This window comes from Mesorhizobium sp. P2_C5_2 (genome assembly GCF_056404535.1).
Genome location: NZ_JBFUDV010000003.1, coordinates 1 through 749,228, shown reverse-complemented (window position 1 = coordinate 749,228; position 749,228 = coordinate 1). Strand labels below are relative to the sequence as shown.

Below are 749,228 nucleotides of genomic sequence, written 5' to 3'. Positions count from 1 at the left end.
GTGCTGGTCGGTGACCCCGAACTTTGCAAGATGGCCAGCGACCGCCTGCTAGGCGTGCACGGCATCTACATCCAGCCGATCAACTACCCGACCGTGCCGCGCGGCACCGAGCGGCTGCGCATCACGCCGACGCCGTTCCATACCGATGCGTTGATTGCGGGACTGCAGGACGCGCTGGTCGAGACCTGGGATGCGCTCGGCATTCCCTACGGCTCCGCCGGACGGCCTTCCGTGGCCAAGAGCGACCGAATCGTTCCACTGCTGGTGCCGAAGTCGGGCGGCTGAGCGCCATCACGGACGACGTCCAATACCCGGCGAGACAATTGCTGAGATTTGATCCGGCTCAATGCTCGCAGGCGCCAGATGCGCCAGAACAGAGCAGATCATCGAGGACGACCGTCATGAGCCATATTTCTCACACTTCCTTTGCTGACTTCACGCACGCCTCAAAACAGGCTCAACTGTGGGTGAGAGAGCTCGCTGCGGACCTTAGCTGGAGCGAACCGAGCGCGTGTCGACTCCTCAGGTCCGTTCTGCACACAATCCGCGACTGGTTGCCGGAGTCGGAAATGGCCGATCTTTCAGCCCAACTTCCTGTCCTGATTCGCGGCATGTACTTCGAAGGCTGGAACCCGCCTGGACCTGGTGGTGAACACAAAAAACGCGATTTCGTTCTCAGTGTCAGACGTTGTTTCGGCTATGACGATGACGTCGACTTCGATGTTGCGATCAAGGCGGTGTTCAGGCTTCTCGACCGCCACATTTCGCATGGCGAGATCGTGCAGGTCAGAAATTCGATACGGAAGTCGCTGCGCAACCTGTGGCCGGCGGATTGATGGATGTTCCACGACCGAAAAGACGCTGGGGTTCAGCTTGGCTTGGAACTGGGCAGGCTTCATCTGCATCAGCTCATCGTGTTGGGACTGCCTCGGGGTGGCGTGCCTGTCGCAGCAGAGGTGGCCAGGGCTCTCAACGCTCCTCTTGACCTGATGATCGTTCGCAAGGTGGGCGCTCCGGGCAATCCCGAGTTGGCTGTTGCGGCGATCGTCGATGGCGATCCTGGCGAGGTCGTGTTGAACCGTGAGATTGTCGAGACCTATGGCCTCGACGAAGCCTCCTTGCGTGTCTTGATTGCCAAAGAGCGCCCCGAGCTCGAACGCCAGCGCGCCGCCTATCGAGGCAAGACCAGACCGATCCCGGTAGCGGGCAAAACCGTGATCATCGTCGATGATGGGGCCGCGACCGGTACGACCATGAAAATGGCGATCCGTGCTCTCAAGCGCCGATCACCAAGAGAAATCATCGTGGCAGTTCCTGTCTCACCGCAAGAGACAGTCGCTGAACTGGCAAGGGAAGCTGATCGTGTGGTTTGCCTTACTCAGCCGGGACATTTCCGCGCCCTGAGCTATCACTATTTGCGGTTTCCTCAGCTTACCGACAGCGAGGTCGTCGCTGCGGTGGGCGAGGCGATGCTGTTGCGATTGGGGCGGCAGATCCGAAATTCACAACACGCGGTCGGCCCTGGGCTGAATGCCGCCACGAGATCAATGCCACGGACTAACCGAGAGGAATAGGAGATCATGTCATGCTGATCCGCGAGCTTTCTGCCCTGGAATGCACGAGAATCCTGTCGGCCAATCGCGTCGGCCGCCTGGCATGCGCAAAGGAGGGGCAGCCCTATGTCGTGCCCTTCTACTACGCCCATTCGGATGCCCATCTCTACGGGTTTTCAATGCCGGGCAAAAAGATCGAATGGATGCGGGCCAATCCGCTGGTGTGCGTCCAGGTCGACGAACATGGACAAGGGCGAGGATGGAAAAGCGTCGTTGCCGACGGCCGCTACGAGGAACTGCCTGACCGGATCGGCCACAAGCTGCAGCGGGATCATGCCTGGTCGGTGTTGAGCAAGCATGCCGACTGGTGGGAACCTGGCGCTCTCAAGCCCGTCGTGCCTCCCACCGCCGACAGCGCGCCGCACGTCTTCTTTCGGATCCTGGTTGAACAGGTGTCCGGCCGGGAAGCAAGCGAGTAGTCGCCCCATCAGGTTTGCGCGAAATGCAAAGGGCCGGCGCAATCTGCACCGGCCCTTTCTTCCTGTTGAATTGTTATCGCGCCATCAAGACCGGCAGCGACGAGCCCTCAAGCATTGACTTAGTGACCCCACCGAAAATCCGCTCGCGCAACCGCGAATGACCATAGGCGCCCATGACCAGGAGCTCGGCCCCGACGTCGCCGGCATGCTGGCGAAGCACGTCGGCAACCGAATGATTCGAACTCGGTAGCCGCTCGACCGTAACCTTCACGCCGTGCCGGGCAAGATAGGCGGCGGCATCTGCACCTGGCTCCTCGCCATGATGGAACTCGTCCTCGATCGGGTCGACCATAACGAGGTGCACCTGTTCCGCGCCCTTCAGCATATCGAGCGACTCGCGGACGGCGCGCGATGACTCAAGGCGCGCGTCCCAAGCGATCAGGGTGCGTTTCGGCTTCAGCGTCGGGCGCGAGCCTTCGGGAACGAGCAGAATGGGCTTTCCCGATGAGAACAGCGTGCCCTCGATCACTTTATCCTTCAGCGCATGGCTTGCCAGCAGATCCGGTCCCAGAATGGTCAGATCGGCGTAGCGGGCACGCCTGCCGATGACATCGTCAGCCCATCCTGTGTCGGGATAGTCGTCGCTTAGATCAGCCGATACCGGGGTCTGCGAGAGAAAGGCGCCGACTGCCGATATTCGTTTCTCGAGCCTTTTCAGCTCGGCCTGACGCTCCTCGAGCCAGGCTGGTGAGACGACGGCAGCATACTCACCACCCGAGGGCGGTGCGGCAAGCTCAAGGACGAGCACCGAAAGGTGGGCATCGATCTGTTCGCACAGAGAGGCGGCGAGCTTGAGATCGCCTTCCCCCTGGTTCGGTCCGGTAACCGTAAGCAATGTCTTGAAGGACACGGCGGCAACTCCTCATTTCGCGTGAAGGTTCAATCGTTGCTGAGGCATAGCCGACAGGAGCCGGTGCGTTCATTGCGCTGGATCAAAAGTCTTGGCTGTGGCGGCTATTTGATCCGCATCAACGTGCTGGCCAGCCAAAGCTGTAGGTTTCAGCCAATCAATCGGGGAAACGGCAGATGAGATTCCTGATCGCGGCGGCTCTCGCTGGGATGACCTTCCATACGGCCAGTGCGCAGGACCTCGGCGACGGCAAGTCCGAATACATGAACTCGTGCGCCGTCTGCCATGGCCCGGACGGCAAGGGTGATGGACCTTTGGGCGACGAACTGATTAAGCGCCCGAGCGACCTGACGCTCATCTCCAGGCGCAATGGTGGTGAATTCCCTTACTGGCGCGTCTATGCCGTGATCGACGGCCGCGCCATGGTGCCGGCGCATGGCGAGCGCGACATGCCGGTATGGGGCAGCCAGTTCCTGCCTGCCGACGTGAAGCGATACGGCCCGAACGCCGGCGAAATCGTCACCGAGGAACGGATCCATGAGTTGGCAGGTTATGTCCAGACATTGCAGCAATGAGCGCAGATCGCGCAAACGAATTTCGCAAGCCAAATTCGGGAGGCCGGCCATGATCGTTGAGGACCAGCAAGCCGCCAGCGCGTTCCTGCTTGATCCTGCCTCCTATGGCGCGAACGAACCTGTCGAGGCTATTGAGACCCACATATCGCGTATCTTTCTGGTTGGCCAACGCGCCTACAAGATGAAGCGGGCGGTTAAGTTGCCCTATGTCGATTTCTCGACGCCGTCCCTCAGGCTGGCCGCCTGCGAAAAAGAGGTGGAGCTCAATTCGAAGACCGCACCCGGCCTTTACCTGGGAGTACGGCAGATCACTCGGGAAGCTGGCGGCAAACTCGCTTTCGATGGTAGCGGTCAAGTGGTTGACGCGGCGATCGAAATGATCCGGTTCGACCAATCCAGACTCCTCGACCGCATGGCCACCGCAGGAGATCTGACGCCTGCGCTGATGACTTCGGTCGCGCGCATGATCGTCAGCTACCATCGAACCGCGCCCACGATCCACGATGGCAGCGGCTCCTCCAATCTGGCGGGCGTGCTGGACATCAACGAGGCCGGCTTTGCCACCAGCCATGTTTTCTCAAAACCGGAGCTCGCGACATTTGCCGCGGCTTTCCGGTCTGGCCTCGGCCAGCACTCCGGATTGCTCGACCGCCGCGAGGCCGCGGGCAAGATCCGCCGGTGCCATGGCGACCTGCATTTGCGCAACATCTGCCTTTTTGACGGCGAGCCCCGCCTCTTCGATTGCATAGAATTCAACGACCAGATCGCCAGCATCGATGTCCTGTACGACCTTGCCTTCCTGCTGATGGACCTCTGGCATCGCGGTTTTTCACAGCTCGCCAATCTCGTGATGAACCGCTATCTTGACGAAGCCGACGACGAGGATGGCTTCATCCTGCTGCCCTTTTTCATGGCGGTGCGGGCAGCTGTACGCGCTCATGTCACCGCCACACAGGTCGAGGAAGGCAGTGCCGATTCCGACAGATTGATTGCCGAGGCCAGATCCTATTTTGACCTTGCCAGGACATTTCTTCAAGAAAAGCCGCCGCGACTCGTTGCCATTGGCGGCCTGAGTGGCTCTGGAAAGACGACCGTTGCCGAGGCGCTGGCCGCCCATATCGGCGCGCCGCCCGGCGCCCGCATCGTGGAAAGCGATCGCATCCGCAAGGCCATGCATGGTGTGCCGCCGGAGACCAGGCTGCCAGACAAAGCCTATCGGTCCGAAGTTTCCGACCGCGTGTACCGCGAAATGGCATGGCGCGCCGGCCTGATCCTTTCGCAGGGCGGTTCGGTCGTCGCGGATGCCGTCTTCGACAGACCGGCCGACCGCGAACGGATCGAGAAATCGGCGCGCAGCCGGGCTATCGGATTCCACGGATTTTGGTTGGAAGCGGATTCGCTCGTGCTTTGGCAGCGGGTCAGCGAACGCAGGGGTGGCCCTTCAGACGCCACCATCGATATCCTCTCGCGGCAATTGCAGCGAAATACCACCCAGTCTGACTGGCAAAAAATCAACGCCGATCGAAAGCTCTCCGACATTGTCGTGGAATTGAGAGCGTATGCCGAGAGCGATGCGTCCGAAACCCTGCGCGCAGCCTCCTGATTGGTGCAGCAGGACGATCGGCCTCAACCGAGTTCGAGAATTGCCTCCACAAGACCGGGTTCACTATGATGACGCCTTATCGAGAAGCCGAATTCGCGGCACATGGCCAGCATCCTGGTGTTCTCGGCGAGCATTATCCCTTCGATGCGTCCGATCCCGTCGGCCTTTGCGTAATCGACGAGCTGCCTGAGCAATTCCCAGCCAAGACCATGACCCTGTAGATCGGTGCGCACCAGCAAGGCGTATTCGGCGACGGCGTGGTCCGGATCGCAAGAGAGGCGGCTGATACCGGCCAGCGCACCGGAACTCGTCTCCAGCGCGACGAAAGCCATATTGCGGTCGTAGTCGAGCTGGGTGAGCCGCTTCAACATCTGGTCGGAGAAGCTTTTGCGTGGCGACAGAAAACGCAGGCGCAGGTCATCAGGCGAAATCCTGGCAAGGAATTCGGGATAGAGCGCGATGTCGGCCGGCTTGATCGGCCGGATGTTATAGTGCGTGTCGCCTGCCGAAAACGCCTTTTCCCATCCCGACGGATAAGGTCTGATGGCAAGTGCCGGGTTAGGCCCCGCCTCTTCCACCCGTTCCGGCTCGATCTCTATGCGAGCGTCGAGCGCAATCACGCCCTCGGCGTCGGCCAGTAGCGGATTGATGTCCAACGAGACGAGGCACGGAAAGTCGATGATCATCTGCGACAGGCCGCTGAGTGCTGCAATGATCGATTGCCGGTCCGCCGGCTTGCGATCGCGGAACCCGGCGAGCAGACGGCCGATTCGCGTTTGGTCGATCAAGTCCCCGGCAAGAACGTCGTCGAGCGGCGGCAGCGCGATCGCCGTGTCGTCCATCACTTCGACCGCCACGCCGCCTGCTCCAAACAGGATGGCTGGCCCAAAGATCGGATCCTGGCTCATGCCGAGGATGAGTTCCTGCGCCTGTTTTCTCACAACCATGGGCTGAACGGCATAGCCTTCAATATCGGCTTGCGGCGCGTGGCTGCGCACACGCGCCTCTATGGCGCGCGCGGCATTGTCGGCAGCAACAGCGTCAGCGATGCCAAGCACCACCCCGCCAATGTCCGACTTGTGCGAGATCGCCTTGGACAGGAGTTTGACGACGACCTGCCCAGACGTCTTCAGGAGCCGGCTGGCTGCCACTTGCGCTTCGGCCGGAGATCTGACGACGATCGTCTCGGGCACCGGGATGCCGTAGGCTAAGATTGCAGCCTTGGCTTCGGGCTCCGTCAGCATGCGCCGCCCTTCCTTGGCGACGAGCCTGAATATGGCAAGCACTGCTTCTCGGCCGCTTTTGGCCTCCTCATTGCGGCTGGACGGTACGCGCATCAATGCCCGTTGGGCACGCGACCATTCGCTGAGGTAAGAAACCGCCGTTGCGGCATCCGCCGGCGTCTCGAAGCTGGCAAGACCGGCATCCTGAAGAACACGTCGCCCTTCGCGCGCCGTGTGTTCGCCGAGCCAGCAGGTCAGTACAGGTTTGCCGTCAATCTTGCCGTCCTTTGCGAGCGCCGCCACCGCGCTTGCCGCAGCAAGCGGCGAGCCGAGACCGGTCGGGCAGTTCATGACCAGGACGACGTCGGTCCCGGCATCAGCCACGACGGCGTTGATCGCGGCCTTATAGCGTTCCGGTGGGGCGTCGCCGATAATGTCGACCGGATTGGCGTGGGACCACGTGCTCGGCAGGACGGCATCCAGGGAGGCGATCGTTTCCAGTGAGAGTTCGGCCAGTTGCCCGTTGCCTTCGATGAGTTGATCGACGGCAAGCACGCCGGCGCCGCCGCCATTGGTGACAATACCGACGCGGGCTCGTTCTAGCGGAACGAAACGAGCGGTCGTTTCAACCGCATCGAACAGCTCGGTTAACCCTTTGACGCGCAGGATACCCGCTCGGAACAGTGCCGCATCGACGACACGATCGGCCCCCGATAGCGCACCGGTATGGGTCGCAGCCGCTTTGGCCGATTGTTCGTGCCGACCTGATTTTATGGCGATCACCGGCTTGATCCTCGCCGCCGCACGGGCAGCCGAGATGAATTTGCGCGGATTGGGAATGGTTTCGAGATACATCACGATGGCGCGTGTGTGCGCATCACCCGCCAGCATGTCGAGACAATCTCCGACGTCGACATCCGCCATGTCACCCAGGGAAACGATCTGCGAGAAGCCGACATTATTGTCAGCCGCCCAGTCGATCAGCGACGTGGCAATGGCGCCGGATTGCGACAGCAACGCTATGTTGCCGGGACTGGCGGCCATATGCGCAAATCCGGCATTGAGCTTCAATGGCGGGATCATCAGCCCGACCGTGTTCGGCCCGATGATACGGAACAATGCGGGCTTGGCAGCGTCCAGCATCGCCTGACGCAGTCCGTTCTCACGCGTAAGCCCAGCAGTGATAACAACCGCCGCCCGCGTGCCCTTCTCGGCAAGATCGCGCACGATGCCGGGAACTGTCTCAGGCGGCGTGACGATCACACCAAGATCCGGGACACCCGGAAGATCGGCCGCCTTGGGATAGCATTGCCGACCGGCCACTTGCGAATATTTCGGGTTGACCGGCCAGATCTCGCCTTCGAAGCCGCCGTCGACGATGTTGTCGAAGACGACACGGCCGACGGAGCCATCACGGACCGATGCGCCGATCACGGCGACAGACCTCGGAACAAACGCGAATTCGAGATTTCGGATCGTCACCCCTCACGTCTCCTGTTCGTCGCGATCATCGCCGGTCGATCTTGCGCGTTCGTTGCGGTGGATCAAAGCGTTCTCCGGCAATCGCGATTAGGTCTTTCCGCGATATCGCTCGCAAAGCCGTGACGTGCTGGTGCGATCAACGTTTGGAGAGTTGGATGAACCATTATTTCAGCACGACCATCGACATGCCGTTCACCGCGGCGATCGGCCATGTAACCGACAAGCTCGCCAGCAAGGGCTTTGGCGTCCTGACCTCAATCGACGTGCAAGCGGTGATGAAGGCCAAGCTCGGTGCTGATTTCAGGCCTTACGTCATCCTGGGTGCCTGCAATCCGCACTTCGCATGGCGCGCGCTACAGGCAGACGACAAGGTCGGAACCATGCTGCCGTGTAACGTCATCGTCACCGAGATCAGGCCCGGAAAAGTGGAAGTCGCCGCGGTGGATCCGGGAGTTTCAATGGGCACCATCGACAACCGCGAGCTTGCGCAGGCCGCCAGTGATGTACGGCGCCTGCTCGATGAGGTGGTCCGCGAGCTTTAGGGGCCACAGGGACGATCGAGGCTGAGGGGACATCGAATGAACGAGCCTGTCCTGCGACGCGCATTATTGGTCATTGCTCTGATGGGTCTCGCCGTTGGCATTGGTGCCTGGCAAACGGACCTCAGCACAGTTGAAGCCGACACGATCTGGGCGGCTGCAACCTTGCCTGTGGTTGCGGCTCTCGCCATCTCCATATTGCGTGATTTCTGGATTGGCCGCTTCGGCGTTGATGCAATTGCGCTGGTCTCGATGTCCGCCGCGCTTCTGCTCGGCCAATCCCTGGCGGCAGTCGTGGTCGCGATCATGTATGCCGGCGGTACGGTGCTTGAGGATTTCGCTCGCGGCCGCGCTGAACGCAACCTGAAGACATTGACCGACCGGTCACCGCGTGTCGCCCATCGGACGTCAGCGCGGGGGACAGAGACCATCTCCGTCGAATACGTAGCCGTCGGCGATGAGCTGTTGGTGCGTGCCGGCGAACTGCTTCCCGTCGACGGCATCCTGCTTGATGCTTCGGCCTCTCTCGACGAATCCGCGGTGAGCGGAGAACCCCTGCCTGAACGTCGCACAGCGGGCGACATGCTGCGCAGCGGCACCATCAATGCGGGCGAGCCCTTCAGCATGCGGGCTTCCGCCTTGGCGGAGCAGAGCACTTATGCCGCGATCGTACGCATGGTCGCTGCAGCCCAGACCGCGAAATCCCCGTTCATCCGCATGGCCGACCGCTTTGCCCTGTTCCTTCTGCCAGCCACTCTGCTGGTTTCCGGCGCCGCCTGGTATGTTTCCGGCGATCCGATCCGGGCGCTTGCGGTGCTGGTCGTCGCGACGCCCTGCCCGCTCATCCTCGCTGCCCCTGTTGCTTTCATCGGCGGCGTCTCGCGTGCCGCACGGGCCGGCATCCTGATGAAAGGCTCGACGGCGCTGGAGGCTCTTGCACAAGTCCGAACCGCGATCTTTGACAAGACGGGGACCTTGACCATCGGCGGCGCCGAGCTCATCGAAATCGAAACAGCACCCGGCCATGACGCGAACCATTTGCTGCGGCTCTTCGCATCCCTGGAACAGGCCTCGCATCATGTGCTCGCCGACTCGATCATCCGGGCAGCACGCGGCAGGCAGCTGGTGCTTTCGCATCCTCGTGATGTCCGCGAGCATCGCGGTGCGGGCCTGAAGGGCCGGGTCGAGAATATGTCGGTCGCAGCGGGATCGCGGGCTCTCGTGCTCGCCGACAGATCGCTGCCCAGCTGGGCGAAAAGTGGTGAAGAAAGATTCCGGGACGAGCCGGTACTCAGGGTTTTTGTAGCACTCGGCGGACAGCTTGCTGGTGTTTTCACGTTCGGGGACGCCCTGCGTATTGATGCGCACGATACACTCAGCAGTCTGCGCTCGGCCGGCATTGCGCGCATGATTATGCTGACAGGCGATGACGGCGTGGCAGCGAAACGCATTTCCGCCTTGCTCGACCTCGACGCCATCGTCGCCGATGCGAGCCCTGCCGAAAAAGTCGCAACGGTCGAAGCCGAGAAAGCCTCGGCACCGACAATGATGGTCGGTGATGGCATCAACGATGCCCCAGCGCTTGCGGCTGCGACGGTCGGTGTCGCCATGGGCGCACGCGGTGCTACCGCCTCCTCCGAAGCGGCGGATGTCATCGTGCTGACCGACAGGCTGCAGCCGGTCGCCGAAGCAGTTCGGATTGCACGGCGAACGCGAGCGATCGCACTGCAAAGCATTGTCGCCGGGCTGGCGCTGTCGGGAATGGCAATGATCGCGGCGGCCATGGGGCAGATCACCCCGGTTGCCGGCGCACTGCTTCAGGAAGGAATTGACGTGGCGGTGATCCTGAACGCGTTGCGCACCCTTGGCGATGGACATCTGTGGCGCGCATAGTGATCGAGAGCAATAATGGTGAATGACCGTGGCACAGCAGAGTCTTGTGGTTTGCAGCAAATGTGGTGGGGTCAACCGCCTTCCGCCGTTCCGCGACTCCGTGCAGGCAAAATGCGGAAAGTGCGGGACCAGGTTGTTTTCGGGACACCCGGAAGACGTCGACGCTGCGCGTTTCGATCATCAGATCGCGCGCAGCAGCCTCCCGGTCGTCGTCGACATCTGGGCACCCTGGTGCGGCCCCTGCAAGATGATGGCGCCGGCCTATGAAGCTGCAGCAAATGAACTGGAGCCGCATGTTCGCTTGATCAAGCTCAATTCCGACACTGAGCAGGCCGTGGCGGCCAGGCTCGGCATTCGCGGCATCCCGACCATGATCCTCTTTCATGGCGGGCGCGAAATTTCGCGCACATCCGGCGCAATGACGGCGGGCCAGATCGTCAGGTGGGTTCGTGACCGCCTGCCGACTGTCGCCGCCTAAGGTCCGGCGCCAGTGGATCCGCTGATCGCCCGCCTCGGACTGGCCCTGGCAATAGGTCTGCTGGTCGGCTTGGAGCGTGGCTGGCAGGAGCGGGATGCGCCCGATCGCAGCCGCACGGCTGGCATTCGGACATTCGGCATATCCGGCCTCCTTGGCGGCGTGCTCGCCGCACTCGCCAACGCGCTCGGCGCGATGTCCGTGCTGGTTGGCGGATTCATCGCCTTTGCGGGAGTCTTCGCCTGGTACAAGGCACGCGAGGCTGCCCATGACGAGGATTTCAGCGTCACGAGCGTGATCGCAGGCCTTTGCGTTTTCGCCCTTGGCGCGCTTTCCGTCGCCGGCAACTATCAAGCCGCCGCTGCCGGCGGGGCGGCGCTCGCGGCTGTCCTTGCCAGTCGCGAGATCCTGCACGGCCTCCTGAAGCGACTGACATGGGTCGAGCTCCGTTCGGCGCTGATCCTGGCGGTGATGACGGCAATCGTCTTGCCCCTCCTTCCAAACCGGACAATGGACCCGTGGGGCGGTTTTAATCCATGGGAGGTCTGGTTCCTGACGGTGCTGATGGCCTCGATTTCCTTCACCGGCTATGTGGCTGTTCGCATCCTTGGAAATACCCGAGGTCTGCTGGTCAGTTCGCTCGCCGGTGCGCTCGTCTCTTCCACCGCCGTGACTTTGGCGCTTGCCCGCAACGCCACCACCTCTGCGGACAACCGGCTGGCGCTCGCCGGGGCGGCATCCTTGGCTGCAATGGTTTCGGTGCTGCGCGTCAACACCGTGGTTCTGATCATCGAGCCAAGCGTGTTAACCTCGGTCGCCATTCCTTCGATTGCCGCGGCGCTCGCTTTCGGCGTTTGCGGCGCGTTGCTGCTGACCCGCGACAGTGGGAACGGCGAAGGAAGCTCAATTGCGCGCAATCCCTTCGACCTGGGCCCGTTGCTGCTCTTCGCCTTGCTGTTTGCGGTTGTTGCGACTGCGAGTGCCGGCCTGGCCGCTCAATTCGGCGGGCGCGGTCTGCTGGCGAGTTCGGCGCTGGCTGGCGCATTCGATGTCTCAGTGCTTGGCGCGCTGCGCCTGGTCAAGCATTCCGTGTCCGTCGAGACCGTGGGCCAGGCCGTGCTGACGGCGCTGGCAGCAAACGCGATCGGTCGCCTGTCGCTCGCAGTATTTGCCGGTCCGGTCAGGTTCTGGTTGCCACTCGCATTCGCAACTCTGATCGCCGCAGCCATGGGCATCTGCGCCCTACTGTTGCTCGGTCCTGGATAGAAGTGTTGTTCTCGAGCCTTCTTTGATACGGATCAAGGGCCAGGTCCCGCCACCGCTCTATGAAACTCCGTAAAAGGAGTTCGCCATGACCAGTTTGAAGGACCTCACCCCGAAATTCCGCAATGTCCGGCTGCTGCTCGCGCGTGAAAAAGGCCACCCGGAAGGCGACCGTGAAGAAGGCTATGACGTGCTGGCTCCATTGACCGGCGAAGGCCGGATCGATGCCGACGAATGGAAGTCGCACAGGGCCTCTTGCCGTGTTCGTCGCTTTCGCACCGGCGAGGAGGATCTGATCGGCCGGCTGAGACGTAAGCCCGGCGGACAATGGTATTTCGACTATGCCGACGGTGATCGCGACGACGAGATCGGCTTCCATCTCGGCGACGAACGGTTTGTGACCGGTGAGTACGTGTCGATCGCGCGCAACGGCGCCATGCACACCTACCAGGTGGCAAGGGTCGAGCGGCCCTGATGCTGGCTAGGCAGCGACGCAACCAAATCCATCCCACCCACGTTCGGGCGCTGCATTTGGGCCTTACCGACTTTTCTGAATTCAAAGCAGCGAGGTCGTCGTCGCGTCGGCTGTGTGACAACCAAGTCAGTGACGCGAATCCATTTTCTGGCATCGCCTCTCAGCGTAATCCTGTGCCCGAGTGCCTGTTGGGCAGCTTCGAACGGTGTCCTTGCAATGGAGTCGCGTGTCGAAACTACGGATTCCTCGTCCATTTCCTCAATGTGACAATTCTTCATGGAACTGCGTCAGCTATGGCGGTCTCAGCAAAGGGAGAATGGCCGATGCAGGGGGTGCTTGGGTGAAGCCATAGCGGCGCCGGCCATGCGGGATTGGCTTCTCTTTGGGATCGTCCCCCGCGTCGACAAACCTATAACTGAATTAGCAACAACTCAGTAAGACTGAAGTCCCTTCCTCAGCGTTTTTGACGCGCATCAAGGCGCAAGATCAGAACTCCGGCGATGCTGCGATAAATCTCATCGGAGACAGGAAAAATGATCTTCAACACCATCATGGTTCAACTCGATGTCGACTCTCCAGCAGCGCCGCGAGCGACCTATGCGCTGGAGTTGGCGCGACGCTTCAAAGCCTCGCTGATCGGTTTCGCCGCAGCCGATTCATACGTGTCTGTTCCCGGCGACGATGGCGGCATGGCGGCGGCGGAAATCATGCGGCAACGCCGGATCGAGATCGAGGATCGCCTGAAGATCCTGAAGGAAGAATTCCTGGGTGTCGTCGGAGACGATGCCTCCTGGCGCGAAGAGATCGGCGATCCGACACGTCTGCTGGCGATGCATGCGCGCGCCGCCGACCTCGTCGTGACCGGGGTTCCCGCAAAGGGAGTTCCCAGCGACCGCCATCGGGTGGTCGATGTCGGAACTTTGGTGCTGTCGGCCGGACGGCCCGTTTTGATTGCGAATGACAACCTTGCACCGCTTAATCCCGACAATGTTCTGGTGGCCTGGAAGGATACCCGCGAGGCGAGGCGCGCGGTCACCGATGCAATGCCCTTTTTGACAGGCGCGAAGCATGTCCTTGTGGCGACAATCGAGGAATACGACCAAAGAAACGCACGCGAAAGTATCAGTGACGTACTCCGGTTCCTGATGAGACATGGGGTCAAGGCAAGATCGGAGGTTCTGGACGTCGGCAAGGAGGACGCCTGCGAAGCCGTCTGTGAGCTCGCGCGGGCGATGGGCGCCGAACTTGTGGTCGCGGGAGGCTATGGCCACAGCCGCATCCGCGAATGGGCGTTTGGCGGCATGACCCGTTCCTTGCTGCGGCATGGGGCGATTAATCGGCTGCTCTCGAACTGACCCAGCGACGCTGGAGAACAGGTAGGGAAAAGCAGTGTCGAGGCGAAAGCGAATGGGAGTCCAGGGATGGCAAAGAGAACGGACAAGGTCGAGGTTGGCATGGATCTGGCCGCAAGGTGCCGCGTCACCGAAACTTGGCAAGACGATCTGGGGGATCGGTGGGCCACAGTTCTGATCGAGGGTCACGACATCCCGGTCACACTCAAGGTAGTTCACTTTTATCCGTTCGATGACGGCAACTGACGGCGCCAGGATCGTTCCGGCATTGGCTGGGCAATACCTTCCGGAGGGCCACTACCATCAAGCGCCGAACCGCCGCCGAGCCGACACCATGCCGACGATCATGCGCGCCGCTGAGCCTGAGGGGCATCACGCTGTTGCAGCGCCGAAGGTCAACTTGTCAGTGAAGGCCAAGCTTCTCGATATAGGCGAATATGGCATCGATCTGGTCGGGCCTGGCGAAGGACTCCGGCCTGTCTGGATGGCCAGTGGAAATTCCCATGGCCAGCGCCTGCTGCAGATCCTCGATGGAATATCGGCTGAAACCAGAACCCGACGCGTGGCGCATCCGCACTGGTGCGATTATCGGCCACGCCGACAGCAGGAAATCCTTCAGCGGTGCAAAGTTCTGCAGAGACAGTTCGAGGGCTTGGCCGCCGGGGCGGTGGCGACGAATTGGCGAGGCGCGCTGGACAATCCGACCCACGCGTCGCGTGGGCTCGCCTCGCCTGTCAGCCGCCGCTCGGTGTTTGCGTGTTTTCGGATGCCAAGCTGCCGCCGCGTTTTCGTGCCATAAGGTGCGCTAGGTAGTTCTCCTTAGGGACATAACCGAATTTCGCCATCAGCGGATTCGCGCGATTGCTGTGTCACGGATCAACCGGGGAACACAGCCATGTACGCTCAACAGATCGCCAAGATTGAACTGCCAATGCAGCCGAGCCCTTTCGCTCTCCTCGATGGGGTCATGGGACAGCCTGTCAGTTTCTTCCCGGCCGGTACCGAGATCTATGCCCAGGGCGAAAAGGCCGGGCCACTTTACCAGGTCGAGTTCGGCGCCGTGCGTGTGTACCGGCTGCTGGCCGACGGCCGCCGGCAGATCAGCGCCTTTCATATGGCCGGAGAGACTTTCGGCTTCGAGGCCGACGCCACGCATCATTTCTTCGCCGAGGCAATCAACGCGACCGGTATTCGTGTTGTCCGGATCGCCGCGGCCGCGGACATGTCCCGCCAATTGCTGCCGCTGGCGCTCAAGGGGTTGATCAGAGCCCAGGAACATCTGCTGGTCCTCGGTCGCCAGAATGCCATCGAACGGGTCGCAGCGTTCCTTGTCGACATGACGGAACGTCAGGGCGGCTTGCGCCAGGTCGACTTGCCGATGTCGCGAATGGATATCGGCGACTATCTCGGCCTCACCATCGAGACCGTGTCACGGGTCTTCACCCGGTTGAAGGACAAAGGCGTCATTCGCCTGCTCGGACTGCGCAGCATCGAAATCCTCAAGCAGGACGTGCTTTTGGATATGGGTGAATAACCCGCCCTCGCCGCTGTAACGACGCCAGTCAACACGTCAAGGATACGACGACGATGAACAAGACGCTCACCACCCACAGCGGATTCTGTTTCGACGTGCGCGGAGCGCGCGCCGAAGATGAGCCGACATTGGCTGAGTTCTTCACCCATGTGACGCCTGAAGATCTTCGCTTCCGCTTTCTCGGCGCCGTGCGCGAAGTCTCGCATGATCGGCTGGTGGCGATGACCCGCTCCGACGATGCGCACATCCACAATTTCCTCGCATTCGCACCAGGCGGAATGCTGATCGCGGTGGCGACACTGGCCAGCGATCCGGCCGACCGGCGTGGCGAGGTCGCTGTCTGCATTCGCGATGACCGCAAGCATCTGGGGGTCAGTTGGGAATTGCTCGCCCACATTGCGCGCTACGCGGATGAGCACGGTCTCGACACGATTGAGTCGATCGAAAACCGGGAAAACCACGCAGCAATCGAGCTCGAGCGCGAGATGGGCTTCACCGTCACCACGGACCCGGATGACGCAACACTCGTGCTGGTGCAGCGCAAGCGGGGCGCTAAGTTGCCGAAGTAGGTGGGCACGTGGTTCCAGCGGCAGACAGACCGCTCAGAATACGAGCAGCTCGCGGGCTACGGCCTGTTCCTCGTCGGCCGGAATGACGAGAATGCCGACGCGGGAATTTCGCGCGCTGACACTTTCTGCACCTTGCTGGTTCAAATCCTCGTCGAGTTCGACGCCAAGCCATGCGGCTGCCGCGCAGATCTTGTGCCGGATCAGTGCCGCATGTTCGCCAATACCAGCGGTGAACACCAGTGTGTCGAGCCCGCCAAGCGCGGCGGCAAGCGACCCGATCTCACGTCCGACGCGATAAACGAAGAGCTCGACGGCTTGAACGGCCGAAGGCTCTTTCGCGCCAAGCAGGAGCTGCATGTCTCCAGAAATGCCGGACACGCCCAGCAGGCCGGAACGCTCGTAGAGAAGGCTGGCCAGGTCTTCGCTCGACAGCCCCTTCTCCTGCAGCAAGTGCAGGATCACGCCCGGGTCAAGCGCACCGCAGCGGGTGCTCATGACCAGGCCGTCAAGCGTCGAAAATCCCATCGTCGTGGCGACACTGCGTCCAGCGTCCATCGCGCAGAGGCCGGCGCCGCTGCCGAGATGGGCCACGATCGCCCGGCCGCCGGCGGCCGTACCATAGCGCTCGCGCAGCTTCGCAGCGATATGGCTGTAGGACAGGCCGTGAAAGCCATAGGAAACGATGCCGGCATCGGTCATTGCGCGCGGCAGCCCGTAGATCTTGGCAAGTCCTGGCCGGGTCGCATGAAACGCGGTGTCGAAGCATCCGACCTGACGCGCTCGCGGCAGAAGTTCTGCGGCCAGGGCGACGATCTCGAGATTGATCCTTTGATGGATGGGCGCCAGCGGTTCTAGCAGGTGCAGAGCCTCGAGCGCGTCAGCGTCGAGCAGAGTCGCTTCGGTGAAGTCGCGGCCGCCATGGACGATCCTGTGCCCGACCCTGTTGATGCGGGCAAGAAGGTTGCGATCGGCGAGCAGCGAAGCGACCGTCGCGAATGCCTTGGAGACATCGATCGGTGCGTCACCCAGGCTGCTGTCGATCACGGGGGATCCGGCCGCGGCCGCAACGTGCAGGCGCGGATGCTGTCCAAGCGACGAGATATTGCCGCGCAGCAGCACGGCAAGTCCTGCGCTTGCGTCGAAGACCGCGAATTTCAGGCTCGATGACCCGCCGTTCAGGACAAGAACCGCACCGCTCATGAAGCCGTCCGGGTTCTTGCCGCAGTTGTGCGCCGAAAGCCGCTCATTGGCTTATCCGGCAAGTTTGGCGCTGCATCCGGGCCCTGCTCCCATTTCCAGCCAAGGATCTCCGGCATATCCTGCCCATGAGCCCGAATATACGCTCGATGCTCAAGTACCTTGCCTTCCATGTCCTGCATCAGCCCGATATTGGCGCCCTTGCCCTTTGGCAACCGTTCAAGGACACTCTGGACGAGATGGTATCGATCGAGACCATTCAGCACCGTCATGTCGAATGGCGTTGTCGTCGTGCCTTCCTCATTGTAGCCGCGCACGTGGATGTTGTCGTGATTGGTGCGCCGGTAGGTCAGGCGATGGATGGTCCAGGGATAGCCGTGATAGGCGAAGATCACCGGCTTGTGCGTGGTGAACAGGGCATCGAATTCGCGATCCGACAACCCATGTGGATGATGCTCCTTGGGCTGCAGGGTCATCAGGTCGACGACATTCACCACCCTGATCCTGATTTCGGGAACGGCATGCCTGAGGATCTGCACGGCCGCCAGCGTTTCGAGTGTCGGGACGTCGCCCGCGCAAGCCATCACGACGTCAGGCTCCTCACCATTGTCGGTTGAAGCCCAGTCCCATATGCCGATGCCTGTCCTGCAATGAACAATGGCCTTGTCCATGGAAAGCCACTGCCAGGATGGCGGCTTTCCGGCGACGATGACGTTGATGCGGTTCCATGTCTGCAGCACATGATCGGTGACGCACAGCAAGGTGTTGGCATCCGGCGGAAGATAGACGCGCACGATATCGGCTTTCTTGTTGAGAGCGACATCGATGAAGCCGGGATCCTGATGGCTGAAGCCATTGTGCTCCTGGTGCCAGACATGGCTCGATAGCAGATAGTTCAGTGACGCCACCGGCCGGCGCCACGGAATGTCGCGGCAGGCATCCAGCCACTTCGCATGTTGATTGAACATGGAATCGACGATGTGAATGAACGCCTCATAGCAGGAAAACAGGCCGTGACGCCCGGTCAGCAGGTAGCCTTCGAGCCAGCCCTGGCACGTGTGTTCCGAGAGGATTTCCAGGACCCTGCCGTCGCGGCTAAGATGAACGTCTTCGGGCAGGATCGTTTCCATCCAGGCGCGCTCGGTGACCTCGAACACGTCCTGAAGCCGGTTCGAGGCTGTCTCATCCGGACCGACGATGCGGAAGTTCTTCGCCGCCTCGTTCAACTCCATGACGGCGCTCAGGAACTTGCCCATCACCCGCGTCGACTCGGCCTTCACCGCACCCGGCCGTTCGATCGCAACCGCATGGTCATGCACCGCGGGCAGATCGAGGGACTTGCGCAGCAGGCCGCCATTGGCATGCGGGTTGGCACCCATGCGCCGTGTCCCCTTAGGCGCGGAAACGAGGATCGCTTCGACAGGGGCGCCGGTTGCGTCGAACAGTTCATCGGGTCGGTAGCTTCTCAGCCAGTCCTCGAGCAGCTTGAGATGCGCCGGGTTTTCCGCAAGGCCCGACAAGGGAACTTGATGCGAGCGCCAGAAGCCCTCGGTCTTTAGTCCATCGACCTCCTTCGGTCCGGTCCAGCCCTTGGGGCTGCGCAGCACGATCATCGGCCATCGTGGTCGCGACGTCGGTGTTGCGGAACCGGTCCGCGCGGCGTGCTGGATCTCCCGAATGCGATCGAGCGCATCGTCGAGCACGCTCGCCATCCGCTCATGCATCAGCGCCGGCTCGTGCCCCTCGACAAACAGCGGTTCATAGCCATAGCCGACGAACAGCGCGCGCAATTCGTCTTTGGGGATACGGGCCAGAATGGTCGGATTTGCGATCTTGTAGCCGTTCAGATGCAGGATCGGCAGCACCGCTCCATCGCGTTCAGGGTTCAGGAACTTGTTGGAATGCCATGCCGTGGCCATCGGCCCGGTCTCGGCCTCTCCGTCGCCGACGACGCAGGCGACGACGAGATCGGGATTGTCGAAGGCGGCGCCATAGGCATGAGAAAGCGCGTAGCCCAGTTCGCCGCCCTCGTGGATTGAGCCCGGTACATCGGGCGCCGCGTGGCTCGGAATGCCGCCCGGAAACGAGAACTGCCGGAAGAGTTTGCGCATCCCCTGCTCATCCATCGATATGTCGGGATTGAGCTCACTGTAAATGCCCTCAAGATAGGTGTTCGCCACCATAGCCGGTCCGCCGTGGCCAGGCCCGCAGACATAGATCACATTCGTATCCCTGAGCCTGATCACGCGATTGAGGTGGGCATAGATGAAACTCAGTCCCGGCGACGTCCCCCAATGGCCGAGCAGGCGTGGCTTGACATGCTCCAGCCGCAACGGTTCGCGCAGCAGCGGGTTGTCGAGAAGGTAGATCTGGCCGATCGTGAGATAGTTGGCGGCACGCCAATAGGCATCGATGTCGTGCGCCTCGCGCTTGGACAGGACGCCACCGGAAGCTGGGTCTGTTGTGTGCTCGGTCATGTCTGGCTCCGTTGTTGGCGACAGTCTTGCGATCTCGACTTGCGCCTGTGTCCGTCGACCTGCAGCGAATGGACACAAACGCATCGGCGCAAGTTCCGTTCATCGCTTCGCAGGCATTAGGCATCATTGCCCTCGAGCGCGCGGCGTATGCGCCTGATGACCGACGCACGTCCACGCTCATCGGCTGCGGCGCCGACCGACTCGTTGATGTCCAGGAGAAGTCTTGAAAGGTCGTTGTGCCAGTCGAGGCGGGCGACGCTTTCCGGTCTCAGACGGCGCGGCTCGTTGAGTTCGACCGGCAGACTGCCACTGAGCGTCAGTTGGAAGGCATCATCCAGTCGCGGCATGATGATCCTGTCGTCAGGGATAATCGAGCGTAGCCTTTCGCTGAACCCACGCATCCCTTCTTCCTCGCCATGGGTCAGGAACACCACCTGCCTTACCGGACGTCTCGCCTCGACCCAGGCAACCAGTTCGGCAGCGTCGGCATGGCCGGAATAGAGGTCGAACAGTCTGATATGCGCCTTGACTTCGACCTCTTCGCCCTGGATGCGCACACGCCGCGCGCCGTCGAGCAGGATTCTGCCGAGCGAGCCCTGGGCCTGGTACCCGGCGATCATCACCGTGGCATTCCGGCGCCAGAGATTGGCCTTGAGGTGATGGCGGATCCGGCCCGCGTCGCACATGCCGCTGGCGGCGATCACCACGAAGAAGCCGGTCAGACGATTGATCGCCTTGCTCTGTTCCACCGTCTCGGTGAAGCGCAGGTCTTTTGAGCCGAGAGCCTGGCGCAGCACCTCGCCGCGTTCGATGTCGTCGGTGTGCCGTTCGAAAATCGCGCTGGCGCGTGTCGCCAGCGGTGAGTCGACAAAGACCGGCGCGCTGGGCACGGCACCGGACTGCATGAGCAAATGCAGGTCGACCAGCAGTTCCTGCGTCCGCTCCACGGCGAAGGACGGAATGATGAGGGGGCCACCGGCCTCGGCGGCGCCACGCACGATGTCGCCGAGCTGGGATCGCCGTTGTTCTGGCGAGACGTCCGGCCGGTCGCGGTCGCCATAGGTCGATTCGCAGATGAGGTAGTCGACACCGGCCGGACCTTCCGCGTCGGTCTGCAGCAACTTGTGTCCAGGCCCGATATCGCCTGAAAACAAGATGCGCATGGGTCTCTTCTGATGATCCAGATCGATCTCGAGTTCGACCGAGGCGGAGCCGAGCAGGTGACCGGCGTTCCAGAAGCGGGTTCGAAGGCCTTCAGCGACGCTTGTCCATTCGCCGTATCCCAGAGCCCGGAACAAGGTCATGCAGGCAGCCGCATCTGAAAGAGCGTAGATCGGCTCGACAAGCGGCCGCCCGCGCTGCGCGTTGCGGCGGTTCAGCTGTTCGACTTCCATTTCCTGGATATGCGCCGCGTCGGGCAGCATCACCGAGCAGAGATCGATGGTGGCGCGGGTTGTATGGATGGGGCCGGAAAAGCCCTGCTTGACCAGCTTCGCCAAGAGCCCGCTATGGTCGATGTGCGCATGCGTCAGGATGACGGCGTCAATCGCCTCCGGCGGGAACGGAAACTGGCCATAATTCAGTTCCCGTTCCGACTTCGATCCCTGGAACAGGCCGCAATCAACGAGAATCCGCCAGCGGGAGGTTTCGATCTCATAGCATGAGCCGGTGACGCCGTGGGCCGCGCCATGAAAGCGCAAGATGGGATCCTTATTACGATCGCCTTGCATGTCCCCATCACCTAGTGCGAAAGCAGGACAGGCAAGCGCAGATCCGCAAGCACCCCGTCGGTTGCGCCGCCGAGCACGAAATCCCTGATACGCGAATGGCCATATCCGCCCATGACCAGGAGCTTGCCGCCGATCTTGAGGGCATGGTCCTGCAGTGCAGTTGCGACCGAACGATCCCCAGCCTGGATCGAGATGGCCTCGGCCACCAGACCACGCGTCCTCAAGCCCAAGGCAAGGCGCTCGCCGATGCCCTGTCCCGGAAGCGGCTTTTCGTCGGTCACGGTCACCACGGTGATCGTCGAGGAGCCTCGGAGAAATGCCTGCGCGTCGGCAACAGCCCGTGCCGCCACCCGGCTGCCATCCCAGGCGATAACGACGTGTTCAAAGGGTCCCACGTCAGTGGAATCGGGAAGAAGAAGCGTCGGTCGACCCGAGCCGAACAGTATCGCCTCGGCCAGCATCCGTGCCGTCTGGTTGGCGGGAGCCCAGCCGACCAGGCAGATGTCGAAATAGCGGGAGTGCTCTGCGGCAAGATTGCTCATCAGCGCTGGTGGGGCAGTCAACTCCTGCGTGGTCAGGCTTGCACCGCCACGCGCGGCTTCCTGGGTAATTGCCTCAAGCAGGGCTTTGCCATGCTTGCGGCTGGTCGCCTCAGCTTCGGCTATCTTGTAGGGGAGATCGAGCAGGTAGGTCGAGAGCGCGTTCGAAACGTCGGGAATATCGACATTGATGACAACGGCATGAAGCGCCGCTCCGATCTGCTTGACGAGGGCGACGGAGTTTGCGGCGATTTTCGCGGAGTTCGCCTCTGGATAGGTCGCCAGGTACACCGCTGCCATATGCTTCATCGGATTTCGCTTCCTATTGGAGCAGACCAGATGGCCATCCTTCGCGGCATATGTAATCACGGCGGGTGAGTTCGGCTTTGATCCACCGCAAATGCGTTGGCATGGATGACGAGCACACCGATGCCTGGCAGTTCGCGGTGCGTGCTGAGGCCGCTCCTTGTCGATCTATTGGCGAACCGCTTCGTAACCTATTGACGAACAACGATTATGTTAGTCGCGGAGGGTTAGCGTTTTCTACAGAAAATCAATACGTTAGCGGATGGTTCGCCAAGCCGTTTCCTTCGTATTCTCTCGTATGGTCGGGCGAACCTAAGGACGATGAACGCGACTAATTACAGGCTTCCAGATATCGCCGATGTAGCCGCAGGTCGTCAGGAACTCCCTGGTAGTGAATGACCGAAATTGGCCGCACGCGGACTGTCCGGCTTTGCCCAGCCTTCAAGCGGGCCAGAGGCTTCGCCGAGTGGCTGAACAGATCGCTTAGTTCATCATGACTCTGGGTTATGGTTGCCTTGGCGCCGCCGCCATTCGCACCTATGGTGCGGGCCACTTTGCTGAGAACGACCCATTGAGTTAATCTTCGAATATGCACCATCGCTGATACACTATTTCGCTGAGGGGGCGAATATTTATGGAGATGCAGCAGGTCCGCTATTTTCTGGCCCTGTCCAACACGCTTAATTTCACCAGAGCAGCGGAAGAGTGCAATGTCACTCAGCCGGCCTTGACGCGCGCAATCAAGACCCTCGAAGACGAGTTGGGCGGGGAGCTGCTTCGGCGCGAGCGCCAGCATTCCCATCTGACCGAGCTTGGCCGGCGCATGCTGCCCCTGCTACAACAGTGTTACGATGCTGCCACCTCCGCAAAATCTCTTGCAAAGGCCGTGCAAAGCAGTGACGTCGCTCCACTCAACGTCACCATTTCCAACAGCGTCAACATTGCGCTGCTGGTCTCACCCTTCACCGAGCTTTTCCGGGCCTACCCAGGCGTGCATCTCAAGATCAGTCGCGGTTCGCCGACTGCTGTCATCGAAGCCCTCAAGAACGGTGAGGTCGAACTAGCGGTTGCCGGCCCGCTCGGACAGGCCTGGGATCGGCTCGACACATGGCCACTTTTCCAGGAAGGGATCGAGCTCGTCGTGAACTCCGATCACCCTCTTGCCCGCCGAAACGAAGCGGACGTCGCGCTGAGCCAGTTGGCCGCAGAACCCGTGCTCAGTCGGATCGACTGGGAAACGAGCGAAGATCTGACGCGCGGTCTCTCGGCCAAAGGAATTACGCCCCGCACCGCACATGAGGTTGAAACCGACCAGGATCTGCTGGCGCTGCTGGAAGCCAATGCGGGAGTTGGCTTTGTCTCAACGACTGCACCCCGCTCGCCCAACGTCCGCAGACTCAAACTGCGCGATCTGGATGTTTCGCGGATTGTCGCGGTATACGCTGTCGCTGGCCGACATCGCTCGCAGGTGGCCATGACGCTCCTCAACCTCCTGCGATCGACCGACTGGTCAACATTTGGTGTCAGCGAGCCCGCCTGAGCGCCGCGATCAAGTCGTCAATGTCCATCCGCCGACGGTAGTCGGGATCGACGAACCGATCTGTGATGATGCCATTAGTTCCGACAACGAAGGTCGCAGGGATCGGCAGGAACCAGCTGTTGTTGCCCTGATAGTTCGGCAGATCGAGGCCAAGGCCCATCAGCCGTTCCATTTCGGCTCCCACCCAGATCGCCAGGTTGAGGGACAAAGCGTAGCCATTGTCCATATCAGTCAGGAAAGGAAATTGCGCACCAACCGATGCCTTCATCGCCTTTGCGAATTTGCGCCGCTCCGGCATGATCACCACGACCTGGCCGCCCAGCGCGGCAATCTCCTGCTGAGCTTCGACGATGCCAATCGCGTTCAACCGGCAATAGGGACACCAGTGCCCACGCTGAAAGGTGACGACAGCGGGACCCTGAAGGAGGATGCCGCCCAAGCCAACCAGTCTGCCTTCGTCGTCCGGCAGCAGGAACTCCGGCATGGCATCGCCGGGAGCCGGCGCCATGGCTCCAGCCCCTTGTTGCTCCAGACGCGCCACCAGACGGTCCACCGCGTCGGCGAAATCCGCGTTCAGGCGGCGCACCGCGGCAGCAACCACCGCCAGCCGCTCGTTCAAAGGGGCGTCGAGTTCTATAGCAGCCTGGACGGACTGTTCGAAGGTCATTGCCTGGTCGTCGACGGCCATTTCTGCACTTTCGTAGTTTGCATACATCCTATCATCGAAGCCCCATGGGCACGGCCATGCTTTTCTTGCATGGAGTCGATGCCTCGTGTGCATCGAAACTGCAGGGATTCATCTTCTGTTCGGTATTCCGCTTGAACTGTTACATCAGCCGTGGTTGGGGCAGTTGCCGCTGAGGTCGCGCACCTCGATGATTGCCACCGATGGGCCCGCAGCACGTGTAGCGACCTTCGCAGCCATCCCGGCGTTGCCGCAGCCGAGGATCACGACATTATATTTTTCCACCGTCATGGCCTATCGAGCTTCAATGCAATTTGACTCGCGGCTTGGTGCGATGCGACACGATTCCGATGACCGTATCCAGCATGGTCTTGAAGGTCCCGTGCACTGCCTTGAGATGCATCTTGTAGAGCGAGCGATACATCAACCGGGCAAGCAGACCCTCGACCTTCAGTCCGCCGATCAGGCTGCCGAAAGTGCCGTAGTCGGCCAGTGAAATGAGGGAACCGTAGTCGCGGTAACGGAACTCCGGCGCCGCCTGCCCTTCGAGGCGTGCCGCGATCACCCTGACCATATGATCGGCTTGCTGATGGGCTGTCTGGGCGCGCGGCGGCAAGGGATCTTCGCTGCCGGGCAATACACAACTCGCGCAGTCGCCGATCGCAAACACGTTTTCGTCTCCCATGGCCCGCAGCGTCTCATCCACGACCAGGCGGTTGATGCGATCCGTATCGAGGCCATCGAGCTGCTTCAGAAAATCCGGCGCCTTGATCCCGGCAGACCACACGACGAGTTCGGCCGGCACGAACAACTTCTCGCCGAGCTTGATACCGTCTTCTGTCACTTCGGTGACCTTGATGCCGCATCGGATCTGAACGCCCAGATCTACAAGCCGGCGCGCAGAAGATCGCGCAAGGTGTTCCGGCAAAGCCGGCAGGATGCGCGGTCCCGCCTCGACGATGGTGATGCGGATCAGCCTCTCGAAATCGATGTTGTCGAGATTGTGCGAGGCGATTTCTCGCATCGACTTGTGCAACTCGGCGGCCAGTTCAACGCCGGTCGCTCCGGCGCCAACGATGATGCAATGGAGCTGGCCCGGCAAAAGCTTCTCGTATTGCGCGTTCGCACGCAGGCAGGCGTCGATCATGCGCTTGTTGAAACGGGAGGCCTGACCGGTCGTGTCGAGCGCAATGGCATGACGTGCCGCGCCTGGCGTGCCGAAATCGTTGCTGACGCTGCCCACGGCCAGCACCAGCGTGTCGTAGCCCAGCACCCGTGGCGGAATGATCTGTCTGCCATCGTCGTCGAAGCTCGGCGCAACAAAGATTTGGCTCTTGGAGCGATCTATGCCGACGACTTCGCCAATCCGGTAGCGATAGTGGTGGCTGCTGGCATGTGCGATGTATTCCACCGCATCGTTCGACGGGTTCAACGTCCCGGACGCCACCTCGTGCAGAAGAGGTTTCCAGACATGGGTGCGATTGCGGTCGACCAGCGTCACCGAAAGCCGCTGCTTGCCGAACTTGCGCCCGAGGCGCGTTGCCAGTTCCAACCCGCCAGCACCGCCGCCGACGATGACCACGCGATGCCGAGTGCTGTCCGCGTGAGATGGCGTCTCCGCTATCGTGCGGAAGAGCGCGGCATTGTTGGCAAGCACAGCTTCCGGAACAAGCCGCATCCCGGGAGTGATGATCTGCATCGGTATTCTCCGTCTTTCTTCTCGGCGCCGCGATCGAACCGATCACTCTTGCGATTCGTGAATGACGATGCCCTGCAGCATGTCGACGTCGCATTCCCACGGCTTCTCCGAGAGGACGCGCTGGCCGTGCTCGTATCCGGCCTGCCAGCGCGTGCGGATGCCGGCGCGGGTGAAGTCGATGTCCTTGGTGTGGTCCTCGCCGTCGAGGCGCGGTGAAAGCAACCGCACAAGGTGCATGACCGACGGGCAGCCATAGGAGGCAAGTTCCTTGAACATCGGATCCTCACGCCGCTCCTCGGGAACCAGCCTTCCCATTTCTCGCACGACGTGCCGCAGACGGTGCAGTTGCTCCTGCCTGGCAACATGGCTCCGGCCTCGGCTGGCGTATTGAAGGTCCTTTTGCCGGCCCATGACTTGCCAGATCGATTTCGGCTCGGTGGCGCGGGGCTGCCACATGTTGACGGCGAAGATCAGCGCGTCGCGTCGCGGACGCGCGTCGAGCACGACCTCGATGGGCGTGTTCGAATAGATGCCGCCATCCCAGTAAGGCTCGCCGTCGATACAGACCGCCGGAAACGCCGGCGGCAAGGCGCCCGACGCCATGACGTGCGCCGCCGACAAGGTCATCTCTCTTGTGTCGAAGTATTTGAGTTCACTGGTGTTGACGTTGACCGCGCCGACCGTCAGACGGGTATGGCGCCGGTTGAGATAGTCGAAGTCGATCAGGTCATTCAGCGTCCTCTTGAGCGGATCGGTCGTGTAGTAGGAGGCGTTCTCGACACCCACTTCGCGGTTCACTCCGAACATGGCGCTTGGATTCGGTTCGAAGAACCCCGGTATGCCGCGCATCACGGTGCCCATGTTGGCAAAGACATTGCTTGGAACCATCATCCGGAAAAACTCGTCGAGCGGGCTGATACGGCTGACGCTTTCCCAGAATTCCTGAAGCCTCGCCAGCCGAACCGTTGGCTCGTTCCCGGCAATTAACGCCGCGTTGATGGCGCCGATCGAGGTGCCAATGACCCAATCCGGCTCGATCCCGCCTTCGACGAGCGCCTGGTAGACACCGGCCTGATAGGCACCTAGAGCGCCGCCGCCTTGCAGCACCAGCACCGTTTGCCGCTGAACGGCATCATCGGCCATATGGACGACCTCCGGCAAAGGTTCAGCGGTCGGAGGATTTCGGGTAATCTTGTTCATGGTCTTTGCTCCTCGTTGCCGGTTCAATGTGCGGTCCAGCCGCCTTCTATCGGGATGATGGCGCCGGTGATCGAGGCCGCATCGGTCGAGGCCAGGAACAGGCAAAGCGCCGCGACCTGGGCTACAGTCACGAACTGCTTGGTCGGCTGGGCCGCCAGGAGCACATCCTTGATGACCTGCTCCTCGGTGATACCGCGGGCCCTGGCCGTATCCGGTATCTGCTTTTCGACCAGCGGGGTGAGGACGTATCCGGGGCAAACCGCATTGACGGTGATGCCCTGCTCGGCGACTTCCAGCGCAACCGTCTTGGTCAGACCGGCGACGCCGTGCTTGGCAGCGACATAGGCGGATTTATAAGGCGAGGCGACAAGGGCGTGTGCGGACGCGACGTTGATGATGCGACCCCATTTGCGTTCTTTCATGGCCTGTAGCGCGCGCCGGATCGTGTAGAATGACGACATCAGGTCGATCGCCACGACTGCTTCGAATTTTTCGATCGGAAAGTCATCGATCGGTGCGACATGCTGGATGCCGGCATTGTTGACGAGGATGTCTACCGCGCCGAATTCGGCGATTGCCTTGTCCATCATCGCGGTGATCGCGCTGCCCTTGCTCATGTCCGCACCGTCGTAGCGAACAGTCACCCCATGGTCCGCGGCAAGCTTTGCCCGCAGCAACTCGATCTCGTCGGGATCGCCGAAACCGTTCAGAACGATGTTGCAGCCCTTCGCGGCGAAGGCTTCGGCAATGCCTTGGCCGATGCCGCTGGTGGAGCCTGTGATCAGTGCCGTCTTTCCTCTGAGCATCATTGTTTCCTACGGTTGAAGCTGCAGCCGAAATGGCCTGCAAACGGCTGCGAGCAACGGGCCTTAGCAACCGGGTCTCGACTTCTGGGCCAAGTATGGCGGCTGGCTCGGGGCAGCGGAAATGCCGTTGAGACATGGATTCGATAGCCCACGGTCAGATCGTCAATCTGTCACCTGGGATATCAATCGCTGGATCGGGTTGTTTGACGTTGGGGCAGCTAGTAAGATCACCCGGCAATGCGGTCGTGCCGTATGCCAGCCGCTGGGGGAGCGCGCAGTGGAGATCAGCCAGGTCAGGTATTTCTTGGCCGTCGCCAAGGAACTGAATTTCACCAGGGCGGCCGAGCTGTGCAACGTTACGCAGCCGGCACTGTCGCGCGCCATCAAGCTGCTCGAAGACGAGTTTGGCGGCGCGCTTTTTCACCGTGAGCGACGCTTTACACATCTGACGGAACTCGGTCGCATGGTCGAGACCTATCTCGAAGGCGTTTTCGAGAACTCCCGGCAGGCAAAGCAGATCGCCGAGCAATATGTGCACCTCAAGAAGACGCCTCTCAGGGTCGGCATCATGAGCACGATTGCTCCCGATGAAATCATCGAACTCATCTCGTCCGTGCGCACGCACCATCCCGGCGTGGAGCTTCACCTCTGCGATGCCGATGCACCGAGCTTGCGACGGCGGCTGCTCGGAGGCGACCTCGAGGCGGCAATTTACGCGTTGCCGTCAAACGTGCCCGATGAGGAGGTTCACGCCTTGCCGTTGTTTCAGGAACAGATGGTGATGGCCGTTCATCTCAACCATCGCCTGGCCAACCAGCGCAGCGTGCGGGTGACGGATATGAGCAATGAGACCTACATCCACCGCAACAATTGTGAATTTGCCGGTTATGCTGACGCCATTCTTGCCGAGCAGGGCGTCACGGTCAGTCCCGTTTACTGGAGCGATCGTGACGATTGGACACTCGCGATGATCGCAGCCGGGCTTGGATTCGGATTCATGCCTGAGCATACCGCCAAGCACCCCGGAGTAGTGCCGTTGCCGATCACCGATCCGGAATTCTGGCGCGAGGTCAATCTCGTCACGGTGCGCGGCCGCAGGCATTCGCCGGCGGTTGGCGCACTCGTGCGCGAGGCCACGCAGAAGAAGTGGTTCGGCGAGCGTGCAAAGGCGTTATCCGCCGCGGAATAGCCTCTGCGCGCAAATACGTTCTTTTCCCATGCCAGAGCGACGGATCTCCGGCGCATATCCACGCTCAGTTCTTCCTGATCGTCGAGGTCACGGACTGGATGACCTCGGTTGCCATCTTGAACTGCGGGGCGCGATCCGTGATGCCATGACGCTTGGCGATCCAGTCAAAATCGCTATAGGCGGCGTAAACCGCGCCATCAGCGGTCTGGTAGACCAGCACACGCACCGGCCAGTCGAGACCGGCTTCGGGATTGGATGTGATGAAGGTCGTGCCGAGCGCCGGGTTGCCGAACATCACCAGCCGCGACGGCCTGACATCGTTGCCGGCGTTGTTGCCAAGCTTTGCCTGGTCGATGACGCCGAAGAACTTGATGCCCTTCTTAAGGACATCCTTCTTGATGCGAGCGACGGTTTCAGTGACGGAATAGTCGCTCTTGACCGTGACGACGCCATCCGAAGCAGCGGCTGGGATGACGACAGCTATCAGTATGGCGGCTCCGGCAATCATGGTCTTCAGGTAGTTGGTCATATCAGTCTCCTTTGTTGAATAGCCATTTTTCGGTTTTGGGTGTCACGTCTTTGAGGGTTGCAGCACGCGCGCCACTGCGATGGCGCCGGAAAGGAAGGCGGCGAGCACGGCCACGCATGCGGTCCACCCGATCCGGTCGTAAATCTGTCCGATGACGAAGCTGCCAGCGAGCCCACCTGCATAGTAGGAGGCCAGGTAGATGCCGCTCGCGGCGGTACGATCGCGCGAGGCGGTCCGGCTGACATGCCCTGTGGCTATCGCTTGCGCCAGGAAGGTTCCCATGGCGACCAGCGCCATCCCTGCAAGGACGATCGGCAGGCTGGCCGTGAGCAACAGCAGCAGCCCAACGATTGCCATCGCAAGCGTTGCACCGATGCCGATCTTCGGGCCGAGACCGGCCGTGACACGCCCGGCGAGTGGCGTGGTCAACATCGATGGCAGGAAGACGAAATAGATCAGTCCCAATGCCATCGGCGACAGCGACAGCGGCGGGGCGACAAGCTGGAAATTCACATAGGTGAAGGTCCCGATGAAGACGAAGAGGATCAGGAAGCCGATCGCGAAACAAGCGCGCAGTTCGGCATTTTCCAGCGGACCCTTCCAGGACGCTCGGCCAGATTGACCTTCGGCGCGCATAGTTGCGGAGGTCTTTTGCAGCGTGAACCAGACGAGCGTCGCGCCAAACAGATTGAGGGCTGCGAAGGTGAGGAAGTTGGTGGAGATGCCGAACGTGTCGGCGACGGCGGCCGACATCAGTCGTCCGAAGAAATTGCTGGCGACATTGCCCGTTACATAGGCAGCGAGCGCACTGGTTGTCTGCCGTGCGGAGAAATGTTCGGCTAGGTAGGCCATCGTCAGCGTGAACGCGGTCGACATGCACAGGCCTTGCGCTACGCGCAGGAGGGCGAAGACGATTATGCTGTCGGTCTGCGAAAGCAGTGTTGTCGGGATCGCCAATATGGCCAGGCTGATCCAGATGCCGTTGCGGCGATCAATCCCGCGCCCGAACAGAGCAATGGCTATCCCGGCCACCGCCATGCCGAACGTGCTGGCGTTGACGGCGAAGCCCATGGTTGCACGGCTGACGCCGAATTTTATCACCAGTGAGGGCAGTATTGCCTGGGTGGCGAACAGATCGACAAGCGTAAGAAATGCGATCAGCGCAACAAGGCCAAAGCGCCAACTGTCTGCGGCCACCGTGTGCAACCGCGTCGTCTCTGTCTGTTCACTGGTTGTCATGACGAGGATCCGTGGCCGGACGTCCCCAGGTGATCACCTGAGGACGCGCTTTCGGTTGCTGAGGGTGGGATTGCCGAAATGTTCGGATCACATCATGTGGTCGTCGGGCATCGCGGGCGGCAGGACGTCGGCGGAATAGAGCACGGCGGGCACCTTGCCGTTGTTCTTCCACCAATGGGCGAGCTGGCCGAACTCGGCAGTAACATCGCCAGCCGGGTGCTCGATGCCCACTTTACAGGTGCTGCGGTATTCGGTGATCGAACCTTCGACGATGAGGATGTTGGCCTGGCGCAGATTGTGCTCATGCCACGGCACGACGCCGCCGGGCTGAACGACGAGCTTGCGAAGGCGCAGCATATTGCCCTTCCAGGCCTCGCCCTTGCTGCTCAGATCGATCGCCGAGAGAACCGTGTCGACAACGCCAACCGGTTTGCTGGGATGTTCCTGGATATCGGTCGTTGCGGCCTGGCCGGCTGGGCAGTCGCCGGCGAAGGCCGGGGCAGCGGAAAATGTGGCGGTTGCGGAAAGCAGACCTGCCGCAAAAGCTAGCGTGAATTTCTTGGTAGCCATCTTGTATTTCTCCTTTGTCGGTGCCCAAACGCGGGAGGCGGGGCATGACGGGGAGAGTGACCGGAGCGACCAGAAAAGAGAAATGCTGACTGGCTCTCAAATCGATACCTGAAAGCTATAGTCGAGCGCCGCGAGTGCATAAAAAAGCGCACGACAAGACTTATCGCGCGCTACCAGAATTTGATGGTTTTGCTTCAGGCTGCGGTCTTGTGGATCGCCTGGACTATTGGGCTCTCAGGCCAGCCATGCGCCTTGACGCTGTTCACGAAGGCCGACGCCGCGGGCGAGAACCTGCGCCCCGCGACGACGACCAGAGACACCTCCCGCCAGACTTCGGGGTCTATAACCGGCCGGACCTGCAGGCCCGGGATAACGGCGCTGAATTCAGGGATGAAGCAGATTCCGAGGCCCCCCGAAACCATGTTCTGGATCCAGTCCTCGCGCTCGCTGGCGTAGGAGATCCTGAGCTTCACGCCACGATCCGTGCACAGGCCGGCGAGGTGATCGCGATACTCGCAATTGAGCCGCCTGAGATAATTTTCGCCATCGAGTTCAGAGATGGCCACGTTGTCATTGCGAGCCAGCCGGTGGCCATTTGGAAAGGCGAGGACAAAGCGCTCGCGATAAAGCGGTGTGACGTCGAAGCGGTCCGGGAAGGTGTCGCTTGACGCCATGATGGCGACGTCGATCTCGCCGGACTCTAGAAGTTGGGAGAGCGATGCCGGCACGCCCTCAACCAGTTGCAGCTGAATACCCTGCTGCCGCCGGTTGAAGTCAGTCAGCAAGCCGGTGAAACGACGGGGTCCGATGGTGCACATGACGCCGACCTTCAGGTTGGCGTTTTCCAGGCACAGAAACCTCGAGGCCTCCTGCCGCACTCCAGTCAGTTCGTCGAGAATCTGTTGAAAACGGGGGCGAAGCAGCACACCCAGGTCGGTCAGGTGGGTCAAGCTTCGTTCGCGGCGAAACAGTAGCCCTCCGACCTCTTCCTCGAGTTGCTGAATGGCGCGGGAAAGAGCCGGCTGAGTGACGTTGCACTTTTCGCCTGCGCGCGTGAAGTTTCGTGTCTCGCACACGGCCAGGAAGTAGCGGATGTGGTGAATGTCCATGCCGATTTATCCCCAATTGCACGAGGTTGTTCGCGCTTCGGAGACTGCCGCAAGGCTCGCTTTGGCGCCAATGCACTGCGGCTATAAAGTCGATAGCGGTCCGTCATGGCGCCGAAACAGACCGCGGCGCGGACAGCGTGTGTGGCGCAGCTGGCCACCACCAAAAGACGGTTGCGAGCAGACCGGTTGCCCACGTGACACGATCCCTAGGTTCCCGGAACGGCCGAAGCAGCTCAGTTGGCGCCGCCAAGCGCCAATACATTGGCGCAGAACGCTGCGTGCGGCTTGCTCATGGCTGCGTCATTGCACATCTTCATCATCGTGTCCCGATCACCCCGGGGCGCAGCCAGCCAAGCCTTTTTGAAACCGGCCATCGGCTTCATCGTTTTCATTCCCACATCGCTGTAGAATGACGGCAGCGACGCCAGATCGCCGAAGGCATCGGCGGATGCAGGCCCGGCCAAAAGAGCGAGGGCGAACGCCCCCAGACAGACAGTTCGTATTCTCATGACACGCTCCTCTTTATGCTGACGGCCTGCCGGCGATCGTCGTGGCGCCAGTTCCAAAGCAAGATCGCGGGATTCTCGCCAGCCTTGCAAACCTTGCGGCGCGCAAGGGATTGCAGCCAATGCAATCTGCCTATGGAGTTCATGCCACCTTGGCATTTCGCCAATGAAGGATCATGCGGCAGTGTCTCCATCAAACGCCTTGCCTGGCGTTCTTCGGGAGGAGACTTGAACATGCATATCCAGGCCGCAACCGACCAAGCCTTCATTGCCGGTGCAAAACTGGCGATGGAAGACCGCCAGCTGATCGACATCACCCTGGCAAGCGACGCACACGGCGCATTTGTCTGGGGCGTGCTCGATCGCCTGCTGGATGAACCTCGTCTTTCCTTCCGCAGCATCACCGCATCCGGTTTCGGAGGCATGGAGGCAGCGGTTCTTGCCTACGGACTGGCTCTGGGCGGCAGGCGTGGGGCAAGGACGGCGCTCACCAATTTCTGGCGGCGCGTCAGCCACGCATCGATGTTAGCGACCGTTACGGCCAACCCGCTGAGATCGATCCTGGAACAGTCGATCGACATTGCCGAGTTGCACAAAAATAGCTGCCAGTTGAAGCTCAACATCCTGGCTTCGAATGCCCGCACCGACACCGTGACGATTTTTTCCGGCGATCAGTTGTCGATCGACGCGATCCTGGCGGGAGCGACAGTCCCATTCCTCTTCCCGGCCGTGGAAATCAATGGCGATATGTATTGGGGTGAAGGCGATTTTTCGGCCTTGCCAGCAGTGCAGTCAATCGAGGCTGGGCATTGGCTCATTGTCAGCGGCAAGCCCTCCGGCTGCATGACGCCTTGTGCGGCTTACCGCCCCGCCGCAAATGCCGTGAACTCTGCGTCTGTCCTCTTCGACAGTCATCACAGAACAAGCGCTGCGCTGTTTACCAGGCCCTGGACCGACTGGGGCGAATTGACCGACATGCGTGACCGCGGACGGCAGCGGGCCGAGGACTGGCTTCTCGCCGACCATCCAAGCTTGAGCGAAAGCTCATTCGTCGACAGCAAAAATCGATACGTCTAGGCGCCTCCCTCCGCCTGGTCCGCGCCTGCTTCGATCCGCTCACGAAGTGCAGGCGCCAAAGCCCTCCGGTTCCCCGCCGGAGGGCTTTTGCTCGTTGTCCTCCTCAACATAGTGATCGCGTATCAAATCCATGCCGAGACAGCATTTCAGCTTCATCGCGCGTTCGACGACACTGCTTGCAGACAGGCCGCGAGGTCAGTCTTCCCTCGAAACGCAATCAGGAGAAACGACCGTGATCAACACCAAGACACTCATCGGATCGGCCCTCGCGGCCGCCACCTCGCTCGCTGCAACCGCAGCCTATAGCGGCCCGGCCGCTCAGCCCAGCTTCTCGTTCGAGAAGTGCTATGGCGTCGTCAAGGCCGGCCAGAACGACTGCCAGACTGCAACGCATTCATGCGCCGGCACCTCGACCGCCGACAACCAGCCCGACTCCTGGCTCTACGTGCCAGCCGGCAGCTGCGCCAAGATCACCGGCGGTAGCGACAAGCCGAAAGCCTGACCGACCCAGACTTCAAGCCAACCCCCTTTGGAAGGGAGCAGACCGATGTCCCGTGCATTTCAGCCCCTCACGATCCCGGCCTCCGCGGGTATCGGTCTGCGCTCTCCTCACATCAGCGAGATGCTGAGCCGTAGACCTTCCGCCGGCTGGCTCGAAGTGCATGCCGAGAACTATATGGGCGACGGCGCCGCCGTCGAGGCGCTTGAACGGCTGCGCCAGATATACCCGCTGTCAGTTCACGGTGTTGGGCTGTCGCTGGGCAGCGCGCGAGGGGTGGACCGCGATCACCTGGAGAGGCTGCGCAAGGTCTGCGAGCGGTTCCAGCCTGATCTCGTTTCGGAGCACCTTGCCTGGAGCGTTGCCGACGGCGCCTATCTCAATGACCTGTTGCCGCTTCGCTATGACGAAGAGGCGCTGGCCATCGTGTCGCGCAATGTCGCGACCGTCCAGGACAGTCTGAAGCGGCAGGTGCTGATCGAAAACCTGTCCGCCTATGTCGCCTTTGCGGATTCCTCCATGAACGAGGCCGAATTCCTGGCCGAGCTCGTCGCGCGGACCGGCTGTGGTCTGCTGCTGGACGTCAACAATGTCCAGGTGTCGGCGCACAATCTGCAATACGACGCCAAGACCTTCATCGACGCTTTGCCGGGCGATGCCATCGGTGAGATCCACCTTGCGGGTCACGCGACCAATCAGGTCGGCGGCGACATTGTGCTTATCGACGATCACGGCTCTCGCGTGCCGCCAGTCGTGTGGGGCCTCTATCACCATGCCATCAGCCATCTCGGGCCGCGTCCTACGCTGATCGAATGGGACACCGATGTTCCGGTTCTCGACGTGCTGCTCGGCGAAGCGATGTGGGCCGACATGCTGTCCGCTTCGATCATGTTCAGCCGCAAGCAGGCCGCAAGGCAGATCGCCCCCACCACGGTCGTGCCGGTGTCCAGGCCAACGTTTGAAAGCATTCGAACCAGTATGCCTGTGCTTGCGGCATTTGCCGCCGCCAGAACCAGACCGGCCAAGTCCGTCGCATTGCCGACAATCGAGGGAGGATATCATGCTGCCGCTTGAACATCTGCAGACCATCGTGGCGCGCTCTGTGCTGGCCATGGAGCCTATGATCGACGCAAAAATGCTGACCGCCGGCAAGGCCGACCCAATGGCTCGCCTGCGCATCTACCAGAACAACACGCGCAGTTCGTTGACCGCCGTGCTGATGGCCGTCTTCCCTGTTACGGCCCGCCTCGTCGACGAACGTTTCTTCCGCTTCATGGCGAGCGAATTCATTCGACGGCATCCGCCGGCGGAGTCACGCCTGGCGCGTTATGGCGCGGGCTTCCCTCGCTTCCTGAAGACCATCGACACCCTGTCCGACATGCCGATCGTCGCCGAGACGGCGCGGCTCGAATGGGCCATTGCCGAAGCGCTCGATACAGCTTCGCTGCCGGCCCGCAGTCTCGCAGAATACGACAGCACCGACCTTGGGCTGTCGCCGGATATCCTGCTCCAGCCTTCACTGCGGCTGATCGTCTCCCACTGGTCGATCCTATCGGTATGGATGGAGCATCAAAAGGAGACTGCGGTCGATGAAAAAATCACCTGGACAAGGCGCCCCGAACGGGTGGCGCTGTGGCGATCGGGGAACTACGTGCGGCTTTTTCTGCTCGACCGCGCGAGCTTCGGCTTCTGGCATTCGCTGAAGCATGGCTTCGGCCTTGAGCATGCCACTGGCCGCGCCTTGGCACTCGACCCGGCCTTCGACCTGGTTTCAGCGCTTGTGCGTCTGTTCCGCGACAGGCTCGTCACCGACGTGCGCGTCCCGATGCACCCCCTCTCAAACTGAAGGAGACGATCATGACTGCGATACCGGAATATTCCTCGCCTCGCCCTGCCGGCCTTGTTGGTCTTTACCGACGAGTGATCAAGTTGCCGGAGCGTATCCCATTTTCGCTGGTCCAGCTCGCAGCTCGAGTCGCGATTGCGCATGTCTTCTGGCAGTCTGCACAATCGAAGCTGGCGTCCTGGCCGGTGACGCTGCAGCTGTTCGCCAGCGAATACAATCTGCCGCTCATCGATCCGTCGATCGCGGCGCCGCTGGCGACCACGGCCGAGATCACCGGGGCGGTGCTGCTTTTCCTGGGACTGTTCTCGCGTCTCGGCGCGCTGATGCTGCTCGGTGTCGTTTCGGTTATCCAGATCTTCGTTTTTCCGGAGAACTGGGCGGAACACCTGCTGTGGGCCTCACTGCTGCTTCTCGTGCTGACCCGTGGCGCCGGCGTCTTCTCGTTTGACTACGTTGCCGACCGTATCACCAGCCAGAGTAAGTGAGGAAACCGCAAGCCATTACGACGCGAGCGCCGGTCTTTGATGCAGTCGCATTTCCCTTACAACAGCCCACTGCCAGCGCGTTCCAAGACGATGTCGTTGCTGTCGGGGGGAACGGAGCCCTCGCGCGTCCTGGACGCCATCTCACTGCGGGCTTGCACAAGATCGCCCTCTCCGCGATTCATCCCGCCTTGCATGCGCTCCTGGGGTGCGCAATGCTAACAGGATGGTCGGAAGGAAGTCGATGTTGAAGCGCCTCGTAGCAACCTGTGTGATAGGGTTGTCGGCGTGTCCCGCGGTAGCCCAACATCAAATGAACCGGGAAGAGACCATCGCGCAAGTCGCGGCAGACATAGCGTTTATCGAGGAGACGCTGCCGTCATATAGGATTTCCAACGGCGAAATCGCTCCGGAGGTTCTGCGAGAGAACCTTCAAAGGGCCGTTACGAGGGCGATGGCGCTTCGCGATCGACTTGCTTCCAATCCCTACGTTCGCGTTTCGGGGCTTACGATAGGATACCCCGCCGGCTTGACCATCCAATTGTCGTTCCCCGATCAAACTCCCTGATTTCGCAGCCGCAAAACCCTTGTTTGGCCGGTGTTTTCGCAAAGCGGAAGGCGATTTTGGTTGGACCCCATACAGTGCCGTTTCCATGATAACGCAATTGAGACCTGAGCAAGCCGCATATTCGATTGGCCAACCATGGATCAGATGAGTGAAAGAAGGACCATGATGATCCCGAGCGCAGCCACGTTCCATACGAGGGAGCGTAAGAGAAAAACCCCTGCTGCGTATAATGCGAGATAGGCGATACGAGCCCAAAAATAGAGCTGAACACCCCACTCGGTCATCCAGCTGTGCGTGGCTGTCAGATGTGCGATCAGACCAGCTGCAGCGAACAGAGGAAACGTCTCGACGAAATTCTGCAGCGCTCGGGCCAGTCGGCCCGCAAGCCCGGTCAATTCTGGCACGGCCTCGTCCCGTGAGCCGGCCGTCCAAGCATAACCACGTTGCAGGCTTGCAGCATGCGATGCGAGGATAATTTGTATTAACCCCAGCCCTTATGGTGAACGCGAGCAACTTGAGCTCAAGTGTCATTTCGGTCCTTCACATGCCTGATACCGAGCCGGCGGCGACGGCTATCATATCGTCCTCGTAACTCAAGGAACAGACGCGGCCAATGCGTCGCACGCAATGGTAGGACGTGAGTTCGGCACGGCTGTGAGAGACCGCCTCGCCATCAGTCATGCTTTGGCGGCACCAGGGCTTTGCGCAAACGCGGGGCTACAAAATCAAGAAAGAATCGCATCTTGAGTGGCAAAAGTCCCTGACCTGCATGGACGAGACTGACCGCCATGGGTGCCGGTTCGAACTCTTCAAGAACGGCCACCAGCTTTCCCTGTTCCATCGCCTTTGCCGCTTGATAAGAGAGGACCCTGGTGACGCCTACACCTGCAATGGCAGCGTCGATCGCGGCTTCCGCGGTATTCACTGACAGGCGTGACCGGATCGCTACGGTCTGCTCAGCACTTGAGCTTGGCGTGGCAAAACGCCAGGACGTGGCGGACGCCACAACATCAAACGTGACGCAAGAGAGTCCAGAGAGATCGGCCGGCGCCCTCGGCAGGTCGTGGTCGGCAAAGTAGGTCGGACTGCCGCAAACCACACTGCGCACGGATCCTACCCGCGTCGCCACCATGCTGCTATCTGGCAAAGGGCCAATCCGCACAGCCATGTCGACATGATCGTCGACGAGATTCACATTGCGGTCTGACAAAACCAACCGGACATTGATGTCCGGAAAGCGCGCCAAGAAATCATTTATCGTCGGCAACACATGTAGCCGCCCGAATACAACGGGTGCCGTAATAATCAGATCGCCCTTTGGCACGTTGTATTCGCCCGATGCAGTTCGCTCCGCCTCGCCCACCTGCTCCAGGATTTGCCTGGAGGCTGCGACGTAGGCGGCTCCGCTCTCGGTGAGGATAAGTCGGCGTGTCGATCGGACGAGCAGGCGGGTGTGGAGATAGGCCTCCAATTCCGCTACCTTGCGACTGACAGTTGGAAGCGGTGTTCCAAGTTTCCGCCCTGCTGCTGAGAGACTGCCGGTTTCGACAGCGGCAATCAGAATTGACATGGCTTCTAGGCGGTCCACGCGCAAGCCCTTCCATATATTGAGAGGTCATATCTCCTGGGTATCCAATACTCTCACCACCTGGAAGATAATAGATAGCTCCTGTCGCACCGACATCATCGAACAGGAGAGCTTATAAAATGTCCCGCATTGCCATCCCGACCCGTGAAGCAGCCCCGACCGCCTCGCAACCCATTCTAGACGCCGTGAACAAGCAGCTTGGCGTCGTGCCCGGCCTTTTCCGCCTCGTATCCATAAGCCCTGCAGCTCTGACGGGCATGACCAGCCTGTCTGGTGCGCTCACCAAAGCACTGGACGTGAAAACCCGCGAGCGCATTGCATTAGCCGTTGCCCAGGTGAACGGCTGCGACTACTGCCTGTCCGCTCATACCTATCTCGGTCTTAATCTGGCAAAGATCAGCCCCGAGGAGATCGCGCTCAACCGCAAGGGCAGGTCGAGCGATCCCAAGGCTGACGCGGCGTTGCGTTTCGCGGCCAGGGTGGCGGAGACCCGCGGCAAGGTAACGGACGCCGAGATTGCCGCCGTGAAATCGGCGGGTTTTACCGAGGCTCAAGTTATCGAGATTGTCGCCATCGTAGCCGAGAACTTCCTGACCAATCTCATCAACAATGTTGCCGGGACCGATATCGACTTTCCCGTCGTTCTCGCCGCCGAAGCTGCCTGACCGACCCCGCTCCACATTACGCCCGGTCCGCCGCCTAGGGTGGGCCGGGCGATTTCGGATCTGGTCTCGTGGAAACTCCGGCAGCGGCGGTAACGATGCCGTGAGGCTGTAACGGTCGGTTCCCATGGGGCGAATAAGAGGCCGTCTCCCTAGCGCGCCATAGCGCGCTTTTTTCGAATAGTGCCGAACCTCAGGCACGCCGCCCACAGAAAGGTATACCGGTAATGCATCTCCGTGGACTCATCACGAGAACTACACTCTCCTCGTCCGCCGCAGCAGCCGGATGGGCGCCGTTGCCGATAAGGTTGATCGTGGGCTTTGGCTTCCTTGCCCATGGCTATGCCAAACTCAGCAGAGGGCCGGGAAGCTTTGGCGTCGTGCTTCAGACACTCGGAGTTCCAGAGCCTCAAGCGCTAGCATGGTTGACAACGCTGGTTGAACTTGTCGGCGGCGGTGCTGTCTTGGCGGGCGCATTCATTCCACTCGTTAGCGTGCCGATGGCGATCGTGCTTTTGACTGCATTGTTTACGGTCCATTCCCAGTATGGGTTCTTCTCGGTGAAGTTTGCTGAGGTGACGGCCGAGGGGATCCGGTTCGGGCCTGTCGGCTACGAAATCATCCTGCTTTACCTCGCCGGCCTTGCAACGCTTGCAGTAGGTGGTCCTGGCCGTTTGTCGCTTGAGACGGTCTTGTCTCGACCCAAGGGAATCGAGCGCTCGAAATGACCACCCTTGCCCAACCCCAGCACGATCTTTCGGCAATTGAGATCGACGCCTTCGAAGACAGGATCTACGCCTACAACCGGGAAGCTGTAGGGCGTGATGACGCTCAGGGCCTTGGCTTTGTGATCCGCGACGCGGTTGGACGCATCGTCGGCATTGCAACGGGATTTTCATGGGCAGGCACTTCCGAACTCAAACAGATGTGGATCGACGAGGCGCATAGGGGACGTGGCTATGCGCGAGCGTTGTTGAACGCCTTCGCGGCCGAGGCCGAGGCTCGAGGCGTTCGTCGGATTTGGGTGCAGAGCCATGATTTCCAAGCGCCAGGAATGTATGAAAAATCCGGCTTCGTGCGCGTAGCTGAGTTTGCGGATTGGCCCGAGGGACACTCCAACGTCATTCTCTGCAAAATACTTGAAGAACAGACTGCAACCCAATGACCACCATCCGGATTGCGCAAGACCCTGACGCGGAAGCACTACCCGATATCGAACAGTCCGCGGGTGAAGCTTACCGTGGGATCGAGGAGCTTGCCTGGATTGCCGATGACGATAACCGGACCGTCGAGCGCCACCGTGAACTCATCGCCAAGGGCACGTGCTGGGTAGCAGTGGAGCTCGACGACCCGCCGGTCGCATTCCTGAGCGCGGAGATCCAGGATGACGCATTGCACATCTGGGAACTTGCCGTGCGCCTTGATCGACAACGCTCGGGTATCGGACGCGCCATGCTAGAAACGGCCGTTGCGGATGCGAGGCGTCGCCGCCTTGTCGCTCTTACCCTGACGACGTTCCGAGACGTGATCTGGAACGCGCCATTTTACCAGAAGCTGGGCTTTCGGGTGATGGATGATGCGCAGGCCGGCGAGCGGCTTCGACAGGTGCTGCGCCGAGAGGTCGAACACGGAATGCCGGCAAGCCGACGTTGCGCCATGCGCCTTATGCTCACTGAAGTTTGAGCTTACTGGCAACTCAAACTGGGCTCTACGCGGCAGAGCCGAATGTTTCAAGATTTCTGGATCTTCTGCGCCGGATCGCCTCGGCGATGAACAGGCGAGATAGAGCGTGGTAAAGCGGCTCGTTCGAAATCAATCGCGCTGTCCCATAGCCCAGCATCGATGCGCACATCAGCGCAATGACATTGTCGTGGTTGCCGGTCATTTCGAGGATGATGACAAAGGCCGTCATCGGAGCCTGGACAACGCCGGCGAAATAGCCGGCCATGCCAAGCAGCGCAGCGGTGCCGGTGGCGGCGCCGAGGAGTAGGCCAAGCGTGCTGCCAAGGCCGGCTCCTACAGCCAGCGATGGCGCGAAGATGCCGCCCGGAATGCCCGAAACCATCGAGAGCAAGCCAGCCGCGAATTTCTCAGCAAAGAAGAACGCCGGCAGCGGCGTGCCTTCGATGGCTCCCCGCGCCTGCGCATAGCCCGTGCCGAAGGTGAGGCCATTCGAGGCTATTCCAATGGCGGCCACCGCCAGCCCGCAAATGCTTGCCACAACCAGTGTGCGCCAGAGCGGCTGCAACGCGTTCCAGCGCCGGATGCGGCGCATCGCCTTCAGCCCCAGCAGCGAAAACAGCGCTCCGACGCCGCCGCCAACGATGCCGCAGGCAAGCACCAACGGCCAGTCGCTGGCAAAGGCCACTGTTTCTTTGGCGACGCCGAAGTAAGTGTAGTTTCCGACCAGGCCCAACGAGGCGAGGCCGGCGAGGATCACCGCCGTTAACACCAGCCCATTGGTGCGGGATTCATAGGCGCGGCCCATCTCCTCAATAGCGAACACAATGCCGGCAAGCGGTGTGTTGAAGGCAGCCGCTATGCCTGCAGCCGACCCGGCCAGGATCAGCCCGCGCGCCTGCGTCATGCCGCCCCAGCGCGCGACCTGCAGCATCAGGGAGGCGCCGACCTGCACTGTCGGTCCCTCGCGGCCAATCGAGGCCCCGCAGCCTAGACCGACGACGGTGAGCGCGATCTTGCCCACCACCAGCCGCAACGAGAGGATGTGGCCGCGGTCTTGGTCATCGCGCAGATGGCGCGCGGCGATCGCCTGCGGAATGCCGCTGCCCTGCGAGCCTGGAAACAGGGAATGCGCAAGCCAGGCGCAGAGAACGAAGCCGAGCGGCGTCATCACCAGTGGCAGGTAAAAGCGCCAGCCGCTACCGCTGTCGATAACGGTATGGAATAGCGCCTGCGCTTGGTCGGCAAGCATCGCGAACAGCACGCTGATCAGTCCGATCGAAATGGCGCCTGCCCAGAAGATAATGCGCGGCTGCCAGACGCGTCGCGAAACCCACATCGCCTGCGAGCGTCGCAGCATCGGATGTCGTCGCGATAAGCGTGCCATGTGGGGTCCCTCGGTAATAGACCGGGCCTAACACACCCGCCGAGCCGATCAACCCTGCGAACCAGCAGCTATGGTTGGCGAGGATCAGTAACCAGGGCAGTGACATGGTTTCGATGGCGGAGGATGTATGGGACATCCCGCCGACGCGTGTGCCGGCGGGATGGAAGCGTTGATTGTGCGTGAGGGCTGCTCACATCGCCATTTTTTCGCACTCGGCCTGGGCCTTCTTGGTCGACGTATCTACCATGTAGGTTTTGCCCTTGGCGTCGGTCATCATCATCATGCAATGCTTGACCGGCTTGGCCATTTTCATCATTTCGGCGGTCATTTTGGGGTCAGGCATCATGGTGCCCATATGCCCGTCGGGCATGATTGCTGTGACTTGCCCGCCCTTCATCATGGACATTGAGCTCATCGTGTCCTCGGCGAGCGCCTGCGACACACACAGAGCGGCAATGCTAGCGGCGACAAAGATCTTGAACGAATGCATTCGGAATACTCCCATTTTTGGGGGCACAGTTGCCCCCATTCGTGGGTTCGCCGGACATTGCGGTCAGTTACATCGACACGAAGATGTGATCGTATGTTGCCTGTTTGACTGGCGCGGAAGGCGGAACTGGGGAGCTACAGACGAGTCGATTCCGCCGTCATCGGTATGTGCCAGTCATACTCCATCACCGCTTTGGCAAATGCTGAGATGGCGGGCGATGGCAGGCGGTCTGCGACTGAAACCAGTGACACCTCACGCACGATCTCGGGATCGACGACGAGCCGGTGGCAAACGCCGGGCTGGCTCGCCGAGAATTCGGCGATGAAGCAAACACCCATTCCGGCGGCGACCATGGCCAGGATCCAATCCTCGCGCTCACTGCGGTAGGCGCTCTTGATCTCGAAGCCGAGGTTTTGGCAGAGCTCGTCTATATGGTTGCCATACTCGCAATTGATGCGCTCGAGATAGGCTTCCCCCTGCACGTCCGTTAACTGCAGCGTGTTCCGCGTCTCGAACGGATGCCCGGTTGAGAAAGCGAGCCCGAGGCGCTCCGTATAGACCTGCTCCGCCCTCAGCCGATGATCGAACGGCTCCGGGCGCGCCAAGAGCGCGATGTCCAGCTTGCCCTGCAGCAAAAGGTCGGTGAGGTGGTCAGCGGCGCCTTCGATTACGGTCACCTCGATTCCGGGAAACCGTTCGCGAAATGCATTGAGGAAGCCGATAAAGCGCAGCGGCCCGATAGTGCACATGACGCCGAGCGTCACCGGCGCCGTCTCGAGCGACAGAAAGCTCCTGGCGGTGCGCTTGGCATGCTCCGAGCGCTGCGCGATCTCGTCGAGATGACTCCGCATCAGGCGACCAAAATCGCTGAGTTGGACATGGCTCTTGTCGCGATGGAAGAGCAGGCCGCCGAGTTCCGCTTCCAGCTTCTGTATGGCGCGGGTGAGCGCAGGCTGAGTGATATGCACAAGGTCCGCCGCCTGGCGAAAGTTGAGCGTCTGGCAGGCGGCCAGAAAATAACGAATTTCGTGCATTTCCATGACACATCCCCGCTGATGCCCGGCATGCATCGCCGCAATCAGAACTCGGCATTATCGGCAGGTGCTATCCTTAGGTAAACTTTCTCCGCTGTCCATGGCGAGCCCATCCCGGCGGCGGGATCAGGCGTCCAGCCTTGGGCCGATGTTTGGGATCGAGCCGGAGGAAAAGCCGATGCTGGAGCGCAACAAGGACAAGCAGCCCGACCAGGAAAAGCTGGAGGCCCTGCTGGGAAAGATGGTCGGCGATCTCGGCGCCATCACCACCGGGGCGGCCGTGCTGCTGGGAGACAGGCTCGGCCTGTTCTCGGCGATGAGCGAGGGCGGCAAGATGACCGCCGGGCAGCTTGCCGCAAACACCGGCACGCAGGAGCGGCTGGTGCGCGAATGGCTTTCGGCGCAGGCGGCCGCCGGCTATGTCGAATACGACGAGGCCAGCGACAGCTTCTACCTCAGCCCCGAGCAGGAACAGGTCTTCGTCAACGAGGACGGCCCCGCCTTCATGGCCGGCGCCTTCGAGGTCGTCTCGACGCTATGGCTTGACGAAGAAAAGGTGCGGCAGGCCTTTCGCTCGGGCAAGGGCCTGGGCTGGCACGATCACAGCGCCTGCCTGTTTCGCGGCACGGAACGGTTCTTCCGCCCGGGCTACAACGCCAATCTGATCGGCTCCTGGCTGCCGGCGCTCGATGGCGCGGTCGAGAAGCTGGAGCGTGGCATAGACGTCGCCGACGTCGGCTGCGGCCACGGCGCATCGACCGTACTCATGGCCAAGGCATTTCCGAATTCGCGCTTCACCGGCTTCGACTATCATGCCCCGTCGATCGAACGGGCGCGCGCCGCAGCCAGAGAGGCCGGCGTCGCCGGCAACACCCGCTTCGAAGTGGCGGCGGCCAAGGATTTTCCGGGCACCTACGATCTCGTCGCCTTCTTCGACTGCCTACACGACATGGGCGATCCGGAGGGTGCGGCCAGGCATGTGCACAAGGCACTGAAGCCGGACGGCACATGGATGATCGTCGAACCCTTCGCCCATGACAAGCTTTCAGCGAACCTCAATCCGGTCGGCCGCATCTATTACGCCGCCTCGACCTTCATCTGCACGCCGGCCTCACTGTCGCAAGAGGTTGGGCTCGGCCTCGGCGCCCAGGCGGGCGAGGCCAGGCTGCGCAAGGTGGTTACCGGCGGCGGGTTCAAGCGATTCCGCCGCGCCACCGAGACGCCGTTCAACATGGTGCTGGAGGCTCGCCCATAAGGCCGGTCGATCATCAATTTCGCTATGGAGGAAGGCATGACTGCCTACAATGTCGTTCGGTTTCGCACCAAGCCCGGTAAGGAACAGGCCTTCATCGATGCGCACAAGAACGCGAGCCTCGACGTCAGAGGCTTCAGCAAAGCCGTGCTGATCAGGACCGGCGACCGGACCTTCTGCGTCGTCGGTGAATGGACCGACATGGACAGCCTCGCTGCCGCCCGGCCGCAGATGATCGGCCTTCTGGATACGATGCGCGATATGCTGGAGGATCTCGGCGGCGACCTCGGCGTGACGGATCCCGTCTCCGGCACGTCCGTCGTCGAGATCCGGAACTGAACGGCCCAACTGCAGGTTTGGTGTGCACCGCTCGACCACCAATGTGGGGGCCAATCCATCAAAGTCAGCGAGCGACGCACGAACTGCTGGAGCGCGAACAGTCTTCGACGTATAACTAGGCCCAATCTCCGGAGGGTGAGCCATGAATGCAGTGCCTTAATGGCGGCTCGCAGGCGACTGGTTCGACATCTGCAGCTGCGACATCACCTTTGCGCCTCCGTAGCGCCTTTGCCCCTACCGGGCTGGATACTTTCAAAAAGAATTCCATCGGAATCGGCTGCCAGATCGGCAGAGATCAACCGAATGGCGAGCGCCTTCGAGCATTTTGAGGCCGTGGCCGAGTTCAGAACCGACCTATATGCACGCCATTGCCGCCGATTACCCCATGTATCGTGGGAAGGTCTTTCGAAGCCGGAATTCTTGAGCTACGTGCGACGGGTGCCATCAACGAGACGGAGAAAATTGACGAACAGGCCCAAAACCATTTTGCCCAGAAGCCATAGGTTTACCCGATAGCGCTCAATTCAAACTCAAGGGATTAGGCGTAAGGTATTGATTTATAATAAGTTGGTGGGCCCGGAGGGACTCGAACCCCCAACCAAGCGGTTATGAGCCGCCGGCTCTAACCATTGAGCTACAGGCCCCACGCGCGCTGGATTAGTGTTTTTCACGCGGCGGCACAAGGCTTTCCGGATGGGCTGGTCGAGATCGCCCAAATCAGCCCATATTCGCATCCTAGTCGACAGGCGCGACTGGATCGCAGACCGAGGAGATTTTCATGACCAGACATCTTTTGCCGCTCGCACTTGCCGCCGCGATCGCTTTTCCGGCGATTGCCGCCGCAGCCGATTCGCTGCCTCCGCCCCGCATCATCGTGTCGGGTGAAGGCCAGTCGACCGTGGCGCCCGACTTGGCGCTGCTGACGCTCAGCGTCATGCGCGAGGCCAAGACCGCACGCGCGGCACTCGACGCCAACAACGATGCCATGGCCGCCGTGATCGCGGCAATGAAATCGGCAGGGATCAAGGACCGTGACCTGCAGACCGCCGGCATCCAGATCAACCCGCGTTACAACTACACCAACAAGCCCGACGGCAGCCAGGAAGCCGAGCTTGTCGCCTACCAAGTGACCAACACGCTCTCCGTGCGCATCCGCGACATCGACAAGACCGGCGAGATTCTCGACAAGGCGGTGTCGCTCGGCGTCAACCAGGGCGGCGGCATCTCGTTCTCCAACGAGGATCCGAAAGCCGCCGTCACCGAGGCCCGCAAGAAGGCGGTTGCCGACGCCATGGCCAAGGCCAAGACGCTGGCCGAGGCCGCCGGCGTCAGCATCGGCCGGGTGCTGGAAATCACCGACCAGAACATCGCGCCGGCACCGATGCCGATCAACGCCAAGGCCTTCGATGCGGCAGGCGCCGCGGTTCCGGTACAGGCCGGCGAGAATGCCTACGCCGTGCAGGTCACCGTCACCTTCGAGCTCAAATAGGCTTATCCAAATCGGCAAGGCCCGGAGCATGCTGCGGGCCGAACTGGCCGGTATCTTAGTTGGCATCAAATATGAAAAACCCCGGAGGACCAGGTCCTCCGGGGTTTTTTTCGAGCCGCACCTTTCCGCTGAGGAAAGGGGCTCCTGGCTGACCCTCGCAGAAGGTCGTGCCGCTACCGGTCTTTGCTTAGCGATAGATAACCGGGCAGCCGCGCTCATTGGCGAACACGACCACCACGCGATCGCCATACTGGCGGCCCGCCACCTTCACCACGCGGCGGTTGATGTCGACGATGCGGACGCGGTGCAGGCCCATACGCTCGGCCTTGTCGAGCGCGCGGTCCGGCGAGCAGCGGCGCCAATTGCGGTCACGGCGAAAACCGTCCTCGTCGTCGCCGGTATAGACGCCGACGCGGCGATCATGGTTGTTGCCGAAGCCGAGATAGATCGAATCTGCCTGGGCGGGCACGGCGGCAAGCGTGCCGAGAGCTACGAGACCCGAAAGGGCTGCGGTCTTGATCTGGTTGAACATTGTCTTCTCTCCTTGTTGAGGGCTTGCGCCCGTCTTCGTCGAACCGATAGGGGGAGAATGCTCCTTGCAGTCTGAACTCTTTGCGAACCGGCCGTTCATTTTCGGTTAATCTGCCGGACAGCTCGAAAGCAACCGCCCCTTCAACAGTTGCAAACGACTTGGAGCCTCAAAAACGTCCGGTCACCCCAGAACGGGCGGCGGCTACATCCGTTCCAGACGCTTGAACATGATGCCGAAAAGTGTGAAGCGGTTTTCTCGGACAAACGCGCTCCGTTTTGTCCCCGACATCATGCTCTATCTCTTTGAATCTAGGGCTCGTCATCGAGCATATAGTCGAAATAGTCGTCCGGCTCGGCAAGATCGGTCTCGCTGGCGCGGACGCGGCCGCGTATGGAAATACCTGCATCATGCACGGTCTCGGCGCTCCCCGACACCAGCCTGTGCCACCAGTAGAGATCGTGTCCCTCGGCAACCAGCCGGTAGGCGCAGGTTTTCGGCAACCAGCTGATGGTCCGCACATTCTGGGGCGTCAGCCCGACGCAGTCCGGCACGCGCGCCAGCCGGTTGGCATAGTCCGAACAGCGGCAGGTTTGCCCATCGAACAGCCGGCAGCCGACTGATGTCCAGTAGATTTCCCCGGTGTCTTCGTCCTCGAGTTTCGACAGGCAGCATTTGCCGCAGCCGTCGCAGAGCGATTCCCACTCGGTGGGCGTCATCGCTTCCAATGTCTTGGTTTTCCAGAACGGCGTGTCCATTATGGGCGGAGATGTGGCCCTCGCTGGCCGTGAGGTCAAGCTGTAGTGCTGCCGCAGATGCCGGCCGCACCATACGAAAAACATGAAGTTGCCTTCAAAAGGCCGGTCAATCGTCCTTCGTTGCCGGTAATGTCCACAAACCGGAACCAATCCGGATGAAGAAAGTTTGGGCAGGGATGGGACCCCATAAGGAGAATTTGTGATGAAACGCCAACCACGGGTACTGGCAGGTACCGCACTCGGCCTGCTGATGGCATCCGCGCCGTTGGGCGCATCCCCGCTGCAGGGCAACGCCGTTTTCGGCCCCTTGCAGCACACGGCCGCGCCATTGATCCTGGTCCAGGACGACCCTGCTGCAGATGGTCAGCAGACCGACCAGGAACTGCCGCGCAAAAAGAAGCACCAGCAGGTCGAACAGGCGCCGGCGGAACAGGCAGCGCCAGCCGCTGAGCAGGCTGCACCAGCCGAGGAACAACAGCCGCGCAAGAAGAAGCGCGACCAACAGCAGCAGGCCGAACAGGCTCCTGCTGAACAGGCCGCTCCGGCTGAAGAGCAGCAGCCGCGCAGGAAGAAGCGCAATCAGCAACAGCAGATCGAGGCAGCGCCAGCGGACCAACCGGCCGAGCAGGTTGCGCCGGCGACCGATGAGCAGCCACTGAAACCGCGCAAGAAGAAGCGTGACCAGCAGCAGCAGATCGAGGCTGCACCGGCGGATCAACCGGCCGAACAGGCCGCGCCCGCAACCGAAGAGCAGCCGCTGAAACCACGCAAGAAGAAGCGCGACCAGCAGCAGATCGAAGCGGCGCCTGCCGAACAGCCAGCCCAGCAGCCGGCTGAGCAAGTGGCGCCTGCCGAACAGGTAGCGCCGGCGAACGACAACAATGCGCGCAAGAAAAAGCGCAAGCAGGACCAGCAGATCGAGGCCGCACCTGCCGAACAGGCGCCAGCCACCAAGGTTGCCCCTGCCGGAGAACCCGTTCCGCAGGCGGAGCCGGTTCAGCCCCCGGCCGATCAGCAAGCCGCTCCCGCCGAAGGCGAACAGCCCAAGGATCAGGCCAAGAAGAATGGCAAGAAACCTATTGGCGAACAGCCGGTGACAGGCGAACAGCAACCTGCGACTGGCGAACAACAGCCTGCGACCGGTGAACAACCCGCCACCGCCGAGCAGCCAGCGCAGGGCGAAGCCACGGCCAATCCCGACGAAGCACCCATTCTGGACAGCCAGAAGGACGCCAGGCGCAAGCACCGCAAGGACCAGGGCGGCCAGACGGGCGAGCAGCCCGCGCAAGGCGGCACCGAGGCGCAGAACCCGAAGCCGGCCCCGGTCGATCAGGGACCGCCGCCCACCGACGACAAGTCGGCGCAGCAGGCAATCCAGCCTGAAAAGATCGTTCCGGTAACGGAGGAACAGGGCACGCGCGTCGAGCGCGCACCCGACGAGAATGTTCGCGACCGACGGCGTCCCAAGGGCGCTGACGTGCTCAAGGAGATCGGCGACCGCGTCATCATCCAGTTCAACAACCAGACGATCGTCGAAAGCAATGACGGCCCGCGCATGAACCGCGGTGCCAAGGATGTCTACTACGAGGATCTGCCGCGAGGCCGCACCCGCGAAACCGTGGTGCGCGCCAACGGCATCCAGATCGTCACCATCCGCAACCGCAACGGCGACGTCATCCAACGCTCGCGCATCACGCCGGATGGCCGCGAATATGTGCTGAGCTATGTGGACGAGCGGCACTATGACGACGATAACGACTGGCGCGATCCTGGTGACGACCTGCCACCGATGCGGCTCGACATCTCGCGTCGGGACTACATTCTGGATTCGGAGGATGTGGAGGATCCGGACGACTACTACACCTTCCTCGAACAGCCGCCGGTGGAGAAAGTCCAGCGCCTCTATTCGATCGACGAGGTCAAGCGCTCGGCGCGTGTGCGTGACATCGCGCGGCGCGTCGACCTCGACACGCTGAACTTCGAATTTGGTTCGGCCTCGATCTCCGACACCGAAGTGCAGAAACTCGAAGGTGTCGCCAGCGCCATGGAGAAGTTGTTGAAGAAGAACCCGGCCGAAACCTTCCTGATCGAAGGCCATACCGACGCCGTCGGCACGCCAGAGGCGAACCTTGCTCTGTCCGACCGGCGCGCCGAAGCGGTCGCCGAAGCGTTGACCAATGCCTTTGGCATCCCGCCGGAGAACCTGACGACGCAGGGCTATGGCGAGGAGTATTTGAAGGTTAACACCACGGCGCCCAACCGCGAGAACCGCCGTGTCGGCATCCGCCGCATCACCTCGCTGGTGGCGCCGGTGGCAAGCAACAATTGATCTGCTTTTCCAGAGGCTTAATGGGCCTTCTGGTATCAGATTAGCAAGGAAGACCCATCCCGGTGAACCGGGATGGTATACCTATGAACGCCACGTCCCGTTCAACAAGAATTGTAGCGACATTAGAGCCGGCTCATTGAACCACGGGGCGGCAAACCCCAGATTCAGGGCTGGGCGTTCCCTGCCCCGTCCCGACTCCAGCGGGACGCATTGAGCCCCGCCGGCCCTCCCGGCGGGGTTTTTTTGCGCCGCAATGAACGCGACGCGCTTTGGCCTTGTGCCTATACCGGCTGATGGGCCTGGCCAAGGGCAAGAAGGGCGAAGAGTGATCAGCCCCCTTCTCCTCGTTCACGGGGAGGTAAGTCGCGGTCCGCATAGCGGGCGAAAAGCCAATTGCTTGGCTTTTCGAACGACGAACGCCGGCAGGCGGATGAGGGGCAGCGCCGACAGCAGGTGATATCAGCTAGTAGATGCTTTTGACGTTCGTCGGCGAATTCGCAAACACCTCGTCGGGCACGAAGAAGTCGCCGGCCAGCGGCCCGGTCGCACCCGGCGCGTAGACCGACAAATCCGTGACGCCCTCGGCGCGCAGCACCTCTTCGTCGATGTAGAAATTGCCTGACGTCTCGCGCGACGGCCGCAGGAAGATGGCATGCGCGGCATCGGCCATGATGTCGGGCAAACGGCTCATCGCCGCCACCGTGGCGCCACCGAGAAGGTTGCGCACCGCCGCCGTGTCGATGGTCGAGATCGGCCACAGCGAATTGACGGCGATGCCGTCCTTGGCGAACTCGGCGCTCATCCCCAGCGTGCACATCGACATGCCGAACTTGGCCATTGTGTAGGCAACGTGGTTCTTGAACCATTTGGCCTTCATGTCGAGCGGCGGCGCCAGATTCAGGATGTGAGGATTGCTTGCCAACTTCAGGTGCGGAATGCACATTTTCGACACCAGGAAAGTGCCGCGCGTGTTGATCTGGTGCATCAGATCGTAGCGCTTCATGTCGGTCTCCAGCGTGCCGGTGAGCTGGATGGCGCTGGCATTGTTGACGCAGATGTCGATGCCGCCGAATTTTTCCACGGTCTTGGCGACGGCCTCGGCAACCTGCGCCTCCTCGCGGATGTCGCACAGCATCGGCAGCGCCTTGCCGCCGGCCTGCTCGATCTCTTCGGCAGCCGAATAGATCGTGCCCGGCAGCTTCGGGTGCGGCTCGGCGGTCTTGGCCGCGATCGTCACATTGGCGCCGTCGCGCGCCGCCCGCAGCGCGATCGCCAGCCCGATGCCGCGCGACCCGCCGGAGATGAACAGCGTCTTACCCTTGAGCGACATGTCTTGGCACCTCCCTTGCGACATCACAGGCGCGAACCTTTGCGCGGCGACAATGCAGTGCGCAAGGCCCCTAGGCTTGCAAAGCTGATTACGTTGCGTAGGGTTGGAAACGATGGCGGGCCGGATTAGGTCTGCTGAGATTCAGGTCAGGCCGAGCCGAAAATGGTGGCTTCATACTTAAGTACGTGAGCACCGGAAGCGCAGGAAGCCGCCGTTTGCAGGAAGGCTTCACCTGAATCTCAGCAGAGCCTAAACCAGCACCAAGCCCTGCCGCATGGCGATGGCAATCGCATCGGTGCGGTTGGCGGCGCCGAGCTTGATCAGGATCGCGGCGACATGGAACTTCGCCGTGTGCACGGAAATGTTGAGCCGCCGCGCGATCACCTTGTTGGGCGCACCTTCGGCCAGCAGCGCCAGCACTTCGGCCTCGCGCGGCGACAGCGCCGGGTGGGCGGCGCCATCGTCGAGGGGTTCCTCGCCGAATAGCCTGCTGTGGCTTCCATCTCCGCTAGCTGCGCGATCGAAATCGCCATGACGATCCGGCGTCGAACGCCCGTCGGCGGACACCCGGTAGCCGGCCGCCGCCAGTCTGACAGCAGCCGCGATCAGAGTTGCATCCGCAGCCAGCGGTAACACGGCAAACACCTGCCCTTCCGGCTGGGCAGCGCGGACGGACAGCAGCACCTGCGGGGGCGAGATATTGCCAGCCCTCGCCCGATCGACCCAGGCCGCACTGTTCGCAACAGCATCATCGACGACAGCGACATCGGCAACCCCGCTACCGGCCACGACCGGAATTAGATCGCCCGCCGTGGCAAGTGACGCTGACAGGCGTTCCGCGCGCGCGGCATCGCGCAGCGCGATCAGCACCACGAGCTGGCGCTCGGCGCCCGCTACGTCAGGCCCACCCACTTCCGGCCTTGTCAGCGTGTCGCTTTCCATCAGCCCTCTCAGCTTAGCGGCTTCTCGCCAACGGTCAGCGCGACATCACGCTGCTCACCGCCGCGTACGACACCCAGCGTCACCGACACACCCGCGCTATCCGGCCCAAGCTTGCGGATCAGCTCGCGCGGTCCGTGTACGGCCTCGCCGTTCCACGCCACGATGATGTCGCCCAGAGCAAGGCCGGCGGCCTTGGCCGGGCCATTGTCGTCGAGGCTCATCACCATGGCGCCACGCGCTGCGCCATCGCGGATCGGGTGCAGGCCGGCGCCGAGATAGCCGCGGGCGACATGGCCTTTTTCGCGCAGAGTCGCAACAGCCCGCTCGATCGTCTCGTAGGGCATGACCAGCGCACGGCCACGCGGACCGAACAGCAGCATGCCGATCAGCGCGCCCTTGGCATCGAGCACCGGCCCACCCTCGAAACGACCGCCGGCATTGACCGCAAGATTGATGCGCCGGTCTATGGTGCCGCCGCGCATCGAGCGCCAGGCCGGACCAACCTCACCGACCGAGCCCGACACGGCCAGCGCCGAGCCCTGGCTGCTGCCGATGGCGATGGCGAGATTGCCGGGTCGCACGGCGTCAGCCTCGGCAAGCGGCGCGGCGCTGACCGCACCAGCCGGCTTCAGCAAGGCGACGCCGGTCGAGGGATCGCGGCCGACCAGCTCGGCCTTGACGGTCTCGCCCGAAGCGAGCGTCAGTTCGATCTCCTCGCCGGCCTCGACGGTCTCCTCGGCGGTGACGAAATAGCCGTCACGCCAGTGGAAGGCGCTGGCGGTGCGGTGGTGGTGGGTAGCGAAACTTGCCGTCGCCGGCGCAGCCACAGCCGCGACATCGGCGATGGCCTCGGAAAAGGCGCTAAGGTTGAAGTCGCTCATTTTGGTCTCCTGGGTTTCTTGTATGTCCCAGATATCGCTCGGCAGCCGGCTCGCAGATACTCGCCTGACGGCTAGTTCATGGTTTCACTGGCCATCTGGTCAGGTCGCGGCGGTTCCAGCCGCTCCGCACATATAGTCATCATCGCGCCTGAAAACACGGAGCCCAGCCATGGCCCTCGCCGCCGCCAAATTCCAACCGGACGACACACTGCTCGACGCCTATTCGACGACTGTGGCGGACGCAGTCGACCGCATCGGCCCCGCCGTCTGCCGCATCGAGCGCATTGGCGGCCAGGGCGGCCACGGCTCCGGCTTCGTCATCGCGCAGGACGGCCTGGTCGTCACCAACTTCCATGTCGTCGGCGACGCGAGGACCGTGCGCGTCTCGATGCCGGACGGCGCCTCCAGCGAAGGCCGCGTTCTCGGCCGCGACCCCGACACCGATATCGCGCTGGTGCGCGCCGACGGCAGCTTTGCCGATGTGGCGCCGCTCGGCGATTCCAAGCGGCTGCGGCGCGGCCAGATCGCGATTGCGATCGGCAATCCGCTCGGCTTCGAATGGACCGTCACCTCCGGCGTCGTCTCCGCGCTTGGCCGCTCGATGCGCGCCTCGACCGGCCGGCTGATCGACGACGTCATCCAGACGGATGCCGCGCTCAATCCCGGCAATTCCGGTGGGCCGCTGGTGTCGTCGGCCGGCGAGGTCATTGGCGTCAACACCGCGATGATCCATGGTGCGCAAGGCATCGCCTTCGCGGTTGCCTCCAATACCGCCAATTTCGTCATTTCGGAGATCATCCGCTTCGGCCGCGTGCGCCGTGCCTTCATCGGCATCTCCGCCGACACCACCAATCTGCCGCGCCGCGCGGCCCTTCTATCGCAGGTTTCGACGAACACCGCGGTGCGGCTTCGCAGCGTCGAAAAGGATGGTCCGGCGGCGAAGGCCGGCCTGAAGGAGGGCGACATCATCGCGGCAATAGACGGCCGCCCGATCACCGGCGTCGACGACCTCGTGCGCGTGCTCGACGCTGACCGAATCGGCCGCGAGACTTTGTGCACAGTGGTGCGCCGCACCGGCGTCAGCCAGGTGACGGTGACACCGATGGCAAGGGCCAGCTGAGGCCTATCGCTGCTTGAGCACCCGCCCGAGCAGCGACAACAGCAACGCCGCCAGCGCCCCGCTCGGGTCGAGATCAGGATCGAAGATCGTCACGTCCATGCCGATGCAGCGCTTGCCCGCTGCCAGCGCCGACAGGATGGCGACGAGATCGTCCGGATCGATGCCAGGGCTGCCGGGTGAATCCACCGCCGGCATCACCGTCTGATCGAGCACGTCGACATCGAGATGCAGCCAGTAAGGACAATCGGCGCGCGTCAGCGTCGCTCTTGTCTTTTGCAACACTCCGCCAACGCCAAGTTCCTGTGCGGCAAAGACATCGATGCGCGTGATGGCGGTCGCATTGATGTCGGGCCAGGCAAAATCCGCATCGCGGCTCTCGCGTTCGCCGATCTGCACCGCCGCCTCATCGGCGACGAGCGGACCGGCAACGCCGGGCCATTGCGTCAGCAAAGGTTCGCCACGTCCGGTGGCGAGCGCCAGATCCATGCCGGCAGCCGAGCCGAGCGATGCAGTGACATCGTAGTTGCCGGGATGGCGGAAATCGCTGTGGCCATCGACATGGACCAGTGCGACCGCGCCGGAGCGTCGCGCCGCCGCCAGCGCACCAAGCAGGATCGAACAATCGCCGCCGATGATCAGAGGGAACTGCCCTTGCCCGAGCGCACCGGCGACGATCTCGGCGAGCTCCAGGTTGAAGCCGCGGATCGCCGGACCATTGCGCAGCCTTGTGCCCGGCTGCGATTCAGTGCTGTAGGCAGGCCGCTCGAGGTCGACCACCCGCCCAGGCGCCAGCACGTCGACCAGGCCAGCCTCGCTCAGCGCCTGCGGCGCCCGCCACGTGCCGGGCACATGGCCCGGCCGCAACGGCCGGAGACCGAGATTGGATGGTGCGCGGATGAGGCAGATGTTGCGCATGCGGCAGGACCAGCTTCAATGCCATCCAGCATAAACCGCGTCGCGTGATCCCGACCACAGCAGCCGCAGCCGCTGCCGACACTTGCTGCCATCGTTCAGACGCCTGCCGCGCCCTCCGCGAATTGCGCCAGAAACTCCTCGCTGGGCGGGATCGGCTTGATGACGTCGATCAGCACGCCATTCGGATCCCGGGTGATGAAGTGGCGCTGGCCGAAGGGTTCGTCGCGCAGCGAGCGCAGGATCGGCAGGCCGGCCGCAACGATCCGCACATAGACCGCATCGGGGTCCCTCACCTCGAAATTGATCAGCAGGCCAGACGTTCGGCCGCGCCCCTCCTCAGGGATGGTCTCGTGGTCGCCGTGGACGATGCCGAGATTGACGCGGCGATCCTCGGCCGACTGCAGATGCACATACCAGTCGCTCGCAAACAGCGACTTGAAGAGGAAGTGGTTGATATAGAAGGCTTTCGTGCCGGCTACGTCGCCTGTCATCAACACCGGATAATAGCTCGTCGTCTTCATCTTTCTTTCTCCCGTCGAACAACATACAGTCTGCATGTTAATTGAAATAACATACAGGCTGCATGTATGCAACGTGAAACTGGCCGTCGCTCCAACCGCGACCGCACCGAGGCGACGCGCGCCGACCTGATCGCCGCGGCGCGCAAACTGTTCATCGAAAAATCCTATGCCGAGACCGGCACGCCGGAGATTGTCGCCGCCGCCGGCGTCACCCGCGGCGCGCTCTATCACCACTTCGCCGACAAGCAGGCGCTGTTTGCCGCCGTGGTCGAGCAGGAGGCGGCCGCGGTGGCGCAAGAGATCGATCGTGCCTCGCCGCCGTCGCTGTTTGCCCGCGACGCGCTGATCGCCGGTTCGGATGCCTATCTCGCCGCCATGCGCGCGCCCGGCCGCACGCGCCTTCTGTTGCTCGATGGGCCGGCCGTTCTCGGCCGCGCCGCCATGGATGCGATCGACGACCGCCATGGCAACCGTTCGCTGCGCGAAGGTCTGGTCGCGGCGATGCGCGAGCAATCGATGATGAGACTGCCGCTGGATGCACTCACCGCCCTGCTTGCTTCCGCCTTCGACCGCGCGGCGCTCGCCGTCGAGGCCGGTGCGTCAGCCGAAGACTATCGCGTCGTGCTCATGGCGCTGATCGACGGACTGTCTCCGGCTCCTCCTCAAGCACGGGGCCCGGCTCGAACTCGTTGAAGCAGCCGAGCTGGCTTTTGAACTGGTCGATCAGCCAGGCCGCCGCCGGTTTCGGGCTGCGGTCGACGCGGTGCATGGCATAGAGCGGCCCCTTTGCCTCCTTGAACGGTTCGAGGTCGAGCTCGACCAGCCTGCCGCTCGCCAGATCGTCAGCGATCAGCCAGCGCGGCAGCCCGCCCCAGCCCAACCCCGCGCGCATAAGCACGTGCTTGGTGCGCATATCGGTCAGCCGCCAGGTGCGATAGGCAAAGACGCCGTAGTCGCGTCCCTTGGTGCGCTCGGACTGGTCGGAGACGACCAGCTGGATGTGCTCGCGCACATCCTCGAGCGCCACCGGCTTCGGCAGCAGCGCCAGCGGATGGTTGGCTGCTGCCGCCGGCACCATCGACATGAAGCCGATGTTGATCAGATGCACATCGACCTCGCCCAGCAGCCCGCCAATGCCAAGATCGGCCTGTCCATTGAACACAAGATCGGGGATCAGGCCGAGCGTGCCGATATGCAGGCGCAGCATCACCGTCGGAAACTGCGCTTCGAACGCTTTCAGCACCCGCACCAGCACCGGCGCCGGCAGCGCCGCATCGAGCGCCAGCGCAAGTTCCGCCTCCAGCCCCTGATGGTGGCTGTCGACGCGCGAGCGGATGCGCTGCAGCACGCCGACCATACGCCGCGCATCCTCCAGCATCGCCCGGCCGATCTCGGTCAGCTGCGGCTCGCGCGTGCCCTCGCGCTCGAACAGTTTCAGGCCAAGCTGGGCCTCGAGATTGGCGATGCCGTAGCTGATGACGGACTGCGCCCGGTTGAGCTTGCGCCCGGCGGCCGAGAAACTGCCGGTGTCGGCCACCGCCACCAGGATCTGAAGTTGGTCGAGCGTCGGATTGGGTTGCATGGCATATCTACTTTATAGATGGATCATATAGAAAATATACCAGTTTTTTGAATGGATCGATAGGCCCATATCAAGCGGGACAATTCAATTCCCACTGGAGAGAACCGCTATGTCCATCCTTCTTGTAACCTCGAGCCCGCGTGGCTCCGCTTCGCACTCGACCCGCATCGCCACCGAATTCGCGCAAAAGCTTGTCGCCGCCGATCCGTCGGCCGAACTTGTCGTGCGCGACCTCGTCGCCAACCCGCTGCCGCATATCGACGCCGACTATTCGACCGGTATCTACACACCCGTTGAAGCCCGCAGCCCGCGCCAGACTGAAGTCGTCGGGGTTTCCGATGTCGCGCTCGACGAGCTGTTCGCCGCCGACACCGTGATCCTGGCCACCGGCTTCATCAACTTCAACATCTCCTCGACGCTGAAGTCGTGGGTCGACCACATCGCCCGTTCCGGCAAGAGCTTCTCCTATGGTGAGGGCGGCCCCAAGGGCCTCGTCACCGGCAAGAAGGTCTACATCGTGCTCGCCTCCGGCGGCATCTATTCCGAAGGTGCGGCCGTGCAGATGGACCACGCTGTCCCCTATTTGCGCTCGGTGCTCGGCTTCCTCGGCATGACCGACGTCGAAGTGATCCGCATCGAAGGCGTCGGCATGGGCGCCGATGCCGTTGCCGCAGCACTTGCCAAGGCGACCGCCAAGGTCGACGCCGTGGTTGCCGCAACCGCCAGCCAGCAGATTGCGGTGGCGGCATAAAGCGCCGGCGCTCACTTACTCAGTTGAAAAAGGCAGGCGCTTCGGCGCCTGCCTTTTTGGTATTGCGCAGCAACTTTCCCATTGGAACTGCTTGAAAAACAACGGGCTAGAGCAATCTAGCGATTCAATCTTTGAACCACCTTAGCCGAAAATCTTCTCGCCCTGTTCGTCGACCAGCTGGATGCCCTTCTTGATCGAGATGTCGACGGCGTCGTCGAGACCGGCGAAACGGTCGGCGCGGATGAAGCGGTGCTCCTTCATGACGCCGCCGACTTCCTTCGAAACCACGCCGCAGGTCTGGTACTGGCCGTCAGCCTTGTAGGGCGTGGCGCTGACCAGGAATCCCTTGTGCTCGATCTGTTTTGCCGGCGCCGCGCTCTTTGGCTCGCCGGCGTCACCGCCACCACCACCGCCGAAAAGACGTTTCAGAAAAGACATGGGGACCCTCCAACGGCAATCATCCCGCACCGATAGAAGGTGCAGGATGATTTTCAGTACCGTTCCTCAGTCGAACGGGCAAGGGTCGTATGCCGGTCCCCCGCCAGAGGTCAGCCGCGCGACAGCGCTTCCAGGGCTTCGGCGGCGCCTTCCAGTATGGCGATCGCTTCGGCCTGCTTTTCAGCCGGCGCATCGACGATCTCGCCGAGCGCTGCACGCAGCCGGTGGCGCACGGCGCGGAACTCGTCGCGCGCTTCCGAACGGCCGCGGCCGCGCCGCCCGCCCTCCTCGCTGTCGTCGTTCCAGCCGAACCACTCGCGCGCCTTGGCCATCTTGCGGCCGAAACGCTCGAGATGCTCGAGCACGCCGTCGATCATTTCGCGGTTTTCGTTGAGATGCGCCTGGCCCGCCTCGGTGATCGAAAACACCTTCTTGTTCCCATCGGCTGCCGAGGCGGCATAGCCGGCCTCTTCCAGGAAGGTCAGCGTCGGATAGACCACGCCCGGGCTCGGGCTGTAGATGCCGCTGGTGCGATCTTCCAGCGCCTTGATGATGTCGTAGCCGTGGCGCGGCGCCTCGGCCAGCAGCGACAGCGTGATCAGCTTGAGATCGCCATCGGCCAGCATGCGTCCGGCGCGGAACATGTCGCCCGGCCCGCCGCGCCCACCACCGCGACCGCCATGCCCGAACGGCCCGAAGCCGCCGCCACGGCCGCCGAACTTGCCGGCCATATGCAGGAAAGCGCGTTCGGCGCGCTCGCCAAAGGGATGATGTTTATGCATTGAGTGCTCCTTGAGTTCTATCTTACGATATATCTTAACTAGGTCGACGCACTCGACGAGTCAAGATATATCTTACGATGTATCTAAAAGCAGCGCCAGACGGTTGATTTCGCCGCCCCCGAGAGCTAGAAGGCTCGCGAGGGCACAAGCTTCTCCGTAAGCGTCTGACGTCAAGCAACGCATCCAACCCCGGTCCTTCCGGGCAATTCCGCCGCGCAACCGGCGAAATGGATGCCAAAGCGATGAACCGGATGCTTCAAGGAAAATCCAGAAATGACCACGACACGCAAGCGCAGCAGACTGCCGGCGCACTATGCTGCCATTGTCAGCCCACTGGTGCTGTCGCTGCTGATGACCTTTATCGTCTCGTTCATCTCGACGCTGAAAAGCCTTGGCTTTCACCCTAGCCTGCCATCCATCTGGATGAGCGCCTGGGGTCTGTCCTGGCTGGTGGCGTTTCCGACGCTGCTCATGGTGCTGCCGGCGGTGCGCCGCATTGTCGGCTGGCTGTGCGAGCCGGCGGCCCGATAACATCACGGCGACAAGGCTCGAAGACAAGCTTCGGGCCTTGCCCGCTACCAGCGGCCTTTGCGCCGGTTCCAGGCATAGAGAACATCGGCGAAGCGATTGTACGCGAACCGCGTCAGCGGCAGCGCGACCGGATTGCCGAACAGCGTTGCCAGCCACCCCTCGCCCGGCGTCGCCCTCCAGACGGCTACCGCGACATCGGCGCCAACCAGCAGCCTGCCCTCGGAATCGGTGGCATGCAGCCGGCGGCGGATGTCCTCCAGCGAGGCGCCATGGCCAGCCAAAGCCGCCGGCTCGAGATTGATGTCGCGAAACGCGATGCGTCCCGCCTTGATCGCCTCGATCAGCCGCCTTTTCTGCCGGGTGATGCCGCCATCGCAGACCGGGCAGCGTGTGTTGTACCAGACGGTCAGCAGAGGCTTGGACATGGATTTCAGACCGCGACCTGAGAGACGAAGGCGACTATCCCCGCAATGCCGTCGACCCGCAACATGACGAAGCGCCGCGCTTAGAACTCGTAGCCGAAGCGCTCGAAATCTCTGACATAGAGCCGCCGCACGATCGCTTTGGTCTCCTCGTCGTAGACGGTGCGATAGTCGACCGGCTCGCTGACATTCGATCGCGGAAGCTCGCCGGGAAGGCCGAGCCGCTCGGCCAGGACATTGAACTGTTCGGCCAGTCTTTCGAAGCGCAGGACCTCGTCGACGATCAGCTTTCCATCCCTGTCCGAAATCCAGCTCGTCTGATCCACACGCGCCAGCCGGTTCTTGCGTTCGAGGTAGCCCAGAAACGCCTTGAAGTCCCAGCGCTGCGCCTGGCGATGCCGGCGCCGGGAGGTTTTCCGGCGCAAATGCTGGTAGTTGGAAACGACCAGCTCGAAAGGGTTGCGCACCACGGCGAATTTGTGGGCGCTGTCATAGAGCGGGACCGGCAATTTGCGCCGCAGCCAGACGGCCTTGTCATGCTGGTTGAAATTGGCCTTTTCCGGCGCCTCGGGAACCGGCAGATGCGACAGCAGGCGCCGCCACCGCGTCGGCTTCGGCTTCAGGCACCATGGCCGCAGCGCACGGGTGATCGAGGTCCCGGCCGTCTTCGGGATGTGGATGAAAATAAAGTTCTTCTCGAGCGAGAGGAGCATCTCTCCTCAATATCGGCGGCTCGGGCGCCGTCAAGCGGCACCCGCACCGACCGCCAGGAAATGCTTTCGGCCGCGTAGTTTAAAGCAGCACGCCTATCCAAGCGAGGTGACGATCTCGCGATAGGCAAATTCGGGGAAAGCCTTGAGCGTTCGCGTCTTGACGCTGCCACCCGCCCCGAGCATCAGCGCAAAGCGGGCAAGCACCGCATCGTCGGGTGCTTCGACCACCGCCACCATGTCGCATTCCCCCATGGTGAGATAAAACGCCTTGAACGATCCACCCATGTCAGCCAGTTGCTTCTTGGCGGCATCGAGCCGCTTCGGCGACTCGCGCACATTCCTGGCGCCCTGTTCGGTCCAGTTCATCAGCAGGATGTAGGTTGTCATCGCACACCTCCCTCCGGCGCCACGGAGCACGGCTCAGGTCGTAGACCTGCGCCGGGGCGAACATCCGGTTTGTCACCCAGAACACGCATCCGACGGGGAAGTATCCGCCCGCAGCGAGCTTCGTGCAAGGACCGCCGCGCCAGCCCGATTGATGCGTGAAGGCGATTTCTCCAAGCGCCAGGGCGGCGGCATGGCGACGACCGCAAAACTGCCGGCGCCGACCAGGGAAAGCCGGTTTAAAAATCCGCCTGACTACGGCAATCTCCGCTCGTGGCCATCGACCTGGCGGAAATCCCCCGCCGATCCAGCCGTTGGAGAGCTTCATGCGCGAGAGCATCGACCTGCCGCCGGGACAGATTGAAATTCCTGCCGCATGGACCGGCGAGGAAATGGCGAAGCACCCTGAAAATTGGCTGGTCGAATTGGACAAGCAGGATGTCGCGGAACTGGAATTGGCGGCAACCGGCTTTCTCGCCCGCTCGCAAGATATCGGCAACCTGACCAAGGCCGATTTCCCCCTGCCCCGGCTTGCCGGCCATCTCGCCGCCCTCCGCGAAAAACTCATCGCAGGCATTGGGTTCGAGGTGCTTCGCGGCCTCCCGGTCGAGACATATTCCGCGCAAATGGCGGCAACGATCTTCTGCGGGATTGGCGCGCATCTTGGAAGCGCACGGTCGCAGAATGCCCAGGGCCATATACTCGGCCATGTCCGCGACACAGGCGCCGACGCCAGGGACGCCACGACGCGCATCTACCAGACGGCGGAGCGCCAGACATTTCACACCGACTCCGCCGACGTCGTCGGTCTGCTCTGCCTAAAAGATGCGATGCAAGGCGGCGAGTCCCTGCTGGTAAGCACGGTGACGATCTACAACGAGATGCGCAAACGACGGCCGGATCTCGCCCGCCTGCTGTTTGATCCGATTGCCACCGACCGGCGCGGCGAGGTACCGGAAGGCGAAAAGCCCTACTTCGAAATCCCGGTCCTCAACTGGCAGGCGGGATTGCTGACCGGCATTTATCAACGCCAGTACATCGACAGCGCGCAGCGCTTCCCGGATGCAATGCGGCTGAGCGCCGCGCATGTCGAAGCACTGGATCTCTTCGACAGCCTTGCCAATGACCCGAAACTGAACCTGTCGATGCGGCTACGGCCCGGCGACATGCAGTTTGTCTACAATCATTCGCTGCTTCACGACCGCATGGGTTTTCGCGATTGGCCAGACTCCGACAAGCGGCGCCATATGCTGCGCCTGTGGCTGTCGATTCCCGGCGACCGTCCACTGCCCGAGCGCTTCAGGCAGCGTTATGGCTCAATAGAAATTGGTGACCGCGGCGGCATCATCGTCAAGGGAACGCGGTTGAACGCGCCGTTGTAGAGCAATTCGATGAACCACTTGAAACGAAAAGGGCGCCTCGATGGGCGCCCTTGATCTTTGCAACCGGCAGATCTCAGCTGTCGAGGAAGCTCCTGAGCTTGCGCGACCTGCTCGGGTGCTTGAGCTTGCGCAGCGCCTTGGCTTCGATCTGGCGGATACGCTCGCGGGTGACCGAGAACTGCTGACCGACCTCTTCCAGCGTGTGGTCGGTGTTCATGCCGATGCCGAAGCGCATGCGCAGCACGCGCTCTTCGCGTGGCGTCAGCGAGGCCAGCACGCGCGTGGTGGTCTCGCGCAGATTGGCCTGGATCGCCGCGTCGATTGGCAGGATCGCCATCTTGTCCTCGATGAAATCGCCCAGATGCGAATCCTCCTCGTCGCCGACCGGCGTTTCGAGCGAGATCGGCTCCTTGGCGATCTTCAACACCTTGCGCACTTTTTCGAGCGGCATTGCGAGCTTTTCGGCCAGTTCTTCCGGCGTCGGCTCGCGGCCGATCTCGTGCAGCATCTGGCGTGACGTGCGCACGATCTTGTTGATCGTCTCGATCATATGCACCGGGATGCGGATGGTGCGCGCCTGGTCGGCGATCGAACGCGTGATCGCCTGCCGGATCCACCACGTCGCGTAGGTCGAGAACTTGTAACCGCGGCGGTATTCGAATTTGTCGACCGCCTTCATCAGGCCGATATTGCCTTCCTGGATCAGGTCGAGGAACTGCAGGCCGCGATTGGTGTATTTCTTGGCGATGGAGATGACGAGGCGCAGATTGGCCTCGACCATTTCCTTCTTGGCGATCGCGGCTTCGCGCTCGCCCTTCTGCACCTGGTTGACGATCTTGCGGAATTCCAGGATCGAGATCGCCGTTTCGGTGGCTAGGTTCTGGATCTCCGAACGCAGATCCTTGATCGCGTCCTTCTCGTTCTTGGTGAATTCCTTCCAGCCGCGCGAGGTCAGATTGCCGATCGAGCGCGTCCAGTTCGGATCAAGCTCGGAGCCCTGATATTCCTTCAGGAACTCCTCGCGGCGTACGCCATAGCTTTCGGCCAGACGCAACAGCTTGCCTTCGTTCTGCACCAAGCGCTTGTTGATGTCGTAGAGCTGCTCGACCAGCGCCTCGATGCGCGCGGTGTTGAGCGACAGCGACTTCACCGCCTTGATCAGCTGGTCCTTCAGCTCCTTCAGGCGGCGGTCCTGGCTGGGCGACAGCGTGCCGGCGGCAGCCAGACGGTTCTCGACCTGCTGGTCCTGCAGCTTGCGCAGCTTCTTGTAGGTGTCGGCGATGACGTCGAGCGTCTCCATCACCTGCGGGCGCAGTTCGGCTTCCATCGCCGCCAACGACAGGCTGGCCTCGTCCTCGTCTTCCTCGTCGTCATCGACCAGGCCGCGCGTGTCGGCGCCGACATTGGTGATGTCGTCTTCCTCGTCGCGGCCACGCCGCGGCTTGTCCTCGGCCTTGGGCGCTTCCTCGATACGCTCGACCACCGGCGCCTGCTTGGCTTCGGGGCCGGCATAGGTGGCTTCAAGGTCGATGATCTCGCGCAGCAGTATCTTGGATTCGTTGAGCTCGTCACGCCAGATGATGATGGCCTGGAAGGTCAGCGGGCTTTCGCACAGGCCCGCGATCATCGTCTCGCGGCCGGCCTCGATGCGCTTGGCGATCGCGATTTCGCCCTCGCGCGACAGAAGCTCGACCGAGCCCATCTCGCGCAGATACATGCGCACCGGATCGTCGGTGCGGTCGGTCGGCTCTTTCTTGGTGGTCGTGGCGGCGACGGCTGTGCCGGTCTGCTCGGCCAGTTCGTTGGCGTCTTCCTCGGCGTCGGCATTGCTGTCGGTGGCCTCGGGCTCCTCGCCCTGGTCGTCGTCCTCGACCACGTTGATGCCCATGTCGGACAGCATCGCATTGATGTCTTCGATGCGATCCGGATCGGTCTCTTCCGACGGCAGCACCGCATTCAGCTCGTCGAGGGTCACATAGCCGCGCTTCTTGGCGGCCTTGATCATCTTCTTGACAGCATCATCGGAAAGGTCGAGCAGGGGGCCATCGGTGGCACCTTCACGTTCGGTCTCGACCTCTTCCTTTTCCTTTGTCGCCATAGTCTTTATCTTCTCCTAGCGGCCGAACATCGAAGCCGCGTAAGCTGCCGCACCGGTCAAATTATGCGCTCGTGACGAAACGCGCTTCACCGGGCCGGTAACCGCATCAACTCTTTTGTTTGGTTCATATCGTGCCCCAAAACCGGTTTTCACTTTTGGGCGACATGCATTAAGTCCAGATTAACCCTGATATCTGTGGCAGGCTAACAACCTGTCCAGTGATCAGCACCTCACATCGCTGCATTTCCCATCGACGCCGGCACGGGTTAAGGTTTCGAATCGTCCTGATTCCGTCATTCTGCCAGAAGGTCAAGCGCCTCTCGCATGATTCGCATCAAAAAAGCGAATCAATTACCCGACTTAGAGGCGTCGATTCGACGCGCAGCACGTACATCATTCATTCTTGCGCAGGTTTCGACCTACACGCGCCCAGCCTTGCCCGAGGACACGCCGAACCCTTCGATCAGCGCTTCCGTTGCCTGCACATCACGAAATTGCGCCTGAATCTCGACGAGATGCCGGTAGTTTTCGTCCGTGGGATCGCTGGCGAGCGCTGCTTCCGCCTGCTTCAGCTCCTTATGTAAGGTGCGCGCGCTGCGCTGCAAGTGCAGCGCCTGGTTGAAGGCGTCGCGGGCATCGTCGAGGGCGGCGGTTTCCAGCGCCGGCCATTGCCTGGCGCGTTTGATCAGCATCACCGCCCGGCCCCAGATATCGCTGCAGCCGGCACGCTCGATCGTGGAGATCACCGCGCCGCGGTCATTGGCCATGTCATGCGCCATGGCGTCGAGGATGGCGGCGTGCAGCCGCTTCAGGTCAGTGTTGGCGAGATCGAGGAACTCGACATGGGCGAAATTCTCGTCGATCAGCGCCGGATGGTTGACCAGCGCCACGATGATCGTCGCCTCGCGCACCGACATCATCTCGCCGCCGCGCTTGACCATGGCGGAGCGTCCGAGGCTTTCGGTGATCGCGGCGCGCGCGCCGACGCCGCCGCCTTTCGCGAACTGCCCGCCGGGCGCTGAAGTCTTGCCCTGCCCCGGTTTCCAGTCCTGGCGGCCTTGCCGCACTTCGCGTTGGGCGCTGAAGAAGTTCAGCTCCCGCTCGCGCATCCACTGCTGGTAGTGGTAGCGCTGGCTCTCATCGCGGATGCGGCTGGTCAGTTCGCGCAGCGTCTTTGTCAGCCCCGCCCGCCGCTCCGGCGTGTCGAAGACGCCACCTGCCGTCTCGCGCATCCACAAAAGGTCGGCCAGCGGCCGTGCTTCCGCCAGCACGGCGCGAAACGCGTCCGGTCCCTCGGCCTTGACCAGATCATCGGGGTCCTTGCCCTCGGGCAGCAGGGCAAAGCGTACCGAGCGCCCGGCCTGAACCGCCGGCAGCGCCATGTCGGCGGCGCGCCACGCCGCCTTCAGCCCGGCCTGGTCGCCGTCGAAGCACAGCATCGGTTCGGGCGCCATGCGCCACAGAAGTTCGAGCTGGTTTTCGGTGAGCGCGGTACCAAGCGGCGCCACGGCATTTTCGAAGCCGGCCTGCGCCAACGCGATCACGTCCATATAGCCTTCGACAGCAATCACTGTGCCGCCTTTTGCCAAGGTTTTGCGAGCGCGAGCGAAATTGTAGAGCACATTGCCTTTGTGGAAGAGCTCGGTGTCGGGCGAGTTCATGTATTTGGCCAAAGCATCCGGCGCCAGCGCCCGGCCGCCGAAGGCGATAATTTTGCCCCGAGAATCCGGGATCGGGAACATGATGCGGTCTCGGAACCAGTCATAGGAGACCGGGATGTCGTCGCCATGGCGCACCAGCCCGCAGGCCTCGATGTCGGCCTTGGGCACGCCCTTGGCGGCAAGATGCTCCTTCAGCGCGTTGCGGCTATCGGGCGCGAAGCCGAGCCGGAACGATTGCTGCGTCGCTGGTGTCAGCCCGCGGTCCCTGAGATAGGCGCGGGCTTTCGCACCTTCAGGTCCTTGCAGCCGTTCCTGGAAGAAGGCAGTCGCCATCTCCATGACATCGGTCAGGCTGGCGCGTTCCTTCTCGCGCTGTTCCTCCCGTTCGTCGCGCACCGGCATCGGCACGCCGGCCATCTCGGCGATCTTCTCGACCGCTTCGGGGAAGGTCATGCCATCGAGCTCCGTCAGGAACTTGAAATGATCGCCCGAGACCGAACAGCCGAAGCAGTGGTAACGGCCCTTCTTGTCCTCGCAGTGGAAAGATGGGCTCTTCTCGCCATGGAAGGGGCAGCAAGCCCAATAGTCGCCGCGCGAGGCGTTGGTCTTCTTCCTGTCCCACGCGACGCGCTGGCCGATAACCGATGAAATCGGCACACGGTCGCGTATCTCGTCGAGAAAGGCAGGCGGAAAGCGCATCGGGGAACTCGTTTCCCCATCATATAATCATGCCGGCGAAATTCGACGACCCCGAATACCGGCCATACCCGGTTTCCACAGGCAAGAAGAAAGGCGGCCGTTGCAGGCCGCCTCCTTTCCAGCAATGCGCCGGCCAGGCTTACTGCGCGGCGATGGCGCCGAAGATGACGCCGGACAGGATGCTGACCAGCACGTAGTCATTGCCGACGCGGATCCACTCCTGGCCGCGGCCCGGGCGATGCAGGCCATAGCGGCCATAGTCGCGGATCGGTTGGTGACGCTTCCAGCTCGAGTATTTCTGGCCATTGCGCCAATGGCCGCGCTTGACGACCACCGTCTTCTTCACGACGCGCTTCTGGATGATGCGCTTCTTGACATCCCTGTTGGTTGGCTTCTGCCAGTCGACGTTGGTGTAATTCGACTGCGGTGCGACCGGCGCATTCACCGGTGCGGCCTGGCCGGTAAGCGAAGTAGCGGCCAGCATCGAGAAAGCGAGGGCGGAAAGAACAATGCGTTTCATAACGGGGCTCCTTGGTTGTCGATGCCTGAGGAGTAGCGCCCGAAGGATGAACTGAAACTGAACATCAGAATTACAATTATGTAATGAAATCCTTTGCTTATACCGGAAATTTGAACATCCTCGCAAAGGTTGTTGCCGAAACCACCGCAAACCTGGCCAATCCGCTGCGGCGCAAGCGATCCGCCATGCAATCATTTGTGCATCCGTCCATTTTCCGACACGGCCTGTCGCGCTGCGGCGGCCCCTTGAAATCGACAAGATTTTATTATCCGGCTAAAATATTCCAGCTATTATTCAAGACTGTCATGACGATGATTCGCGCCCTCCTTTTCTACCCCGCCCGCCACGCTTTCCGCATCGCGGTCCCTGGTCGCATGCAGGTCTCGAAATGAGCGGTTCTGTCGTTCTCCTGCATCTGGCCGGCGCCGTGGCGCTGATGCTGTTTGCCACCCGCATGGTCAAAACAGGCGTCGAGCGCGCGTATGGCGACGTGCTGCGCCACCGGCTGCGCTCCACCATGCGCAATCCGATCATGGCGGTGCTGGCCGGCTGCGGCCTGTCTATCGCGCTGCAGAGTTCGACCGCCGTCACGCTTCTCGTCGGCTCCTTCGCCGGCGCCGGCATCGTCTCGGGCATGTCGGGGCAATTGGCGGTGCGCGGCGCCGAGATCGGCTCGGCGCTGGTGGTCAAGCTGCTGACCTTCGATCTGACGCTCTTGGTGCCTATCTGCCTTGTCGCCGGCACGGTCATGTTCATGGCCACCGAGCGGCGCGACTGGCGCCAGTCCGGGCGCATCCTGGTCGGCATCGGCCTTTTGCTGCTGTCGCTGGAAATGATCGGCCAGGCATCGGAACCGCTGCGCCAGAGCACGCTGATGCCGCTAATCATCCAATATTTCTCCAGCGATTTCGTCACCGCCTATCTGCTCGCCGCCCTCATCACCTGGCTGTTCCATTCCTCGATCGCCGCGGTGCTGCTCCTGGTGACGCTCGCCGGCCGCGGCTTCATCCCGCCCGAACTCGGCATCGTGCTGGTGCTCGGCGTCAACCTTGGTTCCTCGATCATCGCGCCGTTGCTCACCCGCAGCGCCGAACCTGGCGTTCGCGTCGTGCCGATCGGCAATCTCTTGATGCGCGGCATGGGTTCGCTGGTGATGCTGATCCTGTTCATGACGGTGAAGCCGTCGGTCGCCTTCCTCGGCGCCACCGTGCCCGACCAGATCGTCAACGCCCACATCCTGTTCAACGTGCTGATCCTGCTCGCCGGCCTGCCGCTGGCCGGTCTGGTCTATCGCGTTTCGGAGAAGATCGTGGCGATGGGCACCAAACCGGTGCCGGCCGCAGCGCTCGACGTGGTCGAGCTTTCCGCGCTCAACGACAGTGCACTTGATGTGCCGAGCCAGGCGCTGGCCAACGCCACCCGCGAGGTGGTGCGGGTCTGCGAAACGGTCGAGATCATGCTGAAGCGCATCATCGAGCTCTATGAGAGCGCCGACGGCGACAAGATCAAGGCGCTGGCCGCACTTGATGACCGCGTCGACAGGAAGCACGCGGCGATCAAGCTCTATCTGGCCAAACTGACCAGAAACTCGCTCACAGAGGACGAGGCCCTGCGCTGCCAGGAATTGATTGGCGCCTGCGTCAAGCTCGAGCAGGTCGGCGACATCATCGTGCGCAACATGCTGGTGCATGTGAAGAAGAAGTTCGAGCGCGGGCTGGAGTTCACGCCCGAGGGCTGGAGCGAGTTGCTCGCCTTCCACACCTCTGTGCTGGCCAATGCCAGGCTTGCCTTCAACGTGCTGGTGTCGCGCGATCCTGAAACCGCGCGGCAGCTGGTGCTGGAAAAGGACCGGCTGCGCGACCGCGAGAAGGAAACCAGCGCCAGCCATTTCGTGCGCCTGCGCGACGGCACCGCCAAAAGCGTCGAGACCAGTTCCATCCATCTCGACACCATCCGCGACCTGAAGCAGATCAACTCGCTGCTGGCGTCGATGGCCTACCCGGTGCTGGAAGAGCGCGGCCTGCTCGGTGGGTCGCGGCTCAAGGCGGGCTGAGCCCGAACAAGCGTCTGCTGCGGCAAAATTAGTCTTTGCGCCTCCAGCCTTCCGTCGGCTAAGCATCGGCCAGGCCACCGGGAGGAAAATCGATGGACACCCATTCGCGCAGCTTCGCCAAGGCGCTATCGTGGCGCGCCACCGGCACCATCGACACAATGATCATCTCGCTCGTCATCACCGGCAGCATCAAGCTCGCCGCGGCCATCGGCGCTACCGAGGTCGTCACCAAATCCTTGCTGTATTACCTTCATGAGCGGGCGTGGCTGAAAATCCCCTACGGCAGAAAGAACGCCGCCTAACCTGCCGGCTGCCTTGACTGGAATGGACCGGGTCAAGAAAATCTAAAGCGGCGCCGACAATTTCTGCATTGCCGGCTGCGCCCATCCATGATTTGAGGCGACCTCGTTCGAGGATCGCTTCCGCGCCATGCTTCCGCTCATTGCCCTGTTCATTGCCGCCTTCGCTTTCGGCACCACCGAATTCGTCATCGCCGGTGTATTGCCGCAAGTAGCCGACGGCCTCGGCGTTTCGATCCCGACCTCCGGCTACCTTGTCTCCGGCTATGCCGGCGGCATCGCGGTTGGCGGACCACTGCTGGCGCTCGCCACCAAGCGCATTTCCCGCAAAACCTTGCTGCTTTGCCTGACCATCGCCTTCACCGTTGGCCAGGCCGCCTGCGCGCTGGCACCCGACTTTGCCTCGATGCTTCTCTTGCGCATTGCGGTCGCTGTCGCGCATGGCGCCTATTTCGGCGTCGCCATGGTGGTGGCCGTCGGCCTCGTGCCCGAGGACAAGCGCGGCATGGCTGTTGCCGTCATTCTCTCCGGCCTCACCGTCTCCAACGTCATCGGCGTGCCGGCCGGCACCGCGATCGGCAACCTGTGGGGCTGGCGCGCCACCTTCTGGGTGATGTGCGCGCTTGGCATCGTGGCGCTCGCTGCCATGGCCACCCTTTTGCCGCGCACGACAGGCGCGTCGAGCCCGTCCACCAGCCTCGGCAGCGAGGTTCGCGTGCTGGCGCGTCAGCAGGTCTGGACTTCGCTGATCCTGATGCTGATGCTGATGATCGGCCAATTCGGCCTGTTCACCTACATCACCCCGACGCTGCTCGAAGTCACCCATCTCGACGAGAGTCTGATCCCCTGGGTGCTGCTGCTCAACGGCGTCGGCGCCACCATCGGCGTCTTTCTCGGCGGAAAACTCTCCGACTGGAAGCTGATGCCGTCGCTGATCACCATGCTTCTGCTGCAGGCGGTGATGCTCGGCGTGATCTATGCCGTCAGCCCCTATCCCGTGCCGATGGTCGTCGCGATCTTCGTTTGGGGTGGCCTCAACTTCGCCATCGGCACCCCGATCCAGACCCGCATCCTGTCCTGGACGGCGGACGCATCCAACCTCGCCTCTTCGCTCATCCCGTCCGGCTTCAATGTCGGCATCGCGCTCGCCGCATCGCTGGGCGCCGCCATGCTCAACGCCGACTATGGCTATCGCAGCCTGCCGCTGGCCGGCGCGGCGGCCATGCTGGTCGCCGTGGTGGTCGCACTTGCCTCCTACATCTGGGAAGGGCGCAGCCGGGCCGCGCCTCCGCTACCGGCCCCAGCCGAGTAGCAGTACCGATCATCAGCGGCGTCAGACTGGAGCGGGCGCGTATCCCGAACTGCCCGCAAGGATCGAGGCGAGGCTGCGCAGGCCCTGCTCGAGCCTTTCCCTGCTGGACGCCGCGCCGAGCGCCAAGCGCACGCCTTTGGCCCCATCAGGCATAACGGAAAACTCCTCCGCTGGACTGAGCGCCAATCCCCGGCGCCGCGCGAGATCGGCGAGTTCCAAAGAGCTCAGCCGCCCTTCGAGAGAATACCAGAGATGCAGGCTGGACGGCGCCGAGGCGAAACCCCGGGGCAGGATCATGCGCGCCACCTCCAGTCTCGCTTGCGCTTCGACGCGCACTGCGGCGGTGATCTCGCCGGCGAGGCCGTTGCGTATCCATTCGCAGGCAAGGCCCGTCATCAGAGGCGGCGCCATCATTGTGGTTCCTCGGATTGCTTCGGCAATCGGCTCGATGGCCTCGGCGACCGGCCCCACGAGGAACGCCGTGCGCAGGAACGGCGATACGCATTTCGCCATCGTCGCCACATGGATGGTCCGCTCGGGCGCCAGGCTGAGGAAAGAGGGCGGAGGCCCTGAGACCAAGGGACTGTACGGATCGTCCTCGATGATGAGCAAGCCCAGCCTGCCCGCCACCCGCGCCAGATCCCGGCGGCGTGCCTCCGGCATGACCAGCGCCGACGGATTGTGCATCGTCGGATTGATATAGAGGATGCGCGCGCCGTGTCGTCGCACTGCCTCCTCGAGATAGTCCGGCCGCATGCCTTGATCGTCACGTTCGACACCGGCCAGTTCGCGCTTCGTCGTCCGGGCAAGCGCTTTCAGGCCCGGATAGGTCAGCGCATCCGTGACGATGGTGTCACCCTCGCGGGTTTGCGACAGAAGAACGGCTGCGAGCAAAGCCTGCGCGCCTGAACCGACAACCACCCGATCGACCGGCAGCCTGTCGCCGGTCGCAGAGAGCCACGCGGAACCGGCGGCACGCTCGGCGGGCGAACCGGGCCCGGGATGGTAGGCCAGAAGCGCCTCCGCGCTCGAACGCCGCAGCAGTCCGTCTATGCCGCTTCGTATCAATGCCGGCAGGCTGAGGCCTGCTGGCCCAGGCGGGATGTTCATGCTCAGATCCAGGATCGGTTCCTCGGCCTCCCCCGGCGTGACGAAGGTTCCTCGCCCAGCGGCGGCGTCGATCAGATTGCGGCGGCGAGCCTCGGTGAACGCTCTGGTGACTGTGGTCAGATCGACCCCCAGCAATCGGGCCAGTTCACGCTGCGGCGGCAATCTGTCGCCCGGCTGCAGGCGGCCGCTCGAGCGCGCGTCGGCAAGCGCGTCGGCGATCCTGAGATAGATCGGCCCGGGGCCCTCTCCCACATCGGAAAGCCATCCCAACTCGCTGTCGCCAATCATCCCTGCAATGCCTTATTTCCTGTACCATACATTTTGTCGCATTGTATGCATACAACTATGATACTAGTATGTATGGCAGACCTCAAGGCCGGATAGAGTGCCCCTATGGTGAGGTCGTCTGGAGTGACCATCATGCACGATGACGCGCACTATCCCCCGCTTGTGCCATGGCAAGTCGGAATTCGCGGCCGCTGCCCCCGCTGCGGAGAGGGCCGGCTGTTCAATGGATTTCTGACGCTTGCGCCAAAATGCGATGTTTGCGGGCTCGATTACTCTTTCGCGGATCCGGCCGACGGCCCTGCCTTCTTCGTGATCTGTTTCGCCTGCGTCCCTTCCGTGGTTTTCGCCGTCTGGGCGCAAGTGACCTTTGAACCGTCTATGTGGTTCCATGTCCTCGTTTCGTTGCCCATAGTTTTTGCGACCTGCATTCCACCCCTGAGGCCGCTCAAAGGTTGGCTCGTGGCAAGTCAGTTTTACCATAAGGCGGAAGAGGGCAGGCTGGCCAAGCCAGGCGAATAGCGCCGCCAAAACCCGCCTACGAGACCTAGAGATCGATCCGGAACAACAAGCTCTCGGCGCAGCCATACACGGCGTCCTTGATGAACGGGCCAACTAACCGGCCGCCGTTGGCCAGCACCACCTTCTGCGAGGCCGGATTGTCGAGGTCGGTGGTGAGTTCGACATACGGCAAGCCGACCGCCCTTGCCTCGGGGAGCATCAGCCGCAGCGCTTCGGTGGCGTAGCCGCGTCCGCGCTTCCAGGGCACCACGGCATAGCCGATATGGCCGAGCACATGGGACGGCAGTGCGGCGGTGCCAGGTTGCCAGCGAAAGCCGATCGAGCCGGCGGCCTCGCCGTCCCAGATCCAGCGCCGGAAGCCGGGCAACCGCGGCACTGTCGTGCCATCGGGCAAGGTGATCGGCGGACCCTTGGCCTCGGGATCGTCGAGGCCGGCGAGAAACGCCGCCGGATCCTCCTCGATCGCCGCCAGCTCCGCGCGCGTCGCTTCGTCAAGCCGCACATTGTCCGGCGACCAGCCGCGCTCAAGCGCAGCCCTATAGGATGGCAAATGTTCGAGCGCGGGTTTGACGATTTCGATCATGACGACAGACCACTTGGCGCCCGGGCCGCAAGCTGGGCGTGGCGGCGGAGAGCCTCTTACTGCAGCAGGCCTTTGACGATGCCGCTCGCCTTACCGAAATCCATCTGGCCGGCATATTTCTGCTTCAGCGTGGCGATCACCTTGCCCATGTCCTTCTGGCTGGTCGCACCGGTCGCGGCGATCGCTTCACGCGCCGCCGCGGTCACCGCGGCATCGTCTAGCTGCGTCGGCAGGAAGCCGCGGATGATCTCCATCTCGCCACGCTCCTGCGCGGCGAGTTCCGGCCGCTTGCCATCCTCGAATGCCTTGGCCGATTCCTCGCGCTGCTTCACCATCTTGGCCAGGATCTGCAGGATCTCCTCGTCGCTGGCCGGCTCCTTGGCGGAGCCGCGATTGGCGATGTCGCGGTCGTGAATGGCGGCCTGGATCAGCCGCAGCGTCGGCAGCCGGTGCTTGTCCTGCGCCTTCATCGCGCTCTTCAGGGATTCGGCGATTTTTGCGCGCATGATGCATTCTCCTTCGAACGGCGCGGACAATAACCGTCGCGAACTCGTAAAGCAAACGCGCCAAGTCCCTGATATCGTTTGACGAAACAAATGCCCGCTGTTTTGGCCCGGCATCATTGACCGCTCTGGCGCCTTCCCCTATGTACTCGGCCTTGCATAAGACAATGAATTGATGCGCGCAGGCTTGAGAAATCGGCCGCGCGGTTTGCTGCGCAGATGGCTTGCCATCGAAGCGCGCAGCTAGATAGGAGCGCCGCCATGGCCGAGATGACGCCCGCGTTGACCCCCGCCTGGGCAACCGAAAAGCCGACCGCCCTGCTGGTGCTGGCCGACGGCACCGTCATCGAAGGTCGCGGCCTCGGCGCCCCAGGCTCCGCCGTCGCCGAAGTCTGCTTCAACACCGCGCTCACCGGCTACCAGGAAATCCTCACCGACCCGTCCTATGCCGGCCAGATCGTCACCTTCACCTTCCCGCATATCGGCAATATCGGAACCAATGACGAGGACATCGAGGACCTCAACCCGGTCGCCCGCGCCGGCGCCGTCGGTGCTGTGTTCAAGGCCGATGTCACCAACCCGTCCAACTACCGCGCCGGCACCGGCCTCGATCAGTGGCTGAAGAAGCGCGGCATCGTTGCGCTCTCCGGCATCGACACCCGCGCGCTGACCGCGCTGATCCGTGAAAAGGGCATGCCCAACGCGGTGATCGCCCATGCGCCCGACGGCGTCTTCGACCTCGACGACCTCAAGCGCCGCGCCGCGGCCTGGTCCGGCCTGATCGGGCTCGACCTCGCCAAGGAGGTCACGTCGGGCCAGTCCTCCGTCTGGCGCGAAACGCCCTGGGTGTGGAACGAAGGTTTTGGCGAACAGGCCGAGCCGTCCATGCACGTCGTTGCCATCGACTACGGCGTAAAGCGCAACATATTGCGCCTGCTTTCCGGCCTCGGCGCCAAGGTAACGGTGGTTCCGGCCAGCACCGGTTCGGAAGAGATCCTGGCCATGCAGCCGGACGGCATCTTCCTCTCCAACGGCCCCGGCGACCCGGAAGCCACCGGCGACTACGCCGTGCCGGTCATCCAGGATTTGCTCAAGACTGACATTCCGGTGTTCGGCATCTGCCTCGGCCACCAGATGCTGGCGCTGGCGCTGGGCGGCAAGACCGCCAAGATGCATCAGGGCCATCATGGCGCCAACCACCCGGTCAAGGATCACACCACCGGCAAGGTCGAGATCGTCTCGATGAACCACGGCTTTGCCGTCGATGCCGACTCGCTGCCCGAGGGCGTCGAGGAAACCCATGTCTCGCTGTTCGACGGCTCCAACTGCGGCATCGCACTCACCGGCCGTCCGGTGTTCTCGGTCCAGCACCATCCCGAGGCCTCGCCGGGCCCGCAGGACTCGCACTATCTGTTCCGCCGCTTCGTCAATCTGATCCGCGAAAAGCGCGGCGAGGAACTGCTGGCCGAGCGCGCCTGAGCCCTACGCCACCGGCCGGCCTTCGCTGGCCTCCAGAATGGCGAACCACTGCTGGCGGTCGAGGCTGATCTCCAGCGCCTTGACCATCGCCCCCAGCCGCTCCGGCTTCATCGTGCCCAGCACCGGCACCAGCCGGGCCGGGTGGCGCAACAGCCAGGCGATGGCGACAGCAGCGAGATCGCTCACGCCGGTTTCCGCCGCCACTGCCGCGATTGCTGCCCTGACCCGCGCCTCGCGCCCTTCCTTGCCAGTGAACAGCGAGCCGCCGCCGAGCGGCGACCAGATCATCGGCGCATAACCGAGACGCTGCGCGTGATCAAGGCTGCCGTCGGTCAGCGCATTGGTTTTCAGCACCGACATTTCGATCTGGTTGGTGGCCAGCGCAAACGGCAGTCGCGAGGCCAGAAGGTCGAACTGCGAGGGCGTGAAATTGGAAACGCCGACCGCCCTCACCTTGCCCGACTTGACCAGCCCGGCAAGTGCCGCCGCCGTCTCGTCGGCATCCATCAGCGGATCCGGCCGATGCAGCAGCAACAGGTCGAGATAATCGGTGCCGAGATTGGCGAGCGAACGGTCGACCGAGGACGTTATGTGGGCCGCACTGGTGTCGTAGTGCTTCAGACGGTTTTGCGGCCGGTTGCCGGAGGCCAGCATGATGTCGCATTTCGAGATCAGTTCGATGCTGTCGCGCTTGCCTTTCCAGCGCGAAAGCCCGGCGCCAAAGGCCGCTTCCACCTCATAATTCCCGTAGATGTCGGCATGGTCGAAGCTGGTCAAGCCAAGGTCGACTGCCGAGCCGATCAACCGCGCGACCTGATCGGCGTCCGGGCGCACGGCGCTGTCGAGCAGGCGCCAGGCGCCAAACACCAGCCGCGACAGCGACACCCCGTTCCTGGTCAGCACAATGCGGCTGTCATGGCTCATACCTGTGCTCCATCTTCAGCGACGCAGGTGGCGGCGCTTCTCACCGCCGTTGGCCGCGCAACCTTCGTCACAAAGACGATGACTGCAAACGTGAGGAAGCACGCGCCAACCAGATAGGGCGCGCCGCCGAATGTCACGGGCGCATTCGGCCCGGTGAACCAGGAAAAGATCGTGGTATAGAGCAGCGGCGTGATGATCGAGGTGATCGAGAAGATCGAGGTCATCGCGCCCTGCAATTCGCCTTGCGCCGAAGGCGGCACCTTGGCGGCGGCAAGGCTTCTCAACGGCGGATCGGCCAATGCTTCGAGGCAGCCGACGACGATGACCGCGTAGATCATCCAGCCTTGCGAGGCGAAAGCGTAACCGAAGGCGCTGGCTGCGGTGAACGTCAGGCCGATGACAGCCGTCCTCCATTCGCCAAGTTTTGGGATCACGCGCGGCAGCACCGTCGCCATGACAATCGCCCCGCACAGGCCGAAGGCGCCAAGCGAGAAGCCGATCTGCTGCTCGCTCCAGCCATAGCGGTAGTTGGAGACGAACGACCACACCGCCGGGTACATCATGTGGCCGAGCGTCATCAGGAAGAAGGCGAGCCCGATCCAGCCGATGCCCTGGTACTGGCGCATCTGCAGCAGCGTGCCGACCGGGTTGGCGCGCTTCCACTCGAAGCGGCGCCGGTGCTTTTGCTCAAGCGTTTCAGGCAGGAAGAACATCGCGATCAGAAAATTCACGAAGGCAAGTCCGGCGGCGAAATAGAACGGCACCCGCGGCCCGAACGTGCCGAGCAGCCCGCCCAGCACCGGGCCGATGACGAAGCCGACGCCAAAGGCGATGCCAAGCAGGCCGAAATTCTTCGCCCGGTTCTCATCATTCGAGATGTCGGCGATGAAGGCCGATGTCGTCGAGTAGCTGGCGCCCGAAATGCCGGCCAGCACGCGGCCGATGAACAGCATCGGGTAGGACCAGGCGATGGCGCAGATCAGATTGTCGATGGAGAAGGTGAGCACGGAGGCAAGCAGGATCGGCCGCCGCCCGAAGCGGTCGCTCAATCCGCCCATGATCGGGGCGAAGAAGAACTGCATCGCCGCATAGACGAAGAACAGCCAGCCGCCCTCGATCGCCGCTTCGCTGATGCCGACGCCGCTCAACTCCCGGAGAAAGGCCGGCAACACGGGCATGATCATGCCGAAGCCGATAATATCCAGCAGCAGCGTGGTGAAGACGAGCGCGAGGCCCCGCCTGGCGGTTTTGGGGTCGATCATGATGGCGTCTGCTCCCTGGGACCGCCCTTGGGCGGGCGCCCGTTATAGGCGAGGCGTCACCTTGGAACAATAGGAGAACGCCTCAGGCGTTCTCCTCCTGACATCTGTTGCCGGTGATGAATCGGCCCGTCGACGGATGCGCTTTCAACCGCAGTCGGCTTAAACTCGCGAGCGCCTCAGATTGGACCCGTCAGCGTGTTGCAATCCGACAGCTTGCCGCTCTTGTAGCCGCGCGCCAGCCAGGTCTGCCGCTGCTGCGACGTGCCATGGTTGAAGCTTTCCGGAACGACGTAGCCCTGCATCTTCTTCTGCAGCGTGTCGTCGCCGATCTGCTTGGCGGCGTTCAGCGCCTCTTCGATGTCGCCCTGTTCCAGAATGCCCTTCTGCGCGGTGAAATGCGCCCACACCCCGGCGAAGCAGTCGGCCTGCAACTCGATGCGCACCGACATCTGGTTGGCTTCCGCCTCGCCCATGGACTGCCGCATCTGGTTGAACTTGGGCAGGATGCCGGTGAGGTTCTGCACATGGTGGCCGACCTCATGCGCGATCACATAGGCCTGGGCGAAATCGCCGGAAGCGCCGAACTGCTGGTCGAGCTGCTGGAAGAAGGTGGTGTCGAGATAGACCTTGTGGTCGCCAGGACAATAGAAGGGGCCGGCTGCCGTCGAGGCGGAGCCGCAGGCCGAGCGGATTTGCCCGCTGAACAGCACCAGCTTCGGATCCTCGTATTTCAGGCCCTGTGACTGGAAGATGCCGGTCCAGGTCTCTTCGGTCTCGGCCAGCACGGTCGCCACGAACTGCTTCATCTCGTCGGAAGCAGGCGTGCCCGCGCTGTCGTCCTGGCTGCCGCTGTTGTCGGTGATCTGGCCACCGCCACCCGGCAGTACGCCGCCGCTGTCGCCGCTGCCCAGGATCTGCGAGGGATCGAAGCCGAAATACCATCCGGCCAGCACCACGAGGATAACGAGCAGGATGCTGCCGCCGCCACCGGTGCGGCCGCCGATCGGGACGCGGAACTGGCCAGGGCTACCGCCGCCGAAACCACCACCACCGCCGCTGTCGCTGCGCTCGTCCTCGACATTGTCACTCTGACGGCGGCCCTTCCAGAGCATGGCAACTCCCCGTGATGCAAATTTTCGGCGAACCCGGCCGATGTCATGGTCAGGTCCGACCCAACAAACAATTATCCGAATGGTTGCACCAAGTCACAGTATTTTTCATGCGGGCGCCGTCGTGGTTCGCGCTCTGGTCGAGGCGCCATAGGCACTGTAGAATCCGGTTCGAACGGGGGTAAGGGCTTGCGAACGATCCGCCGATTTCTGTTACTGGCGGCGCTGCTGTGCCTCGGCCTGTGGCCAGCGCGCGCCGTCACGCTCGATTCCAGCGTCGCCGTGACCGATCCCGAGACATTGCAGGCGCTCGAGCGCGGCGGTCTTTCCATCAGCCGCCTGCTTGGCCCGGCGCTGGGCCTCACCCGCGAGGTCGACAATCGCGGCCTGTTTTCGGTGCGCGCGCTGACCCCGGTGCGCAACGCCGTCAAGCAGGAGATCGCCGACGAGCCCGCCGGCAGTCCCGATCCCTACGTCGCCGCGATGGCGAAGACGAAGGATCCCAGCCAGAAATTCAACCCGAAATACATTGACGATGACGGCTCGACGCTCGACCTGACCGGCGTCGTCAACCGCATGGACCGCGGCTATCTCGGCCACACCGAATGCGGCGAGATCCGGCTGATCTACCGCTTCCATTATTCGGTGGCGGAGAAGCCGGCGAAGGGAAAGCCAATCGGGGGAAAGACTGGGCAACGCATTTCGTCGCGCCTGCCGCTGACTATGAGCCTGGTCTTCAACGCCAAGCCCGGCGAGGCTCGCGCCCGCGCTTCGAGAGACCGTCCAAGCGCCACCGCAGTCTCGTGTGCCGACGTCGCCAAGCGCTGGCTGGCCGCCGGCCAGAAAGATCTTGCGCCCGATCAGCTCGCGGCCTGGCTGCGCTCCGATGAAGGTCCGCTGTCCAACGCCATGCTGAATTCATCGCAGATCATGCGGCTCGAACTGAACATGCAGGTTCTCAGGCTATCGGCCTCGAGCCGCCGCGACTTCGGCGGCCATGCCGAATACCTCCTCAAGATTTTCAAATGGGACCCGGCGACTTCGACTTTCCAGGAATCGAAGATGGAGAACCAGATCGACCGGAAGGTGGTGCTGGCTGATCGACCCGCCTTCGCCAAATGGCTGCTGACCGACCGCAACATTTACGACCTCGATCGCGGCCGGCTGGTGATCGACGACAAATTCCTGGCGACCAGCGCCGTCTCCGTGGCGCCCGGCGGCATGAGCCGGTCACAGAACAACATCGCCTATGGGCTGCTCGACGATGCCGATATCGACAAGGCGCTGAAGGATTATGTCGCCAGGGGCAACGAGCTGCGCGGCGTGAAATCGGTGGCCGGCTTCAATTTGCGCCTCAACGACATGACCTGCACCGGGTGCCATCAGACGCACGGCATTGCCGGCTTCCACTATACCGGCGCCGATCCGGCCAGCGAGCCGCGCCGCAACGCCGTCTTCGTGCCGGGCTCGGCGGTGTTCTTCGCCGACCTGCCGCGCCGCCGCGCCATCGTCGAGGACTTCGCCGCCGGCGGCCATCCGGATTTCTCCCGCGGCTTCGCCGCTCGTCCGGATGCCAAATACGCCGAGGCGCTGGAAGGCACCGATCTCTACAATGGCTGGGGCTCGATCTGCTACAGCGGCGAGGATGCAAGCTTCAAGGACTGGAGCTGCGGCGAAGGCCTGCGCTGCGCCGGCGTCCATGAGAGCGCCATCCATCCGGGTTTCGGCACATGCGTAAGCGAGGCGGGCACCCAGGTCGGCGATCCGGTCGAGTTCGGCGAGATCAAGATGTCGACATGGGGCAGCGACAAATATTGCCGCCTGTCGCCGGCTACCGCAAAAGCCTGCGCCATCGACCCGGCGCGCGACAAGAAGCCGCCGATAAAACTCGCCGGCTATGGCGCGGCGCGCCAGCGCTACGACAATCCCGAGCAGAAGACCGGCGGCTTTCCCGGCGGCATGCTGCGCAAGGCGAGCTGCGACAAGCTGCCCGACGAGGCAAGCTGTGGGCGGCTGGCCAAGACCGGCTTCAACGACTGCATCGCCTCGGGCAAGGACCACAAATTCTGCACCAAGGAATTCACCAAGACTGCCGGTCTGCGCGCCTGCGACAAGGCGCATCCCTGCCGCGAGGACTATATCTGCACAGCCGGCTATGACGATCTGGCCGAGGCCAAGCCCGGCAAGGGCACCTGCATTCCGCCCTATTTCATCTTCCAGTTCCGCGTCGATGGCCATCCGCGCAGCTGGGTGCAGGATGTGAGCGAAGAATAATCTGTGCGTTGGCGCTTGCGGCCGAGAGCTCAGCTTTTCTGCTTGGCGCCGGCGCTTTTGCCATCCGAGCTTTTGGAGCGTTCCTCGAAACGCGCGGCGCCCTTCTTCAGCGGCCGGCCGGTTTCGGCCTCGGTCTTGCGCTCGTTCTTGGCGGCTGCCTGCTTCAATCCCCTGGCAGCCTGCTTGCCCTTCGCGGTCGGTGCCTGTTCAACGCCCATGGTTTCCTCCTTGGCGCGCAACAATCGCGCGCGACGTCAGGAGCAACGAGCCTGAGGTGCGGAGGTTCCGGTGGACTTTGGTCCGAGGCTCGCAAGCCTCAACGTGGCGCAATCATCGCCTTGCGAAACGCTTCCAGCGTCTCGGCGCTGACATGGTGCTCGATGCCCTCGGCATCGATGCGCGCCGTCTCGGCGCTGACACCGAGCGAGCGCAAAAAGGCCTCCACCGTCTGGTGGCGAATGCGGCTTTCCTCCGCCACCTTGCGGCCGGCATCGGTGAGGAACACGCCGCGATACGGTTTGCGGGAGACGAGCCCGTCGGCGCACAGTCTGGTCAGCATCTTGGCCACCGTCGGCTGGGCGACGCCGAGCCGCGCGGCGATATCGACCTGGCGCGCCTCATTGCCGTCCTCGATCAGGTCGGCGATCAGCTCGACATAATCCTCGACCAACGCGCTGCGCCGCGCTTCGCGCGTGTGCCGGAAGCCTTCGGAATGAACATCGGCATCCGGAAGCGGCTCTTCGCGTCGAACCGGTTTGTGCCTCAGCGCCAATGCGAGCTCCCTCTTGGCTTTCGACAAATCAATCGCCCTTTGCCATTCATAGCACGGGCTTAACTGTTCCAGCCGTTTATTTGCATTCCATGGCAGGCGCAACCGGCGTTTGCGATCACCCCCTGCGCGTCCATCGGCTACCCCGCAAGAAGCACATACAATGAAATATAGCCTATTGCATAATGTTGAGCCCTGGCATAGATAGGATGGCAGATACCAATCCCTCCAGTGGAAAGCCTGCCATGTCCGAAGCCGACGCAACCGTGGGATCAGCCTGGCGATTTGACAGGCCGGAAGACAATCCGCCCAGTCTGCGTGAGGTGAATTCTACGATCGCGGTGCCGCAATCCGGCGTCTGGTTCCGCCGCCTGTTCGCCTTCATGGGGCCGGGCTACATGGTTTCGGTCGGCTATATGGACCCCGGCAACTGGGCAACCGACCTCGCCGGTGGCGCCCAGTTCGGCTACACGCTTTTGTTTATCATCATGCTGTCGAACCTGATGGCGATCCTGCTGCAGGCACTTGCCGCCCGGCTTGGCATCGCCACCGGCCGCGACCTCGCCCAGGCCTGCCGCGCCTATTATCCGCGCCCCGTCAGTTTCGTGCTGTGGATCGCTTGCGAACTCGCCATCATCGCCTGCGACCTCGCCGAAGTCATCGGCACGGCGATTGCGCTGCAGCTTCTGTTCGGCATTCCGCTGATCGGCGGCGCCATGCTGACGGCGCTCGACGCCTTCATCGTACTGCTCCTGATGAACAAGGGGTTCCGCTATCTCGAAGCCTTCGTCATCGCGCTTTTGATCATCATCTTCGGCTGCTTCGCCATCCAGATCTTTGCCGCCGCGCCGCCGGTCGGCTCGATCCTGCATTCGATGTTCGTGCCGTCGACGGAGATCGTCACCAACCCGGCGATGCTCTACATCGCCATCGGCATCATCGGTGCCACGGTCATGCCGCACAATCTCTACCTACACTCCTCGATCGTGCAGACCCGCGCCTATGAGCGGACCGAAAAGGGCAAGCGCGACGCCATCAAGTGGGCGACGACCGACTCGACCATTGCGCTCATCCTGGCGCTGTTCGTCAACGCTTCCATCCTGATCGTCTCGGCTGTCGCCTTCCACGGCACCGGCCATCAGGACGTCGCGGAGATCGGCCAGGCCTTCGAACTGCTCTCGCCGCTGCTTGGCCTCGGCATCGCCTCGATCCTGTTTGCGGTGGCGCTGCTCGCCTCGGGCCTCAATTCGACGGTGACGGCCACACTGGCCGGCCAGATCGTCATGGAAGGCTTTTTGCGCCTGCGCATTCCACAATGGGCGCGCCGGCTGCTGACGCGCGGCATCGCCATCGTTCCGGTCGTGATCGTCACCGCGCTCTACGGCGAAAAGGGCACCGGCCAGCTGCTGGTCTTCAGCCAGGTAATCCTGTCGATGCAGCTGCCCTTCGCGGTCATCCCGCTGGTGCAGTTCGTCTCCGACAAGAAGAAGATGGGCAACCTTGCCATTCCCCGCAGCGTGGCGGCCCTTGCCTGGGTCGTCGCGGCGGTCATCCTGGTGCTCAACTTCAAGCTGCTCTACGACACGGTCTTCGGCGTCGGCTGAATTTCCCCTTACGACCGCGACAAACCGGCAGTTCGCGCTATCTTGTAGCGCATCATGACAAGTGTCGAAGACGCCAGGAAATTCTACGCGCAACTGATGGCGGCCAATGCAGGCTCGGCTGATCCGCGCCTCGAAGAGGCGTTCGCCACGGTGCCGCGCGAGGCCTTTCTCGGCTCCGGACCGTGGACGGTGGTCGCCGGCAGGGCGCTCGCCACCGGCAACGGCAGGATCATGACGCCGAGCGCCGATCCGGTTCACATCTATCAGGACGTGCTGGTGGCGCTCGATGCAGACAAGGGCATCAACAATGGCGAACCCTCCCTGCACGCAATGTGGATTGCCAGGATCGCCCCCAGATCGGGTGAGGCCGTCACGCATGTCGGCGCCGGCACCGGCTATTACACCGCTTTGCTGGCCCGCCTGGTTTCGCCGGGCCGGGTGACCGCCTTCGAACTGGAGGCCGATCTCGCCGCCAGAGCGACAAAGAACCTCGAACCCTACCGCAATGTCAGCGTCGTCCATGGCGACGCCGTCACCGGCGATCTGCCGCCTTCCGACATCATCTATGTCAATGCCGGTGTTGTGGCGCCGCCGGTTGGCTGGCTGCGGGCGCTGAAGCCCGGCGGCCGCATGATCTTTCCGTGGCGTCCGTCCCAGAGCGTCGGCCTTGCCGTGATGGTGACCCGCACCGACAACGGCTTTGCCTGCGACCCGTTCATGCGATCATGGTTTATCCCTTGCGTTGGCGCCTCGGTTGCCAGCTCCGCGGCCAAGATCCCCGATCTCCAGAAAGCGGCGCTCAGTCGCTCGATCTGGCTGGCGGCTGACAAGACGCCGGACCGCACCGCCACCGCTGTCATCGGCGATGTCTGGTTTTCGTCACAGGCTCCTGGTGGTGGGCGAAAGCGGCAATAGGTATCGTTCATCGCCGGCGGTGGAAGTTTTTGCCCGCGACTGTCGGACGGCCGCCGGCCTGTGCGTCCTTGGATCGAAGTCCGGCCCTGACGGCGCGGGCCAAAGAGAAGGAAAAACCCAATGAGGAAGATCATCGCCGCCACCTTCGTCAGCCTGGACGGCGTCATGCAGGCACCAGGCGGTCCGGAAGAGGATCCGGTCGGCGGCTTCGAGTTCGGCGGCTGGACCTTCCATTACTTTGACGAGGTGGCGGGCATGGCAATGGAGGAACTGTTCTCCAAACCCTTCGCCCTGCTGCTCGGCCGCAGAACCTACGACATCTTCGCCGCGTACTGGCCGTATCAGAAAGATCCGATCGGAGATGCCTTCAACCCTGCGACCAAATATGTGGCGACACATCGGCCGGATTCGCTCACCTGGGAAAATACGCAATGGCTTGGGGAAGATATCGTCGCGGCGTTGCGCCGACTCAGCCAAGAAGATGGACCTGACCTGCTCATCCAGGGTTCGAGCGAGCTGATCCAGACCCTGCTCGCCAACGGACTGATCGACGAGATCCGGCTGATGACCTTCCCGCTGGTGCTGGGCAAGGGCAAGCGGCTGTTCGATGGCGGCGCGATGCCGGCCGCTTTCAAGCTCGTGAAGTCGCAGGCCACCACCACCGGCGTCATCATGGCGACCTACGAACGCGCGGGCGAGATCAAGGTCGGATCGTTTGCCACGCAGGAACCGTCTGACGCCGAGCTTGAGCGGCGCAAGAACTGGAAATAGACGCCTCTTTTCCTCTCCCCCACGAACGTGGGGGCAGAGGTGGCTCGGCGAAGCCGAGACGGAGTGGGGGTTGGCGCGATGGTGATCGAGTCTTCAAGGATTCGCCCTACGAAGGCCCCCACTCCTGCCGCTTCGCGGCCACCTCTCCCCCACATTTGTGGGGGCGAGGAAACCCAAGTTCGGAGAGGTTCAAGCCGCCACCGCCCGTCGGGCCAGTCCATCCCTGATATACCGTGCAAACTCCTGCGCGGCCGGCGCCGCGCCGAACCTTGGCAGATGCAGATTGATCGAAAAATTCGGCAGCGGCGGCAGCCCGGAATCGAAAGGCAGAATGTCGAGATCGGCCGGCACGGTGGAGGCCAGCCACGTGGTGACGGCGAGGTCGGAGCGCACCGTCGCGGTCGTCGCGTCGATGTTGCCGTTTTCGAACACGGTGCGCCATTCCAAACCATGCTCGTTTAGCGCCGATAGCACCACCGGACGGAAGGCGCAGGTATCAGCGACGATCGACACCGGCAACGGCCGCTTGGCGCGGGCGACGCCGCCCTTGGCGCCGACCCAGACCAGCCGGTCGATGGCGAGGCACTCGCCCGCCGACGGGCCAACCCGTTCCTCGATGACGGCAAGGTCGATGGTACCGGCTGCAAGGGCAGCAGTAAGGTCCGGCGAGGCTGCGCAGAGCAGTGAAATCTCAACCTGCGGATAGGTCTCGGCATAGGCCTTCAGCACCGGCGCCAGCAAGGTACCGACAAGGTCGTAGGGGACGCCGAGCCGCACCTGGCCGGCGACCTCGGTGCCCGCCATCTCGGCCCAGATCTCGTCATTGAGCCCAAGCAGCCGCTTTGCCTTGCCGAACAACCGCTCGCCGGGCCGTGTCAGCCGCAAGCCGCGCCGGTCGCGCTCGAACAGGCTGCAGCCCAGCGCCTCCTCCAGCCTTTTGACCTGCTGGCTGACGGCGCCTTGCGTCAAATGCAGCGCATTCGCTGCCGCCGTCATGCTGGCCTTGTCGGCGACGGTGACGAAGGTGCGGATCAGCGCTGTGTCGAGGTTTCGGATCATGGCTTGCATTATATCTGCTAATGCCAGCCATCGCAAACATTGCATTTACTGAAGTATGCCGGAGTCTACCATAAGGCCTCTGACAAAGGACGCCCCATGCTCCAGCCCATCCTGCCGCTCATCCTGTTTGCCTTTGTGGCTACCGCCACACCGGGTATCGCCACCACTCTGTCCACCGCTTCGGGCGCGCAGTTCGGCTTTCGCCGCTCTGTGCCGCTGATGGCCGGCAGCGCGGCCGGCCTTGCCACGGTGACCGGTGCCGCCGCCGCCGGACTCGCCGGCCTGCTGCTGGCCATGCCGTCGCTGCAGCTGGCGATGAAGATCATCGGCTCGGCCTATCTCATCTGGCTGGCAATCAAGATTGGCCGCGCCGGGCCACCCAACCTCGATGTGACGATGGCAAAACCCAACAGCTTCTTCGGCGGCGCCGGCATCCAATGGATGAACCCGAAGGGCTGGGCGATGGGGCTAGGTGCGGCGGCCTCGTTCGCGGCCCTTGCCGATGGACCGGGACAACTAGCACTGCTGCTCGGCTCGACCTTCGGCCTCACCGCCGCCATCTCGCTGTCGATCTGGTGCGTGGCGGGCATGGTGCTGGCGCGGCTGCTCAAGACCGAATGGCAATGGCGCGCGCTCAACATCGTGCTGGCGCTGGTGCTGGCGGCGTCGATCATTCCGATGTGGCGACGGCCTAGGCGCCGACCGCCACATCCAGCCCTCAAGCCGCGTAGCGGGCGGCCGGCTTGTCGGCGTGCAGGCTGCCGTAGAAGGCTTGCCTTGCGCCGAGGAAGGTATCGAGCTTGGCCGCATCGGCAAGCGCCGGCACGGTGACAGCTTCGCCCCTGGCGAGACCAACGAGCGCGGCATCGACCATATCGTCGGCGCTCATGATGATTTCCTTCGGCAGATTGTCGATGTCGCTGCCGGCAAGTTCCCAGAAATCGGTGCGGGTCGCGCCCGGCAATACAGCCTGCACCTTCACATTGGTGCCCGCGACCTCGCGGTGCAGCCCCTCGGTGAAGTTGACGACATAGGCTTTGGTGCCGCTGTAGATGCCGCCGAACGAGGTCTCATAGGCGAGCACCGAGGCGATGTTGACGATGGCGCCGCGATTGCGCGCCAAAAGTCCCGGCAACACGGCGCGGGTCAGGCGGGTCAAGGCGATGACGTTGACCTTGATCATGCGCTCGGCCTCGTCGGCGTCGGCGGTTGCCACCACCTGCTGGCCGCCGATACCGGCATTGTTGACCAATAGTGTAACGCTTTCGTCGGCAGAAATGACCTTTTCGACGCGGCGCACATCATTGTCGTCGGCGAGATCGGCGGCGATCACGCTGACCTTGCGCTTGTAGGCATAACGCAGCTTTTCAGCCAGTTCCTCGAGCCGGTCGGCACGCCGCGCCACCAGCACCAGATCGTAGCCCTGCCCTGCCAGCCGGTCGGCATAGACAGCACCGATGCCGGCCGATGCGCCGGTGATGACTGCGGTGCCCTTGTTGTCCTGTCCACTCATTGTCGTGTTCCTTTTCGCTGCCCTGCGAGACGGAAATCTCCAGTCCCGCCGCCTGATTTCCAATTAGTGGCATATACCACTATTTGGGAAATAGGTATATGCCACCATCTTGTCAACGGAGGCGGCAGAAACTATTTCTGCGGCAGGCCGGCCGACGATTTTGCCGGCGAGGAGTCGTGATGGACAAGACTGCGATGCCGGGCTTCAGCCCTTGCAACAACGCCACGCTGCGGCGCGCCGCGCGCAAGCTCAGCCGCTTTTATGACGATGTGATCGCGCCGTCGGGCCTGAAGGGCACGCAATACGGCCTGCTCTACCAGATCTATATCGGCAGCGAGCCGGCGATGGGCACGATTGCAGAAGAGATGGTCATGGACCTGTCGGCGCTCGGCCACACGCTGAAGCCGCTGATCCGCGACGGCTATGTCGACACCTTCGCCGACAAGGACGATCGCCGCGTCAAGCGGGTGCGGCTGACAGCCCTAGGCCTCGCCAAGCTCGAGGAGACGACAAAATTGTGGAGCTTTGCCCAGCAGCGCTTCGAAGCGCTGGTCGGCCAGCAACGAGCGGCGGACCTGCGCGCCATGCTCGATGAAGTCGCGGCGCTGGATTACGACGTGCCGGCGGCCGCCCCTTCAAGCTGAAAGAGCGGCCGCCAGTCAGATCTGCTAGAGCAATTCCAGGAAAAGTGTGAAGCGGTTTTCCGTCCGGAATTGCGTCAAAGCTAGCACTTCTACTCCGCCGGCATAGCGACCGGCCGGGCCGCCCAGCGGCCGGCCAGCACCACGCCAAGCCCGATCAGCGGGAAGATTGCGGCGATCAGGCCGAGATCGGCCGGCACGCCGTAGCGCAGCACAGCGCCACCGACCACCGCACCCAGCGCCACGCCGAGGTAGAGCGCCGAGGCGTTGAGCGACAGCACGATCGGGGCGGCATCGGGCGCCAGCTTGATGATGCGGCTGGCCTGCGCCGGCGGGAACGCCCAGCCGACCATGCCCCACGGCACCATCATGGCCATCAACACCGGCCCGGCGAGATGCTGCGGCAGGAAGGTCGGCACGACCGACAGCATGACCAGCATCGCCGCGCTCAGCGCCAGCGACCAGCCGACGGTGCGCGTCGCGCCGAACCGGTCGGCCGCCTGGCCGCCGGCGATGTTGCCGATGACGGCGCCAACGCCGAAGGCGAGCAGCATGCCGGGCAGCGCCAGCGGGCTCAAGCCGCCGCTCTGGATGGCCAGCGGCGCGATATAGGAAAACACCGAGAAGGCGCCGATCAGGGCGAGCGCCGTGGTCAACAGGATCGGCATGACGCCGGGGCGCAACGCCGCGGCCAGCCGCCGCCTGAGCGGCAGCCTGGTGCCGACGATGCCGCGCGGCAGCCGGTACCACAGGATGGCGCCAACCAGCGCGCCGAGCCCGGCAATGGCAAAGAAGGTGCCGCGCCAGCCGGCAAAGGCGGCGACAAGCGCGCCGAGCGGTGCGCCAAGCGCCACCGCCACCGTGGTGCCGCCAACGACGACGGCAATGGCGCGCGCCCGGTGGTGGTCATCGACCAGCGCCACCGCCGTGCCTTGCGCGGTCGCCGCAAACAGGCCCGAGGACAGCGCCATGATGATGCGGGCAATGAGCAGCAGCTCGAAGGACGAGCTCAGCGCTGCCACCAGATTGCCGATGACGAAGAACACCAGCGTCCACAAAATGACGCGGCGCCGGTCCCATTCGCCGGTCAGCGTCGCCAGGATCGGCGTGCCTATCGCATAGGCGAGCGCAAAGGCGGTGATCAGCGTGCCGGCGAGCGGAATCGAAATGCCGGCATCGCCGGCGATATCGGGCAGCAAGCTGGAAATGACGAAACCTTCAGTCGAGATCGTGAACGATCCGAGCGCAAGCCAGAAGAGGCGCTTGTCCATTGGGGTGTCCTTAGTTCAAAAGTTATTGAACAATTGGACATAGCAGGGCATGATGTCAATGAAGCCAGACGAAAATAGCTGAAGCCTGCTGACAGCCCTGTGTCAGGACAGCCATTGGGCCAATCGCGAAACGGAGAAACACTGTGTATGCGCAGGACAAGATGGACGCGTTGAAATCGCCACCGACTGTGCTTAGTTTCGGGCCATGACCTTGCCGCACCCCAACACAGACCAGATCAGCCTGCCGATCGTGCTCGCTGTGCTTGGCGACCCGACCCGGCTCGCCATCGTGCGTTATCTCGCCAGCAAGGAAGGCGTGGCGCTGAACTGCAGCCAGTTCCTCGACCTCGGCTCGAAGACCAACCTCAGCTATCACCTGGCCAAACTGCGCGAGGCCGGCGTCACCCGCGCCGAAGTGGTCGGCACCAACCGGATGATCACGCTGCGCCGCGCAGACCTCGACGCCCGCTTCCCGGGCTTGCTCGACAGCGTCATCGCCGCGGCTGGCGACGATCCCGCCCTTCCGGCGGTCGGAGGTCACGACATCGAAGTGCCGGCCTAACCGGTTACGAAGTCACGTTCGCTCCTAGCGCTGCCAAAAACCGATATGCGGGGCGAGAAGCTCCTCGTCCATCTCGGGGAAAGGACCGTGGACCTCGACCGGCTTCTGCCCGGAGCCAAGCACTGTGCGCGACGAGAGGCTCATCGTCGGATTCCCGGCATGGTCGCCAGTCAGCGCGAGAAGCTTGGTCTCCTCGTAGCCGTAGACCAGCCGGCCGATATTGGCCCAGTAGAGCGTTCCCGTGCACATGGCACAGGGCTCACCGGTTGTGACCAGCGTGCAGGACCAGAGGAATTCCGGCGGATAGGCTTCCGCGGCACGCCGGGAGAGTTCGGTTTCGGCGTGGCGCACGGTGTTGATGTTGCCTTGCCGCATCAGGATGCGATCGTCGGGGCCGACGAGCACAGAGCCGAAAGGATGATGCCCGTGCGCGGCAGTCTCGCGCGCGACGTCATTGGCGGCGCGAAGGTGGGCAACCATCTGGTCGCGGGTCATCGCCTGATCCCTCCGAGGCTGTCTTGAGCAGATACTCCCCAGACGAACTCTGGACGGCATGGACGCTAGCAGATGGAGTGCTTCGGCGATAGCCAAGGGTGGGGCTCCCGGCTGCGCGAGGCCGGCGTCACCCGCGCCGAAGTGGTCGGCACCAACCGGATGATCACGCTGCGCCGCGCCGACCTCGACGCCCGCTTCCCCGGCCTGCTCGACAGCGTCATCGCCGCGGCTGGCGACGACCCTGCCCTGCCCGCGGTCGGAGGCCACGACATCGAAGTGCCAGCCTGAGGCTTCTCGGCGACGATGGACGCCCAGGCGTCGCCGGTGATAGAAACGGTTCTTCGTCGTGAGGAGACGGTTGTGGGGCGTGCACGTGCCAGTGTAAGCAACGAGATCCGCGAATGCTGAAGGGCGTAGCGCTGGTCGTTGGCAATGGCAACTATCAGTTCATTTCCAAGCTGCCCAATCCCGAAAACGACTCGCACGAACTCGCCAAACTGTTGACTGATCTCGGATTCGACGCACAGCAGAAGCTGCACCGCGACCGTGCGAGACTGGAGCGGGATTTGCGCGACTTGGCAGACGACGCGACGGGATGCGACGTCGCTTTGTTGTACTACGCAGGTCATGGCATCGAGGCGGGGGGCGAAAACTTCCTGGTTCCTGTCGACGCCGATATCGAGTCCCTCGAGGCTGCCGCCGATCGGATGGTGCCGGTATCCGGCACTATCGCCAGGCTCAGGAAAGCTGTTCCGGTTGTCATCGTGGTGCTGGACGCCTGCCGCAACAATCCATTTCCTCCGGATGTACCGTTACGCGTCAATCCCAGAGCGCTGCCCCATACCATAACTGCCGGAGGTCTGCGTGAGCCGCGATTTCAGCAGCAGGGCCCGGCGTCCCAGCTCAACCTCGGTACCGTGATCGGTTTTGCGGCGGCCCCCGGCAAAACGGCGCTTGATGGGCCCAAAGGCGGAAACAGCCCCTATACAGCAGCCCTGGTGAGACATCTGTCGGCCATGCAAGGCGAGGAATTCGGTACGGTGATGCGCATGGTCACCGAAGAAGTCTATTTGAAGACAAAGGGCTACCAGCAGCCCTGGATCAATCAGGACCTTCGGCGATTCCTTTATTTCGGGAAGTCACCTTCGATAGCCGCCGACGAAGACGGTGAAATCCTTGTTGAGCGGCGCAAGTTACTGCTCACAATCTCAACGACCCCCTTGGCGACCAGAGGCTTCGTCGAGAGTCTGGCAAAGCGTGATGAGCTGCCGCTCGATCAACTCTACGGCATGCTTAAGGAGCTCAAGGTCGACACCTCGGCAGGCGTCGAGGACCTGGATGCTCAGCTACGCGCCGGCGCCATCAATTTGAAGAAATTTATGGCCGAAAGAGCAGTGCCGGTCCGTATCGACCCGGATCTGGTGCGCTTGTCGGGGCTGGCGGACCGTGCACAGGCCGAAGGCGCGATTGGCTTGGCTAAGGATTATCGCGCAAGAGCAAGCGCTCGGGCCGATGAACTCAGAACCGTACTTGATCGGCGCGAGGACGAGCTGAAGGTCGACCGCTTGCAACTGGCATGGACATATGCCCAGCACGCCGAGACCGCGACCCTCGCTTTTGATCACCACGCCGCCGCCAAGAACTATGCGAACGCCTTCGTACAGGCAGAAAAGTGGGATGCAGCTTTTGCCGCTTCCTGCAAACTTGGCGAGGCGGAAGCCCTGCTCGAGATCGCGAACCGCACCGACTCGGCGGAAAGCATGGCGCGAGCGCTTCAAAGCTTCGCACAGGCGTTGATTTCCAGCGAGGCAGCGCAAGATGAAACAGTCCGTGCCGAAGCGCAGAACGGTTACGCCAATGCGATGCAGATTCTCTATCCGCAAGATGAGGAAAAACTGTCCGCGGCAATCCGCTCATACGAAGCCGCGTTGACGGTATTCGATCGCGGTCACGACCTGCAGAAATGGCTCTCCATACAAAATAATCTAGCAACCGCGATGGAAAGGCTCGGGCGGCTGCGTGGCTTGCCTGGGACAGTGGAAGATGCCGAAACAATTATTCGAACCGCTCTTTCCGAAACCGACGCCGGCGGATTTCAGGTTGAACGGGTCCTGCTTCTGAAGAACCTTGCCAATCTGTTGAAGCAGAGATGGCAGGAAAGCCATCGCGACAGCGATATCGACGAGGCGATTGCAGCGTACCGCTCGGCGCTGGCGGTCGAGGAACTTGCCGGCGACCGCTTCGAATGGGCCAAGGTCGAGAATAATCTCGGCCTGGCGCTGCAAGCGATTGCGGAAGAGCGCGCCGACACTGACCTTCTCCTGTCATCCATCAAGTCGTTCGAAATGGCTCTTACCGTACGGACACGTGCGGAAAGCCTTGCCTTGTGGGCGACCACGATGAACAATCTCGGTTATGCACGCTTGTTATACGGTCGCTTCAAACAAGACCTTGCTTCAGTGGAAGAGGCATTGCGCGAGCTTCATGAAGCAAACCTCGGGGCAAGCGAGATCGGCGGCACGAGGAATCAGGCCTATGTCAAGGACAGCCTCGGCATGGCATATCTCCAGAAACATGCGCTGACTGGCGATCCGGAATCGCTCGAGGCAGCAAGAAAATATCTCTCCGAGGCAATTGCTGAATTCCAGGATGCTGGAAATCTGGCGGAGGCAAGAAAGACGAGGGAAAAAATCCGGTCTGTCGAGGGTATCCCCGCGAATTCGCCATCGGCTGATCCTATTTGAGCTTGGCAATCAGTTCCGTCAAATCAGCAGGGCTCACCGGCGTCTTGCCTCTGATGGAGGCCAAGGAAGCCTCGCTCGGTTCCGGACCGGCTTCACCGCTAATCCTTATTCCTGAGGTAGCCAGCAGAGCCTTGTCAGCTTCTGTAATTGCGCCGCCCGTGAATGGATTGAAGCGGATCCCGCAGGCGCTCAGGGAAAGATCCGCACCGATATCGGTAAGGGTCACCTTGCCATGGCCAAGACATGTCGGCACTTCCAGGGGGAACTCGAACGGAGAGTCCGGCAAATTTTCGCTGGCGACAAAGGTTATGAGACGCTTGCCTGTTTCTGGATCGAACTTCAGCCCGTCGGTTCGGGTCGCCACGCAAAAGGCCTTGAAATCAATTCCCAGTTTCTTGAGTTTCGCAGCTTTCTCCTTCGAGATGGCTAGGCTGGCTATTCCATCGCCGTTGCTAAAGCACTCAGCCTCGCCTTTCCTGGGGGACCCAAAGTTAAAGCCGATCTTGCGCAGCTGTTTCTGGTCGAGAATAAGGGGATAGTTCTTGTCGACAATGGGCGCGGTGCACTTCAAGGAATCCAGGCGAACGACACCCAGCTGCCATCCTTGAAAATCGGTAATCGATGCCCAGTCCTTGCTGTCGTCCAGCACGGTTGCATAAACAGTCAGCCCGCCCGCGGCGGATCCAGTTTCCTGACCATCCGGGCTATCGAGGATTTTGACGGATGCCGGGCCAAGCACCGAACATTGGTCCGCACAAGCGGCCGAAGTGAACATCAAGAAAGCAACAAGCGTAAATAAGTATCTTGTCGGAGTCATTTTCCTGCCCTCTACCGTCTTCACAGATTGCAAGAAATATCACTGATTGGCAAGAAGCTCCTTCAACTTGTCAAACTGATCTTTGGACGTTGCTTTCTTACCCTGTACCGACGCTAGAGAGATCTCGCTTGGGGTGGCGCCGCAGCCCCCGCCGATGAAAACACCCTGCTTCATCAAAACAGACTTGTCAGCGCCGGTAATTTTTTGTCCCGTAAACGGATTGTATCTTATTTGGCAATTCTTCAAAACCATAGTGCTAGATCCATAGTAGCCCACGCCATGGACAAGGACGCCGCGATGATAAAGGACAAAATAATCGGCAGTCTCATGCTTCACCCCAGCATATTCAACGCGAACTTCTTTGCCTGAACGCTTGCCATTTACATCGGTTATGATCTTAACTTAATCTATTACTATATTTTTTCTAGCACCAAGTTTGTCATGGGTTAAGCACCCTTTCTATCGACTGAAGCAGCATCGGGCCGAAGTCTGGTCGCGCGCCAAACACCTCTGGAGAAACAAGCAGGATCGTAGAGAACGCTGGAGTGCTCTACGTAGCACTGCTATGGCGCATATCGACCCACCGGAGCCCGCCGCATGCGCATTGCCGTTCTCGCCGACATCCATGGCAATGTGCTGGCACTGGATGCCGTGCTCGCCGATCTCGAGCGGCGCGGCGGCGCCGATCTCACCATCAATCTCGGCGATTGCGTTTCCGGGCCGCTGTGGCCGCGCGAGACGTTCGAGCGGCTCGAAGCGCTCGACCTGCCGACGGTGCGCGGCAACCATGACCGCCGCGTCGCCGTCGATCCGGCCGACGACACAATGTGGGCCTCCGACCGCTATGCCCAGGAACGGCTGACGGCGGCGCAGCGCGAAGCACTGTTCGCTCTGCCCTTCACGCTGGAGATCATTCCGGGCGTGGTCGCTTTCCACGCGCGGCCCGACCATGACGAGAAATATCTGCTCGATGCGATCGTCGATGGCCAGCTGATGCGCGCGCCGCTTGCCGCTATCGAGCGGCGGCTGAAAGGGCTCGACCCCGCCTGCCGCATCGTACTGTGCGGCCATAGCCACCGCGCGGAGTTGATCCATATCCCCGGCGGGCCGGTGATCTTCAATCCCGCTAGCGTCGGCGCCCCCGCCTATGACGACGACACCCCGCCAGCGCATGTTTCGGAGCAAGGCAGCCCGCATGCGCGCTACGGCATCGTCACGCTTGGCGAAGGACCCGACCGTTTCGAGAGCATCGCCGTCGACTACGACCACGAAGCGGCGGCCAGGCAGGCCGAACAGGCGGGACGGCCGGAATGGGCGCATGCGCTGCGAACCGGCTTCATGCCCAAACCCTCTTGGCAAGTCTCCGTCTGACCGCATAGCCGTGTCCTGCCCCCTCCCGGCACCAAAGATCGGACGCATTTTCGGACTTACATGGCGCCGTATCGTCCCTTATAAAACCGCCCGGGCATGCGACGGGGTCCGACCTGCCGCGGCTAGAGCAATTCCAGGAAAAGTGTGAAACGGTTTTCCGTCCGGAATTGCGTAAAAGGTACAGAGTATCAGCGCACGGCCAATGATGAGGCGCATAGCTAAGCTCCAAACAAGTTTGCATGCGCTGATTGCCGCTCCGCTGCTGACGGCGGCATGGCTGGCTGTTGTCCCGGCCCACGCCGAAGAAGTGCCCTTCATCTCCATCGTCACCGGGCTTGCCCCCGACGATCTGCTCAACATTCGCGCCAAGCCATCGCCGATGGGCAAGACCGAGGCGCGGGTGGCTGCCGGTGCGAGCGTGCGCAACCTCGGCTGCAACGACATTGACGGACATCCGTGGTGCAAGATTGTCTCAGACAATCCCGCCGTCACCGGCTGGGCGCCGGCGCGCTATCTCATCCCCGTCAATCCGGCGACCGTGCCCGAATCCGACCAGCCGGCGGATGCGCCCACCGTCGCCAATGCCGGCCAGACGCCGGACGACACGACACCACAAGCTGGCCAGACACCAGATGCCGTCAGCGGAGCGGTACCAGCCGCCGAGACTGCGATGCCCTCCCCTCCCGCTGCGTCGGCGCCGGCTGCCCCTACCGCACCGCCGCCCGACCTGAAGGCGCGGCTCGGCGAGGATGCGCCGGCCGATCGCGGCGCGCCGAAATCCGCCGACGCAATCGGCAGGACCGCCATGGAGGACGCCTATGGCCTGGCCTTCGCGGCGGTCGAACCATCCCCTTTCCCGCCCGCCCCGGGCGTCCCCTGCGCCCGCCATGTCGGCGAGCCGATGATGCAGTGCCAGATAAGCGTCGCCCCTACCGGCGGCGACAGCGCGGTGACCGTGACCTGGCCGGATGGCGGAACGCGCATCATCAGCTTTCATGGCGGCCTGCCTGTCGGCTCGGACTCTCCCGACGAATTCCGCTTCACCCGCGAGGGCAGCTTGAACATGATCCGCATCGGCGCCTCGGAACGCTTCGAGATTACCGACGCCGTCGCGACCGGAGGTTAGCTTGAGCCTCGAACGCCGGCGGGACAGCACCCCCCTCTGTCCTGCCGGACATCTCCCCCTCAAGGAGGGAGATTGGCAGCTTTGATGCCGGCTCCCCTTCTTCAGCATTGAAAATTGGCAAAAGCCGAAGTGACTATCCAATCTCCCCCCTTGAGGGGGAGATGCCCGGCAGGGCAGAGGGGGGTGCGACGGATCGCGTTTGAGTGTCGGCAGCCCCACAATCCCTCATTTTCGGGGTTACATCTCCCAAAACTCTTCCCTATAAGGCCCTCCTAGCCTGATACCAGAATCGCAAGCACAACCGGCCGGGTCTTCCCGTCCCGGTTTTTCGTGCAAGCCGCTCGCCGAACGGAACTCACAACGATGCCAAGACGCACCGACATCAAGTCGATCCTGATCATCGGGGCCGGCCCCATCGTCATCGGCCAGGCCTGCGAGTTCGACTATTCCGGCACCCAGGCCTGCAAGGCGCTGAAGGAAGAGGGCTTCCGTGTCATCCTGGTCAATTCCAATCCGGCCACCATCATGACCGATCCGGAACTGGCCGACGCCACCTATATCGAGCCGATCACCCCGGAAGTCGTCGCCAAGATCATCGCCAAAGAGCGGCCCGATGCGCTGCTGCCGACCATGGGCGGCCAGACCGCGCTCAACACCGCTTTGTCGCTGCGCCGCATGGGCGTGCTCGAGCGCTACAATGTCGAGATGATCGGCGCCGACGCCACGGCAATCGACAAGGCCGAGGACCGGGCGCTGTTTCGCGAGGCGATGAAGAAGATCGGCCTGGAGACGCCGAAGTCGATGCTGGCCAACGCCACCGACGTCAAGAACACCGACCGCAAGATGCATGAGGCCGAACGCGCCGCGGTCAAGGCCGAGGCGCCTGCCGATCTCGACGCCGCGCTCGATGCATTGGAAACCCGCTGGAACCTCGGCGAAGGCGACCGCAAGCAGCGCTACATCAGCCATGGCATGGCGATCGCCGCCCAGGCGCTCGACCATGTCGGCTTGCCCGCCATCATCCGCCCGTCCTTCACCATGGGTGGCACCGGCGGCGGCATCGCCTATAACCGCGCCGAATTCTACGACATCGTCCAGTCCGGCCTCGACGCCTCGCCGACCACCGAAGTGCTGATCGAGGAGAGCGTGCTCGGCTGGAAGGAGTATGAGATGGAGGTCGTCCGCGACAAGGCGGACAATTGCATCATCGTCTGCTCGATCGAGAACATCGACCCGATGGGCGTGCACACCGGCGACTCGATCACCGTCGCCCCTGCCCTGACGCTCACCGATAAAGAATACCAGATGATGCGCAACGCCTCGATCGCGGTGCTGCGCGAGATCGGCGTCGAGACCGGCGGCTCCAACGTGCAGTTCGCCGTCAACCCGGCCGATGGCCGCCTCGTCGTCATCGAGATGAACCCGCGCGTCTCGCGCTCGTCTGCGCTGGCTTCGAAGGCGACCGGTTTCCCCATCGCCAAGATCGCTGCAAAACTCGCTGTCGGCTACACGCTGGACGAGCTGGAGAACGACATCACCGGCGGCGCCACCCCCGCCTCGTTCGAGCCGTCGATCGATTACGTCGTGACGAAAATCCCGCGCTTTGCCTTCGAGAAATTCCCCGGCGCCGAGCCGGTGCTGACCACCGCCATGAAGTCGGTCGGCGAAGTCATGGCCATCGGCCGCACTTTCCAGGAGTCCTTGCAGAAGGCGCTGCGTGGCCTCGAGACCGGCCTCACAGGCCTCGACGAGATCGAGATCCCCGGTCTCGGCCATGGTGCCGCAATTGCCAATCACGCCGACGACCGCAACGCTATCCGTGCAGCACTGGGCACGCCGACGCCCGACCGGCTGCGCATGGTGGCGCAGGCGATCCGCATGGGCACCTCGCTCGAAGACGTGCACGCCATGTGCAAGATCGACCCGTGGTTCCTCGAGCAGATCGCCGGCATTCTCGCCATGGAAGCCCGCATCCGCGAGCACGGCATTCCGCAAGACGCCGTCAATCTGCGCATGCTGAAGGCGATGGGCTTCTCCGACGCCCGCCTCGCGTCGCTGACGAAGACCGACGCCGAAGTGATTCAGAAGATTCGCGAAAAGCTCGACGTTCATCCTGTTTATAAGCGCATCGACACCTGCGCCGCCGAGTTCGCCTCGCCCACCGCCTACATGTACTCGACCTATGAAGTGCCCTTCGCCGGCGCGCTTGCCAACGAGGCGCAGGTCTCGTCGCGCAAGAAGGTCGTCATCCTCGGCGGCGGTCCGAACCGCATCGGCCAGGGCATCGAGTTCGACTATTGCTGCTGCCATGCCGCCTTCGCGCTGCGCGACGCCGGCTATGAAGCGATCATGATCAACTGCAACCCCGAGACGGTGTCGACCGACTACGACACCTCCGACCGGCTCTATTTCGAGCCGCTGACGGCGGAGGACGTGCTGGAGATCCTGCGCGCGGAACAGGCCTCGGGCGAACTGGTCGGCGTCATCGTCCAGTTCGGCGGCCAGACGCCGCTGAAGCTCGCCGACGCGCTGGAGAAGGCCGGCATTCCGATCCTGGGCACGTCACCCGACATGATCGATCTCGCCGAAGACCGCGACCGCTTCCAGAAGCTGCTGCACAAGCTGAACCTGACCCAGCCGAAGAACGGCATCGCCTATTCGGTCGAGCAGGCTCGCCTCGTCGCCGGCGAGCTCGGCTTCCCGCTGGTGGTGCGCCCGTCCTATGTGCTCGGCGGCCGCGCCATGCAGATCATCCATGACGAGGGCATGCTGCAGTCTTACCTGCTCGACACCGTGCCCGGCCTGGTGCCGGAGGACATCAAGCAGAAATACCCCAACGACAAGACCGGCCAGATCAACACGCTGCTGGGCAAGAACCCGCTGCTGTTCGACACCTATCTCAGTGGCGCCATCGAGGTCGATGTCGACTGCCTCTGCGACGGCACGTCGACCTTTGTGTCAGGCATTCTCGAACACATCGAAGAGGCCGGCATCCATTCCGGTGACAGCGCCTGCTCGCTCCCCGTTCACTCGCTGCCTTCGGACCTGGTCGACGAACTGGAGCGCCAGACGGCAGCGCTCGCCCGCGCGCTCAATGTCGGCGGCCTGATGAACGTGCAGTACGCGATCAAGGACGGCACCGTCTATGTGCTGGAGGTCAACCCGCGGGCGTCGCGCACCGTGCCCTTCGTCGCCAAGACCATCGGCCGGCCCATCGCGAAAATCGCCGCCCGCATCATGGCCGGCGAGAAGCTGGAAGACGCCTTCGCCCATTACGGCGCCATGCCGGACCCCAGAAACCCCGGCCACATCGCGGTCAAGGAAGCCGTCTTCCCCTTCGCCCGCTTCCCCGGCGTCGACATATTGCTCGGCCCGGAAATGCGCTCGACCGGCGAGGTCATGGGCCTCGACCGCGACTTTGCGCTGGCCTTTGCCAAGAGCCAGCTCGGCGCCGGCGTCGACCTGCCACGCTCCGGCACGCTGTTCGTCTCGGTGCGCGACGAGGACAAGAAGGGCATATTGCCGGCGGTCAAGCGCCTTGCCGGCCAGGGCTTCAAGGTGCTGGCGACGTCCGGCACCGCCCGCTTCCTCGCCGAAAACGGCGTCGACGCCCAGAAGATCAACAAGGTGCTCGAGGGACGTCCCCACATCGAAGACGCCATCCGCAACCGCCAGGTCCAGATCGTCTTCAACACCACGGACGGCCAGAAAGCGGTGTCGGACTCAAAATCGCTGCGCCGGGCGACGCTGATGCAGAAGGTGCCGTATTATACGACGCTGTCTGGGGCGGCTGCTGTGGCTGAGGCGATTGCGGCGCTGAAGGCGGGGAACCTCGAGGTGCGGCCGCTGCAGGAATATTTTGCCTAAAGCGAAGCGGCGGCCGCCTCGGCTTCGGCATCGGCGTCGTAATTCCACACCCAGGCACGTTCCTGCGGCTGAGCATCAAGCTTGCGGTCGCGGGCATGCAAATTGCCGCTGGCGTCATAGCGAGCACCACTCACGCGCGCCATGCGCTGGACGCCGGCAGTCCGCTCGCGCCGCAGCTGCTCGTAAATCAGCAACGCCCGTGGGGCTGACTTGCGGTCTGCGTGGCTCAGCACGGTCGCCAAGGCAACTGCGTCTTCGATGGCCTGATTGGCTCCTTGTCCCAAATGCGGCAGCATTGGGTGGGCGGCGTCGCCCAGCAGGGTCAGGCGTCCGCGAGTCCAGGTTGCGAGCGGCTCACGATCGAACAGGCCCCACCGAAACGTCGTTTTCAGTTGGGCAATGACCGTCTCAACCATGGGGTCCCAGCCAGCGAACTCCCGGGCAAGGGCGGAGGGGTCGCCCCGTGCCGACCATGACTCCTTCATCGGCTCGTCAGTCGTCACAAAGCCGACGTAGTTGATGAGCAGGCCGGCGCGCACCGGATAGACGAGAAAATGCTTGCCTGCACCAAGCCAGTTGCGCATCGCTCCAGGCGGCCACGAGACACCAGCCGCCGGGATCACCCCTCGATAGGCGACCGATCCCGAATAGAGCGGGGCGGACGGGGCAACTACGAACTGCTGAAGGGTAGAATGGATGCCGTCAGCCGCGATCACGACGTCAGCCGTGGTGCGCAAACCATTTGCGAAAGTGATGACGGCCTGCTCATCGTCCTGTTCGAAGCCGATACATCGATGGCCGGCCTTCACAATTTCGGCAGGTAGCCGGTCGACGAACATTGCCAGCAAATCGGCGCGGTGCATGCCGTAGAACTCGATTTGGCTGGCAAGCGCGGGGGGCCACATCGCCGCCGCATAGGATCCATCGGCGCGACGAAACTGTGGGTCGATCCATCTGGCCCCCGATCGGATCAATTCGTCACCGAGGCCGAGCCGCCGAAGCATCCGGACACCGTTCGGTTGGATCACGACGCCGACGCCGACCTCGGCCAGGGCCGTCGCCTGCTCGTAAAGACGGACGTCGATGCCGCGTTGAAGCAGGGCGGCGGCAGCGGCGGCGCCGCCGATACCGCCGCCAACGACCGCCACGCGTAGCGGGCTCGGGCTCATCGCTCCGGCTCCTCAAGCATCGTCAGCCCTTGCCGCGTGCCGCCATCGCGGCCGCCCATGAATATGGCAGCCTAATGCCGGCACACAGCACAGGCAAACTGCGACCGTGTTGCAAGGCATCGCCGAGAAAATAAACAAGGTGCTGGAAGGCCGCCCCCACATCGAAGACGCCATCCGCAACCGCCAGGTGCAGATCGTCTTCAACACGACGGATGGCCAGAAAGCGGTGTCCGACTCCAAGTCACTGCGTCGGGCCACGCTGATGCAGAAGGTGCCGTATTATACGACGCTGCCAGGGGCTGCTGCGGTGGCGGAAGCGATTGCGGCGCTGAAGGCAGGGAGCCTGGAGGTCAGGCCGCTACAGGAGTATTTTGCTTGAGCGATTAGCTCCCTTCTCCCCGTTCAACGGGGAGAAGATGCCGGCAGGCAGATGAGGGGCAGCGCCACTCGTATCCAAAAGGTCAGCGGCACAACGGACAGGCGGCGTCGGTTACTTTGGTAGTTTCAAAACACCTTGCTTCCACAGAACTCGAAGCCGGTTTCTGATATTCATTGCGACCTGCCCAGCGTTTAGCTGGTCGTATCTGGAACGTGTATCCGCTAGTCCGTTGAGGCGTGCTATCCCATGAAGCGCCTCTAAGTCTGCAACGCCGTCAGGTCGTTTGTAGTAGGGAGCAATAATCGATTCCCATTCACGATTCTCAGGCCGCTTTGACCATGCGTCGCGTTGATCAGTGGTGATATCCATCGTTTACCCATTCGATCGGGTCTGATTCTAACTTAGCGCGAAGCAGCCGAAGTCGCCTGGGCTTCCGGGGGGCTGGCCATCTCGGGCACGCAGCGCTTGCTCGAAGTGGCCGAGCCGATTGCCACGCAACTGAGAGAAGACGCCGCCGCCGCAAGCCTCCAAGCGAACTTTCCCTTGAGATCAATTTTTTATGGCGGTGTTACAATACGGGTGAACGATTTGCCCGTTCTCCGCAAAGCCTAACCCACCCTCCTGCTTCCGAACTATATGATCAAACGAAGCCGATTTCGTCGGATCAAGATAACCTGAACAGATGCTGCATTTCATGGCACCCTGAAGTGATTGGCGTATGAAGATCGTTGACTTCGCGTCGGCTGAAAACGACTGGCCAGCACTATTCTGCGCGACTGCCAGAATTTTCGAAACAGCGCCAGGCGCAACCACTGTGATCATCTTCTCGTCATCGATAGGTCGACCAGCGTTGATCTCATCAATAAGAAACTCATATAGAGCAGCTACGCGCTCAAACCGAACCGCGCTCCGCGCCAACTGTAAAGCCTGGGTAATAAGCCCCTTATTTTCAACAAGATAACTCTCCATTTCACCTCTAGCTTTGATAAATTTTTTAAAGAAGCTCGGATCGTTGTTCTCGATTTTCCGCCGAAATAACAGCAGGATTCCAATTAAGAGATCGGGTATATGGCGACCCCGCTCTGAGTAGAAATAAACAGCGGGGTGCAGCCCAAGGCTCGCAGCGTTATTTCCGGAAACTCGCTCGACAACCCGAGCACAGTCCCTCAAAACCTCAATTGTTTTCTCGCCAGACGGATCGTCTTCAAAATCTTTCACATCCTTCTTACTAATACCCTGACGACCATTGGTCACGGCAATCAGACTCATAAGGAGTTCAAGCGCATTTATCGGCGACTTCGACCCTCCCAAAGGGAGATCTAGTGTTTTAATTGGGTTGTCCACCTCGGGATTAAATAGAGCGTGGTGCAGAAATTTGGCATTCTGTTCGATTTGAGATCGAGTATCGGGGAGAAATTTCGACCAATACTTGTGCCCAGTAGCGGCACGAACAATGGAGCGAGCGGCAATTGCGACAGATCGATGGCGATTTCGTAGCAGCAACTCCTCAGATTTATCAAGCGGAGTACCTTGGGTATTGATCTTAAAAAAGCTCGTCTCAGCTTTCTCCGCATCACCATTAACCCATTGAAGGTCTAGAGATCGCATCGCCATATTTCTCGCACGACGCACGCGATCCGCAGTGTGACCATCTTGATTGATCAGAGCATCTTTAATAACACTATATTTTCCAATGCGCTCCTCTATTAATTTTCTTGCGACATTCGCCACTTTTCTCTGGCCAACACTTACCTCATTTGAGAAGTACCTGTTAGAAATAATACCATCACCATAATCGTCTTCTATCCAAGCACGGAGCGCGCTAAGTCGATGCCCCCCATCGATAACGAAAACGAAGCTATCCGATTTCCATAGAATTATGGACGGTATTAACTCGTTGTCCAGAAAGCTCTCAAGGAAACTCAGAACCTGTTTCGGCGTCCAGTGATTCGTCTCCCTCTGAAAGTCCGGCTTTCTTAGCAAAGGAACTATCATGCCTGAGGCAGTTAGATTCTCTATAGAAAGTGTTCGTATCGACTCAGAAGATTCTAGATTCGGCCCTTGAACCGCGAAATCATCCCGCGTGATCATAGCGTCCAGTACGACGGATTCTGCCATTTTCCCCTCCCAATCCCGAGGCATATCCTTAGCTGGTAAATTTGACAATTCAACTGGTGCAAACATCTCTGGGAACAGGGATCGCAGGACTCTTACTACCGCTGGAGACGTCAAATAGAGCAGCACCAGGAACAGACGACACTTCGGCGCAGATCGAAGGTCTAGTTAGTTGATTAGGTTGAGGATTGATGTCCTATCCTCGCTGGCAGCACTTTCCCGAAACAACAGGGCGAGCGCATGTTCCCTCACCCCACCGCCACACACTCGATCTCGATATCGAACTCCATCGGCCAAGACGCCACCGGCACGAAACTGCGCGCCGGCGGGTTCACGCTGAAATACTTGGCATAGACCCGGTTGATGGCGTTGTAGAAGCCGGAATTGACGGCGTAGATGCGCACCATCACAACGTTGTCCAGCGAGGTGCCGGCCGCTTCCAGGCAGTGCTTCAGCGCCTTCAGCGACGCCTCGGTCTGCACCTCGATGTCGCCGCGCACCATCTTGCCGGTCACCATGTCCACCGGCGGCGTCGCCGAGATGAACACGAAGCCGTTGGCCCTGACTGCTGTCGAGCACGGCAGCCCGAGCGCCCGCACCTTGGCCGACATGACCGGCACTTCGATGACTTCTTTTTTCACGGTGATCTCCCTTTGTTTGCAGGGAGCCTATCCCGGCGCCGGCGGAACGCCAGCGCCGACGCATGGTCCAGCCAATTCACCCCACCGCCACACACTCGATCTCGATATCGAACTCCATCGGCCATGACGCCACCGGCACGAAGGTGCGCGATGGCGGATTTTCCGGGAAGTGCCTGGCATAGACGCGGTTGATGGCGCTGTAGAAGCCAGCATTGGCGGCGTAAATGCGCACCATCAGCACGTTGTCGAGCGAGGTGCCCGCCGCTTCGAGACAATGGCGCAACGCCCTGAGCGACGCCTCGGTCTGTACCTCGATGTCGCCCTTGACCAGTTTGCCGGTGACGAGATCGAGCGGCGGTATGCCGGAGACGAAGACCAGCCCTGCCCCCTTGGTCACCAGCGACAGCGGCACGCCGAGCGCACGCACCGCCGCCGACAGCACCGGCACTTCGATGATTTCCTTGGTCATGGCAATCCTCCCTGGTTTTGCAGGGAGCTTATCCCGGCACTGGCCGAACGCCAGCGCGGATGCATGGTCCAAGGCAGGTCAGAGCCACGCGTGACCGAAAAAACAAACCGCTACCCCTGCTCCGGATACGGCATGCCGTCCTTGTGCAGGAACCGGCCGTCCGAGCTTGGGCTCATCATGTCGATGTCGGAGCAGGTGATGACATCGTCGGGAGAGCGCGAGCCGACTTCGAGATAGCGCGCTGTCATCGTCGAGCGGTTGATCATGTGATGGCCGTTGCCGCTGTTCTTGGCGAAGGTCGCGCAGTCGCCGGTCTTGAGCAGCGTCTCGCCGCCATCCTCGACCAGCACCAGTTCGCCCTCCAGCACATAGACGAGCTCGTCCTCATGGCTGTGCCAGTGGCGCTGGCTCGACCAGCCGCCGGGCGGGAGTGTCATCAGGTTGACGCCGAAGTCGCGGAGGCCGCCCGCGTCGCCGAGGCTCTTGCGCGTGCGGTCGGCGCAAGGGGCGTCGAAGGGCGCGGGGTAGCCGGAGCCTTTGCGGACGGGCACAGTGGATAGGTCGATCTTGGGCATGGGATGCTCCTCAATTCCAGTCGAAATCTATGTCACAATTGCCCGGTACACAGGCCGACCAATCACGGATCTTGGCGCTGCCCCTCATTGCCCTGCCGGGCATTTCTCCCCGTATAGCGACGGGGAGAAAGAGGCTTGCGCCGGTGGTTTCGCCAACTGCCAGCGTTGCAGGAAGGGTGCCGGCGTTGCGGCCAGCCCCCTTCTCCCCGTCACTATACGGGGAGAAGATGCCGGCAGGCAGATGAGGGGCAGCGCCAGCGCCTGGCGAGCTGAAACGATGCCGGAGCACGAGCGCCCCGCGCCAGCCTCAATGACAACACCCATACTGCAGCTGTTCGTGCCAATCCGGCCGCCCTTCCGGCGTAAAATCCATCAGGTTCCACAAGATCTCGCAGGTGCCGATGGCGCGGGGGTCCTGGCCGGGATCCGTTGGCGCGAAGCCGAGCTCCGAACTCCAGAAATGCCTGATGCCGTCTTCATCGCGCTGGAACACCGACATTAGCGGCAGCTGCGCACCGTCATCGGCCTCAGCGTGATAGTCGCGCTTGAAATCGTTGCCGGCGGAAGAAATGAGCCGGATGTTCCTCCAGCCGCGGTCGCGGCCGAGCGCAATCATGTTCTCCAGCGCGGTCTTGCCGACCACGGCGAAGTTGAAGCCGGCGCCTTCGAGATGGCCGACCGCGCCGTCGAGCTGGTCGAGCAACGCCGTGCAGGACGGGCACGGCTGGTCTTTCCTTGCCAGCTTCGCGGTTTCGCCGCTCGCCGCGACATCGCGCGTTTCCTGCGGATGGCGCGGAAACATCATGTTGTAGAGGATCAGCGAATCCTTACGCGGCGCAAACAGCTCCGACAGTCTTATCCGCGCCGGCTTGCCGTTCGGCCCAAGCCCGTCGAAGACATAATCCTGCGGCACCAGCCCGCCTGGCGGCAAAGCGCGTCTGGCGACAGCCACGGCCTCCATGGCGCGGCGCAACTCGATTTCCTTCTGCAGGAGTTTTTCACGCGCGGTACGATATCTCCCGGATTCGTTGGGGAAGCTGATCATCATCGTCTCCTTGGCCGTCGCGCCGGCGTCCCGGCACGGATTGCGTTACGGCCCAAGGACGTTTCACGGCGATCGGTTCCGACATTTTTGATCCGGGAAACGAGCCCGCCTTGCCGTATTCTTCCCGTCAGCTAGATCTCTCGGGATCAGGGAGCATACATGCGCGAGCAGAACACCGAAGAGATCGACCTGCGCTGCCCGCAAGTGGTGGCTGACAATGCCGCCAAGGGGCTGAGGCTGCGCAAGCAGTTCGGCCGTGGGGGTACCGAGATCGGCGTCGCCCGCGCAACCGAATTGAAGAACCGCGAAAAACTCGCGCCATCCACCATCCGCCGCATGGTCAGCTATTTCGCCCGCCACGAGGTCGACAAGCGCGGCAAGAATTACGGCAATGAAGACAATCCGTCGGCCGGCACCATCGCCTGGCTGCTGTGGGGCGGCGACGAGGGTCGCGCCTGGGCGCTCGAGCTCAAAAAGAAGATCGGCAATGCGCCCGATATTTGAGGGTTAAGCAAAAGACGACTGGCGGGCCCCAAACCCCCGCCTGGGACCCGCCAAGGAGTGGCTGAACACATGCCGGTGCAGCCGCTCCACATCTGCCAGTCGTCGATCCGCCATCGGTCGAAAGGCATGGATCGTGAAGTAGCACCCGGTTGCGGCGGCCTATGTGAAGCAGTTCACAATCGGCAGGATTTCAACAGTGCAATCCGCCTTAGCCTTCCCAGGCGACGGGCACCATGCCCAGCCGCTCATAGAGCCTGAGCGCGGCGGCATTCTCGACCGTGTTGGTCTTCAGGTCGACGTGGTCGGCGCCGCGCTCGCGAAAGGTGGTGAAAGCCTGCCACATCAGCGCCTCGCCAATGCCTTTGCCGCGCGCTTCGGGGTGAACCGCAAGGTCCTTGACGAAGGCCCTCGTCCAGCACAGCGCCGCCGCCGCCAGCCTTCCCTTGGCGTCGATGACCAGGAAGCACAGCGCCGGGTCGAATTCCGCATCGTTTGAAATGCGCGGCCACCATTCGTCGAAGGGTCCGTCGGTGCCGTCGTCGAACACCTCGCTCAGCAGCGCATGCAGGGGTTGCGCGTCGCCATGTTCGAAGCAGCGCATGGCAAAGCCATCCGGCCAGTGCGGTGCAACGATTGTCTCGTCGAGGATCTTGCGCAGCCGGATGTCGTTTGGAGCCGGCGGGCGCGGTTCAGGCATTGCGCTCAGGCGTCGGGCTGCAGCCGGCGGCGCTTGCGGTCGACACCGAGGCCGGTCGCCTCGAGCAGGCCTTTGCGCTTGGCGTCGAAATAATAGCCGGTCTGGTAGAGCCAGTCGGCCTTCTTGGCATTGCCGTCCGACACCAACCATGCGCCGCGCAGATATTTGACCGCGTATTTCAGATTGGTCTCGGCATCGAACAGGCCCTTGGCCGGCCCGTCATAGCCCATGCCGCGTGCCGTCGCATGCTTGATCTGCATCAGGCCCCAATGGCCGTTGTTGTAGGCCTTGGGATTGTAGGTGCTTTCGCGGCTGACGACATGGCGCACCAGGTCGACCGGCACCTCATAGAGTGCGGCATATTTCTGGATCAGCTGGTCAATGTTGCCGCGAACGCCGGTCGCATGCTCTTCCGCCGGCGCCGGGCTGAGCGGCGCGGCGGGGAACTGCACCAGGGCAGCCGGATTCTGCGGCCCGACATAGGCCACCTGCTGCACGCCGGGCAGGGTTTTCTCGCCAGCCTTGGCGGTTGCCGGCATGACAAGACCGGCGGTGGTGTATGTCTCAGCCGTAACTGGCTGCCCAGCCTTGGCCGGCGCCGGCGCCTGCCAGGCACTGGCGGCCATCACCGCAGGCACGGCCGGGGCCGCGGGCGTCGCGCCGGCAAAGGCCGCGGTTGCGGCAACCGGCTGCGCGGCGGCATCGAGCCCTGGGGTTACGGGAGTCACTTCGGCCGCCTGGACTGGTGTTATGCCCGAGGATTGCGGCAGCACCGAAACCGTGTCGGGCAGCGGCACGGTGAAGCCGGCATCGCTGCCAGCAGCGGTCGCGGTTTCGGTCAGCGCAGGCGTAGCCTTCATCGGCGAAGTCGACTGGCAGCCGCTGAGTGCGGCGGCACCGACGATCACGCAGATCGCAATAAGGTTGAATTTTGCTGGCAAGCCGCGCGGGTCCGGTTTGTCGGGTTGTTAAGAAGTCCTTACACCAGCGATTCCTGGTGAGCAATCGGGGCCATCTGGTGGTTTTCGGGTGGCGAGAGCTGGCCCCAGATGCCATATTGTTCTGCATATGTACCGGTCGGTATGCCGGTTTTCGCCACTTTGCGGAAAGGAGCGCATCATGGAAACGACATCTTCGATCACAGCCGGCCACGCAGTGTTAGAAACAGTGATCGGCTTCATGGGCATCGCCTGGAGCGAAAAGGGCCTGATCAGGCTCTGCCTGCCCGAAAAGAGCCGCGAAGCGGTGGAGCGCCGACTGATGCGGCACTCCGGTGTTTCAGGCAATACTCCGGCCAACATTGGGCAGCCGCAATGGGTCGTCGAGCTGATCGCCGCGATCAAGGCCTACACCTCAGGTGAGGACGTCGATTTCTCCGATGTGCCGGTCGATCTCGACGGCGTCGACGACTTCCGCCTCGCCATCTACGACGCCGCGCGAAAACTCCACTACGGCGAAACAACCACCTATGGCGAACTGGCCAAGCGTGCCGGCCAGCCTGGCCTGCCGCGCGAAACCGGCGCCGCCCTCGGCGCCAACCCGGTGCCGCTGGTCATTCCCTGCCACCGCATCCTGGCCGCGGGCGGCAAGATCGGCGGCTTTTCGGCGCCCGGCGGCTCGGCCACCAAGGAAAAGATGCTGGCCATGGAAGGCGTGCGCGTCGGCCCGCCACCGCCGGCGCAGGTCTCGTTCGGGTTCTGAAAGGCAGGATCTGTTGCGGTGGATCAGGAACCTGTTCCACAGGTGGAATCGCGATGAAACGATCAGCCTCTAGCGGCGGCGCAGGAAGCGGCGATGGAAATGGTCGTTCTCGATCCGCTTGCAGAGATAGACCGGGCAGGAATCGGTATCGGCGCTCGGCACATAGGCCCGCTTCCTGACCTCGCCGATGTTGCAGAATTGCTGGCTCTGCACATAGCGGTCGAAGAGCGGCAGCCCCGGCACGCGCCTGGACTGATAGCGCAGGATGACCGCGCCCTGGCGGGCGATCGTGCCCTGCACCCTGTCGCAGCTCATACGGGTGGGGTCGTAGCGCGAAATCGCCTGCGCCTCGGCGGCCGCCAGCGTCAGGCAGACAGCCAGCAGAATGGTTTTCACGACGGTTTTCATGATTGCCTCCCAAAACCGGACTAACGCCATGAGGCGTCCCGATCTTCCCGATTGCTCAACGCTTTCATGCGATTGGGGCGGCCTTTGGGCAGCGCCACGGCGGCGCCTTTTTTCGAGCCGTCTTGTTTTTGGTGCAAAACCTGCCTATATCAGGTCCATTGATATTTCGGCCGATCGATCCGGGCCTCGCGATCTTCGCGTTTGCTGACGTCTATCTCCAAAATCTCGATACACACCGGCTGAACCTCGGTTCGGTCAAACCAAAGCAAATGCGAGGACTATTCATATGGCAACTGGTACGGTCAAGTGGTTCAATGCCACCAAGGGCTTCGGCTTCATTCAGCCTGATTCGGGCGGCGCGGACGTTTTCGTCCACATCTCCGCTGTCGAGCGCGCTGGGCTGTCGACCCTGGTCGAAGGCCAGAAGATCAACTTCGAGATCGAGCAGGACCGCCGCACAGGCAAGTCGTCCGCTGGTTCTCTGAGCAAGGCAGCCTGATTTTGCGATAGCGCGCGCCGGGCGAGAGTTCGGGGCGCGCGGCAAGTCACGGATGTACTGACAGTCGCGCGAGAAGCGCGCTGGAGCGGAAAGACCCGACCAGCTGGATCAGCAGATAGCTGCCAGCCCGGACTTAAAGCTCCCGATCAGGCTACCGAAAATGGGAAGGCGGGATTTATCCCGCCTTTTTGTTTGTCTGGGGTTAAGCGTCCTTCTCCCCGTCCCTATACGGGGAGAAGTGCCCGGCAGGGCGATGAGGGGCAGCGCCACCTCATCAGAACTGCCCCATCACCAGATCAATTTATGAAAGCCGGCGCCGCCCCTCATCTGGCTGCCGCCATCTTCTCCCCGTAAACGGGGAGAAGGACGATCCTCAGCGCCGCAGATGCAACGGCACCACCTTGTTATCAGCACCCAACAGCGCTTCGATCGACAGCGGCTCCTGGTTGAAGATCTTGCCGGCCAGTGCCGGGCGGCCAAGATGATACCCCTGCAGCAGATCGACGCCGCCATCCAGCGCGACGCGCAGATGCGTCGCCTGCTCGACGCCTTCGACCAGCACCTTGGCGCCGCGATCGTGCAGCGACGAGACGAGCGGCCGGAAAAAGCGCTCGGCGGCAGCGTGGCGGCAGAATTCGGCGAACCAGCCACCATCGATCTTGACGATATCCGGTTGAAGCAGGCTCATCCGCTCCGCGGTCGAATGGCCGGTGCCGAAATCGTCGATGGCGATGCGAACGCCGCGGCGCCGCATCTCGCGCACCAGCGGGGCCAGCACACCATCGTCGGCGGCCTGCTCGGTGATCTCGCAGACCAGCATGCCGGCATGCAGGTCGAGATCGCCGAGATGCCGGGTCATCAGCCGGATCTCGGCCAGCGCCCGCCCGAGATGATCGTTGATCATCGGGTTGTAGTTGAAGAACAGGCCGAGCCCATCGACGCCGATGTTGCGGAAGTTTCTCAGATGCAGCATCCGGCACATCGTCTCGACAAACAGGCGGTCACCCGCCGCGACACTGTCGAAGAACACAGCCGGCGCCACCGGCATGGCCGCACGGTGCGGTTCGATCAGCGCCTCGACGGCGACCGCGGCCAGCGCGCCGCCGCGTGGCGCAAAGATCGGCTGGTAGGCGCTCTTCAGCCGAAACGCGCCATAGACGCCGTATTCGATGCCGACCTCGTCGGCGAAGATAGCTTCGCCGACATCGCGCCGCCGCTCGCGCTGCCCGGTCATGGTCCGGTCCTGCGCCCGAACACCCTGCCCGGCCGCGCTGAAGCGGTTCGGCCGGCCGGCGCCTTGACCTGCTCGGTCGCCGCGACAGGTGGCTGCGCATCCTTGCCGAAGACGCGAAAGCTGGTCGGCGCCAGTTCCGGCTTTGCCAGCACGAAACCCTGCACCATCGAGGCGCCCGATTTCTCGGCCAGTTCGAGCTGCCAGCCCTCCTCGATGCCCTCGAACACGGTGCGGATGCCTTGCTGTTCGAAGTTCGTCACCATGGTGGTCAACAGGGCAAAGCCGGCGCCGGATTCCATCAGCTGCGTGATCCAGTGCGCATCGAATTTGACGATGTCTGGCTTGAGTTCCTTGATGCGGTTGATATCGGATTCATCGGCGCCGTAATCGTCGACGGCGATGCGGAAGCCATTGGCCCGCAGCGCCTCGACGAAACTGTAAAGCGTTTCCTGCGACGCCGACTTCTGCTCGGTCACTTCGCACACGATGCGGCGCGGATCGATCCCGGCCTCGTGCAGCACCAGCCGCATGTCGCGCAACGCGTTGTCGGCGATGGAGCGCTCGGTGAACACCGACGGGTCGAAATTGATGAAGATCGAGGCCTCTTGCGGCAGGCAGGCGCCGGCGTTGAGCAAATGCAGTGTGCGCGTCAGCGCCTCGATATGCAGGCGGTCGCCGGCCGGACAGGTGGAGAAGAAATTCAACGGCGATTGCGGCTCGCCGTCACGAAACGGCCGGATCAGCCCCTCGAACGCCGCCACCGACAATTTGCCCTCTTTGAAGGCAAAGATCGGCTGGAAGGCGCTCTGCAGGGTGTAGAGCCCCCAGACACCTGATGAGGTGCCGTCATCGTTACGGATGATGTGGGCAAGCCCGATGCTGCGCGACAAGGGTCCCTCGCTCCGCGAGACAGGCGAAATGGCTGGCGATCCTGCCGTCAAAGGTTTTAACGGCCGTTGATGAATTTATTCTTGCCAGGGATACGCCCCATGGATTGCAAGGTTCCAAGCGCGGACGAAGCCCGGTGTTCCAAAAGCCGATCTTCACAGGTCCTTGACCCCTGGCTCATCCGACAATGCTTGCACTTGGCGGGTTGATGCGACATGAGAAGCGCCGCAGCTGTTCCCGCTGCGTCGACCCCTCTGGAGATATCTGGTCATGGCCTTTCTTGCCGACGCCCTTTCCCGCGTGAAGCCTTCCGCCACCATCGCGGTGACGCAGAAAGCCCGCGAGCTGAAAAATGCCGGCCGTGACATTATCGGCCTCGGCGCCGGCGAACCGGATTTCGATACGCCCGACAACATCAAGAATGCGGCGATCGAGGCGATCCGCCGTGGCGAGACCAAGTACCCGCCGGTTTCGGGCATCGTGCCGCTGCGTGAGGCGATCGCCAAAAAGTTCAAGCGCGAGAACAATCTCGACTACAAGCCAGAGCAGACCATTGTCGGCACCGGCGGCAAGCAGATCCTGTTCAACGCTTTCATGGCGACGCTGAACCCAGGCGACGAGGTCATCATCCCCCGCCCCTACTGGGTCAGCTATCCCGAAATGGTGGCGATCTGCGGCGGCACCTCGGTGTTTGCCGACACCTCGATCGACAATGGTTTCAAGCTGACGCCGGCCGTGCTGGAAAAGGCGATCACGCCGAAGACCAAATGGCTGCTGATGAACTCGCCGTCCAACCCGTCGGGCGCCGCCTATACGGAAGCCGAGCTGCGCGCACTGGCCGACGTGCTGTTGAAGCATCCGCATGTCTGGACGCTGACGGATGATATGTACGAGCACCTGACCTATGGCGACTTCGTCTTCAAGACGATCGCCGAGGTCGAGCCAAAACTCTACGAGCGCACGCTGACCATGAACGGCGTGTCGAAAGCCTATGCCATGACCGGCTGGCGCATCGGTTATGCCGCGGGTCCGGTGCAGCTGATCAAGGCGATGGACATGATCCAGGGCCAGCAGACCTCCGGCGCCTGCACCATCGCGCAATGGGCCTCGGTCGAGGCGCTCAACGGTCCGCAGGATTTCGTCGCCAGGAACAAGGCGATCTTTCAAGGCAGGCGCGATCTTGTCGTGTCGATGCTGAACCAGGCGCGCGGCATAAGCTGCCCTTCGCCCGAAGGCGCCTTCTACGTCTACCCGTCCTGCGCCCAGCTGATCGGCAAGAAGACCAAGGCCGGCAAGGTGATCGACACCGACGAAGCCTTCTGCTCCGAACTGCTCGAGGCCGAGGGTGTCGCGGTGGTGTTCGGCTCGGCCTTCGGCCTCGGCCCCAACTTCCGCATCTCCTATGCGACGTCGGAGACGCTGCTGGAGGAAGCCTGCACGCGCATCCAGCGGTTCACGGCATCGCTGACCTGATCAGGACAGCCTGAAAACAAAAGCCCGGCGTCACGCCGGGTTTTTTGTTGGCGCCTCATGCTCCGGCATAGGCGGTGGCGAAGAGTTCGTGCATGCCGGTTTCGCCGCCATGCGCTCAGCCGCCATATTGTTCAGGGGTTACCGCTTCCATCCAATCGGCATGGACGCCGTCGAGCGCCTCCTGCATGGCGACATGGGTCATCGTCGTCTTCGGACCCGCACCATGCCAGTGCTTCTCACCGGGCTCGAACGAGATGACGTCGCCGGCTCTGATCTCCTGGATCGGCCCGCCCCATGTCTGCGCCAGTCCGGCGCCCGAGGTGACATAGAGCGTCTGGCCAAGCGGATGCGTGTGCCAGTGGGTGCGTGCGCCGGGCTCGAAGCTGACCAGCGTGGCGCGCAGCCGCGCGGGCGCTTCCTTGTCGATGATCGGCGTCTGCAACACGCGGCCGGTGAAATACTTGTCCGGCGCGATGATGGTCGGCACGCTGCCGCAGGCAATGATCTTCATGTCTGGCAATCCCTGAGTTCGGCAGACCCTACCCTGCCCCGGTGCCGGCTACCACCCCAGCCGCGGCCAGAACAGGCCGGCACGCCCACGGTAGGCCTTGTACGAGTCGGCGAGCGGTGTGCGCGAAAACTTCTTCTCTTCGTCGAGCGCCGCAAACACATAGAGGATGACAATCCCGGCGACCGGCACCACCGCCCAGATCGACCACGTCGCGATCCCCCACCCGATCCAGAAGATGATGTAGGACGTATAAAACGGGTGGCGGACATAGCCATAGGGGCCGTCGGTCAGCAGGCTGTGCGGATTGTCAGGCGCAAAGGCGAAGCGCAGCCGCGCCTTGCGCGACGTGACAATCGCCCACCAGAACAGGGCCGAGCTTGCCAGTTCGATGACGAGCCCGATGAGCTTTGCCGAAACCGGCTGCGCTTGGATCCACAATATGGCCAGAAAGAACAGCGCCGTGGCCATGACCGCCGCCGATATCACGATGGCGCCCGGAGACATGGCCTGCGATTGGAAATGCGCCCGCATCGACCAGACATACTGGCCAAGCGTCGCGATGCTGCAGATCGAGACAAGAAGGTCGAGGGCTGGTTCCATTGTCGGGATTCCGCAGGTGTTGCCATGGACCCGGCGGTCACGCCGATGGTCGATTTCTAGAAATCCTTTCTTAACCACATGTTTAAAGAACATATAGAGCCCGCGATGCGATGTTGGCCTTCAGGCAAATCTGAAGGTCTAATCCAGCATGAGCATTTCCGACCGCACGTTCCGCACGCCCCAGGCCGATTTGCGCCTCAGCCAGTCGTCGGGCTCTGGCATGCCCATCGTCATGATTCATGGTTCCGGCAGTTCGCGCGCCGTGTTTGCCCGTCAGTTCGACAGTCCGCTCGCCGATGCCCACCGGCTGATTGCGTTCGACCTTCCCGGCCATGGCGAGTCCTCCGATGCCCGCGACCCGGCAACCGCCTATACGATTACCGGCCTCGCCCAGACCACAGCCCGACTTCTCGATGCCCTGGGCATCGACCGCGCCATCATCTTCGGCTGGTCGCTCGGCGGCCATGTGGCGATCGAACTTGCCAGCTTCCACCATGCGGTGAGCGGCCTGGTGCTGACCGGGGCGCCGCCGGTTTCGAGGGGGCCTCTCGGCATGCTGCGCGGCTTTCATGCCAACTGGGACATGCTGCTCGCTTCCAAGAAGGTCTACTCCGAACGCGACGTCGAGCGTTTTGAGGCGCTTTGCTTCGGCGACACCGCAAGTCCGTCTTTCCGCGAAGCCATCAGGCGCACCGACGGCAGGCTTCGCGCCGGCGTCGCGCGCAGCATGTTTGCCGGCGGCGGCGCCGACCAGAAACAGGTGGTTGAACACGCTTCGTTCCCGGTCGCGGTCATCAATGGAGAGCATGACCCGCTGGTGCGGCTGAGCTACTTCGAGACGGTGGCCTACGCCTCGCTGTGGGAACAGTGCCATATCATATCAGGCGCCGGCCATGCACCGTTCTGGGAACGGCCGGAGCTGTTCAACCCGCTGCTCACGCGCTTTGCCGAGGCGGTGGTGAAGCGGAGCACAGCCAGTCCTGCACTGCAAAGCCAGGCCCGCTGAAACTTCCCGACAGTTTCTGATCCTGGCTTCTGCCTCTCCGCCTGACGGTGGCGCACGCCCCGATTTCTATTTTCCTTGCCCTGCCGGCTAACCCGTGGGACGATGGGTTTGGGCAGGTGGCTAAATGAAAACAACCCCGCCCGCGACGGTCGAACAGGCCGGCCGCCGCTCACGTCAGGGTGCGATCGGCGCAAAACCGTTTCCACTTTTGCTGATCGCAACCCAAGGGCAACGCCTGAGTGGAGGTCAGCCATGGGTACTCGCGCCGGAGGACGACGCACGGGACCGAAATGCATTGCCATAGTCGGTCCCTTTGCAAGCGGTAAGACGACACTTCTCGAAGCCATCCTCGCCCGTACGGGCGCCATCCCCCGCCAAAATCCCGTTTCATCGGGAAGCACCGTTTCCGATCATTCGCCCGAGGCGCGCGCCCATGCCATGAGCGTCGAGGCGACCTTTGCCACCACCGAATTCATGGGCGAGCAGCTCACCTTCGTCGACTGTCCCGGATCGATCGAATTCTCCTTCGAGGCCGAGCCGGTGCTGGCCGCCTGCGACATCGCCGTGGTCGTCGCCGAGGCCGACGAGAAGAAGATCCCTGCCTTGCAGCTCATCATGCGCAAGCTCGACGATCTCGGCGTGCCGCGCATCCTGTTCCTCAACAAGGTCGACAAGGCAATCGCCGGCGTGCGCGATACGCTGAAGATGCTGCAGCCGACAAGTGCGGCGCCGCTGCTGCTGCGCCAGATTCCGCTGCGCAAGGACAATGTGGTGATCGGTTCGATCGACCTGGCGCTGGAGCGCGCCTACATCTACCGCGAATATGCCGAAAGCCAGGTCGCCGAGATTCCGGGCGACGAAAAGGCGCGCGAGCTGGAAGCCCGCTTCTCCATGCTGGAGACGCTCGCCGATCACGACGACCAGTTGATGGAGCAGTTGCTGGAGGAGATCGAGCCGCCGAAGGACGCGGTCTTCGACGATCTCTCCGCCGACCTGCGCGCCGGCGCCATAACCCCGGTGCTGATCGGCACCGCCGAAAAGGGCAATGGCGTGCTTCGCCTATTGAAGGCGATCCGCCATGACGCACCGGACATCGAGGCCACCCGAAAACGGCTCGGTGTCCCCGACGGCAATCAGACCGTCGTCCAGGTGATGAAGACCATCCACACCGCGCATGGTGGCAAGCTGTCGGTGTCGCGCGTGCTCTCCGGCCAGATCGCCGATGCCGCCGAGCTTTATTTGTCGAACGGCGAGACGGCGAAGGTCTCGGGCATCTACAAGATGCTCGGCAAGGACCAGTCCAAGCTCGCTGCTGCCAAGGCCGGCGACACGGTGGCGTTGGGCAAGCTGGACGAGGTCAAGACCGGCCAGACATTGAGCTCCGCCAAGGGCGGCATGAAGCCGCTGCTTACGCTGACACCGCCGCAGCCGGTCTTTGCCTTTGCACTGCGGCCGAAGGAACGCAAGGACGAGGTCAAGATGTCGGCGGCCATCCAGCGCCTGGCCGAGGAAGATCCCTCGCTCACCCTGCGCCACAACCAGGACTCGGCTGAGACTGTGCTGTCGGGCCATGGTGAGATGCATCTGCGGGTCGTGCGCGAGCGGCTGGAGGGCAAGAACCAGATCCCGGTCGAAGGCCATGCGCCGGCGGTTCCCTATCGCGAGACGATCCGCAAGACGGTGCAGCAGCGCGGCCGCCACAAGAAGCAGTCGGGCGGCCATGGCCAGTTCGGCGATGTGGTGATCGAGATCAAGCCGCTGCCGCGTGGCTCCGGCTTTCAGTTCTCGGACACCATCACCGGCGGCGTCGTGCCCAAGACCTACATCCAGTCAGTCGAGACCGGCGTGCGCGACTATCTGAAATCCGGCCCGCTCGGCTTTCCTGTGGTCGATGTCTCCGTCAACCTCTCCGACGGCTCCTACCATGCCGTCGATTCCTCCGACATGGCTTTCCAGATGGCGGCCAAGCTGGCGATGAAGGAGGGCATGGCGGCCTGCTCGCCGGTGCTGCTCGAACCGGTGATGAAGGTCGAGATCGTCACCCCGTCAGAAGCCACGTCGAAGATCATCGCGCTGATCCCGCAGCGGCGCGGCCAGATCCTCGGCTACGACGCACGGCCTGACTGGCCGGGATGGGATGTCGTCGAGGCGACCATGCCGCAGGCCGAGATCGGCGACCTGATCATCGAACTGCGCTCGGCGACCGCCGGCGTCGCCAGCTATCGCTGCGCCTTCGACCATATGGCCGAGCTTACCGGACGGTTGGCCGACGAGGCGATGAACGCCAACGGCAAGGCTGCCTAGAGCAATTCCAGGAAAAGTGTGAAGCGGTTTTCCGTCCGGAATTGCGTAGAACAAAGAGCTGGATCGGTTCGCCGTTTCCTTAAAACGGTGAACCGATCCAGGCGGCGCCCGATCCGCACAAAAAACGGCGCCCGGATGATCCGGACGCCGCTCCTATTGCGGACCGTCTTCTTGGGAGGAAAACGGCAGGTCCGCCGCATGTATCCGCCGCGCCTGGCGGCACTGGCAGACGAATGGGTTCGGACGCGGTAGCCGCCTGAGCCCGGATCTTCCGAGTGATGCCCCCATCTCCCGGACGAACCAAACCGCGTCCTATGATCTGCTTAAACGATGAATCGCGCCTGCGCCATGTTACCTGAGGTTACATGTCACTGTTACGCGGCAATGCTGATCGGTTTTTTTCGGCGGTTGCGGCAGGCCTGAAAACAAAAAAGCCGGATCAACGAAGATCCGGCTGAGTTTGATTGGAAGTGCCTGTTAAGGCTAACCTCCAGAGGGGAACACTCGAGGGCGCTAATGGGAGGAGAACGCGCCCAAGAGATGATCTATATATGTGCTCATCATGCCCAAGAAACAAGCATCTATTTTGCAACACACGCATGCAAAAAGGCGCAGGCTGTGGTCTAACCCATTTTGGGGCCCGATAGGACCAGAAAAAGACTTCAAATGGCCTGCGCGGCCAGCCCATTGCTGTCACAGAACCGTAACCGGACCCGATTTTTGCGCCGAAGCGCGAAAATGCCAAATGACACGGAAACAGGCAGAGCGCGTTTATTTTTGCGGCACCGGCCAGAATCGGAAAGCCAGGCCGCTGGCAAGGGAGACCTGAAATGCGGACACCTCAGGCGATCGCCGGCAGCGCGCTCTTCTTCATCGTGGCACCTTGCGTCGTCGCCGGTGTGGTGCCCTGGCTGCTGACGGATCACTACCGTCTGCCACTGTCGACGGTGCCCGGCTTCGTCCCTGTTGGCGGAATCCTGATCGTCGCGGCCATCGCCCTGCTCATCCATTCCTTTGCCCGCTTCGCGCTCGAAGGCCTCGGCACCCCGGCGCCTGTTGCGCCCACTGAGAAGCTGGTGATCGGCGGCATCTACCGCCATGTCCGCAACCCGATGTATGTCGCAGTGCTGTCGATCATCCTCGGCCAGGCGCTGCTGTTTTCGAGCTGGAGCGTCGTCGCCTATGCCGCCATCGGCGCGGTCGTCATGAGCTCCTTCGTCAAGTTCTACGAAGAGCCGACGCTGGCCAGCCGCTATGGCGCCGAATACGAGACCTACCGCCGCAACGTCCCCGGCTGGTTGCCGCGGCTGACGCCGTGGCGGCGATAACCCGAAGCTGCGCCGCAGGCCTGTTTTAGAACGACCAGCTGCGCGCCTTCGCAATAATGAAGTCGCGAAACACGTGCAGCTTGGCCTGGTTCTTCATCGCGTCGGGATAGGCGAAATAGGTGTCGAAGGACGGCACCTCGGTCTCTGGCAAAAGCTGCACCAGATCCGACTCCTTGGAGATCACATAGTCGGGCAGCATGGCGATGCCGGCGCCGCCCTGCACGGCGCGCTTGATCGACAATATGTCGTTGATTTGCAGCGTCGGCACCCTTTGCCCGCCTTCGAAATCGCCGATCGTTTCCAGCCAGTTCAGTTCCGACAGATGCGACGGCACCGGCACGCCGAAGGTGACGATGCGATGGTTCTTCAGGTCTGCGACCGAGGTCGGCTTGCCGTGTTTGCCGACATAGGCCGGCGAGGCATAGAGGTGGAAATGCACGGTGAACAGGCGGCGCTGGATGAGGTCGGGCTGCTGCGGCTGGCGCAGCCTGATCGCGCAATCGGCCTGGCGCATGGTGAGGTCGAGTTCCTCATTGGCGAGGATCAGCTGCAGGCTGATTTCCGGATAGAGCTCGATGAATTCCTGCACCCGCTCGGTCAGCCAGCCGGCGCCGAGCCCGACTGTCGTCGTCACCCTGAGCACGCCTGAGGGACGGTCCTTGGCCTCTGTCAGCCGCGACTTGATGGTCTCAAGCTTCATCAGCACGTCATGCGCCGTGCGGAACAGCATCTCGCCCTGCTCAGTCAGCACCAGGCCCCGCGCATGGCGATTGAACAGCGGCACGCCGACATCATGTTCGAGCGCGCTGACCTGACGCGAAATCGCCGATTGCGACAGATGCAATGTCTCGGCCGCATGGGTGAACGACCCAGCCTCCGCCGCAGCGTGAAACACGCGAAGCTTGTCCCAGTCCAACGCCATTGAGTTCCCCTCGTTCTGTTTTTGGCGTCTGAATGAAAAATCAGGCTTTTGAACGGCTTGCTCTGCCGTCTTGATAGATTTTATTCCGCCGCTTCGCGATGCACCTCGATGCCGGCCAGGTACTTTTCCGCCTCGAGCGCGGCCATGCAGCCGAGCCCGGCGGCGGTCACCGCCTGACGGTAGATGTCGTCGGTCACGTCGCCGGCGGCGAACACGCCGGGCACGTCGGTGCGGGTCGAATTCGGCGCCGTCCACAGATAGCCGTTCGGCTTCTGCTTCAGCTTGCCGACGAACAGCTCGACTGCCGGCGCGTGGCCGATCGCCACGAACACGCCGTCGATCTTGAGATGGCTGATCTCGCCGGTCACCGCATTCCTAAGCTTCAGCCCTTCGACCGAAGGCGGCAGCGGTGTCTTGCCGGGCCGGCCGGTGATCTCGTCGACGATCGTGTCCCAGATGACGCGGACATTGTCCTTCTTCAACAGCCGCTCACGCAGGATGCGCTCGGCGCGGAAATCGTTACGCCGGTGGATGACGGTCACGCTCTTCGCCAGATTGGAGAGGTAGAGTGCCTCCTCCACCGCCGAATTGCCGCCGCCGATCACCGCGACATCCTTGCCGCGATAGAAGAAGCCGTCGCAGGTGGCGCAGGCCGAGACGCCGAACCCCATGAAGGTCTGTTCGGTGGGGATGCCCAGCCATTTTGCCTGTGCGCCGGTGGCGATGATCAGCGCGTCGGCGGAATAGGTGGTGCCGGAATCGCCCTTGGCGCGGAACGGCCGCACATTGAGATCGACCTCGGTGATGATGTCGTTGATGATGTCGGTGCCGACATGCTCGGCCTGCTTCAGCATCTGTTCCATCAGCCACGGGCCCTGGATCGGATCGGCAAAGCCGGGATAGTTTTCGACATCGGTGGTGATCATCAGCTGGCCGCCCTGCTGCAGGCCGGCGACGAGCATCGGCTTCAGCATGGCGCGCGCGGCGTAGACCGCGGCGGTATAGCCGGCCGGGCCGGAACCGATGATGAGAACAGGCGCGTGCTTGGTGGTCATCTAAAGCCTCTGTGGGGCAGACAATCGAGTGTGCCTTGGAAAAAGACGTGAAATGTCGCCGGTAATGTAAGGGTTGCCAACCACGCCAGCAAGACGAACAGGCCGTCGTCCCCGGAAAGCTTCGACCCACAGGCTTATTCGCGCAATCGCCGCTTTCGTTACCGCCCTAAAATCGCCTGACCAAGGGCTGGCATCGCCACAAAAGTCGTTTAATGACGAGATCGCGAAAGATTCTTGCGCTTAAGCTGAGACAGCCATGCCCCTGAAAGCCGACCTCGACGCCATCGACTGGAAGATTCTGCGCGAGCTTCAGGGCGATGGGCGCATGACCAATGTCGAACTGTCGAGCCGCGTCGGCATTTCGGCGCCGCCTTGCCTGCGCCGCGTCCGGCGGCTGGAGGAGACGGGCATCATCAGGGGCTATCGCGCTCTGCTCAACGCGCCGGCGCTCGGCATGGACGTCGTCGCTTTCTGCCTGATCGGCCTGCACCACCAGGCCGATGCGGAGCTGAAAACCTTCGCCGAGCGCACCCGCGGCTGGCCGATCGTGCGCGACGCCTGGATGGTGTCGGGCGAATCCGACTTTCTGCTGCATTGCGTGGCGAGCGATCTCGGCACGTTCCAGACCTTCGTCATCGAGCAGCTGGCCTCGGCGCCTAATGTCGACACGGTGCGCACCGCGCTCACCATCCGCCGCGTCAAGGACGAGGGGCTGGTGGCGTTCTAAGCTACGCCCAACCCTGCGATTACGTCGCACAGTCTGCGGTAATCATTGCCCGTCATCAGCTTGCGCGTCGTGAAACTGCCGTCCGGGGCCTTTTTGTTGAACCTGCCGCCGACCAGCCAGCCTTCTACCAGCCCTGCTCTTCGACCGGCTTCCATGTCGTCAGCCTTGTCGCCAACGATGATCGACCGACCGACGTCCACGCCCAGCAGATCACGAGCACGCAAAAGCATGCCTGGATTGGGCTTGCGCATCGGATGATCGCCTATCGCCAGTTCACCCGTGCCGCTCGAATGGTAGGCACAGGCAAGCACAATATCGATACGGCATTGCTCGGCTTCCAGAAGTGCCAGCAACCGGGCATTCACGGCGGCGAATTCAGGCCAACCGAAATAGCCGCGCGCAATGCCCGACTGGTTGGACACTATGACCACAGGAAAGCCGACAATATTGGCGGTTCGGATTACTGGCAGCATTTCCGGCCGCAGGACGATGTCAGCGGGATCGTCGGGATAGCCAGTATCGACATTGATGGTGCCGTCGCGGTCGAGGAACAGCGCCGGCGTCCCGGCTGAAAAGACCCGCGAACCGACCCGCTCGACCCACAGGCCGGGCTCAGCCAGCGGGTATGGGCCGGAGGCGTCGGTGTCAGCCATCACTGAGACGCGCTTCGACCACTTCGCAGAGATAATGGTAGAGGCACAGATGCCCCTGCTGGATGATCGGCGTCGAGGTCGAGGGTACGTTGAGCAGGATGTCGGTGAGCGGCTTGAGCTTGCCGCCGGTGTCGCCGGTCAGGCTGACCACCGTCATGCCCATCATCCGCGCCTGCTCGGCAGCGGCAAGAATGCTCGGCGAATTGCCGCTGGTCGAGATCGCCAGAAGCACGCCGCCGGCCGCGCCATGCGCCTCGACCTGGCGTGAAAACACCGTGTCGAAGCCATAATCATTGCCCCAGGCGGTAAGCATCCCGGCATTGGCCGGCAGCGCAATAACATTGTAGGCCTTGCGCTCTTTGAGGAAGCGGCCGACCAGTTCGGTGGCGATGTGGATGGCGTCGCTGGCCGAACCGCCATTGCCGCAGACCAGCAGCGCCTTGCCCGACGAGAGCGCCGACACGACGGCGCTCACCGCACGTTCCATCTCGTCGGTCAGGTCACGCTCGACCGTGGCGTTGATCGCAGCCGCCGAGCGGACCAGGTAATCGTTCAGTCCCGACATGAAATCCCTCAGTTTGTGGTGCCGGCGCGCAGTTTGCCGATGGTGCCGGTGGTGCTCTTGCCGGCGACGAGGTCGACCAGCACGACACGGCCGCCGGCCTTCTGCACCACATCGGCGCCGACCACGGTCTCGACGGTGTAGTCGGCGCCCTTGACCAATATGTCGGGCAGCAGCGCCTCGATCAGCGCCAGCGGCGTATCCTCTTCGAACACCACTACGGCGTCGACGGAAGCCAGGGCCGCGAGCACGCAGGCGCGGTCGTGCTGATCGTTGACCGGGCGGCCCGGTCCCTTCAGCCTGCGCACCGAGGCATCGCTGTTGAGGCCGAGCACCAGCCGGTCGCACTGACTGCGCGCCGCATGCAGCAGGCTGACATGGCCGGCATGCAATATGTCGAAGCAGCCATTGGTGAAGCCGACGCTGAGGCCTTCCTCCTTCCACGCCGCAACCATGCGCGCCGCCGATGCGGCGTCGAGGATGGCATCCTTGTGGGCGGTCGGGCCATGCGAGCGGAACAAGGCGCCGGTGAGTTCCTCGACCGTCAGCCGCGCGGTGCCGCGCTTGCCTACCACCACGCCGCCCGCCGCATTGGCGATGGACGCGGCCATGACGCGATCGGCGCCCGCGGCCAAGGCCAGCGCGAAGCTCGCGATCACCGTGTCGCCGGCGCCCGACACGTCGAACACTTCGCGCGCCTGGGTGGCGATGTGGCGCGCCTCATCCGCGCCGACCACGCTCATGCCCTTTTCGCTGCGGGTGGCGACGACGAAGTCGAAGCCATGCGCCGAGATCAGCTGACGCGCCGCAGCCACGATCTCGTCATCGGCAAAAACCGGATGACCGACCGCTTCGCCGAGTTCCTTGCGGTTGGGCGTGATGGCGGTTGCGCCGGCATAGCGCGCATAGTCGCGGCCCTTCGGATCGACCAGCACCGGTTTTCCCGCCTTACGGCAGATGGCGATCAGTTCGGCGGCAACGCCGTCTAGCAAGATGCCCTTGCCGTAGTCGGACAGGATGACGATGTCGGCGCGAGCGAGTGCGTCGCGGAAATGCCGGACCAGGCCCGCCCGCTCCTCGTCGTCGAGCGGCTTGATCTCTTCCTCATCGAAGCGCAGCACCTGCTGGTTGAGCGCGCTGAAGCGGCTCTTCGACGACGTCATGCGGCCGCGCGCCTGCGCCAGGCCAGCCGTGTCGGCACCAAGCTCGCCAAGCATGCGCACCAGATTGTCGCCGGCCGCATCGGTGCCGATCACCGAGACCGGAATGGCCTTGGCGCCAAGCGAGACGATGTTGGCGACGACATTGCCGGCGCCGCCCATCGTCGAGGTCTCGCCACGACCGTGCAGCACCGGGATCGGCGCTTCCGGCGAGATGCGCTCGATGACGCCGTTGACGAAACGGTCGAGGATGAAGTCACCGACGACCAGCACGGCCACGTCGCCAAAGCGGGCAATGGCGCGGTGCAAAGGTTCAGGCGAAGGCGGATTGTGCTTGATCATGTCACTGGCAATGCGAGGGAAAGGCCGATCTCAATCACGCTGAAAATTGTCAATTTACGGGCCGGATCGTTCATGGCGAAGCCGATATACCGCAAATCCACGCAGCGCAACGTCAAGGCAGCCGTCAGGTCTTCTGCAGGGCGACGTGAACGCCCAGTCCAACCAGCACTGCCCCGCCTGCCCGCTGCATCATGCGCTGCGCACGGCTGGAGCGCTTGAGCCGGCCGATCACCAGCCCGGCCAGGAACACGCAGACGATATCGGCCGAGGAAAACATCAGATTGACGATGGTGCCGAGCACGACGAACTGCAGCCAGACCGGGAATCCTGCCGAGGCATCGATGAACTGCGGCAGGAACGCCATGAAGAAGATCGCCGTCTTCGGATTGAGCACCTCGACAGTGATACTCTCGAAGAAGGCGCGGCGGGCCGATTTGCGCTCGATTGTGGGCAATGCCGCATCGCCCTCCCCGCGCTTGCGAAACAAGGAGACGCCGAGCCAGATCAGATAGAGCGCGCCGAACAGCTTGACCGCCATGTAGAGTGGCGGCACGGCGTGGAACAGCACCGAAAGGCCGGCGGCAGCGGCAAACACATGGAAATAGCCGCCAAGATGGATGCCAAGCGCCGCCGTCAGCCCCGACCAGCGCCCACGCGCCATGGTCTGCGCGGCGGCATAGAGCATGGCCGGACCCGGAATGTAGGCAAAGATCGCCGTGGTGGCGAAAAACGCGATGAGCAGTTCGGTCGACGGCATTTCTTCTACCTCAATGATTGGGCTCTGACAGGCTGCGCCTCACTGCCCTCATGTCCATATTGGCGATACCACAGATGTGGATATCTTCGAACTCATCCAACTATCTTGCCAGGCGTTTGCTCTGCCCCTCACCTGCCTGCCGGCATCCTCTCCCCGTATAGTGACGGGGAGAGGGACGCTCTCATCGACGGGTTTCGCCAATTGTCAGCGTCGCAGGAAAAGCGGCAGGTTGCGGCCAATACCCTTCTCCCCGTCACTATACGGGGAGAAGGTGCCGGCAGGCGGATGAGGGGCGGCGCGACCTCACGAGATTGTCGGCAATCAGCCCATAGCGACTGCACTGCTGGCGGCGGCGGGTTTAATCACGATCCAATTCTCGAGAGTACTCCTCAAGCATCTCGACATGTTCGGGCGGAGCATCCTTGGCGGCGTAGGCGCGGCGGCTGTCGTTGACGAAGCGAGCCTCGTAGGCCTCGATACTCATCAGGACGTATCTCGGCTTGTTGTGACGGGTGATAGAGACGGGTTGCTGGCTGGCAGCCGCAAGCACGTCTCCGAGATTCTGTTTCAGATCGGTAGATGGATAGTGCTTCATGGGTACTCCGTTTTGCACATAATAGACAAAACAGACAAAATAGACAAGAACGGCAATGGAAGGGTGGTCGTCCACTTTATCGACAGTCCGCGTGACCTCCCCTATAAGGACCGGAATCGCAGCAACCAGAGGCCTTCATGATCATCGTCACGGGCGGCGCCGGCATGATCGGCTCCAACATCGTCGCCGCACTCAATGCTGAGGGCCATGACGACATCCTGGTCGTCGACGACCTGACCGACGGCCACAAGATCGCCAATCTGTCTGATCTCAAGATCGCCGACTATCTCGACAAGGATGAATTCCTGCTGCGCATGGAAGCCGGCGACCTCGGCCGCGTCGAGGCCGTCTTCCATCAGGGCGCCTGCTCGACCACCACCGAATGGAACGGCAAGTTCATGATGGAGGTGAACTACGCCTATTCCAAACGGCTGCTGCATGCTTGCCTGTCGCTGCGCATACCGTTCCTCTATGCCTCTTCGGCATCCGTCTATGGCGGCGGCTCGGAGTTTCGCGAGGATCCGGCGCTCGAGCGGCCGCTCAACGTCTACGCCTATTCGAAAAAACTGTTCGACGACTATGTCAGGCGGACCGTCTTCGATAGCGATCATTCGCAGGTCGCCGGCCTGCGCTATTTCAACGTCTACGGACCGCGCGAGGCGCACAAGGGCGCCATGGCCTCGGTCGCTTTCCATCTGTTCAACCAGGTCGAGCGCGGCGAAAACCCAAAATTGTTCGGCGCCTATGATGGTTTTGGGCCAGGCGAACAAACCCGCGATTTCATCCATGTCGGCGATGTCGCCGACGTCAATCTGTGGCTGTGGAAGCGGGGCTCGAGCGGCATCTTCAACTGCGGCACCGGCCGCGCCCAGCCGTTTCGCGCCATTGCCGAGACCGTGATCGACACGCTGGGCAAGGGCGAGATCGAGTTCATTGAATTCCCCGACCACCTCAAGGGCAGCTACCAGAGTTTTACCCAGGCTGATATGTCCCGCTTGCGCGCAGCCGGCTATAACGGGCAATTCCGCACAGTGGAAACCGGCGTCAGAGACTATGTCGAATGGCTGAAAGCCCAACGATCCTCGTGATCGGCCCACGCTGGGTGGGCGACATGGTCATGGCGCAGTGCCTGTTCTCGGCGCTGAAGGAACGCTATCCCCACGCCGCCATCGACGTGCTGGCCCCGGCCTGGGCGGCACCTTTGGTCAAGCGCATGCCTGAACTGCGCCAGCAGATCGACTTCCCGCTGAAACCCGGCGCGCTCGAATTCACCATTCGCCGCCGCTTCGGCCGCCTGCTGCGCGGCCGCTACGACATGGCGTATGTCCTGCCGGGAAGCTGGAAATCGGCGCTGATCCCGTTCTTTGCCCGCATTCCGCGCCGCTTCGGCAACCTCCGCGAAATGCGCTATGGGCTGCTGACCGACATCGTGCCGTTACCCGAAAGCGTCAAGCGGCGCACCGCGCAGGCCTATTTCGGCCTTGCCCAGGGCGGACATTTCCGGCCGCCGCGGCTCACCGTCGATGCGAGCAATCAGAAAGAACTCCTTGCCCGCTTCGACCTGCAATCGGGAAAATTCGTCGCCATGATGCCCGGCGCCGAATTCGGCCCGGCCAAGCGCTGGCCGAGCGAAAGCTATGCCGGCCTCGCCCGCGAGATGATGGCAAAAGGCTTCCGGGTCGCACTGTTCGGCTCGAAGAATGACCGCGACGTCACCGCCGAGATCGCGGCACTCGCACCCGGCGCCGTCGATCTCGCCGGCAAGACTCGGCTGGAAGACGCCATCGACCTGATCGCGGCTGCACGACTGGCGGTATCCAACGACAGCGGGCTGATGCATGTCGCGGCCGCGGTCGGCACGCCGGTCGTTGCCGTCTACGGCTCGACCTCGCCTGAAAACACGCCGCCGCTCGCCGAGCAGCGCGAGCTGATCTGGCTGCATTTGTCCTGCTCGCCCTGCCATCAGAAGATCTGCCCGCTCGGCCATCTCAACTGCCTGAAGACACTGGATGTCGCGAAGGTTGCGGCGGCGGCGGACCGTTTGCTGGAGCTCCCGGCCGTCGCATGAAGGTGCTGATCGTCAAGACATCGTCGATGGGCGACGTCATCCACACCTTCCCCGCTGTCGAGGATGCGCGCCGCAAGCGCCCTGAGATCTCCTTCGACTGGTGCGTCGAAGAGGCTTTTGCCGGCATCGTCGCGCTGCATCCGGCGATAGCAAAGATCCATACCGTCGCCATCCGGCGCTGGCGCAAGCATCTGTTTAACGCCGGCACATGGCGCGAAGCGATGGGCTTGCGCCGCGCCTTGCGGGCAGGCCACTACGACCTTGTCATCGACGCGCAGGGGCTGCTGCTGAAATCGGCGCTGGTAGCGAAACTGGCCAGCGCCCCGATTGCCGGCTTCGACCGGGCGAGCGCACGCGAACCGTCAGCGGCGCTGTTCTACGACCGGCGCTACGCCGTACCGCGCGACCTGCACGCCATCGAGCGCACACGGCGGCTGTTCGGGCTGGCGCTCGATTACGAGCCCGATCTTTCGACGCTGTCATCGGGGATTGTGCCGCCTCCCCCAGGCTTGGCCGGCATCGACGGCAAGACGGCCTTCCTGCTGCACGGCACCAGCCGCGAGGACAAGAAATGGCCGGCCGAAGACTGGATCGGAGCCGCCCGCCTGCTGGCTGAACGGGGTACAACGCCGGTCACCACTTGGTCGAACGAGCGCGAGAAGACCGTGGCCGAGGCGATCGCAAAAGCCGTGCCGTCTACAATCGTGGTGTCGAAATCACCACTGGCTGAAATCGCCGCCATCCTCGGCCGCTCGACGCTGGTCATCGGCGCCGACACCGGCCTGACCCACCTCGCCGCCGCCTTCGGCCTGCCAACGGTCGCGGTGTTCCTGGCGACGGAGCCGGGTTTGACCGGCCCACGCGGGCAATATGCCTCAACGCTGTTGGCCGCGGCTGGCAGGCGCCTAGCGCCGGCCGACGTGGTGGCGGAAGCCGAAAAGCTGTTAGCCCTTAGGCTGCAAGCTCCAGCATAGGACCTTTTCAGAATTCGCTCTGGTGAGTCGAATAGCGTGGTTTTCGAGAACCGGAGCGGAGCGTACTAAGGTACGTGAGCACCGGAAGCGCAGAAAACCGCGCTAGTCGGCCGCCAGAGTAGAATTATCAAAAGGTCCTAGATGAATTGCACCTGGACGATCTCATAGCCCCGTGCGCCGCCGGGCGCGTTGACCTCGATGGCGTCACCGACTTCCTTGCCGATGAGCGCGCGCGCGATCGGCGACGAGATCGAGATACGGCCCGATTTCACGTCCGCTTCCTGGTCGCCGACGATCTGATAGGTCTTCTTTTCCTCGGTGTCCTCGTCGACCAGCACGACGGTCGCGCCGAACTTGACCTTGTCGCCGCTGAGCTTGGTGACATCGATCACCTCGGCCCGCGCGATATAGTCTTCGAGCTCGTTGACGCGGCCCTCATTGAGGCTCTGCGACTCCTTGGCGGCATGATATTCGGCATTTTCGGACAGGTCGCCATGCGAGCGCGCTTCGGAGATCGCCTCGATGATGCGCGGCCGCTCTTGCTGCTGACGCCAACGCAGTTCTTCCTTCAATGACGCGAACCCCTCGCCTGTCATCGGGACCTTGTTCATGATGCCTGACCTTTCCTGCCGCCACCCCCGCGTTTCGGGGAAAGCCTTGTCGATGGGTACAAAAAGAAAACGGGTCCGGCAGCCTCGGGCTAACGGAACCGTTTCACCGCAATTTCCCCCAATATAGCGATCTTCGCGCGCTTTTCACGCTGAAAAAGCGGGCTTTTGAAAAATCATGGGCCGATTGTGCAGTTGCCGTTACGGCATGCGCGCTCTGTTGCGGCTGCGACAACGAAAAACCGGCTGCGATTGCTCGCAGCCGGCCCAAGAAGCCGTTGGGGTGGGGTCAGCTTCTCATGAAATGGTAGATCTGTTCGGCCAGCATGCCGTATTCGCGCGAACCCTTGCCGGTGCGCTTCTCGATTTCGGCCAGCTGCTCCTGGGCGCCGGCCAGGTCACCGATCTGCAGATGCGCCTCGCCGAGATATTCCCGCACCAGCGTGTAATCGGGATTGATGCGCAGCGCTTCCTCGTAATAGCCGAGGCCGACCGTGACGCGGCCGGAATGGCGGTGCGAATAGCCGAGATAGTTGAGGATGCGCGGATCCTGCTTGTTCTCGGCAAGGCTGAGCACGGCGATCGCCTCGTCATAGCGCCCCGCCATCGCCAGATCGTGGCCGGCCTCATAGATGTTGTTGTCGTCGAGCATGCCGTATTTCGGCGTGACGCACTTCTTCAGCTTCTTGTCCCAGACCTCGCCCTTCTTGCATTTCGTGCTCCCGCCGTCGCCTCCGCCACCCTCGCCGGCGGTAAATGCTGGCGCCGCAAACAGCGGCAGAGCGACAATAGCCATTACCTGAATCAGCAAACGTCTGCGCATCGAAGCCTCCTTGAGGGATAACAATGAAATGCTAACGCCGAACGCGCGCCGTTTCATCCCGGAAAAAGGGCCACCATAAAACTATTTCTGCGGCCGAACCCACCTGAGTTTAACCAGAGGCAGGAGCCAGCTGGCCGAACATGACGTGACGCGCGCTGCAAATCCGCTATCATCCGCGAAAGGGACCAGCGGAGTGCGCGAGAGTGCAACAGCGCCGTGAACGGGAATGGGAGCTATCGATCGGCCCGGACACCGTTCGGCTGTTCATTCTCAAGGCAAAGGGGCTGAGTGCTGCCGTCAACGAAGACTATGCCGACGGCGCCGAGCATGAGGTCGAGTTCGACGGCGACACGCACGACAATCACCACCATGACGGCCTTGCCGAGGAAAGCTCGGAAAACCTCAGCGAGGAAGAGCTGCGCGAGCTGATCAACGACCTCAATGTAGATGAGGCGGCCGAGCTGATCGCGCTGGCCTGGGTCGGCCGCGGCGACTATGACGCTGCGGAATGGGCCGATGCGCTCGCCGCCGCGCGCGAGCGCGCCAACAAGCGCACGGCTAAATATCTGCTCGGCATGCCGCTTCTGGCCGATTGGCTGGAGGAAGGGCTGGAGGCGATTGGCGCGTAACGCCGGGGTAACCGATCGTGATCGGGCGCATGCGCTTTTCCCGGCAACCTCCGCAAGCCCACGCCGTTTAGGGCCAATGGCGGCGCTTGTCTTTTCCAGAATATGTGGGTTGGCGCTGGCCATGGTGGTCGCCGGATTGCTCACGACCCCGGCCGACGCCAAGCATCGCCGACATCACACGCCGCTGTCACCACGGATGGAGCAGCCGCTGTCACAGCGGGCCGACCAGCCGCTGAAGCCGAGCAGCAAGCACCGCCTGAAATCGCGCGGCAAGCGGCATATCGCACCGAACCAGGCAGAGTCGAAAACACAGGGGCCGCAGCCTTCGGCTGGCGCTGTTCCGGTGCCCGAGGCGCGCCCCGCAGAGGCGCAGAAGACCGACATTCCGATTGAAGAGCAAAAGACTGAAGGTCCGAAGACCAGCGGTGCACCCAACCGGTCCAATGACGATCGGTTCAATCAAGAAAAGTCCCGTCAGGAAAAGCAGGCGCGGCCCAGGCCGTCGGCCGCGGAGCCGTCAACCAATACGGAAAGTGAGCCTGAGCCGCCGGCCGTGGTGCCCGTTCCGACACAAAGGCCCGACGTCACAAAGCCGGAGGTAGAGCCGCCCGTCGTCGCCCCGCAGCCGCCTGACAAACCTGCGGATGCCGACGACAAGAAGATGCTGCCCGACCCCCGCTCCGCCGATTTGCCCGACGCAAAGATGCCGGCGGAGGAAGTTGCCTGTCGCGAGCGGCTGACGGCGCTTGGCGTCGAATTCGAGGAACACAAGGCGGAAAGCACCCCCGAAATCGGCTGCTCGATCCCCTATCCCCTGGTGCTGAAGTCGCTCGGAAAATCCATCGCCATCGGCCCCGCTACCGAGCTCAACTGTCCCATGGCCGAAGCCGCCGCCCGCTTTGCTGCCAATGTCATCCAGCCGGCGGCAAAAGCTGAATTCGGCGCCGACCTGAAATCGATCAACCAGGCATCGGCCTTCGTTTGCCGGCCGCGCCACGGCACGCGCAAACTGTCGGAACACGCCTTCGGCAACGCCCTCGACATCGCCAGCTTCACCCTGTCTGACGGCAGGAAGATCGAAGTCGGTCCAACGCCGCCTGAGAAGGACGCGAAATTCCTCAACGCCGTGCGCAAGGCCGCCTGCGGACCGTTCAAGACCGTGCTTGGACCTGGCGCCGACCCTGACCACGCCCTGCATTTCCATCTCGATCTCGAACCGCGCCGGCACGGCGGCACCTTCTGCCAGTAGGCTGGCAGACCGACCCACGTGCCGCATTTCGGCCGCAGGCATGAATGCGAGCGCTGAGCTTTCCTTTACCCTTGATCGTTAAAATGCCGGATATCCGTCAACGGGATTCCGTCAATGGCCGGCAGATTTCGCGCCGTTTTTTTCGCCTCCGCGCGCCAATCAAAACGCGCAGCGATGGCGGCCGCCGGCCTTGCGCTGGCCGCCGTTTCGGCCTGCAACACCGGCAGCGTGCTGTCGTTGCAGCCTGCCGTCGACGTCGGCTCGCAGACCGCGGCCGTGCCGCAATATGAAGGCATGCAGAAGCTCGTCCCGTCCAACCCCTACATGACCGCCGCCTATCCGCGCATGGACGAGCCGATGTCCGAGCCCGAACAGATGCCGGCCAGCGAAACCGACTGCCGTGGCGAGCTGAGGCGCCTCGGCGTCGTCTACACCGATGTCCAGCCGATCCACGAGGGACAGTGCGGCATCGACTTTCCGGTCAAGGTCTCGGCCATTGGCGGCATCCAGATGAAGCCGGCGGCGACATTGACCTGCGACATGGCCGCCAGCTTCGCCGCCTGGACCAGGAACGAACTGGTTCCCTCCGCCCGCTGGCGCTATTTCTCGGGCGTCAAGACCATCCACCAGGGCTCGAGCTATTCCTGCCGCAACATCGCCGGCGAAGGCGTTCTGTCCGAGCACGGCAAGGGCAATGCGCTCGATGTCATGAGCATCGAGCTCAACAATGGCGACGACATCGACGTGCGCAAGCCCGGCCTGTTCGCCTTCCGCACCCGTGGCTTCCTCAACAATGTGCGCGCCGATGGCTGCCAGTATTTCACCACCGTGCTCGGCCCCGGCTACAATTACGACCACCGCAATCATTTCCATTTCGACATCAAGAACCGCAAGAGCGGCTACCGCGCCTGCCGCTGACGGTAGCCGGCTCTCTTTGCCAAAACCCGGTCACGCCGCATAAGGTGACGCCGCACAAGCAGGCGGCGGCAGGTGGGTCAAAAAAGCCTTCGAAGACGCATAACGATCTGGCTGGCTGCTATCGTCGCTGCCTGGCTGGCGCTCGCCTATGTCGCCGCACCTGAATTCTGGACGTTTCGCGACCGCGGCTATCGCAAGCAGACCTTCGAGATGGACGCACACGCCGCAAGGTATTCCGGGCGACCCGATCAATGTCGGCCTTGTCGGCAGCGAAAAGGAGCTTGTGCATGCCTTCGCCGTGGCCGGCTGGGACACGGCCGATGGCGTGACGCTGAAGACCGCGATCGAAATCGGTGAAAGCGTGCTGTTCGATCATCCCTATCCCGACGCCCCGGTCAGCCGGTTGCTGTTCGAAGGCCGCGCCCAGGACCTCGCCTTTGAAAAACCGGTCGGCGGCAGCGCCGACCGGCGTCATCATGTCCGCTTCTGGCGCACCGATGCGACCGGCGACGATGGCCGCCCGCTATGGCTGGGCTCGGCCAGCTTCGACCGCGGCGTTGGTCTCAGCCACGACACCGGCGCCATCACCCACCATATCGGTCCCGACATCGACGCCGAGCGCGATCTCGTGATTCACGACCTGACTGCGGCCGGCATGGTGATCACGGTGAGCGATATCCCCGGTATCGGCGCCACCAAGGCCGGACGCAATGGCGGCGGCGACCCCTATTTCACCGACGGCAAGGCCATTGTCGGCGTGCTGCGACAACTGCCGTAAGGCGGCAAAAGCGTAGAAAATGGCGGCAAGCGGTCCGATGCTTTCGCGCCGCCCTGTTGCGGGCTGCCACTGTCATTCTCCAAAAATCAACGCGGACTATTTTCCAGCGGCCTGCGGCAATGCTATTGACCGCTGATGCTATACGTCGAAATCGCTACCGTGGTCGTCCTCATCTGTGTGAACGGCCTTCTGTCGATGTCCGAGCTCGCCATCGTTTCGTCGCGCCCGGCACGGCTCAAGGCGATGATCGACCGCGGCGTCAATGGCGCCGGGCGCGCGCTGGCGCTCGGGTCCAACCCCGGCAAATTCCTGTCGTCGGTGCAGATCGGCATCACCTTGGTCGGCGTGCTGTCCGGCGCCTTTTCCGGCGCCACGCTGGGCGACAGGCTGTCGGTGTACCTGGCCTCGACCGGCATCCGCGAGAGCGTGGCCGATCCGCTCGGCGTCGGCATTGTCGTTGCCATCATCACCTATTTCTCGCTGATCGTCGGCGAACTGGTGCCCAAGCAGATCGCGCTGCGCGATCCAGAACGCGTCGCCGCCCGCGCCGCCCCGGCGATGACCATCCTCGCCACCGTCTCGGCGCCACTGGTCTTCCTGCTCGACATTTCCGGCCGCGCCATATTGTGGCTGCTCGGCCAGCGCGGCGAGAGCGAGGAGAAGGTTACCGACGAGGAGATCAAGATGCTGGTCGCAGAGGCCGAGCATCACGGCACCATCGAGTCCGACGAGCGGCGCATGATTGCCGGTGTCATGCGGCTCGGCGACCGCGCCGTGCGCGCGGTGATGACGCCGCGCACAGAGGTCGACTGGATCAATCTGCAGGCGGATGAAAGCGCCATCCGCAAGCTGTTGATGGACACCCAGCATTCGCGCCTGCCGGCGGGCGATGGCGGCGTCGATATCATGGTCGGCGTCGTCCAGACCCGCGACGTGCTGGCGGCGATCCTTGCCGGCCGCGCGCTCGACCCGCGCAAGCATGTGCGCGCCGCCCCCATTGTCTATGACCAGGCCGACGCGCTCGACGTGCTGCAAAAGCTGAAGGATTCCGACGTGCCGATGGCGCTGGTGCATGACGAATACGGCCATTTCGAAGGCATCGTCACCCCCGCCGACATTCTGGAAGCCATTACCGGCGTCTTCCGCGCCGACCTCGACGCCGGCGAGGAAGAAAACGCGGTCAAGCGCGAGGATGGTTCATGGCTGCTCGCCGGCTACATGCAGGCCGACGAAATGGCGGAAGTTCTCGGCATCGACCTGCCGGAGAACCGCGACTACGAAACCGTCGCCGGCTATGTTCTGTCGCACATGCATCATCTGCCGGCGACCGGCGAATGCGTCGACGCGCAGGGCTGGCGCTTCGAGGTCGTCGACCTTGACGGCCGCCGTATCGACAAGCTGATCGCCACCCGCCTGCCGAGCGGCCATCGCGAAGTGGTGCGTTGACAACAGCGCCCGTTTAGACCGCGGCTTCGATCGGTTCGGCAAGTCTGGGATTTGAGCGTGAGGCGATCAGGCAGCTGGCGACGATCAAGGCGGCACCCGCCAACGTCGTCCAGGTCGCCGCCTCGTCGAAGAACAGCCAGCCAAACACGATCGCCCAGATGAAGGCCGAGTATTCCGTCGGGATCAGATATTGCGCTTCGGCCCGCGCATAGGACCAGCTCATCAGGAATTGGCCGGAAAGGGACAGCGCCGTCACGCCGGCCAGGGAAAGCCAGAGATTGCCCGGCAGGGCGACGGCCAGCCAGGGCGCGGCGGGGAGAAGGACGGCGGCAACGCACAGGTTCTGGAACAGCATGATCTCGCCTGGCTTTGCCACCAGCGCCTGCCGCCGCGAGAGGATCAGATTGTAGGCGTAGAACACCGTCGATGCGAGCACAGCCACCGTGCCAAGCAGAGCATCCCCGGTGTAGTTCCCTTGCCCGAACTGTCCGGCCATGATGATGACGACACCGGCGATGCCCGCCAGCGACGCCCAGATCGCCTGACGCTGGATGCGTTCGCCCAAGAGCAGCGCGGCCAGCAGTAGAGCAAACAGCGGCGCGACGAAACTAAGCCCGATCCCATCCGCCAGCGGCAGCCTGGCAAGCCCCCAGAAGAACGACAGCAGGACGATACCGACGACCACGGCGCGCAGCGCATGCAGCCGCACTACGGAAGGCGTGGGAAGCGTCCGCGGCCCCGCCGCCCAGGCCGTGCCCGCGACCACGGTCGCAAGCATGCTGCGCCATAGCACCGTGTTGTAGACGCCGACGGCGATGACCAGGATCTTCATCGCCGCATCCATGGCGGACAGAAGGAAGATCGCAAGTGCGCAGACCAGCACCGGGATCATGGGGGAAACGGCGCCTGCCAGGCTGGGTGACTTCACGGGACATGCTCATGTGATGGATCGCAGCGGCTATATCAGAGCAAAACGGCAGGGCCAGATGGCAGCCCTGTCCATATGGCGGTCCAACGGCGGTCCAGCTTCAGTGTGCGTCGGGCGGCGGCGCTTTTGGTGTGACGTTGCGCAGGAATGGAACCAGCGCGGTGGCAATGACAAACGCCACCATGATGACCAGGAACGCATCGGCGTAGGCCATGGTCGAAGCCTCGCGATAGGCCAGCTGCCAGAGCTGCTTCAGCGCCGCGGCATGACCATCAGCGACAGCACCGGGCAACTGGCCATAGCGCTGCCCGACATTGTCGAGGAGCCGCATCGCCGCTTCGTTTTGCGGCGTCAGATGCGAGGCGATGGTCAGGAAATGGAAGTTGGTGCGGTCATTGAGGATCGCACCGCATATGGCGATGCCGACCGCACCGCCGAGATTGCGCATGGTGTTGAACAGGCCGCTGGCATATTTCAGCCGCTCCGGCGGCAGGCTGCCGAGGCCGAGATTGACGCTCGGCGCCACCGCGAAGACCTGCGGGAAGCCACGAAAGATTTGTGGCAGAAGCAGCTCGGCCGCGCCCCACTGGCTGGTGATGGCGCTAAAGCTCCACATCGACGCACCGAAGGATGCCAGGCCGAACATCATCAGCCAGCGCGTGTCGAAGCGCTTGGCGAGGAAGATGTAGACGGGCACGCCGACCATCGAGGCGACGCCGGTGGAAAACACCGCCACCCCGGTCTGGAAGGCGTCGTAGCCCCTGACATAGCCGAGGAACAGCGGTGTCAGATAAATCGTGGCGAAGATGCCGATGCCGGTGACGAAGGACAGGAAGCAACCAATGGCAAAGTTGCGGTTGCCGAAGGCGCGAAAATCCACCACCGGCTGCGTATAGGTAAGGCTGCGGATGACGAACAGAACGAGCGTAACGCTGGCAACGATGGCGCCGTTGCGGATCGTCGCATCGTCGAACCAGTTCCAGCGCGTGCCTTCCTCCAGCACATACTCGGCCGTGCCGAGGCTGACGGCCATCAGGACCATGCCGACATAGTCGGCGCCCTTCAGCAGCGATGGATCGGCCTTGTCGATCTTGACCAGCAGCGCGACGAGGATGGTGATGATGGTGCCGGGAACGACGTTGACATAGAACAGCCAGTGCCAGTTCAGCGTATCGGTGATCCAGCCGCCGATGACGGGGCCGAGCGTCGGCGCGATCGAAGCGATGCTGCCGACCACCGCCGCCGCATAGACCCGCCTCGGCCCCTGGAAATAGTGGAACGACGAGGTGAACACCGTCGGGATCATCGACGCGCCGAGCAGCCCCTGCAGCGCGCGGAACACGATCATGCTTTCAATGCTCCAGGCGAAGCCGCACAGCATGCTGGCCAGCGTGAAGCCGGCCGCCGAGAAGGTGAAAAGCCAGCGTGTCGAAAACACTCGGGTGAGCCAGCCCGACAGTGGGATGACGATGATCTCCGCCACCAGATAGGAGGTCTGCACCCAGCCGATCTGGTCCTGCGCCGCCGACAGGCCGCCGCCAATATCCTGCAGCGAGGACGCCACGATCTGGATGTCGAGCAGCGCGATGAACATCCCGACGCACATCACCATGAACGGCAGGATGCTGACGAAGAAGGACTGCGGGGCAGCGCGCTCTGACATGGCGTCCTCAGTGCGACGCAGTATCGACCGTGACGACGGTGGAGAGACCTGGCCGCAGCGCGACCTTCTGCGCCTGGTCCTGGTCGATCGTGATCCGGATGGGAACGCGCTGGACGATCTTGGTGAAATTGCCGGTCGCGTTCTGCGGCGGGATCACGCTGAAGATCGCCCCGGTTGCCGGCCCCAGGCTGGTGACGTGGCCCTTGAGCGGCGCGTCGGGCGCGATGTCGGTATAGACCGTGGCAGCCTGCCCGTCGGTCATGTTGCGCAGCTGGTCTTCCTTGAAATTGGCGTCGACCCACAGGCCCGATGCCGGCACGATCGTCAGCAGATAGCTGCCCGGCGAAACATAGGTGCCGACCTGCGCCAGCCTGTTGCCGACGACGCCTTCGATGGGTGAGCGTATCTCAGTGAAGCCGAGATCTAGCTCTGCCGTATCGACATCCGCCTTGGCGGCCGCGACCGCGGCGGTGGCTTCCGCGATCTGGGTGTTGAGCACATCGAGTTGCTGCTTGGCGGCTGCGAGCCCGGCGCGCGAGGCGGCAACGGAAGCCTTGGCCTGACCGTCGGCGGCAAGGCTTCTCTGCGCGTCCTGCTGCGTCCCGGCCCTGGTGCTGGCCAGCACTTCATAGCGCTTGGCATCCTGGGCGGTGAAAGCAGCGGCAGCGCTCTTCGCATCGAGATCGGCCGAGGCCTGCTCGATCACCGAATTCTGCAGCGATATCTGGGCGCGCAGATTGTCGAGCGCCGATTGCTGCTGCTGAACGGAAGCCCGCGCATGCTCCAGCGCTGCCTTGAACGGCCGGTCATCGATGCGGATGATCAGCTGTCCGGCAGCGACATGCTGGTTGTCCTCGACGAGAATCTGATCGATATGGCCGGCGACCCGCGGCGCCAGCGGCGTGACGTTGCCGCCGACATAGGCATCGTCGGTCGACACGAGAAAGCGGCCGGCCTGCCACCAGTCGACGCCATACCATCCGCCGGCACCGATGGCGATCACCGCTGCCAGCGTCAGCCACGGCTTGCGACGCTTTTTGACGAGTGCGGGAATTTGAACAATCGAAGCCTGTGCAGGCTGCAACTCGGCAGTGGTAAGAACCTTGTTCATTGGCGGCGCGCCTCATCGGACCTGTGCTCGATCACTGTGTTCTCCACCAGTGGAAGGCCTGAGCCCGCGCTGCTGAAGCGATACCGCTGCCGCATGCGATCGGTCGCTGTCGGCCCCGTCGCCAGGGCGAAGCCCTCGCTGTCGAGTTCGCTGCCGGTTTGGCGATCAACCAGAACCGGCTCAGCCCAGCGGCCGTCAGCCTTGTCCACCACCACCAGGCTCGGACCCTCTGGCGCCAGGTGCTTGTTGCCCCAGGCAAGCAGCGAGAGGAGAACCGGGCGGAAATCGCGCGCCTTGGCGGTCAGCACATATTCATGGCGAAGCGGGCGCTCGCAGTAGACGCGCTTCTCGAACAGGCCGCGCTCGACCAGGCTGTTCAGCCGTCGCGTCAGGATGTTGGGCGCAATCTCCAGGCTCTTCTGAAACTGGTCGAACCGCGTCAGGCCCTGGAACGCGTCCCTGAGCAAAAGAATGCTCCACCACTCGCCGACAGCGTCGAGGCTGCGCGCGATGGGGCACGGGCGGGTTTCAAAGCTTGTTTTGGCAACCATGGCAGAGGTCTCTTTCAAAATGAAAGTGACTCATAGCCAAGTTAGTTGCATTATGCAAGTCACTCAGGCGTGATCGTGGAAACGGACACCAACGCATGGCGACTGCAGGCCGTAGGCGGCCTACGAAAACGATGTTAGGACGATCCAGGCCCGGCTAGTCGAAGGCCTGGGCCTCGGCATGCTCGCCGAACCGCGCAAGGCTCAAGCAGTGGCGTGAATGGAGGCTGGGGTGCCGGCCCCAGGCTACCCTCACCCATCATTGATCCACCGGAAGAATGGCAAACACCGCCAAAGCCTTTATATCGATAGCCATGGATGCATCGAACGAACACGCGCTGAACGACGAGCTTCTGCAAGACATCCAGCGCCTGTCCTTCGAATATTTTCTGAACGAGGCCAATCCAGCCAACGGCCTGGTTGCCGACCGCAACACGTCGGCGTCGCCTGCCAGCATAGCCGCCGTCGGGCTCGCGCTGTCGTCCTATCCGATCGGTGTCGAGCGCGGTTTCATGACGCGCACCGCCGCAATCGAGCGGACGCTCACCACGCTTCGCTTCTTCTGGAACGCCCCGCACGGGCCGGAACCAGATGCCACCGGCTACAAGGGCTTCTACTATCATTTCCTCGACATGCAGACCGGCCGCCGCGTCTGGAATTGCGAGCTATCCACGGTCGATACCGCACTTCTGCTGGCCGGCGTACTGGCCGCCGGCGCCTATTTCGACGAAGACGATGAACCCGAACTGGAAATCCGCCGGCTCGCCGATGCACTCTACCGCCGCGCCGATTGGCGTTGGGCACAGAATGGCGGCGCCACCGTCACCCATGGCTGGCGGCCTGAAAGAGGCTTCCTGCGCTATCGCTGGGAAGGATTTGACGAGGCGCTGATCCTGTACGTGCTTGGTTTGGGATCGCCGACCCACTCGCTGCCGCCCGAGAGCTACGCGGCCTGGCTGTCCACCTACAAGTGGAAGACAATCTACGGCCGAGAGCTGATCTATGCCGGCCCGCTTTTCATCCACCAGTTCTCGCATATCTGGATCGATTTTCGCGGCATCCGCGATGCGTTCATGCGCGATCGCGACAGCGACTATTTCCAAAACAGCCGCCAGGCAACCTACCTGCAGCGCAACTACGCCATCCGCAATCCGAAGGGGTTCAACGGCTATAGCGAGAATTGCTGGGGCCTCACCGCCAGCGACGGCCCAGGCCCGACCAAGCGCGAAATGAGGCTCGATGGCCGCCGCTTCTTCGGCTACCTCGCGCGCGGCGCGCCTTTCGGCCCGGATGATGGCACGCTGTCGCCATGGGCGGCGATCGCCTCCCTGCCCTTTGCGCCGGAGATCGTGCTGCCGGCGCTGCGCCATTTTCACGAGATGGATCTGCACGTGGGCAACCCTTACGGCTTCGTCGCAAGCTTCAATCCGACGATCGCCGCTGCCGACGGCCGTGCCTGCGGCTGGGTCTCGCCGGACCATGTCGGCATCAATCAGGGGCCGATCGCCCTGATGATCGAGAATTACCGATCGGACTTCCTGTGGCGGCTGATGCGCCGCGTTCCGGCTGTCACCACAGGACTGCGAAGGGCTGGTTTTTCCGGTGGTTGGCTGTGACAGGCGGCGATCATCGCGCATGGTCGTCAGCACACCAGCACGACCTTGCCGGTCGAACGGCGCTCGTCGAAAAGCCGGTGCTTCGCCAGCACGCCCCTTCACGCAAATGAAAAAGGGCGGCGCAAGCGCCGCCCTCATGGGAAGATGCTTTCCCTTGGGAGGATAGGCTTAGGCCGCCTGGGCTTCGCCGGCAATCGCGTCGGCCTGACGCGCTGCCTTGAGCACGCGGGCCCACCAGGCAACGTCGTTGACCAGGGCTGCGGCTGCCTGGTTCAGATGCTCGATCTCCTCAAGCTTCTTCTCGCCCTGGCGCACCGCCAGGAAATCGCCCCAGGCGATGTGGACGGCGGACTTGACCGGAGCCATCTGCAGCTCGACAGCGGAAAGGCGCAGGTGCTCGACCGCACGCGAGCCGCCGACGCTGCCATAACCGACAAAGCCGGCCGGCTTCTTGTTCCACTCATTGGCGGCGTAATCGATGGCGTTCTTCAGCACGGCCGTCGGGCCATGATTGTACTCGGCGGCGGTGAAGATGAAGCCGTCGAATTCGGCGACCTTCTTCTGCCAGCGCTTGGCAACTTCATTCTGCGACGGCGCCCAGGCGGACGAGGCAACCTCATCGAAGAAGGGGAGCGGCCAGTCGCGCAGGTCGACGATCTCGACATCGATGTCGGCATGGGTCTTGGCGATCTTGGCGATCCACTGGGCGGGCACATCGGCGAAACGCGCGGCGCGTGTCGAACCGACGACAATGGCGATTTTGGGCTTGGACATGGGGCTCTCCATATATGTAAAAGCTGGTATCGTTTGGATACCGGCGCTATATGAGATACTGTCAAACCACTGCGCAAGGAGGCACCGTTTTGTTACTGAGGCACCCGCACAACACCGAAGACTGCCGCGCCGTCTCGGAAATCCTGCAGCGCGTCGGCGACAAATGGACCGTCCTGGTCGTCGGCAAGCTCGGCGGCGGACCGCTGCGCTTCAACGAATTGCGCGCGGCCGTCGGCGGCATTTCACAGAAGATGCTGACCACCACTTTGCGCGGTCTGGAGCGCGATGGTTTCGTCACCCGGACCGTGTTCCCGACCATCCCGCCGCGCGTCGATTATGAGCTGACAGAGCTCGGCCATGAGCTGCTGATTCCGGTCGGCGCGCTCGGCGAATGGGCGCGCAGGAACACTGTACGCGTCCAGGCGGCGCGCGAAAAATTCGACGGCGTGCACGCCTGAAACCCTTGCGGTGGAAGGATTTTTCCCTCGAAGACGCACGGTTCAGGTTCAACTGAGCCGCCTTGCATCATCGGTCATGCCGTCACGGTCGAGCTGCCGTGTCTCGTTCGCCGGCGCATCATCATTTTGAGGCTGTTAAGCGTCTTCCGCTGAGAGGCCTTCAGGCCTTTGACGCAGGGTTGCTGCAACACATCGTGCCGCAGGTCTCGGCCCTTGCGGTCCGCTGGTCGCCAACTGTCCGGTCGTGCGTGCAGGCGACGCTCGGAAGCTCTTTCCTGATCTCGGTATAGGCGGTGGTGCCAAGCAGGCAGATCACCGCGACAAGGGCCGCCACGAGCCAGCCGTTCAGCATATGTTGACGCATTGTCTTCCCTCCGCCATCCGCAGAATCGGAGAGGAAGGCAACCATTGGATGTCGCGCAGCGCATCGCCCGCGCGGGGGATGTTACATAAGCGCAAGCTTGGCAGAATCGACTTGCGTCAGCTTTCCGCCGGAATCGGCTTCGGCTTGCTGTCGCCATCCAGCGCCACCATGACGAAATCGGCATGGGTGACCTTCTCCATTAGATCGGAGAGGTAGCGCTGCGCCCAGGCTTCGACCTTGAGCGTCATCGAGGTGCGACCGACGCGCTCGACATGGGTGTAGATGCACAGCGTGTCGCCGATCTTCATCGCCTTGGCGAAGGACATCTCCTTGACCGCCGCCGTCACCACGCGGCCCTTGGCGCGCTCGGCGGCGCGGATGCCGCAGGCAAGATCCATCTGCGCCATCACCCAGCCGCCAAAAATGTCGCCGGCCGCGTTGGCATCGGCCGGCATGGCGAGCGTGCGCAGCGTCAGATCGCCAATCGGCCGTCCGTCCGCGTAGTGCACCATGCTGTTGTCCCCTCAAGATCGATTACCCTCGATCCCGTAGCGTCACGGCGCCGACAGGTCAACGCGACGTGCGAGGCTGGCGGCGCAATGTCGTTTCCTTGGTGACATTTCAGAACCATGCGCCTCCCAGTCGCTTTTTTCACAACGCATGCCGGAAGGCGCGGCGACGCGGCGAGCCTGCCGCGTCTAGGCTGCGGCCAGTTTTCCGGAGCCGTCCAAATTCACATGCAGACCTATGACTTCATCATCGTCGGCTCCGGCTCGGCCGGCTCGGTTCTGGCCGACAAGCTGTCGGCTTCCGGCCGTTACTCCGTGCTGGTGCTGGAAGCCGGTGGCACCGACCGCCGCTTTTACGTGCAGATGCCGCTCGGCTACGGCAAGACCTTCTTCGATCCGGCGGTCAACTGGAACTACAAGCCCGAGCCGGATCCCGGTCTTGGCGGCAATGTCGACCACTGGCCGCGCGGCAAGCTGCTCGGCGGCTCGAGCTCGATCAACGCCATGGTCTGGATAAGAGGTGCGCGCGAGGATTTTGACGACTGGCGCGATGCCGGCAATCCCGGCTGGGGCTATGACGATCTGCTGCCGGGCTTCAAAGCGCTCGAGGACAATGAGGCCGGCGCCGATGCATGGCGTGGCACCGGCGGGCCGCTGCACATCACCGACACGACGAACGCCGTCCATCCGCTGACCAAGCGCTATCTCGCCGCCGGCCAGCAGGCCGGCCTGCCGCTCAACCCCGATTTCAATGGCGCTGCCCAGGAGGGTGTCGGCGTCTATCAGATCTCGACCAAAAATGGCCGCCGCATGTCGGCGGCGCGCGCGTTCCTGCGCCCGGCGATGAAGCGCAGCAATGTCCGCGTCGAAACGAATGCGCTGGCGAGCAAAATTCTGTTCGAAGGCAAGCGCGCCGTCGGCATCGAATATTTGCAGAACGGCGAGACGAAGACGGCGCGCGCCGGCCGCGAGGTCATCCTGTCCGCCGGTTCGATCAACTCGCCGCAGCTGCTGCAGCTTTCCGGCGTCGGCCCCTCGGCGCTGCTCGAGGAGCTCGGTATCCCGCTCGTCCACGCCAACGATAATGTCGGCGCGCATCTGCAGGACCATGTCGGCATCAACTACACCTTCAAGGGCAAGGTGCCGACGCTGAACCAGATCCTGCGCCCGTGGTGGGGCAAGCTCTTGGTCGGCATGCAATACATCCTGACCCGCTCCGGCCCGCTGTCGCTGTCGATGAACCATGGCGGCGGTTTCTTCCGCACCGACCCGGCGTTTTCGCGCCCCAACATGCAGCTCTATTTCCAGGCCTTCTCGACGGTCATCCCAAAAAGCGGCGAACGGCCGATCCTGACGCCGGACCCCTGGCCGGGCTTCTCCATCGGCCTGTCCAACTGCCGCCCGTCGAGCCGCGGCGAGATCATGATCCGCTCCAGCAATCCGCTGGACTATCCCAAGATCGTCGCCAACGCCTATTCCACCAACGCCGATGTCGACGAGATGCTGGCGGCGGTGAAGTTCGTGCGCAAGATCGCCTCGATGCCTGCGATGGCCGAGATCATCGCCGAAGAAGTCCTGCCCGGCCCATCGATCCAATCGGATGCCGACCTGATCACGGATTTCAGGAAACGCTCGGGCACCGTCTATCATCCGGTCTCGACCTGCCGCATGGGCCCCGATGCCGGGTCCGCTGTCGTCGATCCACGCCTCAAAGTGCACGGGCTCGAAGGTCTGCGCGTCATCGACGCCTCGATCTTTCCCGCCAACATCACCGGCAATACCAACGCCGCCTCCATCATGACCGGATGGAAGGGCGCCGAACTGGTTCTGGAGGACCAAAAATGAAGATCACCGACGTCAAGACCTGGGTTGTCGGCAATCCGCCACCCGGCATCGGCGGCAAGTATTTCATCTTCGTCAAGCTGACCACGGATGGCGGCGTCGTCGGCTATGGCGAAGCCTACAACGCCACCTTCTCGGCGCACATCACGGCAAAGCTCGTCGAGGACATGGCCGAGCGCTACCTGATCGGCCACGATCCGCACGACATCGAGAACTTCTTCCGCCGCGCCTATTCCTCCGGCTTCACCCAGCGCCCCGATGTGACCGGCATGGGCTGTTTCTCGGCGCTGGAAATGGCCTGCTGGGACATTGTCGGCAAGGAAGCCAACAAGCCGGTCTACAAACTGCTTGGCGGCCAGGTGCACGAGACGCTGCGCTCCTATACCTACCTCTATCCGCACACCGGCAGCGTCCATTCCGAAGACGCGCCCGACGGCAGGAACGTCTACAACGATCCCGAAATGGCGGCGGCCTGCGCCCTCGAATATGTCGAGCAGGGTTTTAACGCCGTGAAGCTCGACCCGGCCGGACCCTATACTGCTTTCGACGGCCACCAGCCGCGCCTCATCGACATCGACGTCTCCACCCGCATGATCAAGGCGATCCGCGAGGCGGTCGGCACCCGCGCCGATATTCTGTTCGGCACGCATGGACAGTTCACCGCGTCGGGCGCGCTGCGCATGGCGCGCGCCATCGAGCCCTATGATCCGCTGTGGTTCGAGGAGCCGGTGCCGCCGGACATGCCGGAAGTAATGGCGCAGGTCGCCCGCGGCACCTCGATCCCGATCGCCACCGGCGAGCGGCTGACGACCAAGTTCGAATTTGCCCGGGTCATCGAGAACCGCGCCGCCACCATCCTGCAACCGGATCTCGGCCGCTCCGGCGGCATTCTCGAAACCAAGAAGATCGCGGCGATGGCCGAGGCCTACCACATCCAGGTCGCGCCGCACTGCTATTGCGGGCCGATCGTCGGTGCGGCCAACATCCAGCTGGCGGTGACGCTGCCCAATTTCCTCATCCTGGAGTCGCTGAAGCAGTGGGACGGTTTCCACGCCACGCTGCTCAAAAAGAAGATCGAGTGGCAGGACGGCAATATCATCCCCTCGAAAGAGCCCGGCCTCGGCGTCGAGCTCAACGAAGCCGTGTGTGACGCGCATCCGTACACCGGCAAGGATTTGCATTTGCAGATGATGCAGACGCCGCTGATGCCGTGAGCGAGCGCTACGCCTTCATCGGCCTCGGCCATCTCGGCGGCAACCTTGCCGCCAGCCTTCTGCGCAACGGTTTTGCCGTCACCGTCTTCGACCGTGACCCCACGGCCGTCGAGCGCCTCGTGGCGCTCGGCGCCACCGCCGCGAGCAGTCCTGCCGAAGCGGCTGCGCGGTCCGGCAACGCCATCACGTGCCTGCCCTCGCCAAAGGTCAGCGAGGCGGTACTGGCCGGCCCCGGCGGATTGCTCGAGGGCCTGCCCAAGGGCGGCACCTGGATCGAGATGTCGACCAATGGCCGCGACGAGATTCTGCGCCTCGCCGCCCTCGCCTCGGCGAGGGGCATAGACACGCTGGAGTGCCCGGTCACCGGTGGCGTGCACCTGGCGGCGGTCGGCAAAATCACCGCGCTGGTCGGCGGTAACGCCGCGCTCTACGAGCGGCACCGCCCGGCCATCGAGGCGATGTGCGCAAAATCGTTTCTGATGGGACCGGTCGGTTCGGCGGCGGTGATCAAGGTGATCACCAACATGTTGGCCTTCATCCATCTCGTCGCCGCCGGCGAGGCACTGATGCTGGCCAAACAAGGCGGGCTGGATCTGGCCCAAGCCTACCACGCCATCGTGGCCTCTTCGGGCAACAGCTTCGTCCACGAGACCGAAAGCCAGCTCATTCTCAACGGTTCCTACGACATCGGCTTCACCATGGACCTAGCGTTGAAGGATCTCGGCTTCGCGCTCGCCATGGCCGAACAATCCGGCGTGCCGCTCAATCTCGCCACGCGGGTGAACGCGATTTTCGCACAGGGCAAAGCGGCCTATGGCGGCGACGCCTGGTCGACCCAGATCGTCAAATTGCTCGAGGAAGCCGTCGGCACCGACCTGCGCGCACCCGGTTTCCCGGCCAAACTGGAGACCTAGCCGGCAAGTATTTAGCCAATGTCTTCAGCGACTTGGTCCGACCTTCAGAATCAGTGCCTAAGGCACTTGATTCAATATCTCAGCGTCAGCGCGCCCGGCAGAATCTCGAAGGTCGCGGGAATACGCCCCGGCGACTCGCCGTCTATGTCGACCAGCGCGCCGTTCTTCTCGGCATCGCCGAGCGGTTCGACAACCACTTTCCTGCCGCGCAATATGGTGATCGCCGGATGATTGCGATGCCGTCCGCCATAGAGCAGGCGGATGTCCCAGATCAGCTTGAGCTTGCCGGCCGCGCGCAGGATGACGATGTCGAACTGGCCGTCGGCGAGCTCGGCATCCGGCGCGATCATCATGCCGCCGCCGAAGAATCTCCCGTTGGCCACCGCCACCAGCGCCATACGCGCCTCGACCGGCGTGCCGTCGTCGACGGTGATCCTGACGTCCTGGAAGCGGTAGCGGATAAACTCGACCACGGTGCGCCACAGGAACAGCGCCTTGGCCGATATCTTGCCCTTGCGCTTGTCGGCATTGACGGCGCGGTCGGTAGCGCCGGATAGGCCGAGGCTGGCGATGTTGATGAAGTGGCGGCTGGCCAGCGCACCATGATCATCGATGTAGCAGATGCGCCCGGCATCGACCTTGCGCGCCTTCGCCCCGGCGATCCGCTTCAGCACCGCGTCCACCTCTTTCGGCAGGCCGAGCCCGCGGGCAAAGTCGATGCCGGTGCCGCAAGGCAGCAAGCCAAGCTCGGTTGTCCGGCCACTCTCGTCGAATGCCTGCAGCAAACCGTCCGCCACCTCGCTGGCGGTGCCGTCGCCGCCGGCCGCGATCACCAGATCGAAACCGCTTGCCGCGAGGTCGAGCGCCAGCCTTTCGGCGTCGCCCTCGGCCTGCGTCTCGCGCAGCTCGAAATCGCCGAAATGCGTTTTCAGCGATGCGGCGACCTCCGGCCAATGCCGTTTCAGCCGGCCGCCACCGGCAATCGGATTGAGCACCACCCCGACTTTCAACGACGCCTCCCCAAAAGGACGGCGGGACGTGGTGGCCGCAAAGTCCTTTGCCGGCATTGAAACCCGTGGCGACCGCCGGAGCAAGGGGCGCAGCCGATTGAAGTGTCAAAAAGCGGGAAGGCTGTCTAAAGCAGCAGTCGCAAGAATTCAGAGGTTCGCGGCAAACGATCCCCGATAATCCCGTTATCCACAGGCTCGCGCCCATTCCCCAAAACCCTTACCCGGCGTAAGTTTAACCCATCTCAGGCGGCTACCGATCGCCACGCCGAAAGGCAAAGCGAAAAGGCGGATTTCCTGAGGCCCGTACGGCCCGAAGCGAGAGCAGGCTTGCCTGTTCGAGGGACGGATGCCGAGACCTACGGGGCCGCGGAAAGCGTGCGAACGCCAACGGCGGACCGATGCTGCCATGAAGGACGGCAAAAACCTTCGATGGCGCGCTGAGCGAAGCTCGCAAGGGTGGAGAACGGCGTGGTCTGGAACGGGCACTGCCCTCGGGTGGTGACTGGCAGGACCGTCAAAATCAAGGCCGGCATGGCGCGACGACTTTACGGAAGTTGCTGCCGCGACCGTGTCCTGATCTGACAGGGAGGCGCTGGGAGAAATCCCGGCGCCGACTGTCTTTTGGGCCTCCGCCACACACCTTTCCAGCCGGGGCTGCAACCCTCGGTAAAATCGGCTACCGTCCAGTGTCGTTTGAAGGGGGATACTTCATGACGCTGATCCGGAAGCCGGCCGCCACCCGCATTCCGCACCGACGCTGCTGTCCTGCCTCGGCCTGACCGGCCATGCTCCTGCTCCGCTGGCTGAAGCGCATCGTCAGGACCATCCTTTGGCTGGTCGTCATTGCAGTGCTGGTCCCGATCGCCGGCCTCGCCTACGGCTTCTTGACCACATCGTCGCCGAAACCGCTTGCCGGTGTTGCCGGCGGCGCTCCGCCCAAGGCGCTGGCCGACAAGGTCCGCGCCGAGATTGCGGGCTACCAGCGGCCGGGAACATCGACCTTCCTTGCCTACCCCGAATGGGCGACCGTCCTTGCCGCTCGAGACTATGCCGGCTTCGTCGCCAAGGATCAGCCCAGCGGCTTCCCCTACTGGTCCTACATCGGCCAGTTTTGGCAGGACTATACCACGATCCTGCGCGCCAGTTCCGCCGAGAAATTCAACTATGACGACCAGCTGATGCCGCTCATCACCGGCACCGGCTACACGCTCGGCTACGCGCTGCAGTGGGCCTATGAGAACACGGTCGGCCGCATCACCGAGGCCACCGCTGGCAAGCGTACCGCCACCGACATCTACCAGGCCAAAGCGGCGGCCGACTATGCCGGCTTTCTCGGTCAGTCATCATGGTACCAATTCCCTTACGCCGAAAAGCGCGCCGGCCTGTTTGCCGTGCAGCCCTCACCCGGCGATGGGGCGGTGCGCAGCGGCGAGCGCAAGCTCGCCTTCGGCTTCGCCGACACGGTCAAGCAGGGCTCCGCCTATGTGATCGGCGCACTCGGCACGCCCTCCGACCCGGCCTCGCTCGACATCCATGTCTGGGCCAAGGGGCCGGTCGGCGAAGCGACGCGTGAAGAAGCCGACACTTTGCTGGAGCGCGATTTCGGCACCGACGGCACCATCTTCATCACCAGGCGCGGTCAGCCGTTCACCGACATGATCCCCCGGCTGATCGACAGAGGCGTGTCCTTTGTCGAGATCGGCGGCAATGACCAGATCATGATCACCATGCTGTCAGCGGCCGAGCTTGCGCCGCCCGAGGGCGCCCGCGCGCTGTTCAGCCAGCCGATCCCGGTCGATCCGGCCACCCACCGCACCGGACTGATCGTCGCCGTGCGCAAGCTGCACCTTGTGCTGCCGGCGCTGCTGATGGCCGGCGCCAGGCTGGAACATGTCTACGACTATTGAAGCCGCGACTGCCGTACCGCGACGAGGCGGGCCTCCACGCCGGCCTATTTCTTTGGCCCGATGCCCGGGATCAATTTGAGGGCAGCGTTGATATATTCCGGCCGTATGGCGCCGCTGATGATCGTGAAGGTCGCCAGCATGATGCTGGCCAGCGCCCCGTCATGCCATGGTCTGAAGGCCAGCGCGTCGACGGCATAAGCCCAGAACGGGAAAGCGAGCATCGACATGACGATGTTGGCGCCGGGAGCCTCCGCATTGTCGGCAGCATCGCTCACCGATTTCAGGTACACCGGCGTCATTGCCAGCGCGATGATCAACATAATCCATGAAATGGTCCAGATGCTGAAGCCGGCCATTTCGACGCCATCGATGGCGGCTCGCACCGCGCCGGGAACGTCGGTGGATTTGTCGTCCAGCGCCTTCGCCAATGCTTTGGCGACCGGCTCCTCGGCCGCGTTGTCGAGGATGGAGTTGACGAAGATGAAGAATGCCACGACTTCAGCGGGCACATATTTTGCCACCCGGTCGAGATAGCCGTCACCCTCTTTCGGGTTTGTCTGGCCTTGACCGTTTTGCCCGCCTTCGTCGTCTTCGAGCGGAGCACCGCCTTGAATGCCCTCAAGCGTCGGGTTCCTTCTCGAAACCGCCACGCCAGGCTCAGCGGACCGGACAATTCTTCCCATGACAAACCCTTCTGAAATTGTTGTATCGCCCATCAGTATCGTAGTAGAAAACCGCGCCAAGAAACAGTTGTCATTGCCATAGCCGACAATATTTATTTTGAGATTCTTTCAGCAAATGCACATTGCCGCCACCCCATCTGCTCCCGGGCGTTTCGAAATCCACCTATAGTGTGCTGGTCTCGAAAACGTATCGCCTGGCTCATTGTGCGACCGTGGCCAAAATCCCGCCTTGTTCGCACGCGATGGAAGGGTGGTTGCCGGGGGGCAATCCGAGGACAAGACCGTGATCAAGACCGCCCTTGTCGCCATGACCATCGTCGGCTGCGACTGCGACGCCAAGCTTTGCGAATATATCGGCGAGACGCCGGCGAAGTGGACGACCATCGCCGACTGCGAAGCGGCGATGAAAAGCCAGATGCTGCACCAGAAGAACTTCGATTATCCGCTGGTCTCCGGCATCTGCCGCACCAAGGGTTCGGCGTCCTCTTCGCAGCTGGCAGCGACCGCATCCCGCCCGGAACTGAAGCCGGCCAGCCGGAGCGTTCAATCTGAAAGCCCATTGCCGCCGGAACTGAGCCATCGTCCGAGCGTTCCCGTCGGCTCGCCGACAACGGCCATGGAAGCAGCAGCAGCCCGGCCCGTCGCCTACGAGCAAGTGGTCGATGGCGGAACCGGCATGCTCTACCGCACCAAGAACGGCTATGCCGTGGTCAAGACCGACCTCGGCCGTGCCGCATCGGCAACGGTCGGCATAGCCAAGCGGTCGGCGAACTGGCTGGCAGGGCTGGTGCCGAGCGGGTTGTGAGCGGCGCGCCGTTCGGGCCAATACCACAGTGTCGCACTGCCGTTGAAAACTCCAGATAGATGCATGATGGTGTCAGGCATCAGAACGAAGGAGCGCCATTTCATGAAGCATGCCGTTCGCACCATGCTGTCCCTGATGCTGGCCCTGGCGCCGATGCCGGGCTGGGCGCAAGGAACCGGCCAGGGCGACGACAAGGTCGTCAACGTCGCCAGGGACGATCCGGATATGACGGCCGCCATTGCGCAGGCGCGTGCCAGCCTCGATGAATTCCTGTCCTTGTCGGAAGCGCCACCAGCCGGAACCACCGACTACAAATTGAAGGTCGAGGTCAAGGACGGAGACACTTCGGAGCATTTCTGGATCATCCCCTTCCACAAGACAGCAACCGGCTTTGTGGGAACATTGGCGAACGAGCCGCAGGCAGTGCACAACGTGACTGCCGGCCAGGAACTCGAATTCACCCGGGACGATATTTCCGACTGGGGCTACACCAGGAACGGCCGCCAGGTCGGCAGCTTCACCGTCTGCGTTCTCTTTAAGACGATATCGAAGGAAGAAGCCGACTATTATCGCCAGAATTACGGTTTCGACTGCTGATGCGCGTCAGCCTGGCTGAACCTTGCCATCCGTCGCGCCGATCTTGCGCACCAGCGCCGCCGTCGCCAGGATCGCGCCCATATCGGCGATCATTGGCGCAATATGGCTGGTGTAGTCGAGGGGCACGGAAATGGCGGGCAATTCGAAAAAGTTCTTCGGCTGCGGCAAAAGCAGGAAACCGTCGCTGCCGTTGAGCGCCACCCGCGCCGGATCATCGCGCCAAGTCTCATTCAGCCATTTCAGCGCCTGCGCCAGCCGGCCGCTCACCAGCGGTTGGGCGGCGGCGACATTGTCGGTACGGAATTCATAGTCGCCATCGAGCAGCGGATCACCGCTCGACAGCTCCTGCATCTTGCCGGCGAAGATGCCACGGAAGAAACCGACGACCGCATTGCTGCGCCGCGTCGCCACCAATGTGCCGGGAAATGGCGTGATCGTCTCGAAGGCGACGATGACGCCCTTGAAGACCGTCGACGAGCCTTTGCCCGTGCCCTGGCGCAACTCCGCCTCGTAAAGCTCGAACGGAAACTCCTCGTAGCGGCCTGACACGATGTCATCGAAGCTCTGCCGGTTGAAGGCGCCGACCACCGCGCGCGGCAGCCGGTCGAAGGAATTCGGCGTCACGCTGTGCTGATAGCGCACATCCCTGATGAAGCCGAAGATGATCGGCAGCAGCGTGTCGCGGAACGATTGTTGCAGCCGCGCCGCCGGCTTCATCGCCAGGAAATAGAGCAGCAGCGCCGCGAAGAAACCGCCGACATAGAGGAACACATGCGGCGTCGAGAACCACTGCTCGTTCAAGTCGGCGACCTTGTTGAACAGCCAGGCCACCAGCACCACAAAAACCAGCAGCAGCCCCAAAAACACCGGCACCCGCCAGCGCACCTGGCGGTAGGCCGAGGCACGTCCGGCCTCATAGGCTTCGATGTTTTTTCTGATGCCGGCGACCACCGTTTCATCAGGCATGAAATCCGCTGTTTCCATCGCCCCCTCGCAAGCCTGAACTCGCCCATGATAGCCGCTTTTACCGGAAAGTCGTCAATCGCCGAAGATAGCCTTCAGCCGGGTCTCGACCTTGCCCTTCATCCGGCCTGCCAGCGCCTCGACCGGCATCAACCGTTCATGCCCGCTGGCGCGCAGCCGCATGAAGGGATGTATCCGGTAGCCGGCAATGGCGCCGCGCTTGCCGAGATCGGCGCTGACATCGACGACGAAAATGCCGCCGATGCGGCCGGGCCATGGCTGGCGCGCCAGCGCCGTGCCGAGGAAGTCGCCGAGCCCATAGGCGACAAGCGTCTTGCCGACCCACTGCACCGGCTGCAGAACATGGGCATGGTGTCCGGCGATCAGCCCGACGCCATGCGCGGCAAGCAACCTCGCCAGCGCGTGCGTCTGCGGCTGCGGAAAATGCCGGAACTCCCAGTCCCAGTGCGGAATGGCGCAGGTGAGATCGATGTTCCTGTCGGCCGCGCCTTTTGGCCATGCCGCCGGATCGCTTTGCATCGACACAAGCTCGGTGAATGGCCCGGCGTCGCCATTGCGCCACAGTGTGAAGGCGGCAAAGCCGATCGTCAGTGGCCCGGCTTTGACCTGCTCGACCGGTCCCCTTTTTGCGGAGCCGATGGTGCGGATGCCGAGCCGTTTCAGCGCCGCAATCGTCTCTTCAAAACCGGCAATACCCTGGTCGAGCACATGGTTGTTGGCCAATGACAGCACCAGTTTTTCGCGCGCGATACCGACGGCGGTAAGTGCCTCGGCAAGAAACCGCTCGCTCATCGCATGGTGCGTGCCGAGCCGCGTGCCGAGTGCCACGCTCGGCCGCTCCACGACCGGACTTTCGCAATTGCCGATCACCAGATCGGCCGATCCCAAGAGCTTTGCGATCATTGGATCGCACTCCGGCGGGCTGCGGTTGGCCACCGCCGAAATGTCGCCGACGAAAGCCAGCCGCACCTTCCGCGCCGGCGGCGAATCGATGATGGTTGTGGCCGCAATCGGTGCAAAGTCCCTGACATCGCCACCGAGCGACGGCTTCAGGAAGCGCGGCAACCATGACAGTTTGTAGGAAAGCGGATAGTTCGACACGCGACGCCCAATCGTTTGCCTTGTGTAGACGGTCTGCCCGGGAAGTGTCGACCGTCAGTCCTTGAAACACTGCCGCCGGCAGACACGGCGCCAAATGCGTGTAATCTCCGTGCAGTCGCATAGTGGAGGAATGAGATGACACGAATGGCAAGCCTGTTGGCCCTCCTTCTGTTGTTGCCGCTGTCTGCCGCATCCGCAGCAGTGCCCGAAGCAGCAACCGCGCTGTTCGAGGCCAAGACCGTGGCCGAGCGCAACACCGCGCTCACCACGCTCGAGTCTGCGGCACCAGCCGATCCGGCAGCGGCCTATGCCGCCGGCGCCGGCGAATTCTTCACCGCGCTGGAAATCCTGGCCGGCGGCCTGCACCGGCACGGTTTCGACAGCCCGCAATCCTTCATGCTGCCGCTGATGCGGCTTCCGGTTCCCGACAATCCCAGTCCCGAACCGCTGACTTATGAACAGTTCCGCGCCATTCTGGTCGCTTTCCGCGACCGGCTGGAGAAATCCGCCGCCACGCTGGGCTCTGTGCCGGCGGATGCCGATATCGGCATGGTCATCGACCTCACCCTTGTCGGCATCGACCTCAACGAGGACGGCAACATCGCGCCTGACGAAAGCATGGCCGCCATCATGGCCTCGCTGTCGCGCGGCGGCATCGCGCCCGACGATACCGCGCCGGCGCTCGCCTTCCGCTTCGACCGTGCCGACGGTTACTGGCTGCAGGGCTATGCCGAGTTCCTGATGGCGCAAGCCGATTTCTGGCTGGCGCATGATTTCAGGACCATGTTCGACGGCTCGTTCCACATGCTGTTCCCGCACGCCAAGCTGCCGCTGCAGGACATTCTCGTCCCGCTGGACGGCGGCACCGGCGGCGGCATGCTGGCCTCCGAATGGCGCATTGCCGACTTCATCTCGCTGGTGCACCTCGTCAACTGGCCGGTGATCGAGCCCGAGCGCCGGCAGGCGGCGCGCCGCCATCTGCTGGAGATGATCCGGCTGTCACGCGAGGACTGGAAGGCGATCCGCACCGAGACCGACAATGACCGCGAATGGCTGCCCGGCCCGCAGCAGAAGGGCGCCAACCCCCTGACCGGCCTCGAAGTCGGCGAAGAACAGGTGCAGGCTTGGCTTGCCGCCTTGACGATGGCCGAGGACCTGCTCGAAGGTCGCGTGCTGCTGCCGCATTTCCGCATCGCCGACAAGGGCATCAACATGAAGCGCTTCTTCGAGGAGCCGAAAAATTTCGACCTGGTTTTGTCGATCACCGGCCCGGCCATTGCGCCCTATCTCGAGAGCGGCAAGATCCTGACCAGCGACGAGTTCGACCAGATCCAACGCCAGTTCGGCGGCGCCGGGTTTTTGACCTTTGCGCTGTGGTTCAATTGAGGGCAGACGCAGGGGCACTCACACCACAGCTCCTGACACCCTTGTGTCAGCAGCCTCGGGGCGGGTGGGGCCCGTCACCACTGCACCCTTTCCATTTTGGCGGACTCTGCCCATATTCAGGGCATGGCCAAACTCCCCGGTAAAAAGACGCCCTCGACGGCGGGTGACAACAGCGCTTCGCCGCCCAAACGGCGCAGTCCGCTGACCGATTTCCTCGATGCCTCGGAGCCGTTGCACAAGGGCGGCTTTGCCGAGGCGCCGCAGGCCGACTTCACCGGCGCGCCGCTGAGCGGCTCGATTGCGGACTGGGCCGAGCAGATCGAGCAGGAAGCCGAGAAGGAAGGGCGCCTCGCCGGCAAAGGTGACGGCGGCAAATCGCCAAAGGCGGCGAAAAAAATCCCGGAGCGCTCTGCCGCGCCCGGCCGGAGTTCGCGCGGCACCTCGATGGGCGGCGCGGCCACGGCCCGTGAACGCACGGCAGCCGGCCTCAATCCGGTCGCCGGCATCGACATCTCGCTCGAAGATGCGGAGACCATGGCCTCGGGCAGCGTCACCGCGACGGTTGCGGCGCTATCGGCGCTGATCGAATCCGGCAATCCGCTGCACAAGGACGGCGTGCTGTGGACGCCGCACCGCCCTGCCCGCCCGGAGAAATCCGAAGGCGGCATCGCCATCAAGATGGTGTCGGACTTCGAGCCCGCCGGCGACCAGCCTACCGCCATCAAGGATCTGGTCGAAGGCGTCGACAACAACGACCGCACCCAGGTGCTGCTCGGCGTCACCGGCTCCGGCAAGACCTTCACCATGGCCAAGGTCATCGAGGAGACACAGCGCCCCGCCTTGATCCTGGCACCCAACAAGACGCTGGCCGCGCAGCTCTATTCCGAGTTCAAGAAATTCTTTCCGGATAACGCCGTCGAGTATTTCGTCTCCTACTACGACTATTACCAGCCGGAGGCCTACGTTCCGCGCACCGACACCTTTATCGAGAAGGAATCCTCGATCAACGAGCAGATCGACCGCATGCGCCATTCGGCGACGCGCTCGCTGCTCGAGCGCGACGACGTCATCATCGTCGCCTCGGTGTCCTGCATCTACGGTATCGGTTCGGTCGAGACCTATACGGCGATGACCTTCCAGATGCAGATCGGCGACCGGCTCGACCAGCGCGCGCTGCTCGCCGATCTCGTCGCGCAGCAATACAAGCGCCAGGACATCAACTTCGTCCGCGGCTCGTTCCGCGTGCGCGGCGACACGATCGAGATCTTCCCGGCCCACCTTGAAGATCGCGCCTGGCGCATCTCGATGTTCGGCGACGAGATCGAGGCCATCACCGAATTCGACCCGCTCACCGGCCAGAAGACCGGCGAGCTGAAAAGCGTCAAGATCTACGCCAACTCGCATTACGTGACGCCGCGCCCGACCTTGAATCAAGCCATCAAGTCGATCAAGGAAGAACTCAAGCAGCGCCTGCAAGAGCTTGAAAAGGCTGGCCGTCTGCTGGAGGCGCAGCGGCTGGAGCAGCGCACCCGCTTCGACCTGGAGATGCTGGAAGCCACCGGCTCCTGCGCCGGCATCGAGAATTATTCGCGCTATCTCACCGGACGCCAGCCCGGCGATCCGCCGCCAACCCTGTTCGAATATATCCCCGACAACGCCCTGGTCTTCGTCGACGAAAGCCACGTCACCGTGCCACAGATCGGCGGCATGTATCGCGGCGACTTTCGCCGCAAGGCGACGCTGGCGGAGTACGGATTCCGCCTGCCCTCCTGCATGGACAACCGTCCGCTGCGCTTCGAGGAATGGGATGCCATGCGCCCGCTTTCGGTCGCGGTTTCGGCGACGCCCGGCGGCTGGGAGATGGAGCAGTCCGGCGGCGTGTTCGCCGAGCAGGTCATCCGCCCGACCGGCCTGATCGACCCGCCGGTCGAGGTGCGCCCGGCCAAGAGCCAGGTCGACGATGTCGTCGGCGAAATCCGCGACACCACGGCCGCCGGCTACCGCACGCTGGTGACGGTGCTGACCAAGCGCATGGCCGAGGACCTGACCGAATATCTGCACGAGCAAGGCATCCGCGTCCGCTACATGCACTCCGACATCGACACGCTGGAGCGCATCGAGATCCTTAGGGATTTGCGCCTCGGCGCTTTCGACGTGCTGGTCGGCATCAACCTGTTGCGCGAAGGTCTCGACATTCCCGAATGCGGCTTCGTCGCCATTCTCGATGCCGACAAGGAGGGCTTCCTGCGCTCCGAGACGTCGCTGATCCAGACCATCGGCCGCGCCGCCAGAAACGTCGACGGCAAGGTCATCCTCTATGCCGACCAGATCACCGGCTCGATGGAGCGGGCGATGGCCGAGACCAACCGCCGCCGCGAAAAGCAGATGGAGTGGAACGCCGCTAACGGCATCACGCCGGAATCGGTGAAGTCGCGCATCTCCGACATTCTGGACTCGGTCTATGAAAAGGACCATGTCCGCGCCGATATCTCGCAGTTCACCGACAGCGCCGGCGCCATGATGGGCAACAATCTCAAGGCCCATCTCGACGCCATGGAAAAACAGATGCGCGACGCCGCCGCAAATCTCGACTTCGAGAAGGCAGCCCGCATCCGCGACGAGATCAAGCGGCTTCGCGAGATGGAGCTGTCGATCTCGGAAGACCCGCTGGCCAAATATGCCGACATGGAAAGCCCGGTGTCCGGCCGCGAAAAGGGCAAGCACAACAAGGGCGTGGCCAAGCATCGTACTGCGGAGGAACAGGAGCGTTTCCGCAAGTTCGACGAGGCCCGTGCCGCCGAAGAGGCGGCCAGGGCTGCCCGGTCCAACCTCTTCCGCAAGCCGGCGCTCGACGAGATGGGCGCCGATGGCGCGGTGCCGGTAAAGAAGCCGCTGTTTGCCAAGCCGTCGATCGACAATATGGGCCCTGGCACCGACATGACGACACCGTCAGGCGCGGTGTCGCGTTCGCTGTTCAAGAAACAGTCGGCGCAAGAGGCGCACGGCTCCGACTTCGGCATACCGGGCGATCCGACAAAACCGCTGTTCAAGAAGAATTCGCTGGACGAGATGACGGTGCGGCGGACGGAAAAACCGGTCGAAGGAAAAGTGCCGGCCAAGCCCCAGCCAATCTCCCCCCAAGTGGGGGAGATGTCCGACAGGACAGAGGGGGGCGCGAAGGATCGCGGCGATTCCAGCAAACCAATCGTCCGTCAACGCGCCGGCATCGGCTCTTACGAAGACCCAGGTGACGCGCGTCGTGAAAAGCGGCGGCCGGGCAAGACCGGCAGGCCAGGAAAGTAGTTCATTCAAAACACTGGCGGGACAGCGCCCCCCCTCTGTCCTGCCGGACATCTCCCCCCCACGAGGAGGGAGATTGGCAGCTGCAGCGCTCCGCCCTGACCGCCCACTTGCCACAAACCCCGCCTTTGGTGTAATCGCTCCCGCACACTCAATCGTCTTGTCTTGAAAGGAGGGCTCACGTGTTTACGTTTTTTCGTCACCATCGTCAGCGTGGCCCGATTTCCGCCCTGCGAGTTCGCTTGCAGGGCTGACCAGGGACATCACGGGTTTTTTCCCGCTTCGATTTTTTGGTCTGCCCTTCGTGGTGCGCAACGCTGAGCCTGATGGCCTGCACGCACACCGTCAAAGTGCATCCGGAGTTGTCTCCGGCAAGACCAGAGAAATCACAATGGCCCTGATCAGCCTCAAATCCCTCGGCGTCACCATGAGTGCGCCGCTGTTTTCCAATCTCGACCTCACCATCGGCACCGGCGATCGGCTCGGCATCGTTGCCGCCAACGGCCGTGGCAAGTCGACCTTGCTCAAATGCCTGACCGGCGGGATGGAGCCGACCTCCGGCGACATCACCCGCACGCGCGGGCTGCGCGTCGGCCATGTCGAGCAGTCGGTCCGCCCTGCCCTTCTCGGCCGCACCTTCCATCAGGTGGTGGCCGATGCCTTGCCGCCGGAACAGGCCGACAGCGAGATGTGGCGGGTCGACGTGGTGCTGGATTCGCTCGATGTGCCCGGGCCGATGCGCGAGCGGGAAATGCGGGCGCTGAGCGGCGGCTGGCAGAGGCTGGCGTTGATCGCCCGTGTCTGGGTTACCGACCCCGACGTGCTGCTACTCGACGAGCCGACCAACCATCTCGACCTCGCCAAGATCAGCCAGCTGGAAAGCTGGCTGAACTCGCTGCCGCGCGAGGTGCCGGTGGTGATCGCCAGCCATGACCGCGCGTTCCTCGACGCTTCCACCAACCGCACGCTGTTCCTGCGCCCTGAGGAATCGCCGGTGTTTGCGCTGCCCTATTCGCGGGCAAGGCAGGCGCTGGATGAACTGGACGCTTCGATGGCGCGCCGGTTCGAGCGCGACATGAAAGTCGCCCAGCAGTTGCGCAAGCAGGCCGCCAAGCTCAACAACATCGGCATCAATTCCGGCAGTGACCTTTTGACGGTGAAGACCAAGCAACTCAGGGAACGAGCGGAGAAGCTCGAAGAGGCGGCGAACCCGGCGCATCGCGAGAAATCGGCCGGCGCGATCAGGCTGGCGAACCGCGGCACCCACGCCAAGGTGCTGATCACGCTCGACGACGCAGTGGTGGAAACGCCCGACGGTACGCTGTTGTTCAAGACCGGCAAGCGCCACATTTGCCAGGGCGACCGCATCGTGCTGCTCGGCCGCAACGGCGTCGGCAAGTCGCGTTTCGTCAATCTGATCCGCAACGCCATCGCCGAGCCAGACACAGTGCCGGACGTCAAGGTGACGCCGTCGACGGTGCTCGGCTACAGCGACCAGGCGCTGGCCGGCATCAGTGGCGACGACACGCCGCTGGCCATGGTCTCGCGCCGCTACGATGTCGGCGAACAGCGCGCCCGCTCACTGCTTGCCGGCGCCGGCGTGGTCATCGAGATGCAGGAGAAGAAGATCGGCGTGCTGTCTGGCGGCCAGAAGGCGCGGCTGATGATGCTGGCGCTCCGGCTCGCCAACCCCAACTTCTACCTGCTCGACGAGCCGACCAATCATCTCGACATCGACGGCCAGGAAGCGCTGGAGGATGAGTTGCTCAAGCACCAGGCAAGCTGCGTGCTCGCCTCGCACGACCGTTCCTTCATCCGCGCGATAGGCAACCGCTTCTGGCTGATCGACAAGCGGCGGCTGACGGAAGTCGAAGACCCCGAGGATTTCTTCCGCTCGGTGGCTGAACCAGACGGTTGAGGGTGAAGGATCGACGCTCGATGGGCTTATGGATGATCAATCCGTCTGTAAATTATTTGCTTACAGGCCCTTGATTTATGTAAGCAGTATGTTTACATACGTCATGATTAAGTCCTTCAAGAATAGGGCGCTGTCGGACCTCTTTCAAACCGGGAAAACCGGCAAGATCGACGCCAAGATGCACAAGCGCATTCTTGTCCGGCTTGACCGCCTGGAAGCTTCAGAGAAGCCGGAGGAGATGAACCTCCCCGGCTTCGACTTCCACCCGCTGAAAGGCTTCGATCCCATCCGCTACACGGTCCACGTCAATGGCCCGTGGTGCATCACATTTGAATTCGACGGCATGGACGCCGCCCGCGTCGATTTCGAGCAGTACCACTGAGGCGGCCAGATTGGAGAAGTTCGACTTATGACCGTGCACGAGCCGACGCGTCCGATTGAGCGTTGTCCCTCCCACCCGGGAGCGCTGCTTGAGGATATTATCCCGGCAACTGGAAAGACCAAGGTGGAAATCGCAAATCTGCTCGGGATCTCCCGACAGCAGCTCTATGACATCATCCGCGAAAAGAAACCGGTTTCGCCGGCTGTGGCTGCCCGCCTTGGGAAGCTGTTCGGCGACGGCGCCGCGATCTGGCTTCGGATGCAGGCGGCTTTCGATGCCTGGCATGCGGAGCGTGAAGTTGATGTTTCAGCCATCCCGACGCTCAAGGTTGCGTAGGCGCATTCGGCGGCGTCTGAATGGGATATCAAATTTTGCAGCAAAATAATTTCAGCGCTCTGTCGGATCGCCTGAATCTGCTGCGTCCTTGGGATGCCGACACGATGATGCCGGCTTCATCTGAGGAGAAAGCATCATGTCCATTTTGTCATCCATAGGCCGCGTCGCCACCCGTTACGCACAGAACCGCGCCCGCCATCGCAGCGAGCGGGAACTGCTGTCCCTGCCGATCGAACTGCGCAAGGATATCGGCTGGCCGGGAACCGTCGTCGACGCGCAAGACGGTCCGCGGATCTGCAGGGCGCCCTGACCATGCGGTCGGGAAATATCGATGCAGGCCGCCGCGGGGCGACCATTGCTCAGTCATGCGTATCGCCCGACAGCGGCGTCGCCTGCATCGATCCGCGCATTTCGAACGCCTCGAACCAGCGCGTCAGCCGCACCCGCGCGCCAAACGACGGCAGCTGGCGGAACGCCATCCAGGACAAAGTGGTGGCGAGCGCTATGTGGCCGACATGCAGCGGCGCCTCGTCGTCCAGCGTGCTTTCGATCCAGTCGTAGCTCGCCTCGATTTTTTCCCGGTAGCCTTCGACAAGGGCGCCGTAGCGCAGTTGTTCGGGCCGCCTTTCCGTCTCCCAGCGCAAGGCGATGCCCGTCTGCGCCAACCCTTGAGCGACTGCTTGCAGCTGCAGCGCCTGCCAGCGCGCCTCGCCATCAGGCGGCAGCAATTTGCGGCCGGCATGCAGCGTGTCGAGATAGGCGCAGATGACATCGGAATCGAAGATCGGCGACGCATCCGGCCGCAGCAGCACCGGCACCTTGCCGAGCGGGTTTTCAGCGTAGACATGGGCATTGCGCCAGGTCGGGCTCGTCTCGTGATGAATGACCTCGAGCCGATCGGCGATGCCGACCTCATGGGCGAAGACGAGCGCCTTGCGCGCGAAGGGCGAGTGGGTCTGGTAGTAAAGGATCATGGTCGTCTCGACGGTTGAAAAGGCAGTCCCCTTTTCTAGCCTGCGGGCTGCGAGAATTGCGCTCTGATTGAGGGCCGCCGACGCAACTTCATTTCACGCCAAAAAATCGCATCGGCCATGTAGGATTGCCCCCACCTCGTTCGTCCTAGGGTTCGCAAGACCAGATCAAGCGCCCAGACCAAACCCAAAGAGGAGCAAGACATGACCGACCAGACCCCCGTTCAGCCGGCCGCAAAAGTTCTCGGTGGATTGACCCCCTATCTGCAACTGGACGGCGCCTTCAAGGCCGCCGAATTCTACAAGAAGGCCTTTGGCGCCGAGCAGGTGTTCTTCTATCCGCCGGACGACCAGGGCCGCACCATGCACATCCATCTCCACATAAACGGCTCGACCTTGATGATTTCCGATTTCTACCCGGAAAACGGCATGCCCGCCGTCAAGCCGCAGGGCTACACCATGCAGCTCCATCTCGGCGCCGACGAAATCGATGGCTGGTGGAAGCGCGCTGTCGATGCCGGCTGCGAAGTCGCCGTGCCGCTCCAGCTCATGTTCTGGGGCGACCAGTGGGGCAACATGCGTGACCCCTTCGGTGTCGAATGGGCAATGAATGCACCGGCGAAGAAAGGCTGACCATCGTCAACGACGAAGTCCCTCACCGGCTGGCGCCGGTGAGGCTGCTTTTTGAGACACTCCAAGGAGAACCTTATGTCCTATGTCGATGGTTTCGTGCTCGCCGTGCCCAAGGCAAATCTCGATGACTACAAGAAGCTGGCCAACCTCGCAGGCCCGATATGGATGGAACACGGCGCGCTCGCCTATGTCGAATGTATCGGCGACGACGTACCCTATGGCGAGTTGACGTCATTTCCGCGTGCCGTTCAGGCAAAGGAGGACGAGATCGTGGTCTTCTCCTGGGCCGTCTATGAATCGCGGGAGAGCCGTGATGCCGTCATGGCCAAAGTGATGGCCGACCCGCGTTTGACACCCGATTGGGGCCCCATGCCCTTCGATATGAAGCGCATGATCTTCGGCGGCTTCCAGCCCTTCATGGAACTGTAGCCCCGCCTCAGGCCAACTTGTCCAACAGCGGCTTCAGCCTGTCACCATAGCGCTTCCAGAGATCGACCGAACCCTGATACATCGGCTGGCGCACCTGCGCGGCCGAAGCCGTGCGCACCGGACGATCGGTCTCGTGGAACGACAGCACCTTGTCGTCCCAGGGCAGGCCGAGATGCGCGATCAGCGCCCGCGTCTGCCCCTCCTGGTCGGCGACGAAATCCTCGTAGCGCACATCATGGACGATGCCGGGCAGCACGCTGCGCCAGTGCGCCATGATGTCGGCGTAGAGATTGTGGAAGTCGGCGAGTTCGCCGAGATCATAGCCGTAGCGGTGGCTGTCGCCGCGGAAATGCACCTTGTAGATCGAAAGGCAGGTCGCCGCCGCATCGCGTGCGCAATGGATGATTTTCGCCTTCGGCAGCATCATGTGGATGAAGCCGATGAGCAGGAAGTTGCCGGGCATCTTGTCGGTGACATGCCTGAAGTTGGGATAGCGGGCATGCAGCATGTCGAGATAGGCTTGGCCTGCCTCGGCAAACTCCGCGTCGGGCGCATCCACCAGTCCCCAGGGGAAGCCGCCGGGCATATTTGTCGGAAACTGCTTGCCGACCGCGGTCTTCAAAATGCTGAGCTCGCCCGCGCCGTAGACTTGGCTGTGGCTGGCGATGATCTGCTCGACCAGCGTTGTGCCGGAGCGCGGCATGCCGACGACGAAGATCGGCGTGTCATTGGAAATCGGGCTCGGCTTGTGCTTTTCGAAAAAGCCGGCGTCGAACACCGTCTTCATCGCCTCGAATTCGGCGCGCGTCCTGACGGGATCATAGTCGATGCCCTTGCGGCGGATGGCATTGCCTTCGGCGAAATAGTCGAAGGCCCTGTCATAATCCTTCAAATCGTCATTGGCCTTGCCGAGACCGAAGGAGAGTTGCATGCGCGCCAGGCTGTCGGCTGGCGCCTTGGCATGCTGTGCCTCCATGCCGGCGAGTTCGGCGTCACGCTCCTTCTGGCGCTTGACCTGCGTCAGCATCAGCCAGGCTTTGGCCATGCCTGGCGTGATCGCCAGCGCCTGCCGGAACAGGTCGGCCGCTTCATCGAGCTTGCCTTTTTCCATCAGCCCGACGCCGAGCCCATGCAACAGGTCGGCATCCTTGGGCCGGATCGTCAGCGCCTCGCGGAACGTTGCCAGCGCTTCGTCCAGGCGCCCGGCTTCCTGCAGCGTTTCGGCAAGCCCGATGCGCGCGCGGACATGGAAAGGATTGCGCCCGACCGTGCCGCGATACATCGTTTCGGCCGCCTCGAACTGGCCGAGCTGTTTCAACGCGGAACCCAGATTATCGCGTGCCGCGAGCTGGTCGGGCTTCAGATCGACCGCGCCGCGGAAAAAATCGGCGGCTGCGGCAACGCGGCCGAGATCGCGCATCACCGTGCCGAGATTATTGAGGAAATCGGGATTCTTCGGCTGCAGACGCACCGACTGCTCGATCAGCTCCAGCCCTTCGGCGCTGCGCCCGGTCTGGTGCAGCAGCAAGCCCAGGAAGTGCGCCGCCGCCGCATGATTGGCCTTGCGCGCCAGCACCTGCCGGTAGAGCGTCTCGGCCTCCTGCCGGCGCCCAGCCTGGTGCAGCTGCAGCGCCTGCTGCACATATTGGTCGAGGCCCAGCGGCGGCTGTCCGCCAGCTCCTGCACCCGCCGCTCTTCTTTGATCTCTGTTGATGGGAAACCTGCCGTGTTTGTCTGCTTGCCGGACCTAAGGCATGGACGAGACAGATTCAAGGGCAGATCGCGGCCGGGTGGTGTTCGGTCCGGTGCGCAAAATCAAAGTGCTGCGGGGGTGTCCAGCGAGCGCGCGGCGCTGCAGGTCATGACAAAGCTCGCCCGGTCAAATCAGACGGTTGCTTTCGGCAAGCTGGCGCTCCCGCCGCAGCGTTCCGTCGGTGTCGGCGATCTTGCGCCGCGCCGCTTCATCGCTCCTTATCGTCAGGCGCACAGAGAGGGCTTTCGGGAACGCAACGATTGGCGCGATGGTTATGGCTGGGCCGTCCGGCGTTTTCATGAATCTCATAGTTTTCGGCCTTTCAATAAAAATAAAACTCGGCGGCAGGACAATTATTCCGGCGCACCATCGATAAATAATTTGTGGATATGATTACGTCATAGCAGTTTTATCCAAGATTTGCATCCGACAAATTTTCAATTCTTCCGAATCGAGACCGAAATTATCTTGAACAAGCCACCGCTTAAGGTTATGAGTTATACGATAGTTTTTGGGCCAAGCTTGGCATATCGCGGCGTCAGAAGTTCTCGACCCGCCAAACTCATTCCAAATCCAATATCTGAAATTGCCGGCACAGTGGCGTACAGCGCATTTGCCCCGCGTCCGGGCGGAACCAGAGCCAAGCCAATGTCGGAACGCACCACCCATTCCATTGCCCATTTCGCGGCGCCCTTCGCGCTCGGCGGGCTGGAAGGGCAACTGCCTGCCGGCGACTATGACATCGATCACGATGAAGAGTTGATCGAGGGCATGTCGCGGCTTGCCTGGCGTCGCGTCGCCACCTTCATCCATTTGCCGGCAAGGGCGGTGAAGAACCCGACCACCAGCCAGCTTATCGCCATCGACTACCTCGAACTCGAAACAGCGCTGAGGCGCGACCAGGAGAACGCAGCATGATCCGCTTCCAGCAGAATGCGCGTCCGCGCACCGACACGCCCTCGCACCTCTTCGCCATCGGCCAGACCGTGCGCATGAAAAGCCACAGCGGCCTGACTCAGAAGACCGCCGAGCTGTTTCAGATCAAGAGCAGGTTGCCGGTCAAGGACGGCTCGCCGCAATACCGTATCCGCAGCGAGCAGGAGACCTATGAGCGGGTCACCACGGAAGACAATCTCGAAGTGGCTGATCCGGTTGTTACTGACAAGCCGGCCATCTGACACCGCGCCCACCCAACACCTACGAGGAGCAGACAAAGATGGCCAAGGGTCAGCAGCGCAGCAACCGCGAAACGCGCAAGCCCAAGAAAGACAAGGTGGTGGCCAAGGCCGCCTCCCCGTTCGGTTCCGCGGTCAAGCAGGCCGAGAACAGCCTGAAGCCGAAGTCGAAGGGCTGACCAGCCCGGGCGCCTCGTGTGCCTGTCGGCAATGGACTGACGATCTCGCGCAAAGCTCTGCAACGGAGGCTTGCTTGACGTTCTTCATCGAGTTCTACCGCTCGCGCAACACTGACGAAGCCACGCTCGACAAGGTATCGCTGGACGCGCCGAACCTTCGCGCCGCCCTTCAGGGCGCCACCGCGCTGTTCCATAGCCTGGCCATGCCGCAAATCCCCGACCGCCTGCGCATCTGCGACGAGGACGGCAGTGAGCTTTATGCCGGCCCCGCCGATGGGGCGTATTCGGCGTAGGCAGCCACTCCGATTTGATCCACGCGCAACCGTAAGCGCTCGTCTCATCATTCCCTTCCCGGCCTCGGCGCTGGCGCGGCAATCCATCGCCCGGGGCGAGTCACTGGTCTCGCCCCGTTTTGCGCCCACTCAGCAGGGACCGTTGTCGACGACGCGATAATCCGCGGCACGAGCCTCACAGGCATTGGGGAAGGTGCGCAGCTCGCCATGCCGGCGGGCGCAGACAGGCGCGTATTCGCGGGTGCAGAACGTCGGCTCTTCGCTGCCACCGCCGCCGCCACCGTCACGGCAAGGGCCGTCGCGCACGATGCGGTAACCCGAGCGCTCCGCGAGGCAGGCATTGGCGAAGGTCTGGCGGTCGCCGCCGCGCCGCGCGCAGACCGGTTCATATTCCCTGGTGCAGAATTCCGGTTCCGGCCGTGGCGGCCGCGGGCGTGGTCCCGGCCCGTCATCGACGACGACGGTGCAGGCCGCAAGAAGACCCGACAGGAAGAGAATGGTAAAACCCTGGCGCGAGAAGATCGTCGCAAGAAATCTCATGAATATGCCTCCCTCGAGACCCCCGTCCCGGCGCAAAACGCGCCTGTCGATCCTCGTCATTCCCTTGCCGAATGCAACCCCCGTTTGCGGCGCGCCAGCGCCGCGCGATGCCTCGCCCCCGCATCGTTGCAGCCCTGGACCAGCCCGCTGGACCATGCGTGGTCGGGCTCTGGCTGATGACCGCCAACGGGGCCGGGTTTATCGAAGCGCCTGCGTTGGGATGCGTCGATGGGCGCGGCCCGCGGCGCTATCTTGCAACTATCACGTTTCCGTGCGATAAATTTTGTGTTCGGGCATTTGCGACCCGGAGAGCGGAACGTTTTGGACGACCTTTCCCCGATACTGTGAATCTCTGACGGCCCCGTTTTCGGCGGGGGGTTTTACCATGCGCGAATGCAGGACTGCCGAAGCAACCACCGGGACTTGCCCACGATGCCAGGCGGCGGGCAAACCACAAGACTGACACGGGTGAAGGAGTTTCCCCAATGGCCCAGACCGGCACCGTTAAATTCTTCAACGCGACCAAAGGCTTCGGCTTCATCACGCCCGACGGCGGCGCCAAGGATGTGTTCGTCCACATTTCCGCGATCGAGGCTTCGGGCCTGCGTACCCTCGTCGACGGCCAGAAGGTCACCTTCGACGTTGAACCCGACCGCATGGGCAAGGGTCCGAAGGCGGTCAATCTCCGCGCGGCCTGAACCGGCGGTGCCCGCGCGCCCGCCAGGACGCGCGAAAGAAGCACTTTAAGCGTGCTGAACCGGCTTTGTCAGCCGTCCCAGAGATTTCGAAGGCGCGACGTTTCCCGTCGCGCCTTTTTCATGTCCGCCGCTGCCGGGGGCAAAGGACGCTCGACCCGTTCATCGAAGGGCTGACCGCCAGAGCGATCGTCTGGCGCGAATTGTCTTCGCTGCAATGATCTATTTGAGCCCCCTTGACCGTTGCCGGGCTCGCCAAAACTTTCTCTTGCCGATGGCGCTAAAATAAAGGACAAATTTCCCTTCGGGCATTTGCCGGCCCGAAAACTGGACTTTATGGGATCAAAGGGAGCTTCCCATGCCGCAGACCGGCACCGTCAAATTCTTCAATCATGCCAAAGGCTTCGGCTTCATCACGCCGGACGACGGGCAGAAGGATGTCTTCGTCCATATTTCCGCCGTGCAGGCGTCGGGTCTTCCCGGTCTGGAGGATGGGCAGAAAGTGACATTCGACACCGAGCCGGACAAGCGCGGCAAGGGTCCGAAGGCCGTCAATCTGTCGGTCGGCTAAGCCGGCTCAAGACGACGGAGACTGACGAGGCGGAGCGCCTTCCGCACGCGCTTGGTTTTTGCCGCATGACCTGAATCAGAGGCGCAAATTCCGTTCAGCCCCCGTTCAGCCACGGTCTTCTATTAATCGTCCCCAAGGCCGGACCGCATCCCCGAAAACTACCCGGACCGGCACGAAGGAGACCAAAATGAATCGCATTTTCAAGACCGCCATCCTGGGCGCCGCTCTCGCCGCGACCACGCTCGCCACTCTGCCCGCCGCCAACGCCGACGAATGGCGCCATCGCCATTATGGCCGTCACCACAATGGCGACGCCATTGCCGCCGGTGTCGTCGGCCTTGCGGCCGGCGCCCTGATCGCCGGAGCGCTGAGCAATCCGCAGCCGCGCTACAGCAGCTATGACGACGACTACGACTACCGCGAAGTGCGGCCGGTTCGCCGCTACTATGCCGAGCCGCGGGTCGTCTATGCCGACCGTTATGCCGAGCCGTGGACCCGCGACTGGTACGAGTACTGCTCGGACCGCTACCGGAGCTTCAATGCCCGCAGCGGCACCTTCACCGGCAATGACGGCGAGCAGCATTTCTGCACTGCAAATTGAGGCATCCCTGCCCCAAACAAAAGCGCTGACCGCAAGGTCAGCGCTTTTTTGTTGTTGGGTAGCCACCCAGGGTGTGTTGAGATTCAGGTCAGGCCGAGCCGAGAGTTATGGGCTCCGAGAACCGGAGCGGAGCGTGCTTTTGGGTACGTAAGCACCGGAAGCGCAGGAGACCATGGCTCGCAGGCCGGCCTCACCTGAATATCGGCACACCCTTAAGTCAGGAACGGATTGGTCCGCCGCTCCTCGCCAAAACGGCCGCCCGGGCCATGGCCGCAGATGAAGCCGATGTCGTCGCCGAGCGGCAAAAGCTTGGTCTTGATCGAGGCGATCAGCGTCGCATGATCGCCACCCGGCAGATCGGTGCGCCCCACCGAGCCGCGAAACAGCACGTCGCCGACATGGGCAAACTTGGCCGCCCGGTTGTAGTAGACGACATGGCCCGGCGCATGGCCGGGGCAGTGCAGTACCTCGAACATATGGGTGCCGAACGACACGGTTTCGCCTTCACCGAGGAACCGGTCGGGGACGCAGTTACGCACCCCGACAATGCCATAGCGCTGGCCCTGGTTCTCGAGATTGTCGAGCAATAGCTTGTCTGCTTCATGCGGGCCGATGATCTCGATGCCGAGCGCTTCCTTCAGCTCCATGGCGCCGCCGGCATGGTCGATATGGCCGTGCGTAATCCAGATCGCACCGGCGGTGATCGCGTTGTCCTTCAACACCGCCAGCACCTTGTCGATGTCGCCGCCCGGATCGACGACGACGCCATGCTTGTCATCCATGTCGAACAGGATGGTGCAGTTCTGCTGGAAGGGCGTGACCGGCACGATGCCGGCATTGAGCTGACCCATGATTGTCCTTTCGCTGTGTCTTGCGTGATGTAGAGCAATTCCAGGAAAAGTATGAAACGGTTTTCCCGAGAAAAGCGCGTAGCGCTTTCCCCTGGGAATTGCGCCAAAATAGGCACGGGCAGGCAACGTCCACAGCTCCACGACAATCTTGACAGACCCCAAAACAGAAATGGGCGGCCCAACGGCCGCCCATATGTCGAAGCCTGAGATTTCGAGGCTTACTTCTTCATCGCGCCCATGACCGCACCGATGATGCCGGTCAGGATCGCGCCGCCGCCGGCGCCGCCGACGAGGTTGTCGAGGTTCAAAGCGCTGCCCAACCCACCGGTTGCCGCGGCAGCCGCTGCCGGATCGACCGTGCCGCCGCCGAGCAGGCTGCCGAGGATCGCCGCGCCGCCGACGCCGCCAATGGCGCCGCCCAGGATTTTGGTCAACTGGCCCATCGCCGCCTGCTTCAGCGCAGCGCCGATCGCCTGACCACCGACAACACCCGCAATTACCTGTACAACGATCGCAATGAGCGTGTTCGTATCCATGTACCTAGTCCCTCCATAGCTGCCAGCCTCCCGGGCCGACACCATCATGAGACGCCGAATTAGACGAAAGTCAAATGCGCAAGTGCTGAAATAAAAGGGGCGGCCCTAAAACCGCCCCTGCTTGCGAAAAAAGCTGTGATTTTCGTTATTCTGCGGCTATCGCATGCTTAGGCTGCACTGCGGCAGAATAGTCGTTCATCAAAGTCTTGGCGATCTCGCCGACCTCGAATCGGTAGGGGCCGATCTCGGAAACCGGCGTCACTTCCGCCGCCGTTCCGGTGAGGAAGCACTGCTCGAAGCCTTCGAGCTCCTCAGGCATGATGGCGCGCTCGATCACCTCAAGGCCGCGGTCCCTGGCGAGGCCGATGACGGTGCGGCGGGTGATGCCGTCGAGGAAGCAATCGGGCTTGGGCGTATGGATCTTGCCGTCCTTGACGAAGAAGATGTTGGCGCCTGTTGCTTCGGCGACCTGGCCGCGCCAGTCGAGCATCATGGCGTCGGCATAGCCCTTGGCCTCGGCGGCGTGCTTGGACATGGTGCAGATCATGTAGAGGCCGGCGGCCTTCGACTTCGACGGCGCCGTGCGCGGATCGGGCCGGCGCCATTCCGCCAGGTCGAGGCGGATGCCCTTGAGCTTCTGCGCCGGATCGAAATAGCTCGGCCATTGCCAGATGGCGATGGCGCAGTTGATGCGGCTGTTCTGCGCCGACACGCCCATCTGTTCGCTGCCGCGCCAGGCGATCGGCCTGACATAGGCGTCCTGGAAACCCTGCTTCTTCAGAAGCGTGGTCGAGGCGTCGTTGAGCTCGGCCACCGAATAGGGAATCTTGAAGCCGAGCAGGCGCGCCGATTCATGCAGGCGCTCGGTATGCTCGTTCAGCTTGAAAATGGCGCCGCCATAGGCGCGCTCGCCCTCGAAGACGGCGCTGGCATAGTGCAGGCCGTGGGTCAGCACGTGGATCTTGGCGTCGGCCCATTTGACGAACTCGCCGTTCATCCAGATGAAGCCTTCCAGCTGGTCGAAGGGAACGGATGCCATGGAAACCTCCCGCGGGCGGCGGCCCGCACATCATTGGTGTTGTTGTTTGTTTCGCGACAGCCGCATCGGACGGCCGGATGTCTTGAAGCGTAAGCGGATAATCGAACTCTGGCAAACTCAGGAAGTTCCGGAAAAACCGCGATCCCTTGCCTTTTCGTTCGCAATCCGCCCAAAAGCTTGTCAAAAATTACCATTGCGGGGAAATTACGTCAATAGTACTGACATAATCTCCCTCTATGGACGGAGAAATGATGACGGATCGAAGCCCAGCTGCCGGAAAACCGATCAAGACGGCGATCACCGACGAGGACGGCATCGACTTCGCCATCATCGAACTGTTCTTCTTCGCCTATCGCGATTTCACCTCCGATCCCGACCAGATCCTGGCCGACTACGGCTTCGGCCGCGCCCATCACCGGGTGCTGCATTTCGTCAACCGCCGGCCGGGGCTGACGGTCGCCGAACTGCTCGACGTGCTCAAGATCACCAAGCAGAGCCTGGCGCGGGTGCTGAAGCAGCTGATCGACACCGACCATATTGTGCAGTTGCAGGGTCCGCGCGACCGCCGCCAGCGTGAACTTTACCCGACGGCCAAGGGCCGCGCGCTGGCGCTGGCGCTGGCGCGGCCACAGTCACGCCGCATCCGTGCTGCATTGGAAGATTCCGGAGCCAGCGAGCGCCCCTTGATCGAACGATTCCTGGAAGCGATGGTCAATCCGGAACTAAGGGCGCAGATCGACATTGTGCCTGCAAACATGTCAGGGAAAAGCCATGGAGACCATTGAGAGGGTGGACCAGCCGACGGCGCCGGACGATGACGCGCCGCATCTGCTTGTGGTCGACGACGACACCCGCATCCGCAATTTGCTGAAGCAGTATCTGACCGAAAACGGTTTTCGCGTCACAGTCGCGGGAAATGCCGGCGAGGCCAGGCGCAAGCTCGCCGGGCTCGACTTCGACCTCCTTGTCCTCGACGTCATGATGCCCGGTGAAACCGGCGTCGACCTCACCAAGGCGCTGCGGGCGGAGAAGAACGTGCCGATCCTGATGCTGACCGCGCTGTCGGAAACCGACAGCCGCATCACCGGGCTGGAGGCCGGCGCCGACGACTATCTGCCGAAACCCTTCGACCCGCGCGAGCTGATCCTGCGCATCAACAACATCCTGCGCCGCGGCGGCCCGGCGACCACGCCCAAGGTCGAGCAGCTGGTCTTCGGCCCCTACACCTTCCAGATCGCCAGGCGCGAACTGAAGCGTGGCGGCGAGGCGCTGAAGCTGACCGACCGCGAGCAGGAGATCCTGGCGATCTTCGCCGCACGCGCCGGCGAAACCATACCGCGCCATGAACTGGTCGGCGACGATTCCGAAGTCGGCGAGCGCACCATCGACGTCCAGATCAACCGCCTGCGCCGCAAGATCGAGCGCGATCCGTCCAATCCGGTCTGGCTGCAAACGGTGCGCGGTATTGGCTATCGGCTCAGCGTGGAATAGCTGGCCCGGCCAGGCGTTTCAGTTGCTTGCTGGCAAAGCCGTCAACCCAAGCTATTTGGTGACAGGTTCGGTGGCCACCGGATGTCGCTGGAGCATTTACGAGTATAGAGATCTGGCCGTTTGCGCTTTCGACTTTCGGCCTCCCGAGATCAGCCCAGCGGCGGCCCATATGATTGGTGTTGCCAACATCGAAGCGTATCCGTCGATTCCATAGTGCCAAGCGAGATGCACGGACCCCAGTTGGATTGCTATCAGGAAGATGACACTGCCCCAACGCAGCAAACCACCGAAGCGCCAGAGATAGATGGCATTCAGAGCTGCGACAGCGACATGCAGCGAAGGAAAGGCTGAAATGCCGCTGCCAAATTGTGGACCGCCCAGTGCTGCATTGGCTAGCAGCGCCCCCTGTGTCTTGAGCGCCCACAGAGGATAGACGGCATCGATTGTCTGAAGATGATTCATCAGCGGAGAAAACGTGGCATCGCCGTAGTAAGGCATGACGAAGGCTGGCCCGACCGAAGCGAATATCGATGCCGCTAGGTTGCCGAGCAATGCCCAGGCAAGAACAAATGCCATCAAATATTGCGAGCGTAGGCGCTCATTGCTTGTCGAAAACGTCACGCAAAATAGCACAACGAACATCTCCACGAACCAAAGATTATAAAAAGAATTCAGGCCGGAAATTATAGGGCCGTACCCAAGCAGGGGATGCAATATCTGCCACGCATCGACGCCACCGTGGATTGTCCTGTCAATCGCAATGATGGTGGTGTCGGCGTAGAACGGCGTGATCTTGCTGAGGCCGACCTTGATACTGGTGAACAGAGAGAAGAAGATAGGCAAGACCAACGCGACCGGCAGACCAATGATGATGCGATTTGATAGTTCGTTGGCTTCCAGCCGAGCCCGTAGGGCAAGAAACGGTCTCTGTGGCCGCTCAAGCAACACACGCACCGAAATTACCGCAAACAGGATAGCAATCACAACAGAACCAGCCCGCAAGAAAGCCAAGTTGTATAATGCGACGCTGATAGGGATATTCCAATGCACCGCCGATATAAGCGCCGCCAGTACATAGACAAACACCGTTACAAAGAACGCTTTATTGGTCCGCCACGCCATCGAGCCACCGCGAAGTACGGTCTCGACTATCGATATCATTTGGCCATTGACCTGGCACTCACAAGGACAGGCATAACGCCGGTCGTTAGGTGCGGCGCCATTTTCGGACGAACGTCTTTTTGATGATTGGGAGCGGTGGCGGTTCGGCGCTGATGATTGTTGGTGACGCCGGGCTGTTTACAACAGCCGCAAGGGGGAACGCCACGGCGCCAACAATCAATCCAGCCGCCAACCAGGCAACTGTCGACCGGTAATCCTGTATCATAGCCCCACCCTCAATAGGCAGATAGAATGCCAGTTCGGCATTAAGCAAAGATTACGTCGGCACGCGCTTCGTATAGCAGAGCGGACTGCCGAGGTTCAATTAAGCTGACCCAGGATTCCGGAGCTGCTCGCCAGCACCAGACTTTTGTAGATCACAAACGCGATCGTGCAGATTGCCGCGACCGAAATCGGCACGCCAAACGGCACGACGCCCTTGCGGTCCAAATGCTGGACAAAGAGCCGGAAGGCGCTCTCCGGCAGCATGAGCGGGTTTCTCACCATCGCCGCGGTGGCGAGGGCGAAGATCAGCAACAACACCGAAAACAGGACGAGATTGCCGCCACCGATCAGGAACGGCGTAACAGCCATCAGCTTGACGTCGCCGGCGCCGATCTTGCGCAGGCCCCAGAACGGGAAAAGCATGACAAAAAGCAGAAGCCCGGCAACCGCGCTCAGGCCCATGTCAAACCATGATCTCAAATAGAGAGACAAAAGCGCCAGCGATCCCAGGCCCAGCCCAAGCAGCAGCAGTACATCGCGATTGGCTATCTTCTGGGTGGTGAAATCGAGCCAGGCGACCCGTGCGAGCAGCGGGACGGTGAGCGCCTTGAGCAGTACCGATCCAGCAAATAGCATACTACTGCCGCTCGACGTTTTGCACGCTGGACGATAACAGCTTCAGATTGTTGACCACGGTCGGATCGTTGGGCGCCAGTTCATAGGCCTTGAGGAAATTGCTGCGTGCGTCCTGCAGCTTGCCGCGCAGCAGGTAGGAATAGCCGACATTGTTGTAATATTCGGGCGACGCGCCAACCAGCTTGAAGGCTCGGGCGTAGGCTCGGTCGGAGAGGTCGAAGCGGTGGATGCGGTCGCTGCAGGCGGCCAGTCCCATCCATGCGCCACCATCGTTGGGCGCCAGTTGCGTCGCCTTGTAGAACAGCGCTCCGGCATTGCCGTAATTTTCCGCGCGGAACTGGTTCTTGGCCTCGGCAACCGCCTGATCCGAGGCATAATATTCGACATCGCCGACCGTTTTCAGGCCGTCGAATGCATCGCCAAAGGACGTTACGTCGCCTTTCGACGGCTCGTTGGTGCGAACGACACCGTCGGCGGTGTCCGCCCCGTTCGTCTGGCAGCCGACGAGTGCCGCCATGAACAGGCAGACCACGACTGCAATTGGCCTTTTCATACAATCTCCCCGTGAGTCCCCCGACCCATATTAGGACCAAAGCATATGTGCAACTAGAAGAAAATGCCCTTCATCCGAATGATCACCGGCAGCATGATGACCATCAGCACGACCGGAAAGATACACAACCCTAACGGAATCATCATTTTGACGGGCAAGGAGTTGGCCTTCTCCTCTGCCGTCAAGATTCTCTGGCCTCGCATTTCGTCGCTGTAGACGCGCAGCGCCTCCGTCAGGCTGGTGCCAAGCTCTTCCGATTGCCGAAACAGTACGGCCAGAGCCCGTGCCTCTTCAAGCCCGATGCGGTCCGCGAGTTCCCGCAGCGCGTCGCGCAACGGCTTTCCAGCGCGCAGTTGCAGGTTCATAATCGAAAGCTGGATGCCTAACCATTTGTGCGTGCCTGCCAACTCGGTGCCGACGCGCTCGACGCCTGCCTCCAAACTCATGCCGGCGTCCGCGCAGGTGATCATCATGTCCATGAAATCTGGAAACCCGCGACGATAGGTTTCCTTCTGAGCATTCTCGAAGCGATCGAGCAGAATGGCTGGAATCACTATGCACCCCAGCCCCAACAAGGCGGAGCCGGCAAGAGCCGCGAAACCGGGTAAATGCGGTGGCAACACCCGAGGCAGGATTGCGTAGGCAGCCAAAAATCCGACACACACGGCGCCGAGCCGCGATAGGGTATAAAGCAGTGGAGCGCTCGCTTGATAGAAGCCGGCACGAAACAGCTTCGCTTCAAGCGCGCTCGGCTCTTGCCGCTCCTTCTCCATTGTTCGAAAATATGCGTCGACAGGTCGCTGTGCCGCGATCCTGGCCAGTTCTTCCTGACCCGCGAGCGAGCGGGGGTCGACCACACCTTCGCCTACAAGGCTTTGCGCGACCAGCTTTCGCGTCTGCAGGGCCGGCAAGAAGACAAGCGCGCCAAACAGGAAAAGCGCCACCGCCGCCACGAAAACGGCGATGGAGACCATAAAGCTCAGGTCGCTGGTGTTGGAAAGCAGGTTAATGGCTCGCTCCTCAAAAGTCGAAATTGACCATTCGATACATGATGAAGTCGCCCAACAGGGCCCACACTCCGAACCCCACAAAAACAGGGATAATCAGCGGGTCATGCCATACTTTGCCATAATACGCCGGAGCCGTAACCTGAAGAATCAAGAACATCACAATTGGAAACAATGAGATGATCCAGGCCGAGACGCGCCCCTCGGAAGAAAGCGCTCTGATCTTCAGCCGTAATTTCTGCCGTTCACGCAGCACCGATGAAAGATTCGCCAGTATCTCGGTCAGATTGCCGCCGGTCTTGGATTGAATTGACAGCGCTATCGAAAGCAGGTGAAGGCCCTCGAATCCTACCCGCTGAGACAGTTTCCGCACGGCCTGTTCGATGCTGAGCCCAAAGGTGATCTCGTCGGACACGATGCCGAATTCGGTTCCCAGGGGGTCAGGCATCTCCCGCGCCACAAGGCCAATTGCCACTGAGGCCGGATGTCCGGCGCGCAGCGAGCGCACGATCATGTCGAGTGCATTCGGGAGTTGCTTCGCGAATTTCTGGATTCGCTTGTTGCGAGCCCGGCGAAGCACGAGAACGGGCAGCACAAACCCGACAACAAGAAAAACGACGAGTGCGAGCAAGAACGACTTGCCCAGGACGAACGACAGCAGCAGCGCCAATGCCAAGGAAGCGAGGACGAATATCGCGGCGAATGTCAGCGGATTTCCGGTAATGCCGGATTGGGTATAGAGCCTGTTCAGCCCTACCAGGCCAAAAAGAAAGTCCCCCGATTCCGTCAGTCCCCGCTCGCGCAGCAAGTTTTGCAAAGTCCGCTCAGCCGGAACTTCATCTGACAATCTCTTCAACCGACGATTGATCGCGCCGACTGCCGCACGGCGACCGGCAAAGGAAAGATACAGAGCCTCGCCGGCGAGAATGACCGACGCCGCCGCAAGCACATAGATGAAGTAAAGCAGTCCCTGACCGGTCGGCATCAGAGGGCGACCTGCGGATTGAAGGCGTCCTTGGCGAAATGATGGCCGAGCGTCGCTGCTTCCGGTGCAAACCGGGGCCGGACGCCAGTGGCGCGAAAATCACCTATGATCGTGCCGTCGGCCGCGACCTCGCGGCGGACGAATTGATAGATTTCCTGCAGCTGCACGACATTGCCTTCCATGCCGGTAATCTCGGAAATCGACGTCACGCGCCTGCCCCCATCGGCGAGCCGTTGCGTCTGCACTATGATGTCGATGGCTGAAGCAATCTGCGACCGGATGGATTCGTGCGTCATCGGCATGCCGGCCATGCCGACCATCTGCTCCAGGCGAGAAATAGCGTCGCGAGGCGTGTTGGCGTGGATGGTGGTCATCGACCCCTCATGGCCGGTGTTCATGGCCTGCAGCATATCAAAGGCCTCCTCGCCGCGCACCTCGCCGACAATGATGCGATCGGGGCGCATGCGCAGCGCGTTCTTGACCAATTCGCGCTGGCGCACTTCGCCCTTGCCCTCGACACTGGGCGGGCGGGTTTCCAGTCGCCCGACATGCGGCTGCTGCAATTGCAATTCGGCAGCGTCTTCGATGGTGATCAGGCGTTCCCTGGACGGAATGTAACTGGACAAAGCGTTGAGCAAGGTCGTCTTGCCGCTGCCGGTGCCTCCTGAAACCAGGATCGACTTGCGCGACCGGACGGCGATCCGCAGCAGCTCGACCATCGGCGGGCGGATGGAATTGAGCACGATCAGGCGCTCCAACGAATAAGGGTTCTTGGAGAATTTGCGGATCGACACCAGCGGACCGTCCACCGAGATCGGCCGAACCGCGATGTTGACGCGCGAGCCGTCGTCCAGGCGCGCGTCAACCATCGGCGACGATTCATCGACCCGCCGGCCGATATTGGAGACGATCTTGTTGATGACGCGCAGCAGATGCGCCTCGTCACGAAATCGGATTGCCGTCTCTTCGATCATGCCGCGCCGCTCGATGAAGACACGCTTGTGCGTATTGATCATTATATCCGTGATGGAATCGTCCTTGAGCAGCGGCTCGATCGGACCGAGCCCCAGCATTTCGTCGGCCGTGTCGATGGTCAGTTGATCGAGCTCGCGGGCATTCAGCGGCACGTTTCGACCGCGAACGAACTCGCGCACGATCGGCCGGATCTCATTGAGGATTTCATCCTTGGAGGCATTTTCAAGGGCGGTTAGATTGAAGCGATCGATCAGGTGGCGATGAAGCTCGACCTTGAGCGTCAAAAAATCGTCGCCGCCCGCGGCGACATCCATCGCCTGAGACGGAATGCTGGGCGCCTCCACGACGGGTGGCGGCTCCTGCATCACCCGTATCTCACTCGGTCCTTTTATGAAGCGGCCCAACATCTTGCCCAAGCCCCCTGAAAATCCCCAGGCTGGAAACTAAGCGTTAACCACGAGGGGCACAAGCGCCGAACAAGGCCAAGGCGGCCGATACTTACAACATAGTTAAGAATGGCTTTTGAAAAAAGACGCTTTATCTTTCTTGAAAGCGCCCGTCCGCAGAACCTCACGGAACCTTTCGGCACGCAACGAACAGTGCACCTCCGCGAGCCATCCCTAACCCATTAGATATAAACGAATATGCAGAACCGCTAATTCAATTGCGCAGCCCCTGCACCGTGGCGGAATTGTGAACGAATGGTTAAGGCGGCTTGAAAAATTAAGCGAATCAAGATCTTGTCAAAATTCAAGTGCCTTCAAATCAGGTATTCGAAGGTTAAGAAACTGTTAATCCGTTTGACTCTGCTTTTTCGTGCGACCTAGGATTGAGGTGACGGGGGATGCTTGGGTATGGGGTTCATCCTTGGCTCTGTCTCGTCGGGTTCAAACCTCCAAAGGGAGAAATTGGCATGAAGAAGCTCATGACGATGACCCGGCAGTTCCGCGACGATGAAAACGGCGCTGCTATGGTCGAATATTCTATCTTGGTCGGCATCATCGCTGCGGCGTCGCTGCTGGCTATCCTGGCCATCGGCGGCTGGGTCGGTGACCAGTTTACCGGCCTTTGCGCAAATCTCGACGGCAAGGGCGTTGACGCCGCCGGCACCGGCAGTGGTTCTTGCTCGCCGTAACCATGAACTCCCCGGGTCGGGATCGATCCCGACCCGGGTTTCTGCATCAGGAAGAAACTAGCATCGTCCTGGGGGACGATTTTGGGGTGGGGAGATGCGCGCCAATACTCTTATCATGATTATCCTCGCCGGCGTGTTCGGCGTACTTGCGGTTGTGCTTGCCAATATTTGGCTGGCGAATCAGCGCACTGCGATGGCGCAATCCAATGGAGGGCTGACCAGTACGGTCGTTGTTGCGGCAGTGCCGCTGAAATTCGGCGACACTCTGGGTGCCGACAAGCTCCGCGAGATTCCGTGGCCGGCGGGCGCAATACCCGCAGGCGCGTTCAAGACAACCAAGGAAGCGATGGCCGGCAACGGCGCAAGGCAGGCGCTGCAGGCTATCAGCGCCAATGAGCCGATCCTCGCCAGCAAGATCACCGGCCCCGGCCAGCGCGCCACGCTTTCGGCCGTTCTTGGCGAAGGCATGAAGGCCGTTTCCATCAGGGTCAACGACGTGCTGGGAGTCGCCGGTTTCGTCTTCCCGGGCGACCGGGTTGATGTGCTGTTGACGCGCTCGGTGCGCGGCGATGATGGTGCCGACAAGAGTTTTGTCGACGTTCTGCTGCAGAGCATGAAGGTGCTCGCCGTCGATCAGGTCGCCGACGTGAGCAAGGACAACCCGACAGTGGTTAAATCGGTGACGCTCGAAGCCACCACAAAGGACGCGCAGAAACTGACGCTTGCCGCAGGCGCGGGGCAGTTGTCTCTTGCACTGCGCCAGGCTGCCGGCAGCAAGGGCGAGACGACCGATCGCGTCACGCTTTCCGACCTGAACGGCGACACGCCGGACGATGTCGCGAAGAGGCAGGCCGAACTGGACAAACAGGCCGCAGCCGACGCCGCAGCCGCAGCCGAACGTCAGCGCGCGGATGAAAAGATCGCCGGATTGGAAAAAGCCGTGGACCAGTTGAGCAAGGTCAAGCCGGTTCCGGCCGTGGTGACGGCACCCGCATCAAAGGAAGTCGTCAAGGAAGTTATCAAGTATTTGGAGCCAGCACCGCCGAAGAATGTTACAGTGGGCGTGTTTCGCGGCGTGAAGCTCGAATCCTATGACGTGCCGCGACAACCATAAAAGGACGCGCGGCGAAGCGGGGGCTGCCGGCGGCAGCAGTTTGGGAGATGGGGATGCAGGGTTTTTGGATGAGGGTAGCGGCGGCCGCGCTGTTCTGTTTGGCTGCGCTGCTGACGTCGAGCCTTGGGGCTGAAGCAGCCGACCGCTTCATCGACGTATCGAACCCGAGCGTCCATCGCGTCTTCCTGCCGATGTCGCAGTCGGTGACCCTCCAGGTGAGCGCCAATCTCGGCGACATCGTTGTCGGCGACGAGAAGATCGCCGATGCGCAGCCGATGACCGACAGGACGCTCTATGTCATCGGCAAGAGCGCCGGTACCACCACGGTCAATCTCTTCTCCCCGGAAAAGCGCTCGCTGGGCGTGATCCAGATCGAAGTCGGTGTCGACGTCAGCGACATGGCGCAGGCGATCCGCCAGGTGGCGCCCCGGGCGCGCATCGAGATCGGTTCGATCAACGGCAAGGTCAGGCTTGGCGGTCACGTCAAGGACGGCGCCACGCTGGCGTCAATCCTGGAAGTGGTACAGCAGTATGGCCCCGACGCCATCATAAATTCCGTCATTGTGGATGACAGTCAGCAGGTCAATCTGGAAGTGCGGATTCTGGAGGCCAAGCGCAATGCCGGCCGCGACCTCGGTGTTTCAATAAGGAGCACGAATGGCAGCGGCACAACCCGTACAGGCACGGGCGACGCGGCCGTCGACAAAGATGGCATAGTGCTTGGCCCGGGCGAGTTGCTCAGCGGCCTCTTGTCGGGCAGCAATCCATTTGCGGCTTTGATCACCCGGGTTATCGACAGCAACATCAAGGTCGACCTGATTATCGAAGCACTCGAGGCCAAGGGTGTGGTGCGCACGCTGGCTGAGCCCAACCTGACGACGCTTTCGGGCGAGCCGGCCAGCTTCAACGCCGGCGGCGAAGTGCCCATCCGTGTCATCGGTACCGATGGCCAGGTAACCATCACGTACAAGCAATTCGGCGTCAATCTGCTGTTCACGCCGGTCGTACTCGACGATGGCAAGATCCATATGAAGCTGGCTCCGGAAGTGAGTGACCTCACCGGCTTCACCACCGCCGGCGACCCGATCTTCACCAACCGCAAGCTTGATACCGTCGTCGAACTGCGCGACGGCCAGAGCTTCGCGGTCGGCGGGCTGCTGTCCAGCAAGACCACCAAGCTGCAGAACCAGGTGCCATGGCTCGGCCAGGTGCCGGTCATCGGCACGCTGTTTCGCAATTCGAGCAACCAGAAGGAAGAAACCGAACTGGTCGTCATCGTCACACCGCATGTCGTGCGGCCGGTGAAGCCCGGCGAACAGCTGGCGACGCCGTTCGACAAGACACGGCCAGCCAACGATCCGGAATTCTTCGTGCTCGGTCAGCTCGAGGTGAACAAGGACATGATCCGAAAATATGAAACGGGAGACGGTGTGACTGGCCCCTATGGCCACATGCTGGACTTCAAATCGAAGGACAAGATGCTCTATGTCAAGAAATAGCGCCTTGATCCTCATTCTGTGCGCCGGTGCACTATCGGGCTGCGCCGCCGACTATCTGAACCACTACGATTCGGTGACCCTGGCCGCCGGCGACACGCAGAAATTCAATTCGCTTCTGCAGACGGTCGACCCGCTCAATCCGAACGCGAAGAACACGCATATCGAAGGCGACGGCACGCGGGCTACGCTTGTTGCCCGCAACTACAAATTTCCACCGCCACCGCCACCGCCGCCAGCGATGACGGTCAATGTCGGCGGGTCGGGTGTGACCAACGGAGCGAATTGAACAGAAGGATGCGGTCGCAACGCGCCGGGCGGGACGAGGGGCCAGGTGCAAGGAAGCAGAGAGTAAGGTCATGTTGGGGACCATTAGGGCGTTCTGGAACGATCAACGCGGCATAGCGATGATCCTTGTGGCAATCATGCTGCCTGTGCTGATTGGCTTCGCATTGTTGGCCATCGATATGAGCCGGGCCAACGGACTTCATAACGATTTGCAGAAGGGTGTCGATGCGCTTGCGCTTGCGACAGCCGCGGAACTGGATGGCAGATCGGATTCGATCACCAGAGCCAATCTGGCGGCGTCCACTCTTCTGACTGACCAGAAAACCAAGTTTTCGACCGCAGGCGATCATACGCTCGCCCTGTCTGATGTAACGGTAACGTACTTGACCGGCATTCCCGCCAGCGACACCACCAGGTTGAGTGCTGTCGGCGTCGACTCGAACGGCGTCAACTGGGCCAGCACTGATCCTAAAGCGGTGTCATTCTCATTGGTGACGGTGAATGCCTCCGGCCTCACCGATGGTGCGGGTGCCTTCGCAACGATCTTTCCTGCAAGCTTTATCGGCAGCAAAGACACCATCGATATCCAGCCTCAAGCGGTGGCCGGGTTCGTTCAGTCGATCTGCGAAACCGTGCCGGTCTTCATGTGCAATCCGTTCGAGACGACGGTTGCCGCCACCAGCCAGACGATTCAGCAAGCCTTCGCTTCGGGGAATACATACAGCCGCGAATTCCGCATCCTGAAGGTCGACAACAACCCTGGCCCAGGCAATTTCGGCCTTCTCGACAACAACTTGTCCTCGCTGCGCGACGCCATAGCGATGGGCACAGCCGGCACCTGCTATAATCGCAATGCGCTCACCACCAAAACCGGCGTCACCTTGGGACAGGTCAGCGCCGGTCTGAACGTCCGCTTCGACCTCTACAGCGGCTCTCTGAACAAGTATAACAAGGACTGGAACTTTCGGCCGGCTACAAACGTGCGCAAGGGGCAGAAAAGCAACACCTGCAACAAATACGATCCAGTGACCGACAATTCGGCACTGCCACTGCCGTCTGGCGTGTGGGACCCCGGCAACATCGCCTATTCGCAAAAGGTCACGAACGCCTCAACATTTTACAGCCAGTATTGGAACGTTAATCACAAGGGCGCCGCCGTCCCAAGTATCCCAAGCACGACCCACCCAACATCCAAGACCCAGCCAGCGTCTCGATACGATGTCTACAAATATGAGATCGCCAATGGCCTGGTAGGGGATAAATCAAAAGGCCCGACAAACGAGCGCGGCACGCCATCTTGCTACAAGGGCGACGCGCCAACGGTGGACCCCGAGCGCAGATTGTTAAACATGGCGATCGTCAACTGCATCGCCAATCAGGACAAGATCAATGGTCACACCCAGCTTAAGCCGGATGGCTTTGCGAGCATATTCCTGAACGCGCCTGTCTCGAAGTCCAACCCGAATGACGACCCCGATGGCACCGGCGCGGAAAAGCCGATCAGCCTTGAGATCGTCGATGTCGATGGTGGGTTTGCCAACAACACGCTGGTCGACAAAGCATTCCGCAACGAAGCCCAGCTGTATCGGTAGAGGCGACATGACCAGGTTGGGCAATATCATCCGGCGGTTCCAGGGCGACGAAAGCGGCGCCGCCTTGGTGGAAGCCGCGATCACCATACCACTCGTGTTGCTGCTATCGGCCGGTGTGTTCGAGTTTTCCAACGTTTTGAACACGCGCCTGCTCCTTGAAGCAGGCGTCGAGGACGCAGCCCGCTACATGGCCCGATGCAGTAGCGACTGGGACACTTGCATGGCGCGCGCGCAAAACCTTGCTGCCAACGGGGCGGTCAGTAGCGGCAGCGCCAGAGTGGCTGGCTGGCTTCCAGAGGACGTTAAGATCACCAAGCTATCCACGCCTGCGACCGATGGCAGTGGCAACATACTTTATCTAAGTAATAGCAGCAACGTTGATGTCGTGCAGGTCAAAACCACGTGGCCATATAACGGCATGGTGTTCTGGGATTATCTGGGCTTTGGAAGCATCGACATCAAAGTATCGCATCAGGAGCGTGTCTTCGGATGGTGATGGAAAGCCGAAGATTCTCCGCCGAGCAGTCCGGCGCCACCATGGTCGAAATGGCCATCGTTCTGCCATTGCTGTTGACGCTTCTGCTCGGCTTCGTCGATTTCGGCTATGCTTTCTACCAATGGAACGCTGGGAACAAAGCGGTGCAAGCCGGCGCAAGACTGGCGCAGATTTCTAGCCCTGTAGCTCTCGGCCTTCCATCTGAGACGCTAACGCAGAGCGATGTAACCAAAGTCGGTACCGCGGTGCCGGCCGGAACGTATGACTATGTCTGCACTGCAAGCGCTGCAGGCGTGGCTTGCTGCAGTATCGGAGGAGGCTTGTGCAAGCCCGAGAACGCGAGCCAGGACTCGTTCGACGCGATCTATGACGGCACCACCAACCGTGCTGGAATGCATGACTTCCTGCCGATGCTGGAAAAGTCGGAAGTGCGGATCGAATACGCCGCCTCCGGCCTTGGCTACTGGACGCGGCCCAGCGGGCCTGTGCCGACCATCACCGTCAGCATCACCGACCATCCGTTTCAGTTCTTCTTCCTGGCCGGACTGCTCGGATTCGGAACCATCACCATGCCCTCCATGCTGAGCACGGTTACGGGCGAAGACATGAAGAGCACGTGGACACCATGAACGCCATCAACACCAAGGTTACACCGACCAAGCGAAAGCAGGTGGCGCTGTTCTCGTCGGATGCAAATTTCAAGCGCGATGTGGCGACGCGGCTCGATGCGCTTGCGATCTACGACGTCAGGGTTTCCGAGACCGGCGACTTCCTTAGGGGTCCGCCCGCGGACACGCGCCCCGGCATCGTCATCCTCGACCTCGGCAATGGCGAGTTGCTCGGCAGGCCGGAGATCGTCGAAGCGCGCGCCCTTTGGGCGACGGTGCCGCTGATTGCGGTTTCCGACGAGCTGTCGTCGGAGCAGACGCGTGTGCTGGTGCGCATGAACGCTTCGGACTGGCTGCACAAGCCGCTCGACGGCAAGGAACTGCTGAACGCGGTGACCTTCCACGACACCGGCAACCAGGGAACGAAAAGCCGCATCATCACCTTCATCAGCGCCAGCGGCGGCGCCGGCGCGACGACGCTCGCTCTGTCGGCGGCGGAGCACCTGGCGTCGAAATCGAAAGAACGCGGGGCTTCCACCTGCCTGGTCGACCTCGATTTCCAGAGCGCCAATTGCGGCGCCTATCTCAACCAGTTCAACCAGTTCGACCTCGGTGGCATCATCGGCCAGCCGGAGAGGCTCGACGTCGAGCTGATGGATGTCATCAAGCTCTCGCGTCCGTCCGGGCTGACGCTCTATTCCTTCGAGCGGCCGCAATTGCCTTTCGAGCCGCAGGGCGCCGATTTCGTGTTTCGCCTGCTGGACCTCGTTGCTTACCGGTTCGACGACATCGTCATCGACCTGCCGAACATCGAAACGCGCTGGCACAATTCCGTGCTGTCGACGAGCGATGAGATCTTCATCGTCTTCGAACTCAACGTCGCCTCGCTGCGGCAAGGCAAGCGGCTTTACAAGAAGATCCGTGAGTTGCGTGGCAATGCTGTCAGCATCACGCTGGTCGCCAACAAGCACAAGCGCAAATGGTTCGGGAACCACTTTTCGCGCAGCGAACTGGAAAAGATTTTCAAGGCACCGCACATCAAATCGGTCGCGCTGGACAATGCGCTTCTGGCCGATGCGTTGAACCGTGCTATCCTGCCTGCCGAGGTGGATGGGCGTGCGCGCTTCAACAAAGACCTGAAGCGGATGTTCAAAGAGCGGCTTGATGACGCTGCCAAATAGGTATCGGCCAGGTAGGTATCGGATTGGCCCGAGATTGGCCTGCGTCATGGGCATGGCGCTGGCGATGTCGGTCCAGGACTTCGCCAGCGCGCGATCGGCACTTTCGGATCAGCCGCCGCTGCCGGCAATGGGCCCCAGCCTGCGCAAGACTGTCGCCTTCGAAACCACGGAACAACCCGGAACAATCGTTATCCGCAAGGGCGAGAAAGCGCTTTATCTGGTGACCCGACAAGGCCAGGCGCTTCGCTATCAGATCAGCGTCGGCCGCGACGGATTTGGCTGGACCGGGGTCGTCAAGGTGGGGGCCAAGACCGAATGGCCGGAATGGCGCCCGCCCCGCGAAATGCGCGCCCGCCAGCCGGAGCTGCCGCAAATGGTGCCTGCCGGTCCCTACAATCCACTCGGCGCCAGGGCGCTCTATCTGCTTCGGGACGGGCGTGACACGCTCTATCGCATACACGGAACCAACGATCCGTCAGGGGTTGGCTTCGACGGAACATCAGGGTGTTTTCGCCTTACCAACACCGATGTGATCGATCTCTTCAAGCGCGTCGCGATCGGCGCAAAGGTGGTGGTTCAATGACGATGATCAGCGAACCGGACATGCCGGCAATCGAGATTGGCGCTCCAACCCGCATTGGAGAGCAGGCTGCTGTTGGGAAACCGGGCGACAAAAGCATTATCGGCGCTGTCATCATCGGCACGTCCCTGCTCACCCTGGTGAACATCGTAGCCGCGGTTTATCTCTACCGAGGCATCAACGATATGCGTTTTTTGGAAGCGCGCCTGGAGCAACTCGGGACGTTCGAACAACGAATCGGGGGCCGGTTGGATACGGTCAACAACGGTTTTCAGAGCCGATTTGAAAAACTGGACAGTCAACTGCAGAGCAGCTTTGGTGAGATCAACCGGAGCATAGCCCGGCTGGAACAGAACCCGCCTCTTGCTCGTGACGAAGTCATGTCAAGCGCGGCGGAACCTTCCGTCGACACGGCCAGCAGCATGGCGGAGGCACCAGCCGTTCTCGATGGTGAAGGCGCGGCCGAGCCCAGCGTTGTCGATGCGCCGCGTCCGCCGAAAAACAGGATCGCAGCTGCAACTCCAGCCCCAAGCCCCAACTATCAGCGCATAGAGCAGGCCGACGGCAAGGTTTACTACAGAAAGATCAACTAGCGCTGGAAGACGTGGGCTGCCCTAGTAATCTCGCTGCAGAGCAACAAGCCTCGCGGCAAGCATTTCGGACCGCTGTCGGGTTTCGCTGAGGAAGACAACATGACAGTAGGCGCATGCTGTCAGACCCAGAAGCAGCACAAGGCTGTTCTTCAAGGTGAAATCGACCATTAGTGAGAATGGAAGGCCCCCGGGTACCGTGAACGAGGCGATCGTGCTCGCTGTTTCGGAATTGCTGGTGGCGGCGATCATCAACCCGGCAAAAAGCAGGGCGACGTGATTTGCAAGGAAGAAGAACGCAGCCGACTTTCTTGTCCGGCAAGCCGTCCAGCAAACGACCGACGCGGCGGCCAGGATGGAGGCATCAAGGACCATCGACGCCCCCAGAAAGAGATGGACCTGTTGCCAGAACATCGTCGACAGCGGCCTTAGCTCGAGCCAGATCCGCCACATTGCAGGACTGGCCGGATAGGCTCCCAGCAAGAGGGTCGCCATGCGCTCTCCTGCCAGAATCAGCAGGATCAGAGCTGGGAAGGCAAAGAGCATTATCGACTTGCGCTTCATGTCACCCTCGACAATCTGGCATCAAGATAGATTGCATAGATTACGCGAGGCTTAACGGAGCGTTGCTGGTCCCGCGGCAGCGCGGCCAGCTGCGAATGGCAACCTGCAAGTCAGAAAGAACCATTCGCCATCAGTTGTTTTGGCTGAGCACGAGCGTCACCACCCTCGGCTCGACTCGTTGCAGACATCGTTCCGGAATATTCGGCCACATCGCCTTGGCGCATCCCTCGTCTTCAACTTGCACCGGCGCCAGCGAGCGTTCTGAGCTGCGGGCTTGCTCGGCGGTCGACAGGAATACTTGCGTAGCCAGAGCGGTCGCCATGGATACCTGGACGAAGATAAGGGCGTAAGCGAATCGTCTGATCATCCGCTCGAAACGCCCAATCCACGAAGTGGTTCCAACGTAACGCACCGGTGAACACTTGATCACGATTCTTGCGACCACGTGCGTGCTGGTCATTGGCCGCCATGCCACAGCTGTTCCAGAACGGCTCGGCGTGGAATAGAATGCCACCGACGGTCGCCGTTTGGCCATAGACGAGTGCCATCGACGAGCGACGAGCGGAAGGACACATGGCGACCACGCAACTGGAACGGCCCGAACATGGCGGCTTCGGCGCGCGCGTATCACGCGCGCTGAAAGCCATGCCGCGCGCCTGGAACCGGTTCTGGCGGCTCGTCGCGCTCTACATGCCGAAGCGGCTCTATGCCCGCTCGCTGATCATCGTCATCGCGCCGATGATCCTTCTGCAATCGGTGGTCGCCTTTGACTTCATGGAGCGCCACTGGGCAACCGTGACGCAGCGCCTGTCGCAAGCCACCGTGCGCGACATCGCCGCCATCATCGACATGATCGAGACCTATCCGCACGACGGCGACTACGCCAACATCATCCGCATCGCCCAGGACCGCATGCAGCTGAAGGTCGACCTATTGCCGCCCGACCCGCTGCCGGCGCCCGGACCAAAGCCCTTCTTCTCGATCCTGGACGACGTCCTTTCCACCGAAATTACCCGCCAGATCAATCGCCCGTTCTGGATCGACACCGTCGGCAATTCCAACATCATCGAGGTGCGAATCCAGCTCGAGGGCAAGGTGCTGCGCGTCTTCGTGCGCCGCAGCCAGGCCTATGCCTCCAACACCCACATCTTCCTGATCTGGATGGTCGGCACCTCGCTGGTGCTGCTGACGATCGCCATTCCCTTCCTGCGCAACCAGATCCGGCCGATCCTGATGCTGGCCGAGGCCGCCGAAAGCTTCGGCAAGGGCCGGCCGATGCCACGCGATTTCCGCCCGCGCGGCGCCGAGGAGGTTCGCCGCGCCGGCTTTGCCTTCATCCAGATGCGCGAGCGCATCGAACGCCAGCTCGAACAGCGCACCGCCATGCTGACTGGCGTCAGCCACGATCTCAGAACCATCCTCACCCGCTTCAAGCTGCAGCTGGCGCTGGCCGGCGGCAAGCCCGAGACCAAGGCCGCACTCAACCAGGACATCGACGACATGCAGTCGATGCTGGAAGGCTATATCGCCTTTGCCCGCGGCGAAGCATCGGAAGATGCCGGCCATTTCGATCTTGAGGCTTATTTCCAGAAGCTCGGCGAGGAGGCGTCGCTGCACAAGCGCAAGCTGTCGACCGTGCTCGCCGGCGATCCGGACGTGCATGTGCGCCCGCACGCTTTCGCCCGGCTGTTGTCCAATGTCGCCGGCAATGCCTTGCGCTATGCCAAGACGGTGGAGATCAGCGCCAATCACGGCCGCGGCTCGCTCGTCGTCACCATCGATGACGACGGCCCGGGCATTCCGCTGGAAAAGCGCGAGGACGTGTTCAAACCGTTCGTGCGGCTCGACGAGGCGCGCAACCTCGACGCCAGCGGCACCGGCCTTGGGCTCTCCATCGCCCGCGACATTGCCCGCAGCCATGGCGGCGACATCATGCTGGACGACAGCCCGCTCGGCGGCCTGCGGGCGGTGATCAAAGTGCCTGCCTGATCAACGCATAATCCGGTAAGGCGGGCTCGGCCAAAAACCACCTTCATCCGCCCGTCATGAAATCATGATCAAGAGCGCGCATGAAGCGCGCGACCTCCGTTGATTCGGCTCAGCCGCCTCACTTCGACCTCGTGCCTGCCCGGGTGCGCTGGAGCGAAGCGAGGGCAGCCGCATGGGTGCCGTTCCGCCATCGCATCAAGGCAACCGACGATCCGAGCAAAGGGCCGCCATGCGCATCCTGATGGTCACCGACGCCTGGCGCCCACAAGTCAACGGCGTCGTCCACACGCTGGAGCGGCTCACCGAAACGCTGAAATCCTTCGACGTTGCGGTCGACTTCCTGACCCCGAACATTTTTCGCACCTTGCCCTTGCCGACCTACCCCGACATCAGGCTGGCGCTGACCACGCCTGGCCACGTCGCGCGGCTGATCGAGGCTCGCAAGGCCGACCATATCCACATCGTCACCGAGGGACCGCTCGGCATCATGGCGCGGCGCTATTGCCGCAACGCCGGCCGTCCCTTCACCACCAGCTACCACACCCGCTTTCCCGAATATCTCAGCGCCCGCCTGCCCGTGCCGGAAAGCTGGGCCTATCGCTGGCTGCGCGATTTCCACAATTCCGGACAAGGCACACTGGTCGCCACCCAGTCGCTGGCCGACGATCTCGCCGCGCGCGGCTTCAACAAGCTCAGGCCGTGGACGCGTGGCGTCGATACCGACCATTTCCGCCCGGACAAGAAGAAGGACCTCGGCTTTCCCGGCCCGGTGTTCCTGTGCGTCGGCCGTGTCGCCATCGAAAAGAACTTGTCCGCTTTCCTCGATCTCGACCTGCCCGGCAGCAAGGTGATCGTCGGCGAGGGACCAGAACTCGCCAAGCTCAAGGCGAAATATCCGCAGGCGCATTTCCTCGGCCATCGTCCGAATGACGAGCTGGCCGAAATCTACGCCTCTGCCGATGTCTTCGTTTTCCCGAGCCGCACCGACACCTTCGGCAACGTCATCATCGAGGCGCTGGCCAGCGGCACACCGGTCGCCGCCTATCCGGTCACCGGACCGATCGACATTGTCGGCGACGGCATCGGCGGCGCGGTGTCGACCGATTTGCGCGAGGCCTCGCTCGCCGCCCTCAATGTCGACCGTGCTGAAGCCCGCGAGCGCGCCATGCGCTACAGCTGGAAAGCCTGCGCCGAGATGTTCATGGATACAGTCGAAGAGGCGCTTGGGACGCCGCGGAAGCTGGCCGCCTGACAGACCCGGCGCGCAGGATGTAGTGAGTTCCAGGTCAGGCCGAGCCGGGAATGGTGCATCAGCCTCGGCGATGCCGATTGGTGGCAGTTGTGTGGCCACCTCAATGCCGCCCACTCATGAATTTCCCTCAGGAGATCCGGAACTTCGACACCTTGCCAATGCCTTGGAAAAGTCTTCCGCGTGAAGTTGTTGATGCATCGGAGATCATGCGACGGCCAGCTTTGATCCCTGCGAGCGCGCTCCTTGCGAGAGCTTGTGCGGCGGTTCCTTGCGGTGCATTATTCTGCGAGTGTAGTTCCCTGTGGGATTGACGCCGATTTCAACGCTGGACGAGTTGCCTGCCGTATCGCCGAAGCGTCGTGTCTTGCGCATCAGCAAAACCGTTGCGAGGGTGTTCGACTATTACCGTGCGAATGCCTGGCCACTGTTCTTGGCTGCCTGGTTTCCCTGCTTGCTGACGACGATCTGTCTGACGATGCTTGCTCTTATTCTTTTTGCTGATCCGGAGCAGGCACCCGCCTGGCTTCTATCGCGCGGCTTTGATCCCAGGACTTGGCTTTCCGCGATTGTTGCCGCTCCGTTCTCGGCGATGGTCTTTGCGTTCGTTCTGGACCGCATGGCAAACGCGCCCGAGCATGGCCGTGTCGTTGTTCGGCGCGGCATTGAAGGTGTTAAACGCTTCGCTATCCCGGGCATGCGCTTTGAGCTCGACCGGCGGATTGTTCTGGCTGCGTTGCTTCTCGCGGCCATTCAGCTTCTTTGCGGCTTCGCGGTCGCCGGCGAGCACAAACTGCTTGTTGCCGGCGTGCTGGCCACACACGACTTGCCGCTCAGACCCGAGGACGTCGCGCCTTGGACGCCGGCGATGGGAGTCTTCAACGTGTTCGCGGGTGGTGTCGTACTTGCCTGGACATATCTCTTTGTCGGCGATTTTCTCTGGACGGGGTCGCTTGATCCAATCGGGTGCTGGCGTGCGCTCGACGGCAATCGTCTGCGTTTCGTCGCCATAATGTTCATCGTTCTCGCAATAGTTGCCATATTCAAATATGGGCTGGTCCTGGCCGCAGGCTTGATCCTGATTCCCGCGGACGCCGCGCCGCCTTCCTTCTTGAACCTCATGCTGATGCATTTCGGCCTCGCATGGCCGTTCGACGTCCTGCATCTTGTGCTCTCGGCCGCAACGGTCGGAACCATTCTCGGCGCGTTCCGGCCCCAACCTCGTCGCTAGTCCTAATGCATGTCGCCCAAAAGCGACCTCGGTTTTGGGACAACGACATGCATAAAAACAAAAGCCTAAAGCGCGTCGCATGAATCCGTTTCGACGCGACGCGCTTTAGAACAATCGCCCGCCATCCGGCACTTTGCGCTCAATGGCGCCGAGGACCACGGCGCCTTCCTCATCAGGGAAGCCGAGCGTCAGCACTTCCGACATGAACGGACCGATCTGGCGCGGCGGGAAATTCACCACCGCAAACACCTGCCGGCCGATCAGCGTCTCCGGCGCATAATATTTGGTGATCTGCGCCGAAGATTTCTTCACGCCAATATCGGAGCCGAAATCGATTTTCAGCTTGAATGCGGGCTTGCGCGCCTCAGGAAATGGCTCGGCCTCGACGATGGTGCCGGCACGGATGTCGACACGATCAAAATCGGCAAAGCTGATCTCGGGCTTGCGCGCACTGCTCGAACTCATGGAAGCTCAGGCGTTGCCATAGGTCTCGAACAGGACTCCGGCCAGCGCATCCTTGGCCGAGGTCCCCGACCAGACGACGAATTGGAAGGCCTGGAAATAGCATTCGCAGGCTTCCAGCGCCGACGACAAAAGCACCTCGACCTGCTGGCTCGACGGCTCGACCCCGCCGGCTAGCAGCAGCGACTGGCGAAACATGATCGCGCCTTCCTGTTCCCAGAGATCAAAATGGCCGAACAGCATCTGCTCGTTGATCAGCGACAACAACCGCATCACTTCCAGCGCGCGCGCTTCCGGCACCTTAATGTCGAAAGCGCAGGCCAGATGCAGCGCCTCGAAATCCTCCATCCACGAGAAGGAGACGTGATAATCGGTCCAGCTGCCGGCAACCGAGATCGAGATTTCATCATCGCCGGCCCGTTCGAAGGACCAGTCATTGTTATGGGCCACCTGCTCGATGACATCCACCGGATGGATTTCGCGGGAGAATTCGAGTTCGAGAAGTTCCATGGAATGCTTCCTGTGTTCAGGGGAGCGCCACACGCTCCGCGGGGCACACACGACGAACAATCTTGTCTAGAACTCGGACGGCCAGGACTTCACGACACAAAGACCCCGGACCGGACCCCACCGCCCGGCCGCATGACCCTGCTCCGAATCATGCAACAAATTCAGTCTATTGATCGGGAGTCGCGTGAACAGCCTAATTTTTCGCACTGCGTCATCAGCATGTGGAAAGGCGCTGTCACAAAGATTCATGCATTGCCGGTAAACGATTCACGGCAAAGCACTTTTTCGGATTGTGCTTTGTGGAAAAGTTTAAAGATTATTTTTTTGCTTTGGGCTTTGCCGCAGCCGCAGGTGCGGCCTGTCCGGTCAATTCGGCTAGCCTGGCTTCGAGCGCGTCGATGCGGGCGGCCAGCTTGGTGTTTTCTTCCCGGGCCTTGGCGGCCATGTCGCGCGCTGCCTCGAACTCCTCGCGCTGCACCACGTCCATGGTGTTGAGGATGCGCTCGGCCTGCCCCTTGAAGGCAGTCTCGACCTCGCGGCGCACGCCTTGCGCGGCGCCGGCGGCGTCGGTCATCAGCTTGGCGAATTCATCGAGAATGCGGTTCGGTCCGGTCGACATGGCAAATCCTCGCTTGCTCGAATTGACGTAGTGGCGCTGCGCGCCGAATGCAAGAACGTTGCGATGGCTGCGGCATCGCACCTCGCCAGCCCAGCCCTGTACGTGATGGCGCGACGTCGCCTATTGTAGTGCTTTCAAGTCGACCTGCGTCAAGCCGCTCTCACTAAGGATCAACCAATGGCAACGCCTCCGCGCCGACCGACAAATCCGATGGCAGCCGCTGAAGCGGCCTTCAAGCCGATCAAAAAGCCGGCGCCACCAATTCGCGAACCTTCAGCCGCACCGAACGTCAGGGAGCTTGTTTCGATCCGGATCGACCGGGCCGTGCTCGAGCATTTTCAGGAGGATGGTCCCGGCTGGCAGGACAGGATCAACGACGCGCTCAGGCAATTGGTCGCCGGCAAGCCGCAGGATTGAGCCTGCTATCTGCGGGTCATGGCAACCACCACCTTGCCTTGACCCCGCCAAAACCCTGCCGCATGGTCCGCGCCCGAACGCGAGCCCTTCCGGGAGGCCCTGTTGAACGACTATTTCCTGCTGCCGATGGCGTCGCTGTCCTTCCCCAACATCGACCCGATCCTGGTCCAGATCGGGCCGCTGGCGGTGCATTGGTACGGTATCGGCTACATCGTCGGCATCCTCTTCGCCTGGTGGTACGCCAAGCGGCTCGTTAACAACACCAGGCTGTGGCCCGACGGCGTCTTGCCGATGAAGCCCATCGATCTCGACGATTTCATCGTCTGGGCCGCCGTCGGCGTCGTGCTCGGCGGGCGCACCGGCTATGTGCTGTTTTACGATCTCAAGCGCTACATCGACCATCCGCTCGACATTATCGCCATCTGGCAGGGCGGCATGTCGTTCCATGGCGGCCTGCTTGGCGTCATCCTCGCAATGACGCTGTTTTCCATCAAGCGCGGCATTCGCACCTGGACGCTGTTCGACGTTGTTGCGGCCGGCGTGCCGGTCGGCCTCGGCCTTGTCCGCGTCGCCAACTTCGTCAATGCCGAACTCTGGGGCCGCGTTACCGATGTGTCATGGGGTGTCGTCTTCTGCAATGAGCGCCTCCAGCAGACTGTGGCGGGTTGTGTCGCGGGCCTCGAACCGCGTCATCCGAGCCAGCTCTACGAGGCCTTGCTCGAGGGCATGGTGCTGTTCCTGGTCCTGCGCTTCCTCACCCATTCGCGGCTGAAGCTGAAGACGCCGCGCTTCGTCGGCGGCGCGTTCATCTGCGGCTACGGTCTGTCGCGCATCTTCGTCGAGTTCTTCCGCGAGCCCGACCAGCAACTCGGCTACCTCCTCGGCGGCTGGCTCACAATGGGAATGGTGCTGTCGCTGCCGATGGTGCTGGCCGGCATCTGGGCCATGGCCACCGCGAAGCCGATGCCGCAGCCACAGCCGGCATGACACGGCTGAAGACCCGCATCGTCGACCTCATCGGTGCGCTCGGCCCCCTCCCCGTCAACGAATACATGGCGCTCTGCCTGTTCGACCCCAGCGATGGTTATTACACCACGCGCGAGCCGTTCGGCGCCGCCGGCGACTTCGTCACCGCCCCGGAGATCAGCCAGATGTTCGGTGAACTCGTCGCCGTCTGGACCTATCAGGCCTGGCAGGTGATCGGCCGGCCGCTGCCGGTCACCGTCGCCGAGATCGGCCCGGGCCGCGGCACGCTGATGAAGGACATGATGCGCACCCTGGCACGGCTCGATCCGAAGTTGATCGAAGGCGCATCGTTCGCCCTGATCGAGACCAGCCCGCGACTGACCGAAATCCAGAAGCAGACGCTTGCCGGAGGTTCGGCTGAGGTCGGCTGGCACGAAACCATCGCCACGCTGCCGCAGGCGCCGCTGCTGATCGTCGGCAACGAATTGTTCGACGCCGTGCCGATCCGCCAGTTCATCCGCGCCGGCGCCGGATGGCGTGAGCGAATGATCGGCCTCGACGACGCAGATGAATTGAGCTTCTTCGCCGGCGCCGGTTCGGTCGAGGCAACGCTGCTGCCGGCCAATGCCGCCGAGGCGCCGCAAGGCGCTGTTGTCGAGGTGGCGCCGGCGCGCGCTGCGCTAATGGCAGCCATTGCCGAACGAATAGCTAGCCATGGCGGCGCCGGGCTGTTCCCTGATTACGGCCATCTCCAGCCTGGTTTCGGCGACACATTGCAGGCCGTGCGGAAGCACGCTCCCGAAGATGTGCTGGCCAATCCAGGCGAAGCCGATCTCACCGCGCATGTCGACTTCGCAGCGCTGGCCGCTGTCGTGCGAGCGCACGGCCTCGAAGCGGAATTGACGACGCAGGGCGACTTCCTGCTTTCAATGGGTTTGCTCGAACGAGCCGGGCTGCTGGGCAGCCAGGCAAGCGAAGAGGCACGACAAGCCATTGCCGACGCCGTAGAGCGCCTGGCCGGACCCGACGCCATGGGCACGCTGTTCAAGGTCCTGAAAATCCTGCCGCGCCAGCCGGGCTAGAGCAATTCCAGGAAAAGTGTGAGCGGTTTTCCGTCCGGAATTGCGTGAAAACAAAGAGATAGAGCGGTTCGCCGTTTCCGCGAAACGGAGAAACGGTCTAGAGGTCGTTTACAAGCCGCTCCGCCACACCACCAAGATAGGTCTCCCAGACATGGTCGCACATCAACCGGCGATAGTGCCCCGTGCTGATCAGACCGCGATAAGAAGCGCCGCCGACATGAAAGAAGCTTTTGTCCAGCATACGATGGTCGGCCTCGATGCCGCCGAGCTTCCGGCTGACCGTGGTCTTTGCGGCATCGACGATGTTGTCGTCATCCAGCCTGTCGCGCAGCATTGGCCAATTGCCGCCGCCAGTATCGAGCCCGGTGTCGAAGCGCGGCGTGAAATCGAGATCGAGATCCTCGACGACCGAAAAGCGAAAGAAGCAGAGGCCCGCCCAGAAATACCATCCGTCATGACCTCTTTTGGCGAGATATTTGGTGCCGTAGGCGTCCTTGCCCTCCATGCGTGTGGCTATATCGACGGCCACCACGGGAAAGCAGTCATGGTCGAGAAAGCCGAACAGATCGGGCCGCAGCGGGCGCACGATGTTGTGGAAGACCCAGTTCATCGAGATGCCATGCGAGCGGTTCGGATTCCATTCGGGATTTCGCGGCAGGCCGAAATAGGCAATGCCGCGCTGCTGGCAGATGGCCTCGATCGCCTGCCGCGCCGCGGGCTTGGACGAATTGTCGATGACCACCAGTGTCATCCCGCTCGAATAGATCTGCCACGCCTTGGTCAGCGCATCGATGACCCAGGGCGTGTTGTAGGCGATGGAGAAGCAAAAATGCCGGGTGCCGGTCCGCCGCAGGCCTTCGGCAAATTCCGCCCCCGACGCCGCCTGCCGTGACCGGAAATAGCCTTTCACCAGCGTGTTGCGAAAATCCTTCGCCTTGCGCACCTGCGGGTTCTGATGGATCTGTCGGATCAGGCTTTTGACTGGATTCCAGCCCATGAACTTTGCCCGCCCCGGAAATTGTCTGGCCATTGCCTATAGTCGAATGCCTGCTTTTCGCCAACTCGGAGCCAATGCGGCATGGCTGCCGCAAATGCTTGGCCGAACTTCGCCTTGACGAAAGCGCTGGCGCGGACAACAAACCCATCCATGCTGAATCAGACCAAACCGGATCCTGTTCGCTCGCCGCTGCTGGAAGCAGCGAGGCCGCGAGGCATCCGCCATGGCTATTTCACCCGTATCGGCGGTGTCTCCAGCGGCATCTACCAGGGGCTCAACATCGGCACCGGCTCGGATGATGACCAGATGCTGGTCGCCGAGAACCGGCGCCGCGTCGCCGCCTGGATGGGTGTGCCGGCCAGCCATCTGTTGACTGCACATCAGGTTCACTCGCCCGACGTCGTCATCGTGAACGAGCCCTTCCCCGGTCCACGGCCCAAGGCCGACGCCGTCGTCACCGACCGGCCGGGCATCGCCATCGGCGCCTCGACCGCCGATTGCGGCCCTGTGCTGTTTGCCGATGCAGAGGCGCGCGTCATCGGCGCGGCGCATGCCGGCTGGAAGGGCGCTTTCACCGGCGTGCTTGAAAACACGATTGCCGCGATGGAAAGCCTCGGCGCCCGCCGCGATCGCATCGTTGCGGTTCTCGGCCCGTCCATCGGCCCTGAAAACTACGAAGTCGGGCCGGAATTCGTCGCCCGCTTTGTCGAGGCCGATGCCGAAAACATCGGCTATTTCATGCCTTCGGCCAATCCGGGGCATGCGATGTTCGACCTCAACCTCTATACGATCGACCGGCTCAAGAAGGCCGGCGTGACCGCCGAGGGGCTTGGCCGCTGTACCTATGCCGAGGAGGATCTCTTCTTTTCCTACCGGCGCACGACGCATCGCAAGGAACCGGACTACGGTCGGCAGGTTTCGGCAATTGTTTTGGAGAATGAATAATGGCGCTGCATTTCGAACGGTCGGAGTTTGACGCCCGGCGTGACCGCCTGATGATCGAGATGACCGAGAAGAAGCTCGATGCGGTGCTCCTTTTCGCCCAGGAAAGCATGTACTGGCTGACCGGTTACGACACGTTCGGCTTCTGCTTCTTCCAGTGCCTGGTGGTGAAGGCCGACGGCTCGATGGTGCTGCTCACCCGCTCGGCCGATTTGCGCCAGGCGCGCCACACCTCGATCATCGACAAGATCGTCCTGTGGACCGACCGCGACGGCGCCAACCCGGCGATCGACCTGCGCAACCTGCTCAACGACCTCAATTTGCTCGGCGCCCGCATTGGCGTCGAATACGACACCCATGGCCTGACCGCCTTCAACGGCCGCCGCGTCGACGAGCAGTTGCAGACCTTCGGCCAGATCGCCGATGCCTCCGGCATTGTCGGCCGTCTGCGCCTGTTCAAGAGCCCGGCCGAAATCGCCAAGGCCGAAAAAGCCGCCAACCTGTCCGACGACGCGCTCGACGCGGCGCTGCCGCTGATCAAGCAGGGCGGCGACGAGGCGCTGATCCTTGCCGCCATGCAGGGCGCAGTGTTTGCCGGCGGCGGCGACTATCCGGCCAATGAATTCATCATCGGCTCGGGCATCGATGCGCTGCTCTGCCGCTACAAGGCCGGGCGCCGCAAGTTGACCAAGAACGATCAGCTGACGCTCGAATGGGCGGGTGTTTTCCACCATTATCATGCGCCGATGATGCGAACCGTGCTGACCGGCAAGGTGTCGAAGCGCCATCAGGAGCTGTTCGACGCTGCCCGCGCCGCTCTGCTGGCGGTCGAGAAGGCGATGACGCCCGGCAACACCTTCGGCGACGTCTTCGACGCCCACGCCCGCACGCTGGAAGCGCACAATCTGACCAAGCATCGGCTGAACGCCTGCGGCTATTCGGTCGGCGCCCGCTTCGCCCCGTCCTGGATGGACTTACCGATGTTCTACCAGGGCAATCCCGAGCCGATCGCGCCCAACATGACGCTGTTCGCGCACATGATCATCATGGACTCCGAAACCGAGACCGCGATGACGCTTGGCCGCACCTACCTGACCACCGAATCCCAGCCGAAGCCGCTTTCACGCCATGATCTCGACTTGATCGTACAGTGAATCCATAATGGTTGGTCCACGCGGGGGCGTTCACGGCTAAGGAGTTTTCGGGCAGATGAGACGATCGCATGTGACGACCGTGTCATTGCTCGCAGCGCTCGTGCTGGCCGCTTGCACCAACGCCAAGGACGTCCTCGAACCGTCCGCCATCACGCCGCCGGTAGCCTCGGCCCAACCGGCCCAGCCTCCGTTGGCAGCCCCGGGCACCGCGCCCGTCGCCACACCAGCGCCGGCTGTCAGCGCCACGACACCCGCCAACCCTGCACAGAGCGCAGCCGCTTTGTCGAAGACGCGGCTACAGATCGCGCCGATCGTCGGTGCCTCGGTGGAAGCGGCAACGCCGCTAACGGCCGAACTGCAGACGCGCGCCAGGCAGCGCGGCATCACGCTTGCCGGCAGCGCCGACCAGGCCGCCACGCATGTGCTGAAGGGCTACTTCTCGACCATGACGGAAGGCAAGGACACCACCGTCATCTATGTCTGGGATGTCTATGACCCCGCCGGCAACCGGCTGCACCGCATCAACGGCCAGCAGAAGGCGCCGTCTGCCAACGCCGCCGAAGGCTGGCCAGCTGTCGCGCCCGCCACCATGCAGGCGATAGCAGACCAGACGATCGACCAGTTCGCGGCCTGGCTCGGCGGCAGCGCCGGCTGATCCGCCTGTTGCCGGCTTTCGTCACTGTTGACGTTTTTGAGATTAGCCGGCGGATTCCGACCAACGAGGCTTGCAATACCGGCACGGCTCGCTAAAAGCCCGGTTAAGAGGACCTCCCCCATCCTTCGCCAGGAACGGTGCATGAAGCTTTTCGCGGGCAATTCCAACCGGGTGCTGGCCGAAGCGGTCGCCCGCTATCTCAACGTCCCGCTGGGCAAAGCCAGCGTCAGACGTTTCGCCGATCAGGAAATCTTCGTCGAAATCCAGGAAAACGTGCGCGGCGAGGATGTCTTCATCCTGCAGTCCACCTCGTTTCCGACCAACGATCATTTGATGGAACTGCTCATCATGATCGATGCCTTCATGCGCTCCTCGGCCAAGCGCATCACCGCGGTCATTCCCTATTTCGGCTATGCCAGGCAGGATCGCCGGGCGTCGGGCCGCACCCCGATCTCGGCCAAGCTGGTCGCCAACATGATCACCCGCGCCGGCGTCGACCGCGTTTTGACGCTTGATCTCCATGCCGGCCAGATCCAGGGCTTTTTCGACATTCCGACCGACAATCTGTTCTCGGTGCCGGTGATGGCCCGCGACGTGAAGGCGAAATACAAGCAGCTCGGCAATGTCGTCGTCGTCTCGCCCGACATCGGTGGCGTGGTCCGCGCCCGTGCGCTGGCCAAGCGCTTTGACGCACAGCTGGCCATCGTCGACAAGCGCCGCGAACGGCCCGGTGAATCCGAGGTGATGAACATTATCGGCGCGGTCGCCGGCAAGGATTGCCTGCTGATCGACGACATCGTCGATTCCGGTGGCACGCTGTGCAACGCCGCCGATGCGCTGCTGGCCAACGGCGCCACCAGCGTCACCGCCTACATCACCCATGGCGTGCTGTCGGGCGGCGCGGTTGCCCGCATCGCCGGCTCGAAGCTGCAGGAACTGGTGATCACCGATTCCATCCAGCCGACGCAGGGCGTGCTCGATGCACCGAACATCCGCGTCATCTCGATCGCCGACCTGATGGGCGAGGCGATCTCGCGCACGGCGACCGAGGAATCGGTGTCGAGCCTGTTCGACTAGAGCAATTCCAAGAAAAGTGTGAAGCGGTTTTTCCGGGAGAAGCGCGTAGCGCTTTCCCTGGGGAATTGCGTCAAACAAACAGATAAAGCGGACGCCTACATTAGCGGCCCGTAATCTGCATTGTTGTTGCAGGCAGACATTTCTCCCGACGCGCTTGGCATGGCATACTGCCCCTCCAAACAATGGAGGAGTAGCAGATGCAGCGTAGGACTTTGCTCGGGCTTGCGGTTTCCATCGCGGCCGGCTTTTCAGCGCCGGCGGCCTTGGCCGCCGATTTTCCGGACCGGACCATCACAATGGTTGTCCCCTTTTCCGCCGGCGGCTCCACCGATTTGGTCGCGCGCCTCGTCGCCAACAAGATGTCCGAGAAGCTTGGCCAGCAGATTGTCGTCGAAAATGTCGGCGGCGCCGGCGGCAGCATCGGCGCTGCCCAGGTCGCCCGGGCTGAACCGGATGGCTACACAATCCTCATGGGCACGGTTGCCACACACGCGCTCAACCCGCTGATCCTGAAGACAAAGCCTTACGATGCGGAGAAGGATTTTGCTCCGATATCGCTGCTTGTGCTGGTGCCGAACGTCCTGGTCGTGAACCCCGAGTTCCCCGCCAAGGACGTCAAGGAACTGATCGAGTTGCTGAAGAAGGACCCGGACAAATACGCCTATGCCTCATCCGGCAACGGCACCCCGCTGCATCTCTCGGGCGAGCTTTTCAAAACCATGGCCGGTGTGAGCATGCAGCACATCCCCTACAAGGGCGCCGGACCGGCCTTGAACGACGTTATCGGCAATCAGGTACCGATGATGTTCGACAACCTCCCGTCCTCGTCGGGGCATATCAAGAGCGGGACGCTGAGGGCGCTCGGCGTTACCACCAAGGAGCGCGTGCCCTCCTTCCCCGACGTGCCGGCTATTGCCGAAACCATTCCCGGCTATGAAACCTACAGCTGGAACGCTCTGTTCGCACCCGCAGGCACCCCGCCGGAGGTGATCGCCGTTCTTCAGAAGGCGGCAGTCGAATCCCTGAAAGATCCGGACGTGATTGCCCGCATGGCCCAGTTCAGCGCCTCGATCGTGGCCTCCACCCCGGAGGAGCTTGGAGCGCATGTGAAGGCTGAACTTGCCAAATGGGAGCCGATCGTCAAGGCCAGCGGCGTTCAGATGGACTAGGCAGCACCGGCGCGCCCGGTGCCTCTTAGGGCGCCGGGGCCTCAAGTCGAGGCTGAGCCCGTCGCATGCCTTCGTCGCGCGCGCCGCGCATATAGCCTCGCGGCGAAGCGCCCAGCATGCGCTTGAACATGGTGATGAAGGCCGGCACGCTGTCATAACCGAGGTCGAGCGCCACCCGGGTGATCGGCTCGCCGTCGGCGAGCCTGGGAAGTGCTGCGAACAGGCAGGCCTGCTGACGCCACGTCGACAAGGACAGCCCCGTCTGGCGGTGGAAGGCGCGGGTGAACGAGCGCCGGCTCATGCCCGCGGCGTCGGCCCATTCATCGATCGTGGCATGTGGCGACGGGGCAGCAACAAAACGCCGGCAAAGTGCTGCCAGCCTCGGATCGGACGGGAAAGGCAGACCGAGCGGCCGTTCCGGCAAGGTCGGGATCTCGTGCAACAGCAGGTTCATGATCAGCCCGCCGCGCCCTTCGAGTTCACCGCCTTGCGGCAGTTTTTCCGATTCGACGATCAGGCTGTGCATCAGTTCGGTGACACCGACGACGCGCAAGCCTTCCGGCAGGCCGGGAATCGCTCCCGGCATGACATAGACCGAGCGCATCGAGACATCGCCCAGCATTTCGACGGAATGCTCGGTGCCGGCCGGGATCCACATTGCATGGTCAGGGGGCACCATCCAGCGCCCGTACCTGGTCGTCACCAGCACGACGCCGACCAGCGCATGCAGCAGTTGGCTGCGGCTGTGGCGATGTTGCGGCACGTGGTAACCGTCGGGATATTCGGTCGGCAAAGCCACCGCCGGCCCGGAAACCTCCTCCAGCCATTGCCAGCGGCTTTCGTGCAATCGGCCGAGATCGGCATTGCCGGCGCGGAAGATGTCCCTGCCATGTGGCATCGGCTATGGCCCACTTGCGAAACTATTGGACCAAACCACGAAAGAAGTCGCCGCGCAAGCGGCTTATAAGGCAACCATCCCCCAAGGCGCTTCATACGAGCGTCCTTAAGGCGGTCCGCAGGAGCGGCCGCCAAGCCTGCCCGCGGGCAAACGCCCGCCAAAAAGACCTCGGAGCCTGCCTTGACCGATACGACAGCCACCAGCATTGCGCCGCAGCCAAGCGCGAGCCTCCCTTCAGTCCAGGCGACCGCCTTCACCGTCATCCTGGCGGTGAGCTTTTGCCACGGCGTCAACGACATCATGCAGTCGCTGCTGCCGGCGATCTATCCGCTGCTGAAAGAGAATTACGGTCTCGATTTCTGGCAGATCGGTCTTTTGACCTTCACCTTCCAGGTCACGGCGTCGCTGCTGCAGCCGGTCATCGGCATGATCACCGACAAGCGGCCAATGCCTTATTCGCTCCCCTACGGCATGGCGTCCTCGCTGATCGGCCTGATCGTGCTGGCCTATGCCGGCCACTATGCGCTGCTTCTGGTCGGGGCCTCGCTGATCGGTATCGGTTCGGCGATCTTCCATCCGGAATCCTCGCGCATTGCCCGCTTCGCCTCGGGCGGCCGCTTTGGCCTGGCGCAATCGCTGTTCCAGGTCGGCGGCAATTTCGGCCAGTCGATGGGGCCGCTGCTTGCCGCCTTCATCGTCGTGCCCTTCGGCCAGACCAGCATTTCCTGGTTCGCCGTCGGTTCGCTGATCGGCATCATCGTTCTGTCACGGGTCGGCGGCTGGTACAGCCGGATGCGCGCCGCGCAGGGCAACCGCAAGGCGGCAAGCTTCGTCTCGCCCTTCCCGCGCCGCAAGGTGATGGGAGCGTTGGCGGTGCTGACGCTGCTGGTGCTGACCAAGAACGCCTACATCGCCTCGCTCTCCAGCTACTACACCTTCTATTCCATCCATAAGTTCGGCGTGTCGGTGCAGATGAGCCAGGTCATGCTGTTCCTGTTCCTCGGCGCCTCGGCGCTGGGCATCCTGCTCGGCGGCCCGTTCGGCGACCGCTACGGCCAGAAGGCAATGATCTGGTTCTCGATCGTCGGCGTGCTGCCTTTCACGCTGGCGCTGCCCTACGCCAATTTCGAATGGACGATGGTGCTGACGGTGCTGATCGGCCTGATCCTGTCCTCGGCCTTCTCCAACATCGTGGTGTTTGCGCAGGAACTGGTGCCGGGACGTGTCGGCACGATCGCCGGCATCTTCTTCGGCTTTGCCTTCGGCATGGGCGGTATTGCAGCTGCCGTGCTCGGCGTCGTCGCCGACATGAAGGGCATCGATTTCGTCTTCCAGATCTGCTCGTATCTGCCGCTACTCGGCCTGCTGACTGTCTTCCTGCCCAACATGAAGGAAGCCAGGAAGGCGCAGGCGGCGACCAGCTAAAATCAGCTCATCTTCCGGATTTGACCCGAGGGCGCGGCATTTGCTGCGCCCTCGTTTATTCTTTCGCCATACGCCGGGTGAAAAGCCTGTTAGGAGATAGTCATCAACGAAGGCTTGGGGCCTCCGACGAACGCCCGTTCATGGTCGGCGCGGAAATGCTGATCGATGGCGGCTTGAGCATCGCCTGACAGCACAAGGCACCCGCCTGACGGCGGCTTGTCAGCCGCGCGCTGTAGACCGTAGGTTAGTTACTCAACGTCTCTGGAGAAAGATATGCGCAAGATCGTGCTGGCCGTGTTGGGTGTGCTTCTTTTTACTTTGCCGGTTACGGCACGCATCGTTCCTTTTCCACCAGGCTTCAAGACCCAGTCCGTCGAAACCAACGGCACCAAACTCTATGTTCGCGTCGGCGGCAAAGGTCCCGCCGTCGTGCTGCTGCACGGCTTTGCCGATACCGGAGACATGTGGGGCGCAGCGGCAGCGGCACTTGCGAAGGACCATACCGTCATCGTACCGGACCTGCGCGGCATGGGTCTGTCGGCCCACCCGGAAGCCGGCTACACCAAGAAGAACCAGGCCGTCGACATCGCCGGCGTGATGGACGCGCTGAAGATCGACAAGGCCGACCTAGTCACGCACGACATCGGCAACATGGTCGGCTATGCGCTTGCCGCGCAATATCCCAAGCGCATCACCAAATGGGTCATCATCGATGCGCCGCTGCCCGGCATCGGCGACTGGGAAAAGATCAAGCAAAGCCCGCTGCTTTGGCATTTCAACTTCCGCGGTCCGGATATGGAGCGGCTGGTCGCGGGGCGCGAGCGCATCTATCTCGACCGTTTCTACAACGAACTGTCGGCCGATCCCAAGAAGATCGACGGGGCGACGCGCAAGCACTACGCCAAACTCTATGCTCGCCCGCATGCGATGCATGACGCTTTCGAGCAGTTCAAGGCCTTTGACCAGGACGCGATCGACAACCAGGCGATGCTCGCCGCCGGCGGCAAACTGACCATGCCGGTGCTGGCTGTTGGCGGGGAAAAATCCGCCGGCACCACACAGGCCGATACATTGCGGCTTGTTGCGACCGATGTCACGGGCGGCATCGTGCCTGACTCCGGTCACTGGATCATGGAAGAAAACCCCGACGCCACCGTCAAACTGATCACTGGTTTTCTCGACAAATAGGCACTGTCTCGCTGACATTTCGATGAAAGCAAAAGCACCCGCCTGACGGCGGGTGCCTTCATCTATCCAGGTGGATGATTCTAGGCCTTGAAGAAGGCCAGGAGGTCGGCGTTGATGACGTCGGCATGGGTGGTCGCCATGCCATGCGGGAAGCCCTTGTAGATCTTGAGCTCGCCCTTCTTCAGCAGCTTGACCGACAGCAGCGCCGAGTCGGCGATCGGAACGATCTGATCGTCGTCGCCATGCATGACCAGCACCGGCACGTCGATCGCCTTCAGATCGTCGGTGAAGTCGGTTTCCGAGAACGCCTTGATGCAATCATAATGCGCCTTGGTGCCGCCCATCATGCCCTGGCGCCACCAATTCTCTACGACAGCCTGCGAAACTTCGGCGCCGGGTCGATTGAAGCCGTAGAACGGGCCGGCCGCGACGTCGTGGAAGAACTGGGCGCGGTTGGCGGCCTGGGCGGAGCGGAAACCGTCGAACACCTCGATCGGCAGGCCGCCTGGATTGGCTGCCGTCTTCAGCATGATCGGCGGCACGGCGCCAATGAGCACCGCTTTGGCGACACGACCGCCCGAGCCATACCGCCCGACATAGCGCGCCACCTCGCCGCCGCCTGTGGAATGGCCGACATGGATGGCGTCCTTGAGGTCGAGATGCGCCACCAGTTCCGCGACGTCGGCGGCATAAGTGTCCATCTCGTTGCCGGTGTCGGTCTGGGTCGAGCGGCCATGGCCGCGGCGATCATGGGCAATGACGCGGTAGCCCTTCGACAGGAAGAACAGCATCTGGGCGTCCCAGTCGTCGCTGCTCAGCGGCCAGCCATGATGGAAGACGATGGGCTGGCCGGTTCCCCAATCCTTGTAGAAAATCTCGGTTCCGTCCTTGGTGGTGATCGTGCTGCTGCCGGGCTTGGTCATCTCAATCTCCATTGATTATCTTTCGCGATAATAAATATCGCGATAACTACATGACTAGCGCAGATCGAAACTCTTGTCTAGAGAAAATATGTATCGCGATATCATTTTTCGTGGTACATATCTGAAGTGCTCAGTCGGCAAAGGAATGCGTCGTGCCCCTCCCGTTGGACAATCAGCTCTGTTTCACGCTCTACGCCACCAGCATGGCGATCAACCGTACCTACAAGCCGATGCTGGACGAGATGGGGATCACCTATCCGCAATATCTCGTGCTGAACGCGCTTGCCGAGGCCGACGGCATGTCGGTCGGCAGCATTGCGCACAGGCTCGCTCTGGAATCGAGTACCATCACGCCGCTGGTGAAGCGCATGGAACAGGCAGGCCTGGTCACCCGCCAGCGCAGCCAGACCGATGAGCGCCAGGTGCAGGTCGACCTGACGTCAGCCGGCCGCGCCCTGCTCGTCCAGTGCAACTGCCTCAACGAAACCCTGATCGAGCGCTCGGGCATGACGCTGCCTCAGCTCGATGCCCTGAACCGGCAGATCCAGACGCTGCGCGACGCGCTGAGCGGCGACCGGTAGGCAGGCAGCGAAATCGCTACAGCCCCAGAGCGGCCTTGAAAGTGGACAGTTCCGTGTCGGTGATAGGGACCACGTGCTGCGGTTCGGGATAGGCGCCCGTCTGCACGTCGGAGATGAACTCGCGATAGGCGGCGACACGCTCGCGCTGCAGCCGTTCATACTCGGCGGCGAAGTTGCGGTAGGTCTTGGCGTGGCGCGGTCTGTGGCCAGCCGTGTGGCCGAGCACGTCCTCGCTGAAAAGATACTGCGCGTCGGCATGTGGCCCGGCGCCCATGCCAAGCATGATCATCGGCGTATTCCTGGTGATCAGTTCGCCAATCCGGTCGGGCACCACTTCCAGCTCCGCGCCGAAGCAGCCAATGGCCTCCAGGCGCTTGACATGATCCCACACCGCACGCGCGCTCTCGGCTGTCCTGCCGACGGCCTTGAAGCCACCGGTCCAGGTGCATTGCGACGGGATCAGACCGACATGGGCGACGACCGGCACGGCGTTGTCGCAAAGCGTCTTCTGGATATCGAGCGAGGCGGCGCAGTAGAAGCAATCGCCGCCGATGCGCATGTAGTGATAGGTGGTTTTGAGATAATCCTCTGCGGTGATCAGATTGCCGGCCGGGCCGTAGGGCAGCCCGACCTGCACGAAGCAGCGGCCGGCCGCCTCGCGCATCTCGGGTGAGAAGAAGCGGCCCTCGATCGACAGCATGTCGACGCCGGCCGCATCCGCTGCCGCAGCCTCTTCGAGCGTGGTGACGTAAAGCATGGAGATCTTTTGTCCGCGGCTCTTCATGGCGCGGATGTCGGCGACGGTGGGGCGGCTGCTCTTGGTGACCATTGTTGTTCCTCAGACTGTGAAAGCTTCGCGGAAGGACTGCAAGGCACTCTCGGGATCACCGGAGGCAAACGCCTCCATGCCCACGGGTCCGCGATAGCCCATGTCCTTCAGCGCACGGGCGATGCCGCGGTAGTTGATCTCGCCGGTGCCGGGTTCCATCCGTCCCGGCACGTCCGCCACCTGGACCTCGCCGATCCATGGCAGGCAGGCGCGGCACAGTTCGATCAGATTCCCTTCGCCGATCTGTGCATGGTAGAGGTCGAGATTGAGGCGCAGTCCCGGCCGGTTCACGCTCGACACCAGCGCCAACGTGTCTTCCGCGCGCCCAAACGGCACACCGGGATGGTCGACCGGAAGGTTCAAATTCTCCAGCGTGAAGGTCACGCCCTCAGCCTCTGCGAGGTCCGCGATGCGGTTGAGCGTGTCGCGCGCCTTTAGCCACATCGCGCCGGTGATGGTCTCGCAAGGCGTGACCGGCAGGCCGCCTTCGCCGAGACCGGTGCCGTGCAAATTGAGCCGTGCGACGCCGAGGCGCTTGCCGACCGCCGCCGTCTCCTTTGCCGTCTTCAACAGTTCGGCGGCGCCCTCGTCATCGGCCAGCCGCCCGCGCAGATAGCCGTTCATGATCGAGAAGGTGGCGCCGGATTTCTCCAGCATTGCGAGGTCGTGCTCGGGCCAGTTCCACAGGCCGACCTGGAAGCCCATTTCGGTGAGGCGTTTGACGCGAAATTCCATCGGCTGGTCGCGCCAGAGCATTTCGGCGCAAGCCGCGAGCGAGAAAGTGTCGGACATGTCAGACCTCGATATGCACGCGGCCGTCCTCGACCTTCGTGGCGTAGGTTTTAAGGTTCACGCAGACCGGCGCGCGCACGGCTTCGCCGGTCCGGTAATCGAACACACCGTTGTGCTTCGGGCATTCGATCCTGTATTCCATAACCAGCCCGTCGCAGAGATGCACCTTCTCATGCGTGCACAGCCCGTCGGTACAGAAGAAGGTATCTTCCGGACTACGGAAGATGGCGAAGGTCCGACCTTCGTGATCGAAGCGGATGACATCCTCTTCCTCGATATCGTCCGTCGCACACGCATCAATCCACTTTGCCATTGCTGGTTCCTGCACGCTGTCACTGGTTGGTTGAAAAGGCGGCCGGCGGGATTCCGCCGGCCGCACAGGAAGATGCCCGGGAGGAGGAGATGGGCATCTTCACTGCGTCGCGCTGAAGCTCTCGATCTCGGCTTCAAGCTCGGCCATCTGCTCGCCGCCGGCCATCAGATCGGTGATGGCTTCGCGGCTTTTCTCACCCTTGCGGAAATCAGCGGCCTTGGAGCCTCTGATCAGCACGGCGAAGTGATCGCCGACGGTCAGCGCATGGACCACATTGTGGGTGATGAAGATGACCGCGATGCCCTTGCGGCGTGCCTGCAGGACGATGCGCAGCACATGCGCCGCCTCCTTGACGCCAAGCGCTGCGGTCGGCTCGTCGAGGATCAGCACGCTGGCGCCGAAATGCACGGCGCGCGCGATGGCCAGCGCCTGGCGCTCGCCGCCGGACAGTCCGCCGACAAGTCGGTCGCCGTCATCGATGCGGGTGATGCCGAGCTGGCGCATCTCGGTGACGGCGATCTCATTGGCCCGTTTGCGGTCGTAGATGGTGAGCGGCCCCCAGCGCCGTGTCGGCTCGGCGCCGACGAAGAAGGAACGGCCGATGCTCATCAGCGCGAACGTTCCGCCAAACTGGTGGACGGTGGCGATGCCATGGTCGCTGGCGTCGCGCGGGCTGGCGAATTCGACCGCCTTGCCGTCCATTTCCATTGTTCCCGATGTCGGCTTGTGGACGCCGGAGAGGATCTTGATCAGCGTGGATTTGCCGGCGCCATTGTCGCCGAGCAGGCACAGCACCTCGCCTGCGTTAACCTCCAGCGAAATGTCGTGGAGCACGTCGATCGGACCGAACGACTTGTTGATCGCGGTCAGCCTGAGCAAGGGCGTGGTCATCAGCGGGCCCTCTGTTTTGTGCGCGGCGCATAGGTCAACGCCATTGTGCGGAAGGTGTTGTTCATCAGCACGGCAGCGAGCAGCAGGACGCCTATGATCAGGCTCGCCCAGTTGGCGTCGAAACCGGTGTAGAAGATGCCCTGGTTGACGATGGAGAAGGTCAGCGTGCCGAGCACGATGCCGACCACCGAACCGTAGCCGCCGGTGAGCAGCACGCCGCCGATGACCACCGCGATGATCGAGTTGAAGATGAAAGACTGTCCCGCCGCCACCTGGGCGCTGTTGTAGAGGATCGCCTGCGACATGCCGACGAAGGCTGCGCACAAGCCGCTGCTCATGAACAGCGCGATGGTGACCCGGTCGGTCGGGATGCCGGCATTGCGGGCGCTGACGGCATCGCCGCCCATGGCCAGGATCCAGTTGCCGAAGCGCGAGAAATTCAGGATGAAGCCGACGACCAGGATGATGGCGATCCACCAGAACAGGGTGACCTGAAACTTGCCGCCGAGATAGTCGCCGAACAAAAGCTTGGCGGTCGGCCCGCTCTTCAGCGCCACACTCGTACTGCCGGACAGGATGACCGAGAGGCCGAGCGTCAGGCCGGCCAGCGCGAACAGCGTTGCGAGCGTGACGACGAAGGACGGCACCTTGGTGCGGATCACCAGGACCCCGTTGATGAAGCCGACGGCCAGCCCGAGGCCGAGCGCTGCGAGAATGCCGACGATGATTGGCAACCCGTAATGGCCCGAGAGGATGGCAATGGTCATTGAGCTGGCCGGGATCATCGACCCGATGGAGAGATCGAGGTGTCCGGCAATCATCAGCAGCCCCACCGGAAGGGCGATGATGCCGAGTTCCGAAGCGACGTTGAGCCAGCTGGCGGACCCGCCGGCCGACAGGAAATTGGCGCCGCCGAAGATCGAGAAGAAGACCAGAACGGCAATCATGCCGATCAGCGAGCCAACCTCTGGGCGCCGCACCAGGCTGCCGATCGAGGGTATCGAAGAATGCGGGGGCGCTGTCGCTGCCACCGCGGGTTGGTGATGGGCTTGGGATGTCATCAAAATGGTCCCTGGCTTGGACGATGGGGAGCCGGGCGCGGCCTTTCTTCGCGGCGCCGGCTGGCGATGTCCGGCCCTCGGATGCACCTCGGGCCAGACACTCAGCGACGGGCGTTACCGGGCGCCGGCCGCCGCGCCACCCATCGTTGCGGCGACATTGGCTGCGTCGACGATCCCCGGCCCGGTCAGAACCGGTTTCGTCGGCAGGTCCAGCCCATAGTTGACGAAGCCGTTGAGCAACGACACAGCGAGATAGCCCTGCAGATAGGGCTGCTGGTCGACAGCGAACAATTGTGTGCCGTCCTTGATGCGCTGCAGACCGGTTTCGTCCATGTCGAACGAGGCAAGCTTGACCTTGTCGCCGACACTGGCCTGGCTGATGGCATTGGCCGCGCTGTTGGCGTCGCCGGCGCTGATGGTGATGACACCGTCGAGCGTATTGTCTTTCAACACGGCCGCCTTGATGGCCTCGGCGACCGCGGTCGGGTTGCCGAAGCTGGATGAAGGCAGCGGCAGCTGGCTCGATTTGCCGCCGCTCTTGGTGATGGCGTCCGCGATGCCCTTGCAGCGGTCTTCGGTGTTGGTGGAGCCCGGCAAGGTGTTGACGCACAGAACGTTCTTGGCGCCATGGCTGCCGAAATAGGCGCCACCGCCCAGACCAGCCGTGTATTCTTCGTTACCGACATAGTTCATGGCGCCGAGCCGCTTGGCTGCATCCATGCCGCCGGAATTGTAGATGATGAGCGGCACGCCCGCGGCAACGACTTCCTTGAAGGCGTCATCCATCGCCTCCGGCACCCAGTCGGGGCCGACGATGGCGCTCGGCTTCTGGCTGAGCGCGGTGCGGATCAGCTTGGCTGCGTCCGGCCCGAGATTGTCGTAATTCTGCGGACCGAGCCAGGTGACCGAGCCGCCGGTGAGTTCAGCGACCTTGCCGGCGTCGTCTGCGCCCTTCTTGACCTTCGACCAGAACGGGTCGTCCGCCTTGCCGCCGATGACGAAGATCTTCGCCCCGTCGGCTATCGCCGCTGTGGCTGATGTCGCCAGCACGGCGGCCGTCATCATCGCCGTCAAAAAGTTCGTGGTGCGTTTCATGTCATTTCCTCCCGGTTGCCGTCCTCGGACGGATTTAGAAAAACGTTGAATTCATCTGCACGCGCACCTCTCCCGTTGCGCGTGGCGTCAATTGATCAATGGTTCGCCGCGGCCTTGGCGTTCATGCGTTCCTTCTTTTTCTGGAAGCGGGCGTCCATCGCGGCGTCGCCGTCCCTGGTGCCGTCGTGCCAGGTGCCGAACCAGCGATCGAGCGGGATCAGCCCGTCGCCGCCGTAGTTCACCTCGAAGTATTTGTGGTGCAGGTAGTGCGCGTAGGCATGGCTATCGACGGCCGTGTCCTCGCTCACCTCAAGCTTGTCGAAGCCGAGATGACCGTTGACGGCGCCGAAGCCGGCAACATGCAGCTGGAACAGCGCAACGATCGGATTGGACGGGATGATGAGGTGCCAGAAGGCGACCGCGTGATAAAGGAAGCCTTCCACCGGATGCATCGACAGCGACGACCACGGCGAGGGGTTGATCGAATTGTGATGGACCGAATGGATCCAGCGATACAGCGGTCCCCAGTGGATCAGGCGGTGGATAAAGAAGAAGTGCACCTCGTGAATGGCCGGCGCGATCAGCACCAGTGCGGCGAGGTAGACTGGATGATCCGACCAGCTGAGCCACGGTGCGTAGCCATTGGCAAAGCACCACAGGAAAATGACTTCGACCACGGTCCACAACGGGATGGTGATGAAGAACGAGCGCAGGAAGTTGTCGAGGTTCTGGCTCTGGAACCAGAACACATCCGAAGGCGCATCGCCTGGAAATTTGTGGTTGTATTTGAACCGCGTCGCCTGGGTGCGCCTGATGTAATAGCGCAACTCGAAGATGCCGTAGAACACCAGGATCGCAGCGGCGTTGACGGCGTAGAGCCACAGCGCCCAGCCCCAGCTGAGGGTTTTCATCGTCTCGACGCCGGGGACGACATAGAACCAGTAGATCAGCGCCGTGGCCATGTGGAACGCATTCCACGGCCAGATATAGCCGGGCAGCCATGCCAGGATTTTCGGCAACCTGGGCGGCCAGTTCAACAACGGCGCCCCCTCGATGCGCCCGTTCGGCTTCCAGTCACCGCGCTTGTCGCGCGCGCCGTATTTGAGATCGTCCATGCAAATCCTCCACCCACAAAGCGCACCGGCCATGCCCAGGACGGCCCGCACGCGCACGCTGCCTGACACCGCCGGGGCGGTGGGCGAAAACCCGTCTGCGCTGTGCTGCTGCTGTCCCTGGGCTGGCGGTGCGTCCGCCTTGCTTGCTTTTCCCGAGATAAACATCTTGATCCAAAATGAATCAAGAATAGAATGTTTATTCCAAACCTATTGTGTCATTCATATCAATCGCGCACGGCAAATGATATCGTCGTATCAATTGCTACAGACGGATGAGACAAAATGGATCAAAACAAGCGGCCAACGATCAGGGATGTCGCCGCCGAGGCCAATGTCTCGGTGGCCACCGTCAACCGGGTGCTGAGCGGCGCCGGCGCCGTCCGCCAGGGCACGCGCGAGCGCGTCAGGCTGGCGGCCGAGCAGATCGGCTTCTACGGCATGGGCGCGCTGCGCAGCCGCATAGCGGCCGCCCGGCCGCGGTACCGCTTCGGCTTTCTGCTGCACCAGCCCGGCCGCGCCTTCTATCGCAACATCGCCGAGGCGCTGCGCGCGGTGGCGCCTGCCATGCCTGACTGCGAGATAGAGTTGCGCACAGAGTTTCTCGACGATCTGTCACCGCAGAACGTCGCCGCCCGGATGCTGGCCTTGGGCGCCGAATGTGATGCCGTCGGCGTAGTCGCCGCGGTCCATCCTCTGGTCACCCAGGCGGTCGATGCGCTGCATGCCCGCAACGTCCCGGTCTTCGCGCTGATTTCGCAGATCTCGGCCACAGGCCATGTCAACTATATCGGCCTCGACAACTGGAAGGTCGGGCGCACCGCAGCCTGGGTGTTCGAGCATGTCTGCCGGGCGCCCGGCAAGCTCGGCATCCTCGTCGGCAACCATCGCTATCGCTGCCAGGAGATGAACGAAAGCGGTTTCCGCTCCTATTTCCGCGAGCACGCGCCTGATTTCACGCTGCTGGAGCCGCTGCTGACCTTCGAATCCAGCGCGATCGCGCAGGAGATGACCGAAAAGCTGCTCAACGAGAATCCGGATCTGTCCGGCCTTTACGTCGCCGGCGGTGGCATCACCGGCGCCATCGCAGCACTTCGCTCCACCGGCCGCGCCGGCAGTATCGTCGTCGTAGGCTACGAACTGATGGACTCGACCCGCCCGGCGCTGCTCGACGGCACGCTGACCTTCGTCATCTCGCACCCACTCGTCCGCATCGCGCAGGAAGCGCTGGCCGGCATGGTCCGCGCCGTCTCGGCGCCGAACGAGGGCGGCAACGTCACCACCATCCTGCCGTTCGAAATCTACACCCGAGAAAACATCTAGGCGGTGGATATCTCCAACGAGTTCACAACGCGATCGGAATAGCCTACCTCGGGCGCTAAAGGCAGCTTTGGACCTCGACATGTCCAATCATGGGCAAAGCACAAAGTTCAAAGTGCAATACCAAGCATTGCCACCGACTTGCACCCTTTCTTTTTCAACTGTCTAATGAAGTCAGCCAGTTCGATGGCTTCTATTTCGCCGGCCGCACAACGCGCGTCCAGGAACAAAGTCGACTGCCCCGCCTGGACTAGGCTCCTGTTGTTGGCATCGCAACCAGGACGGAGCCCTCCTCGACCCTCGCAGGATAGATCTTGAGATTGACGCAAGGTGGCAGGCGCTTTGCCGCGCCGGTGCGATAATCGAAGGCACCGGCATGCTTGGGGCATTCGACCTCGTAGTCCATGACCAGCCCGTCGGCGAGATGGACGGCCTCATGTGTGCAGAGGCCGTCCGTGCAAAAAACCTCGTCGTCGGGTGAGCGGAAGACCGCGTAGGTCCGACCTTCGTGGTCGAAACGGCGGGCACCTTCCTGTTCGATATCGTCGAGGCCGCAGACCGTGATCCAGCTGGACATTTTTTCCTCTATGGGTTGCGGCCGGGCCTCCGGAACGGCAATGACAGCCGCCCAGAGGCCCCGTCCTGGGATTAGTTCTTGTTGAGGTAGTCGGCCGCGTTGGCCGGCGTCACCAGCTCGAACGGCACGTAGACGACGCGGTCGACCTTCTCGCCCTTGGCCAGCGCGAGTGCGGCGTCGACACCGCCGCCGCCCTGCCCCTTGGCGTTCTGGAACACCGTCACAGAGAGGTCGCCGGCCTTCATCGACTGCAACCCGTCCTGCGTGGCGTCGATGCCGCCGACGACCACGTTCTTCATGTCGATGCCGTTGGCCTTCAGCGCCAGGATGGCGCCGATAGCGGATTCGTCGTTGTTGGCGATGACGGCGTCCGGCGCGCCACCGGCGGTCAGCCAGTTGGTCATCAGGTTCTGCGCATTGTCGCGCGACCATTCGGACGACTGCTTGTCGACGATCTTGATGAAGTTGCACATGTCGGTGCCGAAGATCTGCTCGACATCCTTGGTCCGCTGCAAGGCCGCCTGATGAACCAGGCTGCCCATGACGATGTAGGCGTTGGCACCTGCCGACTTGCCTTTAGCGCGCAGCATCTTGCACACCTCGAACGCTTCCAGAGTGCCTGACTCCACCTCGTTGGAGCCGACATAGACCTGTTTCTCCGGCAGGTTCGCCATGTCTGACGGTTCGAGGTTGACGAAGACCAGTGGGATGCCGGCCTTGGCGGCTTCCTCGCTGAGCGTCCTTGACGCATTGGTGTCGACCAGCGTGACGATGATGGCGTCGACGCCGCTGGCGATGAAGTTCTTGACCTGGTCGAGCTGCTTGGCGACGTCGTTCTGCGCGTCCTCGACCTGGATGCCGGCGCCCTTCTCCTTGGCGCGGGCCTGCATGCCGTCCCTCAGCAACGTCTGAAAATTGTTGTCGAAGTTGACGATGCTGACGCCGATTTTTGCAGCCATCGCATTGGTCGACATAGTTGCGGTGAATGCCGTCGACATCAAGGCCGCCAACGCTGTCGAAATGAGAAGTTTCTTCACGGTTTTCCTCCCTTGCGGATGGAGTGCCGGTTCACTCCTCCTTTGACTTCCGGCCCTTGCGGGATGGCTTGCGATGACAGCCGGAACCGCCTCGCGTGACTGTCTTTTGGGTTGTCACTGGGCGGCGTTGGCGCGCGCCTTCTTCTTCTCGTAGCGGGCCTGCATGCGGGCCTCGCCTTCCTTGCTGCCGTCGTGGAAAGTGCCCAACCATCGGTCGAACGGGATGAGCCCGTCGCCGTAGTTCACCTCGAAATATTTGTGATGGAGGTAGTGGATGTAGGCGTGGCTATCGATGCTGGTGTCCTCGCCGAGTTCGACCTTGTCGAAGCCGACATGACCGGGAATGGCGCCGAAGCCGGCATAGTGGAGCTGGTAGAGCGCGAGCAGCGGGTTCGACGGGATGATCAGGTGCCAGAATGCAACGCCGAGATAGCCGAACTGCTCGACCGGATGCATCGACAGCGACGACCACGGCGAGGGGTTCACTGAATTGTGGTGCACCGAATGCACCCATTTGTAGAGCGGCGGCCAGTGGATCGCCCGGTGCAGCAGGAAGAAATGCGTCTCGTGGATGATCGGCACCACCAGCGCCAGGCAGAACAGGTAGACTGGGTGCTCGGCGACAGTTAGCCACGGCACGTAGCCATTGGCGTAGGCATAGAGGATCGCCACCTCGATGGCCGTCCAGATCGGCATGCCGGTACCGAAGGTGCGCAGCATGTTGTCGAGGTTCTGATTCTCGAAGAAGAACGCCTTGCTCTTCTGCTCGGATGGCCATTTGCCGTTGTATTTGAAGCGGTTGCCCTGGGCTCTCAAGATGTAGAGTCGAAGCTCGAAGACGCCAAAGAAGACGAGCAGCGCCGCACAGTTGACGAGGAAGAGGCGCAGGATCCAGCCGACGGAGAGCGTCTTCATCACCTCGACGTCGGGCAGCACGAAACGCCACCACGCCACCGCCGAGAGCGCGAAGAGCAGATTGTAGGGCAGGAAATAGCTCGGCAGCCATTTCAGCAGCGCCAGCGGGCGCGGCGGAAAGGTAAACAGCGGCGCGGTGCCGGCCGCTTCGTCCGGTGCCCAGTCGCCGCGCTTGTTGCGTTTGCCGTATTTCAGGTCGTCCATGCTGGTCTCACAGGGATTGGGAAAGGGTCAAAAAGCGGTCGTAGGCGGCATCGTCCATGTCGACCTGGTGCTTGGCTTCGGGGTAGCTGCCCGCGGCCACGTCGCGGTCGAAGGCGCGGAAGGCGGCGATGCGCTTTTCCTGCAGCTCCGCCTCCAGCGTGACGAAGTCGGCGTAGCGCTTGGCATGGCGCGGATAGTGGCCGGCATGCGTGCCCAGCACGTCGCTGGAGAACAGATATTGCGTGTCGCAGGCCGAGCCGCAGCCCATGCCCATGGTGATCAGCGGGGTCGCGCGCGTGATGTGCTCGGCCAGCCGCACCGGAACCACCTCGACCTCGATACAGGCCGCACCTGCATTCTCCAGATCTTTCGCCGCGCGCAGTACCTTGAATGCTTCTTCCGCCGTGCGTCCGATGGCGCGGAAATTGGTCCAGGTGGCGCGGTTCGGCACCAGGCCGACATGGCCGGTAACCGGGATACCCTCTGCCGCCATCGCCTCGATGAAGCGCGGTGAATGCGAGCAATAGACGGCGTCAGCTCCGCGCCGCAGCATGGCAAAGCCGAGCCGTACCGCCTCGTCGGGCGAGGCGACCGCGCCATGCTGCATGCCGACCGACAAGAAGGCGAGAGGCGCCGCCTGACGGATCAATTCCAGATTGTGGTCGGGCTCGCTGGAGAGGATCACGATATTGCAGGCGACAGCTGCGGCGGCCTCGGCCGGCGTGTCGACGTGAAGCTGCAGCCATTTGCGGCTGCCCTTGGCGCTCCTGAGATCGTAGGCCGTCAGCCGTCTCGTCACTCGTCGTCCTCCCCTTCACGATCGCATATGCGAAAATGCCCCCTCACCCGGATTGCCTGATTTGCGGCAATCCGACCTTTCCCCGAGAGGAAAGGGCGATCGTCTGCGCTTGGCGCCAGCCTCTTCTCCCCTAGCGGGGAAGGCGGATGCGAAGCGGCCGGATGAGGGGGCGAACTTCATATGCGATCGCCTTCCGTTCGCGGGGAGTTAGCACCACAAGGGAGGCGAAGGCCTGCTATACCTTGATCAAATCAGATCAAAGGTTCTCGGCGGTGAATGTGACGAAGCGGATTGGCGGGTTCTCGACCGGCAGGTCGTGCAAGCTCAATGTCGCAAGCACGAGATCCATGGCGCGCCTTGCCTGCGCCTCGGGTGCCTGGTCAAGCACGACATCCATCGTGCCCTCGCGAAGTGCGACGGCACTGCGCTCGGTGAGCTCGTGGCCAACGAAGAAGACCCGGCGGCCGAGCGGGTGGCGCTTCAGTACATCGTTCAGCGCGGCGTTCGCGCCACCGGCATTGTAGAGGCCTGCAAGGTCCGGCCAGCGCTTCAAGGCTTCCAGAAGCTGCTCGGCGTTGCGGTCGCCGTCGTCATGACCGAACAGTGCACCGACCAGTTCGAAGTCGTCGGTCGCCGTCTGCATCAAATAGTCGAAGAAGCCGCGCACCCGATCGCGATGCACGCGGTAGATTTGACTGTGGCAGACCGCCACCACCTTGCCTGGCCGCCTTTGCATGCGCGACAGCATGAGTCCGGCCATGCGCCCGGCCGCGTAGTTGTCGATGCCGACATAGGCGCCGCTGGTGCCGGAAATCTCAGTGACGATCTGCACGGTCGGGATGTTCTCAGCCTCGAGCTTCCTCAAGGCGGCGCCGACCAGCGGATGGTCGGGAACGGCGAGGATCAGGCCGGCGCGGCGCATCTCGGGATCAAGAATGCGCCGGGCGATGGCCGCCGGGTCCGCCTCATCGAGAAAGGTGCGGTGGACGGTAATGGCGCGGTCGAGCGTCGCGGCTATGCGCTCGAAGGCGCGGGAGAGACGGGCAAAGAAGGTAGCGTCCGGGCGCACCAGGATGACCTCGATCCTGATCACGCCGCGATGGGCTTCCGGCAGGCGGCGCGGATAGTCGAGCGAGCGCGCGGCGGCAACGACCTTTTCGACGGTTGCGGGCCTCACCCCGCCCCTGCCGTTCAGCACGCGCTCAACCGTCGCGGTACCGACCCCGGCGCGGCGAGCGATCTCAAGGAATGTGGGCGTCGAAATCTTGGTTCCTCGCAGTCGCGAAACCGGAACCTGCCAGTCGCATCGGCTCTTTGCAAGACGCATGCATTTCCAGGTCGACGCTGTATATTCACGCAGCCGATGCCGGCATAAGGCCCGTAAGGCTCATGGCTTGCACCCTTTCCCGCCTTCCGCTATAGAGCCGCCACCCGCGTAGACACCCTTGGAGGCAACGCGGCGGAAGGCTGCCTTCCCTTGTGATCCCGAATAAAGGTCCGCGTATGCGGCTTCTCGCATTCGGACATCCAGGCCTGGCGGCTTTCGACGTTTACGGTCCAGGCACATTGCCCGCCGCAAACGCTCCATAACACGCGAAAGGAAATGCCATGAGCCACGATACTTACGAGCTCAAGGCCGAAGCGCGCGAACAGGTCGGTAAGGGGTCCGCCCGTGCAGTTCGCCGTAACGGTAAAGTGCCTGCAGTCATTTACGGCGACAGACAGCCTCCCCTGGCTATCGCGCTGAACTACAAGGACGTCTACTACAAGATCCACGGCGGCGGGTTTCTGACCACGATCGCCACGATCGACGTCGACGGCAACAAGATCCAGGTTCTGCCCAAGGATTTCCAGCTCGACCCGGTCAAGGATTTCCCGGTCCATGTCGACTTCCTGCGCATCGGCAAGGACACCCAGGTCAATGTCGACGTGCCTGTCCACTTCATCAATGAAGACAAGTCGCCCGGCATCAAGCGCGGCGGCGTGCTCAACATCGTGCGTCACGAAGTCGAGTTCCACTGCCCGGCCAATGCGATCCCGGAATTCATCACCGTCGATCTCACCGGCGCCGACATTGGCGATTCGATCCACATCTCGGCTGTGACCCTGCCGGCCGGCGTCAAGCCGGTGATCTCCGACCGCGACTTCACCATCGCGACCATTGCCGGCTCCTCGGCGATGAAGCCGGAGACGGAAGAGACGGCGGAAGCAGCAGCCCCCGAAGTGGCGGCCCCTGCTGCCGAAGAGAAGTAATTTTCAGGCCCGGAGCAGACGATGCTTGTCTTTGCAGGCCTCGGCAATCCGGGCGCGAAATACGCTGATAACCGGCACAATGTCGGCTTCATGGCGGCGGACGCAATCGCCCGCCGCCATTCCTTTTCGCCCTGGTCGAAGAAGTTCCAGGGCCTGATCGCCGAAGGCACGATTGCCGGCGACAAGATTCTCCTGATCAAGCCGCAGACCTTCATGAACCTGTCGGGACAGGCGATCGGCGAAGCCTTGCGCTTCTACAAGCTCGGCCCCGAAGCACTGACCGTCTTTTATGACGAGATCGACCTGCCGGCCGGCAAATTGCGGGTCAAGGTCGGCGGCGGCGCCGGCGGCCATAACGGCATCCGCTCGCTCGACCAGCATGTCGGCAAGAATTTTCGCCGCGTGCGCATCGGCGTCGGCCACCCCGGTGTGAGGGAAATGGTGCACGGCCATGTGCTCGGCGATTTCGCCAAGGCCGACCGCGAATGGCTGGACGTGCTGCTCGGCACCATCGCCGACGATGCCGGGTTGCTGGCGAAGGGCGACGACAGTTCCTTCATGAACCGGGTGACGCTCGCCCTGCGCGACAAGCTCGTGCCGACCGGCGATGACGACCGGCCGCCGCCCAAGGCGCCTAAGGCACAGAGCCGCATCCGCCAGGCGCGGCCACAGCAGGCGCCGACCAAGCTGCCGGAAAGCGGTCCGATGGCCGCGATGCTGAAGAAACTGTTCGGCAAGAAGGACTGAGTGTCGACGCTATCGGGACCGCAGGGCTTGACGTTCCTCACCCCTATCGCCCATAGCCCTCATCAAATTTCGATTTCCCGATAGGACCGGACAAAATGGGTTTCAAATGCGGCATCGTTGGCTTGCCCAACGTCGGCAAGTCGACGCTTTTCAACGCGTTGACCAGGACGGCGGCGGCGCAGGCCGCCAACTATCCGTTCTGCACCATCGAACCGAACACCGGCGAGGTGGCGGTGCCCGATCCTCGGCTGCAGAAGATCGCCGCGACCGCCAAGTCGAAGGAGATCATCCCGACCCGCATCTCCTTCGTCGACATTGCCGGCCTGGTGCGCGGCGCCTCCAAGGGCGAAGGGCTGGGCAACCAGTTCCTCGCCAACATCCGCGAGGTCGACGCCATCGTGCATGTGCTGCGCTGCTTCGAGGATGACGACATCACCCATGTCGAGGGCAAGATCGACCCTGTCGCCGACGCCGATACAGTCGAGACCGAGCTGATGCTCGCCGACCTCGACAGCCTCGAGCGCCGCATCGTGCAGTTCCGCAAGCGCGCCGGCAGCAAGGACAAGGAAGCAACCACCGTGTTGCCGATGATGGAGGCTGCACTCGAACTCCTCCAGGCCGGCAAGCCGACCCGCATCCTGCTCAAGGGCATTTCAGCGGAGGATTTGCGCATCCTGCAGGGGCTGAACCTGTTGACCTCGCACCCCGTGCTCTATGTCTGCAACGTCGCCGAGGCCGACGCTGCCACCGGCAACGAGCACACCAAGGCGGTGGAGAAGATGGCGACCGCGCAGGGCGCCGGCACGGTTGTCATCTCGGCCGCGATCGAGGCAGAAGTCGCCCAGCTCTCCGACGAGGAAGAGATGGAATTCCTGTCTTCGCTCGGGCTCGACGAGCCTGGCCTGAACAAGGTCATCCGCGCCGGCTACGACCTGCTGCACCTGATCACCTATTTCACCGCCGGGCCGAAGGAAACGCGCGCCTGGACCATCCACAAGGGCGACAAGGCCCCGCAGGCCGCCGGCGTCATCCACACCGATTTCGAGCGCGGCTTCATCCGCGCCCAGACCATCGCCTACAACGACTACATCACGCTGGGCGGCGAAGTGGCGGCCAAGGAAGCCGGCAAGGCGCGCGACGAAGGCAAGGAATATGTCGTCCAGGACGGCGACGTGCTGCTGTTCAAGTTCAACACCTGAGCCTCCGGGCGGATCGCGGGCGGCGCGCTGACGGCGGCCGATCACAGCGTCGTCAAGTGGAAGACCGGCATGCTGCTTAGCTTGACTGCCCTTGGCACCGGGTCTAAGGCCGTCTGCATGCGACTTGGCCGCCCCCGTGGGGAACGGCTGCACCTGCAAGACCCATCGCTATCGAACGAAACCTCTTGGGCTCAACCAACGGAGACCGGCGATGATCAAGGCCTTCGTCGTCGACAATGACCGCCTGCGCCTCGCCGACGATCTTGTGGCCAATGGCGATCAGGTCGTCTGGGCCGACCTTCTCAATCCGACCAAGGAAGAGGAAGCAACGATCGAGACCTGGCTCGGCGTCGCCATTCCGACGCGCGAGGAGATGGAGGAGATCGAGATTTCGAGCCGCCTCTATATCGAGGACGGTGCCTATTTCATGACCGCCACTCTGCCGGCGCAGACCGAGGTCGACGATCCGCTGATGTCGCCGGTCACCTTCGTCCTTGCCGGTCCGAGACTGGTCACCATCCGCTATCATGAGCCGAAGGCGTTCAAGACCTTTCCGCTGCGCGCCGAGAAGGTGGCGACCGGCTGCACCACCGGCAACACCATCCTGATCGGCCTGCTGGAGGCGATCGTCGATCGCCTCGCCGACATTCTCGAACGCGCAGGCCGTGACATCGAGACGATCTCGCGCGACATCTTCGAAGCGCGCTCGACCAAGGTGAACAAGCGCAACCGCGATTTCCAGGAACTGCTCAAGGCCATCGGCCGCAAGGAGGACATCGCCTCCTCGATCCGCGACAGCCTGATCTCGCTGCAGCGCCTCACCGGCTTCCTTGCCCATGTCGCGACCCAGACCAAGATGAGCAAGGACATCCGCGCCCGCATCAAGACCGTATCGCGCGACGTGCTGTCGCTCGCCGACCACGCCACCTTCCTGTCGCAGAAGATCTCGTTCCTGCTCGATGCCACGCTGGGCATGATCTCGATCGAACAGAACGCCATCATCAAGATCTTCTCCGTCGCCGCCGTCATCTTCCTGCCGCCGACGCTGGTGGCCTCGATCTACGGCATGAATTTCGACATCATTCCGGAGCTGAAATGGGAGCTCGGCTATCCCTTCGCTATCGGCCTGATGATCCTGTCGGCGATCCTGCCCTTCTGGTATTTCCGCCGCCGCGGCTGGCTCTAATGCATGTCGCTCAAAAGTGGTCCCGGTTTTGAGAGAACGACATGCATAAAAACAAAAAACTAAAGCGCGTCGCCTGATTCCGTTCAAACGCGAGGCGCTTTAGGCCCAACAGAATTCGCTTGACCAAACGCCTCCCGGACGGCATCCGGATGCCCGGTGATCGTACAACCTTGAACCGGATTAGGATCATGACCGGAAAAAGCTGGGCCTATGAGGATTTCACCGAGGGCGCGTCGATCGACCTCGGCGCCAAAAAGGTGAGTGCGGCCGAGATCGTCGAATTCGCCGCCGAGTTCGATCCGCAGCCGATGCATCTCGACGAGGAAGCTGGCAAGGCCAGCATCCTTGGCGGGCTCGCTGCCTCCGGCTGGCACACCTGCGCGATCTTCATGCGCATGTTGTGCGACGCCTTCCTGCTCGACTCGACCGCGCAAGGTGCGCCCGGCATCGACCATGTCAAATGGAAGAAGCCGGTGCTGGAAGGCGATACGCTTTCCGGCAGGACCGGTGTGGTCGCCAGGCGCCTGTCGAAGTCACGCCCTCAGCTTGGCCTGGTCACGTTTCGCAGCGAGTTGCTCAACCAGCGTGGCGAAAGTGTCTTTGAACTCGAAAACACCGTCATGTTCCTGACCCGGGAGGCGGGCGCATGAGCCTCGACGAGTTCTTCCGCATTGGTGAAACCATCAACCTCGGTTCGCACACATTCGACGCCGAGGCGATCAAGGCGTTCGCCCGCAAATACGATCCGCAGCCTTTTCACGTCGACGAGGAGGCGGCAATGAAAAGCGTGTTCGGCAGCCTCTGCGCCTCAGGCTGGCACACCGCCGCCACCTGGATGAAACTCAGTGTCCAGGCCCGCATGGATGCCGGGTGGACCGGCCCCGGCCCGGTGCCCGAATTCGGCCCCTCGCCCGGTTTCAAGAATCTGAAATGGCCAAAGCCGGTCTATGCCGGCGAAACCGTCACCTTCATGCGCACGGCCCTGTCCCACCGCCCGCTCGCCACCCGCCCCGGCTGGCGGCTGCTCGCGCTGCGCTCGGAGGGCGTCGACTCGGCAGGCGACAAGGTGCTGGAGTTCGACAGCGCCGTGCTGGTGAAGGCTGAGTAGGAAGTAGGAAGTAGGGAATAGGCAGTAGGCAGTAGGCAGTAGTGAGTGCTGCGCCTTGCATGGAATGCGGAGCTCCCTACTCCCTACTCTAATGCCCTTCAAACCCGATCAACGTCCGCACCGGCACACCCAGTGCTTCCAGCTTGGCGCGCCCGCCCAGATCCGGCAGGTCGATGACAAAGCAGGCGGCAAGAATATCGGCACCGATCTGGCGGAGCAGCTTGACCGCTGCTTCCGCCGTGCCGCCGGTGGCGATCAGGTCATCGACCAGGATCACCTTCTCCCCCGGCGCAACGCCGTCCTTGTGCATCTCCATCTCGTCCAGCCCGTATTCCAGGCTGTAGGCGACGCGCACCGTCTCGTAAGGCAGCTTGCCCTTCTTGCGGATCGGCACGAAGCCGGCTGAAAGCTGATGCGCCACAGCGCCGCCGAGGATGAAGCCCCGCGCCTCGATGCCGGCGATCTTGTCGATCTTCTGCCCGGCATAGGGATGCACCAGCTCATCGATGGCGCGGCGGAAGGCGCGCGCATTGCCGAGCAGAGTGGTGATGTCGCGAAACAGAATGCCAGGCTTGGGATAATCCGGAATGGTGCGGATCGCGGCGAGCAGCGTGTCTTCGAGTGACGATTTCATGGCTTGAACTTACCTGAATCGGAGATTCGTGCGCGACAATTGTTCGATGGAACTGCAGCCCATCAGCTTCATGCCGCGCTCGATCTCGACCCGCATCTGCCCGAGCGCCCGCTCGACGCCTGGTTGGCCGGCCGCCGCCAGCGGGAAAAGATAGTAGCGCCCGACGCCAACAGCCTTGGCGCCCAGCGACAGCGCCTTGAGCACATGCGTGCCGCGCTGCACGCCGCCATCCATGATGACGTCTATTCGGTCACCAACGGCATCGACGATCTCGGCCAACTGGTCGAACGCCGCCCTCGAGCCGTCCAGCTGTCGGCCACCATGGTTCGACAGCACAATGCCGCTGCAGCCGATCTCGACGGCACGTTTGGCATCCTCCACCGACATGACGCCCTTGAGGCAGAACGGACCTCCCCACAGCTTGACCATCTCGGCGACGTCGTCCCATGTCATCGACGGATCGAGCATCTCGGTGAAGTAGCGGCTGATCGACATCGTGCCGCCGCCCATGTCGACATGCTCGTCGAGCTGCGGCAGCTCGAACCCCTCATGGGTGAAATAGTTGATCGCCCAGCCCGGCTTCAGCGCGAATTGCAGCATGCCGGCAAGGCTGAGCTTGAAGGGGATGGCAAAGCCGGTGCGCTTGTCGCGCTCGCGGTTTCCTCCGGTGATGCTGTCGACGGTCAGCATCATCACCTCGACGCCAACCGCCTTTGCCCGCTGCATCATCGCCCGGTTGAGGCCGCGGTCCTTGTGGAAATAGAACTGGTAGACCTGCGGGCTGCTGCTGATCCTGCGTGCTTCCTCGAGGCTGACGGTGCCGAGCGAGGACACGCCGAACATGGTGCCGAATTTGGCCGAAGCCTTGGCCACCGCGCGCTCACCCTGATGATGGAACAGCCGCTGCAAGGCGGTCGGCGAGCAATAGACGGGCATTGCCAGCTTCTGGCCCATCACCGTCACCGACATGTCGATCTCGCTGACACCGCGCAATACGTTGGGGACGAGGTCGCAGCTGTCGAAACTCTCGGTGTTGCGGCGATAGGTGACTTCATCGTCCGCCGCGCCGTCAATGTAGTTGAAGATCGGTCCAGGCAGCCGCTGCTGCGCCATGCGCCGGAAATCGGAAAAGTTGTGACAGTCGCGTAGCCGCATCATCGATTTCCAAATGCCATGGCGAAAGAAGCTGCTGCGTCGAATATCAATCCGATGCCGCCATGCCAACGGGCGAATTGCCGAACTGCCTCTTGGTCACAGCCATGAACGAAAAAGGGACGCCTTTGGCGCCCCTTTCCGTCGAAAGCCGACTATTGGGAATAGCTTACATGCCGAGATCGGAACGCAACTCGGCCTTGGCTATGTCGTACTCGGCCTTGAAGTCGTCCCGGTTAAGCAGGACGGCGGCAATGACGCTGCCGGAAATCTTGCCCATCTCGACATCGGACGGATAGTGGATGCCGCCGACCACGCGGTTGTGGGCATACTCGGCCGCACGCGCCATGATCACGGCGCGCTTTTCCGGAACCATGTCGGCCAGGATAATGCCCATCATGGTGCCGACCGTGGCATGGCCGGAAGGCCAGGAACCAGAGCTCGACAGCTTGACCACCGGCTTGACGAGATCACTGAGCTGGTGCGGTCGCGGGCGCTTCCAGACATCCTTGGCCGGGTCGACGACCGCGCCTTCGGTGGCCACGACACGATCGAAGAAGGCTGCGAATTTCGGCAGCTTTTCCTTGTTGAAATTCGGCCCCATGACATTGGTGAAGCGCCAGACGTCTTCCTCGGCGTCGGCAACGGCGCTGGCCTCCATTTCGGGCGTGCGCGTCACCTGCAGCGTCAGCACGGCGCCGAGCTCGGCCTTGGTCTCGGCCGAATCATTGGCCGGTGGCGGCGGCAGGATCATCGTCAGGTCGACGTCCTTGTTGGTGACGAAGGGTTTTGCGTCTTCGGCCTGGGCGGCCGAGCCGGCGATGAGCAGCAGCAGTCCTGCCGCAAGCGATGCGTATCTTTTCATGGGTGCGATCCTTTGATGAGGGCGGCACAGGATCGCCAGCGGCAGTGACGGCCGTGTGACAAGCCGCCTCCGGAAAAGCAAAAGGGCGCCTCGCGGCGCCCCTTTTTTATAGGTGGCTGGCAGCGCTTAGTGCGCCACGCCTTCCCACACCTTGCGCTTGGTCAGATACATCAGCGTCCCGAACAGAAGCAGGAACACCAGAACGCGGAAGCCGGTCTTCTTGCGGTCTTCCATATGCGGCTCGGCGGCCCACATCAGGAAGGCCGAGACGTCGCGCGAATACTGGTCGACCGTCTGCGGCGAGCCGTCATCATAGGTGACCTGGCCGTCGGACAGCGGCTTGGGCATCTTCAGCGACACGCCGGACATGAAGTAAGGATTGTAGTGCGTGCCTTCCGGGATCACCATGCCGGCCGGCGGCGTCTGGTCGTAGCCGGTCAGGAGCGAATGGATGTAATCCGGACCGCCCTGGGCGTACTGGGTGAAGATGTCGAACACGAAGCGCGGGAAGCCGCGCTCGACGCCGCGTGCCTTGGCCAGCAGCGACATGTCCGGCGGAGCAGCGCCACCGTTGGAGGCAGCGGCTGCCTGCTCATTGGCGAACGGCGCCGGGAAATAGTCGGACGGCTTGCCCGGGCGGTCGAACATGTCGCCGGCATCGTTGGGACCGTCATGGATGGTGTATTCGGCGGCAAAGGACTTCACCTGCGCCTCTGAATAGCCCAGGCCTTCCAGCGTGCGGAACGCCACCAAATTCATCGAATGGCAGGCCGAGCAGACTTCCTTGTAGACCTTCAGGCCGCGCTGCAGCTGCGCCTTGTCGTAGGTGCCGAACGGACCGGCAAAGCTCCAGTCCATTTCCTTCGGTTCGTCGATCGGGAAATGCGTCGGTGCTGCCGCGTTGTGCGCCTCTTCAGCGGCCATCGCCACGGTGCCGACCGCTCCGATGCCGCCAGCAAACAGGCCTAGCAAGGCGAGCGAGGTGAGAATCTTTTTCATGCCAAATCCCCTTAGATTCTCGCTCAGCCCTTGGTTTCCGGCGCGGAGGTCGCACCGGCCGGATGTCCCCCACCGGCACCCTTGTTCTTCTCCAGCACCGCCTCGGTGATCGAATTCGGCAGTCTGCGCGGCGTCTCGATAAGGCCCAGCACCGGCAGCGCGACCAGGAAGAAGGCGAAGTAGAACAGTGTCGCCGCTTGAGCGTAGCCAACGTAGTTGCCCGAGACCTCACCTATCAGGAGGGTCAACAGACCACCGCCTTCCGCCGGCTGCGAGCCCAGCCATCCGAGCAGGACAGCGTCGGCGACGAACAGCCAGAAAAACAGCTTGTACCAGGGCCGATAGACCGCCGAGCGCACCTTGGAGGTGTCAAGCCACGGCACCAGGAACAGCATGACGATGGCGCCGAACATGCACAGCACGCCGCCGAGCTTGGAGTTGATCGGCCCGATGTTGAAGGTGATGGCGCGCAGGATCGCGTAGAACGGCAGGAAGTACCATTCCGGCACGATGTGGGCCGGCGTCTTCAGCGGGTTGGCGATCGTGTAATTGTCCGGATGGCCGAGGAAGTTCGGCAGGTAGAAGACGAAATAGGCGAAGAGGAACAGGAACACGATCATGCCGAACGCGTCCTTGATGGTCGCATAGGGCGTGAAGGCGACGGTGTCGGTCTTCGACTTGACCTCGATGCCGGTCGGATTCGACTGGCCGACCACATGCAGCGCCCAGACGTGCAGGACGACGACGCCGGCAATCATGAACGGCAGCAAATAGTGCAGCGCAAAGAAGCGGTTGAGCGTCGGATTGTCGACGGCGAAACCGCCGAGCAGCAGCTGCTGGATCCAGTCGCCGACCAGCGGAATGGCGCTGAAGAAGCCGGTGATGACGGTGGCGCCCCAGAAGCTCATCTGCCCCCAGGGCAGCACATAGCCCATGAAGCCGGTTGCCATCATCAGCAAGTAGATGATGCAGCCGAGGATCCACAGCAGCTCGCGCGGCGCCTTGTAGGAGCCGTAATAAAGTCCGCGGAAGATGTGGATGTAGACGGCGACGAAGAAGAACGAAGCGCCGTTGGAATGCATATAGCGCAATAGCCAGCCCGAATTCACGTCGCGCATGATCTTCTCGACCGAATTGAAGGCGAGATTGGTGTCGGCCGTATAGTGCATGGCCAGCACGATGCCGGTCAGGATCTGCGCCACCAGCATAATCGCCAGGATGCCGCCGAAGGTCCACGCATAGTTCAGGTTGCGCGGCACCGGATAGGCGATGAAGCTGTCATAGACCATGCGCGGCAGCGGCATGCGGGCGTCGAACCAGCGTTCGATACCGGTCTTGGGCGTATAGGTCGAGTGTCCCTCGCTCATCGAAATATCCCCTGGCTCAACCGATAAGGATTTTGGTATCGGAAATGAACTTGAATACCGGCACGGCCATGTTTTCCGGCGCCGGGCCTTTGCGGATGCGGCCGGCGGTGTCGTACTGCGAACCGTGGCACGGGCAGAACCAGCCGCCGAAATCGCCTTCCTGGCCGAGCGGAATGCAGCCCAGATGCGTGCAGACCTGCACCATCACCATCCAGGCTTCCTTGCCGGGCGTGGTGCGGTTGGCGTCGGTCGCCGGCGCATCGGCCGGCAGATTGGCGTTGCGGGCGATCGGATCCTTGAGGTCGGCAAGGTTGACGGTCTCGCCGTCCTTCATCTCTTGCTCGGTGCGGTTGCGCACCACGACCGGCTTGCCGCGCCATTTGACGATCAGCGACATGCCAGGGGTCAGTGAGGAAACGTCGACCTCGACCGAGGCCAGCGCCAGCGTCGAGGCATCGGGGCGCATCTGGTCGATGAACGGCCAGGCGACGGCCCCTGCGCCAACCACTGCGGCCATGCCGGTGGCGACGTAGAGAAAATCACGACGGTTGGGATCCTGGGTGTCGGTTGCGCTCACGGGTGCCTGATCCTTTCGCCTCTTCCGAGCCGGCGGTCGAGCTTTGTTCCCCGCTCCATCGCGCCGGCCCGACAGCGCATGGCGAACAAGCTAGCGAATTCCTCCGGCATTTGGATTTCGGTTTATGCGTGAAGCCCGTTTTTGTCCAGCGGGGTGAGGCCACAAGGGCAGATTGTCGCGGGGACAAAACACCGTGTCAGTCGGCCAGACGCCAAACGGCCGGGAAAGGCGGCTAAACAACAGGGAAATCTCAGCAAATCCGAGGCTCGCCGCCCTGTCTCGACAGGACAGGTTGCCGTGATCTAGTCTCGCCGATATGGCACACATCATCGACCGCGAGACCTGGACCAGGACGCCCGGCCGCTGGCAAGGCGAACTGCAACTAGGCGCCTACGGCTCCAACTCCTGCCTGATCTTCAACTATCAGCCGGAGGTCGGCGGCGGCCCGCGCCTGCACACGCATCCTTATTGCGAGATCTTCATCATTCGCCAAGGCACCGGCCTGTTCACGATCGGCGACCAGCGGATCGAGGCCACGGCCGGTCAGATCCTGATCGTGCCGCCGAACACGCCACACAAATTCACCAATCTCGGACCCGGCCCTCTCGAATCGACCGATATCCACGAAAGCGGCAGTTTCATCACCGAATGGCTGGAATGAGTGTTTGTCGGCCGGCGGCCTTTAGCTGGCGCCGAGCCTGACCAGAACCGCCCTCGGGATGTCGTATTCGCGGATCACCGACTCGTGCCGGCGCAAGCCGCAGAGTTCGCGCTGGATGAAATAGGCGTGCACTGCCGCGGCGGCTTCCTTCAGCAGCCGGGCGCGCTGGTCTTGCTCACGATTCTCGCGCAGCTTCTTCAGCGTTTCCTCGACACGTTGGCCGGTACGGCCAAGCGCAGCCGCTTTTTCGGCCAGGATCTCGTGGCCGAGCAGGTCGAGCGCGCTCTCCTGCGCGCTGCTTTGTCCAAAATTCGAGGGCATTCTGACCGACATGATCGCGTTCTACTCCGCCGGCCGCGTCTCTTCCAGCACGCTTTCCTCGTGATAGAGGAAGCCGCCGGACTGCCGTTTCCACAGCCGCGCATAGAGCCCGTCCAGCGCAACCAGCTCGTCATGCGTGCCTTGTTCGACGATGCGGCCGCCGTCCAGCACCACGAGCCGGTCGAGTGCGGCGATGGTCGACAGCCGATGCGCGATGGCGATGACCGTCTTGTTCTCCATCAGCCGGGTCAGGTTCTCCTGGATCGCCGCCTCTATGTCGGAATCGAGTGCCGATGTCGCCTCGTCGAGGATCAGGATCGGCGCATCCTTGAGGAAGACGCGGGCGATCGCCACGCGCTGGCGCTGGCCGCCCGACAGTTTCACGCCACGCTCGCCGACAAAGGCCTCGTAGCCAGCACGGTCCCGGTTGTCGCGCAGGCTCAATATGAACTCGTGCGCCTCGGCCTTCTTCGCCGCAGCGACCACCTCGGCATCGGTTGCATCGGGCATGCCGAGCTTGATGTTGTCCCGCAGCGAGCGGTGGAACAGGGCGGTATCCTGGCTGACCACGCCGATATTGGCGCGCAGCGAATTCTGTGTCACCTCAGCGATGTTCTGGCCGTCAATGGTGATCTGTCCGCTCTCGAGGTCGTAGAGCCGCAGGATGAGGTTGGCGAGTGTCGTCTTGCCCGCACCGGACGGCCCGACCAGCCCGACCTTCTCGCCCGGCCGCACGACGAGATCGATGCCGTTGAGCACGCCGAAACCTTTGCCGTAGTGGAATTCGACATTCTTCACGTCGATGCGGCCGCCGACCACGACAAGCTCCCTCGCATCGGGCGCGTCGACAAGCCCAAGCGGCTGCGAGATCAGCGCCTTGGAGTTTTCCAGCACACCGAGGTTTCGCAATATGCCGTTGAGCTGCATCATCACCCGTCCGAGCAGCATGTTGAGCCGCAGGACCAGGGACAGTGTGAAAGCGACGGCGCCGACGGTGATCGACCCTTCGACCCAGAGATAGACGGCAAAGCAACCAATCGCGGTGATCATGATGCCCGACAGCGTCGTCAGCGCCATGCGCACGCCGGTCAGCCGCCGGGTGAAAGGCCGTAGTGCGTCAAGATAGATGTCGAAGCCGTTCCGGATGTAGCGATCGTCGCCATCGGCCGAGAACAGCTTCAACGTCTGCACGTTGGAATAGGAATCGATAATACGCCCATTGATCATCGAGCCAGCTTCAGCCGTGGCCTCGGCATGCCTGCGGATCGAGGGCAGATAGAGCTTGGCCAGCCAGGCGAAAGCGAGAATCCAGATCACCACCAGCACGGCCAGGCGCAGATCCAGCCCGGCGACCAGCGCCAGCGTCGTCACCGTATAGATGAGCATGAACCAGATGACCTCGATGAAGCTTTCCATCAGGTCGCCGGTCGCTTGCCCCGCCTGCCAGACTTTTGTCGCGATGCGGCCGGCAAAATCGTTCTGGAAGAAGGTGTAGGACTGCCGCGACACATGCCGGTGCGCCTGCCAGCGCACCAGATTGTAGAAGCCCGGCGTGATCGTCTGTTCGTTGACCAGCGCCGACAGGCCGACGACGATGGTGCGGATGACCGACACCACCACGATCATGAACACCAGCTCAGGCCCGGCGGCTGTCCACAGCGCGTGCCAGCTGCGTTCACCGGGAAGCTGGTCGAGAATGTCGACCAGCCGCCCGACGAAGTAGAACAGCCCGGCCTCGATCAGCGGCGCAACGCCGCCGATGACCAGCATGGCGAAGAAGGCGAACTTCGCCTGGCCGACATAGTACCAGAGGAAGCCGCCGACGCTTGACGGTGGCCGAAGATTCGCCGGCTCCCTGAACGGATAGACCCAGTTCTCGAACCAGCGGTAGACGGCTGTCATCATGCTGATGTCATCACTCCGCGGCTTCTCCCTTCATGCCGATATCGTGGGCTATGGCATCATTGGCGGCATCGACCGGACCGTCGTCGAGCAGGAACCCGCCCGACTGGCGCTGCCAGAGCTGCGCGTAGAGCCCGCCGCTGGCGACGAGTTCCTCGTGCGACCCTTCCTCGATGACGCGACCCTTGTCGAGGACGACAAGCCTGTCCATCGCCGCGATGGTCGACAGCCGGTGCGCAATGGCGATGACGGTCTTGCCCTGCATGAGCTTGTAGAGATTCTCCTGGATGGCGGCCTCGGCTTCGGAATCCAGCGCCGACGTCGCTTCGTCAAGGATAAGTATCGGTGCGTCCTTCAACATAACGCGAGCAATAGCGATGCGTTGCCGCTGGCCGCCGGACAATTTGACGCCGCGGTCGCCGACATGAGCGTCGAACCCTTTACGGCCGGTGTTGTCCGAAAGCCCGCCGATAAACTCCAGCGCCTCGGCCCGCCCGGCTGCCTCGACAAGCATCTCTTCCGTGGCATCGGGCCGGCCATAGAGGATGTTGTCGCGCACCGAACGGTGCAGCAGCGAGGTATCCTGCGTCACCATGCCGATCTGCGCGCGCAGCGAATCCTGCGTCACCGATGCAATCTCCTGGCCGTCGATCAGGATCCTGCCGTTCTCCAAATCGTAGAAGCGCAACAGCAGGTTGACCAGCGTCGACTTGCCCGCGCCAGAGCGGCCGACAATGCCGACCTTCTCGCCGGGCTTCACCGTCAGCGACAGGCTCTCGATGACGCCCTTCTGCTTGCCATAGTGGAAGCGGATGTCGTCGAAGCGGATTTCGCCCTTGGTGACCGCAATATCCTTCGCCCCCGGCCGGTCCTCGACCAGGCGCGGCAACGAGATCGAGGCGATGCCGTCCTGCACCGTGCCGATGTTCTCGAACAGGCCAGACATTTCCCACATGATCCACTGCGACATGCCCCACATCCGGAGCACCAGGCCGATGACCACGGCGACGGCGCCGATCGATACCGCCTGGCCGAGCCACAGCCACAGCGCCAGCGCGGTGACCGAAAACAGCAGCAGGGCGTTGAGGATATAGAGCAGGCCGTAGAGCACCGTCACCAGCCGCATCGACTGATAGACCGTGTCGAGGAAGCCGGCCATGCCTTCCCTGGCGAACGTTGCTTCGCGTCGCGCATGGGAAAACAGCTTGACCGTCTGGATGTTGGTGTAGCTGTCGACGACGCGGCCGGTCATGGTCGAGCGCGCATTGGCCTGCGCCGCGCCGACCTTGCCAAGCTTCGGGATGAAGTAGCGCAACAGCCCGATATAGCCGAGCAGCCAGAGGCCGAGCGGCGCCGCCAGCCGCCAGTCGGCCGAACCGACGATCAGCACCATGCCCAGGAAATAGACGATGACGTAGTTGAGCACGTCGATCACCTTGATGACGCATTCGCGCACGGCGAGCGCCGTCTGCATCAGCTTGGTGGCGATGCGGCCGGCGAACTCGTCCTGGTAGAAGCTCATCGACTGCTTCAAGAGATAGCGATGCACTTGCCAGCGGATGCGCATGGGATAGTTGCCCATCAGCGTCTGCTGGTTGAGCAACGAATGCAGCCATACCGTGCCCGGCAGCGCGAACAGCACGACAAAAGCCATGCCGGCGAGCTTCCAGCTCTCGGTCTGCAGGAAGGTTTCGCGATTCTGTCCGGACAGCCAGTCGACGATGCGGCCCATGAAGCCGAACATCCACACTTCGGCCACCGCGATCGCCGTCACCAGCGCCGCATCGACCAGGATGTAAGGCCAGGCGCCGCGCGTATAATGCACGCAGAAGGCAACCAGCGTCTTCGGCGGCTCGACCGGTTCCGCTGCGGGGAACGGATCGAGCCTTTTTTCAAACCAGCTAAACATAGCGATGCTCACAAATCAGTTTTCCGCTCACGCGGCGTGGGAGAAATCTCCGGACCGTACGGCGTCAGGGACCGACGGCCCGGAATCACCCGGGCCATCGGTCCTGCTTCGCGCAATATAGGGACTTGCGGGCTTTTCGCCGACAGACGCGTTCGACTGACCTGACGGCACGCCGCCGCCAGCCCGGTTTTTCGTGCCAGGCCGGATCAGCCGGATGATCCGGCGCACCAGCGACGGCCGGCTGTGGTCGGGAACCGCGCGCGAGAAATCGACATCCGGCAGCATGCCGCGATGCGGACGCCGGCGGCTCTCGGCGTGAACCGCCGACGAATAGGTCTCGCCGATCAGCAACGCCCAGGTCGCCGTCTTGCGCTCGTGCAGGCTTCTTGAACCAGGTATTCTGTAGGGATCGAACATCGGTCCGTCCTCCGTGTGAAAATAGAGATAAAAAGGCGAAGCAACATCGTGCGCCGGCATTCGGCCGGAGGCACGGATTGCATCGGTCGGGACGCGAGAACAGGCCTCGGTCGGGACACGCTCAGGTGGGGCGCTTGGCCCCTTCAACAGGTTGAAAAACATCGCAGGATTCCTTCGAAAGCCGAAAACTTGGTTCGGCGGGAATCGGTGCGATCAGATCTCAGAAGTCAGGTAAATCGTCGTACCGAAACCGCCGGCAGGCAGGTAAGCCCACGAGAGGGGCGCTGGATGTGCATGGTCATCATGAAATACCCCTCCATCGGTTCGGGTTGACAATGCGTGCGGTATAATCGACTTCGCAGAAAATGGCCACCCGCAGGTCCAGCAATTTCCAAAACCAGGAGTCCGCTGTGGCCGATCTGCCACTTATTAGAAAGACGCGGAAATGAACTCTCGTCTCCGCATCGCCCTCTACCAACCTGACATCGCCGGCAACACCGGGACAATCCTGCGCTTCGCCGCGTGCCTCGGTCTCGCCGTCGATATCATCGAGCCGGCCGGCTTCCCGCTCTCCGACAAGGCGCTCAAACGAGCCGGAATGGATTACCTCGAAATGGCTGCCCTGACCCGGCATGTCGACTGGAACGCCTTCGAGGACTGGCGCCAAGCGAGCGCGCGCCGGTTGGTGCTGCTGTCGACCAAAGCCACGACCGCCTATACGGCTTTCGCCTTCGCCAAAGGTGACGTTCTTCTGTTCGGTCGCGAATCCGCTGGCGTGCCGGATCCTATCCATCAGGCGGCGGATGCGCGGCTGACGATCCCCATGCAGCCGGGCACGCGCAGCATCAATGTCGCGCTGTCCGTCGCCATGGCCGCCGGCGAAGCCATCCGGCAGCTCGGCTAGAGCAATTCCAGGAAAAGTGCGAAGCGGTTTTCCGTCCGGAATTGCGTCAAGACAAGGACTTAGAGCAGTTAACCGTTTCCGTGAAATGGTGAACTGCTCTAGCGGTTCACCGTCAACTCCCGTCATCTTCGTCCAGGCGCACATCGCCTTCTCCTTCGTTTGCACATCCACGTTTTCTTGGCTACAAGCTCAACTTAAGTTGAGGTCAAGCGGAAAAATCGAGATGGCTCCTGGTGAGGAACTGACGGTTGGCCAGGTGGCCATGCGCAGCGGTGTGGCAGTGTCGGCGCTGCATTTCTACGAGGCGCGCGGGCTGATCCGCAGCCACCGCACGTCAGGCAACCAACGGCGCTATGGCCGCGACGTGCTTCGGCGGGTGGCCATCATCCGGGTTGCCCAGGAGGTCGGCATCTCGCTGGCCGAGATCGGCGCTGCTCTTGAATCATTACCTGAAGGCCGCACGCCGACTCGCGAGGATTGGAATCTGCTTTCAACGGCTTGGCGCGACAACCTCGATCAGAAAATCAGCCAGCTAAAGAAGCTGCGCGACGGCTTGACCGACTGCATCGGCTGCGGCTGCATGTCGATCGACAAATGCCCACTGCGGAACAAGGAAGACCGGTTGAGTGCCCAAGGGCCGGGGGCAAGACGGCTGCTGGTGGAGTCCTAATCCGCCGCCGGCAGCCGCCGTATCGTGAATTCGATGACGTCTCCCGGCCGTTCGAACCAGCTTTCGATCTCGGTCCAGTAGGCCTGCTTGGGAAAGCGTTCGAACCATTCCTTGGCTTTGAGGCGCGCATCCGAGCGCGGCAGGACGAAGGTTTCGCGAAGGAAGCCGTCGCGCGGCATGCGCTCGTGCTCGGCGCGCGAACGGTCGAGCCGCTTCTTCAAGCCATCCAGCGGCGGTCTTGCCGGGGTGCGCATGAAAGAACTCCTGGGGCCTTGACCAGATGACACTTGACCCTTGCCCTTAAGAGATTAGGGATCGCGCCCGGAAAAGACGAGTCCTTTGTCGGCTGAGACCGGAGACCTGATTTTGGAACGACCAGAAATACCGGCAGGCCTTCCCGCCGACATCGAACAGAAGAAGATGAAGGCCAGGCTCTGGTTCGAGACGCTGCGCGAGCGCATCTGCACGACCTTCGAGCAGATCGAACAGGAACTGCAGGGACCGCTGGCCGAATGGTCGCCCGGCCGCTTCGAAAAGACGCCGTGGGAGCGCGACCAGGGCAAGGGCGGCGGCGGCACCATGTCGATGATGCGGGGCCGCGTCTTCGAGAAGGTCGGCGTCCACACCTCGACCGTCTATGGCGAATTCTCGCCCGAATTCAGGAAGCAGATGCCCGGCGCCGAGGAAGACCCGAGCTTCTGGGCATCAGGCATTTCGCTGATCGCGCATCCGTGGAACCCCAACGTCCCTGCCGTGCACATGAACACGCGCATGGTCGTGACATCGCGCCACTGGTTCGGCGGCGGCGCCGACCTGACGCCGGTGCTCGACCGCCACCGCACCGAGGAGGACCCCGATACGGTCGCCTTCCACCGCGCCATGCAGTTCGCCTGCGAGAAGAATGCCGGCGTAGCCGACCACCCCAAATTCAAGGCCTGGTGCGACGAGTATTTCTACCTGCCGCACCGTAACGAGCCGCGCGGCGTCGGCGGCATCTTTTTCGACTGGCTGCATTCAAGCGAGGACAAAGGCGGCTGGAACGCCGATTTGAACTTCGTCCAGGATGTCGGGCGTTCTTTTCTTGTCGTCTACGGCCACCTGGTTCGGGCCCATTTCAACGAAAACTGGACCGACGATGACCGCGACGAACAGCTCATTCGTCGCGGCCGTTACGTCGAATTCAACCTTCTTCACGATCGCGGCACCATCTTCGGCCTGAAGACCGGCGGCAATGTCGCTTCGATCCTGTCCAGCCTGCCCCCCGAGGTCAGGTGGCCGTAAAAATTCGGTGAGCGGAGCGTGAGCCGCAAAGCTGTCCCATTCGCAGAATCTGGGCATGCAATGTGGCAGCTGAACTATCTTTTTCGTCTAATAGGCAATTGAAATAAAAGGCCTATTTGTCGTTTCCGGGCCGGGAAGCGCCGGCGGCCCCCTCAAGAGCAATACAAGGGGTGTCGCGACACGACGCTACCGGACGGCCCTGAACAAGGCGGAGCATTCTCCCAATCGAATGCCCCGCATTTTTCCAGGAGTACTTACCATGCGAAAGCTCATTGTATCGGCAACCGCCGCTGCCCTTCTCGCTTCCGGTTCGATCGCCTTTGCCGCGGTCAAGCACACCACGGGCACGGTCAAGACCTATGATGGAACGGCCATGAGCCTTGTTCTGGACGATGGATCCACCTTTACGCTGCCCAAGACCTTCAAGGATCCTGGCCTGAAGGCCGGCGAAAAGGTCCGCGTTTCCTGGGACATGAGCGGCAAGAACAAAGTTGCCGAGGCAGTCAAGATCATGAAGTGACGGACCGCCCGGAACTAGACCGAGTTGGTCTTTCTCCGGGTCAGCGTAGAGAGGCGGAGCAGCGCTGCTCCGCCTTTTTCACGCCCACGGCAACCAAAACCGCCGAACCGTGTTATGCTTGTTCCCCCATACGTGCCCCCAAACCGACTGCTACGACAGGGCGCGCAACAAAGGTGGCGGAGCTTCGTGTGCCCATGAGAGGCGCAGGCTCCCAGGAGGAAAGGAGAAAATCCCATGAAGGAATTCCATTGCGGCTCGCTGGTTCCCGGCTGCGAGTGGCACACCCGTGCCGACGAGGAGGCCGAGGTCATGCGCCGCGCCGTCGACCACATGCGCGAGACGCATGGCGAAACGATCATCCGCGAGACGATGATCGAAGCGATCCGTTCGCGCATCGAAAAGGTCCGCGACGCGGCCTGAACAAAAGCAATTCCAGGAAAAGTGTGTAGCGCTTTTCCCGGGAAAACGCGTAGCGCTTTCCCCAGGGAATTGCGGCAAGAAGATACCCTACCCGGCCTTCAAGGCCTCCGCGGCGCGCTCAAGCAGCGCGTCGCGATCGAGCGAAAAGCCGGAGCCGATCCATTCCTTTTCAAGGTTTTTCAGGATCGCTCCGAGTTTGGGCCCGGGCGACGCTCCAAGTGCCGTCAGATCGGCGCCCTTGACCGGGAACACCGGTTTTTCCCATTTCAGCGCGAAAGCCAGCAGGCGCGAAAAGCCGCCGGCCTGGATGAGGGCGTCACTGTCCTCGACAGCGCGCGCCCGCGCCGAGGCGAGCGACAGCCGCAGGCGATCGACAAAACCCTGGCGATCGCCAGCATAGAGTTTTTTGGCCAGTTCCGCTTCGCTCGTCTTGGGCTCGACGGAAGCCGCCAGCGCCCAATGCCGCAGGCGATCCGCCTCATTGGTGGAGAGCTTCAGCCGCTCGGCCAGCGTCTTCATCCGCGTGGCATCCGGCGGCACGATCGCCTCCAGCCTGAGCAGCGGGTCCGGTGCCCAGCTCAGATCCTTCTCGGTCTTGGTCAGTCCGTGTATGGCATCGATGCCCCATTTCTCGCTCTCCGGCAGCGCGCTGGTCAGCACGCCGGCCTGGCGCATCCACAGCAGCGCGCGCGACGGGTCTGGGGCCAACAACAACTTCTTCAGTTCGGACCAGATGCGCTCGGCCGAGAGCTGGCCGAGCCCTTCCTTGAGCCGGGCACAGGCTTTCAGCCCGTCGGCATCGGGCCGGCCATCGCCATACCAGGCGAAGAAGCGGAAGAAGCGCAATATGCGCAAATAGTCTTCGCGGATGCGCTGTTCGGCATCGCCGATGAAGCGCAGCCGGCGCGCCTCGATATCGGCGACGCCGCCGACCAGGTCGATGACCGTGCCGTCGGCCTCGGCATAGAGCGCGTTGATGGTGAAGTCGCGCCGTTCGGCGTCGGCCTTCCAGTCGCGCCCGAACGAAACTTTTGCCCGCCGCCCGTCGGTCTCGATATCGGCACGCAGCGTGGTGATCTCATACGGCGTGCCGGCTGCGATCACCGTGACCGTGCCGTGCTCGATGCCGGTCGGCACCGCCTTGAAACCCGCCGCCTCGGCGCGACGGATGGTCTCGTCAGGCAGGCATGTTGTGGCGATATCGATGTCGGCGACCGGCTGGCCGATCAGCGCGTTGCGCACCGCGCCACCGGCGATACGCGCCTGTTCGCCGCCTTGCGCCAGCACGGCAAGCAGCCGTTGCAGATGCTTTTCAGCGAGCCAGTCGGCCCTGCCCGCCAGCGATATCGGATCACTCAAGCATAGAGCCTTTCGTAGAGCGTGCGGATGATGCCGGCGGTGACGCCCCAGATACGCTGGCCACCATAGGGCATCTCGTAGAAGAACCATTCGAGATCGTTCCACATGCGGCTGTCCCTGGTGTGATTGGCCGGATCCATGAGGAAGGAGAGCGGCACTTCGAAGGCGGCATCGACCTCGTCGGCATTGAGCGACAGCGTAAAACCGGGCTTGACGACCGCCAGCACCGGCGCGATGCGATAGCCGCTGCCGGCGACATAATCGGGCATGCGGCCGATGATCTCGATGCGGTCCGGGCCGAGCCCAATCTCCTCGAAGGTTTCGCGCAAGGCCGCTGCTTCCGGTGTCGCATCGGTCGCATCGATGGTGCCGCCGGGGAAAGCCACCTGCCCGGAATGGCTGCGCAGCTTTTCCGCCCGCTTGGTCAAGAGCACGGTCGCATCGCGCCCATGATCGACGACCGGGATCAGCACCGCCGCATCGCGCAAGGCTTTCAGCTGCTTCAGCCGGGGATGACCGGGATTGAAACGATGGTCGCCATAATCGTCGCCGGCATGGGCTTCAGCCTGCGCCGCGACCCGCGCGCGAAAATCCGCTGTGGAAAACGGCGGCGGCGTTACCTGGTCCATCATGCGCTCAGCCGCTTCAGCTTTTCCGCCGGCATGATCGGATAGACCTCGCCTTTCGAACGCACGGCAAACATCGTCCTGCCGTCGATGTCGATTTCCTCGCCATGCTCGACCAACTCGTACATTACCGGCCGCGACACCAGCGCTTCCAGCCGTCCGCGCACCAGCACATAGGGTTTTAGCCCACCGGTCTCGTTCTCGTCGACGAAGCGCAGCGGATGGCCGGGTCCGGCCTCGACGACATCGCCGACATTGGTGCGAAAGGTGATGGTCTGCTCGACGCCGGCGCCGGAAACATCCATTTCGACGGCAATGAACGGCGCGTCGACGACGCGGATGCCGACCCGTTCGACCGGCGTCACCAGATAGGTCCTGCCGTCCTCGTCCTTGCGCAGCACAGTGGAAAACAGCTGCACCAGCGGCATACGGCCGATCGGCGTGCCGAGATAAAACCAGGTGCCGTCCTGTTTGATCTCCATGTCGAGATCGCCGCAAAAGTCGGGATTCCAGCGCTCTACCGGCGCCGCGCCCTTGCCGGCGCGGGTGGCGCGCGAGATCAGCGCCTCCAGGCCGCGCGCCTCTATGGCACCGGTAAGGCTTTGTTCGCGATGTTCGGAGCGCTCCGTCATGGTCACGAAATAGTCACTGTTGTTCCGCTTGTCAGCCTAAGTCTGTGATTTAAGTTGAAATGCAGGCGCCAGGCGAGGCCGAATCGAGGCATTCTGCGGCACTACAATGCATGTCGCCCAGAAGTGTCGAGCGGTTCTGGGTCAACGACATGCATCAAAGAGAATGCAAGCCGGTACTTCCAACACAAGGATCGATGCGGCATGAGCGTGATGGTCAAGGAAAGCCCGATCAGCGAAAAGGACATGATCGCCCAGGCGGAGACGGCGCTGGCCGATATTTCCCGGGTCCGCGATGGCGTCGGCCGCGTCATTTTCGGCCAGGAAGCGGTGGTCGAGCGCACGCTGGTGGCGCTGCTCGCCGGCGGCCATGCGTTGCTGGTCGGCGTGCCTGGCCTTGCCAAGACCAAGCTGGTCGAAACGCTCGGCGTCGTGCTCGGCCTCGATTCGCGCCGCATCCAGTTCACCCCCGACCTGATGCCGTCCGATATTCTCGGCTCTGAGGTGATGGAGCAGGACGAGGCCGGCAAGCGCTCCTTCCGCTTCATCTCCGGCCCGATCTTCGCGCAATTGCTGATGGCCGATGAGATCAACCGCGCCTCGCCGCGCACCCAGTCGGCGCTGCTGCAGGCGATGCAGGAATATCACGTCACCATCGCCGGCGTGCGCCACGACCTGCCGGCGCCCTTCCACGTGCTGGCGACGCAGAACCCGTTGGAGCAGGAAGGCACCTATCCCCTGCCCGAGGCGCAGCTCGACCGCTTCCTGATGCAGGTCGACATCCTCTATCCCGAGATCGAGGCCGAGCGCCGCATCCTCTTGGAAACCACCGGCATCGAGGACGCCAAGGCGCAAAACGTCCTGCAGCCGGCGCGGCTGAGGGAGATCCAGACGCTGATCCGCCGCATGCCGGTGCCAGAGAGCGTCGTCGACGCCATCCTCAAGCTGGTGCGCTCGGCGCGTCCCGGCCAGGGCAATGCCGAGACCGACAAGCATGTCGCCTGGGGTCCAGGCCCGCGCGCCAGCCAGGCGCTGACGCTCTGCGCCCGCGCCCGCGCCCTCTATGACGGACGGCTGGCGCCGTCGGTCGACGATATCCGAGCGCTGGCTGAGCCGGTGCTGCAGCACCGCATGGCGCTGACCTTCGCCGCCCGCGCCGAGGGCACGACCGTGCGTGACGTGGTGGCGAAACTGGCCAAAGGCATCTGATGGCGCGTATCGGCGAAGTCCAGACACCGGCAGCGACGCGCGACGCGCTCGCCAGAGGCCGGTTGCGGGCTTCGCTGGTGCCGGACCTGCTGGTCGAGGCGCGCCGCATCGTCAACACCGTGATCGCCGGCTGGCATGGCCGCCGCAAGCGTGGCATCGGCGAGAATTTCTGGCAGTTCCGCCCCTATGTCGAAGGTGATTCCTCACGCATCGACTGGCGCCGTTCGGCCCGCGACGACCATACCTATGTGCGCGACCGCGAATGGGAGGCTGCCCATACGGTGTGGTTGTGGGCCGACCCCTCGCCTTCGATGCTCTACAAATCGACCGGCGCCAGCGTTTCCAAGGAATCGCGTGCACTGGTGCTGGCGCTGGCCATGGCCGAACTGTTGTCGCGCAGTGGCGAGCGCATCGCCTGGCCGGGTCTGACCGACCCGTTCACCGCCCGCAACGGCGCCGAGCGCATCGCAGCGCAATTGATGCACGCCGCCGATCCGCCGGCAAAGCCTGACCTGTCCGCCATCCGCCGCTTCTGCGACATCGTTATCGTCAGCGATTTTCTCGATCCGGTCGAGGAGACCATGGCCTGGCTCGACGTGCTGGCGCGTCATGGCGTGCGCGCGCATCTGATCGAGGTTGCCGACCCGGCCGAGGAGACCTTCCCCTATGCCGGCCGCACCGAATTCACCGATCCCGAGACCGGCGACAAGCTGACCGCTGGCCGCGCCGAAATGCTCGGCGACGAATACCGCCTGCTCTACACCGCCCGCCGCCAGGAGCTGGCCGGCTGGTGCAAGCGGCTCGGCTGGAGCTATACCGTCAACCACACGGATCGCCTCGCCTCCGAGGCGCTGGTGCGCATCCATATGGCGATGACCGCCGATGGTGCGTTCGCCGGAAAGGCCGGCGCATGAGCTGGCTGCCGCTCTCCTTTGGCGCTCCCATGGTGTTGTGGGGCCTGTTGGCGCTGCCGGTGATCTGGTGGCTGCTCAGGCTGACGCCGCCCAAACCGCAGACGGAAGTGTTTCCACCGCTGAAGATCCTCGCCCGCGTGCTGAAGCGCGAGGAGACGCCGCAGCAGAGCCCGTGGTGGCTGACGCTGCTGCGGCTGCTGATGGCAGCCCTTGTCGTCGCGGCACTGGCCGAACCCGTCTTCAACCCGCGCGAAAAGCTGCCGGCCGAGGGTGCTGCCCTAGCGCTGGTCATCGACAACGACTGGGCAAGTGCCGCCGATTGGGGCAAGCGCGTCGCCACCGCGCAACGGCTGATCGCCGATGCCGGTTCGAACGGCGTGCCGGTCGTCATCGCTTTCACCGCCGAAAAGCCGAATGCCGAGATCGGCCCCTTCGACGCCGCTGCGGCCCTCGACCGGCTGCGCGCGGCAAAACCGCGCCCAATCCCGACCGACCGCCCCGCCGTCTATTCCCGCGTCGCCGGCGTGCTGGAGACCTTGCCCGGCGCCAGCGTTGCCGTGCTGGCCGACGGCCTCGCGGCCAAAGGCGACGAGGCCGCCTTCAACACGCTGTTGTCGAAAAATGCCGCCCGTGTCGTCTGGGCCAGTTCCGACCGGCTGGCGCTGACCGGGCTGACCGGCGCCGAAAACCAGGTCGACGGCTTCGCCCTGACCGCCGTCCGCGCGCCGGGCGATCCGGCGCCGGCACAGGTCACCGCCGGCGCCTTCGACGATAAGGGCCGCCGCATCGCCGATGCGACGCTAACTTTCGCCCCCGGCGAAACCACCGCCACCGGCACAATGGCGGTTCCGTTCGAACTGCGCAACGACTTCGCCTCGATCGCCCTCGATGGCGAGCGCCAGGCAGGTGCGGTGCGCGTGCTCGACGAAAGCTCGAAGCGCCGACGCGTCGGGCTGTTGTCGCAGGCCGAAGCAGACCAGGCGCAGCCGCTTCTGTCGCCGCTCTACTATATCAGGCGCGCGCTGCAGCCCTTCGCCGATCTGGTCGAACCGTCGAGCGCCGACCTCGCCGACGCCATCCCGCAGCTCCTCGACCAGAAGCCGGCGATGATCGTCATGGCCGATATCGGCACCATTCCGCCGCAGGTCCGTCAGCGGCTGGTCGATTGGGTCGACAATGGCGGCACACTGGTGCGCTTCGCCGGGTCGCGGCTGGCCGCCGCCGGCAATGACGACGATCTTCTGCCAGTCAGGCTGCGCACCGGCGAGCGTTCGCTCGGTGGCTCCTTGTCATGGACGACGCCGCAGGCGGTCACTGAATTTCCCAAGAACGGCCCCTTTGCCGACCTTGCCCCGCCGGCGGAAGTCACGGTGAGCCGTCAAGTCCTGGCCGAGCCGACACCCGACATCGTCGAGCGCACCTGGGCAACGCTTGCCGACGGCACCCCACTGGTGACCGGGCTGAAAAAGGGCAAGGGCACGCTGGTGCTGTTCCACGTCACCCCGGAAGCGACATGGTCGACGCTGCCGATCTCCGGCAGCTTTGTCGAGATGCTGCGGCGCATCGTGCAGCTATCGCGCAACCAGGGGGCAGCGGTCGCCAACGCCGAAGCCGCAGCCACTTCGCTGGCGCCCTACCGCATGATCGCGGCCGACGGCACGCTGGTGCCGCCGACGCCGGATGCACGGCCGCTGGTGCCCGTCGCCGGCCCGCTGCCGGTGACGTTCGAGAACCCGCCCGGCCTCTACGGCTCGGAAACCGGCGTGTTCGCCCACAATCTGCTCGATCCGGCCACAGCCTTCGCGCTCTTGGTACGCCCGCAATTCACGGTGCCGGTGACCAATATCCAATATGCTTTCGATGAGTCGCGCGACCTCAAGGGTCCGCTGGTCACCGCGGCGCTGGTGCTCATGCTGCTCGACACGCTGGCGGTGTTCTGGATGGGCGGTCTGTTGTCGCGCCGGCCGCGCCGCGCCCGCTCGGCCGCCGCAACGACCGCTGCGCTGCTGCTCGCCCTCGGCATGCTGTTTGGCCATGCCGACCTCGCCCGCGCCGACGATGCCAAACCGGGCGACGCCGCGGCAATCGAGGACATTGCCAAAACCCGCATCGCCTATGTGCTGACCGGTGTGCCGGGCGACGATTCGATCAGCCGCGCCGGGCTCGAAGGGCTGACCCGCTTCCTGATCGAGAAGACCGCGCTCGAGCCGGGCGCGCCGGCGGGCGTCGACATCTCGAAGGACGAACTGTCCTTCTATCCGCTGATCTACTGGCCGATCGACCCTTCGGCGCCGATGCCGAGCGAAGCCGCGATCGCCCGCATCGACGCCTATATGCAGCAGGGCGGCACGGTTCTGTTCGACACCCGCGACCAGTTCGCCAACGGCATCGGCCCCGATTCGGCGAGCCCGGCGACCGAGCGGTTGCGCGACATCCTCGGCAATCTCAACGTGCCGCCGCTGGAGCCGGTGCCGGCCGACCATGTGCTGACCAAATCCTTCTTCATCCTGCCCGAATTTCCCGGCCGCTTCGCCGGCAGCCCGCTCTGGGTGGAAGCCTCGCTCGACGCCAGCAATGCCGAAAACCGGCCGGTGCGCGTTGGCGACGGTGTCTCGCCGATCCTGATCACCGCCAATGATTTTGCCGGCGCCTGGGCTGTCGATGAGAATGGCGATCCGCTTTTGCCGACGGTGCCGTCGGACCCGATGCAGCGCATCTATGCGCTGCGCGCCGGCGTCAACATCATGATGTACATGCTGACCGGCAACTACAAATCCGACCAGGTGCACGTGCCCATCCTGCTCGAACGGTTGGGGCAGTAAGATCATGAACTGGTCGATCTCCTTCGAACCGCTGCTGTCCTGGCCCTTGCTGGCTTTGGTGCTAGTACCTCTGCTGTTGCTGGCGGCAGTCGGCCTGTGGTTTCGCCAGCGCGGCGCGATCTTCCGCTTTGCAGCACTTCTTGCGCTGGGTGCTGCGCTGCTCAACCCGGTGTTCCTCGATGAGGAGCGCGAGGCGCTGAAAAGCGTCGTTGCCGTCATCGTCGACCGCAGCCAGAGCCAGGACATAGGCGACCGAACCAAACAGACTGACGAAGCGCTGGCCGGATTGCAGCAGCGCCTTGGCCGCTTCAAGCAGTTCGACGTGCGCGTCGTTGAGGCCGGCAAATCGGAAGCCGCGGACGAGCGCACCGAGACCAAGCTTTTCGCAGCACTCGAAGGCGCCTTCCGCGACGTGCCTCCCTCGCGCATCGGTGGCGCCATCATGATCACCGACGGCGAGGTGCATGATGCGCCGCCCGCCGCGCCCGACTTCAACGCCCCGCTGCACGCGCTGATCACCGGCGACGAGCATGAGAAGGACCGCCGCATCCGCTTCGAGAATGCGCCGCGCTTCGGCCTCGTCGGCAAGCCGCTCGACATGACCTACCGCGTCATCGCCACCGACGGCGAAACCGGCCCGGTCGATGTCCGCGTCTCCGTCAATGGCGAGCAGGTCGCGGTCGAAGAAGCGACCATCGGCCAGGCCATGCCGCTGCAAGTGACCATTCCAGGCGCCGGCCGCAACATCGTCGAGCTCTCCATCGACCGCGAGCCGGGCGAGCTGACCGACGCTAACAACCGCGCCATCGCGCTGATCGACGGCATTCGCGAAAACCTGCGCGTGCTCTTGGTTTCCGGCGAGCCGCACGCCGGCGAGCGCACCTGGCGCAATCTGTTGAAGTCCGACGCCTCTGTCGATCTCGTCCATTTCACCATTTTGCGGCCGCCGGAAAAGCAGGACGGCACGCCGATCAACGAATTGTCGCTGATCGCCTTCCCGACGCGCGAATTGTTCGTCGAGAAGATCAAGGATTTCGATCTCATCATCTTCGACCGCTACCAGCACCGCGATGTGCTGCCGATCCTCTATTACGACTACATCTCCGAATATGTCGAAAAGGGCGGCGCGCTGTTGATCGCCGCCGGACCGGAATATGCCGGCGACGCCTCGATCGCCCGCACGCCGCTGATGTCGTCATTGCCGGCGATGCCGACCGGCGAAGTCATCGACAAAGCCTTCTATCCCCGCCTCACCGATCTCGGCCAGCGTCATCCGGTGACGCGCGGCCTCGACGGCTCAGCCTCCGAGCCGCCACACTGGAGTCGCTGGTTCCGCACCATCGGCGTCCAGAATCCCGAAGGCGAAGTGGTGATGAAGGGCGCCGACAACCGGCCGCTGCTTCTGCTCGACCGCAAGGGCGAAGGTCGCGTCGGCATGCTTCTGTCCGATCAGGGCTGGCTATGGGCGCGCGGCTTCGAGGGCGGCGGCCCGCATGTCCAGCTTTACCGCCGCATCGCCCACTGGCTGATGAAGGAACCCGAGCTCGAGGAAGAGCGGCTGACCGCCGGCGGCCGCGGCATGGTGCTGGAAATCCGCCGCCAGACGATGAGTGACGATCCCGGCCCGGCCCAGGTCATCACCCCGTCGGGCAAGGCACTGATCGTCAGGTTGGAGAAATCCGAACCCGGCGTCTTCCTCGGCAGCATCGAGACCAAGGAAATCGGTCTCTACCAGATCGGCAATGGTGACCTGACCGCCCTTGCCCATGTCGGCCCGGTCAATGCGCCGGAATTCTCCGACGTCATCTCCACCGAAAACCGGCTGAAGGCTCCGGCGGAAGCCACCGGCGGCAGCGTGCGCCGGCTGGCGGCGTCCTCCACCCTTGGCCAGCTCACCGGCGGCGTCACTTTGCCCTCCATCGTCCCGGTCCGCGCCTCCGGCGCCGCCTCGGGCGCAGACTGGATCGGCCTGCGCAGCACCGACGACAGCGTGCTGAAAGCAGTCTCGCGCGTGCCGCTGTTCGGCGGCTTCCTCGGCCTCGGCCTGCTGCTCCTGGCGATGGGCGCGATGTGGTATCGCGAGGGACGATAAGAGCCTCTTCCTTCTCCCCGTTCACGGGGAGAAGGTGCCCGAAGGGCGGATGAGGGGCAGCGCCAACCTTAATGACTAGCAATCCTCTACGACATACCATCCAAACTATTGTCACCCTCCGGCGCCGCCCCTCATTGTCCTGCCGGACATTTCTCCCCGTATAGTGACGGGGAGAAAGACGCTGGACCTACTCCTCCGGCTCCGTCGTAAACAGCAGCGGATAGCCTTTGGCCTTGCCGGCATCGGTGGCCCGCGTCGCCTTGGTCTCGGCGACATCCCTGGTGAACACGGCCACGACGCAGACGCCGCGCTGGTGCGCGGTGATCATCACCCGGTGCGCCTGGTCTTCGCTGAGCTTGAACTCGCCCTTCAGCACCGTCACCACGAATTCGCGCGGCGTGAAATCGTCATTGATGAGAATGACCTTGTAGAGCTTGGGCCGCTCGGTCTGCGGCTTGGTCTTGGTGCGGGGCTTGGAGGTGATTTCAGGCATGGGGAACCGGCATTGCGCAAGGGTCGCTCTCACTTTGTCATGGGGGAAAGCAGTCGTCCATTTTGATCGGCGCGCGAAACCGGCTTCCCGGCGGCACAGCCGTTCACAAATTTAGGAACTGTCTGCTGCGGTTCAACGGCCCTGGCGGTCTGCGATGCGACGAGCCTGGAATTGCCGTGCGCTGGATGTCGCATCCGGCCTCGATCCGGCCGCCCGTCGCTCCATCCAGGCGGCCGCGAGCCAGCCGAGAAAGCAGGCCAACGCTCCGCCGGTGAGCACGGCAAGCAGCAGGCTCTGCCATGGTGTGATGTATTGCCAGTTGCTGGAGATCGCCGGCGCAAACAGCGACGGCTCGGTGCGCCCGCTCACCGGATCAGGAACCGGGCTGGCGGTAAACTGGATCAGCACCCTGACCACAGCCGAGGCCACAAGGCCGCCGATGGCCATCGAGCGTAGAATGGATGAAAGCCGCTTTTTCATGCGGGCTGTCCTATCGGACCGGCATTGCAAACGGGTTAAAGTCCTGGGTGGCCGGCACCCATCGACGGGATAATCATGCTCGTCAGGTACGACAAGGCCGCTCCAGCCGGGGGGTATGGCTGGAGCGGCCTTGTTACAGACAACCCTGTCGGGCTGGTCTGGATCAGGCCTTCGGGGCGTCCTTCTTGACGACCTTCTTGTGCTTCTTGTGCTTCTTGACGGGCTTCTTGGCGACGACCTTCTTCACCGGGGGCTTGGCGGTCGTGGTCGCCGGAGCGGCCGTCGAGGCAGCCGGAGCAGCGGTCGTGGTGGCAGCGGCATTGCCCAGAGCCGGCATCGCGAAAGCGAGAGCGACGGCGAGACCGGTGGCGGAGAGGATGGACTTTTTCATGGCTTCATTTCCTTTTTTGTGCGGGTCGGTTTGAGTGTCACTGAACCGGGTCGATCGGTGTCACTCCAAGCAGCTTCAAAGCGTTCGCGAGCATCCGGATACCCTGTGCCTGTTTCTTGTTGGCGCAGAACCGGTTTCCCTTTCTTTGCAGTGCTTTCGCCGCGGTGACCTGCGTTGCCGCGGCATGGGTTTCGAGGGCTTCGTCTACCTGGCGATTGAGATCGATGCAGCGCTCGTTCCTTGTGATCGGCGTCACCTTTGCGCTGGCGGCTGCGACCGCGGCCGTGACGAGCGAAATGCTGAACAGCGCACCCATCAAGCTGATCGTGAACCTGTGCATCGGTAATGTCCGTTACTCCGGAGACTAGCGTCGCAGCCGATGACCTGACCGCCACGGCACCGTTTATGCCCTTGATTTTTTTCGGAAGTTTTTCCGAACTATAGAATTTTGTTTCTGGATTGTTTCTGGCAAATCGGCTGAAGACACGATCGTCTCCGCTGGCCAACATCTGGCCAGAATTCTATCGTGTGGGTGACGTCGCCAAAGCAGACTCAGAAAGGCAGCCGCCGACCGGCCGCCAGCAATGACAGGATCGCCGTGAAATCCGATGCGCACATACTGATCGTCGACGACGACAAGGGAATTCGCGACCTGCTTCAGGAATTCTTCCAGAAGCGCGGCCTGCGCACCACGGTTGCCGCCGATGGCATCGAGATGGACGACATCCTGCGCCGCACGCAGGTCGACCTAATCGTTCTCGATGTGATGCTGCCTGGAAAGAGCGGGCTGGAACTCTGCCGCGACCTGCGTGCCAGCTACTCGACGCCGATCATCATGCTGACGGCGGTTACCGAGACCACCGACCGCGTGGTCGGGCTGGAGATGGGCGCCGACGATTATGTACCGAAGCCCTTCGATCCGCGCGAACTCCTCGCCCGCATCCGCGCCGTGCTGAGGCGCAATGGTGCTTCAGAGCCGAAGCGCGCCACCACCAAGCAGATCTATCATTTCGCCGGCTGGACGATGGACTGCTCGCGCCGCCGGCTGATGGCGCCTGGCGACGTCAGGGTCGAACTGACCATGGCGGAGTTCAACCTGTTGCAGACCTTCGTCAAGAGCGCGCAGCGCGTGCTCACGCGCGACCAGCTCATCGAGCTTTCCGGCGGCGACAGCGACTATTCCTTCGACCGCAGCATCGACATTCTGGTCAGCCGTCTCAGGCGCAAGATGGAAGACGACCCCAAGACGCCGAAACTGATCCTGACCGTGCGCAGCGGCGGCTACCAGTTCCTGCCCGAGACCACCTCCGAATGAGACGCCTGCTGCCGCAAACCCTGCCGGTCTGGGTTTTGCTCATCGTCATTGCCGGCCTGCTGATAAGCCAGGTCGCGACGCTCTATATCGTCTCGCGCGACCGTGCCGTCGCCAATGACGAGGTCGATCTCTACCGGCTCAACGACCGCGCCTATTCGCTGGTGCAGCTGATGCATGACGATACGCCCGAGCAGCGCAAGCTGACGGCGTCCGGCCTGTTCAATGCCACCTATGCGCTCACCGTTTCGGACACGCCCGCCGTCACCTCATCGATCGCCGGCGACGACGAACTGGCCGAGCTCGAGGACATTCTGGTCGGACGACTGTCGAAATTCGGCATCACCGACGCACGCGTCCGGCGCGATCCGGCATCGCAGGCAGCCAACGCCCCTGGCGGCGTGGTGCTCACCAAGGATGTCGGCGCGGTGGAGCGTGACCTCTTGGGATTGGCGGCCAGCTTCGCCCAAAGCGACAAGCTGACGGCATCTGTCCGCTTCGCCGACGGCCAATGGCTGAACTTCACCGAGCCCAACACGCCGGTCGGGCCGATATTGAGCTTCGACAGCCTGCCGCTCTATTCGCTGATCGCGGCCTTGGTGGTGATCATGTCGATCTGGTCGCTGCGCCGGCTGACGGCGCCCTATCGGATGATGGAAACAGCGGTCAACCGAATCGGCACGGATCTGAAGAGCCCGCCGATCGCCGAGACCGGCAGCCGCGAAATCCGCGCCGCGGCCAAGGCCGTCAACGCCATGCAGGTCCGGCTGCGCGACTATGTCGAGGACCGCGAGCATTTGGCCGCCGCACTCGCCCACGATCTGCGCACGCCGCTGACCCGCATGCGGCTGCGCCTCGAACTGTTGCGCAAGTCGACGGCGCGCGAGGCGCTCGCCCACGACCTCGCCGACATCGAGAGCATCGCCAGCTCCGTCATCGACTTCGCTACCTTCGAAGTCACCGAGGAGAAGAGCGAGCGCATCGATTTCTGGTCGCTGGTGGAATCGATCGCCGACGGTTTCGAAGACGTCTCGTTCGACCATGACGGCGCCAGGCCGCGTGGCATGATCTGCATGGCGCGGCCGGTGGCGCTGAAGCGCTGCGTCAACAATCTGGTCCAGAATGCCGTGACCTACGGCAAGAAAGCCCATCTCAGCCTGCGGCAGTCGGACGGCACGATCACCCTGGTCATCCGTGACGAAGGACCGGGCATTCCGCAGGCGCAGCTCGATCAGGTGTTCGGTTCCTTCGTGCGGCTGGAACAATCACGCAACCGTCAGACCGGCGGTCTCGGCCTCGGCCTGACGATTGCCCGCAACATCGCCCGCGGCGCCGGCGGTGAAGTCAATCTCTCCAATCATCCCGGCGGCGGCCTGCAGACGGAACTGCGCCTGCCGTTGGCGGCATAAGGCAGCAGACTACCGTCTCGATGGGCACCGGGGCTGGATCAGCCAACCCAACCTTGCAATAGTGCGGCCGCTCGAACAGGAGGAGATCGCCGCATGTTTTACGCCATCCTGGCCTATCACGTCGAACAGACCATCCAGTCCCTGACGCCGCAGCAGGATGCGGCGCTGATGCACGACCTGCTCGAGGTCAATGCCAGGCTGACCCGTGAGGGCAAGCTTGGGCCGGCGGCAAGGCTGGGCGCGACCGCTGACGCCGTCACGCTGCGCGGCCCGGGCGAAGGCATCGTCATCGACGGTCCGTTTGCCGAGACCAAGGAGCAATTGCTGGGTTTGTATGTCCTCGACTGCGCCACGCAGGAGGCGGCGATCGCGGCCGCGCGCGACTTGCGTCGCGTGAACCCCTCGGCAGTCTACGAAATCCGACCGATCACATTCTACGTTCCCGGCGTGACGTTCCCCGCCACGGAAGGCGGGGACGATTTCAAGGAGACCGCCAGCGGCTGAGAGCCGCCTGCCCGACCGCATGGCCGGTCAGGCAGAAGCGAGCTCGTTGCCCAAGCGTACTGTCTCTGCGACCAGAAGCTCAAGGTCCTCACGCCGGGTCCGGTGATTGTTGATCGCTACTCGTAGGCAATGCCGGCCTTGCACCGTCGTGTCGGAAATCGCGGCGATGCCGTCTTCCTGCAGCCGCAGCATGATCTCGGTGTTGAGCGCCTTCGCGCGCTCGCCATCGAGCCCGCCCGCACGATAGCGAAAACAGACGATATTGATGCTGGTCGGCGCCGTCACCTCGAGCGCCGGTTCAGCCTCGATCAGGCTCGCGAGATAGTGCCCCTGAGCAATGTTCTGGTCGATCAGGCGGCCGAATTTTTCGACGCCGTGTTCCCGCAGCGCCATCCACACTTTGAGCGCCTTGAAGCCACGTGACGTCTGCAGGCCGTAATCGTGCAGCCATTGCCCCGAGGCGAGGCCGCGCGGCGTCGATTCCAGATATTCCGGCGTCACCGCGAAGGTCTTGCGATGCGCCGAGGCATCCCTGACCAGCGCGCAGCCTGCCTCGAACGGTGCATGCAGCCATTTGTGCGGATCGAGCGCGATGGAATCGGCCCATTCGAGGCCGGCAACGCGGTGCGCATTCTGTGGCGCAATCGCGATCAATGCACCGATGCAGCCATCGACATGGAACCAGAGGTCCTCCTCATGCGCCAGTTTTGCCAGCGCCTGCAGATCGTCGATCGCGCCGGTGTTCACCGTACCTGCATTGCCGATGATGCAGGCCGGCTTGAACCCGGCCGCGCGATCTTCGGCAATCGCCGCCCGCAAAGCCTGGATGTCGATGCGCAGGCTGGCATCGCTGGCAATCCGGCGCAGCGCCTTGTTGCCGAGGCCGAGTGCCTCCATGCCCTTGCGATGGCAGGAATGGATCTGGTCCGATCCATAGAAACGCAACGGCTTTTCGATTGCTGCCACACCATGCTCGCGCACGTCGATGCCGGCCTTTGTGTTGCGCGCCACGGTCAGCCCGATGATGTTGGCCATCGAGCCGCCGCTGACCAGCGTGCCGCTGGCTGAAGCCGGCATGCCGGTCATCTGCTTGCACCAGTCGACCACCTGGCCGTCCATCAGGGCGGCCGCATGGTTGCCGCCGCCGAGATTGGAGCCCTGGATTGCCGCCAGGAAATCGCCGAGCGCACCGGTGAAGTTGCTCGACCCCATATACCAGGACCAGAAGCGCGGATGGATGTTGCCCATCGGATAGGGCATCACCTTGTCGACGACATCGCCATAGATGTCGGCAAGCGGTGTCGGCGATTGCGGCAGCGACGCGGTGAAGAAGTCCCTCACATCTCCAGGCATCTCCTGCCACACCGGCCGTTGCCTGACATCGCGCAAATAGGCGACGGCATCGTCAACGATCCGATGCGACAGGCTCTGCACATCGGCCCAGTCCGAGGGGTCAAGCGTTTCCTCGGCAACCGAGGTGACAGGCATCGCGTCCATGCAGATTGCTCCCGCGCCATCATGCCGGGAACTGGCAGCCGGGCGTCGAGCGCGAAAGAGCAAGCTCATCCGCATTCATCTCGGCCTCGATGCCATCGAACAGCGGCGTCGTCATGTAGCGTTCGCCGGTATCGGGAAGCATGCACAGGATCACCGATCCGGCCGGTGCCGTGCCGGCGATCTGGCGCGCAACGGCAAAAGCCGAGCCACCGGAAATGCCGGTGAAGATGCCCTCCTGCTGCGCCAGCGCCTTGGCCCATTTCATGCCCTCCGGCCCGGCGATCGGCATCACCTCGTCATAGAAGTTGCCATCGATCGCTTCCTGCAGGACGTTCGGGATGAAGTCCGGCGTCCAGCCCTGGATCGGGTGCGGCTCGAAGGCCGGATGGCTGGCGGCCGGCGCGCCGCCGGCGCCGCGCACCTGGGGCTTGCCGCTGCCGACAAGCTGGGCGTTGGCAGGTTCGGTGAGCACGATCCGGGTCTCCGGCCGCTCGCGGCGCAGCACCCGCGCCACGCCGGCGACGGTGCCGCCGGTGCCGTAGCCGGTGACGAAATAGTCGAGCCGCGAGCCGGCGAAATCATTGATGATCTCGCGTCCCGTGGTTGCTTCATGAATATCGGCGTTGGCCTTGGTCTCGAACTGCCGGGCCAGGAACCAACCATTGGCTTCGGCCAGTTCCACCGCCTTGTTGTACATGCCGAAACCTTTCTCGGCGCGCGGCGTCAGCACCACCTTGGCGCCCAGCATGCGCATCAGCTTGCGGCGCTCGACCGAAAAGCTGTCGGCCATCGTCACCACCAGCGGATAGCCCTTCTGCGCGCAGACCATGGCAAGGCCGATGCCGGTGTTGCCGCTGGTCGCCTCGACGATCGTCTGTCCAGGCTTGAGCGCGCCGCTGCGCTCGCCTTCCTCGATGATGTTGAGCGCCAGCCGGTCCTTCACCGACGCCGCCGGATTGAAGAACTCGGCCTTGACGTAGATGGTGGCGTGCGCCGGGCCGAGATTGTTGACGCGGATGACCGGCGTGTCGCCGACCGTGTCGAGAATGCTGTCGAACAGGCGGCCGCGGCCGGCCGTGGTTCTGATTTTCTGCTTGTGCAACATGGATAGCTCCTGGTTTTGCTCACGGGCCGGTTACAAACCGGCGGTTTGGGCGACGAGGTTTCGACACCTTGCCGCACTACAGGTCCTTGACGTGCCGCAATGTGGTAAACACCACATTCGGCGCGCAATTTTGCGAGCCGGTGCACTTTGTCGTGGTCGGTGATAAAGCAGGGGCCGGCGGGCCAGCGTGGGAACAGGCGTGGTATCTGGCGTGGAATCGAACCTGGCGAGCAGCCATCAAGGCCTTAGCGTGCGCCTGTTTGGGCCGCTGGCGATCGTGCGCAACGGCGTCCCGGTGACGTTGCCGGCATCGCGCAAGCTGCGCGCGTTGCTGGCCTATCTGGTGCTGGCGCCCCATCCGGTCGGACGTGGCAAGCTGTGCGAACTGCTGTGGGATGTTCCAAATGATCCCAGGGGCGAACTGCGCTGGTACCTCAGCAAACTGCGGGCGGCTCTCGACGAACCGAACCGCCGCAGGATCGAAACCGCTGATGATACGATCGCGCTCGATCTCGACGGCGTCTCGGTCGACGTGCAGGATGTCGCGTCGGCGGCTGCCGCGGGTATAGAAACGCTCGACCCCGAGCGGCTGCAAGCGCTGTCAAAGCTCTTCGTCGGCGATTTTCTGGAGGGGCTGGAGATCGACCGCAGCCCGCTCTTCAACAATTGGCTGACCGCCCAGCGCCGTCGTTTCGGCTCCTGCCACGCGGCCCTCCTGGAACATCTGGTCAAGACGCTCCCTGCCGATAGTGACGACACGTCCGCCCACCTCGAAAAATGGCTGGAGCTGACCCCGTTCGACAGCCGGGCCCACATCGCCCTTCTGACAAGGCTGGCGCGGCGCGGCCAGTTCGGCGCCTGTGAAAACCATCTGGCGTCCGCCGCACAACTCTTTCAGTCGGAAGATCTGGATTTCGGCCCGGTGCGCCAGGCGTGGCTGGCCATTCGCGCGGAACGTCCCTGCGGGACTTTGCCGGCACAGCCGGCTACAGCGCCCGCTGCGAACCAGGCGCCGAGCACGCTCGCGGAAACCGAAGCCTCGACACCGCACAAGGCGTCGCTTGCCGTGATGCCGTTCGCCGAAGACGCCAACAGTGGCATTCGCGGGGGGCTTGCCGATGGCTTTACCCACGACATCATCACCCGCCTGGCCAAGCTCAAGGATTTCTTCGTCATCGCCCGTGGCTCGGTCTTTGCGCTGGCCGAGAAAAACATCGCGCCGGAAGATGCCGGTCGCCGGCTGAATGTCGGCTATGTCGCTACCGGCACGGTGCGCAGCCTGGCGGGCCGCGTCATCATCACTGTCGAGCTTGTCGAGGTGCGCACCGCCAGGATCGTCTGGGCCGAGACTTTCGAGCGCAGACCCGACGACATCTTGTCCGTGCTCGACGATATCGGCAACAGCATCGTGGCCTCTATCTCATCCGAGATCGAGACGGTCGAGCGCAACCGCGCCATGCTGAAGGCGCCCAATTCGCTCAATGCCTGGGAGGCCTACCATCGCGGCCTCTGGCACATGTATCGCTTCACCCGCAGCGAAAACGACCTCGCCCAGCATTTCTTCGATATAGCCATACGGCAGGATCCGACCTTCGCCCGCGCCTATGCCGGCCTGTCCTTCACCCGTTGGCAGAGCGCTTTTCAGCGCTGGGGCGACCGCGACCAGGACAGCGCGCTTGCCTTTGAGGCGGCCGGCCAAAGCCTGTTGGTCGACGACCACAATCCAGCCGCGCACTGGGCGATGGGCCGGGCGCTGTGGCTGCGCGGCGAAGGAAATGCATCCGTGCTCGAGCTGGAACGAGCCGTCGACCTCAGCCCGAACTTCGCGCTTGGCCACTATGCGCTGTCCTTCGTTCAGTCGCAGTCGGGCGATCCGCAAGCGGCGATCGGCTCGTCGGATCATTCGCGCCATTTGTCGCCGTTCGACCCGTTGCTGTTCGGCATGCTGGGCGCGCGCGCCATGGCCCATGTCCGCCTCGGCCAATTCGACGAAGCGGCTGATTGGGCGCTGAAGGCGGCCGCCCGCCCCAACGCCCATGTCATCATCCTGTCGATAGCCGCCCACTGCCTGGCGCTGGCCGGCCGGCTGGACGAGGCCAAGACTTTCGCCGCTGCCATCCGCAAGACGCTTCCAGGCTACCGCGCCGACGACTTCATCGACACTTTCCGCTTCGACCCGGATGCCACGGCCCTGTTCAGGCTCGGCGCCAAACGCATCGGGCTGAATTGAAGCAGGCGCGGCTGTCGGGGATTTCCCCCTGATTGTCTGCTCAGGAAATGACGGCGATCTTCCATGCCAGCATGGCGACGATTGCCGCAGCGCACAACAGCGTCGCCCAGCCGTGCCGCCCCAATGCATGCAGGACAAGAACGGCCAATGCGGCAATAATCGCCGCAAGCCCGCCTTTTATGTAGAAGACCTGCTCCGCGCTCAGCGGTGTGCCGGCGGCCCCGCCGATTCTGAAGAACTCCAGGATCGCCCGCGCCGCAATCACAAGCATCAGCCCGAGCGCTGCTTGCGCCGCCCGCGGTTTAGACGACCAATTCCAGATCCGCTGCAAAAGCGCCTTGTCCTTGATGGTCCCGAAGGACCGCGTTCCCTATCTGCGCAGCACCGCGCTCAGCACGTCGCGTATGCCGATCGCGCCGACAAAGCGCGACTGGTCGTCGAACAGCGCCACCGGTGCCGTCTGCGAGCGGTGCATGGCCAGCATCACCGTCTTCAGCGACGTGCCGGGGTTGGCCCAGAACACCTGCGCCGTTTCCTCCGGCTGAGCCTCGACATCCGCGCACGACACCCATACCGCTGGCTTGCCGTCGCGTTCGGCCGCCGCCACCAGCCCATGCTCGTCGATCTTGAAGCGCGTCGTCTTGCGCCGGTCGAGCCACACCCAGCCGTTATCGCCGTGCTCGAGATCGCGGCTGTCGCGCATGACGTTCCAGGCGGTCAGCACCGAGAGCGGGTTCACATTGGCGATGAAGTCGCGGACATAGTCGTTGGCGGGCTTGAGCACGATATCTTCCGGCGCCCCGGTCTGCACAATGCGCCCGCCCTCCATGATGGTGATGTGGGTGCCGATCTTCAGCGCTTCCTCGAGATCGTGGCTGACGAAGATGATGGTCTTCTTCAACTCCGCCTGCAGCTGCAGCAATTCGTCCTGCAGCTTGGTGCGGATCAGCGGATCGAGCGCCGAGAATGGCTCGTCCATCAGCAGGATCGGCGCCTCGGTGGCGAAGGCGCGCGCCAGGCCGACGCGCTGCTGCATGCCGCCGGACAGTTCATGCGCGTATTTCTTCGACCACTGGTCGAGGTGGACCAGTTCGAGCTGCTTTTTCACGCGCTCCTTGCGCTCCTGCTCCGGCACGCCGGCAAGCTCGAGGCCGAGGCCGACATTTTCCTCGACCGTGCGCCATGGCAGCAGGCCGAACTGCTGGAATACCATCGCCACCTGCTTCTGGCGCAGCCGCCGCAGCGTCGCCTGATCGCAGGTTACGACATCGACGATATTGTCACCGTCCTTGACCAGCACCTGGCCGCGCGACACGACGTTGAGCCGGTTGACGGCCCGCAGCAGCGTCGACTTGCCCGAGCCCGACAGGCCCATCAGCACAGATATCTCGCCCTCATGCACGGTCAGGCTGGCGCCCGCGCAGCCCAGCACATTGCCGGTTTTTTCGAGGATTTCGGCGCGCGTGGCGCCGCCGTCGATCAGCGCCAGCGAACCGGCCTGATCGGAACCGAAGACGATATCGACATTTTTGAAGTCAACGGCGACGGTCATTTCTTGCCTCCAACGCCGATACGCGTCATCCGGTCGAGCACGATGGCGAGCACGACAATCGCCAGGCCGGCTTCGAGCCCGAGGTCGATGCGGCGCGAGCCGAGCGCACGGTTGATTTCAGTGCCGAGGCCGCCGGCGCCGATCAGCGCTGCGAACACCACCATCGACAGCGACAGCATGATCGACTGCGTCAGGCCGGCCATGATGGTCGGCAGCGCCGAGGGCAGTTCAACCTTCCAAAGCAGCTGCTGCTTGGTGGCGCCGAAAGCTTCGCCGGCCTCGATGATCGACTTCGGCACCGAGACGACGCCGAGATGGGTGAGGCGCACCGCGGTCGGGATGACGAAGATGATGGTGACGATGAGGCCGGGCGCGTTGCCGAGGCCGAACAGCGTCAAGACCGGGATCAGGTAGACGAAGGTCGGCAGCGTCTGCATCAGGTCGAGCACCGGCAGCATGATGCGGTAGACTTTCGGTTTGTGCGCGGCCCAGATGCCGAGCGGGACGCCGATGGCCATTGCCATGGTGGCGGCGGCCACGACCAGCACCAGCGTCTGCACCGTCTGCTTCCAGAGGTTCTGGTTGATGATGAAGATCAGGCCGAGAAAGACGCCGATGGCCAATGGCCGCGAGCGCTGCAGCAGCCAGGCGATGATGGCGACGATGAGCGCCAGCAGCACTGGCGGCACCACCAAAAGGATGTCGACCAGCCCGTCGAGCAGGAAATTGAGGCCGTTCGAAAAGGCCCTGAACACAGTGTCGAAATTGTCGGTGAGGAAACCGAAGAACGCCTTTCCCCAGGCGCCGATCGGTATCTTGTGATCGACCATGAATTTCGAAATCGGATCCATATCGCCCCTCTCATGCGCGAGACCGCCTGCCCCCGGCCTCTGCTGTCGTTACGTCATCTTCTCACAGGATATGAAAAAGGGCAGCCTTTTCTAAATTGGCTGCCCTTCCTGGTTCGGCTTTGCCGAATTCAGTCGGCTCAGCTTCCGAGCGCGGTCTTGACCGCCGCAGCCGCATCGCCGCCATCGAAGGTGGTGACGCCGGCTATCCACGGCGCAACCGCGTCAGGGTGCTTCTTCAGCCAGTCGGCTGCGACCGTGTTGGCGTCGCCGCCTTTCAGGATCGCGTCCATCATCTCGCCTTCCATGTCCAGGTTGAATTTGAGATTGGCGATGAATTTGCCGGCATTCGGGCACTCGGCGGTGTAGCCCTTGCGCACATTGGTGAAGACGGTGGCGGCGCCGAAGCCGCTGTCGCCCATGCCGTCGAGATAGGTGATCTTCATGGCGCCCATCACCGGATGCGGCGTCCAGCCGAGGAAGGCGATCCACTCATTGTTCTTCATCGACTGCTCGGCCTGCGTCAGCATGCCGGCCTCCGAGGACTCGACCAGTTCGAAGCCTTCGAGATTGTCCTTCGGGTTCTTGATCATGTCGAGGATGATGCGGTTGCCGTCATTGCCGGCCTCGATGCCGTAGATCTTGCCGTTGAACTTGTCCTTGAACTTGCCGATGTCGGTCAGCGACTTGACGCCGGCGTCCGCGACATAGGTCGGCACGACGATGCCGTAACCGGCGCCCGTCAGGTTGGTGCTGATCGTCTCGACCGAACCGTCGGCGGTGTAGTCCTTGATGTCGTTGGTCATCGACGGCATCCAGTTGCCGAGGAAGACGTCGAGATCCTTGTTCTTCAGCGACGCCATGGTCACCGGCACCGAAAGCTGGATCGTCTGCGGCTCGTAGCCGAGCGCGGTGAGCAGCACCGAAGCGACGCCGGTCGTCGCCTGGATGTCGGTCCAGCCGACATCGGAAAGGCGCACCGCCTTGCAGCTTTCCGGATCGCCGGCAAGAGCAGCGCTCGTGGACAGGAAAGTCGCCAGACCGAGGCCGGCGACGAAGGTGTTCATACGCGACATAGATATTCTCCCATTGTGATTCTTTGGCGAAGCGTAGTTACGGTTTCTCTGCCCGCCTTGTTTCGCCAGCCAAACACCATTCTGGTGTGGTTTCAAGCATTAAGGCAATCACGATCAACGGCGCGGACTGGCCAAACAGCGACACGCCTGCCGCTTTTTCGATGGCAGCCGGCTTTTCCAGTGAAATGCTGCGGTGCCCCCTCCCCGTGCCGGGACAACTCGGCTTAAGGTGTGCCGGGGTTCAGGTCAGGCCGAGCCGAAAATGGTTGATGCCGAGAACCGGAGCGGAGCGTACTCAAAGTACGTGAGCACCGGAAGCGCAGGTATCAGCCATTTGCAGGCCGGTATCACCTGAAACGCGGTACACCTTAAAAGGGCGGCATGGCCAAGCTATACTTCCACTATGCGACGATGAATGCCGGCAAGACGACGATGCTGCTGCAGGCGTCCTACAATTATCGCGAACGCGGCATGACGACGATGCTGTTCGTCGCCGGTCACTACCGCAAGGGCGACACCGGGTTGATCTCGTCGCGCATCGGCCTGGAGACCAAGGCCGAGATGTTCCGCGACGGCGACGATCTCTACGCCCGCGTTGCCGAGCACCATGAGCACACGACCGTGCATTGCATCTTCGTCGACGAGGCGCAGTTCCTCGAGGAAGAGCAGGTCTGGCAGCTTGCCCGTATCGCCGACCGGCTGAACATTCCGGTCATGTGCTACGGCCTGCGCACCGATTTCCAGGGCAATCTGTTTTCCGGTTCGCGCGCGCTTCTGGCCATCGCCGACGACCTGCGCGAAGTGCGCACCATCTGCCGCTGCGGCCGCAAGGCGACAATGGTCGTGCGTCTCGGCCCTGACGGCAAGGTGGCAAGACAAGGCGAACAGGTGGCGATCGGGAAGGACGTCTATGTCTCGCTCTGCCGCCGCCATTGGGAAGAGGAAATGGGCCGCGCCGCACCCGACGACTTCATCGGCTTCACCAGAGGCTGAATGGCCGGGGCAACATGAGAATTCTCCAGTTCACAGTCGATTGCCCGTTTCCGCCGGTATCAGGTGCCGAGATCAGGAACACCGCCAACGCGCGCGCCTTGGCATCGATGGGCGAGGTTCTGACGGTAAGCCTGACTGGCGCCCCGGCGCCTTCTCCACCGCCGAATATCCGTCACCGGATCATCGAGGCGGCGCGCGGCCGGGCTTCCTGGTACAGGCGTAGCCCCCATCCGACCATGCACATCATACCGGACGACGAACTGGCTGAGGCAGACGCTCTGTGGGGGCAATTCGACCCCGACCTCGTGGTTATCGAGGAGATCGTGCTTGCGCAGTTGCTGACGCTGGCGTCGAAACATCGCGCGCGCACCGTCCTTGACCTGCACAACATAGATTCCCAAACGGTGGCCGACCGCATCGCCGGGCTGACGCTGTGGCAGCAACTTCGCGGCTGGCGCCAAAACAGGCGCAAGAAGACAGAGGCCCGCGACGCCGACAGACATGCGGCAGCCACCGCCGATCAGGTCTGGGTCTGTTCGCGGACCGACGGGGCGCTGCTGTCGGCTCTCGGCCCCGTCAACGACATGAGGCTCATCGCCAACCCCATTCCGGACGAGAGCGTGCTCTCCCTGCCGATTGGTGCCGAGCGGTACCGTGAGCTCAGCCTGTGCTTCATCGGCCATCTCGGCTATTTCCCCAACATCGACGCCGTCAAGCAGATCGGCCGCGGGATGGTGCCGCGCCTCGCCGCCTCCGGCCGGCCCTGGTCGATCACCGTCGCCGGCAAGACCCCGCGCGATGTCGTGCGTGGTTTGTGCGCCAGGCATGGTCTGCAGCTGATCGAGAACCCGCCGCATCTGCCGGAATTGCTCGGACGTGCCGGCTATGCGCCGATCCCGCTACGCTTCGGCGGCGGAACCCGCATCAAGGTGCTGGAGGCCATGGCGGCGGGCCTGGTCGTCGCCGCCACCGAAAAAGCCGTCGAAGGGCTTGGCCTGCAGGCGGGCAGGCATTTCCTGTCCAGCGACGATGCCGGCCAGCTGGCGACGAAAATCATCGACCTGTCGGCGACGCCGCAAGCGGCGGCCGAGATGGCGGAACTCGGCCGCGCCTTCGTGCGCGACAGAAATTCGTTGGCAGCGATCGAAATCGCGATCCGCCAGGCGGTTGCGGCGATCCCGCTCCGCCCCAATGAATAAGAGGGCAATACCTACGCCATATGGCGTTTGTTAAGGCCTGCCGCCTACTTTGGCCGCAGCCAGAGCCAGCCGGGGACCGCCATGCTTCGAGCCATTTCGTCAGCATTCGTTTTTTACTTAGCCGGCATCATCGTAGCACAGGCCGACGGCGACGCCGCGCTGGGCAAGAAAGTGTTCTACCGCTGCATGGCCTGCCACGAGGCGGAAACCGACCGCGACAAAGTCGGCCCGCATCTCCTTGATATCGTCGGCCGCACCGCCGGCACAGCCGAGAATTTCAACTATTCGCAGGCCATGAAGGATGCCGGCGCCGCCGGCCTCGTCTGGGACGAAGCCAACCTCAGGGCCTATCTCGGCGCCCCCAAGCTGAAAGTACCCGGCAACAAGATGGCCTTCTCCGGCCTGACCAGCGACGAGGACATTGCCAACGTCATCGCCTATCTGAAGGCCGATCCGAAGCCCTGAACGGCTGGATGCGTAGCGCGATGGCGATGGCTTTCGCCAACTGTCACGCGCCTGCAACCGATTGAGTTCTCTGTCGAATTTCAGCACATCCACACCAGCCGAGATCGACTGCTTTGCCAGCGCCAAAGTTCAATGACAGTTGAACAATGCCTGACCGGCTGGTTAATCACGCCATGACCCCGCCTTCATTGCCTTTCAAGACGAAGGCGTATTTTTTTGTTTTCGGGGCGGGTCTTGTCTTGCGTCTTTCAATCCCCGGATGCCCCACATATATTCGCCGCTGTTCGCAGCCAGCGACCGGAAGCCGAAGCGGGAGGCCCCTATGGCGACATTGCAGAATTTCGATGCCGAAATTGCCAAGACCAGGCAGGTTGTGCAGGACATGCGCACCAAGATCGAGCAGTCCGGCACCGTGCTTGATACGCTTGCCACGGCCGACAAGAAGATCGGCGACGCCAATTTCGACATCGAGAATGCCCGCATCGAGGATGTGCTGAAGCAGCAGAAGGTGATGGAAGGCAACATCGCCGACCTGATCATCGGTCTGGAGGACGCCACCAACGTCTTCGGCACCGAATTCGAAAGCATGAAGAACTACACCGGTTGGGAAAGCTTTGTCGGCGTCTTCTCGGCGCAGCGCAAGCAGCGCATGCGCACCGACCGCGTCCGCAACATGTCGCTGGCCGGCAATCTGCAGGAGCTTCTGGTCAAATCCGACACCATCGTCGGCATCCTGAAGGCGCAAAAAGAGGTCCTCGACCAGCGCTACAAGACCTCGGAAAACAGCCTGTCGCAAGTGATCGAGCGCCGCAAGGTGACCATGACCAACCTTGAAGCGGTGCAGAAGCGCATCGAGGAGGTCAACCCGCTGCTGCTCGACATCGAGAACAAGATCGCGGCCTCGACCAGCCAGAAGGAGCGCACGCAGCTTGAGGGCGAGCGCTCGAAACTGGCCACCGAATACAATGAAAAGCAGGCCAAGGAGCAGGAATTGCTGGCCGAGAGCCAGACGCTGGAGCGCTACACCTCGATGTTCCAGACCTTCGTCGATTCGCTCAACAACCAGATTGCCGCGCAGTCGACGCTGATCAACAAGCTGACCATCGATACCGAGCAGCGCATCGTGCTCTACAAGGCCCTTGAAGACTCCCTGAAGACCGCCGCCCAGCAGGACGTCGCCCACAAGATCAACACGCTGGGCAGCCAGGTCGACAACACCGCCGAGGAGACCATGGCCGGTATTGGTGCCGCCTCGCAAAAGCACATCGGCGATCTCCTCGAAATGCACGAGAAGAATATGGTCGCCAGCTCCGACATCCAGCGCCGCAAGAAGCTTGCCGACGACGCCTTCGCCCGCCGCTTCGACGACGTGATGAAGAAGCACAATTCGGCAAACTACGTGCAGTCGTAAGGAGCGGCCGCACGCGAGCACACCCGGCATGACTCCCGAAAACGAAGCGGCGGCGCGCTATTTTTCCGCCATCACGGCCGCACTCAGCGGCCTTGAAGTGTTCATGCGCGACGACCGCTCACCGCTTTACCGGCACGGCATCGTCGCCAAGATCGTCGCCGAATACATTGCCCGGCTGGACAAGTCGTTCTCCTGCTGGCGCAACCGTCTCGGCTTCATGGACACGTTCCGCATTTCGCGCGCCGACAGCGGCTATCCCGTCTTCCAGAACCTGCTCGAACTGGAAAACGATCGCCGCCAGGCCGACGCGCGGCTGGCCAACATCCCGCTGGCCGGCGAATTGCGCGAGGAAATGGCCGACTTCATCCTGCGCCACAAGGAATTCCCCGAGGCTTTGCAGAAGTCGATGGCCGAGCGGCTCTATCTCGAAGACGTCAAGAGCGAGCAGACTTTTGGCCCGTTCTCGCTGGCGCAGACGGCCAAAGTCTCGGTCAATCCCAAGACTTTCCGGCCCTACTACCTCGTCCACTGGGCAAGCTTCGACGGCAGCGCCAACCTGCCGCTGGTCTATATGGTGACGGTGGAGGATTCCTCCGAAGCCATGATCCGCCAGCTCGTCGACAGCAACGGCAAGCTCAACGAACAGGTCGACATCCCGCTGCCGGTCGACGGCCTGCTCAACCCCGAGCTTGCCCACCGTTTCGACGATTTCACCGAAAAGAATTCCGCTTACACGCTGTCGCCGGCGACGATTGCGGTCAATCTCGACAAGGATTTCGAGCCGCTGCACCCCAAGCAGTTGCGCCGCGTCGTGCTTGGCCCCTTCTATTCCGCGGGCATTACCGACAACAACTCGACGGTGACCGAAGTGCTGGCCAAGGTTCGCAAGCCCGAAAATGCCTGGCTGCTCACCTGGACCATCCAGGAGGTCTATTCCAAGGGCGAGAAGCCCGGCCGCAAGGGCCTGTTTTCCAGCGAGAAGACAACGCAGGAATTCTTCATCAACACCGACGATCTCGAGGCCGCGCGCCAGGGCGTGTCGAGCTACGAGAACCACGCCCTGATCCCGCATGAAGCCTACCAGGCACTCTACGCCGCCGGCGAGGCACAGAAGATCTTTTCCGGCTACAAGGTCCACATCCTGTCCAACGGGCAGGTCATCTCAGACGTCTGACCGTAACACCACGGAGCATCCTTCATGGACACCGGCCTGACCACCATCCCGGAAGCGGCGATCGAAAAGCACCGCGCTACGGCGCAGAGCTTCATCACTCGCGTCGTCGTTCTGGAAGACCCGTCGCGCGAATCCGGCACCGCCCTTGCCGGCACCAACCGCCGCTTCGTCTCGACCGTCTCGGTCGGCTCGGTGCGGCGCACGCGCGAGGTCGAGCTGACCAAGACCGTCGCCGCCATTCATCCCGACGACCAGCTGATGAGCATCCCGCAGCACACGCTTTTGTTCCGCGCCCGACGTGGCCTGGCGATTGCGCTCGCCATCTCCGACGTCTTCGCCGAGGGCTCCGACCTCGAAAGCCTGCAGGCCAAAAACACCCGCGCGCCGCTCGAAGGCGACGAAGCAGCCACCTTCAAGAAGCTTCTGTCAGCCTCGGCTTACGTTTCGGCCTTCAGCCTCGCCTCTTATCTGTTCCAGCGGATCGACAGCGACGGCGAGGCGCCCAACGATATTCCCGAGCCGGACTTCCTGTTCGACACGCCGCAGGACGCGGTGAAGTCGATCGTCGCCGGGCTGGACAAGGCGATCACCGGGTCGAAGGACGATGGCGACCTGACGACCCGGGCGCGTGCCTTTGCCCGCGTCGCCATAGACGGGCTGCTGGCGCGCAAAGGCCGCTTCGACGGCATCGGTCCGTTCGAGAACGCCCATATCCGCATCGACGCAGACGATTTTACCCTCGACGGCTTCGACGTGGCGCCCGGAAAGCGCTCCAAGCCACTGGTGATGACCTTCAAGAAGCCGGAAGAGGTCGTCGGCAATCACATCGCCAAATACCAGTCGGTCAAGCTCGCCAAGATGCTGATGGCCTATGATTTCGAGCGCGAGCTGAACCCGTTCGTCGAGCTCGGCGGCTTCCTCTTCACCTTCATCGGCGACGGCGCGCCCGGCACCGGCAAGACGACGCTGATCCAGATGATCTCCGGCCTCGTCAATGGCTATTGCCAGGTCGCCGGCTATCCCTTCGCCTATGAGAATTTCGGCGTCGACCAGATCTCGTCCTACCAGGGCAAGTCAGGCCAGAACTGCCGCCAATTCATCAACAATGTGCTCAACCCGCGCGTCATCGGCTTCGGCACCGTCGATGATATCGACCAGGTGGCGGCGCGCCGCTCCGACGACCGCGCTTCGGCCGGCCAGCAGGAGATCACCGGCGTCTTGATGGATGCCTTTGCCGGTGCCGGCACGGTGGTGCGCGGCAACTGCTCGTTCGGCATGTTCTCCAACTATCCAGAAAATGTCGACGACGCGCTGCGCCAGCGCGCCGGCGCCCGCTGGCTGGTCGACGGGCCGCAGAGCCGCGACGACTATATCGACATCTTCGTTTTGCTTGCCGGCAAGAACCACAAGATCCCGCTCGGCGACCACAAGCTCTACGCCGCGCAGGAAATCGAGCGCGCCGTGACCGAGGCTTATGAGGAGCATGAGAAGCCGCAGGAAGACGGGCTGATGAAGGTTTACGAGCGCTACATGAAGGAGAATGGCGCGCCGAAATCGATGGCCGACATCGGCACTTATCTGCACCTGATCAAGGACGCCGAGCCGCGCTTCACCGGCCGCGCCATCAAGAACGTCACCGACGCCATCAAGATGCGCGCCATGGACATCGAGCTTCCCGACGACTGGTTCGAGAAACCGGAAGCCTTCATGCACAAGGGCTACGACGAGAAGAAAGCCATGATCGAGGAACTGCGCGGGCCGTTCTCGATGGACATGGTCATGCAGGAGATCAACCGCTACGCCGATTCCGAATTCCGCTATTCCGACAAGTCCGACGACGCTGCGGTGGAGAAGCTGCTGCGCGACGCAAGGCTGCGCGAACGTGCTGGGCGGGAGATGGAGGAGATGAAGAAGAAGGGGCTGTGGAATGCGTGAGCCTAGCACCTCTTCCTTCTCCCCGTTCACGGGGAGAAGGTGCCCGAAGGGCGGATGAGGGGCAGCGCTGTGCATGGAGGAAACGAGCCAAAGGTATCAAGAGCCCGTCAGCTCCGAAAAGTAGAGAACGATGCCGAGGAAAAACTCTGGCACGAATTGCGTGGACGGCGATTGAATGGTCACAAATTTATTCGTCAGCTACCGATCGGCCCGTATTTCGCAGACTTCGCTTGCCGCGAAGCCAATCTGGTCGTTGAGGTGGATGGCAGCCAGCATGCAAATCGATCTCGTGATCGATACAGGGATGAGACGATGAACAGGAACGGCTGGTCGGTATTGAGGGTTTGGCACGCCGATGTCCTGACGGGCCGTAGGAGCGTACTGGATACGATCGTTGCGGCTTTGGATGGTCGGCTCAATCAGAAGATGATTGCAGTCGATGTGAAGTTTTTGCCTGCCTCAACGTTGGGGGACAAATGATGAGCGTCGGCGCCGCCCCTCATCCGCCCTTCGGGCACCTTCTCCCCGTGAACGGGGAGAAGGAAGGATGACCCACCCCGCCAAAAAACCCGACCTGCTGCGCGACAACGAGCTGATCTATGGCCGCCTGTTGACGGTCGACGAGTCGCACCTCATCCAGCGCTACAACAAGGCGCTGGTGGCCTTCGGCCTCAAGCCCACCAAGCTGAAGAGCTTCCAGATCGACCGCACCGGCTTTTCGCCGGAAGTGGCCGAGGAATGCGGCGACTACGACTATCTCGACCCCAATGAGGTCAACCGCCGCTTCATCATCCTGACGCCGTCGCAGATCGACCTGCCGGTGGTGCACACCGCCTTCTCCAACACCTCGCAGCTGATGTTCGAATTCATGTCCAAGAACCAGCGCGCCATCGATGCGCTGACCATCAAGGACGTCATCTACGGCGAGATCGAGGATTCCGTTCCGCTGGTCAACGACATCGAGGACCTGCTGTCGATCAGCCAGGTCGAGTTCAAGGTGCTGTCGGCCGAGGACGTGCTGGGCAAGGCCGCCGAGCTCGGCAAGCTGGTCGACCGGCTGAAGCAGGAGCCGGACGCCTGGCGCGACAACGCCATGCTGACCCGCATGGTGGAGCTGGCGAAGGTCTGCGGCGACATCCGCGAGAACGCGCTGGTGCCCGACCAGGTGATCTTCCGCCACAACGCCTATTGGACCAGCCATTTCGGCGGGCTCTACGTCTTCGTCGACCCCGACATGACGACGGTCATCAGCGACCCGGCCGCACCAGGCTTTCGCCGCTCGCGTCCCTGGCAGGTCAGCTATCTCTCGATCAACGATGCCGACAAGGTGTTCAAGTTCCTCGCCAGCACCGGCCGTATCGAACTGCCGAGGGCGTCATGGGTGGAAAGCTCGGGCTATCTCGAGCATCGCGCCGAGATGGTGGTGCGCTCGCTGATCCGCGACACCGAGCCGAACCGCAATCTGACCGACGTCGACAAGGTTTGGCTGCAGACCTGGATCCACGGCCATGCCGACCTGATCACCAGCGACGGCAATTTTCCCTTCCTCAACGCCGCCAAGCGCGAGATCGCCCAGCTCGGCCATCTCAAGATCGAGGATGTCCCGCCGCGCCAGCGCTTCCTGGTCGTGCGCGGCAAGCCCGACCATCCCGACGCCTGGCTGACCAACCAGCTGATCTCGGATTTCGTGCCGCAGGACTTCGTCTCGCGCTACGTCTTCAACAAGCCCGGCTTCTACAAGGACTATGACGGCTTCAGCGACGCCTGGCGATCGCATGTTGTGGACGTTCTGAAAACCACATATTTGAAGGACAAGGTGGCGTTTCGCACGCGCCTTTACGGCCTGACTGACTAGAACGAAATGAGCCGTCATTTCGTTCTAACTTGTTGTTTTGGCGCATGATGTTGTCCAAAAAGTCTGCAACTTTTTGGCATCATGCTGAGGGGTGATGTGAGCCATGCTTGATCCGATCGTGAATTTCTTCACCCGCATCTTCCAGTGGATCGGCCGCGGCATCGGCCTGGTCATCGGCGTAATCCTGTGGCCGTTCATGTGGGCCGGGCGCTGGTACACGCAACGCGGCTGGATCCTGAAAGCGGTGGTCGGCCTGGCTCTGCTGGTGCTGATCGGCCTTTACGCCAACTTCTTCTATGCCACCCAGTGGTGGAACAAGTTCGACCCCAACTACGTCGACAAATACACCTTCGATAACCGCAACATCTCCGCCGGCGAACAGGTCGCGGCCGGCGCCGGCACCGAGACCGCCAAGACCTGCGGCAATTCAGGCATCGCCCAGGTCGCGGCCGACCTCACCGATTTCAACGTCAACCAGAATGCCTGGATCTCGTCGATGATCCTCTACAAGCTCGGCCTGTTCGGCGTCGACTGGGATCATACGCCGTTCATGGACAACAAAGCCTCGTTCCAGCGCGGTATCAACCAGGCGGTGCGCCGCACCGCCACCGAGCTTGCCGACAATCTCGGCCGTGTGCGCACGACGTCGCAGATCGACGCCGATTTGCAGGATGCGCGCGGCAATCTGCAGTTCGACGAATACACTTGGTATTTCGGCCTCAACCCGTTCGGGCCCAAGACGCCGACGCCGAGCTATTATCGCGATGCCGTCAACAAGCTGCGCTCGTTCAACGCCCGCCTCGCCACCTGCCAGGCGACGTTCGATGCCCGCGCCGACAATCTGAAGCAGTACATCGACCGCATCTCCTCGGATATCGGCTCGACCTCGGCGATCCTCAAGGAGCGCGCCGAAAATCACAACGATGGCTGGTTCGACTTCCGCGCCGACGACCGCTTCTGGTTCGCCTATGGCCAGCTCTATGCCTATTACGGCCTGATGAAGGGCGCCCAGGCCGATTTCGACGACGTCATCAAGGAAAAGCATCTCGGCAATCTATGGGACACGATGGATGCGCAATTCGTCTCGGCGCTGCGCATCCAGCCCTTCATCATCGCCAATGGCCGCGAGGATGGCTGGATCATGCCGACCCACCTGACGACGATGGGCTTCTATGTGCTGCGGGTGCGCTCCAACATGGTCGAGATCAGCAACGTCCTGACGCAGTAACGTCCGTCGCTGCCTCGACGGCGATGGCGAATTTGCGCCGTCGCCTCTGTCGCATTCCGTGCATTGGGCGGCTGTTTTGAGACGGCGCAATGTCGCATCCTCTGGCTTCTATACGGCGCGGCAACGGAGCCAGGAAGAACCGGCGACAGGTCGGCCCGGCCGCAGAGACACTTTCTTCATAGGAAACATAGTTGCATGCAAGTTGACGCCGCGGCAGCGACAGGGTTAGAACATGCCCGCGCCCGGGTTCAACATGCCTGCGAGTGAGATCAAACCCGTCCCCTCCACCGTCCAATCCGAAGGAAAGCCGTCATGGCCGAAGTGAAGTCCGACATCGAGATCGCGCGCGGCGCCAAGAAAAAGCAGATTCAGGAGATCGGCGCCAAGATCGGCATCCCGACCGAGCACCTTCTGCCCTATGGCCACGACAAGGCGAAAATATCTGCCGAGTTCATCAAGTCGGTGAAGGGCAACAAGGACGGCAAGCTGATCCTCGTCACCGCCATCAACCCGACGCCGGCAGGCGAAGGCAAGACGACGACGACGGTCGGCCTCGGCGACGGTCTCAACCGCATCGGCAAGAAGGCGATCGTCTGCATCCGCGAGGCCTCGCTCGGCCCGAATTTCGGCGTCAAAGGCGGTGCTGCCGGCGGCGGCTACGCACAGGTCGTGCCGATGGAGGACATGAACCTCCATTTCACCGGCGATTTCCACGCCATCACCACCGCGCATAATCTGCTTTCGGCGCTGATCGACAACCACATCTACTGGGGCAACGAGCTTGGCATCGACACCCGCCGCGTCGTCTGGCGCCGCGTCATGGACATGAACGACCGGGCGCTGCGCGAGATGATCTGCTCGCTCGGCGGCGTCGCCAACGGTTTCCCGCGCGAAGGCGGCTTCGACATCACCGTCGCCTCGGAAGTCATGGCGATCCTGTGCCTTTCCACCGACCTGAAGGACCTGGAAAAGCGCCTCGGCGACATCATCGTCGCTTATCGCCGCGACAAGACGCCGGTCTATGCCCGCGACCTCAAGGCCGACGGCGCCATGGCCGTTCTCCTCAAGGACGCCATGCAGCCCAATCTGGTGCAGACGCTGGAAAACAACCCGGCCTTCGTCCATGGCGGCCCGTTCGCCAACATCGCCCATGGCTGCAACTCGGTCGTCGCCACCACGACCGCGCTGAAGCTCGCCGACTACGTCGTCACCGAAGCCGGTTTCGGCGCTGACCTCGGCGCCGAAAAATTCTTCGACATCAAGTGCCGTAAGGCGGGCTTGAAGCCGGCAGCAGCCGTCATCGTCGCCACCGTGCGCGCCATGAAGATGAATGGCGGCGTCAAGAAGGAAGACCTCGGCAAGGAAAACATCGAGGCGGTGAAGAAGGGCTGCGCCAATCTTGGCCGCCACATCGAGAACATCCGCCAGTTCGGCGTGCCGGCGGTGGTTGCCATCAACCACTTCTATTCCGACACCGACGCTGAAATCCAGACGATGAAGGACTACGTCGCCTCGATGGGCGAAGAAGCGATCCTGTGCAAGCATTGGGCCAAGGGATCGGCCGGCATCGAGGAGCTGGCCAACAAGGTGGTGGCGCTGGCCGAATCCGGGGCGTCGCAGTTTGCGCCGCTCTATCCGGACGCCATGCCGCTGTTCGAGAAGATCAACACCATCGTCCAGCGCATCTATCGCGGCTCGGAGGCGATCGCCGACAAGTCGGTCCGCGACCAGCTGCATGCTTGGGAGCAGGCCGGCTATGGCCACCTGCCCGTCTGCATGGCCAAGACGCAGTATTCCTTCTCGACCGACCCGAACCTGCGCGGCGCGCCGACCGGCCACACCGTGCCGGTGCGCGAAGTCAGGCTTTCGGCAGGTGCGGGCTTCGTCGTCGTCATCTGCGGCGAGGTCATGACCATGCCGGGCCTGCCCAAGGCGCCGTCCTCGGAAAAGATCTTCCTCAACGAAGCCGGTCAGATCGAAGGCCTGTTCTAAGAACGTGCAATCCCTAACAAAAGGGCGCCGCATCGATGCGGCGCCCTTTGCATTTCGGCGAGCAGTTAGGCCGCGTTGCGCGCCAGCGCCCGCTGGTTGGAGGCATAGATCGTGTCGCGCTTGGGCAGGGCGCCCGTCCTGAGGCCATCGATCCATTCGGCGGTGTCGAGCACGGCCGCAAAGCGCGACTGCAGGATGACCGTCACCACCCGGTGGATCTCCTCGGCCGAGGCGTAACCGGCGCTGTTGGCGTAAGGCAGCGAGCCGGTGGCGTCGGACAGGAATTCGACCGCAAAGCCGACATGCGCGGCGTGGATGATGGTCGACAGATCGCAATTATGCGTCATGTAGCCGATCACCGTGATCGTATCGATGGCGTTGGCGCGCAGCCATTCCTCAAGATCGGTGCCGGCGAAGGCGCTAGGTAGCGACTTTTCGACATAGTGGTCGCGCTCACGCCTGGCGATCTCAGGATGCAATTCGCCGCCATGGCTGCCCTTGGCGAAGATTGGCGACGTCTCCGGCGCCATCTGCTTGACGACAACCACCTTCACGCCTTCGGCAGCGGCGGCATCCATGGCGCGCGCCACATTGACCACGCTGTCGCGGAACGGCGGATGCTGGATGGCGAGGTTGCCGCCGTCATAATCATTCTGGACATCGATGACGATAAGTGCGCGGCGCGGCGTGGTGTTGGCGGACATGGTGTTTTCCTCTAGGGCTTGAATGGGACGGGCCGAAACTAGGCGGATCGCCCGGCTGCCAAAAGTGGCCCAATTGACATCGTTCGAAAGAATTGGGACAATCCGCTTCCTTGCTGGAACCGACCATGACCGACCCGATCATTGCCGTCCTCGCTTTTGACGGCATCAGCCCGTTTCACCTCTCGGTGCCGTGCGTGGTGTTTGGCACCGACCGCACCAAGCTCGGTCTGCCGCGGTTCGACTTTCGCGTCTGCGCGCTCGACGATGGACCCATCCACACCGATGCCGGGCTGACGATCGCTGTTCCACATGGGCTCTCGGCGTTCGACGCTGCCGACATCATCATCATTCCCAGCTGGAAAGATCTCGACGCCCCGCTTCCCACCCCGCTCCTCGAAGCGCTTTCGCGCGCGCACCGGCGCGGCGCGCTGATCGTCGGCCTCTGCCTCGGCACATTTGCCATTGCCGCCGCCGGGCTGCTTGCTGGCCGGCGGGCGGCCACGCATTGGTCCTCCACCGACCGGTTACAGGCGCTGCATCCCGACATCGAAGTCGACGCCGACGTGCTCTATGTCGACGATGGCGACATCGTCACCTCGGCCGGTGTCGCCGCCGGGCTCGACTGCTGCCTGCACATCGTGCGCGCCCGCTATGGCGCCGAAGTAGCGTTGCGGCTGGCCAGGCACATTGTGCTGTCGCCGCACCGACAGGGCGGGCAGGCGCAATTCATCGAGCGCCCGCTGGCGAAAACCCCGGCAACCGACCGCTTCACCCAGGCGCTCGACACGGTGCGGGCAACGCTCGGACAAACCCACAGCCTCGACCGCGTCGCCGAGGCCGCCGGCCTGACCCGGCGCACCTTCACCCGCCGTTTCCAGAAATCTATAGGCACCAGCTTTGGCGAATGGTTGGCCGGCCAGCGCATCGAGCTCGCGCAACGGCTGCTGGAGGCGACCGAGAAATCAATGGACATGGTGGCCTTCGAAGCCGGCTTCGGCAGCGCCACATCGCTGCGCCAGCATTTCGCCGCGCGACTGCGGACCTCGCCGGCGCAGTACCGGCGCGAATTCTCCAGGCGGACCGGCGAGCAGGCGATGTCCGCCCTGTCTCATTGATCATCGGCGGACGCGCATTCAGCCGCGCTTGACCGCTCGGGCAGGATTGCCGACCACCGTCGTGTTATCAGGCACGTCGCGTGTCACCACCGCGCCGGCGCCGACGATGGCGCCATCGCCGATACTGATGCCGCCGAGGATAATGGCGCTGCCGCCGATCCAGGCGCTGTCGCCGATGGTGACCGGCCTGGCGATCTCCAGCCCCGCCTGACGGCCCACAGCCTCCTTGTGGTGCTCGGCGCAGTAGATCTGCACATTGGGGCCAAGCAGCGTTCGCCTGCCGATGCGCACCGGCGCCGTGTCGAGGATGGTGCAGCCGGCATTGAGGAAGGCGCCCTCGCCAAGATGGATGTTGAAACCGTAGGCGCAATGGAACGGCGCCTCGATGCGGGCGCCCTCGCCCGCGTTGCCGAGCAGTGTCTTCAGCCCCGGTCCGAGATTGCCGCGCTGTCGGGGCGGCAGTGAATTGTGCTCGAACACCGCATCGCGCGCGATCACCCGCAGCGCCTCAAGCTCGTCGTCGATGCAGGTGTACCACTCGCCTGCAATCATTTTCGTGCGTTCGCTTGCGGACATGGCCACGCCTCCGATCTGATCTCATGCCAAAGCACAATCCTCCGCTGGGGAAAACCCCGCTGGCCAAATGCCCGGCCTATGCTAGCTTGCCGCGCGGGCCGTCCGAGGTCCTGCGCTGAGGGGATCAACCATGCTCTATCTGCTTGCTCTTCTGATCGGCATCATCGCCGGTCTTCGCGCCATGGCCGCGCCGGCCGCGGTCGCCTGGGGCGCTTATCTCGGCTGGCTGCCGGTCGCCGGCACCTGGGCAAGTTTCATGGGCCATTGGGCTGCCGTCGGCATCTTCACCATTCTGGCTGTCGTCGAACTGATCACCGACCAGTTGCCCTCGACGCCGAGCCGCAAGGTGCCGCAGCAGTTCGGCGCCCGCATCCTCATGGGCGCCTTCAGCGGCGCGGTGATCGGCGCCACCGCCGGTTCCACCATTGGCGGCCTGATCGCCGGCGCCATCGGCGCGGTCATCGGCACGTATGGCGGCGCCGAAGCGCGCGGCCGGCTGGCGGCTGCCTTCGGCAAGGATTTGCCTGCCGCTCTCATCGAGGACGCGGTGGCGATCATCGGCGGCCTGCTGATCGTGGCGGCGGTGGCATGACGGCAAAGACTTTCGACGCCATCGTCATCGGCGCTGGACAGGCCGGCCCGTCGCTCGCCGGCCGGCTGACGTCAGCCGGCATGAGCGTGGCGCTGATCGAGCGCAAGCTGATCGGCGGCACCTGCGTCAACACCGGCTGCATGCCGACCAAGACCATGGTTGCCAGCGCCTATGCCGCGCATCTGGCGCGGCGCGCCGCCGACTATGGCGTGACGTTCTCGGGTCCTGTCGGGGTCGATTTCAAAAGGATCAAGGCGCGCAAGGACAAGGTCACCAGCGACTCCCGCACCAATCTGGAGACCTGGATCGCCGGCATGAAGGGCTGCACCCTCTATCGCGGCCATGCGCGCTTCGAATCCGCCAACACGGTGCGCGTCGGTGACGACCTTCTGACCGCCGAGAAAATCTTCCTCAACACCGGCGGCCGCGCCTCGGTGCCCGACCTGCCCGGCATCCACGACATCGACTACCTCACCAATTCCTCGATGATGGATCTCGAAATTCTGCCGCGCCATCTCGTCGTCGTCGGCGGCAGCTACATCTCGCTCGAATTCGCGCAGATGTTTCGCCGCTTCGGTTCCGAAGTCACCGTCATCGAGAAGAGCCCGCGCCTGACCGGCCGCGAGGACGAGGATGTGTCGGCGGCCATCCTGTCGATCCTCGAAAACGAAGGCATAGAAGTCCATGTCGGCGCTAACGACATCGGCTTTGCCAAACAGGGCAACGACATCGCCGTGAGCTTCTCAGCCGGCAAGCCTTCGGTGGTCGGCTCGCATGTGCTTCTGGCGCTCGGCCGCACCCCCAACACCGACGATCTCGGCCTCGACAAGGCTGGCGTCGCGGTCGATCTGCGCGGCTTCGTCACCGTCGACGATCAGTTGCGCACCAGCGTGCCTGGCATCTGGGCGATGGGCGACTGCAACGGCAAGGGCGCCTTCACCCACACCTCGTATAATGACTTTGAGATCGTCGCTGCCAATCTGCTCGACAACGATCCACGCAAGGTCAGCGACCGCATCGAGGCCTATGCGCTCTATATCGATCCGCCGCTCGGCCGCTGCGGCATGACCGAGGCGGCGGTAAAAAAGTCCGGGCGCAAGGCGCTGGTCGGCCAACGACCAATGACCCGCGTCGGCCGCGCCGTCGAAAAAGGCGAGACGCAAGGTTTCATGAAGATCCTGGTCGATGCCGACACCAGGGAAATCCTCGGCTGTTCCGTGCTTGGCCCCGGCGGCGATGAGGCGGTGCACTGCGTGCTCGACCTGATGTACGCCAAGGCGCCGGTCGATACGCTGGCGCGCGCTGTGCATATCCATCCCAACGTCTCGGAGCTGTTGCCAACCATCGCCCAGGAGTTGAAGCCGCTCGCCTGACGTAACTCTGCGTCAAGCTCCGCGCTTTCTGCATTGGTGCATTGCAGCAATGTACATTGCGCATGGCACGGCTTCTCGTTCAGTCTGAAATTGAACCGATTCAGTCTGGACTTTCCATGCCTTTGCCGATCCTTGCGCTTGCCATTGCGTCCTTCTGCATCGGCACCACCGAATTCGTCATCATGGGCCTGTTGCCCGAGGTCGCCGCCGATCTCGGCGTGTCGATCCCCTCGGCCGGTCTGCTGGTCACCGGCTATGCGCTGGGCGTCGTCTTCGGCGCGCCGATCGTCGCCATGGCCACCGCGCATTTGCCGCGCAAGCCTGTGCTGGTCGCGCTGACGGCGATGTTCGTCGTCGGCAATCTCCTCTGCGCCATCGCGCCCAACTACTGGCTCCTGATGGCGGCACGTGTCTTCACCGCTTTCGGCCACGGCGCCTTCTTCGGCATCGGTTCTGTGGTTGCCGCGAGCCTTGTGCCGCGCAACAAGCGCGCCAGCGCCATGGCGATGATGTTTGCGGGATTGACGCTCTCCAACATTCTCGGCGTTCCCGCCGGCACCGCGCTTGGCGAAGCGTTCGGCTGGCGCTCCACCTTCTTTGCCGTCGTCGGCATCGGCCTGATCTCGGTCGCCGCCATCGCCTGGCTGGTGCCCTCCAACGTCGCTGAACCGAGCGGTGGCGGCCTGCGCGGCGAGTTGCGCGTGCTGGGCAAGCTGCAGGTCTGGCTCGCCATGCTGATCGCCTCGCTGGCCTCGGCCAGCCTGTTTGCCGTCTTCACCTACATCAAGCCCTATCTCACCGAGGTCACCGGCCTGTCGACCTCCGCGGTCACCTGGGTGCTGCTGCTGTTCGGTGCGGGCATGACCATAGGCAACATCATCGGCGGCCGGCTGGCCGACTGGAAACTGATGCCGACGGTAATCGGCACGCTGCTGCTGATGGCGGTGCTGTTTGTCGGCTTCACTGAGTTCGGCGCCATCGCCAGCGTCGCCATCGGCGTCGTCTTCCTGTGGGGTCTGCTGATCTTCGTCGTCGTGCCGCCGCTGCAGATCCGTGTCGTCGAGGCGGCGTCCGAAGGACCGAACCTTGCCGCCACGCTCAACCAGGGCGCCTTCAATGTCGGCAATGCCAGCGGCGCCTGGATCGGCGGCGTGGCCCTTTCCGCTGGCGTCTCCTATGCCCATCTGCCGCTGGTAGGCGCGGTACTCGCGCTGCTGGCCGTTAGCGTGGCCGTTGTCTCGCAGGCGCTCGAACGATCCGCGCCGGTGGCTGTTCAGGCTGCCGCCGAATAATTCCATTGCGCCCATGGCGGCGCGAACTGGACCAATCGACAGCCCTACGGCAAACGTGCATGTGTTCTGCCTCTTTTCCTGGAGGCATCCCATGCAGAAATCGATCGAACGCATTGCCGGCGACAGCGAAGGCGTTTTCTACGAATTCCCGGCATTCCACTTCACCGGCGCCGACAAGGCAGCGCCCTCTGCCTATCTGCAGTCGGCACTCCATGCCGGCGAATTGCCGGGCGTCGTCGCCATCGACGCATTGATGCCGGCGTTGAACAAGGCCGAGGCCGAGGGGCGCATCAAGGGCAACATCACGGTCGTACCCTGGGCCAACCCGATCGGCCGCGCGCAATATCATTTCGGCGAACATCAGGGCCGCTTTCATCTCGGCACCCGCACCAACTTCAACCGTGCCTTTCCGCTGCTTGCCGCGCCTGATACCGCACTGTTACCGGACACCACGTTCGGCACTGCCGACCAGCAGTTGAAGACGCGGCTGCTGCAACTTTCCATCGGCCACGACATCGTGCTTGATCTGCATTGTGACGATGAAGGGCTGGCCTATCTCTACGTCCAGACCAGCCTGTGGCCGGCAATGGCCGATTGCGCCGCCGCCATGGGCATCGATGCGGTGGTGCTGTGGAGCGAAGACAGCGCCGGCACCTTCGAGGGCGCCACGATCATGCCCTACCAGAACGTCCCCGCCGACGTGGCGAAGTTCGAGCGGCGCGTCGCCACCACTGTCGAATATCGCGGCATGCTCGATGTCGACGGCGGGCTGGCCGCATCCGATGCCGAAGGGCTCTACCGGCTGCTGGTGGCGCGCGGCGTGATCGCCGACCCGGTCTTGGCCGCACCCGGTCCTTTCATTGGTTTCGTCGCGCCGTTGGAAAACATCGACATGATGCCGGCACCTCGGGCGGGTGCCGTGCTCTACGACGTGAAGCCCGGCGACCGCGTTTCCAAAGGCGCACGCCTGGCCACCATCGTCCATACACCTGGTGAGGTCGGCGGCCGTACCGAAGTATTCGCTCCGCAGGACGGCGTCATCCTGACCCGCCGCTCGCGCCGCATCATCCGCGCCGGCGAGGATCTCCTGAAGCTGGTCGGCGACAAGAAAAGCGCTGATGCTCGGTCAGGGACGCTGGAGGACTGAGTTAGCCCGAAATGGCCAATCGCGCTTTCGCCTCCAGCCATTCAGCCATCTGCCGGTAAGGCAAAGGGCCGTGGCTGATGCGGGAGACGCCAAGTTCGGCCAGCCGCTGGCGTGGCGGCACATGCGCCAGCGCGATTATGTTGACCGGCAACGCGGTGGCTTTGCAGAGCGCCTCGATCAGCCCCTCATCGCCAAGACCCGGCGCAAAGAAGCCGCTTGCGCCGGCCTTTTCATAGGCCTTCGCCCGCTCGATCGCCTGGTCGAGCAGTGCCTTGTCATGCGCATCCGGCTTGGCCTTGAGGAAGATGTCGGTGCGGGCGTTGATATAGGCGGGAATGCCCAAAGCTTTGACGGCAGCAACCGCGGCCTCGATACGTTTCACCTGCACGGCGATGTCGTGCAGGCCGGCGCCGCCGACGATCTGGTCCTCGAAATTGAAACCGATGGCGCCGGCCTGCAAGGCACGTGTCACTGTCTGAGCGACGACCGCTGGCTCGACGCCGTAGCCGCCTTCGAGGTCCATGGTCACCGGCAGGTCGACCGCCGCGACGATGCGCCTGATGTTGTCCAGCGCCAATTCCAGAGGGATCTTCTCGCCATCGGCATAGCCGAAGGCGGCTGCGACCGGCCAGCTTCCAGTGGCGATGGCCTTGGCCCCTGCTTTCTCAACGATCTTGGCCGAGCCCGGATCCCAGGCATTGTAGAGAACAATCGGGTTTCCCTTGACGTGAAGGGCGTGGAACGTGCGTGCGCGCTCGATCTGGTCGGTCATTGCTATCTTTCCCGTCTTTCTCGATGTTGGACCGATAGTCTAGGCAGGACCGCCAGCTCTGGCGATGTGCCATAGGCCCCGGAAGCGGCGGCCACAAACAGGCTTTTCAAACCTGTTGCGCATCCGGCTTTTCGCCGCTATGGATTTCGCCCATGAATATGCGTTCGATCAAGACCATTTGGTGGTGGGCTCGCTGACAGCGGCCTGTTCGAACGCGTGCGCGTGAAAATAGAAGGTGGCCGCAACGGAATGTCCGGGCGGCCATTTGTTTTTTCAAAGCCAGTCCCGGGTCCGTTGCCCAACAAGCCAGATGGAGACGGCAATGACGACGATAAAGGTTCTGGAAAACGGCGCTGAACGCTTCGTGACAGCAGGTGGCGTCACCATCACCCGCGATCGTCACGATAAGCCTTATGCCGGAGCCATCGACGCCTATGTCGATGGGCTGAATTCGCGCCGCGGTGCCGTATTTTCCTCGAATTACGAATATCCCGGCCGCTACACGCGCTGGGATACGGCCATCATCGATCCGCCGCTGGTGATTTCCGCGCGCGGCCGCGCCATGCGCATCGAGGCGCTGAACGGCCGTGGCGAGGTGCTGTTGCCGATGATCGGCAAGGCACTCGCCAGCTTGAGTGAAGTCACAATCACCGAAACCTCGAAAAAGCTGATCCGCCTCGACGTCGCCAAGCCAGGCCGGGTCTTCACCGAGGAAGAGCGCAGCCGTGTCCCCTCCGTCTTCACCGTGCTGCGCGCCATCACCGCTTTGTTCAAGACCGAGGAAGACGCCAATCTCGGCCTCTACGGCGCCTTCGGCTACGACCTCGCCTTCCAGTTCGATCCGGTCGACTACACGCTCGAACGCAAGCAGAGCCAGCGCGACCTCGTGCTGTTCCTGCCCGACGAGATCCTGGTCGTCGACCATTACTCGACCAAGGCCTGGACCGACCGCTATGACTATTCCGGCGATGGCTTTTCGACCGAGGGACTACCGCGCGACGAGATCGCCGAACCGTTCAAGACCGCCGACCGCATCCCGCCGCGCGGCGACCATGAACCCGGCGAGTATGCCAATCTGGTGCGCAAGGCGATGGACTCCTTCAAGCGCGGCGACCTGTTCGAGGTCGTGCCCGGGCAGATGTTCTACGAGCGCTGCGAGACACAGCCTTCGGAGATTTCGCGCAAGCTGAAGTCGATCAACCCCTCGCCCTATTCCTTCTTCATCAATCTCGGCGAAAACGAGTATCTGATCGGCGCCTCGCCGGAGATGTTCGTGCGCGTCAATGGCCGCCGGGTCGAGACCTGCCCGATCTCCGGCACCATCAAGCGCGGCGACGACGCCATTTCCGACAGTGAGCAGATCCTGAAGCTGCTCAACTCCAAGAAGGACGAATCCGAGCTGACAATGTGCTCGGACGTCGACCGCAACGACAAGTCGCGTGTTTGCGACCCAGGTTCGGTGCGCGTCATCGGCCGCCGCCAGATCGAGATGTATTCGCGCCTGATCCACACCGTCGATCACATCGAGGGCCGGCTGCGCGAAGGCATGGATGCCTTCGACGCCTTCCTGTCGCATGCCTGGGCAGTCACCGTCACCGGCGCGCCGAAGCTCTGGGCCATGCGCTTCATCGAACAGAACGAGAAGAGCCCGCGCGCCTGGTATGGCGGCGCCATCGGCATGGTCAATTTCAACGGCGACATGAACACCGGCCTGACCTTGCGCACCATCCGCATCAAGGACGGCATCGCCGAGGTGCGTGCCGGCGCCACGCTGCTCTTCGACAGCATCCCCGAGGAAGAAGAAGCCGAAACCGAACTGAAGGCATCCGCCATGCTCTCCGCCATTCGCGACGCCAAATTAGGCAACGCCGCCGGCACCGAACGCACCACCGCACGCGTCGGCGACGGCGTCAACATCCTGCTCGTCGACCACGAGGACTCGTTCGTCCACACGCTGGCCAATTATTTCCGCCAGACCGGCGCCAATGTCTCGACCGTCCGCACGCCGGTGCCGGAGGAAGTGTTCGAACGGCTGAAACCTGACCTCGTCGTGCTGTCGCCCGGACCGGGTACGCCGAAAGATTTCGACTGTGCCGCCACCATCAAGAAGGCGCGCGCCCGCGACCTGCCTATCTTCGGCGTCTGCCTTGGCCTGCAGGCGCTGGCCGAGGCCTATGGTGGCGAACTCCGGCAATTGCATGTGCCGATGCACGGCAAGCCGTCGCGCATTCGCGTCTCCAAGCCCGGCATCATCTTCTCCGGTCTGCCCAAGGAAGTCACCGTAGGTCGCTACCACTCGATCTTTGCCGATCCGGTGCGGCTGCCCGATGATTTCATCGTCACAGCCGAGACCGAGGACGGCATCATCATGGCCTTCGAGCACCGCAAGGAGCCGATCGCAGCGGTGCAGTTCCATCCGGAATCGATCATGACGCTCGGCCACAATGCCGGCATGCGCATCATCGAGAACATCGTTGCGCATCTGCCGCGCAAAGCCAAGGAAAAGGCTGCTTAGCGACGATGGCGGCAACCGAGAACATCGCGGCGACGGCGGCAAAGGCAGCGGCCAGGCACAGGATCGCCAGCCTTGCCTTCTGGTCGATCGTCGTTGCCTTCGTCGTGCTCGCGCTCAAGCTTGCCGCCTGGTACGTCACCGGCTCCGTCGCGCTCTATTCGGACGCGCTGGAATCGATCGTCAACGTCATCGCCTCGGCCGCCGCCTATTGGGCGATCCAGGTCAGCTACAAGCCGGCCGACCAGGATCATCCATTCGGCCACCACAAGGCCGAGTACTTCTCGGCTGTGCTGGAAGGCGTGCTGATCGTACTCGCAGCACTTTTGATCCTCAACGAGGTCTGGCGCTCCTGGCAAACGCCGACGCCGCTCGAGCAGCCTTGGGAAGGTCTCGCTGTCAACGGCGTCGCCACCGTCATCAATGCCTTCTGGGCCTGGACGCTGATCCGCGCCGGCCGCGCCGCGAAATCACCGGCGCTGGTTGCCGATGGCAATCACATCATGACCGATGTGGCGACCTCGATCGGCGTGTTTGGCGGCCTGGTCGGCGCGATCCTGACCGGCTGGCAGATCCTCGATCCGGCGCTCGCCGTCATCGTTGCGCTCAACATCCTGTGGCAGGGCTGGCACGTCATCGGCTCGTCGATGAACGGGCTGATGGACCGCGCCGTCGACACGCAGGAGCACATGCACATCCGCGACATCATCTCGGCCAACTGCAAGGGCGCGCTGGAGGTTCACGACCTCAAGACCCGCATCGCCGGCCGCGCCACCTTCATCGAGTTCCACCTCGTCGTCGACGCCGACATGACGGTGGGCGCCAGCCACGTGATCTGCGACCGCATCGAGGATGCGCTGAAAGCCGAAATCCCCTCCGTGCGCGTCACCATCCATGTCGAGCCGGATGATGAAGCGAAGCTGCCGAAAGGCACCACGGCAGTGCCGTTCGCTTAACCTCGCGCCAGGTGCCAAGGTCTGTCGAGATTCAGGTCAGGCCGAGCCGAGAGTGGTGGCTTCCGAGAACCGGAGCGGAGCGTACTTGAAGTACGTGAGCACCGGAAGCGCAGGAAGCCGCCGTTCGCAGGCCGGCATCACCTGAATATCGATAGACCTTAAGGTGCACAGGCCGACTGCGGCATCGACTCCAGCCGATAGACTTTGTCGTCCGATTCCGTCTTGCCATCCGCCGCCTGCGAACACAGATCGACGATCGCCAGGCTGCTGTTGGGGTTGGCCAGCATCATGGTGCCGTTGGCGCCGCGCTTGAGGTAGATTTCCTTCTGCGCGATATCGCAGGAAAAATTGCTCATCTTCGAACTGGCCGCGCAGCGCCACTGGTCCGCTTCGCCCTGGCAGGAATAGGTCTGCGTGATCTTGGCCCCGTTCTTCCGGGTGGTCACCGAAACGGCAATGTCGGCACCGTCGGGCCAGTTGGCGACATCGCCGCCTGAGGCAAAGGACGCGAGTTCGACCGGCCCGCGGAAGACGCGGATCGATTGCGTCACCTGGTCAGGATGCGAGGAGAGATGCGCGGCATCGTAATCGCGCCCGTAGCAGAAAGGTTGGTCCGGCTTCAGCCGCTCGCGCAACGGAGCGCCAAGCGCCGGATCGATCGGGTCGATCTTGGCGAACTCAGCCTTGCAGGTCGCGACCGGCATCGGGTCGAGGCGAAAATTATCGTCTTCCGAGCCCAGCGCCTGCCGGTCATATTCGGCCTCGCCGAGTTCATCTTCCGATCCCGCGTCGAGATAAAGATCGGACGAGACGTCGGTGAGGATCAGGCGGCCTTTGTCATCCAGCTTCAGCGAGGCCATGGTTCGGTCGCAGTCCATGCCGCAGCGGATCGGGCCTGACTTGCCGTCCTCGGACTCGTGATTGCACCAGCCGCCGGCCCATTGCGGCGTCTTGGCGCCGCGCACGGTGGTGGTGAGAAAGCCGTTGTAGGAGGTATCGGCGTTTTCCATCGGCTCCTCGTTCGGCCGGCTCACCGGATCATGGCCATAGAGGAAGAAAATCCGCGCCACCTTCTGCTTCGGATGCGCCTTGAGGTGGACTGCGTCATAGACACGGCCGAAACAGGCATCGGCGCCGTTCGGGCTGAGTTCGGGCAATTTCAGTGCATCGTCGGCGACGGCCGAACCCGCGAGCGCGCCGAGCAGCATGGCGCCAAATCCAGCGCTAGCGAAATTCTTCCACTTCCTGAACGTCATGTGCCCCTCCCTCGCATCGACAGGACGTAGCGTCAGTTTATGCTAGGATCATGGCCACAGCCACGCAATTTGCGGTGAGCGCCAAGACGAGGAGGATGCCATGCGCCGACGCGACATGTTCCGGGCCAGCCTTGCCGGCGCCGCCGGCCTGTTCGGACTGAGTCGGGCAGCGGCCGCCGAAGAAAAGCCGAAAGTCGCCTATCACCTCAGCGACCTCGACAAGGTCAACTTCGTGCTCGGCAACATCAAGAACCACTATGAAGGCACCGGTGGCAAGGTCGAGATCGTGCTGGTCGTGCATGGTCCAGCCCTTGCCGGCTTCAAGTCGAAAGGCATATCGGCGGCGATTTCGGGACGCTTCGCCGGCCTCGTCCAGCAGGGCCTCGAGCCGCACGCCTGCGGCAACACTATGAAGGGCATGGAGATCACCCTTGCCGACCTGCTCGAGGGCTTCCACGCCGCCGACAAGGGCGGCGTCGTCAAGCTCGCCGAACTGCAGCGCCAGGGCTACGCCTATCTCAGGCCGTGAGCCGCCACGGACTTGAACGCAAGGCCGGTGTGAGCTTACGAAGGGAGAGCAGAAATCCCGAAGGAAAAGTGCCCATGGCCGCGACCGCTCTTGTCATCCCCGATCTTGCCGGCAAGGCGGTGCTGGTCACCGGCGCCTCGACCGGCATAGGCGCTGCCCTTGCGCTGGCCTATGCCGCGCAAAAAAGCCGTGTCGCGCTGCATTACAATTCGAGCCGCGAGGCGGCGGAGAAGCTGGCCAAGACCATCCGCGACGGCGGCGGCGAGGTGTTCCTGACCCAGGGCGACTTCTCACAGGCCGCCGATGTCGAGCGCGTCGTCGAGGAGAGCGCTAAGCATTTCGGCCGGCTCGACGGGCTGGTCAACAATGCCGGCGGCATGCTTGGCCGTGTGCCTTATGCCGAGCAGACCGAGGCGCATTACGACGCGGTGATGGACCTCAACGCGCGCTCGGTGCTGACGGCGTCACGCAAGGCGATGCCATGGCTGAAGAAGCAGGGCGGCTTCATCGTCAACACCTCGTCAATCGCCGCGCGCAATGGCGCCGGCGGCGGCGCCGGACTCTACGGCTCGGCCAAGGCCTTCGTCTCCAACGTCACCCGCGGCATGGCCAAGGAACTGATCGGCTTCGGCATCCGCGTCAACGCGGTGGCGCCGGGTACGATCCTGACCCCATTCCACGAGCGCTATTCCACCGACGAGCAGATGAAGGGCATGGTCGCCACCATTCCTCAAGGGCGCGCCGGCACGGCGGAGGATTGCGTCGGAGCCTATCTGTTCCTCTCGTCGGACCTCCTTAGCGGCTACATCACCGGCCAGGTGATCGAGGTGAATGGTGGCCAGTTGATGCCTTGAGCGGTCAATTGCATACTGCGTCTCGCAACCATGCATGTCGTGCGAGCGTTTGCTGAGGTTTGAAGGGGAGACGTAAGGCAATGTACGGACTGATCGGCAAAATGCGGGCGGCGCGCGGCCAGCGCGACGCGATCATGGACGTCCTGCTCGCCTCGACCGGCGCCATGCCCGGCTGCCTGAGTTATGTCATCGCCCGCGATCCGGCCGATGCTGACGCGATCTGGGTGACCGAAGTGTGGACCGATGCCGCAAGCCACAAGGCTTCGCTGCAGCTGCCGGAAGTCCAGGCGGCGATCGCCAAGGCGCGGCCGATCATCGCCGGCTTCGAATTCCAGGTCGAGACCCATCCGGCCGGCGGCTTCGGCCTGGCCGCTGTCAAGAACGAGTGACATCCGAGGGCGGGCTCGGGGTCGTGAATTTCTTCCGAGACAGGGTTCGCATTTTTCTCTTCCAGGTCTAGGACCCGACATGGACTCCTCGCCAGATCAGCCGGCCGTCGAACGCATGGCGCGCATGCGCCCGGTCCGACAGTGGCTGGTGCTGCTGATCTTCTCGCTGCTGTTCGCCGGCGCGCTGGAATATGCCGCACTGCCGGCGGCGCTGCTGATCGGCCCGATGCTGGCGGCGATCCTTGCCGGCACCAATGGCGCCACCGTGCGCGTGCCGCGGCCGCTGTTCGGCGCCGCCCAGGCCGTCGTCGGCTGCCTGGTCGCTGCGTCGATCTCCGCTGACATCTTCTCGGTTTTCTACAAGGAATGGCCGCTGTTCCTCGTCGTGGTGCTGGCGACGTTAGCGGCGTCCAGCCTGCTCGGCTGGCTGATCAGCCGCTGGCGCATCCTGCCCGGCACCACCGCGGTCTGGGGTTCGTCGCCAGGAGCAGCCACCGCCATGGTGCTGATGGCCGGTGCCTTCGGCGCCGACCAGCGCCTCGTCGCCTTCATGCAGTATCTGCGCGTCATCTTCGTCTCGATGACGGCGGCACTCGTCGCCAAAATGTGGGTCGACACCTCAGGCGTTGAAATCCCGGCTATCGTCTGGTTCCCGCCGATCGATCCGGCTGCCTTTGCCGCCACGCTCGGCGTGGCATTGATCGGCGGCCTGCTCGGTCGCCTTTGCCGGCTGCCCTCGCCCTTCTTCCTCGGCACCTTCATCTTTGGCACCATCGTCCATCTCGGCTTCGGCGTGGCGATGCAATTGCCGCAATGGCTGCTGGCGCTCAGCTATGGGATGGTCGGCTGGTCGATCGGGTTGAACTTCACTCGGCCGATCCTGCGCCATGCGACACGGGCGCTGCCGCAGATCGTCGGCTCGATCGTCGTGCTGATCGCCTTTTGCGGCGGGCTCGCCTGGCTGATCAGCCATGTCCTCGGCATCGATCCGCTGACCGCCTATCTCGCAACCAGCCCCGGCGGCATGGACAGCGTCGCCATCATTGCCGCCGCCGCGCAGAACGTCGACATATCCTTCGTCATGGCGCTGCAATCGGCCCGCTTCCTGGTCGTGCTCATCGCCGGGCCGAGCATAGCGCGGCTGGTGGCGAGAGCCGTCAGGGACTGAGTTACGAATTCAAAGATTCGTTGAAGAGGAAATTGCCCATGAACCGTCGCGTGAATGCCGTCGATCTCTCAAGCCGTGTCGCCGTGGTGACCGGCGGCGCGCAAGGCATCGGCCTTGCGGTGGCCCGCCGCCTGCTGTCGTCGGGCGCCAGCGTTGCCATCTGGGATGTCGACCAGGCTGCGATGAAGAACGCCGTCGCCGAACTCGCCCCGCTCGGCCGGGTCGAGGCTTTGCTGTGCGATCAATCATTGATCGAGGCCGTCGACAGCGCCGCGATCGAAACCGAGCGCTCGCTTGGCCCGGTCGATCTGCTGGTCAACAATGCCGGCATTGCCGGACCGGCAGCGACGGTAGTGGATTATGATCCTGCCGCCTGGCGCCAGATCATCGATATCGACCTCAACGGCGTTTTCTACTGCTGCAAGCGCCTGGTGCCCGGCATGATCGCGCGCTGCTACGGCCGCATCGTCAACGTCGCCTCGGTGGCCGGCAAGGAAGGCAACCCGAACGCCGCCGCCTATTCCGCTGCCAAGGCCGGCGTGCTCGCGCTGACCAAATCGCTCGGCAAGGAACTGGCCGGCCACGACATCGCCGTCAACGCGCTGACGCCGTCACCGGCGCGCACCCGCATCCTCGAACAGCTCACCGAGGCCCAGGTCGCCTACATGCTGGGCAAGGTTCCGCGCGGCCGGTTCGTCGAGGTCGAAGAGGCGGCCGCGATGATCGCCTTCATGCTGTCGGACGAAAACTCCTTCACCACCGGCGCGACGTTCGACCTGTCCGGCGGCCGCGCGACGTACTGAAGGCAGCGCTATTCCTCACTGTCGTCGTCATCGCCGTCGGCCGCGAAGGACTACGAACCGCTCAGCATCGCGGCAAGCCGGTCGGGGAGGAAATCGACGAAAGCGCGAACCTTTGGCGACAAATGGCGATTGGATGGCCACAGCAAGCGGAACTGGCCGCGGCCGTCGACGTGATCGTCCAGCACCGTCAGAAGTTTGCCGTCGCGCAACGCCTCGCGAACCAGGAAATCGGGCATCGAGCTGATGCCGAGCCCGGCCATCGTGGCGCCCTTCAGCGCCTCCGTGTTGTTGCAGGTCAGCATAGAGCGAACCTGCGGCTCGGCGCTGCCGCCGATGAACGGCCAGCCCTGCAGCTTGCCGCTGTTGGGAAAGCGGAAGCGTATGCCGTAGTGGTTCACGAGATCGTCCAGTCCGCTCGGGTTGCCGTGCTGATCGAGGTAGGAAGGCGCTGCACACAACAGCAGCCGGAAGGGCGCAAGCGGCCGCGCCACCAGGCGCGAATCCGGCAGGTCGCCGCTGCGGATCGCGATGTCGACGCCTTCGTCGATGAGGTCGACGATGCGGTCGTTGAAGTCGATGTCGAGTTCGATTTCGGGATAGCGCGCCATGAATTCCGAGAGCACCGGGAACAGCAGGTGATAGGTGACGATCGGCGTCGAAATGCGCAGCCGCCCATGTGGGGTTTCGCGCGTCCGCGACAGCATCGCCTCGGCATCGTCGATGTCGTCGAGGATGCGGCGCACCCGCTCGTTGAACAGCTTGCCCTCCTCGGTCAGACCGATGCGGCGCGTGCTGCGCTGAAGCAGCCGTACGCCAAGGTCCTGCTCAAGCCTGGCGACGCTCTTGCCGACGGCCGAAGCCGAGATGCCGAGCGTTCGGCCGGCGGCGATGAAGCTGCCGAACTCAGCCGTGCGGGCAAAGGCCAGGAGGCCGTTGAGGCGATCCATTACATCTCTCCATTCGAGCGTTTCAGTCCGCTATATCTGGAGATTTAACACTATTTTTCTGGAAATGTCGCCGGCCTATCTTCTCGTCAGACCGGCGCCGCGCTCCCAGCGGCAGGCCGGCGGATCCTGCTTCAGATAGGAAAGTCCATGACCTCGAAGACCCCAAACGGCGCAGCCGCGCCATGGCTCGTCCTGCTGTCGGTATGCCTTGCCGCCATGACCATGCCCTTGACCTTCACCGGCCCGGCCGTCGCACTCTCGCGCATTGCAGCCGATCTCGGCGGCAGCCCGATCGCGCTCAACTGGGTGACGAACGCCTTCATGCTGACCTTTGGCGCCACTCTGATGGCGTTGGGCGCGCTCGCCGATAATCATGGCCGCAAGCGGCTCTTCCTTGTTGGCCTCGGCCTCTATGTCCTGGCCACGCTGGGCGCGATGCTGGCGCCTGACATTGTCTGGTTTGATACACTTCGGGCCGCGCAAGGGCTCGGCAGTGCCGCCGCCTTCGCTGGCGGCGCCTCCGCGCTTGCCCAGGAATTCGAGGGGCAATTGCGGCTGCGCGCCTTTTCCTTCCTCGGCACCAGTTTCGGCATCGGCCTCGCGTTTGGACCGATCGCGTCGGGCCTGCTCATCGATGCCTTCGGCTGGCGGTCGATCTTCCTTCTGGTCACCGCGCTTGCGATTGCAGCTGCTCTGCTCGGCCTGCGCACCATCAACGAATCGCGCGACCCGGATGCGACCGGTCTCGACTGGGCGGGAGCCGGCACCTTCACGATCGCGCTGGCATCGCTGACCTATGGCGTGTTGCAGGCGCCGCAGAGCGGCTGGACCGATCCGCTCGTCATCGGTCTTCTCGCCATGGCTGCTCTCTTCTTTGCCGCCTTCGTCATCGTCGAGCGGCGCGTGCGCCGGCCGATGCTCGATCTCTCGCTGTTCCGCTATCCGCGCTTCGTCGGCGTCCAGTTTCTGGCGGCTGCCCCCGCCTATGGCTTCGTCGTCCTGCTCGTACTGTTGCCGATCCGCTTCATCGGCATCGAAGGGATGAGCGAGATCAAGGCCGGGCAATTGATGATCTGCCTCTCGGGACCGCTGTTGATCCTGCCTCTGCTTGCCGGCCAGCTCGCACGCTGGATCGCTCCGGCGACGATCTGCGGCGTCGGCCTGCTGATCGCCGCCGGCGGTCTTGTCTGGCTGAGCCTGACACCGCCTGTCGCCATCGCCCTGGTGGCGCCGCTGATGCTGATCGGCGTCGGCATCGCTTTGCCCTGGGGGCTGATGGACGGACTTGCCGTCAGCGTCGTGCCAAAGGAGCGCGCCGGCATGGCGGTCGGCATCTTCAACACCACCCGTGTCGCTTGCGAAGGCGTGGCGCTGGCCATCGTCATGGCTGTTCTGTCGGGTTTCACGGCGGCGCAACTGGCGGCTCAGGGAACGGCGCCTTCCCTCAGAGCAATCGCCGCCGCGCAGCTGCTGGCTACCGGCAATGTCGGCGAAGCGGCAGCCCGCTTGCCAGGTGCCGGAGCCACGGTCCTGATCCAGGCCTACGAGACGGCGTTCGACAGGCTGCTGATCGTGCTGGCGGCAATCACCATCGTCACCGCTCTTGTCGTCTTCCTCGGCTTGCGTCGCGCACCGGCGCCGGAACACGAGACCATGCCTCTATGCCAGGAAGGATAGGCGAACTCAACTGATGATGAGGCTCGCTATGCGGTCGCCGTCCAGCGTGAAGACCATGTCGCCCTCGCCGTTGAAGCCGTCGCCTTTGACGGCAATGCGGACTTGGTAGCTGCCTTGCGCCTCGGCTATGCGGACAATGCGAAGATTGGATCTCACGCCGATATTGTCCGACTGGTTCCAGCGCGCGATCTGCTCGCGGCCGTGGAAAGACCGTCCCCAGTCGGTCAGGGACGCGTCGGCTGTGAACGTGTCGAGAAACGCCTCGGTGTCTCCGGCATTAGTAGCGTCGACAAAGCGGCGGATGGGCTCGGGTGTGGTCATCAGTCCAATCTATGCATCAGATCGTCGTCCAGCCAACGGCCGAAGAAATAGACCAGCTGCTTGTGCCACCACGGCCAGTCATGGCTAACGTCGCCGCCCCAATAGTCGACCCAGGCGGGAATGGATTTGTCGCGCAGAATCTGCTCCAGCCTACGCGTCTCGACCAGCATGCGCTCTTCCCAGGCGCCCTGCCCGCAACAGAAAATCATCCTCAGCGCCTTCAGCCGTGCCAGCAGCTTGGGGTCGACGATGCCGGGCAGATAGTCGAGCGGCGAGTTGTAAAAGATGTCGCCTTCCAGCGCCTTGCCGAAGAAGTCGCGCGCCGAATAGACGCCCGACAGCGCGATGACGCCGCTGGCCAGTTCGGGAAAACGAAAGACGAAATTCGAGGAATGGTAACCGCCCATCGAGCAGCCGGTGAACAGCGGTTTCAGCTTGCGCCCGCCATTGGCTTGCTCGGCGGTCGCCAGAAACTCCGGCAGCGCCTCCTCGCGCACATAGCGGAAATAGGCCTCGTGGCGACCGATGCGGTGGGCAGCGTCGGCGTGCTTGTTGAAGAAGGATTCCGAATCGATGCCGTCGACCGCAAACAGCTGGATGCGGCCGGTGTCGATGAATTCGGAGAGCGCCCCAACCCCGCCGGAATCCTCGAACTGATAGAACCGCCCCTGCGAGGTCGGGAACACCACCACCGGCCGGCCGGCATGGCCGTAGCGCTTGTATTCCATGTCGCGGCCGAGATTGCCGGCGAAATGCTTGTGATAGGAAATGTCCATCGCCTACGCCTTTTCCGCGTGGATATAGGCGACGGCCTCGCGCAACGCTGCTTCGTCCTTGGAGCGCATCTGATAGGCGTAATTTCCCATGGCGCGGCTGAAAACCTTTTCTATCGGCTGATGGTGGACGATCTTGTCGCGATGCGCGGCTAGCACGTCCTCATGGCTGTGCAAATAGTGGAGGTGCTGCTTGCGGCTGGCATAGGCGGTGAAATACTTGCCCTCATAAGGCCCGCCGGCAGCGTCCTTCACCACCATGTCGGCCCACGCCGCGTAGACGTCGATGTCGAACGTGTAGTTGATCGCATCGGTCATCCAGGCGCCGGGCGGCCGCATATTGACCTCGAGCGCGATGACGCGGTCCTTGGTTTCGAACAGCTCGATGTGAAAGAAACGCTCACGCACGTCGAACGCCTTCAGGATTTTCCTGCCCGCCTCCTCGACCGCGGGCCTGATCTTGGGAAAGCAGGTGTAGCTCATGTGGCGGTCCTTGTTGACCACCTCCATGACGCTCTGGTCGTAGCGGTGGCTGGCGGCAAGCACCACCTCGCCGTCGCGGTTGACCAGCCCGTCGAAGGTGACCACCAGCCCCTCGATGAACTGTTCCATGACGAAGGTCACATCCTCGGGCTTGTCCCGGAAGAACTGATCGAGCTCTTTCGCGTTCGAGATCTTGAAGGTGTTCGAGGCGCCCGAGCCGGAATCTGGCTTCACCACCACGGGATAGCCGACGCGACGGATGAAGGTCATGGCGCCGGCACGATCGGAGCATTTGCGCTGCGCGATGGTATCGACGCCGCTCTTGCGGAAGAAGGCGCGCATGCGGCTCTTGCGCTTCAGATTCTTCACGAAGTCGAGCTTGGTGCCATAGATATTGAAGTCGGTGCGGATATTGGCTTCCAGTTCCAGCCAATGCTCGTTGAGCGACTCGAAGCGGTCGATGCGGCCCCATTTGTGGATGAAATGGCCCATCGCCCGGAACACCGGATCGTAATCCTCCATGTCGGCAATGCGATAATATTCCGACAGTGCCGCCTTCAGCTTGCCGTCCAGCGCATCGAAGGGCGCATCGCCAATGCCCAGCACCGTGGCGCCGGCCTTCTTCAGCCGGTCACAGAAATCGGCGCCGTTGGTGGGAAAATGCGGCGAGAAGAAAACGAAATTCATGGATGACCCCTCCCGGCATCGCGACCTCGTCCATGCATGTCGCCCGGACTGCGAAGGAACGACGACACGCACGAAACAACACCAAGTCTGGCGTATTTGCCGCGCGCGGGGAAGAGGCCCGGAATGGGCGCAAATGCGCCTACTTGCCTCTCCATGGCCGCTCCTGTATGAAAACCGCCATGAACACGCGCGCCTCCTCCGTCGCTTCCCGTCCGACCGGCTTTGCCGGCGAGACCGTTCGCGCGCTGGCATCGACCCTGCTTCTTCTCGGCCTTATCGGCGATCGCCGGGTTCGCTGAAGGAGCGCCCGGCGGTCGAACCGCCGCTTACGCGCACGCTCCTTGGCCAGTTCAAATTGGCACTTCACATCAAGCGAACGAAAATCTGGTAAGGCGCTGCTCGCCACCAATCCGTCTGAAGACCGATCCGCGAGCCGCCGGGAGAACAAGACGATGAACGCACGAGAAGAAATCCGATCCGGCGAAGCCGAAAGCGTAAAGCGCGCGGCCGGCCACATGCCGGGCGCCGCCCGCAAATACCAACCCTATCCGACCGTCGGCCTCACCGACCGCACCTGGCCCAACAAGGTCATCGACAAGGCGCCTGTCTGGTGCTCGGTCGATTTGCGCGACGGCAACCAGGCGCTGATCGATCCGATGGGCCATGAGCGCAAGGCGCGCATGTTCGGCCTGCTGCTCGACATGGGCTTCAAGGAGATCGAGATCGGTTTCCCCTCAGCCTCGCAGACCGACTTCGACTTCGCCCGCTGGTGCATCGAACAGGGCAATGTGCCGGCCGATGTCTCGCTGCAGGTGCTGGTGCAGTGCCGTCCCGAACTCATCACCCGCACCTTCGAGGCGCTGCAGGGCGCCACCAATCCAATCGTGCATTTCTACAATTCGACCAGTGAGTTGCAGCGCCGCGTCGTCTTCGAGAAAGACGTCGGCGGCATCAAGCGCATCGCCACCGATGCGGCCAAGATGATCACCGACATGGCCGCCAAGGCCGGCGGCGGCTATCGCTTCGAATATTCGCCGGAAAGCTTTACCGGCACCGAACTCGAAGTCGCGCTGGAGATCTGCAACGCCGTCACCGAGATCGTCAAGCCGACGCCCGACAACAAGCTGATCATCAACCTGCCGTCGACGGTCGAGATGTCGACGCCCAACATCTATGCCGACCGCATCGAATGGATGTGCCGCAACCTCGACAACCGCGATAACCTGTTGATATCGCTGCATCCTCACAATGATCGCGGCACCGGCATCGCCACCACCGAACTCGGCCTGATGGCGGGCGCGGACCGCGTCGAAGGCACGCTGTTCGGCAATGGCGAGCGCACCGGCAATGTCGACATCGTCACCCTGGCGCTCAACATGTACACGCAAGGCGTCGATCCGCATCTGGATTGCTCCGACATCAACCGGATGAAGGACGTCTACGAATATTCCAACCAGCTGAAGATCACCGAGCGCCACCCCTATGTCGGTGAACTCGTCTACACCGCCTTTTCCGGCTCGCACCAGGACGCCATCAACAAGGGCATGAAGGCGCTGAAGAAGGCAAACACGCCGGTGTGGGAAGTGCCCTATCTGCCGATCGATCCGGCCGATGTCGGGCGCAGCTACGAGGCGATCATCCGCATCAATTCGCAATCGGGCAAAGGCGGCATCGCCTACGTGCTGCAGGCTGATTACGGCCTCAATCTGCCGCGCAATCTGCAGATCGAGTTCAGCCAGGAGATCCAGGCGATCACCGACGCGGAAGGCAAGGAAGTGCCGGCAAAGCGCATCCACGACCGCTTCCTCGAGACCTATGTCGACCAGCCTGGCGGTCGGCTCAAATTCCTCGACCACCAAACCTATCCCGATACCGAGATAAAGGGCCGGCGCGTGGTCGAGGCGGTGATCCTCGACAACGGCAAGGAGACGACCATCACCGGCTCCGGCACCGGCCCGATCGACGGCTTCGTCAATGCGCTGTCGCGCCATGTCGGCGTCGACATGTCGGTGCTTGATTATTCCGAGCATTCGCTCCAGCGCGGCTCGAACGCCTCGGCAATCTCCTATGTCGAGATGGAATATCCCGGCGGCAAGCTGTTCGGCGCCGGCATCAACACCAACATCGTCGCCGCCTCGCTGGAAGCCGTGGTTTCGGCTGCCAACCGGATAATCGGCCGCAAGGCCAGCTGATCTCTTCCCGGGCGTCGTATCTCGGCGGCGCCCGGAAATCCCCCATTTGCCGGGGGAAATTCCGATTTTTTCGCGTTAACCATAGGCAATTATCCGGTGCGGTACGCGATCGCATAATATTTGGATGCTTGTGTGGTGGTGCAGGCGCTATATTATCGCGCCTTAACCTGTGCCGACTTCGAGAGGATCGACACTTGCAGCATGCCACGCCTGCCGCCCCCGCAGTGCGCGAGACACTGGAGCGACTGCTCGCCAGCGAAACGTTCGGACGGTCCGAGCGCGCACGCAAGTTGCTGCGCTACCTTGTGGAGCGCGAGCAAGCCGGCGAAGCCGACAGGCTCAAGGGTTTCTCCATCGCCATGGACGTCTTCGGCAAGGACGGCGATTTCGATTCGTCGACCGATGCCGTGGTCCGGGTGCAGGCCGGCCGGCTGCGCGAACTTCTCCAGCATTATTTCGCCAATGAAGGCATAGCCGAACCGGTCCGCATCGCCATTCCGCGCGGCGGCTATGTGCCGTCCTATGAACTCAACGCCATACGCCTGCCGGTTGGGCAGGAGCCGGTGGCGCTGGCGCAGGCGGTAGCCGCCTTGCCCGGATCGCCTGACCAGGCGGCTCCTGCCACGCTCCCCGCGATAGCTTCGGTGGTTACAGAACCCGGACCTTCGCTGGCGCGCCATCTACAGTTCTTCTGGGTCGCCATGACGCTGGTCATCCTCATGCTGGGCCTGCTCATCCTACGCCAGGGCAGCGGCGCACTGCTTGCCACCAGCGATCCGGCGGCGGTGGTCGAGACCGCGGGCGCCACGAGCAGCATCGCATCGCCGACGATGGAGGCCCTGCCCCTCGTCTACATCGCCGTGAAGGCCACCGGCCCCGAGGCAGGCCGCGTCGCCGCCTCGCTGCGCGCCGGTCTTGCCGGTTTCGACACCATCGACTTCATCGGCCGCGACGCCGACAGCAAGCGCGACCCGAGCACCGACCCGACCAGCTTCGTTTTCGATGTCCTGCCGGGACCCATGGCAGGTGACGTGACGCTCGAGTTGCAGAGCGTGGCGACCGGCCGCGTGCTTTTGTCGCGCAATCTGACGGCCGGCGACACCACGCCTGGTACCGTCGAGGATCGTATCGCCACCATCCTAAGTTCGACCATTCCCGCCGCCGGCCCGCTGTACAGCTACATCGAACAGAACGGCATTCAGACCGGGCTGACGAGGTGCCTGATCCTCAACGACAGATATTATCTCGACCAGAGCACCAAGACTCACGAGGCCGCCTATCGCTGTCTGGAAAGCCTTGCCAGCCAAGGCGCGAAATCGTCGCTCGTTTATTCGGAACTGGCATCGCTCCATCTCGAGGCCGCGACCGATCACTACGCCTATCCGCCTGACGCGACGGTCGAACAAGCGATGTCTTTTGCCCATCGCGCCATCCAGATGGGGCCGACCAGCCCCTACGCGCACCGCGCATACGGTTACCTGTACTCGCGCCTCGGCAACACCGAGGAAGCGATCCGCTGGATGCGCAAGGCCTATGAGCTCAACCCCTACGACCTCAGCATGGCTGCCGCTTACGGCTATGGCCTGATCTTCGCCGGCAAGTATGCCGAGGGAACACCGATCCTGACCCATGCCGTCGAGACGTTCAGCGGCCACCCGACTTGGTGGGATTACGGGCTTTTCGCCGGGCAGTTCATGCTGGGCGATATGAACAAGGCCGCCATCGCCAGCGAGTCGCTGCGCACGACGGCGATGAAATCGCATTATCTGGCGGCACGGCTGATCGGCGCCAAGGCCGCCGGCCGCGAGCAGCTGGCGGCCAAGCTTCTGGATGAGCTGACCACCAAATTCCCAAAATTCGCCGCTGACCCGCGTGCGGCTTACGCCGAGCGGAAATATCCTGCCGATCTGACCGAGCGGCTAGTCGAGGCGTTGCGAGCCGCGGGCCTCGGCAACGCGAGCTAATCTTTCCGGATCGCGAAAATTTTACTGGCCATCGGTCTGGACTGGGCGCAATCCAGCCCCAATTCAAAATTTCCTGTCCGATCTTGCAATAATCATACATTTTTCATGGTCTCATCCCTCTATGTTGCCGAGCGGGGCGTCGGGCCGACGACGGTCGTCCTGCTGCATGGCTTCGGCGGTTGCCACGACATCTGGCGCGAGGTGACCTCGGCGCTGGCGCCTGACATCAGGACATTGGCCTACGATCTTCCGGGACACGGACTGTCGCTCGATTTCCCAGGCAGCGGTCCCGCCAGGACGGCGGCGCGAGCGGTTCTCGCTGATCTCGCCGCGCGCGGCATAGCAAGGGCGCATGTCGCCGGCCATTCGATGGGCGGTGCGGTCGCTGCGCTGATGGCGCTGGCCGAGCCTGAAAGGATAGGCTCGCTGACGCTTCTGGCGCCGGGCGGTTTTGGCCCGGAGATCAACGGACCGCTGTTGCGCCGCTACGCAGCGGCGGCCGACAGACGGGAAATTCGCGCCTGCCTTGCCGCCATGTCGGGGCCGCAAAGCCCGCCGCCGGAGCGCATCGTTGGTGTCCTGGCGGAAGTACGCCGTCGCCCCGGCCAGCTGCGCAAGCTGATCGAGATCGCAGTCGGCATGACCAGGGATGAGCGGCAGGGCGTCATCCCCCGCGAACAGATGGACACGCTCGATATGCCGGTGATGGTGGTTTGGGGAACGGACGATCCGGTGCTGTCCGTTACCCAGGCTGATGGCCTGCCGGCGCATTTTCATATCCATCACGTGCTGGATGCCGGCCATATGCTGGTCGAAGAAGTGCCTGAGGTGGTCGCTCAGGCGGTACGCCGGAACATGGCACGCCGCAGCAGGCGCCTGCGTCCGACACTTGGCGCCGCGGCGAGCTGAACCTCACCAGCTTCCGGCATCTCGCCAGTGCATTTTGCCGGCGGCTGTGTTAACTCGCTATTAACCATATATTAGCGAGGGATAATGAAGGACTCAGACGAGCAATTCACCTCTTTAACCCCGTCGCGCAAACTGTCCGATGCCGTTCGCGACGTAAAGAACGCCCTTGCCGATCGCGACGATATCGTGGTCGACATGCGAGATGCGCACCGCATGCGGCTTGATCTGCTCGCCGCTGAACTCACCCCGGTCTTTGCCGAAGTGCCCACCGACATGGACAATTTCGACTTCGTCGTCTCATCGGGCCTGCAGCCGCGGCTGTGGATCGACGCCGTCAGCCATGTCGCCATGGGGCGTGACCGCCGAACCTACCGCTTCCTCAGGGATACCCGCATTGGCCGCGTCGTTTTGGCCGAGTCGACCGATATGAAACCGGTTGCCGATCAGGTCACGCGCTATGTGGCGGAGCGCATCGTCGAGCGTCAGCGTATGATGGAGGGCGGCGTCGAGCCGGCCGTTGCCGGCCTGAACCGCGCCGCCGTGCGGGAAGCCGAACCACCCTTGCAAGCAGCCGCGCCCGGCAAGCGCTGGTCGACCTTCCTGTCCGGCCTCGGCCTGATCGCCGCCGGCGCCCTAGTTGGCCTTGCTGTGTCGGCCGTGCTGTTTTGGGATCGCATCCTGGCGATGAAGATCAGCTTCTGATCAGCGATTTTGCCTCGGCATCGACGCCGAGTTCCATCACCTGCAGGTCCGACGGCGGCATGGCCGGCCCGGTCAGGCCACGCCGCGTCAGCCGGATCCGCCAGCTGCCCTTTTCCCCGTCAATGTCGAGCAGATTGTACTGTGCCGCCGGGTTCTTGCCGCCTGGCGACTGCCCGGCGGCGGCGACGCCGACAACCGGAATCCTGGTGCCGCGCCCGCCGATAAAGAACAGCGACGGCAGATGCGAATGGCCGTGCAGCACAAGCTCGGCGCCATGCCGGTGAACGGTCTTGTGGAAGCGGGAGATGCCGAACAGGCGTTTTTGTTGGGTGACGGCGCCGCGCACCGGTGGATGATGGATCATGATCACCCGCAGCAGGCCGCGTTTGGCGGTTGCGTCGAGCATCGAGGCCAGCCTTTGCGCCTGGCCTTCGAGGAAGAAGCCGTTGGCCATGAAGGGTGCTGTGGCACGCGCCGTCGAAACGCCGATCAGCGCGACATTGCCGCGCACGCGCAGATAGGGAAAGGTGTTGCGGTCGATCGGCGCAGTCACGCCGTCGCCGGTCATCCATGCTGCCCAGGAGCGGCAGACCTTGTCGAAGGCGCCCGGCACATAGGCGTCGTGATTGCCCGGCACCACCGAGACATCTTCCGGCGAGCCCAGCGTCTCCAGCCAGTGTTTTGCCATCTCGATCTCGCCATCCAGCGCCAGGTTGACCAGATCGCCGGTAACAGTGAGGTGGTCGGGACCGCTCGCCTTCATGTCGGCGACGATGGTATCGATGACGGCATCGTGCATATGGCGGCGGCGGTTGCGCTGCCAGTTGACGTAACCGACCACGCGCTTGGACGCGAGTTCGCGATAGGTTACACCGGGAAGCGGCCCCAGATGGACATCGGAAATATGCGCGAGCCTGAACATCCTTCCTTCATAGGCGACGCGCCCTGCGCTTTCCACTCACTGTTTCCTGTCCACTCGCGGTTTCGCTAGCGATGGCGATATCGGACCCGGAGCAGGCGTTTCGCCAGACCGGCTGGGCGGGCCTCAGGGCAAGGCTGTTCCATCTCTATTTCCTGCTGCGGCGGCCAATGACGCTTGGCGTGCGCTGCCTGATCCACCACCGCGCGTCGAACTCCGTCTTCCTCATCCGCCACACCTATGTTCCCGGCTGGCAGTTGCCGGGCGGTGGCGTCGAAGTGGGCGAAACGCTTGACGAAGCGCTGGCGCGGGAATTGACGGAGGAAGGCAACATCGCACTCACCGCCCCGCCGCTGCTGAGATCGATGCATTTCAACCGCCGCTCGAGCCGTCGCGACCATGTTGCCTTCTACCTGATCGAGGCCTTTAGCCAGACGGCGCCGAAGCTGCCAGACCACGAGATCGCCGAGGCCGGCTTCTTCCTGCTCGACCGTTTGCCGGAAGGCACGACGCCGGCAACGCTGCGGCGGATCAATGAGGTTTTTGGAGGCGAACAACCTTCGCCCTATTGGTGAGCAGCGATTTATCTTGTCGTGAGGGGTCAAGCCGCTATTGTCACCTAAGCTCTGGGGAAAACTGAATGCCATCCGATAGGACCGAAGCCGTAAATCTGTGGCCCTATGTCGGGATTTATATTTTGACACAGGTGATACTTTACTTGGCGTGGCTTGGTTTTGGCTTCCTGGTGCCTGCTCCGAACAGTGTTAACTCAGCCGCCAGCTTCGTCATTATATTTGCTTCGACATTTTTCGCCTACTCAGTGTTCATTCGGCGAAACGGAAGACTTTTTAACCGAGGTGAGTATTGGAGAATGGTGCTCTTTTCAACAGCAGCAGCGTTGATGTTTTCAGCGGTATGTTTGCTGGTTTCAATTACAATCGGCATCGCGCCCGATGTCGCCGGCATCCCTGCTCTCGCCTGGATCATAGTGTTCGTCGTGTTGGCGGCTTTTGGCTTTTGCCTCAATGCAGTCGGCTTCTCCAAATGGTTCGGCAAGGTCATGCTGAAGACATTCAGTGCCAGACAGATCCAACTCGATACAGAACCCTTCAAATAGATAGATTGCCACCGGGCAGATTCACGCCGCTTTCCTGAAGCGCGCCCGGTCATGCGGCGCGGCGTAATCCAACTCCGGTCCGACCGGCACGATGCGCGTCGGGTTGATGCTCTCGTGGCTGCCGTAATAATGCGTCTTGATGTGATGAAGGTTCACCGTGCCGGCGACCCCGGGCACCTGGTAGAGATCGCGCAGATAGTTCGACAGGTTCGGGTAGTCGGCGATGCGGCGCAGATTGCATTTGAAATGGCCGACATAGACCGGGTCGAAACGCACCAGCGTGGTGAACAGACGCCAATCGGCCTCGGTGATGCGCTCGCCGGTGAGATAGCGCTGGTTCGACAGTCTCTCCTCCAGCGTATCGAGCGCAGCAAACAACTCGTCGAACGCCTCCTCATAGGCCACTTGCGTGGTGGCAAAGCCGGCGCGGTATACGCCATTGTTGATGGCCGGATAGACCAGCGCATTGATCTTCTCGATCTCGCCGCGCAGCGCCGGCGGATAGAAATCGACGCTGGCATCGCCCCATTCGTCGAAGGCGGAATTGAGCATGCGGATGATCTCGGCGGATTCGTTCGAGACGATGGTCTGTTCCTTCTTGTCCCACAGCACCGGCACCGACACCCGGCCCCAATAGGCGGGATCGGCTTTGGTGTAGATCTGATGCAGGAAATCGAGGCCGTAGAGCGTGTCGCCAGTGGCTCCGTCCTCAGCCAGAAAAGTCCAGCCGTCGGCGCCGAGGAAATGATACACGACCGAAACCGAGATGACGCCCTCGAGCTTCTTCAGCGCCCGGAAGATCAGCGTGCGATGCGCCCACGGACAGGCGAGCGAGACATAAAGATGATAGCGGCCGGGCTCAGCCTTGAAGCCGCGCGTGCGGCCTTGCGCCGGCGCGCCCTCACGCGTGATCCAGTCACGCCACTGCGTCTCGGCGCGGATGAACCTGCCGCTGCTATCGACCTTGGCCGGGCGATCCTGCCATTTGCCTTCGACCAGCAATCCCATGCGAAATCTCCTTGCGTGCGTTTCGCCAATGTAGGCGTAACGCGGCAATGTCGAAGGCGTCATCTGCTGAACAGAGCGTCACCCGTCCGAAATGCCTGATGAAAACGGCCGATTGCAGCGGCCGAAAAATGATGCTAGCGGACACTCCGCATGTTCGACTTTGCCTCGATACGGTTTGACCGACGACGAAAGGGCGCCCGCGCTTGATGCGCTGACTGGCGAACGCTGCCGCTTGCAGCAACCTTCCTCGTATATCGGACCGCGAAGACCATGAGCCTTGCCGACGTGAAATACCTGCCGGAAACCCCGGCGCATGATCCCGAAATCGAAGCCATCAACGACGAAGCCTTCGGCCCTGGCCGTTTCGTGCTGGCCGCCTACAAGATCCGCGAGGCCGGCGGCCACGAGCGCTCGCTGTCCTTTGTCGCCGTCGACGGTGACATCGTCGTTGCCTCGGTGCGCATGACCCGCATAGCCGCCGGCGCCGGCCGCGCGCTGATGCTTGGACCGCTTGCCGTGCGGCCTACCTTCAAGAATCTCGGCATCGGCCGCCGGCTGGTGGCGATCGCACTGGAAGCGGCCGCCAAGGCCGGCGCGCCGGCGGTGATCCTTGTCGGCGACGAGCCTTATTACGGTCCGCTCGGTTTCAAGAAAATCCCGCGCGGCCAGATCTCCATGCCGCGCCCGGTCGACCTCGACCGGCTGCTGTCGCATGAGATCGTGCCCGGTGCGGTGGCGCGGCTCTCTGGCGAGGTCGGCCATGCCAGCCTTGCCAAGATTGCCGAGCACGCGCCGGTGATGGCCTGACCTCCAGGATCCGTCCCGGCACCTGTCGCGATTGACCCCCACGGTCAGGTTGCACCATGGCGGCGACCTCCGTAGCATGATCAGGAACAGCACGGAGGACGCGGCATGAACCCGAACGGCCAGATTGCGATCGTAACCGGCGGCGGCTCCGGCCTCGGCGAGGCAACCGCCCGCGCACTGGCCGACAAGGGCGCGCGCGTCGCCATTTTCGATATCGGCATCGACCGCGCGGCGAAGGTGGCGGGCGACATTGGCGGCACCGCCATCCAGTGTGACGTCAGCAGCGCCGACAGCGGTGCGGCCGCGGTCGCCGAAGTGGAAAAAAGGCTTGGGCCGGCGCGCATCCTGGTCAATTGCGCCGGCATTGCCATCGGCGTGAAAACCATCGGCAAGGAAGGCCCGCACCCGCTCGACCAGTATCGCAAGGTGATCGAGATCAATTTGATCGGCACGTTCAACATGATCCGCCTCGTCGCCGACCGCACTGCCAAGCTCGAACCGGTGCAGGGCGGCGAGCGCGGCGTCATCGTCAACACCGCTTCGGTCGCCGCCTATGACGGGCAGATTGGCCAGGCCGCCTACGCCGCATCCAAGGGCGGCGTCGTCGGCATGACGCTGCCGGTCGCCCGCGATCTCGCGCGCTCCGGCATTCGCGTCTGCACCATCGCGCCCGGCATCTTCAAGACTCCGATGATGGCCGGCATGCCGCAGGAGGTGCAGGATTCGCTTGGTGCGGCCGTGCCCTTCCCGTCTCGCCTGGGCGAGCCGTCCGAATATGCGGCACTGGCGTTGCATATCGTCGAAAACCAGATGCTCAACGGCGAGACCATCCGCCTCGACGGGGCGATCCGCATGGCGCCGAAATAGACGGCCATGGCGGCCGACGCAGCCGCAGTGAAAACCGGTCCGCTGGCCGGCCTGAAAGTCATCGAGATGGCCGGGCTTGGCCCGGTGCCGCTGGCCGGGCTGATACTATCGGAGATGGGCGCCCAGGTGCTGCGCATCGAGCGCACCGGCTCGGACCAGCCACTGCCGCCACTCTCCGATGAGCACAATCTCGACCGGCACGGCCGCTCCATCCTGCGTGTCGACCTCAAGCAAGCACAAGGCACCGAGCTGGTGTTGCGCCTCGTCGAGAGAGCCGATCTGTTGGTCGAAGGCTTTCGCCCCGGTGTCATGGAGCGGCTCGGTCTCGGCCCAGATGCCGCATTGGCGCGCAACCCGGCGCTGATCTACGGCCGCATGACCGGCTTCGGCCAGGACGGGCCGCTGTCGGCTCGCGCCGGCCACGACATCACCTACCTCGCCTATTCCGGTGTGTTGCATGCCATCGGCCGGGAGGAAGGCCGGCCGGTGCCACCGCTGAACCTGATCGCCGACAATGGCGGCGGCGCCATGATGCTGATCGCTGGCGCGCTCGCCGCGCTGTTTGAGCGCTCGCGCTCCGGCAAAGGCCAGGTGGTCGACGCGGCGATGGTCGAAGGCGCTTCCATGCTGGCAGCGCCCATACATGCTTTCATGGCGGCCGGCCTGTGGAACGACCGGCGCGGTGCGAACCTGCTCGATTCCGGCGCGCCCTTCTACGACACCTATGAGACCGCGGACGCACGCCACGTCGCGGTCGGTTGCCTCGAACGGCGCTTCTTCGCCGAATTCGCCAACCTGCTGCCGCTCGGCGAGCATTTTATCCGCGGCCAGTACGACAAGGCGCTATGGCCGGACATGCGCGCCGCCATTGCCGGCCGCTTCAGGCAGAAGACGCGGGACGAGTGGGATGCATTGTTTGCCGGAAGCGACGCTTGCGTCGCACCGGTCCTGTCACTGACCGAAGCCAGGGATCATCCACACAACCGCGCCCGTCACGCATTTGTGAGGACAGGCGCGCTCGAACGCCCGGCGCCTGCGCCGCGCTTTTCCGCCTCGCAGCCGTCGCTTGCCACCATGCCGGATGATGACGACCAGCGGCCGCAGACATTGCTGGCGCGCTTCGGTTTTTCGGCGGATGAGATCAAAGCGCTTGTCAAATCCGGTTTGATTGGCCAATAACTGGATGAAGAAAATCAACTTAACCCGGTGAGCATTTTGGACCAGCCGAAGAAGGACGTCATTCGCACGACGGACGCCGAGGCGGTCAGGCTGGCTGGCACATTGATCCGCAGCGCCCGTTTCGGTGCCCTGGCGGTGATCGAGCCCAAAACCGGTTCGCCGCTGGCCTCCAGGGTCGGGGTCGCCACCGACACCGACGGCGCGCCGCTGATCCTTGTCTCGGCGCTCTCCGCCCACACCGGTGCGATGCTTGCCGATCCGCGCTGCTCGCTACTGGTCGGTGAACCCGGCAAGGGCGATCCGCTGGCGCACCCCAGGATAACGCTGGTTTGCCGGGCCCAGCCGCTTGAACGCGGTTCGGGCGCGCATGCCCGCGCCGAGCGGCGCTATCTCAACCGCAATCCCAAGGCAAAGCTCTATTCCGGGCTCGGCGATTTCTCGATCTTCCGCCTCGAGCCGGAGCGCGCCAGCCTCAATGGCGGGTTCGGCAAGGCCTATCTGCTCGACCGTGCCGATCTCATCACCGATGGGCCGATCGTCGACGAGTTGGCCGCCAGCGAACAGTCGGCTCTCGACCACATGAATGCCGACCATCTCGACGCAATCGCCGTCTATGCCCATCACTTCGCCAGGGCCGAAGGTGATGGCTGGATCATGACCGGCTTCGACGCCGAGGGCATGGACCTGGCATCGGGCGACACCGTTTGCCGTGTCTATTTTCCGCAACCATTGAGGACCGCGCGCGACCTGCGACCCGTCCTCGTCGACATGGCCAAGGCCGGACGTGCGCCGGCTACGCAGGGTTAGCAAGGATAATCGTCATGAATCAAAAGCATGTCTTGAGATTTGGGCGAAATCATCTACGATTCACACGACGCTGAATCAGCAGCGCGATCCATCGCTGAATTATAGCACCTAACGCTATTTGCCCCCATAGCGTTCGGATGAGCAGGGAAACATGGGGCATGGTCTCGACCAAACTAATCGCCAATGCCGAATCGGCGGCGACATTTCTGACCCTTATGGGCAACGAAAAGCGGCTTTTGATCATGAGCTATCTGACCGACGGTGAAATGTCGGTCGGTGCCATCGCCGAAAAGGTGGTGCTCAGTCAGTCCGCTTTGTCGCAACATCTGGCCAAGCTCAGGGCGCTCGATCTTGTCGAGACCCGCCGCGACCGGCAGATGATCTACTATTCCTGCAAGTCGGAAGCCGTGCGCGAGCTGTTGCGCATGCTGGACGGCGTTTTCGGGATAGGCGACTTGTCCCAGATGGCAACGCGTCTGCGCCGCGCCGGGACTTGACCTGCGGCTCCGATCGCTCCTTACCTCGCTGACGATTTTTCGCCGGCCGAGGTATTGATGGATCCGATCCAGATCGACGACGCGCACGATCCGCGGGTCGCGGCCTATCTCGACATCCGCGAACGCGATCTCACCGGCCGCCATGGCCGGTTCGTCGCCGAAGGCAAGGTGGTGCTGGACGTTCTGCTGTCAGCCGGACGCTTTGCCGCGGAGTCGATCCTGGTTCTCGAAAACCGGCTGGCCGGGCTCGACGACATCCTGCGCAAGGCCCCTGCGGACCTGCCGGTTTACGTTGCGGCAAGCGAGATCATGGACAGGATCGCCGGCTTCCACATGCATCGCGGCATATTGGCAATCGGCAGCAAGGGCACGCCGCAGCTCGCAGAAGCCTTGCTCGACACCTTGCCTGCCGACGCGCTGATCGTCGTGCTCATCGGCATCGCCAACCATGACAATATGGGATCGATCTTCCGCAACGCGGCCGCCTTCGGCGCCGATGCGGTGTTTGTCGACGCGACCTGTTGCGATCCGCTGTATCGCAAGGCGATCCGCGTCTCCGTTGGCGCGGCGCTGAAGGTTCCCTTCGCCTCCTTCGGCGACACTGAACCTTTCATCGCCAAGCTTGACGCGTTGGGCTTCGGGCAGGTCGCTTTGTCGCCGCGCGGTGAGGCTGACATTCGCGATGCCGCGAGACCGAAACGACTGGCGCTCTATCTCGGCACCGAAGGCGAAGGCCTGCCCGAGAGCCTGCTTGCGCGCCTGCGGACGGTGCGGATCGCAATGTCTGAAGGCTTCGATAGTCTGAATGTCGCAGCCGCCTCAGCGATCGCGCTGCATCATTTTTCGAGTGGAAAGTCGTAGTCGCCGAGGATTTTTGAAAGCCCGCGGCCTGAAGCTCAGCCCGCCGAATCTGCCTTCTGCAGCGCCCGGACGCGATCGGCGAGGCTGGTGGTCCCCGATCGCGTTTCCTGCGGCGCCGCCAACGCCTTGGTGATCGGCGAATCGGGTCCTTCGAGCTTGGCGGTCAGGCTGACGACCTCTGCCGCCAGGGTGTTCATCTGTTCACGCAACGCATCACCGGCGCTGCGCCTGTCGTCGCCATTTCTCGTGGTTTCGGAACCGCCAAGCTCCGTCTTCAGCCGCTTGTTCTCGCGGGCCAGTGTCGTCAGCCTGGCTTCCAGCCGCTCGCGATCGCCTTCGAGCTTGGCGAGCACCTTGTCCATGTCGTTGTTCCTGGCTGGGGCATTGTCCTGCGCGCCAACCAGGCCAGCAGCCACGGGGCCTCCCGCAGCGTCACCCTTCAATCGTTCGCGAAGCCGGGACAGTTCCTTTTCGCGGCGATCGAGCTTGTCCTCGCGATCGGCAAGTGTGGCGAGCAGACGCTCGAGCTTCTTCTCGAGATCGGCCGTTCTTTTCTTCTCGGCCTTCAAGGCATCTCGCATAGCCTTGCCCTCGGCGACGACCTCTTGATGGCGCTTGTCGGCTTCCTTGCGCTGGCCGCGCAGCACCGAAATGTCGTTGGCAAGCTTTTCCAGCTCGGATTCGCGCGCCACCAGTTCGATCTGACGGTTGCTGGAGGAGAAGGAGGCGTCGTCATACATATGCTCGATCTTTTCCAGCTCAAGCGCGCGCCTTTCCATCATGCGCTCGGCCTGCACCAGCTTGTCCGTCAGCTGCTGCAATTGCTGCTCGCGATGCAGCAGCTGTTCGTTTTTTTCTCCCAGTTCGGTAAGCGCCTGCTTCTTGTCCTTGCGCTCGACCGCCAGGCCTTTCAGCGCCTCGTGCCCTCGACTGATTTCGACGAGCTGCTCATTCACCTGCTCGCGCAGCGTCTTGACGCTGATTTCGAGCCGACGTGTCGTCATGGCGAACTCGGCCCGCAAGCTGTCCTTGTCGGCCTGGATCTCGGCCAGCGTTCGCGGCACCGACGCCTCGACACGCTTGCGTGTCAGCGCGACCGCCCGCCGCCAGATGGCCGGCGCAACCAGCAGCGCCAGAAAGCCGGCGCACAAAAAGCCGAGGGCGAAGAACAGGATCGACTGAACCAAGGTGACTACCCGTTACGGGCGGGCCGCTATCCGGCAACCGCCAAGTCTGGACTTTGCCATGTTCGCATGACGCAAATCCAGCGCTGCGGCAAGAGTATGCCGCAGCCAGGTTCAGCTTGTGACCTCACAAAATGCGCTCGATGGCATGATCGCGGGCTGAGGCCATGTTGAGATTCAGGTCAGGCCGAGCCGAGAATGGTTGATGCCGAGAACCGGAACGGAGCGGACATTGGTCCGTGAGTACCGGAAGCGCAGGTATCAGCCATTCGCGGGCCGGCATCACCTGAATATCAATATGCCCACTCAGAAGGGATTCCAGGTCGGCCGTTGCGTCAGCTTCAGATAGCCGAGATTGACGCCAAGCCGCGCGCCGACGCCGGTGCGGATCGGCACCAGCAGGACCCTGTTGTTCTGCAGCACGTTGAAGCCAACGCCGGCCACGACATAGGCCGAACCGGCGACGCCGCCGAACCGGTTGTAGAGATTGCTGACGTCGTCAAGATTGTAGACGAGCATCATCACCCGCGATCCCTCGCCGCCGAAATCCCAGCCGAGCGACGGACCTTGCCAGAACACCTTATGGTCGCCGGCATTCTTGGTGTAGAGCGTGCCTTCGCCATAGGTCAGGCCGCCGATCACCGCGCCGGAACCCTCTTCGCCGAGCAGATAGCCATTGGGCAGGCCGTAGGAGGCAAAAATCTTCTCGACAACGGTGGCGAGACCGCCCGACGTCGCGCCGAAGAACTTGTGACCGGAATCGACGATCTCCTGAGCGGTGTATTCCTGCGCCCGCGACGCAGAGGTTGAGAAGGCGAGAGCGCCCATGAGGGCAATCGCCATGAAGAAGACACGGACAAAGGTCCGGTCGTAGAATCGGGAAACCATGCTTCCAATCTCCGTCAGGGAGCACTTTCGCCGACGCCTCGCACCCCGTCCGGCTCTTTAGGCGGCCGTTAAGGATGACTGTTACGGGCAAACTATGCCGTAATCCTTTTTCAACCATTAACCTTCCACATGAACATGGCGGTTCGAAGGCTGTCTGACCGTCTGCGCGGGCTCCCATCCTGTGCAAACACGCCATTTTTGCTAACGAGAATTGTGGATTTGTTGCTGCACGCTCGGGCGCTGTGTATTCAGAAGCGCTGGGGAAAAAGCGTGATTCGGGTGGGTGAGGCGCGACGGCCGGTCGCGTGGCCGCCCGGATGTGAATTTTTAGCAGGGATTTTCGCCGATGGCCGAGCTTTTCACTCTCTCCGCACCCGACCTCGCAGCCTTGTTGTGCAGCCGCGTCTGCCACGACATCATTTCGCCGGTTGGGGCCATCAACAACGGCCTTGAACTGCTCGACGAGGGCGGCGCCGACGAAGACGCCATGAAGCTGATTCGCCAGAGCGCCAGAAACGCTTCGGCCCGCCTGCAATTCGCCCGCATCGCCTTCGGCGCCGCCGGTTCGGCCGGCATGATGATCGACACCGGCGACGCCGAGTCCGTCGCTATCGCTTTCCTGAAGAACGAGAAGCCGGAACTGGTCTGGAACGGGGTTCGCGCCCTGCTGCCCAAGAACAAGGTCAAGCTGCTGCTCAATTTGCTGCTCGTCGCCAACGCCGCCATCCCGCGCGGCGGCAAGCTGGTGGTCACGCTGGAAAACCTCGACACCGAGCCGCGCTTTGCGCTTGCGGCGAGCGGCCCGATGCTGCGCGTGCCGCCGAAATTCCTCGAACTCCATTCCGGCAACAAGCCCGAGGAGCCGATCGATGCCCATTCGGTCCAGCCCTATTACACGCTGCTCTTGGCGCGTGAGGCCAATATGACGATCTCGATCCACGCGACCGCCGAAGAGATCGTGCTGTCCGCGGTCTGACGATCCGAAGCCGTTTGCCGGCTCGGCCAACGCCCAAGAACAAATCAAGTATCTTTTGCCACTGATATTTGCGGCCTTGGCCGAAATTCAGAACAGCCAAGCTTCATCGTCGGTGACGCGTCCGCCGGGGCGGCGCGCAAACGACATTTTTGCAAAAACTTTACCTAACGGCTTTTCGGCTTCTTTACCAGATCGGTCTAAGGTGCATCCCGATACCCGGATGCCGCCGGTTCGCCCCACGGCAAAGAGGACCCGGAAATGAAGCGCTGCATGTTTGTCGACGATTCAAGTGTGATCAGGAAGGTCGCAAAACGGATTCTTGGCGGCTCCGACATGGTGGTGATCGAAGCGGCCACCGGACTGGACGCGGTCGAGATGTGCGCTGCCGAGATGCCCGATGTGATTGTCGTCGACGGCGCCCTGCCCGACATGCAGGCGGTCGATCTCATCCGCCAGGTCCGCGCCATGGAAAGCGCGATCAAGCCGCAGATCCTGATTTCGCTGGTCGAGGTCGATGTCGCTTCTATCATGAAGGCAAAGCGCGCCGGCGCCCAGGGCTATCTCTTGAAGCCGTTCAACCGGCCGCAACTGCTTGAGCGCTTTCGTACTCTGAAGATCGCCGCCTGATTCGGGTCGGCTCGACCAAAAGGAACAGCAAAAAAGCCCGGCCTAAGCCGGGTTTTTTATTGAATTCAATCAGATGATGTTCGCTCAGGCGCTGACGCGGATGTCTTCCGGCTCGCGCAGCACATAGCCGCGACCCCAGACCGTCTCGATGTAGTTCTGGCCACCGGACGCAGCGTCGAGCTTCTTGCGCAGCTTGCAGATGAAGACGTCGATGATCTTCAATTCCGGTTCGTCCATGCCGCCATAGAGGTGGTTGAGGAACATTTCCTTGGTCAGCGTGGTGCCCTTGCGCAGCGAGAGCAGCTCCAGCATCTGGTATTCCTTGCCGGTCAGATGCACGCGCTGGCCGCCGACTTCGACGGTCTTGGCATCGAGATTGACCACCAGGTCGCCGGTGGTGATGACCGACTGGGCATGGCCCTTGGAGCGGCGCACGATGGCGTGGATGCGGGCGACCAGCTCATCCTTGTGGAACGGCTTGGTCATATAGTCGTCGGCGCCGAAGCCGAGGCCGCGCACCTTGTCCTCGATGCCGGCCATGCCGGACAGGATTAGGATTGGCGTCTTCACCTTGGAGAGGCGAAGTGTCCGCAAAACTTCGTAGCCGGACATGTCGGGAAGGTTGAGATCGAGAAGAATGATATCGTAATCGTAAAGTTTACCGAGATCGACGCCTTCTTCGCCGAGGTCGGTCGTGTAAACATTAAAACTTTCGGATTTGAGCATCAGCTCGATGCTCTGAGCGGTTGCACTGTCGTCTTCTATCAGCAGAACGCGCATTTCATTCCCCTTTTCTGCCGCCGGACCATGTCACGACCCATCCGGGACCGGAGCAGTGATTGCCTGAACAGAGGCTGCCATCGAATGGTTAACAAAACCTAATTCCGCACCCAGGACGGTACCAGATTTTTTAACCCCTTTCTACACCCTCTTGAATCTAATGATGAATCACAGACCCAAATCGCTAATGCAACACATTAATAAGTTGGACTAAGTGACTCAAGGGACTCGCTGGCCGGCTTCCGTATCGGGAGCCGGAATTTTTACCCGGCCTTAAGTCCTCGCCCTTATGATTAACAATGCCCGTAAACGAATGGTTACCAACGGCGAAAAACTTTAGGAATTTGTTTCCCATAGTTCGGGGAATGCCGGTGGATACGGGTGGCGCCAGGCCCTGGCGGACGGATTGGACGATATGTGCAGGTGTGCGTTTTCCGGGAGTACCGAATCATGAAGTCACGTGAAAACCTCGTTCGGCTGAAGCAATTTCAGGTGAATGAGAAGCGGCGGCAGCTGCTGCAGCTCGACATGATGATCGCCGAGTTCGAGCGCATGGCCGTTGAACTGGAGCTTCAGATCTCCGCCGAGGAGAAGAAGGCCGGCATCACCGACATCAACCATTTTGCCTATCCAACCTTCGCCAAGGCGGCGCGTCTGCGCCGCGACAACCTCAGAAACTCGCAAGGCGACCTCGCCCAACAGCGAAGCGCTGCCGAATCATTACTCGGCGAGGCTGAAGCGGAGCTTTCCAAGGCCGAGATGCTGGAATCGCGCGACACCAAGATCCGTGACGCGGAACTCGGCGGCCGCAGCGCCATGATCGGCTGAAGACCGGATCTGATCCAGCCGGCGGCGCCTGACGCCGCGCTTCGCTTTGAGTGTAGCCGGACCAAAGGTTCCGGCGCCGCTAATCTGGCCGCAAGGCGGCCGCAGCTTCAGGCCTGTGCCAGCAATTCCGCTTCCTGGTTCGCCGCTGCCCTTGCCCGCGCCTCCTTGATGTCGGGCACATGTTCTTCCGACCAGGACCGTATCTGGGTGAGCAGCCCCGCCAGGTTCTGGCCAAGTTCGGTCAATTCATATTCCACCCGCGGCGGGATCACCGGAAAGATTTCGCGCCGCACCAGCCCGTCGCGCTCCAGAATGCGCAGCGTCTGCGTCAGCATTTTGGGCGTGATGCCTTCCAGCCTGCGGGCCAGTTCGCCATTGCGCAGCCGGCCGCGGCGCAACGCGCAAACCACCAGATAGACCCATTTGCTGGCCAGCATTTCGAGCACGGCATGCGAAGGGCACGTTCGCCGGAAGGCATCGTAGCCGAAGCCGCAATCATCATCACTATCCATGAGGTGCCTATATATAGAAAAGGTACATACTAGACAAGGGAATATTACTATCCAAATTATAGTGGCACCAACAGAGCAGGAGAGACTCCCATGCGTGCCGTTATCCAGAATTCCGTCGGCGGACCCGACGTCCTCGTCATCGCCGACCGTCCCGCCCCCTCGCCCAAATCAGGCGAAGTGCTCGTCCGCGTGCACGCAGCCGGCATCAATCCGGTCGATGGCTCGGTGCGCGCCGGCTATTATCCATTGCTGGGCGAACCGCCCTTCACCCTCGGCTGGGATATTTCAGGCACCGTCGAGGCGGTGGGCCTAGGCGTTAACGGCGGCCTCAAGGTCGGTGACGCCGTGTTCGGCATGCCGCGTTTTCCCAAACAGGCCGCGGCCTATGCGGAACTCGCTGTCACCCCGGCTGATGAAATCGCACCGAAGCCGCAAGGCATCGATCACAATCACGCCAGCGCGCTGCCACTGGCCGGCCTCACCGCCTGGCAAGGCCTTGTCCGCCATGGTGGCCTCAAGCCGGGCCAGCGCGTGTTGATCCATGCCGCAGCCGGCGGCGTTGGGCATCTTGCGGTGCAGATCGCCAAGGCGCGCGGCGCCTATGTCATCGCCACCGCCAGCCCGAACAAGCTTGACTTCGTCCGCTCGCTTGGCGCCGACGAGGTCGTCGACTACACCAAGGGCGACTTCACCGCTGCGGTCCGCGACCTCGATTTGGTGCTGGACCCGATGGGCGGCGACCATGCCGACCAATCGCTGACAGTCCTGAAGGACGGTGGCGTCCTGGTGTCGCTGCTCAATGTCCACGACACCACCCGGGCCAAGGCTGCGGCGCGAAACATCCGCGTCGAGCGGATGTCCGTCGTGCCTGACCGCGAAGGCCTCGTTGAGCTCGGCAAACTGGTCGATGCGGGAAAGCTTGCCGTCCACGTGGCAAAGAGCTTTCCGCTCGAACAGGCGGGCGCGGCGCACGCTTTTCTCGCCACCAGGCCGATCGGCAAGGTGGTGCTGACGGTCTGAAGCAGGCATTGCGACAGGCAAAAGGGCGCGGTTACCGCGCCCTTTTTTGTTGAGATCCTGGCTCTAATGCCGGTATTGCTGGATGCGCGTCGTGCGCAGCCCGGCAAGGCCGTATTCGTCGATCGACGCTTGCCAGGACAGGAATTCCTCGGTGGTCAGCTTGTAGCGCTGGCATGCCTCGTCGAGGCTCAAAAGCCCGCCGCGCACCGCAGCAACCACTTCCGCCTTACGCCGGATAACCCAGCGACGTGTATTCGTCGGCGGCAGATCGGCAATCGTAAGGGGGCTGCCGTCAGGCCCGATAACATATTTGACTCGCGGTCTAACAAGATCGGTCATCGTACTCTCTACAAAAAACTCAAAGACCCAATCCCCACCACATTACCGCCACAGCTTTAAAAATTGCCTAAGCGAACCCTAATGACTAGGTAAGGATCATGAACGCCGCGTTAGTCTTTTCGTCGGCATTTGAGTGAACGGCCGGCAGGCGCGCAATTTCCCCGCCAAATCGGCGCTGCCGCAAAGCTGGCGCCGCGGATGTGGTTGACCTATATTCGCGCCACTGCCATTGAAGCGCCGCGCAGAACGAAAGAACCATGAACAGCCTCGACCTTCCCGCCAGCCCGCAAAACACCCGCGTCGTCGTCGCCATGTCGGGCGGTGTCGATTCGTCCGTCGTCGCCGGCCTTTTGAAGCGCGAAGGCTATGATGTCGTCGGCGTCACGCTGCAGCTCTACGACCATGGCGCGGCAACGCACCGGGCCGGCTCCTGCTGCGCCGGCCAGGACATTGACGACGCCCGCCGCGTTTCCGAGACATTGGGCATCCCGCATTACGTGCTCGACTATGAAGAGCGCTTCCGCAAGGCGGTCATCGACCCGTTTGCCGAGAGCTATGTCGCCGGCGAGACGCCGATCCCGTGCGTCTCCTGCAACCAGACGGTGAAGTTCGCCGACCTTTTGGCGACCGCCAAGGACCTTGGCGCCGACGCGCTCGCCACCGGCCATTATATCCGCTCCGGCGCCAATGGCGCCCACCGCGCGCTGTTTCGTCCGGTCGATGCCGACCGCGACCAGAGCTATTTCCTGTTTGCCACCACGCAGGCGCAGATCGATTATCTGCGCTTTCCGCTCGGCGGCCTGTCGAAGCCTGCGGTGCGGGCTATCGCCGAAGAGATGGGGCTGACCGTTGCCGCCAAGCAGGACAGCCAGGACATCTGCTTCGTGCCGCAGGGCAAATATTCCGACATTATCGCCAAGCTGAAGCCGGCTGCCGCCAACCCGGGCGATATCGTCCACATCGACGGCCGCGTGCTTGGCCGCCATGACGGCATATTGCGCTACACGATCGGCCAGCGCCGCGGCATCGGCATCGCTTCGGGCGAGCCGCTCTACGTCGTCCATCTCGACGCCGACCGGGCGCGCGTCATTGTCGGCCCGCGCGAGGCGCTGGAGACGCACAAGATTTACCTGCGCAACATGAACTGGCTGGGCGACCGCGCGCTGTCCGACATCCCGGCCTGCGGCATAGAGCTGTTCGCCAAGGTCCGCTCGACGCGGCCGCCGCGGCCGGCCGTGCTGCATCACCGTGCCGGCAGCACTTTTGTGGAACTGGTCGACGGCGAGTCCGGCATCGCGCCGGGACAGGCCTGCGTGCTCTATTCCGACGATGGCAACGAGGCCCGCGTCTTCGGCGGCGGCTTCATCGAGCGTTCCGAGCGCGGCGCCGAGGCGGAAGCCATGCTGACGCGGCTTGCCGCCAGGCCGGCGCAGGTCCCCGCGGAATAAGTCAGGCAGCTACCACCCTCCTCAGAGACCGTTTCGAAATTCGCTCTGGGGAGTCATATGGTGGTGTTTTCGAGAACCGGAGCGGAGCGTACTTAAAGTACGTGAGCACCGGAAGCGCAGAAAACGCCATCAGATGACCGCCGGAGTAGAATTTCCAAACGGTCTCAGGACTTTGTGTGGGTGACCGTGCCCGCGGTCAGGATGCGCAGCACCCTGATCGCTTCCTCGCCGCTGGTGCGCGGCTCGGCCCGCGTCTCGATGCACTGGATGAAATGCTCGAGTTCGCGCGTCAGCGGCATGCCCTGGCCGACCGCGACATAGGACGGCTCGTTGGTGGTGAAGGCCCATTGGCCGCTGTCTTGCCACACCGCGTGGCGGTAGACGGCAAGCTTGCGCTCCCATGGCTCGACATCGTCGAACACCGCCATGGCCTTGGTGCCGACCACGGTCAGCCGCCGCTCGCGATAGGGATTGAGACGCGAGGTGAAGAGATGGCTGCGCAGACCGTTGGGAAAGCGCATGTGCAGATGCGCGAAGTCGCTGAGATTGTCGAGCAGTGCAGCCCCTTCGCCGCGCACCTCGATCGGCTCGGTTCCGGTGATCGCGAGGATCATCGACAGATCGTGCGGCGCCAGATCCCACAGCGCATCGTTCTCGGTGTGGAATTTGCCGAGGCCGAGACGATGCGAATGGATGTAACGGACTTCGCCGAGCTCGCCATTGTCGATCAGCGCCTTCAGCGTTTCGAAGGCGGGATGGAAACGCAGGACATGGCCGACCATGAAGACGCGGCCATTGTCCTTTGCCGCCTGCACCGCCCGCTCGGCGTCGGGCACCGTCAGTGCAATCGGCTTTTCCACCAGCACATCCTTGCCGGCCTCGGCGGCGCGCACGGCAAGATCGGCATGGAATTGCGGCGGCAGCGCCATGACGATGGCGTCGATATCGTCACGCACGAACAGCTGGTCGGGCTCGATCGCCAGGCAGTCCTGCTCACTGGCAAAACCTTCGGCCCGCGCCCGATTGGCATCGGAAACCGCATGCAGCGCGCCGAGCGCCTTGAGGGTGCGGATGTGGTTGCTGCCCCAGTATCCGCAACCGAGGACTGCAATGCGCGGCTTCATCAGCTTCAAACTCTAATTTCTTGGCCGAGACATAGCGACGTGCCCCGTCGAACTCAACCCCGGGTGCTCACCTCAGATGTCTGCCCGGCAAAGCTTTTCATCAGTGACAATATGCCGGCGCGCCGGGCGTATCGATGCTTGACAGGCTCGCCCTCCCAACCTTATATCCGCGCGACCTTGGCGAACGCCCCGAAATGCCTTTCGATTTAAGGCGGATTTCGGGCCTTTCGTCGCCCTGGCGGGGTAGCTCAGTTGGTTAGAGCACGGGAATCATAATCCTGGGGTCGGGGGTTCAAGTCCCTCTCCCGCTACCACTCGAGCAATAAGATCAATAGGTTACGCTGACATCCGCTACCGTTAGCCATACTGATTGCTCTCACTCGCATCGGCACACGAACCCGGCATTCGCCCCGTGCAGACAAAAAAGGCTCGGCAAGGGCGCCCTACTCAGCAGCCATAACTGGTCGCATTTCCAGTTCCTCCGTCGAAGCCTCATGGATTTCATCCGCAGTCGGGATCTCATCCGCGGTAGGCTTGATCCGGAACCACGCGATGTAGAGCGCGGGAAGGAAGAGCAGGATCAACACCGTGCCGGCCGCCGTGCCGCCGATCAGTGTATAGGCCATTGAACCCCAGAAGACGGAGTGTGTGAGGGGGATGAAGGCCAGCACGGCGGCAAGTGCGGTCAAAATGACGGGCCGGGTGCGTTGCACCGTGGCCTCGATGACGGCGTGATAGTCGTCAATGCCGGCAGCACGGTTCTCCTTGATCTGCTCCGTCAGGATCAGCGTGTTGCGCATCAGGATGCCGGCCAGCCCTATCATGCCCAGAATTGCGTTGAAGCCGAAGGGCTGGTGGAAGGTGAGCAGCATCGGCACGACGCCGACAAGGCCAAGCGGTGCTGTCAGCACGACCATGAACATCGTTGAGAAGGATCTCACCTGCAGCATGATGACGATCAGCATGGTGGCTATCATGGCCGGGAAGACTTTAGCCAGCGCGGTGTTGGCCTTTTCCGCCTCTTCGATCGATCCACCCATTTCGATGTGATAGCCGGCCGGAAGGGACGCAATCAAAGGCTGAAGGGCCTTCATTATCTGCTTGGAGACCTCCGGAGGCTGCGTCGCCTCATTGATGTCCGCGCGGATCGTGACAACGGGCGTGCGATCGCGGCGCTTCAGGATTGGCTCTTCCTGACGGATTTCCGAATGCCCGATCTGGTCGAGCGGAATCGAGCGGCCGTCTCGGCTCACGAGTGAGAAATCCGCCAGACGCGCCGGATCCAGCCGCTCGCCGCCGGCGCTGCGTGCCACGATGGGGACATTGCGGATGTCCTCGCGAACCTGCGTAACGGGAATGCCGGTGAGGAGGAATTGCAGTTGCTGTGCCACCTCCGCCGGCGAGAGGCCGATAAGGTTCAGTCGATCCTGGTCCGGCACGAAGCGAAGCACGGGCGTGCGATTGCCCCAGTCGCGGTTGGCCTGCCGCACGTCCGGGACGGCCCGCATGATGTCGAGGGCTTTTTCGGAAATGCCGTAGAGTTGCGTGGCATCGGGTCCCATGACCCGAAACTCGACCGGGAACGGCGTGTAGGGGCCGAACACGAGTTGCGTAACGCGGACATACGCCTCGGGTGCAAGTCCCTGCGCCACCGCCTCCCGAAGCCGGTGCTTCAACGCCTCACGCGCCTCGGCGTCCGGGGTCAGCACGACAATTTTCGCGAAGGCAGGATCAGGCAGTTCCGGAGCCATCGCGAAGAAGAAGCGCGGAGCGCCCTGACCGACATAGCTCGTCACGATCTTGGCCTCGGGCTGGCTATCCAGCCAATGTTCGAGCTTCTCGACCGCGGCGGTCGTTGTCTCGATACTGGCACCTTCCGGCAAGCGAACCTCCACCAACACTTCGGGGCGGTCGGATGTCGGAAAGAACTGCTGTTTGATGCCCCCCATACCGACGACGGAAAGCGCGAAGGCGATGCCGACGACACCGCAGGTTACAAATTTATGCCGCACGGCAAAGGTGATGAGCCGCCGCAAACGTCGATAGTTAGGCGTGTTGTAAATGGCGTGGTGACCGCCCTCGACCGGTTTGATCGCGGGCAGCATCTTGACGCCGAGATAGGGCGTGAAGACCACCGCTACGACCCATGAGACGATGAGAGCGAACCCCACGACCCAGAAGATGTTGCCGGCGTATTCGCCGGCCGTCGAGCGCGCAAAACCCACCGGCACGAAGCCAGCGATCGTCACCAGCGTTCCGGAGAGCATCGGTGCAGCAGTGTGGCTCCATGCATAGGCCGCCGCCTTGATGCGGTCCATGCCCTCTTCCATCTTCACCACCATAACCTCGATGGCAATGATGGCGTCGTCCACGAGAAGACCAAGCGCCAGGATGAGGGCGCCGAGCGTGATGCGGTCGAAGAACCGACCGGTTTCCAGCATGATGAGGAACACGACGGCAAGCGTCAGAGGGACGGCAGCCGCCACGACGATGCCGACGCGCCAGCCCATGCTGAGCAGGCTGATCAGCAGCACGACGCCGAGCGCCATCGCGAACTTCAACATGAATTCGTCGACCGCCGAAGTGATGTTGACGGCCTGATCGGACACCTTGTCCAACGTCATCCCAAGCGGCAGCGTCGTTGCGATCGCGGCAGTCTTGTCCTCAAGTGCCTTGCCGAGCGCGCGGCCATCCCAGCCCTCCTGCATAACCGCTGCAAGCATGATGGTGGGCTCGCCCTGACGACGGATGAGGTATGTGGGAGGGTCTTCATAGCCGCGGCTGACCTCGGCAATGTCGGAGAGCTTCAGCGTCCGCCCCGCAGCGACAATCGGCGTGTCGGCGATCGCCTGAACGCTGTCATAGGCGCCGTCGACCCGAATGAAGAGCCGCGGCCCCATTGTGTCGATCGAGCCTGCGGGCGTGACGGTGTTCTGCCGCTGCAACGCGGCGACGATGTCCTGTGCCGACACGCCGAGGGTTGCCAGCTTGGCGTAGGAAAACTCCACGAATATCTGTTCGGGACGTTCACCAAGGATGTTGATCTTCTTGACGCCGGGCACGTGCAGGAGGTCCTGGCGGATCACCTCGGCCTGCCTCGCCAGTTCCCGCATCGGCATGCCTTTGGCCTTCAGCGCATAAAGGGCGAAGCTCACATCCGAATATTCGTCGTTGACGAAGGGGCCGAAGACGCCGGGCGGCAGGTTGCGGGCTTCATCCCCGAGCTTCTTGCGAGCCTGGTAGAACTCCTCCTGCACGACGGATGACGGTGTGCTGTCCTTCAGCGTGACCGTCATATACGCATAACCCGGCCGCGTGGTCGTCTCCACGCGGTCGTACCAGGTCAGTTCCTGAAGCCGCTTCTCCAACGGTTCAGCGACGAGATCCTGCATCTCACGCGCTGTGGCGCCCGGCCATGCCGTCGTGACCGTCATGGTCTTGATGGTGAAGCTCGGGTCCTCCGCCCGGCCGAGCATGAAGAAGGCGTAGGCACCGGCAGCCACCAGCAGGAGGATGAAGAACAGGGTGACGGCGCGTTCGCGAACGGCTATCGCGGACAGATTGAAGCTCATCATTTGCTCCCGCTTTCGGACTCAGTCCGGACGAGAGCGCCCTCCTGCAGGAGATGTGCGCCGAGCGACACAATGGGAACGTTGGAGTTCAGTCCGGAGATCACAGCGGTCTCGCTGGTCACACGAACAAGCTGGACGGCCTGAAAGTGTACGGTCGAGGTGGCGCTGTCCAACACCCAAACGCCGGTCTTCCGGCCGTCATCAAGCACGGCTCCCAGCGGCACCTGTACCTCCGGCTGTTTCTCCTGGCTTGCAAGCCGAATGGTTACCGTCGCGCCAAGCGGTGCTGCGGCAGCCTCGCCGTCGAGCACATAGCGGGCCTCATACGTGCGGGTCTGGGCATCGGCGGAGTCCGACAACTGCCGCAGATGCGCTGAATAGCGACGCTTATCGCCACCATACACGCTGGCCTCGGCTGCCGAGCCGATCGCCGGCCGGATCGTTTCGGGAAGCGTGACCACCGCTTCGCGGGGGCCGGCCTTGGCGATCCGGATTATTGGCTGGCCGGCAGCGACGACCTGCCCCGGCTCGCCGAGCGTTTCAACCACTGTTCCATCCGCGTCGGCCAAAAGGACTGCATAGGCCGCCTCGTTTTCGGCGACCCGTGCGTCGGCCTCGGCGGCGGCAAGTTGCGCCTGGGCTGTATCCATCGCAGCCTTTGCCTGTTCATAGCGCTGGGGTGTCACCCACCCACTGCCAAGCAAACTGGCGTATCGCCGTTCATCCGGCTGCGTCTGAACGACGGCTGCACGCGCTGCGGCAACGGCGTTGCGCTTCGCCGAAAGCGCAAGGCGCAGATCGGTATCGTCAATTCGCATCAGCGGCTGACCGGCCTTGACATTCTGGCCAACGTCCACCAGCCGTTCCACGATCTTGCCGGGAACCCGAAAGCCGAGATTGCTCTGCACCCTCGCCCCGATGATGCCGGTGAAGCCGCGTTCTGATCCGGTCACCGGCGCTGCCGACACCAATCTGACGAATGGTGCTTCCTGCCTCGGGTCGGTCACCAAAGGGGCTTCCTGCGCAGGGGTAGCAAACGTCGAGAATGCCGCCGCCCATGACATCGCCATCAGCGTCGATCCCAATACGATAACGGTTCTCTTTTTCACGCTCGTCACCCCTTCTCAAAATAGATTGCGTTCGTGCTCTATATCGATTATAGATTACGAACGCAATCAAAAAAGGAGATCAACGATGAGAGTGAGCCGCATTCAAGCCGCAGAGAACCGCGAGACTGTGATCAATGTGGCAAGCCGGCTTTTTCGAGAGCGCGGCTTTGACGGCATCGGCCTCAAGGATTTGATGAAGGGTGCCGGGCTGACCCAGGGCGCCTTTTACAAGCAGTTCAAGTCAAAGGACGACCTGGCTGCGCAGGCGTCCAGGCGGGCGATGGAGAGCGCTACCCACCGATGGTCGGCCGCAACGGCGGCAAGCCCTGAGGATCCGCTCGGCGCGGTGATCGCGTTCTATCTCAGCATGGGCCATAGCGGAGAAAAGAGGGACGGTTGCCCGATCGTGGCGCTCGGTTCGGATGCCGCCAGACAAGGCCCGGACGTAAAAGCGTCGTTCGAAGCCGGCATCAAGGAGCATCTCGAGATCCTCGTCCGTTTCATTGCCGAGACCAATGCCGAGGAGGCCGGCGGCAAGGCCATGGCCATTCTCTCGACAATGGTCGGCGCGGCGCTTCTCTCGCGGGTCGTCAACGATCCCGACCTTGCGCAGGCTTTTCTGGATGCGGCGACCAATCAGGTTCGCGAAGCAGCCGGCGCTTGAGCGGCGTGCGCAGTGCTGGCGACGCACCCAATTTGATTGGAAAATAGATGCGACGGATTGTTGTTACAGGCATGGGAGCGGTCACGCCCCTTGCTGCCAATGTTGAAGCGTCCTGGTCACGCCTGCTTGGCGGTCGTTCGGGAATTCGTAGGCTTCCGGACGATGTGGTGGGAGACCTGCCGGCGAAGATTGGCGGCGTGGTTCCCTCCCAGGAAGAAGATCCAGACGCCGGTTTCGATCCCGATATCATCCTGTCTGCGAAGGATCAGCGCAAGGTAGACCGGTTCATTGTCTTTGCGCTGGCTGCGGCGGAAGAGGCGCTTGCGCAGGCGAAATGGAAGCCTGCCTTGGAAACGGATCGACTGCGCACGGCCACGATCATCGCCTCGGGCATCGGCGGGTTTCCTGCCATCACCGAGGCGGTGCGCACGGTGGATACGCGGGGCGCCCGCCGCCTGTCGCCCTTTACGGTGCCGTCCTTCCTGGTGAATCTTGCGGCAGGCCACATCTCGATCCGCCATGGCTTCAAAGGCCCACTCGGCGCACCGGTGACGGCGTGCGCGGCCGGCATCCAGGCGATCGGCGATGCGGCTCGTCTTATCCGCGCCAATGAAGCCGATATTGCCGTGTGCGGCGGGACGGAAGCATGCATGAATATCGTCAGCCTCGGTGGGTTTGCCGCGGCACGCTCTCTTTCGACCTCCTTTAATCACCGTCCTGATGAGGCCTCCCGACCGTTCGACAAGTCGCGCGACGGCTTCGTCATGGGAGAAGGAGCCGGCGTGCTGGTCATCGAGGCGTTGAGCCACGCGCTGGCGCGCGGCGCAAAACCGCTCGCCGAACTCGTCGGCTACGGCACGACGGCGGATGCTCATCACGTCACTTCTGGTCCCGAGGACGGTGGCGGTGCGCGCCGGGCCATGGAGATCGCAATCGCCCAAGCAGGGATTTCGCCGCGCGAGGTTCGTCATCTCAATGCGCATGCGACCTCCACGCCTGTCGGCGACCTAGGTGAGATCGAAGCGATCAAGAGCCTATTCGGGCGAGATTACGCGATAGCTGTCAGCGCAACGAAATCCGCGACCGGGCACCTGCTGGGCGCGGCCGGCGGGCTTGGTGCCATCTTCGCGATCCTGGCGCTCAGGGACCAGGTGGCACCACCGACACTCAATCTTAGCGCTCCCGACCCGGCCGCCGACGGCATTGACTTCGTCGCAAACGAGGCCCGGCCAATGGAGATGGAGTACGCGATATCCAATGGCTTCGGCTTTGGCGGCGTTAATGCCAGCGCCTTGTTCAGGCGCTGGACCGCCCCGGTGACCCGACGCGAGCACCGGGGGCGCTCATAACCGCCCCCATTCGCTCCGACCTTTCATGCTTCCCCATCTCCGGTCCAACACAAAGAAAGAAATGATTCCAATGAACAAGACCAATCCTGGCGTCGCCCTCGTGACAGGGGCATCTTCCGGCATCGGGCGGGCGACGGCCCAAGCCTTGCAAAGCGCGGGCTTTCGCGTATTCGGAACCAGCCGTCGCACGACCTCCAAGCAATCCGACGGCGTTACCATGCTGACCTGCGACGTGACCGACGACGCGTCCGTTGCGAAAATGGTCGATGACGTTCTGGCCAAGGCCGGACGCATCGACCTGCTTGTCAACAATGCCGGCATGGGTCTGTTTGGCGGCGCGGAGGAGTCCTCGATTGCCCAGGCCCAGGCGCTGTTCGACGTGAACGTCTTCGGCGTTTTCCGCGTGACCAACGCGGTATTGCCGGCAATGCGACGCCAAAGGAAGGGCAGAATCGTCAATTTGAGTTCGGTACAGGGGTTCATCCCCGCTCCCTATTTCGCGCTTTACGCGTCGACCAAACATGCCATCGAGGGTTATTCTGAATCGCTTGATCACGAATTGCGCCCGTTCGGCATTCGCGTTTCGCTTGTGGAACCCGCCTATACCCGCACGTCATTCGAAGACAATCTCGCCGCCCCCGATCAGTTGCTTGATGTCTATGACTCCGCGCGCGTTGGCATGACTCTGGCCGTCCGGAAAGCGATGGAAAAAGGCGATGCGCCCGAAGTGGTAGCCAAGACCATTTTGGCCGCTGCGATCGATCCCGCTCCGAAGAGGCGCTACGCGGCGGGAAAAATGGCGCGCCAGGTCAGTTTCCTTCGCCGTTTCGTCCCCGCGTTCGCATTCGACAAAAGCCTGCGAAAGCAGCTCGGGCTGCCGGTCTAACGATTTCGGCTGCAGACTAAACGAGGTCTTCGTATCTAGATGCTGGTACTAGACAGCCAACGTTCACATTGAGTACAGGGCGCAATTCAAGATGGCTCCTCATCCAAGACAACGGAGCAGGAACCGCCGATCCGATGACTGGGGGGAAAGGCGGTAGCGCTCTCCCGCTACCACTGCTACACCTAACCATATGATATTATTGTGGATTTTTGGCGATCAGGGTCAGGAGCACCTACTCCGGCGGGCCTGACTCCTCTCAACTGGTTGATAATAAAGACGTTTCGTCTCGGGGGTTCAAAGCCCCACCGCTACCATATAGCCTGTACTAGCAATTGCGGCTGCATTTGCGCGCCGCAGCCTGCTTAAAAGGAGATGCCGTGGCAGGTGGACCGCGGCGGACTATCATCGGATGCCGCCTGCCATGGGGGAGCCGCTCTTCAACAACGCAGGATATGCTTTCGTCAAAAAGAAGGACTCTAGTCTCTCAGAAGATGGGAGTATGTCTCCAAAGTCGAGTTGGCGTTCGAGGAGAACAAGTCTCTCCTTTCGGCTATCAGCGCTCGAGCAGCTTCAAACACACGATCCAGATGGACGGCCATGGCTTGCGATGCGCGTTCCGGGTCCCTTAGCCGGAGACCCGTGACGACATCCTCGTGTTCTCGTCGCCAGACATGCAGACTCCCCTCTCATCCGGCCACTCCCGTGAGGGGAGAAGGCAATCGAACCCATGTTCAGTCGCGGTCACAGCGGTGAAGTGAGCCGTCAGGTCGCTCCGCGAAGGACGACCGGCACGATCATCCTATGGAAGGGTGTTACCAGCCCGATATAGAAGCGGCCGAAGAGGTTCTTGCGCTTGACAAGGGTCGTTGCCCTTAGCCGCGTGCCGTGCTCGCCGAGATCGGCGACTTCGATCACCAGGCGAAAATCGAGATGCCAGTCGTCAAGGCCAAGGACCACCTCCCTCTCGCCCTGTGAGAGCAGGGGAAAGATGCCGATCTTGTCTTGGTGGGGCGATGGCGCGGACTCCGAGCCGGCCTTGAGCCCGACGAAGCGTCCGAGAAAGTTTCGAAGCGCCACCAGGCGCCGCACCCAGTCCGGCATGCGGCCCATCGACAGGCGGGCGCCTTCGATGGCCGTCAGACGCCGGTTGTTGATATCGATTTCGAAACAGTCCGCCCAATCGGCGTCGGGAAGGCTGATATGGGGAAGTTTCACGACAATACTGCGTGTCGATGACATAGTCTCTCCCTCCGAATTCATTAGAGAGAGACTATCATCCGGTGCAAAGTGCTGGGCATGTACCAACGTCGCTGCGACACCATGTCCAGCCCATCCACATCCACTGAGCGGACCTTCCAAACTTCAGTTCAGGGTGGTGCGCTGCCATTGCCGGACATACACTTCGTCAGTGAATCCCGAACAAAAGGGTTTACAGCAGACCATGATCGATGATGGAGCACTCCGGCGCCTGATGAAGGCAATCGCATTGGCTGACGACGCAGCCGTGCTCGGCTTGCTGACCGCCTCTCCTGCCCTCGCCCGGGCGACCCTGAACGAGGGGGCGACGCGGGCGGCGGACAACTTTTTTACCGAGATCAAACACTACGTCTATACTGGCGACACCGCGCTTCACGTCGCAGCGGCGGCCCATCGGACTGAGATCGTGGGCAAGCTGATCAACCTTGGGGCAGACGTCGCGGCGAGAAACCGGCGGGACGCGACACCGATCCATTACGCGGCCGATGGGATTCCTGGGTCGCCGAAGTGGAATCCGGTCGCCCAATCCGAGACCGTCGCCTGGCTGATCGCGTCAGGGGCCGATCCCAACGCCATCGACCAGAACGGCGTGACACCTTTGCATCGCGCCGTCAGAACTCGGTGCGCGGCGGCGGCGGGCGCGCTCCTGGACGGCGGTGCGGACGCCTTGCGTAAGAACGGGAATGGTTCGACGCCAATGATGCTTGCGACGAGGCAGACCGGCCGTGGCGGCAGCGGTTCGCCTGAGGCAAAGTCGCAGCAGGCGGAGATTATCCGGCTACTTGAGCGCTACGGCGCGACGCCGTAGGCGCAACGCCTCGTCTCAGACTGATCTCGGAATGTCCGCTTTTTCTGTGACTTGCCGCGCTCGAAAATCGGGGAAGGCCAGAATAAATGCATCCCCTCGCGTCGAGTGACTGGAGGGGATGCCGATCGGGGTGGCGGAGATCCGGGCTCCAGATACAATCAATTCAGGTGCTTGCGAATACCGTCAGCGATCTGATCAAGCGCAGCTTCGGTCGTCGGGACCTTGCGCAGGGCGTTGAGTGCGACAAAGTCATGGATCGTGCCATTGTACTGCACGACTGTCACCGGAACGCCGGCATCGGAGAGCTTGCGAGCATAGGCTTCGCCTTCGTCACGCAGCGGATCGTTTTCCGCTGTGATTACCAGGGCCGGTGGCAGACCGGTCAACTCGGCCTTGCTGGCGCGTATTGGCGAGACATACGGGTTGTCGCGCGTCTTGGCATCCAGCGCGTACAGGTCCCAGCCGTACTTCATGAACGCGCGCGACAGGAAGTAACCGTCCGCGAACGTCTTGTAGGATTCAGTATCGACGCTTGCATCCGTTGCGGGCACCAGCAGTGCCTGATAGGCGATCTTCGGACCCTTGCGATCCTTGGCCATCAGTGAAATCGCGGCGGTCATATTGCCGCCAACCGAGTTGCCCGCCACCGCGATACGGCTGCCGTCTGCACCGATCTCCTCGCCGTGAGCCGCCACCCATTCCAAGGCGGCATAAGTCTCGTCCAACTGGGTTGGAAACTTCGCCTGCGGCAGCGGGGTGTACTCGACGAACACGCCGACTTGGCCGGATTTGACGACGAGGTCGCGCAGTAGGCGCATGTGGTTGTCGAAGTTGCCGACGATCCACACGCCGCCATGGATGAAGAACAGGACGCCGGGGCTAGCCTCAGTGTGATCAGGCTTCATGATGTATATCTTCACGGACTGACCATTCTGCGTGATCGTCCGCTCTGTCGTCGTTACACCGGACATATCGACCGGGGACTGGTTCTGCAGAGCCGTCAGGATTTCCTGCGGCTTTGGCTGCGGCAATTCCCAGAACGGGCTGGGGTCCTTGCTGAGTTCCGTAAGGAATGCGCGCACCGTGGGGTCCAAGTGTGTATTGTTTTTGAAGTCTTCAGCAGAAGCTGACTGGGTCATGACGGTTGCTCCAATGATGAGGGCCAATAGGCCACTAAAGCGTTTCATGGTGTTCTCCGTGAGCGAGTGAGTGGACTCGGAGAAACTCCGAGATGGTTCGTCCTGCGGCATCCAGGCGATGCTCTGATGTTCCTCCCCTTTTGAGTTGAGAGGCCGGGGCGGCCAAATCAAAGAGAATGAAAGAGATAAACGGCGTAGACCGATACGATGACCAAATCGAAGATCACGATCGGGCGCATGTGAGCGGTATGCGGCCTTTTCCAATCGGCCAGGATCAAGCCGATTAGCCCGGCCTTCTCGATGCCGGCGGCCAGCATCAACGGAGCGCGGAGCTCCGGGCGCCACGCGGCGTAGATCAATAGCGCTCCTAGGCTCGGTGCCAGCAAGCTCCAATGTCGCGTGAACAAGCCCCCGACGCCATCGGGCGCGTCGACCCCGAACAGGAGTCTGGGCCCGCGCGCTGGGAATAGAAAAACGACGATTGGCAACATCGTAAAAGCGCCGCTGACCAACAGAACGACGTTAATGTAGTCGGCTATGATCATGGTAGTTCTCCAACGGTCGAGCCGAGGCGCGCCGCCCCGGCGTTCATATGAATGGACTTGCAAGGTCAGGGGTACGCGCGCCGCATGAATAGCTCGAACAACGCGTCCGGCAGCCAGGCTTTCAGTCGCGGGATCCAGCGGGCGAGCGCGCCGACGCGATAGCGCGGTGCCGGCACTCGGGCATGCACCGCCTGCACGACGGCGGCGGCCACATGCTCTGGCCGAGTATGACTGGCGAGGCCGTCGCGGCGCATGCGTCGGACCAGCTCGGCTCGCCGCTGGGCGAACGGGTTGTCGGCTGCGCTGACTTCCCGGATCGACTGATCGAGAGAGCCAGTGGCGACCGGGCTCGGGCTGACGGTGCAAGCATAAAGGCCGAGCGGCAGCAGCTCCTGCCGCAGCGATTCGGTATAGCCCTCGAGAGCGAACTTGCTGGCAGAGTAGGCCGCATTCATCGGCAGGCCGACCTCGCCCCCGATCGAGCTTATGTTGATGATACGCCCGGACCGTCGCTCGATCATGCGCGGCAGCACGGCTTGGACCATGCGCGCCGCGCCAAGAAAGTTCGTGTCCAGCTGGTCCATGAATTCGTGCCACTGGGTCTCGAGCACGGCGCCAAACAGGTCGTAGCCTGCGTTGTTGACCAGCACATCGATACGGCCCTCGCGCCGTAGCAGCTCGCTCACACAGGCCACGACGGACGCTGCGGTGGTAACGTCGAGACACAGCACTTGCAGGCCGTCCTGCCACCCGCTCTTGAGTTGAGCGCGCTGAGTCACGTAAACTCGGTGACCATGTCCGTGGAGCTGGCCGGCGATCGCCGCGCCGATGCCGCGCGTGCCGCCGGTGACGAGTATGACTCGCGATTCGTTCTTCAAAGTCTGGTTCCTTCGGGCGCGAAGTGAATCGCGCGTCACAGTTCGTCCAAAAAGGAAACGATGGCGCGCGTGGTTTCAGTAGGCGCGTCGACTACCGAAAGATGAGCCGTCGGCAGTTCGACGAAGCGCCCTCGCGGCAGTTGACCGGCAGCGCGGCGCAGATCACCGACTGGATACACGAGGTCGTGTGTTCCGGCGATAAAGAGCGCCGGTGCGGCGATGCTGTGCAGACGCGAAGCTAGGTCCTCTCTCTCCAGCAGCACCGAGCGAACCGCCCGGGCCAACGCCGTACCGCGGGCGTGTCGGATGTGTTTGCGGAATTCGTTCATGAAGACGATCTCGCGCTTCCGCGTCTCGGGCATGAAGTAGGTCTCTGCCACGCCCTGCGCGTAGACATTGCTGTTTTTCAGCCAGCGTGCGCCCCAACTGACGAAGCTATCGCGCCAGCGCGCACTGCTCTTGAAGACCGGAGTGTTCAGCATGACGACAGCGCGCGTGCGGTCTGGGTAGCTCAGCGCGAATTCGCCGGCGACCAGGCCACCCCACGAGGTGCCAATGCAGACTACCGGCTGGACGATCTCAAGGGTTTCCAGCACCTGCACGACAGCGTCAGCACAGTGAGCCATGCTGAAGCTGCCTGCGGACGCGCCGCTGGCACCGTGACCGGGGCCATCAATGAGGATCAGCCGGTAGCGCTCCCGCAGAGCGGCCATCTGCGCGTTGTAGATGCGGTGATCAGCCAGGACCGAGGGCCAGAGCACCAAGACCTCCAACGAGGCGTCCGCGCGGCTGGGAACGCCGGTATCGTAGACCGCCAACCTCCCGACGTTGGTTGGAATCGAGCGCGTCTTGACTGTATTGGGTTCGTTGCCCGTAATGCGGGCGACCGTCTCTGGATGGGGTGAGGTCATTTGGTCCAAGGGAGCTGTAAAGCCAGAGGTCCGCTCCGGCAGCAGGAAGGAATGTTATAGCCGTTAACATAAGTCGCAAGGAACCATAATGTCAACACCGATAACATCCGCTCTATGATCCTATGAAACAGCCTCCCAAGTCCCCCGCTGCCGGGCGGTATCATCACGGCGACCTGCGACGCGCTCTGCTAGAGGCAGCGGCGAAGGCTCCAGACATCGAACACATTTCACTGCGCGAGTTGGCTGCCGGGCTAGGTGTTAGCGCCGCTGCGGCTTATCGACACTTCGACAGTCGCGAAGCCTTGCTGGCGGAATTGGCGGCCGTCGGGATCGGTCAACTCCAACAGTGCTTTGCTGAGACGTTCGACCTTCAAGCCCCGGCCGCCGACGCACAGGAGGCGATTGCACGGCTCTACCGCTTGGCCTTGGCCTACCTTCGCTTTGCCGACGAACAGCCTGCCATGTGGCGCCTGATCTTTGGTGTGTACGCCGTGCAGACCCGTGCCAGCGCTTTGCAATCAGGCGCGCCGACCAGCTATTCGTATTTGCCGGCAGCCTTACAGGGGCTGTACACAACCGGCGTCATAGCAGCACCACCGGTGCCGGGCGACTTGCTCTTCACATGGAGCACCGTCCACGGCGCAGCAGCGCTGCGGGTAGGCAACGTTGCCGCAGCGCTGGGCGAAGTGGAGCAGGTGGGTGGCGAGGTGGTGCAGCGTGTTTTGCGGGGAATAGGCGCGCGTGGAGTTTCAGCGTTCTGCTGAAGCCTGGCCCGCGCTCCATGGCCGAGCGGCAACTACTGCGGCAGAAGGCGCACGACTGGTGGGACGCTGATCTACATACAGGCTCACTTAATAGGCGTAAAGATACGCAGTGCGCCTATGAATTCTCTTGGCAATTTGGTCGGAACAATTGCAGAATGCTGACAGTCCACAAGGCATTCGCAGGGGGAATGATATGCCTGCGACTTCAGAGTTCTTTTTCAGAACAGCCAATATGTTTCTCATTCTGGAATCGTAGCTGGCCGCTAGATGGCGATGTCCGCGTTTATGATGTGATTTCGGCTCCGGCACATACCAATTGCTAGGATGGCTTGTCCGCCATATTCGGCGGGCACTACGCACTCAATCCGGTTAAAGGTAAGATATGACCGCGCAGGTCACCGTTTTATTCTGGAACATCCAGACAGTCGGCTCGAGCAAGCTCGCACCCGCGCAGGGCGGCAACCAGTTGATGACGCTCATGGCCAAAGTGATCTCTTCTCAAAAGCCCCCACCTGCAGGCCAACAAGATCGTTCAGATCCTCGACGAGATCGATCTCTATTTCCGGCCGCGGCGGACTACCAAATCGGTTTCCATCGGCATCGTGAACGACTGCTTCAAGCCCGGCATCATCAGCACGATCAACGCCTTCAACCGCGCCTTTCCGGATGTCACCGTGGAGTTCAAGACGGAATCGTCGGCAAAGCTGGCGAAACGCGTGAGTGATGGCGAGGTCGAGATGGCGATCGTGCGCGACCTTTCGGAGATACCTGAGGCCGGCGAGATCCTGTGGTCGGAACCGCTCATCTGGGCCGGCGGCCCTGCCTACAAGCATGGCAGCGGCGAGCCGTTGCCGCTGGTTTTCTTCCCAGACCCTTGCGTCTACCGGCGATATGCCCTGGAGACGCTGGAAGCCCACAATGTGCCGTACAAGGTTTTCGCTAGCACATCCTGGACGATCTTTGAACGGTCACTGCGCTCAGGCGTCGGAATATCGCTGGTGACAGCGGACGTCTGCAAGGTTTGCGGTGTGGATATCGTCGATCCAAGATTGCCGCCGGCGCCGGTCACGAGCGCAGGCACTCACCACCCTGTTGCGCCACAGCCTTAACCGGGGGAAGATCGAAACGCATCCACATCGGTAATCAGCATGTGACCTGGCGACACCGTGACACACAACGCCAGTTCGGCGCGTGCAAGGGCATCTTGGGCCGTGAGGCTGCTGGCCCAAAATACAGGGACTTCACCTTCCCTGATTTCGACCGCATCGCCCCAGTCGGGCGCCATCAAATCCTTGATACCGATCGCCGCAGGATCGCCAACATGGATGGGAGAGCCGTGAGCATGCGGGTAACGCGCGGTGAGCGCGCGGACCTTGTCGACATCGCATCGTTTTATCGACCGCATCGAGGCGAGCATCTCACCCCCGAACGGCCCAACCTGACACGTCTCGATTCTGGTTCGGAAAGTGGGCGGTGTTTTTCGATAGTCGGTGCTGCGCAGTCTCACACCCTTTTCAGCAAGCGCTGAGTCTACGCTCAAGGCACTGCCGAGCGCGAAGGCGGCAAAGTCGTCGCGCCACAAATCGATGATGTCCGCTTTCCAGCCAATGACCTCGCCGAAACAATAGATGTTGTACTGCGGGGCGTCGGTACGGATATCGATATCGCCAAGGGTCGGCAACGACGGGCTACCGATGCGGTTGATGCCGACCAGCGGACAAGGTTTCGGATTGCGAACGCAAAACTGATGAAATTCGCCGGCAAAGCGGCGCGGCAAAATAACAAGATTGGCCTGGAGTTTGCCGCGCGCAAGTCCAGTCGTGCGCCCCTCATAGGCGCCTGTTCTGACAAGTTTGCGCAGCTGGCTTGACTCGACGAGCCGCAAATCCTCAGACATCAGTGACGCGGAAGGGTAAGCCATGGCTTCCAGAGGTATTCACGGTTCAGAGTCAGGTCGTGACTGTCTAAGATCATCGACGCCTCGTCTGCCTGTCAAATTCTTATAATCTTTCCTTGCCGATAAATTCTATTTATTGGCCGGCCAACGCCTACGCTACAGACACATCCTGACACTATTCATGCGCTTCAGCGGCAGCCTCGACAGGCTATCGCTTCTATTTGCCGACCGGCCTCATGCAGGAAACCGAGGTCACGATGCATGTAGAAAATGAGGAACGCGGCGTAGAGGACAAAGACCAGGCTGAAAACCAGCGTCTTGACGACCAGCGAGAGCGCGAAAACGTTGAGATGGGGAGAAGCACGGGCAAGAAATGCCAGCACGATGTCGGACAAAAGCATGCTGATGACAAGGGGGAACACCAGGGTGAGCGCCATCATCAGGATGCGGTTGAGCAGGCCGAGGAACAGCAAGGCGGCCTCCTTGCTGAACACGGGCAGGAACGCGTCGACCGGCCAGAGGCCATAGCTGTCATAGATGCCGGTCAAGGAGAGCTGGAGCCCGCCGGCTGCCAGATAGATGCTGAGCATCGTAACGGCGAGCAAAGTGCCGGTGGAACTGGTTTCGTGGGTCATCATGGGGTCGATCAGGGTCCCCATCGTCGAGCCCCTCTGCAGGTCCAAAATGTCGCCCGCTGCCTCGGCGGCCCAGAACGGGATCCCCATCGCCAGGCCGAGCGTCACGCCGACGACCGCCTCCTTGAAAATATAGAGGACGACCAACGCCATCGAAATGTCGGCGCTCGCCAGCTTGCTTGCGATCATCGGAAAGACCGGGACCGCCAGCGCCAGCGCAACGCCGTTGCGCAGAAGCCCCGACAGCGGCACGCGCGAAAAAAGCGGCATCAGAAGCATGAAGCCGATCAGGCGCGCCAGCGCGAAGCTGCCGGCGAGAAGGTAGAGCTGAAACTCCCGGAGGGACGCGAAGAGGGGCTCGGCCGCCATGTCGTGCGGCTCAGCGTGTAAGGACCGGAAATTCATCCAGCGCCGCCGATGCCTGCTGGGCGATCTGCTGGCCAAGCAGCGGGCCGGTTACCATGATGACCAGCAGGATGACCACGAGCTTGATGGTCTGCGGTAGCGACTGATCCTGGATCTGCGTCAGCGCCTGCGCAAGGCCGACAAGGAGACCGACGGCAAGTGCCGCGACGATTGCCGGGCTGGATGCCAGCAACACCGTCATAAGCGCGCCCTGGACCTTCGCCAGAATGATGTCATCGTTCATGCAGCTCTCCCTGTGCCTCAAACGTAACTCAGGATGAGGCCATGCATCAGCCTCGACCAGCCGTCGATGGCGACGAACAAAAACAGCTTGAGCGGTATCGAAATGAGGACCGGCGAAACCATGATCATGCCAAGCGTCATCAGGACATTGGCGACGACGATGTCGATGATGAGAAAGGGCAGATAAAGCAGAAAGCCGATCTCGAAGGCACGCGTAAGCTCGGAGGCGACAAAGGCCGGAACAAGGATCGAGAGATCGTCGTCCCTGAGGTTCTGGCGCGCTTCCGGCGGCCAAAGCCGGCTGGTGCCGTCGAGGAAGAACTGCCGCTCCTGTGGCTTTGTGAACTTCATGAGATGGCGCCGCAACGGCTCGCGAACCAGTTGCGCCGCCCTGGCGATGTCGTCGGTGGTCTGGAGCTGGACCTGCCCCTCTTCAAGCCGGTTCATCATCTCGCTCAGCACCGGCGTCGTGACGTAGACGGTCAGCACAAGCGCGATGCCGTAGAGCACGAGATTGGGCGGCATCTGCTGGACGCCAAGGGCGTTGCGGATGAGAAACAGGACAACCGATATCTTCAGAAAGCCCGTCATCGTGACGACTGCCAGGGGCAACAGGCCGACAAGGCCGATGGCCAGCAGGATCGCGAGCAGGTTGGGCGAATTCTCAACCATTGTCGAACATCCGCAGGATCCGTACGCCCAGATGGTCCCCCACCCGCACTACCTCGCCGCGGCCGACACGTTTGCCATTGGCTATGATGTCGACCGTCTCTTCTACGGCATCGGGAAACGCAACGATGGCGCCAGGCGCAAGCTGCCTGACGTCTCCAAGCGGCATGACCGTGCGGCCGACCTCGAAAGCGAGCGCAACGGGCAGCTCGTCCAAGCTCGATTCTTCCAATGTCTGGCTGCTTGGCGGTGTCTTCTGATCCATGGTCCACTCCCAGTTCGATCCGGCGATTGCCGCCGGCGCGGCAAGCAATTGCGACCCGGCGGCTCTCAGGCGCACCGGCGCGAAAAATCGCTCCGCGACAATGATTGCCGCCGTTCGGTCCTTCTCGGCATCGCCCAGCAGGATGACATCGTCGGGCTGCAGGCTGCGAAGCATGCCAAGGGTGATCGTGAGCGCGTCGCGCCGAAGACAGACCAGCAGCGGGAAATCGGCCGGAACCGGAAGCGGTGCGCCAGCCTCGTCAAGGAGGCGGGCCATGCGAACCGCGAGCTCGGCATCGTCGGCAAAGAACGTGCATTCCGTCGTTTGATCATCACCGCTCAAGGCAAAGGCGAAGGGCGTCGTTGGCGGCGGTGCGGCGCTGCGTTTGACCGATATGAGCTCTATCTTTTCGCCGAGCGCGCCCTCGAGCCTTTCAAGGTCGTTCGCCAGGACAGCTTCCAGCAGCAAGGCGGCGTGCCGGGGCGCAAGCTTGCTCAGGTCCACCGAAACCTTCGCCTTGGCCAACCACCGTTCGACGGCGCGAAGCGGCAGTTGCAATGTTGCCCCCTTTGCACCGACCGTCACGCCGATCGCGCACAGGGATTGCTCCGCCGCGTCCGTTGCCGGCCACCGGGCGGCAATTTCGGTTTTGTCGCCCGCAACCGTGATCCGGGCCTTGCCGCGCCGCCGGTAGAAGGCGTTCAATGCCGCCATCTCAGTTGCCGTCACAGATGCCGGCATCAGCCGTTCGGCACCGTCCGTCCGGCGGGGCTGGTGCTGCTCCCGATCCTGTTGCGCCATCGTTTCGGCTGACGCCAAAGCCTGCAGCATCTTGCGTTGATCTCCACCGTCAGGGCCGCGTCACCGGGCCGGGGCGCTGCCGTTCCGCAAGAATGGCGAAGCGCGCCTCGTGTCTTCTGTTTTCAAGCAATTGCGAAGGACCTAGCCCGACGAACCACGTTCATCCTCCTCGGCGAGTTCCAGCAATGCGAGACGGCGACGCGCGCCGCGCCTGTCCAGGGCCTCCGTCAACCGGTCCAGTTTCGACACCGCCAGCTGGCGCGCATGATGGCGGCGGCGCGCTGCCGACAGTTCCGATGCCAGGCGGTCCCTGTCCGCATCCGCGGCCTTTTGCCGATCGCGCAGTTCCTCGGTCCTGCCGGCGGCGGCCTCGAAGCGGCCCTGAAGCCCGTGCAGGCTGGCGACCTTGACTGGCCGGCCAACGAGGGAACCGAACGCCGCATCCTCGGCATCGGCCGTTTGACGAACATGCCGGCTTACCGCCGTGGAGGCATCCCGAGCCATCACAGCCGCCCTGCGCTCGGCGCCATGTCCCTTGATGACGTCCTGCAGCGCGCGGTCTTGCTTGCGGCGCCTGAGCTCGCGCAGTCGAACGATCATGTCATGGTCGGTCATTGACGATGTCCCGCATGCGTTGACGTGTGGTTTCGAAATTTTCCTGAGTGGCCGAGGGCTGGCGCAGGAAGGCGTTGATCGCTTCCATCTTGGCCACGGCCTCGTCCGCGATCGCATCGCTGCCCTTTTCATACTCACCGACACGCAGCAAAAGTTCGATGTCGGCATAGCGGGCAAGCAGCGCCCGCAGATGGCCCGCATCGGCGCGATGCGCCGGTTGCGTGACCGCTTCCATGAGGCGGCTGCGGCTGCGCAGCACGTCGATAGCGGGGAAATGGTTGCGCTGCGCCAATTCGTTCGACAGGAACACATGGCCGTCGAGAAGGGCCTGGACCTCCTCCGCGACCGGATCGAGCGTGCCGTCGCCTTCCAGAAGGACGTTGTAGAGGCCGGTGATCGAACCGACGCGGCCGGGGCCGGAGCGCTCGAGCAGACGCGGCAGAACCGCAAACAGCGACGATGGAAAGCCGCGGCGCGTCGGCGGCTCGCCCGACGCCAACCCGATCTCGCGCTGCGCGCGGGCAAACCGCGTGACGTTGTCCATTGCAAGCAGGACGTGCTTGCCCTGATCGCGAAAATATTCGGCAATGCTGGTCGCCACATACGCCGCCTTGACGCGCTCGATTGCGGGCCTGTCGGACGTCGCCACCACGACGATCGCCCTCGAGCGCCCGCGCGGCCCGAGCTTGCGGTCAAGGAATTCGCGTACCTCGCGACCGCGCTCGCCGACAAGGGCAACCACGGACACGTCTGCATCGGTGCCGCAGACGATGTCGGACAGGAGGTTCGACTTACCGACGCCAGGTTCACCGAAAATGCCGACGCGCTGGCCACGCGCGCAGGTCAGCAACCCGTCAAGCGCGCGGATGCCGAGCTGGATCGGCTCGGAGATCAGGCTGCGCTCCAGCGGCGATGGCGGATAGGCGTTGACAGGGTAGGTGCCAGTAATGCCTTCCGGCGAAAGCGGAGTGCCGTCCAACGGCTCGCCGAGCGCGCTGATGACGCGTCCCAGCAGGCCGGGACCGACGGGCACACGCTGGTCCTTTCCGGTCGCAAGCACTTCCGTCAGGTTCGACAGGCCGGCCACATCGCCAAGCGGAACCAGGATCGCCATGTCGTCGAAGAAGCCGACGATTTCGGCCTTGGCGACGGCTCCGGTCCTGGGGTCGGACAGTTCGCAGACCTCGCCGATGCGGGCTTCCTCGACGGTCGCATGGATGACCCAGCCCGTGACCCTGCGCACCCGCCCCTTGCGAGGCCGGCTGGCATCGTCGCGCAGCACCGACCGCAGGTTCGGAACGATCGACGCCAGACGGCTGTCGCTCTCGGACACCGGCGCCGTCATGATGTCTGCGCCCTTGCAGCGATCGCGCCTTCTATGGCCCGCAATTGCGCGTCGATGCTCGCGTCGACGACGGCAAAGTCGGTCGACAAGGTGCAGGCGCCGGCGGCAAGGTTTTCATTCGTGTCGATCTCGACCGTCATGCCCAGCTGGCTGTCGCGCAACACCGCGTCCAGTGCATCGCGCACCTTGTCCAGGGCGCCGGGGTGGATCTGGACCTTCAGATGTTTGCCTCTGCGCAGCTCGGCAACGGCTTGTCTTGCGGCCTGCGCCACAAGCGTGCCGACATCGAATTCGCCAAGCATGCGCTCGACCACGCCAAGCGCCAGGCTGACGACCTCGTTTTGAATGCCGCCGAGGTAGCGATCCACCTTCACTGCTGCCTCGCTTATCAGGCGGGCGGCTTCCTCTTCGCCTCGCGCCTTGCCGTCGTCATAGCCCTGCGCATATTCGGCCGCATAGGCGCGCCGCGAGGCCTCCCGCAACTGCTGCGCTTCTCGCCGCGCATTTTCGACCAGGGCATAGCCCTGCTGCAGTTCGCGCGCCTCGGCCGCGCGCAGGATGCGGGCGCTGGGACGTTGCGACATCACGCCGGATGCCTTGTGCGGTTCGGTCATAAGACCATCGCTCGTCGCACAATGGCGGGCCCGGCCCTGACGAAGGCTTCGTCTGCCTTCTGGTCGATAAGCGCATGCGGCATGAGCTTCAAACGCACGCGCATGCCCGTGTCGCCGGACAGCGACTGACACCATGCGCCAAGGCAACGCAGGCCGTCCTCGTAAACGAGACCATGGACATCTTCCAGCGGCCCGGTCGGCCGCAGCGGCCCGGTCAGATCGCGATTGGCGAGGGCAAAGGCATACGTATCGGCTCCAAGCGCTGCCTGCAGGGCGGCGGCTTGCCGGCCGGCAATGACCGAGGCCAGACTGCCGGCCCAATAGATCGCACCGGACCGAAGCGCTATGTCCTCCAGCGCCTCGCCGGAGGCAAGGGCGATGGCCCGGTCGATGTCATCGGCAGGCGCCGCGGTTTCCAGGGACAGGCCGTAGCGCTCCTTCAGAAGTCCGGACAGCCGGCCGTGCAGGCGAGGCAAACCAAGCATGCACAGGCATGCGGCTTCGTCGATCGAACCATCGAAGCACGGCACCAGCCGCGCCGCATCCGCGTAGGCGGCGGGATTGGACAGGAATGCCTGCCAGCCAGCACTCGGCGCCGGGTCTTGCTGCATCACGTCCTCTTCAACGGCATTGCCGCGGGATCCAGCGCGTAGACGCCGGATGGGCGTCGCCGCCACTGCAGGTAGAAAAGCCGTGAGCCCAACGCCAGGATGACCGCCGCCATCCCGCAAAACAGCCACATGGCCGCATTGAGGCTGTCGGGATGCAGCCAGATGCCGAGGAACGATGTGAGCCTTGGCTCGGTGACCGCCTCGGGCGCCGGCGCCGCTACCGGGATGAGCGTGACCGAGACATTGTCATAGGTCAGCCCGGCCACGCCCTTGGCCACCAGCATCTTGACCTGCGGGACGAGCTCATTCATCGCAACCGATGCACGATGCCGGATGAAGACCGACGCCGATGACGGCACCAGCTGCTGCCGCAGCGGGTCGTTTTCGGGCAGGACGAGGTGAACGCGCGCGGAAAGCACGCCATCTATGTCGGAGATCGTCTGCGACAGTTCCTGGCTCAGTCCGTAGATCATCGTCGCCCGCTCCTCCACCGGCGACGAGACCAGCCCGCCTCGCTTGAACACATCGCCCAGCGTCTGAAATTCCTGTTTGGGCAAGCCGTTCTCATCGAGAATGGCCATGGCTTCAGCGAAGCGGCCTTTCTCAACCGAAACCGCCATCTTGCCGTCCTTGGCTGTTTCGCTTTGCGCCGCGATGCCATGGCGCATCAGCGTCGCCACGATCTCGTTTGCCTGCCTCTGGTTGAGTCCGGAATAGAGCTCCACCGAACATGCCTGAAGCAGAAGAATTGCGAGAAAGACGAGCGCGAAGCGGCCGCGCGCGACGCAACCGTTCAACAGTCTTGTCAACAGCGGTAAGGACAGGTTGGGCACGAACACTCCTTGACGCCTACTGTTGCTTGACGAGCGCGTTGGTCGACGAGGTGGCGGCGGTGACGCTGCTCGTCACCAGTTCGAGATTGGCGGCCGCCCACATGACCGAGATGTATTTGTCGAGGAGTTCCTCGCTCGTCCCCGGATCGGTCGGATTGTCCGCCGCCCCGGTCGTCTGCTCGGGTGATTGCCCGGCCGTTGCTTTCGCGGATGAGGCCGGATCTCCGAAGGCCTTCTGCATGCCCTGAAGCGGTCCTTTCAATGCGTTGACGGCCGCGCCGAACATCTCGGATGGCCCTTTGAACGCCATGCCGCCTGCCTTTTCAACCTCGGCCAGATATTCAAACAGCTGTCGCTCAACGATCGGCTCGGTTCTTTCAGGATTGGAGGATTGCCCGGCCATGGCCGGGCTGGCGCCGGCCGATGCCTGCGCCACCTGCTGGCCCGGCTGCGCGGCGGCATCGCCACGCTCGGCCGCGCCGGCTTTGGCCGCTTCATGCTTTTCCTGCATGGCGCCGACCATACGGTTGCCCTCCGGCGTCGCGGCGGCAATCGCTTGCTGCTGCGTGCCGGCGCTTGCGGCCAGGTTCGAAAGCGTGGCCTCCAGCGCTCCGATGGGTGCGATAGCCATGGGCTTGACCTCCGTCCTCAGTCGACCTTGTAGGAAGGCACATCCACGACCTCGGCCTGCTTGGCGCCGCGAAAAACGCGGACTGATGTAACTTTCGCGGACTGCTGCTTGGGTTGCGGCGCGGCGGCCTGCCCGAGCGTCTGCTTTACCAGCGCGATGTAGGAAGGCGGACCCGATACCGAGGCGGCTTCGTCCTGCCTGGAGATCGTGACGGGAAACCTTGGGTCGAGCACGCCCAACCGCGAGAGCCGGTCCTGCGCTCCGGCCACCGCGTTGGCACTGAGGGGCAGTATCTCGGTGCGTATTTCGGCCTCGGTCGCGACGTTCATGACGATGCCGTCGAAATGCCAGACCAGGCCATAGCGGCTGCAGATCGCTTCGAAAAATGCGCGGGCTGAACTCTGCGGCATGCCGGCGCCCAGCCGTCCCTTTACCTCGGCGCTGACCCGTATCGGCATACCCATATTGCGCCCCAGTTCGACGAGCGCGTCCGACACGGACTGGTCGATGGCAATGTATTTGTAGGGCCCTGACGGCCAGTGCGGTTCGGCAGCGGCGGACCGGTCGGCAAGACCGAGCATCAGCAACAATGCCAGAATGCCTGTCCCGGCGACCGCAGCCGCCTTCAGGTCTAACCGGTCGATGTAGCGTCCAGTCGCCATCTGATCCTGCCCGAGGCTTGCATCGGCCATCATCCGCCACGTCGCTCGAAAGCGCCGCCTGACCATTCTATCGCGCGGATATGGACATTGGAAGTCCAATTGGAATGCGAATATTAAATTCGTGCCAAACGTTGCGCCGGATCGGCAAAACGCTATGGTGTGGACTGAATCGGATGCAACCGTCGGCATCGTCGGCACGGACAGGCAAGAAGTACAGCCAACAGGATCGGTCTTTGTGACAGGAAACAACGGTCCGCTTGCAAGACAGTCGGCCGGGTTCACTGCGCGAAGCCGCGGCCGGGCGGCGTTGGGCGGCGCATGGCTGATTGCCGGCACGATTGTGTCGGCACACGCTCAATCGAATGGCGGCTACGATCCCAGAAGCTGGACCTACGACCAGGATAGAAGCCTGCTAGTATCGCCTGCCGCTCCTGACGAAGCGCCGGATGAAGGCCCGGCGCCGACGCGCTCTGCGATCCCCAGGCAGGTCGTGGACTTCAACGAGCCTCAACCGAAGGGATCGATCGTGATCGACACCACGCAACGGCGTCTCTACTACGTGCTGGGGAACGGTAAGGCGCTGCGCTATGCGGTGGGCGTAGGCAGGCAAGGGCTGGAGTGGTCCGGCCGCGATACGATCTTCAGCAAGAGAGACTGGCCGGACTGGCGGCCGCCCGCCGAAATGCGGGCCAGGGAAGCAACCAGGGGCCGGGACCTGCCGGCACGCGTTCCCGGAGGACCAAACAATCCATTGGGCGCGCGCGCCCTCTATATCGGCAACACTTTATACCGCGTTCACGGCACCAACCAGCCATGGACCGTCGGCCAGGCGAATTCTTCCGGATGCATCCGCATGACGAACGAAGATGTGATCGACCTCTATGACCGGGTAAAGATCGGCGCCCAGATCATTGTCCGGCATTGAACCTTGATCCCCTTTAACATCAAACAGCTCGAGACCTTTCTGCTAGTTGCGACCTTCGGCAGTTTTCGCAAGGCGGCCGACCGGCTTAACACGACCCAACCGGCGGTATCGGCGCGAATAGCGAGCCTCGAGGAGGCGCTCGGCGCCAGGCTGTTTGAGCGCCAGAGCAGCATGGTCAAACTGACTGCCGAGGGCCAGCGTCTGCTGCCGCCCGCACAACGCGTTTTGCGCGACGCCGAACGCTTGCAGCTCGCCGCCAGCTCGCTTTCCGAAACGGCGGGAGTGCTGAGGTTAGGCATGGCCGAATCAATCGTGCACACATGGCTGTCGGACTTCCTGGGCGAGCTCAAAGAACACTACCCGCTTGTGGAGACTGATATCGTCGTCGACGCTACGACAACGCTGCGCAGCGAGCTGATGTCTCATCGCATCGATCTGGCGGTGCTGATGGGGCCTGTGCTGGAGTACGGCATCGAGAATGTCGACTTGCCGTCCTTTCCGCTGGTATGGGTCTGCGCGCCAAACCTGAAGTTGCCGAAGTACGGTCAACTGACTCTGAACGAGTTGATGCAGTTTCCAATCATAAGCTATGCCCGCAGTACGAGGCTCTACAGCGAAATCCATCGCAAGCTCAGCGGTGAAGTGGAACAGACGCCGCGCATCTTTCCCGCCAACTCACTCGCGGCGTCGATCAAGATGACGCTCAACGGCATCGGCATTGCCTCATTGCCCGAACAAGTGGTGCGGGAGCACACTGCGGACGGCACACTGCGCATCGTCGACTGCGAATGGCATCCGTCCGATCTGCAATTTACCGCTTCTTATCCTTCAGAGCCCTCAAACTCCGTAGCCGAAAGGGCGGCCAATCTCGCCGCCTGCGTCGCCCGAAGGTACGCGGCGCGAGCCGTGGAACCATAGCTGCCCGCCGCTTTGGGGATGCGGCGGGCGCTCTGTCCGCGGGCTATCAGACCGATCTGTCGGGCAGATAGATCCTGTCGCCCGAGAAGATCATATCCGGCGTCAGGATGTGATCCATGTTGAGCATCATTGTCTGCGCCACATCGACCGACTGGCTCCTTGCGATCAGGCGGATGGTGTCGCCGCTTTGCGCCTGGACCCAGCGATAGCCGTCCTTCTCTAGCGTCGGATTCGCGCGGCCTTCGGAATCGCTTTTGCCTTGCGGCTCGACATAGTCGACTGCAATCAGGCCGCCACGCGGTTTCCTGCTTGTAGGGGGCGGCGATTGCGGTTGGGAGGACGTCGATTGAGGCGCCGGCGGTTGCGATGACGGCGGTGGTGGTGCTGGCGGTTGGGAAGACGTTGTTTGGGGCGCCGGCGGCTGGGATGACGTAGGCGATGGTGGCGCCGGCGACTGGGACGTCGTCGGTTGCGGTGCCGGCGGTTGCGGTGTGGCAGGCTTGGTCTTCCAGGGCTCGCCGTCGAGACTGTCCCAGGCAAACAGGATCATGCCGACGCCGAAGGTTATTCCGAGCGAGAGACGGTCGGCCCTCGCCCAGCGCTTGTCGGACTTGGCCCTTTCCTCGGACTCCTGCTGTGTCCTGGGAACCGGCTTGCGGTTCAGAATATCGGTTCTGGCGGCCGACGCCCAGAACTCGCTGCAGCCGACCGTGAACAGACCGCCCGCTACCCAGGCCAATGGGGAATCGAGGTTCTGGAATGTGTAGAAGGCCGATCCAAGCACATAGAGCGGTTCGCCGAGATGCTCGCCCGCATTTCGGAACACTGTCCGCCCGGTGAAGACCTGCAGGCCGGTCTTGGTGCCGAAGATTATGTTGCCGAGACCATAGGTGCCGTTCACCCACAGATTGTCGCCGTGCAGGGCAGCGTTGACTGAACCCGGCGCCGCAAAGACGAAGGTTACAGCGTTGATGGCGTTAAGCGTTCGTCCAAGCCGCGTGTTGCCTGCCGTGGCGTTGGGAAAAATTGCCTGTGCGCTGAAGACAAGGCCACGAACCCCAAAGGCTACGCCGGAAGCCGTTGCGGCCCATTGCGGCGGCAAGGCTTGCTGTATCCCGTAGGCGGTGCCGGCCATGCCACTGAACGTCGCCAGCAGTTGGCTGTTTTCCTTGAACCGGGCATGGCCCAGAACCTCGTCGACCGCGGCGGCCTGTGCAGGCGTCATGGTCTTCTTGTGGGTTGCCCGGAACGTCGTCATGTGCAGCACGGAGAGCGCGTCGGTGTGCTCCGTGGTCATCCATTCAAACTGCTCGGGCGTGAACTTGCGAAACAGGCCCGGGCTCATTTCCCCGAACAGTTTTGACGGCACCGCCTCGATCTGCGGTTGGGTGAAGGCTTCAATGTGGTCAAGCGGGAAATCACCCCATTGGGCCATGGTCAGCTGAGGGACTTGCTTTTCGGTCAGCCAGGGGACCTGACCTGCATCGAGCTTCGTCACATCGATCGAGCCGACCTTGTCTTCGGGGATCGCTCGAACCATGGGTTCTGTAAGTGAGCTCAACCGACCGGACTTGCCCAGGTCAGCGAATTGCTTGGACGTGAACTCGGCGACCTGGCCGGGTTTGAACCAGGCAATCCGGCTCGGACCCACCTTCGTCATATCGAAGAGGGCAACCTTGCCTCCCTTGATCTGCTGCCATTGCGGCTGCTTGAGGTGTGAGCTCAGACCGGTATTCACAAGAGCCTGCGTCTGTTTGTCGGTGAGATTGCCTATGTGACCCTTGGTCAGCCAGGGAATTTGTTTTCCGACCAGACCCGTAATGTTGACATCGGTTATCTTTGCTTCGGGGATGCCGCGCATCTGGACCTTGGTGACGTAAGGCAGCAAGCCGGCACGATCCATGTCGGCCCATTGCTGTCCCGTCAGTTCCGCCACTTGCTCGCGCTTCAGCCACGGAATCTGATCCGGGCGAAAATCGCTCATGACGAGGTCCGGCACCTGGTCGAGCGGAATGGCCTGGACGCCATTTCGGGTGAGCCCGTTGTTGGGCTGACCCTTGTTTGCCGGCGCGGGCTGGCCGGGTTCCAGCAGGGGTTTGGTATCGCCGCTTGTGTAGTGGCCATACAGTTTGTCGGCCTGATTGCGATAAAACTCGGTGTAAGTTCCCTCGCTGGTGCTCGGCTGCTTGTCGCCAATCAGCCTCGCCATGTCAGCGATAGCCTGGGGTCGATCGATCTCACCGGACTTGTATCGGGCGAATATTTCGGCCATCGGCACATCGGCGGCGAGAATTGCAGCCGGCGTGCCGCCATTGGCGGCAAGCTCGTCGGCAATGACATATTGACCGAATGTCGATTCGCCCTCGGCGTGCAGATTGGCTGGGATCAGTGTATCGCCATAGGCTTTCCCGCTCTCAAAATTGCCCGGCGGAAGGGCGATCGCGGCACTGGCGGCGTGCTTTGCCTCGTGACCGAGCAGGTCGATGAATTCGGCAAGCACGGTGTTGCCGTCCGCATCGGCGGCGCGGAACGTTTCGGCGTCGACAAAGATGACGCCCAGATTGCTATCGAATTGCGATCCTGTCGCCGTCACGTCCTCGCCAGTCCTGGCGTCGGAAAGCCTGAGATCGCGCCGCGCCGGGTTGACGATGCGCACGCCCCGGTCGTTGGCATCGCGCAGGAGGCCCATAAGCGTCGGCGACCTGCTGAGCTGATCCACCAGATTGTCCCTGGTGACTTCCGGCATGCCGAGTTCCTGATGCAGCATGTCATTGAGCAGGCTTGCCGCCTCCTTGCGATTTGCCGCGATTTCAGCCGGCGTCAGCGGCTTGGCCATGGGGTTGTCGAACAGCCCATGCAAGACCGGCCCACTCTCTGGTGACACCGGCCTTGGCGCCGGATTTCCGGGAGCGGCGATGTCCCTGCCTGTTGGCGATGAAGGCAGTATGTTTTGACGGGCACCTCCCTCGAACAACAGATTGAGGTAATGGGCCTGCGTGGGCGTCAGTTCGCCCCGCGCCTGCTGATCCAATTGTTGCCGCAGTGCTTTCCACGCCGCCTTGCTCATGCCTTCGGGCCGTCCTTGGGCAGTGGCGAGCTGGTCCGGATACGGCGCATTGCCGAATTCCGGGAACACGTCCGATACGCGTTCGCCGGCAAGCCTGAGCTGCGGATCTGGAGAGGCCGCCGTCTCGCCGAGATAGGCATCGAGATGCGCCAGGAAATCCGGTGTCACGCGCCCGCCAGAAGTCCCCAGCGCCGACAGGACCTTGTTTGCGTCGTCGCTGAATTGGGGATGCGGGCGCGCGGTCCGGTCATGGGGAACCAAGGCCTTGTTCACCGAGCCGACCTCCGCCGTCAGCAGCGGCAATTGCGGAAGGCTCACCGACGCGCCGAAGCCGTAATCCGTCCGGTCCAGCCGTTTGACGGGGCCAGCGCCCGCCTCACGTGGCACACCCTGGAAGGCAACGCTGCCGCGCCAGGGCTCCTTGCCGCCTCCGAAAGGCGCAACGACACTGAAATTCCGGTAGAGGACGCGATCGTCCATACCGGGCACCTTGCCTTCGGCGCTGTAGTGGCTGGCGCCGCCTCGCGTGGCCTCTTCCCAGAACGAGGCCGCCTCGCGGCTGAGCGGGCCTTCGGGCCTCAGCGTATAGCCCGGCCGGCCGCCCTCACCGCCAAGATAGTAGAGCTTGCGCGCGACGAAGGCTCCGCCGACGGAGAAGCCGCCGATGGATATGGACAAGCCAAGGGCTTTTTCGCTTTGATACGTGTTCTTCGTCAGCATCGGCGCCGCGCCGACCCACTGACCAGCCGTTTCGTCGAAAGCGTAGTTCGGCCGGTAGCCATTGGCGAACAGTGCCTGACCTCTCGCATCATCGGGATGGACAGGCAGCAGGAAGCCGGTGCCGCTGGGACCGTTGTTCTTCAGGCTGAGTTCGCCATAGGCCTGGCGGCTGGGCAGCGGCAAACTGATGCCGAACATCGATCCGCCGAGACCAAGCGTGTTGGTCGCCAGGCTGTTCAGTACCGGCCCGCCAACAATGTTGGACTCATGCTCCTGCAGGAACCAGGAAACCGTCGCGCGGTCGGAGCGCCAGACCCCTTGCGCATCGGTGAAGAAGTTCGGGGACCGCCACGAGCTTGCGCTGTCGGCATCCCGCAATTGCTGCAGAAGGACAGGCACGGTGCTGTTGATTTCGGTCCCGACCTTGGGCTTGCCGCCAGGCAGTGCGTCCGCCAGGGAATGCGCCAGCGACTGGACCGCGGGATCCGCGGATTTTTGCTGGTTGGCGGCATAGGCGCGCATCTCTCGCCAGAGATGCGGCGTCCACGTGTCGTGCCCGGACAGGACCTTTTCGTTGTAGCGGCCTTCCGGCGAAAGCTTGCCGGACGGGCTGAACGCCCGCCCCAGCTGCAGCCTGGGACCGTAAACCCATGTGCCGCCTGCATCGGCGGCAAGAACCTGCAGGAGCGCGTCCTGCTGCTCTGGCGTCACGGTCTTGCCGGGCTTGGTGGCGCGTCCCTTCAAAGCCGGCAGCGCGGCCTTTGCCGCGGCGACAAGGTTCGGATCGGTGGCGCCCGTCGCGGCCTCGACGTAATCGCGTACGATATCGCGGCCGGCATCGGTCCACCGAGCTTTTGCGGGCAGCGCTCCGGCCGTCAGCAACTGCTCGCCGCCAGGCAAGCCGCCTTCGGACGACAGACCAAGTCGGTCGATCACTTCGGCCGGCGACAGTTGCGGCAGCTTGCCTTGCGCGCCGAACACCTGGAGGGTCGTCACGCCGTTCATCGAAAGCTGCCCGGCCGGCTTCGAGCCGGTGAAGACGCTGTGTTGGTCCGAATCGAGTATTTCGGTCAACGCATGATGCTGAGCCGGCGTCATTTCGGTGCCGGCCTCTGGCTGGCCCCTGCCCCCCAGTTGCAGCCTGGTCGTGGTCACCGCATCGCGCAAAACCGAATCCGTCGAGCGTTCGAGCGAATGCAGGTAATCGCCGACGAGTTCCACCTGCTCCGGAGTCCATGTCGATGCGGGCGTTGCCGTCTCGCCGGGCAGTTCAGGCAAGGTCGCGGCGAGCGTTTCTCCCAGCGCCGAACGGTTCGTGATTTCGGGATTGTCGGCTGGATCGAACGCATGGACTTCGCGCGCCGGAGTGTTGACCCGAAGCTGGCCGTTGGGCGTCGTCATCGACAGGCGTTTGGCGCGCTCGACGGTCGAGCCGGAACCTAGGTAACCGGCTTCCGTGACGTGTTCGCCCGGCACGACGGCGTCGTGGACCATGCTTGCCTGCGGGCCGGCGATGATGGCTGTCGCTTCCAGATATTTGCCGCCCGCCTCGACATAGATGCGCTGTCCCGCAGCCACCCCTTGCGGAACCGGTCGCTGGTAGATGCTGTCGACCAGTTCGCCAAGCTTCGGATAGTCATAGCAGGGAGCGGTGTCGAGGTAACGCGTACCGATGCGCCTCAGGCCGGCTTTGATGGCGAGGAACGTCTGGCCCAGGCTGAGCGGGTTTGACGAGAACCTGTTGATGACCGGCGTGCCGTCGGACCTGACGGACCGGGGCTGTCCGGTGTCGGTCACCGCGTTCGTCTCCGCCTCTTGCCGCGTGACCAATTCGGTTGTCCAGCGGCCATCGTCGCCGAGATAAAGCACCGGCAAGGAAGGATCGAGCTCGACGGGAGCAGCGACGGGCTCGGGCGCGGGTGCTATTGCCTTGGCTTTAGGCAATACCGTCGTTCTTTGCCCCGCCGGCAGATTGAAGTCGGAAAGGGTCTCGCCAGTGTGGCGATTGCCTATCGTGTAGCGCATCAACGGTCTTGTAGCCTGCGTCGAACCGTTAGCGTCCGATGAGGCTGGGTCACCTGTGAAACTGCGGCTTTGCGGGTCCCAGATCAGAGGACGCTGCGTGTTTGCCAACACCACTTCGCCCGGCACAACGATCGGGTCGCTATCGGCGGGTGCATCCCCCTCCGGCTTTGTCGATGATCGCGAAACTGGAACCAATGCCGTGCCAGGTTCGCTCGCACTACCAGCATCGTCCACGTCTTGGCGAATGACGGGAAAAGCAGGGTCGTGGTAGACCAGTTCGCCTGTGTCCACAAACGCGCCGTCTGCGTCGGCTTCCAGAAGTTTCATCGGTTTTCCCGAATGGCCTATGGCTGGCCCGGAAGTCGAGGAATCGGTGTAGTCGGGCGAGGCATCGGCATCGAAGCTGGCGGGATTTGCCTCCTCGCCTGTTCCCGGGCGTAGCGTGCGTAGCCCATGTATGCCCAGGCCAGTTCCGGTAACGCCGGTACCCACGCCAAGGATTGCGTTGGCGAACTGGAGACCGCTCATCTGGTTGCCATTGCTGGCGAGATCGATAATCGACGCACCGACCAATGGGAGGCCTGCAGCCACAGCGCCGACATCCACTCCCCAGGCCGCCTTGTTGAGCTTGGTGCCCGATTGCATATAGGTTCGCGTCGCATCAGCCAGCGGCGAACCCGCGCGTGTCGCGCCGATGCTGCCGCGAAAGGCCTGAAGCGCGTTAATTTCCTTTTCGCCTATGGCGACCTTCCCAGCCATGCCCACGGTGCGGAACGTGCTGGAAAACCCCGGCAAAACCGTTGTCACGACACTGCCGATATTCATCAATGAAGCGCCATCGTCCCACTCGCCACCGTGGTTCAGATAGTCGACCTCCTTTATCAGTGCCCGGGCCCCGAGATACGCCGCTCCCGTATAGGCTATTGGCGCCGCGACCGGCGCAAGCGGCGTGAATGACAGGACGGTGGCGATGCCAGTGCCGAGGCCAATCAGCGGATCGACAAGCCTGTCCATGACCGAGACGTGACGCGCATCGACGACCTCGAGCGCGATCTTGCCATCATCGCCGGCCTTCATCTCAAGGCCCTTGGGAATAACCAGCTTGCCGCCTTCGGCAAACTGTATCGTGTGGTCCTGCATATCGGCCACGTCGGCAAAATCATGCGAGGTCGCATCGACAAAGCGCGTAGCTCCGTCGCTGTCATGCACGGCAAAGAGGGCCGTCGGCCGCATGCCTACCGCTTTGTCGACGTAGAAGATCGGCACGACGCGCACCGCCGCATTCTCGCCGCCGATATCGCGAATTGCTTGCGCCACATCGTCGACCGTCTTGCCGCCTTGTTCGGTCGAGGGGTCGAGATTGAGTGCACGGGCTACGGTGTTCTCGAGGTCCTTGCCCGGCTGTTCGCGGAACGTGTTGTCATAGCCCGTTTTCAGCATCTGCTTGAATTTGGGCTGATAGATTACATCGAGCGTCTCCTGCTCATGCGTGTCCAGGTAGGATCTGTCCACGCTGGCGTTGCGCTCGATCAACAGCGAGGGTTCGCTGAGCATAAGCTTGTGATAGTCGCTGAAGCCCTGCACCACCTGGCGCAAATCTTCCGCTTTCGAAATCTTGTTGCTCGTTGCTTTCAGCGCCAGCTGGGCGGCGGCCAGCTTCGGATCGACCCAGCGGCCGGTGGCATCGCCGTCTTGCGTGTCGATATCGATCCAGACCGCCTTGTTGCTCTGCGTCAACGCATCGATGCCGATCTGCGCATAGGCCTGGGCAACGTCCGGCGCCACCTTGATGGTCTGCCCGTCAACATCGATTTCGACCGGCTTCTCGCCTTTGGCCAGGGTTCCGTCAGGCACGTTGACGGTTCCCGATCCGTTTGGCGCCGCAAGGCCCTTGTTGACGTCGGCCTGCAGCCCGGCCAGCTTGGCTTTCAAGTCCGCAATGCCCTTGTCAAGTTGCCCATTGAATGTGTCGTTGAGCGTCTTGGCCGCTCCCTGCTCGGCGACCTTGACGGCCGTCAGACCGTTTGACGTGCATTGCAGCGCGTTCGAACCATCCCCTTGTAGAAGTTGCTGCCAGTCCTTGTTGAGCTGACGGTCGCGATACTCATTGCGGACGTTCTTGTTGTCCGGCCTGTAGGTAAGCGCCTGTTCCGTCGTTCCCTCGTCGAAATGATTGACCACCCAAAGCTGGTCCCCATCGCGAATCTCGAGGGTGGATTCGTGATAGTGTCCCAGGTAGTCCCCGTTGATACGGTTCACTGCAACGCTTGGGTCGAATTTCTGCTTGGCTAGATACTCGATAAGCAACTTCTGCTCGAGAGCGTCCTGCCGCGCGCCGACCTGGGCGGCGTTGTTGTGGGCGTCATAGTAGTTCTGCTGGGCCTGTGCCAGCTCCAGCTGACTGGTCGCGGCAGTCTGCAACGCCTTGAGGTCCTTGTACTCCTTGGAGTCCACGGGAACGCCTTTGAAGTCGGCCTCATTGAGCATGGAATCGATGGTGAGCTTGTCGCCCTTGCTCAGATGCAGACTTACTTCGGAAAACTGCCTGTCGACGGCGGCATGGTCGGCGACCTTCTGAGCGTATGACGGTCCGGGCGGGGCGCCAACCGGCCCCATGGAAGGCACATTCGGATTGGTCAGCGGCGCGAGCTTGCTGTTGCCCGCAATGGCCTCGCTGAGTACACGTCCCGCGTTTTCATACTCGGCGCGCGCGCCCTGCGCGCTCTTGAGCATGGTATTGGCCTTGGTCAGCCGATCCTGTGCCTCGGCGAGCGTTCCCTGCGGCTTTTGCACGGTCCATGCCTGCCCCAAGGGGGCCAACCCCTTGTTGACGGTGGCGCGCGCGGCGGAGACGGCGTCTTTGTAGGCGGGGTCGAGAAGTTGAACGTCCAACTGAGCCTGCTGCTGGGCAGCCAGCGCGCGCGTCTCGTTTACCCGCGACCACGCAATGTTCTTGTTGATCATGGCCTGGGCAACTTGCGGATCGACCCAGGTCCAGACCCCATCGATATTCATCGGCGTCCACTTCCCACCGGAAGGGGCGTTGCCTGGCGGCGGCGCGCCGAACGTACCGACCACCTTGTTGTTGCCGTCAAGCTGGGCCGGCTTGCCCGGGCCGTATTTGTCGAGCAAGGCCTTCAAATCCAGATCGGCCTTCGACGCATCCGCAATCAGGCCAGGCAAGGCCTCCCCGGCCAGAATGCCCTCGGCAAGGGTCTTCACGACCTGGCCTTCCTTAGCCACCTCGGGGTCGCTGCTGTTGGGGTTCACGGCCATCAAGGTGTTGGCCAGCGCTGCCTGCGTGCTTCCGGCATCGATGGCCAGATCGGCGCCCATGGTGGTGTTGTGCAGCGTCATGCTGCCGTCGGGTCTGGTGGTCAGCGTGTAACCATTGAAGGTGACCGCTACGGTCGTACGGCTGCCGCTTGCGACAGTGACCTTTTCGCCCGGATGGATGACCGAATCGCCAGGTGAACTGAAAAGCTGCGGGTTGGCCCGCCGCAAATCGTCCACCGTGACGCCATATTGTTTCGCGATCGCGCCCAGGCTGTCGCCCGATTTCACCTCGTGCTCGATCGGCTTGCCGCCATTGATTTGCTCGGTGGTCGTGGTTGTCACCCGGCCATCCTTGTCGGTGACCGTCTTGACTTGCGTGCCGGCTTTCGGATCGACGGCGGTGGTCGTCGTCTCGCCTGTCGCGATGGTGCGAACGGTTTCACGGGTCCTGCCGTTGCCATCGGCCCATTGCGTGGTTTCCTTGCCACCGGCATTGGTCACGACAGTACGTTCGTCGTGCTGGATGTCGTTGGTGTAGACGGTTTTGGCGCCGGTGTGCGCGTCGACGATTTCGACCGACTGGACGTCGCCATTGTCGCTCGTTGCCGCCACGCTCTTGACCTGATAGCCGGCCGCCTGCAGCTCGGCGGTCACCTGTTCCGGCTTGAGATTGTTCTCCCGCGCGATCTGGTCGATGCTTTTCCCCGCGGCAAGACCGTCCGTGATGATGCGCGTGCTGTCGCCGCCCGGCTTCTGCTTGGGAGACAAGGTGGTCTTCGTGCCATCCGGACCGGTGACGGTGGTCACCGGAATGGACGGCCCACCGCGCGGTGTCACGGTCTCTACGGACGCGCCGTTCGGCATCGATGTACGCTCGGTGACGGTGCCGGTGTTCAAATCGTCTTCGTAGCGCGTCGTCACCGCGCCGGTGTCGGAATTGTAGCTGCTGGTCTCCTTGCGCCCGAGCCCGTCGCGCACCGGCGTCGAGGTCGCCGGCCCGCCGGTCTTTTCCTGGACGCTCGTATAGTAGCTGTCATGCTGGTAGTCGTAGTATTGCGTGACGGTGCGGCCACCGCCGGCCTCTATGGTCGTTGTTTCGACATCGCCATTGCCGGTGATGGTCACACCCATGTGCCCGGACCGAAGCGCATCGATAACCTGGTCGGGTCTCATACCGCGCGCGGCGGCGATCTGATCGATACTCTTGCCGCGCACGGCTTCATCGACGATGCCGCGCGCCGTTGCCGCGTCATCCTCAGGCTTGCCGACGCCAAGCTTGAGAGGAGCCATGGCGGTCGGCGCAAACTCGTTGCGCTGGGGAAAGATGTTTGGCGTCAGCGCTGTGGAGGCGCGCACCGGCTGAAAACCGTTTGTGGTCGCATTGGCGCGCGCCAGGTTGGTCACCGACGCCGCCTGTGCCTGAAGCCGGGCTGCCTCGATCGCGCTCGCAATCGCCTTTTGCAAATCGAGCAGGGTCCTGGCGAGCGATATCATGGGTGCGACCTCCGGATTGCGTAGCCGGCGACAAGACAGCCGCCACCCGCTCCGGTCGCACCCTTTGGGATGCTACCGGGCGGGCTTCCAATAGATGCCGAAAGCAGCGAGTTGCTCTTCCGACTGCCTTACCCGTTCCGCAGCATCCGGCTCGGAGCGCGCCGCCATCAGCGCCACCAACAGCTCGACGGCGGCGAAAGCCGGCGCCATGCTGCAAAAGAACGACTGCGAATTCGATGTGACGATTATCGTCTCTTGCGCGATCCGGGCGAGCGGCGCGACGCTGCTGTCGGTGATCGCCACCACGCTGACGCCTTGCCGGGCCGATTGACGCGCCATCTCGATCGTCGCGCGCTCATAAGGCGCCATGCTGATGGCCAACACCATGTCGCCACGGCCGGCGCGCCGGAGAGCGTCCAAGCCCTGGCCGGACATTTCGCCAACAACCGCCACCGGGCGTTCATCGTCAGCCAGGAGCGACATGAGGTACGCGAAGTGGCTTGCGACGGGGTAAGACCCGCGCGAGCCGAGACCGAAAAGGCGTCGCGATCGTTGCAGGACGTCGGCGGCGGCAATGATCTGCATGGCGCTGGTATATTCGCCGAGGCTCGAAATCTGGGCGGCAAGACTGTCGGCGACGACGCCGGCCACCGAATAGCCCGTTTCACCGGCCCCTCCGATCGCTTGCCGCGCCGTGCCTCGCGCGCTCGCCTCGCGCAACGCGCGAGCGTAGAGGCTGCGCATATCCTCGTAGCCTTCGAGGCCGAGCCATCGAGCCAGTCGCATCATCGTGCTGTGCGAAACGCCGGCCTGTTGCGCCTGTTCGCGCATCGACATCAGCGCCACATCCTTGGGATGATCCAGCACAAAACGCGCCGCTACCCGCAACTGCGGCGGCATCGTTTCAAAGCGCTCGACCAATAGTTCCGCCAACGGACCATTTTCCATTTCATCAAACCCCTTTGACCCCATCGCAGCTTACGCCCCAGACGCCTGCAATGCAACACTTGGAACTAAATTGGTTCATAAATTCCAAATGGACTTCCAATCCCAGTTGGACTGCCGTAAGGTGATAGTCGCAAGAGGCCAGGCAGCATCGCGCGGCCACCTGGCGTTTATAATTCGAATGATTCTTCAAGGAGACGATCATGACTACAACCCCTCCGATCACCTCTGGCGGCTCGCCGGAAGACAACCTCGAGAAGATGATCAAGCAGCAGGAACGCATGTTCAGCCTCGAGGTAAAGAAAGATACCGCGAAATCTGAACATGACATGAAAATGGGCCTGGCAAGCACGATGGGCCGGTCCGCCGAAAAAGTCTGACGGCTTACCGAATTCACGCCGCCGCGGACAAGCGGCGGCGTCTTCGCCACCCGGCATCTTGAAAACCGTCATTGGGGAGACGAACCGGCATGACCGCCTTTTCAGCCGGCAAGCCAATGGAAGCGGTGCAGTTGCCACAGTTGAGGGCTGCCGGGACGACGCCCGCCGGCCATCCGATCGTCCTGGCCGTCATTCACGGCGTGCACGGCGGCGCCGAAATCAGTCTGCACGAACCCGTTCACACAATCGGCTCCAGCACCGAAGCCGATATAGTCCTTGGCGATGCCGGCATAGGGCCGATTCACGCAAGGCTGCGTCGGCAAGGCGGCATCGTCGAGATCGAAGCGATCGGCGGTGACGTGGTCCTCGCCTCGGGCGAGACGATCAAGGAAGGACATGGCAGCCGTTGCAGGCTTCCCGTCGTCATGACGCTCGGTGGCGCGACGGTCCAGCTGGCTGGCCAACGACCGTCGACGGATTGGACCGCTGCCGGCCGCCTGGCTATGGCAGCGGGCTGCATCGTCTTCGTCCTGTGCGCGATCACCTTCACGGCAAGCGGGCTGTCGAAATCCTTGCCCGGCCTCAGCCACCTAGTGTCGGCGTCGGACGGCGAGCCTGTCAAGGTCGCCTTCGCCGACCAGGCCAGGCAACGGACGCTCGACGATTCCTCGCCGCTCATGGCACAGACCCTTGCCGAGGCGGAAAGCCGGCTCAGGCAGCGCCTCGACCAAAGCGGCCTGGGCGCACTGACCATTGAGAAATCATCGGAGCGTCTCGTGGTCTCGGGCGTGATCGCCAATGACATGTCGGGCGCCTGGACCGAAACGCAGTCATGGTTCGACCAGAAATTCGGCGCCCATGTCGCGCTTGCCTCCGCCGTCATGATCGGCAACGCCCAGCAGGCGCCGCGGCTGATGCTGCAGGCGATCTGGTATGGCGAGCAGCCCTATGTAATCGCGGCCGACGGAGCCCGCTATCACGAAGGCGCCTTCACCGACGACGGCTGGACGGTAAAGCATATCGGCGACACGGAACTCTTGCTGACCAAGGGCGGCGCCACGGTCGCGCTGAAGTACCAATGAGCCGCCGGCTCGAAGGGCCACGGCTGGACATGGCGCGAGCGGACGGTCGCGACGTCCGCCAGGCCGAAAGCGTTCGCGGCCAATCGATCGGCCGGCGACGCATGAACGACGCGGAGAGAGCCGCGGGCCGCGCCCGGCAGGCGGCATCGGCCGGAGCCGCAGAAGACCCGCAAGTGCCGGAATTCCAACCGGCCAGAAATGCAGCTGACCTGTCTCTCGACGAGATGCTCCTCGACTTCGTCATGCCCGTCGGAGCGGAGCCTGGCATCCTGCGGCGCTGCGTGCCGATTTTGCAGCGCTTCGTTGCGGACCTGGTTCCAGACCTTGAGGGCGGCGAGCAGCTCAGAACGCTTGCCGTGACGCTGATGGAAGAGGAAATCGAGCGCCATCGCAATCTGGTCGGTCGCATGCAGGAAGGAAGCGGAATCTGATTGAACCGCAAGAACCGGTGCATCTGCTGCATGTCCTGGGCTATCTCTACGGGTGTCACGGCCAGGCAAAGCGGGGCGTGGCCTACCTGCTCATCGCCGCGCAGCTCGAGCCACGCAATGCCGGCGTGCTGAAGACGCTTGCCCATCTGCTGATCCTGGAGGGCGAAGCCGAAAAGGCGCTAGCGACGGTTGCCAGGCTGGAGACCATGGACGGGAATGACCATCCGGCTCTCGCTCTGCTGAAGAGCCGCGCCCTGCTCGCAGCCGGCCGCAAGACCGAAGCGCGCAGCGCCCTGCGCAGCTTCCTATCGCAAAGAGGTAGTCAATGACGCAGCGGCTCCTGCAACTCCTGGTCAAGCTGTCTCGCCGCAGCGATCTGGTCGTCGCCGTCCTCCTGCTTTTCGCGGTGGTGATGATGCTCATCCCGCTGCCTACATTCCTCGTCGACATTCTCATCACCACCAACATCGCCATCAGCGTGCTTATCCTGCTGGCGGCGTTCTATGTTTCGCATCCGCTGCAGTTTTCCTCGCTGCCGTCGGTCATTCTGATCGCGACGCTGTTTCGGCTGGCCATCACCATCACGACGACACGGTTGATCTTGCTGCAGGCCGATGCCGGCGGCATCATCACCACCTTCGGCACCTTCGTGGTCGGCGGCAGCATCGCCGTCGGACTGGTGATCTTCATGATCATCACCGTCGCGCAGTTCATCGTGGTTGCCCGCGGTGCCGAACGCGTCGCCGAGGTTGCCGCCCGCTTCTCGCTGGACGCGCTGCCGGGCAAGCAGATGAGCATCGATGCCGAGTTGCGCAACGGCGATATCGACCAGGCCGAGGCGCGCCGCCTGCGCCAGCAGCTCGAACGCGAGAGCCAGCTTTTCGGCGCCATGGACGGCGCGATGAAATTCGTCAAAGGCGACGTCATTGCCGGGATCGTCATCATCCTCGTCAATCTCATCGGCGGTTTCAGCGTCGGCACGCTGCAGCACGGCATGTCGCTCGGCGAGGCGGCCACGACCTATGCGCTGCTCACCGTGGGTGACGGGCTGGTCGCGCAGATACCTGCGCTGCTTGTTGCCGTGGCGGCCGGAACGATGGTGACACGCGTCGGCAGCGCGGATGGAAAAGGCGATCTCGGCGGGCAGATTACCAGTCAGCTCCTGCGCGATCCCCGAGCCGTCGCACTGGCCGCCATCATCATGGTCGGCCTTGCCCTGGTGCCAGGCTTTCCGGCGCTGGTGTTCCTGGCAATCGGCGCCTGGCTTGGGGCGGGCGCCTATCTGATACACCGCGCAATGCGGCACCCCGACGAGGGCGCCGGCCAGGCAGCGGCTGGGGCTGTCGGCGACGACAAAGCCGCGCTCGCAGCGCCTCAATCCCTGGCGCTGCCTGCGTCCTATCGCATTGTCGTGCGTCTCGGACGCGGGCTGGCGCAGGCTATACCGGAGACCGAATTCAGCACGCTCGCCGAAGGCGTGCGCGGCGAATTGTTCGGCGACCTCGGGGTCAACGTTCCAGCTATCGGCATGCAGGTCGACGAGACCGCTTCGCCGCGCGGCATCCGTATCGACCTGGAAGGCGCACCGATCCTCGACGAGGAAATCCCTGCCGCGCGCGTCCTCGTCGAAGCTGATGCCACGCATCTCGAACTGCTTGACGTGACATTCGAAAAGGCGTCGCCGGTTGCCGGCGGGCGCAAATCCGTATGGGTCGACGAGCGCCATGTTCACGTCTTGAAGGAGGCAGGGTTCAGCTTCGCGACACCGGCCGAAGTGGCGGCAAGATGGGCGAGCAACGCGCTTCGTCTTTATGCCGGTCATTTCGTCGGTATCCAGGAGACACGCAAGCTCCTGTCCGACATGGAAGCCGAGTACGCGGATCTGATCAAACAGGCAGAGGAAATCGTGCCGCTGCAAAAGATCGCGGAGGTTTTGCGCCGGCTCGTCGGCGAAAACGTGCCGATCCGCAATCTGCGCCTGATCCTCGAAGCCATCGTCGAATGGGGCCAGCGCGAGCAGGACGTCGTGCTTCTAACGGAACGGGTGCGCACGGCACTGAAACGCCAGATCAGCTTTCGTTGCGCGGATCGCAACAACATCATTGCAGCCTATGTGCTGCAACGATCGGCCGAGGACATCCTGCGAAAAGCCGTGCAGACCATGTCGAGCGGCACATTCCTGAACCTGTCCGACGACGATGCGCAGGCCCTGGTAGGAGAGATCGAACAGGTGCTGGCGCACAATACCGCCAATGCCGCGCCCGTGGTGCTCGCAGCGATGGATGTGCGGCGCCATATGCGCAGCCTGCTGGTGCACAATGGGATCGAACTTCCGGTCCTGTCCTTTCAGGAACTGGCGCAGGAATTCAACGTCCAGCCGCTGGCCACGATCACCGGTCGTTCCGGCAAGGCCGCGCGGGGTGGTGCGCAATCTCTGCCGCCGGCACAGTTAGAGGCCGAGCGAGAGGCCGCTTCGTGAGGAAGTTTGGCCGACGGGACTTCTCCGTATTCAAGCCCGACTCACCTTACACAGCGCGGGCTCGCTCTGGAACCAGGACACAGCGATAAGATCGAAAGATGAGCCAGGAAGCGGAAGAAAAAACACTGCCGGCTTCCGAAAAGAAGCTTCGCGATGCTCGCCGCAAAGGACAAGTGTCGCACAGTCGGGATTTTGTCTCGGGCTTTATCTTCCTTGCAGTGCTGGCCTATCTCTACGTCGCATGGCCAATGCTTCTGGACCATGTTCTGCAGCTGGTTCAGACCGTGACCACACCCGGCGACGCATTCGCTGACATCAGCATGCGAGCCGTGCGACATACCTTTTCGGTGCTGATGATCGCCACCTTGCCACTGGTTGGGATCGTTGTCGTGCTCGCCATCGTCTTCGGCATGCTGTCGACGTTCGGGCCGGTCTTTTCCTTCGAACCGCTGAAGCCGCAATTCGACAACATAAACCCGGCAAAGGGTCTTCAGAAAATCCTGTCGCTGCGCAATGTCATCGAATTCGCCAAGAGCCTGATCAAAGTGGTTCTGTTGGCCGGCGTGTTCGCAATTGTCCTGGCTTCGTCGCTGCAGCCGTTATTCGACGCGCCCGGCTGCGGCCAGACATGCCTTGGGCCGACCGTCCTGGCGGTACTGGTGCCGCTGGGCTCTGCCGCGGCACTCGCCTTCGTCGCCATCGGCGTGATCGATGTTCCACTGCAGCGCTGGCTGTTTCTTCGCGACATGCGCATGACGGTGAGCGAGTACAAGCGTGAAAACAAGGACCTCGAAGGCAATCCCCTGATCCGCCAGGAACAGCGGCGGCAACGACGTCAGGCCGTGACGAGGCCGATAAGGCTCGGCGTGAAAAATGCGGTGATCGTGTTCGTTTCCGCCGACCGTGCCGTGGCATTGCGTTACATCAAGGGCGAGACGCCGGTGCCGGCGGTCGTCGCCAAAGGTCAGGGCCGCGCGGCTGGCGAACTGGCAGCCCAGGCGCGTGAGGCAGGCATCGTCGTGGCCGGGGATGCGGCGCTCGCCGACGCCTTGTTCGAGGGGGCGCCGATGGGGTCCTATATCAAGCAGGAGATGTTCGCGCCGGTCGTTCGCCATCTCTCCCGCAACGGCCTCACCTGAAGGGCGTCGCGCTGGAGCGTTCGGACGATCATGCTTCAATAGACTCTGAAGGGACCGATATCGGCGCGGCTGTCGACATCGGTGATGAGCATGTAGCCTGGCGCGTTGGTGATGAAGATTTCCGGGCGCGCGCGCTGCAGGGCATTCTGTGCGGTAAGGCCCGACGCCCAGAATACAGGAACTTCATCTTCCCGAACCCCAACCGCGTCGCCCCATTCCGGGGCCTCGATGTCATCGATGCCGATGACGTCCGGCGCGCCGATGTGGATTGGCGCGCCATGGGCCTGAGGATAGCGAACCGAAATCGCCCTCACCTTGTCGATATCGATACGGCGGATCGGGCGCATGGAAACAGCTATGTTTCCGCTGAAGGGTCCCACACGGACTGTCCTGATGGCGCTGCGATAGACCGGCACCTTCATCCCCATCCTCACATGGCGCAGCTCGATGCCACTTTCGATCAGCCTGTTCTCGAACGTGAAGGAACTGCCCAGGGCAAATGTGGAAAAATCTCCCCGCCACTCTTTGGCAATATCCGTCTTCCGGCTCACCAATTCGCCAAACCGGTAGACATCGTACTGCGGCGCGTCGGTGCGCAGATCGATGTCGCCGAGCGCTCTTATGTGGGGCGACCCAACACTGCCTACCGCGACCAGGGGGCATGCCTTTGGGTTTCTGACGCAGAACTGCTGAAATTCGTGGGCGTATCTGTTCGGGATCACCACGACATTTGCCTGAAGTTTGCCTGCCGACAGACCAGGGGTCCGTCCTACGAATTTCCCCAACCTGATGGAAATGCGCAGCCTTGCCGCGCTCATTTTGCGAACGTCTTCGTCCTTCTTCCATGTGAGTAGCCGGAGAGTCGCGGCGCTCATGGCAACACCATGCGGAGAGCCGTCCCGGCCATTGGCGGGGTTGGGCGCTTTCCTGGTCCGCTTTCCCTACGCAATGGTTGAATGAGTCGCGGCCCAATGTCGGCGCAAGACGGACCCAGACCGCAATCTTCGCACGGCCTGGTCGTGCCGTATCGTTTCATGCATCCGACCGGCCGGCAGGATGGGTTGCAATGTCGCTGCCTCATCATCGAATTTACAGCGACCGACATCGTTCTCCCTCGTAGCGCAGGATGGACTTTACGACCCGAGTGGTCTGTGCGCGATACCGCATGGTTTGATCCCGATACCGCAGACTGTTGCAGCGGCCTCCAGCAGCCCGATTCCCTGGCCCCTCCGGCGCCACGGCGAGTCTCGACCACATCGTGAGAGGACCTGAACTGGAGGCTGCTGGCGCACGCGCCCCTGGTCGCCGCCGGGAGAATTGCTGTCGTTCTCATCGTGATGGACCTAGAGAGAAAGGATCCAGTCAGCCCGTATCGCCGCTTGCCCGGATCGTGTTCAACAATGCCTGTTGCGTTGCTTGCCGGTACCAAACATGGGGGTCGCTAAGGACCGCCAGCTTTCTCGACCCGGTAGCCGAATGTCGCGACGAAGCGTTTGCGGTCAGCCGGGCTGATTGCATCCGTGACGATTGTAGAACCGGCGCCGGGAGGGGCGACACGCACCAGTGCGCGACGGGCGAATTTCGAGGAATCGCCGACCGCGAGCACACGCGCCGACCGTGCGATCGCCTGCTGCTTGACCGCCACTTTCTCAAGATCGAAATCCATCAGCGCACCATCCTCGTCGAAGCCGGAATAGCCGAGCACCGCGTAGTCGAAACGGAAGCGACCTATCATGGCCAGCGTCGTCTCGCCGGCCAGCGAACCGTCGGCGCCGCGCACCGCGCCACCGAACACGAAGAGATCGATACCGGGGCGGCCGGTCAAAATCGCCGCGGCCGGCAGGCTCGCCGTGAAGACGCGCAGCCGCCGCTTCCCACACAAGGCCCGCGCGACGGCTTCGACAGTGGTGCCAACATCCAGAAAGACGATACTGTCCTCGGGAATCAACTCCGCCACCCGCTCAGCGATGCGCAGCTTGGCATCGGCGGCAACCGTTCGCTTTTCGGAGTAACCCAAACGAACGGACGCCTCGCACACCCCGACGCCGCCGTGAAAGCGCTGCAACAGGCCTTCGGCATCGAGCCTGATGATATCGCGACGCACGCTCTGGGCCGAAACGCTGAAATCGCGGGCCAGCGTGTCGATGGTGGCAAAACCGTGCTGGCTGACGATCTCGACGATGCGCGCCTGCCTTTCGGTAATCTTGTCGTTCAAGCTGGCTTCCATGGCTCCGACCTTGTCGCGACAGCTTCGAAATGTGTAAGATATCTTCCATGTACTATCGCAGCATGATAAGCCTGCGGCAAGAGGAGAATAATGGTGAGCGAAGAGTTTTTGTGGTCGGCGTGCGAGAAAGCCCTGTTCGGGCCGGACGGCCGGTTCGACGCCTGGGCCATGGTATGGCGCCTTGGCGACACGCCTGCGGACGCAGTTGCCGTCAGCGCGGTCGAGGCACTGCGCAGGCTGGCCGCCAATGGCGGCATCCGCCGCGTACCGGTCGGCATAATCGGACCGAAAAGCGCCACGGACGACGAATTGGCAATGGCCGAACATATAGGCGGCGAGCTGGCGCGGCTCGGCCTGCAACTGTTATGCGGCGGCAAGAATGGCGTGATGGAAGCCGCCTGCAAGGGTTGCAGCGAGGCCGGCGGGATGGCGATCGGCCTGCTGCCCGACGAGGAATGGACCGCAGCCAACGACTATGTCGCCATTCCCATTGCCACCGGCATCGGCCCGGCCCGCAACGCCATCATCGCCCGCAGCTGCCAGATCCTCATCGCCATAGGCGGCGGCCACGGCACGCTTTCTGAAATGGCGCTTGGCCTGCATTTCAACCGCCCGGTTCTGGCGCTCGGCAACACGCCTCCGGTCGACGGCGCCACCCTGTGCCAGGATGCCGGCGAGGCCCTCGCCCGTCTGGCCGGATACATTCTGCGAGGCTAGGGGCCAAGCTTGTCATAAATCTATCACCCGTTGCGGATACACGACGTGATGAACGAAAACTTCCACATACAGCCATTCAAATCGGAGGGACGCGGTTCGTGCTGCCAGTAACCGTTTTCTATCTGATCTTTCTGGCAGCGCCGATCCTGCTGTTGCTCATGGGTTCGTTTGGCGAGACTTGGAGCAACACGCTTCTGCCGCAAGGTTTTACCGGACGCTGGTATGCCGAGATCGCGGCGGACCCGAGTTTCCGCCGCGCCTTCACGACCAGTCTTCAGGTCGTGACGGCCACATGTGTCCTCAACGTCATCGTCGGCCTGCCGCTGGCCTACGCCATCCATTCGGCAGCCCATCGCGGCCTGCGCTTCGCCGCGCGGCTTGCCGCGCTGATGCCGGTGGCCGCGCCCGAACTGGTGCTGGCCTTCGGCTTCATCCTGGTCTTTTCGTCGGACAGCCTGCCGTGGCTCGGCAGTTTCTGGCTGCTCGTCGCCGCGCATCTCGTGCTGACGCTTCCCTACAGCGTCACCACGCTGCTTGCCGATATGGAACAGCTGCGCCTTGCCGACTACGAAGGCGTGGCAGCTTCCCTTGGCGCGGGCTTTGCCCAACGCGCCCGCGACATCGTCGTGCCGCTTGTTGGCGCGAGCCTAACCTCTTCCCTGCTGACGGTGGCGGCGCTGTCGATCGGCGAGTTCCAGATTTCCAATCTGATCTCCGGCTTTCTCTCGCGCACCTATCCGGTGGTGCTGCTGCAGGCGTTCTACGGGGCGACGGGATTTGCCTGTGCGGCAACCGTGGTGCTCCTCGCGTTGGCCACCATGGCGTCGCTGGCGAGCTCGCTGGCGGCACGCACGACAGCCGGCGGGAGGACGGCCTGATGCTGGATCTCGACCAAGTCTCGTTCCAGTATCCGCGCGCAGACGCCGGCCTCAGCGATGTGTCGCTGAAAGTCGGACCGGGCGAGCTGGTCGCCGTCATAGGCGCTTCCGGATCGGGCAAAACCACCCTGCTCAACCTGCTTGCCGGCTTCCTGACCCCGACTCAGGGACGCGTGATCATCGACGGCAAGGATGTCTCGACCATGCCGCCGGAGCGGCGCGATCTCGGCATCGTGTTCCAGTCCTACGGACTCTTCCCGCATATGTGCGCCTGGGAGAATGTCGCCTATCCGCTCAAGGTACGGGGCATGACGCTGACTGAGAGGCGCAGGCGTGCGCTTGAGGCCATGGAGCGCGTCGGCATGAGCAACCGCGCCGACAACGCACCGCGCGAACTTTCAGGCGGCCAGCAGCAGCGCGTGGCGCTTGCCCGCGCGCTGGTGTTCCAGCCGCGCGGCTTGCTGCTGGACGAACCGCTTTCAGCCCTCGACGCCAATCTGCGCGTCGAGATGCGCGACGAGATCCTGCGCGTGCAGCGCGCGGCCGGCATCGCCACGCTGCTGGTCACGCATGACCAGCAGGAGGCGCTGTCGATCGCCGATCGCGTCGCCGTCATGCGCGACGGCAGGCTGGTGCAGGTGGCGCCGCCGCGCGAACTCTACGACAGCCCGGCCGATGAGGCGGTGGCGCGTTTCGTCGGCGAGGCCAATCTTTGGCGCTCGACGATTGCGGCCGCGGGCCGCATCGAAACGCCGGTGGGCGTTCTCGCCTGCGACACCGCCGGCCATGCCCCCGGCGCGACCGTCATTGCGCTTGTGCGGCCCGAAAGCGTGGTTCCGCTCGGCGCGGATGCCCTGAGACACGTCAACGCACTTGCCGGCAACATCGTCGCCGACCGTTTCCTCGGCTCCACGCGCCGCATCGATCTTGCCGTCGGCAACGGCACGGTGCGGCTGGAAACCCGCATGCGCGAAGACATAGGCGGCGTCGCGATCCCGCCGGACGCGATCCGGCTGCTGCCGCCCAGCCAGCAAACCAGTTAGTCAAGCGACAGAGAGGAAATCGCAATGAACACGCATATCGGCCTCGGCGCCGCCCTTCTGGCGGTCTCGCTGCTAAGCACGCCTGCCTTCGCCTTCGATGGGCCGGAACTCTACCAGGGGGAGCAGGCCCTTTACGACGCGGCCCTTCAGGAGGGCATGGTCGTCTCCTTCGACACCGGTCCGACATGGGCCAACTGGGCTGCCGAATTCAAGGCCTTCAAGACCCGCTATCCGGGCGTCGAAATGGTCTACAACGATCTTGGCTCGGCCGCGACGGTCGTGACGCTCGACAAGTCGAAGAACCGCCCCCAGGCCGATTCCGCCTACTACTTCGCCGCGTCCGCGCTCGACGCCGCGTCCAAGGGCCTGGTGGCCGATTTCAAACCGGTCAATTTCGACAAGCTGCCGGAAGCTTTCCGTCATGAAAACGGCCAGTGGTTCACGGTCCATACGCTCAACGTATCGTTCCTCGTCAACACCAGGCTGGTCAAGAACGTGCCGCAAGGCTGGGCCGATCTCTTGAAGCCCGAATACAAGAATTCCATCGTCTATCAGGATCCGCGCTCGACGGGGCAAGGCCAGGTGATTGCCTTCGCCGCGGCCTTCGGCAATGGTGGCAGCATGGACGACGTTCAGCCCGGCATCGACTATCTCGGCAAGCTGACCGCGGCCGGCAACGTTCTGCGCACTGTCGGCACGACGCCTTACGCCCAGTTTCTGAAAGGCGAGATCCCGATCTGGATCGGCTACGAGAATGACGGCCTGAAGGCGAAGTACACGGACGGCATGGGCGACGACATTGCCGTGGTCATGCCGAAGGAAGCCTCCGCGGCCGCACCCTACGCCATCTCGCTGGTCAAGAACGGGCCAAACCCGAATGCCGGCAAGCTCTGGCTCAACTTCATCATGACCGAGACGGGACAAGGCATCTTCGCCGAAGGTTTCGTGCGTCCGTCGGTGCCTGGCGTCAAACTGCCCGAGAGCGTGGCTGGCAAATTGCCGGACGCCCCGCAACTGAAGCCGATCGATATCGTCAAGGCGACCGCCAGGAAAAGCGAGATCGACACCGGCTGGGCGAAAGCTGTGCTTGGCCAGTAATCATTGCCACATGGCGGTCCGCGAGGACGAACCTCGCGGACCGATGCACAGCAAGGAACAAAAATGTCCGCAAGAACGCCCGCCACCGTCACAGCGTCATTTGCCGTGCCAGGAGCGGTGGTATTCGGCCTGTTCTTTCTTTTGCCGCTTGCCGCCATTCTGACCGAAGCCATGAGCGACGGCGGTTCAGCTTTCGCCCGCATCTGGGACGATCCGACGTTCTGGACGGGCTTGCGCGGCTCCGTCCTGCTTGGCGTTGCCGCCCCGCTCTTTTCGCTTCTCGTTGGCGTGCCGGTGGCCATCACGCTGGCGCGCCTGTCGCCGCGCATACGCACCTCGCTTTTGATCGCCATCTCGTTGCCCTTGACCTTCTCCGGCCTGATTGTCGCCTATGGCTTCATCCTGTTGCTGGGACGCGCGGGCTTCGTCACGCTGCTTCTCGCAAAGCTCGGCTTCGACCCGGCGGCGGTCGGCGGCTTCATCTTTTCCACCCTCGGGCTCGGCCTCGCCTATTCCTACTATCTGGTGCCGCGCGTCGTTCTCATCGTGCTGCCTGCCGTGCGCAATTTCGACACCGTTCAACTGCGCGCAGCGCGCTCTCTGGGAGCCGGACCCCTGCGGGTTCTGGCGGATGTTCTGATACCGCAGATCATGCCTTCGCTGATCGCCGCTTTCTGCCTCACTTCGGCGGTTTCGGTCGGCGCCTATGGTACCGCGCTCGCCCTGGTCGGCACGCAAGTGAACATTCTGCCGCTGCTGCTTTACAGCAAGATCTCAGAGACCGGCACGGACCTGCCGTCGGCAGCCGTCATCTCGATCGTCCTGATGGCGATCTGCGCCTGCGCCATCGCCATCGGCGAGATCGTCTTCAGCCGCTCCAGGATGCGCGGCTGACCGCAGCTTCGCTGTCGACAGCTTCATCGGCGTCTGCCGCCAGCCGGATTGCGGCAGGCGGCCACTACAAACCAAGCATGCGGATATGGTCTATGGAGCGTTTGGCGAAACGGCGCCAGTCTGACGGGTTGTCGTGCTCGGCGACGATGTGATCGCCACGTGTCCTGCAAAACAAATGTACCAGCCCCGCCCGGTGCGCTTTACCCGTCGGCGGATACCTCTCCAAATGAAGCTCGCCGGCGGATGGTCCGGCAGCAGCGCTATGGCCTCGACCCACTCTGGCAGGGCAATGGTCGGGGCAAGCGTAGAGTCGAGGCGCCTTTCAGGGCTTGGCTCGTTAGCGACAGCGTTGCTCTGGCTGCGTTGACCGCTATTCAAATAGCCAAGAATGAAGGTCCCTTTACTGGTTTTGACCCAAGATTCGAAGGCGGTATTGGCAATTCGATGACTGGGGGGAAAGGCGGTAGCGCTCTCCCGCTACCAAAATTCTATAGACAGACACATAGGGATGTATGACGCCAGTCGTCTCATTGCAGCGGGTCGCGCGAGTTTGCAATTTTGACACCGGTTTTGCAGCAGGGCGCTTCTGTCAAGACAGGGCGATCCGATAGCCGCGAGCGCCTATCACGTTTCGGTGCTCTAGATTGCACTCCCGGACAAGCCTCAAGACAACATCCCCATCGAAGCGGTGGCTCTCCTACGCTTTCTTCAGAAATTCCGTTCGCAGAACCAGATTTTTGACCTTTTCGGCCCGACACTCAACCTCATCTTCGTTGCCCGTGAGGTGGATGTTCTTGATCAATGTTCCGCGTTTCAGAGTGACGGAAGTGCCCTTGACTTTGAGATCCTTGATGAGCGTGACGGAATCTCCGTCACTCAAAGGGGTGCCATTGCTGTCTTTGACTGTCATGATTTCGCTTCCTGCCGTTGTGCATCCAGCCCGTTGAGGAGATCGGCGAGTTCCTCGGCATCGTGCTGGTTCATTCCAACGATGGTTCGGCTGCCCATCTCGGCGGGCCGCCCGGTAAGAGCATCGTTGACGGTCCAGGTGCCGGCCGGCTCCCCGCAAAGTTTGTAGCGTTGAATCATGTAGGCATGATAATCGCGGCTGCTCGCCATGCCAAGGGTGGGTCAATATTTTTCGGTTTGTATTGATGTTCTGAGCATCAATGATACCATCCAAATTATCATTTCTCATACCCAGACGCTGATGCCTCGATGATCACTGCTTCCCAGCTCCGTGCCGCCCGCGCCCTTCTCAACATCGACCAGAAGACCTTGGCGGAAATGGCAGGCGTCTCCGCACCGACAATCCAACGAATGGAGGCCCGCCAAGGCAATGTGCGAGGCGTTGTCGATAGTTTGATGAAAGTGATCAACGCGCTGAATCCTGCCGGCGTCGACCTTCTCAGCGAACATGTGTGTTGTAGCGATGGCGGGCGCGGCGCCAGGTTCCGGCATCCAGATACGCTGTTGGGCAGGCCTAATTAATGCATGTCGCCCAAAAGTGACCTCGGTTTTGGGACAACGACATGCATAAAAACAAAAGCCTAAAGCGCGTCGCATGAATCCGTTTCGACGCGACGCGCTTTAGATCATACAAAGTACCCTCGGCGCCACGCATTCACCGTCCTTCGTCTTCCTTTTCTTCCCGAAACACCCAATGAGCCTCTCCCGGCATGTCAGCTCGCGGTCCCGGTTTTCCGCATGGAAAGGCAAGGTTCGCTCATGATCCTGTATCTGCGCCGGTTGACCGGAAAGGAGCGAAGCGAAAGAACCGACCGGCACCTCGCTCGCTTTTTGACGTTCATCGCAGGAGCCGCCAATGCTGGCGGCTTTCTGGCAGTTCAGCAGTATACGTCCCACATGTCAGGCATCGTTTCCTCGATGGCTGACCATCTGGCACTCGGCAATGTCGAACTGGTGTTTTCCGGACTGGGAGCCTTCTTGTCGTTTGTCGCCGGGGCCGCCTGTTCGGCAGTCTTGGTCAACTGGGGAAGGCGGCAGGGTCTGCAGAGCGAATACGCGTTCCCGCTTGTCCTGGAAGCGATCCTGTTGATCTGTTTCGGTCTACTCGGCAGCCATCTTGCACGTCACGAAGCGCTGTTCGTGCCGATGACCGTGATGCTGCTTTGCTTCATCATGGGGTTGCAGAACGCCATCATCACCAAGCTGTCGGAAGCCAGAATCCGGACGACGCATGTCACCGGCCTGGTGACTGACATGGGCATCGAACTCGGCAAGCTGCTTTATTGGAACATCTCAGGGAATGACTCGAACGGACTGTTCGTGAAGGCAGATCGAAGGAAGCTGAGACTGCTCGCGTCGCTTGTAGCATTGTTCTTTATCGGCGGCGTCATCGGCGCAGTGGGTTTCAAGCACGTCGGCTTTGCCGCAACGCTGTTTCTCGCAGCCATTCTCCTCGTTCTGGCCACCATGCCAGTCCTCGAGGATGTCTCCGTTCGCATGAAGCGGTTCTGGCAGTAGCTCGGCAGTCCTGCCTCAGAACAGCGACAAGACCAGCCTCCAACGGACGCCCCGTCCTAAGCCTTATGCCGCCCGTCGTGGTACGCGCCATGGCCTGAACGCCAAGAGGCCAAGCTCATGTTCGATCTCGTCGGCTCCGACCGATGGCGGTATCAGCAGCACCGGCTGGACGAAATCACTCACCTTGCCTGCCATGACGAGCGCGTTGCGATCCGGAGCGCCGCGAGTGTCGAGCAGTCTCACATTCTCCCAGATATTACCAAGTTTTGCAGCAACATGATCCGGCATCACGTCGAGGTCGTGGCGAGCATGAACGTTACCAATCAGAATGCCGGAAGAATTCTTTAGACGTGTTTGCGCCAAGCCGAAAAATGTCTCGGCGCACAAGTGATCTGGAATGCGCCGCCCGGAATATGCGTCCAGAACGATAGCATCATAGCGGTGACGGCCAGCGCGCAGAAAATCCCGTCCATCGGAGACGCAGCAGCGAACTCCACGAGGTAGACCAAAGTACTCTTGGGAGATCTGGAAAGCCTTTGGATTGATGTCGACGATCGTGACACGCACGCCAACTCTATCGAGCATCGTGCCAAGGCTGCCACCGCCACAGCCGATCATCAAGACATCGATCGCTTGTGCTTGCGCGAGAAGACCAAAGATCGCGTGTATGTACGGCACGACGCTGACGCCATTCGGGTCGCACTCGCTTTGATAGCAACCACCCTGGCGATAAATGAACGAACCGGAGTCCTTGGTCCGCAGAACTTCGATGTTGCCGAAATCGGTATGATATTTCGCAATCCGGATCATGACCCTGTCACCACAGCCAGTGTCGAAATCTGCCGCCCGGCTGGCTTCACGTACTCTCCATCTGTCAGGAGCTTACGCGGAGCCGAGGGATACCTCCATCATTGCAGCTCGCCTGGCAGATGCGTCACGCATCATTATTTGAATGCTCCCCATTTTAATATATGCTCCAACGCGTAGAGATAATACCTCAAAGCTGACAAAAAGGGGATGCGACCGTGATAACTGCTCCACAGTTGCGTGCCGCGAGGGCGCTGCTTGGCATCGACCAGCGCAGGCTTGCCGAATTGTCTGGCCTTTCCGTGCCGACAATTCAACGTATGGAGGCTAGCGAGTCGATTATCCGGGGCAACGTCGATTCCCTCATGAAGTTGATCGGAGCGCTTGACCTCGCCGGCGTCGAATTGATCGCCGATGGCGCCTCAAGCCAGATCGGCGGGCGCGGCGTGCGGCTGAAGGCAGACTTTGATCCTGCCAAGGTTCTTGGCCGGGCAGATGCGGACGCCAAATTCCCTGTGAGGAGCGTGGCGTGATTCCGGGGGCCGCGGTCCTTCTGTGGAGCGTTGCCGCGCTCCTGGGGACCGCAGTGCTTGCGGTTTCGGAAAGCCGCAGAGCGGGATCGCGAACACGCCTGATCTACAGCTTGACGCTAGGCATATCGGCGGCTGTGCTCCTGGTTCTCGCGAGCCGCATCGCCGATGATCCCGTCACCCCGTCGACTGCCGTTTTGCCGCTTGGATTGCCATGGATTGGCGCTCATTTCCGTCTGGATGCGCTCTCGACTTTCTTCCTCGTCATCGTCAACTTCGGCGGCGCCATGGCCAGTCTTTACGGCCTCGGCTACGGCAGGCATGAGTCTGCGCCAAATCGGGTGCTGCCGTTCTTCCCGGCTTTCCTTGCCGGAATGAATCTTGTCGTGCTCGCGGACGACGCCTTCACTTTCCTGCTTTCCTGGGAATTCATGTCGCTCGCTTCCTGGGGGCTCGTCATGGCGCATCATCGCGAGCAGGACAATGCGCGGGCGGGCTACATCTATCTCGTGATGGCGAGCTTCGGCACGCTCGCACTGCTGCTTGCGTTCGGCCTGTTGGCTGGCCCGGGCGGAAACTACACGTTCGAAGCGATGCGTGCCGCCTCATCCACCCCGCTCGTCACTGCTTTCGTCCTGGCTCTCATGCTGTTGGGCGCCGGCTCCAAGGCTGGACTTGTTCCGCTGCACGTTTGGCTGCCGCTCGCTCACCCGGCCGCGCCAAGCCACGTCTCGGCCCTGATGAGCGGCGTCATGACCAAGGTAGCCATCTATGGCTTCATACGCGTTATTTTTGACCTGCTCGGTGAGCCGGCATGGTGGTCGGGTGTTGTCGTGCTTTTCCTCGGCGGCCTGACGGCAGTTCTGGGCATCCTCTACGCGCTGATGGAAAAGGACCTGAAGCGGCTTCTTGCCTATAGCACCATCGAAAACGTCGGCGTCATTTTCGTGAGCCTTGGCCTCGCGCTGGCCTTCAAAGCGAACGCCATGCCATCGGCTGCAGCGCTGGCGCTCACCGCCGCGCTGTTCCACGTCCTCAACCATTCCTTTTTCAAGAGCCTGCTGTTTTTCGGCGCGGGCGCGGTGCTGACGGCAACTGGCGAGCAGGACATGGAGAAGCTGGGCGGCCTCATCCATCGCATGCCCTTTACAAGTTTTGCCTTTCTAGTCGGTTGCGTCGCGATCTCGGCACTTCCACCCTTCAACGGATTCGTCTCCGAATGGCTGGCCTTTCAGGCGATATTGCAAAGCCCCGATCTGCCGCAATGGGGCCTGAAGGTCATGGTGCCCGCCGTTGGTGGTCTGCTGGCGCTGTCAGCGGCACTGGCCGCGGCCTGCTTTGTAAAGGCGTTCGGGATTACATTCCTCGGCAGGCCACGGACTGCTGCGGTTGAACGCGCGCGCGAAGTCGACCGCTACTCGCTGGCGGCAATGTTCATCCTCGCGGCACTTTGCCTGTTCGCCGGCGTCCTTCCAGGTCTTGTCATAGACGGCCTCTCGTCGGTGACACTCCTGCTGATTGGCAGCCGGATGCCTGTGCAGATGGCGCAGCCTTGGCTGTCGATCGTACCGATTGCAGCGAGCCGCAGTTCCTACAATGGCCTGCTGGTGTTTCTGTTCATCGCCTTTTCCGCATCCGCGGCTGCCTATGTGATCCATCGCTTCGCCTCGCATGCACTCCGTCGGGGTCCCGCCTGGGGCTGTGGCTTCCCGGATGCGGTTCCAGCCGCGCAATACACGGCTGTCAGTTTCGGGCAGCCTATCCGACGCGTCTTCGGGACGTTCGTATTCCGTGCAAGGGAAACGGTCGAAATGCCGGCGCCAGGCGATACCGGTCCGGCACGTTTGAATGTCGAAATGCATGATGTGATCTGGGAGGCGCTCTATCAGCCTATCGCCAGGGCCATCGATTTCGCGACCAACCACCTCAACCATCTGCAGTTCCTGACGATCCGGCGGTACCTGACCCTCGTCTTTCTCTTTCTCATTGTCCTGCTCCTGGTGCTTGCACTATGGCCGTGATTCTCGAGTTGGCCGTTCAAGGCGCGCAGATGGCGCTGGTGCTTTTGCTGGCGCCGCTCCTGACTGGCTTCGTGCGCAAGGTGAAGGCACGACTCTTGCGTCGCCAGGGCCCTCCCCTGATCCAACCCTATCGCGACCTCCTGCGGCTGATGCGCAAGGAAGTCGTTCTGGCGGACAACGCATCCTGGCTGTTTCGCGTGACCCCATATCTGATCTTCGCCGCCACCTGGGTCGCGGCCGCGCTTATCCCAACCTTCGCAACCGGCCTCACATTCAGTTGGACCGCGGATCTCATAGCCATCGTCGCACTGCTTGGAAGCGCACGGTTCTTCCTGGCGCTGGCGGGGATGGATGTCGGCACGAGCTTTGGCGGCATAGGCTCGAGCCGCGAGGTCATGATCGCTTCGCTGGCCGAGCCCGCCATGCTTCTGATCGTCTTCAGCCTGGCGCTCGTCGCGGGTGCTACGCAACTCTCAACGGTCGCCGCCTTCATGGGGTCACCGGAGGTTGGCTTGCGGGTGTCGCTCGGGATGTCTCTCATCGCCCTCGTGATGGTGGCGATCGCCGAAAACGCCCGCATACCAGTGGACAACCCGTCGACCCATCTGGAACTCACTATGGTTCACGAGGCGATGGTGCTGGAATATTCCGGTCGCCATCTGGCGATGATCGAGTTCGCCGCCTTCCTCAAGCTCCTGCTTTATATGTCGCTGATTTCCTGCGTCTTCCTGCCTTGGGGATTGGCGAGCGCCGGGGCAGGACTGGCATCCCTTGCTCCGGGTGCCGTCGCCTATGTCGGCAAGCTTGCGGTCTGCGGCATTCTTCTCGCCCTGTTTGAGACTGCCATTGCCAAGATGCGTGTCTTCCGTGTCCCGGATTTCCTCGGGGCAGCGCTCATGCTGGCCCTGCTCGGCACGCTCCTGCTGTTCGTCTCGCGGAGCCTGTGATGCACAGCCTCACCTTCGACATCGCCCATCTGCTCGCCGGCGGTCTGGTGCTGGTCAGTTTCATGATGCTGTATCAGGATCGCCTCTTTGCGCTGATCAACGTTTTTGCGCTTCATGCAATCGTGCTCGCCATGTCCGTAGCCTGGCAGGCATACATCCAGGACGCCCATCATCTTTACGTCACGGCGGCAATCGCCCTCATTTTCAAGGCGATCGTCATTCCCGTCGGGCTTCATCGCATCATTCATCGGCTCGGCATCCATCGTGATATCGAGACAGCCGTCGGGATCGGTCCGACCATGCTTGCCGGAATAGGTCTGGTGGCCCTGTCCATGGTCTTGATGCTGCGGGTCACACCCGAAGCCGATCCCCTTGCCCGTGAGGATCTGGCCTTCGCGCTGTCCATCATTTTGCTGGGGCTGCTGGTGATGGTCACCCGCCGGAATGCCGTCAGCCAGGTTGTGGGATTCATGTCGCTCGAGAACGGCCTGGTCCTCGCGGCCACGGGGGCAAAGGGCATGCCGTTGGTCGTCGAGATCAGCGTGGCCTTCTCGATCCTTATCGCCTTCATCGTCATCGGGGTCTTCCTGTTCCGCATCCGCGAACGGTTCGACTCGGTGGATGTCGGCGCGCTCGACGATTACAGGGGAGAACACCGTTGACCGCGTTTTCCCTCAATGCGGTGGCCGCCATTTTGCTGATACCGGTTGTCGCTGCCGCACTTCTGGCGGCGCTGCCGAACTATCGGATATCGGCCGCCCTCAATGTCGCCGCGAGCTTGCTGACCTTGCTCGCCGCACTGTCGCTTCTTGTCACCGACCGCCCGCAGCCCGGGCAGTATCTGCTCGTCGACGATCTCAATATCGTCTTCATCGTACTCAACGCATTCGTCGGCTTCACGACCAGCGTCTTCAGCGCTTCCTACATTGCCCACGAACTGGAGATCGGGCGGCTGACAGCCCCGAACTTGCGGTTTTATCACGCAATGTACCAAGTCATGATGTTCGGCATGAATCTGGCGTTCGTGTCGAACAATATCGGCTTGATGTGGGTGGCGGTGGAGCTTGCCACGCTGACCACCGTGCTCATGGTCGGCATCTATCGCACGCATGAAGCGCTGGAAGCCGCCTGGAAATATTTCATTCTGGGAAGCGTCGGCATTGCGCTCGCATTGTTCGGCACCATCCTCGTCTACATGGCCGCGCAGCCGGTTGTTGGCGAGGGTACGAATGCCATGGTCTGGACAGTGCTCATCGCACACGCAGCACACTTCGATCCAGCCTTGCTGAATGTCGCCTTCGTCTTCTTGCTGCTCGGCTACGGCACGAAGGTCGGCCTCGCCCCCTTGCATGCCTGGCTACCCGACGCCCACGCGGAAGGCCCGACGCCGATTTCCGCGGTGCTGTCGGGCCTGCTGTTGAATGTCGCGCTCTATGCCGTGCTGCGCTTCAAGCTGTTGCTCGCGGCAAGCCCGGAAGCGATCGCACCTGGGCCGCTGATGATCACGATGGGGCTGACGTCGCTTGTTTTCGCCGCCTTCATGCTCTACCGCCGCCGCGACATCAAACGCCTGTTCGCGTACTCTTCGATCGAGCACATGGGCATCATCGTGTTCGCTTTCGGCATGGGTGGCCCGCTCGCCAATTTTGCCGGCCTGCTGCACATGGTCATGCATAGCCTGACCAAGTCGGCGATCTTTTTCACGGTCGGCCACATTGCCCAGGTCAAGGGGACACAGAACATCGCCGAAATCCGGGGGCTAACGGAGACGCATCCTGCGCTTGGCTGGGCGCTCGTCATCGGCGTCGTTGCCATTGCCGGCCTCCCTCCGCTCGGCATCTTCATGAGCGAATTTCTGGTCGTGAGTTCGACATTTGCAAGACACCCCCTTTTGGCGATGCCGTTGGTCTTCGGGATTCTACTCGCTTTCGGAGCCCTGCTGCTTCGACTAACCGGCGTCGCTTTTGGCGAGCCGCGCGGCAGCACTGCACCCGCCGAGGCGTCCTACATTCCGATGTATTCCCACTTGGCGTTGGTGTTTGCCGCCGGCATCTATCTGCCGCCACCGCTGGTCACCTGGTTCCAGCATGTCGCAAGTATCCTGGGGTGAAGCAGAGGAGAGAAAGAGCATGCCCGCGCTGATCGATCTCATCCTTGCTGGCCAACGTGTCGAAAATCATTTCCCGTGGTCGCGCGCCGTGGTGACTCCGAAAAAGTGGGGCTTTGCCGTCGAGCAATTGGCCGAGGGCCACTGGAGCCTGCTCGGCCTATGGGGTGAGCCAGGCGCCGTCCACATGGCACTTCTTGACGAAAACGCCGGGGACATCGGCGTTGTCAGCCTGGAATGCCCGGATGGCCGCTACCCATCGGTCGGCCGGCTGCATCCGCCCGCGTTGCGGCTCGAACGTGCGGCCGCTGACCTGTTCGGGCTCCGGCCACAAGGCGCGCCTGATACGAGACGGTGGCTTGATCATGGCTATTGGGGTGTCAGCTATCCGTTGAGTACCCGCGTCCGGACGTCTGCTGCGACAGCCACCCCCTACCCTTTCCTGTCGGCCGAGGGAGAGAGCCTGCATCAGATTCCGGTCGGGCCTGTACATGCCGGCATCATCGAGCCAGGGCATTTTCGATTTACAGCAAGTGGCGAAACGGTCGTCCGGCTGGAGGAGCGCTTCGGATACACACACAAAGGCATAGAAGGCTTGATGGCGGGGTCCGATATCGATCACGCAGCCAAACTGGCGGGCAGAACCTCTGGCGACAGTACCGTGGCATACTCCCTTGCCTTTGCCCGCGCGGTCGAGGTAGCGCTAGGTGTCGAGGTTCCTCCGCGCGCAGTCTGGCTGCGAGCGCTCATGGCCGAGCTGGAGCGCCTGGCCAATCATCTGGGCGACATAGGCGCTATCTGCAATGATGCCGCCTTCGCGCTCATGCATGCCCACTGTGGGGTGCTGCGTGAGCGCGTATTGCGGGCAAGCGATGCCGCCTTCGGCCATCGTCTGATGCGCGACCGCATCGTGCCGGGAGGAGCGGCAACCAACCTAAGCGATGACGGAGCAACAGCGGTTTGGTCTCTGATCGCAGAGATCAGGCAGCGGTTTCCCGCGCTGGTCGAACTCTACGACAACACGGCGTCGCTGCAGGATCGGACAGTCGCAACTGGCCGGCTGAAGGTGGAACTCGCTCGTCAATATCGCGCCGGAGGCTACATCGGCCGAGCCTCCGGTCGGGACTTCGATGCCCGACGCAATCTCGCTTATCCACCATATGACGGACTCGCCTTCAATGTACCTCTCCTCCAGGAGGGCGATGTGAACGCCCGTGTCTGGATTCGCATCCACGAGGTCGAACAAAGCCTGTCTCTAATCGAACAAATCCTGCGACAACTGCCAGACGGACCGATCCGTGTCGATTGCGCGCAGATAGGCGGACCGCAGGAAGGCATGGCACTGGTCGAAGGTTTCCGGGGCGACATTCTGGCTTGGCTGCGCATCGGCAAAAGCGGCCTGGTCGAGCGCTGTCACCTGCGCGATCCCTCTTGGTTTCAATGGCCGCTGCTTGAAGCCGCTATCGAAGGAAACATCGTTGCCGACTTTCCGCTGTGCAACAAATCGTTCAACTGCTCTTATTCGGGCCATGATCTCTGAAGGCACGCTGTCATGCGCAAGCTTCTTTTTGAAAGCTTGATACGCCGCCCTCTTACCGAGCGTCCGCCGTTGGCAAGCGGCACGGCGGTCGACGAACTCGCACGCGCGCTTGATGGGGCTGCTCATAAACGATTGGGACGAAGCCTGTCGATCCGGGCGGTCGATGCCGGTTCCTGCAACGGCTGCGAACTTGAGATGCACGCGCTGAACAACGCCTTCTATGACATCGAGCGTTTTGGAATCCGGTTCGTCGCATCACCGCGCCATGCCGATGTACTGCTCGTTACCGGACCGGTCACAAAAAACATGCGAGAGGCATTGAAGCGGACCTACGACGCAACACCCAACCCAAAATGGGTGGTCGCACTTGGAGATTGCGCAGGCAATGGTGGCTGTTTTGCTGGCAGCTATGCCGTGATGCGCGGAGTGTCGGAGGCCTTGCCTGTCGATCTGCACATTCCAGGTTGCCCGCCACCGCCAATCGAAATTTTGAAAGGCCTGCTCGCCTTGCTTGAGGGGGTGAATTCAAAGACTGGTGCTGCCCGAAGGTGACTATCGATGTAGAGGCTTTGCCAGGGTTGGCCTTGTCGCTGCATAGATCCAACCAATGCGTAGCCGTGAGTTTAAGGGCATCAGCCAACCTCAGTCCCAAAATTGGAAAATTTCGACTGAGCCGCATGCCTCCGATAGCAAAAAGAGCGCTCTCTCAATAGTGGGTCCAATGATGTAGCGCTCTCCCGCTACCACCATTCCCCCCACTCCTTTGATGCCGTGGGGAAGCTACCCTCACCCAAGAGTGCCGTTAGCCGCCCAGCGATTTCGACTTCGATTCCGCCAATCCGAGCCGGGTCAGACCGCGACGCTTCCGCCGTGCGGTCCCACGGGCAAAGCGACAACACATTCCCGCACACGTCTCGCCGTAAATTTGGTATGCATATGCGAGGGAGGGGTAACAGATGAAACACAATCCTGGCTTGCCGTCCGACGCGACGCCGACGCTTCTGTTTCCGAAGACCTGATGCAAACGCAAAGTAAGACCTCATGTCTTCTCTAGATGTGACCGGCTCATCCAGCCCCGCGGGCTGGGGTTTGGCCGCAAAGCTGTTTACAACCCTCGTCCTTCTTGGCGCGATCGCGGTCCTGGTGACCGGGACGCTCGGTTACTTCCGCGCCCGCGACGCCCTCGAAAAAGCAGTCTTCGACCAACTCACGGCCGCCCGTCAGACCAAGACGCGGCAGGTCGAAACCTACTTCCGCACGATCCAGGCGGAACTGCGCCTGCTTGCCACTTCCAAGATGGTGGTCGATGCGACACGCGAGTTCCGGACCGCGGTCGACCAACTCGACCGGGCAGGCGCTCCGCCTGAACTGCGGCAAAAGGTCGGCGATTGGTACGCTGAGAACTTCATCCCCGGAATGACGCGCACCCTTGGCAGGGAACCGGCCCTGTCGGACTACCTTCCGGTCGATGGTGCCCCCTACTATCTGCAGGATCACTACATTGTGGAAAATCCCAATCCGGCGGAGCGGCGCAAGCTTCTCGACGACGCCGGCGACGGAAGCGAATACTCCAGGCTGCATGCCATATATCATCCATTGATGCGCGCTGCGGCTACCACGGTCGGCTTTTTCGATCTCATGATTGCCGATCCCAAATCAGGTCGCCTGATCTATACGGTCGAGAAGGAGGTGGATTTCACCACGTCTCTTCAGTTGGGTCCCTACCGCAGCACCAACGTCGCAGCCGCAGTCGCCCGCTGCTCGCAGATCGCAGACCCGTCAGCCATCTGCCTGGAAGATTTCGCCTCTTATGCGCCATCAGGCGGCGCACCGATCGCCTTCATGGCAGCACCGGTGATTGCCCAGGGCGTCGTCATCGGCGTGCTGGTCGCACAATTGTCGAATGATGAGATCGACAACGTCGTCACCGGTAACCGCCGCTGGCGGCAGGAAGGGTTCGGCGACACGGGTGAGGCCTATCTCGTCGGACCCGATTATCTGGTGCGCTCTGGCCCGCGGGCGTTCTACGAGAACCGCGATAACTTCTTCGCCGAGCTCAAATCCGTCGGCGCTTCGGACGAGGAGATCGCCGTCATTCAGCGTTACGGGACACCAGTGCTGCATCAGCGCGTCGACACCAAGGCCTCCCGTGCCGCGCTCGCCGGTGTCGAGGGCACGGGCGAGGTCATCGGATACCGTGGCGTCCCGACGCTCGCTTCATGGGGACCGCTCGCGATTTCCGATGTCAAGTGGGCTCTCGTCGCCAAGATCGACAGCGCCGAAGCCTTCGCACCGATCGCCCAACTCCGCCGGGATCTGTTGCTCGTCGGAGGACTGGCGCTGCTCGTGGTCGCCGCCACCGCCGCCTGGCTTTCGCGCGCGCTGCTCGGACCGCTCCGCGATCTCACTGCCGGGGTGAAACGCTTCTCTGCTGGCGACTATGCGACCAGCGTGCCGGTCCGCACGCGCGACGAGATTGGCGAGCTCTGCTCGGCCTTCAATGGCATGGTTGAGGATTTGCACCAGAAGAATGTCGTGATCGAGACCAAGAACCGCGAGAACGAGCAGCTGCTGCTCAACGTCCTGCCGGCACCGATCGCCAATCGGCTGCGCGCTGGCGAGGAGAGGATCGCCGACGGCTTCGCCGAGGTCACAGTCGCCTTCGCAGACCTGGTCGGGTTCACCGCATTGACATCGGAAATGCCGCCGCACGATGTCGTGATGTTTCTCAATGGCCTCTTCACGCGCTTCGACGTTGCCGCCAATGATCTCGGCATCGAGAAGATCAAGACGGTGGGCGACGCCTATATGGCGGTGTGCGGCCTACCCGTGCCGGTGGCCAACCACGCCGAGCGCATGGTCCGCATGGCCATCCGCATGGTCCACATTACCCGCGAGCACGCGATGGAACACAACGTCTCGATGAAGCTCAGGGTTGGCGTCAACAGCGGGCCAGTGGTCGCCGGCGTCATTGGGAAGAGTAAGTACATCTATGATTTATGGGGTGACACAGTGAACCTGGCGAGCCGCATGGAGTCTGGCGGAATTCCCGACTCTGTTCAGGTGACGCGCCCCGTCTACGAACAGCTCAAGGACCAATTCGTCTTCGAGTCGCGCGGCGCTATCGAAGTCAAAGGCAAGGGAAAAGTGGAAGCCTGGGTATTGAGATTTTAGTCGCGGGGGCAGCTCCGATGCCGGCTTGCCCTCCACCTGTCCGCCGTCAATGGCTTCGCCGCGGGCGCGACTGGGCGCCCTGAGTGTCACGCTGAAGTACAACGCCTTCGGCCAGCGCCAGACCTCGACCGTCAGCGGCGGAGGCGGCATCTTCATCTTCGGCCGGGATGGCCTGCTGCTCGCCGAATACACCCCGCTCGGCGTGCTCATGAGGAACTACATCTATCTGGAGGGCAAGCCGTTCGCCATCGAGAACCTGGCCGGCGATGTCTTCTACATCCTGAACGACCCGGTGTCCCAGCCGCAGAAGATGCTGTACGGGTCTCCCGCGGCCGTCGCCTGGCAGCGTGTCGCCGGCATCTTCGGCAACACCGTCTCTCAGCCGGTCGGCGCCACCAGTGCCAATCCGCAACGCTTCCCCGGCCAGCAGGAGGACCCGACCAGCGGGCTCTACTACAACTACTTCCGCGACTACGACCCAGCCACCGGCCGCTACATCGAGCCAGATCCGATCGGGCTCAACGGCGGTATCAATCTGTATGCATATGCTTTAGGCAACCCGGTTAGCCTAATTGATCCTCTTGGTCTTTGGACCGGACAGCTGGGTCTTGCGTTGAATTTCCAATTCGGCCCCGTAGTTGTACAATTCTCGGCTGGGCTTGCGATTGATGGTACAGGCGCGCTCGGTACTTACTACGCTGCTGGCGGAGGACTTGGGGTGGGGGCAGATGTTTCAGGAGGAGTATCAGTTGCCTACTCGCCCAACGCATGCTCAATTGACGACTTGAACGGTCCCTTCAACGACGTTAGCCTTGGAGGAGGTTGGGGACCGCATGCGTCGGGCGATGGTTTTTTTGGGAAAGGAGCTAACGGTCGATCCATAGCCGGAGCGGGGATTACGCTTGGGGCTGGGTTGGGCGAGGGCGGAGCGGACACAGTTACGACGACCAACGTTACCCCCATTGGGCATATCTGGTGAAACGGTTTGCTGCGGTGCTCTTGATTGCGTTGGGATTGGGTTCCTTTGCATTTCATGCCGGATTGATAGTTTATTACAGCAATGTGCTGCCGCGCGATCCTCGACCTGAATTGGGAAGGACTTACCCAATCAACAATCACGGTACTGTCGTTTATCTAACCGAGTGTGAGCAATCGGAATTGACGTGGCTGTATTTCGCAGCGTTCGCCTTCGCCATCTCGGGCGGAGTGCTTTTTGCGTCAAACAAAAAGAAAATCTGAAAGTATACACGGCAATGTGGTCAGCGAAAATCGGACAATCTCCTCTGTGCAGTATGCCACCGGATATGGCTACGACCTGGATAAGAACCTCGCCCAGATCACCTATCCGTCCGGACTGGTCATTAGCTACCAGCGCGATGCGCAAGGCCGCGTCGTTGGCATCACGAGCAAGCTGAACGCCACGGCTTCGACGGTGACGCTTGCCTCGGGAGGGCAATACCTGCCGTTCGGCTCGATGAACGCCCTGGCGCAGGGCAACGGCGTGCAGATGATCTACAGCTACGACCAAGATTACCGGTTGAGCCGGATTCAGGCCGGGGCCGCTCAGGATCTCACCATCGGCTACGATGCGGCCAGCCACATCGCCAGCCTCACCGATGGGGAGACTTCCCAGCCTGACGCAAACCTTCCAGTATGATCTGGTCGGGCGGGTCACGAACGGGGTGGGTACCTATGGCAACGACAGCTATACCTATGATGCCGCCGGCAACCGGCTGACGCGTTCGCTGGTCAACGGGGGAGCGACCTTGACCACCTACACCTACACGAGCACCAACACCCAGCTCGCCCAGGCGGTGACGGGATCGACGATACTCAAATACGCCTACGACGCCAACGGCGCGCTGCTTACGCGCAAGCTCGGCAACACCACGCAGCAGGCATACACATACAACGATGACGGTCGGCTGGCGACGGTGGCGGGTGTCACGCTGAAGTACAACGCCTTCGGCCAGCGCCAGACCTCGACCGTCAGCGGCGGAGGCGGCATCTTCATCTTCGGCCAGGATGGCCTGCTGCTCGCCGAATACACCCCGCTCGGCGTGCTTATGAGGAACTACATCTATCTGGAGGGCAAGCCATTCGCCATCGAGAACCTCGCCGGCGATGTCTTCTACATCCTGAACGACCCGGTGTCCCAGCCGCAGAAGATGCTGTACGGGTCTCCCGCGGCCGTCGCCTGGCAGCGTGTCGCCGGCATCTTCGGCAACACCGTCTCTCAGCCTGTCGGCGTCACCAGTGCCAATCCGCAACGCTTCCCCGGCCAGCAGGAGGACCCGACCAGCGGTCTTTACTACAACTACTTCCGCGACTACGATCCGGCCACCGGTCGCTACATCGAGCCAGACCCAGTCGGTCTCTACGGCGGTGCCAATCTGTATGCATATGTCGGCGCAAATCCGGTCGGTTCAATCGATCCCCTTGGATTGTGGCGTCTTCCAGACTACTTCGGCGGGAATATAAACATTGCCATTCCAACCCCCTTTACCGGAACGCTGGTTGGATGGTCAGGCACAGTTAGCGTTGATCGATATGGCGACTTCTTTGTGAGCCCCATTGGCGCAGGAGTCGGTAAGTCAGCAACAGTTCTTTCTGGAGGGCTCACTGCGAATTGGCTCGATCAAAGTGGCACACCGTCGCAGTGTCAGCTCGCGAATTTTCTCTCCGCTAATGGATTCAGCGGCTCGGCTGGGTTCATTGGGGGAGTGTCTCAGTCTTACACGCCAGGAGCAGGATGGGCAACAGGCGTAGGAATTATGAGTCCGCAGGTAGGAGTTAGTTACAACTATTCGTTCCAATTCGGAAACGTTGGTTTTGGGTGGTAACTCGTGAAGTTTGTGCCCATGGTCGCATTTGCAGCCGCGCTCTTCCTAATAGGAAGCTGGTGCTTCTTTTCTCCTAGAAGCATCCAATCACTTGCGTTGAAAGTGATTGGAATCGGTCCTACGGCAAAAAGCGCTGCCTTAAGAGCATATGTTCAATCTAGCATGTATGTAGTGAGTGTCCGCCTAATTGGCCTGTTAGCCTACGGTATGGCTGCTGTAATTATATACGGCATCTATCGTGGATCTAAGTGAAGCGGCCGAATTGGGGCCGACTCCGGAGTGGGAGCAATTGAAGCGTTCAAGCTGACATTTCGAAATCCGGCGGACCCGCGTCTGCGATAAACACATATGCATATGTTGGTGGAAACCCGATAACTCGCATTGACCCTCTTGGCCTGAACTTCATTATTGCCGGTCACGGCACACTGCATCTCTACCACGACGACGGTTCTATCGCGGGATCGGATCCGTATACCTCGGGCATGCATGGTAGTACCGACTACACACAGGCTGGTGTGGGACCAACACCGCCAGGCAGTTACACGGTCGATCCCTCCGAGATCAACCCGGCAGGCTTCTTCCGAAAATACATTGACCCACGGGATTGGGGTGATTACCGCGTGCCTCTCCACCCTGACCCAAGCACGTACACATATGGGCGAGATGGGTTCTTTATCCATGGTGGCCGCATTCGGCACGGTTCCGAAGGTTGCCTCAAGGTTGAGGGACCGAATCAGAACGACTTGTTCGACCAGTTGGAGAAGAACACATCGCCTGTGCCCGTGACTGTGATGAAATGAGCAAGGGCGAGAAAATGAAGCCTGGTCGTTTCTGCGTGGTGGGCATGGCTCTTCAAGGGATGGGACTGGTAGCGTTCATTCTGATTTCGCGTACAAGTATTGCTACGGTAGGCAAGCCGGTCGTGATTGCGTTGACGTTGGCCAGCGTGGCATTGCTGCTGTGGCACAGTGTCAAGCAGGCGAAAACACCGATGGTGATAATCCTGCTTCCGGCATTGCTTGCCCTGGGGTATACCGTTGCCTTGCACGCGGTCGGGGCCATCGGGTTCCGTGGGTTGTTACGAGACATTGAATTTTCGACTGATTACTTACTATCCGTGCTTCGCGTGACCGGCATTGTGTTCGTGCTGTACGTGATCGGGACCACGTTGCTTTACTTCGTCGGCAAGATGCTGAAAGTGCAGTCGCAGTAACCCGATACCATAGTGGTGCTCAACGACGCCCGCCCCTGCGGTGGCATCGCGGAGGCCGGACTGTCGAACGTCTTTGGTCAAGTCGGCGGGCAAGCATCATTCGATGCCGCCCTGCTGATCGATACATCTAAGGTGAGTTGGTCCAGTCCATTCGATATTAGTGCAGCTTTGGTTTCGTGCAACTGCGGGAGGCGTGATTGGAGCATTGGGCTCTAATCCGCCCCAGATCGGTAACGGCGGTCTCTCCAGCGTATGTGGTGGTGGAGAGATAGGTGGCGCCTATGCTGGAGCTGGACTTTCTTTCGGCATCACAAATGCTAATTCTGCGGATGACCTCCGCGGACTCGCGTCATAAGGCACGTTGAACCGGAGAATCATAGCGCCTGCTATTTCGAATATCGCGTTGAATCGGTTCGCTACGAAGGAGTGGATCAAGGTTGTCGTCTGGATGTCGGGCAACCGGTGACGGTTCATTACCTACCGGACGCCCCTCAAGTTTCGACGACATCGTCCCCATCCGAACAGTTTGCCCTATTGGTCTTAGTGCCACTCTTCCTCTCGGTTCTGGGTGGCAGCTTGAGTGGCTGGAGTGTGTCGCGTCGTAGACGGCGTTATGACAAGGGGGGAAACTAGGGGAGGGAGGCTCTGCAAAAACGAGGAATCCTCATTCTCGCCATCATTGCTGCAATTCCTTTGGCGATCGTTGCCGATCAGACATTCGGGAAAGGATTTTCGTGGCAAGATATGGATTGGAACGGTGATGGTCATACCTCGTTCGCAGAGTTCTTTCACACGTTTGACGTAGGCTCACGCGAAGTACAGGTAAATAGTAAGCAATGCAGGGAAGCCTATCTCTTGAAGGATGGGATGCCAGTTAAGCTGCTGTGCCCCTGACAAAGGGGCCGATACTCCGGCGGTGGAGGCCCAACTGTCGGAAGAGAAGAGATATAGCTCGGTAGCGCCGCACACGGCCAGACCGTCGTTGAAGGAGATTTGTTTACTGGCGTAGGGCGGTACTCCGGTTTCGGTGATTGCGGAGGTTCGCCATTCGTGGCGGGCAATGTCTCCTACGTCTTGTAGGCATTGAGCCACCCAACAATAGAGATTGTTTGTGCTGTTTAGGTCCGCAACGAGGTCGCCAGCGGAGCGTCCGCTTGCTGATGACTTCAGCCTGGAAGCTGACCGTCAGATCGCGGCTAACTGCAGCATTTTCCACTTTGAGGCGAAATAATTCTCAACTATGGTCCGTCAGGCTTAAGGCATGGGGGATTGCCGATGGTTTTATCACGCAGGGATGTCGTGCTCGGCGGCCTGGCGCTGGTCGCGGTCGGTGCAACCGGCAATATTGCTCAAGCCGCGGCGTCAAAATCCTTTTTCGCCGGTACCGCCAGCGACAACGATTTTGTCTATCGCAAGACCAACTTCGCCAAGATCGACAAGCGATGGCATCGCCAGATCGTCAAGTATTTCAGCAGCGAGTCGGTCGGCACGGTCGTGGTCGATACCCGTCACCACTTCCTCTACCTCATCATGGAAAACAAGACCGCCATCCGCTACGGCGTCGGCGTCGGCAAGGAAGGCTTCAAATGGTACGGCCGCGCGACGATCGACCGCCGCGCGCTGTGGCCGCAATGGGTCCCGCCCCCCGAAATGCGCAAGCGCAGGCCGGAGCTACCGGCCATGATCGAAGGCGGCGCGCCCAATAATCCGCTCGGGCCGCGCGCGCTCTATCTTTACCGCGACGGCGCCGACATAGGCTACCGCCTGCATGGCACACTGGAGCCATGGAGCATCGGCACCGACGCTTCCAGTGGCTGCATCCGCATGTTCCCGGAAGACATCATCGACCTCTACCAGCGGTGCCCGATCGGCACCGCGGTGGAGGTCCTGCCGCACATCGCCGACCAGGCGCCCCCTTCCACCACTGTCGAATGATTGGGCGCATCATGAACCGCATGATTGAAAACACGCGCCGGCTGCTCGCAGCCAGCCTGCTGGTGCTGACCGCATCCTGCTCGACCAGCAACACGCTGACCCCGCCCACGCCCGACGTCACCAACGCCGAGATTGCCGGCTTCCAGAACGTGCAGCCGGGCAGCGAGGAGGATTTTATCCTCAATGTCGGCCGCCGCACCTATTTCACGAAAGGTTCGGCCGCGCTCGATTCTGTCGCCAAGACCACCCTCGACACCCAGATCGCCTGGTTGTCAAAGTATCCGCGCTGGCTGCTCAAGCTGCAGGGTTTCGCCGACGATCCCGGCGCAAGCGAAACAGCGCTGTCGCAGCAGCGCGCCGATGCGGTGATGGACTACCTCGCCGCCGGCGGCATAGACCGCAACCGCATGTGGGCCAAGGGCTACGGCAAGGACAGGCTCGTCCGCGATTGCCCCGACAACGCCTGCAGGTCGCAGAACCGCCGCGTTGTGTCTAACTTGCGCGATGAGAGGGACGAGTCGTAGGGGCTGCTATTTTGCTTGTCACCATATCCGAGTCTCACACGCGACAGCGGCATGGCCGCTTCGCGCCTGCTTGTATCATCCGCTGCCGCCCGCTTTGGCTTCCGGCATAACTTGCAGCAACGGTTGCGGCGATACCGCGATCTCTCCCGTGAAGGGCCGATCGTGGGCGAGAATCAAGAGAACGGATGCCGCCACGCCGGTCGCAAAACTTCCAAGAGCGATCGCCGATGCCATTCGGTTATCACTATGAACGACCGCGATCGCGAGAAGAGCACAGAAGGCTTGCAGGATCAGGCAGGCCCACTTCGTGGGGTTGACTTGTGCGGAGCTGACGAGAACCCGTTGGCGACGCGCCTCGAAGGCGTCTTCAAGCGACCTCGTAATCTCGCGCTGCGCGATCTCCTGGCCGGGATTGCTTGGCGTCAAAGCCAGCGTCGTCCGCAGCGCCTCGTTAAGCGCCGGCGGGATTATGGTGAGGGTCGCCGCGCTCTCGGCCATCAGCGGCCACTCCTGGCTCGTCGTTTCCTCGATATAGCGGCGCACCAGCGACCGTAAGCGCGCCTCGGGCTCCCCGGGAAAGCTGCTCGCCAGAACCACGACCGACCGCAATGCACTGGCCTCGCGATTGACTGCCGCATTGGCGTGATCGTTGTCGCTCCAGACCTGAGCCGCGGTGAACGCCACAAACAAGCCAAAGATGATACCGAGCGGCGGCAACATGCCAGGCGAAAGCGCCTTGAATGACCGCGCCGTGGAGCCCACAGAAAGAGCGGCGATGCCCTGGTGCAAGATGAACGCGACGATATAGGTGGCCCCGAACACGACGAAAGCCATCCAAGCGAGTGGAAGAGTATGCAACCAGCCACTCATAGTAGCCCCTGCCCTATCCTGAGAATTCGTCGTCAGGCGTTTGTAAGGCCGTCGTTCCACTCGTGGCAATGGCACTGAGTTCCATCGTGTCAACAAACTCTATGCTCGGGTACAATCGGCTGCCCAGGGGAGTTCAGGACGCCCGGCAAAAGGACAGCCTCCGCCTCCGCTGCTTCCGCGAATTTTCTGGTACGATGTATCTCCATTGCGAGCGAAGATGCAGTCCTAGGAGATTGATCGTGACCCGCTACAAGAACAAAAGAGCGATCATCACAGGAGGCGCCCAAGGCATTGGTCTCGCCTGTGCTCAGCGACTGCTGAGCGAAGGCGCACAGGTTCTCGCAGCGGACATTCAGAAATGGGAGGGGAGTGCCGCGTCGAGCGTCCTGAGCGAAAGCGAAAGGTTCAGTTATCGGCGGACTGACGTCACTTCTCGGCAGGAAGTCGAGGCGATGGTCGCCGAGGCTGTGGCCTCATTTGGAGGCGTTGATGTCCTAATCTCCAACGTTGGGGTCGCGAAGAAAAAGCCATTTCTGGAACTGACGGACGAGGATCTCGCTACCGGCTTTCAGATCAATCTTGTTTCCATGATTCTTTGCGGTCAGGCGGTGGCCCGACAGATCAAGACACAGGGGACGCCGGGGGCAATTGTGCACATGTCTTCCGTGAACGGCGTGATGGCGATGCCGGGGTACACTGTTTACAACGTGTCCAAAGGTGGCGTCGAGCAGCTCACCAGGGTAATGGCCCTTGAACTTGCCCCTCTCGGGATCCGGGTCAACGCTGTTGGTCCCGGCACGATCCTCACCGAAATGACCCGCAGCAACGTGTTGTCCGACAACGAAGCAAGGCGCACAATTCTGTCTCGTACGCCCCTTGGTCGGTTTGGCGAACCAGAGGATGTCGCATCGGTGGTCGCCTTCCTGGCGAGCGATGACGCAGCTTATGTGACCGGCGAAACTGTCTTCATCGACGGCGGCCGGCGAGCACTCAACTACGTCGTCCCGGTCTCGTGATTGTTATAGATTTTGACACGAACGCCTCGGGCGGGCGTAGTTTCCATCAACTTGTTGATTACCCGGCGTGCTTACGCCGCGAAATCGAACCGGCAATGGTCGTGCCGGCCATCGCAGGCGCAGTAGGTCTCTTCGCATTCCACTGCTGTCGGGTCCGCAAGGCCGAGCAGGAATGAGAAGGCACCGGTGACGAAACCTTCGAACATGTAGCAGACGCGCTCACCCCGCTGCTGGCCGGCTTCCAGGGCGAAGATCGAGTTCTTCAGGCTGATGCTGCCGCGACGGCCGGCGATATCCAGCACGTCGATCGAGAACTGGCCCCAGCCGCGTTGCGACAGGCGCTGGAAATAGTGACGGAAGGTCGCTTCGGGGTCGAGGCCTTTGACCCGCACCTGCGCCGCGCACCATTCGACGGCGGATTTGGCCGTCGCCGCGTGCAGGATGGCGCGGTAGGCATCGCGACCGAGGGCTGCCTCGACCGCGAGATGGTTGTTCACCAGGAAGTGCCTGGGCAAATAGACCATCGGCAGCCCGTCTGTCCGCCAGATGCCGCTGTCGTCATCGACATCGATTGGAACCGCAGGCTGCATTTTACTCTGGCCTATGCCGCTTGCCGTTGCGAAGCGACCGACGCCGACTGGTCCTTGTAGAGCTCGCCATCCTTCATGATGACGATGAGGTTCTTCTCATGCACCATCATGTCGAGGTCCTTCAGCGGGTCGCCATTGACCAGCAGAAGGTCGGCGATGAAGCCTTCCTTGACCATGCCGAGTTCGTCGCCCAGGCCCATCACCTGGCCGCCGAGCCGCGTGCCGCATTGCAAGGCTTCGCTGGGCGAATATCCCAAGAGGTCGACGAAGTGTTTCAGGTCGCGGGCGTTGGTACCTTGCGGTGTCTGGGCGAAACCGTAGTCGCCGCCGATCAGCGCGCGCACGCCGCGTTTGCGCAGTTCGGTGTAGACCTTGCGGCTGTCGTCGAGGATGCGCTGCATGCCGAACTTCACCGCCATCTCATGGGTGAAGCCGAAGGGCTCGCCCTCGTAAAGCGTGCCGTAGATGATGCCGATGGCCGGGCCGACGAAGATGCGATCCTTCGCCGATTCCAGTGCGTCGAGCGCTTCCTCGTCGGCGGATTCGCAGTGGTAGATGACGTCGACGCCGCACTTCACCGCGCGCTTCACCGAACCGGCGGCGCGGGCATGGCAGTTGATTTTCTTGCCGAAGTCGCGCGCCACCGACACCGCCGTCATCACTTCGGCCTCGCTCATGACGGTGAGGCCGCCATGCGCGGCGGGGCTGAGATCATCGCCCGAAATGTTGATCTTGATGTTGTCGGCGCCTTCGCGGCAGCAGAGCCGCACCGCCTTGGTGATCTCCTCGACGCCGTCGGCGATCATGCCGAAGCTCTCGTGATACATATGCTGCTGGCGCTCGTCACCGAGACCGCCGGTGACGGTGATCTCCGGGCTGCCGGCGCGCATGCGTGGGCCCGGCAGGCGGCCGGCATTGATCTCGTTGCGGATGACGATGTCGAGCCTGAGCTTCGAGGTCGCGGCGCTGTAGGCGCTGGTGAAACCGTGGTCGAGCAAGGTCTTGGCGTTGCGCATGGTGAGCAGCAGATGCTCCTCGGGCGGGATCAGGCCGAGATCAGAATCCTTGATCGCGCCGCCGAAGGAGATATGGGCATGGCCTTCGACCAGGCCCGGCATCAGCGTCATGCCGCGGCATTCGACCGTCGTCGCGCCCTCGCCGGACAATTGCCCGGGCGTGCGCGCGATGGTGACGATGCGGCCATCGTCGACCAGCAGATCTGCCGGATAGGCATCGGCGCCCGTGCCGTCCCAGATCATGGCATTTCGAAACATCACTCTTGTCATGACTTCGTCCTTTCGGAGTTGGCTTGGGTTATTGGTTGACGGCTCGGGCGGCGGTGACGTCGTCGGCCACGACATTGGACAGGATACCGACGCCTTCGAGTTCGATCTCGCAGACATCGCCATGCTTCATGAACAGCTGCGGCTTGCGCGCCATGCCGACGCCGGCCGGCGTGCCGGTGACGAGGATGTCGCCGGGCTCCAGCGTGATCGCTTCGCTGATGATCGAGATCAGCGAGGCGACATCGAAGATCATATCGTTGGTCGAGGCGTTCTGGACGATTTCGCCGTTGAGCCGCGTCTGGATGCGCAGGCCCTTGCCGCCTGGCGGCAATTCATCCGCCGTCACGAAGATCGGTCCGAACGAGCCGGTGCCGTCGAAATTCTTGCCGACGGTCCATTGCGGCGACTTGGTCTGGAAGTCGCGGATCGAGGCGTCGTTGAAGATGGAATAGCCGGCGACATGGCTGAGCGCCTGGGCCAAGGGAATGTGGCGGCCGGCCTTGCCGATGATGGCCACCATCTCGCCTTCATAGTCGAGCTGGATCGAGGCTTCCGGGCGGCGGATCGCCGCGCCATGCCCGATCAGGCTGCTCGAAAAGCGGGCAAACAGGGTCGGATAGGCCGGCGGCGTAAAACCGCTTTCGATCGAATGGTCGACATAGTTGAGGCCGACGCAGACGATCTTTCCGGGCTTCGAGATCGGCGGCAGCCATTCGACCGTCTTCGCATCGATCTTGCGACCGCAGGCCAGCTTCTCACCGGCGGCGTGGAGCGCTTGCCCGCCTTCGGTGATCAGTTCGTCCAGCCATCCTGGAAACATCGCATCGCTGGCGTCGACGCCGCGGAACTCGCCTGCCGGCAAGGCGATCGCCAGCCCAGGTCCCCGCGGCGATTTATAAGCTGCAAATCGCACTGGCCACATCCTCGTTGGTGAAGGCTGGACTTTGTTGAGAAATTATATATCTGTCAACAGAGAATATATTATTTTGGATTCTGATTTCTGGCTGAGATAATGTATCAAGGCTCCTCAATGGACGGATTCGGCCGCGGGCAAGCGAATGGCTAGGGAAGGCTCGATCAATCTCACCCAGGGCGCGTATGAGGATCTGCGCGCCGACCTGTTGTCGTGCCGGATCGCGCCGGGCAGCCGGCTCAAGGTCCAGGAACTCTGCGACCGGCTGTCCGTCAGCCTCGGCGCCATCCGCGAGGCACTGTCGCGGCTGACCTCGGAAGGCCTTGTCGTGGCCGAACCGCAGCGCGGCTTTCGTGCAGCACCCATCTCGGCCGAGGATCTGCTCGACCTCACCAAGACGCGCATCCAGATCGAGACCTTGTGCATCCGCCGCGCCATCGAGGTCGGCGATGTCGCCTGGGAATCGCAGCTGGTCGCAGCACTTCACCGGCTGTCGCGCACGCCCGAACATACACCGGACGATCCGGTGCATTCGAGCGACGAATGGGCGACCGCGCATGCGGCCTTCCACAAGGCGCTGGTCGCCGGCTGCGACAGCCACTGGCTGCTGCGCCTGCGCGACCAGCTTTATGACCAGAGCGAGCGCTACCGCCGCCGCTCGGTCTCGCTGGCGCCAAGGGCCCGCAACATCAGCAAGGAACATCAGGACCTCGCCGCTGCCGTGCTCGACCGCAATGCCGAGAAGGCCGCCGAATTGCTGGCGGCGCATCTGGCTGTCACTACCGACATCCTGCTGGCGGCGGAGGCCTCCGACCTTCCAGCGCCAAAGACGACGGTGCGGGCGTAGCGTTTCATTCGCTCTCCTCGGACAGGAACAAACGCCGCCCTTCGCAGGGCGGCGTTTTGCTGTCGGCCTACTGGCGCAGATTGGTCCAGATTCGGTCATAGGCGCGGATCGCCTTCTCGTCGCAGGACGGCGCAAACGAGATCTTCAGATCGGCCGGCGGGTTGAATTCCGGCGAGCCGCCAATGTCCGCCGCCAGGAACTTGTTCGAGCCGGCGATCGCGCTCTGGTAGCCGGTGTATTTCTGCTGCAGCGCGATGTTTTCCGGGTCCATCAGGAAGTTGAGAAACTTCTTCGCGTTCTCGACATTCGGCGCGCTGGTCGGCACGGCGACATTGTCCATCCAGCCGACAACACCTTCCTTGGGATAGACATATTTGACCGTCGATTTCTGCTGGCGTGTCGCCAGCGCCTTGCCTGACCACTGCTCGTGCATGACCGTCTCGCCGGCGACCTGGCGCTCGACGATGCCGTCGGAATTGTAGACTTTCACGAAGGGCTTCTGCGCCTCGAGCAAGGCATTGAGCTCCTTGAGGTCAGCCGGATTGCTGTTGCACTGATCCTTGCCGAGATAGACCAGCGCCAGCGACATCACCTCGGTCGGCGAGCCGAACATACCGACCTTGCCCTTGAGTTCCGCCGGCGGATCGAACAGCGGCTTTAGGCTATCGGTCGGGCCCTTGTAGACAGCGGTGTCGACGGAATAGGAGGTGGTGCCCCAGACCCATGGCACGGTGTATTTCGCATCCGGATCCCAGGACCGGTGCTGCCACTTCGCATCGACGTTCTTGAAATTCGGCATCGCGCCCGCGTCGACCTCCTGGAACAGCTTCTGCTTGACGAAGATCGGCACGAAATCGTTGCTGATGATCATCACGTCATAGCCGGCGGCGCCCGAGCTCAGCTTGGCGAGCGCCGTCTCGTTGGAATCGTAGGTGTCGATGGTGACCTTGATCCCGGTCTCGGCCTCGAACTTCTTGATCATTTCGTCCGACGTGTAATCGGTCCAGTTGTAGATGTGCAGTTCGCCGGCATCGGCGAGCGCGCTGGTGCTGACAGCTCCAAGCATGGCGGCGGCCAGGGCTAGTGACGAAAATCCTTCTTTCCATTTGGTCATGGTCGTTCTCCTCTGGTTTTCTTATTTCTAGGCAAGCTTGTTTCGTCGTCCGACGAGCAGGGCCGCGGCGACGAAGACGATGGAAACGGCAAGCAGGATGGTGGAGATGGCGTTGACCTCGGGCGTCACGCCAAGCCGCATCATGCCGTAGATGTAGACTGGCAGCGTGGTCGAGCCGGCGCTCGACACCATCATCGAGATCAGGAAATCGTCGAGCGAGACGACGAAGGCCATGATGGCGCCGGCAGAGATCGCAGGCAGCAGCAAGGGCAGCGTGACACGGCGGAACAATCGCCATTCATCGGCATAGAGATCGCGTCCAGCCTCCTCCAGCGTGCCGCCCATGTCGCGCAGCCGCGCCTGGATCGGCAGCAGCGCGAACGGGATGCAGAAGACGGTGTGTGCGATCATCAGATTGAAGAGCCCATGATGCATGCCGAGCCCCGAAAAGAAGATCAGCGTGGTGATCGCCACGACGATCTCTGGCACCACCAGCGGCATCGCGATCAGCGCTGTTGCCGCGCCTCGCCCGAAGCGCAGCCGGCCGCGTTCCAATGCAATCGCTCCGGCCGTGGCGATCGCCGTCGACGCGATGGTGGCGACGATGGCGATGATGATGCTGTTGTATGCGGCGTCGCGGATCGCGCCATTGTTGGCGACAGCGACGAACCATTTGAAGCTGAAGCCGGCCCAGACGGTCACCAGCCGGCTCGAATTGAAGGCGTAGATCACCAGGATCAACAGCGGCGCGTAAAAGAACAGGAAGATCAGCGCGGTGTAGGCCGACAGGCCGGGCGTGTGTCGCCAGTCGAAGGGTTTGGCGCCGGTCATCGCCGTTCCTCCTGCACCCGGCGCGAGCGGATGACGAAGACGGTCAGCACGACAACCGTCACAACCGTCGAGAGCGCTGCGCCGAACGGCCAGTTGCGCGACGAGGTGAACTGCATCTGGATGAGGCTGCCGATGAGCAGCTTCTTGCCGCCGCCGAGCAGATCAGGCGCCAGGAACGAGCCCAGCGCCGGCGCAAAGACCAGCGTGGCGCCGGCCAGCGCGCCGGGCCGCGCCAAGGGCCAGACGATGCGGCGGAAGACGGCGGCGCGGCTGGCGTAGAGATCATGCGCGGCTTCGATCAGCCGAGCATCGATGCGCTCCAGCGTCGAATAGATCGGCAGCACCATGAAGGGCAGGAAGGTGTAGACGAGGCCGAGCAGGATCGACCCGTCATTGTAGAGCAGCGGCAGCGGATCGGAGATGATGCCGGCATGGCGCAGCGCCCCATTCGCCAGCCCTTCGTCGCGCAGGATCAGGATCCAGCAATAGGTGCGGATCAGCGTGTTGATCCAGAACGGCAACGTGACCGCGAACAAAAGGATCCGCCGCCGTTCCGGAGTCTGGCAGACGATGTACCAGGCAACCGGCAGGCCGAGCACGAGGCAGATGAAGGTGGTGGCGACGGCGAGGTAGATCGAGCGCAGGATGATCAGCGCGTAGCTCGGCGAAAACACCAGGCTGTCGTCGAAGTCGCGCTGGTAGAGGAACTGGAGATAGGCATCGAAGGTCGCCGGTGCTGTGACGCCGCCATAGGGATTGGCGGTCATGAAGGAATAGCCGACCGCCAGAAACAGCGGCAGCACCATGAAGATGCCGATGACCAGCATGGCCGGCGCAATCAGGAGCCAGGTGCGGTTCGGGCCCATCTCAGTTCGCCAGCTCGCGTTCGACGGCGCAGGCCCAGTCGACGATCACCCTGTCGCCGGTCGACAGCGCCGCTCCGCCGCGCGAGCGCGAATGCAGTTTTGCCCCCTCCTCCAGTACGACCTCGTAGAGCGTGTCGGAGCCGAGGAATGTGATGGCGGAGACTGCACCCCTGGCGTGGCCCTTGGCGCCATCCGACACCGGCGACACCACGATGTGTTCCGGCCGCACGACGATGGTCTTGGCCGGGTCGCGGCCGAGGGCAGCACCGGGCAACAGGTTGGACTCGCCGATGAAGTCGGCAACAAAACGGTCCTGCGGATTGTCGTAGATGTCGCGCGGCGTGCCGACCTGCAGCACGTCGCCGCTGCGCATCACCGCGATGCGGTCGGACATGGCGAGCGCCTCTTCCTGGTCGTGCGTGACCAGCACGAAGGTGATGCCGGTCTCGCGCTGCAGCCGTTTCAATTCGCTCTGCATGCCCTTGCGCAGCTTGAGGTCGAGCGCCGACAGCGGCTCGTCGAGCAAAAGCACGCTGGGCTTGGGCGCCAACGCGCGCGCCACCGCGACACGCTGCTGCTGGCCACCGGACAATTGTGCCGGACGCCGCGCGGCGAAGCCTTCGAGTCGCACCATTTCCAGCGCTTCCCTGACGCGCTCGTCGATCAGCGCTTTCGGCGCGTTCTGCATTTCCAGCCCGAACGCGACATTCTCGGCGACGCTCATATGCGGAAACAGCGCGTAGCTCTGGAACACGGTGTTGACCGGCCGCTTCTGCGGCGGCAGCGCGGCGACGTCATTGCCGGCAATGCGGATGGCGCCGGAGCTCGGCGCCTCGAAGCCGGCGATCAGGCGCAAAAGGGTTGTCTTGCCGCAGCCCGATGGTCCCAGCAGCGTGAAGAACTCATTGTCGTAGATTTCGAGACTGACGTCGTTCAGCGCATGGACGGGATCGGCGTCCCTGGTCACGAAGGATTTTGACACGCTGTGGATGTCGATCATGACCGGCACATTCCTGGACTGCGTTTGAGATGGCCGGAAGGCCATCACGGTCGTCTGGCGCCGCACCTAAAAATTCGCCCCAAAATTATATTTGTCAACGGATAATATATTGTTTTTGCATTTCGACACGCAAAAGTGTGGCGGGCGCCTTCGATCCCAGCGCCAGGGCCTTTTCCGCTCGCTCCAACAGGCCGGCGGTGCTCAGAGCACCTTGCCGCTTTCGGGATCGAGCAGATGCATATGCGCCATGGCAAGCGACAACGTCGCCGTCTCGCCGGGCTTCGGCGTTGCCGCCGGATCGATGCGCGCCGTTGCCTCGCCGCCGGCGATCAGCACATGCAGCAGCGTCTCCATGCCCATTGGCTCGACCACCTCTACCCCTGCCTTGATGTCGACGACGTCAGGCCGCTCGCGCCGTTCGGTGATGTGCTCGGGACGCAGGCCGAATTCGAGCTCGCGCCCGACATGGCCCGCATAGCGCGCGGTGCGAGACGCCGGAACGGCGAGCGAGGTGCCATCGCCAAGCACCACCGCCAGCCTGTCGCCGCGCGCTTCCAGCCGGCACTTGAAGAAATTCATGCCGGGGCTGCCGATGAAGCCGGCGACGAAGCGGCTGGCCGGCTCATGGTAGAGATCGTTGGGTGGCCCGATCTGCTCGATGCGCCCCTTGTTCATCACCACGACGCGGTCGGCCAATGTCATCGCTTCGACCTGGTCGTGGGTGACGTAGACCGTGGTGGTGGCGACCATCTGGTGCAGCCGCTTGATCTCGGCGCGCATCTTGCCCCTGAGCTTGGCGTCGAGATTGGAGAGCGGCTCGTCGAACAGGAACACCTTTGGTTGACGCACCATGGCGCGGCCCATGGCAACGCGCTGGCGTTGCCCGCCGGACAGCTGGTGAGGCTTGCGCTGCAAAAGCTCGCTGAGATCGAGCATGTCGGCGACACGGGCGATGCGTTGTGTCACCTCCCCGTCCGGCACTTTGCGGATGCGCAGGCCGAAGGCCATGTTCTGCGCCACCGTCATCTGAGGATAGAGCGCGTAGCTCTGGAAGACCATCGCGATGTCGCGATCCCTAGCCTGGATGTTGTTGACCAGCCTGCCGCCAATATGGATCTCGCCACCGCTCGGCCGGTCCAGTCCAGCCACCATGCGCAGCGTCGTCGACTTGCCGCAGCCGGACGGGCCGACGAGGACGACGAACTCGCCCTCGGCAATCTCGAGATCGATATCGTGCACGACCTTCAGGTTCTGAAAGCTCTTGGAAATCTTGCGCAGTTCGACATCAGCCATGGCGCTATTCCTTTGCCGTGGGCGCGAACATGTCGAGTGCCAGTGCCGCCGTGCCGATCACGCCGGCATCGTTGCCGTGTTCGGCCGCCACGATGACCGGCGGCCGGCCGGGCTTGAGCAGAACGAAATCCCTAACATTGCTCGCAATGCGATCGATGAAGAAGGGACCGGCCAGCGACAAGCCGCCGCCGATGATCGCCGCCTCGATGTTGAGCATGTTCGACATGATGCCGATCATCTGCCCGAGCCAGCGCGCCACCTCGTCGACCACTTGCAGTGCGATCGCGTCACCTTCCTTGGCGAGATCGACGACGGTCTCGGCGTCCTTGGCGTCGGTGTCCGGCTTGAGCTGGCGATAGCGATTGACCAACGCCCTTGCGCTGGCCAGGTTCTCGACCATGCCGGGCACGGGATCGGCGATGTCGGTGCGGGCCGGATCGAGCGAGATGCAGCCGAACTGCGGCGGCAGCCCGTCCGGGCCGTCAACGACCTTGCGATCGATGACCACGGAGCCGCCAATGCCGGTGCCGAGCGTCAGCAATGCGAATCGAGAAAACGGACGCCCGGCGCCATGGCGCATTTCGCCATGGGTTGCGCTGACGGCATCGTTGCGGACAACAGCCGGAACGCCGAAGCGAATGGCGAACAGCTTCGACAGCGATCCCTTGAGCAGCGCCGGGATCGCCGGGCAGCGGCCGTTGAGCATGCCGGTCTCGGGATTGGGCGTGCCGGGCACACCGATGCCGATAGCCGCGATATCGGGATACGCCTTTCTCAGCGCTTCGGTCGCCTCAGTGACCAGATGGACGAGCTCCGCGAACTCGATATCGCGATGCACGGGCACGGCGCCGCGCACCAGCACCTTGCCTGAACCGTCGACGACACCGAGCTTGACCAGGCTGCCGCCAATGTCGATTCCAACAGCGGTCACCATCACGCCTCCTTGCGGATGCGCACGTTGAGCCGCCGTCCGAGGTTGGGGTAGATCATCTTGTCGGGATCGATGCCGCGCGAGATCGCCAACTCGCAGCCATACCATTGCAGCGGCATCGGCGCCCAGCAGCCGGCGAGCCATTGCTGCTCAGGCGCTGTCGGCCAGCTGACGTCAAGGTCAAAGCGCGTCGGATGTCCCGAGAGGTTGAGGACGACCGTGCGCGGTCCGAGCTCGGCCAGCGCCTCGCCAAGATTGGCGGCGACCTTGGCCTCGGTCTCGGTCTGCACGATGGCGATAACCAGGCTCTTGTCGGTCGTGCCATAGACATGGCCGTGCAAGGCCTCTTCCGTGTCGAAGGCCGAGGTCGGCACCCCGCTGATCTCGGCGATCTTGAGCGATGCCTCGAGCGCGGTACCGAGATGCGTCGCCTGGCCTGCGACCAGAATGTAGTCGGGCACGCCGAAGCGGGTGACCAGATCCTTCGCGGCGGCAAGACCGGTTTCCGCCGTCTGCTCGAGTTGCGCGAGCAATCCCGACAGTTCGACCGTCTTGTTGGCGAGCTTCGCGGCGACCGCCAGCACCGAAATGACGGTGGCGGTGTAGCCCATGGTCTTGGGACCGACCGTCTCCGGACCGATCGGCATGACGATGATCTCGGCGCCGGTCTCGGTGATCAGGCTGCCGGCCTCACCGGTGATGACGAGCGTCGGGAACCCAAGCTCCACCGACAGGCGCACCGCTTCGATCGTGGTGATGCTCATGCCGGACTGCGACGCCGCCAGAACCAGCGTGCGCTGGCCTGAGGCCCTGGGCGGCAGGCGCAGGAAAGCCTCCGGCTCCTTGGCGATCACCGAGGCGCCCGTGCCCTCTTCCAGCGCCTCGGCGCCGGCCAGTAGCGCATTCATCGACGAGCCGGTGCCAAGCAGCACGATCCGCTCCGGCGTCTGGCGCAGGCTCGCGAAACCGTCGAGCTCCGCGCCGATCGCCGCGGGCAGGCCCGTGAGGGTCGCGGGCTGCCGGCGGATGTAAGTGCCTATCTGCATCTCAATGTTCCATCAGTTCGAAGTTGGTGTGCGTGGAAAATCACTTGCTGTAGCCCTTGCTCAGGCCGCTGATGAATTGCCGCGAGAACAGGGTGAACAGCAGCACCAGCGGCACCGCGCCAAGCGTCAGCGCGGCAAGCAGCGCCGGATAGTCGTTCATGAACTGGCCGACGAATTGCTGCACGCCGAGCGTCACCGTCTGGTTCTGCCGGCTTGGCGCCAGGATCAGCGGGAACCAGAGGTCGTTCCACACCGGCAGCATGGTGAGTGCCGCAACCGCGGCCAGGCCCGGCCTGACCAGCGGCAGCACGATCCAGAAGGTACGCAGCTCGCTCGCCCCATCCATGCGTGCCGCTTCCTTGAGATCGGTCGGCACGGTGCGGAAATAAGTGACCATCAGCGTCACCGCGATCGGGATGCTCATGGCGGTGTAGACGAGGATGAGCGCCGCCAGCGTGTCCATCAGCTTCCAGGCGAGCATCATCTGGATGAGCGGAATGGTGCCGAGCCGGATCGGCAACATGATGCCGAGCACGAACAGGCCGCCGAGCAGCGACGCCAGCCGCACGCGGTATTCGACAAGCGCAAAGGCGGCGAGCGTCGACAGCACCACCGTCAGCCCGATCGTCGTCACGGTGACGATCAAGCTGTTGCGATAGTTGATGATGAAATTGCCGCGGGTGAAGACGCGCTTGTAGCCTTCGAGGCTGAAGGTCTTGGCCGTCGGCAGGTCGAACGGCCCGCCAAAAATCGCTGGCGTCGTCTTCAGCGAATTGATGATGACGATCAGCACCGGCCCGATGGCGAGCAGCACAAAGACGATCAGCAGTGCATGCACAATGATGCGCTCGACCGTCCACGGTTCGCGGTCCTGGCGGCGGCGGGCGGCTGCTATTGTGAGGTCTGGGGCGCTCATCTCAGCTCCTAGACCGAATAGGATTTCAGGCGGCGCTGGATCAGCCAGAAATAGGCTGCGGTGACCAGCAACACCGTGAGAAAGATGACCGTCGCGACGGCCGCGCCCAGATCAAGATCGGCAAGCTGCCCGCTCGAGCCGAAGAAGGTTCGGTAGAAATAGGTGCCGAGAATATCTGTGCTGTAGTTCGGCCCGGGTGCCGAGCCGTTGAGCGCGAACACCAGGTCGAAGCCGTTGAACGTCCAGATGTAGGTGAGGATGGCGATCAGCCCGAATTGCGGCGCGATCAGCGGAAACTTGATCTTCCAGAAGGTCGTCCAGCCGCCGGCGCCGTCGATGTTGGCGGCTTCCACGAGTTCGTTGGGCACCGCCAGCAGGGCGCTGTAGAGGAAGACCATCGGGATGCCGAAATATTGCCAGACCGACATCAGCGATATGGTGGTGAGCGCGGTCGATTCCGTGCCCAGCAGCGGGAAGCCGACCAGACCCCAGAGCGGATTGATGATCAGCCGCCAGACGAAGCCGACGATGACCACCGACAGCGTCGCCGGGATGAACAGCAGCGTGCGGTAGATGCCTTCCGACCGCGCCAGCTTGCCTGATGTCAGCAGTGCCGCTAGCAGCAGGCCCATCGGCACTTCGACGATCAGATGGATGGCGAAATACTGCATGTTGTTGAGCAACGCATTCCAGAAGCGGGCGCTGATGGTCGGGTGGGTAAACAGGCGCTCGTAATTGGCGAAGCCGACAAAGACGTCACCCGAAGCACCGCTGGTCTGGAAGAAGCTCATGACGATCGAGGTCGCCAGCGGCAGCACGGCAAAGACCAGATAGACGGCCAGCGCCGGCAGCACGAACAGCAGCAGGTTTCGATAAGCGGCAGCGGGAGATATCAAAGCAAACCTCATCTTCATGCCGGCACCAATGCGCCGGCATGTCGTCAGGCTTGCGCATGCCCTGCCTCATGGCAAGGCATGCGCGAAGCAGTGCCGGATTACTTCTTCTGCGGTCCGTACCAGGAAGCGAGGCCAGCCTGCAGTTCGGTCGCAACCTGCTGCGGCGTGACATCGGACTTGGTGAACATCACCTGCAACAGACGCCAGGTCTCGTCGTCGAGCGGCGGCGTGCCGGCGCTCAGGCGATCCAGCGCCAGGCGCGGCGTCAGTTCGGCGCCCTTCTTCAGGTCGGCGAAGTCCTGCGCCAGCTTGTTCTTGTAGGTCACCGGCTTCGAACTCATGGCAAAGAAGCCAGGCGCGGCGTTGACATAGAGCTCCTGGAACTCAGGCCCGGCAACCCAGTCGAGGAAGGTCTTTGCCGCGTCCTTGTGCGCGCTCTTGGCGTTGATGCCGATGCCCATGTCAGGCATTTCCTGGAGATAGCGCTTGTCGCCGGCCTTCGGCACCGGCGGCCCGAACACGCCGACATTGAGGCCGGTCGAGGTCGCCTGGTTGATGTCCCATGAGCCATCGGGAAGGATGGCCGCTTTGCCCAGCGTGAACAGCTGCGTCATGTCGGCATAGTTCAGGCTTTCCTGGCCCGACGGCAGGAACGGCTTCCAGGCTCCGAAAGCAGCAATGGCGTCGACGAATTCCGGATCGGTCAGCTTCTTCTTGCCGTCGATCAGGCCGAGCCGACCCTCCTCGCCTTTCCAGTAGGCGGGGCCGATGGAGTAAAGGCCGTTATAGGCGAGCTGCCAGGATTCGGCCGAACCATAGGCCAGCGGCGTGTAGCGGCCGTCCTTCTTGATCGCTTGCAGCACGTCGATGAACTCGGCGCTCGTGGTCGGCACCTTCAGGCCCAATTCCTTGAAGATGTCGGCATTGTAGTAGAAGCCGGCGAGCACGGCGGCGACCGGCAGGCAGTAGGTCTTGTCGTCGGCGCCGCTCCAAGCGGCGCGGGAAGTCTTGTCGAAATTCTCCAGGCCCGGCAGGCCTTCCAGCGATTCGAAATAGCCGCGCTTGATCCATTCGCGGTTCACGTCGAACGGGCGGCAGGTGATCAAATCGCCACCGGCGCCGCCTTCGATCTGCGACTGCACGGCGGCATTGTATTCATTGGTGTTGATCGGCGCGAACTCGACCTTGATATCGGGATGTTTCGCCTCGAAGGCCGGCAGGATGGTGTCCTGCCACACCGCGATGTCCTCGGTGCGCCAGCTGTTCAAAGTGATGGTGACCGGGTCGGCAAACGCGGCGCCGACACCCCCTGAAAACATCACGCCAAGCGTCGCCGCCAGCGGGATCGATACACGTATGGAACGCATTGTCCTGCTCTCCCTCAAGATGGTGCCTCGTGTGGATTCACGATTTTGCACTGTTGCCTCGGACCATACCTACTGATACATCTTGTGACAAGTGGTATTGTGTTGTCTTTTATCGTCGAGAGGTCGCTGTCCGGCTGGCAGCATCGGATTTGACGGCAAAAAATCTGGGAGGGCTGTATGATTGGAGTTGGAATTCTGGGCTCGGGCTTCATCGCAGAGACGTATGCCGACTCGCTGCTCGACGTGCGCAATGCAGAGCTGGTGGCCTGCTCGTCGCGCAGCTTCGAGCGCGCCACGGCCTTCGCCAAGAAATGGGGTCCCAAGGTCACCGCGCATAGGGATATCGACGCGCTGTGCGCCGATCCGAAGGTCGAATTGGTGGTGATCGCGCTGCCCAACGAAATCCATCTCGAAGCCGTCAGGACCGCAGCAAAACACGGCAAGGCCGTCATCTGCACCAAGCCGCTGGCGCGCACCGGCAAGGAAGCGCAGGAAATCCTCGACATCGTCCAGCGCGCCGGCATCTGGCACGGCTATGCCGAATGCGCGGTGTTTTCCCCCAACATCGCCAAGGCCCACCAGATGATCCAGGCCGGCGGCATCGGCAATCTCTTGACCATGCGCGCCCGCGAGGCGCATTCCGGCCCGCATGCGCCGCATTTCTGGAACGCCGAGCTCGCCGGCGGCGGCGCCCTACTCGACATGGGCTGCCACACCGTCGAGAGCGCCCGTCACTTCTTCGGCAAGGACAATGAGATCACCGAAGTGATGGCCTGGGGCGCAACGCTGGTCCACGGTGATAAGACAACCGGGGAAGACACGGCGATCGCGCTGTTGAAATTCGCCGGCGGCCAGCTCGCCACCATAGAATCGTCATGGATCGAGAAAGGCGGCATGCAGCTGCGCCACGAACTGGTCGGCTCGGCCGGCCGCATCGTCACCGACACCTCGGTCGGCCCGGTCTGGGGCTTCATCGAGAAACCGGTGGGTTATCTCGTCGAGAAGGCCGATGCCGAGACCGGCTGGGTCTATCCGGTGCCGGAGGAAACCCGCGCCTATGGCTTTTCGCAACAGATGCGCCACTTTGTCGACCATTTCACCGCGGGGACGACGCCGCTGGAAACCTTCGAGGATGGCGTCATCGTCAACCACATAATTGACGCCTGCTACCGTTCGATGCGAACGGGCGTGTGGGAAAAGATCAAGGGGTGACCGTGATGGAGGGCTCGCCACTGCAGTCGGACGGACCCGAACCACTCTGGCGGCAGGCCGCCGATGCGATCCTGCAGGAGATCGCGTCAGGCAAGCTTGCCTCCGGCGCGCGCCTGCCGGCTGAGCGCGACCTGTTCACGCGCATGTCGATATCGAGGGTGACCTTGCGCCGGGCCCTGCAGAGCCTTGTCGAGGAAGGCGTGCTGACGCCATCACACGGGCGCGGCTGGTATGTCTCGTCCAAGGTGCCGAAGGAGTTTCCCAACACGCTGGAATCCTTCAGCGAGACCGCCAAACGCCTCGGCCTGACACCTTCTTCCAACGTGTTGCGCGCCGAACAGGCGCCGGCCTCGCTAGACGAGGCCGAGGAGTTGTCGATCGCGCCGGGTGCGACGCTGTTTCACCTCGAGCGTATCCGCCGCCTCGACCAGGTCCCGGTCGCCGTCGACACCTCGTTCTTTGCAGCAAGCCTCGTTCCCGATCTCAGCCGCATCGACTTCAGCAATGCGTCGCTGTTCGGCCTGCTGATCGATGCCGGTGTCGACCTGGCACGCGCCGAAACCACGATCGAGGCGCATGATGCCGATCCTGTTCTGGCGCGGCACCTCGACATCGACGTCGGCAAATCCACTTTGGTGATGCGCCAGCTCATCGTCGACACCGTCGGCCGGCCGCTGCTGTCCTCGACCATCCGCTACGCCGGTGACCGCTACCGCCTGCGGACATCATTTTCGCGCACAGGCAGGCCGACGAGCCGCAATCCCTGAAATAGACGGCGGCCGCGCTAGTGCCGTTTATTGAGCTGACGCGACGACACACACCATGGCAACCGTCGCCATGCTTCGGCAGAGGGCCGCCTCGTCTAGGCGCGGGTCTTCGAGCGGCGTCTGTGCGTTTACCGTAAGGCCGGTGAACAAGACCGGCAGCGGCACTCCGCCACCAAGGGCATCGGCATTCCGCGCGACGATGCTGGCTGCGCCATCGACTGGGCGCGAACGGACAAGAGCAATCGCGGGAAAAGTGTGAGACGGTTTCCCGGGAGAAAAGCGTGGTGCTTTCCCTTGGCAATCGCTCCAGAATCAAAGAGATGAGGCGATTTCAACGTGTCTGTGGAACCATCGACAGCTCTAGGCCTTTTGTCCGGGTTGGCATGGCTGGACACAGGCGGCTAAGGCTGGAAATGTGGTTGCGTCTTCGCTGCCGGGGGGCTGGCCGGAGGACGAGGAGGATGGCGCTGAATTTCGAATATATTGCCGGCCATCCGGCGCTGCATCGTCATGTCCAGGCGCAGTCGAAAGCGCTGCTGCACATCTATGAAACGAGCCCGCGCCTGGCCGCCGTATTCGCCACGCAACAGCGCTGGCTGCTGGCCCACACCGGCCTTGCCCTGCATTTCGCCCGCGATCCGCGCGATCCCCGCACGGAACTGACACTGGCCCGCTTCATCGATGCCGTGCTTCACTATTCCGTCGCCAGCCGCAACACGGCCGAGGCCTTCATCAAGGAGATGCTGCACTATCACATCATCGAATACCTGCCGCATACCGGCGACGGACGCGCCCACCCCTTTCAGGTGACGGCGGCGACGCTGAAAGAATTCGATGGCTGGGTGGTTGCGCATCTGCGCACGCTCGACGGTCTCGACGGCGGCAACCGCCTCACCGTGTTTCTGGAGCAGCACGGCATGATCGCCAGGCTGCAGCCGATGGTGGCGGAAGGCCTGCTCTCCTCCAACTCGGTGCGCGAGCCCAAGCAGACCTTTTCGCTGTTCATCTGGCTCAACAATGGCGGCATCGTCATGGATTGGCTGATGTCGGGCATCGACCCCGACCATGCCGGCCTCGATCGTATCCCGACCAGCGTGGTTTCGATCGGCGAATTCGCCAGTTGGTTAAAGCTCTCGCGCACCCATCTGGCGCGCAAATTGCGCGATGCCGAAAAGCTCGGCAGCGTCGGCTGGATGGGCCGGCGCGGACACTCGGTGATGTGGGTCTCGAACAGCTTCTATCAGGAATACATGACCGTGCAGGCCGCCAAGCTTGCCGTCATCGATGCCGCGTTCGAGGCGTGTCGTCCGACCCAACGGGCTGGCTGAACCTCCGCGCAGACCGCTGTTCGCGCGGTCGACCGTGCCGATGGCCACGACCGGTTGTCGAATGGACCGCATGTGTCTGGACACGAGCGGTCAAGCCTGAAAATGTGCCTTCGTGGCTTGGTGGGATCGAGGCACCGGGAGAATAATGCTCCATCTGGAAGATATGACCGGCAACCCGGCGCTGCATCGCTGTGTCCGGGCACAGGCGCTGGCCTTGCTTGAAGCCTTCAGAGCGGACCCGCGCCGCTCTTCGGTGTTTGCCACGCAGCAGCGTTGGCTGATGGCGCATCTCGGCCTTGCCCTGCATTTCAGGCGCGATCCCGGCGACTATCGCAAGCAATTGACGGCGTCGCGCTTTCTCGACGTCATCGGCCAGCATTCCGTCGCCAGCCGCAACACCGCCGACGCCTTCATCCGGGAGATGCTGCACTATAATTTCATCGAGTATCTGGAAAACAGGGAGGACAAGCGCATCCGCCCGCTTCAGCCCACCGCAGCCACGCTGGACGCGGTGACCGGCTGGCTTCTTGCCCATCTGCAGACGCTAGACCATCTGGACGGCGCCAGCCGGCTGGCGAATTTCCTTCAACGACCGGACGCGCTTGCCAGGGTGCAGCCGCTGGTGGCCGACGGCCTGCTGTCGTCCAGTCCGGTGCGTGAGCCCAAACAGACCTTCTCGCTGTTCACCTGGCTCAACAATGGCGGCGTCGTCATGGACTGGCTGATCTCGGGCGTCGACCCCGACCATGCCGGGCTGGACCGGATCCCGACCGGCGTGGTGTCGATCGGCGACTTCGCCAACTGGCTGAAGCTCTCGCGCACCCATCTCGCCCGCAAAATGCGCGACGCCGAAAATCTCGGCAGCGTCGGCTGGATGGGCCAGCGCGGACACTCGGTAATGTGGATCTCGAACAGCTTCTACCAGGAATATATGAGCGCCCAGGCCGTCAAGCTCGCCATCATCGACGCCGCCTTCGCGGCATCCTTGCCGCAAGCAGCAAACGGCTGAACGACAACGGCCCATCCCGATTGCATCGGGATGGGCCGGGTTGGCCTTGCTGTGAACCGGTGACCGCTGGAGAAATCAGCGCGCCGGAGGCGCGTACATCAGGCCACCCGCATTCCACAACGCGTTGATGCCACGGGCGATCCTCAACTGGCTGGACTGGCCGAGATTGCGTTCGAAGATCTCGCCGTAATTGCCCACCTTGGCAACGATGTTGTAGGCGAAGGCAGGGTCGAGCCCGAGCTGCTGGCCGTTATCGCCCTCGACGCCGAGGAACCTGCGGACCGTCGGGTTCTGCGACTTCAGCGAGCCCTCCACATTGGCCTGCGTAATGCCCTCTTCTTCCGCCTCGATCAGCGAGAACAGCGTCCAGCGCACGATGTCGAACCACTTGTCGTCGCCCTTGCGGACGGCCGGGCTCAGCGGCTCCTTCGAGATGATCTCGGGCAACACCGCGAAGGCGTCGGGATCGGTAAGCTTGAGGCGCTGTGCATAAAGCGCGGACGCGTCGGTGGAGTAGACGTCGCAGCGGCCGCTATCGAACGCCTTGATGATGCTGTCGGCGGAATCGACGACGACCCCTTCATATGTCATCTTGTTGGCGGAAAAATAGTCGGCGACGTTCTGCTCGGTGGTGGTGCCCTGTTCGAGGCAGATGGTGGCGCCCGAGAGCTTCAGCGCGCTGTCGACGCCGAGATTCTTGCGCACCATGAAGCCTTGGCCGTCATAATAGGCAGCGCCGACGAAGTGGATGCCCATGCCGGTGTCGCGCGCCAGCGACCAGGTGGACTGCCGCGACAAGACATCGACTGTACCTGCCTGCAGCGCGGTGAAGCGTTCCTTGGCCGACAGCGGCACATAGCTCACCTTGTCGGCCTCGCCGAAGACGGCCGCAGAAATGGCGCGGCAGAAATCGATGTCGAAGCCGCCCCACTTCCCCTCGTCGTCAGGCGCGGAGAAGCCTGCTACGCCCTGACTGACGCCGCACAGGATCGTGCCCCTCTGCTTGACGATGTCGAATGTGTCCGCCTTCGCAGGCAGGGCCAGCGTGGCCGATGCGAGCAAGAGGGCGGTTGTGATTGCATGTCTCATGGTTTCCTCCCTTGATGAGGCAAAGCCTCTCCTCCCGCCGGCGCCTGGAGCGCCGGACGTTCCTGAAAAATCGTTCTTCCTGAATGTCGCCCGCGCCGCCTCGCGGCGCGGTATTCGTCCTAGATCCCTTCCGCCAGAACCGCCGCCAGCGCCTCGTCGAGAACACCGACCAGATGATCGGCATTGGCGTGGCTGAAGATCATCGGCGGGCGCATCTTCAGCACATTGTCGTGCGGCCCCTCGGTGCCGATCAGCACACCGCGTGCCCGAACCCCGTCATTGACGCGGCGGGCGAGCGCTGTTGCCGGTGCCTTGCTCTTGCGGTCCGCGACCAGTTCGATGCCGAGGAAGAGACCCTGGCCGCGCACGTCGCCGATGACGTCGTAGCGGGCTTGCAAGGCCTTGAACCGCGCCATGAGATAGTTGCCGATCTCCAGTGCATTGCGCTTGAGATCGTCGCGCTCGATGACGTCGAGCACGGCCAACCCCGCGGCGCAGGACACTGGATTGCCGCCAAAGGTGTTGAAGTATTCCATACCGTTGTTGAACGAAGCCGCGATCTCGGACGTCGTCACCACCGCCGACATCGGATGACCATTGCCGATCGGCTTGCCCATGGTGACGATGTCGGGCGTTACCCCTTGCGTCTCGAAGGCCCACCAATGGCTGCCGACCCGGCCGAAGCCGACCTGTACCTCGTCGGCCGCGCAGATACCGCCGGCGGCACGCACCATTGCGTAGACTTCTTTGAGATAGCCATCCGGCAGGAACACCTGGCCGGCGACGCTCGGGATCGATTCCGCCAGGAACAGGCCGGGCGCCCGACCCTCTTTCGCCATGGCGGCGATCTGCTCGGCGACGCTCTCGGCGAAGTGCTTTGCGTGGTCCTCGACAGGCCATTCGGCCGGGGCATGGTAGCTGTCGGGAATGGTTGCCTCGAACACATGCGCCGGTCGGCCCTTGCCGCCCTTGCGCTTGTATTTATAGGGGCTGAGGTCGATCAGTTCCTGCGTGGTACCGTGATAGCCCCAGTCGAGCACGATCGCTTCGCTGCGGCGGGTATGGGTTCGCGCCATGCGCAGCATCAGGCTGTTGGCCTCGCTGCCCGAGCAGGCGAAGGACGCCACCGACAAGCCTGCGGGCAGCGTCGCCGTCAGCCGCTCGGCATAGGTGACGATGGCATCGTGCAGATAGCGCGTGTTGGTGTTGAGCTTGGCGGCCTGCCTAGCGATCGCCTCGACCACATCGGGATGGGCATGGCCGAGATGGCAGACATTGTTGAAACAATCGAGATAGGCGCGGCCGCGATCGTCGATCAGCCAAACGCCGTCGCCGCGCACGAACTTGATCGGCTCGGAATAGGAAATGGAAAGATTGGGCAGCAGTGATGCCTTGCGTGCGGCAACGATTTCAGGACGGGAGCGGCCGGTCTGATGAAAGGTCTCGGGCGGAATGCCGGCTAGGTCGGCGGCATCGGGAAACAGCTCTTTCCAGACGGTGAGATAGCGCTCCTCGCCGACACCCAGAATGTCACGCGCGGCGAGGCTGGTGTCCGTCGATATCTGGAAATGCAGATGCGGCGCCCAGCCGCCATTCTCCGTTGGCGCACCCATCTCGCCGACAAGCGCGCCTGCTTCAAGGTGGTCGCCTTCCCTGAGACGGCGCCCGGCCTCATGCGCCATGTGACCCCACAGGGTGATGAAAGGCGGACAGCCCGGCGGCGCATGCTCCAGTGCCACCAGGCAGCCATAGCCCAGCGGATCCTCCTCGATCTCGACGCTTCTGACCGTGGCGGCGAGCGGCGTGTAGAGCCGCGTGCCGGCCGGCATGAAAAGGTCGAGGCCAAGATGATTGGCGCGCCGCGTTCCTTCGACAAAACGCGACTCGAACATCTCGCCGGTATAGACCGTGCGCGCCTCGCCCCATGGGCCGATGCCGAGCGCGACGCCATGTTCTGCGCAGTAAGCATCCCACCATGCGGTCGCCTTGTCGGGCTGCTGCGCGGCCGATGTCACCGTCATCGGGTTTTGCGGATCGCCGTAAGGCACGAGCGCCTTGGCAAGCGTCGCCGGATGGCGATCGAGCACCGGCGCAAGCTGCCCGCGGTTTGCTGCGATCCAGTCCGTCACTGCACGGGCGCCGTGAACGGCTTCGAAGCCGCAGGCATGGCGTAGAATCGCCGTGGCGAAGCGCCGGTTCATCCTGCCCAGGCGATGCAACAGTCGCCAGGCCGGCGCTTCCGAAATCGACAGATAGGGATTGTCGGCGGTGCGGTCCTTTCGAGCCGCCGAAATCGTCACCGACGTGACGAGGCGCATCGCGATGAGATCGAAGAGCAGGTCGAGTTCTTCTTCGCGCAGCGGATACTGTGCATGAAAACCGGCGGCAAGACGGGCCGCCGCCCCGATCGGATCTTCGGCATCGAGAATGGCGTAGGCGCAGGCGACCGCCACCTCGCCGATCAGCACGCTGTGCAAGGCGTCACCGAAATCGATCAGGCCAACGACATGCTCGGGCCGTTCAGGGTCGACGAGCACGTTCCAGTCATTGGCGTCATTGTGGATGACTTGGGCCCGGAGCTTCGGCAAAAGGGGCGCCACCACGGCATCGAAATGATCGAGGAAGCGTTCCAGCAAGGCGCGATCCTGATCGTCGTCGATGAAGTGCAGGCGCTGCCGTGCATCGCCGGCGCGGCGGATATCCCAATCGAACGAGCGCAGCGCGCCGGGATGAATGAAACCTTGCAAGGCACGGTCCAGCCGCCCGAGCGCACCGCCGAGGCTATCCAGCAGCGCCGGCGTCGACCGGCTCTCCGCCAGCGGTCGGCCGGCAAGCCAGGACACCAGACGCAGGGCGTGGCCTTCGCCACCAGTGCCGGCGACATGGGCAAGCGATGTGCCAGCCACCGTCTTCCTGAGACGCGGGACAGTGAGGTCTGGAGCGTTGCGCTCGAGATGACCGAACAGCGCGGTCTGGAATTCGCTCTCGACGATCGGCTCGCTGGCATTGACGATCTTGAGAATCCACAGCGAACGGTCAGGTGCCGTAATCTTGAAATTCTGGTCGCGCTCGCTGTCGAGCGGCGCGACTGTTCCTGTAATGCCGAAATGCCGGGCGGCAAGGTCGATGGCCTCGCCTTGCGAAAATTGAGGTGCTGGGTGGGAAACGTCGGTCATCTGAAATCCGCATCTGCTTTGTTGAAGCTTGGCATGGGCCAAAAAATCGGGCATCCGACAAAGCGTCGGTTGTGCCGGCACAATGCCTGCTTTGACCGGCACTTTAACGGAACCGCCTGGAGCGTGATGCGATGAGGGAATTGGACGCCAAGGACCGGGACATTCTCTCCATCTTGTCGAAGGAAGCCCGCATCCCGCTGAAGACGCTTGCCGGGCGCATCGGCCTGTCGCGCAGCGCCACGAGCGAGCGGGTCGCGTCGCTGGAGAAGAGCGGCGTGATCCGGGGCTACCGCGCCGATATCGGTCAGATGGACGCCGGACTGGTCTGCGCTTTCCTGTTGGTCACGCTGATCCGCACGCCGTCGATGGGTATTCTCGACCAGTTGGCGCGTTATCCGGAGGTGCGGCGGGTGTCGTCATTGAGCGGCCAGCTCGATCTTATCGTCGAGGTCGAGGTGCCATCCATCGACAGGCTGAACACGCTGCGCGATCTCATTGCCAGCCATGCCGGCGTCGAGGATCTGACGACCGCGATCGTGCTGCGCCGCGATATAGAACGCGCGGCGGATTGAAGGCCTGCGACAGCGACGCCGGCAAGGCTTTCGAAGCTGAGGGCCCGACAACGCCTTGCGGCGTTGTCGGAAGCGGTCTTTCTCAATCGATGTCGAAGGACACGCCCTGTGCCAGCGGCAGCGCCTTGGAATAGTTCACCGTGTTGGTGGCGCGGCGCATATAGGCCTTCCAGGCATCCGAGCCGCTTTCGCGGCCGCCGCCGGTCTCCTTCTCACCGCCGAAGGCGCCACCGATCTCGGCGCCCGATGTGCCGATGTTGACGTTGGCGATGCCGCAGTCCGAACCATCGACGCCGAGGAAACGCTCGGATTCCTGCAGGTCGCGGGTGAAGATCGACGATGACAGTCCGGCGCCGACTGCATTGTGCTCGTCGAGCACGGCGTCGAAGTCGGAATATTTCATCACATAGAGGATCGGCGCGAAGGTCTCCTCTGTCACCGGCGCAACCTGCTTGGGCATTTCGACCAGTGCCGGATGCACGTAATAGGCATCCGGGTGGCCGCTCTCGACCCGGGTGCCGCCGGTCACCTTGCCGCCGTGCGCGGTAGCTTCCTTCAGCGCCTTCTGCATGCCGTCGAACGCCGCCTTGTCGATCAGCGGTCCGACCAGCGAGGATGTCTCCAGCGGGTTGCCGACCGAGACGCTTTCGTAAGCCTTCTTGAGACGTGGAACCAGGGCGTCATAGACGCTGTCATGCACGAACAGGCGCCGTAGCGTCGTGCAGCGCTGGCCGGCGGTGCCCATGGCGCCGAAGGCGATGGCGCGCAGCGCCATGTCGAGATCGGCGGTCGGGCAGACTATGCCGGCATTGTTGCCGCCGAGTTCCAGCACGGCGCGAGCAAAGCGCTTGGCCAGGCGCGGGCCGACATCCCGGCCCATGCGGGTCGAACCGGTGGCCGACACCAGAGGAACCTTGGGATGGTCGACCAGGATCTCGCCGACGGCGCGGTCGCCGATCAGCACCGGCGCCAGCCCCTGCGGCGCATCCGCGCCGAAGCGCTTGACCGCACGCGCAAAGATCGCTTCGCAGGCGAGCGCCGTCAGCGGCGTCTTTTCCGAAGGCTTCCACACCACGGCGTCGCCGCAAACCAGCGCCAGCGCTGCATTCCACGACCACACCGCGACCGGGAAATTGAAGGCCGAGATGACCCCGACGACGCCGAGCGGATGCCAGGTCTCCATCATACGGTGGCCGGGACGTTCGGTGGCGATGGTCAGGCCGTAGAGCTGGCGGGAAAGGCCGACGGCGAAATCGCAGATGTCGATCATTTCCTGGACTTCGCCGAGGCCTTCGGACGGGATCTTGCCGACCTCGATCGACACCAGCCGCCCAAGCTCGGCCTTGTGGGCGCGCAGCTCCTCGCCGAGCAGCCGCACCAGTTCGCCGCGCCGGGGACCCGGCACCATCCGCCAGGACTGGAACGCCGTGTGCGCGGCATCGATCGCCTTGGCAGCCTCGGCTGGTGAAATCGTCTTCAGCGCCGCGATCTGCTCACCCGTCACCGGGCTGCGCACGATGAGATCGCCGCCGGTCAGCGCGTCCTTGGCCACGCCCAGTTTCGCCAGAAGTTCGGCCGTTTCCTTCGCTATGGTCATTTTTATCCCTTTCAGATCCGCTCGCCATCATGTGGCGGCGGTCGAGCCTTCGCGCCACGTCGCCCGCGTGCCGCAGGCACATCGGGCGCTGTCATGGCGTGGCATTACTCGTTTCAGGGGAAAATCGCCACCCCGGCATGGTCCAAGCCGGGATTGCACAATTGAGCCAGAGGGGGAACGGGGTTCAGTGCGTTGTCTTCGCGGGAGCCCTCACGGCGCCGTCTCTCATCAACCGGTCGATATGCATGCGGATATGGGCGGCTTCCGCCGCCGTGTTGGCCAGCGCAATCGCACGGTCGAAGGCAACACGCGCCTCCTCGCCGCGGTCGAGCTGCATCAGCAACCCGCCCTTGAGGCCGAAGAAGTGGAAATAGCCGGAGAGCCTTTCGCCGAGCGGTTCGATCATGGCGAGGGCAGCTTCGGGGCCGCGCACCTTGGCGACCGCGACCGCGCGGTTCAGCGTCACCACCGGCGATGGCTGCATCCTTTCCAGCAGACTGTAGAGCAGATCGATCTCGGTCCAGTCGGTTTCCTCGGGCGTTGCCGCGCGCGCATGCAGCGCGGCGATCGCCGCCTGCACCTGATAGGGCCCGGGCTTCTGATGGCGCAGCGCCTTGTCGACCAGCGCCAGGCCCTCGTCGATCATCTTGCGGCTCCACAGCGAGCGGTCCTGGTCGTCGAGCAGCACGATCTCGCCGTTCTCGTCGAAACGGGCCGGAGCACGGGCATGCTGCAGCAGAAGCAGTGCCGTCAGACCCATGATTTCGGGCTCGGTCTGGAATAGTCTGAGCAGCAGGCGCGCCAGCCGGATCGCTTCCTCGCAGAGCGGCGCGCGCGCCGGCGCCTCGCCGCTATTGGTCGAATAGCCCTCGTTGAAGATCAGATAGACCATGGCCGCGACCGCGGCGAGCCGCTCCGACCGCTCGACCGCGCCCGGCGTCTCGAACGGCACGCCGGCATCGGCAATGCGCGCCTTGGCACGGGTGATGCGCTGCTCCATGGCGCTTTCTCCGACCAGGAAGGCGCGCGCGATCTGCTTGACGGTGATACCGGAAACAATGCGCAGCGCCACCGCGATCTGTTGTGTCGGCGGAAGATCGGGATGGCAGCAGATGAACAGCAGCCGCAGAATATCGTCGCGGTAATGCGCGCCGTCCAGCCGTTCGGCAATATCGCTCTCGGCATCTTCGAGGTCCGATATCTGGTCCTCTTCCGGCATCGGCGCCTGCTTGGCGCGTTTGCGCACCGCGTCGATGCCGCTGTTGCGGCCGACAAAGATCAGCCATGCAGCCGGATCGCGCGGCGGCCCGTTCTGCGGCCAGTTCTTGAGCGCCCTCAGGCACGCATCCTGGAAAGCCTCTTCCGCTGTATCGAGATCGCGGAAATAGCGCAGCAACGCACCCATCGCCTGCGGGCGGGCGGCGCTGATGGCTGAGCTGATCCAGGAAAGATCGGTCATTTCAAAACTCGGGTTGGGTCGAAGACGGAAACCGGTCGGATTTCGTAGGATCCGCCGCTCGGATTGACCTCGGAAAGCTCGCGCGCGAAGTCGACGGCCTCGTCGAGATCGGCGCATTCAAGCGTGTAGAAGCCAAGAAACTGTTCCTTGGTCTCGGCAAACGGCCCGTCGATGACCACCGATTCGCCCTTGACCCTGCGCAGCGTCGTCGCGGCGGTGGTCGGCAAAAGCCGCGCCACCGGGCCAAGCCGGCCGGCCTTGGCGTATTTTTCCTGCACGTTCAGGAGTTTCGCCATCACCTCGTCATCCTGTGCCTTGCTCCAGGAGGAGACGACATCTTCGGAGGCATAGCAGAGGATAGCGTAGAGCATGAGACGTCCTTTTCTGTATCAAAGGACGAAACAGTAGGGCCTATGCCGACATGGCGTCGACAAAAAAGTTAGGGCAATTTTTCAAGCTTCGCTGGCCTTCAGCCACCGCAGCACCAGCGCCTCTTCGTCGTCGAGACCGTCTGTCGATCGCTTGCGCTTGTTGGCCTCGGTCATTTCGCTGAGAAGCCGTCCTTGCGACCAGGCTTCGAACATCTGCGGATGGATATAGCATTTGCGGCAGACGGCGCGCGTATTGCCCAACCGCTCGGCCACCTTGTCGATGACGGTGTTCATCACCCGCTTCACCTCGGCCTTGCTGTCGGGAAGCTCCGTCTGCGCAAACAGCGACGCAGCGTGGATGGTGCCGCCCCAGGTGCGGAAATGCTTGGAGCTGAAGTCTTCTCCGACAGCGTCGCGTATATAGCGATTGACGTCGTCGGAACGCACCGGATGCCTCGCCCCGTCCTCGTCCAGGTATTGGAACAGCTTTTGCCCCGGTATATCCTGCGCGCCGCGCACGATCCGGGCGATGCGGCGGTCGACCAGCTTCAACTTCCATTCCTTGCCGGATTTGCCCTTGAAGGCAAAGCGCAGGCTCGATCCCTTGATGTCGACGTGGCGGTCGCGCAGCGTCGTCAGCCCGAAACTCTTGTTGTCGCGGGCATAGGCAGCGTTGCCGACACGGATCATCGTGTTGTCGAGCAGCCAGACGATTGCCGCCACGACGCGCTCCGCCGGCAGGCCGTGGCGGCGCAAATCGGCATCGATGCGGCGGCGCAATTCCGGCAGGCTTTCGGCAAAAGCGACAAGGCTCGAATATTTGGCGCCGTCGCGCTCGGCGGCCCACAGCGGATGGTAGCGGTACTGCTTGCGCCCGCGCTGGTCGCGGCCGGTCGCCTGGATATGGCCGGAGGGATCGGGTGAGATCCACACATCCGTCCAGGCTGGCGGAATGGCCAGCGCCTTGATGCGAGCGATGGCCGAAGCGCTGACGGCCTGCCCCTTCGAACTCTTGTACGAAAATCCCTCGCCCGCCTTCACGCGGCGGATACCCGGCTCGCTATCGCTGACATAGGTGAGTGAAGCCTGATCGGCAGAGGCCTGCGCGCCGTTCTTCGGCGAACCATTGCCTCCCTGCCCGGCAGCCGATCGGCCGGATGGCGCCCCGGATCTGTCCAGCATGCCCCCTCCACGAGATTTTGCTCAGAGATAAGCACCGGAATGGCCGCTGGTTCCGTCACGCCATCAGAATCGCGTCAGGCCCACAGGCTTCGAGGCCGTCACGCCTTCTCGAGCGCGACCGGAATGACATCGACCGCCTGGTCGCCGACCTGTCCGCCAGTGGTTTTCAGCACGCCGACGATCGGCGCCACGTCGGAATAGTCGCGGCCGTAGCCGACGGTGATATGGTCGTTGCTGGCCCGCATGCCGTTGGTCGGGTCGAATTCCTGCCAGCCGGCATCGCGCCCGCACCAAACCTTGACCCAGGCATGCATGGCGTCGGCCCCTTCGAGCCGCGGCTTGCCCTTCGGCGGAATGGTGCGCAGGAAGCCGCTGACATAGCCGGCGGGAATGCCCAACCCGCGCAAGCCGGCGATCATGATGTGCGAGAAATCCTGGCAGACACCGCGCTTCAGGCGGAAGGCGTCGCTTGCCCTGGTATGCACGGTGGTCGCCTTGCCGTCATAGGTGAAATCGCGATGGATGCGGTTGCAAAAATCCATCACCGTGCCGGTGGTCGAACCGGCAAGACTCTGCCGCGCATAGGCGGTGATCGCGGCATCGATGCCGACATGATCGCTGGCAGCGAGAAAGTGATGCGGTGCGTCGGGCGCCAGCGATCGCACCGCGCCGAGTTCTTCCCTCAGTTGCTGCAAGTCGGGCGACACGTCGAGCCCAGGCTCCGGACGCGACACCGATACGCGCGCACTCATCCTGATGTCGAGCCCGTCATGGACATCGCGAAAGGCGATCGCGGTGACATTGTTGCCGAAGAAATCGGAAAAATCAGTGCGCTCCGACGGGGTCGGCACAAACGAAAGCGAGGCGGCGACCACGCGCTGCACGCCCGCAATGGTCGGCGGCAACACACGCACCTGATGTCGGCTGCCACCGGCCGCGGCGTCATAGTCGTAGCTGAGATGAAGCCTGATGTCGTACAGCATGCCTACTTTTCTTGTTTGGCGCAGGCTCTTTTCGCAAAACCGCGCGACACTTTTGCGGAGCCTGCTTAGCCGAAATAGGCTTTGGCGAGGCTGTTGTAGAGGTTGCCGATCTCCGTGGCGAGATCGTCCAGCACCTCCGCCGACATCTCCGATGGCTCCATGACGGCAATAGCCGTGTTGAGCTGCAGGATTTCCTTGGCCGCCACCGACATATGCCCCTCCGGACCAACCGACGGCAACAAGCCGATCTCCGCCTTCAGCCGCTCAAGCTGAAACAGGATCGAGCGCGGGTTGAGCGGGTCGAGCGCCAGGAGGTCGATCACCGTTCGGCGCCCGGCCCGCACTGGATACTGCCGGCGGTGGGTCATGACGCTGTCGCCGATCTCCAGCATCATGTCGAGCGAGCCGTCCGGCGCGCCGGACCGGGTGAGGCAGGCAAGCGTGCGGGCAATCTGGATGCCGCGCTCGATGCGCCGGCCGATTTCGAGGAAACGCCAGCCGGTGAAGCGGTACATGTTCTCATGCAGCAGACCGGAAAAGCCGGCGAGTTTGCGCAGCATGACCGTCATCGCCCGCGTCGCATCGTCGCCCGGCGCCACCGTCGTGGCGAATTGGTGGATTGTCTTCGACAGGTCCTTCAGCGCCAGCCAGCCGTCGGGCGAAAACCGGTCTCTGATCTGCCCGGCGCTATAGACGGCGCTGTCCAGCGTACCGATCAATGCGGGCGGAATGGCCGATTCGAGGTCGATGCCGAATGGTTCGAGATAGTCCCTAACATCGGCGAGCAGCGGCATATCCGGATCGGACGTTTCGGCCAGCCGCACATGATAGGCGCGCAAGATGCGCACCGTGTCTTCCGAGCGCTCGATATAACGGCCGAGCCAGGTCAGGTTTTCCGCCGCGCGGCTGGGCAGGCTCCCCGGCATGGTGCGGGCAAAGCTGTCATGCTCCTGCGGCAGCAGCGTCTCGCGCTCCACCGGCTTGTCGCTGACCACCCAGACGTCCGCGGCCTGGCCGCCGCGCTGCATGGCGATCGCCGTCGGGTCGAGCGACAGGCCGACGCGGGCGAAACCACCCGGCATCACCGTCCAGCCCTCCGGCGTGCGCGCCAGATAGACGCGCAGGCTCGCCGGCCGTGGCTCCAGCCAGCCGCCGACATAGACCGGCGTCGTCGACAGCGTCACCGCTTCCTGGCCAACGAAACCGCCGCCGTCGCTCTCGATGCGCGCAATCAGAGCAGCACGTTCTTCCGGCGTCAGTGCCGAACCGAGCCTGGTCTGGTCGTCGTCTTCGAAGGCAAGTCGCGTCGATAGCGCCGGGCCAACCACCATGCGGTCGAGATTGGCAAGCACATGCCGGCGTTCGCTGTCCTGCCCGCACCACCAGGTGGCGACACTTGGCAACAGAAGCTCCTCGCCGCGCAATTCGCGCGAGATCTTCGGCAGGAAGGCGAGCAGCGCCCGCGTTTCCATCAGGCCCGAACCCAGCGCATTGACCGATGAAACGGCACCGCGGCGGATAGCCTCGACCAATCCCGGCGTGCCGATCTGCGAGTCTGGTCTGAGTTCCAGCGGATCGGCGAAAGCGGCGTCGAGCCGCCGCCACAGCACGCTGATCGGCATCAGCCCGGAAACGGTGCGCACCATCAGCTTGCCGCCGGAGACGGTCAGGTCCTCGCCTTCGAGAAGCATGATGCCGAGATAGCGGGCGATATAGGCATGCTCGTAATAGGTCTCGTTGAGCGGCCCCGGCGTTAGGATGGCGACGCGGCCGTCATTCTCCTTGGCCATGCCGATCAGCGCGTCGCGGAAGCGGCGGAAGAAACCGGCGAGACGATGCACATGCATTTCGCCATAGATGTCGGACAGCGCGCGCGTGGTGGCGACGCGGTTTTCCAGCGCAAAGCCGGCGCCCGACGGTGCCTGCGTGCGGTCGCCCAGCACCCACCAGCTTCCATCCGGTCCACGGCCGAGCTCGAAGGCGCAGAAATGCAGGAAATGACCGCTGGCCGGCACGGTGCCGGCGACGGGCCGCAGATATTCAGTGCTCGCTGCAATCAGTCCCGCCGGCAGGATGCCCTTCTCGATCAGCCGGTTCGGCCCGTAAATGTCGGCGACTATCTCCTCGAACAGATCGGCGCGTTGCACGAGGCCGGCGCTGATCTCGGCCCATTCCTTGTCCTCGATCAGCAACGGGATATGTGCCAGCGGCCATTCGCGCTCATTGGCGCCGGCCTTGTCGTAGACGCGGTAGTAGACGCCGGCATCGCGCAGATACTGGTCGGCACGGGCAAAGCGCTGGCCGAGCTTTTCCGGGCCGAGCTCTTCCAGCGCTTCGATGAAGGGCGCCCAGGCCGGACGCGGATGGCCCGAAGCATCGACCATCTCGTCGACGACGCCGTCAATCGGCTGGTAGTGCTCCAGCAGACTGTGCCTCAGCGGCTTGCCGCGTATCTTTTTCTGATTCCCCTTTGCCATCGCTGATCAGAGTCTTGGTGGCCGCCTGAGGTCAAGGGTCATCGGGAAGTCTTCAGAGGCTTCTTCGTTGCGCAGCACATAGGCCGACGGCGTGTGGCCGCGCGGCTCGAAGCGGGCAAGTCGCCGCGCCTCGGCTTCATTGCCGTTGACCGGGAAGGTGTCGTAGCTGCGCCCGCCGGGATGCGCGACATGGTAGACGCAGCCGCCCACCGCCCGGCCCGACCAGCGATCGTAGATGTCGAAGACAAGCGGCGTGTTGACCGGCAGCGCCGGATGCAGGCCCGACGCCGGCTGCCAGGCCTTGAAGCGCACGCCCGCCACCGCGATCTCGCGGTTGTCGGTCACCTTCATCGGCACGACGCGGCCGTTGCAGACAATGGCATGGCGTTCCGGATTGAGGCCTTCGGTCCTGACCTGCAGCCGTTCGACCGAGGAATCGACGAAGCGCACCGTGCCGCCGATAGCGCCCTGCTCGCCCATGACGTGCCACGGCTCAAGCGCCTGTCGCAGTTCCAGCTTGATGCCGGCATGCTGGACCTCGCCGCAGAAGGGAAAGCGGAATTCAAGCTGCGCGTCGAACCATTCGGGGCGGAACTCGAAGCCATTGAGCTTGAGGTCGTCGAGCACGTCGAGGAAATCCGCCCAGACATAATGCGGCAGCATGAAACGGTCATGCAGCGAGGTGCCCCAGCGCACGAAGCGGCCGTCGAGCGGGTTCTTCCACGCGCGGGCGATGATGGCGCGGACCAGAAGCTGCTGCGCCAGCGACATGCGCGCATTGGGCGGCATCTCGAAGCCGCGGAATTCGACCAGGCCAAGCCGCCCGGTCGGCCCATCCGGCGAAAACAATTTGTCGATGCAGATTTCGGAGCGATGCGTATTGCCGGTGACGTCGGTCAACAGATTTCGAAACAGCCGGTCGACCAGCCACGGCAAGGGTGCATTGCCATGATCGGGGTGTGGCACCTGCGCCATGGCGATTTCGAGTTCGTAGAGCGAGTCATGCCGCGCCTCGTCGAAGCGCGGCGCCTGGCTGGTCGGGCCGATGAACAGGCCGGAGAACAGATAGGACAGGGAGGGACGTCGCTGCCATTGCAGCACCAGGCTCTTCAGCAGATCGGGCCGGCGCAGGAACGGACTGTCATTGGGCGTGGCGCCGCCGACGACGACATGGTTGCCGCCGCCAGTACCGGTGTGGCGGCCATCGATCATGAACTTGTCGGCGCCAAGCCGTGTCTGCCGCGCCTCCTCATAGATCGCCGTCGTCGTCGCCACGCAATCCTGCCAGTTGGCGGCCGGGTGGATGTTGACCTCGATGACACCGGGATCGGGCGCCACGCGGATGACGTTGAGACGCGGATCGTGCGGCGGGCCATAGCCTTCGATATGCACGGGAAGGCCGATCGCCTTGGCCGCGTTTTCGGCGGCTGCGACCAGTTCCAGGTAATCTTCCAGCGCCTCGACCGGCGGCATGAATACGCAGAGCCGCCCGTCGCGCGGCTCGACCGAAAGTGCTGTGCGCACCGCGCCGCCGATCTCGGTGATCTCCTGCTCGACCCGGTCCTGCTGACCGGTCGTCGCGGTGAAAGAAATCGCCTGCTGGCGCCGCGCCATTTCGTCGGCGCCTTCCAGTTCAGCTGGAGCCGGTTCTGGCAGTATGGCTTCACGCGCCGGCAGCGCACCGCGCGGCAGCGACGGATCGACCGGCACGATGTAGGGGAACTGCGCCGGCGGCACGTAAGGCAGCGTGCCCAGCGGCAGGCGGTAGCCGACCGGTGAATCGCCCGGCACCAGGAACAGCCGGCCGCGCCGCGTCTTCCACTTCTCCGAACGCCAGCGCGGATCCGAAGCCTGGCTGTTCCAGCGCTGCACCGGCAGCACGTAGCCCGACGGCTTGGTCAGCCCGCGCTCGAAAACTTTCGTCATGCGGCTGCGCTCTTCCGGGTCCTCCAGCTTGGAGTTGGACGGGTCGACATTATCCGGCAGCTTGCCTTCCTTGAGCAGCCATTCGGCCGGGTCTTCATAGGCTTCGCTGACCATCGCCTTGTCGATACCGAGTTCGCCGGCAATCGCCGTCAGCAGGCTCTCGGCCTGCTGCGGTCCGACCTTCGCATCGCTCTTTTCGCGTGCGATCAGCGACGGGTCGCTCCACACCGGCTGGCCATCGGTGCGCCAGTACAGCGAGAAGGTCCAGCGCGGCAGGCTTTCGCCGGGGTACCATTTGCCCTGGCCATAGTGGAGGAAGCCGCCCGGCGCGAAGCGCTCGCGCAATTTGCGGATCAGCGCATCGGCCTTTTCCCGCTTGGTCGGGCCGACGGCGGCGGTGTTCCACTCCGCCGACTCGAAATCGTCGATGGAGACAAAGGTCGGCTCACCGCCCATGGTCAGCCTGACATCACCCGCCTGAAGTGCGGCATCGACCTTGTTGCCCAACGCATCCAGCGCCTGCCAGCTTTCATCGGAGAACGGCTTGGTGATGCGTGGATGCTCGGCGATGCGGTCGACCCGCATGTCGAAGCCGAACTCGACATTGGCGAAGCTCGCCATGCCGGAAATCGGCGCGGCGTTGCGGAAATGCGGCGTTGCCGCCAGCGGCACATGGCTTTCACCGGTCAACAGGCCCGAGGTCGGGTCGAAGCCGATCCAGCCGGCGCCCGGAAGATAGACCTCGCACCAGGCATGCAGGTCGGTGAAGTCGACGGCGGTTCCGGCCGGGCCGTCGAGCGCCACCAGATCGGGCTTCAACTGGATCAAATAGCCGGAGACGAAGCGCGCGGCGATGCCGAGGTTCCTCAGGATCTGCACCAGCAGCCAGCTCGAATCCCGGCATGAGCCTTTTTTTGCGGCCAGCGTCTCCTCCGGCGAAAACACGCCGGTCTCCATGCGCACGATATAGGCGATCTCGCGCTGCAGCCGCGCATTCAGGTCGACGACGAAATTGACGGTGTTGGTGGCGCTACGGTCGATCGTTGCGAGGAAAGCCGACAGCAGCGGCCCCGCCGGCTCCGGCGTGCGGTAGATGGTGAGATCGTCCCTGATCTCTTCCGGGTACTCGAACGGGAAGGTCTCGGCCGACGGTTCGACGAAGAAATCGAAAGGATTATAGACCGTCATGTCGGCGACAAGGTCGACCTCGATCTTCAGCTCCGTCACCGGCTCCGGGAAGACGAAGCGGGCGAGGAAATTGCCGTAGGGGTCCTGCTGCAGATTAACGAAATGGTTTGCCGGCCCGATCTTGAGCGAATGGCTGAGCACCTTGGTGCGGGAATGCGGCGCCGGCTGCAGCCTGATGACCTGGGGCCCGAGAACCACGGGCCGGTCATATTTGTAATGGGTCAGGTGGTAGACGGCTGCCAGAATTGCCATGGGGCCCCGGAGATCGGCGTTTAACTCGCCGAACCCTGACACATCTGCTGGGTATTCTCCAAGCACAGATGTTGCGGTGCACCTAATTTAAGCAGCGTTGCCGGCTAAGCTGTGTCGAGATTCAGGTCAGGCCGAGTCGAAAATGGCTGATACCGAGAACCGGAGCGGAGCGTACTTTTAGGTACGTGAGCACCGGAAGCGCAGGTATCAGCCGTTTGCAGGCCGGCCTCACCTGAATATCGGCACAGCTTAGAAGAATGCCTGGATGCCCGTCAGGGCCCTGCCGAGGATCAGCGCGTGCACGTCGTGCGTGCCTTCATAGGTGTTGACCGTCTCCAGATTCTGCGCGTGGCGCATGACGTGATAGCCGATCTGGATGCCGTTGCCGCCATGCATGTCGCGGGCCTGGCGGGCGATGTCGAGCGCCTTGCCGCAATTGTTGCGCTTGACGATCGAGATCATCTCCGGCGCCATCTTGCCTTCGTCCATCAGCCGGCCGACGCGCAGCGATCCCTGCAAGCCCAAGGCGATCTCGGTCTGCATATCGGCGAGCTTCTTCTGGAACAGCTGCGTGCCGGCGAGCGGCTTGCCGAACTGCTTGCGGTCGAGGCCGTACTGCCGGGCCCGGTGCCAGCAATCCTCGGCGGCGCCCATCGCGCCCCAGGAAATGCCATAGCGGGCGCGGTTGAGACAGCCGAACGGGCCGCCGAGGCCCCTGGCGTTGGGCAGCAGCGCGTCTTCGCCGACCTCGACGCCTTCCATCACCACTTCGCCGGTGATCGACGCGCGCAGCGACAGCTTGCCGCCGATCTTCGGCGCCGACAGCCCCTTCATGCCCTTTTCCAGCACGAAACCGCGGATTTCGTCCTTGCCGTTCTCGCCTTTCAACTTCGCCCAGACGACGAACACATCGGCGATCGGCGCGTTGGATATCCACATTTTCGAGCCGGAAATCTTGTAGCCGTTCGCCGTCTTCTCGGCCCGCGTCTTCATGCCGCCGGGATCGGAGCCGGCATCCGGTTCGGTCAGGCCGAAGCAGCCGATCCATTCGCCCGACGCGAGCTTCGGCAGATACTTCTTGCGCTGCGCTTCCGAGCCATAGGCATGGATCGGATACATCACTAGCGACGACTGGACCGACATCATCGAGCGATAGCCTGAGTCGACGCGCTCGACTTCCCGCGCGACCAGCCCGTAGGTCACGTAATTGGCGCCAAGGCCGCCATATTCCTCGGGGATGGTGATGCCGAGCAGGCCGGCCTCGCCCATCTGGCGAAAGATGCCGGCATCGGTCTTTTCCTCGAGATAGGCTTCTTCGATGCGCGGCGCGAGTTTGTCGGCGGCGAAAGCGGCCGCGCCGTCGCGCACCATGCGCTCATCCTCGGAAAGCTGGTTCTCGATCAGGAAAGGGTCTTCCCAGACGAACGCGTTCTTGTCGGCGGCCATGGCTCGGTCTCTCCCAGCGAAAATTCTTGGATGCCGGGCTTATCCGCCTCCGCCTCGAAAAAATCAAACGAAATTGAATCACCTATCAATGAGGTTTAGTAATGGATCATGAACGTCCAGCGCCGCCTTTTGCCAAGCACCAGCGCCCTTGCCGCCTTCGAGGCGGTGGCCCGCCTCGGCTCTTTCACCGCCGCTGCCCAGGAACTTGATTTGACCCAAGGCGCCATCAGCCGCCAGATAGGGCTTCTGGAAGAGCAGTTCGGCCGCCGGCTGTTCGAACGCGACAGCCGCAATGTCAGGCTGTCGGCAGCGGGCGAAATCTATGCCGAAGCGGTGCGTGCGGCCCTCGGGCAATTGCGCGATGCGGCACTGGGATTGATGAGCAATCGGCATAGTGGCATGCTGAACCTTGCCATACTGCCGACCTTCGGCACGCGCTGGCTGATGCCGCTGATCCCGGATTTCGTCGAAAACAATCCCGACATCACCATCAATTTCGTCACCCGCATCGGTCGTTTCGATTTCGCCCGCGAGCGGCTCGACGCCGCCATCCACCACGGCCTGCCCGACTGGCCGGATGCCGAGTCCACATTGCTCATGCGTGAAACCGTCATGCCAGTGGTCTCGCCCGAATTCCTGGCCAGCCGCGAGATCGCCACGGCGGCCGACATCAGCCGCCTGCCGCTGCTGCACATGGCGACGCGCCCTGGCGGCTGGAGCGAATGGTTCGAGGAACAGGGCCTGAGCGCGCCGACCGGGCCCGGCATGCAGTTCGAACAATTCGGCACCGTCGCCCAGGCTTGCATGGCCGGCCTTGGCGTGGCGCTGCTGCCGCAGATCCTGATTGCGGGTGAGTTGCAGCGCGGCCAGCTCGTGCCCACACCTGGAAGCCCAATGCAGAGCCGCAGCGCTTACTACCTCGTCGTCCCGCACGACAAACGCGGCCACCCGCCCGTCGCCAGCTTTCGCGACTGGCTGCTGGGGCAGGTTGAGAAGGAGCCGGCTGTTCTGGCGTGGTAGCTACTTCCGCTTCAGCGCATCCGCCAGCGCCGCGCCGAACGCGCCTTGCTGCGCAGGCCGCTCCGGTTGGCGCTGTGGCGCCGGCGAGCGTGGCACCGGCCTGCCGCCGCCATTGTCGCGCGGGCCTTTCGATGCACCGCCCTCGCCGCCATCCTTTCGCATGGAAAGCGCGATGCGCTTGCGCTTGATGTCGACATCGACGACCCGCACCTTCACGACATCGCCAGCTTTCACGATCTCATGCGCGTCCTTGATGAAACGGTCGGCCAGCTGCGAGACGTGCACCAGTCCGTCCTGGTGGACGCCGATATCGACGAAGGCGCCGAAGGCGGCGACGTTGGTCACCGTACCTTCCAGCTGCATACCGGGCTTCAGATCCTTGATGTCGTCGACGCCGTCGGCGAAGGTCGCGGTCTTGAAGCCGGGGCGCGGATCGCGGCCGGGCTTTTCCAGCTCGGCAATGATGTCGCGCACCGTCGGTAGGCCGAAACGTTCGTCGACGAAGACGCGGGGGTCGAGCGCCTTGAGGGCGGTGCTATCGCCCATCAGCGCGCGCACATCGCGCCCGCAAGCGGCGACGATCTTCTTGGCCACGCCATAGGCTTCCGGATGCACCGACGAGGCGTCGAGCGGCTCACTGCCATTGGCAATGCGCAGGAAGCCGGCGGATTGTTCGAACGCGCGTGGTCCAAGGCGGGAGACCTTGAGCAGGTCCTTGCGGCTGGCGAACGGCCCGGTCGCATCGCGATGTGCGACGATGGCATCGGCCAGCGACGCGCCGAGACCCGATACGCGCGCCAGCAGCGGCGCCGAAGCGGTGTTGAGATCGACGCCGACGGCGTTGACCGCGTCCTCGACCACCGCCTCCAGCGAGCGGCCGAGCCGGTACTGATCGACATCGTGCTGGTACTGGCCGACGCCGATCGATTTCGGCTCGATTTTGACCAGTTCGGCGAGCGGATCCTGCAGGCGCCTGGCGATCGACACCGCACCGCGCAGCGACACGTCGAGGCCGGGGAATTCCGCTGCCGCGGTCGCCGAAGCCGAATAGACCGAAGCGCCGGCTTCGCTGACGATCACCTTGAGCGGCTTCGGCCCGCCATCCGAAGGCAGGTCCGACAGCATGTCGGCGACCAGCTTCTCGGTCTCTCGGCTGCCGGTGCCGTTGCCGATCGAAATCAGCTCGACCTTATGCAGGCGGATGAGCTTGGCCAGTTCGGCCTGTGTGCCGCGCACATCGTTTTTCGGCGGAAACGGATAGACTGTCGTCGTTGTCAGCACCTTGCCGGTACCGTCGACCACCGCGACCTTGACGCCGGTGCGGATGCCGGGATCGAGCCCCATCGTGGCGCGCGATCCGGCAGGGGCCGCCAGCAGCAAATCCTTGAGATTGCGGGCAAAGACGTGGATTGCCTCTTCCTCCGCCCGCTCACGCAGGTCGCGCATCAGATCGAGCGTCAGATGCAGCGACAGTTTTATCCGCCAGGTCCAGCCGGCAACGTCCATCAGCCAGCGATCGCCCGGCAGGCTGGCGCCGATGGCATAGGCATTGGCGATCATCCGCTCGACCGGCTTCACCGGCGAGGCATCGTCGGCATCGACCTCGATGTCGAGCGACAGCACCTCTTCGTTGCGGCCGCGCAGCATGGCCAGCGCACGGTGGCTGGGCACATTCGCCCAGCGCTCGACATGGTCGAAATAGTCGGAGAATTTGGCACCCGCCTCCTGCTTGCCGTCGACCACACGGGCGCGCATGAAGGCGCGTTCCTTCATGTAGCTGCGCAGCTTGCCGACCAGATCGGCATTTTCCGCAAACTGCTCCGACAGGATGTCGCGCGCGCCCTCCAAAGCGGCCTTGGCGTCCGCCACTTCCTCAGTCACATAGGCCAGCGCGGCCTCGGCAGGCACCAGCGAGCGGTTGGCAAGGATCGCCTCTGCCAGCGGACCAAGCCCGCGCTCCCGGGCGATCTCGGCCTTGGTGCGGCGCTTCGGCTTGTAGGGCAGATAGATGTCTTCCAGCTCCGCCTTGGTGACGGCGGCGACGATCTTGGCTTCAAGCTCCTCGGTCAGTTTGCCCTGTTCGCGGATCGAGCCAAGGATGGTGTCGCGGCGCGCATCGAGCTCGCGCAGATAGGCCAGCCGCTCGGCAAGGTCGCGCAATTGCGTGTCGTCGAGCCCGCCGGTGACCTCCTTGCGGTAGCGCGCCACGAACGGCACCGTGGCGCCCTCATCGAGCAGGCCGATAGCCGCGGCCGCCTGTTCGGGCCGCGCGCCGATCTCGGCCGCGATGATGGCTGCGATGCGCTTGATGTCGGATGCCATGGCGTTCCTGCTCTCTTCAAAAAGAGCGGCGACCATAGGCGCAGACATCCGCCACGCCAACCACGCCCTTCTTAACGGTCGAAGAGGTCCACAGGAAAGCGCCCTGCTTCGTCGTCAGACCATACGGCTCAGCGCTTCAAAGAAGGCAACGATCTCGCATTCGAGCGCATGGTCCTCAGGCACCGGCTGCGACCCCATTTTTGCAATCACAACTTCCGTCTTCGGGTCAACGTAAAGCCATTGGCCATGGATGCCGATGCCGCAATAGGCGCCGTTTTCGTGGCCCGTCTGGTACCATTTGTTGCGGTAACGGCCCTTCGGGAACAACGACGCCATGGTGCCGCGCTGCCAGGCCTCCGCGCTGCCGCCTGCAACGGTCGTGTCGCGCACCCAGGCTTCCGGCACGATGCGGCGGCCATTGGCCGTGCCGCCCTGCCGCATCATCTCGCCGATACGTGCGAGATCGCGCGGCGTCACCGAAATGCCGCCGGCGGTGCGGGCCGTGCCTTCCATGTCGACGCCGATCGAGGCTTCACTAGCAGCACCGAGCGGCAGCCACAGTTTTTCACGAATCAGGTCCGGAATGCGCTGACCGGAAGCGCGCTCCAGGAGAAGGCCGAGCAGATCGGAATTGGGCGAGCGGTAGCGGAAGGTCTCGCCATGCGGTTCGGCCAGCCGCTGCAAGGTCAGGATGAATTCGCGCAGGCTTTCCGTGCCGCCACCCGGATTCCACAGCGTGGCGCTGCGGTAGCGGGCAAAGGCGCTTTCAGGATCGAGATAGGCCTCCTCGAAATCGAGGCTGACGCTCATGTCGAGCACATGCCGGCAGCTCGCATCGGCATAGGCCGAGCCGGCGGCTTCCGGGATGTACTGCGTCACAGGCGCTTCCGGATCGAACACGCCCTCGCCTTCCAATATGCCGGCGATGATGGCGGTGACCGATTTGCTGATCGAAAAGATGATGTGACGAGCGCCGAAATCCATATTGGGCGCGAACCAGTCGCCGATGACCTTGCCGCCTTTCATCACCGTCAGCGCGTCGCTGCTAGAACGTGTGAGGAATTCTGCCACCGTCTCCGGCGCGCTGGCAACGGAGACTTTCTCGCCGAGCAGCCCGCCGAGATCCCGCGCCGGCGCCTCGACGCTTCCCGGCGTCGCTGCCACAGGGGCGGTCGGCACCAGTTCGCCAAGGTTCTGGAACGACCACCGGTTGAACGGGTTTTCGCGCCAGTTGGAGAGCAGCACCTCGTTGCGGCGAAAGCCGTAGCGGGTCTCGAACGCGGTCTTGCCGGTCATGAACGTTTCCTCAAGGGATGGTTTGTTGTGGGATCAGCCAAGCGCCTTGGCGATGGCGTGCACGGCCTTCAGCGTCGCCACGGAATAGGCGACCTTGCTGAAATCCGGATAGGTCGAAAGCTTGACCACGACCATGCTGGTTTCCCAGTCGATATGGATCATTTGCCCGAACACGCCCCGGCACATCAGTGCGCGTGAGCGCGGGTCCTCGATCCAGAACTGGTTGCGGTAGCTGCCTTCCGGCAGGCTCGGATTGAAGTCCGGCCCATGCTTGCCGTTGCGCGTCGCCTCGATCCAGTCGGCGGGCACGATGCCGCGGCCATTGTCGAGGATCATCTGGCCGAAGCGGGCATAGTCACGCAGCGTCGCGTTGAAGCCGCCATCGGCCAGCGCATAGCCGGCGCTGTCGACGGTGAAGCAGGCGCTCTCGTCGGCGCCGAGCTTTTGCCACAGCTCTTCGGACACCAGTTGAGCCAGCCGCTTGCCGGTCACCCGCTCCATGATGAAGGCAAGCACGTCGGTCTCGATCGAGCGGTATTCGAATTCAGCACCATGCGGCCGCACCTTGTCCTTCAGCCGCAGGATCAGTTCGAACAGGTGCGACGGCCATTGGAAATCCGGATCGCTGCCCGGCGGCACCGGCTTCCAGCCGGTGGCGACATCGACCTGGCCGATATCGGAATAGCGATCGGTGTACTCCTCGGAAAAGCGCACGCCAGTGGTCATATCCAGCACATGTTGAACGCTGGCGCCGACCCAGCCGGTTTCGCCGAGTTCCGGCAGATAGGCGGTCACCGGTTTGGCCGGATCGATCAGGCCGCGCCCGACCAGAATACCGAACACAGTGCCGGTAATCGACTTCGCCATCGACTGCGACAGGTGCAGCGTGCGCTCGTCCATGCCGTTGAAGTAGCGCTCATAGGCGACCTTGCCGCCCTTGAGCACCAGGAAACCGTCCGCATAGGTTTCGTCGAGCAGCCCGGCGAGCGCTGTCGGGCGCCCCTCGCTATCCTCCACCGGCAATGCATCGAGATCGGTCTCGGCGCGTTCTAGACGATGGCGATGGCCATTGCCGCGCCAGACCTCGATGGTCGGCAGGAATTCGCGGATATGCTGGAAGGCCCAGCGATTCCATGGCGGCCGGTCCCAGTCGAGCTTCGGCAGCGCCATTTGCGGCGGCGAGCCTTGCATGATCGGCGGCCGCGGATCGGAATTGCGGTAAGAGTCCATGATGCCATTCCGGAAAAGAAAAGACCCGGCGGCGTAGGCCGCCGGGTCCCTTCGCGAAGCGATTACTTCTGCAGTTCGGTCCAGATCTTGGTGTAGATGTCCTGGATCTCCGGCGCGCACATCGTCTGGAATTCGCCCTGTGCCTTCGCAGCCTCCGGAATGACGACTTCCGGCGCGTCCTTCATGTCCGCCGGCATATACTTATCCGAGCCGGTGATGGCGTTGGCGTAGCGGTGGAAGGCCGAGAGGCCCGCCGCGTTTTCCGGGTCCATGATGAAGTTCTGGAACAGCTTGGCGTTCTCGACGTTCTTGGCCTCCTTAAGAACGACGACGTTGTCGCTCCACAGGCCGTAGCCTTCCTTCGGATAGTTGTAGTGGATGGCCGGATTGGCCAGCCGCTGGCGCAGCGCCGAACCATTCCAGTCGCTGGTTGCCTTGAAGTCGCCGGCGCCCATCTTCTCGATGGTGTTGTATTCCATGGCGATCCAGTTCGGCTTGGCCGCGACAAGCGTATCACGCACCTTCTTCAGCACCGTCTTGTCGTCGGTGCACTGCTGGCCGCCGACATATTTGATCGCCGCGAAGATAACGTCATTCATCTCTGGAACGACGTTGACCTTGCCCTTCAACTCGTCCGGCGTGTTGAAGATGATGCCCCACGAGTCGGCCGGTCCCTTGTACACGTCGGTATTGACGACGACGCCGACCGTGCCCAGCGCCCACGGCACCGAATATTTGCGGCCGGGGTCGAAGTCGGGATTGGCCCATTCCGGCGCCACATTCTTGAAGTTCTCCATCTTGCCCGGATCGGTCTCCTGGACGAGGCCTTCCTTGATCCAGATCGGCACGTAGGTCTGCGACGGGACGGCAATGTCGAAGCCAGTGCCGCCCTGGCGCACCTTGGCCAGTGCGGTGTCGTTGGAATCATAGTCGGTGATGGTCACCTTGATGTTGTACTTGGCTTCGAACTTCTTGATCACGTCGGGGCTGGTGTAGTTGCCCCAATTGTAGATGTTCAGCTCGCCATCGGCGCGGGCCAGGCCCGTCGTTGCGAGCAGCGCCAACCCCATGGCGGCTGTCGTTGTTTTCCAGTTCATGGTTTTAACTCCCATTTGTAGGTTCAGTCTCGTTTCCTGCTGACAAAGAAAAACAACGTGACGATCGCGACCGAAAGCAGCAGGAAGGCGGTCGATATCGCGTTGATCTCAGGCGTTATGCCGCGCCGGATCTGGCCGAGCATGTAGGTGGGCAGCGTGTCCTGGCCACCCGATTTGACAAACTCGGTGATGACGACGTCGTCGAGCGAGATGACGAAGGCCAGCATCAGTCCGGCAAGGATGCCGGGCCACAAAAGCGGCAGCGTGATGCGCCGAAAAGTCTTCCACGGCGTCGCGTAGAGATCGGCCGCGGCACGTTCCAGCGTCAGGTCCATATTCTCCAGCCGCGCCCGGATCGGCAGATAGGCGAACGGAATGCAGAATGCTGTGTGCGCCGCAATCAGGTAGCCGAGGCCGGAATAGCCGGTGAAGATCTTGATGCGCGAGAAGAAGATCAGCAGCGCCACTCCGGTGACGATCTCAGGCACCATCAGCGGCTGGTTGATCGCCGCATATTTGAAGGTGAGGCCCGGATAGGACGCCGTGCGCGTGGTGGCAAGCGCCGCCATGGTGGCAAAGATCGTCGACAGCACGGCCGCGACGGCGCCGATCTGGAACGAGCGCAGCGTCGCGTCGATGACTTGCACGTTCTGCCACGCCGACTGAAACCAGCGCATCGAAAAGCCGCCCCATTCGGACGTCGAGTTCGCCGCGTTGAAGGCGTAGGCGACCAGCACGATGATCGGCAGATAGAGCACGATGAAACAGGTCGCGGCGATCGCTGTGAAGCCGGTCTGGTGCTTGATGGAAAAGTTCTTAGCCATGCCGCACCCCCGACTTGCCGGCATTGCGCACATAGGCAAGCAGCGCCACCATGACGATGATCATCACCGTGATCGACAGCGCCGAGCCGAGCGGCCAGTTGCGGCCCTGCCCGAACTGCAATTCGATCAGATTGGACAGCATCATGTTCTTGCCGCCGCCAAGCACGCTCGGCGTCACATAGGCGCCGAGGGCGGGAATGAAGACCAGGATGGAGCCGGCAATGACACCGGGTTTGACCAGCGGGAAAATGATCTTGCGCAGCACCTTGAAGCGTGTCGCGTAGAGATCGTAGCCGGCCTCGACCAGCCGGAAATCGAGCTTCTCCATGCTGGCATAGATCGGCAGCACCATCAGCGGCAGGTAGACATAGGCCATGCCGATCAGGATCGCGGTGTCGGTGTAGAGGATCTGCACCGGCGCCGAGACGATGCCGAGCTTGAGCAGGATGGTGTTGATGATGCCTTCGTTGCGGATGATCTGCAGCACCGCGAAGGTACGGATCAGAAGGTTTGTCCAGAACGGAATGGTGATCAGGAACAGCCAGAGATCCCTCGTCTTCTCACTGCGCGTCGCCATGAAATAGGCTGTGGGGAACCCGAGCGCCAAAGTGGCGACCGTCGTCACCACCGCAAGTTTGATCGAGCGCCAGAAAATGGTGACATGCGCCGCCGCGAGCGAAAGCGTATCGTCGAAGATATCGCGTTCCATGAACACCGACAGCCAGGCATCGGGCGAAAACTGCCACTTCACGTCGCCATAGGGGCCGGGCGTCAGGAACGAGTAGATCAGCACGATCAGCAAGGGGCCGGTCGCGGCGAAGAAAATCACCAGCAAAGCTGGCGCTGACAGCAGCCAGCGGTCGCGCACATCACGCCGCTCCGCTGCCTTGGCGACTTCTTCCGCGGTCGCCATGATCAGTCCTTCAGCACTTGCGCGGCGTCGCTGCCGATCATTATGCCGACCTGGCCGCCCTGCACGATGCCGTCACCGGCGCCGCGGCTGTTCTGGCGCCGCACGATGAACGGTTCGCCACCGGCAAGGCGCAGATGAAAATGCGTGTCGGTGCCGAGATAGACGATGTTCTCGACCGTGCCGGACAGCGAGGCGCTCGGGCTGGCCGCGCCCAACTGCGCATGCTCGGGACGCACGACGATGGTGACCTTGCCGCTGGGGCTGAAGCCTTCCGGCAGCGAGGCCGGAATTTCCGTTCCCGACGACAGTTTCACCGTCGCCCGGCCACCAGCCGCGCCAACCACATCCGCCTTGAGGAAGTTGGACTCGCCGATGAAATCGGCGACGAAGCGCTCGGCCGGCCGGTCATAGATGTCGCGCGGCGAGCCGACCTGCAGGATCTTGCCCGACGACATCACGGCGATGCGGTCCGACATGGTCAGCGCTTCTTCCTGGTCGTGGGTGACGAAGATGAAGGTGATGCCGGTCTCGTGCTGCAGCCGCTTCAGTTCGATCTGCATCTCCTTGCGCAATTTGTAGTCGAGCGCCGAGAGCGGTTCGTCGAGCAGCAGCACTTTTGGTTGTGGCGCCAGTGCCCGGGCGAGCGCCACGCGCTGCTGCTGGCCACCGGAAATCTGGCTGGTGCGGCGACCCGCCAGCGCCTCCATCTTCACCAGTTTCAGCATCGCGTCGACGCGCGCCTTGGTCTCCGCCTTCGGTTTGCCCAGCATTTCGAGGCCAAAGCCGATATTGTCGGCGACGGTCATGTGCGGGAACAGCGCGTAGGACTGGAAGACGGTGTTGACCGGCCGCTTGAATGGCGGCAACGGCGCGATATCCTCACCGTAGAGCAGGATTTCGCCGGCGGTTGGAAAATCAAAGCCAGCAATCAGCCGCAGCAACGTGGTCTTGCCGCAACCTGATGGGCCCAGCAGGGTGAAGAACTCGTTCTCGCGGATGGATACCGAGACCGTGTCGAGGGCCGCGACCTGCCCTTCCCCTGATCCGAAAATTTTACTGACGTTTACGACTTCAATTGCATTCCGATCCGGTTTTTCCGGCACGATACGCCTCACTGTTGACCCCGCTCTTTTCGGCGGAGTTTTTCCCCTGTTCGATGTGACCACACGGCCGGAAGGTTGGCAAGTCCGGCATTGAATCACAGTTCAGTCAGTCAATTCGTCTTGCAAGCTTCGCAAGCCGCATACCATTCTTAGGCCTGGTAGGTAACCTTGCCTCCACAGACCGTCGTCACCGGTCGCACTTTGTGCAGATCGGCCGGCGCCGTCTTCTCGATATCGACCGACAAAACCACCAGATCCGCCATGTAGCCGGGTTTGAGAACGCCTTTGCGATCCTCGGCGAATTCGGCATAGGCGCCCTCGACCGTGTAGGCGGCAAGCGCCTCCTGCAGCGAGAAACTCTGGTCGGGATCGCTTTCTGCCCATGGTTTGCGCAGCAGTGCCGCCTGAATGCCCAGGATCGGGTCGATTGGCGACACCGGCCAGTCCGACGCGAACACGACATGGGCGCCGGCGCTTTTCAGCGTGCGCCAGGCATAGCTCAATGGCCAGCGGGCCGGCCCGATGCGCGACACTGTCGGCTCCAGCGGGAAATCCATCGCGCCCGGCGGATGCGGCGGTTGCATCGAGGCGATGACGCCGAGTTCGGCGAAACGCGGCACATCAGTGGCGGTGGTGACCTCGATATGCTCGACCCTGTGCCGGCTGTCGCGCTTGCCATTGGCCTTCTGCGCCGCCTGGTAGCCATCGAGCACGGCACGCACCGCGCCATCGCCGATCGAGTGCACGGCGATCTGCAGCCCGCGTTTGTCGATGGCCACAGCGAGATCGATGAACTGCTGCGGCGTGAACAGCGGCTCGCCGACCCAGTCGGGACGGTCGGCATAGGGCTCGACCATGACCGCCGTCCAGGAATCGAGCACGCCGTCATAGAACACCTTGACCATGCCCGACGACAGCCAGTCGTTGTCGTAGCGCTCGGCCATCACGGAGGCCTTCTCCAGCATGTCGAGCGTCATGAAATTCTTGTAGTGGAACGGGATCTTAACGCGGCAGGGCAAGCCCTCCTCGGCCTCGATCTCGGAAAGCAATTCGAGCTGGTAGAGATTGCCGTCCATGTTCTGGATCGAGGTGATGCCGTGGCGTGTGCACCAGGCAAGCCCGCGCCGCATGATGTCGCGGTCGGCGGCTCGTTCGGCGGCCGACGGCATCGGGTCGGGCTCGCCGCCGGTCGACAGCCCCAGCCGCACCCGGCTTTCGCCGGCAAGGTCGAGCACCGGGCCGAAGGCCTCGCCCTCACGCAGTTCGCCTGCGGCCAGGCCATCGTCGCCCATGACGATCTCGTTGCCCGGACCAAGCGTGCGGCCTTGCAGAATGCCGGCCATCTCCAACGCTTTGGTGTTGGCCCACATGGTGTGGTGGTCGGGGGCCGCCATGCAGAAGGGGCGATCCGGCAAGATGGCGTCGAGATGATGGCGTGTCACCCGCTCGTCGCCGAGCACGGTGTAGTCGACGCCCTGTCCCACAAGCATTTTCGCCTCGGGCCGTGTCGATGCGTAATCGCGGATCGCCTTTTGCAGCGCCTCGAAGCCATGGATACCGCCAAGCTGGAGATGCGCGAGCTCGGCCCCTCCCGAGAACAGATGCATATGGGCTTCGATGAAGCCTGGAAGGACCGAACCGCCCTTGGCGTCGATCACCTTAGTGGACGGCCCCTTGAGTTCTTCGATGGCGGCGCGGTTGCCGATGGCGATGATGGCGCCATCCCTAACGGCAATGGCCTCAGCGGCGGGATTGTCATCGTCCATGGTCTGCACGCGACCATTGATGACGATCAGATCAGCACCCGCACCCGTGACAGACATCGCGACTCCGCGCTTTTGACGACTGACTGAGACCGGCAACCCTCTTGTCCGACAACCTGCCACTCCGCTGGAGCGGCGCTATCGGACGAAAACTGATGCCAGTGCGCTGTTTTGAAATTCCCCTTGTGATCTCTGAAAACAGCGTGGATAAAAGAATGCGACTAATTATTCGCGTTTGTCAACGTGCCGAATTTCGAATGTATTGTGGATAGCTTGAGACCGGGTGGGAACGAGGACGTCGAGCCGTGAAGCGCAGCCTCAGCCGCGAAACCAGGATGGCGCTCGAACCGCGCAAGCAGCCGCGGCAGGAACGATCGAGCAAGGTGGTCGACCGGATACTCGACGCGGCGCTGACGCTGACGCGCGAGCAAGGAACCAAGACGCCGACGACGCTGGCCATCGCCCAGCGCGCCGGCCTGTCGGTCGGGTCGGTCTACCAGTACTTTCCCAACAAGGAAGCCATTCTCCTCGACCTCGCCCGACGCTGGCTGTCATCCTTTCCCGAGGTGATCGCCAGGCGCATCGAGGTGACCCCGCCCACCAACCGCGACGAGTTTCGCCAAGAGGTGCGCAAGCTCTTCATCGACACCTCCAGGATATATCTTGAGAACGCCACCCTGATGCCGGTGATCGAGGCCATCTCAGGCAATGCCGATCTCAGGCCGATCCAGGACGAATATGACGAGCAGATCATCGCCCTCTACGCCGCATGGCTGCAGCATGTGAACCCGGCCCTTGAAGACAAGATCGCCAACCGGCTCGGCGTGCTGATGATGGACGTCGGGCACGCCTGCCGCCTTGTGGGGCTGAAACGGGACCGCAAGACATACGACCTCATCGAGGACGATGTGGAACGAATGTGGCTCGCTCTGGTGACCCCCTATCTCAACCTTGACTGATTGCGCACTTCGAGAGGAATTTCATGAAGACTGTCTATTCGCCGCTTCACGCCGGCCATGCCGGCCAGATGGAACTCGTGACATCGGCCATCGTGCCGGGTTTCGAAAAGCCGTCGCGGGCCGAGTTCATCAAGGCGCGGGTCGAGAGCGAGAAGCTTGGGCCGATCATCGGACCGGTCGAACATGATCTCTCCGCCGCCAAGCGCATTCATAGGTCGGACTATATCGACTTCCTGCCGACCGTCTGGCCGGCCTGGAAGGCCGCCGGCTTCGAAGGCACGGCGATGCCCTTTACCTGGCCGACGCGCGGCCTGCGCGGCGACGTGCCGCCCAAGCGCGTCGATGCGCTGCTCGGCTATTATTCCTTCGATGCCGGCGCTACCTTCGTCGAAGGCACATGGACCGCGGTCAAATCGTCGTACGACGTGGCGCTGACGGCGGCCGCTTTGGTCAAGGGCAGCGAGCGGTCGGCCTTCGCGCTCTGCCGTCCGCCCGGCCATCATGCCGGCGCTGCCTTCATGGGCGGCTATTGCTTCATCAACAACGCCGCCGTGGCGGCACAGTGGTTCCGCGACCAGGGCGCCAAGCGCATCTCGATCCTTGATGTCGACTACCACCACGGCAACGGCACGCAGGAAATCTTCTATGACCGCGCCGACGTGCAGGTTCTCAACCTGCATGGCGATCCGATGGTCGAATACCCGTTCTTCCTCGGCCATGCCGATGAGCGTGGCGCCGGCGAAGGCGAAGGCTTCAACGTCAACTATCCCATGCCCTTCGGCACCAACTGGGACGCCTGGAATGCCTCGCTGGAGGATGCCTGCGCCAGGCTCGCCGCTTACGCCCCTGATGTCGTCGTAGTCTCGCTCGGCGTCGACACCTTCGAGAAAGACCCGATCAGCCAGTTCAAGCTGAAGAGCCCGGACTATCCAAAGATCGGCCGCCGCATCGCAAAGCTCGGCCTGCCGACGCTGTTCGTGATGGAAGGTGGTTACGCCGTCGAGGAGATCGGCATCAACGCCGTCGGCGTGCTGACCGGATTCGAGGATCGGTAGGAAACATATGGGGCGGCTTGCAGACATGCGGCGCGCCTCGCGGCTTGTTGGCGGTGTCGGCATTCGAAGTCCGTTAGGCCGTACCATACGGCTCGCGCTTAGCCCGAATCAGGATCCGGCGCGAGATAGAAGCCACCAGTCGGCAAACGACCCATTTGTGGACATTCGGGAAATAGCTTATGTTCGTTCCTATCACCACCAAACGGGCTACCTGACGCATGACGATCGGTGCATCGGTCTTCCTAATAATTTGGGATGTTTTTTGCATTGCGTATGTAGCAAGTGCCTGTTTACGTGGCAGAGTTTGGTCGACGCATCTCAGATCTTCGTCGCCAATTACTCGCTCAGAATATCCAAGAACCTTCTGGGGATATGTGGGCGGTTTCGGCCTGCAAGCGCTACTTCTATCATTGCTTTTGATCGCAGGGTTTCTTCGCCTTTGACCGCTTTCCACCAATCTCGGGTCATTTCCGACCTATCGGTCCACGACCTAGGCCGGTGCGCCGGTTATTGGTGTGGCCATCGGTGCGGCTGCCTTGCGTGAACGGCCGATATAGTAGACCGCTGCCGCTGCGATCACGCCTGCCGCCATGATGGCGACCGCCAGCAACGGGCGGTACCAGAACCAGGCAATCGCGATTGTCGTCGTGCCGACCAGGATCGCCAGGACGAAGGCGATGATTCCGGTGCCCATCCGCGCCATGCTGCCGAGGAAGGGAATGACGTCGAGGATCACCCCGATCGGGCTGAGGAACAGCGCAAAGCCGATGGTCAGCAACAGCAGGCCGGCGCCGCGCAGCAGCCAGGTGATCAGCGTGTTGGTGCTGATAGCATCGGCGAACATCTTTTCGGCCGGCACGTTGCCGGTATCGACCATCAGCAACGCATCGCCGGCTTGCGTCTGGTATGGCTCGAACCGGCTGCCGGCCTGACGCGCGACGATGCTGACCACGCCGAGCGGCGCCAGTTCGTAACCGATGCGATAGTCGCCCAAAGCGGGCGTCGTGTTGTCGTTGCCGAGATAGATCTTGCCATCGACGATGCTGAGCGGTTTCGTGCCGGTATAGGCAGCTTTTATCGCCGCCGACTGATCGGCCGATAGCGAATAGTCCTTGTCGCCCTCGATGCGGTCCAGTACGGGCGTATCGAGATCGAAGGCGACGAGTTTGCCCTCAGGGATCTGGAACGTCCGGCCGTGGATCGCCATCGACGGATTCTGACGGCCGTCCGGCTTCTTGAAGTCGGACGAGTCGATCTGGCTGTCGTCCCAGACCTTCGAGTAGCTGTAGGTCGTCACCGTCTCTTCGCCGCCGCCGAGCTTTTTCGTCGTCTCCGACTTGGACTCTTCCTTCCACTGGTACATCTCGACGCTGCGCGACAGGCGCAAGCCCTGCGCCGCGATGCCGAAATCCGGATCCGACAGGCCGCTATCCGCTGTCACCGGTCCGCTGACATGGACCAGCTTGCCGTCATTGGCTGCATCGACGCTGTCGGCGCCGACCGAGACCACCGCACCCGACCCTTCGGCCAGCGAGCGCGCCGTCTGCACGGCGCGGCCCTCGTTCCAGAACAGCCCGATCACCATCAGCACGATCAGGATAAGGCCGAAGATGACCCCGCCGACCGCGCGCTTGATCCGCCCGAACCACGAGACGGACGTTACTTCCCGAAATGAATCACTCATCGTTTCCCCCGAAACAAAGTTGCCCAAGATTTCAACGCGGCCGGCGGCCGCGCGTCGAATCGATCAATCAATCGGCGTGGATCTGCGCGCCGCAGTCCTGTCGCCTGCGCAGGAATGTACCGCCCGCTTCGTGCCGCCATCGCCGTCATACCGGCAAAAATCGCAAGCACCACCGTGAACGCCAGGAAAACCTGCTTCATGATTGCCCCCGATGCTGATGGCCGCGAAGCAAGCGCCGCCAAATCCGCCGTCTACGACCAAAGGGATGCCCACCCCAGTCGGTCGCCGAGAACCTATCGGAATCGATCGGCCCTCGATACGGCAGTGTCGCAACACCCTCAGGCTTTTTCGTGTCGACGTTTCGGGTGATTCGAGGCAGGAAAAGGCCTCGGAAGCCGCCCCTGAGTCGCCTGAGTCCAAAAAAATCTATTTTGTCAAATCGCGTTTGATGTCGGATTCATCTGCGGGTAGATTAGACCCGAATCAGCCGGTCCTTGGGGGGCGCGGCGACCACCCAAAGTCTCAAGTTCCGGCACCGTCCGGCACCAGACGCGGACGGCTTCGCGTTCCCTGAATGGATTCGGTGATCTGCGCGACACCGCGCAGTGTGCGTGCTTCGTAAACGTGATGCGTCTTCAAGTTCGGCCGCTGGTGACTCCAGCATCCGGGCTCATGAAAAGATTCCGGCCATGACCTACAACCAAAGCATCCAATGAGCAGCTCCGCCGCGCTTCTGCAATCCGACACATTAGGTTCGCGCCTCGCGTCCCGCGGCGATCTCACCTCCTTTTTCATGCAGCTTGCCGCCGAGATCGGCGCCGACAGCTACATGCTCGTCGCCATCGTCCACGACCAGGACCGCAACGATGCCCGCATCGTCTCATCCAACTGGATCTTCGACGCCATTGAACTGATCGGCAAACGGCTGATCGCCGGCCTTGCCCAGGGGCCGCTGACCGTAGCACCCGGCATCCGCCCGAAGCCGCTGGTGGCGGCCGAAGCGCCCAACGCTGGCGGGCTGCTCACCGGCGAAGAGGCGCGCCTGCTCGACGTGCTTGGCCATGCGGAAGTCTATTCGCTGCGGCTCAATGTCGGCCGCCAGCGGCTGTTCGCTTTGTTCTCGGCGGCCGAGGCCGGCAAGATCGACCAGCCGGCGCTGATGAAGGCGCAGCTGAAATGCTGCTATGCGCTGTCCACCATTCCGCAATTGGTCGCCGCCGCCGCCATGCAGGACCCGCTGTCCGACCGCGAGCGCGAATGCCTGTTCTGGGTGTCGGAAGGCAAGACCACCGATGAGGTCGCGGTGATCCTCGGGGTCTCTTCCAACACCGTCAACAGCTACATCACCCACGCCATCCAGAAATTCGCGGCCTCGAACCGCGCGATGGCCATCGCCACGGCGATCAGGAGCGGCATCATTTGAAACACGCTGATATCAAGGCGGCTGCCGAAGCCCTTTTCAACGAGCAGCGCAATCCATTCGGCGCCTTCTCCATCAGTTCCGAAACGCACCACGCCGTCACCATCCCGGACGCCGTGCGCCGCTGCCGCTGGATCGCCGTCGACATCAACGCGTCGGCCTTCGGCCTCTACTTCGTCAGCCCTTCGCCGGAACGCGCGCGCCTGGTGCCGGGCTTCGATTCCGACTATCCCGCCACCGCGGTCGCGACCAAATTCATCGCCGGCGCCAATGGTGAGGAAATGGTGCGCCACAGCGGCACGTCCACGGCGCCGCGATGGTGGGCCGATGACGGCATCGCCGGATCGGACGCCGTCTTCCAGAACCTCACCTGGGCAGAGCGCACGGCGCCGCTGGCGCCGGGCACCAACGGCATTGCCTTTCCCGTCCATGCCGATCGCGGCCATTGCGGGCTGGTGGTGTTCCTCGGCTCGACGATCGCTCTGCCGGAGGACACGCTCTACGAGATCCACGCCCGGTGTTTCTCGCTGTTCGCCGCCGTCGCCCGCATTCGTCCGAACGATGCCAGCCGGATGCGCTCGATCTCCAAGCGTGAGCTGGAGTGCCTGAAGCTGACCGCCAACGGCAACACCAGCGAAGAGATCGCCAGGCTGCTGAAGCTGTCGGTTCACACCGCCAACCAATATCTCACCCAGTCGACCCAGAAGCTCAACGCGGTCAACCGCAACCAGGCGGTGGCCAAGGCGCTGCGGCTGGGGCTGATCGAATGATCGGTGGGGTCGAAGCCTTCGGCTCAGTCAGGCACGAAGTGTCTGAATCAAAAATCGTCAGGCCGCAGGCGAAAATGGTGATTTCGAGAACCGGAGCGGAGCGTACATGAAGGTACGCGAGCACCGGAAGCGCAGAAAGCGCCATTTGCAGCCCGGCATGACGACTTTTGGATCAGACACTCAGCGATAGGCGAGCGGCTCGGTCCTTCTGATGCGCGCCTCTTCGATCACCGTCTCCAGCAAGGCCGTGTTGTGCTCGGGGTCTTCGCCGGGCTTTTCGAACGACACATAATTGACGGCGACCGAAGACCTTTCCTCGCTCAGCGTCAGCTGAAAATAGACGATGACGCCCGGCGGCCTTAGCTCGAGATCGAGCACGATGCGCGGGCTGCCGCTCCAGTCGACATGCGCCTCGCCCCCGTGGCCGAGCCTGAGCGTGCCCGGCAGGAAATAAAGCTCCACCGCCGAATCCACCAGGTCCGACAGGCAAGCGAAATGCTCGAGCCGGATGAAGGCGATGTAGTCGGCGACATCGATCAGGCGCAACTCGTCCACCACCTGCTCGATGGCCTTGGCGACGATGAGTTCGCGGGATTTTGCGTGCGGTTGACGGTTCATGAGATCTGTCTGCGCTCAGCCTTTTTCGAGTAGACGATCCGCACCAGTTCGGCGACGGCCTGGTAGAATTGCGACGGGATCACGCTATCAACCGAAACTTGCTTGTACATGGAGCGGGCGAGCGCCACGTCCTCGAAGATCGGGATGTTGTGCTCCTTGGCGATCTCGCGGATCTTGAGCGCCACAAGATCCTGGCCCTTGGCCAGCACCACGGGTGCTGAATCCTCGTCGCGGACATATTTGAGCGCGATGGAAAAGTGCGTCGGATTGGCGATGATCAGCGTCGCGCGCGGCACCGCCGTCATCATCCGCTTGCGCGCCCGGTCACGCGCCAGCGAGCGCAGCCGCGACTTGATGATCGGGTCACCTTCGGACTGTTTGAACTCGTCCTTGACCTCCTGCTTGGTCATACGCAGATCCTGCTTCCAGTGGAAGCGCGACCAAACGACGTCGATAGCTGCAATCAGCGCCATGACGAAGACGATCGCCACCAATATGTCGACGGTGATGCTTTTGATGACGAGGCCGAAAGCGACCGGATTGGTGATCATGCCAGCCAGGAGCTGGCGGTAGTCCTGCGATAGCGTGAAGTAGAGCACGATACTGGCGAAACCGAGCTTGCCAAGCGATTTCAGGAATTCGACCCAGCCTTGGACACCGAACGTCCTGGTCCAGCCCTTGGCTATCGAGATGCGTGATAGCTGCGGCCGGATCCGCTCGCCGACGAATTGCGGCATGTTCTGCAGCACCGACGCGCCGATGCCGGCCACCACCAGCAGCACCAGCAGGCTGACCACGGCACGGCCGATTTCCATCATCACGGTCTTGTAGAGCGCGATGACGTCGGTCTCGGTGTCCATCGGCCATGCTTCCGGCTTTTCAAGAAACATGGACAGGAACATGCCGAGATCAACGACCGCGTCCTTGGCGTAGAAGACGGTGAACACCAGAATGGCGATGAAGGAAGCTAGGAGTGCGGCTTCCCGCGAATGGGGCAGCTTGCCCTGTTCGATGGTGTCGCGGATCTTCTTTTCTGTCGCGTCTTCGGTTTTGGAGTCTTTGTCCGCCGCTTCAGCCATTGTGAGGTCTGTTGCTCAGCTTCAGGCCGCTTCGCTCTGCTGCGACGAGGACGGAAGTTCGAAAGCCCCCTCGCGCGAAAGCCGGATTGTCGCCACCGCAATGTTCTTGCGCGCCGTCATGATGTCGGCAAGCTGGATACCTTCCGAGCCCTGTCCGAGTTCGGACTCGATCATGCGCCGCGACCGGGCGCCGATCGCCGACAGCACCGATTCCGTCAATCCGGGCGCCGCACCGCGCAGCGCCAGCGTGATCAGTTCTGTCGACAGCCCGTCGAACAGAAGCACCCGCGCCTTCTGCGTCAGAAGCGGCAGATCGTCGAAGGCAAACAGCCTGGAGCGCACGCCGCCGAGATCGGGCGTGCCGGCCTCTTCCAGGTCCTGCATGACCTCTTCCAGCTGCGGCTTGTCCATCTCGTTGAGCACGCTGGCAACGCGCGCCTGTCCGGCCGATATGTCCTTGGTCGCGGTCTGCGCCAGCACGCTGGTGCGCAGCTGGTTCTCGATGATCCTGGTGGCTGTGTCCGGAATGGTCGCCATCGTCACCATGCGCTTGATAATCTCGCTGCGCATCGGCTTTTCCAGGGTCAGCAGAATGTTGGCCGCGGCCTGCGGCGCAAGCTTCGACAGCACCATGGCCGCGGTCTGCGGATGTTCGCCGGCAAGGAAGGTACCGAGCCGCGTCGGTTCGAGCTTTTCCAGCTCCGGCCAGATCGGCGGCGGTCCTTCCGGCGCGACCTCGAAGCGCTTATCGCCCATGATGGCGCTCATCTCTTCGGGCGACAGCGATTCATTGAGGATGGTGTCCATCCGGTCGGCGGAATCGAGCAGTCCGGCACCCTCGGTGAATTCGGCTTCGAATTCGGCGACGATGCGTTCGAGATCGCTTTGCGGAATGGTGCGCAGCAGACGTGCCCCTTCGATCAGCGCCTTCAGCTCTTCCTGCTTGAAAAATTTCAGCAGGCGGCTGGCCGATGGCTTGCCCATCGCCACAAGGATGGCGGCGGCCTTTTGCGGGCGCGTGAGCGTCACCTGCGTCGTCATGGCATAAGCTCCGATCGCTGCTGAGACCGCATATCGTCTATCCCTCAGGCGCTCTTGGTAGCGGCGATGATCTCGGTCAGCCTGATACCGAAGCGCGACGGATCGCTTTCCAGCACGGTGATCTCGCCGCGCGCGATCTTGCGGCCATTGACCACCACGTCGACCGGCTCACCGATGCGCCGGTTCAGCGCCACCGTCGAGCCCTTCTGCAGCGCCATCAGGTCCGACACCGGCATTTCGGTGCTGCCGAGGATGATCTGCACGTCGACCGGGATGCTCATGATGACGTTCGAATTGGTGCCGGACATGGCGGCCCGCAAGGCGGCGTCGGGGCGCTTTTCCTCCTCCTGGAGGACGCCGCGCAATTCCTCGATGGCGCGGTCGAGCTGTTCGTCAGGCTGGTCGATATTGGCTTCCACCTTGGTCTTGGCCATAAGTCGTCTCCAAATGCTTGAGCTTGCGCGGCGTCAGCCTGGCATGAGCCCATCGATAAAATCCTGACCGGCATCGTAAGGGTGCCTGATCCGGACGGTGTAATTCTGCCCGAGTTTGCCAAACTCGCAGACAAACAGCGTCTTGTCGCGCGCACTCAGCCTGGCGTGCGACTGTGCCGTTTCCTCGAATTCGATGACCTGACCCGGCTCGAAGCCGGCGATGTCGCCGAGCGTCAGGCGTGCCAGCGGCATGGTCGCTTCGAGCGTCACCGTCGAGCGCATCACCTCTTCCGAAAAGCGTGCCCGCCAGTCGGTCGTGCCTTCGCTGTCATGGACATCGGCGATACCGCGGGTCGCCAGCAGGATGCGCTGCGGGATCATCACCGTGACCGTACCGCTATCGGTTGGCGTCGAGATGCCGAACACGATGCGCACCGCCGCGCCATCGCGCAGCACGCGGCGCCTGGCTTCGTTGCCCGAAAGCGCCCGCGGCACCGGCAGCCGCAATTCGAGCGAGCGGCGGCCCGAGCCGTTCAGCGCCTGCGCAACCTCCTGGAACACCGTCGTCGCCACATCCGTCTCGATCTGCGACAGCTCGCGCTCGATCGGCGCCACCGGCTGATCCGGATCGCCGCCGAACAGCGCGCAGACCATGACGGCGATGGCCGGCGCATCGATCACCAGCGTCATAGCATCCGACGATGTCGGCGATGGGATGATGGTCAAGGCAAAGCTCTCGCCCGCATGCATGCGCGCATCCGGCACGCGGCTGACCTCGACCGCGCGCAGGTCGACGGTCACTTGGGCGCCGAGTTCGCCGGCAAGGCTTTTCTGCAGCAGCGGCAGCGCGCGTTCGCCCATCGAGCGACCGGTGCCGATGACATGACCGGCTTCGCCGCTGTCACCGACCAGACGCTCGATGATCAGAGAGCGGGCTTGCGAGGGGCTACCAGGACTTGTCATGACGGCGTGCGGACCTGTCTGTCGTCATGCATGGCTCAAGCCGCTTTCTTCTCGGCGGAGGCTGTGTTCATCGTGCTCTGCTCGACGGCGTCGATCGTCGGCCGCTCATAGGACGAGATGGTCTTGCGGCCGAACTCGATCGCGACCTGCGGCAGGGCGCCGTTCATGTAGGCGAGCAGCGTCTGCTTGACGATGATGTAGAGGCGGTTCTTCTTCTCGCGCACCGTCTTGATCTTGGTCGCGACCGGCCCGACCACGGCGTAGGACAGGAAGATACCGAGAAAGGTTCCGACAAGGGCGGCGCCGATCAGGCCGCCGAGGATTTCCGGCGACTGGTCGAGCGCGCCCATCGCCTTGACCACGCCGAGCACGGCGGCGACGATGCCGAGCGCCGGCAGACCGTCGCCCACCGCCACCAGCGCGTGATACGCTTTCATCTTGTCGGACTTGATGGTCTGGATTTCCTCATCCATCAGCGCCTCGATCTCATGCGAGCGGGCATTGCCAATGATGATGATGCGGCAGTAGTCGCAGATGAAATGCGTCAGATCGTGATTCTTGAGCACGGTCGGGAACGCCTGGAAGATCGCCGATTCCTCGGGGTTGTCGATATGCGCCTCGACCTCGCTGCGAGACTTGGAACGCAGTTCGCGCATCAGGCTGTGCAGGACGCCCAGCGTCTCGAGATAGTCGCGCTCTTTCGGCACTGCCTGCTTGAAGGCTTCCAGAATGCCCTTGCCGGTGTCCTTGACTGTCTTCATCGGGTTGGCGACGAGAAAGGTGCCAAGCGCGGCGCCGCAGATAACCACCGCCTCCCAGGGCTGCATCAGCACATGCAGATGCCCGCCCATGGCCATAAAGCCGCCGAGAACACAGCCGAGCGTCACCACCAGTCCGATCAGAATGCCCACGCCAGATCCTTCCACATCACGTCAGGCCTAACCGATAGCCCCCGTGCCTTGTGTGAAGCTTGAATCGTGCGTGGCGCACCGATTCAGCCTCGCGCAAGCAAACCGGCATACTCTGCTCTTTGAAGCTGCGACCGGAGGCATGTCGTGTTGAGCACTTTTACCAGCTACCAGCTCATCGCCAGGGATATTCCCAAGGCGATCGACCGCATCGAGGCGGACCCGGTCACCAAGCGCGACACCGACTACTATCTCGCCAACATCGGCAGCGTGAAATCGATCGACGATTTCGTCAAGAACACCCGGCTGTTCACCTATGCCATGAAGGCCTATGGCCTTGGCGACATGGCCTATGCCAAGGCCTTCATGGTCAAAGCCCTGAAGGAAGGAGTCTCCGACTCCGATAGCTTCGCTAACAAATTGACCGACAAGCGCTACGCCGAATTCGTCTCGGCTTTTAATTTCGCAGCGTTGGGCGCGGATGCCACCAGCTACAACCCCGCCCAGCAGGGCGTGACCAAAAACTATACGGCCCAGATTGGGCTCGGCGCCTTGCAGAACGGGTTCGACTACTACAAGGGCGAGACCTCCTACTTCGTGAGCAACATCTCCAACGTCAAATCGATCGACGATCTGATGGGCGACAACCGCCTGCTCACCTATGCGATGGCCGCCTTCGGCCTCGATGCCGACGCCGAAGCACCTGCGACCGTCCGGGCGATGCTGGAAGGCGGCGTCACCGACCCGAACAGTCCCGCAAACACGTCAACCAACAAGGGCTATGCAGCTTTTGTCGCCGCCTTCGACTTTGCCCAGTATGGCGACCAGGCAACGGCGCGCGACGCCGTCCAGCAGGCGGTTCCAAAGGCCATCATGGCCGGAACCGGGCTGGTGCTCGTCAAGCCGACCGCGCAATACATCAAGGGCGAGGCCGACTACTACGCGGCAAACATCTCCAAGGTGAAGTCGATCGAGGACCTTTTGAAGGACAAGCGCCTGCTGACCTTCGCCATGGCTTCGTATGGTCTGGATGCATCCACCGAAACGCCGAGGCAGATCCGCACCATGGTCAATGGCGGCGTCACCGATCCGTTCAGCCCCGCCAACCTGTTGACCAACAAAAGCTACGCCAACTTCGTCAGCGCCTTCGACTTTGCCCAATATGGCGATCAGACGACCACGCGCGACGCCGTGCTGAAGACCACGCCGAAGCTTTACACGACCGAGTCCAGTCTTGGTCTCATCAAGCCGAGTGCGGACGCCATCCAGGCCGAGACCAGCTACTACCTCGCCAACATCACCAAGGTGAAGTCGATCGACGATCTGATGGCCGACAGCCGGCTGTACAATTATGCGCTGTCCGCCAGCGGGCTCGATCCGGCAACCACCAACAAGGATCTCGTCCGCGATGTTCTGGAGGGCGGCGTCAGTGACCCGAGCAGCATCGCCAACAAGCTTTCGAACAAGGCTTATGCCAGGCTCGCCACGTCGCTGAATTTCGAGGCGTACGGCGAAGCGGCGACGACCCGCAACCCGTCGCAGCAGCCGGTCGTCGACAAATACATGCGCCAGACGCTGGAAGAGGATGCCGGCAAGACCAATGAGGGCGTGCGCCTCGCGCTCTATTTCGAGCGCAAGGCGTCGACCATCACCAACTGGTACGACGTGCTGGCCGATACAGCATTGGCCAGCGTCGTACGCACTGCGATCGGCCTGCCCGATTCTTTCGCCACGGCAGATATCGACAAGCAGGCGCAGGCCTTCGAGGCAAAGCTCGACCTCACCGATTTCACCGACCCGGCCAAGCTCGACAAATTCCTGACCCGCTTCACCAGCCTGTGGGAAATCAATCATCCGACCTCGACCGCCCAGACCTCGGTCGGTGTGCTGTTTGCCCAGCCGACCACCGTCGGCATCTCGACCGATCTGATGATGGCCATGCAGAAACTGAAATTCTGAGAGCATCATGCAAGACAGCCTTTACGTCGCCCTCTCCTCGCAGATCGCGCTCGAGCGCCGTCTCGACACCATCGCCGACAATGTCGCCAACGCCTCGACCATCGGCTTTCGCGCCACCGGCGTGAAGTTCGAGGATGTCGTCTCCGGCAGCGGACCCAAATCCGTGTCCTTCGCTTCCTCCGGCAAGACCTATTTGTCCGGCGCGCATGGCGCGATGACGCAGACCGGCAATCCGTTCGACTTCGCCGTCCAGGGCGATGCCTGGTTCGGCATCGATACGCCAGCCGGCACCGTGATGACGCGCGACGGGCGTTTTTCGATGAACGAGAACGGCGAGTTGATGTCGCTTGAAGGCCATCCGGTGCTGGATGCCGGCGGCGCACCGATCCAGCTCGACCCGCGTGATGGCCCGCCCAAGGCGGGCGCCGATGGCTCGCTGCGCCAGGGCGACAAGCTTGTCGGCTCCATCGGCTTGTTCAATTTCGACCCGGGTCCGAACTTCGTCCGTTACGGCAATTCGGGCATCGTTCCGGGGCGAACGCCGGAGCCGGTCACTGACCGCTCCGACGTCGGCGTCGCGCAAGGCTTTGTCGAGGAATCCAACGTCAATCCGGTGCTGGAGATGACGCGCCTGATCATGGTCCAGCGTGCCTTCGAGAACACGGCTGCGCTGATGCGCCAGACCGATGCCTCGACCGACGACGCCATCAAGACGCTCGGCTCCAAGTCGTAGCGGCATGTCGAGCAGCCAATCATCGATACGCGCGCTTGAAAGGCAGCCCGAAGCGGCGCCGGAAAACCGGCTTGCTGCGCTGGAGCGGATCTGGCGACGCTTCGACGATACCGAAACGCTGCTGCGGCGCGGCGGCCGCGTCGCCGAGGTTTCGCCGACGCACTACACGGTGCTCGGCCTTTCCGAAATCGTCAGGCTTGGCGACCTCGTCGAGCAACGCGGTAAAGCCGGCACGCGCCGCGGCGAGATCGTCAGGATCGGCCGCGACGAGGTCGTCATCGCGCCCTTCGAACGCAGCGCCGATGCCGGCATCGGCGACGCCGTGTTTCGCCGCGGTCCGCTGGTGGTAACGCCGCACGCTTCCTGGCGCGGGCGGGCCATCGACGCGCTGACCCGCGCCATCGACGGCGGCCCGCCGCTGATCAGGAATGGCGAAGCGGCAAGCGGCGACGGCACCACGCCCGGCGCTATGGCGCGGCAGCGCGTCGGCACCGCTTTCACGACCGGGGTCAAGGTCATCGACATCTTCACCCCGCTCTGCTTCGGCCAACGCCTCGGTGTGTTTGCCGGTTCGGGCGTCGGCAAGTCGACGCTGCTCGCCATGCTGGCCGGCGCCGATGCCTTCGACACCGTGGTCGTGGCGCTGATCGGCGAACGCGGCCGTGAGGTGCGCGAATTCCTCGAAGACACGATCGGCGCGCAAAGCTTGGCCAAGACCGTCGCCGTCGTCGCCACCAGCGACGAGAGCGCCATGATGCGCCGGCGCGCGCCCGACACCGCCATGCGCGTCGCCGAACATTTTCGCGATCAGGGCCACCGTGTGCTCCTGGTGCTGGATTCGATCACCCGCTTTGCTCATGCGCTGCGCGAAGTGGCGACCGGAACCGGCGAACCGCCGGTGGCGCGCGGCTATCCCGCTTCGGTTTTCACCGACCTGCCCAAGCTGCTGGAGCGTGCCGGACCCGGCGCTGAAGGCCCAGGTGTCAAAGGCCAGGGGTCGATCACCGCCATTATCTCGGTGCTGGTCGACGGCGACGACCACAACGATCCGGTCGCCGATTCGGTGCGCGGCATCCTCGACGGCCATGTCGTGCTCGATCGCGCCATTGCCGAACAGGGCCGCTATCCGCCGGTCAATCCGCTGTCGTCGATTTCGCGCCTCGCCGACAAGGCATGGAGCCCCGAGCAGCGCATGCTGGTGACCAGGCTGAAGTCGATGATCTCGCGCTTCGAGGACACGCGCGACATTCGCCTGCTCGGCGCCTATCAAGGCGGCGCCGATGCCGAGCTCGACATTGCGGTGCGGCAGGTGCCGCTGATCTATGAAGCGCTGACGCAATCGCCAAAGGATCGCGCTTCGGCCGACGCATTCTCCGACCTCGCCCGTCATCTGAAAGGCAAGCAGAATGTCGATGCCGGAGACTGAGCGCCAATACACCGAGCGGCTCCTGCGCGAGATGCTGGCCGAGGCCACCGCCGCCGAGGAAGCCAGGGCTGGCGAAGCAAGGGCTGCCAAAGCGAAAGCTGATCGCGCCAAGGCGGCCAAAACCAAGGCCGCATTGGCCAGGGCGGCCAAGCCATCCTTGCCGAGACTGGCCCAGCCTGCGTTGCGCAGCGTGCCCGAACCAGCGTTGCTCGGCCCGCCCGAGGCTGCCTTGCCGAGCGTAGCCAACCTTGCCTTGCCCGGCATGGGTGAGCCACCCACACCCAGCGCGTTCAGGCTTGCCTTGGTCGGTGCGCCGAAGGCTGCCTTGCGCGGTGTGTCCAGGCTTGCATTGGGCAGCGCGAAACTCATATCGAACAGCGCATCCAAGGCGGCGTCGCGCAAAGCCGCCAGGTTGGCGGCGCGCAAAGCGGCCAAGTCTGCCTCGCGCAAAATGGCCAAGCCTGCTCCAACCGGCGAGACCAAGCCCGCATCGCTCAGGACAGTCGAACCTGCATTGCGCGATGTCAGCAAACCTGCCTTCCCCGAGGCCGCCAGACCTGCTCCGCCCGCTTTCGCCAAACCCACACTGCCCAAGGCTCCGCATGCCGAACTCAACGAGGCGATCGCGGCTAGCCGTGACTCGCTGCTAGACGGGCTCTTTCCCAATGTCGACTGGCCGCAGCCGCCAAGGGCGCCGTTTCCCAAGGTGAAAAAGAAAGATGACCGGCGCAGTGATATCGTCTTCGCTGCGCTGGGCATCACGCTCGGCCTGATCTGCGCACTGTTCCCCTGGTATATTTTCTTCAACCAGGACCAGTTCGGTGTGCAGGCAATCAAGTTCGGCGGCAGCGGCACGAATGCCGGTCGTGTCAGCGGTGGCTCGCAAATGGAAAATTMCGGCCAGCCGCTGACAGCGAACGATGTTCCCGATGTCGACCTGTTCGCCACCGGCACGCTGCAGGAGCCCGAGGACAAGACCCAGCCTCCGGGCGTCGACGAGCAGCCCTTTCCGGCGGACCCCAAATTCCGCATGGTTCATGTCGCCAACGGCCGCGCCATGATCGAGGATGATGCCGGCCTGTGGATTGTCCAGCGCGGCTCGAAGCTGCCAGACTCCAGCATCGTGTCGTCGATCGAGCAGCGCGGCGGCAAGTGGGTCATGGTCACCAGCGCCGACCAGGTGATCGAACTCTCCAAGTAGCGGAACATGCGGCTTACCACCGGGCCCGCGCAAGGTCCGCGCAAGACTGGCGGCCTAGTCTGGTGCGTACCAGCCTGGAGATCCCCATGGAGCCCGTCAACCTTTTCGATCTTGCAGCCAAGCAGTCGCAATGGCTGTCCGTGCGTCAGTCCGCCATTGCCGGTAACATCGCCAACGTCAACACGCCGGGCTACACTGCCGGCGATGTCGAGCCGTTCGAGAAGGTGCTCGACCGCACCGCTGTGTCGCTAACCGCCACCCAGACCGGGCATCTCGGCACTGCAGCCACCAATGCCGGCTTCACGGTCAAGCCCGAAGAGACGACCGGCGCCATTATGCCGTCGAAGAACACCGTGGTGGTCGAGAACGAGCTGATGAAGGCCGGCGAGGTCCGCCGCTCCTTCGAGCTCAACACAGCGATCGTCAAGGCCTTCCATTCGATGATGATGATGGCGGTTAAGACCTGACCATGGACGCGCTCACCGCAGCCCTCAAGATTGCCGCATCCGGCCTCGGCGCCCAGTCGGACCGTTTGCGCGTCGTTTCGGAAAACCTTGCCAACGCGCAGTCTACCGGCGACACGCCGGGTGCCGACCCCTATCGCCGCAAGACCATCAGTTTCGTCTCCGAGCTCGACCGTGCTTCCGGTGGTACGATGGTGGAGGTCAACTCCATCGACCGCGATCCCAGCGACTTTCCCGTCGAGTTCCAGCCCGGCAACGAGGCCGCCGACGACAAGGGCTACGTCAAGATGCCCAACGTCAACGTGCTGGTTGAAATGGCCGACATGAGCGAAGCCAACCGCTCCTACGAAGCCAACCTTCAGGTCATCAAGCAGGCGCGTGATCTGATCTCCATGACCATCGACCTGATGAGGAACCAGTAATGATCAGCGGCATTGGCGGTATCGGATCGCTTCCACTCAAGCCGGAGATCGGCGGCACCGACGCCACGACCGACCTGTTTCAGGGCACCACGGCGCCAATGGCCGGCGGCGAAATCGGCGGCACCTTCGCCGAGGCGCTGAGCCAGGCCGCTTCCAAGACCGTCAACACCTTGCAGAATGCCGAACAGGTCTCGATCCAGGCGCTCAAGGGCGACGCCGATACCCGCCAGGTCGTCGACGCCGTCATGAGCGCCCAGCAGGCCCTGCAGACCACGATCGCCATCCGCGACAAGGTCGTCTCCGCCTATCTCGAAATCAGCCGTATGGGCATCTGAGGAGACTTGCCGTGAAAGCACTCGCCATTGCAGCGACCGGCATGAACGCCCAGCAGACAAATCTGGAAGTCATCGCCAACAACATCGCCAACATCAACACCACCGGCTACAAGCGCGCGCGCGCCGAATTCTCCGACCTGCTCTACCAGGTCGACCGCTCGCAGGGCGTACCCAATCGCTCCAATTCCTCGCTGGTGCCGGAGGGCGTGTCGATCGGTCTCGGCGTCAAGACGACGGCAGTGCGCAACGTCCATACGCAGGGCGAGCTGACCTCGACCGGCAACAGTTTCGACATGGCGCTGACCGGCCGCGGCTGGTTCCAGATCGAGGGCGCCGATGGCGGCACGCTCTACAGCCGCGCCGGCGCCTTCAACACCAACGCCACCGGCCAGCTCGTGACCGTCGACGGCGCCAATGTCATCCCGGCCATCACGGTGCCGACAGATGCCATCGAGGTCATCGTCAACAAGACCGGCCAGGTCTTTGCCCGCATCGACGGCCAGACCGATCTCCAGCTGCTCGGCCAGCTGCAGCTCGCCAACTTCGCCAACGAAGCCGGCCTGGCGCCGCTCGGCGACAATCTGTTCCAGGAAACGGCGGCCTCAGGCCCAGCCAATGTCGGCGTGCCCGGTGATCCCGGCTTTGCCACGGTCGAGCAGGGCTATCTCGAGGCCTCCAACGTCGATCCGGTCAAGGAAATCACCGAGCTGATCTCGGCGCAGCGCGCCTATGAGATGAACTCCAAGGTCATCCAGGCCGCCGACGACATGGCCTCGGTCGTGTCCAAGAACATCAGGTAAAGTTTGATGGTCTCTCCGGCCTCCCGCTCCGCACTTTGCCGCACCGCGCTGATCCTCGCGCTGGTGGCCGGCGGCGTGCCGGCTCTTGCCCAGGAGAGCGCAGGCCAGCAGGCCACACAGGTCGCCAGCAACCAGGCGGCCGGCGAAGTCGTTCTCATCCCGAACCGGGTCATCTATCCCGGCGAGCTCATCGATACAGCTGCTTTGAAGCCGGTAACATTGCTCCCCGGCAAGCACAGGCCGGATGCGGTCGCCACGCAGGCGCAGGAGCTCCAGGGCAAGGTCGCCAAGCGCACGCTGCTGCCTGGCCGCTACATTCCGGTCGCGGCCATCCGCGATGCCTGGCTGGTCGAACAGGGTGCAGCTGTCCAGGTCTATTTCATCGCCGGCGACCTTACCATTTCGGCTACGGCGGTGTCGCTGCAGCCGGGCGCCGCGGGCGATCTGATCAAGGTCCGCAACACCGACAGCGGTAAGATCTTTTCCGGCACGGTGATGGCCGACGGCACCATCCGGGTCAGCGCTTCATGAGACGCGGACCTGCCCTTCTGCTTGCGGCCATTCTTGGTCTGCAGCCCGCGCTGGCCGACGGGCTTACGCCGAAGCAAAAGCGTGATCTGGCCGGCCAGAATGGCGGCGTCTTTGTCGATCCCGAATATGACCCCGCCACCACCAGCCGCATGTTCAGGGTGTCCAACGGCCCGAGCTCGCTGCCGCCCGGCCAGGTTGCCTCGCGCATCAAGGACATCGCCCAACTGCAGGCCTCGCGCGACAACCAGCTCGTCGGCTACGGTCTCGTCATCGGCCTCGCCGGATCGGGCGACAGCCTGCGCAATTCGCCCTTCACGGAACAGTCGATCCGCGCCATGCTCGAAAATCTCGGCATCGCCACCGAAGGCGGCAGCGCGCGCGCCAAGAACGTCGCCGCCGTCATCGTCACCGCCAACATGCCGCCCTATGTCCAGTCGGGCGCCCGCATCGACATCGACGTCTCCTCGATGGGCGACGCCACATCGCTTGCCGGCGGTACGCTGGTGATGACGCCACTGAAAGCGGCCGACGGCGAAATCTACGCCGTCGGACAAGGCTCGGTCATCGTTTCCGGCTTCACGGCGCAAGGACAGGCCGAGCAGCTGACGCAAGGCGTGCCGACGGCCGGCCGCGTGCCCAACGGCGCCATTATCGAGCGCACCGTGCGCGCCGAGTTCGAAGACCAGGCGCTGCTCACCTTGCAGCTGCGCAATCCCGATTTCTCCACCGCTGTTCGCATCGCCGACGCCATCAACGGCTACACCTCGCAGCGCTTCGGCATGCGTGTGGCGGCGGAGCGCGACGCGCGCACCGTGCAGATCAGGCGGCCGAAGAATGTTTCGGCGGCGCGCTTCTACGCAGAGATCGAAAACCTGGTGGTCGAATCCGACACGCCGGCACGCGTCGTCATCGACGAGCGCACCGGCACCATCGTCATCGGCAACGAGGTCAAGATTTCGCGGGTGGCGATCAGCCACGGCACGCTCACCGTGCGCATCACCGAGCAACCCAAGGTCGTCCAGCCCGAACCGTTCTCCAAGGGCCAGACCGCGGTCGAGCCGTTCACCACCATCGAGGCCACGCGGCCCGATGCCCGTGTCGCCGTGCTCGACGGGCCTAACCTCGAAACGCTGGTGTCCGGCCTCAATCGTCTCGGCGTCAAGCCGGACGGCATCATTGCCATCCTGCAAGGTATCAAGTCGGCCGGCGCTTTGCAGGCCGATCTGGTTCTCCAATAGGCCATGCCGATGATCGCTCGACTTTCCCTCAAACACCGCCGCAACGCAGCCCTGGCAGCCATCGCCACGCTCGTCTCAGTGATGCCGGTTCGCGCGGAAGAGCCGGTGCGGCAGGTTTTGCCCGGCGCACAGGCGCCCGCTGCACCTCAGCAGCTGATCCGCGAGAAGGCCCCGGATGAAAGCGAAATCCAGCGCTTCTGTTCCAACATCGCCGACGCCGCCCGCGACCGCCGCTACTCGCTGCAGGCTGAAGAGCTGAAGCAGCTGCAGGCCGGCATCGACCAGCGCATGAAGGCGCTGGACGAGAAGCGCGCCGAATACGAGCAATGGCTGAAGCGGCGCGAAGTCTTTCTGGCCCGCGCCGAAGACGGCGTCGTCAAGATCTATGCCGGCATGAAACCGGATGCCGCGGCCGAGCGCCTGGCCATGGTCACCCCCGATCTGGCCGCCGCCATCCTGATGAAACTCGATTCGCGCAAGGCCGGCGTCATTCTCAATGAAATGGACCAGAAGGCGGCGGCCGCGCTCACCGGCATCATGGCCAGCGCGGCTCGAAGGGTAGATCCGTCATGAAGTTGCAGTTGCTCGCCCTGGTCGCCGCCGCAGCACTGTCCGGCTGCGCCTCCGACCCGAAGGAGATCGGCAGGGAGCCGGCGCTGTCGCCGGTCGGCACCGGCATCACCGGCAGCGTCAATGCGCCCTATTCATATCCGGAAGAGCCGCGGGCGCCGGTGAAGAAATTCTCGCTGTGGGACGATCGCCAGAGCCGATTGTTCACCGATCCGCGCGCGCTGCGCGATGGCGATATCCTGACCGTCAGGATCAAGCTCAATGACAAGGCCAACTTCAAGAACCAGAACGACCGCAGCCGCACCGCCGCGCGCAAGCTCGGCTATGACGTCAAGCTCGGATGGGAAGATGCCAGCACCAGCGGCAAGGGCGACGCCGGCCTGAGCTCCAGCACCGAAACCAATGCGGACGGCGAGATCAAGCGTTCGGAAAACCTCGAGCTCAATGTCGCCGCCGTCGTCACCGAAGTCCTGCCCAACGGCAATCTGATGATCCGCGGCTCGCAGGAGGTGCGCGTCAATTACGAGCTCAGGGTGCTGACCATCGCCGGCATGGTGCGTCCCTCGGACATCGGCGCCGAAAACACCATTTCCTACGAACGCATCGCCGAGGCCCGCATCTCCTATGGCGGCCGCGGCCGAATTGCAGAGATCCAGCAACCTGCCTACGGCCAGCAGATCCTCGACCAAGTCCTCCCCTTCTAGGATCAGGAGAACGGCGCCGTGGCAAATGTCGAACAGGTCCAGCCCAAAAAGGGTCCGTCGCTTGTCATCCAACTAGCCATGCTTTTGGCGGTGACGGGCGCCGCAATCGGCATGGGCTGGGTTTCCGGCGGCTACCTGAAGGGCGTCGGCGGACCGGTGCCGGTGCCGGCCGCTCCCGAGAACCAGTCCAACGCCGAACAGCCGAGCGCGGCCGCCGAACATGCGCCGGGCACCGGGCCGACGCTCGTGCAGCTGGCGCCGATCACCACCAATCTGGCCGCGCCGGCCGATATCTGGATAAGGCTGGAAGCTTCGGTGGTCTACGATGCGCCGCAACCTCCGGAGCTCACCGAGAGCATTCACCAGGATCTGCTGGCCATGGTCCGCACCCTGAAGATGCATCAGATCGAAGGCGCCAGCGGCTACCAGCATTTGAAAGCCGACCTTGAGGAGCGCGCCGCGATCCGCAGCGGTGGCCATGCCAAACAGGTTCTGATCAGGACATTGCTGCTCGAATGAGAAAACTGCTTCTCGCCGCCGCGATCGTCGTCGCCGCCACTTCTGTCGCCGCTGCCCAGCAGCTGGATCTCGGCGGTATCGGCAAGGCCGACGGCGCCACTGTCGGCTATATCATCCAGATGTTCGGCCTGCTCACCGTGCTGTCGGTGGCGCCGGGCCTGTTGATCATGGTGACGAGCTTCACCCGCTTTGTCATCGCCTTCTCGATCCTGCGCGCCGGCATCGGCCTGCAGTCGACGCCGGCCAATCTCATCCTGATCTCACTATCGCTGTTCATGACCTTCTACGTCATGGCGCCGACCTTCGACCAGGCGTGGAACACCGGCGTCAAGCCGCTAATGGACAATCAGATCAGCCAGACCGAGGCGTTCGAAAAAATTTCGGACCCGTTCCGCACCTTCATGCTGCACAATGTCCGCGACAAGGATTTCGACCTGTTCGCCGACCTCGCCCGCGAACGCGGCCAGGTGGTTGCCAAGGAAACCGTCGACCTGCGTATCCTGGTGCCGGCCTTCATGATCTCCGAAATCCGCCGCGGTTTCGAGATCGGTTTCCTGATCGTGCTGCCGTTCCTCGTCATCGACCTGATCGTTGCCACCATCACCATGGCCATGGGCATGATGATGCTGCCGCCGACCGTCGTGTCGCTGCCCTTCAAGATCCTGTTCTTCGTCCTCATCGACGGCTGGAACCTGCTGGTCGGTAGCCTGGTGCGATCGTTCACCTGATCAGCCGCGACCTGCGCGTGGCACCTGGCCAAAATTCTATGCAAAATATTTCCGGTTAACCGTCCCGTTTAGCCCTTTGGTAGGGACTCGCCCGCATATTGCTCGCAGATGGCGGGTGATCGGGTCTCACGATCATTGGCATGATGCCGCTCCGTCATACCGGAAAAGCCGGTATGTCAAAAAACACCCTGTAAAAATCAAGGTAACGAGTAGCCATGTCCAGTATCATGACGAACGCCTCGGCGCTGACCGCGCTGCAGAGCCTGAACAACACCAACAAGCAGCTCGAAATGACCCAGGCTCGTATTTCCACGGGCTACCGCGTCGCCACCGCCAGCGACAACGCTGCCTACTGGTCGATCGCGACCTCGATGAAGTCCGACAACAAGGCCAACTCGGCCGTTCAGGACGCGCTCGGCCTCGGCGCCGGCAAGGTCGACACCGCCTACACCGCCATCAACGACGTCAAGGACCAGGTCGACCTGATCAAGTCCAAGCTCGTCACCGCTCGCGGCGCCTCGAAGGAAGACCAGCAGAAGATCGCGACCGAAATCAACGCCATCCAGGCGCAGATCAAGTCCTCGGTCGCCAATGCCAACTTCGCCGGCTCGAACCTGCTGCAGAACGACGCTCTCGCCACCTCCGACCTGAAGATCGTCGCTTCCTACAACCGTACCGGCGCGACCGTCACCATCGACACCATCGACGTCAAGGCTGCTGATACCCAGGTTCTCGACGTCGCCGGCACGGGCGGCATCGTCGGCGGCCTGCTTGCTGCCACCTTCTTCGATCCGAGCACCACCGCAGTCACCGCCGCCGCCATCGACACGGCACTGGGCAGCGTTGAAACCGCGCTCGGCAAGCTGTCCACCGGCGCTGCCTCGCTCGGCGCCGCCAAGTCGCGTATCGACACCCAGAAGAGCTTCCTCTCGAACCTGTCGGACTCCATCGACAAGGGCGTCGGCGCTCTGGTCGACGCCGACATGAACAAGGAATCGACCCGTCTGCAGGCCCTCCAGGTTCAGCAGCAGCTCGGCATCCAGGCGCTGTCGATCGCCAACGGCAACTCGCAGTCGATCCTGTCGCTCTTCCGCGGCTGATCTCTCGCCTCTACGACTGACACTATCCGGTCGGGCCGCGCCAACAGCGCGGCCCGATTTCTTTTGTGGCTGTTGATTTTCTCTTTGAATGGCAGCCGATTTTGCTTCTGGCCGGCGCCCGGAATGGCCTGTTTTAACAGGCTATTAACCATATCTCGGTAGTCATGGTTAACCATACCATGGCGGGCAGACCACACGGTCGATGGGCTTATGCCTACCCCCTGATGAAGTTGATCCGGCGTGTGCGTGACACGCCAGTTTTTGAGAAGGGGTAAATATCTTGGCAAGCATCATGACGAACGCCTCGGCGCTGACCGCGCTGCAGAGTCTGAACAACACCAACAAGCAGCTTGAAACCACTCAGTCGCGCATTTCGACCGGCTACCGCGTCGCCACCGCTTCCGACAACGCCGCCTACTGGTCGATCGCCACCACGATGAAATCCGACAACAAGGCGCTTTCGGCTGTCCAGGACGCGCTCGGTCTCGGCGCCGGCAAGGTCGACACCGCCTACACCGCCATAACCGATATCAAGGACCAGGTCGACCAGATCAAGGCCAAGCTGGTGACCGCCCGCGGTGCGAGCAAGGACAACCAGCAAAAGATCGCGACCGAAATCAAGGCAATTCAGGACCAGATCAAGTCGTCGGTCACCAACGCATCCTATGCCGGGTCGAACCTGTTGCAGAATGACGCTCTCGCCACCTCCGACCTGAAGATCGTTGCCTCCTACAACCGCACTGGCACGACAGTCGCCATCGACACGATCGACGTCAAGGCTGCTGATACCCAAGTGCTGGACATTGCCGGCACGGGCGGCATTGCCGGCGGTTTGCTCGCTACGACCTTCTTCGATCCGAGCGTCACGGCCGTGACCGACGCCGCCATCGACACCGCATTGGGAGCCGTCGAAACGGCGCTCGCCAAACTGTCCACGGGTGCCGCTTATCTCGGCGCCGCCAAGTCGCGCATCGACACCCAGAAGAGCTTCCTGTCGAACCTGTCGGATTCCATCGACAAGGGCGTCGGCGCTCTGGTCGACGCCGACATGAACAAGGAATCGACCCGTCTGCAGGCCCTCCAGGTTCAGCAGCAGCTCGGCATCCAGTCGCTGTCGATCGCCAACGGCAACTCGCAGTCGATCCTGGCGCTGTTCAAGCAATAGGCCGAGCCCGGCTTCCTCTTCCCTTGAATTGAAGGGCCGCGCCGCCAGCGCGGCCCTTTCGCTTTGTGGCTGTGTGTTGAAGCATGTCGTTGGCCCGGTACCGCTGCACACTTCCGGGCGACATGCTTATCATCTTCGCACAAGCTTCGCGGTCTAGTGTTCCCACGGAATATCATGCTGGGAGCGCTTGAATCGTGCCGGAACAGATCCAGAGCATCATCTCGAATCTCAGGGCATTTGGCGTCAGGCGCCTTGCCATGCTGGCCGGTATCGCCGCGCTGGTGATGGCCGTCATCGGCGTGGGCTCGGTCTATCTCAACCGCCCCGCCTATGAGACGCTCTATGTCGGCCTCGATCGTTCCGACGTGAACCAGATCGGCCTGGTGCTCGGCGAGGCCGGCATTGGCTTCGACGTCGGCTCCGACGGCACCTCCGTGCTGGTGCCGGCCGGCACCACCGCGCAGGCGCGCATGCTGCTTGCCGAAAAGGGCCTGCCGACCAGCGCCAATGCTGGCTACGAACTGTTCGACAATGTCGGCTCGCTCGGCCTGACCTCCTTCATGCAGCAGATTACCCGCGTGCGCGCGCTGGAGGGCGAGATCGCCCGCACCATCCAGTCGATCGCGGGCATCAAGGCGGCACGCGTTCACATCGTCATGTCCGAGCGCGCCAACTTCCGCCGCGACGAACAGCAGCCCTCAGCCTCGGTCGTCATCCGTTATTCCGGCATCGACGCCGAAAGGAGCGCCTTGTCGATCCGCCATCTCGTCGCCGCCGCAGTTCCCGGCCTGTCGGCCGACAAGGTGACCGTGCTTGATTCCAACGGCAACCTTCTCGCCGCCGGCGACGACCCCTCCAACACAAGTGCGGCCCGCACACTCGGCGTCGAGCAGACCGTCGAGGCGCAGATCGGCGACAACATCCGCCGCGCACTGACGCCTTATCTCGGCCCAGACAATTTCCGCGCCAGCGTCAAGGCCGATGTCAACACCGACACCCGCCAGACCGAAGAGACGATCTTCGATCCGGAGTCGCGCGTCGAGCGTTCGGTGCAGTCGGTGCGCGCCAACGAGAACAGCAACCAGAAGCAGGCCTCGACCCCGGCCAGCGTCGAGCAGAACCTGCCCGAGACTCAGGCGACCAGCACCGACGGCCCACAGACGACATCGGCGAACGACCGCAAGGAGGAGATCACCAATTACGAGATCAACTCCAAGAAGATCGCCACCGTCTCCAACGGCTATTCCGTCACCAAAATGTCGATCGCCGTCGTCGTCAACCAGCAGCGGTTGATGACCATTCTCGGCAAGGACGCCACGCCCGAGCAGATCGCCAAGCGCGTTGCCGACATCCAGAAGATGGTGGCTTCGGCCTCCGGCTTCGACGACAAGCGCGGCGATATCATCGATGTCTCGGCGGTCGAGTTCATCGACGGGCTGGACGGCGAGGCCGTCGAGCAGCCGGGCATAATGGCGTCGATCGGGACCTATGCCGGTACGATGATCAATGCCGGCGCGTTCATCGTCGTGGTGTTTCTGGTCGCCTTCTTCGGCCTGAGGCCGATGGCCGCGGCGCTGACCGCGCGGCCGACGCCCGCACTTGCCGGTCCGAGCTTCGACGATGTCCAGCGCTCACTGCCGACGCCCGAAACCGCCAGTGGCGAACCTGCGCAGGCTGCCTTGCCCGGCAGCCGTCCCGGCCCGACTCCGCTCGACGATCTTCGCCAGAAGATCAGGCCGGCGCCGCAGGAACGGCTTGCCCGCATGGTCGATCTCAACGAGGAGCGCACCGCGCAGATCCTGCGCAAATGGGCGGCCCAGGAAGCAGCGGTGTAGACCATGGCCTCGGCAGCACTTTTCGACCTTTTGCCGGACTTTGGCGCACGCACCCAGCGCGCCGGTCAATCGCCGGCTACAGCCAAGGCCGAGCCGCGGCCAGACACACCGGCGCCGCAGGCAGACATCGGCGCGCTGATCGCTGAAGCCGTCATCGATGCCGAAGCGGCGCTCGAGGCGCGCCTTGCTGTTGCCCATCAGGCGGAGCTCGAAGCGGAGCGTCAGGCCAGCGCCGACGAAGCGAGGGTTTTCCTGGAAGGCTTCGGCGGTGACCTTGGCGCCGCCGTCACCGCCCGTATCGACGCCATGGAGGCGAAGGTCAGCGAGCTTGTCGGCGCCACAGTTGCCCGCATCATTGGCGGCATCGTCACCGACGATCTGCAGAAGCGCTCGCTGGAAGCCCTTGCCGGCACGATCCGCGAGGCGATCGGCGACAGCGAGGCGGTGCGCATCGCCGTGCGCGGGCCGCTGTCGCTGTTCGAGACGCTGAAGGCTTCGCTCGGTCCGCGTGCGGCCAATCTCGATTTCGTCGAGGCGCCCGGCTTCGACCTTACCGTCGCCATTGACGAGGCGGTGTTCGAAACCCGCATCGCCGAATGGTCGTCTGCCTTGTCCGAGGCCCTATCATGAGCGTTGCCGACGCCGCTGAGCCCAGGCACGAAATCATCATCGTGCGGCGCAACCACGACGACCACGACGACGCGCACCATGGCGGCGTCTGGAAGATCGCCTTTGCCGATTTCATGACCGCCATGATGTGCTTCTTCCTCGTCATGTGGCTGATCAATGCCGCCAACGAGCAAACCAAGGCCGCCGTCGCCAGCTATTTCAACCCGGTCAAACTGGTCGACCGCAACGCCAGCCGCAAGGGCCTCGAAGACCTTGGCGATGGCCCGAGCAAGGTCGGGCTGACGGCTGACGACCCGAAGGACAAGACCAGCAAGGCCGGACAGGACGGCATCGGCGGCGCCGGTACGTCCAACAAGAAGCAGCCGAAGGAATCGGCGCCGAAGACCGATCTTTCCGACGAGCATCTGTTTGCCGATCCCTATGCGGTGCTGTCGGAAATCGCCACCGACACCGGCGTCATGCAGAACGTCAGCGAAAAGGGCGATGGCGGCGCGCAGGCGTCCGGCCCGGCCACCGGCGCATCCGGCGGCCAATCCTACCGCGACCCGTTCGCGCCGGATTTCTGGTCGCAACAGGTAGCAGCACCTGGCGCCGAAGCCACCGCCGAACGCAGCAAGATCGAAGGCGATCCGCTCAAGCCCGGCGACAAGGCGGCGCAGACGCAAGTGGCTGAAGTGAAGGCCGTGCCGCCGGCGCCGCCCGTGGTAGATGCGCCGCTGGAGCCGGTGGCGAAATCCGCATCCGACAAGCCGCAGACCAAGGCTGAAGCCAAAGCAGAGGCCAAGGCTGAAGCAGCAAAGGCCGAAGCGAAAAAGGCGGAGGAGGCAAAGGCCGAAGCCGCCGAAGCGCAACCCGCACCCAAGCCCGAAGCCGCGGAAAAGGCGCCGAGTGCCGCCGCCGTCAAGGCCGCGGCACAGGTCAAGCAGGAACTCGACGAGGCCTTCAAGCCTGGCGACAAATTGCACGACGGCGTCTCCGTCGAGGCCACCGACAAGGGCGTCGTCATCTCGATCACCGACCAGTTCGATTTCGGCATGTTCGAGATCGGCTCGGCAGTGCCGCGCCGTGAACTGGTGCTGGCGATGGAAAAGATCGGCCGCATCGTCAACGAGCAGAAAGGCACGATCAGCATCAACGGCCACACCGATGCGCGGCCGTTCCGAAGCGACACCTACGACAATTGGCGGCTGTCCACGGCGCGCGCCCATTCCGCCTATTACATGCTGGTGCGCGGCGGCGTCGACGAGCGCCGCATCACCGAAGTTGCCGGTTTCGCCGACCGCGAGCCGAAGGTTGCGGCTGACCCGATGGCTGCCGCGAACCGCCGCATCGAGATCCTGATGGCGACCGACGGATGAGGCGCTCCGCCATCATCGGCCGCGCCATCGGTCTGCTGCTGCTGAGCGCTGTCCATTCGCCGGCAGCTTTTGCCGAGGACGGCTTGCAGCCCTATCAGCTGGTGCGTTCGCTGCAGCTGGTGCAGGACCGCATCGCCGCCGGCGACCATGCCGCGCTGCCGATGCAAGGCAAGCTGCTCGAAATGACCGACACCAGGCTTCGCGCGGCGGACGCGGACGACTTCAGCGACCCGAAGAATTTTCGTGCCTTGCTGGTCTATGGCATGAGTGGTGGCAACCCCGTCACCGTCGAGGCGGCGGTGTCGCGCGCCAAGGCCGACCCGCAAAGCCTGGCTATCGCCAGGGGCATTGTCGATTATCTGAACGGCCGCCCGGCCGCCGCGATCGAGGCGCTGAAGCCGATCGATCCGATGACCCTGCCCGCCGATCTCGGTGCTTTCCTGGCGCTGGTCAAAGGCTCACTGCTCGCCACCGAAGAACCGGTCACCGCGCTGGCGCTGCTCGACGATGCGCGCCTGCTCAGCCCCGGCACGCTGGTCGAGGAAGCAGCGCTGCGCCGCTCGGTCGGCATCGCTGCCGCGCAAGGCGATGGCGCGCGCTTCGCGCTTGCCTCGACCCAATATGTCGAGGACTACCTCTATTCGCCCTATGCCAGCCAATTCGCCGACGCCTTCGTGTCCGGCGTCATCACGCTGCACATGGCGATCAGTCAGGACAAGCTCGCCGACATCACGGCGATGATGGATCCGGAACGCGAGAAGGTGATCTATCTGCGCATAGCCCGCCGTGCCGCCATCGACGGCCTCGCCGATCTCTCCGCCTTTGCCTCGGCCAGGGCCGAACAGGGCCGTGACGGCATCCACAATCAGGACGACCCGCGCGCCCAGCTCTATTCCAGCCTGTCCACGGTGACGTCGGGCACCATCGACGAGGTCCGCGCCAAGCTGGACAAGATCGATCGCAGCCAGCTTTCGCAAAGCGACCGCGACTTGCTCGATGCCGCGCAGGCCGTGGCCGGCGAAGTGATCGCGCCGCCGGCGCCGCTGCCTGCCGACAAGCCCCCGCCTGCGGTGGCCAAACAGCAGCCGGTCAAGACCGCGGCCGCGGCAAACCCCGATGAGCCCGAACTGCCGCCGGTCGAAGGCGCAATGCCGGAGCAGCCAGCAGCTAGCGCATCGGGCGGACCGGCCGCAACCGACGGGCCGAAGGCGCCAGACGGGCCAGCCGCGCAGGCACAGAGCGCACCCCAGACAAAGGCGCCGGAAGCGCCTGCAGTCGCCACCGCCGGTGATGCGGCTCCTGTCGTGCCGGCATCGGCATCGGCACCTGCAGCCGGCGCCGAATCCGCCGATGCCACCGACGCCGCCATGGCCAAGACGCGCCGCCAGCTCGATTTGATCGACCAGATGCTTGGAGCAGCCCCGAAATGACCACCAATGTTGGCCAGGCCCTGCCGGGATTTGCGCCCGTGCACGCCGGATCGAAGCAGTCGGCGCCGAACGCCAAGGGCGACGACAAAAGCTTCGGTGAACTGGTGCGCGGCGAGGACAATGCGCCGACGCAGAAAGGCCAGGAAGCAACAGAGGCTGCGCCGCACGAGCCACGCTGGACTCGACGCAGCGCGGCCGGTCCCGTCAAGGGCGAGACTGCACACGCAGAGACGGGCAAGACGGCCTCCAAACCGGTTGTCGGGAAAGTTGCAAAAGACCATATTGACGGCGATCCGGACAAAGCGTCCGCCGACGCTGACGCGGCCGGACAAGGCACGGGTACAGCACCGCTGCAGGACCATTTGCCGTTGCTGTTGGCGCTGCATGACATCAGCCGTTTCTCGGCTGCGAGAACAGGTGGAAACGGCCCCGCCACGAATGAACAAACTGAACAGCCCGCGCTCGACGGCGAGACCGTTTCTGCGCAGACGCCGCCTCTGTCGTTGAAGAAATTCCGAGTGACATCCGGCGCCGACAACAGCCTCGACACGACGCCGCGACCAGAACGAGCCAAGGCCGGCGTTGACGTTTCCGTACAGGATCAGGGGCAGAAGCTGGCTGCGATCGGACCCCGGTCCGGCAAGCTGCCTAACCCGGATGGCCCGACGCCGTCTCTGCCGGCGAACGAGCCGGCGAGCGAGAGTTCCGCGCCCGTCGCAAAGCGGTCAGCTTTGTCGACAAAGGGCGTCGATGGAGCCCAGTCCAACTCGACATCCGCATCCGGAAAACAGGCACCGTTCGCCGGGCGCGTCGACATTGTCGCCGAGCAGAGCTTCCCGGCGCCGGCGCAGAGCCCGATGAACCAGACGACGTCGACTTTGATCGACGCACTCGCTTCGGACAACGGGCTGCGGCAAGCGGTTTCGACGCCGTCGACCACCGCCCAGACGGCCGGTTCTGTTGCCGTTCCGACACATATATTGAAGATCGAGCTTCACCCGGCCGAACTCGGCATGGTCACCGCCAGTCTCAGGCTCGCCGGAGAACAACTTTCGATAGAATTGAAGCCCGAAACCCATGAGGCTTACGGCCGCCTCGCCACCGACAGCGACGCCATCGTGAAGTCGTTGCGCGGGCTCGGCTTCGATGTCGACAAGGTCACCATCCTGCAACCCTCGATAGCAGTTCATGCTTCGGCACGCAGCGATGCAAGCAACTCCCAGCCGATGCCGCAAGGCCGCGACCAGTCAGCTTTTCAGCCCGGAAACTCGAGCGGTAACAATGCGGGTTCGGGCGGCCAGCAGTCGGGAAGAAACCGCAATGACGATGCCCAGGAATTCGGCCGCCCTGCAGCGCCTGTTCGCGAGCGTGCTGGCGACGATATGTTTATCTAGCCTCGCCAACGGCCCGGCCAACGCCGCCACCAACCCTTGCGAGCCCGAGATCCTGCGCGCCGCCGATCGCTATGGCGTGCCCGCCGGTATCCTCTATGCCGTCGGCCTGACGGAGACCGGCAAGAAAGGTAGTTTGCAGCCTAATGCCTTGAATATAGAGGGAAAAGCTGTCTTCCCAAGCAGCCGCAGCGAGGCTCTGGCTACCTTCGAAGCAGCCCGGCGCGAGGGCAAGACGCTCATCGATCTCGGCTGCATGCAGATCAACCATCACTATCACGCATCGCATTTTCGCAGCGTCGACGACATGCTCGACCCGCGCCAGAATGTCGACTATGCGGCGCGCTTCCTGGCCAGCCTTCATGCCCGTCATGTCAGCTGGTCGATGGCCGTCGCTCGCTACCACGCCGGCCCCGACAATGACCCCGCGCAGAAGTTCTATGTCTGCCGCGTCATCGCCAATATGGTCGCCACCGGCTTCGGCAAATGGACGCCCAACGCCCGCGCCTTCTGCAACCCATAGGTGCATCCGCCTTTCGAAAATATGAACAGGCCCCAACCCTGCCGGTGCCCCGGCACGTCCCCGGTATCAGCCGCCAACGATACAACTCCGTGACTGCTGTTATTTCGAAACCCGAAATAACTCCCAAGAAAATAGCTACAAGAAATGATGGTTGTTCAGGATTCCCGGCACCGGTTACGCCTCTTCCCACGGGGCAGATGATCTGATTCGGAGGCGGGGCCGATGATTGTAATCGTTGACGAGCGTGAGCTCGTAACTGAGGGGTATAACTCACTTTTCGATCGCGAGGGGGTCGCCTGTGCGGGCTTCGCACCTGGCGAATTCGGCGAGTGGGTGACATCGGCTGCCGACACCGATTTGAAGTCGGTCCGCGCCTTCCTCATCGGCGATTGCCGCGAAGGAGCCATCTCGCCACGCCAGATCCGCGACCGCACCGGCGCGCCGGTCATTGCGCTCAGCGAACAGCACTCGCTTGAAAATACGTTGCGGCTGTTCGAGAGCGGCGTCGACGACGTCATCCGCAAGCCGGTCCATATCCGCGAAATCCTGGCCCGCATCACCGCCATCCGCCGCCGCGCCCATGGGGACGTCAGCTACACCGAGATCGGCGCCATGCGCATCTTCATGGACGGCCGCGATCCCGAGATCGATGGCCAGCCGCTGCCACTGCCGCGCCGCGAACGCCGCATCCTCGAATATCTGGCGAGCAATCGCGGACGCCGCGTCACCAAGACCCAGGTTTTCAACGCCATCTACGGCATTTTCGACGAAGAGGTCGAGGAGAACGTGGTCGAGAGCCACATCAGCAAATTGCGCAAGAAATTGCGCGAGAAGCTCGGCCAGGACCCGATCGATTCCAAGCGCTTCCTCGGCTACCGGCTGGTGTTCTGATGGCGGTCCGCGCCAGCCTCGCGCAAGACAGAAATTATACCCTCGCGACCACAGACATGGGCATTGAGGAGACGTTTCGATGAGCCTTTACGGAATGATGCGGACCGGCGTTTCCGGGATGAACGCACAGGCCAACCGCCTGTCCGCCGTGGCCGACAACATCGCCAATTCCGACACCACCGGTTACAAGCGGTCCTCGGCCGAGTTTTCGACGCTGGTCATGCCGCAGGTCGGCGGTGCCTATAATTCCGGCGGCGTCAACACCACGATCCGCTCAGCGGTCAGCGCCCAGGGCGTGCTGCAATACACCACCTCGGTCTCCGACCTCGCGGTCAACGGCAACGGCTTCTTCGTCGTCCAGGACCCCAGCGGAACGCCTTTCCTCACCCGCGCCGGCGCTTTTGTTCCGGATGCCCAGGGCAGGCTGGTCAATGCGGCCGGCTATCAGCTGATGGCCTACAGCTACGCCAACGGCACACCTGCCGCCACCGCCAACGGTTTCGAAGGACTGGTGCCGGTCGAGATCTCCGACCAGGAAATGACGGCGACGCCCAGCACCACGGGCAACTTCAACGCCAATCTGCCGGCCGGCGCCACGCCACCCGCAGGTCCGCTGCCGTCCAGCAACAGCCCGACCGCGGAATACACGTCGAAATCCTCGATGGTCACCTACGACAATCTCGGCAACAAAAAGCTGCTTGACGTCTATTTCACCAATACCGGCACCGGCACCTGGTCCGTCTCGGTGTTCGACCAATCCAAGGCGACGCCCGGCACCTCCTTCCCCTATACGGGCGGCGCACTGGCCACAGCCAACCTGACCTTCGACACCACCACCGGCAAGCTCACCGGCGCGGTCGACTCAATTACGATCCCCGTACCTGGCGGTGCGTCGCTCGACCTCGATTTGTCCAAGCTGACCCAGCTCGGCACCGGCTTCACCGTGTCCGAAGCGAAGGTCAACGGCAACGCCCCCAGCACGATCGAGAAGATCCAGATCGGCGAAGACGGCGTAATCTATGCCCAGTACCAGGATGGCTCGACCAAGCCGCTGTTCAAGATTCCGCTGGCCGACGTCCAGAGCCCAGACAACCTCACCGCGCTGCCGGGCAATGTCTATGCGCAATCCACCGACTCCGGCACCGTGCGCATCGGCTTCGCCAATGAAGGCAAGCTCGGCGGCATCATCTCCGGCGCGTTGGAAAATTCCAATGTCGATATCGCCGAGGAATTGACCAACATGATCGCGGCGCAGCGCAGCTACACCGCAAACTCGAAAGTATTCCAGACCGGTTCCGACCTCATGGACGTCCTTGTCAACCTGAAGAGATAAACAACGGGCGCTAGTGGGATGAACCCAAACCAGAGCGGCGCGGTGCGCGGAGTTCGAATTCAAGGCCACACCGGCAAACCGGCTGGTGTGGTTTGGAATTGGAGGTTTCCGAACGCTGACACCGCCGACAGGGCAGAAACGTCATCCCCCTCCCACTGGCCTCGTGAAAGACCCGCATGTCGCTGACTTCCGCATTGACCATAGCCCAACAGTCGCTTCAGACCACGTCGAAGCAGACCAGCGTCCTTTCCCGCAATATTGCCGACGCTAGCAATCCCGACTATGCCCGCCGCACGGCGGTCGTCATCAGCGCCGCGCCCGGCGCCCGCTCCGTAGAGATCCAGCGCGCCACCAATGCCCTGCTGTTTCGCCAGAACCTCAGCGCGCAATCGGCATGGAGCGGCCAGAGCACGCTTTACAGCGGCATTGACCGCCTCGCGGTTGCCGTCAACGGCGTCGACAATGCCTCCTCTGCCTCGACCGCGATCGGCAACCTGCAGAACGCGCTGCAGCTTTACGCCGCCACGCCATCCAACCAGAATCTCGGTTCCAGCGTCATCGATGCGGCCCAGCAGGTGGTGCGCTCGCTGAACGACGGCACTAAGGCTATCCAGGATTTCCGCACCCAGGCCGACGGCGAGATCGCCACCGCGGTCAACGACCTCAACTCGCTGCTCAGCCAGTTCCAGGACGCCAACAAGGCGGTCATCTCCGCTACCCGTTCGGGCACGGACGCGTCCGACGCGCTCGACCAGCGCGACTCCCTGCTGAAGAAGATCGCGGACTATGTGCCGGTGTCGACCTTCACGCGCGGCGACAACGACATGGTCATCACCACCAAGGACGGCACGACTCTGTTCGAGACCATTCCGCGCTCGGTCAGTTTCGCGCCGTCGGCAGGCTACACCGCCGGTACACCCGGCAACACCATCTATATCGACAATGTGCCGGTCAGCGCCGGCACCGGCGGCAACACCAGCGCCGACGGCAAGCTCGCCGGGCTGATCACCTTGCGTGACGGCGTCGCCGCGACCATGCAGAGCCAGCTCGACGAAGTCGCGCGGGGCCTTATCACCGCCTTTGCCGAGACCGCGCCTTCGCAGCCCGACCGAACCGGCCTGTTCACCTGGTCGGGCGCGCCCGCCATTCCGGCCGCCGGCACGCTGATCGACGGCCTTGCCGGCTCGATCAAAGTCAACGCCGCAATGGATCCGAGCGTCGGCGGCAATCCGGTACTGCTGCGCGACGGCGGCGCCAATGGTGCTGTCTATATCGCCAACACCGCTGGCAACGCCTCCTATTCGCAGCTCTTGATCGGCTACGGCGACAAGCTCGACAAGCCGATGCCTTTCGACGCTTCGGCCGGCATCACCGTCACCTCCAGCGTCTCCGACTATGCCGCCAACGCCATTGGCTGGTTCGAAGGCCAGCGCCAGCAGGCCTCGAGCAACGCCGACGCCAAGGAAGCGCTGGCCTCGCGCACCGCCGAGGCGCTGTCCAACGACACCGGCGTCAATGTCGACCAGGAGATGTCGTTGCTGCTCGACCTCGAACACACCTATCAGGCTTCGGCGCGCATGATGAAAACCGTCGACGACATGCTGTCGTCCCTGCTCGATGCCGTGGGATAAGCCATGAAAGCCACATCCGTCTCCTCAGCCGCCCTTTCCAACGCCGCGCGCTATCAGCAGATGCGTATGCAGGCCGAACTGGTCAAAGCCACCAAGGAATCGACGACCGGCACCGTCGCCGATGTCGGCCTTGCGCTCGGCGCGCGCACCTCGCAGGCAGTGACCTTCTCGCGCGATCTCGACCGGTTGAACGTCATCATTGATTCCAATTCGCTGGTCACCGCCCGGCTGTCCTCGACGCAGGCTGCGCTTGGCCAGCTTTCCGACACCGCACAGAACTTGCTGACCGCGTTGACCGCCGCCGGCAATTCCTCGAGCGCCATCACACAGCAAGCCGGCAGGGCCGCCGTGCAGCAGATGACCTCGATCCTCAACGCCAGCGTCAACGGCGAATATCTGTTTGCCGGCACCAACACCGACGTCAAGCCGATCGACGACTTCACTGCCACCGGCTCGCCAGCCAAGGCGGCGTTCGACGCTTCCTTCTCGTCCTATTTCGGCTTCACGCAGAGCGATCCGCTCGCCGCCAACATCACCGCCGCCCAGATGGACGGCTTCATCACCAGCAATGTCGTGCCGCAGTTCATGGGCGCGGGCTGGCAGACCAACTGGTCGAACGCCACCGACCAGCAGATCGTCAGCCGCATTTCACTCGGCGAAACCACCCAGACCTCGGCCAGCGCCAATGACGACAGCATCCGCAAGCTCGCCATGGCTTCCGCCATGGTCACGGGCCTGCTGTCCGGCAACCTCAGCGATGCGGCAAAGACCACCGTTGTCGGCCGCGCCCAGGCGATGGTCGGCGAGGCCTTGGGCGGGCTCGGCCAGCTGCAGGCCGAGACCGGCCTTGCCGAAAAGCGTGTGTCCGACGCCAGCGATCGCATGAAAACGCAGGTCGACCTGTTCGAACGCCACATCCTCGATCTCGAAGGCGTCGACCCGGCCGAGGCCGCCACCCGCGTCGCGGATCTGACCCAGCATATCGAGACGTCCTTCGCGCTGACCGCGCGCCTGCAGCAGATGAGCCTGCTGAACTACCTGACCTGAAAATCTCAACCGCAACGGTAGAGCCAAACGATGTACCAATTCTCCTACGCCGACGTCCAGACCGACTCCGTCACCGATGCCAAGGACCGCGAGCGGCAGCTTTTGACCCGCTCGATCGAAATGCTGGCGGCGGCGGCCGCTGTCGGCCACACCTCGATGGAAGCGGTCGAGGCGCTGCACTTCACCAACCGGGTCTGGACCACCTTCGTCGAGGATCTCGGCTCCAGCGACAATGTCCTGCCCAAGGAATTGCGCGCCAACCTCATCTCCATCGGCCTTTGGCTGCTGCGCGAGGCCGAGGACATCCGCCAGGGCCGCACCGACAATTTCGAAGGCCTGATCGAAGTGTCCCAGATCATCCGGGATGGCATTCAATGACCAACACGCTGAAGATATCGCTGAAGCCGAACGAGAAGATCTACATCAACGGCGCCGTCATCCGCGTCGACCGCAAGGTCACCGTCGAGCTGATGAACGACGTGCAGTTTTTGCTCGAGAACCATGTCATCCAGGCCGAAGAGGCCTCGACACCGCTCAAGCAGCTCTACTTTATCCTGCAGGTCATGCTGATGAACCCGGCCGGCGCCGTCGAGGCGCGGGCCATGTTCCGCCGCTCGCTGCCTTTGCTGCTGGCAAGCTTCGAGGACGAGCAGATCAACGGCGCGCTGAAGCAGATCGACCGCATGGTCGGCGAAGACCATATCTATGAAGCGCTGAAGGCTATCCGTGCGCTTTATCCTCTCGAACGCCGCGCGCTTGGCGGCAATGACGATGTTCAGGGCGCAAAGCGCCCGCTGGCCGTGGGAGCACACTAATGAATGTGGACATGACGACGACAATCCCGACGGGCGCCAACCAGGGCACCCAGCAGACTTCGAAGACAGCGGTCGACTACCAGTCGTTCCTGAAGCTGCTGATCGCCGAGATGAAAAACCAGGATCCGACGAAACCGATGGATTCGACGCAGTATGTCGCCCAGCTCGCCACCTTCTCGCAGGTCGAGCAATCGGTGCAGACCAACACCAAGCTCGACCAGATCATGCAGTCCTCGGCGCTGTCGCAGGCGGACGCACTGATCGGCCGTTCGATCACCTCCGCCGACGGCAACACGACTGGCGTCGTGGCCTCCGTCAAGCTTGCCAGCAACGGCCTGATCGCGGTACTACAGAACGGCACCGAAGTGCCGGTCGGCGCGGGCGTTTCGATAAAGCCGGCCAGCTAGATCCGGTTCCGTAGAGGCGCGCTCACATGAACGAGGCCGACGCGCTCGACATCGTCCAGTACGCGGTGTGGACGGTGCTCACCGCTTCCGCGCCGGTGGTGCTGGTCGCCATGGCGGTCGGCATCGGCATCGCGCTGATCCAGGCCTTGACCCAGATCCAGGAAATCACCCTCACCTTCGTTCCCAAGATCGTCGCCATCATGCTGGTCGTGGCGCTGACCGGTCCGTTCATCGGCAGCCAGATCTCAGCCTTCACCAACGTCATCTTCGAGCGCATCGAAAACGGGTTCTAGAAGCAATTCCAGGAAAAGTGTGTCGTGCTTTCCCTGAGGAATTGCGTAGTGAGCAGTGCCGCTTGCAGCCTGCTTGGTTCCGGCTAGATTGCGAGTCATGACCCAGGCAACATTGACCGGCAGGCCATGTGCGGAATAGCCGGCGTCTGGCGCAAGCGAAACCCGATCGACGCCAACGACCTGTCGGATGTCGCCCGTATGATGCAGGCGCTGGTGCATCGCGGCCCCGACGATCATGACAGCTGGAGCAACAAACGGCTGGCTCTCGGGCACCGTCGGCTGACCATCATCGATCCTTCACCCGCTGCCCGCGAGCCGATGCTGACCGCGTCCGGCCAAGGCGTTCTTGTCTACAATGGCGAGGTCTACAATTACCGGTCGCTGCGCGAGACGCTGCAGGCACGAGGCGTCGTCTTTCGAACCATCTGCGATGCCGAAGTGGTGCTCGAAGCCCTGCATCACTGGGGTCCCGAAAAGGCCGTGCCGCTGTTCGACGGCATGTTTTCCTTCGCTTATTTCGACGCTCGCAACAGTGCGCTCTGGCTCGCTCGCGACCGTCTCGGCATCAAGCCGATGTCGGTGGCCGATACGCCGGAGCGGATCCTGTTTGCCTCTGAGGACAAGGCGATCCTCGCCTGCGACGGTTTTCCGCGCGATATCGACAGCCGCGAGATGACCTTGCGGCTGGCTTGGCAGAGCCGCGATTCCAGCTACAGCCTGTTCGACCGCATCGAGCGCTTGCCACCCGCCGGCCTGTGGAAGATCGCCGATGGCGGTATTGAAAAGCGCCGCTTCTGGCATGTGCTGGACGTGCTGGAGACCGCACGCATCACCGGCGACCTATCCTCGGACGCCGAGCACATGGCAACGCTCGAGGCGCTGCTCAAGGACAGTGTCGGACTTCACTGCATCGCCGACACCAACGTCGCCACGGCCTGCAGCAGCGGCGTCGATTCCGGCCTGATCACGGCGCTGGCGAAGCCGTTCAGGCCGGAGATCCATGGTTATGTCGTCGACCCGCAGCTCGGCCGCAGCGAGGCCGAAGACGCCGAACGCACCGGCCGCCATGTCGGCGTGCCCTTGCGCCGGGTGCCGGTCGACAGGGGCCGGTTTTTCGAACTTTGGCCAAGAGTAATCTGGCATCTGGAAAGCGATGGCTGGCATGCCAGCCATGTCGGGCTGCTGGCGCTTGCAGAACAATGCCGGGCCGATGGCGTCAAGGTGCTGCTCACCGGTGAAGGCGCCGACGAATTGTTTGGCGGCTACCCTCTGCAGGCCTTGAGCATGAAGAAGTGGCGCTCCTGGTCGTGGCCCCGGCGTCTGTTGCATTCGAAGCGCTCGCTCGACCGGAGATTCGAACAACAGCGCCGCGCCCCCTACAAGCTCTCGGTTGGCGGCCACTCACAAATGGAGCGCAGCATGGTCCTGCGCGCTTTGTCGCCGGAGCTGAATTTCCTGCAGACCGAGATATTCGATTGCCTGGAGCCGGTGACGCCGCCCGCCGATCGCGCCTTTCTCGGCAGCTGCCTCTATGACCTCTATTCGCATCTGCAGGACATCCTGCACCGGCACGACCGGCTGAGCATGGCGGCGTCCGTGGAGCTCCGGGTCCCGTTCCTGGAGAACCGCCTGATCGATTTTGCGATCCATTTGCCGAGGCGGCAAAAATACCGCGACAAGACAGGAAAGTGGCTTCTGCGAAAGGTCGCGCAAAAGCATATCCCGCGCCAGAACGTCCAGGCGCGCAAAATCGGCTTCGACATGTCGTCCGAATTTTCGGCCGGCACGGAGACCTTGCTGCGCGGCGGCTTCCTGCGCGATGCCATGAAGTGGCCCACAGCCAGCGTGGAGGACATGATCCAACTCGCGCGGCGCGAGCAGCCCTCCAGGCTGCGGCTTGTCGGCATGGAGCTTTTCCTGCGCCTTCACGCCGGCGGCGAGACGACAGGCGCGCTGACCGAAGCCCTGCATGCCGCTGCCCGGGACAGAAGCTGACTTCGCCCGGCCGATACCCCGGCGCGGTGGACCAAAGAGAACATCGCTCTGGGCAGCGGACCCCTTGCCGGCTGACGTATTTTTGCCTTGCTATCCTGTTGTTGGACCATGATGTTTTTCGAAGGCGCGTTCGCCCTTTTGGATGTCGTGCTCTATTTCAAGCGAATGCCCTGATTGTCGTCCCGGCGGACGAAACCAGCGCATGAAGGTGGGACAGATCTGATGATCGATGACGAGCCGGACAGCGAACGCGTTTCGGCGCTGGCGCCGTTCCGGCATGGCATCTTCCGCGCCGTCTGGTCGGCCAGCCTGGTGTCGAATTTCGGTGGCCTGATCCAGGGCGTTGGCGCCGCCTGGATGATGACCACCATCGCCACTTCACCCTATCAGGTGGCGCTGGTCCAGGCCTCGACCACGCTGCCGATCATGCTGTTTGCGCTTGTGGCGGGCGCCATCGCCGACAGCTTCAATCGGCGCAAGGTGATGCTGATCGCCCAGGTTTTCATGCTGGTCGTCTCGGCGCTTCTGACGCTGTTCACCTGGAACGGCTGGATGACGCCGTGGACGCTGCTTGCCTTCACCTTCCTGATCGACAGCGGCACGGCGCTCAACAACCCGTCCTGGCAGGCATCGGTTGGCGATATGGTGCCGCGCAACAAGCTGCCGGCAGCGGTCGCGCTGAATTCCCTCGGCTTCAACCTGACGCGCAGCGTCGGCCCGGCGATCGGCGGCATCATCGTCGCCGCTGCCGGTGCGGCCGCTGCCTTTGCCGCCAATGCGCTGAGCTATATCGGCCTCATCATCGTGCTCTTCCGCTGGAAGCCGGAGCTGCCGGTCTCGACCTTGCCGCGCGAGACGCTGGGCGCCGCGATGGGCGCCGGCCTGCGCTATGTCGCCATGTCGCCCAACATCGGCAAGGTGCTGGTCAGGGGCTTGGCCTTCGGCTTCAGCGCCGGTGCGGTGCTGGCGCTGCTGCCGCTGGTGGCGCGTGACGTCGTCAAGGGCGATGCCTTGACCTACGGCATCATGCTCGGCGCCTTCGGCATCGGCGCCGTCGGCGGCGCGCTGATCAGTGTGCGGCTGCGGCAATTGCTGTCCAGCGAGACGATGGTGCGCATGGCCTTCGCCGGCTTCGCCGTCTGCGCCTTCAACGCCGCAATCAGCCACGATGCCTGGCAGACCGCGGCAGGCCTGCTCATCGGCGGTGCCTGCTGGGTGATCGCGCTGTCGCATTTCAACGTCACCGTGCAGATGTCGACACCGCGTTGGGTCGTCGGTCGGGTGCTTTCGGTCTACCAGACGGCGACTTTCGGCGGCATTGCGCTGGGCAGCTGGGTGTGGGGCGTCGTTGCCGATGCGCATGGCGCCGAAACCGCGCTGATTGCGGCCGCCATCGCGATGCTTGTCGGCGGCGCCATCGGCCTGCTCCTGCCCCTGCCGCAACAGGCCGCGCTCAACCTCGATCCGCTCAACCGCTTCAAGGAGCCGCATCTCGGCCTCGACCTCAAGCCGCGCAGCGGCCCGATCGCGATCATGATCGAATACATCATCCGCGAGGAGGACGTGGCCGAATTCCTCGCCACCATGGCAGAGCGCGGACGCATCCGCCGCCGCGACGGCGCCCGCAACTGGACACTCGCGCGCGATCTTGAAAATCCATCCGTCTGGATCGAGCACTACCACACGCCGACCTGGCTGGAATACATTCGCCACAACCGGCGCGCCACCCATGCCGACGCCGTCGTCACCGAGCGGGTGCGGGCGCTGCACAGCGGCGATGAACCGCCGCGCGTGCGCCGCCTGATCGAGCGCCCGACGACCGCTGGCACCGCGCTGGTCTCGCCGAGGGGCCCGATCGACCACTGATGTCGTCTGAGCCGGGCAGCGCCCCTCAGCCGGCTGACTGGATCATGTAGAGCTTGCGCGTGGTCTCGCGTATCCGCCACTCGCCTTTCCAGCCCTGCGGCAGGACGAGCAGATCGCCTGGACCGAGTTCGCGCACCTCACCATCGATGCGGCTCAGTTCCACGCGCCCGGAAATGATGTGGCAGATCTCCGAGGAGTCCGAACGATCGGCGGTGAAGCGGCCGGGCGTGCACTCCCAGATGCCGATATCGACGGTTCCGTCCGGCGACTGGAAGAACGAGCGCGCGGCCTCGAGCTGATCCCCTTCAATGCAGGTCGGCTTGGGTGAGAACGCGCCGATCTCAGCCTTGGCGAGATCGTGGAAGGTCGAAAGGTCGATCAAGTCGTACTCCGTCAATCAGGGCAATTCCAGGAAGCGGTTTCCCTGGGAATTGCGTGAAAACAAATGGCGTTAGTGGCCTGTGATGCTGTCGGCGATCGCGGCCAGCTTCGATGTGTGCGCAAGCCCTGCAGCCTCACGTCGATCGGCGACGCTGTAGAGCTGGTACATCGAATGCACGCCAAGCCAGCGGAAGGGCTCCGGCTCCCATGGCCGGACCTTGCGATTGACCCAGGGCAGCTGCGTCAACTCGGTGTTCTGGCCAAGAACAAGATCGGCCAGCGTGCGCCCTGAAAGGTTGGAGCTCGACACGCCGAGCCCGACATAGCCGCCGGCCCAGCCGATGCGGGTCGCGGGATCGAGGCCGACCGTCGTGCACCAGTCGCGCGGCACGCCGAGCACGCCGCACCAAGCATGGTCGATGCGGCAGCCCTTGGTCTGCGGCAGCAGCATCGTCAGAATCGTGTGCAACTGGTCGATCGTGGCCTGCTGCGTCTGCCCATTGACGTCGGTGCGCGACCCGTAGCGGTAAGGCACGCCACGCCCGCCCATGGTGATGCGGCCCTCACGCGTGCGCTGCGCATAGCAATAGGCATGCGCCGCATTGCCAAGCAGCTCATGCCCTTCCCAGCCGATATCGCGCCACAGCTCCGGCGACAACGGCTCGGTCACGATCTGCGCGCTGTTGAGCGCCAGCCAGGTCCGCTCCTCGCCGGGAATGCCTGCGGTAAACCCCTCGGTCGCGCGGATGATGGTTTCCGCCCGCACCGTGCCTCGGTCCGTCGTCACCCTGCCTTTGGCGATAGCGGTCACCGTCGTCTTCTCATAGATCGGCACGCGCAGACGCTCGACGGCTTCGGCCAGCCCGCGTACCAGCTTGGCCGGCTGCACCCGCGCCTGGCCGTGAACGACGAAGCCGCCCATGACGTTGCGGATGTTGATGCGCGCCCGCGTTTCGGCGGCGTGCAGCATCTCGACGCGGTTCGGATCGAAATCCCACGAGCGGATTGTCTCGCACTCTTCGCGCACGCGCTCCAGCTGCGCTGCATTGGTGGCCACCGTCAGATTGTCGACGCGGCGGATGTCGGCATCAATGCCTTCCTCAGTCGCCACCCGGATCACTTCGTCGACGCAGCCTGCCATCGCCGCCTGCATCGCCATCACGCCTTGCCGGCTCGATGTCTTGAGATACTTTTCGCGCGACCAGCTGAAGCCGCCCGACAGCCAGCCGCCATTGCGGCCCGAAGCGCCGAAGCCGGCGAACTCGCGCTCGACAATCACGACGCGCAGCGAGGGTTTCGCCTTCTTCAGATAATAGGCGGTCCACAGGCCGGTATAGCCGGCGCCGACAATGGCGACGTCGGCTTCGATGTCGCCGGGCAAGGGCGGCCGCGGCGCGGGAACCGCTCCCAGATCCGCATACCAGAATGATATGTCGCCGTTGCGCTTGGCTTGCATGGAATGACTTTCAGACGGGATCAGGTAAGGGTGGTGTCGGCCGTGCTGTCGTCGGCCAGCAGCTTGGCGTCTCTGCCGTCGAAGCAAAGCTCGACCTTGTCGCCCAAGCCAAAACTTTCGCCGGTCAGCGCTGAACGCACGATCGCGGCGGAGCCGTCGGCGAGCTTGACTTCGTATTTCGATTCCGAGCCGAGATAGATAGCTTCCGCGATCGTCCCCGACAGCCGGTTGGCGCCATTGGCAGCACTTTGGCCGGGCCTGCGGATCGCGAGCTTTTCAGGACGCAGCAGCATCACCGGGTTGGCATCGCCGGCAAGCCGCCGGGGCGCCGTCACCGTCTCACCGGCAATGGTCAGCGCGGTGCTGGTACCGTCGCTTCGGGCTTGCCCGCGCAGCACGGTGGAATCGCCGATGAAGCGACCGACGAACAGCGTCGCCGGTTCGTCATAGAGCTGGCGGCCGGTGCCGACCTGCTCGATGCGCCCGCGGTTGAACACCGCGATGCGGTCCGACAGCACCAGCGCCTCTTCCTGGTCGTGCGTGACATAGACGAAGGTGGTGCCGAGCTCGCGGTGGATGCGCTTGATCTCGAGCTGCAGCCATTCGCGCAGTTTCTTGTCGAGCGCGCCGAGCGGCTCGTCCATGAGAAGCAGCGGCGGGTCGAAGACGATGGCGCGCGCCAGCGCCACGCGTTGCTGCTGGCCGCCCGACAATTCGCTGGGATAGCGATGCGCGAAATCGCCCATCTTGACCATATCGAGCGCCCTTGCCACGCGCGCCTGCCGTGTCGCCTGGTCGACGCCGCGCAGCGTCAGCGGATAGGCGACGTTGCGGCCGACGCTCATATGCGGGAACAGCGCATAGTGCTGGAAGACGACGCCGATGTTGCGCTTGTGCGCCGGCACGCCGATGACGCTCTTTTCCCCGACCAGCAGCTTGCCGCTGGTCACGTCGGTAAAGCCGGCGATCACGTTGAGCGTCGTCGTCTTGCCCGAACCGCTGGGGCCAAGCAGCGTCATGAACTCGCCGGGCTCGATGCGCAGCGACACGCCATCCAGCGCCTTGAAGCCGCCATAGGCCTTGCTGATCCCTTCCAGATCAATTGCCGCGCCCCTGCTCGCCTGCATCGGGTTCATTGGCGTCCTTTCCGCTCGCGACCAAGAAGAAGCATGCCGCCGCCGATCAGAATCGTGGTGGCGAAAAGCAGGATGGTGCCGACAGCCGCGACCGTCGGGTCGGCGTCGCGCGTGATGGAAGCAAAGATCTGCACCGGCAATGTCTTGAGATAGGGGTTGGTGATGAACAGCGACACGACGATCTCGTCGAAGGAGGTGGCGAAGGCGAACAGCAGGCCGGACGCCACGCCGGGCGCGATCAGCGGCAGCGTCACCGTGCGGAACGTGGTGAGCGCGCCGGCGCCGAGGCTGGCGGCGGCCGTCTCCAGCCGCCGGTCGAACACTTCGAGACTGGCCGAGACGGCGATCAGCACGAAGGGCAGCGCAAGGATGGTGTGGGCAAGCACGAAACCGAGCAGCGTGCCGACAAGCTGCGTGTCGAGATAGACCGCGTAGATGCCGATGGCCAGCACCACGCCCGGCACCACCATCGGCGTCAGCATCAGCATGCGTAGAAGATTTGCCGGCCGCGCCTTCATGCGGTCGAGGCCGAAGGCGGCAAGCGTGCCGAGCACCGTTGCCAGCACCGCCACGATCGAGGCGACCTTCAGCGAATTGAGGAAGCTGTTCGACCAGTCCGGATTGGTGGCGAAATTCTCGTACCACTGCCAGGAGAAACCCTGCGGCGGAAACGCCAGCGACTTGTTCTCGTTGAACGACATCGGCACCACGACCAGCGTCGGCGCCACCAGCCATATCGCCACCAGCAGGCAGACGAGGCCAAGAAGGGCGCGGGTGAGCGGCTTCATCTCCATCAGCGCCGCCCCGCTTCCCGGTGCCTGGACCGCATCACCGGTGCGGCGAGCGCCAGCAGCACGAAGGTGGTGACCAGGAGTACGACTCCCATGGCACCACCCCTGCCCCATTGCAGCAGGCTCAGCACCTGCGTCTGCACTAATGTCGACAGCATGGTCGAACGCGGGCCGCCGAGCAAAGCCGGCGTGATGTAGAAGCCGAGCGACAGGATGAAGACGATGATCGCGCCGGCATAGACGCCGGGCAGCGACAGCGGCAGGTAGACGGTGAAGAACGCTCGGGAAGGTCGTGCGCCCAAACTTTGCGCCGCCCGCATCAGCCGGAGGTCGATGCCTTGCATCACCGAATAGAGCGGCAGGATCATGAACGGCAACAGCACCTGCGCCATGCCGATGACGACACCCGTCTGGGTACGGATCAGCTTGACGCCGCTGAACCCGGCCGAGCGCAGCAGCGAATTGATGACGCCGGAATCCTGCAGCAGGATGACCCAGGACAGCGTGCGCACTACACCGCTGACCCAGAACGGGATCAGTACGCAAAGCACCAGCACCAACCGGACGCGCGGCCCAACCGCGGTCATCAGATAGGCATAGGGATAGGCCGCGATAACGCAGACCAGCGTCACCCAGGCCGAAATGGTGAAGGTCCGCTGCAGCACTGTCAGGTTCACCGGAGCGCCGAAGAACCAGGTATAGTTCTGCAGGCCCCACTCAGGTTCCGACAGGCTGCGCAGAACGATGGTGAGCAGCGGATAACCGATCACCGCGATGAGCAGTATGAGTGCAGGCGCCGTGAGTGCGAACGGCCGCCATGCCCGTCCCGGCCGCGCATCGGCGGCGGGTTGGGCGACGGGGTCGGACGCGCTCACGGCTTTTGTTCCCTTCAGCCGGTCAGTTGCCGGCCATCAGTGCCGCCCACTTTTCCTGCGCCACCGCAAAGTTCGGGACCCAGAACTTGAAGTTCTGCTTGTAGCCCTGCTTCTGGCGCTCGGGCGTATTGGTCAGGAAGGCGGCGACGGAAGCGTCGACCTTGGGCTGCGCGTCGTTGTTGATCGGCGTGTAAGAGGTCTGCTGCGCCAGGATTTCCTGCGCCCCTTTGCCGAGATAGGCATTGAGCAGGGCATAGGATGCGTCGGTATCCTTGACGCCGACCGGGATGGTCATCTGGTCCATCACCACCAGCCAATCCTGCCAGGCCGGCGTATATTTGGCGCCGTTCTTCACCGCCGTCATGGCGCGGCCCGTCCACATCATCAGCATGTCGGCCTCGCCGGACTCGGCGAGCTGCTGCGATTCCGCGCCGGTCTTCCAGAAAATGGTATCGGGGCCGAGCTTGCGGACCACATCGATGGCCTTGTCGATATCAGCCACCGTCATCGCCTTCGGGTCGCCGCCGGCGACCTTGAACGCCTGTTCGAGCAAGCCGCCGGTCGGGCTGCCGGAGCCGTCGATCCCACGCACGCCGGGGAATTTCTGCGTGTCGAAGAAGTCGGCCCAGCTCTTGGGCGGATTATCCTTGTACTTCTCGGTGTTGTACATCAGCACGACGCCGTAGTTCATCGCCGGCACCGAGCATTCGCCGACCTGGCCTTCCGGGATTTTCGAGACGTCAAGCTTCGTCAGATCCAGCTTCTGGAACAGCTTGCCGCAATAGACGTAAGGCGGCAGATCGTCGGTATCGACGACGTCCCAGGTGACGTTGCCGGACTCGACCTGCGCCTGCAGCTTGGCGATCTCGGTCGGTCCGTCATTGAGCAAGGTGACGCCGGACTTTTCGACGAACTCTTTCAGCGCAGCCGCCTGGCCGTCCTGATAGATGCCGCCATAGGAGACCAGCGTCAGCGTCTTGCCCTTGAGCGAGCCTTCCTTGACCTCGCCCGCTACCGGCTTTTCCTGCGCCATCGCGACCGTTGCCAGAACGCCAAGCGCCAGCACGGCGCTGAGATACAAAGCTTTTGTTTTCAGCATGATTGTCATTCTCCCATTTGTGGCCCGCATTGGCATGAACCTACCTGGCTGCGAGCGGTTTCCAGGCCGTGTATTGATCGAGTTCGGCACGCACCGATGTCGGCGGCGCGATGATCCACATCACCTCGGCCCGGCCACTGCCGATGTTCTCGGTGCGATGCGGGGTCGAGGTCGTGTATTCGACGCTGTCGCCCTCTTCGAGGACATGCCGCGCCTCGCCGAGCGAGACCTCGACAATACCGCGCAACACGACCAGCATCTCGTGCGCGTCGCCATGCGTGTAGAGCGCGGGGCCGGTCGAACCGCCAATGTCGAACTCACCGATATAGACTTCCATGTCACTCAAGGGAGGGCGCGAGAGCAGCATCTTGCGACAGCCGTCGCTGGGCGGCAGGCTCGGCCGCTCGCTGCGTCGCAGCACGCCATGCTGTCCGGCCGCGCTGTCCTCGAACAGCATCGCCACGCTCACCCCCAGCGCCGAGGCCATCTGGTTCAGCGAAGCCGTGCTGGCCCCTGTCAGGCCGCGTTCGAGCTGGCTGATGAAGCTGGCGCTCGTACCGGTCATCTCGGCGAGCTCGCGCAGCGAAAGGCGGCGGCCGAGGCGCAGGCTCTTCAGCCGCTGGCCCAGCATCTGATGGGCATGCGTAGCCGTCGAGACGACACCGTTCTTGACCGGAGCCTGGTCGCTGCTCATCTCGTCTTTTTCTCCCACTGAACAATTTGTACAGTGACACTGTACACCTGGCAAGCGCTGAGTGATGGAGAATTTGAGGTGGCCGGCAAAGCACTGCGGCGCGGGGCGAAAGCCGCGGCGGGCGGAGCAAATCAAGCGAGCCGCCGGCCCGCCTCAGGAATTCTGGAAACGTCTGGGTCTACTCTTCGCCTGAGAGGTCGCGCCGCGCCTTGTCGAGTTCCTCGGCGTAGCGCCGCATCAGGTGGCCCTCGGTCAAAAGCCCGACAACGGCCCGGTTGTCGAAATCCTCGACCACGGCCAGCTCCTCGGCCCCGGCGCGCTGAAAGGTTTCGGCGGCGGATTGGACGTTCATGGTCGGCACCAGCACCGCATCCCTGAATTTGGCCAGCGCCAACACCGGCGTCTCGTCGTCGGACGGGTCGCTGTGCAGTTCGGCGACGATCAGCACGCCGACATAATGCTGGTCTTCATCGACGGCGATGACGCGTTGCGCCGAACCCAGAGGCACGTCCTTGCGAAACGCGGCAAGTGTCTTGGCGGCATCGACGGTGCGGACATCCTGGCGCATCATTTTCCCGACCGTCAGATTGCGCATCCAGCCGACATCATGGGCGCTGCGGATGGTCTCGCCGCGCAGGTGAAAACGCCAGGTCGAGAAGGAGTAGCCGAAGGTCTCGCGCACCAGGATCGCCGCCATCAGCGAGGCCGCCAGCACGACGCCGGTCAGCGTCAGGTCGCGGGTCGATTCCAGCGCCAGGAAGGTCATCGTCAGCGGCCCGCCGACGACGCCGACGGCAAGCGACGTCATGCCGACGACAGCAGCGACGGAAGGATCGATGCCGGTCGCCGGCGAAATGATGGCCATCACCGCCGCGAAGGCCTTGCCGAGCAGCGCGCCAAGGAACAGCGAGGCAAAGAACAGGCCGCCACGAAAGCCGGAGCCGAGCGAGATTGCCGACGCCGCGAGCTTCAGCACGAAGACGCTGGCGACGACCGCGAGCCCATAATTCATCGCGAATTCGCGATGCAGCGCGCCATGGCCTGAGGACAGCACCTGTGGCGTGATCAGCCCGAGCATTCCAACGGCCAAGCCGCCGATCATCGGCCGAAGCGAACCGTCGATCGCTAACCGCGCGAAGCCGCGTTCCACCAGGCTGACCAGATGCATGATGGCGATGGAGGCCGCACCGCCCAGCAGCCCGAGCAGCAGGAACGGCAGATACTGGCTGGCGGTCAGCTCCGGCAGGCCGGAGAGTTCCATCGGAAACGGCACCACGCCGAACATCTCGGCGGTCAGCGACGCGCAGATTGCGGCGGTCATCACCGGCGCGACATTGGCGACCGAATAGATGCCGATGATCAGCTCGAAGCCGTAGAAGGCGCCAGTCAGCGGCGCATCGAAGGCCGCGGCGATGGCGCCGGCGGCGCCACAGCCGACCAGGATGCGGACATCGTTGCGGCGCAGCCGCAGCGCACGCGCCAGCCGCGACGCCAGGCCGGAGCCGACCTGCGTGTAGCCCGCCTCCAGCCCGACCGAAGCGCCGAAGCCGCTGGAGATCATCGTCTGCCCGACGATGATGAACGTATCGGTGAGCGACATGCGCCCGCCATAGAGCGCATTGGCCTCGATCGGATCGACCGGGGTGCGGAATTTCCGCTTCCGCAGCCAGATCACCGTCAGGCCGAGCAGGATGCCGCCGATCGCTGGCATCAGCGCCTGGAACGGGCTTTGCAGGGAAAACATCCCGGAGAGACGACCGCCCGGCTGAACCCCGAACAACAGGAAATGCAGGCCTTGCACGGCCTCGCTCATGCCGGTGACCAGCACCGCCGAGATCACACCGACGACGCCGGCCAGCGCAACGATGACGATGCCGCGCGCTTCGAGCAGCGGGATCGATCGGATCAGCACCGCGCGCAGGCGACGGGCATAGACCTGGGGTTCGTTAGGCAACGGAACGGCTCGCGGGTGCGAGGGATGAAAAGCTGCCGTGCCTGTTACGCCCGGCGGCATTGCGTGGCAATCGCAATGCCGACTGCTTGTGGCACCATTTTGGCGGTGCGGCGAGCCGCGAAAGACGGCAGCTCGCCCTCCGCTTCAATTCCCTTGCGGGCATGCCGGGCTATATGAGCACTCGCTTACGCAAGCGACGCAACTATGGTATTTTCGCCCGTCTCTATTTCCCTCACGGAGGAGAAGATGAGTGCGCGGGGATTTTTTTCACTAGCTGTTTGCATAGTTTTTTTGAGTTCGTCTGCAATGAGCAACTCAAGCGTCGATATGCCGACGAAATTGAGGATTTCGTACCCAGTGTCTCTTTTGCCGAGAGGCAATCCGGAAAAACAAAGCCGACCGACACAAGAGCTTATTCAGACTGCGCAGCAAGATGTGTGCTGCCCTGGCGGCTATCCCTGGTATCGCAATTCGACAAACACCTGCTACGGCAGCTATGAAGACTGTCACGATACCGATGGCGGAGGTTGGTCCTGCAGACAGGTCAACGCCTGCTAGGCCTTCGTAGCCGATGCCAATCACTCAAGTCGGCTTGGGCTCGCCTGCCTCATAAAGCATGAGGTTGCGCTCGCCGATGCCGAGCGCTGCCCAGCTCGCCCGCCAGTCGGCGATGTGCGGCGAGCGGAAATGCGCGTCGAGCGCGGCCCTGTCGCTCCACACCTCCGTCACATGGATGAGCCCGGCGTCGAGCACATCCTGCGCATAGGAATAGTCGATGCAGCCGGGCTCCGCACGGCTGCCCAGGATCATGCGCTGCATGGCCGGCCTTGCTTCGTCGAGCTGTTCCGCCGGCAGGCGGATGGTGCCGATGATCACCAGCATGATCTTTCCTCAAAGCTTCTGTCCTCTCGGCAGTAGCCAGTCTCCCACCCTCGCGCAAGCTTGGCCGGTTAGGCTCGAAGGGCTGCCCTCAAGTTCGGGCAGTCCATGGCTCGGGGACGATATGGCGATCAGCGAAAGCTTAGCGACGGGAACAGGGGCCAAGAACGGCCGCGATGTCTTCTTCGCCATCGGCATCGTCATCATCCTGGCGGTGCTGTTTCTGCCGATCCCGGCCTTCCTCATCGACATCGGCCTCGCCTTCTCGATCGCACTGTCGGTGCTGATCCTGATGGTGGCGCTGTGGATCCAGCGGCCGCTCGATTTCTCGTCCTTCCCGACCGTGCTGCTCATCGCCACCATGCTGCGGCTATCCCTCAACATCGCGACCACGCGCATGATCCTGTCGCATGGCAATGAGGGCACGCACGCGGCCGGCTATGTCATCGCCGGCTTCTCCAGGCTGGTGATGGCGAGCGATTTCGTCATCGGCCTGATCGTCTTCATGATCCTGATCGTGGTCAACTTCATCGTCATCACCAAGGGCGCCACCCGTATCGCCGAAGTCGGCGCCCGCTTCACCCTCGACGCCATCCCCGGCAAGCAGATGTCGATCGACGCCGATCTGTCCGCCGGCATGATCGACGACAAGACCGCGCAATTGCGCCGCAGGGAACTGGAGGAAGAATCGTCCTTCTTCGGCTCGATGGACGGCGCTTCGAAATTCGTGCGCGGCGACGCCATTGCCGGCCTCATCATCACCGCCATCAACATCGTCGGCGGCATCGCCATCGGTTACATCAGGCATGGTATGGGCATGGGCGAAGCCGCCGATGTCTTCATCAAGCTGTCGGTCGGCGATGGCCTCGTCACCCAGATCCCGGCGCTGATCGTCTCGCTCGCCGCCGGCCTGCTGGTGTCCAAGGGCGGTACCCGCGGCTCGACCAACCAGGCGGTGTTCGGCCAGCTCGGCGCCCACCCGCGCGCACTCTATGTCGCGGCGTCGCTGCTTGTCCTGCTTGGCCTGATGCCCGGCCTGCCGTTCTTCCCGTTCTTCACGCTGGCCGCCGGCATGGCCGGCCTCGGCTACGTCATCCCGATGCGTGCCAACCGTGAGGCTGCCGCCGCCGAAGCAATCAAGGACCTGGAGAAGGCGAACAAGGTCGAGGAGGAGAAGAACTCGGTCAAGGCATCGTTGACCACCGCCGAGATCGAGCTTCTGATCGGCAAGCAGCTGTCGACGCGGCTGCTGGTGTCGCATCAGGAGTTGGTCTTCCGCATGGCCAAGATGCGCAAGAAGTTCGCCACGCAATATGGTTTCGTCGTGCCGGAAGTGCGTGTCGCCGACGATTTCGGCATTCCGCCGAAAAGCTATCAGATCAAGGTCCACGGCACCGTTGTCGCCGAATATCAGATGCGCGTCGGCGAGATCATGGTGCTGCTCGGCACCCGCGATCTGCCCGACGTTCCCGGCGAGGAAATCCGCGAGCCGGCCTTCGGCATGCGGGCCTTCTCGGTGCTCGAAACCTTCGCCGAGGATCTGAAGCGCGAGAACTACACCTTTGCCGACAACATGTCGGTACTGCTCACCCATCTCTCCGAGGTGATCCGCAACAACCTGCCGCAGCTTCTGTCCTACAAGGACATGAAGGCGCTGCTCGAACGCCAGGATCCGGAATACCGCAAGCTCGCCGACGAGATCTGCACCTCGCACATCTCCTATCCCGGCCTGCAGGCAGTGCTGAAACTGCTGCTGGCCGAGCGCGTCTCGATCCGCAATCTGCACCTGATCATCGAGGCCATCGCCGAGATCGCGCCGCATGTGCGCCGTACCGAGCAGATCGTCGAGCATGTCCGCATCCGCATGGCCCAGCAGATCTGCGGCGATCTCTCCGAGGGCGGCATGCTCAAGGTGCTGCGGCTCGGCAACCGCTGGGACCTCGCCTTCCACCAGAGCCTCAAGCGCGACGCCAAGGGCGAGGTGCGCGAATTCGACATCGACCCGCGCCAGCTCGAAGAATTCGGCCAGGACGCCACCAAGGCGATCCGCAAGCATCTCGAGGCCGGCGAGCGTTTCGTCCTCGTCACCGCGCCCGACGCCCGCCCCTATGTGCGCATGATCATCGAGCGCCTGTTCACGACGCCTCCCGTTCTCTCCCATGTCGAAATCGCCAAGGGTGTCGAGATCAAGGTGCTCGGGACAATCTCGTGAACCTTCTGTCGCAAGGCGTCGTCATCGCCGCCTTCCTCGCCTTCTGCCGCATCGGTGCCTGCTTCATGCTGATGCCGGGCCTGTCCAGTGCCCGCGTGCCGGTCCAGGTCCGGCTGTTCGTCTCGATCGCCGCAACCGGTGGCCTGCTCGCCTTCCTGTGGGACAAGATCTTTCCCTTCGTCGATGCACGTCCGCAGGTGCTGGCGCCGATGATCATTTCGGAACTTCTGGTCGGCGGGCTGATCGGCGCCATGACGAGGCTCTATATGGAGGCGTTGCGCTTCATGGGCTCGGCCATCGCCATGCTGATCGGCTATGGCGGCACCGGCGGGCCGGCGATCGAGGAGCCGGAACCGCAGGCGGCCCTTGCCGCCATCATCTCGTTTTCGGCGCTGCTGCTGCTCTTCGTCTTCGATTTCGACCACGAGATCATCCGCGCTTTGGTTGCTTCCTACACGATCGCGCCGGTCAACGTCTTCTTCAACCCGCAGGCCGCCCTCGTCGATGTCACCGACACCGTGTCGGACGCCTTCTTCCTGGTCCTCCGGCTCGGCAGCCCGTTCGTCGCCTATGCCATCCTGGTCAATTTGACGATCGGCTTCGTCAACAAGCTTACGCCGCAGATTCCGGTCTATTTCATCTCGCTGCCCTTCGTCATTGCCGGCGGCATGATCATCTTCTACTTCGCCGTCGGCACCATGCTGTCGCTGTTCGTCGACGGCTTCGTCGACCTGACGCTGGCGAGGTGAGATGAGCACGCGCAAGGAACGGTTGCGGAAACTGGTCAAGGTGCAGGAGCAGCTGAAGGCGCTGCACGAAACCCGCCATGCCAGTTTCCTGGCGGCAGCGGCATCCGCCGAAACCGAGGCCAAGGAACTGGTCCAGCATTTCGACGCCGACCAGTCGATGGCGGTGCTGTTTCCTGACCTTTACCATCGCCGCATCGCCAATGCCCTGGTCCGGCAGGAAGCGAGCCTGGAAAGCGCCAGGCAGGAGGTCGGCCTCATCGCCACGGCGACGGCGCGCACCAACATGGTCGAGCGCGCCTACAAGGATGTGCGCCGCCAGGACGAGCGCGAGCGCTCCGACCGCGACCGGCTCGACCTCATCGCCCAGAAGCGGGGGCAGGAGTAGCGGCGGGAATTCTGCTTTTGACCCGAAGTCGACATACGCTTTCCACGACGCGAACGGCAGCTTTGCGCCGCATGTCGGCCCTTGAGAAGCGCTTTGCTGTTTCCCGAAAGCAGACATCGCCGGCCACCGCACTCCGGGTCGGCTCTAGCTAGGGCCTGTTCACACATGAACCGCTTCGTCAATAAATACACGACCCGCCGGCGTCAGATCCTCCGGAGCGCGTCAGCTGGGAGAAGGCGCGTGGCGCGCCAGGCCGGGTAGAGCGCGCCGAGGGGGCCAGCGATGAACACGAAGATCAGCGCCTGTGCGATCGACCAGCCCGACAGGTAGGGTACGATCAGACCGGCCGCGAACTTTGTCTTCGCCGCCATTTCCATTGCAAGGGCGCCGAGAATGATCCCTATGACGCCGCCGGCGGCGCTCATGAACAGGCCTTCGATGAGAATGAGCCGAAGAATACGCCGCGGAGACCAGCCTAGCGCTGCGAGAACGCCAATCTCGAACGTCCGTTCGTTCACCGCCATCAGAAGTGTATTGGCAACGGCGACAGAGGCCATCGCCATGACGACCAGTGAAATTGTCTGGGCAATCGCCTGAAGCAGATCGAAGATGCGGATGCTGTTGGCAAACTGCTCGGTGTCGCCTACCTCGAACCCCGGTGCGGCCGCGATGAGCCGGGTTCGGGCAACGGCTATGTCGTTCTTGTCGAGCGGCCGCTTCAGCCTCACCTCGTACAAGGTAAACACGTCCTCCCGCGACAGGAGTTGCTGCAGCCCTTCGAGCGGAACGATCGCGCTGTTCTGGTTCAGTATGGACGAGAACGACGCTATGCCGACAATCTGATAGGGCTGGAACTGGAGCTCGACAGTATCGCCGACCCGCTTGTCCAATGCGGTGGCGATCGACTCGCCAAGGATCACGGGCCACTGGTCCCCCGGTGCAGGGATTCGCCCCGCCAGCAGGTGCATGTCGTTCCACAGGAAGCTGCCGGCGGGCCAGCCGGCCATAACAATATTTGCGGCGTCATCAGCGGTGGTGATGTTCAGGAGAACGCCCGACACGGCCTCGACGTTTGGCACTTCGGAAAGCCCAGAGCCCAGCGATCTGGGCACGGTGCTGCTCACCAGGTTGAACGCGCCGCGTTGGCTTACCACCAGGTCGGCACCGTTCTCATCGATTCCCGATGCGAAAGAATGCTGGACGCCAGCGGTCAGGCCAGTAAGCGCCACAAATCCCGCCACCGCCAGAGCGATACCGAGAACGGTGAGGAGCGTGCGAAGCGGACGCGCGATGAGACCGCGCAAGGGCAGAGTCAGCTCTGTCATGGTTAGCGCATCCCCGACGTCGGCGCAGGCGTCGACACCGCCGCTATTCGGCTGTCCGACCGAATGCGGCCATCCGAGATCTCAACGCGCCGACCGCACAGTGCGGCCACGTCCTCGTCATGGGTCACCACGATCACTGCGGTGCCGAACTCGCGATGAACCTTGCCGATGATGCTCATCACGGATTGGCTCGTCTGCACGTCGAGGCTTCCTGTCGGCTCGTCCGCAACGAGAAGCTTCGGACGGTTTGCAAGCGCGCGCGCAATTGCAAGCCGCTGGCGTTCGCCGCCCGAAAGCTCAGCCGGCCGGAGCGTAGCGCGCTCGGCAAGACCGAAATGTGCCAGAAGTTCGAGCGCGCGGACACGACGCTGCCGCGCTCCGCCGAGGTTTCCCAACAAACCCACCTCGATGTTCTCGCACGCCGACAGTGACTGGAGCAGGAAGAAGTTCTGGAAAACGATGCCGATCCTGCTGGCCCTGACGGCTGCCCATGCCGCCCTCCCGTTGACGGCCCGTCCTTCGAACCGAACTTCGCCGCGCGTCGGCCGGTCGAGCCCGCAGACCAGGTTCAGGATCGTGGACTTGCCGCTCCCGCTGCGGCCGACAATGGCCACGGTCTCGTCGTCCTCGATCGCGAGCGACACATCGTCGACGGCGACGATGCGGCCGCCGTCAAAGTCGCGGCCGACATTGCTTAGTTCGACGAGGGAGGACATGAGCGCCAGCGAGAAGTCATAGCCGGCCCTTCCTGATATCGGCGACAAGCGCGGGGATCGAGCCGCCATTGCCGGTGAGCAGCTGGGCAACGCGGTCCCGCTGCTGCACGGTCACGGAGCCGCCGTCGACAAAGACATCGCCGATGCAAAGCTGCCCGCGGCAGTGGCGGACACGCCAGTCCACGGACGTCGGGCCGTGGAGCGGCCGGCGGAATTGGCTGCGCACCAGGATGTCGCCATTAGCCAGAGCCTTTGTGCCGAGCACGGTGAGAGTCTTGTCCTGCGTCCGCTCCAGCCTGTCGGCCAGCCGGTGCGCAATAGTGTAGAGAAGCGCATCGACCACCGAGGCGCGGTCGTCTGCACTCGCGCGTCGCCAATACGTCCCGAGCACGGCTTGGGCGATTCCCCTGCCATCGAACGCCGCTGAGATGGAGCGGAGCTGCCCCTCGGCGGATCCACCGTGCCCAAGCGCAATTGCCGCCTGTCGCACAGTCTCAACCAACTTGACCGCGTCACTCTGCTCATCAGCCGCTGCTGAAAGCGGTGGGGCGCAGATCGCGAGTAGCGCGGAGACGAGCAACAGCCGGGCCAAAGCTACCCAGCTTGCGTGCGACCATAGGGCTGCTGTCATGATCCTTATGTCATCCAATGCGCTGTTGGCTGTCAACATCGAGCGTCCCAGGAGCCCGCGCAGGCGCATGCCCAAAAGCGGCTGCCAGCGGTGCGAGGCGAGCTACGCGCGCTTTCTGCCTTTCCGTCAGGTCGGCATGGCGGCTGCGCACCTGTTTGCCGAACGTCGCGGCGACCTGCAACATCCGCTCCTCACAGCCGCGGGAAAATGGCAGGCCGAGTTCGCCGTAGATACGCTTCATCTCGCCCACGGGGTCGTCACTGAGATCCTGCAGCCGCACTTCCGCGAGGTCGGCAGCTGGAATCTGGTCTCTGTCCGCCAGATAGTGCATCTCTGTGGCGAGATATTCGTGAGCGATGATCTCCTCCTGCTCATCCTCGGGCAGTGGCGGCTGCAGGGCGAATGCACGTTGCAGTTCGCGCGCCAGAAGGAGGTTGGACCGGAACACGACTTCCGGCGAACGGGAGATGTGGACGAACTTGGCGCCAGGAAACAATTCCAGGAGGTAGCGGACGCGCGCCGTGTGGCTCGGCGACTTGAGCAGAAGTCGCCGCCCGCCCGCAACGAGAGCAAGCTTCTGGACGAAAGCGAACTGATGTGAGTGCCAGCGGCTAAACTCGTCCGCCGAAAGCGCGTCGAGATCGTGAAATCGATTGAAGAAGGCCTGCCGGCGGGGAAGTATCGCGCGTCCTGCGAGGACGGACATCCCACCCATATTGTTCAAGGCGAAGTCATCCTCCGCAGGCAACCTGGCGCCCACCGGCACCACTGCGTTGAGGCGCGTCAACGGCAGCAAGGGTACGAAAAGGTAGCGCAGGAGAACCCAGCCAAGGACGAATGTCTGAGGGGCCAGGACCTGCGGCCAGCTCGGCGATCTTAGGCTCGGATCGGCCGCCAGCAGGTTCTGCAAAAACGTCGTCCCGGATCGGAAGTAGCCGAGGACGAACACGGGGGCGTTGTCCCGCTCCATCCGGGGAGGTCGCAGCCGCAGCCATACCCCAACGATCACGCGCTCCAGCAAGGAGGCGACCGTGCTGATCCCGGAAAGCAGGAGCAGGAGAACCAGGCGCGGCCAATAGGCGGGAGGGATCTGGCCTTGCGCGCGCCACAGGACCCGCAGCACGGCGTCGAGTGGCGCCACGCACATGAAGTGCGGATACGGCAAATAGGGCGCCAGCCGACGGGCAACGAGCGAGATGTTTTCGTGCAGTGCCTTCATCAGGCAGTCCGGAACATCATGGTTTCGGTGGTCAATCCTGGTCCGAACGCCATGCCACAGCCGAGCAGGCCTGACGGCTCCTTCAGCATTTCGGCCATCACGAACATCACGGTTGCCGATGACATGTTGCCGTATCGCCGGAGCACTTCGCGCGATAGGGCGAGCGCGGTCGGCTCCAGCTTTAGTGCCCGCTCGACCGCGTCGAGCACCGAGCGGCCGCCGGGATGCACCGCCCACAAATCGATCTCCTTGGCGGGCCTGCCGCCAAGGATGGCCGGATGTTCGTTGCGTAGCGTCTCACGGACCGCGCCGGGAACCTGGCCGGACAGCACCATGTCAAAGCCGTCGTCGCGGATATGCCAGCTCATCAACTCCTTGCGCTCCACTGCCACGATAGCGTGGAAACTTTCGAGCAGGATTCCGAGCGGTTCGGCCGTTACCAGCGCGGCTGCGCAGCCGTCGCCCCATAGGCAGAACGAGATCAGCTTCTCAAGCTCGGTGGCCTCTCTGAAATGCAGCGTGCACAACTCGATGTTGACGATTAGCACGCGGGCTTTCGGGTCGGAGCGCACGATGTGGCGTGACAGCTTCAGGGCGTTGATGGCGGCATAGCATCCCATGAAGCCGACGATGGTCCGCTCGACCGACGTTGCCAGGCCGCATCGCTGCACCAGTTCGAGGTCGATGCCAGGCGCCGAAAAGCCGGTGCAGCTCGTCACGATCAAATGCGTGATCAGCGAGCGGTCGTCGTCGACCAGAAGCTTGTCGACGGCCTTTTGCGCCAGCTCCGGCGCGGCGGCCTCGTACATCTCCATACGGATTGCGGTGCTGGCGAACGAGCCCCTGACCGAGGTGCCGTCGCGGTCGATTGCCCCACCGCGCGGATCGTCGGCGGGCGCAAAGCAGGAATAGCGATGTTCTATCCCGGCGAGAGCGACCATTCGTTCGAAGAGCGTAAGGCGCTGGGCATCGTCTTCAAGCAGCAAAGCTCCATAGCGGAGGTAGAACTGATGCACGTCGTGTTCTGGAACTGACGTGGCAATGCGGTTCAGATACGCTTGAGGGGACAAAATTGCTCCGACAATGAGCCCAATCGGGTCTCATAAGAGGTCTAGGAATTGGGGAAGCGTCTCCTGAGGTAAACGTCGGCATAAGGTATTTTATTGCGCGGCGCCGATATTTCTCATTAGCAAACTGTGATACCAGCCTCCAATCTTGTATGAAAGGGACCGACGTTCGGCTTCGTTATCCGGATTGAGTTCACATGCGAGCTCCGCCATGAACAGCGCGCAGCCATAAAGGTAAGACCGAATTCTATTTGCCGGATTGCCGGCTGAAGCCTAGATTTCCGATCCATCGCATGACCGACATAAACATCAGGCATCTGGAGCCAGAGCTCCTCGACGGCCTCCCGGCCGATGATCCTCGTGCGATCGCATCCCGTCGTGATCTCGTTCGCATCAATGCATTGATGTTCCAGGCCAGGTTCATGGCGTCGCTCTTTCGGGCGAACGTGCAAACGCCGCCGCTGCGCATCCTCGAAATAGGCGCCGGTGACGGAAAGTTCATGCTGACGGTGGCGCGGCTGATGGCGCGGCGTTGGCCCAACGTCGAGATCGTTATGGTCGACAGGATCGGCCTGATCGGCAAGGATGTGTGCAACTCTTTCGCCAAATTTGGTTGGCGGGCGCAACCCGTAACCGCCGATATATTCGATTGGACAGTGGACAAGCCCTTCGATCTTGTTTGCGCCAACCTTATCCTCCATCACTTCGACGACACGCGCCTCCTGGAGCTGCTTGCCCGGATCATGACGATGGCTCCGGTGCTCGTCGCGACGGAGCCGCTTAGGGCCAAGGTGCCACTTGTCGCGACACGATTGCTGCCATTGATCGGCGCCTGCGCGGTGACACTGAACGACGCGGCGCAAAGTGTCCGCGCCGGTTTTCGCGGCACGGAACTTTCACAATTGTGGCAACTGTCAGGGGGAACGCCTGTGATTGAGGGCCGCCGGGGCCTGTTCACTCAAGCTTTCGTCGGTGCCAGCGTGCCCGGCGCCAGATGATGCACGACGCAATTGTCATCGGTGCCGGCCCCGCCGGCAGCTCTACCGCCATAGCGCTGGCCCAACATGGCTGGTCGGTGGCAATGGTGGAGAAGGTGGTGTTTCCGCGTCGAAAGGTCTGCGGCGAATTCATGTCAGGGACCAGCCTTGCCTTGCTTGACCGGTTGGGCGTCGGCGAGATTTGGCGCGCGGAAGCCGGCCCGGAAATACGTCGCGTCGGGTTCTTTTCGGGCGATGTCTCGGCTGAGGCGCGAATGCCGGGCGCCAAGGCGGGTCCTGGCCGCGCGCTCGGCCGCGATCGTCTGGACTACATGCTGTTACAGGCCGCCCAACGTGCGGGTGTCGAACTTCTCCAGCCTTGCAAGGCTGTCGCTATTCGTCGGCGCGATGATTTGCAATTTGTGACGGTGGAAGAGGGACAGCAGCAAAAGGTTTTGAGCGCACCTGTGGTAATTGCCGCGCATGGATCCTGGGAAACCGGGAAGCTCCCAAGCCACATTGCAAGAACAAGCAAACCTTCCGACCTTTTCGGTTTCAAGGCGCATTTCACCGGCGCCGCACTGGCGCCCGACCTGATGCCGTTGCTGGTATTCCCGGGCGGCTATGGAGGAATGGTAACGGCAGACCATGGCCGGGTTTCAATTTCCTGCTGTATTCGCCGGGACGTTTTGTCCGGGCTGCGCCAGCGCTCTGGAAACGCTGCGGCCGCCGATGCGTTGTGGCGCCACGTTCTTGCCTCGTGCCGAGGCGTGGGAACTGTGCTCGCCGGTGCCGAACTGGATGGCCCATGGCTCGCAGCAGGACCGATTCATCCCGGTATTCGAGCTGGCTATGATCAAGGCATCTTCCGCGTCGGCAACATCGCAGGTGAGTCACATCCTGTAATCGCTGAAGGCATTTCGATGGCGCTGCAATCCGGCTGGCTCCTTGCGAGAGAACTGATCGCGTCGGGTAAAGGCCACGAGGGCCACGATGGGGCCGGACATCGCTACGAAAGGGAATGGCGTCGACAATTCTCGACCCGTCTGCGTGCCGCAGCCTTGATTGCCCGAATAGCGCTTGGGCCTGGCGGCGCGACGGCTATGCGCGCCGTAATCAAGAATTTTCCGGCGACTTTGACACTTGGCGCTCGATTGAGTGGAAAGACCCAGCCTGTTCCGGGCTTTTGACGTCAAGTAGCGCTGCTCATTGACCAACCGAATGAGGCGTTGGGGTGATGCAGAGGGTAACGTCGAGCAGATCCGCACGCGCGTCGAGATGCTTCCGCGCAACAGACGAAAATCTGCTTCTGCCTCCCCTCCTGCAGTCGCAAGCCTGCCACAAGCTTGTTGCGGCATTGTCGCTCAGGAAACCCGGCAAAGAGGCGGACTTTCTTGGCGATTTCTCCACCCAGCGACATCGTTCTCGATGTTGCCCGAGCCGTCGACCCGACGGATATCGAGGCTGCCCGTGCCGCGCTCACCAAGCGGGCCAACGGCGTTGGCGGCGCCTTCTCTGTCGACATGGCGGCTTCGGTCGACGCCGGCTCGATCCTGTCGCGCGCCACGGCCGACAAGGCCGCAGCAGGCGCCGATCCCGCCAACAAGTTCAAGAAGTTCGAGGCGATGGTCCTGCAGACCTTCATCCAGAACATGCTGCCCAAGGACACAGAAGGCGTCTACGGCAAGGGGCTGGCCGGCGACATGTGGAAATCGCAGCTGGCCGAACGCGTCGCCGACGTCATGGCCGAACGCGGCGGCATCGGCATCGCAAAATCGCTGCTGGCCGACCACTACAAGGACGGCAAGCGCACCGTGCCGATCGGGCCGGTATCAACCGGGCCGCACAAGACCGAGATCGACCAGCAGACCCGGCTCTCCACCTCGCTGGTCGAGGAATTGCAGCGCAAGGCCGCCCGGTCGATGACCGGCGACGAGACGACCATCAAAACCGACATCAAGATCTAGACCAGGATTTTCAATGGCCGATTTTTCAAAATTCTCTTCCAACCTGCCGGCGCGTACTTCCGAGGCGCCGATCCCTTTCGCACGGCCGGGCAACCTTGCCGCCATCATTGGCCGCATCGAGGAGGCGGTCGAGGAAGAGACGGCGGGTCTGAAGAACGACACCAGCTATGACCTCAAGGCCTCGAACGCCCGCAAGAGCCGCTACCTTTATGAGCTGACCCGCGCCATGAAGGGCGCCAACGAGGTCGAATTCCTGGAGCAGCATCGCGACAGCCTGGCGCGGCTGCGCCAGAAGCTGGCGAAGAACGAAGCGGCGATCCTCGCGCACCTCAACGCGGTCAACGAGGTCGCGACGCTGTTGAAGAACGCCATCCAGCGCGCCGAAGCCGACGGCACCTATTCGGCCGGCGAATTCGGATGGGCGAGCTGATGATTGCTGCAAGACTCCGGAAGAACCCATGATCAAATTCATCGCCGCCGCGATCTGGATCTGCGCCGCTACGCTCGGCGCCGTGTTCTATTCGTTCCAGGCGGCGGGCGAGCGCGGTGTCGGCGAGACGCCGAAGCCGATGCTGGGCGGTCTCGACTACGTCAAGACCGACATCATCTCGGTGCCGTTGATCCGCAATGCCAAAATCGACGGCTATTTCCTCACCAAGCTCGTCTACACGGTCGAGCCGGCCGAGATAAAGAAGATGTCGATCCCGGCCGAAGCGCTGATGACCGATCAGGTCTATTCCTATCTCTATTCCAATCCGCAGATCGACTTCACCAAGAAGGAAACCATCGATCTCGACGCCTTCCGCAAGGCTATACGCGACACCGTCAACGCCCGCGTCGGCGCCGACCTCGTGCATGAAGTGCTGATCGATCAGGTCAACTTCCTGACCAAGGATGAGATCCGCGACAACGCCATGCGCCGCCGCAAGGACCCGGCCACGCCGACCGAACCGGCACCCGCGGAATCGGCGCAGGCCGAGCCGGCCAAGCCGGCTGCGGAACACTAGCCTTCGTCGCGGGACGGATATTTCTCTGCCGCATTCCTTTCGACTGAACGAGATGACGCATCGCCATTGCGTTGACGTTTACGTCAACTCGAAGCTATATGCGCCAAGCGACCAGGATCGCGGCACGCGCGAGACAGCGACTTCGGCAAACACACCGGTCACTGACGCGCGGCAAAACGCAACGAGACGAGGAGAACAGTCATGAGCGTTCAGGAGATTGCCGAGAAGATGAAGTCGCGCGTGGCGAGCGCCGGGTTCGAACATTCGGTGAAGTTCGATACCGGCAGCGACGGCGTCATCGTCATCGACGGCGCAACCGTCTCGAACACCGACGCTCCGACCGACTCCACTGTCAAGCTGTCGCTCGATGATCTGGATTCGCTGATCGCCGGCGACCTCAACCCGACCATGGCCTTCATGTCCGGCAAAATAAAGGTCGAAGGCGATATGACGGTCGCCATGGCGCTCAGCCAGCTGCTCGGCTAATCCGTCGCAAAAGCAAAACGCCGCCCATCAGGCGGCGTTTTGCTTTTGTCGACCCCACGGTTTCTACATAGACGAAAGCCGGCTTTTTACGCCGCGAAGGTCAGCGGCAGCGCCCTCAGCTTGCGACCAGCCGCCTTCAGCGCGCCATGCGCGCCGTCGAGTGCGCCCTCGACCAGCTCCAGCGCCAGCAGGCGGTGCCGCTCATACGGACCAGGCATGGCCAGCGCGCCTGTCTTGTCAGCCGAAAAGCCGAAGCGGCCATAGTAAGGCGCATCGCCGACCAGCAGGATCGCGGCATGGCCGAGACGCGCGGCCTCGGCCAGCGCATGGCGCATCAGCGCCGAGCCGACGCCGGCATTCTTCAGTGCCGGGTCGACGGCGAGCGGGCCAAGCAGAAGCGCTGCCGGACCGCCCTCGCCCAAGCGCACATCCCACAACCGCACGGTGCCCATAACCGCGCCGGCCGCATCGCGCACGACAAAGGCTAGGCCTTCGGAAGGACGGCGGCCGCGCCGCAGCTTTTCCGACGACTTCTTGCGCCGCATCGGCCCCATGGCACGGTCGAGCAGCGCTTCACGCGCCGCGACATCGGCAGGAGTTTCGGCGACGATGGCAAGGACCGGCAAGGGGTCCACGATTTCAATTGGCATTTTCATTTCCGCGATCCTTCACGAGCGGAGCTTGTTCCACAGGCGAGCCCAAGCGGGCGACAAACGCCCACCTGGGATGATCTGATCGGTTCTCAGAGCATTTTCAGGCGAAGTGGAAACCGGTTCGCCGTCCGAAAATGCGCCAAATAAAGAACCGTCAGATCACGTAGGATCGGAGAGGCTCGAAGCCGTTGAAGGCGACCGCCGAATAGGTGGTCGTGTAGGCGCCAGTGCCCTCGATCAGCACCTCGTCGCCGATGGTCAGCGACAAGGGCAGCGGGTACGGCGTCTTCTCGTACATCACGTCGGCCGAATCGCAGGTCGGGCCGGCGAGCACGCACGGTGCGGTCTCCGAACCGTCATGACGCGTGACGAGAGGGTAGCGGATCGCCTCGTCCATCGTTTCGGCGAGACCGCCGAACTTGCCGATGTCGAGGAACACCCAGCGCACATTGTCGTTGTCGGCCTTCTTCGAGATCAGCACGACTTCCGACTTGATGACGCCGGCATTGCCGACCATGCCGCGGCCCGGCTCGATGATGGTCTCGGGAATGGCGTTGCCGAAATGCTTGCGCAGCGCCGAGAAGATCGCCTGGCCATAGGCCTGGGCCGCCGGCACGTCACGCAAATAGCGCGTCGGGAAACCGCCGCCCATATTGACCATCTTCAAGACAATGCCTTCGTCGGCGAGCGTGGCGAACACCTTCTTGGCGTCGGCCAGCGCACGGTCCCACGCGGTGAGATCCGTCTGCTGCGAGCCGACATGGAACGACACGCCATAGGCGTCGAGACCGAGCGTCTTGGCATGGCGCAGCACATCGACGGCCATCGCCGGCACGCAGCCGAACTTGCGCGACAGCGGCCATTCAGCCCCCTCGCCGTCGGTCAGAACGCGGCAGAACACGCGGGCGCCGGGAGCGGCGCGGGCGATCTTGTCGACTTCCTCGACGCAGTCGACCGCGAACAGCCGGATGCCGAGCTGGTAGGCGCGTGCAATGTCACGCTCCTTCTTGATGGTGTTGCCGAAGGAGATGCGGTCCGCCGGCGCACCGGCGTCCATCGCCATCTCGACTTCGGCAACGGAAGCGGTATCGAAGGACGAGCCCATCGCAGCAAGCAGGCGCAGGATTTCCGGCGCCGGGTTTGCTTTCACCGCATAGTAGATCTTGGAATCGGGCAGCGCCTTTTCGAAGGCGCGGAAATTGTCGCGCACGACATCGAGGTCGACGACCAGGCAGGGGCCGGACGGACGTCGGGTGGCGAGGAAGTCAAGGATGCGCTGGGTGGCCATCGGGGTCTCTCCATAAACGCCTTGCGGCGCGCAATAAGGCTGCGGGACGCGGGCTGTCAGCCTCGCGAACTCGCGGTGGACAAAGGCGGGACGGAAATTCATGGAACCAGCCGGTGGAGACCCCGGAACCATGAAACGCCGTCTCGCGGCGGTGAACCTTGGCCTTGCCCGGCCTCGGTTCGCTTTGTCTGCCTTGGCTTGGATGGGAGACCCGTCCGCACTGCCGGCAATGAAGGTGTGCCTCTTCAGTAACCCCGGTCTTTGGACAACCGGCAGAACACCAGAAAGGCCCGCACCGTCGTTGCTTCAAGGTGTCCTCGGGCTGGCGGTTGGCCGCTAGACCGACTGGAGGGGTTAGCTCCAGTTACCTTACCGATTTCCCTCACCATTCGAGGATCGGCGGACACCCACAGGCACGTGCGACTTTGGGCAAGCGCGATATAAGATCGAAAGATTTCACAATCAATAAAAATCGTATCCCAGGTTGTAAAATTTCTGGCATCGAACAATGCTGCGCCAACCGTATCCGGATATCGAACGATGACAGGCACGCACGGTCCGCTCAACGCCTTCCTCGACCTGCGTCGAATGCCGGTGGCCAATGCGGAACTGGGGCCGCTGGCTGGGCTCCGGCTGGCCGTGAAGGACATTTACGACGTCGCCGGCTATCGCACCGGTTGCGGCAATCTGGTGAAGTTCAACGAGGCGCACGCAGCCTCCAGCACCGCACCGGCAGTGCAGATGATTCTCGACGCCGGCGCGCGCTTCATCGGCAAGACGCAGACCGATGAGCTCGCTTTCTCGCTGATGGGCCAGAACGCGCATTTTCCGTTTCCGGTGAACCCGGCAGCCCCCGATCGCGTCACCGGCGGCTCCTCGTCCGGGTCGGCGGCGGCGGTGGCCGGCAAGCTTGCCGACATCGCCACCGGCTCCGACACCGGCGGCTCGATCCGTGCGCCGGCGAGCTTTTGCGGGCTGATCGGGCTGCGCACCACGCATTGCCGCATTTCGCTCGACGGCACGATGAAGCTGGCGCCGAGCTTCGACACGTTCGGCTGGTTCGCCGACGACATCGAAACCTATGAGACGATCGGCAAACTGCTGCTCGGCCGCGACCCGCACCAGCACCCGCTCAACCGTCCGCTTTCGATCCGCTGGCTGGATGCCTTCGTCGCCGGCCCCGCAGAGGCAGCCGAGTATGCCAGGATGAGGGCGTTGGCGGCTACCGTCGTCGGCGAACCGAAGCCGGTGGAATACGTCTTCGCTTCCTTCCCGGACGAGCTCTATTGGTGCTTTCGCCGTCTGCAGGCGGCCGAGGCCTGGAGCCAGCACGGCGCCTGGATCATTTCGGGCGAGCGCGATCTCGGGCCGGGCGTCGAGGAACGCTTCGGCTTTGGCCGGACGATCGACGTAAAGACGGCGCAGGCCGAAGCGGCGCGCCGCTTGGCCTTCCGCTCCGAGCTCGCCGCCCTGCTCGGCCAGGACGGATTTCTTGTCCTGCCCACGGTTCCGGGCCCTGCCCCTCTGGTCAAAAGCGAGCCGCAGCAGCTCCAGGCCTACCGCGAAAGGGCCTTGCATCTTCTGTGTCTTTCGGGTCTTTCAGGCTTTCCGCAAATCACCCTGCCGCTGGGCTCGGTTGACGGCGCCCCTTTCGGCCTCTCGCTGCTCGGCCCTCCCGGCAGCGACATTGCCCTGATACGGCTCGGCCGGCGGCTTCTCGATACGGCACGAAAGGCCTGATCCATGGACACATTGACTCGCATGCGCGCCTTCATCGACGTCGTCGAAGCCGAGGGCTTTTCGGCCGCCGCGCGCAAGATCGGTCGCTCCAAGGCGCTGCTGTCGAAATATGTGCGCGAACTCGAGGACGAGCTCGGCGCGCTGCTGCTCAACCGCACCACGCGGCAGTTCTCGATGACCGAGGCCGGCCATACCTATTACAGCCGCGCTTCGGAAATCGTACGCGAGGTCGACAGCCTGGCCGACGCGGTGCGCGAATCCTCCGGCGACGTGCGTGGCAGGATCAAGCTGTCGGCGGCGCGCACCTTCGCCGACGCGCCGATCGGCCAGTCGCTGATCGACTTCGCCAAGCAGCATCCCGACATCGTGCTCGACATCCATCTTGATGACCGTTTTGTCGATCTGGTCGAGGAGGGTTTCGATCTTGCCGTGCGCATCTCGCGGCTGGAAAACTCCTCGCTGATCGCCAGGCGCCTCGGGCCATTCTCGGTCAGGCTGTGCGCATCGCCGGACCTGATCGCCAGGCACGGCAAGCCGACGCGCCCGCAGGATCTCGCCAACATGCCCTGCATCGTCGACACCAATGGCCGTTCACTCGCCAACTGGCGTTTCAAGGGCGAGGGCGAGGAGTCGGTCAGCGTCAACGTGTCGGGGCCGATCGAGGTCAACAGTCCGATGGCCGCGCGTGCCGCCGCCGTGTCGGGCCTGGGCTTCGCCATCCTGCCCGATTTCATCGCCGCCCCCGACCTCGCATCGGGCCGGCTGGTTTCCTTGCTCGACGACCGCATCCAGTCGGGCAGCGGTATTTTCGCCGTCTACCCGCACCGCCGCTATCTGCCGGCCAAGGTCCGCGTTTTTGTCGATTTCCTGGTGCAGTGGTTCAAGAACCGCGAAGGCGCCTGACTTGGCTTCGCCGTCAAAGCGCGTTGCGCTTTGAGTTTTTGCCGGTGCGTGTCGTTGTCCCAAAACCGCTTCGCACTTTTGGGCGACACGCAGCACCGGTCCCAATTTCGCCCGCTTTCTGGTAACCTCTCGAAATCTCTCCGAGGCCGATGGAACTGCGACCGAGAATGCACCTGAAACAGCACGCAATCATGCTGGCTTCGGCCTTGGCGGCGACTTTTGCCGCCGTCGGAGCGGCTGGCGCGCATCCTCATGTCTTCGCCGAGGCCCGCCTCGACGTCATCCTGTCGCCGGATCACCAAAGTGTGAAAGCGCTGCGCCACCTCTGGCGCTTCGACGATTTGTTTTCGAGTACGGTGATGATGGAGTTCGACAAGAACTCCGACCTGAAGCTTGACGACAAGGAGCTGAAGGATGTCGCCGACACCGTCCATGCTTCGCTGGCCGAGTTCAATTATTTCCAGCTCGTCACCGTCGACGGCAAGGACGTGCCGATGACGCCGCCGCCGCACCTGATGGCCAATTTCGACAACGACCAACTGATCATCCTGTTCGAATCCGAACCGAAACAGCCGATCAAGCTTGCCGGCAAGATCGATTTCGGCGTCTACGATCCGACCTTCTACACGGCGATCGATTTCACCGAGGATTCCAACATCACCGTTGAAGGCCTGCCCTCGAACTGCACCAGCAAAGTCATCCGGCCCGATCCGGACGAGGCGATCAAGGAAAATCAGAAGACCCTGACGGAAGCCTTCTTCAATGACCCGACAGGCACCGACATGAGCAAGATCTTCGCCACCAAGCTCGAACTGAACTGCCCGCCAGAAGGATAGATCCGGTGATGAAACCGTCCCTGCGTTTGGCGCTCGGCCTCGTGGCCGCTGCCGTGGTGATGACGCACTTTCTCGGGCAGGCCCACGCCCAGAGTTCGCTTGGCATCGGCGTCAATGACGGCATGGCGCCGACCACAGGACCGTTCGCCCACATCCTGATGTGGATCAATCTGCGCCAGCAGGAATTTTACCGCGCGCTGGCCACCGCGATGAAGGCGATGCGCGAGGACGGCAGCAAGATGTGGCTGCTGATCGGCCTGTCCTTCGCCTACGGCATTTTCCACGCCGCCGGCCCCGGCCACGGCAAGGCGGTGATCTCCTCCTACATGGTGGCCAATGAAGTGGCGCTCAGGCGCGGCATCCTGTTGTCCTTCGTCTCGGCGCTGCTGCAGGGCCTGACCGCGATCGTGGTGATGTTGCTTGCCTATTTCGTCCTGCGCGGCACTGCCATCTCGATGACCGACGCGGCCTGGTTCATGGAAATCATGAGCTATGTCTTCGTCACGCTGTTCGGCGCTTGGCTCCTGTGGCGCAAGCTCGGACCTACGGTTCTTCGCTGGTTCGGCAAGGCGCCCGCATACAGCCTGTCGGCGGCTCATGCGGGCCATTCGCATGGCGGCCATTCACATGCGGGCCATTCACATGGCGGTCACAGCCACGCCGCGCACAGCCATGCGGCGCATTCACATGCCCTGCACGCGCATGACGATCACGACCATTCGCATGATCATCACGATCACGCTGCGCACGACCATGCCACACACGATCATACCCATCACGACCACGCTCATCATGATCATGCGCATCATGACCACGCGGCGGGCGAGGTCTGCGATACGTGTGGCCATTCCCATGCGCCCGATCCGGCGCTGCTGTCTGGCGACCGCTTCGACTGGCGCACGGCATGGTCGGCTGTGGCCGCCGTCGGCATCCGCCCCTGCTCCGGCGCGCTGATCGTGCTCAGCTTCGCGCTGCTCAACGGCCTGTGGCTCGGCGGGCTGCTGTCGGTGTTGGCGATGTCGATTGGCACCGCCATCACCGTCTCGGCGCTGGCGACGATGGCGGTCACCGCCAAGAACTGGGCTGTCTATTTCGCCGGTGACGGTCGCATGGGCAACCGCATCCACACCTTCGTCGAGATCGGCGGCGCCGCCTTCGTCTTCCTGTTCGGACTGCTGCTCTTGTCGGCGAGCCTGGCCGGCAGCGTTTGACCCCTGCGGGTCAGGTCTGACCCGCGATCTTGCCGCCCAGCTCATCCTCGATGTGGGCGCGGATGATCTCGTCGAAACTCTTCTCGGCGCTGAAGCCGAGGTCCCTTGACCGCTTAGCCTCGAAGCGCGTTGGCCAACCCTTGACGATGGCCCAGATTGTCTCGTCGGGCTGTTCGCGGATCAGCTTCACGACCTCGGCGCCGGAAATGCGTTCCAGCGCCTCGATCTGCTCGCCGACCGTAACGGCGACGCCCGGCATGGTGAGGTTGCGGCGTGGCCCGACGGCGGCACCGTCGATCCCCGCGGCATGGATCAGGAAGTTCACCGCCGAGCGCGGGCTGGCATGGGTGTGCAGCACCGAGCGCGGCACCGGCAGGATCGCCTCGTGCCCGCTCAGCGGCTCGCGGATGATGCCGGAGAAGAAGCCTGAGGCCGCCTTGTTCGGCTTGCCTGGCCGCACGCAAATGGTCGGCAGCCTTATGCCGATGCCGTCAAAGAAGCCGCGCCTGGAATAGTCGGCCAGCAGCGCTTCGCTCATCTGCTTCTGCGTGCCATAGGAGGTCAGCGGCGTCGGGTGGAAGTCATCCGGAATGACATCCGGGAACGGCGCGCCGAACACGGCGATCGACGAGGTGAAGACGAGGCGTGGTGCAAAGCCTGCCAGCCGGACCGCGTCGAATAGCGCCCTGGTGCCGTCGAGGTTGACGCGGTAGCCGAGATCGAAATTGGCCTCCGCCTCGCCCGACACAATGCCGGCGAGATGGAACATCACGTCGGGGCGTGATGCGACCAGGCTCTCTGCAGCGCCGGCGTCGGCAAGGTCGCCTGTATGCGTGGCGATACTGACGCCGTCCATCGCCGGCGCCTGCGGCGGCACGATGTCGTGCAGGTCGAGTGCCGTGATCTTGCGGCCGTTGAGCGTGCCGTCCTTGGCCAGCCGGGCGATAAGCTTGCGGCCGACCATGCCGGCTGCACCAGTGATTAGAATGCGCATTTGTAAAAGCCTCTTATTTGTCTTTGTTCTGGCTGCGGCCGCGCAACCAGAACACCAGAAAGAATGCCAGCACGAAGGCGGTGCCGACGATGCCGGCAAGTACGGTCGAGACACTGCCGACGGCCAGCATCACGGTCGGCAGATAGAACGCCGCGATACCGAACAGCAGCATGATCCAGAGTGCGGCAATCGCCGCGTTTCGCGTGTCGCGATCCATCACGCCGTCCCGACGCTGCGGGAACTCGTCAAATCAGGTGCCAATGCCATGAAATTCCCTGTCAGTGATAATGGCCGTGATGCGGTGGCGCACCATGGTCGTGGTCATGATCGTGGTCGTGTTCGTCATGGCTGTCGGCGCACTGGCCGAATTCCGGCTCGACGGTGGCGTGGCTGATGCCGTGCTCGGCAGCGAGCCGCTTCTTGATGGCGCTGACCGCCTGATGCGCATCGACGCCATCATTGAGGCAGGCGTGCAGCGTCGCCATGTTGCTGGAGCCATCCAGCGACCAGACATGCATATGATGCACCTCGCGTACGCCCTTGACCGTGCCAGCGATATCCTTGGCGATGAGATCGCGGTCGAGGCTCGCCGGCACGCCTTCGAGCAGGACGTGCGCGGCTTCGCGCATCAGCGACCAGGCAGTGGACAGGATCAGCACCGAGACCAGCACCGACAGGATTGGATCGATCGGTGTCCAGCCGGTCGCCAGGATGACCAGGGCCGCGACGATCGCCGCCGCCGAGCCGAGCAGGTCGCCCAGCACATGCAGGATGGCGCCGCGCATGTTGAGGCTTTCACGGTCGCCGCCATGCAGCACGAAGAACGATGCGATGTTGACCGCAAGACCGACGACCGCCACCACCAGCATCGGCCCGCCCAGCACCGGCGCCGGTGTCATCAGGCGGCCCCAGGCCTCGTAGACGATCCACAGCGCGATGGCGAAGATGGCGATGCCGTTGGTGTAGGCAACCAGCGTTTTGACCCGGCCGAAGCCATAGGTGAGGCGCACGGTTGCCGGCCGTCCGCCAAGATGGAAGGCATACCAGGCAAGACCAAGCGCGATCGAATCGGCGAGCATGTGGCCGGCGTCGGCAAGCAGCGCCAGTGATCCCGTCAGCAGGCCGCCAAGCACTTCGGCGACCATGAAGCCGGCGGTCAGGCAAGCCGCGATCAGCACGCGCTTCTTGTCGGTCGAGCCATGCACGTGACCGGCGCCGTGGCTGTGGCCAGCATGCGAACCATGATCATGCGCCATCGCCGAAACTCCTGTTACGCGCCGAACTCGGCGCGGAAATCCTCGAGCCGCCGCTTCTGCCCGCCTTCGCCGTCGAAATTGGCCGGGTCGAGCCATGCCTCATAGGCTTTACGCAAGGACGGCCATTCCTTGTCGATTATCGAGTACCACGCGGTATCGCGGTTTTCACCCTTGACCACAAGATGCTGGCGGAAAATGCCCTCGAACTTGAAGCCGAACCGTTCCGCCGCGCGCTTCGAGGGTTCGTTGCGGTTGTTGCATTTCCATTCGTAGCGGCGATAGCCGAGCGCGTCGAAAATGTACTTCATGAACAGGAACTGCGCCTCGGTCGCTGCCGCTTTTCGCGAAATCAGCGGCCCCCAATAGATGTTACCGATCTCGATGACGCCATAGGTGGGATCGATGCGCATCAGTGTCTGCCGCCCCGCAACCTTGCCGCTGGCCTTGTCGATAACGGTGAAGAACAACGGATCCTCGCTGGCCTCGACCTTGTCCAGCCATGGCTGGAAATCGGCGCGGGTCTGTGGCGGATAGTCGGGCAGCCAGGCAAAGCGACCATCGATGTCAGGCACGGAAGACGCTTCATAGAGGCCATCGCCGTGCTTTTCGGCGTTCAGCGGTTCGAGCCTGACATAGCGGCCGTCAATCGGCTTGCGCTCGGGCCGTGGACGCGCCTGCCAGTCTTTGAGATTTTCGGACACGTAAAACTCCAATCCGTTTGACTTTTGTGGGCAGACGCTCACAAAAACGCGACCCAACAGTAAGAACCACACGGACGGGAAAAATGCTCCACACGATTTCGGCCTTCGACCGCCTCGGCGAGGAAAACGCCTTTGCGGTGCTCGCGAGGGCGACGGCGCTGGCGCAACAGGGCCGCGACATCGTCAACCTCGGCATCGGCCAGCCCGACTTCAAAACCCCTCAGCACATTGTCGAGGCGGCGATCAAGGCGCTGCGTGACGGCCACCATGGCTACACCCCGGCCAACGGCCTGCTGGCAACGCGCGAAGCGGTGGTGCGGCGTACGCTGACCACCACCGGTGTTGAGGTCTCGCCCGAGAATGTGATGATCCTGCCCGGCGGCAAGCCGACCATGTTCGCGGCGATCCTGATGTTCGGCGAACCGGGCGCCGAGATCCTCTATCCCGATCCCGGCTTTCCGATCTATCGCTCGATGGTCGAGTTCACCGGCGCCGCGCCCATTCCCGTGCCGATCCGCGAGGAGAACGGCTTTGCCTTCTCGGCTGAGGAGACGCTGGCGCTGATTACCTCGAAGACCAGGCTCCTGATCCTCAACTCGCCGGCAAACCCGACCGGCGGCGTCACGCCGCGCGCCGAGATCGAGAAGCTGGTGAAGGGACTGCAGGCGCACCCGCAGGTCGCCATCCTTTCCGACGAGATCTATGACGTCATGACCTATGACGGTGAGACGCATTTTTCGCTGCTCAATTTCCCCGAAATCCGCGACCGGCTGATAGTGCTCAATGGCTGGTCGAAGACCTGGGCGATGACTGGTTGGCGCATGGGCTGGTCGATCTGGCCGAACGGCGACAAGGGCGCGCACCTCTACGACAAGGTGCGCAAGCTGGCCGTCAATTGCTGGTCCTGCGTCAACGCCCCGAGCCAGTTCGCCGGCATCGCCGCCATCGACGGCCCGCAGGACGATGTCGACAAGATGATGCGCGCCTTCGACAACCGCCGGAAGATCGTGGTCGAGGGCCTGAACGCCCTGCCCGGCGTTTCCTGCATCACGCCGAAGGGCGCCTTCTATGCCTTTCCCAATGTCTCGAAGACCGGCTGGAAGGCCAAGAAGCTAGCCTCGGCGCTGCTCGAGGATGCCGGCGTGGCCCTGATCGGCGGTCCCGATTTCGGCATTCTCGGCGAAGGCTATATCAGGCTTTCCTACGCCAATTCCGAGGAGAACATCTTGCGCGCGCTGGAGCGGATCGAGGCGTTTTTGAAGAAGTAGGGGGTTTATTGCAAAAGTTCGCGCTGCCCCTCATTGCCCTGCCGGGCATTTCTCCCCGTATAGTGACGGGGAGAAAGAAGCTGGCCGCAACCTCGGCACCCCTTCTAGCAACGTTGGTGATTGGCGAAATCATACGCGACAGCTTCCCTCGCCCCGTTTACGGGGAGAGGATGCCGGCAGGCAGGTGAGGGGCAGCGCCGACGCTCCGTTTTTTACCCTCTGCCAACGAACGGCATCTTCGTCGCCATCACCGTCATGAACAGCACATTGGCGTCGAGCGGCAGGCTGGCCATGTGGACGACGGCGTCGGCGACGCGCTGGACATCCATCACCGCCTCGGCGGCAATCGAGCCGTTGGCCTGTGGCACGCCGACGGTCATGGCATACGCCATGTCGGTCAGCGCATTACCGATGTCGATCTGACCGCAAGCGATATCATAGGGCCGACCGTCGAGCGCCAACGTCTTGGTCAGCCCTGTTATCGCGTGCTTGGTCGCGGTATAGGGCACCGAGCCGGGCCGCGGCGCATAGGCCGAGACCGAGCCGTTGTTGATGATGCGGCCACCCATCGGCTTTTGTCTGCGCATAGCGCCGAACGCGGCGCGGGCGCACAGGAACGATCCGGTAAGATTGACGCCGACAATGTCGTTCCAGACCTCGACCGGGATCTCGTCGATTGGCGTCGACTTGTAGCTCATGCCGGCATTATTGAAGAGCAGGTCGACGCGCCCGAAAGCCGCCGCCACCGTCTCGAACAGATCATCGACCTGGCCGGCCTTGCTGATGTCGCAGGCTACCGCCAGCGCCTTGGCGTCCGTCTTGCCGGCCTCGGCGATCGCGGCGTCGAGCACCTGTTTGCGGCGGCCGCAAAACACGGTGTTCCAGCCCGCCTTGAGCAGCGCTGTAGCGACGCTCTTGCCGATGCCCGTACCAGCGCCGGTGACGATGGCGGTTTTCTCTGTGAGGGCTGTCATGATTTTGCTCCTGCGCACCGCGCATCCCAGGCACAGATCGGGATGCATCCGAGTGCACCGAGGCATCGCAAATGACGGGGATCATGGCAAGCCGAACAACCTGTGATCGGCTGAACAAAAAGGGCGGTCATTGGCGACCGCCCTGATCTGAACCGGGCTTGGGAGGAGGAAAAGCCGATCCGACTGCTAGAATCATGCGCTTCCTCGGTAAACGAGACGTTAACTCGTTTTTCCAGCCTCGGCCGCGCTGCCTTAGCCGCGCCGCGGCGCTGGCTACCAGCGCGGGTTCGGCGCGGTCCCGGCCGGGGCCGCCACCTTGGCCGCCGACACAGTCGCCTCGACATGGTCGACCAGTGCATCCGGCAGGCCGAGCCGGCCAGCGAGCAGGTCGAGATAGCCGCGTTCGGCGCGCGTATCGGGATCGATGGTCAGCCGCGACGCCGTGTAGAGCTCGAGCCTCTGCTCGTCGGTCTTGGCGCCAGCGACCAGCGTGTCGAGGTCGAGCGGGCTGTCCAGCTCGGCCAACAAGAATTTTTCGGCATCGGAACCGACGCCGGCGAGCTTGAGCTTGCCGGCGATCTTTTGGCGCTCCTCGTCGTCGACATGGCCGTCGGCCTTCGCCGCCGAAATCATCGCCCGCACCAGGGTCAGTGTGAACTCGTCCTCGCCCTGCGGCGCCTGCGAGGGATGGAAGGCGGTGTCGGCGGGCGGCGGCAGCAATTCCGGCTGGCCGGCCGCTGGCGCCTGCTCGGGCGCATTGCCGGCCTTGTAGTTCTGGTAGGCCTTGTAGGCGAGGCCGCCGATCGCAGCCAGTCCGCCGAGCTTGATGGCGGTTCCCGTCACCTGGCGTCCGGTGCCGGTCCCAAGCAGCACCGCGGCCAGCGCACCGGCGGCCAGCGGATTGTCCTTGGCCATCTGCACGGCCTGTCCTGCCTTGTCGCGGACGGTGCCGGTGGTGCCGGGGACTTGCGAGCCGAGCAGGTCGTCGAGAAGCTTCTTGGGGTCGAACATAGTGCCTCCAGAAAAGGGCCCATACCACATGGGGACAGGCGGGTTTTGGACGTTGCAGACGTAGGGCCCGCACATTGACATTACAATGACGGGTACGCGCTTTGCTATCGGCGCCGGCAGTCCCCGAAATCGAATTCGATGTGTCGAAACCGGCCTCGGCTTCGGTTAGTGTCGCCGCGACATTGGCGAAGGAGTTTTGCCGTGACCGATCAGCCTGACCGCGAGCCGGCTCGTGATCCGCAGGATCTCGAGCGCCTGCTGATCGACCGGCAGTGGGTGGGTGACATTGACGGCATGGTGGCGCTGTTCGAACCCGATGCTGTCATCGACACCAGCGAAGCGGAATTGACGCGCGGCCGCGAGGCCATCCGAGCTTTGTTCGAAGCCTTTGCCGCGAGCGGGCGAAAATTCCAGCGTGGTGAGCAGCGCCCGGCGGCCATCAATGGCGATTTGGCGCTCACCTCGACCAGACTTGCCGATGGCTCGATAACCTCGGAGGTCGCGCGCCGGCAAAGCGACGGCACATGGCTGTGGGTGATCGACCGCTATTCCGTCGCCTGGTGACCGAAGCCAGCAATACGGATCCTAGCTGCCGATATGCCCCCTGCCCTGCGCCTGCGCCAGTTCGACCTGGCGCTGACGCTCCGCGTAGCGGGCACGATCCTCGTCCGAGCGGGCCTCGAAGCAATGCGGGCATGACACGCCGGTGGCAAAATGCGGCGACAGCCGGTCCGCCGGCGTCAGCGGATGCCGGCAAGCGCGGCACAGTTCAGCCTCGCCCTCTGTCAGCCCATGCGACACCGAGACCCGCTCGTCGAAGACGAAGCACTCGCCTTGCCACAGGCTGTCTTCGGCCGGCACCACTTCAAGATATCTGAGGATGCCGCCCTTGAGATGGAACACATTCTCGAAGCCGAGCGACTTCACATAGGCCGTCGCCTTTTCGCAGCGTATGCCGCCGGTGCAGAACATCGCGACCTTGCGGCCGTCGAGCGCGTCGCGGTGTTTCTCGACCCATGCCGGAAACTCGCGAAAGCTCGAGGTCTGCGGATCGACGGCGCGCTCGAAAGTGCCGATCGAAACCTCGTAGGCATTGCGGGTGTCGATGACGACGGTGCCGGGATCCGAGATCAGAGCGTTCCAGTCGGCCGGCGCGACATAGGTGCCCGCACCCGTCGCCGGGTCGAGGTCCTCGACGCCCATGGTGACGATCTCGCGCTTCAGCCGCACCTTCATGCGATGGAACGGCATTTCGGCGGCGTGGCTGTATTTGACCTCGAGATCGGCTAGGCCTTCGATGGCCTCGAGATAAGCGATCAGCGCAGCGATATCCGTCTCGCTGCCGGCGACCGTGCCGTTGATGCCTTCCTGCGCCAGAAGCAGCGTGCCCTTGATGCCGCGCCCGCAGCAGAAGGCGGCAAGTGGCGTGCGCAATTCCCGCAGCGCATCGAAGTCGCCCAGCGCCGCAAATTTGTAGAGCGCGGCGACGCGCACAGGTTCATCGTTGGACAGTGTCATCGCCAAGCCACTAAACCGTGGTCAAAGCGGATTCAAGGCAGAGCTAGAGAAGCCTTGCGGCATTCGCCTGCAGGCTCGTTGGCCGACAGATGTGACATCGCGGCAGGCCGGGTTTCGTGGACTCGGAATCTGCCTTCTGCTAATCGGTTGAAATCATCCCTGCCGGAGAGACAAGCCAATGCCCAGCAAGACCGAAAAGCTCCTGTCGCTGCTCAACGGCCAGCCGGTCATCCCGGTGCTGAAGATCGCCAATGTCGCAGACGCCGTGCCGCTCGCCCGGGCGCTCGCCGCCGGCGGCCTGCCGGCGATCGAGATTACGCTGAGAACCGCCGATGCGCTGGAAGCGATCCGCCGCGTCGCTGGCGAGGTCGAGGGCGCCATTGTCGGCTCCGGCACCATTCTCGATGCCAAGCAGTTCGACGAGGCAGCGGCGGCCGGCTCGAAATTCATCGTCAGCCCCGGCATCACGCGCGAATTGCTGGCAGCAGCCAAGGACAGCGACGTCCCCTTGCTGCCCGGCGCCATCACACCCGGCGAGATCATGGCCGCCCGCGAGGCGGGCTTGCGCTTCCTGAAATTCTTCCCGGCCGAACAGTCCGGCGGCATCGCCTCGCTGAAGGCCTTCGCCTCGCCGCTGGCCGACGTGAAATTCTGCCCGACCGGCGGCATCTCGGCCAAGAACGCGGCCGACTATCTCAACCTGCCCAATGTGATCTGCGTCGGCGGCTCCTGGGTGGCGCCGGACGAGCTGGTCAAGGCCGGCAAGTGGGACGAGATCGAGGCGCTCGCGAGGGCCGCGAGCAAGCTCGGAAAGTAACCTCCGCTACTTTGTTTTTGCGCAATTCCCAAGGGAAAGCGCTTTGCGCTTTTCCCGGGAAAACCGTTTCACACTTTTCCTGGAATTGCTCTCGGCACAAAAAACCCGGCCGGCTTGTGCCGACCGGGTTTGCTAAGCGTTGAGATTTTGGTTCCCGCTCATGGGCTCGAACCACGATTCACGCCTTCAAAGGGCGCTGTCCTACCATTAGACGAAGCGGGAATGCAGGCTGGTGGTTAGCATTCCGGGACGCGGGAAGCCAGTGCTGGAGATTCGCCAAAAGCAAAAAGCCGCGCGGGTTGCCCAGCGCGGCTTTTGATATCTGCTTGGGTCGAGGCCCTTACTTCGTCTGGAAGCGGGCGACCGAAAGGAATTTTACGGCATTGCCGGTGAAGCGGTTGGCATCGGCCATCTGGTTGTCCGCCTGGAAGCCTGCAGTGTAGACCTCGCTCGGCGGCGTATGCACGATGTTGTAGGCATAGCGCGGCGCTGTCGTCGGGCTGGAAACGGTGGCGATGTTGTCGCCGCTGCTCAGCGCCCAGCGCGCCGCCTGCGGTTCGGCCGCCACCACTACGGCCTTCGGCCCGGGCTTCAGGTCGCGGGCCGAGGCCCTGGCTTCCTTGCGCGTCGTCTTCACGCCGGCGCCGATCACGGAGGCCGGATCGGTACCGGCGGGACGGGCAGCAATGGCGCCGCGCGGCGTTGCGGCATCGACGCCTGACGGGTCGTTGAACGCCGAGCGCGGCTCGAGCGAGGCAACCTGATAGTCGTCGGTAACATCGGCGGCACTGGCCTGTTCGAGAACGGCCTTGACCTCATCCGGACGCTGCGACGGCAGCGCCGAGAAGGCGTCGGTTGCGGTCTGCTTGTGGGCAGCCGTATCGGCCAGCGCCAGCAGCACGCCCTTGTCCTGCGGCGCAAGCTCAGCCGGCGGCGAAGAGCGGTCGGGACGCCAGGTCGGCAACGGGACGTTGAGCGCGACCTGGGCCGGAGCGGCAGCCCCTTGGTCAGCATCGCTCACATCGGCCATGCCGAACGGCACATTGGCCGGCGCCTGCGCCGTCGCCACTGTCTGTTCTGTGGTGGCATCGGCCATGCCGAACGGCACCGTGTCAGGCTGCTGCGCACCGACATCGGCCTTGGGCCGCGGCGCGAAATCTGGCAGCGGCACTTCCTTGGCCGGCAGAGCCGCGATGATCGTCTCCGGCGTATCCTGCTGCGGCTCCGAATCGTCCGCGCTGTCGTCGGCAAGCTGCGGGATGTTCGCGCGCTTGGCGTCCTGCGGCGACACGATCGCGATGCCAGGCAGGTTGCTGTTGTTGTCGCTCCTGGCAGCCTGGACCGGCTTCACGCTTCTCGGCGACGGCGCGGCGGTCGCGACATCGGCGCTGTCGTCGGCTTCGTCTTCGCCGCCACCGCCAAAGAAAGCGGAGAGGAAGCCACCGGATTTCTTGGTGCTGCCACCAGCGCTGGCCATCATGATGGCCGGCGAACCGGCGCCCTTGCGCGCCTTGTAGGAGGCTAGCGCCTGATCATATCCCGGCAGCGGCTTGCCGTCGCTCGGCACATGCAGCGTCTTGCCATTTGGGAACAGGCTGACCAGTTCCTGGCGGCTGATGCCGGGCCAATGGCGCACATTGCCGACGTCCATGTGGACGAAGGGCGAACCGGACGACGGATAATAGCCGACGCCGCCGCCCTGCATTTTCAGGCCGATGTTGCGCAGCTTCTTCAGCGGCACGCCTGGAATGTAGAAGTCCATCGCCTTGCCCAGCATGTGCTGGCTTTCCTTGGCGACACCACGGCTGCGGCTGCGCAGCATCGAGTTGGTCGCCGGTGAGCGATAGCCGCAGACGACCTGGATGTAGTCGGTAGCGCCGGCCTGGCGATAGGCTTCCCACACCAGGTCGAGCAGGCGCGGGTCCATCTTGGTCGGTTCGTTGCGACGCCAATCGCGCAGGATGATGTTGATCTTCCTGAGGCCTTCCGGATCGTAGCGGCCATTGCGCTTATAGACGATCTCGGCCTTTTCATGCGTGTGCAGGTGATAGAGTTTGAGCGAGCGCGTTTCAGCGCTGGCGCCGGCAGCAGTTGCGGCAAGGAAAGCGAACGCAACAATCACCGCTGCCAACCATCTCGGCCAGACGCCAATGTGATAGTGCCGCCCGTTTCTGTGTCGTTCGACTTTGTTCAAATCAAAAGGCCTTGCAGGCTGCCGTTTGTCCCCGGATTTGCCCAAACGGATGCGTGGTTTTCACATCCGAATATCGATCCTAATGGTTAATCATCGCTTATTGAAGCCGAAATGCGGTAACACCGTGGCGATATCCCGTCAAAAATAATACACAGGATTTCTTGGTAAACTGCTGGTTTAGATCAAGATTCAGCCTTTTCCCGCAACACGATCTGTTACCGTTAGCCTTAATGCGTGAACACGGCTGTTCGCATCGGCCATATTCCCGCCGCAACCCCTTATGCAGCGCGGAATATTGCCTGGCAAGCTGGTCCCGGCCTTGCGTTGGCAAGCTGTGGAATTCGGTTTTCGAATGCATGTCGCTCAAAAGTGGTCCCGGTTTTGAGAGAACGACATGCATAATGCAAAGACCTGAGGCGCGTCGCCTGAATCCGTTCAAACGCGACGCGCTTCAGGATGCAAGGCGGTCGAGGCGGCCGGTTTCCGGGTCGATGCCGTATTCCTTGAGCTTGCGGTAGAGCGTCGATCGGCCGATGCCGAGACGCCGTGCAACTTCGCTCATCTGGCCATTATAGTGGTCGATGGCGAGCTTGATCATTTCGAGCTCGACATCGGCCAGCGCGCGAACATTGCCGCGCTCGTCCAGCGCCCTCAGCGTGCCGAAACGCTGAAGCAGCCTGGCCGGAGGCTCGAGTTCGTCAGCGACAGTGCGGACGTCTTCTGTCTGCGCGCTATCGACTTGTGACTCGCCGATCCAGGCCATTTCGGGGTCCGACTGGGACGTGTGGGCATCGAGATTGACGGTGCCGTCGACCTGCGCTCGAATCTGCGGGAATTCGTCTGGTGTCAGCACCTCGCCCTCGGCAAGCACCGAGGCCCTGAACACGGCGTTTTCCAGCTGCCTGATGTTTCCCGGCCAGTCATAGGCCTGCAGCATGGCCAGTGCGGCTTCCGAAATGCCGTGCAGGCGATGGCCCGCCGGCGCCACCTTGTCCATGAAGTGCTTGACCAGATAGGGGATGTCGTCGCGCCGGTCGCGCAGCGGCGGCACGAAAATCGGGTAGACGTTAAGCCGATAGAACAGGTCCTCGCGGAACTTGCCGTCCTTGACCTGCTGCAGAAGGTTGCGGTGCGTGGCCGAGATCAGCCTGATATCGACCCTGACCGTGGCGCGGCCGCCGACCGGATCGACCTCACCGTCCTGTACGGCGCGCAACAGCTTGACCTGCACCTCGAGCGGCAGATCGCCGATCTCGTCGAGAAACAGCGTGCCCGAATGCGCCTCGACGAACTTGCCGGTGTGTTTGTCGGTGGCGCCGGTGAACGAGCCCTTCTCGTGGCCGAACAGGATCGATTCAACCAGATTGTCGGGGATGGCGCCGCAATTGACGGTGACGAAGGGTTTTGAACGACGATCCCCTGTGCCCTGGATGGCGCGCGCCACCAGTTCCTTGCCGACGCCCGACTCGCCCTCGATCAGGATCGGGATGTTGGAGGCCGCCGCCTTCTGGCCAAGGCGGATCACCCGGTCCATAGCCGGGCTGTGCGTGATCATGTCCTTGAAGGTTAGATGGCCACCGCGCCGCCGCGACGTGCGCTTTACCTCATCCTCGACCGCCTCGACCTTGAGCGCGTTGCCGATCGCGGTCTGCAGCCGGTCTGGAGAAGCCGGCTTGACGACGAAATCGAAAGCGCCGTGGCGCATCGCCGAAACCACCGTCTCGATGCCGCCCTGCGCGGTCTGCACAATGACGGGAACAGTGATGCCGCGCTCGCGCATCGCCTTCAGCACACCGATGCCGTCGAGGCCGGGCATGACAAGGTCGAGGATGACCGCCGAAACATCCCGCGCATTGGGTCCGTCGAGGGCCTCCAGGCCGGCCTCGCCACCATCCGCAACGATGGCGCTGTGGCCGAATTTCGTCACCGCCGCTTCGAGCAGCCGGCGCTGCACGGGATCGTCATCGACTATGAGAATGGAACCTGTCATGACTGATTTCAGTTGCCTGCCTGGGAAATCCCCATGGATCATCTTGGCACAGGGTTCTAAATAAGGTTTCAAAAAACCCGGTGAATGAATTCCTTAGGATTTGACCGGCTTGCCCTTCCCCTTGATTCCAGAAGGTAATTGTTGATGCGCAGGATTCTCGGTCGGCAGCTTGCGGCGGCAGCGTCCGGTCAGGGCGCGGCGGAGCTGGGCGACCTGCCGGAATGGAACCTCGCCGACCTCTATTCCGGCATGGAGGCGACCGAACTGAAGCGCGACCTCGCCAAGGCGGCGGCCGATGCCGTCGCCTTCGAGAACCGCTGGAAAGGCACGCTGGCGGCGGAGGCCGAGCGCGGCAGCGCCGGCAAGCTCGGCGAGGCGCTGGCAGCCTACGAGGCGCTGGAGGAACTGATCGGGCGAATCGTCTCCTACGCCGGCCTCGTCTATGCCGGCAACACCGCCGATCCGCAGCGCGCCAAGCTCTATGGCGACATCCAGGAGAAGATGACCGACGCAAGCGCGCATCTGTTGTTCTTCGCGCTGGAGCTGAACCTGATCGACGACAAGGCGCTCGAAGCCGCCCTCGCCGCCGATGCAGGCTTTGCGCATTACCGGCCCTGGGTGCTCGACCTGCGCATGGACAAGCCCTACCAGCTTGAGGACCGGGTCGAGCAGCTTTTCCATGAGAAGTCGATCACCGGGCGCGGCGCCTGGAACCGTCTGTTCGACGAGACGATGACCGATCTGCGCTTCGACATAGACGGCGAGGAACTGACACTGGAGCCGGCGCTGAACCGCCTGCAGGACGCCGATGGCGAAGTCCGCCGCCGCGCCTCCGAGGCGCTCGCCGCAACCTTCCGCAAGAGCCTGCGCACCTTCACGCTGATCACCAACACGCTGGCCAAGGACAAGGAGATTTCCGACCGCTGGCGCGGCTTCGAGGACATCGCCGATTCACGCCACCTCGCCAACCGTGTCGAGCGCAGCGTGGTCGATGCACTGGCGTCCGCCGTGCGCGAGGCCTATCCACGCCTGTCGCATCGCTACTACGCGATGAAGGCGCGCTGGCTCGGCATGGAGGTGATGAACCACTGGGACCGCAATGCACCCTTGCCCGAAACCCCGCAAGCGGTGATCCGCTGGGACGACGCCAGGAACACCGTGCTGTCGGCCTATCAGCGCTTCTCCCCTGACATGGCGGAGATCGCCCGTGTCTTCTTCGATCGCAACTGGATCGACGCGCCCGTCCGGCCCGGCAAGTCGCCAGGCGCGTTCGCGCATCCGACGGTACCCTCCGCGCACCCTTACGTGCTGCTCAACTACATGGGCAAGCCGCGCGATGTGATGACGCTGGCACATGAGCTCGGACACGGCGTGCACCAGGTTCTGGCCGGTGGCCAGGGCGCGCTGATGGCCTCGACGCCGCTGACGCTGGCCGAGACGGCCTCCGTGTTCGGCGAGATGCTGACCTTCCGTTCGTTGCTCGACCAGACCACCGACAAGCGCGAACGCAAGGCCATGCTCGCCCAGAAGGTCGAGGACATGATCAACACGGTCGTGCGCCAGATCGCCTTCTATGAGTTCGAGCGCAAGGTGCATGCCGAACGCAAGAACGGCGAGCTGACCTCGGACAAGCTCGGCCAGTTCTGGCTCGAAGTGCAGGCCGAAAGCCTGGGGCCGGCGATCAAGCTGCGCGAGGGCTATGAGGTCTTCTGGACCTACATCCCGCATTTCATCCACTCGCCCTTCTACGTCTACGCCTACGCCTTCGGCGACTGTCTGGTGAACTCGCTCTACGCCGTCTACCAGAATGCCGAGCACGGCTTCCAGGACAAGTATTTCGAGATGCTGCGCGCCGGCGGCACCAAGCATCACTCCGAGCTTCTCGCCCCCTTCGGCCTCGATGCCACAGACCCCGCCTTCTGGCAGATAGGGCTTGGCGTGATCGGCGGCCTGATCGACGAGTTGGAAGCGCTCGACAGTTGACGCCACGCACCCGTCGGACCGGGAGCGCAGAGCGACAGGTTCGGCGGCGGTCTCGACTTTGCGAAATCGCAGAACAGTTTAGCCGGAATGCATGTTACGGCAGCTCTGTTCTTGTTCTAAATATCTGTTCTTGAAGAACTCTCCGGCGAAATTTTCCGTTAGCTTTCCGGAATCCGTATGATAGCTTTCCGCCTGAAGCTCAGCCGGGCGCGCGGCTCAGGCCGGACAGCATCCCGGCCCATGGCAGCGGCCTGGCGAATGCGACAGCGGCCGTTGGCAATGGGCGGGAAAGCCGAGTGCCGGCAGTCGACGACAGACCGGCTGTTCCCTGAACCGCCGAACCACCATTGGATGATCCGATCTGCCAAGGTCAAGACTTGAGGCGGCGGCGGACGGATCCGACTGGAGAGAGACGATGACCTTCTTCTACATTGTCCTGGCGTTCCTTGTAGGTGTGTTGGTTGGCTGGTTTATCTGGGGCCGGCTGCGCGGCGAGCTTGACAGCCTGCGCGGCGACCTCGACCGCACCCGCAGCGAGCGCGACAGGCTGCGCGCTGACGCCGATCGCCTGACCGGCGAACTCGACGCCTGTGGCAAGACTCGCGCCGATCTCGAACGCCGGTTGCGCGAAACATCGACTCCATCTGCCAAGCCTTCCAGCTCGGCGCCGGCCGCACTGGTGTCGACATCCGCAACGGCCAAGTCCGCCCCGGCCGCGAAGCCAGCCGCGCCCGCCAAGCCCGCCGCGGCCAAACCTGCCGCCGCCAAGCCAGCTGCGGCCAAATCCGCGGCCGCAAAACCGGCTGCCAGCAAACCTGCCGCCGCCAAGGCCGCGCCCAAAGCCGCAGCGTCAAAGCCGGCCGCAGCCCCGAAGAAGGCCGCACCGGCAGCTGGGAAGGCTGATAATCTGCGCCGCCTGATCGGCATCGGCCCGGTCAACGACAAACTGCTCAAGGGCCTTGGTGTCACGACCTATGCGCAGATTGCCGGCTGGAACGCAGCCGACGTCAAGCACATCGAGGACACGCTGAATTTCGATGGCCGCATCGCTCGCGAAAAGTGGATCGAGCAGGCCAAGCTGCTTGCCGCCGGCGACGAGAAGGAATTCGCGCGCCAGTTCCCGACCGCCGGGACCGCCAACAACACCTGATCTGATCATCGGCAATAAGGCCGACAAGGCGGCGCCTTCGGGCGCCGCTTTTGTTTTCGCAAGCGCCACCGTCTTTGCGCCTTGCGACGCCGCTCCCTCGATTGCACGCTGCCCGGCCCCCATATAGAGCGGTTGTGGCGTCATTGACCGCAGCATCCGAGATCATGCCCCTGCCCTCTGCCATTTTCCGCAACGACGAAAGCGGCCGTCAGCTGGTCTTCGACCGCCCGGCCGACATCATCGTCGCCTATGATGCCAAGGATTTCGTGCCGGCACTGGCGGCTGCGCAGGCGGCATCTGACGCCGGCAAATGGCTGGCGGGCTATTTCTCCTACGAAGCGGGTTATTTGCTCGAACCGAAACTGCTGCCGCTGCTGCCCGAGGGCCGGCGCGCGCCGCTGGTGTGTCTCGGCGTGTTCGACGCCCCGGTTGAACAGGCGGTGCCGCAGAACAATGCGCCGGCCAGCAACGGCCCGATCTTCGACGCCAGGGCCGTCTGGTCAGAGCGGGATTACGCCAAACGCTTCGCGCGGCTGCACGATCACATCCGCAGGGGCGATTGCTACCAGGGCAATTTGACCTTCCCGGTCCAGGCGCAGTGGTCCGGCGACCCGCTCGCCGCTTTCGATGCGCTGACCGGACGCCAGCCGGTAAAGTACGGCGCGCTGATTTCGCTCAGTGATCCCATCGTCTTGTCGCGCTCGCCCGAACTGTTCTTCGAGATCGACGCTGCGGGCATGATCGAAACCCATCCGATGAAGGGCACCGCGCCGCGTGGCGCAACCAAGGCCGAGGACGCGCGGCTGAAGACGTTCCTGCGCAATGACGAGAAGAACCAGGCCGAAAACCGGATGATCGTCGATCTCCTGCGCAACGACATCTCGCTGATCAGCGAGGTCGGCACGCTGGAGGTGCCGGAACTGTTCCGCATCGAGAGCTACCCAACCGTCCACCAGATGGTGAGCCGCGTCAGGGCAAAGCTGTTGCCCGATCTCGGCATCCGCCAGATCTTCGCGGCTCTGTTCCCCTGCGGCTCGATCACCGGGGCGCCCAAAATCCGTGCCATGGAAATCCTGCATGAGCTGGAAGCCACGCCGCGTGACGTCTATTGCGGCGCCATCGGCTGGATCGCGCCCGGCGGCACGATGCGCTTTTCGGTGGCGATCCGCACCATCTCGCTCTTTTCCAGCGGCGAGGCCGTCTACAATGTCGGCGGCGGCGTCGTCTTCGATTCGACCGCCGAGGAGGAGTATCAGGAGTGTCTGCTGAAGGCGCGCTTCGCGACGGGAACACCGCCGAGTTCGAACTGATCGAGACCATGCGCTGGGAGCCCAGCCACGGCTTCCTTCGCTTCGACCGCCACCTCGCGCGCCTTTACGGCTCGGCCGAAGAACTGGGCTTTGCCTGCGATCCGCAGCGCATCGGCGAGGTGTTGGCGAACATTGTCGGGGCGCAGCAGACGGCGCTGCGCACCCGTCTTGTCCTGCAGCGCAATGGCGAGGTGACAGCTGCGGTTCAGCCCTACGAGCCGCTCGCCGCCGACAAGGTCTGGCGGCTGCAGCTGGCGCGGGTCCGGCTCAATTCCGGCGATACGCTATTGCGCCACAAGACCAGCCGGCGGCAGGTCTATATCAATGCTCGTGCCGAATACCTCGCCACTCGCGCCGACGAGGTGCTTTTGGCCAATGAGCGCGGTGAAATCTGCGAAGGCACCATCACCAATGTCTTCGCCGATTTTGGCGATGGCGTGCTGATGACACCCCGGCTCGACTGCGGCCTGCTGCCTGGCGTATTGCGCGCCGAGCTGCTGGACGAAGGCCGCGCCCAGGAAGCGATCTACAGCTATGACGATTTGAAATCCGCCAAGACGCTGTTCGTCGGCAATTCGCTGCGCGGACTGATCCCCGCGTCTCTCGCCTAGGCAAGAGGCACGCTATCCCTGACAATACGGGCAAATCGCCCCAGGAGATTTCCGATGTTTGTCGTTTCCTCCACCTACCTGTTGCCATTGACCGAGATCGACCGCCTGCTGGACGCTCACAGAACCTGGCTGAAGACCTGCTATGCCGAAGGCCTCTTCGTCGCATCCGGCCCGAAGAAGCCACGGACAGGCGGTTTGATCCTGGCGCGTGGATCCCGCGACGTTCTGGAAGCAAGGCTGAAGAACGATCCCTTCGTCCAGGCCGGCGCGGCGGAATATGTCATCACCGAATTCGTCGCGGCCAATGTTGCCGAGGGCATGGAGGCTCTCCGGGAAGCATGACACCGCAGCTGCCCACCCACACGCCCTATGATGGATCCTCAAAGCTCTTCACCATCGGGCTGAAGCCGCTCGAGCTCGACAAATGGATCGAGGTCGACGGGCACCTCATCGACCATCTCGCCGAAAAGCGTCGGCTTTATGCCAAAATTCCCGACAAGGTGTTCGTCGAGGAGGACGGCACGCGCGACGCCCAGCGCGAAGTGCGCGACCTCATCGAAGCGCATCTGGTGGCGACATTCCCCGAAACCTACCGGCGCGCGAACGCCGGGATCGAAGTGATTGGCGCCAAAGCCGACCCTGACGCCACCTTCCCCGACGCCCCGTTGGTCGCAGCCTCGCTGCTCGTCCAGGAAGACCTGATCCTGATGCGCCGCGACGACAGCGGCTGGCGGCTCGCCGCCGGCTCGCTGTGCTTCCCGTCATCCTGGTTGCTGGTCGAAAAATTCGGTCGGCCGCTGCAAGAGATTCACGCACCGGTGCCGGGTTTCGGTCCGGGCACCAGGCCAGCCGAACTCATCAACCGCATGTTCGACGGCCTCCAGGGTCAGGCCGTCGAGCGCTTCAATTGGTCGATCCAGGCCGACGACGCACTCTATCATCCACTCTCCAATGTCGAGCGCATCGACCGTGCCACCAACCGCCCGTCGCGCTTTCCGGACGGCGACGTCAACGCACACGCCTTCATCCGCGTCGAGCGCCAGACGCTCCGCAAGCTGCCCGTGTCGGGCGACATCCTGTTCACCATCCGCATCCATCTCGATCCGCTGAAAGTGCTGGCGCGGCATCCCGACCGGGCATCGCTTGCCGCCTCTTTCGCCGCGCAATTGCTGGCGCTGGATGAGACCCAACTCGACTATAAGGGCATGACCGCCGACCGCGACCGGTTGATTGGCGTCCTTAACCACATGGCCAATGACGGCTAGCCACCAGTTGGCGCTTTTCACTGGTTTGTGACAATGATCTGTGATGTAGCGCGTGACTACCGGGCAAAAATGCCCGGTTTTGCATGTGTTTGGCCCAGTTTCCCGGGTTTTTTGAAGGAGTGCTCGATAAAATGGCGAATGAAAACTGGCCCGTTTACGGTGAAATCACCGGCCCTGTCGTGATGATCGGCTTCGGTTCGATCGGACGGGGAACGCTGCCTCTGATCGAGCGTCATTTCAAGTTCGACAAGTCGCGCATGACGGTCATCGACCCGCGCGACACCGACCGCAAGCTGCTCGACGAGCGCGGCATCGCCTTCGTCCAGGAACACGTGACCGAGAAGAACTACAAGAAGCTTTTGACCCCGCTTCTGACCAATGGCGGCGGCCAGGGCTTTTGCGTCAATCTGTCGGTTGATACCGGCTCGGTCGACCTGATGCGGCTCTGCCGCAAGCTCGGTGTGCTCTACATCGACACCGTCGTCGAGCCGTGGCTTGGCTTCTATTTCGACACCGAGGCCGACAATGCCAGCCGCACCAACTATGCGCTGCGCGAGGCCATGATCAAGGAAAAGCACGACAAGCCCGGCGGCGCGACCGCGGTTTCGACCTGCGGCGCCAATCCGGGCATGGTCTCGTGGTTCGTCAAGCAGGCGCTGCTCAACCTCGCCGGCGATCTCGGCCTCGAATTTTCCGAGCCGGCGCAGGACGACCGTGACGGCTGGGCCAAGCTGATGAAGAAGGCCGGCGTCAAGGGCGTCCACATCGCCGAGCGCGACACCCAGCGCACCAAGAAGCCGAAGCCGATGAACGTGTTCTGGAACACCTGGTCGGTCGAGGGTTTCATCTCGGAAGGGCTGCAGCCGGCCGAACTCGGCTGGGGCACGCATGAGAAATGGATGCCGAAGAACGGCAAGGAGCACAAGCATGGCTCCAAGGCCGCGATCTATCTCGAACAGCCCGGCGCCAACACGCGCATACGCTCCTGGTGCCCGACGCCCGGCGCGCAATACGGCTTGCTGGTGACACATAACGAGGCGATTTCGATCGCCGACTTCTTCACCGTGCGCGGCAAGAAGGGCAAGGTGCAATACCGCCCGACCTGTCACTATGCCTATCATCCCTGCAATGACGCGCTGCTGTCGCTGGACGAAATGTTCGGCGCCGCCGGCAAACCGCAGCCGGTCCACCATGTGCTTGACGAAACCGAACTGGTCGACGGCGTCGACGAGCTCGGCGTGCTGCTCTACGGCCACGACAAGAACGCCTACTGGTACGGCTCGCAGCTGTCGCTGGCGGAAGCCCGCAAGCTGGCCCCTTACCAGAACGCCACCGGCATGCAGGTCACCTCGGCCGTGCTCGCCGGCATGGTCTGGGCGCTGGAAAACCCGGAGGCCGGTATCGTCGAAGCCGACGAGATGGACTACAAGCGCTGCCTGGAAGTGCAGTCCCAGTACCTCGGGCCGGTCAAGGGCTACTACACCGACTGGACGCCGCTCGATAACCGTCCGGGTCTCTTCCCCGAAGACCTCGACAAAAACGACCCGTGGCAATTCCGCAACATCCTCGTCCGATAGCGGTTCCATACCCCTGCCTCACTGCCTTGCAATCGCCCAGAAATCGGGCGATTGAAGGGATGCGGACGAGAGCAGTGTGCGCCCCTTTGGGCGCACGAGGGACCGCTCTGGAAACTTGAGGCCACGCACATCGTTTTCCCAAACGTCGTTCGGCGATGGGCCGATGCGCCAGGAGAGGATTTGATATGACGATTGCGCGCAAAATTCTTTCTGCGGGCGCGGCGGGCGCTCTTGCGACGATGCTTGCCGCCTGCACTACCGGTGGTTCCGACGGGCCACCGATGGCATCGCAGCAGCGAGGCGTCGAAGGCTCCTGGCTGAACGCCGAAGGCAAGGCGGTCTCGACCTTGAACGGCGGCGTCTTCACCACCGTTTCGGCAGAGACCGGCGAGAAATTCGCTGATGGCAGCTACACCAAGACCGGCGCCACCTCGGTCGAGATCAACGGAACCTCGCTGATCCGGCAGCAGCCGATCGCTTTCAACTGCCTGCTGGTGTCCATCAACCAGCTGAATTGCACCAGCTCCGCCGGCCAGAACTTCGTCCTGACCAGGCGCGGCTGAGCCTGTCTGATATAGCCTTCTAAAAAGGCGGCGGCACGATGCCGCCGCCTTTTTTATGCCGGCAAACCGATGCCGATTTCGCTCGTCTTGATTCTTCTTGCATCGCCACAACCGCGATGTGAACATGACCAAAAGCTGGCTGTTATCCTGCAGTCAAGCAAGAGCGTTGAACGCTTTGATCAGGTTCCATCCAGGAGACGAAGATGAAGAAGCTCGCTGCCATTGCCGCCCTTTCTGCCTCGACGCTCGGCCTGTCGGCCGCACCATCCTTTGCCGACTACACGTTGAACATCCTGCATTTCAACGATTGGCACAGCCGCATCGAAGGCAACAACAAATACGAGTCGACCTGCTCGGCCGAGGAGGAGACCAAGGGCGAATGCATCGGCGGCGCCGGCCGGCTGGTCACCGCGATCGCCCAGGAGCGCAAGAAGCTCGAAGGCCAGAACGTGCTGCTGCTCAATGCAGGCGACAGCTTCCAGGGATCGCTGTTCTACATCACCTACAAGGGCACCGCGGAAGAGGAATTTCTCAATCAGATCAAGCCCGACGCGGTGACGCTCGGCAACCACGAATTTGACGATGGCGAGAGCGCGCTGGTGCCTTACCTCGACAAGGCGCAGTTCCCGATCGTCAGCGCCAATGTCGTGGCCAACGACAAGTCCGGCGCCGCGGGCAAGATCAAGCCGTCGATCGTGCTTGAGGTCGGCGGCCAGAAGATCGGCATTATCGGCGCCGTGACCAACGACACGCCGGAACTCGCTTCACCCGGCCCCAACATCGCCATCGCCGACGACGTCAAGTCGATCACGGCGGAAGTCGAGAAGCTCAAGGCGCAAGGCGTCAACAAGATCATCGCCGTCACCCATATCGGCTACCGGCGAGAGCGCGATGTCATCGCAAAAATCCCCGGCATCGACGTGGTGGTCGGCGGCCACAGCCATTCGCTTCTGTCCAACACCGACCCGAAGGCGGAAGGCCCCTACCCGACGATGGTCGACAACCCCGACGGCTCCAAGGTGCCGGTGGTGCAGGCGGCCTCCTATTCGAAATATCTCGGCGAATTCAAGGTCGTGTTCGACGACAATGGCAACGTCAAGGAAGCCAGCGGCGACCCGATCTTCCTCGACAAGTCGATCACCCCCGACCCGGCCGTACTCGCCCGCATCAAGGAACTCGGCGCGCCGATCGAGGCGCTGAAGAACAAGGAAGTGGCCGAGACCGCCGAGGCCATCGACGGCAGCCGCGAGAATTGCCGCACCAAGGAATGCGCGATGGGCAACCTCGTTTCCGACGCCATCCTCGACCGCGTCAAGGGACAGGGCGTCGAGATCGTCGTCTCCAATGGCGGCGGCCTGCGTGCCTCGATCGACAAGGGCACCGTGACCATGGGCGAGGTGCTGACCGTGCTGCCGTTCCAGAACACGCTGGCGACCTTCCAGATTTCCGGCAAGGATCTGGTTGCCGGGCTGGAAAACGGCGTCAGCCAGGTCGAAGACGGCGCCGGCCGCTTCCCGCAGGTTGCAGGTCTCAAATATTCCTTCGACAAGTCGGTCGCGCCCAATGCCGGCCGCGTCAAGTCGGTGGAGGTGATGGAAGGCGGCGCCTGGGCGCCGATCAACCCGGACAAGGACTATCTGGTCGCCACCAACAATTATGTCCGCCAGGGCGGCGACGGCTACAAGGTCTTCGCCGACAAGGCCAAGAACGCCTATGACTACGGCCCCGGCCTGGAACAGGTGGTCGCCGACTATCTCGCCGCGCACCGGCCCTATACGCCGAAACTCGACGGCCGCATCACCGAGATCGCAGCAACCGTAGCGGCAGCCCCTGCCCCAGCCGAGCCGGCAAAACCGGCGGAGGCAGAGCCGGTGATGCCCGCATTGCCGGCAGGATCCGGCGACATCACCACCACCCCGCCGACGGTCCCGGCGGAAACCGCCCCGGCAACGCCGGCACCAGCCGAACCGGCAAAACCAGCCGAAGCCGCACCTGCTCCGGCAAAACCGGCTGAGGCTGCACCTGCAACGCCCGCCCCGGCCGAGGCCAGCCACGTCATCGTCGCCGGCGATACCTATTGGGACCTGGCCAAGAAGGCCTATGGAAACGGCACCAAATGGAAGGTGATCTCCGAGGCCAACAAGGGCTATGAGCCACGCCGGCTTCCCGTCGGGGCGACCCTGACCATCCCGCCAGCTGCCAATTAGAGCCGGCAGGAATCCACAACACCCGCCCGGTCCGCCGGGCGGGTGTTGCTTTTTCGGACAAGGTGCGGCCAGACGTGGCATTGAAAACCGGCGCGGCGTCGTTAGTTTCGCGCCGTGTCCGGAGAATTGCTATGACCCTTGCCCCCAAAGCCGCGAAAGCGCTCGGCCCGCTGCCGGCTGGACATCCGCCGGTCAAGGCCGGCAAGATCGGCGTCATGCTGGTTAATCTCGGCACGCCCGACGGCACCGATTTCAAGCCGATGTGGCGCTACCTCCGTGAATTCCTCTCCGATCCGCGCGTCATCGAGCTCAACAAGGCGATCTGGTATCCGATCCTCTATGGCCTGGTGCTGACCACGAGGCCGAAGAAGTCCGGCGCAAATTACGCCAGAATCTGGAACCGCGAAAAGAACGAGTCGCCGCTGCGCACCTTCACCCGTGCGCAGAGCGAAAAGCTGGCGGAAGCGTTGCGCGACCTGCCCGATGTCGTCGTCGACTGGGCGATGCGTTACGGCAATCCTTCGACCGCGAGCGTCGCGCAAAGGCTGGTTGCGCAGGGCTGCGACCGCATCCTGTCGTTCCCGCTCTATCCGCAATATTCGGCGACCACCACCGCGACCGCCAACGACCAACTGTTTCGCGCCCTGATGAAGATGCGGGCCGCACCGGCGGTTCGCAGCGTGCCGCCCTACTATGCCGAGCCGGTCTATATCGACGCGCTGGCGCGTTCGATCGAGCAGCATCTGACGACACTCGATTTCGAGCCGGAGGTGGTCATCACCTCTTATCACGGCATCCCAAAGCCCTATTTCGAGAAGGGCGATCCCTATCACTGCCACTGCCAGAAGACGACACGGCTGTTGCGTGAACGACTGGGGTGGGATGAAAAGAAGCTGATCACCACCTTCCAGTCACGCTTCGGCGCGCAGGAATGGCTGCAGCCCTACACCGACAAGACGGTTGAGAAACTGGCCAAGGACGGCGTGAAATCGATCGCCATCGTCAATCCCGGCTTTTCCGTCGACTGCATCGAGACGCTGGACGAGATCGGTCGCGAGGCGGCCGAGACCTTCCACCACGCCGGCGGCGAGAAATTCGCCCACATCCCGTGCCTCAACGACAGTTCTGAGGGCATGGCGGTGATCGAGGCGATGGTGCGGCGCGAGCTGTCAGGCTGGGTCTGAGGCCGCCGCATTTCGGCGATCGATCGCCCCTGTTGTTCTATTCCACACACTAATAATCAGCGATCACCTGATTGTAACATTATTGAAACACACCTAAGTGTTTGGTGAAGTCGGTTGCATGGAATCAACGCCATGGCCGGCATCTGAGGGAGATATAAATGGACTTCAGCGGTTTCGGTATTGCGATTGGTGCGCTTGCCTTTCTGGTGTTGGTGCTTCTTATCAAAGGCATCCGGACAATCCCGCAAGGCTACAATTATACGGTGGAGCGCTTTGGCCGTTACACCAAAACACTAAGCCCCGGCCTCAACCTCATCGTGCCGTTTGTCGACCGTATCGGCGCCAAGATGAACATGATGGAGCAGGTGCTCGACGTTCCGAGCCAGGAAATCATCACCCGCGACAACGCCATTGTGGGTGTCGACGGCATCGCCTTCTACCAGATCCTCAATGCCGCGCAGGCCGCCTACCAGGTCGCCGGCCTGGAGAACGCTATTCTCAACCTGACGATGACCAACATCCGTACCGTCATGGGTTCGATGGACCTCGACGAACTCTTGTCCAACCGCGATGCCATCAACGAGCGCTTGCTGCGCGTCGTCGACGAAGCGGCGCACCCGTGGGGTATCAAGATCACCCGCGTCGAGATCAAGGACATCAATCCGCCGGCCAACCTCATCGAATCGATGGGTCGGCAGATGACGGCCGAACGCAACAAGCGTGCGCAGATCCTTGCCGCCGAAGGTCTCAAGCAGTCTCAGATCCTAGAGGCCGAAGGCCGCAAGGAAGCCGCCTTCCGCGACGCCGAGGCGCGCGAACGCTCGGCCGAGGCCGAAGCGCGCGCCACCCAGGTTGTGTCGGAAGCGATCTCCAAGGGCGACGTGCAGGCGCTCAACTACTTCGTGGCGCTGAAATACACCGAAGCGATGGGCAAGATCGGCACCGCCAACAACAGCAAGGTCGTGCTGATGCCGATGGAAGCCTCGGCGTTGATCGGCACGCTCGGCGGCATAAGCGAGATCGCCAAGGAAGTGTTCCGCAGCGAAGGCACTGCCGGCGCCGCGCGGCAGGCCGCCCGCCCTCCGGTGGTTCGCCCGAGCGAGAACTGAGATCAAGCGAGAACTGAGATCATGCGAGCATGATCCCGAAAAGTGGGAACCGGTTTTCGGACAAGATCATGCTCCACTGGAAGTAGGAGCACACTCCCATGTTCGACCGCATCATTTCCGAACTTGGCCCATGGAACTGGATGGTTCTGGGCTTCGTCCTCCTGGTGATGGAGGTCATAGCGCCAGGCATCTTCATGCTGTGGATTGGCATTGCCGCATTGGTGATCGGCTTGATTTCCCTGCTCATCTGGGACGCAAGCTTCTGGACCTGGGAAGTCCAGGTGCTGGCCTTCCTGGCGCTGTCGCTAGTCTCGGCTTTCGCCGGCAAGAAGCTGGTTGGCGGACGCAATATCCCGAGTGACCAGCCGCTGCTCAACCGGCGCGGCGCGCAGCTGGTCGGCAAGATGGCTACCCTTGCCGAACCGATCAAGGACGGCCGAGGCCGCATAAAGCTCGGCGACACACTGTGGCGCGTCTCCGGTCCCGACCTGCCGGCCGGCACGCAGGTGCGCGTCGTCAGTTCGGCCGACACCGATCTGGAACTGACGGTCGAGGCTGTTTGAACGCCTAAAAGCGCAGCGCTTTCTGAACAGAAAAACAGGGCTCATCGCGTACGTGATGCGCCCTTAATTTTTCAGGCAGCGCCGATTCGCAAAAGATCATGCAGGTGAACAAGCCCGACGGGCCGCCTGCCCTCGACCACCATCAGGCTGGTGATGGCCGAGTTGTTGATGGTCTGCAGCGCGGTCGCCACCAGTGTGTCAGGTGTGGCCGTCTTCGGCTTTTTCGTCATCACCTGATCGACGCTCATCTCCATGAGATTGCTGCCGATGTGGCGCCTGATGTCGCCATCGGTGATGATGCCAACCAAGGCGCCGTCAGCGGAAGTGATGGCCACGCAGCCGAACCCCTTGTTCGACAATTCCAGGATCGCCTCGCGCATGCCGGTGCCCGAAGCGACCAGCGGCAGCCTTTCGCCGACATGCATGATCTCATGGATCTGCGTCAGATTGGCGCCGAGCTGGCCGCCGGGATGAAAAGTGCGGAAATGGTCGGGCGTAAAGCCGCGCGCTTCGAGCAGCGCGATGGCCAGCGCATCGCCGACGACCAGTTGCAGCAGCGTCGATGTCGTCGGCGCTAGGCCGTGCGGGCAGGCTTCCGGCACGGATGGCAGCAGCAGCACCACGTCGGCCGCGCGCGCCAGCGCCGAAGTCGCGCCGGAGGTAATCGCAATCAGCGGGATCGAGAAGCGCCTGGAATAGGCGACGATGCCCATCAGTTCCTTGCTCTCGCCCGACCATGACATGGCGATGATGGCATCATCCCTGGCGATCATGCCGAGGTCGCCATGATTGGCCTCCGCCGGATGGACGAAGAAGGCGGGCGTGCCAGTCGAGGCGAGCGTGGCGGCGATCTTGGAGCCGATATGGCCGCTTTTGCCGACGCCGGTGACGATGACTCGGCCATCGATGCGCGAGATAATGTCGACGGCGTGGGCGAAGGGTTCGGCCAGTCCGTTTTCCAGCGCGGCGGCCAACGCCGCCACTCCGGCCTGTTCGGTGGCTACCGTTCTCAGCGCCGAGGCGATCGAAGCCTGGCTGTCCAAAGGCTTCTTTTCTGGGGATCCCGCATGCATGGCTGATGCGCTTAGCGCTTTGCCGTTCGCCTGTCCAACGGAATTGCCGTCCGGCGAGGTCTGACAGGCACCCCTCAACCCTCCGTTAACCATCCCCGTTTACGGTTCGGTAAGTATGGCGCGCTTGCGCCGCGCAAGCAGTGGTGACGATGTCGCGGGCCCAGCCTGAAAACAAAAAAGGTCGAACGGGCGGAGCCTTTTGCGCTCTGCTTCTGGCGACGAGCGTGCTCGCTCTACTGCGGCCAACTGCGCTTCATGCCCAGGAAACCGAGCTGCGTGGTGAAGTCTCGGAATCGGCGATCCTGTCCGACCAGCAGCGCCGGGCCAGGCAATTGAGCAAGGCCAACACGCAGGTCAAGCCGGCGCCTGCCGACACCACCCCCACGGAAAACACGCCAACCGCCTATGTGCCGGCCAGCGATGGCGCCTTGCCTGACGACACCGATCCGTCACAGGCCGGCGCAAACAGCATTTTCGACCAGCCTGCGGCCACCGACGATTCGTTCGCCGACCAGCCGCCAACCGTCCAGCCACGCCGGCCATCGACGGCAAAGCAACGCGCCGCCGATGCGGACAAGACCAAGGACAAAACCAAGGCCGCCGACAAGAAGAAGCCTGGCCAGGCCACGGACCAAACCACCACCGGAACGACTTCGACCAGCACGACGGCAGACGATACGGACCAGGATACAGCCAACCGCCGTGCCCTCACCGTCGACAGCGTCGACCGGCAGAAGCTCGATCCTGGCGCCGAGCGCACCGATGCCATCGAGGGCCAGAAGAAGAAGCCCGAGGACGACCCGTACGCGGCAACCGGCATCAAGGTCGGCTCGTTCCTGCTGCGGCCGACGCTGGAGCAGGGCGTTACCGTTACGTCGAACGCCGATTCCAGCTCCGGCGGCAAGTCGGCGGTGCTGTCCGAAACGGCGCTGCGTTTCTCCGCCGCCTCCGACTGGCGCGAGAATTCGGCTGTCATCGACGGCTACGGCAACTTCCGCAACACCATTTCGGGCCAGAAGATCAATGAGGGGCGCGGCCGCATCGAAGGCACGCTCAACGTCGATCTCGACAACGAACTGCGCGCCATCGCCAAGCTCGGCTACGAGATCGCACCGGAATCGGCCTCATCACCCGACGCCATTGCCGGCGTCAAATCGCAGCCCATACGCCAGACCATCGACGGCAGCTTGGGCGTCGAGAAGGACGTCGGCAAGCTGCGCTTCGCGTTGACGGGCGCGGTCTCCCACGACATCTATGGCGACGCCGACCTGACGGACGGCACCGTGTTGTCGCAGAAGGATCGCGATTCCACCCTCTACACGGCGACCTTGCGCACCGGCTACGAGATTTCGCCTGCCATCACGCCTTTCGCCGAAGTCGAACTCGGCCGCCGCGCCTATGATCTGCGCGTCGATTCGGGGGGCTTCGAGCGGTCATCGACCCGGCTCGGCGCGCGCGCCGGCATCGAAGTCGACATGGGCGAGAAGCTGACTGGCGAGTTCTCGGCCGGCTGGCTCCGTGAAGCAATCGACGACAAGAGCCTGGAGGCGAATGCGGGTCCAAGCATAAATGCCGACCTCAAATGGTCGCCCGAGCGCGGCACCACCATCGGTCTCACCGGCAAGACCACCATCGAAGGCACGACGGCCGCCAATGAGAGCGGCGACATCCTCTATTCCGGCCGCCTCACCGGCGAGCGGCAGATCCGCGCCGACCTGACCGGCAACGCCGCCCTTGGCCTCGACTGGCGCAATTATACCGGCTCCGACGGCCACGACATGACGCTGAGCGCCGAGGCCGGGCTGACCTGGTGGCTGAACCGCTATGTCGGCCTCACCAGCCGCGCCCGCACCGAAAAGCTGACCAGCAATCTGCCCGGGCGCAACTACACCGCCAACAGCATCTACCTCGGGCTGAAGCTGCAGCGGTAGCGGTAGCGGCGATCTATAAGCAACGTCGGCGGGACAGCACCCCCCTCTGTCCTACCGGACATCTCCCCCGCAAGGGGGGAGATCAGCTGCTTGTCGGCCCCGCCAGCTCTGCAACGTTGGAAATTAGCGAAGCCAGCGGCGACAGCCAATCTCCCCCCTTGCGGGGGAGATGTCCGGCAGGACAGAGGGGGGTGGGCGGGAACTCAACCTAGAGTCTTTCACGTTTTGATGGAAGCGTACCCGGCGTTTTCGAAGTAGTTCTTGCATTCGCCGGGTTCGATTGTTTCGACGAGGTGGCCGATGTGGCGCCAAGTGTCCTCGACGGTACGCTTCTGGGCTTGGCGCATCCGGTGTTTGATCTTGGCAAAGGCCTGCTCGATCGGATTGAGGTCCGGGGAGTAGGGCGGCAGGTACCAAAGCCTGGCCCCGGCAGCCTTGATCATCTGCCTGATGGCGGCCGACTTATGACTTCCCAGGTTGTCCATGACGACGATGTCGCCCGGCTTCAGCACGGTGATGAGCTGCTGCTCGACATAGGCCCGGAAGCATTGGCCGTTGATGGGCCCGTCGAAGACGCAAGGTGCCGCGAGCCGATCGCAGCGCAGCGCGCCAAGGAAGGTCAGCGTGCGCCAGTGGGCGTGCGGAGCCAGGCCGCGCAGCCGCTTGCCCTTCGGCCCCCAACCTCGCAGCGGAGCCATGTTGGTCTTGATCCACGTCTCATCGATGAAGACCAGACACTGCGGATCAAGGCCGGTCTGCCAGGATCGCCAGCGTTGGCGCCTGCGAGCAATATCAGCACGCGCCTGCTCAAGGGCGAACAGCGTTTTTTTTGAAGCTCAGGCCCTCGCGGCGCAGGAACAGCCACACTGCATTGTGCGAGACTTTGACTCCGCGCCCGGCCAACTCATCCTTCAGACCGTGCAGCGTCAGATGCGGCGTCTCACGTATACGCGCCTCGATGAAGGCACGGTGCGGCTCCAGTACCCTCTTGCGATGCCCACCCATCTTGCCCGGTGCCACCGAGCCGGTCGTCTCATGGCGCTGCAACAGCTTCACCGCGGCCGAAACCGAAATGCCGAACCGTTTCGCCGCCGACCGGCGGCTCTCGCCACTCAAAACCGCTGCTACCACCCGCTCGCGAAGATCATTGGAAAGAGGTCGGGTCATCAGATGCTGGCCTCCACTCCAGCCAGCATCTTGAATCACAAAACCGACAAATCGGGAATCCCCTTCGATTCCATCAAGCCGTGAACCGCTCTAGACCTTGGTTCTCCGCTCTGCTCCTGACAACGAATAGCGTACTAAAAAGCAGCGCCGCGACGTTCGGAAGGCTTCATCTCGTCGAGCAGCGTGCGGATGACGCCGGCCATGTTCTCGTTCATGTCGCTGCGCCACAGCGCGAAGGCGACATTGGCCTCGACAAACCCTTCCGGCGAACCGCAATCGAAAGTGCGGCCCTGATAGTGGTAGCCAAAAAAGGGCTGCTGCTTTTCCAGCTTCAGCATCGCGTCGGTGAGCTGGATCTCGTTGCCGGCGCCCTTTTCCTGACTTTCGAGGATCTTGAAGATCTCGGGCTGCAGGATGTAGCGGCCGTTGATGTAGAGGTTGGACGGCGCCGTGCCGGTCTTCGGCTTCTCCACCATCTCGGTGATGCGGAAGCCGTGATGCGTATCCTCGCCGCGGCCGACAATGCCATATTTGTGGGTTTCGGCCGGATCGCATTCCTGCACGGCGATGATGTTGTTGCCGGTCTCCTCGTAGAGTTCGACCATGGCCTTCATGCAGCTCTTTTCCGATTGCATGATCATATCGGGCAAGAGAAGCGCGAAGGGCTCGTCGCCGACCAGTTCGCGCGCGCACCAGACGGCGTGGCCGAGGCCCATCGGCACCTGTTGGCGGGTGAACGAGGTCTGACCCGGCGCCGGCTGCAGCCGCTGCAGGCGGGCCAGTTGCTCGTCCTTGCCGCGCTGGGCGAGTGTGTCATAGAGCTCGAACTGAATATCGAAATGGTCTTCGATGACCGCCTTGTTGCGGCCGGTGACGAAGATGAAATGTTCGATGCCTGCTTCGCGTGCCTCATCGACGACATATTGGATGACCGGCCGGTCGACGACGGTCAGCATTTCCTTGGGGATGGCCTTGGTGGCCGGGAGGAACCGCGTGCCGAGACCGGCGACCGGGAAAACTGCCTTGCGAACTCGCTTCATACGTCAATTATCCGTTTGATTGCCTGCTCCGCAATCCCGTTTCGAGACATTTTCACGCCGAAATCGAGGATTACGAGCTGCTGGTGAGAACTTCCAGTGCCTAAAGCATCGACGTGTCTTTTCGTTCCCCACGGCACCTATGGTAAACTAATTCCTAACCCGGTTCGGCGATGAATGGTCTTTCCTGAGATAGAGAAGGGGGAAAAGATGTCCGTTCGCAATGCCGCAAAACTTTTTACCAGCGTCATGACGGCGGCCAGCCTCTCGCTCGCCTTGCTGATGCCGGCCGGGCCGGCCTATGCCGATGCCGGTTTCCGGCAATGGGTCGCCGGCTTCCGCGCCACCGCCGTGGCGGGCGGCGTTTCCGGCGCGGTCTACGACCAGGCTTTCCGGGGCATCAACGAACCCGACCCTGTGGTGCTGGAGAAAGCCCGCACCCAGCCTGAGTTCACCGCACCGGCCTGGGACTATTTCGACAACCGCGTCCATGACCAGTCCGTTGCCGTCGGCCAGCAGATGGCCAAGAAATGGAAGCCCTGGCTGGACCGGATCGAAGCGCGGTTTGGCGTCGATCGCTACATCCTGCTCGCCATCTGGTCGATGGAATCCAACTATGGCGAGATCCTCAAGCGCGACGACATCATGCGCAATGTCATCCGCTCGCTGGCGACGCTCGCCTATGGCGACCCTAAGCGGTCGAAATTCGCCCGCACCCAACTCGTCGCGGCGCTGAAGATCCTGCAGACCGGCGACATCGACGAAAGCCACCTCATGGGCTCCTGGGCCGGCGCCATGGGCCAGACCCAGTTCATCCCGACCAGCTACCAGCATTATGCCGTCGACATGGACGGCAACGGCAAGCGCGACATCTGGAACTCGATCCCCGATGCGTTGGCGACATCAGCCAATCTGTTGAAGAAGAATGGCTGGCAGGGCGGCAAGACATGGGGCTACGAGGTCACCATTCCGGCCGGCAAACTGCCCGCCGGCTCGAAGACACTGGCGCAATGGCGGGCGCTCGGCGTCGCCAGGGCCAATGGCAAGCCATTCAAGAACGCAACCGACAAGGCGACGCTTAAAGTGCCGGACGGCCGCGGCGGACCGGCCTTCCTGATGATCAAGAACTTCTCCGTCATCAAGGCCTACAACAACGCTGACAAATATGCCCTTGCCGTCGGCCTTCTTGCCGACGAAATCGCCGGCTCTAGTGGTCTGGTGCAGGACTGGAAGCGGCCTTTCACCAAACTGTCCTTCGAGGAAAGGCAGGAGTTGCAGAAGCGGCTTTCGCAGCACGGGCTTTACGACGGCAAGTTCGACGGCAAGATCGGTGACGGCACGAAAACTGCTATCATGACCTATCAGGCAACGGTCGGCTTGACCCAGGATGGGTATCCGAGCATGGAAGTGCTCAAATGGCTCAGAAAGAAATAGGGCCAGCTGCGGTGCCGCGCATTTGCGACGCGCAAGGGACGCTGTAGCATGGATCTGTGCATGATCCCTCCGAGGGGCCATGCACCTAGGGATGGAGAGGGAGCTTGGTTTCGGCAGCGCGTATCCGTGTGATCGTTTTCCGCTTGCCGATCCTCATTCTGGCCATCGTCGTCCTGGCGACGGGAATAGCCGGCACTTTCCACACACCAGCTTTGGCCCAGGAACAACCGCAGAACCGCGGCTGGTCGCTGCGCGACCTGTTGTTCCCGCGCCGCAGCGAGCGCATCGAGCCGCCGCTCGACATCCAGAAGGCGAAGCCGAAGCCCAAGAGAAAGCCGCGCCCTCCCAGTGAGCCGGCCGTGCCGATCGTGGAGAAGGCTCCGGATTCCCGCGTTGTCCTGGTGATCGGCGATTTCATGGCGAGCGGCCTCGCCGAGGGTCTGGATACCGCCTTTGCCGCGAACCCTGCCGTCAGGATCATCGAGCGCGCCAACGGCTCCTCGGGTTTCGTACGCGACGATGTCTACAACTGGCCCGAACAGGTCAAATCGCTGATCGAGACCGAAAAGCCGGCCGCCGTGGTCGTCATGCTGGGCTCCAACGACCGCCAGCAGATGCGCGTCAACGACGTGCGCGAACAGCCGCGTTCCGAGAACTGGACCAAGGAGTACGAACGCCGGACCGAGGCGTTCGGCAAGGCGCTGGCGTCGACCAAAGTGCCGTATCTGTGGGTTGGCATGCCGGCCTTCAAGGCGCCGAAGATGACCTCCGACATGCTGGCCTTCAACGACATCTACCACTCGGCCGCCGAGAAGAATGGCGGCGAATTCGTCGATGTCTGGGACGGGTTCGTCGACGAGAACGGCGCCTTTGTCTCGACCGGCCCCGATATTAACGGCCAAGCCGTGCGGCTGCGCTCCGATGACGGTATCAACGTCTCGAAAGCCGGCAAGCGCAAGCTCGCCTTCTACACTGAAAAGTCGCTGGCCAAGATCCTCGGCCTGGCAGCGCCAGGAAGCGTGGTGACGGCTGCCGCACCCGCCGGCGCCCCGGTCGAAGCGCCGTCGCTGCCCGCCGCACCCATCGTGGTCGACCGCACCGTTCCGATGCTGCTCAACGATCCGGCGCTCGATGGCGGCACCGAACTGCTCGGCGCCGCGGCAGCGCCAGCGGCTAACCCGGATCTGCCGGGCGAAAAACTCATCCTCGAAGGCAAGGCCCCCGAGGCGTCACCCGGCCGCGCCGACGATTTCTCCTGGCCGCCGAAGGCAGCTGCGGCGACGGATACGACGACCGCGATCAACCGCTAAGTGAGGCCGTTTCGAAACTCGCTCATGCGAGTCATATGATGGTGTTTTCGAGAACCGGAGCGGAGCGTACATTTGCGTACGCGAGCACCGGAAGGGCAGAAAACGCCTTCAGATGGCCGCAGGAGTAGAGTTTCCAAACGGGCTCAGCGGGGCAGGACGGTCGATCCCATCAGCGCCTCGTCGATCGAGCGGGCCGCCTGGCGGCCTTCGCGGATCGCCCACACCACCAGCGACTGGCCGCGGCGCACGTCGCCAGCGGCATAGAGCTTGTCGACGCTGGTCTTGTAGTCGCGATCGTTGGCTTCGACGTTCCTGGAACGGCGGCTGTCGGTGGTGATCTTCATCTCACTTTCCAGCTCCTTCGCCACGCCCACGGCAGCCGGACCGGCAAAGCCGATGGCGATGAAGGCGAGATCGGCGCGGATGACGAATTCTGTGCCGGCGATCGGCTTGCGCTTCTCGTCGACTTCGCAGCATTTCACGCCGGTCAGCTGGCCCTCTTCGCCGATGAACTCAAGCGTCGCCACCTGGAATTCACGCTCGGCACCTTCGGCCTGCGAGGACGAGGTGCGCATCTTGGTCGCCCAATAGGGCCAGACCGAGAGCTTGTCTTCCTTCTCCGGCGGCTGCGGGCGGATGTCGAGCTGGGTGACCCGCACCGCGCCCTGGCGGAAAGCGGTGCCAACGCAGTCGGACGCGGTATCGCCGCCGCCGACAACGACGACATGCTGGCCGCCGGCGATGATCGGATGCGACGGCCACGCCACCGACTGGATCGGCTCGCCGCCGACGCGGCGGTTCTGCTGCACCAGATAGGGCATGGCATCATAGACGCCGCCGAGATCGTCGCCAGGAATGTTGGCCGGGCGCGGCGATTCCGAACCGCCGCAATAGAGCACCGCATCGTATTCGGCCAGCAGCTCTGCCACGGGCTTGTCGACACCGACATTGACGCCGCAACGGAAAGTCACGCCCTCGCCCTGCATCTGCTCGATACGGCGGTCGATATAGTGCTTCTCGATCTTGAAGTCCGGGATGCCATAGCGCATCAGCCCGCCGGGACGGCTCTCACGCTCATAGACACTGACCTCGTGCCCGGCGCGGCCGAGCTGCTGCGCGGCCGCCATGCCGGCCGGGCCGGAGCCGATGACGGCGACCCGCTTGCCGGTCTTCTTCTCCGGCGGGTAGGGCCGGATATGGCCGGTCTCGTAAGCCTTGTCGGCGATCGCCTGCTCAACCGTCTTGATGGCGACCGGAATGTCCTCGAGGTTCAGCGTGCAGGCTTCCTCGCAGGGTGCGGGACAGATGCGGCCGGTGAATTCGGGGAAATTGTTGGTCGAATGCAGGTTGCGGATCGCATTGTCCCAGTCGCCATTGTAGACGAGGTCGTTCCAGTCGGGGATCTGGTTGTGGATCGGGCAACCGGTCGGCCCATGGCAGAACGGAATGCCGCAATCCATGCAGCGTGCGGCCTGTTTCTCGACCTCCTTGTCCGACATCGGCAGCGTGAACTCGCGGAAATGCCGGATGCGGTCGGAGGCCGGCTGGTACTTGTGCACCTGCCGGTCGATTTCGAGAAAGCCTGTTACCTTGCCCATAGTCCAGTTCCTGCTGTCCAGATGGTGCGGTTTTCGCACCCGTTAACCCCTTGAGGCAGCCATGGCAACCTTGCATCCGAGGTCAAACTGTCGCTGAAAGTTCAGCCGGGAAGCCTGCGCCTCCCGGCAAGTCTCAAAAGCCTATTCCGCAGCCACGCCCATGCGCATGCGTTCCATCTCGATCAGCGCGCGGCGGTATTCGACCGGCATGATCTTGCGGAATTTCGGCCGGAAGGTCGTCCAGTCGTCGAGGATCTCGCGGCCGCGCACCGAACCCGTGAAATGGACGTGATTCGAGATCAGCTGGTAGAGCCGTTCCTCGTCATGGGTGGTCATGTCGCCGGAGACGTCGACGCGGCCCTTGTGGTCGAGGTCGCCGCCATGGTGCAGCAGCCTCTCCATCAGATCGTCTTCTTCCGGAACCGGCTCCAGCTCGACCATCGCCATGTTGCAGCGCGCGGCGAAGTCGCCGGCTTCGTCCAGCACATAGGCGACGCCGCCCGACATGCCGGCGGCGAAGTTGCGGCCGGTCTGGCCGATGACGACGACGATGCCGCCGGTCATGTATTCGCAGCCATGGTCGCCGACACCTTCGACGACGGCGGCGACGCCGGAATTGCGCACCGCGAACCGCTCGCCGGCGACACCGGCGAAATAGGCCTCGCCCTCGGTCGCGCCGTAGAGAACCGTATTGCCGACGATGATCGATTCCGCCGCGACGATCCTGGATTCTTCCGGCGGCCGGATGACGATACGTCCGCCCGATAGGCCCTTGCCGACATAGTCGTTGGCGGCGCCGACGAGATCGAACGAGACGCCGCGCGCCAGGAAGGCGCCGAAGGACTGGCCGGCAGTGCCGGTCAGCTTCACCTGGATCGTGTCCTCGCGCAGGCCCTTGTGCCTGAAGCGCTTGGCGACTTCGCCTGACAGCATGGCGCCCACCGAACGATCGACATTGCGGATGTCGACCTCGATCTTGACCGGCTGCTTGCTCTCGAGCGCGGGCTTCGCCAGCTCGATCAGCTTGCGGTCGAGCACGTCGTCGATCGGGTGCTTCTGCCGCTCCGTCCAATGTATCGCTTCGTGCGGCGCATCCGGCTTGAAGAACATCTTGCCGAAATCGAGCCCGCGCGCCTTCCAGTGCTGGATCATCTCGCGCTTTTCCAGAAGGTCGCTGTCGCCGACGATCTGGTCGATATGGATGTAGCCCATCTCGGCCAGCAGCCCCCTCACCTCTTCTGCCACATAGAAGAAGAAGTTGATGACATGCTCGGGCGTGCCCTTGAAGCGCTTGCGCAGCACCGGGTCCTGCGTCGCGACACCGACCGGGCAGGTGTTGAGATGGCACTTGCGCATCATGATGCAGCCGGCCGCGATCAGCGGCGCGGTCGAGAAGCCGAACTCGTCGGCGCCGAGCAAGGCGCCAATGATGACGTCACGACCCGTGCGCAGGCCGCCATCGACCTGCAGCGCGACGCGCGACCGCAGGCCGTTCAGCACCAGAGTCTGGTGCGTCTCGGCAAGGCCCATTTCCCACGGGCTGCCGGCATGCTTGAGCGAGGTCAGCGGCGACGCGCCGGTGCCGCCATCATAGCCCGAGATGGTGATATGGTCGGCGCGCGCCTTGGCGACGCCCGCCGCAACCGTGCCGACGCCGACTTCCGACACCAGCTTGACCGAGACATCAGCCGCCGGATTGACGTTCTTCAGATCGTAGATCAGCTGCGCCAGATCCTCGATCGAATAGATGTCGTGATGCGGCGGCGGCGAGATCAGGCCGACGCCGGGCGTCGAGTGCCGGACCTTGGCGATGGTCGCGTCGACCTTGTGGCCGGGCAGCTGACCGCCCTCGCCGGGCTTGGCGCCCTGCGCGACCTTGATCTGCATGACATCGGAATTGACGAGATATTCGGCCGTGACGCCGAACCGTCCCGAGGCGACCTGCTTGATTGCCGAGCGTTCGGGGTTCTTGCCGCCGCCGGGCAGCGGCAGATAACGGTCGGCCTCTTCGCCGCCCTCGCCGGTGTTCGACTTGCCGCCGATCTGGTTCATAGCGCGCGCCAGCGTGGTGTGCGCTTCGCGCGAGATCGAGCCGAACGACATCGCCCCGGTCGAGAAGCGCTTGACGATGTCGGCCGCCGACATCACGTCGTCGAGCGCCACCTTCTTGCGGCCGGTCTCCTCCGCCAGCTTGATCCTGAACAGGCCGCGTATGGTTTGGGCGCGGGCCGTCTCGCTGTCGATCTGCGCCGAATACTCCTTGAACGTCTCCCACGAGCCTTGGCGCACGGCGTGCTGCAAGGTGGCGACGGCGTCGGGCGACCACATATGGGCTTCGCCGCGCATGCGGTACATGTACTCGCCGCCAACCTCGAGGCTGTTGCGCAGCACCGGATCGTTGCCAAAGCCGTCGGTGTGGCGGCTGAGCGTCTCGGCCGCGACCTCGTCCAGGCCCACACCTTCGATCAGCGTCGCGGTGCCGGTAAAATACTTCTCGACGAAATCCGACTTCAGTCCGATGGCGTCGAAGATCTGCGCGCCGCAATAGGACTGGTAGGTCGAGATGCCCATCTTGGACATCACCTTGAGGATGCCCTTGCCGATCGACTTGATGTAACGCGAGACGACTTCGTAGGCGTCGACCTCCGCCGGCAGTTCGCCGCGCTTGTGCATGTCGAGCAGCGTGTCGAAGGCGAGGTAAGGATTGATCGCCTCGGCGCCATAGCCGGCAAGGCAACAGAAATGATGCACTTCGCGCGGCTCACCGGATTCGACGACCAGGCCGACCGCGGTGCGCAGCCCCTTGCGGATCAGATGGTGATGCACCGCCGCCGTCGCCAGCAATGCCGGGATGGCGATGCGGTCGGGACCGACCTGCCGGTCGGACAGGATGATGATGTTGTAGCCGCCGGCGACAGCTGCTTCCGCGCGCTCGCACAGACGTTCGACGGCGCCCTGCATGCCGGCGGCGCCCTCGCTCGACCCGTACGTGATGTCGATCGTCTTGGTGTCGAAGCGGTCTTCCGTATGACCAATCGAGCGGATCTTTTCCAGATCGCCATTGGTCAGGATCGGCTGGCGCACTTCGAGCCGCTTGCGGCGCGAATTGCCGACCAGGTCGAAGATGTTCGGCCGCGGCCCGATGAAGGACACCAGGCTCATCACCAGCTCTTCGCGGATCGGGTCGATCGGCGGGTTGGTGACCTGGGCGAAGTTCTGCTTGAAATAGGTGTAGAGCAGCTTCGACTTGTCCGACATCGCCGAGATCGGCGTGTCGGTGCCCATCGAACCCACGGCTTCCTGGCCGGTGGTCGCCATTGGCGACATCAACAGCTTGGTGTCTTCCTGGCTGTAGCCGAACGCCTGCTGGCGATCGAGCAGGCTGACATCCTTGCGCAGCGCGCGCGGCTCGACCGGCTTGAGGTCCTCGAGGATCAGCTGCGTGTTGTTGAGCCAGGTCTTGTAGGGATGCCTGGTCGCGATCTCCGACTTGATCTCCTCGTCGGAAATGATGCGGCCCTTGGCGAGGTCGATCAAAAGCATGCGGCCGGGCTGCAGCCGCCACTTCCTGACGATCCTCTCCTCCGGCACCGGCAGCACGCCGGCTTCCGAGGCCATAATGACACGGTCGTCATCGGTGACGATGTAGCGCGCCGGGCGCAGGCCGTTGCGGTCGAGCGTGGCGCCGATCTGGCGTCCGTCGGTGAAGGCGACCGCGGCCGGCCCGTCCCACGGCTCCATCAGGGCTGCATGGTACTCGTAGAAAGCCTTGCGGTCGGCATCCATCAGCTTGTTGCCGGCCCAGGCTTCCGGGATCAGCATCATCATGGCGTGGCTGAGGCTGTAGCCGCCCTGGAACAGGAATTCGAGCGCATTGTCGAAGCACGCGGTGTCGGACTGGCCGTCATAGGAGATCGGCCACAGCTTGGAGATGTTGTTGCCGAACAGCTCGGAATCGACCGAGGCCTGGCGCGCCGCCATCCAGTTGTTGTTGCCGCGCACCGTGTTGATCTCGCCATTATGCGCGACCATGCGGTAGGGATGCGCCAGCTTCCACGACGGGAAAGTGTTGGTCGAGAAACGCTGATGGACCAGGATCAGCGCCGTCTCGAAACGCGGATCCGACAGATCCTTGTAATAGGCGCCGACCTGGTAGGCCAGGAACATGCCCTTGTAGACGATGGTACGCGCCGACAGCGACACGCAGTACGCGCCGATATCCCTGTTGTTGTTCTCGGCGTAGATGCGGCCAGAAATGACCTTGCGCAGCAGGTACAGCCTGGCCTCATACTCCTCGTCGTCGGTAATGTCGGCCGTGCGGCCGATGAAGACCTGGCGATGGAACGGTTCGGATGCCGCGATATCAGGCGCCTTCGACAGCGACGAATTGTCGACCGGCACGTCACGGAAGCCGAGCAGCGGCAGCCCTTCGGACTGCGCCGATTCGGCGATGATGTCTTCGATATGGGCGCGCAGCGCCGCGTCCTGCGGCATGAACCAGTGGCCGACGCCGTATTGGCCCGTCGGCGGCAGTTCGACGCCCTGCGCCGCCATCTCCTCGCGGAAGAAACGGTCCGGGATCTGCACCAGCACGCCGGCGCCGTCGCCCATCAGCGGATCGGCGCCGACAGCGCCGCGATGCGTCAGGTTTTCGAGCATGAACAGCCCGTCCTTGACGATCTGCTGCGACTTGACGTTCTTCATGTTGACGATGAAGCCGACGCCGCAGGCGTCATGCTCGTTGCGCGGATCATAGAGACCCTGCGCGGTCATACCATTGGTGGTTCGGCCGCCATTGGTGGTTCGCCCGGTATTGGTCAGAACGGTATTTTTAACGGCTGCCGCTTTCGTCTGCGCGGCCTGGCCGGTGATCGCAGATGGCGTCAGTTCCGTCATCGTCCTGTCCTCCGTTCCGGCCCCTTGCACGTCTAGCATTTGGGGCGCTGGTCTACCTTGGGAAGCGACTGGCTTCCGCTCTCATTCTTGCGGCACGTCTTGCGAAATCCTTGGCGAACCGAGCGGTGCGCCGCCGGTTCGTATCCGGTATCGTACAGGCCACAGCCGAGCCGTCTACCCGTCGCTCGCGGCAACGGCCGGAGTGGCCCAAATGATACGCCAATCCAGCCTGACTTGTGCGACAAAATAAGACAGCACTACTGTCCTAAATTTTTATGGCAGAAATCCCGCGCGCGCACAAGACCGATTCACAAAAATCTTGGGCGTTTGGCGACAGAAAATTACGCAACGTCCCGCCAAAACGAAAACTTCGGTCCCCGCACGCCTTCGTGATCGGTCTCTGGCTTTACCGCTTTTTCAGCCCTTGGCCCTTGCGCGTCAAACCCCGAAGCGGCCATGGTCGCGCTCCTTTTCGCAATCAGCCATGGACTTTTCCGAATGTTCTTTGCATCCGACAACTGGGCGGGCGTCCATCCCGATATCTCGGCCAACCTGACCCGCCATGCTGCCGGCATCGCCACCGCCTATGGCGACGGCGACCTCGACCGCGCCGTCTACAAGCGCTTCAACGAGATTTTCGAGCGCGAGGTCGCGGTGTTCTTCGTCGCCACCGGCACGGCGGCCAATGCGCTGTCGATGGCGTCATTGAACCGGATCGGCGGCGTCGCCTTCTGCCATGCCGAAGCGCATATGAATGTCGATGAATTCGGCGCCGCGGGTTTTTACACCGGCGGCGCGCGCATGTCGCCGGTCCCGGGATCTCTGGGGCGCATCAATCCGCAGGCGCTCGACGGGGCCATCAAGCGCTATTCGCGGGATCTCGTCCCTGCCGGACAGCCGATGGCGGTGACAATCACCCAGGCGACGGAAGTCGGCACCGTTTACACCGTCGACGATATCAAGGCGATCGCCGAGGTGGCCCGCCGTCACAAGCTGCCGCTGCACATGGACGGCGCGCGCTTCGCCAATGCCGTTGCGGCGACGGACATCAGCCCTGCGGAAATGACCTGGAAGAGCGGTGTCGACATCATCTCCTTCGGCGGCACCAAGAATGGCTGCTGGATGGCCGACACGGTCGTGGTCCTCAACCCCGACGTGGCGCGCGACCTGCGCCTGCTTCGCCAGCGCGCCGGGCAGACCTTCTCCAAGGCGCGCTTCATCTCGGCTCAGTTCGAGGCCTATTTTGCCGACGATCTGTGGCTGAGGATGGCACGCCACGCCAATGCGATGGCCGCAAGGCTGGCGGCGACGATCGAGGATGCGCCGTCCGGCCGGCTGGCCTGGCTGCCGCAGGCCAATGAAGTGTTCGCCATTCTCGACCGTACCAAGGCGGAAAAAATGCAAGGCGACGGTGCCAAATTCTATGAATGGGGCGTGCCGCAGAGCTTCGACGGCCATCTCGGCGACAATGAAGCGATCTACCGCTTCGTCGCCAGCTTCGCGACGACCGCTGAAGAAGTCGACCACCTCGGCCACATGATCACCTGAGCTTTTCCGATGACCAGACCTCCCCTCGGCTCGACCATGCGGCTGGTTCGCCCGGCGCCAAACGTGCTCGGTTTCTACGACGGCCGCATCGACGGCGTTCGCGCCTGGTCGGACGAGCCGAACTGGCTGGATGATGGCGCCTATGCGCTAGGCATCTGCACTTATGCGATCGTCGACGGGCCGCAGGCGCTTGTCTACGACACGCATATTTCGCTGCCCCATGCGCGCTCTATCAGGCAGACGCTCGAAGCCATGGGCGTCAGCTCGATCCGCGTCGTGCTCAGCCACTGGCATGACGATCACATTGCCGGCAACGAGGTGTTTCAGGATTGCGAGATCATCGCCAATAAGCTCACGGCCTCGGCGCTGGCGAACAATCGGGTTGAGATAGAAGGCGGCGTTCCGCCGATCAAGCCGCTCGTGCTGCCGAACAGGACCTTCGAAGGCAGCCTTGACCTTACCGTTGGATCGATCGCCGTCGAATTGCGCCAGGTCGAGATCCACAGCCATGACGGCACGGTGCTGTTCATGCCTGGGAACGGCCTGCTGCTGGCGGGCGATACGCTGGAGGATCCGATCACCTATGTCAGCGAGGCGGATCGGCTGGCGCAACATCTGGTGGATCTCGAACGCATGGCCAGCTGGCCGATAGACCGCATCCTGCCCAATCACGGTTCGCTCGAAGCGATTGAACGAGGCGGCTACGACAAAGGCCTCATCGCCGCGACACAAGCCTATGTCCAGAAACTGCTCCGCTGCCGGCACGAGCCGGATCTAGCGAAGCAGGATCTGAAAACCTTCGGCGCCGACATGTTCGCCACCGGTGCGGTCGAGTACTTCGCGCTATACGAGCCTGTTCACCGGCAAAACGTCGAGGCCGTTCTCGCAGCCGGTACCGATCACTAGGCAAGGAACGGTCGAAGCAAGAGCTCCAGGCCAAGCAGAATCAGGAAAATAAGAAACCAGCGCCGGAAGGTCGCCGGGCTGATCCGCTGCCGGAGCAACTGTCCCAGCCACATGCCGAGCAAGGCCGGCAGGACGGCCAGCGACGACATGGCGATATGCTCCACCTGGAACGCGCCATGCGAGGCAAGGCCGGCCGCAAGCGCGATGGTCGACACCGTGAAGGACAGGCCGAGCGCCTGGATCAGGTCGTCGCGGCTCAGGCCGAGCGCCTGGATGTAGGGCACGGCAGGGACCACGAACACGCCGGTGCCGCCGGTCACGAGCCCGGTGAGAAAACCGACAATGGGCGACGCCCAGCGCTCGGCCGACACCGGGACCGTCAATTGCCGCGCCAGCAGCGTATAGGCGGCATAGATGATCAGCGCCGCACCGAGGCCGGCGGTCGTCCATTTGACGTTGTCGCTGGCCAAGAGCCACGAGCCGGCCAGCGTGCCGGCAACGATGCCGATCATCATCAGCCACAACCGCTTGAGGATAGAGGCGAAGCTCGGTCCGGCAAACAGCTGCCAGATGTTGGTGACGAAGGATGGCACGATCAGCAGCGAGGCCGCCGCGACCGGCGGCATGATGGTGCCCAGCAGCCCCATCGCCAGCGTCGGCAGGCCCATGCCGGTAACGCCCTTGACGATGCCAGCCAGCAGGAAGGTGACGGCAATGGTGGCCGTCAGGGTCAAGGAGAAATCAGACATCGCCCTTCATGGAAAGACGGCGCCCCTTCCAAAAGAGCCAGAACTCTTCGGTTGGGGTGACAGAGGCTCCGGCGCAACAAAAAAGCGGCGCCTTGCGGCGCCGCTTTCGTCTCGGGAGGAGACGCTTCTATCCTTGGGCGATTACGCCGCCGTCTTGATTACGCGGCGTGCTTGGCCTCGATCTGCTTGGCCTTCTCGGAGCTCGCAGTAATCGCGATCTTGCGCGGCTTCAGCTCCTCGGGGATGTTGCGCGTGAGGTCGACGAAGAGCAGGCCATTCTTCAGCGTCGCGCCCACAACCTCGACATGGTCGGCAAGCTGGAAGCGGCGCTCGAACGAACGCGAGGCGATGCCGCGATAGAGCAGCTCGGAGCCTTCGCCATTGCCCTCTTCCTTGCGCTCACCCTTGACGGTCAGCACGTTGCGATGGGCTTCGATCGAGATCTCTTCATCCGAGAAGCCGGCAACCGCCATCGAGATGCGATAGGCGTTCTCGCCGGTGCGCTCGATGTTGTAGGGCGGGTAGGTCTGCGCGCTATCGGGCTGGGCAAGGCTATCGAGCATGGTGAAGAGACGGTCGAAGCCGACGGTCGAGCGATGGAGCGAGGAAAAATCAACGTGACGCATGAGGTGTTCTCCTGTTGAGCAACATGGTTTGCGTGTGGCCGGTGCGAAACCCTGTGAAAGGCGTTTCGGCTGGACCAGCAGCCCCGACATCGGCGACTGCCTCCGACATTTGGGGAGCGCAAAAGCGCATTTCAAGGATTTTTGAAGAGCTGTGAATCGAGGCGTCTATGAACGGCAGATGAACCGCCGCTTCGGCGCCCATTCAGCCGGCCGGCGCTAGAGTGCAGCCAGAATAAAGAACCAGGCGGCGCCGGATGAAGGCGCCGCGACGAGGCCGAACCGGGTGTAACGTCCCTTCCTCCCGGATCGACAGAGGCCGGAAGCACGCCGCCGCAGGCTGCTTCCGGCCTTACTCGTTGTTCGTCCGCCCCTTGGCGCCCCTCCCTTTGCTTTTGGCCCATTGGCGTCTATCACCATGCCGACGCCCTGCCGGGTGAGACACCACGAAGACGCAAGCGCCGAATGACGGACCTCTTCCATCCCACCCCAGGCAATCCGCCGCCGCAAAATGTCGCCGGCGGCTTCTTCACCACGCGCGACGGCAAGAAGATCCGCTACGGCCTTTTTGCCGCGGTCACCCGGCCGCTGAAGGGCACCGTCGTCCTGCTGCCCGGCCGCAACGAGTGCATCGAGAAATATTTCGAAACCATCCGCAACCTTGCCGATCGCGGCCTCGGCGTCGCCACGCTTGACTGGCGCGGCCAGGGCGGTTCGGACCGGCTGATCCGCGACCCGCAACGTGGCTATGTCCGCAGTTTCTACGATTACACCGGCGACCTCGAGCAGTTCTTCGAGGACATTGTGCTGCCCGACTGCCGCGGCCCATACTACATCCTCGCCCATTCGGCGGGGGCCGTGATTGCGCTGCTCGCCGCGCCGTCGATGGTCAACCGGGTGCGCCGCATGGTGCTGATCGCGCCTTTCCTGACGGTGCCCGATTTTCCGCTGTCTGTAAAAACGGTGCGCCGCGTCTGCTCGCTCTTGTGCTTTCTCGGCCTTGGCCGGCTCTATGCCGCCTGGGGGCCTAGACCCAGGCAGCCCCTGCCCTTTGCCGTCAACAAGGTGACATCGGACCCTGAGCGCTATCAGCGCAACACGAAAATCTACGAGGACTATCCACAACTGGCGCTCGGCGGCCCGACGATCCGCTGGCTGCAGGCCGCCATCAAGGCAGCTGAGGTCATCAGCGAGCCGGACTTCATGGCCAGAATCCAGGTGCCGCTGCTGGTGATCGCCGCCGGCGCCGATCGGGTCGTGTCGACCAAGGCCGTGGAAGCCTACACCAGGCATCTGCGCCTCGGCTCGCTGCTGATGATCGATGGCGCCCAGCACGAGATCCTGCAGGAGGCTGACATCTATCGCGAGCAGTTGCTCGCTGCCTTCGACGCCTTCATTCCCGGCAACGACGACCCCACCGCGTGATGCCGCCGCAGGGTGCGGCGCGTCGAGTTCGCGCCTGCTGACAGCCTTCTGTCAGGAGGACCGCCCGGCAGCGCCGCCAGCACGCAAAGAGCTAAAGATTCTGACAGCTGGTGCCGCCCCGGAATGCTCATCTCTCCGCGTAGAACTGAACGCCAAAGGAGATGACATCATGACCGAGAAAACCTGCGCTGCCTGCGATTGCCAGCTGGACGCCAACCCGATCCGCGTCAAGGTCGGCGGCAAGACCGTCGAGGTCTGCTGCGAGGAATGCGCGATTGCGCTGAACGAAGCCGGGGCTTCTGTGGCCGGCGCCTCAGTGGTCGGCAACCGGGAGGTCTGAGTGATGCGCCCCAATCATGCAACGATGGTGCACCTGGCACAGGCACCTACAACCCGATCCACGACCTTCTGGCGGTCCTTGCGAACACAAGGCATTGCAGCCGCCAACTGGATCGGCCGTCAGCTGGAAAGGCGCCGAAGCCGCCTTGCCTTGCTCGAAATGACCGACGAGCAGCTCAAGGACATTGGCTTGTCGCGCGGCGAAGCCCACTGCGAATACATGCGCCATTTGTGGGATTGAGCTATGGCCGTTGCAAACGCGCTGACAGGTGAAGTCTCCTGACAGGTTTGGACGGGCCAGTCGCCTAAAGTACCGGATAGCTTTCGGTGCAACGGGGAATGCAACGGCCATGTCCCAATTCACGATACAGACGCTTCTGGACACCGGCACTGTCAGGGTGCGGGACGTCGTCTGCAGCGGCGAATGCCGGCACAGGAGCGACGAAGAATGCACCGCGGCCACGCATCTGGTGTTTCCCTATCGCGGTGTCTTCGTGCGCCATGTCGGCCGCAACGATGCGGTCGCCGAAGCCAACCAGTTGCTGTTCTTCAATGAAGCGGAGCCCTACCGGATCAGCCACCCTGTCGAGGGTGGCGATTCCTGTCTCGATCTCGTCATCGATGAGGCGCAGCTGCAGGAACTGACGCCGAAGGAGCAGTTGCGCTCCGGCAGTGCGTTGGCGTTTCGTCGCCAGCGCCGCCGCATCGATCCGCGGGCGCAGGCGCTGGTGGCGGTGCTACGCCACAGCCTGAGCCGCAACATTGCCGAAACTCTTGAAGCCGAAACCCTGGCGTTGACGCTGGTGCGGCGCTCTCTCGGCGAGCGCACCTCCCATGCCGCCGGCGCCAGCGCTGGCCGGCAGAAGCTGGTCGATCGCGCCAAGCTTGTCCTGTCCTCGGACCTGTCGCGGCGCTGGACGTTGGCCGAGATCGCCGCCGAAGTTGGCGTATCGCCGGTTTATCTCACGCAGGTTTTCCAGCAGGTCGAGGCGATGCCACTCTACCGCTATCATCTGCGCCTGCGCCTGGCGCGTGCACTCGACCTGCTTGGTCGCTACGACAATCTTACGACGCTCGGCATGGACCTTGGCTTCTCCAGCCACAGCCATTTCAGTTCAGCGTTCAGGCAGGTCTACGGGCGCACGCCGGCGGAATTCCAGCGCTCGATCAAGCCGCGCTGACCGGGTCGAAATGTCAGCCGCGCAGGGCCGCCATCGCCGCCGCGTGGAGTTCCGGCGTCGCCGCGGCCAGTATGTCGCCGCCTTTCTCCGCCGGGCCACCCTCGAAAGTGGTGACGACGCCGCCAGCCTTTTCGATGATCGGGATCAGCGCCACGATGTCGTAAGGCTTCAATCCGGGATCGGCGACGATGTCGACGCTGCCCGAGGCAATCATGGCGAAGGCATAGCAATCGGCGCCGTAGCGAACGAGCTGCACCTCTTTTTCGAACTTGTCGAAACGCGTGCGCGCCTCGCCCTTGAACAGCGCCGGCGTGGTCGTGAACAAGGTCGCCTCGTCGAGCTTCTTCGTCTTGCGGGTCGAGAGCTTCCGCGGGCCGCCGGGGCCTTCATAGTAGGAGCCGGAAGCGTTGGCGTAAAACAACTCGCCGGTGAAAGGTTGAGCCATCATGCCGGCGACAGCGTCACCGTCGACTGTGAGTCCGACCAATGTACCCCACACCGGCAGGCCGGAGATGAAGGCGCGCGTGCCGTCGATCGGATCGATCACCCAGACATGCCGGCTCGAAATGTTTTCGCTGCCATGTTCCTCGCCGAGAATGCCGTGATCGGGATACTCGGCTGAAATCAGCGCCCGGATGGCACGCTCGGCCTCGCGGTCGGCTTCCGTGACCGGATCGAAACTGCCTTTTTCCTTGTTGGCCACCGCGCCCTGCGCGCGGAAACGCGGCAAGGTTTCAGCCGCCGCCGCTTGCGCGATCCGGCGCATGAAATCGATGCTGATGTCCACCTGATTCTCCCGCATTGCAGAGTGCCTGAGCCGGTCTGCCGACACTTTTGCGCCAAAACAAGCCAGTTTATCGATTTATCAGTGAGATAATTGTTGCCAAAATGTCACGTCGACGCCATCCAAACGCAATTTCCACATCAGAGTGAATTAAAAAAGCGTGGAGTCGGTTGACATTTGTGCATCGCACAATAACTTTGTTGTCGGACAGGTTTTCCTGTCCATGCCCTCCTTGGGCGTTTCCTCCCTAGACTTCGACCGTGTCGTGCAAGCGATGCGGTCTTTTTTTACGCTGCGGCAGGCTGGCGCGGAATCTCATGAATAGCCGCCGCTCCGGCGTCATTCGGCAGCCAGCGGCAGATCGATGAAATGGTGATCGGGCATCGCCATCAGGTCGGCCGAAAAGCGCGCCATATCGTCGGCCAGCGCATCGAAACCAGCCGATTTCTGGAACGTCCGTTCATTCATGTAGAGCCCGCGATTGACCTCGATCTGCAGCGCGTGGAGGTGGCGCGCCGGCCGGCCGTAATGCTCGGTGATGAAGCCGCCGGCATAAGGCTTGTTGTGGGCGACGGTATAGCCCATGCCGATCAGCAGGCCGATCGCTGTCTCGGTCAGCGCAGCCGTGGCCGAGATACCGAAACGGTCGCCGACGATGAAATCCGGCCGCAAGCCGCTGTCGCCCACCCTGATGCTCGCCGGCATCGAATGGCAGTCGATCAGCACGGCATAGCCGAACCTGGCATGGGTTCGGGTCAAAAGCCGCTTCAGCGTCTCGTGATAGGGTTTGTAGACGGCCTCGATGCGCTGCACGGCCTCCGCCAGCGGCAAGCGGCCGGAATAGATGTCGAGCCCCTCCCCCACCAGCTTGGGCACGGTGCCGAGCCCGCCGGCGACGCGAGCCGAGCGGATGTTGCAGAAGGACGGCACCGGCTCGGCGAACATGCGCGGGTCGAGTTCCCAGGGTTCGCGATTGACGTCGAGATAGGCGCGCGGAAAATTCGCTGCCAACATCGGCGCGCCGAGCGCCACCGCGCCGCCGAACAACTCGTCGACATAGCAATCCTCGGAACGACGGATGGCGTTGCGGTCGAGCCTGGCCATGGCCAGGAAACGATCGGGATAATAGCGGCCGCTATGCGGCGAGTTGAAGACGAAGGGAACGCGCTGCTCGGCGCCCGATCGGATTTCGAAGGGTGGAACGACCGAAAAATCCTCGGCTGCCGTCGTCAATTTGAACGAACCCGGAAACAGCAATGCATCATGATGGGAAACTGCCACCTCATCGTCCGCATGTCCAGCATTTCGGCATGCCAGGAACCCCGTCAAATCAGGATTAATGCCGCCAGCGTTCACTTGATGTTTACCGTCACCTCCTCATATACAGGATGGTTAACGGGTTTGCCGGACGGCAGGCTTGGGTGGGGTGATTCGGACGGGATAAGATGGCACGCATTCTGCTGGCGGAAGACGACGACGACATGCGCCGGTTCCTGGTCAAGGCACTGGAGCGGGCCGGCTACCATGTCAGCGATTTCGACAATGGTGCCAGCGCCTATGAGCGACTGCGCGAGGAACCCTTCTCCCTGCTGCTGACCGACATCGTCATGCCGGAGATGGACGGCATCGAACTCGCCCGCCGCGCCACCGAGATCGACCCCGACCTCAAGGTGATGTTCATCACCGGTTTCGCGGCCGTCGCGCTCAACCCCGATTCCAAGGCGCCGAAAGACGCCAAGGTGCTGTCGAAGCCCTTCCACCTGCGCGATCTCGTCAACGAGGTCGAAAAAATGCTGCAGGCCGCCTGAAGCACGCCCAGTGCGATCCGGTCCGCCTGCCTGGCGGCGCGACAAAACGAACCTTTCTTTCCTTTTTCCGGCTATTGACGCGCTGGACCAAAAATGGTGTATGCGCGGCTTCGGATGGGCGTGTAGCTCAGCGGGAGAGCACTGCATTGACATTGCAGGGGTCACAGGTTCAATCCCTGTCACGCCCACCATCCAGACCAAAATCGGCTTGATTTGTTCCGCACGCGCTCATCGGAACTCACTGTTCATGGCTCCGCCATGGCGCAAGATCAACGTTTGGCGGCGGCGCCGCGGAACCATTTCCTCCAGAACATCCATTTGGACCTTCTGCGCTTGCGAAGCCGGACAATCGGCCTGTCGAAATCATCCGGGTTAGCGGACTCGGCAAGAAACCGCCGCCGCCATTCGTCGCTTTCCTCGTTTCGCTGCGGCCTGAGACTCACCTTGCCCTCGCGAGGCACGGGAGCATCCAACCCCGCCAGCAGGCCGATGCGCTGGCTGATGCTGTCGAAATCATCAAGCGTGTCTTCGTAGAAAAGACGGAGCGGTTCGATCCCCGTCCTGGCAAAAAACGAATTCCAGCGACCGGTGCCGATGGCTATCTGGGCAAGGGCGAAGTCGATGCCATACGCCGAGTACTCGGCTTTTTTCACCGCAGCAGTCTTGCTGGTCCAGGCGCCGTCCTGCCACGCTTTCGCCCAGGAAATTGCCTGACCGAGCCGATCACGTCTTTCAAGGTATATCCACCCCGGGTCAGGAAACCACTCTGTAAGCCTGATATCCCTGCTTAGCTCATAGAAATGGGACGGAAATAGTTTGGTTGCGGCCACCCCGTTTGGGGTAGCGCTGGCGGCAATACGGGCGCAACGCTCGACGGTCGGGGTCTTCTCTTCCCGGTTGAAATATTCTTCCGGATTCCCCAACACTCCCGTGCTGCGCATCTTTTCGCAAAGAAGCGTGCTGCCGGATCGCTGCAAGGTCGCGATAATGAGCGTCTTGCCTGGAGGTTTCCAACCTGTGGGCGGGCTGATCGGCATGTATGACAGATACCAACGGGATCACCGCCGAGTCCACCTTGCCAATTCAGCAATGCAAAAACCGCCCCGGCGCGAGCCGGGACGGCGAGGCCTCTCGGCCGGATCATTGCGGCCGCGGATCGGGCCTGTCGGGCTTGTCATGAGGGGTGTTGTCGCCTTCACGGCACGGGGCGCCGATGCCGCAGCATTTGCCGTTGTAGGTGACACCAGGCTTGGTCTTCTCGCATTCCCTCGGCGGTGCCGTCTGGCACCCCGCCAGCACCGAGACGGCGATGGCGGCGAGAATAACGTTTCTTGAAGTGATAAACATGAATGTTCTCCTTGATGGACCGCGTTTGCTACACAGCGCTTGGTCGCGTGCGGCAACGAAATGGTTCACGAGCAAACTGAAATTGCCGGCCAAGCGCTCCCGGCGCAGGCTGGTGAGCGGGCACGCCAATGCCCGAACAAATTTTCAGTCGTGACGACCGGGCGCGATGGCTTTAAGGCTGGGAACAGACGCGATGTTCGGGGGGAACAATGCGAATGACTAGATCAGGATGGTCGATGATCGCCGACCATTGGCGCGCCCGCTCCGGCGGGTGGCTATGACGTCAATTCCGGCGGCGCGGAAGTCGGCCTGGCAACGGATCTACCTTGAGCTCAAACGGGCGAGGAAATATCTCCAATCGCCAGGCTCGAGCCCTGGCGGCATGCTGGTTGCGGCAAAGCGAACGCTCGAACACAGGCGCGATGTCAGGCTTCGCATCGGGGCGGCGCGCGACGCATACCCTGCTTTGCCGATTGCGACGGCGAAGGACAGCTTCATGCTCGTCCGCATCATTGGCAACGATCTCGAGCCGCGGCACCGCAAAGGCCAGTCCTTCGACAATGCCAGCTTCATCCTGGACAATGAGCCCACCTTTCCCGACTGCGACAAGTTCTGGATCGTCAACCGGATAGCCGATCCAGATGAAGAGGCCCGCATCGTCAGGCTGCTGGAAGACCGCGGCCAGAGGTTTCTACGCATCCCCTTCGACCTCGAGGCCTATGGCCGGATTGCGTGGGACATCGACAGCCTGGCGGCAAAAGAGCTCCGGTTTTCCGGCAAAACCGACCAATCGGCCGAGCTCACGGCGCGCTATGAAACGCTCATCAGGCGCAGCAAGAACCGCTATCTGATGAACAACAACGGCGCCCGCAACAAAGCGCTCGAGATCGCCCGCGAGCGAGCGAAGTGGCTGATGCCGTGGGACGGAAACTGTTATCTGACTGAGCAGGCATTCCGGCAAATACGCCGCGCAATCGAGGGAAGGCCGTATCTGCCCTATGTCATCGTGCCGATGGCGCGCATCGTCGAAAACCTGGCTCTGCTCGACGAGAATTTCAAACCGCCGGCCGGGGAGGAGCCCCAGATCATCTTCCGCGCCGATACGACCGAACTGTTCGACGAAAACTATGCCTATGGCCGCCGGCCCAAGATTGAAATGCTGTGGCGGCTGGGCGTCCCCGGGCCGTGGGACCGCTTCCGCGACGACCCGTGGGATTTCCCACGCCCGTCGCTGGCCGCCGATGCCGGGCTTTTCCACAAGGCCGGCTGGGTGGCGCGCCTGGATTCCGGGCGCTCGCATCTGGAAATCGGCAAGGCCGGTTTCCTCGCCCGCAGGACCAGTCGCGACGAAGCGATCGTCGATATGATCGACCGCTGCGATGCCCTGGCGACCACAGCCAGGCTTGACCCGTCGCGCCTGGTTTTTTACGACGACGCTGCCCTTGCCACGGCATCCCGAAACCCTGACGCCGAGCTTCACCGCCATCTCGAAACTGCCGCCAGCGAGGTGCTCGCCCTCGCTCATGGCACCGATCTCCATCAAGCAGGCGATCCTACCCGCCTGCGCCATGCCCTGTACGACATCACCGTGCTGGCGCTGGCGGCGACGGTGCTCGGTGAGCAGCGCTTTGCCGTTGATGCCGCGCGACGGATCCGCGCATGGTTCATCGCCCCCGACACAAGAATGAACCCGTCTCGCGCAAAGCACGGTGTCTTCGAGCTCGGTGATCTCCACTTCTTCCTCGATGCCGTCCGCCTTGTCGAGCGGACCGGGGCGCTGACCGGGCAGGAACGGGAGGACTTACGGACCTGGCTTGGCGGCTACGGCAAATGGCTGGTCACGGCACCGGCGACGGAGTTTGGCAATCACGGCGTGGTCGGCGATCTGCAGCGGGCATCGATCGCAATGTTTCTGAACGACGGCGCAACGCTGGCCAGGGTCCGCCTCCACGCCCGCGAAAGGCTGGCGGCCGAGATCGCAGCCGACGGCTCGCTCTTGAACGAAACGTCCAGCCTGCACGACGCCATGTTCGCCTTGCAGGGCTGGACAGCGCTGGCGCGCGTCTTGTCGTCGGTCGGCGACGACCTGTGGCGGCACCAGGCCGCCGAGGGACAGGGGCTGGTCACCGCGCTGCGCCGGTTTGCAGCCGATATTGGCAGGCAAGACATTGAGACCATCGACCGGGATCTGGCTCAGCCACTGCTGTTCGATCTCGCATGCCACGACCCCGCGACGGCAGCGCTTGCCGATGTCAGCGCCGGGAGATCGCTTTTCCATCCCGACCAGGGCATCGCACCGTTCTGGTTCTGGCGAAGGCAGTGATGGACTAAATCCTGATCCCGGCTTTCCAAAGCCGCAGCCGCGCTTTCAGCAGCGGGCTGGATTCACGCGTCGCGATCGGCCGGATGTAGCGCCTGATCGTCCGGAACAATGCATTGGCCGGTTCTGCAGCCTGCGATCTGGCGATCATCTCAAGCGCCGGTTTCAGTTCGCCAAACCCGTCATGCAGAATATGGGCCGAGCAGGCCGTGGCATAGGGATGACCGGCCCGCGCCGCGGCAAAGTAGGACGCGAAATCCTTGCCCATGGTGTGGCCATGCACTGTCTTGCGCGACAGGGCCAAAAGCATTGGCAGCGGCACCTTGGGACGCGCCTCGAATTGTGCCGTCATGCGCGATTTCAAAATGGCTTCGCCGGCAGCGTAATCCTTGTCGCGAAAGTAAGAGGCCACGATCTTGAGCGCATAGACATCGTTTTCAGGATCGAGCGCGTAGCCTTTGCCAAGAATTTCCCTTGCCTTGGCCGGGCTGACTTCGTCTTCGAGGGCCAGGAACGCCGACAGATAACCGAAGGCCGCCTCGCGCGGATGATAGTCGGCGTGATTCTGGGCCAGCTCTCCGAGCATGAGTTGCGCAGCCCGCGGCGGGCTGAACAGCTTGGTGGTCTTGATATGCGGAGAGCCACCCATCACCGAGGCCACCGATGCGAACACGCTGCTGCCGGCATAGATGCGCTGGCAGCGCGCCAGAAGCGCCATCTCGAAAAATGCCCTCAGCGTCTGATCCTCGAATTCGTTGGCGCCGAAATCGTCGGTCAGCAACGCGCCGGTTTGCGACCTCAGATAGTCGAGCGTCGCACGGTCCTGGCCCACCAGCAGCGTCGCCATGCCCTGTGACGCGAGCTCGGCGACAATCGCCTTGGCCAGCGTCGAAGGGATCACCTTGCCGTTAAAATTCAGCATCGAACGGTATTTGCCGCGAACGATATCGCCACTGCGCAAATGCAGCCCGGCCATTTGCCCCGGAAATTGACAGGACTCGGCAGCGCGCAGTGCGTGGTTCACCGGCTCGGCAAAGCCGATCGTCCTGATCGTTTCGGATGTCGCGAGCGGCTTTCCCTTGTCGCGAAAAGACTCCAGAACTTTGAAATCGTTGCAGAGCCAGCCGCGAAAAAAGCTTCGGCGGGCTGACGCATTCAGGCTTGCGCGGGTGAATTTCCCTTTCTTGAGAACCTCGAGATCCGTCTCTCTGATCTTTTCGCCCAGCCAGTGTTTTTCGATGAAGTCGGGATTAAATATTTTGTCGACCGCATCGACGATGTGAAACGTCTTGTCCGAGACGGCTCTCTTCCAGGTGAAACCAAAGCGGTGGCCTGTTGCATCGGCAAGCGCCTTTGCATTGACCATCGCCAGAAGACGGCCGCCCAGCCCGTCATCCCGGGTCGCGGCGATCAACTTTGCATGCTGAGAATTGAGATCAGGCCGCGCCGAGGCGGACATCACCTTTCTCAACATGCTGGAGAAACCACGCATATGTCTGTTCCAATCCACTGCGAAGTGCGTATCGCGGGCGCCATCCCGTTGCAAACAGCCGCGACACATCCATCAGCTTGCGCGGCGTACCATCCGGCTTGGTCGTATCGAAGGTGATCGTGGCTTCAACGCCGGCGACGGATGCGACGGTTTTGGCGAGCTCGGCAATGGTGACATCCTCCCCCGAGCCGACATTGACGTGGCTGTCGCCGGCATAATTCTTCAACAGCCAGACCAGCGCATCGGCCGCGTCGTCGACATGCAGGAATTCGCGCCGCGGCGTGCCCGACCCCCACACCTCGAGGCTGGTGCCGCCGCTCAGTGCCAGCGCATGCGCTTTTCGCATCAGCGCCGGCACGACATGGCTGCTCTGCAGATCGAAATTGTCGCCTGGACCGTAAAGGTTGGTCGGCATCGCCGAGATGTAGTCGACCCCGTATTGGCGCCGATAGGCCTGGCAGAGTTTCAGCCCGGCGATCTTGGCGATCGCATACCATTCGTTGGTGGGCTCGAGCGGGCCGGTCAGCAAGGCGTCTTCGGGAATCGGCTGCGGCGCGAGCCTGGGATAGATACAGGACGAGCCGAGAAACAGCAGTTTGCCGACCTCGCTGCGAAAGGCGCTGTCGATGACATTGCTCTGCACGACAAGATTTTCCTGCAGGAAATCGACCGGGTACCGGTCATTGGCCATGATACCGCCGACCTTGGCCGCCGCCATCACCACCGCATCCGGCCTGTTGTCGGCCATCCAGCGCTGCACCCCCGCCTGGTCGAGCAGGTCGAGCCTGTCGCGGGACACGGTGAGCACCTCGCAATCCTCGCTCGCCAGCCGTCGCACGACGGCCGAACCGACCATGCCGCGATGCCCGGCGACGAAGACGCGCTTGCCTTTCAGTTCAAATATGGCGACCATCGGCGTGCCTCACGCGGAGCGGCTGTTCTGCCGCGTGCCGCCGGCCGCGCGCGCCAGATCGGTCTGCACCATTTCCGCCACCAGATCCCTGAAGCCAGTCGTGTGCGACCAGCCCAGCCTGGCTTTGGCCTTGGCGGGGTTGCCGAGCAGCTGGTCGACCTCGGTCGGCCGAAAATAGCGCGGATCGATGCGCACCAGGACAGTGCCCGAACCGGCATCGACGCCGACCTCGTCTACACCCTCGCCTTGCCAGTCTATGCTGCGTCCGGTCTCGGCAAACGCCAGTTCGACGAATTCGCGCACCGAATGCGCCTCGCCGGTCGCCAGCACGAAATCGTCGGCTTCGCTGTGCTGCAGAATGCGCCACATGCCCTCTACATAGTCGCGTGCATGGCCCCAGTCACGCTTGGCATCGATGTTGCCGAGATAGAGCGTATCCTGCAGGCCGTGGTGGATCGAGGCCACGGCCCGCGTGATCTTGCGGGTGACGAAGGTTTCACCGCGCGTCGGGCTTTCGTGGTTGAACAGGATGCCGTTGGCCGCAAACATGCCATAGGCCTCGCGGTAATTGACCGTGATCCAGTAGGCGTAGAGCTTGGCCGCGGCATAGGGCGAGCGCGGATGGAACGGCGTCGTTTCGCTTTGCGGGATTTCGCGCGCCTTGCCGTAAAGCTCCGAGGTCGAGGCCTGGTAGAAACGCACCGATTTCTCCATGCCGAGGATGCGGATCGCCTCCAGCAGCCTGAGCGTGCCCAGCGCGTCGGCATTGCCGGTGTATTCCGGCGTCTCGAAACTCACCTGGACATGGCTCTGGGCGCCGAGATTGTAGATCTCGCTGGGCCGCGTCTCCTGCACCAGGCGGATGAGGTTGGTTGCGTCGGTCAGATCGCCATAATGCAGGAAGAAGCGCGCACCGTGCTCATGCGGATCGACATAGATGTCGTCGACACGCTCGGTGTTGAACGAGGACGAGCGGCGTTTGACCCCATGGACAATATAGCCCTTCTGCAGAAGCAGTTCTGCAAGATAGGCCCCGTCCTGCCCGGTTACACCGGTGATGAGCGCCACTTTTTCCGTCATTGCCGCGTTCGTCCGCATTAAATCCCGGCAACCGAATACAGATTTGGCGCGAGAACGCAAATCCCCCATACGGGGGATACTTTTCAGCCGGCGATTGTGTCGTCCTCAGACACCTGCAACCGCGCAGAAATGCTTCATTTTGGTCAGCGCAAGCGCGGGATCGGCGAGCAACCCTGCATGGTCGGCAAGGCGGAAGATGTCGGCATAGTGCAGGATGCCGCGCGCCGACTGCATGCCGCCGACCATGGCGAAATGATCCTGATGGCCGTTGAGCCAGGCCATGAAGACGATGCCGGCCTTGTAATACTCGGTCGGCGCTTCGAAGATCTTGCGCGACAGCGGCACTGTCGGCGCCATCAGTGCGTCATAGCCGGCGCGGTCGCCGGCGGCCAGTTTCGCCAGCGCCGCATTGGCGACCGGGGCGATGGCGTCGAAAATGCCGAGCAAGGCATGCGAATGCCGTTCGCCATCGCCGGCAATCAGTTCGGGATAATTGAAGTCGTCGCCGGTGAACATGACGACGCCTTCCGGCAGCCGATTGCGCAAGGCGACTTCCTTGCTTGCATCGAGCAGCGATATTTTTATCCCCTCGACCTTGCCGGTATGGCGCTCGATGATGGCGACGACGGTGTCGAGCGCAGCATCGAAATTGCCGCTGCCCCAATAGCCCTTCAACGACGGGTCGAACATGTCGCCCAGCCAGTGCAGGATCACCTTGCCGGACGCCTGGCTCAGAATGCGGTCGTATACGCGCGCATAGTCATCCGGCCCTTTGGCCACCGCCGCCAGCGCCCGGCTGGCCATCATGATCGCTTTGCCGCCCTCACCTTCGATAAAGGCGAACTGCTCCTCATAGGCGGCGATCACGTCATCGAGCGTTCTGGCATTGCCTGGCGCCAGGTGATCGGTGCCGGCGCCGGACGCGAGGTCGGCGCCTTCGACACTGCGCGCCTCGGCGATCGAACGGCGGATCAATTCCTTGGCATTTGTCCAGTCGAAGCCCATGCCGCGCTGCGAGGTGTCCATCGCCTCGGCAATGCGGAAGCCGAGCCGCCACAGATGGTGGCGGAACGCCATGGTCTTGTCCCAGTCGACCATGGGCTTCGACCAGGGATCGGCCATCGCGAAAGGGTCGGCGACGACATGGGCCGCGGCATAGGCGATGCGCGGGAAAATCGCACCGATCCTGGGCTCCACCGGGTGGCCTACGAGCTTGTAGCTGACGCGGCCGCCATTCTCCGCAGGCAGGGTGATATCCATGGCAACCTCCGTTTCCGGCACCTTATAAGTGGAACGTTCCAATAAATCAAGAACCTTTATGATTCTGGCGATTGAACCGGTACAAATGCCAAAAGGAGGCTAAGACCCTTGCTGCGCACCACATCGATCAATTTTTCAGCCCTCGTCAGAATCCCGATTGACTCTCGTTTGGCACAGTGATTAGAACGTTCCAATAGATTTGCCAATTCAGGCGGAGGAAACAAGCGTATGGCCAGCCGGGCCAAGGCAACGATCCTGGACATCGCCCGCGAGGCAGGTGTGTCCAAGTCGACGGTGTCGCTCGTGCTGCAAGGCAGCGGGCTGATCCGGCCTGAAACCGCAGTCAAGGTTCGCAAGGCGATCGAGGATGTCGGCTACGTCTACAACCGCGGCGCCGCCAACCTGCGCAAGGCCCACTCCAACGTCATCGGCATGGTCATCAACGATCTCACCAACCCCTTCTTCGCCGAGCTGGCGGTCGGCATGGAGCGCGTCTTCCAGTCGGCCGGCATCGTACCCTTCATCGCCAACACTGCGGAAAATCCGGTGCGCCAGGAAGAAGTCCTGAAGTCGCTGATGGAACAGGGCGTCGCCGGGCTGATCGTATCGCCGGCGCGCGGCACCACGCCGGGCGCCTTCCGCCGCCTCGAGAGGGCGGGCGTGCCGGTGGTCTTCGCCATGCGCCGGCTGCCGGACAGCCGTATCCCTGTCATTGCCCCCGACAATCATCGCGGCGCGTACCTCGCCGCCGCCCATCTCATCGGCAAGGGCCATCGCCGGCTGGCCTTCTTCGGCGGCACCTCCGATCTGGTCGTCTATCAAGAGCGCCTGGGCGGTTTTCGCGAGGCATGCGAAACGCTTGGCATTGCCAGGCGCGACGTGCTTGTCGTCGAAGGCGAGACCAGCCGCAGGGGCGGCATAGCCTGCCTGGAAACGGCCCTTGCCATGGCAGAGCCGCCGACGGCGGCCCTGTGCTTCAACGACGCCGTCGCCTTCGGCGTCATGCTGGCGCTGCGCAAGCGTGGGCTGGAACCCGGCGCTGATTTCGCCGTCGTCGGCTTCGATGATGTGGTCGAGGCCGAGCATTACATGCCGGCGCTGACCAGCGTCTCGGTGGACACGGCAGGGCTTGGCGAGCGCGCCGCCCACGTCATGCTGAAGATGATCCAGTCGCGTACCACGCGCGCCGAGGATCATATCGGCGCCGTCAACCTGGTCGTCAGGGACAGCTGCGGTCCCGATCGCCGCGCCAGGCCAGCAGGAATGGGAGACGCGGCATGAGCGTCAGATGGGGACTGATTGGCGCCAGCACGATCGCCAAACAATTCATGATCAACGCCATCCGCGCGCAAGAGGGTGGCGAGATATCAGCGGTGATGAGCTCCAGCCCGGAGCGGGCCAAGACCTATGCAGGGGAAAACAACATTCCCCTCGCCGTCTCGACGCTTGACGATCTGCTGGGCGCCGACATCGACGCCGTCTACATCTCGACCACCAATGAACTGCATCTCGAACAGGCCCTGGCTGCGGTCAAGGCGGGAAAGCATGTTCTGTGCGAAAAGCCGCTGGCGCTCACCAGCTCTGATGCGCGTACTATGGTCGCCGCCGCCAAGGAAGCCGGCATCGTGCTTGGCACCAACCATCATCTGCGCAATGCCGGCGCCCACCGCGCCATGCGCGACGCCATATCAGCCGGCCGCATCGGCAAGCCGATCGCCGCCCGCGTCTTCCATTCCGTCTACCTGCCGGAAAACCTGCAGGGCTGGCGCATCACCAAGCCTGAGGCTGGCGGCGGCGTAGTGCTTGATATCACCGTGCACGATGCCGACACGCTGCGCTTCGTGCTCGGCGACGACCCGATCGAAATTTCGGCCTTCACCCAGTCGGCCGGCATGGCCGGCAGTGGGCTGGAAGATGGCGCCATGTGCCTCTGGCGCTTCAAGTCAGGCGTGATTGCCCAGTCGCATGAAGGTTTCACCACGAGATACGCCGATACCGGCTTCGAGGTGCATAGTTCGGAAGGTTCGCTGATCGCCAGGAATGTGATGACGCAGAAGCCGGTCGGCTCGGTGCTGCTGCGCACCGCCAAGGGCGAGGAAGAGCTGAGCTTCGACCGCGAAGACCTCTATGTCAGGTCGCTGCGCCAGTTCCACGCCGCCATCAGCGGCAAAGGCCAGCCCTCCGCCACCGGCGAGGACGGCGTCTGGTCGCTGGCCTCAGCCGAAGCCGCGTTGCAGTCGGAGAAATCCGGCAAGGCGGTCGCCATCGACCCGAAGCTTGGGAGCGTGAAGTGAGCAAGGTCGTCTCCGCACAGCAGGCAGCCGGCCTGATCAGGGATGGCATGACCGTGTCCGTCTCGTCGTCGAGCGGCCTTGGCTGCCCGGACGCGGTGCTCGCCGCCATCGGCGAGCGCTTCGACACTGAAGGTCATCCCAAGAACATCACCACGCTGCACCCCATCGCCGCCGGCGACATGTACGGCATCAAGGGCATCGATCATCTGGCCAAGCCCGGCCTGTTGAAGCGCACTTTGTGCGGTTCCTATCCGTCCGGTCCCTCCTCGTCCGAGCCGCCGCAGATCTGGAAGATGATTGGCGACAATTCGGTCGCCGCCTACAACGTGCCATCCGGCATTCTGTTCGACATGCACCGCGAGGCCGCCGCCAAGCGCCCGGGCGTGCTGACCAAGGTCGGCCTCGACACTTTCGCCGACCCGCGCCACCAGGGCTGCGCCATGAATGCGGCGGCCAGCGAGCCGATCGTCTCGGTGCAGCAGTTCGACGGCGAGGAATGGCTCTATTTCCGCTCGATCGTGCCCAACATCTCGATCATCCGCGCCACGACCGCCGACGAACGCGGCAACCTCACCTATGAGCATGAAGGCGCCTATCTCGGCGGCCTCGAACAGGCGCTCGCCGCCCGCAACAATGGCGGCATCGTCATTGCGCAGGTCAAGCGCGTCGTCGAAAATGGCACGCTGAAGCCGCATGATGTGCGCGTGCCCGGCGTGCTGGTCGACCACATCGTCGTTGCGCCCGACCAGTTGCAGACGACGCTGACGCCCTACGACCCGGCGATTTCGGGCGAGATCTTCCGACCGCTGTCGAGCTTCCGCAACGCCGAGATGAACGTGCAGAAGGTGATCGCTCGCCGCGTTGCGATGGAGCTTCGCGACGGCATGGCCGTCAACATCGGCTTCGGCATCTCGGCCAACGTGCCGCGTATCCTTCTCGAGGAAGGCCAGCACGGAAAGGTCACCTGGGTGATCGAGCAGGGGGCTGTCGGCGGCGTGCCGCTGCTCGACTTCAAGTTCGGCTGCGCCTCGAACGCCGAGGCGATCATGCCCTCGCCGCACCAGTTCATCTATTTCCAGGCTGGCGGCTTCGACGCCTCGTTGCTGTCCTTCCTGCAGATCGACCGCCACGGCTCGGTCAACGTGTCGAAACTGTCGGCAAGGCCGCATGTCACCGCCGGCGCCGGCGGTTTCGTCGACATCACGGCGCGGGCGAAGAAGATCGTCTTCTCCGGCTTCTTCAACGCCGGCGCCAAGCTGTCTCTGGCTGATGGCGGCATCCGCATCGACGCGGAAGGCAAAGTCAAGAAGGTGGTCAACGAGGTCGAGCACATCTCCTTCTCCGGCAAGCGCGCGGTCGCGCAGGGCCAGGACATCACCTATGTCACCGAGCGCTGCGTGATGAAGCTGACGCCGGACGGTCTGATGGTGACCGAGCTGGCGCCGGGCATCGACCTCGAGCGGGATGTCCTTGCTCAGTCCGAAACACCGCTCAGCGTCGCCAACGATCTCAAGGTGACGCCGTCGGCCCTCTATCACGACCGCCCCATCGGCCTGTCACTGAATGGCGGCGCCTCGCTCGGAGGCGCGCATGGCTGAGCGCCTCGTCACCTTCGAGCAGGATGGCACCATCGGCATCGTCACGCTGCGCCGGCCGGAAAAGTTCAACGCGTTGGACATTCCGATGCTGCGGGCACTCGAAGCCGCGCTCGACGAAGCCGAGATGGCTGAAGGCGTGCGCGTCGTACTGGTCCGCGGCGAAGGCAAGGGCTTTTGCGCTGGCGGCGATGTCGAGGCCTGGGCGCAGATGAGCGCCGCCGACTTCCAGGTGCAATGGGTGCGCTATGGCCACCGCGTCTTCGACCGGCTGGCCAGGCTTCGCCAGCCGACCATCGCGGTGCTCTCCGGCCATGCGCTGGGCGGCGGGCTGGAGCTGGCGGTCGCCTGCGACTTCCGTGTCGCCGAAACACAGGTGAAATTGGGCTTTCCCGAGACATCGATCGGCGTCGTCCCCGGCTGGTCCGGCACGCAGCGGGCCGTGCGCCGCCTCAGTGCCCAGATTGTGCGCCGTATGGCGCTCGGCGGTGAGGTTTTTACCGCTCCCGAGGCGCTCGCCCTCGGCATTGTTGACCGCGTGGTCGACACCGGCCAGGCCTTCGCCGAGGCCAAGACATGGGCGCAAAAGATTGCAGAGCGCGGGCCGCTCGCAACCGAAGCCGCCAAGCTGATGATTGCCGTCGCCGAAGGCGAGGAAAGTGCCGCCGCGACCGAGGCGCTAGCCAGCGGTTTCATTGCGCTGACCGGCGACCTCAAAGCCGGCGTCAGCGCCTTCAAGGCCAAGCAGAAGCCGGCCTTTTCGAGATCCTAGAGAAAGCACGATGAACGCACCGCTCAACATTTCCATGCCGACTGAGGCGTCCAAGGCGCCGAAGGCTTACAAGCTGCTGATCGACGGCAAGCATATCGATGCCCGCGACGGCCGCACGCTGGAGCGCAACAGCCCTGGCCACGGCTTCACCGTTTCGCGCTATGCGCAAGCCGGCGAGGCCGAAGTAGAAGCCGCTATGCAGGCCGCGCACAAGGCGTTCGAAACGGGTCCGTGGCCACGCATGAAGGCGGCCGAGCGCGCGGCGATCCTGCTCAAGGCCGCCGACCTGATCGAGGCGCGGCTGGAAGACATCGCCCGGCTCGATGCGCTGGAATCCGGCAAGCCGATCGCCCAGGCGCGCGGCGAGATCGGCGGCGCCGTCGACATCTGGCGCTATGCCGCCTCGCTCGCCCGCACGCTGCACGGCGAGAGCTATGCCAATCTCGGCGATGCCATGCTCGGCGTCGTGCTGCGCGAACCGATCGGTGTCGTCTCGATCATCACGCCGTGGAATTTCCCGTTCCTCATCGTCAGCCAGAAACTGCCCTTCGCGCTCGCAGCCGGCTGCACGGCGGTGGTCAAGCCGAGTGAAATGACGTCGGCCTCGACCTTCGTGCTCGGCGATGTATTGATGCAGGCCGGCCTACCCGCCGGCGTCGTCAACATCCTGGCCGGTCTCGGCGCCGATGTCGGTGCACCGATGGTCAGCCATCCGCTGGTCGAGATGGTCTCCTTCACCGGCTCGACCCGCGTCGGCAAGATGACCATGGCGGCAGCCTCGGATTCATTGAAGAAAGTCTCGATGGAACTCGGCGGCAAGAACGGCCAGATCGTCTTCCCCGATGCCGATCTTGAAGCTGCCGCCGATGCAGCGGTGTTCGGCGGCTTCTTCAACGCTGGCGAATGCTGCAATGCCGGCAGCCGGCTGATCGTGCATGAGGCGATTGCCGATGATTTCCTTTCCACCGTCAAGGCGCTGACCGCCAAGGTGAGGGTCGGCGATCCGCTCGACGACCAAACCAAGGTCGGCGCGATGATTTCCGCCGATCATTTGAATAAAGTCGCGGGTTACGTTACGGCAGCCGCGAGCGGCGGCGGCAATGTCTTTAGCGGGGGCGGCCAATTGGCCTCCAATGCCGGACAATACCTCGATCCGACCATTATACGCGGCGTTACCGAGGACATGGCTATTGCGCGCGAGGAAGTGTTCGGCCCCGTCCTCTCCGTGCTGACTTTTGAAACGATTGAAAAGGCGTTGCACATCGCCAACAACACGCCTTATGGTCTGTCGGCAGGGGTGTGGAGCGCCAGCATCGACACTTGTATGTCGGTGGCGCGTGGTGTGCGTTCGGGGACGGTCTGGGTGAACACATTCATGGAAGGCTACCCCGAGCTGCCATTCGGGGGCTACAAGCAGTCCGGCATCGGACGCGAACTCGGCAAACGCGCTGTCGAGGATTATACCGAGGAAAAGACAATCCAGTTTCATCGCGGCCAGCGCACCGGTTGGTGGGTCGGCTGAGTTTGGAAGAACCCGGTGGGCTTTCACCGGTCGTGTAATGCAACAAGGGAGGTAGTACATGTTGCGCAAACTGCTTATCGGAACGGCTCTGGCGACGACCTTTGCTTTCTCGGCGCATGCCGAGGACGTCAAGGAAGTCCAGATGCTGCATTGGTGGACGTCGGGCGGCGAAGCGGCTGCTCTCAACGTCCTCAAGGGCGATCTGGCCAAGGAAGGCTATGCCTGGAAGGACGTGCCGGTGGCCGGCGGTGGCGGCGACGCCGCCATGACCGCGCTGAAGGCAATGGTCGCGGCCGGCAATTACCCGACCGCATCGCAGATGCTCGGCTACACCGTGCTCGACTATGCGGCGGCCGGCGTTATGGGCGACCTGACCGAGACGGCGAAGAAGGAAGGCTGGGACAAGTCGGTTCCGGCAGCCCTGCAGAAGTTCTCCGTCTATGACGGCAAGTGGGTCGCGGCTCCGGTCAACGTCCACTCGGTCAACTGGCTGTGGATCAACAAGGCGGTGATGGACAAGATCGGCGGCGCCGAGCCGAAGACCTTCGACGACTTCGTCGCTTTGCTCGACAAGGCCAAGGCGGCTGGCGTCATCCCGCTCGCTCTCGGCGGCCAGAACTGGCAGGAAGCCACGATGTTCGACTCGGTCGTTCTGTCGACCGGCGGACCTGAGTTCTACAAGAAGGCCTTCAACGACCTCGACGACGCTTCGCTCAAGTCCGACACGATGAAGAAGTCGTTCGACAACCTCGCCAAGCTCGTCACCTATGTCGACCCGAACTTCTCGGGCCGCGACTGGAATCTTGCCACCGCCATGGTCATCAAGGGCGACGCCCTTGTCCAGGTCATGGGCGACTGGGCCAAGGGTGAGTTCCACGCCGCCAACAAGACCCCGGGCACGGACTTCCTGTGCTATCGCTTCCCGGGCACCGACGGCTCGGTGATCTACAACTCCGACATGTTCGGCATGTTCAACGTTCCGGACGACCGCAAGGCCGCCCAGGTCGCGTTGGCCACCGCCACCTTGTCGAAGAGCTTCCAGTCGGCCTTCAACGTCGTCAAGGGTTCTGTTCCGGCCCGTACCGACGTTCCGGACACCGACTTTGACGCTTGCGGCAAGAAGGGCATCGCCGACCTGAAGGCTGCGAACGACGGCGGCACGCTGTTCGGCTCGCTCGCCCAGGGCTATGGCGCGCCTCCGGCGGTCGCCAATGCCTACAAGGACGTCGTGTCGAAGTTCGTCCATGGTCAGATCAAGACCTCCGACGAAGCCGTGACCGAACTGGTCAAGGCAATCGACGACGCCAAGTAAGCGCTAAGCCTAAAACACCTTCCCCGCTTCGGCGGGGAAGGTTTCATCCCAGGATTGGCCGGCTTGAACACCATGCCGACCAAAGACCCGTATGCACGGGGTCGCCTTGCCGCCTGACGGCAGAGCACGGACGACCCGAAACGGGAGGAGCCTCATGAGCAGTGTAGCGACAACACAGATCAAGCTGACGCCGGAGCGATCGCGCCCCTCTGTGCGCACACGCCTGCAGGACGCGCTGCCGAAGATCGTGCTGGCGCCGAGCTTCGCTATCACCATCGTGTTCGTCTACGGCTTCATCCTGTGGACGATCTATCTGTCCTTCACCAATTCCAAGACCTTCCCGTCCTATGTCATCACCGGACCGCGCGCCTATCAACGGCTGTGGGGCTGGACTTTCGACTCTGACCCGCCATCGAGCTGGTACACGTCGATCGTCAATATGGGCATTTTCGGCTTTCTCTACATCGCTATCTGCCTGGCGCTCGGCCTGTTCCTGGCCATCCTGCTCGACCAGAAGATCCGCGGCGAAGGCGTGCTGCGGCCGATCTATCTTTACCCGATGGCGCTGTCCTTCATCGTCACCGGCGTCGCCTGGAAATGGTTCCTCGATCCGGGCCTTGGCCTCGAACAGACGCTGCATCAATGGGGCTGGACGAGCTTCCATTTCGACTGGATCAAGAACAAGGATTTCGTCATCTACACGGTGGTCATTGCCGGCGTCTGGCAGGCTTCCGGCTTCATCATGGCGATGTTCCTGGCCGGCCTGCGCGGCATTGACGGCGAGATCATGAAGGCGGCGCAGATCGATGGCGCCACCACCTTCCAGCTCTATCGTCGCATCGTCATTCCACTGCTGCGGCCGATCTTCCTGTCGGCCTTCATCGTGCTCGCTCACCTCGCCATCAAGTCGTACGATCTGGTGGTCGCGCTGACCAGCGGCGGCCCCGGCGGATCGGCCTGGCTGCCGTCCAACTTCATGTATGAGTACACCTTCAAGCGCAACGAAATGGCCGTCGGCTCGGCAAGTGCCGTGATCATGCTGATGACCATCGTCGCCATCATCGTGCCCTATCTCTATTCCGAACTGCGGGAGAAGCCGCGATGAGCGCTGTCGCCACCCCTGCCCGCCAGGCCTCCGGCGGCATGAGCACCAAGACCCTCAACCGCATCGTCATCTACGGTCTACTGGCCCTGTTTGCGCTGTTCTACCTGATGCCGCTGTTCGTCATGCTGGTGACGTCCTTCAAGACCATGGACGAGATCCAGAACGGCAACATGCTGGCGCTGCCCAAGGCGCCGACCTTCGACCCGTGGATAAAGGCGTGGAGCGAAGTTTGCTCGGGCCTGACCTGCGTCGGCATGAAGGGCTATTTCTGGAACTCCATCAAGATGGTGGTGCCGGCGGTGCTGATCTCGACGCTGCTCGGCGCGCTCAACGGCTACGTGCTGACCAAATGGCGCTTCCGCGGCCACACGCTGGTCTTCGCGATGATGCTGTTTGCCTGCTTTATCCCGTTCCAGTCGGTGCTCTTGCCGATGGCGACGATCCTCGGCAGCTTCGGCCGCTTCGGCGTTACCCTGCAGAACGCGACCGGTTTCAATTTCGGCCTTGGCAATTCGACCGTCAATCTCGTCTTCGTCCACGTGGTCTACGGCATTGGCTTCACCACGCTGTTCTTCCGCAACTATTACGAAGCGTTCCCCAATGAGCTGATCAAGGCGGCACAGGTCGACGGCGCCTCGTTCTTCCAGATCTTCCGCCGCATCATGCTGCCCAACTCGCTGCCGATCATCGTTGTCACCGTGATCTACCAGTTCACCAACATCTGGAACGACTTCCTGTTCGCCTCGGCCTATGCCGGCTCCGGCGACGTGATGCCGATGACAGTGGCGCTGAACAACGTCGTCAACACCTCGACCGGCGTCGTCGAATACAATGTCAACATGGCGGCCGCGATGATCGCGGCTCTGCCCACCCTGATCGTCTATGTCGTCGCCGGCCGCTATTTCGTGCGCGGGCTGATGGCAGGCGCGGTCAAAGGCTGAGCTATCAGGAAGGAATAACCCATGGCTTTTCTGGAAATTGATGGGCTGAAGAAGCGCTTCGGGAATGTCGAGATCCTGAAGGGTATCGATGTCGAACTCGAAAAGGGCGGCTTCCTGGTGCTGGTCGGCCCGTCCGGCTGCGGCAAGTCCACGCTGCTCAACACCATTGCCGGCCTCGAGCAGATCACCGAGGGCGAGATCCGCGTCGACGGCCGCGCCATCAACGATCTGCATCCGTCCAAGCGCGACATCGCCATGGTGTTCCAGAGCTATGCGCTCTATCCGAACATGACCGTGGCTGGAAACATCTCCTTCGGCATGGAGATGCGCGGCGTGCCGGCCGCCGAGCGCCAGAAGGCGATCGACAAGGTCGCCAAGGTCCTGCAGATCGGCCACCTCCTGCAGCGTAAGCCGAGCCAGCTTTCCGGCGGCCAGCGCCAGCGCGTCGCCATGGGCCGGGCGCTGGTGCGCGACCCCAAACTGTTCCTGTTCGATGAACCTTTGTCCAACCTCGACGCCAAATTGCGCGTCGACATGCGCATCGAGATCAAGCGCCTGCATGCCACCACCGGCACCACCATCGTCTACGTCACCCACGACCAGATCGAGGCGATGACGCTGGCGACCAAGATCGCCGTCATGCGCGACGGCGAGGTGCAGCAGTTCGGCACCCCGGCCGAGATCTACAACAACCCGACCAATTTGTTCGTCGCTGACTTCATGGGCTCGCCGGCAATGAACCTGATCCCGGCGACGATCGCCACCTCGGGCAATGCGCTGTCCGTCGTGCTGCAACGCGAAGCGCGCGAGCCGATCACCCTGCCGATGGCCAATGCACCGGCGGGTCTCTCGGCCTTCCAGGGCAAGCCGATCATCTTCGGCGTGCGGCCCGAAGCGCTGACCGATCCGGAGGGCGCGGAACGCAACGCCTCGAACATCGCCACTGCCGACCTGCACATCGAAGTGGTCGAGCCGGCGGGCTCCGACACGTTCGCGGTCACCAATCTCGGCGGCAAGCCCGTTGTGGCGCGGCTGCGCGCCGACGCCAACATCCAGCCGGGCACCAGCACGCCGCTGGCCTTCAACCTGACCAAGGCAGTGTTCTTCGATCCGGCGACAGAGAGCCGCATTCGTTAATGTATGTCGCCCAAAAGTGGATCCGGTTTTGGGGCAACGACATGCATCAAAACAAAAAACTAAAGCGCGTCAGGACGCGATTTAGGCTATGATAAATCCTGATATCGTCATCATCGGCTCCGGCATTGGCGGCGCCACGATCGCCTCCGGTCTGGCCGGCAGCGGCGCGTCGATCCTGATGCTGGAGCGCGGCGAACCCTTGCCGGCAACGCCGCATGCGCGCGACACGCGCTCGATCTTCGTCGACGGCCACTACCGTCCCAAGGAGATGTGGCGCGAGGCCGGCGGCGCGGCCTTCAACCCCGGCAATTACTATTATGTCGGCGGCAATTCGAAATTCTACGGCGCGGTGCTGATCCGCTACCGCAAGGAAGACTTTGCCGTCATGGAGCACTTCGGCGGCGTCTCGCCGGCATGGCCGTTTTCCTATGACGAGTTCGAGCCCTGGTATTCGAAAGCCGAACAGCTTTTTCGTGTGCGCGGCACGTTGGGCGAGGATCCGACCGAACCGTTCCACTCGATCCCCTATGCCTTCAAGCCGGTGCCCGACGAAGCGCCGATCGCGCGCGCCCGCGCCGAACTGAAGGGGCTGGGCTTGCACCCCGCCTCGCTGCCGCTCGGCGTCGACATCGACACCTGGCTGAAAGAGGGCAAGACCGGCTGGGACGCTTTCCCCAACACCGGCCAGGGCAAGATGGACGCCCAGACGGCGCCGCTGGCGGCGGCACTCAAGGACAGCAACATCCGGCTCGAGACCGGCTGCTATGTCGAGTATCTCGAAGCGGCGCCCGACGGCAAAACCATCGCGGCCATCCACTACCGACAGAACGGCGAGCTGAAGAAAGTATCGCCGAAGCTGGTCGTCCTGTCCGCCGGCGCGGTCAATTCCGCAGTGATCCTGCTGCGCTCGCCCTCGTCAGATGGCAAGGGCCTTGCCAACCGCTCCGACCAGGTCGGCCGCAATTTCATGAACCACAATTCGACCGCCATGCTGGCGATCGATCCGCGCCGCAGGAACGATGCCGTCTACCAGAAGACGCTGATGCTGAACGACTATTATCTCTCCGACGGCAAGGGCGGCAAACCGCTCGGCAATGTCCAGCTGCTCGGCAAGATCGACGGCAACATGTTGAAGGCCAACGTCAAGCGCGCACCGAAATTCGCGCTCGATTACATGGCCGGCCACGCCGTCGACTGGTATTTGATGTGCGAAGACCTGCCCGATCCCGAAAGCCGGATCATGGTCGACGGCAAGGACATCGTCATGCAATGGCGGCGCTCCAACATGCAGTCGCTCGACGGCCTGACCAAGGTGATGCGCGAAAACTTCCGCGCCTGCGGTTATCCCATCGTGCTGTCGCGCCCCTTCGACAAGCGCACGCCGTCGCACCAGTGCGGCACGGTCAAGATGGGCGACGACCCGGCGACGTCGCCGCTCGACCCCTTCTGCCGCGCCTTCGACCACCAGAACCTGTTCGTCGTCGACGGCAGCTTTTTGCCGAACTCCGCAGCGGTGAACCCGGCACTGTCGATTGCAGCACAAGCGCTGCGCGTCGCCGAGCATATCCGCCGAACGGACCTCGCGACATGACCCGCTCGGCAGCCATCGTCACCGGCGGCGCGCGCGGCATTGGGCTGGCCTGTGCCCAGGCGCTGGCCGATGCAGGTTTCGACATTCTGGTCGCGGATCTTGCCGAGAAAGCAGCAGACGGACTGGCCGAGAATATCGCCGCACGTGGCGCGAAGTTCGCCTATGTCCGTTGTGATATCGCCGACCTCGATGGTCACGCTGCACTGGTCGACGCCGCAACAAATGCCTTCGGCCGCATCGACTGCCTCGTTAACAATGCCGGCGTCGGCGCCGTGGTGCGCGGCGACCTGCTGGAACTGAAGCCGGAGAATTTCGACCGTGCGCTGAACATCAACCTGCGCGGCACCGTCTTTCTCAGCCAGGCTGTCGCCAAGGCGATGCTGGCCGCACCCGGCGATCATCCGCGCTCGATAATCACCATCACCTCGGTCAGCGCCGAAATGGCCTCGCCGGAACGCTCGGACTACTGCGTCTCCAAGGCCGGGCTCTCGATGTGGGTGAAGAACCTGGCGCTTCGCCTCGCGCCGGAAAACATCGGCGTGTTCGAGCTGCGGCCAGGCATCATCCGCACCGACATGACAGCGGGTGTGACCGCTAAATATGACGCGCTGATCGACGGCGGGCTGGTGCCGGCAAAACGCTGGGGCGAAGCGTCCGACATCGGTGCGGTGGTGGCGACGATTGCCGCCGGCAAGCTCGGCTTTTCGACCGGCTCGATTATCAATGTCGACGGCGCACTCTCGGTGCCGCGACTGTAGGTGGATAGTGTCATGACTGACTACATTATCGTGGGCGCCGGCCCGGCCGGCTGTGTTCTGGCCAACCGGTTGAGCGAGGAACCCTCAAATTCGGTTCTGTTGCTGGAAGCCGGCGGCAAGGACTGGCACCCCTACATCCATATGCCGGCAGGCTTTGCCAAGATGACCAAGGGCATCGCCTCCTGGGGCTGGTCGACCGTGCCGCAAAAGCACATGCAGGACCGCATCTTCTGGTACACGCAGGCCAAGGTGGTCGGCGGCGGCTCTTCCATCAACGCCCAGATATACACGCGCGGCAATGCTCGCGACTACGACGCATGGGAGAAGGAAGAGGGTCTCGCCGGCTGGGGCTACCGCGACGTGCTGCCCTATTTCAAGCGGGCTGAAAACAACCAGCGCTTCGCCGACGATTTTCATGGCGACCAGGGGCCACTCGGCGTGTCGAACCCGATTTCGCCGCTGCCGATTTGCGAGGCCTATTTTCGCGCCGGCCAGGAGATGGGCATCCCCTTCAACCCGGATTTCAACGGCGCTGCCCAAGAAGGCGTCGGCTATTACCAGCTGACCCAGAAGGACGCCCGGCGTTCATCCGCCTCGGTCGCCTATCTCAAGCCGATCCGCGCCCGCAAGAACCTGACCGTCAGGACCGATGTGCTGGTGACCCGTATCGTCGTCGAGAAAGGCCGCGCCATCGGCGTCGAGATCGTCGACAAACCCGGCAGCCAGAAGACTATCCTGCGCGCCGAGCGCGAGGTGATTGTCTCGTCCGGCGCCATCGGCTCGCCGAAGCTTTTGATGCAATCCGGCATCGGCCCGGCCGATCATCTGAAATCGGTCGGCGTGACGCCGGTGCATGATCTGCCGGGCGTCGGCTCCAACATGCAGGACCATCTCGATTTGTTCGTCATCGCCGAATGCACCGGCGACCACACCTACGACAACTACGCCAAGCTGCACCGCACGGCATGGGCCGGCTTGCAGTACCTGCTCCTCAAGAAAGGGCCGGTCGCCTCCAGCCTGTTCGAGACAGGCGGTTTCTGGTACGCCGACCCGACAGCCGCTTCGCCCGACATCCAGTTCCATCTCGGCCTCGGCTCCGGCATCGAAGCCGGCGTCGAAAAGCTGAACAATCCGGGCGTCACCTTGAACTCGGCCTTCCTGCGCCCGCGCTCGCGCGGCACGGTGCGGCTGAAGAGCGGTGATCCGGCCGACCACCCGCTGATCGACCCCAACTACTGGTCTGACCCTTATGACCGCGCCATGTCGATCAAGGGCCTGCGGCTGGCGCGCGAGATCATGCGCCAGAAGGCGCTTGCCCCTTACGTCCTGCGCGAAGTGCTGCCCGGCCCGTCGCTCGCCAGCGATGACGAGCTGATCGACTATGCCTGCCGCACCGCCAAGACCGATCATCACCCCGTGGGCACCTGCCGCATGGGCCATGATGATATGGCCGTGGTGACGCCGGACCTGCGCCTGCGCGGCATCGAGGGCTTGCGCGTCTGCGACGCTTCGGTGATGCCGCGCGTGCCCTCCTCCAACACCAATGCGCCGACCATCATGGTCGGCGAAAAGGGCTCGGATATTATCCTGGGCCGCGAACCCCTGCCGCCGGCCGTTTTCTCCGGCAATCGCGCCGCATAGCCTCAGGAGAGCCAATCAATGATCAGGCATTGTGTTCTTGTCCGCTTTCGCAGCGATGTCGCCGACACCGAACGCACTGCGATTCATGCCGACCTCGAAGCGCTTCGCTCCGTGGTCGACGGCATGGACACGGTCCACTTCAGCACCAATGTCAGCCCGGAACCGTTCGCGCGCGGCTTCAGCCATGGCTTCACCATCGACTTCCGCGATGCCGCCGCCCGGGACGCCTATCTGGTGCATGAAGCGCATCAGCGCGCCGGCGCTCGACTGGTCGCCGCACTCGAAGGCGGCACCGACGGGCTGATGGTCTTCGATCTCGATATTACGAAAAAGTGACCACCGTCTTTTCGAAAGCCGGCTGATCGCTGTTCTCTTTTGCGGACCGAGGAACATATCGTTCCCTGGGGGATGCATTGGAGCAACGTTGTGACCCTCACCTCGCAGCAGAAGAAAACCGTCCTTGCTTCCTTCCTCGGCTGGACACTCGACGCTTTCGATTTCTTCCTTCTGACCTTCCTGCTCACCGATATCGCAACCGAATTCAACACCGACGTCCCGGCAGTCTCCAAGGCGCTGTTCCTGACGCTGGCGACGCGCTTCATCGGCGCCTTCTTTTTCGGCATGCTGGCCGACAAATACGGCCGCAAGCCGATCCTGATGCTCAACATCGTCAGCTATTCGGTGATCGGCGCGCTGGCCGCCTTCTCGCCCAATCTCGGCATCTTCCTGGCGCTGCGGGCATTGTTCGGCATCGCCATGGGCGGCGAATGGGGGCTGGGCAGTTCGCTCGCCATGGAGTCCATTCCGCCCAGCGCCCGCGGCATGGTCTCGGGCATCCTGCAATGCGGCTATCCCACCGGCTATTTGCTGGCGGCCGTGGTCTATGGCGTACTCTACCAGCAGACGATCGGCGGCTACACGATCGGCTGGCGCGCCATGTTCCTGCTCTCCTTCCTGCCGGCGCTGATCGTTCTCTTCATCCGCTCGCATGTGCCGGAATCGCCGGCCTTCGTCGAGGCGCAGAAATCCGTCAAACCGGGACTGCTGGAAACGCTGCAGAAGCACTGGGGCGTCGCCGTCTATGCAGTGGTGCTGATGATGTTCTTCAACTTCTTCAGCCACGGCACGCAGGACCTGTACCCGACCTTCCTGAAGAAGCAGCATGGCTTCGATCCGCACACGGTGAGCTGGATCACCATCGTCGCCAATATCGGCGCCATTGTCGGCGGCCTCGCCTTCGGCGCGCTGTCGGAGAAGATCGGCCGCATCAATGCCATCACGCTGGCCTGCTTGATTGCGCTGCCGTCGATCCCGCTCTGGGCCTTCAGCTCGACGCCGTTCATGCTGGCCATCGGCGCCTTCGTCATGCAGGTCGCGGTCCAGGGCGCCTGGGGCGTCATCCCGGTGCACCTCAACGAGCTGTCGCCTGGCGCCGTGCGCGCGACCTTGCCCGGCTTCATCTATCAGGCCGGCAATCTCGCGGCGTCCTATGGCGGTCCCTATCAGGCCGGCATCGCCGAGGCGCCTGGAGGCAGCTATGGCTACGCGCTGGCCCTGTTTGCTGGCGTGGTCGCCATCTGCATCATCGTCGTCATCCGCTTCAGTCCAGAGCGGCGCGGCCAGGTGATGACGGTGCTCGGCTAACCCAGTCTGAGCGCCACGACACCGGCGACAATGCTGAGCGCGGCAGCACCGCGCCAGCCCGTCATCTTCTCGCCCAGTGCGAAGACCGAGATCATCATGGCAAACAGGATCGAGGTCTCGCGCAGCGACGCCACCGAGGCGATCGGCGCCTTGGTCATGGCCCACATGACGATCCAGTAGGCAGCGCCACTGAGCACGCCGGTGAACAGCCCAGCCTTCCAATCTCGCGCCAGCACGGGCAGCGCCTGCGACCCGCGGAAGATGAGGCATAGCACCAGCGCGCCAAAGGCGTCGCAGATGAACAACCAGGCGGCATAGCTCTGCGCCGTCGCCGCCAACCGCGCGCCGCTGCCGTCGGAGAGCGTATAGCTGGAGATGAAGATCGAAGTGCCGAGCGCAAAGCTGACCGCGCGCAGATTGATCCGCTCCAGATGCGCGCCGCCGCGAAACGACATCACCAGCGTGCCGGCCGACAGCAGCAGGATGCCGAGGATGGCGAACGGCGCCGGCATCTCCTGCACCACAACAACGCCACCGAGCGCGGTCAGCAGCGGCGCCGTGCCGCGCGCCAGCGGATAGGTCTGGGCGAAATCACCGGCCTTGTAGGCGCCGATCAGGAAGGTCCGATAGCCCATGTGAAAGATCACCGAGGCGATGATGTAGGGCCACACTTCGGCTTTCGGAAACTCGACGAAGGGCAGCACGAACAGCGCGGCAAACCCCATGCCCAGTGTCATCAGCGTGATCGACAGGAAGCGGTCGAGATGCACCTTGACCAGCGCGTTCCAGATCGCGTGCATGGCGGCAGCGGCAAGCACCGCGAAGAAGACGAAAAGCGTCATGGAGGGCTCAACGACCTCCCGAGCCCAATGGCGTTTCGAGGTCGATGTCGACCCGCACCGGGAAATGATCGGACGCCACCTCGCCGATATCGGCGCTGACCGAGCGAACGCGGTCCGCGAACATGCCGCCGACAAAGCAATGGTCGAGCCGGCGGTTCGTTAGCTTGCCGTCGATGGTCTTCACATGAGTGTGGAAGTCCGCCGCCGGCTCGCTGGCAACGGCAGCCGCATCGACAAAACCGTCGAGATAGGCGGCCCCACGGTGATAGGGCGTCCTGCCGACGATGCGGCGATATTCGGCGCTGCCCGGCTCCATATTGAAATCGCCGAGCCAGATCGCCGCCTGCGGATTTTCCGGCTCGGCCTCGCCGCTTGTCCAGTTGCGCGAGGGCTCGTCATCGACGCCGCTCCACGGCCCGCCCTCGGACGGCGCCCGGCGATGCTCGTTGAGCAGATAGTCGATCTGCTCCAGTCGCTCCTCCACCGCGATGTGAGCGAGATGCAATGACAGGAACCGCACCGGGCCGGCCGGCGTGCGGATCATGCATTCGAGCGCCGCGTTTCGGGTATTGAGCGGCCGCAAGGTACGGCGCATCGGCAGCGTGTGCAGGCGCGACCAGACGATCGGCAATTTCGACAGCAGCATGGTGCCGAACTGCCGGCGGCGATTGACGAGCCGGCCGTCGCGCCGCTCGCTGGCGTCCATGTCGAAGGCCGGACCGTAGACCCAGTAATAGCCAGGCAGCAGCCTGGACAGGATCTCTGGCTGGTCGTCCTCATTGCTCCGCTGCCAGTGCCGCTCCACCTCCTGCAGCGCAATGATGTCGGCGCCATCAACGATCCGCGCCGCGCGCGAAAGGTCGTAGCGGCCGTCGCTGCCGAACCCGTACTGAATGTTGTAGCTGACCAGCTTCATTGCTTACCCGGCTTAGTTTCGCTGTTGGCAGTAACGGTTCGCTGGACAGGTTACAATGTGCTGGGCGGATGGCGGAACTGGGCCAGCGTCTATGACGTCGTAAGAGGCTGGAAACTCCCCGCCGGCGATGCCGCCAGTTCGGCCCAGTCGATTTCTTCCTCCAGCCGGTGATAGGCCTCGTCGCCGATCGTGCCGTTGCGGCGCAACTCCTCGAGCGTGTCGCGCTGGCGGTTGATGGCATAGAGGCGCAGCCGGTCATATTCGGTCGCGGCCTGAGCGTCCTCGGGGTTTTCCGCGATCAGACGCTGCGCTTCATATTGCTCGCGCACGACGGCCGCCGCCGCCGAGGTCTTGCGGCTCAGCACGTCGAGTGCGGCCTGCATGACGGCAACGCGCGCCTGCGCCACCTCGTTGTCGACGCTTCTGTCCGGGTCGAAGTTGATCCAGCGCAACAGTGGCTTCAGCGTCATGCCTTGGAGCACCAGCGTGCCCAGAACCACCGCGAAGGCGGCAAGCACGATCGGATCGCGGCCGGGAAAATCGGCAGGCAGCGCGATGGCCACGACCAGCGTCACCAGCCCGCGCATACCGCACCAACCGACGAGCACGGCGCCGCCGAAGGTGGGCAGATCGCGCCTTGCCTCTTCGCTGCCGAGGCGGGCAAGCCATCGGATGATGGCAACGTAACTCGCCACCCAGAACAGCCGTGCCACGATGACGACGACCAGCACCGTTCCGGCAAAGAGAAAGGCTTCACCCTGCCCGTCGCCGGCAAGCCTGCTGACGATGGAGCGTGCCTGCAGGCCCATCAGCACGAAAGCCAGCACGTTGAGCACGAACACCGCCGACTCCCATACCGAATACGTGCTGACACGGCGTCGGGCCGACATGCGGCGTGGCGCCCTGCGCGCGATGGTGATGGCGTAGACGACGATGGTGATAATGGCGGACAGGCCGAGCTTGTCGGCGATGATCCAGACGGCAAAGGTCCCGGCAAACTGCACCACCGTGCTGCTCGCCGCATCCTCGATGCGGCCGAGCGTCAGCAGCGAGACACGGCCGAACAGATAGCCGGCGACGACGCTGCCGATCGTTGCCAGCAGGATCACCGGAATGGCGTTGCTCAGCATGATCGTGCCGAGCGCGGCCGAAACCGCCAGCCGGTAGATCAGCAGTGCGGTGGCATCGTTGAGCAGGCTCTCGCCCTGCAGGATGGCGGTGATGCGGTGCGGCACCTTGAACTGGCTGAGCACGGCGCTTGCCGCCACTGCATCCGGCGGCGCGACGATGGCGCCGAGCGCGATCGCTGCCGCGATCGGCAGGCCGGCCATCTTCCAGCCGACGAAGGCAACCACTACGGTGGTGAAGACGACCGCGCCAAGCGCCAGCAACGCCAGCGACAGCCGGTAGCGTTTCAGGTCGCGCAGCGATGTGTCATAGGCGGCGTCGAGAAGCACCGGCGCGATGAACAGCGCAAGCGCCAGTTCCGGATCGATCTCGATCGTCGGCGCACCCGGCACGAAGGCAATCGCAACCCCGGCCAGAGCCAGCAGGGAGGGATAGGGAATCTCCAGCTGTCGCGACAGCGCCGTCAGCGCGACGGCAGTCAGCAGCAGGACAAGGGTGAGTTCGAAAAGCGCCATGGCCCATGGTAGCGGTGAAGCGGCATCGTGGGCAGTGGCCGGATGGCAAGATGCTGTTGATTGTCCAGCACGCTTCCGGCCTCTGGCCTACAGCCGCTCATCGCGCCGGCTTGAATCGACCGCCTCAGTTTTCCTGAGGATGCTGCTTTTACTAGTGCAGCACCAGCATATCGCTCGACGAGAACGATATGTCGGCCTTCTCGCCGACTGCCGGCGGCGGCGTCGCCGGGCTGTTGAACGTGTCGAGCGACACCGTGTTGCCGCCGATGCCGACGCGAACGCGAATGACCGAGCCGAGGAAGTGCACTTCGGAGATTTCGCCCGACAGGCTGGAGTCACGACCTGGCTGGCGTCCGAGCGAAATCGCCTCGGGACGCAGCGCCAGCGACAGCATGTCGCCGGACTTCGAACCGTTGAGCTTGCCCTTGAGCGAGACTTCCTGCGTGTTGACCTGCACCGTGCCAGCCGCGGCATCGGTGACCTTGCCCTCGAGCACGTTCAGCGTGCCGACGAAATTGGCGACGAACTTCGTCGACGGGCGGTTGTAAATCTCGAACGGCGTGCCGACCTGCTCGGCCTTGCCGCCATACATGACCGCGATGCGGTCGGAGATCGACAGCGCCTCTTCCTGGTCATGGGTGACGAAGATGGTGGTGATGTCGAGCTTCTTCTGGATCGAGCGGATTTCCTCGCGCAGCGACACGCGCACCTTGGCGTCGAGCGCCGACAGCGGCTCGTCGAGCAAGAGCAGCTTCGGCTTCGGCGCGATGGCACGGGCGAGCGCGATGCGCTGCTGCTGGCCGCCGGAGAGCTGGTAGGGATAGCGATCGGCCATTTGCGGCAGCTTGATCATGTCGAGCATTTCGGCGACGCGGCGGTCGGCGTCCGGCTTGTTCATGCCGCCGACTTTCAGCCCGAAGGCGATGTTCTGCGCCACCGTCAGGTTCGGGAACAGCGCATAGGCCTGGAACACCATGCCGACATTGCGCTGATTGGGCTTCAGCCTCGTAATGTCCTTGCCGGCAACGACGATCTTGCCGCCCGACGGCTCTTCGAAGCCGGCGACCATGCGCAGCACCGTCGTCTTGCCGCAACCGGATGGGCCGAGGAACGAGACGAACTCGCCCGGTTCGACATCGAGGCTGAAATCCTGGACCACGGTGTTGGTGCCGTAGGACTTTCGCACATGCTGGATGGAGAGGAATGGCTCGGCCATGGCTTTTTCTTTCGATCAGTTCGCGGCGATCAGTTCGGGCGGTTCGCCGATTTCGGCGCAAAGCGGGACAGGAGTTGGATCAACGACATGCAGCCCCAGGTAATGGCGAAGGCGATGACGGCAAGCGCTGCCGGCTCATAGGCGCGGTTGGCGCCGATGTTCTGCAAATACGGGCCGAAGGCTGGCCGGTTGAGCAGGCTGGCCATGGTGAACTCGCCGATGACGATGGCGAAGGTCAGGAACGCGCCCGACAGCACCGCGATCAGTACATTGGGCAGGATGACGCGGGTGATGATCGTGCCCCAGCCGGCGCCAAGGATTTGTGCCGCCTCGGTCAGCGTGCGCACGTCGATGGTGCGCAAACCGGTATCGACGGCGCGGTACATATAAGGCAGCGCCAATGTCGCATAGCCGATCACGAGCAAGGTGCTGGCGCCGAAATCGCTGGCCAGGAACGGCAGCGGCGAGTTCGAGCCATACATCCTGATATAGCCGAAGACGATGACGATGGCCGGAATGACCAGCGGCAACAGCGTGATGAATTCGACGATTGGCCGCAGTTGCGGCAAGCGCAGCCGGATCCAGTAGGCCGCCGGCACCACGACCAGCACGCCCAGGATGATGGTGAACACCGCGGCGACCACCGAATACAGGAACGTCGCCTGGAAGCGCGGATCGCCGAGCACGATCTGATAGGCGTCGAAGGAATGGACGCCGCGCCGCAGGCGCAGCGAAAACTCGAACGTCGCAATCAGCGGAATGAAGAAATAGGCCGCGGAAACGATAAAGACGACCCAGGCCCAGAACTTACCCGACTTCATTTGAGCCACCTCTCGGAACGGGTCCGGAACCAGATATAGAAGACATTGGCCAGCCCGGTGATGACGATCATGCCGAAGGCGATGGCATAGCCGAGTTGCGGATTATGCAGCACGTCGCCGTTGATTTGCGAATACAGTTTGATGGGAACGATGTTGAGCGTCGGACCGGTGAACGCATAGGCCGTCGCAATGGCCCCGAAGGCATTGGCAAACAGCAAAATGACAGTGCCGAGGAAGCTCGGGAACAGCACCGGGATCACCACCATGCGCCAGTACTGCCACTGGGTTGCGCCGAGCGTGGCGGCGGCCTCGTTCCATTCCTTTTTCAAGCCGTCGATCGCCGGCACGATGATCACCACCATCAGCGGGATCTGGAAGAACAGATAGACGACGATGAGACCCGAACTGGTTAGAAAGTTGAAGCCCATCGCATAGATGTTCATGCCGAACACGTCGCGCAGGATGATCGTTACGATGCCCACCCGCCCAAGCGTCGCTATGAAGGCAAAGGCGAGCGGCAAGCCGGCGAAATTGGAAGCCACGCCTGAGAAGGTAAGCGTCGCGGAGCGCACCCAACTCGGCAGACCGCCACGCACAATCGCAATCGCCAGCGCGAGCCCGGCAAACGCCCCGATAATGGCCGACCAGAAGCTGATCCAGATCGACGCCCAATATGAATTGCTGATGGAGGGATCGCTCACCAGCTGCAATATGTTGTCGAAGGTGAATTGGCCTTCACCGTTCTGGAACGCGCCCAACACCAGATAGAGCGTGGGCAGGATCAGGAACATCAGGACAAAGATAAAAAAGGGCGTCACGCCGATCCAATGCGTTGGAAAGCGGAAAGCGGTCGCCTCATTCGGCGGCGCGGGCTTGGAGGCAATCGTGTGATTTGAAAGCGTAAGATCGGTCATGCGCCGGCTACCGTCTTCGAGGGAAGGCCGGGCGGCCTCGCGGCCGCCCGGTGGATTTCAAACTTTACTTGACGTTGGCGCCGACAGTGGCGTCCCAGTTCTTGCTGATGGTTTCCTTGGCCTTGCCCTGCTCGTCGAGCGTCGGGAACACCGCGGCCGCATAGGACTCTGCCGGCGGCAGCTTGGCCAGCACGTCCGCCGGAATCTTGCCGTTCTTGGCGAGATCGTTGAAGCGGATCGGGTGGCAGTAGCCCTTCAGCCAGCCGATCTGGCCTTCGTCGGAGTAGAGATACTCCAGCCAGAGCTTGGCAGCGTTCGGATGCGGCGCGTAGGCGCTGATCGCCTGCACGTAGACGCCGGCGACGACACCGGTCTTCGGCACGACGACGTCGACCGGCGGGTTGCCTTTCAGCGTGTCGCGGCCGGCAAGCGCGTTGTAGTCCCAGGTGACGAGGATCGGGGTCTGGCCCTGGGCGAGCGTTGCGGCCTTGCCGACGACCGGAACGAAGTTGCCGGCGGCGTTGAGCTTCTTGAAGAAGTCGAGACCGGCGGTGCCGGCGGCTTCACCAGCCGCGGCGCCCGTCGACAGGCCAGCGGCATAGACCGCCTGGATGGCCTGGTTCGAAGCGCGCGGGTCACCGGCAAGGGCGACTGCGTTGGCGAATTCCGGCTTCAGGAGGTCAGCCCAGTCGGCAGGAGCTTCCTTGACCAGATCCTTGTTCACTTCGAACGACAGCACACCGTAATAGTCGCCGGTCCAGGCGCCGTCGGCATCCTTGGCGCTATCCGGGATCGAATCCCAGGTCGACACCTTGTAGGGCATCAACAGGCCGTCGGCCTTGGCGGTCGGGCCGAACGACAGGCCGACGTCGATGACGTCGGGAGCCTGCGGGCCCTTATTGTCCTTGTTGGCCTTGATCGCCTCGACCTCGTCGCCGGAACCGGCGTCGGGGTTGAGCTCGTTGATGGTGATTTCCGGATACTTCGCCTTGAAGCCGGCGATGACGTCGCCATAACCGCACCAGTCATGCGGCAGTGCGATGGTGGTGAGCTGGCCTTCCTTCTTCGCCGCGGCAACCAGTTCATCCATGGACTGGGCCGACGAGATAGCAGAGGTCGCCATAAGGGCGACGGCCGAGAGGGAAAGCACTTTCCCCGTAAACTTGAACATGTGTTCTCTCCGTTGAACTGGCGTCGCTGGACGCCTGCGATGCGGTATCGTTTTCATGTGACAGCCAGATGAAAGCTTTTTGAAACTGGCGCCCGGCGGCACAAAAAGTTAACTCTTTTTAACAGGCTGTAGCAATTAGCCCGCACTTAATTTTCCGGCTAATGGTTTATCGCCTTGTCCCTTGCCCCCTTACCCTTTCCTTTCCCCTCGTTTCCAGATCAAGTTCCGGCACCGAAATCCGCCTTCAGACGGTGCCGGCTATGGCGTTTTCAAGCAGCGTCAGCGCCGCCTTCTTGGTCAGCTTGACCGGGTTGCCGCCGGCGGTTGGATCGACCACCGCCATGTCGGCGATCAGCGCCTTGCGTTTCTTGTCCATGTCGAGGCCCTTGATCAGGCCCGGCAGCGCATGCGGCACCTTCAGTTCCTTGCGCAGCTTGATGATCGCCCTGGCGAAGCCGTCGAAACCGCCCTTGATGCCGCAATAGGCGGCGAGCCGGCCGATGCGCTCTTCGATCGAGTCCCGGTTGAAGGCCAAGACATAAGGCATGAACACCGCATTGGTCATGCCGTGGTGGGTGTCGTAGAGCGCGCCGATCGGGTGCGACAGCGAATGGATGGCGCCCAGCCCTTTCTGAAAAGCTGCAGCGCCCATGGCGGCTGCACTCATCATATGGGCGCGGGCGACGAGGTCCTTGCCGTTGGCATAGGCCTTGGGCAGGTTCTCGAACACCAGCCGCACGCCTTCCACCGCAATGCCGTCGGCCATCGGGTGGTAGCCCGGCGCGCAATAGGCTTCCAGGCAGTGGGCGAGCGCATCCATGCCGGTGCCGGCGGTGATGAAACCAGGCATGCCGACCGACAATTCCGGATCGGCAATAACGATTGCCGGCAAAAGTTTCGGATGGAAGATCACCTTCTTGGTATGCGTCGCCTCATTGGTGATGACGCCGGCGCGGCCAACTTCCGAGCCGGTGCCGGCGGTGGTCGGCACGGCAATGATCGGCGCGATGGCATCCGAATTGGCGCGCGTCCACCAGTCGCCGACATCCTCGAAGTCCCAGATGGGCCTTGTCTGGCCGGCCTGGAAGGCGATCAGCTTGCCGAGATCGAGCGCCGAGCCGCCGCCGAAGGCGATGACGCCGTCATGCTTGCCCTTCTTGAACACGGCGATGCCGGCGGTGAGATTGGAGTCCACCGGGTTCGGCTTCACTTCGGAAAACACGCCATAGGACACCTTGGCGTCGTCGAGGATCTTTAGGGTCGAAGCGACGACCGGCAGCTTGGCAAGACCCGGATCTGTGACGAAGAGCGGCCGCTTGATGCCGGTGGCGGCCAGCACGTCAGGCAATTCCTTGATGCGCCCGGCGCCGAAGCGGACGGTGGTCGGGTAGTTCCATTTGGAGATCAGCTTGGACATGTCTTGTCTTTCAAAAATCAGATGGCTTCGCGCAGATGGAAGGATTTCGGCCGGGTCAGATTGTCATAGCCGAGCGCTGAAAGGGCAACACCTTTGCCGGTGTCCTTGACGCCGGTCCAGACCAGCGCCGGATCGAGATAGTCGCAGCGGTTCATGAACACCGTGCCGGTCTCGACACGGTCGCCGATCGCCACCGCATGCTCGATGTCGCCGGTCCAGATCGAGGCCGTCAGCCCGTACGGGCTGTCATTCATCAGCGCGATCGCCTCCTCGTCATTGCGCACCTTCATGATGCCGACGATCGGGCCAAAGCTTTCCTCGCGCATGACGCTCATCTGGTGGTCGACTTGGGTCAGCACTTCCGGCGCCAGATAGGGCGAGCCGGCGTGGTCGTTAGCCACCTTCATATTGACATGGGCCACCGCGCCCTTGCGCAGCGCCTCGGCCTTCTGCTCGCGGATCAGGTCGGCAAAGCGCGCCTGCGCCATCGGGCCCATCGTGGTCGCCTGCTCCAGCGGGTTGCCGACGACATAGTTCTTGGTCTCGGCGATGAAGCCTTCGACGAACTGGTCGTAGACCTTCTCATGCACATAGACGCGCTCGATGCCGCAGCAGCACTGGCCGGAATTGTAGAAGGCGCCGTCGACCAGATTGGCAACCGCATGGTCGAGCTTGGCGTCGGGCAGTACATAGGCCGGGTCCTTGCCGCCGAGCTCGAGCCCGAGCGTCATGAAGGTGCCGGCCGCCGCCTTCTCGATGGCACGGCCGCCGCCGACTGAGCCGGTGAAATTGACATGGTCAATCTTGCCGGAGCCGAGCAGCTTTTCGGTCTGGGCGTGGTTGAGCACCACATTCTGGAACACGCCCTTGGGCAGGCCAATTTTGTCGAATGCCTGCTGGAAGCGCTCGCCGACCAGCAGCGTCTGCGCCGCATGTTTCAGGATGACTGTATTTCCGGCCATCAGCGCCGGCACGATTGTGTTGACCGCGGTCAGATAAGGATAGTTCCACGGCGCGATCACCATGACGACGCCGAGCGGATCCTTCTTCACATAGCGACGGAAGCCGTCCTTCGGATTGGAGGCCGGCACGGATTTCAGCGCAGCTTCAGCGATCTCGACCATGTAGTTGGTGCGTTCCCTGACGCCACCGAACTCGCCGCCATAGCGCACCGGGCGCCCCATCTGCCAGGCGATCTCCGGCACGATCTCGTCGGTCATCGCGACCAGCGCCTCGAGCATCGCCAGCATATACTTGCCGCGTTCGACGATCGGCGTCAGCGCCCACTTCTCCTGCGCCGCCTTGGCGCGCTCGACCGCGGCATTGATTGCCTGGTCGGTCGCGATCGGCCGCTCCGCATAGATCGAACCATCGATGGGGGATTTGAGTTTGACCGTTTCGGTCATCGTTTAAGTCCTCGCACTTTTACAACAATCAAGAATGACATGGATTGGCGCTGCTCCGTTCCAACGCTGGCGCACTCTTTCCCCATTCTCAACGGGGAAAGAGTGGAGGCGGCCCGACGTCAGCTGTTACCCTAGTACCGCTCGAACCCCCTGTGCAGTTCCCAATCCGTAATCCGGCGGTCGTATTCGAACTGTTCCCACTTTGCGGTGTGGACATAATGTTCGAGCACGTCGTCGCCGAGCGCCTGCTTCAGCATCTTCGACTTGGCCAGCGTCTCGGTGGCGTCGCGCAGCGTCTTCGGGATCTCCGGCAGGCGCGAGGCCTGGTAGGCATCGCCGACGAACGGCTTCTGCAGTTCGAGCTTTTCATCGATACCGGCAAGGCCGGCCGCGATCAGGGCTGCGAAGGCGAGATAGGGGTTCAGATCGGCGCCGCCGATGCGGCACTCCATGCGGATGCCCTTGGTGCCCTCGCCGCACAGGCGGAAGCCGGCGGTGCGATTGTCCTCGCTCCACATGATCTTCGTCGGCGCGAAGGTGCCGGCTTGGAAACGCTTGTAGGAGTTGATGTAGGGCGCCAGGAACCAGGTGAACTCCTTAGCGTATTTCAGCTGTCCCGCCGCCCATTGCTGGCCGAGCATCGACAAAGTCCAATCGGCCTTCTTGTCGAAGAACAAAGGCGTCTTGCCATCGGCGCTCCACAGCGAATTGTGGATGTGGCTGGAGTTGCCGGCGAGCCCGTAATTGTACTTGGACATGAAGGAAATCGCCTTGCCTTCGGACTCGGCAATCTCCTTGGCGCCGTTCTTCAGGATGACGTGGCGGTCGGCCATGTCGAGCGCCTCGGCATAGCGCACATTGATCTCTTCCTGGCCCGGACCCCATTCGCCCTTGGAGTTTTCGATCGGGATGCCGGCCGCTTCCATCTCATTGCGAAGCCGGCGCATGACGCCTTCTTCCTTGGTGGTGATGCCGATCTGGTAGTCGCCAATATAGGGCGAGGCCGTGTCGAGGCCCTGCCAGTGCTTCTTGCGGGCGGAATCATAGGTCTCGTTGAACAGATAGAATTCGAGCTCGGAAGCGAAATAGCCGATATAGCCGCGCTCGGTGAGCCGCTTGACCTGCTTCTTCAGGATGGCGCGCGGCGAATGCGGCAGGTCATCATGGGTATGGTGGTCGAGCACGTCGCAGATCACCAGCGCCGTCTTTTCCAGCCAAGGAAGGCGCCGCAGTGTCGCCAAATCCGGCTTCATGACGAAGTCGCCATAGCCCTTCGACCAGCTTGCCGCCTTGTAACCCGGCACCGGCTCCATATCGATGTCGGCGGCCAAGAGATAGTTGCAGCCATGCGTCTCATCATGGGCGGAATCGACGAAATACTGCGCCAGGAAGCGTTTTCCGGCGAGCCGCCCCTGCATGTCGACGATGCAGGCCAGCACCGTGTCGATCTCGCCATTGGAGACCGCTTTCTTCAACTGATCGAACGAGAAATTTCCGGCCATTCCTTTGGCACTCCAGCGCTGGTCGTTTCGGGCTTGTCATATTGAACGGGAATAAAAAACCGTGGCGGGCGAACCCGCCACGGTTTGATTGGCTGTTTAGGCGGATTCGCCGACGGCCTTTTCGGCCGCTGCGATGGTCGCCGTGCGCTTGGCGATTGCCGCCTCGCCGATGGGCGGCCCCTGGAAGCGGCGGTTTTCAACGGCGAACCACAAGACGACGAGCAGAACGATCAATCCGATCGCATAGTTGATCAGAATGTCGAAGGGCGGTTGGATGCCGGCATACATCAACACCAGAACACCGAGCACGGTGATGATGGCGAACGGCTTTGACCAGATGCCGAGCCGGAATGGTCCGAATTCGGTCCAGGTCTTTCCTTCCGCCAGAAGTCCGGCTGCGATCGGCATGGCATAAGAGACGTAAAGGAAGAGAGCGCAACCAGCAGCGAGCGCCGCAAAAGCCGGCGAATAAAGCGTGGCGGCGATCGACAGCACAACACCAAGCCAGATGGCCGGGACAGGCGTGCGCCAGGTCGGCGAAACCTGCTTCCACAAAGACGACCCAGGCAGACCTCCGTCACGCGAAAAGGCGAAGATCATGCGCGAGGTCGAAGTGAGCCCGGCCAGCGCGCACAAATAGTTCGACAGCACGATGGCGATGCCGAGCAGAGCCTTGAGCCAGGTTGGCGCCGGCAGATTGTTGAACAGGTTGAACCAGGCATTGCCGCCATCCTTGGCGGTCGCCACGAGATCGGGGCTGGCAAGGACGAATGAGACCGCCATGACGAAACCGAAGACGAGAGACCAGAGGACCGCGTGGATCATGCCTCTCGGCACAGCGACGCGGGCATTGTGCGTTTCCTCCGCAGTATGCGCCGAGGCGTCGAAGCCGGTGATGGTATAAAGCGGGTAGAGAAGGCCGATAAGGAAGGCCACAAGTGCGGTGCGGGCCGTCGGAACATAGCCACCACCGAGATCGCCCGTCGTGTTGACGAAAGTCGTCAGCCGCGCAAGATCGAAGCCATGGGCCCCCCAGATCAGGAAGGTCAGCGTCAGGACGACCGCAACAACGAGGATGAGATAGCCGGAAAAGTCGGTCAACATCGTCGTCGTCTTGATGCCGAGATGATTAAAGAGGCCTTGGGTGACCGCAATCAAGACGACTGCCGTCGTCTGCTGCCAGAAGCCCCAGGCCGATGTGTCCCAACCGAAGATCGGACCCGCGACGAGTCCCTGAAACAGCAAGTAGACGCCGACATTCACCGAAGCGACGACGAAGATCAGGCCGAGCAAATTGATCCAGGCCGTGGCCCAGCCCCAGCCGCGTCCGCCCAGGATTGAGGACCAGTGGTAGAGACCGCCGGCTGTCGGATAGGCTGATCCAATCTGGCCGAGAGAAGCCGCGACCACGAGCGCAAAGACGCCGCCGACTAGCCAGCCGATGGTCGCCTCGAAACCGCTGCCGGTAGCCATGGCCAGCGGGAAAGACGTAATGCCGCCCGCCAGAATGCAGATGATCGAGAAGGAAATGGCGAAGTTGGAGAAGCCGCTCATGCGGCGAGCCAATTCCTGTGCGTAGCCCATACTGTGAAGGATTTTTGTATCCTCCGACTTGTCAGAGTGATCAGGTGTTGTCATGTCAGAATTCCCCTCTTGTTTCTTAGCTGGCCGATTGAACTGACTTTCCAATTGCGTGTCGTCGGGAACCCTTGGCCTCCTCGGGTTCCAGATTCAAAAAGATGCCGGTGAGCAGATCCGCCCATTTCCGCTGCCCGGTCTCGCCGGATATTTCGTCGTTGCGGATTTCGATCATTGCGCAGGCAAGGCCGCGCGAGCGCGCATGGCGCTCGAGGGTGAAATAGACGCGGTCGGCCGGCGAATAGGGCTCGTTGATGCCGACGGTAACGCCGGAGAGACGCTGCAGCGCCGCTATCAGCGGCGATGCCAGCCGGAGGTCATCATCATGGATGATGCCGATGTGCCAGGGACGGTTCCTGCCCTTGTAGACCGGGGTGAAGGAGTGGACCGACACCAGCCATGTCTCCTGCCCGCGCGCCTGCCGGTCGTCGATGATGTTGGCGATCGTGTCGTGGAAAGGACGCCACGACAGGGCGATGCGCTCGGCGCGCTGCGCGTCTGACAGGCCGGCATTGCCGGGAATGATCGTCGTCTCGCTGACCGGCGGCACCAGGTCGGGCGCGTCGAGCGGACGGTTGCAGTCGATGATCAGGCGCGAGATGCGGGTTTCGATGAGCGTCGCATCGAGCGCGGCGGCCATGCGGCGGGCCACCGGCAGCGCGCCTGGGTCCCAGGCGATGTGGCGGGAGAGATCATCGGCGGTCAGGCCGAGCGTGCCGAATTCCGCCGGCAGGAAATTGGAAGCGTGGTCGCAAGTCAGCACGAAAGGGCTGGACCCGCCGGGGTTCGTCACCCCTACGGTATCAGACGATGCAAGGCTGGCGGGCCGTGCTCTCTCCATACTGCCGTCCCCTGGGGAGCGCTGTATCTTATGTTACGTATTTTGCCTCATTGCGTCCCTGTGGATGATTTCATACAGTTTGTCAGGCTTTGTCAAATGCGATTTCGGGGAAGCACCGCAGACCGGGCCAAGGGTGGGGGATAACCATGATTTCCAGCATTGCCGAACTGATTTCGGACCGTATCGGCACGATGCCCGCTGGTGAGCGGCGTGCTGCACAAACGCTGATTGCCAACTATCCGCTGATCGGGCTGAAGACGGTCGCCGAGTTCTCGGCCGCTGCCGGCGTGTCGTCGCCGACGATCCTGCGCTTTGTCTCCAGGCTTGGCTTCCAGAACTATCCCGAATTCCAGTCCTCGCTGCAGGACGAACTGGCGGCGCAATTGCAATCGCCGGCATCGCGCACGCTCAACCCGGCGTCCCCAAGCGGGGCCATATCGCCGATGCTGGAAGCGACGCTGGAAAACATGCGCGAGACCTTCAGGCATCTCTCCGACAGGCAGCTTGCCGACATCGCGGCCAGGCTTGCCGAGCGGCGCGGCAAGACCTTCCTGATTGGCGGCCGCTTCACCGACCCGCTGGCGCGCTACATGGCCGCCCACCTCGCCATCATCCAGCCCGATGTCTATCACCTCGCCGGCCAGGAGAGCATCTGGCGCGACCGGCTGATCGACATGGGCAAGCGCGACGTGCTGGTGATCTTCGACATCAGGCGCTACCAGGACAGCCTGGTGCGCTTTGCCGAAACGGCGCACCAGCGCGGCGTGCAGATCGTGCTGTTCACCGACCAGTGGCTGTCGCCGATCGCACGCTTTGCCCGCCATGTCATCGCCGGACGCACTGCGGTGCCTTCGGCCTGGGATTCATCGGCGGCATTGTTCGTCGTCGCCGAGACGCTGATCGGCGCCGTCACCCGGCAACTCGAGGCCGACAGCGCCAAGCGCATCCGCGACCTGGAAGGACTGCGATAGGCCTTCGTTCAGCGGCACCAAATCGCGCGCCTGCGGATCAGTGCTGGACACGATCAAGCGATCGAATAACCGCCATCGGCAAGCAGGCCATGGCCGGAGACGAATGAAGCATCATCCGAGGCGAGGAAGGCCACGACCGTCGCCATCTCCTCGGGCGACCCGGCCCGGCCCGGTACGGTCGATGCCGCAAAGGCATCCTTGGCCTCGGTGCTCGGCCAGATGCGATCCTGAAACGGCGTGTCGATTATGCCGGGATTGATGGCGTTGACGCGGATGCCTTGCTTGAACAGCTCGATCGACGCCGTCTTGGTCAGGCCGAGAACGGCGTGCTTGCTGGCAATGTAGAGGCCTGCATTGGCAAAGCCGATCACGCCCCCCATGGAGGCGTTGTTGATGATGGTGCCGGCGCCCTGGGCCAGCATCGCCTTCGCCTCATGCTTCATCGACCAGAAGACACCGCGAACGTTGGCGTTGAAAATGGTGTCATAGGTTTGGTTGGTTTGGTCGACGAATGGCGAGAACGCACCCTCGGTGCCGGCATTGTTGAAGGCGATGTCGATCCGCCCATAGATCGAGACCGTTTTCGCGACCAGGTCGATCACGCTCTGCTCGACATTAACGTCGCCAACCACAGCGGTTGCCTCAAAGCCTTCGTTCCTGATGTCGGCGACGAGAGTTTCGATCTCGGAAGCACGTCGAGCGCTGGCAATCACCTTTGCCCCACGGCGCGCAAGTTCAAGCGCGGTAGCCCGGCCAATACCGGAGCTCGCTCCGGTAACGAGCGCAACTTTACCGTCAAGCGTGCGAAATGGCGTCTTGGTCATGATGAACCTCCATCTGTTGAATGCCCGGCCGGGCGCCAACTGATGGGCCAATCTGCCGGTGCCCATTATCTAGACGGTCCAAATAATGATGATTAGTCGATGAATTCTGACTAGAGTAGTGAATATGGAATACCAATTGGGACGCGCAGCATCATGCACGGAGCCGAGCTTGCCGAGTTGTCGACTTTCCTGGCTGTCGCCCGCTACAGGAGCTTCAGGCAGGCCGCGGTCGAGCGGGGCGTGGCGGCTTCGGCGATCAGCCACACGATCCGCAGCCTGGAGGAACGTGTGGGCGTGCGGCTGTTCCACCGCACCACGCGAAGCGTATCGCTGACCGAAGCGGGCGCACGATTTCATTCCGAGCTGCATCCCGCTTTTGAGCAAATCGAAAAGGCCCTCGACAGCCTCAATTCCTTCAGGGGCACGCCGTTTGGCACGGTCCGGATCAACGTTCCAACCTCGATCGCGCCCTTTGTGCTGCATGACGTGATGGGGCCATTGCTCAGACAGAATCCGGGCCTTCACCTCGACATCGTGGCCACGGACAGGCTGGTCGACATTGTCGAGCAGGGCTTCGACGCTGGTATCCGCTTTGGCGAGCGGCTGATGCAAGACATGATCGCCGTTCGCATCAAGCCGACCCTGCGCTTCTCGGTCGTCGGCTCTCCCGCCTACCTCGCCGGGCGCAAGACGCCCGTCATGCCCGCCGATTTGCGCGAACACGCCTGTATTCGCTACCGCTATCCCAGCGGCATTATCTACAACTGGCAGTTCGAGAAGAATGGCGAGGCTGTCGATGTTGAAGTCAACGGCCCCATCACCCTCGACGACCAGGAACTGATGGTCGAGGCCGCGTTACAAGGCTGCGGCCTCGCTTATGTCTGGGAGAACCACGTGATGCGTCACTTGGCAAGCGGCGCGCTAATCCGCTGCCTGGATGACTGGTGTGCTCCGGACGACGGCCTGTGTCTCTACTACCCTAGCCGGCGGTATCTTTCCGCTGGTCTGCGAGCCGTGATCAACATGCTCAAGACCGGTTCCTAGCGGGCGCGCGTCTATCCAACCTTACGCAGATTTAATGTGCATGGCCGCGGCAGAATTGCCATAAAGCCATGATATTGCCGTGGCTTCGCACATGCCGGGTGCGTCGCTGCGCGTTTTTTGCTTGGGGAACCCGGTAGACGTTTTGCCAACCGGAGTGCCGATGGCCGCCTGGAAACAGATCGTTCTTGCGCTTGTGATCCTGGTCGCGGCTGTCCTCGCCTGGGCGCGCTTCTTTCCGGGTGCGCCAGAGGTTCTGGCACGCTGGGGCATCGACTGGGCCTATGCTTCGGCGCCCGCCACCACCGGCGCGGTCGACACCACGAAACAGGCAAACGGCCGTAACGCCGCCGGGGGGCCGGCAAATGTCGTTGCCTTGCCGGCGACCACCGCTACCATCAACGATCGCTTGCAGGCGATCGGCACCGGCCGCGCCTACGCCTCGGTGACGGTCAACCCATACAGCTCCGGCCGTCTTGTTGAATTCCTCGTCCAGTCCGGCACCCGCGTCGACAAGGGGCAGATCATCGCCATCCTCGATTCCGAAACCGAGGTGATCGCGCAGGATCGTGCCAAGCTCGTCTTGCAGGACTCGCAGAACAAGCTCGACAGAGTGATATCGCTACGGGCTTCCAACGCCGCGACACCGGTCGCCGTCGCCGATGCTGAAGTGGTGCTGGCGGTCGCCAAACTGGTACTCCGCGATGCCGAACTTGCCCTGCAGCGCCGCTCGATCGTGGCGCCAATCGCCGGCACCGTCGGCATCCTGCCGATATCGGCCGGCAATTACGTGACCAGCCAGTCGGCGATCGCCACGCTCGACGACCGCTCTTCCATCCTGGTCGAGTTCCTGGTGCCCGAGCGCTTCGCCGCCGCCGTTAAGGTCGGCGCGCAGCTGTCGGCGACGCCGATCGCCAATCCGAGCAAGGCCTATACCGGCACGGTGTCGGCCATCGACAACCACATCGACGAAAAGAGCCGTACGCTGCTGGTCAAGGCGGCGATCGCCAATCCGGCGGATTCGCTGCGCGCCGGCATGTCGTTCGGCATCACCATGCGCTTCCCCGGCGACACCTATCCCGCCGTCAGCCCGCTGGCCATCCTGTGGGGTTCGGACGGCGCCTATGTCTGGCAGATCGAGGACGGCAAGGCCAAGCGCGTTCCGGTGCGCATCATCCAGCGCAACACCGAAACGGTGTTGATCGACGCTGAGATCGAGGATGGCGACATGGTGGTGACCGAAGGCACCCAGAGCGTCAGCGAAGGCGGCGAGGTCCGCATCGCCGGCAAGGACCAGCGCGCCCCCAACGCCGCCGAAGGCTCATGACCGCAGCCACCAACACCGCCAGCGAAACCGGCTTCACCGCGCTCTTCATCCGCAGGCCGGTCATGGCCTTCGTGCTCAACACGCTGATCGCGGTGGCAGGCCTTGCCGCCTTCTACGGCGTCGAGATCCGCGAACTGCCCGATGTCGACCGCGCGGTCGTCACGGTGTCGACTGCCTTCGAGGGCGCCGCCGCCGAAACCGTCGACCGTGAACTGACCGACACCATCGAGGGCGCGGTCGCCCGCGTCTCCGGCGTCAAGTCGATCTCGTCGACCTCCTCCTTCGGCCAGAGCCGCGTCACCATCGAGTTCAATGACGGCGTCGATTTGAACGTCGCCGCTTCCGATGTGCGCGACGCCGTCGGCCGCGTCGCCAACCAGATGCCGGAGACCGCCGATCCGCCGCGCATCGTCAAGGCCGACGCCAATTCCGATCCGGTGATGCGGCTGGCCGTCACCTCCGAGACCATGTCGGTGCAGGATATGACGGTGATCGTCCAGGACCAGATCGAGGACGAGCTGGCCGCCGTGCCCGGCGTCGCCGACGTCCAGGTCTATGGCGACCGCGACAAGATCTTCGGCATCGATGTCGACCAGAACAAGCTCGCCAGCCTCGGCTTCACCGTCGCCGATCTTCGTGCGGCGCTTGCCTCGGTTGCCTTCGATTCGCCGGCCGGCTCGATCACCACCACCAACCAGGATCTCATCGTCCGCACCACGGCTGACGTGACGACGCCGGAAGAATTCGAAAACATCATCATCGGCGGCACGACGCGCATCCGCGCCGTCGCCACCGTCACGCTCGGCCCTGACATCGGCCAGACCTCGCTGCGCTCGGACGGCAAAACCGGCATTGGCCTCGGCATCATCCGCCAGGCGGAATCGAACACGCTGGACATTTCCACCGGGGTAAAGGCCGCGGTGGCCAAATTGCAGGAAAACCTGCCCAAGGGCATGTCGATCAAGATCACCAGCGACGACGCCGTCTTCGTCAACGGCGCCGTGCACGAGGTCGAAATCGCGCTCGGCCTGTCGATCTCCATGGTGCTGATCGTTATCTATGTCTTTCTGCTCGACTGGCGCGCGACGCTCATTCCGGGCCTGTCGATGCCGGTCGCCATGATCGGCACCATTGCCGCCATCTATCTCGCCGGTTTCTCGATCAACATCCTGACGCTTCTGGCGCTGGTGTTGGCCACCGGCCTGGTCGTCGACGACGCCATTGTTGTGCTCGAAAACATCGTGCGACGGCGCAATGAAGGCATGGGGCCCCGCGCCGCCGCCGTGCTCGGCGCCCAGGAAGTGTTCTTCGCCGTCATCGCCACGACGCTGACGCTGGTCGCCGTCTTCGTGCCGATCTCTTTCCTGCCGGGCCAGACCGGCGGCCTGTTCCGCGAATTCGGCTTTGTGCTCGCCATGTCGGTGCTGCTCTCCTGCGTGGTCGCGCTGACGCTGTGCCCGATGCTGGCCTCGCGCATGCTGACCGGTGCATCGCTCCACCACGAAGGCGGCCATGGCATTGGCGCCCGCATCGGCGGCGCGCTGAATTCGGCCTACAAGCGCGGCCTGCATGCCTGCCTCGGCGCGCCGTGGATCGTGCTTCTGGTCGCGGTGCTGTTTGCCGCCACCGCCTTCACGCTGTTCGGCACCATCCGCCAGGAACTGACGCCGAGCGAGGACCGCGCCGTCGTGCTGTTGCGCATCAACGCGCCGCAAGGTGTCAGCCTCGATTACACCACGCAGCAGATGCAGAAGATCGAGCGGCTGATCCAGCCGCTGCGCGATTCCGGCGAGATCGTCTCGACCTTCGAAAATGCCGGCCAGAACGGCGCCTATAATTCCGGCTTCATGGTGATGACGCTGGCGCCGTGGGACGAGCGCGCGCGCAGCCAGCAGGAGATCATGGCGCAGATCAGCCAGCTGACCCGGCAGGTGCCCAGCGTGCGCATCTTCCCGGTACAGGCCAACAGCCTCGGTATCCGCGGCGCCGGCAACGGCCTGCAATTCGCGCTGGTCGGCAATGATCGCAAGGCGCTTGGCGACGCGGCGGTGAAGATCATCGCCCAGATGCAGGCCGACCCGCGCTTCCAGACGCCGCGGCTGTCCGTCGACCCGACGCAGCCGCAGCTGGCGGTCGCCATCGACCGCGAGCGCGCCTCCGACCTCGGCATCGACATATCAGGGCTTGCCAACACCTTGCAGGCGATGCTCGACGGCAACGATGTCGTCGACGTCTACATCGCCGACCGCAGTTACGGCGTGAAGCTGGTCTCGACCACCAACCCGATCAACGATCCGACCGATCTGGAAAACATCTTCCTGAAAATCGCCGACGGCCGCTTTGTGCCGATGTCGACCATTGCCACGCTGACCGAGCGCGCCGTGCCGCCGTCGCTGACGCGTGAGCAGCAGCAGCCCTCGGTGGCGATCACCTCCAACCTGAACGGCAATTTCGCGCTCGGCGATGCGCTTGGTGTCGCCGAGCAGATCGCCACGCCGCTGCTGCCACCGGGCAGCCGCATCCTGCCGCTGGCGGAAGCCGCCACACTGGGCGAGACCAACAGCGCCATGGTCACCATTTTCGGCTTCGCGCTGGTCATCATCCTTCTGGTGCTTGCTGCACAATTCGAAAGCTTCGTCAGCGCCGTCATCATCATGGCGACGGTGCCGCTCGGCCTTGCCTGCGCGATCTTTGCGCTGCTTTTGTCAGGCACCAGCCTCAACGCCTACAGCCAGATCGGCCTGGTGCTTCTGGTCGGCGTCATGGCCAAGAACGGCATTCTCATCGTCGAATTCGCCAACCAGTTGCGCGACCGTGGGCTCGGCGTGCGTGAAGCGATCGAGCAGGCCTCGATCATCCGCCTGCGGCCGGTGATGATGACCATGATCTGCACCATCCTCGGCGGCGTGCCGCTGGTGCTGGCCGCAGGCGCCGGTGCCGAGGCGCGCATCGCGCTCGGCTGGGTCATCGTCGGCGGGCTGGGGCTGGCCACCGTCTCGACGCTGTTCCTGACCCCGGTCGCCTATCTCCTGCTCGGCCGCTTCGTCACGCCGAAGACGCATGAGGAAGCAAGGCTGAAGCGCGAGCTGGAAGAAGCGGCGTACACCAATGTCGAGCCGGCGGAGTGAGATTAGCCCTCCTCGCCCCGTCTCTATACGGGGAGAGGATGCCGGCAGGCAGGTGAGGGGCAGCGCGAGCTTCTCACCGGTTCGCGCCGCCCCTCATCCGCCCTTCGGGCACCTTCTCCCCGTAAACGGGGAGAAGGAAGAGTTGCACCTACGGCCTGATAAACACCTTGCCATTCGGCTTGGCGAGTTCCGCCGGGACCTTCGCCATCGCCTCATCCAGCGGTAGCACCGCGGTCACGTCGGTCGACCAGCGGCCGTCGGAAAAGCGCTTTTGCGCTTCCATGATCGCCGGGCCGCGCTTGTCGCGGAACTGGCGCATCCATTCGACCAGCCAGAAGCCCTCAATATGCTTGTGCTGGAAGATCATCTGGCCGGGCTCGCGGATAACGGTGGTATCAGGATCAAGCCGGCCATAGATGATCCAGCGCGCGCGCTTCGGCATGGCGTCGAATATGGCCGACGCCAACGGTCCGGTCACCGCGTCGAGGAAGATGCGCGGCTGCTCGGTCTTGACCACCTCGCGCAGCGCAGCCTTGAAATCCGGCGCCTTCTCGTTGAGCACATGGACAGCGCCAATCTCCTTCAAGTGCGGGATCTGTTCGTCGCGGCGCACGGTGACGATCGGCCGATACCCTGCCTCCTTGGCGAGGCCCGCGATCAGCTTGCACAGCTGGCTGGCCCCGGCGGTCATGATGAAGGCTTTTTCGCCGGCTTCCTTGACGATGTCGAACATGGCAAGCGCGGTCAGCGGATTGACGATCAAAGCCGCGCCGTCCTCGTCGCGAACCGTGTCGAGCAGCGGGATGCAGACGGCGGCTTCCGCCACCGCGTATTCGGCCCAGGAGCCCCAGTTTGTCACACCGGTGGCAAAGGCGACGCGCTTGCCTGCAAGGCTCTTGGGATAGGGCTCGTCACCGGTGGCGACAATGGTACCGACCCCCTCGAACCCGGCGGGCTGGCCCTTGGCGCGTGGCTGCCCATACTGCCCCTTGATGAACATGACATCGGACGGATTGATCGAGGCAAGGCTGACCTTGATCAGCACCTGGCTCGGTCCGGGCGTCGGCACGCCGATGCTGCCCGGCTTGAGATACGGCTCCATCGCCTCCAGCACGGTGCCGGTAGGCGTCCTGGTGTAGCCGTCGCCGGTGAGCAGCAGCGCTTTCATCTCGGAGGGGATGGCCATGGCGGCTCCTTACGGTTTGAGGATGAGCTTGCCGGATGCGCCGCGGCCCAGCACCCGCTTCAGCACAGCGGCGGCGTCGGCAAGCGGATACGTGCCTTCGATCACTGGCCGCACCTTGCCGGAGAGATACCAGCCGACAAGCTCCTTCATGTTGTCGGCATAGACGCGCGGCTCCTTGGCGGTGAACGCGCCCCAGAACACGCCGACAACCGAAAAGCCCTTGACCAGCGCCAGATTGACGGGGAATTGCGGGATGGTGCCGGAGGCAAAGCCGATGACCAGCAGCCTTCCGTTCCACGCCATCGAACGGGCGAGCACGTCGAAGGTTTCGCCGCCGACCGGATCGAAGCCGACATCGACGCCCTTGCCGCCGGTGACCTCTTTCAGCGCCTCCTTGAGATTGTCGTAGCCGAGCGCGATGTCGGCGCCGGCTTCGGCGGCAATGCGGCGTTTTTCCTCCGACGAGGCGACACCGATGACGCGCGCGCCAAGCGCCTTGCCGATCTGGATGGCGGCAATGCCGGTGGCGCCGGCCGCACCCAGCACGCAAAGCGTCTCGCCTTCCCTAAGCTCCCCGCGCTGCTTCAGCGCATAATGCGAGGTGCCGTAGCCGGCCAGCAGCGCGCAGGCGTCAGCGGCGGGCATATCAGGCGGCAGCGGCATGACCAGCGGTTCGGCAGCCCCCACCCGCTCGGCATAGCTGCCATGGGTCGAGAGCACGGCGACCCGGTCGCCGACCTTGACCGATTTAACCTCCGGCCCGACCGCAATCACCGATCCCGCAACCTCCATGCCGGGCACGAAGGGCAGCGGCGGCTTCATCTGGTAGAGGCCCTGGACGAGCAGGCCGTCAGGATAGTTCACGCCGATCGCTTCGGCCTCGATGACGACGGTATTGCCCTTGGCCTCCGGCTCCGGCCAGTCGCCATAGACGAGCCGGTCGAGCGGCGCGAAATCGCGGGCGATGATGGCTTTCATCCGCTCAGACCTTTTCCTGCGTGTATTTCCTGAGCTCGGTGCGCGCCACTTGCCGGCGGTGCACGGCGTCCGGCCCGTCGGCGAGGCGCAGCGTCCGAAGATGCGTCCACGAGCGTGCCAGCGGCGTGTCCTGGCTGATGCCTTGCGCGCCGAACATCTGCACGGCCTCGTCGGTGACCTTGAGCGCGACGCGCGGCGCGATGACCTTGATCTGGCTGATCCAGGGGGCTGCGGCGCGCGCATCGCCCTGGTCGATCATCCACGCCGCCTTGAGGCAGAGTAGCCGCGCCATCTCGATCTCCATCCGGCATTCGGCGATGATGTCGAAATTGGCGCCGAGTTTTGCCAAAGGCTGACCGAAAGCTTCGCGGCGGACGGAGCGCTGGCACAGCAGCTCCAGCGCCATTTCGGCCTGGCCGATGGCGCGCATGCAGTGGTGGATGCGGCCAGGGCCGAGCCTGCCTTGCGCGATCTCGAAGCCCCTGCCCTCGCCGAGGATCAGGTTTCCCGCCGGCACCCGCACATTGTCGAAGCGAAGATGCATATGGCCATGCGGTGCATCGTCGTCGCCATAGACCTGCATCGGCCGAAGCTTGGTTACGCCCTTGGTGTCGGAAGGCACCAGGATCATCGAATGGCGGCGGTGCTGCGGCTCAGCCTCGCCGCCGGTGCGGACCATGACGACATAGATGGCGCAGCGCGGATCGCCGGCGCCCGACGCCCACCATTTCTCGCCGTTCAGCACATAGTCGTCACCCTGCTTTTCGCAGCGCATGGCGATGTTGGTGGCGTCGGACGAGGCGACATCCGGCTCGGTCATTAGATAGGCCGAGCGGATCTTGCCCTCGAGCAGCGGCTCCAGCCATGCGTGCTTGTGGTCTTCCGAGCCGTAGCGCTCCAGCACCTCCATATTGCCGGTGTCGGGCGCCGAGCAGTTGAAGGTCTCGGCGCCGAGATGCGCCTTGCCCATCTCCTCGGCCAGATAGGCATATTCGACCGTCGAGAGCCCATAGCCGCGCTCGGAGCCGGTCAGCCAGAAATTCCACAGGCCGCGCTCCCTGGCCTTACTCTTCAGTCCTTCCAGAATCTCGGTCTGCCGCGCGGTGTAGACCCAGCGGTCGCCGGCTTTGCCGACCTCGCTCAAAAATTCATGGTCGAGCGGCATGATCTCGTCGCGCACCATGGCGGCGACGCGGGCGTGGATCGGCTTCAGCCGCTCGGTCATGCCGAGATTCATGTCGCTCATTGTGTATTCTCCTCAGCCGCACCCAGGCCGCGCGCCGCGAAAGCGACGACCTCGTCGACAATTGCCTCGATATCCCCGTCCGTCTCAGCCGGGCGCGGCGTGTACCAGAACAGCGGCGAGTTGAGCGTCAGGAACATCAACTGCTCGGCAATGCCGATCGTGTCGAAGCGCATGTCGCCTTCGTCGCGCGCGGCGGCGATCGCCTCGCGAAAGATGCGGCCGTAAGCGTCGCGCGACTGCATCAGCCGGGTAAATTCCTCGCGCTGTTCGGGCGTGGTCGCGCCACGCAGGTAAAGCTCGACGCCTTCCCAGACGACGCGCTGGAACGGCTTGGTGCGGATCATCTGGCCGCAATGGATGGCAGCCATCTTGCGCCAGCGTCCAATCGCCGGGCCGGGCTGCGCGCGCACCGGCTCTATTGCGGCGAAATTCATGTCCATGCCGGCGCGGAATACATCGGCGAACAGATCGGCCTTGGATGGATAATGGTGGTAGATGCGGCCCTTGGTTGAGCCGAGGCTGCGCGCGACGTCGTCGATGGAACTCGCCGTATAGCCGCGCTGCATGAAACAGATGGCAGCAGCGCGCAATATGTCGGCGCGCGGGCGATCGAGCAGTGGAGTTTCGACGCCGAGCATCGGTTTCGCCTTTCACCTGCTTTCCGCAACCATGCGGGAATTGGGGCCTTTACGACTGGCCAAAAGTTGAACATACTACCGGGTATGTTGTCAATGCGGTAACCGCCCAAAGAGGCGAAGTTCCGCGGGGAGGATCGATGAGCTATCTCGATGAGCTGTTCTCAGTCGCTGGTAAAACCGCGCTGGTGACCGGAGCCGCGACCGGCATCGGCCGCATGGTAGCGACCGCCTTGGTCCGGGCCGGCGCCACCGTGATGATCGCCTCGCGCAAGGGAGAGGATTGCATCAAGGTCGCCGCTGAACTGAACGAACTCGGCGGCTCCGGCCACGCCGAAGGCTTCGCCGGTGACGTCTCCAGCGAGGCCGGCATCGCCGCCCTGGTCGCCGAGGTCAAGGCGCGGACCGAACGGCTGCACATACTGGTCAACAATGCCGGCATATCCTGGGGCGCCTCGCTCGAGGATTTTCCCTATAGCGGCTGGGCCAAGGTTTTCGCCGTCAACGTCACCGCCGTCTTTCACCTGACGCGCGAATTGCTGCCGCTGCTGGAAGCCGCGGCCAGCGACACCGATCCGGCCCGCGTCATCAATCTGGGCTCGGTGATGGGCACGCAGCCGCTGGCCGACGACGCCTATTCCTACACGGCGTCCAAGGGCGCCGTTCACCATCTGACACGGACGCTGGCGATCGAGCTCGCGGCGCGGCGCATCACCGTCAACGCCTTCGCCCCCGGCCCCTTCCAGAGCCGCATGACCGCCTTTGCCACCGGCACCGAGGAAAAGGCCAAACATGTCGGCAGTCATGTGCCGATTGGCCGTATCGGCGTGGCGGATGACATTGGCGGCGCAACGCTCTATTTGTGCAGCCGTGCCGGTTCCTATGTCACCGGCGCCATCCTGCCGATCGACGGCGGGCAGTCGGTGCAGCATGGGCTGACATTGTTCAAGGAATGAGCCGCGGCCGGCGGCAAGGGGAGAACATCGCAGTGGAACCGATCAGTCTCGATGTGCTTTTGGCCAGCGTCGGCAAGGAAGTCGGCGTCTCACCCTGGCGCGTGGTCACGCAGACCATGATCGACCAGTTCGCCGACGCCACCGACGACCATCAGTTCATCCATTGCGATCCCGAGCGCGCCCGCCTGGAGACACCGTTCGGCGGCACCATCGCGCATGGCTTCCTGTCGCTGTCACTGCTCTCGGCCATGACCTTCGAAACCATGCCGCCGCTGGAAAAGAGCAAGATGGGCGTCAACCACGGTTTCGATTCGCTGCGCTTCCTGGCGCCGGTAAAGACTGGCGCGCGCATCCGCACCCGTTTCGTGCTGGCCGACGTCAAGGTCCGGCCGTCGGGTTGGGTGCAGACGGCGCATGACGTGACCATCGAGATCGAAGGCTCGAAAAAGCCGGCGCTGACCGCGCGCTGGCTGACGCTGACGCTGATCGAGCGTGAGCCGGAGACCGCATGAGCGGCGACGCCAACGCGATCGATCAGGCAGCACTTGCGCCCTATCTCGAGGCGCACATCCCGGGTTTTTCCGGGCTTCATTCCATCGAAAAATTCAAATCCGGCCAGTCGAACCCGACCTATCTGCTGACCGCGGCCAGCGGCCGTTACGTGCTGCGCGCCAAGCCGCCGGGGCAGCTGCTGAAATCGGCGCATCAGGTCGACCGCGAATTCGCCGTGATGAAGGCGCTTGCCGGCACCGCCGTGCCGGTGCCCAGGATGCTGCATCTGTCGGGCGAGGACTCGCCGATCGACCGCATGTTCTACGTCATGGACTTCCTCGACGGCCGCATCTTCTGGGATCCGGCGGTGCCGGAAGCCAGCGGCAATAGTGAACGCGCCGCCCTCTACGATGCCATGAACGCCACGCTTGCGGCGCTCCACGATGTCGATGTCGGAGCGGTTGGGCTCGCCGATTTCGGCAAGTCAGGCAATTACTTCGAACGCCAGCTGGGCCGCTGGACCAGCCAATATCGCGCCTCGGAGACCGGCACTGTGGCCGACATGGACCGGCTGATCGCCTGGCTGGAGACGCATATGCCGGCCGATGACGGCAGGATATCCCTCGTGCATGGCGACTACCGGCTGGACAATATGATCTTTGCGCCCAGCGAGCCGAAAGTGCTGGCGGTACTCGACTGGGAACTGTCGACACTTGGCCATCCCTTTGCCGACATCGCCTATCAGTGCATGCAATGGCGCCTGCCGCACGCCTCGGGCTTTCGCGGTCTTGGCGGCATCGACCGCGCCGCGCTCGGCCTGCCCTCGGAGGAAGCCTATGTCGCGGCGTATTGCCGGCGGCGCGGGCTTTCCGGCATCGATATCTGGAGCTTCTTCCTCGCCTTCTCCTTCTTCCGTTTGGCGGCCATCTGCCAGGGTGTCTACAAACGCGCGCTCGACGGCAACGCCTCCAATCCCGAGAAGGCCAAGACCTATGGCGAGGCGGTGAAGCTGCTGTCGCATCTTGCCGGAAAACTGATCGACCGAACCTGAACCGACAAGGAGGCATAATGGGCCGTTTCGATGGAGCGACCGTGCTGATCACCGGTGCCGCCGGCGGCCTCGGCCGCGGCGCGGCGAAAGGTTTTGCCGCCGAAGGCGCCCGCCTGGTGCTGTCCGATATCGATGAAAAGGCGCTGGCCGAGCTTGCCGGCTCGCTGCAGGCCGAGACCGCAATCCTTGCCGGCAACATAGCGGACGAAAAACTGTCCGAGGATCTGGTGAAACTGGCGGCGGACAAATTCGGCCGGCTGGATGTCGCCATCAACAATGCCGGCATCGTCCAGAGTTTCGTGCGCCTGCCGCAAGTCGCCTCCGACGAGGCGCGCCGGGTGCTGGAAATCGACCTGCTCGGCGTCTTCTATGCCATGAAGCACCAGATCCCGCAGATGGAGCGGCAGTTCAAGGCTACGGCCAAGGGTGGCGCCATCGTCAATATCGCCTCGGTTGCCGGGCTGGTCGGCGCGCCGAAACTGTCGGTCTATGCCGCCGCCAAGCATGGCGTCGTCGGGCTGACCAAATCCGCGGCCGCCGAATATGCCACCAAGGGCATCCGCATTAATGCCGTCTGCCCGGCGCACACGCGGACCGCCATGGTCGACGACTTCGTGCGCCTGTCCGGCGCGCCGGAAGCCGAGGCGCTGGCCGACTTGACGCGCGGCGTGCCGATGAAGCGGGTGGCCGAAGTCGACGAGGTCGTGACAGCCATCCTGTTTGCCGCTGACCCCGCCAATTCCTTCATGACCGGCCACACGCTGGCCGTGGATGGCGGCGTCGGCGCGATTTGATAACTCCGAATTTGGTAACCCCAGATTTGGTAACCCCAGATTTGGTAACCATTGCCGTGGCGGAACCTACGGCGCCCTTGTCCGTTTTCGTACAGCGTATATAATTTAGCCAACACCACCACATGAAGGCAGACTCACGTGCCGCTGAGCGTCCAGAAACGCCGCGAAAAACAAAAGGCCGAACTGCGTTCCGAGCTGCTCGACGCAGCCCACAAGCTCGTCAAGGAAGAGGGCTATGAAGGCCTGACCATCCGCAAGCTGGCCAACCGGGTCGGCTATGCCCCGATGTCGGTCTATTCCTACTTCGCCGACAAGCAGGACATCCTGTTTGCGCTGGCCGAGGATGCGTTCGAGACACTTGCGCGCAATATCGAGGCGCACCCTTCCGACGACCCGATCGAGGCGCTGAAGGCAGTGATGACCGAGTATGCCGCCTTCGGGCTCGGCAACCCCAACGAATACCGCACCGTCTTCATGACTGAAAAGACCAAGCTGCCGGAGGGCAGAAGCTATGAGGACATGGAAGAGGCCAACCCGGCGATGAAAGCGCTGATCTCAAGGGTCGAGGCCTGCGTCGCCGCCGGCAAGCTGCAGGGCGACGCGCGTGCCATCGCCACCATGCTGTGGGCGGTCGGCCACGGCACCATCTCGTTGCTGATTACTTTTCCGTTCTACCCCTTTGGCGACCCGCAGGCTTTCGTGAAGCGGATGTGCGATTCCACGCTTGCTTCGCTCACCACGCAGGACGTGCCACCGCTCACCGAAACCCCGGTCAACTGCTGAGCATCTGGGTTTTCTCCATCCTCCAATTGAACATCCGGCCTGAAGCTTCTGCTGTGTCAGTACGCCGCAATTTCCGGCGTTCAAAAAAATTTGTCGTACGTGTACGTTTTCTGACTTGAAAACCCGTTTCCTCGGACGTATTTGTACGTTGTATCGTACATGTACGAAACCAATTTAACCGACGGAGACTGACATGAGCAAGACCCTTCTCGCCCTCGCCGCCGTGCTGGCGCTTTCCGGTTCGGCTTTCGCCGCTGGCGACAATCATTCGGCCAAGCAGGCCCCGGCCGCCACCTGCGTCGACACCAAGACCCATGCCAAGCTCGATTGCGGCGTGACCGGCTCGGTCGAAAAGTCTGACGTCAAGGCCAAGGGCCCGCGCCTCGGCATCGAGATCAACCCGTGGATCGTGCCGAGCACGTTCTAAGTTGATTAAGCTCGACCACCAGACAGCACAACGATTAAGGGTGGCAGGATAATCCCGGCCGCCCGTTTTTCCCTAGGCGCAGGCCGGGATTTTTGAGTTCAGGCCCAGGCGTCGAGAAACGGATTATTTTTTCCGCGGTTTGCGTCCCGGCACGGTCTTGGCCTTGCCTGGCCTCGCCGGCGCACCGGGAATGGCGGTCGCGGTGATCGACACCGGATCGCTGGCCGGGAACGTGTCCTCGAGACCTTCCTCGAGTTCCTCTTCGGCACTCACCGCGTGATGCTGCTCACGTTCGAGCGAGCGCACGGCGGACGTCTTGCCAGCTGACTTCGGCGGCGCTTTCGACGGCATCGTATTTTCTCCCTGATGAGGGAAGCAGAACGGCTTGACGCGGCAAACGTTCCTACGCCGCCGCGTCGCTTGCTGCTTCCGACAGGAAAGTAAAGACATAGTCGGAGAAGGAACGCCAGCACTCGACCCGGAAGGCGTCGGCTGCCGTGCGCAGCAGCACGATCTCGCATTTGCCAAGAATGGTGCGCGACGCTGCGCCCACAGGGAAAGCTTCCAGCGACAGGTCCTGCGGACAGCCGGCATTGATCGCCGCCGCAGCCGCCGGGCCGGTGACGGCGAAGGCGACGTTGCGGTGCGAGATGCCGACCGCCGAATGCAGCGCGGTCACTTTGGCGCAATCGGCCAAAAGATCCTTGCCAGCCTCGTCGATTACAAACCATTCGTCCGGCCCGAGCCACAACGCCGTGCGGCCGGCCTTCGAAGCCGACGTCTTCGGGCTTTTTGGCAAGGTCAGCCCGAGCGCCTTCGACAGCGCGGCGACCGAAGCCTCCGGCGCGCGCAATGACATGCGCTCCGCTGGCGGCAGCGCCTCGACCTTGACGTTCTTCGCCGTCACGCTGCGCCCGGCCTGCGCCGGACGGCGCTCGGCCGAAGGCGCGGACGCGTTGGTTCTCACAGCAGCCTTAGCCATTGAGGCGCCCTCCTGTCTCGTCGAAGAACACCATGCCGGTAACCTCCACTTCGATCACCCCGTTCGGCATCGGCACGTAGAGCGTCTCGCCCATCCGGTCGCGGCCGCCGGCGACCAGCGCCAGTGCGATCGAGCGACCGCAATTTTCCGACCAGTAACTCGACGTAACGTGCCCGATCATCTTCATCGGGATCGCCTGCTTCGGATCGGCAACGATCTGCGCGCCTTCTTCCAGCACCACTTTCGGGTCCTTGGTTTTCAGACCGACCAGCTGCTTGCGGCCCTTGGCGACAAGGTCAGGCCGCGTCAGGCCACGGATGCCGACAAAGTCGGCCTTCTTCTTGCCGACCGCCCAGTCGAGCCCAGCATCGTTCGGCGTTACCGTGCCGTCCGTGTCCTGGCCGACGATGATGTAGCCCTTTTCGGCGCGCAGCACGTGCATGGCCTCGGTGCCATAGGCGGCGGCGCCATGCTTCTGACCCTCGGCCCACAGCGCTTCCCATACGGCCTGGCCGTAATCGGCCGGCACGTTGACTTCGAAGCCGCGCTCGCCGGTAAACGACATGCGGAACAGCCTTGTCGGCACGCCACAGATCTTGCCTTCGCGCACCGACATATGCGGCAGCGCCTCGTCGGACATGTCGATGCCTTCGACCAGCGGTGCGATGATGTCGCGTGACTTCGGCCCCTGCACCGCAATCACCGCCCACTGCTCGGTGATCGAGGTCAGCCAGACATTGAGATGCGGGAATTCGGTCTGGAGATAGTCCTCCATATGGTTCATGACGCGCGGCGCACCGCCTGTCGTCGTCGTCACATGGAAGCGGTCCGGCGCCAAGCGGCCGACGACGCCGTCATCATAGATGAAGCCGTCCTCGCGCAGCATGATGCCATAGCGGCAGCGGCCGGGCTCCAGCTTCTCCCACGGATTGGTGTAGAGCAACTCCATGAACTTGGCCGCATCCGGCCCGACCACTTCGATCTTGCCCAGCGTCGAGGCATCGAACAGGCCGGCATTGGTGCGCACCGAGACGCATTCGCGGTCGACCGCGGCATGCATGTCCTCGCTGCCCCTCGGGAAATACCAGGCGCGCTTCCACTGCCCGACATCCTCGAACACTGCACCTTGCGCTTCCGCCCAGGGATGGATCGCGGTCCGGCGCGTCGGGTCGAACAAGGGCCCGCGCGAATGGCTGACGATCGCGCCGAAGGTTACCGGCGTATAGGGCGCACGGAAGGTGGTGAGGCCAACCTCGGGGATCGGCTTGCCCAGTGTTTCGGCGGCAATGGCCAGGCCGTGCATATTGGACGTCTTGCCCTGGTCGGTCGCCATGCCGTTGGTGGTGAAGCGCTTGACGTGCTCGATCGAGCGCATGCCTTCATGCACCGCCTGGCGGATGTCCTTGGCGGTGACGTCGTTCTGGAAATCGACGAATGCCTTGACCGTCTTGTCCGGCCCGGCGCCGGGGGCCGCGCCAAGCATGCCGCGCGACCAGCTTTCTGACGCGTCGACCTTCGGCTTAACGCCCTTGGCCACTTTAGCGCCGGCATCCTTCGCCGCCTGGGCGCCGGCCGTATAGGCTTCGTCGATCGACGCCGACAGTCCGTCCGTGCCGTTGCAGGCGCCGACCGAGACGCAGTCCTGCGCATAAATTCCGGGCACAAAGCGCTTGGTCTCGTCGTTGAAGGCGACCTTGCCGCGCGATTGCGAAAACAGATGTACCGACGGCGTCCAGCCGGCCGACATCAGGATCGCGTCGACCGGAATGGTGCGCTCGCCGCCGCCATTCTTCGGCTGCACGGTCATCGACGTCACGCGCAGCTTGCCGCCGGCGCGGATTACCGCGCGGCCGAAATTGACCTCGATGCCGAGCGCCCTCGCCTCGTCGATCACCGGTCCGGTCGGATGGTCGCGCAGATCGACGATCGCCGCGATGTTGACGCCGGCTTTCTTCAGGTCGATCGCGGCCGCATATGCCGAGTCATTGGCGGTGTAGACGCCGACATTCTTGCCGACGGCGACGCCGTAGTGGTTGAGATAGATGCGCGCCGCCGAGGCCAGCATGATGCCGGGACGGTCATTGTCGGCAAACACCATGTGGCGCTCGATGGAGCCTGTCGCCAGCACCACGCGCTTGGCGCGGGCCTGCCACAGCCGCTCGCGCGGCAGGTCGTGGCCGGGGCTTTGAAGATGGTCGCTGACGCGCTCGACCAGTCCGACGAAATTCTGCGCATAGTAGCCGAAGGCCGTGGTGCGGGAGAGCACACGGACATTGTCCATGGCCTTGAGCTTCGCGATCGCGGCTTGCGCCCAGGCATAACCGTCCTGGCCATCGATCTTCGCGCCGGTCTCGAAGCGCAGGCTGCCGCCGAAATCCGCCTGCTCGTCGGCGAGGATGACGCGGGCGCCGGTTTCGGCTGCGGCAAGCGCCGCCGCGATGCCGGCCGCACCGCCGCCCAGCACCAGCACGTCGCAATGCGCATAGCGTGACGAATAGTGGTCGGGATCAGGCTTGTCAGGGGAAACGCCGAGGCCTGCCGCGGCGCGAATCTTCGGCTCATACAGGCTCTTCCACGCCGCCTTCGGCCACATGAAGGTTTTGTAGTAGAAGCCGGCCGAAAACAGCGGCGATGCAATGTCGTTGACCGCGCCGACGTCGAAGGCGAGCGAGGGCCAACGGTTCTGCGAGCTGGCGATCAGCCCGTCGTAGAGCTCCTGCACGGTGGCGCGGATGTTCGGCGCCTTGCGCGCATCGTCACGCTTGACCTCGACCAGCGCATTGGGCTCTTCGGCGCCTGCCGACAGGAAGCCGCGCGGACGGTGGTATTTGAACGAGCGACCGACCAGATGCACGCCATTGGCCAGCAGCGCCGAGGCCAGCGTGTCGCCCTCGATGCCGGTGTAGGACTGACCGTCGAACGAGAACCGCGCGGTCTTGGCCTGGCTCAGCCGGCCGGCGCTCGGAATGCGAAACGCGCCGCTCATTTCACAACTCCCGGCAGCTTGGACGGCTTCGGCTCGCCGGCTTTGTAAGTCATGACGAATTTGTCGGTGACAGTGTCGCGCACCGCGTTGAAGAAGCGCGCGCAGCCATGAATGTGGCGCCAGCGCTCATAGATGATGCCCTTGGGGTTCGAGCGGATGAAGAAGAACTTTTCAAAATCGTCATCGCTCTCGCCCGCCATGTTGGCCGAGCGCGCAATGTGCGCCTCGCCGGCGTTGCGGAACTCGAGCTCCGGGCGCTCTTCCTCGCAATAGGGGCAGCGGATGAGAAGCATTGTTGTTCGTTCCTACAATTCGCCGTGGCCGACATGCGCGCCGGCCGGTTGGTTGCAAAGCCTCTGGCCCATTGCCGCAAAAGGCGCGACGAGCCGAATGCGCTCCTCCACGCTTGCAGCGGGGCGAAACAGCTCGCGATACTCCATGTTGCCGATCGTGAGCTGAAACGGATCGGTCGTCACGATGACGCTGCGTGGCTCGAATGTGTCGTCCTCGCCGAGATCGGAAGGCCTGTTCTCCATGAAGACGACCACCTTCTGGCCACCGCTCCACACGCAGGCCAGAATGCCGGCGTCGATCGAAAACGGCCAACTGGCCTCGTTGCCGGCACGGCTGATCGGCTGCGTGCGCACCTCTTCCGGTGACGGAAAGTGGAACAGGTCCTGTTCCCCCGCCAACACCAGCGGCATGGCGACAGCCAGCTCCGCCATCATCAGTGCGCCACCGCCGCCGCCGCCGCCTCGTCGATGAGGCGGCCGGTGCGGAAGCGCTCGATGGTGAAGGGCGCGTTGATCGGGTGCGGATCGTCCTTGGCAATGGTGTGGGCAAAGACATGGCCCGAGCCGGGTGTCGCCTTGAAGCCGCCCGTGCCCCAGCCGCAATTGACGTAAAGGCCTGATACCGGCGTCTTGGCCAGGATCGGCGAGCGGTCGGGCGTGACGTCGACAATGCCGCCCCAGGAACGCAGCATCTTCATGCGGGTGAAAATCGGGAACATCTCACAGATCGCGTCGAGCGTATGCTGCAAGATGTGCAGGCCGCCGGTCTGCGAATAGGAGACATACTGGTCGGTGCCGGCGCCGATTACCAGTTCGCCCTTGTCGGACTGCGAGATGTAGGCGTGCACCGTGTTCGACATCACCACGCAGGGCACCACCGGCTTGACTGGTTCCGACACCAGTGCCTGCAGCGGATAGCTTTCCAGTGGCATCCGCACGCCGGCCATGTTCATGATGACGGAGGAATGGCCGGCGGCAACCACGCCGACCTTCTTGGCGCCGATAAAGCCGCGTGTCGTGTCGACGCCCATGACCGCGCCATTGGCCGCGCGCTTGACGCCGGTGACCTCGCAATTCTGGATGATGTGGACACCGCGCGCCGAAGCGCCGCGCGCATAGCCCCAGGCCACCGCGTCATGGCGCGCCGTGCCGCCGCGCCGCTGCAAGGCAGCACCGACCACCGGATAGCGCGCCTGCTTGGAAATATTCAGCGGCGGGCAGAATTCCTTCGCTTGCTCCGGCGTCAGCCATTCATTGTCGATGCCGTTCAGCCGGTTGGCGTGGACATGGCGCTTCAGCACCTGAATGTCGTGCACATTGTGCGCCAGCATCATGACGCCACGCGCCGAATACATGACGTTGTAGTTGAGCTCCTGGCTGAGCCCATCCCACAGCTTCAGCGCATGGTCGTAGATGCCTGCGCTCTCATCATAGAGATAGTTGGACCGGATGATGGTGGTGTTGCGGCCGGTGTTGCCGCCGCCGAGCCAGCCCTTTTCCAGCACCGCGACATTGGTGATGCCGTGCACCGTGGCGAGATAGTAGGCGGTGGCCAGGCCATGGCCGCCGGCGCCGACGATGATGACGTCGTATTCCTTCTTCGGCTCCGGCGAGGACCATTGTTCCTCCCAGCCCTTGTGGCCACGCATGGCCTCACGGGCGATGGCGAATACCGAATATTTTTTCAATGTTCCAGCCTCGCAAATGGCGGCAGGGCATTCACTCGACCCCGGCGCGCGAGGTGTATCACTAGCGAAACAGCGCTTCCACCCTTGCGCTGTTTGCGACGGCGCTTGCCGTTTTGCGCCGTGGTGAAAAAGACCTGTCCGGGCTGGCAGCCATAGCTGCGTTCGGCCACACTGGCGATCGCGAGACTCTGGGGGACGGATATGGGCAACGCCTGGTGGAATCTGACGTTGCGCTTCCTGCTGGAACTTGCCGCTTTGCTTGGTCTCGGCATTGCCGGCTGGAGCCTCTCGGGCGGATGGTGGCGCTGGCTCCTTGCTCTGGGCTTGCCGTTCGTTGCAGCTGTGCTGTGGGGAACCTTCGCGGTGCGCGACGACCCAAGCCGGTCAGGACGCGCGCCGGTGCCTGTGCCGGGCGCAGTGCGGCTGGTGCTTGAACTGATGATCCTGTTTGGCGGTGCAGCCGGATTCTATGCCGCCGGTCACACAGCCACAGGCATTGTCATGACGTTGCTCATCGCCATCAGCTACGCATTTTCGCTCGACCGCCTTGGCTGGTTGTTGAAGCAATAGTCCGGGCGGTCTGTACCGCCATCGTCCAATTCGGCAAGCCGAACAATGCGCACGTATCGGGTGGCTCGTGCCGCCTCGATTTGCGACCAAGCATCCGAACGCCGGCAAGGCTGGCGCCGCGAAGAAAAGGATGCAGAAAATGTTCGCACTCGCCAACAAGGTCGCCATCGTCACCGGCGCCAGTTCCGGCATCGGCCGCGCTGCCGCGAAACTCTTTGCCGAAGAAGGCGCCAAGGTCGTCGTTGCTGCCCGCCGCCAGGCCGAACTTGATGCGCTTGTGGCCGAAATCGAGGAGGCTGACGGGATCGCAGTCGCGCTCGCCGGCGACGTCACCGACGAGGCCTATGCCAAGGCCCTTGTCGAACTGGCGGTCGGAAAATTCGGCGGGCTCGACATCGCCTTCAACAATGCCGGCTCGGTCGGCCAGACGGGTCCGGTCTCGGAACTGTCGCTGGAGGGATGGCGCGAGACGCTCGACGCCAATTTGACCAGCGCCTTTCTCGGCGCGAAGTACCAGGTGCGGGCGATGGTCGAGCGTGGCGGCGGCTCGCTGATCTTTACCTCCACTTTCGTCGGCCACACCGTCGGCATGCCCGGCATGACCGGCTATGGCGCCAGCAAGGCCGGGTTATTCGGGCTCACGCAGGTGCTCGCCGCCGAATATGGCGCCAAAGGCGTGCGGGTCAACGCGCTGATACCGGGCGGCACCGACACGCCGGCAAGCATCACCAACGCACCGGGTGCCGGTCCCGAGGTACTGGCCTTCGTCGAAGGCCTGCATGCGCTGAAGCGCATGGCGCAACCGCAAGAGATCGCCCGCGCGGCGCTCTTTCTGGCGTCGGATGCATCGAGCTTCACCACCGGATCGGCGCTGTTTGCCGATGGCGGCGTCTCGATCACCCGGACGTGAAGCATTTCGCGGTCATTGCCCGCACCGATCAGCCATAGAGCTCGAAACCGGACTTGCTTTTTCCACACGATTTGGCGATTCGGTTTCGAGAGAGGACTTCGAGGACGGACATGCTGCTGATCAGAACCTATGTCGCCCAGAGCGCAATCGAAGGCGTCGGCGTCTTTGCCGCCGAGCCGATCAGGAAGGGCGCCTCGATCTGGCGGCTCGATCCGGATTTCGACCGGCTGATCCCGATGGACAGATACGAGGCGGCACCGCCGCATCTCAGGGAACTGCTCGACCGCTACGCCTATCCTAGCCCCGACCGTCCCGGCTTCATGGTCTATGAGGTCGACAATGGCCGATTCATGAACCATGCCGAGCGGCCGAACACCGATTTTTCGCAATATGGCGGCGCCACCGCCACCCGCGATATATCAGCCGGCGAGGAAATCACCTGCGACTACGGCGAATTCTTCGAGGATTTCGCCCGGCTTCATCTGGCCAGCGCCTAGTTGGCGCCCTATCTCGGGGCGACCGTGGCAAATTGGCGGTTGTCCTTCATTTCGAGTGTGGACAGCGCGGCCTGATTCTGCTATCAGCCGCCACAATTCGTGGTGTAAATCGCTGCGGAGGCATGTGGCTATGGCCGCTTGCCTGTTGATATCAAACCCGAAAGACAGGATTGCCCGTGCAGGTACTCGTCCGCGACAATAACGTTGATCAGGCGCTTCGCGCTCTCAAGAAGAAGATGCAGCGCGAAGGCATTTTCCGCGAAATGAAGATGCGCGGCCATTACGAGAAGCCTTCCGAGAAGCGCGCCCGTGAAAAGGCCGAAGCCGTTCGCCGCGCCCGCAAGCTGGCCCGCAAGCGCGCCCAGCGCGAAGGCCTGTTGCCGATGACGCCGCGTCCGGTTGCTGCCGGCGCCGCCGGTGGTCCTGGTGGTGCTCCGCGCCCGCCGCGGTTCTGACGCCAATTTTTCGTCCTTTTCGAAGGATACTCTGAGGTGGCGCGATGCGGAATCGCCGCCACCTTTTTGTTTAGAGCGCCGCCTTTTTGTTAAAGGGCGTTCCCTTGAACGCGCCAACGACGCTCTAGATTTTGTTACGACAATCTGTGACCCGGCCCGGAGGGGGACCTGGACCGAGCGACGCGGCTGAAGTGAGGACAGGGCAGACATGAACGCAATCGGCGTAAAGCGCAGAACCACAATGCGCGGTTTGGCCCTGACGGCAGCCCTGATGTCCGGCCTGGTGCTTGCCAGCTGCCAGAGCGTCCCGACCGGTGAATTCAACAACATCGACAAGGCGCAAGGCTCGAGCGAGAACATCTCTTCGCTCTCGGCGGTAATCCAGCGCAATCCGCAGGACCCGGAAGGCTACAATGTGCGCGGCTCGGCCTATGGCCGTGGCGGCCAGTACCAGGCGGCGCTGAAGGACTTCGACACTGCCATCCAGCTCAACCCGAATTTCTACCAGGCCTATTCGAACCGGGCGCTCATCCAGCGCTTCCTCGGCAACCAGGCGGCCGCCCTTGCCGACTACAACCGCTCGATCCAGATCAATTCGAACTACGACGCCGCCTATATCGGCCGCGGCAATCTCTATCGCAAGGCCGGCCAGACCCAGCAGGCCTTCAACGATTTCCAGAAGGCGATCCAGCTCGACACGACGGACGCCCGCGCCTACCACAATCGCGGCCTGATCTATCAGAGCCAGGGTCAGCACAAGTTTGCCATCGAGGATTTCTCGACCGCCATCTCGCTGGCGCCGGATGCCGCCGAACCCTATAACGGCCGCGGCCTGTCCTATCTCGCCATGAATGACGAGGACAACGCTTTCTCCGACTTCAACATGGCCATCAAGCTCGACGGCAAGAACGCCGAAGCCTGGGCCAATCAGGCGCTGATCTACGAGCGCCGCGGCGACAAGGTCAAGGCGTCGAAAGCCTACCGCGAAGCCGTCCATCTCGACCCGACCTACCAGCCGGCCAAGGACGGCCTGTCGCGCACGTCGAGCGCCACCGCCGGCTGATTCCAGCCGGCGCGCCGCGCGAGTCGTCGCCGGCAACGTTTTATCCGACAGTGTTCCCTCCCTGTGCAGGCCGCCGCAAAGCGGCCCGCGCAGCAAAATCGCAATCTTTGCGTGCCAGGATGGAAGCCGAGAATCGACAAAGGTCGGCATCGTCGGGACCGCATCGCGATGGATGAGAACGAACTCCAGGTCCAGCAACACATCGCCTGGCTCGAAACGGCCTCTCCCGACGATTGGCACAGGGCAGTGCTCGACTTCAACTGGGATTGGGACATCGAACCGCTGTTCTGGATCGCCCGCCAGCCGCAATGCGACAAGACCACGGCGCTGACCATGTTCTGGCTGGGGCAGCCGGCCTATTACCTCATCCTGGCAGCGGAGAACGGCGGATCGGATGATCGCCAGGAGCCGATCTGGGACATGCTGAAGTTCATCGCGCAGCGCATCAACGCCAATGGCTATGTCAGGTCGAAAATCGCCTACGCCGTGGATGATCTCGTCGAGCAGGATTTTGACGAACTGGTCGAGAAAGCCGCTCAACTGGCCCATTCGCCGCTGAAGCCGCATCCGGATATGTGCCGCGCCCTTCGCGGCCGGCAGATTGTCAACGACATCGACTTCTACCGGCGCTATCCCCAGGATTTCCATGGCACGGTGCTGGTCGATTTGTCGGACCCAAGCCCTCTGGACAACACCTGGTCGACGCTTTCGCGCCTGTGGCGCCACTGAGCTCTGGCCGACACGCCATCACCCAATCTTAACCACCGAGGGCAAAGCGTTAACCCTTGCCTTGATCGCGCCAAGTTTTCAGCGGAACGCTCCGGGCCATTCAACCGTTGTTGAAGGTAATTTTTCGAAAGGACTGACCCATGATCAAGAAACTCGGCTGCGCCGCAGCGCTCGCCACGACGCTGCTTGCCGTTCCCGCCAGCGCCGGCAAGCTTCAACTCGGCACGCTCGATTGCACCATCGACGGTGGCGTCGGCTACGTCATCACGTCGAACAAGGGCGTGTCCTGCACCTTCCGCCCCTACCATCATGGGCCGGCTGAGCAGTATACGGGGATGATCTCCAAGCTCGGCGTCGATCTCGGCCAGACGCATCAGGGCCAGCTGGTGTGGGCGGTTCTGGCCGCCACCCGCAGCCATGACGGGGGCGACCTTGCCGGCCATTATTACGGCGTCAACGCCGAGGCGAGCGTCGTGACCGGCGGCGGCGCCAATCTGCTGGTGGGCGGGCTGGACGGCGCCTTTGTGCTGGAGCCGCTCAGCGTCCAGGCGCAGACCGGCGTCAACGTGGCGGTCGCCGTGACTTCGCTGGAGCTGATCCACTCGTTCAAGTAAGCATCGGCAAATAAGCATCGACTGATCCCTCTACGTGCGGTGCGGAACAGGATACTGTTTCGCGCCGCATGCTTTTTGGGGGGAACCACCGTGCTCAAGACCATCGTCGCCGCCGCCATCATCGCCGCCTGTGTAGGCCAGGCCCGGGCGCAGGACCAGGGCATCGAACTGGGCGTGCTCGATTGCGCCATCGGCGGCGGCACCGGCTTCATCTTCGGCTCGAGCAAGGATCTGAGCTGCACTTTCACGCCGGCCGACAAGAGCTTTTCGCCGGAAGCCTATTTCGGCGCCGTCAACAAATACGGGCTCGATATCGGCACCACCAAGCAGACCGTCATGCAATGGCTGGTGCTGACGCCGCTGAAGAATATCTATGCGCCGGGTGCGCTGGCCGGCGACTATATCGGCGCCAGCGCCGAGGTGACGGCGGCGGTCGGCGCCGGTGCCAATCTGTTGGTTGGCGGCTCCTCGCAGGCCTTCACGCTGCAGCCGCTCAGCCTGCAGACGCAGACCGGCATCAACATCGCCATCGGCGTCAGCCAGTTCCAGCTGCGCAGCACCGAAAACTGATCGGTAACGTGATTCCCCGACGCTTCGTCATCCACGGGCGGAGCAAGGAGCGTAGCGACGCGGCGCAGACCCGAGGATGACGAAGCTGCGAGGCTTTTGGCATCTCTTTAAAAGACGCTTGAGCTCAACCACGGTTGAGGTTTTACAAGCCTGCCCTGACTGAACCAGCGCCCATGGCCCCGCCGGAAACCTTCGCTGGCTTCTGGTGCCATGCGCCGACATAGAGATATGCAAGGCAGGGTAGGAATGATGACTGAAATCACCAGCAACAAAGTCGACTGGCGGGCATTGTGGGCAAGCGGCGACCTCGCGCGCTTCTGCTTCATCAGCCTCGGCATCCTGTTGCACGCCACCAACGAGACGATGGTGGCAACCGTCATGCCGGCCATGGTCGGCGACCTCGCCGGCGTGCAGTTCGTCGGCTGGTCGCTGGCGGTCTACGAACTCGGCGCCATCGTCGCCGGCGCTGCCGCCGGGCGGCTGGTCAGCTATGTCGCGCTGCGCTCCAACGTGACGGTCGCCGCTCTGCTCTATGCCGCCGGCGCGCTGATCTGTGCCACCGCGCCGTCCATGCCGGTGTTTCTTGCCGGCCGGCTGGTCGAGGGGCTGGGCGGCGGCGCGTTGGTGTCGCTGGCCTTCGTGTCGGTCGAACGGCTGTTCGACCGCAACATCTGGCCGCAGCTGTTCGGCATCATGTCGGCGATCTGGGGCGTCGCCGCCTTCAGCGGCCCGATGCTCGGCGCGATCATGGTCGATCTGTTGTCCTGGCGCTGGGCCTTCGGTGTCTTCGTGCTGGGCGGCATCGCCATGGCGCTGGCCAGTTTCATCGTGCTGAACACCCCGGAAGCGACAAAACCGCAAGCCGCCGCCGGCACTTCGCCGCCCTTCCCCTTTGCCGCGCTTGGCTGTCTGGCCGTCGCCGTCGTTTTGATCGCCACCGCGGGCGTCGACGTCGCCTTGCTGCGTTCGTCGCTGCTGCTTGTCCTCGGCCTCGCCGGCCTCGCGCTGTTTGTGTTCGTCGACGCCATGAAGCCGCAGTCACGGCTGTTCCCATCGGGCCTGTTCTCATGGCGCTCGCCGCTCGGCAGCGGCATGACCATGGTTGCCGCCTTCTCGACGGCGACGGTCTCCTTTTCCATCTACGGGCCGCTGCTGCTCACCACGCTGCACGGCATCCCGATCCTGACCACCGGTTACATCATCGCCGCCGAGTCGATCGCCTGGTCGATCCTGTCGATCGCCATCGCCAACGCGCCGCTGGAGCGTGAGCGGCAGATCCTCGTCATCGGCGCGCTGATGATTGCAGCCGGACTCGCCGGCTTTGCCTATGCCATTCCCGAGGGATCGATCCCGCTGATCCTGCTCTGCGCTTTGTTGCAAGGCGGCGGCTTCGGCGTGTCCTGGCCTTTCCTCACCCGCATCATCGTCGCCTCGGCGCGTGATGGCGAACAGACCATCGCGTCGGCCGCCGTGCCGACCCTGCAGCGCATCGGCTACGCCGTCGGCGCCGCAATGGCCGGCATCATCGCCAATGCCAGCGGCTTCTCCGCAGGGCTGAACCGCGAAGCAGCGGCGCACGTCGCCGGCTGGCTGTACCTTGCCTTTGTGCCGCTCGGCATTGTCGGTTGCCTGGCGGCGTTGAAGATGGCCTTGGCGGCAAGCCGGCCGCAGATGGCGGCAGGCTGACGCCACAGCTCGACATTGGCCGCGCCTGATCGGCCGCTGGGGGCCTCAAAGGGACGGAAGCACGCTGCGGATGTGATTGGCGAACGCCTCGACAGCCGGCGATCGTTCCGTCTCAGCAAAGGCGATGAGAATGCCGAGACGTGGCAGCTGAGGCAGCGGTGCGCCCAGAATGTGCAGGTCGGATGGCACCGCCTCCTGCGCCATCACGCTGATGGCCAGGCCTGACCGCGCCACCGCGATCAAACCCGCAAGGCTGTTGCTGGCATAGGCGATCTTGTAGCGCAGCCCGGCGCGGGCCATCGCCTCGCAAGCCGCCTTGTGGTCGACGGCATTCGACGCCGACAGCGCCAGCGGCACGGTGTCGCCAAACTCGTAGAGATCGAGCGCCGGCTTGCTGCCGACCCAGACCAGCCGTTCCGTGCGCACGACGCCTTGTGCATCGTGCGCATTCGACACCAGTGCCAGGTCGATCTGGCGTGCGTTGAGAAGTGTGCGCAATTCAACCGTCGGCGCCGAAACGACCTTGATCTCGACATCGGGATACATCGTCCCGAAACTCTTGAGTAGCGCGGGAAAGAATGCGCTGAGATAATCCTCGGGACTACCGAAAATGATCGAGCCGTGCAGGCCCTTCTCGGACAGCGCCGAGATCGCCTCGTCATGGATTTTGAGGATGCGCTCGGCATAGGCGAGGAAGCGCTCGCCGCTGCCGGTGAGCCGCACCCCGCTGCCGCTGCGGTGAAACAGGTTCTGGCCCAGCGCCTCCTCTAGCCGCTGTATCTGCATGGTCACGGCCGACTGCGTTCGACCGACCTGTATGGCCACCGCGCTCAGCGTTCCCGCATGCGCCGCACGCACGAAGGTCGCCAGCAGCTTGAGATCGAGTGGAGCCTTCATATCAATTCCATTGATATCGGAATCCGATTACTATCAATTTTACTGCATCCCCGCCATCGGCTATCTTTGTTGCCGAACGGTTGATGGAGTTGCGGCATGTCGAAAAACGCGGATCGCGAATTCTGGGCGGCGGCGCAGAAGCATTTGATCCGCTATGGCGGCAGCTTCGAGCCCGCCATCATCGAACGCGCCGCAGGCTCGTTCGTCTACGATGCCGACGACAGGCCGATCCTCGACTTCACCTCCGGGCAGATGAGCGCGCTGCTCGGCCATTCTCATCCTAGGATCGTGTCGACCGTCAGCCGCCAGGTCGAAAAGGTCGCGCATCTCTTCAGCGGCATGCTGTCACGACCGGTGGTCGAGCTTGCCGAGCGGCTCGCAGCCCTTGCGCCGGGGCTGGACAGGGTGATGCTATTGTCGACGGGCGCCGAATCCAACGAAGCCGCCATCCGCATGGCCAAGCTGGTGACCGGCAAGCACGAGGTCGTTGCCTTCTCGAAGAGTTGGCACGGCATGACGGGTGCTGCGGCGTCAGCGACCTACAGCGCCGGCCGCAAGGGCTATGGTCCGGCCACGGTCGGATCGCTGGCCATCCCCGCCCCCAACAGTTTCCGGCCGCGCTTCAAAAATGCCGATGGCTCGCTGGACTGGCTGACCGAACTCGACGATGCCTTCGATCTGATCGACAGCCAGTCGACGGGAAGCCTGGCAGCCTTTGTCGCCGAGCCGATCCTGTCCAGCGGCGGCATACTGGAACTGCCGCTGGGCTATCTGGCGGCGCTCAAGCAGAAGTGCCGCGAGCGCGGCATGCTGCTCATCCTGGATGAGGCACAGACCGGTATCGGCCGCACCGGCGATATGTTCGCCTTCCAAAGGGACGGCATCACCCCTGATATCCTGACGCTGTCGAAAACCATCGGCGCCGGCCTGCCGCTATCGGCCGTGATGACAACAGCCGAGATCGAAGACGCCGCGCACGAAAGAGGGTTCCTGTTCTACACCACGCATGTCTCCGACCCGCTGCCAGCGGCGGTGGGCCTGGCCGTGCTCGATGTGGTGGAAGAAGAAAAACTGGTCGACCGCGCCCGGCATATGGGAGCGCGTTTGTTCGACGGACTGTCGCGGCTGGAGCAGCGTTACGAATGTGTCGGCGACGTGCGTGGGCGCGGCCTGCTGCTTGGCGTCGAGATCGTCAAGGACGGCAAGCAGCCCGACCACCAGCTCGGCGCCACGATTGCGGCGGAGGCGTTCCGGCGCGGCCTCAGCATGAACATCGTCAAGCTGCCCGGCATGGGCGGAGTCTTCCGCATCGCCCCGCCGCTGACCATCTCCGAGCAGGAGCTGGACCTCGGTCTGCGGATCATTGCGGAGTCGATCGAGGCCGGACTTGCAGCCAGCGCACCCGGCATCGCCGCGGAGTGAGGACCTACGGCCGGGCGCTGCGGCCGCTCAGACCACGATGGTCTTCAGCCGCTCGGCGATGAGCGCGGCGAGCCGCGCCGCCACTTCATCCTTGGTCATTTCCGTCCATTCCTCGACGCCTGACTTCGAGACGATGCGCACCTTGTTGCGGTCGCCGCCCATGACGCCAGTAGGGCCGACGCCGCTTTCATGTGAGACGTCGTTGGCGACGATGAAGTCGGCGCCCTTCTTCTTCAGCTTGGCCTCGGCATTGGCAATCAGGTCCTGCGTCTCCGCGGCGAAGCCGACGACTAGTCCCGGCCGTTGCTTGTGGTGGCCGACGCCGGCCAGGATGTCAGGGTTTTCGACCATCTGCAGCGCCGGCGGCCCTTCGCCCGCCACCTTCTTGATCTTCTCGCCGGCCGTACCGGCAGTACGCCAGTCGGCGACCGCGGCGACGAAGACCGCAGCGTCCGCCGGCAAAAGCTGCTCGACCGCGTCTTTCATCTCAGCCGCCGTTTCGACATGCACTGTGGCGACACCGGCCGGATCGGCAATGCTGACCGGGCCGGAGACCAGGCGCACATCGGCGCCCAGCCTCGCCAGTGCAGCCGCAATCGCATGGCCCTGCTTGCCCGAAGAGCGGTTGGCGATGTAGCGCACCGGGTCGATCGGCTCATGCGTCGGCCCCGAGGTGACGATGATCCTGCGGCCGGCAAGAGGCTTCGGCCTGGTGTCGAGCAGCGCCTCGATCGCCGCGACGATCTCCAGCGGCTCGGCCATGCGGCCCTCACCGGCCTCGTTGCTCTCGGCCATCTCGCCTTTGGCCGGGCCGACAAAGGCGATGCCGTCCTTGGCCAACGTCGCCCGGTTGCGGCGCGTCGCGGCATGCGACCACATTTTCGGGTTCATCGCCGGCGCCAGCAGAACTTTCTTGTCGGTGGCGAGAAGCACGGTGGAGGCAAGGTCGTTGGCATGGCCGTTGGCGAGCTTGGCCATCAGGTCGGCGGTGGCCGGCGCCACCACCAAAAGGTCCGCCTCGCGCGACAGCCTGATATGGCCGACATCGTGCTCGTCCTTGCGGTCGAACAATTCGGTAAAGACATGGTCGGCCGACAGCGCCCCGACCGACAAAGTGGTGACGAACTCCTGCGCTGCCGACGTCATCACCACGCGCACCGCCACACCGCGCTCGCGCAGCCGGCGGATCAGGTCGAGCGCCTTGTAGGCGGCGATGCCGCCGCCGATGATGAGCAGGATGCGCTTGCCGGAGAGGCTGCCACGCGCCCCGACTTTGCCGGCCGCAGCGGCAGTCGGCGCGATCGGGCTGCGTGCAACAGCCAGTTCGCGCAGCGTCTGTTCGATCTGGTCGATGCGGCCGGAAGGGCCAAGTTGGCCCTCAACCGCGGCGCGGATCATCACCCGCGCCTGCTCTTCCATCGAGCGGTCGTTCTCCGCCGCCAGCTGCCGCAGCAGATCCTTGACCTCGTCGTCAAGGTTGCGAATGGTGATGCTGGCCATATGATTGCACTCTGCTCGACATCGCTGGAAGCAATGATAGCAATGCAATCATTTCGAGACAAGCCGTTCTTGGCAGGCCGCTAGAGGATCTTCCAGGCGATATAAACCAGCGTCAGCGCGATCACCCACAGCGCAAGGCGGCCGGAGCGGGTGTAGCGGGCTTCGGCCTTGCCGATGGCGCGCGATGTCGCTTCGTCGAAGCGCAGGCCGCGCTCCGCCATAAAATCGATCTCGCGCGACAGCCGCTCGGTGCGGGCAGCGAGGTCAGGTGCTTGGCGGGCTAGCGCCAGCAGCGCCTTGGCGCCGTCGCGCGCGTCCATGAGCAAGCCGCTCGGGCCGAGATTGCCGGCGATCCATTGGCCGACCACCGGCTCGGACGTCTTCCACATGTTGAAAGCCGGATCGAGCGTACGCGCCACGCCCTCGACCACCACCATGGTCTTCTGCAGCAGGATCAATTCCGGCCGCGTCGCCATGTCGAACAGTTCGGTGACCTCGAACAGCAACGTCAACAGCTTGGCCATCGAGATGGTCTCGGCCGGCTGGCCATGGATCGGCTCGCCGATGGCGCGGATGGCTTGCGCGAAGGCCGCGACATTGTGCTGGCGCGGCACATACCCCGCCTCGAAATGCACCTCGGCGACGCGCAGATAGTCGCGGGTGATGAAGCCGTAGAGGATTTCGGCGAGGAAGCGGCGCTCCTTCTTACCCAGCCGCCCGGCAATGCCGAGATCGACGGCGACGATATCGCCGTTCGCCTCGACGAACAGATTGCCCGGATGCATGTCGGCATGGAAGAAGCCGTCGCGCAGCGTGTGGCGCAGGAACGACTGGATCAGATTGGTGGCGATCGCCTTGAGGTCGTGGCCAGCTTCCGCGAGGCCAGCCAGATCGTTCATCTTGACGCCGTCGACCCATTCCATGGTCAGCACGTCGCGGCCGGTGCGCTCCCAGTCGACCGATGGCACGCGGAAGCCCGGATCGTCCCTGGTGTTCTCGCCGAGCTCCGAAAGCGCTGCCGCCTCGAGCCGAAGATCCATCTCGACCTTGGTGGTCTGCGCCAGCGTCTCGGTCACCTCGACCGGCCGCAGCCGGCGCGACGACGGGATGTATTTCTCCTGCAGGCGAGCGGCGAGAAAATAGCTCTCGAGATCCTGGAAAAAGCGGCGGCGCACGCCCGGCCGGATCACCTTCACCGCCACCTTGGTATCAACACCGTCATGCAAGGCTTGCGCGGGATGGACCTGTGCGATGGAAGCCGCCGCGACCGGATCGCCGAACTCGGTATAGAGCTCGCCGATCTTGCGCCCGAGCGAGCCCTCGATCGCCGCTACCGCTTCCGCCTGGGGGAAGGTGTGCATCTTGTCCTGCAGCATGGCGAGGTCGAGCGCCATGTCATTGCCGACGACGTCGGGCCGCGTCGCCAGGAACTGGCCGAGCTTGACATAGGAGGGCCCAAGCCGGACCACCGCCTTGGCCAGCCGGTCGCTGCGCTCATAGGCAAGCGCGCGGCGGCGGGTGAACAGCCGCGCCATGCGCCAGCCGAATTTCGGCAGGCCGGTGAGCTCGTCGCCGGGAAGTGCTGCGATCACGCCCTCGCGGACCAGCACCCAGCCGGCCCGTGCAAGCCGAAAGGCGGCGCCGACACTGCTCATGCCGGGACCTGCTTCAAAGAGACCTGCTGCAAAGCGTCCTGCCTCAAAGCTTCCAGCCCGAATGCAGTGCGGCAATGCCGCCGGAATAGTTGCGGAACGACACCCGCTCAAAGCCGGCGCGCGTGATCATGGCGGCAAAATTCTGCTGGTTGGGGAATTTGCGGATCGACTCCACCAGGTAGGAATAGGGTTCGCCGTCACCGGTGACCATCTTGCCGATCTGCGGGATGGCGTTGAACGACCAGGCTTCGTAGACCTTGTCGAGCAGCGGCATCTCGACCTCGGAAAATTCGAGGCACAGGAAGCGCCCGCCGGGCTTCAGCACGCGAAAGGCTTCCGTCAGCGCGACATCGATGCGCGGCACGTTGCGGATGCCGAAAGCGATGGTGTAGGCGTCGAAGGTGCCGTCCGCGAACGGCAGTTCCTCGGCATTGGCCTCGACGAAATCCGTATTGCCGGACAAGCCCTTTTTCTCTGCCCGGTCGCGGCCGACACTCAGCATCGAGCCGTTGATATCGAGCACCGTGGCATGCGCGTTGCCATGGCTGGCGTCGACGATGCGGAAGGCGATGTCGCCGGTGCCGCCGGCGACGTCCAGCACTTTCCAGCCCGGCCGTTTCGGCGGATTGAGCCATGTCACCATGGCATCCTTCCACAGCCGGTGCAGTCCGGCCGACATCAGGTCGTTCATCAGGTCGTAGCGGTTAGCGACCTTGTGGAAAACCTCGTTGACCAGGGGCTGCTTGTCGCCTGGCCCTACCTTCTTGAAACCATAGGAGGTTTCCATGCCGCCCGCGGCCGTGGTTCTCTCAACTGACATTATTTTCATCCGTCATAAAACCGGCGGGACCATAGCCGATCGATGGTGCGGGCGCTATTGTTTAAGGCGCGGTGTTCAGCCGCGCTTCCAGGTGGCGGGTTTTCAAGACCTGGACTGACCGACGGGATGTTTGAATGCCTTTGAAAGCAGAACTGCACTGCCATATTGAAGGGGCAGCGGCGCCCGAACTCGTCATTCGGCAGGCGCAGAAATATGGCAAGGACACCTCGCCCTATATCCAGAACGGCTCGTTCGTCTGGCACGACTTCACCTCCTTCCTCGCGGCTTACGATTTTTCCGCCGATTTGTTCCGCACCGAGGAGGATTATGCTCGCCTCGCCGACCACTATCTGACCAGCCTGGCCCGCGACGGCGCCATCTATTCCGAGGTCTTCACCTCGCCCGATCATGCCGTCAGGGCCGGGCTGTCGCCCAAGGCCTATACCGATGCGCTCGGCGAAGGCATGCTGCGCGCGAAAGCCAAGACCGGCATTGAGGGCCGCATGATCGTCACCGGCGTGCGCCATGTCGGCGTCGAGTCGATCGAGCAGGCGGCGCGCTTTGCGGCACGCTGCGGCAATCCGCTGGTCACCGGCTTCGGCGTCGCCGGCGACGAGCGCATGGGCGAGATGGAGGATTATGTCCGGGCTTTCGAGATCGCCCGCGAAGCCGGCCTCGGCATCACCATCCATGCCGGCGAACTGACCGGCTGGGAGACGGTGCAGGCCGCACTCGACCACATCCGCCCCTCGCGCATCGGCCACGGCGTGCGCGCCATCGAAAACCCCGACCTTGTCAGGCGCATCGCCGATGAAGGCGTGGTGCTCGAATGCTGCCCCGGTTCCAACATTGCGCTCAAAGTCTTCGATAGTTTCGCCGACCATCCCTTCCCCGCTTTGCAGGCGGCCGGCTGCAAGGTGACGCTCAACTCCGACGACCCGCCCTATTTCTGGACCTCGCTGAAGCGCGAATACGACATCGCCGCCGAGCATTTCGCCATGAACGAAAAGGCGCTGACCGCCGTAACCCGGACGGCGATCGAGGCGGCTTTCGTCGACAGGAAGACCAAGACAGCGCTTCTGGCCCGCCTGAATAGCGCTGCGCGCTGATTTCCCGTGACAAAACTGTGGCCGGTCACGCCCAAGCGGTTCCTTGGCCGGCGCATTGTCGGCAGAGCCGGATGATTTTCAGGTCTATCGACCTGAAAATCTGAATCCGGCTCTAAATCAAAGGGATAGAGCATGATGTCGCCCGAAAACCGCTTCACACTTTTCGGCATCATGCTCTAGGGTTGCTTCAAGCACAGAAAATTCAGGAGCACCCCATGCAGGGCGTCACCGTCGTCGACCACCCGCTTGTCCAGCACAAGCTGACCATCATGCGCAAGAAGGAGACGTCGACCGCCGGCTTCCGGCGGCTGCTGCGCGAAATCTCGCTGCTGCTCGGCTATGAGGTCACCCGTAACCTTGAACTGACCACGACCACCATCGAGACGCCGATCGAGACCATGGAAGCGCCGACGCTGGAGGGCAAGAAGTTGGTCTTCGCCTCGGTGCTGCGCGCCGGCAACGGCCTGCTGGAAGGCCTGCTCGACCTGGTGCCGGCGGCGCGCGTCGCCCATATCGGCCTCTACCGCGATCACGAGACACTTGAGGCGGTGGAATATTTCTTCAAGGCGCCGAGCGATCTCGCCGACCGGCTGGTGATCGTCGTCGACCCGATGCTGGCGACCGCCAATTCGGCGATCGCTGCCATCGACAAGCTGAAAGGACGCGGCGCCACCAACATCCGCTTCCTGTGCCTGTTGGCGTCACCCGAGGGCATCGAGCGTTTCACCAAGGCGCATCCGGATGTTCCGGTCTTCACCGCCTCCATCGACCGCCAGCTCAACGACAAAGGCTACATCATGCCTGGCCTCGGTGACGCCGGCGACCGCATGTACGGGACGAAATAATCATGACGGCCGTTTACCGGTCGTTTACGCAATGGCGCGGTTTCGGCGCGCGTTAAAGCGGCAAACACCATGTCGGGATTAGGGTCGGCGCTCAAAAAGGCCGACCCATGCTGCGCACAGTTCTCATTTTTTGCGCGATTGCCGCGACTTTGGTATTGATCCCGTTCGCCTATCAATCGAATCCGCAAATGGTCGACAGCCCACCGAAATCGGCGGCGGGGACCAAGCTTGCGACAGAACCGCAACTGAAGCTTGCCGCGGTCCCGGACAAGCTACAGCAACCGCTTGGTCGCAAGGTTCTGGTCGCTGCGGACCCGCGCGGGCATTTCACCACGTCGTTCAAGCTCAACGGCCGTCAGGTCGACGGCCTGATCGACACCGGCGCCACGTTGGTCGCCATCAACACCTCGACGGCGCGCCGCATCGGCATCTCGCTCAACCCGTCGGATTTCAGCCATCAGGTCAACACCGCCAACGGCGCGATCAGGGCGGCCGTGGTCAACATCGATCGCCTGCAGATCGGCAAGATCAGCGTCGACAACATCCAGGCGGTGGTGCTCGACGACAGGGCGCTGCAGACCAACCTGATCGGCATGAGCTTCCTGCAGCGGCTGGCAAAATATCAGGTCGAAAACGACACCTTGCTGCTGGTGCAGTAGCGCCTTCCACTAGCCGCGTGGCATCACTCGCCGGATGACCGACTTGTCGGCGGCCGGCTTGGAGCCGCCGACCGTATAGGCCGAAACTATTGCGGCCGCGGCGGCCGCGGCCTGCGCTTGCGTGCGGGCGTGGACCAGCGCCAGCGGCTCGCCGGCCCGCACCTCGGCGCCGATCGGCAGCAGCCTGGTGATGCCGACCGCATGGTCGATCCGGTCGTCGGGCCGCGTGCGGCCGCCACCGAGCCTGACCACGGCAAGCCCGATATCGCGCGTGGCAACGCCGGTGACAAAACCATTACCGGTCGCCTTGACCGCAAATTCCACCTCCGCCTTCGGCAGGTATTTCTCCGGCTTCTCGACGAAATCGGCCGGGCCGCCAAGCGCCGTCACCATGCGCGCGAAGGCAGCCGCGGCGCGGCCGCCGGCCAGCGTCTCGGTCGCGCGCCTGAGCCCGTCCTGGTTGGACGACACCAGGCTTGCCGATTGCAGCATCTCGGCGGCCAGCGCCAGCGTCACATCCTCCAGCCGCTTGTCGCGGAACCGGCCGGTGAGGAAGTCGACGGCGTTGCGCACTTCGACGGCATTGCCGGCTGCCGACGCCAGCGGCTCGTTCATGCCGGTGACCAGCGCCGAGGCTTTCAGGCCGGAGCCGTTGGCGACCTCGACCAGACTGTTGGCGAGTGCCGTCGCGTCGCGCGACTTCTCCATGAAGGCGCCGTTGCCGACCTTTACGTCGAGCACCAGCGACTGCAGGCCGGCCGCCAGCTTCTTCGACAGGATCGAGGCGGTGATCAGCGGCACCGATTCCACCGTTCCGGTCACATCACGGATTGCGTAGAGCCGCCGGTCGGCGGGCGCGAGGTCAGCGGTCTGGCCGATAATAGCGCAGCCGGTCTCAAGCACCGTCTTGCGGAAGCGCGCCACATCCGGCTGGCTGATATAGCCGGGGATGGCGTCCATCTTGTCCAGCGTGCCGCCGGTGTGGCCGAGCCCACGGCCGGATATCATCGGCACATAGGCGCCGCAGGCAGCGACGATCGGTGCCAGCATCAGCGAGACATTGTCGCCAACGCCGCCGGTCGAATGCTTGTCGGTGACCGGACCCGGCAGGTCCGACCAGTCCAGCACGTCGCCGGAATCGCGCATCGCCAGCGTCAGCGCCACGGCCTCGTCGCGGCTCATGCCGTTGAAGAACACCGCCATGGCGAATGCGCCGACCTGGCCGTCCGAGACACTGCCCGAGGTCACGCCGGCAACGAAGGTCGCAATATCCTGCGCGGACAGCTTCTGGCCGTCGCGCTTGCGGCGGATGATTTCCTGGGGAAGCATCAGGCGTCGCCCTTTGGCTCCGGCAACCCGTCCTGGAACACATGCGCAAGGATCGTCGCCAGCCGTGCGCCGCCGATCGGCGCCATGTCCTTGGTCTCCTGGTGCGACAGCTCCGCCCCGGTCATCCCGGCGGCAAGGTTGGTGATCACCGAACATGCGGCAACGCGAAGCCCAAGGAAACGGGCGAGGATGACCTCCGGCACGGTCGACATCCCCACCGCATTGGCGCCCATGATGCGGGCCATGCGGATCTCGGCCGGCGTTTCGAAGCACGGGCCGGAAAACCACATGTAGACGCCTTGGTGCAGCGCGGTTCCGGTGGCCTTCGCCGCGCGTTCGATCGCCGCGCGCAGGCCGGCATCATAGGCTTCGGTCAGGCCGACGAAGCGACGGTCGCTCGGCTCGCCGATCAGCGGATTGGTGCCGGAGAAATTGATGTGGTCGGTGAGCAGCATCACCGATCCTGGCGGCATGTCGGGATCGACCGAACCGGCGGCATTGGTGAGGATCAGCTTGGTGATGCCGATGCCGGCAAGCACTTCCAGTGCCGGCCGCATCGCGGCAGCGTTGCCGTGCTCGTAATAGTGGGCGCGCCCCGACAGCATCAGCACCGGCGTTCCGGCAAAAAGCCCCGCCACCACCTCGCCGGCATGGCCTGTCACCCCGCTGCGGGGAAAACCCGGCAGGTCGGCATAGGAAACGCGCACGGCATTTTCGACCTGGTCGACAAGCCCGCCCAGGCCCGACCCCAGCACCATGGCGGTGGTGGGCGCCAACCCGTCCAGCCGTTCAACGAGATGGTCCAAAGCTTCTTTCATGTCAGCCAATCTTCATTTCAAAATGTCGCCGCGGAACCCGTAGGGCAGCATGTCGCCCATGGTCACGGTCTCGACCACGCCGCCGTTGTCGCAGAGATAGAGCTTCGTGTCCGGCCGGCAGAATTCAGCCAGCCTTTGCCGGCAGCCGCCGCAGGGCGAGCACTTCGCCATGCGCGAGGCAATGACAGCGATCTCCACGATCTTGCCGCCGCCACCCATGATGTAATGGCCGAGCGCGGTGGTCTCGGCGCACCAGCCTTCCGGATAGGACGCGACCTCGATGTTGGCGCCGGTGAAGACGCGGCCGTCCTCGGTGCGCAACGCAGCCCCGACCGGAAACTTCGAATAGGGCGCGTAAGCCTTGGCCATGGCCTCCTGCGCGGCTTCGAACAGATCATGCGACATTCAAACGTTCTCTCCGACGATCATGGTCAAAACCCGGCGCTTTGCGTTTTCCTGGCGCCTTTCAAACGCTGAGCCGAATGTTCGGCTCAGCAGTCTCAGACTAGCGTGCCCGGATCACCGTTCCTTGACATAGGGCACGCCGCCGGCGCGCGGCGGGATCGCCTTGCCGATGAAGCCGGCAAGCAGGATGACGGTCAGCACATAGGGCAGCGCCTGCATGAACTGCACCGGCACCTTGCCGATGAGCGGCAGCGGCGAGCCCTGCAGGCGGATCGCCGCCGCGTCGAGGAAGCCGAACAAAAGGCAGGCGAACATGGCATTGACCGGCCGCCACTTGGCGAAGATCAGCGCCGCCAGCGCGATGTAGCCCTTGCCGGCGGTCATATCCTTCACGAAGCCGCCATTCTGCACCATCGAGAGGTAGGCGCCGGCGATTCCAGTGAGAATGCCGGTGCAGATCAGCGCCCGGTAGCGCAGCCAGGCGACCGAGATGCCGGCGGTGTCGACGGCGGCCGGGTTCTCGCCGACGGCGCGCAGCCTGAGGCCGAAGCGGGTGCGAAACAGCACCCACCAGGTGAATGGCACCATGGCAAAAGCGAGATAAACCAGGATCGAGTGCCCGGACAGGAGCTCGGAATAGATCGGCCCTATGATCGGCACGTCGTGGATGGCGGCAGCACCTGGCAGAGTGATGGCCTCGAAGCGCTCGCCCGGCTGCAGCGCCGGCGTGCGCCCGCCCTGCTGGAACCAGGCCTGGCCCAGAATGATGGTCGAGCCGGCGGCGACGAAGTTGATTGCCACACCGGAGACGATCTGGTTGCCGCGATGGGTGATCGAGGCGAAGCCGTGCACCAGGGCAAAGGCGACCGACATCACGATCGCCATGCCGAGGCCGAGGAAGGCCGAATGGAAGACCGAAGCGGCGGCCGCGCCGGCGAAGGCGCCGACCAGCATCTTGCCTTCCAACCCGATATCGAAAACGCCAGCGCGTTCGGAATAGAGGCCGGCGAGGCAAGCGAGCAGCAGCGGCACCGACAGGCGGATCGTCGAGTCGAGTATCTGCACGATGGCGATGAACACATCCATCTCAGGCGCCCTTCCCTTTGACCGCTTCGATGCCGACCGACCTTGGACTGAACGAGGCGAACAGCGCCTGGACGTAAGGCCGGAACATGTGCTCCAGCGCACCTGCAAACAGGATGACCAGGCCCTGGATGATGACGATCATGTCGCGGGAAATCGCCGGCATTTCGAAGGCGAGTTCGGCGCCGCCCTGGTAGAGCATGCCGAACAGGATCGCCGCCAGCACGATGCCGACCGGATGCAGGCGGCCCATCAACGCCACGGCAATGCCGACGAAACCGGCGCCGGAGACGAAGTCGATCGCCACATTGTGCTGGTCACCCATCACCGGGTTGAGTGTCATCATGCCAGCCAGTGCGCCGGAGATCATCATCGCGATGATGATGATGCGCGTCTCCGAAATGCCGGCATAGCGCGCTGCCTTCGGGCTATGCCCATAGGTGCGCATCTCGTAGCCGAGCTTGGTGCGCCAGATCAGCAACCAGACCAGGAAGGCCATCACCAGGGCCAGCAGGAAGCAGATGTTGAAGGGCGCAGAGCGGATCTTGGCGCCGAACAGTTCGATGATCCAGTTGAGCTTGGGCAGTTCGGCCCCCGCAAGGAAGTTGCGGGTCTGCGGCGCTTGCGACGCCGCCGGCTTCAACGGCCCGACCAGGAGATAGACCATGATCGACGCGGCGATGAAGTTGAACATGATGGTGGTGATGACGATGTGCGAACCGCGCTTGGCCTGCAGATAGGCCGGGATCAGCGCCCATAGCGCGCCGACCGCAGCCCCGGCGGCGATCGCCAGCGGGAAGGTCAGCCACCACGGCAGCACACTATCGAAGGCAAGGCAGACCACGCCCACGCCGAGTCCGGCAATATAGGCCTGGCCCTCGGTGCCGATGTTGAACAGGCCGCAATGCGCGGCCACCGCCACCGACAGGCCGGTGAAGATGAAGGTGGTGGCATAAAACAGGGTGAAGGCAATACCGGTTCCCTTGCCGAAGGCGCCTTCGACCAGGATGACGGCGGCGCGGAACGGGTTCTCGCCCACAAGCATGACGACGAAGCCGGCAACGATGAAGGCCACCGACAGGTTGATCAGCGGGATCAGCCCATAGTCGGCCCAGGCCGGTAGTTTGGCGTAAGGCGTGCTCATTCTGCCGCCTCCTGGCGCTCGACGCCGGCCATCAAGAGGCCAAGCTCGCCTTCGGTCGCCTCCGGGCCGCGCTCACCGACGATGCGGCCGGCAAACATCACCAGGATACGGTCGGACAGCGAGCGGATCTCGTCGAGTTCGACCGACACCACCAGCACCGCCTTGCCCTGGTCGCGCATGGCGATCAGCCGCTTGTGGATGAATTCGATGGCGCCGACATCGACGCCGCGCGTCGGCTGGCCGACGATGAGCACGCCCGGGTCTTGTTCCATTTCCCGCGCCAGCACGATCTTCTGCTGGTTGCCGCCGGAGAAGTTCGCCGTCTTCAGGCGCGGATTGCCGGGACGGATATCGTATTTTTCGATCTTGTCCTTGGCGTCGGCCATGATCGCATCGATGTTGAGGAACGGCCCTTTGAGGTAGCGCGGGTCATCGTGATAGCCGAGGATCGAATTCTCGTTCTCCTCGAAGGCCAGCACCAGCCCGACATGATGGCGGTCTTCCGGCACATGGGCGAGGCCGCGGTCGCGCAGTTCACCCGGATCTGCCTTGCCGGTAAGGTCGATCGGCTTGCCGTCGAGCATAACCGAGCCGGAAACGGCGTGCCTGATGCCGGATATCGCCTCCAGCAGTTCGGACTGGCCGTTGCCGGCCACACCGGCAATGCCGACGATCTCGCCGGCCTTAATATCGAAGGAGATGTCGTCGACCATGGTGACGCCGCGAGAATCCTTCACCGTCAGGTTCTTGACCGCGAGCTTGACGCCGCCGGCTTCCGCCTCGCCCTTCTCGACCCGCAGCAGAACGCGCCGCCCGACCATCAGCTCGGCGAGTTCCCCCACCGTCGTTTTGCTGGTCTCGCGCGTCGCCACCATCGTGCCCTGGCGCATCACCGAGACATTGTCGGTGATAGCCATGATCTCGCGCAGCTTGTGGGTGATCAGCACCACGGTTTTTCCCTGATCCTTCAACTGCTTGAGGATGCGGAACAAATGATCGGCCTCGGCCGGCGTCAACACGCCCGTCGGCTCGTCGAGGATCAGGATTTCGGCGCCGCGATAGAGCGCTTTCAGGATTTCGACGCGCTGCTGCAGGCCGACCGGCAGTTCCTCGATGATGGCGTCGGGATCGACTTCCAGCCCGTATTCGCGCTCGAGCCGCTCCAGTTCGGAGCGCGCCTTGGCGATGCTTTTTTTCAGCAGCGCATCGCTTTCGGCGCCGAGGATAATGTTTTCCAGCACCGTGAAATTGTCGACCAGCATGAAGTGTTGGTGCACCATGCCGATGCCAAGCGCGATGGCGTCGTTGGAGGTCTTGATCGACGCCGGCTTGCCGCCGACGCGGATCTCGCCGCTGTCGGCCTGGTAGAAGCCGTAGAGGATCGACATCAGCGTCGACTTGCCGGCGCCGTTCTCGCCGACAATGCCGTGGATGGTGCCGCGCGCGATCTCCAGGTTGATGTCGCGATTGGCGCGAACGGCGCCAAAACTCTTGTTGATGCCGATCAGTTCGATTGCGGCTTGCGCCATGCAGCCTGTCCCACTCTTATTTTTTTATCGCTTGGTCAAAATGCCTAGCATGATGCCCCGTCTGTGCCAATTGGCGGCGCAACCATCACTCTCGACAAATCCCGGTGCGATTGTCAATTTCGAACGTGGCCCGGACCTTCACATTCACTAATATACAAGGCTCAATAGTCGCATCATTCTGCGACTGCGTGCGCCAGGACCGAAGGATTTTTTAGATGATCATGCCTGCCGACCGGCTGACGACGCTGGAAATCCGCGCCGCCGAGCAGGAAAAGACCATCGAGGAACTGTCGGGCCAGATCGCCGAGCAATGGACGGTGATCGAGCGCATGCAGCGCAAGCTCGATGCCCTGACCGAGCGTTTCATGGCGCTGGAAGAGCAGTCGGCACCCGACGTGCCGATAACCAAACCGCCGCACTGGTAGCAAGGAGAAGCTGATGGCCAGTGAGAGTGATCGCGTGGCGCGTGCCGGCGACTATGTGCTTGGCCTGATGAACGACCGCGACCGGGCGCGCGCCGAGCGCGACCTCGAAATCGACCCCGCCTTTCGCGACACGGTGATGCGGCTGGCCGAGCGCATGCATGTCTTCGATCGCACGGGGCGGCCGTCCGGCAGCAGCGACCGCTGGCGGCTGATCTCGCAGCGAATCGCCGAAATGCCGCAAATGCGTGTGGTCGGCCAGGACGAAGCCAAACCGACGCCGGTAATCAGCAGGCTGGAGCGCCGTCCCTATGGCGTCGGCGTGCATTCGCTCGGCGGCCGGCGAGGCCTCGCCATCGCCATTGCACTGATCGTGGTGTTCGCGCTGGGTTATCTCGTGGGCACTTTATAGCGCGCGAGACATCAGAGCCATCGGTTCGCCATCCTGCGCGAAGGTCTGCACCTCTACCCAGCCGAGCGCTTCGTAGAAGCGGCGCGCTTGCCAGGTGTAGAGATAGAGCCTGCGTACACCAGCCGATGCCGCATGAGCTTCCACCGCTCTGACCAGCGCTGTGCCGATGCCGCGCCCTTGATGGTCTTGGTCAACGATTAGCCCGGCAAGCCATGGCGTCAAATCGTGTGCCGGATCGATCTCGTCTCGGACCAGCAGGCAACTCCCGATCGGCAGGCCCTGCTCTCGCGCAACGAATGCCGCCTCGAACCCATTGCCACCGAGCAATTCGCGAAGTCCGGCCGCGTCTTCTGCCAATGTTCGTTCTGTACCAGCGAAGAACGCGGCGAGCCGCTGCCTTGCGATCGGCTCGACGTCGCGCTCCGCCATCGCTTCGATTGTCGTCGACATCACGGCTACACCCTCAAAAAAAACCGCCGGGCTTTCACCCGGCGGTTCGAAACCTCAGCGCTTGCCGATCAATACGGGCAGGCGTTGTCGGCGGTGTAGTCGTGCACCTGGATCGTGCCGGCGATGATGTCGGCCTTGGCCTTTTCGACCGCCGCCTTCATCTCGTCGGTGACCAGCGCCTTGTTGTTGTCGTCCATGGCGTAGTCGACGCCGCCTTCCTTGAGGCCGAGATTTTGCAGGCCGCCCTTGAAGGTGCCGTTCTTGCCGTCCATGAAGGCGGTGTAGACGGCCACGTCGACGCGCTTCAGCATCGAGGTCAGCACCTTGCCGGGCTGCAGGCCGTTCTGGTTGGAATCGACGCCGATGCCGAGCTTGCCGGCATCAGCCGCCGCCTGCAGCACGCCGACGCCGGTGCCGCCGGCCGCGGCATAGACCACGTCGGAGCCCTGGTCGATCTGCGTCTTGGCGATCTCGCCGCCCTTGGCCGGATCGTTCCACGCCGCCGGCGTGTCACCGGTCATGTTCTGGATGACGTCGGTCGCGCCGGCAGACTTGGCGCCGCCGACATAGCCGCATTCGAACTTGCGGATCAGCGGAATGTCCATGCCGCCGATGAAGGAGACCTTCTTGGACTTCGAGGCCATCGCCGCCATGATGCCGACGAGATAGGAGCCTTCGTTTTCCTTGAAGACAAGCGAGCGGACATTGGGCAGGTCGACGGCATCGTCGATGATGGCGAAGTTGAGGTCAGGATATTCCTTCGCAACCACCTTCAGCGCATCTTCCCAGGCAAAGCCGGCCATGACGATGGGGTTGCGGCCGTCTTCGGCGAAGCGGCGCAGCGCCTGCTCGCGCTGCGAAGCGTTGGACACTTCGAACTCGACATAAGCGGTGCCGGTCTCGGTCTTGAACTTTTCGGCGCCATGATAGGCAGCCTCGTTGAAGGATTTGTCGAACTTGCCGCCGAGATCGTAGAGGATGGCCGGCTGGACATCCGCGGCGAAAGCCGGAAGAACCATTGCGGTTGCGGCCAGGAGGCCGAGAACGATACGTTTCATGTGATCCACACCCTGTCGGTTATTTTTTCCGTTACGCGTCGCCCGCCTGCCCGGTTCTCCGGCAGGCATGCGACATCAGCCAGGAGCGTACTCCCCTCCCGCTCCAGGCAATCTGGCACGGCCCGAAACAAAATTCACGCGGAATTTTGACCTTTTGGAAAAGCAGGCTTGGGCGGCGACAACCGTGGATGGCTGCTGCATTGTCGTCGCCGGCCCGCAGGGACAACCCGTCAGCCCGGGGCGAATTCTCCGCCTCGCCGCCGGCGCCTGTAGCCGATCGCGTAGAGGAGCAAGGCAAGGACCGCGAACACGGCAAAGCCGGGCTGGGCAATCACCCAGGCGATGCCGCCATCCCATATTATCGGGCTTGCCTTGGCGCGCACGAAGGTCTCGAAGGCCGCGCGAGTGTCGGGCGAAACCGCCAGCCAGCTCGAATTGAGCGGCGTCATGACCAGCGCCGAAGCCGCCACCGAGCGCGTCGCGTCGAGCACCGCCATGATGACGGCGACCGAAAGTGCGACCATAGCCGCGAGGCGAAACAGAAAACGCAACATCGAGATCTTTCCCCCGGCCTCAAGCTCCTCCCGAGGACCTTCCGGTTTCAGGACGAGGAATAGAATGCGTGCGCCCGGCGCGCAATCGGCTTACGCGAATTTGAAGCCCCCCGTCCGCCTATATCGCCGCCTTTCGGCTGCGCCGATGGACGAGCCAAACGGCAAGGATGCCGCCGCCGATGGCGCCGACCACCAGCCCGGCAAGGCCGATGAACACCGCGAAATAGCCGCAGCCGCCCTCGAAACAGCTGACGTCGGTGACCTCGGCGATGCCTGCACCCAGCGCGAAGCCGGCGACAGCGCCGACAGCCGCGCCCAGGATGATGCCGAGCAGCGCGGCGACGATCGAAACAAAGACTGACGGTGCCTGCGCTTCCGGCCTTGCATAGAAGGCCTTGGCCTCGTCGCGGCGGCGCAGCAGGTAAATGCAAAACAGGCCGATGACGATTTCGGTGGCGGAGATGGCAAGCGACCTGCCGGAAAAGATGAAGCCGGCCAAGGTCAGCGCAAGGACCTGCCGGGCCAGCACCCAGGCGATGGTGGTGGTCTGCCAGATGGTGAAATGGCGCGGAAAGCGCGCCGAACGGCTGAAGGCGAGGCCGAGCAGATAGAGCCCCCACACGATGGTGACGATGTCGAAGACCAGGTCGGCAAGCAGGAAATAAAAGACGCTGTCCGGGATGCCGGAACTGTCGAACAGCCACCGGACCGAGACCAGCCAGTAGACCGACAACGCCATGACGAAGAGGAGCCAGACCACCGGCACGAAGGACAGACCGCTATCGGGACGACCGGATGGGGTCAGCCCGCCTGGCCCAGCCGGCGTTCCGCTGCCGGGATTTTCGCCACTTGATGTCATATCGGACGATGCCCCCCGCAAAGCCTCTGCCTCACTCGACATCTGGCCTGGGGCGAAGTCAAGCGCGGCCGGCCCTGCTGCCTTGCCTGTGCACACCATTCGGAGCCGAAGCGCCCTTGAAGCGGAGACGTTGGCTGCCCGACGAAACGATGCATGGCCGGCAAAACGAATAGACTGCCGTTATGGCTTGGCATTCGGCGCCGGATCGACTAGATGAGCCCCGCGCCTGTTTGATTGACGGGCGCCGGGAAGGGCATCCGCTGGTTGGCGGCGCCCCTGACGCGGGTCTCCCCCGCACTTCCCAAAGGGATGCATCTCCCCAACCCGCGCGGCAAAACCGACCGGCGCGAAATGCAAGGACGGAGAGGTGGCCGAGTGGTTGAAGGCGCACGCCTGGAAAGTGTGTTTACGGGAGACCGTAACGCGGGTTCGAATCCCGCTCTCTCCGCCAGTTATTCAATAAAACGGATAAAAATCAATTCGATAGAAAACTGTTACGCGGAGACCCACCTTAAGTCCCGCCAATAGGTTGTTCGCTTTGAAGTGCGGGGCCAAGCTGCTGAGGGACCCAACTTTTCCCTGTTGCGGGCTCAGGCACGGCTGGCATACTTCACCCTGCCCCACTGACTGCATTGAGGACACAAAGGATGGAGATAGGCCAACTTGTCCCCCGGAATATTTCCCGAACTAGTGATCGTCAGGCTGCCGCCCTTGAAACCCTCCAAACTGTAAGATTCCCATGCGCCGCTGAGGGGCTGATTGTCTTCTCGTAGTTTCAAATACCCGGTGCGACCGCAATCGCAAACCAGCTTTTCCCGCAATACAGTTGAGAGCACTTAGGACAGCCTTCCGACGATGCGGCGAACAGGCTCGATGCTACCATGGACTTTGGTATTCGGGTTTCCCGCACTGCCCAAGCTACAGGCGTATTAGCGATAGCTCAACTAAGACTGAAGTCCCCTAAGCCCTCTCTCGAAGGTCGGCTTCCACTCGCGATTGCTCCTGCGGTCTGTATCATTTTAATACAATCCTCAATTGCTAGACTCACGCGGTGAACCGGCAGCTAGTTGATCTCCGTCGGTGCCAAAGGAGGGAAGCGCCCGCGCCGATTTGGGGAGGTAACGATGTCTGTGCAAAAGGAAGACTATCGAACGAACAGAGCCGACTACGCGATTGCTACGAAGCTGGGCCAAGCGACCACTGATGACGGCGATCGAGCTGAGCTACTGGCAATAAAAAAGAAGTCCCTTTGGCTGAAAGATCAGCGATCCGCCAGATTGTGCGCACACCCGGCGGAAAGCTCGCCAGGACCGAAAGGCCGACCGCGCGGTTAAATTAGCTGAATATATCGCCCCTGCAGGATTGCGGAACGCATGGGAGGGAAGGGTGCGCGTCACAAGTCTGTTTTTCCTATAAGCCGGCCCCACGATGCCAATTGCAGCCTTCGCTCAAGGCGAAGTATCGGTCGAACGAGGGTTGTTTCAATTAGCATGCGCTGAAATAGTTCCGAATAAATAATTCTGCGGCAAATCCCGAAGCGGTCGCAAGGGGTTCGATAGAAAGCTGTTGCGCGGAGACCCGCCTTAAGGCCCGCCAATAGGTTGTTCCAACGTTGGCACTGATAACAGTTTCGACCCTGGGCCTAGTGCAATCTTTTTCGGTCTGTCGAGTGCACGTCTCACCTATGGTTCGCAGCCACTCTTAACAAGGAGGTGCTTCCCGCCGGCCATTGCGTTCTGCCCATCGAGCGAATATGCTTGTTGTACGATCGTTCAATAAGCACATTTGCGAAGCCCCGATGCCGTGTAATCCCAGCTATGAAATCCTGTTCGAGCCGATGCGGATCGGGCCGGTCACCGCACCGAATCGCTTCTACCAGGTGCCGCACGCCAGCGGCATGACCAACGCCCTGCCACGCGTGCGCGCCGCCTTTCGCGAAGCCAAGGCCGAGGGCGGCTGGGGCGTGATCTGCACCGGCGCCTGTTCGATCGATCCGAGCTCGGACGATTCACCACTGCCTTTTGCCACCCTGTGGGATGACAACGACATCCGCGCGCATGCGCTGATGACGGAGGCCGTGCACCGGCATGGCTCGCTTGCCGGCGTGGAACTGTGGCATGGCGGCGCATCCGTCATGAACAGGACCAGTCGCTTGCCGCCACTGTCGCCGTCGGGAATTCCCTGGATGGCCACGCATGTCGGCTTCATGGGCAATTTGCGGCCGAAGACCATGGACAAGGCCGACATACGCGAAGTGCTGCGATGCCAGGCGGAGGCGGCGCGCAAGGCGCGCAGGGCCGGCTTTGATGTGGTCTACGTCTATGCCGGCATGGGCTATCTCGGCTACGAGTTCCTGCTGCCGGAATACAATCATCGCACCGACTGTTATGGCGGACCGATCGAGAACCGCGTGCGCTTCGTGCGCGAGATGATCGAGGTCACCAAGGATGCCGTCGGCCAGGACTGCGGCGTCGCCTTGCGCGTCAGCCTTGAGGAACTGCGCGGCAGACCCGGCCGCAACCAGCCCTCCGAAGCGCACGAGCTGGTCGAACTGCTCGCCGACCTGCCGGACCTGTTCGACGTCAAGATGGATTCCAGCCCGACCGACTGTTCGGCGTCGCGCTTCACCGGCGAAGGCAGCCACGAGCCGGTGATCGATTTCGTCAAATCGCTGACCAAAAAGCCGGTGGTCGGCGTCGGCCGCTTCACCTCGCCCGACACGATGGTGTCGCAGATCAAGCGCGGCGTGCTCGACTTCATCGGCGGCGCGCGTCCATCGATCGCCGACCCCTTCCTGCCGGCCAAGATTCGCGAGGGCCGCGAGGCCGAAATCCGCGAATGCATCGGCTGCAACATCTGCATTTCGAGCTGGCATGACGGCGTGCCGGTGCGCTGCACCCAGAACCCGACCGCCGGCGAGGAATGGCGGCGCGGCTGGCACCCCGAACGTGTCGAGCGCGCCGACAATCCTGAGCGAATCCTGATTGTCGGCGGCGGGCCGGCGGGGCTCGAATGCGCGCTGACGCTCGGCCGTCGCGGCCATGAGGTGACGCTCGCCGACAGCAGCCGTAGCTTCGGCGGACGTCTGGCCTTCGAAAAGACGCTGCCCGGTCTGTCGGCCTGGAACCGCGTCGTCGACTACCGCCTCGGGCGCCTCAACGAAATGAGCAATGTCTCGCTCTATCCCGAGAGTGTCTTGGGCGCCGACGAGATCATCGAGCTGGCGCCGGACCGCGTGGTGCTGGCGACCGGCGCGCGCTGGACCGATATGCTCTATTCCTCGATGGAGATTCCGGTCGGCAGGTTGGACCATCCGGAGGTGTTCACACCCGACGACATCGCCACCGGCCGCCTCCCGCAGGGGCCGACGCTGGTCTTCGATTTCGATAATTATTACATGGGCGGCGTGCTGACCGAGCATCTGGCCGCACAAGGCATTCCGGTCAGCTATGTCACACCCGCCGGTCAGGCTTCCGCCTGGACGATCATGACCAACGAATTGCCGCTGGTGCACCGGGCGCTGGCCCGGCGCAAAGTGCCGGTGACGACGCTACATCTCTTGAAATCCTTCGACGGCGAGACGGCGACGCTGTCGCATCTGTTCACCGGCGAAGAGGTTCGCGTGGCCTGCCGCTCGGTGCTGATCGTCGGGCTGAGGCTGCCGCGCAATGAATTGTTCGAGGCGCTGACGCAACGCGCTGGCGCGCTTGCGTCAGCAGGTATTAGAGGTGTCGATCGTATCGGCGACACGCTGGCCCCGGGCGCCATCGCGCATGCGGTGCATAGCGGCCACAAGCTTGCTCAGGAGATCGGCACAAAAATCCGCTGGCAGCCTTACCGCCGCGACACGCCGATCGTCGATCAAGTGGCGGACTTCGACATGCGGACGGCAGCCGAATAGAGCAATTCCAGGAAAACGCGTGAAGCGGTTTTCCCGGGAAAAGCTCATAGCGCTTTCCCTGGGGAATTGCGTCAAACAAGGAGTTCTAGAGGCCATGGAGCGCATCACGGCACGTCGCAGACCCGGCCGCCCGCAGCGCGAGATCGGTGGTATCGAACAGCGGCCGTGGAAGCAGCTGACGCGGCCCTATGCGCCGATCGAGATCCTGTCGGCCGACCAGGTGCAGACAATCCACGAAATGGGCCTGACCATCCTCGAGGAGATCGGCATGCGCGTGCTGCAGCCGCAGGCACGCCAGTTCTATCGCACTGCGGGCTGCGATGTCGACGAAGGCGAGATGCGGGTGCGCTTCGACCGCGCCATGGTCATGGAGCGCGTCGCCATGGCGCCGTCCTCGTTCGAACTGCGGGCTCGCAATCCGGCGAAGAACGTCAAGGTCGGCGGGAAACACTGCATCCTGTCGTCGGTCGGCGGGCCGGCCTATGTCATGGACAATGATCGCGGCCGCAGGCCAGGCACCTATGCCGAGATGTGCGACTATCTCAAACTCATCCAGTCGTTCAACGTGCTGCATCAGGAAGGCGGCGGGCCGTTCGAGCCGCTCGACCTGCACCAGAACACGCGCCATCTCGACCTCTATTATGCCGAGATCACTTTGCTCGACAAGAACTGGCAGCCGCAGGCGCTTGGCCGCGGACGCGCTATCGACGCGCTGGAAATGGTGGCGATATCGCTCGGCACGACGCGCGAAAACCTGGCGCAGGAGATGCCGGTGTTCACCGGCATCATCAACACCAACTCGCCGCTGCAGCTCGATGAGCCGATGGCCGAAGGGTTGATCGCGCTGGCCGAACATGGCCAGGTCAATGTCATCACGCCGTTCACACTGGCCGGCGCGATGAGCCCGGTGACGCTGGCCGGCGCGCTGTCGCAGCAGCATGCCGAGGCGATGGCCGGCATCGTGTTGACGCAGATCGTGCGTCCCGGCGTACCGGTGATGTATGGCGGCTTCACCTCCAATGTCGACATGAAGACCGGCGCGCCGGCTTTCGGTACGCCCGAATATACGCAGGCCGCGCAGATCACCGGTCAGCTCTGCCGGCTGATCGGCGTGCCGTTTCGCTCCAGCAATGTCACCGCCGCAAATTCGGTCGACGCGCAGGCGGCCTATGAGAGCGCCATGTCGTTGTGGGGCTGCCTGATGGGCGGCGCGAACCTGGTGTTGCATGCGGCCGGCTGGCTCGGCGGCGGGCTGACGGCATCATTCGAGAAACTGGTCATTGATGCCGAGATGCTGCAGATGATGTGCGCCTATTTCGACCCGCCGGTGGTCGACATCGATACGCTGGCGCTGGAAGCGGTGCGCGAGGTCGGCCCGGCTGGGCATTTCTTCGGTGCCGCGCACACGATGCAGCGCTATGAGCGCGCCTTCTATTCGCCGCTGGTGTCCAACTGGGACAATTACGATACCTGGATGGAGCGCGGCCAGGTGACGGCGCGCGAACGCGCCAACGTCGTCTGGAAGCGCATGGTCGCCGAGTATGAGCAGCCGCCGATCGATCCCGGCATCGACGAAGCCCTGCGCGACTATATGGAGCGCCGCAAGCGCGAGGGCGGTTCGCCTTTGAACTAGGCGCCCCGCAGCGGCCCGACCTGCGCTTCGAGCATCTCGAAGCCGGCGGCTTCGGCGGCCTGCGGCGTCAGCACGCTTTCGTCGAGGCACCATTCGAGCCAGAGTCCGTCGACGAGGGCTATGAAATTGCGCGCCACCGTCGGGGCGTCGACTTGCCTGCCGCGCGGCACCGCGACTGCGGCGATGTCCTCGGCGAGTTCCGCCCGGTAGGCGTCATAGAGTTCACGGTGCGCCGCCTTGAGTCGCGGGTTGACGGCAATTTCCCCCCACAGCGACAGCCAGATCAGAAGATTGTCACGGCTGAAATAATCGGGCGAAAAATTGGAATGCACCAGGGCAGCGAGTGCTGCCTGCGGCGACCAATCGGACGTCTCGGCGCGCCGCCGCTTGGCTTCGGCGATCTGGTTGTTGACGCTGGCGTAAAGCGAGGATTTGTAGACCTCGACCAGCAAGCCATCGAGGCCTTCGAAGTGATGGTTGATGAGGCCGCGCGAGACGCCGGCCTCCTTGCAGATGCGATCGATGGTGAAGGCGCCGATGCCGCCGACCGACAGGCAGCGCGTCGCCGCCTCGATCAGCATGGAGCGGCGCACGTCAGCCTGTTCGCGGCTGAAGCGCGGCGGCGATTTCTTGGCGCCGCGCTTGCGTTTTTCAGGTGCTGGTTCTGTTTCCGTCATGGCTCCAGCTAATCGATCGTGGCTTTTCTGTCCACGGAGCGATTCATACCTTCTTCTTGAACAAGACCGGATTGGGGTGGCCGTCGGGATAGATGACCGGCTCGAAACCGGCCTTGTGGATGACGACCAGCGGCTGGTGGCAAATGAAGACGAAGCCGCCGGATTGTTCCATCAGGTCCTCCATGCGGTTGGACAATGCGATGCGCTTGGCCTCCTCGCTTTCCGCCACCAGCTGCTGGTAGCTGGTCTCGAACTCCGCACTGTCGAAGCCGGACCAGTTGTAGACGCCGATCTGGTCGGGACGGAACCAGACCAGGTTTTCGGAAGGGTCGACGCCACCGGCGAAATCCATCAGCGCCAGATCGATGTTCTTGTAGCCGTCGCCTTGCGTCTTGTCGCCGACGCCCCAGAACGCGGCCTCGTCATAGGGCTGGATCTCGACCTTGATGCCGGCCTGTTCGAGGCTGGCCTGGATGATCTGCGCGGTCGCGGCGCGGATGGAATCGTTCATCACCGTCAGGGTCAACGACAGATCGCTGACGCCGGCCTCCGCGAGCAGCGCGGCGGATTTCGCGTAGTCCGGTGCGGCGATCAGATTGCCGGCCCGCGCGAATTTGGTCCCGGGCTGGACGACCCCGGTGGAGCGCTTGGTGAGATCGTCATAGACGCCGGTCAAGATCTGCCCGACATCGACGCCGTACTGCACGGCCTGGCGGACCTTCAAATCCTTGAGCCGCGGGCTCAGCATGTTGATGGTGAGCCAGACGTAGCGGGTCGACTGCGCTTCGATCACCTCGGTGTTGGCGGGCGGGCTGGCCTTCACCGCCTTGGTCGCCGAAATGGCGATCTTGGTGTAGTCGAAGGCGTCGGCCTCATAGGCCAGTTGTGCTGCCTGATCGTCGGCGACGATGTAGATCTCGACCTTGCCGAAATCCGGCTTCGGTCCCGGCCAGTCAGGATTGGCGGTGAGCGTCACCTTCTGCTTCTGCTGCCAGTCCGAGAAGAGATAGGGGCCGCAGGTCGCCGGCGGCTCCGTGGTGAACTTGCCGCCTGCCTTTTCGGTGCCGGCGCGGCTGATGATGTGGCCACCATAGTAGGGCAGGCTGGTGACGAAGATCGGCTGGTAGGGGTCCTTGAGATGGATGATGCCGGATCTGTCATCGACAATCTCGACGCGGTCGAGCTTTTCGAACTGATAGGCCCAGGGCGACGACAGCTTCGGATCGGCAATACGCTCATACGAGAATTTCACGTCTTCGGCGGTGACAGGGCCAAAACCGTTCGACCATTTCAGCCCGTCGATCAGCGTGAACGCAATGGTTTTCGGATCCTTCAGCTCGAGCTTCTCCGCACCCCAGAGCGACCATGGCGAACCTTCCCTGAGATCGCCAAGCCGGTTCAGCGAAACGTAAATGCCGCGCATCATCACATCCTCGATGCCGCCGATCATGAAGGCGGGATCGAGCGTCTGAAGATCGCCCTCCATTCGGATGCGCAATGTGTCGCCGACGGCCGACCAGGCGAAACCCGGCTTCATCGTCAGGCCAACGCCCAACGCGCCGGCGGCCTTCAGGAATGCACGTCTGTCCATGTTCCATTGCGTCATGTCGGTTTCCCCTTTTGGTTTGCGGAAGCGCGTGAGAAGGCTTCCCGTTCTTGCCCGCCTGTCTCCAGCGGGAAATGGCAGCGCACCATCCGGTCAGCGCCCATCGGCCGATAGGTCGGTGCCTCGGTCTTGCAACGATCGCGGGCGATCGGGCAGCGCGTGTGGAACTCACAGCCCGAGGGCCGGCGGAACACACTTGGTATCTCGCCAGTGACGGCCGGGTTTCGGCTGCGTCGGCGTGGGTCGGGTATCGGCTCGGACTGGATGAGCGTGGCGGTATAGGGATGCATTGGCATCGAGAACACGTCCTGCGTCGGTCCGGTCTCGACCAGCCGGCCGAGATACATGATGGCCAGCCGATCGCTGACATGGCGGATCATTGCCAGATTGTGGGTGACGATCATGGCGGCGAAACCGAGTTCGCGCTTCAATTCGCCGATCAGGTTGAGCACATCGCCCTGCACCGACACATCGAGGCCGGCGGTCGGCTCGTCTGCAAGCAGCAGGTGCGGCTTCATCGCCAGCGCCCGGGCAACACCGACGCGGCGCGCCTGCCCGCCGGACAGCTCATGCGGGAAGCGGTCGACGAAGGAAGCCGGCAGCCCGACCAGCGTCAGCAGCGCTCTTGCCGCGGCGCGGCGGTCCGGCATCGCCAACCCCTGGATGACCTGCGGCTCGGTCAGCAGCGTGCCGATGCGCAGGCGCGGGCTGAGCGACGCCACCGGATCCTGGAACATCATTGCCGAACGCCTTCGCATGGCGCGGAAATCGGCCGTCGTCTGCACGTCCCTGCCCTCAAAGACGATGCGGCCGGCCGCCGCGCGCACAAGGCCAAGAATGGTGCGGGCAAGTGTGGTCTTGCCGGAACCGGACTCGCCGACCAGCCCAAGCGTCTCGCCCGGCATCAGCGACAGCGTCACACCGTCGATGACGTTGCAGCTCGGCAACGGGAACGGGTTGATCAGGCGGCTGAGCAAGCCGCTGCGGGCGAAGGTCACCGACAGATCGTCGATGGCGAGCAGCGGGCTCATGGCGTCACCGCGTGGCAGCGCGCCATATGCGAGGCGGACAGTTTCACCCGTGGCGGTGCGACGCTGCCGCATGGCGCGAAGGCGCGGTCGCAGCGCGGCGCGTAGACGCATCCGGATGGCGGCTGGGTCAGATTGGGCAATGAGCCTGGAATGGTCGGCAGCCTGTCCAGCCGCTCCTGGAAGCGGGCTGGATCGCAGGCGAGCAATGCCTGCGTGTAGGGATGCCTGGCATCGTGGAAGATCGCGTCGACCTCGCCGTCCTCGACCACCTCGCCGGCATACATGACATAGACCCGGTCGCAGAGCTCGGCGATGACGCCGAGATGGTGCGAGACGACGATGATGATGCCGTTGTATTCGCGCCGCAGTTCGCGCAGCAGATGGGTGATCTGCGCCTCCATGGTGACATCGAGCGCCGTCGTCGGCTCGTCGGCGATGAGCAGGCCGGGATCGGTCAACAATGCCGCCGCGATGGCCACGCGCTGGCGCATGCCGCCGGAGAGTTCGTGCGGGTAGCAGTCCATCCGCCGTTCCGCATCCGCGATGCCGACGCGACCGAGCATGGCGGCGATCCGCGCGCGCTTCTGCGCACGGCCGAGATCCTTACGGTGATGCTGGAAGTCGACGAGCTGGTCGCCGATGGTCAGCACCGGGTTGAAGGCGGTCATCGGATCCTGGCTGACCAGCGCAATCTCGTCGCCGCGCAACAGGCGCTGGCGGTGCGCGTCGAGCTTTGCCAGGTCGACGCCGTTGTAGCTGATCGACCCGTCGATGCTGGCGTTGGCGGGCAGCAGGTTTGCCAGGGCGGTGACCAGCGTGGACTTGCCGCAGCCGCTTTCGCCGACGATGCCGATCACTTCGCCCGGATGCGCCTCGATGTCGACATGGCGCAACGCATGCACGCTGCCATGCGGCGTCTCGTAACGGACGCTGAGATCCCTGGCCGCAAGCGAGCCGCTCATGCCGGCCTCCGCAACTGCAGGCGCGGGTCGAGATAGTCGCGCAGGCCTTCGCCAAGGAAAGTGAAGCCGAGTGTCGCGAGCACCAGCGGCAACCCCCCGAAGATGACCATGAACGGAGCCGAGCGGATACTGGTGTAGCCGTCATAGAGGATCGAACCCCAGGACGGCGTCGGCGGCCGCACACCGAGGCCGAGGAAGCTCAAGCCCGCCTCGACCATGATGACGACAGGAATGTCCATCGACAGAAGAATGATCAGCGGTCCCACGACATTGGGCAGAAGGTGGATGAAGATGATGCGCGCCGGGCTGGCATCGAGAAGGCGCTCGGCGAGGATGTAATCGCTGTTCTTCAGCGCCAGCGTCTGTGCCCGGATCAGTCGCGCATAGCTCGGGAAGGAGGTCGCGGCGATGACGATGATCAGCGTGCCGGTGCCAGCGCCGAGCACAGTGATGATGGCGAGCGCGAACATGATCATCGGCAGCGAATTCAGGCTGTCGAAAGTCAGCACCAGAATGGCGTCCAGCCAGCGCGGCCCGTAACCGGCGACCAGCCCGAGCAGCAGGCCGATCGCGCCGGCAATTGCCACCGACACCATGGCAATGGTCAACGCCGTACGCGCGCCATAGATGACGCGCGACAGGAGATCGCGGCCGAGATGATCGGTGCCGAACCAGTGTTCGGCCGATGGCGGCTGCAGCTTGTGCAGCACATCGATCTTGAGCGGCGAATACGGCGCCAGCCACGGCGCGAAGACGGCGGTGACGAGGAACCCGGCAACCAGGATCAGCGCAACGCAGGTGAACGAATCGGCAAGCAGTGCACGCAGCAGCGGAAACCGTTGTCGGTCCGGCGTGGATAAAGAGGCGTCAGCCACGGAAGACATCACGCACCCTTGGATCGAGCCGCGCAATCAGCAGATCGGCGGCTATGGTGATGGAGACGTAGATGGCGGTCATGATCAGCACGGTGCCCATGACCACCGGATAGTTGCGGGTGTTGACGGCGTCGGTGATCAGCTTGCCGATGCCGGGTCGGGCAAACACCGCCTCGACGAAGACGGCGCTGGACAGGATGCTGCCGAGGCCGACGGCGACCAGCGAGATGGTCGGGATGATGGCGATGCGCAGCGCGTATTTGGAGACGATCTTCCACTCCGGCAAACCAAACGAGCGCGCGGTGCGGATGTGCGGTTCGCCCATCACCTCCATCATCGAGGCGCGCACCATGCGGGCGATGTAGCCGATCCAGCCGAGCGCGATTGCCGCCGCCGGCATCACCAGCGCCTTGGCCTGGCTGACGAAGTCCCCGGCCTCGCCGGCGCCGATGGCCGGCAGCCAGCGCAGCGTGACGGCAAACAGCAGCAGCGAGTAGATGGCGACGACGAAGGACGGCACGGCGATGACGCCGACCGACAGCACGCCGATGACCGCATCGGCAGCCGTGCCGCGCCGCATCACCGACAGGCAACCGAGCGGCACGCCGATGAGGAGCGCGACAGTGAGCGACGTCAACCCGAGGATCAGCGTGTTCGGTAACGCCTCCATGACCAGCGTCGAGACCGGCCGGTTCGACCAGACGTCATAGCCGAGATTGCCGGTCAGCGCGTTGCGGAAGAATTCGACGATTTGCCACCAGACCGGCTGGTCGAGGCCCATGCGCTCGATCAGCAGCCGCTTCAGTTCCGGTGTAGCGCGCGGACCAAGCGCCACGCTCGCCGGGTCGCCCGGAACGAGGAAGACCGCAGCGTACATGGCTATCATGACGAGGACGAGGATCAGGAGGCCGAGACCGATGCGCTTCACTGCATATGCAAGCATGGCCTCCCTTCCCTCTCCTCAGGCGAAATCGCGCCTGATGCGCCGTGTTGCCGTGGCGCTGTGGACGAGTGTGCCCCGTTCTCGCGCCTCAAGCCGCCAACTCAGATTGAAATGGGTTTCGTCAGCTGTCAGCTCGGTCACCGCCACCGCTTCGGTGTCGGCATCGGCGCTGGCGATGGCCCAGCGATATTCGGTGACGAGTTTTGCCGACAGCGGATCGTCACTGCTGATGCTCATCGTATCGCTGTTGGCCGAGGATACAGTGATGGCGCGATCGTCGTAACGCCTGCGGCCATGGTCGGAGGTCAGCGCAATGGTCTGCTCGCCGGAGCCGACATCGTCGGTGACGATGCGGCGGTCGAAGCCCTCGTCCAGCGTCGTTGTCGGCACAGGCGGTGCTGTTTCAGCCGGTTTGAAGCGGACGTCACGGTCGCGCGGCGACGGCGGGCGCACAGGAAGCATCACCGTGCTGTCGCCGCTCGCCACCGACAGGGTCGACAATTTCGGCTGCGGCCACAGGATCGGCCAGTGCTGGTTGGCCAGCGCCAGCCGGATGCGGTGGCCCTTGGGCACGGTGCGGGCGAAATCATTGAGCTTGAGTCGCACGCGGAACGGTGTCCCGACCGGGCACGGCATCGGATGCTCATGGCTGTCGCGATGGCTGAGATTGAGCACGCCATAGGTCATCAGCGCCGAGGTGCCGTCGGGGTAGATATCGCAAAGACGGGCGGCGAGATTGACATGTGGCTGGTCGACGCTGACGAGCAGATCCAGTTCCGGTGCACCGAGCAATGTCAGGTCATCGTCCAGCGGCTGCGTGTCGAAGCACAGCGCCATTCCGTCCTCACGGCGCTGGTCGATCGGCATGTCCGGACAGGAGCCGCCATAGCCACCCCAACGGCCGCAGTCACGGCCGGCGGTGGCGGGCGAGCAGACTGAAAGCGTGGCACCCGGCGCCGGTTCCCTACCCAGCCCGGCGGAGTTCAGGTGCAAGGCGCGGCGCTCGATGCGCGGCGACGGCCATTGGTCCTCGGCGGCCCAACTGCCAGCATGATCGGGAAGATAAAAAGGCTGCGGCCGTTCTTCGCCGGTGATCCAGACACGATAGAGCGGCTCGCCCATGATGCCGGTGTCTTCGCCACACAGCCAGTGGCGCCACCAGCGCAGCGCCTCCTGCAGATAGCCGATCAGCGGTCCCGGCGCGCCACGGCAGGGATAGGCGTGCGACCACGGGCCGACTATGCCGAGCTTCGGTCCCGGTAGATGTTCGAGCAAACGCGGCACGAAGTTGGAATAGCTGTCCTCCCAACCGCAGACGGCCATCACCGCGCATTCGATCGCGGAATGGTCCTCGCAGATTGAGCCCTGTCGCCAGTAATCGTCGCGACGCTGATGTGCGAGCCATACCTCCGACAGCGAACTTGTCTCGGCAAGGCGGCTGGCCCACATGGCGCGCCAGGCATCGCCGACGATCTGCGGATCGGGCGCCATCGCCTTCTTCACCAGCATGAAGTTCGACCACATCTCCTGCTCGGTCAGCAGCGCGCCGCCCATATAATGGATGTCGTCGACGTAGCGGTCGTCGGTGGCGCAGTTGGTGATGATGGCCTTCAAGGCCGGCGGCCGGCGTGCGGCGACCTGCAGCGCGTTGAAGCCGCCCCAGGAAATGCCGGTCATGCCGACATTGCCATTGCACCAAGGCTGGGCCGCCAGATGGGCAATGATCTCGCAGGCATCTTGCTGTTCGCGCGGCAGATATTCGTCGGCCAGGTCGCCATCGGAATCGCCAGAGCCGCGAATGTCGATGCGGGCGCACGCGATGCCATGGCCGGCAAGCCAGGGGTGGATGTCGTTGTCGCGCGCCACAGTGCCGTCACGGCGGCGATAGGGTACCATTTCGACGACGACAGGCACCTTGGCTTCAGTGCGCGGGCGCCACAGAGTGGCGGCTATGCGCGTGCCGTCAGCCAGCGTGATCCAGAGCGGATCGACGGTTTCGACGGCAAAGGGGAACTCGGTTCGTACCACGGCAGGTACTCGTTAAATCGCCTTGTTGAACGTTCGTACAACAAGGCGATTTAAGGCGCAATCCCGCTTTGCGCTTTTTAATCCTGACAGCGAACAAACCCGCCTATCTGCGGAAAGGGAGGATCTTCATAAAACGCGACGCGCGGCATGTGTTCAGACCTCACAATCCTCCTCGGCATCGACCGCGCCCGTTTGCGCGAGCCTCTGACCAGCCGCTAACCAAGTGTCTGAAATGCGCCTCATATTGGTCGTTCAGGTCAGCCTCGCCGTTTCCTGAAAACAGACCTCAAATCCCGAATTTTAGTGTTCACTCGATTACATCGAGTGCACGGCGGGCTTTTTTTTCAGCGGTTCAGATTGATCAGCAATATCTTGGGCGCGTCCAACAAAACTGCGCCAGCCACCATGGGCAGAGATATCAGATGCGCCTGCGAGGCCGGCGGTCTCGACCAGAAATCCTTTTGCCGACGTACGATCGTCGAGTTCGATCGTGCCTATGCCAAGCGGAGCCGGGACGGCGGCGACGAAGCGTCCGAATGCATCCGGATCAAGCCGCCAGACCTCAACATCTATCTGCATGCCGTCGCCGGCGACGCGCACGAGGCCAGGCTTGGGTACCGATTGGCCGGCAAGTGCGTAAAGCCGGTAGGAAGGCGTTGTCCTTGCACTCCTCGAGAATCGGGCGCCAAGCTCAAGCAACTGGCCATTGAGCGGCATGCCCGAAAGATGCGCGCCGACAACCACCAGATCGATCATCGCGTCCGGCGCGCATTCTCCAAGCCGCGACTGGCCCGGCTGCGGCCAGCCGGTCGCGCCAAGCGGCAAGCCGCTTGCGGCATGGATGTCGCGCGCCAGTGCCGCCGTCAGCCAATCCTTGCCCGCCGTGCCGAGCAAGGTCACGCTCATCGGCAGCCCGTCGAGGCGCTTGCCGGTCGGCACGGCGATGCCACACATGTCCAGCAGATTGACGAAATTGGTGTAGGTGCCGAGCCGGCTGTTGGTGGTGATCGGATCGGCGAGCACGGCATCCAGCGCATAATGCGTCGGTGCCGTCGGCACGCAAAACAGGTCGACCGAAGCCATGACCGACGCGAGTTTGGCCTTGTAGGCCTGAAGCGCATAGAGGCCCTTGAAGGCGTCCGCCGCCGAGAGCATGCGCGCGCCGCCGATGATCTTGCGCGTTACCGGATGCATCGCGGCTTCGTTGGCGTCCATGAAGTCGCGGACCGCCGCATAGCGTTCGGCCACCCAGGCGCCCTCGTAGAGAAGGTTGGCGGTGGCGTAAAAATCGGCGAACGGGATTTCGACCAGCCGGCAGCCGAGCGTCTCCAGGAGACCAAGGGCCGCCTCAAAGCCAGCCTGCATCGAGGCGTCGCCGAAGAATTTGAGATCCGCCTTCGCCGGCACGCCGACGCTCAGCAATGGTGGCCGTGCGGCAAGCGCCGGCGCCTTGATCGCACGCGAATAGGCGTCGGCTGGGTCCTTGGCCGCCGCCACGCCGTACACTGCGTAGGCGTCGTCGACGGTGAGCGCGAACACCGAGACACAGTCGAGCGTGCGACAGGCCGGCACGACCCCGGCGGCGGAGAGCGCGCCGACGGTCGGCTTCAGCCCGACGATGTTGTTGAGGCCGGCGGGGATGCGGCCGGACCCCGCCGTGTCGGTACCGAGCGCGAACGAGACGATGCCCCGCGCCGTCGCGACAGCAGACCCCGACGAGGATCCGCCCGGCACCAGGTTGGCATCGACGGCGTTCCTCGGGATCGGGTAGGGCGTGCGCACCCCGACAAGGCCGGTGGCGAACTGGTCGAGATTGGTCTTGCCGACCACCAGCGCGCCGGCGGCCTTCAGCAGGGCAACCACGGTGGCGTCCTTGTCGGGCACATAAGCATATTCGACGCAGGCGGCGGTCGTCGGCATTCCAGCAACATCGATGTTGTCCTTGACCGCGAACGGCACGCCCCACAGCCGCTTGTTGATCGGATCGAACGGCCCGAGCGCTTGCGCCTGCGCCAGCATGTGCGCCTTGTCGGCGAGGTGGATGAAGATGCCGGGATCGTCAGCCGCCGCGATGCGGGCATGCACGGCATCGATCATGGCAGCGACAGTGACACCGCTGGCATAGGCCGCGTGCAAACTGCCGATGTCGAAGCGGATCTCGCTCATTTGGCCTCCCCCAGAATGATCACCGGCAGGTCCCACTGGATCAGCACGACGCAGCCGTCTTTCGTCCACACCGAATGCTCGGTCCCGACAGGATTCAGGATGACGCTGCCCGAGCGATAGTCGCCATTCTCGTCGCTCTGAGTGCCTTCGAGCACGACGATGGTTTCAAGCCCGACGTGGCGGTGGAGCGGCACGCCGGCGCCGGCCCGGTAGTTGAGGATAGCGACCGACGGCTCGACCGGCCCGCCCTTGAGCAGCCAGTGCACCGTGATGCCGTCCCGGAAATGTTCGAACGCCAGACCGCGCCAGCCACCGTCGAGCAGGCCGGCAAAGGCAAGATTAGGCATTGGCAATTCCCTCGAGCACCTGGTCGGTCGTCGCCGTCCAACCGACAATCGCGCCCTGCGCCCGGATCATGGCCAGCGCCGCCGCCTTGAACTCGGGAAAATAGCTTTCCGTTGCGTCCTCGGCGAGCAGGCACTCATAGCCGCGGTCGTTGGCCTCGCGCATCGTCGTCTGCACGCAGACCTCGGTGGTGACGCCGGCAAAGACGAGGTGCTGGGTGCCGAGCCGCTTGAGGTCGTCACCGAAGCTGGTCGCATAGAACGCGCCCTTGCCGGGCTTTTCGATGACGATCTCGCCGGGCAGGGGGGCAAGCTCGTCGAGGATCGCCGTGCCCGGCTCGCCGGCGATCAGCACGCGACCCATCGGACCGGAATCGCCGATGCGGATCCACGGATTGCCGCGATTGCGCTTGGCCGGCGGCAAGTCGGAGAGGTCGGGCTTGTGGCACTCCATGGTGTGGATCACCGGCAAGCCGGCAGCGCGAAAGCCTTCGATCAGTCGCTTCACCGTCGGCACGATCGCGGTCACCCGGCTGACGTCGTTGCCGAGGCTGGCACCGAAACCGCCGGGCTCGGCGAAATCGCGCTGCATGTCGATGACCACCAGCGCCATCGTCTCGGGCTTGAACGCAAAGGCGAAAGGCTGCGCGTCGATTTCAGCCATCAATGATGTCCCGCCATATGCTCGCCGATGGTCTGCACGCTGGCTTGCGCGATCGGCGTCTCGTAGACCAGCGCGCCATCCGACATGACGAAGATGCGGTCCGACAATTCCAAGAGTTCGTCGAGGTCTTCCGACATCAGCAGCACGGCGGCACCCGCATTGCGCGCCTTCATGATGCGGGCGCGGATTTCGGCAACCGCCGAGAAATCGAGGCCGAAGCAAGGGTTGGAAACGATCAGCAGATCGACCTCCCCGGTAAGTTCGCGTGCCAACACCGCGCGCTGCACATTGCCGCCCGACAGCGACGAAATCGGCGAGGCGAGCGAAGCGGTCTTGACCTTGAACTGCTCGACCAGGCGGGTCGCATAGTCCCTGATAGCGCTCATCCTGATCCAGCTGATCGGCTTGCCGGCTTCGTTCAAATCGAACGTCCGGAAGGCCATGTTTTCGGCCACCGTCATTCTCGGCGCGCAGGCGTTGCGCAACGGCTCCTCCGGAATGAAGCGGACATTGAGCGTGCGTGCCTCGCTGCGGCTGGCGCCATAGGGCGATCCCTTCACCAGAACGTCGCCGCCGTCGCGGGTGCGCTGCCCAGCCAGGACTTCGAGAAACTCCTTCTGGCCGTTGCCGGAGATGCCGGCGACGCCGACGATTTCGCCGGACTTCACATCGAGTTCGCCGATGTTGATGGTTTTCAGGCCTGTTCGGTCGGGTGCCTTCAGTGCCTTCACGGTCAGGATCTGCCTGGCGTCGATCGGCACCGGAGCGCGGCTGTCGAGCGCGGCGATCGGCTGGTCGCCGATCATCATCGCCGCCATCTCTCTGTGCGAGAGCTCCGACACTTTTCCGGTTCCGGTCAGCCTGCCCTTGCGCAGCACCGTGATGTCGTCGGCAAACGCCGTCACTTCATGGAATTTGTGCGAGATCATCAGCACGGTGAGGCCGCCGGCTCTGGTCATGTCGCGCACCAGGCCAAGCACTTCCTGTGCCTCGCCGGGGGTGAGCACGGAAGTCGGCTCGTCGAGCACCAGGAAGCTGCGGCCGAGATAGAGCTGCTTGATGATCTCCAGCTTCTGTTTTTCGCCGGCGGCGAGCTCGGCCACCTTGACGTCGAGCGGCAGCTTGAACGGCATCCGTTCCATGAAGGCTGCAAGGTCGGCGCGCTCCTTGCGCCAGTCGATGATCCCGGGCACCTTTTCGCGCGAAATGACCAGGTTTTCGGCACCGGTCAGCGACGGGACTAGTGTGAAATGCTGGTAGACCATGCCAAGCCCGAGCGCCGAGGCGTCGCGCGGGCTGGCGATCGCCACCTCGCGGCCATCGACCAGGATGTCGCCGGCGGTCGGGTGATAAAAACCCATCATGCATTTGACCAGCGTCGACTTGCCGGCGCCGTTTTCGCCGAGCAGCGCATGGAACGAGCCGGCCGGCACCTTGATGGAGACATCGCCGAGCGCGGTGAAGGCGCCGAAGCGCATGGTCATGCCGATGGTCTCGACGCTGACCGCTTTCCTGCCGCCTTCACTCATGGTCGAACCTCATGGCAACTGGGCGACGAAGGACGCCGAATTCGACACCGCGCCGAAGACGCCGCCCTGCATCTTGATCATCTTGATCGCGGCGAGATGGTTGCCGTAGTCGGTCGCGCCGCAGCAATCCTCCAGCATGACGCATTCGAAGCCGCGGTCGTTGGCCTCGCGCATCGTGGTGTGCACGCAGACATCGGTGGTGATGCCGGTCAGCACGATGTTCTCGATGCCGCGCTGGTTGAGGATCAGCTCCAGGTCGGTGGCGCAGAACGAGCCCTTGCCCGGCTTGTCGATGATCGGCTCGCCTTCGGCCGGGTAAAGGTCGGGGATGATGTCCCAGCCGGGTTCGCCGCGCACCAGGATGCGCCCGCAAGGACCGGGATCGCCGATGCCGGCATTGATGCGGCGCGAGCGCCAGCGCTTGTTGGCCGGGAGGTCGGCGAGGTCGGGCCGGTGGCCCTCGCGCGTGTGGATGATTGTGTAACCTTTCGCCCGCATCGCCGACAGTACCGACTTGATCGGCTCGATTGGCGCCCGTACCAGCGAGAGGTCGTAGCCCATATGGTCGACATAGCCACCCGGCCCGCAGAAATCGGTCTGCATGTCGATGATGATCAGCGCCGTATTATCGGGGCGAAGCTCGCCATTGTAGGGCCATGGATAGGGGTCGGCGTCGATGTAGCGCTGGGTGATCTCGGCTCTGGCGTTCATGGCAAAAACTCCAGTTACTTGGTGATCGACAATTCGCCCGGCGCGCCGGCAAGCGAACGGCTCGGTGACGAGGTGGCGATCATGATGATCAGGGTGAGGATGTATGGCGCGGCGTAGAACAGATAGTAGCCTTGCGTGACGCCGACCGACTGCAGCGCCGGTCCCAGTGCGCCGGCGCCGCCGAACAGCAGGGCGGCGGCAAAGCAGCCGAGTGGGTTCCAGCGCGCGAAGATGACCAGCGCCACCGCCATCAGCCCCTGGCCCGACGAAATGCGTTCGGTCCAGCTGCCGGGATAGTAGAGCGACAGATAGGCGCCGCCGATGCCGGCCAGCGCGCCGCCGAGGCCGGTGGCGATGAGGCGCACGGTGTTGGGGTTGAGGCCCATGGCGCGTGCCGCGTCGGAACTGTCGCCGACCACACGCAGGATCAGGCCGGCGCGAGTGTTGCGGAAAGCCCACCACAGAAACACCGCCAGTGCGGCGCCGATCAGGAACAGCACATTGACGTTGAGCGCCGCCTGCACCTGCGGAATATCGGACCAGCCGCCGAACGGGATGGCCGGCAGGTCAGGCGCCGAGGGCTGGATGAACGGTTTGCCGAAGAAGAAGGCGAGGCCGGAGCCGAGCAGCATCAGGGCGATGCCGATGGCGATGTCGTTAACCCCACGGAATTTGCAGATCCAGCCGTGGAACAGGCCGAAACAGAGGCCTGCCGCGGCGGCCGCTAGCAGGCCGAGCCAGGGCGAACCGGTCATCACCGCCACCGCATAGGCGGTCATGGCGCCGAAGACCAGCGTGCCTTCCAGGCCGAGATTGATGCGGCCGGACCGTTCGGTGATGGCCTCGCCAAGCGATACGAAGATGAAGGGTGTCGAAACCCGGATGGCGCCGCCAAGTATGGCGAGCGGAACGCCCCACAGGCCGATCTCGGTTGCGTCCATCAGGCGCCTCTCTTCCAGAGGTCGGGATTGAAGGCCTTGAAGCGGCCGTAGAAGGTTTCGCTGAACAGGATGACGACGAAGAGCATGCCTTGCAGCACCAGCACGGTGGCGTCGGGCAGGTCCATGCGGCGCTGGATCAGGCCGCCGGACGCGTTGATGCCGCCAAGCAGGATGGCGACCGGGATGATGGCCAGCGGGTTGTGACGGGCAAGGAAGGCGACGAGAATGCCGGTATAGCCGTAGCCGGCGGCGAGCGAGGCATTGGCGCTGCCTTGCACGGCGCCGACTTCCAGCATGCCGGCAAGGCCGGCGAAGCCGCCGGCAAGCGCGGTGAAGCCGACGATCAGCGGTCCGACGGCAAGCCCCTGCACCTGAGCTGCCCTGACATTGCCGCCGGCGATGCGGGCGGCAAAGCCCCAGCGGGTCTTTTCGATCAGCAACCAGGACAGTATGCAGGCGACGATGCCGACGACGAGGCCCCAATGCACCTCCATGCCGGGAATGTTGCCGATGCGGTAGGCGTCGGCCAGCGGCTGGGTCGAAGGCTTGTTGAGCGACGCAGGATCGCGCAGCGGCCCTTCCACCAGATGGTTCATCAGGGCGATGGCGATATAGGCCATCAGCAGGCTGGAGATGGTTTCGTTGACGGCCCGGTAGTGGCGAAGCGCGCCGACGGCACCGATCCAGATGCCGCCGGCGGCCATGCCCGCCACGCCCATGGCAAGAATGACGATTGATGATGGCGCGCCGCTCAGCGCCACGCCTGTGGCAGCGGCAGCGACGCCGCCGAGAACGATGGCGCCTTCGCCACCGATGACGACGAGGCCAAGCCGCGCCGGCAGCGCCACGCAGAGCGCCGCAAGCAGCAGCGGGGCTCCGCGCGACAGCGAGTTCTGGATCGAGAACCACGAGCCAAAGCCGCCGCGCCACATGGTTTCATAGAGCTGGAGCGGCGACTTGCCGACCAGCGCAATGAACAGGCTGAACAGGACCATGCCGACGACCAGCGCCGCGAGCGGAATGACAAAGACTTCCGCCCGCCGGGCAATCCATTCCAGCGCCGGCGGATATCCCCTGGCGCCGAACACCGCCGGTGCATCCGCGCTGCTGACCGTATCTGCCATGGCCCGTCTCCGTGCGCGCGTTCAGCTTCAGGCGGTCGAACCGACGACGCCCTCGACGAGATAGTCCATGCTTTCGAGCTCGATGGCGGTCTCAACGAAGGCCTGGCCTTCGGTGGCGACGACCACCCCCTTGTTGCTCTTGAGCGGCCCCTTGATGACGGCGAAGCCGCCCTTCATCATCTCGGCCAGCGTGGCATCGAATTGCTTGCGCGCCGGCTCGCCGACGGCGGGGCCGAGCGGGCTCATCTTGACGAAACCGTCGGCCAGGCCACCGCGGGTGAAATTGGGCAGCGGCGTGCCGGCGACGAGGTCGTCGACGAACATCTTGTAGACCTTGGCCCAGTTCCATTCCGCGCCGGTCAGGTATTTTTCCGGCGCCAGCGGGCTCTGGTTGGCATGATAGCCGCAGATGAAGGCGCCGCGGCCGGCCGCCGTCTCGACCACCACTTTCGGGCTGTCGACATGGCAAGTGATGACGTCGGCACCCTGATCGACCAGCGCGTTGGTGGCTTCCGCTTCCTTGACCGCCAGCGACCATTCGCCGGTGAAGATCACCTGGCAAGTGATGGTCGGGTCGACCGAGCGCGCGCCGAGCAGGAAGGAATTGATGTTGAGCAGCACCTGCGGGATCGGCTTGGCGGCGACGAAGCCGAGCTTCTTGCTCTTCGAGGTGTGGCCGGCGACCACACCGTTGAGATACTGGCCCATGCCGATATAGCCGAAATAGGAGCCGGCATTCATCGGATGCTTGGCCTTGTCCCACATGCCGCCGCAGTGGCGGAACTGCACGTCAGGGAACTTCTTGCACATGGCCAGCATGTGGGGATCGAAATAGCCGAACGAGGTCGGGAAGATCAGCGAGGCACCGTCGAGATTGATCATCGATTCCATCGTCTTCTGGACATCGACCGTCTCGGGCACATTCTCCTCCTCGACGACGGTGATGCCCTCGATGCCCTTCAGCGTCGCCGCACCCTCGGCATGCGCCTGGTTGTAGCCATAGTCATCCTTCGGCCCGACATAAATGAAGCCGACTGTGGCGGCCGCAGCGAAGGCCCTGCTGACTGGAAAGGCTGCCGAGGCAAGACCGAGTGCCGCACCGGCGGCGGAGGTCTTGAGCAGCTGGCGGCGGTTAAGCATGAATCTGTCGGTCATCTCTTATGCTCCCCTGTAGGACCTTTTCCAGGTCGGTTAACGCCTTCTCAGGAAAGTGCATGCAATCAATGTGCCAGTTTAAAAATCTTAATTTATGCAATAGAATCAGTTATGGCGCCGAGCCTGTCTGCACAAGCGAAGGGCAATTGCATACACTTTTTGCCTTGAAAATAGCCAGTTTGACATGTAGATTAAAATAAAGGCATAGAGTGAGGCGGCCCCGAGTCGGGACTGGCCCGCGGGCCAACCCTGCAAAAAGACTGGACGGAGGAGACGTGTCGGGAAAGCGCGGCTTGATCAGGTCAGGCACAACCGTCGATCAGATGGTGAGGGCGATCGGCGACCGCATCGTCACCGGCTTCCTGCGTCCCGGCGAAAAGCTCGACGAGGCATCGCTGGCCGCCCGCTTCGACGTCTCACGCACGCCGGTGCGCGAGGCGCTCGGTCACCTCAGTGCCATGGGTCTGGTCGAAAGGCGTCCCAATCGGGGTGCCATCGTCGCGGTGGTGACGCAGGAACATCTCGCCTCGATGTTCGAAAGCATGGCCGAACTGGAGGCGATCTGCGCCCGCTTTTCCGCCGAGCGCATGACCAGCATCGAGCGCCGCGCGCTCGAGATCGAGCATCAGGGCTCAGCGCGGCTGGTTCAGCTGGGCGCCGAGGAGGATTATGAATACTTCAACACCGAGTTCCATAGCCGGCTCTACCGGGGCGCCCACAACACGCATATTTACGAAATGACGGTGATGACGCGCGGCCGCCTGGCACCCTTCCGCCGGGCGCAATTCATGCTGCCGGGGCGGCTCGCCAAATCCTGGCAGGAGCACGATGCCATTGTCACCGCAATCATGCGTGGCGACGGCAATGCCGCTGGCAAGGCTGCCAAGGATCACGTCTCGATCGTCAGCGAAGCGAGCGCTGTGTTTGCCGTTGGCGAACAGACGAAGGACGCAAGTACGACAATGCCGCTTGCCGCCACCTGAAAAAGCAAAGTTCCAAACGACCGGCGGCCAAAGTCTGCTTTGGGCCAGCCCGAGACCCTCGCACCGAGCGGAACGTCCGCTATGCTCTTCGCACCCCAGAATCTGCCTGTCCGTTATCGGCCATTGGTCCTGAGTAGCCGCCTTGCAACCACCATGTTGCGCCCACGGCAATTCGGTCGTGGCCTTCCCCCGACGTCCAACTAAGAGATGGACAGGATCTCGAGTTCGCGCTGACCCAGATGGACAATATCTCCAACGGTTTTGCCAATCAGCGCGATGGCAACCGGTGAACCATGCGATATGGAAGCTTGAGACGGGTTGGCCTCATCCTCACCGACGATGCGGAAGGTCTGAGTGCGGCCATCATCACGCTCGAAGGTAACGGTGTGACCGAAGGTGATCACTTCATTGGACGTCGGCACGGACATAAGCTGAGCCGTACGAACGCGTTCGGTATAATAGCGCATATCTCGAACCGGAACCGCCGACTGCCGCCGCCTTTCGTTGACATCCTCCAGCACGTTAGCGGCCTCGAGCGCCTGCTGGGCGCGAGCCAATTCATCCTGCAGCATCTTAAGCCCCGCCTCAGTGACGAGGTTGATCCGATCGGAGATAGGCCGAGCCGGCAATATGGTTTCCGCCGCTGCCTCGGCGCTTTCCTCCTTGGCAAATGCTACGCTCAATTGGTCAAAACTCCCTGTCGAACACCGTCATTAATCAGATAGCGTAGGGCTGACAGTAAAGCTGCAACAATCTGGGCTACGAACTCTGGATCGGGCGGCCGGAGCCGTGGCTGATGAACCTGCCATGGGCCGAGCAGCATCAGCACGATCGCGAGTCTCGCACCATCGACGCTCCGCCGATCGGACCTGACATTCCAGCGCCGGCGCAGCAGCCTGAGACATAGCGTCGTGGCTAGGCTGTTGCGGCCGTCGCCTGAGCCGGGACACGTTTTCGAGGAGCAGGACGGCGTCGATCGCGGCGTTTCGAAATGACTTTGAGGGGAACGGCCGGCGCTGGAGACAGCGCGCCAAGCACAGCGTTGACCATGCCGTGGGCTACGAAATCGGCGCTGATGTCGGCGGCCAGAGCTTGCCCTTCTTGCCCGGCATCGCCCTGCTCCGCGTCCGACCAGAACACAACCCCAATTCTCAATCCTGCCTTGGCGCGTTTCAGTCGGCGGACCAGAAAGCGAGCATGCTTGAGGGAGTCCCGATTGAGGAACCCGACCACGACGGTGTCGATCGTCCCTAGTTCGAGACGACGAATACCTGCCGGCTCCATATCGGCGAAACTCGCCTTCGCCACTGTTGCACCTTGCACCTCCAGCACCTGAGCGAGCATGGCGGCAGCGGCGTCGTCGAGTTCCCCGCGACCGCCGGCACAAAGCACCGACATGCCCTTGCCATCGGGCAACTCGATCTCTTCCTCCTCGACGCCATCTGGTTCCTTGCTCGCGCTGCCTTCCGCGGCGGCTGTCGGCTCATCTTCCTCGCTTGCTTCTTCCTGTGCATCCTCGGCAAGATTTGCCACAAGAATTTGGGCGCTCGCCGCCACCTGCCTTTGCTGCTGATCGCCCATCACGCCACGCATGCGGTCCTGCTCGCCCAAAAGGAGAGCAGGAATGGCGACCTTGTCGTAGAAATCGATCAGATACTTCTCCTCGAGGATCTCCTCGGCATGGTCAGTGGCCTCGTCGGGATCGCCGGCCAGGAGCCGCTGATAGAGCCGGGCGTAAGGTTCGAGGACGGGCTCGTTGCCAAACAGGACGTCGAGAAATTCGAACTGCGGAACGTGTCGCCCGAGGACGACGAGACAAACTGTCAGCGGCGTCGAGAGGACCAGGCCGAGCGGCCCCCACAGCCATGTCCAGAAGATCGCAGCAACGATGATAGCCAAAGGGGAAAGTCCCGTGCGCGAACCGTAGAGCCACGGTTCGACGACATTGCCGGTTACCAGTTCCATCACGATGAACAGTGCAGCGGTCCACAGCACGAGCGACCAGCCGGGTGCCACGGCCAAGGCGAGGAACAATGGCAGCAGCGCGCCTATCACCGGGCCGATATAGGGAACGAAGCGAAGCGCCAGTGCCAGCAATCCCCACAGCAGCGCGTTGGGAATGCCGAGTACCCAAAGCCCGATCGCAATGGGTATTGCGTAGACAATGTTGACCACCAATTGCATGAGCAGATAGCGGCCAACTCGCTTGCCGGCGTCCTGCAATGCTTCTGTCGTGCGGTGGAGATCCCCGTAGCCGACCAGGCGGATGAACCGGTCGCGCAGGTCCTCGCGCTCGAGCAACATGAAGATGACCACGATGATGATCAGGCCAGCCGATGCCAACGGGCTGATCAACGGTCCGATGATGTTCTGCAAGACCTCGAGTGGTCGCTCACGCGCGACGATCTCGACGGGAACAGGTTCGCGCCGGGGCTTTTCCGCCGCAGGCGGCGGCACGTCCTGTTTATCGATCTCCTGACCGACACGCTCGATCACCCGGCTTAGCCTGGCAATGATGCCGCCACCAACGCCCGTTTCCTTGAGGGAACGCACCTTGGTCAGGATGTTTGTCTGGTAGGCTGAAATGTTCTGGGCAAGCTCGCTAACCTGGGTCGCCACAATGAAGCTGAACAGGCCCAGGGCTGCGAATGCGCCAATCACGCTCAGAAGAACAGCAGGCAGGCGGGACACGCCGGTACGTTTCAGCCCGGAAACAACAGGCGCCAGCGCAAAGGTCAAAAGCAGCGCGATGGCAATCGGGAGAAAGACCTCGCGACCGAAATACAGCGCGGCAACCGTCGTGACGACAGTTGCGACGGTGGGCAGAGCCGTGCGCGGATGGGCAGTCCCGGCCGCCAGAATTCGTCCTAACCCTTGCTCGGGCGATGGGATGTCGTTTCGACGATTGGCGGCCACCTGATTTCCCCCGTTGCCTCACGATAGTTAGACCCATTCGACTGCCGGGCAATGTTAGCAGGGTCGAATACATGCGTTTTTCAGCTTGCAGGCTCCAGATTTTCCCCCTCACGCCTGGCGGGCCTGTTCGATTTCTTCTCCAAGTGAACGCATATGCCGCTCATCGGCATCTGTGCCACTGCGCTGGCGATCTAAAAAGTTGAGATGCTGTTTCGGGTCTGTGGGCGGTCAACCGTCTTAAAGCAGGCGCCACTCGCTGAACTGGTATCTCAACAGCCAAAGGAATGATCGATGAGCAAGAAGATTTTTGTGAGCCTGCCGGTGACCGACGTGAAGGCATCCATGGCGTTCTATGAATCTCTCGGGTTCAAGAACAATCCCAAGTTTACCAGTGAGACGGCTGCCGGGATGGTATGGAGTGAAGAAATCAACTTTATGCTGCTGAGCCGTGAAAAATGGCAGACTATGACCACGCGCCCCATCCCGCCATCAACGTCCAGCGAGGTAATGCTGGCGCTATCCCTGGACAGCCGCGAGGCGGTCGATGCGATGGCCGCCGCAGCTGCTGCGAACGGTGGCACCGCCGACATCAATCCAATCGAAGATCATGGGTTCATGTATACCCGCGACCTCGCTGATCCCGATGGCCATGCCGTGGGCGCGATGTGGATGGACGTTTCCGCAAGGCCTTCTGGCGACATGGCGGACTGACATAGTTACTCGATCAGCCTCAAGGCAGTGGGCCCGCTTCTCGTCGAATGAGCAACGATAGCGGACGTTGAACGTCCAATGTCCGATGTCGTGAGTTGACCCGTTCCGGTCGTCACTCGCGGGAAAGAACCTCCTCGCCCCATTAAGGGCCGAGCGCAGATTCCTTTTGACCTCATCCTTTCAAAACGGATGCACAACCCAACGACGCAGGCTATGTTGCCCTCGTCGGGCCTACGTCATCGAAGGAGAGGGCATGACATGCAGGCAATGCCGATAGCGCATCAAGCCGCGCAACCTGAGGTCGGGCCCATATCCTCCTTGACCGGCTATCCGGCCGCCGTCCTCTGCTGGCTGCTTTCGGCTGGTGTCTATATCGCGGCCAAATGGGTGGCGCCCGAGATGCCGCCCTGGGGCCTCTGCTTCTGGCGGCTGACGCTTGCTTGCGCCATCCTGCTCCCGATTGTGCACCGTCATCACGACGCGATGATCGGGCTTTTGCGCACGCGCGCCGCGGAGGTCATCGCTGTGGGGGCGATCGGCCTCACGCTGTGCCAGGGTATGATCTACCATGGCCTCAACGACACCGACGCCACCACGGCCGGAATCATCATGGCGCTGTCGCCTGTCATGACGATGGTGCTCGCCCGTTTCGTGCTTGGCGAGCCGCTCGGGCTATGGAAGTCGCTTGGCGCGTTGGTTGCGCTCGCCGGGATGATTTTCATCGTTGCCCACGGGAACCTGACGGCGCTGCTGCAACTCAAGTTCAACGCCGGCGAGCTGTGGATCGTCGGCAGCGCGTTCTGCTGGGGCCTGTACACCGTGCTTTTGCGCCGTGCCAAATTCGGCATCGAACTCCTGCCGATGGTCGTGCTGCTGCTCGGCGCCGGTGCACTGGTCGCCTTGCCTTTCCATGTGTGGGAATTGTTCAACGACGAACGCTCCGCCATGAACGTCCACAGCATTCTCGCGCTCGCCTATCTGGCAGGTCCTGGCGGCGCCTTGATGTACTATCTCTACAACAAAAGCGTGGAAACGCTCGGTGCGAGCCGGGCGAGCATGCTGCTCTACCTGCAGACGGTGTTCGTCGCTGTGCTCGCCTATCTGCTGCTCGGCGAGGAGTTGCACGATTACGATCTGGTCGGTGCGGCCTTCATCGTCGCCGGCATCGTACTTGCAACCGTGATCAAACCCAGGCCAGCTTAACCACCAAACCGACAACGCAACTTTGACAAGCTGCGCGATCGCCCTGCCAGCCGGATAGCTGGAACGAGTTCACGCCTTGCGACGTTGATCCGTCTCATGGTTGCAGCCGACCTGACGGACGCAACCAGGTTTTGGTAATGAGGATCGCCTTATGAGCCGACCATCCGGCTGGATCGCAATCGTCGCATGTCTTGGTCGTCCTCTACCTTCTCCAATCGCAAGGCATAGTCAGGTTCTGACACCCGGCAAACCTCCCATTGCGGCGCTGAGCGGCACGCCACGCGGACGAGGCGCGCCGTACATCCAGCCCTAGGTGACGCGCTCCCGATCCTTCTTGATCGCAGAGGTGGGTGGGTTATCGCGAGATTTGCCTCGTCGCAGGATTTTCGCCCTACTATGTCAAACTTTATTGCTGGCGACGGTCCCTCGGCAGATAATCCCATTGCTTGGCGGGGTGGGGTAGCCGGCGGCCTGCGCGCTTCTTCCGTGTAGGGAGAAGGCGCGGGTTCGCGGTTGAGTTTGGTCGAGACCCTTAAAGACTTTTGTTACTTGAAGAACTGATTTCGGCGGTCCCATAAATTCGTGATTGTCCACATTGCGCGGGAGGCAGTGCGAAATGGATGATGTAACATTCAACGTCTGGGTTTGCCCCTGTGTTGAAGTGATCGAGGCCTGCGGCGAATGGTTCGTCCGCGTGGTCGAGGATGACCAGGAACTGACCCGATCATTCGATCTGGAATCGTTCGCACTGGCCTATGCGGAAGGTCAGCGAATACGGTTGGGGCTTGCGGACTTCAAGCGATTGTAGACCACCAGTAGTTGTATGAGGCAATGGAACGGCTGGACGCCTCGCATTGACGTTCGGCTCGCGCTCGCCGTCTGAGGCATTGCGGACCACCGGGCTAGGCATGTTGGGATCGATGTTTATGGAAGGCTCAAGGTTACCCGAGATGTCACGCAAGACGCCGATCCACTGGCGGATGGCCTCTTGGCGTACATCCAGCCCTAGCGAACGCGCTCTTGATCCTTCACGGCTACCGCCATCTATGTCTGCCTTCCCGCATCAAGTTGCACTCCAAGTCGCTCCTTCCGTCTCCACCGCACCACGGCGCGATAACTGGTGTGATCTACAGGGACGTGAAGCACGAAACGGTCGGGAATTGCGATGTCGGCCTTCACCCGCAATTCCGCACCGTGAGCGTGCTGGTTACAAACGAAACAATTGATAGTGGCGTCGCCGGATTGGATTGTCGCTTCCTTCAGAACAAGGTCACGGATATGCGATCGTCGCTCTATTGGTGGGTCAGTCGGCATTGCCTTGTTTCCTCTGATCTGACGAACTGAAACCCTTCATTCCGAAACGCAGGATGGCAGCGCACTACCGGCCCAGCGGTTGCCTCGAAAGAGCGACGAGCTCGGCTTCGTCGACCACGCCGGCCATATAGTTCGCGATAATCCGGGATGCGATAGCGCCGCGTGCTTCTGGCGATTGACCGTCGAGCTTAAGCTGCTGGAATACACGCCCCAACAGCTCAAGTTCGGATGGTCGCAAAATGCCAGCCTCCGTGGCTTTGCTTCGAATCGTCACTCGTTGTCCTCCACCGCAGTCAACGACCATACGACCGCGGCCGGGAAACTCAACTCAACTGTTGAGGGCGCCCAGGCGGCGCTAACCTCAAACCCCATTTCGGACGAGCGGTTGGCCTCTTAGCCGGCGGCCTGTGCCGACTTGCGCCGTGCGTCGCTCACCGTCAGCCAGACAGCGGAGACCAGGAAGTAGAAGGCGCCGAACGCGGCATAGGGCGCGACATTGGTGATGTCGATCGCCTCCGCACTGCCCGCCATCTTCACAAAGAAAATACCGGCAAGTGCCGACTGGGCGCCGCTCAGCACCATTGCCCACTGCGCGCCGGACGTCCAGCGTCGGATCGCGGTGGCGAGCTGGAAAAGGCCTGACAGGACCGCCCAGACGCCGAACACGGCCAGCACCGCATCCATGGTTTTGCCGAGAGCGATGGCGACCGCGACGGTGGTGACGATGCTGATGACAAAGTTAAGCAGCTGCGTCTTGTTCCGGTTCAATCCACCGCTGCGCCGGGCGTCGACGAAATTGGCCAGCGCATCCCAGGCGGGATAGGCAACCAGCATGATGGCTGCCAGGGACGGCATTGACTTGGCGACCGTGAACGCGAGCAAGACCCAGGCGGCCGCCACGGCAAAGCGTGTGAAATAGTAGCTCTTCAGCCAGGAAGATTGGACAAGGTTGGTTTCATTCGTCTTGGCAAGCATTGTGATTTTCCTTTCGTGTTTGGCTTGGTATACCTACTAGAAGGTAGGCTGGATGAACGCGTTGCGGGAATTCGATGGAGGGCTCGCCCTTCTCTCGCGGAAATTCCCTGTTAGTGAACCTTCGCCGATAGACGCTGCACGGCCGGCGTCAGGATGGCGTCAAAGACAGCGGGGTTGCCATAGGCACGCGCCGACAGCATCGCGCCATGGACAGTTGCCATGAAGGTCTCAGCCTCCAGCCCGGCAGAGCCGGCGAATTTGAGTGCCCCCTGTTCAGCGCCCCGCTCCATGACCTTGGTCAACCAGGACGACAGAAATCGAAAGTAGGCCCGCACCTCGACGGCAACTTCAGGCGGGAGTGCCGGGAGTTCGCTGGCAAGCAGCGCACAAACGCAAAACGGGACGCTCGCGTCTTCAATGCATTTTGCCCAGTGCCCAGCATAGGCTCGAAGAAGTGCAAGCGAACCAGGGAATTTACCTTCCAGATCTGCCATGCCGATCTCGGTACGCTCGCGATGGCGCGCCACAAGGCTGCGAACAAGGTCCACCTTGCTGGGGAAATGATGGTGAATGCTCGCCTTGCGAATCCCCACCTCGCCGGCGATATCGGCATAGCTGAATCCGTTGTAGCCACCCGCCACGATGAAGGTTCGCGCTGATGCTAGTATCTGATCGGAGGTCATCACAAGATTGCTCATGGTGGCTACCTACCTACTAGTAGGACTGTTGTCAACCGCAGTTTCCAGGCAAGGGAGATATACGCAAAGGCAGACGGATGCCGGGCGTGTGCGAAGCTTCTCCAAACGGCTCGACAAATCTCAAAAACGGCTCGACAACAAACGCACGAGTCAACCGAGCACGCGGTTCGCAAAAACGGGTCGAAGCATGGATAGTGAGAGTGCAAGTTTGCCGGTTGAGCAAGCCAAGCTCAACAGCATGCTCACGCGGGGCATCGTATATTCCATTGTCTGGCTCGCCGGTTTCGGATCTTCCTATGCGCTTTACCAAGGATTGCGGGCGCGACGGATGCTGAAACTGAATCCCATGCTTCAGGGAAACGGCCGCGCCTGGTGGTGCATCATCGCGGGAGGACTTGGGGTCACAGTCTTGTGTGCGATCGTCGGCGTCGGCATTTTCAACGTCCTGACACGGCCCTAGTTTTGGCGTTCATGGACGGCGGCCCACCGCGCGCGGCCAGGACAGCGGCGACCAACTGTACAGCGCCGCAGAGGAGCTTCCTCTTCGGCTGGGCCCGCCCTTGACGAGCCCAAGGTCTCGTCAAGGCTGCAGGCATTTCACTACCAGCGCTGATGCACGTAAGGCTTGATGTCCTGGTCGTAGATCGCCTTCACCTTGGCCATCAGTTCGTTCGACAGCGGTGCAAGCGCAGCGGCCTCCGCATTGGAAACCGCCTGCGCCGGATTGCGGGCGCCGGGGATGACCACGGTCACCGCGTCGAACATCAGGATCCAGCGCAGCGCGAATTTCGCCATCGTCGTGTCGCCTGACACCAGCGGCCGGACCTTTTCGACCGCCGCCAGGCCGACCTCATAGGGCACGCCCGAAAACGTCTCGCCGACATCGAAGGCTTCGCCACTACGGTTGAACAGGCGATGGTCCGTGCTGTCGAACTTGGTGTCCGCCTTGAACTTGCCCGACAAAAGTCCGCTGGCCAGCGGCACGCGGGCGATGATGGCGACATCATTCTTTTTCGCCTGGTCGAAGAACAGTTCGGCCGGCCGCTGGCGGAAGGCGTTGAAGATGATCTGCACGCTGACGATGCCGGGATATTGCATCGCCTTCAGCGCCTCTTCGACACGCTCGACGCTGACGCCGTAATTGCGGATCTTGCCCTGCTCGGTGAGCCTATCGAGGCGCTCGAAAACTTCCGGATGGTAATAGAGATCGGTCGGCGGGCAGTGCAGCTGCACCAGGTCGAGCGTGTCGGTCTCGAGGTATTTCAGGCTGCGGTCGATCCAGCTGTTGAGGTTCTCGACGCTGTAGCCTTCGACGCTCTGCTTCGGCAGCCGCCGTCCGGCCTTGGTGGCGATGAACGGGCGGGCACCGCCGCGTTCCTTCATCACCCTGGCAATCAGCTTCTCGGAGCGGCCATCGCCATAGACGTCAGCCGTGTCGAGGAAGGTGACGCCGGCATCGAGAGCGGCATGCAGGGCGGCGACCGCGTCGTCGTCATTGACCTCGCCCCAGGCGGCGCCGATGGCCCAGGCGCCGAAGCCGATCTCGCTGACAGTACGGCCGGTCCGGCCAAATTTCCGTGAATGCATCTCGCTGTTCCTGACTGCGGCTTCGCCGGCTTCGCCGGCTAGGCCGGCTCCATGATTCCGATTTTCGGGGAGCCTCATATCGCATGGCAACGCGATTGACATCCCCTTCTGTAAGATTTACCAGATTACAGGGTTGTATGACAACCCGGTAAGACTGCAATGATTTGGAGTCGGGAGGATCTCAAGTTGAAAACTGTTCTGAAACTGGCCGCCTCGGCGGCCTTATGCCTTGGCGCGTTTGCCCATCCGGCGCTCGCCGAAGACAACATCGTCAAGATCGGCGTCGTCGCCGCCGAGTCGGGCTCGTTCGTCTCCGCCGGCCATACCTTGCCGGCCGGTGTCGGCCTTGCCGTCAAGCAGATCAATGATGCCGGCGGCTTCAAGGTCGGCGGCAAGACCTACAAGCTCGAAATGGTCAAGCGCGATGACCGCACCGATATCGCCACCGCAATCGCCGCCACCCAGGAGCTGGTGCGCGACGTCAAGGTGCAGGCGATCTTCGGATCCGAAACGCATGACTTCACGCTGGCCATGGCCAAGATCACCCAGCCGGCCAAGATCATCCATTTCGCCGGCAATTCGACACTGGCGAAAATCTTGACGCCGGACTCCGTCAAGCCGGGCGGCGAGGACCATTATCTCTTCCAGTCCGAACCGCAGGAGTTCCAGCGCTCCGGCTCGACCGCGCGCGGCGTGCTGACCCTGCTCGAGCCGCTGCTCGGCTTCAAGCCCAAGAAGTCGGTGATGATCGTCGGCAACGACGCCACCGGCCAGTTCCTGTCGTCCTACTATTTCAAGGCGCTGAAGGCCGAGGGCCAGGACGTCCCCGACATCATCTTCTACCCGCCTGATACCACCGACTTCTCGCCCTTCCTGACGCGGGCCAAGAGCCTCAATCCGGATATCATCCACTTCTGGTACAATGGCGATTCAACGCTGACGGCGCTGCCGCAGGCGATCGAACTGGGCGCGGCCAAGAGCTACTTCCTGTTCGGTGTCGACCCCGGCATCTGGAAGGAAAAACAGCTTTCCGCCGATGTGCCGGTGGCGATGAGCTGCGTGCCGGTGTGCTGGGGTGAATCCTCCAACCCGAAGTCCAAGGCCTATTTCGACGCCTATTTCGCCGCGGGAGCGCCGCATGGCGTGACCTCGTCGGTGTCGCTGCTCTACCACGACTATGTCCACTTCCTGGTCGAAGCCTGGCAGAAGGCCGACAGCTTCGATCCGGACAAGACGGTCGAGGCGCTGCTCAGCCTGCACCATCAGGGCGTGGTCTCGGATGATTTGACCTTCAATCCGACCCACCAGGTCACCCACGCAACGGAAGTCTGCGCCGCGGCGCCCGGTGGCGACATCTCCTGCTCGATGCAGCAGCCGCCGGCCGAAGCGCCGAAGAGCTGAGGCATCATCCCAGAGCTGGCGGCGCCATACGCCGCCAGCTTCTCATTTCTGAAATGCAGCAGGTCTCGATCGCCGTGGATATTTTCATCCAGCAAATCCTCAACGGCCTTTCCATCGCCAGCGTCATCACGCTCATTGCCATCGGCGTGACGCTGATCTTCGGCCTCACCGGCATCATCAATTTCGCCCATGGCGAATTCCTGATGATCGGCGGCATCGTCACCTGGCTTGCCGTCAGCGCCGGTCTCGGCTTCCCCTTGGCCGTAGTGCTGGCGATCCTGGCGGTCGGACTGATGGGCTATGTTCTCGAGCGCGGCCTGTTCCGCTTCACACTCGAGCGACCGACCAATGGCTTCATCGTCTCCCTCGGTCTCATCGTCGTCCTGCAGCATGTTGTCGTGCTGTTCTGGAACCCCAACCAGAAGAGCATTCCGCGCCCGCTGACCACGGTGTGGGAAGTTGGCGGCGTGCGCATCGCCTCCGTGCGTGTCATGGTCATCCTCATCACCATTGCCGTCGTGGCGCTGAGCTTTCGCATGATCACCGCCAGCCGCTACGGCCGCGCACTCAGGGCAAGCGTCGAGGACCGCGACACCGCCGCCCTGATGGGCATTCCGGTGCGCCGCTACATCACCGGCGTCTTCGTGCTCGGCAGCGCGCTTGCCGGGCTTGGCGGGGCGCTTTTGATCTCGCTGTTTCCGATCACGCCCTTCACCGGCGGCACCATGGTGATGAAGGGCTTTGCCGTCGCTCTCATCGGCGGGCTCGGCAACATCTATGGCGCCGTCGCCGCCGGCCTCATCCTCGGCATCGTCGAAGGTTTCAGTGCCGGCTACGGCTTCTCGCAATGGACCGACGCCTACTCCTTCGTGCTGATGATCCTGGTGCTGATCGTGCGCCCGCACGGCCTGTTCGGTGGTACCAGCGGACCGAGGATGGCATCATGAGCATCGCCCCGAAGGCGTTGCGCTCGCTGCTTCCCGTGCTGGTCATCCTGGCGCTGATCGCGCTGGTGCCGCTCGCCTCGCCCTCGAACCGCTTCCTGTCGCTGGCGATCTCGGCCGGCATCAACGTGATTGCGCTCTACGGCCTGTCGGTGCTGTTCGGCCAGACCGGTATATTGTCGATGGGTCACGCCGCCCTGGTCGGCGTCGGCGCCTATGCCTCAGCGATCCTCGCGCGCGACTTCGGCGTCGGCTTCTGGCTGGCGTTACCTGTGGCGGCAATCGCGAGCGCCGTCTTCGCCATGATCGTCGGCATTCCGTCGCTGCGCGTCGGCGGCCATCACTTCGTCATCATGACCTTCGCCTTCGGCCAGCTGCTCGCCATCGTGCTTACCAATGGCAGCGACTATACGGGGGCGGCGACCGGGCTCGACCTGACCGATCATGTCACCCTGTTCGGCGCCGACATGACCGACCTCACCCGCTACTATCTGATGGTGGTGGCCTTCGTCACGATCGCCGCTGTGGCGAGCTGGGCGATCATCCACTCCTCCTATGGCCGCACGCTGCGCGCCATCCGCGAGAATGAAAAGCTGGCGGCTTCGCTCGGCATCAATGTCGGCCGGCACAAGATCGGGGCCTTCGTCGTCAGCGGCGTCTTTGCCGGCATTTCCGGCGTGCTGCTCGCCTATTTTCTCGGCCACATCTCGCCGTCGCAATTCTCCTCCTTCCCCAGCATCTACCTCGCGTTGATGGTGATGATCGGCGGCGCCAGGCTGATCGAAGGACCGCTCGCCGGCGGCATCCTCGTCGCCTTCCTGCCGGAGGTGCTCAACCTCGATCCAGTGCAGTCGCGCATCGTCTACGGTGTCTGCCTGATCGCCGTGATCATGCTTCTGCCCGACGGCCTGATCGGCGGCATCGTGCGTGCCCTTCGCGGCCTCTTTGCAGGCAAGCCGAAGCCTGAGACAGACCGGCGCGATGCCGCACCTTCGGAGGCGCGCCAATGAGCCCGATCCTGGCCATCAGCGGTCTCAGCAAACAGTTCGGCGGCGTCACCGCCCTTGCCGGCGTCGACCTCACCATCGAGGAGGGCGAAATTCTCGGCGTCGTCGGCCCTAACGGCTCCGGCAAGACGACTCTGTTCAACGTCGTCACCGGTGTCCACAAACCGAGCGGCGGCACCGTGCTGTTCCGTGGCCGCGACATTACCGGCCTCGCGCCGCATGCCATATCGCGGACCGGCATCGGCTACACTTTCCAGCAAGCCATGGCCTTTGCCGGGCTGGGCGTGCTGGAAAATGTCCAGATAGCCGGCGAACACGCGCGCGCCACCGGCAGCGCCGGCCCATGGCCGACGCCGCAGGCGCTGCTCGACTTTGTCGGCTTGAGCGCCCTTGCCGGTGAAAAAGCCGGCGTGCTGCCCTTCGGCAGCCTGCGCCTGCTCGGCCTGGCACTGGCGCTGGCGACGCGGCCGTCGCTGCTGCTGCTCGATGAACCGGCCGCCGGCCTCAACGACCGCGAAACCACCGCCCTTGTCGGGCTGGTGCGCCAGCTTCCCGGCCATGGCATCACCGTCTGCGTCATCGACCACGACATGAAGCTGATGCAGATGCTGTGCCGGCGCCTTGCCGTGCTCGATTTCGGCTCCAAGATCGCCGACGGGCCGACTGAGGCCGTGCTGGCCGATCCCAAGGTGCTCGACGTCTATCTCGGAGGCGAGCTGTGAGCCTGCTTGCCGTCTCCGACGTCATCACCGGCTATGGCCCGACCATCGTCAATCGCGGCGTCTCGCTGACCCTGGCCGAAGGCGAGATCGTCACCATCCTCGGCCCCAACGGCGCCGGCAAGTCGACGCTGCTCAAGGCCATTGCCGGCCTGATCAAGCCGCGCGCCGGCAGCATCGCTTTCGATGGCGCAGACGTCACCGGCCTTGCCGCCGATGTCATGGCCAGGCGTGGCGTCGTGCTGGTGCCGGAAGGGCGAAAAATCTTCGTCGACATGACGGTCGAGGAAAATCTGCGCCTCGGCGCCTATGCCCGCCGCGACGAGGCCGCGGTCGAAGCCGATTTCGAAACGATGCTCTCCTTCTTCCCGATCCTCGCCACCAAGCAGCGCGACCGGGGCGGCTCGCTGAGCGGCGGCCAGCAGCAGATGCTGGCCATTGCGCGCGGGCTGATGACGCGGCCGCACGTGCTGTTGCTGGACGAGCCGTCGCTCGGCCTGTCGCCGCTGCTGGTCAAGGAGATCAAGGCGATCATTCTGGACATCGGCGAGCGCTTCGGCGCATCGGTGCTGCTGGTCGAGCAGAATGCCGGCCTGGCGCTCGCCGTGGCGTCACGCGGCTATCTCATGCAAAACGGCAGGATCGTCGTCTCCGGCCCGATCGCCGAACTGCGCGACATGTCGCTGATGCGCGAACTCTATCTCGGCGGTGTCGCCGGATGAGCAAGCAATCAGTCGTGACTTGCCCCTTATTCGTGAACAGCTTTGTCGCGCAAATCCTCGAAGCGGGCATAGCTCTTGGTCAGATGGCTGCGCATGGCGCGGCGCGCCGCGCTGACGTCCCTGGCCTCGATAGCCCCGAGAATGGCGCGATGCTCGCGTTGCATGCGGTCGAGATATTTTTCCCGCTCGGGTTCCGTCATCCGGTCGAGCCGCGTCCACTGGCGCGGGATCATGGCGCTGCCGAACGTGTCGAACAGCCGGGTGAAATTGCCATTCTGCGTCGCCGCCAGAATGGCACGGTGAAAACCGAAATCCTCTTCCGAGCCGGAGCCGCCGGCGCGCACCGCCGCTTCCAGCGCGTCGAGCCGCGCACTCATCTGTGCCAGTGCCGCATCGCTGCGCCGCTCGGCGGCAAGGCCGGTCGCTTCCACCTCGATGCCCATGCGCAGTTCGAGCACGCGCAGCACCTCGTCGATCGATTCGAGATCGTCGGGCAGCACGGAAAACGTCTTCGGCAGCGGATCCTTGGCAACGAAGGCGCCGAGGCCCTGGCGCGTGGTGATCAGTCCGCGGGCGCGCAGCGCCGCCAGCGCCTCGCGCACCACGGTGCGGCTGACGCCGGTCGCGGCAACGATCTCCTGTTCGGTCGGCAGCCGCTGGCCCGGCGCAAGGTCGCCGGATTCGATCTGCGCGATCAGCGTGTTGACCAACCCGGTCCTGAGATTGGGCGCCTGCGGTATGGCATCGAAAGTCATGGGCTCCGCCATCGGCGCGACTCCGGTTCGATTCTTGTTCAAAGGATTGCATCGACAGGTGCCCGCCGCAAGGTGACGAAAGGCCAGAGCAATTCCAGGGAAAAGTGTGGGCGGTTTTCCCGTCCGGAATTGCGTAACAACAACGAGATGAAGTGGCTCGCCGTTTCCGTGAAACGGTGAACCGCTTCAGCCTGCAGGCGCGGGCGATAGGAGGATTGCATGAAGGAACGCATCGGTTTCATCGGCCTGGGCAGCATGGGCGCCGGCATGGCCGACAATCTGCTGCGCAAGGGCTGGCCGCTGACGGTGCATGTGCACCGCAGCCGCACCGCCGCCGACCGCTTGATCGCGGCCGGCGCCACCGAAGCGGCAACCCCGCGCGAACTCGCCGCCGCCTGTGACATCGTCATCCTGTGCGTCACCGGTTCGCGCGAAGTCGAGATGCTGATCAAGGGTCCGGACGGCCTTGCTGCAGCAGGAAAGCCGCTGCTGATCATCGACTGCTCAACCTCCAATCCCTCATCGACCACGGCACTTGCCGCCGATCTCGCCACACAAGGCATAACGCTGATCGACGCACCGCTGGCGCGCACGCCCAAGGAAGCCGCTGAGGGCAAGCTCGACGTTATGGTCGGCGGTTCGGCCGAGATCGTCGCCCGCGCGCGGCCGGTGCTGGAAGCCTTTGCAGCGCGCGTCGTCTCCACCGGCCCGACCGGCAGCGGCCACACCATGAAGCTGCTCAACAATTTCGTCTCGATGGGCTATTCCGCGATCTATTCCGAAGCCCTGACGCTGGGCGCCAAGGCCGGGCTGACGCCGCAAGTCTTCAACAGCGTCATCTCGGGCAGCCGCATGGATTGCGGTTTCTACCAGGCCTTCTTCGACTTCGTCCTCAACCGCAACGAAAACGCCCAGCGCTTCGCCATCGTCAATGCGCTGAAGGACATGACCTACCTCGCCTCCTTCGCCCAGGCCGCCGGCATCGCCAACCCGATCGGCGCGGCAGTGCGGAATGGATTTGCCACCGCTGTTACTACCGGGCACGGCGAGAAGTTCGTGCCGGCGCTGTCGGATATTGTTGCGGGGTTGAATGGGGTATCGCTGGTGGAACCGGCGGAATGATATCGCCCTTGGCGTGAAATCACGTAGGGCGCTCCCCCACTCCGTCTCGGCTTCGCCGAGCCACCTCTCCCCCATTTCATGGGGGAAGAGGAAATGCCAATCTCCAAGGTCGCTGCGTTGAAAAGCTTGGCATTTCCTCTCCCCTACTTTGTGGGGGAGAGGTGGCTCGGCGAAGCCGAGACGGAGTGGGGGCCGGCGCCGCCATATGCGATTAAGCTGCGCGAGTGCGCTTTAGACAGATCAGCCGCGCCTGCAATCCCCCCACTGGCGGCTACCCGTGCATCCATGTCAAACCGCAAGATCGGTCGAGCGCGATATATCAGGCGGCGGCTATCTGGTGTCGCCACGCAGGACGAGACGTTTGATGACGCCACTTGAAAACTACCATGCCCGAATGCAGCGGGTGCTGGACCACATTGACCAGCATCTGGACGGCGATCTGGGCCTGGAAGCGTTGAGCGGCGTCGCGGCGTTCTCGAAATTCCATTTCCACCGGCAGTTCACGTCAACCTTCGGGGTGTCCGTGCATCGTTATGTCCAGCTCGCCCGCCTGAAGCGCGCTTCATACCGGCTTGCCGAGAGCGACGCCCACAGCGTCACCGACATAGCGATGGATGCCGGTTACGACGCACCGGATGCCTTCGCCCGCGCCTTCCGGCAACGGTTCGGGCAATCGCCTTCGTCGTTCCGGAAGTCTCCCGACTGGGGGTCGTGGCTCATGGCCTTCGGGCCGCTCGAAAAAGCAAGGACCACGCTCATGCAGATAATCTTCGAACACGACGACGTGATGATCCGCGATGTGCCGCCGACACCGGTGGCGATCATGGAGCATCGCGGCGACCGCGCGACGCTCCAGGACACCATCCAGCGCTTCATCGCCTGGCGCAAGGCCGCCGGCCTGTCGCCCGAGACAAGCTCGACCTTTAACATCTTCCGGTCCGAACGGGAGCCGGCGAATCCGGCTGACTACAGCATGGACATTTGTGCCGGAACCGATCAGCCGATCGAGGACGCGCAGATGAAGGCTGGCGTGATCCCCGGCGGCCGCTGCGCGGTGCTGCGCTATCCCGGCAACACCAACAATCTCGAACCGGCAGCACTTTACCTCTATCGCGAATGGCTTCCGGCCAGCGGCGAGGAAGCGCGCGACTTTCCGGTGTATTGCCAGCGGCACTTTTCGTTCATCCCGAACGGGCCGGTGCGCGAAGTCGTGCTTGAGCTGTTTCTGCCGCTGAAATAGCGCGGTGGGGTGACCCCTAGCAGACATGACGCGTAGCAGCCTGACTTCGCTCTGGGACCACTGGTTGCGGCCAGGCGCGGCAGTGCTATCGTGTCATCAACCAGGCTCTGCAAGGAGCCCAGGTGACCAACTGGGGCACTATCGAGTGGTGGAGAACTCCGTTCAGCGCCGTCTGGCTGCCATCCTTGCAGCCGATGTAGTCGGTTACAGTCGCCTCATGGGCGTGGACGAGGACGGCACTCTGACGGTCGTGCGGAACCTCCGCGCCGAAGTGATCGAAACTAGGATCGCCGAGCACCAAGGTCGGCTGTTTAAGTCTATGGGGGATGGCTTTCTCGCGGAATTCCCCAGCGTCGTGAAGGCCGTGGCCTGCGCAGTTGCATTACAGAAGGATATGGCAGCACGGAACGCAGAGCTGCCAGAGGACCGAGCCATCCAACTCCGCATTGGCGTCAACTTGGGGGATGTGATTGCTGAGGATGGCGATGTTTTCGGTGAAGGCGTGAACGTCGCTGCGCGGATCGAGGGACTTGCCCCGGCGGGCGGCATTGCAGTCACCGGCATGGTTCATGACAACGTAGGAAGTCGCCTCGATCTCTCGTTTGAAGACATGGGTGAGCAGCAACTCAAGAATATCGCCCAGCCGGTCCGGGTCTATCGTCTGGGAGCTCCCTCAGGAACATCGGTGCGACCAACAGCGGTAGAACGAATCAAACCGTCCATAGCAGTACTGCCATTTACCAACATGAGTGGTGATCCCGGGCAACAGTACATTTCCGATGGGATCACCGAGGATATCATTACCGAACTCGCCCGCTTTCGCGGCCTATCCGTAGTAGCTCGCCACGCGTCGTTTCATTTTGCCAACAGAGGAAAAAGTCATATCGAAGTAGCGCGGGAACTGGGCGTTGCCTATGTAGTTGAGGGTAGTCTACGCAAATTGGGCGACCGAATACGCATCACAGCCCAATTGGTCGATGCCAGAACTGGCAATCACGTCTGGGCCGACCGCTACGATCGCGATGCGCAGGATATCTTCGCTATCCAGGACCTTGTTGTGGCCGCAATCGTAACAACGCTGGAGGGCCGTATGTACGCTGCAGAAGCAGCAAAAGCCCGTGCAAAACCAACTACTAGCTGGTCGGCTTATGACTGTCTGTTACAAGGCCGCGACCTATGTGACCATCAGCGTGATACCGAAGCCGTACCCCTACTTGAGCGCGCAATTGCCGTCGATCCGCATTTTGCACTTGCTCATGCCTGGCTGGCGATAGCTCTTACCATGAGCAATGTCATTCTGCTCGACGACGATCAGATGGCCAAGGCTGAGAGCGCTTCGAAACAAGCGCTGGAACTAGATGCCAACGACGCCACGTCTCATTGGGCAAGAGCGCTCTACTACCTTTGGACAGGCGACCATGACCGTTCACGCTTCCATTTTGACAGGGCGCTGACACTCAATCCGGCCGATATACAGATTAAGGGCGACTACGCGAACTGGCAGCGCGCCAGTGGCAGGCCGGCCGATGCGTTGGCCACAATCGATGCCGCCATAGGCTTGGGTCCCTTCGTGCCCGATTGGTTTGCAGCGGTTCGCGGCCTGACGCTCTTTGACCTCGCTCGATATGCTGACGCAATCGAAGCGCTCGAGAGTGTCCCTGTACAACGCTCCAGTGGCTTCTTGTATCTAGCCGCCGCGCGCGCGCAATTAGGCGACTTAACTGGTGCAAGTGAGGTGATCGCCAAGGTGAAGCTGGTGAAACCGGATTTATCGCTTCGGAATGTGATCCAGGTACTGCACTACGCACGCCCTGAAGCTCAGCAACACTTGATTGATGCCCTGCGGAAGGCGGGCCTGCCGGAGCAGTATGTGCGCCCCTTACGAGCAAGTTGAGTTAACTTCTGCTTGTGGCCCATTGCTTCTTTTAGCTGCGCTGCAAACGTTGGTCGCTTTCGGTGCATTGCGGACGCCGGCAAGTCGTCCGCCCGGCTGATTTATGGGCTCACGGCCTAGAACTGCCCGCGCACAGCCTTCCGCAGCCGTGAATGCCGCACTGGCGATACCGCCTCCGGCACCGGCGTTGCCTCCGCAGCCTCGCCCTCATGCAACCCAACCCGCAGCGCCGCGCCCGCCAGATGGTCGCGCATGGCCGCTTGCGCGCCTTCGACATCGCCGTTGCGGATGGCGGCAAAAATGCGTTCGTGTTCGCCCAGCGTGATGCGGGCCATGTCGTCGGATTTCTGCTGGTTGCCGGCGGCTAGGATGCTTTCGCGCACGCGCTCCGACACGAAGACCAGGAACTGGCCCATGTAGCTGTTGCGCGTCGCCTCGGCGACGGTGCGGTGGAATTCGAGGTCGCTGCGCAGCCAGGCGACGCTGCCATAGGGCGCGGCGCGCATGCCGGAAAGCGCATCGGCCATGGCTTTCAGATCGGCATCGCCGCGCCGCTTCGCGGCAAGGGCTGCCGCCTGCACTTCGAGGATGCCGCGCAGCTCGAACAGGTTGCGGAACGAATCGGCGCGCTGCAGCGTCTCATGGTCGATGGTCAGCACCGTCGGGTTGTTGGTCTCCGCCACAAAGGCGCCGCGCCCCTGCTGCGACCAGATGCGGCCTTCCGAACGCAGGCGCGCAATCGCCTCGCGCACGACGTTGCGGCTGACGCCGAAAGTGGTCGCCAGCGCCTGTTCGGTGGGCAGCTGGTCACCCGTCTTCAGCCGGCCTTGCGCGATCTCGCGCGAGATGGAACTTGCCACCAGAGTGGAGAGGTGTGGGCCGCGATTGACCTTGTCGAGTTTCAGCGTCATCGCTCACCTATAGTCGACGGCGGAAGCGGACGCCAGAATGCGGCCGTTGCTGAGGATATGACGCGGGTCGAACGCGTCCTTGATGCCTGCTGCCAGATCGAGCGTCACCGGATCGATGCGTTCGAGGAATGCCTTCTGCTTGACCCGGCCGATGCCGTGCTCGGCGCTGATCGAGCCGCCATAGCGGTCGACGACAGTGAAAATCTCGGCTTCCGCCTCTTCGAACAGATGCTCGATTTCGTCAGCGCCCATGCCTTCCGGCGGCACCACATTGAGGTGGATGTTGCCGTCGCCGACATGGCCGTAGGTGACGGCCAGCGCGTCGGGACGCGCCTTGTCCAGCGCCGCCAGCGCATCGCTGACGAAATCGGCAAGCCTGGAGATCGGCACCGAGACATCGGTGCGCAGATAGCGCCCACCCCTGCCCTGCCGCTCGACCATGATCTCGCGGTAGAGCCACAGCCGCTCGGCCTGCGCCCTTGTCGCGGCGATGATCCCGTCCTCGACGATATCCTCGACGCTGCCGAGGAAACCGAGCAGCATCGAGGAGAGATCGATCAGACCACCGGAGGAAACCTCGATCAACACATAGGCTGGGTACGGCTTGCCGAGCGGATCGGCAAAATCCTGGCCTTCGCGCATGGTGATCTCGATGCCGACGCGCAGGATCAGTTCGAAAGCGGTGAGCAGATCGCTGCAGTCGCGCCGGGCGCGGGCATAGAGCGCCATCGCGTCCTCGACCGACCGCAGGCCGACCAGTGCTGTTTCGATCTGCGTCGGCTTGGGAAACAGTTTCAGCGCCGCGGCGGTGACGATGCCGAGCGTGCCCTCGCTGCCGATGAAGATCTGCTTCAGATCATAGCCGCGATTGTCCTTGCGCAGCACTTTCAGCCCGTTCCAGATCCGGCCGTCGGCCAGCACCACCTCAAGGCCGAGCACGAGATCGCGCGTCATGCCGTAGCGCAGCACGTTGAAGCCACCGGCATTGGTGGCGACATTGCCGCCGATGCGGCAGCTGCCTTGCGCGCCGAAGGTGATCGGCAGCAGACAATCGCTCGCCTCGGCGGCGCGCTTGGCATCTTCGAGGATGCAGCCGGCCTCGACCACCATGGCGAAGTCGATCGGGCTGATCGAGCGGATCCTGTTCATGCGTTCCAGCGAGATGACGATCTCGCCGCCATCCGCCGCCACCGCCGCCCCGACGAGGCCGGTCAGGCCGCCTTGCGGCACCACCGGAATGCGCTCGGCATGGCAGAACCGCATCAGCGCCGACATTTCCTCCACCGAGGAAGGCCGCGCCACCGCCAGCGGCCGGCCGTAATGGTCGCCCGACCAGTCGCGGCTGTAGCGCGCCAGGTCCGCTTCCTCGGTCAGCAGCCCGCCATTCGGCAGCACGCCGGCCAGGGCAGCGATCTGCGATGCGGAGGGTGGCGGCACGGCATTCATGAATGGACTCTGGACCCCTCGGCAAAACGACTGGACAAATACCGGCGTTGTCGTGTTATCATACAACCCTGATTGAGAACATCAAGCGAAGCCACGCCTACCGTTTGATGTGGACAGTCAGACCAGAAAATCCCTGAATTCGGAGGACTTCCCCAATGAGCGACGCCCCGGGCTTTCGCTATATGCACACCATGATCAGGGTGCTCGACCTCGACAAGTCGATCGCCTTCTACACCGAAGTGCTCGGCATGACCTTGCTGCGCCGCGACGACTATCCCGGCGGCAAGTTCACCAATGCCTTTGTCGGCTATGGCCCCGAGGACAAAGAAGCCGTCGTCGAGCTGACGCTGAACTGGGGCCGCGAGGAACCCTATGAGATCGGCACCGGCTTCGGCCACCTGGCGCTCGGCGTCAACGACATCTACGCCGTCTGCGCGGAACTGGAAAAGCGCGGCGCCAAGATCCCGCGCAAGCCCGGCCCGATGCAGCACGGCACCACGCATATCGCTTTCGTCGAAGACCCGGACGGCTACAAGATCGAGCTGATCGGCCTCGACACGATGTGATCTGATCAGGCCGGACCGCATCGGCCTCGCGCCGATGCGGTCCCGTCCTGTCCGCGCTTGCTTGGGAGGCGGGATCACTTGATGACCGCGATCTTGCTGCGGTCGATGGTGATGGCGACGGCGGCGATCAGCACCGCGCCGAAGACCATGTTTTCCAGGAAAATGTTGACACCGACGAAGGTCATGCCGATGCGCACGATCGAGATGATCAGCGCGCCGACCGCTGTGCGGGCAACGCCGCCCAAGCCGCCGGTGATCGCCGTGCCGCCGACAATGACGGCGGCGATGGCCGGCAGCAGCAGCTGGTTGGCCAGCACCGGCGAACCGCTCGACAGCCGCGCCGCCAGCACAACCCCGGCGACAGCGGCCAGCATGCCGGACGCGGCAAAGGCGATGATCTTGGTGCGGTCGACATTGATGCCCGCCGCCCATGCCGCCGGCTCGCCGGCGCCGACCGCGATCGCCTGGCGGCCGAAGCGCGTGTAGCGCAGCGCCAGAAAGGCGGCGATGCCTATCACCGCCGAAATCAGCACCACCACCGGAATGCCGGCGACGGTCGCGTTGATCCAGGCGGTGTTTTCACGGCCGCCTTCCTCGATGGTGATGGCGCGGCCGTTCGACACCCACAACGCCAGGCCGGTGACGACGCCGCCGGTGGCGAGCGTGGCGACAAAGGACGGCACGCGCAGCTTGACGTGAACCACGCCGCTCAGGATGCCGAAGGCAAGGCCGGACAGGATCGCCACCGGAAAGGCGGCAAGGCCGAGCGACGGCAGCAGCTGCGCCAGGATGACGCTGGCCAGTGACGCCACCGCCTGGATCGACAGGTCGATGCCGCCGAGCAGGATGGCGAAGGTGACGCCGGTCGCCAGGATGAACAGCACGGCGGTGTTGGCAAACAGCAGCGCCACGGTCTCGCCGGTCAGGAAGCCGGGCGCGGCGATCTCGATGATCAACAGCAGCGCGACCAGCAGGATCAGCGGAATGGCGCCCTGCGTCCACTTGCCTTCGAACACCCGCCTGATGGAAAACCCTTCGTTCATCGGCTCACACCATCGCTCTTAGCAAATCGACCTGGTTCGGCTTGTTGCCGGGGCTGGCATCGAAGCGCGCGGTGATTGCGCCGTCGCGCATCACCAGCACCTGGTGCGACAGGCCGATCGTTTCTTCCAGCGTGTCGGAGATCAGCAGGATCGCCACGCCCTGCGCCGAGAGATCGCGGACCAGCTCGTAGACCTCTTCCTTGGCGCCGACGTCGAGGCCGCGTGTCGGGTGGTCGAGCACCAGGATACGCGAGCCCGCCGTCATCCAGCGCGCCAGCACCACCTTCTGCTGGTTGCCGCCGCTGAGCTTGCGGCAGGCGGCGTCGGGACCGGGCGCCTTGATGCGCAGCCGCTTGATCCAGTCGGCGGCGAGCCGGCGCTCCTTGCCATAGTCGATGGCGCCATGGCGCATGACGCTGGAGAGATCGGCGAGCGAAATGTTTTCCGCGATCGACAGGAACATCACCAGTCCTTCGAGCCTGCGCTCGCGCGGCACATAGCCGATGCCCTTGCGCACCGCCGGTTCCGGCGAAGAGAAGCGCACGGCATCGCCGGCGATTTTCATCTCGCCGGCATCATGCTGTACGAAGCCGCCAATGGTGCGCGTCACCTCCTCGCGGCCTGAGCCGACGACGCCGGCAATGCCGACGATCTCGCCGGCGCGGATCGAGAGATCGACACCGTGATAGAAGCCGGTGGCACCAAGGCCCTTGGCCTCGACCATGACGGTGTCGCGCGGCGCCAACTGGCGTGCCTCGCGGTAGTATTCCGCCTGCAGGCCGCGCCCGACCATGATCTCGTGCAGTTCCGGCGCGGTAACCTCGGCTGCCCGATGTTCGGCGACGACCGCGCCATCCTTCATCGTGTAGACGCGGTCGGAGATGTTGAGCACCTCGTCGAGCCGGTGCGAGACGAAGACGAAGCTGGCGCGGGATTTGAGCGAGCGCACGCGCGCGAACAGCACCTCGATGTCGGCGGCGTTAAGCACCGAGGTCGGCTCGTCGAGCAGGATGAGCAACTGCCGCTCGACCACTTCCTCCAGGGTCAGCGCCTTGGCCAGCTCGACCATCTGGCGGGCGGCGAAGGTGAGTTCGGAGGTTCGCGCCGTCACATCGATGTCGATGCCGATCTTGGCGAGCTGCCGGCGTGCCGCCGCGTTCATGGCTCGCCAGTTGACGAGGCCGAAACGGGTGAAGCGGTCCTCCTCGCCGAGATAGATGTTTTCGGCGACGGTCAAATTGAGCACCAGCGATTGTTCCTGGAACACCATGCCGATGCCGTGCCGGGCGGCGTCGCGGGCGTTGCGCATGCGCAGCTGCTCGCCGTCGAGGGTGAGCGAGCCGCCATCCGGGCGGTAGCCGCCGGCCAGCACCCGCATCAGCGTCGACTTGCCGGCACCGTTCTCACCGATCAGCCCGACCACTTCGTTCGGCCGGACCTCGATGGAGACGTCGCGCAAGGCCTGAACGCCGGGGAAATTCTTGATGATGTTGGAGGCCTGCAGCATGGCGCTCACTTGACGATCTTGAGGCGGACGCGGTCGAGCGACAGCGCCACCGCAGCGATGATCATCAGGCCCTGCACCGTCTGCTGGATGTAGGGCGAGATGCCGAGCAGGATCATGCCATTGGCAAGCACCGTGACGATCAAGACGCCGATCAGCGTGTTGACGACTCCGCCCTCACCGCCGGTCAGCGCCGTGCCGCCGACGACCACGGCGGTGACGGCTGCAAACAGCCTGCCGTCGCCGATGACGGCGTGCGACTGGCCGAGTTGCGCTGCGGCAAGAACGCCGGCAATGCCGAAGAAGAAACCGGCCAGCGCAAAGGCGGTGATGCGCACCCGCACCACGTTGACGCCGGAGAGTTTGGCGACATCCTCGTCGCCGCCGATTGCCAAGATGTGGCGGCCGAGCTTGGTGTGGTACTGGATGACAGTGGCGAGCAGGAACGCGCCGGTGGCAACCCAGACCGCCACCGGCAGGCCGAGGAAACGGTGCAGGGCGAGATCGCGGATCGAGGCATCGTTCAGCTTGATTGCCGAGCCGCCGAGCATGTAGACCGACAGGCCGAGGCCGATGAACCACATGCCGAGCGTGCCCATGAAGGACGGGATGCGCAGCATGGTCTGGACGAGCCCGCTGACAAAGCCCATCGCGGTGCCGGCAACGATTGCGGCGAGCACCGCCCACCAGCCATAGTCATTGCCATTGCCGTCATTGGCGGCGAGCAGCACGAGCACCATCGCCGACACCGACAGAGTGCCTTCGACCGACAGGTCGATGCTGCCCATCAGGATGATGAAGGTCAGCCCCATCGCCAGGGTCAGCGGCACGGCGGCCGAATTGGCAAGCCGCACCAGATTGCGGACCTCGATGAAATTGGGATTGGCAATGGCGATCAGGACGCACAGCACAATCAGCACCGCCAGCGGCGCCAGGCTGCGCCAGCGCCTGCCGCCGAAGAATGCGGCGATGCGGCCGGGGATCAAACTCATGGAAGTCGTCCGCTCGATGTCCGAAACGGACTTCAGGGGTTCTGTATGGATTGTCAAGAAACCGCTTCCCGTCTGCTGGTGACAGCCGTCGCGACAAGGGGATCGCGACGGCTGCGGGAGGAAGCGGGCCGCCAGGGAGTTGCAGCCCGCTCCGATGGATCAGGTACGGATCGCTCCGGTCACCCGGCCCCACAGATCGTTCCAGTCGATCTCGGGCTTCGCATCGACATTGGTCTTGTAATATTCCTCGACATTGTCGTGCGAGATCAGCACCGCCTTGCCGTAGAATTCGCGGTGTTCCGGCGGCTCCTTGGTCGGGTCGAACTTGCCGATCTTGGCGTTGTAGCCGATAGCCAGACCCATGCCGCCCTGCCAGAACGGATCGGAGGTGACGGTGCAGGCGAACTCGCCGGTGCGCACGGCGTCGACCGCCGTCTTGATGCCGTCGACACCGACGATCGGCACCTTGCCGGCAAGGTTCTCGGCGCGCAGCGCTTCGAGTGCGCCCGAGCCCATATCGTCATTGGCGGCCCAGATACCCTTGATGTCGTCGCCGAAGCGGGTGAGCAGATTGCCCATCAGGTCGAAGGCTTCGGTCGATTTCCAGTTGGCGACCTGGAAGTCGAGCAGCTTGATATCGGGATTGGCGGCAAGGGCCGCATCGAGGCCCTTCTTGCGTTCGATCGCCGCCGTGGTCGAGATCAGGCCGCCGAGCGCGACGATACCGCCCTTGCCGCCGATGGTCTTGAACAGGATTTCGGCGATGGTCTTGCCGCTGTCGATGCCGTCGAACTCGATATGCGAGACATAGTTCGGGTTGAAGTCCTTCGGATGCAGATCCCCCGGCTTGTTCCACTGCGTCACCACATAGGCGCCGGCCTTGGCGCAGGCTTCGACGATCGGGCGTGCATCCGGCGTATCGTTCGGATCGGAGTTCAGCACCATGTTGCCGCCGGTCTTGGCCAGCATCGCCTTGATGTCGGCAATGCCCTTCTCACTATTGCCTTCCGACACCAGCGTGACGTGTTCGAGCCCAGCCCATTTGGCGTAGGCCTCGGCGCCGGTCTTCCACACCGCGTGATACGGGTTGGACAAAGAGCGGATCGATGTCACCAGCGTCGGTTTGTCCTGTGCGCGCAGCACGCTCGGCATGGCGAGTGCCGCCACGCCGGCGGTGGCGCCCATCATCAGCGTGCGCCGGTTGACCGTAAAATTCTTCGTGTCCTTCATGTCTCGAAAACCTCCCGATTGAATTCTGTTCCGCCCGGCGGATAGCGCGGGGAGCGCGGCCGGGACCTCCTGGTGACGGGTTATCAAATTCCTCTACTTGTACGACAACCCTTCAACACGATAACCATACCCTTTCTCTTGACGCGGCACAAGCGACTTGAGATCGTCGCGCGCAAGAGAAGGGGGGCACTGATTTTGCCCCGGCAAAGGGAACAGGAATGCCGGATTACATTATCGTTGGCGGCGGTTCGGCCGGCTGCATTCTGGCCGCCAGGCTGAGCGAAGACCCGGACGTGTCCGTCGTCGTGCTCGAGGCCGGTCCGCCCGACACCGACCGCTACATTCATTTGCCGGTCGGCTTCTTCAAGATGACGTCGGGGCCGCTGATCTGGGGCTATGATACGGCGCCCGGCAAGGCGATCGACGGCCGGACCATGGTCTATCCGCAGGCGCGTGTGCTGGGCGGCGGCTCGTCGATCAATGCCCAGGTGTTCACGCGTGGCTGCCCTGAGGATTACGACGGCTGGGCGACCGACGATGGCTGTGCGGGCTGGAGCTATACCGACGTGCTGCCCTACTTCGTCCGCTCCGAGGGCAACGACACGTTTGCCGACCCGCAACACGGCATCGACGGCCCGCTTGGTGTCTCCAGCGGCGCGCCGCATCCGCTGACGCGCATCTTCGTCAAGGCGGCTCAGCAGGCCGGCCTTCCCTTCCGCGCCGATTTCAATGCCGGCGAGCAGGCTGGCGCCGGCTTCTACCAGACGACGACGCGCCGGGGGAAACGGTCGAGCACGGCAGTCGCCTATCTCAAGCCCGCGCTTGGTCGCAGGAATTTGACGCTGCGCACCGACGCCACCGTCAGCCGCATCGTGGTCGAAAACGGCCGCGCCATCGGCGTCGAGATCATCGTCAACGGCCACACCGAACTGCTCCGCGCCGAGCGCGAGGTGATTGTTACCGCCGGCGCCATCGGCTCGCCGAAATTGCTGATGCTGTCGGGCATCGGCCCGGCCGCACATCTGGCCGAACACGGCATCAAGGTGGTCCACGACGCAAAAGATGTCGGCCAGAATCTGCACGATCACATGGATGTCGACGTCGTTGCCGAACTCAACGGACCGCATGGCATAGACCGCTACAAGAAGAAGCGCTGGCAGGCCGTCGCCGGCCTCGAATACGCACTGTTCGGCAAGGGACCGGTGGCCTCCAACATCGTCGAGGCCGGCGGCTTCTGGTGGGGTGACCGAACTGAAAAGACCCCTGACATCCAGTTCCATTTCCTGCCTGGCGCCGGCGTCGAGGAAGGCATCGGCTCGGTGCCCGGAGGCAATGGCTGCACGCTGAACTCCTACCATGTGCGGCCCCGCTCGCGCGGCAGCGTCACGCTCAAGTCCGCAGACCTGCGCGAAGCCCCTGTTATCGACCCCAACCCGTTTGCCGAGCGCTACGATCTCGAACGCGCCATTGACGGCATCGAGATCAGCCGCGAAATCCTGTCGCAGCAAGCCTTCGCCAAATACATCAGCCGCGAACATCTGCCGGGCGCGGCGATGCAGGGCCGGGCCGCACTCGAAGCCTTCGCCCGCGAGCACGGCCGCAGCGCCTATCACCCGGTCGGCTCCTGCCGCATGGGCGGCGACGCCGACAGCGTCGTCGATCCCGAGCTTCGCGTGCGCGGCTTGCAGGGTCTGCGTGTCTGCGACAGCTCGGTCATGCCGAGCATTGTGTCGTCCAACACCAATGCCGCGGTGATTATGATCGCCGAGAAGGCCGCCGACCTGATCGTCGGACGGAGGCTGCCGGCGGCTTAATCGATCATTCGTCAGGAAACATCTCGCGCGGCGGAAAACCTTCGCGGCTGTAGTCGACGACGATGAACTTGCCGCCCTGGTAGCGCTCGACCACCGGATTGTCCGTCACCTTGCCTCGCACGCGTTCGGCTTGGCTGTCGGAACTGTCGAGCGGCGTCCAGCCGAGCGTCTCTCGGGCATCGTGCCGCCAGAAGCCGCGGCTGTTGTTCGACTGGCCCCAGATGACGGAGCAATCGACACGCTCGGCCTGCGCGCAACGCTCGATCAGTCGGACGAAATCGTCATGCGATATCCAGGTCGACAGGATGCGTTCGTCGGGTACTTCGGGCAGCACCGAGCCGATGCGGATCAGCACGCTTTCGACCGCATGCTTGTCGAAGTAGAGCCGCGCCAGCATCTCGCCATAGGCTTTCGACAGGCCGTAATAGCCATCCGGTCGCAACAGACAGTCCTGGTCGAGAATTTCCGTCCGCTCGTAAAGGCCGACCGCATGCACGGAAGAGGGAAATACCACGCGCGCCTTCTCCCGGCGCGCCGCCTCGTAAATGTGGAAGGCGCCGCGGAAATTGGGGCCGAGCATGGTCTCGAAGGATTGCTCGGTGGAGATGCCGCCGAAATGCAGGATCAGGCCGCATCCATTCGACAGATCGTCCACCGCCTGCTGGTCCTCAATATCGGCAATGGTGAAGCTTGCTCCGTCCGGCAGCGGGATCGGCAACGGCACGATATCGGTGAGCCGCAAGGTCCAGCCCAGCGCCGCGAGCCTGGCTGACAACAGCCGTCCGATCGTGCCGGAGGCTCCGGTCAGCAGCACTGGTTTCTTGGGGATGGTCACGCCCTGCCCTTTCGCTGATAGCGCGGATATGTTCGCGCTGATGCGCCAAGGCGAATGAAGGTTGGGCGCGGCTGGCGCGCTGAAAATCTTATCATATCACCAGACAAATTATGGGTTGCCAAGAAACGCGGTTCGTTTATTGCTTGGGGACGATGAAACGTTCCTTTGGCCTTCCCCCGCAGATCAGCCGCACGGCGCAGGTTGCCGACTGGTTTGCGCGCGAAATACGGGCCGGTCATTTGACCAGCGGCGAGAAATTGCCGACCGAGCAGGAGTTGATCGCGCAGTTCGGCGTCAGCCGCACGGTGATCCGCGAAGCCATGGCGTCGCTGCGCTCCGAAGGACTGGTGACGAGCCGCCAAGGCTCCGGCGTGTTCGTCGCCGATCATGAGACCAACACCACGTTCCGCATCATTTCCGACGAGCTTCACTCGCTGACCGAAGTCCAGAACGTGCTGCAGCTCCGGCTCGCGGTGGAACTGGAAGCCGCGGGTCTTGCCGCCGAGAAGCGCGGCGAGGACGACCTTGCCCGCATGCGCGACTGTCTCGATGCCATCGACGCTTCGATCGCCGCCGGCGAAAGCGCCATCGAACCGGACTTCGCCTTCCACCGGGCGATCGCGTCTGCCACCGGCAATCCTTATTTCGAACGCTTCATGCATTTCCTCGGACCCGTCCTCATTCCGCGCCAGCTGATGCGCCCGCGGGACGAGACGCCCGAGCAGCGTCGGCATTATCTCGAGCAGGTCCAGATGGAGCATCGCCGCATCTACCAGGCGATCGAGCGGCAGAATGTCGAAGCCGCCCGCTTCACCTTGCGCGAGCATCTGGAAGCCGGGCGTGAGCGCTATCGCCGCATGGTCGACGGTTCGGCCTGACACGCGGCCGCACCTCGTCTTCGATCCGTCCACCCAGTCCATCCGGTGCTACGCCAGCTCCGCGACCGGCATCTTGCAGGACTGCATGAGCGCGGTGAGTTGACGCTCTTCATCGGCGGTCAGATCGAGAAGCGGCGACCGCACCGGACCGCAATCGATGCCGGCAATGCGCGCGCCCGCCTTGACGATCGACACGGCATAGCCGGCGCGCCGGTTGCGGATGGCGAGATAAGGCAGGAAGAACGAGCGGATGAGATCGCCGACTTCCGTCGTGCGTCCGGCGCGAAGCGCGTTGAAGAAGCGCAGCGCAATGTCAGGCGCGAAATTGTAGATCGCAGAGGAATAGGTCGTCATGCCGATGGCGGCCGCGGCACTGGCATGAACTTCGGCCGTCGGCATGCCGCCGATGAAGACCAGCCGGTCGCCCATGCGGTAGCGCGTTGCGGTGAGGAGTTCGATATCGCCGACGCCGTCCTTGAAGCCGATCAGGTTCGGGCAATCCTGTGCCACGCGCTCGAGCGTCTCCGGCGTCAGAATGGCGTTGTCCCTGTTATAGGCGATGACGCCGATGCCGACCGAGCGGCAGATGGCGGTGAGATGACGGCGCAGGCCTTCCTGCTCGGACTTGACGAGATAGGGCGGCAGCACCAGCAATCCGTCGGCGCCATTGGCCTCCGCTGCCTTGGCAAACTCGACCGCCATATGCGTGCCATAGCCGACGCCGGCGAGCAGCGGCATGGTATCGGGAACTTCGTCCGACGCAGCCCGCACCACGCGCTTGTATTCTTCCAGCGTCAGCGAGAAGAACTCGCCGGTGCCGCCGGCGGCAAAAAGCCCGCTCGCGCCGGCAGTGCCCTGGCTGGCGACATGGGCACGATAGCCGTCCTCGTTGAAAGCGCCGTCATCGTCGAAAAAAGTCAGCGGAAAGGACAGCAGGCCACGGCCAAGGGATTTGGTCAGTTCGGTGGGTGAGAACGTCAAGACGAATACTCCGTGCGAGGCACCGGCAAGCGGGAGCTCTTGCCGGCAAGGATTTTGGCAGCCGCCGCCGGCGGCTGGTTCATACGAGGCCCGGCCGGACTTCGGCCGCGGCGGCTTCGATTGCCCTGGTGCCAAGGCCCGACTTGACGATGCGGATCAACTCTTCCTCGCTGGTATCGGCCGTGGAGGCGTCGAGCGCGACCTCGCCCGCATGCAGGAAGTTGATGCGGTCGCAGACCTCGAAAATCTGGTTGTAATTGTGGACGATCAGGATCACCGAGACCTCGCGCTGCCGGCGCAAATTCTGGATGAGGCCCAGCACATGCGCGCTCTCGCGCACGCCGAGCGCGGCCAGCGGTTCATCAAGTACCAGGATCTTCGGCGAAGAATAGATCGACCGGGCGACCGCGATGCACTGGCGCTGTCCGCCCGACAACAGGTCGACCGTACTGTTGACGCTGGGGATCGTGATGCCCAGCGTATCCAGGTAAAGTTGCGCCTGTTCGCGCATTTTCCTGTTGTCGAGCAGGTTCAGGCCGAGGAAGCGCTTGTGGTATTCGCGGCCGAGAAACATGTTGTGGAAGACGCTGAGGTCGCCGACCAGCGCCAGATCCTGATAGACGGTTTCGATGCCTTGCGCGCGCGCATCGCGCGGCGAAGCGAAACGCACCTCCTTGCCTTGCGAGACGATGGTGCCGGTGTCGGGCTGGTGAAAGCCAGACAGGATCTTGATCAATGTCGACTTGCCCGCGCCGTTGTCACCGACCAGCGCCAGGACTTCACCCTTGCGCAGTTTGATCGAGACATCGACGAGCGCGGTGACGGCGCCGAAACTCTTGGAGATGTTGGTCATCTCCAGCACGGTCGGAGCATCGGGGGAGAGCGGTGGAATGGTGGTCTGCGTGTTCATACGCGCCTCCGTGTGCGCAGCCGGTCGACCTGGATTGAGAGGATCATGGCGGCGATGATGGCAGCACCGAGATAGATGTCGGACACGGTCGCCTGCGCGCCGATCATCACCAGGCCGTTGTTGAGCGAGGCGACGACGAAGGCGCCGATCAGCGCGCCGATGACGGTGCCGGAGCCGCCGAGCAGCGAGGTGCCGCCGATGACGGCGGCCGCAATCGCCTGCAAGGTGAGGAACGGGCTGCCGGCCTGCGGGTCGGCCGAGGTGAACTGCGCCGTGTTGATGATGCCGGCAAAGGCAGCGAAGCCGCCGGCGATCATGAAATTGTAGATCTTCATGCGGTCGGTGCGCACGCCGATCTCACGCGCACCGATGATGTTGGAGCCGGTCGCAATCGTATGCAGGCCGAAGGTGGTACGGTTCAAGACCAGCGCCAGCACCAGCACCAGCACCACCGCCCACAGGAAGGGCGTAAAGGCCGTGATGCCGTGCAACGAGAACAGGCCATCCGAGGGCTGGTAAAGGCTCTGGCCGAAGATGGCGTTGAAGGGCTGCTCGACCGGCGCCACGATCGGCTGGCTGTTGTAGATCGAGACGACGATGCCTTGCAGGAAGAACAGCATGCCGACCGTGGTGATCAGCGACGGCACCTTGAAGCGCACCGTGATGATGCCGTTGATGGCGCCGACCAGCACGCCGATCAGCACGCCGATCAACGCGCCGACGGCCAGCGGCACACCATAGGTGACCGACAGCAGCGCCATGACATAGGGCGCAATCGAGAAGATGGCGCTGAGCGACAGGTCGATCTCGCCGGTGATCATCAGCATCACCTCGGCGGCGGCGATCAGGCCGAGCCGGCCGGTGTCGCGCAGCACCACGCTCATGAATTGCGGCGACAGGAATCCGCCATCGCTGCCGATCTGGAAATAGATCACCAGCACGATGGCGACGACGGCGATGCTCGCCTCGCGATAACGCGACAAGAGGATGAGCAGCCTCTCCGTCATCGTGTGCGGAACCTTGACGCCGACGGCGCCTTTCCCGGCTGTTATGGCTTTGGTTGGCGGCACTTATTGTCTTCCTGATTTCTGAGACGACTGCCTGAACGGCAGCAACTGGCACCCTCGCCGCATCATCCCGGGATGACGCGGCGAGGGCTGGAGTTGACGGCGGAACGTGTCAGGTCGGCTCGACGTCCGAGCGGCCCTCGAAGCGCGACTTGCCGACATAGGCGTCGACATTGTCCTTGGTCACATAGGCCTGGCTGGTATCGCTGTTGGCCGGGCCGACGAGACCGCCGGACAGCTTGTAGAGATACATCTGCTGCACCGGCAGGAAGCCTTGGAGATAGGCCTGCTGGTCGGTGGTGAAGTTGACGTCGCCGGCCTTGATGAAGTCCAGCGTCTGCGGGAACAGGTCGAAGCCGGCAACCGCGCCACCGGCTTTCACCAGCCCGTATTTGTTGGAGACGAAACCGCAGGCATAGGTGTCGGAACCGCCGGTGCCGAACAGGCCGTTGACGGTCTTGTGGCTGAGATAATAGCTCTCGACGCGCGAGATTTCGGTTGCCGGATCCGGACCGGTATTGACGACATCGTAGGTGACGCCGCTGCCGCTGTCCTTGATCGCCTGGATGTAGCCGTCGAGCCGCGGCTGCGTGTTGAGCGAGCCGGGCACGCCGATCGACAGCATGACATGGCCGCCCTTGGGGACCAGCTTCAGCCACTTCAGCGCCGAGTTGTAGCCCGACTGGTAGAGCGGCTGGCCGACATAGGACAGCCGCTTGTTGGGGCTGCCGACCGGCACGTCGGCGTTGAAGGCAACCACAGGAATGCCGGCCTGCGCCGCCATGTCGGTGGCGGCGTCGAACGCCGTCGGGTCGACCAGGCATACGGCAATGCCGTCCGACTTCTGCGCGATCGCCGTCTGCATGGCGCTGACCATTTCGGAGACGACGTTCTTCTGCGAACCCGTCCACTGGTAGCTGCAACCGAAGGCGGCGCAGGCATCCTGGATGCCATAGACGGTCGGCGTGAAGAACTGGTCGAGCGTCACATGGCAAACGAAGTGGAACTTGTAGGGCTTCTTCGGCAGGCCGGGCGATGAATCGGCTGCCCGGGCAGCACTGATGCCGCCGGCAAGACCGCCCAATCCGCTGGCGAGGCCAGCGGCACCGAGGCCGAGTTTTCCCGCCAGCGCAAAAGCGCTGCGTCGGCTGATGCCGGCCATCTGATTTTTCGTGTCGTCGTCCATGCGTTCCTCCCTTGTCGTTTTGTAGGCGTCGCTACATTTGTCGTCTGGTTACATTGTTATATGATAACTTTTGTGTCAATGGTCTTTCGCCGCCGAACACAGGACGCGCGGCTCTCGGTATGAATAGCGCGGGAAAGGCTGCGGCATGGCCGGCACGAATGGACGATCAGGGATTACAGGAAGAGAAAATGGCTGAAATCGAATTCAGGGCTGTCAGCAAGAACGGCCTGAAAGTGACGACGATCGGGCTTGGCGGCACAGGACTCGGCAACATGTACCGCGCCGTCGATACGGACTCGGCGGTCAACACGGTGCAGGCCGCCTATGACAATGGCATCCGCTATTTCGATACAGCACCCGTCTACGGCTTTGGCGTCAGCGAGACGCGGCTCGGTCTGGCGATCAAGTCGCTGCCACGCGCGGACATCGTCATCTCGTCCAAGATCGGCTACGACCTCGTGCCGATCCCGCCCGAGGAATTGAAGCCGGCACTGTGGGACCAGCCCGGCTCCTTTCGCGCCGAGTTCGACTATTCGCGCGATGCCGTGATGCGCTCGCTCGAAGGCACGCTGAAGCGCCTCGACACCGACTATGTCGACATGGTCTCGATCCACGACCCCGACGAAGCCATCCATTTCGGCCCCGGCGAAGATCCTTATGCCAGGAGCCGTTTCAAGGAGGCGATGGACGGCGCCTATCCGGCGCTCGACGAATTGCGCGCGCAAGGCGTCATCAAGGCGGTCGGCGTCGGCATCAACCAATGGCAGATGCTGTCCGATTTCGTCGTCGCCGGCGCCTTCGACTATTTCCTGCTCGCCGGCCGCTACACGCTGCTTGAACAGGAGCCGCTGGCCATCTTGCTGCCGCTCTGCGAACAGCGCGGCACCAGGATCATCATCGGCGGCCCTTACAATTCAGGCATCCTGGCCACAGGTGCCGTCAAGGGCGCGACCTTCAACACACGGGAGGCACCCGAGCCGGTGCTGGAGCGTGTGCGCCGCATCGAGGCGGTCTGCGCCAAGCACAAGGTGTCATTGCCGGCGGCAGCGCTGCAGTTTCCGCTCGGCCATCCGCTGGTGTCGAGCGTCATTCCAGGCGCTCGCTCGACTGAGGAGCTGAAGCAGAATTTGGGTTATCTACGCGAGGATATTCCCGTGGCTCTGTGGGCCGATCTCAAGCAGGCAGGGTTGATCGAAGGCAACGCGCCGACACCTTGAGCGTCGCGTAATCGCATAGGGCGCTCCCCCACTCCGTCTCGGCTTCGCCGATCCACCTCTACCCCCACATCCGTGGGGGAGAGGAAACGCTAATCGCCGGCGTCGCGACTTCGAAGATCTTCTCCCTCAAAAAGCTTGGCATTTCCTCTCCCCTACTATGTGGGGGGTCCGAAGGACGGGCGAGACCCGTGGCTCGCCCCGGCAAGGTGGATCGGCGAAGCCGAGACGGAGTGGGGGCCGGCGTTGCGCTATGCGATTTCCCTACCTGCTATTGAACACCTCACGCTCGAACCACCACTCAAAACGACAGCTGTTCGTAGCACCTTCAACCGGCGCTTGCGCAACCCACGCAACCCACTGGAAACCCCCGGTTGCGCGGCCTTTGGCGACACCGAAGCGGCGCGGCAAACGCGGCTTTGCGCCAGTTCCGCGATCACACCATATGAACCGATCCAACCTCTGCTAGCTTGTTGGGTGTGGGACTTGTCCCGCTTTGGCCGGTGCTTCAGGCAACCCCATCCCAACCCCCCGCCCCCTGTGGCGCCGGCCATCCCCTCCCCCTCGCAAGGAAGACAGCGCGCCTGCGCGAACTCCGCTCACGCCTGCGGCGGTTTCTTCTTTTTCTTGGCCGCGGCGCGTTCCTTTTCATCCGCAAACGGATCGGGATCGGTGGCCGCCTGATCGCTCCACGTCCCGGCACCCGCCTCGGGAAAGAACAGCTGCCGGCGGTTGTTCTTGTAGTAGCCCTCTTTGAAATTCGGGCCGATCCACTTGCCGGTCGTGTCGAGCTCCAGCCATTTGCTCTGCTCACCCGCCTCGGCATTGTGGTTGATGATGTCGCGCGAGCGGAAGTGCCGGAAAATGCGATCGACCTCGGTCATGTAGATGTCGGCGACACGCGTATTGCCGCGGATCAGCAGCATGTTCTCGTCGTTGGAGATCAGCGAGTTGGTGGAGAAATTCGCCGACCCCGAGCAGATCAGCGGATCGTCGGACAACGGGTCGATCAGCAGCACCTTGGAGTGGATGAAAAAGACGTGACCGTCATTGGTCGGGCGCGCCAACTCTTCCTCGACAAACCACTCATCGAGATCGGAATTGGCGATCGGCACCACCTTGGCCCCGCCCACCTTATACTTGATGAAGGATTTTCCCAGGATCGCGCCGTTGGAGAAGGCGAGCTTGCCGCGATTGGCCTTTTCGGCGGCAGCGACGTCGGCAGTCGGCACATCCTCGAGCACGACTAGGCGCATCGCATCCGCCTTCTTGCCAAGGGCAGCGAGAATGGTGGTGGCCACGTTGAACGGGATCGTCATCATCGCCAGCGTCGTGGTGTCGGTGATCCGCTGGCCGTACCAGTCGAGCATATTGTCGGCGACGCGTGGCGAGAAGAATGCCGCGATCGACTTTTTCGGAATGACGTTGGGAGGATTGGGCGTCAGCTTGGTCGCGTTCGTGACCGCAAAGCTGTGCGTCGGATCGCCGGACAATTCCGTCCAGTAGGCAAGATAGGTTTTAGCCGTATCCGCATCCGTCACCAGATGGCCGACATTGGTCTGCCCGAAAAAGCCGGTGTCGGTGAAATTGGTCGACCCGGTCCAGACCCTTTTCGGCTCGCCGCCGACGAGCTTGACGATGAACTTGTTGTGCGGGATCGGCGTGCGCGTGCGCCGGAACAGAATTTGCGTTTCCTGGCCCCCGTGAGCCACCTTGTCCGGAAGCCCGGCCTTGTCGATCGCCTGGCGGTTAGGGTCGTCGTCTTTCTCGTGATAGACGATCTGAACGTCGACGCCGCGGTCCAGCGCGCGTTTCAGCGCCCGCAGGATCGGCAGATAGGTGAACTCGTAGGCGCAGACGCGGAGCCCCTCGCCGGGGCCGGTTTCGTTGATGTATTTCAGGCAGGCTTCAGCAAGACCGCGCGACAGCCATTCGGTTTCCGCATCGAGCAGCTTGCCGTCGTCGCTGACCTTGTCCGTCATCTCGTCGGTGAGCCGCTTGTTGTGGAACCTAGTCTCGAAAGCGTGGCTGGCAATGGCGCCGCGGTTGAACCAGACGCCGTGGTGCTGGTCGTCCTCGGCCTCGGTGCGGATCGAAAACGAGAGCTCATGCCTTTCCTCGAACGCATGGATGTCGCCATAGAGCGCGACGATGGTGAAATCATAATCCGTATCCGCGAATGCCTTGTAGTCGGACCACAGGAAGGTCTGAAACGGTTGGTCGCGTGAGGAATAGTCGTCCTTGGGGTCGGGATGCGGCACCAGATCGCTGAAATACTTGGTGCCGCGCAGCCAGGTCTGCGCGTGTCCCTTGACCCCGCGTTTGACCGCGAAGCCGAGCAGGCCCTCGCGGGAGCCTTCGTCCATATCCAGCGCCAGCAGCACGACACGCGTGCCGGCGACCGCCTTCACCTTGAGATGATCATTGCCCGTAGTGACACGCATGGCTGCTCCCGATGGCCGGAGTTGAATGCTGAAGAATACGAGAATTGGTTGGCGGTTCTGCCCGAGATCAAACTGCGCTTGTTCAATTCCGTCTATGACTTTGCTCACGCTCCCGGCAGGGCAAACCAGTCGCCCGTCACCGTCGTGCCGGACCGCCTGCCCTCCGAACCGTCATAGACGATAAGAAGGCCGGGCATTCCGTCCAGCTTGAACGGGCAGATGCCTTCCGGATGATCGCGGTCGAGCGGCCATTCGTGAAGCACCTCCGCCGTCTCCGGCTGGCGTGATCTCGACGGGTGCCAGCGACAGATGCGGAAAGGCCCGTCGGCTCTTGTGACCGGACCGGCAAGCACCAGGACCCCCTCCGCGCCATAGGCAAGATCGCGGACGCCGAGACCGCCGAGGTCGAGCAGATGGCGATAGGGTTCGCCACCCGCAGTCGGTAGCTTGTTATCACGCGGCAGTGACAGGATGATGGCATGGCTGTCGATGACCGGACCGCGCAGTCCCAATAGAATGCGTTTCGGCAGCACGGCCAAACCTTCTATGTCCAGCCCGTTCTCCTTGCTCGGCAATTCCAGGAAAATCGACAGGAAAGGGTCGGGACGCAGCTTGCTGCGCAGGCTTCCCGCGCCCGAAAAGGGCAACGCCACTGCCGAGCGGCGGACAGGCAGGCGTTTGGCATCGAGACCGATCGAGCCGAGCAGATGCCGGCTTCGGCGAGCGCGCACATCCGAACTCATCGCGCCTGACGCATCGGGCTCAACCCTGACCCGGCAATGTGAGCCGCACAGCCAGAGCCGCTTGCCCGAAACGGCGAGCGATTCAAGATCGGCCTCCTTGCCGCCCGGCAGATCCGGAAAGAAATCGACGAGGTCATACTGCTTGCTGAGTTTGAACCCGGTCGCCGTCCGCTCGTGACGTTCGAAGGTTCGTCCCTCGTCGGAGATGGTCCAGGCGACCGCGCCATCGACCACGACGCCGGAAAGGTTGCCAATGACGGCGTCGATCTTTTTGGCGCCCTCGAAATCGAAGACGATTGCGTGTGCCGGCCCAAGGCTGGCCTTCTTGCTGGTGTCCATGACGAACTCGTCGGCTGGAGAAATCCCCTTCGACCCTTTCCTTCGCGTCAATCGCGAACGATGTCGGCCTCGTTTGCCAGCATTACGTATCCAGGTGGCGTCCTGGCCTCGGCGCTTGTTGACTCGGCCGAGGAGACGCGCGCCCGCGCAATGGCCTCGCGACGTGTTGCGGATGCCGTGGCAAGCGGATCGAATTCACTCAGACGCTTGGCGCCGTTCGCGCCGGCGGTAAACGCAAGGCCCGTCAACCGTTCGATTTCTGCGATCGGAACCTGAAAGGTCTTGAACGCCGTGAACGGCACTTCGACTGTCGCCTCGATCCCATACTTTTCGATGACTTCGCTTTGATCGAGGAGGAAAGCTGCAGCGAAGAGCTTCTCCTTGCCTTTGCTATCCAAGCTCAGCGCCGTTGCGATTTTCCAGAACCGCAGGGGATATTTGATATCCTTGTAGCGCTTCCAGACCGGATCGCCGTCGTCGAGCACCGGCCCGGTGAAAACCTGTGCTCTGAATTCCTTGGCTCTGATTGCCCCTTCCAAGATGTGCATTTCCAGGCCTGCCCACAATTGCCTGTTCTCGTTGAACCGGGCGTGCTGTGGCGCACAGTTTGACCAGTGCAGCGTATCGGCGGCGCATTCAAGCGCGGCGGTCGGATTGGCTCCGTATTGCATGTCTTCGTAGCGGGTCAGATGGCCCCGATCGAACTTGTTATGTTCATAGTAGTAGGCGGCGATCTGTGATGAACGGGCTATGCGCGGGTCGAACCGCCATTGGTCGTGCGGGCGACCCAGTTTGTGGCGATGACTGCCGTCGACGTTGGCCGCAGTGTAAATGGCGAACTTCCGTTCGGCATGCATCACCAGGCTATAGCCGAAATAGTTCAGCACGTGCTCCTTGGGATGATCGAGGAGCGGCGTCGCCTCACGCTGCAGAGCTGTTCCTAAGGTTGGCAGCAGCACTTCGTTGCCTTTGCCGAGAAAGGCCGGATCGTAGCCCTTTCTTTTGCCTGTCGGACTATAGTCGGGATCGAACGGCACATCATAGTCGGCGGGGCGCGAGCCCGTGTCGGCCTCGTCCGCACTGGCCGCGGATGTCGCCTCGACAAACGATTCCGCCGATCGCGCGCCGGGCTGGCGCAGCGACAGGCTGCCGTCATCATCGATGTCGAACGTCAGGTTGATGCTGCGGTTGGCCATGGTTTTGCTTTCCCTTGCAGATAGAGGCGATAGGACGATAGGTGGAGTGGCTTTGCTGCCCGGTCCGGAGCTGACAGCTGTTGCAAAATAGGCGCGTGCGAACCCGGCAATGATCGCTCTGGCGCGATCAGGCTCCATGTTGAAGATCGGCTCGAACAGCGGCTCGTCCGGTACGGCACTCTTCAGGTCCGCAACAAGCCTCGAGACCCGGATGCCTTCATTGGCGATCCATTTGATCGCCTCTTCCTTGTCGCGGCCGGGATCGAAATCGCGATCGTCGATGGTTTGCATGATTCCGTTTTTCATCAGCGGCACGCCCTTGTGGTGCAGTGCCACAACGTCCCAGCTGTTGTTGAAAACAGGTGAGCCGGATGACCCGCCCAGCGTGTCGGTCGAGTACCAGAGGACGTCGTCGGTTCGTGTAAGCAGCTTGTTTTCGCGGATGCAGACCTGCTTTTCCTGGCCTCCGGGGTGCTGGATGATGGTGAGCCATTCGCCATCCGCGACCTTGCCGACCGTGCCGACAAGCGGCAGGTAGCCAAACGACGACAGCGCGACACCGTCCTCGCTGCGATCCTCGACCGACACGATGGAATAGTCGAGTGCGGACGATGTCATGAACAGACGATCGGGTTGCAGCCGGAATGAAACCGGCTGCTTGGGATTGTCGAAAATGTCGAGTTCCAGATCGAACTCGGCGCGGGCATCGCGGGCGGCCGCCGCAGCCGGAAAGACATGGTTATTGGTGACAAGCACGCCGGGTGCAATCAGAAATCCGGTGGCGAAAGCAGATTGGTTGTCTACTTTGAAAGCGATGCGGCAGACCGAACGGCCCGCTACCGTCCCATGCTGAAGATAGTTGATCGGCTGGAGCTCGTTGCCTTCGACAATGCGTTCATATTCGACTTTTGCCTCGCGCCGATCGCCCAGCGTATCGGCCAGAAACTTAAAGCGGTCATCGAGTTGCTTTCTGGACGCCATCACGGATGGCGGCAGATCTACGCTTGAAGCGGCAAGCGTAGCGAGGTTAGGAGGCGCGCGACGGCGCGCCTTGTCGATCTGCTCGCGAAGACTTTGAAGAACCGTCACGTCGGCAGTCCCACCCACCAGCCGTACCTACAAGATCAAAATATTTCTTAGGCGCTCACCATTTCCGCAAGCGCCTACTTCCAAGCCCAAGCTGTTGTATCACTTATTTTTAGAAGAGTCTTCGGCATCAAAGACAAGAAGATGAAATTTGCTTGCGGGTATTTGAAGATGGAATGTAGTCGATCTTGCATTCGGTTCGTTGTTGTGGTCGCGAGGCTATCACGACGCCACCTCCCGAGGTCTTTCCGCAACCGGCTTGCGCAGCGGTTACATCTCTTGAGGCACGATCATCGCTGGGCACTCGGCTTGCCAAACACCGCCATGCCGCCCATAGAACGGCTCGGATCATCGCCCTACTCCGAAAGGCTGTTGCCCGCAGCCATGTGCCAAGGATACCTCCAATGTCTGCGACGCCTTGGTCAAAACCGTGACGGCCTCCCTCGCAAGCCTGGGCTGGACGGAGTTCTTCGGCGATCAGCTTGATCCCGATGAGGCTACCCTCATCCCGACGCGCATTGCCTCGGTGCACCGCGACCGGCTGACCGGTCTGTCTCTGGCAGGACCGGCGGATCTGACGCTGCCGGCGAATGTGAACACCGGCGACTACGCCGTCGGCGACTGGGTGCTCGTCGAGCCCCACACGCATCTGCTGCGCCGCCGCCTCACCCGCAAGACGGTGCTGGAGCGCCGCACCCAGGGCGGCAGGGTCCCGCAGCTGGCCGCGGCCAATGTCGATACGCTATTCATCGTCACCTCCTGCAATGCCGATTTCAACATCGCCCGGCTCGAGCGCTATCTGGCGCTGGCCAACGAGGCCGGAACGACGCCGGTGATCCTGCTGACCAAGGCCGACACCGCTGACGACGCCGAGGCGTATCAACGCCAGGCTGCCGCCCTGCAGCGTGGGCTGGCCGTGGTGATGCTGAACCCACGCGTCGCCGATGCCGCAACCGCGCTTGCCGCCTGGTGCGGCGCGGGGCAGACGGTGGCGCTGGTCGGTTCCTCCGGCGTCGGCAAATCGACGTTGGTCAACACGCTGGCCGGATCGGCGCAGCAATCGCCGCAACAGACCGCAGGCATCCGGGAGCACGATGCCAAGGGCCGCCACACTACCACGGCGCGATCGCTGCACGCCATTGCCGGCGGTGGCTGGGTGATCGACACGCCGGGCATGCGCACGCTGCATGTCAGCGACGTCGCCTCCGGCATCGACACGCTGTTTGCCGAAATCACCGAACTCGCCCCACTGTGCAAGTTCCGCGACTGCACCCATGTCCACGAACCGGGCTGCGCGGTGCAGGCTGCCTTGAAGGCTGGCACGCTCGATCCCGAGCGCCTTGCCCGTTGGCGCAAACTGTCCGAGGAAAACCAGGGCAATACGCCGGTTCAGAGCGGCCCGCGCGGCAACAAATCTCCCGGCGGTCGCCCAAAGCGGCGCTGAGCGGGTAGTGCCTTTTCGGTGGTCCGAATTGGCAGTTTTGCACAGGTCGGGCACCATTCTGTGCCACCTTGATCATTAGTGCCGGCTCATGGTCCTTGGTTTTTTCGGGAAATTTGTCTATTCTTGGCCCGGCACCCCGGGGATAGGCGGTGCGGGCGTGACAGGGGTTGGTTCTGAATTTATCCGGGCGGTACAAACTCGGCACGGATGTTTCGTGCGAGAACTTCGACGGCGAATATGTCGTCCTCAATCTGGCGACAGGGCACTATTTCTCAGTCTCCCGTTCAGGCAGCACCTTGCTCGATGGTCTCGTCAGGGGCTTCGACTTTGCCGAAATGATCGAGACGCTGGCCGCCGCCCGGCCGGCCATGCGAGACGAGATGGGCGCCTTCGCCGCGCAGATCGCCGGCTACGAAATTGTTATCCCCGACCTCGAAGCATCCGCCCAGCCATTGGCCGCGGACTGGATCAGTGCGGCGCATGAAGCATCCGATCCCATGCTGCTCGAAGTGTTCGACGACATCGCCGACCTCATCACCGCCGACCCGATCCATGACACCGATGAAGCCGCCGGCTGGCCCATTAAGAAAGAGGCGTAGGTCCAGCCCATGACGCTGGCTGCGCCCGCCTCGACCATCGATGACGGCATAACGCTGCGCAATCTGCTGCCGTTCGCCGCCTCGGCCATCGAGCAGGCAGAAAAGGTCATGCAGCGGATGGCGCCGGCCGCGCGGCTTTCGTTGCACGGTGTCGACGTTTCGCTCTACTCGCAAGATCCGGGCTATGTCGCGCTGGCCAGCGAGCGTCTCTGGCAGAACGGCAACGAAACCGGCCGGCATGAAGCTTGCCGCATCCTTGTCACCTCGACCGGCGTCGATGGATTGATGACGCCGCCGCTTTGGGGTCCGGAAGAATTCCACTCGCGCCGCTTCGAGAAAGCGCTGGAGGGCAGCTCGTTTCGGGCCGAATTCGATCACGACCGCAAATCCTGGCACATCTTCGATCTCAGCCGGAACATCGGCCTTCTGTGGATGCCGTCGGCGCAAGCCTATGCGCCCTGGGAGCCCGGCTCGCCACTGCGTGTTTTCCTGCACTGGTTCTACAGCGCCCGTGGCATGCGGCTCACCCATGCCGGCACGCTCGGCCGCAACGGCAAGGGCGCGCTGCTCATCGGCCACGGCGGATCGGGCAAGTCCGGTACCGTCGTCGATGGCATGATGCACGGGCTGCAGTCCGTCGGCGACGACTATGTCTTGCTCGAACCGACAGAAGGGTTTCCAACCGCACGTCCGGTGTTCCGCACGCTCAAGCAGAATGCCAACGGGCTTCGCCGCCTCGGGCTTTTCGAGACCATCGGCGTTGGGCGCAACGAGAACTGGCAGGGCAAGTATGAATTCTTCAGCGAAGATTTGGGCGTGCGGATGACGCCGTCGCTCAGCATAAGAGCCCTGCTGGTGCCTCATATCGCCGGAACGCAGCATACAAGGCTGACGTCGATCTCGCAGGCCAAGGCAATGCTCGCATTGGCGCCATCCGGACTGTTCCAGATGCCTGGCGAGCGCGACAGCGGCGTTGCGCGCTTCGCCGCGCTGGTTCGCTCCCTGCCCTGTTTCGGCCTGGCGCTTGGCAGCCAGCCAGGGGACGCATCGCGGGTCATCGGCGATTTTCTGGACGCGCTGCCGTGAGCAAGGTCTCGATCATCCTGCCGCTCTACAACCGGGAGGCCTTCATCGACGCGGCGCTTCGCTCGCTGCTCGCCCAACAGACCGACTGCGATCTCGACATCATCGTCGTCGATGACGGGTCGAGCGATGACGGACCGGACATCGTGCGCGGCCTTGCCGAACGTCACCCTTGCATCAGGATCGTGCGGACCGAAAACCAGGGCGTCTCCAAGGCGCGCAATGTCGGATTGCGGCAGCTGCCGCCGGATTGCGATTTCGTCACCTTCCTCGATTCCGACGACGTTTCGACCACCGGCCGGCTGGCCGCCGACCTGGCGGAATTCGATGCGGCGCCCGAGATCGGGCTCACCTATGGCCAGATGACGATGATCGACAGGATCGATCCCGAGACGCTGATGCCGGCGACGGATGCAAACAGCGCCATCATCCGCAGCATCCATGTCGGTGCGGCTATTTTCCGCAAATCGCTGGTCGATCGGATCGGCTTCTTCGACGAAAGCCTGCCGCAAGGCGAAGACACGGATTTCCTGCTGCGCGCCTTTGAAACCGGGGTGCCCTACAGACTGACGGAAACCAACACGCTCTATTACCGGCAACACGCCGGCAACATGACGCGGGACAAGGAAGCCGTCATCAAGTTCCTCATCCATGCCTTGCGCCGGTCCATCATCCGTCGGCGCGGCAATCCTGATGCACGCATTCCCGAGCATCTGTTCAACATGCAGGCCCTGAAAAACGTCCACTTCGAGGTCGACTGATGAGCGGCTCGCTCGAACCCTACAGCGTGGTCATCCCGGCCCACAATGCTTCGGCGACGATCGGCGAGGCGGTCGCGTCGGTGCTCGCGCAAACGGTTCTGCCGGCGGAAATCCTGGTGGTCGACGATGGGTCGACGGACGACACCGCAGCTCTCGCCTCGCAGGCGCACAGGCTGGTGCGCGTCATCAGGCAGGACAATGCAGGCCCTGGCGCGGCGACCACGCGCGGCATGAGCGAAAGCCGGCACGCGCTGATCGCAACGCTCGACGCCGACGATGTCTGGCTTCCGCACAAGATGGAGCAGCAACTGTCGCTGCTGTCCGCGCAGGCGGCGACTGACGGTGTCTTTTCGAACCTGGAACTCTTCGGCGAGAGTTCGCTTTCAGGGCGCATTCAGCCGGGTTGGCTCCGCTCCACCATGGTCATCAGGCGCCATGTGTTCGACCGGATCGGGCCGATCATCGACCCACCGGGAAATCGCGGCGACATGGTCGACTGGTTGGCACGCGCCCGCGAGGCTGGATTTCGCCTCGACATGCTGGCGCAAGTGCTGGTTCGACGGCGCGTGAGCTCGACGAGCCTTTCCTACGGACGCGACCTGCTCAAGGACAAGGGCTATCTCCATATTGCGCGCCAGCGGATCTTGCGCAGCCGCGCCGGAAAGCTGCCTGGGTGAGACCGTCCCTGCTTCCGGCGCCCAGCCGCGCCTTCCCGACCGGCTGGCATGACCGGCTGATCAAGGCCGCGATCCATGCCGACGACACCATCGCTTTCGCGCATGCCGATGCCTGGCTGCGGGCCAACGACATCGACATCGCCCCGGCCCGCGACCATCGCCTGCTCTTTGAAATCGCCACGCGTTTCGGGCCTCGCCTGAGCGGACATGCGGCCTATCCAAGGCTGGTTGGGCTGCGCCGGATGCTGTGGACCCGCTCGCAAATGGCGCTGCGCGAGATCATACCGGCGCTGTCGGCCATGGCCGACGCCGGCGTAAGACCGCTGCTGATAAGGGAGGCCGCGCGCCTTGCCGAGACGAGCGATGCTGACACGCGCATTGCGGGCGACATCGACATCCTGGTTCATCCCAGCGAGATCCAAACGGCCTTCGACAGTCTGCTCCGTCGCGGCTGGATGCCCGTCCAGAGCGTCAGCCCGCTTTATGTGCGCGAGCATCTGCCATCGATGCGCGGCGTCAGGCTTTCCAAGGGCGAACTCGGCGACATCCTTCTCCACAACCGGCCTTTCGCTCCCGGCCAGGGTGGTATCGGCGACGACGCAGACTTGCGCGAACGCGCACGGCCGGCCTCGCTTGGGACGCTCGCCTTGTGGCTGCCTTCAGCGGAAGACGGCCTTGCGCTGGCCATTGCCGATGGCGGCATTGCCGGGCAGACACGCAGCGACTGGCTCGTCGACGCCGCGGCGATCCTGTCGCGCCATGGCCTCGACTGGCAGCGTTTCGACACGATCGTCGTATCCCGCCGGTTGCAGGCGCCCGCGCTGTTCGCACTTGCCTACCTCAACGCCGAAGCCGGGCTTCCCGTCCCCGCGCAGGTCATGACTGCGCTGTCGGAAGCGGCCATGGCGCGGCCGCTCTCCTACCTGCTGGCTTCAGCTGAGGCGCGGCCGAGGGATGGTGCCGGCATTGCCACGAAGGCACTGCAGGGCGTAGCACGGCTGCTGCGCAAACGCGCCGCCGGCCAGGAAATGCCGCGCGCGCCGGATCGGCTCTTGGCGGTCCGCAGCGTCGCGGCAAGCGATGGCAACCCTTCGCCTCCGACCGTCGAGCAACGCATCGCGATACCCCCAAAGCTTGGCGCCGGACCAGTGCATTTCCACGCCGTACTGCGGCTCGCCGTGCCGCCGGTGCGCCGACGGATCGAATTCGAGCTCAACACTGCTACGCGCCATATCTGCCGCATCCGCTACCGCAAATGGACAAGGGCGGCCCAGCCGATCACGCTGGTCATTGACGGCGAGATCGACATCCGGCCCGGCGAGACCGAACTGATCTTGATGTCGCGCCCGGCCAGGCTCGTTCGCGGTGATGGCGGTCCGGCAAGGAAGGCGCGCCACGACGCGCTGCCGTTTTCGAGTATTGCCCTCGAACTCGCCAGAGAGCAGGCGGGGCAGGCCCTGCCGCAAAGCCTGCGGAGCGAACCGTGAAGCTCTGGAAGCTGAGAGCCAGATATTACACCTACCGGCGCCGGCTCCGGATCCGCTGGATCGGCCTCTACAGCAGCGTGATGCTGTGGCGACATGGGCCCATGCTTCCGGATGCTGACGCCAGGATCGTGCTGAGCGTCCGCTACAGCGTGCATTTCCTTGGCGGCAAGGAGGGTTGGGTGGTGAAGCGCAAGCTCAGTCCGCAAGACCATCTGGCCTGGCTCTTCGACGGCGACAGGCTGCAGCAACGCCTGACGTTCTTCTCCACCATCCTGTTGCCGTCGCTGCTCACCCAGGATCTGCCGATGCTGCGCGGACGCCGCGAGCTGGTCGTCTACGTCTCGGAAGGGCTTCCGCCGCCGCATCTAAAGGCTCTCGAAGCGACGCTAGTGCCTTACGACTGGGCGCGGATCGTGCCGGTTCCCATCGGCGCGATGGAATATCCTGACGTTGGTCCCGATGCGTCGCACGCACATCTGCGCATCGACGATGACGACGCCCTGTCGCGCGATTTCCTGAGCCGCTTGTCGGCCTATGTGCGGCCGGCATTCCACGGCCACATCATAACCCATCCCAATGGCTACTTCGCCGGTTTCGACGACGCCGGGATCCTGCTCCTGAGGCAGTTCTGGATTCCGATGATCGCCATGGGCTTCGCCTACATCGTCGCGCCGGGGACGAAGTTCCGTTCGGTCTACGAAGTCGGGCCGCACTTCGACGCCTATCGCAGCGCGCCGACCATCATCGCCGACAAAAAACCCGCCTATGTCCGCACCGTGCATCCCGGACAATCGATGTACCCGCAGACCAAGTTCAGCGGCGACCCAGCCACCACGCTGGAAGACGTCCAGCGCTACATCGAATTCAATCCCGACGCACTGCGCCCGCAGGGGTAGCCCGGAGCCCAGATTTCCCAATCCGCTCACCAAAGTAAAAGGAGTATGGTCCTCAGCAGGCCAGCATATATGTACGATTCCGTACCATCTTTTTTATTGAAAGACCGATTTCGGCGGACTTATAAAAATCGACGTTGCCATTGCTTTCGTAGGGAGGCTGCGATGGATAGCGTGACGTCGAACGGCAAGGTCTCGCCTTGCATTGAAGTGGTCGAAGCCTGCGGCGAATGGTTCGTCCGCGTCGTTGAGGCAGACCAGGAAATTACCCGCTCATTCGATCTGGAATCGTTCGCGCTCGCCTTTGCGGAAGGCCAGCGGATACGGCTAGGACTTTCGGACTTCAAGCGGCTGTAGGCGCTACCCAGCCCTAGATGCCTTGACGGCCTCTCTCGTTTCACCGGATGAACGCCACCTCGTTCCCGGTGACTTCCAGCACAGTCGCCAACGCTCTTGTCTACGCAGCCGCGATCACAGCGATGGAAACTCGCAATCCGGGGATACGCACGGGCAGTTTCGCTCCTTGTCGCGCCGGCGGGTTTTCGGGAAACCATTTGACCCATTCTTCGTTCATGCCGGCGAAGTCGGCCTCTTCAAGCACGATGACCGTCGCGCTGACGATCTGGGAAAGCGATGACCCGGCAGCGACGAGAATGGCCGAGATGTTCTTCAGGCACTGCCCGGTCTGTTCCTGGATCGTGGCGCCAACAATCGCTCCCGTCAGCGGATCATAGGGACCTGTCCCCGATACAAAGATCAGCCCGGCGGCCTTCACGGCCTGGCTGTAGGTGGGCGGCGCCTTTGGTGCTTCGGCTGTTCGGATGATTTCAATGGACATGGAAGGGTCCCTCCTTCGAGCAGGCGCGAAGGTATCCGCCGCATGCAGGCCTGGCAACGCTGCCGCCATCCGCGCTTCCACGAGTTACGGACTGACGGCGCGGGGCGAGTTCGCATAATCCCTTGGGGTTATGGCCGCGCTGCGCCGGCTAAGTCATGCTCCGCCTCAACTTCGAGAAATGCGACCGGGACGCCTGCTCTTCTGGCAGCCTCCGGAAAAAGCATCGGACACAAGCTTCCCGGAGGCGGAACAATGCAAGACACTGTCAAACTCGACCGCGCGCTCGGACTCTGGTCCGTCGTGCTTTTCGGCCTGGCCTACATGACGCCGATGATCGTCTTCGGCACCTTCGGCGCGCTTGCCGCGGCAAGCCAGGGCACCACCGCCATGGCCTATCTCGTGGCGGCCGCGGCCATCCTGCTCACTGCCATCAGCTACGGCGTCATGGCGCGCGTCTATCCCGTTGCCGGCTCGGCCTACACCTATGCCCGCCGCTCGATAAGCCCCAGCATCGGCTTCCTCGTCGGCTGGGCGGTGCTGCTCGATTATTTCTTCCTGCCGATGGTGATCTGGCTGATCGGCGCCGCCTATCTCACCTCGGCTTTCCCTGCGGTTCCGGCCTGGGTGTGGATCGTCGGCTTCATCGCGGTGACGACCGTCATCAACGTCGTCGGCATCGCCTTCGCCAACCGCATCAACTTCATCCTGATGCTGGTGCAGCTCGGCGTGCTCGTCGCCTTCCTGGTGCTGGCCGCTCGCTATGTCGTGGCGCTGAACGGCCCCGGCGGCCTGGTCTCCGTTACGCCCTTCTTTAGGGAAGGCGTGCCGTTCTCGGCCTCGGTCGCCGGTGCCGCGATTGCCGCCTATTCGTTCCTCGGTTTCGACGCCGTGTCGACGCTGACCGAGGAGACCAGGGACGCCCGCCGCATCATGCCGAAGGCGATCCTGATCATCGCGCTGGCCGGCGGCCTGATCTTCATCGCCTCGGCCTACATCACCCAGCTTGCCCATCCGGGCGCCGACTTCGTCTCGGTCGACGCCGCCGCCACCGAAATCGCCAAGGCGATCGGCGGCGACTTATTCGTCACCATCTTTCTGGCGACGCTGGTCGTGGCGCAGTTCACCTCCGGCCTTGCAGCACAAGCGAGTGTCGGCCGGCTGCTCTACGCCATGGGCCGCGACACCGTGCTGCCGGTCTCGTTCTTCGGCAATCTGCACCCGAAATGGCATACCCCGGTCCTCAACCTGATCCTGGTTGGCGCCATCGGCCTTGCGGCGCTGACCATGGACGTCACCACCTCGACCTCCTTCATCAATTTCGGCGCCTTCCTTGCCTTCACCGCCGTCAACGTCTCGGTGATCGCGCTCTACCTCAAGCGCGACCAGCAGGTGCGCCCGCTCGGCATGCTGATCGGGCTGATCGTCCCGGCGCTGGCGGCAGTCTGCGACCTCTTCCTGCTGTGGAACCTGGACGAGCACGCCAAGGTACTCGGCCTTGTCTGGCTTGCCGTCGGCGTCGCCTATCTCGCCTACCTCACCCGCTTCTTCCAGGTCGCGCCGCCGGAAATGGATTTCGCCGAATAGACTAATTGAGAAACAGCCGGAACAGTTCTGCCTGACTTGAAATGGCGAGCTTCGAATAAATCTGGCGGCGATGCACCTTCACCGTGTTCGGTGACAGCGACAGAACCGCGGCGAGCGAGAGGTTGGAATGGCCTTTGAGGACCAAGGTGACGATTTCGAGCTCGCGGCGGGTGAGCAGCGGATGCTCGATCCTCGCCGCCGGGGCTGCGTCCTTGATGTCGAGCGAAAGGCCGGGGACATGAAACCAGTGCCGCGCCGCGAGCGCGCAGACAATGGGCGCGGCGGATCTCAGCCGCTCCAGCTCGTCTTCGGCAAACAGCGGTGCCGCACCCGTCCGCGACAGCGACAGCACACCGGTAAAACCATTCTCCAGCTTCAGCACGAAGCCGATCTCGTCGCCGATCTCGGTGGTTGCGTAGTGCCGCCGGTAATATTCAGTGTGCAGAAAATCGTCCGGCGCAAGCTCGCGCATGACGATCATGCGCTCGGTGCCATCGCCGCGTACCGCGTCGTAGAACGGGTCCAGCACATAGGCGCCGGCGAGGTAGCGGTCGACGATGATCGAACGCTCGGCGACGATCTTTTCATTGTAGAGGTCGAAGGCGCGGCCGGCCGGCGAATAGAGAAACCCGTTCATCATCTGGAAGGGTGTGAGCAGGCGCAGAGCCGCCGCCAGCGCATCGGGAAATCCGCGTGCGCCGATCGCGGATGCCGCGGCACCGAGGCCGGCATTCCAGGCATCGAAGGACGGAGGCGAGCCTCTGGCGGCGGGTTTCATCGGAACGACAGGTCTCGTAGTGGCGGCATCCGCGAGATTGCACAGGTCCGCCCGACCAGCACAAGGAGAACCTCGCCATGAGCCATCCGCTGGACCTCAACGCAATCGCGATCGCCGACGGCATCCGCTCCGGTGCTTTCAGCGCCGAGACGATTGTGGGCGAGTCCATCCGCCGCGCCAGGGCGGTCAGCCCAACCCTCAATGCCTTCGCCGTCATCCGCGAGGAGCAGGCGCTGGAAGCGGCCCGCCTTGCCGACCGTGCGGTGGCGCGCGGCGAACCGACCGGGCCGCTGCATGGCGTGCCCTTCGCGGCCAAGGACCTGACGCCGACCGCCGGCGACCTGACGACGCTGGGCTCATGGACCAAAGGCGATTGGGTACCGACCGAGACGGCGCTCTGCGTCCGCCGCCTGCAAGCGGCCGGCGCGATCCTGATCGGCAAGACGACGACGCCGGAGTTCGCTTTCTCCTCCTTCACCAACAGCCCGCGCTGGGGCGTGACCCGCAATCCGTGGAATCCGGAGCGCACCAGCGGCGGCTCTTCCGGCGGATCCGGCGTGGCGGTGGCGACAGGTGTGGTGCCGTTCGCCGAAGGCACCGACATGGGCGGCTCGGTGCGCATCCCCGCCGCTTTCTGCGGCGTCGTCGGATTGAAGCCCAGCCTCGGCCGCATCCCGATGACCATCCTGCCCAGTGTCTTCGACAACATCTCGCATTTCGGCCCGTTGGCGCGCAGCGTTGGTGATGCCGTTGCCTTCATGGAAGCCACCACAGGCGGCAGCGACGAGGACATCACCTCGCTGCCGATCGGCTTTGACGGCGCGGCAGCGCGGACGGGCGGACTCCAAGGCAAGCGCTTCGCCCTGTCGCTCGACCTCGGCTACTACCAGATCGAGCCGCAGGTCGAAGCCGTGATCCGGTGCGCTGTCGCCGAGATGCGTAGGGACGGCGCCATCGTCGACGAGGTGCCGATGGGCTGGACGCGCGCCGTCAACGACGAATGGTTCGATCTCTGGTGCGTCTTCATGTCGGCCTTCTTCGGCGATGAGCTCGCCGCCCATCGCCACCACATGGATCCGTCGGTGGTCTCGATGATCGAGCGCGGCCTGGCGATGAACGCCACCGCCTACAAGCGGGTCGAGCTGATGCGCACCGCGATGTGGCGCGACATGGCGCAGATATTCGAGCGCTACGATGCCCTGCTGTGCCCGACCTGCGCCATCACAGCGCCGCCGGTGAGCGAGACCGACGACGACTATGTCGCGACGCTGCCCGACGGCCGCTTCAACGGGCTCGACCTGACCTGCCCCTTCAACATGCTGCCGCAACTGCCGGCGTTGTCATTGCCTGTCGGAGTGGCGGCGGATGGGTTGCCGGTTGGATTGCAGATTGTTGGAAGGCGCTTCGCTGATGAGCAGGTGCTGTCTATGGCGGCAGCGGTGGAGGCACGGTTGGGAGTTACCGGCCTCAGAGTGGATCGGTTCGCTGCGGCAACCGCTTAGGGCAGCGCCAGCCCCCCACTCCGTCTCGGCTTCGCCGAGCCACCTCTACCCCCATGTCCATGGGGGAGAGGAAACGCTAACCGCCGAGGTCGCCGCATCCAAAACTTGGGTATCTCTACCATCAAAAAGCTTGGGATTTCCTCTCCCCCACGAATGTGGGGGGTCCGAAGGACGGGCGAGACCCGTGGCTCGCCCCGGCAAGGTGGCTCGGCGCAGCCGAGACGGAGTGGGGGAGCGCCGTAGGTAATTGCCATTGCCGCAAACCACAGCAGCTCGCTGCCCCCTCACCCAAATCGCGCCACCGTCCACGCCCCACCCGCCGCATTCGACTCCACCGCCGCCGCAACAAATTTCACCCCGCGCGCACCATCCACAACATCCGGCACCTGCGCCGCCCTTACCACATCAACCAAGCCACCAGACCGATGCGCGCGAATGATATCGGCGGCGTCGCGGTAGAAATTGGCGAAGGCCTCAATATAGCCCTCAGGATGCGCCGCCGGCATGCGCGAGACGCGCTGGGCCTCTGCGGTCGAGCCATGGCCGCCGCGCACCAGCGTGCGGGTTTCCTCGCCATAGATGGAGAAGCGCAATTCCTCCGGTCGGCCGCCCGACCATTCGAGCCCGGCTTTGTCGCCATAGATGCGCACGGACAGATCATTGTAGTGGCCGGGCGAAGTCTGGCTGGCCAGGATGGTGCCGCGCGCGCCGCCCGTCCAGCGCACCAGCACATGCGCATTGTCGTCGAGCCGGCGTCCCGGCACGGCGGTGAACAGATCGGCCGACACCGCCTCGGCTTCGCGGCTTGAGATGTAGCTAGCCAGGTTGAAGGCGTGCACGCCGATATCGGCCAGCACCGCCGACTGCCCTGCCCGCGCCGGATCGGTGCGCCACTCCGCCTGCTTCTGGCCCTCGGCGTCGATCGGCTTCGTCAGCCAGTCCTGGAGATAGGCGCCATGCACCGACACAATGCGCCCAAGTTCGCCCGCCGCCACCATCTCGCGCGCCTGGCGGACCATGGCGTAGCCGGTGTTGTTGAGGGTGACGACGAAGCGACGCTTTTTCGCCTTGGCCAACGCCACCAGCGCTTGCGCTTCATCCAGCGTCGTCGACAGCGGCTTGTCGCAGATCACGTCGATGCCGGCCTCGAGAAAGGCGGTGGCGATCGGCGCATGCAGATGATTGGGGGTGACGATGACCACCGCCTCGATGCCGTCCGGCCGCGCGGCTTCAGCCTTTGCCATGGCGTGGTAATCGGCATAGCTGCGCTCGGGCGCGATGCCGATTTCGGCGGCCGAAGCGGCGGCGTTCTCCGGATCGGACGACAACGCGCCGGCAACCAGAACGATCTGGTCGTCCAGCCGCATGGCCAGCCGATGCACCGCGCCGATAAAGGCATTGCGGCCGCCGCCGACCATGCCGACCCTGAGCCGCTTGCCCGCCGATCCGTCCGATGTTGCGTAGACCATTTCAAACTCCTCCACCTGTCGCTTCGTCATCCTGGGGCGTAGCAAGGAGCGCAGCGACGCGGCGCAGACCCCGGGATCCATGCCGTGACATCAAGGCGATGCTTCGGTGCAGAATCTTCTCGTCCGCTGCATTCCTCGACCACCGTCACGGCATGGATCCTAGGGTCTCCGCGACGGAGCTACGCTCCTGCTTCGCCCTAGGATGACGACGTTGGGAAGCCGCACCCTTTCGAACACGATTTCCAATTTTCATATTGTAAAACGATCGTACCGCGCTAGCCTGAAATCATGAGTGGGGCAGGCAAGGCATCCGGACGATCCAGCACCGACGAGGCGGCGACGCGCAAGCGCGGCCGCTCTCTTGCCGCGTTGGGCTACATCCAGCCGCAGACCTATGAGGAGCTGCGCGCGGTGCTGTCGTCGGGCACGGTGCATTTCCCCAAGCGGCTGCGCCAGGTGGCGATCTTCCTCTGGCAACATCCGAGCGACGTCGCGTTCGGCACCATCGCGCAGGTGGCCGCGCAGGCAGGCGTGCAGCCCTCGACGCTGGTGCGCTTTGCGCAGATCTTCGGCTATTCCGGCTTTTCCGATTTCCAGGGTCTGTTCAAGGAGCACATCAAGGGATCGTGGCCGGAGGGGCGCGGCGAGCCGCGCACCGAGACCGAGCCCAATCTGCATTTCCTGCGCGGCATGGTCGGGGCGTCGCAGGCCTCGCTCGGCCGCATCGAGGCCGGCTTCGATGTCGAGAGTTTCGACAAGATGGTGGCGCTGCTGGCGGATGCCGAGCTGATCTATGTCATCGGCTCCAAGCGCGCCTTTCCTGTCACAGCCTATCTGTCGCTGACCTTGTCGCAGCAAGGCGTGCGCAACGTACTGGTCGACAATGTCGGCTCCTCGGCGCTCGACCAGATCGGCTGCATCGGCGGCCGGGATGCCGTGCTGGCGGTCTCGTTCAGCCCCTACAATTCGATCACGCCCGATCTGGTGGCGGTCGCGCATGAGCGCAAGGCGCGCATCGTCACCATCACCGACAGCACCTTCAGCCCGCTGATCCCGCTGTCCGACAGCTGGCTGGAAGTGGTGGAATCCGACTTTGCCGGCTTTCGCTCGCTAGCGGCGTCACTCGCTGTAGGAATGGCGCTGGTCCATGGGGTGGCGGCACAGCGCGGCGAATGAGCTGCCGCTGGCACAATTGACTATCCAGAATTGCCGTTCCATATTTCTAAAAATAGAAACTTTATTCCCGGGAGGAGGAATGGAGATCCGGCTGGACGGCAAGGTGGCTTTGGTCACCGGGTCGACGCAAGGCATTGGCCGCGCCATTGCCGAAATGCTGGCGCGCTCCGGCGCTGCCGGCCTTCTCGTCACCGGCCGCGAGAAGGCGCGGGGCGGCGCCGTCGCCGCCGAACTTTCGCAATTGGGCACGCCAACACTCTTCGTCGCCGCCGATCTTGCCGATCCGGCAACCCCTGCCCTTCTGGCGCAGGCCTGCATCGAGCGCTTCGGCCGTATCGACGCGCTGGTCAACGCTGCCGGTCTGACCGACCGCGCCTCCTTCCTCGACGCCAGCCCCGACGACTGGGCGTCGCTGTTCGCCGTCAATGCGCGCGCGCCATTCTTCCTGATGCAGGCGGCGATTGCCGACATGAAGAAGCGCGGCCAGGGCGGTGCTATTCTCAACATCCTGTCGATCAACGCCCATTGCGGTTCGCCGGAGCTCGCCGTCTATTCCGCCACCAAGGGTGCGCTGGCGACGCTGACCAAGAACGCCGCCAACGCCCATCGTTTCGACCGCATCCGCGTCAACGGCATCAATGTCGGCTGGACCGACACGCCGGCCGAACGCGTCATGCAGGCCGAGACGCTGGGCAACGGCCCGGGCTGGCTCGACAAGGCCAACGCCGCGCAGCCTTTCGGCCGGCTGCTGACGCCGAACGATATCGCCAGCCTCGCCGTCTTCCTTCTTTCCGACGCCGCCGGTCCGATGACCGGCGCCGTGATCGACCAGGAGCAGGCGGTGATCGGGGCGAACCGGTGAGCGCCGTCGAAACGCTCGGGCCCGAATTGCTCGACCGTTTGCCGGCATCGGTGCAGACACCGTCCTACGACCGCACGATGCTGGCGCCCGGCATGGCGCATCTCGGCGTCGGCGCTTTCCACCGCTGCCACCAGGCCGAATACACCGATGATCTCATCTCGCTGCGCTTCGACCGCTGGGGCATTGTCGGCATCAACATCCGCCCGCCCAGCCTCGCCGATACGCTCGGACGGCAGAGCGGGCTCTATACAAGGCTGATCCGCGAAAACAGCCACATCGAGGCGCGCGTCATCGGCAGCATCGTCAGGGTGGTCGACAGCCAGGAAAGTGCCGCACCGGCGCTCGGCGTGCTGGTGTCGCCCGACATCGAACTGGTGACGATGACGGTGACGGAAAAAGGCTATTGCCACATCCCGTCGAGCGGCGAACTCGATCTCGGCCATCCCGACATCGTCCACGACCTCGCCAACCCCGAGACGCCGCGCAGCGTGCCCGGTCTGTTGGTGCGGGCGCTGGAGCTGCGCATAGCGACGCATGGAAGGCCGCTGACGCTGCTCTCCTGCGACAACATTCCTGCCAATGGCATCATCCTCGGCAATGTCGTGCGCAGCTTTGCCGAACGGCGCGACAATGGGCTGGCCGACTGGATCGCGGCCAATGTCGCCTTCCCCTCGGCCATGGTCGACCGCATTGCGCCGGCAGTAACGCAGGAGGATCTCGACAGCGTCGAAAATTGGTTCGGCTACCGCGATGGCGCGGTCGCCGTCGGTGAGCCGTTCCGGCAGTGGGTGATCGAGGAAAAGTTCGCCGGCCGCATGCCGCGCTGGGATCTGGTTGGCGCCACCTTCGTCGACGATGTCACGCCCTTCGAGCATCTCAAGATGCGGGTGCTGAACGGCGCCCAGACGACACTTGCCACGCTTGGCGTGCTGGCCGGGCTGGAGCACACATCGGATGCCATGGCCGACCCGCTGCTGTCGGACTTCATCAGGCGCATGCTGGTCGAGGAGAGTGTGCCGACGCTGATGCCGGTGCCCGGCATCCTGCCGCTCGCCTATGTCGAGAAGAGTCTCGGCCGCCTGAAGAACACCGCGATCCGCCACCGCAATCACCAGATCGCCACCGACGGTTCGCAGAAGATCGTCCAGCGCCTGCTCAACCCGATCCGCGACCGGCTGAGCCAAGGCGCCAGCATCGGCCTGCTGTCGGTGCCGGTGGCCGGCTGGATGGCCTATCTGATCCAGGCTTCCGACCGCTTTGGCAAACGCTGGCCGGTGTCGGATCCCTATGCCGACAAGGTCGCCGCGATCGCCGACACCACCGGGCGTGATGCGCAGGCGCTGGCATCAGCTATCCTTGCCATCGACGGGATATTCGACCCCGGCCTTGCCGCTGACGAGACGTTCCGCGCGGCCGTGATATCGGCGCTGGGCGACCTGCTTTCGGACGATCCGATGGCGGCGGTCCGGCACAGTCTTGAGCAAGATGAGGTCGCGAGGTTGAAGCGATCCAAACAATCGGCATTATAGGTATTGGTCGTGAAGCCACGACCAGGGGAGGCACTATGAAACTTGGACTGCTCACCGCGCCATTTGCGGAGACGCCGCTTCGCGAGGTTGCCGGCTGGGCGCACTCCGCCGGCTTCGAGGCGCTGGAAATCGCCTGCTGGCCGAAGACCTCAGGCGCGACGCGACGCTATGCCGGCACCAGCCATATCGATGCTGCCTCGACGTCCCCCGCGCAGGCCAAGGAGATTGTCGCATCGCTGGCGGAGAAGAAGCTCACCGTCTCCGGGCTCGGCTATTATCCGAACCCGCTGCATCCGGACCCCGCGCACCGCGAGGCCGTCATCGGCCATCTCAAGAAGGTGATCGTGCTGGCCGCCAATATGGGTGTGTCCGTGGTCAACACCTTCTGTGGCGGCGATGCCTCGAAGACTGTCGACGTCAACTGGCAGGATGCGCTGAAAGTCTGGCCCGAGATCGTCGCTTATGCGCGCGACCACGGGGTGAAACTCGCCTTCGAGAACTGCCCGATGATCTTCAGCTATGACGAGTGGCCGGGCGGACACAACATCGCCTATTCGCCGCAGATCTGGCGCCGCATCCTGGAGGCGTGGGGCGGCGAGGTCGGCATGAATTTCGACCCCTCGCATCTGGTCTGGCAGATGATCGACCAGGCCCGCTTCATCAGGGAATTCGGCCCCTACATGCTGCATGTCCATGCCAAGGATTTGATGATTGATCATGATGGACTCTATGAGCGCGGAACCCTCTCGGCCGGGATAGGCTGGCAGGTGCCGCGCATGCCGGGGTTGGGCGATGTCGACTGGAGCGGCTTCTTCTCCGGCCTCTACCGCGCCGGCTACGACGGCCCGGTCATCATCGAACATGAGGACAGGCGCTTTGAAGGCAGCGACGATCAGGTCAAGCGCGGTTTCCTGCTTGCCCGCGACGTACTGCGTCCCTTCGTCAAATGACGAGGTGAATGACTTGGTCTGATCCTGCCAACGGGTCAGGCCCTGGAACTGAAAAACAATGTGGAGGAGTACTGACATGAAGAAAATACTGACCATGGTCCCGCTGCTTGCGGGCGCTGCCTTGCTCACCTCGGTGGGCGTCTCGTCGGCGGAAGGCAAATACACGATCGGCATTTCCAACACCGTGCAGGGCAATGGCTGGCGCGAGGAAATGGTCTGCGCCATGAAGGCGCAAGCGCTGGCTTCCGGCGAGGTCGCCAAGCTCAACATCGCCCACCGCAACACGGATGCCGCCGGCCAGCTCGAAGACATCCGCAATCTGATCAGCGCAAAGGTCGACGCCATCGTCGTCAACCCCGCTGATCCCGCCGGCATCAAGGCGGGCCTCGAGGAAGCCACCAAGGCCGGCATCGTCGTCGTTGCCGTCGACCAGGCGGTTACCGAGCCGTCGGCCTACATCATCTCCAACAACCAGGAGCAGTATGCCTATCTCGGCGCCAAATGGCTGTTCCAGCAGATGGGCGGCAAGGGCGAGGTGTTTTACATGCGCGGCGCCGCCGGCGCTTCGGCCGATAGCGACCGCGACAAAGGCTTCAAGAAGGCGCTGGCCGAAAACCCCGGTGTGAAGGTCGCGCAGGAAGTCTTCACCGGCTGGCAGCAGGACCAGGCCAAGCAGCAGATCCTTTCCTTCCTCTCGACAGGAACGCCGTTCAACGGCATCTGGACGTCGGGCATCGACAACGTCATCGTCGACGCGCTGGTGGAATCGCAGGCACCGCTGGTGCCGATCGTCGGCGCCGACAATGCCGGCTTCGTCGGCCAGCTGAGCTCGGTCAAGGGCCTCGTCGGCGCGGCCGTTACCAACCCCGGCTCGATCGGCGGTGCCGGTGTCACGCTGGCGCTGCAGATCCTCGACGGCAAGAAGCCGGCGCAGCAGACCGTGCTGGTCGACCCGCAGCTGTGGGACAACGCCACCGACGAAGGCAAAGCCAAGCTGAAAGCCGCCGCCGACCCGTCGCTTAGCCCGGAATGGCCGGTCTCGATCTCGATCCCGGAGTGGACGACGTACACCAAGGAGCAGATCGTGGCGTGCAAGGGGCCGGGGGAGTAAGGCTGGGCTTCTGCTGACGACTATCCGTCGGCGCTGCCCCTCACTGTCCTGCCGGACATCTCTCCCCGTGAACGGGGAGAGAGAAGCTGGCCGCAACGCCCGCGACAAGCCCCCTCTCCCCGTCTCTATACGGGGAGAGGATGCCGGCAGGCAGGTGAGGGGCAGCACCGACATTCGCATTTATTGAGCACACAAGCCGAGACCCAAACCATTTTGACCACCAGCCCCCTCCTCGACGCCACCGGCGTCGCCAAGAACTACGGCGCGGTCGCCGCGCTTCGCAACGCGTCGCTCTCCGTCCTGCCGGGCGAGGTGCATGCGCTGATGGGCGCCAATGGGGCGGGGAAGTCGACGCTGGTGAAGATCCTGACCGGCGCCATTCCAGCCAATGCCGGCCGCATCCTGATCCGCGGCGAGGCGCGCGACATACGCTCGCCCGCCGCCGCGCGCCGCGCCGGGCTGCTTCCCGTCTACCAGGAGCCGTCGCTGATCCCCGATCTCGACGTGCTGTCCAATCTCAGGCTCACCGGCACGCCGGTCGAACCGTTCCGCGCCTGGGTGCGCGAGCTCGGCATAACCGACCTCGACCTGCGCGACACCGCGCGCGACATTCCGCTGGCCGTGCTGCGCGTGCTCGACCTGGCGCGTGCGCTCGCCGTCGAGCCCGACGTGCTGCTGCTCGACGAGATGACGGCGGCCCTGCCCGCCAACCTCGCCGAAAAGGTGCTGGAAGTGGTGCGCCGCCAGGGCGATTCTGGCCGCGCCGTGATCTTCATCTCGCACCGCTTCGTCGAAATATCGGCGCTCTGCGACCGCGCCACCGTGCTGCGCGACGGCGAGACTGTCGGCGTCGTCGACATCGTGCCGGGCGTGGAGGAAAAGATCGTCGAGCTGATGCTCGGCACGCGCATCGTCAAGACCCATGTCGCCGCCCGCAGCGCCGCCGAGAAGGCCGCGCCCGCCGCTGCCCGGCCGCGCATTTCGGTGCGCAATCTGCGCGTCGGCACCAAGCTCAGCGACGTCTCCTTCGATCTCGCCGATGGCGAAGTCGCCGGCGTCGTCGCGCTCGAAGGCCAGGGCCAGGACGAATTGTTCGCCGCCCTCGCCGGCTCGATCCGCCCATCCGGCGGCACCATCGAGGTCGATGGCGCCCCGGTGAAATTTTCCCACCCGATCGACGCCATCCGCGCAGGCATTGCCTATGTGCCGGGCGACCGTTCAGAAGCGCTCGCCATGCAGCGTTCGGTGCGCGAAAACATCGCCCTTCCCTTCAGCGCCGCACTGCGCAATTGGGGGCCGATCAACATGCGTCGCGAGCGCGCGACGGTGCTCAGCGCCATCGAGCGGCTGCAGATCGACACCCGTGCGCAAGGCGAGGTGCAGCGCCTGTCCGGCGGCAACCAGCAGAAGGTGACCATCGCCCGCTGGATCGCGGCCGACGCCCGCACCATCTTGTGCTTCGACCCGACGCGCGGCATCGATGTCGGCACCAAGCAGGAGATCTACAAACTGCTGCGCGAGCTCGCCGGCAATGGCAAGTCAGTGCTGTTCTACACCTCGGAGCTGGAAGAGGTGCAGCGCGTCTGCGACCGCGTCATCGTCATCTTCGGTGGCCGCCTGGTCGACATTTTTCCAGTCGAGGAAGCCGACGAGCCGGCGCTGATGCGCGCCGCCTACGGCCTGCCGCGCGGCGCCAAGGCCGATATCGGCATATTGGCCGACCCCACGGCCAACGCTTCAGCTTCGCAGGGAGCGACGCCATGAGCCACTTCCTGCGCCGCCAAGGCTGGGTCGTCGGCCTGTTCGCGCTTCTCGTCGTCCTGTTCATCGCCACCAGGATCATCCAACCCGCCTATGGCAGCAATGATTTCGGCTCGCTCGCCCGCGCCGTGCTGCCCTATGCCTTTGCGGTGGCCGCGCAGACGGTGGTGGTCATCGCCGGCGGCATCGACCTGTCGGTCGCAGCCATGATGGCGCTGACCAGCGTCACCGCGGCGTCGATGATGAATGGAGCCTCGGAGGAGTACGCGCTGTTCGTCGTGCCCTTCGTGCTCGCCATGGGTTTTGTGCTCGGCGCGCTCAACGGCCTGCTCATCGTCGTCACCCGCGTGCCCGACATTGTCGTCACGCTTGCCATGCTGTTCGTGCTGCAGGGTGCTGCCCTGCTGGTGCTCGACGCGCCGGGCGGTGGCATCGCCGAATGGCTGAAGGCGCTGATCTCCGGCACCGTGCCGATACCAGGCCTGCCCGACGCCATCGACGCCTGGCTGCCCAAGGCGCTGCTGGTGCTGATCGTCTGCCTCTGCATCATCTGGATACCGCTCCGGCGCTCGCGCCTCGGCCTCTCCATCTACGCCATCGGCTCGAGCGAGCTGGCGGCGTTCCGCTCAGGCGTGCCGGTCAAGCGCACCCGCATCATCGCCTATGCGCTGTCGGGCCTGTTCGCCGCCTTCGGCGGCCTGGCGCTGACCATGAGCACCGGCATCGGCGCCCCCATCCCCGGCCCCTATCTGCTCGCCAGCGTCGCCGCCGTGGTGCTGGGCGGCGTGGCGCTCGGCGGCGGCAAGGGCGGCCTGCTCGGCCCCATCGTCGCCGTCTTCGTGCTGAGGCTGGTGCGCACCGATCTCACGCTGCTTGCCATCGACCCCAACGTCACCGCCATCATCGAAGGATTGATCATGGTGGCGGTGGTGATGTTCGGCGCGTTTATCACCATGCGGGGGCGGCAGTGATGGGCGGGGTGATGCTGTCGCAGCGAGGGGTCGGCGTTCCTGCGCGCCCCCCTCTGTCCTGCCGGACATCTCCCCCACAAGGGGGGAGATCAGCTGTCATTGCGGCCTTTGCCAATCTCCAGCCTTGCAAGAATGAGCGCAGCGCTGAAGCTGCCAATCTCCCCACAAGTGGGGGAGATGGCCGGCAGGCCAGAGGGGGGCGCCGTAGAGCGCTAGCCTCGCAAAACACCACCCCAAGAGCCACCCCATGAGCACCACCGCCATCACCCCCGTCCCCCTCGGCCGTCGCGTCAAACGCTTCATGGCCGACCGGCCACTCATCCCGCTGGTCATCCTGCTCGTCATCCTGGTGGTGGTCCTGCAGATCCTGCGCCCCGGCATCGTCAACGAGCGCTGGATCGCCAACACCATCAAATTCGCCATTCCCTTGGCGATCCTGGCGGGCTGCCAGACCATGACCATGCTGACCGGCGGCATCGACCTGTCGGTCGGCACGGTGGCGACGATGAGCGCCTTCATCATGGCGACGCAGATCGTCAACCAGGACCCGGCGGTGGCGTTCCTTTTGGCGATGATGCCGGCGGTGCTGATCGGCCTCGTCAACGGCATCGGCGTCGGCGTCTTTCGCGTCCACCCGCTGATCATGACGCTGGGCACCAGCCTGATCGGCACCGGCTGCCTGCAGGTCTACCAGCGCACGGTGATCGCGTCCGGCGCCAAAATCCCCGACTTCCTCGCCTGGCTCGGCACCGGCGTCACCTGGGGGTTCCCCAACGCCCTCCTGCTGTTCGTGCCGCTGGCAGCGCTCATCGTCTTCACGCTCGCCCGCACCGGCTTCGGCCGCCTGCTCTACGCCGTCGGCGACAATGAGCGCGCGACCCGCCTGTCGGGCGTACAATACTGGCAGGTCATCACCGCGCTCTACGTCACCTCCAGCGTGCTCGCCGGCATCACCGGCCTGCTCTATATCGGCCTGATCAAGGCGCCCTCGCTGTCGCTCGCCGAACCGCTGGTGCTGCCCTCGGTCGCCGCCGCCGTCATCGGCGGCACCTCCATCTTCGGCGGCCGCGGCGGCTACACCGGCACCATCATCGGCGCGCTTATCCTGACCGTGCTGACGACGCTGCTGACCATCCTGCAGATGCCGGAGGGGGCGAGACGGATCTTGTTCGGGCTGATCGTGCTGTTCGTGACGGCGGCGTATTTAAGGATTGTGGAGGAGAGGTAGGCGGCTGTCCCGTAGAAGGTCGGGATAGTCGCCTATGGCAGCGCCGCCCCCCCACTCCGTCTCGGCTTCGCCGAGCCACCTCTACCCCCACATAGTGGGGGAGAGGAAATGCCAAGCTTTTTGGCGTATCCATCTTTTGTAGGCCGCAGCCCTCGAAAATTAGCGTTTCCTCTCCCCCACGAAAGTGGGGGTAGAGGTGGCTCGGCGAAGCCGAGACGGAGTGGGGGAACACCCTACGCGATTGCCATCATCCTGGGCAGGCTTGCCCACCCAGGAAATCCCGCCCCTACTTCAGCGAAATCGCCATCCCGCTCAAATCCGCATTCACCTGCAGCCCCACCTGCCGGCCCGTAAGCTCGAGCGTGGCGCCCTTGTCGTTGGTCATGACGATCACCTGCGCGCCCTTGCCGAGCGCCCCGCCACCACCGGCCGCGCCGTAAACCCCGGTCGCATCGCGAACCCTCCTGATATGGCGCACGGTACCCCGGAAATAGGTCTTGGAGACACCGAAGGCAAAGCCGCCCGAAACGCCGCCGATCGAGATGGGATAGGAGCGGCCATGGAAGGTCAGCGTGCCCTCGCCGCCGGAGCCGCCGACGAAGAAGGCCGCCTTGTAGACGGCAAAGCGGATCGTGCCGCTGTCGGCATGCGCGGCACTGGCAGCGCTGACGGCAACGGCGGCGATTGCCGCAACCGCAAGCGAACGAAAGCTGGATGAGATGGTCATGATAAGCTCCTCAAGAGCGCCGCTTACCCAACCGGCAGGGCTCGTCGGCGTCGAATCAAACTGGAACAGTTTAGGCTGGGATTTGGTTCCAGGCAGGTTGCGAGAAGATCCGACGAAACGTGACGTCGCGTACTTTCGGATTGTGGAGGGGGCGGCGCCTATTTTCTCTTCCTGAGCACCTTTCGCAGCATTAACTTCAGCCGCCTCATCTGGTAGTGGCGCCGCAACTTCGCCAGGGCCGACTGGTGGGCGGCGTCGATTGCAGCCAGCGAGTCCGGCGCGGTAACCTGCGGCAGCGCCAGCAGCGCGTTGGCGTGAAGGTCGGCATAGGGCTGCGGGTCATAGCTTGCGAACGGCGTCGGCGGGTCGCTGAGCACGGTGGGGTTGCTGTTGATCTCGAACACCACCAGCCTGCCGTCCACCAGCGTGTAGTCGATACGTCCATACTGCATGTGGGCCCTTTCGAAGACCTGCATGACCCTATCGGCATCGGGATTGGCGGCAACGTACGCCCTGATTTCTTCGATGTGTGCCGGCAGCAGCTGCTCGGGTGAATTCTTGACGAACCACGACTTCGACATAGCGCAATGTTGGCCATAGATCGTATCGCCGACCCGAAAGGCCGCGAATTTCCGGTAGTAGCCGTCCGCCCAGGGCGTGCCGACCATCTCCACCACCATCGGTCGCACCAGATTGCTGCCGTCCAGCCGGGCGATCGCCGCGTCCAGCGCCGGCCGGTGGTGCAGCAGCGGCGGCTCCTTGTAGAGCGCGCCCGCCTCGTCACGGATGAAAACGGGATAGCGTATCGTGTCTTCCAGCTGGTGCGGCCTGAACACGCGAAAAGGGTTGCTGTCGTCAGCGTGAAGCACGCGCAGCAGTTCAAAGCGCTGCAGACTGGCGGTCGGGTGATTGAGCTGCGTCAGGCCTGTTTTCTCAGCCAATTCGTCGCTGAGGCTAGCTGCGCGCTTCAATTCATCGGCAGCCAGCCGGTCCATGTCGGACCAGATGACGACACCGGCGCGAACGCCGCGTAGCAGCTCGGCATCCTCATAGCGCACCAGCCGGAACGACGCTTGCAGGTCGGTCCGGTGATAAAGCAGCAGGACCGCCTGGGTGTAGGCGTGCTCCCTATGCGCCACATAAAATATCATGCGATCCCATTATCCGCAGGTAATTGCAAAGGGAAACCATGATGATTAGAGAGGTTTTGGGAAACTGCGAAACGGTTTCCTTTCGGAGTTGCGTCAAACAAGAGATAGAACAGGCCAGCGTTTCCGTGAAGCTGCAAAACCGCATTGGCAAAGACTGCCACGTGCACCATATGGCGCATTAGAAGTCGAGGCAGCCGACAGATGAATTTAGACAATGTTGCGGTACCCATCCGCCAGTTAGACATGGAAGACATGCCGTTGCTGATGGAGCTTGAGGCCGCCGCCTGGGCCGCTCCGCTGCAAGCGAGCGAAGCAACCATCCGCCGCCGGCTGGCACTCGGACACACCATGTTCGGAGCAATCGATGGCAACGTGCTTGCCGGCACCATCTGCTTTACCGAGACCAGCCAGGATCCCCTGGCGCGCGCCGATTTCCCGGCAAATTTCGATGCCTATGCGTCGCTGCCGCGCGGCGAGCCGGTTTACGCTCTTTACGCCTACAATCTCTGCGTCCGCCCCAGCCATCGCGGCAGCAACACGGCGGTCCGACTGCTGAAGGAGATGGAGCGCCATGGCCGCCGTCTCGGCGCCAGCTGGCTGATCGGCGATGGCCGCTGCTCGTCATATGCCGGCTCCTCGGGCGACGACGATGACCATGTCAAGGCTGACCCGAGGTTCCGCGCCACCATCGACCTTTGGAACGAGACCGGCATAAGACCGCCGCTGGAAGAAATCATCCGAGATCCGCTGCTACGTCTGCATTATCGTGCCGTTGAATGCGAGTTCCTTTATGTCATGCCGGATTTCTTCCCGCAGGACACAGCATCAGGGGGATTTCGGGTCATTTCAGCCAAGAAACTCAGCGCCAAGGATCTCAGTGAATGACACACGTGCTGGCCGCTTCATGACGATTCCGTTCTTCGATCCGTTCGTGCTCGGCGACGATCCGTTTCCGCATTTTGCCCGCATGCGTGCTGGCGGCGGCATCGCGCGCGGCATGGCGCCCTATCCTGAGATTGCCGACGCCTATTATGTCTTCAGCCATGAACTGGTGTCGCGCGTGCTGAAGCATCCCGCTCTGCTGCAGGCGCCGCCAGGCCAGTACGACGAGGTCCGCCGCAAGCTTGTCGACCAGGCGCCGATGGCGCTGCTTACCCGGTCTTTGCTGCTCGCCGATCCGCCACAGCATGGCGGGCTCCGCCGGCCGGTCGCCGGCTACCTCTCCCGTCCTGCCGTCGAGGGGCTGTCGGAGGGTCTTCGCGCGCTCAGCCGTGACCTGGTCGACCAGGCGTTGGCCAATGGCCGCATCGATGCCGTTGCCGGCCTCGCCGTGCCGGTGTCCTTCTGGCTGCTTCAGGAAATCCTCGGCATCGAGATTGAGGACCCCTGGGCGCTGAAATCATTGACCCGTCTCATGGCCATCGCCTTCGACTTGCGGACGGGCCAGCCGGCGGCAGCCAGCGCCGAGGCCTGTGACGCATGCCAGGCCTTTGTCGAGGAGCGGCTGGCGCGCCAGGCCTTCCGGCCGGATGGGATGGTTGCCGGCATGGTGCGGGAAGTGACAGAAGGCCGTTGGTCGCGCGAGGACATGGTTGCCAACGTCGTCTTCATGCTGTTTGCCGGGCAGGAGACCGTCGTCGACGCCCTCGGCAACGCCCTGGTCGCGCTGGATCGTTTCCCCGACCAGCGCGCCCTGCTCGATCGCCGCGCCGTCGACTGGAACACCGCCGCCGCCGAACTGCTGCGCTATGGCGCCTCTATCCATTACGCGGCCACCCGCATCGCCGCGGAAGACGTCGACCTTGGCGAAATCAGGATCGCGGCCGGCGAGGCTGTGGTACCGGTGCTCGGTAGCGGCAACCGCGACGATGCCGCTTTCGCGGACGGTGACCAACTGGACCTCACCCGCTCGCCAGCCTCGTCGATAACCTTCGGCACCGGTCTGCACGTCTGCCTAGGCCAGCATGTCGCCCGCATCGAGATCGCAGCGATGATAGAGGCGCTTTTCACTCGCGCGCCGGGCTGGCGCCTTGATGCCGCCAGCGCCAGGCGCCGCCCGTCGCTGACGTTCTACGGCATGAGCGCCGTGCCACTGATCCTCAGCCGCCCTGCCTAGGTTCAGGATCGCGACGTCTAGGGCAATTTCAGGGACGTGCGGAGCGGCGACTATCCGGATTTGCTTAAAAATTGGGCGGCCGGCGTCGTCGCGCTTTGGCGCCCCGTCCCCTGCCCCACCTCCGCAAACAGCCAATCCCGAAACGCCTTCACCTTCCGCTGCCTTATCGCCTCCGGCGGGTACACCACGTAAAAACTCGAAACCGCTTTCAGCGCATGATCGAAAGGCCGCACCAGCCTCCCCGTCGCGAGGTCGGCTGAGACGAGCATGGTGCGGCCGAGCACCACGCCTTCGCCTTGCACGGCCGACTCGACCGCGAAGGTGGCGGAATCGAAGGTCAGACCGCTGCTGGGGTCGACGCCTTCGACGCCAGCGCTGGCCAGCCACGCCGCCCAGTCGATGCGGTAGCCGTCGCGGATCAGCGTGTGGTGTTTGAGGTCCTCAGGTGTTCGCAGCGGATGCGGGCCTTCGAGCAGCCGCGGACTGCAGACTGGAAACACTTCCTCTCCGGTGAGGAATTCCGAAGTCAGCCCGGGATAATGGCCGCCGCCATAGCGGATGGCGATGTCGATGTCGTCGCCGAGGAAATTGGTGAGCTTGCCTGATGTCGAGACGCGCACATCGATGTCACCATGCGCGCGATGAAAACGGTAGAGCCGGGGCACCAGCCATTTGCCGGCGAAGCCGTCGGAGGTGCTGACGTTCAGGCTCGTGTTCGAATGGCGCGATGTCGCCACCTGCGTCGCCACCGTCAGCTGGTCGAGCATCTCGCGCACCGCGCGCGCATAGGGCTCGCCGACCGGGGTGAGACGCACCGAACGCGTCGCGCGTTCGAACAGCTGCACGCCGAGCTGCTCCTCCAGGTGTTTTATCGCCCGGCTGATGGCGCCATGGGTGACGTTGAGCTCGTCGGCCGCCCTGGAGAAATTCAGATGCCGGGCAGCGGCCTCGAAGGCCGGCAATGCATTCAGCGGTGGCAGTTTGCGGGGCATGTGTGAGCGCCGGGCATTTGTGAGCGTTGGTAACAAATACTTGCCAAATTTTGGTTTGTCGACGCGGCTTTTACCGGTCACAAATCCTCACAAGATTTGTGATCAAACCTCACCGACTTCAGGAGGACGCCATGGCCACCATCCACCCCTTTCTCTGGTACACCGGCAATGCCGAGCAAGCCCGCGACTTCTATCTCTCGGTGTTCAGGAACGGCCGCGCGCTGGAGACGGTGACCTTCACCGACCATGTCGGCGGCACCGGCGTGCCGCATGCGATCTTCGACTTCGAGCTTGAAGGGCTGCGGCTGACGGCGCTCAATGCCGGCGGGATGCCGGCCTTCAACGAGCGCATGTCGCTCTACATCGAAACCAGGGACCAGGCCGAGACCGACTATTACTACCAGGCGCTGACGGCAGGCGGCGGCTCGGAAAAGCCCTGCGGCTGGCTGCAGGACAAGTTCGGCGTCTACTGGCAGGTCATTCCCGAGGCGGCGATCCGGCTGATGAACGATCCGGACCGCGACAAGGCGCATCGAGCACGCCAGGCGATGTACTCGATGAAGAAGATCATCCTCGCCGATATCGAAGCGGCCCACGCCGGCCGTTCGTAAGTCAAACCCGACATTCCCGAAACAGGAGGCATCAATGGCACCGCTCAAGGGACAAAAAATTGTCGTCGTCGGTGGCAGTTCCGGCATTGGTCTCGGCGTGGCGAAAGCCGCGCTCGACAATGGCACCGAGGTGGTGATCGTCGGCCGCTCGCACGAGAGGCTGCAGGCAGCGGAGAAGCGGCTGGCCGCGGGCGGCCGCGTCAAAAGCATTGCCGCCGACATGACCAGGGAAGCCGAGATTGCCAGGCTGTTCGAGGCGGTCGGCGCCTTCGACCACCTTGTCTCGACGGCTGGAACGGCGCCGCCGAACTTCCCGATCGGCCAGACCGACATGGATTTCGTGCGCGGCTTTGTCGACAACAAGCTGATCGGCGCCGTGATGCTGGCCAAGCATGCCGTGCGCGGCTTGAGGAAGGGCGGCTCGATGACCTTCACCTCGGGCATCAACAAGGACCGGCCGCCGGTACCTGGCGGCGCGGTAGTCTCGGCGATCGCCGGCTCGTTCAGCTATTTCGCCCGCGCACTGGCGCAGGAACTGGCCCCGACCAGGGTCAACATCGTCTCGCCCGGCTGGGTCGACACCGAGATGTGGGACGAACTGGTCGGCGAGGCCAAGTCAGGCTACTTCGCCGCCATGGCCGAGCGCATACCCGCGGGCAAGGTCGCGTCACCGGCCGATGTCGCGCCTGCCTATCTCTATCTCATGGAGGCAGAATTCATGACCGGCGAGACCATCCACATCGACGGCGGGCAGAGGTTGGTCTGAACGGGGGCAAAGGGGCACCGCTACGGATATTTCGCCGGTTTTGGCGCGTAGATTTGCGGATCGAAATCCAGATCCTTCGGCAGCGGCAGGCTCGAGCACTGCAGATGCACCTGGCGGGCAAGCAGCCTTCGCTGCTGCTGCTGGTGTTCCTTGGCCGCCGCGACGAGGCCCATGCTGTAGGGCCCAAGCAGCACGCCGAAGCCCCATCCCGGCTGCCCCTTCTCGCGCGCGTCGTTGGCCATGGCGTCCGTTCGGGCCTGCTGGCATTCCGGCGTCGCCCATTTCGGGTCCTGCGGCGACAGCGAGGCGCCGTATTGGACCGGAGAACTGACGCATCCTGCCGCTGTCGCGGCCAACGCGACGACCATTGCAATTCTCATCCGCAAGTTTCTCCTAATGTAGGACCGCGACTACAGGACGATTCCAGCCGCAAAAAGGCAGCTTCAGGATGCGGATTTCGGAGAGCCGCTCAACCCAAAAGATTGCGCGCCGCGCGCATGAAGATGCGCGAGCCGATCGGGATCAGATCGTCGGGGAAATCATAGTCGGGATTGTGCAGCGAAGGCGTGCGCTCGCCGGCGCCGAGGAAGAGCATCGCCGACTTGGCCTTGTGGCCGAAAATGCCGAAATCTTCCGAGGCGCGCATCGGCAAGGCTTCCTCGCTGCGCGGCACACCTTCCTCGTCCAGCGCGCGGTTCAGATGCTCCACCGCGTCCGGCGCGTTGACGCTGGCCACGAAGATCTCGTGATAGTCGCAGCGGACGGACAGGCGATGCTCGCCTGCGATCCTGGCAGCCAGCGCTTCAGCGGCGGCGACAAGCTCGGCCATGCGCTCGTCACGCCTTGTGCGCAGCGTCGCCCAGACCTCTGCGTAGCCGGGCGAGATGCCGAACACGGCCTCGCCCATCGTCGCATGGGTGACGGTCACCATGCTGAAATCATCATCGGCAAAGGTGCCTCGTCCGAGCGCGGGCAGCAGCGGCATCAGCGCACTCACCGCCGGCATCGGCGACACGCCGGTTTCGGGCATGGACGAATGCGCGGTCTTGCCTTCCAGCACGATGCGCATGCCGCGCGAGGCGCAATTGACCACGCCTTCCCTGAGGCGCACCTCGCCGAACGGCACGCCGGGCATATTGTGCAGCGAGAAGGCAAAATCCGGGGCGATCTCGCCGAAGCGCGGATCGGCGACGACACCGGCCGCACCATTGCCGGTTTCTTCCGCCGGCTGGAACATCAAGACGACGCGGCCGCGGGCGGGCCGTTCGCGGCCAAGCTGGCGGCCAAGTGCGACGAGGATCGCGGTGTGGCCGTCATGGCCGCACATATGCGATTTCCCCGGCACCTGCGAGGCATGGTCCACGCCCGAAAGCTCCTCGATCGGCAGTGCGTCCAGCTCCGAGCGGAACAGCACCGTCGGCCCTGCCTGGCCGCTGTCATAGACCGCCGCCACACCATGGCCGCCGAGGCCGGTCAGCACCTTGTCCGGGCCGGTATCGGCGAGGAAGGACACGACCTCTCTCGCGGTCTTTTCCTCCTCGTTCGAGATTTCCGGCTGCTGGTGCAGCTTGCGCCGCCATGCCGTCAGCTCGATGATGTCGCGATTGGTCAGGGTCATGATTGGGCTCCGCTAGGTGCTGCGGCTTTCATAGCATGCGTGATGGCTACTCCGGCAATCCCGCCAGCCGCATCGCGTCGGTGACGTCGCCGGCGATCTCCGGCGCCAACCCCACTGCAGCCGACCAGCGGCCAATAGAAAAATGCGGGTCGAGCGCCATCAGCCGCGCGGCCGACGCCTTGGCCTCGTCGAGCCGGCCGAGCCTGGCCAGCGGCGCGGCCAGCCAGCCATGCAGCATGCTGAAGCCGGGGGTCATCTCCACCGCCCGCCGGCCTGCCGCGACCGCCTGTTCGTGCCGGCCGTTGAGAAAATTGCCGAAGCCGATAATGCCTTGCGGTACGCAGTTCATGGCGTCCAGCGGGGAGAGCCTGATCGCCTGCTCGCCCCAGTCGACGGCGCGTGCCGCATCGCCACCATAAGCCACCGACACGCAGCCAAAGGCGTAGACGAAGGAGCATGAGGCGTTGAGCGAAAGCGCCGTCGCGAATGCCGCGTCGGCGAGCTTGCGGTCGTGCTCGACCATGCCAATGGTGAAGCCGGCGAGCGCCATCGCCATGGCGTCGCCCGGACCGTGCTCGATCGCCGCATGGGCATGGCGGGCTGCCTTGTCGCGATGCTCTGCCAGCAAACCGCCGCGTAGGTAAAGGGTCTGATGCGCCCAGGCGGCAAAGCCGTGAGCAAGCGCATAGCTCGGCTCGATGGCGAGCGCCTGGTCGAGCAGCGGCAACCCCTTGGCGGCACCCTGCGGCATGAAGGTGTAGACATCGGGCAGCGCGCGCAGCAGCAGATCGTACGCGTCGAGACTGTCGGGGCGCTTGCGCTTGACGCGCTCGATCTCGGCCCGGCGCAGATTGGGTTCGATCGCCGCGACCACGCTGACGGTGATCTCGTCCTGCAGCGCGAACACGTCGGTCAGCTCGCGGTCGTAGCGTTCGGCCCAAAGGTTGCTGCCGTCTTCCGCGTCGATCAGCTGGCCGGTGATGCGCACGCGATTGCCGACCTTGCGGACGCTGCCTTCCAGGACATAGCGCACGCCGAGTTCTTGCCCGACCTGCTTCACGTCGACCGCACGGCCCTTGTAGGTGAAGCTTGAGTTCCGCGCGATCACGAACAGCCAGCGGATGCGCGACAGGCCAGTGATGATGTCCTCGACCATGCCGTCGGCAAAATAGTCCTGCTCGGCATCGCCGCTCATATTGGCGAAGGGCAGCACGGCGATGGAGGGACGGGCGGGAATGCCCAGGTCAGCCTTTGCTTGCTGTGCCGGTGCGGTCGTCTGGGCACCGCCGTCCTCGCGCACGGTGCCGACGAAGCGAAAGCCCCGGCGCAGGATCGTGCGGACAAGGCGCTGCTCCTCGCCGCTGTCCTGGAGCGCATTGCGCGCGGCGTTGACGCGGCTGGCAAGCGTAGCGTCGGAGACGATCCGCCCCTGCCAGACCGCATCGACCAGATCGTCCTTGCTGACCACCCGCTCGCGGTTGCGGATCAGAAATTGCAGGAGGTCGAAGACCTGCGGCTCGACGGGGACCAGCTCGTTGCCGCGGCGCAACTCGCGCCGCTCACCATCCAGAGCAAAATCCTCAAAATGATACGACAAATTGCTGTCTCCAAATCGTCCGGGAAATTGCCAGTCATACACTTTAGCCGCGTCTTGAGCGCAAAATCAAAGCGATCTCAAGGTAAAATCAAGCGGTCCTGAAGGTCCCCTCAAAGCGCGCCCACTGCCGCCGGCGCATAGTCCTCCTGCAACAAACGTTCAACCGGCCTCAACCAACCAACACCCACCAACGCTTTGAAAAGGAGAACTCAAATGTCGAACAATGCAGCAAATTCCGTCGTCCTCGTGCATGGCGGCTTCGTCGATGGCTCCGGCTGGGACGGCGTCTACCAGATCCTCAAGAAGGACGGCTATGACGTCACCATCGTCCAGAACCCGACGACCTCGCTCGCCGACGACGTCGCCGTCACCAAGCGCGCCATTGCCGAAGCCAAGAGCGACGTCATCCTGGTCGGCCATTCCTATGGCGGCATCGTGGTGTCGGAAGCCGGCACCGATCCCAAAGTGGCTGGTGTCGTCTATATCGCGGCCTTCGCCGGAGATGCCGGCGAGTCGGTTGCGACCCTGATTGCCAACCCGCCTCCCGGCGCTTCGGTACCGCCGATCCTGCCGCCCGTCGACGGCTTCCTGATGCTCGACAAGGAGAAGTTCGCTGCCTCCTTCGCCGCTGACGTGCGCCCCTCGCTCGCCGCCTTCATGGCCGACTCGCAGGTTCCGTGGGGCATCCCGGCGCTCGAAGGCAAGGTCACCGCTCCGGCCTGGAAGGTGAAGCCGAGCTGGTATCTGGTCGCCAGCGACGACAAGATGATCCCGCCGCCGGCACAGCGCCAGATGGCAACCCGCGCCGGCGCAACGACGGTCGAAGTGCCCGGCAGCCACGCGGTCTACGTTTCCGATCCGGCAGCTGTCGCCAAGCTCATCGAACAGGCGGCCGCCGGCGTCGCCAAGAAGCGAGCCGCGTAACACGAATGGATTGCCCGGGCGCCTCGCGGCACCCGGGCTTTCTTGCGCCGTTGTACCGGCAATGGCGCGGCGGGCGAGATTTTCCCCTGCTTCCGAGATCGTCGAGCTCATCTCCGACATCTCGCGGCCGCTCCTGAGGAGCACGGCGCACACGCCTGTGCCAAATCTTCGGCGATATCAGGCTCCATCCAGTCGAGGGCAGTTCCGGAACAACAATGGCCAGGCGGTTTGCGTTTCTCTTGGTTCGCGACTTCACGCTGTCGCCGCTGTCGCTGTTCATCGACACGTTGCGGTTGGCAGGCGATGAGGGCGACCGCAGCCGCAGGATCGAGTTCGACTGGGAGATCGTCGGCGAACGCGGTCTGCCGATCCGGGCGAGCTGCGGCGTCGAACTGCTGCCGACCAAGGCGATCGGCAATCCGGAGGAGTTCGACAATGTCGTCGTGGTCGGCGGCCTGCTCGACACCAACCGGTCACTCAGCTCCGAAAAGGAGGCCTTTCTGTTGCGGGCCGCCGAAAAGGGCGTGCCGCTGACGGCGCTCTGCACCGGCAGCTTCGTGCTCGCGCGCTACGGCCTGCTCGATGGCTACGCTGCGGCTGTGAGTTGGTTCCACATCAAGGATTTCCGCAACCAGTTCCCTGATGTGAACGCCCATGCCGACAGCCTGTTTTCGGTCGACAGGGGCCGCTCGACCTGCGCCGGCGGCACCGGTGCTGCCGACCTTGCCGGCCATTTCGTGTCGCAATTCATCGGCCGCAAGGCGGCGGAAAAAGCCGCCAAGATCCTCGTGCTCGACCGCATCCGCTCGAGCCGGGACGTGCAGCCCGTCGGCGACCTCTTTCCTGCGGCGTCGAGCCGGGCGGTCAAGCGGGCCTTGCTGCTGATGGAAAGCAATCTCCAGGAGACGCTGTCGGTCGAAGAGATTGCAAGCCGGTTGAACCTATCGCGGCGCCAGCTCGAGCGGCTGTTCGGCGCCGAGCTCGGCCTCGGCCCGATGGCCGCATATCTTGCGCTGCGCGTGCATCATGCGAAATCGCTGCTGGAGGCAAGCGACCTGCAGATCGGCGACATTGCCTACCGCTGCGGCTTTCCCAATGCCGGCCATTTCAGCCGCGTCTTCCGCCAGCAGACAGGCATCACGCCGACCCATCTCAGGCATCCGGACCGAATGTCTAGTGTCTCTGCCGACGGCAGCGGCCAAGCGCATGTTCAGGTCTAGGCCGCCGTCAGATTTCAGGTGCGATCTTGTCGTTGGTATGATAAAATCATACCAACTCTGATAGGAGAAACCATGTCCGCAACTGAAAAACGCACCTTCAGCTTGCCGGCCGAGCAGGCCGCTTTCATCGACCAGCTCGTTCAGTCCGGCACATACGCGACCAGCAGTGAAGTGATCCGCGCCGGTCTTCGCGCATTGCAGGAACGCGATGCCGCCGTGGAGCGCTGGCTGCGCGAGGAGGTCGTGCCGACCTATGACAGGTGGAAGGCAGATCCTTCCCAGGCCATCCCAGCCGACAAGGTTTTTGACAGCATCCGCGCCCATCACGCCGCCCGCCTCAAGGGCAGGGCTATCGCATATGAGTTAGAGCGCTGATGAGGTAGTCGTCATTCCATGCGCATTTCTTGATGCGATGGCTGATGGGGACTTTGTCGGTATCGGCGAGTTGGAGGATGTTCCTGGCGAGGCGGTTGATGAGCGCGGTGTTGGCGGGAGCGTTGTCCTTGCGGGCACGGCTGAGGTCTTCGTCCAGATGAACATCGAGCATCCAATGCAGGCCGTTCTCGATCTGCCAATGGGCTCTGGTGGAG

The 749,228-nt window shown here is 62.9% G+C and carries 727 protein-coding genes, 5 tRNA genes and 5 pseudogenes; 389 read left to right on the top strand and 348 right to left on the bottom strand.

What is annotated here, in order from left to right; all coding sequences use genetic code 11:
* The 4 genes from AC1D1B_RS15050 to AC1D1B_RS15035 form a co-directional block, all read left to right on the top strand.
* A partial coding sequence (locus AC1D1B_RS15050) for an aminotransferase class I/II-fold pyridoxal phosphate-dependent enzyme (protein ID WP_477328716.1) occupies positions 1 to 285 on the top strand: 285 nt, incomplete at its 5' end.
* A gap of 116 nt (positions 286 to 401) precedes the next feature.
* Positions 402 to 836, top strand: a complete 435-nt coding sequence (locus AC1D1B_RS15045; RefSeq protein ID WP_477333299.1) for a DUF2267 domain-containing protein — start codon at positions 402 to 404, stop codon at positions 834 to 836.
* 3 nt (positions 837 to 839) lie between these two features.
* Complete coding sequence (locus tag AC1D1B_RS15040; RefSeq protein WP_477333298.1) at positions 840 to 1,574, top strand: phosphoribosyltransferase; 735 nt, start codon at positions 840 to 842, stop codon at positions 1,572 to 1,574.
* Between the two features lie 11 nt (positions 1,575 to 1,585).
* A complete protein-coding gene (locus tag AC1D1B_RS15035; RefSeq protein WP_477333297.1) occupies positions 1,586 to 2,032 on the top strand; it encodes a pyridoxamine 5'-phosphate oxidase family protein in 447 nt (148 codons plus the stop codon).
* A 73-nt stretch (positions 2,033 to 2,105) separates the two neighbouring features.
* On the opposite strand, the gene AC1D1B_RS15030 is transcribed toward AC1D1B_RS15035, so the two are convergent.
* Entirely contained in the window at positions 2,106 to 2,942 is an 837-nt protein-coding gene (locus AC1D1B_RS15030) for a universal stress protein (protein ID WP_477333296.1), read from the bottom strand.
* 176 nt (positions 2,943 to 3,118) lie between these two features.
* On the opposite strand from AC1D1B_RS15030, the gene AC1D1B_RS15025 reads away from it, so the two are divergent.
* Both AC1D1B_RS15025 and AC1D1B_RS15020 read left to right on the top strand, forming a co-directional pair.
* Positions 3,119 to 3,517 (top strand): c-type cytochrome, encoded by a 399-nt coding sequence (locus AC1D1B_RS15025; RefSeq protein WP_477333295.1) that lies wholly within the window; start codon positions 3,119 to 3,121, stop codon positions 3,515 to 3,517.
* A gap of 49 nt (positions 3,518 to 3,566) precedes the next feature.
* Complete coding sequence (locus tag AC1D1B_RS15020) at positions 3,567 to 5,120, top strand: bifunctional aminoglycoside phosphotransferase/ATP-binding protein (protein ID WP_477333294.1); 1,554 nt, start codon at positions 3,567 to 3,569, stop codon at positions 5,118 to 5,120.
* Between the two features lie 23 nt (positions 5,121 to 5,143).
* Here the strand turns inward: AC1D1B_RS15020 and AC1D1B_RS15015 are convergent, their stop codons facing one another.
* Positions 5,144 to 7,825 carry a bifunctional acetate--CoA ligase family protein/GNAT family N-acetyltransferase gene (locus tag AC1D1B_RS15015; protein ID WP_477333293.1) on the bottom strand — a complete coding sequence of 894 codons (2,682 nt, stop codon included), beginning with the start codon at positions 7,823 to 7,825 and terminating at the stop codon, positions 5,144 to 5,146.
* Positions 7,826 to 7,980: 155 nt separating this feature from the next.
* On the opposite strand from AC1D1B_RS15015, the gene AC1D1B_RS15010 reads away from it, so the two are divergent.
* The 10 genes from AC1D1B_RS15010 (at position 7,981) to AC1D1B_RS14965 (ending at position 15,925) form a co-directional block, all read left to right on the top strand.
* Positions 7,981 to 8,367: a DUF302 domain-containing protein gene (locus tag AC1D1B_RS15010; protein WP_477333292.1), complete on the top strand. Its 387-nt coding sequence runs from the start codon at positions 7,981 to 7,983 to the stop codon at positions 8,365 to 8,367.
* A gap of 36 nt (positions 8,368 to 8,403) precedes the next feature.
* A complete protein-coding gene (locus AC1D1B_RS15005) occupies positions 8,404 to 10,257 on the top strand; it encodes a heavy metal translocating P-type ATPase (RefSeq protein WP_477333291.1) in 1,854 nt (617 codons plus the stop codon).
* Between the two features lie 22 nt (positions 10,258 to 10,279).
* The gene (gene trxC / locus AC1D1B_RS15000) at positions 10,280 to 10,735 is read left to right on the top strand and encodes a thioredoxin TrxC (RefSeq protein WP_477266507.1); all 456 of its coding nucleotides are present in this window, start codon (positions 10,280 to 10,282) and stop codon (positions 10,733 to 10,735) included.
* A gap of 12 nt (positions 10,736 to 10,747) precedes the next feature.
* Positions 10,748 to 11,998, top strand: coding sequence for an MgtC/SapB family protein (locus tag AC1D1B_RS14995; protein ID WP_477333290.1), 1,251 nt, complete (start codon positions 10,748 to 10,750; stop codon positions 11,996 to 11,998).
* 85 nt (positions 11,999 to 12,083) lie between these two features.
* Positions 12,084 to 12,470, top strand: coding sequence for a hypothetical protein (locus tag AC1D1B_RS14990; protein ID WP_477266505.1), 387 nt, complete (start codon positions 12,084 to 12,086; stop codon positions 12,468 to 12,470).
* 533 nt (positions 12,471 to 13,003) lie between these two features.
* Complete coding sequence (locus tag AC1D1B_RS14985) at positions 13,004 to 13,825, top strand: universal stress protein (protein WP_477333289.1); 822 nt, start codon at positions 13,004 to 13,006, stop codon at positions 13,823 to 13,825.
* Between the two features lie 66 nt (positions 13,826 to 13,891).
* Positions 13,892 to 14,068: a hypothetical protein gene (locus AC1D1B_RS14980; RefSeq protein ID WP_023829819.1), complete on the top strand. Its 177-nt coding sequence runs from the start codon at positions 13,892 to 13,894 to the stop codon at positions 14,066 to 14,068.
* An 88-nt stretch (positions 14,069 to 14,156) separates the two neighbouring features.
* A complete protein-coding gene (locus tag AC1D1B_RS14975; RefSeq protein ID WP_477333288.1) occupies positions 14,157 to 14,621 on the top strand; it encodes a hypothetical protein in 465 nt (154 codons plus the stop codon).
* 96 nt (positions 14,622 to 14,717) lie between these two features.
* Complete coding sequence (locus AC1D1B_RS14970; protein ID WP_477333287.1) at positions 14,718 to 15,356, top strand: helix-turn-helix domain-containing protein; 639 nt, start codon at positions 14,718 to 14,720, stop codon at positions 15,354 to 15,356.
* A 53-nt stretch (positions 15,357 to 15,409) separates the two neighbouring features.
* Positions 15,410 to 15,925, top strand: a complete 516-nt coding sequence (locus AC1D1B_RS14965; protein ID WP_477333286.1) for an N-acetyltransferase family protein — start codon at positions 15,410 to 15,412, stop codon at positions 15,923 to 15,925.
* Between the two features lie 33 nt (positions 15,926 to 15,958).
* Here AC1D1B_RS14965 and AC1D1B_RS14960 read toward each other — a convergent pair whose 3' ends face one another.
* The 4 genes from AC1D1B_RS14960 to AC1D1B_RS14945 all read right to left on the bottom strand — a co-directional run bounded on the left by AC1D1B_RS14960 (position 15,959) and on the right by AC1D1B_RS14945 (position 22,177).
* Complete coding sequence (locus AC1D1B_RS14960; RefSeq protein WP_477333285.1) at positions 15,959 to 17,125, bottom strand: acetate/propionate family kinase; 1,167 nt, start codon at positions 17,123 to 17,125, stop codon at positions 15,959 to 15,961.
* Complete coding sequence (locus AC1D1B_RS14955) at positions 17,122 to 19,599, bottom strand: phosphoketolase family protein (RefSeq protein ID WP_477333284.1); 2,478 nt, start codon at positions 19,597 to 19,599, stop codon at positions 17,122 to 17,124. Before AC1D1B_RS14955 ends, AC1D1B_RS14960 begins: the two co-directional genes overlap by 4 nt.
* A gap of 116 nt (positions 19,600 to 19,715) precedes the next feature.
* Entirely contained in the window at positions 19,716 to 21,329 is a 1,614-nt protein-coding gene (locus AC1D1B_RS14950; protein ID WP_477333283.1) for an MBL fold metallo-hydrolase RNA specificity domain-containing protein, read from the bottom strand.
* Positions 21,330 to 21,340: 11 nt separating this feature from the next.
* Positions 21,341 to 22,177, bottom strand: a complete 837-nt coding sequence (locus AC1D1B_RS14945) for a universal stress protein (RefSeq protein WP_477333282.1) — start codon at positions 22,175 to 22,177, stop codon at positions 21,341 to 21,343.
* Between the two features lie 631 nt (positions 22,178 to 22,808).
* Here AC1D1B_RS14945 and AC1D1B_RS14940 point away from each other — a divergent pair.
* Complete coding sequence (locus tag AC1D1B_RS14940; RefSeq protein WP_477333281.1) at positions 22,809 to 23,714, top strand: LysR family transcriptional regulator; 906 nt, start codon at positions 22,809 to 22,811, stop codon at positions 23,712 to 23,714.
* Here AC1D1B_RS14940 and AC1D1B_RS14935 read toward each other — a convergent pair.
* The 5 genes from AC1D1B_RS14935 to AC1D1B_RS14915 all read right to left on the bottom strand — a co-directional run bounded on the left by AC1D1B_RS14935 (position 23,698) and on the right by AC1D1B_RS14915 (position 28,104).
* Positions 23,698 to 24,402: a peroxiredoxin-like family protein gene (locus AC1D1B_RS14935; protein ID WP_477333280.1), complete on the bottom strand. Its 705-nt coding sequence runs from the start codon at positions 24,400 to 24,402 to the stop codon at positions 23,698 to 23,700. The genes AC1D1B_RS14940 and AC1D1B_RS14935 overlap by 17 nt on opposite strands.
* 144 nt (positions 24,403 to 24,546) lie before the next feature.
* Positions 24,547 to 24,690 carry a hypothetical protein gene (locus tag AC1D1B_RS14930; protein ID WP_477333279.1) on the bottom strand — a complete coding sequence of 48 codons (144 nt, stop codon included), beginning with the start codon at positions 24,688 to 24,690 and terminating at the stop codon, positions 24,547 to 24,549.
* Between the two features lie 13 nt (positions 24,691 to 24,703).
* Positions 24,704 to 26,077, bottom strand: a complete 1,374-nt coding sequence (locus tag AC1D1B_RS14925; RefSeq protein ID WP_477333326.1) for an NAD(P)/FAD-dependent oxidoreductase — start codon at positions 26,075 to 26,077, stop codon at positions 24,704 to 24,706.
* A gap of 63 nt (positions 26,078 to 26,140) precedes the next feature.
* Positions 26,141 to 27,298 (bottom strand): patatin-like phospholipase family protein, encoded by a 1,158-nt coding sequence (locus AC1D1B_RS14920; protein WP_477333278.1) that lies wholly within the window; start codon positions 27,296 to 27,298, stop codon positions 26,141 to 26,143.
* Positions 27,299 to 27,321: 23 nt separating this feature from the next.
* A complete protein-coding gene (locus AC1D1B_RS14915; protein WP_477333277.1) occupies positions 27,322 to 28,104 on the bottom strand; it encodes a 3-hydroxybutyrate dehydrogenase in 783 nt (260 codons plus the stop codon).
* 127 nt (positions 28,105 to 28,231) lie between these two features.
* Here AC1D1B_RS14915 and AC1D1B_RS14910 point away from each other — a divergent pair, with 127 nt between their 5' ends.
* Positions 28,232 to 29,293 (top strand): LysR family transcriptional regulator, encoded by a 1,062-nt coding sequence (locus AC1D1B_RS14910; protein WP_477333276.1) that lies wholly within the window; start codon positions 28,232 to 28,234, stop codon positions 29,291 to 29,293.
* Positions 29,294 to 29,357: 64 nt separating this feature from the next.
* On the opposite strand, the gene AC1D1B_RS14905 is transcribed toward AC1D1B_RS14910, so the two are convergent.
* From AC1D1B_RS14905 to AC1D1B_RS14885, 5 genes are all read right to left on the bottom strand, one after another.
* Positions 29,358 to 29,822: a DUF302 domain-containing protein gene (locus AC1D1B_RS14905; RefSeq protein ID WP_477333275.1), complete on the bottom strand. Its 465-nt coding sequence runs from the start codon at positions 29,820 to 29,822 to the stop codon at positions 29,358 to 29,360.
* Positions 29,823 to 29,864: 42 nt separating this feature from the next.
* Positions 29,865 to 31,061 carry an MFS transporter gene (locus AC1D1B_RS14900; protein ID WP_477333274.1) on the bottom strand — a complete coding sequence of 399 codons (1,197 nt, stop codon included), beginning with the start codon at positions 31,059 to 31,061 and terminating at the stop codon, positions 29,865 to 29,867.
* Positions 31,062 to 31,148: 87 nt separating this feature from the next.
* On the bottom strand, positions 31,149 to 31,631 hold the full coding sequence (locus AC1D1B_RS14895) for a cupin domain-containing protein (protein ID WP_477333273.1): 483 nt from the start codon (positions 31,629 to 31,631) through the stop codon (positions 31,149 to 31,151).
* Positions 31,632 to 31,825: 194 nt separating this feature from the next.
* Positions 31,826 to 32,740 (bottom strand): LysR family transcriptional regulator, encoded by a 915-nt coding sequence (locus tag AC1D1B_RS14890; RefSeq protein WP_477333272.1) that lies wholly within the window; start codon positions 32,738 to 32,740, stop codon positions 31,826 to 31,828.
* A 233-nt stretch (positions 32,741 to 32,973) separates the two neighbouring features.
* Positions 32,974 to 33,249, bottom strand: a complete 276-nt coding sequence (locus AC1D1B_RS14885) for a hypothetical protein (RefSeq protein ID WP_477333271.1) — start codon at positions 33,247 to 33,249, stop codon at positions 32,974 to 32,976.
* A 231-nt stretch (positions 33,250 to 33,480) separates the two neighbouring features.
* Here AC1D1B_RS14885 and AC1D1B_RS14880 point away from each other — a divergent pair, with 231 nt between their 5' ends.
* From AC1D1B_RS14880 to AC1D1B_RS14860, 5 genes are all read left to right on the top strand, one after another.
* Positions 33,481 to 34,323, top strand: coding sequence for a patatin-like phospholipase family protein (locus AC1D1B_RS14880; RefSeq protein WP_477333270.1), 843 nt, complete (start codon positions 33,481 to 33,483; stop codon positions 34,321 to 34,323).
* Between the two features lie 232 nt (positions 34,324 to 34,555).
* The gene (locus tag AC1D1B_RS14875; protein ID WP_056594632.1) at positions 34,556 to 34,825 is read left to right on the top strand and encodes a BufA1 family periplasmic bufferin-type metallophore; all 270 of its coding nucleotides are present in this window, start codon (positions 34,556 to 34,558) and stop codon (positions 34,823 to 34,825) included.
* Between the two features lie 45 nt (positions 34,826 to 34,870).
* Positions 34,871 to 35,896, top strand: a complete 1,026-nt coding sequence (gene bufB, locus AC1D1B_RS14870; protein ID WP_477333269.1) for an MNIO family bufferin maturase — start codon at positions 34,871 to 34,873, stop codon at positions 35,894 to 35,896.
* On the top strand, positions 35,883 to 36,668 hold the full coding sequence (locus tag AC1D1B_RS14865) for an HvfC/BufC family peptide modification chaperone (RefSeq protein ID WP_477333268.1): 786 nt from the start codon (positions 35,883 to 35,885) through the stop codon (positions 36,666 to 36,668). Before bufB ends, AC1D1B_RS14865 begins: the two co-directional genes overlap by 14 nt.
* An 11-nt stretch (positions 36,669 to 36,679) precedes the next feature.
* Positions 36,680 to 37,153, top strand: a complete 474-nt coding sequence (locus AC1D1B_RS14860; protein WP_477333267.1) for a DoxX family protein — start codon at positions 36,680 to 36,682, stop codon at positions 37,151 to 37,153.
* 705 nt (positions 37,154 to 37,858) lie between these two features.
* Here the strand turns inward: AC1D1B_RS14860 and AC1D1B_RS14855 are convergent.
* Both AC1D1B_RS14855 and AC1D1B_RS14850 read right to left on the bottom strand, forming a co-directional pair.
* Positions 37,859 to 38,200, bottom strand: a complete 342-nt coding sequence (locus AC1D1B_RS14855; RefSeq protein ID WP_477333325.1) for an MAPEG family protein — start codon at positions 38,198 to 38,200, stop codon at positions 37,859 to 37,861.
* Positions 38,201 to 38,391: 191 nt separating this feature from the next.
* Positions 38,392 to 39,306 carry a LysR family transcriptional regulator gene (locus AC1D1B_RS14850; RefSeq protein WP_477333266.1) on the bottom strand — a complete coding sequence of 305 codons (915 nt, stop codon included), beginning with the start codon at positions 39,304 to 39,306 and terminating at the stop codon, positions 38,392 to 38,394.
* Positions 39,307 to 39,425: 119 nt separating this feature from the next.
* Here AC1D1B_RS14850 and AC1D1B_RS14845 point away from each other — a divergent pair, with 119 nt between their 5' ends.
* From AC1D1B_RS14845 to AC1D1B_RS14830, 4 genes are all read left to right on the top strand, one after another.
* Positions 39,426 to 39,971 (top strand): carboxymuconolactone decarboxylase family protein, encoded by a 546-nt coding sequence (locus AC1D1B_RS14845; protein ID WP_477333265.1) that lies wholly within the window; start codon positions 39,426 to 39,428, stop codon positions 39,969 to 39,971.
* Positions 39,972 to 40,195: 224 nt separating this feature from the next.
* Positions 40,196 to 40,696: a DoxX family protein gene (locus AC1D1B_RS14840; protein WP_477333264.1), complete on the top strand. Its 501-nt coding sequence runs from the start codon at positions 40,196 to 40,198 to the stop codon at positions 40,694 to 40,696.
* Entirely contained in the window at positions 40,693 to 41,133 is a 441-nt protein-coding gene (locus AC1D1B_RS14835) for a GNAT family N-acetyltransferase (protein WP_477333263.1), read from the top strand. The genes AC1D1B_RS14840 and AC1D1B_RS14835 overlap by 4 nt, the downstream gene beginning before the upstream one ends.
* Positions 41,130 to 41,651 carry a GNAT family N-acetyltransferase gene (locus AC1D1B_RS14830; RefSeq protein WP_477333262.1) on the top strand — a complete coding sequence of 174 codons (522 nt, stop codon included), beginning with the start codon at positions 41,130 to 41,132 and terminating at the stop codon, positions 41,649 to 41,651. Before AC1D1B_RS14835 ends, AC1D1B_RS14830 begins: the two co-directional genes overlap by 4 nt.
* Before the next feature lie 25 nt (positions 41,652 to 41,676).
* Here AC1D1B_RS14830 and AC1D1B_RS14825 read toward each other — a convergent pair whose 3' ends face one another.
* The 3 genes from AC1D1B_RS14825 to AC1D1B_RS14815 all read right to left on the bottom strand — a co-directional run bounded on the left by AC1D1B_RS14825 (position 41,677) and on the right by AC1D1B_RS14815 (position 44,565).
* A complete protein-coding gene (locus AC1D1B_RS14825) occupies positions 41,677 to 43,035 on the bottom strand; it encodes a chloride channel protein (RefSeq protein WP_477333261.1) in 1,359 nt (452 codons plus the stop codon).
* A gap of 190 nt (positions 43,036 to 43,225) precedes the next feature.
* On the bottom strand, positions 43,226 to 43,525 hold the full coding sequence (locus AC1D1B_RS14820) for a hypothetical protein (RefSeq protein ID WP_477333260.1): 300 nt from the start codon (positions 43,523 to 43,525) through the stop codon (positions 43,226 to 43,228).
* A gap of 134 nt (positions 43,526 to 43,659) precedes the next feature.
* Positions 43,660 to 44,565, bottom strand: coding sequence for a LysR family transcriptional regulator (locus tag AC1D1B_RS14815; RefSeq protein ID WP_477333259.1), 906 nt, complete (start codon positions 44,563 to 44,565; stop codon positions 43,660 to 43,662).
* 172 nt (positions 44,566 to 44,737) lie between these two features.
* On the opposite strand from AC1D1B_RS14815, the gene AC1D1B_RS14810 reads away from it, so the two are divergent.
* Positions 44,738 to 45,814, top strand: a complete 1,077-nt coding sequence (locus AC1D1B_RS14810) for a class I SAM-dependent methyltransferase (protein ID WP_477333258.1) — start codon at positions 44,738 to 44,740, stop codon at positions 45,812 to 45,814.
* A 36-nt stretch (positions 45,815 to 45,850) separates the two neighbouring features.
* On the top strand, positions 45,851 to 46,150 hold the full coding sequence (locus AC1D1B_RS14805; RefSeq protein WP_477333257.1) for a putative quinol monooxygenase: 300 nt from the start codon (positions 45,851 to 45,853) through the stop codon (positions 46,148 to 46,150).
* 568 nt (positions 46,151 to 46,718) lie between these two features.
* Here the strand turns inward: AC1D1B_RS14805 and AC1D1B_RS14800 are convergent.
* Positions 46,719 to 46,794: transfer RNA gene (locus tag AC1D1B_RS14800), tRNA-Ile, on the bottom strand.
* 134 nt (positions 46,795 to 46,928) lie between these two features.
* Between AC1D1B_RS14800 and AC1D1B_RS14795 the strand changes: the two genes are divergently transcribed.
* Positions 46,929 to 47,639: an SIMPL domain-containing protein gene (locus AC1D1B_RS14795; RefSeq protein ID WP_477333256.1), complete on the top strand. Its 711-nt coding sequence runs from the start codon at positions 46,929 to 46,931 to the stop codon at positions 47,637 to 47,639.
* A 187-nt stretch (positions 47,640 to 47,826) separates the two neighbouring features.
* On the opposite strand, the gene AC1D1B_RS14790 is transcribed toward AC1D1B_RS14795, so the two are convergent.
* Positions 47,827 to 48,171 (bottom strand): hypothetical protein, encoded by a 345-nt coding sequence (locus AC1D1B_RS14790; protein ID WP_181058660.1) that lies wholly within the window; start codon positions 48,169 to 48,171, stop codon positions 47,827 to 47,829.
* A gap of 308 nt (positions 48,172 to 48,479) precedes the next feature.
* A complete protein-coding gene (locus AC1D1B_RS14785; RefSeq protein ID WP_477262467.1) occupies positions 48,480 to 48,926 on the bottom strand; it encodes a YcgN family cysteine cluster protein in 447 nt (148 codons plus the stop codon).
* 202 nt (positions 48,927 to 49,128) lie between these two features.
* On the opposite strand from AC1D1B_RS14785, the gene AC1D1B_RS14780 reads away from it, so the two are divergent.
* On the top strand, positions 49,129 to 51,255 hold the full coding sequence (locus AC1D1B_RS14780; protein WP_477333255.1) for an OmpA family protein: 2,127 nt from the start codon (positions 49,129 to 49,131) through the stop codon (positions 51,253 to 51,255).
* 463 nt (positions 51,256 to 51,718) lie between these two features.
* Here AC1D1B_RS14780 and AC1D1B_RS14775 read toward each other — a convergent pair whose 3' ends face one another.
* From AC1D1B_RS14775 to AC1D1B_RS14765, 3 genes are all read right to left on the bottom strand, one after another.
* Entirely contained in the window at positions 51,719 to 52,585 is an 867-nt protein-coding gene (locus AC1D1B_RS14775; RefSeq protein ID WP_477333254.1) for an SDR family oxidoreductase, read from the bottom strand.
* A 249-nt stretch (positions 52,586 to 52,834) separates the two neighbouring features.
* Positions 52,835 to 53,527 carry a helix-turn-helix transcriptional regulator gene (locus AC1D1B_RS14770; protein WP_477333253.1) on the bottom strand — a complete coding sequence of 231 codons (693 nt, stop codon included), beginning with the start codon at positions 53,525 to 53,527 and terminating at the stop codon, positions 52,835 to 52,837.
* Between the two features lie 8 nt (positions 53,528 to 53,535).
* Positions 53,536 to 54,408: a S1C family serine protease gene (locus AC1D1B_RS14765; protein ID WP_477333252.1), complete on the bottom strand. Its 873-nt coding sequence runs from the start codon at positions 54,406 to 54,408 to the stop codon at positions 53,536 to 53,538.
* A 169-nt stretch (positions 54,409 to 54,577) separates the two neighbouring features.
* On the opposite strand from AC1D1B_RS14765, the gene AC1D1B_RS14760 reads away from it, so the two are divergent.
* Positions 54,578 to 55,528 carry a S1C family serine protease gene (locus AC1D1B_RS14760; RefSeq protein WP_477333251.1) on the top strand — a complete coding sequence of 317 codons (951 nt, stop codon included), beginning with the start codon at positions 54,578 to 54,580 and terminating at the stop codon, positions 55,526 to 55,528.
* Between the two features lie 3 nt (positions 55,529 to 55,531).
* Here AC1D1B_RS14760 and AC1D1B_RS14755 read toward each other — a convergent pair whose 3' ends face one another.
* Together AC1D1B_RS14755 and AC1D1B_RS14750 are read right to left on the bottom strand one after the other, a co-directional pair.
* Positions 55,532 to 56,443 (bottom strand): arginase family protein, encoded by a 912-nt coding sequence (locus AC1D1B_RS14755; protein ID WP_477333250.1) that lies wholly within the window; start codon positions 56,441 to 56,443, stop codon positions 55,532 to 55,534.
* A 95-nt stretch (positions 56,444 to 56,538) separates the two neighbouring features.
* Positions 56,539 to 56,964 carry a VOC family protein gene (locus AC1D1B_RS14750; RefSeq protein WP_477333249.1) on the bottom strand — a complete coding sequence of 142 codons (426 nt, stop codon included), beginning with the start codon at positions 56,962 to 56,964 and terminating at the stop codon, positions 56,539 to 56,541.
* Between the two features lie 66 nt (positions 56,965 to 57,030).
* Between AC1D1B_RS14750 and AC1D1B_RS14745 the strand changes: the two genes are divergently transcribed.
* Complete coding sequence (locus AC1D1B_RS14745) at positions 57,031 to 57,657, top strand: TetR/AcrR family transcriptional regulator (protein ID WP_477333248.1); 627 nt, start codon at positions 57,031 to 57,033, stop codon at positions 57,655 to 57,657.
* Here AC1D1B_RS14745 and AC1D1B_RS14740 read toward each other — a convergent pair.
* Positions 57,590 to 58,546 carry a LysR family transcriptional regulator gene (locus AC1D1B_RS14740; RefSeq protein ID WP_477333247.1) on the bottom strand — a complete coding sequence of 319 codons (957 nt, stop codon included), beginning with the start codon at positions 58,544 to 58,546 and terminating at the stop codon, positions 57,590 to 57,592. The two genes, AC1D1B_RS14745 and AC1D1B_RS14740, sit on opposite strands and share 68 nt — an antisense overlap.
* Positions 58,547 to 58,655: 109 nt before the next feature.
* On the opposite strand from AC1D1B_RS14740, the gene AC1D1B_RS14735 reads away from it, so the two are divergent.
* Positions 58,656 to 59,297: an FMN-dependent NADH-azoreductase gene (locus AC1D1B_RS14735; RefSeq protein ID WP_477333246.1), complete on the top strand. Its 642-nt coding sequence runs from the start codon at positions 58,656 to 58,658 to the stop codon at positions 59,295 to 59,297.
* A 141-nt stretch (positions 59,298 to 59,438) separates the two neighbouring features.
* Here the strand turns inward: AC1D1B_RS14735 and AC1D1B_RS14730 are convergent, their stop codons facing one another.
* Both AC1D1B_RS14730 and AC1D1B_RS14725 read right to left on the bottom strand, forming a co-directional pair.
* Positions 59,439 to 59,735 carry an HlyU family transcriptional regulator gene (locus AC1D1B_RS14730; RefSeq protein ID WP_477333245.1) on the bottom strand — a complete coding sequence of 99 codons (297 nt, stop codon included), beginning with the start codon at positions 59,733 to 59,735 and terminating at the stop codon, positions 59,439 to 59,441.
* Between the two features lie 110 nt (positions 59,736 to 59,845).
* Complete coding sequence (locus AC1D1B_RS14725) at positions 59,846 to 60,517, bottom strand: PadR family transcriptional regulator (RefSeq protein ID WP_477333244.1); 672 nt, start codon at positions 60,515 to 60,517, stop codon at positions 59,846 to 59,848.
* Positions 60,518 to 60,790: 273 nt separating this feature from the next.
* On the opposite strand from AC1D1B_RS14725, the gene AC1D1B_RS14720 reads away from it, so the two are divergent.
* On the top strand, positions 60,791 to 61,048 hold the full coding sequence (locus tag AC1D1B_RS14720; RefSeq protein ID WP_477333243.1) for a DUF2798 domain-containing protein: 258 nt from the start codon (positions 60,791 to 60,793) through the stop codon (positions 61,046 to 61,048).
* 44 nt (positions 61,049 to 61,092) lie between these two features.
* Here the strand turns inward: AC1D1B_RS14720 and AC1D1B_RS14715 are convergent, their stop codons facing one another.
* The 3 genes from AC1D1B_RS14715 to AC1D1B_RS14705 all read right to left on the bottom strand — a co-directional run bounded on the left by AC1D1B_RS14715 (position 61,093) and on the right by AC1D1B_RS14705 (position 62,570).
* Positions 61,093 to 61,473 carry a thiol-disulfide oxidoreductase DCC family protein gene (locus AC1D1B_RS14715; RefSeq protein WP_477333242.1) on the bottom strand — a complete coding sequence of 127 codons (381 nt, stop codon included), beginning with the start codon at positions 61,471 to 61,473 and terminating at the stop codon, positions 61,093 to 61,095.
* A gap of 80 nt (positions 61,474 to 61,553) precedes the next feature.
* Positions 61,554 to 62,183: a sulfotransferase family 2 domain-containing protein gene (locus AC1D1B_RS14710; RefSeq protein WP_477333241.1), complete on the bottom strand. Its 630-nt coding sequence runs from the start codon at positions 62,181 to 62,183 to the stop codon at positions 61,554 to 61,556.
* A 93-nt stretch (positions 62,184 to 62,276) separates the two neighbouring features.
* On the bottom strand, positions 62,277 to 62,570 hold the full coding sequence (locus tag AC1D1B_RS14705; protein ID WP_454585499.1) for a GYD domain-containing protein: 294 nt from the start codon (positions 62,568 to 62,570) through the stop codon (positions 62,277 to 62,279).
* A gap of 155 nt (positions 62,571 to 62,725) precedes the next feature.
* Here AC1D1B_RS14705 and AC1D1B_RS14700 point away from each other — a divergent pair, with 155 nt between their 5' ends.
* On the top strand, positions 62,726 to 63,949 hold the full coding sequence (locus AC1D1B_RS14700; protein WP_477333240.1) for a TauD/TfdA family dioxygenase: 1,224 nt from the start codon (positions 62,726 to 62,728) through the stop codon (positions 63,947 to 63,949).
* A 73-nt stretch (positions 63,950 to 64,022) separates the two neighbouring features.
* On the opposite strand, the gene rpoD is transcribed toward AC1D1B_RS14700, so the two are convergent.
* From rpoD to AC1D1B_RS14685, 3 genes are all read right to left on the bottom strand, one after another.
* The gene (gene rpoD, locus AC1D1B_RS14695; protein WP_477333239.1) at positions 64,023 to 66,047 is read right to left on the bottom strand and encodes an RNA polymerase sigma factor RpoD; all 2,025 of its coding nucleotides are present in this window, start codon (positions 66,045 to 66,047) and stop codon (positions 64,023 to 64,025) included.
* A gap of 419 nt (positions 66,048 to 66,466) precedes the next feature.
* Positions 66,467 to 68,407: a DNA primase gene (dnaG, locus tag AC1D1B_RS14690; protein WP_477333238.1), complete on the bottom strand. Its 1,941-nt coding sequence runs from the start codon at positions 68,405 to 68,407 to the stop codon at positions 66,467 to 66,469.
* 139 nt (positions 68,408 to 68,546) lie between these two features.
* Positions 68,547 to 68,927 carry an RcnB family protein gene (locus AC1D1B_RS14685; RefSeq protein ID WP_477333237.1) on the bottom strand — a complete coding sequence of 127 codons (381 nt, stop codon included), beginning with the start codon at positions 68,925 to 68,927 and terminating at the stop codon, positions 68,547 to 68,549.
* A gap of 83 nt (positions 68,928 to 69,010) precedes the next feature.
* Between AC1D1B_RS14685 and AC1D1B_RS14680 the strand changes: the two genes are divergently transcribed.
* The 4 genes from AC1D1B_RS14680 to AC1D1B_RS14665 all read left to right on the top strand — a co-directional run bounded on the left by AC1D1B_RS14680 (position 69,011) and on the right by AC1D1B_RS14665 (position 72,591).
* Positions 69,011 to 69,319 carry a hypothetical protein gene (locus AC1D1B_RS14680; RefSeq protein ID WP_477333236.1) on the top strand — a complete coding sequence of 103 codons (309 nt, stop codon included), beginning with the start codon at positions 69,011 to 69,013 and terminating at the stop codon, positions 69,317 to 69,319.
* Entirely contained in the window at positions 69,316 to 70,980 is a 1,665-nt protein-coding gene (locus tag AC1D1B_RS14675) for a Na/Pi cotransporter family protein (RefSeq protein WP_477333234.1), read from the top strand. Before AC1D1B_RS14680 ends, AC1D1B_RS14675 begins: the two co-directional genes overlap by 4 nt.
* 92 nt (positions 70,981 to 71,072) lie before the next feature.
* The gene (locus AC1D1B_RS14670) at positions 71,073 to 71,282 is read left to right on the top strand and encodes a DUF2061 domain-containing protein (protein WP_142866937.1); all 210 of its coding nucleotides are present in this window, start codon (positions 71,073 to 71,075) and stop codon (positions 71,280 to 71,282) included.
* A gap of 127 nt (positions 71,283 to 71,409) precedes the next feature.
* Positions 71,410 to 72,591 carry an MFS transporter gene (locus AC1D1B_RS14665; RefSeq protein WP_477333232.1) on the top strand — a complete coding sequence of 394 codons (1,182 nt, stop codon included), beginning with the start codon at positions 71,410 to 71,412 and terminating at the stop codon, positions 72,589 to 72,591.
* A 21-nt stretch (positions 72,592 to 72,612) separates the two neighbouring features.
* Here the strand turns inward: AC1D1B_RS14665 and AC1D1B_RS14660 are convergent, their stop codons facing one another.
* Positions 72,613 to 73,989 (bottom strand): aminotransferase-like domain-containing protein, encoded by a 1,377-nt coding sequence (locus tag AC1D1B_RS14660; RefSeq protein ID WP_477333230.1) that lies wholly within the window; start codon positions 73,987 to 73,989, stop codon positions 72,613 to 72,615.
* Positions 73,990 to 74,121: 132 nt separating this feature from the next.
* Here AC1D1B_RS14660 and AC1D1B_RS14655 point away from each other — a divergent pair, with 132 nt between their 5' ends.
* Positions 74,122 to 74,508, top strand: a complete 387-nt coding sequence (locus tag AC1D1B_RS14655; protein WP_477333228.1) for a DUF983 domain-containing protein — start codon at positions 74,122 to 74,124, stop codon at positions 74,506 to 74,508.
* A gap of 25 nt (positions 74,509 to 74,533) precedes the next feature.
* Here the strand turns inward: AC1D1B_RS14655 and AC1D1B_RS14650 are convergent, their stop codons facing one another.
* Both AC1D1B_RS14650 and AC1D1B_RS14645 read right to left on the bottom strand, forming a co-directional pair.
* On the bottom strand, positions 74,534 to 75,091 hold the full coding sequence (locus AC1D1B_RS14650) for a GNAT family N-acetyltransferase (RefSeq protein ID WP_477333226.1): 558 nt from the start codon (positions 75,089 to 75,091) through the stop codon (positions 74,534 to 74,536).
* 56 nt (positions 75,092 to 75,147) lie between these two features.
* Entirely contained in the window at positions 75,148 to 75,597 is a 450-nt protein-coding gene (locus tag AC1D1B_RS14645) for a GatB/YqeY domain-containing protein (protein WP_477333224.1), read from the bottom strand.
* A 258-nt stretch (positions 75,598 to 75,855) separates the two neighbouring features.
* Here AC1D1B_RS14645 and carA point away from each other — a divergent pair, with 258 nt between their 5' ends.
* Positions 75,856 to 77,073, top strand: coding sequence for a glutamine-hydrolyzing carbamoyl-phosphate synthase small subunit (carA, locus tag AC1D1B_RS14640; RefSeq protein ID WP_477333222.1), 1,218 nt, complete (start codon positions 75,856 to 75,858; stop codon positions 77,071 to 77,073).
* A 3-nt stretch (positions 77,074 to 77,076) separates the two neighbouring features.
* Here carA and AC1D1B_RS14635 read toward each other — a convergent pair whose 3' ends face one another.
* The 3 genes from AC1D1B_RS14635 to ypfJ all read right to left on the bottom strand — a co-directional run bounded on the left by AC1D1B_RS14635 (position 77,077) and on the right by ypfJ (position 80,371).
* Positions 77,077 to 77,997, bottom strand: coding sequence for an aldo/keto reductase (locus tag AC1D1B_RS14635; RefSeq protein ID WP_477333220.1), 921 nt, complete (start codon positions 77,995 to 77,997; stop codon positions 77,077 to 77,079).
* Positions 77,994 to 79,259, bottom strand: coding sequence for a TCR/Tet family MFS transporter (locus AC1D1B_RS14630; RefSeq protein WP_477333218.1), 1,266 nt, complete (start codon positions 79,257 to 79,259; stop codon positions 77,994 to 77,996). Before AC1D1B_RS14630 ends, AC1D1B_RS14635 begins: the two co-directional genes overlap by 4 nt.
* 176 nt (positions 79,260 to 79,435) lie before the next feature.
* On the bottom strand, positions 79,436 to 80,371 hold the full coding sequence (gene ypfJ, locus AC1D1B_RS14625) for a KPN_02809 family neutral zinc metallopeptidase (RefSeq protein ID WP_477333216.1): 936 nt from the start codon (positions 80,369 to 80,371) through the stop codon (positions 79,436 to 79,438).
* Positions 80,372 to 80,557: 186 nt separating this feature from the next.
* Here ypfJ and AC1D1B_RS14620 point away from each other — a divergent pair, with 186 nt between their 5' ends.
* Positions 80,558 to 82,642 carry a hypothetical protein gene (locus AC1D1B_RS14620; RefSeq protein WP_477333214.1) on the top strand — a complete coding sequence of 695 codons (2,085 nt, stop codon included), beginning with the start codon at positions 80,558 to 80,560 and terminating at the stop codon, positions 82,640 to 82,642.
* Positions 82,643 to 82,671: 29 nt separating this feature from the next.
* On the opposite strand, the gene AC1D1B_RS14615 is transcribed toward AC1D1B_RS14620, so the two are convergent.
* Both AC1D1B_RS14615 and mntR read right to left on the bottom strand, forming a co-directional pair.
* The gene (locus AC1D1B_RS14615; RefSeq protein WP_477333212.1) at positions 82,672 to 82,860 is read right to left on the bottom strand and encodes a hypothetical protein; all 189 of its coding nucleotides are present in this window, start codon (positions 82,858 to 82,860) and stop codon (positions 82,672 to 82,674) included.
* A 98-nt stretch (positions 82,861 to 82,958) separates the two neighbouring features.
* A complete protein-coding gene (gene mntR / locus AC1D1B_RS14610; RefSeq protein ID WP_477333210.1) occupies positions 82,959 to 83,414 on the bottom strand; it encodes a manganese-binding transcriptional regulator MntR in 456 nt (151 codons plus the stop codon).
* Positions 83,415 to 83,656: 242 nt separating this feature from the next.
* Between mntR and AC1D1B_RS14605 the strand changes: the two genes are divergently transcribed.
* The 3 genes from AC1D1B_RS14605 to AC1D1B_RS14595 all read left to right on the top strand — a co-directional run bounded on the left by AC1D1B_RS14605 (position 83,657) and on the right by AC1D1B_RS14595 (position 86,701).
* Positions 83,657 to 85,015 (top strand): Nramp family divalent metal transporter, encoded by a 1,359-nt coding sequence (locus AC1D1B_RS14605; RefSeq protein WP_477333208.1) that lies wholly within the window; start codon positions 83,657 to 83,659, stop codon positions 85,013 to 85,015.
* Positions 85,016 to 85,069: 54 nt separating this feature from the next.
* The gene (locus AC1D1B_RS14600; protein ID WP_477333206.1) at positions 85,070 to 85,930 is read left to right on the top strand and encodes a protein-L-isoaspartate O-methyltransferase family protein; all 861 of its coding nucleotides are present in this window, start codon (positions 85,070 to 85,072) and stop codon (positions 85,928 to 85,930) included.
* A gap of 120 nt (positions 85,931 to 86,050) precedes the next feature.
* Complete coding sequence (locus tag AC1D1B_RS14595) at positions 86,051 to 86,701, top strand: dihydrofolate reductase family protein (RefSeq protein ID WP_477333204.1); 651 nt, start codon at positions 86,051 to 86,053, stop codon at positions 86,699 to 86,701.
* A 189-nt stretch (positions 86,702 to 86,890) separates the two neighbouring features.
* Here the strand turns inward: AC1D1B_RS14595 and AC1D1B_RS14590 are convergent, their stop codons facing one another.
* Positions 86,891 to 87,769, bottom strand: coding sequence for a LysR family transcriptional regulator (locus AC1D1B_RS14590; protein WP_477333202.1), 879 nt, complete (start codon positions 87,767 to 87,769; stop codon positions 86,891 to 86,893).
* 87 nt (positions 87,770 to 87,856) lie between these two features.
* Here AC1D1B_RS14590 and AC1D1B_RS14585 point away from each other — a divergent pair.
* Positions 87,857 to 88,447: pseudogene (locus AC1D1B_RS14585) on the top strand (LysE family translocator); the annotation flags it as partial.
* 31 nt (positions 88,448 to 88,478) lie between these two features.
* On the opposite strand, the gene AC1D1B_RS14580 reads toward AC1D1B_RS14585, so the two are convergent.
* The gene (locus tag AC1D1B_RS14580) at positions 88,479 to 89,273 is read right to left on the bottom strand and encodes an SDR family NAD(P)-dependent oxidoreductase (RefSeq protein ID WP_477333200.1); all 795 of its coding nucleotides are present in this window, start codon (positions 89,271 to 89,273) and stop codon (positions 88,479 to 88,481) included.
* Positions 89,274 to 89,452: 179 nt separating this feature from the next.
* On the opposite strand from AC1D1B_RS14580, the gene AC1D1B_RS14575 reads away from it, so the two are divergent.
* Positions 89,453 to 89,917, top strand: a complete 465-nt coding sequence (locus AC1D1B_RS14575; protein ID WP_477333198.1) for a MarR family winged helix-turn-helix transcriptional regulator — start codon at positions 89,453 to 89,455, stop codon at positions 89,915 to 89,917.
* Positions 89,918 to 90,006: 89 nt separating this feature from the next.
* Here the strand turns inward: AC1D1B_RS14575 and AC1D1B_RS14570 are convergent, their stop codons facing one another.
* Positions 90,007 to 91,185 (bottom strand): MFS transporter, encoded by a 1,179-nt coding sequence (locus tag AC1D1B_RS14570; protein ID WP_477333196.1) that lies wholly within the window; start codon positions 91,183 to 91,185, stop codon positions 90,007 to 90,009.
* 205 nt (positions 91,186 to 91,390) lie between these two features.
* On the opposite strand from AC1D1B_RS14570, the gene AC1D1B_RS14565 reads away from it, so the two are divergent.
* Complete coding sequence (locus AC1D1B_RS14565; RefSeq protein WP_477333194.1) at positions 91,391 to 91,747, top strand: ArsR/SmtB family transcription factor; 357 nt, start codon at positions 91,391 to 91,393, stop codon at positions 91,745 to 91,747.
* A 24-nt stretch (positions 91,748 to 91,771) separates the two neighbouring features.
* Here the strand turns inward: AC1D1B_RS14565 and AC1D1B_RS14560 are convergent, their stop codons facing one another.
* Positions 91,772 to 92,242: a nucleoside deaminase gene (locus AC1D1B_RS14560; RefSeq protein ID WP_477333192.1), complete on the bottom strand. Its 471-nt coding sequence runs from the start codon at positions 92,240 to 92,242 to the stop codon at positions 91,772 to 91,774.
* A gap of 105 nt (positions 92,243 to 92,347) precedes the next feature.
* Between AC1D1B_RS14560 and AC1D1B_RS14555 the strand changes: the two are divergent.
* A pseudogene (locus tag AC1D1B_RS14555) lies at positions 92,348 to 92,530 on the top strand (ArsR/SmtB family transcription factor); the annotation flags it as partial.
* Positions 92,531 to 92,643: 113 nt separating this feature from the next.
* Positions 92,644 to 94,986 carry a caspase family protein gene (locus AC1D1B_RS14550; protein ID WP_477333190.1) on the top strand — a complete coding sequence of 781 codons (2,343 nt, stop codon included), beginning with the start codon at positions 92,644 to 92,646 and terminating at the stop codon, positions 94,984 to 94,986.
* Here AC1D1B_RS14550 and AC1D1B_RS14545 read toward each other — a convergent pair.
* Complete coding sequence (locus AC1D1B_RS14545; RefSeq protein WP_477333188.1) at positions 94,979 to 95,803, bottom strand: hypothetical protein; 825 nt, start codon at positions 95,801 to 95,803, stop codon at positions 94,979 to 94,981. The genes AC1D1B_RS14550 and AC1D1B_RS14545 overlap by 8 nt on opposite strands.
* 39 nt (positions 95,804 to 95,842) lie before the next feature.
* Positions 95,843 to 96,139, bottom strand: coding sequence for a hypothetical protein (locus AC1D1B_RS14540; protein WP_477333186.1), 297 nt, complete (start codon positions 96,137 to 96,139; stop codon positions 95,843 to 95,845).
* Between the two features lie 261 nt (positions 96,140 to 96,400).
* Here AC1D1B_RS14540 and AC1D1B_RS14535 point away from each other — a divergent pair, with 261 nt between their 5' ends.
* From AC1D1B_RS14535 to carB, 4 genes and pseudogenes are all read left to right on the top strand, one after another.
* Positions 96,401 to 97,174: a metallophosphoesterase family protein gene (locus AC1D1B_RS14535; RefSeq protein WP_477333184.1), complete on the top strand. Its 774-nt coding sequence runs from the start codon at positions 96,401 to 96,403 to the stop codon at positions 97,172 to 97,174.
* Positions 97,175 to 97,376: 202 nt separating this feature from the next.
* Positions 97,377 to 98,300 (top strand): SH3 domain-containing protein, encoded by a 924-nt coding sequence (locus AC1D1B_RS14530; protein WP_477333182.1) that lies wholly within the window; start codon positions 97,377 to 97,379, stop codon positions 98,298 to 98,300.
* A gap of 29 nt (positions 98,301 to 98,329) precedes the next feature.
* A pseudogene (locus AC1D1B_RS14525) lies at positions 98,330 to 98,485 on the top strand (precorrin-3B synthase); the annotation flags it as partial.
* Between the two features lie 178 nt (positions 98,486 to 98,663).
* Positions 98,664 to 102,167 carry a carbamoyl-phosphate synthase large subunit gene (gene carB, locus AC1D1B_RS14520; protein ID WP_477333180.1) on the top strand — a complete coding sequence of 1,168 codons (3,504 nt, stop codon included), beginning with the start codon at positions 98,664 to 98,666 and terminating at the stop codon, positions 102,165 to 102,167.
* Here the strand turns inward: carB and AC1D1B_RS14515 are convergent.
* Positions 102,164 to 103,336, bottom strand: a complete 1,173-nt coding sequence (locus AC1D1B_RS14515; protein ID WP_477333178.1) for an FAD-dependent monooxygenase — start codon at positions 103,334 to 103,336, stop codon at positions 102,164 to 102,166. The genes carB and AC1D1B_RS14515 overlap by 4 nt on opposite strands.
* Positions 103,337 to 103,397: 61 nt before the next feature.
* Between AC1D1B_RS14515 and AC1D1B_RS14510 the strand changes: the two genes are divergently transcribed.
* Positions 103,398 to 103,715 (top strand): hypothetical protein, encoded by a 318-nt coding sequence (locus AC1D1B_RS14510; protein WP_477333324.1) that lies wholly within the window; start codon positions 103,398 to 103,400, stop codon positions 103,713 to 103,715.
* A gap of 549 nt (positions 103,716 to 104,264) precedes the next feature.
* On the opposite strand, the gene AC1D1B_RS14505 is transcribed toward AC1D1B_RS14510, so the two are convergent.
* The 5 genes from AC1D1B_RS14505 to AC1D1B_RS14485 form a co-directional block, all read right to left on the bottom strand.
* Positions 104,265 to 105,833 carry a DUF262 domain-containing protein gene (locus tag AC1D1B_RS14505; RefSeq protein ID WP_477333176.1) on the bottom strand — a complete coding sequence of 523 codons (1,569 nt, stop codon included), beginning with the start codon at positions 105,831 to 105,833 and terminating at the stop codon, positions 104,265 to 104,267.
* Between the two features lie 245 nt (positions 105,834 to 106,078).
* Positions 106,079 to 106,471, bottom strand: a complete 393-nt coding sequence (locus AC1D1B_RS14500; protein WP_477333174.1) for a RidA family protein — start codon at positions 106,469 to 106,471, stop codon at positions 106,079 to 106,081.
* 76 nt (positions 106,472 to 106,547) lie between these two features.
* The gene (locus tag AC1D1B_RS14495; RefSeq protein WP_477333172.1) at positions 106,548 to 106,940 is read right to left on the bottom strand and encodes a RidA family protein; all 393 of its coding nucleotides are present in this window, start codon (positions 106,938 to 106,940) and stop codon (positions 106,548 to 106,550) included.
* A 110-nt stretch (positions 106,941 to 107,050) separates the two neighbouring features.
* Positions 107,051 to 107,515, bottom strand: a complete 465-nt coding sequence (locus AC1D1B_RS14490) for a cupin domain-containing protein (protein ID WP_477333170.1) — start codon at positions 107,513 to 107,515, stop codon at positions 107,051 to 107,053.
* Positions 107,516 to 107,822: 307 nt separating this feature from the next.
* Entirely contained in the window at positions 107,823 to 108,560 is a 738-nt protein-coding gene (locus AC1D1B_RS14485; protein ID WP_477333168.1) for a DUF899 family protein, read from the bottom strand.
* 159 nt (positions 108,561 to 108,719) lie between these two features.
* On the opposite strand from AC1D1B_RS14485, the gene AC1D1B_RS14480 reads away from it, so the two are divergent.
* Positions 108,720 to 109,064: a hypothetical protein gene (locus AC1D1B_RS14480; RefSeq protein WP_477262338.1), complete on the top strand. Its 345-nt coding sequence runs from the start codon at positions 108,720 to 108,722 to the stop codon at positions 109,062 to 109,064.
* A 208-nt stretch (positions 109,065 to 109,272) separates the two neighbouring features.
* Here AC1D1B_RS14480 and AC1D1B_RS14475 read toward each other — a convergent pair whose 3' ends face one another.
* Both AC1D1B_RS14475 and AC1D1B_RS14470 read right to left on the bottom strand, forming a co-directional pair.
* Positions 109,273 to 109,761, bottom strand: coding sequence for a GNAT family N-acetyltransferase (locus AC1D1B_RS14475; RefSeq protein ID WP_477333166.1), 489 nt, complete (start codon positions 109,759 to 109,761; stop codon positions 109,273 to 109,275).
* A gap of 5 nt (positions 109,762 to 109,766) precedes the next feature.
* Complete coding sequence (locus AC1D1B_RS14470; RefSeq protein ID WP_477333164.1) at positions 109,767 to 110,702, bottom strand: transglycosylase SLT domain-containing protein; 936 nt, start codon at positions 110,700 to 110,702, stop codon at positions 109,767 to 109,769.
* 178 nt (positions 110,703 to 110,880) lie between these two features.
* Between AC1D1B_RS14470 and AC1D1B_RS14465 the strand changes: the two genes are divergently transcribed.
* Positions 110,881 to 111,462, top strand: a complete 582-nt coding sequence (locus tag AC1D1B_RS14465) for a methylated-DNA--[protein]-cysteine S-methyltransferase (protein WP_477333162.1) — start codon at positions 110,881 to 110,883, stop codon at positions 111,460 to 111,462.
* 69 nt (positions 111,463 to 111,531) lie between these two features.
* Here AC1D1B_RS14465 and AC1D1B_RS14460 read toward each other — a convergent pair whose 3' ends face one another.
* Complete coding sequence (locus AC1D1B_RS14460; protein ID WP_477333323.1) at positions 111,532 to 111,858, bottom strand: hypothetical protein; 327 nt, start codon at positions 111,856 to 111,858, stop codon at positions 111,532 to 111,534.
* A 298-nt stretch (positions 111,859 to 112,156) separates the two neighbouring features.
* Here AC1D1B_RS14460 and AC1D1B_RS14455 point away from each other — a divergent pair, with 298 nt between their 5' ends.
* Positions 112,157 to 112,369 (top strand): cold-shock protein, encoded by a 213-nt coding sequence (locus AC1D1B_RS14455; protein WP_015316174.1) that lies wholly within the window; start codon positions 112,157 to 112,159, stop codon positions 112,367 to 112,369.
* 373 nt (positions 112,370 to 112,742) lie between these two features.
* Here AC1D1B_RS14455 and AC1D1B_RS14450 read toward each other — a convergent pair whose 3' ends face one another.
* Together AC1D1B_RS14450 and AC1D1B_RS14445 are read right to left on the bottom strand one after the other, a co-directional pair.
* Positions 112,743 to 113,603, bottom strand: coding sequence for an EAL domain-containing protein (locus tag AC1D1B_RS14450; protein ID WP_477333160.1), 861 nt, complete (start codon positions 113,601 to 113,603; stop codon positions 112,743 to 112,745).
* Entirely contained in the window at positions 113,600 to 114,493 is an 894-nt protein-coding gene (locus AC1D1B_RS14445; RefSeq protein WP_477333158.1) for an EAL domain-containing protein, read from the bottom strand. The genes AC1D1B_RS14450 and AC1D1B_RS14445 overlap by 4 nt, the downstream gene beginning before the upstream one ends.
* A gap of 268 nt (positions 114,494 to 114,761) precedes the next feature.
* Between AC1D1B_RS14445 and AC1D1B_RS14440 the strand changes: the two genes are divergently transcribed.
* Positions 114,762 to 115,964 carry a pyridoxal phosphate-dependent aminotransferase gene (locus AC1D1B_RS14440; protein WP_477333156.1) on the top strand — a complete coding sequence of 401 codons (1,203 nt, stop codon included), beginning with the start codon at positions 114,762 to 114,764 and terminating at the stop codon, positions 115,962 to 115,964.
* Positions 115,965 to 116,079: 115 nt separating this feature from the next.
* Here the strand turns inward: AC1D1B_RS14440 and AC1D1B_RS14435 are convergent, their stop codons facing one another.
* A complete protein-coding gene (locus tag AC1D1B_RS14435) occupies positions 116,080 to 116,475 on the bottom strand; it encodes a (R)-mandelonitrile lyase (RefSeq protein WP_477333154.1) in 396 nt (131 codons plus the stop codon).
* Between the two features lie 48 nt (positions 116,476 to 116,523).
* Positions 116,524 to 117,075, bottom strand: coding sequence for a methyltransferase family protein (locus AC1D1B_RS14430; RefSeq protein ID WP_477333152.1), 552 nt, complete (start codon positions 117,073 to 117,075; stop codon positions 116,524 to 116,526).
* A 148-nt stretch (positions 117,076 to 117,223) separates the two neighbouring features.
* On the opposite strand from AC1D1B_RS14430, the gene AC1D1B_RS14425 reads away from it, so the two are divergent.
* From AC1D1B_RS14425 to AC1D1B_RS14415, 3 genes are all read left to right on the top strand, one after another.
* Positions 117,224 to 118,081 carry an alpha/beta fold hydrolase gene (locus AC1D1B_RS14425; RefSeq protein WP_477333150.1) on the top strand — a complete coding sequence of 286 codons (858 nt, stop codon included), beginning with the start codon at positions 117,224 to 117,226 and terminating at the stop codon, positions 118,079 to 118,081.
* Between the two features lie 252 nt (positions 118,082 to 118,333).
* Positions 118,334 to 120,385, top strand: a complete 2,052-nt coding sequence (locus AC1D1B_RS14420) for an elongation factor G (RefSeq protein ID WP_477333148.1) — start codon at positions 118,334 to 118,336, stop codon at positions 120,383 to 120,385.
* A gap of 830 nt (positions 120,386 to 121,215) precedes the next feature.
* Complete coding sequence (locus tag AC1D1B_RS14415; RefSeq protein ID WP_477333146.1) at positions 121,216 to 121,713, top strand: methyltransferase family protein; 498 nt, start codon at positions 121,216 to 121,218, stop codon at positions 121,711 to 121,713.
* 25 nt (positions 121,714 to 121,738) lie between these two features.
* On the opposite strand, the gene AC1D1B_RS14410 is transcribed toward AC1D1B_RS14415, so the two are convergent.
* Both AC1D1B_RS14410 and trxB read right to left on the bottom strand, forming a co-directional pair.
* Complete coding sequence (locus AC1D1B_RS14410; RefSeq protein WP_181058731.1) at positions 121,739 to 122,635, bottom strand: LysR family transcriptional regulator; 897 nt, start codon at positions 122,633 to 122,635, stop codon at positions 121,739 to 121,741.
* A gap of 80 nt (positions 122,636 to 122,715) precedes the next feature.
* On the bottom strand, positions 122,716 to 123,690 hold the full coding sequence (trxB, locus tag AC1D1B_RS14405; protein ID WP_477333144.1) for a thioredoxin-disulfide reductase: 975 nt from the start codon (positions 123,688 to 123,690) through the stop codon (positions 122,716 to 122,718).
* 256 nt (positions 123,691 to 123,946) lie between these two features.
* Between trxB and AC1D1B_RS14400 the strand changes: the two genes are divergently transcribed.
* Entirely contained in the window at positions 123,947 to 124,417 is a 471-nt protein-coding gene (locus AC1D1B_RS14400) for an Lrp/AsnC family transcriptional regulator (protein ID WP_112560993.1), read from the top strand.
* On the opposite strand, the gene AC1D1B_RS14395 is transcribed toward AC1D1B_RS14400, so the two are convergent.
* The 5 genes from AC1D1B_RS14395 to AC1D1B_RS14375 form a co-directional block, all read right to left on the bottom strand.
* Positions 124,414 to 125,070, bottom strand: a complete 657-nt coding sequence (locus AC1D1B_RS14395; RefSeq protein WP_477333142.1) for a D-glycero-alpha-D-manno-heptose-1,7-bisphosphate 7-phosphatase — start codon at positions 125,068 to 125,070, stop codon at positions 124,414 to 124,416. The genes AC1D1B_RS14400 and AC1D1B_RS14395 overlap by 4 nt on opposite strands.
* Positions 125,063 to 125,635 (bottom strand): D-sedoheptulose-7-phosphate isomerase, encoded by a 573-nt coding sequence (locus AC1D1B_RS14390; RefSeq protein WP_477333140.1) that lies wholly within the window; start codon positions 125,633 to 125,635, stop codon positions 125,063 to 125,065. The genes AC1D1B_RS14395 and AC1D1B_RS14390 overlap by 8 nt, the downstream gene beginning before the upstream one ends.
* Positions 125,636 to 125,643: 8 nt before the next feature.
* The gene (gene rfaE1 / locus AC1D1B_RS14385) at positions 125,644 to 127,134 is read right to left on the bottom strand and encodes a D-glycero-beta-D-manno-heptose-7-phosphate kinase (RefSeq protein ID WP_477333138.1); all 1,491 of its coding nucleotides are present in this window, start codon (positions 127,132 to 127,134) and stop codon (positions 125,644 to 125,646) included.
* A 124-nt stretch (positions 127,135 to 127,258) separates the two neighbouring features.
* Complete coding sequence (locus AC1D1B_RS14380; protein ID WP_477333136.1) at positions 127,259 to 127,891, bottom strand: LysE family translocator; 633 nt, start codon at positions 127,889 to 127,891, stop codon at positions 127,259 to 127,261.
* A gap of 358 nt (positions 127,892 to 128,249) precedes the next feature.
* Positions 128,250 to 128,486 carry a type II toxin-antitoxin system Phd/YefM family antitoxin gene (locus tag AC1D1B_RS14375; RefSeq protein ID WP_477333134.1) on the bottom strand — a complete coding sequence of 79 codons (237 nt, stop codon included), beginning with the start codon at positions 128,484 to 128,486 and terminating at the stop codon, positions 128,250 to 128,252.
* Between the two features lie 137 nt (positions 128,487 to 128,623).
* Between AC1D1B_RS14375 and rfaD the strand changes: the two genes are divergently transcribed.
* From rfaD to waaC, 3 genes are read left to right on the top strand one after another with little or no spacing between them, the layout of a single operon-like run.
* Positions 128,624 to 129,574 carry an ADP-glyceromanno-heptose 6-epimerase gene (rfaD, locus tag AC1D1B_RS14370; protein ID WP_477333132.1) on the top strand — a complete coding sequence of 317 codons (951 nt, stop codon included), beginning with the start codon at positions 128,624 to 128,626 and terminating at the stop codon, positions 129,572 to 129,574.
* Positions 129,547 to 130,554, top strand: coding sequence for a lipopolysaccharide heptosyltransferase II (gene waaF / locus AC1D1B_RS14365; protein ID WP_477333130.1), 1,008 nt, complete (start codon positions 129,547 to 129,549; stop codon positions 130,552 to 130,554). Before rfaD ends, waaF begins: the two co-directional genes overlap by 28 nt.
* On the top strand, positions 130,551 to 131,528 hold the full coding sequence (gene waaC, locus AC1D1B_RS14360; RefSeq protein WP_477333128.1) for a lipopolysaccharide heptosyltransferase I: 978 nt from the start codon (positions 130,551 to 130,553) through the stop codon (positions 131,526 to 131,528). Before waaF ends, waaC begins: the two co-directional genes overlap by 4 nt.
* Positions 131,529 to 131,665: 137 nt before the next feature.
* Here the strand turns inward: waaC and greA (AC1D1B_RS14355) are convergent, their stop codons facing one another.
* Together greA (AC1D1B_RS14355) and AC1D1B_RS14350 are read right to left on the bottom strand one after the other, a co-directional pair.
* Positions 131,666 to 132,139 (bottom strand): transcription elongation factor GreA, encoded by a 474-nt coding sequence (gene greA / locus AC1D1B_RS14355; RefSeq protein WP_477333126.1) that lies wholly within the window; start codon positions 132,137 to 132,139, stop codon positions 131,666 to 131,668.
* Between the two features lie 286 nt (positions 132,140 to 132,425).
* Positions 132,426 to 132,959: a tetratricopeptide repeat protein gene (locus AC1D1B_RS14350; RefSeq protein ID WP_477333124.1), complete on the bottom strand. Its 534-nt coding sequence runs from the start codon at positions 132,957 to 132,959 to the stop codon at positions 132,426 to 132,428.
* A gap of 203 nt (positions 132,960 to 133,162) precedes the next feature.
* On the opposite strand from AC1D1B_RS14350, the gene AC1D1B_RS14345 reads away from it, so the two are divergent.
* The 5 genes from AC1D1B_RS14345 (at position 133,163) to AC1D1B_RS14325 (ending at position 137,979) form a co-directional block, all read left to right on the top strand.
* Positions 133,163 to 133,588 (top strand): DUF3775 domain-containing protein, encoded by a 426-nt coding sequence (locus tag AC1D1B_RS14345; protein ID WP_477333122.1) that lies wholly within the window; start codon positions 133,163 to 133,165, stop codon positions 133,586 to 133,588.
* A 196-nt stretch (positions 133,589 to 133,784) separates the two neighbouring features.
* Positions 133,785 to 134,837 (top strand): extensin-like domain-containing protein, encoded by a 1,053-nt coding sequence (locus tag AC1D1B_RS14340; RefSeq protein WP_477333322.1) that lies wholly within the window; start codon positions 133,785 to 133,787, stop codon positions 134,835 to 134,837.
* A gap of 114 nt (positions 134,838 to 134,951) precedes the next feature.
* Positions 134,952 to 135,755, top strand: a complete 804-nt coding sequence (locus AC1D1B_RS14335; protein ID WP_477333120.1) for an extensin-like domain-containing protein — start codon at positions 134,952 to 134,954, stop codon at positions 135,753 to 135,755.
* Between the two features lie 148 nt (positions 135,756 to 135,903).
* Positions 135,904 to 136,533, top strand: a complete 630-nt coding sequence (locus AC1D1B_RS14330; protein ID WP_477333118.1) for an LssY C-terminal domain-containing protein — start codon at positions 135,904 to 135,906, stop codon at positions 136,531 to 136,533.
* 135 nt (positions 136,534 to 136,668) lie between these two features.
* Entirely contained in the window at positions 136,669 to 137,979 is a 1,311-nt protein-coding gene (locus AC1D1B_RS14325; protein WP_477333116.1) for a hemolysin family protein, read from the top strand.
* Positions 137,980 to 137,992: 13 nt separating this feature from the next.
* Here the strand turns inward: AC1D1B_RS14325 and AC1D1B_RS14320 are convergent, their stop codons facing one another.
* From AC1D1B_RS14320 to AC1D1B_RS14305, 4 genes are all read right to left on the bottom strand, one after another.
* Positions 137,993 to 138,871, bottom strand: coding sequence for a DMT family transporter (locus AC1D1B_RS14320; RefSeq protein ID WP_477333321.1), 879 nt, complete (start codon positions 138,869 to 138,871; stop codon positions 137,993 to 137,995).
* A 136-nt stretch (positions 138,872 to 139,007) separates the two neighbouring features.
* Positions 139,008 to 140,570: a DHA2 family efflux MFS transporter permease subunit gene (locus AC1D1B_RS14315; protein WP_477333114.1), complete on the bottom strand. Its 1,563-nt coding sequence runs from the start codon at positions 140,568 to 140,570 to the stop codon at positions 139,008 to 139,010.
* A 7-nt stretch (positions 140,571 to 140,577) separates the two neighbouring features.
* The gene (locus AC1D1B_RS14310; protein ID WP_477333112.1) at positions 140,578 to 141,681 is read right to left on the bottom strand and encodes an HlyD family secretion protein; all 1,104 of its coding nucleotides are present in this window, start codon (positions 141,679 to 141,681) and stop codon (positions 140,578 to 140,580) included.
* Positions 141,678 to 142,232, bottom strand: a complete 555-nt coding sequence (locus AC1D1B_RS14305) for a winged helix-turn-helix transcriptional regulator (protein WP_477333110.1) — start codon at positions 142,230 to 142,232, stop codon at positions 141,678 to 141,680. Before AC1D1B_RS14305 ends, AC1D1B_RS14310 begins: the two co-directional genes overlap by 4 nt.
* 311 nt (positions 142,233 to 142,543) lie before the next feature.
* Between AC1D1B_RS14305 and AC1D1B_RS14300 the strand changes: the two genes are divergently transcribed.
* Positions 142,544 to 143,845, top strand: coding sequence for a glucoamylase family protein (locus AC1D1B_RS14300; protein ID WP_477333320.1), 1,302 nt, complete (start codon positions 142,544 to 142,546; stop codon positions 143,843 to 143,845).
* A gap of 168 nt (positions 143,846 to 144,013) precedes the next feature.
* Here AC1D1B_RS14300 and AC1D1B_RS14295 read toward each other — a convergent pair whose 3' ends face one another.
* Positions 144,014 to 144,619 carry an NADPH-dependent FMN reductase gene (locus AC1D1B_RS14295; protein WP_477333108.1) on the bottom strand — a complete coding sequence of 202 codons (606 nt, stop codon included), beginning with the start codon at positions 144,617 to 144,619 and terminating at the stop codon, positions 144,014 to 144,016.
* Between the two features lie 89 nt (positions 144,620 to 144,708).
* On the opposite strand from AC1D1B_RS14295, the gene AC1D1B_RS14290 reads away from it, so the two are divergent.
* Positions 144,709 to 145,077: a winged helix-turn-helix transcriptional regulator gene (locus AC1D1B_RS14290; RefSeq protein ID WP_477333106.1), complete on the top strand. Its 369-nt coding sequence runs from the start codon at positions 144,709 to 144,711 to the stop codon at positions 145,075 to 145,077.
* Between the two features lie 160 nt (positions 145,078 to 145,237).
* Here the strand turns inward: AC1D1B_RS14290 and AC1D1B_RS14285 are convergent, their stop codons facing one another.
* Together AC1D1B_RS14285 and AC1D1B_RS14280 are read right to left on the bottom strand one after the other, a co-directional pair.
* Entirely contained in the window at positions 145,238 to 145,441 is a 204-nt protein-coding gene (locus AC1D1B_RS14285) for a hypothetical protein (RefSeq protein ID WP_477333104.1), read from the bottom strand.
* A gap of 116 nt (positions 145,442 to 145,557) precedes the next feature.
* Positions 145,558 to 145,953, bottom strand: coding sequence for an acyl-CoA thioesterase (locus AC1D1B_RS14280; protein ID WP_477333102.1), 396 nt, complete (start codon positions 145,951 to 145,953; stop codon positions 145,558 to 145,560).
* Positions 145,954 to 146,178: 225 nt separating this feature from the next.
* On the opposite strand from AC1D1B_RS14280, the gene AC1D1B_RS14275 reads away from it, so the two are divergent.
* From AC1D1B_RS14275 to AC1D1B_RS14265, 3 genes are read left to right on the top strand one after another with little or no spacing between them, the layout of a single operon-like run.
* Positions 146,179 to 147,795, top strand: a complete 1,617-nt coding sequence (locus AC1D1B_RS14275; protein ID WP_477333100.1) for a GMC family oxidoreductase — start codon at positions 146,179 to 146,181, stop codon at positions 147,793 to 147,795.
* Positions 147,792 to 149,006, top strand: coding sequence for a mandelate racemase/muconate lactonizing enzyme family protein (locus AC1D1B_RS14270; protein WP_477333098.1), 1,215 nt, complete (start codon positions 147,792 to 147,794; stop codon positions 149,004 to 149,006). Before AC1D1B_RS14275 ends, AC1D1B_RS14270 begins: the two co-directional genes overlap by 4 nt.
* The gene (locus AC1D1B_RS14265; RefSeq protein WP_477333096.1) at positions 149,003 to 149,920 is read left to right on the top strand and encodes an NAD(P)-dependent oxidoreductase; all 918 of its coding nucleotides are present in this window, start codon (positions 149,003 to 149,005) and stop codon (positions 149,918 to 149,920) included. The genes AC1D1B_RS14270 and AC1D1B_RS14265 overlap by 4 nt, the downstream gene beginning before the upstream one ends.
* Positions 149,921 to 149,991: 71 nt before the next feature.
* Here the strand turns inward: AC1D1B_RS14265 and AC1D1B_RS14260 are convergent, their stop codons facing one another.
* Complete coding sequence (locus AC1D1B_RS14260; protein WP_477333094.1) at positions 149,992 to 150,930, bottom strand: diacylglycerol/lipid kinase family protein; 939 nt, start codon at positions 150,928 to 150,930, stop codon at positions 149,992 to 149,994.
* 785 nt (positions 150,931 to 151,715) lie between these two features.
* On the opposite strand from AC1D1B_RS14260, the gene AC1D1B_RS14255 reads away from it, so the two are divergent.
* Positions 151,716 to 152,837 (top strand): hypothetical protein, encoded by a 1,122-nt coding sequence (locus AC1D1B_RS14255; protein WP_477333093.1) that lies wholly within the window; start codon positions 151,716 to 151,718, stop codon positions 152,835 to 152,837.
* Between the two features lie 44 nt (positions 152,838 to 152,881).
* Here the strand turns inward: AC1D1B_RS14255 and AC1D1B_RS14250 are convergent, their stop codons facing one another.
* Positions 152,882 to 153,553 carry a hypothetical protein gene (locus tag AC1D1B_RS14250; RefSeq protein ID WP_477333091.1) on the bottom strand — a complete coding sequence of 224 codons (672 nt, stop codon included), beginning with the start codon at positions 153,551 to 153,553 and terminating at the stop codon, positions 152,882 to 152,884.
* A 250-nt stretch (positions 153,554 to 153,803) separates the two neighbouring features.
* Between AC1D1B_RS14250 and AC1D1B_RS14245 the strand changes: the two genes are divergently transcribed.
* Both AC1D1B_RS14245 and AC1D1B_RS14240 read left to right on the top strand, forming a co-directional pair.
* The gene (locus AC1D1B_RS14245; RefSeq protein ID WP_477333089.1) at positions 153,804 to 154,325 is read left to right on the top strand and encodes a hypothetical protein; all 522 of its coding nucleotides are present in this window, start codon (positions 153,804 to 153,806) and stop codon (positions 154,323 to 154,325) included.
* 102 nt (positions 154,326 to 154,427) lie between these two features.
* Positions 154,428 to 154,922 (top strand): YegJ family protein, encoded by a 495-nt coding sequence (locus AC1D1B_RS14240; RefSeq protein WP_477333087.1) that lies wholly within the window; start codon positions 154,428 to 154,430, stop codon positions 154,920 to 154,922.
* A 6-nt stretch (positions 154,923 to 154,928) separates the two neighbouring features.
* Here AC1D1B_RS14240 and AC1D1B_RS14235 read toward each other — a convergent pair whose 3' ends face one another.
* Both AC1D1B_RS14235 and AC1D1B_RS14230 read right to left on the bottom strand, forming a co-directional pair.
* On the bottom strand, positions 154,929 to 155,906 hold the full coding sequence (locus AC1D1B_RS14235; protein WP_477333085.1) for a hypothetical protein: 978 nt from the start codon (positions 155,904 to 155,906) through the stop codon (positions 154,929 to 154,931).
* Between the two features lie 54 nt (positions 155,907 to 155,960).
* Positions 155,961 to 157,007: a CapA family protein gene (locus tag AC1D1B_RS14230; RefSeq protein WP_477333083.1), complete on the bottom strand. Its 1,047-nt coding sequence runs from the start codon at positions 157,005 to 157,007 to the stop codon at positions 155,961 to 155,963.
* A 135-nt stretch (positions 157,008 to 157,142) separates the two neighbouring features.
* Between AC1D1B_RS14230 and AC1D1B_RS14225 the strand changes: the two genes are divergently transcribed.
* The 6 genes from AC1D1B_RS14225 to AC1D1B_RS14200 all read left to right on the top strand — a co-directional run bounded on the left by AC1D1B_RS14225 (position 157,143) and on the right by AC1D1B_RS14200 (position 164,639).
* Positions 157,143 to 158,393 (top strand): hypothetical protein, encoded by a 1,251-nt coding sequence (locus AC1D1B_RS14225; RefSeq protein WP_477333081.1) that lies wholly within the window; start codon positions 157,143 to 157,145, stop codon positions 158,391 to 158,393.
* Between the two features lie 123 nt (positions 158,394 to 158,516).
* The gene (gene uvrB / locus AC1D1B_RS14220; protein WP_477333079.1) at positions 158,517 to 161,696 is read left to right on the top strand and encodes an excinuclease ABC subunit UvrB; all 3,180 of its coding nucleotides are present in this window, start codon (positions 158,517 to 158,519) and stop codon (positions 161,694 to 161,696) included.
* A 388-nt stretch (positions 161,697 to 162,084) separates the two neighbouring features.
* Positions 162,085 to 163,611, top strand: coding sequence for an ABC-F family ATP-binding cassette domain-containing protein (locus AC1D1B_RS14215; protein WP_477333077.1), 1,527 nt, complete (start codon positions 162,085 to 162,087; stop codon positions 163,609 to 163,611).
* A 103-nt stretch (positions 163,612 to 163,714) separates the two neighbouring features.
* Positions 163,715 to 163,993 carry a type II toxin-antitoxin system RelE/ParE family toxin gene (locus AC1D1B_RS14210; RefSeq protein ID WP_477333075.1) on the top strand — a complete coding sequence of 93 codons (279 nt, stop codon included), beginning with the start codon at positions 163,715 to 163,717 and terminating at the stop codon, positions 163,991 to 163,993.
* A gap of 27 nt (positions 163,994 to 164,020) precedes the next feature.
* A complete protein-coding gene (locus AC1D1B_RS14205) occupies positions 164,021 to 164,329 on the top strand; it encodes a HigA family addiction module antitoxin (protein ID WP_057143482.1) in 309 nt (102 codons plus the stop codon).
* 136 nt (positions 164,330 to 164,465) lie between these two features.
* Positions 164,466 to 164,639 carry a hypothetical protein gene (locus tag AC1D1B_RS14200; protein WP_477333073.1) on the top strand — a complete coding sequence of 58 codons (174 nt, stop codon included), beginning with the start codon at positions 164,466 to 164,468 and terminating at the stop codon, positions 164,637 to 164,639.
* Positions 164,640 to 164,688: 49 nt separating this feature from the next.
* Here AC1D1B_RS14200 and AC1D1B_RS14195 read toward each other — a convergent pair whose 3' ends face one another.
* The gene (locus AC1D1B_RS14195) at positions 164,689 to 165,303 is read right to left on the bottom strand and encodes a glutathione S-transferase family protein (protein WP_477333071.1); all 615 of its coding nucleotides are present in this window, start codon (positions 165,301 to 165,303) and stop codon (positions 164,689 to 164,691) included.
* Positions 165,304 to 165,504: 201 nt separating this feature from the next.
* On the opposite strand from AC1D1B_RS14195, the gene AC1D1B_RS14190 reads away from it, so the two are divergent.
* A complete protein-coding gene (locus AC1D1B_RS14190; protein WP_181058777.1) occupies positions 165,505 to 165,933 on the top strand; it encodes a VOC family protein in 429 nt (142 codons plus the stop codon).
* 75 nt (positions 165,934 to 166,008) lie between these two features.
* Positions 166,009 to 166,362, top strand: coding sequence for a DUF1428 domain-containing protein (locus AC1D1B_RS14185; RefSeq protein WP_477333069.1), 354 nt, complete (start codon positions 166,009 to 166,011; stop codon positions 166,360 to 166,362).
* A gap of 7 nt (positions 166,363 to 166,369) precedes the next feature.
* Here the strand turns inward: AC1D1B_RS14185 and AC1D1B_RS14180 are convergent, their stop codons facing one another.
* Positions 166,370 to 168,004: a tetratricopeptide repeat-containing sulfotransferase family protein gene (locus AC1D1B_RS14180; RefSeq protein ID WP_477333067.1), complete on the bottom strand. Its 1,635-nt coding sequence runs from the start codon at positions 168,002 to 168,004 to the stop codon at positions 166,370 to 166,372.
* Here AC1D1B_RS14180 and AC1D1B_RS14175 point away from each other — a divergent pair.
* From AC1D1B_RS14175 to AC1D1B_RS14155, 5 genes are all read left to right on the top strand, one after another.
* Positions 167,981 to 168,508: a hypothetical protein gene (locus AC1D1B_RS14175; protein WP_477333065.1), complete on the top strand. Its 528-nt coding sequence runs from the start codon at positions 167,981 to 167,983 to the stop codon at positions 168,506 to 168,508. The genes AC1D1B_RS14180 and AC1D1B_RS14175 overlap by 24 nt on opposite strands.
* Positions 168,509 to 168,763: 255 nt before the next feature.
* Entirely contained in the window at positions 168,764 to 169,033 is a 270-nt protein-coding gene (locus AC1D1B_RS14170) for a hypothetical protein (protein WP_477268521.1), read from the top strand.
* The gene (locus tag AC1D1B_RS14165) at positions 169,030 to 169,293 is read left to right on the top strand and encodes a hypothetical protein (protein WP_477268523.1); all 264 of its coding nucleotides are present in this window, start codon (positions 169,030 to 169,032) and stop codon (positions 169,291 to 169,293) included. The genes AC1D1B_RS14170 and AC1D1B_RS14165 overlap by 4 nt, the downstream gene beginning before the upstream one ends.
* Positions 169,294 to 169,331: 38 nt before the next feature.
* A complete protein-coding gene (locus AC1D1B_RS14160; protein ID WP_477268525.1) occupies positions 169,332 to 169,469 on the top strand; it encodes a hypothetical protein in 138 nt (45 codons plus the stop codon).
* Between the two features lie 74 nt (positions 169,470 to 169,543).
* Entirely contained in the window at positions 169,544 to 169,762 is a 219-nt protein-coding gene (locus AC1D1B_RS14155) for a hypothetical protein (RefSeq protein WP_477333063.1), read from the top strand.
* 129 nt (positions 169,763 to 169,891) lie between these two features.
* Here the strand turns inward: AC1D1B_RS14155 and AC1D1B_RS14150 are convergent, their stop codons facing one another.
* Positions 169,892 to 170,302 carry a Kazal-type serine protease inhibitor domain-containing protein gene (locus tag AC1D1B_RS14150; RefSeq protein ID WP_477268529.1) on the bottom strand — a complete coding sequence of 137 codons (411 nt, stop codon included), beginning with the start codon at positions 170,300 to 170,302 and terminating at the stop codon, positions 169,892 to 169,894.
* 485 nt (positions 170,303 to 170,787) lie between these two features.
* Here AC1D1B_RS14150 and AC1D1B_RS14145 point away from each other — a divergent pair, with 485 nt between their 5' ends.
* The 3 genes from AC1D1B_RS14145 (at position 170,788) to AC1D1B_RS14135 (ending at position 172,169) form a co-directional block, all read left to right on the top strand.
* Entirely contained in the window at positions 170,788 to 171,000 is a 213-nt protein-coding gene (locus tag AC1D1B_RS14145; RefSeq protein WP_006202520.1) for a cold-shock protein, read from the top strand.
* A 355-nt stretch (positions 171,001 to 171,355) separates the two neighbouring features.
* Positions 171,356 to 171,568 (top strand): cold-shock protein, encoded by a 213-nt coding sequence (locus AC1D1B_RS14140; protein WP_112561038.1) that lies wholly within the window; start codon positions 171,356 to 171,358, stop codon positions 171,566 to 171,568.
* Between the two features lie 187 nt (positions 171,569 to 171,755).
* A complete protein-coding gene (locus AC1D1B_RS14135) occupies positions 171,756 to 172,169 on the top strand; it encodes a BA14K family protein (RefSeq protein ID WP_477333061.1) in 414 nt (137 codons plus the stop codon).
* A 212-nt stretch (positions 172,170 to 172,381) separates the two neighbouring features.
* On the opposite strand, the gene AC1D1B_RS14130 is transcribed toward AC1D1B_RS14135, so the two are convergent.
* The 3 genes from AC1D1B_RS14130 to AC1D1B_RS14120 form a co-directional block, all read right to left on the bottom strand.
* Positions 172,382 to 173,020, bottom strand: coding sequence for an MBL fold metallo-hydrolase (locus AC1D1B_RS14130; protein ID WP_477333059.1), 639 nt, complete (start codon positions 173,018 to 173,020; stop codon positions 172,382 to 172,384).
* Between the two features lie 218 nt (positions 173,021 to 173,238).
* Positions 173,239 to 173,556 carry a hypothetical protein gene (locus AC1D1B_RS14125; protein ID WP_477333057.1) on the bottom strand — a complete coding sequence of 106 codons (318 nt, stop codon included), beginning with the start codon at positions 173,554 to 173,556 and terminating at the stop codon, positions 173,239 to 173,241.
* A gap of 145 nt (positions 173,557 to 173,701) precedes the next feature.
* Complete coding sequence (locus AC1D1B_RS14120; protein WP_477333055.1) at positions 173,702 to 174,595, bottom strand: branched-chain amino acid aminotransferase; 894 nt, start codon at positions 174,593 to 174,595, stop codon at positions 173,702 to 173,704.
* Between the two features lie 251 nt (positions 174,596 to 174,846).
* Between AC1D1B_RS14120 and AC1D1B_RS14115 the strand changes: the two genes are divergently transcribed.
* The gene (locus tag AC1D1B_RS14115) at positions 174,847 to 175,380 is read left to right on the top strand and encodes a MarR family winged helix-turn-helix transcriptional regulator (RefSeq protein WP_112561176.1); all 534 of its coding nucleotides are present in this window, start codon (positions 174,847 to 174,849) and stop codon (positions 175,378 to 175,380) included.
* On the top strand, positions 175,367 to 176,086 hold the full coding sequence (locus tag AC1D1B_RS14110; RefSeq protein ID WP_023672025.1) for a response regulator: 720 nt from the start codon (positions 175,367 to 175,369) through the stop codon (positions 176,084 to 176,086). The genes AC1D1B_RS14115 and AC1D1B_RS14110 overlap by 14 nt, the downstream gene beginning before the upstream one ends.
* Positions 176,087 to 176,182: 96 nt before the next feature.
* Here the strand turns inward: AC1D1B_RS14110 and AC1D1B_RS14105 are convergent, their stop codons facing one another.
* The 6 genes from AC1D1B_RS14105 to AC1D1B_RS14080 all read right to left on the bottom strand — a co-directional run bounded on the left by AC1D1B_RS14105 (position 176,183) and on the right by AC1D1B_RS14080 (position 182,035).
* The gene (locus AC1D1B_RS14105; RefSeq protein ID WP_477333053.1) at positions 176,183 to 177,247 is read right to left on the bottom strand and encodes a phosphatase PAP2 family protein; all 1,065 of its coding nucleotides are present in this window, start codon (positions 177,245 to 177,247) and stop codon (positions 176,183 to 176,185) included.
* Between the two features lie 321 nt (positions 177,248 to 177,568).
* Positions 177,569 to 178,108: a prepilin peptidase gene (locus AC1D1B_RS14100; protein WP_477333051.1), complete on the bottom strand. Its 540-nt coding sequence runs from the start codon at positions 178,106 to 178,108 to the stop codon at positions 177,569 to 177,571.
* A 1-nt stretch (position 178,109) separates the two neighbouring features.
* Complete coding sequence (locus AC1D1B_RS14095; protein ID WP_477333049.1) at positions 178,110 to 178,661, bottom strand: tetratricopeptide repeat protein; 552 nt, start codon at positions 178,659 to 178,661, stop codon at positions 178,110 to 178,112.
* Between the two features lie 53 nt (positions 178,662 to 178,714).
* A complete protein-coding gene (locus AC1D1B_RS14090; protein ID WP_477333047.1) occupies positions 178,715 to 179,635 on the bottom strand; it encodes a type II secretion system F family protein in 921 nt (306 codons plus the stop codon).
* Between the two features lie 46 nt (positions 179,636 to 179,681).
* Positions 179,682 to 180,653 carry a type II secretion system F family protein gene (locus AC1D1B_RS14085; RefSeq protein ID WP_477333045.1) on the bottom strand — a complete coding sequence of 324 codons (972 nt, stop codon included), beginning with the start codon at positions 180,651 to 180,653 and terminating at the stop codon, positions 179,682 to 179,684.
* Positions 180,653 to 182,035: a CpaF family protein gene (locus tag AC1D1B_RS14080; protein WP_477333319.1), complete on the bottom strand. Its 1,383-nt coding sequence runs from the start codon at positions 182,033 to 182,035 to the stop codon at positions 180,653 to 180,655. The genes AC1D1B_RS14085 and AC1D1B_RS14080 overlap by 1 nt, the downstream gene beginning before the upstream one ends.
* A 506-nt stretch (positions 182,036 to 182,541) precedes the next feature.
* Here AC1D1B_RS14080 and AC1D1B_RS14075 point away from each other — a divergent pair.
* The 10 genes from AC1D1B_RS14075 to AC1D1B_RS14030 all read left to right on the top strand — a co-directional run bounded on the left by AC1D1B_RS14075 (position 182,542) and on the right by AC1D1B_RS14030 (position 190,711).
* A complete protein-coding gene (locus AC1D1B_RS14075; protein ID WP_477333043.1) occupies positions 182,542 to 182,763 on the top strand; it encodes a Flp family type IVb pilin in 222 nt (73 codons plus the stop codon).
* Positions 182,764 to 182,857: 94 nt separating this feature from the next.
* Positions 182,858 to 183,877, top strand: a complete 1,020-nt coding sequence (gene cpaB / locus AC1D1B_RS14070) for a Flp pilus assembly protein CpaB (RefSeq protein ID WP_477333041.1) — start codon at positions 182,858 to 182,860, stop codon at positions 183,875 to 183,877.
* Between the two features lie 53 nt (positions 183,878 to 183,930).
* Positions 183,931 to 185,376, top strand: coding sequence for a type II and III secretion system protein family protein (locus AC1D1B_RS14065; RefSeq protein ID WP_477333039.1), 1,446 nt, complete (start codon positions 183,931 to 183,933; stop codon positions 185,374 to 185,376).
* A gap of 4 nt (positions 185,377 to 185,380) precedes the next feature.
* Entirely contained in the window at positions 185,381 to 185,662 is a 282-nt protein-coding gene (locus tag AC1D1B_RS14060; protein WP_477333037.1) for a hypothetical protein, read from the top strand.
* A 70-nt stretch (positions 185,663 to 185,732) separates the two neighbouring features.
* Positions 185,733 to 187,253, top strand: a complete 1,521-nt coding sequence (locus tag AC1D1B_RS14055; protein ID WP_477333035.1) for a TadE/TadG family type IV pilus assembly protein — start codon at positions 185,733 to 185,735, stop codon at positions 187,251 to 187,253.
* A 7-nt stretch (positions 187,254 to 187,260) separates the two neighbouring features.
* Complete coding sequence (locus tag AC1D1B_RS14050; protein WP_477333033.1) at positions 187,261 to 187,749, top strand: TadE/TadG family type IV pilus assembly protein; 489 nt, start codon at positions 187,261 to 187,263, stop codon at positions 187,747 to 187,749.
* A complete protein-coding gene (locus tag AC1D1B_RS14045) occupies positions 187,743 to 188,378 on the top strand; it encodes a TadE/TadG family type IV pilus assembly protein (RefSeq protein ID WP_477333031.1) in 636 nt (211 codons plus the stop codon). The genes AC1D1B_RS14050 and AC1D1B_RS14045 overlap by 7 nt, the downstream gene beginning before the upstream one ends.
* A complete protein-coding gene (locus tag AC1D1B_RS14040; protein WP_477333318.1) occupies positions 188,375 to 189,538 on the top strand; it encodes a CpaE/TadZ family protein in 1,164 nt (387 codons plus the stop codon). The genes AC1D1B_RS14045 and AC1D1B_RS14040 overlap by 4 nt, the downstream gene beginning before the upstream one ends.
* On the top strand, positions 189,522 to 190,121 hold the full coding sequence (locus AC1D1B_RS14035; protein WP_477333029.1) for a L,D-transpeptidase: 600 nt from the start codon (positions 189,522 to 189,524) through the stop codon (positions 190,119 to 190,121). The genes AC1D1B_RS14040 and AC1D1B_RS14035 overlap by 17 nt, the downstream gene beginning before the upstream one ends.
* Positions 190,118 to 190,711, top strand: coding sequence for a hypothetical protein (locus AC1D1B_RS14030; RefSeq protein WP_477333027.1), 594 nt, complete (start codon positions 190,118 to 190,120; stop codon positions 190,709 to 190,711). Before AC1D1B_RS14035 ends, AC1D1B_RS14030 begins: the two co-directional genes overlap by 4 nt.
* A 21-nt stretch (positions 190,712 to 190,732) precedes the next feature.
* On the opposite strand, the gene AC1D1B_RS14025 is transcribed toward AC1D1B_RS14030, so the two are convergent.
* Positions 190,733 to 191,272 carry a hypothetical protein gene (locus AC1D1B_RS14025; protein ID WP_477333025.1) on the bottom strand — a complete coding sequence of 180 codons (540 nt, stop codon included), beginning with the start codon at positions 191,270 to 191,272 and terminating at the stop codon, positions 190,733 to 190,735.
* 130 nt (positions 191,273 to 191,402) lie between these two features.
* The gene (locus AC1D1B_RS14020) at positions 191,403 to 191,732 is read right to left on the bottom strand and encodes a hypothetical protein (protein ID WP_477333023.1); all 330 of its coding nucleotides are present in this window, start codon (positions 191,730 to 191,732) and stop codon (positions 191,403 to 191,405) included.
* Between the two features lie 113 nt (positions 191,733 to 191,845).
* Between AC1D1B_RS14020 and AC1D1B_RS14015 the strand changes: the two genes are divergently transcribed.
* The 3 genes from AC1D1B_RS14015 to AC1D1B_RS14005 all read left to right on the top strand — a co-directional run bounded on the left by AC1D1B_RS14015 (position 191,846) and on the right by AC1D1B_RS14005 (position 195,741).
* A complete protein-coding gene (locus tag AC1D1B_RS14015; RefSeq protein WP_477333021.1) occupies positions 191,846 to 193,261 on the top strand; it encodes an ATP-binding protein in 1,416 nt (471 codons plus the stop codon).
* Between the two features lie 229 nt (positions 193,262 to 193,490).
* Positions 193,491 to 194,513 carry a glycosyltransferase family 4 protein gene (locus AC1D1B_RS14010; protein ID WP_477333019.1) on the top strand — a complete coding sequence of 341 codons (1,023 nt, stop codon included), beginning with the start codon at positions 193,491 to 193,493 and terminating at the stop codon, positions 194,511 to 194,513.
* Positions 194,514 to 194,877: 364 nt separating this feature from the next.
* Entirely contained in the window at positions 194,878 to 195,741 is an 864-nt protein-coding gene (locus tag AC1D1B_RS14005; RefSeq protein ID WP_477333017.1) for a hypothetical protein, read from the top strand.
* A gap of 105 nt (positions 195,742 to 195,846) precedes the next feature.
* Here the strand turns inward: AC1D1B_RS14005 and AC1D1B_RS14000 are convergent, their stop codons facing one another.
* The 3 genes from AC1D1B_RS14000 to AC1D1B_RS13990 all read right to left on the bottom strand — a co-directional run bounded on the left by AC1D1B_RS14000 (position 195,847) and on the right by AC1D1B_RS13990 (position 197,332).
* Positions 195,847 to 196,206, bottom strand: a complete 360-nt coding sequence (locus AC1D1B_RS14000; RefSeq protein WP_477333015.1) for a tRNA-binding protein — start codon at positions 196,204 to 196,206, stop codon at positions 195,847 to 195,849.
* Positions 196,207 to 196,212: 6 nt separating this feature from the next.
* A complete protein-coding gene (locus AC1D1B_RS13995; protein ID WP_006202532.1) occupies positions 196,213 to 196,713 on the bottom strand; it encodes a type III secretion system chaperone family protein in 501 nt (166 codons plus the stop codon).
* A gap of 316 nt (positions 196,714 to 197,029) precedes the next feature.
* Positions 197,030 to 197,332, bottom strand: a complete 303-nt coding sequence (locus tag AC1D1B_RS13990) for an accessory factor UbiK family protein (RefSeq protein ID WP_477260586.1) — start codon at positions 197,330 to 197,332, stop codon at positions 197,030 to 197,032.
* Between the two features lie 177 nt (positions 197,333 to 197,509).
* On the opposite strand from AC1D1B_RS13990, the gene AC1D1B_RS13985 reads away from it, so the two are divergent.
* The 3 genes from AC1D1B_RS13985 (at position 197,510) to AC1D1B_RS13975 (ending at position 199,797) form a co-directional block, all read left to right on the top strand.
* Positions 197,510 to 197,749, top strand: a complete 240-nt coding sequence (locus tag AC1D1B_RS13985; protein ID WP_477333013.1) for a BrnA antitoxin family protein — start codon at positions 197,510 to 197,512, stop codon at positions 197,747 to 197,749.
* Between the two features lie 102 nt (positions 197,750 to 197,851).
* Entirely contained in the window at positions 197,852 to 198,736 is an 885-nt protein-coding gene (gene lgt / locus AC1D1B_RS13980) for a prolipoprotein diacylglyceryl transferase (RefSeq protein ID WP_477333011.1), read from the top strand.
* The gene (locus AC1D1B_RS13975) at positions 198,733 to 199,797 is read left to right on the top strand and encodes a class I SAM-dependent methyltransferase (RefSeq protein WP_477333009.1); all 1,065 of its coding nucleotides are present in this window, start codon (positions 198,733 to 198,735) and stop codon (positions 199,795 to 199,797) included. The genes lgt and AC1D1B_RS13975 overlap by 4 nt, the downstream gene beginning before the upstream one ends.
* A 97-nt stretch (positions 199,798 to 199,894) precedes the next feature.
* Here AC1D1B_RS13975 and AC1D1B_RS13970 read toward each other — a convergent pair whose 3' ends face one another.
* Positions 199,895 to 200,794: a hypothetical protein gene (locus AC1D1B_RS13970; RefSeq protein ID WP_477333007.1), complete on the bottom strand. Its 900-nt coding sequence runs from the start codon at positions 200,792 to 200,794 to the stop codon at positions 199,895 to 199,897.
* A 150-nt stretch (positions 200,795 to 200,944) separates the two neighbouring features.
* On the opposite strand from AC1D1B_RS13970, the gene pgeF reads away from it, so the two are divergent.
* The 5 genes from pgeF (at position 200,945) to AC1D1B_RS13945 (ending at position 205,791) form a co-directional block, all read left to right on the top strand.
* On the top strand, positions 200,945 to 201,739 hold the full coding sequence (pgeF, locus tag AC1D1B_RS13965) for a peptidoglycan editing factor PgeF (protein ID WP_477333005.1): 795 nt from the start codon (positions 200,945 to 200,947) through the stop codon (positions 201,737 to 201,739).
* Positions 201,739 to 202,890 (top strand): M24 family metallopeptidase, encoded by a 1,152-nt coding sequence (locus AC1D1B_RS13960; RefSeq protein ID WP_181058812.1) that lies wholly within the window; start codon positions 201,739 to 201,741, stop codon positions 202,888 to 202,890. The genes pgeF and AC1D1B_RS13960 overlap by 1 nt, the downstream gene beginning before the upstream one ends.
* A 55-nt stretch (positions 202,891 to 202,945) precedes the next feature.
* The gene (locus AC1D1B_RS13955; protein WP_477333003.1) at positions 202,946 to 203,545 is read left to right on the top strand and encodes a hypothetical protein; all 600 of its coding nucleotides are present in this window, start codon (positions 202,946 to 202,948) and stop codon (positions 203,543 to 203,545) included.
* Positions 203,546 to 203,686: 141 nt separating this feature from the next.
* Positions 203,687 to 204,622, top strand: coding sequence for a ribose-phosphate pyrophosphokinase (locus tag AC1D1B_RS13950; RefSeq protein WP_477260605.1), 936 nt, complete (start codon positions 203,687 to 203,689; stop codon positions 204,620 to 204,622).
* A 197-nt stretch (positions 204,623 to 204,819) separates the two neighbouring features.
* The gene (locus tag AC1D1B_RS13945) at positions 204,820 to 205,791 is read left to right on the top strand and encodes a Bug family tripartite tricarboxylate transporter substrate binding protein (RefSeq protein ID WP_477333001.1); all 972 of its coding nucleotides are present in this window, start codon (positions 204,820 to 204,822) and stop codon (positions 205,789 to 205,791) included.
* A gap of 25 nt (positions 205,792 to 205,816) precedes the next feature.
* Here the strand turns inward: AC1D1B_RS13945 and AC1D1B_RS13940 are convergent, their stop codons facing one another.
* Positions 205,817 to 206,689, bottom strand: coding sequence for an AraC family transcriptional regulator (locus tag AC1D1B_RS13940; RefSeq protein WP_477332999.1), 873 nt, complete (start codon positions 206,687 to 206,689; stop codon positions 205,817 to 205,819).
* 180 nt (positions 206,690 to 206,869) lie between these two features.
* On the opposite strand from AC1D1B_RS13940, the gene AC1D1B_RS13935 reads away from it, so the two are divergent.
* Both AC1D1B_RS13935 and AC1D1B_RS13930 read left to right on the top strand, forming a co-directional pair.
* A complete protein-coding gene (locus tag AC1D1B_RS13935; RefSeq protein ID WP_477332997.1) occupies positions 206,870 to 208,114 on the top strand; it encodes an MFS transporter in 1,245 nt (414 codons plus the stop codon).
* A gap of 273 nt (positions 208,115 to 208,387) precedes the next feature.
* On the top strand, positions 208,388 to 209,302 hold the full coding sequence (locus tag AC1D1B_RS13930; protein WP_477332995.1) for an alpha/beta fold hydrolase: 915 nt from the start codon (positions 208,388 to 208,390) through the stop codon (positions 209,300 to 209,302).
* Positions 209,303 to 209,382: 80 nt separating this feature from the next.
* Here AC1D1B_RS13930 and AC1D1B_RS13925 read toward each other — a convergent pair whose 3' ends face one another.
* Positions 209,383 to 210,225 (bottom strand): alpha/beta fold hydrolase, encoded by an 843-nt coding sequence (locus AC1D1B_RS13925; protein ID WP_477332993.1) that lies wholly within the window; start codon positions 210,223 to 210,225, stop codon positions 209,383 to 209,385.
* Between the two features lie 152 nt (positions 210,226 to 210,377).
* Between AC1D1B_RS13925 and AC1D1B_RS13920 the strand changes: the two genes are divergently transcribed.
* Positions 210,378 to 210,806, top strand: a complete 429-nt coding sequence (locus AC1D1B_RS13920; protein ID WP_477332991.1) for a MarR family winged helix-turn-helix transcriptional regulator — start codon at positions 210,378 to 210,380, stop codon at positions 210,804 to 210,806.
* Between the two features lie 16 nt (positions 210,807 to 210,822).
* Here AC1D1B_RS13920 and AC1D1B_RS13915 read toward each other — a convergent pair whose 3' ends face one another.
* From AC1D1B_RS13915 to AC1D1B_RS13885, 7 genes are all read right to left on the bottom strand, one after another.
* Entirely contained in the window at positions 210,823 to 211,635 is an 813-nt protein-coding gene (locus tag AC1D1B_RS13915; protein WP_477332989.1) for a 3-methyl-2-oxobutanoate hydroxymethyltransferase, read from the bottom strand.
* Between the two features lie 9 nt (positions 211,636 to 211,644).
* Positions 211,645 to 212,427, bottom strand: coding sequence for a TIM barrel protein (locus tag AC1D1B_RS13910; RefSeq protein ID WP_477332987.1), 783 nt, complete (start codon positions 212,425 to 212,427; stop codon positions 211,645 to 211,647).
* Between the two features lies 1 nt (position 212,428).
* Positions 212,429 to 212,740, bottom strand: a complete 312-nt coding sequence (locus AC1D1B_RS13905) for a MocE family 2Fe-2S type ferredoxin (protein WP_477332985.1) — start codon at positions 212,738 to 212,740, stop codon at positions 212,429 to 212,431.
* Positions 212,741 to 212,839: 99 nt separating this feature from the next.
* Positions 212,840 to 213,631 carry an ATP-binding cassette domain-containing protein gene (locus AC1D1B_RS13900; RefSeq protein WP_477332983.1) on the bottom strand — a complete coding sequence of 264 codons (792 nt, stop codon included), beginning with the start codon at positions 213,629 to 213,631 and terminating at the stop codon, positions 212,840 to 212,842.
* Entirely contained in the window at positions 213,631 to 214,578 is a 948-nt protein-coding gene (locus tag AC1D1B_RS13895) for an ABC transporter permease (RefSeq protein WP_477333317.1), read from the bottom strand. Before AC1D1B_RS13895 ends, AC1D1B_RS13900 begins: the two co-directional genes overlap by 1 nt.
* Before the next feature lie 228 nt (positions 214,579 to 214,806).
* Positions 214,807 to 215,787, bottom strand: coding sequence for a sugar ABC transporter substrate-binding protein (locus AC1D1B_RS13890; RefSeq protein ID WP_477332981.1), 981 nt, complete (start codon positions 215,785 to 215,787; stop codon positions 214,807 to 214,809).
* A 95-nt stretch (positions 215,788 to 215,882) separates the two neighbouring features.
* On the bottom strand, positions 215,883 to 216,902 hold the full coding sequence (locus tag AC1D1B_RS13885; protein WP_477332979.1) for a sterol desaturase family protein: 1,020 nt from the start codon (positions 216,900 to 216,902) through the stop codon (positions 215,883 to 215,885).
* 282 nt (positions 216,903 to 217,184) lie between these two features.
* On the opposite strand from AC1D1B_RS13885, the gene AC1D1B_RS13880 reads away from it, so the two are divergent.
* Entirely contained in the window at positions 217,185 to 218,222 is a 1,038-nt protein-coding gene (locus tag AC1D1B_RS13880) for a LacI family DNA-binding transcriptional regulator (RefSeq protein WP_477332978.1), read from the top strand.
* A 247-nt stretch (positions 218,223 to 218,469) separates the two neighbouring features.
* Here AC1D1B_RS13880 and AC1D1B_RS13875 read toward each other — a convergent pair whose 3' ends face one another.
* The 5 genes from AC1D1B_RS13875 to AC1D1B_RS13855 form a co-directional block, all read right to left on the bottom strand.
* Positions 218,470 to 218,796, bottom strand: a complete 327-nt coding sequence (locus AC1D1B_RS13875) for a MocE family 2Fe-2S type ferredoxin (RefSeq protein WP_477332976.1) — start codon at positions 218,794 to 218,796, stop codon at positions 218,470 to 218,472.
* Positions 218,797 to 218,867: 71 nt separating this feature from the next.
* On the bottom strand, positions 218,868 to 219,833 hold the full coding sequence (locus AC1D1B_RS13870) for a sugar ABC transporter substrate-binding protein (protein ID WP_477332974.1): 966 nt from the start codon (positions 219,831 to 219,833) through the stop codon (positions 218,868 to 218,870).
* Between the two features lie 114 nt (positions 219,834 to 219,947).
* Entirely contained in the window at positions 219,948 to 220,952 is a 1,005-nt protein-coding gene (locus AC1D1B_RS13865; protein WP_477332972.1) for a sterol desaturase family protein, read from the bottom strand.
* Between the two features lie 7 nt (positions 220,953 to 220,959).
* Positions 220,960 to 221,751: a 3-methyl-2-oxobutanoate hydroxymethyltransferase gene (locus tag AC1D1B_RS13860; RefSeq protein ID WP_477332970.1), complete on the bottom strand. Its 792-nt coding sequence runs from the start codon at positions 221,749 to 221,751 to the stop codon at positions 220,960 to 220,962.
* Between the two features lie 256 nt (positions 221,752 to 222,007).
* Positions 222,008 to 223,015: a LacI family DNA-binding transcriptional regulator gene (locus AC1D1B_RS13855; protein ID WP_477333316.1), complete on the bottom strand. Its 1,008-nt coding sequence runs from the start codon at positions 223,013 to 223,015 to the stop codon at positions 222,008 to 222,010.
* A 344-nt stretch (positions 223,016 to 223,359) separates the two neighbouring features.
* Between AC1D1B_RS13855 and AC1D1B_RS13850 the strand changes: the two genes are divergently transcribed.
* From AC1D1B_RS13850 to AC1D1B_RS13825, 6 genes are all read left to right on the top strand, one after another.
* Complete coding sequence (locus tag AC1D1B_RS13850; RefSeq protein WP_477332968.1) at positions 223,360 to 224,004, top strand: 50S ribosomal protein L25/general stress protein Ctc; 645 nt, start codon at positions 223,360 to 223,362, stop codon at positions 224,002 to 224,004.
* Between the two features lie 21 nt (positions 224,005 to 224,025).
* The gene (pth, locus tag AC1D1B_RS13845) at positions 224,026 to 224,751 is read left to right on the top strand and encodes an aminoacyl-tRNA hydrolase (RefSeq protein WP_477332966.1); all 726 of its coding nucleotides are present in this window, start codon (positions 224,026 to 224,028) and stop codon (positions 224,749 to 224,751) included.
* 95 nt (positions 224,752 to 224,846) lie between these two features.
* Positions 224,847 to 225,950, top strand: a complete 1,104-nt coding sequence (gene ychF / locus AC1D1B_RS13840) for a redox-regulated ATPase YchF (protein ID WP_477332964.1) — start codon at positions 224,847 to 224,849, stop codon at positions 225,948 to 225,950.
* A 211-nt stretch (positions 225,951 to 226,161) separates the two neighbouring features.
* On the top strand, positions 226,162 to 227,136 hold the full coding sequence (gene corA / locus AC1D1B_RS13835) for a magnesium/cobalt transporter CorA (protein WP_477332962.1): 975 nt from the start codon (positions 226,162 to 226,164) through the stop codon (positions 227,134 to 227,136).
* 188 nt (positions 227,137 to 227,324) lie between these two features.
* A complete protein-coding gene (locus AC1D1B_RS13830; RefSeq protein ID WP_477332960.1) occupies positions 227,325 to 227,786 on the top strand; it encodes a MaoC family dehydratase in 462 nt (153 codons plus the stop codon).
* Complete coding sequence (locus AC1D1B_RS13825) at positions 227,783 to 228,244, top strand: MaoC family dehydratase (RefSeq protein ID WP_477332958.1); 462 nt, start codon at positions 227,783 to 227,785, stop codon at positions 228,242 to 228,244. The genes AC1D1B_RS13830 and AC1D1B_RS13825 overlap by 4 nt, the downstream gene beginning before the upstream one ends.
* 88 nt (positions 228,245 to 228,332) lie before the next feature.
* Here the strand turns inward: AC1D1B_RS13825 and AC1D1B_RS13820 are convergent, their stop codons facing one another.
* The 6 genes from AC1D1B_RS13820 to petA form a co-directional block, all read right to left on the bottom strand.
* Entirely contained in the window at positions 228,333 to 228,878 is a 546-nt protein-coding gene (locus AC1D1B_RS13820) for an adenine phosphoribosyltransferase (RefSeq protein WP_013529989.1), read from the bottom strand.
* A 9-nt stretch (positions 228,879 to 228,887) separates the two neighbouring features.
* Positions 228,888 to 230,033 carry an alpha-hydroxy acid oxidase gene (locus AC1D1B_RS13815; protein WP_477332956.1) on the bottom strand — a complete coding sequence of 382 codons (1,146 nt, stop codon included), beginning with the start codon at positions 230,031 to 230,033 and terminating at the stop codon, positions 228,888 to 228,890.
* A gap of 166 nt (positions 230,034 to 230,199) precedes the next feature.
* Positions 230,200 to 230,895, bottom strand: coding sequence for an acid phosphatase (locus tag AC1D1B_RS13810; protein ID WP_477332954.1), 696 nt, complete (start codon positions 230,893 to 230,895; stop codon positions 230,200 to 230,202).
* Between the two features lie 126 nt (positions 230,896 to 231,021).
* Positions 231,022 to 231,894: a cytochrome c1 gene (locus tag AC1D1B_RS13805; protein WP_477332952.1), complete on the bottom strand. Its 873-nt coding sequence runs from the start codon at positions 231,892 to 231,894 to the stop codon at positions 231,022 to 231,024.
* A gap of 23 nt (positions 231,895 to 231,917) precedes the next feature.
* Positions 231,918 to 233,261, bottom strand: coding sequence for a cytochrome b (locus AC1D1B_RS13800; protein WP_181061344.1), 1,344 nt, complete (start codon positions 233,259 to 233,261; stop codon positions 231,918 to 231,920).
* 16 nt (positions 233,262 to 233,277) lie between these two features.
* Positions 233,278 to 233,838: a ubiquinol-cytochrome c reductase iron-sulfur subunit gene (gene petA / locus AC1D1B_RS13795; protein ID WP_181061343.1), complete on the bottom strand. Its 561-nt coding sequence runs from the start codon at positions 233,836 to 233,838 to the stop codon at positions 233,278 to 233,280.
* A gap of 316 nt (positions 233,839 to 234,154) precedes the next feature.
* Between petA and AC1D1B_RS13790 the strand changes: the two genes are divergently transcribed.
* Positions 234,155 to 234,499, top strand: coding sequence for a cupin domain-containing protein (locus tag AC1D1B_RS13790; protein WP_477332950.1), 345 nt, complete (start codon positions 234,155 to 234,157; stop codon positions 234,497 to 234,499).
* A gap of 21 nt (positions 234,500 to 234,520) precedes the next feature.
* On the opposite strand, the gene AC1D1B_RS13785 is transcribed toward AC1D1B_RS13790, so the two are convergent.
* The 4 genes from AC1D1B_RS13785 to AC1D1B_RS13770 are packed head-to-tail and all read right to left on the bottom strand — an operon-like array spanning position 234,521 to position 239,048.
* Positions 234,521 to 234,832, bottom strand: a complete 312-nt coding sequence (locus tag AC1D1B_RS13785; protein WP_477238612.1) for a DUF6665 family protein — start codon at positions 234,830 to 234,832, stop codon at positions 234,521 to 234,523.
* Between the two features lie 9 nt (positions 234,833 to 234,841).
* Positions 234,842 to 236,725, bottom strand: coding sequence for an ABC transporter ATP-binding protein (locus AC1D1B_RS13780; RefSeq protein WP_477332948.1), 1,884 nt, complete (start codon positions 236,723 to 236,725; stop codon positions 234,842 to 234,844).
* Between the two features lie 10 nt (positions 236,726 to 236,735).
* Positions 236,736 to 238,631 carry an ABC transporter ATP-binding protein gene (locus AC1D1B_RS13775; protein ID WP_477332946.1) on the bottom strand — a complete coding sequence of 632 codons (1,896 nt, stop codon included), beginning with the start codon at positions 238,629 to 238,631 and terminating at the stop codon, positions 236,736 to 236,738.
* Positions 238,632 to 238,658: 27 nt separating this feature from the next.
* A complete protein-coding gene (locus tag AC1D1B_RS13770) occupies positions 238,659 to 239,048 on the bottom strand; it encodes a hypothetical protein (RefSeq protein WP_477332944.1) in 390 nt (129 codons plus the stop codon).
* A gap of 445 nt (positions 239,049 to 239,493) precedes the next feature.
* Here AC1D1B_RS13770 and AC1D1B_RS13765 point away from each other — a divergent pair, with 445 nt between their 5' ends.
* Together AC1D1B_RS13765 and soxR are read left to right on the top strand one after the other, a co-directional pair.
* The gene (locus AC1D1B_RS13765; RefSeq protein ID WP_477332942.1) at positions 239,494 to 239,952 is read left to right on the top strand and encodes a tRNA (cytidine(34)-2'-O)-methyltransferase; all 459 of its coding nucleotides are present in this window, start codon (positions 239,494 to 239,496) and stop codon (positions 239,950 to 239,952) included.
* 223 nt (positions 239,953 to 240,175) lie between these two features.
* Positions 240,176 to 240,622 carry a redox-sensitive transcriptional activator SoxR gene (gene soxR / locus AC1D1B_RS13760; RefSeq protein WP_477332940.1) on the top strand — a complete coding sequence of 149 codons (447 nt, stop codon included), beginning with the start codon at positions 240,176 to 240,178 and terminating at the stop codon, positions 240,620 to 240,622.
* On the opposite strand, the gene AC1D1B_RS13755 is transcribed toward soxR, so the two are convergent.
* Positions 240,619 to 240,876, bottom strand: coding sequence for a hypothetical protein (locus AC1D1B_RS13755; protein ID WP_181061334.1), 258 nt, complete (start codon positions 240,874 to 240,876; stop codon positions 240,619 to 240,621). The two genes, soxR and AC1D1B_RS13755, sit on opposite strands and share 4 nt — an antisense overlap.
* A gap of 112 nt (positions 240,877 to 240,988) precedes the next feature.
* Here AC1D1B_RS13755 and hemF point away from each other — a divergent pair, with 112 nt between their 5' ends.
* From hemF to AC1D1B_RS13740, 3 genes are all read left to right on the top strand, one after another.
* Positions 240,989 to 241,903: an oxygen-dependent coproporphyrinogen oxidase gene (gene hemF, locus AC1D1B_RS13750; RefSeq protein WP_477332937.1), complete on the top strand. Its 915-nt coding sequence runs from the start codon at positions 240,989 to 240,991 to the stop codon at positions 241,901 to 241,903.
* 259 nt (positions 241,904 to 242,162) lie between these two features.
* Positions 242,163 to 242,423, top strand: coding sequence for a DUF1344 domain-containing protein (locus AC1D1B_RS13745; RefSeq protein ID WP_477332935.1), 261 nt, complete (start codon positions 242,163 to 242,165; stop codon positions 242,421 to 242,423).
* A 234-nt stretch (positions 242,424 to 242,657) separates the two neighbouring features.
* A complete protein-coding gene (locus AC1D1B_RS13740; protein WP_454577264.1) occupies positions 242,658 to 242,843 on the top strand; it encodes a DUF1059 domain-containing protein in 186 nt (61 codons plus the stop codon).
* Between the two features lie 87 nt (positions 242,844 to 242,930).
* Here AC1D1B_RS13740 and AC1D1B_RS13735 read toward each other — a convergent pair whose 3' ends face one another.
* Genes AC1D1B_RS13735 through AC1D1B_RS13725 form a run of 3 tightly spaced genes read right to left on the bottom strand, consistent with a single transcriptional unit; the run spans position 242,931 to position 245,460 of the window.
* On the bottom strand, positions 242,931 to 244,202 hold the full coding sequence (locus AC1D1B_RS13735) for a CCA tRNA nucleotidyltransferase (RefSeq protein WP_477332933.1): 1,272 nt from the start codon (positions 244,200 to 244,202) through the stop codon (positions 242,931 to 242,933).
* Complete coding sequence (locus tag AC1D1B_RS13730) at positions 244,199 to 244,831, bottom strand: CoA pyrophosphatase (RefSeq protein WP_477333315.1); 633 nt, start codon at positions 244,829 to 244,831, stop codon at positions 244,199 to 244,201. The genes AC1D1B_RS13735 and AC1D1B_RS13730 overlap by 4 nt, the downstream gene beginning before the upstream one ends.
* Positions 244,831 to 245,460 carry a DUF1285 domain-containing protein gene (locus AC1D1B_RS13725; RefSeq protein ID WP_477333314.1) on the bottom strand — a complete coding sequence of 210 codons (630 nt, stop codon included), beginning with the start codon at positions 245,458 to 245,460 and terminating at the stop codon, positions 244,831 to 244,833. The genes AC1D1B_RS13730 and AC1D1B_RS13725 overlap by 1 nt, the downstream gene beginning before the upstream one ends.
* A 201-nt stretch (positions 245,461 to 245,661) precedes the next feature.
* Here AC1D1B_RS13725 and AC1D1B_RS13720 point away from each other — a divergent pair, with 201 nt between their 5' ends.
* From AC1D1B_RS13720 to AC1D1B_RS13705, 4 genes are read left to right on the top strand one after another with little or no spacing between them, the layout of a single operon-like run.
* Positions 245,662 to 246,666 (top strand): AAA family ATPase, encoded by a 1,005-nt coding sequence (locus AC1D1B_RS13720; protein ID WP_477260657.1) that lies wholly within the window; start codon positions 245,662 to 245,664, stop codon positions 246,664 to 246,666.
* Positions 246,666 to 247,580, top strand: coding sequence for a DUF58 domain-containing protein (locus AC1D1B_RS13715; protein ID WP_477332931.1), 915 nt, complete (start codon positions 246,666 to 246,668; stop codon positions 247,578 to 247,580). Before AC1D1B_RS13720 ends, AC1D1B_RS13715 begins: the two co-directional genes overlap by 1 nt.
* Positions 247,577 to 250,402 carry a DUF4159 domain-containing protein gene (locus tag AC1D1B_RS13710; RefSeq protein ID WP_477332929.1) on the top strand — a complete coding sequence of 942 codons (2,826 nt, stop codon included), beginning with the start codon at positions 247,577 to 247,579 and terminating at the stop codon, positions 250,400 to 250,402. Before AC1D1B_RS13715 ends, AC1D1B_RS13710 begins: the two co-directional genes overlap by 4 nt.
* Positions 250,403 to 250,406: 4 nt before the next feature.
* Entirely contained in the window at positions 250,407 to 252,494 is a 2,088-nt protein-coding gene (locus AC1D1B_RS13705) for a hypothetical protein (protein ID WP_477332927.1), read from the top strand.
* Positions 252,495 to 252,681: 187 nt separating this feature from the next.
* Here the strand turns inward: AC1D1B_RS13705 and clpS are convergent, their stop codons facing one another.
* The 4 genes from clpS to AC1D1B_RS13685 form a co-directional block, all read right to left on the bottom strand.
* Positions 252,682 to 252,987: an ATP-dependent Clp protease adapter ClpS gene (gene clpS / locus AC1D1B_RS13700; RefSeq protein ID WP_181061326.1), complete on the bottom strand. Its 306-nt coding sequence runs from the start codon at positions 252,985 to 252,987 to the stop codon at positions 252,682 to 252,684.
* Positions 252,988 to 253,119: 132 nt separating this feature from the next.
* The gene (locus AC1D1B_RS13695; RefSeq protein ID WP_477332925.1) at positions 253,120 to 253,467 is read right to left on the bottom strand and encodes a hypothetical protein; all 348 of its coding nucleotides are present in this window, start codon (positions 253,465 to 253,467) and stop codon (positions 253,120 to 253,122) included.
* Between the two features lie 163 nt (positions 253,468 to 253,630).
* Positions 253,631 to 253,858: a hypothetical protein gene (locus AC1D1B_RS13690; protein ID WP_477332923.1), complete on the bottom strand. Its 228-nt coding sequence runs from the start codon at positions 253,856 to 253,858 to the stop codon at positions 253,631 to 253,633.
* A gap of 37 nt (positions 253,859 to 253,895) precedes the next feature.
* Positions 253,896 to 254,198 (bottom strand): hypothetical protein, encoded by a 303-nt coding sequence (locus AC1D1B_RS13685; RefSeq protein ID WP_477332922.1) that lies wholly within the window; start codon positions 254,196 to 254,198, stop codon positions 253,896 to 253,898.
* A gap of 258 nt (positions 254,199 to 254,456) precedes the next feature.
* Between AC1D1B_RS13685 and AC1D1B_RS13680 the strand changes: the two genes are divergently transcribed.
* The 3 genes from AC1D1B_RS13680 to AC1D1B_RS13670 all read left to right on the top strand — a co-directional run bounded on the left by AC1D1B_RS13680 (position 254,457) and on the right by AC1D1B_RS13670 (position 257,083).
* Positions 254,457 to 255,173, top strand: a complete 717-nt coding sequence (locus AC1D1B_RS13680; RefSeq protein ID WP_477332920.1) for a response regulator — start codon at positions 254,457 to 254,459, stop codon at positions 255,171 to 255,173.
* A complete protein-coding gene (locus AC1D1B_RS13675) occupies positions 255,170 to 256,579 on the top strand; it encodes an ATP-binding protein (RefSeq protein ID WP_477332918.1) in 1,410 nt (469 codons plus the stop codon). The genes AC1D1B_RS13680 and AC1D1B_RS13675 overlap by 4 nt, the downstream gene beginning before the upstream one ends.
* Positions 256,580 to 256,672: 93 nt before the next feature.
* A complete protein-coding gene (locus AC1D1B_RS13670; RefSeq protein ID WP_477332916.1) occupies positions 256,673 to 257,083 on the top strand; it encodes a YciI family protein in 411 nt (136 codons plus the stop codon).
* Between the two features lie 27 nt (positions 257,084 to 257,110).
* Here AC1D1B_RS13670 and AC1D1B_RS13665 read toward each other — a convergent pair whose 3' ends face one another.
* Both AC1D1B_RS13665 and AC1D1B_RS13660 read right to left on the bottom strand, forming a co-directional pair.
* Positions 257,111 to 258,580, bottom strand: a complete 1,470-nt coding sequence (locus AC1D1B_RS13665) for a pyridoxal phosphate-dependent decarboxylase family protein (RefSeq protein ID WP_477332914.1) — start codon at positions 258,578 to 258,580, stop codon at positions 257,111 to 257,113.
* 19 nt (positions 258,581 to 258,599) lie between these two features.
* Positions 258,600 to 259,685, bottom strand: coding sequence for a PLP-dependent cysteine synthase family protein (locus tag AC1D1B_RS13660; protein WP_477332912.1), 1,086 nt, complete (start codon positions 259,683 to 259,685; stop codon positions 258,600 to 258,602).
* Between the two features lie 211 nt (positions 259,686 to 259,896).
* Here AC1D1B_RS13660 and AC1D1B_RS13655 point away from each other — a divergent pair, with 211 nt between their 5' ends.
* Positions 259,897 to 261,915, top strand: coding sequence for a transcriptional regulator (locus AC1D1B_RS13655; protein WP_477332910.1), 2,019 nt, complete (start codon positions 259,897 to 259,899; stop codon positions 261,913 to 261,915).
* A 40-nt stretch (positions 261,916 to 261,955) separates the two neighbouring features.
* Here AC1D1B_RS13655 and AC1D1B_RS13650 read toward each other — a convergent pair whose 3' ends face one another.
* From AC1D1B_RS13650 to AC1D1B_RS13635, 4 genes are all read right to left on the bottom strand, one after another.
* On the bottom strand, positions 261,956 to 262,186 hold the full coding sequence (locus tag AC1D1B_RS13650; protein ID WP_477332908.1) for a hypothetical protein: 231 nt from the start codon (positions 262,184 to 262,186) through the stop codon (positions 261,956 to 261,958).
* Positions 262,187 to 262,285: 99 nt separating this feature from the next.
* Entirely contained in the window at positions 262,286 to 263,467 is a 1,182-nt protein-coding gene (gene choV, locus AC1D1B_RS13645) for a choline ABC transporter ATP-binding protein (RefSeq protein WP_477260683.1), read from the bottom strand.
* A complete protein-coding gene (gene choW, locus AC1D1B_RS13640) occupies positions 263,464 to 264,318 on the bottom strand; it encodes a choline ABC transporter permease subunit (protein WP_181061315.1) in 855 nt (284 codons plus the stop codon). The genes choV and choW overlap by 4 nt, the downstream gene beginning before the upstream one ends.
* Positions 264,319 to 264,455: 137 nt before the next feature.
* Positions 264,456 to 265,391, bottom strand: a complete 936-nt coding sequence (locus tag AC1D1B_RS13635) for a choline ABC transporter substrate-binding protein (RefSeq protein WP_477332906.1) — start codon at positions 265,389 to 265,391, stop codon at positions 264,456 to 264,458.
* 381 nt (positions 265,392 to 265,772) lie between these two features.
* Here AC1D1B_RS13635 and AC1D1B_RS13630 point away from each other — a divergent pair, with 381 nt between their 5' ends.
* The 10 genes from AC1D1B_RS13630 (at position 265,773) to AC1D1B_RS13585 (ending at position 277,643) form a co-directional block, all read left to right on the top strand.
* On the top strand, positions 265,773 to 266,384 hold the full coding sequence (locus AC1D1B_RS13630; RefSeq protein WP_477332905.1) for a thymidine kinase: 612 nt from the start codon (positions 265,773 to 265,775) through the stop codon (positions 266,382 to 266,384).
* Positions 266,385 to 266,398: 14 nt separating this feature from the next.
* Positions 266,399 to 267,583: a glycosyltransferase gene (locus AC1D1B_RS13625; RefSeq protein ID WP_477332903.1), complete on the top strand. Its 1,185-nt coding sequence runs from the start codon at positions 266,399 to 266,401 to the stop codon at positions 267,581 to 267,583.
* Positions 267,584 to 267,664: 81 nt separating this feature from the next.
* A complete protein-coding gene (locus tag AC1D1B_RS13620) occupies positions 267,665 to 268,048 on the top strand; it encodes a c-type cytochrome (protein WP_477332901.1) in 384 nt (127 codons plus the stop codon).
* 322 nt (positions 268,049 to 268,370) lie between these two features.
* Positions 268,371 to 269,459: a hypothetical protein gene (locus tag AC1D1B_RS13615; RefSeq protein WP_181061310.1), complete on the top strand. Its 1,089-nt coding sequence runs from the start codon at positions 268,371 to 268,373 to the stop codon at positions 269,457 to 269,459.
* A 28-nt stretch (positions 269,460 to 269,487) separates the two neighbouring features.
* Positions 269,488 to 270,633, top strand: coding sequence for a hypothetical protein (locus tag AC1D1B_RS13610; protein ID WP_477332899.1), 1,146 nt, complete (start codon positions 269,488 to 269,490; stop codon positions 270,631 to 270,633).
* Between the two features lie 24 nt (positions 270,634 to 270,657).
* Complete coding sequence (locus AC1D1B_RS13605; protein ID WP_477332897.1) at positions 270,658 to 272,568, top strand: AAA family ATPase; 1,911 nt, start codon at positions 270,658 to 270,660, stop codon at positions 272,566 to 272,568.
* 69 nt (positions 272,569 to 272,637) lie between these two features.
* Positions 272,638 to 273,048, top strand: coding sequence for an endonuclease domain-containing protein (locus AC1D1B_RS13600; protein WP_477333313.1), 411 nt, complete (start codon positions 272,638 to 272,640; stop codon positions 273,046 to 273,048).
* A 67-nt stretch (positions 273,049 to 273,115) separates the two neighbouring features.
* A complete protein-coding gene (locus AC1D1B_RS13595; RefSeq protein WP_477332895.1) occupies positions 273,116 to 274,423 on the top strand; it encodes a DUF6638 family protein in 1,308 nt (435 codons plus the stop codon).
* A 103-nt stretch (positions 274,424 to 274,526) separates the two neighbouring features.
* Entirely contained in the window at positions 274,527 to 275,651 is a 1,125-nt protein-coding gene (locus AC1D1B_RS13590; RefSeq protein ID WP_477332893.1) for a DUF2333 family protein, read from the top strand.
* A 312-nt stretch (positions 275,652 to 275,963) separates the two neighbouring features.
* Positions 275,964 to 277,643 (top strand): formate--tetrahydrofolate ligase, encoded by a 1,680-nt coding sequence (locus AC1D1B_RS13585; protein ID WP_477332892.1) that lies wholly within the window; start codon positions 275,964 to 275,966, stop codon positions 277,641 to 277,643.
* A 65-nt stretch (positions 277,644 to 277,708) separates the two neighbouring features.
* Here the strand turns inward: AC1D1B_RS13585 and AC1D1B_RS13580 are convergent, their stop codons facing one another.
* Positions 277,709 to 278,347: a cysteine hydrolase family protein gene (locus AC1D1B_RS13580; protein ID WP_477332890.1), complete on the bottom strand. Its 639-nt coding sequence runs from the start codon at positions 278,345 to 278,347 to the stop codon at positions 277,709 to 277,711.
* Positions 278,348 to 278,472: 125 nt separating this feature from the next.
* Here AC1D1B_RS13580 and AC1D1B_RS13575 point away from each other — a divergent pair, with 125 nt between their 5' ends.
* Positions 278,473 to 279,462, top strand: coding sequence for a helix-turn-helix domain-containing protein (locus AC1D1B_RS13575; RefSeq protein ID WP_477332888.1), 990 nt, complete (start codon positions 278,473 to 278,475; stop codon positions 279,460 to 279,462).
* Between the two features lie 18 nt (positions 279,463 to 279,480).
* On the opposite strand, the gene AC1D1B_RS13570 is transcribed toward AC1D1B_RS13575, so the two are convergent.
* Positions 279,481 to 280,038 (bottom strand): sugar O-acetyltransferase, encoded by a 558-nt coding sequence (locus tag AC1D1B_RS13570; RefSeq protein WP_477332886.1) that lies wholly within the window; start codon positions 280,036 to 280,038, stop codon positions 279,481 to 279,483.
* Positions 280,039 to 280,168: 130 nt separating this feature from the next.
* Between AC1D1B_RS13570 and AC1D1B_RS13565 the strand changes: the two genes are divergently transcribed.
* The 4 genes from AC1D1B_RS13565 (at position 280,169) to AC1D1B_RS13550 (ending at position 284,442) form a co-directional block, all read left to right on the top strand.
* Entirely contained in the window at positions 280,169 to 280,630 is a 462-nt protein-coding gene (locus AC1D1B_RS13565; RefSeq protein ID WP_477332884.1) for a DUF4126 domain-containing protein, read from the top strand.
* The gene (locus tag AC1D1B_RS13560; protein WP_477332882.1) at positions 280,627 to 282,003 is read left to right on the top strand and encodes an FAD-containing oxidoreductase; all 1,377 of its coding nucleotides are present in this window, start codon (positions 280,627 to 280,629) and stop codon (positions 282,001 to 282,003) included. Before AC1D1B_RS13565 ends, AC1D1B_RS13560 begins: the two co-directional genes overlap by 4 nt.
* A gap of 116 nt (positions 282,004 to 282,119) precedes the next feature.
* Positions 282,120 to 283,295 carry an MFS transporter gene (locus AC1D1B_RS13555; RefSeq protein ID WP_477332880.1) on the top strand — a complete coding sequence of 392 codons (1,176 nt, stop codon included), beginning with the start codon at positions 282,120 to 282,122 and terminating at the stop codon, positions 283,293 to 283,295.
* 91 nt (positions 283,296 to 283,386) lie between these two features.
* Complete coding sequence (locus AC1D1B_RS13550; protein WP_477332878.1) at positions 283,387 to 284,442, top strand: M14 family metallopeptidase; 1,056 nt, start codon at positions 283,387 to 283,389, stop codon at positions 284,440 to 284,442.
* Position 284,443: 1 nt separating this feature from the next.
* Here the strand turns inward: AC1D1B_RS13550 and AC1D1B_RS13545 are convergent, their stop codons facing one another.
* Positions 284,444 to 285,214, bottom strand: a complete 771-nt coding sequence (locus AC1D1B_RS13545; RefSeq protein WP_477332876.1) for an isocitrate lyase/PEP mutase family protein — start codon at positions 285,212 to 285,214, stop codon at positions 284,444 to 284,446.
* Between the two features lie 310 nt (positions 285,215 to 285,524).
* On the opposite strand from AC1D1B_RS13545, the gene AC1D1B_RS13540 reads away from it, so the two are divergent.
* Together AC1D1B_RS13540 and AC1D1B_RS13535 are read left to right on the top strand one after the other, a co-directional pair.
* Positions 285,525 to 287,729 (top strand): anthranilate synthase, encoded by a 2,205-nt coding sequence (locus tag AC1D1B_RS13540; RefSeq protein ID WP_477332874.1) that lies wholly within the window; start codon positions 285,525 to 285,527, stop codon positions 287,727 to 287,729.
* Positions 287,730 to 287,734: 5 nt separating this feature from the next.
* Positions 287,735 to 288,682, top strand: a complete 948-nt coding sequence (locus AC1D1B_RS13535; RefSeq protein WP_477332872.1) for a cation diffusion facilitator family transporter — start codon at positions 287,735 to 287,737, stop codon at positions 288,680 to 288,682.
* A gap of 158 nt (positions 288,683 to 288,840) precedes the next feature.
* Here AC1D1B_RS13535 and AC1D1B_RS13530 read toward each other — a convergent pair whose 3' ends face one another.
* Positions 288,841 to 289,938, bottom strand: a complete 1,098-nt coding sequence (locus AC1D1B_RS13530) for a hypothetical protein (RefSeq protein ID WP_477332870.1) — start codon at positions 289,936 to 289,938, stop codon at positions 288,841 to 288,843.
* 100 nt (positions 289,939 to 290,038) lie between these two features.
* Here AC1D1B_RS13530 and AC1D1B_RS13525 point away from each other — a divergent pair, with 100 nt between their 5' ends.
* The 5 genes from AC1D1B_RS13525 (at position 290,039) to AC1D1B_RS13505 (ending at position 293,681) form a co-directional block, all read left to right on the top strand.
* A complete protein-coding gene (locus tag AC1D1B_RS13525) occupies positions 290,039 to 290,467 on the top strand; it encodes a DsrE family protein (RefSeq protein ID WP_477332868.1) in 429 nt (142 codons plus the stop codon).
* A 74-nt stretch (positions 290,468 to 290,541) separates the two neighbouring features.
* Positions 290,542 to 291,321: an SDR family NAD(P)-dependent oxidoreductase gene (locus tag AC1D1B_RS13520; protein ID WP_477332866.1), complete on the top strand. Its 780-nt coding sequence runs from the start codon at positions 290,542 to 290,544 to the stop codon at positions 291,319 to 291,321.
* An 80-nt stretch (positions 291,322 to 291,401) separates the two neighbouring features.
* Positions 291,402 to 291,710, top strand: coding sequence for a putative quinol monooxygenase (locus AC1D1B_RS13515; RefSeq protein ID WP_181061292.1), 309 nt, complete (start codon positions 291,402 to 291,404; stop codon positions 291,708 to 291,710).
* A 79-nt stretch (positions 291,711 to 291,789) separates the two neighbouring features.
* Positions 291,790 to 292,878, top strand: coding sequence for an AbrB family transcriptional regulator (locus tag AC1D1B_RS13510; protein WP_477332864.1), 1,089 nt, complete (start codon positions 291,790 to 291,792; stop codon positions 292,876 to 292,878).
* A 50-nt stretch (positions 292,879 to 292,928) separates the two neighbouring features.
* Positions 292,929 to 293,681 carry an SDR family NAD(P)-dependent oxidoreductase gene (locus tag AC1D1B_RS13505; protein WP_477333312.1) on the top strand — a complete coding sequence of 251 codons (753 nt, stop codon included), beginning with the start codon at positions 292,929 to 292,931 and terminating at the stop codon, positions 293,679 to 293,681.
* 50 nt (positions 293,682 to 293,731) lie between these two features.
* Here the strand turns inward: AC1D1B_RS13505 and AC1D1B_RS13500 are convergent, their stop codons facing one another.
* Positions 293,732 to 294,628, bottom strand: a complete 897-nt coding sequence (locus AC1D1B_RS13500) for a LysR family transcriptional regulator (protein WP_477332862.1) — start codon at positions 294,626 to 294,628, stop codon at positions 293,732 to 293,734.
* 147 nt (positions 294,629 to 294,775) lie between these two features.
* Here AC1D1B_RS13500 and AC1D1B_RS13495 point away from each other — a divergent pair, with 147 nt between their 5' ends.
* On the top strand, positions 294,776 to 296,305 hold the full coding sequence (locus AC1D1B_RS13495; RefSeq protein ID WP_477332860.1) for an MFS transporter: 1,530 nt from the start codon (positions 294,776 to 294,778) through the stop codon (positions 296,303 to 296,305).
* 6 nt (positions 296,306 to 296,311) lie between these two features.
* Here the strand turns inward: AC1D1B_RS13495 and AC1D1B_RS13490 are convergent, their stop codons facing one another.
* Genes AC1D1B_RS13490 through AC1D1B_RS13480 form a run of 3 tightly spaced genes read right to left on the bottom strand, consistent with a single transcriptional unit; the run spans position 296,312 to position 298,569 of the window.
* Positions 296,312 to 296,626, bottom strand: coding sequence for a nuclear transport factor 2 family protein (locus tag AC1D1B_RS13490; RefSeq protein ID WP_477332858.1), 315 nt, complete (start codon positions 296,624 to 296,626; stop codon positions 296,312 to 296,314).
* A complete protein-coding gene (locus tag AC1D1B_RS13485) occupies positions 296,626 to 297,402 on the bottom strand; it encodes an esterase family protein (protein ID WP_477332856.1) in 777 nt (258 codons plus the stop codon). The genes AC1D1B_RS13490 and AC1D1B_RS13485 overlap by 1 nt, the downstream gene beginning before the upstream one ends.
* A 3-nt stretch (positions 297,403 to 297,405) precedes the next feature.
* Complete coding sequence (locus AC1D1B_RS13480; RefSeq protein ID WP_477332854.1) at positions 297,406 to 298,569, bottom strand: ATP-grasp domain-containing protein; 1,164 nt, start codon at positions 298,567 to 298,569, stop codon at positions 297,406 to 297,408.
* A gap of 515 nt (positions 298,570 to 299,084) precedes the next feature.
* On the opposite strand from AC1D1B_RS13480, the gene leuA reads away from it, so the two are divergent.
* From leuA to AC1D1B_RS13460, 4 genes are all read left to right on the top strand, one after another.
* Complete coding sequence (leuA, locus tag AC1D1B_RS13475; protein WP_477333311.1) at positions 299,085 to 300,761, top strand: 2-isopropylmalate synthase; 1,677 nt, start codon at positions 299,085 to 299,087, stop codon at positions 300,759 to 300,761.
* Positions 300,762 to 300,955: 194 nt separating this feature from the next.
* Positions 300,956 to 302,725, top strand: coding sequence for a hypothetical protein (locus AC1D1B_RS13470; protein ID WP_477332852.1), 1,770 nt, complete (start codon positions 300,956 to 300,958; stop codon positions 302,723 to 302,725).
* Positions 302,726 to 302,830: 105 nt separating this feature from the next.
* A complete protein-coding gene (locus tag AC1D1B_RS13465; protein WP_477332850.1) occupies positions 302,831 to 303,634 on the top strand; it encodes an alpha/beta fold hydrolase in 804 nt (267 codons plus the stop codon).
* An 84-nt stretch (positions 303,635 to 303,718) separates the two neighbouring features.
* Complete coding sequence (locus AC1D1B_RS13460) at positions 303,719 to 304,336, top strand: hypothetical protein (protein WP_477332848.1); 618 nt, start codon at positions 303,719 to 303,721, stop codon at positions 304,334 to 304,336.
* On the opposite strand, the gene AC1D1B_RS13455 is transcribed toward AC1D1B_RS13460, so the two are convergent.
* Complete coding sequence (locus AC1D1B_RS13455; protein ID WP_477333310.1) at positions 304,326 to 305,258, bottom strand: metallophosphoesterase family protein; 933 nt, start codon at positions 305,256 to 305,258, stop codon at positions 304,326 to 304,328. The two genes, AC1D1B_RS13460 and AC1D1B_RS13455, sit on opposite strands and share 11 nt — an antisense overlap.
* A gap of 71 nt (positions 305,259 to 305,329) precedes the next feature.
* Between AC1D1B_RS13455 and AC1D1B_RS13450 the strand changes: the two genes are divergently transcribed.
* Both AC1D1B_RS13450 and AC1D1B_RS13445 read left to right on the top strand, forming a co-directional pair.
* Positions 305,330 to 305,830, top strand: a complete 501-nt coding sequence (locus AC1D1B_RS13450; protein ID WP_477332846.1) for an NUDIX domain-containing protein — start codon at positions 305,330 to 305,332, stop codon at positions 305,828 to 305,830.
* A gap of 65 nt (positions 305,831 to 305,895) precedes the next feature.
* The gene (locus AC1D1B_RS13445; protein ID WP_181061277.1) at positions 305,896 to 306,372 is read left to right on the top strand and encodes an ABZJ_00895 family protein; all 477 of its coding nucleotides are present in this window, start codon (positions 305,896 to 305,898) and stop codon (positions 306,370 to 306,372) included.
* Positions 306,373 to 306,393: 21 nt separating this feature from the next.
* Here the strand turns inward: AC1D1B_RS13445 and AC1D1B_RS13440 are convergent, their stop codons facing one another.
* Positions 306,394 to 307,380 carry a glutathione S-transferase family protein gene (locus tag AC1D1B_RS13440; protein WP_477332844.1) on the bottom strand — a complete coding sequence of 329 codons (987 nt, stop codon included), beginning with the start codon at positions 307,378 to 307,380 and terminating at the stop codon, positions 306,394 to 306,396.
* A gap of 270 nt (positions 307,381 to 307,650) precedes the next feature.
* On the opposite strand from AC1D1B_RS13440, the gene AC1D1B_RS13435 reads away from it, so the two are divergent.
* The 6 genes from AC1D1B_RS13435 (at position 307,651) to AC1D1B_RS13410 (ending at position 312,398) form a co-directional block, all read left to right on the top strand.
* Positions 307,651 to 308,187 (top strand): GNAT family N-acetyltransferase, encoded by a 537-nt coding sequence (locus AC1D1B_RS13435; RefSeq protein WP_477332842.1) that lies wholly within the window; start codon positions 307,651 to 307,653, stop codon positions 308,185 to 308,187.
* A gap of 105 nt (positions 308,188 to 308,292) precedes the next feature.
* On the top strand, positions 308,293 to 309,054 hold the full coding sequence (locus tag AC1D1B_RS13430; protein ID WP_477332840.1) for a 3-hydroxyacyl-CoA dehydrogenase: 762 nt from the start codon (positions 308,293 to 308,295) through the stop codon (positions 309,052 to 309,054).
* Between the two features lie 6 nt (positions 309,055 to 309,060).
* Positions 309,061 to 310,233 carry a CaiB/BaiF CoA transferase family protein gene (locus tag AC1D1B_RS13425; RefSeq protein WP_477332838.1) on the top strand — a complete coding sequence of 391 codons (1,173 nt, stop codon included), beginning with the start codon at positions 309,061 to 309,063 and terminating at the stop codon, positions 310,231 to 310,233.
* 36 nt (positions 310,234 to 310,269) lie between these two features.
* The gene (locus AC1D1B_RS13420; RefSeq protein WP_477333309.1) at positions 310,270 to 311,040 is read left to right on the top strand and encodes a HugZ family pyridoxamine 5'-phosphate oxidase; all 771 of its coding nucleotides are present in this window, start codon (positions 310,270 to 310,272) and stop codon (positions 311,038 to 311,040) included.
* 158 nt (positions 311,041 to 311,198) lie between these two features.
* Entirely contained in the window at positions 311,199 to 311,537 is a 339-nt protein-coding gene (locus tag AC1D1B_RS13415) for an ArsR/SmtB family transcription factor (RefSeq protein ID WP_181061271.1), read from the top strand.
* A 57-nt stretch (positions 311,538 to 311,594) separates the two neighbouring features.
* Positions 311,595 to 312,398, top strand: a complete 804-nt coding sequence (locus tag AC1D1B_RS13410; protein WP_477332836.1) for a TrmH family RNA methyltransferase — start codon at positions 311,595 to 311,597, stop codon at positions 312,396 to 312,398.
* A 35-nt stretch (positions 312,399 to 312,433) separates the two neighbouring features.
* On the opposite strand, the gene AC1D1B_RS13405 is transcribed toward AC1D1B_RS13410, so the two are convergent.
* The gene (locus tag AC1D1B_RS13405; RefSeq protein WP_477332834.1) at positions 312,434 to 313,585 is read right to left on the bottom strand and encodes a coiled-coil domain-containing protein; all 1,152 of its coding nucleotides are present in this window, start codon (positions 313,583 to 313,585) and stop codon (positions 312,434 to 312,436) included.
* Positions 313,586 to 313,888: 303 nt separating this feature from the next.
* Positions 313,889 to 314,425 (bottom strand): DUF1134 domain-containing protein, encoded by a 537-nt coding sequence (locus tag AC1D1B_RS13400; protein WP_235984549.1) that lies wholly within the window; start codon positions 314,423 to 314,425, stop codon positions 313,889 to 313,891.
* Positions 314,426 to 314,816: 391 nt separating this feature from the next.
* Between AC1D1B_RS13400 and chpT the strand changes: the two genes are divergently transcribed.
* Both chpT and AC1D1B_RS13390 read left to right on the top strand, forming a co-directional pair.
* Entirely contained in the window at positions 314,817 to 315,446 is a 630-nt protein-coding gene (chpT, locus tag AC1D1B_RS13395; RefSeq protein WP_477332832.1) for a histidine phosphotransferase ChpT, read from the top strand.
* Between the two features lie 258 nt (positions 315,447 to 315,704).
* Positions 315,705 to 316,073: a response regulator transcription factor gene (locus AC1D1B_RS13390; protein WP_181061265.1), complete on the top strand. Its 369-nt coding sequence runs from the start codon at positions 315,705 to 315,707 to the stop codon at positions 316,071 to 316,073.
* Positions 316,074 to 316,157: 84 nt separating this feature from the next.
* On the opposite strand, the gene ctrA is transcribed toward AC1D1B_RS13390, so the two are convergent.
* A complete protein-coding gene (gene ctrA, locus AC1D1B_RS13385; protein WP_006203583.1) occupies positions 316,158 to 316,853 on the bottom strand; it encodes a response regulator transcription factor CtrA in 696 nt (231 codons plus the stop codon).
* Positions 316,854 to 317,303: 450 nt separating this feature from the next.
* Here ctrA and AC1D1B_RS13380 point away from each other — a divergent pair, with 450 nt between their 5' ends.
* Positions 317,304 to 317,681, top strand: coding sequence for a flagellar export protein FliJ (locus AC1D1B_RS13380; RefSeq protein ID WP_477332830.1), 378 nt, complete (start codon positions 317,304 to 317,306; stop codon positions 317,679 to 317,681).
* A gap of 107 nt (positions 317,682 to 317,788) precedes the next feature.
* On the opposite strand, the gene AC1D1B_RS13375 is transcribed toward AC1D1B_RS13380, so the two are convergent.
* Positions 317,789 to 318,193: a winged helix-turn-helix transcriptional regulator gene (locus AC1D1B_RS13375; RefSeq protein WP_477332828.1), complete on the bottom strand. Its 405-nt coding sequence runs from the start codon at positions 318,191 to 318,193 to the stop codon at positions 317,789 to 317,791.
* A gap of 90 nt (positions 318,194 to 318,283) precedes the next feature.
* Here AC1D1B_RS13375 and AC1D1B_RS13370 point away from each other — a divergent pair, with 90 nt between their 5' ends.
* Positions 318,284 to 319,213, top strand: a complete 930-nt coding sequence (locus AC1D1B_RS13370) for an NADP-dependent oxidoreductase (protein ID WP_477332826.1) — start codon at positions 318,284 to 318,286, stop codon at positions 319,211 to 319,213.
* A 63-nt stretch (positions 319,214 to 319,276) separates the two neighbouring features.
* Here the strand turns inward: AC1D1B_RS13370 and sciP are convergent, their stop codons facing one another.
* The gene (gene sciP / locus AC1D1B_RS13365; protein WP_013529904.1) at positions 319,277 to 319,552 is read right to left on the bottom strand and encodes a CtrA inhibitor SciP; all 276 of its coding nucleotides are present in this window, start codon (positions 319,550 to 319,552) and stop codon (positions 319,277 to 319,279) included.
* Positions 319,553 to 319,809: 257 nt separating this feature from the next.
* On the opposite strand from sciP, the gene mnmA reads away from it, so the two are divergent.
* Positions 319,810 to 321,000 carry a tRNA 2-thiouridine(34) synthase MnmA gene (mnmA, locus tag AC1D1B_RS13360; RefSeq protein ID WP_477332824.1) on the top strand — a complete coding sequence of 397 codons (1,191 nt, stop codon included), beginning with the start codon at positions 319,810 to 319,812 and terminating at the stop codon, positions 320,998 to 321,000.
* A 164-nt stretch (positions 321,001 to 321,164) separates the two neighbouring features.
* On the opposite strand, the gene AC1D1B_RS13355 is transcribed toward mnmA, so the two are convergent.
* Entirely contained in the window at positions 321,165 to 322,124 is a 960-nt protein-coding gene (locus AC1D1B_RS13355; protein WP_023683623.1) for a Gfo/Idh/MocA family protein, read from the bottom strand.
* A 237-nt stretch (positions 322,125 to 322,361) separates the two neighbouring features.
* On the opposite strand from AC1D1B_RS13355, the gene AC1D1B_RS13350 reads away from it, so the two are divergent.
* Positions 322,362 to 322,438 (top strand) — tRNA-Met (locus AC1D1B_RS13350).
* A 129-nt stretch (positions 322,439 to 322,567) separates the two neighbouring features.
* Here AC1D1B_RS13350 and AC1D1B_RS13345 read toward each other — a convergent pair.
* Complete coding sequence (locus AC1D1B_RS13345; protein ID WP_477332822.1) at positions 322,568 to 325,696, bottom strand: efflux RND transporter permease subunit; 3,129 nt, start codon at positions 325,694 to 325,696, stop codon at positions 322,568 to 322,570.
* On the bottom strand, positions 325,696 to 326,760 hold the full coding sequence (locus AC1D1B_RS13340; protein ID WP_477333308.1) for an efflux RND transporter periplasmic adaptor subunit: 1,065 nt from the start codon (positions 326,758 to 326,760) through the stop codon (positions 325,696 to 325,698). The genes AC1D1B_RS13345 and AC1D1B_RS13340 overlap by 1 nt, the downstream gene beginning before the upstream one ends.
* Before the next feature lie 130 nt (positions 326,761 to 326,890).
* On the opposite strand from AC1D1B_RS13340, the gene AC1D1B_RS13335 reads away from it, so the two are divergent.
* From AC1D1B_RS13335 to AC1D1B_RS13325, 3 genes are all read left to right on the top strand, one after another.
* Positions 326,891 to 327,469, top strand: a complete 579-nt coding sequence (locus AC1D1B_RS13335; RefSeq protein WP_477332820.1) for a TetR/AcrR family transcriptional regulator — start codon at positions 326,891 to 326,893, stop codon at positions 327,467 to 327,469.
* Positions 327,470 to 327,516: 47 nt separating this feature from the next.
* The gene (gene fabF, locus AC1D1B_RS13330; protein ID WP_477332818.1) at positions 327,517 to 328,818 is read left to right on the top strand and encodes a beta-ketoacyl-ACP synthase II; all 1,302 of its coding nucleotides are present in this window, start codon (positions 327,517 to 327,519) and stop codon (positions 328,816 to 328,818) included.
* A gap of 70 nt (positions 328,819 to 328,888) precedes the next feature.
* Positions 328,889 to 329,704, top strand: a complete 816-nt coding sequence (locus tag AC1D1B_RS13325) for an oxidoreductase (protein WP_477332816.1) — start codon at positions 328,889 to 328,891, stop codon at positions 329,702 to 329,704.
* A 762-nt stretch (positions 329,705 to 330,466) separates the two neighbouring features.
* Here AC1D1B_RS13325 and AC1D1B_RS13320 read toward each other — a convergent pair.
* Positions 330,467 to 330,943, bottom strand: a complete 477-nt coding sequence (locus AC1D1B_RS13320; protein ID WP_477332814.1) for a DUF2867 domain-containing protein — start codon at positions 330,941 to 330,943, stop codon at positions 330,467 to 330,469.
* A 169-nt stretch (positions 330,944 to 331,112) separates the two neighbouring features.
* On the opposite strand from AC1D1B_RS13320, the gene AC1D1B_RS13315 reads away from it, so the two are divergent.
* Positions 331,113 to 331,769, top strand: coding sequence for an ankyrin repeat domain-containing protein (locus AC1D1B_RS13315; RefSeq protein ID WP_477332812.1), 657 nt, complete (start codon positions 331,113 to 331,115; stop codon positions 331,767 to 331,769).
* A 158-nt stretch (positions 331,770 to 331,927) separates the two neighbouring features.
* Here AC1D1B_RS13315 and AC1D1B_RS13310 read toward each other — a convergent pair whose 3' ends face one another.
* From AC1D1B_RS13310 to AC1D1B_RS13295, 4 genes are all read right to left on the bottom strand, one after another.
* Positions 331,928 to 332,956, bottom strand: coding sequence for an alpha/beta hydrolase (locus tag AC1D1B_RS13310; protein WP_477332810.1), 1,029 nt, complete (start codon positions 332,954 to 332,956; stop codon positions 331,928 to 331,930).
* A 119-nt stretch (positions 332,957 to 333,075) separates the two neighbouring features.
* Positions 333,076 to 333,453: a hypothetical protein gene (locus AC1D1B_RS13305; protein WP_477332808.1), complete on the bottom strand. Its 378-nt coding sequence runs from the start codon at positions 333,451 to 333,453 to the stop codon at positions 333,076 to 333,078.
* Between the two features lie 65 nt (positions 333,454 to 333,518).
* Positions 333,519 to 334,331, bottom strand: a complete 813-nt coding sequence (locus tag AC1D1B_RS13300; RefSeq protein WP_477332806.1) for an SDR family NAD(P)-dependent oxidoreductase — start codon at positions 334,329 to 334,331, stop codon at positions 333,519 to 333,521.
* A 35-nt stretch (positions 334,332 to 334,366) separates the two neighbouring features.
* Positions 334,367 to 335,242: an alpha/beta fold hydrolase gene (locus tag AC1D1B_RS13295; RefSeq protein ID WP_477332804.1), complete on the bottom strand. Its 876-nt coding sequence runs from the start codon at positions 335,240 to 335,242 to the stop codon at positions 334,367 to 334,369.
* 122 nt (positions 335,243 to 335,364) lie between these two features.
* Here AC1D1B_RS13295 and AC1D1B_RS13290 point away from each other — a divergent pair, with 122 nt between their 5' ends.
* Positions 335,365 to 336,006 carry a TetR/AcrR family transcriptional regulator gene (locus AC1D1B_RS13290; protein ID WP_477332802.1) on the top strand — a complete coding sequence of 214 codons (642 nt, stop codon included), beginning with the start codon at positions 335,365 to 335,367 and terminating at the stop codon, positions 336,004 to 336,006.
* A gap of 602 nt (positions 336,007 to 336,608) precedes the next feature.
* Positions 336,609 to 337,115: a LysR substrate-binding domain-containing protein gene (locus tag AC1D1B_RS13285; protein WP_477332800.1), complete on the top strand. Its 507-nt coding sequence runs from the start codon at positions 336,609 to 336,611 to the stop codon at positions 337,113 to 337,115.
* Here the strand turns inward: AC1D1B_RS13285 and AC1D1B_RS13280 are convergent.
* From AC1D1B_RS13280 to AC1D1B_RS13225, 12 genes are all read right to left on the bottom strand, one after another.
* On the bottom strand, positions 337,112 to 337,927 hold the full coding sequence (locus tag AC1D1B_RS13280) for a D-glutamate cyclase family protein (protein ID WP_477332798.1): 816 nt from the start codon (positions 337,925 to 337,927) through the stop codon (positions 337,112 to 337,114). The two genes, AC1D1B_RS13285 and AC1D1B_RS13280, sit on opposite strands and share 4 nt — an antisense overlap.
* 164 nt (positions 337,928 to 338,091) lie before the next feature.
* On the bottom strand, positions 338,092 to 338,982 hold the full coding sequence (sctT, locus tag AC1D1B_RS13275) for a type III secretion system export apparatus subunit SctT (protein ID WP_477332796.1): 891 nt from the start codon (positions 338,980 to 338,982) through the stop codon (positions 338,092 to 338,094).
* Positions 338,918 to 339,187 carry an EscS/YscS/HrcS family type III secretion system export apparatus protein gene (locus tag AC1D1B_RS13270; protein WP_477288483.1) on the bottom strand — a complete coding sequence of 90 codons (270 nt, stop codon included), beginning with the start codon at positions 339,185 to 339,187 and terminating at the stop codon, positions 338,918 to 338,920. The genes sctT and AC1D1B_RS13270 overlap by 65 nt, the downstream gene beginning before the upstream one ends.
* Before the next feature lie 17 nt (positions 339,188 to 339,204).
* On the bottom strand, positions 339,205 to 339,858 hold the full coding sequence (sctR, locus tag AC1D1B_RS13265; protein ID WP_477288481.1) for a type III secretion system export apparatus subunit SctR: 654 nt from the start codon (positions 339,856 to 339,858) through the stop codon (positions 339,205 to 339,207).
* Complete coding sequence (sctQ, locus tag AC1D1B_RS13260; RefSeq protein WP_477332794.1) at positions 339,851 to 340,951, bottom strand: type III secretion system cytoplasmic ring protein SctQ; 1,101 nt, start codon at positions 340,949 to 340,951, stop codon at positions 339,851 to 339,853. Before sctQ ends, sctR begins: the two co-directional genes overlap by 8 nt.
* A 111-nt stretch (positions 340,952 to 341,062) precedes the next feature.
* Positions 341,063 to 341,536 (bottom strand): hypothetical protein, encoded by a 474-nt coding sequence (locus AC1D1B_RS13255; protein ID WP_477332792.1) that lies wholly within the window; start codon positions 341,534 to 341,536, stop codon positions 341,063 to 341,065.
* Complete coding sequence (locus AC1D1B_RS13250) at positions 341,523 to 342,881, bottom strand: FliI/YscN family ATPase (protein ID WP_477332790.1); 1,359 nt, start codon at positions 342,879 to 342,881, stop codon at positions 341,523 to 341,525. The genes AC1D1B_RS13255 and AC1D1B_RS13250 overlap by 14 nt, the downstream gene beginning before the upstream one ends.
* The gene (gene sctL, locus AC1D1B_RS13245; RefSeq protein ID WP_477332788.1) at positions 342,878 to 343,495 is read right to left on the bottom strand and encodes a type III secretion system stator protein SctL; all 618 of its coding nucleotides are present in this window, start codon (positions 343,493 to 343,495) and stop codon (positions 342,878 to 342,880) included. Before sctL ends, AC1D1B_RS13250 begins: the two co-directional genes overlap by 4 nt.
* The gene (locus AC1D1B_RS13240) at positions 343,492 to 344,106 is read right to left on the bottom strand and encodes a SctK family type III secretion system sorting platform protein (protein ID WP_477332786.1); all 615 of its coding nucleotides are present in this window, start codon (positions 344,104 to 344,106) and stop codon (positions 343,492 to 343,494) included. Before AC1D1B_RS13240 ends, sctL begins: the two co-directional genes overlap by 4 nt.
* Positions 344,106 to 344,939, bottom strand: a complete 834-nt coding sequence (sctJ, locus tag AC1D1B_RS13235; RefSeq protein WP_477332784.1) for a type III secretion system inner membrane ring lipoprotein SctJ — start codon at positions 344,937 to 344,939, stop codon at positions 344,106 to 344,108. Before sctJ ends, AC1D1B_RS13240 begins: the two co-directional genes overlap by 1 nt.
* Before the next feature lie 16 nt (positions 344,940 to 344,955).
* Complete coding sequence (locus tag AC1D1B_RS13230) at positions 344,956 to 345,570, bottom strand: hypothetical protein (protein ID WP_477332782.1); 615 nt, start codon at positions 345,568 to 345,570, stop codon at positions 344,956 to 344,958.
* A 17-nt stretch (positions 345,571 to 345,587) separates the two neighbouring features.
* The gene (locus tag AC1D1B_RS13225; protein WP_477332780.1) at positions 345,588 to 346,232 is read right to left on the bottom strand and encodes a type III secretion protein; all 645 of its coding nucleotides are present in this window, start codon (positions 346,230 to 346,232) and stop codon (positions 345,588 to 345,590) included.
* Between the two features lie 154 nt (positions 346,233 to 346,386).
* Here AC1D1B_RS13225 and AC1D1B_RS13220 point away from each other — a divergent pair, with 154 nt between their 5' ends.
* Together AC1D1B_RS13220 and AC1D1B_RS13215 are read left to right on the top strand one after the other, a co-directional pair.
* The gene (locus AC1D1B_RS13220; RefSeq protein ID WP_477332778.1) at positions 346,387 to 347,157 is read left to right on the top strand and encodes a L,D-transpeptidase; all 771 of its coding nucleotides are present in this window, start codon (positions 346,387 to 346,389) and stop codon (positions 347,155 to 347,157) included.
* A 3-nt stretch (positions 347,158 to 347,160) separates the two neighbouring features.
* Entirely contained in the window at positions 347,161 to 348,075 is a 915-nt protein-coding gene (locus tag AC1D1B_RS13215; RefSeq protein ID WP_477332776.1) for a LysR family transcriptional regulator, read from the top strand.
* 46 nt (positions 348,076 to 348,121) lie between these two features.
* On the opposite strand, the gene AC1D1B_RS13210 is transcribed toward AC1D1B_RS13215, so the two are convergent.
* Both AC1D1B_RS13210 and AC1D1B_RS13205 read right to left on the bottom strand, forming a co-directional pair.
* On the bottom strand, positions 348,122 to 358,657 hold the full coding sequence (locus AC1D1B_RS13210; RefSeq protein WP_477332774.1) for a LysM peptidoglycan-binding domain-containing protein: 10,536 nt from the start codon (positions 358,655 to 358,657) through the stop codon (positions 348,122 to 348,124).
* A 72-nt stretch (positions 358,658 to 358,729) separates the two neighbouring features.
* The gene (locus tag AC1D1B_RS13205) at positions 358,730 to 359,590 is read right to left on the bottom strand and encodes a MurR/RpiR family transcriptional regulator (protein ID WP_477332772.1); all 861 of its coding nucleotides are present in this window, start codon (positions 359,588 to 359,590) and stop codon (positions 358,730 to 358,732) included.
* A 215-nt stretch (positions 359,591 to 359,805) separates the two neighbouring features.
* Here AC1D1B_RS13205 and AC1D1B_RS13200 point away from each other — a divergent pair, with 215 nt between their 5' ends.
* The 6 genes from AC1D1B_RS13200 (at position 359,806) to AC1D1B_RS13175 (ending at position 365,113) form a co-directional block, all read left to right on the top strand.
* A complete protein-coding gene (locus AC1D1B_RS13200; protein WP_477303437.1) occupies positions 359,806 to 359,982 on the top strand; it encodes a hypothetical protein in 177 nt (58 codons plus the stop codon).
* Between the two features lie 89 nt (positions 359,983 to 360,071).
* Entirely contained in the window at positions 360,072 to 361,064 is a 993-nt protein-coding gene (locus AC1D1B_RS13195) for an FHA domain-containing protein (protein ID WP_477332770.1), read from the top strand.
* A 101-nt stretch (positions 361,065 to 361,165) separates the two neighbouring features.
* On the top strand, positions 361,166 to 361,495 hold the full coding sequence (locus tag AC1D1B_RS13190) for a hypothetical protein (protein ID WP_477332768.1): 330 nt from the start codon (positions 361,166 to 361,168) through the stop codon (positions 361,493 to 361,495).
* A 17-nt stretch (positions 361,496 to 361,512) separates the two neighbouring features.
* Positions 361,513 to 361,824 (top strand): tetratricopeptide repeat protein, encoded by a 312-nt coding sequence (locus tag AC1D1B_RS13185; RefSeq protein ID WP_477332766.1) that lies wholly within the window; start codon positions 361,513 to 361,515, stop codon positions 361,822 to 361,824.
* Entirely contained in the window at positions 361,821 to 363,974 is a 2,154-nt protein-coding gene (sctV, locus tag AC1D1B_RS13180; protein ID WP_477332764.1) for a type III secretion system export apparatus subunit SctV, read from the top strand. The genes AC1D1B_RS13185 and sctV overlap by 4 nt, the downstream gene beginning before the upstream one ends.
* A gap of 98 nt (positions 363,975 to 364,072) precedes the next feature.
* Positions 364,073 to 365,113, top strand: a complete 1,041-nt coding sequence (locus AC1D1B_RS13175; RefSeq protein WP_477332762.1) for an EscU/YscU/HrcU family type III secretion system export apparatus switch protein — start codon at positions 364,073 to 364,075, stop codon at positions 365,111 to 365,113.
* Positions 365,114 to 365,148: 35 nt separating this feature from the next.
* Here AC1D1B_RS13175 and AC1D1B_RS13170 read toward each other — a convergent pair whose 3' ends face one another.
* On the bottom strand, positions 365,149 to 365,988 hold the full coding sequence (locus tag AC1D1B_RS13170; RefSeq protein WP_477332760.1) for a putative hydro-lyase: 840 nt from the start codon (positions 365,986 to 365,988) through the stop codon (positions 365,149 to 365,151).
* A gap of 566 nt (positions 365,989 to 366,554) precedes the next feature.
* Entirely contained in the window at positions 366,555 to 367,328 is a 774-nt protein-coding gene (locus tag AC1D1B_RS13165; RefSeq protein ID WP_477332758.1) for a DeoR/GlpR family DNA-binding transcription regulator, read from the bottom strand.
* 105 nt (positions 367,329 to 367,433) lie between these two features.
* Between AC1D1B_RS13165 and AC1D1B_RS13160 the strand changes: the two genes are divergently transcribed.
* The 5 genes from AC1D1B_RS13160 (at position 367,434) to AC1D1B_RS13140 (ending at position 371,970) form a co-directional block, all read left to right on the top strand.
* Entirely contained in the window at positions 367,434 to 368,057 is a 624-nt protein-coding gene (locus tag AC1D1B_RS13160) for a TIGR00725 family protein (protein WP_477332756.1), read from the top strand.
* Positions 368,058 to 368,155: 98 nt separating this feature from the next.
* Positions 368,156 to 368,935, top strand: coding sequence for an ABC transporter permease (locus AC1D1B_RS13155; RefSeq protein WP_477332754.1), 780 nt, complete (start codon positions 368,156 to 368,158; stop codon positions 368,933 to 368,935).
* Positions 368,935 to 369,978 carry an ABC transporter ATP-binding protein gene (locus tag AC1D1B_RS13150; protein WP_477332752.1) on the top strand — a complete coding sequence of 348 codons (1,044 nt, stop codon included), beginning with the start codon at positions 368,935 to 368,937 and terminating at the stop codon, positions 369,976 to 369,978. The genes AC1D1B_RS13155 and AC1D1B_RS13150 overlap by 1 nt, the downstream gene beginning before the upstream one ends.
* 24 nt (positions 369,979 to 370,002) lie before the next feature.
* Complete coding sequence (locus AC1D1B_RS13145) at positions 370,003 to 371,076, top strand: extracellular solute-binding protein (RefSeq protein WP_477332750.1); 1,074 nt, start codon at positions 370,003 to 370,005, stop codon at positions 371,074 to 371,076.
* Between the two features lie 63 nt (positions 371,077 to 371,139).
* Positions 371,140 to 371,970 carry an ABC transporter permease gene (locus AC1D1B_RS13140; RefSeq protein WP_477332748.1) on the top strand — a complete coding sequence of 277 codons (831 nt, stop codon included), beginning with the start codon at positions 371,140 to 371,142 and terminating at the stop codon, positions 371,968 to 371,970.
* A 697-nt stretch (positions 371,971 to 372,667) separates the two neighbouring features.
* On the opposite strand, the gene AC1D1B_RS13135 is transcribed toward AC1D1B_RS13140, so the two are convergent.
* Together AC1D1B_RS13135 and AC1D1B_RS13130 are read right to left on the bottom strand one after the other, a co-directional pair.
* Entirely contained in the window at positions 372,668 to 372,880 is a 213-nt protein-coding gene (locus AC1D1B_RS13135; protein ID WP_477332746.1) for an alkylphosphonate utilization protein, read from the bottom strand.
* Positions 372,877 to 373,089, bottom strand: a complete 213-nt coding sequence (locus tag AC1D1B_RS13130) for a hypothetical protein (RefSeq protein ID WP_477332744.1) — start codon at positions 373,087 to 373,089, stop codon at positions 372,877 to 372,879. Before AC1D1B_RS13130 ends, AC1D1B_RS13135 begins: the two co-directional genes overlap by 4 nt.
* A 99-nt stretch (positions 373,090 to 373,188) precedes the next feature.
* Between AC1D1B_RS13130 and AC1D1B_RS13125 the strand changes: the two genes are divergently transcribed.
* The gene (locus tag AC1D1B_RS13125) at positions 373,189 to 373,461 is read left to right on the top strand and encodes a helix-turn-helix domain-containing protein (RefSeq protein WP_477332742.1); all 273 of its coding nucleotides are present in this window, start codon (positions 373,189 to 373,191) and stop codon (positions 373,459 to 373,461) included.
* A gap of 216 nt (positions 373,462 to 373,677) precedes the next feature.
* Positions 373,678 to 374,445 (top strand): annotated as a pseudogene (locus AC1D1B_RS13120) (YoaK family protein); the annotation flags it as partial.
* 75 nt (positions 374,446 to 374,520) lie between these two features.
* On the opposite strand, the gene AC1D1B_RS13115 reads toward AC1D1B_RS13120, so the two are convergent.
* Complete coding sequence (locus tag AC1D1B_RS13115) at positions 374,521 to 375,267, bottom strand: spermidine synthase (protein ID WP_477332740.1); 747 nt, start codon at positions 375,265 to 375,267, stop codon at positions 374,521 to 374,523.
* A gap of 215 nt (positions 375,268 to 375,482) precedes the next feature.
* Here AC1D1B_RS13115 and AC1D1B_RS13110 point away from each other — a divergent pair, with 215 nt between their 5' ends.
* The 16 genes from AC1D1B_RS13110 (at position 375,483) to AC1D1B_RS13035 (ending at position 392,098) form a co-directional block, all read left to right on the top strand.
* Entirely contained in the window at positions 375,483 to 375,797 is a 315-nt protein-coding gene (locus AC1D1B_RS13110; protein ID WP_013893336.1) for a helix-turn-helix domain-containing protein, read from the top strand.
* Positions 375,794 to 377,815, top strand: a complete 2,022-nt coding sequence (hyfB, locus tag AC1D1B_RS13105; RefSeq protein WP_477332738.1) for a hydrogenase 4 subunit B — start codon at positions 375,794 to 375,796, stop codon at positions 377,813 to 377,815. The genes AC1D1B_RS13110 and hyfB overlap by 4 nt, the downstream gene beginning before the upstream one ends.
* Positions 377,806 to 378,762: a respiratory chain complex I subunit 1 family protein gene (locus AC1D1B_RS13100; RefSeq protein ID WP_477332736.1), complete on the top strand. Its 957-nt coding sequence runs from the start codon at positions 377,806 to 377,808 to the stop codon at positions 378,760 to 378,762. Before hyfB ends, AC1D1B_RS13100 begins: the two co-directional genes overlap by 10 nt.
* Positions 378,762 to 379,424 (top strand): hydrogenase-4 component E, encoded by a 663-nt coding sequence (locus AC1D1B_RS13095; protein WP_477332734.1) that lies wholly within the window; start codon positions 378,762 to 378,764, stop codon positions 379,422 to 379,424. Before AC1D1B_RS13100 ends, AC1D1B_RS13095 begins: the two co-directional genes overlap by 1 nt.
* The gene (locus tag AC1D1B_RS13090) at positions 379,421 to 380,872 is read left to right on the top strand and encodes a hydrogenase 4 subunit F (RefSeq protein ID WP_477332732.1); all 1,452 of its coding nucleotides are present in this window, start codon (positions 379,421 to 379,423) and stop codon (positions 380,870 to 380,872) included. Before AC1D1B_RS13095 ends, AC1D1B_RS13090 begins: the two co-directional genes overlap by 4 nt.
* A gap of 19 nt (positions 380,873 to 380,891) precedes the next feature.
* Positions 380,892 to 382,409: a hydrogenase large subunit gene (locus AC1D1B_RS13085; RefSeq protein WP_477332730.1), complete on the top strand. Its 1,518-nt coding sequence runs from the start codon at positions 380,892 to 380,894 to the stop codon at positions 382,407 to 382,409.
* Between the two features lie 12 nt (positions 382,410 to 382,421).
* The gene (locus AC1D1B_RS13080; RefSeq protein WP_477332728.1) at positions 382,422 to 382,961 is read left to right on the top strand and encodes an NADH-quinone oxidoreductase subunit B family protein; all 540 of its coding nucleotides are present in this window, start codon (positions 382,422 to 382,424) and stop codon (positions 382,959 to 382,961) included.
* A 489-nt stretch (positions 382,962 to 383,450) separates the two neighbouring features.
* Entirely contained in the window at positions 383,451 to 385,583 is a 2,133-nt protein-coding gene (locus AC1D1B_RS13075) for an adenylate/guanylate cyclase domain-containing protein (protein WP_477332726.1), read from the top strand.
* 49 nt (positions 385,584 to 385,632) lie between these two features.
* Entirely contained in the window at positions 385,633 to 386,562 is a 930-nt protein-coding gene (locus AC1D1B_RS13070; RefSeq protein ID WP_477332724.1) for an RHS repeat-associated core domain-containing protein, read from the top strand.
* Positions 386,559 to 386,822, top strand: a complete 264-nt coding sequence (locus AC1D1B_RS13065; RefSeq protein WP_477332722.1) for a hypothetical protein — start codon at positions 386,559 to 386,561, stop codon at positions 386,820 to 386,822. Before AC1D1B_RS13070 ends, AC1D1B_RS13065 begins: the two co-directional genes overlap by 4 nt.
* Positions 386,823 to 386,868: 46 nt before the next feature.
* A complete protein-coding gene (locus AC1D1B_RS13060; RefSeq protein ID WP_477332720.1) occupies positions 386,869 to 387,240 on the top strand; it encodes an RHS repeat domain-containing protein in 372 nt (123 codons plus the stop codon).
* Complete coding sequence (locus AC1D1B_RS13055) at positions 387,200 to 388,426, top strand: RHS repeat-associated core domain-containing protein (protein WP_477332718.1); 1,227 nt, start codon at positions 387,200 to 387,202, stop codon at positions 388,424 to 388,426. Before AC1D1B_RS13060 ends, AC1D1B_RS13055 begins: the two co-directional genes overlap by 41 nt.
* A 308-nt stretch (positions 388,427 to 388,734) precedes the next feature.
* Entirely contained in the window at positions 388,735 to 389,226 is a 492-nt protein-coding gene (locus AC1D1B_RS13050) for a L,D-transpeptidase (protein WP_477333307.1), read from the top strand.
* A complete protein-coding gene (locus AC1D1B_RS13045; RefSeq protein WP_477332716.1) occupies positions 389,223 to 389,639 on the top strand; it encodes a hypothetical protein in 417 nt (138 codons plus the stop codon). Before AC1D1B_RS13050 ends, AC1D1B_RS13045 begins: the two co-directional genes overlap by 4 nt.
* Before the next feature lie 1,275 nt (positions 389,640 to 390,914).
* A complete protein-coding gene (locus AC1D1B_RS13040) occupies positions 390,915 to 391,574 on the top strand; it encodes a L,D-transpeptidase (protein WP_477332714.1) in 660 nt (219 codons plus the stop codon).
* 11 nt (positions 391,575 to 391,585) lie between these two features.
* Positions 391,586 to 392,098 (top strand): OmpA family protein, encoded by a 513-nt coding sequence (locus AC1D1B_RS13035; protein WP_477332713.1) that lies wholly within the window; start codon positions 391,586 to 391,588, stop codon positions 392,096 to 392,098.
* Between the two features lie 75 nt (positions 392,099 to 392,173).
* On the opposite strand, the gene AC1D1B_RS13030 is transcribed toward AC1D1B_RS13035, so the two are convergent.
* On the bottom strand, positions 392,174 to 392,932 hold the full coding sequence (locus tag AC1D1B_RS13030; protein ID WP_477332711.1) for a bestrophin-like domain: 759 nt from the start codon (positions 392,930 to 392,932) through the stop codon (positions 392,174 to 392,176).
* Between the two features lie 275 nt (positions 392,933 to 393,207).
* Here AC1D1B_RS13030 and AC1D1B_RS13025 point away from each other — a divergent pair, with 275 nt between their 5' ends.
* Positions 393,208 to 393,984 carry an SDR family NAD(P)-dependent oxidoreductase gene (locus tag AC1D1B_RS13025; RefSeq protein ID WP_477332709.1) on the top strand — a complete coding sequence of 259 codons (777 nt, stop codon included), beginning with the start codon at positions 393,208 to 393,210 and terminating at the stop codon, positions 393,982 to 393,984.
* 71 nt (positions 393,985 to 394,055) lie between these two features.
* On the opposite strand, the gene AC1D1B_RS13020 is transcribed toward AC1D1B_RS13025, so the two are convergent.
* From AC1D1B_RS13020 to AC1D1B_RS13010, 3 genes are read right to left on the bottom strand one after another with little or no spacing between them, the layout of a single operon-like run.
* Complete coding sequence (locus AC1D1B_RS13020) at positions 394,056 to 394,574, bottom strand: DUF5943 domain-containing protein (protein ID WP_477332707.1); 519 nt, start codon at positions 394,572 to 394,574, stop codon at positions 394,056 to 394,058.
* An 11-nt stretch (positions 394,575 to 394,585) separates the two neighbouring features.
* Positions 394,586 to 395,860, bottom strand: coding sequence for a metal-dependent hydrolase family protein (locus tag AC1D1B_RS13015; protein ID WP_477332705.1), 1,275 nt, complete (start codon positions 395,858 to 395,860; stop codon positions 394,586 to 394,588).
* A 28-nt stretch (positions 395,861 to 395,888) separates the two neighbouring features.
* Entirely contained in the window at positions 395,889 to 396,773 is an 885-nt protein-coding gene (locus AC1D1B_RS13010) for a fumarylacetoacetate hydrolase family protein (RefSeq protein ID WP_477332703.1), read from the bottom strand.
* A 145-nt stretch (positions 396,774 to 396,918) separates the two neighbouring features.
* Between AC1D1B_RS13010 and AC1D1B_RS13005 the strand changes: the two genes are divergently transcribed.
* A complete protein-coding gene (locus tag AC1D1B_RS13005; RefSeq protein WP_477332701.1) occupies positions 396,919 to 397,620 on the top strand; it encodes a GntR family transcriptional regulator in 702 nt (233 codons plus the stop codon).
* A 67-nt stretch (positions 397,621 to 397,687) separates the two neighbouring features.
* Here AC1D1B_RS13005 and AC1D1B_RS13000 read toward each other — a convergent pair whose 3' ends face one another.
* The 10 genes from AC1D1B_RS13000 to AC1D1B_RS12955 form a co-directional block, all read right to left on the bottom strand.
* Positions 397,688 to 398,734 carry an extracellular solute-binding protein gene (locus AC1D1B_RS13000; RefSeq protein WP_477332699.1) on the bottom strand — a complete coding sequence of 349 codons (1,047 nt, stop codon included), beginning with the start codon at positions 398,732 to 398,734 and terminating at the stop codon, positions 397,688 to 397,690.
* Positions 398,735 to 398,761: 27 nt separating this feature from the next.
* Positions 398,762 to 399,565, bottom strand: a complete 804-nt coding sequence (locus AC1D1B_RS12995; protein ID WP_477332696.1) for an ABC transporter permease — start codon at positions 399,563 to 399,565, stop codon at positions 398,762 to 398,764.
* A complete protein-coding gene (locus AC1D1B_RS12990; RefSeq protein WP_477332694.1) occupies positions 399,562 to 400,431 on the bottom strand; it encodes an ABC transporter permease in 870 nt (289 codons plus the stop codon). Before AC1D1B_RS12990 ends, AC1D1B_RS12995 begins: the two co-directional genes overlap by 4 nt.
* 1 nt (position 400,432) lies before the next feature.
* Positions 400,433 to 401,431: an ABC transporter ATP-binding protein gene (locus AC1D1B_RS12985; RefSeq protein ID WP_477332692.1), complete on the bottom strand. Its 999-nt coding sequence runs from the start codon at positions 401,429 to 401,431 to the stop codon at positions 400,433 to 400,435.
* A 201-nt stretch (positions 401,432 to 401,632) separates the two neighbouring features.
* On the bottom strand, positions 401,633 to 402,724 hold the full coding sequence (locus tag AC1D1B_RS12980) for an ABC transporter ATP-binding protein (protein WP_477332690.1): 1,092 nt from the start codon (positions 402,722 to 402,724) through the stop codon (positions 401,633 to 401,635).
* A gap of 4 nt (positions 402,725 to 402,728) precedes the next feature.
* Positions 402,729 to 403,655 (bottom strand): ROK family protein, encoded by a 927-nt coding sequence (locus AC1D1B_RS12975; protein WP_477332688.1) that lies wholly within the window; start codon positions 403,653 to 403,655, stop codon positions 402,729 to 402,731.
* Between the two features lie 2 nt (positions 403,656 to 403,657).
* Positions 403,658 to 404,701, bottom strand: a complete 1,044-nt coding sequence (locus tag AC1D1B_RS12970) for an SIS domain-containing protein (protein ID WP_477332686.1) — start codon at positions 404,699 to 404,701, stop codon at positions 403,658 to 403,660.
* A 40-nt stretch (positions 404,702 to 404,741) separates the two neighbouring features.
* On the bottom strand, positions 404,742 to 405,617 hold the full coding sequence (locus tag AC1D1B_RS12965; protein WP_477332684.1) for a carbohydrate ABC transporter permease: 876 nt from the start codon (positions 405,615 to 405,617) through the stop codon (positions 404,742 to 404,744).
* Between the two features lie 8 nt (positions 405,618 to 405,625).
* On the bottom strand, positions 405,626 to 406,513 hold the full coding sequence (locus tag AC1D1B_RS12960) for a carbohydrate ABC transporter permease (RefSeq protein ID WP_477332682.1): 888 nt from the start codon (positions 406,511 to 406,513) through the stop codon (positions 405,626 to 405,628).
* Between the two features lie 98 nt (positions 406,514 to 406,611).
* Complete coding sequence (locus tag AC1D1B_RS12955; RefSeq protein WP_477332680.1) at positions 406,612 to 407,880, bottom strand: ABC transporter substrate-binding protein; 1,269 nt, start codon at positions 407,878 to 407,880, stop codon at positions 406,612 to 406,614.
* A 177-nt stretch (positions 407,881 to 408,057) separates the two neighbouring features.
* Between AC1D1B_RS12955 and AC1D1B_RS12950 the strand changes: the two genes are divergently transcribed.
* From AC1D1B_RS12950 to AC1D1B_RS12935, 4 genes are all read left to right on the top strand, one after another.
* A complete protein-coding gene (locus AC1D1B_RS12950; RefSeq protein WP_477332678.1) occupies positions 408,058 to 409,092 on the top strand; it encodes a Gfo/Idh/MocA family protein in 1,035 nt (344 codons plus the stop codon).
* 5 nt (positions 409,093 to 409,097) lie between these two features.
* The gene (locus AC1D1B_RS12945) at positions 409,098 to 409,859 is read left to right on the top strand and encodes a GntR family transcriptional regulator (RefSeq protein WP_477333306.1); all 762 of its coding nucleotides are present in this window, start codon (positions 409,098 to 409,100) and stop codon (positions 409,857 to 409,859) included.
* Between the two features lie 461 nt (positions 409,860 to 410,320).
* Positions 410,321 to 411,187 (top strand): hypothetical protein, encoded by an 867-nt coding sequence (locus tag AC1D1B_RS12940; RefSeq protein ID WP_477332676.1) that lies wholly within the window; start codon positions 410,321 to 410,323, stop codon positions 411,185 to 411,187.
* A 145-nt stretch (positions 411,188 to 411,332) separates the two neighbouring features.
* Positions 411,333 to 412,196: a hypothetical protein gene (locus AC1D1B_RS12935; protein WP_477332674.1), complete on the top strand. Its 864-nt coding sequence runs from the start codon at positions 411,333 to 411,335 to the stop codon at positions 412,194 to 412,196.
* Positions 412,197 to 412,271: 75 nt separating this feature from the next.
* Here AC1D1B_RS12935 and AC1D1B_RS12930 read toward each other — a convergent pair whose 3' ends face one another.
* Both AC1D1B_RS12930 and AC1D1B_RS12925 read right to left on the bottom strand, forming a co-directional pair.
* Positions 412,272 to 413,285: an amino acid ABC transporter substrate-binding protein gene (locus tag AC1D1B_RS12930; RefSeq protein WP_477332672.1), complete on the bottom strand. Its 1,014-nt coding sequence runs from the start codon at positions 413,283 to 413,285 to the stop codon at positions 412,272 to 412,274.
* A 119-nt stretch (positions 413,286 to 413,404) separates the two neighbouring features.
* Positions 413,405 to 416,461, bottom strand: a complete 3,057-nt coding sequence (locus tag AC1D1B_RS12925; protein WP_477332670.1) for an aminotransferase class III-fold pyridoxal phosphate-dependent enzyme — start codon at positions 416,459 to 416,461, stop codon at positions 413,405 to 413,407.
* Positions 416,462 to 416,592: 131 nt separating this feature from the next.
* On the opposite strand from AC1D1B_RS12925, the gene AC1D1B_RS12920 reads away from it, so the two are divergent.
* Positions 416,593 to 417,033, top strand: a complete 441-nt coding sequence (locus AC1D1B_RS12920) for an Lrp/AsnC family transcriptional regulator (RefSeq protein WP_477332668.1) — start codon at positions 416,593 to 416,595, stop codon at positions 417,031 to 417,033.
* A gap of 82 nt (positions 417,034 to 417,115) precedes the next feature.
* Here the strand turns inward: AC1D1B_RS12920 and amaB are convergent, their stop codons facing one another.
* The 8 genes from amaB to AC1D1B_RS12880 form a co-directional block, all read right to left on the bottom strand.
* Positions 417,116 to 418,630 carry an L-piperidine-6-carboxylate dehydrogenase gene (amaB, locus tag AC1D1B_RS12915; RefSeq protein ID WP_477332666.1) on the bottom strand — a complete coding sequence of 505 codons (1,515 nt, stop codon included), beginning with the start codon at positions 418,628 to 418,630 and terminating at the stop codon, positions 417,116 to 417,118.
* Between the two features lie 184 nt (positions 418,631 to 418,814).
* On the bottom strand, positions 418,815 to 420,089 hold the full coding sequence (locus tag AC1D1B_RS12910; protein ID WP_477332664.1) for an RNA polymerase sigma factor: 1,275 nt from the start codon (positions 420,087 to 420,089) through the stop codon (positions 418,815 to 418,817).
* A complete protein-coding gene (locus tag AC1D1B_RS12905) occupies positions 420,086 to 420,460 on the bottom strand; it encodes a YciI family protein (protein WP_477332662.1) in 375 nt (124 codons plus the stop codon). The genes AC1D1B_RS12910 and AC1D1B_RS12905 overlap by 4 nt, the downstream gene beginning before the upstream one ends.
* Positions 420,461 to 420,541: 81 nt before the next feature.
* On the bottom strand, positions 420,542 to 421,642 hold the full coding sequence (locus AC1D1B_RS12900) for a DNA topoisomerase IB (protein WP_477332660.1): 1,101 nt from the start codon (positions 421,640 to 421,642) through the stop codon (positions 420,542 to 420,544).
* Positions 421,643 to 421,740: 98 nt separating this feature from the next.
* Positions 421,741 to 422,625, bottom strand: coding sequence for a transglutaminase family protein (locus AC1D1B_RS12895; RefSeq protein WP_477332658.1), 885 nt, complete (start codon positions 422,623 to 422,625; stop codon positions 421,741 to 421,743).
* A 65-nt stretch (positions 422,626 to 422,690) separates the two neighbouring features.
* Positions 422,691 to 425,102, bottom strand: coding sequence for a circularly permuted type 2 ATP-grasp protein (locus AC1D1B_RS12890; RefSeq protein WP_477332656.1), 2,412 nt, complete (start codon positions 425,100 to 425,102; stop codon positions 422,691 to 422,693).
* 6 nt (positions 425,103 to 425,108) lie between these two features.
* A complete protein-coding gene (locus AC1D1B_RS12885; RefSeq protein ID WP_477332654.1) occupies positions 425,109 to 428,468 on the bottom strand; it encodes a transglutaminase family protein in 3,360 nt (1,119 codons plus the stop codon).
* 249 nt (positions 428,469 to 428,717) lie between these two features.
* The gene (locus tag AC1D1B_RS12880) at positions 428,718 to 429,914 is read right to left on the bottom strand and encodes an acyl-CoA dehydrogenase (RefSeq protein WP_477332652.1); all 1,197 of its coding nucleotides are present in this window, start codon (positions 429,912 to 429,914) and stop codon (positions 428,718 to 428,720) included.
* A gap of 108 nt (positions 429,915 to 430,022) precedes the next feature.
* Here AC1D1B_RS12880 and AC1D1B_RS12875 point away from each other — a divergent pair, with 108 nt between their 5' ends.
* The gene (locus AC1D1B_RS12875; RefSeq protein WP_477332650.1) at positions 430,023 to 430,934 is read left to right on the top strand and encodes a LysR family transcriptional regulator; all 912 of its coding nucleotides are present in this window, start codon (positions 430,023 to 430,025) and stop codon (positions 430,932 to 430,934) included.
* Here the strand turns inward: AC1D1B_RS12875 and AC1D1B_RS12870 are convergent, their stop codons facing one another.
* The 8 genes from AC1D1B_RS12870 to AC1D1B_RS12835 all read right to left on the bottom strand — a co-directional run bounded on the left by AC1D1B_RS12870 (position 430,935) and on the right by AC1D1B_RS12835 (position 441,542).
* A complete protein-coding gene (locus tag AC1D1B_RS12870) occupies positions 430,935 to 433,256 on the bottom strand; it encodes a Tex family protein (protein ID WP_477332648.1) in 2,322 nt (773 codons plus the stop codon).
* A 114-nt stretch (positions 433,257 to 433,370) separates the two neighbouring features.
* Entirely contained in the window at positions 433,371 to 434,552 is a 1,182-nt protein-coding gene (locus AC1D1B_RS12865) for a serine hydrolase domain-containing protein (RefSeq protein ID WP_477332646.1), read from the bottom strand.
* A gap of 33 nt (positions 434,553 to 434,585) precedes the next feature.
* Entirely contained in the window at positions 434,586 to 435,782 is a 1,197-nt protein-coding gene (locus AC1D1B_RS12860; protein ID WP_477332644.1) for a serine hydrolase domain-containing protein, read from the bottom strand.
* A 62-nt stretch (positions 435,783 to 435,844) separates the two neighbouring features.
* Positions 435,845 to 436,879, bottom strand: a complete 1,035-nt coding sequence (locus AC1D1B_RS12855) for an ABC transporter substrate-binding protein (protein ID WP_477332642.1) — start codon at positions 436,877 to 436,879, stop codon at positions 435,845 to 435,847.
* A 23-nt stretch (positions 436,880 to 436,902) separates the two neighbouring features.
* Positions 436,903 to 437,703 (bottom strand): ABC transporter permease, encoded by an 801-nt coding sequence (locus AC1D1B_RS12850; RefSeq protein WP_477260856.1) that lies wholly within the window; start codon positions 437,701 to 437,703, stop codon positions 436,903 to 436,905.
* Positions 437,696 to 438,616: an ABC transporter permease gene (locus tag AC1D1B_RS12845; protein WP_477332640.1), complete on the bottom strand. Its 921-nt coding sequence runs from the start codon at positions 438,614 to 438,616 to the stop codon at positions 437,696 to 437,698. Before AC1D1B_RS12845 ends, AC1D1B_RS12850 begins: the two co-directional genes overlap by 8 nt.
* A 2-nt stretch (positions 438,617 to 438,618) precedes the next feature.
* A complete protein-coding gene (locus tag AC1D1B_RS12840; protein WP_477332638.1) occupies positions 438,619 to 439,719 on the bottom strand; it encodes an ABC transporter ATP-binding protein in 1,101 nt (366 codons plus the stop codon).
* A 149-nt stretch (positions 439,720 to 439,868) separates the two neighbouring features.
* Positions 439,869 to 441,542 carry an amidohydrolase gene (locus AC1D1B_RS12835; RefSeq protein ID WP_477332636.1) on the bottom strand — a complete coding sequence of 558 codons (1,674 nt, stop codon included), beginning with the start codon at positions 441,540 to 441,542 and terminating at the stop codon, positions 439,869 to 439,871.
* Between the two features lie 245 nt (positions 441,543 to 441,787).
* On the opposite strand from AC1D1B_RS12835, the gene AC1D1B_RS12830 reads away from it, so the two are divergent.
* Complete coding sequence (locus AC1D1B_RS12830; RefSeq protein ID WP_477332634.1) at positions 441,788 to 442,441, top strand: TetR/AcrR family transcriptional regulator; 654 nt, start codon at positions 441,788 to 441,790, stop codon at positions 442,439 to 442,441.
* A gap of 23 nt (positions 442,442 to 442,464) precedes the next feature.
* On the top strand, positions 442,465 to 443,496 hold the full coding sequence (locus tag AC1D1B_RS12825) for a histone deacetylase family protein (protein ID WP_477332632.1): 1,032 nt from the start codon (positions 442,465 to 442,467) through the stop codon (positions 443,494 to 443,496).
* A 490-nt stretch (positions 443,497 to 443,986) separates the two neighbouring features.
* Here AC1D1B_RS12825 and AC1D1B_RS12820 read toward each other — a convergent pair whose 3' ends face one another.
* The gene (locus AC1D1B_RS12820) at positions 443,987 to 445,180 is read right to left on the bottom strand and encodes a TMEM43 family protein (protein WP_477332630.1); all 1,194 of its coding nucleotides are present in this window, start codon (positions 445,178 to 445,180) and stop codon (positions 443,987 to 443,989) included.
* Entirely contained in the window at positions 445,177 to 445,380 is a 204-nt protein-coding gene (locus AC1D1B_RS12815; protein ID WP_477332628.1) for a hypothetical protein, read from the bottom strand. The genes AC1D1B_RS12820 and AC1D1B_RS12815 overlap by 4 nt, the downstream gene beginning before the upstream one ends.
* A 512-nt stretch (positions 445,381 to 445,892) precedes the next feature.
* Here AC1D1B_RS12815 and AC1D1B_RS12810 point away from each other — a divergent pair.
* Together AC1D1B_RS12810 and AC1D1B_RS12805 are read left to right on the top strand one after the other, a co-directional pair.
* Positions 445,893 to 446,603, top strand: coding sequence for a helix-turn-helix transcriptional regulator (locus tag AC1D1B_RS12810; RefSeq protein ID WP_477260866.1), 711 nt, complete (start codon positions 445,893 to 445,895; stop codon positions 446,601 to 446,603).
* Positions 446,600 to 447,370, top strand: a complete 771-nt coding sequence (locus AC1D1B_RS12805; RefSeq protein ID WP_477332626.1) for a helix-turn-helix transcriptional regulator — start codon at positions 446,600 to 446,602, stop codon at positions 447,368 to 447,370. The genes AC1D1B_RS12810 and AC1D1B_RS12805 overlap by 4 nt, the downstream gene beginning before the upstream one ends.
* Positions 447,371 to 447,550: 180 nt before the next feature.
* On the opposite strand, the gene AC1D1B_RS12800 is transcribed toward AC1D1B_RS12805, so the two are convergent.
* From AC1D1B_RS12800 to motA, 6 genes are read right to left on the bottom strand one after another with little or no spacing between them, the layout of a single operon-like run.
* The gene (locus AC1D1B_RS12800; RefSeq protein WP_477332624.1) at positions 447,551 to 447,988 is read right to left on the bottom strand and encodes a hypothetical protein; all 438 of its coding nucleotides are present in this window, start codon (positions 447,986 to 447,988) and stop codon (positions 447,551 to 447,553) included.
* Complete coding sequence (gene flhB / locus AC1D1B_RS12795) at positions 447,985 to 449,067, bottom strand: flagellar biosynthesis protein FlhB (protein WP_477332622.1); 1,083 nt, start codon at positions 449,065 to 449,067, stop codon at positions 447,985 to 447,987. Before flhB ends, AC1D1B_RS12800 begins: the two co-directional genes overlap by 4 nt.
* Before the next feature lie 21 nt (positions 449,068 to 449,088).
* On the bottom strand, positions 449,089 to 450,108 hold the full coding sequence (locus AC1D1B_RS12790; RefSeq protein ID WP_477332620.1) for a flagellar motor switch protein FliG: 1,020 nt from the start codon (positions 450,106 to 450,108) through the stop codon (positions 449,089 to 449,091).
* 44 nt (positions 450,109 to 450,152) lie between these two features.
* A complete protein-coding gene (gene fliN, locus AC1D1B_RS12785) occupies positions 450,153 to 450,542 on the bottom strand; it encodes a flagellar motor switch protein FliN (RefSeq protein WP_454574569.1) in 390 nt (129 codons plus the stop codon).
* 33 nt (positions 450,543 to 450,575) lie between these two features.
* Positions 450,576 to 451,505 (bottom strand): FliM/FliN family flagellar motor switch protein, encoded by a 930-nt coding sequence (locus tag AC1D1B_RS12780; RefSeq protein WP_477260876.1) that lies wholly within the window; start codon positions 451,503 to 451,505, stop codon positions 450,576 to 450,578.
* Positions 451,506 to 451,540: 35 nt separating this feature from the next.
* A complete protein-coding gene (gene motA / locus AC1D1B_RS12775) occupies positions 451,541 to 452,416 on the bottom strand; it encodes a flagellar motor stator protein MotA (RefSeq protein WP_112559342.1) in 876 nt (291 codons plus the stop codon).
* Positions 452,417 to 452,560: 144 nt separating this feature from the next.
* Between motA and AC1D1B_RS12770 the strand changes: the two genes are divergently transcribed.
* The 32 genes from AC1D1B_RS12770 to AC1D1B_RS12615 all read left to right on the top strand — a co-directional run bounded on the left by AC1D1B_RS12770 (position 452,561) and on the right by AC1D1B_RS12615 (position 483,753).
* Positions 452,561 to 454,372 (top strand): DUF1217 domain-containing protein, encoded by a 1,812-nt coding sequence (locus tag AC1D1B_RS12770; protein WP_477332618.1) that lies wholly within the window; start codon positions 452,561 to 452,563, stop codon positions 454,370 to 454,372.
* A gap of 7 nt (positions 454,373 to 454,379) precedes the next feature.
* The gene (gene flgF / locus AC1D1B_RS12765; protein ID WP_477332616.1) at positions 454,380 to 455,105 is read left to right on the top strand and encodes a flagellar basal-body rod protein FlgF; all 726 of its coding nucleotides are present in this window, start codon (positions 454,380 to 454,382) and stop codon (positions 455,103 to 455,105) included.
* 4 nt (positions 455,106 to 455,109) lie between these two features.
* Positions 455,110 to 456,531 (top strand): flagellar protein export ATPase FliI, encoded by a 1,422-nt coding sequence (fliI, locus tag AC1D1B_RS12760; RefSeq protein ID WP_477332614.1) that lies wholly within the window; start codon positions 455,110 to 455,112, stop codon positions 456,529 to 456,531.
* Positions 456,518 to 457,732, top strand: coding sequence for a hypothetical protein (locus AC1D1B_RS12755; protein ID WP_477332612.1), 1,215 nt, complete (start codon positions 456,518 to 456,520; stop codon positions 457,730 to 457,732). Before fliI ends, AC1D1B_RS12755 begins: the two co-directional genes overlap by 14 nt.
* Before the next feature lie 86 nt (positions 457,733 to 457,818).
* Positions 457,819 to 458,199: a flagellar basal body rod protein FlgB gene (gene flgB / locus AC1D1B_RS12750; protein WP_477332610.1), complete on the top strand. Its 381-nt coding sequence runs from the start codon at positions 457,819 to 457,821 to the stop codon at positions 458,197 to 458,199.
* Positions 458,200 to 458,201: 2 nt separating this feature from the next.
* On the top strand, positions 458,202 to 458,618 hold the full coding sequence (flgC, locus tag AC1D1B_RS12745) for a flagellar basal body rod protein FlgC (RefSeq protein WP_477260887.1): 417 nt from the start codon (positions 458,202 to 458,204) through the stop codon (positions 458,616 to 458,618).
* On the top strand, positions 458,618 to 458,953 hold the full coding sequence (gene fliE, locus AC1D1B_RS12740; protein WP_477332608.1) for a flagellar hook-basal body complex protein FliE: 336 nt from the start codon (positions 458,618 to 458,620) through the stop codon (positions 458,951 to 458,953). Before flgC ends, fliE begins: the two co-directional genes overlap by 1 nt.
* 11 nt (positions 458,954 to 458,964) lie before the next feature.
* Positions 458,965 to 459,753 (top strand): flagellar basal-body rod protein FlgG, encoded by a 789-nt coding sequence (flgG, locus tag AC1D1B_RS12735; protein WP_477332606.1) that lies wholly within the window; start codon positions 458,965 to 458,967, stop codon positions 459,751 to 459,753.
* A gap of 6 nt (positions 459,754 to 459,759) precedes the next feature.
* Positions 459,760 to 460,284, top strand: coding sequence for a flagellar basal body P-ring formation chaperone FlgA (flgA, locus tag AC1D1B_RS12730; RefSeq protein WP_477332604.1), 525 nt, complete (start codon positions 459,760 to 459,762; stop codon positions 460,282 to 460,284).
* Between the two features lie 149 nt (positions 460,285 to 460,433).
* Positions 460,434 to 461,522 carry a flagellar basal body P-ring protein FlgI gene (locus AC1D1B_RS12725; protein ID WP_477333305.1) on the top strand — a complete coding sequence of 363 codons (1,089 nt, stop codon included), beginning with the start codon at positions 460,434 to 460,436 and terminating at the stop codon, positions 461,520 to 461,522.
* A gap of 3 nt (positions 461,523 to 461,525) precedes the next feature.
* A complete protein-coding gene (locus AC1D1B_RS12720; protein WP_477332602.1) occupies positions 461,526 to 462,095 on the top strand; it encodes a MotE family protein in 570 nt (189 codons plus the stop codon).
* Positions 462,092 to 462,796, top strand: coding sequence for a flagellar basal body L-ring protein FlgH (gene flgH, locus AC1D1B_RS12715; RefSeq protein WP_477332600.1), 705 nt, complete (start codon positions 462,092 to 462,094; stop codon positions 462,794 to 462,796). Before AC1D1B_RS12720 ends, flgH begins: the two co-directional genes overlap by 4 nt.
* An 18-nt stretch (positions 462,797 to 462,814) precedes the next feature.
* Positions 462,815 to 463,315: a flagellar basal body-associated FliL family protein gene (locus AC1D1B_RS12710; protein ID WP_181057524.1), complete on the top strand. Its 501-nt coding sequence runs from the start codon at positions 462,815 to 462,817 to the stop codon at positions 463,313 to 463,315.
* Positions 463,312 to 464,043, top strand: a complete 732-nt coding sequence (gene fliP, locus AC1D1B_RS12705; protein WP_023828200.1) for a flagellar type III secretion system pore protein FliP — start codon at positions 463,312 to 463,314, stop codon at positions 464,041 to 464,043. Before AC1D1B_RS12710 ends, fliP begins: the two co-directional genes overlap by 4 nt.
* Positions 464,044 to 464,258: 215 nt before the next feature.
* Complete coding sequence (locus tag AC1D1B_RS12700) at positions 464,259 to 465,143, top strand: flagellin N-terminal helical domain-containing protein (protein WP_477332597.1); 885 nt, start codon at positions 464,259 to 464,261, stop codon at positions 465,141 to 465,143.
* A gap of 280 nt (positions 465,144 to 465,423) precedes the next feature.
* A complete protein-coding gene (locus AC1D1B_RS12695) occupies positions 465,424 to 466,308 on the top strand; it encodes a flagellin N-terminal helical domain-containing protein (RefSeq protein WP_477332595.1) in 885 nt (294 codons plus the stop codon).
* A gap of 194 nt (positions 466,309 to 466,502) precedes the next feature.
* On the top strand, positions 466,503 to 468,143 hold the full coding sequence (gene fliF, locus AC1D1B_RS12690) for a flagellar basal-body MS-ring/collar protein FliF (RefSeq protein WP_477332593.1): 1,641 nt from the start codon (positions 466,503 to 466,505) through the stop codon (positions 468,141 to 468,143).
* 3 nt (positions 468,144 to 468,146) lie between these two features.
* Positions 468,147 to 468,773 (top strand): hypothetical protein, encoded by a 627-nt coding sequence (locus AC1D1B_RS12685; protein ID WP_477332591.1) that lies wholly within the window; start codon positions 468,147 to 468,149, stop codon positions 468,771 to 468,773.
* Positions 468,770 to 470,131: a MotB family protein gene (locus tag AC1D1B_RS12680; RefSeq protein ID WP_477332589.1), complete on the top strand. Its 1,362-nt coding sequence runs from the start codon at positions 468,770 to 468,772 to the stop codon at positions 470,129 to 470,131. Before AC1D1B_RS12685 ends, AC1D1B_RS12680 begins: the two co-directional genes overlap by 4 nt.
* Positions 470,128 to 471,561 (top strand): chemotaxis protein MotC, encoded by a 1,434-nt coding sequence (locus AC1D1B_RS12675; RefSeq protein ID WP_477332587.1) that lies wholly within the window; start codon positions 470,128 to 470,130, stop codon positions 471,559 to 471,561. The genes AC1D1B_RS12680 and AC1D1B_RS12675 overlap by 4 nt, the downstream gene beginning before the upstream one ends.
* Positions 471,558 to 472,955 (top strand): flagellar hook-length control protein FliK, encoded by a 1,398-nt coding sequence (fliK, locus tag AC1D1B_RS12670; RefSeq protein WP_477332585.1) that lies wholly within the window; start codon positions 471,558 to 471,560, stop codon positions 472,953 to 472,955. Before AC1D1B_RS12675 ends, fliK begins: the two co-directional genes overlap by 4 nt.
* On the top strand, positions 472,888 to 473,475 hold the full coding sequence (locus AC1D1B_RS12665) for a transglycosylase SLT domain-containing protein (protein WP_477333304.1): 588 nt from the start codon (positions 472,888 to 472,890) through the stop codon (positions 473,473 to 473,475). Before fliK ends, AC1D1B_RS12665 begins: the two co-directional genes overlap by 68 nt.
* Before the next feature lie 222 nt (positions 473,476 to 473,697).
* A complete protein-coding gene (locus AC1D1B_RS12660) occupies positions 473,698 to 474,366 on the top strand; it encodes a response regulator transcription factor (RefSeq protein WP_477332583.1) in 669 nt (222 codons plus the stop codon).
* 79 nt (positions 474,367 to 474,445) lie between these two features.
* Positions 474,446 to 475,699 carry a flagellar hook protein FlgE gene (locus AC1D1B_RS12655; protein ID WP_477332581.1) on the top strand — a complete coding sequence of 418 codons (1,254 nt, stop codon included), beginning with the start codon at positions 474,446 to 474,448 and terminating at the stop codon, positions 475,697 to 475,699.
* A gap of 176 nt (positions 475,700 to 475,875) precedes the next feature.
* On the top strand, positions 475,876 to 477,330 hold the full coding sequence (gene flgK, locus AC1D1B_RS12650; protein WP_477332579.1) for a flagellar hook-associated protein FlgK: 1,455 nt from the start codon (positions 475,876 to 475,878) through the stop codon (positions 477,328 to 477,330).
* A gap of 3 nt (positions 477,331 to 477,333) precedes the next feature.
* Positions 477,334 to 478,377 (top strand): flagellar hook-associated family protein, encoded by a 1,044-nt coding sequence (locus tag AC1D1B_RS12645; RefSeq protein ID WP_477332577.1) that lies wholly within the window; start codon positions 477,334 to 477,336, stop codon positions 478,375 to 478,377.
* Between the two features lie 30 nt (positions 478,378 to 478,407).
* Positions 478,408 to 478,755 carry a flagellar biosynthesis regulator FlaF gene (gene flaF / locus AC1D1B_RS12640; protein ID WP_477260922.1) on the top strand — a complete coding sequence of 116 codons (348 nt, stop codon included), beginning with the start codon at positions 478,408 to 478,410 and terminating at the stop codon, positions 478,753 to 478,755.
* On the top strand, positions 478,752 to 479,192 hold the full coding sequence (gene flbT, locus AC1D1B_RS12635; protein ID WP_477332575.1) for a flagellar biosynthesis repressor FlbT: 441 nt from the start codon (positions 478,752 to 478,754) through the stop codon (positions 479,190 to 479,192). Before flaF ends, flbT begins: the two co-directional genes overlap by 4 nt.
* Positions 479,192 to 479,599, top strand: a complete 408-nt coding sequence (gene flgD / locus AC1D1B_RS12630; protein WP_477332573.1) for a flagellar hook assembly protein FlgD — start codon at positions 479,192 to 479,194, stop codon at positions 479,597 to 479,599. Before flbT ends, flgD begins: the two co-directional genes overlap by 1 nt.
* 26 nt (positions 479,600 to 479,625) lie before the next feature.
* Positions 479,626 to 479,892 (top strand): flagellar biosynthesis protein FliQ, encoded by a 267-nt coding sequence (gene fliQ, locus AC1D1B_RS12625; RefSeq protein ID WP_127853917.1) that lies wholly within the window; start codon positions 479,626 to 479,628, stop codon positions 479,890 to 479,892.
* 126 nt (positions 479,893 to 480,018) lie between these two features.
* On the top strand, positions 480,019 to 481,887 hold the full coding sequence (gene asnB / locus AC1D1B_RS12620) for an asparagine synthase (glutamine-hydrolyzing) (protein WP_477332571.1): 1,869 nt from the start codon (positions 480,019 to 480,021) through the stop codon (positions 481,885 to 481,887).
* Between the two features lie 222 nt (positions 481,888 to 482,109).
* On the top strand, positions 482,110 to 483,753 hold the full coding sequence (locus AC1D1B_RS12615) for an MFS transporter (RefSeq protein ID WP_477332569.1): 1,644 nt from the start codon (positions 482,110 to 482,112) through the stop codon (positions 483,751 to 483,753).
* Between the two features lie 25 nt (positions 483,754 to 483,778).
* Here AC1D1B_RS12615 and AC1D1B_RS12610 read toward each other — a convergent pair whose 3' ends face one another.
* The 9 genes from AC1D1B_RS12610 to AC1D1B_RS12570 all read right to left on the bottom strand — a co-directional run bounded on the left by AC1D1B_RS12610 (position 483,779) and on the right by AC1D1B_RS12570 (position 493,021).
* Positions 483,779 to 484,135, bottom strand: a complete 357-nt coding sequence (locus AC1D1B_RS12610) for a cupin domain-containing protein (protein ID WP_477332567.1) — start codon at positions 484,133 to 484,135, stop codon at positions 483,779 to 483,781.
* A 69-nt stretch (positions 484,136 to 484,204) separates the two neighbouring features.
* Positions 484,205 to 485,590, bottom strand: coding sequence for an NAD(P)/FAD-dependent oxidoreductase (locus AC1D1B_RS12605; RefSeq protein ID WP_477332565.1), 1,386 nt, complete (start codon positions 485,588 to 485,590; stop codon positions 484,205 to 484,207).
* A 20-nt stretch (positions 485,591 to 485,610) separates the two neighbouring features.
* Positions 485,611 to 486,726, bottom strand: coding sequence for an ABC transporter ATP-binding protein (locus tag AC1D1B_RS12600; RefSeq protein WP_477332563.1), 1,116 nt, complete (start codon positions 486,724 to 486,726; stop codon positions 485,611 to 485,613).
* Positions 486,723 to 487,520, bottom strand: a complete 798-nt coding sequence (locus AC1D1B_RS12595; RefSeq protein ID WP_477332561.1) for an ABC transporter permease — start codon at positions 487,518 to 487,520, stop codon at positions 486,723 to 486,725. The genes AC1D1B_RS12600 and AC1D1B_RS12595 overlap by 4 nt, the downstream gene beginning before the upstream one ends.
* Complete coding sequence (locus AC1D1B_RS12590) at positions 487,520 to 488,392, bottom strand: ABC transporter permease (RefSeq protein WP_477332559.1); 873 nt, start codon at positions 488,390 to 488,392, stop codon at positions 487,520 to 487,522. Before AC1D1B_RS12590 ends, AC1D1B_RS12595 begins: the two co-directional genes overlap by 1 nt.
* Positions 488,393 to 488,414: 22 nt before the next feature.
* Positions 488,415 to 489,491, bottom strand: a complete 1,077-nt coding sequence (locus AC1D1B_RS12585) for an extracellular solute-binding protein (protein ID WP_477332557.1) — start codon at positions 489,489 to 489,491, stop codon at positions 488,415 to 488,417.
* A 40-nt stretch (positions 489,492 to 489,531) separates the two neighbouring features.
* Positions 489,532 to 490,185, bottom strand: a complete 654-nt coding sequence (locus AC1D1B_RS12580; RefSeq protein ID WP_477332555.1) for a helix-turn-helix domain-containing protein — start codon at positions 490,183 to 490,185, stop codon at positions 489,532 to 489,534.
* A gap of 178 nt (positions 490,186 to 490,363) precedes the next feature.
* Positions 490,364 to 492,199 (bottom strand): chloride channel protein, encoded by a 1,836-nt coding sequence (locus tag AC1D1B_RS12575; protein WP_477332553.1) that lies wholly within the window; start codon positions 492,197 to 492,199, stop codon positions 490,364 to 490,366.
* Between the two features lie 522 nt (positions 492,200 to 492,721).
* Complete coding sequence (locus tag AC1D1B_RS12570; protein WP_477332551.1) at positions 492,722 to 493,021, bottom strand: putative quinol monooxygenase; 300 nt, start codon at positions 493,019 to 493,021, stop codon at positions 492,722 to 492,724.
* A 121-nt stretch (positions 493,022 to 493,142) separates the two neighbouring features.
* On the opposite strand from AC1D1B_RS12570, the gene flhA reads away from it, so the two are divergent.
* From flhA to AC1D1B_RS12555, 3 genes are read left to right on the top strand one after another with little or no spacing between them, the layout of a single operon-like run.
* A complete protein-coding gene (gene flhA / locus AC1D1B_RS12565) occupies positions 493,143 to 495,230 on the top strand; it encodes a flagellar biosynthesis protein FlhA (RefSeq protein ID WP_477332549.1) in 2,088 nt (695 codons plus the stop codon).
* On the top strand, positions 495,227 to 495,979 hold the full coding sequence (fliR, locus tag AC1D1B_RS12560; RefSeq protein WP_477332547.1) for a flagellar biosynthetic protein FliR: 753 nt from the start codon (positions 495,227 to 495,229) through the stop codon (positions 495,977 to 495,979). The genes flhA and fliR overlap by 4 nt, the downstream gene beginning before the upstream one ends.
* A gap of 1 nt (position 495,980) precedes the next feature.
* Positions 495,981 to 496,364, top strand: coding sequence for a hypothetical protein (locus tag AC1D1B_RS12555; RefSeq protein ID WP_477332545.1), 384 nt, complete (start codon positions 495,981 to 495,983; stop codon positions 496,362 to 496,364).
* A 203-nt stretch (positions 496,365 to 496,567) separates the two neighbouring features.
* Here the strand turns inward: AC1D1B_RS12555 and AC1D1B_RS12550 are convergent, their stop codons facing one another.
* From AC1D1B_RS12550 to AC1D1B_RS12530, 5 genes are read right to left on the bottom strand one after another with little or no spacing between them, the layout of a single operon-like run.
* Complete coding sequence (locus AC1D1B_RS12550; RefSeq protein WP_477332543.1) at positions 496,568 to 497,689, bottom strand: ABC transporter permease; 1,122 nt, start codon at positions 497,687 to 497,689, stop codon at positions 496,568 to 496,570.
* A gap of 2 nt (positions 497,690 to 497,691) precedes the next feature.
* Positions 497,692 to 498,405 (bottom strand): ABC transporter ATP-binding protein, encoded by a 714-nt coding sequence (locus tag AC1D1B_RS12545; protein WP_477332541.1) that lies wholly within the window; start codon positions 498,403 to 498,405, stop codon positions 497,692 to 497,694.
* 16 nt (positions 498,406 to 498,421) lie between these two features.
* Positions 498,422 to 499,036, bottom strand: coding sequence for a Tgt2/MlaC family protein (locus AC1D1B_RS12540; RefSeq protein ID WP_477333303.1), 615 nt, complete (start codon positions 499,034 to 499,036; stop codon positions 498,422 to 498,424).
* A gap of 10 nt (positions 499,037 to 499,046) precedes the next feature.
* Positions 499,047 to 500,255: a sulfotransferase family protein gene (locus AC1D1B_RS12535; protein WP_477332539.1), complete on the bottom strand. Its 1,209-nt coding sequence runs from the start codon at positions 500,253 to 500,255 to the stop codon at positions 499,047 to 499,049.
* Positions 500,255 to 501,271, bottom strand: a complete 1,017-nt coding sequence (locus AC1D1B_RS12530) for a type III polyketide synthase (RefSeq protein WP_477332537.1) — start codon at positions 501,269 to 501,271, stop codon at positions 500,255 to 500,257. The genes AC1D1B_RS12535 and AC1D1B_RS12530 overlap by 1 nt, the downstream gene beginning before the upstream one ends.
* A gap of 344 nt (positions 501,272 to 501,615) precedes the next feature.
* On the opposite strand from AC1D1B_RS12530, the gene AC1D1B_RS12525 reads away from it, so the two are divergent.
* The 6 genes from AC1D1B_RS12525 to AC1D1B_RS12500 all read left to right on the top strand — a co-directional run bounded on the left by AC1D1B_RS12525 (position 501,616) and on the right by AC1D1B_RS12500 (position 505,759).
* Complete coding sequence (locus tag AC1D1B_RS12525; protein WP_477332535.1) at positions 501,616 to 502,320, top strand: class I SAM-dependent methyltransferase; 705 nt, start codon at positions 501,616 to 501,618, stop codon at positions 502,318 to 502,320.
* Positions 502,320 to 503,489, top strand: a complete 1,170-nt coding sequence (locus AC1D1B_RS12520) for an NAD(P)/FAD-dependent oxidoreductase (protein WP_477332533.1) — start codon at positions 502,320 to 502,322, stop codon at positions 503,487 to 503,489. The genes AC1D1B_RS12525 and AC1D1B_RS12520 overlap by 1 nt, the downstream gene beginning before the upstream one ends.
* A gap of 204 nt (positions 503,490 to 503,693) precedes the next feature.
* Positions 503,694 to 504,266 (top strand): rod-binding protein, encoded by a 573-nt coding sequence (locus AC1D1B_RS12515; protein ID WP_352556161.1) that lies wholly within the window; start codon positions 503,694 to 503,696, stop codon positions 504,264 to 504,266.
* A 13-nt stretch (positions 504,267 to 504,279) separates the two neighbouring features.
* Entirely contained in the window at positions 504,280 to 504,696 is a 417-nt protein-coding gene (locus AC1D1B_RS12510) for a hypothetical protein (protein WP_477260972.1), read from the top strand.
* A gap of 28 nt (positions 504,697 to 504,724) precedes the next feature.
* Positions 504,725 to 505,273 carry a hypothetical protein gene (locus AC1D1B_RS12505; RefSeq protein WP_477260974.1) on the top strand — a complete coding sequence of 183 codons (549 nt, stop codon included), beginning with the start codon at positions 504,725 to 504,727 and terminating at the stop codon, positions 505,271 to 505,273.
* 201 nt (positions 505,274 to 505,474) lie between these two features.
* Positions 505,475 to 505,759: an SCP2 sterol-binding domain-containing protein gene (locus AC1D1B_RS12500; RefSeq protein WP_477332531.1), complete on the top strand. Its 285-nt coding sequence runs from the start codon at positions 505,475 to 505,477 to the stop codon at positions 505,757 to 505,759.
* Positions 505,760 to 505,845: 86 nt separating this feature from the next.
* On the opposite strand, the gene AC1D1B_RS12495 is transcribed toward AC1D1B_RS12500, so the two are convergent.
* Together AC1D1B_RS12495 and odc2 are read right to left on the bottom strand one after the other, a co-directional pair.
* A complete protein-coding gene (locus tag AC1D1B_RS12495; RefSeq protein WP_477332529.1) occupies positions 505,846 to 506,415 on the bottom strand; it encodes a GNAT family N-acetyltransferase in 570 nt (189 codons plus the stop codon).
* A gap of 151 nt (positions 506,416 to 506,566) precedes the next feature.
* Entirely contained in the window at positions 506,567 to 507,700 is a 1,134-nt protein-coding gene (gene odc2 / locus AC1D1B_RS12490) for an ornithine/lysine decarboxylase (protein WP_477332527.1), read from the bottom strand.
* Positions 507,701 to 508,240: 540 nt separating this feature from the next.
* Between odc2 and AC1D1B_RS12485 the strand changes: the two genes are divergently transcribed.
* The 4 genes from AC1D1B_RS12485 to AC1D1B_RS12470 all read left to right on the top strand — a co-directional run bounded on the left by AC1D1B_RS12485 (position 508,241) and on the right by AC1D1B_RS12470 (position 512,390).
* Positions 508,241 to 509,440, top strand: a complete 1,200-nt coding sequence (locus tag AC1D1B_RS12485; protein WP_477332525.1) for an amidase — start codon at positions 508,241 to 508,243, stop codon at positions 509,438 to 509,440.
* A gap of 3 nt (positions 509,441 to 509,443) precedes the next feature.
* On the top strand, positions 509,444 to 510,343 hold the full coding sequence (locus AC1D1B_RS12480) for a LysR family transcriptional regulator (RefSeq protein ID WP_477332523.1): 900 nt from the start codon (positions 509,444 to 509,446) through the stop codon (positions 510,341 to 510,343).
* Positions 510,344 to 510,510: 167 nt separating this feature from the next.
* Positions 510,511 to 511,179: a DUF1007 family protein gene (locus AC1D1B_RS12475; protein ID WP_477332521.1), complete on the top strand. Its 669-nt coding sequence runs from the start codon at positions 510,511 to 510,513 to the stop codon at positions 511,177 to 511,179.
* A gap of 8 nt (positions 511,180 to 511,187) precedes the next feature.
* Positions 511,188 to 512,390 carry a nickel/cobalt transporter gene (locus AC1D1B_RS12470; RefSeq protein WP_477332519.1) on the top strand — a complete coding sequence of 401 codons (1,203 nt, stop codon included), beginning with the start codon at positions 511,188 to 511,190 and terminating at the stop codon, positions 512,388 to 512,390.
* Positions 512,391 to 512,400: 10 nt separating this feature from the next.
* Here AC1D1B_RS12470 and denD read toward each other — a convergent pair whose 3' ends face one another.
* The 4 genes from denD to AC1D1B_RS12450 form a co-directional block, all read right to left on the bottom strand.
* Complete coding sequence (gene denD, locus AC1D1B_RS12465; RefSeq protein ID WP_477332517.1) at positions 512,401 to 513,384, bottom strand: D-erythronate dehydrogenase; 984 nt, start codon at positions 513,382 to 513,384, stop codon at positions 512,401 to 512,403.
* A gap of 13 nt (positions 513,385 to 513,397) precedes the next feature.
* A complete protein-coding gene (locus AC1D1B_RS12460; protein WP_477332515.1) occupies positions 513,398 to 513,601 on the bottom strand; it encodes a hypothetical protein in 204 nt (67 codons plus the stop codon).
* A gap of 61 nt (positions 513,602 to 513,662) precedes the next feature.
* The gene (locus tag AC1D1B_RS12455; protein ID WP_477332513.1) at positions 513,663 to 514,640 is read right to left on the bottom strand and encodes a cation diffusion facilitator family transporter; all 978 of its coding nucleotides are present in this window, start codon (positions 514,638 to 514,640) and stop codon (positions 513,663 to 513,665) included.
* Between the two features lie 14 nt (positions 514,641 to 514,654).
* Complete coding sequence (locus tag AC1D1B_RS12450) at positions 514,655 to 515,341, bottom strand: GNAT family N-acetyltransferase (protein WP_477332512.1); 687 nt, start codon at positions 515,339 to 515,341, stop codon at positions 514,655 to 514,657.
* Positions 515,342 to 515,424: 83 nt separating this feature from the next.
* Here AC1D1B_RS12450 and AC1D1B_RS12445 point away from each other — a divergent pair, with 83 nt between their 5' ends.
* Complete coding sequence (locus tag AC1D1B_RS12445; RefSeq protein ID WP_477332510.1) at positions 515,425 to 516,609, top strand: pyridoxal phosphate-dependent aminotransferase; 1,185 nt, start codon at positions 515,425 to 515,427, stop codon at positions 516,607 to 516,609.
* Between the two features lie 212 nt (positions 516,610 to 516,821).
* On the opposite strand, the gene AC1D1B_RS12440 is transcribed toward AC1D1B_RS12445, so the two are convergent.
* Together AC1D1B_RS12440 and AC1D1B_RS12435 are read right to left on the bottom strand one after the other, a co-directional pair.
* Positions 516,822 to 517,583 (bottom strand): SDR family oxidoreductase, encoded by a 762-nt coding sequence (locus tag AC1D1B_RS12440; RefSeq protein ID WP_477332508.1) that lies wholly within the window; start codon positions 517,581 to 517,583, stop codon positions 516,822 to 516,824.
* A gap of 273 nt (positions 517,584 to 517,856) precedes the next feature.
* On the bottom strand, positions 517,857 to 518,594 hold the full coding sequence (locus AC1D1B_RS12435) for a tellurite resistance TerB family protein (RefSeq protein WP_477332506.1): 738 nt from the start codon (positions 518,592 to 518,594) through the stop codon (positions 517,857 to 517,859).
* 201 nt (positions 518,595 to 518,795) lie between these two features.
* On the opposite strand from AC1D1B_RS12435, the gene AC1D1B_RS12430 reads away from it, so the two are divergent.
* Positions 518,796 to 519,158 (top strand): YybH family protein, encoded by a 363-nt coding sequence (locus AC1D1B_RS12430; protein WP_477332504.1) that lies wholly within the window; start codon positions 518,796 to 518,798, stop codon positions 519,156 to 519,158.
* Between the two features lie 21 nt (positions 519,159 to 519,179).
* Here AC1D1B_RS12430 and trhO read toward each other — a convergent pair whose 3' ends face one another.
* The gene (gene trhO / locus AC1D1B_RS12425; RefSeq protein WP_477332502.1) at positions 519,180 to 520,112 is read right to left on the bottom strand and encodes an oxygen-dependent tRNA uridine(34) hydroxylase TrhO; all 933 of its coding nucleotides are present in this window, start codon (positions 520,110 to 520,112) and stop codon (positions 519,180 to 519,182) included.
* A gap of 178 nt (positions 520,113 to 520,290) precedes the next feature.
* Between trhO and AC1D1B_RS12420 the strand changes: the two genes are divergently transcribed.
* Complete coding sequence (locus AC1D1B_RS12420; protein WP_477332500.1) at positions 520,291 to 520,929, top strand: 2-dehydro-3-deoxy-phosphogluconate aldolase; 639 nt, start codon at positions 520,291 to 520,293, stop codon at positions 520,927 to 520,929.
* A gap of 148 nt (positions 520,930 to 521,077) precedes the next feature.
* Here the strand turns inward: AC1D1B_RS12420 and AC1D1B_RS12415 are convergent.
* The 3 genes from AC1D1B_RS12415 to AC1D1B_RS12405 all read right to left on the bottom strand — a co-directional run bounded on the left by AC1D1B_RS12415 (position 521,078) and on the right by AC1D1B_RS12405 (position 525,113).
* Positions 521,078 to 521,151: transfer RNA gene (locus AC1D1B_RS12415), tRNA-Gln, on the bottom strand.
* Positions 521,152 to 521,269: 118 nt separating this feature from the next.
* Complete coding sequence (mepK, locus tag AC1D1B_RS12410) at positions 521,270 to 523,081, bottom strand: peptidoglycan L,D-endopeptidase MepK (RefSeq protein ID WP_477333302.1); 1,812 nt, start codon at positions 523,079 to 523,081, stop codon at positions 521,270 to 521,272.
* A 493-nt stretch (positions 523,082 to 523,574) separates the two neighbouring features.
* The gene (locus tag AC1D1B_RS12405; protein ID WP_477332498.1) at positions 523,575 to 525,113 is read right to left on the bottom strand and encodes a sigma-54-dependent transcriptional regulator; all 1,539 of its coding nucleotides are present in this window, start codon (positions 525,111 to 525,113) and stop codon (positions 523,575 to 523,577) included.
* A 144-nt stretch (positions 525,114 to 525,257) separates the two neighbouring features.
* On the opposite strand from AC1D1B_RS12405, the gene AC1D1B_RS12400 reads away from it, so the two are divergent.
* The 12 genes from AC1D1B_RS12400 (at position 525,258) to AC1D1B_RS12345 (ending at position 538,635) form a co-directional block, all read left to right on the top strand.
* Complete coding sequence (locus tag AC1D1B_RS12400) at positions 525,258 to 527,096, top strand: M3 family oligoendopeptidase (RefSeq protein WP_477332496.1); 1,839 nt, start codon at positions 525,258 to 525,260, stop codon at positions 527,094 to 527,096.
* A gap of 415 nt (positions 527,097 to 527,511) precedes the next feature.
* The gene (locus tag AC1D1B_RS12395; RefSeq protein WP_477332494.1) at positions 527,512 to 528,246 is read left to right on the top strand and encodes a proton-conducting membrane transporter; all 735 of its coding nucleotides are present in this window, start codon (positions 527,512 to 527,514) and stop codon (positions 528,244 to 528,246) included.
* 164 nt (positions 528,247 to 528,410) lie between these two features.
* Positions 528,411 to 529,556, top strand: coding sequence for an aminodeoxychorismate synthase component I (locus AC1D1B_RS12390; RefSeq protein WP_477332492.1), 1,146 nt, complete (start codon positions 528,411 to 528,413; stop codon positions 529,554 to 529,556).
* Positions 529,505 to 530,167 carry an aminotransferase class IV family protein gene (locus tag AC1D1B_RS12385; RefSeq protein ID WP_477332490.1) on the top strand — a complete coding sequence of 221 codons (663 nt, stop codon included), beginning with the start codon at positions 529,505 to 529,507 and terminating at the stop codon, positions 530,165 to 530,167. The genes AC1D1B_RS12390 and AC1D1B_RS12385 overlap by 52 nt, the downstream gene beginning before the upstream one ends.
* Positions 530,168 to 530,221: 54 nt before the next feature.
* Complete coding sequence (locus tag AC1D1B_RS12380; RefSeq protein WP_477332488.1) at positions 530,222 to 530,509, top strand: YciI family protein; 288 nt, start codon at positions 530,222 to 530,224, stop codon at positions 530,507 to 530,509.
* Positions 530,506 to 531,432, top strand: a complete 927-nt coding sequence (locus AC1D1B_RS12375; protein ID WP_477332486.1) for a heme-dependent oxidative N-demethylase family protein — start codon at positions 530,506 to 530,508, stop codon at positions 531,430 to 531,432. Before AC1D1B_RS12380 ends, AC1D1B_RS12375 begins: the two co-directional genes overlap by 4 nt.
* Positions 531,433 to 531,563: 131 nt before the next feature.
* The gene (locus AC1D1B_RS12370; RefSeq protein WP_477332484.1) at positions 531,564 to 533,009 is read left to right on the top strand and encodes a homospermidine synthase; all 1,446 of its coding nucleotides are present in this window, start codon (positions 531,564 to 531,566) and stop codon (positions 533,007 to 533,009) included.
* A 185-nt stretch (positions 533,010 to 533,194) separates the two neighbouring features.
* Positions 533,195 to 533,572 carry an outer membrane lipoprotein Omp10 gene (gene omp10, locus AC1D1B_RS12365; RefSeq protein ID WP_477332482.1) on the top strand — a complete coding sequence of 126 codons (378 nt, stop codon included), beginning with the start codon at positions 533,195 to 533,197 and terminating at the stop codon, positions 533,570 to 533,572.
* Positions 533,573 to 533,775: 203 nt separating this feature from the next.
* Positions 533,776 to 535,779 (top strand): 5'-nucleotidase C-terminal domain-containing protein, encoded by a 2,004-nt coding sequence (locus AC1D1B_RS12360; RefSeq protein ID WP_477332480.1) that lies wholly within the window; start codon positions 533,776 to 533,778, stop codon positions 535,777 to 535,779.
* Positions 535,780 to 535,910: 131 nt separating this feature from the next.
* Entirely contained in the window at positions 535,911 to 536,963 is a 1,053-nt protein-coding gene (hemH, locus tag AC1D1B_RS12355; protein WP_477332478.1) for a ferrochelatase, read from the top strand.
* 158 nt (positions 536,964 to 537,121) lie between these two features.
* Positions 537,122 to 538,072 (top strand): SPFH domain-containing protein, encoded by a 951-nt coding sequence (locus AC1D1B_RS12350; protein ID WP_112559280.1) that lies wholly within the window; start codon positions 537,122 to 537,124, stop codon positions 538,070 to 538,072.
* Positions 538,073 to 538,170: 98 nt separating this feature from the next.
* Positions 538,171 to 538,635: an NfeD family protein gene (locus AC1D1B_RS12345; protein WP_477332476.1), complete on the top strand. Its 465-nt coding sequence runs from the start codon at positions 538,171 to 538,173 to the stop codon at positions 538,633 to 538,635.
* A 71-nt stretch (positions 538,636 to 538,706) separates the two neighbouring features.
* Here AC1D1B_RS12345 and AC1D1B_RS12340 read toward each other — a convergent pair whose 3' ends face one another.
* A complete protein-coding gene (locus AC1D1B_RS12340) occupies positions 538,707 to 539,708 on the bottom strand; it encodes a KpsF/GutQ family sugar-phosphate isomerase (RefSeq protein WP_477332474.1) in 1,002 nt (333 codons plus the stop codon).
* 149 nt (positions 539,709 to 539,857) lie between these two features.
* On the opposite strand from AC1D1B_RS12340, the gene AC1D1B_RS12335 reads away from it, so the two are divergent.
* Complete coding sequence (locus AC1D1B_RS12335) at positions 539,858 to 541,639, top strand: outer membrane beta-barrel protein (RefSeq protein WP_477332472.1); 1,782 nt, start codon at positions 539,858 to 539,860, stop codon at positions 541,637 to 541,639.
* 218 nt (positions 541,640 to 541,857) lie between these two features.
* Here AC1D1B_RS12335 and AC1D1B_RS12330 read toward each other — a convergent pair.
* Positions 541,858 to 542,806, bottom strand: a protein-coding gene (locus AC1D1B_RS12330; RefSeq protein ID WP_477332470.1) for an IS630 family transposase whose coding sequence is annotated in 2 segments (ribosomal slippage) — positions 541,858 to 542,469 and positions 542,471 to 542,806 — 948 coding nt in all. Because the reading frame shifts where the segments join, the coding sequence is not laid out codon by codon here.
* A gap of 134 nt (positions 542,807 to 542,940) precedes the next feature.
* A complete protein-coding gene (galU, locus tag AC1D1B_RS12325; RefSeq protein ID WP_477332468.1) occupies positions 542,941 to 543,846 on the bottom strand; it encodes a UTP--glucose-1-phosphate uridylyltransferase GalU in 906 nt (301 codons plus the stop codon).
* A 207-nt stretch (positions 543,847 to 544,053) separates the two neighbouring features.
* Here galU and AC1D1B_RS12320 point away from each other — a divergent pair, with 207 nt between their 5' ends.
* Entirely contained in the window at positions 544,054 to 545,277 is a 1,224-nt protein-coding gene (locus AC1D1B_RS12320; RefSeq protein ID WP_477332466.1) for a lytic murein transglycosylase, read from the top strand.
* A gap of 104 nt (positions 545,278 to 545,381) precedes the next feature.
* Positions 545,382 to 546,587 carry an SGNH/GDSL hydrolase family protein gene (locus AC1D1B_RS12315; protein WP_477332464.1) on the top strand — a complete coding sequence of 402 codons (1,206 nt, stop codon included), beginning with the start codon at positions 545,382 to 545,384 and terminating at the stop codon, positions 546,585 to 546,587.
* A 143-nt stretch (positions 546,588 to 546,730) separates the two neighbouring features.
* On the opposite strand, the gene AC1D1B_RS12310 is transcribed toward AC1D1B_RS12315, so the two are convergent.
* Both AC1D1B_RS12310 and gltB read right to left on the bottom strand, forming a co-directional pair.
* Positions 546,731 to 548,185: a glutamate synthase subunit beta gene (locus AC1D1B_RS12310; RefSeq protein WP_477332462.1), complete on the bottom strand. Its 1,455-nt coding sequence runs from the start codon at positions 548,183 to 548,185 to the stop codon at positions 546,731 to 546,733.
* 141 nt (positions 548,186 to 548,326) lie between these two features.
* Complete coding sequence (gene gltB / locus AC1D1B_RS12305; RefSeq protein WP_477332460.1) at positions 548,327 to 553,081, bottom strand: glutamate synthase large subunit; 4,755 nt, start codon at positions 553,079 to 553,081, stop codon at positions 548,327 to 548,329.
* Positions 553,082 to 553,579: 498 nt separating this feature from the next.
* Here gltB and AC1D1B_RS12300 point away from each other — a divergent pair, with 498 nt between their 5' ends.
* Together AC1D1B_RS12300 and AC1D1B_RS12295 are read left to right on the top strand one after the other, a co-directional pair.
* A complete protein-coding gene (locus AC1D1B_RS12300; protein WP_477332458.1) occupies positions 553,580 to 554,629 on the top strand; it encodes a threonine aldolase family protein in 1,050 nt (349 codons plus the stop codon).
* Between the two features lie 9 nt (positions 554,630 to 554,638).
* Positions 554,639 to 555,535, top strand: a complete 897-nt coding sequence (locus AC1D1B_RS12295; RefSeq protein ID WP_477332456.1) for an MBL fold metallo-hydrolase — start codon at positions 554,639 to 554,641, stop codon at positions 555,533 to 555,535.
* Here the strand turns inward: AC1D1B_RS12295 and AC1D1B_RS12290 are convergent.
* Together AC1D1B_RS12290 and AC1D1B_RS12285 are read right to left on the bottom strand one after the other, a co-directional pair.
* The gene (locus AC1D1B_RS12290; RefSeq protein WP_477332454.1) at positions 555,532 to 556,284 is read right to left on the bottom strand and encodes a sulfite exporter TauE/SafE family protein; all 753 of its coding nucleotides are present in this window, start codon (positions 556,282 to 556,284) and stop codon (positions 555,532 to 555,534) included. The genes AC1D1B_RS12295 and AC1D1B_RS12290 overlap by 4 nt on opposite strands.
* Positions 556,285 to 556,442: 158 nt before the next feature.
* On the bottom strand, positions 556,443 to 556,910 hold the full coding sequence (locus AC1D1B_RS12285) for an Hsp20 family protein (protein ID WP_112396611.1): 468 nt from the start codon (positions 556,908 to 556,910) through the stop codon (positions 556,443 to 556,445).
* Between the two features lie 462 nt (positions 556,911 to 557,372).
* Here AC1D1B_RS12285 and AC1D1B_RS12280 point away from each other — a divergent pair, with 462 nt between their 5' ends.
* The 4 genes from AC1D1B_RS12280 (at position 557,373) to AC1D1B_RS12265 (ending at position 559,852) form a co-directional block, all read left to right on the top strand.
* Positions 557,373 to 558,332 carry an alpha/beta fold hydrolase gene (locus AC1D1B_RS12280; protein WP_477332452.1) on the top strand — a complete coding sequence of 320 codons (960 nt, stop codon included), beginning with the start codon at positions 557,373 to 557,375 and terminating at the stop codon, positions 558,330 to 558,332.
* 169 nt (positions 558,333 to 558,501) lie between these two features.
* Positions 558,502 to 558,672 carry a hypothetical protein gene (locus AC1D1B_RS12275; protein WP_477332450.1) on the top strand — a complete coding sequence of 57 codons (171 nt, stop codon included), beginning with the start codon at positions 558,502 to 558,504 and terminating at the stop codon, positions 558,670 to 558,672.
* Positions 558,673 to 558,675: 3 nt separating this feature from the next.
* Positions 558,676 to 558,912 carry a DUF1127 domain-containing protein gene (locus AC1D1B_RS12270; protein WP_477333301.1) on the top strand — a complete coding sequence of 79 codons (237 nt, stop codon included), beginning with the start codon at positions 558,676 to 558,678 and terminating at the stop codon, positions 558,910 to 558,912.
* 109 nt (positions 558,913 to 559,021) lie between these two features.
* Complete coding sequence (locus tag AC1D1B_RS12265) at positions 559,022 to 559,852, top strand: helix-turn-helix domain-containing protein (RefSeq protein WP_477332448.1); 831 nt, start codon at positions 559,022 to 559,024, stop codon at positions 559,850 to 559,852.
* 13 nt (positions 559,853 to 559,865) lie between these two features.
* Here AC1D1B_RS12265 and hisN read toward each other — a convergent pair whose 3' ends face one another.
* Together hisN and AC1D1B_RS12255 are read right to left on the bottom strand one after the other, a co-directional pair.
* Positions 559,866 to 560,639 carry a histidinol-phosphatase gene (hisN, locus tag AC1D1B_RS12260; RefSeq protein ID WP_477332446.1) on the bottom strand — a complete coding sequence of 258 codons (774 nt, stop codon included), beginning with the start codon at positions 560,637 to 560,639 and terminating at the stop codon, positions 559,866 to 559,868.
* 336 nt (positions 560,640 to 560,975) lie between these two features.
* Positions 560,976 to 561,917, bottom strand: a complete 942-nt coding sequence (locus tag AC1D1B_RS12255) for an N-formylglutamate amidohydrolase (protein ID WP_181057444.1) — start codon at positions 561,915 to 561,917, stop codon at positions 560,976 to 560,978.
* Between the two features lie 164 nt (positions 561,918 to 562,081).
* Here AC1D1B_RS12255 and cpdR point away from each other — a divergent pair, with 164 nt between their 5' ends.
* Positions 562,082 to 562,444 carry a cell cycle two-component system response regulator CpdR gene (gene cpdR / locus AC1D1B_RS12250; protein WP_023671195.1) on the top strand — a complete coding sequence of 121 codons (363 nt, stop codon included), beginning with the start codon at positions 562,082 to 562,084 and terminating at the stop codon, positions 562,442 to 562,444.
* A gap of 116 nt (positions 562,445 to 562,560) precedes the next feature.
* A tRNA-Val gene (locus tag AC1D1B_RS12245) sits at positions 562,561 to 562,635 on the top strand.
* 78 nt (positions 562,636 to 562,713) lie between these two features.
* Here AC1D1B_RS12245 and AC1D1B_RS12240 read toward each other — a convergent pair.
* A complete protein-coding gene (locus AC1D1B_RS12240; protein ID WP_477332444.1) occupies positions 562,714 to 563,481 on the bottom strand; it encodes a Stf0 family sulfotransferase in 768 nt (255 codons plus the stop codon).
* A 103-nt stretch (positions 563,482 to 563,584) separates the two neighbouring features.
* Entirely contained in the window at positions 563,585 to 563,791 is a 207-nt protein-coding gene (locus AC1D1B_RS12235; RefSeq protein ID WP_477332442.1) for a hypothetical protein, read from the bottom strand.
* Positions 563,792 to 564,287: 496 nt separating this feature from the next.
* On the opposite strand from AC1D1B_RS12235, the gene AC1D1B_RS12230 reads away from it, so the two are divergent.
* Positions 564,288 to 566,114 (top strand): alginate lyase family protein, encoded by a 1,827-nt coding sequence (locus tag AC1D1B_RS12230; RefSeq protein WP_477332440.1) that lies wholly within the window; start codon positions 564,288 to 564,290, stop codon positions 566,112 to 566,114.
* 4 nt (positions 566,115 to 566,118) lie between these two features.
* On the opposite strand, the gene AC1D1B_RS12225 is transcribed toward AC1D1B_RS12230, so the two are convergent.
* The 4 genes from AC1D1B_RS12225 to AC1D1B_RS12210 all read right to left on the bottom strand — a co-directional run bounded on the left by AC1D1B_RS12225 (position 566,119) and on the right by AC1D1B_RS12210 (position 570,856).
* Positions 566,119 to 567,525: an O-fucosyltransferase family protein gene (locus AC1D1B_RS12225; RefSeq protein WP_477332438.1), complete on the bottom strand. Its 1,407-nt coding sequence runs from the start codon at positions 567,523 to 567,525 to the stop codon at positions 566,119 to 566,121.
* A 22-nt stretch (positions 567,526 to 567,547) separates the two neighbouring features.
* Positions 567,548 to 568,516 (bottom strand): GDP-L-fucose synthase, encoded by a 969-nt coding sequence (gene fcl / locus AC1D1B_RS12220; RefSeq protein ID WP_477332436.1) that lies wholly within the window; start codon positions 568,514 to 568,516, stop codon positions 567,548 to 567,550.
* 9 nt (positions 568,517 to 568,525) lie between these two features.
* Entirely contained in the window at positions 568,526 to 569,596 is a 1,071-nt protein-coding gene (gene gmd / locus AC1D1B_RS12215) for a GDP-mannose 4,6-dehydratase (RefSeq protein ID WP_477332434.1), read from the bottom strand.
* A gap of 105 nt (positions 569,597 to 569,701) precedes the next feature.
* Positions 569,702 to 570,856, bottom strand: a complete 1,155-nt coding sequence (locus AC1D1B_RS12210; RefSeq protein WP_477332432.1) for a dihydrodipicolinate synthase family protein — start codon at positions 570,854 to 570,856, stop codon at positions 569,702 to 569,704.
* Positions 570,857 to 571,084: 228 nt separating this feature from the next.
* On the opposite strand from AC1D1B_RS12210, the gene AC1D1B_RS12205 reads away from it, so the two are divergent.
* The 14 genes from AC1D1B_RS12205 (at position 571,085) to AC1D1B_RS12140 (ending at position 587,168) form a co-directional block, all read left to right on the top strand.
* Entirely contained in the window at positions 571,085 to 572,137 is a 1,053-nt protein-coding gene (locus AC1D1B_RS12205) for a LacI family DNA-binding transcriptional regulator (protein ID WP_477332430.1), read from the top strand.
* Positions 572,134 to 573,150, top strand: coding sequence for a Gfo/Idh/MocA family protein (locus AC1D1B_RS12200; RefSeq protein WP_477332428.1), 1,017 nt, complete (start codon positions 572,134 to 572,136; stop codon positions 573,148 to 573,150). The genes AC1D1B_RS12205 and AC1D1B_RS12200 overlap by 4 nt, the downstream gene beginning before the upstream one ends.
* Positions 573,147 to 574,748, top strand: a complete 1,602-nt coding sequence (locus AC1D1B_RS12195; protein ID WP_477332426.1) for an acyl CoA:acetate/3-ketoacid CoA transferase — start codon at positions 573,147 to 573,149, stop codon at positions 574,746 to 574,748. Before AC1D1B_RS12200 ends, AC1D1B_RS12195 begins: the two co-directional genes overlap by 4 nt.
* Complete coding sequence (locus AC1D1B_RS12190; protein ID WP_477332424.1) at positions 574,741 to 575,517, top strand: enoyl-CoA hydratase/isomerase family protein; 777 nt, start codon at positions 574,741 to 574,743, stop codon at positions 575,515 to 575,517. The genes AC1D1B_RS12195 and AC1D1B_RS12190 overlap by 8 nt, the downstream gene beginning before the upstream one ends.
* 10 nt (positions 575,518 to 575,527) lie before the next feature.
* Entirely contained in the window at positions 575,528 to 577,039 is a 1,512-nt protein-coding gene (locus tag AC1D1B_RS12185; protein WP_477332422.1) for an aldehyde dehydrogenase family protein, read from the top strand.
* 58 nt (positions 577,040 to 577,097) lie between these two features.
* The gene (locus AC1D1B_RS12180; RefSeq protein WP_181057433.1) at positions 577,098 to 578,351 is read left to right on the top strand and encodes an ABC transporter substrate-binding protein; all 1,254 of its coding nucleotides are present in this window, start codon (positions 577,098 to 577,100) and stop codon (positions 578,349 to 578,351) included.
* A 154-nt stretch (positions 578,352 to 578,505) separates the two neighbouring features.
* On the top strand, positions 578,506 to 579,456 hold the full coding sequence (locus tag AC1D1B_RS12175) for a carbohydrate ABC transporter permease (protein WP_477332419.1): 951 nt from the start codon (positions 578,506 to 578,508) through the stop codon (positions 579,454 to 579,456).
* Complete coding sequence (locus tag AC1D1B_RS12170) at positions 579,453 to 580,397, top strand: carbohydrate ABC transporter permease (RefSeq protein WP_181057431.1); 945 nt, start codon at positions 579,453 to 579,455, stop codon at positions 580,395 to 580,397. The genes AC1D1B_RS12175 and AC1D1B_RS12170 overlap by 4 nt, the downstream gene beginning before the upstream one ends.
* Positions 580,398 to 580,418: 21 nt before the next feature.
* Complete coding sequence (locus AC1D1B_RS12165; protein ID WP_477332417.1) at positions 580,419 to 581,534, top strand: ABC transporter ATP-binding protein; 1,116 nt, start codon at positions 580,419 to 580,421, stop codon at positions 581,532 to 581,534.
* Between the two features lie 88 nt (positions 581,535 to 581,622).
* The gene (locus tag AC1D1B_RS12160) at positions 581,623 to 583,125 is read left to right on the top strand and encodes an FAD-dependent oxidoreductase (RefSeq protein ID WP_477332415.1); all 1,503 of its coding nucleotides are present in this window, start codon (positions 581,623 to 581,625) and stop codon (positions 583,123 to 583,125) included.
* Complete coding sequence (locus AC1D1B_RS12155; protein ID WP_477332413.1) at positions 583,122 to 583,883, top strand: 3-ketoacyl-ACP reductase; 762 nt, start codon at positions 583,122 to 583,124, stop codon at positions 583,881 to 583,883. The genes AC1D1B_RS12160 and AC1D1B_RS12155 overlap by 4 nt, the downstream gene beginning before the upstream one ends.
* Before the next feature lie 12 nt (positions 583,884 to 583,895).
* Positions 583,896 to 585,524 carry a GMC family oxidoreductase gene (locus AC1D1B_RS12150; protein WP_477332411.1) on the top strand — a complete coding sequence of 543 codons (1,629 nt, stop codon included), beginning with the start codon at positions 583,896 to 583,898 and terminating at the stop codon, positions 585,522 to 585,524.
* Between the two features lie 18 nt (positions 585,525 to 585,542).
* Entirely contained in the window at positions 585,543 to 585,860 is a 318-nt protein-coding gene (locus AC1D1B_RS12145) for a Dabb family protein (protein WP_477332409.1), read from the top strand.
* A 90-nt stretch (positions 585,861 to 585,950) separates the two neighbouring features.
* Positions 585,951 to 587,168 carry an MFS transporter gene (locus AC1D1B_RS12140; RefSeq protein ID WP_477332407.1) on the top strand — a complete coding sequence of 406 codons (1,218 nt, stop codon included), beginning with the start codon at positions 585,951 to 585,953 and terminating at the stop codon, positions 587,166 to 587,168.
* Here the strand turns inward: AC1D1B_RS12140 and AC1D1B_RS12135 are convergent.
* The 12 genes from AC1D1B_RS12135 to AC1D1B_RS12080 all read right to left on the bottom strand — a co-directional run bounded on the left by AC1D1B_RS12135 (position 587,165) and on the right by AC1D1B_RS12080 (position 601,495).
* Positions 587,165 to 588,010 carry an EamA family transporter gene (locus AC1D1B_RS12135; RefSeq protein ID WP_477332405.1) on the bottom strand — a complete coding sequence of 282 codons (846 nt, stop codon included), beginning with the start codon at positions 588,008 to 588,010 and terminating at the stop codon, positions 587,165 to 587,167. The genes AC1D1B_RS12140 and AC1D1B_RS12135 overlap by 4 nt on opposite strands.
* Before the next feature lie 7 nt (positions 588,011 to 588,017).
* The gene (locus tag AC1D1B_RS12130) at positions 588,018 to 588,926 is read right to left on the bottom strand and encodes an endonuclease/exonuclease/phosphatase family protein (protein ID WP_477332403.1); all 909 of its coding nucleotides are present in this window, start codon (positions 588,924 to 588,926) and stop codon (positions 588,018 to 588,020) included.
* A gap of 89 nt (positions 588,927 to 589,015) precedes the next feature.
* Positions 589,016 to 590,569: a cation:proton antiporter gene (locus tag AC1D1B_RS12125; protein ID WP_477332401.1), complete on the bottom strand. Its 1,554-nt coding sequence runs from the start codon at positions 590,567 to 590,569 to the stop codon at positions 589,016 to 589,018.
* A gap of 151 nt (positions 590,570 to 590,720) precedes the next feature.
* Positions 590,721 to 591,785: an ABC transporter ATP-binding protein gene (locus tag AC1D1B_RS12120; protein ID WP_477261103.1), complete on the bottom strand. Its 1,065-nt coding sequence runs from the start codon at positions 591,783 to 591,785 to the stop codon at positions 590,721 to 590,723.
* A 29-nt stretch (positions 591,786 to 591,814) separates the two neighbouring features.
* Positions 591,815 to 592,606 (bottom strand): ABC transporter permease, encoded by a 792-nt coding sequence (locus tag AC1D1B_RS12115; protein WP_477332399.1) that lies wholly within the window; start codon positions 592,604 to 592,606, stop codon positions 591,815 to 591,817.
* Positions 592,603 to 593,520: an ABC transporter permease gene (locus AC1D1B_RS12110; protein WP_477332397.1), complete on the bottom strand. Its 918-nt coding sequence runs from the start codon at positions 593,518 to 593,520 to the stop codon at positions 592,603 to 592,605. Before AC1D1B_RS12110 ends, AC1D1B_RS12115 begins: the two co-directional genes overlap by 4 nt.
* A 64-nt stretch (positions 593,521 to 593,584) precedes the next feature.
* Complete coding sequence (locus tag AC1D1B_RS12105; protein ID WP_477332395.1) at positions 593,585 to 594,691, bottom strand: ABC transporter substrate-binding protein; 1,107 nt, start codon at positions 594,689 to 594,691, stop codon at positions 593,585 to 593,587.
* Positions 594,692 to 594,935: 244 nt separating this feature from the next.
* Positions 594,936 to 596,108 (bottom strand): iron-containing alcohol dehydrogenase, encoded by a 1,173-nt coding sequence (locus AC1D1B_RS12100; RefSeq protein WP_477332393.1) that lies wholly within the window; start codon positions 596,106 to 596,108, stop codon positions 594,936 to 594,938.
* 17 nt (positions 596,109 to 596,125) lie between these two features.
* Positions 596,126 to 597,514, bottom strand: a complete 1,389-nt coding sequence (locus tag AC1D1B_RS12095; RefSeq protein WP_477332391.1) for an aldehyde dehydrogenase family protein — start codon at positions 597,512 to 597,514, stop codon at positions 596,126 to 596,128.
* 131 nt (positions 597,515 to 597,645) lie between these two features.
* Complete coding sequence (locus tag AC1D1B_RS12090) at positions 597,646 to 599,016, bottom strand: glutamine synthetase family protein (RefSeq protein WP_477332389.1); 1,371 nt, start codon at positions 599,014 to 599,016, stop codon at positions 597,646 to 597,648.
* 96 nt (positions 599,017 to 599,112) lie between these two features.
* A complete protein-coding gene (locus tag AC1D1B_RS12085) occupies positions 599,113 to 600,654 on the bottom strand; it encodes an amino acid permease (RefSeq protein WP_477332388.1) in 1,542 nt (513 codons plus the stop codon).
* A gap of 22 nt (positions 600,655 to 600,676) precedes the next feature.
* Positions 600,677 to 601,495: an N-formylglutamate amidohydrolase gene (locus AC1D1B_RS12080; RefSeq protein ID WP_477332386.1), complete on the bottom strand. Its 819-nt coding sequence runs from the start codon at positions 601,493 to 601,495 to the stop codon at positions 600,677 to 600,679.
* Positions 601,496 to 601,641: 146 nt separating this feature from the next.
* Between AC1D1B_RS12080 and AC1D1B_RS12075 the strand changes: the two genes are divergently transcribed.
* Positions 601,642 to 602,466, top strand: a complete 825-nt coding sequence (locus AC1D1B_RS12075) for a MurR/RpiR family transcriptional regulator (RefSeq protein WP_477332384.1) — start codon at positions 601,642 to 601,644, stop codon at positions 602,464 to 602,466.
* A gap of 53 nt (positions 602,467 to 602,519) precedes the next feature.
* Here AC1D1B_RS12075 and AC1D1B_RS12070 read toward each other — a convergent pair whose 3' ends face one another.
* Positions 602,520 to 603,290 carry an SDR family NAD(P)-dependent oxidoreductase gene (locus tag AC1D1B_RS12070; protein WP_477332382.1) on the bottom strand — a complete coding sequence of 257 codons (771 nt, stop codon included), beginning with the start codon at positions 603,288 to 603,290 and terminating at the stop codon, positions 602,520 to 602,522.
* Positions 603,291 to 603,443: 153 nt separating this feature from the next.
* Here AC1D1B_RS12070 and AC1D1B_RS12065 point away from each other — a divergent pair, with 153 nt between their 5' ends.
* The 3 genes from AC1D1B_RS12065 to AC1D1B_RS12055 all read left to right on the top strand — a co-directional run bounded on the left by AC1D1B_RS12065 (position 603,444) and on the right by AC1D1B_RS12055 (position 608,786).
* On the top strand, positions 603,444 to 604,334 hold the full coding sequence (locus AC1D1B_RS12065) for a LysR family transcriptional regulator (RefSeq protein ID WP_477332380.1): 891 nt from the start codon (positions 603,444 to 603,446) through the stop codon (positions 604,332 to 604,334).
* A 160-nt stretch (positions 604,335 to 604,494) separates the two neighbouring features.
* Positions 604,495 to 605,658 (top strand): efflux RND transporter periplasmic adaptor subunit, encoded by a 1,164-nt coding sequence (locus AC1D1B_RS12060; protein ID WP_477332378.1) that lies wholly within the window; start codon positions 604,495 to 604,497, stop codon positions 605,656 to 605,658.
* Positions 605,655 to 608,786, top strand: coding sequence for an efflux RND transporter permease subunit (locus AC1D1B_RS12055; RefSeq protein ID WP_477332376.1), 3,132 nt, complete (start codon positions 605,655 to 605,657; stop codon positions 608,784 to 608,786). Before AC1D1B_RS12060 ends, AC1D1B_RS12055 begins: the two co-directional genes overlap by 4 nt.
* Positions 608,787 to 608,934: 148 nt before the next feature.
* On the opposite strand, the gene AC1D1B_RS12050 is transcribed toward AC1D1B_RS12055, so the two are convergent.
* Genes AC1D1B_RS12050 through AC1D1B_RS12035 form a run of 4 tightly spaced genes read right to left on the bottom strand, consistent with a single transcriptional unit; the run spans position 608,935 to position 612,834 of the window.
* Positions 608,935 to 609,972, bottom strand: a complete 1,038-nt coding sequence (locus AC1D1B_RS12050; RefSeq protein ID WP_477332374.1) for a zinc-binding dehydrogenase — start codon at positions 609,970 to 609,972, stop codon at positions 608,935 to 608,937.
* A gap of 9 nt (positions 609,973 to 609,981) precedes the next feature.
* Positions 609,982 to 610,950, bottom strand: coding sequence for an NADPH:quinone oxidoreductase family protein (locus AC1D1B_RS12045; protein ID WP_477332372.1), 969 nt, complete (start codon positions 610,948 to 610,950; stop codon positions 609,982 to 609,984).
* A gap of 4 nt (positions 610,951 to 610,954) precedes the next feature.
* Entirely contained in the window at positions 610,955 to 612,196 is a 1,242-nt protein-coding gene (locus tag AC1D1B_RS12040) for an acyl-CoA dehydrogenase family protein (RefSeq protein WP_477332370.1), read from the bottom strand.
* Positions 612,193 to 612,834 carry a TetR family transcriptional regulator gene (locus tag AC1D1B_RS12035; RefSeq protein WP_477332368.1) on the bottom strand — a complete coding sequence of 214 codons (642 nt, stop codon included), beginning with the start codon at positions 612,832 to 612,834 and terminating at the stop codon, positions 612,193 to 612,195. Before AC1D1B_RS12035 ends, AC1D1B_RS12040 begins: the two co-directional genes overlap by 4 nt.
* 137 nt (positions 612,835 to 612,971) lie before the next feature.
* Here AC1D1B_RS12035 and AC1D1B_RS12030 point away from each other — a divergent pair, with 137 nt between their 5' ends.
* The 6 genes from AC1D1B_RS12030 to AC1D1B_RS12005 all read left to right on the top strand — a co-directional run bounded on the left by AC1D1B_RS12030 (position 612,972) and on the right by AC1D1B_RS12005 (position 617,334).
* Positions 612,972 to 613,787 carry an SDR family oxidoreductase gene (locus tag AC1D1B_RS12030; RefSeq protein WP_477332367.1) on the top strand — a complete coding sequence of 272 codons (816 nt, stop codon included), beginning with the start codon at positions 612,972 to 612,974 and terminating at the stop codon, positions 613,785 to 613,787.
* On the top strand, positions 613,784 to 614,299 hold the full coding sequence (locus AC1D1B_RS12025; protein WP_477261141.1) for a MaoC family dehydratase: 516 nt from the start codon (positions 613,784 to 613,786) through the stop codon (positions 614,297 to 614,299). The genes AC1D1B_RS12030 and AC1D1B_RS12025 overlap by 4 nt, the downstream gene beginning before the upstream one ends.
* The gene (locus AC1D1B_RS12020; RefSeq protein ID WP_477332365.1) at positions 614,296 to 615,330 is read left to right on the top strand and encodes a phosphotransferase family protein; all 1,035 of its coding nucleotides are present in this window, start codon (positions 614,296 to 614,298) and stop codon (positions 615,328 to 615,330) included. The genes AC1D1B_RS12025 and AC1D1B_RS12020 overlap by 4 nt, the downstream gene beginning before the upstream one ends.
* A gap of 17 nt (positions 615,331 to 615,347) precedes the next feature.
* Complete coding sequence (locus AC1D1B_RS12015; RefSeq protein WP_477332363.1) at positions 615,348 to 616,124, top strand: SDR family NAD(P)-dependent oxidoreductase; 777 nt, start codon at positions 615,348 to 615,350, stop codon at positions 616,122 to 616,124.
* Between the two features lie 138 nt (positions 616,125 to 616,262).
* Positions 616,263 to 616,907: a TetR/AcrR family transcriptional regulator gene (locus AC1D1B_RS12010; protein WP_477332361.1), complete on the top strand. Its 645-nt coding sequence runs from the start codon at positions 616,263 to 616,265 to the stop codon at positions 616,905 to 616,907.
* 193 nt (positions 616,908 to 617,100) lie between these two features.
* Positions 617,101 to 617,334, top strand: a complete 234-nt coding sequence (locus tag AC1D1B_RS12005; RefSeq protein ID WP_477332359.1) for a DUF680 domain-containing protein — start codon at positions 617,101 to 617,103, stop codon at positions 617,332 to 617,334.
* Between the two features lie 123 nt (positions 617,335 to 617,457).
* On the opposite strand, the gene AC1D1B_RS12000 is transcribed toward AC1D1B_RS12005, so the two are convergent.
* Genes AC1D1B_RS12000 through AC1D1B_RS11975 form a run of 6 tightly spaced genes read right to left on the bottom strand, consistent with a single transcriptional unit; the run spans position 617,458 to position 623,283 of the window.
* Entirely contained in the window at positions 617,458 to 617,685 is a 228-nt protein-coding gene (locus tag AC1D1B_RS12000) for a hypothetical protein (RefSeq protein ID WP_477332357.1), read from the bottom strand.
* 52 nt (positions 617,686 to 617,737) lie between these two features.
* Positions 617,738 to 618,316: a sarcosine oxidase subunit gamma gene (locus AC1D1B_RS11995; protein ID WP_477332355.1), complete on the bottom strand. Its 579-nt coding sequence runs from the start codon at positions 618,314 to 618,316 to the stop codon at positions 617,738 to 617,740.
* The gene (locus AC1D1B_RS11990) at positions 618,309 to 621,302 is read right to left on the bottom strand and encodes a sarcosine oxidase subunit alpha (protein WP_477332353.1); all 2,994 of its coding nucleotides are present in this window, start codon (positions 621,300 to 621,302) and stop codon (positions 618,309 to 618,311) included. Before AC1D1B_RS11990 ends, AC1D1B_RS11995 begins: the two co-directional genes overlap by 8 nt.
* Positions 621,299 to 621,595 carry a sarcosine oxidase subunit delta gene (locus tag AC1D1B_RS11985; protein WP_477261157.1) on the bottom strand — a complete coding sequence of 99 codons (297 nt, stop codon included), beginning with the start codon at positions 621,593 to 621,595 and terminating at the stop codon, positions 621,299 to 621,301. The genes AC1D1B_RS11990 and AC1D1B_RS11985 overlap by 4 nt, the downstream gene beginning before the upstream one ends.
* Before the next feature lie 12 nt (positions 621,596 to 621,607).
* Entirely contained in the window at positions 621,608 to 622,030 is a 423-nt protein-coding gene (locus AC1D1B_RS11980; protein ID WP_477332352.1) for a hypothetical protein, read from the bottom strand.
* Positions 622,030 to 623,283: a sarcosine oxidase subunit beta gene (locus AC1D1B_RS11975; protein ID WP_477332350.1), complete on the bottom strand. Its 1,254-nt coding sequence runs from the start codon at positions 623,281 to 623,283 to the stop codon at positions 622,030 to 622,032. Before AC1D1B_RS11975 ends, AC1D1B_RS11980 begins: the two co-directional genes overlap by 1 nt.
* A gap of 201 nt (positions 623,284 to 623,484) precedes the next feature.
* Between AC1D1B_RS11975 and AC1D1B_RS11970 the strand changes: the two genes are divergently transcribed.
* The 9 genes from AC1D1B_RS11970 to AC1D1B_RS11930 all read left to right on the top strand — a co-directional run bounded on the left by AC1D1B_RS11970 (position 623,485) and on the right by AC1D1B_RS11930 (position 630,377).
* Positions 623,485 to 623,853, top strand: coding sequence for a YrdB family protein (locus AC1D1B_RS11970; RefSeq protein ID WP_477332348.1), 369 nt, complete (start codon positions 623,485 to 623,487; stop codon positions 623,851 to 623,853).
* 139 nt (positions 623,854 to 623,992) lie between these two features.
* The gene (locus tag AC1D1B_RS11965) at positions 623,993 to 624,763 is read left to right on the top strand and encodes an SDR family oxidoreductase (RefSeq protein WP_477332346.1); all 771 of its coding nucleotides are present in this window, start codon (positions 623,993 to 623,995) and stop codon (positions 624,761 to 624,763) included.
* Between the two features lie 110 nt (positions 624,764 to 624,873).
* Positions 624,874 to 625,260 (top strand): SET domain-containing protein, encoded by a 387-nt coding sequence (locus tag AC1D1B_RS11960; protein ID WP_477332344.1) that lies wholly within the window; start codon positions 624,874 to 624,876, stop codon positions 625,258 to 625,260.
* Between the two features lie 176 nt (positions 625,261 to 625,436).
* The gene (gene rpsU, locus AC1D1B_RS11955; RefSeq protein ID WP_023671138.1) at positions 625,437 to 625,715 is read left to right on the top strand and encodes a 30S ribosomal protein S21; all 279 of its coding nucleotides are present in this window, start codon (positions 625,437 to 625,439) and stop codon (positions 625,713 to 625,715) included.
* A 208-nt stretch (positions 625,716 to 625,923) separates the two neighbouring features.
* Positions 625,924 to 626,778: a tetratricopeptide repeat protein gene (locus AC1D1B_RS11950; RefSeq protein WP_477332342.1), complete on the top strand. Its 855-nt coding sequence runs from the start codon at positions 625,924 to 625,926 to the stop codon at positions 626,776 to 626,778.
* Between the two features lie 168 nt (positions 626,779 to 626,946).
* The gene (locus AC1D1B_RS11945; RefSeq protein ID WP_477332340.1) at positions 626,947 to 627,507 is read left to right on the top strand and encodes a DUF4274 domain-containing protein; all 561 of its coding nucleotides are present in this window, start codon (positions 626,947 to 626,949) and stop codon (positions 627,505 to 627,507) included.
* Between the two features lie 140 nt (positions 627,508 to 627,647).
* Entirely contained in the window at positions 627,648 to 628,121 is a 474-nt protein-coding gene (locus AC1D1B_RS11940) for a DUF992 domain-containing protein (protein ID WP_477332338.1), read from the top strand.
* 90 nt (positions 628,122 to 628,211) lie between these two features.
* Complete coding sequence (locus tag AC1D1B_RS11935) at positions 628,212 to 628,691, top strand: DUF992 domain-containing protein (protein ID WP_477332336.1); 480 nt, start codon at positions 628,212 to 628,214, stop codon at positions 628,689 to 628,691.
* Between the two features lie 249 nt (positions 628,692 to 628,940).
* Positions 628,941 to 630,377 carry an MFS transporter gene (locus AC1D1B_RS11930; protein ID WP_477332334.1) on the top strand — a complete coding sequence of 479 codons (1,437 nt, stop codon included), beginning with the start codon at positions 628,941 to 628,943 and terminating at the stop codon, positions 630,375 to 630,377.
* Between the two features lie 45 nt (positions 630,378 to 630,422).
* Here the strand turns inward: AC1D1B_RS11930 and AC1D1B_RS11925 are convergent, their stop codons facing one another.
* Complete coding sequence (locus AC1D1B_RS11925; RefSeq protein ID WP_477332332.1) at positions 630,423 to 631,274, bottom strand: LysR family transcriptional regulator; 852 nt, start codon at positions 631,272 to 631,274, stop codon at positions 630,423 to 630,425.
* 96 nt (positions 631,275 to 631,370) lie between these two features.
* Between AC1D1B_RS11925 and AC1D1B_RS11920 the strand changes: the two genes are divergently transcribed.
* The gene (locus AC1D1B_RS11920; RefSeq protein ID WP_477332330.1) at positions 631,371 to 632,696 is read left to right on the top strand and encodes an aspartate aminotransferase family protein; all 1,326 of its coding nucleotides are present in this window, start codon (positions 631,371 to 631,373) and stop codon (positions 632,694 to 632,696) included.
* Between the two features lie 27 nt (positions 632,697 to 632,723).
* Here the strand turns inward: AC1D1B_RS11920 and coaBC are convergent, their stop codons facing one another.
* The 3 genes from coaBC to ubiE all read right to left on the bottom strand — a co-directional run bounded on the left by coaBC (position 632,724) and on the right by ubiE (position 636,671).
* Positions 632,724 to 634,196: a bifunctional phosphopantothenoylcysteine decarboxylase/phosphopantothenate--cysteine ligase CoaBC gene (coaBC, locus tag AC1D1B_RS11915; protein WP_477332328.1), complete on the bottom strand. Its 1,473-nt coding sequence runs from the start codon at positions 634,194 to 634,196 to the stop codon at positions 632,724 to 632,726.
* Positions 634,197 to 634,276: 80 nt separating this feature from the next.
* Positions 634,277 to 635,851, bottom strand: a complete 1,575-nt coding sequence (gene ubiB, locus AC1D1B_RS11910; protein WP_477332326.1) for a 2-polyprenylphenol 6-hydroxylase — start codon at positions 635,849 to 635,851, stop codon at positions 634,277 to 634,279.
* Positions 635,852 to 635,894: 43 nt separating this feature from the next.
* Complete coding sequence (gene ubiE / locus AC1D1B_RS11905) at positions 635,895 to 636,671, bottom strand: bifunctional demethylmenaquinone methyltransferase/2-methoxy-6-polyprenyl-1,4-benzoquinol methylase UbiE (RefSeq protein WP_477332324.1); 777 nt, start codon at positions 636,669 to 636,671, stop codon at positions 635,895 to 635,897.
* A gap of 134 nt (positions 636,672 to 636,805) precedes the next feature.
* Between ubiE and AC1D1B_RS11900 the strand changes: the two genes are divergently transcribed.
* The 3 genes from AC1D1B_RS11900 (at position 636,806) to AC1D1B_RS11890 (ending at position 639,284) form a co-directional block, all read left to right on the top strand.
* Complete coding sequence (locus AC1D1B_RS11900; RefSeq protein WP_477332322.1) at positions 636,806 to 637,780, top strand: adenosine deaminase; 975 nt, start codon at positions 636,806 to 636,808, stop codon at positions 637,778 to 637,780.
* A 215-nt stretch (positions 637,781 to 637,995) separates the two neighbouring features.
* Complete coding sequence (upp, locus tag AC1D1B_RS11895) at positions 637,996 to 638,625, top strand: uracil phosphoribosyltransferase (protein ID WP_477332320.1); 630 nt, start codon at positions 637,996 to 637,998, stop codon at positions 638,623 to 638,625.
* 107 nt (positions 638,626 to 638,732) lie between these two features.
* Positions 638,733 to 639,284: a TIGR02281 family clan AA aspartic protease gene (locus AC1D1B_RS11890; RefSeq protein ID WP_477332318.1), complete on the top strand. Its 552-nt coding sequence runs from the start codon at positions 638,733 to 638,735 to the stop codon at positions 639,282 to 639,284.
* 9 nt (positions 639,285 to 639,293) lie between these two features.
* Here AC1D1B_RS11890 and deoA read toward each other — a convergent pair whose 3' ends face one another.
* The 6 genes from deoA to AC1D1B_RS11860 all read right to left on the bottom strand — a co-directional run bounded on the left by deoA (position 639,294) and on the right by AC1D1B_RS11860 (position 645,592).
* The gene (deoA, locus tag AC1D1B_RS11885) at positions 639,294 to 640,613 is read right to left on the bottom strand and encodes a thymidine phosphorylase (protein WP_477332316.1); all 1,320 of its coding nucleotides are present in this window, start codon (positions 640,611 to 640,613) and stop codon (positions 639,294 to 639,296) included.
* Positions 640,613 to 641,431: a purine-nucleoside phosphorylase gene (locus AC1D1B_RS11880; protein ID WP_477332314.1), complete on the bottom strand. Its 819-nt coding sequence runs from the start codon at positions 641,429 to 641,431 to the stop codon at positions 640,613 to 640,615. Before AC1D1B_RS11880 ends, deoA begins: the two co-directional genes overlap by 1 nt.
* Positions 641,432 to 641,443: 12 nt before the next feature.
* The gene (gene cdd, locus AC1D1B_RS11875; protein ID WP_181057375.1) at positions 641,444 to 641,836 is read right to left on the bottom strand and encodes a cytidine deaminase; all 393 of its coding nucleotides are present in this window, start codon (positions 641,834 to 641,836) and stop codon (positions 641,444 to 641,446) included.
* Between the two features lie 114 nt (positions 641,837 to 641,950).
* The gene (locus tag AC1D1B_RS11870; RefSeq protein WP_023671125.1) at positions 641,951 to 642,922 is read right to left on the bottom strand and encodes an ABC transporter permease; all 972 of its coding nucleotides are present in this window, start codon (positions 642,920 to 642,922) and stop codon (positions 641,951 to 641,953) included.
* 1 nt (position 642,923) lies between these two features.
* Entirely contained in the window at positions 642,924 to 644,063 is a 1,140-nt protein-coding gene (locus tag AC1D1B_RS11865) for an ABC transporter permease (protein WP_477332312.1), read from the bottom strand.
* Positions 644,060 to 645,592, bottom strand: a complete 1,533-nt coding sequence (locus AC1D1B_RS11860; RefSeq protein ID WP_477332310.1) for an ABC transporter ATP-binding protein — start codon at positions 645,590 to 645,592, stop codon at positions 644,060 to 644,062. Before AC1D1B_RS11860 ends, AC1D1B_RS11865 begins: the two co-directional genes overlap by 4 nt.
* Positions 645,593 to 645,810: 218 nt before the next feature.
* On the opposite strand from AC1D1B_RS11860, the gene AC1D1B_RS11855 reads away from it, so the two are divergent.
* Both AC1D1B_RS11855 and AC1D1B_RS11850 read left to right on the top strand, forming a co-directional pair.
* Positions 645,811 to 646,017, top strand: a complete 207-nt coding sequence (locus AC1D1B_RS11855) for a SlyX family protein (protein WP_181057665.1) — start codon at positions 645,811 to 645,813, stop codon at positions 646,015 to 646,017.
* Positions 646,018 to 646,030: 13 nt separating this feature from the next.
* A complete protein-coding gene (locus tag AC1D1B_RS11850; RefSeq protein ID WP_477332308.1) occupies positions 646,031 to 646,426 on the top strand; it encodes a hypothetical protein in 396 nt (131 codons plus the stop codon).
* Here AC1D1B_RS11850 and AC1D1B_RS11845 read toward each other — a convergent pair.
* The 4 genes from AC1D1B_RS11845 to AC1D1B_RS11830 all read right to left on the bottom strand — a co-directional run bounded on the left by AC1D1B_RS11845 (position 646,421) and on the right by AC1D1B_RS11830 (position 649,347).
* Positions 646,421 to 646,876 (bottom strand): GNAT family N-acetyltransferase, encoded by a 456-nt coding sequence (locus AC1D1B_RS11845; protein ID WP_181057371.1) that lies wholly within the window; start codon positions 646,874 to 646,876, stop codon positions 646,421 to 646,423. The genes AC1D1B_RS11850 and AC1D1B_RS11845 overlap by 6 nt on opposite strands.
* 68 nt (positions 646,877 to 646,944) lie before the next feature.
* On the bottom strand, positions 646,945 to 647,934 hold the full coding sequence (locus tag AC1D1B_RS11840; protein ID WP_181057370.1) for a BMP family lipoprotein: 990 nt from the start codon (positions 647,932 to 647,934) through the stop codon (positions 646,945 to 646,947).
* 230 nt (positions 647,935 to 648,164) lie between these two features.
* Complete coding sequence (locus AC1D1B_RS11835) at positions 648,165 to 648,488, bottom strand: hypothetical protein (RefSeq protein WP_477332306.1); 324 nt, start codon at positions 648,486 to 648,488, stop codon at positions 648,165 to 648,167.
* A gap of 118 nt (positions 648,489 to 648,606) precedes the next feature.
* A complete protein-coding gene (locus tag AC1D1B_RS11830; protein ID WP_477332304.1) occupies positions 648,607 to 649,347 on the bottom strand; it encodes a hypothetical protein in 741 nt (246 codons plus the stop codon).
* 361 nt (positions 649,348 to 649,708) lie between these two features.
* Between AC1D1B_RS11830 and AC1D1B_RS11825 the strand changes: the two genes are divergently transcribed.
* From AC1D1B_RS11825 to AC1D1B_RS11815, 3 genes are all read left to right on the top strand, one after another.
* A tRNA-Ser gene (locus AC1D1B_RS11825) sits at positions 649,709 to 649,798 on the top strand.
* A gap of 1,347 nt (positions 649,799 to 651,145) precedes the next feature.
* Positions 651,146 to 653,248, top strand: a complete 2,103-nt coding sequence (locus AC1D1B_RS11820) for an oxidoreductase (RefSeq protein WP_477332302.1) — start codon at positions 651,146 to 651,148, stop codon at positions 653,246 to 653,248.
* A gap of 94 nt (positions 653,249 to 653,342) precedes the next feature.
* The gene (locus AC1D1B_RS11815) at positions 653,343 to 654,881 is read left to right on the top strand and encodes a trimethylamine methyltransferase family protein (RefSeq protein ID WP_477332300.1); all 1,539 of its coding nucleotides are present in this window, start codon (positions 653,343 to 653,345) and stop codon (positions 654,879 to 654,881) included.
* Here the strand turns inward: AC1D1B_RS11815 and AC1D1B_RS11810 are convergent.
* From AC1D1B_RS11810 to AC1D1B_RS11740, 15 genes are all read right to left on the bottom strand, one after another.
* Positions 654,878 to 655,558, bottom strand: a complete 681-nt coding sequence (locus tag AC1D1B_RS11810) for a TetR/AcrR family transcriptional regulator (RefSeq protein WP_477332298.1) — start codon at positions 655,556 to 655,558, stop codon at positions 654,878 to 654,880. The two genes, AC1D1B_RS11815 and AC1D1B_RS11810, sit on opposite strands and share 4 nt — an antisense overlap.
* Positions 655,559 to 655,601: 43 nt before the next feature.
* Entirely contained in the window at positions 655,602 to 657,164 is a 1,563-nt protein-coding gene (locus tag AC1D1B_RS11805; RefSeq protein ID WP_181057333.1) for an ABC transporter substrate-binding protein, read from the bottom strand.
* On the bottom strand, positions 657,161 to 658,195 hold the full coding sequence (locus tag AC1D1B_RS11800; protein WP_477332296.1) for an oligopeptide/dipeptide ABC transporter ATP-binding protein: 1,035 nt from the start codon (positions 658,193 to 658,195) through the stop codon (positions 657,161 to 657,163). Before AC1D1B_RS11800 ends, AC1D1B_RS11805 begins: the two co-directional genes overlap by 4 nt.
* On the bottom strand, positions 658,192 to 659,157 hold the full coding sequence (locus tag AC1D1B_RS11795; RefSeq protein ID WP_477332294.1) for an ABC transporter ATP-binding protein: 966 nt from the start codon (positions 659,155 to 659,157) through the stop codon (positions 658,192 to 658,194). Before AC1D1B_RS11795 ends, AC1D1B_RS11800 begins: the two co-directional genes overlap by 4 nt.
* Positions 659,154 to 660,041 (bottom strand): ABC transporter permease, encoded by an 888-nt coding sequence (locus tag AC1D1B_RS11790; protein ID WP_477332292.1) that lies wholly within the window; start codon positions 660,039 to 660,041, stop codon positions 659,154 to 659,156. The genes AC1D1B_RS11795 and AC1D1B_RS11790 overlap by 4 nt, the downstream gene beginning before the upstream one ends.
* Positions 660,025 to 660,975 carry an ABC transporter permease gene (locus AC1D1B_RS11785; protein ID WP_477332290.1) on the bottom strand — a complete coding sequence of 317 codons (951 nt, stop codon included), beginning with the start codon at positions 660,973 to 660,975 and terminating at the stop codon, positions 660,025 to 660,027. Before AC1D1B_RS11785 ends, AC1D1B_RS11790 begins: the two co-directional genes overlap by 17 nt.
* Positions 660,976 to 660,993: 18 nt before the next feature.
* On the bottom strand, positions 660,994 to 663,003 hold the full coding sequence (locus AC1D1B_RS11780; protein ID WP_477332288.1) for a CocE/NonD family hydrolase: 2,010 nt from the start codon (positions 663,001 to 663,003) through the stop codon (positions 660,994 to 660,996).
* Positions 663,004 to 663,318: 315 nt separating this feature from the next.
* Positions 663,319 to 665,169 (bottom strand): allophanate hydrolase, encoded by a 1,851-nt coding sequence (atzF, locus tag AC1D1B_RS11775; protein WP_477332286.1) that lies wholly within the window; start codon positions 665,167 to 665,169, stop codon positions 663,319 to 663,321.
* Complete coding sequence (locus tag AC1D1B_RS11770) at positions 665,166 to 665,516, bottom strand: cupin domain-containing protein (protein ID WP_477332284.1); 351 nt, start codon at positions 665,514 to 665,516, stop codon at positions 665,166 to 665,168. The genes atzF and AC1D1B_RS11770 overlap by 4 nt, the downstream gene beginning before the upstream one ends.
* A complete protein-coding gene (locus tag AC1D1B_RS11765) occupies positions 665,509 to 666,177 on the bottom strand; it encodes a cysteine hydrolase family protein (RefSeq protein ID WP_477332282.1) in 669 nt (222 codons plus the stop codon). The genes AC1D1B_RS11770 and AC1D1B_RS11765 overlap by 8 nt, the downstream gene beginning before the upstream one ends.
* The gene (locus tag AC1D1B_RS11760) at positions 666,177 to 667,706 is read right to left on the bottom strand and encodes an ABC transporter ATP-binding protein (protein WP_477332280.1); all 1,530 of its coding nucleotides are present in this window, start codon (positions 667,704 to 667,706) and stop codon (positions 666,177 to 666,179) included. Before AC1D1B_RS11760 ends, AC1D1B_RS11765 begins: the two co-directional genes overlap by 1 nt.
* 9 nt (positions 667,707 to 667,715) lie before the next feature.
* Positions 667,716 to 668,417 carry a biuret amidohydrolase gene (gene biuH, locus AC1D1B_RS11755; RefSeq protein ID WP_192257706.1) on the bottom strand — a complete coding sequence of 234 codons (702 nt, stop codon included), beginning with the start codon at positions 668,415 to 668,417 and terminating at the stop codon, positions 667,716 to 667,718.
* 14 nt (positions 668,418 to 668,431) lie between these two features.
* Positions 668,432 to 669,358, bottom strand: coding sequence for an ABC transporter permease (locus AC1D1B_RS11750; RefSeq protein WP_477332278.1), 927 nt, complete (start codon positions 669,356 to 669,358; stop codon positions 668,432 to 668,434).
* Positions 669,358 to 670,482, bottom strand: a complete 1,125-nt coding sequence (locus AC1D1B_RS11745) for an ABC transporter permease (RefSeq protein ID WP_477332276.1) — start codon at positions 670,480 to 670,482, stop codon at positions 669,358 to 669,360. Before AC1D1B_RS11745 ends, AC1D1B_RS11750 begins: the two co-directional genes overlap by 1 nt.
* Before the next feature lie 27 nt (positions 670,483 to 670,509).
* Entirely contained in the window at positions 670,510 to 671,637 is a 1,128-nt protein-coding gene (locus AC1D1B_RS11740) for a BMP family ABC transporter substrate-binding protein (protein ID WP_477332274.1), read from the bottom strand.
* 293 nt (positions 671,638 to 671,930) lie between these two features.
* On the opposite strand from AC1D1B_RS11740, the gene AC1D1B_RS11735 reads away from it, so the two are divergent.
* The gene (locus AC1D1B_RS11735) at positions 671,931 to 672,620 is read left to right on the top strand and encodes a GntR family transcriptional regulator (protein ID WP_477332272.1); all 690 of its coding nucleotides are present in this window, start codon (positions 671,931 to 671,933) and stop codon (positions 672,618 to 672,620) included.
* Positions 672,621 to 672,820: 200 nt separating this feature from the next.
* Here the strand turns inward: AC1D1B_RS11735 and greA (AC1D1B_RS11730) are convergent, their stop codons facing one another.
* Positions 672,821 to 673,303, bottom strand: a complete 483-nt coding sequence (gene greA, locus AC1D1B_RS11730; protein WP_477332270.1) for a transcription elongation factor GreA — start codon at positions 673,301 to 673,303, stop codon at positions 672,821 to 672,823.
* Positions 673,304 to 673,535: 232 nt separating this feature from the next.
* Positions 673,536 to 675,536, bottom strand: a complete 2,001-nt coding sequence (locus AC1D1B_RS11725) for an AI-2E family transporter (protein ID WP_477332268.1) — start codon at positions 675,534 to 675,536, stop codon at positions 673,536 to 673,538.
* 291 nt (positions 675,537 to 675,827) lie between these two features.
* On the opposite strand from AC1D1B_RS11725, the gene AC1D1B_RS11720 reads away from it, so the two are divergent.
* The 3 genes from AC1D1B_RS11720 (at position 675,828) to AC1D1B_RS11710 (ending at position 678,258) form a co-directional block, all read left to right on the top strand.
* Positions 675,828 to 676,247: a VOC family protein gene (locus AC1D1B_RS11720; protein WP_477332266.1), complete on the top strand. Its 420-nt coding sequence runs from the start codon at positions 675,828 to 675,830 to the stop codon at positions 676,245 to 676,247.
* Between the two features lie 258 nt (positions 676,248 to 676,505).
* On the top strand, positions 676,506 to 677,450 hold the full coding sequence (locus AC1D1B_RS11715) for a DMT family transporter (RefSeq protein ID WP_181057316.1): 945 nt from the start codon (positions 676,506 to 676,508) through the stop codon (positions 677,448 to 677,450).
* A 616-nt stretch (positions 677,451 to 678,066) separates the two neighbouring features.
* Complete coding sequence (locus AC1D1B_RS11710) at positions 678,067 to 678,258, top strand: hypothetical protein (RefSeq protein WP_477261331.1); 192 nt, start codon at positions 678,067 to 678,069, stop codon at positions 678,256 to 678,258.
* Between the two features lie 236 nt (positions 678,259 to 678,494).
* Here the strand turns inward: AC1D1B_RS11710 and AC1D1B_RS11705 are convergent, their stop codons facing one another.
* The 4 genes from AC1D1B_RS11705 to AC1D1B_RS11690 form a co-directional block, all read right to left on the bottom strand.
* Complete coding sequence (locus AC1D1B_RS11705; RefSeq protein ID WP_477332264.1) at positions 678,495 to 678,764, bottom strand: PilZ domain-containing protein; 270 nt, start codon at positions 678,762 to 678,764, stop codon at positions 678,495 to 678,497.
* Positions 678,765 to 678,828: 64 nt separating this feature from the next.
* A complete protein-coding gene (locus AC1D1B_RS11700) occupies positions 678,829 to 679,038 on the bottom strand; it encodes a hypothetical protein (protein WP_477332262.1) in 210 nt (69 codons plus the stop codon).
* A 119-nt stretch (positions 679,039 to 679,157) separates the two neighbouring features.
* Complete coding sequence (locus AC1D1B_RS11695) at positions 679,158 to 679,739, bottom strand: DUF308 domain-containing protein (protein ID WP_477332260.1); 582 nt, start codon at positions 679,737 to 679,739, stop codon at positions 679,158 to 679,160.
* Between the two features lie 110 nt (positions 679,740 to 679,849).
* Positions 679,850 to 680,437 carry a TetR/AcrR family transcriptional regulator gene (locus tag AC1D1B_RS11690; protein WP_477332258.1) on the bottom strand — a complete coding sequence of 196 codons (588 nt, stop codon included), beginning with the start codon at positions 680,435 to 680,437 and terminating at the stop codon, positions 679,850 to 679,852.
* Positions 680,438 to 680,525: 88 nt separating this feature from the next.
* On the opposite strand from AC1D1B_RS11690, the gene AC1D1B_RS11685 reads away from it, so the two are divergent.
* Entirely contained in the window at positions 680,526 to 680,897 is a 372-nt protein-coding gene (locus AC1D1B_RS11685; RefSeq protein ID WP_477332256.1) for a hypothetical protein, read from the top strand.
* A 140-nt stretch (positions 680,898 to 681,037) separates the two neighbouring features.
* Here the strand turns inward: AC1D1B_RS11685 and AC1D1B_RS11680 are convergent, their stop codons facing one another.
* Entirely contained in the window at positions 681,038 to 682,024 is a 987-nt protein-coding gene (locus AC1D1B_RS11680; protein ID WP_477332254.1) for an aldo/keto reductase, read from the bottom strand.
* Positions 682,025 to 682,210: 186 nt separating this feature from the next.
* Here AC1D1B_RS11680 and AC1D1B_RS11675 point away from each other — a divergent pair, with 186 nt between their 5' ends.
* The 5 genes from AC1D1B_RS11675 to AC1D1B_RS11655 all read left to right on the top strand — a co-directional run bounded on the left by AC1D1B_RS11675 (position 682,211) and on the right by AC1D1B_RS11655 (position 686,817).
* A complete protein-coding gene (locus tag AC1D1B_RS11675; RefSeq protein ID WP_477332252.1) occupies positions 682,211 to 683,425 on the top strand; it encodes an ABC transporter substrate-binding protein in 1,215 nt (404 codons plus the stop codon).
* A gap of 74 nt (positions 683,426 to 683,499) precedes the next feature.
* Positions 683,500 to 684,372: a branched-chain amino acid ABC transporter permease gene (locus AC1D1B_RS11670; RefSeq protein ID WP_477332250.1), complete on the top strand. Its 873-nt coding sequence runs from the start codon at positions 683,500 to 683,502 to the stop codon at positions 684,370 to 684,372.
* Positions 684,369 to 685,379, top strand: a complete 1,011-nt coding sequence (locus tag AC1D1B_RS11665) for a branched-chain amino acid ABC transporter permease (RefSeq protein ID WP_477332248.1) — start codon at positions 684,369 to 684,371, stop codon at positions 685,377 to 685,379. Before AC1D1B_RS11670 ends, AC1D1B_RS11665 begins: the two co-directional genes overlap by 4 nt.
* The gene (locus AC1D1B_RS11660) at positions 685,376 to 686,098 is read left to right on the top strand and encodes an ABC transporter ATP-binding protein (RefSeq protein ID WP_477332246.1); all 723 of its coding nucleotides are present in this window, start codon (positions 685,376 to 685,378) and stop codon (positions 686,096 to 686,098) included. Before AC1D1B_RS11665 ends, AC1D1B_RS11660 begins: the two co-directional genes overlap by 4 nt.
* Positions 686,095 to 686,817 carry an ABC transporter ATP-binding protein gene (locus tag AC1D1B_RS11655; RefSeq protein ID WP_477332244.1) on the top strand — a complete coding sequence of 241 codons (723 nt, stop codon included), beginning with the start codon at positions 686,095 to 686,097 and terminating at the stop codon, positions 686,815 to 686,817. The genes AC1D1B_RS11660 and AC1D1B_RS11655 overlap by 4 nt, the downstream gene beginning before the upstream one ends.
* A gap of 26 nt (positions 686,818 to 686,843) precedes the next feature.
* On the opposite strand, the gene AC1D1B_RS11650 is transcribed toward AC1D1B_RS11655, so the two are convergent.
* Entirely contained in the window at positions 686,844 to 687,584 is a 741-nt protein-coding gene (locus AC1D1B_RS11650) for a FadR/GntR family transcriptional regulator (protein WP_477332242.1), read from the bottom strand.
* Positions 687,585 to 687,791: 207 nt separating this feature from the next.
* Here AC1D1B_RS11650 and AC1D1B_RS11645 point away from each other — a divergent pair, with 207 nt between their 5' ends.
* From AC1D1B_RS11645 to AC1D1B_RS11635, 3 genes are all read left to right on the top strand, one after another.
* Entirely contained in the window at positions 687,792 to 688,694 is a 903-nt protein-coding gene (locus AC1D1B_RS11645; protein WP_477332240.1) for an NAD(P)-dependent oxidoreductase, read from the top strand.
* Between the two features lie 364 nt (positions 688,695 to 689,058).
* Complete coding sequence (locus tag AC1D1B_RS11640) at positions 689,059 to 689,934, top strand: AraC family transcriptional regulator (RefSeq protein ID WP_477332238.1); 876 nt, start codon at positions 689,059 to 689,061, stop codon at positions 689,932 to 689,934.
* A gap of 145 nt (positions 689,935 to 690,079) precedes the next feature.
* Positions 690,080 to 691,828, top strand: a complete 1,749-nt coding sequence (locus tag AC1D1B_RS11635) for an adenylate/guanylate cyclase domain-containing protein (RefSeq protein WP_477332236.1) — start codon at positions 690,080 to 690,082, stop codon at positions 691,826 to 691,828.
* Between the two features lie 116 nt (positions 691,829 to 691,944).
* Here the strand turns inward: AC1D1B_RS11635 and AC1D1B_RS11630 are convergent, their stop codons facing one another.
* Together AC1D1B_RS11630 and AC1D1B_RS11625 are read right to left on the bottom strand one after the other, a co-directional pair.
* Positions 691,945 to 692,739, bottom strand: coding sequence for a FadR/GntR family transcriptional regulator (locus tag AC1D1B_RS11630; RefSeq protein WP_477332234.1), 795 nt, complete (start codon positions 692,737 to 692,739; stop codon positions 691,945 to 691,947).
* A gap of 3 nt (positions 692,740 to 692,742) precedes the next feature.
* On the bottom strand, positions 692,743 to 694,185 hold the full coding sequence (locus tag AC1D1B_RS11625) for an FAD-binding oxidoreductase (RefSeq protein WP_477332232.1): 1,443 nt from the start codon (positions 694,183 to 694,185) through the stop codon (positions 692,743 to 692,745).
* A gap of 155 nt (positions 694,186 to 694,340) precedes the next feature.
* Here AC1D1B_RS11625 and gloA point away from each other — a divergent pair, with 155 nt between their 5' ends.
* Complete coding sequence (gene gloA / locus AC1D1B_RS11620) at positions 694,341 to 694,751, top strand: lactoylglutathione lyase (protein ID WP_019856614.1); 411 nt, start codon at positions 694,341 to 694,343, stop codon at positions 694,749 to 694,751.
* A 74-nt stretch (positions 694,752 to 694,825) separates the two neighbouring features.
* On the opposite strand, the gene AC1D1B_RS11615 is transcribed toward gloA, so the two are convergent.
* The 4 genes from AC1D1B_RS11615 to AC1D1B_RS11600 form a co-directional block, all read right to left on the bottom strand.
* Positions 694,826 to 695,794: an ABC transporter permease gene (locus AC1D1B_RS11615; protein WP_477332230.1), complete on the bottom strand. Its 969-nt coding sequence runs from the start codon at positions 695,792 to 695,794 to the stop codon at positions 694,826 to 694,828.
* A 4-nt stretch (positions 695,795 to 695,798) separates the two neighbouring features.
* Positions 695,799 to 697,301 carry a sugar ABC transporter ATP-binding protein gene (locus AC1D1B_RS11610; RefSeq protein WP_477333300.1) on the bottom strand — a complete coding sequence of 501 codons (1,503 nt, stop codon included), beginning with the start codon at positions 697,299 to 697,301 and terminating at the stop codon, positions 695,799 to 695,801.
* Between the two features lie 5 nt (positions 697,302 to 697,306).
* Entirely contained in the window at positions 697,307 to 698,290 is a 984-nt protein-coding gene (locus tag AC1D1B_RS11605; protein WP_477332228.1) for an ABC transporter permease, read from the bottom strand.
* 159 nt (positions 698,291 to 698,449) lie between these two features.
* Positions 698,450 to 699,520: a sugar ABC transporter substrate-binding protein gene (locus AC1D1B_RS11600; RefSeq protein WP_477261374.1), complete on the bottom strand. Its 1,071-nt coding sequence runs from the start codon at positions 699,518 to 699,520 to the stop codon at positions 698,450 to 698,452.
* Between the two features lie 218 nt (positions 699,521 to 699,738).
* Here AC1D1B_RS11600 and AC1D1B_RS11595 point away from each other — a divergent pair, with 218 nt between their 5' ends.
* On the top strand, positions 699,739 to 701,334 hold the full coding sequence (locus AC1D1B_RS11595; RefSeq protein ID WP_477332226.1) for a GMC family oxidoreductase: 1,596 nt from the start codon (positions 699,739 to 699,741) through the stop codon (positions 701,332 to 701,334).
* A 4-nt stretch (positions 701,335 to 701,338) separates the two neighbouring features.
* Here AC1D1B_RS11595 and AC1D1B_RS11590 read toward each other — a convergent pair whose 3' ends face one another.
* Positions 701,339 to 702,169, bottom strand: a complete 831-nt coding sequence (locus tag AC1D1B_RS11590; RefSeq protein ID WP_477332224.1) for an NAD-dependent epimerase/dehydratase family protein — start codon at positions 702,167 to 702,169, stop codon at positions 701,339 to 701,341.
* Between the two features lie 152 nt (positions 702,170 to 702,321).
* Here AC1D1B_RS11590 and AC1D1B_RS11585 point away from each other — a divergent pair, with 152 nt between their 5' ends.
* Positions 702,322 to 703,047, top strand: coding sequence for a FadR/GntR family transcriptional regulator (locus AC1D1B_RS11585; protein WP_477332222.1), 726 nt, complete (start codon positions 702,322 to 702,324; stop codon positions 703,045 to 703,047).
* 48 nt (positions 703,048 to 703,095) lie between these two features.
* Here AC1D1B_RS11585 and kdgD read toward each other — a convergent pair whose 3' ends face one another.
* The 4 genes from kdgD to AC1D1B_RS11565 all read right to left on the bottom strand — a co-directional run bounded on the left by kdgD (position 703,096) and on the right by AC1D1B_RS11565 (position 707,191).
* Positions 703,096 to 704,028, bottom strand: a complete 933-nt coding sequence (kdgD, locus tag AC1D1B_RS11580; RefSeq protein ID WP_477332220.1) for a 5-dehydro-4-deoxyglucarate dehydratase — start codon at positions 704,026 to 704,028, stop codon at positions 703,096 to 703,098.
* 79 nt (positions 704,029 to 704,107) lie between these two features.
* Complete coding sequence (locus tag AC1D1B_RS11575) at positions 704,108 to 704,938, bottom strand: ATP-binding cassette domain-containing protein (RefSeq protein WP_477332218.1); 831 nt, start codon at positions 704,936 to 704,938, stop codon at positions 704,108 to 704,110.
* Positions 704,935 to 706,008 carry an ABC transporter permease gene (locus AC1D1B_RS11570; RefSeq protein ID WP_477332216.1) on the bottom strand — a complete coding sequence of 358 codons (1,074 nt, stop codon included), beginning with the start codon at positions 706,006 to 706,008 and terminating at the stop codon, positions 704,935 to 704,937. Before AC1D1B_RS11570 ends, AC1D1B_RS11575 begins: the two co-directional genes overlap by 4 nt.
* Positions 706,009 to 706,117: 109 nt before the next feature.
* Complete coding sequence (locus AC1D1B_RS11565; protein ID WP_477332214.1) at positions 706,118 to 707,191, bottom strand: substrate-binding domain-containing protein; 1,074 nt, start codon at positions 707,189 to 707,191, stop codon at positions 706,118 to 706,120.
* A 188-nt stretch (positions 707,192 to 707,379) separates the two neighbouring features.
* On the opposite strand from AC1D1B_RS11565, the gene AC1D1B_RS11560 reads away from it, so the two are divergent.
* A complete protein-coding gene (locus AC1D1B_RS11560) occupies positions 707,380 to 708,408 on the top strand; it encodes an aldo/keto reductase (protein ID WP_477332213.1) in 1,029 nt (342 codons plus the stop codon).
* 596 nt (positions 708,409 to 709,004) lie between these two features.
* Here AC1D1B_RS11560 and AC1D1B_RS11555 read toward each other — a convergent pair.
* From AC1D1B_RS11555 to AC1D1B_RS11545, 3 genes are all read right to left on the bottom strand, one after another.
* A complete protein-coding gene (locus AC1D1B_RS11555; protein ID WP_477332211.1) occupies positions 709,005 to 710,849 on the bottom strand; it encodes a phospholipase D-like domain-containing protein in 1,845 nt (614 codons plus the stop codon).
* A 104-nt stretch (positions 710,850 to 710,953) separates the two neighbouring features.
* Positions 710,954 to 711,931, bottom strand: coding sequence for a DUF3616 domain-containing protein (locus AC1D1B_RS11550; RefSeq protein WP_477332209.1), 978 nt, complete (start codon positions 711,929 to 711,931; stop codon positions 710,954 to 710,956).
* Positions 711,932 to 711,978: 47 nt separating this feature from the next.
* Positions 711,979 to 714,216 carry a DNA/RNA non-specific endonuclease gene (locus AC1D1B_RS11545; RefSeq protein ID WP_477332207.1) on the bottom strand — a complete coding sequence of 746 codons (2,238 nt, stop codon included), beginning with the start codon at positions 714,214 to 714,216 and terminating at the stop codon, positions 711,979 to 711,981.
* A gap of 415 nt (positions 714,217 to 714,631) precedes the next feature.
* Between AC1D1B_RS11545 and rsgA the strand changes: the two genes are divergently transcribed.
* From rsgA to AC1D1B_RS11505, 8 genes are all read left to right on the top strand, one after another.
* The gene (gene rsgA / locus AC1D1B_RS11540) at positions 714,632 to 715,657 is read left to right on the top strand and encodes a ribosome small subunit-dependent GTPase A (protein WP_477332205.1); all 1,026 of its coding nucleotides are present in this window, start codon (positions 714,632 to 714,634) and stop codon (positions 715,655 to 715,657) included.
* Between the two features lie 335 nt (positions 715,658 to 715,992).
* On the top strand, positions 715,993 to 716,256 hold the full coding sequence (locus AC1D1B_RS11535; RefSeq protein ID WP_477332203.1) for a hypothetical protein: 264 nt from the start codon (positions 715,993 to 715,995) through the stop codon (positions 716,254 to 716,256).
* 9 nt (positions 716,257 to 716,265) lie between these two features.
* Complete coding sequence (locus AC1D1B_RS11530; protein WP_477332201.1) at positions 716,266 to 717,342, top strand: phosphoenolpyruvate carboxykinase (ATP); 1,077 nt, start codon at positions 716,266 to 716,268, stop codon at positions 717,340 to 717,342.
* Positions 717,339 to 718,100 carry a glycosyltransferase family 2 protein gene (locus AC1D1B_RS11525; protein WP_477332199.1) on the top strand — a complete coding sequence of 254 codons (762 nt, stop codon included), beginning with the start codon at positions 717,339 to 717,341 and terminating at the stop codon, positions 718,098 to 718,100. Before AC1D1B_RS11530 ends, AC1D1B_RS11525 begins: the two co-directional genes overlap by 4 nt.
* Positions 718,100 to 718,777 carry a glycosyltransferase family 2 protein gene (locus tag AC1D1B_RS11520; RefSeq protein ID WP_477332198.1) on the top strand — a complete coding sequence of 226 codons (678 nt, stop codon included), beginning with the start codon at positions 718,100 to 718,102 and terminating at the stop codon, positions 718,775 to 718,777. Before AC1D1B_RS11525 ends, AC1D1B_RS11520 begins: the two co-directional genes overlap by 1 nt.
* Positions 718,774 to 720,264 (top strand): nucleotidyltransferase family protein, encoded by a 1,491-nt coding sequence (locus AC1D1B_RS11515; RefSeq protein ID WP_477332196.1) that lies wholly within the window; start codon positions 718,774 to 718,776, stop codon positions 720,262 to 720,264. The genes AC1D1B_RS11520 and AC1D1B_RS11515 overlap by 4 nt, the downstream gene beginning before the upstream one ends.
* Complete coding sequence (locus tag AC1D1B_RS11510) at positions 720,261 to 721,160, top strand: glycosyltransferase (RefSeq protein ID WP_477332194.1); 900 nt, start codon at positions 720,261 to 720,263, stop codon at positions 721,158 to 721,160. The genes AC1D1B_RS11515 and AC1D1B_RS11510 overlap by 4 nt, the downstream gene beginning before the upstream one ends.
* A 162-nt stretch (positions 721,161 to 721,322) precedes the next feature.
* Positions 721,323 to 721,514, top strand: a complete 192-nt coding sequence (locus tag AC1D1B_RS11505; protein WP_477332192.1) for a hypothetical protein — start codon at positions 721,323 to 721,325, stop codon at positions 721,512 to 721,514.
* 100 nt (positions 721,515 to 721,614) lie between these two features.
* Here the strand turns inward: AC1D1B_RS11505 and AC1D1B_RS11500 are convergent, their stop codons facing one another.
* A complete protein-coding gene (locus AC1D1B_RS11500) occupies positions 721,615 to 722,064 on the bottom strand; it encodes a RidA family protein (RefSeq protein ID WP_477332190.1) in 450 nt (149 codons plus the stop codon).
* Positions 722,065 to 722,247: 183 nt separating this feature from the next.
* Between AC1D1B_RS11500 and AC1D1B_RS11495 the strand changes: the two genes are divergently transcribed.
* Positions 722,248 to 723,579 carry an APC family permease gene (locus tag AC1D1B_RS11495; RefSeq protein ID WP_477332188.1) on the top strand — a complete coding sequence of 444 codons (1,332 nt, stop codon included), beginning with the start codon at positions 722,248 to 722,250 and terminating at the stop codon, positions 723,577 to 723,579.
* 1 nt (position 723,580) lies between these two features.
* Here AC1D1B_RS11495 and AC1D1B_RS11490 read toward each other — a convergent pair whose 3' ends face one another.
* Complete coding sequence (locus tag AC1D1B_RS11490; RefSeq protein ID WP_477332186.1) at positions 723,581 to 724,357, bottom strand: helix-turn-helix transcriptional regulator; 777 nt, start codon at positions 724,355 to 724,357, stop codon at positions 723,581 to 723,583.
* A gap of 77 nt (positions 724,358 to 724,434) precedes the next feature.
* Here AC1D1B_RS11490 and AC1D1B_RS11485 point away from each other — a divergent pair, with 77 nt between their 5' ends.
* Positions 724,435 to 725,859: an amidase gene (locus AC1D1B_RS11485; protein ID WP_477332184.1), complete on the top strand. Its 1,425-nt coding sequence runs from the start codon at positions 724,435 to 724,437 to the stop codon at positions 725,857 to 725,859.
* Positions 725,860 to 726,143: 284 nt separating this feature from the next.
* Here the strand turns inward: AC1D1B_RS11485 and AC1D1B_RS11480 are convergent, their stop codons facing one another.
* Positions 726,144 to 727,328, bottom strand: coding sequence for a Gfo/Idh/MocA family protein (locus AC1D1B_RS11480; protein WP_477332182.1), 1,185 nt, complete (start codon positions 727,326 to 727,328; stop codon positions 726,144 to 726,146).
* A gap of 288 nt (positions 727,329 to 727,616) precedes the next feature.
* On the opposite strand from AC1D1B_RS11480, the gene AC1D1B_RS11475 reads away from it, so the two are divergent.
* From AC1D1B_RS11475 to AC1D1B_RS11440, 8 genes are all read left to right on the top strand, one after another.
* Positions 727,617 to 728,504: a MurR/RpiR family transcriptional regulator gene (locus AC1D1B_RS11475; RefSeq protein ID WP_477332180.1), complete on the top strand. Its 888-nt coding sequence runs from the start codon at positions 727,617 to 727,619 to the stop codon at positions 728,502 to 728,504.
* A 79-nt stretch (positions 728,505 to 728,583) separates the two neighbouring features.
* Positions 728,584 to 729,366 (top strand): SDR family oxidoreductase, encoded by a 783-nt coding sequence (locus AC1D1B_RS11470; protein WP_477332178.1) that lies wholly within the window; start codon positions 728,584 to 728,586, stop codon positions 729,364 to 729,366.
* Positions 729,363 to 730,895: a mannitol dehydrogenase family protein gene (locus AC1D1B_RS11465; protein WP_477332176.1), complete on the top strand. Its 1,533-nt coding sequence runs from the start codon at positions 729,363 to 729,365 to the stop codon at positions 730,893 to 730,895. The genes AC1D1B_RS11470 and AC1D1B_RS11465 overlap by 4 nt, the downstream gene beginning before the upstream one ends.
* A 35-nt stretch (positions 730,896 to 730,930) precedes the next feature.
* Entirely contained in the window at positions 730,931 to 731,845 is a 915-nt protein-coding gene (locus tag AC1D1B_RS11460; protein WP_477332174.1) for a sugar phosphate isomerase/epimerase family protein, read from the top strand.
* 76 nt (positions 731,846 to 731,921) lie between these two features.
* Positions 731,922 to 732,956, top strand: a complete 1,035-nt coding sequence (locus AC1D1B_RS11455; RefSeq protein ID WP_477332172.1) for an ABC transporter substrate-binding protein — start codon at positions 731,922 to 731,924, stop codon at positions 732,954 to 732,956.
* A 213-nt stretch (positions 732,957 to 733,169) separates the two neighbouring features.
* On the top strand, positions 733,170 to 734,720 hold the full coding sequence (locus AC1D1B_RS11450; protein WP_477332170.1) for a sugar ABC transporter ATP-binding protein: 1,551 nt from the start codon (positions 733,170 to 733,172) through the stop codon (positions 734,718 to 734,720).
* Positions 734,717 to 735,688, top strand: a complete 972-nt coding sequence (locus AC1D1B_RS11445; RefSeq protein WP_477332168.1) for an ABC transporter permease — start codon at positions 734,717 to 734,719, stop codon at positions 735,686 to 735,688. Before AC1D1B_RS11450 ends, AC1D1B_RS11445 begins: the two co-directional genes overlap by 4 nt.
* Before the next feature lie 247 nt (positions 735,689 to 735,935).
* On the top strand, positions 735,936 to 736,916 hold the full coding sequence (locus tag AC1D1B_RS11440) for an ABC transporter permease (protein ID WP_477332166.1): 981 nt from the start codon (positions 735,936 to 735,938) through the stop codon (positions 736,914 to 736,916).
* Positions 736,917 to 737,202: 286 nt separating this feature from the next.
* Here the strand turns inward: AC1D1B_RS11440 and AC1D1B_RS11435 are convergent, their stop codons facing one another.
* Entirely contained in the window at positions 737,203 to 737,643 is a 441-nt protein-coding gene (locus AC1D1B_RS11435) for a hypothetical protein (RefSeq protein ID WP_477332164.1), read from the bottom strand.
* Between the two features lie 158 nt (positions 737,644 to 737,801).
* Positions 737,802 to 738,794 carry a hypothetical protein gene (locus AC1D1B_RS11430; protein ID WP_477332162.1) on the bottom strand — a complete coding sequence of 331 codons (993 nt, stop codon included), beginning with the start codon at positions 738,792 to 738,794 and terminating at the stop codon, positions 737,802 to 737,804.
* A 201-nt stretch (positions 738,795 to 738,995) separates the two neighbouring features.
* On the opposite strand from AC1D1B_RS11430, the gene AC1D1B_RS11425 reads away from it, so the two are divergent.
* Both AC1D1B_RS11425 and AC1D1B_RS11420 read left to right on the top strand, forming a co-directional pair.
* The gene (locus AC1D1B_RS11425; RefSeq protein WP_477332160.1) at positions 738,996 to 739,679 is read left to right on the top strand and encodes a GNAT family N-acetyltransferase; all 684 of its coding nucleotides are present in this window, start codon (positions 738,996 to 738,998) and stop codon (positions 739,677 to 739,679) included.
* Positions 739,680 to 739,698: 19 nt separating this feature from the next.
* Positions 739,699 to 740,910 (top strand): cytochrome P450, encoded by a 1,212-nt coding sequence (locus AC1D1B_RS11420; protein ID WP_477332158.1) that lies wholly within the window; start codon positions 739,699 to 739,701, stop codon positions 740,908 to 740,910.
* Positions 740,911 to 740,960: 50 nt separating this feature from the next.
* Here the strand turns inward: AC1D1B_RS11420 and AC1D1B_RS11415 are convergent, their stop codons facing one another.
* Positions 740,961 to 741,902, bottom strand: coding sequence for a transcriptional regulator GcvA (locus AC1D1B_RS11415; protein WP_477332156.1), 942 nt, complete (start codon positions 741,900 to 741,902; stop codon positions 740,961 to 740,963).
* Positions 741,903 to 742,033: 131 nt separating this feature from the next.
* On the opposite strand from AC1D1B_RS11415, the gene AC1D1B_RS11410 reads away from it, so the two are divergent.
* Positions 742,034 to 742,513: a VOC family protein gene (locus AC1D1B_RS11410; RefSeq protein ID WP_477332154.1), complete on the top strand. Its 480-nt coding sequence runs from the start codon at positions 742,034 to 742,036 to the stop codon at positions 742,511 to 742,513.
* A 34-nt stretch (positions 742,514 to 742,547) separates the two neighbouring features.
* Complete coding sequence (locus tag AC1D1B_RS11405) at positions 742,548 to 743,279, top strand: SDR family oxidoreductase (RefSeq protein ID WP_477332152.1); 732 nt, start codon at positions 742,548 to 742,550, stop codon at positions 743,277 to 743,279.
* Positions 743,280 to 743,299: 20 nt separating this feature from the next.
* Here the strand turns inward: AC1D1B_RS11405 and AC1D1B_RS11400 are convergent, their stop codons facing one another.
* From AC1D1B_RS11400 to AC1D1B_RS11390, 3 genes are all read right to left on the bottom strand, one after another.
* The gene (locus AC1D1B_RS11400; RefSeq protein WP_477332150.1) at positions 743,300 to 743,659 is read right to left on the bottom strand and encodes a hypothetical protein; all 360 of its coding nucleotides are present in this window, start codon (positions 743,657 to 743,659) and stop codon (positions 743,300 to 743,302) included.
* Positions 743,660 to 743,748: 89 nt separating this feature from the next.
* Positions 743,749 to 744,897, bottom strand: coding sequence for an amidohydrolase (locus AC1D1B_RS11395; protein ID WP_477332148.1), 1,149 nt, complete (start codon positions 744,895 to 744,897; stop codon positions 743,749 to 743,751).
* A gap of 46 nt (positions 744,898 to 744,943) precedes the next feature.
* Positions 744,944 to 746,494, bottom strand: a complete 1,551-nt coding sequence (locus tag AC1D1B_RS11390; RefSeq protein ID WP_477332146.1) for a winged helix-turn-helix domain-containing protein — start codon at positions 746,492 to 746,494, stop codon at positions 744,944 to 744,946.
* A 213-nt stretch (positions 746,495 to 746,707) separates the two neighbouring features.
* Between AC1D1B_RS11390 and AC1D1B_RS11385 the strand changes: the two genes are divergently transcribed.
* The 3 genes from AC1D1B_RS11385 to AC1D1B_RS11375 all read left to right on the top strand — a co-directional run bounded on the left by AC1D1B_RS11385 (position 746,708) and on the right by AC1D1B_RS11375 (position 749,013).
* The gene (locus AC1D1B_RS11385; RefSeq protein ID WP_477332144.1) at positions 746,708 to 747,418 is read left to right on the top strand and encodes an alpha/beta fold hydrolase; all 711 of its coding nucleotides are present in this window, start codon (positions 746,708 to 746,710) and stop codon (positions 747,416 to 747,418) included.
* A gap of 215 nt (positions 747,419 to 747,633) precedes the next feature.
* Positions 747,634 to 748,638 (top strand): GlxA family transcriptional regulator, encoded by a 1,005-nt coding sequence (locus tag AC1D1B_RS11380; RefSeq protein ID WP_477332142.1) that lies wholly within the window; start codon positions 747,634 to 747,636, stop codon positions 748,636 to 748,638.
* A 72-nt stretch (positions 748,639 to 748,710) separates the two neighbouring features.
* Positions 748,711 to 749,013, top strand: a complete 303-nt coding sequence (locus AC1D1B_RS11375; RefSeq protein ID WP_477332140.1) for a type II toxin-antitoxin system ParD family antitoxin — start codon at positions 748,711 to 748,713, stop codon at positions 749,011 to 749,013.
* On the opposite strand, the pseudogene AC1D1B_RS11370 reads toward AC1D1B_RS11375, so the two are convergent.
* A pseudogene (locus tag AC1D1B_RS11370) lies at positions 748,988 to 749,228 on the bottom strand (ISAs1 family transposase); the annotation flags it as partial. The gene AC1D1B_RS11375 and the pseudogene AC1D1B_RS11370 sit on opposite strands and share 26 nt — an antisense overlap.

What these genes read in the sequence shown, in the direction of transcription:
- AC1D1B_RS15045 (WP_477333299.1), top strand. Translation starts at nt 402, where the DNA reads ATGAGCCATATTTCTCACACTTCCTTTGCTGACTTCACGCACGCCTCA.
- AC1D1B_RS15040 (WP_477333298.1), top strand. Translation starts at nt 840, where the DNA reads ATGTTCCACGACCGAAAAGACGCTGGGGTTCAGCTTGGCTTGGAACTG.
- AC1D1B_RS15035 (WP_477333297.1), top strand. Translation starts at nt 1,586, where the DNA reads ATGCTGATCCGCGAGCTTTCTGCCCTGGAATGCACGAGAATCCTGTCG.
- AC1D1B_RS15025 (WP_477333295.1), top strand. Translation starts at nt 3,119, where the DNA reads ATGAGATTCCTGATCGCGGCGGCTCTCGCTGGGATGACCTTCCATACG.
- AC1D1B_RS15020 (WP_477333294.1), top strand. Translation starts at nt 3,567, where the DNA reads ATGATCGTTGAGGACCAGCAAGCCGCCAGCGCGTTCCTGCTTGATCCT.
- AC1D1B_RS15010 (WP_477333292.1), top strand. Translation starts at nt 7,981, where the DNA reads ATGAACCATTATTTCAGCACGACCATCGACATGCCGTTCACCGCGGCG.
- AC1D1B_RS15005 (WP_477333291.1), top strand. Translation starts at nt 8,404, where the DNA reads ATGAACGAGCCTGTCCTGCGACGCGCATTATTGGTCATTGCTCTGATG.
- trxC (WP_477266507.1), top strand. Translation starts at nt 10,280, where the DNA reads ATGACCGTGGCACAGCAGAGTCTTGTGGTTTGCAGCAAATGTGGTGGG.
- AC1D1B_RS14990 (WP_477266505.1), top strand. Translation starts at nt 12,084, where the DNA reads ATGACCAGTTTGAAGGACCTCACCCCGAAATTCCGCAATGTCCGGCTG.
- AC1D1B_RS14985 (WP_477333289.1), top strand. Translation starts at nt 13,004, where the DNA reads ATGATCTTCAACACCATCATGGTTCAACTCGATGTCGACTCTCCAGCA.
- AC1D1B_RS14980 (WP_023829819.1), top strand. Translation starts at nt 13,892, where the DNA reads ATGGCAAAGAGAACGGACAAGGTCGAGGTTGGCATGGATCTGGCCGCA.
- AC1D1B_RS14975 (WP_477333288.1), top strand. Translation starts at nt 14,157, where the DNA reads ATGCCGACGATCATGCGCGCCGCTGAGCCTGAGGGGCATCACGCTGTT.
- AC1D1B_RS14970 (WP_477333287.1), top strand. Translation starts at nt 14,718, where the DNA reads ATGTACGCTCAACAGATCGCCAAGATTGAACTGCCAATGCAGCCGAGC.
- AC1D1B_RS14965 (WP_477333286.1), top strand. Translation starts at nt 15,410, where the DNA reads ATGAACAAGACGCTCACCACCCACAGCGGATTCTGTTTCGACGTGCGC.
- AC1D1B_RS14960 (WP_477333285.1), bottom strand. Translation starts at nt 17,125, where the DNA reads ATGAGCGGTGCGGTTCTTGTCCTGAACGGCGGGTCATCGAGCCTGAAA.
- AC1D1B_RS14955 (WP_477333284.1), bottom strand. Translation starts at nt 19,599, where the DNA reads ATGACCGAGCACACAACAGACCCAGCTTCCGGTGGCGTCCTGTCCAAG.
- AC1D1B_RS14950 (WP_477333283.1), bottom strand. Translation starts at nt 21,329, where the DNA reads ATGCAAGGCGATCGTAATAAGGATCCCATCTTGCGCTTTCATGGCGCG.
- AC1D1B_RS14945 (WP_477333282.1), bottom strand. Translation starts at nt 22,177, where the DNA reads ATGAAGCATATGGCAGCGGTGTACCTGGCGACCTATCCAGAGGCGAAC.
- AC1D1B_RS14940 (WP_477333281.1), top strand. Translation starts at nt 22,809, where the DNA reads ATGGAGATGCAGCAGGTCCGCTATTTTCTGGCCCTGTCCAACACGCTT.
- AC1D1B_RS14935 (WP_477333280.1), bottom strand. Translation starts at nt 24,402, where the DNA reads ATGGCCGTCGACGACCAGGCAATGACCTTCGAACAGTCCGTCCAGGCT.
- AC1D1B_RS14930 (WP_477333279.1), bottom strand. Translation starts at nt 24,690, where the DNA reads ATGACGGTGGAAAAATATAATGTCGTGATCCTCGGCTGCGGCAACGCC.
- AC1D1B_RS14925 (WP_477333326.1), bottom strand. Translation starts at nt 26,077, where the DNA reads ATGCGGCTTGTTCCGGAAGCTGTGCTTGCCAACAATGCCGCGCTCTTC.
- AC1D1B_RS14920 (WP_477333278.1), bottom strand. Translation starts at nt 27,298, where the DNA reads ATGAACAAGATTACCCGAAATCCTCCGACCGCTGAACCTTTGCCGGAG.
- AC1D1B_RS14915 (WP_477333277.1), bottom strand. Translation starts at nt 28,104, where the DNA reads ATGCTCAGAGGAAAGACGGCACTGATCACAGGCTCCACCAGCGGCATC.
- AC1D1B_RS14905 (WP_477333275.1), bottom strand. Translation starts at nt 29,822, where the DNA reads ATGACCAACTACCTGAAGACCATGATTGCCGGAGCCGCCATACTGATA.
- AC1D1B_RS14900 (WP_477333274.1), bottom strand. Translation starts at nt 31,061, where the DNA reads ATGACAACCAGTGAACAGACAGAGACGACGCGGTTGCACACGGTGGCC.
- AC1D1B_RS14895 (WP_477333273.1), bottom strand. Translation starts at nt 31,631, where the DNA reads ATGGCTACCAAGAAATTCACGCTAGCTTTTGCGGCAGGTCTGCTTTCC.
- AC1D1B_RS14890 (WP_477333272.1), bottom strand. Translation starts at nt 32,740, where the DNA reads ATGGACATTCACCACATCCGCTACTTCCTGGCCGTGTGCGAGACACGA.
- AC1D1B_RS14885 (WP_477333271.1), bottom strand. Translation starts at nt 33,249, where the DNA reads ATGAGAATACGAACTGTCTGTCTGGGGGCGTTCGCCCTCGCTCTTTTG.
- AC1D1B_RS14880 (WP_477333270.1), top strand. Translation starts at nt 33,481, where the DNA reads ATGCATATCCAGGCCGCAACCGACCAAGCCTTCATTGCCGGTGCAAAA.
- bufB (WP_477333269.1), top strand. Translation starts at nt 34,871, where the DNA reads ATGTCCCGTGCATTTCAGCCCCTCACGATCCCGGCCTCCGCGGGTATC.
- AC1D1B_RS14865 (WP_477333268.1), top strand. Translation starts at nt 35,883, where the DNA reads ATGCTGCCGCTTGAACATCTGCAGACCATCGTGGCGCGCTCTGTGCTG.
- AC1D1B_RS14860 (WP_477333267.1), top strand. Translation starts at nt 36,680, where the DNA reads ATGACTGCGATACCGGAATATTCCTCGCCTCGCCCTGCCGGCCTTGTT.
- AC1D1B_RS14845 (WP_477333265.1), top strand. Translation starts at nt 39,426, where the DNA reads ATGTCCCGCATTGCCATCCCGACCCGTGAAGCAGCCCCGACCGCCTCG.
- AC1D1B_RS14840 (WP_477333264.1), top strand. Translation starts at nt 40,196, where the DNA reads ATGCATCTCCGTGGACTCATCACGAGAACTACACTCTCCTCGTCCGCC.
- AC1D1B_RS14835 (WP_477333263.1), top strand. Translation starts at nt 40,693, where the DNA reads ATGACCACCCTTGCCCAACCCCAGCACGATCTTTCGGCAATTGAGATC.
- AC1D1B_RS14830 (WP_477333262.1), top strand. Translation starts at nt 41,130, where the DNA reads ATGACCACCATCCGGATTGCGCAAGACCCTGACGCGGAAGCACTACCC.
- AC1D1B_RS14825 (WP_477333261.1), bottom strand. Translation starts at nt 43,035, where the DNA reads ATGGCACGCTTATCGCGACGACATCCGATGCTGCGACGCTCGCAGGCG.
- AC1D1B_RS14820 (WP_477333260.1), bottom strand. Translation starts at nt 43,525, where the DNA reads ATGCATTCGTTCAAGATCTTTGTCGCCGCTAGCATTGCCGCTCTGTGT.
- AC1D1B_RS14815 (WP_477333259.1), bottom strand. Translation starts at nt 44,565, where the DNA reads ATGGAAATGCACGAAATTCGTTATTTTCTGGCCGCCTGCCAGACGCTC.
- AC1D1B_RS14810 (WP_477333258.1), top strand. Translation starts at nt 44,738, where the DNA reads ATGCTGGAGCGCAACAAGGACAAGCAGCCCGACCAGGAAAAGCTGGAG.
- AC1D1B_RS14805 (WP_477333257.1), top strand. Translation starts at nt 45,851, where the DNA reads ATGACTGCCTACAATGTCGTTCGGTTTCGCACCAAGCCCGGTAAGGAA.
- AC1D1B_RS14795 (WP_477333256.1), top strand. Translation starts at nt 46,929, where the DNA reads ATGACCAGACATCTTTTGCCGCTCGCACTTGCCGCCGCGATCGCTTTT.
- AC1D1B_RS14790 (WP_181058660.1), bottom strand. Translation starts at nt 48,171, where the DNA reads ATGTTCAACCAGATCAAGACCGCAGCCCTTTCGGGTCTCGTAGCTCTC.
- AC1D1B_RS14785 (WP_477262467.1), bottom strand. Translation starts at nt 48,926, where the DNA reads ATGGACACGCCGTTCTGGAAAACCAAGACATTGGAAGCGATGACGCCC.
- AC1D1B_RS14780 (WP_477333255.1), top strand. Translation starts at nt 49,129, where the DNA reads ATGAAACGCCAACCACGGGTACTGGCAGGTACCGCACTCGGCCTGCTG.
- AC1D1B_RS14775 (WP_477333254.1), bottom strand. Translation starts at nt 52,585, where the DNA reads ATGTCGCTCAAGGGTAAGACGCTGTTCATCTCCGGCGGGTCGCGCGGC.
- AC1D1B_RS14770 (WP_477333253.1), bottom strand. Translation starts at nt 53,527, where the DNA reads ATGGAAAGCGACACGCTGACAAGGCCGGAAGTGGGTGGGCCTGACGTA.
- AC1D1B_RS14765 (WP_477333252.1), bottom strand. Translation starts at nt 54,408, where the DNA reads ATGAGCGACTTCAACCTTAGCGCCTTTTCCGAGGCCATCGCCGATGTC.
- AC1D1B_RS14760 (WP_477333251.1), top strand. Translation starts at nt 54,578, where the DNA reads ATGGCCCTCGCCGCCGCCAAATTCCAACCGGACGACACACTGCTCGAC.
- AC1D1B_RS14755 (WP_477333250.1), bottom strand. Translation starts at nt 56,443, where the DNA reads ATGCGCAACATCTGCCTCATCCGCGCACCATCCAATCTCGGTCTCCGG.
- AC1D1B_RS14750 (WP_477333249.1), bottom strand. Translation starts at nt 56,964, where the DNA reads ATGAAGACGACGAGCTATTATCCGGTGTTGATGACAGGCGACGTAGCC.
- AC1D1B_RS14745 (WP_477333248.1), top strand. Translation starts at nt 57,031, where the DNA reads ATGCAACGTGAAACTGGCCGTCGCTCCAACCGCGACCGCACCGAGGCG.
- AC1D1B_RS14740 (WP_477333247.1), bottom strand. Translation starts at nt 58,546, where the DNA reads ATGCAACCCAATCCGACGCTCGACCAACTTCAGATCCTGGTGGCGGTG.
- AC1D1B_RS14735 (WP_477333246.1), top strand. Translation starts at nt 58,656, where the DNA reads ATGTCCATCCTTCTTGTAACCTCGAGCCCGCGTGGCTCCGCTTCGCAC.
- AC1D1B_RS14730 (WP_477333245.1), bottom strand. Translation starts at nt 59,735, where the DNA reads ATGTCTTTTCTGAAACGTCTTTTCGGCGGTGGTGGTGGCGGTGACGCC.
- AC1D1B_RS14725 (WP_477333244.1), bottom strand. Translation starts at nt 60,517, where the DNA reads ATGCATAAACATCATCCCTTTGGCGAGCGCGCCGAACGCGCTTTCCTG.
- AC1D1B_RS14720 (WP_477333243.1), top strand. Translation starts at nt 60,791, where the DNA reads ATGACCACGACACGCAAGCGCAGCAGACTGCCGGCGCACTATGCTGCC.
- AC1D1B_RS14715 (WP_477333242.1), bottom strand. Translation starts at nt 61,473, where the DNA reads ATGTCCAAGCCTCTGCTGACCGTCTGGTACAACACACGCTGCCCGGTC.
- AC1D1B_RS14710 (WP_477333241.1), bottom strand. Translation starts at nt 62,183, where the DNA reads ATGCTCCTCTCGCTCGAGAAGAACTTTATTTTCATCCACATCCCGAAG.
- AC1D1B_RS14705 (WP_454585499.1), bottom strand. Translation starts at nt 62,570, where the DNA reads ATGACAACCTACATCCTGCTGATGAACTGGACCGAACAGGGCGCCAGG.
- rpoD (WP_477333239.1), bottom strand. Translation starts at nt 66,047, where the DNA reads ATGGCGACAAAGGAAAAGGAAGAGGTCGAGACCGAACGTGAAGGTGCC.
- dnaG (WP_477333238.1), bottom strand. Translation starts at nt 68,407, where the DNA reads ATGCGCTTTCCGCCTGCCTTTCTCGACGAGATACGCGACCGTGTGCCG.
- AC1D1B_RS14685 (WP_477333237.1), bottom strand. Translation starts at nt 68,927, where the DNA reads ATGAAACGCATTGTTCTTTCCGCCCTCGCTTTCTCGATGCTGGCCGCT.
- AC1D1B_RS14680 (WP_477333236.1), top strand. Translation starts at nt 69,011, where the DNA reads ATGAAATCCTTTGCTTATACCGGAAATTTGAACATCCTCGCAAAGGTT.
- AC1D1B_RS14675 (WP_477333234.1), top strand. Translation starts at nt 69,316, where the DNA reads ATGAGCGGTTCTGTCGTTCTCCTGCATCTGGCCGGCGCCGTGGCGCTG.
- AC1D1B_RS14670 (WP_142866937.1), top strand. Translation starts at nt 71,073, where the DNA reads ATGGACACCCATTCGCGCAGCTTCGCCAAGGCGCTATCGTGGCGCGCC.
- AC1D1B_RS14665 (WP_477333232.1), top strand. Translation starts at nt 71,410, where the DNA reads ATGCTTCCGCTCATTGCCCTGTTCATTGCCGCCTTCGCTTTCGGCACC.
- AC1D1B_RS14660 (WP_477333230.1), bottom strand. Translation starts at nt 73,989, where the DNA reads ATGATTGGCGACAGCGAGTTGGGATGGCTTTCCGATGTGGGAGAGGGC.
- AC1D1B_RS14655 (WP_477333228.1), top strand. Translation starts at nt 74,122, where the DNA reads ATGCACGATGACGCGCACTATCCCCCGCTTGTGCCATGGCAAGTCGGA.
- AC1D1B_RS14650 (WP_477333226.1), bottom strand. Translation starts at nt 75,091, where the DNA reads ATGATCGAAATCGTCAAACCCGCGCTCGAACATTTGCCATCCTATAGG.
- AC1D1B_RS14645 (WP_477333224.1), bottom strand. Translation starts at nt 75,597, where the DNA reads ATGCGCGCAAAAATCGCCGAATCCCTGAAGAGCGCGATGAAGGCGCAG.
- carA (WP_477333222.1), top strand. Translation starts at nt 75,856, where the DNA reads ATGGCCGAGATGACGCCCGCGTTGACCCCCGCCTGGGCAACCGAAAAG.
- AC1D1B_RS14635 (WP_477333220.1), bottom strand. Translation starts at nt 77,997, where the DNA reads ATGAGCCATGACAGCCGCATTGTGCTGACCAGGAACGGGGTGTCGCTG.
- AC1D1B_RS14630 (WP_477333218.1), bottom strand. Translation starts at nt 79,259, where the DNA reads ATGATCGACCCCAAAACCGCCAGGCGGGGCCTCGCGCTCGTCTTCACC.
- ypfJ (WP_477333216.1), bottom strand. Translation starts at nt 80,371, where the DNA reads ATGCTCTGGAAGGGCCGCCGTCAGAGTGACAATGTCGAGGACGAGCGC.
- AC1D1B_RS14615 (WP_477333212.1), bottom strand. Translation starts at nt 82,860, where the DNA reads ATGGGCGTTGAACAGGCACCGACCGCGAAGGGCAAGCAGGCTGCCAGG.
- AC1D1B_RS14605 (WP_477333208.1), top strand. Translation starts at nt 83,657, where the DNA reads ATGTCCGAAGCCGACGCAACCGTGGGATCAGCCTGGCGATTTGACAGG.
- AC1D1B_RS14600 (WP_477333206.1), top strand. Translation starts at nt 85,070, where the DNA reads ATGACAAGTGTCGAAGACGCCAGGAAATTCTACGCGCAACTGATGGCG.
- AC1D1B_RS14595 (WP_477333204.1), top strand. Translation starts at nt 86,051, where the DNA reads ATGAGGAAGATCATCGCCGCCACCTTCGTCAGCCTGGACGGCGTCATG.
- AC1D1B_RS14590 (WP_477333202.1), bottom strand. Translation starts at nt 87,769, where the DNA reads ATGCAAGCCATGATCCGAAACCTCGACACAGCGCTGATCCGCACCTTC.
- AC1D1B_RS14580 (WP_477333200.1), bottom strand. Translation starts at nt 89,273, where the DNA reads ATGAGTGGACAGGACAACAAGGGCACCGCAGTCATCACCGGCGCATCG.
- AC1D1B_RS14575 (WP_477333198.1), top strand. Translation starts at nt 89,453, where the DNA reads ATGGACAAGACTGCGATGCCGGGCTTCAGCCCTTGCAACAACGCCACG.
- AC1D1B_RS14570 (WP_477333196.1), bottom strand. Translation starts at nt 91,185, where the DNA reads ATGGACAAGCGCCTCTTCTGGCTTGCGCTCGGATCGTTCACGATCTCG.
- AC1D1B_RS14565 (WP_477333194.1), top strand. Translation starts at nt 91,391, where the DNA reads ATGACCTTGCCGCACCCCAACACAGACCAGATCAGCCTGCCGATCGTG.
- AC1D1B_RS14560 (WP_477333192.1), bottom strand. Translation starts at nt 92,242, where the DNA reads ATGACCCGCGACCAGATGGTTGCCCACCTTCGCGCCGCCAATGACGTC.
- AC1D1B_RS14550 (WP_477333190.1), top strand. Translation starts at nt 92,644, where the DNA reads ATGCTGAAGGGCGTAGCGCTGGTCGTTGGCAATGGCAACTATCAGTTC.
- AC1D1B_RS14545 (WP_477333188.1), bottom strand. Translation starts at nt 95,803, where the DNA reads ATGACTCCGACAAGATACTTATTTACGCTTGTTGCTTTCTTGATGTTC.
- AC1D1B_RS14535 (WP_477333184.1), top strand. Translation starts at nt 96,401, where the DNA reads ATGCGCATTGCCGTTCTCGCCGACATCCATGGCAATGTGCTGGCACTG.
- AC1D1B_RS14530 (WP_477333182.1), top strand. Translation starts at nt 97,377, where the DNA reads ATGATGAGGCGCATAGCTAAGCTCCAAACAAGTTTGCATGCGCTGATT.
- carB (WP_477333180.1), top strand. Translation starts at nt 98,664, where the DNA reads ATGCCAAGACGCACCGACATCAAGTCGATCCTGATCATCGGGGCCGGC.
- AC1D1B_RS14515 (WP_477333178.1), bottom strand. Translation starts at nt 103,336, where the DNA reads ATGAGCCCGAGCCCGCTACGCGTGGCGGTCGTTGGCGGCGGTATCGGC.
- AC1D1B_RS14505 (WP_477333176.1), bottom strand. Translation starts at nt 105,833, where the DNA reads ATGGCAGAATCCGTCGTACTGGACGCTATGATCACGCGGGATGATTTC.
- AC1D1B_RS14495 (WP_477333172.1), bottom strand. Translation starts at nt 106,940, where the DNA reads ATGACCAAGGAAATCATCGAAGTGCCGGTGCTGTCGGCGGCGGTGCGT.
- AC1D1B_RS14490 (WP_477333170.1), bottom strand. Translation starts at nt 107,515, where the DNA reads ATGCCCAAGATCGACCTATCCACTGTGCCCGTCCGCAAAGGCTCCGGC.
- AC1D1B_RS14485 (WP_477333168.1), bottom strand. Translation starts at nt 108,560, where the DNA reads ATGATCAGCTTCCCCAACGAATCCGGGAGATATCGTACCGCGCGTGAA.
- AC1D1B_RS14480 (WP_477262338.1), top strand. Translation starts at nt 108,720, where the DNA reads ATGCGCGAGCAGAACACCGAAGAGATCGACCTGCGCTGCCCGCAAGTG.
- AC1D1B_RS14475 (WP_477333166.1), bottom strand. Translation starts at nt 109,761, where the DNA reads ATGCCTGAACCGCGCCCGCCGGCTCCAAACGACATCCGGCTGCGCAAG.
- AC1D1B_RS14465 (WP_477333162.1), top strand. Translation starts at nt 110,881, where the DNA reads ATGGAAACGACATCTTCGATCACAGCCGGCCACGCAGTGTTAGAAACA.
- AC1D1B_RS14455 (WP_015316174.1), top strand. Translation starts at nt 112,157, where the DNA reads ATGGCAACTGGTACGGTCAAGTGGTTCAATGCCACCAAGGGCTTCGGC.
- AC1D1B_RS14450 (WP_477333160.1), bottom strand. Translation starts at nt 113,603, where the DNA reads ATGACCGGGCAGCGCGAGCGGCGGCGCGATGTCGGCGAAGCTATCTTC.
- AC1D1B_RS14440 (WP_477333156.1), top strand. Translation starts at nt 114,762, where the DNA reads ATGGCCTTTCTTGCCGACGCCCTTTCCCGCGTGAAGCCTTCCGCCACC.
- AC1D1B_RS14435 (WP_477333154.1), bottom strand. Translation starts at nt 116,475, where the DNA reads ATGAAGATCATTGCCTGCGGCAGCGTGCCGACCATCATCGCGCCGGAC.
- AC1D1B_RS14430 (WP_477333152.1), bottom strand. Translation starts at nt 117,075, where the DNA reads ATGGAACCAGCCCTCGACCTTCTTGTCTCGATCTGCAGCATCGCGACG.
- AC1D1B_RS14425 (WP_477333150.1), top strand. Translation starts at nt 117,224, where the DNA reads ATGAGCATTTCCGACCGCACGTTCCGCACGCCCCAGGCCGATTTGCGC.
- AC1D1B_RS14420 (WP_477333148.1), top strand. Translation starts at nt 118,334, where the DNA reads ATGGGTACTCGCGCCGGAGGACGACGCACGGGACCGAAATGCATTGCC.
- AC1D1B_RS14415 (WP_477333146.1), top strand. Translation starts at nt 121,216, where the DNA reads ATGCGGACACCTCAGGCGATCGCCGGCAGCGCGCTCTTCTTCATCGTG.
- AC1D1B_RS14410 (WP_181058731.1), bottom strand. Translation starts at nt 122,635, where the DNA reads ATGGCGTTGGACTGGGACAAGCTTCGCGTGTTTCACGCTGCGGCGGAG.
- trxB (WP_477333144.1), bottom strand. Translation starts at nt 123,690, where the DNA reads ATGACCACCAAGCACGCGCCTGTTCTCATCATCGGTTCCGGCCCGGCC.
- AC1D1B_RS14400 (WP_112560993.1), top strand. Translation starts at nt 123,947, where the DNA reads ATGCCCCTGAAAGCCGACCTCGACGCCATCGACTGGAAGATTCTGCGC.
- AC1D1B_RS14395 (WP_477333142.1), bottom strand. Translation starts at nt 125,070, where the DNA reads ATGGCTGACACCGACGCCTCCGGCCCATACCCGCTGGCTGAGCCCGGC.
- AC1D1B_RS14390 (WP_477333140.1), bottom strand. Translation starts at nt 125,635, where the DNA reads ATGTCGGGACTGAACGATTACCTGGTCCGCTCGGCGGCTGCGATCAAC.
- rfaE1 (WP_477333138.1), bottom strand. Translation starts at nt 127,134, where the DNA reads ATGATCAAGCACAATCCGCCTTCGCCTGAACCTTTGCACCGCGCCATT.
- AC1D1B_RS14380 (WP_477333136.1), bottom strand. Translation starts at nt 127,891, where the DNA reads ATGCCGTCGACCGAACTGCTCATCGCGTTTTTCGCCACCACGGCGATC.
- AC1D1B_RS14375 (WP_477333134.1), bottom strand. Translation starts at nt 128,486, where the DNA reads ATGAAGCACTATCCATCTACCGATCTGAAACAGAATCTCGGAGACGTG.
- rfaD (WP_477333132.1), top strand. Translation starts at nt 128,624, where the DNA reads ATGATCATCGTCACGGGCGGCGCCGGCATGATCGGCTCCAACATCGTC.
- waaF (WP_477333130.1), top strand. Translation starts at nt 129,547, where the DNA reads ATGGCTGAAAGCCCAACGATCCTCGTGATCGGCCCACGCTGGGTGGGC.
- waaC (WP_477333128.1), top strand. Translation starts at nt 130,551, where the DNA reads ATGAAGGTGCTGATCGTCAAGACATCGTCGATGGGCGACGTCATCCAC.
- greA (WP_477333126.1), bottom strand. Translation starts at nt 132,139, where the DNA reads ATGAACAAGGTCCCGATGACAGGCGAGGGGTTCGCGTCATTGAAGGAA.
- AC1D1B_RS14350 (WP_477333124.1), bottom strand. Translation starts at nt 132,959, where the DNA reads ATGCGCAGACGTTTGCTGATTCAGGTAATGGCTATTGTCGCTCTGCCG.
- AC1D1B_RS14340 (WP_477333322.1), top strand. Translation starts at nt 133,785, where the DNA reads ATGGAGCAGCCGCTGTCACAGCGGGCCGACCAGCCGCTGAAGCCGAGC.
- AC1D1B_RS14335 (WP_477333120.1), top strand. Translation starts at nt 134,952, where the DNA reads ATGGCCGGCAGATTTCGCGCCGTTTTTTTCGCCTCCGCGCGCCAATCA.
- AC1D1B_RS14330 (WP_477333118.1), top strand. Translation starts at nt 135,904, where the DNA reads ATGTCGCCGCACCTGAATTCTGGACGTTTCGCGACCGCGGCTATCGCA.
- AC1D1B_RS14325 (WP_477333116.1), top strand. Translation starts at nt 136,669, where the DNA reads ATGCTATACGTCGAAATCGCTACCGTGGTCGTCCTCATCTGTGTGAAC.
- AC1D1B_RS14320 (WP_477333321.1), bottom strand. Translation starts at nt 138,871, where the DNA reads ATGATCCCGGTGCTGGTCTGCGCACTTGCGATCTTCCTTCTGTCCGCC.
- AC1D1B_RS14315 (WP_477333114.1), bottom strand. Translation starts at nt 140,570, where the DNA reads ATGTCAGAGCGCGCTGCCCCGCAGTCCTTCTTCGTCAGCATCCTGCCG.
- AC1D1B_RS14310 (WP_477333112.1), bottom strand. Translation starts at nt 141,681, where the DNA reads ATGAACAAGGTTCTTACCACTGCCGAGTTGCAGCCTGCACAGGCTTCG.
- AC1D1B_RS14305 (WP_477333110.1), bottom strand. Translation starts at nt 142,232, where the DNA reads ATGGTTGCCAAAACAAGCTTTGAAACCCGCCCGTGCCCCATCGCGCGC.
- AC1D1B_RS14300 (WP_477333320.1), top strand. Translation starts at nt 142,544, where the DNA reads ATGGATGCATCGAACGAACACGCGCTGAACGACGAGCTTCTGCAAGAC.
- AC1D1B_RS14295 (WP_477333108.1), bottom strand. Translation starts at nt 144,619, where the DNA reads ATGTCCAAGCCCAAAATCGCCATTGTCGTCGGTTCGACACGCGCCGCG.
- AC1D1B_RS14285 (WP_477333104.1), bottom strand. Translation starts at nt 145,441, where the DNA reads ATGCGTCAACATATGCTGAACGGCTGGCTCGTGGCGGCCCTTGTCGCG.
- AC1D1B_RS14280 (WP_477333102.1), bottom strand. Translation starts at nt 145,953, where the DNA reads ATGGTGCACTACGCGGACGGACGGCCGATTGGCGATCTGACGCTGCGC.
- AC1D1B_RS14275 (WP_477333100.1), top strand. Translation starts at nt 146,179, where the DNA reads ATGCAGACCTATGACTTCATCATCGTCGGCTCCGGCTCGGCCGGCTCG.
- AC1D1B_RS14270 (WP_477333098.1), top strand. Translation starts at nt 147,792, where the DNA reads ATGAAGATCACCGACGTCAAGACCTGGGTTGTCGGCAATCCGCCACCC.
- AC1D1B_RS14255 (WP_477333093.1), top strand. Translation starts at nt 151,716, where the DNA reads ATGCTCCTGCTCCGCTGGCTGAAGCGCATCGTCAGGACCATCCTTTGG.
- AC1D1B_RS14250 (WP_477333091.1), bottom strand. Translation starts at nt 153,553, where the DNA reads ATGGGCGATACAACAATTTCAGAAGGGTTTGTCATGGGAAGAATTGTC.
- AC1D1B_RS14240 (WP_477333087.1), top strand. Translation starts at nt 154,428, where the DNA reads ATGAAGCATGCCGTTCGCACCATGCTGTCCCTGATGCTGGCCCTGGCG.
- AC1D1B_RS14235 (WP_477333085.1), bottom strand. Translation starts at nt 155,906, where the DNA reads ATGGAAACAGCGGATTTCATGCCTGATGAAACGGTGGTCGCCGGCATC.
- AC1D1B_RS14225 (WP_477333081.1), top strand. Translation starts at nt 157,143, where the DNA reads ATGACACGAATGGCAAGCCTGTTGGCCCTCCTTCTGTTGTTGCCGCTG.
- uvrB (WP_477333079.1), top strand. Translation starts at nt 158,517, where the DNA reads ATGGCCAAACTCCCCGGTAAAAAGACGCCCTCGACGGCGGGTGACAAC.
- AC1D1B_RS14215 (WP_477333077.1), top strand. Translation starts at nt 162,085, where the DNA reads ATGGCCCTGATCAGCCTCAAATCCCTCGGCGTCACCATGAGTGCGCCG.
- AC1D1B_RS14210 (WP_477333075.1), top strand. Translation starts at nt 163,715, where the DNA reads ATGATTAAGTCCTTCAAGAATAGGGCGCTGTCGGACCTCTTTCAAACC.
- AC1D1B_RS14205 (WP_057143482.1), top strand. Translation starts at nt 164,021, where the DNA reads ATGACCGTGCACGAGCCGACGCGTCCGATTGAGCGTTGTCCCTCCCAC.
- AC1D1B_RS14200 (WP_477333073.1), top strand. Translation starts at nt 164,466, where the DNA reads ATGTCCATTTTGTCATCCATAGGCCGCGTCGCCACCCGTTACGCACAG.
- AC1D1B_RS14195 (WP_477333071.1), bottom strand. Translation starts at nt 165,303, where the DNA reads ATGATCCTTTACTACCAGACCCACTCGCCCTTCGCGCGCAAGGCGCTC.
- AC1D1B_RS14190 (WP_181058777.1), top strand. Translation starts at nt 165,505, where the DNA reads ATGACCGACCAGACCCCCGTTCAGCCGGCCGCAAAAGTTCTCGGTGGA.
- AC1D1B_RS14185 (WP_477333069.1), top strand. Translation starts at nt 166,009, where the DNA reads ATGTCCTATGTCGATGGTTTCGTGCTCGCCGTGCCCAAGGCAAATCTC.
- AC1D1B_RS14170 (WP_477268521.1), top strand. Translation starts at nt 168,764, where the DNA reads ATGTCGGAACGCACCACCCATTCCATTGCCCATTTCGCGGCGCCCTTC.
- AC1D1B_RS14165 (WP_477268523.1), top strand. Translation starts at nt 169,030, where the DNA reads ATGATCCGCTTCCAGCAGAATGCGCGTCCGCGCACCGACACGCCCTCG.
- AC1D1B_RS14160 (WP_477268525.1), top strand. Translation starts at nt 169,332, where the DNA reads ATGGCCAAGGGTCAGCAGCGCAGCAACCGCGAAACGCGCAAGCCCAAG.
- AC1D1B_RS14150 (WP_477268529.1), bottom strand. Translation starts at nt 170,302, where the DNA reads ATGAGATTTCTTGCGACGATCTTCTCGCGCCAGGGTTTTACCATTCTC.
- AC1D1B_RS14145 (WP_006202520.1), top strand. Translation starts at nt 170,788, where the DNA reads ATGGCCCAGACCGGCACCGTTAAATTCTTCAACGCGACCAAAGGCTTC.
- AC1D1B_RS14140 (WP_112561038.1), top strand. Translation starts at nt 171,356, where the DNA reads ATGCCGCAGACCGGCACCGTCAAATTCTTCAATCATGCCAAAGGCTTC.
- AC1D1B_RS14135 (WP_477333061.1), top strand. Translation starts at nt 171,756, where the DNA reads ATGAATCGCATTTTCAAGACCGCCATCCTGGGCGCCGCTCTCGCCGCG.
- AC1D1B_RS14130 (WP_477333059.1), bottom strand. Translation starts at nt 173,020, where the DNA reads ATGGGTCAGCTCAATGCCGGCATCGTGCCGGTCACGCCCTTCCAGCAG.
- AC1D1B_RS14125 (WP_477333057.1), bottom strand. Translation starts at nt 173,556, where the DNA reads ATGGATACGAACACGCTCATTGCGATCGTTGTACAGGTAATTGCGGGT.
- AC1D1B_RS14120 (WP_477333055.1), bottom strand. Translation starts at nt 174,595, where the DNA reads ATGGCATCCGTTCCCTTCGACCAGCTGGAAGGCTTCATCTGGATGAAC.
- AC1D1B_RS14115 (WP_112561176.1), top strand. Translation starts at nt 174,847, where the DNA reads ATGACGGATCGAAGCCCAGCTGCCGGAAAACCGATCAAGACGGCGATC.
- AC1D1B_RS14110 (WP_023672025.1), top strand. Translation starts at nt 175,367, where the DNA reads ATGGAGACCATTGAGAGGGTGGACCAGCCGACGGCGCCGGACGATGAC.
- AC1D1B_RS14105 (WP_477333053.1), bottom strand. Translation starts at nt 177,247, where the DNA reads ATGATATCGATAGTCGAGACCGTACTTCGCGGTGGCTCGATGGCGTGG.
- AC1D1B_RS14100 (WP_477333051.1), bottom strand. Translation starts at nt 178,108, where the DNA reads ATGCTATTTGCTGGATCGGTACTGCTCAAGGCGCTCACCGTCCCGCTG.
- AC1D1B_RS14095 (WP_477333049.1), bottom strand. Translation starts at nt 178,661, where the DNA reads ATGAAAAGGCCAATTGCAGTCGTGGTCTGCCTGTTCATGGCGGCACTC.
- AC1D1B_RS14090 (WP_477333047.1), bottom strand. Translation starts at nt 179,635, where the DNA reads ATGGTCTCCATCGCCGTTTTCGTGGCGGCGGTGGCGCTTTTCCTGTTT.
- AC1D1B_RS14085 (WP_477333045.1), bottom strand. Translation starts at nt 180,653, where the DNA reads ATGCCGACCGGTCAGGGACTGCTTTACTTCATCTATGTGCTTGCGGCG.
- AC1D1B_RS14080 (WP_477333319.1), bottom strand. Translation starts at nt 182,035, where the DNA reads ATGTTGGGCCGCTTCATAAAAGGACCGAGTGAGATACGGGTGATGCAG.
- AC1D1B_RS14075 (WP_477333043.1), top strand. Translation starts at nt 182,542, where the DNA reads ATGAAGAAGCTCATGACGATGACCCGGCAGTTCCGCGACGATGAAAAC.
- cpaB (WP_477333041.1), top strand. Translation starts at nt 182,858, where the DNA reads ATGCGCGCCAATACTCTTATCATGATTATCCTCGCCGGCGTGTTCGGC.
- AC1D1B_RS14065 (WP_477333039.1), top strand. Translation starts at nt 183,931, where the DNA reads ATGCAGGGTTTTTGGATGAGGGTAGCGGCGGCCGCGCTGTTCTGTTTG.
- AC1D1B_RS14055 (WP_477333035.1), top strand. Translation starts at nt 185,733, where the DNA reads ATGTTGGGGACCATTAGGGCGTTCTGGAACGATCAACGCGGCATAGCG.
- AC1D1B_RS14050 (WP_477333033.1), top strand. Translation starts at nt 187,261, where the DNA reads ATGACCAGGTTGGGCAATATCATCCGGCGGTTCCAGGGCGACGAAAGC.
- AC1D1B_RS14045 (WP_477333031.1), top strand. Translation starts at nt 187,743, where the DNA reads ATGGTGATGGAAAGCCGAAGATTCTCCGCCGAGCAGTCCGGCGCCACC.
- AC1D1B_RS14040 (WP_477333318.1), top strand. Translation starts at nt 188,375, where the DNA reads ATGAACGCCATCAACACCAAGGTTACACCGACCAAGCGAAAGCAGGTG.
- AC1D1B_RS14035 (WP_477333029.1), top strand. Translation starts at nt 189,522, where the DNA reads ATGACGCTGCCAAATAGGTATCGGCCAGGTAGGTATCGGATTGGCCCG.
- AC1D1B_RS14030 (WP_477333027.1), top strand. Translation starts at nt 190,118, where the DNA reads ATGACGATGATCAGCGAACCGGACATGCCGGCAATCGAGATTGGCGCT.
- AC1D1B_RS14025 (WP_477333025.1), bottom strand. Translation starts at nt 191,272, where the DNA reads ATGAAGCGCAAGTCGATAATGCTCTTTGCCTTCCCAGCTCTGATCCTG.
- AC1D1B_RS14020 (WP_477333023.1), bottom strand. Translation starts at nt 191,732, where the DNA reads ATGACCAGCACGCACGTGGTCGCAAGAATCGTGATCAAGTGTTCACCG.
- AC1D1B_RS14015 (WP_477333021.1), top strand. Translation starts at nt 191,846, where the DNA reads ATGGCGACCACGCAACTGGAACGGCCCGAACATGGCGGCTTCGGCGCG.
- AC1D1B_RS14010 (WP_477333019.1), top strand. Translation starts at nt 193,491, where the DNA reads ATGCGCATCCTGATGGTCACCGACGCCTGGCGCCCACAAGTCAACGGC.
- AC1D1B_RS14000 (WP_477333015.1), bottom strand. Translation starts at nt 196,206, where the DNA reads ATGAGTTCGAGCAGTGCGCGCAAGCCCGAGATCAGCTTTGCCGATTTT.
- AC1D1B_RS13995 (WP_006202532.1), bottom strand. Translation starts at nt 196,713, where the DNA reads ATGGAACTTCTCGAACTCGAATTCTCCCGCGAAATCCATCCGGTGGAT.
- AC1D1B_RS13990 (WP_477260586.1), bottom strand. Translation starts at nt 197,332, where the DNA reads ATGTCGACCGGACCGAACCGCATTCTCGATGAATTCGCCAAGCTGATG.
- AC1D1B_RS13985 (WP_477333013.1), top strand. Translation starts at nt 197,510, where the DNA reads ATGGCAACGCCTCCGCGCCGACCGACAAATCCGATGGCAGCCGCTGAA.
- AC1D1B_RS13975 (WP_477333009.1), top strand. Translation starts at nt 198,733, where the DNA reads ATGACACGGCTGAAGACCCGCATCGTCGACCTCATCGGTGCGCTCGGC.
- AC1D1B_RS13970 (WP_477333007.1), bottom strand. Translation starts at nt 200,794, where the DNA reads ATGGGCTGGAATCCAGTCAAAAGCCTGATCCGACAGATCCATCAGAAC.
- pgeF (WP_477333005.1), top strand. Translation starts at nt 200,945, where the DNA reads ATGCTGAATCAGACCAAACCGGATCCTGTTCGCTCGCCGCTGCTGGAA.
- AC1D1B_RS13960 (WP_181058812.1), top strand. Translation starts at nt 201,739, where the DNA reads ATGGCGCTGCATTTCGAACGGTCGGAGTTTGACGCCCGGCGTGACCGC.
- AC1D1B_RS13955 (WP_477333003.1), top strand. Translation starts at nt 202,946, where the DNA reads ATGAGACGATCGCATGTGACGACCGTGTCATTGCTCGCAGCGCTCGTG.
- AC1D1B_RS13950 (WP_477260605.1), top strand. Translation starts at nt 203,687, where the DNA reads ATGAAGCTTTTCGCGGGCAATTCCAACCGGGTGCTGGCCGAAGCGGTC.
- AC1D1B_RS13945 (WP_477333001.1), top strand. Translation starts at nt 204,820, where the DNA reads ATGCAGCGTAGGACTTTGCTCGGGCTTGCGGTTTCCATCGCGGCCGGC.
- AC1D1B_RS13940 (WP_477332999.1), bottom strand. Translation starts at nt 206,689, where the DNA reads ATGCCACATGGCAGGGACATCTTCCGCGCCGGCAATGCCGATCTCGGC.
- AC1D1B_RS13930 (WP_477332995.1), top strand. Translation starts at nt 208,388, where the DNA reads ATGCGCAAGATCGTGCTGGCCGTGTTGGGTGTGCTTCTTTTTACTTTG.
- AC1D1B_RS13925 (WP_477332993.1), bottom strand. Translation starts at nt 210,225, where the DNA reads ATGACCAAGCCCGGCAGCAGCACGATCACCACCAAGGACGGAACCGAG.
- AC1D1B_RS13915 (WP_477332989.1), bottom strand. Translation starts at nt 211,635, where the DNA reads ATGGTCACCAAGAGCAGCCGCCCCACCGTCGCCGACATCCGCGCCATG.
- AC1D1B_RS13910 (WP_477332987.1), bottom strand. Translation starts at nt 212,427, where the DNA reads ATGTCCGACACTTTCTCGCTCGCGGCTTGCGCCGAAATGCTCTGGCGC.
- AC1D1B_RS13905 (WP_477332985.1), bottom strand. Translation starts at nt 212,740, where the DNA reads ATGGCAAAGTGGATTGATGCGTGTGCGACGGACGATATCGAGGAAGAG.
- AC1D1B_RS13900 (WP_477332983.1), bottom strand. Translation starts at nt 213,631, where the DNA reads ATGACCACGCCCTTGCTCAGGCTGACCGCGATCAACAAGTCGTTCGGT.
- AC1D1B_RS13895 (WP_477333317.1), bottom strand. Translation starts at nt 214,578, where the DNA reads ATGATTGCCGTTCTGGTCTTCTTCTCGATCTTCGGCGGCGCCAATTTC.
- AC1D1B_RS13890 (WP_477332981.1), bottom strand. Translation starts at nt 215,787, where the DNA reads ATGAAACGCACCACGAACTTTTTGACGGCGATGATGACGGCCGCCGTG.
- AC1D1B_RS13885 (WP_477332979.1), bottom strand. Translation starts at nt 216,902, where the DNA reads ATGGACGATCTCAAATACGGCGCGCGCGACAAGCGCGGTGACTGGAAG.
- AC1D1B_RS13880 (WP_477332978.1), top strand. Translation starts at nt 217,185, where the DNA reads ATGGATCAAAACAAGCGGCCAACGATCAGGGATGTCGCCGCCGAGGCC.
- AC1D1B_RS13875 (WP_477332976.1), bottom strand. Translation starts at nt 218,796, where the DNA reads ATGTCCAGCTGGATCACGGTCTGCGGCCTCGACGATATCGAACAGGAA.
- AC1D1B_RS13865 (WP_477332972.1), bottom strand. Translation starts at nt 220,952, where the DNA reads ATGGACGACCTGAAATACGGCAAACGCAACAAGCGCGGCGACTGGGCA.
- AC1D1B_RS13850 (WP_477332968.1), top strand. Translation starts at nt 223,360, where the DNA reads ATGAGCCACGATACTTACGAGCTCAAGGCCGAAGCGCGCGAACAGGTC.
- pth (WP_477332966.1), top strand. Translation starts at nt 224,026, where the DNA reads ATGCTTGTCTTTGCAGGCCTCGGCAATCCGGGCGCGAAATACGCTGAT.
- ychF (WP_477332964.1), top strand. Translation starts at nt 224,847, where the DNA reads ATGGGTTTCAAATGCGGCATCGTTGGCTTGCCCAACGTCGGCAAGTCG.
- corA (WP_477332962.1), top strand. Translation starts at nt 226,162, where the DNA reads ATGATCAAGGCCTTCGTCGTCGACAATGACCGCCTGCGCCTCGCCGAC.
- AC1D1B_RS13830 (WP_477332960.1), top strand. Translation starts at nt 227,325, where the DNA reads ATGACCGGAAAAAGCTGGGCCTATGAGGATTTCACCGAGGGCGCGTCG.
- AC1D1B_RS13825 (WP_477332958.1), top strand. Translation starts at nt 227,783, where the DNA reads ATGAGCCTCGACGAGTTCTTCCGCATTGGTGAAACCATCAACCTCGGT.
- AC1D1B_RS13820 (WP_013529989.1), bottom strand. Translation starts at nt 228,878, where the DNA reads ATGAAATCGTCACTCGAAGACACGCTGCTCGCCGCGATCCGCACCATT.
- AC1D1B_RS13815 (WP_477332956.1), bottom strand. Translation starts at nt 230,033, where the DNA reads ATGCGGCTACGCGACTGTCACAACTTTTCCGATTTCCGGCGCATGGCG.
- AC1D1B_RS13810 (WP_477332954.1), bottom strand. Translation starts at nt 230,895, where the DNA reads ATGAAAAGATACGCATCGCTTGCGGCAGGACTGCTGCTGCTCATCGCC.
- AC1D1B_RS13805 (WP_477332952.1), bottom strand. Translation starts at nt 231,894, where the DNA reads ATGAAAAAGATTCTCACCTCGCTCGCCTTGCTAGGCCTGTTTGCTGGC.
- AC1D1B_RS13800 (WP_181061344.1), bottom strand. Translation starts at nt 233,261, where the DNA reads ATGAGCGAGGGACACTCGACCTATACGCCCAAGACCGGTATCGAACGC.
- AC1D1B_RS13790 (WP_477332950.1), top strand. Translation starts at nt 234,155, where the DNA reads ATGGCACACATCATCGACCGCGAGACCTGGACCAGGACGCCCGGCCGC.
- AC1D1B_RS13785 (WP_477238612.1), bottom strand. Translation starts at nt 234,832, where the DNA reads ATGTCGGTCAGAATGCCCTCGAATTTTGGACAAAGCAGCGCGCAGGAG.
- AC1D1B_RS13780 (WP_477332948.1), bottom strand. Translation starts at nt 236,725, where the DNA reads ATGATGACAGCCGTCTACCGCTGGTTCGAGAACTGGGTCTATCCGTTC.
- AC1D1B_RS13775 (WP_477332946.1), bottom strand. Translation starts at nt 238,631, where the DNA reads ATGTTTAGCTGGTTTGAAAAAAGGCTCGATCCGTTCCCCGCAGCGGAA.
- AC1D1B_RS13770 (WP_477332944.1), bottom strand. Translation starts at nt 239,048, where the DNA reads ATGTTCGATCCCTACAGAATACCTGGTTCAAGAAGCCTGCACGAGCGC.
- AC1D1B_RS13765 (WP_477332942.1), top strand. Translation starts at nt 239,494, where the DNA reads ATGAACTCTCGTCTCCGCATCGCCCTCTACCAACCTGACATCGCCGGC.
- soxR (WP_477332940.1), top strand. Translation starts at nt 240,176, where the DNA reads ATGGCTCCTGGTGAGGAACTGACGGTTGGCCAGGTGGCCATGCGCAGC.
- AC1D1B_RS13755 (WP_181061334.1), bottom strand. Translation starts at nt 240,876, where the DNA reads ATGCGCACCCCGGCAAGACCGCCGCTGGATGGCTTGAAGAAGCGGCTC.
- AC1D1B_RS13745 (WP_477332935.1), top strand. Translation starts at nt 242,163, where the DNA reads ATGCGAAAGCTCATTGTATCGGCAACCGCCGCTGCCCTTCTCGCTTCC.
- AC1D1B_RS13740 (WP_454577264.1), top strand. Translation starts at nt 242,658, where the DNA reads ATGAAGGAATTCCATTGCGGCTCGCTGGTTCCCGGCTGCGAGTGGCAC.
- AC1D1B_RS13730 (WP_477333315.1), bottom strand. Translation starts at nt 244,831, where the DNA reads ATGGACCAGGTAACGCCGCCGCCGTTTTCCACAGCGGATTTTCGCGCG.
- AC1D1B_RS13725 (WP_477333314.1), bottom strand. Translation starts at nt 245,460, where the DNA reads ATGACGGAGCGCTCCGAACATCGCGAACAAAGCCTTACCGGTGCCATA.
- AC1D1B_RS13720 (WP_477260657.1), top strand. Translation starts at nt 245,662, where the DNA reads ATGAGCGTGATGGTCAAGGAAAGCCCGATCAGCGAAAAGGACATGATC.
- AC1D1B_RS13715 (WP_477332931.1), top strand. Translation starts at nt 246,666, where the DNA reads ATGGCGCGTATCGGCGAAGTCCAGACACCGGCAGCGACGCGCGACGCG.
- AC1D1B_RS13710 (WP_477332929.1), top strand. Translation starts at nt 247,577, where the DNA reads ATGAGCTGGCTGCCGCTCTCCTTTGGCGCTCCCATGGTGTTGTGGGGC.
- AC1D1B_RS13705 (WP_477332927.1), top strand. Translation starts at nt 250,407, where the DNA reads ATGAACTGGTCGATCTCCTTCGAACCGCTGCTGTCCTGGCCCTTGCTG.
- clpS (WP_181061326.1), bottom strand. Translation starts at nt 252,987, where the DNA reads ATGCCTGAAATCACCTCCAAGCCCCGCACCAAGACCAAGCCGCAGACC.
- AC1D1B_RS13695 (WP_477332925.1), bottom strand. Translation starts at nt 253,467, where the DNA reads ATGAAAAAGCGGCTTTCATCCATTCTACGCTCGATGGCCATCGGCGGC.
- AC1D1B_RS13690 (WP_477332923.1), bottom strand. Translation starts at nt 253,858, where the DNA reads ATGAAAAAGTCCATCCTCTCCGCCACCGGTCTCGCCGTCGCTCTCGCT.
- AC1D1B_RS13685 (WP_477332922.1), bottom strand. Translation starts at nt 254,198, where the DNA reads ATGCACAGGTTCACGATCAGCTTGATGGGTGCGCTGTTCAGCATTTCG.
- AC1D1B_RS13675 (WP_477332918.1), top strand. Translation starts at nt 255,170, where the DNA reads ATGAGACGCCTGCTGCCGCAAACCCTGCCGGTCTGGGTTTTGCTCATC.
- AC1D1B_RS13670 (WP_477332916.1), top strand. Translation starts at nt 256,673, where the DNA reads ATGTTTTACGCCATCCTGGCCTATCACGTCGAACAGACCATCCAGTCC.
- AC1D1B_RS13665 (WP_477332914.1), bottom strand. Translation starts at nt 258,580, where the DNA reads ATGGACGCGATGCCTGTCACCTCGGTTGCCGAGGAAACGCTTGACCCC.
- AC1D1B_RS13660 (WP_477332912.1), bottom strand. Translation starts at nt 259,685, where the DNA reads ATGTTGCACAAGCAGAAAATCAGAACCACGGCCGGCCGCGGCCGCCTG.
- AC1D1B_RS13650 (WP_477332908.1), bottom strand. Translation starts at nt 262,186, where the DNA reads ATGCTTGTGATTGCGGCGCGGGCGATCCTGGAGTTCTTCAGAATCGGC.
- choV (WP_477260683.1), bottom strand. Translation starts at nt 263,467, where the DNA reads ATGACCGTCGCCGTTGACTTCAAAAATGTCGATATCGTCTTCGGTTCC.
- choW (WP_181061315.1), bottom strand. Translation starts at nt 264,318, where the DNA reads ATGGATCCGATTTCGAAATTCATGGTCGATCACAAGATACCGATCGGC.
- AC1D1B_RS13635 (WP_477332906.1), bottom strand. Translation starts at nt 265,391, where the DNA reads ATGTCGCGTATGAACACCTTCGTCGCCGGCCTCGGTCTGGCGACTTTC.
- AC1D1B_RS13630 (WP_477332905.1), top strand. Translation starts at nt 265,773, where the DNA reads ATGGCCAAGCTATACTTCCACTATGCGACGATGAATGCCGGCAAGACG.
- AC1D1B_RS13625 (WP_477332903.1), top strand. Translation starts at nt 266,399, where the DNA reads ATGAGAATTCTCCAGTTCACAGTCGATTGCCCGTTTCCGCCGGTATCA.
- AC1D1B_RS13620 (WP_477332901.1), top strand. Translation starts at nt 267,665, where the DNA reads ATGCTTCGAGCCATTTCGTCAGCATTCGTTTTTTACTTAGCCGGCATC.
- AC1D1B_RS13615 (WP_181061310.1), top strand. Translation starts at nt 268,371, where the DNA reads ATGGCGACATTGCAGAATTTCGATGCCGAAATTGCCAAGACCAGGCAG.
- AC1D1B_RS13610 (WP_477332899.1), top strand. Translation starts at nt 269,488, where the DNA reads ATGACTCCCGAAAACGAAGCGGCGGCGCGCTATTTTTCCGCCATCACG.
- AC1D1B_RS13605 (WP_477332897.1), top strand. Translation starts at nt 270,658, where the DNA reads ATGGACACCGGCCTGACCACCATCCCGGAAGCGGCGATCGAAAAGCAC.
- AC1D1B_RS13595 (WP_477332895.1), top strand. Translation starts at nt 273,116, where the DNA reads ATGACCCACCCCGCCAAAAAACCCGACCTGCTGCGCGACAACGAGCTG.
- AC1D1B_RS13590 (WP_477332893.1), top strand. Translation starts at nt 274,527, where the DNA reads ATGCTTGATCCGATCGTGAATTTCTTCACCCGCATCTTCCAGTGGATC.
- AC1D1B_RS13585 (WP_477332892.1), top strand. Translation starts at nt 275,964, where the DNA reads ATGGCCGAAGTGAAGTCCGACATCGAGATCGCGCGCGGCGCCAAGAAA.
- AC1D1B_RS13580 (WP_477332890.1), bottom strand. Translation starts at nt 278,347, where the DNA reads ATGTCCGCCAACACCACGCCGCGCCGCGCACTTATCGTCATCGATGTC.
- AC1D1B_RS13575 (WP_477332888.1), top strand. Translation starts at nt 278,473, where the DNA reads ATGACCGACCCGATCATTGCCGTCCTCGCTTTTGACGGCATCAGCCCG.
- AC1D1B_RS13570 (WP_477332886.1), bottom strand. Translation starts at nt 280,038, where the DNA reads ATGTCCGCAAGCGAACGCACGAAAATGATTGCAGGCGAGTGGTACACC.
- AC1D1B_RS13565 (WP_477332884.1), top strand. Translation starts at nt 280,169, where the DNA reads ATGCTCTATCTGCTTGCTCTTCTGATCGGCATCATCGCCGGTCTTCGC.
- AC1D1B_RS13560 (WP_477332882.1), top strand. Translation starts at nt 280,627, where the DNA reads ATGACGGCAAAGACTTTCGACGCCATCGTCATCGGCGCTGGACAGGCC.
- AC1D1B_RS13555 (WP_477332880.1), top strand. Translation starts at nt 282,120, where the DNA reads ATGCCTTTGCCGATCCTTGCGCTTGCCATTGCGTCCTTCTGCATCGGC.
- AC1D1B_RS13550 (WP_477332878.1), top strand. Translation starts at nt 283,387, where the DNA reads ATGCAGAAATCGATCGAACGCATTGCCGGCGACAGCGAAGGCGTTTTC.
- AC1D1B_RS13545 (WP_477332876.1), bottom strand. Translation starts at nt 285,214, where the DNA reads ATGACCGACCAGATCGAGCGCGCACGCACGTTCCACGCCCTTCACGTC.
- AC1D1B_RS13540 (WP_477332874.1), top strand. Translation starts at nt 285,525, where the DNA reads ATGGAGACGGCAATGACGACGATAAAGGTTCTGGAAAACGGCGCTGAA.
- AC1D1B_RS13535 (WP_477332872.1), top strand. Translation starts at nt 287,735, where the DNA reads ATGGCGGCAACCGAGAACATCGCGGCGACGGCGGCAAAGGCAGCGGCC.
- AC1D1B_RS13530 (WP_477332870.1), bottom strand. Translation starts at nt 289,938, where the DNA reads ATGACGTTCAGGAAGTGGAAGAATTTCGCTAGCGCTGGATTTGGCGCC.
- AC1D1B_RS13525 (WP_477332868.1), top strand. Translation starts at nt 290,039, where the DNA reads ATGCGCCGACGCGACATGTTCCGGGCCAGCCTTGCCGGCGCCGCCGGC.
- AC1D1B_RS13520 (WP_477332866.1), top strand. Translation starts at nt 290,542, where the DNA reads ATGGCCGCGACCGCTCTTGTCATCCCCGATCTTGCCGGCAAGGCGGTG.
- AC1D1B_RS13515 (WP_181061292.1), top strand. Translation starts at nt 291,402, where the DNA reads ATGTACGGACTGATCGGCAAAATGCGGGCGGCGCGCGGCCAGCGCGAC.
- AC1D1B_RS13510 (WP_477332864.1), top strand. Translation starts at nt 291,790, where the DNA reads ATGGACTCCTCGCCAGATCAGCCGGCCGTCGAACGCATGGCGCGCATG.
- AC1D1B_RS13500 (WP_477332862.1), bottom strand. Translation starts at nt 294,628, where the DNA reads ATGGATCGCCTCAACGGCCTCCTGGCCTTTGCCCGCACGGCTGAGTTC.
- AC1D1B_RS13495 (WP_477332860.1), top strand. Translation starts at nt 294,776, where the DNA reads ATGACCTCGAAGACCCCAAACGGCGCAGCCGCGCCATGGCTCGTCCTG.
- AC1D1B_RS13490 (WP_477332858.1), bottom strand. Translation starts at nt 296,626, where the DNA reads ATGACCACACCCGAGCCCATCCGCCGCTTTGTCGACGCTACTAATGCC.
- AC1D1B_RS13485 (WP_477332856.1), bottom strand. Translation starts at nt 297,402, where the DNA reads ATGGACATTTCCTATCACAAGCATTTCGCCGGCAATCTCGGCCGCGAC.
- AC1D1B_RS13480 (WP_477332854.1), bottom strand. Translation starts at nt 298,569, where the DNA reads ATGAATTTCGTTTTCTTCTCGCCGCATTTTCCCACCAACGGCGCCGAT.
- leuA (WP_477333311.1), top strand. Translation starts at nt 299,085, where the DNA reads ATGCCGGGCGCCGCCCGCAAATACCAACCCTATCCGACCGTCGGCCTC.
- AC1D1B_RS13465 (WP_477332850.1), top strand. Translation starts at nt 302,831, where the DNA reads ATGGTCTCATCCCTCTATGTTGCCGAGCGGGGCGTCGGGCCGACGACG.
- AC1D1B_RS13460 (WP_477332848.1), top strand. Translation starts at nt 303,719, where the DNA reads ATGAAGGACTCAGACGAGCAATTCACCTCTTTAACCCCGTCGCGCAAA.
- AC1D1B_RS13455 (WP_477333310.1), bottom strand. Translation starts at nt 305,258, where the DNA reads ATGTTCAGGCTCGCGCATATTTCCGATGTCCATCTGGGGCCGCTTCCC.
- AC1D1B_RS13450 (WP_477332846.1), top strand. Translation starts at nt 305,330, where the DNA reads ATGGCGATATCGGACCCGGAGCAGGCGTTTCGCCAGACCGGCTGGGCG.
- AC1D1B_RS13445 (WP_181061277.1), top strand. Translation starts at nt 305,896, where the DNA reads ATGCCATCCGATAGGACCGAAGCCGTAAATCTGTGGCCCTATGTCGGG.
- AC1D1B_RS13440 (WP_477332844.1), bottom strand. Translation starts at nt 307,380, where the DNA reads ATGGGATTGCTGGTCGAAGGCAAATGGCAGGATCGCCCGGCCAAGGTC.
- AC1D1B_RS13435 (WP_477332842.1), top strand. Translation starts at nt 307,651, where the DNA reads ATGAGCCTTGCCGACGTGAAATACCTGCCGGAAACCCCGGCGCATGAT.
- AC1D1B_RS13430 (WP_477332840.1), top strand. Translation starts at nt 308,293, where the DNA reads ATGAACCCGAACGGCCAGATTGCGATCGTAACCGGCGGCGGCTCCGGC.
- AC1D1B_RS13425 (WP_477332838.1), top strand. Translation starts at nt 309,061, where the DNA reads ATGGCGGCCGACGCAGCCGCAGTGAAAACCGGTCCGCTGGCCGGCCTG.
- AC1D1B_RS13415 (WP_181061271.1), top strand. Translation starts at nt 311,199, where the DNA reads ATGGTCTCGACCAAACTAATCGCCAATGCCGAATCGGCGGCGACATTT.
- AC1D1B_RS13410 (WP_477332836.1), top strand. Translation starts at nt 311,595, where the DNA reads ATGGATCCGATCCAGATCGACGACGCGCACGATCCGCGGGTCGCGGCC.
- AC1D1B_RS13400 (WP_235984549.1), bottom strand. Translation starts at nt 314,425, where the DNA reads ATGGCGATTGCCCTCATGGGCGCTCTCGCCTTCTCAACCTCTGCGTCG.
- chpT (WP_477332832.1), top strand. Translation starts at nt 314,817, where the DNA reads ATGGCCGAGCTTTTCACTCTCTCCGCACCCGACCTCGCAGCCTTGTTG.
- AC1D1B_RS13390 (WP_181061265.1), top strand. Translation starts at nt 315,705, where the DNA reads ATGAAGCGCTGCATGTTTGTCGACGATTCAAGTGTGATCAGGAAGGTC.
- ctrA (WP_006203583.1), bottom strand. Translation starts at nt 316,853, where the DNA reads ATGCGCGTTCTGCTGATAGAAGACGACAGTGCAACCGCTCAGAGCATC.
- AC1D1B_RS13380 (WP_477332830.1), top strand. Translation starts at nt 317,304, where the DNA reads ATGAAGTCACGTGAAAACCTCGTTCGGCTGAAGCAATTTCAGGTGAAT.
- AC1D1B_RS13375 (WP_477332828.1), bottom strand. Translation starts at nt 318,193, where the DNA reads ATGGATAGTGATGATGATTGCGGCTTCGGCTACGATGCCTTCCGGCGA.
- AC1D1B_RS13370 (WP_477332826.1), top strand. Translation starts at nt 318,284, where the DNA reads ATGCGTGCCGTTATCCAGAATTCCGTCGGCGGACCCGACGTCCTCGTC.
- sciP (WP_013529904.1), bottom strand. Translation starts at nt 319,552, where the DNA reads ATGACCGATCTTGTTAGACCGCGAGTCAAATATGTTATCGGGCCTGAC.
- mnmA (WP_477332824.1), top strand. Translation starts at nt 319,810, where the DNA reads ATGAACAGCCTCGACCTTCCCGCCAGCCCGCAAAACACCCGCGTCGTC.
- AC1D1B_RS13355 (WP_023683623.1), bottom strand. Translation starts at nt 322,124, where the DNA reads ATGAAGCCGCGCATTGCAGTCCTCGGTTGCGGATACTGGGGCAGCAAC.
- AC1D1B_RS13345 (WP_477332822.1), bottom strand. Translation starts at nt 325,696, where the DNA reads ATGAGCTTCAATCTGTCCGCGATAGCCGTTCGCGAACGCGCCGTCACC.
- AC1D1B_RS13340 (WP_477333308.1), bottom strand. Translation starts at nt 326,760, where the DNA reads ATGTCATGGGCGGCGGCATTCTCGACGTTTGCTACCCCTGCGCAGGAA.
- AC1D1B_RS13335 (WP_477332820.1), top strand. Translation starts at nt 326,891, where the DNA reads ATGAGAGTGAGCCGCATTCAAGCCGCAGAGAACCGCGAGACTGTGATC.
- fabF (WP_477332818.1), top strand. Translation starts at nt 327,517, where the DNA reads ATGCGACGGATTGTTGTTACAGGCATGGGAGCGGTCACGCCCCTTGCT.
- AC1D1B_RS13325 (WP_477332816.1), top strand. Translation starts at nt 328,889, where the DNA reads ATGAACAAGACCAATCCTGGCGTCGCCCTCGTGACAGGGGCATCTTCC.
- AC1D1B_RS13320 (WP_477332814.1), bottom strand. Translation starts at nt 330,943, where the DNA reads ATGTCATCGACACGCAGTATTGTCGTGAAACTTCCCCATATCAGCCTT.
- AC1D1B_RS13310 (WP_477332810.1), bottom strand. Translation starts at nt 332,956, where the DNA reads ATGAAACGCTTTAGTGGCCTATTGGCCCTCATCATTGGAGCAACCGTC.
- AC1D1B_RS13305 (WP_477332808.1), bottom strand. Translation starts at nt 333,453, where the DNA reads ATGATCATAGCCGACTACATTAACGTCGTTCTGTTGGTCAGCGGCGCT.
- AC1D1B_RS13295 (WP_477332804.1), bottom strand. Translation starts at nt 335,242, where the DNA reads ATGACCTCACCCCATCCAGAGACGGTCGCCCGCATTACGGGCAACGAA.
- AC1D1B_RS13290 (WP_477332802.1), top strand. Translation starts at nt 335,365, where the DNA reads ATGAAACAGCCTCCCAAGTCCCCCGCTGCCGGGCGGTATCATCACGGC.
- AC1D1B_RS13280 (WP_477332798.1), bottom strand. Translation starts at nt 337,927, where the DNA reads ATGGCTTACCCTTCCGCGTCACTGATGTCTGAGGATTTGCGGCTCGTC.
- AC1D1B_RS13270 (WP_477288483.1), bottom strand. Translation starts at nt 339,187, where the DNA reads ATGAACGATGACATCATTCTGGCGAAGGTCCAGGGCGCGCTTATGACG.
- sctR (WP_477288481.1), bottom strand. Translation starts at nt 339,858, where the DNA reads ATGGTTGAGAATTCGCCCAACCTGCTCGCGATCCTGCTGGCCATCGGC.
- sctQ (WP_477332794.1), bottom strand. Translation starts at nt 340,951, where the DNA reads ATGCTGCAGGCTTTGGCGTCAGCCGAAACGATGGCGCAACAGGATCGG.
- AC1D1B_RS13255 (WP_477332792.1), bottom strand. Translation starts at nt 341,536, where the DNA reads ATGACCGACCATGACATGATCGTTCGACTGCGCGAGCTCAGGCGCCGC.
- AC1D1B_RS13250 (WP_477332790.1), bottom strand. Translation starts at nt 342,881, where the DNA reads ATGACGGCGCCGGTGTCCGAGAGCGACAGCCGTCTGGCGTCGATCGTT.
- sctL (WP_477332788.1), bottom strand. Translation starts at nt 343,495, where the DNA reads ATGACCGAACCGCACAAGGCATCCGGCGTGATGTCGCAACGTCCCAGC.
- AC1D1B_RS13240 (WP_477332786.1), bottom strand. Translation starts at nt 344,106, where the DNA reads ATGCAGCAAGACCCGGCGCCGAGTGCTGGCTGGCAGGCATTCCTGTCC.
- AC1D1B_RS13230 (WP_477332782.1), bottom strand. Translation starts at nt 345,570, where the DNA reads ATGGCTATCGCACCCATCGGAGCGCTGGAGGCCACGCTTTCGAACCTG.
- AC1D1B_RS13225 (WP_477332780.1), bottom strand. Translation starts at nt 346,232, where the DNA reads ATGGCGACTGGACGCTACATCGACCGGTTAGACCTGAAGGCGGCTGCG.
- AC1D1B_RS13220 (WP_477332778.1), top strand. Translation starts at nt 346,387, where the DNA reads ATGGTGTGGACTGAATCGGATGCAACCGTCGGCATCGTCGGCACGGAC.
- AC1D1B_RS13210 (WP_477332774.1), bottom strand. Translation starts at nt 358,657, where the DNA reads ATGATATCGCTCGCCAGGACCCTGCTCGATTTGCAAAAGGCGATTGCG.
- AC1D1B_RS13200 (WP_477303437.1), top strand. Translation starts at nt 359,806, where the DNA reads ATGACTACAACCCCTCCGATCACCTCTGGCGGCTCGCCGGAAGACAAC.
- AC1D1B_RS13195 (WP_477332770.1), top strand. Translation starts at nt 360,072, where the DNA reads ATGACCGCCTTTTCAGCCGGCAAGCCAATGGAAGCGGTGCAGTTGCCA.
- AC1D1B_RS13190 (WP_477332768.1), top strand. Translation starts at nt 361,166, where the DNA reads ATGAACGACGCGGAGAGAGCCGCGGGCCGCGCCCGGCAGGCGGCATCG.
- sctV (WP_477332764.1), top strand. Translation starts at nt 361,821, where the DNA reads ATGACGCAGCGGCTCCTGCAACTCCTGGTCAAGCTGTCTCGCCGCAGC.
- AC1D1B_RS13175 (WP_477332762.1), top strand. Translation starts at nt 364,073, where the DNA reads ATGAGCCAGGAAGCGGAAGAAAAAACACTGCCGGCTTCCGAAAAGAAG.
- AC1D1B_RS13170 (WP_477332760.1), bottom strand. Translation starts at nt 365,988, where the DNA reads ATGAGCGCCGCGACTCTCCGGCTACTCACATGGAAGAAGGACGAAGAC.
- AC1D1B_RS13150 (WP_477332752.1), top strand. Translation starts at nt 368,935, where the DNA reads ATGCTGGATCTCGACCAAGTCTCGTTCCAGTATCCGCGCGCAGACGCC.
- AC1D1B_RS13145 (WP_477332750.1), top strand. Translation starts at nt 370,003, where the DNA reads ATGAACACGCATATCGGCCTCGGCGCCGCCCTTCTGGCGGTCTCGCTG.
- AC1D1B_RS13140 (WP_477332748.1), top strand. Translation starts at nt 371,140, where the DNA reads ATGTCCGCAAGAACGCCCGCCACCGTCACAGCGTCATTTGCCGTGCCA.
- AC1D1B_RS13135 (WP_477332746.1), bottom strand. Translation starts at nt 372,880, where the DNA reads ATGACAGTCAAAGACAGCAATGGCACCCCTTTGAGTGACGGAGATTCC.
- AC1D1B_RS13130 (WP_477332744.1), bottom strand. Translation starts at nt 373,089, where the DNA reads ATGGCGAGCAGCCGCGATTATCATGCCTACATGATTCAACGCTACAAA.
- AC1D1B_RS13125 (WP_477332742.1), top strand. Translation starts at nt 373,189, where the DNA reads ATGATCACTGCTTCCCAGCTCCGTGCCGCCCGCGCCCTTCTCAACATC.
- AC1D1B_RS13115 (WP_477332740.1), bottom strand. Translation starts at nt 375,267, where the DNA reads ATGATCCGGATTGCGAAATATCATACCGATTTCGGCAACATCGAAGTT.
- AC1D1B_RS13100 (WP_477332736.1), top strand. Translation starts at nt 377,806, where the DNA reads ATGGCCGTGATTCTCGAGTTGGCCGTTCAAGGCGCGCAGATGGCGCTG.
- AC1D1B_RS13095 (WP_477332734.1), top strand. Translation starts at nt 378,762, where the DNA reads ATGCACAGCCTCACCTTCGACATCGCCCATCTGCTCGCCGGCGGTCTG.
- AC1D1B_RS13085 (WP_477332730.1), top strand. Translation starts at nt 380,892, where the DNA reads ATGCCCGCGCTGATCGATCTCATCCTTGCTGGCCAACGTGTCGAAAAT.
- AC1D1B_RS13080 (WP_477332728.1), top strand. Translation starts at nt 382,422, where the DNA reads ATGCGCAAGCTTCTTTTTGAAAGCTTGATACGCCGCCCTCTTACCGAG.
- AC1D1B_RS13075 (WP_477332726.1), top strand. Translation starts at nt 383,451, where the DNA reads ATGTCTTCTCTAGATGTGACCGGCTCATCCAGCCCCGCGGGCTGGGGT.
- AC1D1B_RS13070 (WP_477332724.1), top strand. Translation starts at nt 385,633, where the DNA reads ATGGCTTCGCCGCGGGCGCGACTGGGCGCCCTGAGTGTCACGCTGAAG.
- AC1D1B_RS13055 (WP_477332718.1), top strand. Translation starts at nt 387,200, where the DNA reads ATGGGGAGACTTCCCAGCCTGACGCAAACCTTCCAGTATGATCTGGTC.
- AC1D1B_RS13045 (WP_477332716.1), top strand. Translation starts at nt 389,223, where the DNA reads ATGAGCAAGGGCGAGAAAATGAAGCCTGGTCGTTTCTGCGTGGTGGGC.
- AC1D1B_RS13040 (WP_477332714.1), top strand. Translation starts at nt 390,915, where the DNA reads ATGGTTTTATCACGCAGGGATGTCGTGCTCGGCGGCCTGGCGCTGGTC.
- AC1D1B_RS13035 (WP_477332713.1), top strand. Translation starts at nt 391,586, where the DNA reads ATGAACCGCATGATTGAAAACACGCGCCGGCTGCTCGCAGCCAGCCTG.
- AC1D1B_RS13030 (WP_477332711.1), bottom strand. Translation starts at nt 392,932, where the DNA reads ATGGCTTTCGTCGTGTTCGGGGCCACCTATATCGTCGCGTTCATCTTG.
- AC1D1B_RS13020 (WP_477332707.1), bottom strand. Translation starts at nt 394,574, where the DNA reads ATGCAGCCTGCGGTTCCAATCGATGTCGATGACGACAGCGGCATCTGG.
- AC1D1B_RS13015 (WP_477332705.1), bottom strand. Translation starts at nt 395,860, where the DNA reads ATGACAAGAGTGATGTTTCGAAATGCCATGATCTGGGACGGCACGGGC.
- AC1D1B_RS13005 (WP_477332701.1), top strand. Translation starts at nt 396,919, where the DNA reads ATGGCTAGGGAAGGCTCGATCAATCTCACCCAGGGCGCGTATGAGGAT.
- AC1D1B_RS13000 (WP_477332699.1), bottom strand. Translation starts at nt 398,734, where the DNA reads ATGACCAAATGGAAAGAAGGATTTTCGTCACTAGCCCTGGCCGCCGCC.
- AC1D1B_RS12995 (WP_477332696.1), bottom strand. Translation starts at nt 399,565, where the DNA reads ATGACCGGCGCCAAACCCTTCGACTGGCGACACACGCCCGGCCTGTCG.
- AC1D1B_RS12990 (WP_477332694.1), bottom strand. Translation starts at nt 400,431, where the DNA reads ATGGGCCCGAACCGCACCTGGCTCCTGATTGCGCCGGCCATGCTGGTC.
- AC1D1B_RS12985 (WP_477332692.1), bottom strand. Translation starts at nt 401,431, where the DNA reads ATGATCGACATCCACAGCGTGTCAAAATCCTTCGTGACCAGGGACGCC.
- AC1D1B_RS12980 (WP_477332690.1), bottom strand. Translation starts at nt 402,724, where the DNA reads ATGGCTGATGTCGAACTGCGCAAGATTTCCAAGAGCTTTCAGAACCTG.
- AC1D1B_RS12970 (WP_477332686.1), bottom strand. Translation starts at nt 404,701, where the DNA reads ATGCAGATAGGCACTTACATCCGCCGGCAGCCCGCGACCCTCACGGGC.
- AC1D1B_RS12965 (WP_477332684.1), bottom strand. Translation starts at nt 405,617, where the DNA reads ATGAGCGCCCCAGACCTCACAATAGCAGCCGCCCGCCGCCGCCAGGAC.
- AC1D1B_RS12955 (WP_477332680.1), bottom strand. Translation starts at nt 407,880, where the DNA reads ATGCGTTCCATACGTGTATCGATCCCGCTGGCGGCGACGCTTGGCGTG.
- AC1D1B_RS12950 (WP_477332678.1), top strand. Translation starts at nt 408,058, where the DNA reads ATGATTGGAGTTGGAATTCTGGGCTCGGGCTTCATCGCAGAGACGTAT.
- AC1D1B_RS12945 (WP_477333306.1), top strand. Translation starts at nt 409,098, where the DNA reads ATGGAGGGCTCGCCACTGCAGTCGGACGGACCCGAACCACTCTGGCGG.
- AC1D1B_RS12940 (WP_477332676.1), top strand. Translation starts at nt 410,321, where the DNA reads ATGGCGCTGAATTTCGAATATATTGCCGGCCATCCGGCGCTGCATCGT.
- AC1D1B_RS12935 (WP_477332674.1), top strand. Translation starts at nt 411,333, where the DNA reads ATGCTCCATCTGGAAGATATGACCGGCAACCCGGCGCTGCATCGCTGT.
- AC1D1B_RS12930 (WP_477332672.1), bottom strand. Translation starts at nt 413,285, where the DNA reads ATGAGACATGCAATCACAACCGCCCTCTTGCTCGCATCGGCCACGCTG.
- AC1D1B_RS12925 (WP_477332670.1), bottom strand. Translation starts at nt 416,461, where the DNA reads ATGACCGACGTTTCCCACCCAGCACCTCAATTTTCGCAAGGCGAGGCC.
- AC1D1B_RS12920 (WP_477332668.1), top strand. Translation starts at nt 416,593, where the DNA reads ATGAGGGAATTGGACGCCAAGGACCGGGACATTCTCTCCATCTTGTCG.
- amaB (WP_477332666.1), bottom strand. Translation starts at nt 418,630, where the DNA reads ATGACCATAGCGAAGGAAACGGCCGAACTTCTGGCGAAACTGGGCGTG.
- AC1D1B_RS12910 (WP_477332664.1), bottom strand. Translation starts at nt 420,089, where the DNA reads ATGACCGATCTTTCCTGGATCAGCTCAGCCATCAGCGCCGCCCGCCCG.
- AC1D1B_RS12905 (WP_477332662.1), bottom strand. Translation starts at nt 420,460, where the DNA reads ATGCTCTACGCTATCCTCTGCTATGCCTCCGAAGATGTCGTCTCCTCC.
- AC1D1B_RS12900 (WP_477332660.1), bottom strand. Translation starts at nt 421,642, where the DNA reads ATGCTGGACAGATCCGGGGCGCCATCCGGCCGATCGGCTGCCGGGCAG.
- AC1D1B_RS12895 (WP_477332658.1), bottom strand. Translation starts at nt 422,625, where the DNA reads ATGCTGTACGACATCAGGCTTCATCTCAGCTACGACTATGACGCCGCG.
- AC1D1B_RS12890 (WP_477332656.1), bottom strand. Translation starts at nt 425,102, where the DNA reads ATGGCAAAGGGGAATCAGAAAAAGATACGCGGCAAGCCGCTGAGGCAC.
- AC1D1B_RS12885 (WP_477332654.1), bottom strand. Translation starts at nt 428,468, where the DNA reads ATGGCAATTCTGGCAGCCGTCTACCACCTGACCCATTACAAATATGAC.
- AC1D1B_RS12880 (WP_477332652.1), bottom strand. Translation starts at nt 429,914, where the DNA reads ATGGCCGCCGACAAGAACGCGTTCGTCTGGGAAGACCCTTTCCTGATC.
- AC1D1B_RS12875 (WP_477332650.1), top strand. Translation starts at nt 430,023, where the DNA reads ATGAACGTCCAGCGCCGCCTTTTGCCAAGCACCAGCGCCCTTGCCGCC.
- AC1D1B_RS12870 (WP_477332648.1), bottom strand. Translation starts at nt 433,256, where the DNA reads ATGGCATCCGACATCAAGCGCATCGCAGCCATCATCGCGGCCGAGATC.
- AC1D1B_RS12865 (WP_477332646.1), bottom strand. Translation starts at nt 434,552, where the DNA reads ATGACCGGCAAGACCGCGTTCGAGACCCGCTACGGCTTTCGCCGCAAC.
- AC1D1B_RS12860 (WP_477332644.1), bottom strand. Translation starts at nt 435,782, where the DNA reads ATGGACTCTTACCGCAATTCCGATCCGCGGCCGCCGATCATGCAAGGC.
- AC1D1B_RS12855 (WP_477332642.1), bottom strand. Translation starts at nt 436,879, where the DNA reads ATGAACTGGAAAACAACGACAGCCGCCATGGGGTTGGCGCTGCTCGCA.
- AC1D1B_RS12850 (WP_477260856.1), bottom strand. Translation starts at nt 437,703, where the DNA reads ATGGCTAAGAACTTTTCCATCAAGCACCAGACCGGCTTCACAGCGATC.
- AC1D1B_RS12845 (WP_477332640.1), bottom strand. Translation starts at nt 438,616, where the DNA reads ATGGCGACCGCGGAAGAAGTCGCCAAGGCAGCGGAGCGGCGTGATGTG.
- AC1D1B_RS12835 (WP_477332636.1), bottom strand. Translation starts at nt 441,542, where the DNA reads ATGTCTGTCACGGGTGCGGGTGCTGATCTGATCGTCATCAATGGTCGC.
- AC1D1B_RS12825 (WP_477332632.1), top strand. Translation starts at nt 442,465, where the DNA reads ATGAAGACTGTCTATTCGCCGCTTCACGCCGGCCATGCCGGCCAGATG.
- AC1D1B_RS12820 (WP_477332630.1), bottom strand. Translation starts at nt 445,180, where the DNA reads ATGAGTGATTCATTTCGGGAAGTAACGTCCGTCTCGTGGTTCGGGCGG.
- AC1D1B_RS12815 (WP_477332628.1), bottom strand. Translation starts at nt 445,380, where the DNA reads ATGAAGCAGGTTTTCCTGGCGTTCACGGTGGTGCTTGCGATTTTTGCC.
- AC1D1B_RS12810 (WP_477260866.1), top strand. Translation starts at nt 445,893, where the DNA reads ATGAGCAGCTCCGCCGCGCTTCTGCAATCCGACACATTAGGTTCGCGC.
- AC1D1B_RS12800 (WP_477332624.1), bottom strand. Translation starts at nt 447,988, where the DNA reads ATGAACCGTCAACCGCACGCAAAATCCCGCGAACTCATCGTCGCCAAG.
- flhB (WP_477332622.1), bottom strand. Translation starts at nt 449,067, where the DNA reads ATGGCTGAAGCGGCGGACAAAGACTCCAAAACCGAAGACGCGACAGAA.
- AC1D1B_RS12790 (WP_477332620.1), bottom strand. Translation starts at nt 450,108, where the DNA reads ATGACGACGCAGGTGACGCTCACGCGCCCGCAAAAGGCCGCCGCCATC.
- fliN (WP_454574569.1), bottom strand. Translation starts at nt 450,542, where the DNA reads ATGGCCAAGACCAAGGTGGAAGCCAATATCGACCAGCCTGACGAACAG.
- AC1D1B_RS12780 (WP_477260876.1), bottom strand. Translation starts at nt 451,505, where the DNA reads ATGACAAGTCCTGGTAGCCCCTCGCAAGCCCGCTCTCTGATCATCGAG.
- flgF (WP_477332616.1), top strand. Translation starts at nt 454,380, where the DNA reads ATGCAAGACAGCCTTTACGTCGCCCTCTCCTCGCAGATCGCGCTCGAG.
- fliI (WP_477332614.1), top strand. Translation starts at nt 455,110, where the DNA reads ATGTCGAGCAGCCAATCATCGATACGCGCGCTTGAAAGGCAGCCCGAA.
- flgB (WP_477332610.1), top strand. Translation starts at nt 457,819, where the DNA reads ATGGAGCCCGTCAACCTTTTCGATCTTGCAGCCAAGCAGTCGCAATGG.
- flgC (WP_477260887.1), top strand. Translation starts at nt 458,202, where the DNA reads ATGGACGCGCTCACCGCAGCCCTCAAGATTGCCGCATCCGGCCTCGGC.
- fliE (WP_477332608.1), top strand. Translation starts at nt 458,618, where the DNA reads ATGATCAGCGGCATTGGCGGTATCGGATCGCTTCCACTCAAGCCGGAG.
- flgA (WP_477332604.1), top strand. Translation starts at nt 459,760, where the DNA reads ATGGTCTCTCCGGCCTCCCGCTCCGCACTTTGCCGCACCGCGCTGATC.
- AC1D1B_RS12725 (WP_477333305.1), top strand. Translation starts at nt 460,434, where the DNA reads ATGTTCAGGGTGTCCAACGGCCCGAGCTCGCTGCCGCCCGGCCAGGTT.
- AC1D1B_RS12720 (WP_477332602.1), top strand. Translation starts at nt 461,526, where the DNA reads ATGCCGATGATCGCTCGACTTTCCCTCAAACACCGCCGCAACGCAGCC.
- flgH (WP_477332600.1), top strand. Translation starts at nt 462,092, where the DNA reads ATGAAGTTGCAGTTGCTCGCCCTGGTCGCCGCCGCAGCACTGTCCGGC.
- fliP (WP_023828200.1), top strand. Translation starts at nt 463,312, where the DNA reads ATGAGAAAACTGCTTCTCGCCGCCGCGATCGTCGTCGCCGCCACTTCT.
- AC1D1B_RS12700 (WP_477332597.1), top strand. Translation starts at nt 464,259, where the DNA reads ATGTCCAGTATCATGACGAACGCCTCGGCGCTGACCGCGCTGCAGAGC.
- AC1D1B_RS12685 (WP_477332591.1), top strand. Translation starts at nt 468,147, where the DNA reads ATGGCCTCGGCAGCACTTTTCGACCTTTTGCCGGACTTTGGCGCACGC.
- AC1D1B_RS12680 (WP_477332589.1), top strand. Translation starts at nt 468,770, where the DNA reads ATGAGCGTTGCCGACGCCGCTGAGCCCAGGCACGAAATCATCATCGTG.
- AC1D1B_RS12675 (WP_477332587.1), top strand. Translation starts at nt 470,128, where the DNA reads ATGAGGCGCTCCGCCATCATCGGCCGCGCCATCGGTCTGCTGCTGCTG.
- fliK (WP_477332585.1), top strand. Translation starts at nt 471,558, where the DNA reads ATGACCACCAATGTTGGCCAGGCCCTGCCGGGATTTGCGCCCGTGCAC.
- AC1D1B_RS12665 (WP_477333304.1), top strand. Translation starts at nt 472,888, where the DNA reads ATGCCCAGGAATTCGGCCGCCCTGCAGCGCCTGTTCGCGAGCGTGCTG.
- AC1D1B_RS12660 (WP_477332583.1), top strand. Translation starts at nt 473,698, where the DNA reads ATGATTGTAATCGTTGACGAGCGTGAGCTCGTAACTGAGGGGTATAAC.
- AC1D1B_RS12655 (WP_477332581.1), top strand. Translation starts at nt 474,446, where the DNA reads ATGAGCCTTTACGGAATGATGCGGACCGGCGTTTCCGGGATGAACGCA.
- flgK (WP_477332579.1), top strand. Translation starts at nt 475,876, where the DNA reads ATGTCGCTGACTTCCGCATTGACCATAGCCCAACAGTCGCTTCAGACC.
- AC1D1B_RS12645 (WP_477332577.1), top strand. Translation starts at nt 477,334, where the DNA reads ATGAAAGCCACATCCGTCTCCTCAGCCGCCCTTTCCAACGCCGCGCGC.
- flaF (WP_477260922.1), top strand. Translation starts at nt 478,408, where the DNA reads ATGTACCAATTCTCCTACGCCGACGTCCAGACCGACTCCGTCACCGAT.
- flbT (WP_477332575.1), top strand. Translation starts at nt 478,752, where the DNA reads ATGACCAACACGCTGAAGATATCGCTGAAGCCGAACGAGAAGATCTAC.
- flgD (WP_477332573.1), top strand. Translation starts at nt 479,192, where the DNA reads ATGAATGTGGACATGACGACGACAATCCCGACGGGCGCCAACCAGGGC.
- fliQ (WP_127853917.1), top strand. Translation starts at nt 479,626, where the DNA reads ATGAACGAGGCCGACGCGCTCGACATCGTCCAGTACGCGGTGTGGACG.
- asnB (WP_477332571.1), top strand. Translation starts at nt 480,019, where the DNA reads ATGTGCGGAATAGCCGGCGTCTGGCGCAAGCGAAACCCGATCGACGCC.
- AC1D1B_RS12615 (WP_477332569.1), top strand. Translation starts at nt 482,110, where the DNA reads ATGATCGATGACGAGCCGGACAGCGAACGCGTTTCGGCGCTGGCGCCG.
- AC1D1B_RS12605 (WP_477332565.1), bottom strand. Translation starts at nt 485,590, where the DNA reads ATGCAAGCCAAGCGCAACGGCGACATATCATTCTGGTATGCGGATCTG.
- AC1D1B_RS12600 (WP_477332563.1), bottom strand. Translation starts at nt 486,726, where the DNA reads ATGAACCCGATGCAGGCGAGCAGGGGCGCGGCAATTGATCTGGAAGGG.
- AC1D1B_RS12595 (WP_477332561.1), bottom strand. Translation starts at nt 487,520, where the DNA reads ATGGAGATGAAGCCGCTCACCCGCGCCCTTCTTGGCCTCGTCTGCCTG.
- AC1D1B_RS12585 (WP_477332557.1), bottom strand. Translation starts at nt 489,491, where the DNA reads ATGCTGAAAACAAAAGCTTTGTATCTCAGCGCCGTGCTGGCGCTTGGC.
- AC1D1B_RS12580 (WP_477332555.1), bottom strand. Translation starts at nt 490,185, where the DNA reads ATGAGCAGCGACCAGGCTCCGGTCAAGAACGGTGTCGTCTCGACGGCT.
- AC1D1B_RS12575 (WP_477332553.1), bottom strand. Translation starts at nt 492,199, where the DNA reads ATGCCGCCGGGCGTAACAGGCACGGCAGCTTTTCATCCCTCGCACCCG.
- AC1D1B_RS12570 (WP_477332551.1), bottom strand. Translation starts at nt 493,021, where the DNA reads ATGCTGGTGATCATCGGCACCATCCGCCTGCCGGCGGAACAGCTCGAC.
- flhA (WP_477332549.1), top strand. Translation starts at nt 493,143, where the DNA reads ATGGCGATCAGCGAAAGCTTAGCGACGGGAACAGGGGCCAAGAACGGC.
- AC1D1B_RS12555 (WP_477332545.1), top strand. Translation starts at nt 495,981, where the DNA reads ATGAGCACGCGCAAGGAACGGTTGCGGAAACTGGTCAAGGTGCAGGAG.
- AC1D1B_RS12550 (WP_477332543.1), bottom strand. Translation starts at nt 497,689, where the DNA reads ATGACAGAGCTGACTCTGCCCTTGCGCGGTCTCATCGCGCGTCCGCTT.
- AC1D1B_RS12545 (WP_477332541.1), bottom strand. Translation starts at nt 498,405, where the DNA reads ATGTCCTCCCTCGTCGAACTAAGCAATGTCGGCCGCGACTTTGACGGC.
- AC1D1B_RS12540 (WP_477333303.1), bottom strand. Translation starts at nt 499,036, where the DNA reads ATGACAGCAGCCCTATGGTCGCACGCAAGCTGGGTAGCTTTGGCCCGG.
- AC1D1B_RS12535 (WP_477332539.1), bottom strand. Translation starts at nt 500,255, where the DNA reads ATGAAGGCACTGCACGAAAACATCTCGCTCGTTGCCCGTCGGCTGGCG.
- AC1D1B_RS12525 (WP_477332535.1), top strand. Translation starts at nt 501,616, where the DNA reads ATGACCGACATAAACATCAGGCATCTGGAGCCAGAGCTCCTCGACGGC.
- AC1D1B_RS12520 (WP_477332533.1), top strand. Translation starts at nt 502,320, where the DNA reads ATGCACGACGCAATTGTCATCGGTGCCGGCCCCGCCGGCAGCTCTACC.
- AC1D1B_RS12510 (WP_477260972.1), top strand. Translation starts at nt 504,280, where the DNA reads ATGGCCGATTTTTCAAAATTCTCTTCCAACCTGCCGGCGCGTACTTCC.
- AC1D1B_RS12505 (WP_477260974.1), top strand. Translation starts at nt 504,725, where the DNA reads ATGATCAAATTCATCGCCGCCGCGATCTGGATCTGCGCCGCTACGCTC.
- AC1D1B_RS12500 (WP_477332531.1), top strand. Translation starts at nt 505,475, where the DNA reads ATGAGCGTTCAGGAGATTGCCGAGAAGATGAAGTCGCGCGTGGCGAGC.
- AC1D1B_RS12495 (WP_477332529.1), bottom strand. Translation starts at nt 506,415, where the DNA reads ATGAAAATGCCAATTGAAATCGTGGACCCCTTGCCGGTCCTTGCCATC.
- odc2 (WP_477332527.1), bottom strand. Translation starts at nt 507,700, where the DNA reads ATGGCCACCCAGCGCATCCTTGACTTCCTCGCCACCCGACGTCCGTCC.
- AC1D1B_RS12485 (WP_477332525.1), top strand. Translation starts at nt 508,241, where the DNA reads ATGACAGGCACGCACGGTCCGCTCAACGCCTTCCTCGACCTGCGTCGA.
- AC1D1B_RS12480 (WP_477332523.1), top strand. Translation starts at nt 509,444, where the DNA reads ATGGACACATTGACTCGCATGCGCGCCTTCATCGACGTCGTCGAAGCC.
- AC1D1B_RS12475 (WP_477332521.1), top strand. Translation starts at nt 510,511, where the DNA reads ATGCACCTGAAACAGCACGCAATCATGCTGGCTTCGGCCTTGGCGGCG.
- AC1D1B_RS12470 (WP_477332519.1), top strand. Translation starts at nt 511,188, where the DNA reads ATGAAACCGTCCCTGCGTTTGGCGCTCGGCCTCGTGGCCGCTGCCGTG.
- denD (WP_477332517.1), bottom strand. Translation starts at nt 513,384, where the DNA reads ATGCGCATTCTAATCACTGGTGCAGCCGGCATGGTCGGCCGCAAGCTT.
- AC1D1B_RS12460 (WP_477332515.1), bottom strand. Translation starts at nt 513,601, where the DNA reads ATGGATCGCGACACGCGAAACGCGGCGATTGCCGCACTCTGGATCATG.
- AC1D1B_RS12455 (WP_477332513.1), bottom strand. Translation starts at nt 514,640, where the DNA reads ATGGCGCATGATCATGGTTCGCATGCTGGCCACAGCCACGGCGCCGGT.
- AC1D1B_RS12445 (WP_477332510.1), top strand. Translation starts at nt 515,425, where the DNA reads ATGCTCCACACGATTTCGGCCTTCGACCGCCTCGGCGAGGAAAACGCC.
- AC1D1B_RS12440 (WP_477332508.1), bottom strand. Translation starts at nt 517,583, where the DNA reads ATGACAGCCCTCACAGAGAAAACCGCCATCGTCACCGGCGCTGGTACG.
- AC1D1B_RS12435 (WP_477332506.1), bottom strand. Translation starts at nt 518,594, where the DNA reads ATGTTCGACCCCAAGAAGCTTCTCGACGACCTGCTCGGCTCGCAAGTC.
- trhO (WP_477332502.1), bottom strand. Translation starts at nt 520,112, where the DNA reads ATGACACTGTCCAACGATGAACCTGTGCGCGTCGCCGCGCTCTACAAA.
- AC1D1B_RS12420 (WP_477332500.1), top strand. Translation starts at nt 520,291, where the DNA reads ATGCCCAGCAAGACCGAAAAGCTCCTGTCGCTGCTCAACGGCCAGCCG.
- AC1D1B_RS12405 (WP_477332498.1), bottom strand. Translation starts at nt 525,113, where the DNA reads ATGACAGGTTCCATTCTCATAGTCGATGACGATCCCGTGCAGCGCCGG.
- AC1D1B_RS12400 (WP_477332496.1), top strand. Translation starts at nt 525,258, where the DNA reads ATGCGCAGGATTCTCGGTCGGCAGCTTGCGGCGGCAGCGTCCGGTCAG.
- AC1D1B_RS12395 (WP_477332494.1), top strand. Translation starts at nt 527,512, where the DNA reads ATGACCTTCTTCTACATTGTCCTGGCGTTCCTTGTAGGTGTGTTGGTT.
- AC1D1B_RS12390 (WP_477332492.1), top strand. Translation starts at nt 528,411, where the DNA reads ATGCCCCTGCCCTCTGCCATTTTCCGCAACGACGAAAGCGGCCGTCAG.
- AC1D1B_RS12380 (WP_477332488.1), top strand. Translation starts at nt 530,222, where the DNA reads ATGTTTGTCGTTTCCTCCACCTACCTGTTGCCATTGACCGAGATCGAC.
- AC1D1B_RS12375 (WP_477332486.1), top strand. Translation starts at nt 530,506, where the DNA reads ATGACACCGCAGCTGCCCACCCACACGCCCTATGATGGATCCTCAAAG.
- AC1D1B_RS12370 (WP_477332484.1), top strand. Translation starts at nt 531,564, where the DNA reads ATGGCGAATGAAAACTGGCCCGTTTACGGTGAAATCACCGGCCCTGTC.
- omp10 (WP_477332482.1), top strand. Translation starts at nt 533,195, where the DNA reads ATGACGATTGCGCGCAAAATTCTTTCTGCGGGCGCGGCGGGCGCTCTT.
- AC1D1B_RS12360 (WP_477332480.1), top strand. Translation starts at nt 533,776, where the DNA reads ATGAAGAAGCTCGCTGCCATTGCCGCCCTTTCTGCCTCGACGCTCGGC.
- hemH (WP_477332478.1), top strand. Translation starts at nt 535,911, where the DNA reads ATGACCCTTGCCCCCAAAGCCGCGAAAGCGCTCGGCCCGCTGCCGGCT.
- AC1D1B_RS12350 (WP_112559280.1), top strand. Translation starts at nt 537,122, where the DNA reads ATGGACTTCAGCGGTTTCGGTATTGCGATTGGTGCGCTTGCCTTTCTG.
- AC1D1B_RS12345 (WP_477332476.1), top strand. Translation starts at nt 538,171, where the DNA reads ATGTTCGACCGCATCATTTCCGAACTTGGCCCATGGAACTGGATGGTT.
- AC1D1B_RS12340 (WP_477332474.1), bottom strand. Translation starts at nt 539,708, where the DNA reads ATGCATGCGGGATCCCCAGAAAAGAAGCCTTTGGACAGCCAGGCTTCG.
- AC1D1B_RS12335 (WP_477332472.1), top strand. Translation starts at nt 539,858, where the DNA reads ATGTCGCGGGCCCAGCCTGAAAACAAAAAAGGTCGAACGGGCGGAGCC.
- galU (WP_477332468.1), bottom strand. Translation starts at nt 543,846, where the DNA reads ATGAAGCGAGTTCGCAAGGCAGTTTTCCCGGTCGCCGGTCTCGGCACG.
- AC1D1B_RS12320 (WP_477332466.1), top strand. Translation starts at nt 544,054, where the DNA reads ATGTCCGTTCGCAATGCCGCAAAACTTTTTACCAGCGTCATGACGGCG.
- AC1D1B_RS12310 (WP_477332462.1), bottom strand. Translation starts at nt 548,185, where the DNA reads ATGGGCAAGGTAACAGGCTTTCTCGAAATCGACCGGCAGGTGCACAAG.
- gltB (WP_477332460.1), bottom strand. Translation starts at nt 553,081, where the DNA reads ATGACGGAACTGACGCCATCTGCGATCACCGGCCAGGCCGCGCAGACG.
- AC1D1B_RS12300 (WP_477332458.1), top strand. Translation starts at nt 553,580, where the DNA reads ATGTTCTTTGCATCCGACAACTGGGCGGGCGTCCATCCCGATATCTCG.
- AC1D1B_RS12295 (WP_477332456.1), top strand. Translation starts at nt 554,639, where the DNA reads ATGACCAGACCTCCCCTCGGCTCGACCATGCGGCTGGTTCGCCCGGCG.
- AC1D1B_RS12290 (WP_477332454.1), bottom strand. Translation starts at nt 556,284, where the DNA reads ATGTCTGATTTCTCCTTGACCCTGACGGCCACCATTGCCGTCACCTTC.
- AC1D1B_RS12285 (WP_112396611.1), bottom strand. Translation starts at nt 556,910, where the DNA reads ATGCGTCACGTTGATTTTTCCTCGCTCCATCGCTCGACCGTCGGCTTC.
- AC1D1B_RS12280 (WP_477332452.1), top strand. Translation starts at nt 557,373, where the DNA reads ATGACGGACCTCTTCCATCCCACCCCAGGCAATCCGCCGCCGCAAAAT.
- AC1D1B_RS12275 (WP_477332450.1), top strand. Translation starts at nt 558,502, where the DNA reads ATGACCGAGAAAACCTGCGCTGCCTGCGATTGCCAGCTGGACGCCAAC.
- AC1D1B_RS12270 (WP_477333301.1), top strand. Translation starts at nt 558,676, where the DNA reads ATGCGCCCCAATCATGCAACGATGGTGCACCTGGCACAGGCACCTACA.
- AC1D1B_RS12265 (WP_477332448.1), top strand. Translation starts at nt 559,022, where the DNA reads ATGTCCCAATTCACGATACAGACGCTTCTGGACACCGGCACTGTCAGG.
- cpdR (WP_023671195.1), top strand. Translation starts at nt 562,082, where the DNA reads ATGGCACGCATTCTGCTGGCGGAAGACGACGACGACATGCGCCGGTTC.
- AC1D1B_RS12240 (WP_477332444.1), bottom strand. Translation starts at nt 563,481, where the DNA reads ATGCCGATCAGCCCGCCCACAGGTTGGAAACCTCCAGGCAAGACGCTC.
- AC1D1B_RS12235 (WP_477332442.1), bottom strand. Translation starts at nt 563,791, where the DNA reads ATGTTTATCACTTCAAGAAACGTTATTCTCGCCGCCATCGCCGTCTCG.
- AC1D1B_RS12230 (WP_477332440.1), top strand. Translation starts at nt 564,288, where the DNA reads ATGCTCGTCCGCATCATTGGCAACGATCTCGAGCCGCGGCACCGCAAA.
- fcl (WP_477332436.1), bottom strand. Translation starts at nt 568,516, where the DNA reads ATGGTCGCCATATTTGAACTGAAAGGCAAGCGCGTCTTCGTCGCCGGG.
- gmd (WP_477332434.1), bottom strand. Translation starts at nt 569,596, where the DNA reads ATGACGGAAAAAGTGGCGCTCATCACCGGTGTAACCGGGCAGGACGGG.
- AC1D1B_RS12210 (WP_477332432.1), bottom strand. Translation starts at nt 570,856, where the DNA reads ATGGATATCACCCTGCCTGCGGAGAATGGCGGCCGCGTCAGCTACAAG.
- AC1D1B_RS12205 (WP_477332430.1), top strand. Translation starts at nt 571,085, where the DNA reads ATGGCCAGCCGGGCCAAGGCAACGATCCTGGACATCGCCCGCGAGGCA.
- AC1D1B_RS12200 (WP_477332428.1), top strand. Translation starts at nt 572,134, where the DNA reads ATGAGCGTCAGATGGGGACTGATTGGCGCCAGCACGATCGCCAAACAA.
- AC1D1B_RS12190 (WP_477332424.1), top strand. Translation starts at nt 574,741, where the DNA reads ATGGCTGAGCGCCTCGTCACCTTCGAGCAGGATGGCACCATCGGCATC.
- AC1D1B_RS12185 (WP_477332422.1), top strand. Translation starts at nt 575,528, where the DNA reads ATGAACGCACCGCTCAACATTTCCATGCCGACTGAGGCGTCCAAGGCG.
- AC1D1B_RS12180 (WP_181057433.1), top strand. Translation starts at nt 577,098, where the DNA reads ATGTTGCGCAAACTGCTTATCGGAACGGCTCTGGCGACGACCTTTGCT.
- AC1D1B_RS12175 (WP_477332419.1), top strand. Translation starts at nt 578,506, where the DNA reads ATGAGCAGTGTAGCGACAACACAGATCAAGCTGACGCCGGAGCGATCG.
- AC1D1B_RS12170 (WP_181057431.1), top strand. Translation starts at nt 579,453, where the DNA reads ATGAGCGCTGTCGCCACCCCTGCCCGCCAGGCCTCCGGCGGCATGAGC.
- AC1D1B_RS12165 (WP_477332417.1), top strand. Translation starts at nt 580,419, where the DNA reads ATGGCTTTTCTGGAAATTGATGGGCTGAAGAAGCGCTTCGGGAATGTC.
- AC1D1B_RS12160 (WP_477332415.1), top strand. Translation starts at nt 581,623, where the DNA reads ATGATAAATCCTGATATCGTCATCATCGGCTCCGGCATTGGCGGCGCC.
- AC1D1B_RS12155 (WP_477332413.1), top strand. Translation starts at nt 583,122, where the DNA reads ATGACCCGCTCGGCAGCCATCGTCACCGGCGGCGCGCGCGGCATTGGG.
- AC1D1B_RS12150 (WP_477332411.1), top strand. Translation starts at nt 583,896, where the DNA reads ATGACTGACTACATTATCGTGGGCGCCGGCCCGGCCGGCTGTGTTCTG.
- AC1D1B_RS12145 (WP_477332409.1), top strand. Translation starts at nt 585,543, where the DNA reads ATGATCAGGCATTGTGTTCTTGTCCGCTTTCGCAGCGATGTCGCCGAC.
- AC1D1B_RS12135 (WP_477332405.1), bottom strand. Translation starts at nt 588,010, where the DNA reads ATGACGCTTTTCGTCTTCTTCGCGGTGCTTGCCGCTGCCGCCATGCAC.
- AC1D1B_RS12130 (WP_477332403.1), bottom strand. Translation starts at nt 588,926, where the DNA reads ATGAAGCTGGTCAGCTACAACATTCAGTACGGGTTCGGCAGCGACGGC.
- AC1D1B_RS12125 (WP_477332401.1), bottom strand. Translation starts at nt 590,569, where the DNA reads ATGGCGCTTTTCGAACTCACCCTTGTCCTGCTGCTGACTGCCGTCGCG.
- AC1D1B_RS12120 (WP_477261103.1), bottom strand. Translation starts at nt 591,785, where the DNA reads ATGGCCGAGCCATTCCTCTCCATCCAGCATGTGCGAAAGTCCTACGGC.
- AC1D1B_RS12115 (WP_477332399.1), bottom strand. Translation starts at nt 592,606, where the DNA reads ATGAAGTCGGGTAAGTTCTGGGCCTGGGTCGTCTTTATCGTTTCCGCG.
- AC1D1B_RS12110 (WP_477332397.1), bottom strand. Translation starts at nt 593,520, where the DNA reads ATGACCGATCTTACGCTTTCAAATCACACGATTGCCTCCAAGCCCGCG.
- AC1D1B_RS12105 (WP_477332395.1), bottom strand. Translation starts at nt 594,691, where the DNA reads ATGTTCAAGTTTACGGGGAAAGTGCTTTCCCTCTCGGCCGTCGCCCTT.
- AC1D1B_RS12100 (WP_477332393.1), bottom strand. Translation starts at nt 596,108, where the DNA reads ATGTCCAAGCTGATCTCCAAATGGAACTACCCGACCACCGTCCGCTTC.
- AC1D1B_RS12095 (WP_477332391.1), bottom strand. Translation starts at nt 597,514, where the DNA reads ATGACCGAAACGGTCAAACTCAAATCCCCCATCGATGGTTCGATCTAT.
- AC1D1B_RS12090 (WP_477332389.1), bottom strand. Translation starts at nt 599,016, where the DNA reads ATGGCCGGAAATTTCTCGTTCGATCAGTTGAAGAAAGCGGTCTCCAAT.
- AC1D1B_RS12085 (WP_477332388.1), bottom strand. Translation starts at nt 600,654, where the DNA reads ATGACAACACCTGATCACTCTGACAAGTCGGAGGATACAAAAATCCTT.
- AC1D1B_RS12080 (WP_477332386.1), bottom strand. Translation starts at nt 601,495, where the DNA reads ATGGAGAGAGCACGGCCCGCCAGCCTTGCATCGTCTGATACCGTAGGG.
- AC1D1B_RS12075 (WP_477332384.1), top strand. Translation starts at nt 601,642, where the DNA reads ATGATTTCCAGCATTGCCGAACTGATTTCGGACCGTATCGGCACGATG.
- AC1D1B_RS12070 (WP_477332382.1), bottom strand. Translation starts at nt 603,290, where the DNA reads ATGACCAAGACGCCATTTCGCACGCTTGACGGTAAAGTTGCGCTCGTT.
- AC1D1B_RS12065 (WP_477332380.1), top strand. Translation starts at nt 603,444, where the DNA reads ATGCACGGAGCCGAGCTTGCCGAGTTGTCGACTTTCCTGGCTGTCGCC.
- AC1D1B_RS12060 (WP_477332378.1), top strand. Translation starts at nt 604,495, where the DNA reads ATGGCCGCCTGGAAACAGATCGTTCTTGCGCTTGTGATCCTGGTCGCG.
- AC1D1B_RS12055 (WP_477332376.1), top strand. Translation starts at nt 605,655, where the DNA reads ATGACCGCAGCCACCAACACCGCCAGCGAAACCGGCTTCACCGCGCTC.
- AC1D1B_RS12050 (WP_477332374.1), bottom strand. Translation starts at nt 609,972, where the DNA reads ATGGCCATCCCCTCCGAGATGAAAGCGCTGCTGCTCACCGGCGACGGC.
- AC1D1B_RS12045 (WP_477332372.1), bottom strand. Translation starts at nt 610,950, where the DNA reads ATGAAAGCCATCATCGCCCGCGATTTCGCGCCGCTCGACCGGCTCGTC.
- AC1D1B_RS12040 (WP_477332370.1), bottom strand. Translation starts at nt 612,196, where the DNA reads ATGAGCGACATGAATCTCGGCATGACCGAGCGGCTGAAGCCGATCCAC.
- AC1D1B_RS12035 (WP_477332368.1), bottom strand. Translation starts at nt 612,834, where the DNA reads ATGCTCGGCGTCGAAACTCCACTGCTCGATCGCCCGCGCGCCGACATA.
- AC1D1B_RS12030 (WP_477332367.1), top strand. Translation starts at nt 612,972, where the DNA reads ATGAGCTATCTCGATGAGCTGTTCTCAGTCGCTGGTAAAACCGCGCTG.
- AC1D1B_RS12025 (WP_477261141.1), top strand. Translation starts at nt 613,784, where the DNA reads ATGAGCCGCGGCCGGCGGCAAGGGGAGAACATCGCAGTGGAACCGATC.
- AC1D1B_RS12020 (WP_477332365.1), top strand. Translation starts at nt 614,296, where the DNA reads ATGAGCGGCGACGCCAACGCGATCGATCAGGCAGCACTTGCGCCCTAT.
- AC1D1B_RS12015 (WP_477332363.1), top strand. Translation starts at nt 615,348, where the DNA reads ATGGGCCGTTTCGATGGAGCGACCGTGCTGATCACCGGTGCCGCCGGC.
- AC1D1B_RS12005 (WP_477332359.1), top strand. Translation starts at nt 617,101, where the DNA reads ATGAGCAAGACCCTTCTCGCCCTCGCCGCCGTGCTGGCGCTTTCCGGT.
- AC1D1B_RS12000 (WP_477332357.1), bottom strand. Translation starts at nt 617,685, where the DNA reads ATGCCGTCGAAAGCGCCGCCGAAGTCAGCTGGCAAGACGTCCGCCGTG.
- AC1D1B_RS11995 (WP_477332355.1), bottom strand. Translation starts at nt 618,316, where the DNA reads ATGGCTAAGGCTGCTGTGAGAACCAACGCGTCCGCGCCTTCGGCCGAG.
- AC1D1B_RS11990 (WP_477332353.1), bottom strand. Translation starts at nt 621,302, where the DNA reads ATGAGCGGCGCGTTTCGCATTCCGAGCGCCGGCCGGCTGAGCCAGGCC.
- AC1D1B_RS11985 (WP_477261157.1), bottom strand. Translation starts at nt 621,595, where the DNA reads ATGCTTCTCATCCGCTGCCCCTATTGCGAGGAAGAGCGCCCGGAGCTC.
- AC1D1B_RS11980 (WP_477332352.1), bottom strand. Translation starts at nt 622,030, where the DNA reads ATGATGGCGGAGCTGGCTGTCGCCATGCCGCTGGTGTTGGCGGGGGAA.
- AC1D1B_RS11970 (WP_477332348.1), top strand. Translation starts at nt 623,485, where the DNA reads ATGGGCAACGCCTGGTGGAATCTGACGTTGCGCTTCCTGCTGGAACTT.
- AC1D1B_RS11965 (WP_477332346.1), top strand. Translation starts at nt 623,993, where the DNA reads ATGTTCGCACTCGCCAACAAGGTCGCCATCGTCACCGGCGCCAGTTCC.
- AC1D1B_RS11960 (WP_477332344.1), top strand. Translation starts at nt 624,874, where the DNA reads ATGCTGCTGATCAGAACCTATGTCGCCCAGAGCGCAATCGAAGGCGTC.
- AC1D1B_RS11950 (WP_477332342.1), top strand. Translation starts at nt 625,924, where the DNA reads ATGAACGCAATCGGCGTAAAGCGCAGAACCACAATGCGCGGTTTGGCC.
- AC1D1B_RS11945 (WP_477332340.1), top strand. Translation starts at nt 626,947, where the DNA reads ATGGATGAGAACGAACTCCAGGTCCAGCAACACATCGCCTGGCTCGAA.
- AC1D1B_RS11940 (WP_477332338.1), top strand. Translation starts at nt 627,648, where the DNA reads ATGATCAAGAAACTCGGCTGCGCCGCAGCGCTCGCCACGACGCTGCTT.
- AC1D1B_RS11930 (WP_477332334.1), top strand. Translation starts at nt 628,941, where the DNA reads ATGACTGAAATCACCAGCAACAAAGTCGACTGGCGGGCATTGTGGGCA.
- AC1D1B_RS11925 (WP_477332332.1), bottom strand. Translation starts at nt 631,274, where the DNA reads ATGAAGGCTCCACTCGATCTCAAGCTGCTGGCGACCTTCGTGCGTGCG.
- AC1D1B_RS11920 (WP_477332330.1), top strand. Translation starts at nt 631,371, where the DNA reads ATGTCGAAAAACGCGGATCGCGAATTCTGGGCGGCGGCGCAGAAGCAT.
- coaBC (WP_477332328.1), bottom strand. Translation starts at nt 634,196, where the DNA reads ATGGCCAGCATCACCATTCGCAACCTTGACGACGAGGTCAAGGATCTG.
- ubiB (WP_477332326.1), bottom strand. Translation starts at nt 635,851, where the DNA reads ATGAGCAGTGTCGGCGCCGCCTTTCGGCTTGCACGGGCCGGCTGGGTG.
- ubiE (WP_477332324.1), bottom strand. Translation starts at nt 636,671, where the DNA reads ATGTCAGTTGAGAGAACCACGGCCGCGGGCGGCATGGAAACCTCCTAT.
- AC1D1B_RS11900 (WP_477332322.1), top strand. Translation starts at nt 636,806, where the DNA reads ATGCCTTTGAAAGCAGAACTGCACTGCCATATTGAAGGGGCAGCGGCG.
- upp (WP_477332320.1), top strand. Translation starts at nt 637,996, where the DNA reads ATGCAGGGCGTCACCGTCGTCGACCACCCGCTTGTCCAGCACAAGCTG.
- AC1D1B_RS11890 (WP_477332318.1), top strand. Translation starts at nt 638,733, where the DNA reads ATGCTGCGCACAGTTCTCATTTTTTGCGCGATTGCCGCGACTTTGGTA.
- deoA (WP_477332316.1), bottom strand. Translation starts at nt 640,613, where the DNA reads ATGCTTCCCCAGGAAATCATCCGCCGCAAGCGCGACGGCCAGAAGCTG.
- AC1D1B_RS11880 (WP_477332314.1), bottom strand. Translation starts at nt 641,431, where the DNA reads ATGAAAGAAGCTTTGGACCATCTCGTTGAACGGCTGGACGGGTTGGCG.
- cdd (WP_181057375.1), bottom strand. Translation starts at nt 641,836, where the DNA reads ATGTCGCATGATCTGTTCGAAGCCGCGCAGGAGGCCATGGCCAAGGCT.
- AC1D1B_RS11870 (WP_023671125.1), bottom strand. Translation starts at nt 642,922, where the DNA reads ATGGATGTGTTCATCGCCATCGTGCAGATACTCGACTCGACGATCCGC.
- AC1D1B_RS11865 (WP_477332312.1), bottom strand. Translation starts at nt 644,063, where the DNA reads ATGAGCACGCCTTACGCCAAACTACCGGCCTGGGCCGACTATGGGCTG.
- AC1D1B_RS11860 (WP_477332310.1), bottom strand. Translation starts at nt 645,592, where the DNA reads ATGGCGCAAGCCGCAATCGAACTGATCGGCATCAACAAGAGTTTTGGC.
- AC1D1B_RS11850 (WP_477332308.1), top strand. Translation starts at nt 646,031, where the DNA reads ATGGCCAGTGAGAGTGATCGCGTGGCGCGTGCCGGCGACTATGTGCTT.
- AC1D1B_RS11845 (WP_181057371.1), bottom strand. Translation starts at nt 646,876, where the DNA reads ATGTCGACGACAATCGAAGCGATGGCGGAGCGCGACGTCGAGCCGATC.
- AC1D1B_RS11840 (WP_181057370.1), bottom strand. Translation starts at nt 647,934, where the DNA reads ATGAAACGTATCGTTCTCGGCCTCCTGGCCGCAACCGCAATGGTTCTT.
- AC1D1B_RS11835 (WP_477332306.1), bottom strand. Translation starts at nt 648,488, where the DNA reads ATGTTGCGTTTTCTGTTTCGCCTCGCGGCTATGGTCGCACTTTCGGTC.
- AC1D1B_RS11830 (WP_477332304.1), bottom strand. Translation starts at nt 649,347, where the DNA reads ATGACATCAAGTGGCGAAAATCCCGGCAGCGGAACGCCGGCTGGGCCA.
- AC1D1B_RS11820 (WP_477332302.1), top strand. Translation starts at nt 651,146, where the DNA reads ATGCCGTGTAATCCCAGCTATGAAATCCTGTTCGAGCCGATGCGGATC.
- AC1D1B_RS11815 (WP_477332300.1), top strand. Translation starts at nt 653,343, where the DNA reads ATGGAGCGCATCACGGCACGTCGCAGACCCGGCCGCCCGCAGCGCGAG.
- AC1D1B_RS11810 (WP_477332298.1), bottom strand. Translation starts at nt 655,558, where the DNA reads ATGACGGAAACAGAACCAGCACCTGAAAAACGCAAGCGCGGCGCCAAG.
- AC1D1B_RS11805 (WP_181057333.1), bottom strand. Translation starts at nt 657,164, where the DNA reads ATGACGCAATGGAACATGGACAGACGTGCATTCCTGAAGGCCGCCGGC.
- AC1D1B_RS11800 (WP_477332296.1), bottom strand. Translation starts at nt 658,195, where the DNA reads ATGAGCCCGCTGCTCGCCATCGACGATCTGTCGGTGACCTTCGCCCGC.
- AC1D1B_RS11795 (WP_477332294.1), bottom strand. Translation starts at nt 659,157, where the DNA reads ATGAGCGGCTCGCTTGCGGCCAGGGATCTCAGCGTCCGTTACGAGACG.
- AC1D1B_RS11790 (WP_477332292.1), bottom strand. Translation starts at nt 660,041, where the DNA reads ATGTCTTCCGTGGCTGACGCCTCTTTATCCACGCCGGACCGACAACGG.
- AC1D1B_RS11785 (WP_477332290.1), bottom strand. Translation starts at nt 660,975, where the DNA reads ATGCTTGCATATGCAGTGAAGCGCATCGGTCTCGGCCTCCTGATCCTC.
- atzF (WP_477332286.1), bottom strand. Translation starts at nt 665,169, where the DNA reads ATGAGCGAGATCCGCTTCGACATCGGCAGTTTGCACGCGGCCTATGCC.
- AC1D1B_RS11770 (WP_477332284.1), bottom strand. Translation starts at nt 665,516, where the DNA reads ATGCCTAATCTTGCCTTTGCCGGCCTGCTCGACGGTGGCTGGCGCGGT.
- AC1D1B_RS11765 (WP_477332282.1), bottom strand. Translation starts at nt 666,177, where the DNA reads ATGGCTGAAATCGACGCGCAGCCTTTCGCCTTTGCGTTCAAGCCCGAG.
- AC1D1B_RS11760 (WP_477332280.1), bottom strand. Translation starts at nt 667,706, where the DNA reads ATGAGTGAAGGCGGCAGGAAAGCGGTCAGCGTCGAGACCATCGGCATG.
- biuH (WP_192257706.1), bottom strand. Translation starts at nt 668,417, where the DNA reads ATGAACGCCAGAGCCGAGATCACCCAGCGCTACATCGACGCCGACCCC.
- AC1D1B_RS11750 (WP_477332278.1), bottom strand. Translation starts at nt 669,358, where the DNA reads ATGGACGCAACCGAGATCGGCCTGTGGGGCGTTCCGCTCGCCATACTT.
- AC1D1B_RS11745 (WP_477332276.1), bottom strand. Translation starts at nt 670,482, where the DNA reads ATGGCAGATACGGTCAGCAGCGCGGATGCACCGGCGGTGTTCGGCGCC.
- AC1D1B_RS11740 (WP_477332274.1), bottom strand. Translation starts at nt 671,637, where the DNA reads ATGACCGACAGATTCATGCTTAACCGCCGCCAGCTGCTCAAGACCTCC.
- AC1D1B_RS11720 (WP_477332266.1), top strand. Translation starts at nt 675,828, where the DNA reads ATGAGCAAGAAGATTTTTGTGAGCCTGCCGGTGACCGACGTGAAGGCA.
- AC1D1B_RS11715 (WP_181057316.1), top strand. Translation starts at nt 676,506, where the DNA reads ATGCAGGCAATGCCGATAGCGCATCAAGCCGCGCAACCTGAGGTCGGG.
- AC1D1B_RS11710 (WP_477261331.1), top strand. Translation starts at nt 678,067, where the DNA reads ATGGATGATGTAACATTCAACGTCTGGGTTTGCCCCTGTGTTGAAGTG.
- AC1D1B_RS11705 (WP_477332264.1), bottom strand. Translation starts at nt 678,764, where the DNA reads ATGCCGACTGACCCACCAATAGAGCGACGATCGCATATCCGTGACCTT.
- AC1D1B_RS11695 (WP_477332260.1), bottom strand. Translation starts at nt 679,739, where the DNA reads ATGCTTGCCAAGACGAATGAAACCAACCTTGTCCAATCTTCCTGGCTG.
- AC1D1B_RS11690 (WP_477332258.1), bottom strand. Translation starts at nt 680,437, where the DNA reads ATGAGCAATCTTGTGATGACCTCCGATCAGATACTAGCATCAGCGCGA.
- AC1D1B_RS11680 (WP_477332254.1), bottom strand. Translation starts at nt 682,024, where the DNA reads ATGCATTCACGGAAATTTGGCCGGACCGGCCGTACTGTCAGCGAGATC.
- AC1D1B_RS11665 (WP_477332248.1), top strand. Translation starts at nt 684,369, where the DNA reads ATGAGCATCGCCCCGAAGGCGTTGCGCTCGCTGCTTCCCGTGCTGGTC.
- AC1D1B_RS11660 (WP_477332246.1), top strand. Translation starts at nt 685,376, where the DNA reads ATGAGCCCGATCCTGGCCATCAGCGGTCTCAGCAAACAGTTCGGCGGC.
- AC1D1B_RS11650 (WP_477332242.1), bottom strand. Translation starts at nt 687,584, where the DNA reads ATGGCGGAGCCCATGACTTTCGATGCCATACCGCAGGCGCCCAATCTC.
- AC1D1B_RS11645 (WP_477332240.1), top strand. Translation starts at nt 687,792, where the DNA reads ATGAAGGAACGCATCGGTTTCATCGGCCTGGGCAGCATGGGCGCCGGC.
- AC1D1B_RS11640 (WP_477332238.1), top strand. Translation starts at nt 689,059, where the DNA reads ATGACGCCACTTGAAAACTACCATGCCCGAATGCAGCGGGTGCTGGAC.
- AC1D1B_RS11630 (WP_477332234.1), bottom strand. Translation starts at nt 692,739, where the DNA reads ATGACGCTGAAACTCGACAAGGTCAATCGCGGCCCACACCTCTCCACT.
- AC1D1B_RS11625 (WP_477332232.1), bottom strand. Translation starts at nt 694,185, where the DNA reads ATGAATGCCGTGCCGCCACCCTCCGCATCGCAGATCGCTGCCCTGGCC.
- gloA (WP_019856614.1), top strand. Translation starts at nt 694,341, where the DNA reads ATGAGCGACGCCCCGGGCTTTCGCTATATGCACACCATGATCAGGGTG.
- AC1D1B_RS11615 (WP_477332230.1), bottom strand. Translation starts at nt 695,794, where the DNA reads ATGAACGAAGGGTTTTCCATCAGGCGGGTGTTCGAAGGCAAGTGGACG.
- AC1D1B_RS11610 (WP_477333300.1), bottom strand. Translation starts at nt 697,301, where the DNA reads ATGCTGCAGGCCTCCAACATCATCAAGAATTTCCCCGGCGTTCAGGCC.
- AC1D1B_RS11605 (WP_477332228.1), bottom strand. Translation starts at nt 698,290, where the DNA reads ATGAGTTTGATCCCCGGCCGCATCGCCGCATTCTTCGGCGGCAGGCGC.
- AC1D1B_RS11600 (WP_477261374.1), bottom strand. Translation starts at nt 699,520, where the DNA reads ATGAAGGACACGAAGAATTTTACGGTCAACCGGCGCACGCTGATGATG.
- AC1D1B_RS11595 (WP_477332226.1), top strand. Translation starts at nt 699,739, where the DNA reads ATGCCGGATTACATTATCGTTGGCGGCGGTTCGGCCGGCTGCATTCTG.
- AC1D1B_RS11585 (WP_477332222.1), top strand. Translation starts at nt 702,322, where the DNA reads ATGAAACGTTCCTTTGGCCTTCCCCCGCAGATCAGCCGCACGGCGCAG.
- AC1D1B_RS11575 (WP_477332218.1), bottom strand. Translation starts at nt 704,938, where the DNA reads ATGAACACGCAGACCACCATTCCACCGCTCTCCCCCGATGCTCCGACC.
- AC1D1B_RS11565 (WP_477332214.1), bottom strand. Translation starts at nt 707,191, where the DNA reads ATGGACGACGACACGAAAAATCAGATGGCCGGCATCAGCCGACGCAGC.
- AC1D1B_RS11560 (WP_477332213.1), top strand. Translation starts at nt 707,380, where the DNA reads ATGGCTGAAATCGAATTCAGGGCTGTCAGCAAGAACGGCCTGAAAGTG.
- AC1D1B_RS11555 (WP_477332211.1), bottom strand. Translation starts at nt 710,849, where the DNA reads ATGCGTGTCACTACGGGCAATGATCATCTCAAGGTGAAGGCGGTCGCC.
- AC1D1B_RS11550 (WP_477332209.1), bottom strand. Translation starts at nt 711,931, where the DNA reads ATGGACACCAGCAAGAAGGCCAGCCTTGGGCCGGCACACGCAATCGTC.
- AC1D1B_RS11535 (WP_477332203.1), top strand. Translation starts at nt 715,993, where the DNA reads ATGATCGAGACGCTGGCCGCCGCCCGGCCGGCCATGCGAGACGAGATG.
- AC1D1B_RS11530 (WP_477332201.1), top strand. Translation starts at nt 716,266, where the DNA reads ATGACGCTGGCTGCGCCCGCCTCGACCATCGATGACGGCATAACGCTG.
- AC1D1B_RS11520 (WP_477332198.1), top strand. Translation starts at nt 718,100, where the DNA reads ATGAGCGGCTCGCTCGAACCCTACAGCGTGGTCATCCCGGCCCACAAT.
- AC1D1B_RS11505 (WP_477332192.1), top strand. Translation starts at nt 721,323, where the DNA reads ATGGATAGCGTGACGTCGAACGGCAAGGTCTCGCCTTGCATTGAAGTG.
- AC1D1B_RS11500 (WP_477332190.1), bottom strand. Translation starts at nt 722,064, where the DNA reads ATGGCGGCAGCGTTGCCAGGCCTGCATGCGGCGGATACCTTCGCGCCT.
- AC1D1B_RS11495 (WP_477332188.1), top strand. Translation starts at nt 722,248, where the DNA reads ATGCAAGACACTGTCAAACTCGACCGCGCGCTCGGACTCTGGTCCGTC.
- AC1D1B_RS11490 (WP_477332186.1), bottom strand. Translation starts at nt 724,357, where the DNA reads ATGAAACCCGCCGCCAGAGGCTCGCCTCCGTCCTTCGATGCCTGGAAT.
- AC1D1B_RS11485 (WP_477332184.1), top strand. Translation starts at nt 724,435, where the DNA reads ATGAGCCATCCGCTGGACCTCAACGCAATCGCGATCGCCGACGGCATC.
- AC1D1B_RS11480 (WP_477332182.1), bottom strand. Translation starts at nt 727,328, where the DNA reads ATGGTCTACGCAACATCGGACGGATCGGCGGGCAAGCGGCTCAGGGTC.
- AC1D1B_RS11475 (WP_477332180.1), top strand. Translation starts at nt 727,617, where the DNA reads ATGAGTGGGGCAGGCAAGGCATCCGGACGATCCAGCACCGACGAGGCG.
- AC1D1B_RS11470 (WP_477332178.1), top strand. Translation starts at nt 728,584, where the DNA reads ATGGAGATCCGGCTGGACGGCAAGGTGGCTTTGGTCACCGGGTCGACG.
- AC1D1B_RS11460 (WP_477332174.1), top strand. Translation starts at nt 730,931, where the DNA reads ATGAAACTTGGACTGCTCACCGCGCCATTTGCGGAGACGCCGCTTCGC.
- AC1D1B_RS11455 (WP_477332172.1), top strand. Translation starts at nt 731,922, where the DNA reads ATGAAGAAAATACTGACCATGGTCCCGCTGCTTGCGGGCGCTGCCTTG.
- AC1D1B_RS11445 (WP_477332168.1), top strand. Translation starts at nt 734,717, where the DNA reads ATGAGCCACTTCCTGCGCCGCCAAGGCTGGGTCGTCGGCCTGTTCGCG.
- AC1D1B_RS11440 (WP_477332166.1), top strand. Translation starts at nt 735,936, where the DNA reads ATGAGCACCACCGCCATCACCCCCGTCCCCCTCGGCCGTCGCGTCAAA.
- AC1D1B_RS11435 (WP_477332164.1), bottom strand. Translation starts at nt 737,643, where the DNA reads ATGACCATCTCATCCAGCTTTCGTTCGCTTGCGGTTGCGGCAATCGCC.
- AC1D1B_RS11430 (WP_477332162.1), bottom strand. Translation starts at nt 738,794, where the DNA reads ATGATATTTTATGTGGCGCATAGGGAGCACGCCTACACCCAGGCGGTC.
- AC1D1B_RS11425 (WP_477332160.1), top strand. Translation starts at nt 738,996, where the DNA reads ATGAATTTAGACAATGTTGCGGTACCCATCCGCCAGTTAGACATGGAA.
- AC1D1B_RS11420 (WP_477332158.1), top strand. Translation starts at nt 739,699, where the DNA reads ATGACGATTCCGTTCTTCGATCCGTTCGTGCTCGGCGACGATCCGTTT.
- AC1D1B_RS11415 (WP_477332156.1), bottom strand. Translation starts at nt 741,902, where the DNA reads ATGCCCCGCAAACTGCCACCGCTGAATGCATTGCCGGCCTTCGAGGCC.
- AC1D1B_RS11410 (WP_477332154.1), top strand. Translation starts at nt 742,034, where the DNA reads ATGGCCACCATCCACCCCTTTCTCTGGTACACCGGCAATGCCGAGCAA.
- AC1D1B_RS11405 (WP_477332152.1), top strand. Translation starts at nt 742,548, where the DNA reads ATGGCACCGCTCAAGGGACAAAAAATTGTCGTCGTCGGTGGCAGTTCC.
- AC1D1B_RS11400 (WP_477332150.1), bottom strand. Translation starts at nt 743,659, where the DNA reads ATGAGAATTGCAATGGTCGTCGCGTTGGCCGCGACAGCGGCAGGATGC.
- AC1D1B_RS11395 (WP_477332148.1), bottom strand. Translation starts at nt 744,897, where the DNA reads ATGACCCTGACCAATCGCGACATCATCGAGCTGACGGCATGGCGGCGC.
- AC1D1B_RS11385 (WP_477332144.1), top strand. Translation starts at nt 746,708, where the DNA reads ATGTCGAACAATGCAGCAAATTCCGTCGTCCTCGTGCATGGCGGCTTC.
- AC1D1B_RS11380 (WP_477332142.1), top strand. Translation starts at nt 747,634, where the DNA reads ATGGCCAGGCGGTTTGCGTTTCTCTTGGTTCGCGACTTCACGCTGTCG.
- AC1D1B_RS11375 (WP_477332140.1), top strand. Translation starts at nt 748,711, where the DNA reads ATGTCCGCAACTGAAAAACGCACCTTCAGCTTGCCGGCCGAGCAGGCC.